Origin of the sequence: Methylovirgula sp. 4M-Z18 (assembly GCF_037890675.1) — a bacterium.
Classification (GTDB): Bacteria; Pseudomonadota; Alphaproteobacteria; order Rhizobiales; family Beijerinckiaceae; genus 4M-Z18.
In genome coordinates this window covers 805,666-1,728,411 of record NZ_CP149574.1, presented here as the reverse complement: position 1 = coordinate 1,728,411, position 922,746 = coordinate 805,666, and the positions used below count along the sequence as shown (strand labels likewise).

The 922,746-nt window shown below is 61.1% G+C and carries 844 protein-coding genes, 13 tRNA genes, 1 other RNA gene, 7 pseudogenes and 2 riboswitches (2 of these 867 cut by a window edge); of the genes and pseudogenes, 346 read left to right on the top strand and 519 right to left on the bottom strand.

Annotation, left to right across the window (positions count from 1 at the left end):
* Positions 1-2,243 carry the 5' portion of a ComEC/Rec2 family competence protein gene (locus V9T28_RS07930; protein ID WP_116398468.1) on the bottom strand. The gene continues 64 nt to the left of window position 1, outside the view, so the window shows 2,243 of its 2,307 coding nt (coding positions 1-2,243); the start codon lies at positions 2,241-2,243; the stop codon falls past the left edge of the window.
* Positions 2,244-2,354: 111 nt separating this feature from the next.
* On the opposite strand from V9T28_RS07930, the gene gltX reads away from it, so the two are divergent.
* Both gltX and gltA read left to right on the top strand, forming a co-directional pair.
* Positions 2,355-3,788 (top strand): glutamate--tRNA ligase, encoded by a 1,434-nt coding sequence (gltX, locus tag V9T28_RS07925; RefSeq protein WP_116398467.1) that lies wholly within the window; start codon positions 2,355-2,357, stop codon positions 3,786-3,788.
* Positions 3,789-4,070: 282 nt separating this feature from the next.
* Entirely contained in the window at positions 4,071-5,351 is a 1,281-nt protein-coding gene (gene gltA, locus V9T28_RS07920) for a citrate synthase (RefSeq protein ID WP_116398466.1), read from the top strand.
* Between the two features lie 123 nt (positions 5,352-5,474).
* On the opposite strand, the gene yacG is transcribed toward gltA, so the two are convergent.
* From yacG to infA, 3 genes are read right to left on the bottom strand one after another with little or no spacing between them, the layout of a single operon-like run.
* Complete coding sequence (gene yacG, locus V9T28_RS07915; protein WP_116399752.1) at positions 5,475-5,672, bottom strand: DNA gyrase inhibitor YacG; 198 nt, start codon at positions 5,670-5,672, stop codon at positions 5,475-5,477.
* 12 nt (positions 5,673-5,684) lie between these two features.
* Positions 5,685-6,320 (bottom strand): Maf-like protein, encoded by a 636-nt coding sequence (locus tag V9T28_RS07910; RefSeq protein WP_116398465.1) that lies wholly within the window; start codon positions 6,318-6,320, stop codon positions 5,685-5,687.
* Between the two features lie 34 nt (positions 6,321-6,354).
* A complete protein-coding gene (infA, locus tag V9T28_RS07905; protein ID WP_116398464.1) occupies positions 6,355-6,573 on the bottom strand; it encodes a translation initiation factor IF-1 in 219 nt (72 codons plus the stop codon).
* Positions 6,574-6,892: 319 nt separating this feature from the next.
* Here infA and V9T28_RS07900 point away from each other — a divergent pair, with 319 nt between their 5' ends.
* Positions 6,893-7,240 carry a hypothetical protein gene (locus V9T28_RS07900; RefSeq protein ID WP_116398463.1) on the top strand — a complete coding sequence of 116 codons (348 nt, stop codon included), beginning with the start codon at positions 6,893-6,895 and terminating at the stop codon, positions 7,238-7,240.
* Here V9T28_RS07900 and pssA read toward each other — a convergent pair.
* Positions 7,234-8,028 carry a CDP-diacylglycerol--serine O-phosphatidyltransferase gene (pssA, locus tag V9T28_RS07895; protein WP_245423812.1) on the bottom strand — a complete coding sequence of 265 codons (795 nt, stop codon included), beginning with the start codon at positions 8,026-8,028 and terminating at the stop codon, positions 7,234-7,236. The genes V9T28_RS07900 and pssA overlap by 7 nt on opposite strands.
* Positions 8,029-8,070: 42 nt before the next feature.
* Positions 8,071-8,769: a phosphatidylserine decarboxylase gene (locus tag V9T28_RS07890; RefSeq protein ID WP_116398461.1), complete on the bottom strand. Its 699-nt coding sequence runs from the start codon at positions 8,767-8,769 to the stop codon at positions 8,071-8,073.
* 287 nt (positions 8,770-9,056) lie between these two features.
* Here V9T28_RS07890 and V9T28_RS07885 point away from each other — a divergent pair, with 287 nt between their 5' ends.
* The 6 genes from V9T28_RS07885 to V9T28_RS07860 all read left to right on the top strand — a co-directional run bounded on the left by V9T28_RS07885 (position 9,057) and on the right by V9T28_RS07860 (position 13,053).
* Positions 9,057-10,211 (top strand): PA0069 family radical SAM protein, encoded by a 1,155-nt coding sequence (locus V9T28_RS07885; RefSeq protein WP_116398460.1) that lies wholly within the window; start codon positions 9,057-9,059, stop codon positions 10,209-10,211.
* A 79-nt stretch (positions 10,212-10,290) separates the two neighbouring features.
* The gene (locus V9T28_RS07880; RefSeq protein WP_116398459.1) at positions 10,291-10,572 is read left to right on the top strand and encodes an addiction module antidote protein; all 282 of its coding nucleotides are present in this window, start codon (positions 10,291-10,293) and stop codon (positions 10,570-10,572) included.
* Between the two features lie 14 nt (positions 10,573-10,586).
* Positions 10,587-11,219 (top strand): ribonuclease HII, encoded by a 633-nt coding sequence (locus V9T28_RS07875; RefSeq protein WP_116398458.1) that lies wholly within the window; start codon positions 10,587-10,589, stop codon positions 11,217-11,219.
* A 134-nt stretch (positions 11,220-11,353) separates the two neighbouring features.
* Positions 11,354-12,532, top strand: coding sequence for a site-specific DNA-methyltransferase (locus V9T28_RS07870; RefSeq protein WP_116398457.1), 1,179 nt, complete (start codon positions 11,354-11,356; stop codon positions 12,530-12,532).
* 31 nt (positions 12,533-12,563) lie between these two features.
* Positions 12,564-12,806 (top strand): DUF4160 domain-containing protein, encoded by a 243-nt coding sequence (locus V9T28_RS07865; protein ID WP_116398456.1) that lies wholly within the window; start codon positions 12,564-12,566, stop codon positions 12,804-12,806.
* On the top strand, positions 12,790-13,053 hold the full coding sequence (locus V9T28_RS07860; RefSeq protein WP_445242155.1) for a DUF2442 domain-containing protein: 264 nt from the start codon (positions 12,790-12,792) through the stop codon (positions 13,051-13,053). The genes V9T28_RS07865 and V9T28_RS07860 overlap by 17 nt, the downstream gene beginning before the upstream one ends.
* A 24-nt stretch (positions 13,054-13,077) precedes the next feature.
* On the opposite strand, the gene V9T28_RS07855 is transcribed toward V9T28_RS07860, so the two are convergent.
* Together V9T28_RS07855 and mutY are read right to left on the bottom strand one after the other, a co-directional pair.
* Positions 13,078-13,314: an Imm74 family immunity protein gene (locus V9T28_RS07855; RefSeq protein ID WP_116398455.1), complete on the bottom strand. Its 237-nt coding sequence runs from the start codon at positions 13,312-13,314 to the stop codon at positions 13,078-13,080.
* Positions 13,311-14,363, bottom strand: a complete 1,053-nt coding sequence (gene mutY / locus V9T28_RS07850) for an A/G-specific adenine glycosylase (protein ID WP_116398454.1) — start codon at positions 14,361-14,363, stop codon at positions 13,311-13,313. The genes V9T28_RS07855 and mutY overlap by 4 nt, the downstream gene beginning before the upstream one ends.
* A 56-nt stretch (positions 14,364-14,419) precedes the next feature.
* Between mutY and V9T28_RS07845 the strand changes: the two genes are divergently transcribed.
* The gene (locus V9T28_RS07845) at positions 14,420-14,926 is read left to right on the top strand and encodes a DUF721 domain-containing protein (RefSeq protein ID WP_116398453.1); all 507 of its coding nucleotides are present in this window, start codon (positions 14,420-14,422) and stop codon (positions 14,924-14,926) included.
* Positions 14,927-15,163: 237 nt separating this feature from the next.
* Here the strand turns inward: V9T28_RS07845 and ggt are convergent, their stop codons facing one another.
* From ggt to V9T28_RS07820, 5 genes are all read right to left on the bottom strand, one after another.
* Entirely contained in the window at positions 15,164-16,876 is a 1,713-nt protein-coding gene (ggt, locus tag V9T28_RS07840; protein ID WP_116398452.1) for a gamma-glutamyltransferase, read from the bottom strand.
* 19 nt (positions 16,877-16,895) lie between these two features.
* Positions 16,896-17,048 carry a hypothetical protein gene (locus tag V9T28_RS07835; RefSeq protein ID WP_158554660.1) on the bottom strand — a complete coding sequence of 51 codons (153 nt, stop codon included), beginning with the start codon at positions 17,046-17,048 and terminating at the stop codon, positions 16,896-16,898.
* A 172-nt stretch (positions 17,049-17,220) separates the two neighbouring features.
* The gene (locus V9T28_RS07830; protein WP_116398451.1) at positions 17,221-17,973 is read right to left on the bottom strand and encodes a FadR/GntR family transcriptional regulator; all 753 of its coding nucleotides are present in this window, start codon (positions 17,971-17,973) and stop codon (positions 17,221-17,223) included.
* Positions 17,974-18,055: 82 nt separating this feature from the next.
* A complete protein-coding gene (locus V9T28_RS07825) occupies positions 18,056-19,924 on the bottom strand; it encodes an ABCB family ABC transporter ATP-binding protein/permease (protein WP_116398450.1) in 1,869 nt (622 codons plus the stop codon).
* A 150-nt stretch (positions 19,925-20,074) separates the two neighbouring features.
* Positions 20,075-21,292: a LysM peptidoglycan-binding domain-containing protein gene (locus tag V9T28_RS07820; RefSeq protein WP_116398449.1), complete on the bottom strand. Its 1,218-nt coding sequence runs from the start codon at positions 21,290-21,292 to the stop codon at positions 20,075-20,077.
* Positions 21,293-21,388: 96 nt separating this feature from the next.
* On the opposite strand from V9T28_RS07820, the gene V9T28_RS07815 reads away from it, so the two are divergent.
* On the top strand, positions 21,389-21,988 hold the full coding sequence (locus tag V9T28_RS07815; protein WP_199499912.1) for an LOG family protein: 600 nt from the start codon (positions 21,389-21,391) through the stop codon (positions 21,986-21,988).
* 239 nt (positions 21,989-22,227) lie between these two features.
* Positions 22,228-22,722: a hypothetical protein gene (locus V9T28_RS07810; protein WP_116398448.1), complete on the top strand. Its 495-nt coding sequence runs from the start codon at positions 22,228-22,230 to the stop codon at positions 22,720-22,722.
* Positions 22,723-22,916: 194 nt separating this feature from the next.
* Here the strand turns inward: V9T28_RS07810 and cimA are convergent, their stop codons facing one another.
* From cimA to cysS, 3 genes are read right to left on the bottom strand one after another with little or no spacing between them, the layout of a single operon-like run.
* Entirely contained in the window at positions 22,917-24,506 is a 1,590-nt protein-coding gene (gene cimA / locus V9T28_RS07805) for a citramalate synthase (protein WP_116398447.1), read from the bottom strand.
* Positions 24,507-24,508: 2 nt separating this feature from the next.
* Entirely contained in the window at positions 24,509-24,976 is a 468-nt protein-coding gene (locus tag V9T28_RS07800) for a GNAT family N-acetyltransferase (protein ID WP_116398446.1), read from the bottom strand.
* Between the two features lie 34 nt (positions 24,977-25,010).
* A complete protein-coding gene (gene cysS, locus V9T28_RS07795) occupies positions 25,011-26,381 on the bottom strand; it encodes a cysteine--tRNA ligase (protein WP_116398445.1) in 1,371 nt (456 codons plus the stop codon).
* A gap of 294 nt (positions 26,382-26,675) precedes the next feature.
* Between cysS and V9T28_RS07790 the strand changes: the two genes are divergently transcribed.
* Positions 26,676-27,011 (top strand): hypothetical protein, encoded by a 336-nt coding sequence (locus tag V9T28_RS07790; protein WP_116398444.1) that lies wholly within the window; start codon positions 26,676-26,678, stop codon positions 27,009-27,011.
* Positions 27,012-27,043: 32 nt separating this feature from the next.
* Here V9T28_RS07790 and V9T28_RS07785 read toward each other — a convergent pair whose 3' ends face one another.
* From V9T28_RS07785 to V9T28_RS07750, 8 genes are all read right to left on the bottom strand, one after another.
* Positions 27,044-27,460: an NINE protein gene (locus V9T28_RS07785; protein WP_116398443.1), complete on the bottom strand. Its 417-nt coding sequence runs from the start codon at positions 27,458-27,460 to the stop codon at positions 27,044-27,046.
* A gap of 211 nt (positions 27,461-27,671) precedes the next feature.
* The gene (locus V9T28_RS07780) at positions 27,672-28,241 is read right to left on the bottom strand and encodes a CreA family protein (protein ID WP_116398442.1); all 570 of its coding nucleotides are present in this window, start codon (positions 28,239-28,241) and stop codon (positions 27,672-27,674) included.
* 381 nt (positions 28,242-28,622) lie between these two features.
* Entirely contained in the window at positions 28,623-28,796 is a 174-nt protein-coding gene (locus V9T28_RS07775; protein ID WP_158554659.1) for a hypothetical protein, read from the bottom strand.
* A 2-nt stretch (positions 28,797-28,798) separates the two neighbouring features.
* A complete protein-coding gene (locus V9T28_RS07770) occupies positions 28,799-30,547 on the bottom strand; it encodes an NAD+ synthase (protein WP_116398441.1) in 1,749 nt (582 codons plus the stop codon).
* Between the two features lie 70 nt (positions 30,548-30,617).
* Positions 30,618-30,971, bottom strand: a complete 354-nt coding sequence (locus V9T28_RS07765) for a diacylglycerol kinase (protein WP_158554658.1) — start codon at positions 30,969-30,971, stop codon at positions 30,618-30,620.
* Positions 30,972-30,973: 2 nt separating this feature from the next.
* A complete protein-coding gene (locus tag V9T28_RS07760) occupies positions 30,974-32,365 on the bottom strand; it encodes a class II 3-deoxy-7-phosphoheptulonate synthase (RefSeq protein ID WP_116398439.1) in 1,392 nt (463 codons plus the stop codon).
* 462 nt (positions 32,366-32,827) lie between these two features.
* The gene (locus tag V9T28_RS07755; protein ID WP_116398438.1) at positions 32,828-33,058 is read right to left on the bottom strand and encodes a hypothetical protein; all 231 of its coding nucleotides are present in this window, start codon (positions 33,056-33,058) and stop codon (positions 32,828-32,830) included.
* Between the two features lie 313 nt (positions 33,059-33,371).
* A complete protein-coding gene (locus V9T28_RS07750) occupies positions 33,372-33,983 on the bottom strand; it encodes a LysE family translocator (RefSeq protein WP_116398437.1) in 612 nt (203 codons plus the stop codon).
* A gap of 273 nt (positions 33,984-34,256) precedes the next feature.
* On the opposite strand from V9T28_RS07750, the gene V9T28_RS07745 reads away from it, so the two are divergent.
* From V9T28_RS07745 to V9T28_RS07735, 3 genes are read left to right on the top strand one after another with little or no spacing between them, the layout of a single operon-like run.
* A complete protein-coding gene (locus V9T28_RS07745; RefSeq protein ID WP_158554657.1) occupies positions 34,257-35,450 on the top strand; it encodes an MFS transporter in 1,194 nt (397 codons plus the stop codon).
* 1 nt (position 35,451) lies between these two features.
* Positions 35,452-36,711, top strand: coding sequence for an aconitase X (locus V9T28_RS07740; RefSeq protein WP_116398435.1), 1,260 nt, complete (start codon positions 35,452-35,454; stop codon positions 36,709-36,711).
* Complete coding sequence (locus V9T28_RS07735) at positions 36,708-37,121, top strand: aconitase X swivel domain-containing protein (protein WP_116398434.1); 414 nt, start codon at positions 36,708-36,710, stop codon at positions 37,119-37,121. The genes V9T28_RS07740 and V9T28_RS07735 overlap by 4 nt, the downstream gene beginning before the upstream one ends.
* A 215-nt stretch (positions 37,122-37,336) precedes the next feature.
* Here the strand turns inward: V9T28_RS07735 and gor are convergent, their stop codons facing one another.
* The 10 genes from gor to V9T28_RS07685 form a co-directional block, all read right to left on the bottom strand.
* Positions 37,337-38,728, bottom strand: coding sequence for a glutathione-disulfide reductase (gene gor, locus V9T28_RS07730; protein WP_116398433.1), 1,392 nt, complete (start codon positions 38,726-38,728; stop codon positions 37,337-37,339).
* A 57-nt stretch (positions 38,729-38,785) separates the two neighbouring features.
* Positions 38,786-40,663: an asparagine synthase (glutamine-hydrolyzing) gene (asnB, locus tag V9T28_RS07725; RefSeq protein WP_199499910.1), complete on the bottom strand. Its 1,878-nt coding sequence runs from the start codon at positions 40,661-40,663 to the stop codon at positions 38,786-38,788.
* 311 nt (positions 40,664-40,974) lie between these two features.
* Positions 40,975-41,898, bottom strand: a complete 924-nt coding sequence (locus V9T28_RS07720) for a lysophospholipid acyltransferase family protein (RefSeq protein ID WP_116398431.1) — start codon at positions 41,896-41,898, stop codon at positions 40,975-40,977.
* An 83-nt stretch (positions 41,899-41,981) separates the two neighbouring features.
* Entirely contained in the window at positions 41,982-43,313 is a 1,332-nt protein-coding gene (locus V9T28_RS07715) for an O-antigen ligase family protein (protein WP_116398430.1), read from the bottom strand.
* 19 nt (positions 43,314-43,332) lie between these two features.
* Complete coding sequence (locus tag V9T28_RS07710) at positions 43,333-43,890, bottom strand: DUF2059 domain-containing protein (protein WP_116398429.1); 558 nt, start codon at positions 43,888-43,890, stop codon at positions 43,333-43,335.
* A gap of 105 nt (positions 43,891-43,995) precedes the next feature.
* Positions 43,996-44,697 (bottom strand): ribose-5-phosphate isomerase RpiA, encoded by a 702-nt coding sequence (rpiA, locus tag V9T28_RS07705; RefSeq protein ID WP_116398428.1) that lies wholly within the window; start codon positions 44,695-44,697, stop codon positions 43,996-43,998.
* A complete protein-coding gene (locus V9T28_RS07700) occupies positions 44,694-46,142 on the bottom strand; it encodes an NAD-dependent succinate-semialdehyde dehydrogenase (protein WP_116398427.1) in 1,449 nt (482 codons plus the stop codon). The genes rpiA and V9T28_RS07700 overlap by 4 nt, the downstream gene beginning before the upstream one ends.
* A 123-nt stretch (positions 46,143-46,265) precedes the next feature.
* Positions 46,266-46,652 (bottom strand): MAPEG family protein, encoded by a 387-nt coding sequence (locus V9T28_RS07695; RefSeq protein WP_158554656.1) that lies wholly within the window; start codon positions 46,650-46,652, stop codon positions 46,266-46,268.
* Between the two features lie 101 nt (positions 46,653-46,753).
* Complete coding sequence (locus tag V9T28_RS07690) at positions 46,754-47,149, bottom strand: hypothetical protein (protein ID WP_116398425.1); 396 nt, start codon at positions 47,147-47,149, stop codon at positions 46,754-46,756.
* Between the two features lie 73 nt (positions 47,150-47,222).
* Complete coding sequence (locus tag V9T28_RS07685; protein ID WP_147306358.1) at positions 47,223-47,651, bottom strand: hypothetical protein; 429 nt, start codon at positions 47,649-47,651, stop codon at positions 47,223-47,225.
* A gap of 125 nt (positions 47,652-47,776) precedes the next feature.
* Between V9T28_RS07685 and V9T28_RS07680 the strand changes: the two genes are divergently transcribed.
* Positions 47,777-48,145: a hypothetical protein gene (locus V9T28_RS07680; protein ID WP_116398423.1), complete on the top strand. Its 369-nt coding sequence runs from the start codon at positions 47,777-47,779 to the stop codon at positions 48,143-48,145.
* 66 nt (positions 48,146-48,211) lie between these two features.
* Entirely contained in the window at positions 48,212-48,895 is a 684-nt protein-coding gene (locus V9T28_RS07675) for an HAD-IA family hydrolase (protein ID WP_116398422.1), read from the top strand.
* Here the strand turns inward: V9T28_RS07675 and V9T28_RS07670 are convergent.
* The 7 genes from V9T28_RS07670 to V9T28_RS07640 form a co-directional block, all read right to left on the bottom strand.
* Entirely contained in the window at positions 48,885-51,728 is a 2,844-nt protein-coding gene (locus V9T28_RS07670) for a valine--tRNA ligase (protein WP_116398421.1), read from the bottom strand. The two genes, V9T28_RS07675 and V9T28_RS07670, sit on opposite strands and share 11 nt — an antisense overlap.
* Positions 51,729-51,923: 195 nt before the next feature.
* Positions 51,924-52,466: a PopZ family protein gene (locus V9T28_RS07665; RefSeq protein ID WP_245423810.1), complete on the bottom strand. Its 543-nt coding sequence runs from the start codon at positions 52,464-52,466 to the stop codon at positions 51,924-51,926.
* Between the two features lie 172 nt (positions 52,467-52,638).
* Complete coding sequence (locus V9T28_RS07660; RefSeq protein ID WP_245423808.1) at positions 52,639-53,955, bottom strand: TolC family outer membrane protein; 1,317 nt, start codon at positions 53,953-53,955, stop codon at positions 52,639-52,641.
* Between the two features lie 453 nt (positions 53,956-54,408).
* The gene (locus tag V9T28_RS07655; RefSeq protein WP_339071842.1) at positions 54,409-54,627 is read right to left on the bottom strand and encodes a hypothetical protein; all 219 of its coding nucleotides are present in this window, start codon (positions 54,625-54,627) and stop codon (positions 54,409-54,411) included.
* A gap of 333 nt (positions 54,628-54,960) precedes the next feature.
* Positions 54,961-55,617 (bottom strand): protein-L-isoaspartate O-methyltransferase family protein, encoded by a 657-nt coding sequence (locus V9T28_RS07650; RefSeq protein ID WP_116398419.1) that lies wholly within the window; start codon positions 55,615-55,617, stop codon positions 54,961-54,963.
* A 72-nt stretch (positions 55,618-55,689) separates the two neighbouring features.
* Positions 55,690-56,301 (bottom strand): elongation factor P, encoded by a 612-nt coding sequence (gene efp / locus V9T28_RS07645; RefSeq protein WP_199500010.1) that lies wholly within the window; start codon positions 56,299-56,301, stop codon positions 55,690-55,692.
* Positions 56,282-56,494 (bottom strand): hypothetical protein, encoded by a 213-nt coding sequence (locus V9T28_RS07640; RefSeq protein WP_339071841.1) that lies wholly within the window; start codon positions 56,492-56,494, stop codon positions 56,282-56,284. The genes efp and V9T28_RS07640 overlap by 20 nt, the downstream gene beginning before the upstream one ends.
* Positions 56,495-56,525: 31 nt before the next feature.
* Between V9T28_RS07640 and epmA the strand changes: the two genes are divergently transcribed.
* Both epmA and V9T28_RS07630 read left to right on the top strand, forming a co-directional pair.
* Entirely contained in the window at positions 56,526-57,557 is a 1,032-nt protein-coding gene (gene epmA, locus V9T28_RS07635) for an EF-P lysine aminoacylase EpmA (RefSeq protein ID WP_116398416.1), read from the top strand.
* A gap of 101 nt (positions 57,558-57,658) precedes the next feature.
* Positions 57,659-58,726, top strand: a complete 1,068-nt coding sequence (locus V9T28_RS07630; protein ID WP_116398415.1) for a lysine-2,3-aminomutase-like protein — start codon at positions 57,659-57,661, stop codon at positions 58,724-58,726.
* 45 nt (positions 58,727-58,771) lie between these two features.
* Here V9T28_RS07630 and V9T28_RS07625 read toward each other — a convergent pair whose 3' ends face one another.
* The 4 genes from V9T28_RS07625 to V9T28_RS07610 all read right to left on the bottom strand — a co-directional run bounded on the left by V9T28_RS07625 (position 58,772) and on the right by V9T28_RS07610 (position 63,044).
* The gene (locus tag V9T28_RS07625; RefSeq protein WP_116398414.1) at positions 58,772-59,407 is read right to left on the bottom strand and encodes a nucleoside triphosphate hydrolase; all 636 of its coding nucleotides are present in this window, start codon (positions 59,405-59,407) and stop codon (positions 58,772-58,774) included.
* A gap of 105 nt (positions 59,408-59,512) precedes the next feature.
* Positions 59,513-60,451: an ABC transporter substrate-binding protein gene (locus V9T28_RS07620; protein WP_116398413.1), complete on the bottom strand. Its 939-nt coding sequence runs from the start codon at positions 60,449-60,451 to the stop codon at positions 59,513-59,515.
* A gap of 53 nt (positions 60,452-60,504) precedes the next feature.
* On the bottom strand, positions 60,505-61,500 hold the full coding sequence (locus V9T28_RS07615) for an ABC transporter permease subunit (RefSeq protein WP_116398412.1): 996 nt from the start codon (positions 61,498-61,500) through the stop codon (positions 60,505-60,507).
* 17 nt (positions 61,501-61,517) lie between these two features.
* The gene (locus V9T28_RS07610; protein WP_116398411.1) at positions 61,518-63,044 is read right to left on the bottom strand and encodes a sugar ABC transporter ATP-binding protein; all 1,527 of its coding nucleotides are present in this window, start codon (positions 63,042-63,044) and stop codon (positions 61,518-61,520) included.
* 566 nt (positions 63,045-63,610) lie between these two features.
* Between V9T28_RS07610 and V9T28_RS07605 the strand changes: the two genes are divergently transcribed.
* Complete coding sequence (locus tag V9T28_RS07605; protein ID WP_116398410.1) at positions 63,611-64,846, top strand: ROK family transcriptional regulator; 1,236 nt, start codon at positions 63,611-63,613, stop codon at positions 64,844-64,846.
* 151 nt (positions 64,847-64,997) lie between these two features.
* A complete protein-coding gene (gene xylB, locus V9T28_RS07600; RefSeq protein WP_116398409.1) occupies positions 64,998-66,452 on the top strand; it encodes a xylulokinase in 1,455 nt (484 codons plus the stop codon).
* Positions 66,453-66,669: 217 nt separating this feature from the next.
* On the opposite strand, the gene V9T28_RS23355 is transcribed toward xylB, so the two are convergent.
* Together V9T28_RS23355 and V9T28_RS07595 are read right to left on the bottom strand one after the other, a co-directional pair.
* Complete coding sequence (locus V9T28_RS23355; RefSeq protein WP_116398408.1) at positions 66,670-66,930, bottom strand: GCG_CRPN prefix-to-repeats domain-containing protein; 261 nt, start codon at positions 66,928-66,930, stop codon at positions 66,670-66,672.
* Between the two features lie 355 nt (positions 66,931-67,285).
* Positions 67,286-67,359 (bottom strand) — tRNA-Cys (locus tag V9T28_RS07595).
* Between the two features lie 256 nt (positions 67,360-67,615).
* On the opposite strand from V9T28_RS07595, the gene V9T28_RS07590 reads away from it, so the two are divergent.
* Positions 67,616-67,691 (top strand) — tRNA-Asn (locus tag V9T28_RS07590).
* A gap of 189 nt (positions 67,692-67,880) precedes the next feature.
* Here V9T28_RS07590 and V9T28_RS07585 read toward each other — a convergent pair.
* Positions 67,881-67,954, bottom strand: a tRNA-Gly gene (locus V9T28_RS07585).
* A gap of 318 nt (positions 67,955-68,272) precedes the next feature.
* Between V9T28_RS07585 and V9T28_RS07580 the strand changes: the two genes are divergently transcribed.
* The 3 genes from V9T28_RS07580 (at position 68,273) to V9T28_RS07570 (ending at position 69,956) form a co-directional block, all read left to right on the top strand.
* Complete coding sequence (locus V9T28_RS07580; RefSeq protein ID WP_245423804.1) at positions 68,273-68,485, top strand: hypothetical protein; 213 nt, start codon at positions 68,273-68,275, stop codon at positions 68,483-68,485.
* 162 nt (positions 68,486-68,647) lie between these two features.
* Entirely contained in the window at positions 68,648-69,574 is a 927-nt protein-coding gene (locus V9T28_RS07575; protein WP_116398407.1) for a metallophosphoesterase, read from the top strand.
* Between the two features lie 190 nt (positions 69,575-69,764).
* Complete coding sequence (locus tag V9T28_RS07570; protein WP_116398406.1) at positions 69,765-69,956, top strand: hypothetical protein; 192 nt, start codon at positions 69,765-69,767, stop codon at positions 69,954-69,956.
* Positions 69,957-70,158: 202 nt separating this feature from the next.
* Here V9T28_RS07570 and V9T28_RS07565 read toward each other — a convergent pair whose 3' ends face one another.
* Entirely contained in the window at positions 70,159-70,767 is a 609-nt protein-coding gene (locus V9T28_RS07565) for a L,D-transpeptidase (protein ID WP_116398405.1), read from the bottom strand.
* A 234-nt stretch (positions 70,768-71,001) separates the two neighbouring features.
* Between V9T28_RS07565 and V9T28_RS07560 the strand changes: the two genes are divergently transcribed.
* Positions 71,002-71,934, top strand: a complete 933-nt coding sequence (locus tag V9T28_RS07560) for a histone deacetylase family protein (protein ID WP_116398404.1) — start codon at positions 71,002-71,004, stop codon at positions 71,932-71,934.
* A 157-nt stretch (positions 71,935-72,091) separates the two neighbouring features.
* On the opposite strand, the gene V9T28_RS07555 is transcribed toward V9T28_RS07560, so the two are convergent.
* The 8 genes from V9T28_RS07555 to V9T28_RS07520 all read right to left on the bottom strand — a co-directional run bounded on the left by V9T28_RS07555 (position 72,092) and on the right by V9T28_RS07520 (position 80,023).
* Complete coding sequence (locus V9T28_RS07555; RefSeq protein WP_116398403.1) at positions 72,092-72,769, bottom strand: GntR family transcriptional regulator; 678 nt, start codon at positions 72,767-72,769, stop codon at positions 72,092-72,094.
* Between the two features lie 462 nt (positions 72,770-73,231).
* On the bottom strand, positions 73,232-73,729 hold the full coding sequence (gene folK, locus V9T28_RS07550; RefSeq protein WP_116398402.1) for a 2-amino-4-hydroxy-6-hydroxymethyldihydropteridine diphosphokinase: 498 nt from the start codon (positions 73,727-73,729) through the stop codon (positions 73,232-73,234).
* Positions 73,722-74,105 (bottom strand): dihydroneopterin aldolase, encoded by a 384-nt coding sequence (folB, locus tag V9T28_RS07545; protein WP_116398401.1) that lies wholly within the window; start codon positions 74,103-74,105, stop codon positions 73,722-73,724. Before folB ends, folK begins: the two co-directional genes overlap by 8 nt.
* Positions 74,106-74,211: 106 nt before the next feature.
* A complete protein-coding gene (gene folP, locus V9T28_RS07540) occupies positions 74,212-75,048 on the bottom strand; it encodes a dihydropteroate synthase (protein WP_116398400.1) in 837 nt (278 codons plus the stop codon).
* A gap of 76 nt (positions 75,049-75,124) precedes the next feature.
* A complete protein-coding gene (gene ribB, locus V9T28_RS07535; protein WP_245423956.1) occupies positions 75,125-76,447 on the bottom strand; it encodes a 3,4-dihydroxy-2-butanone-4-phosphate synthase in 1,323 nt (440 codons plus the stop codon).
* A 57-nt stretch (positions 76,448-76,504) separates the two neighbouring features.
* Positions 76,505-77,371: an SDR family oxidoreductase gene (locus V9T28_RS07530; protein ID WP_116398398.1), complete on the bottom strand. Its 867-nt coding sequence runs from the start codon at positions 77,369-77,371 to the stop codon at positions 76,505-76,507.
* A gap of 33 nt (positions 77,372-77,404) precedes the next feature.
* Positions 77,405-78,154, bottom strand: coding sequence for an enoyl-CoA hydratase-related protein (locus V9T28_RS07525; RefSeq protein ID WP_116398397.1), 750 nt, complete (start codon positions 78,152-78,154; stop codon positions 77,405-77,407).
* Positions 78,155-78,226: 72 nt separating this feature from the next.
* Complete coding sequence (locus V9T28_RS07520) at positions 78,227-80,023, bottom strand: acyl-CoA dehydrogenase family protein (protein WP_116398396.1); 1,797 nt, start codon at positions 80,021-80,023, stop codon at positions 78,227-78,229.
* A 168-nt stretch (positions 80,024-80,191) separates the two neighbouring features.
* Between V9T28_RS07520 and V9T28_RS07515 the strand changes: the two genes are divergently transcribed.
* Together V9T28_RS07515 and V9T28_RS07510 are read left to right on the top strand one after the other, a co-directional pair.
* Positions 80,192-81,184 (top strand): L-threonylcarbamoyladenylate synthase, encoded by a 993-nt coding sequence (locus tag V9T28_RS07515; RefSeq protein ID WP_116398395.1) that lies wholly within the window; start codon positions 80,192-80,194, stop codon positions 81,182-81,184.
* 330 nt (positions 81,185-81,514) lie between these two features.
* Positions 81,515-82,402: a LysR family transcriptional regulator gene (locus tag V9T28_RS07510; RefSeq protein ID WP_116398394.1), complete on the top strand. Its 888-nt coding sequence runs from the start codon at positions 81,515-81,517 to the stop codon at positions 82,400-82,402.
* A gap of 13 nt (positions 82,403-82,415) precedes the next feature.
* Here V9T28_RS07510 and V9T28_RS07505 read toward each other — a convergent pair whose 3' ends face one another.
* The 3 genes from V9T28_RS07505 to V9T28_RS07495 form a co-directional block, all read right to left on the bottom strand.
* The gene (locus V9T28_RS07505; protein WP_116398393.1) at positions 82,416-82,805 is read right to left on the bottom strand and encodes a DUF4260 domain-containing protein; all 390 of its coding nucleotides are present in this window, start codon (positions 82,803-82,805) and stop codon (positions 82,416-82,418) included.
* A gap of 67 nt (positions 82,806-82,872) precedes the next feature.
* Entirely contained in the window at positions 82,873-83,595 is a 723-nt protein-coding gene (locus V9T28_RS07500; RefSeq protein ID WP_116399746.1) for a C13 family peptidase, read from the bottom strand.
* Positions 83,596-83,719: 124 nt separating this feature from the next.
* Positions 83,720-84,931, bottom strand: a complete 1,212-nt coding sequence (locus V9T28_RS07495) for a cell wall hydrolase (RefSeq protein WP_245423800.1) — start codon at positions 84,929-84,931, stop codon at positions 83,720-83,722.
* A gap of 320 nt (positions 84,932-85,251) precedes the next feature.
* Here V9T28_RS07495 and V9T28_RS07490 point away from each other — a divergent pair, with 320 nt between their 5' ends.
* A complete protein-coding gene (locus V9T28_RS07490) occupies positions 85,252-85,782 on the top strand; it encodes a VOC family protein (RefSeq protein ID WP_116398392.1) in 531 nt (176 codons plus the stop codon).
* A 16-nt stretch (positions 85,783-85,798) separates the two neighbouring features.
* On the opposite strand, the gene V9T28_RS07485 is transcribed toward V9T28_RS07490, so the two are convergent.
* The 3 genes from V9T28_RS07485 to ppdK are packed head-to-tail and all read right to left on the bottom strand — an operon-like array spanning position 85,799 to position 89,895.
* Positions 85,799-86,752 (bottom strand): ArgK/MeaB family GTPase, encoded by a 954-nt coding sequence (locus V9T28_RS07485; protein WP_116398391.1) that lies wholly within the window; start codon positions 86,750-86,752, stop codon positions 85,799-85,801.
* A complete protein-coding gene (locus V9T28_RS07480; protein WP_116398390.1) occupies positions 86,749-87,168 on the bottom strand; it encodes a secondary thiamine-phosphate synthase enzyme YjbQ in 420 nt (139 codons plus the stop codon). The genes V9T28_RS07485 and V9T28_RS07480 overlap by 4 nt, the downstream gene beginning before the upstream one ends.
* Positions 87,169-87,216: 48 nt before the next feature.
* A complete protein-coding gene (gene ppdK, locus V9T28_RS07475) occupies positions 87,217-89,895 on the bottom strand; it encodes a pyruvate, phosphate dikinase (RefSeq protein ID WP_116398389.1) in 2,679 nt (892 codons plus the stop codon).
* Positions 89,896-90,590: 695 nt separating this feature from the next.
* On the opposite strand from ppdK, the gene V9T28_RS07470 reads away from it, so the two are divergent.
* Both V9T28_RS07470 and V9T28_RS07465 read left to right on the top strand, forming a co-directional pair.
* Positions 90,591-92,606 carry a glycosyltransferase family 4 protein gene (locus V9T28_RS07470; RefSeq protein ID WP_116398387.1) on the top strand — a complete coding sequence of 672 codons (2,016 nt, stop codon included), beginning with the start codon at positions 90,591-90,593 and terminating at the stop codon, positions 92,604-92,606.
* A 24-nt stretch (positions 92,607-92,630) separates the two neighbouring features.
* Positions 92,631-93,386 (top strand): phosphodiester glycosidase family protein, encoded by a 756-nt coding sequence (locus V9T28_RS07465; RefSeq protein ID WP_116398386.1) that lies wholly within the window; start codon positions 92,631-92,633, stop codon positions 93,384-93,386.
* Positions 93,387-93,402: 16 nt separating this feature from the next.
* Here V9T28_RS07465 and V9T28_RS07460 read toward each other — a convergent pair whose 3' ends face one another.
* Complete coding sequence (locus V9T28_RS07460) at positions 93,403-94,038, bottom strand: LysE family translocator (RefSeq protein WP_116398385.1); 636 nt, start codon at positions 94,036-94,038, stop codon at positions 93,403-93,405.
* Positions 94,039-94,166: 128 nt separating this feature from the next.
* Between V9T28_RS07460 and V9T28_RS07455 the strand changes: the two genes are divergently transcribed.
* Positions 94,167-94,871: a helix-turn-helix transcriptional regulator gene (locus tag V9T28_RS07455; protein ID WP_116398384.1), complete on the top strand. Its 705-nt coding sequence runs from the start codon at positions 94,167-94,169 to the stop codon at positions 94,869-94,871.
* Here V9T28_RS07455 and aroC read toward each other — a convergent pair.
* The 5 genes from aroC to V9T28_RS07430 all read right to left on the bottom strand — a co-directional run bounded on the left by aroC (position 94,868) and on the right by V9T28_RS07430 (position 103,962).
* The gene (aroC, locus tag V9T28_RS07450) at positions 94,868-95,986 is read right to left on the bottom strand and encodes a chorismate synthase (RefSeq protein WP_116398383.1); all 1,119 of its coding nucleotides are present in this window, start codon (positions 95,984-95,986) and stop codon (positions 94,868-94,870) included. The genes V9T28_RS07455 and aroC overlap by 4 nt on opposite strands.
* A gap of 148 nt (positions 95,987-96,134) precedes the next feature.
* Positions 96,135-100,157 carry a Pls/PosA family non-ribosomal peptide synthetase gene (locus V9T28_RS07445; RefSeq protein ID WP_116398382.1) on the bottom strand — a complete coding sequence of 1,341 codons (4,023 nt, stop codon included), beginning with the start codon at positions 100,155-100,157 and terminating at the stop codon, positions 96,135-96,137.
* A gap of 439 nt (positions 100,158-100,596) precedes the next feature.
* Positions 100,597-101,688: an amino acid ABC transporter permease gene (locus tag V9T28_RS07440; protein ID WP_116398381.1), complete on the bottom strand. Its 1,092-nt coding sequence runs from the start codon at positions 101,686-101,688 to the stop codon at positions 100,597-100,599.
* A complete protein-coding gene (locus tag V9T28_RS07435) occupies positions 101,685-102,872 on the bottom strand; it encodes an amino acid ABC transporter permease (protein WP_245423798.1) in 1,188 nt (395 codons plus the stop codon). Before V9T28_RS07435 ends, V9T28_RS07440 begins: the two co-directional genes overlap by 4 nt.
* 64 nt (positions 102,873-102,936) lie before the next feature.
* Entirely contained in the window at positions 102,937-103,962 is a 1,026-nt protein-coding gene (locus V9T28_RS07430) for an amino acid ABC transporter substrate-binding protein (RefSeq protein ID WP_116398380.1), read from the bottom strand.
* 305 nt (positions 103,963-104,267) lie between these two features.
* Here V9T28_RS07430 and V9T28_RS07425 point away from each other — a divergent pair, with 305 nt between their 5' ends.
* Together V9T28_RS07425 and V9T28_RS07420 are read left to right on the top strand one after the other, a co-directional pair.
* A complete protein-coding gene (locus tag V9T28_RS07425) occupies positions 104,268-105,059 on the top strand; it encodes a DeoR/GlpR family DNA-binding transcription regulator (RefSeq protein ID WP_116398379.1) in 792 nt (263 codons plus the stop codon).
* 65 nt (positions 105,060-105,124) lie between these two features.
* Complete coding sequence (locus tag V9T28_RS07420; RefSeq protein ID WP_116398378.1) at positions 105,125-106,303, top strand: MFS transporter; 1,179 nt, start codon at positions 105,125-105,127, stop codon at positions 106,301-106,303.
* Positions 106,304-106,322: 19 nt separating this feature from the next.
* Here the strand turns inward: V9T28_RS07420 and V9T28_RS07415 are convergent, their stop codons facing one another.
* The 4 genes from V9T28_RS07415 to V9T28_RS07400 form a co-directional block, all read right to left on the bottom strand.
* Positions 106,323-106,919: a histidine phosphatase family protein gene (locus V9T28_RS07415; RefSeq protein ID WP_116398377.1), complete on the bottom strand. Its 597-nt coding sequence runs from the start codon at positions 106,917-106,919 to the stop codon at positions 106,323-106,325.
* 86 nt (positions 106,920-107,005) lie between these two features.
* The gene (gene fabI, locus V9T28_RS07410) at positions 107,006-107,854 is read right to left on the bottom strand and encodes an enoyl-ACP reductase FabI (protein WP_116399743.1); all 849 of its coding nucleotides are present in this window, start codon (positions 107,852-107,854) and stop codon (positions 107,006-107,008) included.
* Between the two features lie 153 nt (positions 107,855-108,007).
* Positions 108,008-108,940, bottom strand: coding sequence for a DnaJ C-terminal domain-containing protein (locus V9T28_RS07405; RefSeq protein WP_116398376.1), 933 nt, complete (start codon positions 108,938-108,940; stop codon positions 108,008-108,010).
* A complete protein-coding gene (locus V9T28_RS07400) occupies positions 108,933-109,118 on the bottom strand; it encodes a hypothetical protein (protein ID WP_147306357.1) in 186 nt (61 codons plus the stop codon). Before V9T28_RS07400 ends, V9T28_RS07405 begins: the two co-directional genes overlap by 8 nt.
* 99 nt (positions 109,119-109,217) lie before the next feature.
* Between V9T28_RS07400 and V9T28_RS07395 the strand changes: the two genes are divergently transcribed.
* Positions 109,218-109,388, top strand: coding sequence for a hypothetical protein (locus V9T28_RS07395; protein ID WP_158554655.1), 171 nt, complete (start codon positions 109,218-109,220; stop codon positions 109,386-109,388).
* Positions 109,389-109,421: 33 nt separating this feature from the next.
* Here the strand turns inward: V9T28_RS07395 and V9T28_RS07390 are convergent, their stop codons facing one another.
* The 4 genes from V9T28_RS07390 to ygfZ are packed head-to-tail and all read right to left on the bottom strand — an operon-like array spanning position 109,422 to position 112,081.
* Positions 109,422-109,964, bottom strand: a complete 543-nt coding sequence (locus V9T28_RS07390; protein WP_116398375.1) for a tyrosine phosphatase family protein — start codon at positions 109,962-109,964, stop codon at positions 109,422-109,424.
* Between the two features lie 40 nt (positions 109,965-110,004).
* Positions 110,005-110,610, bottom strand: coding sequence for an HD family hydrolase (locus V9T28_RS07385; RefSeq protein WP_116398374.1), 606 nt, complete (start codon positions 110,608-110,610; stop codon positions 110,005-110,007).
* A gap of 1 nt (position 110,611) precedes the next feature.
* Positions 110,612-111,262 carry a DNA-3-methyladenine glycosylase I gene (locus V9T28_RS07380; protein WP_116398373.1) on the bottom strand — a complete coding sequence of 217 codons (651 nt, stop codon included), beginning with the start codon at positions 111,260-111,262 and terminating at the stop codon, positions 110,612-110,614.
* A gap of 3 nt (positions 111,263-111,265) precedes the next feature.
* On the bottom strand, positions 111,266-112,081 hold the full coding sequence (gene ygfZ, locus V9T28_RS07375; RefSeq protein WP_116398372.1) for a CAF17-like 4Fe-4S cluster assembly/insertion protein YgfZ: 816 nt from the start codon (positions 112,079-112,081) through the stop codon (positions 111,266-111,268).
* 122 nt (positions 112,082-112,203) lie between these two features.
* Between ygfZ and V9T28_RS07370 the strand changes: the two genes are divergently transcribed.
* A complete protein-coding gene (locus tag V9T28_RS07370) occupies positions 112,204-113,526 on the top strand; it encodes a dihydroorotase (protein ID WP_116398371.1) in 1,323 nt (440 codons plus the stop codon).
* A gap of 36 nt (positions 113,527-113,562) precedes the next feature.
* Here the strand turns inward: V9T28_RS07370 and V9T28_RS07365 are convergent, their stop codons facing one another.
* Positions 113,563-114,075 (bottom strand): hypothetical protein, encoded by a 513-nt coding sequence (locus V9T28_RS07365; RefSeq protein WP_116398370.1) that lies wholly within the window; start codon positions 114,073-114,075, stop codon positions 113,563-113,565.
* Positions 114,076-114,145: 70 nt separating this feature from the next.
* Positions 114,146-114,406: a hypothetical protein gene (locus V9T28_RS07360; protein WP_445242154.1), complete on the bottom strand. Its 261-nt coding sequence runs from the start codon at positions 114,404-114,406 to the stop codon at positions 114,146-114,148.
* Positions 114,407-114,582: 176 nt separating this feature from the next.
* Here V9T28_RS07360 and V9T28_RS07355 point away from each other — a divergent pair, with 176 nt between their 5' ends.
* On the top strand, positions 114,583-115,365 hold the full coding sequence (locus tag V9T28_RS07355; RefSeq protein WP_147306356.1) for a hypothetical protein: 783 nt from the start codon (positions 114,583-114,585) through the stop codon (positions 115,363-115,365).
* On the opposite strand, the gene V9T28_RS07350 is transcribed toward V9T28_RS07355, so the two are convergent.
* The 3 genes from V9T28_RS07350 to pdxH all read right to left on the bottom strand — a co-directional run bounded on the left by V9T28_RS07350 (position 115,362) and on the right by pdxH (position 116,889).
* Positions 115,362-115,745: a TIGR02301 family protein gene (locus V9T28_RS07350; RefSeq protein ID WP_245423797.1), complete on the bottom strand. Its 384-nt coding sequence runs from the start codon at positions 115,743-115,745 to the stop codon at positions 115,362-115,364. The genes V9T28_RS07355 and V9T28_RS07350 overlap by 4 nt on opposite strands.
* A 92-nt stretch (positions 115,746-115,837) precedes the next feature.
* On the bottom strand, positions 115,838-116,278 hold the full coding sequence (locus tag V9T28_RS07345) for an NUDIX hydrolase (protein WP_245423795.1): 441 nt from the start codon (positions 116,276-116,278) through the stop codon (positions 115,838-115,840).
* Positions 116,275-116,889, bottom strand: coding sequence for a pyridoxamine 5'-phosphate oxidase (gene pdxH, locus V9T28_RS07340; RefSeq protein WP_116398366.1), 615 nt, complete (start codon positions 116,887-116,889; stop codon positions 116,275-116,277). The genes V9T28_RS07345 and pdxH overlap by 4 nt, the downstream gene beginning before the upstream one ends.
* Positions 116,890-116,964: 75 nt before the next feature.
* On the opposite strand from pdxH, the gene V9T28_RS07335 reads away from it, so the two are divergent.
* Together V9T28_RS07335 and V9T28_RS07330 are read left to right on the top strand one after the other, a co-directional pair.
* Positions 116,965-117,438 carry an RT0821/Lpp0805 family surface protein gene (locus V9T28_RS07335; protein ID WP_245423793.1) on the top strand — a complete coding sequence of 158 codons (474 nt, stop codon included), beginning with the start codon at positions 116,965-116,967 and terminating at the stop codon, positions 117,436-117,438.
* Positions 117,439-117,488: 50 nt separating this feature from the next.
* Positions 117,489-117,740, top strand: coding sequence for an exodeoxyribonuclease VII small subunit (locus V9T28_RS07330; RefSeq protein ID WP_116398364.1), 252 nt, complete (start codon positions 117,489-117,491; stop codon positions 117,738-117,740).
* Positions 117,741-117,855: 115 nt separating this feature from the next.
* Here the strand turns inward: V9T28_RS07330 and V9T28_RS07325 are convergent, their stop codons facing one another.
* Positions 117,856-118,476, bottom strand: a complete 621-nt coding sequence (locus V9T28_RS07325) for a CGNR zinc finger domain-containing protein (RefSeq protein ID WP_116398363.1) — start codon at positions 118,474-118,476, stop codon at positions 117,856-117,858.
* Between the two features lie 169 nt (positions 118,477-118,645).
* Here V9T28_RS07325 and V9T28_RS07320 point away from each other — a divergent pair, with 169 nt between their 5' ends.
* Together V9T28_RS07320 and V9T28_RS07315 are read left to right on the top strand one after the other, a co-directional pair.
* Positions 118,646-119,341 (top strand): alpha/beta fold hydrolase, encoded by a 696-nt coding sequence (locus V9T28_RS07320; protein ID WP_116398362.1) that lies wholly within the window; start codon positions 118,646-118,648, stop codon positions 119,339-119,341.
* Positions 119,342-119,492: 151 nt separating this feature from the next.
* Positions 119,493-120,338 carry an alpha/beta fold hydrolase gene (locus V9T28_RS07315; protein ID WP_116398361.1) on the top strand — a complete coding sequence of 282 codons (846 nt, stop codon included), beginning with the start codon at positions 119,493-119,495 and terminating at the stop codon, positions 120,336-120,338.
* A gap of 37 nt (positions 120,339-120,375) precedes the next feature.
* On the opposite strand, the gene V9T28_RS07310 is transcribed toward V9T28_RS07315, so the two are convergent.
* Positions 120,376-121,782, bottom strand: coding sequence for an FAD-binding oxidoreductase (locus V9T28_RS07310; protein WP_116398360.1), 1,407 nt, complete (start codon positions 121,780-121,782; stop codon positions 120,376-120,378).
* Positions 121,783-122,059: 277 nt separating this feature from the next.
* On the opposite strand from V9T28_RS07310, the gene V9T28_RS07305 reads away from it, so the two are divergent.
* On the top strand, positions 122,060-122,704 hold the full coding sequence (locus V9T28_RS07305; RefSeq protein WP_158554654.1) for a 2OG-Fe(II) oxygenase family protein: 645 nt from the start codon (positions 122,060-122,062) through the stop codon (positions 122,702-122,704).
* A gap of 232 nt (positions 122,705-122,936) precedes the next feature.
* On the opposite strand, the gene V9T28_RS07300 is transcribed toward V9T28_RS07305, so the two are convergent.
* From V9T28_RS07300 to gcvA, 4 genes are all read right to left on the bottom strand, one after another.
* Positions 122,937-124,199 (bottom strand): class I SAM-dependent RNA methyltransferase, encoded by a 1,263-nt coding sequence (locus V9T28_RS07300; protein WP_116399741.1) that lies wholly within the window; start codon positions 124,197-124,199, stop codon positions 122,937-122,939.
* Positions 124,200-124,204: 5 nt separating this feature from the next.
* Entirely contained in the window at positions 124,205-124,939 is a 735-nt protein-coding gene (locus tag V9T28_RS07295; protein WP_116398358.1) for a TlyA family RNA methyltransferase, read from the bottom strand.
* 115 nt (positions 124,940-125,054) lie between these two features.
* The gene (locus V9T28_RS07290) at positions 125,055-125,780 is read right to left on the bottom strand and encodes an SOS response-associated peptidase (protein ID WP_116398357.1); all 726 of its coding nucleotides are present in this window, start codon (positions 125,778-125,780) and stop codon (positions 125,055-125,057) included.
* On the bottom strand, positions 125,781-126,716 hold the full coding sequence (gcvA, locus tag V9T28_RS07285) for a transcriptional regulator GcvA (protein ID WP_116398356.1): 936 nt from the start codon (positions 126,714-126,716) through the stop codon (positions 125,781-125,783). It lies immediately after the preceding gene.
* Between the two features lie 154 nt (positions 126,717-126,870).
* Here gcvA and V9T28_RS07280 point away from each other — a divergent pair, with 154 nt between their 5' ends.
* Positions 126,871-127,038, top strand: coding sequence for a hypothetical protein (locus V9T28_RS07280; RefSeq protein ID WP_158554653.1), 168 nt, complete (start codon positions 126,871-126,873; stop codon positions 127,036-127,038).
* 6 nt (positions 127,039-127,044) lie between these two features.
* On the opposite strand, the gene V9T28_RS07275 is transcribed toward V9T28_RS07280, so the two are convergent.
* The 5 genes from V9T28_RS07275 to V9T28_RS07255 all read right to left on the bottom strand — a co-directional run bounded on the left by V9T28_RS07275 (position 127,045) and on the right by V9T28_RS07255 (position 130,643).
* On the bottom strand, positions 127,045-127,953 hold the full coding sequence (locus V9T28_RS07275; protein ID WP_116398355.1) for a sulfite oxidase heme-binding subunit YedZ: 909 nt from the start codon (positions 127,951-127,953) through the stop codon (positions 127,045-127,047).
* An 82-nt stretch (positions 127,954-128,035) separates the two neighbouring features.
* A complete protein-coding gene (locus V9T28_RS07270) occupies positions 128,036-128,344 on the bottom strand; it encodes a hypothetical protein (RefSeq protein ID WP_116398354.1) in 309 nt (102 codons plus the stop codon).
* Entirely contained in the window at positions 128,341-128,913 is a 573-nt protein-coding gene (locus V9T28_RS07265; RefSeq protein ID WP_116398353.1) for a helix-turn-helix domain-containing protein, read from the bottom strand. The genes V9T28_RS07270 and V9T28_RS07265 overlap by 4 nt, the downstream gene beginning before the upstream one ends.
* Before the next feature lie 199 nt (positions 128,914-129,112).
* Positions 129,113-130,150, bottom strand: coding sequence for an NAD(P)/FAD-dependent oxidoreductase (locus V9T28_RS07260; RefSeq protein ID WP_116398352.1), 1,038 nt, complete (start codon positions 130,148-130,150; stop codon positions 129,113-129,115).
* A gap of 172 nt (positions 130,151-130,322) precedes the next feature.
* Complete coding sequence (locus V9T28_RS07255) at positions 130,323-130,643, bottom strand: 2Fe-2S iron-sulfur cluster-binding protein (RefSeq protein ID WP_116398351.1); 321 nt, start codon at positions 130,641-130,643, stop codon at positions 130,323-130,325.
* Positions 130,644-130,956: 313 nt separating this feature from the next.
* Between V9T28_RS07255 and V9T28_RS07250 the strand changes: the two genes are divergently transcribed.
* Together V9T28_RS07250 and V9T28_RS07245 are read left to right on the top strand one after the other, a co-directional pair.
* Positions 130,957-137,688 carry an apolipoprotein A-IV repeat region-like domain-containing protein gene (locus V9T28_RS07250; RefSeq protein ID WP_116398350.1) on the top strand — a complete coding sequence of 2,244 codons (6,732 nt, stop codon included), beginning with the start codon at positions 130,957-130,959 and terminating at the stop codon, positions 137,686-137,688.
* 113 nt (positions 137,689-137,801) lie between these two features.
* Entirely contained in the window at positions 137,802-139,118 is a 1,317-nt protein-coding gene (locus V9T28_RS07245; protein ID WP_245423791.1) for a bifunctional folylpolyglutamate synthase/dihydrofolate synthase, read from the top strand.
* On the opposite strand, the gene V9T28_RS07240 is transcribed toward V9T28_RS07245, so the two are convergent.
* The 11 genes from V9T28_RS07240 to V9T28_RS07190 all read right to left on the bottom strand — a co-directional run bounded on the left by V9T28_RS07240 (position 139,093) and on the right by V9T28_RS07190 (position 151,925).
* On the bottom strand, positions 139,093-139,698 hold the full coding sequence (locus V9T28_RS07240) for an ABC-type transport auxiliary lipoprotein family protein (RefSeq protein WP_116398349.1): 606 nt from the start codon (positions 139,696-139,698) through the stop codon (positions 139,093-139,095). The genes V9T28_RS07245 and V9T28_RS07240 overlap by 26 nt on opposite strands.
* Before the next feature lie 94 nt (positions 139,699-139,792).
* Positions 139,793-140,644: an MlaD family protein gene (locus V9T28_RS07235; protein WP_158554652.1), complete on the bottom strand. Its 852-nt coding sequence runs from the start codon at positions 140,642-140,644 to the stop codon at positions 139,793-139,795.
* 241 nt (positions 140,645-140,885) lie between these two features.
* Positions 140,886-141,707: an ABC transporter ATP-binding protein gene (locus V9T28_RS07230; protein ID WP_116398347.1), complete on the bottom strand. Its 822-nt coding sequence runs from the start codon at positions 141,705-141,707 to the stop codon at positions 140,886-140,888.
* Positions 141,708-141,714: 7 nt separating this feature from the next.
* Positions 141,715-142,848 carry an ABC transporter permease gene (locus V9T28_RS07225; protein WP_116398346.1) on the bottom strand — a complete coding sequence of 378 codons (1,134 nt, stop codon included), beginning with the start codon at positions 142,846-142,848 and terminating at the stop codon, positions 141,715-141,717.
* A gap of 152 nt (positions 142,849-143,000) precedes the next feature.
* A complete protein-coding gene (locus V9T28_RS07220; protein WP_116398345.1) occupies positions 143,001-144,422 on the bottom strand; it encodes an MFS transporter in 1,422 nt (473 codons plus the stop codon).
* 333 nt (positions 144,423-144,755) lie between these two features.
* Positions 144,756-145,961 carry an MFS transporter gene (locus V9T28_RS07215; RefSeq protein ID WP_199499908.1) on the bottom strand — a complete coding sequence of 402 codons (1,206 nt, stop codon included), beginning with the start codon at positions 145,959-145,961 and terminating at the stop codon, positions 144,756-144,758.
* Between the two features lie 125 nt (positions 145,962-146,086).
* Entirely contained in the window at positions 146,087-146,704 is a 618-nt protein-coding gene (locus tag V9T28_RS07210) for a helix-turn-helix domain-containing protein (RefSeq protein WP_116398343.1), read from the bottom strand.
* Between the two features lie 205 nt (positions 146,705-146,909).
* The gene (gene rnc / locus V9T28_RS07205) at positions 146,910-147,611 is read right to left on the bottom strand and encodes a ribonuclease III (RefSeq protein WP_116398342.1); all 702 of its coding nucleotides are present in this window, start codon (positions 147,609-147,611) and stop codon (positions 146,910-146,912) included.
* 1 nt (position 147,612) lies between these two features.
* A complete protein-coding gene (gene lepB / locus V9T28_RS07200; protein WP_116398341.1) occupies positions 147,613-148,485 on the bottom strand; it encodes a signal peptidase I in 873 nt (290 codons plus the stop codon).
* Positions 148,486-148,599: 114 nt separating this feature from the next.
* A complete protein-coding gene (gene lepB, locus V9T28_RS07195; RefSeq protein ID WP_245423789.1) occupies positions 148,600-149,463 on the bottom strand; it encodes a signal peptidase I in 864 nt (287 codons plus the stop codon).
* Positions 149,464-149,735: 272 nt separating this feature from the next.
* On the bottom strand, positions 149,736-151,925 hold the full coding sequence (locus V9T28_RS07190; protein ID WP_147306355.1) for a lytic transglycosylase domain-containing protein: 2,190 nt from the start codon (positions 151,923-151,925) through the stop codon (positions 149,736-149,738).
* Between the two features lie 334 nt (positions 151,926-152,259).
* Here V9T28_RS07190 and V9T28_RS07185 point away from each other — a divergent pair, with 334 nt between their 5' ends.
* The 4 genes from V9T28_RS07185 (at position 152,260) to smpB (ending at position 156,370) form a co-directional block, all read left to right on the top strand.
* Entirely contained in the window at positions 152,260-153,918 is a 1,659-nt protein-coding gene (locus V9T28_RS07185) for a hypothetical protein (protein ID WP_158554650.1), read from the top strand.
* Positions 153,919-154,353: 435 nt separating this feature from the next.
* The gene (dapA, locus tag V9T28_RS07180; protein ID WP_116398338.1) at positions 154,354-155,256 is read left to right on the top strand and encodes a 4-hydroxy-tetrahydrodipicolinate synthase; all 903 of its coding nucleotides are present in this window, start codon (positions 154,354-154,356) and stop codon (positions 155,254-155,256) included.
* A gap of 2 nt (positions 155,257-155,258) precedes the next feature.
* The gene (locus tag V9T28_RS07175) at positions 155,259-155,909 is read left to right on the top strand and encodes an FMN-binding negative transcriptional regulator (RefSeq protein ID WP_116398337.1); all 651 of its coding nucleotides are present in this window, start codon (positions 155,259-155,261) and stop codon (positions 155,907-155,909) included.
* On the top strand, positions 155,906-156,370 hold the full coding sequence (gene smpB, locus V9T28_RS07170; protein WP_116398336.1) for an SsrA-binding protein SmpB: 465 nt from the start codon (positions 155,906-155,908) through the stop codon (positions 156,368-156,370). The genes V9T28_RS07175 and smpB overlap by 4 nt, the downstream gene beginning before the upstream one ends.
* A gap of 11 nt (positions 156,371-156,381) precedes the next feature.
* Here smpB and V9T28_RS07165 read toward each other — a convergent pair whose 3' ends face one another.
* The gene (locus V9T28_RS07165; protein ID WP_116398335.1) at positions 156,382-156,522 is read right to left on the bottom strand and encodes a helix-turn-helix domain-containing transcriptional regulator; all 141 of its coding nucleotides are present in this window, start codon (positions 156,520-156,522) and stop codon (positions 156,382-156,384) included.
* 23 nt (positions 156,523-156,545) lie between these two features.
* Positions 156,546-157,199 carry a hypothetical protein gene (locus V9T28_RS07160; RefSeq protein ID WP_147306353.1) on the bottom strand — a complete coding sequence of 218 codons (654 nt, stop codon included), beginning with the start codon at positions 157,197-157,199 and terminating at the stop codon, positions 156,546-156,548.
* 29 nt (positions 157,200-157,228) lie between these two features.
* On the opposite strand from V9T28_RS07160, the pseudogene V9T28_RS07155 reads away from it, so the two are divergent.
* Positions 157,229-157,387 (top strand): annotated as a pseudogene (locus V9T28_RS07155) (SsrA-binding protein); the annotation flags it as partial.
* A 333-nt stretch (positions 157,388-157,720) separates the two neighbouring features.
* A complete protein-coding gene (locus V9T28_RS07150; protein ID WP_116398333.1) occupies positions 157,721-157,909 on the top strand; it encodes a hypothetical protein in 189 nt (62 codons plus the stop codon).
* Here the strand turns inward: V9T28_RS07150 and V9T28_RS07145 are convergent.
* A complete protein-coding gene (locus V9T28_RS07145) occupies positions 157,884-158,492 on the bottom strand; it encodes a rhomboid family intramembrane serine protease (RefSeq protein ID WP_158554649.1) in 609 nt (202 codons plus the stop codon). The two genes, V9T28_RS07150 and V9T28_RS07145, sit on opposite strands and share 26 nt — an antisense overlap.
* A 296-nt stretch (positions 158,493-158,788) precedes the next feature.
* Between V9T28_RS07145 and katG the strand changes: the two genes are divergently transcribed.
* From katG to V9T28_RS07100, 9 genes are all read left to right on the top strand, one after another.
* Positions 158,789-160,969: a catalase/peroxidase HPI gene (gene katG, locus V9T28_RS07140; protein WP_116398331.1), complete on the top strand. Its 2,181-nt coding sequence runs from the start codon at positions 158,789-158,791 to the stop codon at positions 160,967-160,969.
* A gap of 331 nt (positions 160,970-161,300) precedes the next feature.
* Positions 161,301-162,257 carry an aliphatic sulfonate ABC transporter substrate-binding protein gene (locus V9T28_RS07135; protein ID WP_116398330.1) on the top strand — a complete coding sequence of 319 codons (957 nt, stop codon included), beginning with the start codon at positions 161,301-161,303 and terminating at the stop codon, positions 162,255-162,257.
* A gap of 141 nt (positions 162,258-162,398) precedes the next feature.
* A complete protein-coding gene (gene ssuD, locus V9T28_RS07130) occupies positions 162,399-163,562 on the top strand; it encodes an FMNH2-dependent alkanesulfonate monooxygenase (protein WP_116398329.1) in 1,164 nt (387 codons plus the stop codon).
* Between the two features lie 6 nt (positions 163,563-163,568).
* Positions 163,569-164,540, top strand: coding sequence for an aliphatic sulfonate ABC transporter permease SsuC (gene ssuC / locus V9T28_RS07125; RefSeq protein WP_116398328.1), 972 nt, complete (start codon positions 163,569-163,571; stop codon positions 164,538-164,540).
* Complete coding sequence (locus tag V9T28_RS07120) at positions 164,537-165,349, top strand: ATP-binding cassette domain-containing protein (RefSeq protein WP_116398327.1); 813 nt, start codon at positions 164,537-164,539, stop codon at positions 165,347-165,349. Before ssuC ends, V9T28_RS07120 begins: the two co-directional genes overlap by 4 nt.
* Positions 165,350-165,365: 16 nt before the next feature.
* Positions 165,366-165,944, top strand: coding sequence for a flavin reductase family protein (locus tag V9T28_RS07115; RefSeq protein WP_116398326.1), 579 nt, complete (start codon positions 165,366-165,368; stop codon positions 165,942-165,944).
* A gap of 209 nt (positions 165,945-166,153) precedes the next feature.
* Positions 166,154-166,393 (top strand): hypothetical protein, encoded by a 240-nt coding sequence (locus V9T28_RS07110; protein WP_116398325.1) that lies wholly within the window; start codon positions 166,154-166,156, stop codon positions 166,391-166,393.
* A 202-nt stretch (positions 166,394-166,595) separates the two neighbouring features.
* The gene (locus V9T28_RS07105; RefSeq protein ID WP_116398324.1) at positions 166,596-167,411 is read left to right on the top strand and encodes a UDP-2,3-diacylglucosamine diphosphatase; all 816 of its coding nucleotides are present in this window, start codon (positions 166,596-166,598) and stop codon (positions 167,409-167,411) included.
* A 122-nt stretch (positions 167,412-167,533) separates the two neighbouring features.
* Positions 167,534-168,562: a glycosyltransferase family 4 protein gene (locus V9T28_RS07100; RefSeq protein ID WP_116398323.1), complete on the top strand. Its 1,029-nt coding sequence runs from the start codon at positions 167,534-167,536 to the stop codon at positions 168,560-168,562.
* Positions 168,563-168,585: 23 nt separating this feature from the next.
* Here the strand turns inward: V9T28_RS07100 and V9T28_RS07095 are convergent, their stop codons facing one another.
* Complete coding sequence (locus tag V9T28_RS07095) at positions 168,586-170,898, bottom strand: xanthine dehydrogenase family protein molybdopterin-binding subunit (RefSeq protein ID WP_116398322.1); 2,313 nt, start codon at positions 170,896-170,898, stop codon at positions 168,586-168,588.
* Positions 170,899-171,376: 478 nt separating this feature from the next.
* On the opposite strand from V9T28_RS07095, the gene V9T28_RS07090 reads away from it, so the two are divergent.
* A complete protein-coding gene (locus V9T28_RS07090; RefSeq protein WP_116398321.1) occupies positions 171,377-172,405 on the top strand; it encodes a S1C family serine protease in 1,029 nt (342 codons plus the stop codon).
* Positions 172,406-172,629: 224 nt separating this feature from the next.
* Here V9T28_RS07090 and V9T28_RS07085 read toward each other — a convergent pair whose 3' ends face one another.
* Positions 172,630-173,223 (bottom strand): hypothetical protein, encoded by a 594-nt coding sequence (locus tag V9T28_RS07085; protein WP_116398320.1) that lies wholly within the window; start codon positions 173,221-173,223, stop codon positions 172,630-172,632.
* 142 nt (positions 173,224-173,365) lie between these two features.
* Positions 173,366-173,818, bottom strand: a complete 453-nt coding sequence (locus V9T28_RS07080) for a hypothetical protein (RefSeq protein ID WP_116399738.1) — start codon at positions 173,816-173,818, stop codon at positions 173,366-173,368.
* Positions 173,819-173,995: 177 nt separating this feature from the next.
* Here V9T28_RS07080 and thiD point away from each other — a divergent pair, with 177 nt between their 5' ends.
* The gene (gene thiD, locus V9T28_RS07075; RefSeq protein WP_116398319.1) at positions 173,996-174,787 is read left to right on the top strand and encodes a bifunctional hydroxymethylpyrimidine kinase/phosphomethylpyrimidine kinase; all 792 of its coding nucleotides are present in this window, start codon (positions 173,996-173,998) and stop codon (positions 174,785-174,787) included.
* A 31-nt stretch (positions 174,788-174,818) separates the two neighbouring features.
* Here thiD and V9T28_RS07070 read toward each other — a convergent pair whose 3' ends face one another.
* On the bottom strand, positions 174,819-175,706 hold the full coding sequence (locus V9T28_RS07070; protein ID WP_116398318.1) for a LysR family transcriptional regulator: 888 nt from the start codon (positions 175,704-175,706) through the stop codon (positions 174,819-174,821).
* 203 nt (positions 175,707-175,909) lie between these two features.
* Here V9T28_RS07070 and V9T28_RS07065 point away from each other — a divergent pair, with 203 nt between their 5' ends.
* Positions 175,910-177,430, top strand: a complete 1,521-nt coding sequence (locus V9T28_RS07065) for an MFS transporter (RefSeq protein WP_245423788.1) — start codon at positions 175,910-175,912, stop codon at positions 177,428-177,430.
* Positions 177,431-177,600: 170 nt separating this feature from the next.
* On the opposite strand, the gene V9T28_RS07060 is transcribed toward V9T28_RS07065, so the two are convergent.
* Positions 177,601-178,905: an ABC transporter ATP-binding protein gene (locus tag V9T28_RS07060; RefSeq protein WP_116398316.1), complete on the bottom strand. Its 1,305-nt coding sequence runs from the start codon at positions 178,903-178,905 to the stop codon at positions 177,601-177,603.
* Between the two features lie 97 nt (positions 178,906-179,002).
* Positions 179,003-180,904: an ABC transporter permease gene (locus V9T28_RS07055; protein WP_116398315.1), complete on the bottom strand. Its 1,902-nt coding sequence runs from the start codon at positions 180,902-180,904 to the stop codon at positions 179,003-179,005.
* A gap of 371 nt (positions 180,905-181,275) precedes the next feature.
* On the opposite strand from V9T28_RS07055, the gene blaOXA reads away from it, so the two are divergent.
* A complete protein-coding gene (gene blaOXA / locus V9T28_RS07050; RefSeq protein ID WP_245423786.1) occupies positions 181,276-182,112 on the top strand; it encodes a class D beta-lactamase in 837 nt (278 codons plus the stop codon).
* 158 nt (positions 182,113-182,270) lie between these two features.
* The gene (locus tag V9T28_RS07045) at positions 182,271-183,032 is read left to right on the top strand and encodes an SDR family NAD(P)-dependent oxidoreductase (protein WP_116398314.1); all 762 of its coding nucleotides are present in this window, start codon (positions 182,271-182,273) and stop codon (positions 183,030-183,032) included.
* Positions 183,033-183,052: 20 nt separating this feature from the next.
* Here V9T28_RS07045 and V9T28_RS07040 read toward each other — a convergent pair whose 3' ends face one another.
* Positions 183,053-185,050: a hypothetical protein gene (locus V9T28_RS07040; RefSeq protein WP_147306352.1), complete on the bottom strand. Its 1,998-nt coding sequence runs from the start codon at positions 185,048-185,050 to the stop codon at positions 183,053-183,055.
* Positions 185,051-185,133: 83 nt separating this feature from the next.
* Here V9T28_RS07040 and V9T28_RS07035 point away from each other — a divergent pair, with 83 nt between their 5' ends.
* Complete coding sequence (locus tag V9T28_RS07035) at positions 185,134-185,628, top strand: tetratricopeptide repeat protein (RefSeq protein WP_116398312.1); 495 nt, start codon at positions 185,134-185,136, stop codon at positions 185,626-185,628.
* A gap of 330 nt (positions 185,629-185,958) precedes the next feature.
* Here the strand turns inward: V9T28_RS07035 and V9T28_RS07030 are convergent, their stop codons facing one another.
* Positions 185,959-186,444 carry a glutathione peroxidase gene (locus tag V9T28_RS07030; RefSeq protein WP_116399736.1) on the bottom strand — a complete coding sequence of 162 codons (486 nt, stop codon included), beginning with the start codon at positions 186,442-186,444 and terminating at the stop codon, positions 185,959-185,961.
* A gap of 157 nt (positions 186,445-186,601) precedes the next feature.
* On the opposite strand from V9T28_RS07030, the gene V9T28_RS07025 reads away from it, so the two are divergent.
* Positions 186,602-187,159: a DUF3859 domain-containing protein gene (locus V9T28_RS07025; RefSeq protein ID WP_116398311.1), complete on the top strand. Its 558-nt coding sequence runs from the start codon at positions 186,602-186,604 to the stop codon at positions 187,157-187,159.
* Between the two features lie 30 nt (positions 187,160-187,189).
* Here V9T28_RS07025 and V9T28_RS07020 read toward each other — a convergent pair whose 3' ends face one another.
* From V9T28_RS07020 to V9T28_RS07010, 3 genes are all read right to left on the bottom strand, one after another.
* Entirely contained in the window at positions 187,190-187,918 is a 729-nt protein-coding gene (locus V9T28_RS07020) for an ABC transporter permease (protein WP_116398310.1), read from the bottom strand.
* A complete protein-coding gene (locus V9T28_RS07015) occupies positions 187,918-188,625 on the bottom strand; it encodes an ABC transporter permease (protein WP_116398309.1) in 708 nt (235 codons plus the stop codon). The genes V9T28_RS07020 and V9T28_RS07015 overlap by 1 nt, the downstream gene beginning before the upstream one ends.
* A gap of 181 nt (positions 188,626-188,806) precedes the next feature.
* The gene (locus V9T28_RS07010; RefSeq protein ID WP_116398308.1) at positions 188,807-189,586 is read right to left on the bottom strand and encodes a transporter substrate-binding domain-containing protein; all 780 of its coding nucleotides are present in this window, start codon (positions 189,584-189,586) and stop codon (positions 188,807-188,809) included.
* 375 nt (positions 189,587-189,961) lie between these two features.
* Between V9T28_RS07010 and V9T28_RS07005 the strand changes: the two genes are divergently transcribed.
* Positions 189,962-191,086 (top strand): type II asparaginase, encoded by a 1,125-nt coding sequence (locus V9T28_RS07005; RefSeq protein ID WP_116398307.1) that lies wholly within the window; start codon positions 189,962-189,964, stop codon positions 191,084-191,086.
* Positions 191,087-191,216: 130 nt separating this feature from the next.
* Here the strand turns inward: V9T28_RS07005 and V9T28_RS07000 are convergent, their stop codons facing one another.
* Positions 191,217-191,474 carry a hypothetical protein gene (locus tag V9T28_RS07000; RefSeq protein ID WP_116398306.1) on the bottom strand — a complete coding sequence of 86 codons (258 nt, stop codon included), beginning with the start codon at positions 191,472-191,474 and terminating at the stop codon, positions 191,217-191,219.
* Positions 191,475-191,550: 76 nt separating this feature from the next.
* The gene (locus tag V9T28_RS06995; RefSeq protein WP_116398305.1) at positions 191,551-191,733 is read right to left on the bottom strand and encodes a hypothetical protein; all 183 of its coding nucleotides are present in this window, start codon (positions 191,731-191,733) and stop codon (positions 191,551-191,553) included.
* Positions 191,734-191,906: 173 nt separating this feature from the next.
* Here V9T28_RS06995 and V9T28_RS06990 point away from each other — a divergent pair, with 173 nt between their 5' ends.
* A complete protein-coding gene (locus V9T28_RS06990; RefSeq protein ID WP_116398304.1) occupies positions 191,907-192,203 on the top strand; it encodes a chorismate mutase in 297 nt (98 codons plus the stop codon).
* A 61-nt stretch (positions 192,204-192,264) separates the two neighbouring features.
* On the opposite strand, the gene V9T28_RS06985 is transcribed toward V9T28_RS06990, so the two are convergent.
* The 3 genes from V9T28_RS06985 to V9T28_RS06975 form a co-directional block, all read right to left on the bottom strand.
* A complete protein-coding gene (locus tag V9T28_RS06985; protein ID WP_116398303.1) occupies positions 192,265-192,759 on the bottom strand; it encodes a glycoside hydrolase family 108 protein in 495 nt (164 codons plus the stop codon).
* A gap of 70 nt (positions 192,760-192,829) precedes the next feature.
* Positions 192,830-193,222 carry a hypothetical protein gene (locus V9T28_RS06980; RefSeq protein WP_116398302.1) on the bottom strand — a complete coding sequence of 131 codons (393 nt, stop codon included), beginning with the start codon at positions 193,220-193,222 and terminating at the stop codon, positions 192,830-192,832.
* A 372-nt stretch (positions 193,223-193,594) separates the two neighbouring features.
* A complete protein-coding gene (locus V9T28_RS06975; RefSeq protein ID WP_116398301.1) occupies positions 193,595-194,332 on the bottom strand; it encodes a class I SAM-dependent methyltransferase in 738 nt (245 codons plus the stop codon).
* 339 nt (positions 194,333-194,671) lie between these two features.
* On the opposite strand from V9T28_RS06975, the gene V9T28_RS06970 reads away from it, so the two are divergent.
* Positions 194,672-195,838 (top strand): acyltransferase family protein, encoded by a 1,167-nt coding sequence (locus tag V9T28_RS06970; protein WP_116398300.1) that lies wholly within the window; start codon positions 194,672-194,674, stop codon positions 195,836-195,838.
* A gap of 3 nt (positions 195,839-195,841) precedes the next feature.
* Here V9T28_RS06970 and V9T28_RS06965 read toward each other — a convergent pair whose 3' ends face one another.
* The 4 genes from V9T28_RS06965 to V9T28_RS06950 form a co-directional block, all read right to left on the bottom strand.
* Entirely contained in the window at positions 195,842-197,614 is a 1,773-nt protein-coding gene (locus tag V9T28_RS06965; RefSeq protein ID WP_116398299.1) for a hypothetical protein, read from the bottom strand.
* A gap of 11 nt (positions 197,615-197,625) precedes the next feature.
* Complete coding sequence (locus V9T28_RS06960; protein ID WP_116398298.1) at positions 197,626-199,434, bottom strand: hypothetical protein; 1,809 nt, start codon at positions 199,432-199,434, stop codon at positions 197,626-197,628.
* A 162-nt stretch (positions 199,435-199,596) separates the two neighbouring features.
* The gene (locus V9T28_RS06955; protein WP_147306351.1) at positions 199,597-200,262 is read right to left on the bottom strand and encodes a hypothetical protein; all 666 of its coding nucleotides are present in this window, start codon (positions 200,260-200,262) and stop codon (positions 199,597-199,599) included.
* Between the two features lie 125 nt (positions 200,263-200,387).
* Positions 200,388-201,110 carry a hypothetical protein gene (locus tag V9T28_RS06950; protein WP_147306350.1) on the bottom strand — a complete coding sequence of 241 codons (723 nt, stop codon included), beginning with the start codon at positions 201,108-201,110 and terminating at the stop codon, positions 200,388-200,390.
* A 72-nt stretch (positions 201,111-201,182) separates the two neighbouring features.
* Here V9T28_RS06950 and V9T28_RS06945 point away from each other — a divergent pair, with 72 nt between their 5' ends.
* Complete coding sequence (locus tag V9T28_RS06945) at positions 201,183-201,458, top strand: YARHG domain-containing protein (RefSeq protein WP_116398294.1); 276 nt, start codon at positions 201,183-201,185, stop codon at positions 201,456-201,458.
* 30 nt (positions 201,459-201,488) lie between these two features.
* On the opposite strand, the gene V9T28_RS06940 is transcribed toward V9T28_RS06945, so the two are convergent.
* From V9T28_RS06940 to V9T28_RS06870, 15 genes are all read right to left on the bottom strand, one after another.
* The gene (locus tag V9T28_RS06940; RefSeq protein ID WP_116398293.1) at positions 201,489-202,616 is read right to left on the bottom strand and encodes a baseplate J/gp47 family protein; all 1,128 of its coding nucleotides are present in this window, start codon (positions 202,614-202,616) and stop codon (positions 201,489-201,491) included.
* A gap of 98 nt (positions 202,617-202,714) precedes the next feature.
* Complete coding sequence (locus tag V9T28_RS06935; RefSeq protein ID WP_116398292.1) at positions 202,715-203,128, bottom strand: phage tail protein; 414 nt, start codon at positions 203,126-203,128, stop codon at positions 202,715-202,717.
* A gap of 1 nt (position 203,129) precedes the next feature.
* Complete coding sequence (locus tag V9T28_RS06930; protein ID WP_116398291.1) at positions 203,130-203,390, bottom strand: PAAR domain-containing protein; 261 nt, start codon at positions 203,388-203,390, stop codon at positions 203,130-203,132.
* Positions 203,390-203,908, bottom strand: a complete 519-nt coding sequence (locus V9T28_RS06925) for a phage baseplate assembly protein V (RefSeq protein WP_147306349.1) — start codon at positions 203,906-203,908, stop codon at positions 203,390-203,392. The genes V9T28_RS06930 and V9T28_RS06925 overlap by 1 nt, the downstream gene beginning before the upstream one ends.
* A 165-nt stretch (positions 203,909-204,073) precedes the next feature.
* Positions 204,074-205,177 (bottom strand): phage late control D family protein, encoded by a 1,104-nt coding sequence (locus V9T28_RS06920; RefSeq protein ID WP_210210402.1) that lies wholly within the window; start codon positions 205,175-205,177, stop codon positions 204,074-204,076.
* A gap of 8 nt (positions 205,178-205,185) precedes the next feature.
* Complete coding sequence (locus V9T28_RS06915) at positions 205,186-205,422, bottom strand: LysM peptidoglycan-binding domain-containing protein (RefSeq protein WP_116398288.1); 237 nt, start codon at positions 205,420-205,422, stop codon at positions 205,186-205,188.
* 81 nt (positions 205,423-205,503) lie between these two features.
* Positions 205,504-205,842, bottom strand: a complete 339-nt coding sequence (locus V9T28_RS06910) for a hypothetical protein (RefSeq protein WP_116398287.1) — start codon at positions 205,840-205,842, stop codon at positions 205,504-205,506.
* Positions 205,839-206,285, bottom strand: coding sequence for a hypothetical protein (locus tag V9T28_RS06905; protein ID WP_116398286.1), 447 nt, complete (start codon positions 206,283-206,285; stop codon positions 205,839-205,841). The genes V9T28_RS06910 and V9T28_RS06905 overlap by 4 nt, the downstream gene beginning before the upstream one ends.
* Before the next feature lie 65 nt (positions 206,286-206,350).
* Positions 206,351-208,330 (bottom strand): phage tail tip lysozyme, encoded by a 1,980-nt coding sequence (locus V9T28_RS06900; RefSeq protein ID WP_116398285.1) that lies wholly within the window; start codon positions 208,328-208,330, stop codon positions 206,351-206,353.
* A 96-nt stretch (positions 208,331-208,426) separates the two neighbouring features.
* Positions 208,427-208,972 carry a hypothetical protein gene (locus V9T28_RS06895; RefSeq protein ID WP_116398284.1) on the bottom strand — a complete coding sequence of 182 codons (546 nt, stop codon included), beginning with the start codon at positions 208,970-208,972 and terminating at the stop codon, positions 208,427-208,429.
* Positions 208,973-208,984: 12 nt separating this feature from the next.
* Complete coding sequence (locus tag V9T28_RS06890) at positions 208,985-209,485, bottom strand: hypothetical protein (RefSeq protein WP_147306348.1); 501 nt, start codon at positions 209,483-209,485, stop codon at positions 208,985-208,987.
* Positions 209,486-209,653: 168 nt separating this feature from the next.
* A complete protein-coding gene (locus V9T28_RS06885) occupies positions 209,654-209,803 on the bottom strand; it encodes a hypothetical protein (RefSeq protein WP_158554648.1) in 150 nt (49 codons plus the stop codon).
* Between the two features lie 20 nt (positions 209,804-209,823).
* Positions 209,824-210,210 carry a hypothetical protein gene (locus V9T28_RS06880; RefSeq protein ID WP_116398282.1) on the bottom strand — a complete coding sequence of 129 codons (387 nt, stop codon included), beginning with the start codon at positions 210,208-210,210 and terminating at the stop codon, positions 209,824-209,826.
* A 337-nt stretch (positions 210,211-210,547) separates the two neighbouring features.
* The gene (locus V9T28_RS06875) at positions 210,548-210,985 is read right to left on the bottom strand and encodes a hypothetical protein (protein WP_116398281.1); all 438 of its coding nucleotides are present in this window, start codon (positions 210,983-210,985) and stop codon (positions 210,548-210,550) included.
* A gap of 100 nt (positions 210,986-211,085) precedes the next feature.
* On the bottom strand, positions 211,086-213,005 hold the full coding sequence (locus tag V9T28_RS06870; RefSeq protein ID WP_116398280.1) for a hypothetical protein: 1,920 nt from the start codon (positions 213,003-213,005) through the stop codon (positions 211,086-211,088).
* A gap of 134 nt (positions 213,006-213,139) precedes the next feature.
* On the opposite strand from V9T28_RS06870, the gene V9T28_RS06865 reads away from it, so the two are divergent.
* Positions 213,140-213,937 (top strand): hypothetical protein, encoded by a 798-nt coding sequence (locus tag V9T28_RS06865; RefSeq protein ID WP_116398279.1) that lies wholly within the window; start codon positions 213,140-213,142, stop codon positions 213,935-213,937.
* Between the two features lie 185 nt (positions 213,938-214,122).
* On the opposite strand, the gene V9T28_RS06860 is transcribed toward V9T28_RS06865, so the two are convergent.
* The 17 genes from V9T28_RS06860 to V9T28_RS06780 form a co-directional block, all read right to left on the bottom strand.
* On the bottom strand, positions 214,123-214,512 hold the full coding sequence (locus V9T28_RS06860; protein WP_116398278.1) for a hypothetical protein: 390 nt from the start codon (positions 214,510-214,512) through the stop codon (positions 214,123-214,125).
* 45 nt (positions 214,513-214,557) lie between these two features.
* Positions 214,558-214,995 carry a hypothetical protein gene (locus V9T28_RS06855; protein ID WP_116398277.1) on the bottom strand — a complete coding sequence of 146 codons (438 nt, stop codon included), beginning with the start codon at positions 214,993-214,995 and terminating at the stop codon, positions 214,558-214,560.
* Between the two features lie 83 nt (positions 214,996-215,078).
* Positions 215,079-216,953, bottom strand: a complete 1,875-nt coding sequence (locus V9T28_RS06850) for a phage tail protein (RefSeq protein ID WP_116398276.1) — start codon at positions 216,951-216,953, stop codon at positions 215,079-215,081.
* A gap of 147 nt (positions 216,954-217,100) precedes the next feature.
* On the bottom strand, positions 217,101-217,295 hold the full coding sequence (locus V9T28_RS06845) for a hypothetical protein (RefSeq protein WP_116398275.1): 195 nt from the start codon (positions 217,293-217,295) through the stop codon (positions 217,101-217,103).
* A 4-nt stretch (positions 217,296-217,299) separates the two neighbouring features.
* Positions 217,300-218,139, bottom strand: a complete 840-nt coding sequence (locus V9T28_RS06840) for a hypothetical protein (protein WP_116398274.1) — start codon at positions 218,137-218,139, stop codon at positions 217,300-217,302.
* A 66-nt stretch (positions 218,140-218,205) separates the two neighbouring features.
* Complete coding sequence (locus V9T28_RS06835; RefSeq protein WP_116398273.1) at positions 218,206-218,895, bottom strand: hypothetical protein; 690 nt, start codon at positions 218,893-218,895, stop codon at positions 218,206-218,208.
* A 104-nt stretch (positions 218,896-218,999) separates the two neighbouring features.
* Positions 219,000-219,380: a hypothetical protein gene (locus tag V9T28_RS06830; protein ID WP_116398272.1), complete on the bottom strand. Its 381-nt coding sequence runs from the start codon at positions 219,378-219,380 to the stop codon at positions 219,000-219,002.
* Positions 219,381-219,481: 101 nt separating this feature from the next.
* Positions 219,482-220,846 (bottom strand): DUF4043 domain-containing protein, encoded by a 1,365-nt coding sequence (locus V9T28_RS06825; RefSeq protein WP_116398271.1) that lies wholly within the window; start codon positions 220,844-220,846, stop codon positions 219,482-219,484.
* A 125-nt stretch (positions 220,847-220,971) separates the two neighbouring features.
* Complete coding sequence (locus tag V9T28_RS06820) at positions 220,972-221,445, bottom strand: phage scaffolding protein (protein WP_199499906.1); 474 nt, start codon at positions 221,443-221,445, stop codon at positions 220,972-220,974.
* 248 nt (positions 221,446-221,693) lie between these two features.
* Complete coding sequence (locus V9T28_RS06815) at positions 221,694-222,092, bottom strand: hypothetical protein (protein ID WP_116398270.1); 399 nt, start codon at positions 222,090-222,092, stop codon at positions 221,694-221,696.
* 228 nt (positions 222,093-222,320) lie between these two features.
* Positions 222,321-223,727 carry a phage portal protein gene (locus V9T28_RS06810; protein ID WP_116398269.1) on the bottom strand — a complete coding sequence of 469 codons (1,407 nt, stop codon included), beginning with the start codon at positions 223,725-223,727 and terminating at the stop codon, positions 222,321-222,323.
* A 111-nt stretch (positions 223,728-223,838) separates the two neighbouring features.
* Positions 223,839-224,603 (bottom strand): phage terminase large subunit family protein, encoded by a 765-nt coding sequence (locus V9T28_RS06805; protein WP_199499904.1) that lies wholly within the window; start codon positions 224,601-224,603, stop codon positions 223,839-223,841.
* Positions 224,551-225,174, bottom strand: a complete 624-nt coding sequence (locus V9T28_RS06800; protein WP_199499902.1) for a hypothetical protein — start codon at positions 225,172-225,174, stop codon at positions 224,551-224,553. Before V9T28_RS06800 ends, V9T28_RS06805 begins: the two co-directional genes overlap by 53 nt.
* A complete protein-coding gene (locus V9T28_RS06795; RefSeq protein WP_116398268.1) occupies positions 225,143-225,598 on the bottom strand; it encodes a helix-turn-helix domain-containing protein in 456 nt (151 codons plus the stop codon). The genes V9T28_RS06800 and V9T28_RS06795 overlap by 32 nt, the downstream gene beginning before the upstream one ends.
* A gap of 307 nt (positions 225,599-225,905) precedes the next feature.
* Positions 225,906-227,987: a caspase family protein gene (locus V9T28_RS06790; protein ID WP_116398267.1), complete on the bottom strand. Its 2,082-nt coding sequence runs from the start codon at positions 227,985-227,987 to the stop codon at positions 225,906-225,908.
* A gap of 300 nt (positions 227,988-228,287) precedes the next feature.
* A complete protein-coding gene (locus V9T28_RS06785; RefSeq protein ID WP_116398266.1) occupies positions 228,288-228,785 on the bottom strand; it encodes a methyltransferase family protein in 498 nt (165 codons plus the stop codon).
* 28 nt (positions 228,786-228,813) lie between these two features.
* Positions 228,814-229,578 (bottom strand): hypothetical protein, encoded by a 765-nt coding sequence (locus V9T28_RS06780; protein WP_116398265.1) that lies wholly within the window; start codon positions 229,576-229,578, stop codon positions 228,814-228,816.
* Between the two features lie 149 nt (positions 229,579-229,727).
* Here V9T28_RS06780 and V9T28_RS06775 point away from each other — a divergent pair, with 149 nt between their 5' ends.
* From V9T28_RS06775 to V9T28_RS06765, 3 genes are all read left to right on the top strand, one after another.
* Positions 229,728-230,444 carry a DUF2459 domain-containing protein gene (locus V9T28_RS06775; RefSeq protein WP_116398264.1) on the top strand — a complete coding sequence of 239 codons (717 nt, stop codon included), beginning with the start codon at positions 229,728-229,730 and terminating at the stop codon, positions 230,442-230,444.
* 96 nt (positions 230,445-230,540) lie between these two features.
* A complete protein-coding gene (locus V9T28_RS06770) occupies positions 230,541-230,729 on the top strand; it encodes a hypothetical protein (protein WP_116398263.1) in 189 nt (62 codons plus the stop codon).
* Positions 230,730-231,198: 469 nt separating this feature from the next.
* On the top strand, positions 231,199-232,377 hold the full coding sequence (locus V9T28_RS06765) for an AAA family ATPase (RefSeq protein WP_116398262.1): 1,179 nt from the start codon (positions 231,199-231,201) through the stop codon (positions 232,375-232,377).
* A 90-nt stretch (positions 232,378-232,467) separates the two neighbouring features.
* Here V9T28_RS06765 and V9T28_RS06760 read toward each other — a convergent pair whose 3' ends face one another.
* The gene (locus V9T28_RS06760; RefSeq protein WP_116398261.1) at positions 232,468-233,163 is read right to left on the bottom strand and encodes an XRE family transcriptional regulator; all 696 of its coding nucleotides are present in this window, start codon (positions 233,161-233,163) and stop codon (positions 232,468-232,470) included.
* Positions 233,164-233,323: 160 nt separating this feature from the next.
* Between V9T28_RS06760 and V9T28_RS06755 the strand changes: the two genes are divergently transcribed.
* The 5 genes from V9T28_RS06755 (at position 233,324) to V9T28_RS06735 (ending at position 236,315) form a co-directional block, all read left to right on the top strand.
* A complete protein-coding gene (locus tag V9T28_RS06755; RefSeq protein ID WP_116398260.1) occupies positions 233,324-233,731 on the top strand; it encodes a hypothetical protein in 408 nt (135 codons plus the stop codon).
* The gene (locus V9T28_RS06750; protein ID WP_116398259.1) at positions 233,728-233,988 is read left to right on the top strand and encodes a GcrA family cell cycle regulator; all 261 of its coding nucleotides are present in this window, start codon (positions 233,728-233,730) and stop codon (positions 233,986-233,988) included. The genes V9T28_RS06755 and V9T28_RS06750 overlap by 4 nt, the downstream gene beginning before the upstream one ends.
* 206 nt (positions 233,989-234,194) lie before the next feature.
* The gene (locus tag V9T28_RS06745) at positions 234,195-234,728 is read left to right on the top strand and encodes a hypothetical protein (protein WP_116398258.1); all 534 of its coding nucleotides are present in this window, start codon (positions 234,195-234,197) and stop codon (positions 234,726-234,728) included.
* A 66-nt stretch (positions 234,729-234,794) separates the two neighbouring features.
* Positions 234,795-235,370 carry a hypothetical protein gene (locus tag V9T28_RS06740; protein ID WP_116398257.1) on the top strand — a complete coding sequence of 192 codons (576 nt, stop codon included), beginning with the start codon at positions 234,795-234,797 and terminating at the stop codon, positions 235,368-235,370.
* Positions 235,371-235,565: 195 nt separating this feature from the next.
* A complete protein-coding gene (locus tag V9T28_RS06735) occupies positions 235,566-236,315 on the top strand; it encodes an SGNH/GDSL hydrolase family protein (protein ID WP_116398256.1) in 750 nt (249 codons plus the stop codon).
* Between the two features lie 76 nt (positions 236,316-236,391).
* Here the strand turns inward: V9T28_RS06735 and panE are convergent, their stop codons facing one another.
* Positions 236,392-237,300, bottom strand: a complete 909-nt coding sequence (gene panE / locus V9T28_RS06730) for a 2-dehydropantoate 2-reductase (RefSeq protein ID WP_116398255.1) — start codon at positions 237,298-237,300, stop codon at positions 236,392-236,394.
* A 113-nt stretch (positions 237,301-237,413) separates the two neighbouring features.
* Positions 237,414-238,289, bottom strand: coding sequence for a Kdo hydroxylase family protein (locus V9T28_RS06725; RefSeq protein ID WP_116398254.1), 876 nt, complete (start codon positions 238,287-238,289; stop codon positions 237,414-237,416).
* A gap of 327 nt (positions 238,290-238,616) precedes the next feature.
* Between V9T28_RS06725 and V9T28_RS06720 the strand changes: the two genes are divergently transcribed.
* The gene (locus tag V9T28_RS06720) at positions 238,617-241,580 is read left to right on the top strand and encodes an NAD(P)-dependent oxidoreductase (protein ID WP_116398253.1); all 2,964 of its coding nucleotides are present in this window, start codon (positions 238,617-238,619) and stop codon (positions 241,578-241,580) included.
* A gap of 118 nt (positions 241,581-241,698) precedes the next feature.
* On the opposite strand, the gene V9T28_RS06715 is transcribed toward V9T28_RS06720, so the two are convergent.
* Positions 241,699-242,220, bottom strand: coding sequence for an Lrp/AsnC family transcriptional regulator (locus V9T28_RS06715; RefSeq protein ID WP_158554647.1), 522 nt, complete (start codon positions 242,218-242,220; stop codon positions 241,699-241,701).
* 184 nt (positions 242,221-242,404) lie between these two features.
* On the opposite strand from V9T28_RS06715, the gene V9T28_RS06710 reads away from it, so the two are divergent.
* The 10 genes from V9T28_RS06710 (at position 242,405) to V9T28_RS06665 (ending at position 253,896) form a co-directional block, all read left to right on the top strand.
* A complete protein-coding gene (locus V9T28_RS06710) occupies positions 242,405-243,256 on the top strand; it encodes a transporter substrate-binding domain-containing protein (RefSeq protein WP_116398251.1) in 852 nt (283 codons plus the stop codon).
* A 246-nt stretch (positions 243,257-243,502) separates the two neighbouring features.
* Complete coding sequence (locus tag V9T28_RS06705) at positions 243,503-244,249, top strand: ABC transporter permease (RefSeq protein ID WP_245423784.1); 747 nt, start codon at positions 243,503-243,505, stop codon at positions 244,247-244,249.
* A 10-nt stretch (positions 244,250-244,259) separates the two neighbouring features.
* Positions 244,260-244,985 carry an ABC transporter permease gene (locus V9T28_RS06700; RefSeq protein WP_116398250.1) on the top strand — a complete coding sequence of 242 codons (726 nt, stop codon included), beginning with the start codon at positions 244,260-244,262 and terminating at the stop codon, positions 244,983-244,985.
* 72 nt (positions 244,986-245,057) lie between these two features.
* Positions 245,058-245,798, top strand: coding sequence for an ABC transporter ATP-binding protein (locus V9T28_RS06695; RefSeq protein WP_116399734.1), 741 nt, complete (start codon positions 245,058-245,060; stop codon positions 245,796-245,798).
* 192 nt (positions 245,799-245,990) lie between these two features.
* Positions 245,991-246,941: an agmatinase gene (gene speB, locus V9T28_RS06690; RefSeq protein ID WP_116398249.1), complete on the top strand. Its 951-nt coding sequence runs from the start codon at positions 245,991-245,993 to the stop codon at positions 246,939-246,941.
* Between the two features lie 72 nt (positions 246,942-247,013).
* The gene (locus V9T28_RS06685) at positions 247,014-248,630 is read left to right on the top strand and encodes a 5-guanidino-2-oxopentanoate decarboxylase (RefSeq protein ID WP_116399733.1); all 1,617 of its coding nucleotides are present in this window, start codon (positions 247,014-247,016) and stop codon (positions 248,628-248,630) included.
* A 79-nt stretch (positions 248,631-248,709) separates the two neighbouring features.
* Positions 248,710-250,149 carry an aldehyde dehydrogenase family protein gene (locus V9T28_RS06680; RefSeq protein WP_116398248.1) on the top strand — a complete coding sequence of 480 codons (1,440 nt, stop codon included), beginning with the start codon at positions 248,710-248,712 and terminating at the stop codon, positions 250,147-250,149.
* 126 nt (positions 250,150-250,275) lie between these two features.
* Positions 250,276-251,520: a D-amino acid dehydrogenase gene (locus V9T28_RS06675; protein ID WP_116398247.1), complete on the top strand. Its 1,245-nt coding sequence runs from the start codon at positions 250,276-250,278 to the stop codon at positions 251,518-251,520.
* Between the two features lie 188 nt (positions 251,521-251,708).
* Complete coding sequence (locus tag V9T28_RS06670) at positions 251,709-253,496, top strand: alanine racemase (RefSeq protein WP_116399732.1); 1,788 nt, start codon at positions 251,709-251,711, stop codon at positions 253,494-253,496.
* A 58-nt stretch (positions 253,497-253,554) separates the two neighbouring features.
* Complete coding sequence (locus V9T28_RS06665; protein ID WP_116398246.1) at positions 253,555-253,896, top strand: RidA family protein; 342 nt, start codon at positions 253,555-253,557, stop codon at positions 253,894-253,896.
* Between the two features lie 229 nt (positions 253,897-254,125).
* Here the strand turns inward: V9T28_RS06665 and V9T28_RS06660 are convergent, their stop codons facing one another.
* Positions 254,126-254,956: a class I SAM-dependent methyltransferase gene (locus V9T28_RS06660; RefSeq protein WP_116398245.1), complete on the bottom strand. Its 831-nt coding sequence runs from the start codon at positions 254,954-254,956 to the stop codon at positions 254,126-254,128.
* 295 nt (positions 254,957-255,251) lie between these two features.
* Between V9T28_RS06660 and V9T28_RS06655 the strand changes: the two genes are divergently transcribed.
* Both V9T28_RS06655 and V9T28_RS06650 read left to right on the top strand, forming a co-directional pair.
* A complete protein-coding gene (locus tag V9T28_RS06655) occupies positions 255,252-256,484 on the top strand; it encodes an MFS transporter (protein WP_116398244.1) in 1,233 nt (410 codons plus the stop codon).
* Between the two features lie 316 nt (positions 256,485-256,800).
* Complete coding sequence (locus tag V9T28_RS06650) at positions 256,801-257,364, top strand: hypothetical protein (protein WP_116398243.1); 564 nt, start codon at positions 256,801-256,803, stop codon at positions 257,362-257,364.
* A gap of 168 nt (positions 257,365-257,532) precedes the next feature.
* Here the strand turns inward: V9T28_RS06650 and V9T28_RS06645 are convergent.
* Positions 257,533-258,482 (bottom strand): IS630 family transposase gene (locus V9T28_RS06645; protein WP_116402296.1). Its coding sequence is split into 2 segments (ribosomal slippage): positions 257,533-258,138 and positions 258,141-258,482, totalling 948 coding nucleotides; the frame shifts between segments, so codons are not numbered across the junction.
* A gap of 234 nt (positions 258,483-258,716) precedes the next feature.
* Between V9T28_RS06645 and V9T28_RS06640 the strand changes: the two genes are divergently transcribed.
* Positions 258,717-259,181: a DUF3455 domain-containing protein gene (locus tag V9T28_RS06640; RefSeq protein WP_199500289.1), complete on the top strand. Its 465-nt coding sequence runs from the start codon at positions 258,717-258,719 to the stop codon at positions 259,179-259,181.
* A gap of 32 nt (positions 259,182-259,213) precedes the next feature.
* Here the strand turns inward: V9T28_RS06640 and V9T28_RS06635 are convergent, their stop codons facing one another.
* Entirely contained in the window at positions 259,214-260,815 is a 1,602-nt protein-coding gene (locus V9T28_RS06635; RefSeq protein WP_210210431.1) for a purple acid phosphatase family protein, read from the bottom strand.
* Positions 260,816-261,287: 472 nt separating this feature from the next.
* On the opposite strand from V9T28_RS06635, the gene V9T28_RS06630 reads away from it, so the two are divergent.
* Positions 261,288-261,917, top strand: a complete 630-nt coding sequence (locus V9T28_RS06630) for a sulfotransferase family protein (protein WP_116402690.1) — start codon at positions 261,288-261,290, stop codon at positions 261,915-261,917.
* Between the two features lie 62 nt (positions 261,918-261,979).
* Here V9T28_RS06630 and V9T28_RS06625 read toward each other — a convergent pair whose 3' ends face one another.
* The 3 genes from V9T28_RS06625 to V9T28_RS06615 all read right to left on the bottom strand — a co-directional run bounded on the left by V9T28_RS06625 (position 261,980) and on the right by V9T28_RS06615 (position 264,147).
* Positions 261,980-262,447, bottom strand: a complete 468-nt coding sequence (locus V9T28_RS06625) for an SAM-dependent methyltransferase (RefSeq protein WP_116402691.1) — start codon at positions 262,445-262,447, stop codon at positions 261,980-261,982.
* A complete protein-coding gene (locus V9T28_RS06620; protein WP_116402692.1) occupies positions 262,447-263,382 on the bottom strand; it encodes a pyridoxal-phosphate dependent enzyme in 936 nt (311 codons plus the stop codon). Before V9T28_RS06620 ends, V9T28_RS06625 begins: the two co-directional genes overlap by 1 nt.
* 81 nt (positions 263,383-263,463) lie before the next feature.
* Positions 263,464-264,147: an O-methyltransferase gene (locus V9T28_RS06615; protein ID WP_116402693.1), complete on the bottom strand. Its 684-nt coding sequence runs from the start codon at positions 264,145-264,147 to the stop codon at positions 263,464-263,466.
* Positions 264,148-264,632: 485 nt separating this feature from the next.
* Here V9T28_RS06615 and opgC point away from each other — a divergent pair, with 485 nt between their 5' ends.
* A complete protein-coding gene (opgC, locus tag V9T28_RS06610) occupies positions 264,633-264,950 on the top strand; it encodes an OpgC domain-containing protein (protein WP_245424250.1) in 318 nt (105 codons plus the stop codon).
* A gap of 24 nt (positions 264,951-264,974) precedes the next feature.
* Here opgC and V9T28_RS06605 read toward each other — a convergent pair whose 3' ends face one another.
* From V9T28_RS06605 to V9T28_RS06555, 11 genes are all read right to left on the bottom strand, one after another.
* Positions 264,975-265,517 carry an arsenate reductase ArsC gene (locus V9T28_RS06605; protein ID WP_116402694.1) on the bottom strand — a complete coding sequence of 181 codons (543 nt, stop codon included), beginning with the start codon at positions 265,515-265,517 and terminating at the stop codon, positions 264,975-264,977.
* Positions 265,518-265,826: 309 nt separating this feature from the next.
* Positions 265,827-265,902 (bottom strand) — tRNA-Lys (locus V9T28_RS06600).
* Positions 265,903-266,017: 115 nt separating this feature from the next.
* A complete protein-coding gene (locus V9T28_RS06595; RefSeq protein ID WP_158554905.1) occupies positions 266,018-266,782 on the bottom strand; it encodes a Crp/Fnr family transcriptional regulator in 765 nt (254 codons plus the stop codon).
* A 237-nt stretch (positions 266,783-267,019) separates the two neighbouring features.
* Entirely contained in the window at positions 267,020-267,718 is a 699-nt protein-coding gene (locus V9T28_RS06590) for a helix-turn-helix transcriptional regulator (protein WP_158554906.1), read from the bottom strand.
* Positions 267,719-268,500: 782 nt separating this feature from the next.
* Positions 268,501-268,725: a hypothetical protein gene (locus V9T28_RS06585; protein WP_147306522.1), complete on the bottom strand. Its 225-nt coding sequence runs from the start codon at positions 268,723-268,725 to the stop codon at positions 268,501-268,503.
* Between the two features lie 217 nt (positions 268,726-268,942).
* Positions 268,943-269,680 carry a TfuA-like protein gene (locus V9T28_RS06580; protein ID WP_158554907.1) on the bottom strand — a complete coding sequence of 246 codons (738 nt, stop codon included), beginning with the start codon at positions 269,678-269,680 and terminating at the stop codon, positions 268,943-268,945.
* The gene (locus tag V9T28_RS06575; RefSeq protein ID WP_116402699.1) at positions 269,671-270,930 is read right to left on the bottom strand and encodes a YcaO-like family protein; all 1,260 of its coding nucleotides are present in this window, start codon (positions 270,928-270,930) and stop codon (positions 269,671-269,673) included. Before V9T28_RS06575 ends, V9T28_RS06580 begins: the two co-directional genes overlap by 10 nt.
* Positions 270,931-271,031: 101 nt before the next feature.
* Entirely contained in the window at positions 271,032-271,295 is a 264-nt protein-coding gene (locus V9T28_RS06570) for a hypothetical protein (RefSeq protein WP_147306523.1), read from the bottom strand.
* Between the two features lie 194 nt (positions 271,296-271,489).
* Positions 271,490-273,223 (bottom strand): adenylate/guanylate cyclase domain-containing protein, encoded by a 1,734-nt coding sequence (locus tag V9T28_RS06565; protein ID WP_245424253.1) that lies wholly within the window; start codon positions 273,221-273,223, stop codon positions 271,490-271,492.
* A 477-nt stretch (positions 273,224-273,700) separates the two neighbouring features.
* The gene (locus V9T28_RS06560; protein ID WP_116402702.1) at positions 273,701-275,530 is read right to left on the bottom strand and encodes an adenylate/guanylate cyclase domain-containing protein; all 1,830 of its coding nucleotides are present in this window, start codon (positions 275,528-275,530) and stop codon (positions 273,701-273,703) included.
* A 293-nt stretch (positions 275,531-275,823) separates the two neighbouring features.
* On the bottom strand, positions 275,824-277,389 hold the full coding sequence (locus V9T28_RS06555; RefSeq protein ID WP_116402703.1) for a 2-isopropylmalate synthase: 1,566 nt from the start codon (positions 277,387-277,389) through the stop codon (positions 275,824-275,826).
* Here V9T28_RS06555 and V9T28_RS06550 point away from each other — a divergent pair.
* From V9T28_RS06550 to V9T28_RS06540, 3 genes are all read left to right on the top strand, one after another.
* Positions 277,315-278,832 carry a YjgN family protein gene (locus V9T28_RS06550; protein WP_339071837.1) on the top strand — a complete coding sequence of 506 codons (1,518 nt, stop codon included), beginning with the start codon at positions 277,315-277,317 and terminating at the stop codon, positions 278,830-278,832. The genes V9T28_RS06555 and V9T28_RS06550 overlap by 75 nt on opposite strands.
* A 24-nt stretch (positions 278,833-278,856) precedes the next feature.
* Positions 278,857-279,948 carry a M48 family metallopeptidase gene (locus V9T28_RS06545; RefSeq protein WP_116402705.1) on the top strand — a complete coding sequence of 364 codons (1,092 nt, stop codon included), beginning with the start codon at positions 278,857-278,859 and terminating at the stop codon, positions 279,946-279,948.
* 146 nt (positions 279,949-280,094) lie between these two features.
* Positions 280,095-280,433 carry a hypothetical protein gene (locus tag V9T28_RS06540; protein ID WP_116402732.1) on the top strand — a complete coding sequence of 113 codons (339 nt, stop codon included), beginning with the start codon at positions 280,095-280,097 and terminating at the stop codon, positions 280,431-280,433.
* Positions 280,434-280,439: 6 nt separating this feature from the next.
* Here the strand turns inward: V9T28_RS06540 and V9T28_RS06535 are convergent, their stop codons facing one another.
* The 7 genes from V9T28_RS06535 to serB form a co-directional block, all read right to left on the bottom strand.
* Positions 280,440-281,153: an NUDIX hydrolase gene (locus tag V9T28_RS06535; RefSeq protein ID WP_116402706.1), complete on the bottom strand. Its 714-nt coding sequence runs from the start codon at positions 281,151-281,153 to the stop codon at positions 280,440-280,442.
* Positions 281,150-282,049: a PhzF family phenazine biosynthesis protein gene (locus V9T28_RS06530; protein ID WP_116402733.1), complete on the bottom strand. Its 900-nt coding sequence runs from the start codon at positions 282,047-282,049 to the stop codon at positions 281,150-281,152. Before V9T28_RS06530 ends, V9T28_RS06535 begins: the two co-directional genes overlap by 4 nt.
* A gap of 87 nt (positions 282,050-282,136) precedes the next feature.
* On the bottom strand, positions 282,137-283,033 hold the full coding sequence (pdxY, locus tag V9T28_RS06525) for a pyridoxal kinase PdxY (protein ID WP_116402707.1): 897 nt from the start codon (positions 283,031-283,033) through the stop codon (positions 282,137-282,139).
* Positions 283,034-283,323: 290 nt separating this feature from the next.
* A complete protein-coding gene (locus V9T28_RS06520) occupies positions 283,324-284,340 on the bottom strand; it encodes an ABC transporter substrate-binding protein (protein WP_116402708.1) in 1,017 nt (338 codons plus the stop codon).
* Positions 284,341-284,410: 70 nt separating this feature from the next.
* Complete coding sequence (locus V9T28_RS06515; protein WP_116402709.1) at positions 284,411-285,178, bottom strand: ABC transporter permease; 768 nt, start codon at positions 285,176-285,178, stop codon at positions 284,411-284,413.
* Complete coding sequence (locus tag V9T28_RS06510; RefSeq protein ID WP_116402710.1) at positions 285,175-285,981, bottom strand: ABC transporter ATP-binding protein; 807 nt, start codon at positions 285,979-285,981, stop codon at positions 285,175-285,177. Before V9T28_RS06510 ends, V9T28_RS06515 begins: the two co-directional genes overlap by 4 nt.
* A gap of 80 nt (positions 285,982-286,061) precedes the next feature.
* On the bottom strand, positions 286,062-286,958 hold the full coding sequence (gene serB / locus V9T28_RS06505; RefSeq protein WP_116402734.1) for a phosphoserine phosphatase SerB: 897 nt from the start codon (positions 286,956-286,958) through the stop codon (positions 286,062-286,064).
* 74 nt (positions 286,959-287,032) lie between these two features.
* Between serB and miaA the strand changes: the two genes are divergently transcribed.
* The gene (gene miaA / locus V9T28_RS06500) at positions 287,033-287,878 is read left to right on the top strand and encodes a tRNA (adenosine(37)-N6)-dimethylallyltransferase MiaA (protein WP_445242163.1); all 846 of its coding nucleotides are present in this window, start codon (positions 287,033-287,035) and stop codon (positions 287,876-287,878) included.
* 82 nt (positions 287,879-287,960) lie between these two features.
* On the opposite strand, the gene V9T28_RS06495 is transcribed toward miaA, so the two are convergent.
* The 4 genes from V9T28_RS06495 to V9T28_RS06480 all read right to left on the bottom strand — a co-directional run bounded on the left by V9T28_RS06495 (position 287,961) and on the right by V9T28_RS06480 (position 291,346).
* Positions 287,961-288,773, bottom strand: a complete 813-nt coding sequence (locus V9T28_RS06495) for an RMD1 family protein (protein ID WP_116402712.1) — start codon at positions 288,771-288,773, stop codon at positions 287,961-287,963.
* A 103-nt stretch (positions 288,774-288,876) separates the two neighbouring features.
* Complete coding sequence (locus tag V9T28_RS06490) at positions 288,877-289,233, bottom strand: type II toxin-antitoxin system death-on-curing family toxin (RefSeq protein WP_199500291.1); 357 nt, start codon at positions 289,231-289,233, stop codon at positions 288,877-288,879.
* Between the two features lie 20 nt (positions 289,234-289,253).
* A complete protein-coding gene (locus tag V9T28_RS06485) occupies positions 289,254-289,481 on the bottom strand; it encodes an AbrB/MazE/SpoVT family DNA-binding domain-containing protein (protein ID WP_116402714.1) in 228 nt (75 codons plus the stop codon).
* Positions 289,482-289,558: 77 nt separating this feature from the next.
* On the bottom strand, positions 289,559-291,346 hold the full coding sequence (locus V9T28_RS06480; RefSeq protein WP_116402715.1) for a B12-binding domain-containing radical SAM protein: 1,788 nt from the start codon (positions 291,344-291,346) through the stop codon (positions 289,559-289,561).
* A 468-nt stretch (positions 291,347-291,814) separates the two neighbouring features.
* Between V9T28_RS06480 and V9T28_RS06475 the strand changes: the two genes are divergently transcribed.
* The 6 genes from V9T28_RS06475 (at position 291,815) to V9T28_RS06450 (ending at position 297,998) form a co-directional block, all read left to right on the top strand.
* The gene (locus tag V9T28_RS06475) at positions 291,815-293,575 is read left to right on the top strand and encodes an acetolactate synthase 3 large subunit (protein WP_116402735.1); all 1,761 of its coding nucleotides are present in this window, start codon (positions 291,815-291,817) and stop codon (positions 293,573-293,575) included.
* Positions 293,576-293,800: 225 nt separating this feature from the next.
* A complete protein-coding gene (gene ilvN, locus V9T28_RS06470; RefSeq protein WP_116402716.1) occupies positions 293,801-294,364 on the top strand; it encodes an acetolactate synthase small subunit in 564 nt (187 codons plus the stop codon).
* Positions 294,365-294,386: 22 nt separating this feature from the next.
* Complete coding sequence (locus tag V9T28_RS06465; protein ID WP_116402717.1) at positions 294,387-294,986, top strand: LysE family translocator; 600 nt, start codon at positions 294,387-294,389, stop codon at positions 294,984-294,986.
* Positions 294,987-295,121: 135 nt separating this feature from the next.
* On the top strand, positions 295,122-296,141 hold the full coding sequence (gene ilvC / locus V9T28_RS06460) for a ketol-acid reductoisomerase (protein WP_116402718.1): 1,020 nt from the start codon (positions 295,122-295,124) through the stop codon (positions 296,139-296,141).
* A gap of 144 nt (positions 296,142-296,285) precedes the next feature.
* On the top strand, positions 296,286-296,798 hold the full coding sequence (locus tag V9T28_RS06455; RefSeq protein WP_158554908.1) for a CAP domain-containing protein: 513 nt from the start codon (positions 296,286-296,288) through the stop codon (positions 296,796-296,798).
* A 51-nt stretch (positions 296,799-296,849) separates the two neighbouring features.
* Positions 296,850-297,998 (top strand): endonuclease/exonuclease/phosphatase family protein, encoded by a 1,149-nt coding sequence (locus V9T28_RS06450; protein WP_339071836.1) that lies wholly within the window; start codon positions 296,850-296,852, stop codon positions 297,996-297,998.
* On the opposite strand, the gene V9T28_RS06445 is transcribed toward V9T28_RS06450, so the two are convergent.
* From V9T28_RS06445 to V9T28_RS06400, 10 genes are all read right to left on the bottom strand, one after another.
* On the bottom strand, positions 297,964-298,926 hold the full coding sequence (locus V9T28_RS06445) for an ion channel (protein ID WP_158554909.1): 963 nt from the start codon (positions 298,924-298,926) through the stop codon (positions 297,964-297,966). The genes V9T28_RS06450 and V9T28_RS06445 overlap by 35 nt on opposite strands.
* A gap of 133 nt (positions 298,927-299,059) precedes the next feature.
* Positions 299,060-300,769 carry a potassium-transporting ATPase subunit KdpA gene (gene kdpA, locus V9T28_RS06440; protein ID WP_116402722.1) on the bottom strand — a complete coding sequence of 570 codons (1,710 nt, stop codon included), beginning with the start codon at positions 300,767-300,769 and terminating at the stop codon, positions 299,060-299,062.
* Between the two features lie 182 nt (positions 300,770-300,951).
* Positions 300,952-301,881 (bottom strand): ion channel, encoded by a 930-nt coding sequence (locus tag V9T28_RS06435; RefSeq protein WP_116402723.1) that lies wholly within the window; start codon positions 301,879-301,881, stop codon positions 300,952-300,954.
* A gap of 229 nt (positions 301,882-302,110) precedes the next feature.
* Positions 302,111-303,592 carry a Do family serine endopeptidase gene (locus tag V9T28_RS06430; RefSeq protein WP_116402736.1) on the bottom strand — a complete coding sequence of 494 codons (1,482 nt, stop codon included), beginning with the start codon at positions 303,590-303,592 and terminating at the stop codon, positions 302,111-302,113.
* Positions 303,593-303,668: 76 nt separating this feature from the next.
* Positions 303,669-304,556, bottom strand: coding sequence for a protease modulator HflC (gene hflC / locus V9T28_RS06425; RefSeq protein WP_116402724.1), 888 nt, complete (start codon positions 304,554-304,556; stop codon positions 303,669-303,671).
* Positions 304,553-305,665 carry an FtsH protease activity modulator HflK gene (gene hflK / locus V9T28_RS06420; protein WP_116402725.1) on the bottom strand — a complete coding sequence of 371 codons (1,113 nt, stop codon included), beginning with the start codon at positions 305,663-305,665 and terminating at the stop codon, positions 304,553-304,555. Before hflK ends, hflC begins: the two co-directional genes overlap by 4 nt.
* Before the next feature lie 107 nt (positions 305,666-305,772).
* Positions 305,773-306,282 carry a dihydrofolate reductase gene (locus V9T28_RS06415; RefSeq protein WP_116402726.1) on the bottom strand — a complete coding sequence of 170 codons (510 nt, stop codon included), beginning with the start codon at positions 306,280-306,282 and terminating at the stop codon, positions 305,773-305,775.
* Positions 306,279-307,073 carry a thymidylate synthase gene (locus tag V9T28_RS06410; protein WP_116402727.1) on the bottom strand — a complete coding sequence of 265 codons (795 nt, stop codon included), beginning with the start codon at positions 307,071-307,073 and terminating at the stop codon, positions 306,279-306,281. The genes V9T28_RS06415 and V9T28_RS06410 overlap by 4 nt, the downstream gene beginning before the upstream one ends.
* 14 nt (positions 307,074-307,087) lie before the next feature.
* The gene (locus V9T28_RS06405; RefSeq protein WP_116402728.1) at positions 307,088-307,354 is read right to left on the bottom strand and encodes a DUF2093 domain-containing protein; all 267 of its coding nucleotides are present in this window, start codon (positions 307,352-307,354) and stop codon (positions 307,088-307,090) included.
* A gap of 81 nt (positions 307,355-307,435) precedes the next feature.
* Complete coding sequence (locus V9T28_RS06400) at positions 307,436-307,867, bottom strand: nucleoside deaminase (protein ID WP_116402737.1); 432 nt, start codon at positions 307,865-307,867, stop codon at positions 307,436-307,438.
* 88 nt (positions 307,868-307,955) lie between these two features.
* Between V9T28_RS06400 and V9T28_RS06395 the strand changes: the two genes are divergently transcribed.
* The 5 genes from V9T28_RS06395 (at position 307,956) to V9T28_RS06375 (ending at position 313,227) form a co-directional block, all read left to right on the top strand.
* Complete coding sequence (locus tag V9T28_RS06395) at positions 307,956-309,701, top strand: pseudouridine synthase (RefSeq protein ID WP_245424251.1); 1,746 nt, start codon at positions 307,956-307,958, stop codon at positions 309,699-309,701.
* Positions 309,702-309,732: 31 nt separating this feature from the next.
* Positions 309,733-310,296, top strand: a complete 564-nt coding sequence (rsmD, locus tag V9T28_RS06390; protein ID WP_116402729.1) for a 16S rRNA (guanine(966)-N(2))-methyltransferase RsmD — start codon at positions 309,733-309,735, stop codon at positions 310,294-310,296.
* A gap of 136 nt (positions 310,297-310,432) precedes the next feature.
* Positions 310,433-311,275, top strand: coding sequence for an ABC transporter ATP-binding protein (locus V9T28_RS06385; RefSeq protein WP_339071835.1), 843 nt, complete (start codon positions 310,433-310,435; stop codon positions 311,273-311,275).
* Positions 311,272-312,114 carry an ABC transporter permease gene (locus V9T28_RS06380; RefSeq protein WP_339071801.1) on the top strand — a complete coding sequence of 281 codons (843 nt, stop codon included), beginning with the start codon at positions 311,272-311,274 and terminating at the stop codon, positions 312,112-312,114. Before V9T28_RS06385 ends, V9T28_RS06380 begins: the two co-directional genes overlap by 4 nt.
* Positions 312,115-312,192: 78 nt before the next feature.
* Positions 312,193-313,227: an ABC transporter substrate-binding protein gene (locus V9T28_RS06375; protein WP_339071834.1), complete on the top strand. Its 1,035-nt coding sequence runs from the start codon at positions 312,193-312,195 to the stop codon at positions 313,225-313,227.
* 192 nt (positions 313,228-313,419) lie between these two features.
* Here V9T28_RS06375 and V9T28_RS06370 read toward each other — a convergent pair whose 3' ends face one another.
* The 8 genes from V9T28_RS06370 to V9T28_RS06335 all read right to left on the bottom strand — a co-directional run bounded on the left by V9T28_RS06370 (position 313,420) and on the right by V9T28_RS06335 (position 324,651).
* The gene (locus V9T28_RS06370; RefSeq protein ID WP_245424215.1) at positions 313,420-314,937 is read right to left on the bottom strand and encodes an alkaline phosphatase family protein; all 1,518 of its coding nucleotides are present in this window, start codon (positions 314,935-314,937) and stop codon (positions 313,420-313,422) included.
* A 95-nt stretch (positions 314,938-315,032) separates the two neighbouring features.
* Entirely contained in the window at positions 315,033-316,850 is a 1,818-nt protein-coding gene (mutL, locus tag V9T28_RS06365; RefSeq protein WP_116402438.1) for a DNA mismatch repair endonuclease MutL, read from the bottom strand.
* A gap of 3 nt (positions 316,851-316,853) precedes the next feature.
* Positions 316,854-318,134, bottom strand: coding sequence for a M16 family metallopeptidase (locus V9T28_RS06360; RefSeq protein WP_116402437.1), 1,281 nt, complete (start codon positions 318,132-318,134; stop codon positions 316,854-316,856).
* Positions 318,135-318,202: 68 nt separating this feature from the next.
* Positions 318,203-319,534, bottom strand: a complete 1,332-nt coding sequence (locus tag V9T28_RS06355; protein WP_199500259.1) for a M16 family metallopeptidase — start codon at positions 319,532-319,534, stop codon at positions 318,203-318,205.
* 160 nt (positions 319,535-319,694) lie between these two features.
* A complete protein-coding gene (locus tag V9T28_RS06350) occupies positions 319,695-320,369 on the bottom strand; it encodes a hypothetical protein (protein WP_147306512.1) in 675 nt (224 codons plus the stop codon).
* A gap of 108 nt (positions 320,370-320,477) precedes the next feature.
* Positions 320,478-320,987 carry a signal peptidase II gene (gene lspA, locus V9T28_RS06345; protein ID WP_116402434.1) on the bottom strand — a complete coding sequence of 170 codons (510 nt, stop codon included), beginning with the start codon at positions 320,985-320,987 and terminating at the stop codon, positions 320,478-320,480.
* Positions 320,984-324,067 carry an isoleucine--tRNA ligase gene (gene ileS, locus V9T28_RS06340; protein ID WP_116402433.1) on the bottom strand — a complete coding sequence of 1,028 codons (3,084 nt, stop codon included), beginning with the start codon at positions 324,065-324,067 and terminating at the stop codon, positions 320,984-320,986. The genes lspA and ileS overlap by 4 nt, the downstream gene beginning before the upstream one ends.
* Positions 324,068-324,318: 251 nt before the next feature.
* The gene (locus V9T28_RS06335; protein ID WP_116402457.1) at positions 324,319-324,651 is read right to left on the bottom strand and encodes a GIY-YIG nuclease family protein; all 333 of its coding nucleotides are present in this window, start codon (positions 324,649-324,651) and stop codon (positions 324,319-324,321) included.
* A gap of 110 nt (positions 324,652-324,761) precedes the next feature.
* On the opposite strand from V9T28_RS06335, the gene V9T28_RS06330 reads away from it, so the two are divergent.
* Positions 324,762-325,829 carry a DUF2239 family protein gene (locus V9T28_RS06330; protein ID WP_339071833.1) on the top strand — a complete coding sequence of 356 codons (1,068 nt, stop codon included), beginning with the start codon at positions 324,762-324,764 and terminating at the stop codon, positions 325,827-325,829.
* 146 nt (positions 325,830-325,975) lie between these two features.
* Positions 325,976-327,187, top strand: coding sequence for a 6-phosphofructokinase (locus V9T28_RS06325; RefSeq protein WP_116402432.1), 1,212 nt, complete (start codon positions 325,976-325,978; stop codon positions 327,185-327,187).
* Between the two features lie 132 nt (positions 327,188-327,319).
* Here V9T28_RS06325 and V9T28_RS06320 read toward each other — a convergent pair whose 3' ends face one another.
* From V9T28_RS06320 to V9T28_RS06305, 4 genes are all read right to left on the bottom strand, one after another.
* Positions 327,320-328,168, bottom strand: coding sequence for an MBL fold metallo-hydrolase (locus tag V9T28_RS06320; protein WP_199500258.1), 849 nt, complete (start codon positions 328,166-328,168; stop codon positions 327,320-327,322).
* Positions 328,169-328,208: 40 nt separating this feature from the next.
* The gene (locus tag V9T28_RS06315) at positions 328,209-329,159 is read right to left on the bottom strand and encodes a bifunctional riboflavin kinase/FAD synthetase (RefSeq protein WP_116402430.1); all 951 of its coding nucleotides are present in this window, start codon (positions 329,157-329,159) and stop codon (positions 328,209-328,211) included.
* Positions 329,160-329,446: 287 nt separating this feature from the next.
* Positions 329,447-329,908 (bottom strand): MaoC family dehydratase, encoded by a 462-nt coding sequence (locus V9T28_RS06310; protein ID WP_116402429.1) that lies wholly within the window; start codon positions 329,906-329,908, stop codon positions 329,447-329,449.
* A 2-nt stretch (positions 329,909-329,910) separates the two neighbouring features.
* Positions 329,911-330,804: a TIGR01459 family HAD-type hydrolase gene (locus V9T28_RS06305; protein WP_116402428.1), complete on the bottom strand. Its 894-nt coding sequence runs from the start codon at positions 330,802-330,804 to the stop codon at positions 329,911-329,913.
* Between the two features lie 300 nt (positions 330,805-331,104).
* On the opposite strand from V9T28_RS06305, the gene V9T28_RS06300 reads away from it, so the two are divergent.
* Positions 331,105-331,539, top strand: coding sequence for an organic hydroperoxide resistance protein (locus tag V9T28_RS06300; RefSeq protein WP_116402427.1), 435 nt, complete (start codon positions 331,105-331,107; stop codon positions 331,537-331,539).
* A 135-nt stretch (positions 331,540-331,674) separates the two neighbouring features.
* On the opposite strand, the gene V9T28_RS06295 is transcribed toward V9T28_RS06300, so the two are convergent.
* Entirely contained in the window at positions 331,675-332,211 is a 537-nt protein-coding gene (locus V9T28_RS06295; RefSeq protein ID WP_147306511.1) for a hypothetical protein, read from the bottom strand.
* Between the two features lie 200 nt (positions 332,212-332,411).
* Here V9T28_RS06295 and V9T28_RS06290 point away from each other — a divergent pair, with 200 nt between their 5' ends.
* The 4 genes from V9T28_RS06290 (at position 332,412) to V9T28_RS06275 (ending at position 336,640) form a co-directional block, all read left to right on the top strand.
* Complete coding sequence (locus V9T28_RS06290; protein ID WP_116402425.1) at positions 332,412-333,752, top strand: aspartate aminotransferase family protein; 1,341 nt, start codon at positions 332,412-332,414, stop codon at positions 333,750-333,752.
* Between the two features lie 116 nt (positions 333,753-333,868).
* Entirely contained in the window at positions 333,869-334,366 is a 498-nt protein-coding gene (locus V9T28_RS06285; RefSeq protein WP_116402424.1) for a bleomycin resistance protein, read from the top strand.
* A gap of 399 nt (positions 334,367-334,765) precedes the next feature.
* Positions 334,766-336,259, top strand: a complete 1,494-nt coding sequence (gene hisS, locus V9T28_RS06280) for a histidine--tRNA ligase (RefSeq protein WP_116402423.1) — start codon at positions 334,766-334,768, stop codon at positions 336,257-336,259.
* Between the two features lie 135 nt (positions 336,260-336,394).
* Positions 336,395-336,640 carry a DUF2312 domain-containing protein gene (locus tag V9T28_RS06275; protein WP_199500256.1) on the top strand — a complete coding sequence of 82 codons (246 nt, stop codon included), beginning with the start codon at positions 336,395-336,397 and terminating at the stop codon, positions 336,638-336,640.
* Positions 336,641-336,693: 53 nt separating this feature from the next.
* Here the strand turns inward: V9T28_RS06275 and V9T28_RS06270 are convergent, their stop codons facing one another.
* The 3 genes from V9T28_RS06270 to V9T28_RS06260 all read right to left on the bottom strand — a co-directional run bounded on the left by V9T28_RS06270 (position 336,694) and on the right by V9T28_RS06260 (position 340,924).
* A complete protein-coding gene (locus V9T28_RS06270; protein ID WP_147306510.1) occupies positions 336,694-338,367 on the bottom strand; it encodes a DUF882 domain-containing protein in 1,674 nt (557 codons plus the stop codon).
* 281 nt (positions 338,368-338,648) lie between these two features.
* On the bottom strand, positions 338,649-339,062 hold the full coding sequence (ybgC, locus tag V9T28_RS06265) for a tol-pal system-associated acyl-CoA thioesterase (protein ID WP_116402420.1): 414 nt from the start codon (positions 339,060-339,062) through the stop codon (positions 338,649-338,651).
* Between the two features lie 1,310 nt (positions 339,063-340,372).
* On the bottom strand, positions 340,373-340,924 hold the full coding sequence (locus V9T28_RS06260; protein ID WP_116402419.1) for a hypothetical protein: 552 nt from the start codon (positions 340,922-340,924) through the stop codon (positions 340,373-340,375).
* 297 nt (positions 340,925-341,221) lie between these two features.
* Here V9T28_RS06260 and V9T28_RS06255 point away from each other — a divergent pair, with 297 nt between their 5' ends.
* The gene (locus V9T28_RS06255) at positions 341,222-341,827 is read left to right on the top strand and encodes a hypothetical protein (RefSeq protein WP_116402418.1); all 606 of its coding nucleotides are present in this window, start codon (positions 341,222-341,224) and stop codon (positions 341,825-341,827) included.
* 437 nt (positions 341,828-342,264) lie between these two features.
* Complete coding sequence (locus tag V9T28_RS06250) at positions 342,265-342,726, top strand: hypothetical protein (RefSeq protein WP_147306509.1); 462 nt, start codon at positions 342,265-342,267, stop codon at positions 342,724-342,726.
* Positions 342,727-343,002: 276 nt separating this feature from the next.
* Here the strand turns inward: V9T28_RS06250 and V9T28_RS06245 are convergent, their stop codons facing one another.
* Positions 343,003-345,276 carry a caspase family protein gene (locus V9T28_RS06245; protein WP_158554887.1) on the bottom strand — a complete coding sequence of 758 codons (2,274 nt, stop codon included), beginning with the start codon at positions 345,274-345,276 and terminating at the stop codon, positions 343,003-343,005.
* Between the two features lie 266 nt (positions 345,277-345,542).
* Here V9T28_RS06245 and V9T28_RS06240 point away from each other — a divergent pair, with 266 nt between their 5' ends.
* Positions 345,543-345,803: a PAAR domain-containing protein gene (locus V9T28_RS06240; RefSeq protein ID WP_245424217.1), complete on the top strand. Its 261-nt coding sequence runs from the start codon at positions 345,543-345,545 to the stop codon at positions 345,801-345,803.
* Here V9T28_RS06240 and V9T28_RS06235 read toward each other — a convergent pair.
* The 6 genes from V9T28_RS06235 to tssK form a co-directional block, all read right to left on the bottom strand.
* Positions 345,790-347,886, bottom strand: a complete 2,097-nt coding sequence (locus tag V9T28_RS06235; protein ID WP_245424214.1) for a serine/threonine protein kinase — start codon at positions 347,884-347,886, stop codon at positions 345,790-345,792. The genes V9T28_RS06240 and V9T28_RS06235 overlap by 14 nt on opposite strands.
* A 21-nt stretch (positions 347,887-347,907) precedes the next feature.
* On the bottom strand, positions 347,908-348,675 hold the full coding sequence (locus V9T28_RS06230; protein ID WP_116402413.1) for a PP2C family protein-serine/threonine phosphatase: 768 nt from the start codon (positions 348,673-348,675) through the stop codon (positions 347,908-347,910).
* A complete protein-coding gene (tagF, locus tag V9T28_RS06225; protein ID WP_158554886.1) occupies positions 348,675-349,346 on the bottom strand; it encodes a type VI secretion system-associated protein TagF in 672 nt (223 codons plus the stop codon). The genes V9T28_RS06230 and tagF overlap by 1 nt, the downstream gene beginning before the upstream one ends.
* 19 nt (positions 349,347-349,365) lie before the next feature.
* Positions 349,366-352,917, bottom strand: a complete 3,552-nt coding sequence (gene tssM, locus V9T28_RS06220; protein WP_116402411.1) for a type VI secretion system membrane subunit TssM — start codon at positions 352,915-352,917, stop codon at positions 349,366-349,368.
* Entirely contained in the window at positions 352,917-354,122 is a 1,206-nt protein-coding gene (gene icmH / locus V9T28_RS06215; RefSeq protein WP_199500254.1) for a type IVB secretion system protein IcmH/DotU, read from the bottom strand. The genes tssM and icmH overlap by 1 nt, the downstream gene beginning before the upstream one ends.
* A gap of 278 nt (positions 354,123-354,400) precedes the next feature.
* Positions 354,401-355,735 (bottom strand): type VI secretion system baseplate subunit TssK, encoded by a 1,335-nt coding sequence (gene tssK / locus V9T28_RS06210; RefSeq protein WP_116402409.1) that lies wholly within the window; start codon positions 355,733-355,735, stop codon positions 354,401-354,403.
* Positions 355,736-356,011: 276 nt separating this feature from the next.
* Between tssK and V9T28_RS06205 the strand changes: the two genes are divergently transcribed.
* A complete protein-coding gene (locus V9T28_RS06205; RefSeq protein ID WP_158554885.1) occupies positions 356,012-356,482 on the top strand; it encodes a DUF1036 domain-containing protein in 471 nt (156 codons plus the stop codon).
* A 15-nt stretch (positions 356,483-356,497) separates the two neighbouring features.
* Complete coding sequence (locus V9T28_RS06200; protein ID WP_116402407.1) at positions 356,498-358,939, top strand: M23 family metallopeptidase; 2,442 nt, start codon at positions 356,498-356,500, stop codon at positions 358,937-358,939.
* Here V9T28_RS06200 and tagH read toward each other — a convergent pair.
* The 3 genes from tagH to V9T28_RS06185 all read right to left on the bottom strand — a co-directional run bounded on the left by tagH (position 358,936) and on the right by V9T28_RS06185 (position 362,732).
* Positions 358,936-360,258, bottom strand: a complete 1,323-nt coding sequence (gene tagH, locus V9T28_RS06195; RefSeq protein WP_116402406.1) for a type VI secretion system-associated FHA domain protein TagH — start codon at positions 360,256-360,258, stop codon at positions 358,936-358,938. The genes V9T28_RS06200 and tagH overlap by 4 nt on opposite strands.
* Positions 360,259-360,315: 57 nt before the next feature.
* Positions 360,316-360,870, bottom strand: coding sequence for a DUF6931 family protein (locus V9T28_RS06190; protein ID WP_116402405.1), 555 nt, complete (start codon positions 360,868-360,870; stop codon positions 360,316-360,318).
* Between the two features lie 77 nt (positions 360,871-360,947).
* Positions 360,948-362,732 (bottom strand): type VI secretion system Vgr family protein, encoded by a 1,785-nt coding sequence (locus V9T28_RS06185; RefSeq protein WP_147306508.1) that lies wholly within the window; start codon positions 362,730-362,732, stop codon positions 360,948-360,950.
* A 217-nt stretch (positions 362,733-362,949) separates the two neighbouring features.
* Here V9T28_RS06185 and V9T28_RS06180 point away from each other — a divergent pair, with 217 nt between their 5' ends.
* The 3 genes from V9T28_RS06180 (at position 362,950) to V9T28_RS06170 (ending at position 368,435) form a co-directional block, all read left to right on the top strand.
* Positions 362,950-364,365 carry a sensor histidine kinase gene (locus V9T28_RS06180; protein WP_147306507.1) on the top strand — a complete coding sequence of 472 codons (1,416 nt, stop codon included), beginning with the start codon at positions 362,950-362,952 and terminating at the stop codon, positions 364,363-364,365.
* Positions 364,366-364,635: 270 nt separating this feature from the next.
* Complete coding sequence (locus V9T28_RS06175; RefSeq protein ID WP_116402402.1) at positions 364,636-365,913, top strand: type VI secretion system protein TssA; 1,278 nt, start codon at positions 364,636-364,638, stop codon at positions 365,911-365,913.
* 245 nt (positions 365,914-366,158) lie between these two features.
* Positions 366,159-368,435 carry a caspase family protein gene (locus V9T28_RS06170; RefSeq protein WP_339071832.1) on the top strand — a complete coding sequence of 759 codons (2,277 nt, stop codon included), beginning with the start codon at positions 366,159-366,161 and terminating at the stop codon, positions 368,433-368,435.
* A gap of 193 nt (positions 368,436-368,628) precedes the next feature.
* On the opposite strand, the gene V9T28_RS06165 is transcribed toward V9T28_RS06170, so the two are convergent.
* The 9 genes from V9T28_RS06165 to V9T28_RS06125 form a co-directional block, all read right to left on the bottom strand.
* Positions 368,629-369,636, bottom strand: a complete 1,008-nt coding sequence (locus tag V9T28_RS06165) for a peptidoglycan-binding domain-containing protein (protein ID WP_147306506.1) — start codon at positions 369,634-369,636, stop codon at positions 368,629-368,631.
* Between the two features lie 257 nt (positions 369,637-369,893).
* Positions 369,894-372,527, bottom strand: coding sequence for a type VI secretion system ATPase TssH (gene tssH / locus V9T28_RS06160; RefSeq protein WP_116402455.1), 2,634 nt, complete (start codon positions 372,525-372,527; stop codon positions 369,894-369,896).
* Between the two features lie 5 nt (positions 372,528-372,532).
* Positions 372,533-373,561 (bottom strand): type VI secretion system baseplate subunit TssG, encoded by a 1,029-nt coding sequence (gene tssG / locus V9T28_RS06155; RefSeq protein WP_116402399.1) that lies wholly within the window; start codon positions 373,559-373,561, stop codon positions 372,533-372,535.
* Complete coding sequence (gene tssF, locus V9T28_RS06150; protein ID WP_116402398.1) at positions 373,558-375,522, bottom strand: type VI secretion system baseplate subunit TssF; 1,965 nt, start codon at positions 375,520-375,522, stop codon at positions 373,558-373,560. Before tssF ends, tssG begins: the two co-directional genes overlap by 4 nt.
* A gap of 4 nt (positions 375,523-375,526) precedes the next feature.
* Entirely contained in the window at positions 375,527-376,081 is a 555-nt protein-coding gene (tssE, locus tag V9T28_RS06145) for a type VI secretion system baseplate subunit TssE (protein ID WP_147306505.1), read from the bottom strand.
* Positions 376,082-376,178: 97 nt separating this feature from the next.
* The gene (locus tag V9T28_RS06140; RefSeq protein ID WP_116402396.1) at positions 376,179-376,667 is read right to left on the bottom strand and encodes an Hcp family type VI secretion system effector; all 489 of its coding nucleotides are present in this window, start codon (positions 376,665-376,667) and stop codon (positions 376,179-376,181) included.
* Positions 376,668-376,786: 119 nt separating this feature from the next.
* A complete protein-coding gene (tssC, locus tag V9T28_RS06135; RefSeq protein WP_116402395.1) occupies positions 376,787-378,280 on the bottom strand; it encodes a type VI secretion system contractile sheath large subunit in 1,494 nt (497 codons plus the stop codon).
* A gap of 43 nt (positions 378,281-378,323) precedes the next feature.
* Positions 378,324-378,842, bottom strand: a complete 519-nt coding sequence (gene tssB, locus V9T28_RS06130) for a type VI secretion system contractile sheath small subunit (RefSeq protein ID WP_199500252.1) — start codon at positions 378,840-378,842, stop codon at positions 378,324-378,326.
* A gap of 251 nt (positions 378,843-379,093) precedes the next feature.
* Positions 379,094-379,330 (bottom strand): hypothetical protein, encoded by a 237-nt coding sequence (locus V9T28_RS06125; protein WP_158554883.1) that lies wholly within the window; start codon positions 379,328-379,330, stop codon positions 379,094-379,096.
* Between the two features lie 1,532 nt (positions 379,331-380,862).
* Here V9T28_RS06125 and V9T28_RS06120 point away from each other — a divergent pair.
* Positions 380,863-381,549 carry a LuxR C-terminal-related transcriptional regulator gene (locus tag V9T28_RS06120; RefSeq protein ID WP_116402393.1) on the top strand — a complete coding sequence of 229 codons (687 nt, stop codon included), beginning with the start codon at positions 380,863-380,865 and terminating at the stop codon, positions 381,547-381,549.
* A gap of 135 nt (positions 381,550-381,684) precedes the next feature.
* Here the strand turns inward: V9T28_RS06120 and V9T28_RS06115 are convergent, their stop codons facing one another.
* From V9T28_RS06115 to V9T28_RS06095, 5 genes are all read right to left on the bottom strand, one after another.
* A complete protein-coding gene (locus V9T28_RS06115) occupies positions 381,685-382,209 on the bottom strand; it encodes a hypothetical protein (RefSeq protein ID WP_116402392.1) in 525 nt (174 codons plus the stop codon).
* A 442-nt stretch (positions 382,210-382,651) separates the two neighbouring features.
* The gene (locus V9T28_RS06110) at positions 382,652-383,458 is read right to left on the bottom strand and encodes an arylamine N-acetyltransferase family protein (protein ID WP_116402390.1); all 807 of its coding nucleotides are present in this window, start codon (positions 383,456-383,458) and stop codon (positions 382,652-382,654) included.
* A gap of 401 nt (positions 383,459-383,859) precedes the next feature.
* Positions 383,860-383,946: transfer RNA gene (locus tag V9T28_RS06105), tRNA-Leu, on the bottom strand.
* A gap of 59 nt (positions 383,947-384,005) precedes the next feature.
* Positions 384,006-384,509, bottom strand: a complete 504-nt coding sequence (gpt, locus tag V9T28_RS06100; RefSeq protein ID WP_116402389.1) for a xanthine phosphoribosyltransferase — start codon at positions 384,507-384,509, stop codon at positions 384,006-384,008.
* Positions 384,510-384,599: 90 nt separating this feature from the next.
* A complete protein-coding gene (locus V9T28_RS06095; RefSeq protein ID WP_116402388.1) occupies positions 384,600-385,349 on the bottom strand; it encodes a competence/damage-inducible protein A in 750 nt (249 codons plus the stop codon).
* 126 nt (positions 385,350-385,475) lie between these two features.
* Here V9T28_RS06095 and V9T28_RS06090 point away from each other — a divergent pair, with 126 nt between their 5' ends.
* Together V9T28_RS06090 and sfsA are read left to right on the top strand one after the other, a co-directional pair.
* Positions 385,476-386,066 carry a hypothetical protein gene (locus tag V9T28_RS06090; RefSeq protein ID WP_116402387.1) on the top strand — a complete coding sequence of 197 codons (591 nt, stop codon included), beginning with the start codon at positions 385,476-385,478 and terminating at the stop codon, positions 386,064-386,066.
* On the top strand, positions 386,067-386,774 hold the full coding sequence (gene sfsA / locus V9T28_RS06085) for a DNA/RNA nuclease SfsA (protein WP_116402386.1): 708 nt from the start codon (positions 386,067-386,069) through the stop codon (positions 386,772-386,774).
* 161 nt (positions 386,775-386,935) lie between these two features.
* On the opposite strand, the gene V9T28_RS06080 is transcribed toward sfsA, so the two are convergent.
* Positions 386,936-387,850, bottom strand: a complete 915-nt coding sequence (locus V9T28_RS06080) for an FkbM family methyltransferase (protein ID WP_339071831.1) — start codon at positions 387,848-387,850, stop codon at positions 386,936-386,938.
* A 124-nt stretch (positions 387,851-387,974) separates the two neighbouring features.
* Between V9T28_RS06080 and V9T28_RS06075 the strand changes: the two genes are divergently transcribed.
* Entirely contained in the window at positions 387,975-388,880 is a 906-nt protein-coding gene (locus V9T28_RS06075; RefSeq protein WP_116402385.1) for an NAD(P)-dependent oxidoreductase, read from the top strand.
* A gap of 29 nt (positions 388,881-388,909) precedes the next feature.
* Here V9T28_RS06075 and V9T28_RS06070 read toward each other — a convergent pair whose 3' ends face one another.
* Positions 388,910-389,953 (bottom strand): hypothetical protein, encoded by a 1,044-nt coding sequence (locus V9T28_RS06070; RefSeq protein WP_116402453.1) that lies wholly within the window; start codon positions 389,951-389,953, stop codon positions 388,910-388,912.
* Positions 389,954-390,106: 153 nt separating this feature from the next.
* Between V9T28_RS06070 and V9T28_RS06065 the strand changes: the two genes are divergently transcribed.
* Positions 390,107-391,963, top strand: a complete 1,857-nt coding sequence (locus tag V9T28_RS06065; RefSeq protein WP_116402384.1) for an IlvD/Edd family dehydratase — start codon at positions 390,107-390,109, stop codon at positions 391,961-391,963.
* 257 nt (positions 391,964-392,220) lie between these two features.
* Here V9T28_RS06065 and clpB read toward each other — a convergent pair whose 3' ends face one another.
* Positions 392,221-394,851: an ATP-dependent chaperone ClpB gene (clpB, locus tag V9T28_RS06060; protein ID WP_116402383.1), complete on the bottom strand. Its 2,631-nt coding sequence runs from the start codon at positions 394,849-394,851 to the stop codon at positions 392,221-392,223.
* 217 nt (positions 394,852-395,068) lie between these two features.
* On the opposite strand from clpB, the gene V9T28_RS06055 reads away from it, so the two are divergent.
* Both V9T28_RS06055 and V9T28_RS06050 read left to right on the top strand, forming a co-directional pair.
* Positions 395,069-395,299 carry an AbrB/MazE/SpoVT family DNA-binding domain-containing protein gene (locus V9T28_RS06055; RefSeq protein WP_116402382.1) on the top strand — a complete coding sequence of 77 codons (231 nt, stop codon included), beginning with the start codon at positions 395,069-395,071 and terminating at the stop codon, positions 395,297-395,299.
* The gene (locus V9T28_RS06050; RefSeq protein WP_116402381.1) at positions 395,289-395,687 is read left to right on the top strand and encodes a PIN domain-containing protein; all 399 of its coding nucleotides are present in this window, start codon (positions 395,289-395,291) and stop codon (positions 395,685-395,687) included. Before V9T28_RS06055 ends, V9T28_RS06050 begins: the two co-directional genes overlap by 11 nt.
* A gap of 6 nt (positions 395,688-395,693) precedes the next feature.
* Here V9T28_RS06050 and V9T28_RS06045 read toward each other — a convergent pair whose 3' ends face one another.
* From V9T28_RS06045 to V9T28_RS06025, 5 genes are all read right to left on the bottom strand, one after another.
* Positions 395,694-396,332: a DsbA family protein gene (locus tag V9T28_RS06045; RefSeq protein ID WP_245424212.1), complete on the bottom strand. Its 639-nt coding sequence runs from the start codon at positions 396,330-396,332 to the stop codon at positions 395,694-395,696.
* A gap of 116 nt (positions 396,333-396,448) precedes the next feature.
* Positions 396,449-397,087 (bottom strand): DsbA family protein, encoded by a 639-nt coding sequence (locus V9T28_RS06040; RefSeq protein WP_116402380.1) that lies wholly within the window; start codon positions 397,085-397,087, stop codon positions 396,449-396,451.
* 126 nt (positions 397,088-397,213) lie between these two features.
* Positions 397,214-397,699 (bottom strand): hypothetical protein, encoded by a 486-nt coding sequence (locus tag V9T28_RS06035; RefSeq protein ID WP_116402379.1) that lies wholly within the window; start codon positions 397,697-397,699, stop codon positions 397,214-397,216.
* A gap of 225 nt (positions 397,700-397,924) precedes the next feature.
* Positions 397,925-398,575 (bottom strand): flavin reductase family protein, encoded by a 651-nt coding sequence (locus V9T28_RS06030; RefSeq protein WP_116402378.1) that lies wholly within the window; start codon positions 398,573-398,575, stop codon positions 397,925-397,927.
* Positions 398,572-399,858 (bottom strand): MFS transporter, encoded by a 1,287-nt coding sequence (locus V9T28_RS06025; protein WP_116402377.1) that lies wholly within the window; start codon positions 399,856-399,858, stop codon positions 398,572-398,574. Before V9T28_RS06025 ends, V9T28_RS06030 begins: the two co-directional genes overlap by 4 nt.
* 120 nt (positions 399,859-399,978) lie before the next feature.
* Here V9T28_RS06025 and V9T28_RS06020 point away from each other — a divergent pair, with 120 nt between their 5' ends.
* Positions 399,979-400,677, top strand: coding sequence for an ArsR/SmtB family transcription factor (locus V9T28_RS06020; RefSeq protein ID WP_116402376.1), 699 nt, complete (start codon positions 399,979-399,981; stop codon positions 400,675-400,677).
* 396 nt (positions 400,678-401,073) lie between these two features.
* On the opposite strand, the gene V9T28_RS06015 is transcribed toward V9T28_RS06020, so the two are convergent.
* Positions 401,074-402,423 carry a cation diffusion facilitator family transporter gene (locus V9T28_RS06015; RefSeq protein WP_116402451.1) on the bottom strand — a complete coding sequence of 450 codons (1,350 nt, stop codon included), beginning with the start codon at positions 402,421-402,423 and terminating at the stop codon, positions 401,074-401,076.
* An 8-nt stretch (positions 402,424-402,431) separates the two neighbouring features.
* A complete protein-coding gene (locus tag V9T28_RS06010; RefSeq protein WP_116402450.1) occupies positions 402,432-402,713 on the bottom strand; it encodes a metal-sensing transcriptional repressor in 282 nt (93 codons plus the stop codon).
* A gap of 237 nt (positions 402,714-402,950) precedes the next feature.
* Between V9T28_RS06010 and V9T28_RS06005 the strand changes: the two genes are divergently transcribed.
* Entirely contained in the window at positions 402,951-403,871 is a 921-nt protein-coding gene (locus V9T28_RS06005; protein WP_116402449.1) for a nucleoside hydrolase, read from the top strand.
* Positions 403,872-403,892: 21 nt separating this feature from the next.
* On the opposite strand, the gene V9T28_RS06000 is transcribed toward V9T28_RS06005, so the two are convergent.
* Together V9T28_RS06000 and V9T28_RS05995 are read right to left on the bottom strand one after the other, a co-directional pair.
* The gene (locus V9T28_RS06000; protein ID WP_116402375.1) at positions 403,893-404,312 is read right to left on the bottom strand and encodes a YybH family protein; all 420 of its coding nucleotides are present in this window, start codon (positions 404,310-404,312) and stop codon (positions 403,893-403,895) included.
* A gap of 54 nt (positions 404,313-404,366) precedes the next feature.
* Complete coding sequence (locus V9T28_RS05995; RefSeq protein ID WP_199500250.1) at positions 404,367-404,855, bottom strand: cupin domain-containing protein; 489 nt, start codon at positions 404,853-404,855, stop codon at positions 404,367-404,369.
* 96 nt (positions 404,856-404,951) lie between these two features.
* On the opposite strand from V9T28_RS05995, the gene V9T28_RS05990 reads away from it, so the two are divergent.
* Positions 404,952-405,566, top strand: a complete 615-nt coding sequence (locus tag V9T28_RS05990) for a TetR/AcrR family transcriptional regulator (protein ID WP_116402374.1) — start codon at positions 404,952-404,954, stop codon at positions 405,564-405,566.
* A gap of 30 nt (positions 405,567-405,596) precedes the next feature.
* On the opposite strand, the gene V9T28_RS05985 is transcribed toward V9T28_RS05990, so the two are convergent.
* The gene (locus V9T28_RS05985; protein ID WP_116402373.1) at positions 405,597-405,920 is read right to left on the bottom strand and encodes an ArsR/SmtB family transcription factor; all 324 of its coding nucleotides are present in this window, start codon (positions 405,918-405,920) and stop codon (positions 405,597-405,599) included.
* A complete protein-coding gene (locus V9T28_RS23350; protein ID WP_116402372.1) occupies positions 405,892-406,152 on the bottom strand; it encodes a DUF1127 domain-containing protein in 261 nt (86 codons plus the stop codon). Before V9T28_RS23350 ends, V9T28_RS05985 begins: the two co-directional genes overlap by 29 nt.
* Before the next feature lie 69 nt (positions 406,153-406,221).
* On the opposite strand from V9T28_RS23350, the gene V9T28_RS05980 reads away from it, so the two are divergent.
* On the top strand, positions 406,222-406,656 hold the full coding sequence (locus V9T28_RS05980; protein WP_116402371.1) for a GFA family protein: 435 nt from the start codon (positions 406,222-406,224) through the stop codon (positions 406,654-406,656).
* A gap of 60 nt (positions 406,657-406,716) precedes the next feature.
* Here V9T28_RS05980 and V9T28_RS05975 read toward each other — a convergent pair whose 3' ends face one another.
* The 12 genes from V9T28_RS05975 to V9T28_RS05920 all read right to left on the bottom strand — a co-directional run bounded on the left by V9T28_RS05975 (position 406,717) and on the right by V9T28_RS05920 (position 421,146).
* Entirely contained in the window at positions 406,717-409,623 is a 2,907-nt protein-coding gene (locus V9T28_RS05975; protein WP_245424211.1) for a bifunctional [glutamine synthetase] adenylyltransferase/[glutamine synthetase]-adenylyl-L-tyrosine phosphorylase, read from the bottom strand.
* Between the two features lie 44 nt (positions 409,624-409,667).
* Positions 409,668-411,089, bottom strand: a complete 1,422-nt coding sequence (locus V9T28_RS05970) for a sensor histidine kinase (RefSeq protein ID WP_116402447.1) — start codon at positions 411,087-411,089, stop codon at positions 409,668-409,670.
* Positions 411,073-411,756 (bottom strand): response regulator transcription factor, encoded by a 684-nt coding sequence (locus V9T28_RS05965; RefSeq protein ID WP_116402446.1) that lies wholly within the window; start codon positions 411,754-411,756, stop codon positions 411,073-411,075. Before V9T28_RS05965 ends, V9T28_RS05970 begins: the two co-directional genes overlap by 17 nt.
* A gap of 241 nt (positions 411,757-411,997) precedes the next feature.
* Positions 411,998-413,530: a Do family serine endopeptidase gene (locus V9T28_RS05960; protein ID WP_116402369.1), complete on the bottom strand. Its 1,533-nt coding sequence runs from the start codon at positions 413,528-413,530 to the stop codon at positions 411,998-412,000.
* Positions 413,531-413,776: 246 nt separating this feature from the next.
* Positions 413,777-414,289: a cytochrome c-type biogenesis protein gene (locus V9T28_RS05955; protein WP_116402368.1), complete on the bottom strand. Its 513-nt coding sequence runs from the start codon at positions 414,287-414,289 to the stop codon at positions 413,777-413,779.
* Positions 414,286-416,268, bottom strand: coding sequence for a heme lyase CcmF/NrfE family subunit (locus V9T28_RS05950; RefSeq protein WP_116402367.1), 1,983 nt, complete (start codon positions 416,266-416,268; stop codon positions 414,286-414,288). Before V9T28_RS05950 ends, V9T28_RS05955 begins: the two co-directional genes overlap by 4 nt.
* A 6-nt stretch (positions 416,269-416,274) precedes the next feature.
* A complete protein-coding gene (ccmE, locus tag V9T28_RS05945; RefSeq protein ID WP_116402366.1) occupies positions 416,275-416,730 on the bottom strand; it encodes a cytochrome c maturation protein CcmE in 456 nt (151 codons plus the stop codon).
* Between the two features lie 71 nt (positions 416,731-416,801).
* Positions 416,802-417,902, bottom strand: a complete 1,101-nt coding sequence (gene ccmI / locus V9T28_RS05940; RefSeq protein ID WP_116402365.1) for a c-type cytochrome biogenesis protein CcmI — start codon at positions 417,900-417,902, stop codon at positions 416,802-416,804.
* Positions 417,903-418,036: 134 nt separating this feature from the next.
* Complete coding sequence (locus V9T28_RS05935; RefSeq protein WP_147306504.1) at positions 418,037-418,567, bottom strand: hypothetical protein; 531 nt, start codon at positions 418,565-418,567, stop codon at positions 418,037-418,039.
* Positions 418,568-418,605: 38 nt separating this feature from the next.
* Complete coding sequence (locus V9T28_RS05930) at positions 418,606-420,009, bottom strand: ATP-binding protein (RefSeq protein WP_116402445.1); 1,404 nt, start codon at positions 420,007-420,009, stop codon at positions 418,606-418,608.
* On the bottom strand, positions 420,009-420,713 hold the full coding sequence (locus V9T28_RS05925; RefSeq protein ID WP_116402363.1) for a response regulator transcription factor: 705 nt from the start codon (positions 420,711-420,713) through the stop codon (positions 420,009-420,011). The genes V9T28_RS05930 and V9T28_RS05925 overlap by 1 nt, the downstream gene beginning before the upstream one ends.
* 94 nt (positions 420,714-420,807) lie before the next feature.
* Positions 420,808-421,146 (bottom strand): PepSY domain-containing protein, encoded by a 339-nt coding sequence (locus V9T28_RS05920; protein WP_147306503.1) that lies wholly within the window; start codon positions 421,144-421,146, stop codon positions 420,808-420,810.
* A 117-nt stretch (positions 421,147-421,263) separates the two neighbouring features.
* Between V9T28_RS05920 and V9T28_RS05915 the strand changes: the two genes are divergently transcribed.
* Positions 421,264-422,025 carry a S1 family peptidase gene (locus V9T28_RS05915; RefSeq protein ID WP_116402361.1) on the top strand — a complete coding sequence of 254 codons (762 nt, stop codon included), beginning with the start codon at positions 421,264-421,266 and terminating at the stop codon, positions 422,023-422,025.
* A gap of 215 nt (positions 422,026-422,240) precedes the next feature.
* Here V9T28_RS05915 and V9T28_RS05910 read toward each other — a convergent pair whose 3' ends face one another.
* The 3 genes from V9T28_RS05910 to V9T28_RS05900 form a co-directional block, all read right to left on the bottom strand.
* The gene (locus V9T28_RS05910; protein WP_147306502.1) at positions 422,241-422,684 is read right to left on the bottom strand and encodes a histidine phosphatase family protein; all 444 of its coding nucleotides are present in this window, start codon (positions 422,682-422,684) and stop codon (positions 422,241-422,243) included.
* Between the two features lie 39 nt (positions 422,685-422,723).
* The gene (locus V9T28_RS05905) at positions 422,724-424,649 is read right to left on the bottom strand and encodes a phospholipase D-like domain-containing protein (protein ID WP_116402359.1); all 1,926 of its coding nucleotides are present in this window, start codon (positions 424,647-424,649) and stop codon (positions 422,724-422,726) included.
* Between the two features lie 128 nt (positions 424,650-424,777).
* Positions 424,778-425,299, bottom strand: a complete 522-nt coding sequence (locus V9T28_RS05900) for a PaaI family thioesterase (RefSeq protein ID WP_245424210.1) — start codon at positions 425,297-425,299, stop codon at positions 424,778-424,780.
* A gap of 196 nt (positions 425,300-425,495) precedes the next feature.
* Between V9T28_RS05900 and V9T28_RS05895 the strand changes: the two genes are divergently transcribed.
* From V9T28_RS05895 to V9T28_RS05865, 7 genes are all read left to right on the top strand, one after another.
* Complete coding sequence (locus V9T28_RS05895) at positions 425,496-426,455, top strand: sugar-binding transcriptional regulator (RefSeq protein WP_116402358.1); 960 nt, start codon at positions 425,496-425,498, stop codon at positions 426,453-426,455.
* A 146-nt stretch (positions 426,456-426,601) separates the two neighbouring features.
* Positions 426,602-427,915, top strand: coding sequence for an ABC transporter substrate-binding protein (locus tag V9T28_RS05890; protein ID WP_116402357.1), 1,314 nt, complete (start codon positions 426,602-426,604; stop codon positions 427,913-427,915).
* A 123-nt stretch (positions 427,916-428,038) separates the two neighbouring features.
* On the top strand, positions 428,039-428,905 hold the full coding sequence (locus tag V9T28_RS05885) for a carbohydrate ABC transporter permease (RefSeq protein WP_116402356.1): 867 nt from the start codon (positions 428,039-428,041) through the stop codon (positions 428,903-428,905).
* A gap of 1 nt (position 428,906) precedes the next feature.
* Entirely contained in the window at positions 428,907-429,752 is an 846-nt protein-coding gene (locus tag V9T28_RS05880) for a carbohydrate ABC transporter permease (protein ID WP_116402355.1), read from the top strand.
* A 15-nt stretch (positions 429,753-429,767) separates the two neighbouring features.
* Positions 429,768-430,769, top strand: a complete 1,002-nt coding sequence (locus V9T28_RS05875) for an ABC transporter ATP-binding protein (protein WP_116402354.1) — start codon at positions 429,768-429,770, stop codon at positions 430,767-430,769.
* Positions 430,770-430,873: 104 nt separating this feature from the next.
* Positions 430,874-431,548 (top strand): HAD family hydrolase, encoded by a 675-nt coding sequence (locus tag V9T28_RS05870; protein WP_116402353.1) that lies wholly within the window; start codon positions 430,874-430,876, stop codon positions 431,546-431,548.
* Between the two features lie 8 nt (positions 431,549-431,556).
* Positions 431,557-433,152: an FGGY-family carbohydrate kinase gene (locus V9T28_RS05865; RefSeq protein WP_116402352.1), complete on the top strand. Its 1,596-nt coding sequence runs from the start codon at positions 431,557-431,559 to the stop codon at positions 433,150-433,152.
* Between the two features lie 105 nt (positions 433,153-433,257).
* Here V9T28_RS05865 and V9T28_RS05860 read toward each other — a convergent pair whose 3' ends face one another.
* Complete coding sequence (locus V9T28_RS05860) at positions 433,258-434,736, bottom strand: mannitol dehydrogenase family protein (protein ID WP_116402443.1); 1,479 nt, start codon at positions 434,734-434,736, stop codon at positions 433,258-433,260.
* Between the two features lie 278 nt (positions 434,737-435,014).
* On the opposite strand from V9T28_RS05860, the gene V9T28_RS05855 reads away from it, so the two are divergent.
* Positions 435,015-435,284 (top strand): hypothetical protein, encoded by a 270-nt coding sequence (locus V9T28_RS05855; protein WP_116402351.1) that lies wholly within the window; start codon positions 435,015-435,017, stop codon positions 435,282-435,284.
* A gap of 21 nt (positions 435,285-435,305) precedes the next feature.
* Here V9T28_RS05855 and cobD read toward each other — a convergent pair whose 3' ends face one another.
* Positions 435,306-436,322, bottom strand: a complete 1,017-nt coding sequence (gene cobD / locus V9T28_RS05850) for a threonine-phosphate decarboxylase CobD (RefSeq protein WP_116402350.1) — start codon at positions 436,320-436,322, stop codon at positions 435,306-435,308.
* Here cobD and cbiB point away from each other — a divergent pair.
* Positions 436,299-437,345 carry an adenosylcobinamide-phosphate synthase CbiB gene (gene cbiB / locus V9T28_RS05845; RefSeq protein WP_245424209.1) on the top strand — a complete coding sequence of 349 codons (1,047 nt, stop codon included), beginning with the start codon at positions 436,299-436,301 and terminating at the stop codon, positions 437,343-437,345. The genes cobD and cbiB overlap by 24 nt on opposite strands.
* A gap of 15 nt (positions 437,346-437,360) precedes the next feature.
* Here cbiB and V9T28_RS05840 read toward each other — a convergent pair whose 3' ends face one another.
* Both V9T28_RS05840 and cobO read right to left on the bottom strand, forming a co-directional pair.
* Complete coding sequence (locus V9T28_RS05840) at positions 437,361-438,818, bottom strand: cobyric acid synthase (RefSeq protein ID WP_199500248.1); 1,458 nt, start codon at positions 438,816-438,818, stop codon at positions 437,361-437,363.
* On the bottom strand, positions 438,818-439,438 hold the full coding sequence (gene cobO / locus V9T28_RS05835; protein ID WP_116402348.1) for a cob(I)yrinic acid a,c-diamide adenosyltransferase: 621 nt from the start codon (positions 439,436-439,438) through the stop codon (positions 438,818-438,820). Before cobO ends, V9T28_RS05840 begins: the two co-directional genes overlap by 1 nt.
* 74 nt (positions 439,439-439,512) lie before the next feature.
* Positions 439,513-439,702: riboswitch (cobalamin riboswitch) on the top strand.
* A 99-nt stretch (positions 439,703-439,801) separates the two neighbouring features.
* Between cobO and V9T28_RS05830 the strand changes: the two genes are divergently transcribed.
* The 7 genes from V9T28_RS05830 to cobJ are packed head-to-tail and all read left to right on the top strand — an operon-like array spanning position 439,802 to position 448,109.
* Positions 439,802-440,215 carry a DUF1636 family protein gene (locus V9T28_RS05830; RefSeq protein ID WP_116402441.1) on the top strand — a complete coding sequence of 138 codons (414 nt, stop codon included), beginning with the start codon at positions 439,802-439,804 and terminating at the stop codon, positions 440,213-440,215.
* 40 nt (positions 440,216-440,255) lie between these two features.
* Complete coding sequence (cobW, locus tag V9T28_RS05825) at positions 440,256-441,284, top strand: cobalamin biosynthesis protein CobW (RefSeq protein ID WP_116402347.1); 1,029 nt, start codon at positions 440,256-440,258, stop codon at positions 441,282-441,284.
* Positions 441,285-441,303: 19 nt separating this feature from the next.
* Complete coding sequence (cobN, locus tag V9T28_RS05820; RefSeq protein WP_116402346.1) at positions 441,304-444,675, top strand: cobaltochelatase subunit CobN; 3,372 nt, start codon at positions 441,304-441,306, stop codon at positions 444,673-444,675.
* Positions 444,672-445,973 (top strand): precorrin-3B synthase, encoded by a 1,302-nt coding sequence (cobG, locus tag V9T28_RS05815; protein ID WP_116402345.1) that lies wholly within the window; start codon positions 444,672-444,674, stop codon positions 445,971-445,973. The genes cobN and cobG overlap by 4 nt, the downstream gene beginning before the upstream one ends.
* On the top strand, positions 445,970-446,602 hold the full coding sequence (locus tag V9T28_RS05810) for a precorrin-8X methylmutase (protein WP_116402344.1): 633 nt from the start codon (positions 445,970-445,972) through the stop codon (positions 446,600-446,602). The genes cobG and V9T28_RS05810 overlap by 4 nt, the downstream gene beginning before the upstream one ends.
* On the top strand, positions 446,599-447,336 hold the full coding sequence (locus V9T28_RS05805) for a precorrin-2 C(20)-methyltransferase (RefSeq protein ID WP_116402343.1): 738 nt from the start codon (positions 446,599-446,601) through the stop codon (positions 447,334-447,336). The genes V9T28_RS05810 and V9T28_RS05805 overlap by 4 nt, the downstream gene beginning before the upstream one ends.
* Positions 447,333-448,109 carry a precorrin-3B C(17)-methyltransferase gene (gene cobJ, locus V9T28_RS05800; RefSeq protein ID WP_116402342.1) on the top strand — a complete coding sequence of 259 codons (777 nt, stop codon included), beginning with the start codon at positions 447,333-447,335 and terminating at the stop codon, positions 448,107-448,109. The genes V9T28_RS05805 and cobJ overlap by 4 nt, the downstream gene beginning before the upstream one ends.
* Here the strand turns inward: cobJ and V9T28_RS05795 are convergent.
* Positions 448,088-448,846 (bottom strand): cobalt-precorrin-6A reductase, encoded by a 759-nt coding sequence (locus V9T28_RS05795; protein ID WP_116402341.1) that lies wholly within the window; start codon positions 448,844-448,846, stop codon positions 448,088-448,090. The genes cobJ and V9T28_RS05795 overlap by 22 nt on opposite strands.
* A 32-nt stretch (positions 448,847-448,878) precedes the next feature.
* Here V9T28_RS05795 and cbiE point away from each other — a divergent pair, with 32 nt between their 5' ends.
* The 3 genes from cbiE to cobM are packed head-to-tail and all read left to right on the top strand — an operon-like array spanning position 448,879 to position 451,249.
* A complete protein-coding gene (gene cbiE / locus V9T28_RS05790; RefSeq protein ID WP_116402340.1) occupies positions 448,879-450,099 on the top strand; it encodes a precorrin-6y C5,15-methyltransferase (decarboxylating) subunit CbiE in 1,221 nt (406 codons plus the stop codon).
* Positions 450,096-450,488, top strand: a complete 393-nt coding sequence (locus tag V9T28_RS05785; protein ID WP_158554882.1) for a cobalamin biosynthesis protein — start codon at positions 450,096-450,098, stop codon at positions 450,486-450,488. The genes cbiE and V9T28_RS05785 overlap by 4 nt, the downstream gene beginning before the upstream one ends.
* Positions 450,485-451,249 carry a precorrin-4 C(11)-methyltransferase gene (gene cobM / locus V9T28_RS05780; RefSeq protein WP_116402338.1) on the top strand — a complete coding sequence of 255 codons (765 nt, stop codon included), beginning with the start codon at positions 450,485-450,487 and terminating at the stop codon, positions 451,247-451,249. The genes V9T28_RS05785 and cobM overlap by 4 nt, the downstream gene beginning before the upstream one ends.
* A 275-nt stretch (positions 451,250-451,524) precedes the next feature.
* Here cobM and V9T28_RS05775 read toward each other — a convergent pair whose 3' ends face one another.
* Positions 451,525-452,601: a cobalt-precorrin-5B (C(1))-methyltransferase gene (locus V9T28_RS05775; protein ID WP_116402337.1), complete on the bottom strand. Its 1,077-nt coding sequence runs from the start codon at positions 452,599-452,601 to the stop codon at positions 451,525-451,527.
* Between the two features lie 104 nt (positions 452,602-452,705).
* On the opposite strand from V9T28_RS05775, the gene V9T28_RS05770 reads away from it, so the two are divergent.
* Positions 452,706-454,025, top strand: a complete 1,320-nt coding sequence (locus V9T28_RS05770) for a cobyrinate a,c-diamide synthase (RefSeq protein WP_116402336.1) — start codon at positions 452,706-452,708, stop codon at positions 454,023-454,025.
* On the opposite strand, the gene V9T28_RS05765 is transcribed toward V9T28_RS05770, so the two are convergent.
* Positions 454,022-454,825 carry a sulfite exporter TauE/SafE family protein gene (locus V9T28_RS05765; RefSeq protein WP_116402335.1) on the bottom strand — a complete coding sequence of 268 codons (804 nt, stop codon included), beginning with the start codon at positions 454,823-454,825 and terminating at the stop codon, positions 454,022-454,024. The genes V9T28_RS05770 and V9T28_RS05765 overlap by 4 nt on opposite strands.
* Positions 454,826-455,158: 333 nt before the next feature.
* Here V9T28_RS05765 and V9T28_RS05760 point away from each other — a divergent pair, with 333 nt between their 5' ends.
* A complete protein-coding gene (locus V9T28_RS05760; protein ID WP_116402333.1) occupies positions 455,159-456,283 on the top strand; it encodes a saccharopine dehydrogenase family protein in 1,125 nt (374 codons plus the stop codon).
* 9 nt (positions 456,284-456,292) lie between these two features.
* Here V9T28_RS05760 and V9T28_RS05755 read toward each other — a convergent pair whose 3' ends face one another.
* The 5 genes and pseudogenes from V9T28_RS05755 to V9T28_RS05735 all read right to left on the bottom strand — a co-directional run bounded on the left by V9T28_RS05755 (position 456,293) and on the right by V9T28_RS05735 (position 462,181).
* Entirely contained in the window at positions 456,293-456,658 is a 366-nt protein-coding gene (locus tag V9T28_RS05755) for a hypothetical protein (RefSeq protein WP_147306501.1), read from the bottom strand.
* Positions 456,659-456,739: 81 nt separating this feature from the next.
* Positions 456,740-458,242: an HlyD family type I secretion periplasmic adaptor subunit gene (locus V9T28_RS05750; protein ID WP_116402330.1), complete on the bottom strand. Its 1,503-nt coding sequence runs from the start codon at positions 458,240-458,242 to the stop codon at positions 456,740-456,742.
* 6 nt (positions 458,243-458,248) lie between these two features.
* On the bottom strand, positions 458,249-460,309 hold the full coding sequence (locus V9T28_RS05745) for a type I secretion system permease/ATPase (RefSeq protein ID WP_116402440.1): 2,061 nt from the start codon (positions 460,307-460,309) through the stop codon (positions 458,249-458,251).
* A 424-nt stretch (positions 460,310-460,733) separates the two neighbouring features.
* Positions 460,734-461,195, bottom strand: a pseudogene (locus tag V9T28_RS05740) (SRPBCC family protein).
* A gap of 92 nt (positions 461,196-461,287) precedes the next feature.
* A complete protein-coding gene (locus V9T28_RS05735; RefSeq protein WP_116402329.1) occupies positions 461,288-462,181 on the bottom strand; it encodes a WG repeat-containing protein in 894 nt (297 codons plus the stop codon).
* A gap of 530 nt (positions 462,182-462,711) precedes the next feature.
* Between V9T28_RS05735 and V9T28_RS05730 the strand changes: the two genes are divergently transcribed.
* From V9T28_RS05730 to V9T28_RS05715, 4 genes are all read left to right on the top strand, one after another.
* Positions 462,712-463,725, top strand: a complete 1,014-nt coding sequence (locus V9T28_RS05730) for a methyltransferase (RefSeq protein ID WP_116402439.1) — start codon at positions 462,712-462,714, stop codon at positions 463,723-463,725.
* Positions 463,726-463,807: 82 nt separating this feature from the next.
* Positions 463,808-464,116 carry a hypothetical protein gene (locus V9T28_RS05725; RefSeq protein ID WP_147306500.1) on the top strand — a complete coding sequence of 103 codons (309 nt, stop codon included), beginning with the start codon at positions 463,808-463,810 and terminating at the stop codon, positions 464,114-464,116.
* A 253-nt stretch (positions 464,117-464,369) separates the two neighbouring features.
* Positions 464,370-464,609 (top strand): hypothetical protein, encoded by a 240-nt coding sequence (locus V9T28_RS05720; protein ID WP_116402325.1) that lies wholly within the window; start codon positions 464,370-464,372, stop codon positions 464,607-464,609.
* Positions 464,610-464,932: 323 nt separating this feature from the next.
* Positions 464,933-465,985, top strand: a complete 1,053-nt coding sequence (locus tag V9T28_RS05715; protein ID WP_116402323.1) for a HoxN/HupN/NixA family nickel/cobalt transporter — start codon at positions 464,933-464,935, stop codon at positions 465,983-465,985.
* Positions 465,986-466,077: 92 nt separating this feature from the next.
* Here V9T28_RS05715 and V9T28_RS05710 read toward each other — a convergent pair.
* Positions 466,078-466,162: transfer RNA gene (locus V9T28_RS05710), tRNA-Tyr, on the bottom strand.
* A gap of 177 nt (positions 466,163-466,339) precedes the next feature.
* On the opposite strand from V9T28_RS05710, the gene V9T28_RS05705 reads away from it, so the two are divergent.
* Positions 466,340-467,203 carry a TrmH family RNA methyltransferase gene (locus V9T28_RS05705; protein WP_116402322.1) on the top strand — a complete coding sequence of 288 codons (864 nt, stop codon included), beginning with the start codon at positions 466,340-466,342 and terminating at the stop codon, positions 467,201-467,203.
* 10 nt (positions 467,204-467,213) lie between these two features.
* Here V9T28_RS05705 and V9T28_RS05700 read toward each other — a convergent pair whose 3' ends face one another.
* The gene (locus V9T28_RS05700; RefSeq protein WP_116402320.1) at positions 467,214-468,011 is read right to left on the bottom strand and encodes a DUF72 domain-containing protein; all 798 of its coding nucleotides are present in this window, start codon (positions 468,009-468,011) and stop codon (positions 467,214-467,216) included.
* A gap of 361 nt (positions 468,012-468,372) precedes the next feature.
* Between V9T28_RS05700 and V9T28_RS05695 the strand changes: the two genes are divergently transcribed.
* From V9T28_RS05695 to V9T28_RS05680, 4 genes are all read left to right on the top strand, one after another.
* Positions 468,373-468,975, top strand: a complete 603-nt coding sequence (locus V9T28_RS05695; RefSeq protein WP_147306499.1) for a hypothetical protein — start codon at positions 468,373-468,375, stop codon at positions 468,973-468,975.
* 116 nt (positions 468,976-469,091) lie between these two features.
* Positions 469,092-470,768, top strand: a complete 1,677-nt coding sequence (locus tag V9T28_RS05690; RefSeq protein ID WP_245424207.1) for an MFS transporter — start codon at positions 469,092-469,094, stop codon at positions 470,766-470,768.
* Positions 470,769-470,858: 90 nt separating this feature from the next.
* Positions 470,859-470,934 (top strand) — tRNA-Thr (locus V9T28_RS05685).
* Between the two features lie 1,245 nt (positions 470,935-472,179).
* Complete coding sequence (locus tag V9T28_RS05680; protein ID WP_158554881.1) at positions 472,180-472,326, top strand: hypothetical protein; 147 nt, start codon at positions 472,180-472,182, stop codon at positions 472,324-472,326.
* A gap of 227 nt (positions 472,327-472,553) precedes the next feature.
* Here V9T28_RS05680 and V9T28_RS05675 read toward each other — a convergent pair whose 3' ends face one another.
* Positions 472,554-473,204: a TetR/AcrR family transcriptional regulator gene (locus V9T28_RS05675; RefSeq protein WP_116402315.1), complete on the bottom strand. Its 651-nt coding sequence runs from the start codon at positions 473,202-473,204 to the stop codon at positions 472,554-472,556.
* Between the two features lie 109 nt (positions 473,205-473,313).
* Between V9T28_RS05675 and V9T28_RS05670 the strand changes: the two genes are divergently transcribed.
* The 8 genes from V9T28_RS05670 to V9T28_RS05635 all read left to right on the top strand — a co-directional run bounded on the left by V9T28_RS05670 (position 473,314) and on the right by V9T28_RS05635 (position 483,256).
* Entirely contained in the window at positions 473,314-474,387 is a 1,074-nt protein-coding gene (locus V9T28_RS05670; RefSeq protein WP_339071830.1) for an efflux RND transporter periplasmic adaptor subunit, read from the top strand.
* Complete coding sequence (locus V9T28_RS05665; protein ID WP_339071829.1) at positions 474,384-477,494, top strand: efflux RND transporter permease subunit; 3,111 nt, start codon at positions 474,384-474,386, stop codon at positions 477,492-477,494. The genes V9T28_RS05670 and V9T28_RS05665 overlap by 4 nt, the downstream gene beginning before the upstream one ends.
* The gene (locus V9T28_RS05660) at positions 477,491-477,955 is read left to right on the top strand and encodes a hypothetical protein (RefSeq protein ID WP_116401945.1); all 465 of its coding nucleotides are present in this window, start codon (positions 477,491-477,493) and stop codon (positions 477,953-477,955) included. The genes V9T28_RS05665 and V9T28_RS05660 overlap by 4 nt, the downstream gene beginning before the upstream one ends.
* 130 nt (positions 477,956-478,085) lie before the next feature.
* Positions 478,086-479,276, top strand: a complete 1,191-nt coding sequence (locus V9T28_RS05655) for a DUF3734 domain-containing protein (protein WP_245424181.1) — start codon at positions 478,086-478,088, stop codon at positions 479,274-479,276.
* A gap of 576 nt (positions 479,277-479,852) precedes the next feature.
* On the top strand, positions 479,853-480,650 hold the full coding sequence (locus tag V9T28_RS05650; protein ID WP_245424139.1) for a COG4705 family protein: 798 nt from the start codon (positions 479,853-479,855) through the stop codon (positions 480,648-480,650).
* A gap of 79 nt (positions 480,651-480,729) precedes the next feature.
* Complete coding sequence (locus tag V9T28_RS05645) at positions 480,730-481,137, top strand: histidine kinase (protein ID WP_116401567.1); 408 nt, start codon at positions 480,730-480,732, stop codon at positions 481,135-481,137.
* A gap of 29 nt (positions 481,138-481,166) precedes the next feature.
* Positions 481,167-481,829, top strand: coding sequence for a response regulator transcription factor (locus tag V9T28_RS05640; protein WP_116401566.1), 663 nt, complete (start codon positions 481,167-481,169; stop codon positions 481,827-481,829).
* A gap of 26 nt (positions 481,830-481,855) precedes the next feature.
* Positions 481,856-483,256, top strand: coding sequence for a sensor histidine kinase (locus V9T28_RS05635; RefSeq protein WP_199500179.1), 1,401 nt, complete (start codon positions 481,856-481,858; stop codon positions 483,254-483,256).
* A 65-nt stretch (positions 483,257-483,321) separates the two neighbouring features.
* Here the strand turns inward: V9T28_RS05635 and efeB are convergent, their stop codons facing one another.
* From efeB to V9T28_RS05590, 9 genes are all read right to left on the bottom strand, one after another.
* Entirely contained in the window at positions 483,322-484,620 is a 1,299-nt protein-coding gene (efeB, locus tag V9T28_RS05630) for an iron uptake transporter deferrochelatase/peroxidase subunit (RefSeq protein ID WP_116401564.1), read from the bottom strand.
* A complete protein-coding gene (locus V9T28_RS05625) occupies positions 484,617-485,750 on the bottom strand; it encodes a hypothetical protein (RefSeq protein WP_116401563.1) in 1,134 nt (377 codons plus the stop codon). Before V9T28_RS05625 ends, efeB begins: the two co-directional genes overlap by 4 nt.
* A gap of 5 nt (positions 485,751-485,755) precedes the next feature.
* A complete protein-coding gene (locus V9T28_RS05620; protein WP_116401562.1) occupies positions 485,756-486,850 on the bottom strand; it encodes an ABC transporter ATP-binding protein in 1,095 nt (364 codons plus the stop codon).
* 2 nt (positions 486,851-486,852) lie between these two features.
* Complete coding sequence (locus V9T28_RS05615) at positions 486,853-488,463, bottom strand: ABC transporter permease (protein WP_116401561.1); 1,611 nt, start codon at positions 488,461-488,463, stop codon at positions 486,853-486,855.
* Positions 488,463-489,425 carry an extracellular solute-binding protein gene (locus tag V9T28_RS05610; protein WP_199500178.1) on the bottom strand — a complete coding sequence of 321 codons (963 nt, stop codon included), beginning with the start codon at positions 489,423-489,425 and terminating at the stop codon, positions 488,463-488,465. The genes V9T28_RS05615 and V9T28_RS05610 overlap by 1 nt, the downstream gene beginning before the upstream one ends.
* A 530-nt stretch (positions 489,426-489,955) precedes the next feature.
* The gene (locus tag V9T28_RS05605) at positions 489,956-492,460 is read right to left on the bottom strand and encodes an ABC transporter permease (RefSeq protein ID WP_339071828.1); all 2,505 of its coding nucleotides are present in this window, start codon (positions 492,458-492,460) and stop codon (positions 489,956-489,958) included.
* A 143-nt stretch (positions 492,461-492,603) separates the two neighbouring features.
* Entirely contained in the window at positions 492,604-493,278 is a 675-nt protein-coding gene (locus V9T28_RS05600; protein WP_116401558.1) for an ABC transporter ATP-binding protein, read from the bottom strand.
* Complete coding sequence (locus tag V9T28_RS05595) at positions 493,271-493,933, bottom strand: ABC transporter ATP-binding protein (protein WP_116401557.1); 663 nt, start codon at positions 493,931-493,933, stop codon at positions 493,271-493,273. The genes V9T28_RS05600 and V9T28_RS05595 overlap by 8 nt, the downstream gene beginning before the upstream one ends.
* Before the next feature lies 1 nt (position 493,934).
* Positions 493,935-494,507 carry a hypothetical protein gene (locus tag V9T28_RS05590; RefSeq protein ID WP_116401556.1) on the bottom strand — a complete coding sequence of 191 codons (573 nt, stop codon included), beginning with the start codon at positions 494,505-494,507 and terminating at the stop codon, positions 493,935-493,937.
* Between the two features lie 736 nt (positions 494,508-495,243).
* On the opposite strand from V9T28_RS05590, the gene V9T28_RS05585 reads away from it, so the two are divergent.
* Both V9T28_RS05585 and V9T28_RS05580 read left to right on the top strand, forming a co-directional pair.
* The gene (locus V9T28_RS05585; protein ID WP_147306461.1) at positions 495,244-500,355 is read left to right on the top strand and encodes an autotransporter outer membrane beta-barrel domain-containing protein; all 5,112 of its coding nucleotides are present in this window, start codon (positions 495,244-495,246) and stop codon (positions 500,353-500,355) included.
* Positions 500,356-500,514: 159 nt separating this feature from the next.
* Positions 500,515-501,093 (top strand): invasion associated locus B family protein, encoded by a 579-nt coding sequence (locus tag V9T28_RS05580; RefSeq protein ID WP_245424138.1) that lies wholly within the window; start codon positions 500,515-500,517, stop codon positions 501,091-501,093.
* A 348-nt stretch (positions 501,094-501,441) separates the two neighbouring features.
* Here V9T28_RS05580 and V9T28_RS05575 read toward each other — a convergent pair whose 3' ends face one another.
* Both V9T28_RS05575 and V9T28_RS23345 read right to left on the bottom strand, forming a co-directional pair.
* The gene (locus tag V9T28_RS05575) at positions 501,442-502,695 is read right to left on the bottom strand and encodes a LuxR C-terminal-related transcriptional regulator (protein ID WP_158554831.1); all 1,254 of its coding nucleotides are present in this window, start codon (positions 502,693-502,695) and stop codon (positions 501,442-501,444) included.
* Positions 502,696-503,008: 313 nt separating this feature from the next.
* Positions 503,009-503,158 (bottom strand): annotated as a pseudogene (locus tag V9T28_RS23345) (DDE-type integrase/transposase/recombinase); the annotation flags it as partial.
* Positions 503,159-503,540: 382 nt separating this feature from the next.
* On the opposite strand from V9T28_RS23345, the gene V9T28_RS05565 reads away from it, so the two are divergent.
* Positions 503,541-503,756, top strand: a complete 216-nt coding sequence (locus tag V9T28_RS05565; RefSeq protein WP_147306460.1) for an MFS transporter — start codon at positions 503,541-503,543, stop codon at positions 503,754-503,756.
* 1,153 nt (positions 503,757-504,909) lie between these two features.
* Positions 504,910-505,836 carry a transposase gene (locus V9T28_RS05560; protein WP_116401551.1) on the top strand — a complete coding sequence of 309 codons (927 nt, stop codon included), beginning with the start codon at positions 504,910-504,912 and terminating at the stop codon, positions 505,834-505,836.
* A gap of 115 nt (positions 505,837-505,951) precedes the next feature.
* Here the strand turns inward: V9T28_RS05560 and V9T28_RS05555 are convergent, their stop codons facing one another.
* Positions 505,952-506,257 (bottom strand): hypothetical protein, encoded by a 306-nt coding sequence (locus V9T28_RS05555; RefSeq protein ID WP_147306459.1) that lies wholly within the window; start codon positions 506,255-506,257, stop codon positions 505,952-505,954.
* 634 nt (positions 506,258-506,891) lie between these two features.
* Between V9T28_RS05555 and V9T28_RS05550 the strand changes: the two genes are divergently transcribed.
* Positions 506,892-507,728, top strand: a complete 837-nt coding sequence (locus V9T28_RS05550) for a GAF domain-containing protein (RefSeq protein ID WP_158554829.1) — start codon at positions 506,892-506,894, stop codon at positions 507,726-507,728.
* Between the two features lie 164 nt (positions 507,729-507,892).
* Positions 507,893-508,426: a hypothetical protein gene (locus tag V9T28_RS05545; RefSeq protein WP_116401579.1), complete on the top strand. Its 534-nt coding sequence runs from the start codon at positions 507,893-507,895 to the stop codon at positions 508,424-508,426.
* Between the two features lie 34 nt (positions 508,427-508,460).
* Here the strand turns inward: V9T28_RS05545 and V9T28_RS05540 are convergent, their stop codons facing one another.
* The gene (locus V9T28_RS05540; protein ID WP_116401548.1) at positions 508,461-509,789 is read right to left on the bottom strand and encodes an aspartate aminotransferase family protein; all 1,329 of its coding nucleotides are present in this window, start codon (positions 509,787-509,789) and stop codon (positions 508,461-508,463) included.
* Entirely contained in the window at positions 509,786-510,676 is an 891-nt protein-coding gene (locus V9T28_RS05535) for a MurR/RpiR family transcriptional regulator (protein ID WP_116401547.1), read from the bottom strand. The genes V9T28_RS05540 and V9T28_RS05535 overlap by 4 nt, the downstream gene beginning before the upstream one ends.
* 84 nt (positions 510,677-510,760) lie before the next feature.
* Here V9T28_RS05535 and V9T28_RS05530 point away from each other — a divergent pair, with 84 nt between their 5' ends.
* Both V9T28_RS05530 and V9T28_RS05525 read left to right on the top strand, forming a co-directional pair.
* Positions 510,761-511,585: a 3-keto-5-aminohexanoate cleavage protein gene (locus tag V9T28_RS05530; protein ID WP_116401546.1), complete on the top strand. Its 825-nt coding sequence runs from the start codon at positions 510,761-510,763 to the stop codon at positions 511,583-511,585.
* 122 nt (positions 511,586-511,707) lie between these two features.
* A complete protein-coding gene (locus V9T28_RS05525) occupies positions 511,708-513,327 on the top strand; it encodes an L-lactate permease (protein WP_116401545.1) in 1,620 nt (539 codons plus the stop codon).
* A gap of 221 nt (positions 513,328-513,548) precedes the next feature.
* On the opposite strand, the gene V9T28_RS05520 is transcribed toward V9T28_RS05525, so the two are convergent.
* Positions 513,549-513,989, bottom strand: coding sequence for a VOC family protein (locus V9T28_RS05520; protein WP_116401544.1), 441 nt, complete (start codon positions 513,987-513,989; stop codon positions 513,549-513,551).
* Positions 513,990-514,094: 105 nt separating this feature from the next.
* Between V9T28_RS05520 and V9T28_RS05515 the strand changes: the two genes are divergently transcribed.
* On the top strand, positions 514,095-515,480 hold the full coding sequence (locus V9T28_RS05515; RefSeq protein ID WP_116401543.1) for a cation diffusion facilitator family transporter: 1,386 nt from the start codon (positions 514,095-514,097) through the stop codon (positions 515,478-515,480).
* Between the two features lie 56 nt (positions 515,481-515,536).
* On the opposite strand, the gene V9T28_RS05510 is transcribed toward V9T28_RS05515, so the two are convergent.
* Positions 515,537-515,833 carry an adenylate cyclase gene (locus V9T28_RS05510; RefSeq protein ID WP_199500177.1) on the bottom strand — a complete coding sequence of 99 codons (297 nt, stop codon included), beginning with the start codon at positions 515,831-515,833 and terminating at the stop codon, positions 515,537-515,539.
* 283 nt (positions 515,834-516,116) lie between these two features.
* Here V9T28_RS05510 and V9T28_RS05505 point away from each other — a divergent pair, with 283 nt between their 5' ends.
* The 3 genes from V9T28_RS05505 to V9T28_RS05495 all read left to right on the top strand — a co-directional run bounded on the left by V9T28_RS05505 (position 516,117) and on the right by V9T28_RS05495 (position 518,952).
* Positions 516,117-516,395 carry a metal/formaldehyde-sensitive transcriptional repressor gene (locus V9T28_RS05505; RefSeq protein WP_116401542.1) on the top strand — a complete coding sequence of 93 codons (279 nt, stop codon included), beginning with the start codon at positions 516,117-516,119 and terminating at the stop codon, positions 516,393-516,395.
* A gap of 8 nt (positions 516,396-516,403) precedes the next feature.
* Positions 516,404-517,642: a CDF family Co(II)/Ni(II) efflux transporter DmeF gene (dmeF, locus tag V9T28_RS05500; RefSeq protein WP_116401541.1), complete on the top strand. Its 1,239-nt coding sequence runs from the start codon at positions 516,404-516,406 to the stop codon at positions 517,640-517,642.
* A 266-nt stretch (positions 517,643-517,908) separates the two neighbouring features.
* Complete coding sequence (locus V9T28_RS05495; protein ID WP_116401540.1) at positions 517,909-518,952, top strand: histone deacetylase family protein; 1,044 nt, start codon at positions 517,909-517,911, stop codon at positions 518,950-518,952.
* A 120-nt stretch (positions 518,953-519,072) separates the two neighbouring features.
* On the opposite strand, the gene V9T28_RS05490 is transcribed toward V9T28_RS05495, so the two are convergent.
* Complete coding sequence (locus tag V9T28_RS05490) at positions 519,073-520,413, bottom strand: MFS transporter (protein ID WP_245424137.1); 1,341 nt, start codon at positions 520,411-520,413, stop codon at positions 519,073-519,075.
* 790 nt (positions 520,414-521,203) lie between these two features.
* Between V9T28_RS05490 and V9T28_RS05485 the strand changes: the two genes are divergently transcribed.
* Entirely contained in the window at positions 521,204-522,172 is a 969-nt protein-coding gene (locus V9T28_RS05485) for a LysR family transcriptional regulator (protein ID WP_116401538.1), read from the top strand.
* Positions 522,173-522,362: 190 nt separating this feature from the next.
* Here the strand turns inward: V9T28_RS05485 and V9T28_RS05480 are convergent, their stop codons facing one another.
* The 3 genes from V9T28_RS05480 to V9T28_RS05470 are packed head-to-tail and all read right to left on the bottom strand — an operon-like array spanning position 522,363 to position 524,389.
* Positions 522,363-522,974 carry a TPM domain-containing protein gene (locus V9T28_RS05480; RefSeq protein WP_116401537.1) on the bottom strand — a complete coding sequence of 204 codons (612 nt, stop codon included), beginning with the start codon at positions 522,972-522,974 and terminating at the stop codon, positions 522,363-522,365.
* On the bottom strand, positions 522,974-523,786 hold the full coding sequence (locus tag V9T28_RS05475; RefSeq protein WP_116401536.1) for a TPM domain-containing protein: 813 nt from the start codon (positions 523,784-523,786) through the stop codon (positions 522,974-522,976). Before V9T28_RS05475 ends, V9T28_RS05480 begins: the two co-directional genes overlap by 1 nt.
* 3 nt (positions 523,787-523,789) lie before the next feature.
* Positions 523,790-524,389 carry a LemA family protein gene (locus tag V9T28_RS05470; RefSeq protein ID WP_116401535.1) on the bottom strand — a complete coding sequence of 200 codons (600 nt, stop codon included), beginning with the start codon at positions 524,387-524,389 and terminating at the stop codon, positions 523,790-523,792.
* A gap of 149 nt (positions 524,390-524,538) precedes the next feature.
* On the opposite strand from V9T28_RS05470, the gene V9T28_RS05465 reads away from it, so the two are divergent.
* The 6 genes from V9T28_RS05465 (at position 524,539) to V9T28_RS05440 (ending at position 536,079) form a co-directional block, all read left to right on the top strand.
* The gene (locus V9T28_RS05465) at positions 524,539-527,964 is read left to right on the top strand and encodes an acyl-[ACP]--phospholipid O-acyltransferase (RefSeq protein ID WP_116401534.1); all 3,426 of its coding nucleotides are present in this window, start codon (positions 524,539-524,541) and stop codon (positions 527,962-527,964) included.
* Positions 527,961-528,563 (top strand): TetR/AcrR family transcriptional regulator, encoded by a 603-nt coding sequence (locus tag V9T28_RS05460; RefSeq protein ID WP_116401533.1) that lies wholly within the window; start codon positions 527,961-527,963, stop codon positions 528,561-528,563. Before V9T28_RS05465 ends, V9T28_RS05460 begins: the two co-directional genes overlap by 4 nt.
* 208 nt (positions 528,564-528,771) lie before the next feature.
* Positions 528,772-529,260 (top strand): hypothetical protein, encoded by a 489-nt coding sequence (locus V9T28_RS05455; RefSeq protein ID WP_147306458.1) that lies wholly within the window; start codon positions 528,772-528,774, stop codon positions 529,258-529,260.
* 185 nt (positions 529,261-529,445) lie between these two features.
* Entirely contained in the window at positions 529,446-532,091 is a 2,646-nt protein-coding gene (gene pepN, locus V9T28_RS05450; protein ID WP_116401531.1) for an aminopeptidase N, read from the top strand.
* 221 nt (positions 532,092-532,312) lie between these two features.
* Positions 532,313-533,527: an MFS transporter gene (locus V9T28_RS05445; protein ID WP_116401530.1), complete on the top strand. Its 1,215-nt coding sequence runs from the start codon at positions 532,313-532,315 to the stop codon at positions 533,525-533,527.
* A 245-nt stretch (positions 533,528-533,772) separates the two neighbouring features.
* Positions 533,773-536,079: a PAS domain-containing sensor histidine kinase gene (locus tag V9T28_RS05440; protein ID WP_116401529.1), complete on the top strand. Its 2,307-nt coding sequence runs from the start codon at positions 533,773-533,775 to the stop codon at positions 536,077-536,079.
* 165 nt (positions 536,080-536,244) lie between these two features.
* Here V9T28_RS05440 and V9T28_RS05435 read toward each other — a convergent pair whose 3' ends face one another.
* From V9T28_RS05435 to V9T28_RS05425, 3 genes are all read right to left on the bottom strand, one after another.
* Positions 536,245-536,664, bottom strand: a complete 420-nt coding sequence (locus V9T28_RS05435) for a hypothetical protein (protein WP_116401528.1) — start codon at positions 536,662-536,664, stop codon at positions 536,245-536,247.
* 236 nt (positions 536,665-536,900) lie between these two features.
* Positions 536,901-539,222, bottom strand: coding sequence for a Tex family protein (locus V9T28_RS05430; protein ID WP_116401578.1), 2,322 nt, complete (start codon positions 539,220-539,222; stop codon positions 536,901-536,903).
* A gap of 67 nt (positions 539,223-539,289) precedes the next feature.
* Entirely contained in the window at positions 539,290-540,222 is a 933-nt protein-coding gene (locus tag V9T28_RS05425; RefSeq protein WP_116401527.1) for a LysR substrate-binding domain-containing protein, read from the bottom strand.
* Between the two features lie 116 nt (positions 540,223-540,338).
* Between V9T28_RS05425 and V9T28_RS05420 the strand changes: the two genes are divergently transcribed.
* A complete protein-coding gene (locus V9T28_RS05420; RefSeq protein ID WP_116401577.1) occupies positions 540,339-541,886 on the top strand; it encodes a trimethylamine methyltransferase family protein in 1,548 nt (515 codons plus the stop codon).
* A 191-nt stretch (positions 541,887-542,077) separates the two neighbouring features.
* Here V9T28_RS05420 and V9T28_RS05415 read toward each other — a convergent pair whose 3' ends face one another.
* The 3 genes from V9T28_RS05415 to V9T28_RS05405 all read right to left on the bottom strand — a co-directional run bounded on the left by V9T28_RS05415 (position 542,078) and on the right by V9T28_RS05405 (position 544,020).
* Positions 542,078-542,587, bottom strand: coding sequence for a GNAT family N-acetyltransferase (locus V9T28_RS05415; RefSeq protein ID WP_116401526.1), 510 nt, complete (start codon positions 542,585-542,587; stop codon positions 542,078-542,080).
* Complete coding sequence (locus V9T28_RS05410; RefSeq protein WP_116401525.1) at positions 542,584-542,826, bottom strand: DUF3297 family protein; 243 nt, start codon at positions 542,824-542,826, stop codon at positions 542,584-542,586. Before V9T28_RS05410 ends, V9T28_RS05415 begins: the two co-directional genes overlap by 4 nt.
* A gap of 81 nt (positions 542,827-542,907) precedes the next feature.
* Entirely contained in the window at positions 542,908-544,020 is a 1,113-nt protein-coding gene (locus tag V9T28_RS05405; RefSeq protein ID WP_158554828.1) for an acyltransferase family protein, read from the bottom strand.
* A gap of 279 nt (positions 544,021-544,299) precedes the next feature.
* Between V9T28_RS05405 and ssrS the strand changes: the two genes are divergently transcribed.
* The 3 genes from ssrS to V9T28_RS05390 all read left to right on the top strand — a co-directional run bounded on the left by ssrS (position 544,300) and on the right by V9T28_RS05390 (position 545,959).
* Positions 544,300-544,455: non-coding RNA, 6S RNA (gene ssrS / locus V9T28_RS05400), on the top strand.
* A gap of 64 nt (positions 544,456-544,519) precedes the next feature.
* Positions 544,520-545,101 carry a 5-formyltetrahydrofolate cyclo-ligase gene (locus tag V9T28_RS05395; RefSeq protein WP_116401523.1) on the top strand — a complete coding sequence of 194 codons (582 nt, stop codon included), beginning with the start codon at positions 544,520-544,522 and terminating at the stop codon, positions 545,099-545,101.
* Positions 545,102-545,140: 39 nt separating this feature from the next.
* Complete coding sequence (locus V9T28_RS05390) at positions 545,141-545,959, top strand: TIGR00282 family metallophosphoesterase (RefSeq protein ID WP_116401522.1); 819 nt, start codon at positions 545,141-545,143, stop codon at positions 545,957-545,959.
* A 22-nt stretch (positions 545,960-545,981) separates the two neighbouring features.
* On the opposite strand, the gene V9T28_RS05385 is transcribed toward V9T28_RS05390, so the two are convergent.
* On the bottom strand, positions 545,982-546,953 hold the full coding sequence (locus V9T28_RS05385) for a S1C family serine protease (protein WP_210210417.1): 972 nt from the start codon (positions 546,951-546,953) through the stop codon (positions 545,982-545,984).
* 204 nt (positions 546,954-547,157) lie between these two features.
* Here V9T28_RS05385 and V9T28_RS05380 point away from each other — a divergent pair, with 204 nt between their 5' ends.
* The 12 genes from V9T28_RS05380 to V9T28_RS05325 all read left to right on the top strand — a co-directional run bounded on the left by V9T28_RS05380 (position 547,158) and on the right by V9T28_RS05325 (position 559,170).
* Positions 547,158-547,394 (top strand): hypothetical protein, encoded by a 237-nt coding sequence (locus V9T28_RS05380; RefSeq protein WP_158554826.1) that lies wholly within the window; start codon positions 547,158-547,160, stop codon positions 547,392-547,394.
* A gap of 249 nt (positions 547,395-547,643) precedes the next feature.
* Entirely contained in the window at positions 547,644-548,390 is a 747-nt protein-coding gene (locus tag V9T28_RS05375) for a YebC/PmpR family DNA-binding transcriptional regulator (RefSeq protein ID WP_116401520.1), read from the top strand.
* Positions 548,391-548,655: 265 nt separating this feature from the next.
* The gene (gene ruvC / locus V9T28_RS05370; RefSeq protein ID WP_116401519.1) at positions 548,656-549,135 is read left to right on the top strand and encodes a crossover junction endodeoxyribonuclease RuvC; all 480 of its coding nucleotides are present in this window, start codon (positions 548,656-548,658) and stop codon (positions 549,133-549,135) included.
* Complete coding sequence (gene ruvA, locus V9T28_RS05365) at positions 549,135-549,752, top strand: Holliday junction branch migration protein RuvA (RefSeq protein WP_116401518.1); 618 nt, start codon at positions 549,135-549,137, stop codon at positions 549,750-549,752. The genes ruvC and ruvA overlap by 1 nt, the downstream gene beginning before the upstream one ends.
* Positions 549,753-549,971: 219 nt before the next feature.
* Positions 549,972-550,703, top strand: coding sequence for a FecR family protein (locus V9T28_RS05360; RefSeq protein WP_116401517.1), 732 nt, complete (start codon positions 549,972-549,974; stop codon positions 550,701-550,703).
* 14 nt (positions 550,704-550,717) lie between these two features.
* Positions 550,718-553,651 (top strand): autotransporter-associated beta strand repeat-containing protein, encoded by a 2,934-nt coding sequence (locus V9T28_RS05355; protein ID WP_158554825.1) that lies wholly within the window; start codon positions 550,718-550,720, stop codon positions 553,649-553,651.
* Positions 553,652-553,962: 311 nt separating this feature from the next.
* Complete coding sequence (locus tag V9T28_RS05350; RefSeq protein WP_281024276.1) at positions 553,963-554,094, top strand: hypothetical protein; 132 nt, start codon at positions 553,963-553,965, stop codon at positions 554,092-554,094.
* Position 554,095: 1 nt separating this feature from the next.
* Complete coding sequence (locus tag V9T28_RS05345; protein WP_281024275.1) at positions 554,096-554,221, top strand: hypothetical protein; 126 nt, start codon at positions 554,096-554,098, stop codon at positions 554,219-554,221.
* A gap of 38 nt (positions 554,222-554,259) precedes the next feature.
* Positions 554,260-555,909 carry an NRAMP family divalent metal transporter gene (locus tag V9T28_RS05340; protein ID WP_116401515.1) on the top strand — a complete coding sequence of 550 codons (1,650 nt, stop codon included), beginning with the start codon at positions 554,260-554,262 and terminating at the stop codon, positions 555,907-555,909.
* Between the two features lie 190 nt (positions 555,910-556,099).
* Positions 556,100-557,968, top strand: coding sequence for a potassium transporter Kup (locus V9T28_RS05335; protein WP_116401514.1), 1,869 nt, complete (start codon positions 556,100-556,102; stop codon positions 557,966-557,968).
* Between the two features lie 195 nt (positions 557,969-558,163).
* On the top strand, positions 558,164-558,787 hold the full coding sequence (locus V9T28_RS05330; protein ID WP_116401513.1) for a ParB-like protein: 624 nt from the start codon (positions 558,164-558,166) through the stop codon (positions 558,785-558,787).
* On the top strand, positions 558,784-559,170 hold the full coding sequence (locus V9T28_RS05325; RefSeq protein WP_116401512.1) for a hypothetical protein: 387 nt from the start codon (positions 558,784-558,786) through the stop codon (positions 559,168-559,170). Before V9T28_RS05330 ends, V9T28_RS05325 begins: the two co-directional genes overlap by 4 nt.
* 25 nt (positions 559,171-559,195) lie before the next feature.
* On the opposite strand, the gene V9T28_RS05320 is transcribed toward V9T28_RS05325, so the two are convergent.
* Positions 559,196-559,615, bottom strand: a complete 420-nt coding sequence (locus V9T28_RS05320) for a DUF1284 domain-containing protein (RefSeq protein WP_116401511.1) — start codon at positions 559,613-559,615, stop codon at positions 559,196-559,198.
* A 7-nt stretch (positions 559,616-559,622) separates the two neighbouring features.
* Entirely contained in the window at positions 559,623-560,189 is a 567-nt protein-coding gene (locus V9T28_RS05315; protein ID WP_116401510.1) for a biotin transporter BioY, read from the bottom strand.
* A 421-nt stretch (positions 560,190-560,610) separates the two neighbouring features.
* Between V9T28_RS05315 and V9T28_RS05310 the strand changes: the two genes are divergently transcribed.
* The 10 genes from V9T28_RS05310 (at position 560,611) to V9T28_RS05265 (ending at position 571,393) form a co-directional block, all read left to right on the top strand.
* On the top strand, positions 560,611-561,819 hold the full coding sequence (locus V9T28_RS05310) for an acyl-CoA dehydrogenase family protein (protein ID WP_116401509.1): 1,209 nt from the start codon (positions 560,611-560,613) through the stop codon (positions 561,817-561,819).
* Between the two features lie 54 nt (positions 561,820-561,873).
* A complete protein-coding gene (locus V9T28_RS05305; protein WP_199500176.1) occupies positions 561,874-563,586 on the top strand; it encodes a PHA/PHB synthase family protein in 1,713 nt (570 codons plus the stop codon).
* Between the two features lie 51 nt (positions 563,587-563,637).
* Entirely contained in the window at positions 563,638-564,711 is a 1,074-nt protein-coding gene (locus tag V9T28_RS05300) for an AraC family transcriptional regulator (RefSeq protein ID WP_158554824.1), read from the top strand.
* 50 nt (positions 564,712-564,761) lie between these two features.
* On the top strand, positions 564,762-565,025 hold the full coding sequence (locus V9T28_RS05295; protein ID WP_116401506.1) for a DUF6489 family protein: 264 nt from the start codon (positions 564,762-564,764) through the stop codon (positions 565,023-565,025).
* Positions 565,026-565,268: 243 nt separating this feature from the next.
* Complete coding sequence (locus V9T28_RS05290) at positions 565,269-566,921, top strand: fatty acid--CoA ligase (RefSeq protein WP_116401505.1); 1,653 nt, start codon at positions 565,269-565,271, stop codon at positions 566,919-566,921.
* Between the two features lie 38 nt (positions 566,922-566,959).
* Entirely contained in the window at positions 566,960-567,430 is a 471-nt protein-coding gene (locus V9T28_RS05285) for a MaoC family dehydratase (RefSeq protein ID WP_116401576.1), read from the top strand.
* A gap of 53 nt (positions 567,431-567,483) precedes the next feature.
* Positions 567,484-568,329 carry a poly(3-hydroxyalkanoate) depolymerase gene (gene phaZ / locus V9T28_RS05280; protein WP_116401504.1) on the top strand — a complete coding sequence of 282 codons (846 nt, stop codon included), beginning with the start codon at positions 567,484-567,486 and terminating at the stop codon, positions 568,327-568,329.
* A gap of 73 nt (positions 568,330-568,402) precedes the next feature.
* Positions 568,403-568,840 carry a phasin family protein gene (locus V9T28_RS05275; protein WP_158554823.1) on the top strand — a complete coding sequence of 146 codons (438 nt, stop codon included), beginning with the start codon at positions 568,403-568,405 and terminating at the stop codon, positions 568,838-568,840.
* 405 nt (positions 568,841-569,245) lie between these two features.
* A complete protein-coding gene (locus V9T28_RS05270; protein ID WP_116401502.1) occupies positions 569,246-570,520 on the top strand; it encodes a DUF445 domain-containing protein in 1,275 nt (424 codons plus the stop codon).
* A gap of 468 nt (positions 570,521-570,988) precedes the next feature.
* A complete protein-coding gene (locus V9T28_RS05265; protein WP_116401501.1) occupies positions 570,989-571,393 on the top strand; it encodes a hypothetical protein in 405 nt (134 codons plus the stop codon).
* A 296-nt stretch (positions 571,394-571,689) separates the two neighbouring features.
* Here the strand turns inward: V9T28_RS05265 and V9T28_RS05260 are convergent, their stop codons facing one another.
* The 5 genes from V9T28_RS05260 to V9T28_RS05240 all read right to left on the bottom strand — a co-directional run bounded on the left by V9T28_RS05260 (position 571,690) and on the right by V9T28_RS05240 (position 579,335).
* Positions 571,690-573,261 carry a hypothetical protein gene (locus tag V9T28_RS05260; RefSeq protein WP_116401500.1) on the bottom strand — a complete coding sequence of 524 codons (1,572 nt, stop codon included), beginning with the start codon at positions 573,259-573,261 and terminating at the stop codon, positions 571,690-571,692.
* Between the two features lie 328 nt (positions 573,262-573,589).
* The gene (locus V9T28_RS05255) at positions 573,590-577,333 is read right to left on the bottom strand and encodes a glycosyltransferase family 4 protein (protein WP_116401499.1); all 3,744 of its coding nucleotides are present in this window, start codon (positions 577,331-577,333) and stop codon (positions 573,590-573,592) included.
* A gap of 13 nt (positions 577,334-577,346) precedes the next feature.
* Entirely contained in the window at positions 577,347-577,913 is a 567-nt protein-coding gene (locus V9T28_RS05250; protein WP_147306457.1) for a hypothetical protein, read from the bottom strand.
* A 102-nt stretch (positions 577,914-578,015) separates the two neighbouring features.
* Entirely contained in the window at positions 578,016-578,327 is a 312-nt protein-coding gene (locus V9T28_RS05245) for a hypothetical protein (RefSeq protein WP_339071826.1), read from the bottom strand.
* 165 nt (positions 578,328-578,492) lie between these two features.
* Positions 578,493-579,335: a transposase gene (locus V9T28_RS05240; RefSeq protein WP_116401497.1), complete on the bottom strand. Its 843-nt coding sequence runs from the start codon at positions 579,333-579,335 to the stop codon at positions 578,493-578,495.
* 623 nt (positions 579,336-579,958) lie between these two features.
* On the opposite strand from V9T28_RS05240, the gene V9T28_RS05235 reads away from it, so the two are divergent.
* From V9T28_RS05235 to V9T28_RS05225, 3 genes are read left to right on the top strand one after another with little or no spacing between them, the layout of a single operon-like run.
* Positions 579,959-580,372 (top strand): PepSY domain-containing protein, encoded by a 414-nt coding sequence (locus V9T28_RS05235; RefSeq protein WP_199500175.1) that lies wholly within the window; start codon positions 579,959-579,961, stop codon positions 580,370-580,372.
* Positions 580,373-580,375: 3 nt separating this feature from the next.
* The gene (locus tag V9T28_RS05230; protein ID WP_116401495.1) at positions 580,376-581,041 is read left to right on the top strand and encodes a response regulator transcription factor; all 666 of its coding nucleotides are present in this window, start codon (positions 580,376-580,378) and stop codon (positions 581,039-581,041) included.
* On the top strand, positions 581,038-582,396 hold the full coding sequence (locus tag V9T28_RS05225) for a sensor histidine kinase (RefSeq protein WP_116401494.1): 1,359 nt from the start codon (positions 581,038-581,040) through the stop codon (positions 582,394-582,396). The genes V9T28_RS05230 and V9T28_RS05225 overlap by 4 nt, the downstream gene beginning before the upstream one ends.
* 104 nt (positions 582,397-582,500) lie before the next feature.
* Here the strand turns inward: V9T28_RS05225 and V9T28_RS05220 are convergent.
* From V9T28_RS05220 to V9T28_RS05200, 5 genes are all read right to left on the bottom strand, one after another.
* Positions 582,501-582,575 (bottom strand) — tRNA-Gln (locus V9T28_RS05220).
* Between the two features lie 135 nt (positions 582,576-582,710).
* Entirely contained in the window at positions 582,711-583,118 is a 408-nt protein-coding gene (locus V9T28_RS05215; RefSeq protein ID WP_116401493.1) for a tRNA-binding protein, read from the bottom strand.
* A gap of 87 nt (positions 583,119-583,205) precedes the next feature.
* Positions 583,206-583,934 (bottom strand): TetR/AcrR family transcriptional regulator, encoded by a 729-nt coding sequence (locus tag V9T28_RS05210; RefSeq protein WP_116401492.1) that lies wholly within the window; start codon positions 583,932-583,934, stop codon positions 583,206-583,208.
* Between the two features lie 89 nt (positions 583,935-584,023).
* Positions 584,024-584,848 (bottom strand): pyrroline-5-carboxylate reductase, encoded by an 825-nt coding sequence (gene proC, locus V9T28_RS05205; RefSeq protein ID WP_116401491.1) that lies wholly within the window; start codon positions 584,846-584,848, stop codon positions 584,024-584,026.
* On the bottom strand, positions 584,848-585,354 hold the full coding sequence (locus V9T28_RS05200) for a YbjN domain-containing protein (protein ID WP_116401490.1): 507 nt from the start codon (positions 585,352-585,354) through the stop codon (positions 584,848-584,850). The genes proC and V9T28_RS05200 overlap by 1 nt, the downstream gene beginning before the upstream one ends.
* 278 nt (positions 585,355-585,632) lie before the next feature.
* On the opposite strand from V9T28_RS05200, the gene V9T28_RS05195 reads away from it, so the two are divergent.
* Positions 585,633-587,246 (top strand): rhomboid family intramembrane serine protease, encoded by a 1,614-nt coding sequence (locus V9T28_RS05195; protein WP_116401489.1) that lies wholly within the window; start codon positions 585,633-585,635, stop codon positions 587,244-587,246.
* Between the two features lie 23 nt (positions 587,247-587,269).
* On the opposite strand, the gene V9T28_RS05190 is transcribed toward V9T28_RS05195, so the two are convergent.
* Positions 587,270-587,527, bottom strand: coding sequence for an accessory factor UbiK family protein (locus V9T28_RS05190; protein WP_116401488.1), 258 nt, complete (start codon positions 587,525-587,527; stop codon positions 587,270-587,272).
* Positions 587,528-587,677: 150 nt separating this feature from the next.
* On the opposite strand from V9T28_RS05190, the gene lgt reads away from it, so the two are divergent.
* Genes lgt through pgeF form a run of 3 tightly spaced genes read left to right on the top strand, consistent with a single transcriptional unit; the run spans position 587,678 to position 590,431 of the window.
* Entirely contained in the window at positions 587,678-588,556 is an 879-nt protein-coding gene (gene lgt, locus V9T28_RS05185; RefSeq protein ID WP_116401487.1) for a prolipoprotein diacylglyceryl transferase, read from the top strand.
* Complete coding sequence (locus V9T28_RS05180) at positions 588,553-589,659, top strand: class I SAM-dependent methyltransferase (protein WP_116401486.1); 1,107 nt, start codon at positions 588,553-588,555, stop codon at positions 589,657-589,659. The genes lgt and V9T28_RS05180 overlap by 4 nt, the downstream gene beginning before the upstream one ends.
* Positions 589,660-589,666: 7 nt before the next feature.
* Positions 589,667-590,431, top strand: a complete 765-nt coding sequence (gene pgeF, locus V9T28_RS05175) for a peptidoglycan editing factor PgeF (RefSeq protein ID WP_116401485.1) — start codon at positions 589,667-589,669, stop codon at positions 590,429-590,431.
* A 111-nt stretch (positions 590,432-590,542) separates the two neighbouring features.
* Here pgeF and V9T28_RS05170 read toward each other — a convergent pair whose 3' ends face one another.
* From V9T28_RS05170 to V9T28_RS05160, 3 genes are all read right to left on the bottom strand, one after another.
* Positions 590,543-591,130, bottom strand: a complete 588-nt coding sequence (locus V9T28_RS05170; RefSeq protein ID WP_116401484.1) for a Swt1 family HEPN domain-containing protein — start codon at positions 591,128-591,130, stop codon at positions 590,543-590,545.
* Positions 591,130-591,933 (bottom strand): DUF5343 domain-containing protein, encoded by an 804-nt coding sequence (locus V9T28_RS05165; RefSeq protein ID WP_147306455.1) that lies wholly within the window; start codon positions 591,931-591,933, stop codon positions 591,130-591,132. The genes V9T28_RS05170 and V9T28_RS05165 overlap by 1 nt, the downstream gene beginning before the upstream one ends.
* Before the next feature lie 792 nt (positions 591,934-592,725).
* A complete protein-coding gene (locus V9T28_RS05160) occupies positions 592,726-594,630 on the bottom strand; it encodes a propionyl-CoA synthetase (protein WP_116401481.1) in 1,905 nt (634 codons plus the stop codon).
* Between the two features lie 127 nt (positions 594,631-594,757).
* Here V9T28_RS05160 and V9T28_RS05155 point away from each other — a divergent pair, with 127 nt between their 5' ends.
* Positions 594,758-595,513, top strand: a complete 756-nt coding sequence (locus tag V9T28_RS05155; RefSeq protein ID WP_116401480.1) for a sulfite exporter TauE/SafE family protein — start codon at positions 594,758-594,760, stop codon at positions 595,511-595,513.
* A gap of 15 nt (positions 595,514-595,528) precedes the next feature.
* Here the strand turns inward: V9T28_RS05155 and V9T28_RS05150 are convergent, their stop codons facing one another.
* On the bottom strand, positions 595,529-596,005 hold the full coding sequence (locus V9T28_RS05150; protein ID WP_116401479.1) for an Lrp/AsnC family transcriptional regulator: 477 nt from the start codon (positions 596,003-596,005) through the stop codon (positions 595,529-595,531).
* Positions 596,006-596,146: 141 nt separating this feature from the next.
* On the opposite strand from V9T28_RS05150, the gene V9T28_RS05145 reads away from it, so the two are divergent.
* On the top strand, positions 596,147-597,166 hold the full coding sequence (locus V9T28_RS05145) for a 1-aminocyclopropane-1-carboxylate deaminase (RefSeq protein ID WP_116401478.1): 1,020 nt from the start codon (positions 596,147-596,149) through the stop codon (positions 597,164-597,166).
* 11 nt (positions 597,167-597,177) lie between these two features.
* Here V9T28_RS05145 and V9T28_RS05140 read toward each other — a convergent pair whose 3' ends face one another.
* Positions 597,178-597,969: an SDR family NAD(P)-dependent oxidoreductase gene (locus tag V9T28_RS05140; protein WP_116401477.1), complete on the bottom strand. Its 792-nt coding sequence runs from the start codon at positions 597,967-597,969 to the stop codon at positions 597,178-597,180.
* A gap of 391 nt (positions 597,970-598,360) precedes the next feature.
* Here V9T28_RS05140 and V9T28_RS05135 point away from each other — a divergent pair, with 391 nt between their 5' ends.
* Together V9T28_RS05135 and V9T28_RS05130 are read left to right on the top strand one after the other, a co-directional pair.
* Positions 598,361-599,170: a L,D-transpeptidase gene (locus V9T28_RS05135; protein WP_245424136.1), complete on the top strand. Its 810-nt coding sequence runs from the start codon at positions 598,361-598,363 to the stop codon at positions 599,168-599,170.
* A gap of 702 nt (positions 599,171-599,872) precedes the next feature.
* Complete coding sequence (locus tag V9T28_RS05130) at positions 599,873-600,358, top strand: hypothetical protein (RefSeq protein ID WP_116401475.1); 486 nt, start codon at positions 599,873-599,875, stop codon at positions 600,356-600,358.
* A gap of 96 nt (positions 600,359-600,454) precedes the next feature.
* Here the strand turns inward: V9T28_RS05130 and fba are convergent, their stop codons facing one another.
* The 4 genes from fba to tkt all read right to left on the bottom strand — a co-directional run bounded on the left by fba (position 600,455) and on the right by tkt (position 606,063).
* A complete protein-coding gene (fba, locus tag V9T28_RS05125; RefSeq protein WP_116401474.1) occupies positions 600,455-601,522 on the bottom strand; it encodes a class II fructose-bisphosphate aldolase in 1,068 nt (355 codons plus the stop codon).
* A gap of 195 nt (positions 601,523-601,717) precedes the next feature.
* Positions 601,718-602,911 (bottom strand): phosphoglycerate kinase, encoded by a 1,194-nt coding sequence (locus V9T28_RS05120; RefSeq protein ID WP_116401473.1) that lies wholly within the window; start codon positions 602,909-602,911, stop codon positions 601,718-601,720.
* A 121-nt stretch (positions 602,912-603,032) separates the two neighbouring features.
* Positions 603,033-604,040 carry a type I glyceraldehyde-3-phosphate dehydrogenase gene (gene gap / locus V9T28_RS05115; RefSeq protein ID WP_116401472.1) on the bottom strand — a complete coding sequence of 336 codons (1,008 nt, stop codon included), beginning with the start codon at positions 604,038-604,040 and terminating at the stop codon, positions 603,033-603,035.
* Between the two features lie 40 nt (positions 604,041-604,080).
* Positions 604,081-606,063, bottom strand: coding sequence for a transketolase (gene tkt, locus V9T28_RS05110; RefSeq protein WP_245424135.1), 1,983 nt, complete (start codon positions 606,061-606,063; stop codon positions 604,081-604,083).
* Between the two features lie 230 nt (positions 606,064-606,293).
* On the opposite strand from tkt, the gene V9T28_RS05105 reads away from it, so the two are divergent.
* Both V9T28_RS05105 and V9T28_RS05100 read left to right on the top strand, forming a co-directional pair.
* The gene (locus tag V9T28_RS05105; protein WP_116401471.1) at positions 606,294-606,584 is read left to right on the top strand and encodes a DUF4164 domain-containing protein; all 291 of its coding nucleotides are present in this window, start codon (positions 606,294-606,296) and stop codon (positions 606,582-606,584) included.
* Positions 606,585-606,586: 2 nt separating this feature from the next.
* Positions 606,587-606,955 carry a cell division protein ZapA gene (locus V9T28_RS05100; protein ID WP_116401470.1) on the top strand — a complete coding sequence of 123 codons (369 nt, stop codon included), beginning with the start codon at positions 606,587-606,589 and terminating at the stop codon, positions 606,953-606,955.
* Positions 606,956-606,970: 15 nt separating this feature from the next.
* Here the strand turns inward: V9T28_RS05100 and V9T28_RS05095 are convergent, their stop codons facing one another.
* Entirely contained in the window at positions 606,971-607,108 is a 138-nt protein-coding gene (locus V9T28_RS05095) for an aa3-type cytochrome c oxidase subunit IV (protein WP_116401469.1), read from the bottom strand.
* 226 nt (positions 607,109-607,334) lie between these two features.
* Here V9T28_RS05095 and phhA point away from each other — a divergent pair, with 226 nt between their 5' ends.
* On the top strand, positions 607,335-608,210 hold the full coding sequence (gene phhA, locus V9T28_RS05090) for a phenylalanine 4-monooxygenase (RefSeq protein ID WP_116401468.1): 876 nt from the start codon (positions 607,335-607,337) through the stop codon (positions 608,208-608,210).
* Positions 608,211-608,214: 4 nt separating this feature from the next.
* Here phhA and maiA read toward each other — a convergent pair whose 3' ends face one another.
* The 4 genes from maiA to hppD form a co-directional block, all read right to left on the bottom strand.
* On the bottom strand, positions 608,215-608,853 hold the full coding sequence (gene maiA / locus V9T28_RS05085) for a maleylacetoacetate isomerase (RefSeq protein WP_116401467.1): 639 nt from the start codon (positions 608,851-608,853) through the stop codon (positions 608,215-608,217).
* Complete coding sequence (gene fahA, locus V9T28_RS05080) at positions 608,850-610,133, bottom strand: fumarylacetoacetase (protein WP_445242153.1); 1,284 nt, start codon at positions 610,131-610,133, stop codon at positions 608,850-608,852. Before fahA ends, maiA begins: the two co-directional genes overlap by 4 nt.
* A gap of 47 nt (positions 610,134-610,180) precedes the next feature.
* Positions 610,181-611,464 (bottom strand): homogentisate 1,2-dioxygenase, encoded by a 1,284-nt coding sequence (hmgA, locus tag V9T28_RS05075; RefSeq protein WP_245424144.1) that lies wholly within the window; start codon positions 611,462-611,464, stop codon positions 610,181-610,183.
* Between the two features lie 246 nt (positions 611,465-611,710).
* Positions 611,711-612,814: a 4-hydroxyphenylpyruvate dioxygenase gene (hppD, locus tag V9T28_RS05070; protein WP_116401464.1), complete on the bottom strand. Its 1,104-nt coding sequence runs from the start codon at positions 612,812-612,814 to the stop codon at positions 611,711-611,713.
* A gap of 132 nt (positions 612,815-612,946) precedes the next feature.
* Between hppD and V9T28_RS05065 the strand changes: the two genes are divergently transcribed.
* The gene (locus tag V9T28_RS05065) at positions 612,947-613,447 is read left to right on the top strand and encodes an Lrp/AsnC family transcriptional regulator (RefSeq protein ID WP_116401574.1); all 501 of its coding nucleotides are present in this window, start codon (positions 612,947-612,949) and stop codon (positions 613,445-613,447) included.
* Between the two features lie 83 nt (positions 613,448-613,530).
* On the opposite strand, the gene V9T28_RS05060 is transcribed toward V9T28_RS05065, so the two are convergent.
* Positions 613,531-613,607 (bottom strand) — tRNA-Pro (locus V9T28_RS05060).
* Positions 613,608-613,755: 148 nt separating this feature from the next.
* Here V9T28_RS05060 and V9T28_RS05055 point away from each other — a divergent pair.
* From V9T28_RS05055 to V9T28_RS05045, 3 genes are all read left to right on the top strand, one after another.
* Entirely contained in the window at positions 613,756-614,880 is a 1,125-nt protein-coding gene (locus V9T28_RS05055; RefSeq protein ID WP_116401463.1) for an ATP phosphoribosyltransferase regulatory subunit, read from the top strand.
* 4 nt (positions 614,881-614,884) lie between these two features.
* Positions 614,885-615,865 carry an ATP phosphoribosyltransferase gene (hisG, locus tag V9T28_RS05050; RefSeq protein ID WP_116401462.1) on the top strand — a complete coding sequence of 327 codons (981 nt, stop codon included), beginning with the start codon at positions 614,885-614,887 and terminating at the stop codon, positions 615,863-615,865.
* Positions 615,866-615,971: 106 nt separating this feature from the next.
* Entirely contained in the window at positions 615,972-616,460 is a 489-nt protein-coding gene (locus tag V9T28_RS05045; protein WP_158554822.1) for an META domain-containing protein, read from the top strand.
* Between the two features lie 63 nt (positions 616,461-616,523).
* Here the strand turns inward: V9T28_RS05045 and V9T28_RS05040 are convergent, their stop codons facing one another.
* From V9T28_RS05040 to V9T28_RS05010, 7 genes are all read right to left on the bottom strand, one after another.
* On the bottom strand, positions 616,524-618,629 hold the full coding sequence (locus V9T28_RS05040) for an ABC transporter ATP-binding protein/permease (RefSeq protein WP_116401573.1): 2,106 nt from the start codon (positions 618,627-618,629) through the stop codon (positions 616,524-616,526).
* A gap of 145 nt (positions 618,630-618,774) precedes the next feature.
* Positions 618,775-620,412, bottom strand: coding sequence for a chaperonin GroEL (gene groL / locus V9T28_RS05035; RefSeq protein WP_116401460.1), 1,638 nt, complete (start codon positions 620,410-620,412; stop codon positions 618,775-618,777).
* Positions 620,413-620,469: 57 nt separating this feature from the next.
* On the bottom strand, positions 620,470-620,757 hold the full coding sequence (gene groES, locus V9T28_RS05030) for a co-chaperone GroES (RefSeq protein WP_116401459.1): 288 nt from the start codon (positions 620,755-620,757) through the stop codon (positions 620,470-620,472).
* Between the two features lie 544 nt (positions 620,758-621,301).
* Positions 621,302-622,417 (bottom strand): anhydro-N-acetylmuramic acid kinase, encoded by a 1,116-nt coding sequence (locus V9T28_RS05025; protein WP_116401458.1) that lies wholly within the window; start codon positions 622,415-622,417, stop codon positions 621,302-621,304.
* Between the two features lie 12 nt (positions 622,418-622,429).
* The gene (locus V9T28_RS05020; RefSeq protein WP_116401457.1) at positions 622,430-623,038 is read right to left on the bottom strand and encodes a histidine phosphatase family protein; all 609 of its coding nucleotides are present in this window, start codon (positions 623,036-623,038) and stop codon (positions 622,430-622,432) included.
* 132 nt (positions 623,039-623,170) lie between these two features.
* The gene (locus V9T28_RS05015; protein ID WP_116401456.1) at positions 623,171-623,443 is read right to left on the bottom strand and encodes a hypothetical protein; all 273 of its coding nucleotides are present in this window, start codon (positions 623,441-623,443) and stop codon (positions 623,171-623,173) included.
* A 182-nt stretch (positions 623,444-623,625) separates the two neighbouring features.
* Positions 623,626-624,378, bottom strand: coding sequence for a metallophosphoesterase family protein (locus V9T28_RS05010; RefSeq protein ID WP_116401455.1), 753 nt, complete (start codon positions 624,376-624,378; stop codon positions 623,626-623,628).
* Between the two features lie 243 nt (positions 624,379-624,621).
* Between V9T28_RS05010 and V9T28_RS05005 the strand changes: the two genes are divergently transcribed.
* The 8 genes from V9T28_RS05005 to V9T28_RS04970 all read left to right on the top strand — a co-directional run bounded on the left by V9T28_RS05005 (position 624,622) and on the right by V9T28_RS04970 (position 633,355).
* On the top strand, positions 624,622-625,848 hold the full coding sequence (locus V9T28_RS05005) for an LssY C-terminal domain-containing protein (RefSeq protein WP_158554821.1): 1,227 nt from the start codon (positions 624,622-624,624) through the stop codon (positions 625,846-625,848).
* Between the two features lie 81 nt (positions 625,849-625,929).
* Positions 625,930-626,835 (top strand): polyphosphate kinase 2 family protein, encoded by a 906-nt coding sequence (locus V9T28_RS05000; RefSeq protein WP_116401453.1) that lies wholly within the window; start codon positions 625,930-625,932, stop codon positions 626,833-626,835.
* Between the two features lie 403 nt (positions 626,836-627,238).
* Positions 627,239-627,892, top strand: coding sequence for a FadR/GntR family transcriptional regulator (locus tag V9T28_RS04995; protein WP_245424143.1), 654 nt, complete (start codon positions 627,239-627,241; stop codon positions 627,890-627,892).
* Positions 627,889-629,055 (top strand): PLP-dependent transferase, encoded by a 1,167-nt coding sequence (locus V9T28_RS04990; RefSeq protein WP_116401451.1) that lies wholly within the window; start codon positions 627,889-627,891, stop codon positions 629,053-629,055. Before V9T28_RS04995 ends, V9T28_RS04990 begins: the two co-directional genes overlap by 4 nt.
* An 87-nt stretch (positions 629,056-629,142) precedes the next feature.
* Positions 629,143-630,399, top strand: coding sequence for an ABC transporter substrate-binding protein (locus tag V9T28_RS04985; RefSeq protein WP_116401572.1), 1,257 nt, complete (start codon positions 629,143-629,145; stop codon positions 630,397-630,399).
* A gap of 104 nt (positions 630,400-630,503) precedes the next feature.
* Entirely contained in the window at positions 630,504-631,436 is a 933-nt protein-coding gene (locus V9T28_RS04980; RefSeq protein WP_116401450.1) for a carbohydrate ABC transporter permease, read from the top strand.
* A gap of 3 nt (positions 631,437-631,439) precedes the next feature.
* On the top strand, positions 631,440-632,273 hold the full coding sequence (locus V9T28_RS04975; RefSeq protein ID WP_116401449.1) for a carbohydrate ABC transporter permease: 834 nt from the start codon (positions 631,440-631,442) through the stop codon (positions 632,271-632,273).
* A gap of 5 nt (positions 632,274-632,278) precedes the next feature.
* Complete coding sequence (locus V9T28_RS04970; protein ID WP_116401448.1) at positions 632,279-633,355, top strand: ABC transporter ATP-binding protein; 1,077 nt, start codon at positions 632,279-632,281, stop codon at positions 633,353-633,355.
* A gap of 125 nt (positions 633,356-633,480) precedes the next feature.
* Here the strand turns inward: V9T28_RS04970 and V9T28_RS04965 are convergent, their stop codons facing one another.
* Genes V9T28_RS04965 through V9T28_RS04955 form a run of 3 tightly spaced genes read right to left on the bottom strand, consistent with a single transcriptional unit; the run spans position 633,481 to position 639,517 of the window.
* Positions 633,481-636,621 (bottom strand): efflux RND transporter permease subunit, encoded by a 3,141-nt coding sequence (locus V9T28_RS04965; protein WP_116401447.1) that lies wholly within the window; start codon positions 636,619-636,621, stop codon positions 633,481-633,483.
* Between the two features lie 14 nt (positions 636,622-636,635).
* Positions 636,636-637,754 carry an efflux RND transporter periplasmic adaptor subunit gene (locus V9T28_RS04960; RefSeq protein WP_116401446.1) on the bottom strand — a complete coding sequence of 373 codons (1,119 nt, stop codon included), beginning with the start codon at positions 637,752-637,754 and terminating at the stop codon, positions 636,636-636,638.
* Between the two features lie 41 nt (positions 637,755-637,795).
* Entirely contained in the window at positions 637,796-639,517 is a 1,722-nt protein-coding gene (locus V9T28_RS04955) for an efflux transporter outer membrane subunit (protein WP_245424134.1), read from the bottom strand.
* 219 nt (positions 639,518-639,736) lie between these two features.
* On the opposite strand from V9T28_RS04955, the gene V9T28_RS04950 reads away from it, so the two are divergent.
* From V9T28_RS04950 to V9T28_RS04935, 4 genes are all read left to right on the top strand, one after another.
* Positions 639,737-640,315: a TetR/AcrR family transcriptional regulator gene (locus V9T28_RS04950; RefSeq protein ID WP_199500180.1), complete on the top strand. Its 579-nt coding sequence runs from the start codon at positions 639,737-639,739 to the stop codon at positions 640,313-640,315.
* A gap of 71 nt (positions 640,316-640,386) precedes the next feature.
* On the top strand, positions 640,387-641,748 hold the full coding sequence (gene pabB, locus V9T28_RS04945; protein WP_245424133.1) for an aminodeoxychorismate synthase component I: 1,362 nt from the start codon (positions 640,387-640,389) through the stop codon (positions 641,746-641,748).
* Positions 641,745-642,326 carry an anthranilate synthase component II gene (locus V9T28_RS04940; RefSeq protein ID WP_116401443.1) on the top strand — a complete coding sequence of 194 codons (582 nt, stop codon included), beginning with the start codon at positions 641,745-641,747 and terminating at the stop codon, positions 642,324-642,326. Before pabB ends, V9T28_RS04940 begins: the two co-directional genes overlap by 4 nt.
* A complete protein-coding gene (locus tag V9T28_RS04935) occupies positions 642,326-643,165 on the top strand; it encodes an aminotransferase class IV (RefSeq protein WP_116401442.1) in 840 nt (279 codons plus the stop codon). Before V9T28_RS04940 ends, V9T28_RS04935 begins: the two co-directional genes overlap by 1 nt.
* 31 nt (positions 643,166-643,196) lie before the next feature.
* Here the strand turns inward: V9T28_RS04935 and V9T28_RS04930 are convergent, their stop codons facing one another.
* From V9T28_RS04930 to V9T28_RS04870, 13 genes are all read right to left on the bottom strand, one after another.
* Positions 643,197-643,505: a Dabb family protein gene (locus V9T28_RS04930; protein ID WP_116401441.1), complete on the bottom strand. Its 309-nt coding sequence runs from the start codon at positions 643,503-643,505 to the stop codon at positions 643,197-643,199.
* Between the two features lie 3 nt (positions 643,506-643,508).
* On the bottom strand, positions 643,509-645,140 hold the full coding sequence (locus V9T28_RS04925; RefSeq protein ID WP_116401440.1) for a GMC family oxidoreductase: 1,632 nt from the start codon (positions 645,138-645,140) through the stop codon (positions 643,509-643,511).
* A gap of 13 nt (positions 645,141-645,153) precedes the next feature.
* Entirely contained in the window at positions 645,154-645,930 is a 777-nt protein-coding gene (locus tag V9T28_RS04920; RefSeq protein WP_445242162.1) for a 3-ketoacyl-ACP reductase, read from the bottom strand.
* Positions 645,918-647,435, bottom strand: a complete 1,518-nt coding sequence (locus tag V9T28_RS04915; RefSeq protein WP_116401438.1) for an FAD-dependent oxidoreductase — start codon at positions 647,433-647,435, stop codon at positions 645,918-645,920. The genes V9T28_RS04920 and V9T28_RS04915 overlap by 13 nt, the downstream gene beginning before the upstream one ends.
* A 273-nt stretch (positions 647,436-647,708) precedes the next feature.
* Complete coding sequence (locus V9T28_RS04910; RefSeq protein WP_116401437.1) at positions 647,709-648,821, bottom strand: ABC transporter ATP-binding protein; 1,113 nt, start codon at positions 648,819-648,821, stop codon at positions 647,709-647,711.
* 5 nt (positions 648,822-648,826) lie between these two features.
* A complete protein-coding gene (locus tag V9T28_RS04905; protein ID WP_116401436.1) occupies positions 648,827-649,756 on the bottom strand; it encodes a carbohydrate ABC transporter permease in 930 nt (309 codons plus the stop codon).
* Positions 649,753-650,694, bottom strand: a complete 942-nt coding sequence (locus V9T28_RS04900) for a carbohydrate ABC transporter permease (RefSeq protein ID WP_116401435.1) — start codon at positions 650,692-650,694, stop codon at positions 649,753-649,755. The genes V9T28_RS04905 and V9T28_RS04900 overlap by 4 nt, the downstream gene beginning before the upstream one ends.
* Positions 650,695-651,051: 357 nt before the next feature.
* Positions 651,052-652,296 (bottom strand): ABC transporter substrate-binding protein, encoded by a 1,245-nt coding sequence (locus V9T28_RS04895; protein ID WP_245424142.1) that lies wholly within the window; start codon positions 652,294-652,296, stop codon positions 651,052-651,054.
* 66 nt (positions 652,297-652,362) lie between these two features.
* Complete coding sequence (locus V9T28_RS04890) at positions 652,363-653,862, bottom strand: aldehyde dehydrogenase family protein (RefSeq protein WP_116401433.1); 1,500 nt, start codon at positions 653,860-653,862, stop codon at positions 652,363-652,365.
* 2 nt (positions 653,863-653,864) lie between these two features.
* The gene (locus V9T28_RS04885) at positions 653,865-654,641 is read right to left on the bottom strand and encodes an enoyl-CoA hydratase/isomerase family protein (protein WP_116401432.1); all 777 of its coding nucleotides are present in this window, start codon (positions 654,639-654,641) and stop codon (positions 653,865-653,867) included.
* Complete coding sequence (locus V9T28_RS04880; protein WP_116401431.1) at positions 654,634-656,229, bottom strand: acyl CoA:acetate/3-ketoacid CoA transferase; 1,596 nt, start codon at positions 656,227-656,229, stop codon at positions 654,634-654,636. The genes V9T28_RS04885 and V9T28_RS04880 overlap by 8 nt, the downstream gene beginning before the upstream one ends.
* A gap of 50 nt (positions 656,230-656,279) precedes the next feature.
* Complete coding sequence (locus V9T28_RS04875) at positions 656,280-657,281, bottom strand: Gfo/Idh/MocA family protein (RefSeq protein ID WP_116401430.1); 1,002 nt, start codon at positions 657,279-657,281, stop codon at positions 656,280-656,282.
* Positions 657,282-657,291: 10 nt separating this feature from the next.
* Complete coding sequence (locus V9T28_RS04870; protein ID WP_116401570.1) at positions 657,292-658,338, bottom strand: LacI family DNA-binding transcriptional regulator; 1,047 nt, start codon at positions 658,336-658,338, stop codon at positions 657,292-657,294.
* Between the two features lie 114 nt (positions 658,339-658,452).
* Between V9T28_RS04870 and V9T28_RS04865 the strand changes: the two genes are divergently transcribed.
* Together V9T28_RS04865 and V9T28_RS04860 are read left to right on the top strand one after the other, a co-directional pair.
* Positions 658,453-659,613 (top strand): dihydrodipicolinate synthase family protein, encoded by a 1,161-nt coding sequence (locus V9T28_RS04865; RefSeq protein ID WP_116401429.1) that lies wholly within the window; start codon positions 658,453-658,455, stop codon positions 659,611-659,613.
* 586 nt (positions 659,614-660,199) lie between these two features.
* On the top strand, positions 660,200-661,360 hold the full coding sequence (locus V9T28_RS04860; RefSeq protein ID WP_116401428.1) for a GGDEF domain-containing protein: 1,161 nt from the start codon (positions 660,200-660,202) through the stop codon (positions 661,358-661,360).
* A gap of 22 nt (positions 661,361-661,382) precedes the next feature.
* Here V9T28_RS04860 and V9T28_RS04855 read toward each other — a convergent pair whose 3' ends face one another.
* From V9T28_RS04855 to V9T28_RS04840, 4 genes are all read right to left on the bottom strand, one after another.
* A complete protein-coding gene (locus V9T28_RS04855) occupies positions 661,383-662,306 on the bottom strand; it encodes a hypothetical protein (RefSeq protein WP_116401427.1) in 924 nt (307 codons plus the stop codon).
* A gap of 216 nt (positions 662,307-662,522) precedes the next feature.
* The gene (locus V9T28_RS04850; RefSeq protein WP_281024270.1) at positions 662,523-662,657 is read right to left on the bottom strand and encodes a hypothetical protein; all 135 of its coding nucleotides are present in this window, start codon (positions 662,655-662,657) and stop codon (positions 662,523-662,525) included.
* 860 nt (positions 662,658-663,517) lie between these two features.
* Positions 663,518-663,588 (bottom strand) — tRNA-Glu (locus V9T28_RS04845).
* Positions 663,589-663,669: 81 nt separating this feature from the next.
* Positions 663,670-664,767 (bottom strand): hypothetical protein, encoded by a 1,098-nt coding sequence (locus V9T28_RS04840; protein WP_147306454.1) that lies wholly within the window; start codon positions 664,765-664,767, stop codon positions 663,670-663,672.
* Positions 664,768-665,379: 612 nt separating this feature from the next.
* Between V9T28_RS04840 and V9T28_RS04835 the strand changes: the two genes are divergently transcribed.
* The 8 genes from V9T28_RS04835 (at position 665,380) to V9T28_RS04800 (ending at position 675,474) form a co-directional block, all read left to right on the top strand.
* A complete protein-coding gene (locus V9T28_RS04835) occupies positions 665,380-665,943 on the top strand; it encodes a recombinase family protein (protein ID WP_116401423.1) in 564 nt (187 codons plus the stop codon).
* Positions 665,944-666,261: 318 nt separating this feature from the next.
* Positions 666,262-666,717, top strand: a complete 456-nt coding sequence (locus tag V9T28_RS04830) for a hypothetical protein (protein ID WP_116401422.1) — start codon at positions 666,262-666,264, stop codon at positions 666,715-666,717.
* 783 nt (positions 666,718-667,500) lie between these two features.
* Positions 667,501-668,049 (top strand): hypothetical protein, encoded by a 549-nt coding sequence (locus V9T28_RS04825; protein ID WP_147306453.1) that lies wholly within the window; start codon positions 667,501-667,503, stop codon positions 668,047-668,049.
* Between the two features lie 33 nt (positions 668,050-668,082).
* On the top strand, positions 668,083-669,396 hold the full coding sequence (locus V9T28_RS04820; protein WP_116401420.1) for a hypothetical protein: 1,314 nt from the start codon (positions 668,083-668,085) through the stop codon (positions 669,394-669,396).
* A 963-nt stretch (positions 669,397-670,359) separates the two neighbouring features.
* Positions 670,360-670,776 (top strand): hypothetical protein, encoded by a 417-nt coding sequence (locus tag V9T28_RS04815; RefSeq protein ID WP_116401417.1) that lies wholly within the window; start codon positions 670,360-670,362, stop codon positions 670,774-670,776.
* Positions 670,777-671,832: 1,056 nt separating this feature from the next.
* Positions 671,833-672,675, top strand: a complete 843-nt coding sequence (locus V9T28_RS04810) for a hypothetical protein (protein WP_116401415.1) — start codon at positions 671,833-671,835, stop codon at positions 672,673-672,675.
* Between the two features lie 495 nt (positions 672,676-673,170).
* Positions 673,171-673,659: a hypothetical protein gene (locus V9T28_RS04805; protein ID WP_116401413.1), complete on the top strand. Its 489-nt coding sequence runs from the start codon at positions 673,171-673,173 to the stop codon at positions 673,657-673,659.
* 12 nt (positions 673,660-673,671) lie between these two features.
* A complete protein-coding gene (locus V9T28_RS04800) occupies positions 673,672-675,474 on the top strand; it encodes a hypothetical protein (RefSeq protein WP_116401412.1) in 1,803 nt (600 codons plus the stop codon).
* A gap of 88 nt (positions 675,475-675,562) precedes the next feature.
* Here the strand turns inward: V9T28_RS04800 and V9T28_RS04795 are convergent, their stop codons facing one another.
* From V9T28_RS04795 to V9T28_RS04780, 4 genes are all read right to left on the bottom strand, one after another.
* Positions 675,563-675,796 (bottom strand): maltose ABC transporter permease, encoded by a 234-nt coding sequence (locus tag V9T28_RS04795; RefSeq protein ID WP_116401411.1) that lies wholly within the window; start codon positions 675,794-675,796, stop codon positions 675,563-675,565.
* Positions 675,797-676,154: 358 nt separating this feature from the next.
* Positions 676,155-677,405, bottom strand: a complete 1,251-nt coding sequence (locus V9T28_RS04790) for a tyrosine-type recombinase/integrase (RefSeq protein ID WP_116401410.1) — start codon at positions 677,403-677,405, stop codon at positions 676,155-676,157.
* Between the two features lie 69 nt (positions 677,406-677,474).
* Positions 677,475-677,550 (bottom strand) — tRNA-Glu (locus tag V9T28_RS04785).
* A 50-nt stretch (positions 677,551-677,600) separates the two neighbouring features.
* Positions 677,601-678,275 carry a TetR/AcrR family transcriptional regulator gene (locus V9T28_RS04780; protein ID WP_116401409.1) on the bottom strand — a complete coding sequence of 225 codons (675 nt, stop codon included), beginning with the start codon at positions 678,273-678,275 and terminating at the stop codon, positions 677,601-677,603.
* A gap of 188 nt (positions 678,276-678,463) precedes the next feature.
* Here V9T28_RS04780 and V9T28_RS04775 point away from each other — a divergent pair, with 188 nt between their 5' ends.
* Together V9T28_RS04775 and V9T28_RS04770 are read left to right on the top strand one after the other, a co-directional pair.
* Positions 678,464-679,708: an HlyD family secretion protein gene (locus V9T28_RS04775; protein WP_116401569.1), complete on the top strand. Its 1,245-nt coding sequence runs from the start codon at positions 678,464-678,466 to the stop codon at positions 679,706-679,708.
* 72 nt (positions 679,709-679,780) lie between these two features.
* Complete coding sequence (locus V9T28_RS04770) at positions 679,781-681,382, top strand: DHA2 family efflux MFS transporter permease subunit (protein WP_116401408.1); 1,602 nt, start codon at positions 679,781-679,783, stop codon at positions 681,380-681,382.
* A 287-nt stretch (positions 681,383-681,669) separates the two neighbouring features.
* On the opposite strand, the gene V9T28_RS04765 is transcribed toward V9T28_RS04770, so the two are convergent.
* From V9T28_RS04765 to cysQ, 4 genes are all read right to left on the bottom strand, one after another.
* Entirely contained in the window at positions 681,670-682,026 is a 357-nt protein-coding gene (locus V9T28_RS04765; protein ID WP_116401407.1) for a hypothetical protein, read from the bottom strand.
* Positions 682,027-682,052: 26 nt separating this feature from the next.
* Positions 682,053-683,204 carry a hypothetical protein gene (locus tag V9T28_RS04760; RefSeq protein WP_147306452.1) on the bottom strand — a complete coding sequence of 384 codons (1,152 nt, stop codon included), beginning with the start codon at positions 683,202-683,204 and terminating at the stop codon, positions 682,053-682,055.
* Positions 683,205-683,277: 73 nt separating this feature from the next.
* The gene (locus tag V9T28_RS04755; protein WP_199500173.1) at positions 683,278-683,859 is read right to left on the bottom strand and encodes a DUF1134 domain-containing protein; all 582 of its coding nucleotides are present in this window, start codon (positions 683,857-683,859) and stop codon (positions 683,278-683,280) included.
* Positions 683,860-684,017: 158 nt separating this feature from the next.
* Positions 684,018-684,836 (bottom strand): 3'(2'),5'-bisphosphate nucleotidase CysQ, encoded by an 819-nt coding sequence (gene cysQ, locus V9T28_RS04750; protein WP_116401404.1) that lies wholly within the window; start codon positions 684,834-684,836, stop codon positions 684,018-684,020.
* A gap of 167 nt (positions 684,837-685,003) precedes the next feature.
* Here cysQ and chpT point away from each other — a divergent pair, with 167 nt between their 5' ends.
* Together chpT and V9T28_RS04740 are read left to right on the top strand one after the other, a co-directional pair.
* Positions 685,004-685,651 carry a histidine phosphotransferase ChpT gene (gene chpT, locus V9T28_RS04745; protein ID WP_116401403.1) on the top strand — a complete coding sequence of 216 codons (648 nt, stop codon included), beginning with the start codon at positions 685,004-685,006 and terminating at the stop codon, positions 685,649-685,651.
* A gap of 18 nt (positions 685,652-685,669) precedes the next feature.
* A complete protein-coding gene (locus V9T28_RS04740) occupies positions 685,670-686,497 on the top strand; it encodes an alpha/beta hydrolase (RefSeq protein WP_116401402.1) in 828 nt (275 codons plus the stop codon).
* 45 nt (positions 686,498-686,542) lie between these two features.
* Here V9T28_RS04740 and V9T28_RS04735 read toward each other — a convergent pair whose 3' ends face one another.
* The 5 genes from V9T28_RS04735 to V9T28_RS04715 form a co-directional block, all read right to left on the bottom strand.
* Complete coding sequence (locus V9T28_RS04735; RefSeq protein ID WP_445242152.1) at positions 686,543-687,406, bottom strand: tetratricopeptide repeat protein; 864 nt, start codon at positions 687,404-687,406, stop codon at positions 686,543-686,545.
* Between the two features lie 196 nt (positions 687,407-687,602).
* Positions 687,603-687,848, bottom strand: a complete 246-nt coding sequence (gene rpsU, locus V9T28_RS04730) for a 30S ribosomal protein S21 (protein ID WP_116401400.1) — start codon at positions 687,846-687,848, stop codon at positions 687,603-687,605.
* Positions 687,849-688,441: 593 nt separating this feature from the next.
* Complete coding sequence (locus tag V9T28_RS04725) at positions 688,442-689,527, bottom strand: 5-(carboxyamino)imidazole ribonucleotide synthase (RefSeq protein ID WP_116401399.1); 1,086 nt, start codon at positions 689,525-689,527, stop codon at positions 688,442-688,444.
* A complete protein-coding gene (purE, locus tag V9T28_RS04720; protein WP_116401398.1) occupies positions 689,524-689,988 on the bottom strand; it encodes a 5-(carboxyamino)imidazole ribonucleotide mutase in 465 nt (154 codons plus the stop codon). The genes V9T28_RS04725 and purE overlap by 4 nt, the downstream gene beginning before the upstream one ends.
* A 121-nt stretch (positions 689,989-690,109) precedes the next feature.
* On the bottom strand, positions 690,110-690,328 hold the full coding sequence (locus V9T28_RS04715; RefSeq protein WP_116401397.1) for a YdcH family protein: 219 nt from the start codon (positions 690,326-690,328) through the stop codon (positions 690,110-690,112).
* Positions 690,329-690,644: 316 nt separating this feature from the next.
* On the opposite strand from V9T28_RS04715, the gene V9T28_RS04710 reads away from it, so the two are divergent.
* Complete coding sequence (locus V9T28_RS04710) at positions 690,645-690,830, top strand: YdcH family protein (RefSeq protein ID WP_116401568.1); 186 nt, start codon at positions 690,645-690,647, stop codon at positions 690,828-690,830.
* 81 nt (positions 690,831-690,911) lie between these two features.
* On the opposite strand, the gene V9T28_RS04705 is transcribed toward V9T28_RS04710, so the two are convergent.
* From V9T28_RS04705 to V9T28_RS04680, 6 genes are all read right to left on the bottom strand, one after another.
* Positions 690,912-692,270: an ABC1 kinase family protein gene (locus V9T28_RS04705; protein ID WP_116401396.1), complete on the bottom strand. Its 1,359-nt coding sequence runs from the start codon at positions 692,268-692,270 to the stop codon at positions 690,912-690,914.
* 4 nt (positions 692,271-692,274) lie between these two features.
* The gene (locus V9T28_RS04700; RefSeq protein ID WP_116401395.1) at positions 692,275-692,667 is read right to left on the bottom strand and encodes a RidA family protein; all 393 of its coding nucleotides are present in this window, start codon (positions 692,665-692,667) and stop codon (positions 692,275-692,277) included.
* 74 nt (positions 692,668-692,741) lie between these two features.
* On the bottom strand, positions 692,742-693,650 hold the full coding sequence (locus V9T28_RS04695; protein ID WP_116401394.1) for a heme-dependent oxidative N-demethylase family protein: 909 nt from the start codon (positions 693,648-693,650) through the stop codon (positions 692,742-692,744).
* Positions 693,651-693,654: 4 nt separating this feature from the next.
* Complete coding sequence (locus tag V9T28_RS04690; protein ID WP_116401393.1) at positions 693,655-695,457, bottom strand: M3 family oligoendopeptidase; 1,803 nt, start codon at positions 695,455-695,457, stop codon at positions 693,655-693,657.
* A 362-nt stretch (positions 695,458-695,819) separates the two neighbouring features.
* Positions 695,820-696,770: an IS110 family transposase gene (locus V9T28_RS04685; protein WP_116401927.1), complete on the bottom strand. Its 951-nt coding sequence runs from the start codon at positions 696,768-696,770 to the stop codon at positions 695,820-695,822.
* A 309-nt stretch (positions 696,771-697,079) separates the two neighbouring features.
* Positions 697,080-698,189, bottom strand: a complete 1,110-nt coding sequence (locus V9T28_RS04680) for an S-(hydroxymethyl)glutathione dehydrogenase/class III alcohol dehydrogenase (protein WP_116401075.1) — start codon at positions 698,187-698,189, stop codon at positions 697,080-697,082.
* Positions 698,190-698,500: 311 nt separating this feature from the next.
* On the opposite strand from V9T28_RS04680, the pseudogene V9T28_RS04675 reads away from it, so the two are divergent.
* A pseudogene (locus V9T28_RS04675) lies at positions 698,501-698,914 on the top strand (DUF1236 domain-containing protein); the annotation flags it as partial.
* On the top strand, positions 698,903-699,199 hold the full coding sequence (locus V9T28_RS04670; protein WP_245424112.1) for a DUF1236 domain-containing protein: 297 nt from the start codon (positions 698,903-698,905) through the stop codon (positions 699,197-699,199). The pseudogene V9T28_RS04675 and the gene V9T28_RS04670, both read left to right, overlap by 12 nt.
* Positions 699,200-699,264: 65 nt before the next feature.
* On the opposite strand, the gene V9T28_RS04665 is transcribed toward V9T28_RS04670, so the two are convergent.
* The 3 genes from V9T28_RS04665 to V9T28_RS04655 form a co-directional block, all read right to left on the bottom strand.
* Positions 699,265-700,197: a ribose-phosphate pyrophosphokinase gene (locus V9T28_RS04665; protein ID WP_445242161.1), complete on the bottom strand. Its 933-nt coding sequence runs from the start codon at positions 700,195-700,197 to the stop codon at positions 699,265-699,267.
* A 156-nt stretch (positions 700,198-700,353) separates the two neighbouring features.
* Positions 700,354-700,983, bottom strand: coding sequence for a hypothetical protein (locus V9T28_RS04660; protein ID WP_116401073.1), 630 nt, complete (start codon positions 700,981-700,983; stop codon positions 700,354-700,356).
* A gap of 59 nt (positions 700,984-701,042) precedes the next feature.
* Entirely contained in the window at positions 701,043-702,200 is a 1,158-nt protein-coding gene (locus V9T28_RS04655) for a M24 family metallopeptidase (protein WP_116401072.1), read from the bottom strand.
* A 156-nt stretch (positions 702,201-702,356) separates the two neighbouring features.
* Here V9T28_RS04655 and V9T28_RS04650 point away from each other — a divergent pair, with 156 nt between their 5' ends.
* Positions 702,357-704,015, top strand: coding sequence for a SulP family inorganic anion transporter (locus V9T28_RS04650; protein ID WP_116401071.1), 1,659 nt, complete (start codon positions 702,357-702,359; stop codon positions 704,013-704,015).
* A 30-nt stretch (positions 704,016-704,045) separates the two neighbouring features.
* Here V9T28_RS04650 and V9T28_RS04645 read toward each other — a convergent pair whose 3' ends face one another.
* The gene (locus V9T28_RS04645) at positions 704,046-704,654 is read right to left on the bottom strand and encodes an FMN-dependent NADH-azoreductase (protein ID WP_116401070.1); all 609 of its coding nucleotides are present in this window, start codon (positions 704,652-704,654) and stop codon (positions 704,046-704,048) included.
* A gap of 214 nt (positions 704,655-704,868) precedes the next feature.
* On the opposite strand from V9T28_RS04645, the gene V9T28_RS04640 reads away from it, so the two are divergent.
* Positions 704,869-705,780: a LysR family transcriptional regulator gene (locus V9T28_RS04640; RefSeq protein WP_116401069.1), complete on the top strand. Its 912-nt coding sequence runs from the start codon at positions 704,869-704,871 to the stop codon at positions 705,778-705,780.
* Between the two features lie 24 nt (positions 705,781-705,804).
* On the opposite strand, the gene pbpC is transcribed toward V9T28_RS04640, so the two are convergent.
* Together pbpC and V9T28_RS04630 are read right to left on the bottom strand one after the other, a co-directional pair.
* A complete protein-coding gene (gene pbpC / locus V9T28_RS04635) occupies positions 705,805-707,859 on the bottom strand; it encodes a penicillin-binding protein 1C (RefSeq protein ID WP_245424108.1) in 2,055 nt (684 codons plus the stop codon).
* Positions 707,860-707,909: 50 nt separating this feature from the next.
* Positions 707,910-713,162, bottom strand: a complete 5,253-nt coding sequence (locus V9T28_RS04630; protein ID WP_116401067.1) for an alpha-2-macroglobulin family protein — start codon at positions 713,160-713,162, stop codon at positions 707,910-707,912.
* A gap of 167 nt (positions 713,163-713,329) precedes the next feature.
* Between V9T28_RS04630 and V9T28_RS04625 the strand changes: the two genes are divergently transcribed.
* Complete coding sequence (locus V9T28_RS04625; RefSeq protein ID WP_116401066.1) at positions 713,330-714,721, top strand: peptidoglycan-binding protein; 1,392 nt, start codon at positions 713,330-713,332, stop codon at positions 714,719-714,721.
* 47 nt (positions 714,722-714,768) lie between these two features.
* On the opposite strand, the gene V9T28_RS04620 is transcribed toward V9T28_RS04625, so the two are convergent.
* On the bottom strand, positions 714,769-715,500 hold the full coding sequence (locus tag V9T28_RS04620; protein ID WP_116401065.1) for an SDR family oxidoreductase: 732 nt from the start codon (positions 715,498-715,500) through the stop codon (positions 714,769-714,771).
* A gap of 125 nt (positions 715,501-715,625) precedes the next feature.
* Between V9T28_RS04620 and V9T28_RS04615 the strand changes: the two genes are divergently transcribed.
* Positions 715,626-716,180, top strand: a complete 555-nt coding sequence (locus V9T28_RS04615; RefSeq protein ID WP_116401064.1) for a TetR/AcrR family transcriptional regulator — start codon at positions 715,626-715,628, stop codon at positions 716,178-716,180.
* Positions 716,181-716,208: 28 nt separating this feature from the next.
* On the opposite strand, the gene V9T28_RS04610 is transcribed toward V9T28_RS04615, so the two are convergent.
* Positions 716,209-719,334, bottom strand: a complete 3,126-nt coding sequence (locus tag V9T28_RS04610) for an efflux RND transporter permease subunit (RefSeq protein WP_116401063.1) — start codon at positions 719,332-719,334, stop codon at positions 716,209-716,211.
* On the bottom strand, positions 719,331-720,368 hold the full coding sequence (locus V9T28_RS04605) for an efflux RND transporter periplasmic adaptor subunit (protein ID WP_199500142.1): 1,038 nt from the start codon (positions 720,366-720,368) through the stop codon (positions 719,331-719,333). The genes V9T28_RS04610 and V9T28_RS04605 overlap by 4 nt, the downstream gene beginning before the upstream one ends.
* A 327-nt stretch (positions 720,369-720,695) precedes the next feature.
* Between V9T28_RS04605 and V9T28_RS04600 the strand changes: the two genes are divergently transcribed.
* A tRNA-Arg gene (locus V9T28_RS04600) sits at positions 720,696-720,772 on the top strand.
* Positions 720,773-721,155: 383 nt separating this feature from the next.
* On the opposite strand, the gene V9T28_RS04595 is transcribed toward V9T28_RS04600, so the two are convergent.
* The 5 genes from V9T28_RS04595 to V9T28_RS04575 form a co-directional block, all read right to left on the bottom strand.
* On the bottom strand, positions 721,156-721,608 hold the full coding sequence (locus V9T28_RS04595; RefSeq protein WP_147306443.1) for a hypothetical protein: 453 nt from the start codon (positions 721,606-721,608) through the stop codon (positions 721,156-721,158).
* A 401-nt stretch (positions 721,609-722,009) separates the two neighbouring features.
* The gene (locus V9T28_RS04590) at positions 722,010-722,324 is read right to left on the bottom strand and encodes a hypothetical protein (protein WP_147306442.1); all 315 of its coding nucleotides are present in this window, start codon (positions 722,322-722,324) and stop codon (positions 722,010-722,012) included.
* 80 nt (positions 722,325-722,404) lie between these two features.
* Positions 722,405-722,686 carry a hypothetical protein gene (locus tag V9T28_RS04585; RefSeq protein WP_116401060.1) on the bottom strand — a complete coding sequence of 94 codons (282 nt, stop codon included), beginning with the start codon at positions 722,684-722,686 and terminating at the stop codon, positions 722,405-722,407.
* Between the two features lie 337 nt (positions 722,687-723,023).
* Positions 723,024-724,745: an L-arabinonate dehydratase gene (gene araD, locus V9T28_RS04580; RefSeq protein WP_116401059.1), complete on the bottom strand. Its 1,722-nt coding sequence runs from the start codon at positions 724,743-724,745 to the stop codon at positions 723,024-723,026.
* 149 nt (positions 724,746-724,894) lie between these two features.
* Positions 724,895-725,572 (bottom strand): flavin reductase family protein, encoded by a 678-nt coding sequence (locus V9T28_RS04575; RefSeq protein ID WP_116401058.1) that lies wholly within the window; start codon positions 725,570-725,572, stop codon positions 724,895-724,897.
* A 152-nt stretch (positions 725,573-725,724) separates the two neighbouring features.
* Between V9T28_RS04575 and V9T28_RS04570 the strand changes: the two genes are divergently transcribed.
* From V9T28_RS04570 to V9T28_RS04545, 6 genes are all read left to right on the top strand, one after another.
* Positions 725,725-726,759: a LacI family DNA-binding transcriptional regulator gene (locus tag V9T28_RS04570; protein WP_116401057.1), complete on the top strand. Its 1,035-nt coding sequence runs from the start codon at positions 725,725-725,727 to the stop codon at positions 726,757-726,759.
* A 141-nt stretch (positions 726,760-726,900) separates the two neighbouring features.
* The gene (locus tag V9T28_RS04565; protein ID WP_116401056.1) at positions 726,901-727,893 is read left to right on the top strand and encodes a substrate-binding domain-containing protein; all 993 of its coding nucleotides are present in this window, start codon (positions 726,901-726,903) and stop codon (positions 727,891-727,893) included.
* An 83-nt stretch (positions 727,894-727,976) separates the two neighbouring features.
* Positions 727,977-729,512: a sugar ABC transporter ATP-binding protein gene (locus V9T28_RS04560; protein WP_116401055.1), complete on the top strand. Its 1,536-nt coding sequence runs from the start codon at positions 727,977-727,979 to the stop codon at positions 729,510-729,512.
* Positions 729,505-730,509 carry an ABC transporter permease gene (locus V9T28_RS04555; RefSeq protein ID WP_116401054.1) on the top strand — a complete coding sequence of 335 codons (1,005 nt, stop codon included), beginning with the start codon at positions 729,505-729,507 and terminating at the stop codon, positions 730,507-730,509. Before V9T28_RS04560 ends, V9T28_RS04555 begins: the two co-directional genes overlap by 8 nt.
* Complete coding sequence (locus V9T28_RS04550; protein WP_116401053.1) at positions 730,506-731,522, top strand: ABC transporter permease; 1,017 nt, start codon at positions 730,506-730,508, stop codon at positions 731,520-731,522. The genes V9T28_RS04555 and V9T28_RS04550 overlap by 4 nt, the downstream gene beginning before the upstream one ends.
* A 66-nt stretch (positions 731,523-731,588) precedes the next feature.
* Positions 731,589-732,491 (top strand): sugar phosphate isomerase/epimerase family protein, encoded by a 903-nt coding sequence (locus V9T28_RS04545; RefSeq protein ID WP_116401052.1) that lies wholly within the window; start codon positions 731,589-731,591, stop codon positions 732,489-732,491.
* Between the two features lie 376 nt (positions 732,492-732,867).
* On the opposite strand, the gene V9T28_RS04540 is transcribed toward V9T28_RS04545, so the two are convergent.
* The 5 genes from V9T28_RS04540 to V9T28_RS04520 form a co-directional block, all read right to left on the bottom strand.
* Complete coding sequence (locus tag V9T28_RS04540) at positions 732,868-733,971, bottom strand: autoinducer 2 ABC transporter substrate-binding protein (protein WP_116401051.1); 1,104 nt, start codon at positions 733,969-733,971, stop codon at positions 732,868-732,870.
* Positions 733,972-734,023: 52 nt separating this feature from the next.
* Positions 734,024-734,992 (bottom strand): ABC transporter permease, encoded by a 969-nt coding sequence (locus V9T28_RS04535; protein ID WP_116401050.1) that lies wholly within the window; start codon positions 734,990-734,992, stop codon positions 734,024-734,026.
* Positions 734,993-735,001: 9 nt separating this feature from the next.
* Positions 735,002-735,994: an ABC transporter permease gene (locus tag V9T28_RS04530; protein ID WP_116401049.1), complete on the bottom strand. Its 993-nt coding sequence runs from the start codon at positions 735,992-735,994 to the stop codon at positions 735,002-735,004.
* Positions 735,994-737,502: a sugar ABC transporter ATP-binding protein gene (locus tag V9T28_RS04525; RefSeq protein WP_116401048.1), complete on the bottom strand. Its 1,509-nt coding sequence runs from the start codon at positions 737,500-737,502 to the stop codon at positions 735,994-735,996. Before V9T28_RS04525 ends, V9T28_RS04530 begins: the two co-directional genes overlap by 1 nt.
* A gap of 353 nt (positions 737,503-737,855) precedes the next feature.
* Positions 737,856-738,626 (bottom strand): DeoR/GlpR family DNA-binding transcription regulator, encoded by a 771-nt coding sequence (locus V9T28_RS04520; protein WP_116401047.1) that lies wholly within the window; start codon positions 738,624-738,626, stop codon positions 737,856-737,858.
* Positions 738,627-739,068: 442 nt separating this feature from the next.
* Here V9T28_RS04520 and V9T28_RS04515 point away from each other — a divergent pair, with 442 nt between their 5' ends.
* Genes V9T28_RS04515 through V9T28_RS04500 form a run of 4 tightly spaced genes read left to right on the top strand, consistent with a single transcriptional unit; the run spans position 739,069 to position 743,657 of the window.
* Positions 739,069-740,490 carry an FGGY-family carbohydrate kinase gene (locus tag V9T28_RS04515; RefSeq protein ID WP_116401046.1) on the top strand — a complete coding sequence of 474 codons (1,422 nt, stop codon included), beginning with the start codon at positions 739,069-739,071 and terminating at the stop codon, positions 740,488-740,490.
* On the top strand, positions 740,487-741,557 hold the full coding sequence (locus tag V9T28_RS04510) for a class II aldolase/adducin family protein (protein ID WP_116401045.1): 1,071 nt from the start codon (positions 740,487-740,489) through the stop codon (positions 741,555-741,557). Before V9T28_RS04515 ends, V9T28_RS04510 begins: the two co-directional genes overlap by 4 nt.
* Complete coding sequence (locus tag V9T28_RS04505) at positions 741,554-742,816, top strand: FGGY-family carbohydrate kinase (RefSeq protein ID WP_116401044.1); 1,263 nt, start codon at positions 741,554-741,556, stop codon at positions 742,814-742,816. Before V9T28_RS04510 ends, V9T28_RS04505 begins: the two co-directional genes overlap by 4 nt.
* A 1-nt stretch (position 742,817) precedes the next feature.
* Entirely contained in the window at positions 742,818-743,657 is an 840-nt protein-coding gene (locus tag V9T28_RS04500; RefSeq protein WP_116401043.1) for a TIGR01459 family HAD-type hydrolase, read from the top strand.
* A gap of 17 nt (positions 743,658-743,674) precedes the next feature.
* Here V9T28_RS04500 and V9T28_RS04495 read toward each other — a convergent pair whose 3' ends face one another.
* Positions 743,675-744,070 carry a (R)-mandelonitrile lyase gene (locus V9T28_RS04495; protein WP_116401042.1) on the bottom strand — a complete coding sequence of 132 codons (396 nt, stop codon included), beginning with the start codon at positions 744,068-744,070 and terminating at the stop codon, positions 743,675-743,677.
* A gap of 188 nt (positions 744,071-744,258) precedes the next feature.
* Between V9T28_RS04495 and V9T28_RS04490 the strand changes: the two genes are divergently transcribed.
* From V9T28_RS04490 to V9T28_RS04480, 3 genes are all read left to right on the top strand, one after another.
* Positions 744,259-745,065 carry a thermonuclease family protein gene (locus tag V9T28_RS04490; protein ID WP_116401041.1) on the top strand — a complete coding sequence of 269 codons (807 nt, stop codon included), beginning with the start codon at positions 744,259-744,261 and terminating at the stop codon, positions 745,063-745,065.
* Between the two features lie 226 nt (positions 745,066-745,291).
* Positions 745,292-746,647, top strand: coding sequence for a M48 family metalloprotease (locus tag V9T28_RS04485; protein WP_245424107.1), 1,356 nt, complete (start codon positions 745,292-745,294; stop codon positions 746,645-746,647).
* 8 nt (positions 746,648-746,655) lie between these two features.
* Positions 746,656-747,342 carry a fumarylacetoacetate hydrolase family protein gene (locus V9T28_RS04480; protein WP_116401040.1) on the top strand — a complete coding sequence of 229 codons (687 nt, stop codon included), beginning with the start codon at positions 746,656-746,658 and terminating at the stop codon, positions 747,340-747,342.
* A gap of 12 nt (positions 747,343-747,354) precedes the next feature.
* Here the strand turns inward: V9T28_RS04480 and V9T28_RS04475 are convergent, their stop codons facing one another.
* The 6 genes from V9T28_RS04475 to V9T28_RS04450 form a co-directional block, all read right to left on the bottom strand.
* The gene (locus tag V9T28_RS04475; RefSeq protein ID WP_116401039.1) at positions 747,355-747,804 is read right to left on the bottom strand and encodes an MAPEG family protein; all 450 of its coding nucleotides are present in this window, start codon (positions 747,802-747,804) and stop codon (positions 747,355-747,357) included.
* Positions 747,805-747,840: 36 nt separating this feature from the next.
* Positions 747,841-748,326, bottom strand: coding sequence for an SRPBCC domain-containing protein (locus tag V9T28_RS04470; RefSeq protein ID WP_116401038.1), 486 nt, complete (start codon positions 748,324-748,326; stop codon positions 747,841-747,843).
* Position 748,327: 1 nt separating this feature from the next.
* Positions 748,328-748,675 (bottom strand): ArsR/SmtB family transcription factor, encoded by a 348-nt coding sequence (locus V9T28_RS04465; RefSeq protein ID WP_116401037.1) that lies wholly within the window; start codon positions 748,673-748,675, stop codon positions 748,328-748,330.
* A gap of 244 nt (positions 748,676-748,919) precedes the next feature.
* A complete protein-coding gene (gene mog / locus V9T28_RS04460) occupies positions 748,920-749,459 on the bottom strand; it encodes a molybdopterin adenylyltransferase (protein WP_116401036.1) in 540 nt (179 codons plus the stop codon).
* Positions 749,460-749,475: 16 nt separating this feature from the next.
* Positions 749,476-750,426, bottom strand: a complete 951-nt coding sequence (locus tag V9T28_RS04455; RefSeq protein WP_116401035.1) for a methylated-DNA--[protein]-cysteine S-methyltransferase — start codon at positions 750,424-750,426, stop codon at positions 749,476-749,478.
* Positions 750,427-750,497: 71 nt separating this feature from the next.
* On the bottom strand, positions 750,498-750,998 hold the full coding sequence (locus tag V9T28_RS04450) for a DUF2244 domain-containing protein (RefSeq protein ID WP_116401034.1): 501 nt from the start codon (positions 750,996-750,998) through the stop codon (positions 750,498-750,500).
* A 168-nt stretch (positions 750,999-751,166) separates the two neighbouring features.
* Here V9T28_RS04450 and nth point away from each other — a divergent pair, with 168 nt between their 5' ends.
* Complete coding sequence (nth, locus tag V9T28_RS04445; protein ID WP_116401033.1) at positions 751,167-751,880, top strand: endonuclease III; 714 nt, start codon at positions 751,167-751,169, stop codon at positions 751,878-751,880.
* A gap of 52 nt (positions 751,881-751,932) precedes the next feature.
* On the opposite strand, the gene trxA is transcribed toward nth, so the two are convergent.
* From trxA to ahcY, 7 genes are all read right to left on the bottom strand, one after another.
* Positions 751,933-752,253: a thioredoxin TrxA gene (trxA, locus tag V9T28_RS04440; RefSeq protein WP_116401095.1), complete on the bottom strand. Its 321-nt coding sequence runs from the start codon at positions 752,251-752,253 to the stop codon at positions 751,933-751,935.
* A 147-nt stretch (positions 752,254-752,400) separates the two neighbouring features.
* On the bottom strand, positions 752,401-755,931 hold the full coding sequence (gene addA / locus V9T28_RS04435) for a double-strand break repair helicase AddA (protein WP_116401032.1): 3,531 nt from the start codon (positions 755,929-755,931) through the stop codon (positions 752,401-752,403).
* Entirely contained in the window at positions 755,931-759,092 is a 3,162-nt protein-coding gene (gene addB / locus V9T28_RS04430) for a double-strand break repair protein AddB (RefSeq protein ID WP_116401031.1), read from the bottom strand. Before addB ends, addA begins: the two co-directional genes overlap by 1 nt.
* 37 nt (positions 759,093-759,129) lie before the next feature.
* Positions 759,130-759,852, bottom strand: a complete 723-nt coding sequence (locus V9T28_RS04425; protein ID WP_116401094.1) for a nucleotidyltransferase family protein — start codon at positions 759,850-759,852, stop codon at positions 759,130-759,132.
* Between the two features lie 8 nt (positions 759,853-759,860).
* A complete protein-coding gene (gene tsaE / locus V9T28_RS04420; protein ID WP_116401030.1) occupies positions 759,861-761,411 on the bottom strand; it encodes a tRNA (adenosine(37)-N6)-threonylcarbamoyltransferase complex ATPase subunit type 1 TsaE in 1,551 nt (516 codons plus the stop codon).
* On the bottom strand, positions 761,368-763,923 hold the full coding sequence (locus V9T28_RS04415; protein WP_245424106.1) for a sensor histidine kinase: 2,556 nt from the start codon (positions 763,921-763,923) through the stop codon (positions 761,368-761,370). Before V9T28_RS04415 ends, tsaE begins: the two co-directional genes overlap by 44 nt.
* 180 nt (positions 763,924-764,103) lie before the next feature.
* Entirely contained in the window at positions 764,104-765,507 is a 1,404-nt protein-coding gene (gene ahcY / locus V9T28_RS04410; protein ID WP_116401029.1) for an adenosylhomocysteinase, read from the bottom strand.
* A 167-nt stretch (positions 765,508-765,674) separates the two neighbouring features.
* Here ahcY and V9T28_RS04405 point away from each other — a divergent pair, with 167 nt between their 5' ends.
* Positions 765,675-767,147, top strand: coding sequence for an MFS transporter (locus V9T28_RS04405; protein WP_245424105.1), 1,473 nt, complete (start codon positions 765,675-765,677; stop codon positions 767,145-767,147).
* Positions 767,148-767,154: 7 nt separating this feature from the next.
* Here the strand turns inward: V9T28_RS04405 and V9T28_RS04400 are convergent, their stop codons facing one another.
* The 6 genes from V9T28_RS04400 to ftrA all read right to left on the bottom strand — a co-directional run bounded on the left by V9T28_RS04400 (position 767,155) and on the right by ftrA (position 773,390).
* Positions 767,155-768,471, bottom strand: a complete 1,317-nt coding sequence (locus V9T28_RS04400; RefSeq protein WP_116401027.1) for a bifunctional folylpolyglutamate synthase/dihydrofolate synthase — start codon at positions 768,469-768,471, stop codon at positions 767,155-767,157.
* 18 nt (positions 768,472-768,489) lie between these two features.
* A complete protein-coding gene (gene accD / locus V9T28_RS04395) occupies positions 768,490-769,356 on the bottom strand; it encodes an acetyl-CoA carboxylase, carboxyltransferase subunit beta (protein ID WP_116401026.1) in 867 nt (288 codons plus the stop codon).
* 12 nt (positions 769,357-769,368) lie between these two features.
* Positions 769,369-770,208: a tryptophan synthase subunit alpha gene (trpA, locus tag V9T28_RS04390; RefSeq protein WP_116401025.1), complete on the bottom strand. Its 840-nt coding sequence runs from the start codon at positions 770,206-770,208 to the stop codon at positions 769,369-769,371.
* Position 770,209: 1 nt separating this feature from the next.
* Complete coding sequence (gene trpB / locus V9T28_RS04385; protein WP_116401024.1) at positions 770,210-771,424, bottom strand: tryptophan synthase subunit beta; 1,215 nt, start codon at positions 771,422-771,424, stop codon at positions 770,210-770,212.
* Between the two features lie 26 nt (positions 771,425-771,450).
* Positions 771,451-772,101, bottom strand: coding sequence for a phosphoribosylanthranilate isomerase (locus V9T28_RS04380; protein WP_116401023.1), 651 nt, complete (start codon positions 772,099-772,101; stop codon positions 771,451-771,453).
* Positions 772,102-772,391: 290 nt separating this feature from the next.
* A complete protein-coding gene (gene ftrA, locus V9T28_RS04375; RefSeq protein WP_116401022.1) occupies positions 772,392-773,390 on the bottom strand; it encodes a transcriptional regulator FtrA in 999 nt (332 codons plus the stop codon).
* A 60-nt stretch (positions 773,391-773,450) separates the two neighbouring features.
* Here ftrA and V9T28_RS04370 point away from each other — a divergent pair, with 60 nt between their 5' ends.
* Complete coding sequence (locus V9T28_RS04370; RefSeq protein WP_116401021.1) at positions 773,451-773,852, top strand: rhodanese-like domain-containing protein; 402 nt, start codon at positions 773,451-773,453, stop codon at positions 773,850-773,852.
* Between the two features lie 39 nt (positions 773,853-773,891).
* Here V9T28_RS04370 and V9T28_RS04365 read toward each other — a convergent pair whose 3' ends face one another.
* From V9T28_RS04365 to V9T28_RS04335, 7 genes are all read right to left on the bottom strand, one after another.
* Complete coding sequence (locus V9T28_RS04365) at positions 773,892-774,848, bottom strand: ornithine cyclodeaminase family protein (protein ID WP_116401020.1); 957 nt, start codon at positions 774,846-774,848, stop codon at positions 773,892-773,894.
* A 4-nt stretch (positions 774,849-774,852) separates the two neighbouring features.
* Positions 774,853-775,194, bottom strand: a complete 342-nt coding sequence (locus tag V9T28_RS04360; RefSeq protein ID WP_116401019.1) for a lipopolysaccharide assembly protein LapA domain-containing protein — start codon at positions 775,192-775,194, stop codon at positions 774,853-774,855.
* 20 nt (positions 775,195-775,214) lie between these two features.
* Positions 775,215-775,505, bottom strand: coding sequence for an integration host factor subunit beta (locus tag V9T28_RS04355; RefSeq protein WP_116401018.1), 291 nt, complete (start codon positions 775,503-775,505; stop codon positions 775,215-775,217).
* A gap of 176 nt (positions 775,506-775,681) precedes the next feature.
* Positions 775,682-776,650: a signal peptide peptidase SppA gene (gene sppA / locus V9T28_RS04350; protein ID WP_339071818.1), complete on the bottom strand. Its 969-nt coding sequence runs from the start codon at positions 776,648-776,650 to the stop codon at positions 775,682-775,684.
* Positions 776,651-776,901: 251 nt separating this feature from the next.
* Complete coding sequence (locus V9T28_RS04345; protein WP_116401017.1) at positions 776,902-778,143, bottom strand: argininosuccinate synthase; 1,242 nt, start codon at positions 778,141-778,143, stop codon at positions 776,902-776,904.
* A 124-nt stretch (positions 778,144-778,267) separates the two neighbouring features.
* Entirely contained in the window at positions 778,268-778,939 is a 672-nt protein-coding gene (locus V9T28_RS04340; protein ID WP_158554803.1) for a phosphatase PAP2 family protein, read from the bottom strand.
* Between the two features lie 8 nt (positions 778,940-778,947).
* A complete protein-coding gene (locus tag V9T28_RS04335) occupies positions 778,948-779,577 on the bottom strand; it encodes a short chain dehydrogenase (RefSeq protein ID WP_116401015.1) in 630 nt (209 codons plus the stop codon).
* Between the two features lie 172 nt (positions 779,578-779,749).
* On the opposite strand from V9T28_RS04335, the gene V9T28_RS04330 reads away from it, so the two are divergent.
* A complete protein-coding gene (locus tag V9T28_RS04330) occupies positions 779,750-780,346 on the top strand; it encodes a 2-hydroxychromene-2-carboxylate isomerase (protein ID WP_116401014.1) in 597 nt (198 codons plus the stop codon).
* Positions 780,347-780,364: 18 nt separating this feature from the next.
* On the opposite strand, the gene V9T28_RS04325 is transcribed toward V9T28_RS04330, so the two are convergent.
* On the bottom strand, positions 780,365-781,225 hold the full coding sequence (locus V9T28_RS04325) for a C40 family peptidase (RefSeq protein WP_116401013.1): 861 nt from the start codon (positions 781,223-781,225) through the stop codon (positions 780,365-780,367).
* 194 nt (positions 781,226-781,419) lie between these two features.
* On the opposite strand from V9T28_RS04325, the gene V9T28_RS04320 reads away from it, so the two are divergent.
* The 3 genes from V9T28_RS04320 (at position 781,420) to radC (ending at position 784,322) form a co-directional block, all read left to right on the top strand.
* Complete coding sequence (locus V9T28_RS04320; protein ID WP_116401012.1) at positions 781,420-782,718, top strand: MFS transporter; 1,299 nt, start codon at positions 781,420-781,422, stop codon at positions 782,716-782,718.
* A gap of 69 nt (positions 782,719-782,787) precedes the next feature.
* Positions 782,788-783,615, top strand: a complete 828-nt coding sequence (gene map, locus V9T28_RS04315; RefSeq protein WP_116401011.1) for a type I methionyl aminopeptidase — start codon at positions 782,788-782,790, stop codon at positions 783,613-783,615.
* Positions 783,612-784,322, top strand: coding sequence for a RadC family protein (gene radC, locus V9T28_RS04310; RefSeq protein WP_116401010.1), 711 nt, complete (start codon positions 783,612-783,614; stop codon positions 784,320-784,322). Before map ends, radC begins: the two co-directional genes overlap by 4 nt.
* 604 nt (positions 784,323-784,926) lie before the next feature.
* On the opposite strand, the gene V9T28_RS04305 is transcribed toward radC, so the two are convergent.
* The 8 genes and pseudogenes from V9T28_RS04305 to V9T28_RS04270 all read right to left on the bottom strand — a co-directional run bounded on the left by V9T28_RS04305 (position 784,927) and on the right by V9T28_RS04270 (position 792,729).
* Positions 784,927-785,931, bottom strand: coding sequence for an Ldh family oxidoreductase (locus V9T28_RS04305; protein ID WP_116401009.1), 1,005 nt, complete (start codon positions 785,929-785,931; stop codon positions 784,927-784,929).
* A 1-nt stretch (position 785,932) separates the two neighbouring features.
* Complete coding sequence (locus V9T28_RS04300; protein ID WP_116401008.1) at positions 785,933-787,918, bottom strand: oxidoreductase; 1,986 nt, start codon at positions 787,916-787,918, stop codon at positions 785,933-785,935.
* A 96-nt stretch (positions 787,919-788,014) separates the two neighbouring features.
* Positions 788,015-788,143, bottom strand: a pseudogene (locus V9T28_RS04295) (DUF3422 family protein); the annotation flags it as partial.
* Positions 788,144-788,171: 28 nt separating this feature from the next.
* A complete protein-coding gene (locus V9T28_RS04290) occupies positions 788,172-789,242 on the bottom strand; it encodes a quaternary amine ABC transporter ATP-binding protein (protein ID WP_116401007.1) in 1,071 nt (356 codons plus the stop codon).
* On the bottom strand, positions 789,235-790,122 hold the full coding sequence (locus V9T28_RS04285) for an ABC transporter permease (protein WP_116401006.1): 888 nt from the start codon (positions 790,120-790,122) through the stop codon (positions 789,235-789,237). Before V9T28_RS04285 ends, V9T28_RS04290 begins: the two co-directional genes overlap by 8 nt.
* A gap of 99 nt (positions 790,123-790,221) precedes the next feature.
* Positions 790,222-791,223 carry an ABC transporter substrate-binding protein gene (locus V9T28_RS04280; protein WP_116401005.1) on the bottom strand — a complete coding sequence of 334 codons (1,002 nt, stop codon included), beginning with the start codon at positions 791,221-791,223 and terminating at the stop codon, positions 790,222-790,224.
* Between the two features lie 68 nt (positions 791,224-791,291).
* Positions 791,292-792,086, bottom strand: a complete 795-nt coding sequence (locus V9T28_RS04275; RefSeq protein ID WP_116401004.1) for a pyrroline-5-carboxylate reductase family protein — start codon at positions 792,084-792,086, stop codon at positions 791,292-791,294.
* 13 nt (positions 792,087-792,099) lie between these two features.
* Positions 792,100-792,729, bottom strand: a complete 630-nt coding sequence (locus tag V9T28_RS04270; protein WP_116401003.1) for a TetR/AcrR family transcriptional regulator — start codon at positions 792,727-792,729, stop codon at positions 792,100-792,102.
* 143 nt (positions 792,730-792,872) lie between these two features.
* Here V9T28_RS04270 and V9T28_RS04265 point away from each other — a divergent pair, with 143 nt between their 5' ends.
* Positions 792,873-794,909 (top strand): NADH:flavin oxidoreductase, encoded by a 2,037-nt coding sequence (locus V9T28_RS04265; RefSeq protein ID WP_116401002.1) that lies wholly within the window; start codon positions 792,873-792,875, stop codon positions 794,907-794,909.
* Positions 794,910-794,954: 45 nt separating this feature from the next.
* Positions 794,955-795,557 carry a dimethylsulfoniopropionate lyase gene (locus tag V9T28_RS04260; RefSeq protein ID WP_116401001.1) on the top strand — a complete coding sequence of 201 codons (603 nt, stop codon included), beginning with the start codon at positions 794,955-794,957 and terminating at the stop codon, positions 795,555-795,557.
* A gap of 156 nt (positions 795,558-795,713) precedes the next feature.
* Here V9T28_RS04260 and V9T28_RS04255 read toward each other — a convergent pair whose 3' ends face one another.
* Positions 795,714-796,670 (bottom strand): LysR substrate-binding domain-containing protein, encoded by a 957-nt coding sequence (locus V9T28_RS04255; RefSeq protein ID WP_116401000.1) that lies wholly within the window; start codon positions 796,668-796,670, stop codon positions 795,714-795,716.
* A 154-nt stretch (positions 796,671-796,824) separates the two neighbouring features.
* On the opposite strand from V9T28_RS04255, the gene V9T28_RS04250 reads away from it, so the two are divergent.
* Positions 796,825-798,078, top strand: a complete 1,254-nt coding sequence (locus V9T28_RS04250) for an aromatic ring-hydroxylating oxygenase subunit alpha (protein WP_116400999.1) — start codon at positions 796,825-796,827, stop codon at positions 798,076-798,078.
* On the top strand, positions 798,068-799,153 hold the full coding sequence (locus tag V9T28_RS04245; protein ID WP_116400998.1) for a hybrid-cluster NAD(P)-dependent oxidoreductase: 1,086 nt from the start codon (positions 798,068-798,070) through the stop codon (positions 799,151-799,153). Before V9T28_RS04250 ends, V9T28_RS04245 begins: the two co-directional genes overlap by 11 nt.
* Positions 799,154-799,390: 237 nt before the next feature.
* Here the strand turns inward: V9T28_RS04245 and V9T28_RS23340 are convergent.
* The 5 genes and pseudogenes from V9T28_RS23340 to V9T28_RS04220 all read right to left on the bottom strand — a co-directional run.
* Positions 799,391-799,537, bottom strand: a pseudogene (locus V9T28_RS23340) (DDE-type integrase/transposase/recombinase); the annotation flags it as partial.
* Positions 799,538-799,645: 108 nt separating this feature from the next.
* Positions 799,646-801,040 carry a dihydrolipoyl dehydrogenase gene (gene lpdA / locus V9T28_RS04235; protein WP_116400996.1) on the bottom strand — a complete coding sequence of 465 codons (1,395 nt, stop codon included), beginning with the start codon at positions 801,038-801,040 and terminating at the stop codon, positions 799,646-799,648.
* Between the two features lie 4 nt (positions 801,041-801,044).
* Complete coding sequence (locus V9T28_RS04230) at positions 801,045-802,415, bottom strand: dihydrolipoamide acetyltransferase family protein (RefSeq protein WP_116400995.1); 1,371 nt, start codon at positions 802,413-802,415, stop codon at positions 801,045-801,047.
* A 1-nt stretch (position 802,416) separates the two neighbouring features.
* Positions 802,417-803,430 (bottom strand): alpha-ketoacid dehydrogenase subunit beta, encoded by a 1,014-nt coding sequence (locus V9T28_RS04225; RefSeq protein ID WP_116400994.1) that lies wholly within the window; start codon positions 803,428-803,430, stop codon positions 802,417-802,419.
* 3 nt (positions 803,431-803,433) lie between these two features.
* On the bottom strand, positions 803,434-804,663 hold the full coding sequence (locus V9T28_RS04220) for a thiamine pyrophosphate-dependent enzyme (RefSeq protein ID WP_116401091.1): 1,230 nt from the start codon (positions 804,661-804,663) through the stop codon (positions 803,434-803,436).
* Positions 804,664-804,826: 163 nt separating this feature from the next.
* Between V9T28_RS04220 and V9T28_RS04215 the strand changes: the two genes are divergently transcribed.
* Positions 804,827-805,225: a LysR substrate-binding domain-containing protein gene (locus tag V9T28_RS04215; protein WP_116400993.1), complete on the top strand. Its 399-nt coding sequence runs from the start codon at positions 804,827-804,829 to the stop codon at positions 805,223-805,225.
* Between the two features lie 162 nt (positions 805,226-805,387).
* Here V9T28_RS04215 and V9T28_RS04210 read toward each other — a convergent pair whose 3' ends face one another.
* Positions 805,388-806,419, bottom strand: a complete 1,032-nt coding sequence (locus V9T28_RS04210) for a cation diffusion facilitator family transporter (protein ID WP_116400992.1) — start codon at positions 806,417-806,419, stop codon at positions 805,388-805,390.
* 55 nt (positions 806,420-806,474) lie between these two features.
* Between V9T28_RS04210 and V9T28_RS04205 the strand changes: the two genes are divergently transcribed.
* Positions 806,475-806,897, top strand: a complete 423-nt coding sequence (locus V9T28_RS04205) for a MerR family transcriptional regulator (protein ID WP_116400991.1) — start codon at positions 806,475-806,477, stop codon at positions 806,895-806,897.
* A 1-nt stretch (position 806,898) separates the two neighbouring features.
* Here V9T28_RS04205 and tdh read toward each other — a convergent pair whose 3' ends face one another.
* Together tdh and V9T28_RS04195 are read right to left on the bottom strand one after the other, a co-directional pair.
* A complete protein-coding gene (gene tdh / locus V9T28_RS04200) occupies positions 806,899-807,927 on the bottom strand; it encodes an L-threonine 3-dehydrogenase (RefSeq protein WP_116400990.1) in 1,029 nt (342 codons plus the stop codon).
* A gap of 274 nt (positions 807,928-808,201) precedes the next feature.
* Complete coding sequence (locus V9T28_RS04195; RefSeq protein ID WP_116400989.1) at positions 808,202-809,386, bottom strand: glycine C-acetyltransferase; 1,185 nt, start codon at positions 809,384-809,386, stop codon at positions 808,202-808,204.
* Between the two features lie 223 nt (positions 809,387-809,609).
* Between V9T28_RS04195 and V9T28_RS04190 the strand changes: the two genes are divergently transcribed.
* Together V9T28_RS04190 and V9T28_RS04185 are read left to right on the top strand one after the other, a co-directional pair.
* Complete coding sequence (locus V9T28_RS04190) at positions 809,610-810,293, top strand: response regulator transcription factor (RefSeq protein WP_116400988.1); 684 nt, start codon at positions 809,610-809,612, stop codon at positions 810,291-810,293.
* Complete coding sequence (locus tag V9T28_RS04185) at positions 810,293-811,882, top strand: sensor histidine kinase (RefSeq protein ID WP_199500140.1); 1,590 nt, start codon at positions 810,293-810,295, stop codon at positions 811,880-811,882. The genes V9T28_RS04190 and V9T28_RS04185 overlap by 1 nt, the downstream gene beginning before the upstream one ends.
* On the opposite strand, the gene V9T28_RS04180 is transcribed toward V9T28_RS04185, so the two are convergent.
* The 15 genes from V9T28_RS04180 to V9T28_RS04110 form a co-directional block, all read right to left on the bottom strand.
* Positions 811,868-812,152, bottom strand: coding sequence for an usg protein (locus V9T28_RS04180; protein WP_116400987.1), 285 nt, complete (start codon positions 812,150-812,152; stop codon positions 811,868-811,870). The genes V9T28_RS04185 and V9T28_RS04180 overlap by 15 nt on opposite strands.
* Before the next feature lie 194 nt (positions 812,153-812,346).
* On the bottom strand, positions 812,347-812,934 hold the full coding sequence (locus V9T28_RS04175; RefSeq protein WP_245424104.1) for a nucleotidyltransferase family protein: 588 nt from the start codon (positions 812,932-812,934) through the stop codon (positions 812,347-812,349).
* On the bottom strand, positions 812,921-813,928 hold the full coding sequence (locus V9T28_RS04170; RefSeq protein ID WP_245424103.1) for a molybdopterin-binding protein: 1,008 nt from the start codon (positions 813,926-813,928) through the stop codon (positions 812,921-812,923). The genes V9T28_RS04175 and V9T28_RS04170 overlap by 14 nt, the downstream gene beginning before the upstream one ends.
* On the bottom strand, positions 813,925-814,647 hold the full coding sequence (locus tag V9T28_RS04165; protein ID WP_116400986.1) for an XdhC family protein: 723 nt from the start codon (positions 814,645-814,647) through the stop codon (positions 813,925-813,927). Before V9T28_RS04165 ends, V9T28_RS04170 begins: the two co-directional genes overlap by 4 nt.
* Entirely contained in the window at positions 814,647-814,970 is a 324-nt protein-coding gene (locus tag V9T28_RS04160; RefSeq protein WP_116400985.1) for an XdhC family protein, read from the bottom strand. Before V9T28_RS04160 ends, V9T28_RS04165 begins: the two co-directional genes overlap by 1 nt.
* A gap of 19 nt (positions 814,971-814,989) precedes the next feature.
* Entirely contained in the window at positions 814,990-816,225 is a 1,236-nt protein-coding gene (locus V9T28_RS04155; RefSeq protein ID WP_116400984.1) for a vWA domain-containing protein, read from the bottom strand.
* Positions 816,226-816,274: 49 nt separating this feature from the next.
* On the bottom strand, positions 816,275-816,655 hold the full coding sequence (locus V9T28_RS04150) for a hypothetical protein (protein ID WP_116400983.1): 381 nt from the start codon (positions 816,653-816,655) through the stop codon (positions 816,275-816,277).
* 32 nt (positions 816,656-816,687) lie between these two features.
* On the bottom strand, positions 816,688-817,266 hold the full coding sequence (locus V9T28_RS04145; protein ID WP_116400982.1) for a hypothetical protein: 579 nt from the start codon (positions 817,264-817,266) through the stop codon (positions 816,688-816,690).
* Positions 817,263-817,787, bottom strand: a complete 525-nt coding sequence (locus tag V9T28_RS04140) for a YkgJ family cysteine cluster protein (protein WP_116400981.1) — start codon at positions 817,785-817,787, stop codon at positions 817,263-817,265. Before V9T28_RS04140 ends, V9T28_RS04145 begins: the two co-directional genes overlap by 4 nt.
* A 2-nt stretch (positions 817,788-817,789) precedes the next feature.
* A complete protein-coding gene (locus tag V9T28_RS04135; protein ID WP_116400980.1) occupies positions 817,790-818,698 on the bottom strand; it encodes an AAA family ATPase in 909 nt (302 codons plus the stop codon).
* A gap of 250 nt (positions 818,699-818,948) precedes the next feature.
* Positions 818,949-819,746 (bottom strand): FAD binding domain-containing protein, encoded by a 798-nt coding sequence (locus V9T28_RS04130; protein ID WP_116400979.1) that lies wholly within the window; start codon positions 819,744-819,746, stop codon positions 818,949-818,951.
* Between the two features lie 13 nt (positions 819,747-819,759).
* Positions 819,760-822,126 carry a xanthine dehydrogenase family protein molybdopterin-binding subunit gene (locus V9T28_RS04125; RefSeq protein WP_116400978.1) on the bottom strand — a complete coding sequence of 789 codons (2,367 nt, stop codon included), beginning with the start codon at positions 822,124-822,126 and terminating at the stop codon, positions 819,760-819,762.
* 309 nt (positions 822,127-822,435) lie between these two features.
* Positions 822,436-822,924, bottom strand: a complete 489-nt coding sequence (locus V9T28_RS04120; protein WP_116400977.1) for a (2Fe-2S)-binding protein — start codon at positions 822,922-822,924, stop codon at positions 822,436-822,438.
* Positions 822,925-823,259: 335 nt separating this feature from the next.
* Positions 823,260-823,709 carry a CoxG family protein gene (locus V9T28_RS04115; RefSeq protein ID WP_116400976.1) on the bottom strand — a complete coding sequence of 150 codons (450 nt, stop codon included), beginning with the start codon at positions 823,707-823,709 and terminating at the stop codon, positions 823,260-823,262.
* Positions 823,710-823,799: 90 nt separating this feature from the next.
* The gene (locus V9T28_RS04110) at positions 823,800-824,321 is read right to left on the bottom strand and encodes a flavin reductase (protein WP_116400975.1); all 522 of its coding nucleotides are present in this window, start codon (positions 824,319-824,321) and stop codon (positions 823,800-823,802) included.
* 388 nt (positions 824,322-824,709) lie between these two features.
* On the opposite strand from V9T28_RS04110, the gene V9T28_RS04105 reads away from it, so the two are divergent.
* The 6 genes from V9T28_RS04105 to V9T28_RS04080 all read left to right on the top strand — a co-directional run bounded on the left by V9T28_RS04105 (position 824,710) and on the right by V9T28_RS04080 (position 830,455).
* Positions 824,710-825,624 (top strand): ABC transporter permease subunit, encoded by a 915-nt coding sequence (locus V9T28_RS04105; protein ID WP_116400974.1) that lies wholly within the window; start codon positions 824,710-824,712, stop codon positions 825,622-825,624.
* A gap of 2 nt (positions 825,625-825,626) precedes the next feature.
* Entirely contained in the window at positions 825,627-827,150 is a 1,524-nt protein-coding gene (gene livM, locus V9T28_RS04100; protein WP_245424102.1) for a high-affinity branched-chain amino acid ABC transporter permease LivM, read from the top strand.
* On the top strand, positions 827,150-828,058 hold the full coding sequence (locus tag V9T28_RS04095) for an ABC transporter ATP-binding protein (RefSeq protein ID WP_116400973.1): 909 nt from the start codon (positions 827,150-827,152) through the stop codon (positions 828,056-828,058). Before livM ends, V9T28_RS04095 begins: the two co-directional genes overlap by 1 nt.
* Positions 828,055-828,819 carry an ABC transporter ATP-binding protein gene (locus V9T28_RS04090; protein WP_116400972.1) on the top strand — a complete coding sequence of 255 codons (765 nt, stop codon included), beginning with the start codon at positions 828,055-828,057 and terminating at the stop codon, positions 828,817-828,819. Before V9T28_RS04095 ends, V9T28_RS04090 begins: the two co-directional genes overlap by 4 nt.
* On the top strand, positions 828,819-829,190 hold the full coding sequence (locus V9T28_RS04085) for a DUF6867 family protein (protein ID WP_116400971.1): 372 nt from the start codon (positions 828,819-828,821) through the stop codon (positions 829,188-829,190). Before V9T28_RS04090 ends, V9T28_RS04085 begins: the two co-directional genes overlap by 1 nt.
* Positions 829,191-829,336: 146 nt before the next feature.
* Positions 829,337-830,455, top strand: coding sequence for a branched-chain amino acid ABC transporter substrate-binding protein (locus V9T28_RS04080; protein ID WP_116400970.1), 1,119 nt, complete (start codon positions 829,337-829,339; stop codon positions 830,453-830,455).
* Positions 830,456-830,510: 55 nt separating this feature from the next.
* Here V9T28_RS04080 and V9T28_RS04075 read toward each other — a convergent pair whose 3' ends face one another.
* Positions 830,511-831,242: a cytochrome c biogenesis CcdA family protein gene (locus V9T28_RS04075; protein ID WP_116400969.1), complete on the bottom strand. Its 732-nt coding sequence runs from the start codon at positions 831,240-831,242 to the stop codon at positions 830,511-830,513.
* 142 nt (positions 831,243-831,384) lie between these two features.
* Between V9T28_RS04075 and V9T28_RS04070 the strand changes: the two genes are divergently transcribed.
* Both V9T28_RS04070 and V9T28_RS04065 read left to right on the top strand, forming a co-directional pair.
* Positions 831,385-832,371 carry a P1 family peptidase gene (locus tag V9T28_RS04070; protein ID WP_116400968.1) on the top strand — a complete coding sequence of 329 codons (987 nt, stop codon included), beginning with the start codon at positions 831,385-831,387 and terminating at the stop codon, positions 832,369-832,371.
* A gap of 171 nt (positions 832,372-832,542) precedes the next feature.
* Positions 832,543-832,764, top strand: a complete 222-nt coding sequence (locus V9T28_RS04065; protein ID WP_116400967.1) for a hypothetical protein — start codon at positions 832,543-832,545, stop codon at positions 832,762-832,764.
* Positions 832,765-832,775: 11 nt separating this feature from the next.
* Here the strand turns inward: V9T28_RS04065 and V9T28_RS04060 are convergent, their stop codons facing one another.
* Together V9T28_RS04060 and V9T28_RS04055 are read right to left on the bottom strand one after the other, a co-directional pair.
* Positions 832,776-833,999, bottom strand: coding sequence for an MFS transporter (locus V9T28_RS04060; RefSeq protein WP_116400966.1), 1,224 nt, complete (start codon positions 833,997-833,999; stop codon positions 832,776-832,778).
* A 25-nt stretch (positions 834,000-834,024) separates the two neighbouring features.
* Complete coding sequence (locus V9T28_RS04055) at positions 834,025-835,275, bottom strand: NAD(P)/FAD-dependent oxidoreductase (protein ID WP_245424101.1); 1,251 nt, start codon at positions 835,273-835,275, stop codon at positions 834,025-834,027.
* Between the two features lie 140 nt (positions 835,276-835,415).
* Between V9T28_RS04055 and rpe the strand changes: the two genes are divergently transcribed.
* Positions 835,416-836,096 carry a ribulose-phosphate 3-epimerase gene (gene rpe, locus V9T28_RS04050; protein WP_116400964.1) on the top strand — a complete coding sequence of 227 codons (681 nt, stop codon included), beginning with the start codon at positions 835,416-835,418 and terminating at the stop codon, positions 836,094-836,096.
* A gap of 30 nt (positions 836,097-836,126) precedes the next feature.
* Here the strand turns inward: rpe and V9T28_RS04045 are convergent, their stop codons facing one another.
* Positions 836,127-836,687 (bottom strand): hypothetical protein, encoded by a 561-nt coding sequence (locus tag V9T28_RS04045; RefSeq protein WP_116400963.1) that lies wholly within the window; start codon positions 836,685-836,687, stop codon positions 836,127-836,129.
* Positions 836,688-836,932: 245 nt separating this feature from the next.
* On the opposite strand from V9T28_RS04045, the gene purB reads away from it, so the two are divergent.
* From purB to V9T28_RS04030, 3 genes are read left to right on the top strand one after another with little or no spacing between them, the layout of a single operon-like run.
* Positions 836,933-838,240 carry an adenylosuccinate lyase gene (gene purB / locus V9T28_RS04040; protein ID WP_116400962.1) on the top strand — a complete coding sequence of 436 codons (1,308 nt, stop codon included), beginning with the start codon at positions 836,933-836,935 and terminating at the stop codon, positions 838,238-838,240.
* Between the two features lie 4 nt (positions 838,241-838,244).
* A complete protein-coding gene (locus V9T28_RS04035; protein WP_116400961.1) occupies positions 838,245-839,003 on the top strand; it encodes a metallophosphoesterase family protein in 759 nt (252 codons plus the stop codon).
* A gap of 10 nt (positions 839,004-839,013) precedes the next feature.
* Complete coding sequence (locus V9T28_RS04030) at positions 839,014-839,568, top strand: RBBP9/YdeN family alpha/beta hydrolase (protein ID WP_116400960.1); 555 nt, start codon at positions 839,014-839,016, stop codon at positions 839,566-839,568.
* A gap of 12 nt (positions 839,569-839,580) precedes the next feature.
* Here V9T28_RS04030 and V9T28_RS04025 read toward each other — a convergent pair whose 3' ends face one another.
* The 5 genes from V9T28_RS04025 to V9T28_RS04005 all read right to left on the bottom strand — a co-directional run bounded on the left by V9T28_RS04025 (position 839,581) and on the right by V9T28_RS04005 (position 843,341).
* Positions 839,581-840,444 carry a class I SAM-dependent methyltransferase gene (locus V9T28_RS04025; protein WP_116400959.1) on the bottom strand — a complete coding sequence of 288 codons (864 nt, stop codon included), beginning with the start codon at positions 840,442-840,444 and terminating at the stop codon, positions 839,581-839,583.
* 59 nt (positions 840,445-840,503) lie between these two features.
* On the bottom strand, positions 840,504-841,025 hold the full coding sequence (locus tag V9T28_RS04020) for a hypothetical protein (protein ID WP_116400958.1): 522 nt from the start codon (positions 841,023-841,025) through the stop codon (positions 840,504-840,506).
* Between the two features lie 115 nt (positions 841,026-841,140).
* Positions 841,141-841,758, bottom strand: coding sequence for a 30S ribosomal protein S4 (gene rpsD, locus V9T28_RS04015; protein WP_116400957.1), 618 nt, complete (start codon positions 841,756-841,758; stop codon positions 841,141-841,143).
* A 229-nt stretch (positions 841,759-841,987) separates the two neighbouring features.
* A complete protein-coding gene (locus V9T28_RS04010) occupies positions 841,988-842,614 on the bottom strand; it encodes a glutathione S-transferase family protein (RefSeq protein WP_158554802.1) in 627 nt (208 codons plus the stop codon).
* A 19-nt stretch (positions 842,615-842,633) separates the two neighbouring features.
* A complete protein-coding gene (locus tag V9T28_RS04005; RefSeq protein ID WP_116400955.1) occupies positions 842,634-843,341 on the bottom strand; it encodes a DUF899 domain-containing protein in 708 nt (235 codons plus the stop codon).
* Positions 843,342-843,533: 192 nt separating this feature from the next.
* Between V9T28_RS04005 and murI the strand changes: the two genes are divergently transcribed.
* On the top strand, positions 843,534-844,418 hold the full coding sequence (murI, locus tag V9T28_RS04000) for a glutamate racemase (RefSeq protein WP_445242151.1): 885 nt from the start codon (positions 843,534-843,536) through the stop codon (positions 844,416-844,418).
* A gap of 10 nt (positions 844,419-844,428) precedes the next feature.
* On the opposite strand, the gene V9T28_RS03995 is transcribed toward murI, so the two are convergent.
* The 6 genes from V9T28_RS03995 to V9T28_RS03970 all read right to left on the bottom strand — a co-directional run bounded on the left by V9T28_RS03995 (position 844,429) and on the right by V9T28_RS03970 (position 848,495).
* Positions 844,429-845,259, bottom strand: a complete 831-nt coding sequence (locus tag V9T28_RS03995; protein WP_116400953.1) for an RNA methyltransferase — start codon at positions 845,257-845,259, stop codon at positions 844,429-844,431.
* A 108-nt stretch (positions 845,260-845,367) separates the two neighbouring features.
* The gene (locus V9T28_RS03990) at positions 845,368-845,586 is read right to left on the bottom strand and encodes a hypothetical protein (RefSeq protein WP_116400952.1); all 219 of its coding nucleotides are present in this window, start codon (positions 845,584-845,586) and stop codon (positions 845,368-845,370) included.
* Complete coding sequence (locus V9T28_RS03985; RefSeq protein WP_116400951.1) at positions 845,570-845,878, bottom strand: hypothetical protein; 309 nt, start codon at positions 845,876-845,878, stop codon at positions 845,570-845,572. The genes V9T28_RS03990 and V9T28_RS03985 overlap by 17 nt, the downstream gene beginning before the upstream one ends.
* Before the next feature lie 124 nt (positions 845,879-846,002).
* A complete protein-coding gene (locus tag V9T28_RS03980; RefSeq protein ID WP_245424100.1) occupies positions 846,003-846,311 on the bottom strand; it encodes an XRE family transcriptional regulator in 309 nt (102 codons plus the stop codon).
* A 53-nt stretch (positions 846,312-846,364) separates the two neighbouring features.
* Positions 846,365-846,631: a type II toxin-antitoxin system RelE/ParE family toxin gene (locus tag V9T28_RS03975; RefSeq protein ID WP_245424099.1), complete on the bottom strand. Its 267-nt coding sequence runs from the start codon at positions 846,629-846,631 to the stop codon at positions 846,365-846,367.
* 1,012 nt (positions 846,632-847,643) lie between these two features.
* A complete protein-coding gene (locus tag V9T28_RS03970; protein WP_116400947.1) occupies positions 847,644-848,495 on the bottom strand; it encodes a hypothetical protein in 852 nt (283 codons plus the stop codon).
* A gap of 299 nt (positions 848,496-848,794) precedes the next feature.
* Between V9T28_RS03970 and V9T28_RS03965 the strand changes: the two genes are divergently transcribed.
* Both V9T28_RS03965 and V9T28_RS03960 read left to right on the top strand, forming a co-directional pair.
* Positions 848,795-849,346, top strand: coding sequence for a YbhB/YbcL family Raf kinase inhibitor-like protein (locus V9T28_RS03965; protein ID WP_116401088.1), 552 nt, complete (start codon positions 848,795-848,797; stop codon positions 849,344-849,346).
* A complete protein-coding gene (locus V9T28_RS03960) occupies positions 849,343-850,200 on the top strand; it encodes a helix-turn-helix transcriptional regulator (RefSeq protein ID WP_116400946.1) in 858 nt (285 codons plus the stop codon). The genes V9T28_RS03965 and V9T28_RS03960 overlap by 4 nt, the downstream gene beginning before the upstream one ends.
* A gap of 13 nt (positions 850,201-850,213) precedes the next feature.
* On the opposite strand, the gene V9T28_RS03955 is transcribed toward V9T28_RS03960, so the two are convergent.
* Positions 850,214-850,804 (bottom strand): HAD family hydrolase, encoded by a 591-nt coding sequence (locus V9T28_RS03955; RefSeq protein ID WP_116400945.1) that lies wholly within the window; start codon positions 850,802-850,804, stop codon positions 850,214-850,216.
* Between the two features lie 132 nt (positions 850,805-850,936).
* Here V9T28_RS03955 and V9T28_RS03950 point away from each other — a divergent pair, with 132 nt between their 5' ends.
* Positions 850,937-851,176 carry a hypothetical protein gene (locus V9T28_RS03950; RefSeq protein ID WP_116400944.1) on the top strand — a complete coding sequence of 80 codons (240 nt, stop codon included), beginning with the start codon at positions 850,937-850,939 and terminating at the stop codon, positions 851,174-851,176.
* A 186-nt stretch (positions 851,177-851,362) separates the two neighbouring features.
* On the opposite strand, the gene V9T28_RS03945 is transcribed toward V9T28_RS03950, so the two are convergent.
* Both V9T28_RS03945 and V9T28_RS03940 read right to left on the bottom strand, forming a co-directional pair.
* Complete coding sequence (locus tag V9T28_RS03945; RefSeq protein WP_116400943.1) at positions 851,363-852,592, bottom strand: MFS transporter; 1,230 nt, start codon at positions 852,590-852,592, stop codon at positions 851,363-851,365.
* A gap of 249 nt (positions 852,593-852,841) precedes the next feature.
* Positions 852,842-853,580: pseudogene (locus V9T28_RS03940) on the bottom strand (IS5 family transposase); the annotation flags it as partial.
* Positions 853,581-853,854: 274 nt separating this feature from the next.
* Here V9T28_RS03940 and V9T28_RS03935 point away from each other — a divergent pair.
* Positions 853,855-854,691: a DUF4118 domain-containing protein gene (locus tag V9T28_RS03935; protein ID WP_116400942.1), complete on the top strand. Its 837-nt coding sequence runs from the start codon at positions 853,855-853,857 to the stop codon at positions 854,689-854,691.
* A 301-nt stretch (positions 854,692-854,992) separates the two neighbouring features.
* Here V9T28_RS03935 and V9T28_RS03930 read toward each other — a convergent pair whose 3' ends face one another.
* From V9T28_RS03930 to V9T28_RS03915, 4 genes are all read right to left on the bottom strand, one after another.
* Positions 854,993-856,276, bottom strand: coding sequence for a cystathionine gamma-synthase family protein (locus tag V9T28_RS03930; protein WP_116400941.1), 1,284 nt, complete (start codon positions 856,274-856,276; stop codon positions 854,993-854,995).
* A gap of 79 nt (positions 856,277-856,355) precedes the next feature.
* Entirely contained in the window at positions 856,356-857,168 is an 813-nt protein-coding gene (locus tag V9T28_RS03925; protein ID WP_116400940.1) for an arginase family protein, read from the bottom strand.
* 115 nt (positions 857,169-857,283) lie between these two features.
* Positions 857,284-857,691 carry a carboxymuconolactone decarboxylase family protein gene (locus V9T28_RS03920; protein WP_116400939.1) on the bottom strand — a complete coding sequence of 136 codons (408 nt, stop codon included), beginning with the start codon at positions 857,689-857,691 and terminating at the stop codon, positions 857,284-857,286.
* Positions 857,627-858,055, bottom strand: a complete 429-nt coding sequence (locus V9T28_RS03915; protein WP_116400938.1) for a MerR family transcriptional regulator — start codon at positions 858,053-858,055, stop codon at positions 857,627-857,629. Before V9T28_RS03915 ends, V9T28_RS03920 begins: the two co-directional genes overlap by 65 nt.
* A gap of 252 nt (positions 858,056-858,307) precedes the next feature.
* Between V9T28_RS03915 and pip the strand changes: the two genes are divergently transcribed.
* From pip to V9T28_RS03885, 6 genes are all read left to right on the top strand, one after another.
* A complete protein-coding gene (pip, locus tag V9T28_RS03910; protein WP_116400937.1) occupies positions 858,308-859,258 on the top strand; it encodes a prolyl aminopeptidase in 951 nt (316 codons plus the stop codon).
* A gap of 189 nt (positions 859,259-859,447) precedes the next feature.
* Complete coding sequence (locus tag V9T28_RS03905; protein ID WP_116400936.1) at positions 859,448-860,659, top strand: NADP-dependent isocitrate dehydrogenase; 1,212 nt, start codon at positions 859,448-859,450, stop codon at positions 860,657-860,659.
* 73 nt (positions 860,660-860,732) lie between these two features.
* Positions 860,733-862,874, top strand: a complete 2,142-nt coding sequence (locus V9T28_RS03900) for a hypothetical protein (protein WP_147306441.1) — start codon at positions 860,733-860,735, stop codon at positions 862,872-862,874.
* Positions 862,875-862,942: 68 nt separating this feature from the next.
* Positions 862,943-863,587, top strand: coding sequence for a DUF3142 domain-containing protein (locus V9T28_RS03895; RefSeq protein ID WP_245424098.1), 645 nt, complete (start codon positions 862,943-862,945; stop codon positions 863,585-863,587).
* Between the two features lie 44 nt (positions 863,588-863,631).
* A complete protein-coding gene (locus V9T28_RS03890) occupies positions 863,632-864,045 on the top strand; it encodes a VOC family protein (protein WP_116400933.1) in 414 nt (137 codons plus the stop codon).
* 115 nt (positions 864,046-864,160) lie between these two features.
* Positions 864,161-864,601 carry a GFA family protein gene (locus tag V9T28_RS03885; RefSeq protein WP_116400932.1) on the top strand — a complete coding sequence of 147 codons (441 nt, stop codon included), beginning with the start codon at positions 864,161-864,163 and terminating at the stop codon, positions 864,599-864,601.
* A 114-nt stretch (positions 864,602-864,715) separates the two neighbouring features.
* Here V9T28_RS03885 and V9T28_RS03880 read toward each other — a convergent pair whose 3' ends face one another.
* The 4 genes from V9T28_RS03880 to V9T28_RS03865 all read right to left on the bottom strand — a co-directional run bounded on the left by V9T28_RS03880 (position 864,716) and on the right by V9T28_RS03865 (position 869,361).
* Complete coding sequence (locus V9T28_RS03880; RefSeq protein WP_116400931.1) at positions 864,716-865,201, bottom strand: GNAT family N-acetyltransferase; 486 nt, start codon at positions 865,199-865,201, stop codon at positions 864,716-864,718.
* Entirely contained in the window at positions 865,198-867,858 is a 2,661-nt protein-coding gene (gene alaS / locus V9T28_RS03875; protein ID WP_116400930.1) for an alanine--tRNA ligase, read from the bottom strand. The genes V9T28_RS03880 and alaS overlap by 4 nt, the downstream gene beginning before the upstream one ends.
* Before the next feature lie 191 nt (positions 867,859-868,049).
* Positions 868,050-869,120 carry a recombinase RecA gene (gene recA / locus V9T28_RS03870; protein WP_116400929.1) on the bottom strand — a complete coding sequence of 357 codons (1,071 nt, stop codon included), beginning with the start codon at positions 869,118-869,120 and terminating at the stop codon, positions 868,050-868,052.
* A 148-nt stretch (positions 869,121-869,268) separates the two neighbouring features.
* Positions 869,269-869,361, bottom strand: a tRNA-Thr gene (locus V9T28_RS03865).
* 170 nt (positions 869,362-869,531) lie between these two features.
* Here V9T28_RS03865 and V9T28_RS03860 point away from each other — a divergent pair.
* Both V9T28_RS03860 and V9T28_RS03855 read left to right on the top strand, forming a co-directional pair.
* Complete coding sequence (locus V9T28_RS03860; RefSeq protein ID WP_116400928.1) at positions 869,532-870,425, top strand: helix-turn-helix domain-containing protein; 894 nt, start codon at positions 869,532-869,534, stop codon at positions 870,423-870,425.
* The gene (locus tag V9T28_RS03855) at positions 870,409-870,786 is read left to right on the top strand and encodes a trypsin-like peptidase domain-containing protein (protein ID WP_116400927.1); all 378 of its coding nucleotides are present in this window, start codon (positions 870,409-870,411) and stop codon (positions 870,784-870,786) included. Before V9T28_RS03860 ends, V9T28_RS03855 begins: the two co-directional genes overlap by 17 nt.
* A 53-nt stretch (positions 870,787-870,839) precedes the next feature.
* On the opposite strand, the gene V9T28_RS03850 is transcribed toward V9T28_RS03855, so the two are convergent.
* Positions 870,840-871,145: an alkylphosphonate utilization protein gene (locus V9T28_RS03850; protein WP_116400926.1), complete on the bottom strand. Its 306-nt coding sequence runs from the start codon at positions 871,143-871,145 to the stop codon at positions 870,840-870,842.
* A 319-nt stretch (positions 871,146-871,464) separates the two neighbouring features.
* Here V9T28_RS03850 and V9T28_RS03845 point away from each other — a divergent pair, with 319 nt between their 5' ends.
* Both V9T28_RS03845 and V9T28_RS03840 read left to right on the top strand, forming a co-directional pair.
* Entirely contained in the window at positions 871,465-872,901 is a 1,437-nt protein-coding gene (locus V9T28_RS03845) for a serine protease (protein ID WP_116400925.1), read from the top strand.
* A gap of 162 nt (positions 872,902-873,063) precedes the next feature.
* The gene (locus tag V9T28_RS03840; RefSeq protein WP_116400924.1) at positions 873,064-875,406 is read left to right on the top strand and encodes a glycoside hydrolase family 31 protein; all 2,343 of its coding nucleotides are present in this window, start codon (positions 873,064-873,066) and stop codon (positions 875,404-875,406) included.
* 77 nt (positions 875,407-875,483) lie between these two features.
* Here V9T28_RS03840 and V9T28_RS03835 read toward each other — a convergent pair whose 3' ends face one another.
* The 7 genes from V9T28_RS03835 to cckA form a co-directional block, all read right to left on the bottom strand.
* Positions 875,484-877,070: an ABC transporter substrate-binding protein gene (locus tag V9T28_RS03835; protein ID WP_245424097.1), complete on the bottom strand. Its 1,587-nt coding sequence runs from the start codon at positions 877,068-877,070 to the stop codon at positions 875,484-875,486.
* 172 nt (positions 877,071-877,242) lie between these two features.
* Positions 877,243-877,959, bottom strand: coding sequence for a DUF2270 domain-containing protein (locus V9T28_RS03830; RefSeq protein ID WP_116400923.1), 717 nt, complete (start codon positions 877,957-877,959; stop codon positions 877,243-877,245).
* A 177-nt stretch (positions 877,960-878,136) separates the two neighbouring features.
* Positions 878,137-878,895, bottom strand: a complete 759-nt coding sequence (locus V9T28_RS03825; RefSeq protein ID WP_116400922.1) for an ABC transporter ATP-binding protein — start codon at positions 878,893-878,895, stop codon at positions 878,137-878,139.
* The gene (locus tag V9T28_RS03820) at positions 878,883-879,725 is read right to left on the bottom strand and encodes an ABC transporter ATP-binding protein (protein ID WP_116400921.1); all 843 of its coding nucleotides are present in this window, start codon (positions 879,723-879,725) and stop codon (positions 878,883-878,885) included. Before V9T28_RS03820 ends, V9T28_RS03825 begins: the two co-directional genes overlap by 13 nt.
* Positions 879,722-880,648: a nickel transporter permease gene (gene nikC, locus V9T28_RS03815; protein WP_116400920.1), complete on the bottom strand. Its 927-nt coding sequence runs from the start codon at positions 880,646-880,648 to the stop codon at positions 879,722-879,724. The genes V9T28_RS03820 and nikC overlap by 4 nt, the downstream gene beginning before the upstream one ends.
* A complete protein-coding gene (locus tag V9T28_RS03810; RefSeq protein WP_245424096.1) occupies positions 880,645-881,664 on the bottom strand; it encodes an ABC transporter permease in 1,020 nt (339 codons plus the stop codon). Before V9T28_RS03810 ends, nikC begins: the two co-directional genes overlap by 4 nt.
* Positions 881,665-881,814: 150 nt before the next feature.
* A complete protein-coding gene (cckA, locus tag V9T28_RS03805; protein ID WP_245424095.1) occupies positions 881,815-884,319 on the bottom strand; it encodes a cell cycle histidine kinase CckA in 2,505 nt (834 codons plus the stop codon).
* A gap of 224 nt (positions 884,320-884,543) precedes the next feature.
* Between cckA and V9T28_RS03800 the strand changes: the two genes are divergently transcribed.
* Positions 884,544-885,686, top strand: a complete 1,143-nt coding sequence (locus V9T28_RS03800) for a hypothetical protein (RefSeq protein ID WP_147306440.1) — start codon at positions 884,544-884,546, stop codon at positions 885,684-885,686.
* A gap of 255 nt (positions 885,687-885,941) precedes the next feature.
* Here V9T28_RS03800 and dksA read toward each other — a convergent pair whose 3' ends face one another.
* Entirely contained in the window at positions 885,942-886,364 is a 423-nt protein-coding gene (dksA, locus tag V9T28_RS03795; RefSeq protein WP_116400916.1) for an RNA polymerase-binding protein DksA, read from the bottom strand.
* A 270-nt stretch (positions 886,365-886,634) separates the two neighbouring features.
* On the opposite strand from dksA, the gene V9T28_RS03790 reads away from it, so the two are divergent.
* From V9T28_RS03790 to V9T28_RS03765, 6 genes are all read left to right on the top strand, one after another.
* Positions 886,635-887,075, top strand: a complete 441-nt coding sequence (locus V9T28_RS03790) for a universal stress protein (RefSeq protein ID WP_116400915.1) — start codon at positions 886,635-886,637, stop codon at positions 887,073-887,075.
* A 327-nt stretch (positions 887,076-887,402) separates the two neighbouring features.
* On the top strand, positions 887,403-887,654 hold the full coding sequence (locus V9T28_RS03785) for a GlsB/YeaQ/YmgE family stress response membrane protein (protein ID WP_116400914.1): 252 nt from the start codon (positions 887,403-887,405) through the stop codon (positions 887,652-887,654).
* A gap of 205 nt (positions 887,655-887,859) precedes the next feature.
* Positions 887,860-888,786, top strand: coding sequence for an ABC transporter substrate-binding protein (locus V9T28_RS03780; protein WP_245424111.1), 927 nt, complete (start codon positions 887,860-887,862; stop codon positions 888,784-888,786).
* A 108-nt stretch (positions 888,787-888,894) separates the two neighbouring features.
* Positions 888,895-890,409 (top strand): sugar ABC transporter ATP-binding protein, encoded by a 1,515-nt coding sequence (locus V9T28_RS03775; RefSeq protein ID WP_116400912.1) that lies wholly within the window; start codon positions 888,895-888,897, stop codon positions 890,407-890,409.
* Positions 890,410-890,448: 39 nt separating this feature from the next.
* The gene (locus V9T28_RS03770; protein ID WP_116400911.1) at positions 890,449-891,414 is read left to right on the top strand and encodes an ABC transporter permease; all 966 of its coding nucleotides are present in this window, start codon (positions 890,449-890,451) and stop codon (positions 891,412-891,414) included.
* 73 nt (positions 891,415-891,487) lie between these two features.
* Positions 891,488-892,018, top strand: coding sequence for a SixA phosphatase family protein (locus tag V9T28_RS03765; protein WP_116400910.1), 531 nt, complete (start codon positions 891,488-891,490; stop codon positions 892,016-892,018).
* Here V9T28_RS03765 and V9T28_RS03760 read toward each other — a convergent pair.
* Entirely contained in the window at positions 892,015-892,797 is a 783-nt protein-coding gene (locus V9T28_RS03760; RefSeq protein ID WP_116400909.1) for a TIM barrel protein, read from the bottom strand. The two genes, V9T28_RS03765 and V9T28_RS03760, sit on opposite strands and share 4 nt — an antisense overlap.
* 65 nt (positions 892,798-892,862) lie before the next feature.
* On the bottom strand, positions 892,863-893,873 hold the full coding sequence (locus tag V9T28_RS03755; protein WP_116401086.1) for a LacI family DNA-binding transcriptional regulator: 1,011 nt from the start codon (positions 893,871-893,873) through the stop codon (positions 892,863-892,865).
* 308 nt (positions 893,874-894,181) lie between these two features.
* Between V9T28_RS03755 and V9T28_RS03750 the strand changes: the two genes are divergently transcribed.
* From V9T28_RS03750 to V9T28_RS03730, 5 genes are all read left to right on the top strand, one after another.
* Positions 894,182-895,132 carry a sugar-binding protein gene (locus V9T28_RS03750; RefSeq protein WP_116400908.1) on the top strand — a complete coding sequence of 317 codons (951 nt, stop codon included), beginning with the start codon at positions 894,182-894,184 and terminating at the stop codon, positions 895,130-895,132.
* Between the two features lie 96 nt (positions 895,133-895,228).
* The gene (locus V9T28_RS03745) at positions 895,229-896,734 is read left to right on the top strand and encodes a sugar ABC transporter ATP-binding protein (protein ID WP_116400907.1); all 1,506 of its coding nucleotides are present in this window, start codon (positions 895,229-895,231) and stop codon (positions 896,732-896,734) included.
* A gap of 19 nt (positions 896,735-896,753) precedes the next feature.
* On the top strand, positions 896,754-897,752 hold the full coding sequence (locus tag V9T28_RS03740; RefSeq protein ID WP_116400906.1) for an ABC transporter permease: 999 nt from the start codon (positions 896,754-896,756) through the stop codon (positions 897,750-897,752).
* Between the two features lie 107 nt (positions 897,753-897,859).
* On the top strand, positions 897,860-899,329 hold the full coding sequence (locus tag V9T28_RS03735; RefSeq protein WP_116400905.1) for a YcjX family protein: 1,470 nt from the start codon (positions 897,860-897,862) through the stop codon (positions 899,327-899,329).
* Positions 899,326-900,360: a YcjF family protein gene (locus V9T28_RS03730; RefSeq protein WP_116400904.1), complete on the top strand. Its 1,035-nt coding sequence runs from the start codon at positions 899,326-899,328 to the stop codon at positions 900,358-900,360. The genes V9T28_RS03735 and V9T28_RS03730 overlap by 4 nt, the downstream gene beginning before the upstream one ends.
* Before the next feature lie 9 nt (positions 900,361-900,369).
* Here V9T28_RS03730 and V9T28_RS03725 read toward each other — a convergent pair whose 3' ends face one another.
* From V9T28_RS03725 to V9T28_RS03690, 8 genes are all read right to left on the bottom strand, one after another.
* Positions 900,370-901,281: a transposase gene (locus tag V9T28_RS03725; RefSeq protein WP_116400903.1), complete on the bottom strand. Its 912-nt coding sequence runs from the start codon at positions 901,279-901,281 to the stop codon at positions 900,370-900,372.
* A 665-nt stretch (positions 901,282-901,946) separates the two neighbouring features.
* Positions 901,947-904,139, bottom strand: a complete 2,193-nt coding sequence (gene glyS / locus V9T28_RS03720; RefSeq protein WP_116400902.1) for a glycine--tRNA ligase subunit beta — start codon at positions 904,137-904,139, stop codon at positions 901,947-901,949.
* A gap of 76 nt (positions 904,140-904,215) precedes the next feature.
* Positions 904,216-904,455: a CDGSH iron-sulfur domain-containing protein gene (locus V9T28_RS03715; protein ID WP_116400901.1), complete on the bottom strand. Its 240-nt coding sequence runs from the start codon at positions 904,453-904,455 to the stop codon at positions 904,216-904,218.
* Positions 904,456-904,528: 73 nt separating this feature from the next.
* Complete coding sequence (locus V9T28_RS03710) at positions 904,529-905,125, bottom strand: thiamine phosphate synthase (protein WP_116400900.1); 597 nt, start codon at positions 905,123-905,125, stop codon at positions 904,529-904,531.
* 5 nt (positions 905,126-905,130) lie between these two features.
* Positions 905,131-905,907, bottom strand: a complete 777-nt coding sequence (locus tag V9T28_RS03705; protein ID WP_116400899.1) for a thiazole synthase — start codon at positions 905,905-905,907, stop codon at positions 905,131-905,133.
* A 3-nt stretch (positions 905,908-905,910) separates the two neighbouring features.
* The gene (gene thiS, locus V9T28_RS03700; RefSeq protein WP_339071813.1) at positions 905,911-906,096 is read right to left on the bottom strand and encodes a sulfur carrier protein ThiS; all 186 of its coding nucleotides are present in this window, start codon (positions 906,094-906,096) and stop codon (positions 905,911-905,913) included.
* Complete coding sequence (locus V9T28_RS03695; protein WP_116401085.1) at positions 906,077-907,084, bottom strand: FAD-dependent oxidoreductase; 1,008 nt, start codon at positions 907,082-907,084, stop codon at positions 906,077-906,079. The genes thiS and V9T28_RS03695 overlap by 20 nt, the downstream gene beginning before the upstream one ends.
* Before the next feature lie 45 nt (positions 907,085-907,129).
* Positions 907,130-907,233, bottom strand: a riboswitch (TPP riboswitch).
* Between the two features lie 118 nt (positions 907,234-907,351).
* Positions 907,352-908,260, bottom strand: coding sequence for a glycine--tRNA ligase subunit alpha (locus tag V9T28_RS03690; protein ID WP_199500144.1), 909 nt, complete (start codon positions 908,258-908,260; stop codon positions 907,352-907,354).
* Positions 908,261-908,441: 181 nt separating this feature from the next.
* Between V9T28_RS03690 and V9T28_RS03685 the strand changes: the two genes are divergently transcribed.
* Positions 908,442-908,849 (top strand): hypothetical protein, encoded by a 408-nt coding sequence (locus V9T28_RS03685; protein ID WP_116400896.1) that lies wholly within the window; start codon positions 908,442-908,444, stop codon positions 908,847-908,849.
* Between the two features lie 6 nt (positions 908,850-908,855).
* On the opposite strand, the gene V9T28_RS03680 is transcribed toward V9T28_RS03685, so the two are convergent.
* Positions 908,856-909,614, bottom strand: a complete 759-nt coding sequence (locus V9T28_RS03680) for a tRNA1(Val) (adenine(37)-N6)-methyltransferase (protein WP_245424094.1) — start codon at positions 909,612-909,614, stop codon at positions 908,856-908,858.
* Entirely contained in the window at positions 909,611-909,832 is a 222-nt protein-coding gene (locus tag V9T28_RS03675) for a putative signal transducing protein (RefSeq protein WP_116400894.1), read from the bottom strand. The genes V9T28_RS03680 and V9T28_RS03675 overlap by 4 nt, the downstream gene beginning before the upstream one ends.
* A gap of 153 nt (positions 909,833-909,985) precedes the next feature.
* Between V9T28_RS03675 and V9T28_RS03670 the strand changes: the two genes are divergently transcribed.
* Positions 909,986-910,999 carry a polyprenyl synthetase family protein gene (locus V9T28_RS03670; protein WP_116400893.1) on the top strand — a complete coding sequence of 338 codons (1,014 nt, stop codon included), beginning with the start codon at positions 909,986-909,988 and terminating at the stop codon, positions 910,997-910,999.
* A 9-nt stretch (positions 911,000-911,008) separates the two neighbouring features.
* Here V9T28_RS03670 and V9T28_RS03665 read toward each other — a convergent pair whose 3' ends face one another.
* The 3 genes from V9T28_RS03665 to V9T28_RS03655 form a co-directional block, all read right to left on the bottom strand.
* Positions 911,009-911,875, bottom strand: a complete 867-nt coding sequence (locus V9T28_RS03665) for a 4-(cytidine 5'-diphospho)-2-C-methyl-D-erythritol kinase (protein WP_116401084.1) — start codon at positions 911,873-911,875, stop codon at positions 911,009-911,011.
* Between the two features lie 33 nt (positions 911,876-911,908).
* Positions 911,909-913,690 carry a tetratricopeptide repeat protein gene (locus tag V9T28_RS03660; RefSeq protein WP_116400892.1) on the bottom strand — a complete coding sequence of 594 codons (1,782 nt, stop codon included), beginning with the start codon at positions 913,688-913,690 and terminating at the stop codon, positions 911,909-911,911.
* A 442-nt stretch (positions 913,691-914,132) separates the two neighbouring features.
* A complete protein-coding gene (locus V9T28_RS03655) occupies positions 914,133-915,809 on the bottom strand; it encodes an electron transfer flavoprotein-ubiquinone oxidoreductase (protein WP_116400890.1) in 1,677 nt (558 codons plus the stop codon).
* A 155-nt stretch (positions 915,810-915,964) separates the two neighbouring features.
* Here V9T28_RS03655 and V9T28_RS03650 point away from each other — a divergent pair, with 155 nt between their 5' ends.
* The 3 genes from V9T28_RS03650 (at position 915,965) to ypfJ (ending at position 919,005) form a co-directional block, all read left to right on the top strand.
* Entirely contained in the window at positions 915,965-917,116 is a 1,152-nt protein-coding gene (locus tag V9T28_RS03650; RefSeq protein ID WP_158554800.1) for a hypothetical protein, read from the top strand.
* Complete coding sequence (locus V9T28_RS03645; protein WP_116400888.1) at positions 917,113-917,979, top strand: uracil-DNA glycosylase; 867 nt, start codon at positions 917,113-917,115, stop codon at positions 917,977-917,979. The genes V9T28_RS03650 and V9T28_RS03645 overlap by 4 nt, the downstream gene beginning before the upstream one ends.
* Before the next feature lie 108 nt (positions 917,980-918,087).
* Positions 918,088-919,005, top strand: a complete 918-nt coding sequence (gene ypfJ / locus V9T28_RS03640) for a KPN_02809 family neutral zinc metallopeptidase (RefSeq protein WP_116400887.1) — start codon at positions 918,088-918,090, stop codon at positions 919,003-919,005.
* Between the two features lie 13 nt (positions 919,006-919,018).
* Here ypfJ and V9T28_RS03635 read toward each other — a convergent pair whose 3' ends face one another.
* The 4 genes from V9T28_RS03635 to smc form a co-directional block, all read right to left on the bottom strand.
* Positions 919,019-919,543: a hypothetical protein gene (locus V9T28_RS03635; RefSeq protein WP_116400886.1), complete on the bottom strand. Its 525-nt coding sequence runs from the start codon at positions 919,541-919,543 to the stop codon at positions 919,019-919,021.
* 135 nt (positions 919,544-919,678) lie between these two features.
* Complete coding sequence (locus V9T28_RS03630; protein WP_116400885.1) at positions 919,679-920,752, bottom strand: hypothetical protein; 1,074 nt, start codon at positions 920,750-920,752, stop codon at positions 919,679-919,681.
* Positions 920,736-921,518, bottom strand: coding sequence for a radical SAM protein (locus tag V9T28_RS03625; RefSeq protein WP_116400884.1), 783 nt, complete (start codon positions 921,516-921,518; stop codon positions 920,736-920,738). The genes V9T28_RS03630 and V9T28_RS03625 overlap by 17 nt, the downstream gene beginning before the upstream one ends.
* Positions 921,519-921,539: 21 nt before the next feature.
* Positions 921,540-922,746, bottom strand: the end of a protein-coding gene (gene smc / locus V9T28_RS03620) for a chromosome segregation protein SMC (RefSeq protein ID WP_116400883.1). 2,252 nt of this gene lie beyond the right edge of the window; 1,207 of the gene's 3,459 nt are visible here — the last part of the coding sequence; the start codon falls outside the window, past its right edge; it ends in the stop codon at positions 921,540-921,542.

Genomic DNA, 922,746 nt, shown 5'->3' with positions numbered 1-922,746 from the left:
GAGTTTTGTGACGGCTTTGCCGCATCGGCAAAATGCGAGGGTTTGCGGATGGGCGTCGGCAGAGGCGACCAGGGGCGGTTTTCCAACGGAGCACGCGCGGCTTGCATCATCAATTGTCCGTTGGACCAGCGCAGCGCGACGGCGCCGGTTTGGAGAAGTTTTTCGCGATCGAAAATGTGTTGGGCTTTGCAATAGTCCGGCGCGATCAGCGGGCTGACGATGATGTTGGCGCGCGTGCAATCTTCGTAAAAGGCTTGCGCCTGCAACACCAATGACAGGACTTCGCCATTGGGCAGCGTCGCGATGCAAGCGAGTTTATCGCAATGGGATTGCGCGCTGAGTGCCGCGTCGCGCGGCGTCCGGCTATCACCATCAGCGCTCAGCCATTGCGCGAGCGCGAAGAGATCCGGACGAAGGCCAAGCGCACCCAACGTTCCGTCGTCTTGCCGCACGGCGATGGATTGCGGATAGGATGGAATGAAGATGTCATAGGCTTCGGATTGTGCGGCGACGAACATCCCAAGTCCTATGAGCGGGAGGGCTGCGAGACGAAAGAGCGTGCTGCGCCAGATCACGGCGCAGGCAAGTGCAAGGGTGAAACACAACAGGGCGGACGGCGCGAAAGCTTTCAGATGCAGAGTGGCGCCGGGCAATTCGCTTAAATGGCCGGCGGCCGCCATGACGATATTGATGCCCATGCCGACATAGGTCCAAACCGGCCCGTCGAGGCCGAGCGGATATAAAAGCGCGCCGAGCAACGCGCCTGGCACGGCGAAGAATTCGATCACCAGCAAAGTGAGCGGATTGCCGATGAGCACGTATGGGCTGAGTTCGTGAAAATCATAGGCCATGAAGGCCGCAGTGGCGCAGGTCGCGGCGGCGGTCCCGGCGAGGAGATGTTTGGGCGCGCCCGCCACATGCCGCGCGAACCAACCCTGCAAGCCGCGATGGTCCTGCGGCGCACGGCGCAGCGGCATGTCGATCTCGTTCTGTCGATGCTTTTCATCGCTGCGCATTTTGGCTTCGAGCACAGCAATCAGCGCCGCAACCGCGGCGAAAGACAATTGAAAGCTCGCGCCGAGCAGCGCTTCCGGTTCCAACGCAATCACCACGATCATGGCAAGGGCAAGATTGCGCATGGTCAGGGCGCGCCGATCGCACAGAATCGCACCCATCACGATCAGGGTCATGATCAACGCGCGTTCGGTGCCGATACGCGAGCCGGTCAGCATGTCATAGGCCAACGCGCCGATCATGGCGAAAGCTGCCGCCCATTTGCGGATCGGATAATGCAACGCCAGATGCGAGCTCAAAGCGAGACAGCGCCGCGCGATCAGGAACAGCAACCCCGCCACCAACGTGATCTGCAAGCCGGAAATCGTCACGATGTGGAAAATGCCCGCCTCGCGGATGATATCCTTCGTCTCCTCGGGCAAGAGGTCGCGTTTGCCCGTCACCATCGCCGCGGCGATCGGCCCCGCTTCGCCACCGGCGGCGGCATTCGCGCGCGCCGCCAAAAGGTTGCGGAATCTGTCGATCGCCGCCGCGAGCTGCAGCCCATAGCTTGGCTCCTGCGGCGCGGCGCGAACTTCGATCTGGCCGAGCGCGTTGCCGACTGCGCCAAGCCGCATGAAATAGGCGTCGCGGGCAAAATCATAGCCGCCCGGCAGATCGGCATGAGCCGGCGGCACCAACCGCGCCTTCACCTGGACATAGGTTCCCGCCTCGACATTGGGTGGCGTCTTGGTCGTGAGCCGCACGCGATAGGGTGTTTGCTCTGGCGCCAGGCCTTCGATGGAATCGACACGGATGATGAATCGGGCGCCGATCTGCCGGATGTCCATCTCTTCGATCGTGCCGCTCACCGTGCCGATAAGAATGCGATTGAGGACCGGCGCCGCAACCCGCTCCACCCGCCAGGCCGCCGCGGTGAAACCGGCGAAGACCGCGGTCAGCGACAACAGAATCGGAAAGACAATGGGCCGCGCGCGGAAGAGCCACGCCAAGGCGCCGAACGCGAGCGTCCAGACGACCGCCGCAGCAAGCGACGGCTCATGATCGGCCGACATGTAGAGCAGAACGCCGACACCCGCCGCGACGGGCAGCCAAAGAAACAGCCTACGCTCGGCAAGCTCGGCATGCCACGCGGCGCGCACAAAGTCGAAGAACGCAACAGGCCACGGGCGGGACCCGCGCAAGGTTCCGCTCAAACTCGCACCGCCGCCAGCCCCTTGCCGCGCCATGGTTCAACCAACGCTTTACACGCGATGCACGCATGCTACATGAGCGCGCGAAATGTGAAAGAGCACGCTAACGGCCGTCGACCGCCTTAGCCCGAGCCGGATTCTTGAAGAATGTCTGAGGTCGTTACCCGTTTTGCCCCCTCGCCCACCGGCTTCCTGCATATTGGCGGCGGGCGCACCGCCTTATTCAACTGGCTGTATGCCCAGCATACCGGCGGCAAAATGCTGATGCGGATCGAGGATACCGACCGCGAACGCTCGACCCCCGAGGCGATCGACGCGATTCTCGATGGGCTGAAATGGCTCGGCCTCACTTGGGACGGCGATGTCGTCTACCAATTCGCGCGGGCGGCCCGCCATCGCGAGGCCGCTATGAGTCTGCTCGACTCGGGCCACGCCTACAAATGCTATGCGACACCGCAGGAACTCGATGAGATGCGCGAGCTCGCCCGCATCGAAAAGCGGCCGCCGCGCTATGACGGTCGCTGGCGCGACCGCTCGGAGGCCGATCGCGCGGCGGCGGAAGCGGCTGGGCTGAAGCCGGTCATCCGCCTCAAGGCTCCGCAAGAGGGCGTCACGATTGTTGACGATCGTGTGCAAGGCAAAGTGACCTTCCCGAACAAGGACCTCGACGATCTCGTGTTGCTGCGCTCGGACGGCAATCCCACCTACATGCTGGCGGTCGTCGTCGACGATCACGACATGGGCGTCACGCATATCATCCGTGGCGACGACCATCTGACCAATGCGGCGCGGCAGACGCATATTTATCGGGCCTTCGGCTGGGACGTGCCGGCGATGGCGCATATCCCGCTAATCCATGGACCGGACGGCGCCAAGCTCTCCAAGCGGCATGGCGCACTCGGTGTCGATGCCTATCGCGCCATGGGCTATCTGCCCGCCGCCATGCGCGAATATCTCCTGCGTTTGGGATGGAGCGACGGCTCCAACGACATGCTCACGACACAAGAGATGATCGCGGCTTTCGATGTGACCGGCATCGGCCGCTCACCCTCGCGCTTCGATTTTGCCAAGCTTGAGAATCTGAACGGCCAATATATGCGCGCGATGCCGGACGAAGACTTGCTCGATATTCTCGTCGAAGCCCTCCCCTATCTGCCCGGCGGCCCCGCCGTGCTCGCGCGGCTCGACAGCGCGATGCGCGCAAAATTGCTGCGCGCAATGGCCGGTCTCAAAGAGCGTGCGAAAACGCTGAACGAATTGCTGGACGGCGCGCAATTTCTGTTCGCGCAGCGGCCCTTGCCTGTGGATGCCAAAGCGGCGGAAATCCTGTCGCCAAGTGCACGCGCGCATATCGCCGCGCTCGTGCCGCGGTTTGCCGCCCTGCGCGACTGGATCGCGGCGGGCGCGGAAGACATGGTGCGCGCCTATGCCGAGGAAACCGGTGCCAAATTGGGCCAGGTCGCGCAACCCTTGCGCGCCGCGCTCACGGGCCGCGGCACATCACCGGGCATTTTCGACGTGCTGGAGGTGCTGGGGCGCGAAGAAAGCCTGGCTCGGCTCAAGGATCAGGCGCAAGCCTGAAGACCGATAACGCGTTCTGCGCTTTACACAAATCATCAGCGCGCGATCGCCGCAGCGGCCGGCAGCAAGGGCCGTGCCGCGCGCTGAACCGGTTCCGAATAGACAAACCGCACCGAATGCTTTCTTGCTCCGCGGCGCCTTTACGCGTAGCGGATTTGGCAGGGTTTTCGGGTCGGCAAAATTCCCCCTTGCCTGTGCTTGCTGACCGCCCCATGTTCCGTTAGCTTTTGTGCGGCGCAAAATCCCGACCTTTGGCTGATGCGTAAAATAAGGACCATTGATATGAGCGGCACATTTATCTTCGATAATAAATCCGTCGAGATGCCGGTGAAGGAGGGAACGATCGGGCCTTCGGTCGTCGATATTGGCAAGCTCTACAGTCAAACGGGAATGTTCACCTACGATCCCGGATTTACCTCGACCGCTTCTTGCGAATCCAAGATCACTTACATCGACGGCGACGAGGGCGTGCTGCTCTATCGCGGTTATCCGATCGATCAACTCGCCGAGCACGGCGACTTTCTCGAAACCTGCTATCTGCTGCTTTACGGCGAGCTTCCAACCGCCGCGCAGAAAGCCGATTTCGACTACACGATCACGCGCCACACGATGGTGCATGAACAGATGGCTCGCTTCTTTCAGGGCTTCCGCCGCGATGCCCATCCGATGGCGGTGATGGTGGCATCGGTCGGCGCGCTCTCCGCCTTCTATCACGACTCGACCGATATTTCCGATCCCAAGCAGCGCATGATCGCGTCGATGCGCATGATCGCCAAAGTTCCGACACTCGCGGCGATGGCGTATAAATACTATATCGGCCAGCCGTTCGTGTATCCGAAGAACGATCTCGACTATACGTCGAATTTCCTGCGCATGTGCTTTGCCGTGCCGTGCGAAGATTACAAGATCAATCCAGTGCTGTCGCGTGCGCTCGACCGCATCTTCATTTTGCATGCCGATCACGAGCAAAACGCATCGACTTCGACAGTGCGCTTGTCGGGTTCTTCGGGAGCCAATCCCTTCGCCTGTATCGCCGCCGGCATCGCCTGCCTCTGGGGGCCTGCACATGGCGGCGCCAACGAGGCAGCGCTGAAGATGCTGTCCGAGATCGGCACGGTCGATCGCATTCCGCATTACATCGCCCGCGCAAAGGACAAGAACGATCCGTTCCGCCTGATGGGCTTTGGCCACCGCGTGTACAAGAATTACGATCCGCGCGCCAAAATCATGCAGCGCACGACGCATGAAGTGTTGAACGAGCTTGGCATCAAGGACGATCCGCTGCTCGACGTCGCATTGGAACTCGAACGCATCGCGCTGCACGATGATTATTTCATCGAGAAGAAGCTCTATCCGAATATCGATTTCTATTCGGGCATCACGCTGAAGGCGATGGGCTTCCCGACCACAATGTTCACCGTGCTCTTCGCCGTCGCCCGCACCGTCGGCTGGATCGCGCAATGGAAAGAAATGATCGAAGATCCGGGCCAGAAGATCGGCCGCCCGCGGCAGCTCTATACGGGCGCACCCAAACGCGAATATGCGCCGATCGGTAAGCGGTAAATCATTTCAGGGGCCGTCGTGCGAAAGCGTGGCGGCCCAATTGCTTTAGCGGCCAGCGAAATGATCTACGTCGAAGGTTCCGCAGTCTGAGAATTTTTTCTGGACCGTCCAAACCAGCGCAGTCTAAGACCGCTCCCCCTCCTCACCGTCCTCGTCGCTATCCTCGGTCACTGGAATCGCATAAGTGCCCGAGAACCAGCGATTGAGATCGACGTCGGCGCAGCGTTTGGAACAGAAAGGACGGAACTCTTTCACCGCCGGTTTGCCGCAGATTGGGCACGTCGCGATCTTGATCTTGCGATCGCCGGGGTCCTTCGACATGTCGGGCATGCCCTACTCCCGATTCATCCAGAGCAATTGGGTCGGAAAGCCTTCGCCGGAGAGCAGCGCGATGGTTTCATAGAGTGGCAAGCCGACGACGGACGGATAAGATCCGATCAGTTTCACGACAAAGGCGCCCGCGAGCCCCTGGATGGCATAGCCGCCCGCCTTGCCGCGCCATTCGCCAGACGCAAGATAAGCATCAATATCGGCAGTGGACAAGCGCTTGAAGCGCACCCGCGACTCGATCAGCCGATGCCGTGCCGCGCCCTTCGGCGTGATCAACGTGATGCCCGTATAGACGCGGTGTGCCCGCCCCGACAGGAGCCGCAAACATTGGCCCGCCTCGTCGACGATCTCGCATTTCGGCAGAATGCGGCGCCCAACCGCCACCACCGTATCGGCGGCCAGCACGAACGCATCCTGCAAATCTTCACGCGAGGTGGCGATTTTCGCCGCCGCCTTGGCCTTCGTCGACGCGAGGCGCGCAGCAAGACCGCGTGGCAATTCGTATTTGTTGGGGGTTTCGTCGATATCGGCCGGGATCAGGGCATCCGGCTCGACACCAACCTGTTGCAGCAGCGCAAGCCGGCGCGGCGACGCAGAAGCCAGCACCAATTTCGGCCGCCAGGAAGTCTGATCTGTCATTTGGGTCAGGACCTGAAGTGCCGCATGCGCCGTCCTATTTGAACCGATAGGTGATGCGGCCTTTGGTCAAATCATAAGGGGTCATTTCCACCATGACCTTGTCGCCGGTGAGCACACGAATGCGGTTCTTGCGCATTTTGCCCGCCGTATGGGCAATAATCTCGTGATCGTTTTCCAGCTTCACCCGGAAAGTCGCATTCGGCAGCAGTTCCGAGACAATGCCGGGAAATTCAAGCAGTTCTTCTTTCGCCATACCGTTCCAAATCCTTCGCCCCTCGGGGCAGCCCATCCGCCAGCTGCAATATCCAAACGCGCCGTTCACATCGGCCATCGTTCAGATCATTCTTGCAACCGGCAACTTGCACTTTCGGACGAAAATCATCTTCATCGTCCGATAAAAACCCATGCGACTGAGGAAGTTCGCCCGCCCCAGCCCGCTTTTCCGCGCGGACCCTAATCGAGATTAAACAATTTGTGAACTGGTCTCGGACAGACTGTGTGTATGATAACACTTATCGAGCGGCAGCATCGCTTGACTCGACCGGGGCACGGATTGCGAAAGAGCATATGGCATGATCGATGATCTCGTACAAGTCCAGACGGAAGCTTTTGAATCGGCCGCTTCGGCGATCGAGACTTCGTTTGCCGCCTGGACCACCATCTCCATTCGCATGGCACTGATGGCGACCGGCGCCATGACCGACCGCGAAGCGCGGATGATGTTGAGCGAGAAGGCTGTAGCCGCGACCCAAGGCGCGATGGGTGGCGCGGTTGCGATGTTCGATGCCGCCATGAACCCGCCGCTGACTGCCGGCGGCCTGATGCTCACCGGGTTCGAAGTGGCACGCGCGACCACCCACCCCGCGGGGCAGAAGGCCAAGGCCAATGCCCGCCGCCTGCGGCGAAAAATGGGCTATTGAGGTCCTGGCCCTGAGTCGGCAGCACGCCGGTCGGCCGAGACATAGGCGCGGTACTTGCGAATACTCAAGGGAATCAAAAGGATGTAGGCGGTCGCGATGACAATGAGCGCCTCCATCGGGAAATGCCACAGCAACAGGATCAGGGTGATCGCGGCGACCAGCACGACAACGACATATTCGCGCGGAATGCGTCCGAGCTGTTTGCCGGAGAAATGCGGAATGCGGCTCGCCATCAGGAAGGCGACAAGCAGCACGAAGGCCATTTCGTAGGGCACGGCAGCTTTGCCGGGGCTTATTTGCGTATAGGCGGACAGATCGAGATAGACCGGCAGCAGGCTGACGATGGCGCCTGCCGGCGCAGGCATGCCGGTGAAGAATTGGCCCGCCCAAGCCGGCTTTTTCGGATCGTCGATCATCACGTTGAAACGCGCCAGCCGCAAGGCGCAGGCGATGGCGAAAATCACGCAGACGAACCAGCCGAGATTGCCGCCGTTGTGCAACCCCCAATAATAGAGGATCAGGGCCGGCGCGACGCCGAAATCGATGAAATCGGCCAAGGAATCGAGTTCTGCGCCAAAGCGCGAGGCACTCTTCAGCGCCCGCGCAATACGCCCGTCGAGCGCATCGAAAACCGCTGCCGCGGCAATCGACATGACCGAATATTTGAAGCTGCCTTCCACCGCGAAACGGACGGAATAGAGCCCCATGCAGAGCGCCAGCAACGTCACCAGATTGGGTGCGATCATGCGCATCGGAATCCGGCGGCTGGGCTGGGCTGTGTCGCTCACGGGCTTACTCACTCGGGGGTTCGACAAGACGTTAGGCGATCTTCAGGCTTCCCGATAGATCCGCTGTCCGTCGGCCATCATGAAATCGCCGATCACAGTTTCGCCCGCAATGGTCTTCTGCCCCATGCCAACCAGCAGGTGCACGCCTTCCGGCGTGTAGACGTCCACCCGCGAGCCAAAGCGGATGAGACCGAAGCGCTGCCCGGCCTCGACCTGTTCACCCTCGCGCGAGAAGCAGACGATGCGGCGCGCGATCAATCCGGCAATCTGCACGACGCCGAAACGGCCTTGCGGCGTATCGATCAGGAGCCCGTTGCGCTCATTGTCCTCGCTCGCCTTGTCGAGATCGGCGTTGAGGAAGATGCCGGGTTTATAGGCGATACGGCTGATGCGGCCGGCCGTCGGCGCGCGATTCACGTGGCAGTCGAAGACGCTCATGAAAATCGACACGCATTGCATCGGCGCCTCGCCCAGGCCGAGTTCCGGCGGCGGCACGTAATGGCCGAGACGGCAGACGTAACCGTCGGCCGGCGCGACGACCAATCCGTCGCGCTGCGGCGTCACCCGCGGCGGATCGCGGAAGAAATAGGCGCACCAGGCGGTCAAAATCAGGCCGATCCAACCGAGATTGGCGGAAAAATAGAACAGAATGAGCGTCAGCACCGCAAAGCCGGCAATGAACATGTAGCCCTCCGGATGGATGGGCGAGAGCTGCTTGCGGACGGATGCGACGAGCGACATGGAAAATCCCGAACCGATTGAACGTGGCCGACTTATAGGGGGTTCCCAGTCAAAGCACCAGAGCCCGGCTGGGATGGGCGGGAATTGCCGAGGGATAGCCACTTTCCCCATGCCGCGAACATATACCAATCCATTGAAATTAAAAACCAATCCAACTTATTACACGGTGGTGGCGCGGCTTTGATCGCGATCGCGCACGTTCGGCAAGAATCGCGCTTGACTTCCTCATGCATGTTCCATATCTGTTCTTTATTCTCTTTATGTTCTCAGCTCCGGTGGAGAGCTTTATGTTGCATCGTCCGTCCACGCCGCCCTCCCCTCGCCTGCCGCTCCGGCCGGCAGACGATGCCTATATCGGCGCGCAAATCCGCGACGAGGTCGCGGCCGACTTGCGGCGCGGCCGGGGTGCCGTCACCAACCGCAGCGGGCGGTTCGAGCCGCAAATGCGCGAAGCGGAAGACGACGGTTGGGGATCGCTGGAGACTCTTGACGCCTTCAAGACCGAGGTGACCCACGAAAAGCCGAAAACCATCATCACCCGCAACGATTCGCCCGACATCGCTTTCGACCGCTCGATCAATCCCTATCGCGGCTGCGAGCATGGCTGCGTCTATTGTTTCGCGCGGCCGACCCACGCCTATATGGGTCTGTCCGCCGGGCTCGATTTCGAAACGCGCCTGTTCGTGAAGGAGGGCGCGGCGGAATTGCTGGAGCGCGAATTGTCGGCGCCCGGCTATCAGCCGCGCACGATCGCTATCGGCACTAACACCGACCCTTACCAGCCGATCGAGCGCCAGTATCGGATCATGCGTTCGGTTCTGGAGGTCTTGGCGAAAACCAATCATCCGGTCGGCATCGTCACGAAATCGGCGCTGATCGTGCGCGACATCGACCTTTTGGCGCCTATGGCGCGCAAGGGCCTCGCCAAAGTGGCCCTGTCGGTCACGACGCTCGACCGGACGCTCGCGCGCAAATTGGAGCCACGCGCAGCAACGCCGGAAAAACGCCTCGCGGCAATCGCAGAACTGTCGCGCGCCGGCATACCGGTCACAACCATGGTCGCTCCGGTCATCCCTGGCCTGAACGATCCGGAAATCGAAACCATTCTGGAGCGAACTTACATCAGCGGTGCGCGTGAAGCCGGCTACATCATGCTGCGCCTGCCGCTCGAAGTGCGCGACCTGTTCCAGGAGTGGATGCTGACCCATTATCCCGACAAATTGCGTCACGTCATGTCGCTCATCCGCTCGGTGCGCGACGGCAAGGATTACGATTCGACCTTCGGCAACCGGATGAAGGGCACCGGCCCCTATGCCTGGTTGACCGGTCGGCGGTTTGAGATCGCCGCGCAGAAGATCGGCTTCAACAAAGCGCGCACAAGATTGCGGACGGATTTGTTCACGCCGCCCAACGAACACGGACGGCAGTTGGATCTGTTTTGACCTCACATGGCCTCGTGGCCGGCGGCGGGGCCGAGCTATGCGATAAGATCGACACGCCCGATACGAAAGCGCGCACACGATGTTCAAATTGCAACGCGACGATGCGGCCCTTTGCGTGCGATCCGAAGCTGACATTCGAGCGCTTATCGACGATGTTGCGCAGACCGACGATCCTATGCGGCTGATTGGCGCGCTCGACGAGATCGCGCGCAGCCGGAACATGAGCCAACTGGCGCGCGACTGCGGCCTGTCGCGGGTTGGTCTCATCAAGGCCCTGGCGCCGGGCGGCAATCCGGGCTTTATGACAATTGTCAAAGTGGCGCAGGCTTTGGGACTACGAATCGTCATCACGGCGCGATAACAGGAAGCGAGGGTATGAAGCAAAAGAGCGGTCCCGATTTCACCCGAGAACATGCGCTGATCGCACGCGGCTTTCCCTTGATTGCCGGCGTCGATGAAGTGGGCCGCGGGCCGCTCGCCGGACCGGTGACGGCCGCGGCGGTCATCCTGAATCCCGATGATTTGCCCCAAGGTCTCGACGATTCCAAAAAGCTTTCGGCCAAAGCCCGCGTGCAGCTTTCCGATGCGATTCATGCCAAGGCGCTCGCCGTCGCGGTGTCCTTCGCACCGGCGGCCGAAATCGACCGATATAATATTCGCGGTGCGGCCCTCCTCGCCATGCGCCGTGCAATTGCCGCGCTAACGCGTGCCCCGGCACATGCGCTGATCGATGGACGCGACACGCCGCCCGGCCTGTCTTGCCCGGCGACCGCGGTAATCAAGGGTGACGCCCTCAGCCTTTCCATCGCCGCGGCCTCGATCGTCGCCAAAGTCGCGCGCGACAGGTTGATGGAGCGGCTCGATCACTTCTGTCCCGGCTATGGCATGGGCCAGCACGCGGGCTATCCGACACAAAAACACCGTGCCGCCATTGCCGTGCTTGGACCAAGCGGCTTCCACCGGATGAGCTTCAAGCTGCTGAGCAACGAGCCCCCAGCAACGATCTGATCCGCGCCTTTTAAGTGCTTCTTAGCAAAGCCGTATCGAATAGGGACAGCTAAAACCCCGTCCTTAAACGTCATTTTTACCAAACCCGGACGAGTGTCGTCACGTCAGTAGCGCGTATCCGGGTTTTGAAGTTCATGCGTTCCATCCGTGCCGTGCCGACCGGCGAGAAACCCCAGATTCAGGTAGTGCGTACTGGGATTTCCGCCGCCCGGTCTCTTTCTGTAAACGAACTTCCGCTCAATCAGATCTTGCGCGGCGATTGCACGGCCTCAATGAACGACCTGCCTGCAAAGAGCGTCGATCTCATTTTCGCCGACCCGCCCTACAACCTACAGTTGGAAGGCGGCCTCACCCGGCCCGATCAAAGCCATGTCGATGCGGTCGATGACGATTGGGACAAATTCGCCTCCTTCAAGGATTACGACACGTTCACCCGCGATTGGCTCAGCGCCGCGCGCCGCGTCATGAAGGACAATGCGACAATTTTCGTGATCGGCTCGTATCACAATATTTTCCGCGTCGGCGCGATCATGCAAGACCTCGGCTTCTGGATCCTCAACGACATCGTCTGGCGCAAGGCCAATCCGATGCCGAATTTCCGCGGCCGCCGCTTCACCAACGCCCACGAAACGATGATCTGGGCCTCGAAAAGCGCCGCCGCCAAAAGCTACACATTCAACTACGAGGCGCTGAAAGCCGGCAACGACGACGCTCAGGCGCGCTCCGACTGGTACTTTCCGCTCTGCACCGGCGCCGAACGCCTCAAGGACGCCGCCGGCCGGAAGACCCATCCAACGCAAAAACCGGAAAGCCTGCTCGCGCGCGTGATCTTGAGCGCCTCGCATGCCGGCGACACGATTCTCGATCCCTTCTTCGGCACCGGCACGACCGGCGCCGTAGCCAAGAAGCTCGGCCGGCATTTCATCGGGCTCGAGCGCGACGAAACCTATATCGCGGCGGCGCAGGCGCGCATCGATGCGGTGACGCCGCTCGCAGCGGCTGTCGTCGCCGCGGCCCCGGCCAAGCGCAGCGAACCGCGTGTCGCCTTCTCAGCAGTGGTCGAAGCGGGCCTCATCGCACCGGGCACCCTGCTCGTCGACGAAAAGCGCCGCCACAAGGCGCTGGTGCGCGCCGACGGCACATTGGCACTCGGTCAAATCATCGGCTCGATCCACAAGATCGGCGCGCTTGCTCAAGGCCTGCCGGCCTGCAACGGCTGGACCTTCTGGCACCACGAGGTGAACGGCCGCCTAGTGCCGATCGACGATGCGCGCAGCACAATCCGCACGACCATGCGCGAGGCTGCGGAATAGGTGCGGAATGATAACCACATAGAGAATGTGAATGCCCGTTGTCTTTCGCAGTGAAGGTTTCCGCTTTCACTTCTATTCGGACGAAGGAAACCCACGCGAATCAATACATATCCATGTTGCCCAAGCCGGAGCCGACGCTAAATTCTGGCTGTTTCCCGAGGTGCTATTAGCATATAATCGGGGCTTCGACGCTCGAACGATCCGGCGCTTGCAGGACATTGTGTCAGATCATCGCAGTGAGATTGAGGAAGCGTGGAATGAGTATTTCGGTTAGAGCGACCGCCGTCCGTTTTGACGATGCTCAAATGTGGGTTGAGCTGGAAGACGGCCGCACTATCGGCGTTCCGCTCGTATGGTTTCCGCGTTTGCTCCGCGGCACCCCCGAACAGCGCTCCGATTACTTCATCAGCCCCAGTGGCCTCCATTGGGACACCCTTGACGAAGATATTTCGATAGAGGGGCTTTTGGCCGGACGCGGCGATCTGACGCGCCCCAGGTCCTCAAACTCGCACGTGGCATAGGCGCGAGCGGCGCCCAAGACGCCCTCACTCGAACTCGACCTCAAGCCCCTTCGCATCGAAGGCGAGTTCGATCATCTCGCAAATCTGGTTCAATTCCTCGACCGAGATTTCTTCATCGTCATGGGGCGGATCCCATACGAGAATGTCGTCGAGCGGCACCACCACATCGGCGCCGTCCGCATCGCCAAGCACAAGTTGCACGGTCAGATGGCGTTCGCCCGCAATGATCTTCACCGAGCTTTCCAAAATCTCGATTTTCATAAGCAACCTCGCGCCGCTTTTGCGACCTTCACGAAGACGGTCGGCAGCGCCTCCCGCAGCAAAGACTCCTCACGCACCCAGCGGCATCCTTCCGGCGGCGCAGCCTCATTTTCCACCTTGGCGAAATAGACATCAAGCCGCAATGCAAAATGCGTGAAAATATGCGTCACCGGGTCCGGCGCGCGCCGGAACACGCGCCCGAACTGCCGCACCGTGGCCGGTTGGCGGTATTGCCCCGCATCGACCCATTCGGTCCCAGGAAATTCGGTCATGCCGCCCAGTAGGCCCTTCTCCGGCCGTGTGCGCACGGCGATCATGCCATCGTCGCGGCGCAGATAAAGCGCCGCCCCCGCCCGCTCCGGCCGCGCCGCTTTGGGCGCCTTGACCGGATAGGCCTCCATCGTACCCGCGGCGCGTGCCTGACATGGTCCACTCAAAGGGCATAGCGCACAGGCCGGACGCTTTGGCGTGCAGATCGTCGCGCCAAGATCCATCATAGCCTGCGCGAAATCGCCGGCGCGCGCCTGCGGCGTGATCCGGTCCGTAGCCACGCGAATGGCGGCCTTGGCCTGCGGCAAGGCTTCGCCGATACAAAAGAGCCGCGTCGCCACCCGCTCGACATTGCCGTCGACCACCACCGCACGCTTGCCGAAGGCGATCGCCGCGATCGCCGCCGCCGTGTAAGGGCCGATGCCGGGCAATTTGCGCAATTCCACTTCGTCGGCGGGGAATTGGCCGCCATGCTCGGCCACCACTTGCCGGGCGCAGGCATGCAGATTGCGGGCGCGGCTGTAATAACCAAGCCCCGCCCAGGCGCGCATGATGTCTTCGCTCGGCGCCTCCGCGAGCGCCTGCACCGTCGGCCAGAGGTCAAGAAACTTCGCGTAATAGCTCTTGACCGCCTCGACGGTCGTTTGCTGCAGCATGATTTCCGACAGCCAGACGGCATAAGGATCGGGTTTCGCCTTACCGCGCACGCGCCACGGCAAATGGCGGGCATGCTTGTCGTACCAAGTGAGCAACAGATCTGACAGCGTGGGAGATTCCATGGAGGCATTGGTAGCAAAAACTAGGTATTTTACCTAGGGCCTGTTATTTTCCCTCCATGTTCACGCCGCGCAAACGCTCTTTCACAACGCCGCTCGCCGATTTCGTCGAGCCGCATTTGCAGGGCGTGTTCGCGCGCAAAGGGTTTTCGGAAACCGGATTGATTTTAAGCTGGCCGGAGATCGTCGGCGAGCGCTTCCAAGACGTTTGCGCGCCGCTCGCCGTGCAATGGCCGGCGCGGCCCAAGACCCATACACCCGATATGCCGCAGCCGCCCGCCACCCTCGTGGTGCAGGTGGAAGGCGCCTTCGCCGTCGAATTGCAACATCTCGCGCCGCTGATCGTCGAGCGGGCCAATGCCTATCTCGGTTGGCGCTGCATCGGCCGCCTCGCGCTCAAGCAAGGGCCGATCGTGCGGCATGCAAAAGAAAAGCCGCCCCAGGCCCCGGTGCCGCCGCGGGCGCTCGAACAAGCGGGCGAAGCAACGCGCGGCATCGAGGACGAAGCCTTACGCGACGCACTTACCCGTCTCGGCGCACATATTCTGGCGCGCGGGAAGCGGTAGCATAGCATATCGATATACATCGGAATGGCACGCGTTCCGATGCTTGACGGACCAACATGATCTCGACGGTTCCGTGTCAATGCGCTTCGCTGCAATGACATCACGTGATGTGACATAAGCTGGTGCTATTCAGCGTAAACTGTTTCAGGCACTTGAGCGGAAAACGCCGCTGGACTTATACCCAGCGGCGCTCATTCTTCTAAACCACCGTCCGGCGGCTTTTATTCGCGTGCAGGCTTAACGGATCACGCGCGATACGCCGCGACCGCGGGGATCGGATGCCGCATCTATGTTTTTCCCGTCGACCTTGATCACCTGAATATCGCCGCTGAAATCCTGGGCTTTTAGCGTGTAACCCCGGTCTTCGATCTGCTTGGCCAAGTCACCAACGATCGGATGATACGGCTCATAGAAAATCGTGTTTGGCGGCAGCAGCTGATGATGGAAGCGGAACGCGCCGACCGCCTCTTTCAGCGGCAAGTTGAAGTCATACATATTCGAAATAACCTGGAAGACCGACGTGAAGATACGCGAGCCGCCCGGGGTACCAATCACCACCGCGACCTTGCCATCTTTCGTCATGATGGTCGGGGTCATCGAGGACAGCGGCCGCTTCTTGGGCGCGATTGCGTTCGCATCGCTGCCCACGACGCCGAACATATTCGGCACCCCAGGCTTCGACGAGAAGTCGTCCATCTCGTCGTTGAATAGGATACCTGTCCCATCCGCAACGACACCTGAGCCGAACCAACCATTCAGCGTGTAAGTGTTCGACACCGCATTGCCCCATTTGTCGACCACTGAGAAATGGGTCGTCTCAGCCTTCTCCGGCATTTTTGTCCCTAGCCCGGGCTGTACGCTCTTGGTATCGGACGGCGCCTTCGGGTTCACCTCCGCCGCGCGCTTCGCGATGTATTTATCGTCGATCAATTGCGCGATCGGCACCTTATAAAAATCCGGGTCGCCCAGATACTGAGCGCGGTCAGCAAACACGCGCTTTTCCTCTTCGGACACCAGATGCATGTACTGGGGCGAATTCAACTCAACCCCCGCGAAATCCGCTTTAAGATCCTCCTTCATCTTCAGGAGCTGCAACAGCGCAATGCCGCCCGAACTTGGAGGTGGCGCGGTAATGACGCGATAGCCATTCCAACTGGCCTGAATCGGCTGGCGCCATGTTGCTCTGTACTGTCCCAGATCTTCCTTTGTGATCAGTCCGCCGCCTTTTTTCATCGCGTCAGCGATAAGCTCCGCAGTCTTTCCGGTGTAAAATCCCCTGGCACCTTGTTCCGAAATACGAGTTAGCGTCTCGGCTAGTTCGGGCTGTTTGAAAGTTTGCCCGGTCTTCATAGCGCCGAAATACTGCTCAAAATTCGTTTTGCCCTTAAAATCCTTTTCGGCGTCGATAGCCCGTTCTTCGAGCAGCTTGTCAACGACAAAGCCGTCACGTGCGTAGTGAATCGCCGGCGCAACCACCTGCGCCCATTTCAACTTGCCAAAACGCTGATGCGCCTCCCACAGACCGGCAACCGTTCCCGGCACGCCTATCGCGCGATCGCCAAATAGGCTCATGCCCGGGATCACTTCGCCGCTTTTGTCCAGATACATATCCTTGGTCGCGGCCAGCGGAGCGCGTTCGCGATAGTCGATGAAATACGGCTTGCCGTTCATATAGATGGTCATGAAGCCGCCACCGCCAATATTGCCGGCTTCGGGGTAAGTTACGGCCAGGGTCAAGGCGATAGCCACGGCCGCATCTACGGCATTCCCCCCTTCCTTGAATATTTCTTGGGCGGCATCGGCGCTGAATTCATCGGCGACGGCGACGGCCGAACCATCCAGGATCGCGGCTTGCGGCGGCTTTGCATAGACCGGCGCATTCGGCAGAAAGCTGACAGAAGCAGCGGTCGCCAATGTGGCAACGAATGCTCCGAAACGATTGGTGCTCATATAGTCCTCCCCGTTTGTCTTATTCGACCTGCAAAAATACCAGTGTGATGACGTCGCGCTTGCCGTGTTCGCTTTCAATCGGCGCTGCCGAAGCGGCGAAGACGGGGATGAGCGACGCGAAGGTGGGTGAGAAAGCAAGAGTAAGTGCAAAGGCCCTGGGGGCACGTGACATTGGATCCTCCGGAAAACCCGTCTTGGTATTTTGTGGCCGATACTCGGCCGAAAGGTACAATAATTAGACCATTGACCCAGCGTCAATGCCGCAATCTGGGTAGGCGATTTGCAAAATTGCTGGCCAGTGAAAGGCTCTGCGGGTGGTCATCGGCACGATCTCCCGCCCCTGCCTACGACCTCGGCAAAATGGCCAGCATGGCGTCCCGGGTATCCTCGATATGGCGCTTCATATAGGCCGCCGCCGCCACTGGATCGGATTTGCGCACGGCATCAAAAATCTCGGGATGCCAATCGTTGACGAAAGACTCCAGACGGGCGAACACCCTGCCGATTGGCTTCAGCAGCGATGCGCGCGCTTCCTCCACTGCCCGAGCCAGAAAAGGATTGCCAGAGGCTCTGGCAATAGCGAGGTGAAAATCCGTGTCGCAGGCCAGGAACCGTGCGACATTTGCCAAAGTGGAACGGCTCTCGGGCGTCGCGCACATCGCCGTCATTTCATCGAGCACGCTGGCGAGATGGGTGAGATCGTCCTCCGACCGCCGCTCGGCCGCAAGCGCAGTGGCCGCGCATTCGTTGGCCAACCGATATTCGAAAATATTGTCGATCAGCACGCGCTGAGCCCCGACATAGGCAGCAGCCTCTGCCGCGCTCAGGCCGCTCCAGCCCAGCACGACAAGCCCGCCGGTCGCACCGCGTTTCACCTCGAGGATGCTTTCGCCTTCGAGAACCCGGATCGCTACGCGCAACGTGGTACGCGACACGGCGAGCTGCGCCGCCAGATCGCGTTCGGGCGGCAATTTGTCGCCTGGCAGAAACCGGCCGAGGAAAATCGCCCGCCGAATGTGCTCGGCAACCAATTCATGGGTTGCCGTGGCTTTCACCGCCCCGATAGCGGCAATCGGTTGGGTGTCGCGTCGTTCCAATTCGGCGGAATCCAGGCTGTCGTCGGCGCAAATGCCGACGCGGCACTATAGAAAGCCCCCGCGACGCGTCAAATGCGCCTTCTCAGGCGGTAAGTGCCACGCGGACGCTCTTGCCTTCGGCTTCCGCCGCCTGACGGATCTTCTCCTGCGCTTCGTCCACTTCGCGCTGGCGGTTCCACAGGGCCGCGTAGATTCCTTCTTTCTCCAGCAACTCGTCGTGGGTGCCGCGCTCGGCAATCATGCCTTGGTCGAGCACGATGATCTCGTCTGCATTCACCACGGTCGACAGGCGATGCGCAATGACCATCGTCGTGCGGCCTTTCGAAACGCGGTCGAGCGCCGATTGAATCTCGCGCTCGGTGAACGTGTCGAGCGCCGAGGTCGCCTCGTCCAAAACCAGAATTGGCGGGCCCTTCAAAATCGTACGCGCGATCGCGACGCGCTGCTTCTCGCCGCCCGAAAGCTTCAAGCCGCGCTCGCCCACCTGCGTATCATAGCCCTCGGGGAGCGCACGGATGAAATGGTCGATTTGCGCCATCTGGGCTGCGTCGTGAATGTCGGATTCAGAGGCTTCCCAGCGGCCGTAACGAATGTTGTAACCGATCGTGTCGTTGAACAGCACCGTGTCCTGCGGCACCATGCCGATATGGGCGCGCAAGGACGCCTGCTGCACGTTGTCGATCGCTTGGCCGTCGATCAGAATGTGGCCCTTCTGCGGCTCGTAGAAGCGGAACAGCAGGCGCGACAAGGTCGATTTGCCGGCGCCCGAGGGGCCAACGATCGCAACCGTTTTGCCCGCCGGAATCTCGAAGGAAACGCCTTTGAGAATGGGCCGCATCGGATCGTAAGAAAAGTGAATATCCTCGAACCGCACATTGCCCTCGCGCACCTGCAGGGCCTGCGCGCCGGGCTTATCCTGTATTTCCGGATTCTTATCGAGCATGTCGAACATCATCTCGATATCGATCATGGCCTGCTTGATTTCGCGATACACCGTGCCGAGGAAGTTGAGCGGCTGACCCAATTGCGCCATCATCGTCACGATAAACATGAACTGGCCAGCCTTCGGCCTAGCGTCGCCCGGACTCATGATCAACAGCAGCAGCATGGCAGCAAGACCGGACGCAAGAATAATCGCCTGCCCGGTGTTGAGCACCGAGAGCGAGCGATAGGTCTTCACGCTCAGCTTTTCATAGCGCGCCATCGAATGATCGTAGCGCTGCGCCTCGCGCTGTTCGGCGCCAAAATATTTCACCGTCTCGAAATTCAAGAGCGAATCGATTGCCTTGGTATTCGCATCCGAGTCGCTTTCATTCATCGATTTGCGAATCTTGATGCGCCAGTTCGTCGCGATGGTCGTGTAGGTAACGTAGACAATGATCATCACGACGACGACGGTGAGGTAACGCCAATCGAACACTTCCAAAAGCACAATCGCAGCCATGAGGAACTCGACAATCGTCGAGATCAGCATCTGCATCGTCATCCGGGCGATCGTCTCGATTCCGTTGCGGCCGCGCTCAATAATGCGGGTCAGACCGCCGGTCTTGCGTTCGAGGTGAAAGCGCAGCGACAGCCGGTGCAGGTGCTGGAACACTTCGTCCGCCAGCGCGCGCACTGCATGCATCGCGACGGGCGCGAACACGGCGTCGCGCGCTTGCGTCAAAACGGCCATCAAGATGCGGAGCGCCCAACCCGAGACAACCCAAAACAGCGCTGTGGCAATGACGTCGCTGGTCAGTGCATCGGTGGCCCATTTGTTGGCGAAGGGCACGACCTGGTTGGCAAGCTTGCCCAGAAACATCAGACCGAGGGACGCGACCACCATCATCTGCAGATCGCGTCTGCTGCTCGACCACATATACGGCAAAAGGTTGCGGATGATGGCGGTCAGCGACCCTTCGGACGAAACGCGGCTGGCCTTATTGGGCGTGGATACGGGATCGGACATGCAAGAATGTGCCAATTCGGGCTAGTTTAGACGCGTTCTATATAGGCCCTCGGTCGGAAAAGCATAGTCCGGAGTAAATCCCGACCCGAGCGCAACCTCCCAGGCCGTCGGATCCCGCGTCGTGTGTCACGGCCTTGAAGGCCGCCCCCTTCAAATCCCCTGCCCTTTCCCATCCTTCGGCAAAACGAAAATTTGCCCCGGGAAAATCAGGTTCGGATTGCGGATCTGGTTGGTATTGGCCTCGTAGATCTGCGTGTAGCGCAGGCCCGCGCCATAGACTTTCCGGCTGATCCGCCACAGCGAATCGCCGCGCTTCACCGCGGCGGTCGAGATTTCGGGCAGCACGACATTGGCAGGCGGCGTGGCAGCCGCCCCGGTTGCCGAAGCAGGCGGAATGCCGGCGGTCGGCGTCGCTGCGTCCGGATGGGCGGGCGCCGCGTTCACCCCAGGTGTCGGCGCAGCGGTTGTGGCGACTCCGGCCTCCCCCATCTGGAAAGTCACCCCCGCGCGCGACAGGACTTTGCCGTCGTCGGCCACCGCATCGGCGCGCACGTCATAGCGCCCCGGCGTCACGCCGCGGCCGATCTTCAACGACCAGAGCCCGTCGGAACCCGCCGTCACCGCCGCGACGAATGTGTCGTTCAAATAGATCCAGACTCTGGCGCCAGGGCGCGCGCTGCCCGACGCATAGAAGCTACCCTTCTGCTCTGCCTCGACGGAGCGGATCGCCACCGTGTCGCTGCCGGCAACGGGTTTGTGCGAATCGGAGAGGATCTTGGTCGCCTCACCGGGCTGCGCCAGCGCGACGATCACATCCTTCTTCTGCGGCTCCGGTACGGAGACCGTGACATTCTGTTTCGAATCGACGGGCTTCGCGTCTTTCGATACCATCCGCAAGGTCAGAAGGTGAGCGCCGGGGCTGAGGTTTTTCGGCACGAAGGCGAATTGCCCATTGTCGTCGGCCTTGCCGCGATCGACCTCGTCGGGCCCGTCCAACAAGATGACGTCGGTGTCGGCAAGCGCCTGGCCGGCGACCACGGCCGAACCGTCGGGCTCAACCCGCACCACGTCGAAATGCGGCAGATCCGGCGATGCGGCTTGAGCGGCCGGAACGGCGGGCGACGCAGCCGGTTTCGTTTGCGCCCCAGGCAGTTTCTCGGCAACGACGGGAGCAGGCGGCCCGGTCTCGCCCGGCGTGACGGCCGGTACCGGCGCAGCGGACTGGGCCTTTCGCTCCAACGCTGCAACCGCAGCCGACTTCAGGACGCTCGCCTCCTGATAGTTTTGCCAGCCAATAGCCGCGAGTCCTCCGGTGACCACGACCGCAGCGATCGCAGACCATAAAACCGGAGCCGGATAAGCCTTCATTCTGCCCTCCCTTTGGTGCAGTGTATCCCCATCATCCACGGCACGCCAATAATCTATACGGTTGACCACACCACATTGCACAGGCGAAAACAGATCATGACGATTCGAAACATTTGCGTTTATTGCGGCTCGTCGGGCGGGCACGATCCGGTCTTCGTCAAGACCGCGGAAACGCTCGGCCGCATGATGGCGGCAGCAGGCATCGGCCTCGTCTACGGCGGCGGTAATCTCGGCCTCATGGGCACCGTCGCCCGCACCGTCCTGGCCCAAGGCGGCCATGTCATCGGCATCATTCCCGACTTTCTGCGCACCCGCGAAAACATGATCGAAGGCGCGCAGGAGCTGGTGATCGTTCCGGACATGCACACACGCAAGATGATGATGTTCGAGCGGGCCGACGCGTTCATCGCGCTGCCCGGCGGCATCGGCACCTTGGAAGAGCTTGTCGAGCAGCTCACCTGGGTCCAGCTCAATCAGCACGACAAGCCCGTCCTGATCGCCGACGTGCGCGGTTTCTGGAAACCGCTCCTCGGCCTGCTCGCCCATATGCGCGAGGAAGGCTTCATCCGCTCCGGCTTTGAGGTGAAGTATCTGGTGTCGGAGAAGATCGAAGACGCGATTCCGATGATCGAGGCCGCCGCGGCGCGCAATGCGCTCAAGGACAAGCCGCATCTAGAACTGACGCATCCCGTTTGAGGAAGGCGATCGGCGCCGCGCCTTCCTTCTTCCCGCACACAAACCGGGGATACTCGGTTTGTGTGCAGTCCTGATGCTGAACTCGGATGAGCCCGAGTTCCGTCGGAGAGAAGGGACACAGCACGCCCCTATGAATTTCGCCATCGCTGCCCTAACATCGCCGCAATACGCGCTAAGCGTAGACATGGGGCGGATCGGGCCGTCTTTTCAATATGATCAATCGAAGATCGGGAGGCGTTATGTCGTCTAAAAAGTTTGCATCTCTTCTCGCCGTGACGCTGCTTTGCGCCGCGGTGGCTCCGGCCTATGCGCAAACCCTCCAGCTTCCTCCTTCGACTCCCGCCGCGCCCGCGGCCCCTGCCCCGGCTCCCGCGCCCACGGCACCAGCAGTCACCGCGCCGGCCGCTCAAGCCGCGCCCGCCGCCGAGCCGGCCGCGACGCCGGCCAAACCCAAGAAGCGGGTCGTCAAGAAGAAGGCAGCAGGCGGTGGCGTCGTCACGATCACCAACAACCGCAGCGTCGGCCTGACCGAACTCACCGCGACACCGACTGCGGACGCTAAGGCGAAGCCGCTCGTCATTCGCGGGCTGAAGCCGGGCGCGTCGAAAAATATCTCGGTCGGCAGCAAAAAGGCTTGCGTCGTCGATCTGCAAGGCACTTATGACGACGGCACGACGATGGAATCTTCCGGCGTCGATATCTGCGCCGACAAGAAGCTGAACTTGACGGATTGACCACGAATCTCGGAGCGTCATTGCGAGCGAAGCGAAGCAATCCATCCCCCAGTCAATCGACTGAAGCGTGGTTTGTTGCCGTTCGTTTCGCGTCGCAGCGGCTCCGACCGTGGTTAAATTTCCGTCTGCTGGGATGGATTGCTTCGCTTCGCTCGCAATGACGGCGCAGTGGCTCGTAACAGCGCGGCACAGATTCAGGCGCGCGACTTCAGCAATTTATAAACGATCGAATCGGTCAGCGCCTGGAACGACGCGTCGATAATGTTCGCCGACACGCCCACCGTCGACCAGCGGTTGCCGGCAGCATCGCCAAATTCGATCAGCACGCGCGTCACCGCGTCGCTGCCGCCCTGAAATACGCGGACGCGGAAATCGATGAGTTCCGCGTCATCGATATATTTCTGGTATTTGCCCAGATCCTTGCGCAACGCGAGATCGAGCGCGTTCACCGGACCATTGCCTTCCGCGGCCGAGATCAGCACCGTGCCGTCGATATTCACCTTCACGATCGCTTCCGACACGCTGACCAACTCGCCGAACGCATTGTGGCGACGCTCGACATTCACGCTGAAGCGCTCGACCTCGAAGAAATCCGGCACTTCGTCCAGGATGCGCCGCGCCAGCAACTCGAACGACGCATCCGCGCCTTCATACGCGTAGCCAAGCGCTTCCTTCTCCTTCACCGCATCGAGCAGACGCGTGACGCGCGGATCGTCCTTGCGCACCGCGACGCCGAGCCGTTCGAGCTCGGCGAGGATATTCGATTTGCCGGCCTGGTCGGACACGAGCACGCGCCGCATGTTGCCGACCGATTCCGGCGTCACATGCTCGTAAGTGCGCGGATCCTTCAACACGGCGGAGGCGTGAATACCCGCCTTGGTGGCGAAGGCCGACGCGCCGACATAAGGCTCATGCCGGTTGGGCGCGCGGTTGAGCAGTTCGTCGAGCGTGTGGCTAACCTTGGTGAGCGTCGTCAGTGTCTCATGTGTCACGCCGATGTCGAAATGGTCGGCAAAATCGCTTTTGAGCAACAAGGTCGGGATCAAGGTCACGAGATTGGCGTTGCCGCAGCGCTCGCCAAGCCCGTTCAGTGTCCCCTGGATCTGCCGCGCGCCGGCGCGCACCGCGCAAAGCGAATTGGCGACTGCATTGCCCGTGTCGTTATGCGCATGAATGCCCAAATTGGCCTGCGGCACCTGCGCCTTGACGTCCGTGACGATGCGCTCGACCTCGTGCGGCAGCGTGCCGCCATTGGTGTCGCACAGCACAACCCATTGCGCGCCAGCGTCAACCCCCGCGCGCACGCAGGCGAGCGCGTAATCGCGATTGGCCTTGTAGCCGTCGAAGAAATGTTCGCAATCGACCATCACTTCACGGCCTCGCGCGATTGCGGCGCGCACCGATTCGGTGATGCCGTCGAGATTCTCTTCGAGCGTGCAGCCGAGCGCCACACGTACCTGGTAGTCCCAGCTCTTCGCCACGTAACAGATCGCATCGGCATCCGCGTCGAGAAGTGCCACGACGCCAGGGTCATTCTGCACCGAGCGGCCGGCGCGTTTCGTCATGCCAAAGGCAGCGAACCGCGCTTTCATTTTCGGCTTCGCCGCGAAAAACTCCGTGTCGAGCGGATTGGCGCCCGGATAGCCGCCTTCGACATAATCGACCCCGAGCCCATCGAGCAGCGCCGCGATCTGGCGCTTGTCGGCGAGCGAGAAATCGACACCCGTCGTCTGCGCGCCGTCGCGCAGGGTTGTGTCGTACAGATAAAGGCGTTCCTTGGGCATCGTCACGCTTTCAGCTTCTTGATCATATAGGTATTGGACAGAACCACATCCTCGCGCACCAGGCTCTGGCGCCGCTGCGGCACGTAACCGCGGTTCTTGAAGAAATCATGGGCGGTATCGCTCGCATCGACGCTGATCGCCTCGAGGCCGCGCGCCGCGCCAAGCCTTTCGAGGGCGTCCGCGAGCACCGTGCCGACGCCTTGGCGCGCCGCTTGCGGATGCACGTAGAGCATCGTGATCGCGCCCTGATCGAGCGAGGCGAAACCGGCGATCTCACCGTCGTTTTCCGCGACGATGGTGAGCGCGTTGGCGAGCTTTGCGCCAAAGGCCGCCTCGTCGTCGGCCGACGCCATCCAGGCCTCGCGCTGATCCTCGTCGTAATCCTCCTCGGTGAGCACTTCGATCGAGAGACGAAAGAGTTCCGCCAGCGCCGGGCCGTCGGCCGGCAGCATGGGGCGAAGGGTGGTCATGGCTGCGCTCCCCAAGATTGGACGCGATCCCTTCTCACCGCTTCACCTCCCAGCTCGTGGTGCCGTCCTTGTTGTCCTTCAGCGCGATGCCCTTGCCGGCGAGGTCGTCGCGAATGCGGTCGGACTCGGCCCAGTTCTTGGCCGCGCGGGCGGCGAGCCGGGCCGCGATCTGCTCCTCGATCCAGGCGACATCGACGGCGGTTTTTTCGACCTCGTCGACCCAAGCGCTCAAACCCTCAAAGCCCAGCGCGGCCAGATTGTCGGCGAGCCTCTGCGGGTCGGACTTCATCGCATGCAGGTGCATGATCGCGCCATGGGTGTTGAGATCATCGCCCAGCGCCGCAACCACTTCGGGCGCAAGCTGCGGCTGCGGCACCAGTTTGTGGGTGAGCTTGGCCCAGGCCCAAAGCGTGTTCTCGGCCTCCTCCAATGCGGCCACCGTCCAATCGATCGGCTGGCGGTAATGGGTGCGCAGCATGGCGAGGCGCAGCACCGTGCCGGGCCAAGAGCGCCCGCCGAACACATCTGTGCGCAGCAGCTCGTTGATGGTCACGAAATTGCCGAGGCTCTTCGACATTTTCTCGCCTTCGACCTGCAGGAAGCCATTATGCATCCAAACGTTGGCCATCACATCGTGGCCGAAGGCGCAGCGGCTCTGGGCGATCTCGTTCTCGTGGTGCGGAAAGACGAGGTCGATACCGCCCGCGTGAATGTCGAACACTTCGCCCAAATGCTTCCACGACATGGCCGAGCATTCGATGTGCCAGCCCGGGCGCCCGCGGCCCCACGGCGACTCCCAGCCGGGCTCCTGCTCGCTCGACGGTTTCCACAACACGAAGTCCATCTCGCCCTTCTTGTAGGGCGCGACATCGACCCGAGCGCCCGCAATCATGTCGTCGAGCGAGCGGCGCGACAGCCGGCCGTACTCCTGCATGCTCGGCACATCGAACAGCACATGGCCCTCGGCCGCATAGGCATGGCCGGTCGCAATCAACCGCTCGATGATCGCGATCATCTCGGCAATATGCTCGGTTGCGCGCGGCTCGACGGTGGGGCGCAGGCAGCCGAGCGCGTCGGCGTCGGCCCGGTATTGCGCCTCGGTCACCTTGGTGACGGCGCGGATCGCCTCGTTCAGCGGCAGGTCGGGATAGTCGCGCGCCGCCCGCGCGTTAATCTTGTCGTCGACGTCCGTGATGTTGCGCACATAGGTGACCTGGCCCTCGCCGTAGAGCTGGCGCAGCAGCCGGAAGAGCACGTCGAAGACGATGACCGGCCGGGCGTTGCCGATATGGGCATAGTCATAGACGGTCGGCCCGCAGCAATAGAGGCGCACGCGGGTCGGATTGAGCGGGACGAAGTCGTCCTTCGACTTGGTCAATGTGTTGTAGAACCGCAATACCGTCATTCAAGAACCCCATCCATGCGCGCGCCGCTCCAAGCTGGCCTGGCGGTCATACCTCAATGGCGGATGATGTGAGGACAAGACGGCTCTGGCCAGCGTTTGGAAAGCTAGCCACAAATCCCAATAATCTGGTTCTGCAAAGAGCGCGTCATGGCGCGCACCATGCGCGGAGCGTGGGCAAAGGTCAAGTGTCTCTCGTCTCTCATGTCGGGAAGAAAAGTACGCTCCTTAAACGGAATCTTCACTTAGCTGCGCCACAGTTGGGCCATCGATTGTTTTCCTTCGAGTTGCGTTGCCATGACGTTGTTCCGCGTTGCCTCCCGTTTCGCGCTGCTGCCGCTTTGCCTGACCCTTCCCCTCGTCGCCTCGAGCGGCCCCGCGGCCGCAAAACAGACGTTTTACATCGATCCGGCCGACGGCTACGGCGTCGAAGAATGCCTCAGCGGGGGCCAATCCTGCGGCCATGTGGTGGCAGATGCGTGGTGCGAGTCACATGGGCTCGGCGCGGCGGTGGCCTTCGGCAAGGCCGAGGACATGACCGCGTCGATCCTTCCGGCCGCCGCCACGGCAAACGCGCAAAATAACCCACCCAAGCCTGCGCCCGGCACGATCGTCATTACCTGCGGCGAGTGACGTCGGGGACGCGCCTGATCAGGCCGAACCCGTCAGTTCGCGACGGCGGCGGCAAGATTGTCGTTAAAATTCCGTACGATCCGCGGAATTAAGAAGGCGTCCACCAGCATCCAGATGCCGATGGCGCCAAAGCCGATAAAGCCAGTCAGGCCGATGTCGGTGAGCACGGTCAACGCCGAAAGAATCAGCAGGCCCAACATCACCAGTGCCGAGGCCCTGCGCTGCAGATAAAGCCGATGGCCGCCCAAGCAGCCGAGGAAAAACCAGACCGCATAGGCCGCTGCCAAAGATTTCTTATTGCAATTATAGCGCGATATCCGGATCGCATCGGCCGAGACCAACCGCATCCATGGCGGAGTCGATATGATCGCCGATTGATCAGAGACAGGAGAATTCGCTGTCAGCACACGTCCGCCGCCGCAGTCCTGCGCGCCTATCTGGTCCAACATGGCATCCCCACATAAAAGCGCATTACGCTCGCCCCAGCCAACACTTTAGTCAATGGAAAACCTCGTTATGTGAATTTTTGCACATAAAGAGGCTTCTTTACAGGGATAAAATATATTAGGATCCCTGGTTCGCACTTTTAGCGCGAGCGGTAGCGCGCGCCACATCGGGCAGAGCCGATGCATGAGCCGTGCCATATCCCGTGAGAGTCGCCTATTTGTTCAGCCAATCCGCGCATTTCACGGCTTCGCCGGTCTGCCCCCAAGGCTGGATCGGCACCGTGGAAGTGGAATTTTTTGGCGAACCGTCGACGAGTTTGTCGGTATAGACCATGTAGACGAGCACGTTGCGCTTGGCATCGCAGCCGCGCACGATCTGCATTTTCTTGAAGATCAGCGAGCGCCGCTCGCGATAGACCACATCGCCCTGGTCGAATTTTTCCTTGATCTTGATCGGCCCGTATTGCCGGCAGGAGAGCGATACGTCCGAGGTTTGCTCGGCCACCCCGAGCGTCCCGGCGACCCCGCCCTTCTCAGGCACGGTGTAATGGCACGCCACCCCGTCGACCACCGGATCGTCGATACCATAGGTCGCCAGCTTGTCGTTCGGGGTCAGCAGCCGGAAGACGGTGGATTTGCGGAAGATCAGGTCGGGTTCCTGGGCGGCGACAAGATGCGGCGCGAGAACGCTGCCGAGCAAACAGGCAAGAGCAATAAGCGGACGACATAGGCTCACAATCGAACTCCACAAAAATTTAGTGGCTTGGCTCCCTGGGTCACGCATTCTTTCTTCTCGTCAGTTACTTTGGGCCAGCGTTTAAACTATATTCGGCCTATAAATGTGACATCTGGTCGCCAATTCTCTATTATAGGCATGATATGCTTCGACGCCTCCGGGCATTCCACGGGTATTACCGGTTGGTGAGACTTCCGTGTAGTATTTGTTCTGCACGTCGGCCAAGCAAGCTTGTGTGGCTTTATCATAGGTAACTTGCGTTTGCGGTGGAGCGCAGGCTGCAACACTCAAAATAGCAAAGAGAAGTGCCGCCACCCTCGATAATGTTATTTTCATTCTACCCCCGAGAATAAGCAAAATTATGCTCTTTTCGTTCTCATAATTCTTGCAGCAGAGCGGGATTAGATTTTTACATAGAAGCGCTCAGCATCAAGTCTTCAGAGCGGCTTCCTGCCTGTCGCTTTTCAGTTCATCTTGCGGCTTTACAGCACTCTTTTCAACTTTTGGAGTTTTAATCCCGCGTTTCTTGAACGGGTCATTGCCAAAAGGCGCCTTCGATTTGGTGCGCGACTGCAATTGGTTGAGATTGGGTAATTTTCGCATGATTACTCCTCGAACCGTTCGGCCCCGCCATTGCCCTTCGCCGGCGCGATGCTCTTGTCCGGCGCCCGAGCTGGCAGGCCCGGATCGCGGAATTTGTTGACGATCGGGTAGCGGCGGTCGCGGCCGAAATTCTTGTGCGTGACCTTGACGCCCGGCGCCGATTGCCGGCGCTTGTATTCGGCAAGATACAAAAGCCGCTCGACTTTCCTGACCACGTCGAGCGCATGGCCGCGCGCCACGATGTCAGAGACGCGCATTTCCGCTTCCACCAGGCATTCGAGAATATCGTCCAGCACCTCGTAGGGCGGCAACGAATCCTGGTCCCTCTGGTTCTCGCGCAATTCGGCGGTCGGCGGCTTGGTGATGATGTTTTCCGGGATCACGATGCCGTCGGGCCCGAGCGCGTCTGCCGGCTTCCAGCGGTTGCGCAAATGGCACAGGCGGAAGACCTCCATCTTGTAGATGTCCTTGATCGGATTGAATCCGCCATTCATGTCGCCATAAAGCGTCGCATAGCCGACCGACATTTCCGACTTGTTGCCGGTTGTCACCACCATCGGCCCGAATTTGTTCGACACCGACATCAAGAGCGTGCCGCGCGTGCGGCTTTGCAGATTCTCTTCCGTGATATCGTTCGGCCGGTCGCCGAAGAGCGGCTTCAGCATCGCCTCCATCGCCTCGACCGCTGGCGCGATCGGAACGATGTCGTAGCGCAGCCCAAGCGCCGTCGCGCAGTCAGCAGCGTCCTTGAGGGATTCCTTCGACGTGAAGCGATATGGCAGCATGATGCAATGCACCTTGTCCGCACCGAGCGCATCCACCGCCATGGCGGCGCAGAGCGCCGAATCCACGCCGCCGGAAAGGCCCATCACCACGCCGGGAAAGCCGTTCTTCTGCACATAGTCGCGCAGGCCCATAACGCAGGCGGCATAATCGGCTTCGTCCCCCTCCTCCACCAGGACCTTAGGTCCTTCGGCGCAATGCCACCCCTTCGACCCGCGCTCCCACACGGTCTTCGCCACCTGTGCGCGGAAGAGTGGCATTTGCACGGCAAGCGAGCAATCGGGATTGAGGGCGAAGGAGCCGCCGTCGAACACGAGTTCGTCCTGGCCGCACAACTGGTTGAGATAGATCAGCGGCAGGTGGCTTTCCGTCACGCGTCCAGCGGCGATCTGGATGCGCTCGCCGTTCTTGTCGCGATGGTAGGGCGAGGCGTTCGGCACCAGCAGGATTTCGCCGCCCGTCTCGTGAATGCACTCGACCGGGTCAGGCCCCCAAATGTCCTCGCAGATCGGAATGCCGATGCGCACGCCCTTGAAGACGACGGGGCCCGGCATCGGGCCGGGAACGAAAATGCGCTTTTCGTCGAATACGCCGTAATTGGGCAGATCGACCTTGAAGCGCACCGCCTCGATGCGGCCGTTGTTCAACAGGGCGCAGGCATTGTAGAGCGCATCCCCCTCGACCCAGGGCAGGCCAAGGAGCACCGCCGGCCCGCCGTCCGCCGTTTCGCGCGCCAGATCCTCGCAGGCGGTCCGGCAGGCTTCCTGAAAGGCGGGTTTCAGCACGAGATCCTCGGTCGGATAGCCGGCGAGGAACAATTCGGAAAACAGCACCAGATCGGCGCCAAAAGCCGCCGCCTCCTTGCGCGCGGCGCGCACGCGATCCGCATTGCCGGAGACATCTCCGACCGTGCAGGGAACTTGGGCAAGAGCGATGACGAGGCGATCGACAGGAGGGCTTTGAGTCATGGTGGGAGATGTAGCTTGCGGAAGGACGGCGAGCAAGGGCGAGCTAAAAGCTCGCGGCCCAGTCAATCCGCTATCCCGTCACCCGCTCCCACAGCGCCAACAGCCACAGCGCGCCGCCCAGCACCATCACGATCGCGGCTGCCGCCGAGCCCATGTCCTTGATGACCTTGATTTGCGGATGCAGGTTCGGCGTCACGTGATCGCACAATTTCTCGACGCAAGTGTTGAGAAGTTCGAGCGCGATCACCAGCATCACCACGCCGATCAGCGCGATGCGGTGCCAGCCGTCGCCGGTCAGCCAGAAGGCGAGCGGCACGGCGGGGATGAGAACGAGTATTTCATCACGCACCGAGGGCTCGGTGCGGAACGCATGGATGAAGCCGTTCAGCGAATTGAACAGCGCGGCCACATAGCGCGCGAACACGCCTATTCCGCCGCCTGGACGCTTTTCGGCCGCACCGCACTGAGCCGTTCGGCCTTCAGCAATTCGGCCACCAGGAACGCGACTTCGATGGCCTGTTCGGCATTGAGGCGCGGATCCACATGGGTGTGGTAACGGTCGCGCAGATCCGCATCCGAAATGGCCCGCGCACCGCCGGTGCATTCGGTGACGTCCTTGCCGGTCATCTCCAGATGGATGCCGCCCGCATAGGTGCCTTCGGCCTGATGCACCGCAAAGAAGGTCTTGATCTCGGACATGATGCGGTCGAATGGCCGCGTTTTGAAGCCGGTCGCGGCGGTGATCGTGTTGCCGTGCATCGGATCGCACGACCAGACCACCTTGCGCCCCTCCTTCTCCACGGCGCGGATGAGGCCCGGCAGATGGTCCCCCACCTTGTCCGCGCCAAAGCGGCAGATAAGGGTGAGCCGGCCAGGCTCGTTGTCCGGGTTCAGGATGTCGATCAGGCGGATCAGTTCCTCGCCCTTGAGCGAGGGGCCGCATTTCATGCCGATCGGGTTCCTGATGCCGCGGAAATAGTCGACATGGGCGTAATCGGGCTGGCGGGTCCGGTCGCCGATCCACAGCATGTGGCCGGAAGTCGCGTAATAATCGCCGGTGGTGGAATCGATCCGCGTCATCGCCTGCTCATAGCCGAGCAGCAGCGCCTCGTGCGACGTGTAGAAATCCGTCTGGCGCAGTTCGTGGTGCTGCTCCGGATCGAGGCCGATGGCGCGCATGAACCCGAGCGTCTCGGTGATGCGCTCGGCAAGCTCCTCATAGCGGCCGGATTGCGGGCTATCCTTGACGAAGCTGAGCATCCAGCGATGCGCATTCTCCAGATTGGCATAGCCGCCATTGGCGAAGGCGCGGATGAGGTTGAGGGTCGCCGCCGATTGGCGATAGGCCAAGAGCTGACGTTGCGGGTCGGGCTCGCGGGCCGCAGCCTCGAATCTCAGGTCGTTGACGATGTCGCCGCGGTAGCTGGGCAGCTCGACGCCGTTCAGCCGCTCCACATTGGACGAGCGCGGCTTGGCGAATTGGCCGGCGACCCGCCCGACTTTCACCACCGGCGAGGCGGCAGCGAAGGTCATGACCACCGCCATTTGCAGGAACACCCGGAAGAAATCACGGATATTGTCGGCGGAATGCTCGTTGAACGTCTCGGCGCAGTCGCCGCCCTGCAGCAAAAAGGCCTCGCCCGCGCTGACCTTGGCGAGCGCCTGCTTCAACTTGCGCGCCTCGCCGGCAAAGACGAGGGGCGGGAAACCGGCCAATTGCTTTTCGACCTCGGCAAGTTCGGCCAGGTTCTTATAGGCGGGCATCTGCTCGACCGGCTTCGAGCGCCAGTTATCGGGCGTCCAACGCGCGTGTCCCATTATGTTTTCTCCGAAAAATCGTCGCCGCTCTATACACGAGCAATTCCGGCTTGGCGAGCGGCCCGGCGAAAGAACGGATCGCCCGGTCTGCCAGCCATGGGTGGCGCTAAAACGGGTGACGGGCGGTGCGCGTGCTGCTGGAAATACAGGCGGCTGGACCGCGAGCTTGCGGTCCGCAAACGCTTGTATGGTGCTTCCGCGCAAATTGGGCCTGCCGATTTACTGTCTGGAGATGCGCGGCTCATGCAAGCTCGAGTTACCGATACCATTGAGCACGGCAAGCGCGCGGCCCGGATCTCTCCGCTTGTTGGCGAAGACGAATGACTGGGGCTGAGGGGAGGTTCGCTGCCGCGGATCGAATGAAGGAGAATTTTTCAGTTTACCAACAGCAGCGATGAGACGGCGTGTTATAGACTTCGTCCCTCTCCCCACATGTTGAGGAGAAGGAAGCGCAACTTGCGATCAGTTGGTTAAAGTCTTCTTCTTGAGCATTTGCTTTGCGGCGACGACGCCGATCTGAATCACCAGTTCCCCGGATTCATTGCGCACACGGATTTTGCATCCGGGTTGATCAAAGTTCTGCGCAAGACGCGCGATTTTCGGCCAGGCTGATTTTGGTTCTGCGAGAGCGACGGAACGCTGCAGAGCCAGCATCGTATCGCCCTTGATCACTTCAAAATCATAATACTCCATATTGGCTCCTCCGTGATGGACGGCCCTTCATGAGCTCTTCAACTACAAGAGACAGGAAACGCTACAGAAGCGTTTGCGACCCGACACCACCCGTCAGACACGTTGTCTATACGCCGCCGATATAACGGGAATACAACATCGCAGGAACGCTCACCAAAAAGATACCTGTCCATTTGGCTGACATCTAACAGATACGGAAATTACGGCTTTGCGATGGCGGCCTTTATGACCTTATGACGGTCGGATTATTTTCGCGAGTCAGTGAAAAAAGAATATTTTTTTGCACGTGCATGCGCGCAAATAACGCTGCGGCTCAACGCTCGGCGAACGCCAATTTTGCACTGAGAAGAATGAACGCACCTGCGAAGCTGCGACGCAACCACGTTAACACTTTTGGCCTTGCGATGACATGATCGCGCATGATTGCAGCGCACAATCCGTAGATCGCAAAAACGACGAATGTCATCAGCATGAACACGGCACTTTGCGTGAGCATTGTGATGAGCGCGTGAGCATTTGCCACGTCAACAAATTGCGGCAGGAAAGCGAGAAAGAAGATCGACAATTTTGGATTGAGAATGTTGATGAGAATGGCTTTGACGATGATCTGCATATGCGAGCGAATGATATTTTGCGGTGCCACATCGATCGCACCAATCTCACGCAACGCATGCCACGCCATGTAGAGAAGATAACCGACGCCCAAGTATTTCACGCCCTGAAACGCCACGGCACTCGTGTGCAAAATCGCTGCGGCACCAGCGATCGCGGCGATCATATGCGGCACGATGCCGAGCGTGCAGCCAAACGCCGCGACGACGGCGGCGCGCGGCCCGCGCGTCAACCCGGTCGCCAAAGTGTAAATCGCACCCGTGCCGGGAGACGCGACGACGAGGAACGAAGTGACGAGAAAGGCAAGGCTCATGCGCATCTCCGACCGGCATATTGCTTTGCGAAAGAAATTAATGTCGCGACGCAATATCGTCTTGGACGAAGTTGCGGTGCGCGTCTGCAGCCGCATGCTTTCGCGGCGCACGCGGACGAGCGGGACCGGATGGTGAGGGCCCCCTGACAGCCCTCGGACAGAGGAGATTCCATCGGCAAAAAATCCCCGAAACGGCCAATAGCATCGATCAAAGGCATGAGACAAAGGCCGCGATTGCGTATAGATGTGGGCATCCCCAACAGGATTTTCCCCTTGCGCGCTTATTCCGCCCTCGTGGCGCTTTACATTTCGGTCTTCGTGCTCATCACGGGCAATGGCCTGATGAGCACTTTGGTCCCGACCCGGGCCAAACTCGAAGCCTTCCCCGATTTTGCCATCGGCCTCGGCGGCGCCGCCTATTTCGGCGGCATGCTCCTTGGCACCCTCGCCGATCCGTGGATCATCCGGCGCTCTGGCTTCATCCGGGCCTTTGGCGGCTTTATCGCGGCGGCGCTCGCAGCGACGGCAGCCTTCCCCGTCCTGGTCAACCCCTGGATTTGGGCGTGCTTACGCGGCGTCCACGGCTTCGCCTTCGCGGGCGTCTATGCGGTGATCGACGCTTGGGTGAATGCCAAGGCGACGAACCAGAATCGCGGCCGACTTTATGGCATGTACCAGGCGATAACTTTCATCAGTAGCGCTCTCGGCCAGCAATTGCTGCTGGTGCAGAGCCCGCATAGTTTCAGGCTGTTCTCGCTGATCAACATCCTGTTCGCGCTCGCCATCATCCCGATGATGGCGACGCAAGCCGATCCGCCCCAGGCCCCCGCCTCGGTCAAGATCCAGCTCGGCTGGCTCTTCAGCATATCGCCGATCGGCGCCATAACGGCCTTCGGTGTCGGCGCGGCCAACGGCTCGTTCTGGACGCTCGCACCCGTCTATGTGCTCGGAGTCGGTTTCAATGCCCATGTGGTGGCCGATTTCGTTACGGCGGTGGTCATCGGCTCCACCTTGATGGTCTGGCCGGTCGGGCGCCTGTCGGACAAGTACGACCGGCGCAAAATGATCGTCGGCCTCGCCCTCATCGGCATGATGATCGAATTCGGCCTGTGCGTTGCCGGCAGGCCGACCCATCTCGTGATGGATCTGCTCGGCCTCGGACTCGGCAGCGCGACGATGGTGCTCTACACGCTGGCGATCTCCCAGACCAACGATCGAGCAGGTCCCGAAAACGCGCTGATCGTCTCGGCCGGCCTGCTGTTTCTCTATTGCGTCGGCGCGACGCTCGCGCCCGTGCTTGCCTCGTTCCTCATGCAGCAGTTCGGACCGGAAATGCTCTTCGCGCAGAATGGCGTCACGCATTTCATCATGGCGGCCTTCGCGATGTGGCGGATGATGATCCGCCCGCCGGCGGTGAATGCGCCGCGGCCCGAGATCACGCCGAAATCCGCAGCTTTGGCGCGTTAACATGGCTGTCGAACTGACCAGCGAAGAGCGCGCTACAACCGAGGGAGCTTTCGGCGAGGGCCGCGCCATGGCGATGCGCATCGTCGCCGAGGCCGCCCGCCTGATGGGCGCGCCGCGGCTGTTGCCGATCGCGTCCGCCCATATCGACGGTGCGCTGTATCACGGCGATTCCGGCACCCATTTTGCCGAACGGCTGGTCGCGGGCGGCGCCAAGGTCGCGGTGCGGGCAACCCTCAATGTCGGTTCGCTCGACCTGACCGGCTGCTCGCGCGACCGCCTGCCGCCGCACGAGCGCGCCATGGCACGGCGCATGATGGAGGCCTACCGGCAGCTTGGCTGCGAGCAGACCTGGACCTGCGCGCCCTATCAGGCCGGCCACCGCCCTGCCCTTGGCACCGATGTCGCCTGGGGCGAATCAAACGCGGTCGTATTCTGCAATTCGGTGCTCGGCGCCCGCACCAACCGCTACGGCGACTTTCTCGATATCGCCTGCGCCATCGCCGGGCGCGCGCCGGATTATGGTCTGCACCGGCCAGAGAACCGCCGGGCGCGGATCGTGTTCGATGTCTCGACCCTCGATCCGCGTTTTCTGCAGTCGGAGGTGGCCTGGCCGATCCTGGGCAGCCTGTTCGGTCGCGAAGTCGGCGATGATATCGGCGTTGTCGCCGGCATCGCCGCGCACCCGGGCGAGGATGCGCTCAAGGCCTTTGGCGCGGCCGCCGCTTCGACGGGTGCGGTCGGCCTGTTCCATATCGCCGGCGTGACGCCGGAAGCGCCGGATCTCGCCGCCGCGCTGCGGGGAAGCACGCCGGACCGAACCATCGGGGTCACGCGCGAGATGGTCCTGGCGGCACGCAAACGCCTCTCCACGGCGGCGGGCGCGAACGCCATAGACGCGGTCGCCATCGGCAGCCCGCATCTGTCGCTCACCGAATTCGACCGCCTGGAACAGGCGCTCGCCGGACGCCGCTTGGCGGTGCCGCTCTATGCCTGCACCGGCCGCCATGCCTTGCGCCTGCTGGACGAGCAAGGCCGGCGCACGGCGCTGGAAGACGCCGGCGTCATCGTCGTCGCCGACACATGTGTCGTGGTGACGCCGATCTTGCCGGCGAAACCGGGGGCGGTGCTGATGACCAATTCGGGCAAATTCGCCCATTACACGCCCGGCAACACCGGTTATGGCGTGCTCTATGGCTCGTTGCAGGAATGCGTGGAGAGCGCCGTCGCAGGCCGGCCTATACTCGCGGAGGACGCGCCATGACGCCCTTGCAAGCCGACGTGCTTCTGCCCGGCGCGGATGTCGTCGCCGAACCGCTCATCCTACGCGGGCCGATCAGCTTCTGGGGCGGCGTCGATCCGAAGACGGGAACGATCATCGACGTGCGCCATCCCGATCGCGATCAGGTAATTCACAACCGCATCCTCTGTCTGCCGGGCACGATCGGCTCGTCCTCGGCGGCGGCGGTCATGCTCGAACTCATTCATGCAGAGCGCGCGCCGGCAGCGCTCATTCTCAATGCACCCGATGCGATTTTGCTACTCGGCATCGTCGTCGCGCGCGAGATGGGCTATCGCACGCCCGGCGCATATCGCTTGAGCCGCAGCCACTTTTCGCATCTTGCGCGCGAACGCCTCGCGATTTCGGGCGACGGTCGGATTGCAGCGGGCTGAGTGTTCGAGGCTCGTGCCCCGTCACCCATGTCTCTGGTTCGTATAGATCTGGGATCCAGCGCTGATCGAGGCCACACGCACGAAAATGACTGCGGCACAATGATAATGATTATTCGTCGATCGTGCGGCTCCGGATCCCGGGCCAAGCCCCCGATGACAGAGAGCCCTTTTTCCCCTGCGCCGCAGGCACATCTCTTCTGCGGCCCGCTTTATTCCTACTCCGCGGCCCGCAGCCGCTCGTGCCGTTCGGTCCGCGTGCGCATGGTCACGAGTTCTTCCGACGCGGTCGGATGCAGCGCCATGGTTGCGTCGAAATCGGCCTTGGTCGCGCCCATCTTCACAGCGATACCGAGAACCTGCGCCATCTCGCCGGCGTCGTGGCCGAGAATATGCACGCCGAGCACTTTGTCGGTTTCGCCGTCCACCACGATTTTCATGATGGTCTTTTCCTGTGCGCCAGAGAGAGTCGCGCGCATCGGCCGGAAGCTCGTCTTGTAGATATCGACGACATCATGCGTTCTGCGCGCCTGTTCCTCGGTCAGCCCGACCGTGCCGAGCTCCGGCGTCGTAAAGACGGCCGATGGCACATTGTGGTGATCGACCGCAATCTTCTTGCCGCCGAAAACCGTATCCGCATAGGCATGGCCTTCGCGAATGGCGACGGGTGTGAGATTGATCCGATTGGTGACATCGCCGACCGCATGGATCGAGGGAATATTCGACTGCGACACAGCGTCAACCTTCACCGCGCCAGAAGCGTCAAGTTCGACCCCTGCCCGCTCCAAGCCGAGGTTTGCGGTATGCGGCTTGCGGCCCGTCGCGATGAGCACCTGATCGGCAATGACATGCCGCCCATCCGAAAGCGTCACCTCCAAATGTCCGCCCGCATGGCGCGCGATGCGCGTCGGCAGCGTGCCCGGCGAAACCGCAACGCCCGCATGGGTCAGCGCCTCGCTCACGCCTTTGCGCATGTCCTGATCGAACCCGCGCAGCACATTGTCGGACCGGAAGCACAAGGACACCGCACTGCCGAGCCGGGCGAAGATTGAGGCAAATTCCACCGCGATGTAACCGCCTCCGACAATCAGCAGACGATGCGGAAAATGCTTGAGATCGAAGATCTGGTTCGACGAGATTGCGTGCTCGATGCCGGGCACATGCGGCTCCATCACCGGCGATGCGCCGGTCGCGATCAAAATGTGTTTCGCGCGCAGCTTGCGGCCGTCGTGCAGACGCACCGTGTGGCAATCTTCGACCACCGCGCGCTTTTCGATCAGCTCGACGCCGGCCTTTTCAAGATTGGCGCGGTAGATGCCGGAGAGACGGGTGATTTCCTTCTCCTTGGCCTCGACCAACGAGCGCCAGTGAAAGACGGGCTTTTCCGGAATCTCCCAGCCATAGCCCGCGGCCTCGGCGAATTCATCGGCAAAGCGGCTGGCATAAACATAGAGTTTCTTCGGCACGCAGCCACGAATAACGCATGTGCCGCCGACGCGAAATTCTTCGGCGATCTTGACCTTGGCGCCATATCCAGCCGCGATCCGCGCCGCCCGAACTCCGCCCGAACCCGCGCCGATGACGAAAAGGTCGGTGTCGAAAGGCGTCATGGGCTAATCCTCTTCAGACTTCACTATACCAAACCAGATCCTGGCCGAAAACAGGCCCTAGCCACTCCGCGCGGCGGCGCTCAAAACATCGCCAATCGAGCCTGACGAATCCACTCCGAGAATATGGTGGCTATGCCACAGCGCGTAGAAAAGCAAACTCCAGGCCGCTTGGGAATTTCTTGTAGCATTCATAAGGTTAGAGCGAACAAGATCGCCGATTTCCATCTCAGCGATGCCTGGCTGCGCCAGTACGAGTTCCACCAGTTTTGCCTTGTGCAGTTCGATCCATTCGCCCACCGGGGGGTTGAAGCCTTTTTTGCGACTGAAGGCTTCCGCCTGCGGCATCGCCGTAGAGAGCCATTCCCGCAGCAACCATTTGCCAAACTTGCGCCTGACTTTGAGCCTGTCGGGAAGCGCAAAGGCGAAAGGAGAGACGATCGGATCAAGAAATGGCGTCCGCCCTTCGATGCCAAAGGCCATCAGGCAGCGGTCCAATTTGACCAGCAAATCGTTTGGCAGCCATTCCGCGCAATCGATCGCTTGCAGGCGCTGCGTGGCGGTCAGGCCGGCCAGATTGTCGGCTGTCTCGGTCTTCGCCAGTCCGTCGCGCCACCCCTTGAAAGTGTCCTCCGGCGCATCACGAAAAACGCCGCTCGATCGCGATTTGCGCGCGAATAGCCCCCATAAAAGCGCGGCGCGCCGATAGCGGCTATAACCGCCAAAAACTTCGTCCGAACCCTCGCCGCTCAGAACGACTTTGAGACCAAGGGACCGGGCGAAACGGGCCAGTTTAAAGGTCGGCAGGGCAGCGGCATCGGTCGTCGGATCGTCCAAGGCTGCCGCGACGGCAGGGGACAAATGCCAGAAATCCTCTTGCGTGACCTCAACGCGGTGATGGTCGGCGCGGGCAGCTTTTGCGACTTTTTCCGCTGCGGCTCCTTCGTCCGTGGCCTGGGTATCGGGAAAAACGGCAGTCAAGGCCGTGATGGGATTGGCCGTTAGCCTCGTCATCAAGGTCAGAAGCACCGAGGAATCGATGCCGCCGGAGAGAAAAAGTCCATAAGGAACGTCGGAGCGTATATGGGCGTGCACGCTGTCGGTGAGAACGTCGTTGAGCGCCTGCAGATGATTTGATTGCGGTTTTGCTTTCCCAGCCTCCGATGCGGAAGGCAGCACCTGCCTCGTCCGTTTCACAATTTGGGCGTTCTGGACAAGGAGCGTTTCTCCCGGCAATAAGCGGTGAATGCCGGGAAAGATCGTTTCCGATCCGGTCGTGAATTTGAGTTGAAGAAGCTCGGACCTCTTCTGTGGATTCAGACCGCGCTCAGCAAGACCCGCCGCGATCAAAGCCTGTGCTTCGGAAGCAAAGGCGAAATAGCCCGGCGTGATCGTGTAATAGAGTTGTTTGATGCCGAAGGGGTCGCGGCTTAAGATCAATTGCGATTTCGACTTGTCGAAAATGGCCGTCGCATACATACCCCGCAGGTCGCGGGCGAATTCAGGCCCTTCATGACGGTACAATTGCAGGGCCGATTCGGCATCGGATTTGGATTTATACGGGGCCTCCGGCAGCCTCTCGCGTATCGCGGGATCGTTATAGATCTCGCAGTTCGCCACCAGGACAGTTCCATCTGCGGCTTCGAAAGGCTGATTGCCGGTCGCAAGATCGATGATCGCCAACCGCGTGTTGAGGAGCGCAACCCTGCCGTCATCATAGCGGCCTGTATGGTCCGGCCCCCGATGGAACAGCGCTTTCTCCAAGCGGTCGAGTATATGAGGGGCGACTTTCTGTCCCTCACAAACCATGATTCCTGCAATGCCGCACAAATGAGCTACTCCGTCACTAGAGCATTTTCCAGAAAAGTTGCACGACTTTTCGGTTAAGAACCGACGGTCCGCGCAGCGAAAATGCGACAAAACAAAGATGTAGAGCAATTTTGCGATTCTGAAAGAACGCAAAACGCTCTCGGAATGAGGCGCCACGTCATCTCACCTATTCCGAAACCATTTTTCTTGGCCGGCCTCGACCAGAATCCCATGTATCAAAATGCCGAGGCCAAGCCATAGTCCTTCGCCGCAGGCAATCGGATGATGGGCTCTTTAGCAAACTTATACTTTGAAGACCAACGAATGCGGGGCAGTTTTGCGAGCGAGCCAATGGCTTTTGTGAAGGCCTTGGCTTTCAAAAGGCAAATTCCGCTCATCCGCCAGGCCTGCTCGCCGGCGGCCGGGACCGCGCCGCCCCCTCACCCCCAACGGCGATGGGACCACATCCATTGTTCGGGATATTTGCGGACCATGCGTTCGAAGGCCGCCTGGATCGCAGCGGACGTCGTGACGATGTCGGCATCCTTGTCCGCGGTCCGGGCAACGGGCACAAGCTCCAGCTCGAATTTGAACCGGCTCTTGCCGCTGCGCACCGCCGCACCAATGAGAATCGGCACATCCAATGTCCGCGCGACAACAGCGGGAAAAGAGGTCGTCGGCGCCTGATGACCGAAGAAGGGCACGGAGATTTCCCGGTGTCCGCGCAGATCGGCGAGGACTGCAGCCGTGCCGCCATTCTTCGTATGCCGCAGCAACTGGCGCGCGCCGACGCCGCCCTTGGCAAACAGCCCGCCCGGATAGAGCGGGGTGCGCATTTTCGTCACATAGGCATCGACGTAGGGATTTTTGATCCGCTGATAGATGCCGCCCGGCGTGAGGCCCAGCCGGTTCGCGGCGAGCACGATCACTTCCCAATTGCCCAGATGCGGCGCGCAGACGACGCCGCTCGAACCGGGCAGAGCGTAGTTCTCCTGCCAATTGGGGTCGGCGAAGGTGATGCGGTCGCTGGTCACGAAATCGTCAAGGTGAAAAAATTCGACGAAGACGCGGCCGAGATTGTCCCACATGGCGCGGGCAATCCGCTCGCGCTCTGCCGCAGGCATATCGGGAAAGGCCATGGCCAAATGGGCCAGCGCCCGCTTATGCCGTTTCAGGCGCGGCGCGACCAATCGCCATCCGGCGGCCGAAATATCCGCACCCAGCTCCAAGGGAAGCGCACGTGCAACCCATGCCAACAGACGAAAGGTGCCATATTCGATGCGGTATTTGAGTTCGGTCAAGAGCGAGCTGGAAATCGCGCGGGTTCCTCTAACAGCTTTTTCAGGCTGCGTCTGATGCGGCATGCGACGCCAAAGGTCAAGAGCCGGCAGGCGGGCAGATTTTTCGCCTCGCAGGCACCGGCCCCCAAAACGGCTGGCCTAAGCCACTAGTGCATCTCATCTTTCGCGTCTTGAGGCTGCACGATCTCAAACCAGATCACGGCGGAAAACACGATCGCGATCCACCAGGCTTGCCAGATGCCAAAGCCGACTAGGCATATTTCTAAAGCCGTTGCGAGTATGGCCGCGGCAACTGGAAGCGCGGGTTGCCGTAGCTTGGCGATACGCCGCAGCACGAGGCCGAACAGGGCGGCGACCACCAGGGCGCCGAGCACACCAGATTCGACCCAGATCTGCAGAAAGCCATTATGCGGATGCGGCACATCGCGGCCCCCATTCTCGCCGGTGCGGACCCATTCCAACACGTCCGCGACATGCGGGCGGAAATCGTAAGTCGGCTTGCCGCCGAAACTTACATAGACAGTCTGGCTGTCGGCTCCGGCGCTGTAGATCGAACGGCTGACGCCAAAACCATGGCCTAGGAGCGGATGAAAGGCCACGTCGGCGCCGAACACTTCCCAAATCAAGAAGCGCTCCGAGGCGTGCATATTGGCGTGGTCGAACCAGCGCTGCACCTGCGTCGAGACGATGTCATTCCCCAGTTTGCCGGCAAAAGGCGCGACAACCAGAAGAAACAAGCCGACGACCGCAATGGCCGCCAAAGTCACGCGCGGCCAAAACCAACTCAACACGAAGGCGGCCAAACCGGCGCCAAAGCCGAATTTCGCCGTGCCGCCACCCGCGTAGACGACCGAAACAAAGCAAAAGAGACCAAAGACGCCTATCGCTATCCAATCGCGGCGCGTCGCCCCCGGCCGGTTGGTGAGCCAGAATGCCGCCGGCCAGAACAGCATCGAAATGACGTCGGAACTCGGCTTTAAGTCGGAAATCCGGTCGCGCGCGTGGACGGCATGATGCAGTGCCATATTGGTCGCCGCTTCGATGTCGATGAAAACCGCAGCCAGGCAAAGCCCGATGACGAGCCAAAGCGCGTCGCGCGGCTCGGCAAAACGGCGTGCCGCGATGAGAACGACGAGTCCGGCGATCAGAACCGGCACCGTCTCGCTCAGCGTGCGCCAGGTTTGGGCGCGGTCGATCGACCAGACGAAGCTCAGGACGCCAAGCGCAACGAAGCCGAGCACGCCGCACGCGATCGAACGCGAGAAAATCGCCGCCAGGCTGGCCTTGACCTCCTGCCAGCTAGATTCCGCCGCGAGCGCACCCGCTCCTGCAAGCGCTGCCGCGACGAGCACCGCCGGCGCCGATTTATTGGCGAGCGCCATGGCGAACGGCAGCAACAAGCCGAACAAGACGATCAAGCTCGTCTTGCAATACAAGCCGACCTTACCCGGCATCGGCATGTCCCTGGTGTCGGCCATGGGTTGCGGCACACCCTGATTAGAAATCAATATTCTTCTTCTTCAGCTCGTCGCGCACGAGTTGCAGCATGTCCGCGGATAGCTTGTTGGTCCAATCGTCGATCGCGAGGGCAACGCCGTCGACCATCGCCGGCTGGGCCTCCACATATTTCTTGCCTGACGGCGAGTTGAAGAAGGCGATCGTATCCTTCAGTTCTTGTTCGCTCATATTCTGCGCCTGGATTGTCCCCAGCGTCGTGAGAATCTGTTCCCGGCGTAGCTCCATCGCCGGCATCGTCGCTTTGACGGCCGCATCGATGTCATTGGCAATTTCGGGCCGCCGGGCGCTGAAGGTACGGATGAATTGCGCGCCGAGGAGCGGAATCATGTTGTCGAACGATCGACTGAGGCCCGACGCGACAACCAATTGCCTGCCAAGCTCGATCTGCGCTGCCGACGGCTGCGGCTGAGCGGGAGCTGCCGCCGATTGCGGAGCCGGTGCAGCTTGTTGCGCCATCGCGGCGCCCGTCAAACCAAGGGCAATGACACCGATCGACAGAGCAACCGCCGGGCGGCAAATGAATTTGAAACTGGTCACCGAATCCCCACTCCTCAAAAATGGCCTTTACGCCCCGCCGTCCTGCTCTTCGCTCCGGCATGCCGTTTCGTCTGGGCCGCCGGAGGAACATTCTCATCGGCGCTCTTACGCCGGATTGCCGATGATGCGCAAGCCCGTGTCGTCGGCGACGATCACCGCTTTGGCAAGGCCGAGGAAAAGCCCGTGCTCCACCACCCCCGGCACCCGGAAGAGCGCCATGGACAGCGCCTCGGGATCGGCAATCTGGCCGAGCGGGCAATCGAGGATGTAATGGCCACCGTCAGTCACGTACACACCGCCCGTGGGCGTGCGGCGCAGAACGACGGGGCAATCGTGGCCGGCGGCATTGAGCACTTTGAGAATCTGACGGCGGGTCGATTCGAGACCAAACGGGTTGACCTCGACCGGCAGGGGAAAGCGGCCGAGCACCGGCACTTCCTTCGACACATCGGTGATCACCACCATGCGGGCGGACGCCACTGCCACGATTTTCTCGCGCACGAGCGCGCCGCCGCCGCCCTTGATCAGACGCAAGGACGGATCGAATTCGTCCGCACCGTCGATGGTGAGATCAAGTTCCGGCGTTTCGTCCAATGTGGTGAGCGGAATGCCTAGGGATTCCGCCTGTTTGCGCGTGCCCTCGGAGGTCGGCACGCACACCACTTTGAGCCCATCCGCCACCATCGCACCGAGCGCATCAACGAGATGCTTGGCGGTCGAACCGGTGCCGAGCCCGAGGCGCATGCCGGGCTCAATCAATTTGGCGGCCTCGAGGGCCGCCTGCCGTTTCAGATCGTCAGAGCTCAACGATCGAGCCCCGCAACCAGCAAATACTTCATTTCGACGAATTCCTCAGTGCCGTGGCGCGACCCTTCGCGGCCGATACCAGATTCCTTGACGCCGCCGAACGGAGCAAGCTCGGTGGAAATGGCGCCCGAATTGATGCCGACCATACCATATTCAAGCTCTTCCGCGACCCGGAAAACGCGGCCCAAATCACGCGCATAGAAATAGGCGGCGAGACCGTATTCCGTGTCGTTGGCGAACTGAATGACTTCCGCTTCGTCCTTGAAGCGGAACACCGGCGCGAGCGGGCCGAATGTCTCTTCCTTCGCCACTTTCATCTTCGGCGTCACGTCCGAAATCACGGTCGGCTGATAGAAGGTGCCGCCCAAAGCGTGGCGCTTGCCGCCAACCAAAATCTTGCCGCCGTTGGCGACCGCATCGGCCACATGTTCCTCGACCTTGTCGATCGCGGCCTGATTGATCAACGGTCCCTGTGTGACGCCGTCCTCGACGCCGTCGCCGACCTTCATCTTGGCGACTTCCGCGGCGAGCTTGGCAGTGAAGGCCTCGTAAACGCCGTCCTGCACATAGATGCGGTTGGCGCAGACGCAGGTCTGGCCCATGTTGCGGAATTTCGAGATCATGGCGCCCTGCACGGCGGCATCGAGATCCGCATCGTCAAAGACGATGAACGGCGCGTTGCCGCCCAATTCGAGGCCGACCTTCTTCACGGTCGAGGCAGCCTGGCGCATCAGCAATTTGCCGATCTCGGTCGAGCCGGTGAAGCTGATGGCGCGCACCAGCGGATGCTCGCACATGACCTTGCCGATCTCGGACGCCTTGCCGGTCAGGATATTGAAGACGCCGGCCGGCACGCCGGCCCGGACCGCGAGCTCCGCCACGGCCAGCGCCGTCAACGGCGTTTCCATCGCTGGCTTGACCACCGCCGTGCAGCCGACGGCGAGCGCCGGGGCGACCTTGCGGGTGATCATCGCGAGCGGGAAATTCCACGGCGTGATCGCCGCAATGACGCCAATCGGTTGTTTCTGCACGATGATCCGCGCATCGGCGCGATGTGAGGGGATCGTCTCGCCATAGATGCGCTTCGCCTCTTCGGCATAATATTCGACGAAGGCAGCGCCATATTCGACCTCGCCGCGCGCCTCGGCGAGCGGCTTGCCCTGCTCGGAGGTCATGATCAGGGCGATGTCTTCCTTATTGGCGATGATCAGATCGAACCATTTACGCAGGATCGCGGCGCGTTCCTTGCCGGTCTTCTTCGACCAGAGCTTGAACGCCGCGCCGGCATACTCGATCGCCTGGGTCGTCTCCGCGGCACCGAAGGCGGGCACGCGGGTGATTTCCTCGCCTGTCGCCGGATTGGTGACCGGGACCGTGCCGAGGCCTAGCCAGCGCCCGTCGATCAGGGATTGGCTCTTCAGAAGGGTGGGATCATTGAGCTGCATGGCTGCGCCTTTTGCGTTTGGATGAGTGGCGCTTGGTCTAGCATGAAGGGCAAAGTGCCGAGTAGCCTCTGTCTTTGCCCCCAGCGTTGCATTTTATGCACCCTACATGTTGCGTATTTCGCGCTAGATAAGCCGCACGAAGATCAGCACCAAGCCGACGATGGAAACGCACCAAGCCATGGTCCGCAGCCAAGGCACGCCAATCAAATAAAACACCCCGTGGACCACGCGTGCCCAAAAGAAAAGGCTGGCCCCAAGAGCAGTCACGCCATCCGCCCGGTTGGTGACCGCGGCGGCCAGGACCAGAATGGCAAACAGGGGGAGGTTCTGCAGCATGTTCAGGTGCAGCCGTTCGGCGCGGCCGGCAAAGCCGGTCAGCGGCGGCATGTCGTCCCGGTTGCCCGCGAGGGCGGGCAAGCCGACCTGCATCATGGCGGCGAACACGGCAACGAGAACCATCGCCACTGTCAGAGCGGCGGACCATACCAAATACATCAGATCAGGCGTCATCTCTCCCTCCATCCGTCATCGAAGGCGATGCAGAGTAAGATAATAAGACCAAGATGTAGAGCTATGTTGCGCTGCTGAGAGAATGCAAAATGCTTTAAGCGCTATTTCGCAGCCGGCGTGCAGACCACTTTATTGTAATCGTCCTGGGTCAGCACATAGCAGATGCTCATCGTTCCCTTGCGCAGATCAAGCCGCCACACGCCGCCCTCGCCCTCGTGGTGGGAGGCGATCAGCGCATATTCGCTCGGGTCCTGCGGCCCCGCGCCCTCGCCGGCCGGGAAGCACAGCGTGATGCCGACCGCGCCCGGCGCAATATCGGTCTTGCCCGGCGAGAGCGCATATTGGCAGGCGCCGACTTCGCCGGTGATCTTGTCGAGGCGGAAGATACGATTCAGGTCCTTCTGCGGCGCGGCGAGAAAATCATATTGATCGGCAAAAGCGGCGGCGGGGGCAAGGCTGAGGATGGCGGCCAGAACGAGGCGGGCGGAACGGCGCATCGAGGAACTCCAAAAGGCGAATCAAGGATTGGCCGCATCATACACCGAGCCACCGGAGAAACGCCCAAGCGCATTAAAGACAGGAAGAACCAAAACTGCCATCAACCGCCGTCAAAACTCCCACAGCATTCGCGGACCAATCCACGCTCCAGCCCCCTGTGCAAACGACGTTCTGCGCTACGATCGTCGCACTGCGCCTATCGACAGTCCAAGTACCGCTCGGTTTAAAGCCCTCGTTCCACAACTCGCGAATGAGCTCAGATTCCTGCGAACCCAAGGGAAACCGAGTTTGCAAGCGAGATCGAAACCGCTGACGCATTTGTTCTTCCGTTCCTCCGGTCGAATCGGCAAGCAGCGGTTTGCCTTCGATGCTCCATACCTGCCCCGGCTTATCGGAAAAAAATCCCCCAATTCGATACCCACACCACCAGACCAGCACCAGAACCGCCAGCACGCCAAGAAGCTTAGCGATAACTGCAAAAAAACGGACGGAACGGCGCACCAGCGAACTCCGGAGCGAATTAAGAATCATCGGCATCATACACCGGCGTGAAGCTGGCCACGCATCCCTCTCGTCTTGCATGAAACTATGGCCGCACAGTTTCTCAGATGCTGTGGAGATCCCCGATGGGCAATTATTCTCGGCCGCTTGAATTTGCACCCCACGACCTGACGCAGCCCATTTTGCCGGGCTGGCAGTTCAACCTGTTTCGCATAGACCTCGGCGTTTCACGCGACCCGGATACGGAAGATGCGATTTTAGAGGCCGTCGGCAGTTATGGCCGGCAGATCGGCCATATTGCCGATGCGCTGGAGGCCCTTGTGATCGGCCTCGGCCTCCATGAATCAAGGCGCCTTGCCGAAGACAGCCGTCTGACCGGTGAGCAGAAGCAGGCCATCACCACCTTCCTGCAGGATCTCACCGCCATACGGGTGGTGAAAGAGGCGCATGGACAGGCGGCGCCCGCGACCGCTGGCAGTTCGCCGGCGGGTTAATCCTTCCAATGCGGCATGTTCTTTCGTAAAACGACGCCCAATTCCCCATTGCGCGACAGAGGCGACATGACCGGCACACCTCCTCTCCTCGTTTTCGATCTCGACGGTACTTTGGCCGAAACGGCGGGCGATCTCTTTGCGGCCCTCAACGTCGTCCTGGCACAAGAAGGCTGCCCGCAATTGCCCGTCGAAGAGGCCCGCTCGCTGCTCGGCGCCGGCGGACGCGTTCTCATTCAACGCGGGTTGGCGGAAGTCGGCCGCAGCGTGACGCCGGAGAGGCTCGAGGAGCTTTTCTCCCTCTTCCTCGCGCACTACAACGCCCATATCGCCGACCACAGCTTCCTGTTTCCAGGGCTAGTGCCGTCGCTCGACAAGTTCGAACAAGCCGGCTGGGGTTTTTCCATCTGCACCAATAAGATGGAGCAGTCCGCTCACAAATTGATGAAAGCACTCGGTGCCGCCCATCGCTTCCGCTTCATCTGCGGCCAGGACACGTTCGGTGTCGGCAAGCCAAATCCCCTGCCGCTGATCAAAACCATCGAGGCCTCGGGCGGCACGCTGCGCCGAAGCATCATGATCGGCGATTCCCGCACCGACATCGACACGGCGAAAGCCGCCGGCATTCCGGTCGTGGCGGTGGATTTCGGCTATACGGACCTGCCGGTGGCAACGTTCAACCCGGACAAGGTGATCTCGCATTTCGACGACCTCTGGGATGCGGTCGCCGAAATCGAGTTGGTTACGCCCTGAGGCGCTCTCGCGCCGCAGTAAGCTTCGCGACCCGCGCGCTGGCGTCGTCACGCCGCTCGCGCTGCTCTTCCACCACCTCTTCCGGCGCCTTGGCGACGAAAGCCTCGTTGTTGAGCTTGCCGTCGATCTGACGGATCTCGCCGTTGAGCTTGGCGATTTCCTTGTCGAGCCGCGCCCCCTCAGCGGCAAAATCAATCACGCCTTCAAGCGGCAGCGCCACATTGGCGCCGCGTACGACCATCTGAATCGAATGACCCGGCGCCGCATCGGCAAAGGAAATGTCGGACAGGCGGGCGAGGAACAGTAAAATGTCCTGCCAGGTGCGTGCACGGGCCTGCAAAGCAGCGTCCGCGCCGACCAGCACGAGCGGGATCTTCGCGCCGGCCGGAACGTTCATTTCGCTGCGCACCGAACGGATCTCGGAGATGAGATCGACGAGCCAGCCGATTTCCGCCTCCGCTGCGGCGTTCGCCAGCCCAGCGAGATCCGGCCAGGGCGCGAGCGTCAGAAGCTGATCGCCGCTGAGCTCAGCGACACCGGCGCGCTCGGCAAAGGCCGCCCACAATTCCTCGGTGAGGAACGGCATGAACGGATGCAGCAATTTCACCGCCTGATCGAGCACAAAGGCGATGGTCGCCCGCGCCTCGTCTTTTGCAGGCCCGTCCGGCCCTTGCAGCACCGGTTTCGCGAATTCCACGTGCCAATCGCATAGGATGTTCCAGATGAAGCGGTAGGCGGCATTGGCGGCATCGTTGAACCGGAACGCCTCCAGCGACGCGGTGACTTCGGCCACCGCCTTGGCGGTCTCGCCAAGGATCCACTTGTTAAGGGTCTCGTTGACGTTGGACGGATCGAACCCCTCCACGCGCACGCAATCGTAATGTTCGGCAAACCGCGCCGCATTCCAGAGCTTGGTGGCAAAGCTGCGATACCCGTCGATACGGGGCACGGAGAGCTTGACATCGCGCCCCTGCGCCGCCATGGCGGCGAGGTAGAAGCGCAAGGCGTCAGCGCCCATCTGCGGAATGCCGTTGGGATATTGCTTGCGGGTCTCGGAGGCGACCTTCGGCCCGTCGGCCTGATTGGGCAGGCCTTCGACGCGCTTTTGAACGAGTTCATCCAGCTCGATGCCATCCATGATGTCGAGCGGATCGATGCCGTTGCCTTTCGACTTCGACATCTTGGCGCCCTTCTCATCGCGGACGAGCGCATGCAGGTAGATGTCCTTGAACGGGATTTCGCCCATGAAATGCAGGCTCATCATCATCATCCGCGCGACCCAGAAGAAGATGATGTCGAAGCCGGTGACCAGCGTATTGGTCGGATAATAGCGCTTCAATTCGGGCGTGCGGTCGGGCCAGCCGAGCGTCGAGAACGGCCAGAGCGCCGATGAAAACCAGGTGTCGAGCACGTCCTCATCGCGGGTAAGTTCAACGTCACGGCCGTGCTTGGCCCGCGCCTCGGCGGCGGCCTCCTCCGCGGTCTCGGCGACGAAAATATTACCGTCCGCGTCGTACCAGGCCGGGATCTGATGGCCCCACCAGAGCTGGCGCGAAATGCACCAGGGCTCGATATTGTTGACCCATTCGAAGAAGGTCTTCTCCCAGTTCTTCGGGATGAAGATGCTCTCGCCGTCCTGGACCGTTTTGATCGCCGGCTGCACCAGCGTATAGGCATCGACATACCATTGCGGCGTGAGCCAAGGCTCGATCACCACACCGGAGCGGTCGCCGTGCGGCACCTGATGGGTATGCGGCTCGATCTTATCGAGAAGCTCGGCCGCCTCCATCATGGCGACGATACGCTTGCGCGCCTGTTCGCGCGGCAGGCCGTCGAGGGCGAGCACGTCGTCCAGTTCGTGTGACGCCGGAAGGCCGTCCAGGAACGCCTGATTGCCTTTCAGCTCAAGCTTAGCTTCCGAATCCAACACATTGATAATCGGCAATTTATGCCGCTTACCGACCTCGAAGTCGTTGAAGTCGTGGGCGGGCGTGATCTTCACCGCGCCGGTGCCTTTTTCCGGATCGGAATATTCGTCCGCGACGACCGGAATGAGGCGACCGACCAACGGCAGGCGCACATTGTGGCCTTGCAGGTGGCGATAGCGCGCGTCATCCGGATGCACCGCGACGGCGGTATCGCCGAGCATGGTTTCGGGCCGCGTGGTCGCGACGACGACGAACTCGCCGGTCTCGCGGCCATCCGCATCGACGACCGGATATTTAAAATGCCAGAGGTTGCCTTTGACCTCGACCTGCTGAACTTCGATGTCCGAGATCGCGGACTGGAATTTCGGGTCCCAATTGACGAGCCGCTTGTCCTTGTAGATCAGCCCCTGCTTGTAGAGCTGCACGAAGACTTTGAGCACCGCCTTGGAGAGGCCCTCATCCATGGTGAAGCGCTCGCGCGACCAATCGCAGGAGGCGCCCAGGCGCTTCAACTGATTGATGATCTCGCCGCCGGATTCGTTCTTCCAGGCCCACACTTTTTCGACGAATTTTTCGCGGCCGAGTTCGCGCCGCCCCGGCTGCTGCCGCGCGGCGAGCTGGCGCTCGACCACCATCTGCGTCGCGATGCCGGCGTGGTCGGTGCCGGGCTGCCAGAGCACGTCCTTGCCGCGCATCCGCTCGAACCGGCACAGGATGTCCTGCAGCGTGTTGTTCAGGGCATGGCCCATGTGCAGATTGCCGGTGACGTTCGGCGGCGGAATGACGATGCAATAGGGGTCGGCCCCCGCCCGCTCCGGCCGTCCTGATTTGAAGGCGCCAGCGGCTTCCCATGCGGCCGCGATACGGCTTTCCACGGCAGCGGGGTCGAAAGTCTTTTCCATCATCTCTTGTGCAAATCCGTCGGAGCTCGCGTGCCAAGGCGCGAAGCGCGCATTGTTATGGGTGATTGCGGCTTAAAAATCAGCCCGTTCGCCGGAAGTCAATATGACCGGACCCCAATATGGACTGAGCCTGTGCCTTGCGGGCTGCACATCGCGATCGGCCCCAGACCTGGTGCAGCCAGGCCGCGGCCCTTGGCTCTACCGCCCGCCGCGGACAACGCGCTCGATCTCGGCCTTGACCAGCCGCTCGACCAGCGCCGGCAGATTTTCATCGAGCCAAGCCTTCAGCATCGGACGCAGCAATTCGCGCGACATGTCTTCGAGCGTGCCATCGTTCTGCATTTTCAAGGTTCGATCCAGCGTATCGAACGCATGCGCGACGCTCTCGCTAGCGGCCGGCGACAGGAGCACGTCGGATAGCTCGGCTTCTTTCGTCACCTCGTCGGCGAGAGACGTTTCGGCTGCAGGAGGCGCTGCCACCGCGACCACAGCCGTTGCGGCTTGCGGCGCATCCCATGGCTCGGCCTCGACAACCTCGGGCGCCGAGAGCGCCGTTGGCTCGGCCGGCGCGACGGGATGTACCGCGGGTTCGGCGCGGACCGGAAAGGCCCGCGGCAGGCTCTGGTCGTCGGCAATGATGCGCCGGATCGAGGCCAGGATCTCTTCCATCGAAGGCTCGTTGGCGCGCTGCTCGTTCTGCTTGCTGAGGCCGAAGCGCGACTCTTGACGGGGCGATGGCACGGATGCGTTCATGAGCCTTGGCGCAAATGCGCCCCTTTCCTCTCATTCGCGAAATCACACGAAACAATGGCCGACTCGGCGGCCTAGCGCGACGGTCTTCAGAAATAGCGCCGCTCCCATATCCGGAGCAAGACGGCAAGCAGAAGGAATTGTGGACGGCTGCACAGACCGACTATTGCCCCTCCGGCGTCCGCAGCCCCCACCATTTATCCTTGACCTGGTTATAATGAACCTGCGGATCGTATTTCGCCACATTGAGCGCCAGTGTGGCCGCCGACAACCGGCCGACCGCGGACAACAAGGCGTAGGACGACACGACCTGATCGCGCTGCGCGGTGATGAGCGAAACACGGGCGTTGATCAAGGTTTGCTGCGCGTTGAGCACATCGAGCGTCGTGCGCTGCCCGACCTTCGCCTCCTCGCGCACGCCGTTCAGCGCGACTTCCGACGCGGTCACCTGGGATTGCGCCGCCTCGATCTGCAATTTCGAATTGGCATAAAGGCCCCAGGCCGACACAACCGCCGCGCGAACGGTGTCGCGCTGCAAATCGGTCTGCAGACGCTGCTGCTCCAGCGTCTCCTTGGCCTGCCGTACCGACGCATAGGTCAGGCCGCCGTCATAGATCGGCACCGAGATCTGAGCGATGATCGACGCGGTTACAGTACGAAAGCCCTTGTCCGACGGCGAGGGATCCAGGTCGCGCTGCACCGAGCCGACCAAGTTAACGGTCGGATACAGCGATCCCTCGACCACTTTGACATTGAGTTGCGCGGAATCGATCCCGTGCATCGCCGCCTGGATGCTCGGGTGTTCGGCTTGGGAAGTGGCAATCGCTTGGTCCAGGGTCTTAGGCAGCATCTTCGCAGCAAGAGGCTTTCCTGGCTCCAGCTTTTTCGGGTCTATCCCGACGATTTGGTGATAATTCGCGATGCTCGTCTTTAAATTCGATTGCGCGGTCAGTGCGGCCGAATGGCCCTGGGCCAAAGCCGCTTCGGCCTGGGCAACATCGGTGCGCGTGACTTCGCCGACCTGGAAACGGTCCTTGGTCTGCTTGAGCTGCTCGTTCAGAACCTGCACATTGCTCTGCTGCAGATCGTAAATCGCCGTATCGCGCAGCACGTTCATGTAATAGGTGACGGCGTTGAGCAGCACATTCTGCTCGGTGTTACGCATTTGCTCGCGCGCGCCCAGAACCTCGGATTCGGCCTGCGAAACGCTATTGTCGGTGCGGTTGCCGTTCCAGACATTTTGCGTCACCGACAGACCGTAAGACGTCGGCGTCGTCAGATTGTCGAGCCGGCCGCCACTGGTGAACAATGTCGGCGGCGTCTCCTGCGTGTACTGGGTGCGCCCGGTCTTGGCGGCCGCCGTAATCGTGGGCCGATAGCCCGAAGTGGCCTTCGGAATGGTTTCGTCGGTGGCACGAACATTGGCGCGCTGCGAATTCAGGTCGGGGTTCCCCACATAAGCGAGCCCCATCGCGCTCATCAAGGTTTCCGCCCGAGCCCCACCCTGAACCGTCAAGCTAAGCGCAACCAGGGCGACGCCACCCAAAAATCCTTTTCGGCAAGAAACAAAATAATTGGCCCGGGCCGCACCCCGAGCGCGAGATTCATACATCGCGCAACCCCTACGCCTCTTACGGCCCCGATCGTTCATGCTCGGATCCGATCAATCCGTGCGACGAACACTCTCATCGCACGTCTTGCCGCTGGCGGCAACGTAACCGTCCCGCACGGAGCCACCAAACATCTCACGATTCAGCATTTGTCTACACATGATATTGGCGGCATGGCCCCCGCGAAAGTTAACGCTCGTTAAGAAAAGACTGCAGGAAAAGGCTACTCATCCACGGCACGGCTTCCCTTTCGCCCTCGGTTCAAGCGGGACCCACTACGCTATGGCGGGTTGATCGACCGCCCGAAGCCAGGTTCCGTCACTTTACCGGCGTGCGATTTCGACCGTCACCGCGCCATTGGGAAGGCGCGTCGATGTCAGCGCCAGATCGCCGTTCATGGTGGGCGGACGCTGATCGCCAAGATCGAACTTTCGTCCGGTAGCCACTAAACCCGCGTAAAACGTACGAATTGCCTCTCTGCCGATCGCGAATTGCCCGCCGCCGATGGCAAGGACGGCATCGGATTCGTAAAGGGCGACCATTCCCTCAACGTCCCCTGCTCTTTCGCGAGAAACCAATAGCCGCGCAAGATCCTGGGGATCCCGTACCGGCGGATGGGTCGATTTCCGATTCATGAGCGTTTTCTTCCGGCCGGAAAATTCGAACCGAGGCACCGCTGGCTCTCAGTGACGGTCGCGCATTATGTCGGGCGGTGATGCAAAAAAGCGACAGCTTTCGGAAATCAGGTTCGCGCGCCGACGGGCGGCGCGCCCATCGCGCGGACACTCGCCTCCTGCGTCCGCCGGCAAATGCCACATGACAAATGTTGTGGATATTGCGCCGGCCCGGCCGGCGCCAAGATCAGAACGTGAATTTCAGAACGTGAATTGCGGCGCGCGGCGGAACGCGGCCAAATTGGGTGCCGACGCGTCGAACAATTCGCGATGGCTGAGGGTCGCGCCGCTGCGCAAGAATGCGCAAGCCTTGGCGGCACGGCCGACTTGCGCCGGCTGGCGCAGCACACACAGCAATTGGCCGCCGTCTTTCAATTGGTCCAGCAGCGCGGTCGGGACTTCCTCGACCGCGCCGTTGATGAAAATCAGATCGTAAGGCGCGTGCGCCGAAGCCCCGGCCTCCAGATAGCCGGTCGTGACAGTCGCCGAATCGCCCAGCAATTGACGTGCGCTGCCCGCGAGTTCCGGCGTCTCCTCCAGCGCGACAACCTTTGCCCCCAGCGCTGCGAAAATGGCGGCGGAATAGCCGGAGCCGCCCGCAACATCGAGAACCTGCGCGCCGGGCTGTACATCCGCCGCCTGGATCATGCGCGCGAGAATCATCGGCGCCAGCAGCTTGCGGCCCGTACCGAGATCGGCTTCGCGATCGGCATAGGCGACGGAGCGCAGGCTTTCAGGCAGGAAATCTTCGCGCGGCACCGTCAAAAACGCTTCGAGCACCGCCAAATCCAGGACATCGAAGGTGCGAAGCTGGCCGTCCACCATCATCTTACGTTGTGCGGCGAAAGTGTCTTGCATGTGCGTTCTGTCCGGCTGAGGAAATCCGTTCGCGGAACTATAGGCAGGTCCGCGAACTTGTCCATGCGCTGATTAGTCCTTTGCCCGCTCGACGTAGCTGCCGTCTTCGGTCTGCACGACGACGCGCGTCCCGGTCGCGATATGCGGCGGCACCATCACGCGTGCACCGTTCGACAATTTGGCCGGCTTATAGGAGGACGAAGCGGTCTGGCCCTTGACCACCGGCTCGGTCTCGACGATTTCGAGGGTCACGCGGGCGGGCAGCTGGATGGCGACGCATTGGCCGTTGAACATGCTCAGGATGCACTTCATGCCTTCCTGCAAATACACCGCCTGGTCGCCGATCGTGTCCTTCGAGACCATCACCTGCTCGAAATTCTCGTCGTTCATGAATGTATAGGCATCGCCGTCCTCATAGAGATACGAGAAGTCCATATCTTCCACGAAGGCGCGCTCGACCTGCTCGGTCGTCTTGTAACGGTCCGTCGTCTTCACGCCGTCGCTGAGACGGCGCATGTCGATCTGGGTCGTCGGCGTGCCCTTACCCGGGTGGAAGCTTTCGGCGGACAAAACCACATAAAGCTGGCCGTCGTCCCGCTCGATAATATTGCCTTTACGGATGGAGCTTGCGATGACTTTCACGGAACACTTTCCTGATAGGGGGTCAATTCTGGCGCGCACCATACTCATCTAACGGGCAAATGCCAGAGTTTCTTGGGATTGCGCCTGGGATTTCATCGAGTTTTTTGACGGTGGAAACAGCGAGCAGCAGCTTCAACATGAATTTTCCCTTTCGGATCGGAGCATTACCTTCGGTCTTCGGCGTGATATTCGCGCTGGCCAGGACCTCAATCCCGCCATTTCGACGCCGCGCCATGCACGGCATCACCTCCCCCTTGGGTTAAAATATGTCTGCTGCCTCTCCCGCCTGGTCCAGGCATGTCTATGCCGACCGCCGGCCGTTCTTGAAAATCCGCAACCGGGTCCAGGCGCACCTCCGCGACTGGTTTAACGGACAGGATTTCATGGAGGTCGAAACCCCGATCCTGCAGGTTTCGCCCGGCAACGAGGCGCATTTGAGTGCCTTTTCCACGCTCCTCATCCAGCCCGATGGGCAAAGAACGCTGCTGTATTTGCATACGTCGCCGGAATTTGCCTGCAAGAAGCTGCTCGCGGCGGGCGAGCCGCGCCTGTTCACCTTCGCCCGCTGCTTCCGCAATCGGGAACGGACCGGCCGCCATCACCCTGAGTTCACGATGCTGGAATGGTATCGGGCACGCGAGACCTACGAAACGCTCATGGCCGATTGCGCCGCCCTGCTGCGGCAGGCGGCCGAAGCGGCCGAAACGACAAGGTTTTCTTACGGATCCGCCTCCTGCGATCCGTTCCTGCCACCCGAGCGCCTCACGCTGGCCGAAGCCTTCACCCGCTATGCCGGCATCGATCTTCTGGCCAATCTCCCCGAGGCAGCGGGCGGCCTGCATGCCGCCGCGCACGACCAAGGCATCCGGCTCGCGGCGGACGATTCCTGGTCCGACGTGTTCAGCCGCATCGTGACTGAAAAGGTCGAGCCGAATCTTGGCCATGGCCGCCCGACCATCCTGTGCGAATATCCCGCCGAGGAGGCCGCGCTGGCGCGGCGCAAGAGCGCCGATCCGCGGGTTGCCGAGCGGTTCGAGCTTTACGTCTGCGGCCTCGAACTCGCCAACGGGTTCGGCGAATTGACCGACGCCGCAGAACAGCGGCGGCGGTTTGAGGAGGAAGAGCGCGTGCGGCAGCGCGTCTATGGTGAAACCTACCCGATCGACGACGATTTTCTCGCCGCTCTCGCCCAAATGCCGGACGCATCGGGCATCGCGCTCGGCTTCGACCGACTGGCCATGCTGGCGGCAGGCGCAAGACGGATCGAGGACGTGCTGTTTTTACCGGTGGCCGGTTAAAGCCGTTCGCATATTGTCGCCGCGGCACAAATGGGTTAACGCCTCGCCCATGACATGCCGGGCATCTTTCGCGCCCCGGCCGATGATGTTTTTCCGGCCCCATGAAAACTCTGCGAACCCTCGACGATCTCCTCTCCGCTGGCTTGCTCACCGACGCGCAAGCCGCGGGTGCGGACGTGGTGATGGATCGCTACGCCGTCGCGGTCACGCCGGACATGACGGCGCTGATTGATCGGCATGCGCCCGATGACCCGATCGCGAAACAATTCGTGCCCTCGCCCGCCGAACTCCGCCACCGGTCGGAGGAGCGGGCGGATCCGATCGGCGATAATGCCCATTCGCCCCTGCCCGGGCTCGTGCATCGTTACCCGGATCGCGTGCTCCTCAAAGTCGTCGCCGCATGCCCGGTCTATTGCCGCTTCTGCTTTCGCCGCGAAATGGTGGGGCCGGGCAAGGAGCCCATGCTCGAGGATGAGGCCCTCGATGCCGCCCTCGCCTATGTCGCGGCCCATGCCGACATTCATGAAGTGATCCTGACCGGCGGTGATCCACTCATTCTTACGGCGCGCCGCTTGCACCGCCTGATGACCAAGCTCGCCGCCCAGCCGCACGTCGAGGTGGTGCGCATCCACAGCCGCGTGCCGGTGGTGGCGCCGGATCGGATCACGCCGGCACTGGTCGACGCCTTGAAGGCAGCCAAAAAGGCCGTCTTCGTCGCCGTGCATGCCAATCATCCAAGGGAGCTGACGCCCGCCGCCCGCGCCGCCCTCGCGCGGCTCGCCGATGCCGGCATCCCGCTGGTCAGCCAGACCGTGCTGCTGAAAGGCGTCAACGATGATGCCGAAACGCTCGCGGCGCTAATGCGCGGCTTCATCGCGAACCGCGTCAAACCCTATTACCTGCACCAGGGCGACCTCGCGCCGGGCACAAGCCACTTCCGCACCACGATTGCGACGGGCCAGGCCTTGATGCGCGCGCTGCAAGGCCGCCTCTCCGGCCTCGCCATGCCGACCTATGTTCTCGACATTCCGGGCGGCCACGGCAAATCGCCGATCGGCCCGGGCTATGTCAGCGATTACGCGGTCGGTGCAGATGGCGCAGAGCGGTTCCGCATCGCCGACTTTCACGGCGAAATGCACGTATATCCGCCGCGCCAAGGCGACCGATAGCGCTTGGCGGCGGTTCGTTCCAACCGGCCGCTCCTTGGGCGATCGTCATGCCTCGATGATCATGTCAGCGCCTTCACTCTCCGCAATAATAACCTTGGCGTTCGCGAGATCGTTGCCGCGCGCACGTGCTGCTGCCGCATCGGGCGCAAGGCCGTGGTCGAGCCAGCGTTGAATGAGCCGCTGCTCGAGCACCTCGATCGGCGGCGACACAAACAGGCTCAAATCGAACAGCGCGCGCAGCTCCTGCCATACCGGCCGCTTCAGCAGGAGATAATTCCCCTCGATGAGCAGGATCCGGTGGGCGGGGGCGACGAGTCGGGCGGATGCGCGCGAGAGATCCATGCCGCGATCGAACACCGGAATCGCGACCTCGCCCGTTGCATCGCGGAGCCGCCGAACGAGGGCGAGAAACCCATCCGCATCGAAGGTTTCAGGTGCGCCTTTGCGCGCAAGAAGGCCGCGCTCCTGCAGAATGGCATTGTCGAAATGAAATCCATCCATCGGCACGACCAAGGCGGCACCGTTTAGGCGCGCATTCAAATGGGCGCCGAGCGCCTCCGACAACGTGCTCTTGCCGGCGCCCGGCGGCCCGGCGATGGCAATAAGAAGGCGCCTTGCGCCGTCATCCCGCGCCGCGATGGCTGCGGCGGCGCGTGCAACGTGATCGGTCAGGTCAAGCATCGGTTCTCTTCATCGGCTTTGTGCCGCAATGCCAAAAGAGAGGCGGCCGAAGTGGCCGCCTCTCCTCATCATTAGAGCAGATTCGTTCGAGACGAGGAAGGGCGCTTAGTGCGAGGCCCAGCCAACATAGTCCTTCACATTGTCGCGGGTCACGAGCTTGGAATCCATCAGCTCGATCGGCTGCGCCGGCTTTTGCCCGTTCAGAATGGCGACACCCGTCGCAACCGCCTTGCGCGCCATCGTGTACGGATCCTGCGAGGACGATGCCTGAACCATTGCCGACTTCGGATCTTTCAGCGCCGCCTCGATATCGGGTGCGCCGTCCACCGACGTCATGACGATGCCATCACGATGCTGCTGCAAAGCTGCAAGATCGGCGCCGATGACTTGCGGATCGTTGATGGCGAAGACGCCGTCGATCTTGTCAAAGCGAGTCAAGAGACCCTGCATCACGTTCAAGCCGCCATCGCGCGACCCTTTGCCGTCCTGATCGAAGGAAAGCAATTTGACGTCCGGCGATTTGGCGAGCACGTCTTTGCACCCTTTGACGCGCTCGATCACCGACGAGACCTGCGGTCCGTTGATGATGACCACATTGCCCTTGCCACCGATTTTCTGCACCAGATAATCGCAGGCGATTTGGCCGGCCTGGGTGTTGTTGGTTTCGACAGTGGCATCGGCGCCTTCCGCAGCGGTGTCAACAGCGACGACCGGAATGCCTGCGGCTTGCGCCTTCTTGATGGCGGGTCCGATGGCCTTGGGATCGCCCGGGTTGAGCAGGATCAGATCGACGCCAGCCGCAATGAAATTGTCGATCTGGGTGAACTGTTTGCCCATGTCGTAGTCGTAGCCGACAGCTTGCACTTCGACATTCGGGTTGGTCTTCTTCGCCTCATCGGTCGCGCCCTTGGCGAGAGCCACGAAGAACGGATTGCCCATCGATCCGAGCGAGATGCCGATCTTCTTGAGCTCTTTGGCTGATGCCGGCGCAACCGCGAACGCCATCGCAATTACGGTTGCACCTAGCAGCACTCGTTTCAACATGTTTTCCTCCTGGTTGTTGAACTTTCAAACCCCTGAAATCCCGCACGCGACAATTAGGTCCGCGCCGAGCCCTTTTGGCGGATACGATCGAGCGCGACCGCGCCGATGATCACCAAACCCTTGATGACATATTGCCAGATGTCGGAAACGCCGGTCAGAATGAGCCCGTTTGACATGACGGCAATGAGCAACCCGCCGATCAGCGTGCCCCAAATGGAACCGGTACCGCCGACGAAGGACGTACCGCCGAGAATGACCGCGGTGATCGCGTCCAATTCGTAAGACTGACCCAATTGCGTTCCGTTGGCGGCGTAGAGCTTGGTCGACAGCATGATGGCGCCAAGACCCGAGCAAAGACCCGAGATGCCATAGACGATGAGATAGATGCGCGGAACCTTGATGCCCGACAACCGCGCTGCCGCCTCATTGCCGCCGACCGAATAGATGTGCGTACCAAGCACGGTGCGCTTCAGCACGATCCACGAAACCACGATCACGATAAGCGCAATGATCGCGAGCCACGGCACGCCAAAAACGGTGCCATTGCCGATGAACGAATAAGGGATGTCGGAATTAAACACCGTGGTATCGCCACCCATCAGGCGCGCAATACCGCGCACGGCGGTCAGCGAGCCCAAGGTCACGATGAAAGGCGGCAACCGGAGTTGCGAAATCAACACCCCGTTGATGAGGCCAAAAAGAACACCGAGCCCAAGCGCAGCAAAGATCCAAAGATAGGAAATCCCCGCGATATTGGAGACGATGAGGCCGGCCATTGCTGACGCGGCCAGAATCGAGCCGACCGACAAATCGATGCCACCGGTCAGAATGACGAATGTCATGCCTGCCGCCAGCACCGTATTCACGGCAGCCTGTTGAAACACAATGCTGATGTTTTGAGCAGTGAAGAACCGGCCATCGGACAAGAAATGGAATCCAGCAGCGACAACCAGCAGAACGGGCAACATGCCCAATGTCGCAATGAGGTCATGGATTTTCTGACGCCGCATTTCGTTGCCGCTCTCGGCGGCTGCAGTGTTGGTTGACATGTATCCCTCCCCTGAAATCAGTTCGCGGCTGTACTTGCGACGCCGGTCGCAAAGGCCATGATATTTTCTTGCGTTGGCGCGATGCCGGTGGTTCCTCCCACCTCACCCGTAATCTCGCCCTCGCGCATCACGAGAATACGGTCTGCAATGCCGATGACTTCCGGCAGTTCCGAGGAGATGACCAAAATGGCGACCCCCTTCTTCGCCAGACCGTCGATGATCTTATAGATCTCTGACTTGGCGCCGATATCGACACCGCGCGTCGGCTCATCGAGAATGAGCACATCGGGTTCGATTTCCAGCCAGCGCGAAAGCAAAACTTTCTGTTGATTTCCGCCCGACAGACCGCCAACCGGATATTCCGGTGCGGGCACACGGATCTTAAGATCCTTGATCGATTTTATCGCCCGCGCCTTCGCCTTCACGCGGTCGAGCAGGATGCCCCATTTCGCATCGCGCTTGAGAACGCCCGTATTGGTGTTGTCGTTGCACGACATGTCGAGGAACAATCCGTTGCCGCGTCGATCTTCTGTCAGATAGGCAAGGCCCCGGTCGATCGCGTCTTGAGGCGAGCGCGGCTGAAACGCATTGCCGTTCATCGTCATGTCGCCGCCGACCCGAGGCCGCACACCATAAATCGTCTGGGCGAGTTCGGAACGGCCCGCACCGACAAGGCCCGCCAATCCCACGACCTCGCCGGCGTGAAGCGTGAACGAGCAATTCTTGACGCGCGTGCCGTCGCTAACGTCGTTGACCTTCAGAACTGGCTTGAGTGAAGCAAAATCGGGTTTGTGCTCCTTCGTGTAGAGCGACGACAACTCGCGCCCAACCATCATGCGCACGATTGCTTCGGGTGAAAGCTGTTCGCGTTCCAACGTGCCGACGTAAGTGCCGTCGCGCAAAACCGAGACGCGGTCGGCAAGCTCGTAGACCTCGTTCATCCGATGGGAGATATAGACCATTGCGAGCCCTTCGGCGCGCAATTGCTTGACCATCGCGAACAGACCGTCCGTTTCGCGCGAGGACAGCGCGGTTGTCGGCTCGTCCAAGATGAGAATCTTGGACTCAGCGTGCAGGGCGCGGGCGATCTCCACCAATTGCCGATTGGCGATCGAAAGCGTGCCAACCATGGTTGATGCGGTAAACTGTGCCCCAAGTCGCTTCAGAACGGGCTGTACCTCGCGCAGCATCGTCGCTCTGTCGACGAAGCCACTGCGATTGATCTCGCGTCCAAGATACATGTTCTCGGCAACGGTGAGGTTGGGCGCTAAGGACAGTTCTTGATATATGATCGATATACCGGCCTCTTTCGAAGCGATCGGCCCGGTAATGTGAACGGGCTTGCCGTCGATAAGAATCTCGGCTCCTGCATCGGGCTTGTAAGCACCCGAGAGCACCTTCATCAGAGTCGATTTTCCAGCGCCGTTCTCGCCCATCAGCGCATGAACTTCCCCGGGGTAAAGCGTGAGTTGCACATCCGTGAGGGCTCTGACGTGGCCGAATGTCTTCGACACATGGCGCATTTCGAGAATGGGCGCTGTCATCGGCAATCCTCCGAAACGGAGTGCATGCCAAAGACCGCCAAAGACGTGAATTGCATCACGAGAACCTCCCTGCCTGCTTGCCTTTATTTATTGTGGCAATGCGATCTTGGACGAAAATAAAACCAAACGAAATATCGATTGCAACGTCATCGCCTACTTCCGCACTCGTTCGCACGATTCCGCCGTTTGCATGAAAACAGCCGAACGGTCCGCACGCTGCAAGATATGGCTTTGCCTACCCCATTCCCCTTGATTTGAACCGTCACGTCGCGGCAATATGTCGCCGCACGATCAGGCCGGACACAAGGCAAACTCCCCTGAACGAACCGGCGCGCCCGACCGCATTACGCTGTTCGCGTCACCAATCCATCCGGCGACGCCGACAAGGTGGCTCGGTTTGTCGTATGTCGCGTCACTTGCTGGCGATCGTTCCGGCTCCTGCGCGATGGGGTTATCAAACATCGAATTTTGATGGCTGTCAATAACTAATTCAACTTGATTTATTTATTAAGCTCTGCTTTGCTGCACCAAAAGATGAGTTCGTGGGTGGAAACAATCAGGGAGGAATGCCGTTGCCCGCCGTCCGTCCGCCTCTCTCCAGCGAATCTCTTCGGCCCATTCCGCAAGGACGCGGTTCCACGCAAACAGACGTGCGCGCCCATAACGAGCGGCTGCTGCTCTCGCTGATCCGCCGTCATGGCAGCCTGACCAAGGCTGAAATTGCGCGGCTCACCAGCCTCTCGTCGCAAACCATCTCAGTTATCATCCGCAAATTGGAAGAGGAAGGCCTGCTGCAGCGGGGCGACCTGCAGCGCGGCCGCATCGGCCAGCCCTCGACACCGATGGCGCTTGCCGCAGATGGTGTACTGTCGTTCGGCCTCAAGATCGGCCGCCGCAGCGCTGAAATGGTGCTGATGGATTTTGTCGGCAACGTGCGGGACGTCGTGCAACTGACCTATACTTGGCCCCTGCCTGCCGCGATGGTCGATTTCGCTCGGAAGGCCGCCGCCGGCATGATGCGCCGGCTATCGCATCGCGAGAGGAACCGCATCGCCGGCATGGGCATCGCGACGCCCCTGCAATTGTGGAAGTGGCGCGAACGGGTCGGCGTGACAGCCGCCGACATGGATGCCTGGCACGATGCCGATCTTACCGCCCTTCTTGCGGACGAGTTCCCCTTCCCCATCTTCCAGCAAAAGGATGCAACCGCTGCCTGCAGCGCCGAATTCGTGTTCGGCCGCGGCAGCGAGTTCAAGAATTTCCTCTACATTTTCATCGGGTTTTTCGTCGGCGGCGGCATTGTGCTGAACGGAGCGCTGTTTCCAGGATCCTCCGGCAATGCCGGGGCGATCGGAACGCTTCCCGTTACCCGCGACGATCAGAGCGCTGCGCAACTGATCGATACGGCGTCGATCTTCGGGCTGGAGGCCGACATCAAGGCGGCGGGCCTTGATCCTTCGCCTTTGTGGACCGAGCCGGACGGATGGAGCAAGTTCACGCCCTTCAATGACGCCTGGATCGCGACCATCGCCCCGCATCTTGCCCGCGCCATCCTCGCAGGTTGTTCGATCATCGATTTCGAAGCGGCCATCATCGATGGCGATTTTCCGGCCGATATCCGTGCCCGAATCGTACAAGCCGTCAGCGCGGCAATGGAAACCTTCGATTTGGAAGGCATCGCTCCGCCCGCGATCGTGGAGGGGTGCGTCGGCCGCCAGGCGCGCGCCGTCGGCGGCGCCTGCCTCCCCCTGTTCGACCGCTATATCCTGTCCTCGACCCCCTTTGTGAACGAGATTGAATGACGCAACATTCGGTGGCACGGTGGCGCCAAATCCAGAGCATTTTCCGTTCTTTCAGAAGCGGAAAATGTCTCTAAGATTTTGTTTTGTCGCATTTTCTTAAGCGAAAAGTCGAACAACTTTTCTGGAAGATGCTCTAGATTGGGGGAGCGGCATGTATCTCGGCATCGACCTTGGAACCTCGTCGGTCAAAACCGTCTTGGTCGACGATGCGGACCGCATCATTGGCAGTTCTTCGGTTCATCTGACGGTATCGCGCCCCCATCCTGGCTGGTCGGAGCAGGATCCGGCAAGCTGGGTCGAAGGGGCCTTCGGCACGCTCGACGATCTTGCCCGCCAGCATTCCCAGGAGATGAGCATTGTTGCCGGGATCGGCCTTTCCGGCCAGATGCACGGTGCGACATTGCTCGACCGCAACGACGCGATCCTGCGCCCCTGCATGCTGTGGAACGATACGCGCGCCAGCGCCGAATGCGCGGAATTGGAGCGGATCTGCCCGAGCCTGCGGAGCATTTCCGCCAATGCCGCGATGCCCGGCTTCACCGCGCCGAAAGTACAGTGGGTGCGTCGGCACGAGCCCGATATTTTCCGACAGATCGCCAGCGTGCTGCTGCCGAAGAGTTACGTGAATTTTGCGCTCACCGGCGATAAATTCGAGGACATGTCGGATGCCTCCGGCACGCTCTGGCTCGATGTCGCGGCGCGCGACTGGTCGGACACGCTGTTGGCCGCTACCGGCCTCAACCGTTCGAAAGTCGCACGCCTCGTCGAGGGCAGCGCCGCCGCGGCGCCCTTGCGAAGCGACCTCGCCGCGCGCTGGGGCATGCACAAACCTCCCATCGTTGCAGGCGGCGCCGGCGACAATGCGGCGAGCGCCATCGGCTTGGCCGCGGTCAAGCCGGGGGACGCGTTCATTTCGCTCGGCACGTCCGGCGTCATCTGGATCACCACCGACAAACTGCGTCCGAACCCTGATTCCTATGTTCACGCCTTCTGCCATGCGGTGCCCGGCTCATGGCATCAAATGTCGGTCATTCTCTCGGCGGCCTCGTGCCTCTCCTGGTGGTCGGGCGTTTCTGGGATCAAGGAGGCAAGCCTTCTGGCCGAGCTCGGCGAAGAACCGTGGCAGCCCTCGCCCGCGATCTTCCTGCCCTACCTCTCGGGCGAGCGCACGCCGTATAACGACGGCACGCTGCGGGGCATGTTCGCCAATCTCGATCCCGGCATCGACCGTCCGGCCATGACGCGCGCGGTATTGGAGGGCGTCGGCTTTGCCTTGCGCGACTGTCTCGATGCTATGCGCGCCGACGGCGATCAGATCACTGAGGCGAGCGTGGTAGGCGGCGGATCGCGCGGACGCGCCTGGATCGCGCTGCTCGCGGCGCAACTTGGAATCACTCTGCACCGTGTGGAAGCCGGCGAATCCGGCGCGGCGCTCGGTGCCGCCCGCCTCGCCCGGCTAGCCGTGACCGGCGCTCCGGCCGCGTCGCTCACAGGCCCTGCGCGTCTCGAAAGCTTCGCACCCGACACTAAGCTAAGCAATGCGATGGCAGAAAGCCGCGAACGCCGTCCCGCGCTGCTACCGGCGGCACGAACGGCGCACGGCTGAGCATTCAACTATCTGTTGTCGGGGCCGCATCAGGGCGTGCGTGCATTCGGTCGTGGCGTGACGAATGCTCCCGCCACCAAATTGTCGGGCACGGTCTTTGCCGCGTACTAAAATCTTTCGAACTGTCCGCTCGGCAATGCCTGAGGCGGCGGCCTTATCGAATCTTTCGGATCAAGCCGCCGAATCAGCGACTTGATCCAAATATCTGGTCCCGCTCTTAGCGGTAGCGCCACCCGCCATTCCATCTATAGCGATGACCCCAGTAGCGGTTGCCATCCCAGTAGCCGCGACCGGGGTAGAATACGCCAACGGCAAGCCCACCTGGCACAACGACAACAGGGCCGCCGCCATTCGGCCGGCATCCGCCAAGCGGTCCGCGATGGAAGCCGATCCCGCATCCCCCGGCTGCATTAGCCGATGGGGCAGCCATCAAGGCGGCTCCTGCGGCGAGTGTGGCAATGAGTAAAATCTTTCTCATGTTTCTCCCTTTCAAATGACAGCAAGCCCATTCGCCGGCTACGGTTACTCGACAAGATATGAATGCGTAATGAACAGTCCATTTTTGCCCCGGCGAGCCTCGAAGAAGGGCGAGCCGCACACTGGCAAATTTGTCGGTTTGACGCCAGCCCGGCCGATCAATCTTGAACGAGAAAGTCCGACGTTCAATTTCGGCCCGCCCCGATTCAACTCGGATTTGCAGAAAGAGGGCTCACGGATTGGCCGCTCGCACTCAGTGCGATTCGGTCACAACCGGCAAATCCGCGTATCTGAACCTGCCACCCCAACCGGCACACCCAGGAGTAATCCACATATTTCAATACTTTATGGAAAAATGGAGGCCTCGGAGGGAATCGAACCCCCGTACAAGGATTTGCAGTCCTCTGCGTGACCACTCCGCCACGAGGCCTCATGCGGCACATCGTCTCGCGATGGGCGCCGGGGCACCCCTATAGCCAAGCCGGCACGCGGCGGCAAGCCCTTAGCGAGCGATCGGTCAAAGAATCGAAACATTTCCGCCCGATCGGAAATCTTCCACAGGAATCCAGGCTTTATGACGCGGCTCATACATGAAGATGATATTTTTTTGTATTTTGGCTTTGCATTTTTTTTCGACCTTGCTATACCGCCGCCATTCGGTTCGCGGACATCTCGTCCGGGTCTGATCCCCGATAGCTCAGTTGGTAGAGCAAGCGACTGTTAATCGCTTTGTCACAGGTTCGAGCCCTGTTCGGGGAGCCATCTTTCTTCCTATGCTAGACGTTTGGCTCCGCATTTTGACGGCGCGTTGTTGTCATCCAAATCAAGGGACGAGCCAATCACAGCCTGATCGGCCAAAACCAAGTCGTACGCGTTGCCTTCAGGCATGACGCGCATGCGCGACTCAATCGATCGAACAGTGAAAGACGCAGACTAACACATTGGAATGATTGGAGCGGGTGAAGGGAATCGAACCCTCGTATTCAGCTTGGAAGGCTGCTGCTCTACCATTGAGCTACACCCGCATCGGATACATTCTGCGCACTGAGCGCAAGATCATCTCGCGCGCCTTTTCCCATGTTCCGGGTTTGGGAGCAAGATCTGATCGGCTGGAAATATTCGATGTTTCACACCGCAACGGGCAAACGTTCGAGACATGCCCAGGACATTTGCAATGAAATGCGAACCGGGCGCGCGGGAGCGCTTATCCACAGGGACAGAGCTCGTTAACCACGCTGCCCATCCTGCGCGGTGTCCACTCGCGATTTTAAGATCCCCTTAACTGGGCGCCACCACGATGCCCGCAAGTCGCCATTAACCAGCCTTGTTTGTCGCGAGTTCCCATGTTGAGCCAAGATCCATTTTATCCGCACCCCATGCCGCAACCGAACCGTGAAGATGCGCGCGATCTCTTGACCCGCCTTTATCGCGATATCGGCATTTCCGCCGTCGCGGCTGCGCTGCACGTCGGCAACGAAGCCGGCCGTCAGCCGGAGCCCATGCGCAAAATCGAGGACCTGCCCGCGATTTTGCGCGGCGACGACCTCGCCGCTTGAGCCGCTCCCCCGTTTGCACGCAGCGGGACGACCACATATCATTTTTGCACGGATCGGTCTTTGATCCGCTTCAATTAGCCCGTATCTCCTCGACCCTGTAGGAGAGGAGAACGGGTTGACGAGACCACCCACGATCGGCCGCCGGAATGCGGGAGGCCGCGCATGGCGCTAGTCACGCGGCGCGCGTTTCTCACCGGCGCGAGCGGTGTAGCGCTCGGGACCCTGGGCCTTGGTTCGTATGCTTTCGCCGTCGAACCAGGCTTTCTCCTCACCTTGACGCGCTACGCGCCCGCCCTGCCCCGCTGGCCGGTCGGCCAAAGGCTCAAGATCGCCGTGATCGCGGATATTCATGCCTGCGAGCCATGGATGCCCGCCGCCCGCATCAGGCATATCGCCGACTTCACCAACACGCTTCAGCCCGATCTCATCGTCATACTCGGCGATTATGTTGCCGGGCATAACGTGGTCACGGGCCCCGTTCTGCCGGAAGCTTGGGGTGAAGCGCTGTCGGTGCTGCAAGCGCCACTCGGCGTCTACGCGATTCTTGGCAATCACGATTGGTGGCACGGGCCGCTGATGACCCTACCGGGCGACGGGGGCAAATCCGTGCGCCTCGGATTAAAACGCGCGAATATTCAGGTTTTGGAAAATGACGCCATTCGCCTCGCGAATGCACAAGGCCGGGCTTTCTGGCTGCTCGGCCTCAGCGATCAGCTCGCCTTTGTTCATCACCATGCCAAAGGCGGCCGTATCGGCGCCGACGACCTGCCCGGCACCTTGGCGAAAGTGAAAGACGAGGCGCCAATCATTCTGCTGGCCCACGAACCGCGCATTTTTCCGCATGTGCCCGAGCAGGTGGCGCTCACCTTGTGCGGGCACACTCATGGCGGCCAAGTGAACGTTCCCGGCCTGACACAAAGCTTCGTCGCGACGGCCGGCGCCGATTCGCGTTACATCTATGGACACATTGTCGAGGGCAACAAACACCTCATCATTTCGGCCGGCCTCGGCACCAGCATCATGCCCGTACGCTTCATGCGGCCGCCGGAGGTGGTCGAGATCAATCTGGGCGAAACCGACGCCGCTTAAAATGTTTGCATTGCAACAGGTCGCAACGTGCAACGCAGCATCAGCCAAAATCTAACCCTTTGGCGTTAACCATCTAATTTTTCGTCACATTTTCTTCACAGAGGGGCCTTGCCGACGCTTGATTCGGCGCGCATCCTATTAACGCTGACGCCTTTTCGCGAAAGCAGATACTAGGGACCCTTGAATCGTCATGAAGACCGCTGCCCCCCACAAGCGCCCAGCTAGCTCACCGCAGCCGAAGCAGGATACGCATCACGGTAAGCATATCGGCATTTCCGCCGTACGCGGCGCCGTCGAATCCGCGCGCAGGCCAGAGAGCAAGACTGAAACGCAGAAGGACATGCCGGCGTTTTTGCGCGATCTACCGCCCGAAAGCACGTGAGCGAATTCTGCCTAAGGCCGCATCGGTTAGTAACAACAACGGCGGCCTTGCGGGCCGCCGTTTTGCATTGCTTATACCAAAGGTGGCAAAGAGCGACCTTTGGCCAATCTTCATTTTTCGCTATCGCCTTGAAAAGGCGAAGAATGAAGAAAGGAACCAACGGTCACTCTCCGTGACCGTTGCTATTATTCAACGCGCCGGATCAGAGCACGACGACTTTGGCGCCGATCTCGACACGATTGTAGAGGTCGATCGCGTCGATGTTGCGCATGCGGATGCAGCCCGACGAAACCGAATGACCGATGGCTTCCGGTTCGTTGGTGCCATGGATGCGGTACAAGGTGTCGGTGTTTCCCTGATAGAGATAGAGCGCACGTGCGCCGAGCGGATTGTCCGGCCCGCCAGGCAACCCGCCTGCATCCGCGGTCGGCTTCAAATGCGGCCAACGTTCGAGCATGTCGGCCGGCGGCATCCAATGCGGCCACTCGGCCTTGCGGCCGACCGTCGCCTCGCCGGTCCAGCCTGCAGCTTCGGAACCGGTGGCGACGCCGTAACGGATCGCCTTGTTGTTGCCAAGAATGTAGTAAAGATAATTGACCTTGGTATCGATGATGATCGTACCCGGCTTCTCGTCACTCTTGTAATCGATCATATAGCGATTGTAATTCGGGTCGATCGGCGGATTTGGCACCATCGCGACCCATTCGGAATCTTGTGCCGACAAAGTCGGATCAGGCGTGGTCTGGTAGCCGCAACCTGCAAGCGCACTGCTCAATAAAATTGCCGCCGCAATCTTGGACATAAATTTCATTGTTCAAACCCCAGTTTTTCACCCTTTTGGCAAATTCACGTTTTGATTACCATAAATCGGTCCCATTAATAGGTGTTTAAGCACACAAAACGAGTGGTGTGGGCTTATAGCCACAGTCGGAAAAGACTAGGCTGCGATACCGAAGCCACCCTATAGTGGGGCGGGAGCTCGCCTCCCGGGCCCCGCAGCAGCCTCCGAGAAAATATCCAGCGCTCTGACTTACATGAGGTTTTCGTGAGCACGCTGCTTTTGACCCATGACATCTGCCTCGCCCATGACATGGGCCCAGGCCACCCGGAGCGTCCCGATCGATTGCGCGCGATCCATCGCGCACTTGCCAATCCGCGTTTCGACAGACTCGTTCGCGAGGAGGCACCGCTCGCGGAGCTTGCGGCGGTGCAACGCGCGCATCCCACCGAGTATCTCGAAGCGCTCGAAGAAGCCGTGCCGACGCAGGGTTTGGTCCGTTTGGACAGCGACACGGCGCTGAATCCCCATAGCTGGCAGGCCGCCATGCGCGCCGCCGGCGGGGCGATTCGGGCCGTCGACGCGGTCATGTCGGGCGCTGCACGCAACGCCTTCGTTGCGACCCGGCCGCCGGGCCATCATGCCGAGCGCACGACGCCCATGGGTTTCTGTTTCATCAATCACGTCGCCATCGCGGCAAGGCATGCGCAGGCCACGCATGGCGCGGAGCGGGTGGCGATCATCGATTTTGACGTTCATCATGGCAACGGCACGCAAGATATTTTTTGGAACGACGGCAGCGTTCTCTATGCTTCGACCCACGAGATGCCCCTCTACCCCGGCACCGGCGCACGCCAGGAAACCGGCGCCCACAACAATATCGTCAATGCGCCCTTGCGGGCCGGAGACGGCAGCGCGGCGTTTCACGCTGCCATGAATGAGGTGATCCTGCCGCGTGTCGCGGGTTTTGCGCCGGATCTCATCGTCGTCTCGGCGGGCTTCGATGCGCACCGCCGCGATCCGCTCGGCAATCTCAATCTCGATGAGGCTGATTTTGCCTGGATCACATTGCGGCTGATGGAATTGGCCGATGTCCACGCACGCGGCCGGCTCGTATCGGTGCTCGAAGGCGGTTACGATCTGCAGGGCCTTGCCGCCTCGACGGCGGCGCATGTCGAAGCCCTGATGGCCGCCGGATAATACCAAAGGTCGCGAGAAGCGACCTTTGGACCGCCCTTCATTTTTCGCCTTCGCCTTGAAGAGGCGAAAAATGAAGAAAGGAACCAACGGTCACTCGTCGTGATCTTTGGTATAAATCGTATGATCGGTCGTGTGGTCATCATAGGGCGAGCCGCGCTCACATCCGCGCAACAGCCATTTTGATGCCGTCACGGATATGGGCGATCAAAATATCGGAGGCTTGCGCCGCGGCCGTGGCATCCCCTGCCGTGACGGCCTGCATGACGGCCACGTGCAGCGCCGCAGCCGGCGACAAATCGTCATTGCGCAGGAAAAAATACCACGCCCGGCGCGACATGATCTGCAGCGGCAGCAGAGCCTGCGCGGCGAACGGGTTTCGCGCGGTGGCCGCGAGCAAACGGTCGAATTTCTTGTCCTGCTGCATGAACCGGTCTGCGTCCCCTGCTTCCGCCGCCGCACCCATGGCCTGTGAACAGGCTTGGATCGCGACGCGCTCCTCGGCATCCGCGTGAACAGCAGCCGCGGACGCGACGAGGCGTTCGAGCGCCGCCCGCACGTCGAGGGCGAGGAGCACGTCAAGGGGATTGATCGTCGCAATCATCAATCCTTTGCGCGGGAAAATCGTCAGCAGCCGGTCCGACACCAGACGCAGCGCCGCCTCGCGCACCGGCGTGCGACCGAGCGCAAACCGGCTCGCCAATTGCTGCTCGGTGACCAGTGCCCCCGGCGGCAATTGCAGTCTGACGATCTCATCTTCCAGCAGCCGATACGCCTGATCGGCCAGGGTCGGAGACGCGCTGTCCCTCTCTTGCTGATTTTGATGCGCACCGCTCATAATTCGGTTTCACCCGCATTTTAGATGTCCATACCTGTAATATATCACAAATATTCTTTAGTGCAACTTTTAGCGAATGGAGGCTCTTTTTAGCTTGACACATATCGCCAAAGAACATATCATGAACACGCATTTTGTCCCGGAATAACAAAGGCATGAGCCAGAGGACGGATGCGCGTACGATAAGCGCCAAGCGGAGACGACCCCTGCCGTGGTGGAGGCGCCAAGGACAGGATCAATCGCGCTGAGGGAGCAAATCTGGGCGCCACACCGGTCCTCGCCAAGGCATGCGAAAACCACCCGTTCGCTTCAATTTCAAACCCGTCAAATATCGGCTGGCGGTGAGACCTGCGGGCGACCGATTGGTAAGCATATGAACCGTTTTTGGGAACGAACTGATAGGGAGAATAGACTTGACTATTCAATATCTTACATGAAAATCTGGGCCGACAATGGGGACATTTACCCCTCAAGCGCCCCAATGTTCTCGATGCCGCTGATGTCCAGTTGCGCCAGCAGGTCTCGTACCGGCACATCATTCACCCGCAGGTCTGGAGCGATCTCGGCCAGCGGCGCCAAAACGAAAGCACGAACCGCCATATGCGGATGCGGAATGGCGAGTCCGGGCTCGGCAATATGCCGATCGCCGTAGGTCAGAATATCGAGATCGAGCGTCCGCGGTCCCCACCGGTCCTCGCGCACCCGGCCCTGCGCGCGTTCGATCGCGAGACACAGCGCCAGGAGTTCCTGCGGCGAGAGGCTGGTGCGCACAATCGCCGCCATATTGAGAAACGGCGGCTGATCGAGCTTGCCCCATGGCGGCGTGCGAAAAAGGGAGGAAGCCTGCAGCGCTTGCATTCCGGGGGCCTGCCGCAACAGATGCAGCGCCGCACGCAAATGCTGGCGCACGTCGCCGACATTGCCGCCAAGCCCGATGCACGCCTCAACCCACTCAGCCATCGCGAGCAAGATCCAGTTCGACCGAAACGGAATCCATTTGATGCGGAATTGGCGGCGCAAGCTTACGCACGCGAATGGTGAGACGGCGGATTTGCGGAAAGCCGTTCAGCAACGCATCGCCCACGGCGTAGGCCGCGGCCTCGATCAGCCGGTGCTGGGTCTTGCAGAAGACATCGACGGCAAGTTTCGTCACTTTGCCGTAGTCCACAGACCGGGCGAGATCGTCACGCATGGCAGCGTAGTCGATGTCCGCCGAAATGCGGATGTCGAGGGCGAACATCTGCCCGTGTTCGCGCTCGGAATCGTAAAAGCCGTGATAGGCGTGCAGGCGCAGATCACTGATTGCGATCTTTCCGTCGATGATCTTGGCCGCCATAAGTCCCCGAGCCTGCTACAGTTTGACGCCTTTCTATCGAATTTACAACACGAGTGAAACGTCTTTATCGCGGCCATCGGACGAACTTTTGAATGGCGGCGACAGGTCAAGGTGGCAACGAAACGTCTGCGATGGCCTGCCAGACTTGCAGCGCTTGGCGGTGCGCGGCGACATCATGCACGCGCAAAACCGCCGCGCCTTGCTGGACGCCATAGAGACCTGCCGCCAGCGTGCCGGGAATGCGTTCCGCCGCGACGGCTTGTCGCGTGATGCGGCCGATCGTGCTCTTGCGCGAGACGCCAAGCAAGATCGGACAATTCAAGCTCATAAGCTCGGGCAAATGGTGGACGAGCTGAAGATTCTGCTCCGGCGTCTTGCCAAACCCGAAGCCAGGGTCCAGCAAAATCTGCTCCGGCCGGACGCCGGCGCGCAGGGCGAGGTCGATCGACCGCGCCCAAAAGTCCTTGACCTCCGCGATCATATCCGCCGCCGGATCAATGTCGCGCCGGTTGTGCATCAGGACGCAAGCAGCGCCATAGTCGGCGGCCACCTGCGCAATATCGGGATCGAACTGAAAGCCCCAGACGTCGTTCACGACGGCCGCGCCGGCTTCGAGCGCCGCGCGGGCAACCTTTGCTTTCATCGTGTCGACGGACAGCGGCAGCGAAGTCGCCCGGCGCAACCCTTGAATGACCGGTACAATGCGCCGAATTTCCTCATCGGCGTCGACAGGCGACGACCCCGGCCGCGTTGATTCACCGCCGATATCCAGGATCGCCGCGCCCTCGCCCGCAAGGCGCACCCCTTGCGCGACAGCCGACTCGGCTTGCTGCCAAAGCCCGCCATCGGAAAACGAATCCGGGGTGACATTGATGATCCCCATCAAGATCGCCGGAAGTGCCAGAGTGAGCGTTTGTTGATGGGCGAGCGGGATCGTGCGCATGTTGACCTAACTTAGAACCCGCTGCCGGAACCACGGGCGCACGACCCGCGATTGCCCGGCAGCGCAGGTCCAGACTTCACTCCAGTCCCTCTGTCGCGGCGATCTCGATGCCGAAGCCCGACAAGCCGACATACGTGCGCTCTGACGACGCGAGCAATCGGATCGATGAGACGCCCAGGTCGCGCAGGATCTGCGCGCCAAGCCCGACTTCGCGCCATTGTTTGCTGCGCGCTGCATCAGACCCTTCGTTGTCGTGTCCAACCGTCGTGAGCGGCACACCGGCTGTCCCGTCGCGCAAATAGACGAGCACGCCCTTGCCGTCCTTCTTGAAGTGCTCCAGCGCCTTGTCGATGCCGTTGTGGCTATTAAACACGTCGTTCAAAATATCCGCCCGGTGCAAGCGCGCCGGGATATTCTCGCCGTCGCCGATGTTGCCGTAGACAAAGGCGAAATGATGCACGGTATCGAAGGGCGTGCGATAGGCGTGCCCCATGACCTCGCCGATCTCGGTCTTCACCGGGAAGGCGGCAATATGCTCCACCAATTTCTCGCGTGCCTGCCGCCATGCGATGAGATCGGCAACCGAAATCATCTTGATCTTATGCTTGGCGGCAAACTCGACGATCTGCGGGCCGCGCATGACGGTGCCGTCATCGTTCACCAATTCGCAGATCACGCCGACCGGTGGTAGCCCGGCGAGCTTGCACAGATCCACCGCGGCCTCAGTGTGGCCGGAGCGCATCAGCACACCGCCCTCCTTGGCGATCAGCGGGAAAATATGGCCCGGCCGCACGAAATCACTCGCGCCGATATTGCCGTTCGCCAGAGCCCGCACCGTATTGGTGCGCTGCTCGGAGGAAATGCCGGTAGTAAGGCCATGCCGCACGTCAACGGAAACCGTGAAGGCCGTCCCGAGCGGTGCGTCGTTCATCGGCACCATCGGATCCAGCCGCAAGCGGCGCGCCTCGCTCGAGGTCAGCGGCGCGCAGACGATGCCGCAGCAATTGCGGATGATGAAGGCCATCTGTTCGGGCGTGCAGAGCGAGGCGGCGACGACGATGTCGCCTTCGTTCTCGCGGTCGTCATCGTCCGTCACAATGACCATTTCGCCACGTTTGATGGCCTCGATGGCCAGGTTAACCGCTTGAGTCATTTGGATTTTTTCCTTATGTGGCGTGATCGCGACGCCGAACCGCAGCCCCTGCTCCGACATGCCCAGCGCGACCGCGAGCGCAGACAGGCTGCCGCCGCGCGGATTTTCGACCTCGCCGCGGACATATTTGGCGACATTTTCGTAAGCCAGGCCCGACTGCCGAGCGAGATCGGCGATCGACAGGCCGAGCTCTTGCCGCCGCATCTCGAGGCGATGCCACCAAGTTTGAGGAGAGTGTTTGTCCATCATCGCCTATATCTGGAATTTAATTCCAAGAAAGACAAGCCCCCTCTGAAACGAGCTTTAGCTGCCCACCTTCGCCAAACTCACCGGCGGCACGGAGTCGTCGGGCACGAAAAAGTCCGGCGCCAGAGCAACGCTGGGGTCGACGCGATAATGGTCGAAATCGTGAACCCCGCGCTCGAACAAGAACGTGTCGTCGATCAGGAACTGGCCGGTCAGGCTCTTCGCCGGCGTGGTGAAAATCAGATGCGCCGCATCAGCCAAGATCTCGGGTTTGCGCGAGGCACGGATCAGCGAGTCGCCGCCGAGCAGGTTCTGCACGGCGGATGTCGCGATGGTGGTGCGCGGCCAGAGCGCGTTGACTGCAATGCCCTTGCGCCGCAGTTCGCCGGCAAGCCCCAGCACGACGAGGCTCATGCCGTATTTCGCCATGGAATAGGCGGTATGGGGGGCAAACCATTTTTCCTTCATGTCAAGCGGCGGCGAGAGCATGAGAATATGCGGGTTCTCTGCCTTGGCGAGGTACGGCACGGCATATTTCGATACCATGAACGTGCCGCGCGCATTGATCTGATGCATCAGATCGAAACGCTTCATCTCCGTCGCCTGGCTGTCGGTGATCGAAATGGCGCTGGCATTGTTGACGACAATATCGAGCCCGCCAAATGTCTGCGCTGTCATTTCCAGCGCCTGCTTCACTGCGTCCTCGTCGCGCACGTCGAGCACGATCGGCAAAGCCTTGCCCCCCGACTTCTCGATCTCCTCTGCAGCGGAATAGATCGTGCCTGGCAGTTTGGGATGCGGCTCCGTGGTCTTCGCGGCCACCGCAATGTTCGCGCCATCGCGCGCCGCGCGCAAAGCGATCGCGAGACCGATGCCGCGCGAACCGCCGGTGATGAAAAGTGTCTTGCCTGCGAGAGAAGTCATCGGCCTATGCTCCACAACTGAAATGAAGACAAATTATTTGCTCTTGGTCATGAAGGCCGCGAAAGCCGCTTGTGCCTCTTTCGACCGCAAGGCCGCTGCGAACGCCTTGGCCTCTTCGTCGATGCGTGCCAGCACTTCCCCCCGGCTCCCGCGCATCAGGCGCCGCGTTGCGGCGATGGCTTGCACCGGCTTCGCAGCGAGCCTATTCGCTTGGGCCATTGCGTGCGCGACCAACTCGCTCGCCGGCAGAACCGCATTCACGAGGCCGGCGGCATGGGCTTGTTCAGCGCTGAGCGGATCGCCCAGCAACAGCATTTCGGCCGCCTTGGCCGCGCCGATCCGTTGCGGCAGCAGCAATGACGAGCCAGCCTCCGGAACGAGGCCGAGATCGACGAAGGGTGTCCGGAACATGGCGCCGGGAGCGGCGTAAACCAAGTCGCAATGAAGGCACAGGGTGGTGCCAACACCGACGGCGTTTCCTTCGACGGCGGCGATCAGCGGTGTGTCGCACTGCGCGATCGCCTTGACGAAGCGTAAGGCCGGAATTTCGCCCACGCCCTTCTGCACGGCGCTGATGAAATCGAGAATGTCATTGCCGGCGCTAAAGACGCCGCCGGATCCAGTGATGACGATGGCGCGGACCGACGCATCCTCGTCCGCTTTGCGTAGCGTTTGGATCAGCGTTTCATACATCGCACCGGTCAGCGCGTTCTTCTTCTCCGGCCGCACCAACACGACTTTGACGATGTGGCCGATTTGCTCGACGTGTATATGCTCGCTCACAGGACGTTCCTCGATAGATGTTTCGAATTCTCTATGACGGATCACCGCCAACGCTGCACCGCAGCCATTTCGTTATTCGGCAGCCAGAATATCCGTAACCTGGCGCAACGACGCGGCTCCCTCAGTCACCATCGCTTCGAGCCCGCCGGCCTGCGGCGCAACGTTTTCCGCGAAGAACCGCGCGACGGCAATGCGCGCCGCGTGCGCCGGATCGCTCTCGCCACCCTGCGCCAAGCGATGCGCTGCAACGGCGCTATCGAGCAGCGCCGTGCCGCCACGAGCCAGGCCGAAGAGGCGCAGATAAGGGGTCGCGCCGGCGAGCGCATCGTCGGATTTTTGCGCCAGCATCTCATACATCGCATCGCTGGCGCGAGCGAGCGCATCGAGCGTCTCGGCCATACGCGCCACACTCGCGCCGAACTCCGGCGCATTCAGTGCACGCGCCGCCTCGATGCTGGCACACATCAGCGCCATTTCCTGTTTGAAGGCGGCGCCGTTCGACAACGGCAATTTGCGCTGAACAAGATCGATGGCCTGAATGCCGTTCGTGCCTTCGTAAATCGCGGCGATGCGCGCATCGCGCATGTGTTGCGCCGCGCCCGTTTCCTCGATGAAGCCCATACCGCCATGAATCTGCACGCCGATGGAGGCGACTTCATTGCCAATGTCGGTCGAAAATGCCTTGGCGATCGGCGTAAGTAGCCCAGCCCGCTCCGCCGCCGCCTTGCGCGCTTCCGGCGTCGCGGCGCGGTGGGCGAGATCGAGCGATACTGCCGTCAGATAGCAGATGGCCCGCGCGGCCTGGGTGAGTGCTTTCATCGTCATGAGATTACGGCGGATATCGGCGTGCAGCACAATTGGACTCATGCCCTCCGCCTTATCACCCGGCACTTTGCCTTGCTTGCGCTCGCGGGCAAATTCGAGCGCCTGCTGGGTTGCCCGCTCGGCGATTCCGACGCCTTGCAACCCAACCCCGAGCCGCGCGTTGTTCATCATCGTGAACATGCACGCGAGGCCCTTGTTCTCCTCGCCGATCAGCCAGCCGATCGCGCCGCCATTGTCGCCATAGGCCATGCTGCAAGTGGGCGAGGCATGAATGCCGAGCTTATGTTCGACGCCCGAACAGCGCAGATCGTTATGCGCACCAAGCGAACCATCGGCATTCACCAGATATTTCGGCACCAGAAACAACGAAATGCCGCGCGTGCCGGGCGGCGCATCGGGCAGCCGTGCGAGCACCAGGTGCACGATATTTTCCGCCATATCGTGCTCGCCATAGGTGATGAAAATCTTGTTGCCGGTGATGCGGTAAGAACCGTCCTCGTGCGGCGCGGCCTTGGTGCGCAAGGCGCTGAGATCGGAACCCGCCTGCGGCTCGGTCAGGTTCATCGTACCAGTCCACTCGCCCGAAATCATTTTGGCGAGATAGAGATTTTTCAATTCGTCCGAAGCATGCACCGTCACAGCCTCGATCGCACCCATATTGAGCAGCGGGCAAAGTGCGAACGCCATATTGGCGGTGTTCCACAATTCGATGCAGCCGGCGTTCAGCAGATGTGGCAAGCCCATACCGCCAAAATCCGGCGCAGCGGCAATGCCGTTCCAGCCGCCATCCCGCCACTGGCCGTAGGCGGCCGGCCAGCCAGGCGCCGTCGTTACCTTGCCTTCGCTGAGCGAAATGCCGTGCTGGTCGCCGACACGGTTGAGCGGCGCGAGAACGTCTTCGGCCAGTTTGCCGGCTTGGGCGAGAATGTCCTCTGCCGCACCATCGGCCAAATCGCTCAACGTCCCGTCCGCTACCAATGCATCCATCCGGGCGACGTGACGCATAATGAAGAGCATATCGGCTACGGGCGCACGGAACGGCATGACTCTCTCCCGAACAAAGCGTTCATTGTTATGCCAAGGGTCACGAACAGTGACCTTTGGTACTATTTTTGATAAATTCCCTCGCGACGCAACGCGTTAGTTCACATATAAACCAAATCGCAGAAAAATGCAATTGTCTCCTGCCGCGGCTAAGACTAATCAGCGCGCATGAATATCCCTAGCGCCACCAAGACCCACTTGCTCGCCGCCGATCCCGCCGCGATTGCGCGCGCGGCACAGGTAATCCGCGCCGGCGGCCTCGTGTCCTTTCCGACCGAGACGGTCTATGGGCTCGGGGCGGACGCCTCCTCGGATCAGGCGGTTGCTGGAATTTACGCTGCGAAGGAACGCCCCACGTTCAACCCGCTGATCGCCCATGTGCCCGACCTCGCGGCGGCGCAGCGGCAGGGTGTTTTCGACGGCGCGGCATTGTGGCTCGCGCAGGCCTTCTGGCCCGGGCCTCTGACCTTGGTCGTTCCGCTTGCAGGCACCGCTACCGTGTCTTCCCTCGCCCGCGCTGGGCTTGCGAGCGTCGCACTGCGCGTGCCGCGGCATCCGGTCGCGCAAGAGTTGCTGCGGGCGGTGGACCGCCCCGTCGCAGCCCCTTCGGCCAATCGTTCCGGCCGGATCAGCCCGTCGAGCGCGCAGCATGTCTTCGCCGATCTCGCAGGCCGTATCGATCTCGTTCTGGATGCCGGCCCCACGGAAGTCGGCGTCGAATCGACGATTGTTTCCTGCCTTGATCCGCATCCGGTTCTTCTGCGTCCTGGCGGTGTCACCCGTGCCCAAATCGAGGCGGTATTGCGCGCGCCCTTAACCCATGTCTCGACGGGTTGTGCCGACGATCAAGTGGCGCCAGTCGCGCCGGGTCAACTCGTGTCCCATTACGCGCCGCGCGCGGCCGTCCGGCTCGGAGTACTCCAGCCCAGGCCCGACGACGCCGTTCTCGATTTCGCCGGCCAACTCGCCGGCCATCAAGGGCCCTATCTCGACCTGTCCCCCGCGGGGGACCTCATGGAAGGCGCGGCGCATCTCTTCGCCTACTTGCACCGACTCGATGCGGCGGGCGCTCCGACAATTGCCGTCGCCCCCATCCCCATGACGGACCTGGGCGAGGCCATTAACGATCGGCTTGCGCGGGCGGCGGCACCCCGGATTTGATTGATTTTTCGCACAATCCCCGCTCAAAAAAGCATGATTTACACTTTTTTGACGTTGACGCGGACTTTGCAGACGCGCAACATGTCACCGCTATTTAAACAAATTATTTATAGCGTTGTTTGTGGCGGTCCCAGTCGCTATGTCGGGAGCCGCCTTGGTTTGCAGTGCAAGGCTAGCGGACAGCAGTTCGGACGAATTGCATTTTGGAAGCGGCATCGGCAACCATGCGCACAGACGGATAATGACACGTGCAGCTTTGCCTTTGCCCGGTCACCCTGGGGCGGGATTGATAATGTGCGTGCGTGAGAGGGAAGCGACACGATGTCTAGCATGTCCACATGGGATGATTTTCGTCTCGTAAAAGCTATCGCGGACACTCGAACCCTCGCCGCCGCGGCGGAAGCGCTAGGACTGAACCATTCCACCGTTTTTCGGCGTCTGGGCGCCCTGGAAGAATCGCTCGGGGTAAGATTGTTCGAGCGCGGCCGGGCGGGCTACGCATTGACTGCCGCCGGCGAAGAAATGACGACGCTCGCCGGGCGGATGTATGAGGACATTCTGGACTTCGAGCGCAAGGTTGCGGGCCGCGACGTGAAGCCCTCCGGCGAATTGCGCGTCACGACCAATGACACGATGATTATGCATCTGCTGACGCCGATCTTCGCTGATTTTTGCAAGACCTATCCCGACATCCGTCTCGACCTGATTGTCGGCAATCAGACGCTCAATCTGGCACGGCGGGATGCCGATGTCGCCATCCGCGCGACCGACAAGCCCCCGGAATCCCTGTTCGGCCGCCGGATCAGCGCGATCAATTGGGCGCTCTATCGCCCCAAGAGCATGGACGAAAAGGCAGCCGAAGAGAAAACCGTGCCGTGGGTCGGATTTGGCGCCAATCTGTCGGGCCTTTCGGCAGCGCGCTGGATGCACGACAATGTCAACATGCAGCACGTCGTGTATCGCGTCAGCACGGTTCTGGGTCTTGCCGAGGCCGTCGCCGCCGGCATTGGCTGCGGGTGCCTGCCCTGCTTCATCGGCGACGCCAACGCCGACATTGTGCGCATCGGCGGCACCGTGCCCGAGTTGCACAACGAATTGTGGATCCTCACCCACCCCGATTTGCGCCGTGCCGCGCGCGTTCGCGTTTTCATGGAAAGCGTCGGCTCAAAGCTGGCGCGGTATCGCAAACTGTTGGAGGGGGAAAACGGCAGCGGCTAGATGTTTGTCCTCTTCATTTCCTGGGATCGGATGACTTTCCGATCAGACCAAGATGCGTAAAGGTAAAACCTTCTGTTGATTTTAATCCATAGCCAAGCATCCGATCAAAGCCGGAATGGGCGAACCAAAGTCCGCCCAGAGCGCTCAAGACTGGTAGCGAAAAGGCCATGCCCGCAGTCATAAACACTGCACCAAAAGCATAGACGTGCACTAAGTTGTAACCGAAAGCTCCAATCTTTGGACCAAAAATATAGCTCGCGAAACTGAGGTCTGGAGCAAGAAACACCAAAGGCGCTATCCACCACGGCAACTCAGAATGGAAGAAAACAAACAATAATATTCCCGCAAAGAAGATGATTGCTCCCTCAAATTTTTGCCAAGAGACGACCCTATCCACATTCATTCCCCGTTCTTTGGCGACGCAAACAGGTATTGTGAACTTAACATGTCCTAAGCCAGTGCAGTGACCGTCATTGGTCGAGCAACGGCAGCACATTTTCGCCGCCGGCCATTTGCGGATTGGAAGGTGGGAAACCTTCCGCCGCTTCCCGTTCGGCGATCAAGGATCTTGCCGTAGCGAACACATCTTTCAAGCCGCCGCCGCGCCGCATCGCCTGATCGAACAACGCCTCGCCGAAATAGGTCCATTTCGCGCCGTCACGACAGCCGAACGAGGAGTGGTCCGCATCGGCAGCGGTAATCACCAACGTATTCGGATCGGCCAAGGCAGGCACGAAAACGCCCGAATAACAGGCCGAAATGATCACCACCCGGTGCCGAATGCCACTCTCGTCGATAAGAGCCTTGAGGCCGGCGGGCGGCAACAATTGCTCGCGCCGCGGCGTCACGATGCCGATGCCTTGCGTGTCGCCATGCGAGGTCAGAATGAGAAACAACACATCGTTTTCGTCATCGGCCTTCGCGCCGATCCTTTGCAGATCCGAGACCAGTTGTTCAGCCGTGGCCGGGCCATCCCGCCGCGTATTGGCCCGCACAAGCTTGTCGCCGTGTGCATATTTGCGCAGGACGATATCCGCAGCCAACGTCGCCTCGCTGCGGAAGACACTCTGGTCGCCCCACAAAGCATAGGCAACGACATGCACGCGACGCGAGTCCTGCGCCAGCGCGGTCCCACACGCGAGAAGGAAGACAAGTAAAATTCCGAATTTGACAGCAAGGCGTGAGAACGGCATGGGCGCGAACCGGTTGAGATCATCCGGTCGGCAATGTAGGGCCATTAAGGGGCAAAAGTCGATCCAGTGCCAGGCGGCCAACACGTTTCGGCAGGTGATCTCGTGCGTCACATCACAGCGACGCTCACGTCTGCCCGGGCTTCAATTCGTAGAAGATGTGATGGCCTATCTTGTCGACGCGTTTGAGGCTTCGTGCCCAGTAAGGCGCCACATAATTCGCGTGATAGTGCGTCGCGCCGCCGACGTCAGCGACATAGGTCGAGCCGTCCCATACGCTTTTCGCGACGCGCATGGCCGTAGCCCAAGAATCTGGCTCAGTGATGCGCAGCGACTTGCCTTCGCAGGCGAAGGAGAATTGGCAGGCCATATAATGGCTGCGGTTCTGATAGACGACGCCGCAAACGCTCGTCGGATAGAGGCCGCTCTTCACCCGGTTGAGCACCACTTGCGCCACCGCTGCCTGGCCCTGCTCCGGTTCGCTGCGCGCCTCGAAATAGACGGCTTCGGCCAAGCAGCGCAGTTCCTTGTCCTGGTTGGCGGAATCGATCAGCGACGTATAGTCGGGACGCCCGCCATCGCTGCGCGGCACGAGCGTCGCGTCCGGTCCGAGCGGCACGGCGCTGCTGTAGGACGCGACTTCGACGGGCATGAAGTCGTTCGCCATCGGTGTCGTCGAATTGAGCGCCATGGCGCGCGGCACAGCCGGGGTCGCACCGTTTTGCGCACGCTTCACATTGGCTTCGCGGCGAGCGCTGGCGGTGTTGAGGCCCTGCAACGACAGGAGATCGGCTTGCGGCGTCGGCTGCAACGTCTGGACATCGTCTTCCGCGGCAGTCTGTGGCTCTTCCGCCGTGAAGCCTGAAACGGCGACACGAAAATCGTCCGAGACGGCGAAAGGTGCGTGATTGCTTGCGTCCGCGTCGGCGACAAAGTCGTCCCAACTCGTCGCCGAACCCGCCTGAACAATGTCGAGCGGCGCGGATTTGTGATCGTCGACGATGATCGGCGCCGCGTGCCCCCGCCCCTTAAGCACGATGCGCGGCGGCGGCCCATCGCTGGGTTCGTCCAGTTCGCTGGAGCCACGCATGGCCGTTGCGGCTCGGCGCACAATGTCGTTTTGCGGTAGAGCCACGATCATCGCGTTCGAAACAGACGCATGTGCATGCGATTTTGGAATCAAATCGGCGGGCGCCTCGGTCGAATTGAAGCGTAGCACGCTGGCGCCGAATGGGTGCGGCTCTTGCCCCGCCTCGGCGGTAAAGGACATCAGCAACGCTGTGGCAACACACCACGGCGCGAATGTCCCGACAGCCCAATGCAAACGCAAACGACCCATATACCGTTCCATGCTGGCGGACGACTGCGCGAACGCCGAATCAGCGAGAAATTCTGTGGCGCAAATGTCACAGACACATGCGTTATGTGATGCATGTGATTTATCGCCGATTATCCTTGCGGAAGCGTTAATCCAGGGCGCAGCAAAGTCCGCTACAGTTCTGGCAAAGCCCATTGACGCTTCCATGCTAGCCGATCGCGCCACGGCAGAACGGCCGTCCCCGGAAAGAAGAATAGGCAATCTTCAAAGATTCCGGCCGCTTGTGCTTATCTTACCACGCTGCCATGATGCCAAAACATGCCGTCACCAGAGGATGATCGATGCCGCAGCAAAAATTTGTCCCGCACCCAGGCCTTGCACCGCGCAAGATCGATCCGGGCACGCGCATCGGGCATGTCCATTTGAAAGTCGCAAATCTTGACCGCTCCCTCGCCTTCTATACCGGCGTCCTTGGCTTTGAACTGATCAAACGCATCGGCGATCAGGCCGCCTTCATCTCGGCGGGCGATTATCATCACCACATCGGCTTGAACACGTGGCAGAGCAAGGACGGCAGTCCGCCCGCGCCGGGGACGACTGGGCTTTTTCATCTTGCCATTCTTTATCCCACCCGCGCGGCGCTGGCCGACGCGTTGCGGCGCCTCGTCGCCGCTCAGATTCCGCTGGAAGGCACGGCCGACCATGGCGTCAGCCAGGCCCTCTATTTGCGCGATCCTGATGACAATGGCGTCGAACTCTATTGGGACCGCCCACGCGACCAATGGCCCCGAACGCCGGATGGTGAAATCACCATGGGGACCTATGCCTTCGACCCGAGGGATTTGCTCAAGGAACCGGAACTCGAGGGCTGAAGTGCTGGCGCGGCAATCAGGGTTGATAGCGCCGCATCAGATTTTTCGCCAAAGACAGCTCCGTTTGAAACGGCTTTTGTTCATTCTGCTCAAGGCTTGCGGCGGCGTTTAAACCCTCGCTGCCGAAGCGCACACGGATGGCCTCTCGGATCCAGCCGCGCTGCTGCAGGACACGACGGCGCACGCGCTGACCGCTGCTATCCATCCAGCTTTCATGGGCGTTGAGGGCCGCCGCGAGGCCGTCAAGACCGCTGCCGGTTGTCGCCGACACGGCGACAACCGGCACCTTCCAGGATGAAACCGGCGCCGCGAGGGTCAAGGCCCCCTCGACTTCGGCCTTGGCGCGCTGGGCGGGCGCACCCATATCCGCCTTGGTCACGGCGACGACATCGGGGACTTCCATGATGCCGGCTTTCATGAACTGGAGGGAATCGCCCGATCCCGGCTGAATGCAGAGGATCACGCTGTCGGCGACGAGCGAAATATCCGCCTCCGACTGGCCGATGCCGACACTTTCGATCAGCACATAATCATAGATGGCGCCCATGATGACCGCGGCGCTGATGGCATGGTCGGAGAGTCCGCCGAGCCGGTCGCGCGCCGCCATCGAGCGCACGAAGATGCCTCGATCCTCCGGGTCGGTTGCGAGCCGTGCACGATCTCCGAGCAGCGCCCCACCCGTCCGCTGCGATGACGGATCGACGGCGATGACCCCTACCGTCGCACCGCTCGCGCGCCAGGATCGGATGAGCGCATTGCTGAGCGTCGATTTGCCGACGCCGGGCGGCCCCGTGAGGCCGATCATATGCGCACGCCGATGCGCGACGCAGGCGTCAAGAAAAGCTGCGAGCTCCGGTGAACCCGCGCCGATTTCAATCGCAGCCAGCGCCCGCGCCATCGCGCGCTTACCACCCACGCGCAACGACGACAGATCGAGGGGAGATGCCTGCGAGGCCATGTCGGCTTTCATTCTCCGATCACGTGCACGACGACTTCGCGGCTGTGCGGCATGCGACGATGTTCGAAGAGATAGATGCCCTGCCATGTACCGAGAAGCAGATGTCGGTTCCCGATCGGAATGGCAAGATGCGATTGGGTCAGCGCAGCGCGCAGATGCGCCGGCATATCGTCCCGGCCTTCGAGACGATGCGTATAGAGATGCTCGTCCTCTGGCGCGACACGGGCAAAATAGGCGAGCAGATCAACCTGCACCGTGGCGTCGGCATTTTCCTGAATCAGCAGAGATGCAGACGTATGACGACAGAACAGTGTGGCGAGACCGGTCGCGATGCCGCTCGCCGTCACAGCGCGCGCGACATCGTGGGTAAAGTCGTAAAGGGCGATGCCCCTCGTCTCGATCGTGAGCGTCGTTTGAGCTTGCCGCATTAGGGCCCGTCCTCAATCATGGATAGGATCCGGCGCAGCTTAACTCCATTACGCTTGGCTCGCAGCCTTTTTGCCCAATGCCGCCTGCGCCGCCGCGAGCCGTGCGATCGGCACGCGGAAGGGCGAGCAAGAGACGTAATCGAGACCGGCCTTCTCGCAGAAGGCGATGGAGGCCGGATCGCCGCCATGCTCGCCGCAAATGCCGAGTTTGATCGCCGGCCGCGCCGCCTTGCCGCGCGCGGCGGCAAGCTGCACCAATTCGCCAACGCCCTCCTGATCGAGCGTCACGAACGGATCGTGCGGCAGCAAGCCCTTCGCCGTGTAAGGCCCAAGGAACGACGACGCATCGTCGCGCGAAATTCCGAGCGTCGTCTGCGTGAGGTCGTTGGTGCCAAACGAGAAGAATTCTGCCGTCTGCGCAATGTCGCCGGCGCGCAGCGCGGCGCGCGGCAATTCGATCATCGTGCCGACCTGATACGGCACGTCGACGCCCGTCTCCTGCTTCACCGCCGCGTGCATGGCGTCGATGCGCGCCTTGACGAGATCGAGTTCGGCCTTCGTCATGACGAGCGGCACCATGATTTCGGCCGTGACCGCCTTGCCGGTCTTTTGGCTGGCCGCGATCGCGCCCTCGAAGATCGCGCGCGCCTGCATCTCTGCGATTTCCGGGAACGCCACCGCCAGACGCACCCCGCGGAAGCCGAGCATCGGATTGAACTCGTGCAGGTCGGCTGAGCGCTGCTTGAGCCTCTCGGCGCTCGCATTCATCGCCTTCGCCACCTCGGCGATCTCTTCGTCCGTATGCGGCAGGAACTCATGCAGCGGCGGGTCGAGCAGACGGATCGTCACCGGCAGGCCTGACATGATCTCGAACAATTCGGCAAAATCCTGCCGCTGCATCGGCAGCAACTTGGCAAGCGCCGCGCGGCGGCCCTTCTCGTTGTCCGACAGGATCATCTCGCGCACCGCGACAATGCGGTCATCCTCGAAGAACATATGCTCGGTCCGGCACAGGCCGATCCCCTCAGCCCCGAAGGTGCGGGCGACACGCGCATCCGCCGGGGTCTCTGCGTTGGTGCGCACCTTCATGCGCCGCACCGCATCGGCCCAGCCCATCAGCGTACCGAAATCGCCGGACAATTCCGGCTGCAGCATCGCGACGGCACCGATCAAGACCTGACCCGACGTGCCGTCAATCGTGATGATGTCACCTTTCTTCAACGTCGTGCCCGCCACCGACAGGGTTTCGTTGGCATAATCGACGCGCACCGTTCCTGCGCCCGACACGCAGGGCTTGCCCATGCCGCGCGCGACCACCGCCGCATGCGACGTCATGCCGCCACGCGTCGTCAGAATGCCCTCTGATGCATGCATGCCGTGAATGTCTTCGGGCGAGGTTTCGACGCGCACCAGAATGACTTTGCGACCGGCGCCCTTCAATTGTTCGGCATCGTCGGACGAGAACACGATTTCGCCGCAAGCCGCGCCGGGCGAGGCCGGCAAGCCGGCTGCCAGAATCTTGCGCGGCGCTTTCGGATCGATGGTGGGATGCAGGAGCTGATCGAGCGCCGCTGGCTCGACACGCGCGATCGCCTCCTCGCGCGTGATCAAGCCTTCGTTAGCCATCTCGACGGCAGTGCGCAAAGCTGCCTTCGCGGTGCGTTTGCCGCTGCGCGCCTGCAGCATCCACAATTTGCCGCGCTCGACGGTGAATTCGAGATCTTGCATGTCGCGATAATGCTTTTCCAGCAATTGCGTCACGCGCACGAATTGGTTGTAGACGTCCGGCATCACCGTCTCCATCGACGGCTTGTCGGATTGGGCAGCGATGCGCGCCGCTTCCGTGATGTTTTGCGGCGTGCGAATGCCGGCGACCACATCCTCGCCCTGCGCATTGACCAAAAACTCGCCATAGAGTTCGTGCGCGCCGGTCGAGGGATTGCGCGTGAAGGCGACGCCTGTCGCCGACGTATCGCCCATATTGCCGAACACCATGGCCTGTACATTCACCGCCGTGCCCCAGCTCTCAGGGATATCATGCAGGCGGCGATAGGTGATCGCGCGCGCATTCATCCAGCTCGAGAACACCGCGCCGATCGCACCCCACAATTGCGCGCGCGGATCTTGCGGGAACGGCTTTTCGCTCTCGCGCTCGACGATTTTCTTATAGTCGACGATGAGACGCTGCCAATCGGCCGCCGTCAGGTCGGTGTCGAGCACATAGCCTTTGCGCTCCTTATATTCTTCCAGCACATCCTCGAAATTGTGCGGATCGATATCGAGCACGACATTCGAATACATCTGAATGAAACGGCGATAGGAATCGTAGGCAAAGCGCTCATCGCCGGCATTTTTGGCGAGCGCCTGAACCGTCGCGTCGTTGAGGCCGAGATTGAGCACCGTGTCCATCATTCCGGGCATCGACGCGCGGGCGCCGGAACGGACCGAGACGAGAAGCGGATTGACGTCATCGCCGAATTGGCGGCCGGTCAGCGTGCCGATATGGGCCAGAGCAGCATCAACATCGCCCTGCAGCGTTTCTGGATAGGTGCGGCTATGGGCGTAAAAATAGGTACATACTTCGGTCGTAATCGTGAAACCGGGCGGCACAGGCAGGCCGAGATTGGACATTTCCGCCAGATTGGCACCCTTGCCGCCGAGCAGGTTGCGTCCCGAGGCATTGCCCTCCGCCTTGCCATCCCCGAACGTATATACCCATTTGGTCATCCATTCCCCCTCGGCTGCTTACAGGACGCACGCGCCCTTCTGCTCCCGGCCGAAAGGCCTAAGAGCCCCAATCGATTATTTCGCACCTGCGAAATGGATGAATGTTTTGCTTAAAATAAGGCGAAAAGCAATTCTAAAGGCCGGTAAAGAGGCAAATTGCGCCCGATTTGTCGGCAATAGCAGATGCGCTCTCCGCCGCAGCAATGCCCTCGACGATAAACTATGGACACCCCAACCACTCAGCGGGTATGACGACGCGGCAGTACATTAGTTAGCAATATCTGGACCAATGGATCGCTTAGACTCTTCTGCGGCAAATGATCAGACGCGGTCGCCCGATAGCAGCAGACGGGCTGCATTGCGGTTGACCGGGCCCCTGCGCCATTTGCTCAGCGGCCTGAATGCCTGGGGCCGCCTTGCCCCCGGCAGCCGGCCGCACAGATTTGCCGTCACGCTTCTCGACCGGCTGCGGCGCGAAGCCTCTCAACGCCCCCATTTCCGCGCCGCAGCGCGGCGCCTTGCGCAATCGATCCCCGGGGCGACCGCGCTTGTTCGCGACCTCTCGCCACAGCAGGCACTTTCCGATACGCCAAGCGGCGACGCAAGGACCCTCCTGCTTCCGATTTCAGACCACGCCAGGAATATTGAATTGCTTCTGATTCAGATGATCGAATCGAGCAAAAAAGGCTTTTGATATGCGTATTGTTATCGATCTGGCGGCCGCACAATTGCACGGCCGCTCTTCTGACGTGGGCAGATATTCGCTCGCGCTCGCGCGAACCCTTTTCACACACCGGGGCACGCACGAGATTTTTACCCTGTTGGATGCGACGCAGTCGGAGAGCGCCCATTTTCTTCGTCATGCGCTGATGCGTTTTCTGCCGCCCGGCAATATTTTGGCCTGGCAAAGCGTGCCATTGACCTCGGCCAATCCGGAAGCGAGTTGTCAGCGCAACCAGGTGTCGCAGCTTATTCGCGACGCTTTCCTGGCGAAGCTGCGTCCGGATCTCGTCCAGGAGATCCGTCTCGCGGCGCACGACAACACCGATCAGGCGCCGGCTTTCGCCCCTAGCATGCAGCGCCCATACGCAACCGCAATCCTCCGCTATGAACCGGCTACCGCGGCCTCTCCCTCACCGAATGCTGTTAGTGCTTACGGCGCCCTGCCGAGCGCGCACCATGAGGAACTGGAAATAGCCCTCCTCTGCGACCCGGCCTTCAAGCTCTCTTTGGACATTCCGGCGGCCGCGCGAGACGAAGCGCGCAATGATTTGGCCGCCATGGCACTGGATCGGGCCGCAGCTTCCGATCAAGAAGCCATCGCACAACGGATGTTGCGCACTTACGAGCATCTTGTCTCGACAATGCAGCGGAGCGAGACAGGCGATCCCAAACCACCATTCTCCGCAAACGATATGCGCCAGCCGGCACCGGCGCTCCTGCACGCCATCGCTGAGCTGGAGTGCGAGCGACCATTAGGCGAAGACCTGCGATTAACGGCCCAAGCCATCGCGGCCAGTTTTCCGCGAAACGTTGAACCGCAGATCTTCGTCGACATTTCGGGCATCGTTCAATTCGATGCCAAGACCGGCGTTCAGCGCGTCACGCGCAGCGTTCTCAAAGCCCTGTACGAGAATGCGCCGGCAGGTTGGCGCGTTGAACCGGTCTACGCGCATGCGGACCGTACCGGCTATTATTATGCGCGCCGCTTTGCCAATTCATTCTTCGATCTGGGTCTGTCCGAGCTCGATGACGCGCCGATCGAGCCTTGCGCGGGGGACGTCTTTCTCGGCCTCGACCTGCAACACGATGTCGTCATCGGTCAGTCCGACTATTATAGATACCTGAGCGCTCTCGGCGTCCGGTTGTATTTCACTGTCCACGATTTGCTCCCCGTTCTGCTCCCGCACTATTTCCGCATGAACAAGGCCGATCCCGACATGGTCTATCGGCTCCATTGGCAATGGCTGAAAACAATCAGCCAATTCGACGGAGCGATATGCGTTTCAAAAGCTGTTGCGGATGAGTTTGCGTCGTGGACGGCGCAACAGCCTCGCGAACAAGAACATTCACTGCGTATCACTTGGGTCCACAACGGCGCGGACATTACAAATTCGCTCCCATCCGCGGGCATGCCGGACGGTGCGACACATGTGCTGGACTCGCTGAGAGCGAGGCGGAGCTTCCTTGCGGTCGGAACGATCGAGCCGCGCAAGGGCCAGACGCAAATTCTGGCGGCATTCGACGAGTTGTGGGCGCAGCGTCAGGATTTGAATTTGGTCCTCGTCGGCAAGCAAGGATGGGGCGTCGAGGCGCTCATCGAGAGACTTCGCAATCACCGTGAGTTCAATGCGCGCCTCTTCTGGCTCGAAGGGATCAGCGACGAATATCTCGAAAAGATATATGCCGCCTCGGCTTGCCTCATCGCCGCTAGCGAGGGCGAGGGATTTGGCCTGCCGTTGATCGAAGCGGCGCAACATAAATTGCCGATCATCGCGCGCGACATTCCGGTTTTCCGGGAAGTCGTCGGCCAACACGGGCTGTATTTCTCCGGTGTCGCGCCCTCAGACCTCGCCGAATGCGTCAAGACATGGGTCTCCTTGGACCAAGCAGGCGCGGCACCCAAATCCGACGACATGCCCTGGCAGACATGGGATCAAAGTGCCAAGCAGATTCTTGAGATTCTGCTCGATGCGCGGACCTCCCATTAGCGCATCCGAAATGAGGCGAACGCCATGAGTCTCAAGAATACGTTCGTTGTGCTCGCCGCTACTTACGCGGCTTTACTCGCGGAGCCGGCCTGTCCGGCCAGCGCGCAGCCGGCTTGCACAAACATGCGCGACCAAAACCACGATTATACGGTCTGCACTTTCGATGCGCGGCAGGATCATATCCGCTTGTATTGGAGCGATTCTGATGGAAAGCCGTTTGCCGGCGTCGACAGACTCAAGGCGACACTCGCGAGCAAGGGACAAGAGCTTGTCTTTGCCATGAACGGCGGCATGTACGACGAGAATCTCGCCCCCGTCGGCCTCTATATCGAGAATGGGCACATCGTTCACGCCGCCAATCTGCGAAACGGGTTCGGCAATTTTCATCTCAAGCCCAACGGCGTTTTCTTCCTCGGCGCGAATGAGGCCGGAGTGGCCGAGACGACGAGCTATCTCAATGCCAGGCGATCGGATGTGTTTGCGACGCAATCCGGTCCGATGCTCGTGATCAATGGCCGCCTCCATCCTCGCATCCGCGCGGCAAACGGTTCGGCGAAAATCCGTAATGGCGTCGGCGTGCGCGACGGTTACGCCGTCTACTTCGTTTACGCGCGCGAGCCCGTGACGTTCTTCGAATTCGCCAGTCTGTTCAAAGACCGCCTCGGCACGCCGAACGCGCTCTTTCTCGATGGCTCAATATCGACCCTCTACACGGCACGCGACGGCACCGTCGGCGGAATCGTGCCGCTTGGACCGATCGTCGCGGTCACGCAGCCTTAGGGCCCGTCGAGAGGGCCTATGCCGCCGTCCATCCGTGCCAGGCGGTCAAGCCCGCAACGAGAATGAACAAGATCCCGGCCAGACGTCCTGCAAGAATGGTGATGCCGGGACTGCCGACGAGGAAATCGCGGCTGCTTCCAGCGACCAGCGCCACGCTGCCGTAAACCGCTCCCTGGGTGAGCATGGTCATCAGCCCCATGACGATCGCCTGCGGCCAGAGCGGGCCGTATTGCGGGCTCAAGAATTGCGGAAACACCGCGATGACGAACAAATAGGCCTTCGGATTGAGCAAACAGGTCATCAGCCCCCGGCGAAAGCCGTGGACGAGCGACATGTGCTGCGCGCCCGCCTCGACGCCAACCGTGATGGAACTGCGGATCAGCGTCAGGCCAATCCAAGCCATGTACAGCGCGCCGGCAAGCAAAAGAACGGTAAAGACCGAAGGCGCGGCAGCAAGCAGCACGCTGACCCCGGCGAGCCCGAACAACGTATGACAGGCGCCGCCCGCCATCAGCCCAGCCGTCACGGAAAGCCCCGCCTTGCGCCCGCCGGTCAGGGCGCTGGAGAGGACGAGCAGCATGTCCATGCCGGGAACGATGATGATGCCGACCAGCAGCACGAAGAAAAGCCAAAGGTTTTGAGCGTAGGTCATGTCAGTTGCACGCGCACGAGAAGAAGAGATCTTAGAAAGAGCCCCTATTTTCCAAGGGCCTGTGCGCTTAGATACCCTATCGCAACTGCCAAGGATGTGTCAGTTGTGTTCCATCCCTGGAGGCCGCCATGCGCAAGGCGTCGCGTCTGTTCGAGATCATTCAAATTCTCCGGCTCGCGAAGCGTCCGGTGACGGCGGCGCAAATCGCGGATCGGCTCGAAGTGACCCAGCGCTCGATTTATCGCGACATCGCCGCTTTGCAGGCGATGCGCGTACCGATCGAGGGTGGCCGCGGCATCGGCTATATCCTGCGTCCGGGTTTCGATTTGCCGCCGCTGATGTTCTCGATCGAGGAAGTGGAAGCGGTGGTCCTTGGGCTCGCCCTGTTGGAGCGGACCGGCGACACGGGGCTGAAACAGGCCGCCAAGCAGGCCGGCCAAAAAATTGCAGCCGCCCTGCCCGAGCCCCTGCGCCGCAATCTAGACACCAATGCCCTCTTCGCCTGGGGCAGTGTCATGCCCGCGCCAGAAGCGATCGATCTCGCGCTGGTGCGGCAGGCCATTCGCGACGAACAAAAGCTTGCGATCATCTATCGTGACGAGGCGGGGCGCACGACCGAGCGGATCATTCGGCCCATCGCGCTGATCTATTATTCGGAAAGCGCCAATATTGTCGCCTGGTGCGAGCTGCGGCAAGATTTACGCAATTTCCGCCCCGAACGGGTGATGGCGAGCGCGCTCACGCAGACATTCTTTCGCGGCGAAGGCGATGCTTTGCGGCGCCGTTGGGTCGCCGGCTGGGACTTGAACAAGAACGCCAAAAGTACGGGCTAACGCGGCACCGGCCAGGTGCCTGCGCCCTCGCCCACTTGCCCCCGGTGACGCAGAAAGGCGTCGGCCAGCACGCAAGCCATCATCGCCTCGCCCACCGGCACGGCCCGGATGCCGACACAAGGATCATGGCGGCCCTTGGTGAAGATATCGGTTTCGGCGCCGTAGCGGTCGACGGTGAGCCGATCCTGCAGAATCGAACTGGTCGGCTTCACTGCAAAACGGGCGATGATCGTCTGGCCGGACGAAATGCCCCCCAGGATGCCGCCGGCGTGATTGGACAGGAACAAGGGCTTCCCATCGTTGCCGGCGCGCATTTCGTCGGCGTTCGTTTCGCCGGTCAACTCTGCAGCGGCAAAACCGTCACCGATCTCGACCCCTTTCACGGCATTGATGCTCATCAGCGCGCTGGCAAGCTCGGAATCAAGCTTACCATAGATCGGCGCGCCCCAGCCGGGCGGGACGCCTTCGGCTTGCACCTCGACTACAGCGCCCACGGATGAGCCGCTTTTGCGAATGCTATCGAGATATTCTGCATAAAATTGCGCGGCCTTGGCATCGGGGCAGAAGAAATCGTTGCGGCCTATCTCGTCCCAATCCCAATTGCCGCGGTCGACCTTATGCGGGCCGATCTGCACCAGAGCGCCGCGAATGGTGACCCCGGCCACCACCTGCCGCGCCACGGCGCCCGCCGCCACGCGCGCCGCCGTCTCGCGCGCCGAGGAGCGGCCGCCGCCGCGGTAATCGCGGATGCCGTATTTCATGTCGTAGGTATAATCGGCGTGGCCGGGGCGGTATTTGTCCTTGATGTCACTGTAATCCTTCGAGCGCTGGTCGACATTCTCGATCAGGAGCGTGATCGGCGTGCCGGTGGTGACCTGCTGCCCCGTCTTCTCATCCGTAAAAACACCGGAAAGAATCTTGACCGCATCCGGCTCCTGCCGCTGCGTCGTGAATCGCGATTGGCCGGGCCGGCGCTTGTCGAGGAAGCCCTGGATGAAGTCTTCGGTCAGGGGCAGTTTGGGCGGACAGCCATCCACCACGCAACCGAGCGCTTTGCCGTGGCTTTCGCCAAATGTGGTGACACGGAAGAGATGACCGAAGGAATTATGGGACATGGAACCGGACGGCAGAAGACAGAGGATTGAAAGGGCAAACCATGCCTCTTATTGCACCGATATCCGGTATGTATAGTCGTAATTTGTCTCACCCCGACCTATCCCACGCCGGATTTTCGAGGATATACGGCGCGAGAGGCTAGATTCTTCAGCCTACACGCTGCTTGACTTCGGCGGGCGCGCCGGCCCACTCGCTGTTAGCGGGAATTTCTTCGCCCTTCATCACCAGGGTCCAGGGCCCGAGCCGTGCGAAATCACCGATCTTGGTGTCGTAGAGGACGGTGGCGCCCGACCCGACCGTCACGCCGCGCCCGAGCTTTACGCGCCCGACCTTCATCACCCGGTCCTCGTAAAGATGGGTCTGCAGCGCGCAGCCGGAATTCAGCGCGCAGAAATCGCCGATCGTCACGCAGTCGAATTCGGTGATGTCGGTCATATCCATGTAAACGCCTTTGCCGACTTTGACCCCGAAGAGACGCAGCACCCAGGGCAAGAAGGGTGTGCCGCGCAAATGCTCGAGCAGGACCTTGCCGGCCATGCCGCCGTACATCACCGCGATCGATTCGGTGCTCATCGCCCACCACGACCACATCGGTTTGATCACTGGTTCATAGCGCCCCATGGTCAGCCATTTGATGATGATGACGATGCCGGTCATGGCGAGCGACGTCACCGACGACCAGACGATGAATAGCCAGAACGTGTCGCCATAGCGGCCGTCGAGCAGCGGCGGCCCGAACACTTCCACCGCCCAAATGCCGAAGGTCATGAACAGCATGGTCGGGATGGAAATGTGCACTGCCTCGAAACAGCCGCGCAAAAACTTCTTCCACTTCGGCGCTTCATAGGTCCAGTTGGCACCGCCGCCGTCGAAACGCTGGCGGACCGGCAATTTGATCGGCGGCGAACCGAACCAAGTATCGCCTTCCGAGATCAATTCATTGGCCGGCGGCTTAGATTTGATGCCGATGAGCGCGCCGGCGGGGATGTTCGAGCCCGGCGGCAAGACCGCCGAATTGCCGATGAACACGCGTGCACCAGTTTGCACCCGCTCAAGATGCATCCAGCCGCGCCGAATGTCCTCGTCGCCCAAATTCACTTCATCGGCGATGAAGCATTTCTCGCCGATGTCGACGAGATCGTAGCGCCCCGCCAGATTGGTGGAAATCTCCGCATCCTTGCCGATCCTCGCGCCCATCAGGCGATACCACGCGCGCATGTACAATGTGGCGTAGAGCGAGGTCAGCGTATCGAGCGTGATCTCGGTCATCAGGCTGACGATCCACTTGCGCACATAGAACCACGAATGGATCGAATATTTGCCCTCGCGCACTGAGGGCAGCACCAGCCAGCGTACGACGATGATGAAAGCGACGGTCACCAAAATCATCAAGAACGCCATCGGCCAGGCAAGCACAGGAGTCCACGCCAGGAACGTGGAATGATCGCCAAAATCGAACCAAGTATCAGCCTGATCGAACATCCAGAAGGCCGGGAAGATCGGCAGAAGTCCGAGCGGCGGCAGAACCAGCATCGCGATAATGTAGGCGAACGTTTGCAGCCCCTTGCGCGTCTTGGTCGCCTCTGGCCAAGGCGTGAAGGAGGCTTTGTCGACGTTGCCGATCTTGCGGGCGGGCGAGCCGTCCCACATTTCGAACGCGCCGATCCGCGTGCCGGCCGAAACGGCCGTGAGATCCTTGAGCTCCGCGCCCTCGCCGATCACAACATCCTCTTCGATCACCGAAGAAGACCCAATATAGGCGTCGTTGCCGATCTCGACCGTGCCGATGATCAGCTCGTTGCCTTCAACCCGCATGTTGGCGATGTTGACCTTGCCGCCGATCGCCGCGCCGTCGCCGATCGTGATGAGATCCGGCGCGCCGGTCTCCATATCGGGAATGAGGACGTTCTTGCCAATCTTGGCGCCCAGCGCCCAGAAATAGAACCGCGCGACCGGCGTGCCCTGAAACCAGTTGAAATGCACGACCATGTGCAGATGCTGCACGAGCCAGCAGCGGAAATAATAGACGCCCCACAGCGGATAGCGGCCCGGCTTATGGCGTCCCACGATCAGCCACTTCGCGGCGATGATGAAGACGAAGGTGACGAGATCGATGCACACGTAAACGCCGAGGAGATAGCAAACCTCCTGCCACCAGGGCGCGTCGTAATCGGTCAGCAATTGATAGGAAATGAAGACGCCGAGCCATTGCGCCGAAATCAACGCGAGGATGAAGGGCAGCGAAATGGCCTGCGCGAGGCCGCACAGAAAGCGCCGGAGCAGCGGCGGCGGCGTAAACGACAGATCGCGCGCCGGACCGGTGCGATCGGCCTTGGCATCGAGCAAGGCCGCCATGGCGCGCAGGGTGCGCGCACCGTAAACGTCCTGCAAGGTGATGCCCGCCAGCTCCGGCGTCTCGCGAACGGCCGAGACGAAGCGCGCGGCGATCAGCGAATGGCCGCCAAGCTCCGTGAAGAAGTCGGCATCGAAGGGAATGGTCTGCGGCGGCAGCGCCCGTTTGGCCGCCTCCAGCAGTTTTGCTTCCGTCGGGGTCTGCGGCTCTTCCTGCGCCTCGCCCATGCCGGCATGCAGCAGCGCAATTTGCTTGAGTTCCTTGCGATTGACCTTGCCCGAGGACAGGAGCGGCAATTGCTCGACGAATTCGAACCGGCTCGGAATCATGTAAGGCGGCAAGGACTCACGCAGGCCGGCGCGCAGCGTCTTCGCCTCCAACGCGGCCCCCGGCTCGGCGACGAGAAAGGCGACGAGCTGATCGATATTGTCATCCGTGCGCAAGACGACGGCGGCCTGGGCGACGCCGGGCGCCTCGTCGAGCTTTGCCTCGATATCGCCAAGTTCGACGCGGAACCCGCGTACCTTCACCTGATCGTCGATACGGCCGCGGAAGGCGATCTGGCCGTTTTCGTCGATCAACACGGCGTCGCCGGAGCGGTAGAGAATGGGATCGCTGCCGTCGGATACGAAGGGATTGGCGACGAACTTGTCGCGGGTGAGATCCGAACGACCGAGATAGCCCTTGGCAACACCCGGCCCGCCGATCAGCAATTCGCCCTCGACGCCCGCGGCGAGCAGATTGAGCTGTTCGTCCGCGACATAACAGGTGTAATTGGCGATTGGGCCGCCGATCGTCACCGGTCCGCCCGGCTGTACCTCCGCCGCGGTGGCCACCACCGTCGCCTCGGTCGGGCCGTAGGAGTTGAAAATCCGGCGCCCCGGCTTGCACCAGCGGTTCGCGATCGCCGGCGGGCAGGCTTCGCCGCCCAAAATAATGATACGCAGGGATGCGACGTCGCGCGGCAGAATGCCGAGCAACGTCGGCACCGTGTCCAACACCGTGACCCCGGCCGCCTCCATGACATCCGGCAATTTGTCCGCCTCGCCCATCATCTCCGGGCTCGCGACGAACAGGCTGGCGCCGACGAGATAAGGCACCCAGATCTCTTCCATCGAGAGATCGAAGGCGACCGACGCGCCCTGGAAGACCACATCATCGGCCTGAAAGCCGAATGTCTCGTTGGCCGCGCGCAGGTAGTGGCAGATGTTGTGGCCCGAGATCACGATGCCCTTGGGCGTTCCGGTCGAGCCAGACGTATAGATGAGATAGGCAGGATGGCCCGGCGTCGCGCCGAGCGCTCGCGCATCGACGGGCGTATAGTCGGCAGGGTCGACGAGCGCCGCGGCGGTCAAGACCGGGCACGCCACCCGGCCTTGCACATTGGCGACGAGATCCGGCGCGGTCAGCAGTCCGACCGCTTCCGCATCGTCGAGGCAGACCGCAATGCGTTCGATCGGCGCATCGGCGTCAAAGGGCAGCCAGGCGGCGCCTGTCTTGGCAATGGCGATCTGCGCGATCAAAAGGTCGGGTCCGCGCTTCATCCACAGGCCGACGATCTGGCCGGGGCGGATGCCACGCGCTACGAGGCCGCGTGCGATCGCCGTCGCACGGGCGTCCACTTCGGCATAGGTCAGCGCCATCTTGCGCGTTTTCATGCAGATGGCATCGGGCCGCGTGGCAACAGTTGCGGCAAAGATTTCGGCCAACAGTTCGTCGCGGATCAGATCAGGACGGCGCGGCCCCCGCAACATGGCCATTGGTGCGGGCGCAGCCATCGCCGAACGCTCGAAAAGTCCAACATCCATCTGATTCATGACGCTTGCGATCCGATCCTTGTCCAGGCAGTCAACGCGGCAAAGGGGCCTGAACCGCCGCGCTTAGGATACGCAGGGCCAGAATGCAACAGACTTTGCCAAAGTGTGAGCAGATACCAGGGCCGCATGAACGATCCATGAATGGCAGCCATGCGGCGCCGAAACCGATATGCATGGCCCCGCCGCCCCTCGATTCATACGGGTTTCGCACCGCCCGAATGGCGACTAGCATGAGATTTCATATCAGCTTTCAGTTTGTTTTTCAGAGTTTTTTCTGTTCGGCGGAAATCCGCCGCGCGCATCTTACCTGTCATGCAATTTCTCACACATCTCCCGGGCGGACGTTCCGTTTATGTTCTAATACACCATCGGCAAATGTTCAATGGAAGCATCGCCGAAGAATGCCCGACTCGCGGCCGGCCGCAGCCCGGCGGTCCCCTCAGGTGGCGGCTTTCTTCCCCGCCCCTTTCAGCTTTTTCTCCAGCCACAGGCTATACCGGGACGCGCTGAAGCAGATGCCGAAAAACACCAGCGCGGCGAAGCAATAGGCCACGGTATAGCAACCGGGCCAATCCTGCTCGTGGCTCGCGGCCTCCTTCACGGCGCTGAGGAAATCGGTCATGCCGATGACGGCAACGAGCGGCGTGCTGAGCAAAAGACCGATTCCGAGATTGACGAGCGCCGGAATGACGGCCCGCAAGGCCTGCGGCAAAATGATGAGGCGCACCGTCTGCGCGTAAGACAGCCCCAAGGCCCGCGCGGCCTCCGATTGACCGGCCGGCAGGGATTGGATGCCGGCGCGGAGAATTTCGGCGAGATAGGACGCGACGAAAAAGACCAGCGCCGCTTCGATACTGAAAAACAGATTGATCTCGAAACCCGGCAGCATCATCGGCACGATGAAACGGCTCACATAGAGCGTTACCAGCATCGGCACACCGCGGATGAGTTCGATCGTGCCGACGCTAGCAAGGCGCAGGCCGCCCATGCGGGACCGGCGCGCCAGGGCGAGCGGCACCGCGACGATGAACGAGAGCGCATAGGCGATGGTCCAGATCAGGAGGGTGAGCGGCAAGCCGCCCCAATCGTTGGTGGACACCTGCCGGTCGCCGCCGAAACCGCCGAGCAAGAGGCATACGGCCAGCGGCGTGGCGACCCAGGCGATCCCCAACGTCCGGCTCCAGGCCCGCGGCACCATGCTGACCGCGACGAGCGCCACCAGCAGCACGAGGCTCAGTACCGGGCGCCAGAGAAGGCTGCCGGGATAGGTGCCGAACAGCATCAACCGGAGATTGGCCGACACGAAGGCCCAGCACGCGCCGCCGCGCGCCTGGCAATCCTGTCCGGTGCCAGTCCACGTCGCATCCCACAAGGCCCAGCTCAGCACATGCGCCACGACCCACGCGAGAGCCAGAAGGACAACGAGCGAGATGATCGTATTGGCCGTCGAATTGAACCACGCGCGGCGCAGCCGGTGCCATTGGCCGGCCGGCGTCCAGCGCGGCTTCAAGGGAGAAAGGGCAAGACTCATGAGGCAAGCATTCCGCGCTTCGCGAGCGAATGGTTATAAAGATTGATGAGCGCCGACACCGGCAGACTGACGCTCAGGAAGACGGCGATCAGGACGATGATGGTCTCGACGGCATTGCCGGTGTTGTTGGCGCTGGTCTTGATGATCGCGGTGACTTCCGTGAAGCCGATCAGAATGCCGAGCGTCGTGTCCTTGGTGAGATCGAGATAGCTCGACGTCATCAGCGGTGTGATCACCCGCATGGCCTGCGGTATGATGACGAGCCGCATGATCCGCCCGCGCGGCAGCCCGAGCGCCCGCGCAGCCTCCCATTGGCCGACGCCAACCGATTGGATGCCGCTGCGCACGATTTCGGAGATGATCGCGGCGTAATAGATGGTGAGACCGGTGAGCATCGCGGCAAATTCCGGTGTCAGCGTCACGCCGCCGGTGATGTTGAACCCGTGCAAACTAGGCATGTCCAAGGTAAAGGAAAGCCCTGCGCGCCAGATGTAAAGCGCGGCGATAGCCGGAAACGCAACGAAGAGCGCGAGCCCGCTGCCGATCGACGGCGGCCTTTGTCGCCGGCGCAGCAACAGGCGGAGTGTGATGGCGAGAAGCGCAAGAATGGCGAATAATGGCCAAAGACTGCCGCCGCTCACGTCGAACCAAGGCAGAAAAACGCCGCGCACGGAGAGATAGGTCGCCGGCAAGGGTTGCAACGCCTGTCTCGCCGGCGGCAGAGCGTGCGTCGTCGCGATCCAGAAGAACAATTGCAGCGTGAGCGGCGTGTTGCGGATGAGCTCGACATAGATTTGCACGAGCCGCGACAAAAGCGGATTGCCGGACAGACGCGCGACGCCGAGCACCACGCCCAGCACAGTGGCCAAGAGGCACCCGAAAAATGCGAGTTTCAGCGTATTGAGCAAGCCGACGAGAATGGCGAGCCAATAAGGATCGCCGGCCTGATAGGGAATGAGCGATTCACTGATATCGAAACTGGCCGGCTGCCACAAATAGCTGAGGCTCGGCGCCATGCCGAGCCGGTCCATGCTTGTCAGAATATTGTGCGTCAACAATGCCAGAAGGGCAAACAGCGCCGCGAGAAGAAAGCTTTGCGCAAGCGGTCGATCGCCCCACCACAGGCGCAACGCACCGAATGGGCCGGGTTTGGACGGAGGCGATGGAAAGGTGAGATCGGTCATGGGACGAATATGATGCCATGAAATCCCTTCTCCCGCAGCGGTGCTGCGGGAGAAGGGAAACATCTTACCGGAACGGCGGCGAATAGATGAGCCCACCCTTGGTCCAAAGGTTGTTCAGACCGCGGTCGAACCCGATTTTCGTATTCTTGCCGAGGTTGCGTTCGAAAATCTCGCCGTAATTGCCGACCTTTTTGATGATGTTGTAGGCAAATTTCGGATCAAGGCCGATCGCTTCGCCGAGCGAAGGGTCAACGCCGAGGAAGCGTTTGATCGCCGGGTCGTCGCTCTTCAGGAAATCGTCGACATTCTGGCTGGTGATGCCCCATTCCTCGGCCTGGATGGTGGCGTAAACCGTCCAGTTGACGAGCTCGAGCCAACGGTCGTCGCCGCCCAGGACCGCCGGCGCAAGTGGTTCTTTCGACAACCGCTCGGGCAGCAGCACATAGTCATCTGGATGCGGCAGCGCGGCGCGGCGCAAGCCGAGATCGGAGCCGTCCTGGGTGAGCGCATCGACGCGGCCGGAGATGAGCGCCTGGGTGAACGTGTCCGTATCCTCGATCACGACGGACTTGTAGGTCTTGCCGGTCTTCTTGAAGAAATCGGCGATATTCTGTTCGCCGGTCGTGCCGCTCTGCACGCCGATGGTGGCGCCGTCGAGATCGGCCGCCTTCTCCACGCCAAGCGACTTCTTCACCAGAATGCCCTGCCCGTCATAGAAGACCACCGGGCCGAAATGGAAATTCAGCTTGAAGGCGCGCGAGACCGTGACCGTGACGGCGGACAAGAGAACGTCGAACTGGCCGGCTTGCAACGCGGGAAGCCGCTGCTGCGGCGAGGAATTGGTGAACTCGACCTTGTCGGGATCGTTGAACACGGTAATGGCCAGCGCGCGACCAAAATCGACGAAGAATCCCTGCCATTTGCCGTTGGCATCTGGCGAGAAGAAGCCGGGCTGGCTGCCGACGCCGACCCGAATGACCCCGCGCTCCTTGATCTTGTCCAGTGTCGGACCCGCCTGAACAGGCGACTGCAGCGCCAGCCCGAAAACCAGCGCCGCGAGCGCCAGCGGGCGTGTAAAAGACCTCAGCATCAACAAATACCTTTCTGTCCAAAGGACGCTGGGCCCCGCCCCCGCGTCTGCAACAGACGTCATAGGGCCGCGGGACAGGTGATCAATGCCCGCCCGCACGATGCGGCGCGGGTGTCTGCTTGAACACGGTATTCTGGACTGTAGGCAGGCGAATCTTATATGTCTACTATTTTAATAGACTTTGTTGTGGGGAAATTCGACACACCGGAAAATGCCGCCCGGCAGCCGTCCATCAGCCATTCTGCGTCGCGCACTCAAGATCGATACTCGCTCGCCTTGCAATGCCTGATTGTCCATGATAATGCATGATCATGCACGATTCGATTGTCGCCTCTCTTCTCCCCGAACAACGTCACCGCCTCATCCAAGAGCGCCTCGCCGCTCAGGGGCGCGTGCTCGCGGGCGATTTGGCGCGGGAACTCGGCACGTCCGAGGATACGATCCGGCGGGACTTGCGCGAGCTTGCCGACCAGGGGATCTGCCGACGAGTCTATGGCGGCGCGCTGCCAGTTGCTGCGGCCGACAAGCCCGTCGCTATCCGCAACGCGGAAAATCTCGACAGCAAGACGCGCTTGGCGCAGGTCGCCGTCACATTCGTTGCGCAGGGTCAACTACTCTTTCTCGACGCGGGATCGACCAATCTCGCCATTGCCCGCGCCCTGCCCGACGATATGCCGCTCATTGCCGCAACCAACGCGCCAGCCATCGCCCTGGCCTTGGCGGAAAAGGGCAACATCGAGACGATCCTGATCGGGGGGCGCTTGGACAGCCACACCGGCGCGGCGCTGGGGGCCGAAGCGATGCAGGCAATCGCCACTTTGTCCCCGGATATCTGCTTTCTTGGTGCCTGCGCGGTCGCACCGGATGGCGGCGTCTCGGTCTTCCATTTCGAGGACGCCGCCTTCAAGCGCGCACTTGCCGTACGAAGCCGCCAGATCATCGTCGCGGCGACCAGCGATAAGCTCGGCACCAGCGCCCCTTTTCATGTGCTGAACGCGACGCAGCTCACCCATCTCTGCGTCGAGGCCGATGCGCCAGAGGAATTTGTCGGCGCGCTGAAACGAGGGGGCATGTCCATCCGCTCCGCCCAGCCCTGACTGGGAGCGAGCGACCCTTGCCCCATGCCCCAAAACATCAGCCCTTAATTGATCGCGAGCTATCGATGTCGTCCTCCCGCGCTCCGTCCCTGCTTTACGCCCGGCTTGGCACCGCAGGTCTTTTCTTTGCGAATGGCTTTGGCATGGGCAGTTGGGCGACTGCGATTCCGCAGCTCAAGCGCCATCTCGCTCTCACCGATACCGAATTGAGTTTCGCTCTGCTCGCCATGTCGATCGGCGCCGTCGCGGCCATGCCCTTTTCAACCTTGTTCATCAATCGTTTGAACGGCAGCGGCCGGGCGTTGCGCTATAGTTCCGTATTCTTCGCACTGTTGATCACGCTGCCCGGATTCATGCCCGATCTTGTGAGCCTCGCCGTGCTCGTGGTCTTTTTGGGTCTCTTCGTCAGTCTTATGGACGTACCGATGAATGCGCATGCGGCGCAAGTGGAGACGCGCTGGGGCGCAGCGATCATGTCGTCTTTTCATGCGTGCTGGAGTCTCGGGGGACTCGCCGGCGCTACCATCGGCGGCATGCTGACGAACCTTGGGGTGCAACTGCCGTGGACCCTGCTGATTGCCGGTCTCATCGTGCTCGGCGTCGTTGCAGCTTCACTTCCGCCCATCGGCCCTGGCGAGAAGGATCAGCAGGAGCGCCATTTCGCCTGGCCCGAGCGCCCGCTGATCGGCCTATGCGTCGTCGCCCTGTTCACCATGCTGGTGGAAGGCGCGATGGCGGATTGGAGCGGCGTCTATCTGATGAGCATCATCGCCGCCTCGCCGGGTGCGGCCGCGTCCGGATTTGCGGTTTATTCCGGAGCGATGGTGGTTGGCCGTTTATCAGGCGATTATGTGGTGCGGAGTCTTGGCCGGGCGCGAGCCATCCAGTTCGGTGCGATCATGGCTGCGGCCGGCATTCTCGCGGCCCTGAGCGCCGACGGCCTGCCCCTCGCGCTTGCCGGTTTCTGCCTGGTCGGCCTCGGTCTTGCCAATATGATCCCAGCCGTCTTCAGCATGAGCGCCACCCTCGGCTCGACGCCGGCGCTCGGCATTTCGATGGCGGCCACCATCGGCTACGCCGGGTTCCTGGTCGGCCCGCCGATCATCGGCGGCATCGCCGGTTACGGGGGCCTGCGTGTGGCTTTCGTGCCCCTGCTCCTCGCCATGCTGTCCATCGGGATGATTGCCCTGGCCATCAGGCCCGCGAGGTCGGCGCAAGTTGCGCTCGACGAGCCAGCGGAATAGAGCATCACCCCGGAGGGGGTCACACCCAGCGGAACGCGCCGCCTTCGAACAACAAGATCCGCCCCTGGTGAATCAGTTCCCGCATGGCCTGCACAGGCTCCGTGTCGGCCAGAAGCACCATGAGCGCGCGGGCGACGCCGCCATGTGCAACCGTGACCGTGTCTCCGGAAAGACTCTCGAGCCAGGGGCGAACTCGCTCGGCCAACATGGCGTAGCTCTCGCCACCCGGCGGCACGTAGCCCCATTTGTCGCGTTTGCGCTCGCGCACGCGGGCGGGATCGCGTGCCGCGAGTTCGTCCCAGGTCGTGCCCTCCCAGTCGCCGAACGAGATCTCCTTCAGGCGATCGTCCATTGCATAGGTATCGGCCGGCAAGAACCCGGCCGAGTGACGCGCCAGTTCCATCGTCTCGCGGGTGCGCTCGAGCGGCGAGGCAATGAAATCGACTTGACGGCCATCACCGACAAGTTGCCGCAAGTCTGCCCCGACGCCGCGTGCCTGATCGCGTCCCCGCGCATTCAGCGGCACATCGCGCTGGCCCTGCAACCGCCCCTCGCGATTCCAGTCGGTCTCGCCGTGGCGCATGAAGATGAGGCGGTGAGGGAGGGGAAAGGGCATGCGAGAGACAAAGGGATTCGCGCGGGGCAATCTGCTCCGTGCAGCAAACAGCGCCTGTTACCGCTCCGGATGCGTCGACGCCGCTATTAGTCCTTGGCGCCGACGGTAATGTCGGGCGCCGAGGGATTCTTCATGCCGACCACATGGTAGCCGGCATCGACATGCAGGATCTCGCCGGTGACACCGCGCGCCATGGGCGAGAGCAGATAGACGGCGCTTTCGCCGACCTCTTCGATCGTCACGGTGCGGCGCAGCGGGGCATTATATTCGTTCCAGCGCAAGATGTAGCGGAAATCGCCAATGCCGGAAGCAGCGAGCGTCTTGATCGTGCCGGCGGAAATCGCGTTGACGCGGATCGCCTTTTCGCCCAAGTCGGCCGCGAGATAGCGCACCGAGGCTTCCAAAGCCGCTTTGGCGACGCCCATGACATTGTAATGCGGCATCCATTTTTCGGCCCCGTAATAGGTCAAGGTCAGCATCGAGCCGCCATCGCTCATCAGCTTCTCGGCGCGCTGCGCGACCGCCGTGAACGAATAGCACGAGATCAGCATGGAATTGGTGAAATTGGCTTCGCTCGTATCAATGTAACGGCCGGTCAACTCGTTCTTGTCGGCGAAGGCGATGCAATGCACGAGGAAGTCGAGCTTGCCCCACAATTTTTCGACCTCGGCGAAAACCGCGTCGATCGAAGCGCCATCGGTCACATCGCAATGGCCGACCACGTGGGCGCCAAGCTCCTCCGCAAGCGGACGCACCCGCTTTTCCAAGGCCTCGCCCTGGTAGGTGAAGGCGAGTTCCGCGCCGGCATCACGCGCCGCCTTGGCGATGCCCCAGGCGATCGAGCGGTTATTGGCAACGCCCATCACGAGACCGCGCTTACCGGTGAGCACTCCTTGCCCGTAAGCGGGCACCGCCGAATTTTCCACTGTCGTCATCTTGAAACGCGCGTCCTGCATGATCGTGATACGCTGAAGGTTAGCGGCTTTCCTTTACCCAAGCCTTAATGGAGAGCCAAGGCCCCTGCCGCCGAGCGCCAGTTCGGCTGCTTACCCGCTTATCAGGCCCTACCCCATGCCGCCAATCACGGTTCATTTCAAGTCGTGACGTGGATCGTAAGACTTTTTCTCCTGCCATTGCCGCATAAGCGCCTGCAGATCGGGGTCGGCTTCGTCCGGCAAGATGATTCGCAGGGTGACGAGCAAATCGCCCGCGCCGCCGGCTTTGGGCAGACCCTTGCCCCGCAGGCGCAGGGTTCGCCCACCATTGGAGCCGGCCGGCACGCCGAGTTCGACGGCGCCGGTGAGGGTCGGCACCGTCACTTTGCCACCCAGCACCGCCTCATAGAGGGTGATCGGGAGGTCGAGCCGCAAATCGCTGCCATCGACCCGGAAATACGGATGTTTGGCGATATGCACGGTCACGATCGCATCGCCGGCCGGTCCGCCGAGCGGCGAAGGCTGCCCCTGGCCCTTCAGACGCAACTGTTTGCCATCTTCGATCCCAGCCGGAATTGGCACTTCCAGCGTCTTACCGGTCGGTAAAACCACGCGCGTTTTCGTGCCGTTGACCGATTCGGCGAGGCTAATGCTCGCGGTCAGCGGAATATCCTCGCCGGCCGGTGCCGCTCGGCGGCCGCGGGTCCGCGACGCCGCGCCTCCGCCGAACAGATCGGCAAAAATATCGCCCGCATCGAAGCCCGGCCCGACCCGGCCGCCGCCGAAATCGAATTCGAAGCCCTGCGGCCCGCCCGGCCGCGGGCCGCCGCCGAAGCCGCCGCCAGGGAAGCCCTGAAAGCGCGGCTTGCCTTCAGCATCGATCTCGCCACGGTCGAACTGACCCCGCTTCTTCTCATCGCCCAGGATTTCATAGGCCGCGTTCACTTCGGCAAACTTTTCCTTGGCTTTGGGGTCCGACTTGTTCTGATCCGGATGATAAGTCTTGGCGAGCCGCCGAAACGCCTTCTTGATCTCCGCCGCCGCGGCGGATTTCGGCACACCCAGAACGTCATAAGGGTCACGCATGTTCTAAAAACCTGTCCTGCTCACGTCCCAGTGACGCGCTCCCAAACGGGAATTCAGCGGCAACAGGTACGTTATTGAATTCTGTTCTGTATTTGGGCACGTTGCGTCCGGCATGCAAGGTTTTAATGAATTTCCCCTCGCGGGAAAGTGAATAGCCGACCGCCCCAATTTGGTCCATTTTGCGCCTTGTCGCGCCGGAAGGCCGGTGCTAGCACAGTTGCCCGGCTGGTGCCGCTCAGGCGCACGCCGCCAATTAGGTTATTTCTGGGAGATGCCCATGTTGAAGAAGATCATCCTGGCTGGCGCCGCTCTGATCGCGTTCATCGGCCTTGCGTCGAGCGCGGAGGCGGCGCGTATCGTGGTGCGTCACCACCATCATCATCACATGGTGATCATGCATCATCACCACCACCATCATCACATGATGCACCACCATCACCACATGTAAGCCATCTTCTCGTCTTTCGGGATTTGCCGCCGGCTAGGACAACCTGGCCGGCTTTTCTTTGCCCGGCCCGATCTCAAGGCCAAAGGGCACGCCTTCGAAACATTCCACCCCGCGGCCGATCGCCTTGACCGCATCGACCATCCGGCCGTTCCGGCCGAGCAAATCGTCGGCGATGGCGACGAGGCGCAGATTCGGCGTTGCGGTAGGCGACAGCGCACGCACCCGCAGTGCGTAATCCTGCTCCGACTGGTCCGGCCGCAGGGCGCAGGCGGCGATAAAGGCCGCCGCGGTCGAGCGGCTGACGCCCGCGTAACAATGAATCAGGACCGGATCTGCCCCGTCCCAAGCCTCCATGAAATGCAAGAACTGTCGGACATGGCCATCGTGTGGCAGCACGTGACCGTCCAGAGGTGCGACGATGTCGGAGAGACCGACGATGAGGTGCCGTTCAGGCGCAATGCAGGCCGGGCGCGTGACCGGAGTCCCGACGTTCAGAAACGTGACCAGCGACCGGGCGCCGACCGCGGGGGCGATCATGCCGATTTTGGAAAGGGGGCAGACATGGATGATGGACATGAGATCGCTCGAACAAGAATCTAGAGGGCAATGCGGCGCGTCATCCCATCTGCGCTTCCACTGCCCGGAAGTGCTGCATGAACGCCGCCTCAGCCGCATCCGAGGATTGCGGCAGCAACAGCCCATCGAGACCACGCACCTTGATATGCGGTCGGCCGAAGAAGGTTTCCGCCTCGGCCACCGAAAAGCCGGCCAGCCGCACCGCCTCGATGAAGGCTGCCGCCCTGTCCGCCTCCTTGATTTTGGCGCTCGTCGCCTCCGGCAATATCGCCGGCAGGGAGAACCGCAGATGCACCGCCGTCAGGATGCGCAATTCGATCGCCTTGTAAGCATCCCCCAACACCGCCTTGAACGGCGAAATGAGGTCACCCACGACATATTCCGGCGCGTCGTGCAGCAGAGCGGCGAGCCGGATGGAGGCAGGCAAATCCGGATGGGCGGCGGTTAAAATCCGCTCCACAAGCAACGAATGCTGGGCAACCGAAAAGATATGCGGCCCAATCGTCTGCCCGTTCCAGCGTGCGACCCTGGCTAATCCGTGGGCGATGTCCTCGATCTCCACATCGAAAGGCGACGGATCGAGCAGATCGAGCCGGCGGCCGGACAACATGCGCTGCCACGCGCGCGGCGCCCGATCGTTTTTCATTTTAGCGACCCTTTGCCAGGGCGGCGCATTCTTCGTAGCGGAAGCAGCCCACGAGATGATCGTTCACCAGCCCGCAGGCCTGCATGAAGGCATACACGATGGTCGGGCCGACGAAATTAAAGCCGCGAGCTTTCAAGTCCTTGGAGATTTTCTCGCTCACGGCAGTTTGCGCCGGCACCTCCGTGATTTTTCGAAAGCCGTTCTGTTGCGGGCGGCCATCAACAAATCCCCATAAGTAACTGGAAAATCCAATCTTTTCTTCCAGCTCCAAATAAGCGCGCGCACTGGTAATCGAGGATTCGATCTTAGCGCGATTGCGGACGATTCCCTCGTTTTGCATCAGGCGCTCGAGCTTTTTCTGCGTATAGCGGGCGATGCGCTCGGGATCGAACCCGTCGAACGCGGTGCGGAATGCGTCGCGCTTGCGCAGAATCGTGATCCAGGACAGGCCGGCCTGGAAACCGTCGAGCAGCAGTTTTTCGAATAAGGCGCGCGACTCCCATTCCGGCACGCCCCATTCGGTGTCGTGATAGGCGACGTAAAGCGGGTCGCTCCCCGGCCAGGGGCAGCGCGTCTTGCCGTCGGGATACAGAATCGGCTCGAGGGGCCGGGCGGGATTTTTCACTTCGGGGCGAACGGGCTTCTTGGTCATGATCTATTGGACCGTCGCGGCAGCGGCGCGATTAAGCTGCAGCGGCTGCAGCTCCGTCGCCGCAGCCATCACTTTGGCGCCAGCCTCTTGCGCCTCCTGCAGCCTGTCAACCCGGAAACTGGCAAGACCGTGCCCATCGGCACTCGATCCCATCGTGCCAATCGCCTGCTCCCCGGCCCGGATCTCGGTGCCGACGGCTGGCGCTCCGCCCTCGAAACGCACGGGCAGAATCCGCTTGCGAGCGGTGCCGCGATGCTCGACGCGCGAGACGACCTCTTGGCCGACATAACAGCCCTTTTTGAAGTCGACGCCGTGCAGCAGGTCGAGATCGGCGTCGTGCGGGAAGGTCTCGCCATAGGCAAAATCCACCCCGCCTTTCGGGATGCCGAGGGCGATGCGGTGCGCTTCGTAAGCCAAGGCATCTCCACCGGCCGTACCCGCAGCGACGATTTCGCGCGTACCAAGATCGAGGTGGCGGCCGTCGACAAGCCCGCCTGCGGCCTCGCCCCAGTGGGCCAGCACCGCGTGTGACGCGCTCATGTCCTCGATGACGACTTTCGCGCGCAATTTATAGAAGGTTAGCCGCCTGGTGAGGTCAGCCGCCAGTTCGCGCGGGCAATCCAGCCAGAAACCGCCTTCTCGTTCAGCCACAAGAAAATCGAACAAAATCTTGCCTTGCGGCGTTAGCAATGCCCCATAAGACATTGAGTCTTTGGAAATTTTATCCATATCGCAAGTCAGCAGCCCTTGCAGGAACCCGCGTGCGTCGGCACCGCTGACGCGGACCACACCGCGGTCGGAAAGAAGGGCTGTGGGCATTCGAAACTCCGGCATGGCGAGGCTTGGCTAGAGCGTATATAGAGCGAATTGTCATTCAGAAAGAGGCAGCTTTCCTCCTCGTTGCTCGCGAACTGGAGGAATGACCCACCATCGGAGCCCGTATGCGCACATTCGATCTCATCCTCAAAGGCGGCACGGTGGTCAATCAGGATGGCGAAGGGGTGCGCGACATCGGCGTCATCGACGGCCGGATTGCCGAGATCGGCGATCTGACCCGCGCCTCGGCCGGCGAGACCGTCGACGCCAAGGGCCTGCATATTTTGCCCGGCGTGATCGACAGCCAAGTCCATTTCCGCGAGCCGGGCGCGACCCACAAGGAAGATCTGGAGACCGGCTCCCGCGCGGCGGTCATGGGCGGCGTCACCGCGGTCTTCGAGATGCCGAACACCAATCCGCTGACCACCTCGGCCGAGACCCTCGCCGACAAAGTCAAGCGCGGGCATCACCGCATGCACTGCGATTTCGCATTCTGGGTCGGCGGCACCCATGACAATGTGAAGCACATTCCGGAGCTTGAGCGGCTGCCCGGCGCGGCGGGAATCAAAGTGTTCATGGGCTCGTCCACCGGCTCGCTGCTGGTCGCCGACGATGCCGGTGTCGCCGCAATCCTCGGCGCGACGCGCCGCCGCGCCGCCTTCCATTCCGAGGACGAATACCGGCTCGAGGAGCGCAAAGCTCTGCGCCGCGAAAACGACCCAACCTCGCACCATATCTGGCGCGATGTGATCGCCGCGCTGCAATGCACGCAACGGCTGGTCAAAATCGCTCACGACCAGCGGGCCCGCATCCATGTGCTGCACATCTCCACCGCCGAGGAGATGCAGTTCCTGAAAGATCACAAGGATGTGGCCTCATGCGAGGTCACGCCCCATCACCTCACCCTCACCGCCGCCGATTACGTGACACTCGGCACCAAATTGCAGATGAACCCGCCGGTGCGCGAGGCAGGCCACCGCGATGGCGTCTGGTGGGGCTTGCGCCAGGGTGTCGCCGACGTGCTCGGCTCGGATCACGCGCCGCACACGCTCGAGGAAAAGGCCAAGCCCTACCCGCAAAGCCCCTCGGGCATGACCGGCGTGCAGACCTTGGTGCCAATCATGCTCGATCACGTGAACGCCGGCCGGCTGACGCTTGCGCGCTTCGTCGATCTCAGCAGCGCCGGCCCTGCCCGGCTCTTCGGCATCACCAACAAAGGACGGATCGCAGTCGGCTATGACGCTGATTTTACCGTCGTTGACCTGAAGCGGCGCGAAACCATCACGGATGCTTGGATCGCCTCGCGCTGCGGCTGGACACCTTATGACGGCCGCACGGTGACCGGCTGGCCCGTCGGCACGTTCGTCCGTGGCGCGAAAGTGATGTGGCAGGGCGAATTAGTGACCCCGGCCCAAGGTGAGGCGGTCAGATTCGGCGAGGCGTTGTAAAGCGCTTGGAGAAGAGGCGGTCATTCCGCCAGCCCTTCAATTGCCCTCCCCGCCCCAGAAATAATGCCATGTGCCGTCATCGCCGATGCCGCCGCGCTGCATGAGCGGAAAGCCTTGCGCGTCGGTCTTGCCCGCATCGACGAAGCGGACGCACCGCCACATGCGGCGCGTGTCCTCCAAGGTGGGCGGCAGGATGGGTCGCAGCACGTAGGACGGCCAGACGTAGGAGACGAAGGCGCCGATTCTCTGCTGCACATAGGGCGCTTCGAAAACGGCGGTGAGCAAGCCCAGTATCTCCAGCCCCTTACCGTCGAAGGACCGCAGCTTCAGCAACTCGATCGGATCTAGGCCTGGCGGATGGGTGCCGCGCGGCTCCAGGATCGGCCTGATTTCATTGCGATCGATCGGGCTGCGCAGGCGTTCGATATCGCCCGAGGCGGCCGCTTCCAAAATGCGGCGGCGCATATCGGCAACGAGCGGAGGCAGGCGGGAGAGGTCGGACAGTGGCGCCGAGATCACCGGCGCGTCTGACTTTGCGGGCTTCACCATGGGTGAAGATTAGGGCATCAATCCAGCAAGGGAAAGCTTGGCACCGGCCGTCTAAGCCGAACCCTTACATTCACTGTCGCAGTGCCACCGAAAATTCGCCGTGCCGCACCCGCTCCGGCAGGCGCTCGGCGAAGGTCGCGACGGCCTCCTCGCCATAGGTCTGCACCAATTCCTGCAGCGCGGTGAACAAGGCGGCCTGTGCGAAGCAATCGCTTTCGATGCCGTCCATGATCGCCTCGGCGAATGCCTCGGTGACATAGGCCAATGCGGCGCGCCTCTCGTCGGCTGCAGCAGAATCGGACTGATCGTAGGTAAAGGTCAAATTCATCATTACGACGCGAGCTTAGCGATTCTTACCCGACCGGGCGAGTGAGATCTTTAGGAAAGGTTAACTTTGCGCGCAGGTTCTTGGCCCAGCAAATCGGCAGGAGGAAGACGCAGCGATGTTGCTGCGCCTGGCACGCTTCTATACTTATTATGCATGCACACAAATTCGCCGATAGTTCCATGAGCAACGGGTTTCCTGACAACCGGTTCGGCGGCGGCTTCGGTGAGTTCCGCGTGAGCACCATCTTCTCGCTGACGGCCAAAACGACCCTTGCCCTGTTCGTTCCCTTCATTTTGACCGCCGTTGTCGCCCATGCGCCCCTCGACATTTTGGCGGGGATTTCACCTTCCATGGCAAAGTCGGGGGTGTGGCTGGAGGTATTCGTTTCGACCATCGTCGGCTGCATCGTGACTTTCGGCGCGGTGCAGGCCTTGCGCGGCAAACTCTTCGTCTGGCGCGATGCGCTGCAGCGGACGGGCAGCAGGTTCGCAAGCGTCCTGGGCGTTTCCGTCGCGATCGGCATCCTGGTCTTTCTTTGCGCCATTCCGGCCATCATCGCGGCCTTTAGCCGCGACAGCACAGGGCTAGTGGTCATCCTGGGTTTGGCGGCGGCAGCAGCAGCCTGCTACGTGATCATCCGCTTCCAAGTCTCCGTGCCCGTCGCCGTCATGGAAAAGAAAGGTATCTTTTCGAGCCTTTCGCGCGCTTCGGCCCTTTCCGAGGGCTATCGCTGGCAGATTTTTCTCGCCTTTTTCGGCGTGCTCATTCCCGTCGTCCTGGCCTTCGTCGCGCTGGCGGAGCTTGTCTACAGAGTCGCGCCCGAGCTGATTTTCTGGGTCAATCTTTTCGGATCGGACATCATCGGCGTCATCGGCAACGTGCTCGCGGCCGTCGTTTACGATCAATTGCGCGGCGCCAAGGAAGGCATCGATGTCGATTCACCCGGATCGACCTTCGATTAACCGCTGAACTTGCTCGTCAATTCCTGCACCAGTTTCTCGCCTTCGTCCAGATAGCGGGCCATCAAGAGCTGCGCGGCCGGGGTGCAGGAATGATAGATGATCTCAAGATCGCGATAGCCGCGATTGTAGGCGCCAGCCAGGCGCTGTTTGCGAAGGTCGCTGCGCGCTTCCTTGGCAATGAGATCGCTCATGCGATTCCGCCAATCGGTGCCGTCCTTACGGCCGCACAAATCGCCCAAATAGCTCAGCGAGCCCATGAGTTCGGACAGCCGGAGCAATTGCGGCTCATAGGGCGGCGGCGCTTCCTCTTGCGGTGGCGGTGGGGGTGGCGGCGGTTTGGGTGCGGATTTCGATTGCGGGAAGGCAGAGGCGGACGCCAATACCAAAGCAACGGCAAGGCCGAATGATGCCGCGCGCCTCCAGCCCAAACGGGGCGGTATTGGGCTCAGCGTCGTGTGCCTCCTCGCCGCCGTCATAGGCTCTCCCTAGCGATCCTGGCCGCCGTCCGGACGACGTCCGGCAACCCTTTGGTCATCGGCAGGCCGCGCAGAGCATTGGGGTCGGCCCAGAGAATTTCGCTGGCTTCCGGGCCGGGGGTGCCCTCGCCCGTCTGCCATGCGGCGACGTAGGACGCGACGACGAAGTGCCCTTGCACCTTGCCCTCGGGATCGCGATGGATCGCCTCGACATGGGTGTTGAAGCCGAGGATCCTGGCGCTCACGCCGGTCTCTTCCGCAAGTTCCCGCAAGGCCGCAGCTTCCATATTCTCGCCAAGCTCGACACCGCCGCCCGGGAGCGAAAAGAGGCCGTCGCCCGGCGCCTTGACCCGCCGCGCCAGCAGCACTTTTCCGTCCCTGAACACCGCGACGCTGACGGCGAGAAACGGGCGGGTGGGATAGACACGATCGCTCACGGATAAAGCCGGCTTTTCTGCCATGGCGCGTCGATCGTCTCGCGGCGGAAAGCCGCCCGATCATGGAGGCGGAAGGCACCGTTCTTCCAGAATTCAAGGTAGAGCGGCTTCACGCGGTACCCAATCCAGTATTCCGGCCGCGGCACGGCGCCAATTGCATATTTGGCGGCATATTTCGCCACCGCCTTTTCCAGAGCGAAACGGCTCTCGAGCGGCCGCGATTGCTGGCTGGCCCAGGCACCGATCCGTGAATCGCGCGGGCGACTCTCAAAGTAAGCGTCAGATTCGGATGTGGTTACTTTTTCCACAATGCCGCGCACCCGCACCTGGCGGCGCAAGCTCTTCCAATGGAACAGCAATGCGGCCTGCATGTTCTCGGCCAATTCATGGCCTTTGGCACTTTCGGAATTTGTATAAAAAACAAACCCTTGCGAATCATGCGCCTTCAACAGCACCATGCGCACGTCGGGCAGGCCATCAATGCCGGCTGTCGCCAAAGCCATCGCTTCCGGATCGTTCGGTTCGCTGAGTCTGGCCTCGGCAAACCAGGATTCGAACAGATCAAAGGGGTTCTGCACCTCGGTAAAGTCACCGCTCTTTAACTCGTTCAAGGTCTAATCCTTACCGTTGTGTAACGTCGCCCGCGCGCTGAAGGACACGCGGGTGAAGTATATAGGATTGCTCCATTGACCGCACAGGTATTTTCTCCTGCGATACGCGCCGTCGCGGCGCGCCGAGCGGCCAAATTACTGGCCGGGCTCGGCTTTTGCGCTTGTTTAGTCAGCTGTTCTGTTTCGATTCCGGTTGCCGGGTTTTCTTCCGAGGACAAAGACGACGTAACGGGCTCCATTCAAAAACCGGCCTCACCGTTGAGCCATGTCCTGAACGAGGAGGACTGGCGCCGCGCCTATGCGGCGATGAGCGTAGCCCTCGACCCGCAAGGGAACGGCGCCGCGGTGCATTGGGACAACCCGGAAAGCAAGGTGAAGGGCTCGTTCACGCCGGTCGCCCTCGCCTACCCGCGCGACGACAAGATCTGCCGCGCCTTCATCGCCGACGTCACAACGCCGGAAACAGAGCAGCAATTGCAAGGACTTGGCTGCCGAGACAAGGCGGGGAACTGGGACGTCTCCGGCGTCAGGCCGTGGAAAAAGGCCTGAGCCGGAAAATAGTGATATAAGGGGCGCCGAATCTTAAAATCGGAACTCCCATGACCGCAAAGCCCGCCAATGACATCGCCAGCCTGAAATTCGAACAGGCCATGGCGGAACTCGAAAGCATCGTCTCGCGCCTCGAGCGCGGCGATATTCCGCTTGAGGAGTCGATCACCGCCTACGAGCGCGGCGAGGCCCTGAAGAAACATTGCGACCAATTGCTGAAAAGCGCCGAAATGCGAATCGAGAAGATCACGCTCGGCCCGGATGGCAAACCGAAGGGAACGGAGCCGCTCGACGTGGGGTGATTGCATTGTCATGCAGGCGCAGCATGATCACGCAAAGGGCCTTCGATAGATTGCGCGACGGCGACGTCGGAAAAAGGAAAGTCGGGTGGAGCGGAGGCGGCATTTTACGCTGTCATTAACGCCCCTTGAGGCGCTCCCGATGGGCGGTCTGCTTGGCGCGATTCCCGCACAGAGCCATGCTGCACCACCGCCGCCTGTGGCCGCGCGTGTGATCGGCAAATAGAAGCGTGCAGGCGACGCCTTCGCAAGCCTTCACGTTCGAGAAATCCTCGGTGCACACGAAACGAGCCAATGTCTCGCCGATCGGGAGCAGCAGCGCCTCAGGCGAGCGCCACTTGCGCGTGGTTTGAAGCTCGAGCGAAGCCTTTCCGTCTGCGTTCCGCTTTGCAATCCGATTGAAAGCTTCGTCGCGTTCAAGCAGGCGATTCAGGGGTTTCAATTCGTCCAAAACATTTCCCGCGAGCGGTCGCCCCTTGTGCTTTCCGACAAAGCCCCTGAACCATTCGCGCAGGCTTCTTGCCTGGTCCGCCACCCTGTCGAGTTCTCCGGGAAGCGCCTGCGCCCGAATGGCGGTAAGCGCGTCGGAGGGCACGAGCCGCGCCTGCTCCAGCCAATTCACCAGCCCCTCTCCGTCTTCGATCCAGTCGATTGCGGTGTCGACCGGCGTGGCGATCGAATTCAGAAAATCCAGGCCCGGCGCATCGCCGACAAAGATCGCGGGAGGGCGGCTCGTCATCACAACTCCTGTTCTGGTCGCAGCGCCATCCGTATATCGGCGACCCGCAGAACCATCGGCAACAAATAACCTCTCCAAAAGCTATTGACAAGTTACGCTTCGAATGAGTAACCTGATTAAAGACAATAAATGGGTTACACCTTTCAGCCAACTTCATAGGAGAGCGCCGATGTCATCGAGCCGCACGAGTGTCGTCCTCGTTCATGGAGCGTGGGCGGATGGGTCGAGTTGGGCCAAGGTGATAGAGCGCCTTGCCAGAGGCGGCATCACGGTCGTTGCCGCTCCCTTGCCACTCACGTCTTTCGCGGACGATGTCGCCGCGCTCCATCGTACGCTGGAGCGCGTGGCGGGGCCGGTCGTTCTCGTTGGCCATGCCTATGCCGGCGCAGTCATCGCCGCAGTCCGAGACGAAAAGATTAAGGAATTGGTTTATATTGCGGCGCTGGCCCCGGACGAAGGCGAAACGGTCGCCGATGTCTTCTATCGTGGCGAGCCTCACCCGCAAGCTCCCAAGCTGGCACCGGACGAGCATGGACTGATCTATCTGCCACACAAGGCGTTCGGTGCGGCATTCGCGCAGCACGCAAGTGCCGATGAGCTTGCGGTGCTTGCTGCCGTGCAGCGGCCGATATCACCAGCTTGCATCACGGTCGCGATGGAGCGTCCCCTGTGGAAGGATCGCCCAGCTTGGTTCCTGGTGGCGGAGCACGATCGCATGATCGCCGCTGGCAATCAGCACTTCATGGCCAAGCGGATGAAAGCGCGCACGCGCTCGCACCCGGTTGATCACACGCCTCTTGTGACCGCTCCAGCAATTGTCGTCGACATTATACGGGACGCAATCGGCGACGCCGTCACAGGCTGAGCCCCGCCTTCATCCGGGCAACCGCGGCGAGCGATGAGAATGCTCAACGCTTTGCCGCGCCTTGCTCTTCTACGTGCGGCCGACAACCTTCTGCCGCCTCGCGGCCATAACCTGTCTAGTGATCACCAAAAAGTTAAAAAGGAGACGCAACATGACCTCGATCAGCTATCGCACTGCCAACGTGGACGGTTTCAACATTTTTTATCGCGAAGCAGGCGCGCAAAGCGCTCCTAAACTGTTGCTGCTGCATGGATTTCCGAGCGCGGGCCACATGTTTCGCGACCTCATCCCCCTGTTGGCAGACCATTTTCATATCGTTGCCCCGGACCTGCCGGGCTTCGGCAAGTCCGACATGCCTGGGAGCGGCTACACGTTCGACCGGATGGCGGCGACGATCGACCGCTTCACCGAGATTATCGGGTTCGACCGTTACGCCCTCTATGTCTTCGACTATGGCGCACCGACAGGCTTCCGTCTCGCGGTCAAACACCCGGATCGGATCACGGCGATCATTTCCCAGAACGGCAACGCCTACGAGGAAGGCTTGGGCAATGGATGGAACCCAATCCGCGCCTATTGGCGGGATGCCTCAGAGGCCAATCGCCAGGCCCTGAAGGCCTTCCTGAAACCCGAGACTACCATCATGCAATATACCCACGGCGTTGCCGATCCAGCGGCGGTCTCACCCGACGGCTACTCGCTCGACAATTTTTATCTGGCGCGACCTGAAGCCTCCGAGGTGCAGCTTGACCTGATGGGAGATTACAAGAGCAACGTCGCGCTTTATCCCGCTTTTCAGACCTATTTCCGCACCCATCGGCCGCCCTTTCTGGCGACGTGGGGCAAGAACGACCCATTCTTCCTGCCGGCTGGCGCCGAAGCCTTCAAGCGGGATATGCCGGACGCAACCGTGCGCTTCTTCGACACCGGACATTTCGCGCTGGAGACCCACGCTGTCGAGATCGCGGCGGCGATCCGCGATTTCCTGCTCCGATGATGGTCACGCGTCGCGCCCCTCGGGCTGGCGCGGCACGCTACAAGACCTTCCCCGGATTCATAATGCCCTTGGGATCCAGGGCTTTCTTGATCGCGCGCATCACATCGAGCGCCGTCGGATCTTTGACCGCCGGCAGAAGATCGCGTTTCAATTGACCGATGCCGTGCTCGGCCGAAATCGAGCCGTGATAGCGTGCCACGACGCCATGCACGATTGCATTGATCTCATACCAGCGCGCAACGAAGGCTTGTTTGTCGGCGCCGACGGGTTGCGACAGATTGAAATGGATATTGCCGTCGCCCAGATGACCGAATGGCACGAGGCGGCCGCCGGGGACCGCCTTGAGCACCGCGGCTGAGGCCTCGTCGATAAAATCCGGCACGCTCGCGATCGGCACTGACACGTCATGCTTGATAGATCCGCCTTCGAGACGCTGCACTTCCGACATGTCCTCGCGCAGCGCCCAGAATTGCTTTGCCTGGTCCAATGACGCTGCCAAGGCCGCGTCCTCGATGATCCCCTGCTCCAGCGCGGCCTCAAGCACGGCATTCATCGTGTCGGCGACACCGTCGCGCCGCTGGGCGGTGAGTTCCAGCAGCACGTACCATTTGTGCGGCTCAGTCAGTGGGTCGCGCGCGCTCGCCACGTGGCGCAGCACGTATTCGATGCCGATGCGGGGGATAAGTTCGAAAGTGTGGATCGCGTTGCCGGCCTCCTCGTGCGCAAGCTGCAGGAGTTTCAAGGCATGATGGGGATCTGCAAGACCGACGAAGGCTGTCTCGATGGATTGCGGGCGCGGGAACAATTTCAGCACGGCGGCCGTGATGACGCCAAGCGTTCCCTCGGATCCAACGAAGAGATCCTTCAGATCGTAGCCCGTATTGTCCTTCTTGAGCTTGCTGAGCGACGAAAGAACGCGCCCGTCGCTCAGCACCGCTTCGACGCCGAGCACCAATTCGCGCGTGTTGCCATAAGCAATGACCGCCGTGCCGCCCGCATTGGTCGCGAGATTGCCGCCGATCGTGCACGAGCCCTCGGAGGCGAGCGAGAGCGGAAACAGCCGTCCGGCTTTTTCGGCCGCCTGCTGAACCTCGGCAAGGGTCATGCCGGCCTCCACCACCATCGTGTTGGAGGCAAGATCGACTTCGCGCACCTCGCGTAACCGCGCGAGCGAAAGGATCAGTTGCCGCCCCGAAGTGTCCGGGATCTGCCCGCCGACGAGGCCGGTGTTGCCACCCTGCGGCACGACCGCCGTGTCGGTCTCATGGCACAGGGCAACGACAGCCGCGACCTCCGCGGTATTGGCGGGCCGCGCAATCGCCAACGCCTTGCCATGATATAGGCCGCGCCGCTCGACGAGATAAGGCTCCATATCCTGCGCATCGGTCACGATATGCTGGGCGCCGATCAGGCTGGCGAGACGGTCTAAAAAAGCGGCCGGCATGGATGGACACCTCCCGTTGTGTGTTAGCCCTAAGCCTGTGACAAAGAGCGGGCCCTGAATCAAGCGGCGCAACCGAGGCCACAAGGCTCCGGCGAAACAGACAACCGACAATTTACGGCGCCATCTCTACATTTTGCAGCTTCCGGCGTCGGCAGCTTGCGAAAATATACGGAACATCGATGCTTTGTCATACGGCACGAATTTTGTATATTGGTCCATCCGAACCTGCCCGGCCGCCGCGCCGGCGCGCAAGCATGAACCAGACTTAGGAATGGTTATGACATATCTCGAAATGGAAAAGCTCGAAGCAACACCGTTGCAGCATGACCCTTATGATTTCCTCATCCTTGAGAATTTCATCAAGCCCGAGCAATTCAAAGCGGTGAGCGCCGATTTTCCGAAAGTTCCCGGCGCAGGCTCGCATCCGCCGAGCGACCTCACCATCTCCGGCCATTTCAAGGCCCTGATGGACGAGCTCAATGGCCCCGACTTCCGCCATGCGGTGGAGCGCAAGTTCAACATCGACCTGACCGACAAGCCCACCATGTATACGGTGCGCGGCTTCGTGCGCGAAAAGGACGGTGGCATCCATACGGATTCGACGACCAAGATCATCACAGTTCTTCTCTACATGAACGAAGGCTGGGAAGCCGAAGGCGGCCGGTTGCGCCTGCTGCGCTCCGGCGACAGCCTGGAAAATCCGGTGGCCGAAGTGCCGCCGAACGGCGGCACGCTCCTGATGTTCCGCCGCGCCGACAATTCCTGGCACGGTCACAAGCCGCATTCCGGCCCGCGCCGCGCAATTCAGCTCAATTGGGTGACGAGCCAGAAAGTCGTCGACCACGAGCAGAACCGCCACTCGCTCTCGACCAAGATCAAGAAGATCAAAGGCTTCTTCGTGCCGGAAAAAGAGGCGATGTGAAGCAACGACTTTCCTTCTCGCGCACGGCAAACCGGCCAGCGCGGGAGAAGGAGGCGCGCAGTCAAATCGAATGCCGACGATTTGACCGCTCAAAAGGTGAACTTGAATAGGCCCAAGTTCGCCTGCGCCGCGGACGAGGGACGAGTGGCCAGGCAGATTCGAAAATGCTTGCGCGACTGACGATTAGGGAATGGGGGATCTCCCAGTCGCTTGGCCCTCGTCCAGCGCCTTTTTACCCGAGCAATCTCGCTTTCTTCTTCTTCACCGCCGGCCGCCGGAACGTCGCCACGATTTCGACATGCGGCGAATATTTGAACTGATCGACCGGCACAACGCGTTCAAGCTTATATCCGCCGTCGACCAGGATCTTCGCGTCGCGCGCAAACGTCACCGGATTGCACGACACCGCCAGCACCAGCGGCACTAGACCCGCAGCCAAAGCCTTGGCCTGCGCTTCGGCACCCGCGCGCGGCGGATCGAAAACCACTGCGCCATAGGGCTTTAATTCATCGGCAAGAAGCGGCCGCTCGAACAGATTGCGCCGCTCCGTCGTGATGCCGCGCAACCCGACCGTGGCGCGATGGGCGGCGCTCAATGCGTTGAGCGCCGCCGCGTCGAACTCAACAGCATGAACTTCGCATTGCGCGGCAAGGCGCAGCGCGAACGTGCCGACACCGGAAAACAAATCGGCGACCCGCGCAACACCCTTGGTGGCCGCGAGCACCGGCGCGGCAAGACATTCCTCCGCGCTGAGCGTCGCTTGCAGAAATCCGCCTGGCGGAATGGCGACCGTCGCGAGCCCCATCTTGACCACAGGCAAACGGCGCAGCGCGATCATGTCGCCGTGATTGGCAATGCGCGCAAGGTCGTGCGTTTCGGCGAGCGCGACCACCTTCTTCTTCAGGCCGTCCTCGATCTTGCCGGCGCCGCGCAAGTCGACGTCGAGGCCGCTCAAAGTCGCGGTGATATTGATGTCGAGCGGCTTCTCGAGCCCCCGCAATGTATGAGCAATCGCATGCGCCACTTCTAGCGCATGGCCCATCTCCGGTGCGAGGATCGGGCATTCGTCGAGATCGATGATCTCATGCGCCCGCGCCTGCATGAAGCCGACAGCGACGCCGCGCCCGCGATTGCGTGCGTGAAAAGTCGCGCGGCGGCGGCCGACGCCATGGGCATCCTGCAGCGGCTCGACCTCGGCTTCGAGACGCGCGCCGCGCAAGGCGGCGACTACAATGCCGCGCTTCCATTCGGCATAGGGTCCAGGCGCCAGCGCCTGGACCGCGCAGCCGCCGCACACCGTGTAATGCGGGCAGAACGGCGCGATACGGTCTGGGCTCGGCACGACGATTTCGCCGAGCCGTCCGCGCTCGCCATCGACTTCCGCGACAATCGTTTCGCCGCTTAGCGCATAGGGCACATAGACGACGCCGGCGGATCCGCGCGCAATCCCCTCGCCGCGATGGCCGAGCTTTTCGACCGTGAGGCGTTGATGCATCGAGATCATCCGCGTGACGCGCCGATGAGAAATTCGCGATTGCCGTCACCGCCGTCGATCGGCGAAACGATCACGTTCGTGGTCTTCCAGCCCAACCGTTCGATCTCGCGCGCAATGTCGTCGCAGACGATGGCATGCACTTCGCGATCGCGCACGATGCCTTTGCGCACATAGCGCGGACCGGCTTCGAATTGCGGCTTGATGAGCGCCACCATATCGGCCTGCGGCGCGGCGAGTTTCAACACGGGTGCAAGCAGAAGCTTGAGCGAGATGAAGCTGACATCGAACACGATCAGCGACGGCGGCGCCTCGAACATTGTGGCGGCGAGATTGCGTGCGTCGGTCTTTTCAAACGAGACGACGCGCGGATTGGCGGCGATGGTCTCGTGCAATTGCCGGTCACCGACATCGATCGCGTAAACCTTCGCCGCGCCGCGCCGCAACAATACATCGGTAAAACCGCCCGTCGAGGCGCCGATGTCGAGACAGATACGGTCCTGCGGAACATAATGAAACGCGTTCAACGCTTCAGCCAGCTTCACGCCGCCGCGCGACACGTAGGGATAAGGCGCTTCGGCCTGAATATCGGCACTCGGCGCGACCTGCTCAGACGGCTTTGCCGCCGGCTTGCCATTGACGTTGACGAGGCCAGCCAAAATGGCCTCCTGCGCCTTGGCGCGGCTCGCAAACAATCCGCGCGCGACCAGCGCGACATCAAGGCGTTGGGTTTCTTCGGTCATTTCTTTCTTTCGTAGCACTGAAGCCAAAAGCATCATACTTCTTGGACCGCCTGTCTCTACCGGCTTTTGCCCTGCAAAGAAACAGGATTAACCTTGAAGGCTGTCCATTTTAAGATCAAAACAAGGTCCGCTGCGGCTCCGGCGGCTCGTTCCGCACCGGCTCCATGACACCCGCATCGTCATTCGCCACTTTGTTCACGCGGCTGGAAATTTCGGTGAGATCGAGCAGATCGTCTGCCGCCGGATGCGTCAGCTGCATCGCTTGCGACACCGGAACATCGGGGTTGAGCCAGGCTTCATAATCCTCACGCGCCAGGATCACCGGCATCCGGTCGTGGATGGCCGCCGTCGTGCCATTCGCCGCTGTCGTCACCACGCAGCAGGTTTCGATTTCGCTGCCGTCGGCGCCAAGCCAATTTTCCCACAGGGCTCCCAAAGCCAAAGGCTCACGATCCTTGCGTCGAATGAGGAACGGCGTCGCCGCCGCTTTGCCACGCGCGCCGGCGACGCGCCGCCACTCATAAAATCCGTCCGCGATCATCAGGCAGCGGCGGCGCTGAAACGCCGCGCGGAAGCTCGCCTTGTCAGTCACCGTTTCGGCGCGCGCGTTGATCAGAAGCGGAAAATCCTTCGGATCCTTGACCCAGCTCGGCAGAAAACCCCAACGCATCAGCACGAAATGCCGACCGACACGCCCCTCCGCATCACGCTCGCGGCGCACCACCGGCACGGGCTGGGTCGGCGCCACATTGTAGCGCGGCGGAAAATTCGGCGTCTCCGCATAGCCGAAATGCTCCCGCATGAGGCTCGGCGCCGAAACGATGTTAAAACGCCCGCACATTCAGACCTTATCCGTGTGTGTCACCAAGCCCGATTTCGTGGCCTCCGAGATCAGCCATTCCCGGAACGCGACGATTTTGGGCGCAGCGACCTGATCGGACCGGCACAGGAAATAATAACCGAAGGGCGTGCTCACTTCCGTATCGAATGGCGTCACGAGCCGCCCGGCCGCCAATTCATCGGCCGCAATCGCGCGGGTGGAGAGGGTGACGCCCTGCCCTTGCACTGCCGCTTGCAGCGCGAGCGACATCTGATTGAACCAGACGCCGTGCGACGTGTCGACATTGCGCACGCCCGCCGCGGTCAGCCACACGCCCCAATCGGGCCAAGTGGCGAAATTGGGGTTCCATTCGAGATGCAAAAGCGTGTGATGGACGAGATCCTGCGGACCTTGAATCGGGTGCTCACCGGTGAGCAGTGCCGGCGAACAGACCGGAAAGACATGCTCGCTAAACAGCAGCGTCGGGGATGCGCCGGGAAAATCGCCGCGCCCCCAACGAATCGCGGCGTCGACCGTGCCGGTCAGATCTGGCGTCTCGCTGCTGGTATCGAGCAGCACGTCCAAATCGGGGTGAGTCTTTTTGAATTGGCCGATGCGGCCAACCAACCAGCTTGCGGCAAAGGACGGGCTCGAATTGATCACCAGCATGCGCCCGCCAGACGATTCGCGCATAGCTCGGGTGGCGCGATGCAACAGGCCGAAGCCGTCGCGCAGGTCGGATAGGCCAGCCATTCCCGCTTCCGTCAGCCGCAAGCCGCGGCCCGTGCGCTCGACCAGGAGCGCCCCGATCTCGGCCTCGAGGATGCGCACCTGCTGGGCGATGGCCGCCTTGGTAACGTGTAATTCTTCGGCCGCGCGGGAAAAACTCAGCACCCGAGCCACCGTTTCGAAGGCGCGCAGCGAGTTTAAGGAAGGAAGCCGGCCCTGGCTCGTCATCGTATAGTTTTCCTAAACGGTTCAATCATGAAGCATGACTCGACATATCAGCGATTTTCAGTATTTTGCGGCCATCAAATTCGACCAAAGGCGAAGAAACGGACGGCCAAACTGCTCCGCCAGACGCTTTTGTCTAGATTTCGGAGTTTACATCATGACCTTCACCCGTCCCATGGTTAAAGTTGCGTTAAGAATTTCTAAAGGCTACCGCGATTGGGCAGCCAAGGAAATGGATCGCAAATATATCGCTGGCCTGAACCGCCGCATCCTCGATGACGCCGGCGTCACCATTGCCCAGCGCGACGCCCTGCTGCGTCGGTAATCCCGGTTAGAGAGCGCGGCTCCCCTCCTGCGCCGACCGGCTAGACGGCCCTGGACCCTGCGCGCCCCACGCAGCCCGGGGCCGTTTCTTTTGCGCTTCCCCACGGCGGGCGAAGGATACAGCGGCGACAACAAGCCATGCAAAAAATACATACCACGCCGGACGAATTGCAATATCGAAATCAAATTGCGATTCGAACAAACCGATGCCGACCGCCGGCCTCCCAGTGCGGCCGATATACCAAGCGGCTTCGAACAAAGCGGTAAAAGTGGCCGCGCCAACCGCCAGAAGCACCATCTGCCACCATTGCACGGCAAGATCGAAGCGCGCCAAAAGGCGCCAAACCATCAAGCCGAAGAATAGTCCCGTCATGATCACCGCCTGCGTCACATCGATTTTCGATTGCAGCAGGAAATGGATCATCGCCAGCACGCCGACGCCGTAGACGATATTGTGCAGCCGCTGCCAATTCTTCGCGCCCAAGCGGCGAATCATCCCGTCGGTTGAGGTCGCCGCAAGAGCCCATAGGCCGCACAAGGCCGTGAAGCCGATGGTGAGATAAAAGCGCAGCGCGATTTCGCTCGCCACAGTGCCGAGGGCGAAATTCTGGTCCAGAATGTAAAGTGAAAGGTGAATCGAAGCATAGGCGGCCGCGCCGACGCCGATCATCCGCCGCACGCTAATGAGCTTGCCCCAATGGGCGAGCTTGCGCAAAGGTGTAATCGCCAGCGACAGGACGAGAAAACGCACGGTCCAATCGCCGGATTGATGAATGGCCTCGGTGACCGGCTTCGGCATGAGCCAGCCAAGCCACCATTGTGCCGCGATCCAAAGCCCCGGCGCCAGGACGACCAGAAACATGATGAGCTTCAGCCACGACAAACGGCCATTGCGCTCATTCCAGGGATAGATCACGACAAAGCTCCTTCATTCCGGCGGCAGTCTAGCGCAAAGCGCAAAGCCGTGCCGTACAAAGGAACGTGAAGTCTGCGTGATTTTATGGGGGCTGCGAGGGCGCGCGCTTCTTGCGGCGGTTGGCCTTGATCGCGGCAACGCGCTCGGCGTCTTCCGCTTGTAGGTGAATGCCGCGTTCAAGAATTTCGAGCGTATATTCCCGGTAGGTGAGGCCCAGGCGCTCGGCGCGCTCAAGCCGCATCAAGGCGACATCGTGGCTCGGTGGCTTCCACGCGACGCGATAGGCGCGCTGCCAGTGCAGGAAACGGTGCGCATCGCCTTTGCCCCAGGGCGGCCTGTGATCGTCGTCAAGCGGCGGCCCGCCATTGTGAGTCCGGGACGGACGCTTCATGCGCCGCTCCGCAGCACGGCGACGAGATAGATCCCCGGATCGGGACCCGGCGCGTGATAAACGCAGTCCTGGGGCGCGCCCAAAGTCAGGCAATCACCCGGCGCCATGTGATGAATGACCGGGCCTTCGGTAAAATCAAGCGCGCCCGACAGCAGCCAAATCTGGTGGCGGTTGAACGCATAGGCGCGGGCCGGAAAGGCAACGCGCGCGCCGGCCGGCAATTCCACCCTGATCAGTTCCAACGGCATATCGGAGGGCGGCGACAGGTGGCGGCGGACATATCCGGTTTCCGGATCTTGCCACACAGGCTGGTCCTCAGATTTCAAAAGCCCGCCGGCGCCGAGTTCGGCCCGGGCGATCAAGGCCGAAAGCGTCAAATCGAATGAGGCGGCGATGCGCACCAGGAGCGTTGCGGTCGGACTGTTCGCGCCGCGCTCGATCGCACTGACCATCGCCTTCGATACGCCGGATCGCGCCGCCAGTTCCGCTATGGACCAGCCGCGTCGGATGCGTTCGGCCTGAATACGCGCGCCGATTGCGGAAACAACCTTGTCTGATATTTCGCTCATTCGCACAAAATATCAGACAACGGAAAAGACACAAGTCCTCCGCAGCCGCGGCGGCTGATTGGCAGACTCCTTGCCCGCCGCACACGTCGGCGTGATCATCTTCGATGGAAACGCATTTCACGTACGCGCCGACACGGCGGCGCGGGCACTTGCACTGTGAAAAAGCTGCGGTCCCGTAAACGGGCGGCAGCCCGAGCTTTTACACCACGCCGAGCTTCTTCTGCAGGTTCGACGACGAGGTCGTGTATTGGAACAGCAGCTTCTTATCGGGATAGACGTAGCGGTGCACCTTTTGCGCGGCGAGCGCGGCTTCGTGGAAGCCGGACAGGATCAGCTTCAGCTTGCCGGGATAAGTGTTGATATCGCCGACCGCAAAAATGCCGGGCGCGTTGGTCTCGAATTTCTCCGTGTCCACGGGAACGAGATTTTCGTGCAGGTTCAGGCCCCAATCGGCGATCGGCCCGAGCTTCATGGTCAGGCCGAAGAAGGGCAGCATGATATCGCAGGCAATATCGAAGACCGAGCCATCATTGCCCTTCGCCGTGACGGCGGACAGCGTCTTGCCGTCGCCCTTCAGCGCCGCGATCTGGCCGAGCTTCATGTCCATCTTGCCCTCGGCCACCAATTCGCGCATGGCGTTCACGCTGTGCGGCGCGGCGCGGAAGTCATCGCGACGGTGCATGAGCGTGACGCGCTTGGCGATCGGCTGCAGGTTGAGTGTCCAGTCCAGGGCCGAGTCGCCGCCGCCGACGATGAGCACCTCGCGGTCGCGGAAATGCTCCATCTTGCGCACGGCGTAATGGACCGACGTGCCTTCATAGCCTTCGATGCCGGCGACGGGCGGGCGCTTCGGCTGGAACGAGCCACCGCCCGCGGCGATCACCACCGATTTGCACTCGAATACCAAGCCGCCGTCGGTCTTGACGCGGAACAGCGGTGCTTCCGGCGTGCCGAGCGTCTCCAGACCTTCCACCATTTCATTGTAATGGAAGGTCGCGCCGAACGGCTCGATCTGCTTCATCAGATTGTCGACGAGGCCTTGGCCGGTGACGATCGGGAAGCCAGGAATGTCGTAGATCGGCTTTTCGGGATAAAGCTCGGCGCATTGGCCGCCGGGCTTGGGCAGAATGTCGATGAGGTGGGACTTAATATCGAGCAATCCCAATTCGAACACGGCGAACAGGCCCACCGGCCCCGCCCCGACAATGACGACATCGGTCTTGATAATCTCGCTCATACCGAACCTTGCTTCTCTCTCTACCGGATCTTTCCAGGTCGTTTTAATTCAACAGGCAATATTTGGAAAGCATTTTATTCAACATATTGTATATGTTAATAAGTAGTGGCGGGCCATGACGTGACCCGCTCCAATGCAATGCATGCATCACTTGCAGAAACCTGCTGGTCGCTTACCCCTGCTTTTCCGGCGTCGTCACCACCAGCCCATCGAGCGCAGACGTCACGCGGATTTGACAGGACAGGCGCGAATTCGGGCGCACATCGAAGGCAAAATCGAGCATGTCCTCTTCCATCTGCTCGGGCTTGCCGACCTTGTCGAGCCAAGCCTCGTCTACATAGACATGGCAAGTCGCGCAGGCGCAGGCGCCGCCGCACTCCGCATCGATCCCCGGAACGCCATTTTTCAGCGCGGTTTCCATAACGGTCGAGCGGTCTTCGGCCGAAACCGTGCGGGACGTACCTTTGGCGTCGATATAAGTGATGTTGATCATGTCAGGAGGTTCCGGGGTGAGAGACTAATCTGGGGATATATAGCTGCGCATATATAGATGGACACGCGCCTCGTAAAACACATTGTGCCTGAAGCAACCCGCTTTTGCGCCGGAATCCTTGACTAAAGCGCCGTCCGTTAACGACGTTTTACATTGACCGGGGGGATAGGTTTCCATGCAGCGCCGTCGGGGTTAAGATAACGATTGATTAACCTTTGGCAGTCTGCGCCAGGCCATGTCCATAAAAAAGGCGTGAATTTGGTGGCATGCGACCGGGGGGTGCGTTTTTAGTTCTGAGTCTGTGAGGCAACCGATGGCCAATAATGTCAAGCTTCAGGATCCGGCAGCCGCCGCTTTGTCGGCGATCGAGGAGGCCTTGAACTTAGGCGGCCTTGCTGCCGAACCTAAAGCCGAGGAGACGGCGGCGCCAAAGGCGCCGGCCGTCGCCATCAGCCCGCCGCAGTCGGCGAAGCCAGCCACGAAGCTACCGGAAGTCGACGACAAAAAGATCTTCCCCGTGCCGGTCAAGCCGGCGGCACCCGCCGCATCGGAGCAGAAGACCCCGGACCCCGCGCCTAAACCGGCATCGACGCCAGCGCCGGCCAATCCGCGCTCCGCGACGCGTGCGCAAACCACGCCGGCCAATGACGACAAGCGCTCGGTCGGCCAGGTGCTGCAAGCCTTGCAGGCGCGCCCCAGCCGTGCGCCCTATGCCGTTGCCGCTCTGCTCAGCCTGATCTGGCTCGGCCTCTGCGCAGCCTATGTATATTTCAACTGGTGGAGCGATATGCTTGCAAGCGGCCGCGAATTCTGGACGCGCCCGCAGACGAGCCTCGGCCTCATCCTCGCGGTAGGACCCGTCATCCTGATGATGACGATCGCGGCCCTCACCCGGCGCAGCCAGGAAATGCGCCTGACGGCGCGTTCGATGACGCAAGTGGCCATGCGGCTCGTCGAGCCGGAAAATATCGCCTCCGAGCAGGTCATCAATCTGTCGCAAGCCATCCGCCGCGAAGTCGCCTCGATGGGCGACGGGATCGAGCGCGCTTTGGCGCGCGCCGGCGAATTGGAAACCTTGGTCCGCAACGAGGTCGCCAATCTCGAGCGCTCCTATACCGATAACGAACGGCGCATCCGCTCGCTGATTGACGAACTGTCGAACGAGCGCGAATCCATCGTGATGAACGCCGACCGCGTCCGTACCGCCATGTCCGGCGCGCACGAGAATCTCGCCAAGGAACTGGAAGACATCAGCGCACGCCTGGCGGAAAACGTCAGCAGCGCAGGCTCGCGCGTGACTTCGTCGCTCGGTGCCAAGGGCGAGGAAATCGCTTTCGCGCTCGGCGCGACCGGCGATCAACTGGTGCAGCGGATCACCGGCAAGGGCTCCGACATTGTCGGCATGCTCAATCAAACCGGCGACGACGTCACCAACAAGCTCTCGCAAGCCTCCGACGCCGTGGCGCAAACATTGGGCGAGCGCATCGCCCACGTCGATCAACGCCTGAAGGCTACCGGCGAGGCGCTGGTGACCGATCTTGGTATTCGCGGCAACGAAGTGGCGCAGCGTCTGGACGAGACCGGCGGCCGCGTCGCCAACATCATTTCCTCGCGCGGCGATACGCTTTCCGCGCGCCTCACCGAAACCGGCGACCGTATGCACGAAACCATCACCGTGCACGGCGCCGCCCTCGCCCAGCGCCTGGACGAGACCGGTGCGCGCATCAGCGAGAACATCGGCCGCCAGACGGAGCAATCGCAAAAGACGTTCGACGAATCGAGCGCACGTCTCACGCAGATGATCGACGACCGCCACCGGGTCGTGCAGGACGAACTCGTCCGTCATTCCGACGAGTTGCATCAGCGCTTCGCGCAGAGCTCGGACGAATTCCTGTCGGGCATCGACCGTCACGCCGAGATGCTGCACACGAATTTCTCGCAAGCCGCGGACGCGAATTTGCAAGCCTTGCATGCGCACGGCGACGCGTTCCAGGCACATTTCAACGATGCGTCGAACAATCACCTCAACATGCTCAGCGAGCGCACCAGCCAGTTGCGCGACGGGTTGAGCGACACCGCGCAGCAAGCTGTGCGCGACATTGCGGCGCAGAGCGACTCGTTCCAGAACGCATTCAGCGATGCGTCGAACGCCCACCTCAATGCGTTTGTCGACCGCACCAATACGCTGCGTGACGGCCTGGTCGACGCCGCGCGCGACGCCGTGCGGGATATTACGGCACAGGGCGATCTCATCAATCAGAGCTTTGCCGACACGACGCAGAACAGCCTCGTGCGCTTCCAGGAGCAGAGCGACGATCTGCATAGCCGCTTGCGCGAGACGACCGATCATCACGTCACCACCTTCTCCGAACATGCGCAGAACCTGCGCGACAGCCTCGCCAATACGGCGCAGGATGCCGTTTCGGCCATCGCGCAGCAGGGTGCGACGCTGAACCGCACCTTCGCAGACACCGCCCAGCAGAATGTGGCGGCGCTGAAAGATCAGGCCGACGCGCTCGACACCAATTTGCGCTCGACACACGCCGATTTGCGCGCGATGAGCGATACGCATCTTGCCGGTATCGCCGCGCAAACGGACATGTTGCGCACGGGCCTTGCCGCGACTGCCGAGGAAGCGGTCAGCTCCATCGCCGCGCAGAATGTTTCGCTCAACGCGGCCTTCGCCCGTACGGCGCAATCCGGCCTCGATGGGTTCAAGCGTCAGAGCGAGGCGTTCAGCACCCTCTTCGAGGATACGACGCAGGGGCATCTGGCGGGCTTCACCACGCAAACCAACAAACTGCATGACCGGTTCGCGACGACGGCGAGCGAGGCCGTCATGGCGATGGGCATGCACGGCGATCGCATCAACGAGACGCTCGTAGACCGCCTCAACGGGTTCGAAGAAGCGATCCTGCTGCGCAGCAACGTCGCGACCGCGCATATTGCCGAAGAGGCAGCGCGCATGGATCAGCAATTGTCCGGACATGTCGAAACGATGACGAGCCACGCCAATCGTTTGACGACGCAAATCGAGAACCAGCTCAACGGGCTGCAGGATTCCTTCGTCTCACATGGCGATGCCCTCCATGCGAAACTTGGCGAACGGGTCGATCAGGCCAATACCGCCTTTGCCGGCCGCCTCGACGAATTCAATCAGCGCACCTCGGGCAAAGCGGAAGAGATCGCCCGCTCGCTCGATACAATCATCGGCCGCATCGAAACGGGCCTCGACGCCCGCAGCCGCGGCCTCAACGAGACGCTGGCGCAGCGTGTGCTCGAGATCGCCAGAGTGCTCGGCGACGGCGGCCGCGAGGTCACCCGCTCGCTCGACGAGAAGGCCAAGGAGATCGACGGTATCTTGCTCGCGCGCTCGACTTTGCTCAGCGACACGCTTTCCTCCAAGGCGCAGGAGATCAATTCGACGCTGGGCGGCCGCGCCGCGGAGATCGCCGACACGCTCGACGGCCGCATCGCGCGCTTCGAAGAACGCGTCGTCGGTCGCCTCGACAGCGTGTCGAGCGAACTGGACGAACGCGGACGCGCCGTTGCCGACAATCTGGTGGCACGGGCGCACGAGGTCAACGACCTGCTCGACGGCCATACCAACTCTATCAACGACGCGTTCGGCGCCCATATTGGCGCGCTGAACGACGCGCTCGGTGCTCGTCATCAGGACGTGCAGAAGGCTTTGGGCGATAATCTCAACGCGATCCAGACGACCTTCGACGGCCACTCCGCACGACTTGCCGATGCGCTCGACGCCCGCGCTCAGCACATTCAAAAGTCGATCGACGATGTGCAGGGCGCGTTCGACGATCAGAGCCACCGCCTCGACGAGAGGCTCGGTTCGCGGATCGCCGACATTCAGAATGCCCTCACCGAGGTCAACGACGCTTTCGATGGCCATACCGGCCGCCTCGGTCAGGCGCTGCAGGCCCATGTCGCCGATGTGCAGACCAATCTCAGCACCATGCAAACGGCGGTGGATGGCCAGGCAGACCGGCTGAGCAATTCGCTGAATGCCCGCGTCGGCGATATTCAATACGCGCTCGACAATGTGCGCCACATCTTCGACGGCCAAACGGCGCATATCAACGAGACGCTCGGCACGCGTATCCAGGACATGCAGAATGTCCTCGGCCAAGTTCACGAAACCTTCGACGGTCAAGCGGCTCAGATCAACGAAGCGCTCGGCGCCCGTGTCCAGGACATGCAGAATGTCCTTGGCCAGGTGCACGGAACCTTCGACGGTCAGGCGGCTCAGATCAATGAGGCGATCGGCGCCCGCGTCCAAGACATGCAGAATGTCCTTGGCCAGGTGCACGGAGCCTTCGACGGTCAGGCGGCTCAGATCAACGAGGCGATTGGCGCCCGTGTCCAGGACATGCAGAATGTCCTCGGCCAAGTGCACGAAACCTTCGACGGTCATGCCGTCCGGCTCAACGCAACACTCGGCAACCGTGTGTTGGACATGCAAAAGGTCCTGGGTCAGGCGAACGACACGTTCGACGGCCATACGGCGCGGCTCAACGCAACGCTCGACAGCCGCGTGCTTGATCTGCAGAATGCCCTCGGCCAGGTGGAAGAAACCTTCAACGGCCGCACGGCGCATCTCAACGAGACGATCGGCACCCGCTTGCGCGACTTGCAAGGCACGCTCGATCACGTGCACGCTGCCTTCGACGGCCGCGCGGAGCAGCTCAATGATGTCTTCGGCGGCCGTGTCGAGGATCTGCAACGCACGCTCAACCAAGTGCACGAAGCCTTCGACGAGCACACCACGCGGCTCAACGACACGTTCGGCGCACGGCTTGACGACGTGCAGACGGCGCTGGGCCATGTGCATGGCACATTCGACGATCGCACCGCGCATCTTGCTGACGCCCTCGGCACGCGGATTACCGACATTCAGAATGTCCTCGAACAGGTGCACGGCACCTTCGACGGGCATGCCGAACGGCTCAGCGACGCGCTCGGCGCCCGCGTGCAGGACGTGCAAAGCATTCTGGACCAGGTCAACACGACGTTCGACGGCCATACGAGCCAGCTCAACAGCGCGCTTACCGGACGTCTCGACGACCTGCAGAACGTGCTCGGCCAGATTCGCGACACGTTCGACGGTCAGACGGCCCAGTTCAACGAAGCGCTGGGCACGCGCGTCCACGACCTGCAGAATGTGCTCGGCGATGTGCACAATGCCTTCGGCCAGCAAACGGATCGCCTGCACGAGGACCTTGCCGCGCGCCTGCACGATGTGCAGAACGTGCTCGGCTCGGTCAACAATGCGTTCGACGACCATACCAACCGCCTGCAAGACACCTTGGATGCCCGCACCAAGCAGATCCAGGATACGCTCGACGCGCGGACTGGCGCGCTGCAAGAAAATCTTGCCGGCCACATCGCCGAATTCGAAACGCTGTTCGGCACGCGCGGCGACAATCTCGTCACGCTGCTCTCTGCCAAGGGCCAGGAGGTCGCGCAAGAGGTCGCCAAGGTCGGCGACGCGGTCACGCGTGCGATCGAAAACCGCGGCCGCTCGATCGTCGAGCATCTGCGCCAACGCCAGAGCGAATTCACGCTCGCGCTCGACCAATCGACCGGCGAACTGCGCCATACAATCGACGCGCATGCGAACGATTCGCTCGGCGCCCTCACCGGCGCGCATGACAAGTTGCGCGACGAAATGAGCGCAGTGCTTGACCAGCTCGGTGCGACCAACGTCTCGCTGCAAAACATCATCGACACTGCTGGCGACCGCCTGACTGCCGTCGACACTCACCTCAGCGCCCGCGTCGAGGATTTGCAGCGCGCGCTCGGCAGCATCCAGGACGAAGTCTATGCGCTCAACAACGCATCGGGTTCGACGCTGGACAATGCCTCCGAGCTCGCCAACAAGCTCAACGGCCACGTCCAATCTCTGCGTCTGGTCTCCGATCAGCTCGCCCAGACCCATGGCGATGTGGACGGTGCGCTCGAAGCACGCCGCCAGCAGCTCGAGACGCTCGGCAACGACATCAATCGCCGCGCCGAAGACTTCGAGACGGCGATGCAATCGTTCAGCGGCCGAATGGAAGAATCCTTCCGCAATGCCGAGGCGCGCGCCCGCGAGATCGGCGCCTTCCTCACCGACGCGTCGCAGCAGTCGACGGGGCTGATCGCCAGCCACTTCGACAATATCCGCAGCACGACGGGCAAGGAGCGCGACCGCACCGCGCAAGCGATGCGCGCCGCTTACGACCAGGCAATCGGCGAGATGAATGATCTGTTCGCCAAGGCCACCGAACGGTTCCAATCGAGTGCCGAGGACATGCGCGGCGTCGCCCGCACGATCCAGACCGAGCTCGACGCGACGCGCGAGGAATTGCGCCGCGGCACGGTGGAACTGCCGCGAGAAACCGCAGAGCAGGCCAATGCCATGCGCAAGGTCGTGGCCGACCAGATCAAGGCGCTGAACGAGCTGTCGACCATCGTGTCACGCTCGGGCCGCAGCTTCGACGTCTCGGCCATCGCGGCCAACCCCACCCGCGCGCAGGCCCCTGCGGCCGACGCTGCGACGCCGCGCCGGTCGGAGTCCCGCGCCATCACGCCGGTGCGGCCGAACCCTCCGGTAGCGCCGGTTGACCGTGGTCCGGGTTGGTTGTCGAACCTGCTCGCCCGCGCCTCCGACGATCCGGCTCCCGTGGTGGAAGCCGAGGTGCCGGCGCCCCAGCTCGACACGATCTCGCTCGATATTGCGAAGATGATCGATCAGGCTGCGGCAAGCTCGGCTTGGGATCGTTACCGCCGTGGCGACCGGCGTGCCTTCGGCCGTCACCTCTATACGACCCAGGGCCAGCAGACCTTCGAGGAAATCCGCCGCCGTTACAGCGACGACGAAGGGTTCCACGCGACGGTTGACCATTATTGCCAGGAGTTCGAGCGCCTGCTGAACCAAGTCGGCCGCGAAGACCGCGACGGCAGCCGCACCCGCAGCTACCTGACGTCGGAAACCGGCAAAGTCTACACGATGCTGGCGCACGCCTCGGGCCGCTTCGACGGCTAACACCTGAGCCTTCTTCCGCAGCACGAACCGGGGATCCCCGGTTCGTGCATTTTTGATACGCGGCGCGAGCTTGCTCGCGCCGCCTGCGGGAGAAGGGAATTTTTGAGTCTTCCATGACCTCCCTCCCCGCGATCCTCGCCGAACTCGACGCCCTCACCAACTGGGAGAACCGGCCGCGCACCGATATGCGCGTGTCGCTTGCCCCGATGCGCGACCTCATGGCGCGGCTTGGCAATCCGCATCGAACTTTTCGCGCGGTGCATGTGACCGGCACAAAGGGCAAGGGCTCGGTCTGCGCACTCGTCGCCGCCGGCTTGCGGCGCGCTGGCTTTCACGTCGGACGCTACGGCTCGCCGCATCTGGAACATGTTACCGAGCGGGTGCATGTGAACGGCGCGCCGGTGGCCGACGAAACGCTGGCACACGCCCTCGCCCACGCGCTTGACGCCTATAAAGCGGCGCGCGCGAGCGGCACCGACGGTGGCAATGCCTCGTGGTTCGACCTGCTCACCGCCGGTGCATTCTTGATCTTCCGCGACGCCGGAATTGCCTGGGCCGCCATCGAAGTCGGACTGGGTGGCCGATACGATTCGACCAATGTGGTTGAGGGCGAGGTGGCCGTCGTCACCAATGTCGAACTTGAACATACGGAAGTGCTCGGCAAGACGCGCGAGGCCATCGCCTATGAGAAAATCGGCATCCTGAAGCCCGGCGCGGTTTTGGTGACGCCGCTCGGGCTGGAGGATGCCGCCGGCCGCATTCTGGCCGAACAGGCCGATCTGCTGCATGCCCGCATCGAGCGCGTCGCCCTCGCCGCAGACGCCAGCATCGCCGAGCGCAATCTCGCGGTCGCGGCGCGCGTTCTCGATGTGATCGGCGCGTCCACCCCCGGCGTCGGCGCGGCCCTGCTCGATCCGCCGACCCAAGCTATGGCGCGCCTACCTGGCCGGATGGAGCACGTGACGCACGATGGCCTGCAACTGGTTTTGGACGGCGCGCACGTACCCTTCAACATCGCGCAGGTGTTACGGGACCTGGCACAAGACACGGCCCTGCACGGCCCCTGTATCGCCGTCCTGGCGCTTGGCGCCGATAAGGACGCCGCCGGCTTTTTGCGTGAATTGAGCGGCAAGGTCGCACATCTGATCGTCACCGAAGCCGAGAAGAAGGTCCGCATGTATCCGGCTTCCGACCTTGCCGCTCTGGCGCAAAGCGCCGGGCTCGATACCGAAATCGCGCCGACGCTCGAGGCTGCTATGGAGCGCGCTTATGCCGGTGCCGGGGCGCGCGGCGGCTGGGTTTTGGTGACGGGATCACTTTACTTGGTGGGTGCCGTGCGGACACTGGCCGCGCGAGCGTCCCAGTCGCAGGCAGGCGGTTCTTTAAGCGCGCCGGACCACGCGCCTACCCCCGCCCCGCGGTCCAGGTGACGATTTCGCCCATCACGCGGCCCAATGCCGCGTCCAGCGCGGTGGTGGCCGCAACACCGTCCGCGGCGCTCGCGGGCACGCGGGCGGTGAAGATCCTGGCGGCCGCGACCCGGCCGCTGGCGTCCTGCACCAATTTGGCGGCGATTTCGACAACCGCCTGACCGCTTTGCACATCGATTTCGAAGCTGCGGATTTCCGTGGTCAGATCGTAATCGGCGGAAGAACGATCGCCGGGCCGGCCGACCGCCTTCAGCGCCCGGGCGTTTTCAAAGCTCTGGATGAGACGCGTCTGTACCAGCGCAGGCAGCCGCGCCGACCATTTGGCGCCGCCCAGATACGCAAGTGTTTCAGGTTGCGGGCGCACCAGAACGCGGTCGCTGTCGAGCGCCGTGCTCGCCACCGGCTCAGTCACGATGATCTGGCCGTGCACGCCGCGCACCGGCCGCGGCGCGCTGGCGATCGCGGTCAGGTCGTAGGTTTGGAGCGGTGCGCCGGAGCTGCACGCGCTCAGACTCAAAATGGCCGCGAACAGGCTTGGCAGGAAGGCGCGACGAGCAATGTCTTGTGTCAAAAATGCCATAAAGTCCTCAAGTCATCGCTCTAACATTGTCATCCTCGCGTGAACGAGGATGACAACCTGGTTCGTCAAAGTCAAAAAACAACAGCCATCGAGTCTATCTGCCCGGTGCATATTCAGGAATAGTCGTCTTGGCGCCAAAGAGGAATTGTTGCGGATTTTGGTTGATCGACTGGATCACTCTGTTCAATTCACCGAGCGAGCGGCGCGCGTCGCTGGCGAGCGCCTCATATTCGTGCGCGGTCGGCCCGGCAATGTGGTTGACACTGGCCGTGATTTCCTTGGTGCGCTGGTCGAGATTGTCGGCCAGTTTGCGGAAGGATTGCGCGGCGGCGCGCACATCGTCGACAATCCCCTTCCCCGCTTCGCCATTGCCGCCGATCACATCCTGCGCGCTTGCAATCAATTGATCGAGCTTGGTCGCGGTGGCATTCAGCTTGGCAGACAGATCGGAGGCGTTTTTCAATATCTGATCGATGTTGTCCTTGTTGTCCTTCAGGTTACCGGTAACGACACGCACATTGTCCAGAGTTTGATTAATATTGTCGCCGTTCTGCGACAAAGTGTCGGTGAATGCTTCGACATGCTGCAACGTATTATGGATGGAATCGCGGTTGTCGTCGATAAGCTTGTTGGCATTGTCGAGCAGCGTGTCGGACTTTTTGCTTAGGTTCTGCACGGCCTCCAGCAGGTTCTGCAGGTCGGACTGGTCGGCTTCAATTGTGGGCAATTCTTCGCCTGGTTGCGCTTTCAAATCCTCCGCCCTCGGGCTGCCGCCCGTCAGGGCAAGAGAGGCGATGCCCGTCAGGCCTTGCGACTCCAGCTTGGCGTGGGTATTCGTTTTCACCGGCGTCCGCTGGCTAACCCGGATGGTGGCCTCGATACGCCTCGGATCCGCCTCCATCAAATCAATCTCGGTGACCTCGCCCACTGGCAAGCCGTTGAACAAGACTTGCGAGCCGCGTGACAGGCCAGAAACCGATCCCTTGAAAATGACGAGATAAGCCTTCTGGTTCGCTTGCTTGTTGCCGCCAGAAAACCAAAAGATGAATGCAAAGGCCGACGCAATCACAATGAGGGTGAATGCCCCGATCAGAGCGTAATTCGCTCTTGTCTCCATCGTGTCGGTCCAGCTCCATTCAAGTCAGCGGCAAAACTATTGCCGAATTTGGCTTTTTTGCGCAAGCGAGTCAGGCGGTCGAGCCCGTCTGGGTATGGCCATAAGCCGCATTGCGCGCCCTAACCCCATGAAAATACGATTGTAACCAGGGGTGCTGCGATTGCAGCATCACATCCATGGGCCCCGCCGCGATCACCTTTTTGTCGGCGAGCGCGGCAATTCGGTCACAGATCGCGTACAGCGAGTCGAGATCGTGGGTCACCATGAAAACGGTGAGGCCGAGCGTTTGCTGCAGCGTGCGGATGAGTTCATCGAATTCCGCCGCGCCGATCGGGTCAAGGCCGGATGTCGGCTCGTCGAGAAACACGATTTCCGGGTCGAGCGCCAAGGCGCGGGCGAGCGCGGCGCGTTTGATCATGCCACCGGACAGTTCGGAGGGGTATTTGTCGGCGGCGTCGGCGGGCAGGCCGGTCAGCTCGATTTTCAAGAGCGCCAGTTCATCCAGCATGCGCTGCGACAGGTCCAGATATTCGCGCATCGGCATCTGCACGTTCTGTTTCACGGTGAGGCTGGAGAACAGTGCGCCCTGCTGGAACAAGACACCCCAGCGACGCTCCATGGCGCGGCGCTCGGACGGGGAGATGTGATCCAAATTCTTGCCGAAGACCTCGATCGTGCCGCTGCGCTTCTTGATGAGGCCGAGGATCGTGCGGGTGAGCACCGATTTGCCCGTTCCGGAGCCGCCGACGAACCCCAACACTTCGCCCCGGTACACGTCGAGGTCAAGGCCATTCATGATGATCTTCGGACCGAAGCCGACGACGAGATTGCGCACACGAATGGCGACGTCGCGCGCTTCCTGGGGTTGTTGCGGATGGTTCGGCTCGCTCATACCCGGCTCAATACCTGATTGCGGCGAAAAACATGGCGAACAAGCCGTCGACCACGATCACCATGAAAATCGATTTGACCACCGAGGCGGTCACCTGCCGGCCGAGCGATTCAGCCGAGCCCTGCACCGCAAGGCCTTCCACCGCCGATATGAGCCCGATCACCAGCGCCATGAACGGCGCCTTGATGATGCCGGCGAGGAAGGTGTTGAGCGCAATGGCCTGCTGCAGACGGCTCGCAAAAACATCCGGCCCGATGCCGCCGTAAAACCACACGACCAACAAGCCGCCGAAAATCGCCGCCATGTCGGCAAGAAAGGTCAGCATCGGCAGGCTGATCATCAGCGCCACCACCCGCGGCACGACCAAAACCTCGACCGGATCGAGCCCCATCACCTGCAGCGCGTCCACCTCTTCGCGCATTTTCATGGAGCCGACTTCCGCCGTGATCGCCGAGCCCGTGCGGCCCGCCATCATGATCGAGGTCAGCAGCACGCCAAGTTCGCGGCATATCAGAATGCCGATGAGATCGACGGTGAAGATCGTCGCGCCATATTTCGACGATTGGAAAATGCCCTGCTGTGCCACGATGCAGCCGACGAGGAAATTGATCAGAACGATGATCGGCACCGAATGAAAGGCGAAGCTTTCAACGTGATAGACCAGCGGCGTCATGCGGAAGCGCAGCGGATTGAACACCATCTTGAACAAGGACGCCGCGACCTGTCCGAGAAACGCTTGGCCATTGTAGAGATCCTTGGCCGATATGACGACGGCCGCGCCGATATCGGCGAGAATCGTAACCAGATGATTGCCATGTGGCGGCGGCGGCGCGGGCTGCACATCGTGCTGGCTCACCTCGTCGAGCAATTGCGCATATTCGCGCCGCGCATTGACGAAGGTGACCGTGCCGCCGCCGACGGCGAATTGCCGATGGGCTCGCTCGATCACCCATGCGCCGGCCATGTCGAGATGCTCGATGCCCGACAGATCGAGGGTGACATGCGGCATATTGGCTGCAGCCTGTACCAAATGGCGCGACACTGTCTCGATTTGCTTGGCCGCAGCGGCAACCCATGCGCCAGACAGAGTCAGATAGGAAGCATCTCGCGCATCAACCGAAAAGCTGGGAGCACCCTCCATAAAGCCTCAACGCATTTCCGGCCTGAATCGACCTGCCCTTAGCTTAACGGCGCGCGGAAGCCATGTCGAGAGAAGGCATTAAGACGGAAAAAAGCGGCCACGATCCCCGGGGTTCCTGGCCCAATTGACCCCTCTTCGTTCGAATTGTCCGATCAGGCCTTGCGTGACGGCATGAAGACCAAAGCGATGGCCGCCGCCGCAAGCCCGGCCGCACAGGCGATCAATAGGGCCACGCGCATCCCGGCCACCGATGTATCGCCTGCAGCGACCCCAAAGACGGCAACACCAACCGCGCCGCCGGTCTGGCGCAAGGCGTTCAACACGCCGGAGGCGATGCCGGCATTGGCACGCTCCACGGTTCCAACGAGCGCGGCGATCATCGGCGGCACAACAAACGCCGTGCCGCTGCCCATCAGCAACAATGTCCACCAGAGATCCGCATAGTGCGCCTGCGGGCCGATCTGCCAGGCAAAGGCGCCATAACCGAGCGATGCCATGACGAAACCGATAACGATCGGCAGCCGTGTGCCAGTATGGGCCGCCATACGGCCGACGAGGACGTTGATGATTGCGATCAGCCCGGTCATCGGCACGAAGGCGAGCCCAGTATCGAGCGCCGACATTCCAAGTTGATTGCGGAAATAAAGGCTCAGAATGAAGGTCGTGCCGTAATAGGCGGCATTGTTGACGCAACCGATGAGCGTCGCAGCGGCAAAGACAGGGTGGCGGAACAATTGCAAGGGCAGCATCGGCGCGTGCCCGTGCATCTCCACCATGAGGAAAGCGGCGGTCGCCAGAACGAAAACCGTCAAACCGACGAGAATGGCCGGGTTTGTCCAGCCGAGCGGAGCACCCTCGATAATCGTCGCCGTCAGGGCGATCAGCAGGACGATCGCAAGGATCTGGCCCAACAAATCGAGCGACCGGCCCCTGTGCCCCTCGACCGGCACGGTGAATCGCGCGGTCAGCGCCAACGCAAACAGGCCCACAGGCAGATTGACGAGAAAAATACTGCGCCAACCGAACGCGCTGAGCAACAGGCCGCCGACGACAGGCCCGCCGGCCATGGCAAGCCCGCCCGCGGCGCCCCAGATGCCGATGGCGCGGGCCCGTTCGCCCGGATGCGGATAGGCGTGAACGATCAGCGCCAGCGATGTCGGCAGCAACAGCGCCGCTCCCGCCCCCTGCAGCGCCCGCGCCGCCACGAGGACCAAGCCGGACGGCGCGAGCCCGCAAACAACCGAGGCAAGAACGAACAGCCAAAGGCCTGCAGTATAGATCCTTTTGGCGCCAAATCGGTCGCCCAGCGCCCCGCCGGTCAGCAGGAACCCGGCAAAAGCCAGCGTATAGCTGTTCACCACCCATTGCAGGCCGGACACATTTCCCGGGGTCAAGCTCCGGATCTGATCGAGCGCGACGGTCACGATCATGACGTCGAGCTGCACCATGCACACGCCAAAGCTTACCGCGACGAGGCTGGCAGCCCGTTCAAACGCCCCGGATTGGCGAATGGGAAAGCTCGTGCTGATCGCCGCGGGAGCAGCGAGGCCCGCCTCGGGCCGAAGATTTGCCATGTGACAGCCTCATATCGTAGCCGAATCCGCCCTTGCCTGCGGGGCGGAGCGCACTCGCACCGCCCTCGGCAGGTCGCAACCAAGGCACTGCACAGCCACTTGCATGTTTGACGCGAAGCGGGATTGGCGGCGGGACCGGCAAGGGAATTGGTGCATCATCTCGCTGCGCCTGACCGATATCGAAACGTATTTCTCGGCCAGCCCAGCGTGATCCTGCGTTCCCATTCTAGATAGCGTGCGGGACAGATTCGGACAGCAGACTTGTCTCTGTTTAGGCCCTCATTTGCGTGAAGCAGCCATGCGCTGACCGATGCCGGTGCGTGCATCCGATGCTCATGCGCTCGTGCGCACCGATAATTTGGCATTCACCAGCACCGCCCCGACGAGCCCGCTAAGGCTGACCAGTGCCATCACCCAATAGGCCCGCTCGCCCAAACCCGCATAAAGCACGCCCGACAAAGCTGTCAGGGCAGCAAGACCGGCGGCGACTGCGGCCGAATACCAGCCCTGAACTCGCGCCGCGAGATCGGACGGCACGAAAAGCGACAACAGGAATTGCGTCGAGAAATGGGTGGCGCAGAAGGTGAGGCCATGCATCGCCTGCACGAAGATGAGCAGTGTGGCGGATGGATCGAAAGCCAGGCTCAGCCAGCGCATAGTCGCGGCAAAGCCGCCGCAGCCGAGCAAAATGCTGGCGCTCCATTGGCTGCGAATGAGTTTGCCGCCGAAAGCGAACATCATGATTTCGGTGATCACGCCCAGCGCCCAGAGCATGCCGACCTCCTGGCTCGGAATGCCGTTGGCGCCCCAATGTTTGGGGCCGAACGTATAGAGCAGCCCATGGCTCGCCTGGATCGCGGCCGAACTCGCGATGATGCCGAACACCAGCCAAGGACGGCCGATATACATCTGCGACTTCGTGCGCGCCGGGCGCAGCACCGCCTCCGGCGGTGCGACGCCCGAATATTCCCATGTGACGAAGGCGCCGATGATCGCGCCGGCGGCGATCATCCAGGAAACGCCGGTCACTGGAATGAATTGCAGCAGGCGCCCGGCCATGAGACTCGCCAGCACGAAAGCGATCGAGCCCCAAACGCGGATACGGCCATAATCGAGCCGCGGCCCCGTGGTGCGGCGAGATTCCTGCACGACGCGCAGCGTCAGCGCGTCGTTCAGCGATTGGATCGGTCCTTGAGCGATCGAGATCGCGGCAATGAGAAGGATGATGACGCCGAAGCCGTGGCCAAACCCAAGCGTCAGATAACCGGCCGCCGTCGCGATGGAACACAAGAGCAGAGCCAGGGCAACGCTCTTCTTGCGCTCCGCAAAAAGCGTGACGGGCGGTGTCGCCAAAATGCGCATGAGCAGCGGCGTCGCGATCACCAAACCGATCTGACCGTCGGTGAGGCCGCGCGCGCCAAGCCAGGCCGGCAAAAACGGTTGCGTGACTCCGGGCGCCAAAAACAGCGCAGCATAAAGCAGCGCCAGCAATTTTGCCGGCGGCAAGCCGTGTAAGAATGCTCCAGGGCGCAATTTCAATTGGGAATGTCGGCGAGACGAGATCGGTCAAGCCATAGGACAGGCATGTCGCATCGGCAATATGCCGACCTCTGCAAAGAATGCGCGCCAGCCCTTACAATTGCGCGACCTGACACGCCCTACGCTCACTCCATCACGGCGGCCTTGAGGATGCACACCATGGTCGCCTGGGCGGGCTTTTTCGAGACGTTGCGGATCACATGCGGGCGGTCGCAACGGTAGCGCAGGGTCTCGCCAGCCTTGGCGGTTTCCTTCACGCTGGCGACCTCAACTTCGAGCTCTCCCTCCAGTACCGATAAGGATTCGATCGAGCCGCGTTGGTGCGCCTCCGACTCCAATTGCCCGCCCGGCTCGGCATGGAAATCGTACCATTGAAGCCATTCGACAGTCTTGATCCAGCCGATGATCATCAGGCGGCATTTGCCATCATCCGAGGTCAGGATCGGTGTGTCGCCGCGGCTCGATCTTTCGACGAAAGGCTCGTCCTCGGCGGCGAGCAATACTTTCTCGATCGAGACGTCGAGCGCCTGGGCGAGCCGCCAGATGGTCGCGAGTGTCGGATTGGTCTCGTTGCGCTCGATCTGGCTGATGATCGATTTGGCGACGCCCGATTGCTCGGACAATTCGGACAGCGACAGATTATAGGCCTTGCGCAGCCGCTGCACCGTCTTGCCCAGTTGGCCCGACAGCGCCACGGCCCCCGCCTCCAACGCCTTGACCTTATCTTTCCCTTCAACGCCCATGACCGTCCCACCACACGATGTTTGGGAGAATAAACGATTCCGTTTGGAATATCGAACGGTTTGTTGCGAGGAAGTGGCGTCGTTTGCGGTTTTATGGCTGTGCCGATGGAGCGTCGGGGCCGCTTCCCCTCACGCCGTTTTCCACAACATTACAAAGAACCGCCAACGATCAGGAGAAAGATCTGAGACTTGCTCTCGCAAGGTTTCAAATCTTCACCACAGATTCCATAAACGCCGCTGCCGCGGCCTGTTCCGCAGCACGCTTAGAAGCGCCGGAAGCCTGGGTATCGGCGAAACCGTCCACATGCACCGCGACAACGAAGGACGGCGCATGATCGGGGCCGGTGCGCGAAACCTGCCCGTAGGTCGGCGCCGCAAGCCCCCGGCCCTGCGCCCATTCTTGCAAAGCGGTCTTGGGATCGCGCCGTGCGCCGGTCGCCGCCGCGACCCGCTCCTCCCAGGTGCCGGCAATGACCTTTTGCGCGGCTTCAAATCCCGCATCGAGAAAGATCGCGCCGATGATGGCCTCGCAGGCATCGGCGAGAATCGCGACCTTTTCTGCGCCCCCCGATACGATTTCGCCTTCGCCCAGCCGGATGTGCGGTCCCAACTGCCATTCCACAGCGACTTCGGCACAAGTTTCCTTGCGCACCAGTTCCGCGAGGCGGCGCGACAGCTCGCCCTCATCGGCGCGCGGGAATTTGCGGTAGAGAAGATCCGACACGACCAGGCCGAGCACCCGATCGCCCAGGAATTCGAGCCGCTGGTTGGACTTCACCCGCCCCGCGCCAGACGGCAGCGCGCTGATATGGGTCAGCGCCAGAGTCAGCAGCGCCGCATCGGAAAAGCGATGACAAAGGCGTGCCTCGAGCGCATCATGAGCAGGCCAGGCGCGAGATTTGCCCATATTAGCGAACGGACTGGAATAGCCGGTCCCAGCGCACGGTCCAGGGCCAACGCCAGAACTGCCAGAATGGCTCGGTCGCAGGCTCACCATCGATGGTTCGCTCGCCGTTTTCCTTAACGTTAAGGGAGAAGAAAATGATCTGGGCCCGCCCGACAAAGTTCTCGAGTGGCACATAGTCCTTGTCATCTGAGCCGCCGAACCCCATGCGGCTGTCTTCCGAATTGTCGCGATTGTCGCCCATCATGAATACGGACCGCGGCGGCACGGTATAAACTTCCGTATTGTTGGCCGGGCCGGATTGATCGCCGAGGGTCTGAATGAGATGGGTCACACCGCCAGGCAGGGTTTCGTTGTAGATGCGCACCCGCTGCATCCTGCCAGAACCGTCGTCCTCTTCCCTCTCGATGACCAATTCGCGCGGCACTTTCGTATCGTTGATATAGAGCTCGCCCTGGCGCATCTGGATTCGGTCGCCTGGCAGCCCGATGACCCGCTTGATGAAGTCGGTTTCGTTATCTGTCGGCACCTTGAACACGGCCACATCGCCGCGTTTCGGCATCGATCCCAAGACGCGTCCGGAAGGCAGATAGGGGCATAGATTGAGCTTCACCAGCTCAAAATCACGAAACCCGACGTCGATATTGCAAGGCAGGGAATATTTTGAATACCCATAGGCATATTTCGACACGAACAGATAATCACCGACCAAAAGGGTCGGAATCAGCGAGCCCGAAGGGATGTTGAATGGCTGAAACAGCAGGGTGCGCACCACGAGGGCGATCAGCAGCGCCTGAAAAACGACTTTCACGGTCTCCCAAGTGCTTCCATCGGGTTGCGGCTTGGCGGCCTGGTCGGTACGCGAGGATATGGTCATATAAGGTGTCTCAGCCAAAATTCTAAACGGGCGCGACTTATATAGGCCAGGAGCTTAAGAGCCAAGCAGACGATTGCCTAGATGGACTTAAGCCGAAAAACCGCGATTCGGATCCTATCGTACCCAGTCCATCAGCCTGCCCCAACGCAACGTCGCCGGCCAGCGCCACAATTGCAGCGCCGGCTCCGTCGCCTCCGGCTCGCCCGGCTTTGTCTTGATCGAAAAATAGATGATCTTCGCCTTGCCGACCACATTGTCCATCGGCACGAAAACATGGCCGTTATCGGCGGTATTCCAAGCGTCGGTGGCAAAGCCGACCCGGCTGTCGGCGGAATTGTCGCGATTGTCGCCCATCACAAAAAGGTGCCCGGGCGGCACGGTGAAGACTTGGGTGTTGTTCAGCGCGGGATCGGAGCCCGACAACGTCTGCATGAGATGGGTCGCTCCGCCCGGCAGCGTCTCGGAAAAGACTTTCGCATGGACGAAGCGGCCGATCCCCTCGTCCTCGCTGTCCTCGCGCACGAACTGCCGCGGCACCTGCTGGCCGTTGACGTAGAGCTCGCCCTGTTTCATCTGCACCGTATCGCCCGGCAGGCCGATGACCCGCTTGACGAAATCGGTCTTATTGTCGGTCGGCACTTTGAAGACCACGACGTCGCCGCGGCGGGGCATCGAGCCGAACAGACGGCCCGACGGCAGGTACGAACACAGATCGGCCTTGACGAGCCGCGTGCCACCCCAACCAAGATCGATATTGCAGGGCAGCGAATATTTGGAATAGCCGTAGGAGAACTTCGAGACGAACAGATAATCGCCGACGAGCAACGTCGGAATGAGCGAGCCTGAGGGAATGTTGTAGGATTCGAAAACGAACGTGCGCAGCAGGACGGCCACGAGCAACGCCTGAAAAACCGCTGCGACCGTTCCCCAAATATCGCCAGCCGCGGCCGGTTTCGCCACCGTTTGCTCTACACTCAACCTGTCTCTCCGATCTGGCGCGGTTTCGCGCTAAAGCGCGTTCGTGGTCTTATTGTGGCGGGGTTCACCACTTCCCAACAGCGGATATAAGCTGGAATAGACGCCGCGCAATATGAAAAGTGGCTACCGTGCGGCCACCGCAGGACGGCGCGCTTTTGGCGCGCAACTGCACCGACAACCCGAATGATGCTGGGATGCGGGAGCGCCGCATCCGCCCATGCGAGAGAAAAGCGCGCAATACGAAAGAGATGTGCGATCTCACAACAGTGACGTCACGGCATCGGATCGGGCACCGAGCCGACGTTGATATCCTCCGGCACGACCACTTTGCCGTTCTTGCGCAGATCGGCGCCGATCTTGATCTTGTCGTCTTCGCCAAGCTGCATGCGATAGATTTCGAAATTCTCCATCACGCGCTGCACATAATTGCGCGTTTCGGCGAACGGGATACGCTCAACCCAATCGATGGGATCGACATTGGGATTGCGCGGATCACCATAGGCGTTGATCCAGTCTTTCACATGCTTCCCGCCGGCGTTGTAGGCGGCGAAGGTAAGAATATAGGATCCGCCCTGCTCGCCAAGCAATTCGCCAAGATGCGACGCGCCGATCTGCGCATTATAGGCGGGATCGCTCATCAGGCGATCCGCATCGAAGCCCAGGCCCGCCAGCACCGCCGTGCGCTGCGCGGTTGCGGGCATCAATTGCATCAGGCCACGCGCGCCAACCGGAGATTTGGCGCTCGGCAAAAACGCGCTTTCCTGCCGCGCAATGGCATAGACAATCGCCGGATCCGCGGAGTTGGGCGTTGCCGCAAAGGCAGGAATGCCGAAGGCGGGAAAGGCAAAGGTATCGAGCGAAAGCCCATGCGCCGCAGCGTTTTTGCCGATCGTCAGGGTGGCGTGCGCGTCGCGATAGTAGCTGGTGACGGCGGCAAGCGCCGTCAATTGGTCTTCGCTGTGCAGCGTCTCGGCTGCGAGCGCACTCAAGGCCTGTGCGGCATCGTTCTCTCCCAAGGCATAAAGCAATTCGACCGCGCGCGTCGCCTCGGCGCGTGCGTCGCCCTCCAGCACATGCTCGGGCTTCGGCAGGCTGACGCTGGTCAAACCGACCTTCTCGACCGCCAATTGGCCGTAATAGGTGGTCGGATAATGCGCTGCCGTCTCGTAATAGCTTTTCGCGTCGTCGGCGCCGTTCAACGCTTCATGGGCGCGGCCTTGCCAATAGGAGGCACGGGCGCGCGAGATCGGCAATGTGGCTGCCGCCGCGACGCGATCGAAATGGGTGACCGCCGTCTGCGCGTCATTACGGAAGCGCAGCGCGATCCAACCCGCCATGAATTCCGCATCGACCTGATTGGCCAGCGATAAAGTTCCGTGGGTCGCAACGATTTTATAGGCGCCGACGGCGTCGCCCGCGTCGAGCAGCTTACGTGCAACCTGGCGGCGCTCCTGCCACCATTCATCAGCGCCGAGCGTCGTGCCGACATCGCGCGGCTGCGTCAGCAGGAGTTGCGCCGCGTCGGCGGGTTGATCGGCACGGCGCAACTTTTGCGCCTGCACGAGAACGAGACCCGCATCGGTGCGGAGCGGTGCCGGGACGGCGGCAAGCGCGTCATCCGGCTTGGCTCCGGCTAAAATGGCCGCGCGCGCCTTGGCGAGCGCAGCGAAATCCGGGCTCAGGCCGTCGATGGACCGCAAGGCCGCAGCCGTATCTTCCTTGTAGAGGAGCCGCGACACACGATATTGCGTATCCTCGGGCCGTAAAAAACCGCCGAATTCGGTTCTCACCTGAGCCTCGACCGTCGCGGGCAAATCCTCCTTGCGCCAGACTTCGCGCACGAGTTCGCCCGCGGCATCGGCCTGTCCCACCGCGAGCCGCAGACGGGCGAGCGCCAGTTTGCCAAGGGTCGAAAGGGGCATGCGCTTGGTGAAATAGGCCTGCAGCCGATCAGTGCCCACCTTATTGCAATAGAGCTCTTCCTCGGCTTTGCGCAGCAGAAACGCGTTGCCGGGCCAATCGGCATGGGCCGCGACGAAACCTGTCAGCCGGTCGTAGCCCGCTTCGTGCGACGCGGCCCGCAAGGCCGTCCATTCGGCCAAGGTAGCGGCCAGCGGATCGACGATCTTCTTGGCTTCTTCATCGCCAGCCGTGAGATTGCCAGTCTTGTAGGCGGCCATGGCCTCGCGCAGGCCGGTAATATCGAGCCGGCGTTCAGGAACCGTTTCGGTTGCGTTATGCGTCGCATTCGGCTGGGTCAGCGCGGCTGATTCGACATCAGCAGACGGCAGCAGCGCGGAATCCTGCGGGGCCGGCAGCGGCGCCGGCACCGGTATCTCCGGATGTTTTGCGACAATGCCGCCGTCGCGCAGGACACGGCCCGCGGAATGGGGCACAAGCATCAAAAATGTGGCCACACCCAGTCCGGCCACAGCATAGACCGCGCGGCGCTTGTCATGCATCGGAAGGTCCCGCCAGAAGTCGATGAGCAAAAGCGCTCCTCTCTTAAAAACTATCCCCCGATCCCCTTAATGTTTCGTTAGCTATGCAATCGACATGCCTCGAACGCGAACGGGGACATGCACAGAAGCGAAAAATTGAGGTTTCTTGAAGGCGACGCGCATGCCCGCGTCCGTTGCAAGAAAGCCGTCACCACGAGCGTGTAGCGGCATGCCGGCATGGGACGAACGAACGCCATACCCGCGAATGCCCGACCCCGGCTGCGGGCAGATTGGGGTCGGTGGCCAACATGGCGGGGTTCATGTAGGGTGCGGCGCACGAGCAGGGGATAAGGGGATGCAATCCAAACGCCGGGTGTTCGACTGTTTTTTATTCAATGGCGAATATGACGTTCTTGAAATCAGACTGAATGAGCTGAACGATGCGGTCGACACCTTTGTGCTGGTGACGGCCGATCAAACATTCAGCGGGCTCCCGCAGCAGAGCCGTTTCAATCCCAGAGATCCGCGTTGCGCTCCGTTCGCCGCGAAAATCCGACATGTCTGGGTTCACGACTTTCCGCAAACCGAGGATGCCTGGACCCGCGAGGCATGGCAGAGAAACGCGGTCCTGCGCGGGGTACCGGACGCCGATGCGCATGATTTGATCGTCATGTCGGACGTCGACGAAATTCCGCGGCGAAGCGTGATCGAGCGAATCAAAGCCGACAACGAAAACGCGATCTTCGGTTTCGAATTGGCATTTTGTTATTTTTTCGTCGACTATTGCAACGTGAAAGGCCCCGAAAGCGCAATCACGTGGGCCATCGCCGCAACACGCGCCACCCTCGAGACGCGCCTGCCGAACGATCTGCGCTACGAGGTGCGAACGCGAAAAGTCCAGGCTGAAATCATCCAAGCCGCGGGATGGCATTTTTCCTATCTGATGGACGACGAAGCCATCGTGAGAAAGATCAAAGCCTTTTCGCACCAGGAACTGAATACACCGGAAATCCTGAACAAAATCGATGTCAAAGCGATCGTGAAGCAACGCCGCGATCTGTTCGATCGCGAGGGTTTCGTATGGGACATTTTGCCGGTCGGGGATTTGCCGCAGTGGGTGCAAGAAAATCGGGGCAATTTAAGCTATTTGTTTGCGCCGCGTTTTTCCATTAGGGCTTTTTGGCAGGGGCCGCGCGGCGGGCGCAGCCCCTCGATCGCACCCGCGCAAAAACCACCCCTCGTCATTTGTCCCTATCTGTACGACCATGAAGAGCAGGAAATAAAAGACACGTTCCAGCTTGAGGGCGCGGCGCGGCATATCGACTTTTTCTTGTGGCAAGACGTCAACCGCATCGGCCCCGAATTCGCCTTCGAACACTGCTGGAACAGTTTCCCCGATCGCGACATCATCATCATGCATTCGGATATGGCGCCGTTCCCTGGCGACAAGGTGACGGACTGGTACGACACGCTCGTCGAGCACACGAGGAATTTGCCCGACGCCGGCATGGTCGCCTGCAATCTCTTCTATCCGAGGGAAGAGAACGAGCCCGATTGGCGGCTGCAATGCGCGGGCGGCATCTTGCCGAACGGCAACATCTCGGTTTACCGCGGTTACGTTCAACGCGAGGTCGATCCGGCCAAGCGTTTCAACGACGATGGGACGGCGATGATCGACCAGGCGATGATGGCCCGCGTGCGAGCGGTCGACTGGGTAACGTTCGGCGGCGTCCTCATTCGCCGCGACACGATTCGCGCCTGCGGCGATTTCGATCGGCGCTACAATTGGGCCTATGTGATGGACGTCGATTATAGTTATGAGGCGCGCCTGCGGGGGTTCCGCCTCTACCAGGTTCCTGCCCGTCTCGTGCACGAAGAAAGCCGGACGACGAAAAAGCTGATGGACGTCGATCCGTCGCTGAAACAGAAATGGATCTCGAACATCGACATTTTTAAGCAAAAATGGCTGCCCTTCCTACCCGCAATGGCCGAGGAAATGATACAGCGGGAATGAGTGCGGGCAGCAGCCTCATTTGCCGTTGGCGTTAGCATACTGCGGGCGCCGCAATGCGCCGGGGGCGGCCAACCTGGCGTTCAGGGCCATCTTGGCGCCGGACACCGACAATTTTGCTTCTTTATCAGCGTCTTGCGTATGTGCGGCGACGGTAGACAAACATGGCGCGCCAACGGCCAGAACCGCACATTTCTAGAACAAAGCTGTATTCGCCCTCGCAAGATCATAAATCGGCCGCACGACCCTCGGCCCAGCCGGTGACGCCCATTTTGGCGGGCATCATAGGACAATTCGCGCAAATTTTGACCGAATCACACCTTGTTCAATCGTCGGATATGAGGGTCGTACGCCCCTCCCCCTGCACCCTCCCCCCTTTCCCCGGCCCGTCCAACCCGCTATGTGTGTGCCCTTGTTTGGTCAAAGGAACCGTCTGCAATGTCGTCCAAGGAATACGCCCGCGCCTTCTCAGGCTCGCTGCCCGCTCTCGTCACGCCTTTCAAGGACGGGAAACTGGATGAGGCGGCGTTTAGCGCGCATATCGACTGGCAGATCTCTTCGGGCAGCACCGGCCTCGTTCCCGTTGGCACGACCGGCGAAAGCCCGACCCTGAGCCATGCGGAACATATGCGCGCTGTCGAAGTCTGCATCGAGGCGGCCCAGGGGCGCGTGCCGGTCTTGGCGGGCGCCGGCTCGAACAATACCGCGGAGGCGATCAGCCTCGCCCGCCACGCCGAAAAGGCGGGGGCGCAAGGCGTGCTGGTGGTCACCCCCTATTACAACAAGCCGACCCAGGAAGGCCTCTATCAGCATTTCAAGGCGATCAACGATGCGATCGGCGTTCCGATCATCATCTACAACATCCCGCCGCGTTCGGTCATCGACATGTCGGTGGAAACCATGGCGCGGCTCTACGAACTCAAGAACATCGCCGGCGTGAAGGATGCGACGGCCAATCTCGCCCGCGTATCGCAGCAGCGTCACGTTCTGGGGCCGGATTTCGTGCAACTTTCGGGCGAGGACATGACCGCCCTCGCCTACAATGCGGCGGGCGGGCACGGCTGCATCTCAGTCGTCGCCAATGTGGCACCGGCCCTCTGCGCCGAATTGCAGAAGGCGTCGCTCGGCGGCGACTATGCCCATGCACTGAAAATCCAGGATCGCTTGGTGCCGCTGCATGAAGCGACCTTCAAGGAACCGGGACTTGCCGGTGCGAAATGCGGGCTCAACTTGCTTGGCCGCATGTCGGAGGAAATCCGGCTGCCGATGCTGCCTGTCACACCACCCACCCGCGCCCTAATTAAGGCTGCAATGGTGCACGCCGGCCTTTTGAACGGATAGACATGTACGAACCACGGCTTTTCAAGATCGAGGACCGCGAGACCTGTTTCGACGTCATTCGCGCGCATCCGCTCGGGCTGCTCATCACGGCGGGCGCGGGCGGGCTGATGGCCAATTTCGTCCCCTTCATCCTCGCCAAAAATGACGCCGGGCAGGACGTGCTGCGCGCCCATGTGGCGCGGCCGAACCCGCAATGGCGTGAACTCGGCCCCGGCGTGCCGACGCTCGTCGTCTTTCAGGGCGCACAGACCTATATCACGCCGTCCTGGTACGAAACGAAACGCGAGACCGGCAAAGTCGTGCCGACCTGGAATTACGCGACCGTGCAGGTGAGCGGCGCCTCGCGTGCCATTGACGAGCCCGATTATATTCGGGCGCAGATCACCGCCTTGACGAAACAGATGGAAGCACCGCGCGCGGCGCCCTGGGCAGTGACCGACGCGCCGGCAGATTTCGTCGATGCGCAGATCCGCGCCATCGTCGGCCTCGAAATCGTCATCGAGAGCGTGCACGGCAAATTCAAGGCGTCGCAGAATCGCAATGAAGCCGACCAGCGCGGCGTCGTCGAGGGATTGCTGCACGAAGTGGATACCGACAACGGCCACGCCATGGCCGAAATGGTGCGCACCTACGCGCAAAAAAGCCAGTCATGAGTTCTGCCGACAATCGCAAAATCGCCGCCGACAATCGCAAGGCGCGCTTCAACTATGAGATCGGCGAGGTGTTCGAGGCGGGCATCATGCTCACCGGCACCGAAGTCAAATCCTTGCGCAACGGCAAATCGACGATCGCCGAAAGCTATGCCTCGGTCGAAAATGGCGAATTGTGGCTGATCAATTCCAACATTCCCGAATATCTGCAAGCCAACCGTTTCAACCACGCGCCAAAACGTCCGCGCAAATTGCTGCTGCACGCGCGGCAGATTGCGAAATTGAAGCAGGGCATCGAGCGCGAAGGCATGACGATCGTGCCGCTCAAACTCTATTTCAACGACAAGGGCCGCGCTAAAATCGAGATTGCACTGGCGCGTGGCAAGAAGCTGCACGACAAGCGCGAGACGGAAAAGCGGCGTGACTGGGGCCGCGAGAAGGCAAGGCTGCTGAAAGGCGGGTGAGTGGGGCGCCCTCACGCTGCCTTTGCTGTCAACTTCAGGTCAAGCGCCTTCATGACGCCGAGCTGCGTCGAAAGCTGTGGGGCTCCCGTTTCGCTCAAGGCCTTGTAGAGCGATTGCCGGCTGACACCGGCCTCGCGCGCGACATGGGCCATGCCGCGCGATCGTCTTCACCAATTCACGCCGATGCCGCGACCCTCGATGTGTATTTATGTATGCCAATAGCAAATCCGAAAAATAAGGGTGAAGCATAGAGGCTTTCAAAGGTAAAAAATGCAAACGTTTCGCGAGAGGAAAGCGTGTCGCTATATCTGTGATTTATATCGATATTGTATCCCACAGACGCAACGTAGCCGGCAAAGCCATAGGAAAAGAAAAGTAACGCAAAAGCGGCCATGTTTCTCACAATTTTCTTTCTTTTAGCAATTTCATCTTCAGAGAAATGTTGCTGCACCGTTTTGAATCGCTCTGGTCGTTGAAGATTTGCAAAACAAAAAAACAAAGAGGCCAAACCTGCGTAAAAAATAAAGACAAAAATGTCACCGCAAGCCTGTTTCGGTGTCAGCACCCCGTCCGAAATCATGAGATTTAAAGAAGGGACATAGCGGCTAACAATAAGGTCAAAGGGGCAAGAGATTTCATATTTTAAGGACACAAAACATAAAATCTGAGCAAGAATGACAATTATCAAAAGGAAGAGTCTAATCAATCGCTTCGCAAAATTGATATTCTCAATCATCTTTTTTTGCCCCGTCAGCAATACAAAAGAGGTTTTGCAGGCTCCGATACGAAAGCGATACCATAGAGCGCGCTCCACGCCAACGCAGCACATCCAGGCCTGCTTTCTTACATATCGGAGACATCACGATCGTGCCGCTGAAACTCTATTTCAACGAAAAGGACCGCGCGAAAATCGAGATTGCGCTGGCGCGCGGCAAGAAGCTGCACGACAAGCGCGAGACGGAAAAGCAGCGCGACTGGGGCCGCGAGAAGGCAAGGCTGCTCAAGGATAGAGGTTGATCCGTTCGCCACGCGCGGACGATGGCGCAAGCACCTCTCCGTCATTGCGCGCGAAGCGAAGCAATCCATCTCCCAGCCGATAGGCGTAACAAACGGTTCGCGCAGTTCCCTCTCGTCGCAGCGGCCGCAACTGCGGCGAAAATTTTGTGGGAGTGGGTGGATTGCTTCGTCGCTTGCGCTCCTCGCAATGACGGGAACGTAGTCGGCAACCGGGAAGAAGGCATAGGCCCTTACACCTCCCTTACGTCCCTGCCCCACAATCCGTCTCGAACTTTTACGGCAAGAAGAGCTAATCCCGAAACGATCTATCGAAGTCGTCGGGAGTCTTAAACGATGCTCATGCTTCGCAGCACCAATCAAAGCGCGCCGCACAGGCCGCGGCTTTCGCACAAGATCGAGGCTAGCCGTTATGAATCTTATCCGCAGCAGGCGTCGGTGATCGCGCACGCCGCCCTGGCGCTTGGCGTTGCTGTGGCGCTTGGAGCTGCTATCGCACTCATGGCCAGCGCCTTACTTGCCTGACACGCGGCGCGCCATAGCCGATCCACCCCAGCAGCATGCCGAGTGCGAGGCCGCCCGTGTGCGCCCAATTGGCGACGGGGCCAAGTAGGCCCGTCCAGCATAGAACGAACCAGCCGAACATGATGAAGACGTTGTTCCGTAGCAGGAAGTAGACGCCCGGCCCCTCCGCGCGGATGCGCATGAACATATAGCCGAACAGACCATAGACGACGCCGGACATACCGCCGAAGCTCGGTCCCTCCAGCACATATTGTAAGAGATTGGAGGCGATCGCGATGACCAGCACCAGCACAAGATACATCACATAGCCGATGCGCTTCTCGATCTGGCCGCCAAGATCGTAGAACCAGATCATGTTGAAGACGATATGCATCAGGCTGAAATGCAGGAAAATCGGCGTGATCAAGCGCCATACCTGGCCATCCAAGATTTCGGTGAATCGGTAGCCCGGCACATAGCGGTATTCCGAAATCATGAGCTTGAGGGTGGCATCATCCACCGTGCCCAATCGTGTCATAATCGCGACAGCAACGCAGATCAAAATCATCAGCAAGGTGGGAGTCGGTGATTTGATGATCGGCAAGGCATATCTCAAACGTTGGATGCGGCACGTCGCTTTCATAAAGCACGGTGAACATAAAGCACGAGGCACGCGGCGAAAAGGGGTCCTCTCCACCATGCCGTGCATGAGCGCCGCTGTGATCAAAAAGGCCCTCGCACCCATTGGTCGCCAAAAATCGACACGTCAAGGCATACAGCCTTGATGCGGTCCACATTAAAGGCGTAGATCAGGCGGGCCTTTCCTGCTGGCACGTAAAATCCACAACACAACCATCCATCATCCGTGAAATTAAAACCTCACCGAAGGAGAAAGCTGTTATGAACGAACAATCCAAATGCCCGTTTTCGGGCGCAAATCGCGGACATACGAATCGCGATTGGTGGCCGAATCAGTTGGACCTTCAGATCCTCCGCCAGCACTCCGCCCTGTCCAATCCGATGGGCGAGGCGTTCGACTATGCCAAGGAATTTAAGAGCCTCGATCTGAATGCCGTGATCGCGGATCTGCGCGCCTTGATGACGGATTCGCAAGATTGGTGGCCGGCCGATTTCGGCCATTACGGACCGCTGTTCATCCGCATGGCATGGCACAGCGCGGGTACGTATCGCATCGGTGACGGGCGCGGTGGCGCCGGCGCCGGCCAGCAGCGTTTCGCACCGCTCAACTCTTGGCCGGACAACGTGAACCTGGACAAGGCGCGCCGCCTGCTCTGGCCGATCAAACAGAAATACGGCCGCAAGATTTCATGGGCCGATCTCATGATTCTCACCGGCAATGTCGCGCTGGAGACGATGGGCTTCAAGACCTTCGGTTTCGGTGGCGGCCGCGAGGACGTGTGGGAGCCCGAAGAGGACGTCTATTGGGGCCCCGAAGGCAAATGGTTGGCGGACGAACGCTACAGCGGCGACCGCGACCTGCAGAACCCGCTCGCGGCCGTGCAGATGGGCTTGATCTACGTGAATCCGGAAGGGCCGAACGGCACCCCGGACCCGCTTGCCGCCGCACGAGACATCCGCGAAACCTTCGCCCGCATGGCGATGAATGATGAGGAGACCGTGGCGCTGATTGCCGGGGGTCACTCTTTCGGCAAGACCCACGGCGCCGGCGACGTGGCGCTCGTCGGCCCCGACCCAGAGGCCGCTGACGTGGAAGCCCAAGGTCTCGGCTGGGCGAGCACTTATCGCACCGGCAAAGGCGCGGACGCGATCGGCAGCGGGCTGGAAGTCACCTGGACCACGACGCCGACGAAATGGAGCAACAACTTCTTCGCCAACCTGTTCGGCTATGAATGGGAGCTGACAAAGAGCCCGGCCGGCGCGCATCAGTGGACGCCGAAGAATGGCGCCGGCGCCGGCATGATCCCGGACGCGCATGACGCGTCGAGGCGCCATCCGCCGTCCATGCTGACCACCGACCTCTCGCTGCGGTTCGACCCGATTTACGGACCGATTTCGCGGCGCTTCTACGAGAATCCAGAGGCGTTCGCGGATGCTTTCGCCCGAGCATGGTTCAAGCTGACCCACCGCGACATGGGTCCGCTCGTGCGCTACCTCGGCCCGCTCGTGCCGAAGGAAGAGCTGATCTGGCAAGACCCGGTTCCCGCCGCGACGCATCCGCTGATCGAGGCGCAGGATATTGCGGCGCTGAAGGCGAAGATCTTGAACTCGGGCCTCTCCGTTGCCGAATTGGTTTCGACCGCCTGGGCCTCCGCCTCGACGTTCCGCGGGTCCGACAAACGCGGCGGCGCGAACGGCGCGCGCATTCGCCTCACACCGCAGAAGGATTGGGAGGTCAATCGGCCGGCGCAGCTCGCGAAAGTGCTGCAAAGCCTCGAAGCGATCCAAAAGGACTTCAATGCAGCGCAGTCCGGCGGCAAGCAAGTCTCGCTCGCCGATCTGATCGTTCTTGCCGGCTCCGCCGCCGTCGAGAAAGCCGCGAAGGCCGCCGGTCATGATGTCAGCGTCCCGTTCACGCCTGGGCGCACGGATGCTTCGCAGGAGCAGACCGACGCCCATTCCTTCGCGCCGCTTGAACCCGTCGCCGACGGCTTCCGCAACTACGTTCGCGGCACGCCGCGCGGGACGCCGGAGGAACACTTGGTGGACAAGGCACAATTGCTGACGCTGACGGCACCGCAAATGACCGCGCTCGTCGGCGGCCTGCGCGTGCTTGGCGCCAATGTCGGCGACTCCAAGCACGGTGTCTTCACCGACAAGCCAGGGACGCTGAGCAACGACTTCTTCGTCAACCTGCTCGACATGGGCACGGAATGGCAGCCGGCCGCGAATGCTGCGGGCGCGTATGAAGGGCGCGATCGGAACACGAACGAGGTCAAGTGGACCGCCACCCGCGTCGACTTGATTTTTGGCTCGCACTCCGAGTTGCGCGCCCTCGCGGAAGTCTACGCCAGCGTCGACGCCGCGGAGAAGTTCGTGAAGGACTTCGTGGCAGCCTGGACCAAGGTGATGGATCTCGACCGCTTCGATATCCGGGCATAACGGCTAGAGGCCACTAAGAGCTACGCGTGACCTGTAAAATCGGCGTGCCGTTTTGCGAGTCCCGCGATGAGATAAGAACTCCCGGCAGCATTGCGTTGGCGCAGCCTCGCAATGCTGCCAAGCGTATTGGAGCTGCGAGCTTGTAGCTTGCGAGCGGCAGTGCCGGCCCTTGCGAGCTAGAAGCTCGCGATGCGGCTTTCCCTGCCGATGCAGCCAACCTTCCCGAGATAGCGTCCCGATAAGATTGTTCCGCGACCGCGGTTGACAGCAAATTATATTTCTATAAAATCTATATACTAAATCGATTTCCTACAAACAAAGGAGCGCCCCGGTGAACCGTCGCACATGGCTCAAATTCACGCTTGGGGCGGGCGTGTCCGCCCTCGGCCACCCGCTCCTCGCCCGGGCTGCCGGCCCGACCGAACTGCGTATCGGCTACCAGAAGAGTGGCGTGCTGCTTGTCGCCAAACAGCAGGGCCTTTTGGACAAGCACTTCGCCTCGCGCGGCATTTCGGTCAAATGGGTCGAGTTTTCCTACGGACCGCCGCTGCTCGAGGCCCTGAACGCCGGCGGCATCGACTACGGCGCGACCGGCGATGCGCCGCCGATTTTCGCGCAAGCGGCGCGCGCCAATCTGCTCTATGTGGCGGTTCTGCCGAGCGGCGGCTCCGGCCAGGCGATCCTCGTGCCGCGCGATTCCGCCATTCAGACCCTCGCCGATCTGAAGGGCAAGAAAGTCGGCTTCGCCAAGGCCTCGAGCGCCCATAATCTCGTGCTCTCGGCGCTGGAGAGCGCCAATATTTCCTATTCCGAGATCACGCCCGTCTATCTCGCGCCGGCCGATGCGGCGGCGGCTTTTGCGCGCGGCGCCATCGATGCTTGGGCAATCTGGGACCCCTATTATGCTATCGCGGAAAAAGCCCGCCCGATCCGGGCGCTGCCGGTGCCCAAAAGCGCACTCGTTCAAAACAGCTTCTTCCTCGCCAATCGCGATTTCACGCAAAAGAATCCCGACATCGTCGCAGGTGTGAACGAGGAGCTTGCGAAAGCCTCGTCATGGATCGTCGATCACCGGGACGAAACGGCAAAACTCTTCGCGGAGGCGACAGGCGTCGATCTTGCTGCACAGATAACCACGGTGCAGCGCTCCGAGTTCGCCTTCAGCCCAATCACCGAAACCGTTGCGACACAGCAGCAAGCTGTCGCCGACAGGTTCGCGAAACTGAACCTCATTCCAAGCCCCATCAACGTGCGCGACATCATCTGGACGTGGAAGCCAGGAGCTTAACCACGCATCGTCGCCGAAACGAGACATGGAGTGGCGCGCACCGTGGAACGTTTGCCGCGATCCATACCAAAGCCGGAATGACAAAGCGACCTTCTCAAGCACCGAACGCAATCTCGACTTAACCCACTTTGCGAGGACCACATGACCAAGATCGCCCATCCGCTCAGCCTCTTCTGGTTCATCCCCGTCAGCGGGGACGGATCGTATCTCGGCACCGATAAAGGCCATCGCCCGGCCGATTTCCGCTACTTGAAGGAAATCGCGCAAGCGGTCGACCGGCTTGGCTTCGACGGCGTGCTGATTCCGACCGGCAAGGGCTGTGACGATCCGTTCATCACCGCTTCGGCGCTTGCGGCGCATACGGAACGCTTGCGCTTTCTCGTCGCCCTGCGGCCAGGCGTTGCCTCGCCCACGTTCGCCGCGCGGCAATCGGCGGCCATCGACCGCTTGAGCCGCGGAAGGTTCCTCGTCAACATCGTCACGGGCGGCAATGCAAGCGAACTTGCCGGCGACGGCGTCTTCCTCGGGCATGATGAGCGCTATGCCCATACGTCGGAATTTCTCACCATCTACCGCAAGCTGTTGAGCGGCGAGAAAGTATCGTTCGAAGGACGTCATCTCAAAGTGCGGGATGCGGTGCTCGACTTTCCGCCCGTCCAATCGCCGCCGCCGATCTGGTTCGGCGGCTCGTCCGAGCCCGCGCTCGATGTCGCGGCCGAACATGTCGACACCTATCTCACCTGGGGCGAACCGCTCGACCAGGTTGCAGAAAAGCTAGAGGCCGTGCGCCAACGCGCAAAAAAACGTGGCCGTTCCGTCCGCTTCGGCCTGCGCATCCATCTCATCGTGCGCGAGACGGAAGCCGAGGCTTGGGCTGCGGCGGAGCACCTTATCGGTAACATATCCGATGAAGCGATCGCCGCAGCGCAAAGCAAATTCGCGAACGAATCCGATTCCATCGGCCAGAAGCGCATGGCCACGCTGCACGGCGGCGGTCAACGGGATAAGCTCGTGATCGCGCCCAATCTTTGGGCCGGAGTCGGCCTTGTGCGCGGCGGCGCCGGCACGGCGCTGGTCGGCGATCCACAGACCGTGGCAACGCGTTTGCGCGAATATCAAGCGCTTGGCATCGAGACGATCATCGCCTCTGGCTATCCGCATCTCGAAGAGGCTTACAAAGTGGCAGAATTGCTGTTCCCCGCACTCGGGATCGACACTGCACATGCGGCCACCGCCCATCGCACGCAAGCCGGCGAATTCGGCGTCGACCGGCCCGCGCGGCCGCTGCATGTGGCTGCGGAGTGAGATGCGATGGCGAAAGTTATTGCGGAAACGAGCCGCGCTCTGCCTTCTTCCCATAAATGGGGAAAAGGTGGCGTGCGCAGCGCGACGGATGAGGGGCGCACGCGCGATTCATCTTTGTCCCTGAGCTTCAAAGCTTATTTCGCTAGATTGCTGCCGCCCCTCATCCGTCCCTTCGGGACACCTTCTCCCCGTTCCACGGGGAGAAGGGATCATCGCGCGGCCTGGCTGCGGCTTGTCATTCCGGTTGGTCTTATCATCGTGTGGCAGGCGGCAACCAGCCTTGGTCTGCTGTCGCCCGATATTCTGTCCTCGCCGGCGAACGTGCTCGCGGCGGCCTGGCGGCTGACCGTCTCCGGCGAGCTGCCGCATCATCTCGCCATCAGTGCCTTGCGCGCCTTTGCCGGTTTGCTCGTCGGCGGTTCCATCGGCTTTCTGCTCGGCCTGGCCAATGGCCTATCAAGACTCTCGGAACAACTCACCGACTCCACCCTGCAGATGGTGCGCAACATCCCGCATCTCGCGCTGATCCCACTCGTCATTCTTTGGTTCGGTATCGACGAGACAGCGAAGCTCTTTCTCGTTTCGCTCGGCGTGTTCTTCCCGATCTACATCAACACCCTGCACGGCATTCGCAATGTCGATCCGCACCTCATAGAAATGGGCAAGAGCTACGGCATGAACGGCCGCCTGCTGTTCACGCGCATTCTTCTGCCCGGCGCCCTGCCCTCCATTCTCGTGGGCCTGCGCTATGCGCTCGGCATCATGTGGTTGACCCTCATTGTCGCCGAAACGATCGCCGCGCAATCGGGCCTCGGTTATCTCGCCAACCAGGGGCGCGAGTTCATGCAGGTCGATGTCGTGGTGCTCACGATCGTCATCTATGCGCTGCTCGGTAAGCTCGCCGATTCCACCGCCCGCGGTCTGGAACATGTCTTCCTCAAATGGCATCCGGCCTTTCAGACAGGAGGCCGCCGATGAGCGACATTGCCGCCCGCGCCATCGTCAATTTCGAGGCGCAGTTTCGGGAGCGGCCCAACGCCGGCCTCGAGCTGACCTTGCGCAAACTCGGCAAGAGCTTTGCCGATAAACCCGTGCTGCAGAACCTCGATCTGCATATTCCGGCCGGACAATTCGTCGCCGTCATCGGCCAGAGCGGCTGCGGCAAGAGCACGCTGCTACGCCTGCTCGCAGGTCTCGAAGCACCGTCCGGGGGGCATATCCATTATGGCGGCGCACGTGAGGCGCGGGACGAAACGCGCATGATGTTTCAAGAGCCCCGCCTCCTGCCCTGGGCGAGCGTGCTCGGCAATGTCGAAGTGGGACGCAGCGACAGCCCGAACAAAGCGCTGACGCGCGAGCGCGCCCTGCAGGCGTTGCAGGCGGTCGGCTTGGCCGACCGCGCCGCCGATTGGCCCGCGGTGCTGTCGGGCGGCCAGAAGCAGCGCGTCGCATTTGCGCGTGCGCTCGTCAGCCGGCCCCGCCTGCTCGCCTTCGACGAGCCCTTCGGCGCGCTCGATGCGCTCACCCGCATCGAGATGCAGCGTTTGCTCGAAGACCTTTGGCTGCAGCAGCGTTTCACTGCGGTGCTCGTCACCCATGACGTGAGCGAAGCGCTGAATCTCGCGGACCGCATCATCCTGATCGAAGCCGGCAAGATCGCACTCGACCTCGCCGTAACGCTGCAGCGCCCACGCCGTCGCGGCAATGTCGATCTTGCGGTTCTGGAAGAGCGAATCTTGCGCCGCCTCGTTAAGGAACACGTGCGCAGACCGGAATATTCAATCTAAGCCCTGGAGCGCCCACATGACCGTCCATGCCTATCCCACCCACAAGAGCGCCGATCACGTTTTGCATGCGGACGAATTCCGCAAGGCGATGCGGCAATTGGTCGGTGCGGTCAGCGTGATCACAGTCGGCAGCGGCGCAATGCGTAACGGCTTGACCGCCACCTCCCTGTCGGCCTTTTCCGCCGACCCGCCGAGCGTGATCGTCAGCGTCAACCGCAATGCGTCGGCCTATGCGACGCTTGCCGAAGAGCGGCGGTTTGGCGTGAACATTCTCAATGCCCAGCAGCAGCGCGTCGCCGACCGCTTCGCCGGACGCAACGGCGAGAAAGGTGCGGAGCGCTACGCCGACGCGCGCTGGTACCGATTAAAAACCGGCGTCGAATTGCTCGGCGACGCGCTCGCCGCGCTCGACTGCGAAGTGGACGATCTGATCGAGCGCCATTCGCATGCAATCGTCATCGGTCGCGTGAAGGCTGCGCGCGTGCGCGAAACCGGCACGGCCCTGCTCTATTGGCGCGGCGCTTACGAGCAGATCGGCTGGAGTGACGAACAGATTGCCAATGCGATCGGTTTTATCGCCCGATGCGGAGTTTGAGCACTTAGATACAAGCGATATACGCTTCTCCCAATCACAGATCGGTCATACCCGGTTTGTATATTTAAGAGGCACAAAATTGGCCTTTGAAACGTATTGCCCCAATTTGGGTTATGACTTCACCTTTTTCGCAACCTCTCACATTATGCGCCTGTTTTGCCAACAGAAATGGCTTCTGCTAAAGGGGACGCCTTTACTAGGTGAGGCGCATGAAGATTCTGAGAGTCATTTTAATGATCGCAATTGCCTTCAGCGCAACGATCGGATGGCGGTGGTACCGCTACGTTACCAACACCGAGAGCCCGTATGATGAAGTCGGCATCGAGTTGAACAGCCGAATGCCCGGCCCGATCAACATATGGGGTTGTGAGAAACTGCACGCAACCTTCGCAGATGCCCTGCCGCCTTATGGTTGCCAAGCCGGAACCGACAATAAGCAGTGGCGGTGACGGGTTGTGGGTAATCGACTGAAAATTGCTGCCCGCGTCCAACCTCAAACATGTTCGAATCGGGCAAGCTCGGTTTAAATGCGGGAGAAGGGCTTATTTGCATTTTTCGGGCCATATTTCTACCCCTTCACAATTGTCATCTCTCTGCCATAAGAATCTGATTAAGCCGTCGCATCTATAGCCTTAGCGAATGGCGGCTCCCATGGGGAAAAAAGACGCGACCAATCACTATCGCACGCTGTTCATCTCGGATTTGCATCTGGGATCGAAAGGGTGTGAGGCTGATCTGTTCCTGGATTTTCTCAAGCACAATGATGCCGACACTATCTTTCTCGTGGGCGACATTATCGATGGCTGGCGTCTGAAAAAGGGCTGGTTCTGGCCGCAGTCGCACAACGACGTGGTGCAAAAACTGCTGCGCAAGGCGCGTAAAGGTGCACATATGATCTATGTGCCCGGCAATCATGACGAATTTGCCCGGCAATTCCTCGGCTTGAATTTCGGCGGCATCGAGATCATGCGCCGCGCGATGCACACGACCGCCGACGGCAAACGCTTCCTCGTCACGCATGGCGACGAATTCGACGTGGTGGTGCTGCACGCTCGCTGGCTCGCCCATATCGGCGATTGGGCTTATGAGACCGCCGTCGTGCTCAACACCACTTTCAACCGCATTCGCCGTCGCCTCGGCTTCGGCTATTGGTCGTTCTCGGCTTGGGCGAAGCTCAAGGTGAAGCAGGCGGTGAATTTCATCGGGGCTTTTGAGGTGGCCTTGGCCGAAGACGCGCGGAAGCGCGGCGCGGATGGCGTGATCTGCGGCCACATCCATCATGCCACGATCCGCGACATCGACGGCATCACCTATGTGAACACCGGCGATTTCGTCGAGAGCTGCACGGTGGTCGCCGAACACGCGGACGGTCGGCTGGAAGTGATCCGCTGGACCTCCGTCGCCGCGCCGGCACAGGAAAGCCAGACCCCGACGCCCGTGCCAGCACCGGACCGATTTGCTGCGTGATTTTCGTTCCCTTTTCCCCGACTGAACCCAGGTTTGTCTGGATTCAGCATCAAAAATTTTCACCCCGGCGACCCCGGTGTGAATGTGGGAGAAGGAATCGCGTTTCATCATGAGTTGAGTCCATGCATATTTTCATCGTCACCGACGCGTGGCATCCGCAAGTGAATGGGGTGGTCCGCTCTTTGGAAGCGACCGCCGAGAAGTGCCGCGCGAAAGGGGCGCGAGTCGATTTTCTAACCCCCGACCGGTTCGCCACCATACCCTTGCCGACCTATCCCGATATCCGCCTCGCGATCGCCTTGCCTGCCATGATCGGCCGCCATCTTGCCGAACACCCGGAGGCGCATATTCACATCGCCACCGAAGGCCCACTCGGCCTTGGCGCGCGCGCCTATTGCCGCGACGCCGGCCGGCCGTTCACGACGAGCTATCACACTCGGTTTCCCGAATATCTCGCCGCGCGTCTGCCGGTGCCGCTCGACTGGTCCTACGCCTGGCTGCGGCGTTTCCACAATTCCGGCATCGGCACGATGGTGGCCACCAGCAGCATTGAGCAGGATTTGAGCGCGCGCGGCTTTCAGCACCTGATGCGCTGGTCGCGCGGTGTCGATGCCGACCTGTTTCATCCGGGTTACGCCAATGTGCTCGACCTACCCCGGCCGATCTTCCTGACCGTCGGCCGCGTCGCGGTGGAGAAGAACATCGAAAGCTTTCTGGCGCTCGACCTGCCAGGCAGCAAAGCCGTGGTGGGCGACGGGCCGGCGCGCGAAACACTGATGGCTGCCTATCCGGACGCGCATTTCCTCGGGCTGAAGACCGGCAAGGAGCTCGCACAAATCTATGCCAGCGCTGATGCGCTGGTGTTCCCGAGCCGCACCGACACGTTCGGCATCGTGCTCCTCGAGGCGCTCGCAAGCGGCCTGCCGATCGCCGCCCATCCCGTGCCCGGCCCGCTTGACGTGATCGGCGACGATGGCCCCGGCTGCCTGAGCGAGGATCTGCGCGAGGCCTGCCTCGCGGCGCTGAACATCCCGCGCGAGGCCGCCCGCAACCATGCCCTGAAATATTCCTGGGACGCGAGCGCGCAGCAATTCATGGACAATATCATGCACGCGCGCGAAGGGCGGCCGACGGAGATGTACGCGGGATAAGCGGCTACTCGGACCGCGACCTTCTAGGTCGCGGTCCGAAGTGATGCTACCCTAATCGCCGCGAACACCGCCGCCGGCGTTGCCGGCATGTCGATGTGGGTGATGCCGTAGCCGCGGTGCAGCGCATCGACGACCGCATTCATGACTGCCGGGCACGAGCCGATCGAGCCGGCTTCGCCTGCGCCCTTCAGGCCCATCGGATTGGTGGTCGAGGGAATGTTGCGGGTTTCGAAATGGAACTCGGGAATATCGTCGGCGCGCGGCACGCAATAATCCATGAAGCTCGCCGTCAGCAATTGCCCCTCTTCGGTGAACACCGTGCGCTCTAGCAATGCCTGCCCGATGCCCTGGCCGATGCCGCCATGCACCTGGCCGGCGAGCAGCAGCGGATTCAGCGTGAAGCCGAAATCATCGACGACGCTGTAGCGCAGGACCTTCGTGACGCCAGTGTCCGGGTCGATCTCCACCTCGCACACGTGGGTGCCGTTGGGATAGGTCGCGTCGGGCGGCACGAAGGAGTCGATCGCCTTCAGTTTGTTTTCCGCCTTTGGCAATGTGGCGATTTCCGCATAGGACAGCGCGCGATCGGTGCCGGCGATTCGGATATGACCGTCCGCGATTTCCAAATCGCCTATCGCCGCTTCGAGCTTGTCGGCCGCGAGTTCCTTCAATTGCACGGACAGCTTCTCCGACGCCCGGTTGAGCATCGCCGCGCCGACGGGAATGGAACGCGAGCCGCCCGTGCCATTGCCCGATACGACCCGGTCGGTGTCGCCCTGAATGACCCGTACCTGGGTCAGCGGCACGTCGAGATATTGCGACACGACTTGTGCGTAAGCCGTCGCGTGGCCCTGCCCGTTCGACTGGGTGCCGACGAGCACGGTGAAGGTGCCGTCCTTTTCGAGCTGCACCGAGCCTTCCTCGCCCGAGCCCCAGGCGGTGCATTCGATGTAGCTCGCAAAGCCGATGCCGCGCAGAAGCCCTTTTGCCGCCGACTCTTTCGCACGCACATCGAAGCCCGCGTAATCGGCTTTGGCCAGCGAGGCGCGCATGGCGCCCTCGAACTCGCCGACATCGTAGGTCCGGTCGGTGACGGTGTGGTAAGGCATCTGCTGCGGTTGCACGAAATTGCGCGCACGCAGCTCTTCGCGCGCGATGCCGGTCTGGCGCGCGCAGGTGTCGACGAGGCGCTCAAGCACATAGGCTGCCTCGGGGCGGCCGGCGCCGCGATAGGCATCGACCGGCGTCGTATGCGTATAGACCCCGCGCACGCGGCCGTAGAAGACGGGAATGTGATAGGGCCCCGTCGCCATCGACAAGCCAAGCCAGGGCACATACGGGCCGAATTGCGACAGATAGGCACCCAGGCCGCCGAGAATGTCGACGCGCAGTGCGAGGAATTTGCCTCGCGCGTCGAGCGCCATTTCGATGGTGGTGAGATTGTCGCGTCCCTGCGCGTCGCTGGTGAAATGTTCCGAGCGGTCGCCGACCCATTTCACCGGCTGACCGAGGCGTTTGGCTGCCTCCAGCACCAGCGGATATTCGCGATAGAGAAAGCTCTTGGTGCCGAAACCGCCGCCGACATCGTTCGTGACGACGCGCACTTGGCTCGGCTCGACCTTGAGCACGCGCTTGGCGATATTGTCACGCAGGGAATGCACGCCCTGGCTGCCTGACGTCAGCGCGTAGCGGGAGGACGCCACATCATATTCGCCGATCGCGCTGCGCGGCTCCATGTAGTTGCACACGAGCCGGTTATTGACCACGGTCAGTTTCACGTGATGGGCCGCGGATGCGAAAACCGCGTCGGCCTTCGCTTCGTCGCCCATCTCGCTGACATAGGCGACATTGTCGGGGTTCGATGCCCACACGTGGGCCGCGCCGCCGTTGATCGCAGCGCCAAGGTCAACGACCGCATCGAGCGGCTGCCAATCGACCCCGATCGCTTCCAACGCCTCGCGCGCCTGCCATTCGGTTTCGGCGACGACCATCGCGACCGCATCACCGACATGGCGCACGACGCCACGCGCCAACAGCGGATATTCCGGCAGGTTCATCGTCGTGCCATCGGAATTCTTCAAGGGTGCCAAGCACGGCAGATCGCCCAGATGCGCAATATCCTCAGCCGTCAGCACCAATTTGACGCCTGGCGCGTCGGCGGCGCCATCGAGATCGGTGAAGGTGAAGGCGGCATGCGCGTGCGGGCTGCGCAGAAACACGGCATGCAACGCGCCCTCGGGCGCGACGTCCGCCGTATAGAGCCCCTGCCCGGTCACGAAGCGCGCATCCTCGACACGTTTGACAGCCTGACCGATGCCGAATTTCATGGGCTTCATGGGGATATCCTGACTGGGAGGGGATGGAGACGAAATTAGTGCGGTTTGGTCCGCTTGGCTATAGGCGCAAACCTCGCGCGGACAGTCTTCACGCCTTTGCGCGCCCTGCCAACCACCTCTAGGCTTGGTTCTACCAGCTATCCGCACCGGGCATGGCTCGTGCGCCCAATCGCTTAAAATTATCAAAGCCATCGTCCTGCCTTGTGGAGCATTCACGACCGGCTTGGCGGCACAGGGCGGGGCGGGCCTGTTGGTGCCGAGCTTGGCCCCCGGGCGCGGGCGCCGCCAACGTCAACCTAGTGCTGTGAACCTGTAGCGCGGACCTGCCCCATCAGGTGCGGGTAATCGATCCGGAGGGGAGATAAGAACCAGGATTCGTGGCGGTGACGCGCGAGGCCTCACGCCGAACGGGTCTCAACCCGCCCCTGGCAACCGCCCCCGCCCCTCCCCATATCATTGGGCAACAAAGGAAACTTCCATGCTTGATGATTTTCACGTCGCCTGGGTGGATGCCACGCCCATACTTGACGACTTTTCTTCTCCCTCAGGATCCACGCAGCCGGCCGCCCCGTCGGACGAAGCCCTGCTCGACGCCTATTCGCAGACCGTCACGAGCGTCGTCGACCGGGTCGGCCCGGCCGTCGTGCGGCTTGATATCAAACGTCCCGGCACCGGCCAGCGCGCAGGCTCCGGTTCCGGCGTGATCATATCGCCGGACGGCTTTGTGCTGACCAACAACCACGTGATCCAAGCCGGCCGGCAGGCCGACGTCACGACGCTCGATGGCCGCGTGCTCTCGGCCCGCGTGCTCGGCGACGACCCGGACACCGATCTCGCGCTGCTGCGGATCGACGAGAACACCTCTCTCGACTATGCCGCGCTCGGCGACTCGCACAAGCTGCGGCGCGGCCAGATCGCCATCGCCATCGGCAACCCGCTCGGCTTCGACGCCACCGTGACGACCGGCGTCGTCTCGGCGCTCGGGCGCTCGCTGCGCTCGCAGAACGGCCGCCTGATTGACGATGTGATCCAGACCGATGCCGCGCTCAACCCCGGCAATTCCGGTGGGCCGCTCGTCTCCGCGCGGGGCGAGGTAATCGGCATCAACACCGCGATCATTCAGGGCGCGCAGGGCATTTGCTTCGCGGTCGCCTCCAACACCGCCAATTTCGTCATGGGCGAAATTGTGCGGCACGGACGGGTGCGGCGCGGCTATATCGGGATCGGCGCCGCCAATATCGTCATCCCACGCCGCATCGCGCTGCGCAAGGACCTGCAGGAGACCGGCGCGACGATCACCACGGTCGAACGGGGCAGCCCGGCGGACGAGGCCGGCCTTTTGACCGGCGACATCATCCTGAGCCTCGACGACGTGCCGGTGACCGGCGCTGACGTACTGGTGCGGCTCTTGAATGCCGACCGCATCAACCGCACAATTCCCGTCGACGTGCTGCGCCGCTCGGAAAAGCTGCGCTTCTGGATCGGGCTGAAGGAACGCAAGAGATGACGGGCTGCGATGCAACCCGTGTAGCGCGGAACGGCGCGCCGTGACATGTGCGCCGTTCAATGCTATGAATTCAAATCAACTGGCGCGAAGAATTTCCCGAAGGATATGACAATGAAGCCGTTCCCTCCAATCGTTAAAGGCATCGCTACTTAACCGGAGCGCCGCATCGCTTTGCTGAAAGCCGTAATGCGTCGTGCTTGCATGCGCTTACCCGTCAGGTCCGATTACAATCCCTTACCGTAGAATGGCAAATAACTTCGCCACTTTGCTTGCCACGTGAGCAGTTCCGTGTTCAGTTTGTTTTTGGCGTCTTGGCCGTATAGGCGGGTTTCGTCCAGCGCCGTAACGACATCCCGGATCGCCGCTAATTTGCGTCTGGCGGGGAGATTCTTGAATGGATCGGATGTCAGATTGCCGATCAATTCCAGAGCTAGCATTTCCTGATTGTGGAACCGCACCATTTGCGAATAGGTTTCGCGTGTCAGGAAAAGAAAATCGGCCGCTTCCGTCCTGAAGAAACTCGGCACGCTATCGGCCTCGACGGTGTAGAGATAGTAGCCGGGCTCCGAAACCGCCGTTGCGAAATAGTCGTCGGTGAAACCCTCGCGCAAACTCGCCAAGATCGGATCTATATACGCGATGATCCCTTCGATTTCGTCGATCACGGCGCCGAGGAGAAGCAACCGCTTGCGATAGACACTGCCTGACTGCAAATAGGCTGAAATCAGCTGCTGCAGGACGAACAACAGCACCGGAATCCAGAGATGCTGCGTCCAATCCTCGCCCGACTGCGATCCCCCAACCGAAATCGATATCACACGCGCCCCTCCGTGTGAAAAATCCCGGTGGCGGCCAACGCCTCGCGAAGCTGGTTCCGCCCCTGGTCCCGCTCAGCAGATTAGCCGCAATCACGCTCCGAAGCCAGAGAGAAGCGCGGCTGGAAGACATAAGGCGCTTGCCTCACTCGATCAACTCGGCGGCACGCTTCTTCCAATCGCCGGTGGTGTTCCACCAGCGGTTGGGGTTGTGGGTATCGTCGAGCCCTTTCGAGCGGCTGGCCAGAATGGGCTGAACGCGGATCACCGGCTCTTGATAGGAATGTGCGTTGAAAATCGCCTCGATGACTTGGGTCGCCAGCGCTTGGTCGCTGGCCAGTTCGAACGACACTTCGACGACTTCGGGGCGCCTGCGCACCTCGTGCTCGGCGCCGGCCGCCGCGCCCTCCAACGGCCGATAGCGCTCGATGCCGGGCGCCGACTGATAGGAATTACTGTCGTAGCGGCCCATGCGGAGCGGTGCGATCTTCACAACCTCCGCCATGATCCGCTCGACATCGCTGAATGGCGCCTGGAATGTCAGTAAAAGCATCGGCTGCATGTGCAGCGAATGGGTGTCAAACCCCTTAACTCTCATCATCGCCTCCATGGCTGCTGTTGCCGATGGGGCAACATAGACCTCGGCCGCGTTAAGGAGTGTCAGCAGTGCTGCTCGTCATCGCCATCGCGAACGCCTATATTGGTGCTCATTGACCTAGACCGCCCCCAATAAGATTGGTTTCGCCAAAGTCCGAGCGAGTTTCTGGAGTTTCCCGTGCCGACCCCCATCGCCCTCACCATCGCCGGCTCCGACTCAGGGGGAGGTGCGGGTATTCAGGCGGATCTGAAAACCTTCGCCGCGCTCGGCGTCTATGGCACGAGCGCGATCACCGCGGTGACGGCGCAAAATACCCTTGGCGTGCAGGCGATTCATGCGGTGCCAGCGGAGATCGTCGCCGCACAGATGACCAGCGTGCTGAGCGATATGCACGTCAGCGCGGCGAAGATCGGCATGCTTGCCAATGCGGCAAATATCATGGCGATTGCCGAGGTTCTGCAGCGCTATCCCGCACTGCCGCTCGTGCTTGATACCGTTCTGGTCTCCAGCAGCGGCCGCGCACTGCTCGCCGAAGACGCCCTCGATCTCCTGCGCGCGCGGCTCTTCCCCCGGGCTCATCTCGTCACGCCCAATCTGCCCGAGGCGGCTGCGCTTCTGCACACCGATATGGCGACGGATGTCGCGGGCATGGAAATACAGGCAAAGGCTTTGCACGCGTTCGGATGCGCCGCCGTCCTGTTGAAAGGCGGGCATGGCGCCGGCGAGGAAAGCATCGACGTGCTCTACGACGGCACCGATCTGCATCATTTCGCGGCGCATCGCATCGCGGCGAAAAACACCCATGGCACCGGATGCACATTATCCGCCGCCGTCGCGGCCGGCCTCGCCAAGGGGCTCGATCTATATGCGGCGGTGGGCGCGGCCAAATCCTACGTGACGCGGGCTATCGCGGCGGCGGATCGCCTGCATGTCGGCAAAGGCAACGGCCCGCTGCAGCATTTTCCGTGATACCCGTCAGCGGAGGAGCGGGGCCAGCACTTTAGACGGCCAGTTTGCGGCTGATGAATTCGACAAAAGCGCGCACTTTCGGCATGGGGTGGCGATTCGCAAGCCAGAGCATATTGAAAGCCCGCGGCCCGGTGACAAAGTCAGGCAAAACCAAGCTCAAAGCGCCACTTTGCAGCGACGGCTGAACGAGAAAATTCGGCATGCAGGCGATGCCGATACCGGCGCGCGTCGCCGCATGCAGCGCCTCCATATTGTTAGCGCTCATCGCACGCGCCATTGTACGCTCGGCGCCCTCATGCGGCGCTTTGAGCGGCCAATCCAGAATGCGGCCGCTATAGGCGAAACGGAATTGAATCGCGCGATGCCGCGCAAGATCCGCGGGCGTCTGCGGCTCATCATATTGAGCCAGATAAGCCGGTGCGGCGCACAGAACCATTTGAAACTGGCACAGACGGCGCGACATCATCCGCGAATCCGGCAGATCGCCCGAGCGGATGGCGACGTCGACATTCTCGTCGATCAGATCGACGAGATGGTCATTGAAATCGAGGTCCAATTCGATCTGCGCATGCGAGAGGATGAACTCCGGCAGCACCGGCATCAACAGGTGATAGGTCACGATCGGCGTGCTCACGCGCAGGCGGCCACGCGGCTCGTCACGCCCATGGGCGAGAAGCGCCTTCGCCTCATCGAGATCTTCCAAAATGCGCCGGCAGCGCCCGTGAAACAGCGCGCCCTCCTCGGTCAGGCGAATGTTGCGCGTCGAGCGATGGAACAGCCGCACGCCGACATGCGCCTCGAGCCGTGCCACCGCCTTGCCGACCGCCGAAGCGGACAGCCCGAGCACGCGGCCCGCAGCGGCGAAACTGCCGAGGTCCGCGGTGCGAACGAAGGCGATCAGATTGCCGTGATTTTCCATTCTCCCGTATTTTGCCGCAGAGACACGAAAGAACAAGTCTGCATTCGAGAATTCCGCGCTGCAATGTTCGGAACCCGAGCGGCATAGTCGCGCTGGCCGCCGCGCCTTAGATCTTGCTCATGACCGCGCGGCCATCGGCCGCCGTCACCTCTCCCGCAGCAAGGCGCCTTAAGCGCCGCTGCCTCCCATCGAACGAGTCCATCATGATTAACTCTTCACACCGCGCCAGCGCGGTCAGAAGCGGTTTCGTGCTGTTTGCCATGTGTCTCGCCGCCATCGCCATGCCCCTCACCTTCACCGGCCCCGCCGTGGCGCTCGGCGCGATTTTTCGCGATCTCGGCGGCAGTCCCGTCGCACTCAACTGGATCACTAACGCCTTCATGCTCGGCTTCGCCAGTGCGCTGATGGCGATGGGCACATTGGCCGATCGCTATGGTCGGAAGCGCGCCTTCCTCGCCGGCACCGGAGCGTTCGCGCTCGCCTCCCTCGGTCTCGCTTTCGCCGCCTCGATCGAAACCTTCATAGCTTTGCGCGCGGTGCAGGGCATTGCCGCGGCGCTGGCCTTTGCCAGCGGCCTTGCGGCCCTCGCGCAGGACCTCGATGGGCCTCATCGGATGCGGGCTTTCAGCCTCGTCGGCACCAGTTTCGGCATCGGTCTGTGCTGCGGGCCGGTGAGCGCCGGCGCGATGGTCAATGCCATCGGGTGGCATTCGATCTTCTGGCTCGTGGTAGCGCTGACTTGCGCCGCCTTCACAACGGCGCTGATGTTCATGCGCGAGTCGCACGACCCCGAAGCGCGCACGTTGGATTGGCCCGGCGCGCTCACTTTCACCGGCGCCTTGAGCCTTTTGACCTGGGGCGTGCTGCAGGCGCCGGCGAGCGGCTGGAGCGACCCGCTCGTTCTCGCCTTGCTGGCCGCAGCAGCGGTTCTCGCCGCGTGGTTCGTCCGGATCGAGACGCACGCGGCAAGGCCGATGCTCGATCTATCTCTGTTCCGCTTTCCGCGCTTCGTCGGCGTCCAGCTTCTCGCGGCCGCGCCGGCCTATGCCTTCGTCGTGCTGCTCGTGCTGATGCCGATCCGCTTCGTTGGCATCGAGCAGATCGGTGAGCCGCTCACTGGCCGCATGATGTTCATCCTTTCCGCGCCCTTGCTGATCCTGCCCTTGGCCGCGGGCTTCCTTGTGCGCTGGATCGCGCCGGCATTCCTGTGCGGCATCGGCCTCCTCATTTGCGCCAGCGGGCTCTATTGGCTCAGCCGCATGCCGGTCGGCACGCAGCTCGACGCTTTTGCCGGCCCGCTCCTCACCATCGGCATCGGCATCAGCCTGCCTTGGGGCCTGATGGATGGGCTGGCGGTGAGCGTCGTGCCGAAGGAGCGCGCTGGCATGGCGGCGGGCATTTTCTCGACCATCCGCGTGGCCGGTGAATGCATCGCATTGGCGCTCGTCAACGCCCTTCTCGGGGGGGTGATTGCTGTGCGGCTTCCCGGAGGCAATGCCTCGCTCGCCGCGCAAAAGCTCGTGACCGGCAATATGGCGGAAGGCGCCGATCTCTTAGCGCCTATGCCCGCCGCCGAGATTGTCCAGCACTACGGCAGCGCCTTTAGCCTGCTGCTCGACGTGCTCACCGGCATCACGATTCTGACTGCGATTGTGGTGTTTCTCTCACTGAACGTGCGCAGCGATCAAAGGGACGAAACCGCAATCGCGATCGGCGCCGAATAAGAAGCAGCGGGTTGACCGGCCGGTGGAAATGTTTGCGGCCGAAGCGGCAAATTACTCCAACTACTTTGCCTCAGACTCTCGTAACACTAACACTTATCATCCCGGGTAAAGCCCGGGATGATAAGGAAGCCTTTTTATAGGCGCATACTTAAGACGGTAGCGCTCCACGCTTACTGCGGGTTCTCCAGGCTGAACACCTGCGCCGCCTCGTCATAGGCGAAAAGCTCGCCGTAGCGGCCCCAGTTGGTCACAGAACGCAGCGTCGTTTCGGCGTAATCTTCGGACATGTAGTCCTCGAGTTCTTCGCGGAAGCGGCTTGCAGGCGCGACGTGGGTGGGGCGCTCGTCGAGCACGCGACGAATGCGGCCGGCGAGCGGCACATAGGTCACGAGATGGTCGCCGAAGAGGCGCTTGCGTACATCCACTTCCGATTCCGCGAAACGCCGTCCAGCCGGGGTGATCTTGATGTCGCCTTCCGCGAGTTCGGCAAAGCGCAGCAATTGCAGCGTTTCCGCGACGGGGAAGAGTTCGTCGATCTCCATCGTCAGGTCGTCGGCGAGATGCGGCAGGTCGGCGACACCGTTGTAGGGCGCCGCAACCAGGGCTTCCATGAAGCCGGCCATGGTGTTGGTAGAGACGCGCGGGAGGATCATGCCGATGCCCATGCCGGGGAAGGCGCCCTGGGTCTGTCGCGGATCTTGGCGCTTGGTCATCAGTGTGTAGATCTGATCGACCAATTGGCGGAATTCCGGGTCGGCGCGGTTGCGTGGATGGGTGAGATTGACCTTGATTTCGGCCGCGATCTTGCCCGGGTTCGACGACAGCACGAGCACGCGGTCGCACATCTGCACCGCTTCCTCGATATTGTGCGTCACCATCAAAATCGATTTCGTCGGCATGCGACCTTCCGTCCACAGATCGAGAAGGTCGGTGCGCAGGGTTTCGGCGGTGAGCACGTCGAGCGCCGAGAACGGCTCGTCCATCAAGAGGATTTTCGGCTGCACCACGAGGGCGCGGGCAAAGCCGACACGCTGACGCATGCCACCCGACAGCTCTTTCGGAAAGGCCGATTCAAACCCGTCGAGGCCGATGATGTCGATGCCCTTCAGCGCCCGCTTGCGCGCCTCTTCCGGCGATACTTTGTGCGCCCGCAGACCGAGTTCCACATTGTCGAGCACGGAGAGCCAGGGAAAGAGCGCGAAGCTCTGGAACACCATGGCAATGCCTTCGGCAGGCCCGTCGATCGGCTTGCCGTCGAAGATCGCCTCACCGTCCGACGGCGAATTGAGGCCTGCGACGATCCGCAGCAGCGTCGATTTGCCCGAGCCCGAGCGACCGAGCAGGCCGACGATCTCATTCTCATTCAGCGACATCGACACTTCATCGAGAACGAGATGACCATCGCCGCCGCCTTTCTGATAGCGCTGGCTGACGTTTTTCACTTCGAGAAGTGCATGGGGAGCTTGCTGGAGCATGGGCTAACTCACTGGTGATTTGTCGGTGATCCCTTCGCCCCGCTGATACGGAGACGAGAGGGCTCGGCTTGCTTCGCGTAGAACTTCCGTCGCCATCTTACGCAACCCGCAATTTGCGCTCGGCGTAGGCATAGAGGCGGCGCCAGAACAGGCGGTTGAACAGGATGACGAAGATCGACATCATCACCGTACCGAGAACGACTTTTTGGAAGGCGTTGTCGTCGGTGGACGCGGAAGCGTCGGCGATATAGGCGCCGATGCCGTGCGCGCTATAGGTCTGGTCGCCCCATTTCACCGTCTCGGCGACGATGGCAGCGTTCCACGAACCGCCCGACGCCGTGATCGCGCCGGTGAAATAATAGGGCATGATGCCGGGCAGAATGACATTCTTCCACCATTGCCAGCCTTTGATGTGGAAATTGGCCGACACTTCACGCAAATCGTTGGGGAAGGCCGACGCGCCCGCCACCACGTTGAACACGATGTACCATTGCGTACCGAACACGATGAGCGGCGAGAGCCAGATGTCGGGATTGAGATTGAACATCGCCATCAGCGGCACTGCGATCGGAAACAGGAGGTTGACCGGGTAAGCGGCCAGGAATTGCGCCGCCGGCTGAATGAAACTGGCAAGGCGCGGGCGCAAGCCGATCCACACGCTCACTGGCACCCAGAAGATGGTCGCGAGCAGCATCAGCACGGCGACGCGCGCCAGCGTGTAGCAGGTGAGCCAGAAGGTCTCCCACACGTCGCTCATGCTCAGCGACTGGCTCACATAGCTCGCGATCTCCCACGCGGCATAGAGAAAGCCAAGAACGATGATGGCAAACCAAGCGATGTCGATGAGGCGAGACGTTGCGGGCGAAGCGTCAGCCACGCTGCTGGGCGCCCAAATCCATTTGGCGAGCACGAACATCGGTACGATGAGCAACAGCGCCAGCAAAAAAGTGCCGTCATTGTAAACCTGCGTGTCAAACACATGCCTGGCGAGGTAAAGCCAGAACACGACGAGCAGCGCGAGCAACACCTTCGGGACGATGCTAGCCCGATCGATGCGCAGCAGGGTGAAGCGGCGGAAGAGGTCCTGGACCGGGCGCGAGGCGTGGCGCACCCAGCGCGTGCGGTTGAGCAAATCGAGCAGCCACGACTTGTCGGTGGTTTGCGCGGCGGACAATTCGACGCGGAACTTGTCGGCCCAGGCGACGACGGGGCGGAACAGCAATTGGTCGTAGATCAGGATCACCACGAACATGGTGATGACGGTCGCAATCACCGCGCCCCAATCCTTGGCGTCGATCGCGGTTGCAAGATAGGAGCCGATGCCCGGCAGTTTCACCGTCGTGCCATGCACGGTAATCGCTTCCGACGCGACGAGGAAGAACCACGAGCCGGACATCGACATCATCGTGTTCCACAACAAGCCCGGCACGGCGAAAGGCGTTTCAAGATTCCAGAATTTCTGCCAGCCCGTAAGATGGAAGCCGTCGGCGACCTCGCTCAAGTCATGTGGCACAGTACGCAGCGACTGGTAGAAGGAAAAGGCCATGTTCCAGGCCTGTGCGGTGAAGATCGCGAAAATCGCGGCACATTCGACGCCGAGCGTGCTGCCCGGAAACAGCGTGTCGGTGAAGAACGTGACGGTGATGGTGAGAAAGCTCAGCACCGGCACCGATTGCAGCACATCGAGCATCGGAATGAGCACCATTTCGGCGCGCCGGCTCTTCGCTGCCCACGTGGCGTATGTAAAGGTGAAGACGAACGAGGCGGCCATCGCGATCGCCATGCGGATCACTGAGCGGATCGCGTAATAAGGCAGATTCCAATAGGACAGGTCGATCGTCGGCGCTTCTTCCAATTTGGGCAGCGGGGCATTGATGCCGTGCGCGCCCTTGGTAATGGCGATGATGATGGAGAAGATGATCGCCATTGCGATCAAATCCCAATGATTGGGCAATGCCCGGCGGCTCATCGTGGATAAAGAGGCGAATCTCGGAAGCATGACCCCATCCGTGACACGAAACGAAAAGCGGAACCTCGAAGGAAGATTCCTCTGACCTGCCTAGTCCATTATTCATATGACAATGGGATGACAGTTTCTTGTAACATGAACGATGACAAGTCAAATATTTGTTAAATAAGAGATTATTCCCTGCGTCTAACCCCCTTAAACAGACCACCGGCGACCCACTCAGCAGGGCACGGCAAATTTTCGAGGGCACCACAAAATTTGCTGGGCGCGGCGGCTTATCCACAGCTTAACCGGCCGTTAACGCCGTTGCCAGCCGTCCCGGCCGCTAGCCCCATTCGGCCGCAATGCGCCGCCAGAAACGGCACCGGCATTTTCGCCTCTTCCTCCAACAGGTTGCTTCGATGGCTTTCTCGCTTACACAACAACCGCCGTTCCGTCTCCTTCTAGCCGCCTTCTTGGGCATGCCCCTCCTCGCCCTCCCCGCCCAGGCGCAAGACGCGCCCGGCTGCACCTTGATCGCGGACGCCGCGACGGGGAAAATCATGCAGCAGGAGGGAGCATGCGAGACACGCGTCACCGCGGCCTCGACCTTCAAGATCGCTATCAGCCTGATGGGCTATGACGCGGGCTTCCTCAAGGACGAACACACGCCGGTCCTATCCTTCCACCCCGGCTATCCCGCTTGGAACCCAGCCTGGCGGACCGATATCGACCCGACGAGCTGGATCAAAAATTCGGTCTTCTGGTATTCGCAGCAAGTGACGCGCAGCCTCGGCGAGGCGCGCTTCCAACATTACGTCCAGGCGTTCCACTACGGCAACGAGGATGTGTCGGGCGACCCGGGCAAACACGATGGCCTCACCGATTCCTGGAACAGTTCGTCGCTGAAAATCTCACCGCTCGAAGAAGCTGCCTTTCTCGAGAAGATCGCGCAGCGCACCCTGCCGGTCTCGACCCATGCCTATGACATGACCGACCGGCTCACCGAGATCGCGACGCTGCCCAACGGCTGGGACGTGCATGGCAAGACCGGCACCGGTTTCCCGCGCGACGCGACAGGGGCCGAGGACCACGCGCATGGCTACGGCTGGTTCGTCGGCTGGGCGACGAAGGAAGGCCGCACGCTGGTCTTCGTGCGCCAGATCCAGGATACGGAAGCGCACAAGGACGGCGCCGGCTTGAGGGCGCGCGAGGCCTTCCTGCAGAAATTGCCGGCGCTGCTCGACCAGGCGCAATAGATGGCGACACGCGGCCAGGATATCGGGGCCAGAGACCTCGCAAGAAGGCCTCGATATCGTCCGCGGATTGACCCGGGATGACAACGTGACTTTCGCGTAGGCTGTGGCTTACAGTCCCCGCACCGTTGCTAAAACGAATTCATTGAAGGGATGGAAACATGCGCGTTGCGAACATTCCGGCGATCGTCACGGGCGGCGCCTCAGGCCTTGGCGAAGCGACCGCCCGGGCGCTCAGAGCCGCCGGCGCGCAGGTCGCGATTCTGGATTTCAACCTCGCGGCGGCAAAAACAATCGCGGCGGAGATCGGCGCATTGGCGCTCCAATGCGATGTCGCAAGCGCGGCAAGCGCCGAGGCCGCCGTTGCCGCAGCGACGGCGGCGCAGGGCTCGGCGCGCATTCTCGTCAATTGCGCCGGTATCGCGCCCGGCGCGCGGGTGGTGGGCCGCAACGGTCCGATGCCGCTCGACGATTTTCGTAAAGGCATTGAGGTCAATCTCATCGGCACGTTCAACTTGATCCGCCTTGTCGCCGCCGGCGCCTCGACGCTGGAACCGCTGGAGGGCGGCGAGCGCGGCGTTCTGATCTCGACCGCGTCGATTGCCGCCTTCGACGGCCAGATCGGGCAAGCCTCCTATGCCGCCTCCAAGGCCGGCGTTGCCGGCATGACGCTGCCGATTGCGCGCGAACTCGCACGCTTCGGCATTCGCGCCGTGACGATCGCACCGGGGATTTTCGAAACGGCGATGCTGCGCGGCCTCCCCGAAAATGTGCAGCAGAGCCTGGGCGCCGGCGTCCCCTTCCCCTCGCGCCTCGGCCAACCGGACGAATATGCGCGCCTCGTGATGGCGATCATCGATAATCCCATGCTCAACGGCGAGGTCATCCGCCTCGACGGCGCCCTGCGCATGCCGCCACAGTGAGATCGCGCGACGGGGCCTCATCAATCGTGCTCGAAGAATTGGGTATCGATCTTTTGACCGTCCAAATGAATATGTACCGTCGTTGTGATCTTGCCTGTGGGACGGGAAGTGGCGTTCGCCGATGCCGCGGGGCTCGGAGCCATCAGGGCTGGATCGGTGACGACTGATCTTGCAAACAGATCGCCGAGTTTGAGCGGCATCGCGGGAGCCATTCCCATGCCGCCCCAATTATCGACGGAATTGCGAGAATATGGCTCGTTGACCACCGGATCGGAATCGCGACGTGATGTCTTATATATATCGCCATACCCTTCATCGACGGCATTCTCGACTTGCACCTCATGCTGCAGGTGCTTGATCCGCTCAGTTTCGATGGGCTTGGCAGGTATTTTGCGGGGTAGCTTGATGCCGCGAACCCCTGGCATCATGACCGTCCGTGTAAACTCGCCATCCTCCCCCTGATTCCAGGTAATGTGCGTCGCAGGGTCGACAATGTGCCGCTCGCTGCGCAAATTCAGGGCGCTCGTTACGGCCTCGGGCAGTGGGCCGAACTTCTCCCAGCCGTTCTTGTAATAGGTTTGCAAGTAGCTACGCGCGTCCACTGTGGGACCATTTTCATTCGACGTCTGACGTTGCCTTGCAAGCTCATCCAGCTTAGCGCTCGTTGCGGAATCGGCTTCGTCCCGGTGGCTAAGCCTGCCGGCACGCACGACATGCGCCCATCGACTAATGGGCGATCTGCCATCGCGCACCTTCTCCCAATCTTTGCCATCGAGCATCAGGTGGTCCGTATCCAACACCTCTGGGCTGCCGAGCACGAGGTCCGCAATCTTCTCGCCACGGTGAAAATCGAGACCAGGTACTTGGTCCGCGGGCGCCGGCTTCTCAATACGTTTCCATATCGAGCCGGCGGCAGAACCGATATTTAGATTTGGCACCAACTCGTAACTCACCCACCGGCCTTCCACACCGTTCGCGCCCTCGATATAGGTGTAGTGGTTACCGTTTCCGCCGATTCCGTTGTCAATGATTTGTTGATCATAGGCCTTTGCCACGCGGTCACCGAAAAGCGCACCGCCGACCGCACCAGCCCCAGTCGCCAGAAGCGTGCCAACGGGACCTGTCAGTCTCCCAAGCCTAAGGCCCCACAGCGCGCCCGCCGTCATACCTCCGAGTGTTCCGAGGGACGTTCGCGCCAAGAAATGCCGCCACTCAGAATCAGCCGAGAATGTATTGCCTTGCGCAATCAAGCTATGCACCCGCCAAGCGGTCAATCCGGCATCCAATGCGAGTCCGACCATCCCAAGGTGCTTAAGAATGCCGCCTATGGATCGCATGCGATCAAATGCTGCGATGCCATCCGCGTCGAACAAAGTTGTTCGACCGCTGTCGGAAACATGGCCCGGGATAGCAAACCTCTCCGCCATCGGTGTCGGAACCGCACGGGTTTCAGCATATGCCACGGCCTGCTTCGTCGCTTTGGCGCCTCCCAATCTGACGACCCTTTTATCTTCGTTGTTGTAGATGACATTTTCGCGAAACAACCGGTAGAGAAAAGATGGAAGAGCGACGAAGTCGATTTGCCTAAATTGCACTCCGTTCTCCGTCGAAAAGATCTCGTTTGTTATGGGAGGGCGCCCCAGAATCTGTGCTTCGCCGTTGGCGCTAAAAAATTCGCCCTCCTTGCCGCGCCAGTTATTTATTTTGCCTCGAGACCAGCCCCATGCCTTTAATACGCTGGTATCGATGCCAGTAATATGGTCGTCGAGAAATCGTGCACGAATACCAAGATCTTTTAACGTCTTCGCGAACGGCCCCGAAGGTCCAAATTTGTTAGCGCCCCACGGGCGCATGAATGTGTATTGCGGACGCACTTCTGGAGCATTCCATGTCAACCAGCGACCAAACGATGACAACGTAGCGTGGGCCCCTGTGCCGACCTCTTCTGCTCGCTCCGTACCGGACGGACCAAAAGCAATGCGAAGGCCGAGTTTGGATTCGAGATCGCGAGCGAACATTGTGAGATATCCTTATGTTTTAGGAAGTTGAATTGCCCGCGTCCCGGTGGCATCGTTATGCGGGCACATCGACGGCGACGAAGATGCGTTGGGCTCTGAGCGTTGTTATTTGCGTGCTGCTGACGATGCCGGCGGCGTCCTCGGCGCAAGATGTCACTTTTGGTTTACGGCCCCCGCTCAATGAGCACGAACGTGCGGTGCTGCTCGCAAAAGGAACACCCGAGGAGCTGTTCAATGCCGGCGTTGCATACGAGAACGGTCGCGGCGCAAGCCACAACGATACGCTGGCCGCACAATTTTATCGCGCAGCCGCGGAGCGCGGTTACGCGCGGGCACAAGTCAATTTGGGTAAGCTCTACAGCGACGGCCAAGACGTATCACAGGATTATGCCGAGGTACGGTCCTGGTTTGAACGCGCCGCAGACCAGGGCTCCGCCGAAGCACAGTACGGCCTGGGACTCCTCTATTTCGCCAAGAACAGCGTACCGAAGGACGAGGCCCAGGCGCTGGTTTGGGCACCCAAAGTCACAGAACAAGGGCTACCCGAAGCGCAATCCAACGTTGCATTTGCTACATGAAAGGGATCGGCGCCGCGCCGAACGCCGCTCTCGCCTTCCAATGAGCGACGAAAGCGGCAGCTCAGAATCAAGCAGACGCACAATTTATTCTCGGCGTGATGTATCAAGCTGGACTTGGAACGCAAGAGAATGCAAGCGAACCGGTAAAATAGTATCGCAAAGCTGCGGCTCAAGGTCATGACGAGGCGGAAGAGCGTTTGAAAAAGCTGGGTGCAAGCGAAAACCCGTAACGAAGCAGCTGCGTCTCATCCAACATGACCTCGCGGCGCTGAAAGGGGTGTGCTGAGCTCGAGCGATCCGAGCCAGACCCGACGCGATCCCTGCCTGCGACTACGCATCAATCTCGCGTGCGACCTCATCCGCCAAATCCTCCGGCTTGTCGTTGGGCGCAAATCTCTTCAGCACCTGCCCCTGCCTGCCAATCAAAAACTTCGTGAAGTTCCATTTGATCGATTTCGTACCGAGCAGGCCCGGCGCCGCGCCTTTCAGGAAGTCGTACAGGGGCGCGGCGTTGGCGCCGTTCACATCGATTTTGGCAAAGAGCGGAAAGGTGACGTCATAGGTGAGCGAGCAGAAGCTCTTGATCTCCGCCTCATCCCCCGGCTCCTGATGGCCGAATTGGTCGCAGGGGAAGCCGAGCACCGCGAAGCCGCGTGGCGCGAATTTCCGGTAGAGTGCTTCGAGCCCGACATATTGCGGCGTGAACCCGCACTTGCTTGCGACATTGACGACGAGCAGCACTTGGCCGGCGTAGTCGCGCAAGGTTGCTTCCTGGCCGTCGATATTCCTAACGGTAAAATCATAGATCGATATCACGCCGCCCACTCCTCTTGACGGCGCAAGCATTTCAGCTTCGGTGCCGACTGGCAAGAATTGTCACACTCTGGTGCGAATCCGCCATGTCCATCCTTTAAGTTTTCAGGAAACGCCCAATCTGTTCAAATGGGCGTGACAGAGAGGATGGCGGACACCCATGACCGGACCAATCGTGGCGCGGGTCTCGATCGCGATGTTGCTGCTGTCGCTGCCAGCGGCGGCGCAGGAGGTGCGCGTCGATGGCGTCGAGATCGTGACGGAAGGCGTCTATACGACGCAACGCGACCCCACGAAGCCAGACGTACGCACCGACGAAGGCATCTCCGCGACGCTCGCCGCGTGGCAACACCTGCGCACCACGCATATCGTGCCGGCCTGCAAGGGCATCAGCTTCGGCCAGGAGGTACGCGTGACCGGCGCTCCCGAGGGCACGCTTGTCATCCTGCGCACTGTCACGATTCCGCCCAAACCCCTCGCCGATCCGCTGGCGCCCAAACCGTGGCAGCAGATGGTCTCACACGGCTCCTATCTCATCGGCCAAGCCGGCATCGACTTTTACGGTTTCGACGAAAATTGGGAGCTCGTTCCCGGCACCTGGCGCCAGCAGATGTGGTACGGGGAGAAAAAGATTCTCGACGTGTCGTTCGAGGTCGTGCTCGGCGATTGCGATGCGATCTCACGCCGTGACGGCGGTCGATTGGCACGAGCGCCCTGAAGGCCGCTGCACGCAGGCCCGCCACACGTCTCAATGCCGCGACACGGCGACATGCTTCGAGATCGAACCCTCCCACCAACGCCACACGCGGCGAATGATTTCGACGATGATCAGATAGATGACCGCGACGGTAATATAGACCGACATATCGTAGCCGATCTTGTAGAGGTCTTTGGCTTCCGCCATCAGGTCGCGCACGGTGATCAGCGAGGCAATGGCGCTGGCCTTGATCATCGAGATCAGTTCGTTGCCCAGCGGACGCATCGCCACCAGCAGCGCCTGCGGCCAGATCACGCGCAGCGACGCGGCGAACTTATGCAGACCGAGCGCGCTCGCTGCTTCCCACTGCCCCTTGGGCACAGATTGAATGGCACCGCGCAGGATTTCCGCCTGGTAGGCGGCGGTGTTGATACTGAACGAAACGATGCAAATGAAGAAAGCCTCGCGGAAGAACGGCCACAGCGCCGCCGGCATCAGCCCATCCGCGTGCAATTCGCCTGCCCCGTAATAGAATAGGAAAAGCTGGCACAACAAGGGCGTGCCGCGGAAGAAGGTGATGTAGCCGCGGGCGCAAGCGCTGAGCAGCGCGTTCTTCGACATGCGCGCCTGCGAAATCGGATAGGCGAGCAGAAAACCGATCGGCACGGATAAGCTAACGATTTCCGCCGTCACGACGAGGCCGCGCCACAGCTTCCATCCCTGCACTGCCATCAGGTCGTAATTGAACACGTAGGAGAGGATATATTTGAACAGCTCCATCAGCGGCTAAATCCCCTGTTGAAGCGGCGTTCCAAACGCGACAGCACGAATTCGGAGGCGAGGCTGATGACGAGATAGAGCGCGCAGGCGACGATGCCGAGAAAGAACAGCGGCTTTTGCGTCTGCACCGCCGCCTGACGCGACGTGCCCATCAATTCGAACAGGCCGAGCGCCGAAACGAGCGCCGTATCCTTGAGCAGCACCATCCACACATTGCTGAGACCCGGCAGCGCGATGCGCACGAGCTGCGGCAGAATGACGAGGAAGAAGGCGTTGATGCGATGCAGCCCGAGCGCTTCGGCCGCCTCGCGCTGCCCCTTCGGCACGGCTTTCAGCGCGCCGACCCAAATCTCGCTCGAATAGGCGACCGCCACCACGCTGAGCGCGATGACCGAGGCGAGGAAGGAATTGATGTCGATACGGTCAAGGCCGAGCGCCGCGGTGATATAGTCGAGGATCTTCTGAAAGCCGAAATAGACGATGAACAGGGCCAGAAGATCGGGCACGCCGCGAAAGAACGTCGTATAGCCCTCGCAGATGGCGCGCACCGTCGCGTGACGCGAAAGCTTGAGCACCGCCAGCATGAGTCCGCCGGCAAAAGCGAGCGGCCCGGCGCAGCCCGCGAGGCCGAGCGTCACCAGCGCGCCTAGAAAGATCTGCCAGCCCCAGCCTTTGGGGCCCAAAAGAAGGTTGTATAAAAGGTCCATCGGAAGCCTGGATGTAGAAAAATCCCTTCTCCCCGTTCACAACCCGGCCGTGCCTGGTTTGCGCATTTGAGATGCCCAACACGGGCAAGCCCGAGTTCAGAACGGTGAGAAGGTGGCTTGCGAAGCTGGGCGAGGCTGAACTCGGGCGAGCCCGAACTCAGTTCGATGAGAAGGAAAGCGCTTACTTCCCGCGGATCGAGAATTTGAAATATTTCGCTTCGATGGCCTTATAGGTGCCGTCCGCATCGGCCTCGGCGATGGCTTTGTTGAACATCGCCAGCAAGTCGGTGTCTTCCTTCCGGAAGGCGGCGGCAACGCCAGGGCCCTGGATCGCTGAATCCTTTGGCACATTGCCGATGATCTTGCAGCAGCCGTTGGCCTTATGGTCGAGGAAGTCCTGCTCCACCACGGCGTCACCCAGCACGTAATCGATACGCCCCGCGGCGAGATCGAGATTGGGTTCGTCCTGCGTCTGGTAGAGCTTGGTATCCATGCCGGGATAGAGCTTCTCGATATATTTCGCTTGGATCGTCGAGGTCTGAGTGCCGATGGTCTTACCCTTCAGCGTCTCAGGCTTGATGTCGGCGGCCTTGTCGCTGGCCTGGCCGATGATCACGTTGCCCGTGCTGTAATAGAAGTCGGAGAAATTCACCTTCTGTTTGCGTTCCTCGGTGATGTTCATGCTCGACGCGATGACGTCGAACTTGTTCGCGTCCAGCGAGGGAATGATCCCGTCCCAATCCTGATTCTGGAACGTACAGGTGACTTTGATCTTGTCGCAGAGTGCCTTGAAGTAATCGACCTCGAAGCCGACGATCTGGCCGTTCGAATCCACGCTCTCGAACGGCGCGTAGCTCGCATCCATGCCGATGCGCACCGTTTTCCATTCCTTGGCTGAAGCGGCTCCAAGCCCCGCCCATACGGCCGTCGCCGCGACCAGCAGCAGTTTCGTTTTTGTCATTATCCCCTCCACGTTATGCCTCATGCATAAGCGTTGCGGACAGGCTGCATGATCGCATTAGGCTCGTCAAGCAAACACCTCGCTGCACTGCGCAATTGCCGGGCAGTCTGCCGAGGAGCGCCCAAGTTTGCCGCAACCGGAGCGGAAACGATGCGAACCTTGCCCGCCGTTTGGGCATGACCGGAGCCGGGGGGGAGCGCAACTTGCAGAGCGGCAAGACCGCGTTGGCGCGCGCCTAGCCAACTGACTCCCTACCTCATTTGTGGCATTGTGCCACACTGGTCGGGCCTTCAGGCTGGCCGCGCGATTTTCGTGAAAGCAGGGCCCCTCGCCGCGAAAATCGGAAAAATATGTGGCCAAACATAAGGAAATGCTATGTCTCTTGGAGGAAAAAGCCGCGCTTTCGCGCTGGCAATGCTCGTTGGCGCCTCGCTCGCGGTGCCACATGTAAGCTTCGCTCAGGACAGTTCCGCGCCGGCGACCGCCGCCGCGACGGCTCCCAATCCCAATCTCCCCCACGTCGTGATTCTGTGCACCGGCGGCACCATTGCCGGCACCGGCGCGACCAGCACAACTACGGTCGGCTATACGGCCGCGAAAGTCGGTTGCGACACGCTCGTCGACAGTGTGCCGGAGCTGAAAAAAGTCGCCAATGTGACGGGCGAACAGGTCTACCAGATCGCCTCGGAGAGCATCACCAACGACAATTGGCTGAAACTCTCGAAGCGCATCAACGAACTCCTGAAGCAGGACAATGTGGACGGCGTCGTCGTCACCCACGGCACCGACACGATCGAGGAAACCGCCTATTTCCTCGACCTCACCGTCAAGAGCAAGAAGCCTGTGGTGATCGTCGGCTCGATGCGCCCCTCGACCGCGATCAGCGCTGACGGCCCGATCAATCTCTATAATGCCGTAATCATCGCCGGCAGCAAGGAAGCGGTCGGCAAGGGCGTGCTCGTGTGCCTCGACGATCAGATCAACGCCGGCCGCGAAGTCACCAAGAGCAACACCTCGACCACTGACACGTTCCGCACGCCGGACCTCGGCTTCCTTGGCTATATGCAGGACAATAAGCCGCATTTCTACCGCACCTCGACCCGCCTGAACACGGCGGACACCGAGTTTGACGTCTCGAACCTCACCAGCCTGCCGCAGGTCGACATCGTCTATGCCTACGGCAATTATAATTCGCTGGCACTCGACGCCTTCGTGAAGGCCGGCGCCAAGGGCATCGTCCATGCGGGTCCCGGCGACGGTTCGGTCGGCGCGCAAATGGTCGGCCCGCTGCAGGAGGCGCGTAAGGCCGGCGTCGTCGTCGTGCGCTCGGCCCGCGTCGGCTCGGGCATCATCGCCCGCAACGGCGAACAGCCCGACGACAAATACGATTGGGTGGCGAGCGACAACCTCAACCCGCAAAAGGCCCGCATCCTCCTGATGCTGGCGCTGACCAAGACCAACGACACCAAGGCCATCCAGGACATGTTCTGGAAATATTGAGAGCCGAAAATGCAAAAAGACCGGCGCGCCTTGACAGGCGCGCCGGGATGAGAACTGCCGAGGCTGCCCGCGGCGCGGCGATCCGGACCGCGAGCTTGCAGCTCGCAAGCACGGCAATCCCCCTCCTCGCTCACACCTGGACTTCCGCGAGCCGCCGCTCGAGCGTCTCGATTTTCGCCTCCAATCGCTGGATATGTTCGGTGAGATCCCTGATGCGGTGCTCGTAACCTTCGATCAGGGTGGTCAGCCGCGCATCGACGGCCTGCTGCAGCGCCGGCCCGCGATTGACCAGCGCGATGAGAAAACCGCCGATCAAGCCGCCGCCGCCGGTCATCAGCGCGCTCGCAAGCGTGATCGCCCATTGCGGCATCTCATAAACGTTCGACATGGCTGCGCTGGCTCCTCTCGTAAAAAGCCGCGGCGCGAGCGGCGACGCAGCTGTTGGAATGATCGGTTTGTCGCTGTTACTTGCCGCCGGTCAGCGGCGGCGTCGTGGTGACGGATCGCAGAACCATGCCCACGATGCCGATGCCGGTTACGATGACGCCGGCCTGCTGGCCGCCAAGCACCGAGGTCCAGTCGAAGGCCTGCGCCACGCCGACGAGAGCGACAGCCGCGTTAAAAACCAATGTGCGATACCCCTTCATGCAATACTCTTTCGCTTCTTCTTAAAATTGCCGGAGGACCGCCCGGCGCGGATGGGTGAGCGCGGCCATGGCGCACATGACGCCCCGCCGCAGTGGTGCCGATACGTGCCAAGCCCTTGTTGCGCCGCGCCGACGCTGGCTATAAATCGGGACGAGAACCAAGGAAGAGCTCCATGTCCCTCACCAACGAACCGTTGCAAGAACTGCAGGAACTGCGCCGAAGCATCGACAATATCGACGCGGCGGTTGTTCACATCCTGGCCGAGCGCTTCCGCTACACCCAGCGCGTTGGCGCGCTGAAAGCAAAATATGATTTGCCGCCCGCCGATCCGAAGCGCGAGGAGGAACAAGTCGCGCGGCTGCGCCAGCTCGCAAAATCGGCCGAGCTCGATCCGGACTTTGCCGAGAAATATCTCGCCTTCGTCGTGCGCGAAGTGATCCGACATCACATCTCCATGCGCAGAGCCTGAGCCTCGCGGGATACCAGCGACCATCGTCCCAGGCTCGCCTTCCGGGATGACGTTGCGGCTTTCATAAAGCCGGTGCCAGCACCGGCGCCGTCGCCATGGTGAGCGCCAGCCGCTCGCACGCCACCTCCCGTGCCGTCCAGCCGCGGCCGAAATGCGCCCAGATTTTCAACCGCTTCCAAAAGCCGAGCCGCACGGCGTGCAACCGGCGGACGCGCGCGGACGGATTAAGCGACACTGTCTGAGCGAGCCAGCGCAACGCCCGCCCTGGCCCCATGTTCACGGCAATATCGAACGCCATCAGATCGACGCCTTCGGCGAGCCTATCGCCGTCGATCAGGTTCCAATATTTTTTGATATAGATGTTTTTCACCAGCCCGCTTTGCGGCTGCAACGCCCGCACTTCGGCAAGGCTCGCCTTACGGCCGAGTTCATGCGACAGCGTCGCCTGCGTAATGCCGCAACAGGTCGGGCCGCCTGGATCATGCGGATTGTCGACGAAAGCTCCCTCGTATTTGAGGGTGAAAGCAAGGCAATTGGCAAAATTATCGACGGCCATGGATGCTCCAAAACAAAAGCCGCCCAAAAGGGCGGCTCACAGCGGACAGATTTGGAAATGACTTTTCAGCTTAAACGTCGAGCATCATGGCGGCCTTGTAGGCCTTCAGCAAGAGCTCGGCACCGATCGAGATCGGACCCGGATCGGTACAGCCGTGGTTGGTGAGAAAGACCAGCGCCGTATGCGTCTGCGGCAACAACACGATGGTGATTTCCTCGGCGTGAAAATCGGTCGGCTCGCCGGTGGCGTTCACCACCGCCAGAAAGGATTCCGCCTTCGAGCCGCTCAAAGTGCGTAGGCCGGCGCCCACATGCAGGCTTTGCTGCTCCAGCATATTCTGCGCGTCGGTGCGCGCCCAGCATTGCCCCTGGTCCTGCGCATGGGCAAGCCCCGGAAGAAGCGCGAAAAGCGATACAGCCCCGCCCAAGACGAGATGGCGCAGCGAGCGTGACGTTGCGAACATGGCCGCAACTCCTTAAGTTCGGCGGCCATTTCGGGAAGCTGTGGAGCATCCGAAACGACGCGCCTCATGTGGAAATTTAGAGCACCCCAGCGGTTTCTCAAGCCGCCGGTTCGACGCTGACAGGAAGAATAGCGCTAACGCCTTCACAACTCTGTGAGACTCCGCACAGCATCGTTTCGTGCTTTCGGGTGAGGCGGCAATGCAACCTGACCGAAAGGCTTAGGCCTGGACACGACGCTCGCCGCGCCCTGGAGTCCTCACCGGCGGGGTAAGAAACGGCTCCGGCCGCCACCGAACCGAGACGAGCGGTATTTGACAATGCCGTAGCGTCCTCGCGAAAGTGGAGGCATCCCCGAGAGCGCTGCCTGGCACTTAGTCTGCTCGACCACTCCAATCGATGAGCCCAGTCCCGCTCCAGTGCCCAAATGACGTCAGATCCAGCTTCGGCCTGGCAATTTTTCGCCAAATCGACACCATGTTCATGACTCGAATATCGTCGAACATGATGATTGGGTCGTTCTTAAAGGTCACCGTCTCGAGGTTCCGCAATATGGCTGCCTCGGTGGCAACATCTTTCGGACCGTCAACGAAAATAAAATCCGCGGTTTCAAACAACTCCAGATAGGGCTTTAGACCGTCGGCTCCGGAAATGTCGTGAATTTCCTGCCGAACGTTCCCACTCGCAAAATCACTCTTCCTAAGCCAGGTTTTATCGAACGTATCCCACGGCACGATGTCGAAACTCGTGATCGATCCACCGTTCGGAAGGCCCTGCGCCAACGATAAGAGCCCCATGCCGGTATAAGTGCCAATTTCAATGATGTTTTTCGCGGCAGTCGCGCGAACCAAGCCGACCAGCAATTTGTAATGTTCGCCGGGCCAATTCTCAAACCAACGTGGCTCGTCCGAATTGCGATCGTCAAATACCGTCAGTTCAACATGACGCGCCAAAGCGATCGCCAGAAGCGACACTTCAAAGAGGCGCCGATTTGGCGAAGAAACCGCGTCGTCCAGGCTGGCGATAACGGACCATTCCTTATGCCGCGCTTCGACACCGTCATAAAGACGCTGGGTATCCGATTCCGCACTCGCCCGCTTGGCAGCCTCCATGCGAGAGCCACCTCCCTTCATGAGAGAGCCAAAAATACCGCGAACGCTTCCACTTTTCGTCATAGTACCCCCGCCAACAGGCATTCCGATCAATTGGCGTCGAGAATAGGGTGCGTGGTGAAATAATGTCCACCTTTAAAACGCAAGCTGTAGAGCCGACGCTCCGATATAAGTCATTGTCCTGGCGGCGGAATAAGCCATGGTGAGTTCTGGAATACCCACTTCCGGAAAAAGGGGTTCAGAGGCACGGTAGAGATAGCTTAGAGCTTGGCGCGCGTTCAGAAATATAGCAAAGTCAGGCCGTTTCCGTGCTTAAATCGGGTTCCGACGGGGCTTTCTATGAATGAGATGCGAGTTTTTGCCAGAGGAACTGAGGTAAAAGGCGACCTCGCATCCTCAAAAGTGAATAAAGATATCGAGACGCTTCGCGCGATCGCCATCCTTTTTGTTTTATTCCACCATTTCGGCTTTCTGGTGGTTGGTTCTCGTGCCTACGGAGCGTATTGGAAGCATTTTGGCCTTTGGAGCGGCGTCGATCTTTTCTTCTGCATTTCGGGTTACATAATCGCAAAAAGCTACTACGAACAATTCGCTGGTACGGACAATTTGGCCGTTACAACGGCTAAATTTTGGATCAAACGAATATTCAGGCTGTGGCCCTCGGCATGGCTGTGGCTTGTGATAATGGTAATCGAATTCACAGCCCTTGGTCTCGCTCACTTCTGGAACAACTTTTCAGACGCCATCGCAGCTGTTTTGGAGATCGCAAACTTTCACTGGTGGATGTGCCTTGGAGGCCAGGGAGCCTGCGGGATGATTGGCAATTATTGGAGTCTATCTCTTGAGGAACAGTTCTATATGCTGTTCCCCTTTCTATTTCTTCTACCTCGCAAGTTCCATCCCTTTGTTTTGCTGACTGTCGTGATGATTCAGTTTCCCATTCCTCGGCTTCCTTGGACGAACGATTTTCTGTGGTTCGTGAGGACGGATGCCATAGCTTTAGGAGTGTGCATTTACCTATTTTCGCAGTCCCACTTCTATAAACTTGTTAGGCCAATATTCCTGTCTAATAGGAACGTCGCATTGATAGTCAGCTGCGGCACGGTTGGCTTACTGGCAGCAGTCACTGAACCGCAGGAATTTCCTGGACATGCGATTGTACCATTTGCAACGGGCATGATCGCAATCATGTCGGCACTGATGGTGTTCTTAGCCTCGTACGATGGCGATTGGCTATTCAATATTCCCCGATTAAGGCCAACGCTTGTCTGGATCGGGGCCCGCTCATATGCTCTCTACCTATTGCAGGCCCCTGCCTATCAGTTAGTACATAAGATCTCTTCACTCCAGACAGTCGTTGACACTGTGCCAGAAAAATTTCTCGCTGTCATAACATCATTGGCAACCTTTAGCCTTATGGCTCTTTTGGCTGAACTGAACTACAAATACTTGGAGACGCCACTAAGAAGGCGCGGCGCGCAGATCGCTGCCGCGTTTTCAAAATGAACACTAGAGCTCAGCGCTAATTGTGTTACCAGACGTGTACGTTGAATATCCCTGCCCGGCTCCCAAACTCACAAACTGAATCTGGAAGTCAAGCGTGTTAGGATTCGCGACTGACGGCGTGATGTTGGAGGTTGTGGCGAAAGTGCTCGACACAGTTGGCGTGGTGCGCATAGGCGCGGGATGCGTCATCCTGAACGCAGCCCCTTGTCCAGAAGCGGAGAAATATGAGACGGGGGAAAATGACGTTTGCGTCTGCCAGTAATACCTCTGGCACATCGCCAACTCATCAGCCCGCTTCCTCCGCTCGAAAGCGGTCGCATACGTCCCGGCCTCAAGCTGCACATTCCCAATCTGCCAAGTCCCGCTGGTTTGCGCGCCAACCGTAAATGTGATCTCGATGCCCGTTGTCGCCGCGCTCGGGATCGCGATTTGCGCCACATAGCGCGCCGTCGCCGCACTGACCGTGAAGGTGCCGGATGCAATCTGGGTCTTGGTCGGCGAAGCCACTGTGCCGAAACTGTCCGCAGTCGTGGCATAATAGGCGGTCCACGTCACCGCCGTCAGAAGGCTATTCGCCAAATTGACCGAGAGCGTCGCCGTCTGACCGGCCAGGTCATAGGAATCGGCCGCTTCGATCCGCTGCCCGAAGCCGACGCCGGTGACGCCCGACGCGCCGGTAAATTGATAGGCGTATTGCGATGGCGAGCCGGTGGCGCCAGGGTTCGAAACGCGCTGCGCGGTGACATTTGCGCCAGAGCAGAACCCGTGCCACCGATCGACGGTATAAGTCGGGCCGGCGGCTCCGGCCATGATGGTCTGGGACGCCCCGGCATTCCGCTGATCGATCGCCATCTCGCCACTGATCAGCTTGTTCCGGTAACCGACCGCATCGGTCGGCGGCGAGCTGGCCGAAATGGCGGTCCATTTGGTGGAGGAGACGCGCATCAGCACGACGCCGGCGCGGGCGTAATTCAGGGCGTAACCTGAAGCCCCATTGATCGTGTCGGAACCATTGGCGGCAATCGTGATCGTGACGGTCTGGGAGCAGTTGCCGCTTTCGTCGAAGATATAGATCGCCTGGCCCTGATTCAGACTCGATGCGGCGGGCAATTGCGCGGTGCGCGGCGCGGTGATCGAGGTCCACACCACCGCTTCCATCAGACTCGTGACGGTCTGGTTGGCATCCGCCACCGTCGTCGCCTGGTCGATATTCAAGGCGACGCGCTGGGCGGGAACGCCGGCGGCAGTGACGAGCGCGCGGCCGGCCGCCGTGCTGTCGGTCAGGTCGGTCGAGGCGAGCGTGACACTGCCGGTGCGGCCGGCCACCGCTGTCACTTCGCTCGCGATGCCGTCCCACTTGTTCCAAACCGCGCCATTGAACACGGCCATGTCGCCGATGTTCCACTGCGTAACGCCGTCGAGACTGGTGGAACCGGCCACATTGACGCGGTAGAGATAGCCCTTCGTGCCGGCGCCGGAAACAAGCGCCGGATTATTGGCATTTGCGTCCCAGGTCCCGATATACGTCATCGCGCCCTGAAGGGCGGCGGGCAATTGGTTGAGCGACAAATGCCCGCCGCCGTCGAGCGTGGCGAGGCCATTGGCGCTGCCGGGCGTCGCTGACGGCAGGCCGAGCGCGGCGAACCACGCCGTCTGGCTGGCGCCACTCAGCAAGGTGGCCGAATAGGACGAGACGCCGCCGGCCGGAAAGGTTTGCGCGAAGGCGTTATTGAGCGCAGCCGCGGTGAGCAGCTGCCCCTGAACGAAAGACGACATGTTGCCCCCGCTTAAGCAAATTCAAAAATGACGACGAGGCCGTTGCCGCCACTGCCGCCGGGGCCGCCTTGGTCGGACCCGCCGCCGCCGCCGCCGTTGCTGCCATTTCCGCCGGTCTTGCCGTAGACGCCGTGCATGTCATCGCCGCTCGAGCCGCCGGTGCCGAACATCGTGCCGCCGCCGGGGCCGCCATCGCCTGGGCCACCGGCAACGCCCGGCTGGCCGTTCCACGCGAGGCCCGCGACGCCTGCGCCCAAGGATCCCGAACCTCCGCCGCCCGCCGAGCCGAGCGTGAACTGGCCGTTGCTTTGATATTGCGCCGGCCAACCGCCCGCGCCGCCCGTCGCGCTCGCCAACGCGCCCAGTTTCGTGAGGCCGCCGGACCCGCCGACGGAGTTGGAAACGGGCGCGCCGCCGGAACCGATCGTGATGCTGAGGCTCGGATAGGACACCGCGCTGCCAAAGACGAGGAATCCGCCGCCCGCGCCGCCGCCGCCCGATGTGCCGGCTAAACTGGTGACGCCGGAGGGGACAGTGACGCCGTTCTGGCACGAGCCGCCGGCACCCCCGCCGCCGAAGCCGATGGCGATGAAGCTCTTGCTGCTCGCGCCGGCGTTCCAGGTGCTGCTCGCGGCGAAGGCGGCCACGTTCTGCAGCGTGCCGGGCCAGGAGCCGCGCAGGGCGGAAATCAATTGCAGCCAGCTCAAGACTCGATGGTGCCCGTCGTTCTGCGAGTAGAACGGCCACAGGTCGGTGCTGCCGACCGTGGGCTCGACGGACAGGGACGGTAGATTCAGGGCGACAACGCCGGAGCCGTTGACGTTGATGCCTTCGCCCGACGAGGCCGACAGCGAACCGACCGCCGAGGCCGTAATGCCGTTCATGAAGCGCCACGAGGTGCCGTCGAAGGCGATGTGGGCGAGGTAGTTGGCGGGCATGACTTGCGTCGTGCTCATCGCCGAACCGTCGGCGGCCACCAGCGCCACTTGCGGCGCGCCATTGACCGCAATCGTCATCGGCCCGTTCGAGGCCGTACCGATCTTGCGCACGCGCATTTCGAAACCGGCGCCGATCGTCGCCGGCGCCGGGTTGAGCGCCACCACCATCGCGTTCTGCGCGCCGGTGTCGATCGCGAAGCCATAGGTCCCGCCCTGCACCCAGGCCGGCATTTGCGGCAATTTCACCGCGATGAAGGGCGCGCCGGCGAAGGAGCCGATTTGCGCCGAAGTGAGCGCGCTTGCGCCATTTGCCACCGTCACCACCCAGAGGCCGACATAGCCGGCATCGGGCGCCGGCGTGACCTGACTGCCCGCCGTTGCGGCGACGCCCGCCTTGGCGACGAAATTGATGCCGCATTGCCGCAAAGTCGGCTGCGCCGTGCCGGAACCGCCGGGCCCGGTAAAGGCCATGGCGGGGTTGGCGGAGTTGAAATAGGACAGCACTATATTGCCGGTGTCCTGCTCGACGAGTTCCGCCTCGATCAGGTAATTGATCGCCTGGCCGGCGGTGGAGGGCGGCGTGAGCGTCAGCGCGGTGACGGGCAACGAAACGCCCTGCTTGACGATCTGATCCACCGTGTCGATCCCGAGCGAACCATAGGACACGGAATCGACCGGCACTTGCGCATAGATCGCACCGGGCCCGATCTGCACGGCCAGGGACGCGGGCGTCGTCGGCGTGCAAGCAAGGCCGTCGACGACAGTGCCCGTGCCAAGCACGCCCTGCGCCAGCCACCCAAGCGCGATCATCTTGTTGCGCTCGGCATTGAGCCACAATGTGTCGGTGGGCTGCTCGGAGGGGTACACGATTGTGCGATCCATGGAGGGTTCCTGAAAATGAAAAAAGGCCCCGGTGGGGCCTGTTGGAAGAATTGTTGGGATAGTGGTTCAAGGAGGTTTGAGTTATGGGACCGGTCGCCCAACAGCGCTAAGATTTATCAGTCGTTCTTTGAAGCTGTTTTGTGCATTGAGACGATCGAAGGGCTAGTCGCTGGTCAGGCACATATTTTGGCTGCGAACACGAGAGACTTTAACGGCAACTTCAATCGTCAAGCGCACATGATGCGGCTTGTCTTTGCGAACACCCAATAGCTTTCCAGTTTTAACCGAAAAGCCCTTAATGAGGGCGTCATCTTCCAACAGCACGTAAAGAGGATCAGCAGCGACGACTTCACCTCCCAACTCAGACACGTTGTCTGGCATACGAAGTGAATCAAATAGTGTTTTGATCCTGTTGTCGAGATCGCCGCCCCTCTTTAAGAGCTTGAACGGCTCATCATGTCGCAAAAATAAAATATCAACATCGCAAAATAGATATAATGAATGACGCACAAGTGGAATGATCTTTCCCACTCCTTGTTTATCGATAGGTCCACATAAGTCAGTTTGCCCATCGAGAAGGGGCGGCATCGCGTCCTCGTAGGTCGGGAGTTCAATTGGCTCGAAACTTGGAGGCCCTCCCCCCAACCAACCGCCGCCAAAGTGATAAGGTGTTGTGCGCGCTGTCCGCGCGAGCTGTCGGAGAACAACATTGCTTTGCCATAGATCGGCAAGTTGATCGTGAAACTGATTCCGAATCCGCGATGCATATTTAGCGCGTGATCCACTGCCCGCAGGCAATTCTCCGTCATAGATCAACGTAAATTTCATCCATTCCACCGACTCGGCCACTTGCCGCAGCGCCCTGCAGTCGGCGAACGACAAAGGTTATAAAGTCATACGACCATACCACAATAAAGATTTAGAACGGTTTTGACATTCAAACGCAAGTCCATTCACGCCAGCGCCGTCGCATTCAAATAAAAGCTCATATCCAGCCGTCCCCCCGCCACCGGCGGCGGGCCGATGTTGACCCATGCCGTGATGCCGCTCGCGCGGGTAGCGTTGATCGTGTCGTAGATGTTCTGGTTGGTCACCGCACCCTGCGTGAGGCTCACATCAGCGAGGGCGAATTCGCCGGCACCGAAACCGCCTTGCGCGTCGTTCAAACCCGCGAGATTGGGAATGCCTGCACCGATCGGTTCCACCGCCGTGATGAAGATCGTATAGGGATAGGCGGTCGAGCCGAAAGCCGAGGCCGACTCGTTCAAGGCCCAGGCGGCGCCGAAGCCGCCAGTGTCGGCGGCGTTCCACGGCTCGAACACGCGGACCGACGTGCCGGTGAGATCGCGCACCGCCTTGATCACGGCGCCGCGCGTCGCCCGTGCCCGAGTGAGTTCGTTCTGAATCGAGAGCGCCCAGGCCGCATCCGTCTCGCCCGGCTTGCGCTGAAAGCGAAGGCCGAAATAGTCGAAGGCGAGAAGATCGAGAAAGCCGTCCGATGCGGTTTGCAGCCGCGTCTGAGCCTTAGCGAATTGCACGAGGCTATAGATAAAGGCCTCGTTCGCCGCGACGCCACCAAGAAGCGCGCTCGCGTGCTGATCGGAATCCCGAAACCACGACGCCGGAACGAGCGCCTGCAAGCGGTTCAGTATGTCACTTTGATCACCAAGAGTCATCGTCCATAAGGCCTATGCGCAGCGGCCGCTGGTTATATTACAATGCGCCCATGGAAGACTGGGAGCGCGGTCATGACCAGCAGGCATAAATTTGCAATTGTAGCGGGGTGCCTCACCACATTGATATCGGGTGACGCGTCGGCGCAGCTAAGTGCCTATTCCTGTTACGATCTATGGCACGAACGCAACGCGATCTACGCGCGGCGTGGCTACTGCTTCAAAACCGATCGAGCCATCTCTGAGTTTGGCGTCGGCTGTTTTCCTCCCTATGGCCGCTTGACACCTCAAGAAGCCTATCGGGTGCGGGAGATTCAATATTGGGAAGCGCAAAGCGACTGTTCGGAGTGATCCTGTCGCAAGTGGCATGGGCGTCTCAACTCATGTCACACTCACAATACCAGGCTTGATCGTCTGGCCGAAGCCGGGGACGAGATCAGCGGCTGTACTATTCATCACGACGCTCGACACATTCGCGACGCCCGGCACGCCGAAGGCGATCGAGGGCAGGAGATTGTAGGCGAGCGTGTTTTCAAGGCCCACATTGGCGATCGCCGTGCCAAGCGCCGCCGCGACCTGCGCCACGACATTTTGATGAACATAGCCGGACGCGGTCGTGATCGCCATAGCGACATTGGCGAGCAGCGTCGTCGCGGGATAGACACTGGCGCGGATGCCCGCGGCGCGCACCGCTTGCACGGCGGTATTGGCTGCGGCAATCAGCGCAGCCGGCGGATTGCCAGAGCCGTCGTCGACAAAGATCGTTATCATGCCAGGATCGCTCGCGCCGTTGGGATCCACATTCTCGTGAATCGCCACTTGCAGGTCGACCTGCAGGCTCTGGATCGCGTAAGTGAGCGCAGCGTCGGTGGCTTTCGACAGCGAACCGATGAAGGCGACGAAACGGCTGCGGAGAGCCGCATCGGATTCGGCATCGACGCCGTTTGAGAGCGGCGCGCCGTTCACCACCGTATCGACGCCCGGAATCGTGCTCGCGATCAGCGTGATCGTACCGGCCGCCACATTGCCCGCCGTGCCGCCGGCAAGTGCCGCGACCGGCGCGTTCACCGCGGCCGCGCCGCTCGCCAAGGTGTAGCCGCCGAGCACGGCGGAATAAGCCGTGTTGGTCGCATCGGCTGTGACGCTGAACTGCTGGCTGCCGTCGGCGGATCTCACCAATGTGCCGAGCGGAATGAATGGCGCAATGGTACTGGCCGTGAAACGCGAGAAGATCACCTGCCCTGTCGCGCTCGCCGCGCCAAGCCGGGTGAGGCCGAATTGCTGCACGAAGGAATCGAGATCCGAGCCATTGGAGGTTTGCGCGCGCGTAACCCCGAGCACCTGCACGATAAGGGCCTGCAGCCACAAAGCATTGGCCGCATCGGCCTCCGCCACGGCGCGCAAAATTGCGCCTTGGCTGAAATCGATGAGGTCGGAAGAGCGCGCCTGCACCGCGGCGGCAAAGTTCTGCACGAGCTGCGAAAAGCTCTGCGTGGTGAGATTGGCCATAAGGAGCTTTCGATGGGAAGAACGACGAAGGCTGCAATGTCATCCCAGCTTGACCCGGGATGACATGAGCGGCGCGGCAGGGGTGCTGACAACGCCGCCTAACTCGGCACTTCCACGCTGAGCGCCGCTTGCTGCGATTGCGCGTAGGGCCGCGCCTGCACCGGAAACGTCACCGTCACCGCCTTTTGCGCGAAACGGTCGAAATAGCGGATCGTCACGATAAGGCCATTGGTCATGCTTTGCAGCGTGATCTTCGGCGTCGGACTGCGCGCAACGCAGATCTCCTTGAAAATCTGCGCACGGACAATCGCGGCGATCACCCGGTCGTCACGCACATTGCCGATGCGCTGCGGCAGGCCTGCCCCATAATCGGGATGCCAAATATATTCGCCTTGCGCCGTCATCAGCCGGCGCAGCACGCGCTGCATGCCGAGGTTGAAACCATCGGCGGTCGCAAGATCGCCGTTCGGCGCCGCGCTTAAGTCGCCTGTCCAGAGATGATGAAGGTCCATGTCAGCTCACGTTCCAGTTCGGCGATCCGGCAACGATGGTCGCGCCGCACGAGCAGAGCGAGCCAACCCGCGCCATCGCCCGTCCGTTGCATTGATAATTCGGCGAACCGGTAACGATCGTTACCGGCCCGTGGATGAGGCATGTCGCGCTGTCGCCAACGCGCGCGATCGCGAGGCCGTTGCACTGCCAATCGGGCGAGCCAGAGGTGACATTGCCGCCATGCGAGATCGGATCGCCGATGCGGGCGACGGGCGTTCCCATCAACTCAGATTCCCACCGCCAGTGAAGCTCATCGGCGCGCCACTCGAAAGCGTAACACCTTGCCCCGCAGCGATTGTCAGGCCTTGTGCCGAACTATGCGCGACGCTGCCATCGGCGCGCATGGCGATGCTGGAACCGCTTTGGTGTTTCATCAAGATCTCGCCCGATTGCACGGTCGGCGGCTTCTCCTGATCGGAGAACAGCCGGCCCGCAATGAACGGCACTTCCACATCGCCGCCGATGAAGCCCATGACAAATTGATCGCCCACCTGCGGCCCCGTGACGATGCCCCAGCCGGCGCCGATCGCGTGGGAGGGAAGCGGAATGAATCCGGTCTCGATATTTTCCGGTTGACGCAGGAGCTTCACGCTATGGGTCGCCGGATCGTAGCTTGACACAATGCCAATCCGCGGGTGCATGCGCCGCGCCATGGAATGATCAATGCACTGGTAAATGAGATTGGTCAGGCGTTCGGTGAAGGACATGGAATCGGCTGCCTTGTTGATACGGAACGACAATGAAGGCCCCGGTGTCATCCCGGGCTTGACCCGGGATCCCGGAGTCGTGCGACAAACGAATCATCATTGGCTGTGCGGCACAGGACTTTCCTGCATCATTGCAGCGATGGCACTGGATCCCGGGTCAAGCTCAGGACGACATGTGTGGCGCGGCTATGTTGCAGCTCACACCGTCGTCCCCGGCTTTCCCGCCGTGACGTTGTTCGACGGCAGTTGAGACGACAGCGCGCGGCCGCCTGCGCCACTCCCACCGGTCTTCGCTTGGATGGTCATGCGGTAGCCGTCCTTCGCGCTTATCTTATGGTCGATCTGGTCGATATGATAATTCTGATCGAAACTCGAATTCGTTCCGGTGAGCGCGATCTGAAGGAGCGGCGTCAGCGCGGTGTCACCCGGCATCTCGATCGTGAGGTCGAAAGCATGGCGCGTATGCTCCTTCAGCTTCGCTTGCGCGTAGCGGTCGACCTGGTCCTGGGTCTTGTGATGGGACTGATAATGATAGAGCTGCGCCGGCTCGCCGGAACCGGCGCTCGCGCTCGCGGAGACCATTTGCTTCTTCTTGTGGTCCCAAGAATTGACATTGACTGTATGTTTTTTGGCCGCCTCGAAATTGCGCCCTAGTTTCACCGACACTTGGGCAAGAGATTGCGCCGCCGCGCTCGGGCTCGCGGGCGTGCAGGCGACCGGATAGACCGGCAGTGACGGATCGTCGAGGGTCGTGAAATACAGCGTATTGCCGACGACGCAATGCACCTTGCCTTCCGCCTCAGCGATCTCGCGCAGCAGCATCCACAGGTTCTGGTTGCCGGTCACCTTCGCCTGTTCGGCGGTGTAGATGCGGCCCGCCATGCCGGTGTTGCCGTCGGTGGCGAGCATAAGGCCGGCGCGACCGGCGATACTCTGCGCGATGTCCTCGTGCTTCTGGTTCTGGAATTTCTCATTGGTCTTCTGGTTCTTCAATTGCGCGGAGGCGTCGCGGCCCGAAAGCGCGACCATTTGACCGCTGCCGCCGAATTCCACATCCGCCTTGTCGAGCGAGCCCACGAACATCGAGACGAAATCCTGCGCATCATTGGCGAAGGCGACACTCACCGCGACGCTTCTTTGCGTCGCGAGCCAATCGAGGCCGAGGCCGAGCGCATCGAGCGCACTCAGCGGCACTTTCGCGCTGAACGTGCCGGACGTGCCCTTCTTGGTCTGCGCCACGCTGCATTCCGCGCAGGGCACATCGGTCCCCGCGAGTGTGAGCTGCAGCGTAGGCTTGCGCACAGTGCTCGTCATGCGCCACCGAAGATGCCGCCGCCGGCGTTTCTGCGAACGGGGGGCATGAGCAAGGTCACGAAGGCGCCCGCAGGAAGGAACGGATCGGCGATACCATTCAGCGCGGCGAGATTGGCCTCCGCAATGCGATTCCACTGCGTCGCATCGCCAAGATAGAGCGCGGCCAAAGCAAACAGATTATCACCGGGTTTGGCGGTGATGACCTGCGCAAACGAGGAAATTTGGAGAGGCATGGGAGGACTTTCGGGTGTGATGTGGGCATCCCTTCTCCCCGTTTTATGGGAGAAGGGATCACCGCAGCAAGGCGAGCGGTTTCACCCTGTCCCCTGCTGCAGATTGAACAGCACGCGGCCGACGAGGCCTTTCAGCGTCGTCAGGGTCACCATGTTTTGCAGGGTGGCGCTTTGCGCGGTGAGCGTTGCGGCGAGCGCGGGCGGGAAATCGCCCGTCTCGACGCCAGCGACACTGTCGGTCGCGATCGTCGCATCCGTCGCGGCGATTGCGGCATCGATGGCGGTCAACGTGCCCTCGGCCTGCAGGATCAACGGCGCGAGCGTGGCGAGGGAGGCGGTCTTCAACGGCGCCGCCGCCGCGACTGCTTGCGCGAGGGCAGCAACGTGAGCCGCGACATTCGCCAAGACCGGCGCGGTCATTGAAACACCGCCGCGGCGCTGGCCGCACCCATGTCGCCGCCGACGAGATCGTCGAGTGAAGAGGCAAGCGGCGCGGCCTCGCCGGGCAGGACGGTGAGGTCGAGCTCATAGGCGATCTCGAACGCCGCTTCGTAGTCGAAGGCGTAAGATTTCACCACCACATTGTAAAAATATTCGCCCCACGAACACGCGACCTCGTCCCCGCTTTGCGCGAGCGCGAGCATCGCATCGTTGTTGGCGCTCGCCTCCGCCCCGCGCCAGCGCCCCTGCCACTTGATCGGCAGCGGTGCGCCGCCCATCGCATCGACGTTGCGCGCGCCGCCGATGAGCTGCGACACACCAAGCTGCTGCTCGACCCCGCCACTGATCTTGGAGGGCGTCGCGAAGGGAAAGGTAACGTTGTCGAACACGATGTCACCGAGGATGAGAATGTCGCCAGGCATGAAGAACGCTCGCAGTTTCCGTGATTAACGAGGATGAACAGATAAGGAAACGCGTGTAGCCTGCGCTAACGGGCGACCACCGCTCCCGGCCCGGTTCGAAAGGCAATATCATTGGTCGTCCCGTCCAGAAATGGGTTGCTTCCAATATGCATCTGGTTGGCGAACGCACGCTCAACATGTGGGGCTACGCCGCGCGCGATGGCCTGAGCGTCGAGCATTATCGTATAATGGAAAGCCGAGTTTACAGACGCGGGATTGACGACGTTTCCCCGTCCGGCACTAGCCGACGGAACAGCAGTGGCGGGAAGTGCAGTCGCTCGTTTTGCGCGAGAGGGCCCAACGGGCGTATCGTCGTCCAAATAGTCCTGCACACCTGGCACGCCCTGCCGATATTTGTCTGCTCGCTGCATCCGGAGTTTCACCTGCGGATTTTCGTATAGAGTTAGGAAGTCCACCGCCTTTTTCTCTTTGGAAAGATTGGGGTCCAACAATTCCTTCCACAGGCCCGGAGCGTAGGTTTTTAATTGGTTGATGAGGGCTTCAGTCTGCATTTGTGGATCGCGCCACTCCTGGCCCGGGTGGTTCTGAGCGAGCCAATCAGAATAGAGGTTCCAATTTTCAGCCCCCAATTGCCATAAGCCATGCGCGTAATAACCCTCGGTCCCTTTCCACTTGTCCCCTTGATCGGGATTCCGCAGAGTGGGATCGAGCGTGCTCTCGTCCATGGCATTTGCGAGCAGTCCGGAAATCCCGCTGTCCGGCATACCTTCTGCGCGCAGAGAACTCACGACCTTCGCGGCCACGTCGGACTTTCTCAGGTTTGAAATGTTGCCCATGCCAAATCCAGGCGACAGGGGGCTTGTCCAACCCAGATCGTTGCCCATCGTTGCGACCGTCGAGTACAAGGACGGGAGAGAACCCGATGCGCTCGCATCAATTCCGGCAAACGGCGCCGCAAAGTTCAACCGGCTGGCGTCGACGGGCGAGCTGAACAGACTGCTTCGGGGGCTAACGTTCAAAGGCTGAGGAGGCGGAGACTTCGATGAGCGCAGCACGAATGGAGGCGGCGCGGGTCTGTACGAACCGGGCGCGGGTAGGCTGAGTGGAACGTCCGGCGGCTCGTGCGAGAGGGACTGGAGCGAATTTGGATTGAGGTACATCGAAGCCAATTCTGCGGGAGAATATATGACATCCCGCAACCGCTTCAAATTGCTTATCCCATCGAACTGCGCAGAAAGGTAATTGGCGCCAGTCGTCTCATCAATTTTTTTTGCATCAAGTTTGAGTTGTGGGTCTCCGGCTTGCCCGACTGCACCCGATTTTGCCGTATTCCACAACGTCGCAAATTGCGTCCCGCCGGATGCGGAATGGGCCGTAATAAATTCGTCCCGTTGATCCTGAGACAATAGCCTCCAGTTGCTGAAGTGCCGGGACATTATGTCGTCAATGTATAACGCATTGGCCGCCGAAATTCGCACGCTCAATGCGTCGCCGGTTCTTTTGTTCGTCAGATCGGCAATAAAGCGTTCATAATGCCCTCTATATTGTTCCCAGCCGAAGGGATCGTGTCCTTTGAAACGATCTGGGTGACCAAGATAATATTCGAGCGCTGGAATCGCCCCATAGGGTCGAATGTTGGCCGACCCTAAATCATTGAGGACCGGATGCTGCATCGCTTGCCATGCTCTTCCGAATCTACCTGCCGCCAGGGGGACGTTGGCCACATCCTTCATATCCTTGACGTAATCTTCGTGACTGAGCTTTCTCTCAATAAAATCAAACGTTCCTTCAGGAACAAATCCCGAGAAAAGCGCGTTATGTTCCCTCACTGCGTCTTGAATAGCCAATAGATAACTTGAGCCATAGTCTCCCACGGCCCGCTTATTCATTTCGCGCGCCATAGGCCCTGCCACTGCGAGCGGCGAAACGCGCGCAGCCTCTGCCGCGGCCTTGATCTCCGGTGACATCACTTGAATCTTGTCGAGCACGTCGCGCGTAATCTGTCGTACCGGTGCGCCTGAATCTATATTTTCTTTGGCCGCCATCGGTACCTCGGAAATGTGCTTTGAGAAACAGATTTTGCAGCTGCAATTGAAATTCGACAGATTCCGCTCACCCAACTGGATCCGTCAGTTGAACCTTTAGGGATTGCCGACCGCGAAAGATATCACGAAGTCGTAGATGAAACCGGCCAGAAGGGCGTGCACGAGACAAATCGAGACCATATTCCGCCAACCGACTGGGCTCGCCGCTGGTCGCGTAACGGAAAGCAAATTCAGTATGACAATTCCAAGGATCAGCATGATGGTTGGCAGCAGAAAGAAATTTATCCAGGCCGCCATCTGCCACCACTCCGACCAAGAAATACCCGTACGTTCACAGCAAAGCGCACCCATCGACAATCGGTCAAACCCGTCGTGAAAGAAATACCAGATCGTCGGCGTCGAAATCAGAACGGATAAGGACAAAACCGCCAGGAGTTCCTTTTTCCACCGCCATTGGTGTTGCGATACAACCGTGTATCCAACGAGAAGGACTCCAGTCGAAATCAGATAGAGAACATTGGCGTTATCCGTCGCCCACATGCCGTCGACTATATTGACGGCCATACGCGCAACGGTCGTTGTGAGATATAGCGCTCCCCAAATCAACACCGATTTGCGCTCGTTGCGCGAAGCCAATTGCACAGAAGGCACTCCCTAATTAACCTCGATGTGGCGGCAGAATTCGAGAAGCGAGTATTTCGGAGCCCAAAACAAAGCGTGCCTCCAGCCGTCGGGCTGATCTGCCGCTCCACCCCCGTCGCGGATGAGCTCTCCGGTCGATTCCGAATCTCTCGCGCAGAGGAATCCCAACGACAGAGGAAAGCTGAGAATGACGAGGAGACACGCCATGACGATGTCCAAAAATTCATTACCCGTCAACGGAAACGATATACTCGCTTCTGGGCCATGACCGTCTCCTATTGCAAAATCTCCAGGCAAAATGCACGACGCAAAAAAGAGAACATGGCGAAGACAGATCAAAACACGTTTTATCTTACGATCTCTTGCCCTTCGCCTCTCGGCCTGTTTCGTCGGAGTCAAAATCCATCGGCCCATGGCAGGGAGAGGGCTTCCCACGGCCGCCATCTTTTCGAGAACCGAGGTCGATCTGGAAATGCCGTCATCCAGACGGCGCTTTTCGTTATCTCCGTTCATGCCCCACGCCCCGCACCCATAGAGACGATCCTGAGCCCTGTCTCGGAACGCCCCTCCCCAGGACTTTACGAGTAACGGTTTCACAGGGCCGACGGAAGACGCAAATGTTGCGCCGCGCATGAAAGGTTGTTGCGAAATTGTGCAAATCGCGCCAGCGAGCCTCATCCGTCACTCCCGCTTCCGCCAGCGCATAGTCTCCCAATCGAAGCTTGCGCCGTCGAGTTCGTGCAGGATCACGTTCCATGCCAAAAGGTCTGCATCGCTGAAAGACATCGCGACGTCGAAAGGGACGTTGTTCTTCACAAGATAGGCGCGCATGCGAAGATCAACGTCCTCGCTCAGTTTTTTGCTGTTTGCTCGGCGCTTTGCTTATTGAAGCCGTAGATGGTCGCGGCCGCCCCGCCCAGCGCCCTGATACCTGCATCGCCGAGCCGGTCCATCAGTGCCATCGCCTGCAGCATCGAGGCTGGCCGCGCGATGCGCTCACCGTCAATGGCGCGGCAATGGGTAATGAGGAAAATCTCGTCATACAGGCTGCTATTGCTAGCCTCCTCGCCCATCATACGCTTGATGCCGAAGCGCTCGGACGGTTTCAGGCGCACCGCCTCAATCTTGCGGCCGCTTTCATCGGTCACGCTCACGGGCGCGAAGGCGTCGGCGACGATGGCCTGGGTGGGGGTCTCGATGGCGTCGCCGAGGCGCATGTCGGGGGCGAAGTCGGTCATTCTGTACTCCGAAAAGGTAGGGATATGAGATGGCGGTCCAGCACGGGGCGTGGCCGCGGCGCGATAGGCGGCGGCGGGGGGTCGAGCCCAATTGGCTCACGTCCCGATTGGGGACGGAGGCCGCCATCCAATTTTAAGATTTTCGCGAAAAAAAGTTTGACTTTATTTAAGCATTTGCTCGTTCGGCGAGCGTTTGCATACCGAACGTCTTTTGCCCGCATATTACCCGCATATCTCCATATTCGCGCGCGCCCACAGCTTCGGCTACGGGCCGTTCGCGATGCCCTTGCCCCGCGGCGGCGCGCTCGTCCAAGGCGCGAAGATGCGGCTCAAGCCCTCACACCACCTTGATGCGCTGGCTCGCCCGGGCGGCCACTTTCATCGTCACCTTGTCCTGGCTCCGTTTCGCGCCGGCATTGTCGAGTTTGAAGGCGACGCCGACATAGGTGTATTGGGTGACGGGGCCGTTCTTTTCCTGGATATATTCCATCACCGTCCCGCCGGGAATGTTGATGCCGCTCCAATAGGCCTGCTCCAGCGCGGCGAAGAAATCGTCCACCGTGGGATCGACGCGGTCGACCGTGAAGGCGAGCCGCCAGCCGTGCGGAATTTCGCCGAACGCCGGCGGCGCGCTCAAGGGCGTCGACTCGACGTTCTTCGTCTCTTCCTGGGACTCGAAATCGGTGATGTTGCCAAACGTGATGATCGCGCCAGTGAGCGGATTGACGACCGTGACGGTGACGTCATGGCCAACGGAAAAACCTGCAACGGGCATGGATGGGGCGCCGCGCCCGTCGTGCGATTCATCTGAAAGCGTTTGAATGATTTCGGGTGCGCTGACTTGATGATGCGGCCGCAGGTCGGGTCATGGAGCCCTACCCGCCCGGGCTGTGACGCTCACTCTGATCATTGTGATAGCCGTCGAGAAACGCCGCGCCCAGGCCCAGGATGTCATCGCTGAGAATCGATGTGACAAATGGACTGATTTCACGCGCGATCGTTTTGCCGTCGAGATGCACGTTGATCACATTGTGATGGGTCACGTGCGCCGATGCGCCGGCCCTTGCTGGCGCGCCCCTTAGCGGCGCAGTGGAAATCGCTTTTGCTGCCGGCGAGGTAACCGCATTTGGAAGCCGGAAAGCAGCGATCGTATCGAGGCCAAGCGCGCCGAACGACTTAGCTTTTGCGCGCTCCTCCCTATCACTCGAACCATCCAACGTTTGCGCCGAAGACGTATTTATGCTCAAAGCGTTTGTGATCCTGCTCTCGTTCAAACCTAAGACAGCAGAGCTGCCATAACCGTAATCACCGCCAGCGAAGGAGAGTGTATCGCGATTGTAACCCAGTGTTGAGCTCGACGATCGGGCGACCGGCGGTTTGTAGGCCGAAGGCATAGATGGCGGCAAGGTAATTGATTGAGGCACCATCGATCCGGCCGATGGCAGCGAGCTGTTCAATACGAAGGGCGCGAAAGAGAAGTCAACGCCCGAACGATCAGCATAACTCAAGCGTTCAGAATCTCCGCCACTCCAAAAGTTGTCCGTGCCCTGCACGATATTTTGACCCGAACCCTCCGGTCGTTGATCAGTCGGAACTGCAGCGCTCCAATTCATGTAACTCGCAAAGGCGTTCACCGCCGCCGGACCAATAGCGTCTAATCCACCCCGTTGATCCAAGCCTGCAACTGTGCCCGTCGCATTGGTGTACTGCCTATTTGCCAAAGCCCAAGCTGCCGGGCTCAACCAGGATTGACCATTGTTCGAAGCGGCAAGCATTCGTTCATAAAAATCAATTGCATCTAGCGATTGAGGACTGGCAAGCCGAACCCCCATAAATGGGTTTGCAAAGTAATTGGTGGTCCTTACGATGCGCCCGCCAAATCGGGTGCGTGCGATGTCTTTAGATGAGGTGACGATCGTCCCAGTATTGTCGAGATAATCGGCAGCCGCTCGGCCGATGTTATATGCGGGCAGATAAGGCTGTTTGTCTCCCGGCCCCTCAAGCGTCGCGCCAGCGGCAGATGGCGTAATGATGTTCTCAGCGGTCAGAACAGCCATTGCCGCGAACGGTCCACCAAGGATCCCGGCGCCACTGACAAGCAAACCGCCCGCCGCTCCAGTATAGTTTCCCGTCCCTATATCGTAGGCGAGGCCACCAACCCCAATTGCAGCACCGCCAATTTTCCACCTATAACCGACAGAACGCATGCTGCGGCTAGCCAAATTGACGCCTGAAATGGCCATAGAGTATGCACCGACTTGCCTCAGATTCTTCGTGGAACCGGAAAGATCGCCGACGCCCTTATTCTCATCAAAATGAAGCGTCTTGCCACTCCAGCCCGACTGGGTCGGATAGTGTAAATCAGGAGAAAACTTCTTTCCATTCGGAAGAGGGTAAGAGGTTCGTGAATAGCTATTGCCCTGCAAGTCCTTCCCCTGCAAGTCCATTTCAATGGGGCCGATCTTATTTCCATATTTAGAGCGAAGGTCATTCGCGGCACTGATTGTCGCCGAATTGCCAAGATTTTTTATGAAATGAGAGGTGTATCCAAAATTCCCTGGCTGAAGAGTACGAGCCGCGAAATTTTTCTCCACAAGCATCATAGGACTATTGAGAATGGCAGTTCGCAATTTCAGAGCAAGATTATATTGCTCACTGAATCCACTTTGGTAGGTGTTGTATGTCCCCACCGCATTGGGATACGTGGTTAGAAAATAATGTCCGCGACCGATCGCACGAACGCCGATCGCGCTGGTAATCGGAGATGCAGCATTATTATTGTCGTCGGTTGCCATTGGACACTTTCACAGGTTGAATGCGTGAGCTAATCAGGACCGCCGACCGATTGTGAAATTCGTTACGCGGATCGCTACACTAAACGGAAGCTTTAGATGAAGAGTAAGCCTATAATCGATTCCTGGAGACGAACATGGGTGTCTGCTACGATCTCATCCTTATAAAGCCCGCCCCCAAATCGGAATCGCCCGAGGCTCTACGCGATCTTCTGGGCGACAGCGCCGCGGTTCATTCGTATCCGGCGAAATTTCAGAGATTTTGTTGCGATCTATGGATTGGTGAAATTGAGAACTGTATGGTGCTCGATAGCTATAACGCGCTTCAGATGATACCGTTTGCGGACAATCCGGAGGCCGCCATAGCGGAGAACGTCACAATCGAAACGCCGGAACTCGTCGAGCGAATTTTGCTTCGATTTCCCGACTCGGAAATTGCCGCGTTAACTCTCGATAGCCGCGTCGGCGCTTATGGTTATTCTGTTTTCAGATCGGGCAAGATGATCAGAAGTCGCTTCGGCCTTTCGGGGGTGCTGGAGAGAGACTATGGCGAGAAATTACCGTTTGAAACGAATTATCTTTCTTCGAATTACGAAGCCATAGAGAATAACGGCGTTATATCATACAAGAGTATCGCTTCCCCAACGGACGATGAATTGTCTGGCGCGGATCTTGGTGAAGATCTGGCCATCGAACTGTTTCGGGTCTTCACCGGATCGGAGCCGGATTCGGCCGAAATGGGCAAAATCGTCGGAACCGGCTTTACCAAAGAGCCGATCGAATTCGATCCGCAAGACCTTCTTGAATATCCCACACTTTCCCAAAGACTATCTGACGACTTTCCGACAAGACGGCAGTCTTTCTCCTGGAAAAGCTACAGTCTCGCGCTCGGAGCGCTCCTCCTAGTATGGCTGTTTCTCATGGCAACGAGATAGGCTTTCGAAGCCCCCTGACTTCAGCTTCCGCCACTTCAAAATTTCCCAATCGAAGCTCGCGCCATCGAGTTCATTCAAGATCACGTTCCAGGCCAACAAGTTCGCGGTATCGAACGACATAGCAACATCGAAGGGGACGTTGTTCTTCACAAGATAGGCCCGCATGCGAAGATCAACGTCCGCGCTTAATTTTTTGCAGTTTGTTCAGTGCTTCCGCCTTTGCCAACACCGTACATAGGTGCGACAACTTCATCGAGCGTTTTGAGGCCCTCGTCCTGCAGCCGGTCCATCAAGACCAAAGCCTGAAGAATCGATGTTGGTTTGCTGACGCGTTCGCCGTCAATGCCTCGACAATGGCAAACGAGGAAAATATCATTGAAGAGGCTGCCATTTTCCGCCTCGGCACCCATCATCCGCTTGACCTGGAAGCGTTCGGAGGGTTTGAGGCGCATCACCTCAATCGCGCGGCCGGTCGCGTCTTTCACGCTCACCGGCGCGAAGGCGTCGGCGACGATGGTTTGTGATGGTGTCTCGATCGGCTCGCCGATACGTATTTCCGGGGTGAAATCGGTCATTTTGTTCTCCTACAGGGATGAAGATGATATTGAGACAGCGCCCGCTCACACCACCTTGATGCGCTGGCTCGCCCGGGCGGTCACTTTCATCGTCACCTTGTCCTGGCTCCGTTTCGCGCCCGCATTGTCGAGTTTGAAGGCGACGCCGACATAGGTATATTGGGTGACGGTGCCGTTCTTTTCCTGGATATATTCCATCACCGTCCCACCGGGAATGTTGATGCCGCTCCAATAGGCCTGCTCCAGCGCGGCGAAGAAATCGTCCACCGTAGGATCGACGCGGTCGACGGTGAAGGCGAGCCGCCAGCCATGCGGAATTTCGCCGAACGCTGGCGGCGCACTCAACGGCGTCGACTCGACGTTCTTCGTCTCTTCCTGGGATTCGAAATCGGTGATGTTGCCAAACGTGATGATGGCGCCGGTGAGCGGATTGACGACCGTGACGGTAACATCATGGCCAACGGAAAAACCTGCAACGGGCATGGAGGGGGCCTTTTAAGGGAGGGAAAAAGAATAGGGCGATCCCTTCTCGCGCCGCGAGGCGGCTGGAGAAGGCGCACTGCGGCTTACTGCACCGGCGGCGTGTTGGAGATCGTCACGCTCGCGCCACCTTCGAGATTCACCACGAAATAGCGCACGATGCCGAGATAGATCGCCTTGATGTAAGCATATTGATAGCCGAGCGCGACGCTGGCTTGCGGATTGTTGCTCGCATCCAGCACCACCTGGAAGGCTTGGCTGCCGTCCGGCGTACCGATGATGCTGTTTTGCACGGCGAGCTGGAGGAAGGCGGTAAGCGCGGTCTTGGCCTGCAGCCGCTCTGTCGTCGATTGCGTCTGACCGACGAACTTACCGGCGATGACGAGCAGTGATTTCGCGAGAAAATACGTGACGCGGGTATATTCGTCGCCGAAGATCACCTGGTTTGAGGAGGCGTTCTTGCCGAAGCGGCAGGCGAAATAATTGCCGCCGGGCTCGGGATTGGCAATCACATCCATCTGCGCCTGGCCGAGCAATTGCAGATCGCTCGAGGAATATTGCACACCGGTCAAGCTCTTCTGGGTACCGATGATCGCCTGCACCGGCTTGTTCAGGGACGAATTCTGCGGCGAGAGATTGCACAACACGCCCATGGCAACGCTCTGCGGCGAGGACAACCGCATCGGCACATTATTGGTGGTGTCGAGCCAATAGATCCAATCGCCGAACAACACCTTCATAGTGAACGTATCGATACCAGCATTGCCAAGCTCGTTGATCGCATTCTGAATCGTGTCGCCAGCCGGCGTACAGCCGATCATGTAGCAGCCGACGTCGAGACCGAAGGCCACCTGCTGCGAGAAAGAGTTGATATCGGCACAATCGCACAGCATCGCCTGCGCGACGCCGGTCCCGCGCAAAGCATACATACCGGAGCGCGGAGCGGCGTCGACGCCAATCAGCGTCGCTGTGGTGACGCTATTCGCGCCATCGGTGCCACCCGAGAAGGTGGTCGTGCCGTTCAGCGGCGTGGCGGTGGATGCGCCGGCCGTGGCAATCGCAAGGTTCGATGGCCCACGCACGCTGGATGTGCCGTTGTTCACCGCATTGGCGATCGCGACCCACAAAGCGTTCCCGGAAAGGCCCAAGCCGATATTGTCGAATTGCTCGGGCTGGAAGCCGGGCATGGCGAGCGTGAGCTTCACCGTGCTGCTCGGCGCTACGCCGCCCGTGAGTGTCGCACCCGAAGCCGTGCCGGCAGTCGCGGCAAGCGCGATCGCATTGCCGGCAGTGCCCGCGGCTTTCGCAGTGATGTTCAGCGTCGTCCCGCCCAGCGCATAGAAGCATTTGACCGCATTCGCATCGGTCGAGGCCTGCAGCGTGGCAAGCAGATTGGCGAGCGTGGCCTGCAGCGTCGCGCCGATGTTGAATTGCACCGCTGTCGCGCCCGAGGCGACGGCTGTGAAGACGGTGGTTCCGATGGTCACGGTTTGTGCGGCGGTCGGATTTGTCGTGAAGGCGATCGAGCCCGAGGCCCGCACCGCAAGGCCGTTTTGCGAGCCCTGGCTGATCGTCGCCGTGAGGTTATTGCCAAGGCTGCCCGTATATTTCGCCGTGAGCATGACGCCCGTATTGCCGAGCGTGGCGGTTGCGGCGGTGTCGGTGCCATCCGTGACGCGCACACCGTAGAAAGCGCCCGCTCCACCCTGCGCCGCCGCGAGGAAGACATGGCCGCCCATGTCATAGAGCCGATTGATCGTCGGGCCGAAGACAGTAGCGTATTGCGAATAATTGGCGAAAGGCTGGGGCGCATTCACCGGCCCCCATGCGGCCGTCCCCACAAAGCCGCCTTTGTTGGTGGACACGCCATTGAACAAGAATTGCGGCGGCGCGATCTGCACATAGGCATCCGGCACGTTGAGCGCGGAGATATTGATTTGTCCAAGTTGCGAAATGGGCATGGAGAAGAGCCTTTAAGGGAAAGGGAAAGTGGCCTCGCGATGCAAGACGCGTCGGAGGGGCTAAGCTGTCATGACGAGGAAGGCCTCATTGTCATCCTGGGCCACGCCCGGAATGACTTCGGAGCCATCTTGCTTGTGCGAAGCCAATCACGATTCCTCGTGTCGTGCTTCTTCCGCCGGCGTCTCCTGCACCACTTCATGCAGCGCACGCGTCACCTTGTCAGGGTGATGCAGCGCCGCTTCATCCATCTCCGCGGTGTCAGTCAGGACCGCACCACGGGCGACATGCCGGCCGTTGAGGGTGAAAAGCTGACTGACGACGAGAACCTGCTGCTTTGCCATGTTTTTATCCATTCTCAATGAGTGTGGTGCCGCTCGCGCTGCCGTCGGCAAGGGCGAGCTGATTTTGAACGATGGTGATCGGATAGGCCGGCGCGATGATGATGGTGGGATATTCCGCCCAAATGTGAATGTCGCGCCGGTAATCCATGGCCTTTTGCCCCTCGTCGGCCTCATCGGTGCCTTGGTATGTGATCCATGCCGCAGTCGCGTCGGGCAGACTCAAGAAATCCGTGGTCGCGAGCAGCGGATCGATCAGCGCCGCCGCCGCATCGCGCAATTGCGGTGACGGCGCATGAATGGCGATGGTTAAGCCGCGGTTCTGCCGCCGCACTTCCATCATCATCGTCCCCGGCGCGGCGCAGCGCGCAACGATATCGCCGCGGCCACCGATCGTGATGGCCGCGCCGGAGACACTCGCGCCAAGCCCTGCCGGCATTTGCTGGGCAAGTGCTTGCGCGACGCTCGAGAGTGTATCGCTCGCCGTGCAAGCGTAGGAAAATCCCTGCGCCGCCACGACGATCGAGACGTAGTGAGTTGGCGTCACCGTGCCGCCGAGCGTGACGGTGGAGCCGGAAACCGCAACAGTGATCGTCGGCGCCCCGGGAAACTGATCTTGCCAGACACGCGGATAGCGCGTCGTCACTTTTTCGCGGTTGGGCGGCGCGAAAATACTGACATGAACGATGCCGGCGCGCAGATCAGCATCGAGCTCGGTGCTCGCGGGCGAGCGCGGATAGATCTTGCACGGCGCGCCGATCGCGCTCACGCCGCTCAAGCCCTGCGGCCAGAGCGCACCGCCGATAAGGCTAACAAGCGCGTTATAAACATCGGTAAGTTCGGCCATGGGGAACTTTCTTTAAAGAACCGCACCCTCTTCCCCCGTCAAAGCGCGGGAGAAGCAACTCAGCCACTACGTCACCGCCTGCTGCGCGGTCAGCCGCCAGCCAAAGCGGGTCGCTTGCGCGCTCGTGACGATGTAACGCTCGCTCAAATCGTCGGTGACGATCGAGCCTGCACGGATCTCGACGCCCGCGCAGGCCGGCAGCAGCATCTGCCATCTGGCCGCGCCGGCATCTTCCGGCAACATGGCCTTGCCGCCCACGCGGCCGTCATATAAAACGCTTGCGGGCCAGACACTCATCAGCGCCACTTCGTTGGCGGTGCCGACTTGGCTGTTGGCCGGCGTCGCTGCGACCGTACCGCTGACGTAAGACACGCCGAGCGGATGCGCGGGACCCGGTGTCCACACCGTCACGACGCGATTGGTCTGCACCGCGAGCGGTGGACTGAGCGCGTCGCAGGCGGCAATGTAGTAAGGGCTCGCGCCCCCTTGCTCGCTCACGAGATAATCGCCGACCTTGATTTGCGAGGCGTCGACGAGCGCATGAAAGAAAGGGCCGCGATCATCAGCCGGCTTGGCGAAATCGAAATTGCCCATCGCATGCACGCTGAAGGCGGCCGGCAAAGACGCGATCTTGTTCGCCGGCGCTAGTGGGATGTTCGACGATGTCGGGCGGTAGAGATCGAAAAGCCCGCCGACGGCGGAAGCGGCCTTCGCATAACCGAAAGCGATTTTGGTCTGCAGCAAAGCGCTGTTCATGGGAAATCCTCAAGGACCCGGGGGTGTTTCGCCGAAGGCCGGACGCTGTGACCGATAAGAAATCCCCAATGCCGCCTTGCAGTTAGGCGTCCAACGCCGCGCTATCACACCACCAGCTTGACGCTGCCGCTATCGCGCAGCGCCGGCCCCGGTGGCACTCCGAGGAAGCCGCAGAGCTTGAGGCGAAGCGAGAGGAACAACGTCTCGCGGTCGCTCAACTCGCGCGGATTATGCTTCCACACCGCCGCCTCCGCCGTGTCGAGATTGGCGCCGGTGTTGATCAGCGCTTGCTCGAGCAGTGGTAGATTGACAAGGTAGTTGCCGGTCAATACCGCTTCCTCGGCGCTCGACAGATTGTTGAGCTTGTATTCGAGCGCACCATATTGCGTGGTGAAGCGTTCGCCAAAACCCGTGCTCGCCACATTGCCAAGCACGGGATAACCGCAAAAGCGGCGGATGTCGGTTTTCTGGGCGTCGGCGAGCATGGGAACTTTCGCGGGTTAGCGTCAAAGGACCGCGACCGTCCCGGTCGCATATTGGGGAGTTGCGAAACGCGGGCAAGAAGCCCGCGATTCTTTCACATCCATCACACGTGTTCGATCACCACCGCCCGCTTCAAATACGCGTTCGAAGCCGTCGGAATAATGTTCTGCGTAGCCGTCGCGTCCGACGGCGTGACGAAGCCGCCGATCCAGAACCAGCTTTGAGCGATGATCTGCTGCAGCCGGTCGAGCGGTGCGCGGGTCACTTGCGCGACACCTTCGCTGAGCACGATATCGGCATTCTCGCCCGCCCAATCCATCGCCTTCTCGGTCATGCCGGCGAAGTCGCCCTCGATCAGTGCGCCTTGTGCGACGATGATCGGGCGGCGGATGGTGAGGCCGTTGGCGCTTTGCAGCGGCGCCTCATTGGTCTGGTGAAAATTGCAACCGTAAAGCTGGAAAATCTCTCCGTGCCGCAGTTCGTTCGAGCCATATTGGCCCTGGTAGGCAAGCTTGAAATCCTGGTCGCGGTAAAGCGACATCATCGAGAATGGGTCGAGGAAGAAATCGAACGTCTCGTCTGAACCGGTGTTGGCGCGCAGTTGCGCCACCGCCGTCTGGATGGTCGCGGCGGTGAGCGCGTCGCCGGCAACGAGATTGTTCCAGGTTGCACGGTTGCTGGGCCGCACGATCAGCGGTCCGTTCTGATGCACCACCACATTCCCCGCCGTGCCGTCCGCCACAGACACACTCGTCGTGAAGGTCAGCGCGCCGGAAATGCCCTTGAGCGCGCCGGTCGGATCGCCGGTGATCACGCTCGTCGAGACGTTGGTCGCATCGCGCGTCACGCCCTGCAGCGTGTAGATGTCCGCGCCGACCAGCACCTGCGCTGTGTTCGAGCCGGTGACGGGGGAGAACGTGCCGTTCGACAACGCCAGTTCGAAGCCGCGCACGTCGTCGACCGCGATGGTCGGGCCGGCTGAGCCGAGCGTGGTGCGCACGCGCGTGTTGCCGCCAAGATAGCCGCCGAACGTCGCCGGACCCACTGGCGTGCCGCCGAAGAGCGCGTTGCGCGCCAGCCGGTCGAGCGTCTGCCGTGCCTGGAAGCCATTGTTCTTTGCATTCACCAGCGCCTGATTGGCGATGCCGACCTGGCTGGTGACGATATTGAGGTCGATCGTGTCGGCATATTGGTTGATGTTGAGCACATATTGCTCGATCGCGAAGGGGCTGGAGGTGAGGCCGTTGTCGAGATTGGTATTGGCGGAGGGCATCAGTGGCGTCGTGGCCGGCGCCTTATAGCCGAAGCGGGTTTTCGTCACGCTTTCGCCGATGTTGATGGCGACCGGCTCGCGGTCGGCGATCTTACGATACGCAAGGCCGGAAGTGAGGCCGGCCTGAAATTCGGTTTCGAGAAAGCCTTGCTGAATCGCCGCCTGCAATTGAGCCGGCATGTTTTGAATGGGCATGGGGAGAATCCTGTTGGGAGAGAAAATGGAACCACGGCCCTCCAGGCCGCTGGAACATCAGGTCGGCGACGGCGCGCCACTATGGTCATCCAGAATCATGCCTAGGATGACCTGAATGCCTTCGATTAGCCCCTTAAGAACTTTGCCTTGGCGGCCTGGTATTCGCTCGGGCTCATGTCGCGTGCGTGCCTGGCACGCGGGCTTTGCGCGGGTGGCGGGGCAGCGGTGCTCGACGTGTTGGTGCTCGCGAACAGATATGGCTTTGCCTGCTTCGCCTCCGTAAGCAGCGCCTGCACGCCAATCACATCGCCATGCTCGTCGAGGCGCACCGAGGACGGATCGATGAGCTTCAGCGCGTCGAGATCGATCATGCCCGCTTGCAAAGCAGCGGTCTTCAGCTCGGCGCGAATGAGCTGTTCCCGCGCCGCCTGATCGCGCGCGCTCAACGCCGCTTCGAGTTCGGCGACACGCGCCTGCGCCTCAGCCGCGCGGCGCCGATAGCCTGCGCTTTCGCGCCGCATGTCGCGCAAATCGTCATAGGTAAAGGTCTTGTCCTTCAGCGCGCTGTCGCCGGCATCGCTCGGGGGCTGGTCTGACATCAAAAGAAACTCCAGATAATGTTGCGCGCATCAGCCGGGACGAACAAGACGGCCACCTGTCATCCCGGGCCTGACCCGGGATCCAGCGTCGCGCGACGAATGAAACATCGTTGGGATCACGAGCTTTTGGCTCGCAGTCCGGGATCATCACACAAGCGTTCGTGTGTTGTCCTGGATCCCGGGTCAAGCCCCCCGGGCGACATCGCCGCCCGCACTTTCCTCGGCGCCAATGTCCAACGGATCCGCGTTCAAAAGAAAATCGCCAGCCAGTGCAGCACTTCCGGATCCAGGGCGTCGAGCGGCAGCACGTCAAACAAGGCCAGCAAGGCCCCAGCAAGGATCGCGAGCCTCATATAGCGCGTGTGGTAGGCAACGAATCCAAAGGCCGCGACCAGCACGACTAAGGTCAACCACAAGCCGGTCGTATGACCCGCCTGCTCGACGAGTTTCGCCCGCGGCGTTCCGGACGTATTGGCAAAATCGGCGAAGAGCGCCGCCAAGAAGACATGCAGTAGAATCCGCGCCAGGGCGACAAGCGTGAGCGCGATGATGCCAATGAGCAAAAGCGCCCGTCCGAGCCGACGCGGGATGTCGCTTGCCGGCGCGGGTGGCGGCTCCTGTTGGTTGTCGACGAAGCGCTGGTCCATAGGGCTCAAATGCGAGTCAAGCAATCTGGCCAATATAGGCTGGGGGGTGGCGTACTGGAACAAAAATATAATGTGCCGAACAAAAGCCCTGTCCCCTGTCATTGCGAGCCCGCGCGAGGGCGGTTCGCGATGACGGGGCTTCGGACAAGGGAGAAACGGCTGGATGAGCGGTCAACTTCAAGTCAGGACTCATCGGAGGATTTTTGACGTCACCCAGCCGCTTGTCGCTCATCCGCCCGGCTCCCCGCCGATCCGCGCCAATTCCGCCGCCACATCCTCGATGTCATAGTCAGCTGCGAGCGCGTTGACCGCGCTGTCCCGGCTTATGAGGCGCCCGCCCATCAGCGTCGTGAGCGCATTGGCGTCGGCAAGGCGGTCAGTAGGGGTTGGGGCATACCATTTCGGCCATTTCAGCGTGACCTTCGTCGCCTGCGGAATCGGCGTGATCGGCGCGCCTTCGCTGTCGACCAGCGCGATCTTGTTGGAAATGCGCGCCACCATCTTCAACAGTTTCAGGAGCGCCCCTTCGCCATATGACACGCGCAATTTATCGGCGAGCCAGATGAGCGATTGGTTCATCATTTCCATGGCGCGGCCGGAGGAAGCCACGGCGATCTTGTCGCTGTCGGCGCGCGAGCCGCCGATGCTTTCCAGCGCGAGCTTGCGCAGTTCGCGGGTGTAATCGATCACCGCCTGCGCCGCCGTACCCTGAATTTCGAGCAGTTTCGCGTCGCCCTCCGGCGGCACGATCAGCGCGTCGCCGACGATGTGCTGGCGATTGAGCGGCAGCGGCGCGGCATCCTTGATCATCAGCGTTGGGGCGGAGGCATATTTGAGCCCCCTGCCCGCCTGGCTCAATTGATAATCGATTTCCAGCACCGTCTCGATCGCTGGCGCAAAGGTGCAGGCGCCGTCAACGCCCTCGCCGCCCGGCAGATTCCTCACCCAGATCATCGGCACGAAGCCGAGATTGTGCCGCGTCGTGCGCGCCGCATCGATTTGGCGCGTGCCGTTGCCGCCGACCGGATCTGGCAGATACCAGGTTTCGCTGGTCGCATCCCAGGTGCGACAGAACCAGAAGTCCTCTTGCGCGTCGTCTTCCGCGATCGCATAGCCTTGGGCGCGCAGAGCCGCGCCCTTCACCTTATATTGCTCGCGCACCTCGCGCAGCGTGTCAGGCACATCGGGCTCGAAGATGGGCGTCAGATAGGTGGTCGGCAGCGCCTCGAAAAAGAGGCGGTTGCCAAGCACGCGCACCCAGATCACCACCGAGCCGACAGAGCCGCGCGTCGCCGCCTCCAACATGAGCGCGTTGAGTTGACAGTCCTTGAGAATCGCACTCAGCGTCGCCTCCGCTTGCGCGTCGTCGGCACAATCAAGCAGCGGAAACCGACCGGCGCTGAATAGAAACGACACGCTGTCGTTGACGACCGTCCGAAGCAGCCCGGAGCGCACGCTTGGGCTCCGCTGCGCGATCGGCACATATTCGCCGGACGCACTGCGTTCCTGGTGAAACTCGAAATGGAAACCGTCATAAATCGTGCCATCAAGAAAACGGGTAAGCACGTCGAGCGTCCAGGCGCGAAGCGGCAAATCGCGATCCTGCGGCACGAGGGCAGAGACGGTCTTGAACATGAAGGGGGCTTTCGAAAACAGCAGCCATCTTAGGCCGCGATAAAGGTGAAGGCCGCATTGTCGTCCCGGGCTTGACCGAGATGACAAAGTGGCGGGCATTGTGCGGGGCGGCTACCTCTCCATGTGCCCAACATCCGTGCGGAAGGTCGGCTTATGCGCGTAGCGGGCATAGAGAAAGTAGCCTGTGGCGTCGTTCAGGTGGTCATAACCGCCGAGCTTGTCGGGCTCGGATGTGCCCTCTTTGTAGGTTTGGCGCTCCAACGCTTCGATCGATTTCACGCAAGTCGGCGAAACATAGGCAAGGCGCGTACCGTCGGCGCTTTCGAACCGCGCGTTCATCAGGTTGATACGGTCGCGGATGAACGGATGCGATTGCAGCGAACGCACCTGAAAGCCATGCACACTCAAAATCGAAATGTCGGTCATACCTTGCGCCGAGGTGCGCCGCTGCGCGCCGGCTGGATCGGGGTAGATCGTGATGTGTGACACGTCAGGCCTCAGGGGATCGAATCCCGGGCGGCCGTAGCGACGTATGATTTCCGCCGCCATGTCATGGGTGTTCGACGTCGGCAGCACAATCTCGTCGATCTGCCATGCGACAAGCCCTCGCACTTCAGGCACCTCCTGCCACACGGTCGCGCTCATCGGCGCGATATTGAAATCCATGCCTATATGCAGCGCCAGGGCGGGGTCGTAATCGTGCGGGCGAACCGAGGCACTGCGTGAGAAGGCGTAATACACCAGCCCCGCAAAGCTTTCGAACCGCGCCTCGTATTCCTGACGAAAAGTGCGCACATCCAATGTACGGCGTGCGCGATCGACTTCATGCTGCGGCACATGGCCGCCCTGCAACGTCGTATAGACCCAAGATTTCACATCGCTCTCGCCCGCCCGGCTGGCCTTTGACATAGCCTGCGTGCAGCGCTGAAAAGCCTTTGGGCGAGCCGATGAACAAGGCATGGCCCGAGGCCGTCGCGAGCATCGGCAAAATCACCTCGCTCCAAGCCTGCGGCTTGGCGTCGTCCCACTCGTCGCCGACGAAGAAGAACAAGCCCGAGCCGCGCAAATCGTCGTAATTGTCGAGCCCGACGATGCGGATGACATGGCCGCTTTTCAGGATGCCGCAGCACTCGGTCTCGAACCAGCGCCCATGCAGCAGCCAGTCCGTCGGGATCGCACGTTTCAACAGGCGCCAGAACACGCGCTTCGCCTGTTTGAAGGTTGGTGCGCCGTACCAGATTTCGTTCTCGACCGGCACGCAGCGTAAGTGCGCGAGCCTGGCCGCGCGGCGGATTTCCTCGGCGACGAGAAACGTCTTGCCGAAGCGCCGCCCGCACACCGCGAAGCGAAAGCGCGCTTGCGATTGCCACCCCCAAACGTAGATATTGCCTTGTTTCGCCGTGAGCCGGATGCGATCAGAGGATCGGCTTGTCGGGACCAGGCTCATCGGCCTCCACAGGGATCGCGTCGCCCGCCATCGCAGCATCGAGATCGAACGCGTCGCGCGGCTCGCGCCAGCTTTCGGGCCGGCGGTGTTTCAGCCAGAACTGGCAGGCCGCCGTGTCCGGCGGATGATGCTCGATATAGGATTCGAATTTCGGCTCGCGCGTCTTGGTGTCGATGAATATCTTCACCGCCGGATGCGAACAGCCGATGGCCTTGCGGAACAGGGCCTGCTCGACCATGTCATCCGCCTCCTCGCGCCCGTGTTTCAGCGCACGGGCAAAGGAGGGGATGGTGATCTGCCAGCGGAAAATCGTGACGACATCGACACCGAACAAATCCGCCAAATCCTCCGGCGCCGCTCCCAGCCGACAATGCGTCCGGGCCTTTTCGGCGAAGTCCGAGCGGTAAGGGTGGTAGGTCGGCATGGGGGTCCTTGCGGGCATCAAGTACCGGCGAGCGAGAAAGCTTCACGTAGGCGGCAGCAAATCTCTTGGCACAAAAAACCCAGCCGCTGCGGGGCAGCGCCGGGGGCCGGACACATTTATGAATTGTGAATATCTGCACTATAGCGATTTTCACCAGCGTGTCAAACAAAAAATGAACGTATAGGAAACAAAAAAATCAATCCATTGAAATATAGATATTTTCCTTCTCCCACCGCGCAGCGGTGGGAGAAGGAAACAGCCGGCAGCCGGGACCGTGGGAGCCCGACCGCCGGCTGCCGCTCGCCGCCTAGTGGCACGGCGGTTCGCCTGGATGGCCGCAGCGGCGCTCGGGGCCGCCTTGCGGCGGATGACCGCCGGGCGCACGGGCTGCGGGGTCAGCGGGGGGCACGGGCGCGGGATGCGGCGCAACACGGATCGGTGCGGCGGGCGGCGGCACGTGCACTTGCGGCGCCGGCGGCGGCACCACATGAACAGGTGCGGCAGGCGGCGCAACATGAACCGGCGCAGCAGGCGGCAGCACCGGCGGCACATGCACCTGCGGGGCTGGCGCAGCCGGCATCACGTGAGCGGGCTGCTGGCCGGGCGCCGGCTGCGAACCCGGCACCGGCTGCGAACCGGGTGCCAACTGCTGGCCAGGCGCGAGCCGCACGCCCGGCAGGCCCTCAGCGGCCGGCGCTCCCGGCGCACCGGGCGGCAGCCTCCGGCGAACACCGGGCACGCCGGGCTGGGGGGCACCCGCCTGCGGCAAGGTACGGACGCCGGGCACACCTGGCTGGGGCACGCCCGGCTGCGGCAAGGTGCGGACGCCTGGGACGCCGGGTGTCGGCAGCACGTGCTGGCGGGGCGAAGGCGCGCCCGGTTGCGGCGGCAGCGGCTGGGGTGCGCCGGGCGCTACGGGCGGCTTGCCGGGCGGGGGCTGGACGGGCGGCGGGCCAGCGGGATTTTGCTGCACCACACCTGGCGGGCGGACGAGCGGCGCCCCTTCGGCGCGGCGCGGCTCTGGCACGCCTTTCGGCACATGCGCCCACAGCGGAATAGTGGCGATCGCAGCGGCCGCCGGCAGCAGCGGCAAGATATAGCGGCCGGCGCCCGGTTCCGGCGGCGGCGGCGCGACCACTTCGCGCGGGCCGGGCTCGATGAAATAGCGAGGGGGCGGAGGCGGCGGCGGGCCGTCGGCCTCGAATATCAACACCGGCCGGTTGATGATCACGATTTCCTCGGGCGGCGGCGGCGGCACGTCATATCGGATGAAGTCGAACGTCTCGGGCGGGGTGAGCTCGGCGCGCAATTCGCCGAGGCGCCGGTGCGCATCCCACGCATGCGGCCCGCTGGGATAGCGCCGCAGATAGGACCAGTACGCGTTCGGCCTATCGGTGCGATAGGTGATGCGCCAGGTCACCGCCTCGCGCCGCACGGCGAGCAGCACGCGCACGCGCCCGGCCTGCGGTGCATTGGGGAAAGCGACGAGGAAATCCTGATAGGCATCGATCGTGTCGCGGTCGAGCGCGGCATAATAGGCGTCGTCGGCCGAGAACTGGCTGATCGGCTGCGTGTCGTAGGCCTGGCGCTGCTCGTCCGAGACCGCGGCCACCGGCGCGCCCGAGCCGCGCTCCAGGAAGACGAAAGGCACGGTGACCTTATCAGCATCCCAGGGCGTCAGCGCGCCCTTGCTGAGCTCGTTGACCCTGAGGCGCGTGTCGTTGAAGACTTCGTCGAGCGGCATGCCAGCCTGGTGTAGCATTTCGTTGAGCGCTTGCGCATAGACGCCATAGGTGCCGCTCTGGTCTGGCGCCACCGTATCGGGCGTAGCATTGTAGGCGATGAGCGAGCCCGGCGCTGGATCGGTGATGGCAAGGCCCGCGGCGATCGGCTGGCCACCCTTGGCGAAATTATTGGCGTGTGCCGCATCGAGCACGACGATGCGGGCTTTCAGCGGGATTCCATCGAGCGCGCGGGTAAAATCCGAGAGGCGATAGGCATTGGCCGGAACATCGGTATCGCGCGCAATCGAAGCGCCAACCGGCACGAGATAATTCTCGCCTTCGAGCTGCAGCCCCTGCCCCGCTATATAAACGAACACAACCGCATTCGGTCCGGCGGCAGCGGCCTTGTCGAGAAACTCGCGGAGCGATTTGCGCAAGGATTCGTCGTCGAGATCGCGCGCGCCGGTGACGTCGAAGCCTTCCGCGCTCAAGGTCGAGGCGATGAGGCCGGCGTCATTTGCCGCTGTAGGAAGCGCGTTTTGCGGATAGGCGCTCTCGCCGATCACCAAAGCAAGACGCGGCTCCGGCGCCTGCGCGCGCACGACGCCAGCCTGCAACGCGATGAGGGTGAGCGCGGACGCCGCCCATTTGCTCCATATTCTCATGCTTCACCCCTACGGCTTCGTGTTCAATACATCACACAATTTGCGGGCTGAATGATGTCTGAATGAATTTTGACGAAAATATGTAAGGGGGCGCGGGACAGTTTGCTGCATTGCAGCTGAAGCCCTCGTGCCATCCTGGGCTTGACCCAGGCGACAGGATTCGCGCAGCGGGGCGAATCATCGTTGAACCTGCGATACAGGCCCATCTCGCATCATTGCGGCGGTGGCCCTGGATTCGGATCAAGCCCGGGATGACATTTGTGGCGTTGCAATATCGTAACCAATGACGCCCGCCCTCCCTCATCCGCCACCCTGCCACGGCGTGACAAGGGGCCACCATCTTGGGACATGCGCACGATAGTTCATGTATCTATCGCCGAATTTTTCCCGCAGCGTCGGCTCCTCGTAAAAAATCACGAACAGATGCGTCGCGATCAGAAAGATCAATGCGAAGGCGAAGATGCCAACGCTGGCAAATAGAAGCGCTTCGCCGATCAGCGGCGTCGCGACGGCGACGTACATCGGGTTGCGCACATGGCGATAGCAGCCCGTCACCACAAGGTGCTGCGGCGGCGCGACGGGCGCGGGCGTGCCGAGCCCTTGCCAAGCGAAGCGCGCAAACGAGGCAAGCAGCGGCGCAAGGCCAAGCGCGATCAGCGCCGTACCCATACCGCGATGCAAGAAATCATCGCTGCCCAGGCGCCAATCAGCGATCCACCATGGCACAAGCCCAGCCACCGTGCCCGGCGCAAGGACAAGAAAGACAATCGATCCCAACGATGCCCAAAGCCGTTGCATGTGCATCTCCCTGTCGCGCCGCCCTCTCTCACGGCTTGAAAAACATCCGCAGCGCCGCGAAGGCCAACTGACTCATCGTGCCGTGCGCCTGCACCTCGACTGTAAGCCTATCGCCCTCTGCCGCGAAACGCGCGTGGTCGATGGCAAGGTCGACGCCCGGCAGCGTCGGCAGATTGGCGTGGGCCGCCTTAGCGTCGAGCGCGCTTTGCAACCGCTTGGTCAGCAGGTCGTTGAGATTACCCTCGAAATCGCGCACGGCGTCGCCGAGGGGCCCCTGCCCCGTCTGCAGACTCGCGCGGCCGGCAAGGCGCAAGCCAATCGTGTTCGGATCGCGTAGGTAAAGCTCGACCGGCGCCGTCATGCTCACCTTTTGCCGATCGAGTATGCCTTCGACCTTGAGGCCGAGAATCTTTTTGCAGAGGGCGACGGACGCATCGCCGGAAATCTCGACCCGCGCCACCGCGCCATCCGCCACGATGCGCGCAGCGGTCACCTGTGTCAGCGTCGCATTCAGCGTCTTGTGGCCGCAGCCAGGGGGCGGCATGCGCAAGGCCCGCGCCAGTTCCAACGCATGCGCCTGCACCGCTTGCAGATCGCCATGTGCCACGATCGTCACATTGAGATTGCCGTCTTCTGGCTCAGACATATAAGTGCCGCGGACCGGCACGTGCAACGGCACGCCCAGCACGGCAAAAGCCACATCCTTTGGCCCGAAGTCCTCGGCCCGCGCGAAGGATGCGAAGCCGCAGAGTACGAGCGCGGTAAGAAACAGGAGACGGAGCGGAGCGATCATGCTGGGGGCGTCGGACTCAGAGTATCAAGCGCCGCGCATTATCCGGCAAACGGGGCAAACCCGAGGCATGATATCGCGCACTCAACTTCCGCTTGCGCCGCACGCAAACCTGCCCCACAAATGCTGCAAAGCTGCCTAAGGGTTTTGGCATGGTTCGCTTCTTTAGTTTTCTTTTGCGAACAATTTTGCGTCTCGTCGTGCTGGTCGTCGCGCTTCTGGCCATTTATGCGGGCTTCGCGCTTGGCTGCGCGCTGATGCCGCAGCCCGGGCGGGCGCAATATCCGATCGAGGGTGATGCACCGGCTTTCGTCTGCGCGACGCCGGTCCATGCCGACTTGGTGCTGCCGGTCAAGACGGAGGCGCGCGACTGGCGGGTGTTACTGCCGGCGGTGGCGTCAGGTGCGCCGGCGGATGGCTATATCGCCATCGGCTGGGGCGATTACGGCTTTTATCACGACACACCGAACTGGGGCGACTTGACCGCCGCCAAAGTGATCGACGCACTAAGCGGGCGCGGCCCAGCGACCCTGCACACGCGCCTCGTCGCCAAGCCAAACCCCAGCGCCTGCCAGCGCTTGACCGTCGACCGGGCGGGCCACGATTCGTTGTCGCGCTTCGTGCTGGCCGCGCTGGACACCGGCACCGACGGCAGGCCACGCGTGCTCGATGCACCCGCGACCGACGGCGGCGTGTTCTATGCAGCCAAGGGCAATTACAGCCCGTGGAACACCTGCAATGTCTGGGCTGGCGACGCCCTCGCGGTGGCGGGCCTGCGCCACGCCTTCTGGGCCCCTTTCAGCTTCGGCGTCACCTGGCCGCTGCGGTTAGGCGAGCGCACCTCCCCAATCCGCTGCCATAAACTGTAGATTTTCCTAATTGCGGACACAGGAAGTGCGCAACAAAGACGCTATTTTATGTCCATACTTATAAAAATATCGTTTCACGATAGAGAGGTGCAAGCGATGACCCAGTTCCAGGACATGCCGCAAATGCCGGCAACCACCGAAACTCAGTCCAACATCAAGCCGATGGACCGCTCGGACCGCGACAGGCTCGCCGAAATCGAGGCGCGAATCGAGGATATGGAGCGCAAGCTCGACCTGCTGATCGCCCGCGGCGCCGCCAGTTTCGCCACCGGCGTGACGCATTAGGGGCGGAGCCCTTCTCCCGCGCGACAGCGCGGGAGAAGGGAACGCCTAACCTCTTTGGCAGCGATCTTGTTGCGCCACATGTGTCATCCCTGGCCTGACCCGGGACCCAGGGCCGCCGCCGCTATGGCACAGGAGAGGGCCTGCCTTGCCGTGCCAAGGGAGAGTCGCAGAGTGCGTGGCCCTGGGTCCCGGGTCAGGCCAGGGATGACAGGATGACCATCATGTGCGGGGCGTCGGACAAACCCTTCTCTGCGACAGAACTCGGGCTTGCCCGAGTTCCGCATCAAAAATGTTCAACCCGGGCAGGCCTTGTTTGAAGGCGGGAAGAAGGGAGCCGTCAACCCATCTTACTCAAGATTATCAAAAAATCATAACCTCCCCTAATCTCCCTCAAAATACCGCTTCGATTTTTATCCCCGTCCTCCGCCGGATTAGCAAATTCCGCTAACTTGCCCTAAGATCCCTCGATATGGATCCCCGCCGCAATCCCTATTCACCCGGCGCCGGCAGCCAGCCGCTTGAGCTCGCTGGCCGGGGCGAACTCGTCACCCGCGCCGAAATCGCGCTCGACCGCATCCGCGCCGGGCGCGCGGCGCGCAGCTTCATTCTATATGGCCTGCGCGGGGTGGGTAAAACCGTGCTGCTGAACCGCATCCGGCTCGACGCCGAGGCGCGCGGCTTTGCCAGCGTCGCGGTCGAGGCGCCGGAGGGCCGTTCATTGCCCGGCGTGCTCATTCCCGCCTTGCGCGCCGCGCTGGTGCGCCTGAGCGCGATGAGCGCCGGGCGCGCGGCCTTCGAGGTCGCAATGAAAGCCCTCGCAGGCTTTGCTCGCGCGTTCAAGGTGAAGTTTCACGACATCGAAATCGCGATGGATGTCGCGCCCAAGCCCGGGCTCGCCGACAGCGGCGATTTGGATTTCGATCTCGCCGATCTGTTCAAAACCATCGGCCAGGCGGCGAAGAAGCGCGAGCTCGCCGTCGTGCTCTATCTCGACGAACTGCAATATGTCGCCGAGCGGCAGCTTGCCGCGCTGATCACCGCGCTGCACAGCGTCGCGCAAGACCAATTGCCGCTCACCATGGTCGCCGCCGGTCTGCCGCAGCTCGCCGGACAAATGGGCCGTGCCAAATCCTATGCCGAACGCCTGTTCGAATTCTACGAGCTCGGCCCGCTCGACGACGCAGCAGCGCGCACGGCGCTCACCGTGCCGGCGGCCAAAGAGGGCGCGACTTACGACGATGCAGCGCTCGTCGAGATTCTCGCACAGACACAAGGCTATCCGTATTTTCTGCAGGAATGGGGCAAGCACGCGTGGGACATTGCCGCGCGATCGCCCATCCGCGGGAAGGACGCGAAACTTGCAACCGTGCTCGCGCTCGCCGAACTCGACGCAAGCTTCTTCCGCGTGCGCTTCGATCGCCTGACCCCGTCGGAAAAGCAATATCTTCAAGCCATGGCCGCACTCGGCCCCGGCGCACACCGCTCCGGCGACATCGCCGACAGGCTGGGCAAAAAAGTTTCGACCGTCGCGCCGGTGCGCGCAAACCTCATCGCCAAAGGCATGGCCTATAGCCCCGCCCATGGCGACACGGCCTTCACCGTACCGCTGTTCGATGCGTTTATGAAGCGGATTATGGGTGGTGCGTGACAGGGACGCGGGTGGATGGGATGGGCCACATCGGGTTCTGCACATGCTTGGTGCGGCGCGATCGCAGCCAGCGAGCACGTCATAGCGCCCTCACGCGGAAAAGCTTCCCACGATCGGGTGCAGCCCTTTCACGCGCGCCTTCGCAATCTTGATCTCCTTGACGGGGTTCAACTGGCTCAGGATCAAATATTCGCCGGCCCAGCGCTGGAACTGCTTCACATAGCCCGAGGCTGGGTCGCCGTTCTGTTCGGGGTGCAACTCCACCACCACGAATTCCCTAGCGCGCGGCGGGCGCCCGGTGTGCACATAGACGAGTTCGCCGGCAAAATAGCGCGGCTCCATCGACTCACCGTCAACATAGACGCAATAGGCGGTGGTCACGTTGCGCAAGCTCGGCGGGCGGCTGACATATTCGATCGGTTCGCCATTGAACATGAATTTTCCGTCGCTGCCCCCCACAGCCTTGCCGAGCACGGGCAGGCGATCATCACTGAATTCCGGCCATTCGAGCCGTTGCAGCGGGCGCGGCAGCGGCGGACCATCCTCGCGCAGCGCGTGAACGGTCGCGCCCGGCGGCGCGGGCAGCGGTTCATTGTCGTCGAACAAAAGCGCTTGCGGGCTTAGGCCCAGATGCGGCGCAAGCAGTTCCGCCCACGCCTTGGTGAGAGGGCGGTTACCGGTGCGCAAGCGCCAAATCTGCGCTTGCGCTTTATCGACCAGCCTGGCGAGACCGGTATCGGTCAGCCCCTTGGCGGCCATGGCGCGGGCTAAGTTGTTCATACCCATACGGTATCGGATTTTTGGGTATTGTCAATTTCTATATTGGTCTTTTTTCTTGCGTTTAATTCCAAAATGGTTATTATTCGGTATAAGCTTCCGGTATCGCCGGGGCTTGTCTCTTAACACGGCGTTCGGCCCGAAGCCTCCCAACATGAAAGGCGCATCCATGCCGTCACAATCCCTCACCTATCTTGACCCGCCTCGCGGGCGCGCGCCGGTGCGTGTGCTGCGCCGCCGCGCCGCCTTTGGCCTCGACCGGCCGCAGCGTTTCGACAAGGAAGCAGCACGGCGTAGTTTGAGCGACTGGCTGGCCTGCGCCCTGCCCGACGCCTGCGTACTGCATGCCATCACCGACGAAGGCACGATCCGCATGGCCGACGTGACGGTGCTGCTGGCAAACGGCCGCTGCGTGTTTTTCGACATTACGGCTACACCCGGCAAGACACGTCGCGGCACGAGCGCCTTCGAGGATTTTTGCACCGCCGCGCGCATTCCCTACGCGCGCGTGCGCCACGTGAACGACGCACGCGCCGCCCTCGTGCGCTTCGCCATTCCGACGCGGGAGGCGGCATGAACGAGCTCACGTGCCTGCCGGGAATCAGCTTCCTGGATGTCCAAAACGGTTGCAAATGGCCGGTTTCCGGCGATGGTCTCGATTTGCGCGTCTGCGGCGCGAAGGTCGCCGGGAAGCAAAGCTACTGCACCCCACACCGCCTACTCGCCTATGTGCCGAGTGAGAACATGGAGGCGCTGCCTTCTTCCGCAGCGAAGCTATGGGAGCTTCAACCGATGCTGCGACAAAGGATGCATTATACGCAGCAAGGAAGATAAAGGTCACGCCGTCCTCCAGGATTTGACCCGTGACCTGAGCCGCAGCAGCGGATGATTCATCATTGGCGCTGCAAGACAGGCCTATCACGCAACTCGCTACCCGCGGCCCGGCATCCTGGATCAATCACGGGATGACATGGGCGGCGCTGCAACATCGCGGCCGATAACGCGGCCGAACCCCTTCTCCCCAACCGCAGGAGCACTTTATGGCGCGTGCCGGCCGCAAGCGTAAGAATGTTGTGACCCATCTCAACGGCCCGCCGCGCCGCGGAACAACGCAGGCGGAGCTAAACGCCCTCAATTTGCGCCAGCAGCAAAAGGTGATGGCGCTCGCGCTGACGCAGCCGCATCGACGCGGGCGTACGAACGCCGGCCATCCGTGGCTCGCGTGCGCGCTCGGCCGGCTGTGTTTGGCGCAACGCTGTCCGACGCATCTTTATGTGGCGGGAGAAACCTATGCGAGCCTGGTGCACCGCTGGCGTGCCGCCAAGGGCGTGCCGCGACATGGCCCTGCGGGCGAGGGCGCGGTAAGCATCGACGGTCCGCCGGAAGCGCGCGTGCGCGCCTGGGAAGCAACGATTTGCCGCGTCGAACGGGCGCTGGAATCGGCGCAGCGTGGCCTTAATGCACGCATGCGCAAACTTCTGCTCGACGATTGCGATCTACCACCAGAGCAAGGCGCGGGAATAGTCCAAGGCTTGGAGATCATCGCCCGGCATGTTGAGCAATGGGGTGCGTGACGGCTTTCCTCCCCCTTGACAAATCATACCTTTTTGGTATTATTTCTTTCCCATCCGGAGATGCCCATGCTGCAAGTTCCCGAGCGCCGCTTGTTCACCACGCCCACAAATCTCATCGACTGGCGAGCAGTGCGGCGGGTGGCGACCGGGTTGCGGCGTAAGAACCCCGATTGGCCGGCTAGCATCGGACCGGTACGGCGTGGCACCAGCATCCGCGGCTGCCTCACCGAAGCGCTCGCCCGCGCCCGGGCCGAGCAGGAGGCGCGGCAAGGCGATCTCTTCGCCGTCGCAGCCGATGTGGTCGACGGCGCGATCCTGGTACTGCACCGGGGCGACCCTTCCGCCGCCGACAGTCTCACCCGCCGCCGCGCCATCGTCGCTTTGGCCGCGGGGCGCGCAGCGTTCTTGCCGTCTGGCGGCTGCTCCGACCAGCTTGCCCTCAGCGCCTGCGCGGCGGTTAATACAGGAGCCGTGTCGCTCGCGCGTTTCATCGGCCTCACCGCCGAGGCGACCGGCCGTCCGCCCACAGCCTATGCCTCGATGCTGATTGATGCGCTCTGTCCGGTGAACGAGCGCGCGAGCTACATGCTTCACGAGGTGCGGCGGGCGGCGGCCGGTGGATCGGTGGGGGTGGCGGCGTGAAGAGCGCGCCCTTCTGGTCAAACGCTCGCGCATGACAATTTAATGGCAGCATTTGGCCTCCGCCTTACCCATTTTTCACCTCTTCGGCCCTTTTCTCGCGCCGCTCCGCCCCTAAATTCACCACATAGTCCCCGCATATGATCTGTACTCGCGGATTTGCCGCTTTCGGCGCGTCCATCAGCCCAAACTTTGCGCATGACGACACTCGACACTTTGCATGACAGCCAGACGGTCGCCTTTCTCGGGGCCAGCAACGCCACCGGCACAGGGCCGGCTTTCGATTGGGTGGGCGAATTGCAGCGCCGCCCGCGCAACCGGCAGCGCACTTTCCGCCATTTTGGCGCGGGCGGCGAACTCGCCGCCAATGTGCTGCAGCATGTTCCAGAGGTCGTGGCAGCCAAACCCGATAAGATCGTGATCTTTCTCGGCGGCAACGAGATTCTCGCCGGCCTGTCGGACAAGGCGCGCCGGTTCTTCACCAGCCCCGCGCAAGGCACCGAAGCGCCTTCGGCCGAAGGCTTTCAGGAAAACCTGAACGGCCTCGTGAGCCGCCTGAAAAACGAAACAGGCGCGCGCATCGCGCTGTGCTCGCTGCCGCCGCTCGGCGAGGCGCGCGGCACCGAAGAGCCGTTCCAACGCCTGTTGAACGAGAAGGTCGAGCAATATTCGGCCCGCATCGCCCATACGGCCTTTGGCGCCGGCTGCGCCTATGTGCCGCTGTATGAAGCGTTTTTGGTGCATTTGAACGCGGCGCCGGTCCACGCCCTCACGGGCTTGAGGCTGTTACCGTTCTTCGTCGATGCCTTCCGCTCGACCGTGCTACGCCAGGATCCGGACGCAATCGGCGAGCGCAACGGGTGGCATTTCCACATCGACGGCATCCATCTCAACCGCCGAGGCGGGCTGATCGCCGCCGATTTGGTGCAGAAGTTTTTGGACGCGTGAGAGGCTGCCTCCCTTCTCCCGCACGATGATAGCGTAGGAGGAGGGATCATCCCTCGCCATTCTGCCTCCACTCGCCTCACCGCCTTCCCGCTGCATAGGCCTGCAAATGCGCGAAACTCGTGCGCAGCAGGGGCGTCGGCAGGCCCGCTGCGCGGGCGCGGGCCTGCATGTCGCCGATAATCTGGTCATGCTCCGTCGGGCCACCGCGCTCGACATCGCGCAACATCGAGGCGGTAAGTGCCGAGCCGCGCTCGAACAGCATCGCCTGCATCCGCGCGAGCGCGCCTTTTGATGGGCTGTGACCGGCGGCTGCGGCGGTCGCGCAACATTCCTCCAACATCTCACGTAGCAAGGCCTCGCCATCGTCCGCCTCAAGGATCGCGCCGATCGGCGCGCGCATCAGCGTCGTCATGCCGGCGAACGTCGTGATGAACACGAATTTCTCCCACATCTCCTGCAGGATATTGGGGCTTAAAAGCGCGAACTTCGCAGGCGCGAAAGCTTGGGCGACGGCGCGGGCGACCTCAGCCTGGGCGGCTTCGCGCGCGCCCATCACCAAACCCTGCAACTGGTTGAGATGGATGATTTCGCCTTGCGGCCCCAGCGTCGCGCTGATCAGGGCAACGCCGCCGAGCATATGCTTTGCGCCGAAACGCGCGTCCAGCGCGTCGAGGTGCTTGAGGCCGTTCAGCAGCGGCACGATCAGGGTGTTCTCGCCCACGGCTGGCGCAATCGCGTCCATAGCGCTCTCAAGGTCATAGGCCTTGCACGACAGAAGAATCGCATCGGCAACCCCGGCCGCTTGCGTGATCGCCTTGACCTTGAGCGTCGCATCGCCGAACGGGCTCTTGATGATAAGGCCGCCGGCCTCAAGCTGCGCCGCGCGCCTCGGCCGGACCAGGAATTCGACATCGCCGCCCGCCTGAACCAATCGGCCGCCGAAATACCCGCCCGTGCCGCCGGCACCCAGAACCAGAACCCGCATGGACGTCTCCCGCTCATATCATGCAAGTTTCCTAGCGCGGAGAAGGCATAAAGCAAGCTCTTGGAGCGAATCCCTTCTCCTGCGTGAAAGCGTCGGAGAAGGGAACACATGCCTCAGTGCAGCGCCCGTGCTGTGATCCGCTCCAGTACCTTTATAGGGGCGGTCTGCGGCCTCGCCATGACATCCACCGGCATGTGGAAGGTCTGTTCCAGTGCGAATTGTCCCGCGAGTGCCGCGTGCAGCACCTGATCGGTGAAGCACATCCACGCCGTGTTGGGCGGAAATTCGACTCGCTCCTGCGGCGCACTGGCCTGATAGGCATCGTCGAGCTTGGCGAGGTCGTGCAATTGCAACATCAACTGATCGTAGCCCGACCGCTGCGCCTTGGTGATGCCGACGCGATGCAAGAGCCACGCGGCGGCAGCGTTGGGATTGCGCAATTTGGGTGCATAGGTCTTGGCGAAATTTTCGAACGGTTCGCCGACCCGCCACACGCGCCCCTTGGCCGGCGCGATATTGCTGAACACGCGCAGGATGCGCCGCCCGCCCGTCGGCCGGGTGGGAAAAGCGTCCACATGCAGGCGCCGGTCGTCCTGGCGGGGCTTATATTCGCGGCCCTCGATCTCGATCGGGCGGAAGGTGGTGCGCGCCTGTTCCAGCGCCGGCACATATTGCGGAAACAGGCCAGAGACGAGCGCTTTCGCCGCCGCGCCGTAGCGGCTGAGCAGGCCCTGTACGAGCTGACCGATCTCCTCGCCCTCGCTGACACCGTGAGTTTGGCCGCTGCGCGGATCGAGCGTGATGTTCTTGCGATTCTGATTCGCGACATCGGGCGAGAGCAGCGCGCGCTCGCCGTCGAGGAGCGGAAAGACAAGATGCGGAAAGAAGAGGACCTTGCCCTCCTCAAGCGCCGCAATGGCACGCGCGCTGGAGTCCGCCGTAAAGGGACCGGACCATTCGGTCAATTCGATCTGTTCGATGCTCGACATCGCCTACCCCGACTGTTCGCGCAACGCGAACACATGTTCACCCAATGCCCCTTAACCCAGGGCGGCCAAGTTGGCCCAGATTGGCGATTTAGGCAAGTGTGGGACGCCGCGCCACCGCCCGCCACCTCCTCTCACAGCTTAGTTGCGAGAGAAGAGAACTCCCGTCCCCGCCCATGCTTTGGTCGCATTCGCGACATCGCTCCGCGCTCGCCTTAGCCAAATTATCGGCGAAGCCGTCTGAAAATCGCTTTTGACGGCACATGCTCGCCGCCGCTAGCTTTCCGCGCGAAACGGCGGCACGGGATTGGTTTCGGGAGAGGGTCGAACATGGCGGCAATTGCGGATCTGCAACATCAGCTTCATCTGGCGATGGAGGCAACGCGCAACGGCCGGCCGCGCCCCACCAGCAACGTGTTCTTCGGTGTCGGCCCGATCACCGATGGCACGCTGGGAGAGGCCGATGCGCGGCTTACGCGATTCGCTTTCGAGGCCTGGCTGGAGCAGACCTACCGCAAGCTCGACGACAAGGGCCGCGACGTCGGCCCCTTCACCACTGCGGAAATCGGCCGCTCGATGCATCGCGGCTATCCAGCCGATAAAATCCTCCAGCACATGATGCGCGAGATTCATCGCTATTTCGAATTCCCGAAAACCAACAAAATGGCGGTGGGCTTGGGCGGCGGCCACAGCGGCTTCACCGTCTGCGCCCTGCATCTGATGAGTGCGCACGATCCGGCACAGCAAGTCTATGTCGACACATTGCGGCCAGAGTCGGACGCGGCGGCCGGCGGCGGCTTTTTCCGCCAGTCCTGGGGCACGCAACTCATCGAGATGCAGCGTTTCGCCAAGGGCGGCGACGAAACGCGCATTCACTTCGCCGATGTCGAAGGCCATATTCCGGCACCGGCCGAATTGCTGCAAAAAGGCATCAAGATCATCGTCGGCGTCGGCCACGAGACGACCGGCGCGACGACCTATACGGATGCGGATATCGACAATCTGCTCGCCTGGCTCGACGCCAACCCCGACGAGCACCACGCGATGCTCGACGCGACCTCGATGCTCGGCGCCATGCCTTGGGCGCAAGACAAAGTGCGGCAGGTCATGGCGAAATGCTGCCTGTTCATGCCCTTCCAAAAGGCGATCGGCGGCATTTCCGGCTATTTCGTCGCTAGTTTCACGCCGCAGGCGCTCGCGCTTGTCGAGCGCAACCAGAAGACCCCGTCCTGGGCGATCCCGCGCCAGTTGAAAATCGCCGCGCCGACGGACCCGAAAAAGCCGCTCAGCGGCGAGCGCACGGTGAACGTCGGCCCGATCTATGATCCAGAACAGGACAAGATGCTGGGCGGCGTCATCAACACCTATTCGACGCTCGCCTTCGCGGAAACGACCTTCGGCCTTTTGCGCTCGGAGGCGACAATCGGCGATGTGACCGCCATGAACCGCCGCTCGGTCGCGAACCGCGCCGCGATCAACGAATGGGTGGCGCAGCATCCGCTCTTCGCCTTGAGCGTCAAGGAGCCCGAGCGGCGCGGTGCGGCGGTGACGTTGCTGCGTGTGAACGATGCAGGCATCACGGACGCAGGCTTGCACAACCGCATCATCGCGCGCTCGAAACAGATTCTGGCTTACGAGGGGGTGACCCACCCGAACGGCGATTATGAGCCGGGCCTCGATGTCGCGCGCTATGTCAACGCCTTTCCCGGCACGCCCGGAGATTACCGTTGCTGGATCGGCGGCATCCGCCAGGTGGAAGACATCACCGCCTTGCTCGACAATCTTGCGTATGCCTATAGTAGAGCTAAAGTGCTTGTGCTGGAGGAAGAACTCGCCGCGCAAGGTATCACCTTCCCCGCCTCCGCGACACGCAATGCGAACGCGCGCATGGACGATCCGGAGCGCGCCTATAAGGTGCTCATCGCCGATCTCGTCGGCATGACGAGCGATGCCGCTGGCAAGCCCGATGCAAGCGCGGTGCGCGCCCATATCGAGGCGAAGGGCGGTGCGTTTCATGTCGGCGGCTTCAACGGCGCGGATCTTGCGAAAGGCACCATCCACTTCTTCTATGAGCCGCACTTGAGCACCGAGAGCGACTTGCTGGAAGCCGCCGGACAGGGCCAATATGACGCGCTGGTCGCCGCCGCGACTTTTATTCCGAAGGAATGCATCTTTCCGCTCGGCGGCGTGCGCATCGGCGCAGGCACCGGCAATATGGGCTCGAGTTCATGGGGCGGCGGCAACGGCATCGGCGGCGGCGCGCCGCTCATGAACACGCCGAGCTTCAATAGCCGCGCGACCGCGCAAATGGCGATGAAAGCGCTGCTGAAAGTCCTACCAGATCTCGATGTCGCGACGTTGCATGCGCGCGTGACGCAACGCGATTTCGACACGGGCCGCCATCTGCGCGATTTCCCGACCGAGAAGCTCGAAGGCAAGACCATCGCCATTCTCGGCTACGGCAATATCGGCCGCGAGGTCGCGAAACTCGCGCAAGCCTTCGGTATGAAGGTGAAGATCCACGCGCGCGAAGCGCATCGCGGCTGGATCGAATCGGAAGGTTTCACTTATGCCGCAACGGCGGAGAACGCCGCGCAAGGCGCCGACGTTTTGAGCATTCACACCGGCCTCGGCAAGCTCGACCCCACGACGAAGCGTTTCAGTAACCAGGGTTTCGTCAATGCGGCGATTTTGAATGCGCTCAACGACGGCGCGGTGCTGATCAATTACGACCGCGGCGAGATTGTCGATGTCGCGGCTCTCGATGCGGCGCTGATGAGTGGCAAGATCCGCCATGCGGCGATCGATGCCGATCTCTTCACCCATCCCGAAACCGGCGCAGCCTCCGGCCCGATGGCGACCTATCTGCCCCTGCTGGAGCGGCACGCAACCAAGCTCGAATTGCTGCCCCATGCCGCCGCCGACACAGACCATCCCTCGCGCGTCGAGGGCGCGAAACAGGCGGTCGACCAGATCTTCGATGTGATCCGCTTTCGGCGCGTCACCAATCTCGTCGGCGATCTGCCGGAAGGCTTCGCTAACGCCGGCGCGCGCACGGTGAGCGGTGTCGGCAAGGTACGCGCTGCCCAACTCGCCGCGCTCGATCAGCAAGCGATCGCGGAGGCACGCGGCCAGGCCGAAACCATGGCCGCCATCTGGGGCGCCCTCGCCACGGTGACGAACGAAGGACGCCGCGCCGAATTGATCGAGCGCCACGGCGCGGAACTGATGAAGGCCATTAACGGGTACAAGGCGCTGACAGACAAGCTTGGGCTACAAGGGCCGTATGGGTGAAGGCTGCGCTGAGGCCGAACCCTTGCCCCCGATCACAAGCCGGTGTACCCGGTTTGTGCATTCTTGATGCTGAACTCGGGCAAGCCCGAGTTCAGTGCGGGGAGAAATGAATCACCCGCTACCGCCCCGTCGGCGGCCGTTGCGGCGGGGCCACCAGGTCGTCGAGAGAAACGTTCGTGTAGCGCTTCGTGGTCTTCAGCACGATGTAGCTCGAGAGGTTTCCGATCTTGGGCCCGAGACGCAGCAATTCGTCGGACAGCATCTGATAGGAGCTGATGTCGGGGCACACGAATCGCACAAGATAGTCGATCGGCCCGCTCACCTTGGTGCACTCCACGACGTAGCGCATGGCTAGGACCATTTTCTCGAAGGTCTCGAAATCCTCGAGACCATGGTTGTTCAGAGTAACAGCGGCAATCACATCCACGTGCCGGCACACTTTGCCAAGGTCGATATAGGCGTGGTAGCTTGAGATGATCCCCGTCTTCTCCAGCCGCTTGACCCGCTGCAGGCACGGGCTCGCCGAAAGGCCCACCGCATCGGCCAGTTCCTGGTTGGTCATGCGGCCGTCGCTCTGCAGGCGGTCGATAATCCGCATATCGATCTGATCGAGTTTCGTCGCCCCTTCGTCGTCCCTCATCGCCCCTCTCCGCCGGCAGCCCTTGGCGGCAACCGTTTTTGTCGCGAAAGCCCCTTTGGGCAGCATTATGCGTCAAAAAGCGCCCCAACAACAGCAACACCTGTGCGCGAATCCTTGCTAGGCTAGCGCAGCCTAAATGGCTAGGGTGAGGTCTGCACTTTTTGCAGAGTTGGAGGAGACACCAATGAAATTATCGCGTTGGCTGGGAATTGCAGCTGCGGCGCTGATCTGTGCGTCGCCGGCAATGGCCAAGGATTGGAAGACGGTGACGGTGGCCATGGAAGGCTCGTACGATCCGTGGAACCTGACCGATCCGAGCGGCAAGATCGTCGGCTTTGAGGTCGATATTCTCAACGACGTCTGCGCCCGCGCCAAGATCGAATGCAAGATCGTCGCCCAGGATTGGGATGGCGTGATTCCCGGCCTGACCGCCGGCAAATTCGACGTCGTGATGGACGGCATGTCGATCACCGAAGAGCGTCAGAAGACCATCGATTTCTCGATCCCCTACGCCCGCTCGCCGATCGCCTTCCTAGGCACCAAGACCGGGCCCCTCGCCCATATGCAGAATGCCGGCAAGACCATCGACCTCTCGAAGGACGATGCCGCCGCCAAGGACGCGATCGAGAAATTGCGCGCTGACCTGAAGGGCAAGAACATCGGCCTGCAGGTTTCGACCACCGAGGCGACCTTCGCCGACAAATATCTGAAAGATGTCGCCAACGTGCATGAATACAAGACCACCGACGAGCATGACACCGACCTGCTCGCCGGACGCATCGACGGCACGCTTGCCGACACGACCTATGACATCGGCACGCTCGCCAAGCCCGATTCGAAGGATCTCGCATTCGTCGGCCCGCAATTCCAAGGCGGCCCGATCCTGGGCCCGGGCATCGGCGCCGGCTTCCGCAAGGAAGACAAGGACCTCCAGGATATCTACAACAAAGCCCTGAAAGCCGCGCTCGACGACGGTTCGGTCAAGAAATACGCCGAAAAGTGGTTCAAGATGGACATCACCCCTTCGGGGTCGTGAGGCAACGGGAGCCGGGGCCGCCCCGGCTCCCTTCAAACCGAATGAAGGCGACGTTGTCATCCCGGGCTTGATCCGGGATCCGGGGGATGCGCGGCGGACGAATCATCGTTAGCGCTGCAGTGCAAGCCAAATGCGCTTGCGCCCACGTGTGGTCCTGGATCGCGGATCAAGCCCGGGCTGACGACGCGGCTGTCAATATTCGTGGAAGCTCGGCCGTGGGGATACGGCCGGAGGGGAGAGCAATCCGTGGATTTTTTCAATGGGCTGATCGACCAGATCACGTCGATCTACACGATCCTCGCCTCAGGCTGGGGCGTGTTCCTGCTTTGGGGCGTCGTCAACACGCTCGCCGTCACCGTTGTCTCGATGTTGATCGGCGCGGTATTCGGCGCGCTGGTCGCCGCTGCTAAAATTTCCCATAAGCCCTGGCTCAAATGGGTCGGCGAAATCTATACGACAATCTTCCGCGGCGAGCCGGAACTGCTCATCGTCTATCTGTTCTATTTCGGCGGCACGCAGATCCTCACCGGCATCGGCCGCAGCACCGACGCCATCGGCCCCTCCGACATCATCAACATGCCGAGCTTCATCGGCGGCGTGCTGGCGATCGGCCTCATTTCCGGCGCCTATCAGGCCGAGGTCTATCGCGGTGCCTATTACGCCATTCTCAAGGGCGAGATCGAAGCCGCCCGCGCCTATGGTATGTCGACCTTCACCCTGTTCCGCCGGATCATCGTGCCGCAGGTGATGCGCTTCGCCATTCCGGGCCTCGGCAATGTGTGGCAATTGACCATCAAGGATTCGGCGCTGATCTCGGTGACGGGTTTTGCCGAACTGATGCTGAAGGCCAATACCGCCTCGCGCTCGAGCCATAAGTTTCTACTGTTCTATTCGCTGGCCGGCGCGCTCTTCCTGGTGCTGACGTCCATCTCGACGCCGCTCTTCAACCGCGCCGAGCGTTATGCCACGCGCAGCACCGTACGGCCGAAGTAGGAGGCGCCCCATGGATTTCTACCTCTCGACCATCTGGAGCATCTTCAAGGCGCTGCCGGTCACGATCGAAATCTGGTTTTTTGGCGTCGCCATCGGCCTGTGCATCGCCTCCTTGCTGACCTGGGCGCGCGCCTCCGGCATCAAGGCCCTCGACCTTTTCGTGCGCGGTTATGTGTTCGTGTTCCGCGGCTCGCCGCTCCTGGTGCAGATCTACCTGATCTATTTCGGCTCGCCGCAAATTCCCTTCATCCGCAACAGCGAGATTCTCTGGGCGATCTTCCAGAATCCGATGCCCTGCACGATCATCGCCATGGCGCTGAATACGGCCGCCTATGAGAGCGAGATCTTCCGCGGCGCGCTGCAGGCGGTACCGCTTGGGCCGATCGAAGCAGCGAAAGCCTATGGCATGAATCCGTTCACGCGCTTCCGCCGCATCATCTTCCCGATCGCGCTGCGGCTCGCCTTGCCGGCCTATTCGACCGAGATCATTCTCATGACCAAGGCGACGGCGCTCGCCTCCGTCGTCACCATCATGGAAATGATGGGCGTCGCGCAGAAAATCCAGCATGACACGTTCAAGCCCATCGAGGTTTTGACCTGCGCCGGCCTCATTTATTTCGCGCTTAACTTCAGCATCGCCCGCGCCTTCGCCATGGTCGAATATTATTTATCGCCGCACCTGCGCCCGCCGCCGCAGCAAGGCACAACGCCCGCGCCCGTCGCCGACGTGTTATAGGATTTGGGGAGAGAGTAAGACGTGACAACGCAACCAGAACCCAACGGCAAGAGCGCCATTTCCGTCATCGGCATGCGCAAGAGCTTCGGCCAGCACGAAGTGTTGAAGGGCATTTCGCTTGAAGCGCATGAAGGCGACGTGATCTCCATTCTCGGCTCGTCCGGCTCGGGCAAGAGCACCTTCTTACGCTGCATCAACCTGCTCGAAATGCCCAATGCCGGCGAAGTGCGCGTCGGCGGCGAGCTGATTAAGATGAAGAAGAAGTCCGACGGTACCCAGGAGCCCGCCGACATGCGCCAGGTCGAGCGCATTCGCACCGGCCTCTCCATGGTGTTCCAGAGCTTCAATCTCTGGTCGCACATGACGGTGCTCGAAAATCTGATCGAAGCGCCGGTGCATGTGCAAAAGCGCCCGCGCGCCGAATGCATCGAAGAGGCCGAGGCCTTGCTGAAGCGCGTCGGCATCTGGGAGCGGCGCAATTATTACCCGACCCACATGTCGGGCGGCCAGCAGCAGCGCGCCGCCATCGCCCGCGCCCTCGCCATGAAGCCGAAGGTGATGCTGTTCGACGAACCAACCTCGGCGCTTGATCCGGAACTCGTTGGCGAAGTGCTGCGGGTCATGCGTTCGCTTGCCGAGGAAGGCCGCACCATGCTGGTCGTCACTCACGAAATGGGTTTTGCCCGCGACGTCTCCAGCAAGGTGATGTTCCTGCATAAGGGCGAAGTGGATTGCGCCGGCGGGCCAAAGGACATGTTCGCCAACGCCCCGACCGCGCAGTTCAAGCAGTTCATTGCGAATTTCAATAAGTGAGCATAATTCCTTCTCCCCGCATGCGGGGAGAAGGTGGCATGCGAAGCATAACGGATGAGGGGCAACACCAATCTTGCGAGATGAGTGTTCCGCCTGCGCAGCAATGATGTCTCGTTCGTGCGCCCCTCATCCGTCTCGCTTCGCGATCCACCTTCTCCCCGTAAACGGGGAGAAGGAAGAAACGGAGACCCCATGACCCAGCATTTCAACCAGCCACTCGGCGGCAATCAGATGCCGCGTTTCGGCGGGCCAGCGACGATGATGCGGCTACCGACGCAAACGAACACCGACGGCCTCGACGCCTGTTTCGTCGGCATTCCGATGGACATCGGCACGTCGAACCGCCCCGGCACGCGCTTCGGGCCGCGCCAGATCCGCACCGAATCGTGCATGATCCGCCCCTACAACATGGCGACTCGCGCTGCGCCGTTCGACTCGTTGCAGGTGGCCGACATCGGTGATGTCGCAATCAACACCTTCAACCTGCCCAAATGCATGGACATCATCACCGATGCCTATCGCGAGATCATCAGGGACGGCTGCATTCCGCTTACCTTGGGCGGCGACCACACGCTGACCTATCCGATCCTGCGCGCGATGGCGGAGAGATACGGTCCCGTCGGCCTCATCCACGTCGATGCCCATGCCGACATCAACGAGCACATGTTCGGCGAGCCGATCGCGCATGGCACGCCGTTCCGCCGCGCGGTGGAAGCGGGCGTGCTCGACACCAAGCGCTGCGTACAGATCGGCGTGCGCGGCACCGGCTATGCGGCGGACGATTTCGATTGGCCGCGCGAACAGGGCTTCCGCGTCGTGCAAGCCGAGGAATGCTGGCACAAATCGCTCACGCCGCTGATGGAAGAAGTGCGCAAGCAGATGGGCGACGGGCCGGTCTATTTGAGCTACGACATCGACAGCCTCGACCCGAGCATCGCGCCCGGCACGGGCACGCCCGAAATAGGCGGCCTGAACACGATTCAAGCCATCGAAATCATCCGCGGCGCCTGGGGCCTCAAGCTCGTCGGCTGCGATCTCGTGGAAGTCTCGCCGCCCTTCGACCCAGCCGGCAATACTGCCATCACGGCCGCAAACCTGCTGTTCGAAATGCTCTGCGTGTTGCCGGGCGTTAGGCGACGGTGATGAGGGGCTCCCCTTCTCCCCGTTTACGGGGAGAAGGGGATGCGCTCAAAGATTCGAAATAAGGACCTCCCCATGATCACCACCGGCGAATATCTCGTGCGCCTGCTCGAATCCTACGGGGTCGAATTGATCTTCGGCATTCCGGGCGTACACACCGTCGAGCTCTATCGCGGGTTGCCTGCGACCAGGATCCGCCATGTCACGCCGCGGCACGAGCAAGGCGCGGGCTATATGGCCGATGGCTATGCGCGCGTGTCCGGCAAGCCCGGCGTGTGCTTCATCGTCACCGGTCCGGGCATGACCAATATTTCGACCGCCATGGGCCAGGCCTATGCCGACAGCGTGCCGATGCTGGTGATTTCCGCCGTCAACGCGCGGCCGGAACTCGGCATGGCGCAGGGTCGGCTGCATGAATTGCCCTCGCAGCGCAATCTGATCTCCGGCGTCAGCGCCTTCAGCCACACGTTGCTCGCGCCGGAGCAATTGCCGGAAATGATGGCGCGCGCCTTTACCGTGTTCCGCTCGTCGCGCCCGCGCCCGGTGCATATCGAAATTCCGCTCGACGTCATCGTCGCCGATGCCAGCCATCTCGACACCAAGGCCTGGCCCCTGCCCGGTCGCGCCGCGCCTGCGCCCGACGCCGTGCGCAAGGCAGCAGAGATGCTGCTCAGCGCCCGCGCGCCGCTCATCGTCGCCGGCGGCGGCGCCGCCGAAGCCGCGGAAGACATCCGAGCCATCGCCGAAGCACTCGACGCTCCCACGTTCATGACCATCAACGGCAAGGGCATTCTGCCCCCTGGCCATCCGCTGACCTTGCACGGCAACCTCTCCATGCCGCCCCTGCTCGACGCGCTGAAAGCGAGCGATGCGGTGCTGGCGATCGGCACGGAATTCGGCGAGACGGAAATGTATCCCGCGCCGCAGCCGCTCTCTTTCGGCGGCGCGCTGGTCCGTATCGACATCGATCCGCAGCAGCTCTGCACTGGCTTCGCCGCAAGCCTGCCGATCACAGCGGACGCCAATCTCGCAGCGCGTGCGTTGAGCACGGAACTCGGCACAGCGACAAAGCTGAATAACGGCGCGGCCCGCGCGAAAGCGATCAATGAAGCTGCGGCGCAAGGGCTTTGGCCCGCCTGCACCACCCATCGCGGCCTGATGCGCGTCGTTGGCGAGGCCCTGCCCGATGCCATCGTGGTCGGCGATCAGGCTGAGCCGGTCTATGCCGCGAACCAATTCTATGAGGCGCCGCGACCGCGCTCCTATTTCAACTCCTCCACCGGCTACGGCACGCTCGGTTACGGCCTGCCTGCTGCTTTCGGCGCGAAGCTCGCTGCGCCGAATCGGCCGAGCGTCTGCCTCATCGGCGACGGCGGCTTGCAGTTCTCCCTGTCGGAAATCGCCAGCGCGGTCGAAGCGAAGATCGCCACGACGATCCTGGTGTGGAACAATGCCTCCTATGGCGAGATCAAAGCCTACATGGCGGAGAAGCACATTCCGCAGATCGGCGTCGATATTTTCACGCCCGATTTCGTTGCGCTCGCGAAATCGCTGGGTGCCAGTGGTATCGCGCCGACAGACATCGCCGAATTTAAAACCGCGCTGCAAGAGGCGCAAACCCGTCCTGGCCCGACGCTGGTCGAAATCAAATCGGATTCGCCACTGGCGGCGGCGCTGAATAGGCTGGGGTAGACTGATGCGGCGCGTTCCCTTCCCCCACGATCGGGGAGAAGGAAGCACCGCCCGATAGAGAAACACAAGGTAGCACCAGATGCACGATCAACTCTTCATCGACGGCCGTTGGCAGGCCCCAACAAAACCGGCGACGATCGATGTGTACGATCCCTATCGCGAGACCGCCTATCATACGGTCGCGGCCGGCGGCGCCGAGGATGTCATCAAAGCTGCTGCCGCGGCCAAGCGCGCCTTTCCGGCCTGGAAAAACCTTGGCGGCCAGGGCCGTGCGGTCTATCTGCGCGCGATTGCCTCGGAACTGCGCTCCCGGGCCGAGGAGCTTGCGCGCCTCTCCTCGCGCAACAACGGCAAGCCGATCGCTGAGGCGCGCATCGACTTGAGCGATGCCGCGAACACCTACGAGTATTATGCCGAACAAGCGGTGGCGCTCGAAGATAAGCAAAATAGCGCTGTCGCCGTGCCGGATTCCGCCTTCGCATCACGCCTGCGGCTGGAGCCGACAGGTGTTGTCGGCCTCATCGTGCCGTGGAACTTCCCGCTCGTCACCACCGCCTGGAAGGTGGCACCGGCGCTCGCCGCGGGCTGCACCATCGTTCTGAAACCGTCCGAGATCACGCCGATCGTCGAATTGGAAATGGGCGCGATCGCGCAAAGAGTGAATCTGCCACCGGGCGTGCTCAACATCGTCACCGGCACCGGGCTCGATGTCGGCGCGCCGATGACGACCCATCCCGATCTTGCCAAGATTTCCTTCACTGGTTCCAATGCGGTCGGCGCGCGCGTCATGGCCGCCGCGGCGGCGGGCGTCAAATCGGTCGGGCTGGAGCTCGGCGGCAAATCGCCCATCGTCGTGTGCGCCGACGCTGATCTAGACCAGGCCGTCGAGTGCATCACGGGCGGCATTTTCTTCAACGCAGGGCAAATGTGTTCGGCGACCTCACGGCTTCTGCTCGCTCGCGAAATCGCCGATGAAGTCATGCAGCGCGTCATTGCCGCAGCGCGCGCGTTGCGGCCCGGTGATCCGCTCGATGAGGCGACCACGCTCGGGCCGATGACGATGAAAGCGCAGTACGACAAAGTGCTCGGCTACATCGAACGCGGCAAAGCGGAGGGCTTGCGCCTCGTCACCGGCGGCGGGCGCTATGAAGGCATGAACCACGGCTGGTTCATCGCGCCCACGATCTTCACCGACGTGCCCGTGACGAGCGCGCTGTGGCGCGAGGAGATTTTCGGCCCCGTGTTGTGCACGCGCACGTTCGAGACAGAGGAGGAAGCGGTGGTGCTCGCCAACGACTGCGACTTCGGTCTGGTCGCGACCGTGATGTCCTCCGATGTAACCCGCGCCAATCGCATCGCCGATGCGATCGACGCCGGTCATGTCTGGATCAATTCGCCGCAAGTGATCTTCGTCGAGACTTCCTGGGGCGGTTTCAAAGCAAGCGGCATCGGCCGCGAACTCGGGCCGTGGGGGCTATCGGCGTATTTGGAAGTGAAGCACACGACGACAAGGTTGTGAGCGGTGATCCCTTCTCCCGCACTGAACTCGCGCCTGCCCGAGTTCAGCATTGAGAATGTACAAACCGGCTATACGCGGTTTGCGGTGCGGAAGAAGGGCAGCTAAGAGGTATAAAAGGAACAGCCTATGAAAATCGTCATCCTCGGCGCGGGCGTCGTCGGTACGGCGGCGGCTTATTATCTTGGTCGCGATGGCCACGAGGTCGTCGTCGTCGACCGGCAGAAGGATGTCGCGGTCGAGACATCCTGGGGCAATGCGGGCCTCGTTTCGCCGGGCGATTCCACATCCTGGGCCTCGCCTGCCGCGCTGCGCACCTTCGTCAAAGCGCTGTTCCGGAAGGATCTTGGCATCAAGGTGCGTCCGACGCTCGATCCTCATTTCTTCACCTGGTCCTTGCGCTTCCTGATGCAATGCTCGCGAAAGCGCGCCGATGCCAATTCGGCGCTGAAACTGCGCCTCGCGCTGCATTCGCGCGAATGCATCAACGCGCTGCAGCAACACACCGGCATTCGATATGCCGATTTGCGCAAGGGGATTCTCTATTTCTTCCGCACGCCGGAGAGTCTGGAAGCCGGCATCAAGCACATGCGCTTCATTAGCGAGCACGGCATCGCGTTCGAAGTAGTCGACCCGAACCGCGTGGTCGAGCTCGATCCCGGTCTCGCCGCCGCCAAAGACCAGATCGCCGGCGCGCTCTATTCGCCGATGGATCAGACCGGCGATTCCAATCTCTTCTCGCGCAACCTTGCGCAATGGTGCCGCGAACATCTCAATGTTACATTTCAACTCGACACGCTGATCGAAGGTCTCGACATCGAGGCCAACAGAGTGCGCGCGATCAAAACCTCGCGTGGCCTCATCCCTTGCGACGCCGCCGTTTTGTCGATGGGCGCGGAAGGCGCTCTGCTCTCGCGGAAGATCGGCGTGCACCTGCCGATCTATCCAGTGAAAGGCTATTCGGCGACGATCCCGATCGACGACGACAAGGGCCCGACATTGGGCGGCGCGGACGAAGATCGTCTCGTCGCCTATTCGCGCCTCGGCAATCGCCTACGCGTCGCCTCGACGGCGGAATTTGCCGGCTATGACCGAAGCTGGACGCGCGAGAATTTCAACTCGATTTTCAAGACCGCACATGATCTCTTCCCCGGCGTGATCGATGAATCGAAAGCCCAGCTCTGGGCGGGCCTCAGGCCGATGATGCCGGCCTCTGTGCCGGTGCACGGCAAGGCCAAATACGACAACCTCTATCTCGACACTGGCCACGGCCATGTCGGCTGGACCATGGCCTGCGGCTCTGGCCAATTCCTCTCCGATCTGATCGCGGGACGGAAGACGGAGATTGATCCGACGGGGCTGCTCTATGCGTGAGGGAGTGAACGAGTTCGAACGGACCGCGGGCTTCCAGCCCGCAAACGACGCGCCAACACGCGCCGTCATTGCGAGCGAGGCGAAGCAATCCATCTCCTTTTTCACGGGAGTGGATGGATTGCTTCGTCGCTGCGCTCCTCGCAATGACGGCGGGCTGGAAGCCCGCGGTCCGTTCCGCGAGGCCCCCCATGCCTGATCCCATCGTCACCATCAATCTTGCCCTGATCGAGCACAATGCCCGCGCCGTCGTCACCCGCTGCGCGCGGGGCGGCATTCAGGTTTACGGCGTCACCAAGGGCGCGTGCGGTATGCCGACGGTGGCGCGGGCAATGTTGCGCGGCGGTGTCGCGGGCCTTGCGGAATCGCGCTTCGAGAACATCCGCCGCCTGCGCGCCAGCGGCATCGATTGCAAGATCATGCTGCTCCGCTCGCCGCCCATGGTGCGCATCGAAGAACTCATCCGCATCGTCGATGTCAGCCTGCAATCGGAACTGCCGGTGATCCGCGAAATCTCGCGCACCGCCGAGCGTATCGGCCGCGTGCACGACATCATTCTGATGGTCGATCTCGGCGATCTGCGCGAGGGCATCTGGCCCAACGATCTGTTGCCCGTCGTCGAAGACGTAATGAATCTAAGTGGCGTGCGCATCGTCGGCGTCGGCGTCAATCTTATGTGTTTCGGCGGCATCATGCCCACCGTCGACAACATGAACCAACTCGTCGCACACGCCTACAAGGTGGAGGCGCGCACCGGCCTGCATCTCGATTTCATCTCGGGCGGCGGCTCGTCGTCGCTGCCGCTTCTGGTCTCGGGCGACATGCCGCCTGGCATCAACAACTTACGCGTCGGCGAGGCCATTCTGCAGGGCGGCGCCGAGACGTTCCACGATGCGCCCTGGCCGCCGCTCGACCAAAACGTCTTCCAGCTCACCGCCGAATTGCTGGAGGTGAAATTGAAGCCGTCGCTGCCCATCGGCAAGACTGGCTTCGACGCGTTCGGCAATGTGCCGCGCTTCGTCGACGAAGGCGACCGGCTGCGCGGTATCGCCAATATCGGCCGCGAGGATGTGATGGTGGATGGGCTCATTCCCACGCACAAGGGCGTGCGCGTGCTCGGCGCCTCGTCCGATCATCTGGTGCTCGACTTGCACGAGGCCGATCCGCCGCTGCAGGTCGGCGACAGCGTGTCGTTCAAGATGAATTACGGCGCAATGCTGGCTGTGATGACATCCGAATACGTGGAGAAAGTGCCAATGCGCGAGGCGCCGCACAACGATGAGCCGCCCAGCGTGAGCATTCATACGCTCGGCGATGCCGATCTCGTCTTCGCGCTGCATCGGCTGAGCGAACGGCTCGGCACCTTCGGCGTCGTGGTGCAAGCAGACGACGCGCGCACGCGGCTCGATGCCGGACCCGATCGTCGGATCGCCTGGGACGCGCTGAAGCGCTCGGCGCCGCATCACGACGCCCTCGGCTTGCTGTGGATCGACCCGCTCGCCGCGCTGATGCCCGATCACAGCGAAGACGAATGGCCGGCCGAGCATGCGGTATTGCGGCGTATCATGGACCGCCTGCCGCCATATCTCTCGCCGGAGAATATCGTGCTGATCGGCCTGCGCCGCGCCGATTCAGCTGAGGCGGAAGTGCTGAAAGCGCGCGGCATCAAAGTCTATACGATGGTGGAGATCGATGCGGTGGGCCTGCGCCAGATCATGCGCGAGGCCTTGAACATCGTCACCTCCGGCACCTCGGGCTATCACGTGCATTATTCTCCCGACGTCACCGACATGCCGGGCTGGATCAAGGGCCTCGGAGGCATTACGGTGCGGGAGACACATCAGGTGATGGAGGCGGTCTTTGCAAAACGCGGCATGGTCTCGCTGAGCCTGTCGCAAATTACCTCCGCCCTGCCGCCCCAGGTTGCGGCCGAATGCGTGAATTTCCTGCTCTCGGCCTTCGGCAAGAAGATTCTGTGACGCGAGGAATCGCACGTTTTGAAATATCAGTGCCACCCCAAACCAAGAAAGGTTTCTCATGATCAAGCGTATCAAACCTGGCGTCCGTTTCTGCGAGGCGGTTGTCGTTAACAATATCGTGACCACCGCCGGCGTCACCGGGGATGGGAGCGACGTTGCGGCGCAGACGCGCGACATTCTCGCGCAGATCGATGCGCTGCTCCAAGAGGCTGGCAGCTCCAAGTCGAACCTGCTGACCGCCGGCATTTGGCTGCGCGACATCGCGCATTTCGCCGAGTTCAACAAAGTGTGGGACGCCTGGATCGACAAGAACAACATGCCCGTGCGCGCCACCGTGGAAGCCCGCCTCGCCGCCCCGGAACTGCTGGTGGAAATCCAGGTCAGCGCGGTGGTGGGGTAAGCACGTTCATCGCTAGCCTCAATCGATAAGGAGGCCACCCTGTCATCCGCGGCTTAACCTAAGGACGACAGGGTGGCCTCCATTTTGATCCGAGTTCACGGGCCTGACGTAAAAACCAAGCTAGGCGGCCTTGCGCCGGCTGAGCTGGCGCAGCGACAGGACATGCAACAGGATCGAGCTTGGTACCGCAAAAGCGGGGATCAGTAGGCCCTCGACTTAAGTCCATAGATCAGCTGTTGATTGAAGCGGCCTCGAACACGGCCATGAGGATGCCGAGGCGGCCTTCCGCGATGTTTTGTCCAAGGTTGGCGGTGAACTGCGCGAAGTCCGGTCCCATGACCACGCCAAGGTTTGGCGACGGCGGCGGTCCCGATGCGCGCACTTGGGCAGCCCAGTTTTTCGCGGCCTCGGTATCATCCTGCCAGACCAGCGGGCGGAATCCCGCCGCTTCGATCTCTTCGCGCGTCTGATCGGCGCTTAACAGAAAACTTGTCGCCGGCGTTCGCGCCCACGGCAGCGGATAATCCGGTTCGCCGTGCCGCAACACAACGTCAAAGGTCGCGAATTTGCCGCGCGGCTTCAGAACCCGCCGGATCTCGCGATAGAGCCTCGCCCGATCGGGGATATTCATGGCCACGTGCTGCAAGAATACGGTGTCGAAACTGCCGGCCTCAAAGGGAAGCTCCAGCGCGCTGGCAAGCTCGAAGGAGACTTGCCCGCTCTGGCCGGTGCGCTCGGTCAGGTAACGCGCTGCCTCCACGAACGGTTCGCTGAGGTCGACACCCGTCACCTTGCAGCCATAGGTCGCGGCCAGAAACCGCGCCGGCCCGCCGACGCCCGAGCCGACATCCAGAACTGTTGTGTCAGCGGTGAGCCCAACCAGCTTGGCGAGTTCGACCGTCGCCGCAAGGCCGCGGGTGTGAAACTGGTCCAGGCCCGCCAATTGCTGCGGCACGAGCGTCTGGTTCTCCGGCGCAAGCGCTGCGAGCGCGCTCTTCAGCCGCGCAACCAGTCCAGTCGCGCGATAATGATCGCGCACGCGATCAATCGTATGGTTCATTGCAAGGCTCCACGAAAACTCCGGGGTTACGCCGCAGAGATAAGGCGGCGTCCGGCGAGCGACTACCCGCGATAATGTTGACGAGCTATGAAGCGGAACTTCACAGTCAGATAGGGGACACGCGACGGCGGCGGGGCATTCTTAAGCGTTGCTCAGCACCGTGACTTCCATCAGGCTGCATGCCTGCCATGACATCGCCTCCCACCGCTTGCCCCTGCACGCATAAGCTGTAGCCTCTGCCACCTCTTGCCGCGGTATTCGCAAATTCAGCGGCTCAACGCGGCAGAGTTCGAGATTGCAAATCGCCAAAGCACTCCGCAACAAACCCGTCGCCCTGCTTTGGTCGGCGATGGTCTTTTCCGCCATCGGCGACGAGCTCTATACGATCGCCCTGATCTTCGTCGCTACCAGCGCGCTCGGTTTTCTCGCCGGCTATCTCGTGTCGATCCAGATGGCGTGCACGCTGATTGCGAGCCTCTATGCAGGCGTCTTCGCCGACCGACGCCATCCGCGCGGCGTCATGATCATCTCGGATCTGGTGCGGGCTTTGGCCGTCGTGTTGCCCGCCCTGTGGCTCGCGTTTCTGTCGGCTCCCCTGCCCCTCTGGCTGCTCGCGCTGATGATGATCGTCGTCGCATCGGCCAAGCCCTTCTTCGACCCGGCCCTGCAGACGATCCTCCCCGAACTGGCGCGCGACAAAGACACATTGAGCGCGGTCAATGGCCTGTTCGACGCGATGCGCCGCGTCGCGCGAATCTTCGGGCCGGGCCTCGGCGCGTTGCTGATCCCGATCCTGCCGATCCAGCACTTCTTCAGTCTCGACGCGCTGACCTTTCTCGTGTCGGCAGCGACGCTTGTGTGGCTTAGGCGCAATGTGGCGGATGCGCACGAGCCCCGCACAAGCGCGCCAGCAGGCTTTTGGCCGCGCCTGCGACAAGGGGTTTTCGGCGGCTTCCTGGCGGCGGGGCGAAAGCCGGTCATCGCCGCGCATATCTTTGCTTTCGGCGTGCAAAATGGGGCGTGGTATCTCGGGCTCATCCTCGCGACTGCGCTGCGGTTTCGACAAAACGACCCGGCGGACTTTTCACACTTCGGTCTGATCGTCGCCGCCTATGGCGTCGGCAATGTCGCCTCGACGCTGGTGACCGCCGAACTCAAGATCGGCAATCCGTTTCTCTTCATGTCGGTCGGCCGCCTGATCTGCGGATTGGGCTTTTGCCTCCTCGCCCTGTCAAACAGCCTCCCCGGCATGATGGCAGCAGCCGCCTTCGCCGCGACGGGCGCACCGCTCGCGCAAATTCCCTTCGTCACCCTGGTGCAAACCTCCTTTCCGCCAAACGAAATCGCCAGCGTCTTCCGCATGCGCATGACCTGCGACTGGCTCGGCATGTTCCTAGCGCTCGCCCTCTCGCCGATGCTGCTCGCTGCAGTCGGCCCGGAAGCGACGACGGCGATTGCCGGGTTCACTTATCTCGCGGCCGGCGGATCGGGATTTTTGAAGCGGCTTGGAGCGCGCGTGCGTGCGTGAGCGAAGCGCGGGTTCAAGCTCGCAGGGCGGCGGCGGGCGGCGGGTCGGCCCGGCTCCCGCATGTCGATCCCGAATTTCGATGGTGGCTCGTCAGTATCTGAATCGAGGGCCTGCGCCGTGCAAATCGCGCCCCGGAATCGCGAACGGCCCACACCGACCACAAAATCGCCCCATTGCCTCGTCTCTCCGGCGGAAGGTTAACAAGCTGTAATAATTGGCTGTTTTCGGCCCTCCGCCCGCTCCGGCGCAAACCCCACATTCTGGCCACATTTGGCGACGAGTCACCTACCCAGCAATAATCTTTCGGGAGAACGATATGCCTTTCACAACCATCGCAAAGACCTGCAAGCCCGTGACCTTGGTGGCGATCCTCGCGGCAACCCTGATGGCTGCACCCGCGTTCGCCCATCCCGGCAATGGCAGCGGAAACGGCGGCGGCAATGGGGGTGGTAACGGCGGTGGCGACGGCGGCGGCTCCCACAGCAAATCCAGCAGCAGCCATGCAGACAAGACGTCGGGCTCGTCGTCGGGATCGACATCGGGATTGTCGGCTAGCAGCCTTGGCGGCCTGAACGGCTTCCTCCATGCCTCGCCCCGGGCGCTGGCACATGCATCGTCCAAATCCCGCATCGGCAAGATCGCGACTGTCTACAACAAGGAGCTGCAGGCCTATCTCGCCAATCCGACAACGACCAATACGACAACGCTGAGCGAGCTCCGTACGACTCTTGCCAGCGCGGCCAACAAGCCGCTGTCAGCCGCGGTCATCCAGGCGGTGGACGCCAAGCTCGCCTTGACGAACACGACCCTGGCGACGGAAATCTCGTCCTATCAGGGCGGCGCATCTGGCCTCGCCACCGCCATCAACAACGCCAAGTAAAAGCGTCGCGGGAACGGTTCGTCGAACGGTTCCCTTTGAAAGTGTAGCAAGAAAGCAACCGCCGGCCCGAGGCCGGCGGTCTTCATTAACGCACCCGCTTCTGCCATTCCATGATGAGGAACCAAGGCACACGGCGATGGCGGCGCGTTATGCTAGAGCGTTCTGCATTTAGGTAGATGCGTATCCTGAGTTTCTGAGATAATTGGCGCATTCTTGCGAAGAGAAGGCGGTCAAGGCTGTTGCCAGAGCGTTGGCGATGGCATCGAACGAGCGGGGCGCGGCTTTTCGCACGAGCGTTTTCAGCTTTGCGAAGACTTGCTCGATCGGGTTGAGATCGGGGGAGTATTTGGGCAGAAAGACGAGGCGGGCCCCAGCGGCGCGCACGGCCGCTCGCACCGCCTTGCCTTTGTGCGATCCCAGATTGTCGAGCACAACGATATCGTTGGGTTTGAGGGTCGGAACCAGGAATTGTTCGACATAGGCGAGAAAACGCTCGCCGTTGATGGGTCCGTTGAACAGGCATGGCGCCTCAACGCGGTCATTGCGCAAGGCGGCCAGAAAGGTCGCCGTCTTCCAGTGCCCATGCGGCACCTTTGCCACGAGCCGTTGGCCCCGCGGTGCCCAGCCATAGCGGCGGGTCATGTTGGTTTTGGTCCAGGTTTCGTCGATGAAGACGAGCCGCGCGGGATCGATGCGCTGCTGATGGCTGCGCCAGCGCAGCCGATGGCGCTTCACGTCCGGGCGGTCTTGCTCGCGGGCGACGAGCGTCTTTTTTTGATCGTGACGCCGAGGCGGCGGAAAAACCGGCTCATCAGCGACGTGTCGGCGGCGACACCGCGTTCGGCCAACAGTCGATCGCAAAGCGCCTGCAGCGTGATGTCGGATTTCTCGGCGCGCAAACCTTCGAGAAACGCCCGGTGCGGCGCCAGCTTCACGCGCTTGTAGCCCCCCATTTTCGCCGCCGTCCGTGAGCCGCTTCGCTCAAAGCGCTCGACCCACTTGATGGCCGATGCCTCGCTGACCCCAAATCGCTCCGCCGCACCGCGGCGGCTCATGCCCCCAACCACAACCGCGTCGATCACCCGATCACGCAAATCCTGAGAATAAGCTCCTGCCATCCCTGTTGACCTCCTCCGGCCACAAGGTTGAATCAGAAGAAGCATGATTTGGGAATCCCTCTTCGATTCAGCTTAATCGCCGCGTGCTCTAACTGCGCAGCTATCCAGTCATTATCCGGGCTGACCAGATTACTGTGTATTTGCTCTTGCGCTCCCACGCACTATTCGATGAGGTCACTACATATGCTTAAGATACGACTCATCGCACTAGGCGTCGCAGCAATTGCTTGTTGTATGCTCGCGCTACCGGCTACCGCGCAGGATGCTTCTTCCGCCAGCGCGCTTGACGTTCCCGACACGCATGTCGTGGCGTCGCTCGAAGCGAGCGGCGTGCAAATATACGAATGTCGACAGAAAAGTGACGGCACGTTGCAATGGGCGCTGAAAGCGCCGGATGCGAATCTGTATGACGATGCGGGCGCACTCGTCGCGCACCATTTCGAGGGACCGTCGTGGCGCGCGAACGACGGGAGTCAGATCGCGGGAAGCGTGCTTCGGCAAGCGCCCAGCGGCACGCCGAATAGCATCCCGCAACTGTTGCTCGCCGCCAAAAGCGTCGGCGCGAAGGGCGTGCTTTCGGACGTTCAGTACATCCAGCGCCTCGCTACCGTCGGCGGCGTCGCACCCGCTCGCGCTTGCACGAGCGTCGGCGAAGAGGGGCGTGCCCCCTACCTTGCGCGATACGTGTTTCTGCGCTGAGCGTGCCGCGCAGGGAGAAGGGATTGTCTCGATCAATCCCGGCGGGACTTACGCAGGGTGAAGGTTTCAAATGGCGAAATCTGCCCGTCCGAACCGATGACGTCGTAATAAGTGACCTTGATCGACGTGTCGCCGCTAGGTTGTGAGCCGGGATCGAGAACGAAGTTCGCGAAGCCATAGGCATGCGCGGCGTTGCGCACCGCCGACCATGGCGCATCTTCCTTCACGAAGATCGATCTGAGCTTGCCCGTATCGGGATTGCGCTCGCCAACCCCGGTCACGACGCGAGCAGCCGGCGGATCGAAGAACAGGTCGTGCGAAGGAACCGACGTTCCGCCGCCGCCGATCAGCATGTGCACGGTGCCCTTGCTCGTATCGATCACGTCCTTATCGGTCGAGACGGGGATGGGCGTAAGAGTCGCGTTCTGCTGCTGTCCGCGAATGGGGTGCGAGCGCTCGTAATGATGCTCATGCCCGCACACGACCAAGTCGACGCCATATTTGTCGAACAACGGCGCCCATTCTTGGCGCACGCCCAAATCGGCCCCGTTGAAATAATCGACCGTCGAAATGACGACCTGGTGCATGCACACGATGATCCAGTCGATATCGCGGTTCGCCTGCGCCGCGGCGAGTTCCTTTTCCAACCACGCTTTTTGCGCGCCCTTCGAATAGCCGCGCACATAGGAATCGCCGCCGTCCTGATAGCAGACATCGTCATTGTGGAGGCTGATCACCCGCACGGAGCCGGCCGTGAAGGCATACCAGAGGCCGCGCGTCGTCTCATTCTGGCCCTCGACAGGCGGCAGCGAAAAATACGTCTGGTACGCCGAATAGCCGATCGGCCCGTTGCCGCGCTCGTTCTCATGGTTGCCCGGGCACGGCATCCACGGACGGTTGCGCGCGCTGCGGCTGTTGTTGTGCCAAAAATCCCACCAGTTCCGAACACGGTCCTCGGCGAGATTGGCGTAGACCAGATCGCCATTGAACAGATGGAACAAGGGCCGCTGACGCTCGACGCCCATGGTCGTGTCGCCGGCGGCGGGCGAGCCCAGATTGTCGTTCACGAAGGTCCGCTTGAGCTTGTCCGGGGGAGCATGCTGCGCCGGCACTTCCTTGGTGAGACCCGGTGTGCCCTGATCGCCAAAGCTTGTAAAGCTGAGCGGCGCGCGGCCGCGGGGTGCAGTGCGGAAGCTGCCGAATTCGGGCTCGGCACCATCATGCAGAGCGGCATAGAGATAAGAGGCATCCGGCTTCAAATCGCCGATTTTCGCGTGATAGGCGGAGACGCTCTTCTGCGATTTTCCGTCCACGTAAGTGGCCTCCGTCGCCTCAACGATCCGCTCCAACCGGCCGTCGAGTTGGCCCACCAAAACACGCGCATTCTTGACGGCTTGCTGCGTGTGCCAGGACACGACCATTTCGGAAGACGCATCCGCGCCGAATTGCAGGTGCAGTCCGGCAACCATGGGCGTCGCCACAGGATCCAGAGGCTTGGACATGAGGTCGGACGGCTTTGCCTCCTTTGCCTCTTCCGCTTGCGATGGCGAAGCCGAGAGCAACGCCGCTCCCGTGATTCCCGCAGCGGCCAGGAGCTTCCGGCGGCTGAGTTCGAGGCTGGGCTGTTCGTTCATATGTGTCATTTCGCGCACACCATTTCCCATGGACCACAATGGGCGATGCATCCCAAAGCAAGGTGACAGTATGATGTCGGGAAGATGCGGCGAGCCGCCCCAATCCATCTAATGCCGGGACTGAACACCTAGGCTTCCGCAGCCCGCCCAAATGCCTGTCGCCTTTCGCCCATTCGACAGGGCGATGAGCATACATCCTACGGGCGAATTGACCACCTCAGCTGCCCGGGTCCATCCTATTCTCGATGCTCTAGGCTTATCGGCACATCTCTCCTAAGGCATCCTTAGACCCACCTTATCCCGCGGCCTCTTTGGTCGCGGGTTTTTCTCGGCCTGCACCCGACCTCCGCCTCGTCCCGACGGCAAGAGCGCACAGCACTATCCCAATGTCCAACTGCACAAGGCGCGCCGTCAGGCAGATGCTCTTCTCAAAATGAGGCAGCGGGAAACACCGCATCGAGGGGAGGGTTGCATGCTCGAGGTGATTGGGCCCGGCTTTGGCCGGACAGGAACGATGTCGCTCAAGGCGGCGCTTGAAATTCTCGGTCTCGGCCCCTGCCATCATATGGACGAGGTCTTCAAAAATCCCCATCAGGTGCCTTATTGGCAGGCGCTCGCCGCTGGCGAGCCGGTCGTATGGGACGATGTGTTTTCGGGATATCGCGCCCAGGTGGATTGGCCCGGCGCGCATCCCTGGCGCGACCTCGCGGCGGCTTATCCGAAAGCCAAAGTTGTCCTGACCGTGCGGCCGGAAGAGGCGTGGTGGAAGAGTTTTTCTTCGACCATCGCAGCGCTCGCAACCGCACCGGAGCGCGACCGTCTGCCGCCCCACATCAAGGCCATGGGCGATGTCGTCTTTGAATTCATCATGAAGCAGACCTTCGGATGTCCGCTCTCCGATCATGACGGGGCGCTACGCGCCTATCGCCAACGCATCGACGACGTTCGGAGCGCCATCGCACCGGACCGGCTGCTGGTGTTCGACGTGCGCGAGGGTTGGGCTCCGCTCTGCCGCTTCCTCGACAAGCCTGTACCGGGCGTTCCATTTCCCCGCACGAATTCGCAAGAGGAGTTCTGGCAACTGGTGCGCGGAGGGCCGTGAAAAGCACCTGCCGGTCCAAGGCGAGGCTGCCCCTGAGCGCATGCCCGGAACCGCGACCGGCCCTACCAGTAATTTTGCATCAATTCCGTTGCCCATGTCGGCTCGATCACCTCGCCGCGCGGCAGAAAGCTTCGCATGCATGGTTTGATGTCAAGAACAGGTGTCCCATCGATTGCATCCAGACCGTGCACGACAATGGATAGACCCTCCACCCCAACGAGCTTTGCGGCAGTTACCCCAAGCCGATTAGGCCGACCCTTGGCCCGTTGGGCGAATATGCCGACCTTCGGCCAGTCCGATCTTCCACGCGGGTGGCGTGCGCCTTGGACAATTTCGGGATCCTCGACACGATGGAAGTAATAGACAACTTCGATGTGGGAAAACGCGTCCAGCCCCTGGCACGCATCGGCTTGGAAAAGCGCCGGATCGAGTTCGATCCAGCTTTCGACACTGTCCCAATTATCATCGATAGGGTCCGTGCGGCTTGATCGCACATAGCCGATTGGTGTCAGAGAAATAGTCTTGGTCATCACGCCACCAATTCTTTGGAAGCAATTTCTTTCCAGCTTTGGAGCTGTGTGAGAGATGCGGTAACGCCGCCACAGACAATGAACAGAACGCGTTCATAAGATGCCAAAAGGTCCGCGTGCGAATAGGCGAGTGCCAGTGTCGCGCCACAAGCCGGTTCCACCAGCACACGATGATCGTCAAGGAATCGCATGCATGCGTCGACGGCGGCTCGGTCGCTGACGACAATGCTTTCTATCCTGTGGGTTTGAGTGAGTTCGAAGGCGCGGGCACAGACTTTCTTTGCCCCAAGCGTCGTTGCAAGGCTCGTGATCGCCGGCAATTCGATCAGCTTGCCGGCTTCGATCGCTGCGGCGAGCGAGGCCGCGCCTTGGGTCTCCACCGCAAGAATTGGCACGTCTGTAAGGCCGTTCCGCGCGAGCCCTTCGGCAACGCCGCAAAGAAGGCCGCCGCCTCCGACCGAAAGCGCAACGGCGTCGAAGGCGGCCCCTGCCCTGACGACCTCATCGATCATCGTCGCATGCCCGTTCCAGAGTGCCGGATCGTCGAAGGGGTGAATGAGCACCGCATCATCGCCAACGGAAGCGAGCGCACGCTCGTTCGTCTCCTGCCACGAGGCCCCGTGAACGAAGAGTTCGGCGCCTTCCTGACGAATCAACGCTTTCGCGCGCTCGGATGCCGTTTCCGGCACATAAACCGAGACCGGAATGGCGAGACGCCGGCCTGCATAGGCCACGGCGACGCCGGCATTGCCACCGGAAGACGACACGAAACGTCGCTTGCCATTGCGGGCGTGATGTTCGCAAGCCAAGCCGATACCCCGTATCTTGAAAGAGCCGGCCGGCTGCAGCGCGTCCATCTTGAGCCAAATGCCTCGGCCGGTCATAAGACCTAACGGGCGCGAGTCGAGAAGCGGGGTATCGATGTGAAGGGTCATTTTATCTCAATTTCATGTTTTTACGGCCGCTACAGCCATTGGTAAAATTCCCGAAGCCTTCGAGACACCGCAGCGCTCGCTTCATTTCGCCTCGACAATGGCGAGCGCAAAGCCGTCCCATCCCTTCTCGCCAACGGTTTGAATGGCGGTCGAGCTGAGCCGAGGCTCTTCGGCCATCATGCGGAGACATTCGCGAACGCCCCTTATGGTGGCGTCCTCGCTCGCCGCGTCGATCACCGCGCCGCCGCGCACGACATTGTCCAGGACAATGACGGTTCCGGGTTTGGCCAAGCGCAGCGCCCACTGCAAGTAATATGGGTTGTTCGGCTTGTCGGCGTCGATGAAAATCAAGTCGAACGGGCCTTCGAGAGAAGGCAAGACATCGAGGGCCGCGCCGACACGAATGTCAACGCGATCCGCAAGGCCGGCGCGGGCGATATTGGCGTGGGCAATCTTCGCGTGCTGCTCCTTCGCCTCGATCGTCACGATCCGCCCGTCGGCCGGTAAGGCGCGCGCCATCCATATGGTGCTGTATCCGCCGAGCGTTCCGATTTCCAGCACGCGCGATGCCTTCGCCATCTTGATGAACAAGGCAAGCATCTTGCCTTGCGTCGCCGTCACATCCTGGACGGGAAGGCCGGCATCGGCATTTGCAGCAAGTGCGGCGTTCAGATCAGCGTCCGACGGCGCCAACATGTCGGCGAAGTAGCCATCGACAGCCGACCACTCTTGAGCATCGGCGGCGGGATAATCAGGCACGCGCATTTGACCTTAACCTTCCATTTTGAGTCGCTGTGCATAGCCCTCTTAGCTTAACTCGCTCTAAATGCCTGAGCGTGACAATTATATGGTTTGCCACAGGCAGCGCGTTCAGCCGGATTTATGAGAAGGGCGTCAAAGCCGGGCCACTGCCCTCCACCTTCGGCCATATTGTCATGTAGTGGAACACACGCTCTAATGGAATACCGGATGGGCGTTCCGACACGACTCATGACGGATTTTCATAGCTCGTTTGGATCCTCGGGCACCGCCGACGGACCTTTGCGAGGGCGTCAAGAGCCGAGACGGAGGGACCTCGTTACGAGATATGCTCGCGAAGTCCCGCAGGCAGCTTCGTCAATCAAACACACAAAGACGAAACTCGAAGCACACCGTCTTGCGATCGCATGGGGGATACGATGCAAGCTTCAGTTCTTAGTTTCAGGGCCGCCATTCTCATGGTTCTTGGGGGGATGCTGTGGGGCATCCAAATGGGTATAAGTGGTGATCATTCCACCTTCCCCGCCCATGCGCACCTCAATCTGCTCGGTTGGGTGTCGCTCTTCCTTTTCGGCATCTACTACCATTTGCACCCGGCAACGGATCGCGATCGTTGGGCATGCGTCCAGGTCTGGATCTGGATCGTGGCGACGGTCATTCTCACGATTGGCGTCGCCATGGTCCATTCGGGGCGGGAGGGCGGCGACCCAATTGCCGCCATCGGCTCACTCATTGTTTTCGCGGACATGCTGCTGTTCGGATGGCTTGTCATTCGATCGAGCCCAAGCGAATCCGGGTCTGCCCGTTAGATCGCAGCGCTCATATTGCGACGATTAGCTTGGGCTGTCTCGGCCCGAAGTAGTGCCCTCGCTCAGGCCTATTTCCTGCAACCTCGGGCCCAACACAGATTTGTCCAGAGCAGCGATCGGAAGGGCGATGAATGCCGAAATGCGGTTTCTGAGATATCGCAATGTAGTGACGAAGGCCGCCTCCTTTTCGATATCCGTGCCGTCGACGCGGGCCGGGTCTTCAATACCCCAGTGCGCTGATACGGGCTGGCCGGGCCAAACGGGGCAACTCTCTTCGGCTGCATCGTCGCAAACGGTGAAAACGAAATCCATCTTCGGCGCAGCCGGCGTTGCAAATTCATCCCAGCTCTTGGAGCGAAAACCCTCAACCGGATAGCCCGCATGCTCAAGCGTCTTGAGCGCGATGGGATTGACCTTCCTATTTGGATTGCTACCGGCGGAGTGCGCCTTGAACCTGCCGGCTCCGTCTTTGTTCAGGATGCTTTCAGCCATGATCGAGCGGGCTGAATTTCCCATGCATAGGAACAGCACGTTGTAGACATGCTCTGGCTCTGAGGATTCGGACATGGGCGGCTTCCTTCTGCGAATCGTTGCAGTTTGAAAGGGTCGCAACCGCCGGAACATCCCCGTCCAGAGGGCCGAACAGAGATGGCTGGAAGGCGGCCATTCCAAGGAGCCTTAGCTTGCCCCAAGGGGGCTGGGGTCCACAAGCCCTCCGAGCCCCCAACGGGGCCAAGCGATAAGGCTGAAAAGAAAGAGGCAATGGTGAGCTGTGGCGCCGGACACCGGCACTCAATCAAAGTTGCGAAATGTCGCCACGGCGAACAAATCACTTAATTCAATATCTAAGATATCTGCGTAAGTCTTTGATTTAAATGGTGGGTGATGTAGGGCTCGAACCTACGACCCGCTGATTAAGAGTCAGCTGCTCTACCAACTGAGCTAATCACCCGCCGAAAAAGAACGCGCCGTCAGCCGGCGCGTGCGGGAGCGATGTAGCAAAGCTGTCATCTCGTGTCCAGGGTCTAATGAAGTTTTTTTTGCGTGCCCGGTTATAGGCTCAAAACTCACGAATTCTCGGCATATTGCTGCAGCGCCGCCATGTTGTGCACGTACAGACCGCCCTTGTAGGTCTCCACCCAGCCGCGGCGGACCCACTCCTGGATTTGCTTATTGGTCGATTCGCGCGACAGGCCGGTCATCTGGCCGAGCTCTTTTTGCGTGACGTCGACCACCGAAACGTGGCTGTTGCGCTTGGGCATCGCGAGGCGAATGATCACCTGCGCCAGATTCACGCGCATGTCGCGCAAAAGTACGTTTTCGGCCTGTTCGCTGGTCCGGCGGATACGGCCGCACAGAACCTCCATCAGCGACAGGGCAACATCCGGGTTCTGCCGCACGAAGGGCACGAAGTCGCGCCGCTCAAGGATGAGGATCTCGCTCTCCTGCATGGTCACGGCGTCGGCCGTGCGTGGCCGGCCGTCAAGCAGCGATATTTCACCGAACAACTCGCCCGGCTGAATCACATTCAGCATGACTTCCTTGCCGTCGGGCGACTGGCTGCAGATCTTCACCCGGCCGCTCACCACGGCGAGCAGGCTCGCACCCTTGTCGCCCTTGGAGAAAATCAGCGTATTGGCCGGAAAGAATTGCAGGCGCGCATAGTGAGCGAGTCGGGCCAATTCCACATCGGTCAGAAACGCGAACAGCGGATGCCGCGCGAGCACCTCGCGCTTCAACTGCATGCGATGGCCAGCACCACCTGCGCCGGAGGTCTCGTCACCCGATGCGGGCGCGCTCTCCAAGCGTTGTGTCGGATAGTGGCCGCTCATCATCGCCTCCATTGCGGACAAACGTTCAAAACAAGACTCCTGAGAGTCCAAACAATGGCGGGAAACAGACAAAGGAGAAAAGGCTCTTTTCTTCCCCTCCTTGCCACATTTTATATACCATTATCTGGGTAGTCACAACGTTCCGGAACGTTATGCGTGCACATATTGCACACAATAATTACGGGTATTCGGAGGGATTCGCAACGCGTTCGCGCCCGAGAATCCGCGGTTCTTAACTCAAATTTCCGGTTCCAAAGCGTCTGCATCCCGTACCTCTTCCTCACCATACGAGGCGAGAACGACCTGCGTGCGGTTGTAGACATTCAGTTTGCGCATCATATTGCGCAAGTGAACCTTGATCGTGCTCTGTGAAATATTCAATTCGTGCGCGATCACCTTGTTCGGTTTGCCGAGCTTGAGCTGCGTGAGCACATCACGCTCGCGCTGGGTAAGGTCGATCAGCAACGGCGACGAGGGCCGGCGCTCAAGGCGGGGCGCGGCCGCCGGCGCGGCGGACGGAGCCTTAGCCAGCTTCGAAGGGTTGACCGTATGCAGGAATGTACCGCCCATCAGCACGAGTTGCACGGCCGCCACCATGATCGGAAAGCCGAGCGATGCCACGATCCAGCCGCGCGGCCGGTGACGGACGATAATGTCCGTCATCGCATCATCGGCCGTATCGGTGAGAAAGATCAGCGGTATGCTCTTGGCCTGCACGCATGCGTCGCCGACCATCCGCTCGAACTGGGCGATGTCCATCGTGCGGCTCATCAGGCTGACGATCAGTACTTTCGGATTGAGTTGATGCACCGCATCAAAATCGCGGGCCGCATGGGTCGCAAGGTTCGGGATGGCCTCCTTCAGGGCGTGAACCAGAATATCCCCGATCAGCGCACGCTCCTCGAGGATGACGACGCCAGACTCTGAGATATCCATGGGGATTGCAGAGTTCTTCATCGATCTTTGCGACCTCGGCTAACGGGATGCGAACACATGATTCACGTCATCCTCCACTGCCTCGTCCCGCGGCGGCCTGTCCCCTCGCCCGCGGACCGAATGTCTCAGCCATTTTAACCGCTGCACCACACGCTAGCACACATATCCAAATCGCCGACAGTTCGATTCGTTCGCGCAAACGGGTTTTGTGCGCATATCCTGCGGCCCCATTCTCTTCCGCCGCCGGGGCACATTGTTTGCATGCCGCCAGGACAATCGAAAGAGACATGTGCGGATCGGCAAATATGCACACGCGACGACTCTTGATGCGGGTCGAATGTAACGCCACTCCCACATCCCCTAATGTGAAATATATCACATAGTCGACCGATGCACAGTTGAAAGAACGCTTTTATCCAGCACCTTTATCGCAAAAACCTCATGCACAGTGCCCGTTCGCGTGAAAATTAATTTGGAAACGCGAGAGGTTCAATATTTCGAGCGCAGGTGTGGAATGAAACCGCTCCCCCGATAGCCTTCAGGACAATCGCATTTGAAAATGACGCGGCCCAAAGTTGGTCGTCGGCGCCAGGCCGTCGAAGGGAGGTTGAAACGAGGTGATCCTTGAGAATTCTATGGGCTAAAGACAGACTGCCGACTGCCCTAAACCACGCAGAAACACTCTATTTCTGCCCAACCCTCCATGTAATATATTGAATAATAATATCTATTCGCCCTATTAGTTTGTTCTCAAGAAATTTTCATATGCCTCCCCATCGTTCTCATGCAGGTCCCGCCGTCAGCCGATATTCGATGGTTTTGACATTGAAGTCGAGGAGAGGTTTTTGCTCCCTCGCGCGATCGATCCTGCCCTCGAAGGTCTCCACCCCGGCATGTGTCGCCTCCGCCTGACGGGCATCTCGCGCGCGCCCGTCCGTTAACTCATGCATTTGTAATTCCTTGGTAAAATTAATGTTCACTATATGTTCTTTTTCCAGATTTGTCAAATTTCACGCCGCTGCGCTCCCGGGCAACCGCGTGTGAAAATCCAGCACGGGTTCGGGTGGCGGCGCCGCAAAAAGAGTGATTTCTCATGCGGAACGAGAGTGAAAACAGAGCGGAATCGAAAGTGACCTCCGATTTCCCGATCTCGTCCACTTGGACTTCCGGTTGTGTGCTGGATTCGTCAATACGTCCAAATGCCATCGCCTCCTGGGCGGCCCGTCATGCGGAATCGGATGCGCCGACCCGCCGCCGCAGGATTTCCCAAAATTGCGTATGGGCGAAGTCGAAGGCCGGCGCCGGGGGTCTGTCCACCCCCTTGTGTGCCAACAGAGCAGCGACGAGTTGCAGCGCATCGGCACGTTTCACATCGACCTTATGCTGTGGCAGCCATTGCAGGAATGCCGCGGCTCGGACAGGTTCCGCTCCTTGCGCCTGCCAGGCGGCACAGGCGGCTTCCCAGGTGCGCTCCTTGTAAAAGAGGTCTGCCGCGCAAGCGAGCAAGCCATCAGCCCCACCCTGCTCCAGCACGCCAGCCGCCACCGCCCGCGCCAGCGTGGCTCGGATGTTCACCAGCGCCTCGGACAAAAGCACATAATTCGTTTCCGGCGGGCCATGCTGCACCGCAACTTCATCGTCGCGATCGATGACGCCGTCGCGGTAGAGCGCGAACACTTGGCCGAGCCCAATCATACCGAAGGCGGCACATTCGGCCGCGCGCAGCGCCCCCATGCTCGCCGCGCCATAGACCGCAACGCCCTGCCGCAACGCCCACAGGATTTCCTTGTGCCAGACGGAAGGCCGCGTCTCGAAATAGCCGTCGATGAGACCGATGGCCTCCGGCCGCTCGCCACAGGCGCGCAAAAGATCGCCGCAGGCCGCCGGCGGCCGAAACACGATGCGCCCGTCGGTCTCGGGCGCAGCGCCAAGGCTTGGCCCGGCAAAGACGATCATTGCCATTGGCGCATCCATTTGCTTGCTCGTCGCCCCGGGCGATAGCCGGGCCAATCATGGGGCCCTTCGAGATCGGGCGCGACCATGCGCACACACGGAATGCCGATATCGGGATCGGTCAGATCAAAGGCAATCAAGGTTTTGATGCCGGCTTTCACCAGGCGCGCCATGACGAGGTGTAAGTCTTCGCCGATGGACAACGTGTCGAAGGACTTGCTCTGAATGGGGCGCGTCCCGTCGGCCGCCCGCATGGGCGGGCGCGCGAGCAAACTGCCAATATTGCCGCTCCAGCCGAAGGTGGCGTAATCGGATGGCGTGATGTCGTCCCTGGCGCCCGAAATGATCGTGAGCCGCGTCTGCGCCGCTTCGCTCAAGGCCCGGCACAGTGCGACGGCAACCGACGGGTGGCAGCCGCTGCCAAAAAACCGTCCGAGATACGGCGGCGAACAGTCCTCATCGTCGATCGCGCACAGAAACGCCGGCACGCCGATGTCGGAGGTGATTTCCCAAACCTCGACGCGCATGCCGGATCTGGCGTATTTGTCGAGATAGAGATGAACGTGCGGATCGTCGCTCGCGCTCGGATCGATCCGCGTTGCCGCGCGGTGGGCGGACGGCGATCGGCGCCAAAGGAAGTGGGCATCGCGCTCGATCAATTCGCACAAGGCATGCAGCGCGGCCTCGTCAAACGTGTTTCCCGTCGCCACGCCGTTGGAACTCGGCAGGAAATATCCGTAGCCAGACCGATGCGGCCGCGTGTAGTCGCAACTCACGATTTCTTCAGGGACAAGAACCTCCCCGCCCGAGACCATGTCGATGCCGCGCCGCCAGTCGAGCGGCGTGACATAGGCGCGCGATTTGAGCAGCAAGCGTCGGGGCATCACAGTGCGGTGGCCGGCAAGATCCCTCGGGACATAACCGCGGCAATCCGGGCGCGCGCGTTCGAAGCAATGATATTCCATCGCCTCCATCAGCCCGGAGACCTTGGCATGTAGGAGGGATATGCCCTTCCCCTGCTGAACGTCGAGGCTGACGGAATTGGGCCGGATGACCGCGATCGTGGGAATGCCGAGATAATCGAGATTGGTGACATCGGCGACGCGCGTCACCCCCATCAAACGCAAAAAGGGCCGGATGTTTTGGTAGGATGTTTCCGGGTCAAGAACACGGTGCGTGGCGCTCCGGTGCGCCTTGAGCGAAAGCCTTTCCCCCGGCGCGAAAATGCTGTTGAAGACACGGCGCAACGGAAACGTCATTCGTTACTGCCAAAATTCCCCAACTTCGTGCCTAGCACCGACCGGCCCCACGGGCGCCGAGTAGACACCGAATCTCCCGACGCTCTTTAGTACAAGGTTTATTAGGGCGCTGGAGGTGGTAACTGGTTGCCTTTTGTGACGGTCTCGACAAAAGCCGCCTCTGCTTGGTTCTTCTGGTCTTCAGCAAACGCAAACACCGCATCAACAGCGGCTTTATGCTTGCCCTTCTCCAGATCCTTTCTACGATAATTCATTTCGAGATGCTCTTTGGAGATCGCGTAGACTGTACCATTCTTGGCCCGCACCAGGAGATAAGTATCGCTCCAAAGATCCTTTTCTGAAGCACTAGTCGTCGATTTAGCCATAGCTTCCCCCTTAAAGGAATACACCCCAATTTTCGAAGAAATAGATCCGCCGCTGACAATGGCATAGAAAATAAGAATGTAAAGCAACCGGATAAAACCCCAGAGCACATCCCCCAAACATTCCGAATTGATACACCGCCTCTTGTCACGCAAGAGATTCAGCAACTGCAAATTTGAACAAAGCGGTGAGCATCCTATTCGGGAAGACCTGCGCTCCGTAGGCAGTGCTCGATGATCGCCTCTTGCTGGGGGCCAGCGAACGGCGTTCTCCCCTTAAAGCCGGAAATTGTGAAGCTCGGATGGTCTTTCAGGAGCGCCTTCGCTGCGTCCACCACCTGATCATTTCGATTAAGTTTCACTAGAGCGAAGATTTTAAGGAGTGCCATCACCTCCAGGGACCGTCTATCCGGAAGAGTTTCTTCTGCGTAGGCCAAAGCTTGCTCATAATCGCCGACAAACAAACTTGCCATGCCATGAGTTAGGATCACCACGAATTTCGCGTCACTTGCAAGGTATAGCGACCTTGCCCGTTCAGCGCACTTGATCGCCTCCAAATAATTACCTGCATAGACATTGACCATGCCGCGCCTTGCCCAAGCCAGTCCGGAATTGGGATTTTGCTCAACGGCATGTCGCATGATATCCAAAGCGCGCGCACTGTCCCGTCCAAAAACGGCGATACAATGTGCTGCATAGCATAACGCCTCGGCATCATGAGATTCAATCTCGATCACACGATTGGCGTAGTTAAGCGCACGCTGGGTCGTCGCATCATCAAGCACACTCCATCCATTATCTCGGATCGCACCGAGGCAATTAGCAGCGTGCGCAAGAGCCGGCGCATAATTTGGGTCCAGCTCGATCGAGCGTTCGAGAAGCGCGAACGCTTTGGAAAACGATTCATACGTCAGTACACTCCGCAATTCGAGCGCTCTCAAATAACAGTCGTACGCATCCAGGTTCTCCACCGGCGTCCGCTTCGCCCGCTCGATCTCGGCCGCCCGCACCCGCGGCTCGATCGAAGTGACGATGCGCTGCGTCACCTGGTCCTGCAGCGCGAAAATTTCCGCCATCTGGCCGTCGAAATAATCCGCCCACAAATGCGCGCCGGTGCTGGTGTCGATCAACTGCGCGGTGATGCGCACGCGGTTGCCGGCGCGGCGCACGCTGCCTTCCACCACGTAGCGCACGTTCAGCGCGCGGCCGACGTCGCGCAAGTCGACCGCCCTGCCTTTGTAAATGAAGGAGACGTTGCGCGGCAGGACGGACAGGTTGCGGAAGCGGCTCAGAGCCCCGATGATGTCCTCGACGATGCCGTCGGCGAAATAGGATTGCTGCGGATCGCTGCTCATGTTGTCGAAAGGCAGAACGGCGATCGACAGGCGTTGCGCGAAATCGGTGGGACGGCGCACTTGTGCGAGGCCCTTCCGGCCTTCGGCCGTCTCGGCGGCAAACGGCTGCTCCGGCAGTTCGGCGATTCGCGCCGGCGGCAGTGCGAAAAGGCGCAGGCTGCGCGTGATATTACGCAAGTGCAATTCGCCCAGATCGTCGAAGATGACGGCAAGGTTGTGCCGCACCTGCTCATGGACGGCCTGCGAGAGCACGATTCCACCGGGCGCCGAAAAACTCTCCAGCCGCGCGGCAATATTCACGCCATCGCCGTAAATATCGTCCGCGTCGACGATGATGTCGCCGACATGCACGCCGATGCGGAACGCCAGCGGCGTCTCTCGCGCCGCTTCGCGCACCATGCCGCGTTGAATCGTGATTGCGGCCATGACGGCATCGAGCGAGTTCGGAAATTCGGCCAGAAAGCCGTCGCCAGTATATTTGACGATGCGACCCTGGTTCTGCCGGATCGTCGGCTTGATGAGCACGTCGCGCAAGGCGCGGGTCGCAAGATGCGTGCCCGCCTCATCACGTTCCATCAATCGTGTATAGCCGACCATATCGATTGCCAGAACCGCCGCGAGGCGCCTGACCAACCGGTCAACTTCCAGGATTGCCTTCGCCGCTCCCATTTTCGATACGCCCCAACGACGGACAAAAAATTTTTGCTCATGTGTGAAAAAATTCACATATGCGGCATAGTGCCAAGAGTGTGTGCAAGTGCGCAAGCGCCACCCGCATCAAAACGAGGACTTTCGACGGTTTTTTTATTTTTCGGCAGCAATAATGTTTGATTACAAACAAATAGTCGCCCCAGGTCGATCATTTGTAGCGAGATGGTTGTTTCCGAATGTGCGAAACGGCACAAGCCATACAGGAGCGCGGGCGTCCCGCCCGCAAAAGCTATCCCGGCACACAGGCGTGGCGCGGTAAGAATGCGGGCGGGAGGCCCGCAGACCCAATGCCCCCGTAGCACGCCCCCCCACTTCAAGCGCTTGCGTACCGCCGTTCCAGCTTTACATCGGGATTCCGGCCGCCAGCAGCGCCCGTCCGACCGTATCCCAGCGCGCTTCGGTCGCAAGGTAGCTCGCGCGGTTGCGCCACTTCGAGATCGTGAAATCTGGCAGCCGCTCGAGCATCTCGCGGCCGAAGCCGCGCGCCTCGCTCAATTTGCCTTGCTCGACCAAAGCCGAGATCAAGATGCGATAGGCCATTTCTGAGCCCGCCTTCCGGCGCAAAGCCAAACGCGCGTCGTGCTCGGCTTCCGCAAATTGCTTCAAGAAGAAATGGGCATAGCCTTTCGCGCTATGCGCAATAAACAGCAGCGGGTCGTGCGGGCTGAGTGCGATAGCAAGATCGGCTTGGCGCAGTGCATCGCCATATTCGCCCTGATAGACCGACATCATGGCGTAACGGATCCATCCTTCAGCATAATTGGGATTGATGCGCGTGGCAGAATCGATCAGCCGGACCGCGAACTGATAGTCGCCAGTAAACGCAATCGTCGCATGTCCGGCGAGACACAGAACGACGGGATTATCCGGGTCCAAACGTATCGCTTGTCGGCAAAGGTCTAAGGCCAGGGCCTTTTCCGCCTCGGTCAGTTGCCGCCAACCTTGATCCTGCATGCTTTGAAAGCACGTCGCCTTGAGGGCGAGCGCCGGACCAAAATTAGGCAGAAGTTCCAGAGAGCGGTTGACCATTTCAAGGCATTTTTCCGTCGCTGCCTTGGTAAACGCCTCACGATAGGCGACGGCGCGCAGATAGTAATCGTAGGCGGTCAGGCTTTCGACCGGCTTGCGCTTGGCCCGCGCTATCTCGACGGCGCGCACGCGCGGCTCCACCGACGTCACGATGCGCTGGGTAACCTTGTCCTGCAGGGCGAATACGTCTTCGAGATCGCCGTCGAAATGATCGAACCATATCGGCGCGCCGCTGCGCGCATCGACCAATTGTGCGGTGATGCGCAGGAAATTGTCGACTCGACGCATGCCGCCCTTGACGACATAGCGCACGTTCAAATCGCGGCCCGCCTCGCGCGCGTCCACGGCGCGGCCCTTGTAGGCAAACGACGAGTTGCGTGCGATGACGAAGAGATTGCGAAAACGCGACAGCGCGGTGATGATGTCCTCGACGATACCGTCGGCAAAATAGGCCTGCTCGGAATCGCCGCTCTCGTTTTCGAATGGCAGAACGGCGATCGAGAGGCGCTGGGCGAAATCGGAGGGGCGGCTGACCTGGGCGACGCCCTGACGGCCTTCCGCCGTCTCGCGTCCGAATGGTTCACGCGGCAGCGCCGCGATCCGGTGTTGCGGCAAGGCAAAGGCGCGGATCTCCCGCGAGATGTTCTTCACCTGCAGCGTGCCGAGATCGTCGAAGACGACGCTCAGATTGTGATGCACCTGGTCGTAGACCGTTTGCGAGAGCGCGATGCCGCCCGGTTCCGCAATGCCCTCGAGCCGCGCGGCAATGTTGACGCCGTCGCCGTAGATGTCTTCTGGCTCGACGATGATTTCGCCGACGTTCACGCCGATGCGCAAGATGAACCCGTCGCCGTCCTGACGATCCTCGACCATGCGGCGCTGGATGTGGATGGCGGCCATCATCGCGTCGAGCGCGCTGGGAAATTCGGCGAGGAACCGGTCGCCCGTATATTTCACCATGCGGCCGTGCTGCGCTTGTATGGAAGGGTCGATCAGCGACAGGCGTAAGGATTTCATCGCGAGATGGGTTCCGGCCTCATCGCGCTCCATCAATTGCGAATAGCCGAACACGTCGATGGCGAAAACAGCCGCCGGCCGCCGCACCAATTGATCAGACCATGCAAAACCATTCGCCGCATCCACGACCTAGGTATCCCCAAAATGCCGCCGCTATGTGAGCCAACGAACGCGCGGCGCATTGTGCATAACATTTGTTTGCGCGGGCAACTCATTCGCCGCCCAGCCCGCGCCATATGGCCGCATGAGCCAAAGTTTTGCCACGAAAATGACCTCGCCTTGGCCATAAGGACTAATTGAAACTAGGTAGACCAAGCTTGTGGCCTCGCACGGGCAGGCAGCCGAACGGCGAGGCGAATTCCGATTCAGCGACAATGAATTCCGCGCGCTGCAGCGTCCAATCGCATCGCGCCACCGGCTTACGCCGGAATCTGCTGGTCCGGTTTGGTCTTGCCGCGCTTCATCATCAGCTTGTTGAGGCTGGAAAGATAAGCGCGCGCCGAAGCGACGAGCGTATCCGGATCCGCTCCTTTGCCGGTCACCGACTTGCCGTCGGCGGTGAGGCGCACCGAGACTTCCGCCTGAGCGTCGGTGCCTTCGGTCACCGCGTGCACCTGGAAGAGTTCGAGCACCGCCTCGTGTGGCACGAGCTTGTGGATCGCGTTGAAGATCGCGTCCACGGGGCCATTGCCGGTTGCCTGCGTCGTTTGATGGCTGCCGCCGATGTCGAGCGTCAGCGTCGCCGATTGCGGTCCCATCGTGCCAGCAATGACGGTCAGCGCCACGACCTTGATGCGATCCTGCGAATTGACGATTTCCTCGTCAACCAGAGCCTCAATGTCCTCGTCGTAGACATGCTTCTTGCGGTCGGCCAGGTCCTTGAAGCGGTTGAACGCGTCTTCCAGCGCATTGTCGCCGAGTTCGTAGCCGAGATCCTTCAGCTTGGCGCGGAAAGCGGCGCGGCCGGAATGCTTGCCCATCACCAGCGAGGTTTTCGTGACCCCGACCGATTCCGGCGTCATGATCTCGTAAGTCTGCGCGTTCTTCAGCATGCCGTCCTGGTGAATGCCGCTCTCATGGGCAAAAGCGTTCTTGCCGACGATCGCTTTATTATACTGCACCGGGAAATTGGTCACGGCGGCGACGAGCTTCGAGGCGCGGGTCAGCATCGGCGTGACGATCTCGCTCTCGAAGGGCAGCACATCTCCGCGCACCCTCATCGCCATCACGATCTCTTCCAGCGCCGCATTGCCGGCGCGCTCGCCGATGCCGTTGATCGTGCATTCGATCTGCCGCGCACCGCCCTTCACGCCCGCAAGTGAGTTTGCAACCGCAAGGCCCAAATCGTTGTGACAATGAACCGAGAAAACCGCCTTGTCGGCATTCGGCACGCGGTTCCGGACCATCTTGAACAAGGCCTCATATTCCTCCGGCACCGCATAGCCGACCGTATCGGGGATATTGATCGTGGTGGCGCCGGCCCTGATCGCGGTCTCGACGCAGCGGCAGAGATAATCGTGCTCGGTGCGGGTGCCGTCCTCGGCCGACCATTCCACATCCTCGACCCAATTGCGGGCGCGGGTCACGGTGGCCGCAATCATTTCCAGCACCTGCTCGGGGCTCTTCTGCAATTTGAATTTCATATGCAGCGGCGAGGTGGAGATGAACGTGTGGATGCGGGCGCGATGGGCGTGCTTCACCGCCTCGCCGCAGCGGTCGATGTCCTTGAAAGCGGCGCGGGCGAGGCCGGCGACGGTCGCGCGCTTCACCCGACGGGCGATTTCTGACACCGCCTCGAAATCCCCATCCGACGCGATCGGAAACCCCGCCTCGATGATGTCCACGCCGATATTGTCGAGCAGTTCGGCGACTTCGAGCTTTTCCTCGAAGGTCATGGTCGCGCCGGGACATTGCTCGCCATCGCGCAAAGTGGTGTCGAAAATGAGTACGCGGTCTTTCGGGGAGGTAGAAACTGTCTGGCTCATGCAATCCTCAGCGGAGGTCTTACAAAACGAAAATTTCGCTTATTTAGCCGAATTTCACCGCCTGTAGCAACCAGAGCGCTGCTTTTCCGGCGCCGCCAAAGCGTTCAGGCCCTTTTCCTGCGCCACCATTCATGTCAAGATTTTGCCACATTTCATCCTGTTTTTAGGAATTGTCGCACGATGAACGAACAGACGCCCGTTTTTTCTCCTGCTGCCGAGCCGGGCGCGCGCTCGGGGCGCATTGATTTTTCCGGCCAAGGCGGGGATTTCTTTTCGCTCGCCGCGCGCGGCGCACTGTTGCAACTCGTAACCTTTGGTTTTTACCGCTTCTGGCTGACGACGCGCTGCCGACAATATTTATGGTCGCGCACGCGGCTCGACGGGGCGCATTTTGAATATGCCGGTACGGGGCGTGAATTGCTGATCGGCTTTCTCTTCGCCCTGGCCATCTTGGCGCCGGTCTATGTGCTCTATTCTTTGCTTACGATTGAAGCTCAGCGCTACAGTGCCTTCGCAGCTTTTCCGATGATCCTCTTTTTCTACCTCTTCGGGCAATTCGCGGTTTTCCGTGCCCGGCGCTACCGCCTCACCCGCACCATCTGGCGCGGCGTACGCTTCTGGATGACCGGCTCGGGCTGGACCTATGCGCTCAAAGCCCTTTTCTGGATGCTCCTCGTCGGCATCACGCTCGGCTTTGCCTATCCTTGGAGCCTCGCAGCACTTGAGCGATACAAGATAGGCCATACCCATTACGGCGATATGAACGGCGAATTTACCGGCAAAGGACTTACACTATTCAAAAAAACCTGGTGGATCGCTGCCATCTTCGCCTTGCTCATCGCGGCCTATTTCTACGTTATGATCCGGCTGGCAGTGGCCATCAACAGCGCGAATCTCGGGCACGCCCAGCCGCAAGATTTGCCGGGAGGTGGTTGGGCGGTCTTCGCTTTCGTCGCATTCGCCATCGCACTATTTGTTCTCTTGCCCGTCTATCAAGCTATCGAATGGCGCTGGTGGGCCTCCAATCTCCGTTTAGGCGATTTGCGCGTGAGGTCCGATTTGGGTAACGGCGCCTTTCTCGGGCTTTACGGCAAATTCATTGGCCTGCTCATTCTTCTGGGCGTCCTCTGGGGTATCGCCGCCAGCATAATATTCATCCCGCTCTTCAAATCGTTGATATTCGATTTGGCCGCTTCTGCGGGAGCGCCGCAATGGCGGGCCATTGCGGCTATCTACGCGGGAATGGTGGTGTTCTATGTGCCGTTCCTTCTCGCGCTCGGCGTCTTGCAGCGCTATTTCTTGCAATATGGATTCTGGCGGCGCTTCGTCGCTTCGATCAGCGTTGACAATCTGCAAGCCGCCGATCACGTCAAGGCCATGGGCTCGGCGGCAAGCGCGCTTGGCGAAGGGCTGGCCGATGGGCTCGATGTGGCCGGATTTTAAATCGCGAGCGGGCGCGGAACTGGCATGATCGAGCGCGAGCAAGAAGCAAGCGGCGTCTTTTACGACGGCGCGACATCGCAACGCCATCTCGTCGCCTTGCGCCTGAACGAGGGGCTCGAAATTCGCGCGGGCGACGACCTACTTGCGCTTTGGCCCCTCAGCGACCTGCGCCAGATCGAAGGCACGCATTCCACGATGCTGCGCAATGCGAGAGGGCCGGAACTCGCGCGGCTGGAGATAACCGACCCGGCTTTCGCCGCTCTCGTGGCCGCGCACAGCGCCAATCTGCACACCGAGGACTCGCACACCTGGCGTGTGATCACCAGGATCATTTTCTGGTCCCTCGCGGCAACCGTCTCGATTATTCTCATCGTTGTCTTCGGCCTTCCTCTGCTGGCCGACCGGCTCGCGCCGCTCATCCCCGTCTGGGCCGAACGGCAAATCGGCGAGGCGGCCGACAAACAAGTTCGGCTTATTTTCGGTCACAAGCTCTGCGCCGAGCCGCAGGGTGAGGCGGCTTTGCAGGACCTGGTCGGCAAATTGGAGCGGCAGATGCACCTTGACGTGCCTGTGCGCAGCGCTGTGCTAAACAGCAAAGTCGAAAATGCCTTCGCCCTTCCAGGCGGCAAGGTCTATGTGTTGAACGGCCTCCTGCAAGATGCGCAAACACCGGACGAGCTTGCCGGCGTGATCGCGCATGAGCTGGGCCATGTCGCCCATCGCGACGGCCTTAGGCGCATCATTCACGACGGCGGCACGTCCTATCTGTTCGGACTGTTGTTCGGCGACATGACCGGATCGTCGACCATGATCTTCATCACCCAGGGCCTTGTCGAAGCTTCTTATTCGCGCGATGCGGAAGCCGCTGCCGACGCCTATTCAATTGAGGCCATGAAAGGGCTTGGCCGCTCGCCCAAGGCGATGGGCGAATTGTTGGTGCGTATCATGCAGGGCAGAGACGAAACCACGCTCGCGATCTTCGCGAGCCATCCGCTCACCGCCGACCGGCTGGCTGCCATGGCCAAAGCCGAGGCTCCGGTTAGCGGGGACGAATTGCTCAACGAGGCGGAGTGGAACGCCTTGAAGGCGATCTGCGACGGGGCAGGCAAAGGCTGAGCGCAGCGGGAACGAGCAGGGAGTAGCGCCTACACTTTAGATAATGCCCCTCGCGCTGTCCCGCATGCCGCCGCCTCACGCGGCTGGACCGCACCGAATCTTATGCCATGCTGCCGCAATCGATTCCCGCGCCCCGGACCGACGCCATGACCCGTTTCTACCTCATCGCGCTCAGCGCTCTGACCCTCACCGCCTGCAATGCAACGGCGCCCGAACAGCAGACGCCCTCGGCGGCCGCCTATGCCAGCCGCAGCGTCACCGACCCGCATTTCAAACTGCCGGAGGGCGCGGGCTGCACTGGCGACATCGCCCGCTACCAGGCGGTGATGGACAATGATTACACCACCGGCAATGTCGGCCAGGGCGTCTACAAGCAGATCAATGGCGAGATCGCCCAGGCGCGCACCGCGTGCGCCAGCGGCAATGATACCGGCGCGCGTGCGATGATTGCGGCCAGCAAGAAGCGGCACGGGTATCCGGAGTAAGGCGCCTTACTTTCCCCCCAACACATGCCGCAGGTACGCATAGGTCATGGCGGGCACACGGGCCTCTTCCACATCGCTCAAGCGCCGCACGACATGCGTGCGGGCGAGTTCCGGCTGCGGGTCCCGCGCCAGGAAAGCGTGGATTTGCATTTGCAGCGCGGCGGCATCAACGCGGGCGCGGGCGAGCTTCAGACAGGCAATGTCGTGAGGGCCGATGGCCAATGTCCAGCCCGCCGTCAAGTCGACCTCGTCGGCGGCAAGGCCGGTCTCCTCGCCGAGCTCGCGCAGTACACTGCCTTCGAGATCGACCCGGCCATCCACCAAATCCTCCCGGTCGGGCGTGCCGGCAGCGAAATAGATCCTGCCGGCCGTCGCAGTATGGCTATTCATTTCGCCAAGCAGAAAGGCGCCGTCCGACGACATCAGCGCCGCCGCCGCATAGCAATTGCGGACGCTCTTGTCAGGAAAGCCGAAATCGCGCCAGGCGAGAAAGCTCGAATAGCGCGTCTCCAAATAGGCGCCGCGAAAGACATCGCCCTCCAGCGCGCCGCGATGCTGCAAGAACACACGCCCGTCGAACAATTGCGGCCGCTCGGCGACGCGGGCGCGCCAATGGGCCGCAATGCGGGTTGCCTCCTGCGCCGCCCAAGGCCAATCGCGCGGCTCAAAGGTGCACTCGACCGCGCGCACCTTCGCGATCGTCGCGTTCCGCCAACTCATAGATGCAGCGTGCCTTCGCTCACGATCGTGGCGCGGCCAGCGATGCTTGCTTTGACCAGCGCTTGATTTTGCACCTCCATCGTGAGCGTGATCAGGCTGGGGCGGCCCATTTCGAAGCCCTGCTCCAATTGCAACACATGGGTGCCGTCGGGCAGATATTCATATTGCATCAGCGCACCGGCAAAGGCCGCCGCGGCGGCGCCGGTCGCGGGGTCCTCCCCAATGCCGAACGCGGGCGAAAACATGCGCGCGTGGAACGCCGAGCCGAGCCGCTTGACCTCGCGCGTGTAGAGATAGGCGGCCTTGTGGCCAAGACCGGCGATGCCGGCATCCCACTCGCCGGCAACCACCCGCGCCCGGCCGATGAGCGTCAGTGATTTGACCGGAATGCAGGTGAAGGTGACGCCGGCCGCAAAAACGCCGACCTGATGCGCATCGAAGCCGAGATCGTCAGGATCCAGCCCGATCGCCGCCGCCACAGCCGCAAGCCCTGGCGCTTCACCGGCCTGCTCGGGCAGGCGCGGCAGCGTGAACGTGGCTTTGGGCGCATCGCTCGCGATATCCTCGATATGCGCCTCAACCGGCCCGACCGTTTCCCCCAAAATGAGATCGGCGCTGTCTTGCTGGCCGTGCAATTTTGCGAGCAGCACCGCCGTCCCGACCGTCGGATGGCCGGCGAAGGGCAGTTCCTGGCCCGGCGTGAAAATGCGCAGGCGCGCCGCATGCCCCGGCGCTTCGGGCGGCAGAACGAAGACGGTTTCAGAAAGATTGAACTCGCGCGTGATCGCCTGCATCCGTTTGGCGTCGAGCCCTTCCGCATCGAGGACGACGGCAAGCGGATTGCCCGCGAGTTTGGTGTCGGTGAAAACGTCGAGCGTATAGAAACGGCGTGACATGCGACAATCCTCTGTCATTAACACAACTTGAGCCGCGCACTCCCTTCTCTCCAGCCTCTCTGGGGAGAAGGGAGCGTGCCTGCAACACTATGCATCCCGCACTTCGAACATTTGTGAAGGTTGAACGAATTCCTCCTGTGCCGCAACAGTCAAAAGCTCGCGCGATCCGGCTTGCACAGTGCGGCGCAGCACGCCGAAGACCGAAGACACGGCACGCTGCAGCGCGCCGGCGGGGGAATTTGTGGTCAGGAGATGGGCGAAGAACAAAGCGGCAATCGCGTCACCGGCCCCGTTGAGATTGACATCGAGCCGCGGTGTCCGCAGCAGGAATCGGCGCATGCCTCCGTCCCCATCGAAGTGGGCCGCAAGAACGTCGATACAGTCCGGCGGCGTCGCATCGGTGACGAGCGAGGTTACGAGAATCGTGCGGCTCTGATGGGTCCTGCCGCCGTTGCGCAAGGCATTGACCGCGATCAGCGCGCGCTCCACATCGACCATGGTCGGGGTTGCGAAACCCGCGAGCAATTCCAGCTCGAATTGATTGGGCGTCAACACATCCGCCTCGGGCACCGCATGATCGCGCATGAAATCGGTGATCCCGGGACGCACGAAAATTCCGCGACCGACATCGCCCATCACCGGATCGCAGCAATAGAGCGCGCTCCTGTTCGCGACGCGCACCTCGCGCAACGCCCGCAACACCGCTTCGCCCGTCTCCGCCGATCCGAGATAGCCCGACAACACGCCGTCGCAGCGCGCGAGCGCGCCGCGCTCTTTCAGACCGGTGACGCATTCGTCGATCAGGCTGGGATCGAACACCTGCCCGCGCCAGGCGCCGTAGCCGGTGTGATTGGAAAATTGCACCGTATGCACCGGCCACACTTCATGGCCGAGCCGCTGCAGCGGAAACACTGCCGAGGCGTTGCCGACATGGCCGTACACGACATGGGATTGGATGGAGAGAAGATTGAGCGAACGGGTCATGCGGGCATTGTCGCGAAAAGGGAAGCGGAGGGAAATGAATTTATGTGATGGAACGTATCAGGCGAATGAGCGGCTACCCTCCCGATACAATGACATTGACATCGGCCGATGTGAAGACCTCATTGTCATCCCGGGCTTGACTCGGGATCGAGGGCCACCGCCCCATGGCGCGAGATTAACCTGCCTTGCAGCGCTAACGATGAATCGTCCGCTGCACGGCGGCTGGATCCCGGGTCAGGCCCAGGATGATGTCGTTGGTGTTGCATACTCCGAGGCAAACGCCGCCCCGATTATTTCACGCTCTCGGCCGCTTTCTTTGCGAACGTATCTACGAAGGTTTTCGACAGATCCACGTGCGTGTCCTTCATCGTATCGTCGAATTTCACCAGCATGTCGTTGGTCGATTTCATGCCTGCAGGATCGATCAGGCCCGTGATCGAATAGGAGGCTTTCGAGTTCTGCACCGCCTGTTCGTAGAGCGCCTTGTCGCCGAGCAGATATTCTTCCGGCACCGTATTGGCGATCTCCTCGGGGCTCGCGGTCTGAATCCATTTCAGCGCCTTGTACAGAGCGTTCACCAGGGCCTGGGTGGTGTTCGGATTCTTGTCGATGAAATCCTTCTTCAAGTAGAGGACGGCCGCCGGATTCTCGCCGCCGAAGAGCGCGCGCGTGCCCGCTTCGGTGCGCGTGTCGATGACGACGCGGATATCGCCCGAGCGCTCCAGCATGGAAATCACCGGCTCGAGATGCGAGAGCGCCTGAATCTCGCCTTTCTGAATTGCCGCCACTGCGGACGAAGCGGAACCGACGCCGATGAACGAGACATCATCGGGCGTCAGTCCGGCCTGCGCCAGAACGTAATTCATCATAATATTGGTTGATGAACCTGGCGCAGTGACACCAATTTTCAGGCCTTTGAAATCGGCCGGACTGTCATATTTCACGCCCTTCTTCACCGCAACCACGATGCCCGGAAAACGACCGAGCTCCAGCACTGCGCGAATGTCCTGGCCCTTGGCCTGCATGCGGATCGTGTGATCGTAAGCGCCCGTCACCGCATCGACCGAACCGCCGACCAGAGCCTGCAACGATTTCGCTCCGCCGGCGAAATCGTCGATCTCGACATCGAGCCCCTGCTCCTTGAAGAACCCTTTCTTCTCGGCAATGGTGAGCGGGAGATAATAGAGCAAAGCCTTGCCGCCGACGCCGAGGCGCACGCTGGTCTTTTCCAATGTCTGCGCGAATGCGGCGCAGCCAAGCGACGCGACCAGCAAGATGGCGGCAGCTAGGATTTTCAAAACGCGCATGGGCTTCCTCCGAATTTATATAGCAACGATGATGCCTTGGTCCCCTTCTCTCAGCAAGCCGGGAGAAGGATCACCCTTTCCACGCCAGCAATCTTTTTTCCACCACGCTCACCAGCCCATCCACCACCAGCACAAAGACGCTGAGCACCACCATGCCGGCGAAGACACCGGTGGTGTCGAAATTGCCGTCCGCCTCGTGGATGAGATAGCCGAGTCCGGCCGAAGCGCCGATATATTCGCCGACCACCGCGCCGACGATGGCAAAGCCGACCGCCGAATGCAGCGACGAAAACACCCACGAGAGCGCGGAGGGCCAGTAGACGTGGCGGAACAATTGACTGCGCGACATGCCGAGCATGCGCGCATTGTCGAGAATGACGGGGCTCGTCTCGCGCACGCCCTGATAGACGTTGAAGAACACGACGAAGAAAACGAGCGTGATGCCGAGCGCAACCTTGGACCAGATGCCGAGCCCGAACCACAGCATGAAAATCGGCGCGAGCACGACGCGCGGCAGCGAATTCGCCATCTTGATATAGGGATCGAGCACGGCGGCAACGCGCGGCATGAGCGCGAGGCCGAAGCCGAAGGCGGCGCCGAACAGCGAGCCGATGAGGAAGGCGAGAATCGATTCGGACAAGGTGATGGCGAGATGCCGCCAGATCATGCCGCTCGCGAACATTTTCACGATGCGTTGCGCCACATCCCAAGGCGCGGCGAAGAACAATTTCATGTCGTTGAGATTGGCGACGATTGGATAGGTCGTCAGCACATGCCACACCGCGAGGCCGATGAGCCCGACGAGAATTTGCCAGGTCAGCAGCGCGCCGCGGCTCATGCGGCGTCCCCATAGGCTTTCATGACTTCCGCTTTCAAATCGGCCCAGATCGCCTTTTGCAAATCGTGAAAATGCGGCTCGGTGCGGATATCGGCAATGGAGCGCGGGCGCGGCAGATCGATCTTGTGATCGGCGATCACGCGCGACGCTGGTCCCGCCGAGAGCACGATCACCCGGTCGCCGAGCGCGATCGCTTCGTCGAGGTCATGGGTGACGAAGAGCACGGCCTTTGGGTCCCTGCCCCACAGCGACAGTAAGAGATCGCCCATCAGTACCCGCGTCTGCGCGTCGAGTGGACCGAACGGCTCGTCCATCAGCAGGATTTTGGGACCGCGGATCAGCATTTGCGCAAGCGCCACACGCTTGCGCTGGCCGCCCGACATTTGATGCGGATAACGTGCGCCAAAATCGCGTAGGCCCACGCGGCCAAGCCAATCCTGTGCTTGCTCAAGCGCCTCGCGCCTCGCGACGCCGCGGACTTCCAGGGCGACAGCCACATTGTCGCGCGCGGTTTTCCACGGCATCAGCGCATCTTGCTGAAAGAGATAGCCGGCTTCACTGGTGAGGCCGGACACGGCGCGGCCGAACACGTTTGCGGTGCCGCTCGCGGGTTTCAAAAGCCCTGCGACGACATTGAGCAATGTGGATTTGCCGCAACCCGTCGGCCCCACGATGGTGATGAATTCGCGATTCGCAACCTTAAGCGACGCATCCGCAACGGCAACATAATGTTGCGCGCCAGTGCCGAATGCGACTTGCACATGGTCGAGCGCGACCGCCGTAGTGGATCCTCCCGAAGCCATTCATTCTATCCTTTAACATCAATAATGCGTGCGCACGTTCCTCTTCCCGCGCGCGAGGAGAAGGAAAGCGCCTCGCCGCTTCACTCTACAAACTCATCCCGTCGATACCCTTGCATATACAGCAGCGCCGTCAGATCGCCGTGATCAACCCTCGCATGCGCGGCTTCCGCCACTTTCGGCTTCGCGTGATAGGCAACGCCCAGGCCCGCTGCGCCCAGCATGGCAAGGTCGTTGGCGCCGTCGCCCACCGCCATCGTCTCGTGCGGCCCAAGGCCTTGTTCCGCACGCAGCGCAAGGAGCCGCGCCAGTTTGGCTTCGCGGCCCAAGATCGGCTCTTCCACCGCGCCGACGAAATAATCGTGCTCGACAAGGAGAACGTTGGCGCGGTTCTCATGAAAGCCGATCATCTCGGCGATGCGCGTTGTAAAAAGGGTGAAGCCGCCAGACACCAGCGCCGCATAGGCGCCATGCGCACGCATGGTCTGCACCAGCGCGCGCCCGCCGGGGGTGAGCGTGATGCGATCGGCGATCACCTTATCGACGATTCCTGCTTCCAGCCCGCGCAGCAGCGCGACACGTTCGCGCAAAGCCGGCTCGAACGCGATTTCGCCGCGCATGGCGCGCTCGGTGATCGAGGCAACGTGGTCCTTGAGACCGACGAAATCGGCGAGCTCGTCGATACATTCCTGGCCGATCATGGTCGAATCCATATCGGCGAGAAAAAGCTTCTTGCGCCGCCCGGCGGCGGGCTGCACCACCACATCGACGGCAGCCGGCGCCAGCGCGGCGCGGATTTCGGCGGCGAGGCCCACGGCCTCCACTTCCCCTGACGGCGAAAAGGGAATATCGACGGCAATGCCGGGATCGAGCCAGACGGGCGCCTGCGCGTGGGGCAAAAATTGGCCCGCGCGCGCTACATGTCCGTCGTCGAGGTAGGGATAAGCGGGATTGGTGATTAGCGTTGCAATATGGGTCATGAGGTCTTGAAAAGTTGAATCCATCCGCCCTTCTCATTGCAGGCCCGACGGCCAGCGGCAAGTCCGCTTTGGCGATTTCTTTGGCAAGAACGCTCGGCGGCGTCGTGATCAATGCCGATTCGATGCAGGTCTACCGCGATTTATACGTGCTTTCGGCCCGTCCGACGCCGGAGGAGCAGGCCGGTATTCCGCATCTGCTGTTCGGCCATGTCGATGGCGCGATCAATTATTCGGTCGGCAAGTTCCTCATTGATGCTGCCGCAGCGTTGCAAGAGGCCAGGGCCGCCGGCAAGGTGTCGATTTTCTGCGGCGGCACTGGCATGTATTTCAAGGCCCTGACCCAGGGACTGTCCGACATTCCGCCGGTGCCGGAGGCGGTCCGCGCGTCGGTGCGCGCTGAAGCGGAAGGGCTACCGCCGGAGAGTCTGTATCAGCGCCTGAAAGCGCACGACGCCTTAAGCGCGGCCCGCCTCAACCCCACCGACCCGCAGCGCATCCTGCGGGCCCTCGAAGTGTTCGCGGCGACGGGCAAGAGTCTGACGAGCTTCCAGAATGCGCGTCAGGCGCCGCTGCTGCGCCCCGGTACCTGGCGCGGCCTGTTTCTCGCGCCCGACCGCGCCGCGCTCTATGACCGCATCGACCACCGCTTTACCGGCATGGTGCAAAGCGGCGCGCTGGATGAAACCGAAGCCCTCAAGCATCGCAACCTCGACCCCGCCTTGCCGGTGATGCGCGCGCATGGCGTGCCGGGACTGATCGACTATCTGAACGGCGCCGCAACGCTCGAAGACGCGATCGCCCGCGGCCAAGCGGATACGCGCCACTATGCCAAGCGGCAGTTCACGTTCGCGCGGCATCAATTGCCGGAGTTCGAGTGGGCAAGCCTGGAGGAGGCGGAGGCTGTCCTTCTCCCCGACTGAACTCGGGCTTGCCCGAGTTCAGCATCAAAAATATTCAAAGCGGGCAAGCCCGGTTTGAATGCGGCGAGAAGGGATTAGCGCATCATCGTCCGTGCCAGATCTGAAACAGCGAGATCAGCAATTCGCCGACGATCAGCAGCACGATCGTCGCTTCCAGCCGCGTCGCGCGGTCGGCGTCGATGATGTCGGTCATGGCTCGGACGGTCTCGACGATCACGTCGAGCTTGCGCTTCAATGTGCCGGCCCGCTCCTTCAATTCGTATTCATCCTCCAGGCGCGCATAGAGCCGTTCCAGATCCGGCCTGTCCCACAGCACATCCGGCTTTTCCTCAACCGCGATGCGGCCAGAGACTCTGTGCTGCACCAGCAGCGCCTGGCCGATGAGTTTCAACATGGCGCGTCGGCGGAACGGCGGGCGGCCCTTGTCGGCAAGATCGGCGGCGAAAGGCTCGATCACATCGAAGACCGCACTGACCTCGCGCTCGTCGCGCGCCATCGACACGCTTTTCGCCAACGCATCGGCCAGCACGAGGAACCGCTCCGGCGACAGGTCCTTCAATTGAATCGGCCCGCCAGGCGGCGCGCGGTCCTCGAATTGCGGCGAGACTTCGAGCAGCGCCGTCTCGTCGTCGCGCACGCCGCGCTTGCCCGAAACCCGCAAATCCAAAAGCCGCAAGAACTCCTCTTCCTCGAGCGGCGACAGACCGACCAGTACGGCGACGCCGAACCGATACAGCGCCACATAGCCGTTTGCGCCGGCATGAAACGCAAGCGGCACGGTGGAAATCGTATCCGGCCGCTCGAGCCCCTGCGCATCGATACGATCGCCGAGTAGGAGCACACGGCTGGTGACGCGGGTGACGGTGGGAGCGGAACTGGGCTGTGGATCGGTCATGATGGCTCGAAGGTGATACGGGCCATGTTATAGCGGTAACAACGCAGGAGGCAATTTCGGCAAAGGCCAGAACGACTCGATGGCGCGGCCTGGAACGGCGCCCTCATTTGAGCCGGCCTCGAAACCATGAAGCAAGATCGGCCTCCGCGAGGGTGCCGCCTGCTGCTTGTTCGACCATTCTGACCGCCTCGAATGGGTCGAACACGAGACTATATCCGTTATCCAAGAGGAATAGGCGCGCCACAACCCAAGCCCTACGCTTGTTGCCGTCCATGAAACCATGGTTACGCACGAGTCCAAAAAGGTAGGCTGCCGCCAGATCGGCCGCGTCCGGCTCGCCGTACCCTGCCAAATTGCGCGGGCGGCCCAAGGCCGACTCGATCGTGCCGACATCACGGACGCCGTCTGCGCCGCCGTGCTCGGCAATTTGGCGGTCATGAATCGCCAAGACGACAGGCATATCAACCCAGCGCCATGCGCTCATTTGGCCAGCGCGCGCAGAATGTCGCGATCCGCCCGCATAACATCTTCGGCAAGGGCCATTTGGCGTTCAAAATCCGGATTGTATGGCGTCAGCCGAAAGCCGCCTCCAGGCGCATCAGTCAAAAAAACCGTATCGCCCTTCTTCACGTTAAGCTTGGCCATGGCTTCTTTCGTGAGAATGAAGCCCGACGACGCGCCCACCGTTGTGACTTTAAATGCCAACATAGCAGCCTCTATATAATCTCTATTATATGTAGGCCCAATTTCAGATCATTTCCAGCAACAATCCGCCAACTGTCCCCTCACGCCCCCGCGGTCAGCTCACGAATCTTGCGCTGGTGCGCCACGGCGGCGCGGGCGGCCTCGCTTTGGGTCAAGAGTTCGCTCACTTCCGCCTCGCTGGCGCTAACCGGCGCGAGAGCGGTATCGGCGTAGTTTTTGGCGCCGCCCAATTTCCGCAGCAACCGCAGTTGCGGATAGAAGCGTGCCCACAGGCCCGCCGTCTTGAGGCTTTTCACGGCAAATTCGGCGAGATATTTCGGGTAGAAAATCCATGCCGGCTCGAGCGCCATGCCATGCCGCCGGTCGCGGCGGAATTTGAGACGGAACAGCCCGCCCTCGAGCGGATGCACGTGCTCATACAGCACGCAGGCACGAAAATACAGGAACAGCGACAGCACCTTCGTACTGTTGATGCGGCAGGCAATGGCGCGACGCAGTAAGGTCTGCAGGTGCTGCGGCGTGTAGTAGGCGCGCCACGCCTCGCGATAGATGCCCTCCCATTCAGCCTGCGACATTTTCGGATGTGCGGTCACCACATGTTCGAGATCGTATTTGTTCATGTCGGGGTCCATCGCGACACCTTGCGCGCTCAGCTTCTTGTGATCCTCAGAGCCCGGCAGCGGCGTCAGGCAGAAAAACTCCAGCAAGTCGATTGGCAATTCGCGCTTGATGATCTCGATGTCATGCAGGATCGACTCGCGCGTATCGTTGGGAAATCCCAGGATATAGCCGGCATAGGTGACGACGCGCTGCGCCTTCCACGCGAGCAGCATTTCGCGATATTCGTCGATTTTGTTCTGCCTTTTCTTGGCGGCGAGCAGATTGGCGGGATTGATATTCTCCAAGCCGATGAACACGCTCGCAACGCCGGCGCGCCCACATTTCTCAATGAAATTCGGATTGCGGTGGCACAACGTGTCGACCTGAATGACGAAGCGCGGTTTGTGGCGCGTCATCCCCTCGCGAATGGCGATGATGCGGTCGAGGATGATCTCCCAATCCTTGTTGCGGGCAAAATTGTCGTCGGTGATGAAGAAATGCCGGATTCCTTGAGCCAGATTCTCGCGAATGATGCGCTCCACATCGTCGGGCGAGCGGCTGCGGGATTTACGCCCCTGCACATTGATGATGGTGCAGAACGAACATTGATAAGGACAGCCCCGGCCGGCATCGAAACTCGCGAGGCCGCCGATGTTGCCCCGGATCATCTCGCTCGGCAAAAACGGTATCGGCGTCTCGCCGATGCCAGGCAGGTCCGACATGTAATTGTAGATCGGCTTCAATCGGCGCGCCGCGGCATCGAGCAAGACCTCGTCGAGCCGATCTTCCGCCTCGCCGGCATAGAGCGTGATGCCCATGTCGAGGGCCTTTTGCAGATCGGGCTGCATGCCGGGCAGCATGGCAAGGCAGCCAGAGACGTGAAAACCGCCGATCACCACCTGAATGCCCGCCGCCCGCAAGGGGCGCGCAATGTCGAGCGCGCGCGGGAACTGGTTCGACTGCACGCCGACAAGCCCGACCATGCCGTGGCCGCCCGCCGCCTCGATTCTCTTGATGATATCGGGCACAGAAACCCGCATGTTGGTTTCATCGATCGGCGTGATGACGATCTCGACGTCGGGGCCAAGCACGTTCCGCTTTGCCGCTTCGTCGGCAAGGCCGTAGAGCGCCGCGAGCGTGTTGGAGGGAATGGAGGACTTGAACCATTGAATGACGTAACCGTCGCCATCGTAGTGGGATGGCTTGATCAGCACCAATTCGAAACGGCCTGCTTCGAAAGTGCTGGGCTTTTCAAGTCCAACGTTCATGTCCGACCCTTTTTCTGCGGCAGATCGTCTGCCTCGTTCAAAGAAGGTGGCAGGCTCACGCCGACCGGCTATTCGGATTTTTTCGAAGGACCGCGCACAGCCCCACGCCGCGCGGACATTTGTGTAGCGCAGCATAACCCGGTGGACGGGGGGATGTATAGGGCGGGCTCGAACATATGGCGGCGTGGGTGTGACCGCACCGGCGAAAAAACGGCAGCAGTCCTGTCCTATCTCTCTGAAAATCCATCCCTTTCGCGAATTCCCCCTTGACCGGATGGCTTGGCTCGGCTACCAAGCTGTCACAATTCTCTAGGAGTCATGCGCGTGCGCGCCATCCTTATCGTAGTAAGAGCGCCAGTGAAGGGACGGGGATAGGCCCCCGATTTTCCCATAGCTGGCGCATACAGGCCCCTCTGAGGGCCTTTTTTATTGCTCAAAATTCCAAACTCACGCGAAACGGAGCCAATGATGTCAAAGCAGATGAGCGGAGCGGACATGATCGTCCAAGCCCTGAAAGATCAGGGCGTGGATACGATCTTCGGCTATCCGGGCGGTGCCGTGCTGCCGATTTATGACGCGATCTTTCAGCAGAACCATGTCAAGCACATTCTGGTGCGGCACGAGCAAGGCGCGGCCCATGCGGCCGAAGGCTATGCGCGCTCGACCGGCAAAGTCGGCGTGCTACTCGTCACCTCTGGCCCCGGTGCGACCAATGCGGTCACCGGCCTCACCGACGCCTTGATGGATTCCATCCCGCTCGTGTGCATCACCGGCCAGGTGCCGACCCACCTCATCGGCTCGGACGCGTTCCAGGAATGCGACACGGTGGGCATCACCCGCCATTGCACCAAGCACAATTACCTAGTGAAGCGCGTCGAAGATCTGCCACGCATTCTGCACGAGGCTTTCTATGTCGCCTCCAGCGGCCGTCCTGGCCCGGTGGTGATCGACATTCCCAAAGACGTGCAATTCGCCCTCGGCACCTATACGGGGCCGAAGAACGTGCATCACAAGACCTATCGGCCGCAGCTCAAGGGCGATGCCGGCAAGATCAAGCACGCCATCGACATGATGATGAAGGCCAAGCGCCCGATCTTCTACACCGGCGGCGGCGTGATCAATTCCGGACCCGCGGCCTCCGCGCTGCTGCGCGAACTCGTGGCGCTGACCGGCTTTCCGATCACCTCGACCCTGATGGGCCTTGGCGCCTATCCGGCTTCGGGCAAGAACTGGCTGGGCATGCTCGGCATGCACGGCACGTTCGAGGCCAATAATGCCATGCACGATTGCGACCTGATGATCGCCGTCGGCGCGCGGTTCGACGACCGCATCACCGGCCGGCTCGATGCCTTCGCGCCGGGCTCGAAGAAGATCCATATCGACATCGATCCCTCGTCAATCAACAAGAACGTGCGCGTCGATCTGCCGATCATCGGCGATTGCGGCCATGTGCTCGAGGAGATGGTGCGGCTGTGGCGCATCGAGGGCGCGTCCGCCTCGAAGCCCTCGCTCGACGGTTGGTGGAAGCAGATCAATCTGTGGCGGCAGCGCAAATCGCTCGCCTTTCGCAACTCGACCTCGATCATCAAGCCGCAATATGCGATCCAGCGTTTGTACGAGCTCACCAAGGACCGCGACACCTATGTCACGACGGAAGTCGGCCAGCATCAGATGTGGGCGGCGCAGCATTATCATTTCGAGGAACCGAACCGCTGGATGACCTCGGGCGGCCTCGGCACGATGGGCTATGGCCTGCCGTCGGCGGTCGGCGTGCAGATGGCGCATCCCAAATCGCTGGTTGTTTGCATCGCCGGCGAAGCCTCGGTGCTGATGAACATGCAGGAAATGTCGACGGCGCTGCAGCACCGCCTGCCCATCAAGATCTTCATTCTCAACAATGAATATATGGGCATGGTGCGGCAATGGCAGGAACTGCTGCACGGCGGACGCTATTCGGAGAGCTATTCGGCGGCCCTGCCCGACTTCGTCAAACTCGCCGAAGCCTATGGCGCGCACGGCATCCGCGTCAGCGATCCGGCCAAGCTCGATGAGGCCATTATGGAAATGATCAATTCGCCGAAAGCGGTGATCATGGATTGCATCGTCGACAAGACGGAAAACTGTTTCCCGATGATCCCGTCGGGCAAAGCCCATAACGACATGATCCTTGGCGACGCCACGGAAGATGTCGGCAATGTCATCGACGAAAAAGGCAAGATGCTGGTGTGATGCGGCGCGTATTCCTTCTCCCGCGGCGAAGCCGCGGGAGAAGGTGGCACGCAAAGCGTGACGGATGAGGGACGAACGACTGGGTGAGCACTCATTTTTTAAAAATGCTGCCGCGCCCAAGACATTTTAGATCTCACCCAGTCACACCTCCTGCATCCGGCGCTCCGCGCCACCTTCTCCCCGCACGCGGGGAGAAGGGATCAACTCGTTAGGAATCACTACCCCATGAACGCACCCGCTCCTGCCCCCGCTTCGCCGCCCTCCCCTTATTCCTCGGCCATCGGCAAGTCGAATATCGAATTCCACACGCTCTCGGTTCTCGTCGACAACGAGCCCGGCGTCCTGGCGCGTGTCATCGGCCTGTTCTCGGGCCGCGGCTACAATATCGAAAGTCTCACTGTCGCCGAAGTTGCGCATGAGACCCATCTGTCGCGCATCACCATCGTCACCTCCGGCACGCCCGAAGCGATCGAGCAGATCAGCCATCAGCTCGAGCGCATCGTGCCGGTGCATCGCGTGACCGACCTCACGATCGTCGGCGGCGCGATCGAGCGCGAACTCGCCATGGTGAAGGTCGCCGGCAAGGGCGACAACCGCGTCGAGGCCTTGCGCCTCGCGGACGCGTTCCGCGCCCGCGTCATCGACGCGACCACCGAAAGCTTCGTGTTCGAATTGACCGGCAATACCGGCAAGATCGATCAATTCGTCGAGCTGATGCGCCCCATCGGCCTAGTCGAGGTCTCGCGCACCGGCGTTGCCGCCATCAAGCGCGGCCCGATGGCGATGTAAGGACACGGAAGGCGCAAACGTCTTGCCCCTCAGCCTTTTCCTGCCCCTCACACTGTTCGCTTTTGTCGGTTCGGCCACGCCCGGACCGAACAATCTGCTGCTGCTGACGTCCGGGCTCAATTTCGGGCTCAGCCGTACCATGCCGCTGCTGCTTGGCATCAGCCTTGGCTTCACGCTGATGGTGGCGCTGGTGGGCTTTGGCCTTGGGCCGGTGTTCGCGCGTTTTCCGGTGCTTTATGTCATTCTGAAATATGCCGGCGCCGCCTATCTCCTTTGGCTCGCCCGGAAGATCGCCGGCTCAGGTCCGCTGAACGATGGCGCCGCCGCGGGCAACCCGATGAGCTTCCTGCAAGGTGCGGCCTTCCAATGGGTCAATCCCAAGGCCTGGATGATGGCCGTCACCGCCTGCGCCACCTATACGCTGGCCGACACCTATGCCCTGACCATGGGTGTCGTCACGCTGGTGTTTCTGATCGTCACCGTCCCGGCCACGACGCTTTGGGCGGCTTTCGGCACGGCGATGCGCGGCTGGCTGAGCGATCCAAAACGGCTGAAGGTTTTCAATTTCGTCATGGCGGCACTGCTCGTCGCCTCCCTCATTCCGGTCTTCGTTTGGGAATGACCGGCGCATGGCAGATGCGCTCCGGTTTCACGCCGGAAAGCGCCCATTCCTTGAGGCCGCGGGCTTGTCCCAACCCGCGAACCCCACTACAAGCACCCGGGATTTTGACCAAGGGCCCCGCCCAGGAGAGAAGAAATGCGTGTTTATTACGATCGTGATGCCGACCTGAACCTGATCAAGGGGAAGAAAGTCGCCGTGGTGGGCTATGGCTCCCAGGGCCACGCCCATGTGCTGAACATGCGCGATTCCGGCGTCAAGGACGTGGTCGTAGCCCTGCGCGCAGGCTCTCCCACCGTCAAGAAGGCGGAAGGCGAAGGTCTCAAGGTGATGAGCGTCGCGGACGCCGCCAAATGGGCCGATGTGGTGATGATGCTTACCCCCGACGAATTGCAGGCCGACATCTACAATGCGGAACTCGCCCCCAACATGAAGACGGGCGCTGCGCTCCTCTTCGCGCATGGCCTCAACGTGCATTTCAACCTGATCGAACCGCGCAAGGACATCGACGTGCTGATGGTCGCCCCGAAAGGCCCCGGCCACACGGTGCGCGGCGAATACCTCAAAGGTGGCGGCGTGCCCTGCCTGATCGCGATCCACCAGGACGCGTCCGGCAATGCCCATGACATCGGCCTCTCCTATGCCTCGGCCATCGGTGGCGGCCGCGCCGGCATCATCGAGACGAGCTTCAAGGAAGAATGCGAAACCGACCTCTTCGGTGAGCAGGTCGTGCTGTGCGGCGGCCTCGTCGAGCTCATCCGCGCCGGCTTCGAGACGCTGGTGGAAGGCGGTTACGCGCCGGAAATGGCCTATTTCGAGTGCTTGCACGAAGTGAAGCTGATCGTCGACCTGATCTATGAAGGCGGCATCGCCAACATGAACTACTCGATCTCCAACACCGCCGAATACGGCGAATATGTCACCGGCCCGCGCATCGTCACGCCCGAAACCAAGGCCGAGATGAAGCGCGTTCTGACCGACATCCAATCGGGCAAGTTCACCCGCGACTGGATGCTGGAAAACAAGGTCAACCAGACCTCGTTCAAGGCCACCCGCGCCCGCAACAACGCCCACCAGATCGAAGCGGTCGGCGAAAAGCTGCGCGCCATGATGCCCTGGATCTCGAAGGGCAAGCTCGTGGACAAGGCACGGAATTAAGCTTCGCTTAAGGTTAAAGGTGTTATCCGGCGTTGTCGTGAAGGCAGCGCCGGATTTTGTTTGATGTGGCGGCAATCATCGTATCGGGAGTCGCTAGCCGGACGCGTGGCCACGCTTAGGGTGGTACCGAAAGGAGATGCCTCAATGAAACCCAAACACGCGGCAATCCTTGCAATCGGCCTCGCCCTTGCCGCTTGCAGCGGCCCCACAACCCGCACCCACAGACTCACCCCACAAGCGATCGCCGCGGTTGAGCGGGTGCAACTGAGTCCCGCCGAAGCCACCGCAATGCTGAACGCCTATCGCGCCAGCCACAACCTGCCTCCTGTTCGGCTCGACCCGGCGCTCAGTGCCATGGCCCAGCGCCAGGCCAATGCGATGGTGCAGGCAAACGACATGTCGCACAATGTGGACGGCAGCTTTTCCGGACGCATCATGGGCGCGGGCATCGACACGACCCGCGCCGCCGAGAATATCGGCGGCGGCTATTATTCGCTGCAAGAAGCCATGGCCGGCTGGCGGGCATCGTCCGAACACAATGCCAATCTCCTGCTGCCACAAGCCACCCGCTTTGGCATCGCCATCGCGAAAGATCCGCAGACGGATTTGCGTGTCTATTGGGCGATGGAAGTGGCGGCCGAGCCGGAGCAGCGGTAAGCGGTCAGGCTGCGAGGCGCGTCCCCTGCGCTCTGGCGAAGACCCGCATGATTGAGTACGCTGCCGGTCGTTCCTTTAAGCCGTCTGCTCCCCATGCCCATCCGCATCGCTACATTCAACGTCGAAAATCTGTTCTCGCGGTTCGATTTTTCCGGCCGCTCCATGCGCATCCGCCGGCTGCTCGGCAATTTCGCCTTCGACGACGAGCGCGAGTATGAGGCGGCGCGCAAGGCGTTCGATGCGGTCGCGTCCGACGATATTCGGCAGCTCACTGCGCTCGCGCTCGCTGAAACGCGGGCCGATGTCGTTTGCCTGCAGGAGGTCGACAACGAGGACGCGCTCAATGTCTTCAACGACAGCTATCTGAAACCGGTCATTCGGCAACAATTCGCGCAAGCCGCCAAGGGCCTGAGCCAAGACGAGCGCCAGGCCCTGGCGCAGCAATTCTATTACGATTATCGCCATGTGCTGCCGGGCAATGACACGCGCGGCATCGATGTGGCGGTCATGGCGCGGCGGGAGGTCAGCCTGCGCTCGCACACGACGCTCACTTACGACTATTTGAAGGACTTATCCCTCGACTGGGCCGCGCTGGAGGCGATCGGCGAACCGCGGACGAAGACAATCTTCCGCCGCGACTGCCTTGAGGTCGATCTCGACGTTGGCGGCGCACCGATCACCCTCTACATCTGCCATTTCAAGTCGATGCAGCCGCTCTCGACGCATGGCGACGCGCGCAAGGAAACCGCACCGATCCGCTTCGCCGAAGCGAGCGCGGTGCGGCGCATCATCGAGCGGCGCTTCGGCGCCCATGCGGCGGGCGCCAATTGGGCGATCTGCGGCGATTTCAACGATTATTACCAGATCGACGGCGTGCCCGATGCCGGCACCTCCTTGGCGCCGCTGCTGCAGGACAGCTTCGCCGTCAATGTGATGGAACGGCGCCCAGTCGACGACCGCTGGACCCATTACCATTCCGGCTCGGATCAGCACGCACAGCTCGATTATATCTTGCTCTCACCGCGCCTTGCCGCCGCCAACCCGGATGTCGTGCCCGAGGTGATTCGCAAGGGCCAGCCCTACCGCGTGCCGCGGCTCGAAAACATGCCGCGCTACCCGCGCATCGGCTGGGACCGGCCGAAAGCTTCGGACCACTGTCCCGTCGTCATTCAGATTGAGGTTCCAGCTCCTCGGGCTTGACCTCGATCGCTTCGACAAGGACTGCCTCGCCAGCGGCTTCGATCACCGCCGCAATCGGCTCGACATCGTGGAACTTAGCCATGTCGATATGGATCACGCCATTGGGCTTGCGGCGGATGATATCGACATAGCGGTGCTCCCAGCGCACATCGTCATAAGAATATCGCTCGCGCGCGTTCACGATCGAGCCGTAACTTTCGTCGAGGCCTTGCGCCGTGATGATGAAATCGGCTCGCATCGCTTCGAGATCCTCCGGCCGGACGCCGTAAAGCAGACTCGTCTCGTCGATCGTGTGGAACAGCGCCCAGCTCAGCGCGAAGGTCGGATTCTCGCTGCGCTGCAACCTCAACTCGTAGAAGCGGCGGTAGGTGACCCCCTCGGCCGACACTTCATCGCGCAAATACCACAACCGCGCCGACGCATTGGTCAAGACATTGTGCCGCGCATTGGCGAGGCGCACGCTGAACGTGCGCACGCCGTCGTGCATGCTGATCGTCGGGCTCCTGGCGAAAATGAACCGCGCCTTGGGCCGCGAGAAGCGGGCAAAAATCAGCCCCGTCATCACGGCCGCGTAAACAAGACCGCAGAACATTTCGGTCGAGGCGACCACATGGCCGTAATGGGTCTGCGGGTACATATAGCCGTAGCCGACGGTCGATAGCGTTTCGACGCTGAAATAGAACAGGTAGAATGGGTGTTCGGGCGGCAGGTTGGCGATGCAACCCGGCACGAGCGCGAACAGCAGCGCGAAAATGAGGTTAAGGGCCAGGAACACGACGACGGCGCCGGCCATGAAGACCGGCCAGGTCTTGGTCATGGCATTGTGATAGAAATCGCCCCATATCGGCGCGTCGAGGCCGGTGGAAACGACTTGCCGGCCGCCAAAGCTCAATCTCCGGACATGCGGCTTGTGGTAGTGAACTTTCATTGGCCCTGACGAATTGCGCGGAAAAGGAACCATGCCGATAATGCGGCAAACGAAGTTCCTATTCAATTAGCGATCAATGCGCCAAGGACAATACCACGGCCGGCGCGCCGCGCACAAATCGTGGCGTCGCCGGCTAGAACAACTTGCCCTGCACATAGAGGAAATGTTCGGCGAGCGGCCCGAGTGCCAGGGCGGGCAGATATTGCAGCAGCGTGATGATGATCACGACCGCCAGCAGGAACAGCGTGAAGAGGCCCCCATCGGTCGGCAGCATCCCGGCCGACGGCGCCGTGCGCTTTTTCTTGGCGAGCGCACCGGCAATCGCCAGAATCGGGATCACATGGGCGAAGCGGCCGAGGAACATGGCGATCCCCGTCGTCAGATTGTACCAGGGCGTATTGGCGTTGAGGCCGGCGAAGGCCGAGCCATTGTCCGATACGCTCGAGGCATAGGCATAAAGGACCTCGCTCAAGCCGTGCGGCCCACCGGCGCCGAGACTGTCGCGCGCCGATTGCAGCAGGACCGACGCGCCGGCGAGGCCAAGCAGCAGCAGCGGCGAGATCATCAGTGCCAGAATCGCCAGTTGCATTTCCCGCGCGGCGATCTTCTTGCCCAGATATTCCGGCGTGCGGCCGACCATAAGCCCGCCGAGAAAAGCGGTAAGCAACGCTAGCACCAGCAAACTGTAGAGCCCCGTCCCCACCCCGCCCGGCGCGATGCAGCCGAACAGCAGGTTGGACATCGCGGCAAAACCACCGAGCGGCGTCATGGATTCGAGCACGGCATTCGAGGCGCCGGTACCCGTCCCCGTGGTCGCGGCGGCAAAGAGTGCGGCCCCCGCCTGGCCAAAGCGCAAATCCTTGCCTTCCAGATTGCCCAGGGTTGGATCGACTCCCAGCGCCGTGAGGGCCGGATTGCCCTGGGTTTCCGCCCAGTAGAAAACCAGCAGGCCGACGCAGAAGATCGCCCCCATGGTGAGCAGCAGCACGCGCGCCTGCCGCAGACTGCCGACCATACGGCCAAAGGCGAAGACCAGGGCGACGGGCAGGACCAGTTGGCACCAATTCTGGACGATATTGGACCAAACGCTCGGATTCTCGAATGGATGAGCCGAGTTGGCATTGAAAAAGCCGCCGCCATTGTCGCCAATCAGCTTGATCGCCTCTTGGCTCGCCACCGGCCCGAGCGCGATCACCTGAGAGCCGCCTTCGAGCGTCGTCGCGGTGACCGACGTGGTCAGGGTCTGCGGCACACCGAGGAAGACAAAAAGCAGCGCGAGGATGATGGAAACCGGCAAGAGAATATAGAGCGTGACCCGTGTGACATCGGCCCAGAAATTGCCGACCGTTTGCGATTCATGGCCAGAAAAGCCGCGGATCAGGGCCGCGGCCATCCCGGTCGCCGCGGCGGAATCGAGGAAATTGTGGGTGGTGAGACCGACCATTTGCGTGAAGGGGCTGAGCGTCGTCTCGCCCGCATAGGCCTGCCAATTGGTGTTGGTAATGAAACTGACGGCGATGTTGAAAGCGAGGTCCGGCGGCACGCCGGGGAAACCTTGGGGGTTGAGCGGCAGGAACGCCTGACATCGCAGCACCGCATAAAGGCTGAACAGACAGGCGGCGCAAAAGGCCAACATCGCCACCGCATACTCGAGCCATCCCTGCCCGGCCTCGGGGTCGATACCAGCTAGGCGATAGAAGCCTCGCTCGACCGACCGCAGCGCTGGCGCCACGACATGTCGTCGGCCCTCCAGCACTTCGGCCATGAAAAGTCCCAGCGGATAAGCCGCGAGCACAACCAGCGCCAAGGTTACGCCGATCTCGAGGAAACCATAAAGTGTCAATGCAAATGTCCTCGCAAAATCCCGCGTCCAAATGATTTCGCAGGTCTGGTGCTTGCCGGGCTCATTGGTTCATGCGCGGCATTATCAGCGCGCCGGCATAAGCATTCGAGACGGAAAGCGCCGTAGGGGCATAAGGAAAGCGTTAAGGCGAAGGACGGGCTTAGAAAGGGATTGTGCGCAAATTATTGGGCCGTGCCGAGCAATGGCTCGATATCGTGAAAGCGCGCCATGTCGACGTGGAAGACGTCTTCCGCCTTCCGCGAGATGATATCGACATAGCGATGGTTCCACCGCACGATGTCGTGATCGTAGTGGGCCTGGGCATGCACCGGCGCGCCGTAATTTTCGTCGAGCCCCTCGGCGGAAATGCGGAACTCGCCGTCTTCCGCCGCCATCGACTCCGGGGTCGCGCCATAGAGCAGGCTCGTCTCGTCAATGGTATGAAAAACCGACCAGGTCAGCGCGAATGTCGGATTTTCAGCGCGCTGCAATTTGAGTTCGTGATAACGATAAAACGTGGTGCCCTCGGCGGTGACGCCGCTGCGTCCATACCATAGGCGCGCCGACGCATCGGTCACGATGCTCGTGCGCGCATTGGCGAGGCGCACGGTGAATGTCTGTTGGCCGTCGACCGTGCCGATCACCGGCTGATGCGCAAAGATGATCTGGGCTTTCGGCCGCGAGAAGCGCGCAAAAATCAGCCCCGTCATCGCGGCCGCATAGGCAAGGCCGCAAAACATTTCGGCCGATGCAACGATATGACCATAGTGCGTCTGCGGATACATGTAGCCGTAGCCGACGGTCGAAAGCGTCTCAACGCTGAAATAGAACAGATAGAATGGGTGTTCGGGCGGCAGATTGGCGATTGCATCCTTGCCCAAGGCGTAGAGCACGGCAAAAACGCCATTCATGAGCAGAAAGACGGCGACCGCACCGGCAATGAACGCCGGCCAGCGGACCGTTATGCTCATGTAATAAAAATCGCTCCACCCAAGCGCCGCCGCCCCGGTCGTGACGAACTGCGTCTGGTCAATCTCGAAACGGCGGGTGCGCGTCCGGCGTTCGTGCCGCTTCGTCGCGGTCCGAGCGATTAATGCTGCCAGCAGGTGCATGCCGCGACCGATATGAATGCCACAATGTCACCCCGGGCCTGGCCCGGGATGTGAGCCCCGCGCGGTGGCCGATTCGTTATTCTCATTGTGCCCCGGCTCCTCGCGCGCGCGAACGGCCTCCAGCGGCGGCGCGTCCCAGGGCCCGCCCAGGACGACAATCGCCGATGTCACATGCATCCAAAATAAAGGCCGTTGGCATCGAAAAACGCAAGAGGAGAATGCAATCGCATCACTCGATCGCCAACGCGATGAAGCGCACGTCGCCGCGGCTGTCGATCACGCGCAAGAGCGCCGTCTTCTTCCCCGATTTTTTCAAATCGGCGATGGCATTGGCCACATCGGTCGGCGTCTTCACCTCGGTCTGATTGACTTCGTCCACCAGCATGCCCGCTTGCAGCCCCTTCTCGGCGGCCGGCGAATCCTGATTGACGTTGGTGATCAGCACGCCCTTTGCATCGTCCTTGATCTGATATTTCTGCCGCTGATCGTCGGTGAGAAGGCCAAACTCCAATCCAAGGATCTTTTTGACGCTGGTGTCCGATTTCGCATCCGGTTTGCCGGACGTGGTGTTGGACGCAACTTTCACATCGCTGTCCTCAAGGCGGCCGAGCGTGACTTTCTTCGTCAGCTCCTGGCCCTTGCGGATCACGACGATCTCGACTTCCTTGCCGACCGGCGTAGCGGCCACAATCTTCGGCAGATCGTGCGAGTCCTTCACGTCCTTGCCGTCGAATTTCACGATCACATCGCCCGGTTCGAGCCCGGCGGGCTTGGCCGGGCCCTTGTCATCGACCCCCGCGATGAGGGCGCCATGCGCGCCGCTCAGGCTCAGGCTTTCGGCGATCGCATCATCGACATTCTGAATCTTCACGCCAAGCCAGCCGCGCCGCGTCTCGCCGAATTTTTGGAGCTGATCGATCACAGGCATGACCGTATTGGCCGGGGTCGCGAAGCCGATGCCGACCGAGCCGCCCGTCGGCGACAGAATGGCGGTATTGATGCCGATCACCTCGCCATTCATGTTAAACAGCGGACCGCCGGAATTGCCCTTGTTGATCGCCGCGTCGGTCTGGATGTAATTGTCGTAAGGACCGCTATCGATATTGCGGTTGCGGGCCGACACGATACCCGCCGTGACTGTGCCGCCGAGACCGAACGGATTGCCGACCGCCATCACCCAGTCGCCGACCCGCGCCTTGTCGCTGTCGCCGAACTTCACCGCCTTCAAGGGTTTCTCCGGCTTCACGCGCAGGACCGCGACGTCGACCTTCTCGTCCTTGCCGACAATGTCGGCCTTCAGTTTCGAGCCGTCGGTGAAGATGACGGTGATGTCGTTGGCGCCTTCGATGACGTGGTTGTTGGTGATGATGATGCCGGCGGAATCGATGACGAAGCCGGAGCCGAGCGACGTCCCGTGATGGCCGTGCGGCGTGCCTTCATCGGGCTTGCCGCCGCGGTTCTGGTTCTTGAAGAACTGATCGAACAGATCGTTGAACGGCGAGTCCGGTCCGGCGTCGGGCGTGTCGCCTTCGGCCACTTTCGGCTCGGACTTTTGCGTCGCGGAAATATTGACCACGGCATCGACCACGCTGTCCGCCAGATCGGCGAGAGAATCGGGGCCGCGCGCCAGGACCGGTGCCGGCGCAAGGACAACGGCAGGCAAGGCCACCGAGCTCAGCACCAGGGCCAGTGCGGCAATACGAGGTGTCATGCGACCCATAAATTCATCTCCAGGTGTCCATCGTCCGATGTATAAACTAATTTAAACTAGGGCAAAATCGCGGCGCTCACTTTGCAGCCTGGCCTTCGGGATTGCTGAAAAAGCGGAAGAAGTCCAACTTCGGGCTCAGCACCATTTTCGTCCCCGGCTTCAGCGCCGCATCATAGGCGCGCATCGATCGGTAGAACGCGGCGAATTCCGGATCCTTGCCGAACGCGTCGGCGAAGATCTGGATGCGCTCGGCTTCGCCCGCGCCGCGCGTTTCATCGGCCTGGCGCTGCGCATTGGCCTTGATCACGACCACGTCACGATCGGCTTTCGCGCGGATGGTCAAGGATTGCTGCGAACCTTCCGCGAGCTTCTCGGCCGTTTCACGCTGGCGCTCGGAGCGCATGCGCGCGAACACGCCCTCGGAGATTTCGCGCGGCAGGTCGGCGCGACGGATGCGCACATCCTCGATCGTCATGCCGTAGCGGGCGGCCTGATCGTTCACCTGATCGCGAATGCGCAGCATCAACGCAGCCCGCTCCTCGCGCACGATCTGCGGCAGGTTGGCCTCGCCGAGCACCCGGCGCAGCGAGGACGAGAGCAGCGACGACAATTGGCTGCCCGCGTTGCCGACCGTCCCCAGCGTCTGGAAGAACTTCAGCGGGTCGGTGATGCGGTAGCGCACGAAGGCGTCGACCTCGAGGCGCTGATTGTCCGCCGCGGTGACTTCCTGTTGCGGCACTTCGAGATCGAGAATGCGCTTGTCGATATAGATGACATTTTCGATGAAGGGCCATTTGACATGGAGGCCCGGTTCGGTGATCAGGCCCCGCCCGGCGACGGGCTCGCCGAACCGCATGACGAGCGCCTGCTGCGTCTGGCCGACCGTGAACAGCAAAGTGATCGCCAGCACGCCGAACACGGCCAAAATCAGCAGAAGCGCAAAACCCGAAAAGCCGCTTCTCATTTGGCTTCTCCTTGCGACTGCCCCGGGCCGGTCAGCGGCAACAACGGCAGGAGATTCGTCCCCTGGCCCGGGTCGAGAATGATCTTGTCCGCGCCGCCCAACACGCGTTCCATCGTTTCGAGATAAAGCCGTTCGCGCGTCACGACCGGCGATTTCTTATATTGCGCATAGACCTGGTCGAATTGCGCCGTCTGGCCTTTCGCTTCCGCAATCGTCTGATCGCGGTAGCCTTCCGCCTGCTGGATGATCGCCGCCGCCTGCCCTTGCGCTTCCAGCACCACACGGTTGGCGTAGGCCTCCGCTTCGTTGCTCAGGCGCTGCTTTTCCTGGTCGGCAGCCGTCACCGCCTTGAAGGCGTCGATCACCGAAGGCGGCGGATCGACCGACAAAAGCTGCACCTGCCGAATAAGCACCCCTGCCTGGTAGCTGTTCAAAACCCGTTCCATCAAGTCCCTGGTCGAGAGTTCGACATTCGTGCGCTCGGCCGTCAGGATCCGTTGAATCTGCGACCGCCCGACCACTTCCCGCATCGCGCTTTCGGCAACGGCTTTCACCGTCTCGTCGGGATTGCGGATGTTGAAGGCATAGTCGTCCGGATGGGCCGGATCGATCTGCCAAATGACGCGGAATTTGACGTCGGCAATATTTTCATCGCCCGTCAGCATCAGACTTTCTTCCGGCACGTCGGTGGGGAAAGCCGTGCCGCTGCGCCGGCCATCGTCATGGGAGACGAAGCCGACATCGGTGGCGTTCTGATCGAGCACCTTCAGCGTGACGACCGATCCCGCCGGATAGGGGAAATTATAATTGAGGCCCGGCCCGGCCTTGCCGACATAGCGGCCAAAAACCTGATTGAGCGCGACCTCGTTGCTCTGCACGGTATAGAAACCGGTGAGGAGCCAAATCGCGATGCCGACGAGCAAGAAGATGCCGACGGTGAACCCGTTGAACCCGCCGTGCTTGAAGACATTTTTCAACCGATCCTGGCCGCCGCGCAGGATGCGCTCGACCTCGGCCGGCGGTCCGCCGCCCGACCCCTGCCCCCACGGGCCCGGCCCCGAGTGCCACGGCCCGCCATTGTTCCCGCCGTTCTGATTGCCCCAGGGCATCGATGCTCCCACAACACGCTTCAACTGCTGATGCTATATAGGGATTGGTGCATCCGACCGCAAATGGAAGCGGGCTTTGTCCCGCGTTGCGGGAAAGGGAGAGCCCCTCACCGCCGCTCGTAATCGACGAAACAAAAGGCCGCTTCGTCCTCCGGCCCGGCCGGATGGGGCTCACGCCGGATCTCGCGCCATTGCGCCGGATCGATCTTGGGGAAATGCGCGTCGCCCTGCGGCGCAAGATCCACTTCCGTCACGCGCAAACGGTCGGCGCGGCCGATCAGTTGCGCGTAAAGCTCGCCGCCGCCAGCGATGATGATTTCATCCGCGCCCAACGCGCGCGCCTCCTGCGCCGCGAGTTCAAGCGCCGCATCGACGTCATGGGCAACCAGTACGCCGTCGTAAGCAAAAGCCTGATCGCGCGTCACCACGATGGTTTTGCGGCCCGGCAATGGCTTGCCGATCGAATGAAACGTCTTACGCCCCATCACCATCGGCTTACCCATGGTCACGGTCTTAAAATAGCGCAAATCGGATTTGAGGCGCCATAACAATTGGTTATTGCCGCCGATCACGCCGTTGTGCGCGACGGCAACGACGAGGGTGATTCTGACGCTCACACCGCCACGGGCGCCTTGATCGCCGGATGGGGATCGTAATCGTGAATCGTGATGTCGTCGTAGGTGAAGTCGAACAGCGACTTGACCTCGGGATTGAGCGCCAGCCGCGGCAACGGGCGCGGCGTTCGGGTGAGTTGCAGCCGCGCCTGTTCGAAATGGTTGGAATAGATATGCGCGTCCCCCAGCGTATGGATGAACTCGCCGACCTCCAGGCCGCACACTTGCGCCATCATATGGGTGAGCAGCGCATAGGACGCGATGTTGAACGGCACGCCGAGCACGATGTCGGCCGAGCGCTGATAAAGCTGGCACGACAATTTGCCGTCTGCCACGTAGAACTGGAACAGGCAATGGCACGGCGCGAGCTTCATCTTCGCAATGTCGGCGACGTTCCAGGCTGAGACGATGAGGCGGCGGGAATCCGGCGCGCGCTTGATGTCGGCGAGGACTTGGCGGATCTGATCATAGGTCTGGCCGTCGGCCCCAGCCCACGACCGCCATTGGTGGCCATAGACGGGCCCGAGGTTGCCATTGGCGTCGGCCCACTCGTCCCAGATGCTCACCCCATGCGCCTTCAGATAGGCGATGTTGGTGTCACCGGCCAAGAACCACAAAAGCTCGTGGACGATCGATTTCAGATGCAATTTCTTGGTCGTGACCAGCGGAAAGCCCTGTCCAAGATCAAAGCGCATCTGGTAGCCGAACACGGATCGCGTACCCGTGCCGGTCCGGTCGGTCTTGACCGCGCCGTGGTCGAGGACGTGCTGCAAAAGATCGAGATAGGCGCGCATCGGGACGCGGCTCCTTATTCCTGGGCCCCCTTGTTTACAGCGATTCGCTCCGCCGCGCCCTCGCTTTGCACGGCTCTCCCCAGCCGTTGCAAAACCGCCTCGGGACTGGCATAGGCCTCCTGCCGGTCGACGCTCCAATAGCGCAGCGATTCCAGTGGGATATGTTCGCCGGTCACGCCGCAGCAAACGAATTTTCCGGGCCGGATCACACGGAAATCGCCATCGAGATACTGCACTTCGGCCTCGCCCGGCATCGGCGGGCGGCGTTCAAAACGGTTCATAGGGAGCTCTTCGGGTAAAAGTCTTGACCAAGAAATAGTGATGTTGGCGACAAAGAACAACAAAAAGCGAAACGGTGGCCGTCACCGCCGCTCCTTGAAGAACTCCCGCAACAACTCGGCCGCCTCGCTCTCGCGCAAGCCCCCTATCACCTCCTCAGGCTGATGATGGCAGGTCGCCTGCGCAAAAAACCTCGGCCCATGCTCCACCGCCCCGCCCTTCGGGTCGGCGGCGGCGAAATAGAGACGGCGGATCCGGGCGAAGGAAATGGCGGCGGCGCACATGGCGCAGGGCTCGAGGGTCACATAGAGGTCGCAGCCGATCAGCCGCTCCGAACCGAGCACGTGCGCCGCCTCGCGGATGGCGAGCATTTCCGCATGGGCGGTCGGGTCGCGGTCGAGCAGGGTGCGGTTGCCGGCGCGCGCCAGCACGTCGCCGTTCCGCACGATGACCGCGCCGACCGGCACCTCGCCACGCGCGGCGGCGGCACGGGCTTCCTCGAAGGCAATTCCCATCGGGTCGCGCGCGCTCAACCAACAAATCCCGTCAAATTCGGCATGAAAGCGGTTTCCTCTTGACCGTGAAATGCTCTATCAGGGCAGGATGAGCGACTCCAATCATTCCAAAACCCGCGGCCCCCGTAAACCGGGCGGCGGCGCATCGCGCGGCACCCGTCCTCCGCGTGCTTTCACCGCCAAGGGCGACGACAAAAAATCCTTCCGCAAGCGCGGCGAAGGTGACATGCCCACCTATGGCAAGGGCGGCGGCAAGACGGGCCCGAAGCGCAAAGAGCGCGCCACCGAGGGTGAGCGTCCCGGAAGATCCTTTGCGAAACGCGACGGCGAGCGCAGCTTCGACGCAAAACGTCCACCCGGCAAAAGAGGCGAGTATGTCGCCAAGCGCGAGCGCGCCGCCGAAGGTGAGCGCCCGGCAAGGTCCTTTGCGAAACGCGACGGCGAACGCAGCTTCGACGCAAAGCGTCCACCCAGCAAAAGAGGCGATTATATCGCCAAGTCCGAGCGCACGGCCGAAGGCGAGCGCCCGGCAAAGTCCTTAGCAAAACGCGACGGCGAGCGCAGCTTTGGCGCGAAACGCGCCCCCAGCAAGAGAAGCGATTACATCGCCAAGCACGAGCGCGCCGACAAGCCGCGCCGCGACTATGCGGCACGCAAGGCCCAGCAGCAGCCCCGCACCTTTGCGCGTGAAGAGGGCGAGGAGCGCATCGCCAAAGTAATGGCGCGCGCCGGCGTGGCGTCGCGCCGCGATGCTGAGAGCTGGATCGCGGAAGGCCGCGTGAGCATCAATGGCGTGACGCTGACGAGTCCCGCCGTGAACGTGAAGCCGGAAGACAAGATTGTGGTCGACGGCAAGCCGATCGCCACGCGCATGCGCACCCGCCTCTTCCTGTTCCACAAGCCGCGCGGCACGGTGACGACGGCAAGAGACCCGGAAGGCCGGCCGACTATTTTCGACGCGCTGCCGAAAGACCTGCCGCGTCTCGTGACCGTGGGGCGCCTCGACATCAACACCGAGGGCCTCCTGCTGCTGACCAACGACGGCGGCCTCAAGCGCGTGCTCGAACTTCCGGAAACCGGCTGGCTGCGCCGCTACCGCGTCCGCGCCAATGGTGAAACCGATCAGGCTCAGCTCGACAAATTGAGCGAAGGCGTGACGATCGACGGCATTCATTATGCCGGGATCGAAGCGCGCATGGACCGCCAGCAGGGCCACAATGTGTGGCTGACGATGGGCCTGCGCGAAGGCAAGAACCGTGAAATCAAACGCGTGTTGGAGCATCTCGGACTTTTCGTGAACCGCCTGATCCGCCTGAGCTTCGGCCCGTTCCAACTCGGCGACCTCGCCGAGGGCGCGACGCAAGAAATCAGCACCCGCATCTTGCAGGAGCAATTGGGCGAGGAACTCGCCCAGGAAGCCAAATGCGATTTCGACGGGCCGCTCGAATTGCCCAAGCCGATCGCCGAATTGCGGCCGCAGCGCGAGCCGCCGCCGGAGCGTGGCGGTCGCGAGAGATTTGCCCGCTTTCAGGAAGAAGAGGCGCCTCGGCGCGAGAAACCTGAGCGCGGCAAACGCAAACATATCTCCGTGCTGCGCGCCGAGCGCCGCGCGGAAGGCGCCGCGCCGCGCAAGCGCATGGAGCGGACCGCGACCGAAGATCGCCATGGCCGCGAAGTGAAGGTCGAGCGTGTCATGCTGGCGCAAGCACCCAAACGCAGCCAAGGCGGCCGCAATGCGGAGCGTTTCGCACAGGAGCGCGGCGCACGGAATAAGAGCGCACCCAAACGCGGCGGCAAACCGGGCGGCGGGAAGAGACCGCCGCCGAAGAAGTAACCCGCGTCCCTTCTCCCGGAGTCCTTAAAACATGCGCATTGTCGGCGGCGCGTTCAAAGGCCGCGTGTTGAAAGGTCCATCGGGTCCGGGCCTGCGCCCGACCTCCGACCGGCTGCGCGAGACGATCTTCAACATTCTCGCCCATTCCTATGACGATTGCGTGCGGGACGCGCGCGTCATCGATCTTTTCGCCGGCACCGGGGCGCTCGGGATCGAGGCGCTCTCGCGTGGCGCCAGCTTCGCGCTTTTTGTCGATGACGGCGCCGAAGCCCGTTCGCTCATTCGCGGCCACGTCGAGATGCTCGGCCTCGGCGGCGTCTCGCGCATCTTCCGCCGCGACGCAACCAAACTCGGCGAGGCGCCGCCCGGCGAGCGCTTCGATCTCGCCTTCCTCGATCCACCCTACGGCAAGGGCCTCGGCGAACGCGCTCTGATCGCGCTGCGCGACGGCGAATGGCTGCACGACGAGGCGCTCGCAATCATCGAGGAAGCGAAGGGCGAGATGGCAGAACTCCCAGGCGGCTATGCAGAACTGGAGCGCCGCGACTATGGCGATAGCCAGTTGATTCTCGTACGTCATTTGCCCACCAGATGACGCCTTGCGAAGGGTGAAATTCCCGCGCCGAAATGCTTGACACCGTACCAGCGAGGTTTGAAGGTGTTGACCATCCCACGAAGATGGGGCGCGCAAACCGTAGTGGGCGTGCAATCGACAGAGGGAGGAGAAGCCGATGGCAGAGGGAGCGCCTGCGCTTGGTGGGGTGACGTTTGAGGGGGTGAGCAAAAGGTTCGTGTCGCCGGTGGGCGAGACCATGACCGCCTTGCGCGATGTGACCCTCGAGATCCAGCCGGGCCAATTCTGCGCCATCGTCGGGCCCACCGGTTGCGGCAAGTCGACCACCTTAACCATGGCGGCCGGGCTCGAGCGCCCGAGCGAGGGGCGCGTCAGCGTCTCCGGCCAGCCGGTCAACGGCATCACCAAGGGCACGAGCTTCATGTTCCAGCAGGACGCGCTGCTGCCCTGGCGCTCGGTTGTCGCCAATGTCGCCCTCGGGCCGATCTTCAACAAAGTGCCGCTCAAGGACGCGCTCGCCATGGCGCGCGATTGGATGCGCACCGTCGGCCTCGCCGGCTTCGAGAACCATTATCCGCACCAGCTCTCGGGCGGCATGCGCAAGCGCGCGAGCCTCGCCGCGGCGCTCATCAACAAGCCCACGATGCTGCTGATGGACGAGCCCTTCTCGGCGCTCGACGTGCAGACCCGCGCCATCATGTCGAACGAATTATTGTCGCTGTGGGAAAAGACCCGGCCGTCCGTGCTGTTCGTCACCCACGACCTCGAGGAAGCGATCGGCCTTGCCGACAAGGTGGTGGTGATCACCGCCGGTCCCGGCACGGTCAAGGCGGTGTTCGACATCGATCTGCCGCGCCCGCGCGGCCCGCTGCAGGAAATCCGGTTCACGCCGCGCTTTCTCGAATTGCACCATCAGATCTGGGAGGCCTTGCGCGACGAGGTGCAGCGCACCTATGCCCGCCAATCGGCTCCCGCCGCCGCAGGGAAGGCAAAGCCATGAGCGAGATCACCTCATCCGCACCCGCCGCGAAAAGCCCGGCGCAAAGCCGGCGCCAGAAGGTGCTGATCGGCCAGGTGGCCGTGTTCGTGCTCTGGATGGCGACCTGGCAGATCCTCTCTTATTTCGAAGTGATCGATCCGTTCATTTCCGCCTCGCCGAGCAGCGTCGTGGTGCGCCTCGTCGATTGGCTCATCAACGGCACGGCGCTCGGCTCGTTCTGGTATCAGGTGCTGGTGACTTTGTGGGAGGCGGCGGTCGGCTTCGTGCTCGGGGTCGTCGGCGGGGTGTTCTTCGGCATTCTGCTCGGCCAGATCGACTATCTCGCCGACGTGTTCAACCCTTACATCAAATTCTTCAACGCGGTGCCGCGCATCGTGCTCGGCTCGATCTTCGTCATGTGGCTCGGTCTCGGCCTGCCGGCCAAGGCGCTGCTGGCGGCGGTGCTGGTGTTCTTCGTGGTGTTCTTCAACGCCTTCCAGGGGGCGCGCAGCGTCGATCCGAACCTCGTCAACAACATCCGCATCCTGGGCGGCTCGCGGCTCGATGTGGTGCGCAATGTCGTGCTGCCGTCGGCGCTGACCTGGATCATCGCCAGCCTGCATGTGGCGCTCGGCCTTGCCATCGTCGGCGCCATCGTCGGCGAGATCCTGGGGGCGCAGCATGGCCTCGGACTGCTGATCAAGTTCTCGCAGAACAATTTCGACTCGCCGGGCGTCTATGGCTGCATGTTCGTGATCGGCGCCATCGTGCTGAGCGTCGAGGCGATCATGGCGCGGGTCGAGAAGCGGCTGCTGGCCTGGCAGAAGCCGAAATCCTCGAACGCCGCGCAGGACGCTTGAGAGGCAGAAGAGTTTTTATCCCGCCGCGGCATCCAAGAAGCCGCCGCGGCTCAGGTTCAATGTGGAGGAACGAGAAAGATGAAACAGGATTTTCGCAATTGGCTGTTCGGCGCCGCGGCCGTGGCCGCGCTTGGCACCGGCCTGATGGGCGCGGCGCAGGCCGCGGACCTCAAAGTGTCGATGATGGTCGGCGGCATCGATAAGCAGATCTATCTGCCCTATCAGCTGGCGCAGAACCTCGGCTTCTTCAAGAAGCACGGCATCGAGATGGAACTGTCGACGGAGAACGACGCGGTCGGCGCGGAAGACGCGATGATCTCGGGCCAGGTCGACATGGCCGGCGCCTGGTACAATCACACGATCGACTTCCAGCTGAAGGGCAAGAAGGTCGTCGACATCATCCAATTGTCGGGCGCGCCGGGCGAGCGGGAAATGTGCGCCAAGGATTCGAACGTCAAGACGCCGGCGGATTGGAAGGGCAAGACGGTGGGCGTGACCGACATCGGCTCGGGCACCGACGCGCTGACCCTCTATCTCGCCGCGCGCAGCGACGTGACCTCGGACCAGTTCAGCCGGCTCGGGGTCGGCGCCGGGGCGACGCTGATCGCCGGCCTGCAGCACGGCCAGATCGTCTGCGGCATGACCACGCAGCCGACCGTGACGGCGATCGAGAAGAAGGGCATCGGCTATTCGGCCTTTGACCTTGCGACCACCGAGGGCACGAAGAAATGGCTCGGCGGCACCTGGCCGACCGCCTCGATCATCGTGCGCGCCGATTGGGTGGAAAAGCATCCCGAAGAGACCCAGCGGGTAGTCACCGCCATGGTCGAGACGATGCACTGGATCGCGACCCACAGCGCCGCCGACATTGCCGACAACATGCCGAAGGACTTCGTCAGCAACCAGCTCATCACCAAGCAGGATTACATCGACGCGCTGACCAAGGACAAGGACCAGTTCCTGCCCGACGGCATGATGCCGGAGGACGGCCCCAAGACCGTGCTCGACGTGCTCACCAAGGCCGGCAAGATCAAGGGCGAGGTCGATCTTGCCAAGACCTACACCAACGACTACGTCATCAAGGCCAATAAGGAATTGGGCTTTACCAAGTAAGTCGCTTTAAGCCCTTCTCCCCGTTTACGGGGAGAAGGTGCCCCACAGGGGCGGATGAGGGGCTGCCGCAGCCTTGCGAGATTTGTGCCTGACGCTGCGGGACAATGACGAGGCATCCGTGTGCCCCTCATCCGTCATGCTTCGCATGCCACCTTCTCCCCGCACGCGGGGAGAAGGGATACTGCCGCTGTATCAGAACGGCGCCCCCGGCAATGCCTGTGTCGCTTCCTTCTGCACCGCCTGCAATTCCTTCGGGTCATAGCCCAGAGCCTGCAGAATCGTCGGCGCCACTTGCGTCGTCTGCACCAGCGCCGTGATCGTGCGCGGCTGGATCGACGGATTGCTCAAGAGCAGCGCCACGTTGCGGTCATTGGCATTGCTGCCGCCGTGCTCGGCGATTTTCTTGCCCCCCGTATAGACGACGCCGGGATTGACCGTCACGATGAAATCGGGTGCGCGCGTATCGCTGGCGGGATCCTGATAGGCAAGCGCCACCTGATTGCTGGTCAGCAATTGGCCAATGCCGAGCGCCTTGCCTTGATCCTTCAGGTAATCGGCCGCGGCGGTCAGCGATTTTGCCCGCTCTTCCGGCTTCAGCCAGATCAACGAGGCATCGTCGGCGATATGGAACGCATAGCCCGGAATTTTGGTGTAGGGATCCTCGTCGGTCGGCTGGAATTTCGACGCATCGATCGGCGATTGGCCATGTTTCGACGCAACGACGATGAGTGTCGAATCTTCAAGCTTATTGTCGCGCAAGGCGCCGACCAATTCGCCCAAAGCATGATCGACATAATCGAGCTGCACGCCAAGCCCATTGTTCGGCGTGCCATCTGCATCTGCGTAACCGCCGATCAAGCCGGCATCGTCGCCAGGCCCGGCTTTCGGCAATTTCTGCCCGACGCTCACTGCCTGGAAATTCAGGCCGAACAGCGCCGGCACCGGCTGCTTATCTGCGCCCGTCGAGTCGAAGCCCTTCATTTCATTGATCACTGCCTTCACGCGCGCCTCGTCAAACTCACGCTCGGCCTTGAAGCTGCCGGTGGTTTTCACTTTGGTGCCGGGAATGAGCGAATCCTGTTCCAGCGCATAAAAATCATCGAGCCCCTTGCCGGACGGGCCGCCGACCCATTCATACGCCGGATGCTTGTCGCTCCAGGCGGTGCGCCCGCCGTGGCCGTGCACGATCTCGAACACATTGTTTACGCGGACGAACTCATGCGGAAACACCGGCTTGCATTCGCCGTTCACCAGCACGCGCGGCAGCTTGGCCGGATCGATCTGGGTCATCGGCTTGCCAGGTGTGCCGCCGCCGTCGAGGCGCGTATCGTCGACGTCGATGCTTTCGGCGAAATCAACTTCAGTGCCGGGATTGCCCTGACATTTCGAATCCGCGGCGAAATAGCTGCGATCGAACGAGTCGTCATAGTAGACGCCGGTCACAGCGGGCGTGCCGCCGGTCACCTGCGCGACGAAACCGGGGAAGGAATCGGACGGATTGGTGGTGAGGGCGTTCGGGTAGAACACACCTGTCTTCTGAAGAGCCGCCATCGTGCCTTGCGGATGGGCGGCAACGTAATTGGCCAAATCCACGGCATGCAGGCCGTCGACCGAAATCAGCAACACATGTTCATAGGGCTTGGCATTCGCCGGAGCCGCAGCACACGCCAGCGACGTGCCGAGCAAAAGACTGGCCATAAATTTACGCATTCATGCCTCCTCGATCGAAATAAACGACCGAGAGGGGCTAGCGCCGCGGCATGACAGAGTGATGAAACGCGGAACGGACCGTGGCCTTCCACTCCTTACTTTCGCCCGAATAGCCGCTCGATGTCGCTCAGTTTCAACTCCACATAAGTGGGTCGGCCGTGGTTGCATTGGCCGGAGCCGGGCGTTGCCTCCATTTCACGCAGCAGCGCGTTCATCTCTTCCGGCCGCAGGCGGCGGCCGGCCCGCACGGAATTGTGGCAGGCCATGGTGGCGAGCACGTGATCGAGCCGCCGCTCCAGCGCGAGGCTCGCATCCTCCTGCAGCGTCTGCGCGACATCGCGCACCAATTGGCGGATGTTGCCGGCGCGCAAGACGCTCGGCACTTCGCGCACCGCCACCGCACCGGGACCGAAACTGTCGAGCGCGAGACCGAGATCTTCGAGCGAAGGCGCGTTTTCGACGAGCCGGTCGACGTCGTCGGCATCGAGTTCGACAATCTCCGGAATGAGCAAAGCCTGCCGCTCGATGCCATGGGCCGCCCGCTGGCGCTTCATACGCTCATAAACGAGCCGCTCGTGCGCCGCGTGCTGATCGACGATGACAATGCCGTCGCTCGTCTGCGTGACGATATAGGTCTCGTGCAATTGCGCCCGCGCCGCGCCGAGCGGCGCTTCGACCGCGCTTGGCTCAGGGGGTGCCGCATGGGCGCGCACATCGGCGTGGGGGGCGATGTCGTCGATGAAGGCCGCTTGCACCGGTTCGGAAAATCCCTGCGGCGCAGCGGAAACATGGCTCGGTGCAGCGGGCGAGGCGCGCCAATCCCAATTCTGATTCTTCGGCGCATGCGCGAAGGCGCCGGCATTGCGCCGCGCGAGCGTATCGAGCGTTTTCGCGCCCCCGGTCGTCGCGACACGATGCAATGCCGCGCCAAGCGTCTGCTTGATCGCACCGACAAGCAGACCGCGCACGAGGCCAGGGTCGCGGAAACGCACCTCGGCTTTCGCCGGATGCACGTTGACATCGACCCAATGGGGATCGCAGCGCAGGAACAGCACGACAACCGGATGCCGGTCGTGGCTCAGATAATCGGCATAGGCCGCGCGGACCACACCGTTGAGCAATTTGTCGCGCACCGAGCGGCCGTTGACGAAGAGATATTGCGCCTGCGCATTAGCCCGGTTCCAGGTCGGCAGGCCGATATAGCCGCTCAAATCGAGATTTTCGCGCACCGCGTCGAGCCACAGCGCATTGTCATGAAAATCGCGCCCCAGAACTTGGGTGAGGCGTTGCAGCAACCCCGCTTCGTTATTGCCGCACGCGGCATAATCGAACCCGGAAAGATGATCGCCCTGCAGCGAAAAGCGCACGTCAGGATGGGCCATGGCGAGACGCTTCACCACATCCGCGACCGCTTGCGCTTCGGCGCGTTCGGTTTTCAGGAATTTAAGCCGCGCCGGGGTTGCGGCAAAAAGCTCGCGCACTTCTAGGCGCGTGCCGCGCGTGTGGCTCGCGGGCGCCACCGCATGTTTGACGCCGCAATCGACGAGGATGCGATGACCCTCGGTGTCGCCGTGCGCGCGCGTGTGAATCTCGAGCCGTGCCACCGAGCCGATGCTCGGCAGCGCCTCGCCACGAAAGCCCAAAGTCGCGATATTGGTCAGATCGGCGTCGGGCAGTTTCGAGGTCGCATGGCGTTCGACCGCAAGGTCGAGATCCGCGGCGCTCATGCCGATCCCATCGTCGATGACGCGAATGAGCTTCGCGCCGCCGCCTTCCACCACCACATCGATGCGCGTCGCGCCCGCGTCGAGCGCATTCTCGACGAGTTCCTTGACGGCCGACGCGGGGCGTTCGACTACTTCGCCCGCCGCGATTCGGTCGACCAGGATCGGATCGAGGCGGCGGACCGGCATGGTCTAAACGCCGCTTGGCCGGCCAGCAATGGCGACGAGCAGTTTCTGATTGCCGAACAGGCGCTCGGCAACACGCTTTGCATCCGCCAACGTGACGCGGCCGATTTCGACATTGCGTGCATCGAGCCAATCGGGGGTGAACCCATCGCGCATGATATGGACCAGCGCGCCGGCGATTTTCGTCGACGTGTCGAAGCGCAGCGGATAGGACCCGATGAGAAATTTCTGCGCCTTTTCCAATTCGTCGGCCTCCGGCCCGTCCGCGGCCAGCTTCGCGATTTCCTCCTCGATGACGGAAAGCGATTCAAGAGCCCGCTCATTCTTCGTCGATGTGCCGCCCATGAGGGCGGCGGTATAATCCTGCGTCATCAGCGAGGAATGGACCGAATAGGCAAGGCCGCGCTTTTCGCGCACTTCCTTGAACAGCCGAGCCGAAAACACGCCGCCACCAAGAATATGATTGACGACGGTTGCGGCAATATAATCGGGATCGTGGCGCGCAATGCCCGGCAGACCGAAACGGATTGTGGCTTGCGGAATGTCGAGATCGACAAGCTGCCGCGTGCCCTGACCCTGCAGCGTGATCGGCGCAAGGACGCGGTGATGCGCCTCGGCCGGCAGCGGCGCGAACACGCGGTCGAGAAGCGCGCTCAAATCCCGCGCATTGATCGCGCCGACCACGGCGATCTTCAAATCCTTGCGCGCGAACAGAATCTTATGCAGCGCAACGATATCGTCCCGCGTGAGCGCCTCAACGCTTGCAAGCGTGCCGCGCTGCGGCAGCCCGTACGGATGATCGGGAAAAGCCGCCTGGCGAAACGCCTTTGCAGCATTGGCATCGGGATCGTTGGTCTCGCGACGAATGCCGGCTTGCATCTGCGATTTCACGCGCGCCACGGCCGCCTCGTCGAAGCGCGGCGCGTGCAGTGCAAGGCGCAACATCTCGAAGGCCGCATCGACATTGCGCACCATCGTGCGCAGCCGGCCCGTCACCACATCTCGTTCGGCGGCAAAGGACAATTCGATCGCCTTGTCGTCGAGCGCGCGCTGGAAAGCTTCGGCATCGAGATCTCCCGCGCCTTCATCGAGCAGACCGGCGGTCAGCGTTGCTGCGCCGGCTTTGCCTTCGGGGTCCTGATTGCTCCCGCCCTTGCTGGCGAATTCGAGGGAGACGAGCGGCACGGCATAATCTTCCACGAGCCACGCCTCGATGCCGCCGGGCGAGCGCACGATCTGCACGGTTTCGGCGCGCGAGCGGACGAGGGATTGGGTGACGGTCGACATGGCAGAGTCCTAAAATTGTTTTTGATTTGCGTCCTTCTTCCGCACGGCGGGAGAAGGGGTCAATGACTTCACGCCGCCTTCGGCAGCAAATGGCCCGTGACGGCACGGTTCTTTACCAGCCATTTTTGCAGCGCCGTCTGTACGGCCTCCGGCGTCACGGCATCGATCCGATCCGTCCATTGCCGGACATCGTCAATAGTCAGGCCGGTGGTGAGCGATGCACCGTACCATTGCGCCAATGAGACCTGATTGTCTCGCGCATAGATTGCATCGGCAACCAATCGCGTCTTGGCGCGCGTGATGTCGGCGGGATCGAAGCCAGTTTCGGCAGCCTCCGCGAGCGCGTCGTCCATCGCCTTGTCGAGCGTCGCAAGGCTCACGCCGGGGGCCGGCGTGGCATAGAGATAGAAGCGCGTCGCGTCGAGGGCCGTGCCCATGTAATAGGCCCCCGCTCCGACGGCCACCTTCTGATCGAGCACCAGCGCCTTGTACAACCGACTCGTCTGGCCGCCGCCCAGAAGATGCGCCAGCACCTCCAGGGCCTCCGCCTCACCGGATGCAGCCGTGGCATAGGAAGGTGTGAGATAGATGCGCTGCTGATTGGGTTGTTCGACCTTTTCGTCATTCAAGGTCACCAGCCGATGCGCGCGCGGCTCCGGCTCCTGCGGACGAGCGCGTTTGGGCGCGTCGCCGCGCGCCGCGATCCTGCCGTAGGTGTCCTCGGCCAGTTCACGCACTTCGGCTTCGCCGACATCTCCGGCGATGACCAGAATCGCGTTTTCAGGCGTGTAGAACCGGCGGTAATAGGCAAGCGCGTCCTCGCGGCTTAGTCCCTCGATCTCATGATTCCAGCCGATGATCGGCTTGCCGTAGGGATGATGCACGAACAGCGCCGCCTGGACCGCCTCTGACAACTGCGCGCCCGGATCGCTGTCCGTGCGCATGCGACGTTCCTCGAGCACGACGTCACGCTCCGGGTTCACCACTTCGTCTGTCAGCACCAAGCCCGTCATCCGGTCGGCCTCGAATTCCATCGCCGTCTTCAAATGCTCGCGCGGCAGGCGCTGGAAATAGGCTGTGTAATCGTTGGAGGTAAACGCATTCTCCTGGCCGCCGAGCTCGGCGACCACATTGGAGAATTCGCCCATCGGGTGTTTCGCCGTGCCCTTGAACATCAGATGTTCGAGAAAATGCGCGATGCCGGATTTGCCGGCCGGATCGTCCGCCGAACCGTTGCGATACCACACCATATGGGTCGCAACCGGCGCGCGGTGATCGGGAATGACCACCACCTGCATACCGTTGGCAAGGAAGAAGCTCGAAATGGCGGGCGCACCTTTACCGGCCTGATCGTGCGGTGATTGGCTGCGCGGCGGCGCCGATGAGGCGGAAGAGGTCATGCTGCTCAAATACTCCCTGACGGCCTTAAAGAGCCATTCACGTGGCTCTTCTTGAGAACGGTCAGCAGCATATAGGGAGCGGCGGATAAAAACACCAGGCAGGCGACATTCGTTTCCTCCGCCCAGTACCGGAGGAAACGCCCAGCAACTAGGTCAGGACCTAATATTGGTTGGCAGATTGCTCGCGCCAATAAGCCTTGGGATCGGACGACGTGTCTTTCTTCGGGGCCTCGAAGCCGGGCTTCACTTTCTGGGTCACGGTGCGATAGCCCTTCGGCGGATCGGTCAGATCGCTGCGAGCAGGTTCGCTGCCAACGCCAACGCCGACATTACTATCGTCCGAAATACGATTGTTGCTCAATTCTTCCGGCCGGGCATAGACGCACCAATGCGTATTCTCGTGGTTGCGGCAGTAATCATCGCCAGGCTTGACTGGTGCCTGATCCGCCCGGTTCGCCATCAACTCCTGCTTGGACATTTCCGGCTTGTCCTTCGTGCGGATGCCACCAGGCTGTTTGGCGGCTTCAATCGCGCGCTGGTGCTTCAACACGTCAGGATCCTGCGGCCAGTTCGTGGCCTTGGCCTGTGCCGCGCGCGGCGGCGGGAGGTCCATTTTCGGGGGCAGCACGAGCGGCGCGCGCTCGTGATAATCGATTTGCGGCTTATCCGAATCGTCGGTCGGATCGAGTTTGATCAGGCCCATGAAGGAGTTGACCAACGTATCCTGACCGTCATCCATCGCCGCTGCGGGGGTTGCCGAGAGCGAGACCGCCACCACGGCGGCGCCCGCGATCAGGGCCGCACCGGCCATAAGACTTGAAAAATGCTTACGCATCACGTCAGAACTCCCCATCGCGCCAGAATGGCCGACAAAAATTAAATTTCCGGGCTCCATGCCGGAACTTCGCGGCAATTTGGTGGCGGCGCCCCGTCGCAAGGCCCCTTAAGCGGCCTTATCCTCACCTAAAAAGGACTCATATAGCAGAATGGCCACACCGGCAACGATGCCGGCATCGGCAAGGTTAAAGACATAATTGCCCAAAAACCCGGTATTCGGGATGTGCAGCGCCAGGAAATCGGCCACGGCGCCGTAGATGGAGCGGTCATAGGCGTTACCGAGCGCCCCGCCGATGATGAGGCCGAGGCCCGTCGCGAGCAGCGGTCGCCTGACGCGCATCAGCCAGATCCCGAGCGCGAGGCAGGCGCCGACCGCCATGGCGAGCAGCGCCAGACGGCCGAGCGCCGAATTGGCCGTGAAGAGCGAGTAGGAAATGCCGTGGTTCCAGTGCAGGGCAATGTCGAGGAACGACGTGACCCGCACGTCCGGGGTCACTGGCCCGTAAATGTCGACCGTGCCGGGAATATCGACGCCCTGCAGGATCATGTGCTTGGAGATCTGATCGGCGGCAAGCACGAGGCACGCCGCAATCAATCCGAATTGACGCGCCCTCACGCCCAGCGTCCCAAGGCCTTCAACTCACGCAACGCGGCCGCATCACGCGGCGTGACGTCCGGATAGTCCGGATCGCTGCCGACCAGCGGCGAATAGCGCCAAGAGCGGGCGCATTTCTTGCCCGCAGCGCGACGCGGCTCGACCGACACCTGGGCGACCTCGGGCAAACGGAAGGCGGCGGCCGGCCCTTCGTCCGCAACAATCGTGATGTCCGAGGTGATGCAGACATCGGCAAAATCGACCGCTTCCAGCGCCGCCCGCAGGGACGGATCGGCGATATGGACGATCGGCGCCGCTTCGAGCGACGAGCCGATATTCTTCTGCGCCCGCTCGATTTCGAGCGCGCCGGTCACGACCGAGCGCACCCGGCGCACGAGCCGCCATTTCTCTGCCAGCACATCGTTGCGCAAATCGCCCAAGCCTTGCGGGAAAGTCGCGAGATGCACCGAGTCGAACCGGCCGCGGCCATAATCGAGCCATGCCTCGTCGCAGGTGAACACGAGGATCGGCGCCAGCCATTTCAGGAGCGCATCGCAGATCATATCGATCACCGTCAGCGCGCTGCGCCGTGCGACGCTGGAGGGCGCATCGCAATACAGCGTGTCCTTGCGGATATCGAAATAGAAGGCCGAGAGATCGCTGGTCATGAAATAGGACAGCGACGAAACGACCTTCTTGTAATCGAATTGCTGATAGGCTTCGAGCACGACATCGTTCAGCTCGGCCAGGCGATGCAGCATGAAGCGCTCGAGCTCGGGCATCTCCTTGACGGCGACTTTGTCCTTCGGATCGAAATGCGACAAAGCACCAAGCATCCAGCGGATCGTGTTGCGCAATTTGCGATAGGTTTCGGAGAAGGTCTGCATGATGTTCTTGCCGATGCGCAAGTCGTCCGAATAGTCGGACGCGCAAACCCACAGGCGCAGGATATCGGAGCCCGCGTCCTTGATGATGTCCTGCGGTGCGACCACATTGCCGATCGATTTCGACATCTTGCGGCCCTGCTCGTCGAGCACGAAGCCATGGGTGAGCACCACGTCGAACGGAGCGCGGCCGCGCGTGCCGCACGATTCGAGCAAGGAGGAATGGAACCAGCCACGATGCTGGTCCGAGCCTTCGAGATACATCACCTCATCGACACCGCCATCGACCTTGCGGTGGATGCCGGCAAGGCCGGGGAAATGCACCGGATCTTCCAGCACATAGGAATGGGTCGAACCGGAATCGAACCACACGTCGAGCACGTCCATCACCATATCATAATCGGCGGGATCGTAATCGGGTGCCAGAAAGCGCTGCGCCGCATCGTCCTTGAACCACGCATCGGCGCCTTCCGCCTCGAAGGCATCGGCAATGCGCTTGTTCACGCGCCCGTCGATGAGCACCTCGTGCGTCCCCTCTTTGACGAAGATCGCGATCGGCACGCCCCAGGCGCGCTGACGCGACATCACCCAGTCGGGCCGGTTCTCGATCATGCCGTTGATGCGATTCTCGCCGCTCGCCGGCACCCAACGCGTCTCCGTGATCGCTTCCAGGGCGGTATCGCGCAAGGTGCGGCCATTGCCGCGTGTGGCGCCTGCGCCATTCGCGGCGCCAGAAGAATGACTGAGCATATTGGCGATGGGCTTGTCCATCGCAATGAACCATTGCGGCGTATTGCGGAAGATCACCGGCTTCTTCGAGCGCCAGCTATGCGGATATTGGTGCTTGAGCCGCCCGCGCGCGACAAGATGGCCGTTCGCCATGAGCGCCTTGATCACGGCGTCATTGGCATCGCCCTTCTCGCCCTTGTCGGTCAGGACGCGCTTGCCGACAAAGCCCGGCGCATCCTCGGTGTAAAAGCCGTTTTCGTCGACCGTGTAGGGAATGCGCGTATCGATGCGGCGCTCCTGGAGGATGCGGGAGGACGCCATCCAAACATCGAAGTCCTCGCGGCCGTGGCTGGGCGCCGTGTGCACGAAACCCGTACCGGCATCGTCGGTGACATGATCGCCGGGCAGCAGCGGCACATCGAAGCGATAGCCGTCGGCAAAGCCCGCGAGCGGATGGGCGCAGGCCTCGATCTCTTCCGGATCGACGCTGCGCACCTTCTCAAACCGCTCGACGCGCGCGGCCTTGAACACATCGGAGGCAAGCTTGTCGGCGATCACATAAAGCGCACCAACTTTGGCCCAATTGTCGCCGGCCGCCTCGGTCACCCGATAAAGGCCATAGGCAACGCGCGGCGAATAGGCGATGGCGCGGTTGCCGGGAATCGTCCAAGGCGTCGTCGTCCAGGCCACGATGCTCGCGGCCTTCAATTCGTCGAACGCCTCGCAGGTCGCCTCGATGTCTTCAGGATTTTCGCCCGACAATTCCGCGGCCTTGCGCGCCAATTCGACCGCATTGGCCGAGACGCGGCGCACAGGGAAGGCCGCCCAGATCATATCGGAGGTGTGGTCCTCATATTCGATTTCCGCCTCGGCGAGCGCAGTTTTCTCCACCACCGACCACATTACCGGCTTCGAGCCGCGATAGAGCAGACCATTGGCCGCGAATTTCATGATCTCGCGCGCGATCTGCGCTTCGGCGGCAAAGGTCATGGTGAGATAGGGATGGTCCCAATCGCCTGTGACGCCAAGGCGCTTGAATTCCTCGCGCTGCACATCGACCCAATGTTCGGCGAAGGCGCGGCATTCCTGGCGGAACTCGACGACATCGACATCGTCCTTGTTCTTGCCCTTGGCGCGATATTGTTCCTCGATCTTCCATTCGATCGGCAGGCCGTGGCAGTCCCATCCCGGCACGTAATTGGAATCCTTGCCGAGCATCTGCTGCGAGCGCGTCACCACATCCTTCAGGATCTTGTTGAGCGCATGGCCGATATGGATATTGCCGTTGGCATAGGGCGGGCCGTCATGCAGCACGAATTTCGGTCGGCCTGCGCCTTCGCGGCGAAGCTGGCCGTAAAGGTCGATCTCCTTCCAGCGCGCCAGCAATTCCGGCTCTTTCTTGGGCAGCCCCGCGCGCATCGGAAAATTCGTCTGCGGCAGGTAGAGCGATTGCGAGTAATCGGGGCCTTTCGGCGGAGTGTCGTTCATGTCGAATGCGCCATGTGGAAGACGCGCTGGAACCGCTTATTCCGCCCAGGCACGCCAATATTTGAAGGAAGGAATGCCAGCCCATAAAGCTCCCCATCCCGCGCGAGGCTGGCTCAAGCGCGGCGGGAGCTGATAATTCGAATGAGGGTCCGGCTCAACATGGCACGCTTCTAACAAAAGTCGGCGGGGCGGACAATGGGCTTTTGCCCACGATCCTTGCCCGCTTCACCGGCCAGACGGCCTGCGCCGTCTCAGAGCGGATGAGCGCCAAGCTTGGCCCGCCAAAAGGCCACGCGCTTTTTGAGCAGCGCGTCACGGAGATAGGCGCTTTCCTGGCTTTCCAGCCGCTCCAATATATCAAAAACCAAAGCGTGCTCGCCGTGGATGCGCCAGGCCCGCTGCAGCGCGGTCCGCGAATGGGTACCGAGCCACAACTCGAACCAGATCCGGTTTCGGATTTTGTCGAGATCGGGCGCTTGACCGACCCAGACCTCGCCGCTTGCCGAGCATCGGACAGCATAAATGCCCGCCGGGCTCTCACGTTTCTTATAGGCGGCGATGGCCGCGCGTCTGGCTTCCGTCATGATCATCTCCGTGCCTGCCAGTTCCAGCCAGGAGGTAGCCATTGTGTACGCACATGTCAATTTTATCCAGGTAAAATTGACATGAATATTTTGCCTTGGTAAAAATATACATGAGCTCAGATCATCCCACCGAGACCAACCCGCTCGTCGCACCCAGCACCGCGTTTGCCGGCCCCCACCTGCTCGCCGCTGGCCCTCTTGCCGATGTCCTCTTGGCGGTAAAAGCCGCTTTGGATCGCGGTGAGCCCGAACCGATTTTCATCTTCGAGGACGCGACCGGCCGAGCGCGGGATTTTGACCTGCGCGGCTCGACCGCCGACATCCTGTTCCGCCTGACGCAGCAGGCCAAAAATGCGACCGTGGCCAAACGGCGGCGGGAACCGTCCACTGACGAGCCGCGCGGCCCCGGCCGCCCGAAGCTCGGGGTAATCGGCCGCGAGGTGACCTTACTGCCGCGCCACTGGGATTGGCTGAATGGGCGACCCGGCGGCGCATCCGTCACCCTGCGCCGATTGGTGGAGGAAGCGCGTCGCAACACGCGGCCTCAGGCAAAGCAGGCACAGGAGGCCGCTTATCATTTCATGTCCGCTTCATGCGGCGATCTACCCGGGTTCGAAGAGGCGATCCGCGCGCTTTTTGCGTCCGACCAAATCACATTCGCCGCCCATATCGCCAATTGGCCGAACGACTTTCAGGATTATGCACAGCGGCTCGCCGCGCCAGCCTGGCGAGATGGCGCCCCTGCGGCGTCACAAACCTCTTACTTGCAACCGTCCCAGGAGAGTGGTCGCGCCTTTCTGGCGCGGGATATTGCCGGCGACGTGGTGATGCTCAATCTGCTGCGCTTTCGCCCACTCGCAGATTATTCGGCCCATCCGGAACTCGAACCGCCAAAGCCGATCAGCGGTGCCGAGGCTTACGATCTTTATGTCGCGCATACGCTACCCTTCTTGCGCGAGAGCGGCGGCGACATTCTCTTTTATGGCGAAGCCGGCCAATTCCTTATTGGCCCAACCGAGGAACGCTGGGACCGGGCGATGCTCGTCCGCCAAACATGCGTCGACGCCTTCATGCGCTTTTCAACCCATGCGCTCTACCTTGCCGGCCTGGGCCACCGCACCGCGGCGCTCGAAGATTCACGGTTGCTACCGATAACGGAGCTGCCGCACTGCGCTTGATCAACCCCATTTTCTTGATCCTGTCACAATAAACGTTCACGCCGATGCGGCGCGTTGCCCCGCATCGTTTTTGGCCCTTGCGGTCGGCGTCGCATTGGGGTCATATCCGGCTCCGATTGACACATCGAATGAGATAGGGAGGTCCCATGCCGTCGTCGAAAATCCTCGTTGCGCAGGGCGGCGGCCCGACCGCCGTAATCAACCAATCGCTTGTCGGTGTGGTGATGGAGGCGCGCAAACACGCCAATGTCGCCGCCGTTTACGGCGCGGCGCATGGGGTGCGTGGCATTGTCAATCAGGATTTCGTCGACCTCGGCCAGGAAACCCAGGCCAACCTCGAAGCGGTCGCGGCAACCCCCTCCTCGGCGCTCGGATCGACCCGCGACAAACCGGACCTGAAATATTGCCAGGACATTCTCAAGGTCCTGCAAGCCCATGCGATCGACCGCTTCTTCTACATCGGCGGCAACGATTCTTCCGACACGGTGCGCATCGTCGCCGAAGAAGCGCGCAAGGCCGGCCACCCGCTGCATTGCGTGCATATTCCCAAAACCATCGACAATGATCTCGTCGGCAACGATCACACGCCCGGCTACCCGTCGGCGGCGCGCTTCGTCGCCCAGGCCTTCATGGGCGCCAATCTCGATAACGCATCGCTGCCCGGCGTCTATTGCGCGGTGATCATGGGCCGCCACGCCGGCTTTTTGACCGCCGCCTCGGCACTTGCCAAGCGCTTGCCCCATGACGGACCGCATCTCATCTATCTGCCCGAGCGCACCTTCAAGGTCGATCAGTTCCTCGCCGATGTGAAAGCCGTTTACGGCAAATATGGCCGCTGCGTCATTGCGGTGTCGGAAGGCATTCACGACGAGAAGGGCGACGCGATCATGACCAAACTCGCGAAGACCGTCGAGCGCGATGCGCATGGCAACGTGCAATTGTCCGGCACTGGCGCGCTTGCCGACCTGCTGTGCGAGGAGATCAAGAGCAAGCTTGGCATCAGCCGCGTGCGCGGCGATACGTTCGGCTATCTGCAACGCTCTTTCGCCGGCTGCGTTTCGGACGTCGATCAGCGCGAGGCGCGCGAGGTGGGCGAACGCGCGGTACAATTCGCGCTCTCGGGCCATGCGGAAGGCTCAGTGTCGATCAAGCGCATCGGCGACTATGCGGTCGATTACCAGCTCGTGCCGCTCACGACGGTTGCCGCGAAGACGCGGGTCATGGAAGACGAGTTCATCAACGCCGAAGACAATGGCGTGACGGCCGCTTTTCACCACTACCTACGCCCCCTCCTCGGCACCGACCTGCCGACGGCCGCGCAATTGCGGATGAGCAAGGTGCTGAAGATCGGCGCGTAAGGCGCGTCATCAAGCAATGCGGTGGATGAAGGCTACACGGTCATCACCCTTCTCCCCGCTCGCGGGGAGAAGGGTCACTCTGAATCAAGAGCGGGATGATCCTGTGGCCGTCATACCAACCAAAGCCAACCGCTAGATCACCTGCAGATCCTTGCCGACAAGGATCTCGCCGCCGAAATCCTTGCGCACATCTGCCATCCATATGTCGTCGTTGAGCGACGGATCGCCGCCCGGCACGAAATGGTTCAACACCAGCGTCTTGACGCCCGCGGCGGCGGCAATCTTGCCGACCTGCGTCGTGGATGTATGGCTCTTGACGAGATGATCCATGAGGGCCGGCGCATCGTTGTCCGCTTTCAACAGGCGCTCCAGCGCCGGCAGATACATGACTTCATGCACAAGCACATCCGCGCCTTTCGCAAAATCGGCAAGCGGCGGAAAGTAGGTCGTGTCGCCCGAGAAGACGATCGTCCGGTCTTTCGTTTCGAGGCGGAAGGCGAAGGTCGGCTTCAACGTGTAATGGTCCACCGGCAGCGCCGTCACACGGACGCGCTCGTCCTGCATGACAAGGCGCGCATCCTCGAATTCATGCGTCCGAATGAGGTCGCGGAACGGCGGACGTCCCTCTTCGTGGATCCGCACATCGATGTCGACTTTGTTCATGTCGGCATAATGATCGATCATCCGGCTCAGTCCCGGCGGGCCGTAGAGATCGATAGGTGTGTTCAAGCCCGAGGCCCAGGCTACCAAAGGCAAAGCGCCGAGATCGGCGATGTGATCCGAATGAAAATGCGTGATAAAGATATTCCCAAGCGATGAAAGCGAGATACCTGCCTTGACGAGTTGCAGCGCAACGCCGTTACCGCAATCGATCACATAAGGCTTTCCGTCAATCACGACGACATTGGCGGGCTGGGCGCGGAGCGGTGACGGCGTCGGGCCGCCTTTGGTGCCGAGCAGGATCAATTTTGTCGTCGTCACACGTTGCACCTTTCCTCTGCCGAACAATGATGCCGCGCCGCTACGCGCCGAGTATCTCTCGTGCTTTCTCTACGTCACGCTGCATCTGCGCCTTCAATGCGTCTAAGCCGTCGAATTTCTCCTCGCCGCGTAGCCACGCAACGAAGTCGACCTCAACCTCTTTGCCGTAAAGGTCGCCGGAAAAATCGAAGACAAAAACTTCCAGCAGCGGCGGGCCATTGTCGACCGTGGGACGGCGGCCGAAGCTGGCGACACCATTGTAAGTCACGTCGTCCGCGGTGCACCGCACGGCATAGATGCCGTGCCGCAAATGGGACGACGGATCGAGCACGATATTGGCGGTGGGAATACCGAGTGTACGGCCAAGCTTTTGTCCGTGCACCACCTCGCCTTCTATAAACCAATTGTGGCCGAGCAATTGTGCTGCCGCCGCAACATCGCCGGCGACCAAGGCCTCGCGGATCGCGGTCGAGGAAACGGCATCCAGCGATCCGGCCGCGTCCTGCGCGATTTTCGCGACGACCTCCACGGCAAAGCCGTAACGGACACCGGCGTTTTGCAAGAATTCCGGCGAGCCTTGCCGCGCCTTACCGAAATGAAAATCATAACCGACGACAACGGCTGAGACTTGCAGCCGCTTGACGAGCACGTCTTCGACGAAATGCTCGGCGGTGAGCCCGGCAAGATCGGCGTCGAAGGAAAGAACGACCATGCCCTCAAGCCCGAGCCGCGCGAAGGCCTCCGCCTTGGCCTGCCAGGTCGTAAGGCGGAAGATCACGCTGCGCTTGGCGAAATAGTCGGCGGGATGCGGTTCGAACGTCAGGACCGCGCAAGGCCGCCCAAGCTTCTGCGCCAAGGCTTTTGCCCGTGCGAGCACGCCGGCGTGACCACGGTGCACCCCGTCGAAATTGCCGATGGCGACGACCGCGCCGGCGAGCCCGAGCGGCGGCGCGGCTGGGTCATGGGCAATGATGAAGGAGGGATGCTGCATGGGGTCGCTGTGAATGAAATGGGTTCAGAAGCGATGCCGCGCGCGCCTTTCTCCCATAGGGAGAAGGTGGCCGACAATCAAATCGAGTGTACCCGATTTGATCACTAAGAATGATGTATTTGTGCAAGCCCAAGTACATGTGTTGGTCGGATGAGGGGACACGCCTGCGAGACGAGACTCGATAACGGCCCAGCAAACGACGTTTCCGAGTCCCCTCATCCGCCTTGCTTCGCAAGCCACCTTCTCCCTATGGGAGAAGGATGCGCCGAATTGTTCCAGCCAATCTCTCATCCCCGCGCGTCCTTCTGCGGCTTCTTGACCTTCGAGGGCACCATCACGATCGCTTCGCCATCGAGGACAACCTTATCGTCCACGCTTGCCTCGCAATAGAGCCGGCAGCGGCGGCCCTGCTCGATCAGCTCCACCACTTCCACATGCACGCGCACCACATCACCGATTTTCACCGGGCCTTTGAAATTAAGGGTCTGGTTGAGATAGACCGCGCCCGGCCCCGGCAGATACATGCCGAGCACTGCCGAGATCAGGCTCGCCGTATAGAGCCCATGGGCGATGCGCTCGCCGAAACGGGTCTTACGGGCGAAATGCTCGGAGAGGTGTATCGGGTTGTGATCGCCGGAAAGAGTCGCAAAGCCGATCACGTCCTCGTTCATCACCGTCTTCAGGATCGTCTCCGACATGCCGACGGCGAGATCCTCGAAATAGTGGGTTTTGAACGGAGCCGCTGCCATGCCTACCACACAAGACGCGAAATGGCCGCAGTCGGAACCTGGCCGTGCTTCCGGGCGAGATGCTGATAAGCATCGACATCGAATCGCCCTTCGGTATCGTACAAGTCGTCGCGATGAATGCCTTCCGACACGAAGAGCGCATCGAGGCCATGCGCCAGCGCCCCCGCAATGTCTGTATGGAACGCATCGCCGATGGCAAGCACGCGCTTCGGATCGACCGGCTTGTGATGTTTCTCGGATGCAAGCTGCAGCGCCCGCTCGTAGATCGGCGCATGCGGCTTGCCCGCATAGGCGACTGCGCCGCCCATATCTTCGTAGCGGTGGGCCAGCGCGCCGGCGCAGTAGATGAGCTGTTCGCCGACATGGACAACGATGTCGGGATTGGCGCAGATCATCGGCAGATCCCGCACCTGCATCTCGGCGAGCGCCTCCGTATAATCGTCAGGCGTCTCCGTGTGGTCGTCATTCAGGCCGCTGCACAAGATATAAGAGGCCTGCTCGACCGGCGCGCGGCGCGGCCGCACGCCGAATTCCTCGTCAAGCACGTGAAACAGCGCGAGGTCGCGCTCCGGCCCGATATGGTGCACGGGCACGTCGCCGTGCTCGGCCATCAGCGCCAGGGTGACGTCGCCGGAGGTGACCACCGTATCGTAGGTCGTCGTCGGCACCAAAAGATGATCAAGCTGGCGGATGACCGAACGCCGCGGGCGCGGCGCATTGGTGATCATCACGACCGTGCCGCCATGGGCACGAAACCGGCCCAGGGCGGCACAGGCTTCCGGAAAATGCTCGCGCCCGTTGTGGATAACGCCCCATACGTCGCTGAGGATCACATCGTAACGGTCGGCCACCGACGAGAGGCCGGGAATGAGCGGGTCGGACAGGTTCGTGGTCATAAGAGGCGGCTAATGCTCCGGGGTGCGCAAGTCAAGCAATATGGGCGCCCTTGCGGCGGCCATGTCTTAACCGGGCTCTGTTATCAGTTTGCGACATGGCACGCCGCAATGATAGCGGGTATTCGAAGCGCCCAGATCGCCATGAAAAAAATGTGCGCGCGGGCCTGCCAGGGCCGGACCGTCACGATATCGTGACGATCTCGCGCGCAAAAAGACGAAGCCGGATCCGTCACGACCTTGACCGACACCGACTATCCGGCAACGATCCCTCCCGCCAACCAGCCATAAGGGACCTTCCATATGCTGACCAAAGTGCTTTTCACCGCCACCTCCACTGCAACGGGCGGCCGCAACGGCCATTCGGAAGCCGCCGACCATTCGGTTGCGGTCGATCTGTCCGTGCCGAAGGAAATGGGCGGACCAGGCAAGCCCAATACCACGACGCCGGAACATCTTTTTGCCACCGGCTATGCCGCCTGCTTCGGCGGCGCCCTCGACTATATCGGCCATCAGCACAAGAAGGATGCGAGCAAGGCCGCAGTCACCTGCTCGGTCTCCATCGGTCCGCGCGAAGCCGGCGGCTTCGGTCTCGAAGTCAAGCTGCATGTGGTCGACAAGAGCCTGCCCCAAGCCGAATTGCAGGCGCTCGCCAATGAGGCGCATGAGAAGATTTGCCCCTATTCCCACGCGACTCGCGGCAATGTGCCGGTCGAAGTGACGGTCGAAGGGGCATAAGTCGACGAAATGCGCCCTTTTCTCATGAAAAGGGCGCATGTAGCTTAGGTTCAGAACCTGCGGCAAAAATCTTTCTTGCAATCGCTCTCTACCAGCAATGTGTAACGGCTTAGCCCATTCCAGCCAACTCGCCGGTCATAGCCAATTGAGCGCGTCCTGAGTCTTCTTTGGTAACCGCGCCTTTTCGTCACGCATTGAAGCATAAATTTCTTGCCTTTGCTCCGGCCCGAAGGACGACGCCGAATTGAATGCGATTTCCGGTTCCAGGAATGAAATTCCACCGTCGTGGCCAGCAAACCCAACAATGAAAACAAAATCTTTTGCAGAATCGCCGGATCGAACGCGAAGCAAGAGCGTGGGGTCAACACCCTTGATGATCTTGAGAACACCGACGGTACAGATAGATATAACACGAGCGTTCTTGTGAGATTGTGCGAACCATTGTTGGGCAATAGTGGAGCTCGCTAAAAAGACTTTCTCCCTGTCTTCGTCGTCTACGCCAAAGAGGTAGGTATTATGGCTGGCGCCGTGAATAGGACCCCACGCACGCACCATGCCCGACGAAAGATCATGACTTCCACTTTCCCGAAGTGAACGACAAGCAATTCCCAAATGGTGCGTTGCAGCAGTTGCCATTTCGCGAAATGTTACTTGCCTACCGAACAAGCTCATTGTTGCTTTCTCCTCCTAGGCTGCTACTTGTCGCGGGAAGTCGGTCATCGTGTAAAAATCATTCATAATTTTTGCTGTAGCCTAGCATAACGGTTCGCTCCGGCAAAAAGTGAGCTCGGCGCCATCGGCATAGACGCCATGTCTTGCACCGAGCGTGGAACTCATTAGTTTGCTATGTCTCATCTTTTGGAGTCGTCTCAATGTCATCGTCCGCAGCAGCCCGTGTCGAAGTGCCGAATGATCTGGAAGCATTCTGGATGCCGTTCACGGCCAACCGCGCTTTCAAGAAAAATCCGCGCATGATCGCCCGTGCCAAGGACATGCATTATTTCACGCCGGACGGCCGCGCGATCATGGACGGCACCTCGGCGCTCTGGTGCTGCAATGCCGGCCACAACCGGGCACCGATCGTCGAGGCGATCCAGAACCAGGCGGCAGAACTCGACTTCGCGCCGGTCTTCCAATACGGCCATCCCAAGGCCTTCCAGCTCGCGAGCCGCATTGCCGAGCTCGCGCCGGGCGATCTCGACCACGTCTTCTTCGTCAATTCCGGTTCGGAAGCGGCCGATACGGCGCTGAAAATGGCGATCGCCTATCACCATGCGCGCGGCCAGGGGCAGCGCCAGCGCCTGATCGGCCGGGTGCGCGGTTATCATGGCGTCGGCTTCGGCGGCATTTCGGTCGGCGGCATCGTGCCGAACCGCCGCGTTTTTGGGTCGCTCCTGACTGGCGTCGATCATCTGCCGCACACCTATAACCGCGAACATCAGGCCTATTCGCGCGGCGAGCCAGAATGGGGCGCCCATCTCGCCGATGAGCTCGAAAACATCGTCGGCCTGCACGATCCTTCGACCATCGCCGCCGTCATGGTCGAACCGATGGCCGGCTCGACCGGCGTGCTGCCGCCGCCGAAAGGCTACCTGAAGCGCCTCCGGCAGATCTGCGACAAATACGGCATTCTGCTGATTTTCGACGAGGTGATCACCGGCTTCGGCCGCCTTGGCCATGCCTTCGCCGCCGAGCGTTACGGTGTCATCCCGGATTTCATCACCTTCGCCAAGGGCGTGACCTCCGGCACCGTGCCGATGGGCGGCGTCATCGCCCGCAAGGGCATTTATGATGCCTTCATGACTGGGCCGGAACATGTGATCGAATTGTTCCACGGCTACACCTATTCGGCCCATCCGCTGGCCTGCGCCGCGGGCCTAGCGACGCTCGACGTGTACCGCGACGAGAAATTGTTCGAGCGCGCGAAGGCGCTCGAGGAAACGTTCGCCGATGCAATGATGTCGCTCAAGGGCCTGCCCAACGTGCTCGACATCCGTGCGATCGGCCTCGTCGGCGCTATTGACCTCGCCTCGCGCCCCGACGCAGTCGGCCAGCGTGCGTCGGACGCCATGAACAGCGCCTTCTTCAATCACGGGCTGATGATCCGCATCACCGGCGAAACGATCGCGCTCTGCCCGCCGCTGATCATTACCGAAGGACAGATCGGCGAGCTGATGGATAAGATGCGGGAAGTGATCAAGGAAGTGGCGTAAGCGGCTTTCCCCTGCCCTGTCTTTCAATATGCCCCGCCGGACAAATTATCGGCGGGGCATATTTGTTTTGACGCGTGCCTGATTTCGAGACTTCCATTGCAATAAGAGTTTCTTTCATGGTCGATGATCAAACATCCCCGTCCTTCCTCGCTTCCGTCGTACGCGGCGGCTCACCGAGCAATGGCCGCGCGCCGCAAGCCGGTTTCGCCGCATTGGTTCCCGAACTCGCCGTCTCGAACATCGAAGCGAGTCTCGCCTTCTGGTGCGGCCCGCTTGGATTTCGCATCGCCTACGACCGCCCCGCCGGGCGCTTCGCCTATTTGGAGCGCGGGCCTTTGCAGATCATGTTGTGCGAGCGCAACGGGCGATGGGAGGTCGGCGCCATGCAGCAGCCGTTCGGGCGCGGCATGAGTCTGCAAATGCGGGTCGATGATCTCGAAGCGATGATCGGCTCTTTGCAAGTGGCGAACTGGCCGATTTACGAAGGCCCCTATGACATGCGCTACCGCGTCGGCAGCGATGAAACCCACCAGCGCGAATTTCTGGTCCAGGATCCGGACGGATATTTGCTGCGTTTTGTTGAGCGGCTTAGGCCGCCCGCCGCCGCGAGCTAAGCGGTACGGGGAGCCCTCTTGGGACCGTGACCTTCCAGGTCGCAAACGGCCCGCAAGGGCCGGGCAGGAGTGCCGGACTTTCATTGGAGAGAACCAATTGACATCCAGCTCTCCTTTCTCTCCTTTTCCAGCGGGCTGGAAGCCCGCGATCCTGATGCGCTTGCCCCCTCCTCCAATCCGCGCTAACCAAGCGGCCTCATCTTCTCCCTTCTCCCCGTGCAACGGGGAGAAGGTGGCTTGCGAAGCGAGACGGATGAGGGGCAACCGCAACTTGGCGAGAGTAGCGCGGGCTAGGCGGTCAATGATCCAGCGTCCGTGCGCCCCTCATCCGGCCTTTCGGGCCACCTTCTCCCCGCACGCGCGGAGAAGGGTTTACCTATAATCGTGATTTATCTTCCCATGTCCGAAGCGCAAAAAACCACCGTAAAACCCCGTCTGCCGCGTGGCCTCGCCGACCGGCCGGCCGCGGATCTGGCCGCCACCGAGACGATGTTCGCGGCGATCAAGCACGTTTACGAGCTTTACGGCTTCGAAGGCGTCGAGACGCCGTTCATCGAATATACGGACGCCTTGGGCAAATTCCTGCCCGATCTCGACCGGCCGAACGAAGGCGTCTTCTCATTCCAGGATGACGACGAGCAATGGCTGTCATTGCGCTACGACCTCACAGCCCCGCTCGCGCGCTATGTCGCTGAGAATTATGATAAATTGCCCAAACCCTGCCGCACCTATCGCGCCGGCTGGGTGTTCCGCAACGAGAAGCCCGGCCCCGGCCGCTTTCGCCAATTCATGCAATTCGATGCTGATACGGTCGGCTCGGCCAGTGTCGCGGCGGATGCCGAAATCTGTATGATGGCGGCCGACACGTTCGAACGGCTCGGCTTCAAGCGCGGCGACTACGTCATCAAGGTCAACAACCGCAAGGTGCTCGACGGTGTGATGGAAGCGATCGGCCTCGGCGGCGATGCGAATGCGGGCAAGCGCCTGATCGTGCTGCGTGCCATCGACAAGCTCGACCGCCTCGGCGCCGACGGCGTCCGCCTGCTGCTCGGCCCCGGGCGTAAGGATGAAAGCGGCGATTTCACCAAGGGTGCTGGTTTGGACGAGGCCCAGATTGCCCGCGTCATGGCCTTCACGGCGGCCAAGGCTGACAGCGCCGGCGCGACCCTGACCAATCTCAAGGCGGTCGTCGAAGGCTCGGCTCGAGGGGTCGAAGGCGTCGACGAACTCGTCGAAATCGACCGGCTGGTCGAAGCCGCCGGCATGCGTGAGCGCGTGGTGATCGACCCATCCGTTGTGCGCGGGCTCGAATATTACACCGGGCCGGTGTTCGAAGCGGAATTGACCTTCGAAGTCACGGGCGAAGACGGCAAACCGATCCGCTTCGGCTCGGTCGGCGGCGGCGGCCGCTATGATGGGCTCGTTGCGCGGTTCCGCGGCGAGCCGGTGCCGGCAACCGGCTTTTCCATCGGTGTCTCGCGCCTGCTCGCGGCCCTCAAGGCCGTGCAATCGCCGCTCATCGCGCAAAGCACCAAGCCCGGCCCCGTCGTGGTGCTGGTGATGGACAAGGCAGAAACCGCGCATTATCAGGCGCTCGCCGCCACGCTGCGGCAGGCGGGGATCGCGGCAGAGATGTATCTCGGGTCGGCTGGCATGAATGCCCAGCTCAAATATGCCGACAAGCGCGGCTCGATCGTCGCGGTCATTCAAGGCTCGAACGAGCGCGAGAAGGGCGAAGTGACGATCAAGGACCTGATCCTCGGCGCACAAATCGGTCCTGGCATCACCGACCGCGCGCTGTTCCTGGAGATGAAACAGAAGGCGCAATTCTCCGTGCCGGAAGCGGATTTGGTGAATGCCGTGCAAGAAGTGCTGGCACGGCATCAGGCCTGATTACATGGCCGCGGCTTCGAAGGCCGCGGTCCATTCGCCATTTAACAGGGGATAGATCGACCCCGGCGCTTGACCCCTCCCCGCAAACGTCGCATCGGATGCGATCCCTTTTGCCTTTCCCCAAAGGACTTGCATATGAGTACGAGTGCCGTTGACGCAGGCCATTTGCGCGCTTTCATCGAGCGCATCGAGCGCCTGGAGGAAGAGAAAAAGACCATTGCCGACGACATCAAGGACGTCTACGCCGAGGCCAAGGGCAATGGCTATGACGTGAAAATCATGCGCAAGATCGTCTCGATCCGCAAACAGGATCACGAAAAGCGGAAAGAGGAAGAGGAAATCCTCGATCTCTACATGGCGGCGCTCGGCATGATGCCGTAACGAAAAAAGGCCGGCGAACGCCGGCCTTTTTCTTTGTCTCGTCCGGGACGGATTTAGTTCTTTACAAACCCGCCGGCCGGCAGCACTTCGGCCGTACTGAAGCGGGTCAAGCTGCCTGCCACCGAACGTGTGGTGAGCGTCTTGCCGCTTTCCTTGGCGGCGCTGCGGATCGGACCGACCGTCGGCGTGACCGCCGCGACACGCTTCGCCGTCAACGCGGAATTGGGCGAGGTCAGCATGCGGAAATTCGCCGTATCGAGCCGCGACGCAACCATATTGTCGCGAATGACCGCCGTCTTGACGAGCGAGGAGCGGCTTGGCGCCACCGGCACCATCGCCACGGCGGGACGGACGGGCGGCTGCGGCACGCCCAGCCCCGGCGCCGAGGCATAGGCCATCGCCGCCATTACCGGCTGCGGCGCCGGACGCTTCGCGCCCTCGGGGCCTTGCGTGATCATCGCGGGCAGCCCATCAGCCTTGCGCACCACTGCCGCGATTGCGTCAGCCTTGCCCACGCCAACCGGCGCGTCGCTCAGCGACGCCAGAACCACGGGCCGCGACGGCGGCAGCGGCACATTGCCCAGGCTCGCCAATGCAGCGATCACCGCATCATTCGGCCGGCGCGGCGGCATCGGCACGAGCTTCATCATGCCTGAATCGGTATCGGCCGCGGCCGGCGCGGCGGCATCAGCCACGACCGGCGTCGCCGCCGGCTCAGCCTGCGGCTGCGGTTGCGGCGCTGCTGCCGGAGCAGCGCTCGCCTGCGCCGCCACTTCCACAGGTTGCGGCTGCTGCTGCGGCACCTGCTGCTTTGCCGTCTTTCCGCGCACCGTCGCCGGTGCCGGAGCGGCAGGCGCATCCTGCGCAACGGCCGCATTCGTCTGATTCAAGAAGAAAGAGCGGGCGCCGTCATTGTTCTTGCCGTTGCCGCTATAATCGGCGGATGCAACCGTCGTTGCCGCTGCCGCAGAGGCCTTGCCACGGCGGGTCGATGTGGCAGCAGCGACTTCCTCGTCGTCATCCTCGCCGCCACCGAACAATGCGGCAAAAATGCCTTTGCTGCGCCCTTCTTCCAGCGTCGCCACATAGCCGGAATCGCCCCGCGCCACGATTTCGGCGCGAGCCTCCTCATAGCCGGGCAAAGGATTGCCGCTGGCCGGAATGTGCACGGTCTTGCCGTCGGGGAACAACGCCATCAACTGGGCGTCCGGCATGCGCGGCCAGGAGCGGACGCCGCCCGCGTCAATATGACAGAAGGGCGTCCCAGCGGTCGGATAATAGCCGACGCCGCCGCGCTGCATCTTCATGGCGATTTCACGGATTTTCGACATCGGCACGTCTTGGAAATGGACGTCCATGGCCTTGCCGAGAATATGCTGCGAATGTTCGGCGACCGAATGCGAACGGTGGCGCAGCATGGCATTGGTCTCGGGCGAACGATAGCCCGACATCACGATGATCGGCTGCGTCGAACCGGATTCGCGATAGACTTCCCACACAATGTCGAACAGGTGCGGGTCCATCTTGGTGGGCTCGTCATGGCGCCAGTCGCGCAAGGCCCAATTCAGCTTCTCGAGCCCATCGGCGTCATAATGCCCATCCCGCCGGAAGGTGATCGTATTCGCCTCCTTGGTATGGACATAATAAATGGAGAGCGTGCGCGTATCGCCATTGGCGATTGCATTTTCCGTGGCCGAGGTGCCGAAAGCCAGAGCGCTGAGGGCCAACCCGGCCTTGACGGCCCAAGAGGTTGTCCTGTTCCGCCAAAGCGGCCCAAAAGTGAAATGTCGCAAAACCGAACCCGCTGTTATCTTTCGCGCCGCAGCGATGCCGCGACGTAGTTGAGCCTTTATTATCGAAAGGGGTTAACCAGCCGTAACCCACCTGCCCCGCACAGGTGAGCTTGTAGCGTATATGCCACATCATGGCAAAAAAATGAATTGGTTAGCGAATTATGACCGAATCTTGTGAATTGATGTTTTCGCGCCACAGTGAAAAGCCAGAAAAATCAATGATCTGGCATTCCTGCAAGCTTGACTTTGACGTCATGCGGTAATCGCACCGGTTTGCCGCCGGCGACGGCAGCGACCCGGACCGTCGCGTGAATCAACACAGATTCGCCCAAAAGAATCCTTTGTTGGAGCGTGACGGAGGCGCCGCCGATGTCCGCGGGAACAGTCTCGACGGTGACAAGATCGTCCATCCGGGCGGGCTTCAAAAAGTCGATCGTCATCGCACGTACGGCGAAAGCAAAACCCGCCGTCTCCCCCGTGTGCAGTGCCGCTTGATGAATGCCAAGCGAACGCAGCAACTCGGTGCGGCCGCGCTCGAGAAAGCGCAAATAAGAGGCGTGATAGACCACCCCGGAAAAATCGGTGTCCTCATAATAGACACGGATCGGCAGAAGATGGGGTTCGGGCATCACGTCGCTCCTCTGAACTGCCTCGGGGCGCAGGGTCGAACCTCGATTGTGGATCGCATCAGGCGCGGTGCGGACGGTCACACACCGCCCCTAAGTCGTTGATTTATAGAGCACAGAAACCACCTTTGCCGTCACCCTTGTAGCGGTCTTGAGGAGGTAGGACAAGGTCAACTGTTTTGCCTTGGGCACATCGCAGCAGTGTCTTGATAGCGTTATGCCGGTTCGTCCGTGCAAGGACTGTCGACGTGAGATGTCGAACACGTTGCTATGTGGCCATGTCCCCGCCGTCATCCGAGTTCGCAAGAAAGATCGGAGCACCCCGGCAAACGAAAAAAGGCCATCAGTCGTCCTGATGGCCCCCTCATAGAAAAGGGATTAATTAATCGCCCGGGAATGCTGGAGGATAGGAGTGAAGCGCCGAGAAGTGCATTCCAAGGCGGCAGTAATATCTTACTACTGAAATTATGTGTCAAGATCGTGTGCGAGATATACACAAAACCAACCGGCGCTTCGGGCCCACGCTTAACCGACTACACAATGGGAGAGCGTGAGCAGGCATGAAAAAAAGGGGCTACCGGTGTCCCGATGCCCCTTCCCTAAAGAAAAGGAAGTAAAGTGTTCTGATGGCTGGGTGGAACACAGCGCTTTGGGGAAGCCACGCATTCCGAGCCGCGCTCACCCTTTCATTGTTTGAATTGTGTGTCAATGTGGTGTGGATTTCCGGGACGGCCGAAAGTGAGGCCTGCGGCACAAAATGAGCCAACAACGTCTGGAGTGATGCCCCGCCATATATGCAGGAACGCGCAGACCCAAGGCGACACAGAAAAAAGGGTCATCGGCGGAATTCATGTGCTGATGACACCCCTTAAAGAAAAAGGGATAAAGTAATTGCCTGGGAATGCATGAGGGCAGAATGCGGGAGCAAACTATGCACTCCGAGGCTACTGAACTCTCTCACTTGCGCTATTTTGCTTCAATACGGTGCGCGCATACGGCACATTGTCTCTCCCGGACGCCTCGCTCATTGCGACGGAACCGGGCCTTCCCCTCCTCATCGCTCGCGACGTCCAGGGCGGAATCGTGACATGTGATGCGACTCGCATATTGTCCTTAGCGAGAAAATCATCCGCCGTATCTGATGATGGGATGCGGGTAGTCTGTGTTGTACGATCTTGGGGAAATCGCGCATGACGTGAGGACTCATCTTCAGAGCCAGCCTGTCCTCGTTGGGAAATGCCGAGAATTGCCGTTCGAACAGGTGACCTTTGCCCAACCGAACGGTCTCGCGCGGGGCTGGAGGCGCGAAGTGCCTACCAATGTCCCGTCAATCCGATGACCCATCGCATCCGGCCATCAACGCCTTGCATGGGCCGGATCATTGGACCGATCTGTCCCTGATTGCCAAAAGAGCCGAACAAGCCCGGAGCTTTGTCTGCCAGCAAGTCCCAGTAGCCGTGCTCAAGACCGCGGTTCCAATCGTACTGCCCGCGGCCGGTCACATATCCATGTGAATCTATGTGGACGTTGCATTTGCCATCCATCGCGATTTCGAGATGCAGCCGAGGGCCGGTGCCGATCTGTCGGAAACCGGTCCCGTGCGTCTGGCCGGCCGAGAACGCGCCTTCCCTTGTGTCGTCCCTATCCTCGTTGAGCGCGGCCTTGCTGCGCGCCAAACCGAGCAGCTCTCGAGGCCGCGTGCAGTTGAAGTCAAACCCATAGGGGCGTGGTTTGGTATACACGCCCGTGATCTTGATACCAAAGCCTTCCAGGAAGATGCCGATCTTGGCCAACTCTCGCTTCACTGTCAGCACTTCGTGCATGTGATCGAGGTCGCCGGCGCTGACGTAATTTAACTCGGACATCACCGGCCTCCTTAGGGTCAGCGCCTAGGCAGCAGCGGGTGGCTACCGATGAGACGGAGCGGTCTAGGATCAAAGATAGCGCTTCTGCCGTTCACGTCCAATCGCGACGAAACAGGTGCATTCTTGCAATGGGCTGCCAAACGACACTGTGCCACGAGCGAGGCACGAGGCTCTCAAATGAAATCACTCAACCCTTTTTCGGTCAGGCCCCGAGTGATAGAGTTGACCCGTCAAAACTCAGTCACTCACGACCTTGCACCCGGTGCGTAGTCACGAAATTCCGGTTGGAGGGAGGCGATGTCTTTTCGTGATACCGTGCTGTTCCATGCCTATGCCCAACTTCGACCGCCAGTATGTTGGCGGAACAACGAGGATCGCATCCTCGACTACTTCAAGGTTTCAACCGGCCGAGACTGGAAGAAAAAAGCCGCGCTGCAGATCAGCTGGTGCAGTTACTTTGTCCATTGGTGCCTTGTGAGGGGCGGCATGGCGCCCCTGCCGATGGTTGGAACCGCCGGCGAACTGCACCGCAAGGCTCACGACGACCGAACCGGCCTGGACAAGACGATCGACATGGGCTCGGTCGGCCGCTTCATGAAAAGCCGCGGCGGTGTTTACCAGGACTATCTGGTGGGTAGGAAAGCCTACGCACCGCGACCGGGCGATATGTATAACAAACCGGTGCCCAGCAACCATATCGGCTTCATTTCCGACGTCCGCGAAGCAGGGGGCGGCGAATACGAGATTATGTCCATAGACGGCAATTCGGGACCACCGGGCTTCTCGCCTCTGTTCGACATGAGCGAGGGCCGGCGGATGATTGGCTACGGCTTCATCTACCAGCCGCCAACCTGGCGGAAGCTGACGCCGGACTGTTACTATATTCATCTGTGCAACGACTGATCCAGCTTGCCCTGTCCCTTGGCGAATTACCCTTTCAGGGGCGAGAGATGCCGAACTGCCGATTGATGGGCTTGGTCTACTGATTGTAATAGGGCCGCGGCAGGCGGCCGCCGCAGTTGAGGTAGAAAGGCTCGCCCAAAACATTGCGCACCACTTGCGGCTCCGCGTGGCAGCTCTCATGGTTTGGCGCTTGGGCCACGATTGGTGCGGCGTGGTGTATCGGCGGTAAGCTTGGCGGCGCGCTGTGCCTCTTGGGGAGCACGACTTTTGGCGGGACGTTGTATATCGGCGGCATGTGCGGCGGTTGAGGCAGGTATACTCTAGGGAGTGGAGGCAGTCTTACGCAACCTGCGTGATAGCAAACAATGCGTCCACCACCGTCATGACTGCCACCTGCGTTGCCTGAGGGACCAGACGGGCCTGCGCTTGATCCGGAATTGCCGCCGTCCGACCCAGGGTTGCCTCCGGGCGAGCCGGTTCTGCCTCCCGTTGAACCGGTTTTTCCTCCCGTTGAACCGGCGCTGCCGCCGGTAGATCCGGAATTGCTTCCAGACGAACTGGAACCGGTGCTGCCGCCAGTAGACCCAGAACTGCTTCCAGACGAACTGGAACCGGTGCTGCCACCGGTAGACCCGGAACTGCTTCCAGATGAACTGGAGCCGGTATTGCCGCCGGCAGGGCCGGTATTGCCGCCGGTAGATCCGGAACTGCTTCCGGACGAGCCAGTATTGCCGCCAGAGGACCTGCCTCCTCCGGCAGAGGATACGGCGGCGGACGCCTTCCCGGCGTTGAAGGTCAGCTGGGCGATGCTAGCGCAGCCGAGGATAGCGACGAGAACGGCGGCGGTGGATGAGGCTTTAAGGCGTGAACTGATCATGGCATGCCTCGGTTGCGACTGACCTTGCTCGATGTCGCTCTCTCCAAAACGGAACTGTTCCAAGATACGGCGGAGAAACGACTGCCGCAGTGTGCTTTCTCACGCCGCCGCGTCGCCCCGGTGCAACCCTCTGAATGTGGTTCGCCGCATCATTCCAAGGACATGGTCCAGCCGATGACCGAAGAATGCATGCGCCCGCAGCACTCGTTTCAGAGACTTCCCGTGACGGTGCCGCCACGAGAAGTTCGCAGCCCAGTTCGCGCGCACAGCGTCATTTTGCCCGCCAACGCCGAACATCTTAAAGCAGATCGAGACGTGGGTTGCGTTTCTGCCAGGCCTCGCGTGCAAGACGCACAAGCGTGTCGTCGATATTGGCGGTTGTGAAGCCGGCGCCGACTCCCAGTTCGCGCCTAAGCTTGTCTACGGTTGCCGTTTTCGCATCGACCGCCAAGGCGCGAAGATTTTCGGCTTCGTCCTTGTGCTCGCCATAAGAATCCAATGCGACGGCGAGGCTCGAATACCACGCGGCCTTCTGCAAGTCGCGCCGGTCCTGCGGACCATTCGCGTAGATCGATGCCAGATTGGCAGCTGCGTCAAAGTCGCCGCGTTCCGCGCCGATCTCGTACCAGTGCATGGCAGTCGTCACATCCTTGTTGACGCCGATGCCTTCGAAATACATCGCGCCAATCCTGGCGGGCGCTTTGGCATGGCCACCGTCGGAGGCTTTCTTGAAAAGTGTCATCGCCATTGCCGGGTCGCGCGCCACACCCTTCCCTTCAAGATAGGCAACGCCCATGTTGTACATGGCGTTGATATCGTTGCGCGCCATGGCGGCTTGGTAGAACCGCACGCCGCGCTTTGGATCGGCGGACAAATTATCGCCGTGATAATACATCGAGCCGACCGCATTCATCGCGTAAGGGTGGCCGAGCTCCACGGCCCGGTTGAGCAGCTTCACGCCTTCGTCGACGGATTTCGTTTCGCAGCGCCCAACGACAAGATTGTAGCCGTAGGCCAGCATCGCGTAAGCGTCACCGCCGTCCGAACCCATTCTGTAGAGCCGATTGGCCTCGACCATATTTTGCGCGCGCCCGAGGCCTCGCTCTGCCATATAGCCGAGTTGATAGAAGGCGCGGATATAGCCCGCGTTGGCGGCCGCATTGAACAATCCAATCGCTTCAGCCACATCCTTATTCGCCAATTTGGCGCGGCCGAGCTCATATTTGTAGCGTGCGACTTCGGGAAATTTCGCGACGGCCTCGGTGCAGGCGGCAATCGCAGGCTTAGCATCGATCTCGTTCGGCAATTTGCCTGCGCTCACGCCCTGCGGATCGAGCGGCTCACCGGCCAAGTCATCGCATGGGGGAACATAAGTTTCGATCTTGCCGACGACAACTTTACTGTCGCCACTGCCGGGCTGCTCGACCTTGAGCTGAACGCTTTGCGCCTTACCTTCCGAACCGATGGATGGTTCGAATGTCACATTGCGGATGGCGTTCTGATCGACAATATCGCCTTCGGCGAGGGGCTTGCCGTCCAGATACATCGTGCCGAAGCTCGGCGCCGAAGCAATCTGGATCTGTGCGCCAGTCGCTGCGCGAACGAGCGGAAAATCGCCGAGCAGCGCCACCTGACCGACCCCGATTGGAACGCGGCGCGGCGTGCTCAAGGTTTCCCCGAGCGACGCGGCAATTTGCACGGGCGCGTCCTCGGTTGGGACAATGGCATCCGGTCCCTGCTTTGGTGCGGGGCCAATCTTGACGGACACGTTGCTCGCCGTCTGTACCGGCATTGCCGGGATGATACGGATCGCCGGTCTGGCGAGGAAGATTGGCTGCACCAGCGTGCTCTCTGACCACGGGTGTTGGCGCTTGTTGGTCGCCTCCCACACGTCGTCGGTCACCTTGTCGAGCGCCTTTTGGGCGTCGACACCGAGCTTGAAAGAATATCGGAGCACGGAATCCGTGAAGGGAGACTTGTCGCCCTTTCCGTCTTCCGCGACGGCTCCGGGCTGGGTCGAATAAGCGACGAGACTGCTGGGCTTGGTGGTGATCGGCGCCAGCCCGATACCGGCGACCGCCGTTTGCTTTTCCGGCCCGATAAGAAACGGGCGGGACTGGAACGGATTGTTCCGGCAAGAATCCAGATAAACCAGCTGCGCTTTGGAATTTTGCTGCATGTAGCCGATGATCGTCTTGACGCTGATCGTCTCGACCTCCAAGTCTGCTGGGTCTTTCAGACTGGCATCGATGGGGATGATGCGATTATCCCCTCCCACCTGGATGCCATGGCCGGAATAGTAGAGGACGCTGACCTCGGATCCCGGCAACGATCGGATGAAGCGCTCCAGCGCCTTGTCGAATTCGATGTGGTCGAGATCGACCGCCGTCACGACGTCGAAGCCCTCGCGCTTGAGAGCCGCAGCGACGGCCTCGGCATCATTGTCCGGATTGTTAAGCTGTGGCATCACCTTATAGTGGCTATTGCCGACAACAAAAGCCACTCGCCGCTCGACCGCCTTGGCACCTGCCGGCAAGGCGAGCATCACTGCCGCGAGCGCTGCGGCTGGCAAGACAGAATTCCATGCGAGGTAACGGCGATGTCTTGGCGCTCGCGTTGAGGTCCGTATCTTCATCGCGCGTCTCCTGCAATGCGCAAACTGGTATCTTGCCTGCTTTAGAATTTATCGCTTAGCGCCTCCCCAAAAAGTGACGTTGCGCACATGCTCGAATGACGAAAGCCTGGAGAACCCGATGATCCCCAGAACGGGGGATGCCGCGTCCAAACCATCCTTGATAGTCTCGCCCAATGGGGAAACCAGCTTCTCGTTTGGGCGACATGCACATCTGTCCGCAAGTGACGGTGTTGGTGCCGCATGTCGGCGGCCCGATTGTGATGGGGTCCCCGAATGTCATTACCGGCGGTCAGCCGCAGGCGCGCATTACCGATTTATGCGTCTGTGTCGGCCCGCCCGACATGATCGCCCTCGGCTCCGCCACCGTCCTAGTGAATAGCTTGATGGCGGCGCGTATCGGCGATCTTACCGTGCATGGCGGCACGATTATTGGCATGTGCCCAACCGTTCTCATCGGGGGGTAGCAAGCGGGTCGTGCAGCTTTAGGAACCCCACAGCGGTCGTCACGTCTTTTGTATTCGCGATCTCCTTGAGAAAAGGCGCGATGAAGTCGTCCGCCTCGAACGCATCTTGCGCATTGATGCTGATCAACGGCCTTGAGGAAGCAACAGCAAACACCAGCATGGGATAGAAAGGTGGTCGGCTTTCACCATCGACCCTGGCCGGCGCTGAAAGGCTGAGCGCAGCGTCCAACTCTCCTGCCTTCATGGTCGTGCAGGAAGGGCATAGACGATTGATGTTCTGGATGCCCCCATTGTGATCCATCACGAACAGATAAATGTTGCGCTCGCCGCCGCCGGTGATCGACACGTTGAGCGGGTCGCCAAGTGTTCCGGTATCGGGGTTGCTGCCATGAATTTCAGGCGCGCTCAATGTGATATGGAGTGGCGGTGCGCCGGGAACCGACATATGCGGCAACGCATCGACAAAGCCGCATTGCGATGCTGAAACCGGGTCGAGCGTCACGGCCGGCGTGAAGCCGGCCCTTTGCTTGAACGCTTCGATGAAGGTCTGATTTGCTTTCGACGTTCCCAGCGCGGTGATGGTGGCGGATGAGGCAGCTATCCTATCCACCTTGGCGGCAAAGCAATTGTTCGCGCCGAAGTTCGTCACAAAGTCATCGAGCGATGCTGTGGTGGACTGCTGGGAGAGCGGCGCTGTCGGGCGTGTGGAGGAGGTCTCCAAGCTGGCGGAGCTGTCGGGTCCCGGGAGAGGTTTATTGTCGGTCGATGTTGGTACAGTCGTGGACGCAGAAGTTGGGGAGGGCGCCTTGGCGACCGTGTCGCCTCCCTCGGGCGGGCTTGGCTTTGAAACGTCACTCGACTGGCCATTCGGCGGGAGGCGAGTTGTGGCTTCGGCGCTCGCCAACTTGTCATCGCCGGCGACGGGGCTTGGCGGCGAAACATTGAGCGATTTGCCATCCGGCGGAATCGGAATCGCGGGCTCGGTATTTGTCACTTTATTGTCGCCAGGGGGCAAATTTTGCCCCGCAGTCTCCGACGCTCCCCCACCCTTTTGCGGGGATGTCGAGGTTTGTACGTAAAACCAGCCCCCCCATGCGCCGATGCCGATGGCCGCGACCGCCGCAGCGGCAAATATGCCGTAGCGCAGAGCATTGGAGGGCTTCGGCGCCTCGGCCCGAACCAGATTGGAGGCGGCGGCCCGCGGTTTCTCCGGCTTGGCTTTGAGCGCGGGCTGCGGGTCCGGCCAATCGCGGATTGCCGCCATGTCGGCCGGTCGCTGCGCCGGATCAGGCATCAGCATGGCCGAAAGCACCGGATGGAATTGTTTCGGGATGCCAGCAAGATCCGGCACGTTGCGGCGCTTTTCGATCACATCGAGCTGCGAGCCGCTCATATCGAGCGGCTGACCACGCGCTGCCGCGACCATCACCAGCGCAAGGCTATAAAGGTCCGATTTGGGTGTGACCTCGCCGCCGTAAAGGCCGAGTTGCTCGGGCGAAACGAAATTATACTTTCCAGCAAAGCTGCCACCGAGCAGCGTCTCGCCGCCGACATTGGCGGAGCGGGCGATGCCAAAATCGATGATCTTGGCATTTTGAACCAGACCGCCCGGAAGGATGACATTGTCGGGCGACATATCGCGGTGAATGATACCGGCCTGGTGCGCGCGGTGCAGACCGTCGGCAAGGCGCCGCAGCAACGGCATGAATTCCGAGGGCGCGAGTGGAGCTGTCTTCACGTGTGCCGCAAGCGACGGGCCGTCCACGTATTCCATCGCCAGATACGGCCGCGAGAGCGCGGGATCGATCGAGAACACGTAGTAGCGGACGATGGCCTCGTGATTGAGATGGTTGAGGATGCGCGCTTCCTTGCGAAACAGCGCGAGGATCGTCTCGTTTTGGGCGAACTCTGGCAGCACAATCTTAATCGCGACCGGATCGCCGGTTTGGATATTGTGCCCCTTGAACACCTCTCCCATGCCGCCGGCGCCAAGCAGCGAGTCAATGCGGTAGGTTTGATTCAGCTCGGTGCCGATGCTCACCGCCGAGCCGCGCACCGCGATCCGCGTTCTGTCATCGGTCACATGCTGCTCCATTCGCGACCATCATCGCATCACAACCGCTGTGACTTCTCTGGCGACAACGTTCACGATGACGACAGAGATGTTGTCTTTACCGCCGCGCGCCAAAGCAAGCTCAAGGAGTTCGCGGCTTGCTTGGTCCGCACTGAGAGCGCGGCTACGCGCCAGGATTTCGTCATCGTTCACGTGACCGGTCAAGCCGTCGCTGCACAGAACAAAACAGTCGCCCAACTTTACCACACCCGTCGCATGTTCCAGCTGAAAATCGTCAATGGCCCCAACCGCACGAGTGATGACATTTCGGCGCGGCCAGATCGCTGCTTCCGCCGGGCTGAGCACGCCGCGATCCAGGAGTTCCTGGACTTCGGTATGGTCGCGCGAGACCTGCCGAATCTTGCCCGCCCGCACCAGATAGCAGCGGGAATCGCCAGCCCAAAGGCAGCAATAATGGGCATCTTGAATTAGCAAAGCCGCAACCGTCGAACCGACGATCTCTTGCCGCTCGCCGTTGGACCTTGCCAGGAGCTTCAGATTGACGGCATCGATGCCGCTGCGGAAAGCCTCGGTGAAATCCATCAGTGAGGCAGCCCTGCCGGTGTTTCGCGCTGCCTCCGCGATCATCGAACTGGCGACATTGCCATCGCGGTGACCGCCCATTCCATCCGCGACCACCCAGATGCCGCGCCCGCCATCGGCGAAGATGCTGTCCTCGTTGACCTGACGCACATGGCCCGGATGCGTGATGGCAGCCGTTTCAAACCTGAGATTTTGACCATCTGCGCGGGTTTCCATCAGGCAGACTCCCCGGTCATGAGATACTCAAAGAACTGGGCGCTGGGTTTGCCCTCGACGACCACAAGCCTGGCTTGGTGTCCGCCCTCCCCGCCATATGTCCACCAATAGCTTCGTCCGCCGTTGCGCGCTTCGCCGTCCGCCATCTCGAGCGAGCGGAAGGCATCGGGGATCGAAATGTCGCCGCCGGGCCATTCGAACAGCCCGCTGTTTCGTTGCGGTGCCGGCAAGCGGGGTGCGACAGGCGGGAAGGAGAGTTCCGCCAACAATGCAGACGGTTCTCGCTCGATGTGATCGTCCAGCATATGAAGGAGGAAGCGTTCGCAATCCTCGTGCCAATGATCCAGCGCCGGCGAGGGTGGCGGCTCGAGATACATGTCTGCCGGTTCACACGCGCAGACGGTCAGCGGGAAATAGCGCCCTACCCCGTCGACCGAGGGCATCAGCGCGCCGGTCACCGCATCGCCAAAAATCTGCCTGCCGCACCAAAAGCGCCAGATCGGAAATCCGAGAAATATTTCTTGCCAGCGCCGTCCCAACGTGTGCCGGCTGGACGCGACACCGGCTTGCAGCCACGCTTCCCATTGATCGAGAAATGGACGCACCATGTTGTAGGCCACGAAGTCCCGTTTCGAAGGTAATTTTCCGAACATGGCGCATGGTATCGTCATGACACGAGAGATCCGAACGCTAGAGATCCGATGGGCAGGCGAACTTGAGTTGCGAGAGGATCGTGAAAGGATTGTCGAGCGTGTCGAAAGTGAGCTCATAGGTGACTTGGCGCCCGCTGACGACGAAACGCACCGTTGCCTTGTTGCCGGATTGGCGAACCGCCCCTTCCTTCAGAAGACGATACAATGCCCAGGCGCCGGTAAAATGAAGGGACGGCGTGACACCCTCGCTTTCCGGCATCGTGATCGATGCCGTGCCATCTGGCGAACTTCCTGGCCATTCGAAATCACCGTGCGAGGCGACGCCAAACGGGCTTTCCAGCTTCGAGCCATTGACCTCGAAGGTCGCGGATGCGGTCTTGTCACTCATCGACTGCGCTGTAATCGCGAATTTCACGTTCGGCGCGCTGCCCTGGCCGCCAAAGAATGCTTCCTTGATGCGGGCGGCATTCTGGAACTGGAGCAGTGCCTCGGACGAAAGCGCCTGACTGAACTTCGAGCCTTGCTTCCAGCTCCAAACGGCGCCGGACGTGTCTACAAGGCCAGCGAGCCTTTCGCGGAAGAACGTATCAAAAATGCCGTTGGGTCCGAACAATCGGCCGAACTCGCCCATCGGCACGTCCTGCTTGCTGGTCGGTACGAACGGGTATTTGTTGCTGATAATATTGAGGCATTCGCGGGTGACGGCGCCGTTCAAATCACCTTTGAGGTCGGCGACCTTCTCGCCAATGATCTTCTGCTCGAACTCCGCCATCGTATCGTGGAACATGGTGTCGAACGGCGTATCAAGTCTCGACGAACTGGTGGCAATGGCGCCGAGGAAGGTCTGCATGTTTTGCCGGGCCTGCGCGGCCCTTTCGAAATTCTGCTCGTCGATCAGGCTCTGGTACAAGCCCTTCAGCTGCTCGACCAGCAAGTCGATTTGGTCCTTGTCGCCGCTCTTCTTCGCAAGCTCGTGATAACGACGGAAATGTTCCTGGATGATGGCGCCGGGCACGAAGGGCGCTTCCACGTTGCCGCCACGGCCTGAGGATTTCTTGGACGCATCGAGCCCGATCGCCGCCATATCGCCGAGCTTAGCCTCCGCCTTGGGCGCGGCTCTTCCCGCAGCGGCACCAGGTTTGCCCGTGCCGTCGCTGGCAGCCTGTCTTGCTTCCGTGAGCTTGGTCTCCGACGAGATCGACTCGAGCAGCAGCTTGATCGGTGAAGCCGCTCCGGTCGCCGCGCGCAGCGTCGCATAGGTGGGCTTGTCAGCGGCAAAGCTATTGAGTTTCAGCCGCCCGAGCGCCGAAGTCCACGCCTTAATGAATTCCTGATCGTAGATGCGAAACAAATCCGGCCCCAGATTGGCGTATTGCGCATCGAGCGCTTGGGTGCTTCCCGCGTCGCCCAAGACCCAGCGCTCTCTTTGCAAGAGCGACATGACGGCGTCCATCTTGCCGAGGAACAGGGCGTAGAAACCATCGTAAGTGAACAGGGCCTGGACGCCGACACTCTCGATGGGGGATTTGTCATTCGTGCCGAACACCACCGCCGCATCGGGGCCAGCATGCCCCACGACGGTCCAATCCTTGACGCTTTGGTCATGCGCCGTCGATTTGATGATCGCAAAAGCGCGCTCGGCCAATGAAAGCCGCGTCAACGCGACCTGGCTGGATTTGACGAGAGGACCATTTAAGGCGATCTGGCGTGGTGGCGCGCCCTCGATGTTGAGCATGGCGTCGAGGTGCCGGTTAAGGCTGTCGCGGGCGGCCTTGTTGGGCTCGCCCGGATAGAGGCTTTCCCAATCCCCCTGCATCCATCCTTCAATCAGGGCGGTATCGACCGGGATGTTGGGATCGCCGCCCAGCATCAGATAGACCTTCAGGGGCTCATAGAGCTGTTCTGGCTTATCCTGCAGCTCGGCAAGGCGCTTTTCGAGGTGGAAGAGGATGCGGGGACGCAGCAGGCGGTCCAGCCCGTCATGATACGACGCAACGCTCGCTGTGCCGATACGCTCGTGCTGCCCAAGGCCCAGCGTCGCGCTCATGGGCGGATCGGCATCTACCTTTTCATATCCCCACGGAAAATCACGCAACGCATCGAGCGGCCTGACGATCCTCAGAAAATCCTCGTCGTTGATCGGGTCTTGGCTCAGCAGCGGCGCGGTGTCCCGCGCATAAGCAGCCGCGGCTGCGTTGGTCCTGTCGATCAGGCCTGTATTGGAATAATAGCTGGTGAACCAACCAGCGAGCGCAGCCAGCGTGATGCCGCCCACAAGCAAATAACCGGACATGCGCAGGAGGAACCTGCGGCGCACGGCCGCCGCGTTGGTGGAAACCCAACCAGCTTCCCCGAACACGACCTTGGTCAATAGATGTTCAAGAAAATAGCTTTTGGCGCGCCCGGAATAGGCAATGCTCGCGCTTCCCTGCAAGCCAAGGTTGCGCGACAGGGAGCCCAGCAACTGGTCGATCGGTGTCCCTTCCTGGGTTCCGGACGTAAAGTAAAAGCCGCGAAGCGCCGCGCTGGTCTGATAGCGTGTCGGCTCGAAGATCGCGCTGAGGAAGCGGGCGATCGTCGGTTTGAGCGCGGCAAGCTGGGACGGCAGGCCGGTGAGACGCACGCGCGCGATAGGATCCGGCTCCTCTTGCAGGCGGTCGGGCAGTTCCGCGCTCAGTCGCGAGATCAAAAGATCGATCTCGGGCCCCACGTCGCCGACACGATTCTCCTTCTTATTTTTGGTCTGGAAGGTGGCACCCCATACGGCTTTACGTTCATCCGCGTCGAGATTGCCGAAATACTCTGAGAAACCCGCGATCAGGTCGGCCTTGGTGAAGATGACATAGACCGGAAAATCGACCTGGAGCCGGTTGTTGAGTTCAGCGAGGCGCTTGCGGATCGCCACCGCATGGGCACCAAACTCAGCCTCCTTCATGGCCAGCATGTCGCCGATGCTGATGGCCACCAGCACACCGTTGATCGGTTGGCGTTCGCGGTGGCGCTTCAAAAGGTCGAGAAAGCCAAGCCAACTCTTGCGGTCGGCATCGGAGTCGGAATCTTGCGTCGTGTACCGGCCGGCGGTGTCGATAAAAACGGCGTCTTCGGTGAACCACCAATCGCAATAGCGCGTGCCGCCACTGCCCGCGATCGGACCGGCATGAGCCGCCAGCGGGAATTTGAGGCCGCAATTCATCAAGGCCGTGGTCTTGCCGGCGCCGGGCGGCCCGACAATCAGATACCAGGGCAGCTCATAGAGGAAGTCGCCCTTGGTGCGCCGCGAGCCCTTGAGGGTGAGCAGGGCATCCCGCATCTTCTCGGCCAATACGGCGGCGTCCGAACCGTCATCCTCGGGATCCTGCAAGGCGATATTTTCGGCAAGCGCCCGCGCGGCTTGCCGGTGCTGGTGGATGCTATAGGCCAGCCAGCCGAAATAGATCGTAAGGATCAGCCCCATCAGCGCCAGCCGCAGCCAAGGGTTGGCGAAGGGCTCGACGCGGGCAATGGCAACGAGCGGGAATACGAACCAGATCACCGCGCATAGGGCGATGACAGCGATAATACTGATGCCAAGGATGATCCAGCGTTTCATCACATGTCCTCGCGCGGGATGAACACTTCGACGCGCCGGTTTCTGGCATTGCCTTCAACTGTGTTGCTCATATCGATGGGTGCGGTGTCGGCAAGCCCCGCCGTCGTCAGGCGCTTTGGATCCGAGATACCTTCAACGAGAATATGTTGGACGGCCTGAGCACGCTGCTCCGAAAGCTGCTGGTTGTCCTTGTAGCGCACGGTTGCGCGAACCGGCGTGCTGTCGGTGTGACCAACGATCCGAATTTGACCCGGCTCCTTCTCAAGAGCGCCGGCAATATGGCCAATCACGGGGACCGCATCGGCTCGAACTGTCGTGCTGCCCTTGTCGAAAAGGGAATCGTTCAGCAAGCGTACGACAATATCCTTGCCGGAATAATCGGCAGACACCTTGTTCGCGGCGATATCATCCTTGAGACGTTCGCGAATGCGCTCGAGCTGGGTCGTGACCTTGATCGGCGGCGGTGGTGGCGGCGGCGCCGGAACAGTTCGATAGATATGAATGTCCGCTGTCGGATGAAGCGCCAACAAATTCGCGCTGGCGCTATCGGACAGGCCGCCCAGCAGCCAGCGAAAAACCAAAAAGCTGAGCAACAGCAGACCGGCCGCGGCAGATGTCACCGCCCAGAGCGGCACCGCTTGGCGCACATAGGCGGCGGCAATGTCCTGGCCGCGCCAGTGCGGAGAAATATGATCCGTCGCGCGCGCCTCCCGTGCGCGCAGCGTCTCGTAGATGTCGCGGCGGATTTGCTGATGTGCGACGTTGCCACCCGCGATGCGATACTTGCCTTCAAAGCCCAGCGACATGCAGGCATGCATGAGCCCCAGAAGATTGTGATTGATTTGCGGGTTTTGCCGCAACTTCGCCAGTTCGTCGAAAAAGCCCACGCCACTGTCGCGGACCTGGAAAAAACGGCTCAGCATACTGTACTGCGTCCACAGATTCCGGTCCGAGCTCGGCAAGTTCTGCACGATGTCGTCGGCGGTGGCGCACAAGGCGTATTTGGCGGTGCGAACCTGCGGCTCAGGGATATTTTGCGCGTTGAGCGATGTTTCGAAGTTTTCGATCCCCAGCGCCACCGTATTCATCATCGGCGCGACCTGAGGGACTTGTCTCGCAATGCGGATATTGGCCAACACGATAAGCAAGGGCATTGCGGCTTCAAGAATGGGATTAGGACCGCCGGTCTTGTCGCTCGCGCCCATCGATGCCAGATCGATCGCAGAAGGTCCGCCCGCCGCCGCACCCTGTTGTCCGGGAGCGCGCGGCTCAGGCGTGGGCGGCGGGGGGCTTGCCGGCCCGGCTGCGACACGCGGCCCACCCCAGATGTCCTGAGGAGGAGCGGCGACTGGAGGAGACATGCCATTGGCGACGGGCGCGCCGCGGCCGTCACGCCGTCCGCCCGGATTCGGCTTGATGACCGTCCTTTCCGATTCCGGGTCTGACCCCAACGGGGTCTTGCCGTTCGTCATGGAACCACACCCTACTTCATATCTTCTTTGACGACCCACAGATTGAGTTCAAGTCCCGGCCAGTCGCCCGAAAAATGCATGCCGATGCCACTGGCGGTGCTGAATTCGGGCCAAAGCGGCGACATGCGGTCGAGCGCGAAATAGACGTGGCTGGTGATCGCTCTGATCTGCGCAGGCGGGGTCGGCAGATGAATGAGCCCGATGCCCGGAAGGTGCGCATGCACGATTTCATTCATGCGCGTATTGGGGCCGACCTTGAAAAGCGCGGGGAACTGCGTCTGCAATTCGGTGAGCGAGCGCTGCGCCGCGACCTCGAGGACGAAGGTCGACGCCCGAAACAAATTGCGGTCGGTGACGGTGGCCAGAAACGCATTCGCGGCCTTTTCGACAATTTCGAGGCGGATGGCACGGCTTATGTCGACGCTGAGGAAGCGCTGAATGTCAGCCAGAACCGGTGCGAACGTCGCGCCGGGATTGTCGTGGTCATAGGCCGGATAGTCATTGGCGCTCCGCTCCTTGGTGGCGTAGGTCGCCAACTCTCCCGCAAGCCGCAGCAATTCCACATAGAGCCGCTCAGGATGCGTGTATTTCGAGCGTCGCATGTGCCGTAGCACCGGTATTTCTCGGTTCAGCATTTGGAGAATAAAATAGTCCACGCTCTGCATGCCGGCACTCGAACGTGGGTCCGAGGCGAAGCGGGCCAGCTCACTGAGTTTCGTCTCGACCCAGCCAATAACGCGATCGAGCCAGCCGCTCACACTTGCATGCGCACCGACCACCAGAACGGGCGGGGCAAAGCGCTCGTCGAACACAATCGTCTTGTCGTTGACTTCGATAATCCGGGCGCAGAGCAAATTGACGAAACCGGGCTTAGGGGTCTTACGGATCTCGTAGCTGAAGCGCGGCACCGCAATGTCAACTTCTTCTTCTATGTGCAGCGCGGAGGTGGCGTCGATCAGCGTTTCGGAATGGACGACAAAGCGGCTGCCGCTTTCGGCCTCCGGCTCATCAACCTCGCGACTGTTCGGTTGGGCCATCGGCATGCACAGCCACACCAGGAGGCCAGCAGCAGTCTCGGACACGGCGGCAGGCGGCGGCGGGGGACAATCCCCCGGAAATCGGAACGGCGTTCCGTCCGGCAAGATGCCGGCCGCGCGGCGCAGAGCGAACTTGCTCTGTTGCACCAGGTCGCGATCGATTTCGATCTCGCTGAAACCCCACGGATAGGGTGTGACCTGACTGGTCCGGCTCTCAATCAGATGCTCAAGATAGCGATCGCCCTGCTGCAAGTGATGCGGCCGGAGGAAAAGCCCCTCGGACCAAACGACTTTGCTAAACCAGGACATTCAAGAGCCGCCCGAAAGTTTTGGATGGATAGTTTCGCGGCACAGCAATCGTGTCGCAAGATCTCGTCAGAAGAGCAAACAGCTTATCGCCCAGCGAATTCTCGCAACCTGCCATAAACTCTGCCACACGATGTGCGGAAGTCAAGCTAAGCGCCCCTCTACAAATGGCCTAGTTCTTAGCTTAGACGAACGGCCGGCTCCTTTCCTCCCCCATTGTGAGGTAGACAGAAACATGCGGCGCAGATACGTGTCTTTATGATCGCGTGGTGCAGTCGAGTGGCGCAATTGTTTCAGTTTCCCCGATGCCGGCAGTGGCAAGGGCGCGGCTTTGCTATGGCTCTATTCGGCACGTTTCTTGGGCAGCATGGCGCAGCCTATGCTGCATTCAAGGTATGTAATCAGTCTGTATCGCTGTACAACGTCGCCATAGGCGCTGAAATCAACAATAAATTCAGCACCGAAGGCTGGTGGATACTGCCTGCCAATACTTGCATTACTCCGATCCATGAAGATCTTAGCGCCCTCAAACTCAGATATGTTTATATTTATGCGACGACTGCGACAGGCGAGAGCGCGTTCGAGGGAAACTGGGACATGTGTGTCGATACCAAGCGGTTCAAGATCGAGAAGGATCAGAACCAACCCTGGGACTGCTGGGTGCGGGGCTTCGAGCAGGTCAAGTTCAAAGAGATCGACACCGGCGATTCCAACTCTTGGACGATATTCATTCGAGCGAACGGGCCCTAGGGTCAAAACTCAATCATGGCTGACAAGACTGTCATAGCTGGGCGCACCAATCCCGAGCCGACGGACGGCAAGGAGCAGCCGGCGGAGAAGCCGGAGGTTGCGACGCCCCTCGAAGACAGCAACGCCACGATCATTGCGCCAGCCCGATCTTCTGGCGCGTCTGCCTCCAGGAAACCTGTAAAGCCCGCCAGCGATGGTGCAGCGCCCGCGCAAGGCGGAGGCGGCAAGACAGACGAAAAAGGCACGGCATCGCCCCGCGGCCGCATCGGCGCATTCGGCTACATCTCGCTGTTGATGGCCCTCGTCTTCCTTGGTTTTGGCGCGGCCATGACATCCATCTACATCTTCTCGCCGGCTCGAAATGAGCAGAGCATCACGGTGCCCGAAAGCGACCTCGAGGCGAATCTGGTTGCGGTCCCATCACAAGACAGTGAGGCCGAAGACGAGGCTCTCATCAGAGCGGCGATCAAGCCGCACATCATTGAGTTGAGCGGCGATCCAGTGATCGTGCCGCAACTCGCCAGCGCGCCGCGTCAATTGGTGAAGCTCGCAAACGACCGGCAACGCAAGGCGGCCGACAGCTTAGGCATCAAGAGCGATGTTTTTCGGCTCAAGGACGTTCTCGACTTGCCGACCCCTGAATCTCAAATTGCGGTTCTCGGGTCGCAGGAAGATATCGCCGTCGCACAGGACGCGTCGGCGCAAGCCTCCTCCGACAATCCCGACAATGCGCCCGATACGGCAGGCTTTTCGGTGATCGCCGCGTCAGGCGCGGGGCCAGGCCACAGGATTGCCGATTTTGCTCAGACGGCTAAAGCCCCGACCACCCTGTCGGACGCGCTCAAAGGTCTGGGCCTCGATGCACAGAAAGCCGCTGCTGCAGCAGGCGCATTCGCCTCCTTCTACAGTAGCCAGAACCTTCAGAGCGGTGACCGCTATGCAGTGCGGGCGACGGCGATCGACGACGACCCCAGCCACATGCAGCCCGTACAGGTTTCGGTTTATAGCGGATCCAAGCTCGTCGGCTCGATCGCCCTCAATGATGACGGCGCCTTTGTCAGGTCCGAAGATCCTTGGTATCAGCGCGATCCGTTCGCGGCGCCGCTGGTTCCCGATCGGGTCAATCCGGAAGACCAGCCGCGTCTGCTCGATGCGATCTATGTTACGGCACTGCGGAATCGGCTTCCGGCGCCAGTTGTCGGTGAAACGATCATGCTCCTGTCACGTGCTCAGGATCTTGAGCAGAAGGTGCAATCGGGAGACACGATCACGATTGTCTACTCGCCGATCGCGCGGGATTCGAAACAAGGTCTTGGCCGCATTGTCTTCGTGAGCATCGGCCGCACGACGGGCAATCTCGACTGTTATGTGATGCAGTCGCAGCCTGGCGCCCGATACGAATGCGTCTCGTCCGCCGGTCGAGGCAGCGTGCCGGACGGCGGCATGATCACACCCGTCAACGGCGTGATTGCCGCGAGGTTCGGCGCGCAAGGAACCGGCGATTCCGCCTCGACGCAGATGAATTACGGCATGGACTGGACGGCACCGGAGGGGTCGCCGGTGGTTGCCGCGTTCGCCGGCCAGGTCACGTCCATCGGAAACGAGACGGGATTTGGAACCGTGGTCCGGATGTCGCACGATGGCGGCAAGACCTCCATGTATGGCTATCTGGCACATCCGGCGACGGGTTTGGCGGTTGGGAGTACGGTCAAGGCCGGGCAGATCATCGGCTATGTCGGCACTCCCTCGACAAGCCGCGAACCACGGCTGCATTTTGAAGTTCGCAATAACGGTGTGCCGGTCGATCCCGTCGCCGAAACCCAAGCGAATACGGGCACCAACAGCGCCGTGGACCAGTTCGTCAACCGGATCATTTACATTGAGAGCGGCAACAAATGCACCGCGGCCAATCCCTTGTCGACCGCGGTTGGGCTTGGCCAATTCATCGAATCCACGTGGATGACGACGATCCGGCTCCATCGCCCCGACCTCCTGGTCGGCCGCACGCGCCAGGAGGTCTTGGCGCTTCGAACCGACTGCGATCTCTCGCGCACGATGACGACCGAATTTACACGCGACAACGCGGCCGTGGAGCGCCAAGCAGGCCACCCCGTGACGCCAGGCAATCTGTATCTGGCTCATTTTCTCGGCGTCGGCGGCGCGCTGAAAGTGCTCGGCAGTCGGCCGGATCTGCTGATCGCCGACGTCTTCGGCGCCGAACATGTGCGCGCCAATCCCTTCGAACAAGGTAAAACGATTGGCTACCTGATATCTTGGGCAGCTCAGAAGATGGGAGGCAGGCCAGCGTCAGCCCCGCCGTCCGGCGGCGGCACGACGGTAGCACAGAATTCAGGGGACAAGCCCACCATCAGCAGCAACAATGAACCTTTGGCGAAATTTGCCAGTGACCCTGCATTCTCCACGCTCAAGACGACGGTCTTGGCATTCCTGGATTAGGGTCGGTTGCGCGTCGGCGCACTGAGCTTGTCATAATGTTCGGCGTAGAGATCCAGAAAGGCGCCGAGCATGCCGTGCTCGCGCCGCCCCACTCTGGCAGCCCAGCGTTCGGCATAAAGGTCCCAATATCGGCCTTTGCTGGATGACAGCATGGATTTATTGGCATCCGCCGCCTTCTTGATGGCCTCAGGCGCGAATTCGTCAAAGAGCTCGGTCAGCGCAGCCTGCATTGATGCCAGGAACGCGACCTGATGCATCTTGAGGTCGCCAAACGCATTCTCAAACGCCGCGTTGCCGTCGAGGTAGCCTCGAATCTTTGGACCGAGCATGACCCGCAAGGCTTCCTCGGCCGTTGGCATGAATTTTAGAGGATTATTATCCTCGGCGCTGATCATCGTGCGGTTGCCGCTGCGCGACAACGCTTTTGCTTCGGCCCTCGCCCGCAGCATCGTCATCATGTTCTGACAGATAAGATTCAGCAACCGGCCCACATCCTCGGCGACATCGCCGGCGTCGGCGCCGCTGAGAACATTCTCAGCAATGCCCGCGCCGGCGGCAAATCTGCGAATGAATTCGTTCGTGTCGACATCGACCGAAGGCGATGGCGCCGAAGCGTTCTGCACCTTTACAGACATCGGCTCCTCTGCCAGCGGTGGCGAGAGGATAGCAGCCCGCGGCGCCTTGACAGCAGACGGCTCGGCAGGAGAAAGCCGCGGCGAAACGTCTTCCGGGTTGGCCCACGGCCCCCCGGACGGGAGGGGACGAGGAATTGCGGGCGCAGGCCTGCGTATCGCTTCCGGCTCCTCCAAAGGCGGCGGGACATAGGCGGCCTGATGCAGAAAGTCCGGTGCTCGCTCGGATTGGAGCGGAGGTGGCAGGAGCTCTCTGGCGTCGATCGGCGGGGGTGCCTCATGCGACGTGTCCCAGATGTTTGATCCTGCTGCGGGGAAACTTGGTGTTTCGAAGCGAGAAGGCGGCACCGGCTGCATAGCCGCCGGCGCTTGCCCAAGCTTGATCGACACGAGCAAAATATAGTCGCCGACGGCCAGTCGGTCGCCGTCCGCAAGACGGTAAGGGCTTTGCAGGCGCTTGCTGGCACCATTCAGATAGGTGCCGTTCCTCGATGTGTCGGTCAGCCAATAGGCGCCGTCATGAAACCGAACTTCGCAATGTTTGCCCGAGATGACCCGATTGGGGTCGGGAAGCGTCCAATCGAGATGTTGGTCGCGCCCGAAATCAAAGCCGCGACGATCGATCGCGAACTCTAACGGCCCGCCATCGGGCAGTCGATCATAGTTCTCGATCCTGAGCGTCAGCATGGCTGTTGCGGAGTCCCATCAGATTTAAAAGGATTTTATCGAAAATCTAAGGACTTGTCAGGAGGCACCGTGGCGCAGGAGGGCCACCGCATCGCCAACGAATTCCTCCATCTTGTCGCGCTGTTTCGCCAGGGGCAAGCCGGCGACAAGAAGCGTCAACCCGACATTGACGGCTTGACCGGTCAGGTGCTGAGGCGGGGGAACGGGCTGTTCGGTACTGGGCGAGAGATTGCCGCCGCTCCAGCCCGCCGCGAGCGCCGCCCAGGCGCATGCGCCCTTGTTCGGATCATTCATGCCGGCGTCGAGGGCGGCCCGGCGGGCGGCCTCAACCGGTTTCTTGAGCCATTCCTCGACGAGCCCCAGGAGGTTTGCATCAGTTCCGTTGGGTTGTTGGAATTGCCGGCGCAAGGCACCGCACAACCATTGAACGGCATCGCGGCGCGGCAGCACGAAGGCACAGAATGCCATGGCCTGCCGCGCGTCGCCTTGCGCCAGCAAACTGTCGATGAACGCAAAAGGCTCAAGCTCGAGATTGGTTGCCGGGATCTGGCCGCGCAGATTCGGGAAGGCATCGATCACTTGTCCGGCCGTCGAGAACCGCAAATGCTTCATCTTGTCTCCTTCGATCGCTTAGGCCAAACGCGACGCGATAAAACCCACTATGGACCCTTCCCCCGTACCGGGACCGCTTAATTGATCAGAACCAAGGCGCCCTGGATCGTCAACAGCGCGTCGGCTGTCACTTGGCTCAATGCGCTCGACTGTATTTTCATCAGTGCGTCGGCCTCCAACGTGATCATTGTGGACTTCAGCGTTATCTCCGTCGGGGTCATCGTAAACGTGCTCATGCCCACGGTGAATTCAATCTTTTCATTCGCTGTCACCGTCCAAGTCGACACAATATTTTCGTCGCGGTTGTTGCCGATACGCACTTTGACGTCGTTCCCAATGTCACGCCGCTCATCGTTTTCGACCTTGCCCTCAAGATCGCGCTGGGCGTGGAAACGGATCAACTCGTCCCCGGACGTGTCGTCCATGATAAGTTCGTTGAAGCCGGTTCCGCGAAGCGTTTGCGTCTTGGTACCAGACACCGCATTGAGCTTTTCTTTGACATAGGGCGCAACATTTTGCGCATTATAGACGCTGCCGGTCACGAGGGGTTGGTCGGGGTCTCCTTCAAGATATTCGACCACCACCTCCATGCCTTTGCGCGGAATCTTGACGTCGCCCCAGCCGTTGCCAGCCCAGCTTTGGGCTATGCGCACATAGCGGGACTGGCTCTTGTCACGGTCCCAGAAAAACCGGACCTCAATGCGGCACTGGTCGTCAACGTCGCTCACGACCACCGCGGTCTGCGGGCCGTGAATGATCGGTTTTAGGGTGGTCGCGGGTGCCCGGAATGGAATATCAAGCGGTTGAAACTCGTAACTCCCGGAATAGCCGTCGTCGCCGGACACGTCCTGTGAACGGTACGCCTGCGATCGGAAAAGATGATTGGCGCGCAGCGTCAGATACTTGGTTCCCTTGTTGGCTCTTGGGCTTCCATCCAGCGTTATTGTGAAACCCGGACAACAGGTCACGGCGTCACCACTGGCCGTGGAGCGTTTGTCGATGGCCTGCTCGCCTTCCAGTCGAACATTTGCAAGCGAGTTGCCATTGCCTTTTTCGGTGTAACGCCCCGGATAATCGTAGAGTTCAAGGTCGCCATGTTGGTATTTTGCGCTGGCGGCTTTCTCCGCCAACAAGTCGGTGGTGGGCTTCTTGTAGTCGTAGTCCTCGAGCGTGACCTTGCCCGAGCGCAGGTGCCGACCCTCCGCCCACTCGTTCAATCTGTCCTTGCCAAAGATGTTGCTTTGACCGACCGCCGAAAATTCAAGGGCCGCACCGCCAAGCTTGGGCTCGTGCGCAGAACTTGAATCGGCCATAATGAGTTTGTGGTCGGATTCACTGTGCTCGAAATAGAAGTAGATTCCGTATTCTTCCATGAGCCGCGACGTGAAGGCAAAGTCGCTCTCGCGATACTGAACGCAATATTCGAGTTCGGGATAGCTTTCCGACAGGCGCTGCTCGAACGCGAAGCCATGGCTACCGAAAACCTGGCTGAGGATCTTGGGTACCGTGCTATGGCTGAATATCTTGCAATTTGTGGTCCGGGTCAGGAGCCACAGCCACGGGCGGAGCACCAGACGGTAGAAGCGCAGGTCCTGATCCTTGCCGATCCACTCAGCCTCGACCAGAACCCCATTGAAGCTGCGCTCGACGCCATCGTGTTGCGACTGAATCTTCAGGCAGCATTTCGTGCCGAGAATCTGGTCGAAGTCGATGTCTTCGTCCGTGCCAACCACTTCCAGCCGAAATTCGAAAAGCTCGCTGAGCCCCTCTGCCCCTTCGAAACGGGAGACAACGAGCCGGTCCTTACCAAGACTGCTTGAGAAAGACGCCATTCGGGTGTCTTGAGCCAATGTTTGGGCCACAGTCTTCCCCTATCGTGGTATACTAGGCCCATATAGGCTAGTCCTGTTCGAATTTGGCGTCCACTCAACATACGGCTTGTCGCTTCCCACATATTGGGGGTTTGCGACGAGGAAATTGTGTGGAATTTTGTCCCTGAGAAATGGTTTGGGGACCGAAGCGTAAATCTCTCGCGAACGGGGATCCATAAAGTAGCGGTCTTGCTTCAAGGATGGTCCGATGGGCCAGAAAGCGGAAGGCGTCATGCTGTGGGGTCGCCTGCTTGCCGCCGATACCCTGGCAGTCATAGCCGCAATAGCCCTGGTCGCTTGGCTCTTGCGCCGCAGTGAGGCGCGACTGGCCTGGCTTTCATTTGCAAGCCTGGCTTGGTGCTTGTTCAACCTTAGCGACCTGGCTCCTTCAGAAGCATGGGCGACCGTTAGCGCTCAAATTGCTTTGCTCTATCCCCTGCTCTTTGCCACGGTTGGCCTTGCCGCAAGCCTCCTGCAAGTCGCGGTGGCCCGGAAGCTTGTCGCCGTGGCTGGTGGGGCGTCGCTGGCGCTTGGCGCATCGGCAGTTGCTTTTCACACAACGGAAATCACCGTCATCGCCGGGCTGGCGAGCATCGGGGTGTCGTTGCTGATCTTGGGCCTCGTCGCGACAAGAGCCGGGCGGCAGGTCAACGTGTTCGAGAAGTCGCTCCTCGCCTCAATCTATGGGTTCGGCATCCTCGCAACCGCCCTTGATGTTTGGATTGACATGCAGAAACCTAGCCTGGGGTTGCTGCTCTCACCCTATGCAGGGGTAATGTTATTGGGGTTCAGCGGCCTCGTCATCCTGCGTCACGTGCTGGCCAACGTGGAGGCGCGCGACCGCCTCAACGAGACCTTAAGCCGACGCATCGAGACCACCAAGGCCAATCTGTTGGCCAGCGAAAGCGCGCGCCGCTCTCTGGTCATCGACCGTGCCATCAAATTGGAGCGGGAGCGCATCATGCGCGAGATCCATGACGGGATCGGATCAAGCCTGGTCGCAGCCCTCGCCTCGGCCGAGCGTCAGGGAAAGGACAGCACGACGGCGATCGTGGCCTTGAAAGGTGCTCTGACCGACCTGAGGGTTGCAATCGATTCCCTTGAGCCGGTGGAAGGCAATGTTGCGACGCTCCTGGCAAGTCTGCGGTATCGGTACGAGCCTGAATTGCGCAAATCGGGCATCGCCATCAAGTGGATGGTTGACGACGTTCCCGAACTAGAATGGCTCGATGCGACGAGCGCGCTGCACGTCCTGCGTATCATGCAGGAGACGATCAGCAATTCCATGGGGCATAGCAAGGCGACGCAAATCAGCTTCAACTGCAAGCTGGCGCTGATGTCGGGAAGGCCTGGCCTACGGGTCGAGGTTACCGACAATGGTATTGGTTTCGATATGAACACTCCGACCAGAGGTCGAGGTCGCAACAATATGGTGCAACGGGCTGAGGCGCTTGGCGCCAAATTGGACGTTCTAAGCTCTCCCGGTGATGGAACCAAAACCATTCTTTGGCTGCCCTTGATCCGCAAGCCTGCCCTGGACGCGGAAGCCCTTCAGATAGCAAATCGAGGATCCAGCTTGCGAAAGACGCCAAGGGCATCGGGATCCGGCTCAAGCGCCACCTGACAAACCGCGGCAGACCGGCAGTTGCGTGGAACCGTTCACATTCTCGCAGCCAAGTGCCATGGTAGATTTGACTTGAGGCTATTTGCTCGAACGGGAACCGCCCGCGGACTGTCCACCGCGCAATTTGAATCAAGCCGGACGCCCTCGCGGCAAACCGCGCTCGCATCACCGGGCCGACGCCGTAACGATTGTTATTCCCACAAATGGGGGGTTGCGGGCTGAAGCCCAGATCATCATCATTTCGGAACGGCAATCAAATGGTAGACCAATATGGCAGCCTATGCCTTCGTTGAAGATCAAGTTTCTGCCGAGCAGCCCTGCGGACCCGATCCCGAGGCTGATCCGGAAATCCTGAATTTTTTGACCGTCGCGGAAGGCCGGTTGCCGGCGAGCTATCGTGATTTCAACAAAAAATCCTTTGACGCAAAGCCAACGCTGTTGAGTTTGCGGGACTATCTTGGAAAATCGCGCGATTTGCGGTTCCTCGTATTGGCGGCGAAATTCCATATGCTGTCGGACGATCTGCCGGGGTTCGTCGACGTCCTCACGGCGACAAATGCGTTGCTTTCGGCACGATGGGATGATTGTCATCCCACAGAGGCAGCCGGCGGTGCGGAGCTGAAAGCCGCCTTCCTGAGATCCCTCGATGATCTTCCAACGATTGTTTTGCCGTTGCAGAATGCGACTCTCATCAACGACAAGCGGTTGGGTGCGCTGTCAATGCGCTCAATCATGGTGGGAGAGAAGAAGTTGCCTGCCCGCAACGGCGAAACAGTCATTGAGCCGTCAAGCATCAGGGAAGCGTTTCTCCGTTTCGAGCCCCTGGATCACCTCACGTCTCTTAAAGCCAGCTTTGAAGCGGTTGTTTCAAGCCTTGATGGCATACGCGAGCTCTTCATCGACAAGACCGATTACGAAACAGCGCCGCAATTCGACCAATTGCTGGAACTCGTTCGCTCAATTCGCGGCTATGTTGGCGACATTATCGCGATCCGGCAGCCGAGCGCTGCACCGATCGAGCCTGTTGACGAAGAAAGCACGAAGCAAAGCCCCGAAACTATTGCGTCCCAGCCCGCACCGCTTCTCACTGTCGTATCAGTCAAGGAGGCCTCGAATGCGCTGGGTGCCATACTCGGCTATTACGCTGGCTCCGAACCCTCCAGCCCAGCCAGATTGCTGATCAAGCAGGCCCATCAACTCGTCGGCAAGTCGTTCATTGAGGTCATGAAGATATTGGCGCCCGGCCCCATCGAGAAGGCGAAGATCCAAATCGGTGGCAACCCACCCTTTGCGCTTACCTTCGCACAACTCTCCGCACTTGCCTTGGATGAAGGCAAGCGGGCGGAGGACGAGGCGGAGGCGCGCAGCTATTCTGCGACAACGCGCGCCGAGGCAACGGGGTTGATGCGTCAGGTCGAAAATTTCTACAGGAGCGTCGAGCCGTCGAGCCCAATTCCTATGTTGATCGAAAAGGCGAGGAACCTAGCCGCGAAGGATTTCAACGAACTTCTCCTGGAAGTCTCCAAAAAAGACGAGGAAAAACGATGACAAATCACAAGTCATCGATCTCGCCGACCCAAAGTGCATCGGCAAGGCAATCGGGGACCTTGGCATGGTATCCGCGATCGCCTCTCATCGCACGTGATGCTGCGGCTATCGCCATTTTCGAGAACGACTGAACAATATTTCCGGAGGCGCTACAATACGATCTAGCGCTTTGTAGGAGGTGTATGATGGAGAGGTCTACCTCTAATCGAGATGCGCGCGCTCGTCCTCTCGCGCCGAAAACCCTAATGTCTTCGGTCGCGCTCGTAGCGCTCATGCTTTCGCTGCCAGGGAGCGCTGCGGCGGCCGAGCGACGAGTGGCTTTTGTCGTCGGAAACAGCCACTACGCGGTCGTTCCGCAACTGAACAATCCGGACAATGATGCACAAGCCGTTGCGGCGGCCTTGAAGCGTCAAGGTTTCGAAGTCGTATCGGCCCTCGACTTTGATCGCGCCGACTTCGACAAAGCTCTCCAACAGTTCATTCGAACGCTGCCGGGGGCGGAGCTCAGCGTCTTCTATTATTCGGGGCACGGTGTTCAGGTCGGAGGCGACAACCGTATCATTCCGATCGACGCGAAGTTGCAAGATCCAGCAGACCTGGAAGTCGAGACGATCAACGTCAAGACGATCATGTCCTATATGCAGCAGAACTCCAAAGCGCAGCTGGTCTATCTCGATTCTTGCCGCAACAATCCGTTTCAATCGCGGTCATTTCTGATCGGGCCGCAAAAACAGATGGCCGTTGCCGGCATCGGCCTGGCGCCTCTGAGCTCCGTGCCCAGCAGTCTCGTTGCCTATTCAACTCAGCCCGGCGCTGTCGCGGAGGATGGGAGCGGCGACAACTCGCCATTCACAGCGTCAATGCTCAAATATTCGTTTACGCTCGGCGTCGACGCGCAACAGGCATTGGACAAGGTCGCCGAGGACGTGTGGCTCGCGACCAACAAGCGCCAGCGCCCATGGTCAATCAGTACGTTGACGCAGCCCGTCTATCTGGCCAAACCGGTCATTCGCATCGCTGCCGCGGTACCCACAGGCCCCACGACAAACGTCGCCGTCAAGATTGGTGCAGCGCCACGGCAGACTCCGGACACAGGCGCAACAGTTCAGGACACGCCGGTGCATGTCGCCGCGTTGCTTGGAGAAACGCTCAGCCAACCGCGCCGCGTTCCGATCGGTGTCGGTCAAGTGGCGATGCTGGATGATTTCCCGCTCGTTCGCGCCGCGACCGGGGCGCAGATCCAAATCACTGCCGCACCGCGCTTCGGCACCATGTACCTCAATGGCGCGCCTTTGACGGAAGGCGATATCGTCGATCAGAATGCCATTCGCTCCGTGACGTTCGAACCGTCCATCGGCTCGGAAGGAAAAATGCAAAATGTTCAGATGAAGGTGGTGCAGCCGGATGACAGCAACGAGGGTCAGATCGTCACCGGCAAGATCGAACCCTATGTAACGGCCTGCGATGAACAGGCGGGTGAACCGCTCGACCCGAAAGGTGTGACCGCGGGCAAACTGCCAAACGAGATCGACGCGAAGGCAGCAATTGCCGCATGCAGCGCGGCGGTCGCGAAGTTTCCCGAAGTCGCGCGCTATAAATACGAACTCGGCCGCGCCAAGCTGGCCGACAAGGATGTGGCGGGTGCAACCGAACAATTCAATGCAGCTGCGTCGGCTGGATACACCCGCGCCTATTACGAATTGGGCTATCTGGCGCAAAGTGGGCTTGGGCGCCCGCAGGATCTCGGCGAGGCCAACCGGCTCTTTAAAATGGGAGCCGATCAGGGCGACCCCTACGCGATGTTGTCCTATGGCCGCAATCTCGCCCAGGGGCGCGGCGTGGCGAAATCGGTCGACGAAGGCGTAAAATTGCTGAAGCGCGCTGTCGAGCTCGGACACACCTATGCGATGAACGAGGTCGGCTCCATGTATTACTACGGCCAAAATCTGCCGGCAGATCCAAAACGCGGTGTTCGGTTCTATGAAGCGGCGCTGGCGCGAAACGACATTTATGCCATGCGCAACATGGGTATCGCTTATCTTGAGGGAAAGGGAGTCGCTCGAAACGCCGCAACCGCGATGAAGCTTTTCAAGCAGGCCGCCGACGGCGGCCACCCCTTTGCACCCACCAACATTGGCGTGATGTATTTTAAGGGCGATGGCGTCAAGAAGGATCTACCGACCGCAATAAGCTGGTACGAAATCGGGGCGGAACGTGGAGATTTATACGCAGCGTCCAATCTCGCCTGGATCTACTCCAAAGGTCCCGCGGCGCAGCGGGACCCTGAGAAGGCCGCCTGGTATTCGAGCCTCACCGTTGCACTGGATTTCTACGGGGAGCACAAGCAGGAAGTACAAAATCTTCGTGCCCTTCCGCAGGCGGCAAAGGAGCAGGCCATAGCGAAGCTGCGCGGCGAATTGGGGAACGATGCAGCAGAAACAACAGCTGACGTCGACGATACGATCGTGGTTCTTGCGCGGAAAGCCTGGCAGAAGCGTAATCCGCGGTTCGACTTGTTTTAGAAAAGGCGCGAAATTTATCTCGGTTGAAGTAGGACAATGCAGTTGATATTGACGACCTGACGCCGGCATTCCAATCGGAATAGCCATTCTTGCAAGAGACAAGATTCCGAAGAGGCAATGCCTCCGCCGATGTCGTGATCGAGTCCGCCAGCGCGCCGCGGCGCGCGGTATCTCGCGGCGGCCGCCGTCAAAGTCAGAACGGCGCAAAAGTCCAAGACAGGCCGAGCAGACCCTGAACGGATGGCGCCGCGCCGAGGCCAGTGTTTAGGTCTACGTTCGCAACGGCTTGCAAATTGAAGAAAACCGCAAGCCGCGGCTGCTTGATGCCGTTGATCACGACGTCGCTCAACGACAAATTGGTCTGGTTCCCCAGGGCCAGGCCCGCGGTGGGAGACTGACCGTGATTGAATGTCAGCATGGCTTGCACGAACGGGTTGACGAAGTCGACCGGGCCGAGGCTGACGCCGAGGTTGCCGAGGCCCATTTGCCCAAACGCCTGCGCCGACCAATCGCCGTTGACCGTGCCAAGGTTCTGTGAAAACTGCCCTCCCGCAGTGAGCAGAAAATCCGGCCTCCCGGCGTTGCGGGCCAGAAGCGAGTATTGCCCGGTCAGAACCAAGGGCGAGACCGCCCAGGGATTGATCTGCGCCTGACTGCCAGCCTGTAAAGTCAGGAAGCGAATCGTCTTTGCGGGGAGAGGCGGCGGCGGACCCGGATCATCGGGCGTGTCAGCAACATTTTGAAACAGATTGAACGTTGGCCTGTTGCCGCGATCAGCAACATTTTGAAGCAGATTGAACACTGGCCTATTGCCGCGAATGGCTTGGCTCCCCTCGTAGGTCCGCGGGATCAACTTACTGTCTGGCGATAGCGTCACCGTCCGCAGGTCGAGAAGAACGCGCCCGGTATTGGGGCCAACGATTCCGTCGATCGCCAGAGGCTTCTTCTCCACGCCGCCGCCCGGCGTGATCGGCATCTTGACCAGATAATCCTCATTGAGAGATTGGAATTCCTTGACCCGTGCAAGCGTCAGCGGGCCGAACTGTCCATCTGGCTTCAACGGCGTATAGAGCGGTAGCGGCAGGTGATAATTCAAAAGCCGCTGCACGGCAGCGACGTCCTCACCGCTCATTCCTAGAGATAGATTGCGACCCATGATTGTCCTCCTACTCAGATCAGCACGGGAATCGACGATGCCCACCGGTGCTCAAGAATTTCGCGCCCGGCGCCCCGGGCTTGCTGCCTTCCACCGGGCGTCGCGTGTATTCGATGAAGCCGCGCGGTGATTCCATTGTGAAGCCGAACACGCGGCGCGTCGACAATGGACCTAATTGTATTCACCTTCGGTCGTCTCAAGGACTGCTGCCACATCGCCGCTCGATTTGACGGCAGCGTCAAGAACATCATGGGGACGATTGCTCGCGCCGCTGAAATCCCCTGATGGTTATGGGCCACGCTCTAGTCCACGACATAGGTGAACTCGCCCTCTTCTATGCCAACGCGCGCGTCCTTGATCTCTTGGCCGGCAATCGCCTTGCCGAGAATCCGCTGCGACAGAGCTGGAAGTAACGTATTGGTGACGATGTTGTCGACCATGCGTCCCCCGGAGTCCGGATCGTTGCACAAGGATACGATCTTCTCCACCACGGCATCGTCGTAGGTGAACGTGGCGCCGTGATTGTCGGCGAGCCTCTTGCCGATGCGGCCCAGTTGCAGCCGCACGATGGCACCCAACATGTCCCCCGAAAGCGGATAATACGGGATCGTGACGATGCGACCCAGAAGCGCCGGCGGAAACACCTGCAGGAGATGCGGTTTCAGATCTGTTGCGAGTTGCTCCGGATCCGGCTTCTCGGCGCCGCTCGCAGCAGCATCCATGATCATCTCTGTTCCGGCATTGGTCGTAAGGATGATCAGCGTGTTCCTGAAATCGATCCGGCGGCCCGATCCATCCTCCATCACGCCCTTATCGAAGACCTGGAAGAAGATCTCATGGACATCGGGATGGGCCTTTTCCACTTCGTCGAGAAGGACGACGCTATAGGGGCGGCGGCGGACCGCTTCGGTCAGTCGGCCGCCCTCGCCATATCCGACATAGCCCGGAGGAGCCCCCTTCAGCGTGGAGACCGTATGCGCTTCTTGAAACTCGGACATATTGATGGTGATCATGTTCTGCTCACCGCCATAGAGGGCCTCGGCCAAGGCCAGCGCCGTCTCCGTCTTGCCGACGCCAGATGGTCCGGCGAGCATGAAGACGCCAATGGGCTTGTTGGGATTATCCAGCTTGGCGCGATTGGTCTGAATGCGCTTGGCAATCATCTTGAGGCCGTGGTCCTGACCGATCACCCGTTTGGCCAGGATATCGGCGAGGGTGAGGACGGTCTGAACCTCATCCTTCACCATGCGACCGACCGGAATGCCGGTCCAGTCCGACACCACGGATGCCACGGACTGCTCGTCGACATAGGGATAGACCATCCGCTTTTCCGGATCGATCTGGCCCAGGCTATCGATGATATCAGAGAGTTCTTCCCGAGCGGTCTCTGTGTCCGGCCCAGCGTCGGCAATTCGGCGCCGAGCCGCCATCAGTTTTTCGACCATGGCTCTCTCGCCGTCCCACGCTTTTTCCAACTCCTCCAGCTTGGCCTTGGCCTGCGTGATTTCATCCTTCACGATGGCAATGCGCTTCTCGTCGGCGCTGCCGATGTCGCTTTCCCGTTCCAACGCTCGCAACGTCCGCTCGTGCGCGGCGACGGCAACGCGCGCATCCTCGACGGCCGCGGGCGTCGCGTTTTGCGATATTGCCACGCGCGCTGCTGCCGTATCGAGAAGGCTCACGGCCTTATCCGGCAATTGGCGCGAGGGGATGTAACGGCTGGATAATTTGACAGCTGCAACCAGGGCGTCGTCGGTAATATGGACCTTGTGATGTTCCTCCATCGGGGTCAACAGAGCACGCATCATGTTGCAGCACTGCTCCAGCCCGGGCTCGCCGACATTGATCGGCTGGAAGCGGCGCGTCAATGCGGGGTCTTTCTCGATATGTTGGCGATATTCCGACCAGGTCGTGGCAGCGATCGTCCTGAGCGTGCCCCGTGCCAGCGCAGGCTTGAGCAGATTGGCTGCATCCCCCGTTCCCGCCGCTCCTCCCGCGCCGATCAGGGTGTGCGCTTCGTCGATGAACAATATTGTCGGCGTTGCCGCAGCCTGGACCTGATCGATTACCGAGCGCAGACGCTGCTCGAATTCGCCCTTCATCGAGGCGCCAGCCTGCATCAATCCGATATCGAGCGCATAGAGCTTGCTGCCCTTGAGCGGCGGTGGGACATCCCCCGCGGCAATGCGTTGCGCAAAGCCTTCGACGACTGCCGTCTTGCCGACCCCCGCCTCACCGGTCAGGATGGGATTGTTCTGGCGCCGGCGCATGAGGACATCGACGACCAGGCGGATTTCCTCGTCGCGACCAACGATCGGGTCCATTGCGCCGCTTGCGGCGCGCTGCGTCAGATCGATGGCAAAGCGATCGAGCGCAGTGGTCCCTTTGGCGGCATGTTCGGACTCGCCACCTGCGCTCTTTGCGACCAGTCCCGAACCGTCCATCGGACGCATGTTCTCTTCGACCGAGTCCCGCCAGATCTTGCGGTGTTCGTTGGTGAGGCTTTCCACGTCGATCTTGCGAAACTGTTTGGACAATCCATGCAGCGTTCGTGCGAGACGCGGATCCTTCAGCACAGCCGTGAGAATGTGCCCGGTCCGAACCTGCGTTTCGCCAAACATCAATGTCGCGTAGTTCCAGCCTTGGCTGAGCGCGTCGAAGATGTCGTCCGAAAATCCAGGCAGCTCAGTCTTGTTCATGGCAAAGCCGGCCGTAACGGCGCTCAGGTCGGCCAGCAGGCTTCCCTGATCGAGCTTGAAATGCTCCGTCGTGATGGCCAAGTCGTTCCTGCCCGCTTGGAGAAGCACTTGCAGCCAATGCGCAAGCTCAAGGTTGCGGTTGCCGGCGCCCTGTGCCAGGCGGAACGCTTGCATAAAGCTCTCGTAGCCGAGCGGATTGAGCTTCCCAGTGAGCACTTCGAGGTTAACATCGGCCATGGACATTACCCCTGTGATAGTTTGCGACGCCGTGCGGCGCCAATTTCTGCGGGATGAAAGTGACAATCCCACCGAACACGATCGCTTGCATCAGGACCTTCAGCCCGTTTGCCCATCCACGACGTCCAACCCAGGCGGCCGAAGCCGCCAAGCTGTACGGGCCTCGTTTTGCCTTCGGACAGCCCGAACTCGACATCATAGATGACGCTGTCGCCCAAATAGAAACGCACGGCGTCCGCGAGCGATTCAAAGTGAACGCCATCCGGCAAAAATGTCTCAAGCTCGCTTAGATCTTCGACTTCCAACCTGATCCGGAACTTGTCTGCGAGGCTATAAGCGGCTCGGCCAATGATGCTGTCGACACCCAACGCACAACTGCCTGAAGCAAGAACCGCTTGTTCGCGTGCCTCAAGCGGCAACCAGACGCCGACAAACTCCTGCACTTTGACATTGGCGTTGAACAACCACCCCAGGATGCCCTCGATCCGCGAGGCACTCTTCACCGCAGGTGCCATCAATCCGGCGAGCGCCAGCTTCGAGAAGTCGTGCAGGTGACCACGACCGCGCATCGCCGGCGTTCCGATCCCGATCGTGGCACCGATATAGGAAAGGAACTGATTTTCCTTTGGACGGTCCGCCTGAACCGCGGGCTTCGCGTTCGCCCAGGCTCGAAAGAACAATTGCTGGAAGCGATCGTTGAAGATATCGAGAAAGCGCGCGAACGCGACATCGCGCATATTGGCCCAATGAGTCGCCTCGTAGCTGGTGTGCAACGGCAGCGCACCTTGCGGCCCCAGCATGCCAAGGAAGCGGGTTTCAACTTCGACCTTGCCGTTCGCTCGCAGCACGATGCGGCTCACATTGGAATCGGGAAATTCGATATGGGGCTGTTGGCCGAGGGCGACCACCGCCTCGGCGGACGAGCCGCTTTCCCCGATGCGTGGCTTGGCATCGGCGAGATGCTCAAGGCGGCGCATGAGATCAAGGAAGTCGTATTCCCCCGCTTCGCCGAAAAGTTGGCCGACCGTGCTCATAGGGAATGCCGCCGTCCAAGTCGCGCTGGCCAGCGCATGATCTCGCCGCGTTCGGCTGACCGAATAACGGTTTCGACAATCGTGTTGAGGCCCACATATTCGGTCAGGAAACGATCGAGGATCGCGCCCAATAGAAAGGCGCCGCTGCCTTCAAAATTTTTCTCATCGAGAGTGACCGTGACTTCGAGCCCGCGGACGACGCCTGCGCCGCTGCGCTGACGGACGCGGCGGTTGATCGGCCTGCTTTTGACTCCCATGATGCCTTGGATTCGCCGCTCGATCGCGGCGTTGGTGTGATTGGCAAAGAGCGAAAGGATTTCGCGCAGCGGCGCCGCGGAATCCTGCTTTTCATTCTCGGCAAGGCCGAGATGGTTGAGACTCAGCATGCTGATAAGCCGCCACGCCGACGTTGCTCCGGCGGCCTGACGGGTGCGTGAATCGGGATCCGTGACGATGGAGTCGCGTGGCAAGGTCGGCCCGACGATACACGCGACCTTAAGCGTCGTCCTGTCTTCGAGAATGAAGTCAGCACCGCCCTGCCCGACCGGTAAATATTCGGTCAAATGGCGGTTCGAACAGAGCGCCCGCAAACTGAGTTCGGCGATCTTGAGTTTGTCAGCTCGATCGCGGTGATTGGTGAGCATGACAAACATGTCACTCCCCACATATTGACTCGGCTGCCCGCTCCGTCGCTCCTCCTGCGAGCGGCGGCGGGGCGCGCGCCGCACTGTATAAAACATCGTCTCGCTTGCAGAAACCCCGCGTGGCGGCCCTGCGTAAAGGGGAAACACTTCCAGCTTGTCGCCACTGCCAGTCACGTGCGCGAACATCTTGACCAAGCGATGCGCTTCGAAATCGAGATGCCGCGACCGGTCCGTAACGACATGGTATTCGTATGCATTGTCTCTTACAGGCACCCGGGCCAGTTGCATCTCAAACAGATTCGAGGCGGAACCTGCGTACATCGCAAAACTGTCGCGTCGCACGACCGATTGCAGCCGGCCATCGGCCTGATCGAGCGCAAAGACGATATCGCATCGATTGGTCCTGATCGCGGATAGGAACGGCCGCAGCTTTGTCAATTTGAATCCGAGAAACTTGGCGGGCAGTACGAAATATTCGCGCAGCAGGTCGAACCCCGTGAAGACGCGCTTGTCAGACGGAAAAAGCGCTTCGTCGGGATCAAAGCCGATCTGCTCCAGACAGGTTTTCGGAAGCGGAACAATGACCGGATCACCGGCATCGTCGAGATAACGCAAGAAGATTCCTATCGTATGTGCAAACAGCTTCTCGTAGAGCCGGACGGCGTCAGCCTCGCCACATACGATGTGAAACGGCAACTCGTCGGCGCTGCAATTGGCGAACCAACACTCAGGCTTCTGCCCCGCTTGCTCATGGGGCGGCTCCGCCGCACGATCGACGGCGGAGCGTTGCACGAGCGACAGTCTCAAGCCAGACATCGGTGCGGGATTGGTCTCAATGCCCAAGGCCTGCAAAGAAGCCGATCCGGACAGGAATTCGGCGTGGCCGATCTCGAACGGCCATAAAGTGATTTCGGAGGCGAGGCGATATTTACAGGCAATACGGCGCTCGCGCTCGACGAACCGGGCATCGGCATAGCAACCGGCGGCGATCTTCACGCCATTCTTGAGATTTGGGTCGCCATAAGGGGGTTCGGCGCAGAACAACGCGGCGGATGGTATCGGCGCCAGGTAGTTCGGGACGAGCTGCTCAAGCAGATTGTTCGTAAATTCATCATATTCGTGCTTGAGCTTGAGCTGCACGCGAGCGGCAAGATAGGCCGCTCCTTCCAGCAAACCGCCAATCATCGGATCGGTATTGTTCTCCAGAAGCCCGCCAAGCCGCTCCGCGACCCCTGGAAACTCGACCGCAAACTGTCTGGCATCCTCCTTCAGAATGCCGAGTTCTCGGTTGTAGAGTTCCAAGAATTCACGATTCATGACATCACAACCTGAAGACTCTAATCTTGCCGCTCTCAGCCTCGACGTCGGCCACAAACTCGACCGGAATATCGGTCGGCGTCGAATACATTTCGGCGTTGATATGGAAACGTAGCTGCCCTGAAGCTGTATCGTCCAACGGTTCGCCCACAACGACCACAGTGCCGGGCACCAGCCGGCGTTCATAGAGCTCGAGCTTCTGCTTGAGGACATGTCCGATCTGCTGCGCCGTTTCCGCATTCGCCACGATCGCGGCCAGGTCCGGCATACCGAAATTCAGAACCGAGGCACCGACTTCCTCGAGGCCGGAAAGATCTTCCATCGCCGCCAGGTCCACGGTGTTGAGCAAGGATGCCAGATCTTCGCCGAGTTCGATTCGCAGTGCAGTTTCGCTGACCGCAGATCGCGGCGACGTGCGCCGGCCTGCAATGACTCGTTCGCCCGCCTCGTTCCGGTTATCGATCGGCTTGGCCGCATCGCGCATGCGGAATGCCTCCCGAAAGGCGTGCATGACGGGGGGCACGAAGCGATCACGTTTGGTGGTCCGAATACGGTTCACATCAATATCCGCGCTGCGTGCCGATGAAAGGAACGCTTCTCTTGGAGGAGGTCGCCTGACAACTTGGGCAGGCGGCCTCCCCGCACTTGATCAAAGACTAGGAGTCCTTGCCCGAGGCAACATTGTAAGTGAAATCGATCGTTCCGCCCTCCGCGGCGCCCGTCGCATCTTGCGGCTGGTACGAGCCCTGGATCTTCTCGTAGCAGATGGAAAAGCTTTCCACGGTGCCACCATCCGGGCCGCCGCTTTGCTGAAAGCTCGTAATGAAGCAATTGGTCAGCGTAATGGTCAGGTAAGTGAGCTTGTCATCCCCGGCCGCCTTGCGCGCGACGAGCTTGACCGTGTCGACGTGCTTTCCGAATAGGCAGTATTGATGAATATTTTCCGAAGCCTTGTCGGCGTATTTGGTGCAGTGCAGGTCTTGCGCTACCGATTTGCCTTTGCCGCCGCCAGTGCCCGCACCGAAGGTGCTCGAGTTCGAAGCGCCGACGGCCCAGCTCTGCAACTCCATATACCCGTCGAAACCGTCCTGCTGCGTCTCGCCGTCAATGCCGTTGATCTGCAAAAGTACGTCTGATTGTGCCATTTTTCTCTCCTATGAGTTGGCCGGATCGGCCCTGTCTTCTGATGTGAAGTTTATCCCATCCGCGCATGCGGCATCGTTCGCTCAAACGAGCGTTTGCGCAGATCGAATTGTTCTTTGTGCTACTTCTGGCTATTGGGCAGCCTCGAAACGAGACTTATGCCAATATCCATTCCCTCGAGCTGATAGTGCGGCCTCAGATAGAATCTTGCGGCGTAATATCCCGGGTTTTCTTCGTCGGGAAATACTTCGACCTTAGCTGCAGCCAAGGGCTTCTTGGCCTTGATCGCCTCGGTCGAATTTTTTGGATCTCCATCGACATATCGATTGATCCAAGTTTGCAGCCACTTTTGCAGCTGATCCTGCTCCATCGTGGCACCGATCTTGTCCCGCACCATGCATTTGAGATAATGCGCGAAACGCGACACGGCGAACATGTAGGGCAGGCGCGACGAAAGATTTTCCGAAGCCGTCGCCTCATCCGTATCCATCTTATGCGGCTTGTAGAGCGACTGCGCTCCGATGAAGGCCGCTTTGTCCGTGTTCTTGCGGTGGATAAGCGGCAATAGGCCAGCTTTAGAAATTTCCGCTTCGCGGCGGTCGCTGATCGCGATCTCCGTCGGGCATTTCAGGTCGATGCCGCCGTCGTCGGTCGGGAAGGTGTGCGTTGGCAGGTTGATGACTTCACCGCCCGACTGAACGCCGCGAATGCGCACCGTCCAGCCATACTCCTTAAAGGCGCGGTTGACATTGGCCGCCATCGCGTAAGCCGCATTCATCCAGGCATATTTTGCGCCGTGATGGCCGTCCGTATCTTCCTCGAACGCGAATTCCTCCACAGGCTCCGACTTCGCGCCATAGGGCTGACGGGCGAGCACGCGCGGCATGCACAAGCCAACATAGCGCGAATCCGGCTGGTCCCGCAGCGAACGGAAGGCGGCATAGTCCGGCGTGTCAAAAATCTTGGCGATATCGCGCGGATTGGAGAGCTCGTTCCAGCTGTCCATTCCCATCACGGAGGGATTTGCCGCGGCAAAAAACGGTGCATGCGCCGCAGCAGAGATCTTGCTGATGTCGCGCAACAGCTGGACGTCAGGTGGGGAATGGTCGAAATAATAATCGCCCACGAGGCAGCCATAGGGGTCACCACCCAATTGCCCATATTCAGCTTCGTAAAGCTTCTTGAATATCGGGCTCTGATCCCACCGCGCACCTGGATAGACCTTAAATTCGCGGTAGAGCTCACCCTTAGATACATTCATGAAGCGGATCTTCAACGTAGTGTCGGTCTCAGTATTGAAAACCAGGTAGTTAAGACCCCGCCAAGCGCTTTCCAGCTTCTGGAATTCGGGCGCGTGAAGGATTTCGTTGAGCTGAATCGAGAGCTGCTGATCGAGCTTGGCGATCATCGAATCGATCGTATCGAGTACATCCTCTTTGACCAACGAGGTGTCTTCGAGCGCCTGCCGGACCAATGTCGCGACGGCATTCTCGACTTCACTCGCGGCGCTGTCATTGCGCGGCTTGAAGCTTTTCCGCAGCAAGCTTGAAAAGGTGTCCAGATCACGCGTCTCGGTCGTCGTGCTGGTCGGTTTGGAGGCTGCTGTTTCGGCCATATGGCTGAACTCCTAGAGCTGGGGCTTCAGGCAGATGAGTTTGTCAGGTCTCTTCGGGATTGGTCTGCTCACTATGATCCTTGAGCAGGCGCATAAGTTCGGGATCCTTCAGCAGGGCCTTGATCTGATCTTCCGCCGCGACCTTGCCATCCATGTAGCGCTGAAGATTGGCGAGTTGCTCGCGCGCCTTCAGCAGTTTGGCCAGCGCAGGCACGCCGCGCACGACCTGGGCCGGATTGAAGTCGTTCATCTTCTCGAAATTCAGCTTGACCGGCATCTTCTCGTCGCCCGCCGCGTTGCCGAGGCGATTGGTGACCTTGAACGCAATGCCGGGTTTGATCGCCTTCATCCGATCGTCGAAATTGTCCATGTCGATGTCGAGATACTTGCGGTCGGCGATGGAGGGCTTCTCCACCTCCGAGGCATTGCCGGAGAGATCCGACATTACCCCCATCACAAATGGGATCTCGACAAGCTTTTCTGCGTTGTAGGGATCTTCGTATTGGATCTGGACACGCGGCGGGCGATTGCGCTTGATGAATTTTTGTCCGCTGTCAGCCATGATCTTCTACCTTTCCTATAGGTATAGCAGCCTCAACTCCCGCGTTTCTCGGATATTACGCAGGAAATACTTCAAAAACTGCAGTTTCGACTATTGAGCCTATGATCTCTTGTACCCAATGCGTGTCTCTCGGGCGCTTGGTCGAAACCCATCTTGGTTGCGTACATCTTGCTCCAAATGGGCCCGCTGGAAATCCCCTATTTTGGGGGCAGTCAGAGGCGCCTCGTCTTCATCTTCAACCGAGGCCTCGATCATGCGAGGCAGCCTTGTTTCGAACGGTCCACGGTCGAACCGCATTGCGCCGCCAAGCGACGCTCACGTTTGCGATAATCCGTCAGGGTCATCATTTTCACGTCGATGAGATCGTAGTCCACCATAAGATATCCGCTGTCGGTGACGATCACCGCTTCGGGCCTAGCGACGAGCAGATCCTGAGCCATGACGCCGACATAAGCCGGACCGCCCCAGACATAGCGGAAAGCATACATTCGCAGTCCGCTGGGGGAATGACCGACCGCATGGATATGGGTTTTGAGACGTCGATCCGAACCCCATCCGCCGCCGCCACCGCTGCTACCACCGCTACTGCCGCCACTACTGCCGCCGGAGCTACCGCCGCTACTTCCGCCGCTGCTACCGCCACTGCTCCCACCGCTGCTGCCGCCGCTGCTGCCGCTACTACCGCCACTGCTGCCGCCGCTGCTGCCACCGCTGCTACCGCCACTACTACCGCCGCTGCTGCCGCCGCTGCTACCGCCGCTACTACCGCCACTGCTGCCGCTGCTGCCTCCACCGTTGCTGCCGCCACTGCCGCCGCCAGCTCCGCCACCGTTGCCGCCACCGCCTTGCCTGTCGTTATCGACCCTCACGCGCTGCTTTGGGGGCTCGCGGTAGAGGGGCGCGCAGCCCGCAACCAGAGTAGCCAAACCGGCTCCGAATACGCCCAGCAGCAGCGTCCGACGCAGACCGAACTTACTCGTCATTGATGCCTCCCAAATCTGGCCGCGCCCACGGTGCGGTTCGGTTGCTTTTTTTGGCTGCGTCGGGTTCCTCTCGTCGGGAGCCTACGCAGCGATCAGTTGAATCGGTCGATTGCAGACAAATGATAACCACCGCCTACGGCTTGATGTGGCATGTCTGACGGATCAGACCGCTCCTGCCGAGGTTGGTGGCAACACAGAAAAAAGTTCAGCAAACAAAAACTTGGGAACGGATGCCCAGCGCATGGACGTTCCTACTTACCATTCCGAACCGCGTCTCAACCTAATGACGTCGGGTTTGCTTGTATGTGCGGTTCGGCACAACGCGAAAGATAGATCATCCCGCATAGTGTGTTGCCCTTCGCGTTACGCGATGCCGATCCAAATCGTTCCAAACAGAAAGCCATGGTCGTTGTAGTGGGCGGCGGGAAGCCGAATTTCCCCACAAGATCGAAGCTGGCCGAACTCCAACCTAATGTCCCGCCATTGGCGTCGAATTGCACGACGAAGGCGAGGTAGTGCCCGCCACGAGCGGCGCGGTCTGCTCACCAGCCCGTGAACGCCGAATTCTTCTGGATTGAGGGTTGATCACCCCTAACAATATGTCGGTTTAGATTCCCGATCTTGCGGCACCAACCAGCCCCTTTGACCGGTAAAGTCATCCGAGGCTTGCCGATATACAAAATCATGAAGCCCCGCCCCTGACAGCCCCCAAAATAGGGGATTGCGGGTGAGAAGATTTGCCACAAGATGTAGCATGCGATGAAGCGATAGATGTCGACTGGGCATGTGGGAGTTAGAGAATCCGCAGCGCGGTTCAGATGGCGATGCGGGTGCCCATTGTGCACAATCTGGTACGGCGCTAAAGTTGCACAATATCATGGTGATTTCACCTTGGCGCATGCACATAAGGTGGAGGGACTCGCCCGATGCAAATTCACAAGATGAAGGTCCCCAAAGCGGGTTGAGCGAGGTGCTCCACTTGGCGCTGTGCGCCATCGGTTTGATTGGCCTATGGTCCGTTCTGTCGGAATGCTCCAATGACAAAAGCAAATGTTGCAGACGCAGCCCAGCCCGTAATCCGAGTTGCTGTCATTGAAGACGATCCCGCCGCCCTCGAGCGCATCAGCGCCGCTCTCGAGGCGGCACCAGATATTTGTGTCGTCGGCACCGCACCTAACGTTGCAACCGGAAAGGTCCTTATAGATTGCTGTGACTTTGACGTGCTGTTGTGCGATTTGGGGCTTCCAGACGGTTCCGGCATGCCCCTCATCCGTCACGCAGCCCGGAAGGCCGCTGCCATCGATATTATGGTCATCACGATTTTTGCCGATCAGGACAAGGTGCTGGGAAGCATCAAGGCCGGTGCACGAGGCTATCTTTTAAAAGATGAGCGCTTCGACAGTTGTGCTGAGAGCATTCGCGAAGTGCGCCGCGGTGGATCGCCGATAAGCCCCGTCATCGCCCGTCAATTGCTCAAGGAATTTCAGCCGTCAGAACAGGATGCCGATAAGAAAGGCCTGGAACTGCTCTCGAAGCGAGAGCTCGAAGTGCTCAAGCTGCTTGCACGCGGATTCTCTTTCATCGAGATCGGCGATATTCTGAAGATCGGTCGGAGTACCGTGGCTACATATGTCAAGAATATCTATCAGAAGCTCGAGGTAAATTCGCGCTCGGAGGCCGTGTTCGAAGCCACCAGCATGGGCGTCATAAATATGCCGCGCTAAAATAGTCGGCGTAAGGCTTGTGGCTCATAATCAGCCTCCAAGAGTCTGCTTGAGAATTGATTAATAGGCGGTCTGGTGGACAAGGAGGCTGCCCATCGCGACGTAGATCATCGCGGCTATGATTGTCAGGGCCTCCTAGGTGAAGCTGCCGTAGACCTCGCCGATCAGCCCCCATACCTCCGTACTGAATGGCAATATGGTTGGGAAAACGCCATGCGCTGGCAGCATGTCCCGATAGGACGCATAAAAGTCCTTGGCAGCATTAGCAAAATCCGAAGGAGATCCTGTCGGGTCGGTGTATCCGACCTGAATTAGCTTCCTCATGTCCAGGCCCAGGAACAGCCGCACGCGTTTATTGAAACACCTGTAGGTTCCGTCGGAGTAGAATTGGATAGCAAGGAAACTGGCGGTCGCCTTTCCATCGACAACCTTTGCAATATCGGTGCCGGGCCATAGAAAAGGCAAAACGAACCTTCCGTCGTCACCAGTCTGCGTCTTGGGAAATCCTCCGACGTTGCCGCCCGCATCGCAGCTTGCTCCGGCGGACATGTATCCCTGGCTGGGATCTCCAAAGATGAAGTTGAGCGATACCTGAACACCCGGAACACCGCTGCCGTTACTGGCAATGACGCCGAATATAATACCGGTATTGGCAGCCATGGGACCAATCCTTGCAATGTGATGTAGGAAGAATGACAGATCCGAATGATCTTATAATCCTCTCAACTGGGGAGACCGGTGAGCCAAACTTCGAGTGGCCTGGGCTCCCTGCGCCGAAATGCACCTGGCCCAGATTCGACTGTTTTCGTCCTTCAATCAGAGCCCCATGTAGCGCATTGAAATGCACACGCTTATTTCTCCGGAGCTTTTTCATAGAATGGGAGATAAGAGACTTTTTAAGGCCCTCGCGTCTACCGGTTTCGCGATATGTGCGCTGGTCGCTCCTGTCCTCCAGGCGCGGAGCGCGGGCGGCCCCCGCTACATAGATAAGCTATTGGCTTACAAAGCGTCGATGCGCAGCCTTGAGAGGCCTTACTGGACCCGAATGCAACGTTTGTGAGGCTGAAGCCAAGAGCACGCTCTTAAGAGGGTCTTTCCTTGTCTAAGCCCAGTCACCTAGGGATGGGATACGTATATGATCGATCTCGGCATAGTCGAACCCAAAGTGCGTTTGCACCAACCGACGTAACTCCGATCTACTTTCAAGTTGGAGCGTCTCGATCTTGTCACCTCGGCGAAGCGTCACATCACGATTCATCACAGTGACCCGACCACCGGGAATCATCGCACGCATCATAAGCCGATTGACAAAAGGGGAGGCAGCGTGCGTCGCAACCCAATGGTTCGCGACCTCGAAATCGACCCAATTGTCTTCGTCAAATCCAGCGATCCATGCGTTGATCTTCCGGTCCGGACTGTCGATCTTCAGCGTTAGACAACGCTCGTTGCTTGCGAAGCTATAGGACTCATTACCTTCCTGGACCGGCGCCCCATTGAGCGGGATGGGAGCGCGGCAGCCGACGCCGCCCAGCCCCGGATCGGCGATAAAGTCACCTTCCGGCAACCGGACGCGAATGTACATGTGCCCTCGCGGTGCCTCATGCGGTTTCAGAACGAGCGTTACGCGAGCGGTGTGTGGGGTCGCATCAAAGCCGAGAGCGTTTAGGGCCGCGAGGAACAGCGTAGCTTGCTCGAAACAATAGCCCCCGCGCCGGCCTCTTACGATCTTTTCGCCTAACGAAGCAAGATCGAGACGTATGGGACGTCCAAGCAAAACATCGATATTCTCAAAATGAATATGATTCATATGCGACATCAACAAACCGCTGAGCGTCGCGTAATCGGGATTTGCCGGCCCATGATACGCGACTCGCTCAAGATAGGCGTCGAGATCAAAGCTGTGCGCCATTGAACGCTCCTCCAGCCGAACAAGCCCGAGATTCTCGAGCTTGACGCCCCCGCCGACGCTGAGATTGCCGCTGCAGGCCGCCTTTTACAAGACGGCCCCATCGGTGTTTGTTGGGAATGCGTCTCGGAACGCATTAGCTCCGATTGCGAGCCGTAGAGCGGCGCATTTCTCGCCACAAGGCGCGCGTCTCGAGTTGTTTTGACGAAACGCGAGGGCGACGCTGGGCCCCGTCATCGAGGATTGGCAGTTCTACCGAGACACCCCGGAAACAGCTATCCGTAGTGGGTCATCGCATGAACGCTCGCTGCAGTCCGCACGGAGTGGTCATTCGTAGCCGCAAGCTTGCGACAACCTATTGATATCGCCTAGCTTATTGTTGCGCCAACACTTTTGAATGTGTTTGGTGCGGACAGCGGGAATCGAACCCGCACAGTGTTGCCACCGAGGGATTTTAAGTCCCTTGCGTCTACCAGTTTCGCCATGTCCGCGCTGGTCGCGCCTGTCCTACAGGCGCGGGCAGCAGCATACAAGTCCGCCGCATGCTTTTCTAGCCCTGCGAGCCCTTGGCGATGGGGGGCTGGAAGCTCAGGCCCATGTCCCAGGGGAAATAGATCCAGGTGTCCTGCGACACCTCTGTAATAAATGTGTCCACCAACGGCCGGCCGAGCGGCTTGGCGTAAACAGTGGCGAAATGGGCGTTCGGCAGCATGTTGCGCACCACCGTCGCGGTCTTGCCGGTGTCGACAAGGTCATCCACCACCAGCACGCCCTTGCCGTCGCCGAGCTTGATCACCTCCGGCGACAGGCCTTTCAGCACCATGAGTTCGCCCTGCTCCGTATATTCGTGGTAGCTCGCGATGCACACGGTCTCGATGATCCGCGTGCCGAGTTCGCGGGCGACGATGGCCGCGGGGACGAGACCGCCGCGGGTGATGCATACGATCGCCTCGAACGGCCCCGCCCCCGCCAGCCGCCAGGCCAGCGCCCGGGCGTCGCGATGAAACTGGTCCCACGAGACCGGAAAGACTTTAGCCTGGGCTGGCTCGCTCATGTGATTCCCTCAAATTGGCTTTGCCGGGAGATTAGCAAAGCCGACGGGCGACACGCGAGGGCAAGCCAGCAATTGGCCACAGGAAATGCGCTAGCCCGCCGCCCGTGCGGCGTTCAGGCGGGCGATCATGGCATGCACGTCTGCAACCGCCGCCGCGAGCACCTGCGCATCCTTGGAACGCACCACGATCTGGTTCGAGAACTTGCCGTCGAGGAAGGAGGGATACGAGCCGATGGTCGCGCCCGTGTGCGCTGCAGCAATGTCGCCGAGCGGGCCGCCATAGGTGCCCTCGGCGAGGCCGGCGGCATCGATCGTCTCCATCAGCATTTTGGTGCCGGTCTTCAGGCGCGGCGTCACGTCGTCGAGCATGGTCTGCATGACGGCTGGCACGCCGGCCATGATGATGACATTGCCGATCATGAACCCCGGCGCGACCGACACCTTGTTGGCAACGAGGTCCGCCCCATGCGGAATGCGGGCCATGCGCCGCCGCGCCGCATTGAATTCGCCCGGCTTGTAGCGCGGCGCCATCAGCGCGATCACGCGCGGATCCTCGGAAATGTCGACGCCAAAGGCCTTGGCGACGCTGTCGGCAGTGATGTCGTCATGGGTCGGGCCGATGCCGCCGGTGGTGAAGACGTAAGTGTAGCGGTGGCGCAGGGCGTTCAGCGCCGTCACGATCTCCTCCTCCACATCCGGCACGACCCGCACCTCGCGCACATCGATACCGAGCTGGGTGAGATATTCGGCAATATAGCCGATGTTCTTATCCTTGGTGCGGCCGGACAGAATTTCATCGCCAATGACAAGAACGGCGGCGGTAACGGTTTCGACGGTCATGAGGGGCTCCTGCGGACCATCATTATGTTCGCGTCGAAAACCATAGGCAAGCGCCGGTTGCCAACGAAACTGGAGCCGCCTAACATACGACATCATTCACACTTTCATGTACTCCTGAAGGCATCCATGCGTTTTCATGCGCTCACAATAGTGGCGATTCTTTTTGCGACGATGGCGCAAGCTGAAGATGCCAAATTGGACTGCGGTGCATTGCAATCAGATTTGGCTCAGCGTTTCGAGAAAGCTGGGCCCTACATTGCAAAAATGGAGAACACCACCGCCGGTCCGGATGGCCGAACGCACGAAACCCTCGAAATTATCGAAAACATTCCTGGCCGCGCTTGGCGATACCGGGAATATGACGAGCATGGGCAACTCAGAAGCGGCACTGTGAAGATTCGTGACGCCGGATGGGTATTCACGACGACTAAGGAATGGGGGGAGGTCACACCGGAAAGCACGGGCGAATTGGACCAAATCGCAGGCTATGCTATGCTCTTCCTGCCTCAGGGCCAGGCCAAGTGTCTCGGCTATATCGAACTCGACTCAAACCGTTATATAGGGCTCTCGTGGCAGCAAAATAATTTATTCGTTAAATATTACTTCGATCCTGAGAGCAAATTACCTGTGCTGTCGATGAGTGATATCGGCGGCGATGATGACATCAAAACGACGATACGTTTCGAGCCTCAATTAAAAATAGTTCCGCCTCAGTAGATGATCTTCCCTACCCCACTCATCCCAGGCCGCCTGATCCGTCGCTACAAGCGCTTTCTCGCCGACATCCGGCTTGAGGATGGCGCGGAGATCACCGTGCATTGCGCCAATCCCGGCGCGATGCTCGGCCTGACCGCGGCGGGCGCGCGAGTCTATCTGTCGAAGAGCGACAATCCCAAACGCAAACTTGCCTATTCCTGGGAATTGGTCGAAGCGGATTTTGGCGCTGGGCCGCAATGGGTCGGCATCAACACCTCGCATCCCAACGCGCTCACCGAGGAAGCGATCCGCTCCGGCACGATCCAGGAATTACAAGGCTACGACCGCCTGCGCCGCGAAGTGAAATACGGTGTCAACAGCCGGATCGATATTTTGCTCGAGGATAGCGGCAAGCCGCCCTGCTACGTGGAAGTGAAGAACGTGCATATGATGCGACATGCCCCGCTCGCCGAATTTCCCGATTGCGTCACGGCGCGCGGCGCGAAACATCTCGAAGAGCTCGACAACATGGTCGCGGGCGGCGCACGGGCGATAATGGTCTATCTCATTCAGATGCGTGCCGAGCGCTTCACCCTCGCGGCCGATATCGATTCCGCCTATGCCGCAGCATTTTCCCGCGCCCGCCGGCGCGGTGTGGAGGCGGTTGCTTATATATGCGATGTGAGCGCCGAAGGCATTACGGTGACGAAGCGCGTGCCGATGGATTGATGCAGCGGCGCGCACGACGCCGTCATTGCGAGCGTAGCGAAGCAATCCATCTCCCAACCTGAATTGTTTTTCGCTCGTCGCGGTGGTTTGGCCGCGGAAACACCTCCGCGACTGGGAGATGGATTGCCTCGTCGCCTTGCTCCTCGCAATGACAGAGAAGCTCACGCATCCTTCCGCACGAACACCAAATTCGTCCGCGTCACCATCGTCTGCTCATAGCCCGCTTGCAGCACATAGGATGGCAAGTCGATCGACCAGCGGTCGGGGGCGTCGGCGACGATCAGCAGGCGCGGCCACACGTTGCGCGGCGCATCGGCGAAATAGGCCTCCAAAATAATGTCTTCCACGCCCTCGACATCGAGCTTGATCGCGTCGACGTGCGTGAACCCTTCTTCGCGCACAATCGTCTTCAATGCTTTTGCCGGAACGCGCACCTGCGATGCGCCATAATTGTCGTTGACGATGCGGATCGAGGTTTCGCCCTTGTTCTGCGCGTCCACGAACAGCGTGACCTCACCGTCGGCATCCGCCACCGCACAGTCGAGCGCCTTGACTTTCGCAAAATCATTCTGCCGCACGTTGAAGATCAACCGCTCGAAAATGTCCTGCTGTGGCTCGACCGCGATGATGCGCGCCTGCGACCCGCTGTGGGCGGCGACGAACAGCGTATAGCCGCCGATATTGGCGCCGATATCGAGAAACACGTAGTTGCTGTGCGTCTGCGCCGCGATGTCGGCGCGCAGCGCCTCGAGTTCTTCCGCGTCGAAATATTGCGGCGTGAACAGAATGCGCTTCTCGCAGACATTGTTATAGGGATAGAGCCGCATGCGCGCACCCAAGCGCTCGACATCAAGCGGACGCCCCTTCAGGAATTTACGCGCCACGCCGCGGAGGGCGAAGGCGCGGCGCACGCCGAACCAGGTCGCAGGACATCGCGCTGCCCGATTGATCAAGCGCCCGACGAAAGGCCGCGGCGTGTAATGGCCGAACGGCGAGATCGCGTCGGGAGGGAAATCATTCATCTGGCGGCCTGTCATTCGCGTCATCTGGATTGCCGGATTATAGAAAATCGACATGGAAATCCATATTGGAGCGGCGTTTCCCCGCCCGGATCGGAACGAAAGCATCCCAGACATGCCGGGACGTGCTTGCCCAGCCCCGACTTCCCCCTAGGATAGGCTGAAACGCGGGAGGCGCAGAATGTCGGGAAACGAAAAGATCGGCTTCATCGGTGTCGGGTTCATGGGCCATGGGATGGCCAAGAATATTGTGGAGAAAGGCTATGCCCTGACCGTCCTTGGCCATCGCAATCGCGGGCCCGTGGACGATCTCGTCGGGCGCGGCGCGCAAGAGGCAAAATCGCCGGCGGAGCTTGCGAAACAATGCGATATCATCTTCCTGTGCGTCACGGGTTCGCCGCAGATCGAGGCACTGGTGAACGGGCCGGACGGGATCAAACAGGGCGCACATTCCGGCCTCATCATCGTCGATTGTTCGACCGCCGATCCGGTTTCGACCTTAAAGCTCGCCGCCGACCTCGAGCCGCTTGGCGTGCATTTTGCCGATGCGCCGCTGGGCGGCACGCCGGCGCAAGCGGAGGCCGGCCAACTCTCCACCATGATCGGCGCGAGCGCGGACGTATTTACGCGAATCAAGCCGGTGTGTGCGGCCTGGGCGGCGAAAATCGAGCATATCGGCCAGGTCGGCGACGGCCACAAGATGAAGCTGCTCAACAATTTTCTGTCGCTCGGCTATGCGGCCATTTACGCTGAAGCCCTCACGCTCGCCCGGAAAACCGGGATTTCGGTTGAGACGTTCGACCGGGTTCTGCGCGGCAGCCGAATGGATTGCGGTTTCTACCAGACCTTCATGGCCTATGCGCTGGGCCACGACCCCGCACCGCATAAATTCACCCTCGCCAATGCGGCAAAAGACTTGCGCTATCTCGCGGCCCTCGCGAATGCGTCGGACGTTGCCAATCCGGTCGGTTCGGCGGTCAAGAATTCGTTCGCGGCAAGTGTTGCCGCCGGGCATGGAGGCGATTTCGTGCCGACCCTTACCGATTTCGTTGCGGCCGCCAATGGGGTGAAGGTGCGGCCCGACTGACGCCGGCTGCCGCCGCTCATCGCATCCAATCAGCCGGGCTCGAACCGTCTTGGCCGTAACCTCGCGGCGCGTTCCGGCAACAAGCTTTCAAACGCCTCCGCGATCCGAGCACGATTGCGCAGCGACCAGAGGCCCGCGGCGACGAATGCCAAACCGATCGCGCTGAGTGCGAAGGGAAACAACAGCGAATCCTCGAATACCTCGTCGGCGAGATAACCCAGATAGAGCGCGATGCCGGCAACACCGAAGACCGCATAAACGCGGCGGAACAGAAAAAGCGCCAGGCCGATGAGGCCAATATTGATCAGGCAGCAAAGAAACCTGGCCCATTCGTTGTCCGAATGCTGCTCGGTGAGGCCGCTCCAGAAAGCGGCGGCGGCTGCAAGATGCAACCAAAAGGCATAGTCGGCGTGGCGTTGCCGAAGATCGACCGCCCACGCCAGCGCGATCAAGCCCAGGCCGAAATACATCGAGACTTTGGCGCGCAGCGTCCAGTCGAAATCGGAACTTCGCCCGAACCACGGTGTCAAATCCATCGAGAGAGCCCACAGCGCGACCGCCGCGATCAGCACAATGAAGCCAAAAGGATAGAACCGCACTGCGACCGCGGCCGCCGCGATCGCCGCGCATTCCATGAAAACCCGGGATCCCTTCACCCAGATGTTAAACGCGCCATAGGCGTCAGGCCGGCCGAACTCACCCCACCAGCCGAGCATGTCCTGAATGGAAAAGACCGCGAGCGGCGCCATCGTCACCGTGGCGGCAATAAGGAGGCCGCCCGGAATCCGCAAGTCGCGGCGCCACAGAAAATTGCCGGCCAGGAAGAAAATCAGCGCGTAGGCCAGCGCCGTGATGAAAAGCCCGCCCCCGCCCATCAGATTGAAGACGCGATTCGAAAACAGGCCCATCGCTGTCATGGCGATGATCGCGCCCGCATACCAGAGCACGTTGGTCACATCGAAGCGCGGTTGATGAACTCTTCCCGGCGCCTGAACGGCGTAAAAGGCGGTCAGACGTGCCGCCTGGTCCTCGGTGATCAGGCCCGCTTTCGCGGCTTCGTGAAAATTAACCAAAGATTTGCCCTCGGCTGTCTTAAGCTTTCGGCCCAACCGCCCGCAGGGCATCAATGCGGTGCTGCAAGGCCGGAATCAATTGATTTTCATTTCCACTTGGTAGCATTCTAGCATAGTTCAGGCGGCGTATCCCGCATCTCTGGAGGATGAGCTTTGAGTAAGGACACGAAACCGAAGGCCAAGAAAGACGGCAAGACGAAGAAAGCGGACAAGCCCCACAAGGCCTTTAACCCCAAACTCCGCTCCCAGCTCTGGTTCGACAATCCCGACAATCCCGGCATGACGGCACTTTATGTCGAACGCTACGTCAATTTCGGCCTGACCACGGAGGAGTTGCGCTCTGGCAAGCCGATCATCGGCATCGCCCAGACCGGCTCCGACCTGTCGCCCTGTAACCGCCACCATCTCGATCTCGCGAAGCGCATCCGCGACGGCATTACCGCGGCCGGCGGCGTCGCTTTTGAATTTCCGGTGCATCCGATCCAGGAGACCGGCAAGCGCCCGACCGCGGCGCTCGACCGCAACCTTGCCTATCTCGGCCTGGTGGAAACGCTGTACGGATATCCCCTCGACGGCGTCGTGCTCACCACGGGCTGCGACAAGACCATGCCAGCCTGCGTCATGGCGGCAGCGACCGTGAACATTCCTTCCATCGTTCTCCCCGGCGGCCCGATGTTGAACGGTTGGTACAAAGGCCAACGCTCGGGCTCGGGCATGGCCATGTGGACGGCGCGCGAACTCGTCGCGGCTGGCGAACTGACCACGGACGAAATGGTCGAATTCGTCGGCTCGTCCGCCCCCTCCGTCGGCCATTGCAACACGATGGGCACCGCCTCGACCATGAACGCGCTGGCCGAAGCGCTCGGCATGACCCTGCCTGGCAGCGCCGCGATTCCAGCGCCCTACAAGGAGCGTGGCCAGATCGCCTATGAAACTGGCAAGCGCATCGTCGAAATGGTGTGGGAGGATTTGAAACCCTCCGACATCATCACCCGCAAGGCGCTCGAAAACGCCATCGTCATCAACAGCGCGATCGGCGGTTCGACCAATGCCACGATTCACATCAACGCGATTGCCCGGCACATCGGCGTGCCGCTCGACATCGAGGACTGGGAGACCCACGGCCACAAGGTGCCGCTGCTCGTCAACATGCAGCCGGCCGGCAAATATCTGGGCGAGGAATATTATCGCGCCGGCGGTCTGCCCGCCGTCATCAACGAGCTCATGAAGAAGGACCTCGTCCACAAGGACGCGCTGACCGTGAACGGCAAGACGATCGGCAAGAATTGCAAGGGCTTTGAATCGGAAGACAGCGATGTGATCTTCCCGATCGACAAGCCGATGCGCGAGGATGCAGGCTTCGTGATCCTGAAGGGCAATCTCTTCAACAATGCGGTGATGAAGCTCTCCGTCGTGTCGGAAGAATTCCGCAATCGTTATCTGCTGAATCCGGACGATCTCAATGCGTTCGAAGGCCGCGCCGTCGTGTTCGAGGGGCCGGAGGATTATCATCACCGCATCGACGATCCGAAATTGAAGATCGACGAGCATTGCATGCTGTTCATTCGCGGCACCGGTCCGATCGGCTATCCCGGCGGCGCGGAAGTGGTGAACATGCAGCCCCCGGCGGTGCTGATCAGAAAGGGCATCAAGGCCCTGCCCTGCATCGGCGACGGTCGCCAATCGGGCACATCCGGCTCGCCGTCGATCCTGAACGCCTCGCCGGAAGCGGCGGCAGGCGGCGGTCTGGCGATCATCAAGACGGGCGATCGCGTGCGCATCGACCTGAACAAGCGCTCGGCGAATATCCTGATCTCAGACGAGGAACTCAAAGCGCGCTATGAGAAGCTCGCTAAGAACGGCGGCTTCAAATACGCGCCGAGCCAGACACCTTGGCAGGAAATCCAGCGTGCGATGGTCGACCAGTTTGATGAGGGCATGGTGCTGAAGCCGGCGGTGAAATATCAGCGTGTGGCGCAGACCCGGGGTGTGCCGCGGGATAATCATTAGTCGCGAGGATGACGCGAGAACCCTTCTCCCCGCGATGCGGGGAGAAGGTGGCATGCAATCAAATCGGGTCTACCCGATTTGATCATCAAGAATGATGAACTTGGGCAAGCCCAAGTTCATTGCATGGCGGATGAGGGGCATACGGGTGGTCCGTCACTGCACTACGAACGTTTTCGCCAGCCGCTCATGATTGGCACTGCCCCTCATCCGTCCCTTCTGGGCACCTTCTCCCCGTAAACGGGGAGAAGGGAACACACTTACCCCTTCGGGAATTTCACCACCTGCGCGCTATGCGCATCTTCCTCTGCCGCAGGCACATCCCCAATCGTGATCCCGCTCGGCCCGGCGCTGATATGCACCGTTTCGCCGTCGCCGATCTCACCCGCGAGAATGCGCGTCGCCAGCGGGTCCTGCACGTTCTTCTGGATCACGCGCTTCAGCGGACGTGCGCCGTAAGCGGGATCGTAGCCCTTGTCGCTCAGCCAGGCGCGCGCTTTAGCATCGAGGTCGAGGGTGATCTTGCGATCTTCCAGCAGCCTTGCCAGACGCAGCATCTGGATATCGACGATCGCCGCCATGTTCTCGCGCTTCAGGCGATGGAATAGGATGATCTCGTCGACGCGGTTCAAGAACTCCGGCCGGAAATGGCTGCGCACCACGCTCATCACTTCGTCGCGCACGCCTTCCGAATCCTCGCCCTCCTTCTGGTTGACGAGATATTCGGAGCCCAAATTCGACGTCATGATGATGAGCACGTTGCGGAAGTCCACCGTGCGGCCCTGGCCATCAGTCAGGCGGCCGTCGTCGAGCACTTGCAGCAGCACGTTGAACACATCCGGATGCGCCTTCTCGATTTCGTCGAAGAGCACGACCTGATAGGGCCGGCGCCGCACGGCCTCTGTCAAAGCCCCGCCTTCATCGTAGCCGACATAGCCGGGGGGCGCGCCGATGAGGCGCGAGACCGAGTGCTTCTCCATATATTCGGACATGTCGATGCGCACGAGCGCAGCCTCGTCGTCGAACAGGAACGCCGCCAAAGCCTTGGTCAGCTCGGTCTTGCCGACGCCGGTCGGCCCGAGGAACATGAACGAGCCGATCGGCCGGTTCGGATCCTGCAAGCCGGCGCGGGCGCGGCGCACGGCGGTCGACACTGCGGCCACCGCTTCGCGCTGGCCGACCACGCGGGCAGCCAAAGCCTCTTCCATCTTCAGGAGCTTTTCCTTCTCGCCTTCCAGCATCTTGTCGACAGGCACGCCGGTCCAGCGCGAAACAACCTGCGCCACATGGTCGGGCGTCACCGCTTCTTCCAACAGCACATCCTTCGCCTGCGCCTCGTTGGTGTGCAGCTTCTGCTCGAGATCGGGAATGACGCCATAGGTCAGGCGGCCCGCTTCGGCGTAATCACCCTTGCGCTGGGCAATGGCGAGTTCGTTGCGCGCGGCTTCCAACTGCTCTTTCAGCTTCTGCGTCGCGCCGAGCTTGTCCTTCTCGGCCTTCCAGCGCTGGGTGAGCGCGGTGGATTTCTCCTGCAGATCGCCAAGTTCAGCGGTGAGCTTGGCGAGGCGATCGACGGAGGCCTTGTCGGTCTCCTTCTTCAACGCCTCCTGCTCGATCTTGAGCTGGATGATGCGGCGGTCGAGTTCGTCCAACTCCTCCGGCTTCGAATCCACCTGCATGCGCAGGCGCGAGGACGCCTCGTCGATCAGGTCGATGGCCTTATCGGGAAGGAAACGGTCGGTGATGTAGCGGTTCGACAAGGTCGCCGCAGCGACGATCGCGCTGTCGGCGATGCGCACACCATGGTGCAGTTCGTATTTCTCCTTCAAGCCGCGCAGGATCGAGATCGTGTCCTCCACCGTGGGCTCGGACACGAAGATCGGCTGGAACCGCCGCGCCAGCGCCGCGTCCTTTTCCACATGCTTGCGGTACTCGTCGAGCGTGGTTGCGCCGACGCAGTGCAATTCGCCGCGCGCCAGGGCGGGCTTCAAGAGGTTCGAGGCGTCCATCGCACCATCGGCCTTGCCCGCGCCGATCAGCGTGTGCATTTCGTCGATGAAGAGAATGATGCCGCCTTCCGCCGCCGTCGTTTCGTTCAGCACGGCTTTCAAGCGCTCTTCGAACTCGCCGCGATATTTCGCGCCGGCGATCAGCGCGCCCATGTCGAGGGCGAGCAGCTTCTTGTCACGCAAGGATTCGGGCACGTCGCCGTTGACGATGCGCAGGGCAAGCCCTTCGACAATCGCCGTCTTGCCGACGCCAGGTTCGCCGATCAGCACCGGATTGTTCTTGGTGCGCCGCGACAGCACCTGAATGGTGCGGCGGATTTCCTCGTCGCGGCCGATCACCGGGTCGAGCTTGCCCGTTTTGGCAGCCTCGGTGAGGTCGCGGGCATATTTCTTCAGGGCGTCATAGGCATTCTCGGCCGACGCCGAATCCGCCGTGCGGCCCTTGCGCAAATCCTCGATCGCGGCATTGAGTGTCTGCGGCGTCACACCGCAATTGGCCAGAATCTTGCCGGCCTCGCTCGACTTTTCCATGGCGATCGCAAGCAGCAGACGCTCGACCGTGACGAAACTGTCGCCCGCCTTCTGGGCGATCTTTTCGGCGGAATCGAAAATGCGCGCCGTGGTCGGCGCCAGATATAATTGTCCCGCGCCGGCGCCCTGCACCTTCGGCAGTTTCGACAGCGCGAGTTCGGTCTGCTGCAACGCGTCGCGCGAGCGCCCGCCCGCCTTGTCGATGAGGCCGGCGGCGAGGCCCTGCTCATCATCGAGCAGCACTTTCAAAATATGCTCGGGCGTGAACTGCTGGTGCCCCTCGCGGACCGCAAGCGATTGGGCCGATTGCACGAATCCCCGGGCGCGTTCCGTATATTTTTCCAAATTCATCAAAACCTCCTGCCCGTACGCATGCCCCGAAGCGGCATCCGGTACGTCATCTTAAACGATTTCGGCCCCTGACGGCGACCGTTCGGACGTGATGTAGGAACGAGGTGGTGGTTTCGCGAGGGGCGAGCGGAGAATTTTCACAAGTGAGACCAGCACGTTGAAAGTCGCACTGAAAATATGATATACATGCCTGACACTGTATATCCTGGAGGCTCTCATGCAGGTCGCAAAATGGGGCAACAGTCTCGCCATCCGCATCCCCGCCGCCGTCACCGAGCTTCTCGGTCTCAGGGAGGGCGATGAAATCGACATCCACGTCGCCGGTCCCCGTGATTTTGGTATCGCCCGCAAGCCGAACCGCGAAGACTTGATCAAGCGTCTGTCTACCTTCAGGGGCCGCCTCCCAGCCGACTTCAAATTCGACCGGGACGAGGCGGATGGCCGGTAATTTCTACGATACCAACGTGTTGCTGTATCTTGCCGGGGCCGACCGGGCGAAGGCCGAAAAGGTCGAGGACCTGCTTCGCCAAGGTGGTACGATCAGCGTCCAGGTGCTGAACGAAATCGCCAATGTCACACGTCGCAAGATGGGCCTCACCTGGCTAGAGACACGCGACTTTTTGGAGGCGTTCCGTGGCCTTCTTGTCGTGCAGCCCCTCACCCTCGAAACGCACGAAAGCGGCCTGGCCCTTGCCGAGCGTCATGGCTTTTCGACCTATGACGCAATGATCGTCGCTGCCGCCCTCCTAGCCGAGTGCGAAACGTTATGGTCCGAAGATATGCAGAATGGAATGACGGTCGGCAAACGCCTACAGATTGTCAATCCGTTCCAATGAAACGAGCTACCGCTTGCGCAATTGGTCCCGCGTGTCGGAGACCACCTGAGCGAAACCATCATAGTCCAGCGCTGACGCCATTTTGAACGGGCCGATGAGATAGACCGGCGTGCCGGGCAGGCCCATGGCATCCGCCTGCTCGGCATTGCGTTTCAGCAGCGCGGTGATGGCGTCGTTCTGCTTTTCCGCGTCCGCGGCAAGCTGGGTCATGTCGACACCGGAGGCGGCGGCCGCCTCGTGCATCTCGTCGTCTGTGACGTGTCCATGCGGAATGGCCATCAGTGCATCGTGGACGGCCATGTATTTGCCTTGGTATTTCGCCGCCAACGCCAGCTTGGCGCCGGTGATGGAGGACGGCGCCAGGATCGGCCAATCCTTGTAGACGACACGGATCTTGCCGTCCTGCGCGACGAATCGGTTCATGTCCGGCATCGACTTTTTGCAGTAGGGGCAATTGTAATCGAAATAGACGACGATCGTCACGTCGCCCTTTGGATTGCCGCCCAACGGCGACTCGGGATCGTTCAACACCGCATTGACATCCACGACGCCCGGAGCGGCGCGCACCGGCTGATCAAAGAGCGCAATGAGCCCGCCGGCGAGGCCCCAGGCCGTGGAATATCGCAGCATATCGCGTCGGTTCATCAGTATTCGCCCATCACTCGAAATTGGCGCGCACTATGTCACGGACGAGAGGGGCAAAACAAAGGCGGCGCAAGCAGTGCAGCCATGCGGTCGTCAATCCATTTCAACAAGGAGCGTTACCGCTTGCGCAACTCTGCGCGCGCGTCGGCGGTCGCCTGGGCAAAACCGTCGTATTCGAGCGCCAATGCGATTTTGAGCGGGCCGATCAGATAGACGGGCGTGCCCGGCAAATCCAGGACCTGCGCCTGCGCGGCATTGCGTTGCAGCAGCGCGGTGATCGCGTCATTGTGCTTTTCGACGTCGGCGGCAAGCCGCGCCATGTTAACGCCGGAGGCCGCCGCGGCTTCGCGCATCTCGTCCTCGGACGCGTCGCCATGCGGGATCGCCATCAGCGCATCGTGAACAACCTGGTATTTACCTTGATATTTCGCCGCCAGCGCCAGCTTGGCGCCCGTCATCGAGGACGGCGCAAGGATCGGCCAATCCTTGTAGACGATCCGGACCTTGCGGTCTTGCGCGACGAACCGCTTCATGTCGCGCATCGACTTTTTGCAGAACGGACAATTGTAATCGAAATAGACGACAATGGTCACATCGCCCTTCGGATTGCCGCCCTGCGGCGAGTCAGGATCGTGCAGCACCGTCGTGACGTCGGCGCCGCCCGGCGCGGCATGGGCCGGCCGGCCAAGGAAGGAGACACATTCGCCGGCAAAGCCCCAGGCCGTGAAATATCGCAGCAGATCGCGTCGGTTCATGGGTGGTCGCTGATTCGGAGAGGTTGCGACACACTATGCATGGGGAGATGGGCGAGGCAAAGGGGGCGCTACCGCCATAGCCCCGCGCCGCACCCGGTATTGCTTTTCGCAGGCGGATCTCGCGCCTTATTCCCCACGGTTTTCATCTGGCCGGCGCCGGAACCAGCGATGGCCGCCGATGCCAATGCCGATACCGAACGGCAACCCACTGCCGCCCTCCTCGATGATCCGAACGGCGCCCGGCGCGCGCATGATGCGGTTGGTGCCGGCAGCGCAAGCCGCCACATATTGCGGCTCGGGCTTGCGCGGCGTGCAGCCCGAATAGCTGGTGCAGCAGGCGGTGAGTCCGCCAATGATTTTCACCTTCTCTTCTTCGCCGCGGCAATTGGTATAAATCGCCACGGTTGGGTCATCGGTGAGGCGGCACGACGACACGCCCGAAACGACCTTGCCGTCCGCCTGCCAGTTACAGCGGTTGGGCCGATTGTCGGTGTATTCGGTGCCACAGGTCAGACCGAGAACTTGCGCCCGGGCGGGCGACGTCCCGCCGGTCATGACCGCAAGCCCAGCTGACAAACACGTCATGCCGATGAAATGAAGTTGCGTGCCCATTGTCGATCCCCCTATTGGTTAAGCGCCGCATGACGGTCTGACCTTGAGGAATGTTTGCCTGCGGCTGCCTGAGCTGCATAAGACGGGCATATTGATGTCGGGAAAGGTGCGTCGGGTCGCCGGCCCCATTGCCCCCGCGATTTTGAACCGGACGCCTCATATTACACCCGATGGATGCCGCTCCAAAAAGAATTGTTGTTCGCGGCGTCAACCGAATACCAGCAATCAAATTTCCGCCCGGAACGTCTTGCCGAGGTCCGGGCCGACGCTGAAATAATGGCGGAACACGTAAAATAGCGGATGCCATTGCGCCGTATCGACGTGGTTGGTACCGGGCACGACGATCGATGGCAACGCGTGCACTTTCAGCACGCGCACTTCAAGGCTCAACAAAGCCGGGCCTGCCGGCGCGTCCACATCCTGGCCGAGTTCATGCGCTGCGACGAGCTTGGCTTCCATCTGCAGCGGACATTCAACGATCCGCGGCGGCATCACGCATCGAGAGGGCTGCGCCGTAAAATTACCGAGCGCGAATTTGTCGGCGCAATGAACGAAACCGATCGCCGCCTTGAAATTCGGAACCGGATCTCGCCCGGTTGTGTGGGCGATGTTCTCGACCTGCGGCCACAATTCCGCCGAGGGAAAATTCAGGACGCATTCCCGCGTGCGCAACACATTCGCTGCGCCCTGCCCCGCCGCCTGCAAGCCCAGCACCATCCGGTCGCTTAAGGCCCAAGCCGAGGACATCGGCGTGATATTGGCGCTGCCATCCGCATTGCAGGTGGTCATCAGAACGATCGGCGTGCCGACATAGAGCACGGAGGGGTGGATTTCGATATGGCTTGGCGCCGGTCGCGTGCGGACATTGATATTCATCGAGCATATCCTTGTGGGGTTTTGGGTTGTGCAAGCACGGGGGAGGAATGGGTGCGGCCGAGGAAGAAGCAGCCGATCGCGGCAAGCTGAATGGCCGCTGCAACCGCGAACATCAGTCCCGTATTTCCTGCGGGCAGCGACATGCGCAGCAAGCCGAAAGCTGCGGGGGCGAGCGCGTAAGTTGCCTGGCTGATCGCGACATTGAGGGCGACGACGCGCTGCACGTCGGCCTTGGCAAATTCCGTTTGCGCGATCAGCGGCGGCAGCGAGGTGGCATTGCCGATCCCCGAGCCGAACAGAACGACGCCGAAGAGCAGCAGCGCGATATGGGACCCCGCAGAGCACAGAAGCAGCAGCGAGCCCGCCACCTGCACGCCATAGCACACGCAGGACACGAGGCGGCGGTCGGTTCCTGGCGGCATGAGGCGGCCAACCACGATCCGCCCGGCAATGGCGCAGGCAGTCGCAAGGCCCATCGCTAGGCTCGCTCCCTGATTGCCGAGCGGCGTGACCAGGACGGAATAAAGATGCGCGATGAGGCCCGCTTGCGCGAAGAGACCAAGCGACGTGCCGACCGCGAGGGTCAGGAAGAGCCTGTCGCGCCACAGGAACACGCCGGCGCGCGCGGCCGCCGGATCGTCGCTGCGCATCGGTCCACGCGGCATGGCCTCGCCGTCGGGATGCTGGCCGATGGCTTCCGGCGTGACGGCGAACACAGACCGCGCCAGCACGACCATGACAAACACCATCACGAGGCCCAGCACGACAGCCGCAACGCCGAAGCCGAACCGGGCGATGGCCCAAGCCCAAAGCGGCGATAGGATCACGCCGCCGATACTCGCTCCGTTATAAGCAGTCGCAAGCGCGATCGGCCGCCGCGCTACGAACCACGGCGCGATCACCGCATTCACCGCCGCGGCGCCCATCGTCACCCAGCCCGCACCGGAAATGAGGGCCGCCAGCAGGACCTGCCAGGGCTCGCGCGCCAGCGCCCAGCCGATCACGCCGAGCGCCAATGCGGCGGAGCCGGCCACGGTGACACGCGGCACGCCGAACCGCGCATGGAGCTGCGGCAGGCGGGCCACCACCAGGGCGCCGAACAGGAAATGCAGGGTGACGGCGGCGGAGACGAATCCCACCGACCATTGGGTCCGCTCCAGCACCGCCTGCATGAAGATCGGCGGTCCGTAAAAGCCGAAGCCCCAGCCGAAAATCGCCATGATGAAAGCGGCGCCGACGACGCGCCGGCCGAAGAAGGGCCGCTGACCGACCGGTACAATCATGTTCAAGCCTCCTGAACTGAAACGAACGGAAACTTGCCGCGTTTGGCGGGCGGATGTTACGATGGCCATCGAAACGTCGGCGGTGGGCGGGCGCTATGCTGAACCGGTTAGGAGGCTTTCATGACCCATGCGAACCAACTTGCCGAAATCGCCGCCCTGGTGGGCGATCCGGCCCGCGCCGCCATGCTCTTGGCGCTGATGGACGGACGCGCGCTGACCGCCACCGAACTGGCGGCAAGCGCCAATATCACGCCGCAGACGGCGAGCTCCCATCTCGCCAAACTCACCGCCGCCCAGCTCCTGAAAGCTGAGGCCCAAGGCCGGCATCGCTATCATCGGCTCAGTTCGGCGAAAGTGGCGCATATGCTGGAAGGGCTGATGGAATTGTCGCCGCCGGCCGCGCGGCCGCGCAAGGTCGTTACTGGCCCGCGTGATGCCGCGATGCGCCGGGCACGCTCCTGCTACGACCATATCGCCGGCCGGCTCGGCGTCGCCATTGCCACCGGCTTGCAAGAGGCCGGCGCCATCCGCTTGAACGACGAGGCCGGTTTGATCACCGAGCGCGGTTTCGCACTGTTCGACGCGATCGGCCTGCGCCTGCCGGAAGCCGCGAGCAAAAGCACCCGCCCCCTGTGCCGGCCTTGCCTCGATTGGAGCGAGCGCCGGCCGCATCTGGCCGGACGGCTCGGCCAGGCGATTTGCGACCATTGCCTCGAAAAAGGCTGGGTCCGCCGCCAGAACGGCAACCGGGCCCTCGACATCACCCCCATCGGTCATGGTGCCCTGCACCAGGCGTTCGGGGTCGAGTTGGGGCTGTGACCTTCGAGCATGTTGTTTTTGAGCGGAATCGCACAGGACAGCGACCGTCCCGGTCGCGGTCCTTTACGTCTCCCCGAAATCGCTGCTGTGCTTCCATCTAGCGTTTGAAACGCCCTATTTCCGTCCAGATACCACTTTAACATATTGAATAATAATAAATATTCGTCCTATTAGTTTGATTTCAAAAAATTTTCATATGTCTCCCCATCGCTCTCCCGCAAGTTCCGCCGCAGCCGATATTCGACAGTTTTGAAGTTGAGGAGAGGTTTTCGCTCCCTCGCGCGTCCGTCCCCTGACTCATGGATTTGCAATTCCTTGCCAAACCTTATGTTCACTATATGTTCTCAATTCGGATTTGTCAAATTTTCGCCGCTTCGGCCCCCGGCGTCCTATGGTCTAATGGTGACGACCTTCCGGTTCTTCCATGCAAAACGGATGCGCTTCACTCTTCCCGCCCGCGGTGAGGACGAGTTCGGCATTGAACTCATGCGGCTCCTCGGGAGCGACCTCGCTCAGCAAGGCATGATGATCGTCAGCGGCAGGACGCAGCGGCAGCGTTTCGACCCTGCCGTTCTCACGGAAGATCCGCACCAGAGCTTCCAGCCCCGCCGCATGACTTTGCACCGAGAGCCGCATGCGCTCGCCATTCGGCGTATCGACGATTGCGAGGCGGCCGATCGCGAGGCTCGAGGCAATTTCGAACGGTTCGGGCGCATGATGATGGCTATGCGCAGCCGGCGCTGACGCAGAGGCCTCGTCGCTGCGCGCGAATTGTATCGTCGCCGATCCGAGCGGCGGCAAATGGGCGTATAGTTCGCTCCTCAATGCCGCTGCGATCGTTCCGGCTTGCGCGACATTGAGGCCTTCATCCACGCGGATAGTGACATCGGCGTGCAGCTTGTGCCCAAGCCAACGCGCCTTGGTATCCGTCACCTGCCTGATCCCCGCGACATGCTCGGCGGCATGGCGGATTTCATCGCGCACGCTCGGTTCGATGCCATCGAGACTGCGGGTGATCACGGCGTGGGCCGACTGCCAGACGATCCCCAAGATGGCGATGGTAATCAGGAGGCCGATGATGGGATCGGCGAGCGGAAAGCCGATCCAGACGCCGAAGGCCCCGAGCACCACGGCAAGACTGGTGAGGCCATCGGTACGGGCGTGATACCCGTCCGCGATCAGAGCCGCGCTGCTCATCTCGCGCCCCACCTTGATGCGGAAAATCGCGACGACTTCGTTGCCGATGAAGCCGATCAGGCCGGCGATGGCGACGGCGCCAAGCTGAGCGATCGGTTGGGGATGGATGAGGCGGTCGATCGCTTCATAGCCGGCGACGAGCGCGCTGAACAGGATGATCAGCACGATCACCAGGCCCGCGAAATCCTCGACACGGCCAAGGCCGTAATTGAACGTGGCAGTGGGGGGGCGCCGCACCAGCACGAAGGCGATCCACAGCGGAATGGCCGTCGTCGCATCGCCGATATTGTGGATCGTGTCGGCGAGCAGCGCCACGCTGCCGGAGGCGAACACCACGATCAACTGGAGCACCGCCGTCACAGCGAGAATGATAAACGACCATTTGATCGCCCAGATGCCCCGCTCGGAACTGGCGATACTTGGATCGATCACGCCATGGGTATGGCCATGGCCTCCTTCCCCGTGGGAATGGCCGTGCGCGCCATGAGCGTGACCATGGCGGTGACCGTGGCCGCCATAGCCGAACCATTCCTTGATTGCGGCAAGCACGGTCAACCTCACAGATACTTGGTGATTTCTTTGAACTCGTCGATCGTGCGGCGCCGGTCGCTGGGCAGCGGGCCGACAACGTCTTCAAGGCAATGATCGAGATGGTCCTGGATCAGCGTCTTCTTGGCCTGGCCGATCGCCTTCTCGACGGCATGGAGCTGCTGGGCAATGTCCAAACACGGCCGGCCGGCCTCGATCATCTCGATCACGCTCTTGAGATGACCGTCGGCGCGCTTGAGGCGCTTGATGATGTCGGGATGACTTTGGTGCAGGGAGGGGTCTTCGCTCATGATCATATCCTATCCAGGGGGATACGATAGAGTCAATGAACATTCCCGGCGGTCCGCCTCGACGCCATGGTTCGGGAACAGCCGACGCGGCCCTCGCCCAAACCGCAAGCCGGGTATGCTCGGTTTGGGCATTTTTTGATGTTGAAGTCGGGCGGGCCCGCGTTCAGAGAGGAAGAAGAGCATGTAAGCTCGAAAACCATGGAACAATCAGGCCTTCCAGCCGATCAGGATTTCATCATGGCAAAACATCGTATCATCATCGATTGCGACCCGGGGGTTGACGACGCCATCGCCTTGTTTCTCGCCTTCGGCTCGCCGGATGAAATCGAACTCGTCGGCATCACCACGGTTGCCGGCAATGTGCCCTTGTCGAACACGACTCGGAATGCCTTGCGCATCTGCGCGCTTGCGGGCCGCGCCGACATTCCGGTTTACAAGGGCTGCGCGAACGGAATTTTCCCCGCCCCGGGGCGGGCTGGCAGTGTGCATGGCAACGACGGCCTCGGCGGCGTCGATCTGCCCAACGCGCCCTTCGGCGTGCAAAGCCAGCATGCGGTGGATTTCATCATCGACACCGTGCGAAACGCGCCCGGCGAAATCACCTTGTGCCCGATCGGCCCGATGACGAATATTGCGCTCGCTTTGCTGAAAGAGCCGAGCATTGCGCAGGATATCAAGGAAATCGTCTTCATGGGCGGCGCCGCCTTCCGCCCGGGCAATTCGACGCCGGAGGCCGAGTTCAATATCTGGGTCGACCCGCATGCGGCCGAAGTCGTCATGTCCTCCGGCTGCAGGCTGACGATGTTCGGCCTCGATGTCACCGGCAAGGCGGTTGTGACCCGCGACCGGATGGCGGCGCTGCGCGCCCAACCCAACGACGTGTCGCAAGAGTCAGCCGATATGCTCGCCCACTACGGCACCGGCGACCCGATGCTGCACGATCCTTGCGTCGTGGCGCACCTGATCGATCCGACACTGTTTTCCGGGGTTGAGGCGCGAGTCGAGGTCGAATGCGCCTCGCCGCTCACCCGCGGCCGAACCGTCGCCGCCGTGTCGGAGCGCCATCGCGTGGGAAGGCCGGCGAATTGCACGGTGATCACCGATCTTGACGACGCACGGTTCTTCAAGCTTGTTTTCGACCGCTTGCGGCCGCTCTGACGATGAATGGTTGCGCGCGCTTCAGGCAGCGGAATTATTACTGTTCCAAATATCGCGCGCCATACGCCATATGCCCGTCGCGCTCTTCTGATAGATCGTGATGTATTTGCCACTGTCCCGCATCACCGAACCAGCGGCCGCAGCGTTCAAACCGATCGTGTAGCCGCCGCGCTCGAAAGCCCAGTCACCGGAGACGCGGACCTCGTCGACCGCGAGGGCGAACTCGACTTGAAAGTGGCTCAATAGCGCTTTCGACCACGCGCCGATCATCGCCATGCCGATATTCGCCGGGGCGTTGGGCGGCATCTGTACGCCATCTTCGGCGAACAGCGCAACCCAGGCACCGGTGTCGCCGCCATTAAGGGCGGCGACATGCGCGTCGCGCGTCTTGTCGATGGCGCTCAAGTCATTGTCGCTGCCGTACCGTTCTTGGATGTTCATGAGATCCTCCCCTGATATGCGTTGGAAGGCCGCCTGCGAAAAACCTCGCTTGGCTCAAATGCCTGGCATCGGACCAAGGATAGTCATGCCGTGCCTTTCCGCTGCCGCGGCGACCTTCGGCAAATCGGCGGGATTCAATTCGGGCGGCGCGGCGCCTTCCGCCGGAACGCTCGTCTCGCGGATAAACGCGGCGAGGCCGCCGCTGTTGGTCATGAGGAGGATGCGGGCGGGCTTCGTCCCCTCGATACGAAAGCCGTGCGGGATCCCGCGCGGACCAAAACCGAAATCGCCGGCATTGAGCGTGACCGCGCTGTCACCGACGACCACGGTCATCGTGCCGTCGATGACGTAGAACGACTCGTCCTCGTTGTGATGAACGTGCCAGGGTGAGACAAATCCCGGCGGTATGACCTGCTCAAGCAGGCTGAGCGTGCCGTTCGTCTCGGCGCCACTGGCGCGAATCCATGTCGGCAGGCCAAGAAACCACCGGCGCTCGGCCGGCACGGCCACTACGGCTTTGGGCATCGGCGATTGGGCGATCATTCCGGGAACCTCCCTTGTAGACGGCCTGAGCGGTCTGGTGTATTTTCGAAAAATAAGTATTTCGCGGAATTATTATTTCGTCAATATGGAAAATGCATGTCGAGACCATACCAGATGAAAAAGCGCGCAACGGCGCGCGACGAGACACGCGAGCGGATCGTGCGTGCGACAATGGCGCTGCACGACGAGCAGGGCGTGGCGACGACCTCTTTTGCCGATGTCGCCGAACGCGCCGGCGTCGGCCCGGCAACGGTCCTCCGCCACTTCCCGACGATCGGCGCGCTGGTGATGGCTTGCGGCGCCCATGTCGCCGAGGACATGCGCCCGCCCTTCCCGGCCGACGCACCGCAACTATTCCAGGGGCTAGTGACCAGGCAGAGCCGGCTTGAGCGGCTGGTGGCAGAACTCGACGCCTTTTACATGCGCGGCGCGTTCCGACTGCTCAAGGCGGCCAACGATCGCGACAGGATTCCAGAACTCGACCAGTTCCTCATCATGGTCGACGGTGGGATCGAGGCACTCATCCGGGAGACGCTTGCCGAGGAGGTGCCCAGCGAGCAATTGATCGGCGTGCTGATGGCGCTCTGCAGCGTTTCGGTTTGGCGGGGATTGAAGCGCACCGGCCTTACGGAACGGCAGCGCCAGGGAATTCTCGTCGATCTGCTCAAGAGCGCGATGGCAGCGGTTCCGTCGCGGCGTTCAGCGAGTTAGTGGAAGCGGCACGCGGGCTCGGCGATGCGTCTAAACCGGCAAATGCTCGATGCCAGGCAAACCCTCGCAGCCGGTCACAAAGAAATTGATGAAGGCACTCGCTCGCGCCGCCGCAATCCGGCAGCGCTGCACGCGGCCCTCCCGCTCCTGCGTCATCAGCCCGGCTGCCAGAAGCTGCGCCAGATGATGGGCCAAGGTGGACTTCGGGATGCCGAGCTGCCTCTGGATCTCGCCGACGGCGAGCCCTGTATCTCCGGCCCGGATCAGCAGCTGGAAGATTTGCAGGCGATGCGGATGGCCGAGTTCGGCCAAGCACCGCGCCGCATCATCGAAGGCTATATCCGCCGAAGCCATAATGTCTCCATGCCTTGGTCAAGGCCCGCATACCGGGCCATCGCACGCTCCAGACCATGCTTGCGCCGGCCTCTGCGGCCGTCGCTTCACCAAGCTTGGCCCCGATCTCCGACCTTTCCACGCCGATGTCCTGTAACGTCTCGTCGCTCAAGGTCAGAAGAAACTCCATATTGGCACGACGCTGCCGCGCCGCAAGCCAATCATTGCAAATCTTGCGAAGAAAGCCGGCCATTGATATTCTCCTGATACGACCATAGTTCTAGGATTATAGTTCTATAAGATGCGAATGCAAGGAGCGCCGATGACAGAATCCGAAAATAATCCGGTCCGGGCGACGGGCGGATGCCTCTGCGGGTCGGTTCGATATGTGGTTCGCGGCCCCTTACGGGATGTCTGGGCTTGTCACTGTCCGTGGTGCCGCCGCCTGCACAGTCATTATGCCGCCTATTCGGCGTGTGAGACGGCAAATCTCGAAATCATCCATCGCGGCCCCGGCAAGCTGCGCTGGTATCGCTCCTCGCCTGCCGTGCGGCACGGCTTTTGCTCGAAATGCGGCACCCAAATTTTCTGGGATGGCCGTGGCAAGAATCACATGTCGATCGCCGCGAGCACGATCAACGAACCGACGGGATTGCGATTGACCAAGCACCTGTGCGTGCAGTTGAAGGGCGACTATTACGAGATCACCGACGACGTGCCGCAGGAGAACAGCTCGCCGCCGGATGGTGGCATCTGAGCGATAACTTGCACTCATCCGTGTCGTTGCACGACGCTCCTGAGAACCAGGCTTGCCCGGCTATTGCAGGACATGCTTGAAAATCCGCCGCACCTCGCGGCGCAGGCCGGTGAGTTGCTTGTCCAGCGTGCGAAAATCGGGCAAGGCGCAGCCGCGCGCGATCTGCTGCTTCACGGCATTCGGCACCTTGTGCGGATCAAACGCGCCGTCGACGGTCAGACGCATCATCTGCGTGGCGCATGTATAGAGATCATAAGCCTCCTGCAGAATCGCCGCATCGTCCGGCGCCAAGAGGCCGAGTTGCGCCGCCTCCGCCAGCACCAGATCGGTCCGGCGCTTGAGCAGGCTCGGATGCGCGGCGCTGAAAGCCAAGCAATGATATTGCGAGAGAAATTCGAGATCGATGATGCCGCCTGACGCGAGCTTCAGATCCCACGGATCGGCCTCGCCCTTCTCTTGGGCGATCAGCGCCCGCATCTCGCGGACATCGCGCTTGATATGCGCGACATCTTTATCCTGACCGATCGCCGTTTCAATCACGGCCTCGACGCGTTTGGCGAGCGCCGCATCTCCGGCGACGAAGCGTGCGCGGGTCAGTGCCATATGTTCCCAGTTTTCTGCTTCCTTGCTTTGGTAATCGGCGAAACCGTCGATTTGCGTCGCAAGCGGCCCTTTGCGGCCGGACGGGCGCAACCGCATATCGACCTCGTACAGGCGGCCACGCCGCGTCGGCGCGGAAATGCTCGACAACAGGCGCTGGGTGAGGCGCGTGAAATATTGCACCGCATGCAGCGACTTCGCTCCATCCGAGTCCGGCCGCTCGGAATCGAAATCGTAGATGACGATGAGATCGAGGTCTGAGGCCGCGGTCATTTCCTGCGAGCCAAGCTTACCCATCGCGAAGACCGCGCAGGCGCTGGACGGAACAGTGCCATATTCCTGGGCCATCGCCGCCTGCACCTGCGCGAGCGTCGCGCGCACCAGCGACGCTGCCAAGGCCGAGTAGGCGCTGCCCGCCAATTTCGCATCGAACACGCCGCCAAGCAGCCGCACGGAAATGAGAAATATTTCCTCTCGTCCCAGATCGCGCGCCTTGTCCAAAAACTCCTCGCCCGCGACATTTTGCAGCGAAGCGTTCACCCGCGCGTCGAACGCGGCATCGTCGGCGCGCGGACTGAGCTGGTCGGGATCGATGGCCGCGTCCAAAAGATGCGGCCGCGCGATCACCGCCTGAGCGAGACGCGGCGCGGCCCCAAGAATGTCGGCGAACAATTGCCGGATCGCGCCGTTGGACTTCAAAATTGCAAAAAGCTCAATCGCCGCAGGCATTTTCTCGAGCGCCGCATCGAATGCTTTGAGCGCCGCATCCGGATCGCCAGAATCGGAAAAGGATTTCAACAAGCTTGGGATCAGCTCGGTCAGCACTTCGCGCGCCCGGGCACTGCGCACCGCAACGCGTCGGCCGAAATGCCAGCCGCGAACGGTTTCAGCCGCCGCCTCCGGTTCGCGGAAATCCATGTCGCGCAAGGTTTTCAATGTTTCCGGATCGTCCGTGACACCGGTAAAAACCAGATTGCCGACCTCCGTCGCGAGCTCCGGCGCGTGCTCGAACAGGCGCGCATAATGCATCTCGACGTGACGCAAATGATGCAGCAGCACCTTGCGGAAGCTCTCGAACCGGGCATAGCCGCAGAAAGCGGCGAAAGACTTGAGATCCGCGTCATCCGCCGGCAGACGCTGGGTCTGCTCGTCGTCGATCATTTGCCGGCGATGCTCGAGCCGGCGCAGAAAATCATAGGCATCCGACAGATCGCGGACCGCTTTTTCCGACACCCAGCCATCGTCGTGCAACGCGCGCAGCATGGATAAGGTTTGCGCGCCACGCAAATCCGGACGGCGGCCACCGAAAATCAGTTGCTGGGTTTGCACGAAGAATTCGATTTCGCGGATGCCGCCGCGCCCGAGTTTCAAATCGTGGCCGGCGACCGCGACTTCGCCATGCCCTTTAAAGGCATGGATCTGCCGCTTCATCGCATGGATATCGGCGATGGCGGCATAATCGAAATATTTGCGCCAGATGAAGGGCCGCAATTCGGCGAGAAATGATTGTCCGACAGGGATATCTCCCGCAACCGGCCGCGCCTTGATCAGCGCCGCCCGCTCCCAATTCTGCCCAAGCGTTTCATAGTAGGAAAATGCCGTCGTGATCGAAATCGCAACCGCCGTCGCGCCGGGATCCGGTCGCAGCCGCAAATCGACGCGAAAGACGTAGCCGTCCGACGTGCGCTCTTGCAGGTGTTTCACGAGCCGCTTGGTCATGCGCACGATTTGTGCGCCTGGCTCGGCCCCAGGCGCGAAAGCCGGCGAGGCGAGATCGAACAGCACGATCAGATCGATGTCGCTCGAATAATTCAATTCGCGCGCGCCGTGCTTCCCCATCGCCAGAACAAAAATGCCGCAGCCGCGTTCGGGATTATCCGGCTCCGCGAGATGAACCGCCCCTGCGCGCTGCGCTTCGATCAGCAGAAAGCGCAGGGACGCGGCAACGCACGCATCGGCAAAAGACGACAAAGCGCCTGTCACCTGGGTCAGTCCCCAAACGCCGCCGAGATCGCACAACGCCACCAGCAGCGCCAATTCCTGCTTGGCCTTGCGCAGGCCCTGCATCAAAGCGGCTTCGCTTGCCGCGTCCAGCCCCAGTTTCAGGACATCGGCAATGATCGCCCGCAGTTTTTCTTCCGGTTCCGTGTGCAAGAGGCCGTGCAGGCGCCCCACATCGCGGACGATCAAAGTCCAAAGGTAAGGCGAATGGTCGGCGATCCCGAGCAGCAAGGCCTCGATGTGCGGTGCCGCGATCTCGCCTCCTGCGTCCAAAACGTCGCGCAGCTTGCGTTTGGCCAAGCTGGACCGCTTCACTTTGGGAGCGGCGACGATGCGCTGCGCGAGAGCCATGGACGCATATTGCACGGAAAAACCCTCTCAACCCCAATCGAATCGTTTCCCCCACCGCTTCACGCGGGCTTGGGCAAGGATTGAACAGGTTGCTCGATTTGTCGAGGTAAAGAGAGGATCGCCCGCAAACCCGGGTGATTGTCTTCGAGCCGCAGCGAGCCATTGTGCAATTTGGCGACCGCCGCGGTGAGCGCGAGGCCGAGGCCGGTGCCCGGCCGCGTGCGCGCGCTCTCAAGCCGAACGAAGCGGCTCAACACATGCTCGCGATCGTCAACCCTGATGCCGGGCCCGTGATCGCCGACCCAAATGTCCACCGTCTCGGCGCTGCTCGCCATCCCGATCTGCAGCGGCTCGGACGCTGAGCCCCCGCCTTCGAGCCCATATTTGAGAGCGTTTTCGACGAGATTGACCAAAGCCTGACCGATCAGTTCGCGGCTGCCATAGACCCGCGCCGGACCCATCGCATCGACATCAAGCCGCGCGCCGGCCTCTTCGGCAACCGGCTCGTAGAGCTCGGCCACCGAATGCACGACTTCGGCCATGTCGAACGAAACCATCACGTCCTTGCTCGCCCCCGATTCCACGCGGGCGATCATCAGGAGCGCATTGAAAATGCGAATAAGGCCATCGGATTCGTCGATGATTTTCTCGAGCGAATGCCGATATTCATCCGGGCTCGCGGCCGAGCGCAGGGCTTGCTCGGCATCGTTGCGCAGGCGCGTGAGGGGCGTTTTCAAATCATGGGCGATATTGTCGGAGACCTCGCGCAGGCCCGACATCAGTTCGCTGATGCGCTCGAGCATCGCATTGAGATTTTCTGCCAGGCGGTCCAACTCGTCCTGCGAACCGGCCACCGGTAGCCGGCCCGACATATTGCCCATCATGATGGTGCGCGCGGCTGCATTCATCGCATCGACGCGGCGCAGGATGCGCCAGGCGACGAACAGACCGCCCGCCGTGCCGATGACCAGAAGGTAGAGGAAATTCGTGAATTGCGCGCGGATGATCACGGAGCGAATTTCGTCGCGCTCGCCAAGATCGCGGCCGATCAGAAGCCGGAAGCCGCCCGGCAGCACCGAGACGCTGACAAGCGCGTGGTGCGGCACGGTACTGTCGCCGGTGCACGGCTGATACGCAGTCACGACCAGTCCCGGCTGGGTCAGCAAACCGTTCGGCAAGTCGCACACATTGCCGGCGATCGATTCGCCGGCAGCAGTGCGGACGAGATAGAGCGAGGAACCGGGCCGCCGCAGGCGCCGCTCGATGACATCGACGAGGCCGGTGATGCCGCCGATCTCATATTGTTCCGACAGGCCTTTGATTTCGGCGTCGATGGTCTCGGCGACCTGGTCGTCGAAAATGCGGCGGAGATTGAGAGCGACAGACCCCAGAACCAAGCCGGCGCCAATCGCGAAAATCACCAGATAGGCCAACGACAGTTTGAATGCCGTGGTCCGGAAAATTCTACCTAATGCCGTCACGGACCATATATCCAGCCCCACGCACCGTATGGAGCAACGGCGACATCGTGTCTTTCTCAATCTTGGAGCGCAGGCGAGAAATATGCACGTCGATCACGTTGGTTTGCGGATCAAAATGGTAGTCCCAAACGTTTTCGAGCAGCATGGTGCGCGTCACGACCTGGCCGGCGTGACGCATCAAATATTCGAGAAGGCGGAACTCGCGCGGCTGCAGCACGATTTCCTTGCCGGCGCGCGCAACCTTGTGGGCCAACCGGTCGAGTTCCAGGTCGGCGACGCGGTAGACCGTCTCTTCCGCCCTGTCGCGCAGGTTCCGGCGCGAGAGCACTTCCACCCGCGCGAGCAACTCGGAAAACGCATAGGGCTTGGCAAGATAATCGTCTCCGCCGGCGCGCAACCCTTTCACCCGGTCGTCCACCTGACCGAGCGCGGAGAGTATCAGCACAGGCGTCGTCACCTTCTGCTCCCGCAACGCGCCGATGAGCGAAAGGCCGTCGAGTTTCGGCAACATGCGATCGACGATCAGCACGTCATAGTGCTCGTTCTGCGCCTGCGCGCAGCCGGTCAGGCCATCGGCCGCATGGTCGGCGACATAGCCGGCTTCGCGAAAGGCCTTCACGAGATAGGCCGCTGCCTCGGCATCGTCTTCGATAATGAGAATTCGCATATCGGACATATAACAAATCCTAGCGCAAAGTCAGGTCAAGAGGCGCGTTTTGAGCCGTCTTTTCCGCGCCCCTGCAAAAAACGAAGCGGCAGGCCCGGAGAACCTGGCCTGCCGCACTTGACCAACCACCTCGGCGGGGGCGTTATGCCTTGGGAGCCGGATCAAGTCTCGAGAAAGGGCAAGTATAACAATATCTTACCCTTCAGCTTGGGCCGGAGGAGGACTCCTCCCCCGAAAACCCTTACGAAGCGGCCTGGGTGGCCAGCGCGACATAGCGGGTGCCATCTTGGGTCTTGACCCGCAATAGCACGGCCTTGCGCCCGCTCTTCTTGGCGGCGTCGATCGCAGCCACCACATCGGCCGGCTTGGACACTTGCGCGCCGCTCACTTCCAAGATCACATCGCCAGGACGCAGGCCGTTTTGCGCGGCGGCGCTATCCGGATTGAGGTTGGTGATCACGACGCCGTTCTGACCCGCGCCGCGGCTTGCGGCAGGGGCTAGCGAGAGGCCCATGCCGTCGAGCGCAGATTTGTCACTATCGGAGGGTGCAACTTTCGCCTCCGCCGCGTCGTTGGGCATATTGGCGAGCTTGATCTCGACGTGCTTTTCCGCGCCATCGCGCCAAATGGTGAGGTCGGCTTTCTGATCGGGGCCAAGTGCAGCGATGGTGCGAGCCAAATCACGCGGCGTCGCAATCGACGTGCCATTCACATCGAGCACCACGTCGCCCGAATGAATGCCGGCTGCCTTGGCAGGCGAGTCCTTCTGCGCATCCGCGACAAGCGCGCCGTGCGCGTCCTTGAGGCCGACACTGTCCGCGATCTCGCTGGTCACGGGCTGAATTTCGACGCCGATCCAACCGCGCGTCACAAAGCCGCGATCCTTGAGCTGGGCGACGACCTGCTTCACCACATCGGCAGGGATATCGAAGCCGATGCCGACACTGCCGCCCGACGGCGAATAGATCGCCGTGTTGACGCCAATCACCTCGCCATTGACGTTGAAGGTCGGTCCACCCGAATTGCCGCGATTCACCGGTGCATCGATCTGAATGTAATCGTCATAGGGGCCGGAGCCGATGTCGCGGCCGCGCGCCGAAACGATACCGGCCGTCACCGTACCGCCAAGGCCGAAGGGATTGCCGACCGCAACCACCCAGTCACCGACGCGCGGCGCGGCGCTCGCCAAATTGACGAACGGATAATCGCCGCCATCCTTGATCTTCAGCAGCGCGAGATCGGTCTTCTTGTCGACGCCGATGATTTTCGCATCGTGCGTCTTGCCGTCATCCATCGTGATCGTCACCTCGGTCGCGTGATCGACGACGTGATTGTTGGTCACGACATAGCCGTCGGACGAAATGATGAAACCCGATCCGAGCGCAACGCCCTGCCGCGGCTCGGGCCGATGACCTTGATTCGGCATCTGGCCGAACCGGCGCATGAATTCCTCGAACGGATCGACTTGCTGATTGCCGTCCTGGTTATCTGTGCTCGCCTGATCGTCGCTCGAATTGTCCTCCTTCATCTTCACCTTCACGGAGACGACGGCACCGCGGACGCGCTGAACCATGTCAGCAAAGCCGGGACCGTTTTGCACGGATTGGGCGGTCTGGGCCGAAGCGGCATGCGGGGAAAGCAGCAAAACATTGGAAGCGGCGCCGGCGAGTGCGACGAGAGCTACGGCACCGAGCAGGCCGGCACGAAAGGCCAGTGGCGTCTTGCCCGCGCGGTTGAAAAAAGGCTTATCGCTTTGAGGATCACGGAAGGTCATCTTAACTCATCTCCACAACAGGCATGGGATGTTTGGTCCCAGCGGTTGGTGGGCAAGATGAGCGGCGCCGCCTTACCGACATATGGCGACGATATGAAAAGTTGGTAATTAAAACCTGCGGCGATTCTGCGTCGAAAATGAAGGCGTTTTTTGAACGCCTTGCGGCGATCCGAAGGCACGTGCCATTCACACGCCCCCTTTGAAAATGCGCTTGGCAAAACAAGGCGTTATAGCGCATCCCGGATCTTACGGCGAGTGGCGGCGCGCCTCATCGTCGGCCTGCATCAGCGCCGCTATTTCGGCGTGCTCGTCGGCGCTCAAAGGCGCTGCGTCGGCGCTCGGCTGCCGCCGCTTGCGCCGCGCGAATTGCAGCAGCGCGAAAGCGCCGGCGCCGAGCGCCAGCACCGGCGCGAACCATAACAAAAACGTGCCGCGATCGAGCGGCGGTCGCAGCAGGATGAAGAGACCGTAGCGCGCGACGAGAAAATCGCGGATCGCGGCATCGCTCTCACCCGCCTTGAGATGCTCGCGCACGACAAGGCGCAAATCGCGCGCAAGCTGGGCGTCCGAATCGTCGATCGATTGGTTCTGGCACACGGGGCAGCGCAGTCCGGCGGAAATGGCCCGCGCACGCGCTTCAAGCGCCGGATCTTGCAGCATTTCGTCTGGCTTTACGGCGAGCGCCGACGTGCCGATGACAAGGGGGAGGAGCGCGACGGCAAGCAGAGCGGCAATCACGAAACGGCGCATTCCCATCATTCCGCCGCCTGCGCCGCGGCGGGCACCGATTTCGCACGCCGCGCGATGCCAAGCCGAATCCGCCGATCGGCGAGCGAAAGCGTGCCGCCGAGCGCCATGATAATGGCCCCGAACCAGATCAGCGTCACCAAAGGCTTCCAGTAGAGGCGCATGTCAACCGACCCATCGGCGTGCTGATCGCCGAGGCTGAGATAGATCTGGCCCAGATTGCGGGTCACGATGCCCGCTTCGGTCGTCTGCATCTGCCGCGTGGCGAAGCTGCGTTTGGACGGCTCAGCCTCGGCAAAGACGGCGCCGCCGGAGCGGATCATCGCATGCGCCACCGCTTCGCGGTAATTAGGCCCCGGCCGTTCGAACAATCGATCGATCGTGACCTGGTAGGGCCCGAGTTCGACCGGTTCGTTCAGGCGCAGCGTCACGATCCGTTCGACGCCCCAACCGGTTGCCGCGAGGCCGAGGAGCGCTACGCCGACCCCCGCATGTGCCAGCGCCGTCCCCCATACCGAAAGCGGCAGGCCAGCCGCACGGCTAAGGCCTGCCTGCCAAGACGACGCGCGGACAAAGATGCGATCCGACAAGTCGCCCAAAGATCCCAAAATGATATAGGCGGCAAGGCTCGCCGCAATCGGCGCCAGCACCGGGCCGCCATAGAACATCGCCTCGAGCGCAACCAGCACGGCGAGTCCAACGACGAGCGACGCCAGCAGCCGTTGCACGACGCCGAGAAGATCGCCGCGCTTCCAAGCCAAACGTTGGCCGAAGGGAACGATGACCATCAGCGCCAGCGTCAGCGGCACGAAGGTCAAATTGAAATACGGCGCACCGACCGAAATTTTTCCGCCGGTCAACGCTTCGAAGGCGAGCGGGTAGAGCGTTCCCGTGAAGACGATACCGCAGGCAATCGTCAGGAACAGATTGTTCAGAACCAGCCCCCCTTCCCGCGAGATCGGCGCGAACAAACCGCCCTGTTTCAGCACCGGCGCCCGCCAGGCGAACAGCGTGAGCGACCCGCCGATGAAGAACACAAGGATCGCGAGAATGAAGACGCCGCGCCGCGGATCGTTCGCGAAGGCGTGCACGGAAGTCAGAACGCCGGAGCGCACCAGGAACGTGCCGAGCAGCGACAGGGAAAAGGTCAGGATGCTTAAGAAAATCGTCCACACTTTCAGCGCATCGCGTTTTTCCATCACGATGATGGAATGCAGCAAGGCGGTGCCGGCAAGCCACGGCATGAGCGACGCGTTTTCGACCGGATCCCAGAACCAGAAGCCACCCCACCCCAACGTGTAGTAGGCCCAGTAGGAACCCATGGCGATGCCGAGGGTCAGGAAAACCCATGCGACCAAGGCCCAGGGCCGGACCCAACGCGCCCAAGCCGCGTCGATCCTACCGTCGATGAGCGCCCCCGCCGCAAAGGAGAATGTCATCGAGAAACCGACATAGCCGACGTAGAGCAGCGGCGGATGAATGGCGAGGCCCGGATCCTGCAGGATCGGATTCAAATCCTGTCCTTCGGCGGGCGCCGGAAACAGGCGCGCGAACGGATCCGAGGTGAGAACGATGAACGACAGGAACGCGAGCGCAATCAATCCTTGCATGGAGAGGACGAGCGCTTTCAAGGCGGCTGGCATGGTATGCGCGAAGGCTGCAACAAGAGCGCCAAAGAGCGCCAGAATGAGCACCCAGAGCAGCATGGAGCCTTCGTGATTGCCCCACACGCCGGAGATCTTATAGATCAACGGCTTTTGCGAATGCGAATTCTCGACCACATTGACCAGCGAGAAATCGGAAACGACATGCGCATAGGTCAATGCGGCGAAGGCAAGCGCCACAAGCACGAATTGCATGCCGGCGAGCGGCGCTGAGGTAGCCATCAGCGCGCGGTCGCGGGTCAGGCCGCCCCACAGCGGCAGCGCGACTTGCACACACGCCAGCGCGAGTGCCAGAACGAGGGCGTAATGTCCGGTCTCGACGATCATGGGCGCTCACTGTGACGGCGCATCGGAAGATCCTTCCTGCCAGCGGCCTTGTTTCTTCAACGCATCGACCACTTCACGCGGCATGTAGCGTTCGTCATGCTTGGCAAGCACGCTGTCCGCCGCGATCGATGCCGACCCATCGAGCACACCTTCCGCCACGACCCCTTGGCCCTCACGGAACAGATCGGGCAACAGGCCATGATAGACCACATGCACGTCATGGTTGCGATCGGTGATGACGAAATCGGTGACCATCGCTTCAGGTTTTTGCACCGAGCCTTCCTTCACGAGGCCTCCGATACGCAAGCGCGTGCCGGCCGGCAGATTCTTGGCGATCACCTCGCTCGGGCCGTAGAAGAAAACGATCGTGTCGCGCAGCGCGAACAGCACCAGGCCGGCGGCAAGCGCCAGCATGCCCCCCGCCAGAGCAATCACAAAAAGCCGCCGTCCCTTCCGCGTCATCCCTCATCCCTCGAGCATTTTCCAGAAAAGTTGTTCGACTTTTCGATTAAGAAAATGCGACAAAACAAAAACTACAGCCCGAGTTCGCGTGCCAACGCATCGAGCTGCTGCAACACATCTTGATCTTGCGCAAAGGCCGCGCGCGCCGATTTGAGCGCCTGCTGAGCCTTGTCGGTTTCCTGCAACACGCTATAGGCGCGAATAAGGCGCAGCCAGCCCGGAGCGTCATGCGCGTTCGCCGCGAGCCGCTGCGCCAAACCATCGACCATGGCGTGAATGGCGGCATTCTGCTGATCCGGCGGCAAGGCACTGATCGCCACTGCGGCCGGCGCCTTGCCGGCTCCGTCAAGCTTCGCCTGCAAGTCTTTCGCCCGCGCCCGCGCTTCATCGAGCCAATCGGCGTCGCCTGGGGCATGCGCGAGAAGGTCGGCGACGAGATCGAGCGCCTTGGCAAGATTGCCGTCCTGTTCGGCCGCGAGCGACAGATACATCATCGCGCGGGGTTCATAGGGCTGCTTTTGCAGCGCCGCGTCAAAACTCTTCCGCGCCTCTTCGGTCACGACACCCTGCGCCGCATAGACCTGAGCCTCGCCATAGCCGCTGAGCCGCACCGCCGTCTCGCCAAGCAACCGCATCGCGTTGCCATAAGCACTGAGCGCATCCTGGAAGCGGTCCATCCGCATGTAAATCGGCGCAAGCACATCATAGCCTTTGCCGTCGTCGGGATGCACGGCGAGCTGCGCTTCGACCTGCGCGACCATCGCGCTGACATCCATCGTGTCGAGCGCGGCGCGCTGGCGGGTGGCCGCCGGCTGATCCGGCATGTCGGGATGCCCGACCATCGCATAGAGCGACAGAGAAACGACCGGTACAACGGTCAACGCCGCCAGGGCACCGATGCGGCGCCGGCGCGTCGACGAAGCGGCGGCCTCCTCAGGGCGCGCCGCGCGCTGGGCGGCGAGTAGCCGGCGGCCGGCCTCCGCCTTGGCAAGGTCCGCATCTGCCTCCTGCAAGCGGCCCAGTGCCACGTCGCGGTCGATCTCGGCCACTTGCTGGCGGTAAAATGCAACATTGGGCTCCGCATGGCCCTGCCCGCGCCGCGCACGGCTCAAAGGCCACAACACCGTGAGAACGGCGGCCGCCAGCAAACTTGCAAACACAACCCAAATCATGGGCTTCCTGTAACGGTTTATGACCTCCAAGGGAAATAGCGCATCATGTCGCTGCTTGGCGGCATCATCCGGCCAGCGCCACCTTTTGCCGGCGTAATGGCTCAGTCCCTAGGCGCACGGGCTTTTGACAAGCCTCAATTGGTGATTTGCCACGTGCCATCAGCACCCTGGCAAGCCTGGCCTCTGCCGCTTTGCGGCCGGCCGTCGATATAGACCGTATCGGTATAGGTGCGGCAAGAGCCCGAAGCCTGCCCTGGATCGGTAAAGCCGAACGTACCATTGGCCCCTTTCCAACTCTTCTTTTGCCCGCTGCTGACCGCTTCATATTGCGCGTTGACTGCGGCCTGCCGGTCGGCTTCGGTCAGGCGCGCGCCCAACGCGCCGCCAAGCGCGCCCGGTCCCGGCGGCGACCCGGCGGGGAGAGCGGCTTCCGGCGCCATCGGTTGCGATGCCGGGGGAGTACCAGGTTGCGGGGCGGGAGCGACGGGCTGCGATCCGATGGGGGCGAGCGGTTGCGACGTGACGGGAAGGACGGGCGCCGTCTCGCCGGGGGCGGCGGCCTGGGGCGGCGGCGGATTGACGCGCCTCGGTTCCGGGCCGAGCCGGCCGCACGCAGCGAGCGGTAACATAAGGCAGGCGAGGCCCACCAAAGAAGCAGCTTTCATGATCTTCCCTCTAGGTCGTGGTGACTATTTAACCTTAGTCAGGCCTCGATCGCCGGCAGATGCAATTGCGCTCTTAACCCGCCGAGCGGAGAATCTTCAAGCTTTAACGTGCCGCCGTAGACGCTGACGAGGTCCATCACGATGGAAAGGCCGAGGCCGGAGCCGGGCTTGGTCTCATCCAGGCGACGGCCGCGGTGCAAAGCGGCGGTGCGCGATTCCTTCGGCAGGCCCGCGCCGTCATCGTCGATGGTGACGTCGAAAAACGGCCGGCTGGCTGTGTCGCCCATGTGCGCGGGCACCGCCTCGATCCGCACCCGGTGCCGTGCCCATTTGGCGGCATTGTCGGCCAAATTGCCGATCATCTCCTCGAGATCTTGCCGCTCGCCCCGGAAGCGCAAGCCGCCGGCCACCGCCACTTCGAACCGGATGTCGCGGTCCTGGTTGATCTTCGCGAAAGCGCGGACCAGGCCCTCGATGGTCGGCGTCACCTCGGTCATCGCGCCGATCACATTGGTTCGCGCCGCCGCCCGCGCCCGCTCGAGATAATAATCGACTTGATCGCGCATGATGCCGGCCTGTTCGCGCACCTTGCCCGCCAGGCCGCCCGCCTCGGCATCCGCTTCGTTGACGATGACGCTCAACGGCGTCTTGAGCGCGTGGGCCAGATTGCCCACGTGGGTGCGGGCCCGGCCGACGATTTCCCGATTGGAATCGATCAAGAGATTGATTTCGTCCGCCAGCGGGGCAATGTCCTGCGGATATTGTCCCTCGATGCGTTCGGTGTTGCCTTGCCGGATGGCGCCGAGACTGCGGCGCAACTGCCGCAAGGGCCGCAGACCGAAGCGGACTTGCAGGAAAGTCGAGGCCAGAAGGGCCAGCGCCAGGCTGACGAAGGTGATGGCGAGATCGACCTGGAACGTGAAGATCTTGCGGTCGATCTCCTCGGTCGTCGCCGCCACCTGCACCAGATAAGCGAGGTCCTTGCCCTCGGGATCGGCTTCAGGAAAGACGATCTCGCGCTCGACCTGTCGCAATTGCTTGCTGCCCGGCCCAGTGACGTAGCCCTCGCGCGCCCCATCGATCAGCGGCACGTTCTGATCGGACAGGCGCGGCAAGGTCGCCGCGAACAGCGATTGCGAGGTCTTGATTTCGGGCTTGTCGCTCCCGAGCGGCGTAATTTGCCAATACCAGCCGGCGAGAATGAACTTGAATTTCGGCTCGCTCAGCGGATCGATGACCACGTGCAATTTGTCGGGCGAACTGTCGATATCCGCGACGAGCGCCGTGAGATAGGTTTTCAAAATCTCGTCGAACGACTGCTCGGCACTGCGTGTATAGACCGCGGAGAGAAGGAAGCCGGCAATGACAAGGATGACCGTGCTCCAAAACGCCGCCGAAAGGAACAGGCGCGTCGCAATCGACTGGGCCTTGACACGAAACATCATGGCGAACGAACGGGCTTCGCGGTTGCTCCATTGGCCGCTTTCTGCGGCGCTTCGACAATATAGCCCAAACCGCGCGAAGTCTGAATAATGTCCACGCCGAGCTTCTTGCGCAACCGGCCAACGAAGACCTCGATCGTGTTGGAATCGCGGTCAAAATCCTGATCGTAAATATGCTCGACCAGTTCGCCGCGCGACACGACACGCCCAGCATGATGCATGAGATAGGCGAGCAGGCGATATTCGTGCGAGGTGAGCTTGATCGGCGCACCGTCGACCAGTACGCGGCTGCCGCGGGTGTCGACCTGCACGGGACCGCACGAGAGCATATCGGTCGCATGGCCGCCGGCCCGGCGCAAAAGCGCCCTGAGCCGAGCGAGAATCTCTTCGACATGGAAGGGTTTGGCGACATAATCGTCGGCGCCGGCGTCGAACCCTCCGACCTTGTCGCTCCAGCGGTCGCGCGCCGTCAAAATCAGGACCGGCGTGGTGCGGCCGGCTTGGCGCCATTCCTTGAGGACCGACAGGCCGTCCTTCTTCGGCAGGCCGAGATCGAGGACGATGGCGTCATAGGGCTCGGTATCGCCCAGGAAATGCCCTTCCTCGCCGTCATAGGCCCGGTCCACCGCATAGCCGGCGGCTTCCAGCGCCGAAACGAGCTGGCGGTTCAAATCCTTGTCATCTTCAACGACCAGTAATCGCAACAATATCCTCCACAAGCTGTCATCGCTTTTGGCCAAAATCTGGACTTTTTGATGGTTTGGATGTGAACACCCGCACAGACAAAACCGTGTGCGCCTATTTTGGCGGCTTGCCGGACAACGTCTCCCCCGTCATCGCATCGACCAAAACATGCAGCACCTCTTTAGCGTCATGGGGCAGCAAGGTCAGCTCATACACGAACTTGCCGCCCTGCCGGCACAATTTTGCACCGACCGCTTCGGCGCGATGTTCGCTCGACACATGTTTGATCACCCGGTACGAGTCGGCAAGGTGATGTTCCGGCACCGCCTCCCGCATCTCCTGCGGGCTGAGACAGCCGCCGAGCGGCTCAGCCTGTTGCGCCCAAGCATTGCGCGCCAGCAAGGCCGCGCCGGCCATGCAGCTGAACGCCAGGATCAACAGGGAGACTCTCATGGCGACACCCTGGTCCAGCGGCCCTGAATGGAACATGAATATTTGCGTTCATCCTGACGGCCAAGGCTTAAAATTGGATGACTTGTCCGCCACCATCGCCCGCGGTAGGCATCTTTCATGCGCATCCGTTTTTCCCGCCTGCCCTCGATCGCTCTTTGCCTCCTGCCGCTGGCCCTTCTCGCCTCCGCCGCCCGCGCCGTGGTCGGCGCAAGCAACGATGGCGCGGGGTTTGGCGAGAAAATCGTCATGGTGCTCAAGGGCGACAAGAGCCGGGCCGGATTTTGCTCCGGCGTCGTCGTGCGGCAGAACGTGGTGCTGACCGCGGCTCATTGCGTCGGCGATGCCGCCCATACGATGATTCATTTTCGCGCCCCCGACGGCGCGCCGGTCCTGAGCCCGGTGCACCGGCTCGCGGTGCATCCAGCCTATCGCGCCAATGCCATTCGCACGCGGGAGCGCTCGGTCGATCTCGCCCTGGTCGAATTGGCCGAGGATCTACCCTCGGACTTTCAGCCTGCGACCCTCGCCACGGCGAGCGAGGCGGCGCCGGGCCAATCGTTCCGCGTCGCCGGTTACGGCCTGACCCGAGAGGGCGACGCGCACAGCGCCGGCCAGTTGCGCATCGCGGATCTGACCCTGCGCGCGCCGGTGTCCGATATTCTGCTCTGGCTCGAGGACCCTTCCCATGCCGGCACCGGCGCCTGTACCGGCGATTCCGGCGGCCCGATTTTCGAAGCCGACGGCCGGACAGTGGCCGGTATCATCGATTGGACCGGCGGCATGCCGCCGAACAAGTGCGGTGCGCTCACGCAGGGCGCCAAGATCGGCCCGCAAAAGGGGTGGATTGATAGTGTCCTTGAAACCTGGCAAGGACGATGAGAGGGCGCCCAAACAAAAATCTTATAATATAGGCACAAAATATTGATTTATATTATTAAAATATAGGCAATTAAACCTTCTCCTCAGCCCACTGGCGGAGTTAAAGCAGATATTGAGCAGATCACTTTTCTCGCTCTCAATCAGCGCGCTATGCGCACATCGTCACGTTCCGAAGAACGGCCCCAATCCGCTTCCGCGGCGGCCACGCCCAACGATCAAAACGGCTCCTTGACCTTGGTGACCGTAACCTGATCGCCAAACTCCATCTTCAGGATCAGATCGAAGACCGCGAGATCCCAACGATCAGGAAAGGTCCCTGACGGCGCGCCGAGCGCCTGCATCAGCGCCGGAATGTGACCATGACGCCAACACATGAGAATGCGCTTGTTCGCATAGCGTCCGTGCGTGAGTAGGCGATCAGCCAGCTTCTGGTAATCGATGTCGGCGATCGATGCATCGACCGTCACATTGATGCGCTGCGCAAGCGGCTGCACCGTCTGCAACGGCCGATCGCTACGTATCGAAGCCGCGGCGGCGAAAATGAAATCGGGAGCGCCGAAGGCGCGCGGAATATAGTCGGCGAGCGCCGCAGCCCGTGTCTGGCCGGCGGGCGCAAGATTGGCATCGTTCGGATCGGCGGGCTTTTCAGCGTGCCGCATAACCAGAATCATACGTGGTGTCTCGGCCATCCCTACCCCTCAAGTCTTGCGACGCTTTCCATGCTTTTGTGATGCGTGCTTGCGCGATAATGCATGCTGCCCGACCGCCGGCGTCAGTCCGCCGGTTGCCGCCTGCATTGCCGGCCGCTCGCGGGTTGTCGCACCACCATCGGGCGTCGGCAAGGCGTCGGCAGAAGGCGTCGCCGCGAGCCAGAAGCTGAGTTCGGCCGACTTCACCTGATTGTCCGGCGAAAAATACGCGTCCTGCCATGTGTCGTCGGCACTCAAGAAATGCCAGGCCTTCGCCCCGTTCTGGGCGAGCCAATAGCGCCAAGCATAATGGTCGTAGACGTCCAGACAATGGGCCGCATAGGCTTCCGCCAATGCGCGATGACCGCGAATGATCGCCAGATTCTCGTCGTTGTTGTAGGACGCCTTGAACCCGAGATTGTGGCTGCCGGTGACCACGACGCAATTGTCCGCAAACGGGTCGATCACGACGATCTTGTCGTGAATGACCGCATGGCCGGCCTGATTGAGCTCCGCCTCCCATTGTCCGAACGCATCTTGCGCCGTGACGCCGCGGGTGTGGATCACGCGGTAATCCTCCGGCAAAGGCGGGTCTCCCTTCTGCCGTTTGGCCGGTTTGGCGCTCGGGTCGCCGCCGTTGACCGCCGTGTAGAAATCGCCGGCGGCCCCCGCGGCAGTCACCGCGCCGCGCACGAAGAGCCGAGGCTTGGCCTTCAAAGCATCCGCGATCGCGTCGATGATGCTGGGGCTGCCGGGCTCGAAAGCAAGAAACAAAATAGCTTGCTGCGCTTGCGCGATCGCGTCGAAAACCATTTGCAGATCCGGCGGCGTCGCCTCGTTCGCCCCGCGGGATTTGCCACGCGCGTGCGGCGTGTTGGGCGAGAACCATAGATCGACCGTGCCGCTGTTGTCCTCGAGCGTGAGGGTTACGGGCGGTTGCGCATCGGCACGGCGCAGGCTTGGCGACTGCTGCGCCTTGCCGCCGTCGCCGGGCGGCACCGTGTCCTGTTTGAGCCGGTCCCAATAATCGGCATAGGCCTGCGCCATGGCAGGCGAGCGCGCGATGATGGTGTTGTTGGTCTGTGCGCAGAGCGCGTTCGACGTGCAATTGGTCGAGCCGAACAGCACCGCCTGCGGCGTGCCGTCCATCAGGACCTGGAATTTGTTGTGGCCGATGCTGTTGCTCGGCATGAAACGATCGATGACATCGAGGCCGTCGGCTTTGATCGCCTGGCGCTCCGCCGCATAGGTGTCGTTGGTAAAGGTTCCGGCTTTCTTCGTCCCGCCGGGCATGTTGGACAGGATCAAGCTGCCCTTGGCCTTCAATGCGGCGAAATGCTGGATGAGTTCGGGATCCTGAAATTCATACAGCGCGAGTCGAAGATCCGCGCCTGTACGCCCCGCCTCATCCGGCAGGGCCGTGAGCGCTTCGATCATCTGACCGGCAAGATCGACGCGCAGCGGATCGCCGGGTTTGACGATTTTCGCCAGAAGGGCCGCGACTTTCGAGCCGGCTGGCGAGCCGTCATCCAAGGCATGCGCCGTCGCCTGCGTCGCAAGAATACCGCGATTGAAATAGGCCGAAAGCGTGCCGAAATGCGGGCTGAGCTGGATGACATTGGTGACGAGCGGCCCAAAGGGCATGGGCCGCAAGGCGCCGGGCGCGCCGCCCATCGGCACGATCTTGTACCGATAGGTGCCGCCGCGCTTGGCATAGACATCCTTCCAGAAGAATTTCTGCACCGGATCGTCGGCCGTCGTCCGACCGGGCGTTGCTTGCTGGCCCTGGAACGTCGCGAGTGCCGGCAGGCAAGTCTCGGTTCCGGCACGGACATCGGTGCGATAGATCGCAAAACCGAGACAACCGGCGAGCTTGCCGCCAAATGTCCAAGCAACGACCGCAATGTCATTGTTGGAGAATGCGACCGCTTTCATGGGCGTTCCTCCCGTGCAGGTTAGGGCTTGTCATCTCAAGCGAGCTTAGACGCGACTCAGCGACAGCTCCATGACGGGAGCAACTCATGCCAAATGTGATCAGGCGGCGATGCGCGCCGGCATTCCCCTCACGCTTTCTCGCCAACCGGGAAGATCAAGCATGTGGTTGTGCCATGGGCATAAAGCCTCCCCGACGCATCGGAGAGCTTTGCGTCGGCGGTCGCGATACGGCCGCCGACATGAATGACTTTACCCTCGCAGGTGACAGGGCCGGTATCGGCGCGCAAAGGCCGCACGAAGTTCACTTTCAGCTCCACCGTCGTATAGGCGAAACCGGGCCGCAATGTGGTGTGCACGGCGCAGCCCAAAGCCGAATCGAGTAGCGTCGCGGCAAAGCCGCCGTGGACCGCACCGATCGGATTGTAATGGAATTCCGCCGGCGTCCCCTCGAAGACCGCGCGCCCATGCTCGAACGTCACCGCGGAAAAATTCATCAGCTCACTGATGGGCGGCAAAGCGCCGGATTTCAACAGTCCGAGCAGATAGTCGAGACCGCTTGCCGCGCCGATCACCCGCAAATCCACCTGCGGCGTGGTCCAGGTGACAAGGCGGCTATTGGTTGCGCCGGCAGGTACGGTCGGCATGGTCATCGTGAGGACCTCCCAAGAAATGTTGAAATTCCGTCGCGCCAGCCAGACCGCGCGCCGCTAGGCAAAATATAGGTTCTCGCCCCAAGCCCGTCGAGCGTAAGCCCTCGCGCCGCTTGAAAGAGCCTAGCAAGTGACGTTAGCTAGGGCCTTATGACTCCCGGGTCACAAAAAATAACATCCCGAAAATGGGGCGAACATGGCGCGCGTGAAAACTTCCGACGAGAAACGACTGGACGACGCCGCGCGCGCCGGATGGCTGTATTATGTCGCCGGCAACAATCAGGAAGAGATCGCCGCCAAGCTCGGCATTTCGCGCCAGACCGCGCAGCGTCTCGTCTCGCTGGCGATTTCCGAAGGGTTGATCAAGGTCCGCCTCGATCACCCGATCGCCCGGTGCCTCGACCTCGCGCAAGCGCTCAAAGATCGCTTCGCGCTGGACATGGTCGAAATCGTGCCGACCGATCCCGCCTCGGCGTCAGCAACCATCGGCATCGCCGAAGCCGGCGCAGCGGAAATCGAGCGGACCTTGCGTACCCCCGAACCGATCATCATGGCGATCGGCACCGGGCGCACCCTGAAGGCCACGGTCGATCAATTGTCGCCGATCGAAGCGCCGCAACACAAAATCGTTTCGCTCGCCGGCAATGTCGCGCCGGATGGCTCCGCCTCTTATTACAACGTCATCTACGGCATGGCCGAAGCGGTAAAGGCACGATTGTTTCCGATGCCGCTGCCGGTCATCGTCTCCTCGCCCGCCGAGCGCGAGCTGCTGCATCGCCAACCGCTCATTCACGCCACCTTGATGCTCGCGGCCGATGCCAGCGCCACGTTTGTCGGCATCGGCGATTTTGGCGACGAGGCACCGCTCTACCTCGACGGCTTCGTGACCGCCACCGAGTTGCAGGCCCTGCAAAAGGCGGGCGCCGTCGGCGAGATCACCGGCTGGGCCTTCGACCGCGACGGCCAATTGATCGAAGGGCTGACCAATGAACGGGTCGCCAGCGCGCCCATTCCCCCCCGCGACGGACGCCGGGTGATCGCGATCGCCAAGGGGCAAAAGAAGCTGCTCGGAATATATGCAGCCCTGCGTGGTCGCCTCATAAATGGGCTGATCAGCGATGAGGCGACAGCCAACCTGCTGTTAAATATCGAGTAAATTAAACACTCCGCCCTTTACGAGAGTCCAGACGGCGCGCGTTTTGTGTGCGGTGCAGCGACGATCTTGCTTGACCTTTGCGAAAAGTTGTCGAATATATGCTCGCAATCAGGGCAAATGCCCGATTTCGCCCGAGGGAGGATAGGATGAAATTTAGCTTGTTGCTCGCTGGCGCGTGCTCGATGTTGGCCTTTGCCGCGACCGCACACGCAGAAACGACGCTCACGATCGCCACGGTGAACAATGGCGACATGATCCGTATGCAAAAGCTGACCGATGAGTTCACCAAGGCCAATCCGGACATCAAGGTGAACTGGGTGACGATGGAGGAGAACCAGCTCCGCCAGAAGGTCACGACCGACATCGCCACTAAAGCCGGCCAATATGACATTCTTACCATCGGCACTTATGAAGTTCCGATCTGGGCCAAGAAGGGCTGGCTTGTGCCGCTCGACCAGCTTGGCGCCAATTACGATGTAGACGACATCATCCCGGCCATTCGCTCCGGCCTGAGCGTTGACGGCAAGCTCTACGCTGCTCCGTTCTACGGCGAAAGCTCGATGATCATGTATCGCAAGGATCTGTTCGCCAAGGCTGGCCTGACCATGCCCGAACAGCCGACCTGGGATTTCATCAAGGATGCCGCAGCCAAGATCACCGACAAGAAAGGTGAAGTCTATGGCATCTGCCTGCGCGGCAAGGCCGGCTGGGGTGAGAATGGCGCGTTTCTGACGACCATGGCCAATTCCTACGGTGCCCGCTGGTTCGACGAGAAATGGCAGCCGGAATTCAACGGCCCCGAATGGAAGAAGACCCTCACCACCTATGTGGACATGATGAACCAGTCCGGCCCTCCCGGCGCTTCGTCCAACGGCTTTAACGAAAACCTTGCCCTCTTCCAGTCCGGCAAATGCGGCATGTGGATCGACGCAACCGTGGCCGCTTCTTTCGTGACCGGCAAGGAGTCGAAGGTTGCCGACCAGGTCGGATTCGCTGCTGCGCCCTGCGGCGACACCTGCAAGAACAGCCACTGGCTCTGGGCTTGGTCACTCGGCATCCCCTCCGGTTCGAAGAAGGTTGAAGCCGCCGAGAAGTTCGTCGCCTGGGCAACTAGCAAGGACTACACCAATCTCGTGGCGTCAAAGGAAGGTTGGGCCAACGTGCCTCCGGGCACCCGTCTGTCGCTCTATAAGAACGCTGACTACCTGAAGGCAGCTCCCTTCGCCGCCGAGACGATCAAGGCGATTGAATCTGCCGACCCGAGCATGAACGGCAACAGCAAGCCGAAACCCTATGTGGGCGTGCAGTTTGCCGCGATCCCTGAATTCCAGGGCATCGGCACCGAAGTCGGCCAGCAATTTGCTGCGGCTCTAGCAGGCCAGGAATCGGTGAGCGATGCTCTGGCCAAGGCGCAGGATATCGCCACACGCGCCATGACCAAAGCCGGTTACATCAAGTAACCGACGACCAGGCAGCCGCCGGCGTCCCTCCCCGCCGGCGGCTGTTTTTCCTCAGCGATCACTTTCATGGGAACTGCGCCGCGCCATCTTGCGCCCGCGTAGTCGATTCGAGGACTGAAATCCATGGCGACGACGCATACACGGACAGCCGCGCGCTTCATGGTCGCTCCATCGGTTATCTTGCTCCTGATCTGGAGTTTGTATCCGCTGTTCAAGACCATCTACTTCTCGCTGCTCCACTATGACCTTCAGTCGGGCGACGAAGTCACTTGGACCGGCTTCTCCAACTATTCATACTTCCTCTCGGACCCGGCATTCATTGGCGCCCTCGAAAACACGCTCCTCCTGGTCGGCGGTGTCTTGCTGATTACCATCGTCGGCGGCATTTTGCTTGGGCTGCTCCTGGATCAACCGGTCTGGGGCCAAGGCATCGTCCGCATCCTCGTCATCGCACCCTTCTTCGTCATGCCAACCGTCGCGGCCCTGGTCTGGAAGAACATGATGATGAATCCGGTGAACGGCATTTTTGCCTATTTCGCCCGTTTAGTCGGCATGGAGCCGGTCGATTGGTTCGCGCATTGGCCTCTGCTGTCGATCATCATCATCGTTGCATGGCAATGGCTTCCGTTTGCCACGCTCATTCTGCTCACCGCGCTGCAATCCTTGAGCGAAGAGCAGAAAGAAGCCGCTGAAATGGACGGCGCCGGCTTCCTTTCGATCTTCTTCTACATCACCTTGCCGCACCTTTCGCGCGCCATCACAGTCGTCATTCTGATCGAGACCATCTTCCTGCTTTCCGTTTTCGCCGAAATTCTGGTGACCACGGGCGGCGGTCCAGCAAGCAGCAATATTCCGTTCCTCGTCTATCAGACGGGTCTGAAAGCCTTCGACATCGGTGGCGCTTCGGCGGGCGGTGTGGTGGCGGTCGTGCTCGCCAATATTGTTGCCTTCTTCCTCGTCCGCATCGTCGGCAAAAACCTGGACGCATGACATGGCCCGTCAAGTCTCAAATTCAACGAAAGCCACCTGGACTGCCGTCGCCTGGATTGTCGGGTTCGTGATTTTCTTCCCGATCCTGTGGACCATTCTGACCGGCTTCAAATCCGAAGACGAGGCCATTGCCTCGCCCCCGCACTTCCTGTTCTTTAGCTGGACATTGGACAGCTATCACGAGGTCTTTACCCGCGGCGATGGGTACTGGCCGTTCTTCTGGAATTCGGTCATTATCGCGTTCGGTTCGACGCTCCTTGCGCTCGTCATCGCGATCCCCTCAGCCTGGGCCATGGCCTTTGCGCCGGGCAAGAAGACCAAGGATCTCTTGATGTGGATGCTCTCCACCAAGATGATGCCGGCCGTCGGTGCGCTCGTCCCGATCTTCCTGGTGTTCAGGGATTGGGGAATGCTGAACAATACATTCCTGTCGCTGGTCGGCATGGTGATCGTGCTCATGCTCATCAACTTGCCGATCATCATCTGGATGTTATACACTTACTTTAAGGAAATCCCCAACGACATCCTAGAAGCGGGCCGCATGGACGGCGCGAGCCTCAGTCAGGAGATCATTCACATCCTGACGCCCATGGCCGTTCCGGGCATTGCCTCGACGTTGCTTTTGAATATCATCCTCGCGTGGAACGAAGCTTTCTGGACGCTGAACATCACCGCGCCCGGCGCAGCTCCGCTCACCGCATTCATCAGCGGATACTCAAGCCCCGAGGGCCTGTTCTACGCCAAGCTCTCGGCCGCATCGACCCTAGCCATTGCGCCGATCCTGATCATCGGCTGGTTCTCACAAAAGCAGCTCGTGCGCGGCCTCACCTTCGGCGCCGTCAAGTAACAAGGGACATTCATCATGGGCAGCATCAATCTCAAGCAAGTGTCCAAAGCCTTTGGTGGACACGCCGTGATCCCGGGCATCGATCTCGACATCAACAATGGCGAGTTCGTGGTCTTCGTCGGCCCGTCCGGCTGCGGCAAGTCAACCTTGCTGCGCCTGATTGCAGGTCTGGAGGACATCAGCGGCGGCACGATCACCATCGATGGCAAGGACATGTCGGTCGCGCCGCCGGCACAGCGCGGCCTGGCTATGGTGTTCCAGTCCTACGCGCTCTACCCGCACATGTCGGTGAAGGCGAATATCGCCTTTCCGCTCAAAATGGCCGGCGTTGATCAAGCGACGATCGACAAGAAAGTGTCGGACGCGGCGCGCGTCCTGAACCTCACCGACTATCTCGAGCGCAAGCCGAGGGCTCTGTCGGGCGGCCAGCGCCAGCGCGTCGCGATCGGCCGCGCTATCGTGCGCCAGCCCACCGCCTTCCTGTTCGACGAGCCTCTGTCGAACTTGGACGCGGCGCTGCGCGTGAACATGCGGCTTGAGATCTGCGAATTGCACCAGAGCCTCCAGACGACGATGATCTATGTGACGCACGATCAGGTCGAAGCCATGACCATGGCCGACAAGATCGTCGTGCTGAACCGCGGCAATATCGAGCAGGTCGGCTCGCCGCTCGAACTCTACCACCGGCCGCGGAACCGCTTCGTTGCCGGCTTCATCGGCTCGCCCAAGATGAACTTGATCGAAGGCCCGGAAGCCGCGAAATACAATGCTTTCGCCATCGGCATCCGGCCCGAACACACCCAGCTTTCCACCACTTCGGGCTCTTGGAAGGGCACGGTCGCCGTTGCCGAACATCTCGGCGCGGACACGTTTCTGCACATCCGCAGCGACAATGTCGGGACGATGACGGTGCGCGCGCCCGGCGAAGTTCCAGTGAATTTCGGCGATACGGTTTACCTCACGCCGGAACCGGACCGTATTCATCGCTTCGATCAGAGTGGTAACGCGGTCCGATAGTCGTGGGCGGAACGCCCGGCGCCGAATCGTGGCGTCGGGTAAAAATTTCAGCTGCACATTGCCGCGGCTCGGCGTAAACCCTATTCGATAAGAATGGGAGCCACATGCAGCCAGACCTTGTTATTTTCGATTGCGACGGCGTATTGGTCGACAGTGAACTGATCGCGATGCATGTGATGCTCGATGCGATCGCTGCCAAAACCGGGCTGAAGATCGACGCGCGCGAAGCTTACGATAAATTCCTCGGCAAGAGCCTGGCGACGATCCTGAAAATCCTGGAGAAGTCCTATCATCTGGTGCTGCCGGAAACGGCGCTCGAGGACATGCGGGTCGACCTCTTCGACCATTTCAGAGCAGAGTTGAAACCCGTCCCCCACATTGTCGAGGCACTCGATCACCTCGACATGCCGATTTGCGTCGCCTCATCGAGCCATCTGGAACGCATCCGATTGTCGCTCGAGATCACCGGCCTGCGCAGCCGCTTCGAGCCCAATATTTTCAGCGCCTCCATGGTGCGTCGCGGCAAGCCGGCGCCGGATCTGTTCTTGTATGCCGCCCACGCCATGGGTGCCGATCCGAAAAATTGCGTGGTGATTGAGGACAGCCAGGCCGGAATCGAAGCCGCGCACGAAGCCTGCATGCAAGCCTTCGCCTTTTCGGGCGGGGCCCACGCGGACATTGCGCAGCTCAAGGCCCGTTATGAATATCTCGGGCCTGCTTTTACTTTTGACGACATGCGACAATTGCCGCATCTTCTCCGCGGAGCGCCCGGGGAGTAGCCCGTCTGATGAGAGATCTGATTGCCGCCGTCGATGTTGGCACGCGCAGCGCCCGCGCCGGGATTCTGGATACAGGCGGCACCTTGCTCGGTCGCGCCGTCAGCCCGATCTCGCTCAATTTTCCCAGAGCCAATTATGCGGAACATGATTCCGAACAGATCTGGAGCGCAATCGGCCTTGCGATGCGCGAAGCCATTCACCAAGCGAGGATCGATCCGGCAAGAGTCGCGGGATTGAGTTTCGACGCGACTTGTTCGCTCGTGATCCGCGATGTCCACGGCAATCCGCTGAATCTTTCGCCGTCGCAAACGGAAGTTTGGGATACGCTCGTCTGGCTCGACCATCGCGCCTTGAAAGAGGCGGAAGAGTGCACGGCGAGCAAACACCGTCTGCTCAATTATATCGGCGGCGTGATGTCGCCCGAAATGGAAACGCCGAAGCTGATGTGGCTGAAGCGGCGCAGACCGGATATATGGGCGAAAATCGGATATTTGTTCGACCTCGCCGACTTTCTCACCTGGAAAGCATCAGGACAGACTCATCGGTCGCAATGCACGCTCACCTGCAAATGGGCCTATCTCGGCCACCAAGACCGCGGCTGGCAGAAAGATCTGCTCGATCAGTTGGGCATTGCGGACATGCTGGAGTGCGGACATCTGCCGGAACACGCAACACCGATCGGTCAAGATCTCGGAACGCTCACCGCGGAGGCCGCGCAAACGCTCGGCCTGACGCGCGAATGCCGTGTCGGTGTCGGCTTGATTGACGCCCATGCCGGCATGCTCGGTGTGCTTGGCGGACTCAACGCTTCGGGCACGATGGAGCGCCATTTGGGTTTGATCGCGGGAACCTCGAGCTGCGTGATGGCCCTGTCGCAATATCCGATTCACACACCGGGTATTTGGGGACCCTATTATGGCGCGGTTCTCCCCGATTGCTGGCTCAATGAAGGCGGCCAATCCGCAACCGGCGCCTTGCTCGATCACATCATTCGCAGCCACGGGGCGGGACTCGAACCGACAGCCGAAACGCACACGAAAATCGTCGCGCGCGTGCAGGAATTGCGCGCCGGCGAGGGCGAAGCGCTCGCGCAGGACTTGCATGTTCTGCCCGATTTTCACGGCAACCGCTCGCCGCTCGCCAATCCGCATGCGCTCGGCGTGATCAGCGGCCTCAACCTCGATTCGTCCTTCGACGCGTTGTGCCGACTCTATTGGCGCACCTTGGTCGGTATCGCGCTCGGCATTCGTCACATCCTCGAAGCACTGAATGACCGTGGCTATATTATCGACACGTTGCATGTCTCGGGTGGGCACACAAAAAATCCGCTGCTGATGGAACTCTATGCCGACGCGACCGGCTGTGCGGTCGTGGAATCGCTCGCGGAAGATACGGTGCTGCTCGGAACCGCGATGGTTGCGGCAACGGCCGCTGGCCTGTTCCCCGATCTATCGTCGGCGTGCCGCGCGATGCGACAACAGAGTCGCACGCGCGCGCCTAACCTTCAGGCGCGCGCAAGATTCGACCGCGATTATCGGATTTTCCTGCGCATGCACGAACATCGGCAGGAGATAGAGACGCTGGGACTCGCGATGCGTGAATGAGACCTGTCGTTGGAAGCCGCGATCCATAGGGCAGCCCGATGTCGTCCCGGGCTTGACCCGGGACGACATCGAGGCCTTCTTCATCGCCTGAGCAAATCACTGGTACTACAGCGCATTGTCCAAATAGCGCTGCAAGGTCGCAGCCGTGCCGTCGGTCCACAGCGCCTTGAGCGACAAGGCAAAGCGTTCGCGGAAAATCGGTGACTCGCCGACTTCTCCAAAAATATCGCGCATCTCGAGGAACTTCATCGGATCGACTTTGGCCTCGAGCGCAGCGCTTTGCAGCCGCCCCCAATTGGCATCGTTCGGCGGAATGACCTTGCCGCTGTCGCTGGTGCCCGCGCAATAGCGGCACCACAAAGCCGAAACGAGCGGCAACCCGACGATATCCAGCCCCTTGTGCAACCGGTCCAAGATCGACGGCAAAATGAATTTCGGCTGACGGTTCGATCCGTCCAGGCACAGGCGCGAAATCGTATCGGCGATTTTCGGGTTGGAGAAACGCCGCTCGATCAGTTTGAAATAATCGTTGAGATCCGTGTTCGGCACCGGCGGCACCACGGGAATGATTTCTTCGCGCTCGACCTTGGCGAGGAAGCCGCGCACCAGCGGATTTTCCATCGCCTCGTGCACGAAATGAATGTCCATCAGCCCGGCCGGATAAGCGATGATCGCGTGACCGCCGTTGAGGATACGGATCTTCATCAGCTCATAGGGCGCAACGTCTTTCACGAATTGCGCGCCGACCTTCTCCCAGGCCGGGCGGCCGGCGGAAAAATGATCCTCCAGCACCCATTGCTTGAAATCCTCGCAAAAGACCGGCCAATTGTCCTCGATGTCGAACAATTCGCGCGCCACGCTGCGCTCGCGATCGCCCGTCGCAGGCGTGATGCGATCGACCATGGAATTGGGAAACGCCACATTCGCGCGCACCCATGCGGCGAAAGCCGGATCCGACAATTCGGCGAGGCCCGCAACCGCATTTTCGGTGACATGGCCGTTGCCGGGAATATTATCGCACGACATGACCGTGAACGGCGGGAGCCCCTTGTCCCTGCACGCTTTCAAACCCGCCAGAATCAGACCGAAGACGGTTTTTGGCGCATCGGGATGGGCGCTATCATGCACCATATCCGGATGGGACGGGTTGAACTTTCCCGAAGCCGGATCGATGAAATATCCGCCCTCCGTCACCGTCATCGACACGATGCGGGTGGACGGATCGGCGAGGCGCGCGATGATGGCGGCGGCATTTTGCGGCTCGACATAGTCGATCATGGCAGCGGTGATCCGCGCCTCGGACTTGTTTGCCTCCTGCTCGACCACGGTCGTAAGGTAATCCTGGTCCTTGAGCTTCTCGCGCACCACGTGATCGGACGGCAGGACGCCAGCCCCGACAAGCGCCCAATCATGCCCCTCATCCAGGTTGAACAGATCATCGAGATAGACCGCCAGATGAGCGCGATGAAAATTGCCGACACCGAAATGCACAATGCCAGGCGAGAGCTTTGAGCGCTCATAGGCAGGGATTTTCGCAGTTTTGGCAATGGCCGCGAGCGAGCCGAGCGCGAGTTTGGTGGTCATGTCGATCCCGCCTTTCGTTCGATGCATTTCTATCAGAAAATACAATACCTAACTCGCGCAAATAGCACCATATCAATCTTCGTTTTTGCAGCCATATATTCACTTTTTGGGAGCGAAAAAATGCATCGACTGGTGTGTCAGAGCGAGCCCTTCGGCCGATGTGCGCACGGGCAAATTGATGTTGTTGTGCACAATAGAATTTCGTTGTGACATGCAGTGCCGCGCGAGACGAAACCTTGTGACGATTGATAAGGCTTTTCGAAGAGGGTTCTGCAGATTTGAAACGCCACCCGATCGGCATTTGCGGCCTTCTCGTGGTGCTCTATGTCGGCGTCTGGGTCCCATCGCATTTCATCGATCGGGCCAAGCGGACCGACGATATCGATTGTTCGTCCGCATCGCCGTCACGTGAAGGCCTCTTCGTCACTCCGAGTTCGACCCAGGATCCAGAAGTCGCGCAACAGATGAATTATCAGCACTGCAAGACAGGCTTATCCAACATCCGCCGGCATGTGGCCTGGATCCCAGGGTCGAGCGAAGCCCTCTGAAAGGTTGCGGCCTGTGGTCGCTTAGTTAGGAACTTTCGGCCCCTTGCGAAGGGCCTCTTCCAGCCGCCACCAGGCCGCCTCGCCTGCTGGCAAACCGAACCGCAGCCAATGCGGTCTCGCCGTAAATGGCCGCGTCAGGATTCCGGTTTGTGCCAGACTATGCAGCCAATCGCGCGCATGCGCGTGCTCCGCGGTGCGGAAGAGAAGCGTACCGAAAGGCGTTGAGAATCCGGCATTCTGCAACATGCGGTCGAGTCGACCGCACTCTTGCCGCAATCGGCTCCGCGTCGCCTCGCGCCAAGCCGCATCGCCCAACGCGCGCTGCGCAATGTCGATCGCCGGGCCGGAAACCGCCCATGGCCCGAGCGCATCACGAATGATGCGCGCAAGCTCGGTCGGCGCGATCGCGAAACCAAGACGCAAGCCCGCAAGCCCGTAGGTCTTGCCAAGCGAGCGCAAAATGATCGTCGACGCCACCGGCATATGCGCACTCAGATGAAACGCCGGATCGACGAGATCCATAAAGGCTTCGTCAACGACGAGCAGCCCATTCTTCGCTGCCATCTGCCGCGCAAGATGCAAGAGTCGGTCACCGGAGACGAGCCGGCCGTCCGGATTGTTGGGGTTGACGATCACGGCGACATCGAAACCGCTCAGCGCATCGACCGTCTCGACATATGTCACCCGCGCGCCGGCTGCGGCCCATGTCTTTTCATGTTCGCCATAAGTGAAACCGCAAATGCCGACCGTGCGCGCCGGAAACAGTCGCGGCAGCCATTGAATCAGCGCTTGCGTTCCCGGCGCAGCGACGACATGCTCTGTGTCGCGGACGAAATAGGCCTGTGCCGCAGCGGCTTCCAGCGCCGCGACATGCGCAGTTTCCGGGAGGCGCGTCCACGCCTCCGGCGCGATCGTCGGAATGGGATAGGCAATGGGATTGATGCCGGTGGAGAGATCGATCCACGGTTGCGGCGCGTTAGGATAGAGCGCCTGCGCGCTCTTGAGATTTCCGCCGTGATGAAAGATAGTCGAAGGCATCGGCCCGGCCTCGTCTTGGGCTTTCACCCCCTCTATCGTCTTCGCCTCGTGCATCTTCTCTTCACAATTTCCCTAGCGTTGCTCGCGCTCGTCATCGAGGCGGCTTTCGGCTACCCGGCCCAGCTTTACCGCATCATCGGCCATCCCGTCACCTGGATCGGGAAGCTGATCGATCGGCTCGATCGCAGCTTGAACAAATCCGACGAAAGCTTTGCCGTGCGGCGTGCCAAGGGGGTGCTGGCACTGATCATCTTGCTCGCTGTGTCGGGCACCGCCGCAACATTGCTGCAAGCCATGACGCCCGGTGGCTGGCTGGGGCTTCTTCCTCTTGCCTGCCTCGTTTCTAGCCTCATCGCCCAGCGCAGCCTCGACCAGCACGTGGTTGCTGTCGCCAAAGGACTGGAGCTCGGCCTCACAGAGGGACGAATCGCCGTGGCCATGATCGTCGGCCGCAATCCGGCCTATCTCGATTCGTCCGGCGTCGCGCGCGCGGCGATCGAAAGTCTCGCGGAGAATTTTTCGGACGGCATCGTGGCGCCCCTCTTCTGGACGGCGGCCGGCGGACTGCCCGGCGGCGTCATGTATAAGGCTGCCAATACTGCTGATTCGATGATCGGCCACAAAAATGAGCGCTTCGCCGCTTTTGGCTGGGCCGCAGCGCGTTTCGACGATCTCATCAATCTGCCGGCCTCGCGGCTTGCCGCCCTGTGGCTGATCCTCGCCAGTCTCGTCACGCCCGGCGCCTCGGCGCAACGTGCGGCCGCTACGGTGTTGCGCGATGCGCGCCATCACCGCTCACCCAATGCCGGCTGGCCGGAAGCGGCCATGGCCGGCGCGCTCGATCTCAAACTGGCCGGCCCTCGCATCTACGGCGAAGAGCGGGTCGAGGATGTCTATATGGGCGATGGGCGGCGCGAAGCGACGCTGGACGACATCAAAAAGGCGATCAGACTGTACCGCGCCGCATGTGTGATTCAGGCCGGCGTTCTCGCGCTGATTTTGGCCGCGCTGGTCGCCATCTAGCGCTTTGGGGCGGAGCTATCGCGCGGTTTCAAGCAGGGCGTCGAGATCAACATGCGCTTCCAAATGCGCGGCCAGCGCGTCGAGGGTCGCTTCGACGCTCTGCTCATAGGCGAGATCTGAGCCCTGACCGCCCAGGGATTGCAGCCAGGCCCGCCGCAAGCCGTCATCCGCGAACAATCCGTGCACATAACAGCCCTTCACGCGGCCATCGGGCGAAACCGCGCCATCCGGCCGGCCGTCGGCAAAGGTCAGCATCGGCCGCCGCAAGCCTGCGCCGATGGTCTCGCCGATATGCATCTCATAACCATGGAAGGCCGCGCCCTCGGAGGTGACGCCGGATACTTCGACCAATGTTTTTTTCGGCGTCAAAACGGTCGCCACATCAAGAAGGCCGAGCCCGTCGCATCCCCCTGCCGGCCCTTCGATCCCGTCTGGATCGTCGATCTTGGCGCCCAGCATTTGATAGCCGCCACAAAGACCAAGAACGCGGCCGCCGCGCCGCACATGGGCGATGAGGTCGATGTCCCAGCCGGCGGCCCGGAAATCCTGCAGATCGGCAATCGTCGCCTTTGACCCTGGCAGGATCACCACATCCGCCTCGGCCGGAAGGGGTTCGCCCATCCGCAGCAGCATGAGGCGCACATCCGGCTCCTGTTTGAGCGGGTCGAGATCGTCGAAATTGGAAATGCGCGGCAGTACAGGCACAGCAATGGTGATGCGCCCGTCCCGAAGCTTCACACGATGGGTCAAGGCAACCCCATCCTCCGGCGGCAGGCGATGGGCATCGGCAAAGAACGGCACCAAGCCGAAGCTGGGCCAGCCGGAATGCTCGACGATCAGCCGCATCCCTGCCTCGAACAAAGCCGGATCGCCGCGAAATTTGTTGATGATGAAACCCGCCACCATCCCCGCATCTTCCGGCGCGAGCACCGCCTTGGTGCCGACGACCTGCGCGATCACGCCGCCGCGATCGATGTCTCCCACCAGCAGCACCGGCACATCGGCGGCCCGGGCGAAGCCCATATTGGCAATGTCATTGGCGCGCAGATTGATTTCGGACGCGCTCCCCGCGCCCTCGACGATCACGAGGTCGGCCTCATTGCGCAGATGGGCGAAGCTCTGCAGCACGGCGCCGAGCAATTTCGGCTTCCAAGCCTGATACTCGCTTGCCTTGGCATTGCCGAGCACCTTGCCCTGCATCACGACCTGCGAGCCGATCATGCTTTGCGGCTTCAGCAGTACCGGGTTCATGTGCACGGAGGCCGGCACTTTGCACGCCCGCGCCTGCAAGGCCTGCGCGCGGCCGATTTCGCCGCCGTCCGCCGTCACCGCCGCGTTGTTCGACATGTTCTGCGGCTTGAACGGCCGCACCTTCAGCCCACGGTTGACAAAGGCCCGACACAGGCCGGCGACCAGAATGGACTTACCGACATCCGAGCCGGTGCCCTGCAGCATGAGCGCCTTGGCTAGCATTAGAATTCGATGCCTTGCTGCGCCTTCACCCCGGCGGCAAAATGGTGCTTCACCAGCGTCATCTCGGTCACGAGATCGGCGACGGCGATCAGTTCCGGCTTGGCATTGCGGCCGGTGACGATCACATGCAGGTCGGGCCGCCGCGCGGCAAGCGCCGCCACGACCTCGGCGAGCGGCAGATAATCGTAGCGCAAGGCGATGTTGAGTTCGTCGAGCACGACGAGGCGAATCTCCGGCCGCGCCATCAATTCCAGCGATTTTTGCCAGGCGGCGGCGGCCGCGGCAACATCGCGCTCGCGATCCTGGGTTTCCCAGGTGAAGCCCTCGCCCATCGTGTGCCATTCGACGAGATCGCTGAATCGCTGCAAGGCCGCCCGCTCGCCCGTGTGCCAGGCGCCCTTGATGAATTGCACGACACCAACCGGCCAACCGTAGCCCAACGCCCGCAGGATGAGTCCGAAGGCCGCCGTCGACTTGCCCTTGCCGGGGCCGGTATTGACGATCAGGAGCCCCTTTTCTGTAATGGTTTTCGAAGCAACTTCAGCGTCTTGCACATCCTTGCGCTTGATCATCTTCGCCTTGTGGCGGGCGGCTTCGTCATTGGGATCAAGCTCGGTCATCTGTCTCTCGCATGGGCGGGCCGATATATTGGATGCGACATTAAGTCGGCGTTTGACAAGTGCGCGTTTCGGTGGCCATAGTCAATCCGGACGGTCATTCCAAACAGGAATGTCAAGGGAACATGGTGAGGGAAACCGAAGCCATGGCCGCCCCCGCGACTGTAAACGGCGAGCCTGCACCAAAACCACTGAGAGCGATCTTGGGAAGGGGTGCGCTGGCTTTGACCCGTGAGCCAGGAAACCTGCCGTCTTAAAACCAACCCCGTGCGGCTGCCGGAGGGGCAGCCAGGAGTATTATATGACGTTTGACGTCACCTTTTCATCTCGCGCCGCATCCGGCATTGCGCAGCTATGGAGCGCGCCATGTCCCTGACCGCGGAGATCTCCCCATCCGTGGCAACGATCGCGCCGACGTCCGGCGCGACATTGTATTTCTGCGTGACTTGCAAGGGCACCTTCAACGCTGACGAGCGGCCGGGTGCCGCGCTGTACGAAGCCGTCCTGGCCAAATGGCCAGAACAGGCGCGCGATGCGGTCGAGATCAAGACCGTGGAATGCCTCTCGGTCTGCAAACGGCCCGCAACGCTGGCCCTCGCGGCCCCCGGCAAATGGACCTATGTCATTGGCGATCTCGACCCCGCCGTGCACGCCGACGACATTGTCGACGGCGCCCTGAAGTTCGCCGCGAGCCCGGACGGCGTCATCCCCTGGCGGGAGCGGCCGCAATGTTTCCGCAAGGGCGTCATCTCCCGCGTGCCGCCGCTCGCCCCCGTCTAATTCCGTCTTTCTTCTCTTCGAACCCTTCAAGGATTCCTGCATGCTCGGCAAAGTCCCCGTCACCATCGTCACCGGCTTTCTCGGCGCCGGTAAAACCACGCTCATCCGCAACGTGCTAGAAAATGCCGGCGGCCAGCGCCTGGCGCTCATCATCAACGAATTCGGCGATGTTGGTGTCGACGGCGAAATCCTGAAATCCTGCGGCATCGAGTCGTGCCCCGAGGAAAATATCGTCGAGCTCGCCAACGGGTGCCTGTGCTGCACGGTTGCCGACGATTTCGTGCCGGCGATCGAAACGCTGCTCGCCCGCGAGCCGCGGCCCGAGCATATCATCGTGGAAACGTCCGGCCTCGCGCTGCCGAAACCCTTGGTGAAAGCCTTCGACTGGCCGACGGTGCGCTCGCGCCTGACCGTCGATGGCGTGATCGCCGTGGTCGACGGCGCCGCCGTCGCGGAGGGCCGTTTCGCCGACGATCCGGAAAAGCTCAAGCAGCAGCGCGCCGAGGATGCCTCGATCGACCACGACAATCCGCTCGAGGAAGTCTATGAAGACCAGCTCCTCTGCGCCGATCTCATCGTTCTCAACAAGACCGATCTCATTGCGCCCGAAATGCTGGCTCAGGTAACGAAGGACATCACCGCCGTGGTGCCGCGCGCGGTCAAGATCGTGCCGTCCGCCGACGGCAGAATCGCCAAAAACGTGCTGCTCGGCATCAATGCGGCAGCGGAAGACGACCTTGCGGCGCGCCCCTCGCACCACGATCACGAGGAAGAGCACGACCACGACGATTTCGAATCCTTCATCGTCCCGGTCGATGCCGTGCGGGACCCCGATCATTTCGTCAAAAAGCTCAGCCAATTGGCGCAAGACCACGACGTCCTGCGGATCAAGGGCTATGTCGAAGTTCTCGGCAAGCCGATGCGCCTGCTCGTGCAGGGAGTCGGCACGCGCTTCACCAAGCAATATGACCGCGCCTGGGCGGACACCGACAATCGGCAGAGCCGGCTGGTAATTATCGGCGAAAAGGGCCTCAATGAAGATGCCATTCGCGCGCAATTGGCGGCATAGCATCGCGTTAGGATAAGACATGCATCTCCTGCGCACAGAATCCTATTCGCTCGACGACAATGTCGAAGCGATCGATCTTGCGCAGAGCCCGGCTGACATCGTCTTTCTGTCCTTCACCAACAGCGACCTCTCGGCGCTCGCGGCCGCTTACAACACGATGCAAGGCGCGCGGCCAAGCCTGCGTCTTGCCAATCTCGCACAACTCAAACACCCTTATTCCATCGATCTTTATGTCGAGAGAACCTGCGCCGGCGCCCGCTTTGTGCTGGTGCGCCTGCTCGGCGGGCTCGAATATTGGCGCTACGGCGCCGAGCAACTCGCTCGGGCAGCGCGCGAGTATGGCTTTCATCTTGCCGTCATTCCAGGCGACATGAATTTTGACGAGCGGCTCGCCGACGTGTCGAGCCTCGACCCCCGCGCGTTGCGCGAGGTCTGGTCCTATTTCCTGCAGGGTGGCGCGCAAAACATGGCGCAGCTCCTCACCTGGATCCACCGGAATTTGGGCGCGGACTTTGCTGCCCTCCCCGCCATCGAAGTTCCTGCCTTCGGCCGCTTCGAGCAGGCTTGTCACGGAGGCGATGCGACTGCGGCGCAGGCACTTCTCGTCTTCTACCGATCCGTCTTGATGGCGAGCGACGTAGCCCCCATTCTGGCCCTCAGCGACGCCCTGCACGCGCGCGGCATGAAGGTCGAATGCGTCTTCGTGACGAGCCTCAAGGATCAGCGGGTGAGTACCGAGCTTGCCGCCTTGATCGCGAAAATTAAGCCCGACGTCATTTTAAACACGACGGCCTTTTCCGCCCGCGTCGATGATGGTCCGAGCATCCTCGACGGCGCGGACGCGCCGGTATTGCAAGTGATTCTGGCCGGCAGCAACGAGACCCAATGGCAGTTGAGCCGTCGTGGCCTGAGCGCGAGCGATCTCGCCATGAATGTCGTGCTGCCGGAAGTTGATGGCCGCCTCATCTCGCGCGCGATTTCGTTCAAGGCGGAGACGCAAAGCCATCCCGACCTGCAGTTCACCGATATCGCACATCGGCCCATTGCGTCGCGCATCACATTCGTCGCCGATCAGGCATTGCGATGGGCGCGGCTGCGCCGCACGCAACCTTGCGATCGTGCCATCGCCTGCGTGCTCTCCGATTATCCGGCAAAGGGCGGCCGCGCGGGTTATGCGGTTGGTCTAGACACGCCTGCAAGCGTCACCGCGATCGCCGACCTGTTGCGCGAGGCTGATTACGACATCGGCGCCCTGCCCGCCACGAAAGACATCATGCCCGCGCTGATGGGTAACGATGCCCACGCCGGGCCTTCTTTCGCAGCCTACAGAACGTGGTTTGACGCCCTGCCAGAGAGCTTCCGATCAAGCGTTCTGACCCGTTGGGGGGCGCCGGAGGAAGATCCGGCCTGCCGCGACGGCGCATTCCGTTTTCCCCTGCTGCGCAGCGGGAAATTGCATATTGCCGTCCAACCCGACCGCGGCACGCAGCAGCAACGCAAGGGCGAGTATCACGACGCCGATCTTCCGCCGCGCCATGCCTATATCGCCTTCTATCTCTGGCTGCGGTTCGACCTTTGCATCGATGCGATGATTCACTGCGGGACCCACGGCACATTGGAATGGCTGCCCGGCAAGGCCGCGGCATTGTCCGAAGATTGCGCGCCGGAAATCCTGCTCGGCGCGACGCCAGTGATCTATCCGTTCATCGTCAACAATCCTGGCGAAGCGGCGCAGGCCAAACGGCGCCTGTCCGCCGTGATTGTCGGGCATCTCACGCCGCCGCTCACCGATGCAGAATCCCATGGCGCGGCGAGCGAACTGGAATCTTTACTCGACGAATATGCCAATGCCGAATTGCTCGACAAACGCCGCGCGCGACACCTTGGCGAAGCCATTCTGATCCGTGCGCGCGAGACCGGGCTTGCGCAGGAAAGCGGCCTTGCGGAAGATGAGGACTCCATCGACGCGCTGGCCAAGCTCGATGCCTGGCTGTGCGATCTCAAGGATATGCGCATCCGCGACGGCCTCCATATTTTCGGCCAGCCGCCGCAAAGCCGCGCGGGCGAGGACATCATCGCATCGTTCGGTGCAAGCGGCACGCGCGACAAGAACCAACTCGCCACGCTGCTCGCTGATTCCGCGCGCAACGAGCGCCACAATCTTCTCGCCGCCTTGAACGGACGCTTCGTACCACCCGGCCCCGGCGGCGCGCCCTCGCGCGGCCGTCTCGATGTGTTGCCCACGGGGCGCAATCTCTACTCGGTCGATCCGCGCAACATCCCGACCCGCGCCGCCTGGGAAATCGGCCAGCGGACCGCCGCCGAAATCATGCAGCGCTACGCGCAGGATCACGGCGATTGGCCGCAACGCATCGTCATGGACCTCTGGGGCAGCGCGACGATGCGCACGGGCGGCGACGAGATCGCTCAGGTGCTTGCCCTGCTCGGCGCCCGCCCCGTGTGGGATCACGCCACCGCGCGCGTGCTTGGTTTTGAAATTCTGCCCCCGGCCAAATTGGAGCGGCCACGCGTCGATGTGACCTTGCGCATCTCCGGCCTGTTTCGCGATGTGTTCGCAACCCAAATCGCCTTACTCGATCAGGCGATCCATGCTGTGGCCGGTCTTGACGAAGAGCCAAGCTTTAACCCGCTCGCAGCTCAAGCGAAACGAGACGGCCAGACGCAAGTGCTGCGCATCTTCGGCGCGGCGCCCGGCACCTATGGCACGGATGTGTCGCGCATCGCCTTGGGCGGCGATTGGGCTGCGCGCGATGAATTGGGACGCGCCTACCTCGAATCGACGTCGCACGCCTTTGGCGGGGCGGAGGCTACAGCGCAGACTGCTGCCGGCGCGTTCCGCTCACGCGTTGGCGAGGCGGACGCCTTCGTGCACGTGCAGGATACGGCCGAGCAAGACCTGCTCGATTCGGATGTCTTTGCCGCGCATGAAGGCGGGTTCGCCGCGGCCGCCCAGAGCCTCGGCGCCCAGCCGGAATTGTACCATGCCGACACGTCGTCCGAAGGCCGCGCAAAAGTCCGCCTGCTCCGTGAGGAAATCGCCCGCGTCGTGCGTGCGCGTGCAACCAATCCGAAATGGATCGCCGGGCAGATGCGGCATGGCTATCGCGGCGCGAGCGAAATGGCCGAGGCCGTCGATAATCTGTTCGCCTATGCCGCCCTCACCGATGCGGTGCAGAGCCGTCATTTCGATCTCGTGTTCGACGCCTATTGCGACGACGACAATGTTAGGGCGTTTTTGTGCGATGCCAATCCGGCCGCGGCCAAGGCCATCGCCCAGCGGCTCGACGAGGCGCAAAGGCGCGGCTTCTGGCTCTCGCGCCGCAACTCGGTCGCGCCGCGACTCGCAGAAATGCAGGGAGGGCGGGCATGAGCGCGGTGAAAGGCTGGTGTCCCGGTGCCCACCGGCCGATGCTGACCGGCGACGGGCTGCTGGTGCGTATTCGTCCGCACGGTGGCGTCCTGACAGATGCGGCCATGCTTGGGATCGCCGATTGCGCTGCGCAATTTGGCAGCGGCCTCATCGAGGTGACGTCCCGCGCCAACGTGCAGATTCGCGGCGTCACCGAAGCGACTTACACGCCCCTCATCGCCGCGCTAGGCACGCTGGGCTTGCTTGATCCGGATGCCGGCTCCGAGAACCGGCGCAATGTCTTGGCGAGCCCCCTCGCCGGCTGCGACCCGCGCGCACGGCTCGACATCCGGCCAGCGGTTACCGCGCTTGAGGCGGCTTTGACCGCCGATACGTCCCTCGCCGCCCTGCCCGCCAAATTCGGCTTCGTGATCGAAGACGGCGGCAGTTTCGACCTGTCGGATGTGGATGCCGATGTGCGATTCACGGCGCTGCAGGCCGAGGAGGCCATCTATTTCGCTGTATCGATTCCCGACGGCACCGACGGCGATTGGATCATTCACATGTGCGCGCCGGAGACCGCGCCATCGCTTGCCCTGAAAATAGCGAGAACCTTCACCGATTTATCCCAAGGGCGGCAAGCGACGAGGCGCATGCGCGATTTGATCGGGCATATCGGCCTGGCTCATTTCGTTGACGCACTCGATCTCGAAAACGGTCCCTTGCCGCCGTTTCAAAGCCGTACTGCTCGGCATTCCGGCGCGGATTGCCTCGGCTTCCACGCCGATGCCCGCTTCACCGGCGTCGCCATGCCCTTCGGTCGCTGGACGGCCGGCTCTTTTCGTGGCCTTGCGGAAGCCGCGCGGCGGTTTGGCTGCGGCGAGCTTCGCCTTACGCCTTGGCGCGCGATCCTCATCCCCGGCGTCGCGGCGGAGGCGTCCGCCAAACTCCACGAGACGCTGACGGCACTTGGCGGCATTCTCGACCCGGCCGACCCACGCCTTGCCGTGATCGCCTGCCCGGGCGCCCCCTATTGCCTCAGCGCCACCACCGCGACCCAGACCGACGCGTTGGCCCTGGCAGCGGCGGCCCGGCGCCTCACCCCCACCGGCATTGCGCTGCATGTCTCAGGATGCGCCAAGGGCTGCGCGCGTCGGGCGGCGGCGCCCGCGACCCTCATCGGCAACGATGGCCGTTACGATTTGGTTTTCGACGGAAACGCGCAAGACAGCCCCCATTTGCACAAATTATCCCTTGACGATGCCGCCCGCCTCCTGTGTGAACGGGCCGAACAGATGAACGAGTCCGCTGCTTTATGAGTGTTTCTTACGACTACATCCACGACGGCCAGGAGATCTACCGCCGCTCTTTCGCGACCATCCGCGCCGAAGCCGATCTCGCGCGCTTCACGCCTGAGGAGGAGGTCGTCGCGGTCCGCATCATTCACGCCTGCGGCATGGTGGAAGTGGCCTCCGATATTGCATTTTCGCCGGGCGCCGTGATCGCGGCGCGGCAAGCACTGCAAACCGGCGCACCGATTTTCTGCGATGCGCAGATGGTGGCGAATGGTGTAACACGCAAGCGCCTGCCCGCCAACAACGATGTGATCTGCACGCTCAATCACGCCGACGTGCCGGCGATGGCCGCGCGCATCGGCAATACGCGTACCGCCGCCGCAGTCGATCTGTGGCGGGAACGTCTTGCCGGCTCGGTCGTCGCGATCGGCAATGCGCCGACCGCCCTGTTCCGCCTGCTTGAAATTCTGGACGAGGGCGCCGCGCCGCCGGCGCTCATCATCGGCATGCCGGTGGGTTTTATCGGCGCTGCGGAATCGAAAGAGGCGCTTGCCGCGCGGCACGGCGTCAATTTCGCCATCGTGCGCGGCCGCAAAGGCGGCAGCGCCATGGCCGCGGCCACCGTCAACGCGCTTGCCGGCGAGGCGGAATGAACGCCCCCGCTCCCGCCCGGCTCTATTGCATCGGCCTCGGCCCCGGCGATCCCGACCTCATGACCGTCAAGGCCATGAAGATTTTGCAGGGCGCCTCGACCATCGCCTATTTCTGCAAGCGCGGCAATCGCGGCAATGCGCGCACGATCGCCGATCCCTATGTGCCGCAGGGCTGCTTAGAAATGCCGCTCGCCTATCCGATGACCACGGAAGTTCATTTCAACGATCCGGCCTATGTGCGGACCTTGCGCGATTTTTATGAGGAGACGGCGGCGGCAATCGGCCACAAGCTCAAGAGCGGCGAGAATGTCGTCGTTCTGTGCGAGGGAGATCCGATGTTCTACGGCTCCTTCATGCATCTTTACATCCGGCTGAAGGAACATTTTCCGATCACCGTCGTTCCGGGCGTAACCGGCATGTCGGGCTGCTGGACTTCGGCCGCAGCGCCGATCACTTGGGGCGACGATATTTTCACCGTTCTGCCCGGCACGTTGCCGGCCGAAGCTTTGACCAAACGCTTGCGCGATACGGACGCTTGCGTCGTGATGAAGCTCGGGCGTAACTTCGCCAAAGTGCGCACAGCGATTGCCGAGGCCGGATTGCTGGACCGCGCGATCTATGTCGAGCGCGGCACGATGCCGGCAGAGCGGGTCGTGCCGCTCGCCAGCTTCGATGGCGAGAATGTGCCGTATTTCTCAATGATTCTCATTCCCGGCGAAGGACGCCGGCCATGACCGGAGCATCGCAAGGGCGCGTGCATATCGTCGGCCTTGGGCCGGGCGCGCCGGAATGGATCACGCCGGAAGCTGCCCAGGCACTCGATGAGGCGAGCGACATCATCGGCTATTTTCCCTATGTCGCGCGCATCGCGCTGAAGTCGGGTCAGACTGCGCATGCGAGCGACAATCGGGTCGAGATCGACCGCGCGCGGCAGGCGTTGCAACTCGCCGCGAGCGGACGCCGCGTGGCTGTCGTCTCAGGCGGCGATCCCGGCGTTTTCGCTATGGCTGCGGCGGTGTTCGAGGCGGTTGCTCACGGCGAGCCCGCCTGGCGTGATCTCGATATTCAAGTCATGCCGGGCATTTCGGCGATGCAGGCGGCAGCGGCGAAACTCGGCGCGCCGCTGGGGCACGATTTTTGCGCCATTTCGCTCTCCGACAATCTCAAGCCCTGGGATGTCGTCGCGAAACGTTTGCGGCTTGCGGCAGAGGCGGATTTTGTCATCGCGCTCTACAACCCCGCCTCGAAGGCGCGGCCGCATCACATCTTCCAGGCGTTCGATATTTTGCGCGACGTAAAGGACGGCGCAACGTTGGTCGTGTTCGCACGCGCCGTCGGCAGGCCGGATGAGGCGATTACCGTGACGACATTGCGCGAGGCCGATCCGGCGCAAGTCGACATGAGCACGCTGGTGCTGATTGGCTCAAGCGAAACGCGATCGATCGAGCGTACGCATGGGCCCGCCTTCGTTTATACGCCGCGCAGCTATGGCCGGAGCGAGACATGATCCCGCTGCGCGCGCAACCATGCGATGACGTCTTCGGGCCGGTGGAAGGTCAACGCATCCGCAGCGCGTGGCCGCTCGATCATGACGACACGTATCCCCAGATCGCGCGCCGCTGCCAATTTGGGCGCGGTCGAGGCGGCACCGGAATTCTTCGTCACCAATATATCGACGCGCTCGTTGCGCATCAGTTCGCGTTCGCTCTCATAGGTGAAATGCGGCCGCGCGAGAATGAGCTTGTGGTCAGGCAAAAAGCTCAGGTCGTCGGGCGGTTCGATGCTGCGCACGATGTAATGATGCCGCGGCGCCCGCGCGAAAACACAGATATGCAGGCGCCCAACTGTGAGGAAAACCCGGGCAGGCGCATCGCCGAGCGCGTCGACGCTTGCGGCAATGTCGGGAACGGAGATCCACAGATCATCGTCCGTCGCCTGCCACGGCGCGCGACTCAAGACGCACAGCGGCACGTCCTCCGCGGCGCAAGCCTGCACGGCGTTCGCCGAGATTTGCGCGGCGAACGGATGCGTTGCGTCGATCACCGCCGCAACCTGATGTTCCCGCACATAGGCACGCAACCCCTCGACGCCGCCGAAACCACCCACACGGTAGGGAATGGCCGGAGCAACCGGTTCGCGCGTGCGCCCAGCGTAAGAGAAGACGGCGTGAAACTCCGGCAGCGCAGCGACGGTGTCCGCCAATTGCATCGCCTCTGCCGTGCCGCCAAGGATGAGAATATTCATGCCACGTCCTTCGTGCGGCAGGGACACCGGCCATGACCTCGGCGCCGCAGCAACGCTGGCTGACCCTGATCGGGCTTGGCGAGGATGGCCTTGATGGTCTGTCTTCTGCCGCAAGATCGCTGCTGGCGCAAGCCGAGCTTGTGGTTGGCGGCGAGCGGCATCTCGCTCTTGCCGGCCCCCTCACCTGCGAAACCCTGGCCTGGCCTTCGCCGCTCACCGACGCCTTGCCGCAAATCTTGCAGTGGCGCGGCCGCCGGGTCTGTGTGCTCGCATCGGGCGATCCGTTCTTCTATGGCGTCGGCACATTGCTCGGCGCCCATGTCGGCATCGACGAAATGTTCTGCCTGCCTGGCATTTCGGCGTTTTCGCTCGCCGCCGCGCGGCTCGGCTGGTCGCTGCAGAATTGCAAGCTGCTGTCACTGCATGGCCGTGATTTCACGCTGATCCGGCCGCATCTGCAGCGCGGCGCGCGGATCATCGCTTTGTCCTGGGATGGCACCACCCCGCAAAAATTATGCGCCGAACTCGCCGCGCGCGGCATGGGCCAGTCACGTTTGTCGGTGCTCGAAAATATGGGCGGCGCTCGCGAACGGACCAGGACCTTCATCGCGGCCGATGGCGCGCCGGATGACGTCGAGCCGCTGAATACGATCGCGCTGGAGGTCGTCGCAGGCCACGATGCGCGGATCATTCCGCCCGTAAGCGGCCTGGATGAAGCGTTTTTCGAACACGACGGCCAAATCACCAAGCGCGAGATCCGCGCGCTGACATTGACGGCGCTCCGGCCCCTCCCCGGCCAGGTGCTGTGGGACATCGGCGCGGGCTCGGGCTCGATCGGGATCGAATGGATGCTGCTCGACCCCGCCAACCGCACCATCGCGATTGAAGCGCGCTCAGACCGGGCTGCGCGCGCCTTGCGCAACGCGCAAGCGCTCGGCGTCCCGCACTTGCATATGGTCATCGGCCATGCGCCGGAGGCTTTGCGCGATTTGCCGCAGCCGGATGCGATTTTCATCGGCGGCGGCATGACCGTGGACGGCGTGATGGATGCGGCGTTCGACGCGCTACGGGTTGGCGGACGGCTCGTCATCAATGCCGTCACGTTGGAATCGCAGGCGCGCCTAACCGATCTGCATGAGCGTCGCGGCGGCGATTTGACCCATATCCAAATCGCCCATGCCGAACCGCTCGGCGGTTTTCGCAGCTGGCGTGCCGCGTTGCCGGTGACGCAATGGGTATGGGTGAAGCCATGATCGCCATCGGTGTTGGCTGCCGTAAGAATTGCTCCGCTGAAGACGTGGTTGCTTTGGTGCGCCAGGCGCTACGCGCCATCGATCATTCCGGCGAAGAGGCCATGCTTGCAACGGTCACGGGCAAAGAAAGCGAAGATGGCCTGCACAGGGCCGCGCAGGACTTAAACATGCGCCTCACCTTCTTGTCTATTGATCTCTTAAAAACCGCTGCACCGCAGGCACAAACACAATCGGCACGCGCCGAAGCGCTGTTCGGGCTTCCCTCCGTTTGCGAGACGGCGGCGCTCGTTGGCGCAGGCCCGCAAAGCCGTCTCATTCTGTCCCGCATCAAATCCTCGACTGTCACCTGCGCGATCGCCCGCGCGGATCATGGAGACATGCAGCCATGAAGGTTCATTTCATCGGGGCGGGTCCCGGCGCGCCAGATCTTATCACGCTGCGCGGCCGAGATCTGATCGCACAAAGTCCCGTCTGTCTTTACGCCGGTTCGCTCGTGCCGCAGGAACTACTCGCCTATTGTCCGCCAGGTGCGCGGATCGTCGATACGGCGCCGCTCACGCTCGATCAGATCGAAGCGGAATTTGCCGCGGCCCAGGCGGCGGATCAGGATGTCGCGCGGCTGCATTCCGGCGACCTCTCGGTCTGGAGTGCGATGGGCGAACAATTGCGCCGCCTGGACCGGCTCGGCATCGCCTATACGGTAACGCCCGGCGTGCCAAGTTTCGCCGCTGCCGCAGCGGCTTTGCAGCGCGAGCTGACCTTGCCGGAAGTGGCGCAGTCGCTGGTGCTGACGCGCACATCCGGCCGCGCCTCGTCAATGCCGGAGCGCGAAACTTTGGCGATTTTCGCGCAATCAGGCACGACCTTGGCGGTGCATTTGTCGATTCATGCGCTTGCACGGGTCGTGACGGAGCTCACGCCTTTCTACGGCCCCGATTGTCCCGTTGCCGTGGTCTATCGCGCCTCCTGGCCGGACGAGCGCGTTCTGCAAGGCATGCTCGGCACCATCGAGGCCATGGTCGGGCAAGAGCCGATCGAGCGGACCGCCTTGATCCTGGTGGGGCAAGCCTTGGCGCACAAGGATTTTCGCGAAAGCGCGCTCTACGATACCGAGTACAAGCGGCGCTTCCGCGGCGGGTATCAGGGGTGAGCACGCCAATCAATGTGCTCTCCCTTCTCCCCGAACTGAACTCGGGCCTGCCCGAGTTCAGCATCAAGAATGCACAAACCGGATATATCCGGTTTGTGATCGGGGAGAAGGTGGCTCGCGAAGCGAGGCGGATGAGGGGCGCACGAATGAATCATCGTTGCCCCGCAACTATAGTCGCAAATCCTGCAAGGCTGCGGCAGCCCCTCATCCGTCCCTTCGGGACACCTTCTCCCCGTAAACGGGGGGAAGGGTTCGCGCCGCACTATTCACGCCACTCAGGTCCGCGCCAGCAAGTTTCCGTCGCGGTCGAAAATCACGACATCCAGGCCGATCCCGGTCCCTTCCACCGCGCGCTGCGCGGTCTGCCGCGCATGATGCGCGACCAGCGCCGCGAGATCGATTCCCTTGGCCTGCGCCAATTCCAGCGCTTCGACGGCGGTGTTCGCGCTGCCAATTTGCGCCGCGAGCGCGGCGTCCTGCGGCACTTGCTCGGCAAGCCAGGTCAAATCCACCGCACCGCGCGCCGAATGCAAATCCAGCATGCCTTGCGCGAGTTTCGTCATCTTCGCGAAACCGCCGGCGATCGTGACTTTGGGAATCGGATGCTGGCGCAGATATTTCAGCATGCCGCCCACGAAATCGCCCATGTCGATCAGACAGACCTCGTCGAGGCGGTAAAGCGCCTGCACCGCCTTTTCCGACACGGAGCCCGTCGCGCCAGCGACATGGCCAAAACCCATCGCGCGCGCGACATCGATGCCGCGGTGAATCGAGTGGATCCAGGCCGAGCAGGAATAAGGAATGACGATGCCGGTCGTTCCCAACACCGACAGGCCGCCGACAATGCCGAGCCGCCCGTTCAATGTGCGCCGCGCCAAGGCTTCACCGTTGGCGATCATGATTTCGATGCTGACGTCCCCCGCGACCCCATACGCCTGCGCCACCTCGGCAATCGCGGTGCGCATCATGGCGCGCGGCACGGGATTGATAGCCGGCTCGCCGGGCGGCAGCGGCATTCCCGGCCGGGTGAAGGTGCCGACCCCCTCGCCGGCCAGAAACGTGACGCCGGAACCGGGCGCAGCGCGGCGAACGCGCGCGCTGACCAGGGCGCCATGGGTCACGTCGGGGTCGTCGCCCGCATCCTTGACGACGCTGGCGCGGGCAAAATCGCCCGCCAGTTCGTGTGCGGCCAGCGCAAAGCTCGGCCGCTCGCCTCCGGGCAGGAGAATGCTCACCGGATCGGGAAAATCCCCCGTAATCAGCGCCTCGAACGCTGCGCGGGCGGCGGCCGTGGCGCAGGCGCCCGTCGTCCAGCCGCGCCGCAGAGGGGCATTCGTTTCCGCATCACTCATAGAGCGACGTGCTACACCGTGTGCGGGTCCAGGAAAAGGTTTTTGCTGCGCGGCGGCAGAAGCACATATGCGGCTCGGAAGGCTGCTGCCCCAGGAGAGAATACATGACCACTTCGGCAAAAGGTCTCGTCATCGGCGCGCCGCGCTCAGGCTCGGGCAAGACGACAGTGACGCTTGGACTCCTGCGGGCGCTGAACCGCCGAGGCCTTCGGGCACAGGGCTTGAAATGCGGGCCCGATTATATCGACCCGGCCTTTCATACCGTCGCCAGCGGCCGTGACAGCATCAATCTCGATGCCTGGTCGATGACGCCGGAAATGGTTGCAAGCCTTGCCGCCGGCACTCTGCAGGACACCGACGTCGCTTTGTGCGAAGCCTCGATGGGCCTGTTCGACGGCGTGCCGGCACCGCAAGGGCGCAGCGGCGCGTCCGCCGATGTCGCGGCTGCCCTCGGCTGGCCGGTGCTGCTGGTGATGGACGTTTCCGGTCAATCTCAAACCGCGGCGGCGATCGTGAAGGGTTGTGCGACCTACGATCCGCGCGTGCGGGTCGCCGGCGTCGTCATCAATAAGGTGGCGAGCCCGCGCCATCATCTTCTGGTCGTGAACGCGATCGAAGCGCTCGGCATTCCGGTTCTTGGCGCCTTGCCGCGGCAAGAGGCGATCACATTGCCGGAGCGTCACTTGGGCCTGGTGCAGGCGCGCGAGACCAACGATCTCGACGCGCGGCTGGACGCCATGGCCGATTTCGTCGCCGCCCATGTCGATCTCGACCGCATCCTGGCGATCGCGGTGCCCTTTGCGGCCGCGCCCGCGCCGACGCCGGTGCTGCCGCCCCCAGCGCAGCGGATCGCGCTCGCGCAGGACGCCGCCTTCTCGTTCTTCTATCCGCATCTGGCGCGCGAGTGGCATAGTGCGGGCGCGGAACTCATCCCCTTCTCGCCGCTCAACGACGAGGCGCCGGCACCAGACAGCGATCTGTGCTGGCTGCCCGGCGGCTATCCGGAACTGCATGCGGGACGGCTTGCGGCCGCGCAAAATTTCTTGAACGGCCTGCGCCGTTTCGCGCAGGCAAAGCCTGTGCACGGCGAGTGCGGCGGCTACATGACGCTCGGCACGATGCTCACCGACGCCAATGGCGAAACCCATCGCATGGCTGGTCTTTTGTCGGTTTCGACCAGCTTTGCCAAACGCAAGATGAATCTCGGCTATCGCGAGGCGGAAACCTGCGCTGCGAGCCCGCTCGGACCGAAGGCGACGCGCTTGCGCGGCCATGAATTTCACTACGCCACTATTACCGACCCCGGCAATGACACACCGTTTGCCATGACACGCGACGTGTACGGCGGCGCAGCCACACCCGCCGGCAGCCAGCGCGGCCTGGTGTCCGGCTCATTCTTCCATGTGATCGCGCGCGCGGATTAAAAAACCAGCCGGCCACCGACCAGCAGCAAGGTGCAGGCGAGCAGCGGCCGCAAGACCCGGTCCGGCACCCGGGCCGAAAAATGGCTGGCGATGGAAATGCCCGGAATGGAGCCGAACAGAAGCGAGACCAGCATCGCCCAATCGATCGAGCCGAGCCACCAATAGCCGACGCCGGCAATCAGGGTGAGCGGCACCGCATGGGCGATATCGGAGCCGACGATCCGCACGGTCGGTAATTTGGGATAAAGCATCCACAGAATGGTGACGCCGATCGCGCCGGCCCCCACCGAGGAGATCGAAACCATTACGCCGAGCACGGCGCCCAAAAGAATCGTGAAGCCGCGGACCCGCGCCCTCTTCACCGTCACGTCTTTGAGGGCCGCCGCCCTGTCGAGAACCCAGGTCTGAGCCAGCAAGAAGATGGCCGTCAGAATGAGCGCAAATCCAAGCGTTGTCGTAATGATCTGATTGGTGGTCGCGCCGTTCTGACCGAAATGCGCGAGTGCCAGCAAGGTGATGATCGCAGCCGGCACGCTGCCCATGGCGAGGCGCCGCGTGACGCGCCAATCTACCGTCTCGTTGCGGCCGTGCACGAATGCGCCACCGATCTTCGTCAAGCCGGCGTAAAGCAGATCCGTGCCGACGGCAGTCGGCGGATGAACGTGGAACAACAGAACCAGCACCGGCGTCATCAAGGACCCGCCGCCAACACCCGTCAGCCCAACCAGCGCTCCGATCGCGAAACCCGATAGCGTGAAGAGCGGATTGAGACGGTGCAGAAAGTCGATCAAAGACGCCATTCAACTCCCTTCACACCGACACATCTCGAAGCCCACCATCCCGGCCTAAAATATCGGACGTAAACCGGTCACGAGCCTGACATACTGTGGCATGCCGGTGAGGAGAAGATCAATCCGTGCTTCTCGCGGCAAACTTAACCGACTGTTTGTGTGCGTTTATCCGGCTGTGGCCGAGGATGCAGCGACACATGCTGCCGCTTGGAAGGCTTTTCAGAAATCTGCGGTCGAAGCCGGCAGGTGCCATATTCCTTCCCGCGCCAAAGAGGAGCACACTCAAGGTGCGACACGATTGGCGAAGATTCGCAATCGCAAGGCGCGCAGCGAGGGCTAGACATGCGGGAGGTGGTTGTGGTTGGCACCGGCAAAATCGGTGCGGCCATCGTCGAAATGCTCAGCGCGACGGGCGACTATCTCGTCACCGCAGTCGATCGGGCCGCGCCCGTGCCCAAGATCCTGCACCATCCCGACCGGGTGCGGTTCGAGCGGATCGACATTCTCGACCGCAACGAATTCGATCGCATCCTGGCCGGAAAATTCGCAGTCCTCAGCGCCGCGCCCTATTATTTCACCAGCCAGATTGCGGCTGCGGCCGTCGCCAACGGCGTTCATTATCTCGACCTGACCGAGGATGTCGCGACGACCAAGAAGGTCATGCAATTGGCGCAGGAAAGCAGCCACGCGCTTGTGCCGCAGTGCGGTCTCGCTCCCGGCTTCGTTTCGATCGTCGGCTATGATCTCGCACGACAGTTCGAGCGGCTCGATAGTTTGCGCATGCGGGTCGGCGCGCTGCCGCAATATCCGTCCAACGCGCTCAATTACAATCTCACCTGGAGTACGGACGGCGTCATCAACGAATATTGCGAGCCCTGCGAGGCGATCGTCGACGGGGCGCGCACCAGCGTGCCGGCGCTTGAAGAACGCGAAGAATTCTCGCTCGACGGTGTGACCTACGAGGCCTTCAACACGTCCGGCGGACTCGGCACGCTATGCGACACATTGCAAGGCAAGGTGCGCACGCTCAATTACCGCACCATTCGCTACCCCGGCCACGCAGCCATCATGAAGGCCCTGCTCAACGATTTACGCCTGCGCGATCGGCGCGATCTCTTGAAAGACATTCTGGAAAATGCCGTGCCGGTGGCGCTGCAGGACGTCGTGATCATTTTCGTGACGGCGAGCGGCTACCGCGACGGCCGGCTTGAGCAGGAAACCTACGCCAACAAGATCTATGCGCAAAAGCTCGAGGGACAGACGCGTACGGCCATTCAGGCCACGACCGCCTCCTCGATCTGTGCCGTGCTTGATCTTCTCAGCGCCGGCAAAATCCCGAGCAGGGGCTTCTTGCGCCAAGAGGACATCAGCCTCGACGTCTTTCTCGACAACCGCTTTGGCCGTGTCTATCGCCATCGCGAGCGGCCGGCGATGCCGCCGCTCGATCCGACCACGGCCACTTCTTGAGAAAATCGCTCAGAATTGCGGGAACTCGCCGCGCTCATACGCCGGCAAAGCCGCCTGAGCCGCCTTGCCGTTCGCGCCGGTGCAGAAATCGGACTTGGCATCGTCGCCGATATATTGCGGGCGCGGCTGGCTGACCGCCTGGCTGTAGCTCCGCTCGATCTTCGCGGCATTCGGACGACCGCGCGCCGCCGCAATCAGATTCGTATGAATCTTGGCCTCGTCAAATTGGAAGCCGCAAATCCGGCCCGCCCATACGGCAAAGCCGACTTGGAAAGCCGGATCGCCCTGCACCATCGGTGCCGGTGCGGGTCCAGGTGCAGTGCTATTACAGCCGGCAAGAGCGAGGGTGGCCGCGACGATCAGCAATTTTTTCATGATATGCCCCAGAGCTAGACGCTATGATAGTTATGCGCGCACTTTAACGATTTCCATGATTCAGACAATGCGGCCGATCGCTTATCGCTCATGCGCCGCTTCGGTAACTGCCTGAATGACCGGCGACAATAGGTAGCTGATCACGCGGCGTTGACCGGTCTTAATTTCGGCCGAGACGCGCATGCCGGGTTGCAGCCGCTGTGCCCCAGTCTCGGTCTGGATCTTGTCGGTGAGCAGCGTGATCTTGGCCGGATAAATCAGATCGCTCGGCACTGCTCCCGCCGGATTCGCCCCGTTCTGCGGCGCGCCGCCGGATGCCGCGATTGCTTCCGCGGTCGCCTGCTGCTGGGCATTCGGCTGCACGGCATCATGGCTGAGTTGCCGGACCACGCCTTTCACCAGCCCGTATCGGGTGAAGGGAAAAGCGTCGACCTTGATTTCGACCTGTTGCCCTTCGCGGATGAAACCGATGTCGGAATTTTGCACCATGGCATCGACTTCGATGGCGATGGCTGGCCTACCCGCTGGCGCACCAGGCGGCGAATCCGCCGCATCGGGCACGATGGTCATCAGCGTGTCGGCGGTGGTCACGACGGCGCCGGGCGTGTGGATTTTCACCGCCTGAACCGTGCCATCGACCGGCGCCACCAATTTGCGATAGGCCTCGCGCTGCTGCGCCTTGGCGATCTGCTGATTATATTCGGCGAGCTTCTGCAGCGCCTTGGTGCGGCGATCGGCCGCATCGGCGAGAAAGCCCGCCTCCGCCTCGGCAAGTTTCGCCTGCGCCGCCTGAATGTCGGCAGCAATCTGTTTGCTGGTCGCGTCCCCGGTCGAAATCTCGGCGCGCTTTTCCAGGAGCTGCTGCTGGGCGTCGAGCACGGGCTGGCGCGTCCCGAGCCCCTTGCTCCACAGGGATTGCGCCATATTGTCCTTTTCGGTGAGCAGCGGCAGCGTCGCCTTTGCCCGCTCGATCGCGACATTATTGACGTCGATCTGCGCCTGCTTTTGCGCAATATCCGCCTCAAGGCCGGCGACCAGCGCGAGATATTTGCGAATCTCGCTGCGTGCCTGCTCGCGATTGGCTTCGGCCAGCACCGGGTCAACTCCATCCGGCGCGACGAAAGTCGCATTCGGATCGCGTGTGAGCAGCACGCGCGCAACCTCGGCATCGAGTGCCGACTGATTGCGATCGTAGGTGCTGGTCGCGAGATCGGCCTTGGCGTCCGTCGGATCGAGATCGACCAGCGCCTCGCCGGCAGTGACGTGATCGCCGTCATCGACATGAATGGCGCGGATGGCGGAGGTTTCCAACGGCTGCACGACTTTGATCTGCCCGAGCGGCGCGATCTTGCCAGGAGCGACGGCGACCGTATCCACTTGCGCGATACAAGCCCACAGGACCGCCGCTGCGAGAATGGCGCAGAGCAAAAGGGCCGTGGAGCGCAAGGTCGGTGACGCCGGTGTTTCGACGAGTTCCATGACGGCCGGCAGAAACTCGCGCTCGCGGGCGCTGCGCTTCGGCAACGGGATCACCTTGCCCGTCGGACGCTGTGGAAGCGGAGGCTGGGGAGCGGGTTGTTGCATCTAGGCCTACCCCTCCGCCTGACGCACCAAATTGGCATAGAGGCCGTTTTGCGCGATGAGGCTTTCGTGCGTGCCCTGCTCGGCCAGCGTCCCTTTGTCCATTACGACAATCCGATTGGCATGGCGCACGGTCGAGAGCCGGTGTGCGACGATCAGCACGGTGCGGCCCTGGCAGATGAAGCGCATGTTGTTTTGAATGATCCGTTCCGATTCATAATCGAGCGCCGAGGTCGCCTCGTCGAAAATCAGCACCCTCGGATTGGTCACGAGCGCGCGTGCGATCGCAATGCGCTGGCGCTGGCCGCCGGAGAGGTTGGCGCCGCGCTCTTCCAGCACCGTATCGTAGCCACGGGGCAATTCGGAGATGAACTCATGCGCGCCGGCAAGCTGCGCCGCCGCGATCACGCGCTCGATTCCCATGGAGGGGTCGGCAAGGGCGATATTCTCGCGGATCGAGCGGTTGAAGAGCACGTTTTCCTGCAGGACGACGCCGATCTGCCGGCGCAGCCAGGCCGGGTCGACCAGCGCAATATCGATGCCGTCGACGAAAATGCGCCCCGCTTCCGGCACATAGAGACGCTGCAGCAATTTCGTCAGGGTCGATTTGCCGGAGCCTGACCGCCCGACGAGGCCGATGACTTCGCCCGGATTGATGCCGAGCGACAAATGTTTCAACGCCTCCGGCGCGCCGGGTTGATACCGGAAGCTGACATTCTCCATCCGGACCTGGCCGCGCACCGGCGGCGGATTGATCGTCGCACCGCCCCGGCCACGCTCAACCGGCGTGTTGATAATGTCGCCCAGCCGGTCGATCGACAGCCGGAATTGCTGCAAATCCTGCCAGAGCTGGGCGAGGCGCAGCACCGGCCCGCTGATCTGATTGGCGAACATATTGAAGGCGACAAATTCGCCAATGGTCATCGACCCCGCGATCACCGCATGGGCGCCGAACCACAACAGCGCCGTGCTCGTCACTTTGCCGACGAGGCCGACCATTTGCGACCCCGCCGTGCCGAGCGTCACGACCCGCAAGGACGCGCTGATATAGGCGGCCAATTGCTCTTCCCACCGGCGGCGCGACTGCGGCTCCACCGCCATGGCCTTGATTGTCTGAATGCCGGTCAGGCTTTCCACCAGCATCGACTGGTTGGCCGCCGACCGTTGGAATTTCTCCTGCACCCGCGCTTTCAAGGCGGGCGAGACCGACGCTGAAATGAGGATGTAGAACGGGATCGACGCGATCACGACCCAGGTGAGCGTGACATTGTACCAGAACATCACCGCGATGAAGATCAGGCTGAAAATCACATCCATCATGGAGGTGAGCGCCGAACCGGTGAGGAATTGCCGCACGTTTTCAAGCTCGCGCACCCGTGCCACCGTCTGGCCGGTCTGCCGGCTCTCGAAATAGGCGATCGGCAGCGCCAGCAGATGGTTGAACAGATGGGATCCCAGAATCGCATCCATCCGGCTTGTGGTGTGCGAGAACGTATAGGTCCGCAGCCAATTCAGCAGCACGTCGGCGACATTGATGCACAAAAGGCCGACCACCAGCACTTCGAGCGTCGTCAGACCACGATGGACGATCACCTTATCGATCACGACCTGACTGAATAGCGGTGCGACGAGACCGACGAGCTGAATGAAAAGCGAGACCAGAATGACTTCCGCCAGAATGCGGCGGAAGCGCTTGACCACGGGCCAGAACCACGACAGGCCGAAGCGCATCGAATCCGAGAGCAGCCGATCGCGCCGCGTGACGAAGATGACGTCGCCCGTCCACCGTTCCTCGAGCTGCGCAAAGGTCCATAATTGCGGCGGGCTGCCGTTCACGCCGACGACGACACCGGCTTCGGCCCGCTGCGCGATGACGATGAAACCGCCATCCTTGGTTTGGCCGATAATCGGCAGATGCAGGCGGTGCAGCTTCACGACCGTGGATTTATGGGCGCCGGCCTTGAAGCCGAGCTTGCGCGCGATACGGATGAGATCGTCGCGGGTCGCCTTGGCGCCGGGCGCCAGATGCTCGCGCCGCATCCCCTCGAGGTCGAACGCCTGGCCGAGCATCGTGGAAATGATGGCCAGCGACACCAAGCCGGCGTCGACATGGACAGGCGGCTTCGGAGCGCCTTGCGGCGCCGGCGTCCCGGTGTGGGCCGGATCGAGGCGAACCACATTATCCGCGGTCGCATCACTCACAGCGGCTCGCTCCGGCTGTTTCACGCCCACAATCAATCAACAGAAGGCTTCCCATTCCAATATCGTTCAAGGAGGCAAATACACCTTTTCTTCTACATGATTGCGACGGTAGGGCAATGTGCCTGACATCACAAATGACACAAATCGCACGCATACTCGTGAGCGACGCGGGTTTTTGAATAAGTCTCCGGGCAGAAACATTCCACGAGACAGGAACGAGCGGCGGCAATTTCCTGATAAATCAAGGAAAATCCTGGCGGCCCCGCGCCATTTTGGCGCTCGTCCAGCCCTTTCAAATCGTCTTCGCAAGTGCCTCGAGTTGATCAGTGCACAAGGCCCAGCCGCCATGGAAACCCATTTCCTCATGCGTTTTCAAATCTTCGGCGCTCCAGTGCCGCACGCGGGCGGTGTAGCGGGTCCGGCCGTCTTAGTCGTCGAAGGTGATGATGACGGTCATGAACGGCTTGCCGGCTTTCGGCACCCAGTCGCCCGTATAGGCGTCGGTGAACACGAGCTTGCGGTTTGGGACGATCTCGAGATAGGCGCCGGGGCACGGTATCTGCTGGCCATCAGGCATTTGCATCACGACGTTGCTGCCGCCGCCGACCCGCAAATCCACTTCGGCGATCGGGGTAGAGAGTGGCTTGGGTGCAAACCATTGTTTCAACAGGCTTGGCTCGGTCCAGCAACGAAACAGCTTGTCCGGCGGCGCATCGATGAGGCGAGTCAGCGAGAGTTCATGTTGCGCGGTCATAACCTTCTCCGGAGTGTTGGGGTCAAGCACCGTGTCCCAATATGCGTGATGTTATTCCGATACGTCGCTTTCTAGATGTTTGATTTCAGGTTTCATTGGTTCGCGGCGCATTGCGTATCCGCAACTGTGGCGCCTTGCCGGTCGAGGCAAAGCCATTGGCCGCCTTCGTATCCATGATGCTCCTCGTTTTGTTGCGACGGATGGCATCCCGTGCAGACCCGCGCGACGCCACGATGAAACGGATAGGCACCGTCATAGAGGGGCGGAATCACGAAATCCAATCGCCGGTCAACATAACCATACTTGCCGTCGACGGCGGCACGCGCCAATCCGTCCGCGAATTCATCCGGACCATTGTCCCACACATGCACCGCTTGCAACACGCCATCGCGGCGTACATAGGCCCAATGATCGTCGAAAAGGAGCGTCCCCAAATGCGCGCCGGACAGGTGCAGGAGCTTCAAGAGTTCCGGTTTCAGATGCCAGCGGCGATCGCCCCCGCGCGATGCGCAGTCAGGATATTCGCGCAAATGATCCATGTCCGGTTGGGCGATCCGGCACGTCTGCGCAATACTCATCTGCTGCGGCAAAAACGCGAACCACGCGGCCACTGCAATGCCTAGAAACGCAACACGCTTCATGTGTGCTCCCCAAACGGCGCGCGACTTCCGGTTTCCAGCGCCATCGTACCAGATTGCCTCGGCTTCTGGACCCGACAATAGGCACTGCGGTAGAGCAATCGCACGTGGATGCATTGACGACTCCAGCACACAAGCGGAAGGCAAATGGACAAGATCGGGAAATTGGGGGTTCACTTTCGCTTCTGCTCTGTTCTCGACCTCGTTCCAACGGCTTCGCCACCCGAGCCCGCGCTGGATTTTCACATGCGGTTGCCCGGGAGCCGAGCGGTGAAAAATTTGACAAATTTGGAACAAGAACATATAATGAACAAACGTGCTAGAGGATGGATGCACGATCAGCGCCAAGTCGAGGCGACACTGCCGGGGTGGCGACGTTCAAGGACAGGATCAATCGCGCGAGGGAGCAAATATGGGCGGCACATCGGTCCTTTCGAAGCAGGCGAAAAACACCCATTCACATCAATTTCCAAACCACCGAATATCGGCTGGCGGCGGGACCTGCGCGAGACAGATTGGTAAGCACATGAACCATTTTTGGGAGCGAACTGATAAAGAGAATATACATTATTATTCAATATTTTACATGGAAATCTGGGTTGAAAATGGAGCGGGTCGAAGTGGCTTGGGCCAGTCGGGCTTCCCCAATCAGAATTCTCAAGGGATGCCAGGATGGAAAATTGGCGGGCCCTGCTCGCCTTAAGGGAACGATTTGCTTCACTCACAGCCGGAATGCGTGAATAAACGCACTAAGAGCTACAGGCTCCCGCGGTATTTTACATTCGTTCCGAAACGTGCGAAGGAACCAAGAACTTCGCGGCGCATGCGGATTCAGCGGCAAACTTCCATCAGACTTCAACCCGAGGGGGATGAATACGATGAAGGCCACGACACCAGATCATATCATGCGCCTTGGCATGGGCTTCTGGGCCTCAAAAACATTGCTCAGCGCCGTCGAACTCGGTCTCTTTACCGAACTCGCAGGATCGGCCGCCGATCTGCAGACATTGCAGGCCAGACTGAAGCTGCACCCGCGCTCGGCGCGCGACTTCCTCGACGCCCTGGTCGCGCTGAAGCTGCTTGAACGCGAGCAAGGCTTCTATCGCAACACGGCCGAAACCGACCTGTTCCTCGACAAGGCCAAACCGTCCTACATCGGTGGCCTTCTCGAAATGGCGAATGCCCGGCTGTATGGATTCTGGGGCTCGCTCACCGAAGCCTTGCGAACGGGAGAGCTTCAGAACGAAGGCAAAGACAACGAGGACTTTTTTGCCGCGATCTACGCGACGCCGGAAGGCTTGAAAACGTTCCTCAACGCCATGAGCGGCGTTAGTGCGGGCGCCGCCAAAGCGATTGCGGAGAAATTCGATTGGTCGAAGTACCGGACATTCGCCGACGTCGGTGTGGCGCAGGGTATGGTGCCGGTGACGGTGGCGCGCGCTCACCCCCATCTGCAAGCGATCGGTTTCGATTTGCCGGCCGTGAAGCCGATATTCGAAGAATTCGTCGCACAGAATGGGCTCTCAGAGCGCGTGCGTTTTCAAAGCGGCAGTTTTTTCGACGGCCCGATGCCGAACGCCGACGTGATCGTGATGGGACACATCCTGCACGACTGGAATCTCGAACAAAAGAAGATGTTGCTGTCAAAAGCTTTTGCCGCGCTGCCCAAAGGCGGGGCTGTGATCGTTTACGATGCCATCATCGATGACGAGCGCCGCGAGAACGCCTTCGGCCTTCTGATGAGCCTGAACATGCTGATCGAAACACAGGGCGGATTTGATTACACCGGCGCCGATTGCCGGACATGGATGCATGAGGCGGGCTTTGTATCCACATGCGTCGAGCCCCTCGTCGGGCCGGATTCGATGGTGATCGGGTTGAAGCCTGAGTGAGCATGAACGCGCCATCTCGGACCGGCGGGGCACACTTCACGCACGCATCATACGGGCGCCGCTGCCTTGCGCGCGAGCTTGAGTGAAACCCGCCACCGCGTCTCTCAACAACCTTCATTTTCTCGGTGAATCGAACATGAACCTAGACATCCGTTCCTTGGCCGATTTGTGTGTTCTGGCCGCCGGGAAACTCTTCCCTAGCAAGTCGCTGCATGGCTTGGGCGAACTCTCGTTCGCCATTTACATGATTCACGACCTCATGATAGATTTTCTCTCCAATTTGACACGTCGGCTCGCCTTTGTCGGCATGCTGCAGCAATTGGCGATGTGGGGGCGGAGTTGGCCGTCTCAGGCTTGGTGCTTTGCCTTTTGCAATTTGCCTATCGGTTGATGGAGCCACCCGCGCACGACAAATTTCGCCGCGTCCTTGAGCCAGCTCCGTTCTTGATCGCCGTACGCACGGCAAAATTACGTAGGCGAGGTGACTTCTTAAGCTGGCCTCTGAAAATAAAGGCCAAGCGCCATGTCATTCCGGCATTCCAGCGCATGGCATATCGGGTGCGAGCTAGGACGAATCGAGGACTCGGCCCCACTCTATCGAGTGGGAATAAAATCGAATGAATCGTGGTGACGGGAGGCGGACCATGATCAAAGGCCCAAGCGTGCGGGTGTCACATCCCGATTATGTGCATGAGTGCCAGGAGGCGCTCGAAAACGAAGTGGTCGGCATATTTGCCGATGCCGAGAGCGTCGGATGGGACCGCGGCGCCATTGGTGAAGCCATTTCCATCCTCGCCTGGACTTATATGAGAAAAGGCGAGCTCACACAGGTGACGCAAGCCGACGTCGCCAGAGCCCTGGCCGCGCTGAAGCGGCCCCATTGACCGCAGGACATTTTGTTCGAGCGGACCATCGTCTTTATCGTCACACACATCCCGGGCGCCGAACAGAGCCTGTGGGGCCCGGACGATCGAACTCACCCTCCATGCGCGCCCGGGCCTCTGGCGACAGCGCGTCGCTCTTTGCGGCAACGACTCCGACGGAGTCGGAGGCGTTTTAACGGCCTGAGAAATAAAGATTTTCTTCCTTATCCCGCTTGATGAATGTGATGATTGTAAAATAACGTCTTGCTGTCCATTCAGTGGACTTCGCGCTTAGAGCCAGAATTCGGCCGTTTGGGGCGGTCGGAAAAGCATGGGACTGAAGCATGATCGCCAACCCTTTTGACGATAGGCCCGAACGATTTCGCTCGAAGGCGATCCTGACCTACACGTTTCTCATCGCGGCCAATATCGCGGCCTGGGCCTGGGCCTGGGTTGCGTTCTCCGACCACCCCGCCCTGCTCGGCACGGCGCTGCTCGCCTACACGTTCGGACTGAGGCACGCGTTCGACGCCGATCACATCGCGGCGATCGACAATGTCGTCCGCAAGCTGATGCAAGAGGGAAAGGCGCCCTATTCGGTCGGCTTCTTCTTTTCGCTCGGCCATTCCACGATCGTCGTGTTGGCCTCCGTCGCCATCGCCGCCACAGCTGCGGCACTTCAGGGCAAGTTTGAACAATTCCACGACATCGTTGGCATAATCGGGACCGCGGTCTCGGCGCTGTTCCTGCTCGCTATCGGCATCGCCAACCTGTTCATCCTGAAAGGCATCTGGCAGGCCTTTTCGCGCGCGCGGCGCGGCGAAAAAATCGTCGAGGAAGACCTCGACGCCCTTCTTGCCGGGCAAGGCTTTATGGTCCGGATCTTCCGGCCGATCTTCAGCGTTGTGTCACGCTCCTGGCACATGTACCCGGTCGGCTTCCTGTTCGGGCTTGGGTTTGACACGGCGACCGAGATCGGGCTGCTCGGCATTTCCGCGGCCCAAGCGGCCGTCGGCATGTCGTTCTGGACCATTCTCGTCTTTCCAGCCCTATTTACCGCCGGCATGTCCTTGATGGACACGACCGACAGCATATTGATGACGCGGGCCTATGGCTGGGCGTTCGTCAACCCGATGCGAAAGCTCTGGTACAATATGACGATTACCGCCGCGTCGGTCATTGTCGCTGTCTTTGTCGGCGGCATCGAGGCGCTCGGCCTCGTCAGCGAGAAATTGGGATTGCAAGGAGGCCTGTGGGACATCATCGGCAGTCTCAATGACAGCCTCACCAGCTTTGGTTATGCCGTTGTCGGTATCTTCGTCGCAAGCTGGCTCGTTTCGGCAGCGATCTACAAGATGAAGGGCTACGACAATATCTCCGCAACAGCCGCGCAATGAACCGCGCATGGTTTCGGCGCCGCTAAAGTTCGCTAGGCACCAACCAGGCGCAGCGATCCAACAAAGCCAATAATATCAGTAAATTATAGTGGTGGTGGGAGAGGAAGGACTCGAACCTTCGAAGGCCTAGCCAGCGGATTTACAGTCCGCCCCCTTTGCCGCTCGGGACACTCTCCCATCTGGCATCCCGAAGCGGGATCGACAGGTCGGGGGCGCTTATCTCTAAGCCTCGCGCCCGTGTCAACCCCTTCAAACTCTCCTACCCGTAAAATCCCCGATCTTAATCTCTTTTGTTTGCGAAATAGCGACGAACGTGGGAAGGCTGACGGCGAATCCCGAAGGAAAGGAAGCAGCTTGGCCAAGCGACCACCCCATCACCGCGAGAGGACCAATACGTCCGGTGGCGCGCCGCGGCGGCCTGACTCAGGGCGCAATGTCTCGCGCCCTGGGCAGAAAGTCGGCGGCAAGGACGGGCGCGGGCCCAAGCTACGGCCCACCGCCGGCCCGGACATCGCCCTGCTCTGGGGCTACCACCCGGTCCGCGAAGCCCTGCGCTCCGAACGGCGAAAGCTCGTCACGCTCTGGGCGACGGCCGCCGCGGCCGAGCGGCTTGCGCCGGAAATCGCGGCGCGCCACTTGCAGCCGCGCATTGTCAGCGCCGAGGAACTCGCCGCCCGCGTGCCCACCGATGCGGTTCACCAAGGATTGTTGCTGGAAGCACGCCATCTCGAGCCCATCGACATTTCGGAGGTGCCCGAAAAAGGCCTCGTGCTGGTACTGGACCAGGTGACCGACCCGCACAATGTCGGCGCGATCATCCGCACGGCCGCCGCCTTCAATGTCGATGCGCTCGTCACCACCGAGCGCCATTCGCCCGAACTCGCCGGCGTTTTGGCCAAGAGCGCCTCGGGCGGCCTCGAACATGTGGCGATCTGCGCCGTCACCAACCTCGCCCGTGCCCTGACCGAACTGCAGGATCAGGGCTATCAGGTGGTGGGACTTGATTCGGAGGGGCCAGCGCCGCTCGAACAGACCGTCCTGTCCCGGCCGCTGGCCCTGGTGCTTGGCGCGGAAGGCAAAGGCTTGCGCCATTTGACCCGCGAGCGCTGCGACGTGCTGGCACGGCTCGACGTGCCCGGCAAGATCAAGAGCCTGAACGTCTCCAACGCCTGCGCGGTCGCGCTCACCCTCACCTTGGCGCGGCTTGGCGAAATGTGAAGTTGCAGCGCTATTTCACACGTTCGATCAAGCCTTGCGCCGCAGCGGGATTCAGCACCTTGTGGCCGCTGATAACGTAAAGATAGACGTCGCGCGGCGCCGGCTTTGCAGCGGCGGCAAAGGTCTTGATGTCCTTCGGCGCCGATCCGGCTGCCCAAGCTTTCGCCCGCTCTGCCCATTGATCGAGGGCTTTCGCAGGATAGCCGTGCTTTTCCCCCTCTTTCGTACCCATGATGCGCGCATAGACGAAAGGCGCGCTGATATCGCCGATCTGCGGATATTCGGAATCTGCCGCGATCACGACACCGACGCTATATTTGCGGACAAGAGCAATGAAATCGCTGTTGCAGAAGCTTTCGTGCCGCACCTCGACCACGTGGCGCAAAGGCCGCTTGCCGAGCTTTTCAGGGAGCAGCTTGAGAAAATCCTCGAAATCCAACGGATCGAACTTCTTCGTCGCCATGAATTGCCAATTGATCGGCCCGAGCTTGGGCCCAAGCTCATTGAGGCCGCTGGCAAAGAAGCGCTCGATTGTCGCCCCCGCTTCGGCAAGCACGCGCCGATTGGTGGCAAAACGCGGCGCCTTGAGCGAAAATACGAAATCGTCGGGCGTCTCGGCCGCCCATTTGGCAAAGGTTTCGGGTTTCTGCGCGCCATAATACGTGCCGTTCACCTCGATCGAGGTCAGCTTGCCGGCCGCATATTCGAGTTCGCGCTTGATCGGCCATTTCGCCGGATAGAACGCGCCCCGCCAGGGCTCGTAGGTCCAGCCGCCGATTCCGACGTAGATCCTGCCTTGCTGCGCCATACGTCGCTCCCCGTTCACTGAATGCTCCCGTTCGAGGGCAAAAACCTCCGCGCCATCTCGGAACGGGGCAGCCTGGCTTGCGCCCCAAGTAAATAGACACGGTTTGTTCTCATTCGTCAATGCGCCCTCGCCCGCAAAGTCCCGGCCTGGGTAACGCTCCCCGGTGAAAATATCGCTTTGCAAGGGATGGTTGCAGCAGCGCGAGAGCATTTTGCGTTCTTTCAGAATCGCAAAATTGCTCTACATCTTTGTTTTATCGCATTTTCGCTACGCGGACCTGCGGTTCCTAACCGAAAAGTCGCGCAACTTTTCGGCAAAATGCTCTAATGCCTCCGCAGCGACGTCTGCCTGGGTGATCGGCATGAACAGGACAGAAGCGCGTCAATTCCAAATGGTGGAAGCAAGTTGGCGCGAACAATGCGCGGTCGTCTTCCTCCTGCTGTGGCAAATGTTCGGAATCTTTCCCGTCGGCCGGGCGGGCGTTCTGATCTATCCGCTGCTCAATCTTCTGGCGTTCGGACTATTGCTCTATTTCCTCGTGGGCCTGCTCGAGGGCGGTCTCTCGGTCTCGCGGCGAATCGTGCGCGCTCTCATTGTCGCGGCCACAGCGTTTTTCTTGGCTCTGATCTTCGTGCCGCAATTGGCCGGGACCTGGGCACGAATCGAGCACGGCAAGACGGCCCTGATCAGACCGATCGCCAGCATCTACCGCTTCGACGACACGCGGCCGCTGCTCCTCCTGTCGCGCGATTGCGGCGCCTTCTATCGCTGCGCGCTCATCGCCAACCCGAGCGATCAGGATCCGTGCGACCCGAATATGCTTGAAGGCGCAAAATTTGATCGTGAGATTGATTTCAGCGAGTTTACCTTGGCGAATATTATGCCGACCGCCGCAATCAGCACGCATTATTGTTCCGCGATCTATAAAAGCAAGTATATGCCTTGGCCCGGCTTTTTCCTTTGAGCGGCCGCTGATGCACGACCAAAGCATGATTTGCCACGCGTCGACTTCCCCATCGACGATCTGAGTTTTTCAAGTTATCTTGTTCACAAATAAACAAGTGCCTGGGGAGGTATGTGATGGCTGTTAGCGCTGGTGCAGTGATGCGACCGATGACCGGTGAAGAGCGGAAGGTGATTTTGGCCTCCTCGCTCGGAACGGTGTTTGAATGGTATGATTTCTACCTCGCCGGATCATTGGCCGCGAATATCAACGCCACTTTTTTCTCGGGCGTAAACCCGACATCAGGTTTCATCTTCACCCTCTTGAGCTTTGCGGCGGGCTTTGCCGTGCGTCCCTTCGGCGCGCTGTTCTTTGGCCGCTTGGGTGATTTGATCGGCCGTAAATATACATTTCTCATCACCATGCTGATCATGGGCCTTTCCACGTTCATCGTCGGTCTGTTGCCCGGTTATGCGGCAATCGGCTTATCGGCCCCCGTCGCCTTCATCAGCTGCCGCTTGTTGCAAGGTTTGGCGCTGGGTGGGGAATACGGCGGTGCGGCCACTTACGTCGCGGAACATGCTCCAGCAGACCGGCGCGGCTATTATACGTCCTGGATTCAAACCACTGCGACGTTCGGATTGTTCCTGTCCTTAATCGTCATCCTGTCGCTGCGGCTCAACATGAGCGCAGAGGAATTTGCCGGCAAACCCGGCGAATACTGGGGTGGCTGGCGTGTTCCTTTCCTGGTCTCGGCCATTTTGCTCGGAGTGTCCGTCTGGATTCGCCTGCAATTGAATGAGTCGCCTGCTTTCCTGAAAATGAAGCAAGAGGGCACAGGCTCCAAAGCCCCGCTCACCGAGGCTTTTGGCCGCTGGAGCAACGCCAAGGTCGCGCTCATCGCCTTGCTCGGCGGCACCGCGGGACAGGCGGTTGTTTGGTATGCTGGACAATTCTACGCCCTGTTTTTCCTGACCCAAACGCTCAAAGTCGACGGCACAACCGCAAACATCATGATCGCTTTGTCGTTGCTGGTGGGCACGCCGTTCTTCGTGTTTTTCGGCGGCCTATCGGATCGCATCGGCCGCAAGATCATCGTTCTAGGTGGCTGCGTTCTCGCCGCCTTGACCTATTTCACCATCTTCGGGCAGATCGCCACTTTGTCCAATCCAAAACTCATGGCAGCGCCCGATCTGGTGAAAGTGACCATCACCGCCGATCCGGCCACCTGTGGCAATGTGTTCGATCCGGTCAATGTGCGGGTTTTCACTGCGCCTTGTGACATCGCTCGCCGCACGCTCGCGACCGCCTCGATCAAATATGATCTGGCCGCTGGTGCAGCGGGTTCGGACACCAAAGTCACGGTGAATGATAAGGATGTGCCTGTGGACAAGGACTTCGCCAAGGCCGTGGTGGCTGCGGCGCAGGATGCGGGCTATCCCAAGGCCAACGATCCCGATATCGTGAAACTCAACAGCCTGTTTGACATTTTCACCAATGGCCGCGCCCTCGCCGTCACCGGGCTGCTGTTTATCCTGGTGATTTACGTCACCATGGTCTACGGCCCCATCGCCGCCTTGCTGGTGGAACTGTTCCCGACCCGCATTCGTTATTCCGGCATGTCTTTGCCCTATCATATCGGCAATGGCTGGTTTGGCGGCTTTCTGCCTCCTGTGGCTTTTGCGATTGTGGCTGCGACGGGTAATATTTTTGCCGGTCTTTGGTATCCAGTGATCGTGGCGGCGGCGACCTTTGTGATCGGCTTGATTTTCTTACCCGAAACCAAGGATCGCGACATCTACGCCCAAGACTGACGCGCGCAGGCCCCTCATCCAATTCCGCGATGAGGGGCCAATTTTCTCCTTGCCTCGGCCGGCATGTCTTGCTAGCTCAACGCCCATCAAGCCGATTTAGCTCAGTTGGTAGAGCAACTGATTTGTAATCAGTAGGTCGCGAGTTCGAGTCCCGCAATCGGCACCAATGATTTCAATGACTTACGCGAAAATTTCAAGTTCCGACGAACACTCCTTTCTTCCCGTGTAAGCAATATGTAAGCAGCCGGAACCCCATTCCCCTCGGCATTTCAGCGGCACGCCGCCCAAGGCCGGCCCTTGTCCTATTTAATTTTAGATTGAAAGAGGGAAGTATCGTCCGTAGCGCCCAGCCATTGATTTCAAACAGGTTTGTCGTCCAAGCCTATCGTCCGGTATCGCCCTTATCGTCCGAAGTGTCGTCCAACCCGATCAGGCTCAAATACGTCGTTTTGAAGCCAGCCGCCACAGATGCCCTTTTCGCGCAAAATGCTATGCGCAAAGCGCATGGGGAGCGAGGTGTCAGCTCCCAAGGGCGGCTCGGAGCCGAATTTCGCAAAAAGTGTCAACGGTGTCAGGACTAAAGACATCAGAATCACCTAGCGCGCTGGCGGACTGCCGACGCGGCACAACACACGGTCGGTCGGGGAAGGACCCACACGCCAAGCTGTCGCTGCACAAGGCCGCGCGGATCTTTTGGCTGGGCTTGGTCGCCCCTTGCTTTTGCGAGCCGCCCCATGGTCGCCTGACCTGCAGAGCGACGAGTACCAATTAAGATTCGCTGCCATGTACGTGCCTGGACGTGCTGCCCTCAAGCAGTCGGGGGCGCGAGGGAGTGAGAATAGGAACTGCGAGAACGTGCGCTTTCATGCCCATATGAGGAGACGACATTGCCAGCCCTTTGGCCCAAGCGAACCGATATCAACAATGACACGCCTCTTCGTTTGGATGTGGCGGCGAGCCTTGCATTCCCCGACGGCTCCATATCCCGCTACAGTCTCAGGCGCGAAGCGCAACGCGGAAATCTGACCGTTTGGCGCGTTGCGGGAAAGGACATGACATCGCTTGCTGAAATAGAGAAAATGAAGGAGCGGCGCCGCGTTCAGCCGAAACGATCACCGTCAACCCCCGAGGCAGGAAAACAGGTCGATTGTTCCGCCGCGGCTGCCGCCTTGAGACTACGGCTCAGACCGCCGGCCAAGAATAAATAGTGAGCCATCCTACGGCCTGAACAATGGGCGAACTGCCGCTGGCCCTGCATGTCAAAAAAGCCCCAAGGAAGGCCCCACGGACTGCTGAATTAGCCATAGTGTCAGGGCTAGAGCATCGTGCCGATATTATGGGGTATAGCCGCGGCCGCAGCTAACGCTGGAGCAGCGCAAAGCCCTCCAATTTAGAAGAGAGGAAAGTTGCAATGCTAGCCCAGGAGTGGAATGTCACGCCGTCCGGCATCGCCAGTCTGATGTATGACACGGCCGGGCACGTGCTGGCCGAGATCGACGGCACGTCCGGCACGACGGTCCGGGAATATGTGCGGCTGCCCAACGAACCGGCCGAATAGAGAAGAGCCAACATTCAAAGCGAAAAGGGGGAGCCGTTTCAATGCGATTTGACAATCCGGTGGACCAAGAGGAAGTTAAGTGCCTATGAGGCACTCTTGGAGCCGACGCAGATGGTGGGTGCCGAACGGACCGAGCACTACGAGCTCAATTGCCCGCCTGCCCGCGCGCACCTACGGTTTGGCGAGCCGGCGCACGGCAAAAAAGCCTCCGAGATCATGTCGTACCGTCACGATCGCGATTCCTTGATCGGGGCCGACCGGTAGTACTTCAGGAACATCTGGACCGTCTCTTCGATCACCTCGTCGTCCGGAACAGGGAGGCGGGGGCGACCAAGCATCCACGGCCATAAAGACAGATCGTTCAGCGCGCCCATGAACTGATGGGCCGCTAAGGTCGGGTTACGGCAGTTTAGGACACCCAAGGATGTCAGATGGGCGAGGAAGCGTACAAGTCGCTCCGTTTGAGGGTTCATAACGACTGCCAACTCTTCGGCAATCCAGGGAAATTGACGCGAGTCCGCAACAACCATGCGGAGGAATCCGAGATATTCTAGGCTCTTATGTAAATCCAAGATCACACGCGCGATGAGACGCAGAACCTCTTCAACGCCACCCTGAGTCTCGACTCCGGGTGGGAAAGCGCTCTCAAGCTGGCGTGACACCCGCAAAAGCATCTCCCGGAAAATCTCCTCCTTGTTTGCGAACTGATTATAGAGCGTGCGCCGTGCCACGCCTGCGGCTTCGGCCAGCTCATCCATGCTTACCGCACCGAAACCGCGTTCCAAGAACAGGCGCTGGGCCGCGTCCACTATGGCCTCTCGTGACCCGCTGCGCCGGGTGGTCGAGGCGATTTGGGTTGAACCGCTGTGAATTGCCATAAAAACTCCACTTGCACTCTCTAGTGCAATTAGTTATACTACAAAGTGTAATTCAGAGCAAGGAGCAATCGCCTCGCCGGTCGTTCTTCTGCCATAGGAGTGCCATTCTATGATTAAACGCAAGATTACAGCCATTGCCCTGCTCGCCTTAACCCTCGCAGGCTGTCATGAGGATCAACCTTCGCCGCCTGAAGCGCGACCGGTCCGTACAGTGACGATCGAACGGCGTGCCGAAGGCGAGACCGTCTCGCTGATCGGGCAGATTCGCGCAAAGGATCAAGTCAGCCTCGCCTTTCGCCTTGATGGTCGCATGATCGAGCGACCGGTGCATGTCGGCGATGTGCTGACAGTTGGTCAGATCGTCGCCAAGCTTGATCCCGAGAACCAGGAAAATGCGCTGCGTTCGGCGCAAGCGACTCTCACGTCGGCCAATGCGCAACTGACCCAAGCGCGGCTCAATTTTGCACGTGTGCAGCAGGGCGTGAAGGATGAATGGGCGTCCCATGCTCAATTCGAGGCAGCCCAAGAAAGCCTTGCCAGCACCCAGGCGCAAGTCGACTCAGCACAGGCACAGGAGAATAATGCACAGAATCAATTAGGTTATGCTGTTCTGTCGGCTGATGCTCCCGGTTCGGTGACGGCGGTTGGTGCCGAACCAGGCGAAGTCGTCCATGCCGGGCAAATGGTTGTTCAACTTGCGCGTCAAGGTGGACTCGATGCCGTGTTCGACGTCCCCGAAGAACTCATCCGGACCGGGCCGCGCGACCCAGCCGTCGAGATCGCGCTGACGCAGGACCCGCAAGTGAGAGCGACCGGTCGTGTGCGGGAAGTTGCGCCTGAGGCTGATGCGGCGACTCGGACATTCCAGATCAAGGTTGGCATCACTAACCCGCCAGAAACCCTGCGCTTGGGCGCAACCGTTACGGGCCGCATAAAATTATCCGCGCCTGCCGGCGTAGAAGTGCCGGCGAGTGCTCTTACCGAGGCCAATGGACACCCGGCAGTCTGGGTGGTCGATCCGAAAAGCCAGACAGTGTCTCTACGTAATGTGGTGGTTCTACGTTACGATCCGGCTTCCCTCGTCATTTCGCAGGGGCTGGAAAATGGTGAATTTGTCGTCACAGCTGGCATTCAGACTTTGTTCCCTGGCCAAAAGGTTCGCCTGTTGGGAGACAACCAATGACGAACTTCAACCTCTCCGATTGGGCAATCCGGCATCGCTCCCTCGTCACCTATTTCATGCTGATCATTGCGATCGCGGGCATCGGATCTTATTTCCGGCTCGGACGGAGCGAGGACCCGGACTTCACCATTAAGACGATGGTTGTACAGGTCGAATGGCCGGGAGCAACGGTCAGCGATATGCTGGAGCAGATCACAGATCGTGTGGAGCGCAAGCTTCAGGAAACGCCCAGCCTTGATTATGTGAAGAGTTATACGTCTCCAGGCAAGGCCACCATTTTTGTCAACTTGAAGGACTCGACGCCCTCGGCTCAGGTCCCGGACATCTGGTATCAGGTGCGCAAGAAGGTTGGCGATATCCGCGGCACACTGCCGAGTGGGATCATCGGCCCAGGCTTCAATGACGAGTTCGGCGATACCTATGGCATCGTCTATGGCTTCACTGCAGACGGATTCACCCACCGCGAGTTGAAAGACTATGTGGAAGACGTCCGCAAGCGGCTGCTGCAATTGCCAAATATTTCGAAAATCGATGTTCTCGGGGCCCAGGACGAACGCATCTATGTAGAATTCTCGGCCGAGCAATTGGCGGGCTTAGGCATTCAGCGCTCGGCGCTGCTGGCTGCTTTGCAGGCCCAAAACTCGGTGACGCCCGCTGGTGTGGTGCAAACGGACGACGAGAAGATTCTCGTGCGTGTGTCTGGCGCGTTCCGCTCCGAGCAGGACATTCTCAGCGTTAATTTTGTCGCGAATGGTCGCATCATTCGCCTAGGTGACATCGCCCATGTGACGCGCGGCCCCGCTGACCCCGCTCAACCGATGTTCCGCGTCAACGGACACGACGCGATTGGGCTGGCGATTGCCATGAGTAAGGGCGGCGACATCTTGGCTCTCGGCCACAGTGTTGCAAAGACCATGACGGATATTACCGCAAATCTCCCCGTCGGGATCGAGCCCACGCTCATTGCCAATCAACCCGTGACGGTCGCAAATGCGGTGGCCGATTTCATGGAGGCTCTTTGGGAGGCGGTTGCCATCGTTCTTTGCGTGAGTTTGGTCAGCCTTGGCCTGCGCGCGGGCGCCGTAGTCGCCTTGTCAATTCCCCTCGTTCTTGCGGCGGTTTTCGTCGTGATGAGTTTGGTTGGCATTGATCTTCAGCGCATCTCGCTCGGCGCGCTTATCATCGCTCTCGGCCTTTTAGTCGATGATGCCATGATCACCGTCGAGACCATGGTTACAAGGCTGGAGCAAGGTGATGACAAAGAGCATGCCGCGACCTTTGCCTATACATCCACAGCTTTTCCGATGCTTACCGGCACGCTCGTTACGGTTACAGGCTTCGTGCCCATCGGTTTCGCGCGCAGCGGCGCAGGCGAGTACACATTTTCGATTTTCGCTGTGGTGGCCATCGCCTTGCTCGCGTCTTGGATCGTTGCAGTCATCTTTGCGCCATTGCTGGGCACTTGGATTCTTAAGAAGCCCAAAGTGACGCACTCCGAAGAACCAGGCCCGATCATGCGCAGGTTCCGCGCCTTGCTGGTCCTCGCTATGCGTGCGCGTTGGATGACGCTGCTCATCACGCTCAGCCTCTTTGGCACGGCCCTCTATGGCATGCGCCTCGTTCCGCAACAGTTTTTCCCGCCATCTGACCGGCCCGAATTGCTCGTGGATTTGCAGCTTCCGGAAAATGCGTCGATCTATGCAACCCGCAATCTTTCGACCCACTTCGACAAGATTTTGACGGGCGACAAAGACATCGACCATTGGAGCACGAATATCGGCCAGGGGTCCGTCCGGTTCTACCTACCACTCAATGTTCAATTGCCAAACGACTCATTCGCCCAGGCGGTGATCGTCACCAAGGGGCTTGAGCAGCGCGAGCGCGTAAAAGCCAAGCTGGAAAAGGCGCTGGCGGAGCAGTTCCCCAATGTCGTAGGGCGTGTCTATCCGCTTGAACTTGGACCGCCCGTCGGATGGCCGATCCAATATCGGGTGGAGGGACCACAAGCGGACGAAGTGCGTACGATCGCGTTCAAGGTGGCACAGTTGGTCGGGTCCAACCCCAACGCGAAAAATGTTAACTACAACTGGATGGATCCGGCGCGGACCGTCAGAATCCGGGTGGACCAGGATCAAGTTCGCCTTCTAGGACTAAGCTCGCAGGATCTAGCCCAAGCGCTCAACACTGTCATGTCTGGCACGACTGCCACCCAAGTGCGTAGCGGCATCTATCTTGTTGATGTGTTGGCGCGGGCTTCGGCGGAGCAGCGTATGTCGCTAACGACTATTCGGACGCTTCAAGTGCCGCTGCCGAACGGGCGGACTATTCCTTTGAGTCAAATTGCCTCGGTCGATTACGGCCAGGAATATCCCATCGTTTGGCAGCGTGACCGGCGCCCCACCGTCACCGTGCAGGCGGATCTCATGCCGGGGATTCAGGCTGCGACCGTAGTGCAGGATTTGGAACCGAAGATCGCGCAGCTGAGCGCCAGCCTGCCGAGTGGCTATCATATCGACGTTGGCGGGAGCGTTGAGGAAAGCAACAAGGCGCAGACGTCGGTCATCGTCGTTATGCCGCTGATGTTCATGCTCATGCTCACGGTATTGATGCTTCAACTCCAGGGGTTCAATCGCCTGTTCCTAGTGCTCAGCGTGGCTCCTCTCGGGATCATTGGGGTGGTTGCGGCGCTTCTATTGTCCGACAAACCATTAGGGTTCGTGGCGCTGCTTGGCGTGCTGGCACTCACAGGCATGATCGCACGTAATTCGGTGATCCTGATCGATCAAATCGAAAAGGAGAAAGCCCATGGGCGCCATCCATGGGACGCAGTGGTTGAAGCGACAACCCGTCGGTTCCGCCCGATCTTGCTGACGGCAGCTGCGGCCATTCTCGGGATGATCCCGATCGCTCCGACTATTTTTTGGGGACCGATGGCTTATGCGATCATGGGCGGCCTCGCAGCTGCGACGCTTCTGACCCTCGTCTTCCTTCCGGCGCTCTACATAACCTGGTTCCGGATCAAGCGACCTGATCCACAGGTGCGCGCCGAAGGGCTTCAGCAAGTCAATGCGGATTTTTCGCAAGGACACTCGGTGGAAGCGACATGAATATCGATCCAGCCCTTTTGAGTCCGGTCTCGGCGCTCGTCGGTGCTCTCATCGGCGGTGGCACCTCGCTCATCGCCGCCATCTACACGCAACGCAGCCAAGACCGTCTTCAGCGGGTTGCTGGTGAGGTGGCGAAAAGAGAGGCGGTGTACGCCGATTTCGTATTCCATGCGTCGAATTTGCTTTTGCGCGCCTACACACGTGACGGGATCGAGTTGACGGGCGATGAGCAACATTTGATCGGGCTCATTAACCGAATGCGGTTCTTTGCTTCGCCCAATGTTGTTGCCACGGCAGAGGCGGTTGTCAGGATCATTGTCGAGATTTCTTTGAAACCTAGCATCGAGCTTCGGCAACTCGCGAAAGAGTCATTGTCTCAAAGGCTCGATCCCGACCCACTTTTAGAATTCAGCCTCGTCGGCAGAGCGGACTTGGACAACGTGCGTCGAACTGTGATGTGAGTCGAGCGCGCTTGGCTCGAAGCCGACGCGCATTCAAGCCGCATATCTCGGAAAGTGCGATAGGGAATCCAGCGACAATTCACGCTGCCGACTGGTATTTGGCGTAGAGAGACAATGATAGGAGTTCATCATGCTTGACGATGTTCAGCTCGAGAAGCACCGCCCACTTAAGTTGATGCAACGGCCGGCGAGACGTCCGCCCTTCGAATGCATTGCCCTGTTGCTACAAGGCGGCGGCGCGCTAGGCGCCTATCAGGGAGGCGTCTATGAAGCCCTTGTCGAGGCGGGACTCCACCCCGACTGGACCGCCGGCATTTCAATCGGGGCCATAAACGCCGCCATTATTGCCGGCAATCCGCCTCATGAACGCGTCGCGAAGCTTAGGCAATTCTGGGAGCTCGTCACCTCGCCCGGGCCGTTGGGATATGACACCGATCTCACGGCGCTGCTCAAGGGCGACGCTGCTCGCGCCATGCTCAACCGGTGGAGCGCGGGCCAAGCCTTGTCTATGGGCGCATCAGGGTTCTTCGAGCCGCGCCCGATGATCTCTTGGTTATGGCCACATGGCTCGATTGAGGCCACGAGTTATTACGACACGCGCCCACTCAGAACAACGTTGGAGCGGCTCGTCGATTTCGACCGCATCAACGGTGATGACATGCGCTTGAGTGTTGGTGCCGTCAATGTGCACACGGGTAACTTCGTCAATTTCGACTCCACGACGCACCGAATCCGCCCTGAGCATGTGATGGCGAGCGGTGCGCTGCCACCCGGATTTCCCGCGATCGAGATCGACGGCGAGCACTACTGGGATGGCGGCCTGATCTCGAACACGCCGCTGCGTTGGGTGGTCGAAAACCAACCGGAACGCGATACACTCGCATTCCAGGTCGATCTCTGGTCGTCTAGCGGCGAGCTGCCGCGCAATATGGCGCAAGTGCCGACGCGGCTGAAAGAAATCCAATATTCAAGCCGGACCCGCGCCGAATCCGATCGCTTCCGGGAAATACAGGTTTTGCGGAACGCCCTCTCGAGACTCATCGAGAAATTGCCGGAGGAATTGGCGGCGAGTTCCGAAGTGGAGATTTTGCGCGCAGCGTCCCAGCCCAAGACCTGGAATCTTATCCAACTCATTTATCGATCGAAAGAGTATGAAGGCGACTCCAAAGACTACGAGTTCTCGCGCCGAAGCATGGAGGATCACTGGCGGGCAGGCTATTACGACACCGTCCGCACGCTGAGGCATCCCCAAGTGCTCGAACGGCCGCGCAGCCTCGACGGCGTCTTCATGTTCGATGTCGCGGAGCACGGCCGCGAATAGTGGTCGATGGATGTGCATCGCCCGATCGAGGAGGCGGTGGCAGGGACGGCTTCCAGTGTCGCCGTCACCGCCACGCCGATCAGTTGACCGGCAACAAGGACGTTTAAAAACATCGCACCGCCCTCCGGCAGGTGACGCACAAGAACATTGGCGTTCGTGCAGGGCGGCCCTGTGTCGGGACGTTCTGGATCCAAGTTCGCCCGTTGATGCTACCGCGAAGAACGATGGCGATGTCTCCGACGCGAACGCCACCGAGAATGTCGACGAACAGGCGTTCCTCCAGTTCCGGCTTCACATCTGGATAACGCCGCCGGAACGGTCGCGGCGAAATTTCGGAGACGACTGAGATTTGAAAAAGCCGATGGAGAGACGGCCCGCAGAGCCCTTTCCATTGGCCCTGGAGCGGTCTTGCAAGGACTGCATCTCGTCGATGACGTGCCTCTACCAAAAACCTTTGTCCACGAAACCTAATAGCGGGTCACTGCTCAAAAAAGCAGCAACAGTGCTAAGGCTCATCTAAGCCTTCCACGATTACGTCTCGCCACCAATTCCACTCCTTTACGCTGGAGAGATTTTGTGACTCTTGCACATCCAATCGAACGCGGCGGGCACCCCTTGCTCAACAAGGTTCCAGAGGTCGCGCTGATTTTCTGGATCATCAAAATCATGTCGACCACGGTCGGCGAGACTGGCGCCGATTATCTCGCCGTCCATGTCGGGCTGGGCACGGGTGTCACGACGGCGATCACGGTATCTCTGCTGCTTCTCGCGCTCGCGTGGCAGCTGTCGGCTCAGCGTTATATCCCCGCAATCTATTGGCTGACCGTCGTCTTGATCAGCGTCGTAGGAACTCAGTTGACCGATTTTCTCACCGATAAGCTCGATATAAGCCTTTACGTCAGCACGTTCGGGTTCGCAGCGATTCTCGCAGCCACATTCGCGATTTGGTATTCACGTGAGCGCACCTTGTCGGTGCACTCGATTGTCACGGCGCGACGTGAACTATTTTACTGGACCGCTATTCTCTTCACATTCGCGCTCGGCACCGCGGCGGGCGATCTTGCCACGGAAGCCTTGAGCCTTGGCTTCAATCTTGGCGTCCTCGCTTTTGGCGCCCTTATCGCGCTCATCACGCTCGCCTATTATATGGGTGGAAACGCCGTTCTGACCTTCTGGTTGGCATATATCCTGACGAGACCGCTCGGCGCCTCGCTGGGCGATCTCCTTTCTCAGGCGCGCGAATATGGCGGTTTGGGCTTCGGAACGATTTATACCAGCCTCGCTTTCCTAGCCGTCATCATTCTTCTCGTGGCGACGTTGAGCATCAACGCCGGCCCGACACAAGTGAGACAGGAAGAACCCGGAAACGCCTAAAGTGCCGCGATAATCTTGACGGCACCTGAATGTCGCTCAACCCATGTAATATATATATCTGATTCAGAAAGGGATCCCCATGCGCTTTTTCTCTTCCGCACAACCAAAGCTCCTTGCCTCAGCTCTTTGTATTGCCGTTCTGGCGGCGCCGGTTGCCCCCGCAATATTTGCCAGCACGCCAGTTGCCGCGGCAGTCTCGAAGCTTGGGGATTTATCCGCCTTTCGCAAGATCGTGGCGGACACCGCAGCGCTGGTTGACAGTGGCGACTTCGCCGGCGCAACAACGCGCATCAAAGACCTCGAAATTGCCTGGGACGACGCTGAAGCTGGATTGAAGCCACGCGCGTCGGCGGACTGGCACATCGTGGACAAGGCTATCGACAAAGCGCTCGAGGCCTTGCGAGCGGATAAGCCCGATGCGTCAACCTGCAAACAATCGCTGGCTGAACTTCTCGTGGTGATGGATCAGATGGTGGGAAAATCGTAGCTGGGTCAGGACCCGCGGAGACATCCTCGATGCGCGCACTCCTCGTCGAAGACGATCGCATGATTGGCGACGCGGTCGCGAGCGCGCTGAAAGACGCCAGCTATGCGGTCGACTGGGTGCGCGATGGCGAGTCGGCGATCCTTGCGATCGGGGGCCATCATTACGACATCGTCCTGCTCGATCTTGGCCTACCTAAAGTCGATGGCATTGCCATTCTTCGCGCGCTTCGTTCCGGCGGCAATCAAACGCCCGTGTTGGTGACGACGGCGCGCGATGGGATCGAGGATCGCATTCTTGGTCTTGACAACGGTGCCGACGACTACGTCGTCAAGCCGTTCGATTTGGGCGAGTTGCTGGCACGTATGCGCGCGCTTATCCGGCGCGGGACGGGAACGGCAGCGGCAATCCTGACAAACGGGTATCTGGCGCTCGATCCGGTCACGCGAGAGGCAACGTGCGACGGGAACTGCGTGCGCCTGACCGCACGGGAGTTCGCCCTGCTTCGAGCCTTGCTGATGCGGCCAGGGGCGATCCTGTCGCGAAGCGAACTGGAGGATCGCATCTACGGGTGGGGCGAGGAAGTGGAGAGCAATGCGGTCGAATTCTTGATTCATTCTTTGCGCAAGAAGCTTGGAACCGATGCGATTAAAAATGTCCGAGGCATGGGATGGATGGTTCCCAAAATATCTTGAGGCGATCGCTTCAATTCCGACTTTCGGTGTGGCTGTCGCTGGCAACGGTCATCTTGGCCATCGTGGCGGGCGTGTTTTCCTTTTTTTCAGCCTTCGACGAAGCGATCGAATTGCAAGACGATCAGCTTCGCCAAGTGGCGTCGCTCGTCCATCGACAATATTTCGCCAACTCCCCGGCAGCCCCAGAAGATGTGCCGACCTCCGATCCGGAATCGCGTATCATCGTGCTTACCGCGCAGGCAACGGAGGGGTGGAAGCCCCAGGCCGAAGCACGCGACTTGCCCGCAAATCTACGCGACGGACTGCACACACTCATGATCGGCGACGCGCGCTGGCGTCTCTTCGTGCTGACTCGCGACAACAATCAGCGCGTCGCAGTTGGTCAGCAGACTGCGGTGCGTGACGAAAACGCGCAAAATAGCGCCCTGCGTACCGTAGCGCCCCTGCTGCTACTGGTTTTGATTCTGCCGCTGCTAGCGGCCTCGACCGTGCGCACCATGCTGCGTCCGCTCCGAAACATGGCCGCCGATTTCGAGAAGCGCTCGGAACAGGATTGGAAGGAAATTCGCACCGATTCCGTGCCCTCGGAGGTACAGCCCTTAGTCCTTGCCATCCGGCATTTGCTGAGCCGTGCGGCCGAGTCAATGAGAGCGCAGCGGCGATTTCTCGCTGATGCCGCGCACGAATTGCGCTCTCCGCTGACTGCGCTCTCCTTGCAGGCAGAACGCTTAGGGGGCGCCGACCTTTCCGCAGAGGCGCGTATACGCCTGACGACGCTCCGGCGCGGAATTGCGCGGACGCGTGCCTTGCTCGATCAACTGCTCGCATTGGCGCGGGCACAGGGAGAGGGTGGCGAGGCTCAGCATGTATCGCTGACTCATGTCTTCCGGCGCGTTCTCGAAGATGTGCTGCCGCTCGCGGAAGGGAAAGAGATTGATATTGGCCTCGTGACGCAAGACGACATATCTGTACGGGCGAACGAGGTCGACTTGCTCCTCGTGTTGAAAAATCTAATCGAGAATGCAGTGCGCTATACGCCTGCGCAAGGGCGTGTGGATATCGCCGTCGCATTGGTGCCGGACGGCGCCGTCGTATATGTGGACGATAATGGTCCGGGTATTCCACCGGATGATCGCGTGCGCGTGTTTGATCCTTTTTACCGTCGGCTTGGGCACGATGAAGTCGGCTCGGGTCTGGGGCTTTCCATCGTCAAAGCGATCGCCGAGCGGATCGGCATTGACGTATCCCTGGACGCTTCGCCCGCGGGCGGGTTACGGGCAATGGTCGTCTTTCCGAAGGCGGTTTTTCATCCTGTTGCCATGCCGCCGACGCGAGCGCGTCCGTCCGAAGTTCTCGGAAACAGGTTGATTGGGTCGCAACAACAACCTTTCATCCAAGACTCGGACGGACAGCCTCTGTCGAAATGACCGGAAGCGGTTGTGACGAGGTGAAGATCGACATGTGTTAGCGTCGGGGCTGGGCGTAAGCGCGGCTACGCGAATAGCCGCTGCCCGATGAACTCGCCCTCACGAACGCCCGCCGGGCAGGCAAATAAGCCACTACCTGTGTGCGTCGTGAACTGGTTCAGCGCGTCGAGCTTGGCCATGGGCTCGAAGACCTTGACGAAGGCCGTTCTAGGATCGCGCTGATAGGCCACGAACAAGAGGCCGGCGTCATAGAGCATGCCTTGGCGCCAGGGCGGCCAACGCTCGGCGGTAAAAGCGACGCCGTCGTTATAAGAATAGCCGCGGCGGAACATTTGCGCGCCATCGTTGCTCGCCGCCGCGCCAAGCCGGACATGCGACGTCTCGGGAACGACTGGATTGCCGTCGGCGTCTGCGCGGTCAAGCTCAAGCGGTGCGCGCTCTTCGTTCTTGCCAAGCGGTGCGCCCGAATATTTGTGGCGGCCGATCACCTGCTCCTGGAAATCGACCTCCGTGCGGTCCCAATGTTCGAGCGAGATCCGGATCCGGCGGGCGACGACGTAACTGCCTCCACGCATCCAATCTGGCCCTTCATCGCCGACCCAGACCACATCGTCGAAATCCCGTGGGCTCTCCACCGTCGCCTTCGTGCCCGGCTGGCGTGGATTATTCGTGCCGTCAACAAAGCCCATCAGATTGCGCCCCGTTTCGCCAGCCGGCGTATTGGCTTGGAACCCCGTTTGCATCCAACGGATTTCGGCTGTGCCATAGGCCAGGCGATCAAGCTCCCGTATAGCGTGGAAAGCGACGAACGGATCGTCGGCGCAAGCCTGCACACTCAAGTCGCCGCCGGTACGCGCCGGCATCAGTTGATCGCCATTGAATTTCGGCAAATCCGCCAAAGCCGCCGGCCGCTTGGCCGCAAGCCCGTAACGATCGACGCCGTCCTTGACGAACAGGCCGGGGCCAAACCCGAACGTGAGCGTCAACCGTGCCGGCGCCAAACCGATTACCGATCCGCCATCCCCGGCTTCGGCAGACAGGTCTTGCCCAAGGGCGCGTGCCGTCTCGCCCGAGGTCATGCGCGCGGCAGCCTCGGTCCAAGCCTTCAACATGGCGACAACCTCATCGCGTGTCTTGGCGACGAGGTCGAAGGAAACAAAGTAGGTATGTGCCTGCTGTGGCGTGGCGATACCGGCTTGATGCGCGCCGTAAAAGGCTTCGCGGCTCGGCGCCGCGCTTGCATTGTCCGGTGCCGCGGCGCGGGCGACCCCGCCCGCGCTCAACCCGGCGATGAGCCCCCCCGCGCCAGCGAGGAGGCCGCGCCGCGTCGGCCCGCTCTCAGAATTTCGAAACGGGCACTTCATTTCGCCAGAACCAGCGTGTTGGCTTCGTCCTCGACGAAATAGAAGCCGTCGCCGGCCGGCGTCATGGCGATGCCGAAGAGATCGCCCGACCCCGGAGGCTTCTGCGCCTTGTTGGGATCGACCCAGCGCGCCTTGATCTGATCACCGCTTACCGGATCGATCTCGACCACCTGCCCGTTCTGGGCATTCGTGACGATGAGATGGTTGTTGCGCGCAACGGTCATCGCCAGCGGCTTTTGCAGCATCCCTTCCTTGGTCACGGTACGGCCGACGCCCGCGCTATGGTCGCGGGCCGCGGCGTCCCAGATCGCCTGAATGCGGTTGCCGGCGGCGTCCGACACGTAGAGCGTCCCGTCCGAACCGAGCGCGAGCCCGGTCGGACCGATCAGGAACGCATCCTTGCTCGGCTGTGCGCCGAAGCCGCTGGCGATGACGGTCTCTTCGGCGACCGCCGGCGGCTTCCCTTCGGGGATCGACAGCTTCACACGCAGCACTGTTGCCTCGTTGACGACACGCGGATCGCCTTCGGGAGAGCCGATGTCGAAACCGGCATTGCTGACGAACAACGTCGCGCTTGTGCCCTCGTCAATCACCGCCATGTTGCCCCAGGGCGCATTGATCTTATCGTCGGCGATCACGCTCGCGACCTTGCCGCTCGAATCGAGAACGATCAGGCAGCCCGCGCCTTTGGTGCGGGTCGTGCCGTCGGCGCTCGGTGCGCTGCCAACGATTACCCAGCCGGACTTCAGCATTGTCATTGCGGTCGAGAGGCCGACACCGCCAGGGCAACCGGCGAGATTGCGTGGAACCGTCGCGAACGTCGTTAGCTTCTTGGTCGTCGGATTGTAGTTGACGATGGTCGTGCCAAGGCCTTGCAAATTGCCATCGTTGTTAAAATTGGTGACGAGCACGTCATCTTTCTGCACCGACCCCGCCGAAACGGGCGCAACGACAATTGCGTAGGGGTTTTGATCGCCGTTCTCAGGCACCGTCGAGGTTAAAGTCGTCTGGTGGTGGATGGTATCGAGGAAGCTCGCCGGTTGCCCGGCAAGAGCGCTCGATGAGCAAAGAAGCACCAGCGCGCCCGCGACGGGCCAAGACCGAGCAAATCTCCGTTCTGCATTCAACATTCCTGTTACTCCTTGATGCTGTAAACCACGGTATTGGAGGAATCGGGTTCAGACTTCGCGCCGCGCGCGGGATAGGCCATCGCGGCGCCTTCGACTTGAAGCCAGACCTGCGATTGCGGACGTGGAACGGCATACCCGGCAGTGCGCGCTTTCACCTCTTGGCCAGTTCCGTCGAGTTTCAATGTGACGCTCGCATCTTGGCCGTAGTAAACGGTGGAGACGACATGCGCAGCGACGCACCCGGCTCTTTCCGCGGATGAAAGCCGAATCTGCTCGGGCCGAACCATGATTTGCGCCGGGCCATCCGATGCGGGATTTGCAAGAGCCAGGATCCCAAGCGTTGAAACCGCCATGCCGCTCTCGACACGCCCGGGCAGCAACACCGCTTCGCCGACAAATTGTGCCAGAGCAGCATCCGCAGGCTGACTATAAAGAACGCTAGGCCGCGCAGCCTGGACGATGAGCCCATCGCGGAGCACCGCGACCTGTTGGCCCATCGACAACGCCTCGGCTTGGTCATGGGTCACCAGGAGCGCTGTCGCGCCAGCTTCAGCCAAGGCGGCGGCGATCGCTTGCCGCGTCTCGCTCCTCAAGGCGGCGTCCAGCGCTGAGAAAGGCTCGTCGAGCAAGACAAGCTTCGGCTCTGGTGCAAGCGCCCGCGCCAACGCGACCCGTTGCTGCTCGCCGCCGGAGAGCTGATGCGGTGCACGATCGACATAAGAGACGGGAAGGCCCACGCTGGCGAGCAATGCCTCGATGCGCATCCGATCGCGCCGCTCCCGGCGCGGCAACCCGAACGCGACATTGTCGCCAACGCTGAGATGCGGGAACAACGCCCCTTCTTGCGCCACATAGCCGATCCGCCGTTCTTGCGGCGGCAGATGAGAACCGGGCCCGGACACGAGTTTGCCGTCGATCTCAATCCGGCCTGAATCGGAGCGATCGAAGCCAGCGATCAGCCGCAGCAAAGTCGTCTTGCCGCTGCCCGAGGCGCCAAGGATTGCAATGAGTGAGCCCGAAGCCACGTCGAGATCGACCCCGCGCAGGATCGATGCCCCCGCGAAAGACCGTGCCAGCTCGACAATCCGCAGATCCGCCATCGTCACCCTTCCTCGGGAAAGGCGGCCGCGCCAAAGCGGCGTGCGAAGAGCCAAACCGAACCAAGGGAAATCGCCAGCATCATTGCCGCGAACGGCGCGGCGGCGGCGAAGGCGACAGCAGACGTATTCTGCCAGACTTCGGTCGCCAGCGTGCGCGTGCCGATCGGCGCGAGCAGAAGCGTCGCGCTTAATTCCGTGGCGACAAAGACAAAGACCATCGCCGCACTGCCGCCAAGGCCCGGGCCGATCAATGGAGCTAGAACGCGCAGTGCGACGCCCATCCATCCGATGCCGAGCGACCGCGCCGCTTCTTCGAGCCGACGCGGCGCTTGAACCAGGGCGGAGCGAACGCCGACAAGCGCCAACGGCAAAAACAGAATCGCGTAGGCCAGCACGAGAAGGGCGGCACTTTGATAGAGCGGCCGAAGGAATTGGACACTGAGCGAGACGAAGGCAAGCGCCACGACAATGCCCGGCGCGCCCATTGCGAGATAAGCCGCGCGCTCCAGCGACGTTGCAAGTGGGCCGGGATAGCGATCGCTTAAATAGGCGAGCGGCGCGGCAAGGACGAGCGCAACAACGGCGCCTGCCACTCCATAGCCGATCGATGCGAGCGTTGCATCGACGATGGCCGGCAGCGAGGGCGCAGCGGGCGAGGTTGCAGCCTCTGCGTGTTGCAGCAACCAATAGACGACCATGCCGATCGGCACGCCGAGCGTGGCGACCACGAGAGCAGCAAATCCGATCAGCGCCGGCCATTTGAACCACCCAAGCTGCACCGGCACCGCAATGCGGCGTGTGCCCGAGCCGACACGCGCATATCGAGCGCGTCCGCGTACATGCAATTCGGCGACTAGAAGAACGAGGCATAGAGCGAGTAGGACCAGCGCGAGAAGCGAGGCTTCGGGACCGTCGAATCCGGTTCGGTACTGCGCGTAAAGCTCGGTCGTGAAGGTGCGGAAACGCAACAGTGCAAAGGCACCGAATTCGATGAGCGTATCGAGTGCGACCAGCAACACGCCACCGTAAAGCGCCGGGCGCAATTGCGGCAACGTCACGCGAAAGAAGCAGCGCCAAGGACCGAGCCCGCACGCCCAGGCCGTTTCTTCCAAGGCCGGATCAAGGCCGCGCAGGGCGGCGGCGACGGGAAGATAGACAAGCGGATAATAGACACAGGTCACGACAAGCAATGCACCAGCGAAATCCTGCAAGGCGTTGCTGAATGATACCCAAGCATAACTCGCAATGAAGGGGGGAACCGCCATCGGCGCCGCCGCGAGCACCGCCCAAACACGCCGCCCCGGCAGATCCGTTCGCTCGACGAGCCATGCGGCGGTCGCGCCCAGAATTGCGCACGTCAGCGATGCCGCAACAGTGAGGCCGATCGTATTGACGAGCAGTCGCCCGACGAGCGGACGAAAGAGCAGCGTCACCGCGTCGTCGCTTTTGACTTCGAGCGACTGCAAAAGCGTGAACAGGATCGGCGACAGAACGACCAGCACGACGAGCACGGCCACGAAAACAAGCGAGAACGGCGCCCGGTCCCCGACGGGGACCGGGCCGCGCGCCGTCGATGCGGTACGTGGCGGCGCTGCGGCGACGGCCTCGCTCATCAGATCAAGCCCGCCTCGCGCAGCAGCACGGCAGCGTCATGATCGTCGCCGATCTGCTTGAGCGTGATCTTCGGCGGCTGCAATTCGCCGACGGGCTTCAGGATCGGATTGGCTTCGACGCCCGGAACGAGCGGATATTCGAAGGTGATGTCGAGCTTGGCGAGCATTTCCTGCGTCGGCTTGCTCACCAGGAAGGCCAGGAACTTTTGCGCCGCGGCTTGATTGTGCGAAGACTTCAGCACGCCCGCGCCCGACACGTTCATCAGCGCGCCAACGTCTCCGCCGGAGAAATGATGGATGGCGCTTTTCATCGATTCTGCCCCCTTCTCCATGCGCAGGCGCGGCCAGTAATAGTTGTTGATGATCCCCGTTGCAGCCGCACCGCGCTCGACTGCCGCCACAACGCCCTCGTTGTCGTCGAAAATGACCGCGTTCTCGCGCAGGCCCTTGAGCCAGTCGAGCGCTGCAGCACGCCCTTTGACAGCCGAGATCGCGCCGACCAACGGCAAGAAGTCGGCGTCGGTCGGAGCGATGGCCACCTTGCCCTTCCATTCAGGCTTCGCAAGATCGAGAAGCGAGGCGGGCAGCGCCGATTCCTGGATCATGTCCTTGTTGAAGGCGAGGATGTCCTCGCGCGCGAGCACACCGACCCAGTCGCCTGCTGCACCGCTATCGTCGGCCGGCACCTTGGCAAGCGTCGGCGGATCGACCTTGGTGAGCAGGCCTTTTTCCGAAAGCAGTTCAAGCTCCGGCGAATTGGCGGTGAAGAACACATCAGCCGGCGAAGACGCGCCTTCCTTCACGAGCTGGCTCGCCAGTTCCGGCGGCTCGCCTGCATGGACCTTGACCTCAATGCCAGTTTCCTTGGTGAAAGCCTTCGTGAGGAGATCCACCGTTTGCTCGTGCTGGGCGGCATAGACGGTCAGTGCGGGAGCGGCGAACGCGCTCGTAGACGCCGACACAAGACAGATTCCGAGAGCGGCAGTCGATACAGTCGCGCGAAACGCGGAAAGAAGTCGCATGATTGAAGGTCCTTGCTGTGAATGGTCGCTGGGCTGGTGATGGGCGCACGCATCACATCTCGGTGAGGGCCCTCGGCCCATTCCGCTCGATGGTGCGCGAAGATGGAAAAGCGTGATGCGCGGCGCTTCAGGCGTCTGAGGCCGGCGCTCGTCGATGAATCCGCGGTCTGGCAAATAAGGTCACGATGGGCTCCAATTTCGAGGTTCAAGGCCTCGCGGTTCCTGCGAAACGCCTCCCGTGGAAGACGTGTAGCGGACTGTTTACATGGCGCAACCCTGCCGTCAAGAATTTCTCAATGTTTTGAAGCACTTTTAGATTTAATCTAAACTGTAAACTGAGGGCTTTTTTCTCTAAGACATTGCAAATTCAAGCCGGTTTTGCATCGCCAGAATTGTTCTAATCTTTGCGACACGCCGCCATTGAGCACCTCGACCGGCCAGCGAGCGTAAAGATCATCCCCGTTTTGACCCTAACCTCCGCGCAACGCCTCGAGGTCCGGCTTTTTCGAAAGAGCCAAGGTTCCTGCTATGGCAATGGAGCCGCAGACCAACGCCGTGGCCAGGGCCACCGTGAGATATAGCCATGGCACCGAGAGCGTCTCCGGCGGCGGGTCGAATACGCCTGCAAGGAGAGTTACCAATGCATAAGCCATGCTGCAGCCGACCGGCGTTCCCAAGATTGCGCCGCCGATCACAATGAAGAGCCCCTCGCCCCAGAGAAAAGCACCAAGCTGCCTTGGCGTCGCGCCAAGCGCCGATAGAATGGTGAAGCTTCGTCGCCGCTCCGCGAGCCCAAGCGCTAGGACGATACCGGTCACGCCCGCGATCATCAGCACGGAATAAGCAAGTTCCAGAGCGGTCAGGCCGCGCAGATCGACCGCGGTAAGACTCGAACTGATAAGCGCCTGCGTCTCGCCAAGGGTGGAGACCTTCGCGCCGCCTTGCGTTGCCGCGCGCGAGCGCGCGGCTGCCGCCACGGTGTCGGTATCCCCCGAGGTTCGCAGCATGACAACCTCGCGGGCGTCAGACCCGGTTTGCTTTGCGATATAGTCTGCGTTGGCGACCAGAAATGAGTCCTTTGGTGCCGTCGGAAACTCTCGGACGATCCCGATGAACTTAAAGGGAACAACATGATATTGTTGGTCGCCTGTACTCTGCAGCCGCAAATTCAAGCGATCGCCTTGTTGCAATTGAAAGTCATCGACGGTCTCCTGCGAGACAAAAACGCCGTCGGGTGTCTCGGCAAGGAGCGAGAGAGATTTGGCTGCATCATGATTGGCAAAATAGGCGTTGGAGATCGTCGTCGATTTGCCAATTGTCAGGGGATCGATTCCGAAAATGTCTTGCAGGTCTGCGCCGACATAGGCGAAACGATGCATCATCGGCTCCACGTCGTCCACGCCTGGAATGGTGCTCAGTTCCGCTAGAAGTGCATCCGCAGGATGTGACGTCGTCCCCGTCAAGGTCACATCGGCGCCGTTGGCCAGTTCGGCATCGACGCGCGCCTGCGCGTTGTAGGTGCTGTTGAAGATGGCTGTCGCTGTTGCAAAAGCAAATGCGAGGGCGACGAGCGCAACTCCCTTGGCCATTCGTCGCCGCTGGCGAGACAATGAGGCGGCGATGATGGGGGCGAGTTGAGCTGAAAACGGCGCCAGGAGAACCGTAACGAGGCTGTGCCTGGGTCGCATTGCCCATCTGCTGAGGCGCAGCCACAGCAGATGGGCACCGATCCACAGACACAGCGGCGCCAGGAAGGCTTCGTAATGGACCGAGGTTTGCGCCACGCCTTCCGGCGCCAAAACAATCTCATAGCCGGATCTTGCGACTGTCCAGAACACAATTGCCCCCATGGCAAGGATGACAATGTCTGCATAAAGTCGTTGCCAAAGCCAAGACGTTTGTCGATCGACCTCGGCCCGGGCGGCGGAGATCGATGTACGCGTTGCATCCATCCATGCTGGAATGAGGGAGGCGGCAATGCCAAAGCCGAACCCGATCGCGCCCACCGCGATCAGCCACGGCATTGCAAGGCGCAAATCTTCCAGCCGCCACCAGCCTATGGTTATGACGACGGCGAGAATAAGGCCGGTGGCGACTCCAAGGCTGCCGATGGTCACGGCCTCGATCCCGGCCAGTTGCAATACCTGGAGGCGGGACGCACCACGAAGCCGCAACAGCGCCTGCTCGCGACGCCGCCGTTCTGAGCCGGACGCAACAATCGCGAGCGTGACCAGCAACGCCAGAATGACGCCCGGAATGCCGAGGAAAAGAAACAGCACACGCGCATAAAGTGCATCGGCGCGCACCGCATCGAGTTGCGCGACGAGATTGTTGGTGAGTGCGGCACTACCCGCAACACGGGCCTCGAAACTGTTCGCCGTGCGCTGAGCTAAGATGAAGGCCGTGCTGGGATCGGGCGGCAAGGTGCTGCGTTCGAGGAGGACATGGATTTCGGTGCGCACCGTATCTGGCCGCACGAAAGATTGCGGGTCGAAAATGGCGCGCCACTGCTGCATCGGCATTAGCAGCACATTGTCCGGCGGAGCCTGCGGCGCAAGGCTCTTAGAAACCCCAATCGCCTGGAACATCGAGTCCGCATTCGGCAAGGCGACAACACCGGCGATCCTGACGTCGACCGGCTCCATCCCAACGCGCCGGATCGTCACAATGTCGCCGGGCGCGACATGGAGATTGGCGGCGGTTTGGGCGGCGGCCAACACTCCATCCCACGAGCCCACATTAAGCTCGAGTTGACCGGAAAAAATCCGGCGATAGTCCGCCTCCAGGCCGAGGACTTTCCCCGGTCCCGTCGTCTGCGATGTCTCGCCCGTCGTTGCGCCAAAACCATCCGTGTCGGCATAGCCCACGGACTGCAGCGAAGCATAGCGAGCGGCCTTGCCGATCGCGTCGACCACCATCGCCGGATCTGCGCCCGGCGCAACCAGCACCTGCCAGTCGACGGGGAGACTCGCCACCGCACGGCGCACCATGCTTTCGGAAGAAGCGACAACAAAGGTTCCAAGCGATACGAGCAAGGCTAGCGGCAGAGCAAGTCCGACTGCGGCACAGACAAGACGGCTCAAGTGTCCCGTGAAGATACTTTTGAGCCAAAGCCGTATCATGCGCCCGCCATCTCCGCCGATGATCGAAGCTCGCCGTGATCCATGAGCCACGTCGTCGTCATGCGCTCCGCCACCGAAGAATCGTGGGTTGCAACGACGACTGCCGTATCGCCTCCCGCAAACGAATCCAACAACGCGTCCACGGTTTGCCGCGCGATCGACTGATCCAACTGCCCCGTCGGCTCGTCTGCCAGGATCAACTTGGGCCTCGGCGCGATAGCCCTCGCCAGCGCGACACGCTGAGCCTGTCCTCCTGACAGCTCTTGCGGAACCTTGTCCGCGATGTTCGTCAGACCAAGCGCCTCCAACGCCGCCAGCGCCTGACTACGAGGCGAAGGAATGCGTCCCATTATGCGCAGCGGCAGTTCGACGTTCTCGACGACATTCAATGTCGGGATCAGACTCGGCGCCTGGAACGCAATGCCGATGTAGCTTGGGCGAAGCGCACGACTGCGACCAAGTGCCGGCCAGCTCAGAGAACCGCTGGTCGGTACGTCGAGGCCGGCGATCAGATGGAGCAGCGTCGATTTTCCGCTCCCCGAGCGGCCAAGAAAAGCGATGCGGTCGCCGCTCCGAATCGCGAATGACGCCGGTTTCAGGGCAAAGACATCCGCCCCTCCCTGGTTGAAGCGGCGTGCCACGTCCCTCCCTTCCACGAGGATTTCAGGCATTGCTCATCCTTCCGTCCCGCAGATGAATGATCCGGTCGGCGCGCACAGTGAGTGCCTCACTGTGCGTTACGACCAGGACGGCAACGCCTGCCCGACATTGCTCACCCAACAGATCAAGTATCGCGCTCTCCGTAACGACATCGACCTCGCCGGTTGGCTCGTCGGCGAGAAGGATGCGGGGTGCGGCCGCCAGCGCGACGGCAAGACCCGCTCGCGCCAGTTCGCCTCCGGACAACTGACCCGGCCGCGCCGTCTCCCGATCAGCCAAGCCCACATCCACCAACAGCTGCTTTGCCCGGTCGTTGTCGATCTTCCTGGCAACGGACATCACAAGCCTGATATTGTCCGCCACCGAGAGCGAGGGAAACAGATTGCGGGACTGCATGAAGATGCCGACATGTGCGCCTCTACGACATGCGCGGTCGGCCTCGCTGCGACGCGTCAGACGCTCGCCGAGCAGTTCGACATACCCTCCGTCCGGCTCATCGAGTCCCGACAAGCACGCAAGCAAGGTCGATTTACCGCTGCCAGAAGGCCCCACCACCGTGACCAGTTCGCCCGCATCCAGCTTCAGACTGACGCCGCGAAGCGCAAGCGTTTCGGATTCCGGCGTATGAAAGAACTTGTAGAGATCGAAAGCCTCCAGGACGGCCATGTCATTGCCACCGGAAGCTTTTCGACATGAGGTCCCACTGATCGGCATTGTCCGCTCCCAGCGGCGACGACAAGGTCAAGGTAGCCAGCTTGCCGTTCTGCCAAAAGAAATAGCGCACGTTCTCCTCCCGGATCGCCTTCTCGGTCACCGGATTTGGTTCGGAATTCGAGCCGTAGCTGACCACCACGGCCGGGCCCGCCGGAAGCTTGACGGATTTGACCGCCCTGACGCGAACCGCCTTGCCCGTCTTCTCGAGCTCAGCGACATCGGTTTGCTTGACGTTGGCCACGGTCGCCGCATCGTCGCGTTGCGACACGACAACGACGATTATATTGTACTTATCATTGAAGGTGACGCCGTTCGTGGTCTCTCGGCGAGCCCATCCTTCGGGCACCTTGATCATGAAACCCAAAGGAGAGCGATAGTCGATGAAGACCTGATTGTCCGGAATGTCGCCGGGCGGGTTCTTTTCCGGGGCCACGGGATTTTCGACGGTACTTGCTTGCGCAATGAGCTGCGCGGGCGCAAGTCCGACGAGAATCGCTGTAGCACTCGCGATGACAAGGGCGCTCATTCTGGCCACGTCGACCTCCTATTGCTGCCCCCGGGTGAGCTATGAGCCTATGCCCAAAGCTCGTTGGCTATCTACTTAACTTCCTGCTTCACCTCTAGAACCGAACAGGAACTCTTCTCTGAAAAGAATTAGCTGCGACTTAGTTGCGCGCTGACACATGGCCGCTGCTACTTGGGGCCGAACTGCCGGGTAGTGCCGGCTTCAAAAATGGTTGGAACAGGATCGGCTCCGAACAGCGCGCTACCTGTAATATCCAAAAATCCGATATATTTGATAGACTTCACTTAATATGCGGTTCTGCTCCGACAGCTTGATGACTTAGGGAGACGCGAGAGTCGGTATCGTGGACAGTGGGGATCGAGATGACTGTCGGACCGAAAGCAACGACGATCGCAGGCAATCGGCGCTAGAGCATGTTGTTTTTTGGCGGAATCGCACAGGACCGCGACCGTCCCTCAGAGATCGCCGCTGTGCTTCCATCTTAAAGTCAGCACGCTCTAAAGTAAGAATTTTGCGCCTGATTTTTGCTCCGTCGCACAATAGGGGGTTTTGCGATAGATTCCAGCGCGCGCCATTTTTCGCTCATACCCACTCAGGTCCCTTGATTGATCGTGCCAAGTATGGCCGATTTGTGAAATTTTTGCGGCAATGCCTACCGAACGATAGGCGCGTGGCGGGTCCACATTCCCCAATAACATCCGGAACATTTTTGTTTGTCGGATATTGGGGATATTTCGTGAAGCGATCGCGAGGCTTGAAGATTGCGCTGCTGGCAACAACCGCGCTGGTGGGCGGCCTGCTGGCCGGTGGGGCGCAGGCGCAGACCTGGACCGGCGCGACCAGCACCAATTGGGCGACCGCCGGCAACTGGTCCGGCGGGGTGCCCACGACCGGCACCGTGGTCATCACCACCCAGTCGCCGAATGCGACGGTGCTGGGCGTGTCAAGCGCCGCAACGGCAACAAGCGGCGCCCTCTTTATTGGCAACACCAGCGGCACCTCGGGCGGCCTGACCATCCAGAACGGCAGCACGCTGACCAACGCCAACAGTGTGGCCATTGGCAACGCGACCGGCTCGACGGGCTCGGTCACCGTCACCGGTTCCGGCTCGAAGCTTACCAACTCCGCCGGCTATATGTTTATCGGCAATGCCGGCACCGGAACGCTGACAATCAGCTCCAGCGGCGCCGCCTCCACCGCCTCCAACCTCTATGTCGGCAACACCATTACCGGTGTGGGAACGGTCAGCCTGTCAAGCGGCGGAACGTTGACCGTCGGCAACGCCCTTGTCCTTGCAAACGCCTCTGGATCGAAGGGAACAGTCACCGTCGATGGCTCCAGCTCGAAGCTCACCATCGCGCAGGTGCTGTATGTCGGCACTGGTGGCACTGGTACGCTGACCCTCACCAGTGGCGCGACCGCCACCGTTGCCAGCACGATGACCCTCGGTGTCTCAAGCCGGTCGACCGGCACGGTGACGATCGACGCCTCAACGCTGACCAGCGCCCAGCTCGTCGTTGGCAATTCAGGGACCGGCACGCTGACCATTAAGGACGGCGGTACGCTGACCAACACCAATAGCGTCACCATCGCCAACGCCTCGGGCTCGACCGGCACCGTGACTGTCACCGGCTCCGGCTCCAAGCTCACCAATTCGGCCGGCTACATGTATGTCGGCAATGGCGGCACCGGTGCGCTGACGATCAGCTCCAGCGGCGCCGTCACCACCGCCAACAACCTCTACGTCGGCAACGCCAGCACCAGCGTTGGAATGGTCAGCCTGACGAGCGGCGGGACATTGAGCGTCAGCAATGCCCTTGTCCTTGGCAACTCCTCCGGATCGAAGGGAACGGTGACCGTCGATGGCAGCGGATCCACCCTGACCAACAGCTCGTCTCTCTACGTTGGCAATAGCGGAGCCGGCGTACTTACGATCAGCGATGCTGGTGCTGTCACCAGCGGCTGGTCAACCATTCTCGGCAATAACTCCGGTTCCACTGGCACCCTCACCGTGACTGGATCGGGCTCGTCGTTGACCAGCAGCGGCTGGATCGAGGTTGGCCTCGCTGGCACGGGGGCGTTATCGATCACCAACGGCGCAAAGGTCTCAGACACCTATGCAAGCGGCCAAATCTATATCGCCGGATCATCAACCAGTGTTGGCACCGTTACCGTGGATGGCTCTGGCTCATCTCTCACGAACAATAGCTGGATCCAGGTTGGCGCCGCTGGCACGGGGACGCTATCGATCACCAATGGCGCGACCGTGACGAGCGGAGGCGGCCTGCTTGGCAACGCCAGCACCGCAACTGGCACCGTGACCATCGACGGCAGCGGTTCAAGCTGGACGGTCGTCAATACACCCCTCTACACCACCGGTCTGCTTGTGGGACGAGACGGTGTCGGTACCTTGACGGTGCAGAACAAAGGGACACTGACCTCCAGTCCCAATACCTACATCGGTGACAATAGCGACGGCACCGGCACCGTTAAGGTGACGGGTTCCGGGTCGACCTGGACCAACAGCGGCACGATCTATGTCGGGAATGCCGGAAAGGGTACACTGACGGTCAAGAATGCTGGCGCCGTAACGAGTGGCGCCGTGATCATTGGCAATGCGAGCACAGGCACGGGCACGGTGACGGTTGACGGTTCCGGCTCGACGTTGACCAGCAGCGGCTCGATCACGGTCGGCAGTTCGGGCACGGGCACTGTGACGGTGAGCAACGGCGGCGCGGTGATCGCGGCGGGCGCGTCCTATATCGGTGGCTGGACCTCGACGGCGAGCGGCGCTGTCTCGGTCGATGGTGCCGGCTCGAGCTGGACGAACACCGGTGAGTTCCTGGTCGGCTATGTCGGCACCGGAAGCCTCTCGATCACCAATGGCGGCACGGTCGTGGTCACCGGCGGCCTGCATGCCGGCGACTATCCGACCGGCGTCGGCACCGTCGTCGTCAATGGCAGTAGTTCGAGCCTGACGGTCAGCGGCCAGCTTGGCCTCGGCGAAGCCGGAACCGCGACGATGACGGTTTCCGGCGGTGCATCCGTCAAAACGGGAGAAGCCTGGATCGGCAACGGCCATCAGGCGACGGCGATCGTCTCGAATGCCACCTGGACCAATACCAATGACCTGGTTGTCGGCATCACCACCTGGGACGATCGCGCCAACGGCACGCTCACCATCGAAAACGGCGGCCAAGTCACGAGCGGCAGCGTCACCCTCGGCGTGGTTACAAGCTCTCCCGCCAGAACGACCGCATCGACGACCAGCGCGACCGGCACGATCCTTGTGACAGGCTCTGGCTCATCATTGACGGCGAGCGGGGCGTTGGTTGTCGGCGAGACGGGGACCGGGTCGCTGTCGATCCTGTCCGGCGGCTATGTCACGAGCGGCTCGGGGACCGTCGGCGACGCGGCGAGCGGGGTGGGCACGGTTCTGATCGACGGCACCGGCTCGACCTGGGACGACACCGGCGATCCGATCGTCGGCAATGCCGGCACCGGCACCCTGACCGTTCAAAATGGCGGCACGCTGATCAGCACGGTGAGCGTCATCGGCAACCAGGCCACCGGTGTCGGCACGGTCACGGTCACCGGCGCGGGTTCGACCTGGACCGACAACAGCACCATCACGGTGGGCAATGCCGGCACCGGCACGCTGAACGTGACGAACAGCGGCCTGGTCATCGCCAAGGGTGGCGTGGTGGTGGCGGCGCAATCGGGCTCGACCGGCACGCTGAACCTGACCAGCCTCGGCGAGCTGCAAACCCTGGCGCTCACCGGCGGCGCGGGCAGCGCCCAGGTCAATTTCAACAATGGCGAGCTCACCGCGCTCGCCAGCAACAGCGCCTTCGTCGCCGGCTTCTCCGGCACCGAGCTCAACATCCAGAGCGGCGGCCTGACCATCGACAATGCCGGCTATACGGTGACGGCGACCAGCCCGTTCAGCGGCGTCGGGGCGCTGACCAGCGAAGGCACCGGCACGCTGATCACCACCGCCGCCAACACCTATAGCGGCGGCACCATTATCGAAGCCGGCACCCTCCAGCTCGGCAATGGCGGCACCACCGGCTCCATCCTCGGCAATGTCACCGACAACGGCACCCTGGCCTTCGACCGCTCCAACCTCTACACCTTCACCGGCGTCATCTCCGGCACCGGCAAGCTTACCCAGATCGGCTCGGGCACCACCGTGCTCACCGCCGTCAGCACCTATACCGGCACCACCACGGTCGCGGCCGGCACGCTGGCGCTCAGCGCCACGGGCGCGCTGACCGGCGGCGGCGCCACCTCGGTGGCCGCCGGCGCCACCCTCGGCGGCTATGGCTCTGTCGCCGGCACCGTGACGAATGACGGCACCATCGCCGTCGCCGATGCGGTCGGCGCTTTTAGCGGCGGCGCCAAGGGCACCTTCACCATCAACGGCACCCTCATCAACGACGGCCTCGCCCAGGTCGGCGGCAGCGGCATCGGCAATTCGCTGAATGTTGGCTCCTATGTCGGCGGCAGCGGCAGCGTTGTGGCCCTCAACACTTATCTCGGCACCGACGGCTCCCCCTCCGACCTGCTCGTCATCAATGGCGGCACCGCCACCGGCACCTCCGGCTTGCTCATCACCAATGTCGGCGGCGCCGGCGCGCTCACCTACGGCAACGGCATCCTGGTCGTCGATGCGATCAACGGCGCCACCACCGCGGCCAGTGCCTTCACCCTCAAGAGCCGGGTGATCGCCGGACCCTACGAATATACGCTCTATCGCGGCAGCACCGACGGCAGCAGCTCCGATGATTGGTATCTGCGCTCGACCCTGCCGGTGAGCGACCCCAATTCCTCCACCCCCAACTACCGCCAGGAAGTCTCGCTCTATACCGCCTTGCCCTCGATGGCCCAGCTCTATGGCCGCACCCTGCTCGATACGCTGCACGAGCGCGTCGGCGAGGAAGAGCAATTGCGCGGCAACCCGGGGCTCAATCCCAATAATCCCGTGCTGAACGGCGCCTGGGGGCGCGTCATCGGCCAGCACGGCGACGTCGGCGGCACCACGATCTACAGCAACGGCCCGAAGCTCAACTATGGCCTCAGTGCCGCCCAGGCCGGCCTCGACCTGTACCGCCAGAGCCATGACGACGGCGCGCGCGATCATGCCGGCGTCTATGGCGCCATCGGCCATCTGAGCGGCAATGTCACCCATGCCGGCGGCACGCTCGCCGGCACCACAAGCTTCGACGCCTATTCGTTCGGCGCCTACGGCACCCATTTCGGCCGCTCCGGCTGGTATGCCGACGCCGTCGCCCAGGCCACCTGGTACGACAGCGTCACGGCCCGCTCCTCCCGCAGCGCCGGGCTGGCCAATGCCATCGGCCTGTCGACCCAGGGCCTCGGCCTCGCCGCCTCGCTCGAGGGCGGCTATCCGGTGCAGCTCGGCAACGGCTGGATCGCCGAGCCGCAGGCGCAACTGGAATATCAGCACATCAATCTCGACCAGGCCGCCGATGTTGCCGCCACCGTGCGCTTCAAGGCGGCCCAGTCGCTGGCCGGCCGCCTCGGCCTGCGCGTCGCCCGCACCTTTGCCCTCGAGGAGGGTGCCCAGCCGCGGGTGATGACCACCTGGCTGCGCGCCAACCTCTGGCACGAGTTCCTCGGCGACAACAAGACCGAGTTCTCCTCCGCCACCGGCTTCCTGCCGTTCCAGTCCAACCTCGGCGGCAGCTGGGGCGAGCTGAATGCCGGGGTGAGCGGCCAGATCACCCACAACGCTGTGCTCAACGCCAGCCTCGGCTACCAGCTCGGCCTCGACGGCCGCCGCCATGGCTACGACGGCAAAATCGGCCTCAGGTTCAATTGGTGAACCAATCCGCAACCCCACCCGCCGCGTCGCCGGCACCAATTCCTTTGACCAATAAGCCGGCCTCGTGTCGGCTTTGCCGCCGGGCCCGACCCCAACCCCAACAGTCTCGGGCCCGGCGGTTTTCTCCTCACCTCCGGCAGAATCTCTGGAAAGTCCCTGATGTTTAACTTCGCACTTACCCGGCCGCTCACCCGACTCCTCGCCATCACCCTGTTGCTTGGCGCCCCCGTGATGTCAGCCTTGCCCGTCGCAGCCCAGCAATCGACCTCCGAGCCGCTTTCTGCGAAGGAGAGCTTGCCTGGCGGCGCCACAGCGCTGCAGGAACGCCACGATGATTGGACCGTCAGTTGCTCAACTGGGCAGAGCGGCAAGAATTGCGGACTGTTGCTCGAACAGGTTGACGCCAACTCGCATCAGCGAGCCCTCGCCATTGAATTGCATCCGGCACAAAATGGCGTTCAAGGCACCTTGATCCTGCCGTTCGGACTGGTGCTCGATCAGGGCGCCATCGTCCAGATCGACAACTTGCCGCCGACTGCTCCCCTGCACTTCCACACGTGCTTGCCGGCCGGCTGTGTCGTGATGCTCGACTTCGACGCAAAAGCGCTCGCAGCCTTGCGCGGCGCAACAGCGCTCAAGGTCAAGGCCTTCGCTGACGGCGGCAAGGAGATCCCCTTTACCATCCCCCTCAAAGGCTTTCCCGGCGGCTTCGACCGCACCAATGCCCTGATGAAGTAACCGCTCACGACCCAGCCCGACCAAACCAATCGCGGCCACCCGATATCCGGGGGCCGCGAGGGGACAAGCCGACGATCCTCATCACCCGACAGCAACAAGAGCTCCGTGGCATTCAAGAAAGTACCAACCCAGATGACGCCGGAACGAAGGCACGCGCGAGCAAGCTGATCATCTGACCATGCCTATTGACAAGTTACGCGAAGGACCGGTGGAAAGATCACCGAAGGCTTTTGGTGCAGAAACGCAACCGCAAACAAAGCGCCCATGCGGCACAGCGACAATTGCGAATTGTGATTCGTACGTGGGCAATGACAGCGGCCATCGGCGAATTTAGAGCAAATTTGATACCTAAGCTCTTTTTTTGATTCCAACAGCCCGTTTACCACTCTCCTCCCAAATGCCATGGCTCATGCCCAGCAAAAGCCGCACCAGCTCAGCCTGACGGCGCGTGTTGGTTTTATCAAAAATTCGAACCAAGTGCGACTTTGCAGTTCCTACCGTAATTCCGAGTCGTTCGGCGGCCGCCGATACGCCCTCAGTCTTCAATATCTCAAGCGCCATTGCCGCTTCTGCGCGAGTCAAGCCGAATTGCCGCTGCAACTGCGCCGATGCCGGATATTGCATGCGCTCGGGATCAGCAATAAAAACGGCAACAGCATGGCCTGCGACGCCAGCCTGATCACAACGGTCGGGCAATTGCGTGACGAGGAGCGACAAGGGGGGACGGCCGGGAGAACGCGTGGCAACAGCATATCGCGCACATGTGCCGAAAACGTCCATGGCGCAGTCGGCGATCTGCTCGTGAAGAGCTGTCGTCTCGGGAACAGCTTCAGCTTGCAGTATCCCGCGCTGAAGACTTAACCCGCCATCAGCCAAAATTACCTCAGCGGCACGGTTGGCGAACAACAGTCGCGCATTGGCATCAACAGCGACCACCGCCGCAGCTTGTCTGCCAAGCAAGTCAGCCAGCAGGCGCTCCGAAAATGGTCGCGCCAAAGCCGATGACAATGGCGTCACCTCAGCGATATCCCGTGCCATTGCAAGCGCGATCGCATGGACAATGTTGCGGGCATCAAGCTTTCTGACGATCGTACCCAATATTTCATCGATTTCGCGCTCCGACCGGCACAATTTGGTCGCGACTTCACAATTTGAAAAACCATTGTACAGGAGTCGGATGACTGTCCGCTCTTGGGCCGTCAAAGTCGTCGCCATCGCTTTGGCCACAGGCAAGCTGAAGCGCATATTGACCAAAGACAGGGCGTATTCGACCTGACCTCCTGTCGCTTTGAGCGGTAAGATCATACGATCATAAGCGGCGACCTTATCTAACACGCGTGCATTCACCGAACTAATCTTTACTTCACCACTTTCCTTGACCTGAACGTAGGGGGGAATGACTAGGCGTCGTTGAAAGTCCTGATCCGGATAGCTTCCCAGTGTCTTGTTGGCTGGGTAGCTCATCCCGAGCGGATTGCGGACTCCAAACGTCTTACGCAGCACCTCCAGCGGAAATTGAGCGGGGTCATCGGGACGCATGTCGATGGCAAGAATGTTGAATGAGCCGTCGATCTGTTGCAGTTCCAGAATCAACTGCATCATTTCCGTAAACGTTCTCGGATACCGCGACGCCCACAGATCCCGTGCGTAGGTGAAAAGTTCGCGTGATTCAGGCATTTCTAGACTGAGTTCCTGTTAATTTGCACAGAACAAATTTTTTGCTACAGGGTGCTGGACAAGTTACATTTTCCCAATCACTTGGGCCCTGTTTCCAAGAACGATGGCGGATGCGGAAACGGAGAATGGTTGCTGCTTCAGACCGAGTGGGCACCGAACTGCTTATCGATGAGACGCGCTTCTCGCGTGATGCCATCCTCATATTGCCAGAGTGCTACCTGGCCCTTGGGCGGCGCGTTCACGACCTCTCGAAGCCTTTGAGCGTGGCAAAGGCCGTCTTCATGGACTTGAAACCGAGCGTCGGCTTGATCAGACGCCTGAATTTACCGTGGTCGGCCTCGACAACATTGTTGCGATATTTCACCTGTCTGTGCACCGTTTTCGCAGGAAACCTTTATAAGGTATCGATAACATGACGCGCGTCAAGACGCTATGGGGCGAAAATCCCAAAACAGGGCATCGCGTCCCAATGCGGCTTGTATTGTTGGGTATCGACGATCTTACTTCCGTTTCAGCACCGGTGCGTTCGATCACGCCGGGAGGATGCAGCCGTCCAGTTTCTTGGCGGCAGGTCACGATCATGAACGCGCCCGGGGTGCCGACCCGACCGTCTCAATAAAACAAGGCTGAGGTTGGCGAGCTCTCTTCGAGAACCGTCCACTCGCGATCTTCGCGCACAGCACCATGCTGTTCCACTCTGCAAACGCGCCGCTGCCGCCACTCGTTGGACAAAACTCGCAGTCGCGAATAAGGAATTCGCCACCGCGATGATGTCATCGTGCATAATCGCTGCCCAGGTGGTGGTGCTGCCGATCGCGCTCTTGGCCGGACGAAAGGCGGAGGAATGCGGCCGCAAGCCTGTGCTGCTCATCGGCTTTGCAATTCTTCCTTTGCGGGCTCTACTTTACATGTTGTCGAACAACAGTGCCTGGTTGATCGGCGTCCAGTTGCCGGATGTCTCGGCGCCGGCATCTGGGGCGTGCTGACGCCGCTCGTCGTCGCGGACGTGATGGCTGGGACGGGCCGATACAATCTGGCGCTGGGCGCTGTGGCGATCGCGCAGGGTGTCGGCGCTTCGCCCAGTGGTTCAGCCGCTGGCTTGATTGTCGACCACTTCGGCTACAATGCAGCATTTGCGGGTTCTGCTGGCGCTTCCCTGGTAGCCTTGGCGGTTCTCAGTCTTGCTTTGCCGAAGACGGGTCAAGGCCCTCTGCTGCCATGAGCCGTTGCAACTGCGACACCTATTGCGGAAAAGTTTCCGCCGATTTTACGCTGGACCTTTCTTCCCAACGCTTCCTGTGTGCTTCCACGGTGGGTTTGGAGATGGGAGATTTCCAGACTCAAAAGCCATAGAAACTTGTTTAGTTTCAATGGCTTGATCTTTGATTGCGAGGGCTGGAGTTAAACCTGTTGGCATGGGCTAGGAAGTTCCCTTAACCAACAAACTCGGTTACAGAACTGTATTGGCGGTATCCCTCTTCCGCCACCATGACCCCAAACTTTTCGGATGATCAGAGCATTAAGTTGGCGAATTTGGGCTCGATCGCGGAGCGGTGGGCGAAGGCATCGAAGATATTGGCGGTCCGCCTGTCGATGTCACCTTCTCCATCGGCTTACTGAGCCTCTTTAATTAAAGTGATACCGCCGATCCGGATCCTGGATCGTTCTGACATTTGTACAAGATCTCTGCGACGCACGGGTAAACTTAAGTATCGCCTACTACTTTAGGCGGCGTTAAGTTTGGGTGATTCGTGCTTGAGCTCCAGGGGACTTTTGTGTATTTGTGAATTGTTACACATATCAATGCAAAACGAATACGAAAGTTTCGAGGAGCTCCAGAGTTCCAGTTTTTTTGTTGGGCTAACGCCCACCCCTTAAAGACTGGCGTTGATCGTTGTCAGGACGGCAAGAAGAATGGCCTGGGCATAAATATACATAGGTTTATGGGCCTAATATTATTAATAAGTCCGTCGGCATGATCGTCTGGGTGCGGAATTGGCCAGGAAGAACTTAAAGGATTAAGTCGAACTGGCTCGGATCGGTAGGAAGGTGAGTTTTCGGGGAAGCCACAGAGGTCGTCCGATTCAATGAATGGGCGTACCGATTGACAACAAGACGCATTTCGAAAGGCTGTAAAAAATGTCTCAAGCCACGCAGGCTCTGGCTGCGCAGTTTCTGTCTCCCGAGTGGAAGACGCTCGTGTCGCCCCACGATTTGTTCGGCGAGCTTGAGATCAAATTGATCGAGGCGATGCTCAATGCGGAGCTGAGCCATCATTTGGAACTGGATGCGCGGGCCGGAAAGCGGAATTTTCGCAACGGCTATTGGCGTCGCACGATTCCGTGCCGGGACGGCGCGACGATCACGGTCCGCATCCCGCGCGAACGCGCCGGCCGGTTCGAGGCGCGCCTCGTGCCGCACCATCGCCGGCATTTTTACGGTTTTACCGACCGGGTTCTCGCCATCTACGCCCATGGACGGGATGTCGCCGAGATCGAGGACATGTTGCCGCTGCTGTATGATCTCGGTTTGCCGCGCGATTTGGCGCCGCGGATTACCGATGCGGTGCTCGGCATCGTCCGCGACTGGCAGGAGCGGCGGCTCGAACCAGCCTATCCTTTCGCCCTGTTCGCTGACCTGCCGATGACCACGCGGGAGCGCAAGCTGACCCAGGACCGGCCGGTCTATTACGCCTTGGGACTGAAGAGCGATGGCACGCGCCACCTCTTGGGCCTCTGGGTCCAGGACAAATCGAGCGATGATATCTGGCAGCAGATGTTGACTGACCTTGCCGCTCGCGGCCTCCATCGCATCACCGCCGCCGTGATCGGAGATCTTGACGCGCCGCCCGTCACCCAACCATCGTCCGGCGCGCCGTTGCCGGACCAGTGCGAACTCCATCACGTCCACGCGCTCAAGGACCTATCGGCGATCGCAGCGCGCCAGGCTCTCGTCAATAACATGTTGCGGCGGCAAGTGGCGGGCGGCAACGGCGGCCGCACGGCCAACGATCCCTTTATGGGCAATGTTATGTCGGGGTCGCGCCCATTCGGCAACATGACTTAGAAGACATCTTGCAATGATTCATCAAACGACTTTCGTCGACGTTGCACCGGCTCCAATACCACATGCTTAAAACGTCGGCGCCAAAGCCTTATACGCTTTGCTCTCGAATGGGACGTTACGAGTTCCCCATTGGATCGGCTGCGTCCATGGCATCGTCGATCAATCGCATGCAGAGCCCTTCAACTTTTGGGCTGACCGATCCATTGCGGGAACCTTGTTGAAGCTCGTCCATTAGTCCCTTCAATCCGCTGGGACTTAATCGCGCGAGGGCGCGGACGACGGCCTGGAGCGCAGCCTCAACCTCCCACATCCTTTCATTGAGTTGCTCTAACTCGTTCTCGGCGATCATGTTTTCTCCCTTTAAAAACAATCCGATGAATTTCCTTATATCCATATCGCGGAGCCAGGGGAATGAACTCACGGAACACACCCCTGCCGGCGAAAACCTTCGTTCGACAAGCTGGGGCGCAAACAAATGAAAACTCACAAAAGACCTGCGAATCGCCTTCCGATGCAGGGACCTCGCCGCGGCCGGACCGACTGTCGCAAAATCCGCAAAAATTTCGGCAGGATCTCACCCTGTCGCTCGGTCCAATGGGACATTAATGTGATTTTGCAAATACCTCCGATACATCATCTGATACATCACGGGAGGCTGGCCTTTCTCTTGCCAAACGTCACCCCGTATATTATTTTTTTGCGGCTCGAAGTGGCTCACAATTGAGCCATTGGATGAATGTTGTAGCAAAGTACCTTGCCCGATTTCGTAATAGATCAACAACGTGGTTTTTGTATTTATTTGCGACGAATATGGCACTCGCATTTGCAAGCTAACAAAATTATTAAACTACTCTATTTCTTATTTTTTAGGTTTTGATTGACGCTTACCGCACTATTTTCACGCAATGGATATTGCCTATAGGAGATCAAACAAGATGCTGCCGGCTCGGGATCACGCAGCGAGGATCTGCACTGCCGTGGCGTCTGGAGAAGCCGCTCAGTCGCAACTCGTCGCATCATGGAGCAGGTGCATCGGCGGCTACGGATTGGATCCTATGAGGGCGCAGCCGCCCCATATCTTGACTGCGGCCGAGCTGCGTAACTCCGTCGAGGAAATGGACGAAATCCTGTTTGCCGCTCGTGCCGCATTGGAGCGCCTGCATGCCGTGTCGCAAGGCACCAAAGCATGTATTCTGTTTGCGGGGCAAAGCGGCATTCTTGTTCATAGCAGTGTTCCGTTGTCCGACGCCGCGGAATTGCATCGACTGGGCCTTCATCCAGGAGTTGACTGGAATGAGCAGACCGAAGGGACTAATGGAATAGGCACGTGCCTGGTCGAAAAGAGCCCGCTTCTGATCCACAAGGAGCAGCATTTTTACGAACGGCACATGAGCGTGAGCTGCGCCGCCGCTCCCATATTCGATCACGTCGGTGAAATCGCGGGGGCTTTGGACGTGACGATTTACGGCCCCGACACGGACGGGACCTGGCCGGCCCATATGGTGTCGCTGGTTGCCGAAACGGCTCGGCAAATCGAAATCGACTACTTCCATCAGAAATTCAGCGCGGCACGGATTATTTCGGTCGCCGGTCGCTCATCCCGATCAGGGGCTGCGCTCCTGGCGGTGGATGGCGACGACGTCGTCGTGGGAGCGACACGGGGCGCGCGGACAGCCCTGAAGCTGACCGACCGTCAGCTGCGGGAAGGCATTTGTGCCCGGGATCTGTTCGACAATACTCCGGACGATCTGTCTCAGGCCGAACGCAGCATCATTCGCCGCGCGCTGGTTCGAAGCAAGGGAAACGTCTCCGCCGCCGCAAATTTGCTCAACATCAGTCGCGCGACGATGAAGCGAAAACTCGCCTACTACGACCTGCGCAAGAAAAGCTGATCATTTAACCTGTTGAAAAGTCGGCGCGAAAGCGCGAGATGCAGCTCGTGCCGGCTTGCCCGCCTATCGTGACTTGGCCCACTCTATCGGGAACACTTCACCGCACAGGGGGCTTCGTGACTCAGATTCCGCTCGCCTATACGACCGTCATGACCGTCGTCGCCATGATCGTGAGCGCGAGCATGGGCCGCCTTTTGAGCGGCCTCGCCAAATTCGTGCAGCACCCGGGCGTGCTGCGGATCTTTTGGCCCCATGTCGGCTGGGCCGTGTCGATGCTGATCTTTCTCCTGCACTTCCTGTGGTGGGAAATTCACCTGCGCGACCTCGTCGACATCGATTTTCTGGTCTTCGCCTTCGTGACCTTCTACGGCTGCCTGCTGTTTTTCCTGTGCACCCTGCTCTTCCCCGACACATTGGCCGAATACAATGGCTATGAAGATTACTTCTTATCGCGGCGGCGCGTGTTCTTCGGCCTGCTGGCCTTTGCCTATGTGATCGATATCATCGACACGGCACTGAAGGGCCAAAGCTATTTTGCGTCGTTGGGCCTCGAATATCCCATCCGCAATGCAGTCTATGTCACCCTCTGCATCGCGGCAATCTTCGTCGCGAGCCGGCGCTTCCACCTCGTCTTTGCCAGCATCGGCCTCATCTACCAGATCAGTTGGATCGTCCGGGCCTATGACACCATGCAGTAAGGCCTGTTGACGCTTATAGATGGACGCTAGGCGATCACACAGCGCCAAGCGCTGCATCGACCGCGTCGCCGAGGCGCTCGACGATCGCATCGATGACCTCCGGCGTCGAGATGAACGGCGGCGCCAGCAGGATATGATCGCCTTGTCTGCCGTCGATCGTGCCGCCGCCCGGATAGCAGCATAGCCCCCGCTTCATCGCCTCGGCCTTGATGCGGCCGTTCAATTTGAGCTCGGGCGAAAACGGCACCTTCGTGATCGGGTCGGCGACGAGTTCGAGCCCCATGAACAGGCCGCGCCCGCGGATGTCGCCGATATGGGTATTGTTGCCGAAGCGCTCGCGCAGGCGCGAGGCGAGTCGCGTGCCCATTGCCTGAACATTGTCGAGCAGGCGATCGCGTTTGATCACGTCCTGCACCGCAAGGCTCGCCGCCGCCGCAACGGGATGGCCGAGATAGGTGTGCCCATGCTGGAAGAAGCCGGAGCCCTGCTCGAACGCCGCGAAAATATGATGGCCCAGAAGCACCGCGCCAATCGGCTGATAGCCGCCGCCGAGGCCCTTGGCGATCGTCATCAGATCAGGCACGATTCCGTCCTGCGTGCAAGCGTGCAGCGTGCCGGTGCGGCCCATCCCGCACATCACCTCGTCGAGGATCAGCAGAACGCCATATTTGTCGCAAATGGCGCGGATGCGTTTGAAATAATCGCCGACCGAGGGCACCGCGCCCAAAGTCGCGCCCACCACCGGCTCGGCGACGAAGGCGATCACCTGATCAGCCCCGAGTTCCAGGATTTTGTCCTCGAGCTGCTGCGCGGCACGCGCCGCAAATTCCGCATCGCTTTCGCCGGTGCGCTGATAGCGGTAGGCGTAGCACGGATCGATGTGATGGGTCTCGATCAGCAACGGCTGAAACTGCGCACGGCGCCAGGCATTGCCGCCCGTCGCCAGCGCGCCGAGCGTGTTGCCGTGGTAGCTTTGCTGCCGCGCGATGATATGCCGGCGTTGCGGCTCGCCCTTCTCGACGAAATATTGCCGTGCCATTTTGAGCGCGGCTTCCACCGCTTCCGAACCGCCGCTGACGAAATAGACGTGGTCCAACCCCTCGGGCGCCTCCTGCACCAGGCGATCGGCCAGCGCTTCCGTCACTGCGCTCGTGAAGAAGCTCGTATGCGCGTAGGCCAATTTGTCGACCTGCGCATGGATGGCCGCGATCACGTCGGGATGGCCGTGGCCGAGGCACGATACGGCGGCGCCGCCCGACGCATCGATATAGGCGCGGCCATCCGCATCGAACAATTCGACGCCCTTGCCGCCCACGGCGACCGGCAGGCGGCCGCGGATTTGCCGGTGCAGAATATGTGTCATGATTTTTGGTTCCCGTGCCTGGGTTTGAGATGGATGTCGAGGGCGGCGAAATAATCGTCGGTCTGCCGCAGCGCCTTGAGCGAGCCCGTGCCGTCGCGGCCGGCCACCAGCGCCGCCAGAATTTCGGCGACGATGAAAGCCGGCGCCATCGTGTGGAAGAACGACGGACTGTCGGTCGGAACCACGATGGTCTCGGCGGCGAGCGTGGCGAGCGGCGCGGCCGCGTGATCAGTCAGCGCGAGAATTTTCACGCCCCGCCCCGCCGCATAGCGCGCCAGATCGATGCTGGCACCGGTATAGGGCTGCACGCTGACCGCGAACAGCATATCGCCGCGCTTGGCATGGCGAAGCTGGTCGGCGCCGGTGCCGGCGAGCCCGTCGAGCAGCACGGCGCGATCGCCGATCAGCGACAGCACGTAATGCAGGTGCCAAGCGACCGCGTGGCTGGAGCGCAAGCCGAGACAGAAGATGCGCCGCGCGGAAAGAAGCATCTTCGCGGCGCGGACATAGGCGTCGAGCATCTCCGGCGCCGCCAATGCCGCGATCTGCCCCCGCATCGTGTCGAGAAGGTCGGCGGCCAGCGCATGGTCGCCTTTGCGCTTCTGCCGCGCCGCCTGCGTCCCGACCTTATCGGCAAATCCCGTCGTGCCGCGGCGCAGGGCCGCAGCGTGCAAATCGCGCAATTCGTCATAGCCGGCAAAGCCGAGATGTTGCGCGAGCCGCGTCATGGTCGCGGGCTGCAGCTCGGCGCGCCGCGCCAATTCGCGCATCGACAGAAGCGCCACATCCTGCGGATGCGCGAGGACGAATTGCGCCGCAGCCTGCAATTGCGCCGACATGGCGGGCAATGCGGACGAGATCTGATGATGCAAGGGCGAGGCGATCATGAAACATATGTATCATAAATTGCCAAGCTATTGCAACAATCGTTTCATCGTGCTTGAATGGGCCGATTTCGACGGAGTGATGCCATGTCCCTTCCCTTCAGCAGCATCATGGTCGCGCCCAACGGCGGGCGGCGCACCAAGCAGGACCATCCGGCCTTGCCGCTCGGCCCCGCCGAGCTTGCCGCGACTGCCGCAGCCTGCCGCGAGGCGGGCGCGGCGGCCATCCACATCCATGTCCGCGACGCCGATAACCGGCACCTTTTGGACGCCGACGCCTATCGCGCGGCGCTCCAAGCCATCCGCAACGCCGCCGGCGACAGAATGATCGTCCAGATCACCTCGGAAGCGCTCGGGATCTATCAGCCAGACCAGCAAATGGCTGTCGTCAAGGCGGTGCGGCCCGAGGCGGTCTCGCTCGCCCTGCGCGAACTCGTGCCGGAAGCCGCCCACGAACCGGCCTTTGCCGCGTTTCTAACCTGGCTGAAGGCGGAACGGATCCTGCCCCAGATTATTCTCTACACGCCGGAGGAAGCTGCGCGTCTGGCCGACATGCAGCAGCGCGGTGTCATTCCCTGGGACCATGTGCCCGTGCTTTACGTGCTCGGGCGCTACACAGCGAACCAGACCTCAACGCCCCAGGACCTCGACCCGTTCCTCGTCCCATCCCAGCCGCAAGCGCCACACTGGTCGGTCTGCGCCTTTGGCCGTTACGAGGCGGCCTGCGTGCTTGCCGCCGCCCTGCGCGGCGGCCACATGCGGGTCGGGTTCGAGAACAACCTCTGGCGGCCGGACGGCACGCCGGCACAAGACAATGCGGCGCAGATTGGCCTAGTCGCCGACATTGCCGGCAGGCTTGGGCTGGGCCTGCTCGATGCGGACGGCTTGCGGCAAAGCTGGGCGCAAGCTTGACGCATGACAGGCGCCCTTATGCCACGCTTTCGCGCGGAAGAAGGGCGATAACCCCATACAACCAATTGACTTTTCATAACAATACACCACTTTCTTACAAAAATATTGCGGGAGGATTCGATATGTTTCAGCAGCTTTTGACGCCGGTCGGCGACAATCTCTTTTTGTCCTTCATCGTCGCCGCATTGCCGATCGTGACGATGCTGATTCTTCTCGGCGTCGTGCGGCGGCCAGCTTGGCAGGCCTCACTCGCCGGGCTGATCGTCGCGCTCGTGCTCGCCCTCGCCGTATGGCAGATGCCGACGGCTCTTGCCTTTGACTCGGTGGCGAATGGCATGGTCTTCGCGCTGTGGCCGGTGATGTGGATCGTGGTCAATGCGCTGCTGCTCTACAATATCGCGGTGGCCTCCGGACGGTTCGACGCGTTCCGAACCTGGGTCATCCAGCATCTGCCGGACGACCGGCGCGTGGTGCTCGTCGTCATCGGCTTCTGTTTCGGCGCCTTGCTCGAAGGCATTGCCGGTTTCGGCACGCCGGTCGCGATCACGAGCTCCTTGCTCATCCTCGTCGGCTTTCCAGCACAGGAAGCCCTGGTCTTCGTCCTGATCTTCAACACCGCACCGGTTGCCTTCGGTGCGCTCGGCGTGCCGGTGACGGTGCTTGGCAGCGTAACCGGATTGCCCGCCAATGTGCTCGGCGCGATGGTCGGGCGGCAATTGCCGTTCATGGCGCTGCTGCTGCCGTTCTATGTCATGTTCGCCTATGGCGGCATGCGTTCGGTGCGCGCGCTGTGGCCGGTCCTCCTCGTCGCCGGCGCGAGCTTCGGCCTGGCGCAATTCGTCACCGCCAATTTCATCGATTACACGCTCACCGACGTCTTGTCGTCGCTCGGATCTTTGATCGTGACCCTGCTGTTCCTGCAGATCTGGCGGCCCGCGCCCGATCCGCAATTCGCGGTTCAATCCGCAGCGCTTGCCGACGCCACGGCGCCGAGCAACGTATCCCCCTGGCAAGGCTGGATCCCGTGGCTCGTCGTCTCCGCAGTGGTGATCGTCTGGACGGTCTATAGCGTTGCGGCGCAGGGCCAAGTTGGCGTTCAATGGCCGGGGCTGCACAATGCCATCTCGATCACGCTCTATAACAACAAGCCCTATGGAGCGATCTGGGCGTTCCAGCCGCTCGCCACCGGCACCGCCATTCTGGTCGCGGCCATTCTCACCGCGCTCCTGGTGCGCATCAGCCCGGCGACATTCGTCCAATGTATCGCGCGCACCCTGTCGCAATCCTGGATCGCGATCGTCACGGTGATGCTGGTGCTCGGCCTCGCCTATCTGATGAATTATTCCGGCATGGCCTATACGCTCGGCGACGGCGCCGCGGCCACCGGCCATCTGTTCATCCTACTGTCGCCATTCCTCGGCTGGATCGCTGTCTTCCTGTCGGGCAGCGACACGTCGGGCAATGCGCTGTTCGGCAATTTGCAGGTGGTGGCGTCGCGGCAACTCAACTTGAGCCCCGTGCTCTTTGCCGCCACCAATTCGTCCGGCGGCGTGATGGGTAAGATGATCTCGCCGCAAAATATCGCCACCGGCGTTTCCGTCACCAATCTGAAAGGCCAGGAAGGCATCATCTTCGCCCGCACCTTCGGCCACAGTATCATTTTGACCCTGGTGCTGGTCGCGCTGGTGATCGTGCAGCAATATATCGTCCCCGGCATCATTCCCGTCGTGCCGGGCCAATAAAACAGCGATAAGCCGCGACCTATGGGAAGGCCACGATGTCATCCCGGGCTAGACTCGGGATCCAGAACCGCGCAGCGCGTGAATCATCATTAGCACTGCGCCGCAGGCCACTCTCGCAAATGCTCATGTGTGGCGCTGGATCCCGGATCAAGTCCGGGATGCCAGACGTTGGTGTCACATGAGTCCGAAGTAAGCGCCGCCAATACAACGCGGCATACAGCTTACCACACGCCGGTATTGGGCATGCTCGCCCACGGTTCGGCGGGCGGCAGCGGCGGGCCGTCCTGCAGCAATTCGATCGAGATCTGATCCGGCGTGCGGATGAAGGCCATATTGCCGTCGCGCGGCGGCCGGTTGATCGTCACGCCAGCCTTCATCAATTTTTCGCAAAGCTCGTAAATGTTGTCGACGCGGTAAGCGAGGTGACCGAAGTTGCGGCCGCCGGTATAGACTTCCGGGTCCCAATTATAGGTCAGCTCCAGCAACGGCGCGTCGAACGTCTTGTTGCCCTTATCGTCCTTCGGCGCGGCCAGGAACACCAAAGTGTAGCGGCCTTTTTCACTCTCGTGCCGGCGCACTTCGACAAGGCCGAGCTTGTTGACGAAGAAATCGAGCGAGGCATCGAGATCGGTGACGCGGATCATTGTGTGGAGATATCGCATGGAGGGGTGCTCCTGACTTGCTTTTCCGGGTGCGAATGAGCGAAGAGATCTGGGACGGAATCTTGAGGGAATGATGACGTCCGACATATAGGGCAGAACCGTTAGATGGCAAACACCGCCGAAACCAAAGAGAAGGCCGCGCTTCTGTCGATTGGGGCGAGCGCCGCACTCAGCGTCGCGAAACTTGTCGCCGGCCTGCTGTCCGGCTCGCTCGCACTCTTGTCGGAGGCCATGCACGGCGCACTCGATACCGGCGCGACGATCTTGACCTATTTCGCCGTCCGCGTCGCCAACAAGCCCGCCGACGACACGCATCCCTACGGCCACGGCAAGGTCGAAGCGGTGGCCGCGCTGGCCGAAACCGGCCTGCTCGCCGTGCTCGCGATCGGCGTTGTCGTCGAAGCCTTCCGCCGCTTGTGGGAGCACACAGGGACGGTTACCCCCAATTGGCTCACCTATGGCGTCCTGATTATCTCAATCGGCGTGGATTTCGTGCGTTGGCGCGGCCTGCATCGCATCGCGCACGAGACGGGCAGCGTCGCCCTCGCCGCGGACGCGTTGCATTTTTCCAGCGATTTGATCGGGTCGTGCCTCGTTCTCATCGGCCTCATCGCGACACGCTTTGGTTTCACCCAGGGCGATGCGGTCGCCGCCATCGGCGTTGCGCTATTCATTGCCGTTGCCGGGTATCGTCTCGGCCGTAGCACAATCGACACTTTGGTCGATGCCGCCCCGAAAGGCCTTGCGGCGCGCGTGCGTGCTGCGGTGCAAGCGGTGCCAGGCGTCGCCTCGATCGAGAACGTGCGGCTGCGGCCCGCCGGCGGCCAGATCTTCGGCGAAATCCTCATCAATGTGCCGCGCACCTTGACGCTCGAGCGGACGCAAGCGATCAAAGCGGAAATCGGCCGTCAGATTCTTGCCGAATTGCCCAATTCGGACGTGACCATCACGGCCAATCCGCAAGCGCTCGACAACGAGACTTTTCTCGAACGCGTGCTGCTGATTGCGGCACACCGGCGCCTGCCGGTTCATCATGTCACAGTGCAGGATGTGGACGGGCGCAAATGCATCAGCCTCGATCTTGAAATCGATGGCCGGATGAGCCAGGGCAACGCGCATCGGATCGCCTCCGAATTGGAAAGCATGATCCGCCTGGAACTCGGCGCCAACATCGAAGTCGAAACCCATATCGAGCCGCTCGAAACACGCGAGTTGCACGGCGTCGACGTGGATCCAGCCGTGACGCAAGAGATCGCCACGGCCCTCGCGCAAAACGCCAAGCATGGCGGCGTGATCTGCGAGGTGCACAATGTACGCGCGCGCGACACCGGCGCCGGCCTCGTCGTCAACTACCATTGCCGCGTGGCGCCCGAGCGCAGCGTGAATGACGTGCACGCGGCGGTCGATGCGCTCGAGCGCGCGACGCGCGGTGGCTTTCCGCACATCACGCGGCTTGTGGGCCATGCCGAACCGCTGCGGCCTCTAAGTTGAGGCCGCAGCGAATCCATCACCAATGGACGAGCCTGCTATGCACAATTCCATCACTTTTAATGGGACTGCTGGAAGCCGGCCACGTCGTACTGAGATTTGCTCTTCGGGTTGTTGGAATTCTGCGGCGCATTGCCTGCGTAATGTGTTCCCGCGTTCCCACTTGGGTTGAAGGGCGAACCCGGGGAAGCGCTGGCGTGGCCCGGTGTGACGCTCCCTGTCTGCGTGGTGCCAATCGTTTGGCTGGGCTGGCCCTTCGTCCCAGTGATCGTGTGGACATCGAGGGCAAAAACCAGGCCGGTGGAGGTTATGAGCAAGGAGACGCCGAGCATCATCGGCGTGATGGGATGTTTCATGATGTTCTCCCAAAAGTGCTTGATTTTAGGAGGAGCGCCCGGGCCTTAGGTGCGCCCGGCTAATCACGCATCATACCACCGACGCTATCTGGGACCACCGCTCTTTGCGAGCCTCACGGATCTGTGATGTCGCGCGACTTGATCCAATAAATTCAGGGAGTTGAGGCAGGAAAAGCTAGATTTCGACTTGGTGCAGCAACGCTTCGGGATTTCAAAACTGCCCTCTTCAATATCGGCGAAATACGACTTGCATAGGGTAGGTGGGTATACTATATGGTGCGTTGTGTCCCATACTATTCGCGAAAAACAAAAACTGCTGGCGCGCGTGCGCCGGATCAGAGGCCAAGTCGAGGCCATTGAGCGTGCGCTCGATGGCGAGGCTGGTTGCGATCAGGTGATGCACCTGATCGCTGCCACGCGCGGCGCAATCTCAGGCCTCATGGCTGAGGTCATCGAGGACCACGTGCGCACGCATCTCGCAGACGCGGAGCACCAACCGCTTGCGTCGAAGAACGAAGCTATCGAGCAGCTTGTGGATGTCGTCCGCACCTATCTCAAATGAGGCCCAACATGAGTCGCAGCACTGAAACCGCCGCCGGCGAGGCGTTCCACAGTCATGTTTTCCTGGGCGAAGGACATGAAAAGAGTGAGCGTAAGACCTGGTCGGTGATCTGGCTATGCGCCGCCATGATGGTCGTCGAGATCGTTGGCGGATGGCTGTTCGGTTCAATTGCGCTGGTGGCCGATGGGCTGCATATGAGCACGCATGCCGGGGCTTTGTTGCTGGCGGCGTTGGCCTATACTTTCGCCCGGCGCTATGCCCACGATGAGCGTTTTACTTTCGGCACAGGCAAGCTCGGCGACCTTGCGGGTTTTACGAGCGCAATCATTCTTGCCATGATTGCCCTCCTGATCGGCTACGAAGCCGTCGCTCGGCTGTTCGATCCTGTGCCAATCCATTTTGCCGAGGCTATTCCCGTGGCCTTTCTTGGCCTTGCGGTGAATGTCGCCAGCGCGTGGCTATTGAGCGGCGACCATCATCACGGCCACGGGCACGGACACGCCCACGATCATCATGGGGACGACGAAACCCGCGTGATCTCCACTGCGAGCGGGGATGTGTCTCTCGAAGTGTTCGAGGATGGCGTGCCACCACGTTTCCGGCTACGGTCGGACTCTGGCTCTGCCCTCGTCGCCTCTGCGGTGTCAGTCGAAACCCTCCGGCCCGATGGCTCGCGGCAAACCTTTGCCTTCGCCGATCGTGACGGCTTTGTGGAATCCATCACGGAGATTCCCGAGCCGCACGAGTTTACCGCTGACGTCACGATTGGCGCCGAGCACTATCCAGTCGTCTTCGAGGAACATGAACACGCGCATGGCGCCGCAGCACACGATAACAACATGCGTGCCGCCATCATTCATGTTATTGCCGATGCCGCCGTTTCGGTTCTGGTCATCATCGGTCTCATCCTCGCCTGGATTTTCGGATGGCTTTGGATGGATGCCGTCGCAGGTATCGTCGGCGCGATCGTCATTGCGAACTGGTCGGCGTCATTGATCCGCGACACAAGTGCGATCCTGCTCGATATGAATCCGGATCGTCAAATGAGCGGAAGGATTCGGACGGTCATTGAGGAAGAAGGCGATCGGCTGGCAGACTTGCATGTGTGGAGGCTCGGTCCAGGGCATCTTGGAGCAATCGTTTCCGTCGTCAGTTCTCCCTCACATAACGAGGCATTTTTCCGCGCTAAACTTGCCCGGTTCAAAGCGCTGTCACATCTGACAATTGAGATCAGGCAGGCAGGCTGAGCGCCGCAGCGCAACTGATGTCATTGCGTGCTTTGCCGTAAGCCAAAAATGAAAGCCCTCACATCATCCCGGGCTTGACCCGAGATCCAAGGCCGCGCGACGAATGACTCATCAGCGGAGCGCGAGCGACAATCTCGCCAGCCATCCTGGACGCGGGGTTGTCGTATCCGGACGATGTGGCTATCGTTGCCGTCAACGGCATGAAATGTGCCGATCATTGCGGGCCTCTTCTCAAGACGAGCCATCGTTAGGGGGAAAAAATCGATATGCGCGCATTCTACCATCCCGACCAGGCCTTGCACGATCCCCAACAATACATGCAAATCGGCCGGGTGGTGGCACCCAAGGATTTGCCGGTCCGCACGGAAAAGCTGATCGGCGCGCTGACCGCGCGCGACATCGCGATCGAGCAGCCGCACGAAGTTGGACCCGATGCGATCCGCGCCGTGCATGCGCCGTATTACATCGATTTTTTGATGTCCGCCTGGGACCGCTGGTCGGCGCTACCCGTACATGGTGTCGAAGTCTGGCCCAATACGTTTCCTTATTGGAACGGCCGGCCGGAAGAGGCCGCGCGGCCGCCCTGCCCGGCTGACAGCATCATCGCCCAAACCGGCTGGTATTTGGGCGATTTGTCCGTACCGATGGGGCCACACACGTGGCTCTCCGCTCTGCGCGCGGCCGAAACCGCGATCTCGGCGGCCGAGGTGATTGCGCGCGGCGGACGTAGCGCCTATGCGCTGTGCCGTCCCTCCGGCCATCACACCCGCAGCGACCGCGGCTCCGGCTTCTGCTATCTCAACAACGCGGCCATCGCCGCGCAGCATTTGCGCAACACATTCCCGCGCGTCGCGATTCTCGATGTCGATGCGCATCACGGCGACGGCACGCAGCAGATCTTCTATCATCGCGCCGACGTGCTGACGATTTCCGTGCACGCTGATCCGCTCAATTACTATCCGTTCTTCACCGGCTATGCGCACGAAACGGGCCTCGGCGACGGCGCTTATTTCAACCTGAATCTTCCTCTGCAGCCTGGCTCAACGGGCGACGCGATGGCCACGGCGATCGATGTGGCGCTGGAGCGCATCCGCGCCTTCGACGCGCAAGTTCTGATCGTCGCACTCGGCTACGATGCGCACCGCCTCGACCCGATCGGCGTGCTCAAACTGGAGGTGGAAGATTTCGGCAAGATCGGCGCACAAATTCGCGCCGCCGGCCTGCCGACTTTGATCGTGCAGGAAGGCGGCTATGCCATCGATGTCATCGGCGATTGTTTGGGAGCTTTCCTCGATGGGCTTGGAGGGTGATAGCGACCGCATGAAGAGAGCAATTTTCCGATTCTGAAAGAACGGAGAATTGCCCTAGTGTGCATCGCTAGCGGCCATTCCACCTGGCTCGGCCCAGCAGTGGGGCCGAGCCGGCGTCGATTAGTGCGAAAAGCCAGCGGCGGTCTCGCTCAGGCTTTTTCCCTTCGTCTCGGGAGCCCACAGCTGCGACACCACGGCACCGCTGAAGACGACGGCCGCCGCGACCAGCATCGTTGTCGAAACACCGAATTTCTCCACTCCGATCGGCAGCAAGAAGGTGCCCATGCCGGCACCCACGCGGCTGACGGCGGCAGCGAAACCGGTGCCGACCCCGCGGACCTCGGTGGGGAACACTTCGCCGGGGTAGATACTGGTCAGCGTCCCATTCATCGCGTTCAAGAACGAGAAGACGAGGAAGAGAGCCAGCACCACGGCTGACGGTGCCCCCGACCACAGGCCGATAACCAGGAAGACCCCCATCGTGATCCACTGCGGCGGGACGGTGAACAGCCGACGACCGGCCTTGTCGATCAACGCCACCGTGACGGCGACCCCTGCCACCGCGACCATCGATAGCCCCACACCACCGGCGAGCCCGCCATTGAGGCCATACTTCTCCAGCACGCTGTCGGCGAACGTCGCGATCGCAAAATAGGGCAGCACGTTGCAGAACCAGAACCACGAAACGAAGACCGTCATCCGCCAATATTTCGCGGAGAACAAATCTGCGAACCGACCTTGACGTACCACCTCGTGCTCCATGTCCGCCATCTCTTCGGCACTCTCCAGATATTTGTGCGCGATGACGCGAGCCTCGTCTTTCCGGCCCTTGCTCCATAACCAACGCGGCGATTCGGGCAAGCCGAGCCGGGCGATGAAAAGGACGACCGCGATAAACGTGCTCGTTCCGATAATGAACCGCCACGGCAGCGGTGCCGGCAGGTTCAGGATGTAGCCCGCAGTGTAGCCGATCATGAATCCCCCATACCAGGCCAGGATCGTGACGCCCATCAAGCGTCCCCGCAACCGGGCCGGCGCAAATTCCGACATCAGTGGCCAGCCGACGGAATATTCGGCACCGATGGCGACACCCATCAACAGGCGCACCGCGAACAGCATCTCCACCGAGTTGATGAAGAACTGCATCGCCGACGCGGCCACGAACAGCGCCATATCGATCATGAACAATGGTTTGCGGCCGAACTTGTCGCCGGCCCATCCGCCCAGCGGCGAACCGATCAGGATGCCGAACAGCGCAGCCGACGCGATGAGGCCCATATCGAGTGTCGACATGCCCATCTCTTGCTTCATCACGGACGTCACCGGGCCGATGACCCCGAGGATGTAGCCGTCGAGGAGCATGCCCCCGGTAAGAACGGCGATCATCCTCTTCATGAAACGTCGTTTGAACGCCGTCGAGGTCTCGCCGGAAGTGGCCGTTATGTTTTCTATTGATGACATTGAGCACTCCTCTAGAAGGCCGCATTCAGCCGTCGACACGCGCATGACGCCCGTTCGAAGCTGTCGAGTTCGGCAGGTTGGGATGGGTGACTACTCGCCGGCTACTGCAGCCCATCGGCAAAGTCCCGCGAGAGCAGCCAAAACGCGCGGCAGCCTCTTACGGGAAGAACCAGCGGTCGTTGTTTGATTGTGGCGGAACGGCTTACGGCCCGGTTCAATCGGGATCGACGATCGAATGTAGAAGCGAGCTTGATTCTTGAGTGACGACCGGAGTTGCAAGTATAACTCCGATGAGGACGCGCATCATAATTGAGTGTCTCATCATTTTATCTTTCTCCCACGAGCATTCGATATTATCGTCGTTCGTATATTATTGTTTGTATATTATTGTTCTCGGCCAAATTCGGCCTCAATTGCATAATTACGTAAAACACAGATTCGAATTCGGCAAACGAGGATTTCCTTGGGCGCTGCAGAAGGCGCGCCTTATGCCAACGTATTCTTTGCGAAGTAATACCAAAGGTCGCGAGCAGCGACCTTTGGGCCGCTCTTCATTTTTCGCAATCGCCTTGAAAAGGCGAAAAATGAAGAAGGGAACCAACGGTCACTCCTCGTGACCGTTGGTATAAGATAGGCCGAAGCCGCGATCTCTTGCTCATATTGTCAGGCTTCATGCGCGGTCCGCCAGATTGAACGCCAATCGCGTCATGAAGAAGCAGGCGCATGACCATTGCACACCACGACATGCATGCTGTTGTCATATTCTCTGCGCTGTGAGTATTGTTATTGTATGTTGCCCAAACGCCGGTACCTTCCCTCACTCGGTTCGTTCGCCACGTTCGAAGTCGCGGCAAAGCATCTCAGCTTTACTCTCGCCGCGAACGAACTCAACGTCAGCCAGGCCGCCATCAGCCAGCAGATACGCGGACTCGAAAAGTCGCTTGGCGTTACCCTGTTCATCCGCAAGCACAACAGCCTTGAATTGACGTCTCATGCACAACAGCTCTTGTCGCCGGTCGCAGGCGCGCTCGATATCATTTGCGACGCGATCAACGGGATCAACGCACCGTCTGCTCCGCCGCTGATCACCTGTTCAGGCACCAATGCCGCGATCGCCTGCTGGCTGAAGACATATGTAGACAGGTTCCGTTCCAAACGGCCAGACGTCAGGTTCGTTCTTTTAGCATCCGACGAAGACGACACATTGAGAAACTTCGACGAGGTCGATCTTTCTTTCATTTGTGGAAATGAACGCTGCGAGGTCGGGGAATCTCTCTATTATCTCTTTCCGGATATCGTTCAGCCGGTATGCAGACCAGCCTACCTCAAACGCCATGGGCCGTTTCCAGATCCGCAAAGCCTCGCACATGCGGATCTACTGGATCTCCATCGGAAACATTGGACGTCCGATGCCATTGGCTGGCATCCGGTTACCTGGGACGACTGGTTCCGCGCGAACGGCTTCGATGTGCCGCATATTGCGCCGATCATGATCAGCAATAATTACCCGCTTCTCGTGAATGCGGCGGTCAAAGGCGAGGGAATCGTTCTGGGGTGGCGTCACCTGGTCGCATCGCAGGTGAACGATCATGCGCTCTGCGTGTTGTTCGATGCCCCCGTTCGAGTGGATCGAGGTTATTATTTGAAAGTGAACCGGGCGTCCTTGGACAAGCCGCATGTGCAGGAGTTCATCGATTTCGTTCTCACGAATCTTGCGGCCTTAGAACAAGAACGCCTGTTAGGCGCAGCAGCGACATAGCTTCCGCTGAATATTGCGGTGCCACGGCACGCAGGTGGCAAAACTTTCGCAGGAGATGGATGGATTTCTCCGCTCGCACTCAACTCTTGTTTGCCTAAGTTGAGCATTCAAAAATGTTGCGAACCCGCGCAAGCACGGTTCGCAGTGGCGGTGTGGCAGTCGATTTGAATGTTGCTGATCAGATCACAACCTAAATCACATAAAGCCTGTCCGGCAGCTCGTTTTTCGCATCTCGACGCGGAGGAAAAGGCTCGGCGAGCAGATCGCCGGATTGTTTGAGCGCATCGACGAAACCTTGCGCATAATGGCCGTCGCGGGCATGGATGACAAGGCGTTCGACCACCGCCTGCCACGCATGATTGGGAATTTTTGCGGCCACACCATCATCCGCGATGATGCGAACATAGCGCTCCGCCACCGACATGAAAATCAGCACGCCCGTGCGTTCGCTCGTATGCCGCAAACCGCGGATGGCGAATTGTTCGATCGCGGCGCGATGGGCGCGGCTGCGCTGGATGTTGCGCGGCACGAGCCGCATCCGCACAGGGGCCAAGGACAACACGATGCCGAGTGCGAGAAAGGTCAAAAGCTGCGCCGCGTAAATATGCTGCACCGGCCAATGGGTGAGCAGGATCAGCGGCAGCGGCACGCACAAGGCGATGAGCGCCGCCCAGGTCAGCGGGATATAGCCGTAATAGGACGAGCTTCTGGCGAGCACGCACACCAATTGCGCGCTGGTGTGCGCCTCGGTCGCCTTGATCGCCGCTGCGACGGCCTCATAATCTGCGCGCGCGATCGGCATCACCAGCCCCCCGATGCGCCGCCGCCACCGGACGACCCGCCGCCGCCCGAAAAGCCGCTGTCTGAGCCGCCGCCACTGGAGGAGCCACCGCTCCACGAGCCGCCGCTGGAGCCGAAGCTGCCCGGAATGAAGGCCGCACCGCGCCGCGCGTTGCGCGACATGACGAAGAAGACGAAGACGAAAATCGCGATCATGATGAAGGGAATGAGCTCCGCCATGGCGTCGTCGCCCTGATCCTGCCGCAGGGCTGGCCGCTGCTGCCATTCCGAGGAATCGGTCGTCAGCACGGCGATGATCTCGTCGATCCCGCGCGACACGCCGCCGGCAAAATCGCCGCTTTTGAAATTCGGCACGATCGCATTGGCGATGATGACGCTCGACAGCGCGTCGGTCAGGGTGCCTTCGAGGCCGTAGCCGACTTCGATCCGTACTTTGCGCTCGCTCGGCGCGACGAGCAGCAGCACGCCATTGTTCTGCCTCGCTTCGCCCAGCTTCCAGGTGCGGAACAGATCGTTGGCGAAAGGCGCAATATCCTGGCCCTGCAGCGAGGGCACCGTCGCGACGACGAGTTGAATGCCGGATTTGTCTTCGAGATCCTTGAGCTTGCTAGTGAGTTGAGCTTGCGTGGACGCGTCGAGAATATGTGCATTGTCCACCACCCGGCCCGTGAGAGTCGGGAAGCTGGTCGCGGCGAGAGCGACACCGGTAAAAACGACGAAACAGAGCGCCAGAAGCCAGGCGATGGGCGCACGCTGCTTCGCACCGTTGGCGGGCTGGATGCCCGCGACCCTAAGGACCTCAAGCCGCCCCATGCGCTAGAACTTCACTTGCGGCGCGGTTTGCGCGGCGTCATTCGCCGTGAAGGCCGCCATCGGCTTTTTGTCCCGGAAGAAGAGCGAGGCCCAGAGGACGCCGGGGAAGGTCTGAAGGTCGGTGTTATAGACGCGCACCGCCTCGATATAATCCTTGCGGGCGACGGCGATCCGGTTCTCGGTGCCTTCCAGTTGCGATTGCAGCGCCAGGAAATTGGCGTTCGATTTCAGGTCCGGATAATTCTCGGTCACCGCCAAGAGCCGGCCCAGCGCCCCGCTCAATTGCTGCTGCGCCTCCTGGAACTGCTTGAGCTTCTCGGGATCGCTCAAGGACGAGGCGTCGATCTGTACCGACGTCGCCTTGGCGCGCGCCTCGACCACGGCGGTGAGCACGTCCTTTTCCTGTTTGGCATAGCCCTGGACGGTCGCCACCAGATTGGGAATGAGGTCGGCCCGGCGCTGGTAATTGTTCTGGACATCGGCCCAGCGTGCCTTAGCCGCCTCCTCATCCGTCGGAATCGTGTTGTAGCCGCACCCCGCAAGCGGCAGGGCCAAAGCCATGATCAAAAAGACAAACCGCAAACGGCCGAACACTTTCGTCATAAAAATCCTCCCACCGGAGCCTGAAGCAATTTAGCATAGCCGCCACGACCCATTTGTGAAGCCAGCGCCTCTTGACGGCGTCAATGAAGAATGTTAGCAATCGATAACTAACATTATCGTGCACCCTAGCCCGACCGTGAGGCCGATCCATGTTTGCTTCTTTGATGTCATCCCGCCGTTTTGCACCCTTGTTCTGGTGCCAGTTCCTTTCGGCCTTCAATGACAATTTCGTGCGGTACATGCTGGCGATGCTGCTGCTGTTCCGGGTCGGCGAGGAGCAATCGGGGTCGCTGATCACGCTCGCCTTGGCCGTCTTCATGGTGCCAACCATCTGTCTTTCGGGCTTGGGGGGCGAATGGGCCGACGCGCATGACAAGAGCCTGTTGATCCGGCGACTGAAATTCGCGGAAATCTTCGTGCAGATGATCGCCGCCGCCGGTTTCGTCACCGGCTGGCTACCCCTATTCTACGTCGCCCTGCTCGGACTGGGCACGATTTCCGCCCTGTTCGGGCCGATCAAATACGGCATCCTGCCGGACCATCTGAAATTCTCCGAACTGCCGGCCGGCAATGCGCTCATCGAGGGTGCGACCTTCCTGGCCATCATCTGCGGCATCATCGCCGGATCCTATGCCGCCTCGACCGGCAGGTCCGCCTACAATATCGTCGCGCAATTGATGATCGTCGCGCTCTCCTGCTGGCTCACCGCGCGGCTCATTCCCTCGACCCCGGCCCGGGCGCCCGACCTCAAGGTGCGCGGCAACCTCGCCGCCTCGACCTTCAGCCTGATCCGCGAATTGCGGGCCGATCCGCGCCTGTGGACAGGCGCGCTCGGCATGAGCTGGTTCTGGATGCTCGGCGCGGTGGTGATGTCGCTGGTGCCGGTGCTAATCAAGAGCCATATCGGCGGCGGCATTCAGGTCGAGGCCGCAATCAACCTGATCTTCGCGGTCGGCATCGCTCTCGGCTCGCTCCTCGCCGCGCTTTTGTGCAACGGCCGCGTCCTGCTGCTGCCGGTGCCCATCGCCGCGATCCTCATGGCGCTGTTCCTGCTGGACATCGGCACGACGACGATCGGCATGGCCCATGCCACGCAGGAAATTTCGGTCTTGACCTTCTTGGCCAGCTCAAAAGGCATGCACATAAGCCTCGACATCGCCCTCCTCGCCGCATCCGGCGGTCTGTTCGCGGTGCCGTTGAATACGGCCATCCAGGAATGGGCGCATGAGGATCACCGGGCCCGCGTCATCGCCGGTGTGAATGTAATCAACGCGCTGTTCATGGCCGGCGGCGCCGTGCTGACTGCCGTGTTGCAAAGGCCGGAGGTCGGCTTCTCGGAACCTGCCTTGCTGATCGGCCTCGGCGTGCTGACCATCGGCGCCGGCGCGTGGCTGTTCCGCGCCCTGCCGGGCAATTTCGTCGGCGACTTCGCCAATCTTTTATTCCGCATCTGCTTCCGCCTCGAAGTCAAAGGCCTCGAGAATGTGGAGCGTGCCGGCGAGCATGTCGTGATCGCGCTCAATCACACCTCCTTCCTCGACGCGCCGGTCATTCTTTCGATCCTGGACGAGAAGCCGGTCTTCGCCATCGACTGGCAGATCGCCAAGGCCTGGTGGGTTAAGCCCTTCTTGCGCGTCGCGCGGGTCTATCCGATGGACCCGACGAAGCCATTGAGCACGCGCGGCCTGATCCAGGAGGTCAAGCAAGGCCATCATCTCGTGATCTTCCCGGAAGGCCGCCTGACCGTGACCGGCGCCTTGATGAAGATCTACGACGGCGCCGCGATGATCGCCGACAAGAGCGACGCCATGGTCGTGCCGGTGCGGCTCGACGGGTTGGAGCGCACCTTTTTCTCGCGCCTGACCGCTGCGCAAATCCGCCGCAGCCTGTTCCCCAAAGTGCGCGTGACCTTCCTCGAGCCGCGCAAACTCGCGATGGATCAGACGCTCTTCGGCCGCGCGCGCCGACAGGCCGCCGGTGCCGCGCTCTACGACATCATGTCGGACCTGATGTTCGCGACCTCGAATCGCGAACGCACGCTGATGCAAGGGCTCAAGGCCTCGGTGAAATTGCACGGTGGCGGCACGATCATGCTGCAGGATCCCATCGGCGGTACGCTGAGCGCCAACAAGGTGCTGATCGGCGCGGCGGTACTCGGCCGCAAGATCATGGGCTTCAGCCAGCCGGGCGAGATCATCGGCCTGATGCTGCCCAATGCCAACGGCGCCGCGGTCACATTCTTCGCCCTGCAGGCGGCGGGCCGCGTCCCGGCGATGCTCAATTACACGGCCGGCGCGAACAATCTCATCTCCGCCTGCAAGGCGGCGGGCGCGAAAAGCGTCCTGACCTCGCGCGCCTTCATCGAGAAAGCGAATTTGGGCAAGGTCATCGACTTGCTCGCCAAGGAAGTGACAATCGTGTGGCTGGAAGACCTGCGCGCGTCGGTCACGACTTACGACAAATTGCGCGGCATGATGGACAAGGGCCGCGCCTTCGTCGCACGGCAGCCGAGCGATCCCGCCGTGGTGCTCTTCACTTCGGGCTCGGAGGGAACGCCGAAGGGCGTCGTCCTGTCGCACAGCAACCTGACGAGCAACATCGCGCAAGTCGCGGCACGGTTCGATATTACGGCCCAGGACATTGCGTTCAACGCGCTGCCGATCTTCCATTCGCTCGGGCTCACCGGCGGCCTGCTGCTGCCGATGCTGACGGGCATGAAATCCTATCTCTACCCCTCGCCCCTGCACTATCGCGCCATTCCGGAACTCGTCTACGGCATCAATGCGACCGTGCTGTTCGGCACCGATACGTTTCTGATGGGCTATGCCCGCACCGCCAATCCCTATGACTTCCGCTCGATCCGCTACATCATTGCCGGTGCCGAGCCGGTCAAGGCGGAGACGCGCCGCGTCTATATGGAGAAATTCGGCCTGCGCATTCTCGAAGGCTATGGCGTGACCGAAACCGCGCCGGTGCTCGCCGTCAACACGCCGATGTTCAACCGCATCGGCTCGGTCGGCCGGCTCATGCCCGGCGTCGAACATCGGCTCGAAGAGGTGCCCGGCATCGCAGAGGGCGGCCGCCTGCATGTGCGCGGCCCGAACGTGATGCTCGGTTATTACCGCGCCGAAAACCCAGGCGTGCTCGACGCAACGCCGGACGGCTGGCACGATACCGGCGACATCGTCACTGTCGACGGGCAAAAATTCGTCACCATCAAGGGCCGCGCCAAGCGCTTCGCCAAGATCGCCGGCGAAATGGTGTCGCTCAGCGCAGTCGAACAAATGCTCAGCGGGCTCTGGCCCGACAGCCTCTCGGCGGTGGTCGCAGTGCCCGACGCCAGGAAGGGCGAGCGGCTCATCCTGGTGACGACGAAGGCCGGCGCCTCGCGCGCCGAGGCGCTCGCGCAACTCAAGGCGAAAGGCGCGACCGAGCTGATGGCGCCGTCCGAAGTGATGAGCGTCACCGCCATTCCCCTGCTCGGCACCGGCAAGACCGATTATGTCGAACTCAACAAAATGGTGCGCGCCACGGTTGAGGCGCAGCCGAAGATCAGCGAGGTGCAGGAAGCATGAGACCCGCCGCCAAGCGAGACGGCGCGCAGACGCGCGCCAAAATCGAACGCGAGGCGCTGCATCTTTTTGCGACGCATGGCGTGAAGGCAACCTCGGTCCGCGATATTGCGACGGCTGTCGGTGTGTCCGAACCGGCGCTCTACCGGCACTTCGACTCGAAAGAACACATCGCCCGCGAAATCTTCGAGCAGCATTATCTCGATCTCACCCAGCGCGTGCGCGCGATTGCGGTTGCACCCGAGCCCTTCCACGGACGCATCGCGCTCCTGGTGAAATTGTTTTGCGATCTGTTCGACAACGAGCCCGACGTCTTCACTTTCATTCTGCTCAATCAGCACGACCATTTGCAGTTCATTCCCGATGAGGAAGACTACAACCTTGTCATCGCGATCTATCAATTGTTCGCCGAAGCGCGCGATACGGGCCAGATCGCGATCCTCGACACCAATCTCGCCGTGGCGCTGGCGCTCGGCGCGGTGGTGCAAACAGGCGTGTTCATGCACTACGGCCGACTGGGAGGAAGACTGCAACATTACGCACCCGAAATCACGACGAGCCTTTTAAGATTGCTCGGAGCTAAGCAGCCGAACCGGATGTGAGGGGTGACAACGTCATTGCGAGGAGCGAAGCGACGAAGCAATCCATCTCCCAACCAGGAAGTCTTGGTACGATTGATGCCACTGCAACAACAATCGAGAAGCTGGTACAATCGATCGGCTTGGAGATGGATTGCTTCGCTTCGCTCGCAATGACGGCATAAGGGCAGGAGCATATACCCCTTGTGTGACGCGACAGAAGGACATGCACATGAAAAAACCGATTGCCATCGCGCTTTTCACTCTTGTCCTCGCGTCGCCATGCCTCGCGCAGGATGCCCGCTATCCTTCGCTGATCGGTGATTGGCAGGGCTCGTATTATTGCGCGCAAGGGCACACCGGCCTGACGCTGACCATCACCGCACAATCGGGAAAGGCCTTTTCCGGCCTGTTCCATTTTTACGCGGCGCCCGACAATGCCGATGTTCCCGAGGGCTGCTTCACCGTCTCTGGAAGGTTCGTGTCGCGGCACCAGCTTGTCATCGACGGCGCCAACTGGATTACCCATCCGAAAGACTACATCACCGTCGATCTCGATGGCGTGCTTGGCGACAGTGCGGCTGGATCCGCGATCGCGGGCACTGTGCTCATGCCCGGCAAATTCAGGGACGTGCATCTGTGCACGACATTTCGGGTCACGAAGGCGCCGGGCCCGCCAAATGTCGACAAGGCCTGCCAATCCGATACGGCCAGTCGATGAAGGCCGATCTGCGCGTTTTTAGCGGGCAGCGCTCCCGTCTCCCACGTCGCGGGCGAAGGGCGTACACCTCGGCAAGGTCGCAAACATACTAAAGTTGGAGATTCGCAGCTCCGCTTGTTATTGTCGGGTCCAAGCACCAAGTTCTATTGTTCCACTTTCATGAATCATTCGCACGAGTCCGAAAAATGCGTCCAGAAACCGGCCACCTCATCCGCCTTTCCGACTATCTGCCCCCCGATTACCTCATCGATACGGTAGATCTCGACATCAAGCTCGACCGGCACGCAACCCACGTGCGCGCCCTGCTTGCGATCCGCCCCAATCCGAAGGGGCGCGCTGGAGCGCCGTTGCGGCTCGATGGTGATGAGCTGAAGGCGACGCGCATCGCCCTCAACGGCATCGATCTGCAGCCCACCGCCGGTTTCGTGACGCCCGATCAATTGGTGATCGAGAAGCCACCGCAGGAGCCCTTCACCTTGCAGGTCGAGACGGTGCTCGATCCGGCGGCCAACACCAAGTTCACGGGCCTTTACCGCTCGGGCAGCGCCTATTGCACGCAATGCGAGGCCGAAGGCTTTCGCCGCATCACCTATTTTCTCGACCGGCCCGACGTGCTCTCGGTCTATACGACACGCATCGAAGCCGACAAGGCAGAGGCGCCGGTGCTCCTGGGCAACGGCAATCGACAGGTAAGCGGCGACGTACCGGGCACCTCGCGGCACTTTGCCGTGTGGCACGATCCGCATCCCAAACCGAGCTATCTCTTCGCTCTCGTCGGCGGCGATCTTGGCCACGTGCGCGATTCCTATACGACCAAATCCGGCACACCCGTCGAGCTAGGCATCTATGTCGAGAAGGGCAAGGAAGCGCGTGCCGCTTACGCGATGGATGCGCTGAAACGTTCGATGCGCTGGGACGAAGACATGTTCGGCCGCGAATACGACCTCGATGTCTTCAACATCGTCGCCGTGTCCGATTTCAACATGGGCGCCATGGAGAACAAGGGGCTGAACGTCTTCAACGACAAATATGTCCTGGCCTCTTCCGAGACCGCGACGGATGCGGATTACGCCGGCATCGAAACCGTCATCGCCCATGAATATTTCCACAATTGGACGGGCAATCGCATCACCTGCCGCGACTGGTTTCAACTATGCCTGAAGGAAGGGCTCACGGTTTTTCGCGATCAGGAATTTTCCTCCGACGAGCGCTCGCGCACGGTCAAGCGCATCGCCGACGTGCGCACCTTGCGGGCGGCGCAATTCCCCGAAGATTCCGGGCCGCTCGCCCATAATGTGCGCCCCGATACCTATCGCGAGATCAACAATTTCTACACCGCGACGGTTTACAACAAGGGCGCCGAAGTCATCCGCATGCTGAAGCGCTTCATCGGCGACAAGGCCTTTGCCGATGGCATGGCGCTTTATTTCGAGCGCTTCGACGGCACGGCGGCGACGGTGGAGAATTTCTTGAGCTGTTTCGCCGACGCATCGCAGCGCGATCTCACCCAATTCAAGCGCTGGTACGAACAGGCGGGAACGCCGCTCGTGTCGGCGACATCGGCCTATGATGCGGCCGCGCAGACCCTCACCGTCGATCTCAAACAATCGACCGCGCCGACGCCGGGACAGAGCGAGAAAAAGCCCTTCGTGATCCCCTTGAGCCTTGGCTTGATCGACCACAACGGCGGCGCCATCGCCCTGGCGAGCGAGGATGCCGAGGCGGCCGAATTGCAGAGCGGCACGTTTATTCTAAAGAGCCCCGAGCGGCGGATCACTTTCCGCAACGTGGCGTCGAAGCCGGTTGTGTCCTTGCTGCGCAATTTTTCGGCGCCGGTCCGCTTGCAGATGGCGGCAGGCCCCGAGGAGTTGCTGGCCCTGCTCGCCCATGACAGCGACGGCTTCAACCGCTGGCAGGCGGTGCAGACCTACGCCACCGATCTGTTGGTGCAGGCGGTGCGTAGCGGTGAGCCGACCGCCCCGATCGATCCGCGCTTCATCGCGGCGATGGACAGCGTGCTGGTGCGGGCGCATGAGGATCCGGCGCTTGCGGCGCAAATCCTCGCCCTGCCGTCGGAAACCGACATCGCGCGGGAAATCGCGAAAGACATCGATCCGGACGCGATCTTCGCAGCGCGGGATCATCTGCAGTGTACGATTGGCCTCGCCCTGCAGCCGGCGCTGACGAAAATCTATGCGCAATATACGGAGACCGGCGCCTATTCCCCTGACGCGCTAAGCGCCGGCCGCCGCGCACTGCGCAACAGTGCGCTCGCCTATCTCGCCGCCGGCGACAAGGCGCTCGGCCTCGAATTGGCAAAGGCGCAATTCGACGGCGCGACCAATATGACCAACCGTCTCGGCGCGGCGGCGGCCCTCGCCACCCTGCCGGGAGCAGCGCGCGAAACCATGCTGAAGGATTTTTACGCCCGCTTCGCCGATGACGCGCTGGTCATCGACAAATGGTTTACCTTGCAGGCGACCATTCCCGAGGCGGAAACGCTGGAGCGGGTCAAGGGGTTGATGGCGCATGAAGCCTTCTCGCTTGCCAATCCGAACCGCACGCGCGCCCTCATCGGCGCGTTCGCCACCGGCAACCAGACGCAATTCCACCGCGCCGACGGCGCCGGCTACGAACTCGTGATCGACGTGGTTGCCCGCCTTGATGCGACCAATCCGCAAGTGGCCGCCCGCATGCTCTCGGCCTTCCGCACCTGGCGAACGATGGATGCACCGCGCCAGACAAAGGCCGAGGCCGCCCTGCTGCGGCTGAAGGCCAAGGATAAGCTCTCGAACGACGTGGCGGACATTCTGACACGGACGTTGGCATAGAACGGGACTCCCTTCTCCCGCGCCTCACAAACCGGGTATAGCCGGTTTGTGCATTTTTGATGCGGAACCCGGGCATGCCCGGGTTCCGTGCGCGGGAGAAGGGAGCGCCTTCGGCGCCCCGCCATCACTCTCGTTCATCTCTGCGATCACATAAAATCATTTGTCTTCGAGTGACTTGCGCCTGAGAGTCGCCGCCTACCTTTACAAAATTGGGAAGCGAAATGTCCTCGGTGCGCGCGCATGGCGATATAGACGGCTCGAAAGCCTGGTTCCGGCTCGCCATTGCGACGCTCATCGCCAGCATCGGCAATGTCGGCATGTGGTCCTATTCCATCGTGCTTCCGGCGGTGCAGCAGGATTTCGGCCTCACCCGCGGCGACGCGTCAGTGCCCTATACGGTCACGATGCTGTGTTTCGCCGCCGGCGCAATTTTTATGGGCCGGCTCGCCGACCGGTACAATATCACGCTGCCGGTCGCCATTGCCGCCGGCGCGCTCGGGCTCGGTTTCGCCCTCTGCGCCACTCTGCGCAATTTCCCGCTCTTCATCATCTGCCATGGTGTGTTCCTCGGCTTTTTCGGCGTGTCGGCGCTCTTCGCGCCGCTCATGGCCGACATCTCCCATTGGTTCGAGCGCCGGCGCGGCGTCGCCGTGACCGTCTGTGCCGCGGGCAATTACATTGCAGGCGCGGTCTGGTCGCCGGTCCTGCAGCGCCTGATCGAGCATGTGGGCTGGCGCGAGGCCTATCTCATTGTCGGGATCATCTGCGTCGTCACGATCCTGCCGCTGACATGGTTCTTACGGGGGCGGACACCGACTACGCATAGCCAACGGGCGGCGGCCGCCACGCCGCAAGGCGTCTCGGGCTTCTCGCCCAACGCTCTGCAAGGGCTCATCTGCATCGCTGGGGTCGCTTGCTGCGTCGCAATGTCGATGCCGCAGGTGCATATCGTCGCCTATTGCGGCGACCTCGGTTATGGCCCGGCGGCGGGCGCCGACATGCTGGCGCTTATGCTGATTTTCGGTATGGTCAGCCGCGTCGCGTCGGGCTTCGTCGCCGACCGCGTCGGCGGGCTGGTCACCTTGCTGATCGGCTCGGTGGCGCAAGGGGCGGCCCTGCTGCTCTACTTCCTCTTCGACGGCCTGACCTCGCTCTATGTGATTTCGGCTTTGTTCGGCTTGTTCCAGGGCGGCATCGTGCCCTCCTACGCGCTCATCATCCGCGAATATTTTCCGGCCCAGCAGGCCGCGACGCGGGTCGCGATCGCGGTCAGCGCGACGATCGTGGGCATGGCGCTGGGCGGCTGGCTTTCGGGCCTCATCTTCGACGCGACCGGCTCCTACCGCGCGGCTTTCGCCAATGGCATCGCCTGGAATCTGTTGAACGTCAGCCTCGCACTCTGGCTGCTCATGCCGAAATGGCGCACAGCGACATGACGGCGCGTGCGACCCTTCCGGAACGCTTTTTTAAGGCCTCGAAGCGCGCAATAGATATTGTGCCTGAGCATCGCACGAACCCCATATTTTGAAGCTCTTTTGCACATCTCTCTTTGCCGCGAAAAAATTCCGTAAACGATTCATTAATAACTGGACAAATCATCGCCCTCAGATTCTATTGGAGTTGATTCGGAGAAGATGCGGCACATTGACTCCGGTCGTCGAGTGTTTCGAGGGGGTCTAACATGGCGCGCTTGCACGCAGCCCATGTGCCTGTTTACGCGGGTACATGGAACGAGGTTTGGCGACTCTTTCCAAAATATTCCATACAGAAATTGGCTCGGCGCGAGCCTTGGCTACGCGCCGCCATCCTTGGTTTGATCATTGCCTTCGCGGCGGCTTTGGTGGCCGCCGTCTTCATTCAGGGCCAGGACGCCCGCCTGCAGATCATCAACGATGCTTTGTCGGACGCCGAGACGCTCAGCATCGCGGCGGCGGCGAAGGCGACCGACGCGCTTGAGAAGAACGCCACGACCTTCAATGAGGACCAGTTCCGCAGCACGATGCCGGCGCACGCGTTCCAGCACGGCCGGCAGATCCTCATCAGCAATGCCAAGGGCCACATCGTCACCGGATTGCCGGACGGGATTGCCGCCAGCAAGACTCTCGCGGACTACATGGGCGCTGAGCAATTGCTAACCGTGTTCGGCGAGAAGGCCGGCCCTTTGCGCATCACCCTTGCCGACGGCACCGACGCGGTTGCCGCCGTGCGCAATCTCGACGCGCCCCTTGGCCAGGTCGCGGTGATCCAGCCGCTCTCCTCCCTGCTCGCCGATTGGCGCTCGGCCTTTTACCGCACCGCCTTCCTGCTCGCCTCGAGCGCCTTCATCCTGGTCGTGCTGGCCAGCGCCTATTTCTGGCAGGCGGCGCGCACCCAAAAGGCCGACACGGCCTTCGAGCGCATTCGCCGCCGCATCGACACCGCGTTGAACCGCGGCCATTGCGGCCTGTGGGATTGGGACGTGGCGCGAGGCCGTATCTACTGGTCCGATTCCATGTATGAGATGATCGGTCAGAAACCGTCTCATTCCTATCTGTCCTACGGCGACGTGCGCACGCTCCTGCATCCGCAGGACGGCAATCTGCAGGCCTTGGCCGAAGACCTGATGCGCCGCGGCGAAGGCTCGATCGACCATGCCTGCCGCATGAAGGACGTGAAGGGCGAATGGGTCTGGCTGCGCGTGCGCGTGCAACTCGTGCGCGACGAAACCGATGCCTCGATCCATCTCATCGGCATTGCCACCGACATTTCCGAACAGGTTTCGCTCACCGAAAAGACCGCCGCCGCCGACCGCCGCCTGCGCGAAGCGATCGAGGCGATTTCGGAAGCTTTCGTATTGTGGGACAACCAGAACCGCTTGATCGTCTGCAACAAGAAGTTCCAGCAATTGCATCAGCTGCCCAACGAAGCGGTGCAGCCCGGCACGCCTTATGCCCGCGTGATCGCGCTCGGCCGCGCGCCGGAAATCCAGAAGGAGATGATGCGCAGCGAGCATGGCGCCCAGGATGCGCGCGCCTACGAGGCCAAATTACTCGACGGGCGCTGGCTACAGGTCGACGAGCGGCGCACGAAGGACGGTGGCTACGTTTCGGTCGGCACCGACATCACCCAGCTCAAATTGCACGAGGAGCAATTGCTCGATTCCGAGCGCCGCCTGATCGCGATGATTTCGGACCTGCGCCGCTCGCGCCAGACCCTCGAAGCGCAAGCGCAACAATTGGCCGAACTTGCCGAACAATATTTGGAGCAGAAGGGCCAGGCCGAGGCGGCGAACCGCGCAAAGTCAGAATTCCTCGCCAATATGAGCCACGAATTGCGCACGCCGCTCAATGCCATCATCGGGTTTTCCGAGCTGATGGGCGGCGAAGTGTTCGGGCCGCTCGGATCGAGCAAATATGTCGACTATTGCAAGGACATCCGCGAGAGCGGCGCCTATCTGCTCACCATGATTTCCGACGTGCTCGACATGGCCCGCCTCGATGCCGGCCGCGTCAAATTGGACATCGCCCCGCTCGCGACCGATGACGTCGTTTCGACGGCGGTCGAGACCATCCGCCCGCAAGCTGCGGCAAAGCATATCGGCATCAGCATCGAACAGGCGCCGGGCGTCACCGTGCACGCCGACGCCCAAGCGCTTGGCCGCATCCTACACACGCTCTTGCGCAATGCGGTGAAATTCAGCCCCGACGGCAGCGACATTCAAATCGTCACGCGGATGCGCGACGGCGAATTGACCATCTCCGTCGAAGACCACGGCCCCGGCATTGCGGAAGAGGACATTTCCCGCCTGGGGCGGCCGTTCGAGCAGGTCAGCAATACCATGGAAAATGGCATGAAAGGCTCTGGCCTCGGCCTCGGCATCGCGAAATCGTTGGCCGAATTGCACGGCGGCAAATTGCAAATCCAGTCGGCGCCCAATCAAGGCACGCGCGTCACTCTGCGCATCCCGCAACCGCGCAAGCAGGCCGCCGAGCTGCCACTCGCCGTTTGAACGATCCCCGAGGACCGGGATCGTTCCATGTCACCGCCTAGAGCATTTTGCGTTCCCTCAGAATCGCAAAATAGCTCTAGTTCTTTGTTTTATCGCATTTTCGCTACGCGGACCTGCGGTTCTTAACCGAAAAGTCGTGAAACTTTTCTCGAAAATGCTCTCGCGCTATTCTTCCGCCGCCGCCTGATCCCGCTCCCTGCGGCGATAGGCGCGCAATTTTTCGTCGTCGATCGTGCCGCTGTGATCGGTGTCGACCGCATCGAACCAGCGTCCGCGCGCCGCGACGAACTGCTCCTTCGTCACCTTGCCGGTGTGATTGACATCCATTTCCGCGAAGCGCCGCTGCATTTCGGCGCGGTAGCGGGCGACATAGTCATCGACCGACTTGTTCCATTCGCTCTGGTCGAGGAAGCCCTGCTTGTTCACGTCCAGCTTATCGAACTGATAGGCTGCGCGCGCCAACACCGAATATTTCTCGATCCTGTGCCCGCCGCTTGCAGAAACCGTCGGAGCGGCCTGCTGCGCTAAGGCCGCGCCGGACATCAAGACAACCAATGCCGCACCGAAAACAAACTGACGACTCATGCGCCCCTCCTACCCCGATCGCCTCAAAAAGTTTCCACATTGAACCACTTTTGTTCTTCATAAGTTCCAAATCTATTTCTGTCAAGGGGTCCTGCGGCGTGCGTCGGTAACACACGATGTGGCCGGTTTAAGTAGCACACGAACTGCCCGGTAAACCTCGTCCAACAAAAAGGCCACGCCGCCATCCCAGGATGACGGTGCGGCCTTGTTATAAGCCGCAGCTCAGGCCCACCGCCTCACCGGTTCTTATCGAGCCCGGCCTTGCGTAGCGCGTCGGCAAACGCGCCGCCGCCGCTCTGCGGCTTCGGCGCCTGCGAGGTCATGTAGCGCGCGTTGTTGTCGCGCGTGCGGTTCTGCCCTTGTCCGGCAGGTTTGCGCGACACGTCGTCGTCCATGCGCATCGACAGCGCAATGCGCTTGCGATCCTTGTCGACCTCCAGCACTTTCACTTTCACGATGTCGCCGGGCTTCACCACGTCGCGCGGGTCCTTCACGAACGTGTTCGCGAGCGCAGAAATATGCACGAGCCCGTCCTGATGCACACCGATATCGACAAAGGCGCCGAAGGCCGCGACGTTGGTGACGACGCCTTCCAGGATCATGCCGGGTTTGAGATCGTTCAGAGTCTCAACACCTTCCTGGAACGTGGCGGTCTTGAAGGCCGGGCGCGGATCGCGGCCGGGCTTTTCCAATTCGCGCAAAATGTCGGTCACGGTCGGCAGGCCGAATGTCTCGTCGGTGAAATCCGCCGGCTTCACCGTGCGCAGGATCTGCGAATTGCCGATCAGCGCCGCAATATCGCTTTTCGTCGCCGCAAGAATGCGCCGCACGACGGGATAGGCCTCGGGGTGCACGCCCGAGCGGTCGAGCGGATCGTCGCCACTCTGAATGCGCAAGAAGCCGGCCGACAATTCGAACGCTTTCGCGCCGAGGCGCGGCACGTCCTTGAGCTTGGCGCGGGTCTTGAACGGGCCGTTGGCATTGCGATGCGCGACGATGCCTTGCGCGAGGCTCTCACCAATGCCCGACACACGCGCGAGCAATTTGGCCGAGGCGGTATTCACGTCGACGCCGACGCCGTTCACACAATCCTCGACCACCGCATCGAGCGAGCGCGACAATTTGTGTTCGGCAAGATCGTGCTGATATTGGCCGACGCCGATCGATTTCGGATCGATCTTCACGAGTTCCGCGAGCGGATCCTGCAGGCGGCGCGCGATCGAGACCGCGCCGCGCAAGGTGACGTCGAGTTCGGGCAATTCGCTCGCTGCGTAAGCGGAGGCCGAATAGACCGACGCGCCCGCCTCCGACACCATGACCTTGGTGAGCTTCAACTCGGGAAATTTCGCGATCAGATCGCCGGCGAGCTTGTCGGTTTCGCGCGACGCGGTGCCGTTGCCGATCGCGATGAGATCGACTTTGTGCTCGCGCGCGAGGCGGCCAAGCGTCATCAAGCTCTCGTTCCATTGCCGCTGCGGCTCGTGCGGATAGATCGGGGTGGTTGCCACCACCTTGCCGGTCGCATCCACCACCGCAACTTTCACGCCGGTGCGGAACCCCGGATCGAGCCCCATCGTCGCGCGCGTGCCGGCGGGCGCCGCGAGCAGCAGATCGCGCAGATTGCTGGCGAACACTTTGACGCCCGCCTCTTCCGCCAGCGTCCACAGCCGCAGGCGCAAATCCACCGACAGATGCATCTCGATCTTGGTACGCCAGGCCCAGCGCACGCAATCCATCAGCCATTTGTCGGCGGCGCGGCCGCGGTCGGCGACCGAGAAGCGGCTGGCGATCGCAAGCTCATAAGGCCCCGGCACGCGCACGGTCGGGTCGGCGGTCGGGTCGGACTCGAGGCGCACATCGAGCACCTCCTCCTTCTCGCCACGGAACAGCGCGAGAATGCGGTGCGACGGCAATTTGGTGAGCGGTTCGGCAAAGTCGAAATAATCGGCGAATTTCGCGCCGTCCGCCTTCTTGCCGTCGCGCACTTTCGAGGACAATTGCCCGCGCGTCCAGAAATCCTCGCGCAGCCGGCCGATCAATTCGGCATCTTCGGCGAAGCGCTCGATCAGGATCGCCCGCGCGCCTTCGAGCGCTTCGTCCACGCCTGCGACACCGCCGTCGGGCTTCACAAACGCTGCGGCCTCGGCTTTCGGATCGCGGGTCGGATCGGTCAGCAACATATTGGCCAAGGGCTCCAGACCCGCCTCTTTGGCGATCTGCGCCTTGGTACGGCGCTTCGGCTTGAAGGGCAGATAGATGTCTTCGAGCCGCGCCTTCGAATCGGCGTCCATGATCAGCTTTTCGAGCGGCGCATCGAGCTTGCCCTGCTCGCGGATCGACTCGAGAATCGCCTTGCGGCGGTCCTCCATCTCGCGCAGGTAGCGCAGGCGTTCTTCGAGGGTGCGGAGCTGCGTATCGTCCAGCGCGCCGGTCGCCTCCTTGCGGTACCGGGCGATGAAGGGCACGGTCGCGCCTTCGTCCAGCAAGGTGACGGCAGCCGTCACCTGGTTTGCACCAACGCCCAGCTCCTCGGCAATGCGCATGCTGATCGATTTCATCAAAACCTCGAACGACTCGTTTGGACAAAAGGTGGGGGTCTGCTTGTAGGCGCGCTCGCCACGATGGTCAAAGCCGGCCTGTGGGTAACGGAGCGCCGTGCTGCGCTTCAAGCAGCCAATCGCGCACCTTTCCGGCGTCCTTGCTGAGTGGCCCTGCCCACACGACCGAGTATACCACACCCGTCGCCCAGACGTGCGGCGTCACCCGCACAAGCGCGCCGCGCTGCACCAGAGGCTCGACCAGATGCTGCCAGCCCATGGCGATGCCCTGACCTTCGAGCGCCGCCTGGATCACCAGCACATAATCGTTGAGCCGCAGCATCGGCAAATCGGCTTTCGGCACGTGGCCTTGCGCATGCAGCCAATCGGCCCAGATCGGGCAGACGCGAAACGGTTCGTCAAGATGGATGAGCGCGGCGCGCGCCACGTCGCGGGCGCCGCACTTTTCCGGCGCGCGCGGCAATTTCGCCGCATAGGCCGGGCTGCAGACCGGATAGATGATCTCGTCGGCCAGATCTGCGCGGCTGTAGCTCGGCAGAATGCCGCTGCCGTAGCGCACGCCGAGGGACATGTCCTCAAGCGCAAGATCAACGTCGCGGTCGGTGCTGCGCACCTGCAGATCGATCTCGGGGAAACGTTCGCGAAACGCGTTCAGGCGCGGCATGAGCCAGAATGTCGCGAAGGCGCTGGACACCGACAGCGTTACCATGCGCGCGGCGCCGGTCTTGCGGATCGACAGAACCGATTGGCGCAAATGCGCGAGCCCGAGCGAAATGTCGCGGGCGAAGCGCTCGCCCACTTCGGTCAGAACGATGTTGCGGCCATTGCGGGTGAACAGCGACACACCCAGGTCCCGCTCCAGCATCCGGATCGAATAGGACACGGCGGCCTGCGTCACCCCCAATTCCTGGCCGGCCAGAGTGAAGCTCATGTGCCGCGCAGCGGCATCGAACACGTTGAGATGCGGCAAGGCGGGCAGCGTGCGGCGGATGTTTTGCATAAAATATTTTTATGCTGAGAGAAAATCGTTTGCAATGGTGAGTTCGGCGAACGTGGCATAGGATCAGTCCACGACACTGTTTCAGCTCAAGAAAAATTATGCATGAGGGCGCGCCCATGACCACCGATCTCCACGAAAAGCGCGGTCGCACCGGTGGGCGTGAGGGGCGCCAGCGTGGCCGTGCGCAAGCGGCGCCGCGCGCGCCGGCGTTTTTGCAGCGCCGCATCCCGCCGTATGAAATGCTCTCGGAGGAAGGCCTCGCAGCGATCGAACGGCAGGCGGACCGCCTGCTTGAAGAAATTGGCTTCGAAATTCGCGGCGACGCGGAAGCGATCGCCAAATTCGTGGCGCATGGCGCGCGCGCGGAAGGCGAGCGCCTGTATTTTCCTGCCGGGCTCATCCGCTCGATCATTCAGGCCAGCACGCCGCGCGTCTTCACGCAGCACGCGCGCAACCCCGCCCATTCGGTGCAGATCGGCGGCGACGCCACCGTCTTCGCGCCATCCTACGGCTCGCCTTTCGTCACTGATCTCGAAAAAGGCCGCCGCTACGGCACGCTCGAAGACTTCCAGAACTTCGTCAAACTGACTTATGCAAGCCCGTGGCTGCATCACTCCGGTGGCACAGTGTGCGAGCCGTGCGACATTCCGGTCAACAAGCGGCACTTCGACATGGTCTATGCGCATATGCGCCTGTCGGACAAGCCGTTCATGGGCTCGGTGACGACGGCGGAGCGGGCACGCGATTCTATCGACATGTGCCGCATCCTGTTCGGCGCGGATTTCGTCGACCGCCATTGCGTCATTCTCGGCAATGTCAATGTCAATTCGCCGCTCGTGCTCGATGGCGAGGCGAGCCGGGTCATCCGCGCCTATGCCGCCGCCAATCAGGCGGCCGTCTGCGTGCCCTTTATCTTAGGCGGCGCGATGGGGCCGGTGACGACGGCCGGCGGCCTCGCGCAATGTTTCGCTGAGGCGATGGTGTGCGTGGCACTCACCCAAGTGGAGCGTAAGGGCGCGCCGGCGATCCTGGGGAATTTTCTCTCATCCATGTCGCTCAAATCCGGTGCGCCGACCTTCGGCACGCCGGAGCCGGCCATCGCCTATTTCGCGATTGGCCAATTGGCGCGGCGGCTCGGCGTGCCGCTACGCTGCGGCGGAAACCTCTGCGCCGCAAAGCCTTTCGACGCGCAGGCTGCGACCGAAAGCGCCAATTCGCTGTGGCCTGCGGTGATGGCCGGCGCGAATTTCATTCTGCATTCCGCCGGCTGGCTCGAAGGTGGCCTGGCCATGTCCTACGAAAAATTCGTCTGGGACGAGGAGCAATGCGGCGCCATGCACGTGCTCGCTGCGGGCCTGAGCCTCGACGACAATGCCTTCGCACAGGATGCGTTCGTGGAAGTCGGCCCAGGCAAGCATTTTCTCGGCTCGGCTCATACGATGCGCAATTACGAAACCGCCTTTTACGAGCCGAGCCTCGCCGACAACAATTCCTTCGAGCAATGGCAGGACGAAGGCGCGAAGGACATCCGCGAGCGCGCGCAGGCAAAGTGGAAACGCATGCTGCGCGAGTATGTCGAGCCGCCGATGGATGCAGGCGTGGATGAAGCGCTGCAGGATCACATCGCCCGCAGGAAGGCAGCGATGCCAGATGGATGGCATTAGCGGGAATGACGGCCGCGTTGTCATCCCGGGCTTGACCCGGGATCCAGGAGCCACGCAGCGGGTGATTCATCTTTAGCGCTGCAGCACAGGTCCATCTCGCACTTCCTCACATGTGGCCGTGGATCCCGGGTCAAGCCCGGGATAACAATGGGGCCTTCTTATGGGTCGTGGCTTATAGCGGCGCAGCATCGTTACGATAGGCGCTGAAACATATATTGCGCGTCGGCACCGTAGCCCAGCAAAGCTTGAGCCAGCGCCGCATCCTCGACAGCGCGGAAACCTTGGCCGTGCCAGAAGCGCTCAGAGCCGTTCACAGCCACCAAGGCCATGTCGGCAAAGCCGAGTCCGCACGCAATCGCTTTGACATATTGTGCGATCGCGGCGCCCTGCCTCAAGCCGCGCGTGGCGCGCGACAAAGCGAGGTCGTGAATGTAGTAAACCGTCGCGCCGTCCGGGATCGCGCCGAGCCGCGCATTCAGCTTTGGCACGGCTCGGGCCGGATAGGGATGGCTGATCATGTAGCCTTGCAGCCCGTCCGCGCCCGGCAACACCAAGCAGCCTTGCGGAAAAAGCACGAGACGCTCGGCAAAGACCGCCTCGTCTTCCGGAAACGACGGATGAACGATGCGCGCCAGTTCGTGCACCACGGGCACGTCGCTCAACGCCATCGCGCGCCACCCGCCGGGCGGGGCAAGGGTCATTTTTCTTCGGGCAAATAGGCCTCGACCGTGCCCTTCAACTTGATCAGCAAGGGATTGCCATGGCGGTCCTTGCTCTTGCCGACCGGCGCGCGCACCCAGCCCTCGCTGATGCAATATTCCTCGATGTCGAAACGCTCCTTGCCGTTGAAGCGGATGCCGACGCCGCGGGCGACCAGATCGGCATTGTAGTACGGGCTTTTCGGATCGACCGCGAGGCGGTCGGGGAGCTGTTCGGTCATGTCAAAGATCCAAAGTTCAAGAATCGGATGTTGCTCTACACCAAATCGGCGCGCGGAACAGCCCCGTCGACCAAGCGTTCCTCAAGGCGAGCCCTGCCCTTCTTCCACAGCTCCACGGGAAAGGGCCGGGTCTGCGCTTTGCAGGCGTCGCGCCACAGCCTTGCCAAGCCGGGTCGTCGGGACTTCGACGAGGCGATGGATCAGATAGGCAAGGCCGATGACGGCCGGCACGATCACGAGATAGGCGACCGGCGGCGGAACATGGTTGGCCATCGCCAAGCGCAGCGAGACCATGCCCACGAGATTGTGCACGGCGTAAAGCGGATAGCTGATGTCGGCGAAAAAATCGAGCAAGGCCTGCGGCCTGAAATGGCTGCGTAGCGTGAACGCGAGCGCGAAGAGCGGGACGCTCCCGACATAGACATCGCTGACCACCATAACCATCGCGCGATCGGCGGAGGCCTGCCATGCGAGCAGCGTCAGAGCCATGAGCACCAAGACGGAGACGAGCAGCGCTTTGGGTGAAATCTTCCGATGCAGGAAATAGCTGAAGCACGTGCCGATCATCATATAGGGGATGTAGACGAATTGTGTGCCGAGGTAGGAAAAATTGATGCCAAAATGCTTGGGCATGTCGGCGAAGGCGAGATTGTACAGAATCGCGAGAATGCCGACGAGCACGAGCGGCCACAGCCGCCAACCCAGCCCGAGTGCGAACAGGATCGCCATGATCACATAGAAGCGCAGTTCGATCAGCAAGGTCCAATTCACGAGGTCGGCGCCCGGCGTGATCAAAAAGGCGTTCTTCCAAACCGTGGAGACATCATAGGCAAAAGGCAGATGCCAGTAGGTCGCCGAGAGCGCGACGAACCCCATCCCGATCGCGAAACTGGCGATATAGGTCGGATAGATGCGCAAAATCCGCGCGACCAGAAACTGCAGCGGCGTCAGCCGCGCAAGCGACATCGGAATGACGAAGCCGCTGATGAGGAAGAAGATCGAAACGCCGAACGGCCCGAAATTGAAGAGCGTGACGAGATTCAACGTCCAATAGCTGGGCCCGTCGAGCGCCGGCGCGGAAATATGCGCGGCAATCAGCTCGCGCCAGGCCCAGAAGCCCCCGGCGAGATGCAGGAAGACGACGCTCAACGCCGCAATGCCACGCAATTGGTTGGCAAAGACGATTTTGCCCACGGCGGATCCAGGGTCTGATTGCATGGGGCATGGGTTTATGCCGGCGCGGCGGCCAAGGCAATCCTGTGGGTGGCGATTTTGTGTGCTGGCGGCCTCGCTTCTCTACGTGAAACACGGATGGAAGGACCGGACCAAGACCATGTGCCCCGACCTTCTCTTAAAACGAAAGCAAAACGACCTGGATCCATTCCACAATATGTTTCAAACCATTACATCCGACTTCGCAATTCCGTCATTTTGCCCTTTGCCTTTCTCGGGCAAACGCCTATCTTAGCGCCAGCGGGGCTGCGGGGTGCGTGTAGGATTACTATAACCCGGGGCCTTATCGATCTCTCAGGGAGCTGTCCCTGGCCTTGTCCGTGGACTCGGCCACACGGCGCCCACCTACGTTGTAGGTTCCCGGGATCGATATCCCACGGCTTTTGTGGCTCCGCGCTCTCGCCTTTTTCGTCCCGCCGCATCGCGGCCGGGGCAGCCACAGTCCAATCGATGGCGCTTCATGACCCTGGCTGAGCAAAAGGAAGCGCTGCGGCGCGACGCGCTGGCACGGCGCGACGCCATGTCCGCGGGAGCCCGCGCGAGCGCCTCGCTCCTCATCGCAGAAAAAGCCATGACCCTGCGGCCGCATTTCCTGGCCGGGGCGGTGAGCGCCTTCTGGCCGATCCGCAGCGAGATCGACACGCGGCCGCTGTTGCATCGGCTGCAAGCCCATGGGCTTACCACCGCGCTGCCGGCGCTGCGCCATCCCGACATGGAATTTCGCCTCTGGCGCGAGGGCGACGCGATGAAGAAAGCCGCTTTCGGCTTGCATGAGCCGCAGGACGGCGCGCCGGCCGTGTTGCCGGCGACCCTGTTCGTGCCTCTCGCCGCCTTCGACCGGGCCGGCCACCGCATCGGCTACGGCGGCGGCTATTACGACCGGGCGCTCGAGAAATTGCAGCGGCGCGGCTCGGTGCGCACCATCGGCCTCGCTTTCGCGACCCAGGAGCTCGACACCGTCCCCGCCGAGGCGCATGACCGGCAGCTCGATTATGTGGTGACGGAGCGCGAGGTCATTGCCTGCGCCGCCCCCAAACGCTAAGCACTTCTTAAACACAAATTCCAACCCCAATGGCATTGTATGCGTCTTCTTTTCATCGGTGACATCCTCGGCCGTTCGGGCCGCGCCATCATTGCGGGCGAATTGCCCAAGCTGCGCGCGCGCTGGCGGCTCGATTTCGTCTGCATCAATGGCGAGAACGCCGCCGGCGGGTTCGGGATCACGGAAGGGATTTGCAACGATCTGATCGAGGCCGGCGCCGATTGCGTGACCCTCGGCAATCATTCCTTCGACCAGCGCGAGGCCCTCGTCTTCATCGAGCGCCAGCATCGGCTGCTGCGTCCGGTCAACTACCCGCCCGGCACGCCGGGGCGCGGGGCAACCGTGGTGCAGACGGCGGCCGGCGCCAATGTCTTCGTCATGAATCTGATGGGCCGGATCTTCATGGACGCCCTCGACGATCCGTTCGCGGCCGCCGAACGGGAGCTCGCAGGTGCGCCGATGGGCGTCGCCTGCGACGCCGCCATCATCGACATGCATGCCGAGGCGTCCTCCGAAAAACAGGCGATCGCCCATTTCCTCGACGGCCGCGTGTCGCTCGTCGTCGGCACCCACACCCATGTCCCGACCGCCGACCATCAGATCTTGCCGCAGGGTACGGCCTATATGACCGATGTCGGCATGACCGGCGATTACGATTCGATCATCGGCATGGACAAGGAGGAACCGATCCGACGTTTCCTGACCAAGGTTCCCGGCTCGCGTTTCGAACCGGCCAATGGCGCCGCGACCCTGTGCGGCATCGCCGTGGAAACGAACGGCAAGGGCCTCGCGGTCAAGGTCGCGCCGGTCCGGCTCGGCGGTCGCCTTGCGCAGGCGGAGCCGGAGTTCTGGGGTTAGCGCCTACGGCCGCGTCACCGACTCAGTTCTTGCAACTCACGAAGACCGCGACAGCTTTGGCCGCATCCGCCAGATCCGCGGGTTGAAGCGCGGCGCCTGACGTGCCGGTCTGAACATTGATGTTATTGCCGCTCAGAAACGTCTGCGCCACAGCGGCTTTGATGGCGAAATTGACATTTTGCGGAATGTCGCCGTTCGACTCGTTCTGCATCACGTCCAAGGCATCGAGCTTGGCCGCGACGACGCCGATCAGATCGCCGCTCGCATCCATCAAGGGCCCGCCGGAATTGCCGGGCTGCACCGGCGCCGAGACCTGATAATAGCGCGAATCATCGCCAAGACCGGCAACCGCCGTAATATTGCCGAGCGTGAAATTGCCGGATGTGGCCAAAAGATCGGACAGCGGGTAGCCGAAAGCGGCGACGGATTCGCCCAACCGCGCATTCGCGCGGAACTTGGCGATTTGCGCTGGCTTCAGCGACGTTTTCAACACCGCGAGATCGTTGACTTTATCGCTCGCCAGAACTTGGCCGGTCGCCGCGCCGGCCGCCGCGCGAATCTGGATGTCGCCCTTGCAATCCTTCACGACATGCGCATTGGTCAACACATGCCCCTCGGAGGTCACGAAGATGCCGGTGCCCGTGATCACCCCGCCGGAAGATGCCCCGTCCTTCGGACGGTCGGTTGTCTGATGCGATTGGGAAACATTAAACGGTCGCGGAATGTCGGTAATCCAGGGATTTCTCTCGGTCGAAGACAACAAAACATTCGTCATCAATGTGTGCAGACGAATCCCTTCGAGCTGAAAGTCCCGAGCATCAAAGGACACCACTTCGAGAAGAGCGCCATCCTGATATTGAAACTCGTAGATCCGAACCGCGCGACCGTCGTCGGCGACTGCATCCACCGTAAATATTGTGCCCTTACTATCGATCCATTTTGCAACGACCTCGACTTTGTCCTTGCTCAATGCGGCCAACATATTCTTATACATAGAGCGCAAATTTTCTTTGTGCCGAAACTCGATGTGAGCGGCAAAACTGGAATTCTGGCTCGACATATCTATGTTGTTTTCGAATTTTTTGACATTGAGGTCGAGCCCAGCCGGCATCCATATCGTTACCGCACCGAACGCCGTGACTTGGCTCAGCCTCCACAATTCAAGCTGCGGTAACGCCGCCTTATTGAGTTTCTCGATTTGTGGGTCATCTATCCAGCCGGTCTGTTCAAAACCATTGCCTGCCTGAAATTTTTTGATCGCCTCAAATGTGGGGATGCTGAAAAATGGCAACGCAAAGGTATCCAAGTAGCCGCCGGCAATGAGCAGCAACTGGAGATTGACGCGCTGCTGCGGCGGCAGCCCTTCAAATTCTTCCTGCGCCGCATCATATCCTTCCGGCTTCGTCTCTGCCCGAACCGGCCCGCCGGCCAGTAAGAATACCAGAATGAGAATTGTTGCCCGCCAAACCCGCTTGACCATGCCCGCCCCCACACAAACCCACGGCCTAAACTAAGCCGCCAACCCAGAGATTGGAACATATCACGAACAGAAAGCACTGTCGAGAGGCTGCTGCGCGGCGGCAAGCCTCGGCGATCACGGGCTTTATTCCCGTCCCGCGACGGTCTATAACGCGGCCCTTGAATTTTCAGGGCGTCTCGCGCCCAAACCCTCAACGAGAGTGTCATGGCAGGTCATAGTCAATTTAAGAACATTATGCACAAGAAGGGGAAGCAGGACAAAATCCGCTCCAAGATCTTCTCCAAACTCGGCCGCGAGATCACGGTTGCCGCCAAATTGGGCATGCCCGACCCCGCCATGAACCCGCGCCTGCGCGCCGCCGTGCTCGCCGCCCGCGCCGAAAACATGCCCAAAGACAATATCGAGCGCGCGATCAAGAAGGCCTCGGGCAACGATAGCGAGAACTATGACGAAGTGCGCTACGAAGGCTACGCACCGGGCGGCGTCGCCGTGATCGTCGAGGCGCTCACCGACAACCGCAACCGCACGGCGGGCGAGGTGCGCTCGTTCTTCACCAAGTCGGGCGGGTCTCTGGCGGAGACCGGGGCGGTCAGCTTCATGTTCGACCATGTCGGCCTCGTCGAATTCGACACGACCGTCGCCTCTGAGGATGTGATGATGGAAGCCGCGATTGAGGCGGGCGCCGACGATGTGGCGACCACCGAAGACGGCCACGAAATCGTCACGTCGATGGAAAATCTCAACGACGTGTCGAAGGCGCTGGAGGCGAAATTCGGCGAACCGCGCACCTCGAAGATCATCTGGCGGCCGCAGAACACGATCAAAGTCGATGATGAGGCCGGCGAGAAGATCTTGAAGCTCGTCAGCAATCTCGAAGAAAACGACGACGTGCAGAACGTCTACGCCAATTTCGAAGTGAGCGACGCGCTGCTGGCGAAAATGGGCGAGTGATGGCGGGCGCGCCCCTTCTCCCAGAGGGAGAAGGGGGTATGCCTCTACCGTCATTGCGAGGAGCGGAGCGACGAAGCAATCCATCTCCCTCCCGCGAAAATTTTGTCACAGTAGCGGCCATTGCGACGAAGAGCGGAAACTGCTCGAACCGTCTGCGACAGATCATAGGTGGGGAGATGGATTGCTTCGCTTCGCTCGCAATGACGGCCCGGAAAGTGGCCCCAGAATCGCACCCATACTGTAGCGCACGCAGGAATCACGCGGCATGACCCGGATCATCGGCATCGACCCCGGCCTGCGCAACACGGGCTGGGGCATCATTGAGGCGGAGGGCTCGCGGCTCGCCTTCGTCGCCTGCGGCACCGTGCATTCCGATGACAAGCTCACCCTGCCCGACCGCCTACGCCAGCTTTACGAGGGCCTGGCCGAAATCGTTCACACCCACCGGCCCGACGAAGCGGCGGTGGAGGAAACTTTCGTCAACAGCGGCGCGCAATCGACGCTCAAGCTCGGCCAGGCGCGCGGCATCGCTTTGCTCGTGCCGGCCATGGCGGGCTTGCCGACTCACGAATATGCCACCAATCTCGTCAAGAAGACCGTGACCGGCACGGGCCATGCGGAGAAGGCGCAGATCGGCATGATGGTGAAAGTCCTGCTGCCCAAGGCCAATGCCAAAAGCGCCGACGCGGCCGATGCGCTGGCCGTCGCCATCTGCCATGCGCAGCACCGCGGGAGGCCTAAATAATGATCGGCAAGCTCAAGGGCCTCATCGATTCCTTCGGCGACGATTTCGTCATTCTCGACGTGCAGGGCGTCGGCTATGTCGTGCAATGCTCCAGCCGGACGTTGCAAAAGCTGCCGCGGGTCGGCGAGGCCTGCGCGCTCGCGATCGAGACGCAGGTGCGCGAGGACGCGATCCGTCTGTTCGGTTTCCTGACCAATGGCGAGCGCGACTGGTTCCGCCTGCTGCAAAGCGTGCAAGGCGTCGGTTCCAAGGTCGCGCTGGCGATTTTAGGTGTGCTGCCGCCGGACCAACTCACCTCCGCCATCGGCATGCAGGACAAGGCGGCGGTGGCGCGCGCGCCGGGGGTCGGACCGAAACTCGCCGCGCGCATCGTCGCGGAATTGAAGGACAAGGCGCCGGCATTCGGCACGGTCGACCCGATGGCCGCCAAACTCGCGGGCGAGGCCGAAGCCAAGGATACACCGCGCGCGGTGCAGGACGCGATCTCGGCCCTCGTCAACCTCGGTTATGGGCGCCCGCAAGCGGCAAGCGCCGTCGCGGCGAGCGTGAAGGCCTTGGGCGAGAGTGCCGAGGCGAGCGCGCTGATCCGCCGCGGCTTGAAGGAACTGGCGCAATAGGGTCGTCGCGGAAGCGGTCGAGATCATTCGTATGCCTACATAAGCGCGGCAGGAAACTCTTGCGCGGCAAGCAATATATGCAACGTTTCGCTTGCGTGCGCGCCGTGTGGTCATAGAACACACACGCTATAGCAACGATGTCTTAGGCATAAATGCGTACTATCCCGGGTGGACAAGAGAAGATATACTTGTCGCGGCTCGGATGGGGGGCATCTTGGCATGGGGCATTTTAAAAATTTCCGGTTCGGGGCGACATTGTTAGCGCTCTGCATCGGCATCGTGCTGTCGAATATTACCGTTGCCGCGGCGCAGGATGCGATCGGCGACGCGGATGTCGTGCACAATGACGTGCGCCACACGGGCGGCGCCCATCCCGGACCGCTCGCCCAGGGCGACAATGTGATTCGCAACGAAACCGTGCGCACCGCCGCGGATTCCACGACCAAGCTCGTTTTCCTCGATCAGACCAATCTGTCGCTCGGCCCCGTGTCGCAAGTGGTCCTGGATAAATTCGTCTATTCCGACGCATCGTCGGCGCAAAAGGTTTCGATCGGCCTGGCGAAAGGCGTCTTCCGCTTCGCCACCGGCACATTCGCCAAACCTGCCTACGATATCGAAACGCCGGTCGCGACGATCGGCGTACGCGGCACGATCCTCGACATACGCAACGCCAGCCATGAGACGACAGTGACCGTGGTCGAAGGCCTCGCCATCGTCTGCCCGCGCCGCCATACCAGCGTACCGTTGGAAGCGCGCAAGGATTGCGTCCGCGCGACCACCGGCCAAACGGTCATCGTCCATACGGAAGGTGGGAGCCTACACGCGCGGCTGGACGATCAGCCCTTCCGCTTCGCGGAATATTGCGCCGCGGACCAGGCGCTTTGCTCGCAAACGACTTACGCCGGCCTTTCTCCCGCTGAGGCATCGGTCGATGCTCTGTGCGGCCGATGAGCGGGGTGGAGATGATGACAGATCAACACGCCATGGGCGCGCAATCAGGGACATGCGGAAGGCGCAATGCGCGCCGGTTCTGGTGCGGAGCGTTCGCCGCTCTCGGCATACTGATGTTCGCACCGGGAGCGAAAGCGCAGACGGGATGCAGCCCAACATCCTTCTCCCTGATCGCATCTGACGAGGCTTCGCTCAACAGTGCGATCACAACAGCCAACACTCGATTCGCCGATACGATCTGCCTCAACAATAGCTTTCCCATTCAAGCGCCCACCGTCGCCTCGACGTCGAGCACGAATATCGACATGAACCTTGCCACTCTGAGTGGCGCAGGTGCTTTGACGGTCGGGGGCGGCGCGCTCGTTTTCGAAACCACGGGCACAACAACCTATTCCGGGACCACACAGATTTCCGGCGGCACGCTTTATGCCAATTTCGCCAATATTCTGAGTCCCAACAGCACCTATAATGTGAACGGCACGTTGAACCTCGGCGATGCCGATCAATCGATCGGCGGCTTAGGCGGTTCCGGCGTCGTGACCCAGGGCTCACCTGTCAGTCTCGATGTTGACGGCCTATTCCCGGGGCGGCCCACCACCAACTCGACGCTCACCATCGGCAACAACAATCAGTCAACGGATTTTTCGGGCCGAATTATCGAAGGCGGCGCCTTTGCGCTCAGCCTCGTCAAAACCGGCACCGGCACGTTGGCGCTGAGCGGCAACAACAATTATCACGGCACGACGACCATCACATCCGGCACGCTGCAGCTGGGCGACGGCACGAGCCAAGGTCTGCTACGGAACTCGACCGCCATTATCGACAACGGCAACTTTGCGCTTAACGAGCCTTCGGCCAATGTCACGCAAGTGACCCAGCCGATCAGCGGGACCGGGTCGCTGACACAAAACGGTCCGGGCGCTGTCGTGCTCACCGGTACCAATTCCTATTCCGGCGCAACCGCGGTGAATGGCGGCACGCTCGCAGCCGGCGCCGCCAACGCGTTCAGTCCGAACAGCGCATTCACCGTGAATAGCGCTGGCACGCTCGACCTTGGCGGCTTTTCGCAAAGCATCGCGTCGCTGTCGGGCAGCGGCACGCTCACCAATTGCAGCCTCAACGGCAGCAGCTACAGCGCCGCGCAAGGCGGCGGCACAGTGAATTGCAACACGGCCGCGCGCCTGACGGTCGGCGCCGGCGGCGCGTCGTCGACCTTCAGCGGTACGATCCGCGACGGCGCGGCAGCGCTCAGCCTCGTCCAGGCCGGCAGCGGAACCCTTACCCTCACCGGCAACAACAGCTATTCGGGCAAGACCTGGATCGAGGCCGGCACCTTGGCCGTCGGCGGCGCGACGGCGCTGGGCACGAGCACGCTCGACATGAGCCCCGGCACGACGCTGCAGTTCCTCGGCTCCGGCTATACGCTGAACAACAATGTCCTCCTTGTCGGCAGCAGTTTCTCCGACCCGACCATCGATACCGGCGCGGGCACGATCACCCTGGCCGGCGTCATTTCCGGCGCCGACACATTGGGCAAGACCGGCGGCGGCACGCTGGTTTTGACGGCGGACAACACCTATACCGGCGACACCAATGTAGATCAGGGCGCACTGGAGGTGGACGGCTCCATCGCGGCTTCGGCCTTGACCACGATTGCCTCCGGCGCAAGCCTGACCGGCACGGGTGTGACCGGCAGCCTCTTGGCGCAAAGCGGAGCGACGGTCGCGCCCGGCAACGCCGCCAACCCCTATGGCACGCTGACCGCGAACGGCACGGCCACGCTCGCACCCGGCTCCACACTGCTCACCAATCTGAGCCCGAATGCCGTGAGCCTCTTGGCGGTAAACGGCACGGCCACGATCACCGGCGCGGCGCTGCAGGTCACCGCGCTCAACGGCACCTATAATCCGGCAACGGAATATACGCTGTTGACCGCGAACCGCGGCGTGAACGGGACGTTCGGTACCACGAGCGTGACGCCCCTGCCCGGCCTCGTGCCGATCGTGACCTATGATCCGAACGACGTGTTCCTGCGCTTTGCCCAGGTCGTGACGGACCAGCAGGCGCAAACCTCGGTCGACCATCTTGCCGGTAACCGGCAGGGCCAAATGGTCACGAACCGCGTGTTGTCGCTGATCCTCGATGGCTTCAACGAGCAGATCAATTGCAACGATTGCATCAGCGCCTTCGGCGCCGTCGGCTCCTTTGCCGGGGGCATCCACGGCCGCAAGATGCTGACCAACGATCTCAGCATCATCGGCGGCGCCGCCTTCGGCTCCTATGAAAGCGGCGGCGTGCGCGTCACCAGCGCACCGCTCCTCGCCGCCGCGCTGCGCTACGACCTCACCGAATGGGGCCGCTCGCGACCCTTCGCCGAAGCCGGCATCTTCGCCGCGCCCAACAGCGACGTCAGTTACAAGCGCGATTACCAGTCCTATTTTGGCCCCATGCAGGGCCGCAGCCATGCCACGACGAGCGACTATTCGGTCTTCGGCAAACTCGGCTGGGTCTGGCGCATCACGCCGATCGACGAGGCGTCCGTCTCCACGGAGGTCGCGCATCTGTGGCAGCCCGTGGGCCATGCGGCGGAAGCCTTCGTGCCGGACGCGAACAATGCGCCGGCCCTGCTGAACTCCGGCACCGATCGGATGAATCTTGTCAAACTCGGCGGCCAATGGACCCATCTGTTCGCATCGGTCGTCGAAACCCAGGTCAATTTCGGCGCGGTGCGCTCCTTCGGCTCCCATTCGGGCCTGAGCGCCGATGTGCTGAATGTGGGCACGTTCAACGGCCATATCGGCGAACATACCTGGGCGGAATACGGTTTGCGGATCGGTTACCGCATCCGCAAGGGCGTGATCATCGACGCCTTCGCCGACGGCACACTCGGCCCGCAACCGATCGGCAACACGATCCATGCAGGGCTTGCGGTGCGTTATACGTGGTGAGCCGCGCCAGGTCCGACACGTGGCGCAAATGTGGCATCGCGGCCCGACATTTTTAAGTTGACAGATCAACCGAACGGGTTCATGGCCTAATCATGTTCGATCGGGAAGCGCCCGTTCGGACGCTTCAATCCTATGAAAGACACATGGGCAGTACCAGCTTCGACGATTCGACCGCTGCCAAGTCGGCGCGAGATTCGTCACTCAACATAGTCCCGTCCGCGGCCTCGTCCGTGTGAGTTGCCCTTAAGAGCCGAGACGGCTCGTAAAGCGCTCATGCTCCGGCCCTCGATGGGCCATTAAGGAGATGAGCGATGAAAAAGCTCAAAACCCTCATTGTTCAATGGGCGCGCCCTCAGGCGGGCCTGTACGGCGTTTTAGTGCTCGCAACCCCATCGCAGGCTGCGGAGCGGCCGCGTGCGCGCGAAAATCAAGAGGATGGCTGACATGGAAGAGGACCCGAAGTGGCCTGCCGGATCGATCTTCGGTTCTCCGGTGGGCGGTAAATCTGAAGCGAAACCCTTGTTTTTTATTATTTGCCGTGCGGTAACGCGGTTTGAGATCACGCTTTAAGGCAGCGTGCTCAGCTCCGCCGGCCCAGGAGATGAGCAATGACCTTGCGTATCGACCCCAACACCACGGCTGGCGCCGTGCTCGACCAAGCCCATATCGGCCATATCCAAGGCGCATTGGGCACGATCCACAAAGATGATATCGGCCCGCGGGCCAATTTGCGGCACCGTCTGCTGACGCTTCTGGCGATTGTCGGCCCCGGCCTCATCGTCATGGTCGGCGACAATGACGCCGGCGCCTTTTCGACCTATTCGCAGGCCGGCCAGAACTACGGCACCTCGCTGCTATGGACCTTGCTGCTGCTGATCCCGGTGCTTTACGTGAACCAGGAAATGGTGCTGCGGCTCGGCGCCGTGACCGGCGTCGGCCATGCGCGCCTGATCTTGGAGCGTTTCGGCAAATTCTGGGGCGCCTTCAGCGTCATCGACCTGTTCCTGTTGAACGCACTGACCATCGTCACCGAATTCATCGGCATCTCGCTGGCGCTCGATTATCTCGGCTTCAACAAGATCGTCGGCGTCGCGATTTCTGCTGCCGTGATCATGATCTCGGCCGGCACCGGCAGCTTCCGCCGCTTCGAACGGTTCGCGCTGTTCCTGTGCCTCGGCAGCCTGCTGCTCGTGCCGATCTTCTTCATGGTCCATCCGGATCTCGGCCAGATGACCCATGATCTCGTTGTGCCGCAACTGCCAGTGCTACCGGAAGGCGGCAAGCTGAGCGATGTCATTCTCTTGATCATCAGCATCGTCGGCACGACAATCGCGCCCTGGCAATTGTTCTTCCAGCAGTCCTATGTGATCGACAAGCGCATCACCCCGCGCTTCATCCGATACGGCCGCATCGATCTGTGGATCGGCATCGCCGTCGTGATCGTCGGCGCCGTGGCGATGATCGCCTTCGCAGCCGCGACCTTTGCAGGACAGCCGGAAGCCGGCAATTTCACCGACGCGGGCGCGGTTGCCGCCGGCATCGACAAATATGTCGGCCATCTGCCGGGCGTCCTGTTCGCGATCGCGCTCATCGACGCGGCGGTCATCGGTGCCTGCGCGGTGTCGCTGTCCACCGCCTATGCGATCGGTGACGTGTTCTCGGTCAATCACTCGCTGCATCGCAAGCCGACCGAGATGAAGGCCTTTTATGCGGTCTATTGCGGCATCCTCGCCGTCGGCGCCGCGCTCGTCGTCACACCCGGTGTGCCGCTCGGCCAGTTGACCAACGCGGTGCAGGCCCTTGCCGGCGTGCTGCTGCCAAGCGCAACCGTGTTCCTGCTGCTGCTGTGCAACGACAAGCCGGTGCTCGGCCCGTGGGTCAACAGGCGGGGCATGAACCTCTTCACCGGCGGCGTGATCGCGGCGCTCGTGCTGATGTCGGTCATCCTCACCGCCTCGGTCCTGTTCCCGGACCAGACCGATGCGACCGTGATTTGCTGGATTCTCGGTGTCGGTTCGGTGCTCGCAATTGTCGTCGCCCTGGTCAGCGGCGCCTTCAAAAGCGCCTCGGCCGACACGCAAGATGCCTTCCCGGCCGGTGCGCGCGACACGTGGCGCATGCCGCCGCTGCACAAGCTGCCTGCCATGAACATGTCAAATAAGAGCCGTATCTGGATGATCACGCTGCGTGCTTATCTCGTGATTGCTGCCGGATTGGTGCTGGTGCGGATCGTCGTCCTCGCCATCAGCGGCGCTTGAGGCGGGCTCGCATCCCAATCGACAATGACCGAGGCGCGTTTGCGCCTCGGTTTTTTTTGCGCTCGCATTTGGGCCGACCTGCGACAGGCGCCGGGACTTGATGGCAATGTGGACCGGGTGATCCTGGACAGATAAGGTTCATATTATTCGTCTTAAATAATGTTAGCGATTGCACCCAAGCGAGGTTTCATTGTCTGAATCCGGTTCCCCCAAAGGCGCATTGCCGGCCTTAAGTCTTGCCGCCCTCGGCGTCGTCTTCGGCGATATTGGCACCAGCCCCCTCTACACGTTCAAGACGGTTCTCGATCTGACCGGCGCCAAGCCGGAGGCCGCGACCATCATGGGCTCCGCGTCGCTGATCCTATGGACCTTGTTCATCATCACGACGATCAAATACGTGAATTTCGCCATGCGCGTCGACAATGACGGCGAAGGCGGCATTCTCGCGCTGATGTCGCTGCTCGGCGTCAAGAAGCAGAATCGCCCGGTCATCGTGGCGGCCGGATTGTTCGGCGCGGCGCTGATCTATGGCGACGGCGCCATCACGCCGGCAATCTCGGTTCTCTCGGCGCTCGAAGGCGTCGAGCAGATCACCCCGTCTCTGACACCCTACGTTCTGTTCGGCGCGGTCGCGATCCTGATTGCCCTCTTCGTCGTGCAGCCCATGGGCACCGCCAGGATCGGGCGCACCTTCGGACCGATCATGCTGTTCTGGTTCGTCGTCATGGCGATCATGGGCGTTTACGGCATCGCGCAATATCCGGAGGTCCTCTGGGCGATCAATCCGGTCTACGGCCTTAAATTTCTGCTGTCGGGCGGCCTCGCCGGTTTCCTGGTGCTGGGCGGCGTGTTCCTGTGCGTGACCGGCGCCGAGGCGCTTTATGCCGATATGGGGCATTTCGGGCCGCTGCCGATTCGCCTCGCCTGGAACAGCATCGTCTTCCCGAGCCTGGTGATTAATTACCTCGGCCAGGCCGCGATCGTGCTCAACGGCGAGCCAACCGAGACCAATATCTTCTACCATCTCTGTCCGCCGGCGCTGCTGACGCCCCTGATCGCGCTCGCCACGGTCGCGACCATCATCGCCAGCCAGTCAATCATCACCGGCGCCTTTTCGATGACCCGCCAGGCCATTCAGCTCGGCTGGATGCCGCGTTTCGACATCCGGCAAACCTCGGCGGAAGGCTATGGCCAAATCTATGTCGGCGCGGTCAACTGGCTGTTGATGCTCGCAACCCTGGGGCTGACCGTCGGCTTCGGCAAATCGGACAATCTGGCGGCGGCCTATGGCATCGCCGTATCGATGACGATGCTGATGACCTCGGTGCTGCTCTTCATCGCCATGCGCGAGATCTGGGGCTGGAACATCGCCCTGGCCGGTGCGGTTGCTGCGATCTTCCTGATCGTAGATACGAGCTTCTTCGTTGCCAACATGGCAAAAGTGCTGGAAGGCGGCTACGTCCCGCTGCTGATGGCGATCATCGTGTATGGCGCCATGTGGATCTGGCACCGCGGGTCGACGGCGATCCATGCCTGCATGCAGAGCGCAACCGAGAGTGCCGACACGTTCAAGCAAAAGCTGCAATCCGGCAATGTCGTGCGCGTGCCGGGCAGCGCCGTGTTCCTGACCATGACGGGCAATGGCGTGCCGGCCGTGATGCGCTGGCACGTCGAACTCAACCATGCCCTGCAGGAACGGGTCGCCGTCGTGCGCTGGTCCATTCTGCCGGTGCCCCGCGTCGCGAGCGGCAAACGCTTCACGGTACAGCAGGAAGCGCCCAACGTCTGGATCATCGAGGCGAATTACGGCTTCATCGAAACGCCGGACCTGCCCAAACTTCTGCCGCTGTGCAAGGAACAAGGCTGCGCCCTCGATCCCGGCGACGTGACCTATTACATCGGCCGCACCAGCATCACCGCACGCGAGGATGGTAAAGGCCTGCCCGCCTGGATCCGCGTGCCCTTCGCCTTCATGAGCCGCAATTCGGCCCGCTTGAGCGATTATCTGCGCCTGCCCAACGACAAGCTGGTCGAAATCGGCCGGCAATTCCCGATTTAGACGGCCTTTACTTTTTTCTATGGCGAAGATGAAACGGTTGCCGATCTCGCAATTATGACGAATATATGAACGCCTCCGATCGATACTTTTCCTGATCTGATCAGAACATCGATTTTCGCCAGCGAAAGCCGCCCATGCGGATCCGGTCTTTCCGGGGGCCTTTCGCAACAACCCATAACATCAGAGGATATAGACATGAGATTGTCCCGCGAACCACACATTCAACCCGTTGCCATCGAGGCCTTGCGCCCGACTCAGATCACGGTCGGCATGCGCGAAGTGAAAGCCAAGCAGAGGAATTGGCGCAAGCGTAAGGAGGAGAAGAAGGCCGACTTTCTCGGCACCCATCTCATTCCGGTCATCTGGGGCCCGAAAGCGGAATATTATGTGATCGACCATCACCATCTGTGCCGGGCACTGCTTGAAGAGGGCGAAGAGAACATCGCGACCACGGTGGTGGCCGATTTGCGCAAGTTGGAGCAGGACGCCTTCTGGATTTTCCTCGACAATCGCGGCTGGATGCATCCGTTTGACGCCAAAGGGCGGCGCCGCGCCTACGACGACCTGCCGAAATCGATTGCGGACATGGAGGACGACCCGTTCCGCAGCCTTGCCGGCGAATTGCGCCTGATGGGGGGCTATGCTAAGGACACGACGCCGTTCAGCGAGTTCCTGTGGGCGGATTTTCTGCGCCGCCGGATCAAACGCAAGGACGTGCAAAAAGATTTCAATGCCGCGCTGGAAGCAGCGCTGGCCCTGGCAAAAGGCGAAGACAGCAACTTTTTGCCAGGATGGTGTGGTCCAGTGGAGCGGCCATGAAGCAATTTCGTCCCGCGTTGATCTTTGTAACAAGTCTCTTGATGTTTGCTCCTGCGCTTGCAAAAGCGCAGGAGAGCGATTTGGTGGTGCCGCCGTCCTTGCGCAGTCCTGGCGAAGCGACCGCGGCAAAACCTGCGGCCACCGTCAAAAAAGCGAAGAAGCCGGCCGTCGCGAGCAAGGCGGCGAACAAGACGCAAAGCCCCGCCGCCCTGCCTTTGGCCTCGCGACAGAAAACCGACGAAAATCCGATTGCCCTAGGCATGAAATGGAAAGCCGATACCGGCAGCGGCGGCAATTCTGCCGCGGGGTCGTACAATCCTTGGTTCTATAAGGGCGATACGAGCGGCACCCAGGTGCAAGGCGGCTTGAAATTCGGGTTTTGAGACAGCACCGTGGCCCCTAATCGGTTCACAATTTCGTCTCGGTGAATCCCGACGCCGCGATCGCGTCGCAGAGGCTCGACCATTCGCAGCCCGCGCATGCGGCTCGCGTCGACCCGCTCGCGAAGGCTGAGCGAAGATCGCTCAGAAGCGCCGCATCGAGCGCCAAGCGATCTCCCACGTCCAGGTCGCGGCCTAACAGGCCCCCGAGCGCTTGCAGCGCCCGCGCATCCCGCGCGACGACGCTGTCGTTGAGGCAGTGCGGCGCCGCCTGCTCCGCCAGCAGCGGACGGCACAGATCATCCGGCCCGGTGACGATTTCGACGATGGCGCCGGCTCGCAGCCGCGTCACGATCTCGTCCATATTCAAAACAAAGCCGGGGCTGTAGCCCCGGCCAAGATAGGTCAGAATGCAATTGAGGTGATGGCCGCGCAGTCGGACGACCATCCTGCGCTCAAGCCGATTTGACGTTGCGACGCAGCGCTTCCACCAGCGCCACACCGAGGGCGCATTTGACGACCGAGCCGAGGAGGAACGGCGTGACGCCGAACGCGAGCGCCTTATCGGCACCGATAAGCGTCGCGAGCCAGGCCCAGCCCAGCACGAAGCACACGACGTTGGCCAAGACCATCGCGAGACCCGACAGGACGAGATTATTGGTCCAGCCGCGTTCGGCGAGCCAGCCCATGAGCACTGCCATGAGCGGGAAGGAGGCGAGATAGCCGGCGGTGGGGCCCACGAACGGCGCGGGCCCCGCCACCCATTCGGCAATCAGCGGCACCCCGAGCAAGGTCAAAGCGAGCCAGGCCAGGACGGTGACAAGGCCGAGGCGCGCGCCGCACAGGGCGCCGACCATGACCACCGCGAAGGTCTGCATCGTCATCGGCACCGGCAGCATCGGCACCTGAATTTTGGACGCCAGGGTCAGCGCGGCAACACCGATCAAAACCGCGACCGACTTTCGCGCGAGATCGCTGCCCGCCAGGCTGAAGGGGACGAAAGGTGTCGTGGCATTGCGCATGGAAGAGCTCCTTGAAGATCACACATCTCCGACATGCCGCAAACCCGCGGTCGCGTCAATCGCGTGGAGGAGCGCTCGGGACGCTGCGGACGTGGGGCCATTCCGGTGAAGACCGGCTCCTGCGGCTCTTCCGGCGGCCGAATTGGACCCCATGCGACGGTCCGCCGCGCGTGGCGTTCGCCCCGTTCCGGCAAAACCGGCCAAAGACAAGGCATGCGACGCCGGCGGCGGTGGTCACCGCCTCTCGATGGCCGAATCTGACCGCCACTTGTCCACTTTCCACCTTTCATTTGCTGGATTCAGGTAGATGATAGGCTTCTGGGATCGAAGCAGCCGCGCCGAAGCCGCCGCAACGCGTCCGACGCCGCCCCCGACAGGAGAAGAGGCGCGGACCTGATTCCGGATAGGGGAGGATCAGATCATGACGGCCGCTGCTGCCCCCAAGGACGCGTTCAAAACGCCGCCGGTGAACGGCGACTTCTATCAAATCGCCGATGTCCTGAATGCCGAGGAGCGCGGGATACTCGCGCGCGTCCGCGATTTCGCCGAAACGACCGTCGCGCCGATCATCGAAGATTATTGGGCACGGGACAAATTTCCGTTCGAAATCATCCCCAAGATTGCGGCGCTCGGCATCGGCGGCATCGGCTATGAGGGCTACGGCTGCGCCGGCGGCAGCATGCTGCTGAACGGCTTCATCTGCATGGAACTGGCGCGGGTCGATTCGTCGGTCGCGACATTCTACGGCGTCCATACCGGCTTGTCGGCCGGCTCCATCTACCTGTGCGGCAACGAAGAGCAGAAGCAGCGCTGGCTGCCGGCCATGATGCGCTTCGAAAAAATCGGCTCCTTCGGCCTGACCGAACCGGACGTCGGCTCGGCCACGTCGGGCGGCATGACGACGACATGCCGCCGCGAGAACGACGCTTGGATTCTGAACGGGCAAAAGAAATGGATCGGCAATTCGACCTTCGCCGATCTCAACGTCATCTGGGCGCGCGACGAAGCAAGCAACCAGGTGAAAGGCTTCGTGGTCGGCAAAGAGAACCCCGGCTTCTCGGTACAAAAAATCGAAAACAAGATGGCGCTGCGCGTCGTGCAGAACGGCCTGATCACGCTGCGGAACTGCCGCGTGCCGGAAGCCGACCGTTTGCAGAATGCCAACAGCTTCAAGGATACGGCCAAGGTCCTGCGCATGACGCGCACGGGCGTCGCGTGGTTCGCCGTCGGCTGCCAGATGGGCGCCTATGAACACGCGTTGCGCTACGCACTGCACCGCAAGCAATTCGACCGCCTGATCGGCGGCTTCCAACTCGTGCAGGACCTGCTCGTCAAAATGCTCGGCAACGTCACCGCGACGCAAAGCATGATGCTGCGCCTCGCGCAATTGCAGGACCAGGGCAAGATGACCGACGAACATGCCTCGCTCGCCAAGGCCTATTGCACTGTCAAATGCCGCGAGACCGTCGGCTATGCGCGAGAACTCTTGGGCGGCAACGGCATTCTGCTCGACGAACATATCGGCCGCTTCGTCGCCGATGCGGAGGCGATCTATTCATACGAAGGCACGCGCGAAATGAACACGCTGATCGTCGGCAAGGCCATCACGGGATTGAGCGCGTTCGTCTAGCGGCCGCGCCGATCATTTGCAGAGACAACAACTGGCCGCCCGATGGAGCCGACCATGAGCAGCGACAAGCACACCCAAGCACCGAAGACTGACAAGGACGATCAAACGCTCGCCGATCAGGTGACCGACAATCTGCTCGGCCCCAATCCCTTCATCGGCCTCAGGCCGCAGGACATCATGGCGAGCTTTCAGGTGCTCGCAAAGGAAGCCTTGCGCAATCCGATGCTGGTGGTCGAACAGGAAGCCGCGCTCGTGCGCGACCTCGTGGCGGTCATCGCCGGGCAATCGGAGCTCGCGCCCTCGAAAGGCGACAAACGATTCAACGACGAAGCATGGATGCAAAATCCGCTCTACCGCACGATGCTGCAAGGCTATGTGGCGTGGACGAATGCACTGCAGGGTTTCGTCGAGCGCACCGACCTCGACGATCGCACCAAGGAGCGGGCGCGTTTCGCGGTTTCGCTCTTTGCCGACGCCTTCGCGCCCACCAACGCCATTCTGACCAACCCCGCGGCGCTGCGCAAAACTGTTGCGACGAAAGGACAAAACGTTCTCGACGGGTTGAAGAATTTCGTCGATGACATACGCAACAACGGCGGCCTGCCGTCGCAGGTAAACCGCGAGGCCTTCACGGTCGGTGAGAATTTGGCCTTGTCGGCGGGCAAGGTGGTGTTCCGCAATCCGCTGCTGGAGCTCATTCAATATGCGCCGACGACCGACACGGTCTTCGAGCGGCCGCATCTCATCATTCCGCCGGAGATCAACAAGTTTTACGTGTTCGATCTGGCGCCCGGACGGAGCATCGTCGAATATCTCGTCAAGCACGGCCTGCAAATCTTCGTCGTCAGTTGGCGCAACCCGAGCGAAGCGCAAAGCCACTGGGGCATAGACGCTTATGTGGCGGCGCTCGACGAAGCGATTGCGGCCATGCGCGACATCACCGGCTCGAACGATTTCATCATTCATGCGGCCTGCTCGGGCGCCATGACGGCGGCAGCGCTCGCCGCCCATTATGCCAACACGGGCGACACCGGCATTCAAGCGATGACGATGATGGTGGCGGTGCTCGGGCAAATCCGCGATGGCACGCTGGCGCTTTTCGCCACGGACGAAACCGCGGGCGCGGCCAAGCTTGCCTCGCAGACCAAAGGCATTCTCGACGGCACCGAAATGAATCGCATCTTCGCCTGGTTGCGGCCGAATGATCTCGTCTGGAATTTCTGGGTCAACAATTATCTCATGGGCAATCCACCGCCCGCTTTCGACATCCTGTATTGGAGCAACGATTCGACGCGGCTGCCGGCGAAATTCCATGCTGAACTGATCGACATTTTCCGCGACAACCGCCTGATCCACCCGGGCGCGATGAAAGTTCTCGGCAAGCCCATCGATCTGTCGAAATTGTCCTTCGACAAAATGTTCGTCGCCGGAACGACGGACCATATCACACCGTGGAAGGGCGTCTATCAATCGGCGCGGAGCTTCGGCGGCAAGAACGATTTCATCTTGAGCAACAGCGGCCACATCCAGAGCCTGATCAATCCGCCGACGAATGCGAAGGCCAAGTTCTTTCTCAACCCTGCCCTGCCCGCGTCCCCCGACGACTGGCTGAGAGAGGCGACGCCGACGAGCGGATCCTGGTGGGACCTGTGGCGCAATTGGTCCATCGACCATTCGGGCGGCCAGCGGTCCGCGCCGAAAACCCTCGGCAGCGAAGCCCATCCTCCGTTGGGCGATGCCCCGGGAACCTATGTGGTCGAGGCTTGAACGGAACGCGCGGCGGGACCGCCGCGGGTTGTGTCAAGCATGGAGCAAAACATGGCCGCTGTCGGATTTGGCGAGAAAGTTTACACGGCGGCGAAGATCGTTGCGCTGGTCGAAGCGCTTGCGGACGAAGGGATCAGCCCGGAGCAGGCTTTGCACGGAACGGGGCTCTCGAGCGAGGACATGTATGCGGTCGGCGCGAAAGTCTCGATCAATCAAATCCTGAACTGCTGTCGCAATGCGCTGGCGTTGTCGCACGATACGCAATTGCCGTTCAAGGTCGGGTCGCGATTTCATATCTCGACCTATGGCATGTATGGCTACGCGATGTTGTCCAGTTCGGACTTTCGCCGCACGATGGACTTCGCCGTCCGCTATCACGCGCTGGCAATGCCCCTCACGACGATTTCATTCGAGGAAACCAGCCACTGGGGCATCTGGACGATCGATCCGATCTCGCATCCGAAATCGGATGCCAGACTCTACCGCTTTCAAATCGAGATGCAGATCGCAACGCATCTGTGCCTGCAGCGCGACCTGATGGGCGCCGCTTTCGCGCCCAATCAGATTTCGTTCGCCTACCCCTGCCCGCTCGGTTTTCGATCGCCGGCGGAATTTTCGGATTGCCTGGTTCGGTTCGATCAGCCGGCCAATCAGATCGTGTTCGACGCGAAATGGCTCGACGATGCGGCGCGGCTCGGCAACCGAACGACCCATCCGATCGCCCTTGAGCTTTGCGAGGACCTGCTCCTGGCTCTCTGGCGCCAAACCGGAACCGCGGGCAAGGTGCGCAAGATCCTGCTGGAAGATCTCGCCCAGCGGCCGAGCCTCTCGGTCACGGCGAAGCGCCTGCGCACGACAGCGCGCACCCTGCGGCGCAAACTCGACCAGGAAGGCACTTCCTACCGACAATTGCTGGACGAGCTGCGGCAGCACATCGCCATGAAATATCTGCGCGAGACGGAAATGACGCGGGAGGACATCGCCTATGCGCTCGGTTACAGCGACGCCGCAAATTTCCGGCACGCTTTCCGGCGCTGGACCGCCATGTCGCCGACGGCTTTTCGGCATCGCGCGGCACAGAACGATGACGAGACAGCAAAAAACATTCTAAGTTCACGCGGCTGAGGCGAAGCATCGGGCCTCGGCGCGGTCAATCTTTTTGAAGGAGTGCTATAATGCAGGTTACGATCAATATCGAATGCACGCCGGCCGAAGCACGGGAGGTGATGGGGCTGCCGGACATTCGCCCGCTGCAGGCGGCTTGGCTTGCCGAAATCGAGAAGCGCATGATGGCCGATATGGACCGCCTGTCGCTCGACGGATTGACCCGGACCTGGCTGTCGAACGCTCCGGCGGGAATGGATTGGCTTCCGAACATGTTCAAGAGTTTTCTGGACGCCGAGGCCGGCGGAGAAAAGGGTGGAGCCGCAAAGAAATAGGAGGGTCGCGGCCGCACGGGCCTTGGGGCGGTTCGCATGCCGCCCTGCCCGGCGCACTTGGCCGAAATGGCCCGATTTGCGGCCATTGCGAACCTTCACAAAGTGCAGTCTCTGCGCAAGCTTGCATGCGCTGAAAGCGCAGCAAGGCGCAACGAAGCGGCGAAGCCCAAACAAGCTGCCGGCGTGGCGGCAGTCTTAGAACGATAGAACAAGCGTCATTCGCGTTGCGAGGAGGATCACGCCATGTCCGTCAGATTGATCGATGCTGCGGCAAATGCCTATCAATATCCCCTGTTGATCAAGCAGATCTGGCACACGCCGCTATCGCAGGTGCCCGATCAGGAGGTCGTCTATCGCGACTCGCGCCGCCTCACCTATCGGCAGGTGCGGGAGCGGATCGGCCGTTTGGGGACGGCGCTGGCGAAGCTTGGCGTGAAGCCGGGCGACACGGTGGGCGTGCTCGACTGGGACAGCCACCGGTTTCTCGAGGCCTTCTTCGCCGTGCCGATGATGGGCGCCGTTCTGCAGACCGTGAATGTGCGCCTCTCGCCCGAGCAGGTCGCCTACACGATCAATCATGCCGGAGCGTCGGTTCTGTTGGTGAATGCGGAATTTGCCGCCATGCTAGCCGGCATCCGCTCGCAACTGCCGAAGGTCAAGCAATTCGTCCTGCTGACGGATGCGCCTGAGCCGGAGACGCATGGCTTGCCATTTATCGGCGAATATGAAGACCTTTTGGCCGTCGCATCGCCGGATTGCGACTTCCCCGATTTCGACGAGAATGCGCAAGCGACGACCTTCTACACCACCGGCACGACCGGCTTGCCGAAGGGCGTCTATTACAGTCATCGGCAATTGCTGCTGCATGCGCTCGCCGAACTCGCCTTTCTCGGCCAACCGGGCCAGCAGGGGCGTTTCCATCGCGATGACGTCTATATGCCGATCACGCCGATGTTCCATGTGCACGCCTGGGGCTTTCCGTGGGCGGCAACACTCGCGGGTGTGAAACAGGTCTATCCCGGCCGCTACGATCCGGCACTCCTCGTCAAGCTGATCAAGAGCGAGGGTGTGACGTTCACTCACGGCGTGCCGACCATTCTGCAAATGCTGCTCAATGCGGCCAAAACTGCCAATACCGATCTCGCCGGCCTGAAGATGGTCATCGGCGGCTCGGCGCTGTCGAAGGCGCTCGCCAAACAGGCAATGGATGCCGGCGTCGATATCTACGCGGGTTACGGCATGTCGGAAACCGGGCCGCTTCTATGCCTCGGCCATGTGCGGTCGAGCGATCTCGGCGGCGACGCAGACAAGGAAATCGACATCCGCGTGCGCGCCGGCATCGCCGGCCCGCTGGTCGACATCCGTGTGGTCGATGCCGATATGAATAACGTTCCGAATGACGGCACCACGGCCGGCGAAGTGGTGGTGCGCGCGCCATGGCTGACGCAGGGCTATTTCGGCAATCCCGACGCCTCCGAAAAACTGTGGGAGGGCGGCTATCTGCACACCAACGACATCGGCGTCATCACGCCGGACGGCTATGTCCATATTACCGACCGGATCAAGGACGTCATCAAGACCGGCGGCGAATGGGTGTCGTCGTTGCAGATCGAAGATCTCATCATGCAATGCAAGGGCGTCTCCGAAGTCGCCGTGATCGGCATCAAGGACGACCGCTGGGGCGAGCGGCCGCTCGCGCTCATCGTGCGCGATGCCAAAGTGCCGACAGAACTGACTGATGACGATGTGAAGGCGCATCTGCTGACCTTCGCCGACAAGGGCATCATCTCGAAATACGGCGTGCCGCAGAAGATCTTGTTCATTCCGCAGATCGCCAAGACGAGCGTGGGCAAGATGGACAAGAAAGAGCTGCGCCGGCTCTATGGCGAGATGTAACGAAGACGTCGGAATCGCATGAATCGTTGGAGGCGACCTTGGCACGTTTCACATTGGCGGAAATCGGCAATCATGTCGGCAAAGAGCTGGGCGTCTCGGATTGGGTGACGATCGATCAAGCTCGGATCGATCAATTCGCCGCATGTACGGGCGACCACCAATGGATTCACGTCGATGTGGAACGCGCCAAACGGGAGAGCCCGTTCAAGGGAACGATCGCGCACGGCTATCTCACGCTGTCGCTGATCGCGTCCCTGTCGATGGAAGTGGGCATCCTCCCGGCCGACGTTGCTGCGGGGTTGAATTACGGGCTCGATAAGGTCCGTTTCCTGGCGCCTGTGCCCGCTGGCGCGCGGGTACGCCTGCGGGTTGTTTTGCTCGGCGTCGGGCCGAAGGACGCGGGCCAGGTGCTGATGAAAACCCAGAACACGCTGGAGATCGAAGGATCCACCAAGCCGGCGCTACTGGCCGAGACCCTCGCGCTCCTTGTCCCGGCCAAAAGCAAGTGATGGCGGCAAGTAATTCGCGCCCCGTTTTAAAGCGAGAAAGACGTTCCGAACCGATGAACCACCGTGATGCACAATCGCCCGCTTCCACTCCGGACATCGACGTTCGCTCGCTCTCGATCGGCGGCCAGCTTTTGACCGTTGCCATCAGGCATGCCGGAAACGAAGAATGCCCCTTGCTTCTGTTCAACGGCATCAGCGCCAATTGGCAACTCGCGCAACCCTTCATGGAAGCGCTCACCAAGACGACGACGATCATCTTCGACATGCCCGGCGTGGGCGGCTCGCCGACGCCGGTTCTGCCCTATCGACTGTCGGGGATGGCGCGATTGGCAGCGCAATTGCTCAGCGAACTCGGTTATGGGCGAGCGGATGTGGCTGGCGTTTCCTGGGGCGGCGGCGTCGCGCAGCAATTTGCCCACCAATATCCGAAACTGTGCCGCAAGCTCGTGCTCGGCGCGACCTCTCCGGGCGCTGTCATGGTACCCGGCAGTCCTTCGGCCATGCTCAAGATGGTGACGCCGCGCCGCTATGTCGACAAAACATACATGCACAAGGTCGCGCCCTCCCTTTACGGCGGCGCGGTGCGCAAAGATCCGTCGCTGATTTCGCCGCACGCCAACGCCATGCAAGGCGCCAAGGCGCTCGGCTATCTCTACCAGCTTCTGGCGATGGCCGGCTGGACCAGCGTGCCGTGGCTCTGGGCCTTGCGGCAACCGACCCTCATCATCATGGGGAGCGACGACCCGCTCGTGCCGCCGATCAACGGCCGCTTGCTGCACATGCTGATTCCCAATGCAGAGCTCGAACTGATCGAAGACGGCCATTTGTTTTTCGTGACGAGCGCCGCTGAGACAGCGCGGCGCGTCGAACGGTTCCTGCGTGATGAGAACACGGGATGATCGATCCGAGTGATCGATGCAACGGCTCGCCGCGTTGATCTCGCGCTGCGGGCAGATCAAAAGGGAGGCGATGATGACCGAAACATTCCAATCCTATATCGATATGTTCCGCAAATTCGGCACAGATCTCGGCTTGCCGAAGCTCGATGTCGATAAACTGGTCGACATGCAGCAGAAGAATCTTGATGCGCTGTCGCAGTCCGCGCAGACGGCGGCTGAAGGCGCCAAAGCGGTGGCGCAAAAGCAGCGCTCGATCATCGAGGAAAGCTTGCGCGAAGCAACCGCCTTGGCGCAAGACTTCAAGCCACTCGGCTCGCCGCAGGAGAACATCGCCCGGCAGACGGAATTTGCCAAAAAAGTGCTCAGCGTCGCGATCGACGGAGCGCGGGAAACCCATGCGCTCGCCCATGAATCGTCGACGAAAGTCGCCGAGATCATCAAGGGCCGCCTCAAGGACAGCGTCGCGGAGTTGAGCAGCAGCGTCTCAGGCGAAGGTTCGGCCAAGAAATAAGCCAGACTTGCCGCGGACTCATGTGACACCAGCGATTGTCATCCCGGGCTTGACCCACGCCCGCCCGGGAGAATGTCCGCGATGATTGAGCGCGACTCCTTCTCCCATCGGGAGAAGGTGGCACGCGAAGCGTGACGGATGAGGGGACTCTGAATCGTCGCTGGCTGGAGTCTTGCCGTGGCCAATCTCTCACGAAAGTCCCCTCATCCGACCGACTTCGTCGGCCACCTTCTCCCTCTGGGAGAAGGAGTCGCGCTCAATCATCGCGGACATTTCCCAGACGGCTGTGGGTCAAGCTCGGGATGACATTGAGGCCTTCATATAGATCGCAGCGCACGACCATTGGTATAACATGCCATCCCGGCACTTATGCGCGTGGCCTGGCGAGCGCGGAGAAGAAGGCGTATGACGAGTTCCATCATTGCAGGCTCCGGTCCGGTGGCCGAGGGCGCCGATCTCAAACGCCTCAAACTGATCGCGCATGGCGTTCTGGCCGGCTGCGTCGTCCTGCTCATCGCCGCGCGGGTAATTGCCCTGAAATATCCCGCCTTCTCGTTCCTTGCGGCCTGTGCCGAAGCGGCAACCGTCGGCGGTGTCGCGGATTGGTATGCGATCGTCGCGCTGTTTCGCAAACCGCTTGGGCTGCCCATTCCCCATACGGCGATCATCCCGAACAGCCAGCAGCGGATCGCGGAAAAACTCGGCCAGTTCATCGAGGATACGTTTTTGGAAGCGGGCCCGGTTGACGCCCGGCTGCGTCAGATCGATTTTGCGGCGCATGTCGCGGCATTTCTCGACGACCGCGAACGCTGCCTCGACATCGCCAAATTCTCCTTCCGCCTGCTACCCGACCTCTTCGCGGCGTTGGAGACCTCCGGCTTGAAGGCCCTGTTTCTGCGCAGCGTGCAAGCGCAGTTCTACACGTTCGACATTGCACCTTTCGCCGCCGGGACGCTGGAAGCTTTGGCCGACACCGGCCGGCATCAGCAGATCCTGGGCCAGCTTATGACAATGATCCGGCGAGCGCTGAAACAGCCGGAAATGCTAGCGCAAATCCGTGACCGGATCCGTGCCGAATTGCCGAGCCTGCTCAAGCTCTATCGGATCGACGCCTATCTTCTGAAGCGAATCGTCGCCTCGGTGGCGTCCTTCGCCAAGGAAGTCGAAAGCGATCCCAACCACCCCTTTCGCGCCGAATTCGATCAATTCATGCGCGCACTGATCGTCCGGCTGGAGACCGATCGCGATTTTGCCGTGCAGCTCAACCGGCTGAAACGCGACGTGATCAAGCGCGGCGAAATCCGGGAACTCGTGGCGCTCGCCTGGGCCAAGATCAAAACGGCGATGGAGACGCAGACGACCGCGAGCACGTCCATGCCGCAACGCCTGGCGGAACTCCTGCATGAAATCGGCCTTGGCCTTGCGACCGATCCCGCCATGCGCTCCGATATCAACCGGAACGTCGCGACGTGGGCGAGCCGGCTCGTCAGCGAGCACAAGGCCGGCGTCTCGACCTTCATCGCCGATCAGGTGAAGAGCTGGGACATGCGGCGCCTCGTCGACATCATCGAGATCAACGTCGGCCGCGACCTGCAATATATCCGCTTCAACGGCATGCTCATCGGCGGCCTTGTCGGCCTGGCGCTTTATACGCTCGAAGCCCTTTTGGGCATTCGCTAGAGTTGACCGGCCCGATCAAAGATAGAAGATTGTATTCTCTTCGGAACGCCCAGACCTGCCCCCATGCTGTCCACCGGCGGTCCTGAGGCCATTACTTAAACCCTTTGCTTTAGGGGGTCATCAGGATCGCTGATGACCCTTTTTTCTTTGTGGCACGGCGCTGCCGGATCGCAACCCACACCATTTTGACACACAAGACCATCAATGAACGACTATGGATGCCTTGGAGTGCAGATCTGGCCCCCAACTCCCATCCTCGCGCATTCTGAGGCCAATACTTAAACCCCTTATTTTAAGGGGATCATCAGCAAAGCTGATGATCCTTTTTCCTCAAGTTTCCGGCGCTCCAGGCGTCCGTGTCCTGGGCCCTGCGCAGGCGCCCCAGAGAGAAAAACTTCGCCCATCCTACTATTGGCTAAGCTCCCTATCGGCGTGCGAATCGTTAATTTCCAAGAGATGGGAACGCACATGACCGACTTTGATATTCTGCGGAATCTGGACATCCAGGTGTTGCGGGTTTTCGCGGCCTTGCTGGAGGCGCAGCCGCAGGCGGTCGATTTGGGTGTCGAGCAAACACACAAGGTCAAGCTGGAGCGGACCGATCCGAATTACGCCGACATCCTGCAAAAGTCCGCCGCGACCCTCAGGAGCCTGCATCGTCGCGGGCTGGTGTCCGGCAATCTCCAAGAACCCAGCGGCGAGTGTGTCCCGGTGATCGTGGGTGGGCATCTCACACCCCGTGCGCGCGCAACCATGCTGCAAACCTATCCGGGTACGCCCCGCACCCTTGGCGATGCCATCCAGGCTTCCGTCGCGTCCGGCAACGAATGGCAGATGTGCGCGGTCGGTCGAATGCTGGTCAACCTGCTGTGATGAGCGAGAGCGGCGGGTTGAGCATGGGCTCCCCGGAATGAAGCGGAGCCTACGTGTCCGGAACGGACCCTAAAAATCTGGCCGGATTGCCCGGATTCCCGCCTGGACTCCTCAGCCAATTCGTAATCTCGAAACGGATTGAAAGCGCAGGCGCCAGTAAAATATAGCGAGCAAGGACAGCGCGAGATCGATACCAGCGGTGACACCGACCGATCTCACCATGCCCCCGATCGCGAACGTAAATGAGATCCGGCTCGACATTCGCACGCGAAAACCGCTCGGTGACGACGCGGCCCTCAGCTTTCTGAACATATCTTGACTGGCCATTGCGTGCCCGCTGGCAATTTGAAGATCGGAAGCGGCTTGCCGATGTCAAATTCGCCGATTTTCCTCATGTTTAGGAGCCGAGAATAACGGTCGATCTTGCCCGCCATTTCATCCGAGTCGGCGATAAAGAACTGATCACGCCCAAACTCCGAGACCTTTTGCACCATTTTATCTTGCATGCATTGCGATGCCATAACAAATTTCGCAGCATACTTTTGCAAATAATAATAACTCGTCCCATTGTTGATATCGGCCCAGACGATCGCGTCCTTTCGCAATACCTCATCGGGCAACGTGTTGATCGGACGAAACGGTTTAAGATGAGCGATCCTGAGTCCGCCCGAAGCAACCAGGGGAATGAACAGAAAAACCGCCCAATTTCGCAAGCTGGCAACCTTCGGTTGAGCTTCAATATTCAACAATTCAAAAACCACGCCGCTCAACAAGAAAATACTCGCGGGCATCATATAGTAGGGCTCGGCCACTTCGTGGGTAAGAAAAAACACAAGCGAGAGTCCGAATGCGATTGTCACGCCGATCGAAATTCCAAAGCGGCCCTCGACCGGAACCAAATGCCGTCTGGTGGCGAGACGAATGACGAGTGCGCAAACCGCCGCGACGCTAGTCAAGCTTGTTGGGCGCCCCGAAAAATAATATCTAAGATGACCCCAGAGCAATGCCAGATCGATTTGGGGCACAGCGGCATCGTTGTTGGCGTAGGTGGTCGCAAACGGCGAGCCCGCGTTCATCCAATTCGCGGCCATGACAGGCGCGGCACCGCTCAAACCGAATCCGCAGAGCCCGGCAGCATAAGCCCAAACAAGCTCGCGACGCGCGGTCCTCAGACAATTGAACAACGGCACAACCAATAGTCCCGCGAGCAAAAATAGATTTGGCAGCCGAATGGTGAATAACAGCCCACCTAAAACGCCGACCCAGAAAGCCGTGCCCGGCCGAGCGGCGCGGTCCGCCGGAAAAGCGCGCATTGTCAAGACAATGAGAATCGGCAGACACATGATTGTCAGAGGGTGCGATGGACTGCTCGGTTGGGTGGCATCCTGGGCTATCGTCCAATCGATCAAGGGCAGAGCTGTCACCGCGAGCAGCCACGGGAGAAAATGCCCTCTTGAATTGAATACGGCCCAGGAAAAAGTCAGCGCAATGAGCAGGATTGCCGATACATAGAGATAGGAATATTGCGCGGATTTTGGAAATAAAGAGATGAGGAATCCCGTTCCTGGCGGATACTGCAAAATGATCGCGTCGGTTGCGGACACATAGTGATGACAATGCGGCGCGATGAGTTGAAACCACTCCTTGCTGTCTGAGGTGATCGACTTGGCGACATCGGTGAGGAAGAGCGCTTCGGGCGCTTGAATGCGTGTCGCTAAGCCGCCGATCGGGCCGAACGTGTCAAATAATTGCGCCTGCCGCAGATAGCCAAAATCATCGCACCCGGCAGCAAATAAGTTTCTTTGCGGACGGGCGGTCCACCAAAACATAGCGACCGAGACCGCGACGAACAGGACGGCGAGGATCAAGAAATTATTTTTTCGCATGAAGAGCCTGGAGCAAATTGAATCGGACGACGGAACGCCCCAGAACACCGGGGCTTCGGCGCGGCTGTCTAAATCTGATGGGACGGTGGCTTCGCGACGCGGCGCATGCGAAGGAATTTGATTCCAGCCGCGTTTGCCGACGCACAGCGCGGCGGCGCTCTACGCATGTCAGGCATCGTGAGTGAAGGTGTCAGCCAGATTCGCCACGCTGATCTTCATCGTCGCCGTCGCGACAGGTCCGACGAAGAGAAGCCCCACGCTTTCTTTCCATTGCGCGAAGATATGATTGAAGCGCAGGCGATTCTTCGATTCACGCGGGCGCCTCTATCCGATCTTCAGAGAAATTTTGCGCCGTATCGGCATTTGAAAGCCACAAAGCGCGCAACAATTGCTGGGCGCTCTCGCGCCAGGTCAACCAAGGCATGTCGTTCGTTGTGGGATGGCGCCCTTGGGCAGACAGTTCCAGCCAATCCAGGATCGCGGCAGCGAGATCCGTGTCGCCGAGCCCCTCGAAATAATAGGCATGATTGCCGGCCACTTCGTGGAACACTGGCAGATCGCGGGCGATAATCGGAAGGTGTTTTACAGCGGCCTCAATCAAAGGCAGGCCGAAGCCTTCGCCCTCGCTTGCCGCGAGCAGACATGCCGACGCGGCATAGATTTGGTCCAGATATTCGTCGCTGATGCCGTGCAGCAGATGGAACTCGCGCCCGAGCCGCGGATGGCGTGAAAGTCGCTCGAACAAGTCGTCCGCCAGCCAGCCTTTTTTGCCGACGACGACCAGATTGATCTCGTGCCCTTGCGCCCAGAGCCGCTCGAAGGCTGCGATCGTCTGAGCGTGCCCCTTGCGCGGCTCAAGGGTGCCCACCATCAGAAAGCTGGGTCGCTGTTTCAGGAGTGCCAGAAACTGCTCGGCGTCCGGCGGCAATCCCCGGCTCGGTTCGCTATCCTCGATATCGGCGCCGATATGGAAGCTGCGCACTGGAATATTTTCCGCGCCCAGGAAACCACTCTGGGCGAGATAGAGCCGCACATCTTCCGCGGTCGTTTCCGAAATGCAGACAAAACCGCTGGCCACTTCGGTGACACTGTCGAGCCACCGAGCGAAGGCCTTTGCGACGGACGAAACCCACCACTCGGCGTGCCGCAGCGGAAGAAGGTCATGGACGAGGACCCAGACATTCACGCCGCGGCGACGCATGTCGCGTTGCGCCGGTTCCATCAGCGGTTGCCATCCAGGGCTGGGATCCAGCGCCAAATAAACGTCGCCCGCGCGAAAATCCACGACGGGCTCGCCTGCCATCGAATGCACGCCATGGCACAGGCGCGTCTGAAGGCGCAGCGCATGCCGGTAGACTTGGCCGTCGAACCAGATCAGGCACACGCTCATGCCCGCGGGCGGCTCCAGGAGAAGATTGCGCGCAAGAGCGCGCACCACGCGCTGGATACCTGTTTTGGCATCGTGGCGAGCGAGCTCCGAGACATCGAGGAACAGGGTTTGCTGGCGCCGCCAGCGAATGGGCCACTGAGATTCGAGCGCGAGCTTCAAAAGGTTCTCGGAGCTCTGCGCCCATGACAGATGCTGGACACCGGTTGAAGAAGGTACGGCGCCTTGCCGGTGCGCTGCCAGCCACCGGCCCACCGCATCCGCTAGTTCCAGCGGCGTCTCGCCCCGGAAATAGGTGGCGTGACTGCCCGCCACTTCGTGAAACACCGGGAGATCGCGCGCCAGAATGGGCAGCCCCCTTACACCTGCTTCGACGAGCGGCAAGCCAAACCCCTCCCCGAGGCTGGGCGCCACAAGACAGCAACTGGCGCGGTAGATGCGTTCGAGGAAGGCGTCATCGATGCCCTCGAGCCACAACAGGCGGCCGCCGAATTCCGGGTGTCGACGAATGTCGCCGACCAGTTCGTCCACGTCCCATCCTTCGCGGCCGACCAGCACGAGGCTGACGTCGGCGCCACCGGCCCAGAACAAGTCGAATGCGGCCAACAATTGACGGTGCCCCTTGCGCGGTTCGATCGTTCCCACGCTTAAAAACACGTCGCGTCCCTGAAGTTGGTCGAGCGTGCGTTCGGCTTGTGCGCTCAGCGAGCGGCTCTGCCACGCGCCGGGCGCATCGCAGCCGTTATGCGACCAGCCGATGGACAGTGGCCGCTGCCGCTCGATTCCATGCGCATTGAGCCATGCGACCAAATCGAGCGCCACGTCGCGCGATACGCACACCACACCGTCGGTCTGGCAAATGAATTGCAGCCACCGCGTGTGAAAGTCGTCCATGCCGGGCGCGAAGCAATGCGGCAGGTGGATGGGCAGCAGGTCATGCGCGAGGAAGACCGTCCGCACGCCCATCTGGCGCAGATGGCCGAAGAATTCGGGCCGATACAGCGCCGAATGGTGAAGGTCCAGGCCCAGGAAGACGTCGCCGGGTTTCAAGGAGATGACGTCATCCGTCTCCCCCGAGGCGACAAATTGGGAGTAGCGGCGGCGCATATAGCTCCGCGCATAGCGGAACGAGGCGGCCCCGGGGGGCGAATACACGGGCTCGACGCGAAAGCCGGCGGGCGGTGACTGGATCAATGAGGACAGCAGTCCGTGGACCACGCGCTGGACACCCGATTTCCCGTCGTTGTCCGCCATAATCGACAGGTCGACCAGCAATTGTCTGCAGGCCGTGGTGGGGGGCGTTGACCAACGGCTGTTCGACGACAATGCAGCCGCCAGGGCGACAAGGTCCTGGTCGGGGACGGAATATCGCTGACTTGCCGCCGATCCGATGGTGCTCGGCAATTGCTCGAGCAAGGAGGGCCGCGGATCGTCTTGCCACGAGTCCTGCCGATGCAGACGCTCGAATGCGGCCAGCGCCGTTTGCGCACAGCGATCCCATGAGAAGAGCGCGGAACGCGTCAGACCGTGGCGCACGAGTTCTTCCCGTTGCCGGGGTTGGATCAACAGCTTGTTGATGAGCCTGGCCAGCCCCTGAACATCGCAGGGATCGAACATCGAGTCCGCGCGGCCCATCACTTCCGGCAGGCTGGAGGAGTTCGCGCAAATGGTGGGGGCACCGCACGACATGGCCTCCAGCACCGGCAGACCAAAGCCCTCGTGCGTGGACGGAAACACGAACAAGGTACACAGACGATACAGGCCCACCAGTTCGCCATCGGTGACGTGACCGCCGAGCACGAATTCGCGCTCGCTGAGCCCGTGCGCCCGTGCGTGTGCCAGGAACCTTGCACCTTGGTCGGCAGGCATCATGCCGACGAACACCAATGGATGCTGTGCGCGCAAGGACTGCGGCAGAAACGCAAAGGCCTCGATCAGGCGCAGATGGTTCTTGCGTTCGTCGGCTCCGCCCGAATACATGACAAAGCCGCTGCCGGACAATCCCAGCTTGTGCCAGAGGGCTGTTTTGGCGGACTCGACGACAACGGCCGGTGCAAACATCGGATCGCAGGCGGACGAGATGGAGATCGCTCTTTCGGCGGACACTCCGGCATAATCGATCGCTTCCCGTCGCGCGGATTCGGAAACCGCCAACACTAAGTCGGCACGTCGCAACTGTTCGAGGCGAGCGCGATAGAAAGATTCATATGTCGGATTCGGCTTGAGGTAGACATTCGGCTGAATCAAGGGAATGGCGTCATGAAAAGTGACCGCCGTCGGTATGCGGATACGCTTGCCGATGCTGCAGGTCATGTTGTCGACAACGCCGTCAAACAGATTGCCGACATGCACGATGTCCGCCTGCAGCGATGCCAGGAACTCCTCGCGCATCAGCTCGGCGGCCTGCCGGCGCCACCCATTGGCCGGGTCAGGCCAGAAGAGCGGGCCGACCGCTTGCCACACGCGGATATCATCTTGGCTGATCAATCCATCGAAAGTCGCGCGGATGGATTCAATCGTGTCGGGAAAAAGACCGTTGAGGGCAACGATAACTTTATGCTCCCCGCGATTTCGCAGCAGCGCCTGGGTCATTGCAATGTTGTTGCGCCCGATGCCGCGATATCGGCTCTCGGTCTGCGCCCCTTGAAGGTCGACAACGATACGCATGGCTGAAGACCTTCTAACCTTGTGTCGCCGCACGCAGCGCGATGTATATCCGGCGCGCTTCTGGGGGCAGATCGTCAAAGGTGAGCGGGCGCCAATCCGGCGAAGTGTTCAGGGGCGATGTACCACCTGCCTCTACGTATGTTGATGGAGGGGCCAGCATTGCGCGGATGCGACGATGCAGGACAGGATGCATGCTCAATGCGGCGATCGCCAAGCGCTTGGCTTGAGGGTGCCGCGCAATGACACGTGCAACGTGGTTCACCAGCGCCTTGACGCGCCGCTTGATGCCACTGGCCAGGCGGTTTTCCCGGATGGCCGAGCTCGGACGGCGAGCAGGCGTGCCGAGGAGCCGAAGGGGCGCACCGATGCGCCAAGACGTGCTGTTTGGCGTGGGATGTGCCGATAGGGCAGCGAGCCGCGCTTCGATCGACGCGAGTTTCGCTTCCGCGCGCATCGCTCGTTCTTCAACTTTGACGAGACGCTCTTCGGTCAGGGCAGCAATCCGTTGGATCTTTGCGCTCAAGATTGCGGAAGCGGACGATTGTTCCGTTGCCTCCGAGTGGGATGTCGTTTGGTTCATCGTGGCTCGACAGAAGGAAGCGAAGGTGAGAGAGAAATCCGCTCCGCGGAAGCGCGGAGCAGAACAGTTTTTCAAGATGATCCGCGCTGCGACGCGAAAGCATCACACGGCTGGAAAGTGCCCGATCGAGCTGCCGTGGCGGTTGAGTTCATCCAAATATGCACGATGCAACGCGAGCCGCTCTTCGCTTGTCAGAACGCCAATGCGGCTCAATTCCAAGAGTGTCGACTCGACCTGATCGAGTCTGACTTCTTCGCCCGCCAGTTCCGCCATCTTGTTTGCCCAGGGGCCATGCGGATCTGTCGGGCAGGATATTCCGTGGCAAGCTCCGAGGCCCCGAATTTGATCTGCAAGACTGGCGTTTGTGGCGTTCTCCACCGAGTATTGCGTTCTGGAAAAGGTCATCATAGTCATCAAGTCCTTCGAGTTGGCCCCCGTTTGACCAGACAAGTTGTAGATTGAATGAGGTGTCGGTGGTTTCGGCCTGCGACACGCCGTAAGTGTTCCGCTGCCCATCGCCATTGGCTCTTCTATTTCGAGAGATTCTCACGGCGACGTCTCACACGATCGGCAAGGATGCTAAAGCACTGCCGAATGCATCTCGCGGCTTCTGCGCAGCGATTTCAAATCGTCGATATGGCAAACCCTGTCGATGTTGCATTGGCCGATCTCGGCAAGATCGAGCGCAGGATGTGGGCAAGGATCGGCGTCCTGTATCTCGTCGGTCACGACAAGTGAGATCCGTGATACGCCGCGGTCGGCGAGATCGGTCGTCACCTGCGTCCACAAATCGTCGCCCGACGGCTCTTTGACCCAAAGCCCCAAGAGCTCGCTTGTCCCATCCGGCCGCACCCCTAAGCCAACATGCACCGGGCGCGATCTCGTCAGTTCCCGCTCGCGCACCGTCGTCGGCAATAGACTGAACAGCATGACAGGATAGGTCGAAGACAAGCGCCGGCTCTGCCATTCGCGGACAACGCGAAGCACGGCGTCGATAACGCGCGGCGCTAGATCCCGCGGTAATTGAAAATCATACAAATCCGCGACGATATCGTCGAACTCGTTGAGCCGACGGCCATGCGCATAAGCAGTCAAAATACGATCGGTGAAACCGTAAAAATGCTGCCGATAGAAAGGGATCAGCAGCGGTTCGAACCGGGCCGCACGATCGCGCGGCATGCGGACGACGATCTTTTCACCGACATCGCTCCATATAGACCTCTTCCAGTAACCGTTGCGGCAGTTCTTTTTTTTGACTTTAGCTTCGTAAGCGAGATGATGATCAATCTCTGCGTTCGAGATCGCTTCGATCAACGCGATTGCCATTTCGGCATATGCCGCATAGGGAAAAATCCGTGTGCGCCAACCTGGCGTGAACGTTTGTGCAGCGAGTGCGAATGCTTGTGTGTCGCCGGCCATCATATCGGCTCCTGGATGTATTTGCGCGCGCCAACGGACCCGGCGCGAGAACGGGTGTGTCTCAACAAATCTTGGAGATGGTTGCGGTTAGCGCCGAAACTTCTCTATTCTTATCGGCTTGTGGCGCGGGCCAAAGCGAAGATCGAAGTCTTCGGCGGTCTCCGATTGCGCCAACTGCCATAGCGTACCGACTACATCGGCGCGCCGCGGACGGCCCAACGATCAGCGTTCAAAACCGTAGAGGCAATCGCCATATTGATTGGTCCCGGCAACGCGCGTGGTAGGAACCACATCAACAATTCCCTGCCGCGGCGTGCCAACTCCAGTACCATGGCCGCGGCCAGGCCCGCCGGCTCCGTCCCCACTGTGTGCGTAAGGGCGGGGCCGACAATACCAATTACGCAACCGCAAAGCAGCGTCGCGGCCATTGTTCGGATTTTCATGCTTGTCTCTTTTGTGTATACAATTGGGCAACAGAGCGCCTAAAGTGGGTCAACCCTAGCAAGAGCCCGCTGACAGATCCGTGAGCCGCATGTCAGCAAATGTTCAGCTTTAATCTGGTAGCTTCTGCGATTATGAATCCGCTTGTCGCACGCCCCTTTTTGCTGGTGATACTGATCTGGGCGATGTTACTTGGACAGTCGCTGACATCGTCGGCGCAAGCTGCCGGTCCCGGCGGCCCAGGTGGCCCCAGCGGCGCACCGGGCGGGCCCGGCGGCCCGCCCGGTGCGCCGTCTGGCCCGCCGCAATCGTCCGGGCCAGGAGGTCCAGGCTCCGGACAAGCTACCGCGCCAACCACTCCCGAGAATGCCGAACCGGAGCAGGACAGAGCGCTGGAAGCCGTGCGAACCGAACAGGCGCTGCCGCTCGATCAGATCATTGTCGCTGCCAGGCGACTGACGCAGGGCCAAATCGTCGATGTCCAGCTTGCCCATGACAAGGCCACGCTTCTCTACAGATTGACGATCCTCGAAGCCACCGGCAAGGTGCGCGTCTTCTATTACTATGCCCAGTCGGGCATGTTGGCACGGATCGAATAGGCCATGCGCGTTCTGGTCGCCGAAGACGATAATCGAATCGCGCAATCGCTTAATGCCGCGCTGCAGATGGCGGGCTTCGTGGTGGAGATAGCTTCCGACGGCGAGGACGCCTGGGCCCGTGGCGATACCGAAGCGTTCGATGTCATCATCCTCGACCTCGGGCTGCCCTCGCTGGACGGGTTGACGGTGCTCAAGCGCTGGCGCAAGGCCGGGCGCGCGGCGCCCGTGCTGATCCTGACCGCGCGAGGCCAATGGGACGAACGGGTCGAGGGCATCGAAGCCGGCGCTGACGACTATGTCGTGAAGCCGTTCAAGATCGAGGAAGTGATGGCCCGCGTCCGCGCTCTTATTCGCAGGGCCGCGGGATTTGCATCGTCACGCGTCGAGATCGGCGAATTCGTCCTCGATACCCGCGCCATGCAGATCTCACGCTTTGGGGTGCCGATTCCGCTGACCCCGCAGGAATACAAACTGGTGGCCTATCTCGCACATCAGCGCGGTCGCGTGGTGTCGCAGAACGAGATTACGGAGCATCTCTACACCCAGGATTTTGAACGCGATTCCAACTCGATCGAGGTGCTGGTCGGGCGGGTGCGCAAGCGGTTGGGCAGCGACATCATCAAGACCCGCAGGGGATTCGGCTATATGCTCGGCGGGGACGAGACTTGAGTGCTCGGTCGCTGAGGCTCCGCCTGTTGGTGGGAGCCGCGTGCTGGGTCACCCTCGCCTTACTGATTGCCGGCGGTGCGATAGCCTATCTATTCACAGCCAATGTCGAGCGAACAGTCAGGGTCAATCTTGAAGCCAGCCTGGCTCGGCTGGTCGCCGCGATCGATGCGCAAGCACCCCGTTCGCCGGCACTCGCGCAATCATTGCCTGATCCGCGCTACGAGGTTCCGCTGAGCGGGGTCTATTGGCAGGTCGAAGGCATCAACGATGGCCAGGTGATTCGCTCTCGCTCGCTCTGGGATTCGGTGCTTGACGGCAGTGCGGCGACCGCGGCCGGCGGCGAACAGTTCACGACGATCGCCGGCCCTGGCGGACAATCGCTCTTGGCGCTCGCCATTCAGACTCAGTTTTCTGTTCCGGAAGGAACAAAGACCTATCGCATCGTCATCGCCGAGGATCGCGCGATACTCGATCTTTCGATTGCGCAGTTCAGTAAGGAATTGGCGCTGGCGCTGCTGATCCTTGGCATGGCGCTGATATTGGCGGCCTGGCTGCAGGTGCGGATCGGCCTCAGCCCTTTGGCGAGGCTGCGCGAAGGTATCGAGGCGATCCGAGACGGTACGACCGACAGGGTTCCCGGCAGCTATCCTTCAGAAGTCATGCCACTCGTTGGCGAAGTGGAAGCGTTGTTGGCGTCTCAGCAAAAATCGATGGAATTTGCGCGCGCCCGCGCTGCCGATCTCGCGCATGGGTTGAAGACTCCGCTCTCGGTGCTGGCGGCGCTCTCCGACCGCTTGCGCGAAAAGGGTGACACCGAGACCGCCGAACTCGTGGGAGACCTGGCCGATGAAATGGCCGATCGCGTCGACTATCAGTTGCGACTGTCACGGCTGCGGCTACGCACGCGCAGCCATGTTCTCAACGCTCCGCTCGACACGGCGCTCGCCCGCACGATCAACGTGCTGCAAAGGACACGCGATGGCGAAGACCTCAAATGGAACGTCGAATCGGACGAGGGAATCGTTCTGGACATCGACCCACATGATCTTATCGAACTGATGGGCGTCCTCCTGGAGAACGCGACGCGCTGGAGCAGAACTCAGGTCAAGGTCATAGCGGTCCGGATCGGCAACGAGGCCGAAATTTCGATCAGCGACGACGGCAAGGGCCTCACCCCGGCGGAACTGGCGCGGATCGGCGAGCGTGGCCAAAGGCTCGACGAAACGGCCCAGGGCAGCGGCCTCGGTCTTGCCATCGCCCGTGAAATCATCGCCCAGAACGATGGTTCGATCACCTTCGGCAAAGCCGTGGAAGGCGGAGTGCTGGTGACGGTGAGATTGCCCATAGCGGGTTAGAGCATTTTGTGTTCGTTCAGAATCGCAAAAATGCTCTAGCCGCCGGACCGGGATTCCCTGCCACCGACATAAGTTAAACCATTTCAATGAATGACAAGATGATGTGGCTGGGGTGCCTGGATTCGAACCAGGGAATGGCGGAATCAAAATCCGCTGCCTTACCACTTGGCTACACCCCAAAACCGGCCCATCGGGACCGAAGCGGCGCGGACCATAATGCGGCCGCTGGCGTATCGCAAGGGTTCAAGCGGCAAAAAACGCTCTTCTCCGCAACAACCGGGCAAACGATTGGAAGTTCACGGAAAAAGAACGCCTCAATAGAGGCGGCCGCCGTTCGGCACCCCGAGCGAGGGCGCAATGAGCACCACCTCCCCCGCCGCATCCGGAAAACCGAGGGTCAGAACCTCGGACATGAAAGGCCCGATCTGGCGCGGCGGGAAATTCACCACGGCGGCGACCTGCCGGCCGATCAATGTTTCGGGCGTGTAATGCTTGGTGATCTGGGCGGAGGATTTCTTGCGCCCGATGGCTTCACCGAAATCGATGGTCAGCCGGTAGGCCGGCTTGCGCGCCTGCGGAAAGGCTTCGGCGGCGACGATCGTCCCGACACGGATATCGACTTTCAAAAAATCGTCAAAGGCAATGGGCTGAGCCCGCACAAAATCGGTCACGTCGTCGTCCTGGAAGATGAGGGAGTTGGTGAAAAAGTCCTTCCCGCGCATGACAAACCGGGTCTACCCAGTTTGTGCATTCCTAACGCTGAACTCAAGCAAGCCTGAGTTCTGTGCGGAAGCGAGAAGGGCTGAAAGTCACGCCGCGTCTTTGTCCTTGTCGTCGTCCTTCGGCTCGCGCTCGTATCTGGCACGGCGGCGGAAGCGGCGGCTCGTGTCGAAGACTGCGCTGGCGAAGGCGTGCAGCGGTGCGGTGATTCGCTGCAAATCGTCGACGCGCTGGGCCATGTGGCCGCCGCGCGTCAGCTCCTTGTCGAGCTTGGCCATGGTGCGGTCCAGGCCGGACGTATCGTCATGCACCCACACGTCGAGGACGCGGATCCAGGCGAACACCAGACCTTGAATCTTCATGGCGCCGGCCGGACCTTCGACGTCGATCCCCGCGGCCTCCAGCATGAAGCGGTGCGAGTTGACCGCCACCTGATTGAGCGCGGCGGCGAAGAACGGATCGCGCCGCGACTTGGCGAGGATCTCCTTGATCGCGCCGCGATAGGGCGCCAAGGCATCGAGCCGCCGCATCAGCACGTCGAACAGCCGTTCCTTCTTGGGCTCGTCGTCGAGATCATGGGTCGTGCCGGCCAGCACCTGATGATCGATCTTCCGGGAAAAGGCGCCGAGCACCGCGCCTTTCGAGGGGAAGAGATCGCGAAATTCCGCCAGCGACACGCCCGCTTCATGGGCGACATCGCTCAATGTGAAATGATCCCAATGCTGATTGGCCGCCAAGTTCATCAGCGCCTCGATGATGCGGGAGCGCGCGTCCTTCGAGGCGGATGTGTCATCCGGTGCGGTCCGTTTCTGGGCCATGATTGCCTCCTGCGTGATACACAGAGTTTAGGGCGCGACGTTCGGCAATCAAAGTGGCTTTATTTCGGCTCGCACGGGCGTCATGCCGTTTAACCTGACAATTCGCCCGCACGCCGCTGTGCGGCTGCAACCGCACGGCGCATCAAGGGCGCAAGACCGTCTTCCGCCATCAGAACCTGCAGCGCCGCCGCCGTGGTGCCGCCCGGCGAGGTGACGTTTTGCCGCAATTGTGCCGCAGGCGTCGCCTGGTCCTGATACATCAGTTCGCCCGCCCCTTCGACCGTCGCCCGCGCAAGGCGCATGGCGAGATCGGCCGGCAGGCCGGCGGCTTCGCCCGCCTGGGCCAGCGCCTCGGCGAGATAGAAGACATAGGCCGGACCGGAACCGGACACCGCCGTGACCGCGTCGATCAGCGCCTCCTGGTCGACCCATTCAACGCGGCCGATCGAGGTCAGCAAGGCATCGGCGATCGCGCGTTGGTCGGCGCTCACCGCTTCATTCGCCCAGCAGCCCGTCATGCCGCGCCCGACGGCAGCCGGCGTGTTCGGCATCGCCCGCACGATTGCCTTGGTGGCCTGCGGCAGACGCGCCGCCAGATTGCCGACCGTCTTGCCGGCGATCACCGAGACGACCAGTGTCCCGGAACCCGCCAGTTCCATCAACATCGCCGCCCCTTCGTCGAGCATCTGCGGCTTGATGGCGAGAACCAGCACCTCCGGCCCCGCAATCTCGGCGACAGGGGGATTGACCTTGACCCCATGCGCCGCACACAGGTCAAGCATCGATGGCGCCGGAAACGGATCGAGAATGGCAACCGACGGGCCTTTCACGCCGAGCTTAAGCCACCCTTCGAGCATCGCGCCGCCCATCTTGCCTGCGCCCATCAGCACGAGAGAGTTCGGCAATCCGGCCATTACGCTTCTCCCTGGGTTTCAAACATCGCCGCATCGAGGGCTTCGCGCGCTGACTTACCGGCCCACAGCACGAAGTGAAAGGCCTGATAATAGCGCTCGCACGCCTCGAGCGCGGTGTTGAGCACGCTCTCGCATTGCCGGCTGCTCGGCTCGGCACCGCCGCTGAGCAAAAGCGCATGGCGGAACAGAACCACGTCCTGCGATGGCCACAGATCGAAATGGCCGACCCACATCTGCTCGTTGATCAAGGCGATGAGGGCGCGCACCTCGTTCCAGCGCAAGGCCGGAACCTTCAAGTCGAAGCCGCAGGCCACATGCAGCGCCTCGACATCCGCCAGCCAGGTGAAGGCGGCATCGTAGGTCGCCCAACGGCCGGTCACCTGCATGGCGATCTCGTCGTCGCCATTGCGATCGAAGAGCCAGGACTGCCGGTCGGCAAGCCGCTCCACCACATCGAGCGGGTGCTCCGCACGTTCGATTTCGGGCTCAATGGAATGCAGCGACATAAAGCGGTTCTCGCGGGGACGGCGCGCCCGGCTCAACTCACTCGAAGCCGCAACGCATGACAACGACACTTTAAGATTCGCCGCCCCGCGTCCATTGCCCCCATCGATTCGTCCACAGAATCAGCGCATTTCCAAAGCCCGCAATCCCGGCTCGCTGCGGCGGCAGCCGATCAGCCATGCGTTCGCACCAAGACGATACGGCCTTTCACCCATTCAAAGCGTTTTGCCCCGACGGAAGGTGATGCCATAGTGCGCTGCTCATTTTTTAAGGTGTTCCCTTGGACCAATCCGCCAGCGCCCCCGAGAGTTTCGCCCGCTATCTCGCCCACGCCTATATCGCCAAGAAAAGTTTCGTCGCGGGCACCGTCCCCGAGGCGCAGGAATTGGCCGAGGCGTGCGATTACATCGTCACCAAGTCGGACGGCCTGCATTTTCACATCATCGGCATCGTGGACGGCGAGGCCCACCCCGGCAAACAATTCTCGCTTCCGCTCGAGCGCTTGCAGCAAATCGGCCAGGCTTGCACCCGATACGCCGGAACATTCGGGCGCTCGAAACTCGCCGTTCCAATCGACATCATCGAAACATCGACGCAACCGACGTCCGAGGCCGACAAGGCGCGCCTGCGACCGATCAAGCGGCGCGCTATTCGCGACAAAGTCGTCCTCGCCTCCTGGCATATCGATACGTTCGACCGGACGCTCTGGGCGAATTATCCGCTGCGACGGATTTTTCAAGGCGGCTTTATTCGCGCGCTCCTGACGAACCCGCGGATGAGCCAAAGCGAGTTGATCCCGCAGGCACCGGCCATGATGGCGCCATCGGCACCGCCAGTTCTGACCTATATTTTGCTCGCACTTCTGCTCCTGGTCTATGGCGTCGAAGCACTGTTGGACCCGTCAAATGCGGCCGATCCAACCATCAAGACCCTTGTCACGCTCGGCGCGTCCGGACAGCGTCTGGTTCTTGCGGAACATCAATGGTATCGGCTGTTTTCCGCGCCGCTCCTGCACGGCGGTCTCCTGCATCTCGGATTCAACAGCTACGCGCTTTATCTCGTCGGCCGGATGTTCGAGCCCTATGTCGGCCGCGCATGGTACGGCGCCATTTTCGTGATCAGCGGTCTCGTCGGCGGCCTGTTCTCCTTGATGCTCATGTCGCCGAATATCGTCACCGTCGGTGCTTCGGGCGCAATCATGGGCTTGTTCGCGGCGGGTTTCGTGGTCAGCTACCACTTTCCCCACGGCATCGTGCGATCGCGCATGCAGAGCAATTCCTTGCAGGTCTTGATCACGTCGCTGCTGCCGCTGTTTCCCGCAATGGCGGGCAAGCAGGTGGATTACGGCGCGCATCTCGGCGGCGCCATTGCCGGCGCAGCTCTCGGACTGATCTTATATGCGGTTTGGAGCCGTACCGAACTCTATCCAAAATTCCGGATCGGCGCCGTCGCCATAGGCCTGCTCGGCCTCATGGGCAGCGCTTATGCTGGATATGGGACATACGGCTTCATCGCCGAAACCCGTCTGGCGGAGCGTTTAATTCCACAAGCCAAAATCCCGGCGACTCATGACCTGCAACTCGCCCGGGCGGAGCAATTGATGCACGACTACCCGGACGACCCGCGCGGATATTTCTGGCGGTCTCTCGCGCTCTTCGACAAGGCCGATTACGATGGCGCGGAAACGACGGCCACGCAGGCCCTGGCGAAATTTCAGGTCATGCGGGCGGTCTTGGCGCCTTTATTCGGGGACAGCGTGCGTGGCTGGCTCGCCGTCACGCAGGCGACGCAGGGACACACGGATGTCGCCAAGCAGACAGCCGCCCCCGTCTGCGCGCCCCTGCACGACACGCCGCTTGGCAAATTTATGGATCGGGCGCGTCTCTGTAACTGAGAGAGAAGGCGCCGCGTGAGACTTTAAGCCCCGCTTTGCAGCTTCGCTTCGAGCGCGGCAATTCGCGCCGCCAGCTTGTCGTTCTCGTCGCGCGCCTTGGCCGCCATGTCCTTAACCGCCTCGAATTCCTCGCGCGAAACCACATCCATGGTTGCGAGCACGCGCTCCAACTGGGTTTTGGCGAGGGTTTCGACTTCCCGGCGGGCGCCTTCGGCGACGCCGGCAGCATCGGTCATCAGGCGGGCGAAATCATCGAAAATGCGGCCACGGGTTTGGGTCATAGGTCCTATCCTTCAATTTCTTCGCCCTATAGCATAGGCCGCCGGTAAAAACATGGGGATGACGCAAGCGGCCCACAAGAGGCGCCTAATGGCGGAATCCTGGCGCACGAATCTTTTGTTTTGTCGCAATTTCTCTCTATAAACCGCCGCATGACTCAAGGCATCCCCTACCCCGTCTTCGACCCTGTCGCGTTCGAGATTCCCTTCCCCTATATCGGGCCGCTGCCGATCCGCTGGTATGCGCTCGCCTATATCGCCGGACTGCTCATCGGCTGGATTTACGCCCGCGCGCTCGTCAAGAATGACCGGCTTTGGGGCAATGTCCCACACCCGAGCGTCGTCAGCATCGACGACCTCCTGGTTTATGCCGCCTTCGGCACGATTCTCGGCGGTCGGCTCGGCGACGTGTTCTTCTACGATTTCCGCATCTATCGCGACGCATGGCTGCATGGCCATTATTTTGAAGCGCTGCAACTCTGGCACGGCGGCATGGCCTTTCACGGCGGCCTGATCGGCGTGGCGATCGGCATCTTTCTGTTCGCACGGAAGTACAAGGCTTCGATGCTCGTCGTGTGCGACATTTGTGCCGCCGTCGTGCCCATCGGCCTGTTTTTCGGCCGCCTCGCCAATTTCATCAAACCGGAATTGTGGGGACGCGAGACGACGATGCCGTGGGGCATGGTGTTCATCGATCCGCAAACCGGGCTGACCCTCGGCGACGGGCTGGTACGTCATCCGAGCCAACTCTACGAGGCGGCGCTCGAAGGCATCGTGCTGCTCGTCGTGCTGGTGATCGCCATCCGTAAAGGCGCCTTGCAACGGCCCGGCACGGTTGCCGGGATTTTCGGCATCGGCTACGGTCTTGCTCGGATTTTTGTCGAACAATATCGCGACCCCGACCCGGTTTCCGAGAAGCTGGGAGAATGGCTGACGATGGGCATGGTTCTGTCGCTGCCGATGATCCTCATCGGCGCCGCGCTCATCTGGAACGCCAATCGGAACCGGGCCCGCGAGCGGGAGCTTGTATGAGCGAGGTGCAAAGCGGCGGGCTGCGCGACGAAATTCGCGCAATCATCGCCCATGACGGACCAATCAGCCTCGAACATTATATGTCGCTGGCCCTCGGCCATCCGAAATACGGCTATTACATCACCCGCGATCCGCTCGGCGCCCGCGGCGATTTCATCACCGCCCCGGAAATCAGCCAGATGTTCGGCGAATTGCTCGGCCTCTGGGCGGTCGACATGTGGGACAGGCTCGACGCGCCGCCACATGTGAAATTGATCGAGCTTGGACCCGGCCGCGGCACCTTGATGCAGGACGCCTTGCGCGCGGCAAAGATCGCGCCGGAATTCATCCAGGCAGCCTCGGTGCATTTCGTCGAAACGAGCCCAGTATTGCGCGCCGCCCAGGAAGAAACGATGCGCCAGGCGGGCGTCTTGGCGAATTGGCACGACGATGTGAGCCATATCCCGCAAGGACCGGCGATCATCTTGGCCAATGAGTTCTTCGACGCGCTGCCCGTCCGGCATTTCGTCCGCGTGGAGGATGGCTGGCGCGAGCGCCTGGTCGGCCTCGGTGAGGAAGGCGAGTTGATCTTCGGCCTCGCCGCGACGCCCGAACCGCTCATCGACGCCGACGTGCCGGAGGGGGAAATTCTGGAAGTCGGCGCCATCGGCTACCGGCTGATGACCGCCTTGGCCGACCGGATCGCCACCCAGGGCGGTGCGGCCTTGATCATCGATTACGGCCATACGCGGACGCAGACCGGCGAGACGCTGCAGGCGATGAAAGCGCACGACTATGTCGACCCGCTGGCCGAGCCGGGCGAAGCCGACCTGACCACCCATGTCGATTTCGCCGCCCTCGTCCGCGCGGCAAATGCCAAGGGCGCGAATGTCCTCGGGCCTGTGACGCAACACGATTTTCTCGTCTCGCTCGGGATCCGCCAGCGCGCCGACATCCTGAAGCGGCGCGCCAACCCGGCGCAAGCCGCCGACGTCGACAGCGCCTTGGAGCGTCTGACGGCGACGGGCGAAACCGACATGGGCAATTTGTTTAAAGTTTTGGCGGTAACACAGCCGAGCATCCAGTCCTCGCCCGGTTTCGAAATCAAAGACGATTTGTTCTGAGAGCCCCATGCTGCCTGTGATTAAACATGACTCGCTCGCCGCGCCCGGCATAAATCACGCCTTCTTCACCCGCCGCGGCGGCGTCTCGACCGGCGTTTATGCGAGCCTGAACGGCGGTGCCGGATCGCAGGATGCGCCGGACTCCGTCGCGCAAAACCGCGCGCTTATGGCGCAGCATCTCGGGGTCAAAGCCGATCATTTCCTGCTGCCCTATCTCGTCCACTCGCCCGATTGCGTTGCCGTGGACAAGCCCTGGATCGAGCGCCCGCGCGCCGATGCACTGGCAAGCGCCACACCCGGCCTCGGCCTTGGCGTCACCGGCGCCGATTGCGGCATTTCGCTTTTCGCCGACAAGCAGGCCGGCGTGATCGGCGCCGCGCATTCGGGCTGGCGCGGCGCGCTGACCGGCGTGATCGAGGCGACCATCGACGCCATGGTCGGCCTCGGCGCAAAGCGCGAAAATATCCACGGCGTGCTCGGCCCAACCATCGCCGCCGGATCTTACGAAGTCGGCCCCGAATTCATCGCGCGTTTTCTCGAAGCGGACACCAGCAACAAGAGCTATTTCATGGCGTCGGCGAAGCCGGATCACGCGATGTTCGATCTGCCAGCCTATATCGTCGCCCGCGCCAAACGCACAGGCATCGGCGCCTTCATCAATCTCAATCTCGATACCTATTCGAACGAAGAAGATTTCTACAGCTATCGCCGCATGACCCATCGCAAGGAAGCGGATTACGGCCGCCTGGTGGCAGGGATTGCGCTGATTTAACGGGCCTCAATTCACCCCACACGCCCTTCTCCCGTTTTGCGGGAGCGGGATTCGCGCGGCATCGTTCTGCCTCAGCTTTCCCAGACCGCAGCCCATGCTATTCCGCGCGTATTACTTCGGCCCTTCTAAAAGACGAAACCAATCTTTCACCGTGAGCTTGAGCCGATCAACTTCATCCTCTGCCAAGATTCCGCAGTGAGCGATCGGCCCCCGCAAATTGTTAAGCGAATACATTACCCTCCCCATGGCTTTCTGATTACTCAAAATGCCGCCGAACAACGTCCAATTGTGTCGAATGATGTCTCCCAGATGCCCGAAAGTGACGTAATCAAGCTCGCTGTCAGAACGTGCCGTGAATCCAGCTTCTTGTTCCCGCTGTTGATTGGCCTTGCACTCGTCCTTCGCCGTATTTGGAGCATGCACGTCCCACCAATCGGGCCCGTAAGCCTCGGCTAACGTCTCATCAATCAGTTTCCGAATGTCGTTTTCAAGCATGTAAAACAGCTTGTAATATTCCGCCATCCGAACTGCATTCTCACGTACATCTGCAGAAAACTGCGCCACAGACGATTTGATCGTTGCCTCAGCATCTGATGGCGGCGTACGAGCAACTGCGGCGCCTGGATTGATTTCATCGACTGCGAGCTTAACCGCTGCGCATTTGAGCACAAACAACTGAATCTGATCGTCGGTAGTCATTACATTAAGTTCTCTTTGATGCTTCGAAAAATCGCGTTCAAAACCTTCAGATCAGAGGTTTCAGGCAAAACAATATTTATGTTGTATGTTAATCCGATTTCGTTTCGGATTGTGCGATCCCGGGCAATTGCTCCCGAAACGGTGGCGCTTCCCGTCCCAGCTGCTTTGCCCACCCCAAGAACGTCGGCACCACCAGTAATCTCATCGATAATCTCTTCCTCCGCGCCGCTAACCTTCTCAAAGCCAGGAGGGATAAAGGACTTAACTACCTTGAACGTGTTGCGGATCGCTTGAGCAACCGGATCGGTCGCATTGAGACCCGTAATCTCCATAACTATGTCGCGGAGTTTGTTGTCTTCGACCGCATGAGCATACTCGCTGCGTTTAAAAATCTCGGGAAAGCCATTTCGCAAAGCCTGAAGGGCCGCCTCTCCACGGCCGCTTTCGGTACGGAATTTAGCATAAAGCTCTGTTGGCACGCCCTCACTTGTCAGCAGGCCCATTCGCTTTAGAATTGGGATAGTATTTCGCGCAGAGCCTCCCTTTAGCTTTAGTACATTCTCCAAGAAATCGGGATTGAATTTTGGTGGCCGTGCCGCCTCAATAAGCCGATCAAGCGCTTTTTTCAGAGTCCCACTCGCCGGCAAGTATGGCAAGTTGCCTGGAATCTTCCTCGGCGCAGACGCAGATTTGCCGCTTTGCTCTTTGGTTCCTCCGTCCAACGACTTGGCGCTAGGTGACGAGCTTTCCGCCATATCTTCTCCCCCCATCTTCAGATCAAAAACTGTCTGCAGGCTCAGCATGATGCAATAATGCATGGCCCTCTATAAGGCCTTCTCAATCAATATATACTTTTGGCCGATGGAGTATAAGCGCACTATAGGGACAGCGAAGCCGCCCATCACGCCTTACGTCAAAACTTGTGGTTTCCACACCGAAGGACTTACCACAATCTAACGGGTAACGACCAAACTTTGTTTGTCGCCGACGCAACGCGTGTCGAGCCAATCGATTATCTCGCTGTATCGCAGGACTGGATTGACGCGGCTTGGGCGGAGCCCTTGCTGTCTATCCCGTCTATCGCTGCGAAGGCCTTGCGAGATGATGGAGGCGACGTCGCTCAGGGGCGGTCCTGGCGCATGTTTTGCCTGTCGCCCACGCGCTTCTCTAAGTCTCCAAGGAGGTAAAGAGCAAAATGGCGGCCTCTGCGTCACCCCCGCCCCCCAACCGCCGCAACAAACCCACTCACATCCGTCACAATCGCATCGCCGACAAACCGCAGCGCCTCCATCGAGCGTCGCGCAGCCGCCACATCCCCGTGGCCGCAGGCGTCTTCGATGCCGATCTCCGTAGCGATGCTGCAGATCGCGAGAGCGCCAAGGCCTTCTCCCAGAGGGAGATGCGACTGGCTGAGCGGCAATGGCCAAGACGGCCAGTGCTGCGACGGCGTTTAGAGCTCACCCAGTCGATTGTCCCTCATCTGCCTCCCTTCGGTCGGCATCTTCTCCGGCACTGAACTCGGGCTTGCCCGAGTTCAGCATCTTAAACGCACAAACCGGGTATACCCGGTTTGTGATGCGGGAGAAGGGCGCGCTCTACTCCGATAAACCACGTCCCTTCAACGCATCCGTAATCTCACCAAGCACCGCCGGATCGTCGATTGTCGGCGGCATCGTCCACGCGTCGCCATCGGCGATTTTCTTCATCGTGCCGCGCAGGATCTTGCCCGAACGCGTTTTCGGCAGCCGGTTGACGGCGATGGCGATCTTGAACGACGCGACGGGGCCAATCCTGTCGCGCACCAAGGCCACGACTTCGCGTTCCACTTCGGCCGGCGGCTTGCGCACGCCGCTCTTGAGCACGACGAAACCGCACGGCGCTTCTCCCTTGAGCGGATCCTTGATGCCGATGACCGCGCATTCCGCCACATCCTGGTGCGACGCCAACACTTCCTCGATCCCGCCGGTGGAGAGGCGATGGCCCGCGACGTTGATGATGTCGTCGGTGCGGCCCATGATGTAGACATAGCCGTCCGCGTCGCGATACCCGGCATCGGCGGTTTTATAGAAACCGGGAAATTCGGAGAGATAGCTTTCGCGCATGCGCTCGTCCTGCTGCCACAAGGTCGGCAGGCATCCGGGCGGCAGCGGCAATTTCACGACGATGGAGCCCATGGTTCCGGCTGGAACCGGATGCGCCGCCTCATCCACCACCTGCACGTCATAGCCCGGGATCGGCACGCTGGCGCTGCCGGGCTTGATCGGCAACAATCCCATGCCGACCGGATTGCCCACCATCACCCAGCTCGTCTCGGTCTGCCACCAATTGTCGACGACCGGCACATTGAGCAGCCGCGAGGCCCAGGCGATCGTGTCCGGATCGGAGCGCTCGCCGGCGAGAAACAAGGTGCGCAAAGATGAAAGATCGTAGCGGCCGACATATTTGCCTTCCGGATCCTCCTTCTTGATGGCGCGGAAGGCGGTGGGCGCCGTGAACAGCGCGACCACTTTGTTTTCCTCGATAATCCGCCAGAACGTGCCCGGATCGGGCGTGCCGACCGGCTTACCCTCGAAGAGAATGGTCGTGCAGCCGTGCAGCAGCGGCGCGTAAACGGTGAGCGAGTGGCCGACCGCCCAGCCGATATCGGAGGCCGCCCAAAACGTCTCGTCGGATTTGACGCCGTAGAAATTCTGCATCGTCCATTTCTGCGCGACCATATGGCCGCCATTGTCGCGCACCACGCCCTTCGGCTTGCCGGTCGTGCCGGACGTATAGAGAATGTAGAGCGGATCGGTCGCCTTGAGCTCGACGCAGGGCGCCGTATGCGACGCCGCTTTGGCGGCGGCAACGCGGTCGGCCCAATTGTGGTCGCGCGCATGCAGCACCGCTTCCATTTGCGGGCGCTGATAAAGCAGCGTCGCATCGGGCTTGGCCGTGGCAAGACTGATCGCCTCGTCGAGCAGCGGTTTATAAGGCACGACGCGATTGGGTTCGATGCCGCAGGATGCTGTGAGAACGAGTTTGGGCGCGGCATCGTCGATGCGCGTGGCGAGCTCCCGCGACGCAAAGCCGCCGAACACCACGGAATGAACCGCGCCGATCCGCGCGCAGGCCAGCATGCCGAACACCGCTTCCGGAATCATCGGCATATAGATCAGGACACGGTCGCCCGTATCGACGCCAAGATCGCGCAGCACGGCGGCGAGGGTCGCGACCTCGTGCTGCAGTTCGGCATAGGTGATCTTGCGCTTCGCCCCGGTGACAGGACTGTCGTAGCTGATCGCGACGCGTGTGCCGAGGCCGTTGTTCACGTGCCGGTCGACGGCGTTCCAGCAGGTATTGCAGGTCGCATCGGGAAACCAATGGCCGTAGACGCCCGCCTCCGGATCGAAAATCCGGCTCGGCGGCTTGATCCAATCGATGTCTTTTGCCGCCGCGGCCCAGAAACCGATGGGATCGCGCTGCCACGCGGCATAGGTTTCTGCATAATGACTGGCCATCCATTCCTCCCGATATGCGCGCTGCTTACGGCAGCGTCGCATCCCCTATTGATTGCGCAAGAACGGTGTTTAAGGCAATCGTAGGCCATCAGAATTTTGACGCCCCCCGAACGGACATCGCCCATTCATGATCACCGATTGGCAATTCTATCTGCTCGCAGTTCCGGCGGTGATTTTGATGGGCGTGTCGAAGGGCGGGTTTTCCGGCCTGAGCGTGCTGTCGATGCCGCTCCTGTCCCTCGCCGTCTCCCCCGTCAAGGCGGCGGCGATCATGCTGCCGATCCTGATCATTCAGGACGTCGTCAGCGTCTGGGCCTATCGAAGCACGTGGGACCGGCGCAATCTTGCGATTCTGATCCCCGGCGCGCTCGCCGGCGTCATCCTCGGCTATGCGCTGGCGGCCAAGGTCCAGGACACTGAGGTCAAATTCGTCGTCGGGCTGATCGCGGCCGGATTCGTGATCTACACCTATTGGCGGCAGCGCATCGCCGGCGAACTCAAGCCGCATGCGGCCGACGTGCCGCGCGGCCTGTTCTGGGGCGGCCTCACCGGCTTCACCAGTTTCGTCGCCCATGCCGGCGCGCCGCCGTTCCAGGTCTATGTCATGCCGCAGCAACTGGCGCCGCAGATTTATGTCGGCACCAGCGTGATCTGCTTTGCCATCGTCAATTGGCTCAAGGTCCTGCCCTATCTGCTGCTCGGTCAATTCTCCCGCGAGAATCTGGAAACCTCCGGCGCGCTGTTTCCGATTGCCGTCGTCTCGACCCTCGCCGGTGTGTGGCTGGTGCGCCGCGTCGACGCGCAAAGCTTCTACACGGTGATTTACGTTCTCACCTTCGGCGTCGGCGTGTGGCTGATCGGCGAGAGCCTGTGGGCGATGTAAGGCCGCTCGGCGGCATCAGAACGGCAGGCGCGCATCGTCCTTGACCTCTTTCATCACGAAGAAGGTCCGCGTCTGCCGGACGCCCGGCAAGGCGATCAGTTTCTCCCCGTGCAGCTTGTTGAAGTCCGCCATGTCGCGGACGCGGATTTTCAGCAGGTAGTCGAAGTCGCCGGCTACGAGATTGCATTCGAGCACATGTTTCAACTTGACCGCGGCGCCCTCGAAAGCGGCGAAACTTTCGGGCGTCGAGCGGTCGAGCACGACACCGACCATCACGAGCGCGCCGAAGCCAACCGAGGCCGGCGCGATTTCCGCCCGGAAGCCGGTTATAAAACCCTCGTCGAACAGGCGTTGCGTGCGCCTGTGGCAGGTGGCGGGACTGACGTTCACGCGTTCGGCCAGTTCGGCATTCGTCAATCGTCCATCGGACTGTAGGGCGCGGAGGATATTGAGGTCGATGCGATCAAGATCCGTTGTGGAAGATTCTTTCATCTATCGCCTTTTTGACGAGATAATATCCACATAACTCTAATTCTTATCGGTCTCGAAGGAAATATTACAGCCGAAATTAGAGAGCACCTTTCTCGCCTTTTCGGCTAATTTCCCTTCGCGAAATCTCACGGAGCCGGCCCGATGTCCCTCTTGAAAAAATTCGAACGCTACCCGCTCACCTTTGGCCCGACGCCCATCGAACATCTGCCGCGGCTCACGGAAGCGCTCGGCGGCAAGGTGCAGATCTATGCCAAGCGGGACGATTGCAATTCGGGCCTCGCCATGGGCGGCAACAAGCTCAGGAAGCTCGAATATATCGTGCCGGACGCCATCGCTTCGGGCGCCGACACGCTGGTTTCCATCGGCGGCGTTCAGTCCAATCACACCCGCATGGTTGCGGCGACCGCCGCCAAGATCGGCATGAAATGCGTCGTCATCCAGGAGAAATGGGTGCCGCATTACGATGCGGTCTACGACCGCGTCGGCAATATCCTGATGACCCGCCTGATGGGCGCGGACAGCCGGCTTGTCGAGGACGGCTTCGACATCGGCATCCGCAAGAGCTGGGAGGATGCGATCCGGTCGGTCAAGGATGCCGGCGGCAAGCCTTATCCCATTCCCGCCGGCGCGTCGGTGCATAAATACGGCGCGCTCGGCTATATCGGCTTTGCCGAGGAAGTGGCGACGCAGGAGGAAGAGCTCGGCTTCAAATTCGACTACATCATCGTCTGCGTCGTCACCGGCTCGACCCAGGGCGGCATGATCGTCGGCTTCGCGGCACAGAACCGCGCAACCCAAGTGATTGGCATCGACGCTTCGGGTACGCTCGAGCAAACCCGGGCGCAGGTGCGCAGCATCGTGGACAATGCCGCGGAATTGGTTGGGCTCGGCCGCAAGATTCGCGAGGACGAGATCGTCATCAATCCGGACTATGCTTATCCGGCCTATGGCGTGCCATCGAATGAGACCAATGAAGCGATCCGCCTTGCCGCACGCACCGAAGCCATGATCACGGACCCGGTCTACGAAGGCAAATCGATGCAGGGCCTGATCGACCTCACCCGCAAGGGCTTTTTCCCTGAGGGCTCGAAAGTGCTCTACGCCCATCTCGGCGGTGCACCGGCGCTCAACGGCTACAGCTACTACTACCGCGAAGGCTGAAGCGTTCCGGTTCAGAACGCGCTCTTGATCACGCCGCCATCGACCCGCAAAGCGGCGCCGGTGGTCGCGGAGGCAAGCGGGCTGGCGATATAGGCGACCAGCGACCCCACTTCCTCGGTTGACGCGAAGCGCTTGATCAGCGAGGTCGGCCGCACGCGGGTGAAAAACTCGGTCTCGAAGTCTTCGAACGACTGCCCAGCGTCTTTCGCAAGCGCCTCGACGAAATCGCCGACGCCGCGCGAGCGCGTCGGTCCCGGCAAGACGCTATTCACCGTAATGCCGGTTCCGGCGACCGCTTCGGCGAGGCCGCGCGAGACGGCGAGCTGCGCGGTTTTCGTCATGCCGTAATGAATCATTTCCGCCGGGATCTGGACGGCGCTCTCGCTCGAAATGAAGATGATGCGGCCCCAATTCGCTTGCCGCATCGCCGGCAGGAACAAACGCGCCAGCCGCACGCCGCTCAGCACGTTCACGTCGAAGAATTTGAGCCAATCGGCATCCGGAATATCCTCGAACGGCTTCGGCTCGAAAATCCCCAGATTGTTGACGAGAATCTCGATGCCGGGATGAACCTTGGCGAGATCTTCGGCCACCGACGCGCGGCTCAGATCGCCGGCAAACCCATGCGCGACGCCATTCGTCTGGGCGCGGATCTGGTGCACGGCGGCATCCACCGCCGCTTCGGTGCGACCATTGACGATGACGCGCGCGCCTTCCTGCGCCAAAGCCGTGGCAATGGCGAGGCCGATGCCCGCCGTGCTGCCGCTGACCAAAGCAAGCTTGTTCTTCAATTTCAGATCCATGATCCAGCCCTTTCCCCGTCCGTAGGTATCATCGCATGAGTATAGGGCGCCGCGGAAAGAGCGGAATGCGCCGCTCCGCCAAAAAATCTCATGCCGCTATGGACAACCGGTTCGCCATACCCGCGACGCGGCTTTGGATCAAAATTCCAGGATGCTATCCCATTGGCAACACGAGCGTAGAATCGTAAATGCGGCCCGCGCAAATGCTTGACTGTGCAAATATCCTCCACCACTAAACTATGCATCATGGTCAATTCATCTGGCGCCCATGCCGCCAAGTTTTGACATTCATAACCCGTGGCGCTCGGACGCCGATCGGTTGAATATGTTCAATCGATCCGGATTTGTCGGCGCATAGAGGCTGCAAATGATGTTGACCCGGCGGTCGTTTTTGATCGGAACTCCCCTGTTGCTCGCGGGCTGCGCCAGCAATCGCTATGGCCAGCAAGCCTCGGTACCGGCGAACCCCGCCATCGACCCCTATTATCTCGCCATGTATGGCGAAATCGACGACGAGCGCTTTCCGGTTCCCGCAGTCGATTTGACGCAAATTGACCCGCAATATTTCCGGCAGGAAGTCGATTATTCCACCCATGAGCGGCCGGGCACCATCATCGTCGATCCGGCCGAATTTTTTGCCTTCTTTGTCTTGGGCAACGGCCGCGCGATCCGCTACGGCGTTGGCGTCGGGCGCGAGGAGGCCTTCAACTTCCGCGGCACGGCGACCATCGGGCGCAAGGAAGTATGGCCCGGCTGGACGCCGACCTCGGACATGGTCGCGCGCGAGCCGAAGCGCTACGGCCCCTATGCCAAGGGCCTTCCCGGCGGCCCCGACAGCCCGCTCGGCCCCCGCGCGCTTTACCTCTACCGCGATGGCCAGGACACCCATTACCGCCTGCACGGCAATTCCGAACCCTGGACGATCGGCACCAATGTCTCGTCCGGCTGTATCCGCTTTATTTACCAGGACATCATCGATCTCTACCGCCGCGTGCCCTTGGGAACCAAAGTGGTGGTCCTGACCACGAACGCGCCATCAGAGCCGCCGCAGGACGATAATGAGATGTATTCGGATGTCGCCGACCATAGGCGTCCGAGTCCCACCCGTCGGGTGCGTCCGAACCCGGACGATCAGATGTATCCGGATCCCGACGATCAAATGTATCCGGTATATCCAGCGTATCCAGGTCCCTACTATTAACCGTTGCGGTGATGGCGCGGCGGCGGGTTGCAGCAAATCGAGCCGCCGCGCTGAGCCAACAGCCCACACCGACAGACATTTGACAAAAGCCATAAAGAACATATAGTGAACGCTTTCGGGAGCGGGCATGGCTGGGACTTGGACGGCGGAACGGCGGGCAGCACAGGCAGAACGCGCTCGGACTTTGAAGCCATGGCTGAAAAGCACCGGCCCGAGGACCTCGGCCGGCAAGGCCAAGGCCGCCCGCAACGCGACCAAGACCGGCCTGCACACGCAGGCGTTTCGCGCCTGTCTGCGCGCTGCCCAGGCGTTGCTCCGAGAGAACCGGCAAACGCTCGCGGAATATGAGGCGCTGTGCCGGCGCGAGGCAAAATCGCAAAACAAAGTGAAACCGGCAAAGGACCGCGACCGTCCCGGTCGTAGGCCGGTAGAACGCCAGCAAAATGTGCAAAACAAACTGAAGACCTTTGGGCCGAAAGGCCGACCGTCCCGTGTGACGCGAAACGGCCTTCAACGACCGGCCTTGCAGCACATCGCAGGAATGTTGCGGGCTGGAAGCCCGCGGTCCCAGCGCCGCGGCCAACCCGCAATTTGTGAAAACAAACTGAAGCCGCCCATCTGGGACCGTGGCCACCCAGGCCGCCGCCGCTCAGAGCTGCGAAATATGCAAAACAAACTGAGACAGGCAATCGGGGGTAGAGCATGGAACTCGTCAAGGATCGCGCCTTCAAGGAAGACATCGCCGCCTTCGCAGGCCGCTGGCTCGAATATTCCATTTTCCTGCTTCAGCATGGAAACACCTTCATCCCGATGGGCATTTCGCAAAAGTCGAGCTTTTGGAGCGGCACGGCAGAAGACCGGCATTTTTTTGCGATGGAGCAGCTTGAAGATGGGGCGCAAGCGGCCATGCATTGGTTGGCCTTGCAGCACCACCGCGAACGGCGGGCGATCGTCGTGATCGATGGCTTCATCACGACGGCTGAAGGCAAGCGCGACGCGCTCATCGCGACCGCGATCGATTATAAGAAAGGCAATCCGGTCAGGGTCTTTTTGCCTTATCGCCCGGCGAGCGATCCACTGGGCTTACAAACCTATGAGCCGATCGTAGAACTGCCGGACGGCGCACGGCATGCCGATCACATACGGTCGACGCTGCGGAAGTTTTTAACCCCGCGGACAAGATTTTAGAGAATTTTGCGCGTTCTTTCAGAATAGCAAAATGCTCTCGTGTATTCTTGACCGCTTCGCCGCTCGCCGTCATTGCGAGCCCTCGCCGACTCGACCTTACCCGAATTTCGGATCGAGCTCACCCTTGGTATAGCGCTTCGCCATCTCGCTCGTGGGCAAGACTTTCTTGATCTTGCTCGCCTGCCCGGCGGTGCTGAATTCCTCGAAGCGCTGCTTGCACAGCTTGACCATCGCCTCTTGCGCCGGTTTCAAATATTTGCGCGGGTCGAACTCGCCCGGATTTTCCGTCAGGATCTTGCGGATCTGGCCAGTCAGCGCCATGCGGTTGTCGGTGTCGATATTTACCTTGCGCACGCCGTGCTTGATGCCGCGCTGGATCTCCTCAACCGGCACGCCCCAGGTTTGCGGCATCTTGCCGCCGTATTGATTGATGATGTCCTGCAGATCCTGCGGCACCGAGGACGAGCCGTGCATCACGAGATGCATATTCGGCAGGCGCTTGTGGATTTCCTCGATCACATTCATCGCGAGAATGTCGCCGTCGGGCTTGCGCGTGAATTTGTAGGCGCCGTGCGACGTGCCCATGGCGATCGCCAAGGCATCGACCTTGGTTTCGCGCACGAACTTCACCGCCTCTTCCGGATTGGTGAGCAACTGATCGTGGCTGAGCTTGCCCTCGGCGCCATGGCCGTCTTCCTTCTCGCCCTCGCCACTTTCAAGCGAGCCCAAAACGCCGAGTTCGCCTTCGACCGAAATGCCGCCAAGATGCGCCATATGGGTGACGTCCTTCGTGACGCCCACATTGTAAGTCCAATCCGCCGGCGTTTTGCCGTCTTCCTTGAGCGAACCGTCCATCATCACCGAGGTGAAGCCGGCCTGGATCGCCGTCATGCAGGTCGCAGCATTGTTGCCGTGGTCGAGATGCACGCAGATCGGAACCTGCGGATAGATTTCGGTGAGCGCATCCATCATGTGACGCAGCATGATGTCGTTGGCATATTGCCGCGCACCGCGCGAGGCTTGGATGATCACGGGCGCATCCACGGCATTGGCCGCCTCGCCGATCGCCAGCGCCTGTTCCATATTGTTGATATTGAACGCCGGCACGCCATAGCCAAATTCGGCAGCGTGATCGAGAAGCTGTCGTAAAGTAATGCGCGCCACTGAGCTCTCCCTGTCTTGAAAAATCGTGCCGCTTCGCGGTTCACGTTTTTCGCTTGTTTTCTTGTTCGTTATATGAAGATCCGCCTTCCTCTCGCCCAAACGGGCAAAAAAGCCGGATCTTCGTGGGATTCAATCACTTTCGCGACCGAATGCGCGATTAAGCCGCGTTCTCGGCCGCGGCGCAAATGAGCACCATCAGACATGCAGTGCGGTGACGCCCGGCAGATCCTTGCCCTCGAGCCATTCGAGGAACGCGCCGCCGGCAGTCGAAATATAGGTGAAACGATCCGCCGCGCCGGCCTGGTTGAGCGCTGCGACCGTATCGCCGCCGCCTGCGACCGAGAGCAGCTTGCCCTCCGCGGTAAGCCGCGCCGCGACCGCCGCGACGGCATTGGTGCCGGCGTCGAAAGGCTGCATTTCGAAGGCGCCGAAGGGACCATTCCAGACCAGCGTCTTGGCCTCGCCGAGTTTCGCCTCCGCCTGCACGACCGAGCGCGGGCCGATATCGAGGATCATGTCATCAGCGCCGACATGGTCGACATCCGTCACGTGCGAGGGCGCATGCGCCTTGAATTCTTTCGCGACCACGGCATCGAGCGGCAGCACGATCTCGCAACCGGCGCCCTTCGCCGTCTCAATGATGCTGCGTGCGGTGTCGAGCAAATCCTTCTCGCACAGCGACTTTCCGACCGCCTTGCCTTGCGCGGCGAGGAACGTATTGGCCATGCCGCCGCCGATGACGAGAATGTCGACCTTCTTCACGAGATTGCCGAGCAGCTCCAGCTTGCTCGACACTTTCGCGCCACCGACGACCGCCATGACCGGCCGCGCCGGCTGTTCGAGCGCCTTCGCGAGCGCCTCCAGTTCCGCTTGCATGGTGCGGCCCACATAGGCCGGCAGCACATGCGCGAGCCCTTCGGTCGAAGCATGCGCGCGGTGGGCGGCAGAGAACGCATCGTTCACGTAAACGTCGCCCAGCTTCGCAAGTTCCGCGACAAAGGCCGGGTCGTTCTTTTCCTCGCCCTTATGGAAGCGAGTGTTTTCGAGCAGCGCGACGTCTTCGTTCTTCATCGCATCAACGACAGCCGCAGCCTTCTCGCCGATGCAATCCTCGGCGAAGGCCACCGGACGATGCAGCATCTGCGACAATGCTGCGGCGACCGGACGCAGGGAATTGGCATCGTCCGGCCCGCCCTTCGGCCGGCCGAAATGCGCGAGCAGAATCACCTTGCCGTTCTTGTTCGCGATCTCGCGGATGGTCGGCAGCACACGTTCGATGCGCGTCGCGTCGCTCACCTTGCCGTTTTCCATGGGAACGTTGAGATCGACGCGCACGAGCACGCGCTTGCCGCTGAGGTTGACGTCGTCGAGAGTGCGAAAAGAAGCCATTGTCCCCATCCTGCAGGCGTTTTGTTGCGTCGCGCTTTTCTCGTCGGAAAGCCGGATGACTTCCGTGGAAAATGCTCTAAGAAAAACGGCGCCTGCTGTTGCAAGCGCCGCGTCATCGAAATCAGATCAGCTTGCCCATCGCAACCGCCGTATCGGACATGCGGTTGGAGAAGCCCCATTCGTTATCGTACCAGGAGAGGATGCGCACGAATGTGCCATCGATCACCTTGGTCTGATCCATGTGGAAGACCGAGGAATGCGGATCGTGGTTGAAATCGCTCGAGACGTTCGGATGGTTGGTGTAGCCAAGGATGCCCTTCAGCCGACCGTCGGCTGCCGCCTTGATCGCCTCGTTCACTTCTTCCTTGGTGGTCGCGCGCTTGGCGACGAACTTCAGGTCGACCACCGAGACATTCGGCGTCGGCACGCGGATCGAGGAGCCGTCGAGCTTACCCTTGAGTTCCGGCATCACGAGGCCGACGGCCTTGGCGGCGCCGGTCGTCGTCGGGATCATCGAGAGCGCCGCCGCGCGGCCGCGATAGAGATCCTTGTGGAGCGTATCCAGCGTCGGCTGGTCGCCGGTGTAGGAATGGATCGTGGTCATGAAGCCGTGGTCGATGCCGATGGCATCGTGCAGCACTTTGGCGACAGGCGTCAGGCAGTTCGTGGTGCACGACGCGTTCGAGACGACGAGGTGATCCTTCGTCAGCTTGTCGTCGTTGACACCGAACACGACCGTCAGGTCGGCGCCATCCGCCGGAGCCGAGACGAGGACGCGCTTCGCGCCTGCGGTCAAGTGGGCTGCAGCCTTGTCGCGCGCGGTGAAAATGCCTGTGCATTCGAGCGCAATGTCCACGCCCATCGCCGCATGCGGCAATTCAGCGGGATTGCGCACCGCCGTCACCTTGATCGGACCGCCGCCGAGGTTGATCGTGTCGCCGTCGACCTTCACCTCATGCGGGAATTTGCCATGTACCGAGTCGAAGCGCAGCAGATGCGCGTTCGTCTCGACCGGGCCAAGGTCGTTGATCGCCACGACCTCGATGTCCTTTCGGCCGGACTCGTAGATCGCGCGCAGCACATTGCGGCCGATACGCCCAAAGCCGTTAATTGCAACCTTTACTGCCATGACTTTCTCCTTTTCGATGGACCTGCGTTGCGCCGGCCCATCAGCCAATCTGCTTGAGTGCTTCTTCCACCACGGCTTGCGGCGTAATGCCGAAATGCTCGTACAGCGCCTTATAGGGGCCGCTGGCGCCAAAGCTCTTCATGCCGACGAAACCGCCCTTGTCGCCGATGATGTGATCCCAGCTCTGGCGGACCGCCGCTTCCACCGCGATGCGGACCGGCGCATCGCCGATCACCGACTGGCGATAGGCTTCGTCCTGCTGCTCGAACAGATCCATGCACGGCACGGACACGACGCGTGCGGCAATGCCCTTCTCGGCGAGCGCCTTCTGCGCATCGACGGCGATCGCGACTTCCGAGCCCGAAGCAAAGAGCGAGACTTGCGCCTTGCCATTGGCGGGAACGAGCTCATAGGCGCCCTTGCCGCTGAGGTTTTCGGCCACGAAGGTCTTGCGCTGCTGCGGCAGGTTTTGCCGCGTCAGGGCGAGGATCGACGGCGAATGGGCGGAGCGCAAAGCCAGCTCCCAGCATTCCAGCGTCTCGGTGTGATCGGCCGGACGGAAGACCAGGAGATTGGGAATGGCGCGCAAGGCCGCCAGATGCTCGACCGGCTGGTGGGTCGGGCCGTCTTCGCCGAGGCCGATCGAGTCATGGGTCATCACGTGAATGACACGGATGCCCATCAGCGCCGCGAGGCGGATGGCTGGGCGAGCGTAGTCGGTGAAGACCATGAAGGTCGCGTCGGACGGGATGAGCCCGCCATGCAGCGCGATGCCGTTGCACGCGGCGGCCATGCCATGTTCGCGAATGCCCCAATGGACATAGCGGCCGGCGAAATTTCCGGGCGAGATTTCCGGCGTCGCCGCGACCTTGGTGTTGTTCGACGGCGTCAAGTCGGCCGAGCCCGTCACCAGTTCGGGGACGACCGGAGCGAGCACCTTCAGCACCGCTTCGCCGGCCTTGCGGGTGGCGATTTCGGTGGCATCGCTCGCCAGCGCCTTCTTGGTCGCGAGCACCACGTCCGTGAGCGCCGCCGGCAGTTCGCCTTTCACACGGCGTTCGAATTCGGCGCGCTTGGCCGGATCGAGCGTGGCAAGCGCCGCCGCCCATTCCTTGTGATGACGCTGGCCGGCCTCGCCAGCCTTGCGCCAGGCACTCAGGATTTCGTCCGGCACGACGAAGGGCGGATAGGGCCAGCCGAGCTTCTCGCGCGCGCCGGCGACTTCCGCCGCGCCGGGTGCCTCGCCATGCGCCTTCGCGGTGCCTGCCTTGGTCGGCAAGCCAAAGCCGATGGTGGTGCGGCAGCCGATATAGCTCGGCTTGTCGGACGCCTGCGCATCGCGGATCGCCTGCAGGATCGCCTTCTGATCATGGCCGTCGATCCGCACCGCATTCCAACCGGCGGATTGGAAGCGCAGCACCTGATCGACCGAATTGGAGATCGAGAGCGGGCCGTCGATGGAAATGCCGTTGTCGTCGTGCATCACGATCAATTTCGACAAGCGCAGATGGCCGGCAATGGCGATGGATTCCTGACTGACGCCCTCCATCAGATCGCCGTCCGAGGCGAGCACATAGGTATAATGGTCGACGATAGAACCGAATTCCGCGTTCAGCATGCGCTCGGCGAGCGCCATGCCGACCGAGGTCGCGAGGCCCTGGCCGAGCGGCCCGGTGGTCGTCTCGACGCCCTTGGTGTGATGCACCTCTGGATGGCCCGGCGTGATCGAGCCAAGCTGACGGAATTGTTGCAGATCCTCGATGCTCATGCCGGTCGTCCCGGTCAGGTAGAGGATCGAATAGAGCAGCATCGAGCCGTGGCCCGCCGACAGCACGAAGCGATCGCGATTAGGCCAGGCCGGATCGGCCGGATCGTATTTCATCACCTGATTGAACAGGACGGTCGCGATGTCGGCTGCGCCCATCGGCAATCCGGGATGGCCCGATTTCGCCTTTTCAACGCCGTCGATCGAAAGGAAACGGATGGCGTTGGCCATCGAATCGGGGGTCACATCTACTGCCATAGGCTATTTCATCCCAAACTTGACCGACCAGCCGCGTGCGGCGAGTTGATCGTATTGAAGTGCCTGCGCTTGATACCACCTCACCTTGCCGAGTCAAAGTGCTTCGCTGTCGCAAGGCCGCTCCGGCAGGCGTCGGTCGAAACCTGCTGATTTTTTGGGCAAAAATCCGGGGAGATTGACTGACCGGCTGAGGTGGAGCTTAATGTTTCTTAAGGAAGTGCTTGATTCTCATGAAAACACCACTCCGCCTCGACGCTGCCTTGAAGCGCTTGTCCGCCGCCCTCGATCAACTCGAAGTCGCGGCCGAGCGCCGCGCGCGAGATGACGCGAACCGTGCCGACCTGTCGGAGGAGCTGGCGATCATGCAAGACGACCGCTCGCGTCTGGCGGTCGAATTGGATGCAGCGCTCGCGCGGACCAAAAGCCTTGAATCCGCCAACCAGGGGGTTTCCGACCGTTTGGAAAAAGCCTCCGCGACAATCCGGGCCGTTCTGGGGGCGGCAGATGGACAGGAGGACTAGATTTGGCACAAGTCACCGTCACCATCGCTGGGAAAATCTTTCGCATGGCCTGCGGCGACGGCGAGGAAGCTCATCTCGAGGGACTGGCCAAGAAGGTTGACGACAAGGTCTCGGAACTGCGGCAGGCTTTCGGTGAGATCGGCGACCAGCGCCTCACCATGATGGCGTCCATCGCGATTGCCGACGAAGCGAACGACGCCCAGCAGAAAATCGCCGAGCTGACGGCGGAACTCGCCAATCTCAAGCAGGAGCGGCAATTGCTCGCCAATACCGGCGACATTGCCATGACGACGGCCGCCGACGCGATCGACAACGCCGCGGCGCGGATCGAACATTTGGCGCAAGAGATGCGCAATTCCTCGAAGGCTTAAGACCGGCTCTCGCGCTTACGTGAATATCGCGAGGAAAATGAGCACCGCCAAAATACCGGCCGCCGACCACCAGATGATATGGACGAAGCGGTGATAAGTTTCCAGATGCTCGGAAAGCTCCGGCGATGCGGTCGATTCGTCAAACGGAAGCATATGGGCCTCCTGCAAAATGCGCCCCCCACACCTTGAAGAATAGTCTGCGTTTCAACGACTTTCAATGCTTCTCATGATCATTCAAAATGATACGCGGGCCTTATCCCGGACAATCTTTGCCTTCGGCTCGCAACAAGCGTATTTTGACCGTCAAAGGAGAGCGGCAACGCATCTGCGGCCGTTCGTTCAAGCGCATTTCGCGCTTTTGCCATAGGGAGTGAACGCGATGGCGGGTCACGCTGTTTTAACTGCACAGACTCTGGAAGATTGCCTGATCGATCAGGCTTGGGAACGCTACAGCGCCGACGATCACGCGACGTGGGGCACCTTGTACGAGCGCCAGTTGCGCGTGCTCGCGGGCCATGTGGCGCAGGAATATCTCGACGGGCTCGACATTCTGGGCCTGCGCGCCGAGACGATTCCGAATTTTGCCGAGATGAACAAGCGTTTGGGCGCCGCAACAGGCTGGGAAGTCGTCGCCGTGCCTGGACTCATTCCCTCGCGGCCGTTTTTCCAGATGCTGGCGAACCGGCGCTTTCCCGCCGGCACATTCATCCGCTCGCGCGAGCAACTCGACTATCTCGAGGAGCCGGATATTTTCCACGACGTCTTCGGCCACGTGCCGCTGCTGACCAATCCGGCCTATGCCGATTACATGCAGCAATATGGCCGCATCGGCCTCGAGGCGGTGGACAACAAGGGCGTGAAATTCCTGGCGCGGCTCAACTGGTACACGATCGAATTCGGCCTCATCCGCAAACCGCAAGGCATTCAGATTTACGGCGCCGGCATCGTCTCGTCTTTCGGCGAGGCCCAATATGCGACGCAGGATCCCTCCTCCAACCAGCTCGCGTTCCAATTGGAGCGGGTTTTGCGCACCGGCTATTATATCGACGATTTCCAGGCGACCTATTTCGTCATCGATCAATTCGCCGACCTGTTCAACCTGCTCAAGGACACCGCGTTCACACCACTTTACGCGAAGCTGCGCGCCTTGCCGGACCATTCGCCGTTCGAAATCCTAAGCGAAGATCACGTCATCCGCCGCGGCACAGGCGATTATTGGCGCGACTTTCCCACGACGAAGGGCAAGCTGAAATAAAGGTTCATTCGGCGTCCGGCTGGCGCTCCGGCGCCGCCGCGGCAAAGGCCGGGATGTCGTTGCATGCCGCCTCGATTTCAAGGAGCCGCGGCAGGTCCTGCAAGTCGAGGTGCCAGCGCCGGGCATTGTAGAGCTGCGGGATCAGGCACACGTCGGCAAGTGTCGGCGCGTCGCCGAAACTGAAGCGCACGCCGGGCTCGATCATCGCGGCGTAAGCAGTCAATCCGTGGTGCATCCAATGCTTTGCCCAGGCCTTGACATGATCTTGATCGAGCCCCTCCTGTGATTTCAGATAGGTCAGAATCCGCAGATTGTTGATCGGATGCACATCGAGCGCGATGATTTGTGCCGCAGCACGAATCCGTGCCCGCTTGAGAGGATCGCGCGGCAATAACGGCGGCTCACTGTGCGTCTCTTCGAAATAATCTAGTATCGCCAACGACTGCGTGAGAATGTTGCCGTCGTCGAGTTCCAGCGCGGGAACGAGGGCGTTGGGATTGATCTTGCGATAGGCTGGCTTCAATTGCTCGCCGCCGTCGCGCAACAGATGAATCGGCACGGTCTCATATGTCACCTGTTTGAGATTCAAGCCGATGCGCACGCGGTATGCCGCGGAGCTGCGCCAATAGCTGTAAAGCTTCATTCGCCGCCCTCTCCTTTGACTGCCCGCCAATCCCGCTCCACTGGCGCGGGAAGAATGGCGCCGGCGCATGTGCCAAAGCCGATACGATGGCCATCGCCTGCCGCCCAGCCGGATAGCGTAAGGCAATCGCCGTCCTGAAGAAAAGTCCGCGTCGCGCCGTCGTCGAGCGTCACCGGCTCCTTGCCGTTGCGCGTCATCTCCAGCAGCGAGCCCAAAGCGTCGCGCGTCGGTCCCGAGATCGTGCCGGAGCCCAAAAGGTCGCCGATGCACATGGCGCATCCCGAGACAGCATGATGCGCCAATTGCTGCGCGGCGGAATAATACATGTATTTGTAATTGGTGCGGCTGATCACGCTGGCGCGCGGCGCATCTTTCGTCGCGAGCGTCACCTCGAGATGCAGGTCGAAATTGTTCGCGCTCGTTTCTTGCAAATAGGGCAGCAGCGGTTTCTCGCGTGGCGGCGTCGTCACGCGGAACGGCTCTAGGGCCGCGCGCGTTATCACCCATGGGCTGATGCTGGTCGCGAAAGCCTTCGCCTGAAACGGTCCGAGCGGTTGATATTCCCAAGCCTGAATGTCGCGCGCCGACCAATCGTTGAGCAGGACATAGCCGAAGATCATGTCATAGGCCTCGGCCACGGTGACGGGCTCTCCCATCGGATTGGGCACACCGACAATAGCGCCGAGTTCCAGTTCGAAATCGAGCTTCTGGCACGGGCCGAAGACTGGCGCATCGCTCGTCGGCGGCTTCAATTGCCCGAGCGGTCGCCGGATGTCCGTTCCGCTCACCACGACCGTGCTGGCGCGGCCATTGTAGCCGATCGGAATATGCAGCCAATTCGGCATCAAGGCATTGGCCGGATCGCGGAACAGCACGCCGACATTGGTGGCGTGTTCCCTCGACGCGTAAAAATCCGTGAAGCTCCGCACGAAGATCGGCAGATGCATCTTTGCCGACGCCATCGGCACGAGGCTCGCCTGCCGCAGCTCCGCATCATCGCGCAGGCGCGGATTGCTCTCCTCCAGAAGATCGCTGAGCGCGCGCCGCGTCGCCTGCCAGACCTTGGGGCCGAGCGCCATGAACGGGTTGAGTTCGCGGCGCGCGAAGATCGCCTCGCCGGGTTTTGTGACGAGCACGCCCGCCTTCTCGAGCAGCGCAAGATCGAGAAGGCTGTCCCCGATCGCGACGCCCACGCGTGGCAAGGCGCCGGCGGTGCTGAACACGCCGTAAGGCAGATTCTGAATGGGAAAGTCGCTCAGCGGCGCGTTCGCGCTCGCCACCCAGCTTTTCCTTCGCGGCGAATGTGTCTCGTCGAGATGCACCATGATCACCGCCGCTTCGGATCGAAATGCTTCTGCAGATTGGCCCAGCAATCCACGTAATCCTTCTGCAGGCTCGGCAGTTCCGCGGCGAATTTCGTGACGCGCTGGGCGAAGCGGGTTTCGAACATGAAGGCCATCGTATCGGTCTGGCGTTGCGGCTTCAATTCCATATTGCTGGCATGTTCGAACGCCTCGGTGTCCGGCCCGTGCGGCAACATGCAATTGTGCAGCGAGAATCCACCGGGCACGAATCCATGCGGCTTGGCGTCATAAACGCCTTGCACGAGGCCCATGAATTCGCTCATCACGTTCATGTGGTACCAAGGCGGCCGGAACGTATTTTCCGCCACCATCCAACGGTCGCAGAACACGACGAAATCGATATTGGCGGTACCGGGTGTCTCCGAAGGCGATGTGAGGACTGTGTAGATCGACGGGTCCGCGTGATCGTACAGGATCGGCCCCACCGGCGAATAATGGCGCAGATCGTATTTGTAAGGCGCGTAATTGCCGTGCCAGGCGACCACATCGAGCGGCGAATGTTTCAATTGGGTGGCCCACAATTGCCCGCCCCATTTGACGGTGAGCGTGCAATCGCCGTCGTGATCCTCATAGGACGCGACGGGGGTCAGAAAATCGCGTTGATTGGCCAGACAATTGGCGCCGATCGGCCCGCGTTCCGGCAAGGTGAACGCGCCGCCGTAATTCTCGCAGATATAGCCGCGCGCCGGACCTTGCAGCAATTCGACGCGAATCTTCACGCCGCGCGGAATGACCGCCACTTCGCACGGCTCGATATCGATGATCCCGAATTCGGTCGCGATGCGCAGCGAACCCTCTTGCGCGACGAACATCATCTCGCCATCAGCATTGTAGAAATATTCGTCCTGCATCGACTCGGTGATGAAATAAAGGTGCGCGGCCATGCCGGCATGAGTCGCGGCATCGCCCGCCGTCGTGATCGTGCGGATACCTTTCAGGAAGGTGAGCTTGCCGCGCGGCACCGGCACCGGGCTCCAGCGCAAGGGCGCGATCGGCATCTCGGTTTCAACACATGGCGCCGTGCGCCAATAGCCGTTATCGATCTTTGCGAACCGGCCCCAATGTTTTACCGTCGGGCGAATGCGATAAAGCCACGAACGCTCGTTGGCGACCCGCGGCGCGGTGAAGGGCGAACCGGACAATTGCTCGGCATAAAGGCCGTAGGGGCATTTTTGCGGGCTATTGCGCCCCACCGGCAACGCGCCAGGCAGCGCCTCGCTTTCGAAGCCATTGCCGAAGCCCGACATATAGCCTTTGTTGCCTTCGGCGATCGAAGCGGCGCTCTCCCGCAATGGCCGCCGGCGTGCAATGTCATCCATGGTTCCCTCCTACTGGGTGAGCGGTGAGACATTTTCCGTCATTGCGAGCGGAGCGAAGCAATCCATCGCCCGACCCGTGGGTTGCGCCGATTGCGGCCAATGTCCACAGGGCGTGGATGGATTGCTTCGTCGCTTGCGCTCCTCGCAATGACGGCCCCCTCCCCGCAGTTCACATCACGACGCTTTCAACACGCCGCGGCGAATCTGGTCTTCCTCGATCGACTCGAACAGCGCGCGGAAATTGCCTTCACCAAAACCCTCGTCCCCCTTGCGCTGGATGAACTCGAAAAAGATCGGGCCGATCACGGTCTTCGAGAAGATCTGCAAGAGGATGCGCGTCGTGCCGCCGTCCAACACGCCTTCGCCGTCGATCAAAATGCCGTGCTTCTTCATGCGCTCGATCGGTTCCTGATGGTCTTTGACTCGCACTGCTGAGCGCTCGTAATAGGTCTCCGGCGGGCCGGGCATGAAGGCGAGGCCGCGTGCTGCGATCGCATCGGTCGACGCATAGATATCGTTGGTGCCAACGGCGATATGCTGGATGCCTTCGCCTTTGTAGCGCCGCAGATATTCCTCGATCTGGCTCTTGTCGTCGCTGCTTTCATTGATCGGGATACGGATCTTGCCGCAGGGCGAGGTGAGCGCGCGGCTGTGCAGTCCGGTCAATTTGCCTTCGATATTGAAGAAGCGGATTTCGCGGAAATTGAACGTCTCGGCATAGAACTTGTACCACGTGTCCATATTGCCGCGCTGCACATTGTGGGTGAGATGGTCGAGATAATAGAAGCCGACCCCTTCCGGCGTCGGGTCCGCCTCTCCAAGCCATTCGTAATCCTGCGCATAGGGCGAGCCTTTGGCGCCATAGGTCTCGACGAGATACAAAAGCGAGCCGCCGATGCCGACGAGCGCCGGCGCGTCGATCGACTTGCCCGGCCCCTTATATTCGGTCGCACCGAGATCGAGCGCGCGCTTCAAGGCATGCTGCGCGTCGACCACGCGCCAGGCCATAGCCGGGGCGCACGGCCCGTGCAAGCCCACGAATTCCGCCGCATGGGATTTTGCGTCGCGGTTGATGAGATAATTGATCTGCCCCTGGCGATAGAGCGAGATGTCCTTGGTCTTGTGCCGGGCGACCTCGGTGTAGCCCATCTTGTGAAACAGTGCCTCGAGCTTTTCGGGCTCGGGATGCGCGAATTCGACAAATTCAAAGCCGTCGGTGCCAGCCGGATTGGCGGCGCTGATCGTCGCCGGCGGGGCGTCGTGCGGAAACGGACCCATGATCATCCTCCCATGCATGAACTAAGGACAATATCGCACGGAACCCGCGCAAGGTGCTTGCAAAACAGCGAGACTTTGGCCAATCTTTACGAGAATGGCGCGCATTATGGCCATTTCACGCACGGATCGCGCATGGACATTTTCGACATCAAACTGCTCGAAGCCCTGCAGCGGGACGGCCGGCTGACCAATTACGATTTGGCCGAGAAAGTCGGCCTCTCGGCATCGCAATGCTCGCGCCGGCGGCTGGCGCTCGAAGAGGACGGGACGATCGCGAGTTATCACGCCGCGCTTTCGGCGGAAAAAGTGGGGCTCACCGTCACGGTCTTTGTCCAGGTGACACTCGCGACCCATTCGCCCGACAATTCCCAGCATTTCGCCGAACTGGTCGAGACGCTGGAAGAGGTGCAGGAGGCCTATGCCATGGCCGGTGAAGCCGATTATCTCTTGAAAATGGCAGTGCCGGATTTGAAGGCGCTGTCGCGCATCATGGCCGAAAAATTCCTCGCCCATACCAGCGTCGCGCATGTGCGCTCGGCGATCGTTCTCGACCGCCTGAAACAATCCTCCCGCCTGCCCTTGCGGCATCTCGTGCCGGCAGAGGCTGGCACGGTGCGGCGGACAGCGCGGTGAGTCCGGGCTTGTCAGCCGCAGGATGAAGCCACCGGTTTCTGTGGCGCAGCAGAAGCGGGAAAACGTTAAGTAATTGATTTTATTGGTCGGAGTGAGAGGATTCGAACCTCCGACCCCCTCGTCCCGAACGAGGTGCGCTACCAGGCTGCGCTACACTCCGACATATCCTGCGGCCGAGTGCGGCGCTGCAGGTTCGCGCCTTATACTCACCTCGCCGCCAAGCCGCAAGCCCATAACAAGAGATTTGTCAGATCGATTGCGACCGCCTATGAACGGGCACGTTTTCTTGCAACTAAAGCCGGACGGACATGACCACCCGCCCCACGCCCACAAATCCATCGAGCCTTGAGACGCGGCTTCTGGCCTTTCTGGAGGCCGCTCATTTCACCCGCGTCGAGCCGTCGATTCTGCAGCCTGCCTCGGTGTTTCTCGACCTGTCGGGCGAGGACATTCGCGGGCGGCTCTATCTGACGAGCGATATTGCGGGCGCCGAATTGTGCCTGCGGCCCGAATATACGATCCCGGTCAGCCGCGATTACCTCAGCGGCCCCATGGCGGGACAGGTGCAGTCCGTGAGCTACCTAGGGCCGGTATTCCGGATGCGGGTAGGCGAAGGCGGCGAGTTCCTGCAGGCCGGCATCGAAAGCTATGGCCGCATGGACCGCGAGGCGGCAGACGCCGAAATACTCACCGCCGCGCTCGACGCGGTGCACAGCGTGAGTGCCTCGCCCCTGATGGTGCGTTTCGGCGATGCCGGCCTGTTCGCCCGGCTCCTCGAGGTGATGGGCCTCGCGCCGGTGTGGCTGCGGCGAATCAAGCGCGGCTTTGCCCAAGGCAAGACGCTGGAGACCATCGCGCAAGCCAATGGCACAGCAAGCTCCATCGACCATTCGGGCGTGCTGGCAGCCCTTGCCGGGTCGGACAAACAGGGCGCCCGGGCGTTGGTGGAGGACCTGTTGTCGATTGCCGGCATTTCCTCGGTCGGCGGCCGCTCGGCGGGTGAAATCGCGGAGCGCTTTCTGGAACAGGCGACACTCAAATCGGGCGGCGGGCTCGATGCCGAGAAACAGGCCATTCTGGCAAAGTTCCTCAGCGTCGCGGGCGATGCCGGCCAATCCTCGGCCCGGCTGCGTGCCCTCGCCGGTGAGGCGAAGCTCGATCTCAGCGAGGCGCTGGACGCCTTTGATGCGCGCATCAATTTCCTGGCCGCGCGCGGCTGCGACATGGCGCGGCTGAGCTTCGCCGCGAGTTTCGCGCGCAACCTCGATTATTACACCGGCTTCGTGTTCGAGGCCCATGATCCGCAGCGCGCGGATCGAAAGCCCATCATCGGCGGCGGCCGTTACGACGGGCTGCTGAAAGCGCTTGGCGCGCAGGGCGATGTGCCGGCGGTCGGCGCCGCGATCTGGATCGAGCGTATTGCGGGGGCTTGAAATCATGCAGGATACAAACGCACCTCTCGTGCTCGCCGTTCCCTCCAAGGGCCGCCTGCAGGAAAACGCCGCGAACTTTTTCGCCCGCTCCGGGCTGCAAGTCACGCAGGGACGCGGCGCCCGGGATTATCGCGGCACGCTGAAGGGCCTCGACGGGGTTGAAATCGCCTTTCTCTCGGCCTCGGAAATCGTCACGCAGCTCGCGGCCGGCACGGCGCATCTGGGCGTGACCGGCGAGGACCTCGTCCGCGAATCCCTGCCCGACGCCGATGCGAAGATCGAATTGCTGACGCCGCTTGGCTTCGGCCATGCCAATGTGGTCGTGGCCGTGCCGCAGGCGTGGATCGATGTGCGCACCATGGCGGACCTCGAGGACGTGGCCGGTGCGCACCGGGCGCGGCACGGCATGCCGATGCGGGTCGCCACCAAATATATCCACCTCACCCGCCGCTATTTTGCCGAGCATCATGTGAGCGACTACCGGATCGTCGAGAGTCTCGGCGCGACCGAAGGCGCGCCGGCGGCCGGACAGGCGGAACTCATCGTCGACATCACCACGACCGGTGCGACGCTCGCCGCCAATGCGCTGAAAGTGCTCGACGACGGCGTAATGCTGCGCTCGGAGGCCAATCTCGCCGCCTCGATCACCGCTACCTGGTCCGAGAGCCAGAAGAAGACCGCCAAAGCCATTCTGTCGCGCATCGCGGCGGAGGAAACCGCGCGCACCACCCGCGAGGTGCGGGCGGTGGTGCTGCCCCAGGCGGCGCCGGCGCTTTACGTCGAGGCGCAAAAGCTGTTCGAGGCAACGCCGCTGTTCGGGGTGAGTGAGGGACAGATGGTCCGGCTGAATTGCGCCAAGGCCCGCGCCCCCGATCTCGCCGATTGGCTGATCGGCCAAGGCGCGGAACATGTGGCGGTCGCCACCCTCGATTATGTATTTTCCGCCACCAACCCGCTCTACGACCGCCTGGCGAACCGGATTTAGGCGGGCCGGCCCGTCTCCACAAATTCCCGGACTTGCCTCAATTTCGCCATTGCGGCATTTCTTGGTTCGGCGACATTCCGCAACTCAACGGCTTCAAGGACACGATATGCGCACCAAACTTTTTCTTGCCCTGCTGACCACCGGCCTTCTCGCCGCTTTCGCCCTGCCGGCAGCGGCCCAGGATGCGACCATCGTTGGCAGGCACAAGAAAAAGGCGCAACAAGAGCAACCGCAGCAGCCCACCTTCGCGCAGCCCGACCAGACGTTCCCCGTCGGTGCGCAATGGACAGTTTCGGAAATCAATGGCAAGCCCGTGCCGGGCGACGCCGAACTCACGCTCTCGATCGACGGCAACGACCGCGGCACCGGTTTTTCGGGCTGCAACACCTGGTCGTCGACCCTGAAACCCATTCAGGGCCAGCGCCTCGCCATGGGCTCCGTCGCGCTCACCAGCAAGACCTGCCCTCCGGCAGTGACGCAAATCGAACACGTCTATCTCGGCATCCTCCATTCCGGCCCGTACTGGAGCATTGACGGCTCGGACCTGATCGTGAAGAGCCAATACGGCGTGTTGCGCTTCAAGCGCGGGATTTGATCCCGCGCTTTACCGGCGTTCTCTGCGCCGCGCACACGTCGAGGTCCTGAACCCGCAAAATCGTCACGAGGTGGCCAGGACCGCCTCGCGAAGCGTCGATGTTCCGTCGGCACCCCGAACCATTTCGACCATGCGGTCGTGCATGCCGATCAAGCTCGACCGGTGGCCGATGGAAACGACCTTGGTGTTAGGCAGCGACATCTTGATAATGTCGTAGAGCCTCTTCTCCGACTTCTCGTCGAGGGCCGACGTCGCTTCGTCGAGCAAGAGCCAATCGGGTTTGGCGAGCAACGCTCTCGCCACGGCAAGCCTTTGCTGTTCGCCGCCGGAAAGCTGCTGCGTCCAAATGTGAGATTCGTCCAGATTCGCCGAAATATGCGACAGTCCAACCTCGTTCAACACAGCCACGATCTCGGCGTCGCGATAGGTTCCCTCGGCGGAGGGATAGCTGACCACACTGCGCAGAGAACCGAGGGGGAAATACGGCCGCTGCGGCAGAAGAAGAATATTTTGTCCGGCTGGGGTCGAGACCTTCCCCTCGCCATAAGGCCAAGCGCCGACGATTGCCCGCAGCAATGTCGATTTGCCCGATCCCGACGGCCCGCTCACCAAGGTGCGCTGCTGACCGTTGAAGCGGAAATGATCCACCTGCAAAAGCTCTTCGCCCTGCGGCAGGTCTACCTTCAGATTGGACAGCACCACATCGTCTCCGGCCCGCTCCAGGACGATGTGAGGCGCCTTCGTGCCAAGGAGATTTGCCCGCTCGATGGCGTTATCGAAGGACGTGAGACGGTCGAGGACCGCGCGGTAGCTCGCCAAATACACGTAATTGTCGACGATGAAGTTGAACGCACCGATGACTTCGCCAAACGAATTGGCGACCTGGGTGAGTTGCCCGAGCTCCATCTTACCCGCAAAGTAAAACGGCGCGCCGAAGACGTAGGGAATAACGACATTCATCTGACCATAGAGGCCGCTGAACGCCGTAATTTTCTTACGCTTGTCGATGATTTGCATGTAGTTCGCAAAAATCTCGCCAAAACGCCCCATCACGCTTTGCTTTTCCGTATCCTCACCATGCAGGAGCGCGACCTGTTCACCATATTCACGCAGACGCGCCAGCGAGAAACGCATGTTCGCCTCATATCTCTGCCTTTTAAAACTGAGCGCGGCATATCCTTTACCGATATACATGGCGACGAACGTCCCAAAGGCCGCATACAGAAGAGCCACCCAGAACAGTGATCCAGGGACCGCGATGCCGAGCCCAGGGACAATGAAATCCGACGATAGATTCCAAAGTAGGATCGAAAAGGCGGCAAGCGAACTGAAAGTCGAGATCAACATCACAGAGAAGGAATAGATGCCGTAGCCTTGGTCACCACCATCAAGGAACAGATTCACGTCCTCAGAAATACGCTGGTCGGGGTTGTCCGTTTCGCCGCCGATCAACGACATACGATAATGGGCCGCGCCATCAAGCCAATGCGCCACATAAAATTTCGTTAGCCACCGGCGCCAACGCAAGATGAAGGTCGAGCTCACGACATAGTTCGTGACGGCAAAGGCCACGTAGATCATAGCCCAAACAAGAAACTCGAAAATGAGTGCGTACCAAAAATTTCCCGCATTCTTTGCTTGAAGCGCATTGAAAATGTCGCGACGCGCGTATGTTAAGACGACCGTGACACCAACGACGATCTGATTGATCAAAACAAGCGACACGAGCATCATCGAAGCGATCCGACGCTCCAGCAGCCGCATTTCTGGCAGGGGCCAGATGCGGAACGTTCCCGGTTCATTTTGTTCGAAATAGCGGTCCGCAATACGGGTCATCGAGCGGACGATCGGGATATAGGAGGCGCCAAAGACGGCGATCACGAAAACCGCCATGGTCAGCGGCAGGGTTTCGGGAATGGTGTAATCGGCGAAGGCCGCCGGCCAGTATTGGGCACTACCGGCGAGATAAAGCGCACCGAACAAAATGGTTTCGAACGCAAAGATCGCGACGAAATTTTTCAGGAAGCTCGAGATGCTCAGAGAGAGAAACGTCAGGGCGGCACAGGGTATGCCGATGACCCCGATCATCAGGGCGCCCGTATCCCCCTTCACGCCAATGACAAGAGCGATCACCGAAAAGATCGCGACGGCAAGTCCTAGGATTCGCATGGGGGCCTTCATTGCAAAGGAGAAACGGGCAGGAACAAGTCTCAGAGCTTGAGGGCGAAAATAAGAACCCGATCCTTAAAGAATTGTCATAAAAAAGGCCGCTCTTGTCGAGCGGCCTCTTCTATTCTTGCAAAAGCGGGATTTCTTAGAAATCCATGCCGCCCATGCCGCCGCCCGGCATTGCCGGCGCCGCAGCTTCCTTCTTCGGCTTGTCGCCGATCATCGCTTCGGTCGTGATCAGGAGGCCGGCAACCGAGGCTGCGTCCTGCAGCGCGGTGCGCACGACCTTCGCCGGATCGACGATGCCGCTTTCGATCATGTCGACATATGCCTCGGTCTGGGCGTTGAAGCCGAAGGTCTGCGACTTGTTCTCGGAGATCTTGTTGACGACGATGGAGCCTTCGACGCCAGCGTTTTCAACGATCTGACGGATCGGGGACTCAAGCGCCTTCAGCACGATGCGGATGCCGGCAGCAATGTCCTCGTTGTCGCTGTGCAGCTTCGAGACCGCGGCGCGGGCACGCAGCAGAGCCACGCCGCCGCCGGGGACGATGCCTTCTTCCACCGCAGCGCGGGTGGCGTTCAGGGCGTCATCAACGCGGTCCTTCTTTTCCTTCACTTCGATTTCGGTCGCACCGCCGACGCGGATCACGGCGACGCCGCCCGCGAGCTTGGCAAGACGCTCCTGCAGCTTCTCGCGGTCGTAGTCCGAGGTGGTTTCCTCGATCTGCGACTTGATCTGAGCAACGCGGCCTTCGATGTCCTTCTTCTTGCCGGCGCCGTCGATCACGGTGGTGTTTTCCTTGTCGATACGGATGCGCTTCGCGCGGCCGAGCATCGCCAGGGTGACGGTTTCGAGCTTGATGCCGAGGTCTTCCGCAATCATCTGACCGCCGGTCAGGATCGCGATGTCTTCCAGCATGGCCTTGCGGCGGTCGCCGAAGCCCGGAGCCTTGACGGCAGCAACCTTCAGGCCGCCGCGCAGCTTGTTGACGACGAGGGTCGCGAGCGCTTCGCCTTCCACGTCTTCAGCGATGATGACGAGCGGCTTGCCGGTCTGCACGACGGCTTCCAGCACCGGCAGCATGGCCTGCAGCGAGGAGAGCTTCTTCTCGTGGATGAGAATGTAGGGATCGTCGAGCTCGGCGATCATCTTCTCAGCGTTGGTGATGAAATACGGCGAGAGATAGCCGCGGTCGAACTGCATGCCCTCGACGACGTCGAGTTCGGTCTCGAGGCTCTTGGCCTCTTCCACCGTGATCACGCCTTCATTGCCGACCTTCTGCATCGCCTTGGCGATCATGTCGCCGATCGACAGGTCGCCGTTGGCCGAAATCGTGCCAACCTGCGCCACTTCGTCCGAAGACTTGATCTTCTTCGAGCGCTTCTGAATGTCCTTGACGGCTTCGGCAACGGCGAGGTCAACACCGCGCTTCAGGTCCATCGGGTTCATGCCGGAAGCGACGAGCTTGGCGCCTTCCTTCACGATCGCCTGGGCGAGAACGGTTGCGGTCGTGGTGCCGTCGCCAGCCGTGTCGTTGGTCTTGGAAGCGACTTCGCGCACCATCTGGGCGCCCATGTTCTCGAACTTGTCCTCAAGCTCGATTTCCTTGGCAACGGTCACGCCGTCCTTGGTGATGCGGGGAGCGCCGAAGCTCTTGTCGATCACGACGTTGCGGCCTTTCGGGCCGAGCGTGACCTTCACCGCATTGGCGAGAACATCAACGCCGCGCAGCATCCGGTCGCGGGCGTCAGACGAAAAACGTACGTCCTTAGCAGCCATTGTTTTAACTCCTGAACCTTGGGTTCTGAATGAATGGGGTGGGAGAATGGGTGGCGATTAGCCGATGATGCCCATGATGTCAGACTCCTTCATGATCAGGAGTTCTTGACCGTCGATCTTCACTTCCGTGCCGGACCACTTGCCGAACAGGACCTTGTCGCCCTTCTTGACGTCGAGCGCGACCAGCTTGCCGGCCTCGTCGCGAGCGCCCGAGCCGACGGCGATCACTTCGCCCTCTTGCGGCTTTTCCTTAGCGGTGTCGGGGATGATGATACCGCCTTTGGTCTTTTCTTCGCTGTCGAGGCGACGAACGACAACACGGTCGTGCAGGGGACGGAATTTCATGTGTTCGCTTCCCTAGTTGGTAATTTTGCGAGACAGCCGCCGATGGCGGCCGACCATTAGCACTCGCTCAAAGAGAGTGCTAACAGGTTGCCGCTCAGATAGGCGCGGGCCCAAATTGTGTCAAGGGGAGGAATTTTTGAATTCCGCTCAAAAGTTAAGACCGGCGGCTGTCCGCCAGACTTAGGCTGCACCTTGTCGCGTGCCGACCAACAAATGGTTTGACAAGCGCGCGCTCCGGACTTAGAACATAAAGAGAACATTTGGCGCTGCGAGCGGATAAGGAGCAACTCCCAAGCCGAGCTTTTTAGGACCGCGACCATCCCGGTCTGTTTTTTTTGGATCGCGACCGTCCCGGTCGCAAGCGGCGCGAAGCGCCGGCCCAGTGTCTCGATTTGGATGATTATCCTTCATCTCAAATATCAAGGCCTCCTTCATTGTGCGACCGAGACGGTCGCGGTCCAAGAAAAGGTTCTCATCAGAACCAAAATTGGGAACGAACTGATAGAGCGAATAAATTATATAAATCAATACATTGCAACATATATCACCCCGCCACGCGCCCGCCGGCCATCGGCTGGGATACGCCGGTGGTTGCGGGGAAGCTGATCGGGATGCCCCGGAGCGCGCGGACCGCGAGGAACGCGAAGCATTCAGCCTCCACCGCGTCCCCGCGCCAGCCGAGCGTGTCGGCGGACACCGCACTCACCCCGGCCCGTTGTTCGAGCATCGCCATCAGCGTCGGGTTGCGGCGGCCGCCGCCCGAAACGAACAGGGTTTGCGGCCGCTGCGGCAGCAGATCAAGCGCCCTGCCGACGCAGGCAGCGCTGAAGGCCGTCAACAACGCCGCGCCGTCCTCCGCCCCCAGCCCATCAGCCATCGCGGCGGTGAAATCGAACCGGTCCAGCGATTTCGGATAGAGCGCCGTGAGGTAAGGATGGTCCAGCAAGCGGGCGAGCCGGGCTTCGTCCACGCGGCCCCGCGCCGCGAGCGCACCGTCGCGATCCATATCGCCCAGCCCCCGCGCCTTGACGAAATCGTTGATCGGCGCATTGGCCGGGCCGGTGTCGAAGGCGACAAGATCACTCTTGCCGTCCCACCACGTGATGTTGCCGACGCCGCCGAGATTGAGAATGGCGCTGTCGCCCCGCGCCCCCGCCGCACCCAGAAGCGCGGCATGGTAGATGGCGGCGAGCGGCGCGCCCTGGCCGCCCGCGCGGATGTCGGCGGTACGGAAATCGTAGACCACCTTGACGCCGAGAAGCGCGTGCATCAGAGCGCCGTCGCCGAGCTGGCGCGTATCGCCGGGCCGGTCGGGCTGGCGGCCACGATGCAGCACCGTCTGGCCGTGAAAGCCGACGACGCCGATCTGTGCCATGGTCATGCCGGCCTGAGCGACGACCTGCTGCACGGCCGCCGACTGCGCCCGCGTCAGGGCGTCCTCGGCCTTGGCGAAGATCGCGGGCTCCGGCCCCTCGAAGTTCCAGCTGCGCGCCGCATGCTGCGCCTCCTCTAACATCGCGCGAATCGCTTCGGGATAGGGAACGAGCGCGAAGGCGCCGAAAGCCTCGATACGCTCGCCATCGGTCTTGAGCAACGCGACATCGATATTGCCGTCGAGAACGGTTCCCGTCATCAAGCCAACCGACCAGATCGGAGTCATCGTATCAGACCCTCACGCGACCAAGTGCGGCAGCACGTTCCACATTGACAGAACGCGCACGTCAGGATGGCTTGGATTGGGGCCGAGAATGCTGAGCGATGCCGGCTGCAAGGGAAAATGCTCGCCTTCGGCCATCTTCAGGTCGAGCCACCTGGTCGCCAAGGCACCGCCGAAATGCCCGTGCGAGAACAGGGCAATGTTTCCGCCGAGCATCGAGAGCCGCGCGATCACCCGGTCGACCCGCGCCGTCATCTCATCCGGGCTCTCACCGTTGGGGCAGCCGTCGCGAAAGACACTCCAGTCCGGGCGGCCATTTTTGATCTCGGCGGAGCGCAGGCCTTCGTAATCGCCGTAATCCCACTCGGCCAAATCGGGATCGATCTGTACGCCATCACCGTAGCCGGCCAGCACGCAGGTCGAATAGGCGCGCGTGCGCGGGCTCGACAGGACATGGTCGAATGTGTAGCGGCCCAGCAAGGGCTGCAGCGCCTGCGCCCCCGCTTCGCCGTTCTTGGTCAGCGGAACGTCCGTCTTGCCCGTATGCTTGCCGGAGAGCGCCCATTCGGTCTCGCCATGCCGGACATAGAACAGCCGCAACGGTTTTGCTTCCTGCGCAACCATCCTCGTTCCTTTATGCCATTTGGAATCGTGCCACTCTATGCGGCTTCCAACGTGGCGCTTTATTCGCCGCGCCAGGCGGTGCAGCAACGAAGAAACGCCCCGGAAGCTTCCGGGGCGTTCGATGAAAAACGATTATTGCTGCGGAGCCGGCTGCACGGTGCCGGCAGGCGCCTGCTGCTGGTTCTGCATCTGCTTTTGCTGTTGTTGCTCCTGCAGACGCTTCTGCTTCTGCATCTTGTGCAGGTGATGCCCGGCAATGCAACCGCCGACCGCGCCAACCACCGCATGATGGCCGGCATAATGGCCAGCCACCGCACCCGCGGCCGCACCGGAAAGACAGCCAATGGCATGCGCTTGTTGCAGCGACACCAGAATGAGACCCGTGGCCAAAAGCATTTTACGCATGGGAGCTCCAATCCTTCTTAACGAACCCAAATGCGCCCGGCGGCGCCAACCACACCATTTAGCCGTCGTGTCCGACAATTGAAAGACCCCCGGTGCCGGGAGCCCCGTCAAAATCGCTAGCCCGGCGCCCGCAGAGCGGCCGGAAACGAGGGTCCGCTGGGTGCGTCCCGCCGCTCCGAAACCTATCGCCGGAACGTCACCACTTCCGTGGCTAAGCCTGCCGATCCAAGTTCGATCAGCCGATAGCCGAAGATCCGCGTGTCGGTTTCCGCATTGTCGCGGCCGATCTGATAGGACACGGCGGGCGTCAGAAACTGCCTGATGCGCCCTTCGACAGTCTCGACGTCCATATGATAATGTCCTGCAAAGACGGTCACATCACTCTTGGCCTGTTGCAGCAGCAGCTTGACGCTCTCCCGCCCCTGCAATGCGGCGGACGAGCGATCGAGCGGCGTGCCGACATCCAAAATCGGATGGTGAATGAACACGATGATCTGCCGATCCGTCTCGAGCTGCTCCTGCAGCCACGACAATTGCCGCTCGCTCACCGCATTGGCGGATGAATCCATGAAAATGAACCGGAATGGCGGCGACTCCCGCGCATAGAACAATTCGTCGCCGTCGCCTGCCGTCTCCAGCGAATAGAAGGGTTTCACCTGGGCGTAGGTGTCGTGATTGCCCAAGATCAGATGCAGGCGAACGTTCGTCCTGCTGACACACTCGAAAAAGTAGGCATTCGCAAGCGGCGTGCCGATATCCCCGCCGAAGACAATGTCCTCGATGCGTCTTGCGGCGAGATCTCGCAGGACAGTTTGAAAATTCTCCCTATGGGCGAGTGGATCGTCGGCATAGGGCATTTTGGTAGCCGTGATGTTTCCGCCGGCGATGAGCTGCTGGCCTAAATGCGCGTCGGTGAAATGGGCGAATTTCCGCATTGTTAAGTCCTTTCTTCCGCCATCACTCTACCGGCTTCCCGCCTGAGATCTTTCGATCCGGATCGAAATGTGGATCATCCCGAATATCGGGCCGCGGCGATGTTCTCCAAAGATGGAAAGCAGCCGGCGCACTTGACCACACGGCCCAAAGACTGCAATGCGGTCGGGCGGTCGATGCGGAAGGTGACTTTAGCGGACATGTGGCGGAAGCGGGTTTTGCAGATTCTGGCAGGCGCGGCATGCTTGCTGCTCCTAAATATGATCCTGGCGTTCCGCTTCGCGCCGGATCCGGCCGCCGACGCCATCTTCAAGGCGCGGGCGCAAATGCAGACGGCCGACGGGCTCGTCGTGAAGATAGCGGCGCTCAGCCGCGACGAGAGCAGACGCAGCTTCGGCGAAAATCTTGGCGCCCATGAGATCCAACCGGTCTGGCTGTCGATCGACAACAACACCGACGAGCCCCTCACCCTGATGACGGCCCGTCTCGACCCGGCGTTTTACTCGCCCTACGAGGTGTCCTATCGCTTTGATGGCACGTTGTCCTGGAGCGAAAACAAGGCACGTGACGATTATTTTGAGAGCCGCCAGATCGGCGACGCGCTGCCGCCGCATTCGCATACCGAAGGATTCGTCTATGCGACGCTCGATTCTGGCGTCAAATTCGCCAATGTCGCGATCACTGGCAAGACGCGCACCAACCACTTCGAATTCGTGCTCGATGTGCCCGGGACCGCCATTCTCCGGCAGAACGTTTCGCCGGCGCAACTCTATCCGCACGAAACCATCAAGGACCTGAACCTCGACGAGCTGAAGGCCGTGCTCGCGACCCTGCCGTGCTGCACCGCCGACGCGAAAGATACCCGCGCGGGTGACCCGCTCAATCTCGTGGTGATCGAACATTCCGATACGCCGATGAAGGCCTTTATCGCGCGCGGCTGGCACGTCACCGACAAGCTGAACGTGGCGAGCATTTTGGAGACCATGCGCGCCTTCCTGTTGCGCGGCGAATACCTCACTTCGCCCGTCAGCTCGCTCTATCTCTTCGGCCGGCAAGAAGATATTGCCCTGCAAAAGCCGCGCGCCACGATCAGCGAACGGGTACACTTGCGCCTCTGGCTGACGCCGAACACGTTTCAGTCCAACCGCATCTGGGTCGGCCAGATCAGCCGCGACATCGGCGTGCGCTTCACCGCACACACATGGAACCTGACCACCCACAAGATCGCGCCCGATGTCGATTTTGACCGGGATTATCTGCTGCAGGACCTGCTGCTTTCCGGCTTGATCGAGCAATTCGGCTATGTTGAGGGCGTCGGCGGCGCCCCGAGCTCCGAGCCGCGCACCAATCTGACCGGCGACACCTATTTCACCGACGGCCGCCGGCTCGTCGTGTTCCTGGCCGACAAGCAGCCACAACCGGCGGCGCAAATTTCCGGTAAGCAGATCTGGACGGACGGTGCAAGCCAGTAGACGCCCATATCGCTTCGGAGTGAGCTTGACGTGCCGATCCCCTGCGGATCAGATCGGTGATTCAAAGGGAGGCAACAACCGATGTTCCGGAAAAACGGTGCGAAGAAGATCGTCGAGTTGCTGTCACGCCTGCGCGTGACGGCGGGCCACAAGTTCACGCTCGCCGACTATGCGACGGATGACCCCTTTGACGGCCAGATCGATAAAGAGGAAGCAAAAGACCTGTTGCAGCAGGGGATCGACCGCCTTGCCGCCCATCAGGACCTCTTATATGCGACGGGGCGGTATGCGGTCCTCATCATCCTGCAGGGGATGGACGCCGCCGGGAAAGATGGCACGATCAAGCATGTGATGTCCGGCATCAACCCCCAAGGCGTGCGCGTCAGTTCGTTCAGGGAGCCGAGCGCCGAGGAACTCGCACATGATTTTCTCTGGCGTACGCACAAGGCCATGCCGCAAAAAGGCATGATCGGTATTTTTAACCGCTCCTATTACGAGGACGTCCTCATCACGCGCGTGCATCAGGAGCTGTTGAAACCGCAGAAGCTTCCCGACGGGCCGCACAATAGTGGGAGCTTCTGGCGCCATCGCCTCGAAGATATCGCACAGTTCGAGTCCTATCTGTCCCGGCAGGGCGTCTTGATCATGAAGTTCTTCCTGCATCTGAGCAAGGAGGAGCAGAAAAGGCGCTTGCTGGAACGGCTCGAGCAAACGCCGAAGAACTGGAAATTCAGCATGTCGGACGTGCGCGAACGCGCGCAATGGGACGCCTATATGGATGCCTACACCCGGGCGATCGCGGCGACGGCGACGCCACTTGCGCCATGGTACGTGCTTCCGGCCGATCAGAAATGGCTCACCCGTCTGATGGTCGTCGAAGCAATCTGCGCCGCGATCACCGATCTCAATCTCAAACCCATGACGGCGCCGCCCGAAGTGATCGCCACGCTCGGCGAGGCGCGGGCGATGTTGGAAGCGGAAAAATAACCCTCCTCACCCAGCTCCGTCGGGACGGTATCTGCCGCACCTGAGCACCGATTTCCCTACCATCGAAGACCAGTCCCCGGGGCCCACCCCCGAAGACCTGTCGTGACGCGAGGCGCATATGATCGCGCCCATGCGCCCCTTCGCGCGCCGGCAAGGTCCGGCACCTTAAGCGCGCCAGCCGGCCAAACGCCCATCGCCGCCTTATCCCCAGGTAAAATCGGCTCAGCCGTCTTGACAGCCATAAAGAAACGTCTAACGTCAGATGTCAGACCAATTTGGCGACCTGAGGGATATCGTGCTCACCAAGCAGCCAACGGGAGGAAATGATTTGCGCACCCAATCGGCGGCGCGCGAACCGTTGGATTTGCAGCCCTTGCCGCCGGCAAGCCGCAGCCGCGCCGTGATGAACGCCGTTGTGGATTATATCGAACGCTCCGGCCTCGCACCAGGCGACCGGATCCCCACCGAACGGCAATTGATGGAGGCGCTGGCGGTCGGCCGTTCCACCGTGCGCGAAGTGCTCGGACAATTGCAGGCGCTCGGCATTGTCGAAACCCGCAAAGGCAGCGGCACCTATCTGCTGCGCCCCATTTCCCTCGACACGGTGCATCTGCCGCTCTCCATCGACGCCGCGACCGTACGTGACGCGCTGCTGCAAACGCTCGACATCCGGCGCGGGCTCGAAGTCGAGGCAAGCGCCCTCGCCGCCCTGCGCCGCACCGATGCGGACATCGCGAACATGTCGGAAAAGCTCGAGCTGATGGAGAGCGTGCACCTCACCAAAGGCACGGCGGGCCGGGAAGATCTCGCCTTTCACCTTTCGATCTATGCGGCCACGCATAATCCGCTGTTTCCACAGATTCTCGAGCAGATGCGCGAGGCGTTCGAGAGCTTTTTCGACGAGCCCTTCGACCGGCCGGATTTTGCGCGCCGCTCCTTTCCGTTCCACCGACAATTGTTCGACGCCATCGTGGCACGCGATGTCGAACTCGCACGCGAGAAGACCCTCGCGATCCTCGCCATCACCGAGGAAGATATCAAGGATATGTCGCAATGATTGACAGCACTTCGTCTTTCGACCGGGCGGCGCTTATCGTCGCGCATGATGAGGCAAACGCCTTCGACGCGGTCGTGCCGCCGATCGTGCAGACGTCGCTCTTCACCTTCAGCTCATATGAAGAGATGGAGCAGACCTATCTTGGTGCCAAGGTGCGGCCGGCCTACACGCGCGGCCTCAACCCGACGGTGCGGCACTTCGAGACCATGCTGGCGCAACTCGAGCAGGCCGAGGATGCCATGGGATTTGCCAGCGGCATGGCGGCGATCTCCTCGACCGTGATGGCCCTCGTCCAGCCGGGCGACCGGATCGTCTGTGTCCGTCACGTCTATCCTGACGCCTATCGCCTGTTTCAGAATCTGCTGAAGCGTTACGGCGTCACAGTCACCTATGTCGACATTCGCGATGAAGAAGCGGTGGCTGCCGCCCTGCCGGGCGCCAAACTGCTTTATCTCGAAAGCCCAACAAGCTGGATGATGCATGTCGGCGACCTCGCTGCGCTCGCGGCCCTTGCCAAGAAACACGGCATTGTCAGTGTCATCGACAATTCCTGGGCGACGCCGATCTTCCAGCGGCCGCTCACCTACGGGATCGATCTCGTGGTGCATTCGGCCTCCAAATATATCAGCGGCCACAGCGATGTCGTGGCGGGTGTTGTCGCCGGATCGAAGGAATTGATCGCCCGGATCAAGGCGAACACCTATCCCTATCTCGGTGGCAAATTGTCGCCTTTCGATGCCTGGCTCTTGATCCGCGGCCTGCGCACGTTGCCTTATCGCATGAAAGCACATGAAGAAGCGGGCTTGAGCGTCGCGCGGCGTCTTGCAGCGCATCCGCAGGTCACGGCGGTGCATCATCCGGGTCTTGGCAACACGTTGCCGGCTTCGCTCTCCGGTACGTCGAGCCTGTTTTCCTTCGAGCTGAAGGAGGGCGTCAATATTCCGCGCTTCGTCAATCATCTGCGCCTGTTCAAGCTCGGCGTGAGCTGGGGCGGCCACGAAAGCCTCGTCGTGCCTTCGCAAGTTGCCCGCGCCCAAAATGCGGGTCCGAATTCCGCGATCGACTTCGAAGTCCCGCCGAGCAACGTTCGGCTACATGTCGGCCTCGAGGGCAGCGATGCCTTGTGGAGCGATCTGACGCAGGCCATCGCCGCCGCGTCGTGAAGAATTTGCGCAAGGCCGACGCAACGGCCGCGCATGGGAGAAGCGGTCCCCAACCGGACCGCCTTTAGGGAAGGGGAGAAAACTATGATCAAAAAGCTTCTGATGTCCGCTGCGTTTTCCGCACTTCTGTGCGGCGGCGCTTATGCGGATACGACGTTGAAACTCGTCGAAGTCATCACGAGTCCCGAGCGCACTGAGACGCTGAAAGGCATCGTGCAAGATTTCGAGACGGCCAATCCCGGCACCCATGTCGAAATCATTTCGCTGCCCTGGGGACAGGCCTTCGAAAAATTCGCGACCATGGTCTCGGCGGGCGATACGCCGGACGTCGTGGAGATGCCCGACCGGTGGCTCTCGCTGTATGCCAATAGCGGCTCGCTCGAAAATCTCGAGCCCTATCTCGCCAAATGGGACGAGACCAAGGACTTGACGCCGCGCGCGCTCGAGCTTGGCCGGTACGTGAAGAATACGGCCTACATGGTTCCTTATGGCTTCTATCTGCGGGCGATGTTCTACAATAAGAAGCTGTTTGCCCAAGCGGGTGTGCAACCGCCCAAGACAATGGACGAATTCACCGACGCCGCCAAGAAGATCTCGGCCATTCCTGGCAAATACGGCTACTGCCTGCGCGGCGGCCCCGGCGGTCTCAACGGCTGGATGATGTATGGCGCCACGATGGCCGGCGACGCGACCTACTTTAAGCAGGACGGCACGTCGACGCTGACGGATCCCGGTTGGGTCAAGGGTATCACCTGGCTCATCGATATTTACAAGAGCGGTTCTGCACCTAAGGATTCGGTCAACTGGGGCTTCAACGAAATCGTTGCAGGCTTTTATTCGGGCACTTGCGCAATGCTCGATCAGGACCCCGACGCGCTTATCGCGATCGACGAACGTATGAAGCCCGATGATTACGGCGTCGTGCCGATGCCAAAGGGCCCGAGTGGTAAGGCCTTCCCGACGATCGGTTATGCCGGCTGGTCAATGTTCGCCAATTCGGAGCACAAGGATCTCGCTTGGAAATTGCTCGTGACGCTTGAAGGTGTCAAAGGCAATATCGCATGGAACAAGAAGACCGGCGCTCTGCCTGCGCATATTTCCGCGCAGAACGACCCGTTCTATGCGCAGGATAAGTTCAAGGGCTGGTTCGCCGAGCTTGCCGATCCCAATGAAGTGCCGATGGTGATGCCGACCTATTTGCAGGAATTTGGCTTCTTCGCGGATTCGCTTGCGGTCAAGACCAGCCAGCAGGCTTTGCTCGGTTCAATGTCGCCTGCTGATCTTGCCAAGACCTGGGGTGATTATCTCACCAAGGCCCAGCAGAAATTCCTGGCCAAGAAATAGCGACAAGTCACTGCGCCAAGCAGCAACCCGGCGCGCCGGGTTGCCGCTGAACTCAGACGAGAAGCAGCGCACGCCCGCATCCAAACTTGCCGAAGACGCGTCACATGATTTTTGCCTCAGCGGCCAATGCCCGCAACCAGCACTACAGCTCCTGGCAGCGCCTTGCCATTGCTGCCGAGCCCTATCTCTACACCTCGCCAGTCCTCATCTTGATTGCCGGCGTGATGCTGGTTCCACTCATCTTGGGCATTTCCTACGCCTTTCGCGATATCACGCTCCTCAATCCGATGAGCGGCGACTACATCGGCCTCGATCATTTCCGCGAATTGGCCGTTGACCCCTCCTTCCGCCAAGCGCTCATCAACACCGTATGGTGGACGCTGTCGTCCGTGATCTTCCAATTCATCTTCGGCTTCATCCTCGCGTTGCTCCTCGACAAGCCATTTGCCGGACGCGGCCTTGTGCAAGCGCTCTGCTTCTTGCCCTGGGCCGTCCCGAGTTTTCTCTCGGGCCTCGACTGGGCTTGGCTCTTCAACCCGATCATAGGTCCGTTGCCCGGCTGGATGTATCATCTTGGCATCACGGCGGCGCCGGACACGAATATTCTGGCCGATCCGTCGACCGCCATGTGGGGACCGATCCTCGCGAATGTGTGGTGGGGCATTCCTTTCTTCGCGATAACGCTGCTTGCGGCCATTCAGGCCATTCCAAAGGATCTCTATGAGGCGGCATCGATCGATGGCGCCAATGCGTTCGAACGTTTCCGCTCGATTACCTTGCCGCTGCTCGCGCCAACCATTGCCATCACGATCATGTTGCGCACGGTATGGATCGCGAATTTCGCCGACTTGATCATCGTCATGACCAATGGCGGACCGGCGGACAGCACGCAAATCGTCGCGAGCTACATCTTCACGCAGGCTTTCCGGCGCCTCGACTTCGGTTACGCTTCGGCGATCGCTCTCGTGCTGCTCGTTCTCCTGCTTGCTTATTCCATGCTCATCGTGTTGCTGCGGCAGAATATGAGAAAGGCCTGAGCGATGGGAAAAAAGTCCATTCTTCTCACGATCGCGCACCGGCTTGCTTTGCTCGCCTATGTGACCTTCGCTCTCTTCCCGCTCTATTGGCTGGTGAAGGTTTCGGTAACCCCTCCCAATCTCCTTTACACCGAGGGCGTTCGCATGTGGCCCTCCGCGACCTCGTGGCAGAGCTACGTTTCGGTCGTGAACCACACCGATTTCCCGCGCTATTTCATCAATAGCCTGACCGTCGCGGGCGGCACGGCTGCGATCACGACATTGCTGGCATCGCTGGCGGGTTATGCCATGTCGCGGTTCGTCTTCAGAGGCAAATCGCTGATCGTCGCCATCATGCTGCTCACGCAGATGTTTCCGCTCGTGATGCTGGTCGCGCCGATCTTCAAGATCCTCAAGCCGCTCGGCCTCGTCAACAGCCTACCCGGCCTCATCTTCGTCTACGTGACCTTCAACCTGCCCTTCGCGACATTCCTGATGCAATCGTTCTTCGATGGCATTCCGAAGGATCTGGAAGAGGCCGCGATGATCGATGGCGCAACGCGGTTCAGAGCTTTCCGCCAGATCATCCTGCCCTTGACTCTGCCAGGCATCGCCGCGACCCTCGGCTTCGTCTTCACGGCGGCCTGGAGCGAATTGCTCTTCGCGCTCATGCTGATTTCGCGCAATGACGCGATGACTTTTCCGGTCGGCCTGCTCTCCTTCGTCTCGAAATTCTCTGTCGATTTCGGGCAGATGATGGCCGCGGGCACCTTGGCGCTGATCCCCGCCTGTCTCTTCTTCCTCTTCATCCAACGCTATCTCGTTCAGGGTCTCACGGCCGGCGCGGTCAAAGGGTAAAGACTATGGCTTCGATAGATATTTCCGGCGTTCGCAAAACCTATGGCGCAGTCAAAGTGTTGCACGGCGTCGACCTCAAGATCGCCGAGGGCGAATTCGTCGTGCTGGTCGGACCCTCGGGTTGCGGCAAATCCACGCTGCTGCGCATGATCGCCGGCCTCGAGGACATCACCGACGGCGAAATCAAGATCGGCGGAAAACGCGTCAACGAACTCGCGCCGCGTGACCGCGACATCGCGATGGTGTTTCAGTCCTATGCGCTCTATCCGCATATGACCGTGGCGGAAAACATGAGCTACAGCCTGCGCCTGCGCAAAGTCGCGCAACAGAAGATCGCCAAGGCGATCGACGCCGCCTCGGCCAAGCTCGGACTGACCCCGCTGATGGAGCGGCAGCCGAAGGCCTTGTCCGGCGGCCAGCGGCAGCGTGTCGCCATGGGCCGCGCCATCGTGCGCTCGCCCAAGGCATTCCTGTTCGACGAGCCCTTGTCCAACCTCGATGCGCGTCTGCGCGAGCAAATGCGCGGCGAAATCAAGAAGCTGCATCAGGATCTCGGCGCGACCTCGATTTATGTGACCCATGACCAGATCGAGGCGATGACTCTGGCCGACCGGATCGTCGCGATGAACAGCGGAATCGTGCAGCAGGTCGGCAGTCCGCTCGACCTCTACGACCGGCCGGCCAATCTGTTCGTCGCCGGGTTCATCGGGTCGCCGGCCATCAATATCTGCGAAGGCATCTATCGCCGCACCGATGGCGCGGCGAAAGTCAGCATCGCCGATGGCTTGGAATTCCCCGCGCCGGCGTTGCACAGCGTTCCCCAGGGCGGAAAAGTCACCGTCGGCATCCGGCCGGAGCATGTGATCGTGACGCCGCCCGAGAATGCCGCGCTGAAATCCAAGATCGATCTCGTGGAGCCGACAGGGTTCGGCACGATCCTGCATCTGCACTTGTTCGGGACGCCGCTGAAAATCTATACGCTCGACCGCCATGTCGCGTCTCTCGGCACGACGGTCGGCGTAACCTTCCCAATTGAGAAAATCCACCTGTTCAAGCAGGACAGCGGCGAGCGTTACGCATAATATCAACGGTCCAAAGGTCGCTCTTTGCGACCTTTGGTATAAAACCACCGTCAGCAAACACCGCACAAAACAAAGCGCGCTCAATGCAAATTGAGCGCGCTTTTTGGCCTCGTGGAATAGTCGGCTTAGCCGTGCAATGCAGCGGCCGCTCCTTCCGCCTCCTGCATCTCGCGTTCGGCCTCGCTGACCTGCGAATGGTCCGCCGCAAGCACGAGATAGATGGCCGGTAGGACGAACAATGTGAAGAGCGTGCCGATCGACAAGCCAGAGGCGATGACGATGCCCATGTTGACGCGCGAAAGGGCGCCCGCACCGCTTGCCACCACCAGCGGCGCAACACCGAGCACCATGGCGCCGGTCGTCATCAGGATGGGTCGCAAGCGGATCGCCGCCGCCTCGATGATTGCTTCGCGCTTCGATTTGCCGGCATGCTGCAGCTCGTTGGCGAACTCGACCATCAGAATGCCGTGCTTGCTGATAAGGCCGATAAGCGTCACCAAGCCGACCTCGGTGTAGATGTTCAGGCTCACGGTGCCAAAACCGAAGAGGCTACCGATGCTACCGTCGAAGCCGAGCATGATGAACAACATCGCTCCGGCAACCGCCGTCGGCGCCGAACCGAAGATGATGATGAGCGGATCGCGGAAGCTCTCGAACTGCGCCGCGAGCGCCAGGAAGATGATGAGCACCGCGAAGCCGGCTGTCACCAAAAACCCGCCCGATTCCTGCACGTATTGCCGCAATTGGCCCGCGTAATCGATCGTATACTCGCTCGGCAGGGTCTTTTTCGCAATCTCTTGCAAAGTTGCCAATGCCTCGCCCTGCGAAACGCCCAGCGCCGCCACGCCTTGAATGGTGGCGGAATTCAATTGCTGGAAGTGATTGAGTGATTCCGGCACTGCCTTGGTAACCACATGGGCGACCGTCGAGAGCGGAATCGAGGCGCCCGATGCCGTGCTGATATAGTAATCGAGCACCTGATTCGGATTGAGGCGGAAGCTCTGCATCACCTGCGGAATGACCTTATAGGAGCGCCCGGCGAGATCGAAATAATTGACGTAATTGCCGCCGAGCATGGTGGCAAGCGCACTGCCAATGTCGCTTAAGCGCAAGCCGAGCTGAGCCACCTTATCCTTGTCGATGATGACCGTGGTCTGCGGATTGTCGATCTTCAGATCGGTCTGCAGAAAGAGAAACTTCCCTGTCTTGAGCGCCTCGGCGAGAAACTCCTGAGACGCGGGATTGATGCGGTCGAACGAGTCCGTCGATTGCAGTACAAATTGAATCGGGAGCCCGCTGGCGCCCGGAAGCGGCGGCAATTGATACGGTTGGGCTTGCTCGCCACTCACTTTCGCCAATTCCGGCGGCAGAATCTGCTGCTGGAATTGTGTTGCCGTCACCTTGCGTTCGTCCCAGGGTTTCAGCACCATGCCGGCGATCGACGAACCCGGCAGATCGAGCTGAAACACATCCTTGGTTTCTGGATGCGAGGCGAGGATCTTATAGACCTGATCCGAATAAAACAGCTTTTGATTGAGCGTCGCGTTCGGCGCAGGCGTTACGAACGCGATAAGGAAGCCCTGGTCCTCTTGCGGCGCGAGTTCCTGCTTGGAATGTTGGAGGAGCCAATACGTGAATGGCAGAACGAGCAAGGCGAAAACGACGGTCACGAGAAAATAGTTGAGGCTTCCCGTGAGCATCCGCTCATAGCGGTGCCGCAGCGAATCCATCCGCCGATCGATAAACCCGACGATGCGGTCGCTGAGAGAGGGATTTACTTCGTTCACCGGTTTCAGAATCAGGGCGCAACTCACCGGCGTCAGGGTCAAGGCAACCACCGCCGACACGGTGACGGCACCGGCCAGGGTGAAAGCGAATTCCGTAAAGAGCGCACCGGTCAAGCCGCCTTGGAAGCCGATCGGGACATAGACGGCGATCAAGACGATGGTCATCGCGATGATCGGGCCAGCCAATTCGCGCGCGGCCTTGATCGCGGCCGCAAAGGGTTTCATGCCCTCCGCCAAATGGCGGTTGACGTTCTCCACCACGATAATCGCATCGTCGACGACAAGCCCGATCGCCAGCACCAACGCGAGCAGAGTGAGAAGATTGATCGAGAATCCGAGCGCGAGCAGAATGATGAATGTGCCGATGAGCGACAAAGGAATGGCGACGACCGGAATGAGCACCGAGCGCCACGATCCAAGAAACAGAAACACCACCAGCGTCACGATCGCCAGCGCCTCGAACAGGGTGCGCACCACCTCGTAAATGGACGCATTCACGAACTCGGTGGAATCATAGACGATTTCGGAATTGAGGCCGGCCGGCTGCTGCGCCTTGATCTCGTCATAGGCCGCACGAACACCCTTAACCACGTTCAAAAGATTCGCAGCTGGCGCAACCTTAATGCCGATATAGACGGCGCGCTTGCCGTTAAAGCCAACCGAGGAGTCGTAGTCGTCGGAACCGAGGGTCACATTGGCGACATCCGCCAATTTGATATTGGCGCCGTTTACCTGCTTTACGACGAGATTGCGGAACTCGTCGAGCGAACGGAGATTGGTCGAAGCGTTCAAACTGGCCTGGACCAACATGCCCTTGGTGGTGCCAAGGCCGGCGATGAAGTCGTTGCTGGAGAGCGCGCTGGAAACATCGGCCGCGGTCAAATTGTAGGCCGCGAGTTTCACCGGGTCGAGCCATGCGCGCAAGGCGAAGGTCTTGCCGCCAAGAATTTCAGCCGTCTGAACGCCGTTGACCGTTTGCAGTTTCGGCTGCACGACGCGGATAAGATAGTCGGTGATCTGGTTCGCGGCCAGAGCATCGCTGCTGCTGTTAAAACCGATATACATCGCGTCAATCGTCTGGCCGACGCTCAGCTTCAGCACCGGTTGCTGCGTGCCGTTGGGCAATTGATTCAACACCGAATTGACCTCGGTGTTGATTTCGGTGAGCGCCTTGCCCGTATCGTAGTTGAGGCGCAGATTGGCCGTGATCGTGCTGACCCCAGTCTGGCTGGTCGAGGTCATGTAATCAATGCCGTTCGCCTGCGCGACGGCGTTTTCCAGCGGCGACGTGATGAAACCAGCGATAATGTCCGGATCCGCGCCGGCATAGGTGGTCGTGATGGTCACGACGCCATTTTCGGTGCGCGGAAACTGCAAGATGGGCAGCGAGAAAACCGCACGCAAGCCGACCACGAGAATCATCAAGCTGATCACCGCCGCCAACACCGGCCGACGAATGAAAAGATCCGTAAAAGTCATGAGCGCATGCCTGCTTATTGATCCACGGGTTTGGGATTCGCCTCAGCGGGCGGAACGTTGGAATTGTCGATTTTCACGAGAGAGCCGTTGCGCAGCTTCATCTGCCCACCGGTGACGACGGACGTTCCCTCCTCGATGCCCGACAGAATGGCGACTTGGTCACCCCGCGTCGCACCCGTCTTCACGAACACTTGCTTGGCGGTGATATCTGAGGTGCCTTCCTTCTGTTCGGTGACATAGACAAGGTTGCCGTAGGAATTGTAGACGACCGCCGTCTGTGGCAGGGTCACGTAATGCTCGACATTGCCGATGCTGATGTTCACCGTCGCATACATGCCGGGCAGAAGCTTGTGATCCGGGTTCTTGAAGAGCGCACGAATCTGCACGTTGCGGCTCGCCTGATCGACCCTGGGGTTGATCGCGGCAATCTCGCCGTCGAAATTGACATTCGGGAACGCGTCGACATGCGCCGTCACCTTCTGGCCCACCTTGACGGTATCCACCGCCTGCTGCGGCAGAACGAAATCGAGAAATACCGACTCGAGATCCTGCAGGGTGACGATTGCGGTGCCGGCACCGATATATTGGCCAAGATCGACCTGCCGGATGCCGAGGCGGCCGGCGAAAGGCGCTACAAGCGTCTTCTGATCGATCAGCGCTTGCTGCTGCGTGACCGCGGCATCGGCGCTCTTCTGATTGGCGATATCGGTATCGACCGTCGCCTGGCTCACCGCCTTGATCTTGAGCTGTTCCTGATCGCGGCGCAGATTCACGGCCGCCAATTCGGCAGTCGCTTTGAGCGAGGCAAGACGCGCCAGATCATCTTCTTTTCGCAGCTCGAGCAGGTCGTCACCGGCCTTCACATCGTCGCCGGACTGGAACTTGATCTGATCGACGATGCCGGCCTGCTGCAGCGACAAATCGGCGCCTTTGACCGCCCGGAACGTGCCAATGGCGGTGATTTTAGGCTGCCAATCGTCAGATTTGGCAACCGTTGCGGCAACAATCTGCGTTGGGTTGGCGAACTTGGCAAAGGTCTCTTTCATGAAATTGGCGCGCCAATTGACGAACCAATTCAGACCGAAGAAAACGACGCCAACAAGGACGAGCATGAAGATCATGCGCTTAATCATGGCTTAACTCCGAGCCTAATATGTATGAGCGCGACCGCGGCTTATTTCTTGTCGGCCGTTGCAGCTCTGATGCCGGCGACCAGCGGGATATTATCGACCGGGTCCATCGGCTTTGGCATTGATGCGGGCGTTTCATCAATGCGGTTCCACCATCCGCCGCCGACCGCCTGGAACAAGGCGGCAGAGTCGGCATAACGCGCAGCCTGCGCCCGCGCGCGGTTCACTTTGGCAGTCAACAGCGTCTGCTCCGCCGTCAGAACAGTTTGAAAGGTCGTCGATCCGGCGCTGAACTGCGCCCTCGCGATGTTCAAACTATCCGAAGAGGTGTTTTCCGCGTCCACTTCAGCCTTCAGCGTAGCGGCATCGGCTTGCACCGCGCGCAAAGCATCCGCCACATTCTGGAAGGCCGTGATCACGGTCGACCGATACTGTGCCTGCGCCGCGTCATACGCCGCCTGCGAAGCCTCCCGATCATGATATAGGGTGCCCGCATCAAAAATGGGAGCGGCGGCCGACGCACCGGCGCTCAGCGCCGCCGATTGGGCAAGGAAGAGTTTATCGGGTTTGAGCGCTTCCGTCCCAGCTGCGGCGCTCAGCGTGATCTGCGGCAACATATTGGCCGTTGCGACGCCGATTTTAGCGCTCGCCTGGTGCATCTGCGCCTCGGCGGCTTGAATATCGGGCCGCTGACGCACCAATTTCGACGGCAGGCTCACGGGCAACGACCGAGGCAGATTGAGCTGCGCCAGGCTCACCGATTCGCCGCGGTCCTGGCCCGGCAGGCGCCCCAGTAGCGCCATCAGTTGATTGCGGCCCTGGGCGCGCAGTTTCTGCAACGGCGGCAAGGTCGCGAGTGTTTGCGCAAGCTGAGCTTTTTCTGAGAGAACATCCGCCTGGCCGACGGCTCCGAGCTGGAATTGGCGCTCCAGCAGATCAACCTGCTGCTTCTGGGCGTTGATGATGTCCTGTGTGACTTTGATCTGTTCCGCATATGAAGCGTCATTGATCGCCGCCGTGACGACATTGGCGGTCAGCGACAGATAGGCGGCCTCGAGTTCGAAACGGGCGTTGTCAGCCGCAGCCTCGTCGGCCTCGGTGGTGCGCGCCACTTTGCCGAAAACGTCCGGTGAGTACGAAACAGGTACGTTGGTGTTGTAAAGGTTATAAAACCTAGCCCTGCCCGTCGGAGACGCTGCTGGCGGGACCCGCTGACGTGTGCCGCCAATGCTCGCCGAAGCGCTTGGGAAGAAGCCACCGGCATCCGCATCCGCAAGCTCCCTGGCCTGCCGCAAGGTCGCCTGAGCAGCCTCCAGGTTCGGATGGTTGGCAATCGACTCGGCGACAAACGCGTTAATCTGCTTTGAGTGGAACAGCGTCCACCATTCGCCCGGGACGTCTGCGCCGTACGCAAAAGTCTGGCCGCCGCCACCTGCGATGTCAGCCGAAACCGTCCCCTTGAGGGCCGTCGACGTATAACCCGACGCTTTGGGGGCTGCAGGAGACTGGAAATCCGGCCCAACGGTGCAGCCAGTCAGCCCCATTGCCACGAGGATCGAAACGCCGGATACGCCACGCAAAAGTCCACGCCACTCGGATTTCATCGATTTTTTACCGTTTTTCAAGGGCTTAGCAGCACCAGAAGAGACCAACGCGCACATTATTACATCCAATTTCTGACGGGATATGACAGGAGCCGCGGATATAGTAATGGACGGTTCAGTTTTAACTTGCGCGACGATGCAGTGAAGCGCATGGTATGTCAATACAAAACTGAACCGACCAGTTTTTTGCTGGCTCGGTTAAATATGGCGGAAGATTGTCACATCAAGGGCAGCGGCACCACCGCAGAGCGAATTACAATGAGCCTAACAACAAACTTATCCCCAAACTCGCTGGAGCATGGCGACGCCGCGCCGAAGATAGGACGCAAATGGGCGCAGGTCGAGTCTGTCGCGCGACGGCTTTTCCTCGAGCACGGATTCATGAATACGAGCATGGACGCGGTCGCGCGCGACGCCATGGTTTCGAAGGCGACGCTCTACGCTTATTTTCCCAGCAAGGAAGCGCTGTTCGCCCATCTGATCGCACAGGAATGCAACGAGAAGCAGGAACGCCTGCAGATCTTGGATCTCAACACGCACGATCTTGAAACCGCGTTACGCAGCTTTGCGCACGACTACGTCCGCATTTTTCTCGACGACGACAAGATGGCGTTTTTTCGGGTCGTCTCGGCGGAAAACGCCCGCTTTCCGGCCCTCTGCCATCTTTTCTTCGAGGCGGGACCAGGCAACAACATTCGCCGCATCGCCACTTTTCTCGACGACGCCAAAGCGCGCGGGCTGCTTGAGTTCGAGAATTCCTGCATTGCCGCGACCCAGTTCGTCAGCCTCGTTCGCGGCGAATTGCCGTTGTGCACAGCGCTCGGCATCCACCGTCCGACCGAAGACGAAATCGCCGAAGTGATCGATTCCGGCCTCGCCGTCTTCCTGAGGGCCTATGCACCGCGCACTCAGCGCGATAAGGAGAATTCCGCACGTCGGGTCGACGACGCTGCCGCCTAGGATCAGGACCTAAAGAACAGGGGCTCTGAACGCGGCGAGAACTCACGGGGAATCAGAAGGGCCCGCCGCATTTGAGCGTCATCGTCACCCCCTTGGACTGGCGCGATCCTTGCCACGTTGCAGGCCTGTTCGCCCATTGGCCGGCCATGGCTTTCCTCGACAGCGCGCTCATTCACGACGACCTGGGCCGCTATGCTTTCGTGACCGCGGATCCTTTTGCACGTTTCGCGATTCGTGACGGCATTGCGGAATATGACGGCAGACCGCTCGGCGGCGATCCGCTCGACGCCATGCGCCAAATCATGGCTCCCTTTGCCGCCCCCACGATCCCGGACTTGCCGCCTTTCCAAGGCGGAGCGATCGGCTTCTTCGCCTATGAATTTGGCATGGTGCTGGAGCGGCATTCCTTTCCCGACGCCGAAGCGCCGCGCTTTCCGCATGCCCTATTCGCGCTCTACGATTGGACCATCGCCTTCGATCGGATCGCGCAAAAATGCTGGCTCATTTGCACGGGTCATGGTCCGCAGCCGGCACACCAGCGGCGCGACGCGATTCTAAGTCGCCTTGCGGAAGCGTCGCGCCTCGCCCCGCGCGCGCCGATGCGCCTCGATTGGCGCGCCCTGTCGACGCAATCCGACCATGAAGCCGCCGTCGCGCGCACGATCGATTATATTCTGGCAGGCGATATATTTCAGGCGAATATCACGCGCCGATACAGCGCGTCCGTGCCGCGGGACTTCGACCCGTTTGCGTATTATTGCCAGTTGCGCGCAACCAACCCGGCGCCGTTCGCCGCCTATCTCGATTTTGGCGACATCACGATAGCCTCGAGTTCGCCCGAGCGTTTCATCAAGGTCGCAAAATCCCACGTGGAGACGCGGCCGATCAAAGGCACCGCGCATCGCGCCAAGGACGCAAGAGAGGATGGGCGGCGGGCTGACGCCTTGCAACATTCAATCAAGGACCGCGCTGAGAATGTGATGATCGTCGATCTCTTGCGCAACGATCTGTCGCGCGTATGCGAGGCGGGAACCGTCGACGTACCGGTTCTGTGCGGCGTCGAATCCTACGCGTCGCTGCACCACCTCGTCTCGGCCGTTACCGGCGAGTTGAGCGCCGATCACGACCGTTTCGACCTCATTCGCGCGGTCTTCCCCGGCGGCTCGATCACCGGCGCGCCGAAAATCCGTGCGATGCAAATCATTGCCGAGCTGGAGCGGCACGAGCGCGGCCCCTATTGCGGCACCATCGGCTATCTCGGCTTTGACGGGACCGTTGATCTCAACATCGCGATCCGTACCGTGGTGTTTCAAGGGTGCGAAGCATCCTTCGACGTCGGCGGCGGCATCACTGCTCTGTCGGATCCGCATGCCGAATATGACGAAACATTGCTGAAGGCCAAGCGCATTCTGGCCGCATCGGATCAGCGATGATCCTGATCATCGACAATTACGATTCGTTCGTCTTCAACATCGCACGGTATCTCAACGAGCTTGGTGAGACCGTCGAGGTGAAGCGCAACGACGCGATCGACGTGGCGGCCGTCCTCCGCCTTGCACCGCAGGCGGTCGTGCTGTCCCCAGGCCCATGCACACCGGATGAAGCAGGCATCTCGCTCGATCTCGTCCACGCTGCAAGCGGCAAGATTCCGCTGCTTGGGATCTGCCTCGGGCATCAGGCCATCGGCCAGGCGTTCGGCGGCACCGTCAAACGGGCGCGCCATCCGCTGCATGGGCAGGCATCGGCGATTGCGCATGACGGCACCGGCGTCTTCGCGGGCCTCCCCTCGCCGATGCATGTGGCACGCTATCACTCCCTCATCGTCGAATTGCCCGCAACCGCAAACGACCTGCGCGCAACAGCCCATGCAAATGACGGCGAGCTGATGGCGTTGGCGCATCTGACGCATCCGACCTTCGGTGTGCAATTTCATCCCGAATCGATCATCACCGAACAAGGCTATGCGCTGCTGCAAAACTTTCTGACAATCGCCCGCGACTGGAGGCAGTGATGATCTGGTTTGATGGTGCGGTTCAGACAGGGTCGCAAATTCCCGTCGATGCAGGCGACCGCGGCCTGCTCCTGGGCGACGGTCTTTTCGAGACGATCACCGTATTCGGCCATAAGCCTTTCGCCCTGCCCTACCATCTCGATCGTATCACCAGCGGCGCATCGATCCTCGGCTTTACCATCGACCGCGCGCTATGTGCGAAGGCGGTCACGGACCTCTGCGCCCATGCCGCCGATGGGCGCGGTGTCATTCGCCTCAATGTGACGCGCGGGCCGGGCCAGCGTGGCCTCTCGCCGCCAGCCGAGGCGACGCCGCTCATTTACGCATCGCTCGCGCCGTGGCGCCGCGACATGGCCTTTCAGTCGGTAAAGCTTAAGACCCTCACCCTGCGCCGCAACGAGACCTCGCCCCTCTCACGCATCAAGTCGCTCGCCTATCTCGACAATGTGCTGGGCCTGAAGCAAGCGAAGGAAGACGGCGCCGACGACGGTCTTTTCCTGAACGGCGCTGGCTATGCGGCCTGCTCGACCATGGCCAATCTCTTTGCGGTCAAGAACGGGGAGATGTTCACGCCGCCGCTGCGGGACGGCGTGCTTGCCGGAACGATCCGTCACCTTTTGCAAGTGCAGGAAGGCGAATTGAAAGTGCCTGTGATTGAGCGGCATCTGACATTGGACGATCTGCTCGAGGCCGACGAGATCTTTCTGACCAATTCGGTCCGTCTCGTGATGCCGGTCACGCGCCTCGACCATGTTGAATTTCCGCGGCATGCGATCGCGGCAAAGGTGTTCGAATCCATCCGTCAGAACATCGCGCGGGAATGCCAGGACGCCATTTGACGCAAGGCGACATCGCCTCTCGGCCCCGCGATCAACACGCGAGGTCGAACACCAAGATTCCGTCGATCCCGCCGACCGCATTGGCGACCAACTTTGCGCCGGCAGCCTTGTGCCGCTCGTCGTCCGCGTAACGCTTGAGCGCCTCCCAATCATCAAAATCCGCTACGAAGCCGTGCATATAGCCCCGCTCGATCTCTTCCGGGCTCTCGCTCTTCCCAGCAACGAGATGGCGAAACCCCGGGATGACGCCCCGCAGCGCCGCAAGCTCGGCAAAGATGGCCGCGATTGCTCGGTCCGAAACGTCGGCGCGGAAGCGGATGAGGACGATGTGGCGGATCATGAATTAAACTCTTCTATGGGATGATTGCAGGGACGCCGGCGGCAGCAATTGGCGGCCGAGAATGAGGTCAGCCCCCTTTTCGGCCACCATGATCGTCGGCGCATTGGTGTTGCAGGATGGCACGAGGGGCATGACGGAGGCGTCGCACACGCGCAGAGCCTCAAGGCCGCGCAGCTTCAGATCTGGCGTCACGACCGCCATGTCATCGACCCCCATCTTGCATGTCCCGACCGGATGGTGATCGGTCTTGCAATTGCGATAGGCATAGTCGCTCAAGCCTTCCTCGCTGTCGACGCCCGGCCCGGGCAAGCGTTCCGCGAGCACGAAAGGTTGCAGCGCCTTTTGCGCCATGATCTCGCGCGCCAGCCGCAGCCCTTCGAGCGACATTTGCTTGTCGTAAGGGTCGGCCCAGTAATTCGGATCGAGCAGCGGTGCCGCCGCGGGATCGGCGCTGGCCAACCGCACCGTGCCGCGCGAGCGCGGCCGCAAATGCGCCGAATTGAGCGTCACACCGGGATTGCTCATTCTGGCGACGCCGGCTTCGATGCCCGAGCCGAGCCCGAGATGAAATTGAATGTCGGGCGAGCGCGCATTTTTATCTGCGTACCAGAAACCGCCGGTCTCGAACAAGGTCGACGTCACTGGACCGGTGTTGAACAATTGATATTGCAACCCGGCCCAGATCGTGCGGTGCAGTTTGGCATAATTGTCGTAGGTGTACTCGCCCGTGCATTCGCAGATCACGAACAGATCCAAATGATCCTGCAGATTGCCGCCGACGCCAGGCAGATCGTGCACCGGCGCGATGCCGACCGACTTCAGATGATCGGCCGGACCAATGCCGGAGAGCATGAGCAAGCGCGGCGAGCCCATCGCGCCCGACGCGACGATGATTTCGCGGTCCGCACGCAAAAGCTCGCGGGTTTGGTCCTTTGCCACTTCGACACCGACCGCGCGGCCGTTTTCGACGACGATCCGGGTTACGAGCACATTGGTGCGCACGGTCAGATTCGGGCGGCCGCGCGCCGGCTTCACGTAGGCGCTTGCGGTGGAAGACCTTTTGCCATTGCGCGTCGTCAACTGATAATGGCCGATACCATCCTGCAGGGCGCCGTTGAAATCGTCATTGAAGGGAATGCCGTATTCCTGCGCGGCGCGAATGAAGGCATAGCTGATCGGCGGCGGATTGATCGGATAGGATACACCGAGCGGTCCGCCGTAACCGTGATAGGTGTTCACCAGGCGCTGATTGTCCTCGGCGCGGACGAAATAAGGCAGCACGTCCGCGTAGGACCATCCCGCGCAGCCGGCATCCGAGACCCAGGCGTCGTAATCCTTGGCATTGCCGCGCGTGTAGAGCTGCGCATTGATCGACGAGCCGCCGCCAATCACCTTGGCTTGCGTATAGCGGACAACGCGATCGTTAAGATGTTTCTGCGGCACGGTCTCCCAGCCCCAACTCGCCATGCCCTTCGTCATTTTGGCGAAGCCCGCCGGCATTTTGAACAGCGGATGCCAGTCGCTGCCGCCGGCTTCCAGCAACAACACCTTGATATTCGGGTCGGCACTCAGCCGGTTGGCGAGCACGCAGCCGGCTGAACCGCCGCCGGCAATGATGTAGTCGTAAGTTGCCATCTAGGGTCGAGCCTCACAAACGCGAAAGACTGAGGGCGCCATCGGCGTGGATGACGGAACCGGATGCGAAAGCGAAGGCCCCGCTCGCCAATTTTGCAACAATGGCAGCGATATCGGTGCCCTCGCCCCACCGTCGCATCGGCACCAGCCCGTCGCCGATCAAACGGTCGTATTTTTCCGTGACGCTCGCTGTCATGTCGGTGCGGATGATGCCTGGCCGCACGTCGAACACGGCGATATTCTCGGGCGCGAGACGTAGCGCGAGGCCCTTGCTCCACATGGCAAGGCCCGCCTTGGACATGCAATAGTCGAGCCGCTCGGGCGACGCGAGATCGGCGCTGACGGAGGTGATGTGAATGATGCTGCGGGGCTGCGCGGCATCGGGATGCGCAACCATCCAGCGCGCGACTTTCTGGGTGAGAAAGACGGTCCCACGCAGATTGACGCTCAACACCAGATCGAAATTCTCAGGAGCAAGATCGAGCAGATCGCCGCGGACGGGCGCGCCCATGCCGGCATTGTTGACCAGGCAATCGATGCGGCCGAAATGTGTCAGGACGTCGACCACGACGCGTTCTTGGCGAGCGAGATCAGCCAGATCGCCTTGCACATAGAATGCGTCAGCGCCGATGTCGTTCAATTGTGCGCGCGCGGCAGTAAATGCCTCTGCATCCTCTCGGTCGAGAACCGCAAGATCAAAACCATCGGCTGCAAGCTGTTTGGCGATCGCAAGGCCAATCCCGCGACAGGCGCCGGTCACGAAGGCAACAGCTCTGGTCATCCGGCAAATCCCGATGTGACCATGTGGTCGGCGACCCGCAGCGCCTGCGCCGCGATCGTCAATGCGGGATTGACGGCGGCGGAGGTCGGCAGAAACGACGCATCCACGACAAAGAGATTGGGGTGATCATGCGCGCGGCAGTAGATATCGAGTGCGGATGTCGCCGGGTCGGTCCCCATGCGCACCGTGCCGCATTGGTGGGAGGGCGTGCGGCGGTCGAAATCCTTGAACAGCACGATCGGATAGCCGGCTGCCCGCATCAACGCCTTGGCCTTGGCCTCCAATTTGCGGAACGCCGCCATATTGCTGCGGCGCCAATGCAGCACCACATCCGCGCCGTCGACCGTGATCCGGCTGTCGGGATTGGGCAGATCCTCGTTCATCACCAGCCAATCGACGGCATGCCGGCTCAGCCAATGGAGCGACCATTCCGGCGCGTAGCGCACTTGCGCTTTCAGGATCGGCGCCGTCACCCGGCCGAGCAATTGCAAATTGCCAAGCGGTTTTCCGCCGTTGCCATCATCGAAATAGAAATCGTTGACACACAGGGTTTTCTGATAAATCGAGTCGTTGACCGTACGCGGATCGACCGCGAGCATGGCGCTCGAATTGTGATTCATGAAATAGCGGCCGACCACATCGGAACGGTTGGCTATGCCATTCGGGCAAGCGTCGGTTTTCGATTGCAGCAACAGCGCGGCCGATTTCACTGCGCCCGCCGCCAGCACGACGAGATGGGCTTCGATCGTGCATTGCTCGCCGTTCTTTTCGTAATCGACGCCGATGATGCGTTTGCCGTCGGCGGCCACGCGCAGGCGCGAGACTTTGGCGCCCGTCACCAGCGTGAAATTGGGATTGGTCAGCGCTTGTTTCAGCGCCGCCGTCTCGGCATCGAATTTGCCCGTGCGCGCATCGGGATAGGCGTCCCAGGGCGTCTTGGCCCGTTTCAGCCAGCGCTCGATATCCACCGCAAGCGGCAGCGACGCCGGATGTAAGCCCAGCTTTGCAAGCCGTTGGCGCACGGCGGCAATCGCCGGTTCGTCCGGCACGGCGGCATGCGGATAGGCGCCGGTACGGCGCGGTTCAGTCGGATCTTCTCCGCCATTGCCGCGCACCTGGAAAAGTTGCTCGGCCTTCGCGTACCAGGGCTCAAGTTCGTCATAGGCGAAGGGCCAGGCGGGCGAGACGCCGCCCTCATGCTCCAACTCGCCAAAATCGCGCTCGCGATAGCGCAGCAACACCGCACCGAAAAATTTCGAATTGCCGCCAAGGTAATAATAATTACCTGGATTGAAGGCGCTGCCGTCCTCCTCCCGCCACATCTCCTTCGGGCGGAAAAAGCCGCGTTGGAAGATCGCTTTCGTGTCGCGGGTTTCGGACGTATCCGCCAATTGCTCGCCGCGCTCCAACATCGTGACTTGCACGCCGCTTGCCGCCAACCCCGCTGCCAAAGTGGCGCCGCCCATGCCTGAGCCGATGATGAGAACAGTCGAGTGGGCTGGATTCTGCGGCATGAAATCGCGCTGCCTTTCACCTTGGATTCCGATCGGCTGCTGGCGGGATGCCTTTAGGCCTCCCTTGGGCCGATTTCCTTATTATCCGCTATTTGGAACGTTCCAAATTCTAGATAACCTAAATTCCGCGAAGAGTCAAAGCATCTGCGGGAAAGTTATCGATGGGGTCGAATTCGGTCGGGTCCGCGCGACGCCTCCCCTCCCGTCACGGGCCTTGCGGTCGGCGGGAGCGGTGTGGCCGCGTCGCAATGCGCGGGTTCTTCAGTGCCCTTGCTACGCCAGGCGCAGGCCGCTTTCGGGATCGAAAATCACCGCCTTGGTGAGGTTGAACGAGAAGGGGATTCGCTGGCCCGGCTGCACCGCTGTTTCGGCGCGCATGCGAGCCACCACTTCCTTGCCGGCCGCGCGAGTGACGACGAATGTATCCGAGCCTGCCGGCTCAACCACATCGACCGCCGCCGTCACGGTCTCGATCAGCGCCGAGCCGCGATCGGCGCCATCGGGATCGGTAATCGCTTCGGGGCGGATGCCGAGAATGATCTTGCGGCCGTCATCGAGCTTGGTCTGCAGATTGGTGGGTACCGGCAAAACGATGTCGTCCTCGTTCTGGCGCGGTAGGCCCAGCACCGCGCGCCCGTTCTGGTGCGACACCTTGGCTTCCAGCAGGTTCATTGCCGGCGAGCCCATGAAATCGGCGACGAACAGATTGACCGGCCTGTTGTAGATCTCGGCCGGCGTGCCAACCTGTTGCAGAACGCCGTCTTTCAGCACCGCGATCTTGGTCGCAAGCGTCATCGCCTCGATCTGGTCATGGGTGACATAGACGATGGTCTTGCCGGTCGTCTGATGCAGGCGCTTGATTTCGATGCGCATGTCGACGCGCAGCTTGGCATCGAGATTCGACAAGGGCTCGTCGAACAGGAAGAGCTTCGGGTCACGCACCAGGGCGCGGCCCATGGCGACGCGCTGCCGCTGGCCGCCCGAAAGCTGGCTCGGCTTGCGCGCGAGAAGATGGCCGATTTGCAGCACTTTCGCCACCTTGTCCACCGCCGCCTGCCTCTCCGCCGCCGGCACGCCGCGCATTTCCATGGCGAAGGCGATGTTCTGCGCGACCGTCATGTTGGGATAGAGCGCGTAGGACTGGAACACCATAGCGATGTCGCGCTTCGAGGGATGTAGCCCCGCAACGGAGCGGCCAGCGATGGCGATATCGCCCGCGGTGATGGTCTCAAGCCCGGCAATCGTATTCAGCAAGGTCGACTTGCCGCAGCCGGAGGGGCCGATCAGCACGAGAAAGCCGCCCTCCTCCAGCGTGAGGTCGATATTCTTGAGGATATGAACCGGGCCGAAGCTCTTGCGGAGATTTTTGATTTCGAGAAATGCCATTCGCTTTAGCCTTTCACAGCGCCAGCCATCAGACCACGCACGAAATAGCGGCCCGCGACAATGTAAACGAAAAGGGTGGGAAGGCCCGCGATCATCGCGGCGGCCATGTTGACGTTGTATTCCACCGTGCCGGTGGAGGTGTTGACGATGTTGTTCAGCGCCACGGTCATCGGCATGATATCGCCAGTGCCGGCATAGGCGGATGCGAAGAGGAAGTCGTTCCAGATATTGGTGAACTGATAGATCACCGTCACCACGAAGATCGGCACCGAATTGGGCAACAAGATGCGGCGGAAGATCTGGAAGAAGCTCGCGCCATCGACCATCGCCGCCCGCACCAGCTCATTCGGGAAAGCTTCGTAATAATTGCGAAAGAACAGCGTCGTGAAGCCGAGACCGTAGACACAATGCACGAAGACGAGATGAACGGTCGAACTTTCGAGGCCGAACGAAAAGCCGATGTGGTCGCTGAACCATTGTCCCAATTCGTTAAAATGCCCCAGAATCGTCGCCATCGGCAACAGCACGGACTGAAATGGAATGAAGCAGGCGAACAGCATCAGACCAAACACGAGCGTATGACCGCGAAAGCGCCATTTCGTGAGCACGTAACCATTCAGCGCACCGACCATGGTGGAAATGAGCACCGACGGCACGACCATTTTGATCGAATTCACGAAATACCCCTTGATGCCGGCGCAGGTGAGACCAACGCAGGCCTCGTCCCACGCGCGCAGCCAGGGCTGAACGGTCGGGCTCTTGGGGAAGGCAAGCATATTGCCGCCCTGAATTTCGTCCATCGTCTTGAACGACGTCATCAGCATCACGAAGAGCGGTACGAGATAGACAAAGGCAAAGATCAGCAGCACCCCATAGATGAGGATGCGATTGATCATGTTGGCGCGCGCGGCGCCGGAGACCTGTGCGGCGCTCATTTTCCCTTCTCCCTCAGCTCGGAATAAAGATAGGGAACGATGATCGCGCTGATCATCATCAGCATGATGACCGCGCTCGCGGAACCGATCGCCATCTGATTGCGCTTGAACGTATATTCATACATGAAATTGGAGGGGAGCCAGGCAGAACCGCCCGGTCCGCCGGAGGTGAGCGCCACGACGAGATCGTAGGATTTGATTGCCATATGGGCGAGCACGATGAAGGCGGACAGGAAGACCGGCCGCAAAATCGGAATGACGATCCGGCGATAAAGTTGGAAGGGCGAAGCTCCATCGATTTCCGCGGCCTTCATCATTTCACTGTCGATGCCGCGCAGACCTGCGAGGAACATGGCCATCACGAAGCCCGAGGCCTGCCAGACGCCGGCGATGACGACCGTATAGATGCATCGGTCCTTGTTCTTGATCCAGTCGAAATGGAAACTCGTCCAACCCCAAGAATGCAGGGTTGCTTCAAGGCCGAGGCCCGGATCGAGGAACCATTTCCACGCAACGCCCGTCACGATGAAGGAAAGGGCCATGGGATAGAGATAGATCGGCCGCAGCACACCTTCGCCACGGATCTTCTGATCGAGCAGGATTGCGAGCAGAAGTCCAAGCCCCATGCAGATGCCAATATAGAGCACACCGAAAATGCCCATATTGACCATGGACGTGTACCAACTCGACGGCGGGTCGCTTTCGAAGGTCCAGTTCCACAAACGCTGATAGGCGATGCCGCCGGTCAACTCATAACTCGGGAACGTCCGCGAATTGGTGAAGGAGAGATAGATCGTCCAGAGAATGAATCCGTAAACGAACACGAGGACGATCGCGAAACTCGGCGCCAAAACGATCTTTGGCAGAGCATCCTGCATTTTCTCGCGAAGCGACGGCGCCGCTGGGGGGGAACTGGCATTGGCTATTGATATCGTCATCCGGCACCTGTTCGGCTCGACAACATATTCTTGCCTCCCGCAACGAAGGGGAGACGCCGGGGACGAAGCGCAATTTCGATCAGGGCACCAAAAGTTCCGGATGCTAGGCGCGGGGCCTGAGCCTCCTCAATTCGGACAGGCGCATGGCTCCCATTTTTATTTCTCGACCGCTGGCGAAAACGGATATCCGTTTTTGCGATCACTCTAGCTTCAGTCTTTGGGTCGCCGATCCGAAATCGCGCTTCGGTCTTCGGCTGCCTCCTCCCGCATCACAAACTGGGTATACCCGGCTTGTGCATCTTTAATGCTGAATTTGGGCAAGGCCAAGTTCAGTACGGGAGGAGGCGTCAACACGAACTACTTCGCGTCGTTGATCGCCTGAACGAGCTGCTTGACAGCTTCGTCCGAGGTCTTGATCTGGCCGTTGAAGAACTTGTCAACGACGTCCTTATACGCGTTGGCCACCGCTGGCGGCGCGCCATAGCCTTGTGCGAGCGAGCCGAACAAGGTGCCGCCTTCGTTCGCTTTCTTCAGGTCGGCAATGCCCTTCTTGCCACACATGTCGAAGTCCGTATCCGGCACGTCGACGCGCGCGGGCACCGAGCCCTTGACCACGTTGAACGCCGATTGGAAGCTCTTCGACAAGGTCGCCTTGGCGAGCGCAACCTGCGCGGCCTTGCGGTCAGCCGGCACGTCGAACATACCGAACATGTCAGAGTTGTAGATCACGCTGCCATCCGTGCCGGGGAAGCGCATGCAGACGAAATCCTTGCCCGGTTCCTTCTTGGCGGCGTGGAATTCGCCCTTTGCCCAATCGCCCATGACCTGCACGAGCGCATCGCCCTTGATCACCATCGCGGTTGCAAGGTTCCAGTCGCGGCCCGAGAAGTTCGGATCGACATAGGCCTTGAGCTTGGCCAGATTATCGAATGCCTTCTTCATCGTGTCGGACTTCAGCGCGGTCTCATCGAGATCGTTGAACGCCTTTTTGTAGAATTCAGGACCGCCGGTCGACAGGACGACCGAGTCGAACATCGTGGCTTCCTGCCAGTTCTGACCACCGAGCGCGAGCGGCGTCACGCCGGCCGCCTTGGCCTTGTCGAGCAGAGCGACGAAATCGTCAAAGGTCTTGGGCTCGGTGCCGCCGATCTTGTCGAGGACCGCCTTGTTGATCCACAGCCAATTCACCGAATGCACGTTGACCGGGGCGGCAACCCACTTGCCCTTGTAAACCGAGAATTTCTGCAACGCGGCAGGAACTGCCTTGTCCCAGCCTTCCGCCTTCGCGGTCTCGGTCAAATCGCCCATCTTGCCGGCTTCGGCGTAATCGAGAACCGTGTAGCCGAGCATTTGCGATGCGGTCGGGTAATTGCCTGCGGCAACCATGGCCTTCAGCGCCGTCATTGCCGCGTCGCCGCCGCCGCCCGCCACGGGCACATCCTTCCAATCGTAACCTTCTTTCTTGAGGTCTTCCTTGAGCACGTTCAGGGCGGCAGCCTCACCGCCCGACGTCCACCAGTGCAGCATCTGCACTTCCTTCACGTCGGCCGCGTGCAGGGTGACAGCCCCAAAAGCCAAGGCGGCGGCTGCAACGCCGGTCAAGAGATATTTAAATTTCACGTGAGTTCCCTCCACATTCAATGCTCGCCCCTTTAAGCCGAGCATTATTCAAGCATGATCAGGCAGCCACCGCGCCGTGCGGGGGCCTGCGTGAAAATGCAAGGTCTTTTCCTCAGTATAATCGGCAACGGAGTGGCGCCCGAGTTCGCGGCCAATGCCCGACTTACGATAGCCGCCGAACGGGAGTTCGGAAGCGCCATCCATGAATGTGTTCACCCACACCGTTCCCGCCCTGAGGTGACGACCCATCTTTATGCAGGTGCTGAAGTCCTGGCTCCAGATACTTGCCGACAAGCCGTACTCGCAATCATTGGCTAACGTAATCGCTTCTTCGGTTTCGTCAAATGTTAAAACGCTCAGCACGGGGCCGAAGAGTTCTTCCCGCGATATTGCCGATTTTCCAGTCACTTGGTCGACGATTGCCGGCGCCAGAAAATGCCCCCTGTCGGCAAAGAGCCGCTGGCCGCCAACGCGCAGCCGGGAGCCGTCAGAAACCGCTCCGGCGACATGACTTTCGATCTTCGCGAGATGATCGGCGGAGATCAAGGCGCCGACCTTGGTCGCCTCGTCGAGCGGATCGCCGACCGTCACATGCGGCACGCGACGCACCAATTCCTGAACGAATTCCTCGGCGATCCGGCGGTGAATGAGGAGCCGGCTTCCGGCATTGCAGCACTCACCCGCGTTAAAATAGGCGCCGAACATGACCGCATCGGCCGCCGCATCGAGATCGGCATCGGGGAAGATGATTTGCGGGTTCTTGCCGCCGAGCTCCATACTCACCTTTTTCAGGCTCGGCGCCGCGGCCGCCATGGTGGCCGACCCGACGCGGGTCGAGCCGGTAAAGGAGACCATGTCGACCCGCGGGTCGGAGGTCATCAGCGCGCCGACATCGGGGCCGGTGCCGGCAAGAATGTTGATGACGCCCTTCGGCAGACCCGCCTCCTGCAGGAGCTTACCGAGATAAAGGGTCGAGGCCGAGGTCATCTCGCTTGGCTTGACGACACAGGTGCAGCCTGCAGCCAAGGCGAAAGGCAGCTTCTGGCTGACGATCAGGAACGGAAAGTTCCAGGGCGTGATCAGGCTGACGACGCCGATCGGATCGCGCACCACCACGCCGAGTTTGTCGGGCCCGAGCGTATTGTAGCTGTCACCCGAAAGATCGCGGGCCAGCGCGGCGGCGTAAAGCCAGATATCCACCGCGCCTGCTAGCTCGCCGCGCGCCTGGGCGATGGGCTTGCCGCTTTCCAGCGTGTCGAGCAGCGCCAGATGATCCGCATCGCGCTCGATCAGGGCCGCCACCTTCAACAGATATTTCGACCGCTCGGCGCCGGTCAGCTGCGGCCACGACCCCTTGTCGAAGGCTTGCCGCGCAGCGGCGATCGCGCGCTCGGTTTCCGCCGCGCCAGCGCGGGCATAGCGGCTAATCAGCACCCCATGTGCCGGGCTTACGCGCTCCAGCGCCCGGCCGTCCGCCGCATCAACGAAGGCGCCGTCGATCAGCATCTGATAGTGCTCGGCCGATTTCGGTAACAGATTGGACAACATTGTTATGAACCCTTGAATTGCGGCGTGCGCTTGTCACGGAACGCGGCAACCCCTTCGTTGAGATCAGCCGTGTGTGAAATGAAAGCGCTGGCGATGATTTCATGCGCGGCCTCCGCCTCTTCGCCTTCGGCCGCATTGATCAATTGTTTGGTCACGACCGTCGCGACCGGGCCGCGTTTGGCGAGATTGGCCGCGACGGCCCTCGCCCGTGCAAGACTCTCGCCGCGCGGCACGATGTGGTCGGCAAGGCCAAGCTGGAGCGCCTGTGCAGCATCCAGGCGTTCGCCGAACAAGGCCAGGCGCTTGACGACGGGTGCACCGAAGCGGCGGGTCAATCGCTGCGTGCCGGACCAGCCCGGAATGATGCCGATCGAGGTTTCCGGCAACGCGAATGTGGCGTGCTCCTCGCCGATCCTCAGATCCGCAGTCGCCGCCAATTCGAGGCCGCCGCCCAGCACATGGCCGTTGAGCGCCGCGATCAACGGTACCTTGAGGCGCGCGAGCTTATCGAAGACGCGATGACCTTGCCGCACCCATTCCTGCCCCATGGCAAAGGGCGTCAATTGGCCCCAATCGGCGATGTCGCCACCGGCGCAGAAGGCCTTCTCGCCCGCACCGGTCAGGATCGCGGCACGCACCGAGACATCGCGGTCGATGGCATCGGCAGCGGCCCCCAGCGCGGCCATCATCTCGGCATTGAGCGCGTTGAGCTTGGCGGGACGGTTCAGTATGACGACCGCGAGACCGTCTTCGATTGTGAGTTCGACGGTGTCAGTCACGGCGCGGCCCCCGCAAGGTGAGCCCGATCGGGTCCGGCTTGAACAGCGCTTCAGCCATCACCTTGGGTTTCTGCGACACGCGCAACGGAAATTCGGCTTGGGCGAGAATGTCACGCTGCAAATCGACCCCCGGTGCGATCTCCGTCACCGCAATGCCGTCGTTCGTCAGCTTCAGGACGCAGCGTTCGGTGATGTAGGTGATGTCCTGCCCCTGTGCGACGGCCCGGCGGCCGGAGAAGGATACATGCTCGACCTCTTGCACGAGCTTCTTCACTCTGCCCTCGCGATTGATGCGCAGCCCGCCATGCTCGACGCTCAAATCCGCGCCGGCGCTGAAGAAGCCGGAGAACACGATGCGCTTCGCATGGGCAGTGATGTCGACAAACCCACCCGCCCCGGCGGTCACATGCGGGCGGACGCCAAGCTTCGACACGTTCACGCAGCCGTCGCGGTCGATTTGCAGAAACGACAGCAGCGACGCGTCGAAGCCGCCGCCTTGAAAGTAGGTGAACTGGTAGGACGAGGGCACGATGGCTTCGGCATTGGCGGCGCAACCGAATTGAAAGTCGAGCAGCGGCACGCCGCCGACCGCGCCCTGTTCGATCACCCATGTGACCGCGCCGTGCTGGCCTTCCTCGATGAGAATGCGCGGCACATTGGCGGAAATGCCGAAACCGATATTCACCGCGTCGCCGCGATGCAGCTCCTGCGCGACACGCCGCGCAATGACTTTCTGGATCCCGAATTCCGGCACGTTGAAGGACGAGTCGGGACGAAACACTTCGCCCGAAATCGCCGGATCATATTGGGTTTGCGTCGTCTGCATCTGATCCGGCGCGACGACAATCGCATCGACCAGAATGCCTGGCACCAACACCGCCTGCGGCTTCAGCGTGCCCTGCTTGGCAAGGCGCTTGACTTGCGCGATGACGATGCCGCCGTTGTTGCGCACGGCCAGGGCCTGATCGAGCGGACCGAGATAACCGCCTTCATGCTCGAAGGACAGATTGCCGCGCTCGTCCGCCGTCGTGGCGCGCAGGATCGCGACATTCGGCACGATCGTCGGAAAGAACAGCCAATCGTCGCCGGCGAAATGCACTTTCTCGACGATACGCGCGGCTGCCGCCTTGGCATTCATGGCACAGCCTTCGCGCGCCGGATCGACGAATGTGTCGAGGCCGATTTTCGTGAGCACGCCAGGCCGTTTGGCCGCCGCCTCGCGGTGCATGTCGAACAAAATGCCGGAGGGAATGTTGTAGGCGGGAATAGCATTTTCCGAGATCATCTGCCAGATCATCGGCGGCGCAGCGGACGATGGCCCCGATGGATAGGAGCCGCCGAGAATGCGCGCGAGCAAGCCCGGCCTAGCGATATGATCGACGCCCTTGATACCCCACATATCGCCAGCCGCGATCGGGTGCAGCGTCGTGATCTCGCGCGGATGACCGCTGTGATCGAACCGCCGCCCGATGGCCGCCAAGGTCGCGTCAGGACAGCCGAGACCGGAGGACGACGACACGGTGACAATTGCGCCGTCGGGGATCAAAGCGGCAGCCTCGTCGGCGGTCATGACTTTGGGAAAAGGCATGGTGTTTTTCTCTTAACGTTCAACTCAGGACGTTCGGCGCGATTGACGGATCACGCGGCGACAGCGATTTCTTTCCCGCTCGCCGCGGCTTCCATTGCTGCGAGCGCAGCGGCCATGGACTTCACACCATCCTCGCCAGTGGCCGATGGTTGGCCCTTGCCAGCGACGGCATCGTGAAACAGGCGCAGCGAACGCGCATACAGGTTTTCGTGGTTGAGCCGCAGGCTTTGCTCGCCATCGGCGTTGCGCAAGATCACTTCGCCCTTCGGCTGCTGCGTCATGCAATCGCGCGCGATGAGCGAGCCTTCGGAACCATGCACCTCGAAGCCCGTGCCGGCATAGCGCGTGGTGAAGGCGTCGTGGAACTGCGCCAGAAGGCCGGATTTGAAACGCATGACGCCCATCACGCCATCCTCAATTCCGCCCTCGCCCATGCCGGCCTTTTGCACCATGGCGCTCACATGGGTCGGTTCGTCATCGAGCACGAACCGCAGCGTATCGGCATCGTGCACCGTAATGTCCATGATCACACCCGCGCCGGCAGATGGATTCTTGATGCGCCAGCCTTGCAGATGCGGCGGCAGGAACACGGCGTGGAACACGCGTGCGAACAGCGGCTTGCCGATCTTACTGGCCTTGATTGCTTCGCGCATCGCGCGGTGGGTCGCGGCATTGCGCAAATGATGGTTGGTGCCCATGACGACACCACGCTCATGGCAAAGGGCCACCATTGCGCGAGCATCATCGAGGCTGAGCGCCAAGGGCTTTTCGCACAGCACATGTTTGCCGGCTTTCGCCGCGGCTAAGTGCTGATCGCGGTGCAATTCGTTGGTCGTCGAAATATAAACCGCGTCGATATCGGGATCGGACACGAGCGCCTGCAAATCGCTCGTATGTTTGGCAATCCCGTTGGCTACAGCATAGTCCTTGGCGCGCGCTGCGTCCGAGCTCATCACGCTCACGACGGAACCGCCCGCATCGCGCATCGCGCCGATCATCCATTCCTTGGCGATCGTGCTCGCACCGATCAGCCCCCACCGCACCTGAGTCATTGTCAAACTCCTATTGTTTCGATCCGCCGCATGAGGCACGGACAATGAGCCGTGCGTCGCCGATCCGGATTTCATCTTCGTAATGGCCCGATTTGATCTGCTGCATGAGCAGCCGGGCCGCCGTTTCGCCAAGCCCGCGCCCGTCGGCCGCCACGCTGCTCAACGCGGGCGACATGTGCTTGGCTTCGTCGATGTCGTCGAAGCCGATGATGGCAAAATCCTTGCCGACATCGCGCCCGGCGGCTTGCAGCCCATGGATGGCGCCGATCGCCACCACATCGTTGAAGCACAAGGCGGCGGTCGGCGGCGTCTTGAGCTTGAGGATTGTGTGGACGGATTCGCGGCCGCCCTCGCGGTTCGGCAGCCCCTCCACCACCAGCGACCGGTCAAAGGCAATTCCCGCCTCTTTCAACGCGTCGCGATAACCTGCGATACGCTCCTCGCCGACGATCATGCCCGGCAGTCCGCCAAGGAAGGCGATGCGGCGATGGCCCAGCGCGATCAAATGGCGCACGGCTGCCAGCGCACCGGCGCGATTGTCCGGCACGACGACAGACCCGCGGCCGCCATCGAGCCGCCGCATGGCGAACACCACCGGCAGGCCTTCGGTGAGCGCGGCAATCTCGCGCGGGTCACTGTGCACGGCAGGGCAAATCACCAGGCCGGCGGCGCCATGCTCACGCATCGAACGCATGACCTGCGTCTGCCGTTCGACATTCTCGCCTGTATTCGCAATGAAGGGAATGAAGTCGCCATTCTGGCAGGCGCGCTCGATCCCGATGGCGAGTTCTGTAAAGAACGGGTTCGCGAGATCGTTGATCACCATGCCGAGAATGCTGGAGTGGCTGGAGCGCAGGCTCGCCGCTCCGCGGTTGTAGACATAGCCGAGGTCTTCGATCGCCTGCTGCACCTTGGCGCGCGTCTCTGTATGGACCAGCGAACTCCCGGCGAGCACCAAAGAAACCGTCGATTTCGACACGCCGACATGCCTGGCGATGTCCACGATGGTCACGCGGCCAGCTCTCGGCTCTGAGGTCGAATGATCGACGGAATTCAAGCTCAACTCCCTTCAAACAAGGCGCCATTTGCCAAGGCCGGCAATTTCGCTCTTGCCTTTTGGAACGTTCCAAATTATCAATAGAGCATCTCCAGCGAGCTGTAAAGGCAAAAAGTGAGCACCTTGCTTCTCCCCACCGCCACCGGTTTGGAACCCTACCGGCTTGGTCCGGCATCTCCTTATGCGCGGCGGGCGCAAGGTCCGTTCCCGCGCATCGCCTATGCCGCCGCGCACGTGGTCGCCGATCCGCGCCGCGCGGAAAATCCGTGGCAGGCTGCGGCGGTGGATTGGGATGCGACCCTCGCCTTCCGGCATCATCTATGGGGATTGGGGTTCAAGATCGCCGAAGCGATGGACACGTCGCAGCGGGGCATGGGACTTGACTGGCCGGGCGCGAAAGAGCTGATCGCCCGCTCCTTACGCGAAGCCAAAACAGTGGAAGGCGCCGATCTTGCCTGCGGCGCCGGCACCGATCAGCTCGCGCCGCAGGACGCCAAAGATCTCAACGACGTGATCCGTGCCTACGAAGAGCAGATGCAGCACATCGAAGCGCATGGCGGCCGCATGATCCTGATGGCAAGCCGCGCGTTGTGCGCACACGCCAAAAGCCCTGACGATTATTTGAAAGTCTATGGCCGCCTGATTGATCAGGCGCGCGACAAGGTCATTCTCCATTGGCTCGGCGATATGTTCGACCCACATTTGACCGGATATTGGGGCTCGACCAATGTGGATGAGGCGATGGCGACGTGCCTCGACTTGATCAACGCCCGTCGGCACAAAATCGACGGCATCAAAATCTCGCTGCTCAAGCAGGCACATGAAGAAACCATGCGCGCCCGGCTCCCCGACGGGGTGAAAATGTTCACGGGCGACGATTTCAATTACGCTGACCTGATTGCCGGCGACGGCGTGCATCACTCGCACGCCCTGCTCGGCATTTTCGACCCGATCGCACCAGCGGCGGCCGCGGCCTTCGCCAGGCTAGCAGCGGGCGACCGGGCCGGATATGACGCGATCCTCGCACCCACCGTTCCGCTGTCGCGCAAGATCTTCGAGGCGCCGACCCAATTCTATAAAGCCGGTGTCGTCTTCCTCGCCTGGCTCAACGGTTTTCAGACTCATTTCGCCATGCTCGGCGGCATGCAATCGGCCCGCGGCATTCTGCATTACGCCGACGTGTTCCGCCTGGCCGACCAGGCAGGATTGCTGATCGAGCCTGAGCTCGCGGCGGAACGGATGAAGGCTTGGTGCGCCGTACATGGGGTGGCGTGACGTCAAGGAGATCAGGGTTTCTCAGACTGGCTGGAAAAACCGGAAGACAACAAGACGGCTGCAACTGCCTTTGTGTGTTGAATTGTTGAGGGCAGAACGGAGATCCTTCGACGGCGCATGAATTATTCGTGTGCTGCGCCGCACTTTGCTCAGGCTGACGCCCCTACCGCGAGCGTGAATCGTGCGGAACTGGTCCAAAACCGCATTGACTCCATCGCCACTCTTCGCCTATCCCGCGCAGGCAACGTCGCTAAATTACGGGCAAAGCAAGAGTTGGAGGCTGCGTGAACCCTCGCAGATAATTCAACCCATAATATTTTACCGCAAAGGCCCGGCGCGGCGATGAGATGATCGCATTTCTATTTTCTATAAGGTTGCCCATTGCGAGCGGGCTTGGCGTTGAGTACCCACAAACGTCGAACGCGAACACAATGCGGAAACGGGACCAGAGGTTGCCGTGCGGTCAAAAGCGAAGACTACGTATCTCCTGCGTATATTCCACAATCAGACACTAATACATTAAATATATAAAAGTATATATATTAGAATGGAATTGACATGACCCATACGATTGGGTGAGATTGCTATGAACAACGATTTTACATTCTTATTGCCATCGACGCTGAGCGTATTTGGGACCGCATTTCTAATCATATGGCGCATGTGGCGCATCAGGCCGGCATTGTTCTGGGGACTGGCGTACCTTCTCTGGACCGCCTGTTTACTTCTGCAAACCGTCGACAATTCGCTCTACGCCAAAAAAATGGCGATTCTGATTCAGGCACAGTTTCTGCTGTCGGTCTTCTTTCTGATGCATGGATTGCAAGCGCTCGTCGGAGAACCCCAAACCGCGCTGCGGAGCCGCTTGGTCATCTGCTTGGGTACGATCGGATTGGCGAGTTGGCTGATGTACACGGAAAGCGCGGAGTGGGCCGTTCTATCGGTCAGGCTTGCCATGCGCCTGTCCCTCACGGGGATTGCACTAGCGGTGATGTGGCGTCATTTGAACCAGCCGATCAACAAGTTATTGTTCACCGTTGTCGCGATCACAACGATCGCCATTCTGCTTACGGCCGTGAAATTGGCCTTTACATCGCAAGCGGCCGACGGACGCCCGATTTACACGCCATTTCTTCTGTTGGGATACGTCTACAGCAATATCGTTGCGATCGTCTTCGCGCTGACCGCGCTGGGGGTCATGGCATTCGACATTACCAAACGATATCGGATGGAGGCGCTGCTGGACCCCTTGTCCGGGCTGGCAAACAGGCGTCAGTTCGATGCCTTCCACCGCGTCGAATGGCAGCGGGCCGCCTACACACGTCAGCACCTCTCGCTCTTGATGATTGACGTCGACATGTTCAAAGCCTTCAACGATACCTACGGACATACCGCAGGTGATCGCTGCATTATCGAGGTTGCTCAAGCGATCAGCTCCTGCGTACGCCGGCACGACGACTTATGCGCGCGGGTGGGCGGTGAGGAGTTCGTGGTCATTTTGCCGGGAACGCCGGCGTCCAACGCGGCGATTGTTGCGCGCAATATTTGCGAAGCTGTCCGATCGGCGGCGATTCCGCACGAATATAACCCACACGGGATCGTCACGGTAAGCATTGGCGTCGCAACGGCAGTGCCTAGCGGCGACTATAATGGGTCTCTCCTAGAAGCAGCGGATACAAGCCTCTACAAAGCCAAGATCAATGGCCGCAATCGTGTCGAAATGGCTGTGGGCATGGTTCAAAGTTAGGGATCAATGAACCAGTGCAAAGCTACTCCGGATTTGGTCCGACGGCTCGTATCTGGAATGGATCGACAATTTCCGCATCAAGCCGCGGGGTGAGGCCGGCGCGATCCTTCGGCTCGCGCCGCAGATCGACCAGGCCAAGCATCTGCTCTGCCGCCCGTCGGATCGGCTCGATGCGCTCGCGCAGCGTTTTGGACTCATCTGCGGGGGCAGCGCCGCGGCATGTGTAATACGTCCGCGCAAGGAGATCGTACGCGTCGGTCTCAAACGGAGTAAAATCGATTGCGCCTGGCGGTTGATCCTCGGGCAGATACATGTTGGCAAAGAAGCTGCCATAGCCGTGACGATACCGGTCGTAACGGCGCAGCTTGGCGGCGCGCTGGGCTCTCGTGCGAAGCACCCATTCGAAATGCGCAATATAGGCTTCCGGTCGCATCCGCGACCAACGGTCGATCAAAAAGCCGTCGCTGTGCATCTTGGCAACGAAGGTCACTTCGTTAGGGCGAAACAACCGCCAATGATGATCGGCCCCATTACGACCGGCGCGGTCGAGCCAGATGCTTGTCCGCGCATAGCTGAGCGGACGGCCCGGCTCATACCAGGCCCAGCGGCGAGGAATTGCGACGGATTGCGCCTCTGCCGGCGGCTCGGGTCCTCTTAATCGCTCGAACAGGCAATCGGACAAGATTTCGTCATCATTGACAAAGAGCGCCCAAGGCGTCCTGACGACATCGCGTGTGACGCGCACGATGGATTCGACAAAAGTGAACGGAGCGATATCGACGATCGGGACGCCGGCGCGAAGAGCGATCTCGCGCGTCTTATCGCGGGTTCGAGAGTCGAGGAAAAGGGTCGGCGTAACGCCACGCGCGAGATAATGGTCGAGCAAAGGGCCGATCCATCCGGCACTGTCGCGGGTTGGAATGGCGACCGTGAACCAAGCATCCATGGATGTTTTCAAACCCCTCCCCGCGACCGAAGATCGTACAATCTGCGGTCGCAAGCATTACAGCACGATTTTTTCGATGCAAGGTGGCGAAGATCGAGCGGAGTCCTCGGAAAACAATACACATGTCAGAGTTTCCGCAGGATCGGTCTGCCCCTCCCCGACAACGGTTGATGGGCGCGAATTCCTCACGCCCGGCAAGCTTTCTGAGGCTTCGTCCTAGCTGCTGTTACCGGGGCGCGCGGGCGGCTTGTCAGCGCCAATGACGCCGATGACGATGAACCCAACCACGATGCCGACCGATGTACCATCCGCGGTGCAAGCCGTGATGATGGTGACGGTGCCATCTTCCATGCCAGCGCACCTGCTCCACTTGTGAAAGGGACGCGCCGTCTTGGGGCATCACCGGCATAGCCGATGCGACTCCTGTTGCCGCGACAAGTCCGGTGAACGCCAAAACGATCAGCAGCTTCTTCATTCCAAGCCTCCTTTTGGGTGGGTTTCCGCCGTCCCCGCCTCTCGCTCCGTATCGGCCGAATCGCCACCGAGCGTGCTCGCATATCTATCGGGGCCACTCCTATGAGTCGGGCGTGCGCTGCCCGCAGGCTCAACAGCTTAAAGGGGCCGGCCCAGCCATACAAGGCCCCGCCAGCGCCCATGCACCGGCGCCTCAGACTTGGACTGCGACTGCTTCACCGCACCAATCCATGACGCGATGTGCTATGACCCATGGAGCGGGCGATCTGTCGATTTCGGAAGGAGCCATGACCTATAGAATATCGATCGCACTGGCCGCGGCAGCGATGCTTGCGCTTGGAGCGAGCACGGCCTCGGCCCTCAATCGAGGGGTCCGCAGCCACGCTGTTCGCGGTCCTAGGCACACGATTGTCGTTCACGTGCCAGTCAGCGGGCCGGTTGTTCCCGGGCAGTCTCACATAAGCGCCGCGCGCTGCGTCCGCCTCTGTTTGAATGCCGGGCTGAGCAAAAACTTTTGCCACTCAACCTGCGATTGAGCTTTCCTGCCGATTCAGCCGCTCTGTAGACCCGCCGCGCTCAAACGCCGGCAGGGTTGCTCAAGACGGGCTCTGTCCGTTTCCAGACGATGCAGGGATTCAAATTATCCGTGAAAATCCACGAAGCTCGACGACGCAGCGCGGCGCTTCACATCCATTTTACAAATTCGCGAAGGTTTTCAGCTAAGCGCCTGATTTCATTGGCGCTCCCTAGGGGACTCGAACCCCTGTTTTCGCCGTGAGAGGGCGAGACAACATGGCAGTTCTTAAGCAATTTCAATATCATACAAGAACCCTGTAGGCAATACCTGTAGGCAAGCGTTGCTGGCACATCGCAGACAGGGAAAGGCGGACTATTCAGAGTCCCCCTTCTTACCTTTGGACGGGCTAAAGGCCTTCACGATCTCTACAATATGAGCGCGCTGCTCTTTGTTCACGAATGCCGTCGCTATCAAGGTAGCGAAGTCATGGGGCATCCCCACCCAGGCAAAGAGCGAATACGCGCCAGCAACAATTCCCACACCCCCGACAACGTTGGAATGCTGCTTAGCGAAATCCCATCCCCTTTCTAAAGCAAGCTGGCCTGCTTTCCGCGCCCTTTCGAGAGCAGCCTTCTTTCCCGCGATCTCTTTTGCCTCCGCTACCTCTTCTAAGGCGCGCTCGATGGACTCAACGCCTTCCAATAATGCTTCCAGAAGCGCGAGAAGGTCAGCCGTTTCCTCCGAGTTGGATCGCTGTTCTTTCACTGAAGCGATGTTGTCACGAATGCTTTGTGCGAGAGAACCGGCCAGAGACCGAAGGCCATTCAAATCGGAAGTGATGCTTTGCTCATATGCCGTGTAGGTGACGGGCGAGCCGGATACCTCCGGTGACTCGCCTAGCCGCTCCCCGATCCGCTTGACGGCGCCCGCGAGTTGGTCTTCTTCACCCGCTAAAGACAACCCGGCATTTGATAGTGCGTCGGTCAAATGCCGCCGCACAGGGATATTTTCCGCCAGCAAATCCATCACGCCTTGTGGGTGATTTGGATCTATTTGCACCGCAACGTGACTGGGCGCGGAGGATGCTTCATTGGGGCCAGAAACATCTAGACTCGCCCGACCATATGCGCCGGCCGTGCCATAGCCTCCAGCACGTCCGTAAGCAGCGCCAACTGAGGCAGCCACACCTTGGACATCCGCAGCTCCATCAGCAGTACCACTCGCAGCAGCAATTGAGCCACCCACACCACTGACATCCGCAGTTCCATTTGCAGTACCGGCCGCGCGCCCATTAGGGTCGAACCGCCCCCGCTCGTCCAGTTCGGTTTCGTCAACTTCTTCCTCAGTACCTGGGATGATTTCGCCGCCCGCGATGGCGATGCGCTCTGCCGGGCTCTTGAGCGGCTGAATAACCCACTCACCAGCGGTTATATCAAAAACCCTGAATTGATGAACTTTGATTTTCGCCATGTTGCGCCCCGCTTTCGGTTAGCATAGCCGCAAAGATGGGGGCAATGGTAGGTGCTTCAACGTGCCCAGAAGTGACATGATTGCATAAGTGGGACGATTACCCTGCCCCCCCGACCTCACAAAACGGACACATTACCCCCTAGCCTAGGCCTCACAAAACGCTGATGTAGCCACCAGGGACCCGTTTAGATTTGCAGAAAAAATGTGAGGGGGTTTGGATAATCGGGGCGCCGAGTTCCCCCCGGTGCCGCCCGCGCGTTTATAAAACCTACCCTGGTTAGATACTTTGCCGCGCGTGTGCGAAATATGAACCTACCTAGATACTACACTTTGCTGCGAGCAAGCGGTGTGCCAGTGGTAACTGGATGGTCGCTGTAGGATCAGCGCAGGACGCCACCCATCGCAGTCACTTAGGGCAACCATCCAAATGTTAAGGCTGCCCGAACATTTCCCTTCGGCGCTGGCCCGGTTCGCGTGGAGTGTCCATTATGGGTACACCCATGGATAACGCTCACCGGCTCGGTCGAATGTGTTCATTTAGGGTTGACAATCGATTTAGTGAACGATATTGCTTGAGGGTCTTAGACCCATAGTGAACAGCCAGAGGCAGCCATGACCGTCAAGCATCTCATTGGATACGCGCGGGTTAGCACCAGCGACCAAGACACATCGATACAGCAGGCAAAGCTTAAGGCAGCAGGATGCGCCACCGTGCGAGCCGAGAAAGCCTCCGGACGTTCCCGCGATGGCCGCAGCGAGCTTGAGGCAGTCCTGGACTTCATTCGCCCAGGGGACACCCTTGTGGTCGTTAAGCTGGACCGCTTGGGACGCAGCACGCGGGACGTTCTCAATCTCGTTCACGAACTGGAACAGAAGGGAGCGAGCCTGCGTGTCCTAGAGCCGGAGATCGATACATCAGGCCCGATGGGCAAAATGATCCTCACTGTCCTAGGCATGGTGGCTGAGATGGAAGTTGGCTTCATACGGGAACGCCAGCGGGCAGGCATAGACGCTGCCAAAGCCGAAGGTGCTTACAAGGGCCGTCCCGTCACCATCGACCATGACAAGATCGTTGAACTGCGTCGGGAAGGCAAAGGCGCAACCGACATTGCTAGGATCGTCGGATGTGGGCGCGGCAACGTCTACAAGGTGTTGAAGGCGGCGGGCATAGACTGACCGTTCATTGCCCACCCCAACCCATCGAGCACCGCACAGCCGCGACATTTTGACTCATGACGATAGGGCTACAGACCCCTTCCCGATGCAATGATTGCAGCAACGGGAACATATTCACTCGATAATCAATAATAAAATCATGGTCTTCAATAGAATTATTCCCAGATGTGGGATGATTGCATAAGTGTAATGATTGCAAAATCAACACCTTAAGCGGCCTCAATACACGTTCTTTACTCTAATTCCATTTGACATTTCCGTTTTTCAATTCAGCCTAAGAGGGCCGGCCATCAACGTGGCCATACAAAGGGGCTTATAATGACGAAAAGTGCAGATACCCAAGATGCTCATTGCAGTGACGAGATAGACCTCAGCTATACCCTGGCCCCGCCAGGATCAAAGCTCGTCGAGACGTTCGCTGCGACCTACCTGTACATCCCATACCTTGGCGAAACATACGTCGAGGTGGTGAAGACGCCCAAAGGTTGCCCGTACTTCGAAGTTTGCAATACCTCAGAGCGTGACATGGCGGTCTTTATTGGCGGATGGCGGTTTACCTTCGATCGGCCTGAACGCGTTACCCGTGATCCCATCACACGCACCAGAGTCAGAACTTTGATTGGCTCAAGGAAGGTGTGGCTCGTTTTCTCCGTCCCCGTCCTGATGACGCTTGTCTCGCTGATGACCTTCCCCAAACTCCTATTGCGGCGCCTGCGTGCTATCTCTAGGCGCAGCAGCCCCCTAGCGCACAGCGATGCCGTAAGCGGGCACTGAGCGGCGGGCATCGTCCGCCACAAGGTGGACCGCTACAGGCGATGCAAGGCCCCGCAATGGTTTCACTCATGTGGCCGTTGCGGGGCTTAATTATGTTGCGCCCTAGGAGCCGCACGGTGCCGATTACACCTTGCCTTAGGAGCCACGCGGCGCTGATTAGGTTACCCCCCCGGTCTCAAAGCGATCATTAGGCTACCCCCTAGGCAGTCTCGTGATCGATTACGGGCCCCCCTCGGTACAACGCATTTCGGCCTGCACATTTTGGGCCCATGCAACAGGGAAGCTTAAATGTGGCCTAAGGTGTTGTTATTGTGCGTCTTTGGTGCGTTTTAGGCCAATTACCCCTCCCGCTCGGAGACCAGAAACGTCGATTAGGGGCCGACCTAGGAGCCGAAAAACTTTCGATAACCCCCCGGCCTAGGAGCCGCATGACTTCAATTTCACCCTCCCCTCGATCTCAAAGCGCTCAATTTCACCCTGCCCCCGATACAACGCCATCCACGAATCTATTCAATTTACCCCTTCACGCGCCTGTCTCGCCCCCTGCCATGACCCATATAAACTTTTCTTTATATGCCTCTGGGAGCCTGTGTCTGTCTCGCCCCCTGTGTGTGCGAAAAGAATAACCCTAGCCATAATGCCAACAGAGAATACCCCATGTCCTCACACCTAAAAATCTGCAGAAGCTGCAGCCAAAGAAAACCCGCAACGAGCCACGGCGTCTACTGCAATGCATGCTCAACGCGCAACAAACGGCACGGGCATCCCCGGCAAGAGGCAATCTTGCTCAGCCACCTTAAACCCCACCTAAAGACGGTCACTCGCATCCGTAAGCGCAACGCGCATCTCGACTGGGGCGCCATACACGCCCGCTGGGGTGCTGTCGTATCAGCGGCAAAAGACCACATGGCAGACGTTCAGAGTGGCAAAGCTGTCAGACGACGCATCCGTCAGGGCGCGGAGGCAATCATTCGCCTAGATGAACGCGTTGAGGTCAGTAAAATCGTGGATCACGTGATTGCAATTGTCCTGCTACAGGATTCCGACCCGCGCCGGTTCCGGTCAGACGCGGCGTTCAATGCCCAGCTCGTCAGAGTGCTTCGCAAGCTTGACCGTGACAATGCCGCCGCCTGGTTCAACCACGGGGACGGCAAGGCCCATCGGGCTTATGTCGAACTATCGCCCTCAGCGTCCCGCTTCATTTCGTCCCTAATCGCCCCCGCACTTGGCCCCGTAGGACTCCATATCGCCCACCTCGAACGCGCCAAAAGCGAGAACGAGAGGAAGTCCAAGGATGCCGCGTGGGCGGTCATCGAACAAATGAGCGTGTGAGCCTAACAAGCATCTCAAGGGAGTTGACGCGACATGAAGACACGAATTGACGGTAAGGTGATCGCAGCGAGCAACGAACGCCTTCCATGGTTCGACAAATGGCTCGCAATCAAGGGCACCTCACTGCACACCCTAGCAGCGACCGTCAAGGCCGCATTGGCACAGCTTGAGAAGGGCAACAGCAAACGCGAGAGGGCGCGCAAGCCGAACGACCAAAGGCGCTATGACGATATGGTGGAAAGCACTGTTGCGAACATGGCGCATAGCGTTCTCTTTCGAACCACTGACAGGCGCTTGGCGATCCTCACGGGCGAGGACAGGCGACGCGGCACACGATATGACAACGACGCCTTTGGCAAGCCGTTCAGGGTTCTCCTAAGCAACCTTGAGGCGCTGGAGATGGTTGAGTGGGAACGGTCGCCTGGACGCGGCGTGGCGTCATCGGTAGCACCCACGGAACGCTTCTCCGTATTGGTCATGGATGCCGGTATAACGCTGGGCGACTTCTGCCGATGCGCCAATGAGGAAGTCATACTCCTGTTTCGTAAGCACAGGGCCAACGGCAAGATCGTAAAACAGGAGCTTGTAGACTACCTCGACACGCCAGCAACCAACGCCATGCGGGCTACTATACGACGCATCAACGCGCATCTTGAGTCTGCCTGCATCACCTTCATTGCAAGGGATGATGACGGCGGGGACCCTGTTGATCCATACGACAGGACCTTAAGGCGACACTTTGATACCGACGATGGCACACCCCGCTTTGACCGTGTCGGACGCTTGTATGGCGGTTTCTGGCAGCCGTTAGAACGGGATAGACGTAAAGGTATCAGGATCGACAGTGAGCCTGTTGTCTTGCTGGATTATTCATCAATGTTTCTGCGATTGGCCTATGCAGCGAAGGGGGTAAGACCGCCCTCGGGAGACCTCTACGCAATCCCCGGACTTGAGGGCCATCGCCAAGCTGTAAAGGTGGGTGTCAGCGCCGTCCTTTTTGATCCGACCCGGAAACGAAAAGAGTGGCCTAAGAAAGCTGCGCCTGACCAGCAACTGCCCGAAGGCTGGACAGCGGTGATGTTTAGAAAGGCCCTGATGAAAGCCAACCCCGACATTGTTGAGTACATCGGCAGGGGGCGAGGGATGCACCTGATGTACACCGAGAGCGAAATCATGGTCCGCGTTCTGACCGCCTTGATTGATCTAGGTGTCACTGCACTTCCGATACATGACGGCATCTTGATCCGGCAGTCTCATGAAGCTGTAGCGATGCAGGTGATGGAAGTGGTTTCTAAGGATGTATCAGGCTTTGCCTTGGCCGTGACTTCCAAGCTGATGCTGGCTTAGATCAAACCGTCAAGCTGACAGCCTCAGTGGGTTTCTATGGGGAGGAGGATGATGGTCTTTCCCCTGGAACACCACCCCAAATAACACCTACTAGCATACACAGTGCCCATAGGCCCAAGGCGCCTCTAAGGACACCTTGGAGGTCTATCGGCAACTTGGCGTAAAGCTCCGGGCCGCTAAGGAAGCCTGTGGCCATGGGAAGTTTCTTCCTTGGCTTGAGAGCCTGAAATACAGCGGAGCCGCTGCTTTTGGCCTGCATCCAACCCGCGCTCAAACCTTCATGCGCCTCTCAGAAAACTTCGGGGACATCCTCGATGCAATCGCTCCTCCGGAGCTGTCAATGCACTCCCCGAAGGCGAGCGTAAATACTCTGTTGAAGGCGCTCTAGGCATCTGGAACGCCGCTAAACGCATCAAAGGAAACCAAATAGATGACCATACAAAGCTACCCCAACGGCAACCCGCCAAACACCCCTATAGGTGTCAAAGCGGTGTTGACCGGAAACGTTTCGACCAATGGCCACCCAGAGTTCACGCTGTATCGCATGATCGATAACTCCGTACTGGTGGCATCGTCGTATGAGCCCCTGACCGACGCTTGCCGGGCGCTGCGTCTAGCGCACGAAAGCGCAGCATCGTATGTCCAAGTCCTGACTGCGCGTGCGGATGGAGTTTATGTCCCCGCATATGGTGCTCAGATTAACTACGGCTTGAGCATGCTGGGTCCATATCCCGCAGCGTAGCCGGATGGCGAGCATCCAGCGTGATTTAGTGTGCGCTGTATGCCGCGCATTTGACTCAGGACTCGCAAGTCATGACGCCCCGCTACTACCCTACCTGCGAAGCAAAGCGCCCGTCCTAGAGACTCCGGAACGCGCCTTGAATCGATCACCCTAAGGAGCCGTGCAGCCAACCGCTATGCGGCTCTTTTCATTTAACCCAACTCAACAGAGACAAACTCAAAATGAACATAGACGACTATCTACCCGGTGTCCCTGGTCTCACCGTGAACCTGCCCGAAAGCCTGCCGCCCAGCGGCTACATCGTGGTCCCCATCGTGGGCGAGATGGGTCAACGCATTCTCGCTGCTATCCAGAAGGTCATGGCCAAAGATGAGAAGGCACCCAAGAAGGCCTCTTGCTCGCAACGCGTGGTCACATTCATGGCCGAATATAAGGGCAATGAGTTCACGGCGCAGGAATTATACAAGGCAACGAACCTTCGCCAAGGCAATCTTCAAGTCACACTGCGCACGCGTCACGTCAAACAGGCCATGGATACGTATGGCTGGAGACACGTTCCAGGTGAGTGGCTAAAGGCTCCCTCTCGTTTCGTCAGAGTAACACCTGGCAAGCAATCCAAGGGTGCTGCTAATGCCTGAAAACAAAGCAGTGCTCGCTTCTGTAGAAGCTGTTGCTACGTCAGTAGCTGTTGACAAGCTCAAGGCGTGGAAGGGCGCAAGCCAGTGCCGGGATACAACCGCGCAGTTCCTCGCTGCTAAGGGCCACGTTAAGGGCCAACAGTCCCGCGATGGGTCCCCTAACGTTGCCCGCGCATGGCCGCGTCAGATCAATCCCGGTCTCGACAACGGGGACCCTGGCACAAATCTCTTAGGCGACATCGCAGACATGTTGACTAAGCCCGATCTATTGACGGAACGGGACAAAGAGTTCCTACGTCATGTGCAAGAGGCAACCATCCGCACACACCGCGACGGCTCCTCGTCGGCTTACCTTTCAGAGCGTCACTATGGGAAGCTCTTGCTCATGGTGGGACGGTTCACCAAGCCGCACGTCCAATGGAAGTTCTTAAAGCGTAGGGACCAGCTTGCCGCACAGCTTGCGAGCAACGCACAGCAGTCGCCGCAAATGACATCCTTGGTACGCTCCGCAGTCCCTTGGGCGTCGCCTAAAGAGCAACCTGTTGCTGCCACACAGGCACAACATGAAACCGTCCGCGCGCACGATGAAGAGCAGTGTCGCGTAGCACCATCGGGGCAAGCGCCTAAGGTCTATCAGGCCGAAACGCCGCAACCCGACACGGCCCACCATGACCCCGTAACAGGCCGCGTTAAATGGCTCCTGCCAACTTGGTATGGCCGGGTTCAATAGGCTGACCTAACCACCACCGCCACCATAGCGTGGCAAGACGCCGCTTCTTTGCATGTGCTCGCATCCGCTTGCCGGAGGCTGTGCCACAGGCTGCGCGGCAACCATCTCACAACACGAAAGTACAAATTAAAATGTCAATCACCCGCGTCACCTTCAACCACGGCGACCCCATGGCTCCCGTTCTAAGCACACCTGGAATGGGGACTACCACGGAGCCCGTGCGTACCGCTGATCCTTCACTCGCCTCTACAGGCGTCCAGGTCCGCACTGGAGGCGTCACCAACTTTGCAACCTCAGGCACTGATAGCGTAACCAACACACCCTACATGCAGACGCAGGAGTCACGTGTTCAGCGCATTAATATGTACAACCAGCCCAATGGCGAAGCCGGATTGCTGGCCTCAGGCAATCGCGGGGGCACCCCTAAAGTGGCCGCTGATCTGCGCCCGGATGATACGATCAAGATCAATGGCCTTGAGACCAGCTTGGCCGTCGCTGAGAGGCTCGGTCTTGTGAAGCGCGCACCCAACGGCGGATATGAGAATGCCAGCCAGGAGCAAGTGCAGAATGTCGTTGCGCCGCAGCAACAGGCTGAAGTGGACCCTCGCGAGGCTGACCCTCACTATAACCAGGCCCTCCATGATGTTCCAGCCACTGAAGCCCTTCACGACCTGGTAAGCAATGTCACCGCTGGGACCCAAACGCGGGCACTCCTGGACGCTGTTAAGAATGATGGTGTTGTGTCCTTCAACACGCTTGCGGCGGCAGCCTCGGAGGCTGGCAAAGAGCCGTCCCAGGTGCAAGAGCAAGTCTCTCATGTCCTACGCGCCTTCAGGGCACAAGCTGCAAGTGTCGCTTCGGATCACGGCGTTCCCGATGCCGAGCGCTTCTTTGCATGGGCACGGGAGAACCGCGCAGGTCAACTTCAAGGGGCTATGCTGGCACACGGTCAACGTAGGACCACAAGCGGATATGTGCCGCTGATCCAGGATTACCTGGAACGCCTTGATGAGATTGCCCCCGAAGCTGTGCTTGGGAGCCATGTCCCCGGTCGACCGGACATCAAGATTTACAAGAAGGACGGGAAGGTGCTTGTCAGTGCACCAGGACGCGGTGAGATGACGTGGAAGTCTGCCTTGCGCACTGGTCTGGTCAAGCTTGGGAAGTAGTCAACCATGGCACCTAACACACGTTTGAACCGGAACTCACCGGCTGACGACGGCTACGGGCTGATGCGCCGTGACGACGCGTCAGCACTCACTCGCAACCGCTCACAGGAGCAACACGCTGTAGGGGGGCCTTCCCCCTCAGCACCCCAAAAGCAAGATGAGGCCAACATCTTGTCCCGCTATAGCGCGCTGGAGGTGGAGATGGTCGCACAGGCATTGGCCGATAGGTCACTGACGCTTCCCGCAAGCGGCTCCATTGGTTGCGAATGGTCCGATGGAGACCCGCCAAGATATCGGGCGACACACATACACCTTCCGCCCCTCCCAACGATGACTGTTGAGGAAGCGGTGAAGCGCGGTTTGGTGTCCATCACGGGGGGCTCCAGAGGCGCCTATCTGGCGGAAGTCAAAGCCATGCAAGAGGAAATGAGGGCGTGCGATTGACGCCACATTCCACGCAACATTTCCCCCTCTCTAACAACGGAAACTTTCAACATGGCTAACACCGTATCCGGCCTCACGCCCTTCCAAGGGGACGCCCCAAACACCCCCGCAACGCCCGCCGCAACACGCCCTCAGGTGGACGATCCGCTGGCCACGCCGCCCACCCTAAGGCCCGCTGCACGGTTCAATGACTACACCATGCGGTCGCCTCAGTTCCTGCCTGACGCAAACCTGCAGCGCCTTGCGGAGTCCCTGTCATCCATCCAGCCGGGCCTTCAGGAGTATATGGGTGTAGAGGCCCAACAGCAGCGTCAGGAAATCCCCGGCACTGTTGCAGCGGCCCTCTATGGCAAGTCGGCGGATGAGCAGAAGCAAATCCTGGCGTCCAATCCGGCCCTGCAGAACCCCGTAGCGCGCAACCTCGGGCAAGCCATGATTGGCACCACGCAGGGCCAGGACGCCCTTGCTGGGATCAGGCAGGCGTATGACACCAACTTCGACAAGCAGAACGGGGACTTCAACGCCTTCATTAGGGGGTAAGTTCAGCCGCTCATGCAGGGCATGCCCCCGCGCCAGGCTGCACACTTCTATGAGAGCATTGCGCCAGGTATTGAGAACCTCCGTCAGCAACACGCTCAGGACCAGGCCGGGTATCAAGTCAATCAGCGTAATGACCTTGTAAGCGGCTTCCTCAATGCCCGCATGTCCGAGGGCCTTGAGCGTGGTCTGTCCCCAGATCAAATCTACGGCAACATCCGCAAGGACATGCAGACCACCAACGTGGTGAGTAACATGCCCTTTCCGGATCAAGAGAAGCTCCTCCTGGGGGCACTGCAGCACAAGGTTGAAGGCCTGGCCGCCAGCCCGGACTGGGAGAAGGAAAGCCAGCTTATCCGGGGCATTCTCACAGGTGACCGCAAGGACGCCAACGGGAACAGCCTTGGGCCGATGACGAATGCTGCTTCGCTAGGCGGCCTCCCTAACCAACTCCTAGCGCAGACTGAAGCCACCGCTGAGCGGCGCTTAGGCTCTGAGAACTTCAACCTCATCGCCAACTTGAAACAGCTGGCCGCAAGAGGTGATCCAGGCTACATCCAGGCCCGCGATGCGTTCGCTAAGCAGCATCCCATCCTGGCCACCGATCGCATCATGTCCATGTCGGACTACATGTACGACAATGCGCTGATGGGGTCCGCAGCGCAGGCCCGTAGGGCACAGTACAGGGCCGCCCTCGACAACGACATGAACGTCAACATCCACAACAACGTCATGCCAGCTCTACAGGCTGGTACGGCGAAGATTGGTGGCATCAAGCCGTTCGAGACGTTTGACATGAGCGGTGAGCCCAAGACCATAAACTCAGACGAGCAGATCAAAGCGGCGCTCCCCAAGTTCGAAAGCTGGTTGGATCAGAAGTACCCCAACGCCCTCAACGATCCCCAGCAGGCGCAAGCTAAGCTCCTTGAGCAGGCCCCCATCTACGGCCAAGGTATCGAGAACAAGCAGTGGAAGGAGACCATGGGGGCTGGCTACATGTCCGCCGACAACTCCCTCGCTGCCGGTCAGCCGCCTTCTCAGGCCACCTCTAAGGGCTACGAGATGTACAAGCAGCTCATGGCCATCTCGCCTAACATGGCCCGCAACCATCTCGATGAGAAGACGGACAGGTTCTATTGGCTTGCGCAGTCGGCTGAGGATGCTGGTATGACGCAGAACCAGGCCCTCACGATGGCAGCGAAGTCTATGCAAGACCCTAACTCTTTGAAGGATGAGCCGAGGCTGAGGGAGGCGGATGCGCAGGAGAAGATTCATACGGCGCTTAAAACCTCGTGGTGGCCGCACGTTACTGACGATCTCAGCACCGTCGCAAACTCGGATCAGGTGGCTACAGAGGTGCGTGATGCGGCAAACCTGCTGCACAACTACTCACAGATGCCATTGGACAGCGCCATCAAGGCAGCGGCTGAGAAGGTGTCCGCTAACTATTCGATCATCAATGGGGCGGCTGTGCGCACCGCTGGTAAGCAAGTCCCGGACAACTTCGGGGACTTAGCGAACCACTACATTGACAACTGGTGGGAAGCCAACAAGGCCCGGCTAGAGATGCTTGGGGAAACTAAGGACGACGTAACCATCTCTGAGATCGGGCGAACGGGAAACTGGGCGCTGGTCTCCAAGCGCGGCTGGATGCATCCGTTTGATGTACCCAATGCGTCCTTCAACATTGCCGATCTCGCCAACGCTAACAACGTTTGGCAGCACAATAGTCTTGAAGGCAAGATCAACGACCGAGGCAAGGACCGTCAGGTGTTTGACTCAATCATCAACACGCCATTCGGGAACCCCGCACCGTAACGGGCGGTAGTCAATAACAAAGCGACCGGGGGCACGTCTCCCGGTCGTGTCAACATTCCGCGCACAGCTTGTCTTGATTGGGGCTTGTCTAGCCGAACAGATGGAGCAACCAGAGTGGCGCCCCGAAGATGAGCGACCAAAGCCCCAAGATACCGGCGATCACTCCGAGCGGACCAAGAAGGCCGACGAAGAACATCGCGAAGCTGCCGAGCTTAATTGCCATCCACATCCAATAGGCCCAGCCGACCGTCCCACACAGCAAGCATCCGATGCCAATTGCCGACCCTGTCAGTGCGGCGATAGTCGCCTTAATCCGTTCCATCGTTCCGTCCCCCCGCAGTTCTCACCTATTTGGCTCTGCCCGCCCCCTTTTTATGCAACATAGGGGTCATCATGTGTGACCTAAATCACAGGACTGCAGCGGTTCGCATGATCGCCTACGGTCACTGTGCCCCCTATCGTTTTCACCAAGAAGGGCGCAAGCGTTAGCTGCACAAGGCGCGCAGCGATTGCGCAATGTGATCCAGTTCGCAGACACCCGAATTAATTTGTGCGAATATTGAGTTTGCTTAGAACGCATAGCGTCTCTCCGAAGCGTTGTGTTACTTCCGAGCAAACCCCAGGACCCTTTGGGCCATCGGTTTTCCCCTGGTGGCCCTTTTTGTTTGTACCAACGCCGCTCAAACAGGCTGCGTAACCCTATCCACCCAGAGCTTCATGTCCTTAACGTGCCTACCCTCCGAATAGATGGAATAGGTCAAGCTGATGGGCTTGTGCCCGAGGAGTCGCACCGCCATTGCTTCGGGGCACCCAAGACGCTCAAGGGCCGTCGCGAACCTCTTACGGAGCGAATGGAAGGTCTTGCCTTCGGGAACCCCTGCCCGCTTGAACAGCCGCCCTGCCCTGACCGATAGCGTGCTTGCCTTAGCATCCGCTGGCTGGACCACCTCAGCCAGCTTAGGGTGAACCGGAATGGCCCGCACAGAGTTCGCCGTCTTGCCCTCAGCGAGCACGTAGCATTCCACCCCGTGGACCATCTCACGCTTGGCCGTCAGGCACTCATTCAGCCGGAAGCCGGTGTAGATCGAAATCAGGAAACACGCGCGCAACGCATCATCGTCGGCAACAGCCTTATAAGCCGTGACCACCTCAGCGTCAGTAAGGTGGCCGTAGCTTTCCGTTGGCTTCCCTCGGTCATCCGCAGCGGTCGCTAGGCCGGCAAAGGGGTTTGCAGGAAGCTTGTCGTCGCTCCGATAGGACCACTTCCAGAGGTTTGACATGACCGTGACGTACCGCTTGATCGTGTCCCTCGCCTTCCCTTCGGTGGCCTCGTTCAGCCACTCAAGAGCCTTAGAGCGAGAGACATTCCGCAACGAATGGTCCCCGTGATAATCGATCCATGAGTTAACGACCGTCTCATAATTGGCCTCGGTCGTCTTGGACCGCTTGGGACGTTTGGCGAGATAGTCCTTGCGAAGGTCAGAGACCCGCAGCAGGCCGTCACGGTGATCCTCGAAGGCCCGCATGAAAGCCGGGTCGTCGGCCTCACCCCTACGCTGCGCAAGATCAATCACGGCCTCGACGGCTGGGTTAACCATTTCCTCCCCGTCTGACGCATTGACGGAAACGGGGCCAGCCTTCTCAAGGCGCGCGCGGAAGGCGGCATAGGAGTCTGCTTTTTGGGGTGTCGGCTTGCCGTCAATGGCCACCCCTAGGCGCGCTGCGGCGGCCTCGATGGTCGCCTTAGCAATCGGCAGGTAATCCCATCGGCGCTTGCGGGCTTCCTTGATATCGGATGTATCGAGGGCCTTGCGGAGGTATGGACCTAATTCTTTTCGCAGCGAATTGGGGACAGGAACACGGCAATACCAGCGTTCGCCAATGCGTTGCAGGTACAGCGTGTCACGTGGTGAGGAAGGTTTGGCGGCCATTGTAGGCACCTACTGTAGGCAAAAACTGTAGGCAAGGCCAGCCTGAAATAGCTAAGTATTTGAATGGCTTGGCGCTCCCTAGGGGACTCGAACCCCTGTTTTCGCCGTGAGAGGGCGACGTCCTAGACCGCTAGACGAAGGGAGCATATGCTCAAGGTCCGGTGCTTCTAACGCCCTGACCGCGCCAGAGCAAGCTTATTTCGCAAGTTTTTTGTGCGGCTCGTTGGGCTTGCTATAGGCACGCATGAAGAAATCGACCGCGTGGCCCACATGGGTGCGGACCACCTCCATATCCGGCTGGCTGCCGGTGGCGAAAAGTTGGCGCTTGATGCAACCGCCCATGCACAGATCGAGGAATTGCGCCGCCGCGCGTTCAGCATCCGGCAAATCGAGGAAATCCGCTTCCGCCTGTTTGGCGAGATAGCGCGACAGGCGTGCGACGCCGAAAGCCGGGCCGGTCTCGTAAAAGGCAATGCCGATTTCGGGAAATTTGGCCGCTGTCGCGATCACCATGCGCACCAGCGCCAGCGAACTCGGCTGGCTGGCATGTTCCACGAAGCTCACACCCAGGCGCTGCAGCACAGCGGCGACGTCATGATCGTCCTCGTTGAGCATGAAGACCCGTTCGGATTGGCCGAGACGCTCCTCGCGCACCAATTGGGCAAACAGATTTTCCTTGCTGCTGAAATAGACGTAGAGCGTGCCCTTGGAGACCCCCGCCTCCCGGGCGATCTCGTTCATGCTCGCGCCGTCGAACCCTTCGCGCAGGAACACTGCGCGTGCTCCTGCCAAAACCTGACGGCGCTTGGCATTATCCTCGCGGGCATGGGCTTCGGCAGCGGTTTCGTTCAGGTCCAGCACTGGGGTCATGGGGTTGACTCAAAAATATTGACCGAACGGTTCGGTCAGGGGTTGAAATAAGCTCAAAAAGAGAGTATGTCAAGCACGTCCTGACCGAACCGTTCGGTCATTCCTTGAAGAATTATTGCGATACGCCGCCCGGCTACCGCGGACCACGCGCGAAGATGAACAGGGCCGAGCTGATCGGGGAGCCTATCATGTCCGAAGAATTGAAGGCAGAGACTGTCTCCGCCGTGACCCAACCGACCGTGGCGCAAGGCCAGCAGCCGGCCCTCACCGGGCAGAACGCCCCGCCGGTCGGCGAGGTCAAGACCGGTGTCGTATTGAAGCCGAAACGCTCGCTCCGCCGCTTCATTCTGCCTGTCGCGCTGGTCGCTGCGGTCGGCTACGGCGGCTGGAAGGGGTACGACTGGTTTACCTACGGCCGCTTCCTGGTCAGCACCGACGACGCCTATGTGAAGACGGACATGTCGGTCCTCGCTGCCAAAGTGCCAGGCTACATCGCCGCGGTTCCAGTGACGAACAACGCCTCGGTGAAGGCAGGCGACGTGCTGGCCACGATCGATGACGGCGACTATCGCCTCGCCGTCCAGGCCGCGAAGGACAAGATCGATACGCAGGATGCGACGATTGAGCGCATCGGCGAGCAGGAAAAGATGCAGGGCGCGCAGATCGATGCCGCCAACGCGCAGCTTACCTCGGCGCAGGCCGAGCAGGTGCGCGCCAATGCCTTCTTTGACCGCGCTGCCGCCCTGGTCGAAACCGCCGCCGGCAGCAAGGCATCGCTCGACACCGCGCGCGCCGACAAGGACCGCGCTGTCGCGGCCGTGACCAGCGCCAAGGCCGCGATCGATACCGCAAAGGCCAACCTTGCCGTCCTGCAGGCACAGAAGGTCGAAGCGGTGAAGGGCAAGGACGAATTGCAGACGGCCCTCGACAAGGCCGAACGCGACCTCTCCTTCACGGTGATCCGCGCGCCGTTCGACGGCGTGGTCGGCAACAAGGCGGCGCAACCAGGCCAATACGTGCAGACCGGCACGCGCCTGATGGCGCTCGTGCCGCTGGACAGCGCCTATATCGACGCGAATTTCAAGGAGACGCAACTCGGCAACATCAAGCCGGGCCAGAAGGTCGACATTGCGGTGGACGCTTATTCGCGCCGCACGATCGAAGGCACGGTGGAGAGCCTGTCTCCCGCCTCGGGCTCCGAATTCTCGCTGCTGCCGCCGGAAAATGCGACGGGTAATTTCACCAAGATCGTCCAGCGTCTGCCGGTGCGCATCCACATCCCGCAGGACGTTGCGCAAGAAGGCATTCTGCGCCCCGGCATGTCGGTCGTCGTGGACGTGCATACGCGGGATGACGTGAAGCCGGCCCCGAGCCTCACTGACCTTCTCGGCTTTTCGCGAGCAGAAGCGGCAACGGCGAATGCAACGAAGTGAACTAAGTCTCTAATGGGCGGCGCCGCGCTTGAAGCGGCGCCGCGACCTTTTTTCTAAATTTTCGAGCATGTCATGACGGCAGCAACGAACGCGATCAAATTGCCGGCCGCACCGCAAGTTCCCGCGGCGCCGGCGCAGAGCGGCTTCGACAAGCGCAAGCTTGCCGCCTTCATCGCCATGGTTTTCGGCATGTTCATGGCGATCCTGGACATTCAGATCGTCTCCGCCTCCTTGAGCGAAATCAAAGCGGGCCTGTCCGCCAGCTCCGACGAAGTCGCTTGGGTGCAGACGAGCTATCTGATCGCCGAAGTGGTCATGATCCCACTCTCCGGCTATCTGTCGCGCGTTTTTTCCACCCGCTACACGTTTGTCATCTCGGCGGCCGGCTTCACGCTCATGAGCTTCATGTGCGCGCAGGCGAGCTCGATCTCCGAAATGATCGTTTGGCGGGCGCTGCAAGGCTTTATCGGCGGGGGCATGATCCCGACCGTGTTCGCCTCGGCCTTCATCATCTTCCCACGCGACAAGCAACCGATCATCGGGCCGATCATCGGCCTCGTCGCGACGCTCGCGCCGACGATCGGGCCGACCGTCGGCGGCATCCTGACGGAAGCCTATTCTTGGCACTGGCTGTTCTACGTCAACATCATTCCCGGCATCCTGGTGACGGTCGTCTGCTGGAATCTGATCGACTTCGACCAGCCGGACTTGTCGCTGCTGAAGAACTTCGACTGGGTCGGCCTGATCTCCATGGCCGTCTTCCTCGGCGCGCTCGAATACACGCTGGAAGAAGGCCCGAACAACGATTGGCTGCAGGACGATTATATCTTCTATGCCGCGATGGCATCGGCCATCGGCTGTGTGGTGTTCTTCGCGCGTGTGCTCAGCGCCCGGCAACCGATCGTCGATCTTTCGGCTTTTTTCGACCGCAATTTCTGGACCGGCTCGCTGTTCTCATTCATCCTCGGCATCGGCCTTTACGGATTGACTTACATCTATCCCGTGTATCTCGCGGAAGTTCGCGGCTATTCGGCGCGCATGATCGGCGAAACCATGTTCGTCACCGGCGTGTGCATGTTCGTCTCCGCGCCGATCGTCGGCCGGCTAATGACCGTTCTCGATCCACGCGTAATGATTGCCGTCGGCTTTTCCGGCTTCGCGTTCGGCGTCTATTGGGCGTCGTTCATCACCAAGGATTGGGACTTTTACGAGTTGCTGGTGCCGCAGATTTTCCGCGGCTGCTCGCTCATGCTGTGCATGGTCCCGATCAACAATCTGGCGCTCGGCACATTGCCGCCGCAGCGGCTGAAGAACGCCTCGGGCCTGTTCAACCTGACCCGCAATCTGGGCGGCGCCGTCGGTCTTGCACTGATCAATACGCTGATCAACGACCGCACCGACCTGCACCTTGCGCGGCTGCATGAGAGCGTCGCTTGGGGTCATCAGCAGGCGGAAGAAACGCTCGCCAACATGACCGCCAATTTCGCCAGCTTCGGCTCGAGCGCGGAAGCTATGGCGACGAAGCAACTCGCGCTGCTGGTGCGGCAGCAGGCGACGGTGATGGCGCTTGCCGACGTGTTCCTCGCCCTCACCGCCTTGTTCGCGGCGCTCGTCATCGTGACGCCGTTCATGCGCCGCCCGCAAAACGCCGGCGGTGGCGGCGGTGGCCACTGAAATGTAAGGAGCGCGGGCACTTATACCAGTGGCTGTAGGCTTCGACCTATGTGCAGTCATTGCGAGCGTAAGCGAAGCAATCCTTCCCCCTAAGTCGGAAATTTCGCCGCAAGCTATTCCCAGCCACCTGGATTACTCCGCGCTTTGACAGCACGGCTCTTTAAGCGAAGCTGCTATGAACCAGAGGTCAGGGGATGGATTGCTTCGCTTACGCTCGCAATGACGACAAATAGGTCAAAGCTTACGACCATTGGATTGTTACCGGTCCAAGTTCACGGCCCTCGCCGTCACCCGCCAAGCTTCGCCAATTCATCCTTGAAGGTTTTGGCCCAGGCTCCCTTGGGATTGCATAAGCCGCCGGCCTTTTGCGATTTCATCTCGTTTTCAAGCTGCTGATAGAGCCGATTGGAATCTTCTTCCGACATGTCGAGCTTCTTTTCGAGGTCGTCGGTCTGCCTGCCGATCGCATCCTGCTGATCGTCGGAGATCTCGAACTTGCACAGATCCTGCGAGATTTCGAGCATGTACAGCGTCTGCAGCTGCTCGCGCAATTGCGGCGCATCCGGCGGCACCTGCGCATGCACCGGCATGGCCGCAAAAACCAAACCGGCTGCAACGAGAAACGCATATTCGATACGACGCATGGCAAATCTTTCTCTAGGGGCAATACCTAATTGTGCGCCGTAACGGCGCGTGACCGCCGCTCGACTTTCGGCGCCCGTTTGGTCTGATCGCGAAGTTTCAGCACATTGTCGCCGATCTCGGCAATCGCCTCGCGCAGGAGCGCCAGCTCCCGCTCGTCGCCGCGCTGTTGCAGCGCCTGCTGCAAGCGTGAAATATCCCGCTGTAATTGATCGCGGCCATTGCGCGCCGCTTCCAAAGCGCCTGCCACGGAGGCCTTTTCCTGACGCAGGCTGTCGAGCTTGTCATTCATCTCTTGCTCCTGCTCGCGATGCCTTTTCTGCAATTGATTGAGCCGGTCCTGCATTTCGGTAAAGAGCTGCGCATTGCCGGCGATCGCCGATTCGTAGCCCGCGATCGCCGACGTTTGCTGCGTCGCCTGGCGCCCGAGCATCGAATGGGCTTGGCGCAACTCGCTCAACTCCGCCTCCATCGTCGATCCGCGCGCTTTGAACGCTTCGGCCTGGCGGCTGAGATTCTCGATGTTCGTGCGCGCAACAGCCAGTTCCGCGGCGGCGATGGTGCGCTCGTTGTGCAGGTCCGCGACTTGCCGCATGCGCTCCGCGAGCGCCCGATTGATCTCTTCATAGGCGCGCGCCTGATCCTCTGCCTGCATCTCGAGTCCAGACACGCGCGTTTGCAGCGAGGCGACCATCGTACGCCGCTCGGCTGCAAGGTTTTCCAGCGCCGCGTGATCCTGCCGCATGCGCTCATACATGTGCTGCATTTGATCGCGCAGACCTGCGGCATCGTGGAGCTCTTTCGATGCCGTTGCCATCTCGGCCTGAGCGGAATGAAAATCTTGCCGCAGCGCGGTGATCTCTTCGCGCAAGCCATCGGCATCGGTCTGTTGTTGTTTCAAGCGCTCCGTGAGCTCGATGATCTTGATCGTGCTGCGGCCGGCTTCGCTTTTGGCTGCCGCCTCGGCCACGGCATAACGATCCGCCTTCTGTTCGAGCCGGCGCTGTTGAACCGCGAATTCGGCGCGCAATTGATCGCGCTCCGCGATAACTTCGTCGACCGACAAAGGCATCAACATTTCGAGGCGACGCTGCGATAGCCGCATCGCGCGGCCCGCAATGGCGGGCAGCGCCAGGATCGCCAGGAACCCTGCGGCCAGGAATCCCAGCGCAAATATCATGATCTCTTCGATCAAAGGTTCACGCCAGAGAGTTTATCCAGTCCTCGCCATCATGGCATGACATCAAGCGTCATCAAAATGGATTCCAGGTCGCCTGCGGCGTGAACTTAAGATAGTTAACATTGGCACCAAGCCGCAGACCGAGACCGGTGCGAATGGGAACGACCACGATCCCTTCCGCCTGCAACGCGGTAAAACCGAAACCGCCGACGAAATAAGCCGAGCCGTCGACGCCGCCAAAGCGCTGATGAATCGCGCCAGTCGCAGGCAGATTGTAAACCAGCATCATGGTGCGGTCGCCGTCAGCGCCGGTATCGAAGCCGAAGGACGGTCCTTGCCAGTAGATATGCTGATCGCCGGCATTGCGTGTGTACATCACGCCTTCGCCATACCTTAGACCACCGAAAAATGCGCCCGATGCTTCCTGGCCCAGAATATAGGCATTCGGCCGCCCCCACCGCTTGGTGGCCGCCTCGACAACCTGCGCCAGATCGCGCGATGTGGTGCCGAAGAATTTATGGCCATCGTCGACAATCTCACCCGGCGAGAATGTTCCGGAATTCTGCTGCGCAAATGCGGCGCCAGCGGGAAGAGCAATCGATGCGGCCGCCAAAGCAGCCCGGCCCATCAGCATGCGGCGTGAAATTCCTGACATGGGTTCCTCAATGTTCTCGCGCACCGGCTGGACGATCCGGGCGATGTCGCACAGTCCAGGGCAAACGTGACAAACGCATGGCGCGACTCGGCCAAAGCTAAGGCAGACAGCCGCGAAGCCTCTTCTGGAAACAGAACATGAGTAAGGTAAATGAAGCTTTAAACGGCCGCCTTTTCGGCATAGGCCGCGTCGCCCCAAGCGATAAAGCTCGGGTTGCGATATTGCTCCGGCGTCTTGCCATAAAGGAAGGCGCTCTTGTCGCAATTCAGCATTTTGCCGCCTGCCGCCCGCAGCACCGCCTCGCCGGCCGCCGTATCCCATTCCATGGTCGGGGCAAAGCGCGGATAGACGTCGGCGAGCCCTTCGGCGACGAGGCAGAATTTCAGCGAGGAACCGGCAGATCGGCATTCGTTGACGGGCAATTTCGCCAAAAACGCCTCAGTCGCCAAATCGCCGTGCGAGCGGCTGACAACCGCGGTGAGGCCGTCGCGCGGGGCGGGCCGGGTCTTCAACGCGCACCATTCGCTGCGCGGCGGCAAAGCCGCACCTGGCGCGACTGCACATTGGTAAGCGTCCGCGCCGCCAAACCACAATTTGCCCAGCGCCGGCGCATAGACCGCGCCGGCAATCGGCACGCCGTCCGAAATAAGAGCGATATTGACGGTAAACTCGCCGTTCTTGCACATGAATTCCTTGGTCCCATCGAGCGGGTCGACCAGGATGAATGTGCCCGAAATGGGCGGAACTTCGCCGCGCGCCACCGATTCTTCCGCAATCACCGGAATACCGGGAATCTCGCGCGCGAGGCCTGCAAGCACCACTTCTTCAGCAAGCTCGTCGGCTTCCGAGACAGGAGAAGCATCCGATTTCATGCGGAAAGCGCAACCGCGACCATATACTTCCATGATCACGGCGCCCGCCTTGACCGAGAGGGCAGCGAAAATCTCGGCAATCTCATTGCACCGCACAGGATTCATGGCACTCAAAATAGGCCTCTATTCCACCAAAACAGGGCGCGGACATTGATCCATTCCGCGCTGCTTTTCAAGCGTCTTTCACCAAGCTATCACCATTCCCGTCCCAAGACATCCTATGTAGGGCTGATTCGGCATAAACCAAATCGGCAGACCAACCGGAACGAAAAATGACCGCTCTGACCCTCGATTCCCTCGATCTCGCCGCCCTCCTCTGCTCCAAGGTCTGCCATGACGTCATCAATCCGGTCGGCGCCATTTCCATCGGCCTTGAGATGCTCGATGACAATCCCGACGAGGAAACGCGGACTGCGGCGCTCGAACTCGTCGCCAAGAGCGCCAAGAGCGCCTCGGCCAAGCTCGAATATCACCGTCTTGCCTTCGGCGCGGCCGGATCGGCCGGCGCGGCGATCGACACCGGCACCGCCGAGGCGGTCGCGCGCGGCCTGTTCGCTGACGACAAGACCAGCCTCGTTTGGCTGGCCGAACGGGTGCTGATGCCGAAAAACAAGGTCAAATTGCTGCTCAACCTATGCCTGATCGCGGCAAGTGCCATTCCGCGCGGCGGCGAGATTCAAGTCGCCATTACCGGCCCCGCCGAAACGCCCGTCTTCGGCGTGCGCTCGAAGGGCATCTATTGCCGGCTCGCACAGACGATTCCCGCGCTGGTCGCCGGTGAGCCGGAAACCGGATCCGTCGACGCGCATGGCATTCAAGCCTTTTATACGGGGCTCGTCGCCCGCGCTTGCGCCATGGCTGTCAAGATTCAAGCGCAGGACGGTGCGATCGTGATCGATGCCACGCCCCAGGCGGCTTGACGAAGAACGGAGAGGCGCATGCACGCACTGAAATGGGCCTTCCTGATCGGTGCCTGCATCTATTTCTGTGCGCTCGCCGCAACCGTTACCTTTCAAAGGGCTCTCATCTATGTCCCCATCGGCGACGTCAAAACGCCGCAGGACATCGGCCTACACAGTGGCACAGATCTCACCCTCACCACGGCAGATGGCGAGCACCTCCACGCCTGGTACGTCCCGCCAGCCGGCGACCGCCCGCTGATCCTTTATTTTCACGGCAATGCCGGCACGATCGCCGGACGCGAACACCGGTTCAAAAAGCTCGTCGCCAATGGCAACGGCCTTCTGGCGGTCGAATATCGCGGCTATCCCGGCTCGAGCGGCAGCATGGGCGAGGCGGGCCTCCATGCCGATGCTGAGGCCGGCTATCAATATGCCATGGCACAGCAGATTTCGCCGAAGCGCCTGATCATCATGGGCGAATCGTTGGGCACGGGCGTCGCGATCAAGCTCGCGATGCAACACGAGTCGGCGGCGCTCGTTCTTGATTCGCCTTATTCGTCGGTGGCGGATGTCGCGGCCGACCGCTTCTGGTTCTTTCCGGCGCGGCTATTTCTCCAGGATCAATACCGCGCCGATCAATGGATCGGCCGGGTGAGCGTGCCGGTTCTGATGGTGCACGGCAGCAAAGACCGCGTCATCCCCATTCGCTTCGCCGAAAAGCTCTTTGCGCTCGCAAATGGGCCCAAACAATTCATCCGGGTAAGCGGCGCTGGCCATCTGGCCATGGGGGATGTCTTGGGGAAGGTCCTGACGTGGATCGACCAAAAGGTGCCAACCCCTGCTCATGCGAGCGGGCTGAAATAGTTCCAGTTCCACCCGCCGAAGCTTGAAAACCCGCGCCTAACGCAATTACAGGCGCGCCAAGCCTGCGTGCGCCAGCTCGTCATTCGGATCGACCGTGAGCGCGTGATTGTAGGATTCCTGCGCCTTCGAACGATTGCCCTGACGCTCATAAGCAAGACCAAGCCCCGACCAGCCGCCGGGGATCTTCGTGTCGACGTTCAGCGCGGCATTAAAATCTTCGATCGCCGCGTCGTATTTGCCGCCTGCTATCTCGCATTGACCGCGCGCGAGGTAAGGCGCGGCCACGAACGGATTGCGGTCGATCGCATTGTCGAAATTGCTGATCGCTTGGACGCAATCGCCCTGTTTCTGATAGATCAAGCCACGCGCGTGGAACGACTGCGGATTTTCCGGAGCAAGGCGGATCGCCTGATCGAGATCGGCAAGGGCCGCCACCAGATTGCCCTGGGTACGCAACAGGTTGGCACGGCCGATATAGGCGGACGTATGATTGGGGTTGACGGCGATCGCCTGGTTGAAATCCTCGAGGGCCTTGTCGTTCTGGCCGATCTGCCGATAGGCCAGCGCGCGGTTGGTGTAGGCGTCGGCGGAATTGGGGTCGAGTTTGATCGCCTGCGAGAAATCGTGAATCGCTTCTTGATAGCGGGCGGAGCGGGCATAGGCGCCGCCACGGGTCAAATAGGCCGTAGGATCATTGGGGTTGCGCTGAATGACGTCGGACAGCGAAGCAATGTTGCCCGAACTCGCGACGCCCGGATCGACCTCGGCGAAGCCCGGACCACGCCCCGGAGCGGAACTGGTGCACCCGGCCACGAAAGCGGCGGCAATCATCGCGACGCCAATGAGCGTGCAACGCCCGACCTTTAGCGGCTGACGAATGGGCGTATTCTCGAGCGCTAACCTGTTCACGATCCAGATCTCCATGGCCTGACGGCTCTTTTATGACGGTATTAGGGGAGCGAGCCCGCCTTTCGGGGCGGATTCATTAAGCACATATGATTAACAAATGAATACGGCGCCCACGCAACAAGCTGCGGGGCGCCGAACGAAAACTTTACAATCCGGCAGCTTCGCGGGTTTTGAACCCTGCGGCTGACAACCCGAATTAACGCGCGCTGCCGCCCATCATCACCTTGGGCTTCATCGGCAGCAGGCCTTCGCGCTGCATCTTCTTGCGGGCAAGCTTGCGGGCACGACGCACGGCTTCAGCCTTTTCACGCGCTTTCTTCTCGGACGGCTTCTCATAATGACCGCGAAGCTTCATTTCGCGGAAAATACCTTCGCGCTGCATCTTCTTCTTGAGCGCCTTGAGAGCCTGATCGACGTTATTGTCGCGAACGAGAACTTGCACGCGGAACCATCCTGTCTATGGCCTAAATCGAGGCCGGTTAGAGTCAACGAGTCTTGAGCCGGACGCGACGGCGGCCAGCAATTGAGGAGCGAATACCAGAACTCCCCCAACCTGTCCACCTAAAACCGCTGGAAACCCAAGGCAATCGCATTCGAAAATGGTGCGGTCCAGAGTTGGCAGTCGACAGTCGACGCGGGGCCGTCGAAGGCAAGTTGAAACGAGGCGATTCTTAAGCATTCTTATGGGCAAAGACAGCCTGCCGACCGCCCTAAACCACGTTGAATCGCTCTATTTTCGCCCAGAAAATCACGTAACACATTGAATAATAAAATATATTCGCCGTATTAGTTTGTTTCCAAAAAAATTTCATATGCCTCGCTATCGTTCTCACGCAGGTCCCGCCGCCGCCAGCCGGTATTCGATGGTTTTGAAATTGAAGTGGGCGGGTCGTTGTTGCTCCCTCGCGCGTGTCCGTCCCCCGACTCATGCATTTGTAATTCCTGGATAAAACGCGCGTTCATTATATGTTCTTTCCCAGATTTGTCAATTTTTTTGCCGCTTCGGTCTCGGGAGGCAAAGCCGTGAAAGCAGATTTACCGGTTTTCCGGCGTCACCACCGTCACATGGCCCATCTTGCGGCCGGGACGAGCTTTCCCCTTGCCGTAAAGCCGCAGACTGGCGCCCGGTTCGCTCAGGATTTTCCGCCAATCCTGCACATCATCGCCGATCAGATTGCGCATCTCGATGGCGCCGTGCCGGCGCGGCAACCCGAGCGGCCAGCCGCACACCGCGCGGATATGCTGCTCGAACTGGCTGGTGACCGCGCCGCCGAGCGTCCAATGCCCGGAATTATGGACCCGCGGGGCGAGCTCGTTCACGAGAAGGTCCTCGCGGCCTTCCGAATCGACGGTCACGAACATTTCGACCGCCACGACTCCGACATAACCGAGCGCGTCGGTCAGCGTCTTGGTGACCGCGATGGCCTTCGCCGCCGTTTCGGGGGCGATCCGCGCCGGCACGCGCGTGCGGCTCAAGATATGGTGCGCATGCTCGTTCTCGCAGACATCATAGGCGGCGAATGAGCCGTCCACGCCGTGGGCGGCGATCACCGAAATCTCGCGGGTGAAGGCAACGAAGCCCTCCAGGATGCACGGCACGCCGCCGAGACCGCGAAAGACCGCGGAGACATCGGTACCCTCGCGGATGGTGCCCTGCCCCTTGCCGTCATAACCGAAGCGACGGGTCTTCAGAATCGAGGGGCGGCCCAGTTGCGCGACCGCTCGCAGAAGGCTGCCCGGATCGTCGACCGGAACGTAAGGGGCCGTGCCGACACCGAGCGAGGTAACAAAATCCTTCTCGGCCACGCGGTCCTGCGTGATCGCAAGGGCCCTGGGATCGGGATAGACGGGCTTGAGCTTGTTCAGGAACTCGGCCGTCGGCGCCGGGACGTTCTCGAATTCATAGGTGATCACAGAGACTTGCGCGGCGAAGGCAGCCAAGGCGGCCTCATCGGCATAATCGGCGACCGTATGGGCCACCGCGACCTCAAACGCCGGGCTATCCGCCTCGGGCGCGAAGATGTGGACCTTCAATCCCAGCCCGCTCGCGGCAATCGCGAGCATGCGGCCAAGCTGGCCGCCGCCCAAAATGCCGATCGTATCGCCAGGCGCGATATTCATGGCTCCTCCCTCGGCCGTTCGGCGACCGCCGCCGTCTGCGCCGCCCGCCACGCATCGAGGCGGGCCGCCAGTTCGGCGTCGTGCAAGGCCAGCACGCTCGCGGCGAGCAGTGCCGCATTGACGGCGCCGGACCGGCCGATGGCCAAGGTGCCGACCGGAATGCCGGCCGGCATCTGCACGATCGAGAGCAAGGAATCCTGCCCCGACAGGGCCTTCGATTCGACCGGAACGCCAAAGACCGGCAAGGGCGTCATCGCCGCCGTCATACCGGGCAGATGGGCCGCGCCGCCCGCACCCGCGATAATGACCTGAAATCCCTCCCCCTTTGCACCCTTGGCAAAGGCGACCAGGCGATCGGGCGTGCGATGGGCCGAAACGACCCGCGCATCATAGGCGATGCCGAGCGTGTTCAACGTTTCGGCGGCATGACGCATGGTCGCCCAATCGGACTGACTGCCCATGATAATCGCAACGGCGGGAGAGGCGGTTTCGGCAGCCAAAGCGTTGAGACCTTCTGCTTTTAAGAATGGAGGCGCGGACTTACGGGAAAGCCAGCCAAAGGGCAAGAATGCGCCAACCGGCTCACGCGATAATGTCGGGGGTCAGGCAATCTTCCAGATAGCTGATCCGGTCGCGCAGGATCAATTTGCGCTTCTTCAGCCGCTGGACCTGCAATTGATCGCCCGTTCCCATGGCCTGCAGGGCCAGAATGGCGGTATCCAGATCGCGATGCTCCTGACGCAGTCGCTCAAGCTCTTCCGTGAAGGCGATACGCTCGTCTTCAGTCAAATTATTCCGCATTGCGCGCCCTACGATACCGCACCGCAACAAAGGCTCTGACGGGGCCAAACCGATTCCGGCCGCAACTATGAGCGTAGCGCCAAACAATCGCAAGGCCTAAGCGGCGCGCCGACACGGCCCTCCGCGGCCAGTCTTCGCCGATGGATTTTGTCGATTTTTTGCCATGTTTCACATGCCCGGCCGGTGAGTTCGTCTCCATGCAGCGGCGCAAGCAGCGAAGAAAAAATTTGATCGCCCAACGGGCCGATAAACTCTTGCGGACCTGTGAATCCGTGTCACAATCCTGTCGTCTGAAATAGCAGAAGGAATGGCACGCATGTCGTTACAAGCCCATCTGTCAGAATTGGAACGCCGCCATCAAGCCATTGAAAAAGAAATCGAATTCGAGAGGATCAGCCCTAGCTCCAGCGACCTCAAAATCGTCGAACTGAAACGTAAGAAATTGTACTTAAAAGAAGAAATTGAAAAGCTGAGATCCAGCACACAGCAGACGAGACACTGACCGTCAACACGCGACACACACGCGAAGAGGCCAAGAATTCCCGCTCGAAAGCCGCCGAAAAGGCGGCTTTCCGTTTTGAACTCAAGCAGGTACCGCCAGCCCCTGCCCCGCCAAGGCCTTCGCCTGCCGCCCAGCGACGCGCTCAAGCGAAAAATCCGCAATCGCGTGATTGAACAGATCGTGGAAATTCAGCTCTGCATTCAGGTGTAGAAACACGCCGCCAAGACCGATGGCCGCCCGGTCCATGAAGACGAATTCGCGCGGCACCAGCACCGGCCCCTTCTCCTTCAGCGCCTGATGCACGGCAAAAGCCTCGCGGCGGCCATATTGGCCGGGGGCGACGCCGTTGGCGATGGTGCGCACGCGGTCGTCGAGCAGCGGCCCGTAAATGAAGCGCGCCCAGATGTTCAAAACCTCGATCACATCCTTCCGGAGGCCTTTGAACCCCCAGGTCTCATAGGCGTGCACGACGCGGGCGGCATCGCCCTGTTTCAGGCCCTCATAGAGATCGACAACCCCACCGACGAAGCTGCACGGGAAAATCCGGATGCAGCCGTAATCGAGCAGATTGATGCCCTGCGCCTCGCCCGCTTCGCGATAGACCGTGTAATTGCCCAGATGCGGGTCGCCGTGAATGACGCCATATTGGCTAAATGGATACCACCAAGCCTTGAACATCGCGACGCCGATGCGATTGCGCGCCTCTTGCGTCGCGGTCTTGAACGACAGGAGCTTTTCACCCTCGAGCCAATCCATGGTCAGCAGCCGGCCGGTGGAAAGGTCCTCGCGTACCTTCGGCACGCGCACCTCGTCCACCGCGGCGAGCATTGCGCCATAGAGCGCGGCATGTTGCGCCTCGCGCCGGTAATCGAGTTCCTCGCGGATGCGCGCACCGATCTCCTTGACGATTTCGCGCGTATCGATCGCCGGATTCATGCGGCGATGGAGCGAGAACAGCAATTCCAATTGGCTCAAATCGGCTTCGACAGCCGATTTCATTTCCGGGTATTGCAGCTTCACCGCGAGCGGCACGCCGGCAAGATCGGTGGCACGATGCACCTGCCCCAATGACGCGGCGGCGGCCGGATGCAGATCGAACGCGCCGTAGCGCGCGGCCCAATCCTGCCCAAGCTCGGCAATCATCCGCCGCTTCACGAAGGCCGCGCCCATCGGCGGCGCCTCGCTCTGCAGCTTTTGCAATTCCTCCGCATATTCGGGCGGCAGCGCTTCGGGAATGGTCGAAAGCAGTTGCGCCACTTTCATGATTGGGCCCTTGAGCCCGCCAAGCGCCCGCGCCAACGAGGCCGCATTGCCGGTGCCCGCATCGAGCCCCAACAACCGACTGCCGGCGATGCGGGCGGCAACACCGCCCACATTGGCCCCGACCCGCGCATAGCGCGCGGCACGGGCGGAAAGACGATTGGCTTCGGTGTCGCTCATGCGTTCATCTCCCGATCACGCGGGCCGTGACCTCGATTTCAACCTTCATTTCCGGTTTCAGGAGACCGGCGACGACCAGCATCGTCGCGGCCGGCCTGACATCCGCTAGATAGTGGCCGCAGACGTTTAGAACAGCCTCCTGGTCGTTGCGGTCCGTCACATAATAGGTGGCACGCACGATCGCCTTCATGTCGGAATTCGCCTCGCGCAAAGCTTCGGCGATCGTCGCGAAACAATTATGCGTCTGCGCCGCGACATCGTCCGGCATCTCCATCTTGGCATAATCATAACCCGTCGTGCCGGCGACAAAGACATAATCGCCATCGACCACGGCACGCGAATAGCCGTAAGCCTTCTCGAAAGGCGAGCCAGTGGAAATCAACCGCCGTTCAACCATGCTGCGATCCTTTTGAGGAGAAATGGGTGATCAGGCCCGTGTTGGTCCGGGCCATCCCCGTTAGCACTTAAACCCTAACTCACCGCCGCCGCGGCGATTTCCGCCAATGCGTCCGCGATCATGTCGCGATCGCGCAGCAGGCCCTTATAGTCAAGCTGCGCCTCACTCATGCCAAGCAATTGCTGCCGCAACCGGCCAGCGAGGCGCGCGCCGTCGACATGATCGGCGAACAGTCTGACGGGATCGTGGTAGACCCGGATCGTGAAGAGAATGTCGCCTGAGCGCGGCATTTTCATCAAGGTCTGCCGCTCGACGCGGAGGAAGCCGTTGCGCGAGAACGAGCCGCCCGGCTCCGCCCATGCTTTCGGCCCGCGACGTGGATCGGGATGGTGGAGCTGCGGATCGTCGTAAAGCGACCAGTTGAAGCGCTCGACCGGTTGCAAGGCCTGCATATTGTCGAAAATGCGCGCAATGCGCTGTTCCATCTGCCCGGCGAAATCCGGTACATCGGCATGGATCGCGCTCATCGGCCGATCGAATTTCTCCCGCAAAGGCCAGGACGAGGGAAAACTCAAATGCGCCGCGGCGAGGCGCCAGCCATCCGCGCATTTGCGCATGATGACAAGATCGTCCTGGACCAGCCGGCCCACTTGCAGCAACGGCGCGGCGGGTTCCGGCACAACGATGCGGCCGCTTTGCTTGAGCCGCACCCCTTGCGGCTCTCGCGCGTAGAAAGGCGCCGCGTGCTCACAGACATGCGCGATCAGCGCGTCCGCAATTTCCTGCTGGCTATCAAGCGTATCGGCGCGGGCCTGGAACACGTCCGGATAACGCTCTGCCAGAAGCCTTTCTTTCTCGTCGAGAAAACGGACGAGATCGTCGTCGGGGCAAATCCAGTCGCGCTGCGCAATCGGCCGCATGCCGATGGTGAAAGGCGTCGAGGAGCCGTCATAAGGCGTATGCTTGAGCCCGGCCTCCACCATGGATTTACGCGTCCATATTCGCCAGTTCGGTGATCATCCCCTCGATCATGCCAAGCCCGATCTGCCAGAAGCCGGGATCGCGCGCATCGAGGCCGAACGGCGCAAGCAATTCGGTGTGATGTTTTGTCCCCCCTGCCGCAAGCATCGCGAGATAGCGCTCGGCAAAGCCTTCGGCGGCGTTTTGATAGACGCCGTATAGCGAATTTACCAGGCAATCGCCGAAAGCATAGGCATAGACGTAGAACGGCGAATGGATGAAATGCGGAATATAGGCCCAGAAAATCTCATAGGACGGATCGAGCCGGATCGCCGGCCCAAGGCTTTCCGCCTGCACGTCCATCCAGAAACGGTTGATCTGCTCGAGCGTCAGTTCGCCCTCGCGGCGCGCCTCATGCAGTTTGCGCTCGAACGTGTAGAACGCGATTTGCCGCACCACCGTATTGAGCATGTCCTCGACCTTCGCGGCGAGCATCGACTTGCGCAATTTCGGATCGTCCGTGCGGGCGAGCAGCGAGCGGAAGGTGAGCATTTCGCCGAACACCGATGCGGTCTCGGCCAAGGTCAGCGGCGTCGGCGCCATCAACGCGCCATTCGGCCCCGCGAGCACCTGATGCACCCCATGTCCGAGTTCGTGCGCCAGGGTCATGACGTCGCGCGGCTTGCCCTGGTAATTGACGAGCACGAACGGATGCGACGAGGGGACGGTGGGATGGGCGAAGGCGCCCGGCGCCTTGCCGGGCCGCACCGGCGCATCGATCCATCGTTCGTCGAAAAACCGGCGTGCGACCGAAGCCATCCGCGGCGAAAATTGCTGATAGGCGCCAAGCACCAGATCGCGGGCTTCATCCCACCGCCAATGATGGGCGGGTGCCTGCGGCAGGGGCGCATTGCGATCCCAATAGGGCAGCGCCTGCTTGCCGAACCAATGCGCCTTCAACTGATAATAGCGATGCGCCAGGCGCGGATAGGCGCTGCGCACGGCGCTCACCATCGCATCGACAACCTCGGGCTCGACCCGGTTGGCAAGGTGGCGCGAGTCCGCCACATGGGTGAAGTGGCGCCAGCGGTCGGAAATTTCCTGATCCTTGGCCAGCGTGTTGGTGATGAGGGCGAAGGTGCGCGCCTGACCGCTCAGGGTCTGCGAAATCGCATGGGCGGCGTTCCGGCGCGTATTCTCCTGCGGGTCCTGCAGCAAGTTCAGCGCCGGCTCGATCGTCATTTCGTGACCATCGACCGTGAAGCGCAGAGCGGCGATGGTTTCGTCGAACAGACGGTTCCAGGCGGAGCGCCCGGTCACCGATTTTTCGAGAAAAAGCTTTTCGAGCTGATCGTCGAGCTGATGCGGCAGTTCCTTGCGAATATCCTCAAGCCATGGCCGATAGTGTGCGAGCGGCCCGGTTTGCATCGCAGCGTCGAGCTGCGCCGCATCGAGGCGATTGAGTTCGAGCACGAAGAATAGAAGGTCGGTCGAGGCGTTCGTGACCTTTTCCTGCGCATCGCCGTAGAACTTCGCCCGCACCGGGTCCGTCGTGTCTCCTGAATAGACAAGGCCGGCATAGGACATGATGCGGCCGAGCAGATCTTCGAGCCCCTCATAGCGCCGGATCACGGCGGCGAGCTGGGCGGAAGCGTCCGGCCCGGCGACAATCTCCGCGAGCTTACCCTTGTACTGCGCGGCGAAATCGCGGCACTCGGAGAGCGCTCTTGCTGTATCGGCCTTGTATTCGTCGCTGTCGAGATCGGGATAGAGCCCGCTCAAATCCCATTCCGGCAAAGCACCGAGATCGGCCTTCGCTCCCCCTCGCACCCCATCGTGCTGAGCGCGGATGGAATCAGAATTCGGAGAGAATGTGGGGCAAGATGTCACAGGCACGCAACCTCGTTTCAAGATGTTCGCATCGATTCTCGACCTTATGCCTGGTTCGGGTCAAATTCCCAAATTGCATATCAGTTGCGCATAGCATTCGCCATGCGATGGCGCAAATGCACGGGTGCCTTCGTACGGGGTAATCGGGCAAAGGAGATTTTTACCGTCATTGCGAGCGAAGCGAAGCAATCCATCCCCTGGCCGACGTAAATTTTGCTGCGGTCGGGCCGTTGCAGCGCCGAGCTAACGTCAATGAATCCCACTACAGTCAATTGATTGGGGGATGGCGACTGTGTTTTGCGTCAAGTTTTTTGTGAGGGATTTGGTGTCCAGGGTCGGCGCTCGCGCATCATATGGTTGAGGATGACCAGGAGTTTTCGTGCGATGGCGATGAGAGCGACCTTGGGTGGTTTTCCGGCGTTGCGCATGGCTTCATACTCACTGCGCATTCCGGATTTGGATCGGGTTGCCGCAAGGGCCGCCATATAGAGCGCATTGCGCAGACAGGGGCGTCCGCCCGCAATGTGCGCTTGCCCCTTGTCGAGACCGCTCTGGGTGATCTGGGGCGCGAGGCCGGCGAGGCTAGCCACGGCCCGCCGATCCAGCGTTCCGAGTTCCGGCAGGTCCGCCAGGAGCGTGATGGCCACCGCCGGCCCGACCCCTGGCGCAGTCTGCAGTAGGGCTAGGCGGGCGCCGCCATCGTCGGCCGTCAGGCATGCGGTCAACTCCGCCTCGAGCGCCGCGCGCTGGCTCGTCAGGAAAGCGATCGTCTCTCGATGGTTCTGGGCGATGTCCGCGTCAAAAGCCTGCTTCAGACGGGTCTTTTCCATCGCAATCATCTCGACGATCTGCCGACGGCGTGTCGACAGCGCCTTGATGCGCTGGGCCTGGGGCGTGGGCACGGGGCGGATGATATTTTCCATGCGCAGAGCAAAGCGCGCAATGAGCTTGGCGTCCAGCCGATCCGTTTTGGCCCGACGTCCTTCGGCGGTCCGCCAGGCCCGGATGCGGCGCGGATCCACGAGGCCGACCTCGAAACCGGTATCGGCAAGGGCCCGCACGAGGCGCGCCGCATAGGGGCCGATCGCCTCCAGCACGACGCGCCGCACCTGTCGGCGCGTCAGCCAGGCCAGCAAGGCCTTGATGCCGGCAGGTGCGTTGGCGACCCGGCGAACATGGCCGCACGGTTCAACCGCAACATCCAGAAAATCCCGCCCGGCATCAATCCCGGCGGCGTTCGACAAGACGATCATGAAGCCTCTCCTGTATCCGGACCAGCGCGGTCAAACACGCCGCCCAATCGACTGTTCGGTCACAACAGGAGGCGGGCATGCGCTCGCCATCATCACGGTGTTGCCTGGATTGCTTCCGCGCCACACCCGCCTCACGTCACACCAACGCGTGACGCTCTACAAACATACAGGATTGCTTCGCTTCGCTCGCAATGACGGCAACATACATCACCATTTCTCTCACCCGACTACCCTGCGCCTTTGCATCGCCCTTCCACGCCAAACGACCGCGGCCGTTCGGCGCTAAGCGAGCGGTTCTGCAAATAGCGACTAAAATTCCACGACGGCGCGGATGGATTTGCCTTCGTGCATCAGATCGAAGCCCTCGTTGATCTGTGCAAGCGGCAACTTGTGCGTAATCAAGTCGTCGATATTGATCTTGCCGTCCATATACCAATCGACAATCTTCGGCACATCTGAGCGGCCGCGCGCGCCGCCGAAAGCGGAACCCTTCCAGACGCGGCCCGTCACCAATTGGAACGGCCGTGTTTGAATTTCCTGGCCGGCGCCGGCAACGCCGATGATGATCGATTGGCCCCAGCCCTTATGGCAGCATTCGAGCGCGGTGCGCATCACATTCACGTTACCGATACATTCGAATGAATAGTCCGCGCCGCCCTTGGTGAGCTCGACGAGATGACCGACGAGATCGCCCTTCACGTCGGTGGGATTGACGAAATCCGTCATGCCGAATTTGCGCGCCATGTCGGCCTTGGCCGGATTCATGTCGACGCCGACGATCTGCGCCGCGCCGACCATGCGCGCACCTTGGATGACATTGAGACCGATGCCGCCCAGGCCGAACACCACGACGCGCGCGCCAGCCTCGACACCGGCGGTCCAAATCACCGCGCCGATCCCGGTGGTTACGCCGCAGCCGATGTAGCACACTTTATCGAAAGGCGCGTCCTCGCGGATTTTTGCAACTGCGATTTCCGGTACGACGATATGATTGGCGAATGTCGACGTGCCCATGTAATGGAACACCGGTTTGCCTTCGAATTTAAAACGGCTGGTGCCATCCGGCATGAGGCCCTTGCCCTGGGTCGCGCGGATCTTCTGGCAGAGGTTGGTCTTGCGCGACAGGCAATATTCGCATTCGCGGCATTCCGGCGTATAGAGCGGAATGACGTGATCGCCCTTCTTGAGCGACGTCACGCCCGGCCCGACATCCACGACAATGCCCGCGCCTTCATGACCGAGAATCGCGGGAAAAATCCCTTCCGGATCGGCGCCGGAAAGCGTGAACGCATCCGTGTGGCAAAGCCCCGTCGCCTTCACTTCGATCAGCACTTCGCCCGCGCGCGGGCCGTCAAGATCCACATCGACGATTTCAAGTGGTTTACCAGCGGCAAAAGCAACGGCAGCGCGGGTTTTCATGGTGAAGCTTGTCCTTCGTCAGCGAGTTGGGACGCTATTAGTGCCCGGAAGTCGCGCGCCGGTCAAACGCTGTGCCATAATAAAATCCAGCAGGCGCATAGCTACAATCGCCAGGCTGCGTGATCGCCCGATTTTCCAATCAAACGCGCCTCCAATAGCGGCTTTTTAGGGACGTTTTTGTGGAGCTCCTAGTATGCGGACGCATTGGCCCTATATAGGTCGATATGCCTTGAACAAACCGCGCAAGATCGCGCTTTCGCTCTCGATGAGAGCGATTGCGCGTTGACCTCGCGCGCAACGGGAGATGCATCATGTTAAATTACAATTTCAAATTGAGCACATTGGCAATTCTGTTGTCTTTGTCGGCCGGCGCCTATGCGCAAGGTGTTGTCAACGGCGCGACCCAAGGCGCGCAGCAAGGCTCCGATAATGGTGGGCCTGTGGGCGGCGTTGTTGGCGGCGTCGTCGGCGGCGTGACGGGTGGTATTAATGGGCTGCTCGGCATTGGAGAACGCAAACATTTCCGCGAATATGTCGTGGAGGAACACGTTCCTTCTTATCATTATGAGGGCGATGTAAGCGTCGGCGTCGTGCTGCCGCCGGAAGGCGTGCAATATCGCGATGTGCCAGCCCAATATCACGTCCGGCACGGCTATCGCTACACGGTCGTGAATGACGAGCCGGTCCTTGTCGACCCGTCGACGCACCGGATCGTGCAGGTGATTGGCGAGGGTGACGAGGTCGCAGCGCCACCGGCCCCCGCGGCACGCATCGTCATTTCCCGCGAGGTGGCGCCGCGCTTCCGGACCTATGTGGAAAGTGAAGGCTTGCCATCATATCATTATGATCGCGACCTACGCCCCGGCGTCATCTTGCCTGACCAAGGCGTGACTTATTACGAAGTCCCGAGCGAATATGGCGTGAACAGAGAATATCGCTACGCCATCATCAATGACGAGCCGGTCATCGTCGATCCGGTGACTCGTAGAGTGATTGAAGTGATCGAATAAGCGCTGAACATAAGGGCCTCCGCAAGGCGGGGGCCCTTTCGATTCTTCGCTTCTACAAATCTCTTTTAACTGAACAAGCTCGACACGCTTTCTTCTTTCGCCGTGCGGGCGATGGCTTCACCGATCAGCGGCGCGATCGAGATGACGCGAATGTTTTTCGCAACGCGCACTGCCTCGGTGGGCAGGATCGTGTCGGTCAGCACAAGCTCTTTCAGCTTCGAAGCCGCGACACGCGCGACCGCGCCGCCAGAAAGCACGCCGTGCGTGATATAGGCATAGACCTCGCGCGCGCCATCCGCCAGCAGCGCCTCGGCGGCGTTGCACAGGGTGCCGCCGGAATCGACGATATCGTCGATCAGAATGCAGCTCTTGCCCTTCACATCGCCGATGATGTTCATCACTTCCGACTCGCCGGCCCGTTCGCGGCGCTTGTCGACGATCGCGAGCGGTGCATCGATGCGTTTTGCCAGCGCACGGGCGCGCACCACGCCGCCGACATCGGGCGAGACGACCATGACATCCGAAAGCTTGAGCCGCTCCTTGATGTCGCGCACCATGACCGGCGAGGCAAAGAGATTATCGGTCGGGATATCGAAAAACCCCTGGATCTGGCCAGCGTGCAGATCGACCGTGAGCACGCGGTCGGCCCCCGCCGTCGTGATGAGATTGGCGACGAGCTTTGCCGAGATCGGCGAGCGCGACGCGGATTTGCGATCCTGCCGGGCATAGCCGAAATAGGGAATGACGGCGGTGATGCGGCGCGCCGAGGCGCGGCGCAGCGCATCGGTCATGATCAGCAATTCCATCAGATGGTCGTTCGTCGGAAAGCTCGTCGACTGAATGATGAACGTGTCCTGGCCGCGCACGTTCTCCTGAATCTCGACAAAAACTTCCATATCGGCGAAGCGCCGCACCTGACACTTCGTGAGAGGCTCGCCCAGATAGGCCGCTATCGCCTCTGCGAGGGCCCCGTTGGAATTGCCCGCCAAAATCTTCATTTTGTCCGCCATTTGGACGTCCCGCTCTTCAAAAAAACCGGCGGACTCGGACGCCGGGGTGCAATCTCCAGCGGGGTCATAGCAGCGCGGCGGCCCGGGAACAATATGTTGCACCCGCGAAGTTGCAGGTAATCCACCGTCTACGGGCGGAATTGCTTAAGGTTCGTGTGCCTCGAGCGTCGGCGCCTCGGCGGGAATGGCCGCCTGGTTCGACGGCTGGGGTGCGGGCGCAGGCTGGCGGCGGGCGACATTCAGTTCTTTCGCCCGGGCGGCGACGGCCTCGGGCGTGTTCGAGAGATAAGCGGCAAGGTCATCGGTGCTATGCGAAACGAGGTCGCTCAGCACCTTGTCGTCGACCAGCGTCCAAGGATCATCCGCCGTGCCTTTGACGACCACCGCGTCGGAAACGCGCTGGCTGCGCCCTTTTTCGCCGGCAAAGACGTCCCAGACATAGGAGAAGGCCGTACCGCCCTCGACCGGATAGGCCGTGAGGTATCCCCGCACCGTATAGCGCGCCTGTTTCAAATCGGCGATCGTAATATCGCGATCCTTGGTGGCCGCGACAAGGGCGGCGGAAAAGCGAGCTTCCACGTCGTCGGGCGCGCCTTCGAGGCTGGCGATCGCAACACTCGCGCCGCGCGGGCTGCCGGCGGATTCGGGCTTCGGATAGGGCTGCTCCACTGCAGTAATTTCGACGGCTTCTTCCACGCAGGCCGCCACAGGCAGTGCCGCCAACAGGACGAAAACCACGCGCCGAATCAGGCGGCCCCCACTCAAAACACGCATCCTCAACGCCTTTCCGCACGCTTTGGGCTTCCGATGGCCCGTGCAGCGAGGCCGGATTTTTACTCTTTTTTAACGATGAGGTCCAGCGAGGGGGCGTTGAGCGCCTCGGCGCCCTGCGCCGTCACGAGATAGGTCCGACCAAGACACATAGCCGTCTCCGAAGCGCTGTCCATCAGGATCATATGGGCAAAAAACACTTGATTTTCAGCGATCAAAAAGTCGTTCGCCGCATAGAACATCGGCGGGTCCATCCAGGACGGCGTAAATTTCGCGCCCAACGAATACCCGCAGGCGTTAAGCCTATGAGAAGATAATCCGTGCGCATCGAATACCCGGGCATGGGCAGCGAACACGTCGCCGGCTGTGCGGCCGGGACGGAATTCGGCCTCGCAGGCGAGCAAGGCCTCCTTGGCGGCGGCGTGGTAGGAAAGATGCAGCGGCTTGGGCGTGCCGACCACATGGGTGCGCATGATCGCAGCATGATAATGCCGCCAGACGCCCGCAAATTCGAGGGTGATCTGATCGTTCTCGGAAAGAACGCGCCGGCCCGCCTTGTAGCGGCACAGCAGCGCGTCCCGGCCCGATCCGATGATGAATTCGTTGGCCGGATAATCGCCGCCCGCCGCGAAAATCGCATTGTGCTGGGCGGCAAGGATGTGGCCCTCATCGGCGCCGGGGAAGGTCGCGGCGATCGCCGCCGCATCGGCAAGATCGGAGAGTTCAGCCGCCTTGCGCACACAGGCGACCTCTTCGGCGCTTTTCGTCACGCGCAGGGTCGAGACGAGGCGTGAGGCGTCCTGCAAGGTACAAAACCCGTCGAGCGCCGCCTCAACGCGGCGGCCATTATAATGGGTCAAGCCATAGGACTCATATTCGACGCCCAGCCGCAAGCCGGCCGCGCCGAGGTCGCCGAGCATCCGGCGCAGGTCCTGCGCTGGGTTGGCGTCGGCGGCATCCTTCCAGATCCGAATGTCGTCGAGGTTCGACGTATGTTGCGCCTGGCGCAGATCCGCCGAGCGGGTGAGAAGCGCCATGCGGCCGTCGCGGGCGAGGTAGAGACATTGGAAGAAGCAAAAGCCGAACGTATCGTAGCCGGTCAGCCAGTACATGCTTTCCTGCGCGAACAGCAAAAGACCATCGAGTTCCGCCTCTGCCATGGCCGCGAGGGCGCGGTTTTTACGGGCGAGCATTTCCTGGGGCGAGAAGTGGAGAGCCACGGCAATATCCTGGTCTTGAGTCTGGGGCGAGCAACATGGGGTAAGCGACGGCGCCAGACAAGTGCGGTTCTCGGCGAGAGCCGTATGGGCGCTTCCCTTTTGGCCAACTTTGCCGCAGGCTAATGTGACAAAATTATTTCATCTGGTGAGTCTTTGATGAGCTTGAATCGCGCCGATTTTCTTGCAGGTCTTTCCGTCGCCGGCCTGTTGCTGCCCGAAGCCGTGGCCTATTCCTCCATCGCCAATCTTCAGCCGCAGCACGCGATTTTCGCAGCGGTCGCCGGGCTCCTGATCTACAGCCTGCTCGGGCGCAGTCGCTTCGCGATCGTTTCGCCGACATCCTCGTCGGCCGCCATCCTGGCGGCGGCGGTGGGAGCCGTGACGCTCGATACCGGCGCTGCATCGGCCGAACCGCTCGCCTACGGCGCAGTCATTCTCACCGGATTGTTTTTCCTGATCGCCGGCTTTGCCCGGCTGGGCTTTCTCGCCAATTTCATTTCCCGCCCGGTGCTGCGCGGCTTTGCCTTTGGCCTCGCCATCACCATTGTCGTCTCGCAATTGCCTCACATGGCCAATGTTCACGTGCCCAGCGGCGATCCGTTCCATGTGCTGCTGCATCTGGCGCAAGTCGCTGCGAACTGGAATTGGCCCAGCATCCTGACCGGCGCTGCCAGCCTGGCGGCGCTGGTGCTGTTGAAGCGCATTCCCGCCGTGCCGGCCGCGTTTCTCGTCCTTGTCGGCGCGATTCTCGTCTCGCTGCTCGTGGATCTGAAAAGCTATGGCGTCGATCTTGTCGGCCATATCGATGCCAAGCCGGATATGCCGAGCTTGCCGCATTTGACACTCACGACATGGGCGCATCTGGCGCGCGTCGCCGCGCCGTTGTTCCTCATCGTTTACGCCGAATCCTGGGGCTCGATGCGCAATCTCGCCCTGCGGCACGGCGATACGCTGGACGCCAATCTGGAATTGCGGGCCCTTGGCTTCGCCAATGCGGCAAGCGGCCTCGTGCATGGCATGCCGGTCGGCGCGGGCTTTTCGGGGTCCTCCGCCAATGATACGGCGGGCGCGCAAAGCCGCTTGTCGGGTTTCGTCGCGGGGATCGCCATCATCATTTTCATGGTGTTCGCAGGCGATCTCATCGCCCTCCTGCCGACCCCGGTGCTCGCGGCCGTGGTCATTTCGGCGCTGTTCCACGCGCTCGAGCCGGCTCCGCTGATTCGGTTGTGGAAGATCGACCGGGACCAATACGTGGCCGTCGCAGCCGCCCTCGCCGTCATGATGCTCGGCGTCCTCAACGGCATGCTGGTCGCCGTGGCGCTGTCGCTGCTGGCGATCCTGCAGCGCCTGTCGCAACCGCGCATCGACATGCTCGGCCGGCTCGGCGACAGTCACGATTTTGTCGATTGCGCCCGCCACCCGGACGTCATTCCCGACCCGCACATCCTGGTGCTGCGGCCGGCCCGGCAATTGTTCTTCGCCAATGCGGAGGCGATCATGAATCAGGTGGCCAAACTGGCGAAAGCCAACTCCACCACGCGGGCGGTGATTCTGAGTCTGGAGGAAACGGTGGACGTCGACAGTACAGCACTCGACGCTTTGGCCGAGGGCGAAGCGCAATTGCAGCGCATGCAGCGGCGACTCTATCTCGCACGCGTCAAGGAAGAGACGCGCGACACATTCTCGCGGGCTGGCGATCTCGATTTGATCAGCCCGGCGCGCTGCTTCTGGAGCGTCGCCGACGCTTTCGACGCCGCAGCGGCACAGGTCAAGACCGATATGGCCGCGCCCAAAACGGCACGTGGCGCGGGCTGATCCCGCGCCATCAGTTCATCGCTACGGCGTTCAGGCCGCGATTTTCGCGATATAGGTCTTTGCCTCTTCGATGGCCTTGGTGCGCTGATCGGGACCGGTCGCGATGCCTTCAGCCCGCACGAAGGTGATGTCCTTGACGCCAAGGAATCCGAACAGGCCGCGCAGGTAATTTTCCTGGTGGTCGAGGGCCGCAGCCGGCGTGTCCGCGCCGTAGAACCCGCCACGCGACGAGGCAATGATCACCTTCTTATCGCCCGCCAAACCTTCCGGACCCTTCTCGGTGTAACGGAACGTCTTGCCAGCGACGGCGATACGGTCGATCCAGGCCTTCAACTGGCTCGGGACGCCAAAATTGTACATGGGCGCGCCAATCACCACGATGTCGGCAGCCAGGAATTCGTCGAGCGCGGCCTGGCCGGCTGCGACATCCTTCTGCAAGTCGGCAGCTTCCGGCGTGGCGCCTTGGGCAGCGGCGAGATGGGCGCCGGAGAGATGCCCGACCGGAGCGGCGGCAAGGTCACGGGAGATGACCTGCACGCCGGGATGCTGCTTCTTCTGCGCCGCGACGATCTCGCTCGTCAGGAGGCGGCTGACCGAGCCTTCACCCAGAATGCTCGAATCAATATGCAGGAGTTTCATGGCTTTAGTCCTTATTTCCAGAGGTTTGGGGGACGCGAAGAGAGATTTGAGAAAGCTGATCATCACGGGAACCTGAAAGGCCGCGGCCGGCCGAAGTTGAGACGATTGGGTGACATCAGTTCATCCAAATTCATGCGATGGCACGGATGTAGGATTGCCCGATCCAACTTAGAAGCCTATATTTCTAGATATGATCCATCGGCGGAACGGATAGATGCTCGACGGCCTTTCCATCGACCAACTTCGCACCTTCATCGCGGCAGCGGACGAAGGCAGTTTTTCCGCCGCGGGCCGCAGGCTGAAACGGGCGCAATCGGTGGTGAGCCAAACGCTCGCCAATCTGGAAGCGCAGCTTGGCGTCCAGCTCTTCGACCGCAACACCCGCTTTCCGGTGCTGACCGACGCGGGCCGCGCCCTGCTCGTGGACGCGCGTGAGGTTGCGGCCCGGATGGACCTGTTCAAGGCGCGGGCGAAAGGTCTTGCCGGCGGGCTTGAGGCAGAACTCAGCGTCGTCGTCGACGTGATGTTTCCGATCAGAAATCTCACCTGCGCGGTCGCCGCCTTCCAGGCGGAATTTCCGGCGACGCCCCTGCGGCTCTATGTGGAGACGCTCGGGGCGGTCGTGCCGCCGATCGCCGATGGGCGCAGCGCGTTTGGCATCACGGGCTCGATCCCGCTGCTCACGCCGCAATTCAGCCGCGAGCGGTTGCTTGGGGTCCGGATCGTCATGGTCGCCGCGGCGGAGCACCCGCTTGCGGCGCATAACGGGCCGATCCCGACCTGCGTGCTTGCAAAGCACCTGCAACTGGTCCTGACCGACCGCTCCGATCTGTCGCAGGGGCGCGATTTTGGTGTCTTCTCGCCGCGCACCTGGCGTCTTGCCGACCTTGGCGCCAAACATGCCTTTCTGCGCGCCGGCCTCGGCTGGGGCGGCATGCCGTATGAGGCGGTGAAAGACGATCTCGAAAAAGGCGCGCTGGTCGAAATCGCGATCGAGGACGCGCCGGTCGACGGATATGTCATGACCATGTCAGCCGTGTATCGCACCGACAGCCCTCCCGGCCCGTCAGGGCGCTGGCTGATCGAGCGGCTGAAAGATTCCATCCCGCATCCGGACAAGTTCTGACCGACGCCTTGCCAACACACCGGCTCATTGCATTCGAATGGTGACGCTGTCGGTTGCGCCCGTCGCATCCATCACCATGATCGTCGTAAAGCCGCGCCCTTCCGGCGTGAAACTCGCCTCTCGGCGCAAATCGGCGATCTGCAGCGGCTTGCCGTCGATGAGCCAGGTCAGCGGCACGACGCCGCCTTCGGCTTTCAGCACCAGTTGATCGAAGGCTTCGCCCGACGACGCGAGATCGAGCCGCGCACCATCCGGCGGAAAGGCGATCTTGAGGCCGGTGTTGGCCATGACCGGAGTATTGCGCGAAACCTCGTTGTGCAGGCGGCGCAGCGGCGGCGGCAATTGGGCATTCGTGGCGATCAGCGCATTCTTCGGTTGCGGGAACGGTGCATAATCAACGCCGACGCGGGCGAAACCGTCGAACAGGATGGGCGCGGCCGAGACGCGGCCCGCGAGTCCGGACACTGCGGCGCCGTCGGCGCGACCGACCCACACCGCCAGCGTATGTTTGCGGTCGTAACCGATCGCCCAAGCATCGCGATAGCCGTAGGACGTGCCGGTCTTATAGGAGAGATAGCCGCCCTGCGCGTTGGTGGGCGGCGGCGCGCCGCGCAGGATGTCCGTGACATACCAGGTCGCCACCGGATCGAGGAATGGCCGCGGTGTGCGCTCGGTCGGATCGTTGAGGCGCATGGTGAGCGGAATTTCATTACCGCCGCGCGCCAGGCCCACATAGAGCCGCGCCACATCCTGCAACGAGATGCCGAGGCCGCCGATCGCGACGGAGAGGCCGGGCACGGAATCCTTCGGCAATTCGACCGTCGCGCCGGCAAGCCGCAACCGCGCCAGGAAATTGTCCGGTCCGACATGCGAGAGCACATCGATCGCCGGAATATTGAGCGACATTTGCAGGGCCTGCCGCGCCGTCACCGTGCCCTGGAACGTGCGGTCGAAATTCTCCGGTGCGTAAAGCCCGAAACGTGAGGGACGATCCTCCAAAATCGTCTCGGGATGGGCGATACCTTGCTCGAAGCTCAAGCCATAGATGAACGGCTTCAGTGCCGAGCCGGGCGACCGGATCGCTTTGGTCAGATCGATCGATCCCGCCCGATCCTTGGAAAAATAATCGGCGCCGCCCACCGAAGCGAGAATCTCGCCACTGGCATTGTCGACGAGAACCATGGCAACAGAAATATTAGGGCCGAGCGCCTGCGCGCGTTCCTGCGCCAGCTTTTCCAGGCTCGTCTGCGGTGCGAAATCGAGCGTCAGACGATGGACCGGCTCATTCGGCGTTTGCGCCACAATCGCATCTGCCACCTGCGGCGCGACGGCCGGAAAGATCTTACGCTCGACCGGCACCGGTTCCTGCACGGCCTGCCGCAAATCCTCGTGCGGGAAAAGCGATACGGCCATGGCGTGTTTTAGAACGCGGTCGCGCGTCGTTTTGGCGATGTTGGCGAAACGGTCGGGCCGCCGTCCCTCGGGCGATTGCGGCAAGGTGACGAGCAGCGCGGCTTCGCCCAGCGACAGGTGTTTCGGTTCGCGGCCGAAATAGGCAAGGCTCGCGGCGCGGACGCCTTCGATATTGCCGCCGAACGGCGCCAGCGCGAGATACATGTTGAGGATCTCGGTCTTGCTATAATGCCGCTCGAGATCGATGGCCCGCGCCATCTGTCGGAGCTTGGCGCCGAGCGAGCGCTCCGAGCGCGGCTCGATCAGGCGCGCGACCTGCATCGTCAGGGTCGAGCCGCCGGACACGATGCGGCCATGGGTCAGCAATTGTCCCGCCGCGCGCAGCAGCGCCAACGGATCGACGCCGTGATGGGAAAAGAAACGCTGATCCTCGTAAGCGAACAGCAATTTGAGATAATGCTCGTCGACATCCTTGGCATCGACCGGCAACCGCCAGCGCCCATCCGGCGTGATGAAAGGACGCAGGAGCTGGCCGTTGCGGTCGAGCACGACGGGCGAGCGGGCATTGGCCGCGCTCATATCGACCGGCGGCAACGTGACAACATAATAGGCCGCGCCCGCCACGATCGCGGCGGCGAAGACGAGAAGGCCGAGGACGCTTCCCAAGAGGAGGAAGCGCCATCGTCTCCACAGGCGCGGCCTTGTGCTTCCCGGCATTATTTTGCTGCCGATATTTCAACCTGATCGAATGCCGAGCGGGCGAACCGCTCGGGCCGGTACATGTCCTCGATCGTCGCGCCCGGATGCACGTATTTGCCGGGCGAGACTGCACGCACGATATAGGCCACCGAATAGACCGCGGTATTGTCGGGCTCGCGATTGAAGGCCGCCACGAAACGGTCGTCGCGATATTCCGAATTGACTGGCTCGATCGCCTGTTTCAACCAATCGGCATCCGGCAAAACCGAATCCGCGACGAGGCTCGGATTGTCGATCTCGAGCCCCGCGGCCAGCGGATCAACCAGCAGCAGCCGGCCGAAATGCGACTCCTTTTCCGTCACGCGCAGGGAGATGATGTAGCGCTCGTTCTGCTTGAGTTGCGAGGGCTCGACCACATCGCCGTTCATCGCATGAATCGTGCGCTCGACCTTGAAGCCCTGCTCGACCGCCGGTTCCGGAGCAACCGGAACGCCGGAGACCGCCAGCACGAGCCGCGCAGGATCGGCGCCCTGATTGGTCACGACGACCGGCTTGTCCTGCAATTTCGCTTCGGTGAAATTGCGATAGAAGACGCCTTTCTTCGCATCGCCGTCCACGCTCGTGTCAAGCGTGTTGGCGTCCTTGCTGAGCGCCTGCGCGGCAATCACCATCCAATTCTGCTCTTGGGTGGTGGTGTAATGGTAGCGCGAATTGTCGCGCGCCGAATCGAGAATGGAGCTCACCCGCACGACGTCGGTATGCGCGCCGCCGCTTTCGGCCAGCAACGCGAGAATGCCGGCGGCATCGCGCACCTTCGAGCCGTAATCGTAGCGCGAATAGCCGTCATCCTTCTCGGCATCGAGCGCCTGGATCGCGGTCGCAAACGCCTTCGTCGAACGCCCCTTGTCGCCGAGCAGGGCGAGTCCGGCGGCAAGTTCGGCCTTGGCCAGCGGCGAAGCGAAATCGTCGAGCTTCGTGTCGGCCATATAGCGCAAATCGCCGATGATCGGCCGGCCGTTACGCGCCAGCACATAGGTTGCGTAAGCGATGCCCGCCGACTCTTCCGGCTTGATGCTGGAGACGTTGACAACCGAATTGCGCAAATGGTCGAGCGCATTTTCGAGCCCCCGGTTCGGCACGGCGAAGTTCTTTTCCTTCGCACGCGTCAAGAAATCGGCGGCAAAAGCGTCGAGCCACACATCCTCGCCGCCCACGCCCCACAGGCCGAACGTGCCATTGGCATCCTCGCGCGCCAGAACCCGATCGAGCGCGCCGCGCACCCGGTCGTCTGCACCGGCGTCAAGCCTGAACTGCTCCTGCGCCTCCAACCGGTTGACATAGAGCAGCGGCATGGCGCGGCTCACGGTCTGCTCGGTACAGCCATAGGGATAGCGGTCGAGTTGCAGCAGCAGGTTCGGCACGTCGATCGACGTATAGGGCAGCGTCACCGACAGCGACAAAGTGCCGGAATCCGGCAGCAGATTGCTGAACAAAGCATCCGACAAGGTGACACTGCCGCCGGGATTGAGCGACTGAATTTGCCGGTTGACCAACATGTGGTTCGTGCTCTCGACCTTCAGCACCATGGTCTGGCCGAGATCGACGGCCCCGCCGGTCAGATGCAAGTCGAATGTCGCGGTACCGAGCCCAGCAGCCGTGACCGGAATCGTCACGGCGGACTTTTGTCCCTTGCCAAGATGGATCGTGCGATGCAGCGTGTCCACCGGCACCGTCACGGGGCCCTTCACATCGACATCGAGCACATAATCGCCGTCCGGCGCATCGACATTGTCGATGGCGATGTGGAAGCGCGACTGATCGCCGAGGCTCAGGAAGCGCGGCAATGTGCCTTGCAGCACGATGGGATCATGGATGATCACATCGGTCTCGGTCTGTCCGACGCGCGTCTGGCTATACGCAACTCCGACGACGCGCACCTTGCCGTTGAACGCCGGAATATCGAAGCTCACATGGGCCGTGCCGTCGCTACCGACCTTTACCGGCCCGGAATAGCGCGCCAGAGGCTCGAAGATCGGCGGCGGTCCCTGCGTCGTCGGCGCGTTGTTGTCACCACCGAAATGAATCGCGCCGCGCGTGCCCTGCATGCCATCGATCAGATAGCCATAAAGGTCGCGCAGCTCCAGCGCCAGCTGCCGTTGACCGAAGAAGTAGCCGCTGACATCCGGCGTTTGGTAGCGCGTGAGGTTGAGAATCCCGACATCGACCGCCGAGACGACGACATAGGCCTCTTCGCCCGGGTTGAGCCCGTCGAGCTTGACCGGAATGTCGAGCGTGCCGCGCGGCTTGATCGTCTGCGGCGGCGTCAGGGCAACGTTCAGCGCATGATTGTTATGCTCGATCGCAAACCATGCGACGCCGATCGCGCGGCCGGGCGCACGCTGTGCCGCCGTGTCGAGCGGCCGATGCGCCAGCGCGACCACGTAAGCGCCGGCACCCCATTCCGGCTTGACGGTCAACGACGCCTCGCCGCCGCTCGCCGGCACGTCCACCTCCTGCAGCATCTGCAATTTGTCGGAGATCACGGCAAGATCGACCTTGACGCCGAAATGCGGCCGCATCTTCACCGTCACCGTATCGCCCGCCGTATACGAGGGCTTGTCGAGCCGCATGTCGAGCACGTCGGGCGTATTGGCCGTGACGTCCCCGCCCCAACCGACATAGAAGGTCGAGCTGCTCTGCGCGCCCTGCACGCCTTCGGCAACAAGATCGAGACGGTATTCGCCAAGCTGCACGGGCGCCGAGATTTTGGCGACCGCCGTGTCGCTCATATCCACCGTGCCCGTCGCGACGGTGCGGTTGATTTTCACCGCTTCGAAATTCCAATGGCCGTTCTTGAAGAACCATTGATAATTGTTATCGATGCGCGACAGCGTCCAGCGCACACCGGGGCGCGCGATGCGCTTGCCGGACGAATCGACCATGACCGTCTCGAATGCCGCCTGCGAGCCTTCGGTCAGATCGTCCGGCCCGAACAGCGGCTTGATGCCGATCAGGCTGCCCTTCGGCACGATCGGCACTTTGACCTCGCGGGTAATCGCGCGGCCGCCGCTCTCGCTCACGCTGACGCCGATTGTGGCCTGCAGCGGCCGCAACGCTTCGGTCTCCTGCAGCGGCACGGAAATTTCAGCATTGCCGTTTTCGTCGGTCGTGCCGTTTTCGTCCATCTGGCCCGTCACCGTTTCGAATGCCGTGTCGGTGAGCCCGACCTTGTAGCCCTTCAGCGCCGGCACGGCGATTTCATCAGCCGCCTCGATCCGGTAATCAGCGGACACGTCGAGGTCCGACCCCGCGGTGCCATAGAGGTAATGCGCCGAGACTTTGATCGTCGCCGGCTCGCCCGGATGGACGTAATCGGCCGTGCTCTTCAGCGTGAGATCGAGCCGCTCGGGCACATAATCCTCAACGAGAAACGACGTCGAACCGATCGCCGGTCGTTTTGGATCGGAATAGACATTCACGTGCCAGGTGCCGGATTGCGAGCTATTGATCAGCGGCACCGACAGGACATGGCCGCCAAGGCCGGAATCCTGAATGACCGAGCGGCGATATTCGACGCCGTCAGGCCGCGTCACGACGAACGTCAGCGGCAAGCCGGCAACCGCATTACCGGCGGCATCGCGCAGAAGGCTTGTGACATAGACCGTCTCGCCCGAGCGGTAGACACCGCGCTCGGTATAGGCAAACGCGTCGAGCGGCCCCGGCGCGACACGCCCCTTGACGCCGCGATCGGTGAGATCGAATGCCGTCTGCGAGAGATCGAGAAAGCCGTAATCGCCCTTGCCGTCGCTCACGTTGAGCATGGCCGGTGCGTTACCATCCTTGCCGCGCGCGAGCCCGGCATCGAAATCGACTTCGCCCTTGGCATCCGAGGTTTTCGTGTCGAGAATCTCGTTGTCCTTGGCGAGCAGCTTCACCTCAATGCCGCCCATTGGCTCGGCGGTGGCGAGCGAGCGCACGAGCACATGCACGCCGTCATCGCCGGTGAAAGCAGTGAGGCCGATGTCGGAGACGACGAACCACTGGGTCGTGCGCGTCTCGTAATCGACTTCCTCGTCGTCGCTATTCTGCTTCTTGGCGCCCGTCACATCCGCGAACATCACATAGACGCCCGGCTTCATTTGCGGGATGGCTTCGGTCACGGGAAAGTCAGTCGTCACGTCCTGGTTCAGGTCGCTTTTCGTCGCCATCGTGCCGGACCAGATTTTTTCGCCCTTCTCCTTGGCGATCGTATCCGCCGATGAACCCGACAATTGTTCGAGAAAATCATCGGAGTGAACCGTGGGCAGCAAGCTGCGGTCGCCGATGCGATAGACCTGCAGATCGACGCTGGTCGTATTCACGCTAACGACCGGCAAGCCCTGCTGACCGGTCTTCGGCAAGACGTAGTTGCGGCCGGTGAATCGCACGGACGGCGAACGGTCGCGCACGTATATTTCATAATCCGCTGATTTCAGCAGCGCTTCGCCGACATCGGACGGCAGACCTTGCCGAATGACGATCGCGTAGCGCTCGCCATGTTTCAGGCCGTTCACGCACAGCTGCGTGTCCTCGGCCGAAACCGAGGTGCCGCCCTGCGTCGAACTCACGGCAACGAAGGACGAAAAATCCGGCGTCGCCCGCGAGAGGGTTTCCGAAAATTGGAAACAGACTTTCGGCGCCGCCGCGTCGGAATCGACGGTATAATCCTTGATCTGGAAGCCGTATTTCTCGCGTAGGTCCTCATAGGTGCTTTGAACGCCCGAATCCGCGTTCAGATCCAGGCTGGCGCGATAGGCATTGAGGCTCGCGCGCCAGGATTGCGCCTGGGCATAGGCGCTGCCAAGGAGCGCCAGCGCCGAGGCCTTGTCCGGGCTGGTCTTGCTCTGCTCATAGGCGCCATAGGCCGCCTGCTCCGCAAGCTCCTGCAAATCGTATTTCGTGCTGTAATTGTTGGGATCGATCGATCCTTGGGCCGCTTGTGAAAGCAGCCGCCAGGCAAGCGCGTCGCGGCCATTGGCGGTCACCGCACTTTTCGCCGCGGCGAGCGCTTTCTCATAGTCTTTCCCGCTCAGCGCCATCTGCGCTTGCGAATCATAAGGTCCCGACGGCTGGCCGACGAGAGAGGGCTTGTCTTTATGCAGCTTCTCGCCGAGGCGCAGCACTTGGCCGGATAGATCTTCGTCGAGATAGGGCTTGGTCTGGGCCACGGCCGGCACGGCGACGAGCAACAGTCCCAGCAACAAGAAGAGAGTTCGGATCGGCCGGATCATATGCGCCTCGCAAAAGGAATCCTGAAGACGACAATTTGCCATGGCAAGGACGCCACAACAATCGGCCATGCGGACGAATTGCTTTTTCACGATGAATAGCTGCTCTACTTTAAATCCGCGTGACAAACGCAGCGGCATGGGCAAAATCCCGGCACGGAGATGCACGGATGAAACTCGCGAACGGACTAGCCTTCACCCTTCTGCTTCTCCTGAGCGCCGGCCCTGTTGCAGCGCAAAAGCCGCCGCCTGGACCAGCCGCCGCCAAACCCGTCGATCCCGTGGAAAGCGCCGCACAGGCCGCGTTCGAAGCGCTTCCGGAAGCAGAACGGCGGGCGATTCAGAACGATCTCGTCTGGGTCACGGATTATTACGGCGCCTCACTCGGCACCTTCGGCAAGCTCACCTACAATGCGCTCGTCGCCTTTCAAAAGCAGATCGGCGGCCGGCAGGACGGGATTTTGGACCCGCAACAGCGCCAGCAAATGGCGACATTGGCGCAGAGGAACCGCGCCGCCATCGGCTTTAAAGTCGTGACCGATCCGGTCACGGGCTCAGGAATCGGGATTGCCGCCAGTCTGGGCCTGGTCCAGGAAAAAACCGTGCAAGGCACCAAATGGAGCAAGGGCGCCGATTTCATACTGGAAACTGTGAAAACCACTCCCGACCATGCAGATATGGCCGCGACCTTCGATCGTTTCGTCAATGCCGCCGCACCGGGCCGCAAAGTCACCTATAAATTGCTGCGGCCGGATTTCTTCGTCGTGACGGGCGATAGCGGCACGCAAAAATTCTACACCCGCTTTGCGCCGACCCAGGACGGTTTGCGCGGCTATACGGTGACGTACAATCCCAAGTGGATCCCGAACATCGACCAGTTGGTGATCGCCATCGCCAACACATTCGAGCCGATCGCCGCCGGTGCGGCGCCCGCTGCCACCCCCAAGACGGCGCCGACCGCCGGCACCGGAACGGCGACACCTTCGGCGCTCGCTCCGCCGCCGGCGGCCCCCAAGACGGCAAGCGTCCTGCTGCTCGGCGGCGGTTACGCCCTGGCGCCTTCGGGGGCCTTGGACGGCTGCCGCACCCCTTCGGTCAACGGCAAACCGGCGCAGGTCGTTGGGAGTGACGCCGGCAGCGGCGCGGCTCTGCTCAAAGTCGAGAGCGCCGATGCCCCCGCCCCAACCCTGGCGCAAGGCGACACCGGCGCCGATGCCGTGGCCTTCGGGTTCAGCGGCGGCCATTTGCAGGCGGCGCCCGGCACGTTGCGCGGCGACGGCAAAACCTTCACCGCTTCGGCGCAACCCGGCATGTGGGGCAGTCTGATTTTATCGCCCACCGGGCAAGTCCGCGGCCTCTTGGCGGACGACCCGACGGCCAAGCCGCATCTCGGCGGCGTCGTGCTGGCGAGTTCCTATCGCGTCATCGCCGCCGACCAGATCGCGGCCGCGGCAGCGGGCCATCTGGCCGCCGGCAGCGACGGCAATACGGCGGCGCGTACCACCGGCGAACTTGCGCAAATTGCGGCCAAGATGGTCGCGCCGCTCACGTGCGGCCCATGACCGGCGTCGGCGCGAAGATCGGCCCCCACGTCGGCTGGACGTGCGCCTTACGCTTCGCGTACCAGCGCCGTGTCCAGAATGCGCCCGTCATTGGCCCATAATTGGCCGACATGCTTGGCGATCTGATCGGGGAAGATATAGGTCTCGCCGGCCTTTATACCCGCAACGATTTCCTGCGCCACGGATTCGGGACTTGCTTTTTCAGCCTGAATATCGCGCGCCAGTTCCGTCTCGACCGGCCCCGGATAAATCCCGAGCACTTGCACGTTCGATGCTTTCAATTGCGTCCGGAGCGCCTGGGTCTGCGAGTGCAAGGCCGCCTTTGAGGCCGAATAGCCCGACAGGCTCGGCGCCGAGGTCAGGCCCACCACGCTGATCACATTGGCGATAAGTCCGCCGCCTTTGGCGACGATCGCCGGCGCGAAGGCCCGGGTGACGCGCAAGGTGCCAACATAATTCGTATTGATATCCGCCCCGAGGACCTCTTCGGAACTGTCGAGGAAATGCGACAGGACCGCCGTCCCGGCATTGTTGATCAGCACATCGACATCGGCCGCAACGGCGCGTGCCTTGGTCACCGATTGCGGGTCGGTAATGTCCAATTGCAGCGGCACAACGCGCGGATCGTTGAACTGCGGCAAACCATCCGGGTTACGGGCGCCGGCATAGATTTTTTTGACCTTGAATTTCAGCAATTCACGCACGGTCGCGGCGCCGATCCCGCGCGTCGCGCCCGTGACCAGGACGACCCGATTGTCCAAATGGAATGCTTGCGACATCACCAGCTCCTCTTCACAAAGTAAACCGATCTGTTTACATTGAATTGAGGTAAACCGATCTGTGTACATTGTCAAGGGGGGCGTGTTATAATCCTCGAAGAGATAATACCGGAGGTGCACAACCAATGACCAATCCATCGAAAAAGACCGTGATCGTCGAAAAGGCCTTTGACGCCTTTTACAGCGGCGGCTTTCACGCCACCGGGGTCGATGCGCTGGCGGACGATGCCGGCGTGTCAAAGCGTACGCTGTACAAATATTTTCCCACCAAGGAGCATTTGATCGAGGCGGTGCTGGACCATTACGGCGCCACGGTCCGGACCTATCTGATCGACGCGGCCGCGGAACGCTCGGATGACCCGCGCGCGCAGATCATGGCGCTGTTCGATATCCGGCGGGACCTGATGTTGCAGCAACAATTCCGCGGCTGTCTCGCGCAGCAGGCCGCGCAGGAGTACCGCGACAGGCACGTCGGCATCGAGCAAGTGGGCGAGGCAACGGTCCATTATTTCGAGGCGCATTTCATTGCCCTGTGCCGGCAGGCCAAGCTGAAGGAGCCGGCGCATCTCGGCAAGCATCTGCATCTGATTTTCCAAGGTGCAGTCGCGGCATCGCAAATGCGCCGCGATGTCACCGCCTTTACGACGGCAAAAAGCATCGTCAGGTCGCTCGTCGCCTAAAGGCTGAAAAACTCAGCGCGTCCGACGCTCAGCTTTTGCTCGACAGACCGTGTCCTGCTTCCCGCGTCGGCGCTGGCCGGCTCATGAGCGGTAGCCATTTGCCCCGCCTTCGCTCCAATTTGCTCAAATAGAGATAGATCACCGGCGTGGTGTAGAGGGTCAGAAACTGCGACAACAATAATCCGCCGACGATGGCGATCCCCAAGGGGCGGCGCAATTCGGAGCCGGCACCGGTGCCGAGCGCCAACGGCAAGGCGCCGAGCAAAGCGGCCATCGTGGTCATCATGATGGGCCGGAACCGCAACAGGCAGGCTTCATAGATCGCCTCGCGCGGGCTCAGCCCTTGGTGACGTTCGCGCTCGAGCGCAAAATCGATCATCATGATCGCGTTCTTTTTGACGATGCCGACGAGGAGGATGACGCCGATCAACGCGATCAAAGAAAAATCATAGCCAAGAAGCATCAGCGCCAGCAGCGCGCCGACGCCGGCTGACGGCAAGGTCGAGAGGATCGTGATCGGATGAATGAAGCTCTCGTACAACATGCCAAGAACAATATAGACCGCGAGCACCGCAGCGGCGATGAGATAGGGCTGGTTGCCGAGCGAGTTTTCAAAAACCTTGGCGGAGCCCTGATAGCGCGCGGTCAGCGCCGCCGGCTTGGCGATCGTCAATTCCATATTGTGAATGGCGTCAACCGCGTCGCCGAGCGAATGGCCCGGCGCCAGATTGAACGACAAGGTGACGGAGGGAAATTGGTCCTGATGGTTGATCGTCAGGGGTGCCACCGACGTCTCATATTTGACCAGCATCGACAGAGGCACCATTTGCGCGCTCAGGCCTGAGCGGACATAGAGCCGATCGAGCGCGGAACTGTCGCCCTGGAAACTCGGGTCGACCTCCAGAACGACATGATGCTGATCGAGCTGGCTGAAGATCGTCGCGACCTGGCGCTGGCCGAAGGCATCGTAGAGCGTGTCGTCCACCACCTGCGGCGTGATGCCAAAACGGCCGAGCCGGTTGCGATCGACCTGCAGCGTCATGCGCGGCGCACTCGGCTGCAAATCGGCGGTCACATCCTGCAACTGCGGCAGCTTTTTCATGCGTTCCAGAATCTGTGGCGCCCAGACGAAGAGCTCGTCGATATTCGGATCCTGCAACGTATATTGATATTGCGTCTTCGAGACCTTGGCGCCGATCTGCACGTCCTGGCGCGGCACGAGGAAAAGACCGAGGCCCATAACGCTCTGCGCCTTCTTGCGCAATCGGCCAATCACCTGCTGGACGCTCGCGGTGCGCTGGTCGAACGGCGTGAGGCTGATCATGATGCGGCCGGAATTCACGGTGGGATTGGCGCCGATCCAGCCGTAGACCGTTTCCACATCCGGATCCTTGGCGATCAATTGCATCATATCCTTTTGCCGGTCGGACATCGCCTGGAAGGAAATATCCTGCGCCGCCTCGGTGCTCGCAATAATGGTGCCGCCATCCTGTTGCGGAAAGAAGCCCTTGGGAACGATGCGATAGAGATAGACGGTGCCCGCAATGGTCGCGAGCAGGCACAGCATCACCAAAGCATGATGCCGCAACGACGCACGCAACGTCACGTCATACACGCGCAGGCTGGCCGTGAAGATCGCCTCCAGGGCGCGGCCAATCCATCCCTCCTTCGGCTTGCCGGCGTGGAGGAACTGGCCGCACATCATCGGCGTCAAGGTGAGCGAGACCAGGCCCGACATCAGAATGGCGATGCTGGCGCTCACGGCAAATTCGTGGAACAGCCGGCCGATCAGGCCGCCCATCAACAGCAGCGGAATGAACACGGCAATCAGCGACAGCGTCATCGAAACGATGGTGAACCCGATTTCCGCCGAGCCCTTCAGTGCGGCCTGCACCGGCGTCTCGCCCGCCTCGATATGCCGAACGATGTTTTCGACCATCACGATGGCATCGTCGATGATGAACCCGACCGAAATGGTCAGCGCCATCAGCGACACATTGTCGATCGTATAGCCGGCCAGATACATCACGGTGCAGGTCGCGAGCAGCGAGACCGGAATGGTGATGCTCGGGATCACCGTGGCACTCAAATGGCGCAGGAATAGAAACACCACCAGCACGACGAGCGCGATGCTGACGGCCATGGTGAATTGCACGTCGTTCACCGCTGCGTGAATGACCTGCGTGCGGTCGCCCAGAAGCTCAAGCTTTACCGACGGCGGCAGGTTGCGCTGCAGATCGGGCAGCGTGTCCTTGACCCGTTGCACCGTCGCATTGATGTTGTAGCCCGGCTGCTTGTGCACGTCGATGACTATGGCCCGCCGTCCCCTGAGCCAGGCCGCCTGACGAATGTCCTCTACGCTGTCGACGGCCGTGCCGATATCGCGGATGCGCACCGGCGCGCCTTCGCGATAGGCGATGATCGTATCCTTGAACGCCGCCGCTTCGAACAATTGGTCGGTCGTGTCGAGCGTCAGGGCCTGCTTCAGTCCGTCGAGCGTCCCTTTCGGCGCATTCACTGTGGCGCTGGCCAGGGCGCCGCGCACATCCTCCAGACTTAAGCCCAGCGAAGCCAGGGCCGCGGGATTGATTTGCACCCGCACCGCCGGCTTCTGCTCGCCATGGAAATCGACGAGGCCCACGCCCGGCAGCCGCGAAAGCTGGCGCGCCAGATAGGTCTCGACATAATCGTCGACCTTGGCGATCGGCAAATCGTCCGACCAGACCGCGATGGAGACCAATTGCGCGTCGGCGGGATTGACCTTTTCATAGGTCGGGGCCGCCGGCATGCTTTTGGGCAAGTCCCCGCCCGCCGCATTGAGCGCGGTCTGCACGTCCTGCGCGGCGGAATCGACACTGCGGTCGAGGTCAAATTCCACTTGAATCGACGTGTGCCCCAGCGACGAACTCGACGAAATGGAATTGATGCCCGAGATGAAGGCCAATTGCCGCTCGATCGGCGTCGCGACGGATGTCGCCATCGTATCGGCATTGGCGCCCGGCAGATCGGCCGTGATCTGGATGGTCGGAATATCCACTTGCGGCACGCCGGCAATCGGCAGCAGGAAATACGCGACGACCCCGAGCAGCGTAATCCCGAAGATCAGCAATGTCGTGGCGATGGGCCGCGTGATGAAGGGGGCCGAGATATTCATTGCGTCGCAGCCGACTCGGACAGAATCCGCACATGGACGCCCGGCTGCAGCCGATATTGGCCATCGGTCACGACCTCATCGCCCGCCTCAAGCCCCTTCGCGACGACCGCAACGTCGGGCGTCGAAAAATCGACCGTGACGGGCTTTTTTGCCACCGTATGATCCTTGCCCACGACATAGACGTAAAGATCCGCCGGACCGCGCTGAATCGCCGTGAGCGGCACGACGAGCGCATCGTGCCGCGTCTGGGCCAAGAGCTGGACCGACACGAATTGGCCGGGCCAGAGCGCCTCGTCATGATTGTCGAAGGTCGCCTTGCAATGAATCGTGCCCGACGTCACGTTGATCTGATTGTCGATCAACGTGAGGCGGCCCGTGGCGAGCGGATGATCGTTGCGGTCGCGCGCGGTCACGGTAAGCCCCTCCGCCATGCGGCCACGGATGAGCGGCAGCGCGTCGGCGGCAAGGTCGAAGGCGACGGTGATCGGCTGCAATTGATTGACGGTCACGATCCCGCTGCCGCTGCCGGCGCGAACGATATTGCCGACATCGATCGCGCGCGCGCCGGTCCGCCCGTCGATGGGCGATCGGATCGTCGTGTAGGCGAGTTGCACTTCGGCGGCCTCGATCGCGGCGGCATCGCCGGCCCGGGCCGCCTCGAATTGCCGAACCTGCGCCTTGGACGTGTCGAGTTGCTGCGTCGTGCCCGCGCCGGTCGTGGCCAGACGCTGGGCGCGGTCGAGGTCACGATTGGCGTTGTCCAACAGCGCCTCGTCCTTCAGCTTGTTCGCCTTGGCCTGGGCCAGCGCCGCGGCATAGGGCGCGGGATCGATTTCCACCAGCACATCGCCGGCATGCACATCCTGCCCCTCGGTAAAGTCGATTCTGACGATCTGCCCATCGACCCGCGAGGTGATGACGACGCTGTTGTACGCCTGCACTGTCCCGAGGCCGGTCAAATAGACCGGCACATCGGACCGGCTCGCGGCCGCCGCCATCACGGGGATCTCCGCCTCCTGGCTCTCGGCCAGCACAGCACCGGCGCATATACACAAGAGGGCCGGCAGAACGAGACACCCAAACAATCGACGGCCGCACATATTGATCCCTTGCCACGCCCCGCAACGGTCCCGAAAGGTTAGCAGCCGCCCAAAAATAGGCAAGGAAGAAAGCCGAATTTGCAAATCGGAGCAAATCACTATGCAATTTTTGCCGCAACGTCGTGGCGCCCGAAATGACGCTTGTGCAACCGGTCCCAAGACAGGCCGGGAGGCGAACGGGCGATGATACCCCGCCTGGGGGCCGCAATCTGCGGCAGCGGGGGTTTCCTCCGGCTCAACCTATGCTAAACAGACCTCGACGTCCCGGTAGCTCAGCAGGATAGAGCAACGGTTTCCTAAACCGTAGGTCAGGGGTTCGAATCCCTTCCGGGACGCCACGCTTCACTTGTCCGACCTTGAGACATAGGTAACAGTTTGTACCTAAGACATGGGTGACAACCTCGAGCCGACACGCGTTCGTCATGGCGCACTAAATTGCTCGGCAGGCAGAACGTGACCACCTCGTACATCGCCATATCTGCGCCCGCTATCCCCTCTGGCCGACCCCAAGATGCTCGGCTGATCTAGACGCTCAGCCGAGGCAAGGCATCCCGTGCAGCGGCGTAGGCTGAGGCTTCGATGCTGGACATTGACCCGCCTCTGACGTCAGCGGCCCCCTCGCATTCCCCGGAACGTAACGCGCACAATCGCGCCTAGCGCACCCGCGACGTCCTCGCCCGCACGCGGTATGGCGAGGAGGGAGAAGCGGGCCGCTGGGCTCTTAGATGCCGCTTCGAATCTTTTCGCCAATTTTATCGGGGTGAGCATCAAGGGTCCCGCAAATGAAATCAGTCAGATAGCCTTGGTCGTCCTTGCTAAGATAGCGCCCCACCGACACCAATATTATCCCGAACAAGATCATGAATGGTGGTATAAAAATAGTCGAAACAGGATCACCCGAAATAGGGAGGGAAGAAAATGCTTTCAAATATAAGCAAACAACTGCAAAAGCTTCGCCTCCAATCAGTCCGCCAAACCATAGAAACAAAAAGATTCTGACAAAGGAATGCATTGCGAAAGTACATAAGATATGAGTCTGCCCATTCTGTTTGACTAGCCTAGCCGTCAATATTGTTTGAAACGAATTGCAATGGCCGAAGCCGTTCCTCTTGCAGGCTTTGAGCTTTGTCCCTTTGATACGTCCAATGACCGATCTGCGACCACCAGCGGTCATGAAGCCGTCCATGGATAGTTGCAAGAGCCGCTGGCATTCCGAAAGGGCAAGGGGTGATGTCAGTGTAAGGGCGTGACGCTTAAATAGCGGGTTCATGGGTCAAGCGTCGCCGATGCACTTGTGAAAGAACTCTCTGCGCGGCTTTGAATTCACGTCCTTCAGGGTATTGGGATATTCAGAGTTGGTCATCGGAACGTAATGGGTCGGCCAAGCCTTCCTGGCCTTCAAATTGTACGCCCGTTTGAGCGGTGTGTCATACCTGTACTCGTGCGCCCAAGCCGAGCATGAGCACAGAGCGATGACGCATATTGGCAATAGGAACTGTGGAAACTTCATTCATTAGCCTCTCTTACAGTGTCGCCCCGGCTCATGCCCGTGAAGGTGCGTTTTTCCCGACCGGCTTAATGGTTCATCATGAGGATGTAGACAATAGGCCGATTGTCGCGGACGAGGGCCACGCCTTCGTGACCCCACAACGGCGCTCTAAATCGGCTTTGGCACAACCAGAGGCTGTCACCGTCCCTCATCTCATTGAAAATTGGGGAAAGGCCGTTTTTAAGAGCTTCCAAATCTCGAAAATGTTGCAGGAGATGTTCTGGCAAAGCTCCAAAAAGTCGTAACAGCCAATCTGAAAGCTGCTGCAACGTGACCTCTTGAACCATCTCAATATCGGTTGGCTCTCGCCTCACGTCTTTTGGTGAAAACATGTCCGGCATCAAAATTGGCCCTCGCTACCGCAGCTAGGAAGACGTATCAAAATCGACCCAACAAGCGACTCTACCCCAGTGCCCCGCTATCAAGGCACAGGGTTGATAATCGGCGGCATCGGAAATGTTTTATTTTTCTGCTCACTGAAAGGGTAATTCCACTCCAAGAGGGCTTCGCCAGCTTCAGTCCAGCGACCCATTATGCGCCCTTCGCACGTCTCGTCCATGTACCCATACTCCGAAAGCGCACCGATAGCATGTTCGGCTGCTGACATGGCACCACTATCAATCACGCCATCGTGGTGTTGATATACGTACTGCCGAACCATCGATGCCAAAGCACCCAGGGCGCGTTTCTCGCGGTCTTCCATCGCTGTCCTCAATCGGCTTCCAGGCGTCACAAAGCTCGCGATTAAAGCTAGAGTCTCGCGCCTGACTTTTGCAACAACGACAAGGGTTGCCCCTGCTCTTCGAGCTTTTGCGGTGGAAACGTCGGGTATGGTCTTGCACCGCTTCGCCGTTCTGCTACGTTACACATAAGTAAATGCCGAAAACGCTAAGCAAAATCAATATACTAAAGAGATCGCCTGTCACGTCCCTTCCGGGACGCCACGACCACTGCGTCCGACCTTGAGACATAGGTAACAGTTTGTATGTCCGGCTCGGCGCGATAGACACCATCCCTATTCGCGCGCGACATCCCCCAACTCAATGAATCTCCGGCTCAGGAATCCCCTGCGCGCCTTCCAGATAGTCGAAATCGCACCCCTCATGGGCCTGCCGGATGTGCTGGACGAACATGCGGTAATAGCCGCGTGGGTAGTTGCGGGGCGGCGGGGTCCAGGCGGCGATGCGTTGCTTGATCTCCTCGTCGGAGACATGGAGATGGATCGAGCGCTTCGAAACATCGACCGTGATCAGGTCGCCGGTGCGCACCGCCGCGAGCGGGCCGCCGATAGCCGATTCCGGCGAAACATGCAGGATGCAGGCGCCATAGCTCGTGCCCGACATGCGGGCGTCCGAGATGCGCAGCATGTCGCGCACGCCCTGTTTGAGCAGCTTTTTCGGCAGCGGCAGCATGCCCCATTCGGGCATGCCGGGACCGCCGATCGGGCCGGCATTGCGCAACACCATGATATGATCGGGCGTGACATCGAGATCGAGGTCGTTCACGGCCTTCGTCATTTCGTCGTAACTGTCGAAGACGAGAGCGGGGCCGGTATGGTTGAGCAGCCGCGGCTCGGCGGCCGGCGGCTTGATCACGCAGCCGTCGGGCGCGATATTGCCATAGAGGATGGCGGTGCCGCCCAAAGCGGCGATCGGCTTGTCGAGCGGCCGGATGACGTCGTCGTTATAGACCTCTGCGCCCTCCAACCCCTGCCCCAGCGTTCCCGCCACCGTGACGGCGTCGAGATGGAGCAGGTGTTCGAGCCGTTTCAGCAGGCCACGGACACCGCCGGCGATGAAGAAATCCTCCATCAGCCATGCGCCGGACGGCCGCAGATTGCAGATGACCGGTACTTTCTGGGCATAATCGTCGAAATCGGTGAGCTTGATGGCAACGCCGCCGCGGCGCGCCATGGCGACGAGATGGATCATGGCATTGGTCGAGCCCGCGAGCGCATTGTGGATGACGAGCGCATTCTCGACCGAACGGCGGTCCATGATGTCGGAGGGTTTCAAATCCTCCCACACCATTTCAACGATGCGCTTGCCGCAGTGCGCCGCCATGCGCGCATGGGCCGCATCGCCGGCAGGGATCGAGGAGGCACCGGGCAGCGCGAAGCCCAGCACTTCTGCGATGGCGGTCATGGTGGAGGCCGTGCCCATGGTCATGCAGGTGCCGGCCGAGCGGGCGATCCCCGCCTCCATGTCGTTCCACTGCGCCTCGCTGATCGTGCCGGCTTCCTTCTCGGCGTAGAATTTCCAAACGTCCGAGCCGGAGCCCAAGATCTTGCCGCCGGAATGGCCGCGCATCATCGGTCCGGCCGGCATGAAGATCATGGGCAGGTTCATCGAGATGCCGCCCATGATGGTTCCGGGCGTGGTCTTGTCGCAACCGCCCATCAGCACGACGCCGTCCACCGGATGGGAACGGATCAGTTCTTCGACCTCCAGCGCCAGGAGATTGCGGTAGAGCATCGCGCTCGGCTTGACATATTGCTCGGAGAGCGAGAGCGCCGGCAGTTCCACCGGAAAGGCGCCCGCCTGCCACACGCCGCGCTTGATACCCTCGACCCGCTCGGGAAAATGGGTGTGGCACTGGGCGAAACCGCTCCAGGTATTGATGATGCCGATGACGGGCTTGCGCATGAAATCGTCGAGCGTATAGCCCATCTGCATCATGCGCGAGCGATGCCCGAAACTGCGTAAGTCCGTCGGCCCAAACCAGCGCTGGCTGCGCAGTTCCTCGAGTTTCTTAACCGACATGGCGTCTCCTCTCATCGGGCCTTTATAGAGCGAACAGCAACAACGAACGGCGAGATCGTCTTACGGGGTGCCATTCGCGCCGTGCATGCGGTAACCGGGCCGGGCGAGCAAAGGGCTGCCACAGGGCATAGTTCATTCTGAACGATTGGCTAGAGCCGATCGACATGGCCAGGCCGCTGGTTCTTGTGCAGGGCCCACTCGTCCTTCGTCATCGTTTTGATTTCGAACTGATCGCGCGTTCGCGCGTAACTATAGCCGCCCATGCGCCCCACCGCATCCATCAGGTTCTGGTCGACATAAAACTTTGACGCATCCACCGCGTCGCTCCGAATGAAGACGCCGAGGACTTCGCCGAGAATGATTTCGCGGGCAGGCCCGACTTGCAGGGTCGTATGCCGGCGGCATTCGAGAGCGGCCGGCGCCGCCAGGATACGGGGGCTGCGCACCATCTGTCCCGCTGTCGTGGCAAGCCCGGCTTCGGCGAGTTCGTCGATCTCGGGACCGAACTTGATGGCGCACACCTCCATATGTTCGACGAGCGCATTATCGACGATATGCACGGTGAACTCGCCCGTTTCGCGGATATTGCGTGCCGTATCTTTGAAGCTCATGTCGGCATGATTCTCGACGCCGATCGCGACGATGGCGGGATCGTGGGTCAGGACATTGAAAAAGCTGAAGGGGCCGGCATTGGCCCGCCCGGCCCTGCTCACGGTCGTCACCAAGGCGATCGGACGCGGGATGACCGTGCCGATCAACAGCTTGTAGCGCTCGCGTTCGGAGAGCTTCGCAAAATCGAAATGCGTGTGTGAAATATCGCCGCTCATGTCAGGCCCCTTCCGCGCCGTCAAACGTTGTAAACGATCTGTAAGCCACAAACAAAATTGGCGCGCGTCATATTCCATTCTTGCACTTCCGAGCACGATGCTGTAAAACGATTTTCAGTAAATCGTTTTACGTTGGCGTTTGGCTTGATTAAATGAGCGAAAAAATCATATCTATCATGGATGTAGCGAAACTGGCGCGGGTCTCCCCGGCGACGGTTTCGAATACGCTGACAGGTCGCAAGCCGGTGAGCGAAAAGCTCGCCAAGCGGGTTCGGGAGGCCGCGCGGACGCTGGATTACCGCGTCGACCCCCTCGCCTCCCAGCTCCGGACCGGCGAAGCGAGAATCATCGCCGTCGTGGTGCCGGACCTGGACAATCCCTTTTTCACGTCCGTCGTGTCGTCGATCGAGCAATGCCTGGTCGCGGAAAATTACGAAGTCATCGTTGCGAGCGCGCAAGGACGGGTGGAAACAGAGACGTCGCGTCTGAAAGCCATCCTCGCCTGGCGTCCGGCGGGGGTCATCGTGCTTCCTTGCACGGATGAATTTCCGGGCCGTGAGCTGCTCGAAAACGCGGGCACGCCTTATGTCGTCGCGGACCGTGGCGGCGATAGCCTGCCCGCTGACACAGTGTCGATTGACAACATTGCCGCCGGCGCCGCCGCTGTGCGCCATCTGGTCGAACTCGGACACACGAACATTCTGATCGCCGCGACTTTGCTCGAGCTCGCGAACATCCGGCAGCGATGCGCGGGCGCGCGGGACGCGATGCGCCAATATGGCCTGCCCGATCCAGCGGTCGTCGAATTGGGTCTAACCAGCGACGAAGCGTGCAAGCGCCTGACGGCCTGGTTCCGGGACAGCGCAACGCCGACGGCCGTTGTCGCCCTCACCAATTTCACAACCCTGGGCGTGCTCACGACCATCGCGGAACAGGGCTGGCGCGTCGCGGAGCAGATCTCCCTGATCGGCTTCGACGATTATGCCTGGATGAGCGCGCGGACGACGCCGATCACGGCCATTCGTCAACCGGTGCGTGAAATGGGCCGCGCGATTTGGGATCTGCTCAGCGCGCGCATTCGCGGCGATCTCGCGCCGCCCAAACATGTCGAACTTCCGTGCGAGCTCATCATTCGCGCTTCGACACGGGATGTTCGTCATCCTGCCGCGCCCATGAACGGACCTTAAAAGGCCGCCCGGCTCGAACGCTCAATCGGCACATAAAAGATGCATACCAAGGAGGACAATGATCGCGACGTAACGACAACAAAATTCATTCCGCACGCATCCACAAAAACATCTCGATGACCAAAATGAAGGGAGGATATCATGACGTTCAAAACCATTAGGCACGCCTTGTTGGCAGGCGCGTTTTCACTCGCATTCGCCCATGCCGTTCAGGCTTCGCCGGATCATCCGGTGATCGGTATCGTCGTCAAAATCGGCGGCATTCCTTGGTTCAATGCCATGGAAGCCGGCATCAAGAAGAAGAGCGCCGAACTCGGCGTCAAAGCGACCATGATCGGCCCAACCAGCGCCGACCCCGCGCTGCAGGTTCGTGCGATCGAAGATCTCATCGCCCAGAAGGTCGACGTGATCGGCGTCGTCCCCAATGACGCCGAAGTGTTGGAGCCGGTGCTGGAGCGCGCCCGTGCGGCCGGCATCAAAGTCATCACCCATGAATCGCCGAAACAGAAAAACGCCGACTACGACTTCGAACTCGCGTCGGCAAAAGGTTTTGGTGAGGCCTATGGCAAGCGGCTGGTCGAAGCGCTCGGCGGCAAAGGCGAATATGCGGTCTACGTCGGTTCACTGACGGTGCCGCTCCATAACGCCTGGGCCGATGCGGCCATCGCCTATATCAAGGCGCACGCGCCCGACATGAAACAGGTCGGCGACCGTTACGGCGTTGCGGAGAATGTCGATCAATCGCGCAGCACCGCGCTCGATCTGATGCGCGCCAATCCCGATCTCAAAGCCTTCCTCGCTTTCGGCAGCCAAGGCCCGATCGGTGCCGCGCGCGCCGTCGTGGAAAAACACGAGGAAGGTAAGATCCTGGTGATGGGGCCGTTCTCGCCGGGGCAAGGCAAGAAGCTGGTGCATGATGGCGTGCTCACCGGCGGCTATATGTGGAACCCGGAATTGGCCGGCGAAGTCTTCGTCACCCTCGGGACCATGGTCGCAAAGGGCGACAAGGTGAGCGACGGAACCGACATTCCCGGTTTGGGCGTCGTTCATCCCGACGGTCACAACCTGATCGTGAATGAGCTCGTCGACATCAACAAAGACACGATCGACGACCTCGCGAAGATGGGCCTCTGAGCCCTCACGTCCTCACAAAAAACAATCCGGCGCTGCGCGCGCCGGATTGAACAAATTCGCCGCGAGAGACGAAGGAAACAACAATGGCCCAAGGAAATTCCGCAGCGGCGAGCGCCGCTCAGACGTCAACTTCGCCTCCTCTCCTCCATGTCGAACATGTCTCCAAAAGATTTGGCGGCGTCAAAGCGCTCAATGATGTCCGGTTCGATATTTTCCCCGGCGAGGTCATGTGCCTCGCCGGCGAGAACGGATGCGGCAAGAGCACGCTGATCAAGATCATCACTGGCGTGGTGCAACCGGATGCAGGCTCGACCATCCGCTTCAAAGAACACACTCTAGAGAAGCTCAGCCCTGCGATCGCGCGCGGCCTGGGGATCCAGGTGATCTGGCAGGATCTCGCGCTATTTCCCGAGATGACGGTGGCGGAAAACATTGGCTTCGAACGCAATCTCGGCTCCAAACCAAGATTGGCCGATTTTCGCCGCATGCACGAAGATGCCGCAAAGATCCTGCGCCGCCTTGGCGTCTCCCTCGACCTGAACGCCTTCCTGCGCGACCTGCCCATCGCCCAACGGCAGATCGTCGCGATTGCCCGGGCCCTCGTCACCGAGGCGAGGCTGATCTTCATGGACGAACCCACCGCCTCACTCAGCCAAGCGGAAACCGATGCGCTCCTCGCCATCGTGCGGCGGCTGTCGAGCGAAGGAATCTCCGTGGTCCTGGTCAGCCATCGCTTAGCGGAAGTTCTGGACGTGTGCACCCGCGTCACGGCTTTGCGGGACGGCACTTATGTCGGCACGTTCCCGACCGCGGGCATGACGCAGACCCGTCTTACCGAACTCATGACGGGCAAAACATTCGACTATTCGGTCAGCACCCGCGATCTCTCGGGCCGTCCCATCGTTCTCGATGTCGATAAGCTCTCGCGCGCCGGCGAATATGAAGACATCTCCTTTGCCATCCATGCCGGCGAAATCGTCGGCTTGACGGGCCTTCTCGGCGCGGGCCGCACGGAATTGGCGCTGACCCTCTTCGGCATGACCAAGCCGTCGCGCGGCGACGTCCGGCTGAACGGCCGTTCCGCCGACTTTGCGACCAACCGCGATGCGATCAAGGCCGGCGTCGCTTACGTGTCCGAGGACCGGTTGCAGCTGGGCCTCATCCAACAGCAGTCGATCGAAGACAACACGGCGATCACGGTGCTCAATCAGCTCCTCAGCCCAAAGCCCCTGCTCTCATTTCGGAAACGGGATACGCTGGTGCGAAAATGGGTCAAGGATCTGGGCATCAAAATCGGACTGCCGGAAAACGCCATTTCGACCCTGTCGGGCGGCAACCAGCAGAAGGTCGTGCTGGCCAAATGGCTCTCGACCAATCCGCGACTGCTCATTCTCGATTCCCCAACCGTCGGTGTCGATGTCGGCGCGCGTGCCGGAATTTTCACTATCGTGCGCCGGCTTGCCGACGAGGGCATGGCGATACTCCTGATCTCGGACGAAATTCCAGAAGTCTACTTCAATGCCGATCGCATCCTGCACATGCGCGATGGACGGATCGTCGGCGAATATCGGCCCAGCGCGGTCGCCATCGACACCATCGAGGAGGCCGTCCATGCGTAACATGCACGTCGGCTCGACGGAACGATGGCTCTTGTTGGTGATCCTGGTCTTGGGCGCGGGACTTAGCGTTCTGACGTCAACATTTTTCACGGCGTCCAACCTCTTCGATCTTCTCAACGCAAGTTCGGTCGACATCATCTTCGGTGTCGGACTGCTCGTCGTTCTCATCGCCGGCGGTATCGACATCTCCTTCGCCGTCGCGGCATCCGTGGTGCAATATCTCACGGTGCTCGCGCTGCAGGCGGCAGGCGGCGGAAATTGGGCGCTCGGCCTTTTGTTCGCCGCCACGTTCGGAACCTTGCTCGGCTTCTTCAACGCCTTCTGGATCTACCAGTTCAGGATCGTATCGATCGTCGTGACAATCGCGACCTACAATCTGTTCTTCGGTTTCCTGATGTTCTTTTCCGGCGGCGTGTCGCTGTACGACCTGCCTGACTGGCTGACCACGCGGGTCACGGTTGTCAGCATCGCAACTGGCAACGGTCCGGCCGAGATCACGATTCTCGTCGTCGCCATGATCGTCTGCGTTGCCGCGACATGGTTCCTGCTGGCGCGCAGCACCATCGGGCGCCAGCTCTATGCGATGGGCGACAATGTGGAGGGCGCTCGGCGGCTCGGCATCAGCATCGGCGGCATGCACTATCTCGCCTTCGGGTGGCTCGGCCTGATGGCCGGTATCGCCGGCCTGATGCAGGCGCATTACGCACAGGAAGTCGTGCCCAATGCGCTCTATGGCCGCGAACTCAACGTGCTGGCCGCAGTAGTCCTTGGCGGCGCACGGCTCGGCGGCGGCCGCGGATCGATCCTGGGCGTGATCCTCGGCATCATCCTCGTGGCCGTCACGCAGAACGGCCTCAACCTTCTCGGCATCTCGCCTTACGCATTCAAGATGATCGTCGGCGCAATCATTCTCGTCGCCATTACTTTGTCGAGCCAGGGCGTGGGGCAGTTGCTCTCGGCATGGCGGCGGCCCAAGCAACGGAGGGTGGTACAATGACGACGAGAACCTTTAGCACCAGCGATCGGATCGGGTTGAGCAAGCTGATCGATCGGGAAGTCGTGACGCTGCTCGCCCTGCTCGCGCTGGTTTGCGCGGTCTTCGGCGCGACGGCCGACAATTTCCTGAGCCCGACGACATTCGCGTCGATCGCGTTCCAATTGCCGGAGCTCGGGCTGTTGACGCTGGCCATGGTGATGCCGATCATTTCTGGCGGCTTCAATCTGGCGATCACCTTCACGGCCAATCTGTCGGGTCTCGCCATGGCGGCGATCCTGCACCAATACGGCGGCACGGATGCGGGCGCGATGACGATCCTGCTCGCCATGCTCGCCGCCCTCGCCACCGGCGCGCTGGTCGGCTGGCTCATGGGCACGATCATCGCGACCACCGGCGCGCATCCCATCCTCGTATCGCTCTCCATGATGATCTTCGTGCGTGGCCTAGGCGAATTCTTGACCCGCGGGGGCGACATTTCCGGGACGCCCGACGCGGTGCAGGCGATCGGCCAGGGCATGCTCTTCGGGATTCCCACGCCGCTTATCATTTTCGCAGGCGCGGTTCTCGTCTGGCATGTGGTGATGTCGCGCACGCGCCTTGGGTTTGCCACGCGCATGGTCGGATCGAACCTCGAGGCGACACGCTATTCCGGCGTGCCGACCCGACGCACGCTGACCCTCATCTATACGATGTCGGGTGTCATGTGCGGTCTTGCCGGAATCGTCATGCTAGCCCGTTTCAACTCGGTGCGCGTCGGCCACGGCGAAGCCTATATGCTGATCACGGTTCTCGCCTGTTTCCTCGGCGGCATCGATCCGTTCGGCGGATTTGGCCGCGTCCTCCCGGTCGCCATCGCCTTGGTCATTTTGCAGGTGATCGCGTCTGGCCTGAATCTGCTTGGCGCCAATCAGCATCTGGCGACCGCGCTGTGGGGCGCGTTCCTGTTGCTGATCATGCTGGTTCGTGCGTTGTGGGCGCAAGGCTATCTGCAATCGATCTTACGCCGCCGATGAATGCAACAAGCGCCCTGGCCCAGCACAAGCCGGTCGGGGCACACCTCTTTCACTAGGAGAAGCAGAATGAACAAGTTTGGCGTGCATGCATTTGTCTGGACGAAGGACTGGACCAAGGAAAGCTGCGTCCGAGCCATTACGAATACGGCCGAAATCGGATATGACCTCATCGAGCTTTCGACTCTCGACCCCAAATCGATCGATGTCGATTTCACGCGCCGCCAGTTGGAGAGCGCCGGCATCGGCTGCACCGCATCGCTGGGACTGGAGGCCGACGAGGACATTTCGAGCAACGATCGCGAAAAGGAACGGCGCGGCCAGGCGAAACTCGAACAGGCCCTTGCCATGGCGCGCGACCTCGGCGCGACCCATGTCTGCGGCATCCTCGAATCGGCCTTTCAAAAATACACGGTGCCGCCCACGGCGGAGGGCGTGAAACGATCGGTCGAGATCCTGCACGGCGCTGCGGAGATTGCAGCCAAGAGCAACATCACGATCGGGCTCGAAGTGGTCAACCGCTACGAGTCGAACGTGCTCAACACTGCGTCGCAAGCGGTCGAGATGTGCAAGCGGATCGGCGCTCCCAACGTGAAGGTGCATCTCGATGTCTATCACATGAACATCGAAGAATCCGACATCCAGCAGGCGATCATCGAAACGGGAGATTATCTCGGCTATTTCCACACCGGCGATTCGCACCGCGGCTATATGGGATCGGGCTCCATCGATCTTGCCGGCGTGTTCCGTGCGGTGGTGAAGGCAGGCTATCAGGGGCCGATCACGTTCGAATCCTTTTCCTCGCGCGTCGTCGGACAGCCGCTGGAAGGCATTTTGGGAATTTGGCGGAATCTATGGGAAGATAGCCGCGATCTTGCCGAGCACGCGCTGATGTACACGCGAGCGCAGCTCAAGGCGGCACAAGAAGCGCACAAGCAGGCCGAACGCAGCCGGTTGCCCTGGCCAAAGTAGAGGTTGGACCGACGGCCCCTGCCTCGGACTCATGTGACACCAGCGCCTGTCATCCCGGGCTCGCCCCGGGATCCAGGGCCACAGGTGAGCGATTGCGAGATAGGTTTGCGGCGCAGCGCCAATGACGAATCCGTCGCTGCCGGACTCTGGATCCCGGGGCAAGCCCGGGATGACATTGTGGCCTTCTTATAGGTCAAAGCTTACGGCCACTGATATCCGAGCAAACCCGTGCCGGTATGTCGTGCGGCACGGGTTTGGTAGACGCAAAAATCGTCCTTGGAGCATCTTACGATTCTGTAAGAACGCAAGATGCTCTACTTTTCGCTTTGTCGCATTTTCTTAATCGAAAAGTCGAACAACTTTTCTGGAAAATGCTTTAGAAGTCGAACTTGCCGATATTGTCCTTCGTGAAGACGAAGGGCGCGCCAAGCAGAATTTCTGAGCCATTGATGACATTGAGTTCGCCGAGCTTGCCGGCTTTGACTTTGGTATCGCCGGGCTTCAACGTGCCGTCGGCCGTGGCGCGCAGAACATACATGGCGGCATAGCCGAGATCGACCGGATTCCACAGCACAACCGACTTCACGCAATCCTTGGCGACATAGGGCTTCATGGCATTGGGCGTAGCGAGCCCGACCACGGCCACTTTGCCGCATTGTCCGGCCTGCGTCACCGCCTCGGCGGACGCGGGCGTCGCAACGCTGGTCATGCCGAAGATGCCCTTGAGATCCGACCCGTATTTGTTGATCAACGTGGTCGCCTGCGAGAAGGAGAGCGCATTGTCCTCCTGCGCTTCTACCGTCTCCAGCAATTTCAGCTTGGGGTGGCACTTGGCGGCGTAAGCGGCCATTTCCGAGATCCAGCGGGCTTGGTTCGGCGTGGTGAAGGTCGAGGTGACGATCGCGACGCCCGCATCCTCGCCCGTTTCCTTCGCCATATTGTCGACGAGAGCCTTGGCGATGCCATTGAACTCGGCCTGGTTGACGAACCATTGCCGCGCATCCGGCGTCGAATTCGCATCATAGCCGACCACGTTGATTCCCTTCGACAGAGCCTTCTTCAGCACCGGCGCAATCGCGACCGGGTCGTTGGCGGCAAAGAGAATGCCGTCGACGCCGGAGGTGATGTAATTGTCGATGAAAGTGATCTGCTCGTCGATATTGGCCTTGGTCGGCCCGTCGGTCTTGGCATCGACATTGCCGAGTTCCTTGGCTGCGTCGGCGATGCCCTTGGAGGTGGCGTTGAAATAACCGATACCAATGAGTTTGGGCACATCGACCACTTTGATCGGCTTGCCCTTGCGATCGGGCGCACCGGTGACGGTGCCGCCGTTATAGGGCTGGGCCGCAGCGGTGGCCGGCGTCGCATCGCAGGCCAGCGGATTGGTCGGCAGATCGTCGCCGCCCGTCCAAGTCGAAGCGGCATGCGCCAGGCCCACCACGGACATACTTAACGCGAGCGCCAGGGATATACGGATCATGGTTTACCTCCACTATTCGCCGGCTTTCGTACCGGCTGCCGAAAAACCTTCGTCACGCCTGCTGTCTGCGCGCAGCTAGACCGCTCAGCATAGGAACCAGATTGCTCAAGAGCACAGTCAGGATCAGGGCCGCGCCGATCAGGATGATGGTGCTGTCCCCCTTGTACCCTTTCAGCAGCAAGCCGTTCTTCAGCGCCTGCATCAGGGCGAGACCGAGCGCCGTCCCCATGATCGTGCCGCGGCCGCCGAAAATGCTCGTACCGCCGAGCACCACGGCCGTGATCGCATCGAGTTCCCAGCCCGATCCCATATCCGAGCGCGTCGTCGTCACCCGAGACACGAAGATCACCGCCGCCAGCGCGGCGCACAGGCCCGAGGCGCTATAGATCAGGATTTTGGTGCGATCGACGGCGATGCCGGAAAAGCGCGCGGCAATCTCGTTCGAACCAATTGCATACGTGGACCGGCCGAAAACGCTCAAGCCCAGGATACAAGCCGCTAGAATAGCAGCCGCGATCAACAGCCAGACCTGCACGGGAATGCCCATCATCTGGCCCTGGCCGAACACCAGGAACCAATCGGGATAGCCGCGCACGGAGCGCGCCTGGCTGATGCCTTCGGCAAGGCCGCGATAAAGCGCCAATGTCGCCAGCGTCGCGATCAACGGTGGCACTTTGAATCGGGTGATGATGAGGCCATTCACGAGGCCGCAAAGCGTACCGATGGCAAGCGCCAGCACGATGGCGAGCGGCAGCGGCAGGCCGACATTCTGCCAAAGCACCCCGAGCAGAATAGCGACGACGCCGACGATAGAGCCAACGGAAAGATCGATACCGCCGGTGACGATCACGAAGGTCATGGCCAGCGCGATCAGACCGACTTCCGTCATCAGCCGGGCCTGGTTGAGAATGTTGTCGAGCGTGAGGAATCTGTCCGAGGCCGAGGACAAGAAGGCGAGTCCCGCCGCGAGCAGCAAAGCGAGAACCGTTTCGTGGCGAAGGAGCAAGGCGCGCCAGTTCATATCGCCTCCTCAAATCATACGGTGGCGGCGGATCATATCCGCCAGCACGGTAATGAGGATGAGAATGCCGACGATGGCCTGTTTCCAAAACACGAGCACGTTCGAATAGGGCATGAAGGTCAGCGCCGAGGTGATGGTCGCGAACAACATGGCCGCGATGGTCGAGCCAAGCACCGTGCCGGTGCCGCCCAGGATCGAGACGCCGCCGATCACCGCCGCGGTGATCACGGTAAGTTCGAGGCCCGGCGGCACCGTCGACTGGATCACTTGCAGTTGTGTGGCAAAAAGCAGCGCGGCGAGGCCGGCGAAGAAGCCGTGGATGGCGAAGACGATGACGGTGACGGGCTTGGCCGCGATGCCGGCGGCACGCGCCGCTTCCGCATTGCCGCCGACGGCATAGATCGAGCGGCCGAAGGCGAAATAGCGCATCCAGAAGGCCACCAGAATCGTGAGCCCCACCATGATCACGATCGGCGAGCGCAGGCCGAACCAGTAGTGCTGCGCGAGGAGGAAATCCGCCGGCAAGTTCGTGATCCAATTGCCGTTGGTGGCAAGAATGAGAGCGCCCTTGAGGATCGAGAGCATGCCGAGCGTGACGACGATCGAGGGAATATTGGCATAGGCGACAAGCAGGCCGGTGAAGCTGTTGATAAGAATGCCCACGAGTACGGGCACCGACCACGCGATCCAAACCGGATAGCCTTTCGTCGCCAGCGTGCCGGCGATGGTGGCGAGCACGCCGATCAGCGAGCCGACGGACACGTCGATATGGCCAGAGATGATCACCATCGCCATGCCGATGGCGGCAACGGCAATATAGGCGTTGCCGGCGAAGATCGCGTTGAGGTTGCTGGGGGAGAGAAAGCGCGGATTATAAAGACCAACCAAGACGAAGAGCAGGATCAAGGCGCCGAGCACCACGAGTTCCTGGCCAAGTCCGCCGGCGAGACGCGAGAGCGGGCTGCGCAACGCGCTGCTGCGAAGAGACGCGCTGTCCGTCATCAGGCGGCTCCCTTCAGCGGCTGCGATCCCGTCATCGCAGCGCCAACCGCATCGGGCGTCGCCTGCGCGCGGTCGAACGCGGCGACGATGCGCCCGGAATTGATGACGAGAACGCGGTCGCTCATGCCGAGCACCTCTGGCAGCTCGCTCGAAATCATCAGGATGGCGACGCCTTGCTGCGCCAGCCGCCCCATCAGCGCATAAATTTCGGCCTTGGCGCCGACGTCGATGCCACGTGTCGGCTCGTCCAGGATGAGGATGCGCGGATTGGCCTCCAGCCACTTGGCGAGCACCACCTTCTGCTGGTTGCCGCCAGACAATTGGCCGACGATTTGCTCCGGGCCGCGCGCGCGGATCCCTAAGCGCTTGATCGCTTCGACAGAGCGGCGGAACTCGTCGCCAAAGCGGATGGCAAAGCCGTTCGACATCTGGTCGAGCACCGCCATCGAGACATTCTCCCGGATGGTCATCGGCCGCACCAAACCTTGAGAGCCGCGATCCTCCGGCACATAGGCGATGCCAAGATCGCGCGCCGTGCGCGGCCCATCGATCGCAACCTTACGGCCATCGACCAGGATCTCGCCGGTGGTCGCGGGCGTGATCCCGAAGATGGTCAGCGCGAGTTCCGTCCGGCCCGAGCCGATCAGGCCGGCAAGCCCGAGGATCTCGCCGGACCGCAGGGTGAGCGAGATGTTCTGCACCTTCTTGCCGTAGGACACGTCGCGCAGTTCCAGCGCCACATCACCGTGCGGTGCATCGATCTTCGGAAACATCTGCTCGATGGACCGGCCGACCATCATCGAGACCAGCGACGCCTCGGTGACTTCGCTGATGTCGCGCGTGCCGATATAGCTGCCGTCGCGCAGCACCGTGACGCGATCCGCCAGTTCGAAAATCTCGGGCATGCGATGCGACACGTAGATGATCGCGACGCCGCGCTCGCGCAGCTTCTTGACCACGCTTATCAGCCGGCGGACGTCGGCCTCGACGAGCGCCGCCGTCGGCTCGTCCATGATCAGCACCTTGGCCTCCTGGGACAGGGCCTTGGCGATCTCGACGCGCTGGCGGTTGGCGACCGAGAGCGTGCCGACCTTGGCATCGATATCGAGATCATGACTGTCGAGGGAGTCGAGCAATTGGCGCGCCCGCTGGCGCATCGTGTTCCAGTCGAGCCCGCCCCAGCCCTGGCGCGGGGCATTGCCGAGGAAGATGTTCTCGGCCACGGTCAATTCGGGGAAGAGCAGCAATTCCTGGTAGACCGTTGCGACGCCGTGACGGCGGGCCTGGCGCGGGGAATGGAACACGACTTCCTCGCCCGCCACTTCGAGCGTGCCGCTGTTGGGCCTATGCACACCGGCTATCACCTTGATCAATGTGGATTTGCCGGCGCCATTCTCCCCGAGCAGCGCGTGGACTTCGCCCGGCCGCACGTCGAAATTGATATCGCGCAGCACCGTTATGCCGGAAAAGGATTTGGAAATGTCCGTGAGGCGGACGACAGCGCTCATGGCACGTCCCGCCAATCTGGAGCGAAAGCCATATGATGGACGAGCGTCCCGCGCATCCCGGTATCCTCCCAGCATTTTTCATTTTTAAGTCATTTGACGCAACTAAATCACACCCCAGATTTTCGTCAAGCAAATAAAAGCAGATATTGCATCGATTGTATCAAATCTGACCAAATTCCATCATTACATTACAAGGGCGCCAGACGGCATTAATCCTATTTTTTTAAAATTTTCCAATTACTTAATGCAGATTTTCCGCAATAAAACCAGAGATCAACTGATGGAAAAGCGATGCGACCTGAATGCTGAAGTGATCAACTTAGCTCACACACGAGCGCCCCGACAGCCAGCGGTCAATCGGACAATGCCTCAGCGATGCGCACCCTGATCCCCTCATTCTCCAGCATGCGCGCAGCCGCGTCGGTCAAGCCGCTATCGGTGATAATCGTCCCGATCCGCGACAGCGGCAAGGCGACATGCCGCGCGTGAATCGAAAACTTGCGGCTATCCGCCAGGACAATGATCTGGTCGGCATATTGGCTCATTTCCTGGAGCGAGCGCACGAGAAGCGGATGCGACTCGAGTATGCCGTCGGGACCGATGCCTTGCGCGCCGATGAAAAACTTCGACGCAAAGAACGGCGACTGCTGCGGCGAATAGAGGACGCGCGGCTCGCGATGCAGGTCTCCCCCAGCAATCGTGAGGCTGCAGCGGCCATGCTCGCTCATATAGGCGGCCAACGGCATGGAATTGGTGAACAGACGAAAGCTCCGGTCCGCCAACTTGACGCCGAGATGGAAGCAGGTCGATCCGCCATTGATGATGATGGCGTCGCCATCCTGCACCATGGTCGCGGCCATATCGGCGATCCGGCTCTTCGCATCGATGGCGAGGTCGCGATTTTTCTCATAGGGCAGCGCCAGAGCAACCGACTGCAACGGAACCCGCAGCGCCGAAATACCGCCATAGACTTTGCGGGCGACGCCGAGCCGGTCGATATCGTCGATGTCGCGCCGCACGGTCGCAGCCGAAACGCTGAGATGCCCCTGCAATTCGCGGACGGACGCGAAGGGGCGGTCGTGCAGATATTCGATAATTGCCCGTTGTCGTTCCGGATCGCTCAACGGTTCCTCACCACTCGTCTGTTTTGACGAAGTTTATTCAGCTGGAGATGTATTTCAAGCAACAAGTGATGGAATTGCGCATCGCGGCGGCGGTGCCCTTCCCCTGAGAAGCCCAATCGCAAACCGCGCCCCCGATGGTCCTCGCCAAAGCGACGCCCTCGATCGGATACGGATGAAAGGTGTTCGCTGCGCGAATCAATGATTAAGGTAGATCAATATATGATGCAACTACCTCTTATTTGGTTGACATCTAAAGGCATTCGATTAGAATTAATCAGATGAGCTATAAGTAATACGTCGGGGGAAAGGAATTGAGCGATCTTGCTCATAAGTTCCAAATCGCGGCAAGCGATCATTGGGCGCCCGCTCACCCTCCGCGTGAATCTCAGGTATTTGGCTGGCGCGTCGACGTCTCCAACTGGCTCGGAGCGAGGCCGCTTCGATGACCGGGACGACATCGAAACGTCGTCCCGTCGCGGTCTTCGATCTCGGCAAGACCAACAGCAAAATGTTCGTCTTCGCGCCGGACGGTTCGATTCTGGACGAGAGGCGCACCAAGCCGGCCTGGATTTCCTACAAGGGCCGCCAAGTGCTCGACGATCAGAAGCTCTTCACCTGGATGCAACAGGAATTGGCCGCGGCCGTCAGCCGGCACGACGTCGGAAGCGTGATGGTATCGGCCCATGGCTGCACCTTCGCCCTGGTGCGCGGCGAGAGCGAGCTGATGCATCCCGTGCTCGACTACGAACAGGAAATCCCCGATACCATCGCCGCAACTTTCGAAACCGTGGTCCCCGACTATTCCGAGGCCTTCACCCCTCGCCTGCCCTTGGGCCTATGCTACGGGCGCCATGTCTATTGGATGGCGCAAGAGGAGCCGGAGCTCTTTGCCGCAACCGAAGCAATTCTCGGCTACTCGCAATATTGGGTCTGGCGTTTCAGCGGCCGCCGGCTCTCCGAATATTCGTACCTTGGCGTGCATTGCCATTTATGGGCGCCCTTTAAACGCACCTATAGCTCGCTAGTCGACCGGCTCGGATGGCGGGGCAAATTTCCGCAGATCATGCCCTCCGGCGCCATCATCGGCAGCACAAGCCTGGATCTGCCCGACGGCACGCGCCAGACGATCGATGTGCACAATGGTGTTCACGACACCAATGCAGCCTTCTCCTACTACCGCATGACGGGCTTGCAGGATTTCACCCTCGTCTCGACCGGAACCTGGGTCGTCGTCATCAATCCCGATTGCCCATTGAGCGCCTTGGACGCCGAGCGCGACATGCTGTGCAATGTCACGGTGGAAGGTATGGCCGCGCCGTCGCTGCGCTTCATGGGCGGGCGTGAAAACGATCTCATCGGCCGGGGCTGGAGCGAGCAGATCAGCCGGAACGCGGTCGAGGCGGTGATCGCGCGCGGTGTCTTCGCGCTGCCCTCGTGGGAGGCCGGCGGCCCCTTCCCCGAAATCAAGGGCACGATCGTCGGTGGCGAGGTGTCGGGCGAAGAGCGTGCGGCCCTGGCGGCACTCTATGTGACCATGATGACCGATCTCGCGCTCGATCTCATCCATTCCACCAACAAGATCGTGGTCGACGGCGGCCTGACTAAGATCGCGCTGTTCACCACCATGTTGGCGCAACTGCGCCCCAAACAGACGGTGCTGTGCAGCACCGCCAGCGAGGGAACCGCCAAGGGGGCGGCGGCGCTCGCCTTCCACGCCTTAGGCCTGTCACCCTTCAAGGACGAAACGCTGCACGTCGCCGGCAGCACGCTCCAAGGACTGGAAGCCTATCGCGACACATGGCGTGAACTCAGCAACGCGGCACGACGGCAGGCACGAACCGCCTGTTCAGAGGGAACAGAATGACGCAGGCCGACTTCGACGAACTCCAACGGCTGCAGGCACTCTCGGCCAAGCTCGGGGCGGATCCGCTGCGGACGCAAGGCGCGGGCGGCAACACGTCGCTGAAACAGGACGACGTCTTGTGGATCAAGGCCTCCGGAACCTGGCTCGCCCATGCGTTGGAGCGCAACATCATGGTGCCGGTGCATCTGCCGCCGCTGCGCATGGCCTTGGCGATGAACGATCCGCGCAGCGAAACCGCCGTCGCCTTCGTCGACGATGCCCGCAATCCCGACCGCTTGCGGCCATCGATCGAGACGAGCGTGCATGCGCTCATTCCCCATGCGGTCGTGGCGCATTTTCATTGTGTCGAGACGATTGCGCTCGCGGTGCGGAAGGATTGCGAAGCGATCGTCGCGTCCCGGCTCGCGCCGCTGCAGGACGTGGCCTGGACCTATATTCCCTACCGCCGCCCCGGCCTGCCGCTGGCCAAGGCGATCGCCGAGCGCGCCCGGCCGCAGACCAATGTCCTGATCCTCGGCAACCACGGTCTTGTCGTGGCGGGCGCCACCGTCGCCGAAACCGAGGACCGGATCGAAAGAGTCTGCGCGGCGTTGCGGACAGCGCCGCGCCCGGTCCCGCAAGCCGATCTCGCGGCGCTCGAACGGCTCGTGGCGGGAACGGATTATCGCCTGCCGCACGACCCGCGCCTGCACGGCCTGGCACTCGATCCGGTCACGCGCGCCGTCGTGCAGGGCGGCTCGCTCTATCCCGATCACGTGATCTTCCTCGGGCCGGGCGTGGTCGAGGCGCCGGATATCGCCACCGGCGCCGCGATGCGCCAGCCCGGCTGGCGCGACGAGCCGCCCCTGCTCTTGAGTCTGCCCGGGCAAGGCGTGGTCCCTCATCGCACGGCCAAGCCATCGGCGGAGATGATGGCCCTGTGCCTGCTCGACGTGGCTCAGCGCCTGGCACCCGATGCGGAGCTTGTGCGGCTCAGTCCGAGCGACGAATATGCGCTGACTCACTGGGAGGCGGAAAAATACCGGCAAGCCCTCGACACGACGCGAACGACGGATCGGCAGCCGTGACGGCGCATGTGATCGGCCTCGATGTCGGCACATCCGGCGTGCGCGCCGCGGCCCTGACCCGCGACGGCGCCGTCGTCGGCACGGCGGCGACCCGTTTCGCCACCGAAGGCCTCGAACCGACCACACCGGCAAGCTGGTGGCATGCCGCGCAAGCGAGCCTGCGGCGCCTCGCACGGGAGTGTGACCTTTCGGCCGTCCAGGCCTTGGCGATCGACGGCACCTCCGGCACGGTGGTTGCGGTTGATGCGTCCGGCGATCCGGTCGGACCGGCGCGCATGTATTCCGAGCCCTGCGGGAATGCCGACATTCTCGCGCGTATCGCCCGCGAAGCGCCGCCCGACAGCGCGGCCTTGGGCAGTTCCTCGGCCCTCGCTCGCGTGCTGATGATGCAGGACCGGCCGCAAGTGTCGCGCGTCCTGCATCAGGCCGATTGGCTGCTCGGACGCTTGACCGATCGGTACGATTGTTCCGACGAGAACAACGCCTTGAAGACGGGCTACGATCCTGTCGCTCGCTGCTGGCCCGACTGGGTGTCTCGCGCGGGCGCGCACCGCCACAAATTGCCCGATGTGTATGAGCCCGGCGCGCCGGTGGCGCCAATCGGACCCGCGGGCCTGGCGCTGGGCCTGCCGGCAGCTCTGCAGGTCTGCGCCGGCACCACCGACGGTTGCGCCTCCTTCCTGGCGACCGGCGCCGCGGCCATAGGCGACGCGGTGACCGCGCTCGGCTCGACGCTCGTCATCAAGTTGCTCGCCGACAAGCCGATCTCCGCCCCGGCCTATGGCATTTACAGCCACCGGCTCGGCGCGCGTTGGCTCGTCGGCGGCGGCTCCAACACCGGCGGCAAGGTGATCGAGACGCTGTTTCCGCGCGATCGCCTGGCGGACCTGACGGAGCAACTCCGGCCCGAAGCGCCGACCGGCCTGCATTTCTATCCCCTGCTCGCCCCCGGCGAGCGGTTCCCGATCAACGATCCCAATCTCGCGCCCCGCCTCCAGCCACGCCCGGCGGATGAGGCGGCCTTCTTCCAGGCCGTGCTGGAGGGCATCGCCGAAGTCGAAGCGCTTGCCTATCGGCGGCTGCACGAACTCGGCGCGCCGCCGCTCGTCAGCGTGCGCAGTGTCGGCGGCGGGGCCGACAATGCCGCCTGGACAAAGATTCGCGCGAATATGCTCAAGGTTCCCTTCGCCGCCGCCGCCTCGCAAGAGGCCTGCGTCGGCACCGCCCGTCTGGTGCTGGAACGTATGGTAAAGGCCTGACATGCACGCCCGACCGCTGTTTCAAACCATTGCATCCGCCTTCGATTACTTCCTCTTCGATCAATATGGCGTCCTGCACAATGGCCGCACACCTTATCCGGGCGCGGCCCAGGCACTGGCACGGCTGAAGCAGCGTGGCGCGCGCATCGTTATCCTGTCGAATTCGGGGCGCTCCGGCGCCTACAACGCCGAGCGCATGGCGACGCTCGGCATCGCCCGCGAGCTTTACGACGATTTCGTCACCTCGGGCGATGTCGCCGCCGCGATGCTGCGCAACAGCGAAGTGCCCGTCCCCCTTACCCGGGCGACGCGCTGCCTCGTCATCGGCTCATCGCCGGACGATGGGTTCGCGCGCGAGCTCGGTATGTCGGACACCGACGATGGCGCCGCGGCGGATCTGGTCATCATCACCGGCAGCCAAAGTCCCCGGATCGCCATGAACGCCTACGCCGACCGCTTGCGCCCCGCCGCCGAACGTCAGGTGGCATGCCTGTGCTCGAACCCCGATCAGCTCATGCTGGTGGGCGATGCCACCTACCCGGGCGCCGGCGAGATCGCCGATCTTTACGAACGGCTCGGCGGCACGGTGGTCCGGATCGGCAAACCGTTTCCGGCGATCTACACAGAGGCGGCGCAGCGCCTGAGCGCGCCGCGGCCCGCCGACATTCTGTGCGTCGGCGATTCCGTCGAGCACGATGTCGCCGGAGCGCACCGCTTCGGCGCCTTCGCCGCGCTCGTCCGCACCGGCATTCTGGCCGACCTCTCGGAGCAGGAACTCGCCAAAGAATGTGCCGCCTGCGGCCATGTGCCGGATTTCATCGTATCGGGACTCGATGCGTGATCCTCACGGCGCTGCCGTCATGCGCGATATTGCTCGTCGCTCACCTGTTCCAGCCAATCGACCGGCGAGCCGTTGAGCTTTTCCTGAACGGCGACATGGCTCATCGCCGTTGTCGGCGTCGCGCCGTGCCAATGTTTTTCGCCGGGGGCAAACCACACCACATCGCCGGGCCGGATCTCTTCGATCGGGCCGCCGTCGCGCTGCGCCCAGCCGCAGCCGGCGGTGACGATCAGTGTCTGACCGAAGGGATGGGTGTGCCAGGCGGTGCGGGCACCCGGCTCGAACGTGACCAAGGCTCCGGCGACGCGCGACGGCTCGGGCGGGCTGAACAGCGGATCGATCCGCACCGTGCCGGTGAAATAATCCGCCGACCCTTTAGTGGAGGGCTGCGCGCCGCTGCGTTTGATTTCCATGAATGTCTCCAGGCGTTGAGCGGTCAAAGGGTGAATGTTCAAGGTCGCTATAGTGCCAACGGTCACGGAGAGTGACCGTTGGTTCCTTTCTTCATTTTTCGCCTTTTCAAGGCGAGTACGAAAAATGAAGAGCGGTCCAAAGGTCGCTCTTTGCGACCTTTGGTATAATATGGCATGACCGATGTTGCATGAAACGCCCCCTCTGTCGCACCGTTCTGATCATTCTCGCCTGTCTATGGACCGCGGGCGTGGCCGGCGCCCGGGCCGCATGCCTGCCCGGCGCCGCCGAAACGGTGACGATTGCCGCAGTGAACGACCGGATGGAACTGGTGACCGACAAGGGGACCTTGCTGCGGCTTGATGGCGTCGAGAACCTGGCGCTCGACCCGGACGCGGACGATGCTCTTTACGACGTCACCGAAAGCTTGCGCGAATGGCTCGTGGGCACGACCGTGCTGATGCGGCGTGTCACCCCCTCGCCGGATCGCTGGCAGCGGCTCGATGCCGAGATTTTTGCCCCTTCGGCAGACAATGGCGACGTTCAATCCGTCGCCCTTCGCCTCGTTGCGGCGGGCAAGCTGCGCGTCGCGCCAGAGGCCGGTGAGACGGCCTGCCTCGCCGATTTGCTGGCGGCCGAGGCGATGGCGCGGGCGGAAAAGCGCGGCATCTGGACGGATGCGATCTTTGGCCCGCTCTCAGCGGATAACAGGGATGCGCTAAGCGCAAAGCTGGGGAAATTTGTGATCGTTGAAGGCGATGTGGTTGGAACAGGGGAGAGCCGGACGCGCCTCTATCTGAATTTCGGCGCCAGCCGCTGGCGCGATCTCGCCGTGACAATCCTGCGCCGGGATGAAAAAGCCTTTGAGAAAGCTGGAATCTCCCTGAAATCCCTCGCCGGAGCGCGGCTCCGCATACGCGGCATATTAGGTCAATTTTATGGCCCCGAAATCGAGATCACCACTCCCGCCGCGGTCGAAATCGTGGCAAAACCCTGACCGCCCAGTTTGAATCTGTGCTAAAATCGGGCAAAGTGGGGTTATGGTCGGCTGCTGGCATCGTTGTGGGGCCGCATAGGTTACGGGTTTGTGAGTGAGTAAAATTGGCCTCATAGGACAAGCGCTCTGGCAACGAGGAACGCGCGGTCTCGTTCTGGCTGTTTTTCTTTCCTTATCGGCTTGCGCCAGTTTGGAGAGTGATAATGGCCAAAATGGGCCGGCCGTCGTGCCGCCCCAGGCGCCGCGTGCCACGGGCGTGGAAAGCGAAGACGCCCGCGAGCATAAACGGCTTGTTGCGCTGTTCGGCGGCGAATATCGCGATCCGACGCTTGAGCATTATCTCAACGACATGCTGGGCAAGCTCTCCGCCGCTGCCAGCGACCAAGGCTTGATCTACCACGTGACCGTGCTGAACACGCCGGCGGTCAATGCCTTCGCCCTGCCCTCCGGCAACCTTTACATCACCCGCGGCCTGTTGGCCTTGGCCAACGACGGGTCGGAAGTTGCCGCTGTCATGGCGCATGAAATCGGTCACGTCACCGCCAAACATGCCTCGCAGCGGGCCGAACTCGAAAAGCGCTCCGCCGTCATCACCAAGGCGGCTGCGGTCGTCCAGAACAAGGCCAAGAGCGAGGAAGTGCAGGTGAGCCAGGCGCTGACCCTGGCGAGCTTCTCGCGCTTGCAGGAACTCGAGGCCGACAAAATTGGCGTCAACGTCATCGGCCATGCCGGCTATGATCCGTACGGCGCCTCGCGGTTCCTGCAATCGCTCGACCGCTCGGCGGCGCTGCGCTCCGACATGCTCGGCCAAAAGAGCGGCGCGGACAACAAGATGGATATCATGGCGACCCATCCGTCGACGCCTGAGCGGATCAACCGTGCCATCGACGAGGCCCGCATGATCGGCGCACCCGGCACCGGGAGCCCGGACCGCGACGGTTTTCTGAATGCCATCAACGGCATGATTTACGGCGACGACCCGGCGGAAGGCTATATTCGCGGCACGCATTTCATCCACCCGAAGCTCGGCTTTGCCTTCGTCGCGCCGGACGGGTTCAATTTGGAGAACACGGCCCGGGCGGTCCTCGGCACCAATGAAGATTCCACCGAGGCGCTCCGGCTCGATTCGGTGCGCATTCCAACGACGACCTCGCTCGAATCCTACATGACGGCGGGATGGGTCGACGGGCTCGACAAGAATTCGATCGAAACCGTCACCGTCAATGGCCTGCCGGCAGCGACCGCATTCGCCACGAGCGGCGACTGGGCGTTCCGTATCGCGGCGATCCGCCTCGGCAATGACGTCTACCGGCTGATCTTTGCGACCCGTGCCATGACGCCGGAACGGGCCGAACGTTTCCGCGCCTCGATCGACAGTTTCCGCCGCGTCAATGGCGAGGAAGCGGAAAAGGTGAAGCCGCTGCGCATCACCATCGTCACGGCGACGGCAAGCGACACGGTGGAAACGCTCGGATCGCACATGACGATCGACCGTCCGGTCGAGAATTTCGCGATCATCAACGAGATCGAGCCAGGCGGCGAGCTGAAGGCCGGCAGCAAATACAAGCTCATCACCGAATAGAGAGACCGATGACCGATTATGTCATTCCCGCTCCGCCGATTGTCGGCGTGCCGGTGCAAGGCGGCGGCCTGTTTCCCGTCCGGCGTATCTTTTGTGTCGGGCGCAATTACGCCGCGCATGTGCGCGAGATGGGCGGCGATCCCAATCGCGAAACGCCGTTCTTCTTTACCAAACCGGCAGACGCGCTGGTGGCGGGCGGTGCGGATATGCCCTACCCGACGATGACGCAAGACCTGCATCACGAGATGGAAATGGTCGTGGCGATCGGCCAAGGCGGCCGCGGTATTGCCGAAAGCGTCGCACTGCAGCATGTCTTTGGTTACGCGGCAGGGCTCGACATGACGCGGCGCGATCTGCAGGCCGAGGCGAAGAAGCACGGCCGGCCATGGGACATGGCCAAGGGTTTCGATCATTCGGCGCCGATCGGCGACATCGTTCCGGCCGCGATTGCCGGCCACCCGGATCAGGGTCTCATCGAATTGCGTGTGAACGGCAACGTGCGGCAATCGTCCGATCTCGCCAAGATGATCTGGAGCGTGCCGGAAACGATCGCCTATCTCTCACGCCTCGTCGTGCTGGCGCCCGGCGATCTGATCTTTTCCGGCACGCCGGACGGCGTTGCGGCCGTGGCGAAAGGCGACGTTCTGGCAGGCCAAATCGCCGGCATTGGTACCGTGCGCACCCGGATCGTCTAGTGGGGATTGCCGTCAAGCCCTCATGAAGACGTAGAGGATGGCCAGCATCAGGGTCATGGTCGCCATCAGCGATGTTGCAAAAGCGATCGTTCTCCAGGGTTGGATGCCCCGCAAATAGACGATCGAGTGGGCAAGCCTCGCCATGACGAAGAGCGCAAAGATGGGGGCGGCAATCCACACACTGCCTCCCGCCAGCACATAGACAAGGCCTAACAACAGAAATGGGTAGGTCGTCGCTTCCGCGTTTCGATGCACCCGGAGATATCGGGCCACGCTCGGTGGATCCAATTCCGACACACAGACGCCATAGCGCGCACCGTCCTCCGGGTTGATTGCCACGCCGCCCCGCGCACGCACCGCTCCGCTTGCAACCCAGAGCCCCAGGAGATTGAGGCACAAAACGATGCTGGTTACGACATAGGCTAGGAATGTTGGATTGGAGGTCACAAGAGCGTGCTGCATCGTGCGTTCAAGTCCATGCTCTGCCGAGATCGCGCATTAGGCGTTTGCCGCTGATCGCGACGCGACGCCCACATAAGTGACAAGGTTGTCGAGGGTTTGAGACGTGCCTCGGTCAACGCCCATTTCGAGAAATTGATCGAGGTGCTGCGCTGACCGGCATTCAATCTGCACTGATAGGCGCGTTTTGCCTGCAGATTCGTGCAGCAACACGCGACCTGTGGCGGCGAGGGCTTCGAACACGAGGCGATCGGGTGGGGCGATTTCAAGGTATGTCCCGGCGAATGGCATTTCTGGACGTGCCTTCATGACGAATTTGAAGGCTCCACCTGGGCGCAAGTCGATTTCGCAGGCCATCAAGCGCTCCCCTGAAGGGTCCCACCAACAGGCAACATGCTCGGGCCGAGTCCAGGCTTCGAACACCTGCATGCGCGGGGCGCTAAACTCGCGTTCCAACCTTATCGAGTGCGCGGCGCGGTCAATGATGAGCTTGGAATTGGTCCTGGACGCGTTCGTGGTCAACATTTCACTTCTCCACGGATTTCATTGTGGCGAGATGCGCATCGAGATTGTCGAGCCTGCATTCCCATTGCGTGCGGAACGGCTCGACCCAATCCGCAACATCCTTGAGAACCGAGGGCACCAGCTTGCGCGGGCGCCGCTGCGCATCACGCCCCCGCTCGATCAAGCCGGCCTCCTCGAGCACCTTCAAATGTTTCGAGATCGTCGGCTGGCTCAGCGCGAACGGCGTCATAAGTTCGGACACGGTCGCTTCGCTCACGCTTAGGCGCATCAGGATGGCGCGCCGGGTCGGGTCGGCGAGAGCGGAGAACGCTTTGTTCAAACGATCAGGTTGGGATAAGTGAATTTCCATCTAGCTATATAGCCATATGGCAATATACAAGTCAAGACCTAAGCGCTTATTGCGGCGAGAACCGGGCTTGTGGATACCTTTTGGGCGATCATGCCAGTCGCTGGGCACCTGCAACACGCACATCACAGAGCGGCAAGATCTCGAGTAATTTTCCGATTGGATGGAAACTCACTCTAGCTTTTACTTCGCCGCGTAGACTGCCGATTCTGAATCGAAAAGGGATCAACTTTTCTAGAAATGTGTTTTAGCTGCCCTTGGGTCGGAATGCCGCACATTTCGCCGGATCGGTTTCAAGGCGCGGGCCGCCGATGAGATCGATGCAATAGGGCACGGCCGGGAACACCGCATCGAGACATGTGCCGATGGCCGACGGCTTGCCCGGCAGGTTGATCAAGAGAGACGACCCGCGCGTGCCCGCAATCTGCCGGGACAGAATGGCGGTCGGCACTTCGAGCAGGCTCTTTTGCCGCATCAATTCGCCAAAACCCGGCAGCAAACGTTCGCAGACGGCTTCCGTCACCTCGGGCGTCACGTCGCGCGGCGCGGGACCCGTGCCGCCGGTGGTGAGGATGAGGCCGCATTTGTGCTCGTCGGCCAGTTCGATCAGCGTCGCCGCGATCACATCCTTCTCGTCTGGGATGATGCGCTTCAGCGGCGTCCAGGCCGACGTCAGGACATTCGCGAGCCAGGCCTCGATCGCCGGACCGCCGCGATCCTCGTAAATGCCGGCGCTGGCGCGGTCGGACACGACAACAATACCGATGGGACAGGACAAATCCGTCATTCCTTAAGCTCAAGTATCAGCTCGCCGCGCAGCCGGCTTCCCACCCCAAGATCGCCTGTTTGCGCGTCACGCCCCAATGGTAGCCGGTGAGCGCGCCGGAGCGGCCGAGCACACGATGGCACGGCACGACGAACGAAATCGGATTGCGCCCGACCGCAGTGCCGACGGCGCGCGCGGCCTTGGGCTTGCCGAGATGCGCGGCGATATCGCCATAGGTCGTGGCACGGCCGACCGGAATACGCAACAGCGTCTCCCATACCCGCACTTCGAAATCCGTGCCGATGAGGACAACGCGCAGTGGCATGTCCGGCTTCCACAGCGCGGGATCGAAGGCGCGCGCTGCGAGAGGCGCGGTTGCCGCAAGGTCTTCGACGAAGGCGGCGCGTGGCCAGCGCCGCTGCATATCGCTAAGCGCGCCGGAACGTCCGCCCGCGGGCTTGCCGTCTCCCCGCGCCCGGCCGGGACCGGCCTTTTCATCCACCCAGCCAAGCCCGGCGAGGCCGCGACCGGTCGCGACGATCAGGGCCTCGCCGAAGGGCGACGGATGAAAGCCGTAGCGCAAGATCAGCCCCTCGCCGCCGGTTTTGTAATCGCCCGGCGACATCGCCTCATGGGTCACGAAGAGATCGTGCAGCCGGCCCGGCCCCGACAGTCCGACCTCATAGGCCGTATCGAGCACCGATGCCGACTCGCGCAAAAGGCCGCGCGCATGATCGAGCGTGATCGCCTGGAGAAAAGCCTTCGGCGACAGGCCGGCCCAGCGGCGGAACAGGTGGTGCAGATGCGAGGTCGACAGCCCGACATGCGCCGCGATCTCCTCAAGCGCGGGCTGGCTGCGCCAGCGGCCGTGGATATATTCGAGCGCCTGTTTCACACGGGCGTAATCGCCGGCCTGTCCATCGTCGATCCCAAGCGCGACGACAGACGGTTCGGAATGGACAAGGTCAAGCATCGTCTCACGTTTCATCGTGTGTCATCGCCGCTGCTTGCGCCCTTTGAACCCGTTCCGCCACCCGAAAACGATGCGGACGTCTCCATTCATGAAAAATGCGCGCCGCGCCGCGCGTCCGACAGCGCACGATTGAGATCGCGAGCGAAATCGGCCTTGGCATCCGGCCCCAAAAAGCCCGCCACTTCGACCGATGTGCCGCGCGAGATCAATTCGAGCCTTTGCACGCCGAACTCCTCGTGCTCTTCGCGCCGCAACCGCACCCAGACAGGATTGAAACGCCATTCCTGCCGCGCGCCCTTGGCGCTCACCTTCGCGAGCTGCAATTCGAGCGGATTGAGCGTGATCAACTCGTAGGCCCGCGCCGCCTTGAAATTCAGCTTGAAGGCAAAATAAAGGAGGAGCACATCAAGGCCGAGAAAACCGACGACCGGCCAGGCGCCCAAGAGAAAAAACGGCAGACTGACGAAGGCACTCGCGAAACCGACGCAGCAGAGCAGGATTTTCACGCCCTTCCAGCTCATGGAGCGATGCGGATGAATCGTGCGCGAAAATATTTCCTTTTGCAGCGGATCGGAAAGAAGCTCCATGGGGTCAACTCCGCGCCGTTGTGCCGCCCAACGTGGCAATCTTATACCAACGGTCACGAAAAGTGACCGTTGGTTCCTTTCTTCATTTTTCGCCTTTTCAAGGCGATTGCGAAAAATGAAGAGCGGTTCAAAGGTCGCTTCTCGCGACCTTTGATCTTATAAGACATTATGACGACGCAAAAGCCAAAAGCGATCAAGAAGCCCGCTGCCGCCAAGACGGCGGGCAAAAAGCCCAAACGCGCCCTGCCCGACCCGGCGAAAGTGCGTGAAATCTTCACGCGGTTCGAGCGGGCCGACCCGGAACCCAAGGGCGAACTCGATTACGTCAATCCCTACACGCTGGTGGTCGCCGTGGCGCTGTCGGCGCAGGCGACCGACGTTGGCGTCAACAAGGCGACGAAGGCCCTGTTTGAGGTGGCCGACACGCCTCAGAAAATGCTTGACCTCGGCGAGGAGCGGCTACGCGAGCACATCAAGACCATCGGCCTCTTCCGCACCAAAGCCAAGAACGTCATCGCTTTGTCGCGCAAAATCCTCGACGATTTCGGCGGCAAGGTGCCGCGCGACCGCGCCGCGCTGGAAACGCTCCCAGGCGTCGGCCGCAAGACCGCCAATGTGGTCTTGAACATTGCCTTCGGCGAGCCGACGATCGCGGTGGATACCCATCTTTTCCGCGTATCCAACCGCATTCCGCTCGCGCCCGGCAAGACGCCGCTCGAAGTCGAACTGGGGTTGGAAAAGATCATCCCGAAGGAGTTCCTGCGCCACGCCCACCACTGGCTCATTCTGCACGGCCGTTATGTCTGCAAGGCGCGCAAGCCGGAGTGCGAGAAGTGCATCATCGCCGACCTCTGCGCCTCGCCGGAAAAAACGCTTATATGAAAAAGGGCCTCCGCATGGAGGCCCTGATCGACGATCCGCTTGGCTGTGAAAATTAAGCCGCGCCGTTGATCCATTTCACGAGTTCGCCCTTCGGCGCAGCGCCCACCTTTTGCGACGCGACCTGGCCATTCTTGAACAGCATCAGCGTCGGGATCGAGCGAATGCCGAGCTTGGCGGACACGGCCGGATTCTCATCGACATTGAGCTTCACGACCTTCACCTTGCCGGCCATTTCCTTGGCGATTTCGTCCAGCGCCGGCGCGATCATCTTACAAGGGCCGCACCATTCCGCCCAGAAGTCGACAACCACAGGCTCAGACGATTTCAAGACGTCGGCCTCGAAGCTGGCGTCGGTGACCTTTTCCGTGGACATGAAAACCCTCTTTCTTTCGAGCATTGACCCGAAAAGCTGTTCGACTTTTCGGGAATGCGACCAATAAAGCTTAGAGCAATTTTCCGATTCCGGAAGAATGGAAAATTGCTCGGACGGCGACTCGAGAAACCGGCCGCCACAGTTGCCTCATAGGTAGGAAGGAGCCGCATCGCCGTCAAGCGCGCCGATCTCCGCGCCTGGCGCAGAGGTGACGTGCGCCAGCGCCGCATCCAGACTTTGCTCCGGAATCTCAAGATATTGCGGTCCCGTCGTCCAGATCAGGAAGGCCCGGACCGGCAGGTGGGGATAAAGCGCACCCACCACCGCCCGGTAGAGCGCCAGTTGCGACACATAGGCGGCAGGCGTCTCGGCCAGCTCCCGCGGGCGGCCGGTCTTGTAATCGGCGATGAACACGGCCTCGGCCGTCACCGCCAGCCGGTCGATACGACCCGTGACCCTCAGTTTGGCTCCCAGGGCGCCAGCGATTTCGCCCGCGATCCCGACCTCGGCACGCGACTGTGGCCCGAACAGCGCCGCCAGCGCCGGAGCGTCGAGAACATCCAGCGCCTCCCTGAGCAGTGCCGCCCGCGCGCCGGCATCGAGCCGCTGCGCTTCGGCCTGGAGGAAGCGCAAACCGGCCGCTTCACGCCGATTCGTGGCCACGTCGGGCAAATGCTGCAGCAGGGCGTGCATCAGGCTGCCGCGCTGGGCGGCGTCTCGGCCAGGTACCGCCTGTGCGCGCGGCCCGTTGTTTCGGTCGGCTGCGGTGGCGGCGTTGGAGGGGCTGATCGGCGGCGGCGCATCGTGCTCGGGCAGCGCATCGCGCTCGAGCCAATCCGGGAGCCGCGTCTCGACCGCGCCCGCTTGCGCCGCGGCAGTCACGTCGGTTTTCTGATAGGCGATGACCTGGCGGCGGTAGATCTGCTCAGCGCCGTCCCAAGGCGCCGGCAGAATCTGCAGGTCGGGCTCGAGCCCGGCCCAGATCATGTCGAACCAGCACTCGGCATTGCGCCCGCGCGGGCCATGGAAGCCCGCCACATAGAGCCGTTCCTCGGCGCGGGTGAGCGCGACATAGAGCAGCCGACGATGCTCCTCGATTTGCGCCTGCCGCGCCGTCTCGCGCACCGCGCCAACCGCAGCGGTATCGGTCGCGGTGCGCGGCGACCAGGCCGGCAAAGCGCCACCCTTGCCGTCGTCGAGAAAAAAGATCTTCGGATCGTGCCGTCCGCCCGGCACGCTGCACGTGTCCGGCAGAAAGACGATCTTCGCTTCCAACCCTTTGGCGGCATGCACCGTCATCACCCGCACGGCGCCGTGCTGCGCCTCCATGTCGCGCTTGATGGAAAGGTCGATCTGCTGCAGCCCATTCAGGAATGTCACCAGCGCCGGCGCCTGCTTGCGCTCCTCCGCCAATGTCAATTTGAGGAATTCGTCGATGGCGTCGCCCGCCTCCGGCCCGAGCCGGGCCAGCAACTTGCGCCGCCCGCCATCGGCGCCGAGCACGTGGCTGTAAAAGGCGAAGGGCGCCAGCGTCGCAGCTTGCTTTTGCCACGCGTGCAATTGCCGCGCGGCGGCGCCATGGCGTGGGTCGGCGGATTGTTGCAGCGCGTGCAGCAGCGTGCCTGGTCGCGAAGGCGCGAGCGCGATCAGATCGTCATCGTCGAGACCGACGAGCGGCGATTTGAGTACCGTCGCGACGGTCAGATCATCATCCGGCAAGAGCGACGCGCGGCCGAGCGCGATCAAATCCATCACCGCGATGTGATCGGTGAGCTGCAGGCGGTCCGCGCCGGCCACCGGCACGTCGGCGGCCTTCAGCGCGCGAATGACGGCTTCGAAGAAAGCGTTGCGCGACCGCACCAGAATCATCACGTCGCCGGGGTCAATCGCGCGCGGCTGGTTGTTCTTGTCCATCACGTAATCGGGCGAACCCGGCGCGATCATCGCCTTGATCGCGGCGGCAATGCGCCTTGCCACAATGACCGGCGGATCCTGCATGTCGAGCGCATCCACCGGCAAACGCCAATCGCGCGGCGTCTCCCGTGCCTGTGCGCCGACCGGCGGCCAGATTTCGACCAGGCCAGGCGCCTTCGCTTTCAAGGGCTGGTGAACTGTCCTGACATTTTCGTCTCCGGCCGACAGGCCGCGGGAGCGCTCCGGCGCTTCGAAGACCTTGTCGACGGCTTCCAGAATATCGGTCGCCGAGCGGAAGGAGAGCACGAGTTGAACATGCTCGAAAAGCAACCGCCGCTCGCGCGGGTCTGCCGCTTCCCGCACCTTCTTGTCGAGCTCCCGGCGCACGGCGTCGAACATCGCCGGATCGGCACCCTGGAACGAAAAGATCGATTGCTTTGGATCGCCGACCGCAAAAAACGTGCGCGCCTGCCGCTGCGCAGACTCGCCGGAGAAAAACTCCTCCGTGAGCTTTTGCAGAATCTGCCATTGCTCGGGCGACGTGTCCTGCGCTTCATCGACCAGCACGTGATCGATGCCAGCATCGAGCTTGTAGAGAACCCAAGCCGCATCGGCGCGCGCGAGTAGCGACAACGTGCGTTCGATCAGGTCTTGAAAGTCGAACAGGCCCTGGCGCCGCTTCATCCTTTCATATTCGGTCAAAATGCCGCCCAGCACGCCGAGCAATGCGACCGTCCGCGTCACTGTTTGCGCGCGTTTCAGTTTCTCGACAAGCTTAACAAGCCGATCCTGTTCGGCCAGCAAGACTTGCGCAATGAGCGGCCGCGTCTCACCAAGTTTCTTGGCTACCAGGTTTTTGCGTGGGCTGTCCTTCTCCGTCAGGAAGATGCTCTTGTAGATCTCCAGCTTCTTCGCGTCGTCGAGCGCGGCGAAGGCGCGTGCCAAGAGGACAGCACCGGACTCCTTCGCATTGCTGAATGGCTGCATTTCGGCGGCAAGGCTCGGCCATTCGCTTTGCGCGATACCGCCATAGAGCATGTCCTGCGCGATCGCCGCATCCGTCTCGTGCGCCTGCAAATCGAGTTCGCGTTGCAATGCACGCGTCAGCTTGTCTTGCGTGGGATAGGCGCGGATCACCCGCGTGATCGCCCCGCGCTGCGCCATGGCTTCGCCGATCAACGTATCGAGCGACGAGGAAGACACCTCGCGGACCAACAGATTCAAATTCTGCCCGAGCAGTGAGGCTGGATCGCCTAATGCGCGATGCAGAACGGCCTGCCGCGCCGTCGCGAGCAAGACCGCATTTTGCTGATCGTCGAGAACTTCGAAACTCGCCGGTACGTTGGCTTCGAACGGAAACACATGCAGCAGTTTTTCGCAAAAGGCATGGATGGTTTGAATCTTCAACCCGCCGGGCGTTTCCACCGTGCGCGCGAAGAGGCGACGTGCCTTGGCAAGATCATTCGTGTCGGGCGCCGGCGCGCCGGTCTCCAAGATCGCTTGCCGCAGCGCATCATCCTCGAGCATCGTCCAACGCGAGAGCGTGTCGAACACTTTTTGCGCCATATTGGCGGCGGCGGCCTTGGTGAAAGTCAGGCAGAGAATCTTCGCGGGCTGCACGCCGCTGAGCAGCATGCGGATCACGCGTTGCGCCAAAACGTGGGTCTTGCCCGACCCGGCATTGGCCGAGACCCAGGCTGAGAGCGCGGGGTCGGACGCGGTGCGCTGCTTGTGAATCGTATCGGCGGGCGGACGCAGACTCATCAGCTTTCGCCCTCCGCGCCATCCAAAGCGCCGCCGGTTGCCGACCATTCCTTGACCCGCGCGAGATGATCGTAGACGCCGAAGCGCATGACAAATTGCGGGAACGGCCGCGACACGTAAGCCGTGTCTTCCTGCCGGAACTGATCGAGGAGCTGCCGCAGGCCTTGCAGATGGTCCGCGGCGAGATCGGCAATCGATTTTTCCTGCGCTTCTGCGCGCGGCTTCTCCGTGACCGACTTGGGCTTGATCTCATCGATGCCGAGAAACTTCACATACAGCGCATCGGCGACTTTCGGGTTAGGCGGCAGATGCGCAAACGCATTCTGCGCGACCATCGCCGCTTCGAGAGTCAATTGCGGCGCAAAGCCTGCATAGATTTCACGCGACGATGGCACAGCTCCAGTTTTGAAATCGACAATCGTCACCGCCTCATCCGAACCGATTTCGAAACGGTCGGCGCGCGCGGTGAGCTTGAAGAGGCTGCCATCGAGCAAGGTGAGCGGCAAGGCGCCGCTTTCTTCCGCGACAAAGCGCGCGCTGCCGACGCGGCGGCCAGCATCCCATGCGAAGATATCCTGCAGCGCGGTGACAATATCGGGCCAGCGGAAGGCGCGGAAATCCGGGTCCAGCAGCAGCCGCGCGAAATCCTCCCCAACCTTTTTCTTCATGTCGGCCAAAGCCGCGGCCGGCGTTGCACCGGTGGGATATTTACGCACCAGGTCGTTCAGCGCGTCATGCAGAACCGCACCAATCTCGCTCGGGCCCTCGACCTGATTGAGCTCGCCCAGCGGCGTTAGCCGCAAGATTCGCTCGGCGTAGATCGAATAGGGATCGCGGCGCAGGCGCTCAATTTGCGTGACGCTCAAGCGTTGCGGGCGCAAGCTCACGCTTGGTCTTGGCTTCGGCGGCTTCAGCACGATTTGCATCTCGGCACGATCGATCAGCCGCGCGAGGCGAAGATAGTTCTCGCCCGCGCTTTTACAAGCTTCCCAATGGGCGCCCGCGAGCGCGCCGAGGCGCTGCAGGAAGCGCGAGGCAACGGTTGGTGCGCCATCGCGTTTGAGCGCGCGCGTCAAGATCACATGGGGATGACCGCAGGCGACGGTAAAGTCATGCGCGGTCTGGCCGATGCGCCGCTCCGGCGGCGTGAGGCCAAGCGCTGCCCGCATGGGGCGGTTGAGAAAAGCGTCCGTTTCGGCCTGCGGCGGCCAGATCGTTTCGTCGAGGCCGCCGAGCACCGCAAGATCGACCGACAGGAGCCGCGCCTCGAGCAGGCCGAGAATCTTCAGGCGCGGATGCGAGGGCCGATGGATCTGCACCAATTGTTCGGCCAGAACGGACGAAAAAAACGCCAGGTAGTCGGTCGCGCCGAAGCTCATGCCATGTTCGGCGGCCGCCTGCAACGCGTCAAAGACCTTGGCCAGCGTCTCGGCACTCGCATCCTGCAAGCCGCCGTGCTCGTTGTCCTCAGTGAGTGCGATAATCGTCGCGCGATGCGCATCGAGCCATTGCGCGAGCGGCGCGTCGTCCAATCGCATCAACGGCGCGACAATGGCGGTGAATCGGGTGAGGAGATCCAGAAGTTCGGTCCAATCGCTCTCCGTGATCCGCTGTTGCAACGGATGCGCGTGCGGATCGTCTGCGGCTTCACGCGCCGCATCGAGCAAAGCAGCGACATCACCCATGTCCGACCCCGGCAACAGCACGCGCAACACACCGGCTTCCAGAATTTCGCTGAGGCGATCGAGTTCCTCGCGCGGCAGACCGAGCCGCGCAGCAGGATATTTCAACAATGCGAGCAGATTGGCCGAATCTTCCGGCGTCACCACATAGGTCATCACGAGCCGCGCGAATGTGCCGGCGCAACTCCTGTCGAGCGGTTCCCCGCCCGAAGGTTCGACATCGATCTGCCACCGCCGCAATTCCGATTGCACACGGCGCGCGAGATTACGGTCGGGCGTGACCAGCGCGGCGGTGCGGCCCGGCGTCTCCAGCGCTTCGCGCAAGGCAAGGGCAATGGCGAGCACTTCCTCGCGTTCGTCGAGCGCCTCGATGAGCGCAAGATCCTGCAGCGCTTCACGCATATAATGTTCGTCATGGCCCTGCACGAAGCGCAACCAATGCTCCGTGCTCTCGGCCGGCCGCAGCGCCTCGCTGATCAGCCGCGTGCGCCGGGCGAGTGACGAAGGCACCATGCCGACCTCGGCAATCTCCGCGCGCGTCAGTCCCAAAGTCGCGACGAGCCGGGAGAGGACGGCTTGCGGATGGCTGCTCGCCGGCTCGGCGTGCTCGCCGCCGGACAAGATGTGCCACGCCGCATCATCGAGCGTCTTGTCGAGGCCCGGCAAGACCACCGCGCCTTGCGGTGCGCGCGCGATCGCCGCAAGCAGCCGCGCTGTCGCCTGATTGGTGCCGGTCGAACCGGCGGCGATGATCGGCCCGCGCGGCGGTGTGCTTTGCAGCCGCGCGATTTCGCGCTCGATCAGGCGTGCGCGCCGCGTCGCCGCATCGACCCTATGGCGCGACGCCAGAATGTCCGGCCATTGCGTCATCGCGATATTGAGAAAATCGAGCGTGATGCGCCAATAATCGTCGTAGCGTTCGACGCCGAAGGGCTTGATGTCCGACCAAGCCACGCCCTCGATGATCAATTCGTCGATGAGGCCGGCGAGGTCGCGCGATAGAGCCCAGGCATCGGCCGGCGTCGTTGCGACCAGCATGGCCTCGTCGGCATGATGGGTCGAGCGCCCCTGCGCATCGATCGAGACAATGGCATTCTGCACCGCCCTGCCCCATTGCAGAATGAGGCGCGCCAAGATCATGCGCCGCTCGATATCGGGAATCGCTTGGGGCAAATCCTCATCGAGGAGCGGATCGAAACCGGGCTCGCCGGCAAAAAGGCCGCTCGCATCGCCGTCGAGCGCGCCCAGCGGCAGAATGCGCGGCAGAATGCAGGACGGGCCTGGGAAACGCGCCGAAAACACTTGCGCCAGCGCGCGCGCCGCGCGCTGAGTCGGCACGAAAATCGTCACGTCGCTCAAGGCGAGCGGGCCGAGCGCGGCCGAAAAGCCCGGCACCAGCGAACCATCGAGCAAATGGTCCACCAGCACGTCGAGAAATTTCGCGCCTGGCGCTATGGTGACAACGCGCGGTGCCGACATCCCTTACCTAGGGTCGGGCCATGAGCCCCATGACGCGTTATTGCGCAGATTGCAGGATGGCCTCTTCCGCTTCGTGTATCGCCTGCGGCGTGCCGACATGCAACCAGATCCCGTCGAGCCGCAGGCCGAACAGCCGGCCCTGCTCGGCCGCATCGAAGAAATAGGGCGCGAGGCGGAAAACATCCGCCTGTTCACCGGCAAAGAGCTCCGGCTTGATGATGCCGACGCCGGCATACACAAACGGCGCGACCTTGCGCTCTTCACGCTTCGTCAGCCGCCCATCCGGCGCCATAGTGAAATCGCCCGGCCAATCGACGCCGACGCTGGTCGCTGTTTCGGCAACCAGAAGCAGCACATCCATTTTCGCCGGATCCCAGTGCTCCAACATCCGGCCCATATTGCTTTTCGGTCCCTCGATCCACAAGGCGTCGGTGTTGCAGATGAAAAACGGCTCGGACCCAAGCTGCGGCAGCGCCTTCTTGATGCCGCCGCCTTGATCGAGCAATTCGGCGCGCTCATCCGAAATTACGATCTTCGGGTGCTGGCGCCCCGCAAGCTGCGCTTCGATCTGATCGGCAAGATAATGCACGTTGACGACCGCCTTGCTGATGCCGGCATCGGCCAAGCGGTCGAGCATATGGTCGAGCATGGTCTTGCCGGCAACCTGGATGAGCGGTTTCGGCACCCGGTCGGTGACGGGGCGCATACGCTTGCCTAGGCCAGCCGCAAAAACCATTGCACGATCGGGACGATCCGACATACCCATTCCTATTGCACCTCGGCCGCGATCGCGCGCGGCAGATTGTCCTGGCACCAAGCCCTGACCGGCTCCAGCGCCTCATGCGCGAGGCATTTCGCCAGATACCGCTCGAGACGCGGAATATGCGCCAAATATTGCGGTTTGTTGTCGCGCTTATCGAGGCGCGCAAAAATCCCCAGGATTTTCGTCGCCCGCTGCGCGCCCATGATCGCATAGGCGCGGGCAAAGCTCGTCGTGTCGAAATCCTTCTGCGCGGCGCGGCGCGCGCGCACATATTCGCCCAGCAGCCGCATTTCGAGCGCCGCCGGCACATCGACGCGCGCGTCCTGCAGCAAAGAGACCACGTCATAGGCCGGATGGCCGAGCACGCAATCCTGGAAGTCGATCAGGCCGACGCGCTGAAAGCCCTTGCGATCGGCGAGCCACAACAGATTGGGCGAATGATAGTCGCGCAACACCCAGGTCGCCGGCGCCACCAGAATCTCGCTCAATAGGTCGCGCCACAGGGCGACGAAGGTCGCGCGCGCGCTGGAGGTGAGCGAAGCGCCGGCAATGTAGGGCGCGTACCAATCGCAAATCAGTTCGACCTCGATCAGCATCGCATCGATGTCGTAGATCGGAATGCGGTAGCTCTCGCCATCCGGCAGCGTCAGGGTTTCGGGCAGCGATTTGGCATGCAGATCGGCAAGCAGCGCAATCGCCTCGCTATAGCGTTCCGGCACCGGACCGTCCGGCCCCGTGACGAAGGCGTCGCCAAGATCCTCGAGAATCGCGAGGCCGCCTTCCATGTCCTGCGCGTAGATCGCCGGCGCCGAATAGCCCAGCTCCCGCAACCCCAAATCCACGGCAATGAACGGCCGGATGTTTTCCGCAAGCTTGGCGATCGCACTGTAGGGCCGGCCAAACCGGACCGGTGGCCCGTCCGGCCGCGGCGGCGAAATCATCAGCACCGCCTGGTCGCCCTTCGGCTTGCGCAGCCGCTCGTAAGCCCTGGTCGAGGCGTCGCCGAGCATGAAGATGCGCTGCGCCTCGGCCCAGCCGCTCGACCCGAGCAACGCATCGGTGGCCTTGGCCCGCGCGACACTCGCGGCGAATTTGCCGACACCTGTGAGCACCACGTGCCGGTAGCCAGTGCCCTTCGCCGGGTCGAGGAAGAAGGAAATGTTGAGCCGGTCGGCGGTCAAGGCCGAGCCGGCGCGCTCGGGCCATTCCACCATGATCAGTGCGCCATCCGAGGCCTCTTCCCAGCCGAGGTCGCCGAGTTCCTCCGGATCCTTGATGCGATAGAGATCCGCATGCACGACCGGAAATTCGCGGCCGTCATAAACCTGCATCAAGGTGAAGGTGGGGCTTGGCACTTCGAGGCTGCGTTCGCCCGTCAGATGACGGATGAGCGCCCGCGCGAAGGTCGTTTTGCCAGCGCCCAAATCGCCGGACAGCGTGATCAGATCGTCGGCGCCGACAAGCTGCGCAACCTCGAACGCCAAGGCTTCGGTCGCCGGCTCGTTCGGCAGATCAATGCGCCAGATGGATTGCTGCGTCGACGATTGAAACGTCATCGGGTCTATCCTTTTCTTGCAATCGCTGCGTCACCGGCGACGCGGGAAAAATACATGTGACTGTCGTGCCCTCGCCGCGCACGGACTCGATGTGCACGCGGCCACCGTGCAATTCGACGAAGCTGCGCACCATGGCGAGGCCAAGCCCCACGCCGCGATGGCGCGAGCCGTTGGTGTGGGTCTCGAAACGGTTGAACACGCGATCAAGCAATTCGCGCGGAATGCCACGGCCGGAATCGCGCACGGTGAAGACGATCTCCTCGCCCTGCCGCGCCGCGCTGAGGGACACGACCTGATGTGGCTGCGAGAAGCCGACCGCATTGGACAGGAGATTGAATAGGATCTGTCGCAGCCGCTTCACATCGGCGACGAACGGGTCGATGTCGGGGGCGACCGAAATGTCGAGCCGCAGCTTCATTTCGTCGATGCGGTCCTGCACACCGAGCGCCGCTGCGGCAATGGTCTTTTCCACATCGACACTCGAGAGTTCCAGCGCCATGGCACCGCGGTCGATGGTGGCAAGGTCGAGAATGTCGCCGATGATCGCGAGCAAGGCGGCGGAGGATTTACTGATCGCCTCGCAATATTCGCGCTGCTTGGCGTTGAGCGGCCCGACCATCTCGCCGCCCAGGAGCTCGATGAAGCCGGTGATGCTGGTAAGTGGCGAGCGCAGCTCGTAGGACACGTGATGCACGAAATCGTTGCGCAGCTTTTCCGCATCGATCAGCGCCTGATTGCGCTCTTTCAGCGCGCGTTCCACATTCACGCCGGCCGTGACGTCGGTGAAGGTCAACAAGGTCGCGCCATCGGGCAGCGGCGCAGCGGAATAATCGATCACCATGCCGTCACCGCGGGTCAGGCGGTCAGTCAAGGCGGTGCGCGCATCGTGCAGGCCGGAGACGACCGAACGGATCCCGCGCCATGTCTCGGCGGACGGGCTCAAGGGTTCGCACAGGCGCGCGACCTTATCCACATGCGGGCGCCCTTCGAGTTCGGCGAGATCGAGCTTCCACATTTCGGCAAAAGCCGGATTGAACAGATTGAGCCGGCCATCCATGCCGAAGACGGCGACACCTTCCTTCAACGTATCGAGCGTTTCGCTCTGCACCCGGTACAGCGCATTGTATTTCGCTTCGAGATTCTGCCGCTCGGTCACGTCGTCGAAGAGATAGGTGACGCCGCCCTGGCTATTGGGACTCGTCACCGCGCGCAGCGTGCGGCCGTCCGGAATGTGCCAAATGTGCTCGGCGGATTCGAGCGACGTATAAGCGGCCATGAGCCCGGCTTTCCAGGCACGAAAATCCGCCTGTTCCGGCAGCCGCCGCTCGGCACGCAAATGGTCGAGGATCTCGCCGTCGGACGGATGCTGGTCGAGAAAGGCCGCATCAAGCGGCCACAATTGGCGATAAGCGGCATTGTGAAAGACGAGGCGCTTGGCGCCATCGAAAATCGCCACCGCCGTCGTCAATTGATCGAGGGTACGTGCATGCGAATCCATCTGGCGCGCGAAATCGGCGCGCGCCGCCTCGAGATCGGACCGGTCGGCGGCGATACCGACCGAGCCTTGCGGCACCGGCACATCCAGAACATTCAGCATATGGCGCGCGCCCGCCACGATCGCATTCACCTGTCCTTGCCAGATGCGGCGCTCCCGGCGCGCATCGTCGGCGGCGACGCGGGCCGGCCGGTCCAGCAATTCGAGTTGGGCCGCGACCGCGTCGGTGCCCTGCGGCGCTTCGACCGCCCGCGCATAGGCGGCATTGGCCCAGGTGAGGCGCCCGGCCTGGTCGCGGGTCCAGGCGGGATCGGGCATCGCGTCGAGCAGCGCTTTCAATGTATCGAGCCCAGCCGCGATTTGCGCATGTTGTTCGCGTAAGCGCGTGAGGTCGAGCCGGTCGCCCGAGACATCGCGTACGCGCAAGATCGCTCGGCCGCCGACGGCGCGCCCCTCCGCGTCCAGATGCCGTCCGGCGAGGCTCTGGATCGCCATGTGGAAACCTTCGCCGCGGCTGCGCAGGGCTTCGACGCGCCGCTCCATTTGTAGGGCGGTCGCAAGCGGCAGCCAGGAGCCGAAGCCCAGCACCGGACGCCGTTCGGCCTCGCTGGCGATGAGTGAGAGATCGCCTTCGATCTCCGGTTCGCCATGCGGCGAATTCCAAGCGATAAGAATTTGCGGCTCTGTCGCGAGCAGGGCCTGCGCGCTGGCTGCCTTGGCTTGAAGATCGGCATTGGCCGCCCTCAGCCGCGCCACCCGCGCCGTGCGGCGACGGCGGCCGGCAAGATGCGCGAGAGCAGCGACGATCGCGCTCACGACGGCGCCGGCGGCAAAGGCCATCGCGGCCAGGCTGTCGGTGCGCTCGAGCAGATCCAGCGGCAGACGCGGCCAGTCGGCGGCGCGCGCCGGGGTCGCGACCGCGAGGATCGCCAGCACCGAGGCCGAACCGATCCATCGGCGCTCCCGCCGCCTGAAAATCTCTGCCGGGTGGCTCAAAGGCCGCCGCAACCCCATCATTCTCAACCCGTCCAACCACGATACGCGAATCAGCGAATCCTAGCCTTAGCGCGACTCTGCTAGGAAGTGGTTAACCATAGACCGGATAGGGCGCCAATTGAACGGACCCGCAAAAAAGGATCGCGGCCATTTCGGCCGCGATCCGAGGGCGGCGTAGGTCGCCGCGACGCAGTTTTTCGCTCAGTAGCGGTAATGATCGGCCTTGAACGGGCCGTTCTGCGGCACGCCGATGTAGGCGGCCTGATCGTCGCGCAGCTTGGTCAGCTTCACGCCGATCTTTTCGAGATGCAGCATGGCGACCTTTTCGTCGAGGTGCTTGGGCAGCGTATAGACCTTTTTCTCGTATTTGCCCTGGTGGCCGTAGAGTTCGATCTGCGCCAGCGTCTGGTTGGTGAAGCTCGCCGACATCACGAAGCTCGGGTGGCCCATAGCGTTGCCGAGATTGACGAGGCGGCCTTCCGACAGCAGGATGATGCGGTTGCCATTCGGCATTTCCACTTCGTCCACCTGCGGCTTCACATTGTGCCACTTCATGTTGCGCAGGCCGGCGACGTCGATCTCATTGTCGAAATGGCCGATGTTGCACACGATGGCACGATCCTTCATGCCGCGCATGTGGTCGGCGGTGATCACGTCCTTGTTCCCGGTGGCGGTGACGAAAATGTCGGCGCGCTTGACCGCGTCCTCCATGGTGGTGACCTCATAGCCTTCCATGGCAGCCTGGAGCGCGCAGATCGGGTCGACTTCCGACACCATGACGCGGCAGCCGGCCTGGCGCAGCGAGGCGGCCGAGCCTTTACCGACGTCGCCGAAGCCGGCGACCATCGCGACCTTGCCGGCCATCATCACGTCGGTGCCGCGGCGGATGCCGTCCACCAGCGATTCGCGGCAGCCGTAGAGATTGTCGAATTTCGACTTGGTCACGGAATCGTTCACATTGATCGCCGGGAAGAGCAGCTTGCCCTCCTTCTGCATCACGTAGAGGCGGTGCACGCCGGTCGTGGTTTCTTCCGACACGCCCTTGATCGCGGCCGCGAGCTTGGCGAACCAGCCGGGCTTGTCCTTGAGCAGGCGCTTGATCAGGGCGAACAGAATTTCCTCTTCTTCCGAGCCGGCCTTGTCGAGGAACGCCGTGTCGCCCTGTTCCGCGCGCAGACCCAGATGCACAAGCAAGGTCGCGTCGCCGCCGTCATCCAGGATCATGTTCGGCTCGCCGCCATCGCCCCATTGCAGCGCGCGCGCCGTGTAATCCCAGTAGTCCTGCAGGCTCTCGCCCTTGCGCGCAAAGACCGGAATGCCCGCCGCGGCAATTGCCGCCGCGGCGTGATCCTGGGTCGAATAGATGTTGCACGAGACCCAGCGGATGTCGGCGCCGAGCGCCTTCAACGTCTCGATCAGCACCGCCGTCTGAATGGTCATATGCAGCGAGCCCATGATGCGCGCGCCCTTGAGCGGTTGCGCAGCACCGTACTCACGGCGGGTCGCCATCAGGCCAGGCATTTCGGTCTCGGCAATGGCGATCTCCTTGCGGCCCCAGGCGGCGAGGCCGATATCGGCGACAATATAATCGTTAAACGCGCTCATGTTCTGCTCCAGAGAAGACTGGAGCGCCGTATAGCAGGAAGTATGACGTGAGACAACAGCGATATAAGGAAATGTTTATATCGGAATAAGATAGGTAGAGAGCGGCTTGGGACCGCGACCGTCCCGGTCTTTGCCAGGCCATCTGCCCTTTGGTACACAAATCAAGCATGCAAAAATCCCTCGCAATGGCGTCACCGAGCCGGGCGCGCGCCGCCACATTGACGGCCGCTATCCTGGCTTCGTCGCTCGGTTTCATGGACGGCGCCGTGGTGACTGTGGCGATCCCCGCCATCCGCTCCGACATCGGCGCGGATTTCGGCCAGATTCAATGGGTGTCCAACGGTTACGCCCTGATGCTGTCGGCCCTGATCTTGGTCGGCGGCGCGGCGGGCGACCGGTTCGGCCAGCGGGAAACCTTCGGCGCCGGGATCCTGGTCTTTTGCCTGACCTCGCTCGGCTGCGCCACGGCCGGATCGCCCGAGCCGCTGATCATCTGGCGCTGTCTTCAGGGGGCTGGCGCCGCGTTCATGGTTCCCGGCAGTCTGGCGTTGATCGCCCTGGCGTTCCCGACCGACGAGCGCGGCCGGGCGATCGGCCTATGGTCCATGGTCTCCGGCATCGCTGCCGCGCTCGGGCCGATCGTGGCCGGAACTTTAATCCAATTTGCCGGCCCCACCGCCTGGCGCTGGATCTTCTGGATCAATCTGCCCGCCGGCGCGCTGACCCTCTTCCTGCTCTTCGCGTTGACGCCGCGCCACAGGCCGAAGGCCGGAACCCATCTCGATCTTCTCGGCGCCGCTATCGTAACCATCGGTCTCGGCGGCCTGGCGCTCGGCTTGACCTTCGCCAGCGAACCGTCCCCCTCCCCGCGCGACATCGGGCTGGCGCTGGCAATCGGCGTCGCCGCCATGGTGCTGTTCTGGCTCTGGGAGCGTCGAAGCAAGGTACCCATGCTCCCGCGCGCCCTCTTTGCCTTGCGCACCTTCAACGGCGCTAACCTCCTCACCTTCTGCCTCTATTTCGCCCTCGCCGGATCGCTGTTCTTCCTGCCAATGACCCTGATCGAGGCGCTACAACTCGGCGCGGCGAAAGCCGGCTCGGTCTATCTGCCCTTCACTCTCACCATGGCGCTGCTGGCGCGCTATTCCGGAGCCTTGAGCGACCGGCGCGGCCCGCGCCTGCCGATTGCGCTCGGCTCGGTCATTGTCGGCCTATCGTTTCTGACCGTCGCGGCCGGCGTGGCGGCGGGTGCTTACGAATATGGCGTGCTGCCCAGCATGGCCTTGCTCGGCATCGGCATGGGCTTTGTCGTGCCGCCGCTCTCCACCACCGTCATGACCGTCGCCGACGAGGGACTGGCCGGCACCGCCTCCGGCATCAACAATGGCGTTGCCCGCATTGCCGGGCTGTTTGCGGTCGCGGCGCTCGGCATTGTCGCCGCCCTTGCCTATCGCTTGAATATTGATGCGGATCTTGCCTCCGCCAGCTATGGCGAGCCGGCCCATGCCGATTGGCCGCCCGCGGCTCTGGCCGTCCGGGCGCATGCGATGATCGTGGCCTTTGCCGCGGTCTCGGTCGCAACCGCAGCGCTCTCTTTTGCCAGCGCTATCGTCGCCTGGCGCATGCTGCCGCAGAAATAGCCTTGGCCTATTGCGGCAACGTGCCGTTGGCGGCAAGCACCTCGCCGGCGAGATAAAGCGAACCGGCGATGAGAATGCGCGGCGGTGTCGGCCAGGTTTGCGCGCGCAAGTCTTGCAAGGCTGCGGCCAAGGACGAAAAGGCGCGCGCGGTGAGGCCGACAGCGCGCGCCGAGGCCGCGACTTCGGCCGCGGGCCGTCCCGCCTCTTGCCCTTCCACCGGAACCGCCAAGACATCGCGCACGAGGCCGCGGAAATGGCCGAGAAAGGCGGCGGCGTCCTTGGTCGTCAGCATGCCGCAAATCATGACGAGCAGACGCGCGTGCCTGTCCTCAAGATCGGCCATCGCCTCGGAGAGAACGCGGGCGCCATCCTCGTTGTGGCCGCCGTCGAGCCAAATCTCGGCGCCGTCCGGCGCAAGGCCGATCAAGGCGCCGCGCGCCAGCCGCTGCAATCGCGCCGGCCATTCGACGCGCAAAAGGCCGGCCTCGATATGCTTTGGCTCAACCTCCGGCACGCTGGCGCGCAACGCCGCAATGGCGGTCGCCGCATTGATGTGCTGGTGCCGACCCGCGAGGCGCGGCAAGGGCAAATCCAACAGGCCGCGCTCGTCCTCATAGACCAGCCGGCCATTCTCGGCGCGCGCCATGAAATCCTGCGCCCAGATATGCGCCGGCGCGCGCAACGTCTCCGCCACCTGCTCCAGCACGGCTCCTGCCTCCGGCCCTTGCCGGCCGATAATCACCGGCCGGCCGCGCTTGATGATGCCGGCCTTTTGCGCGGCAATCTGCTCGACCGTGCCGCCGAGATAATCGGCATGGTCGAGGGAAATCGGCGTGATGACGGAGGCGAGCGGCTTGGCGATCACATTGGTCGCATCGAGTGTGCCGCCGAGCCCGACTTCCAGCAGCAGGTAATCGGCAGGCGCTTCACTGAACAGCAGCAGCGCAGCGGCTGTCGTGATCTCGAACAAAGAGATCGGCGCCCCTTCGTTCGCCGCCTCGCACCGCTCGAACGCGTGCAGAAGGCGCGCATCGTCGACCAGCTTGCCGCCGCCGTTTTCGCCCAAACGGATGCGCTCGTGAAAGCGCACCAGATGCGGCGACGTATAGACATGGACCGACTTACCAGCGGCTTCCAGCATCGCGCGCATGAAGGCGATGGTCGAACCTTTGCCATTGGTGCCGGTGACATGGATGAGCGGCGGCAAATGCAATTCCGGCGATCCAAGCCGCGCGAGCAGCCGCGTGACACGGTCGAGCGACAGATCGATCCGCTTCGGATGCAATGGCAAGAAGCGGTCGAGGACCGTATCGCGATGCGTCATGATCCGGGTCAAATAAGGTTACGCCGCTTCCTTGGCCGGCACGCGCATCAGGACAGCGCAAAGCCGCGCGACCGTCGCGCGCATTTCCTTGCGCGGCACGACCAGATCCACCATGCCGTGATCCCTCAGATATTCGGCGCGCTGGAATCCGTCCGGCAATTTTTCGCGCACCGTCTGCTCGATTACGCGCTGGCCGGCAAAGCCGATGAGCGCGCCGGGCTCGGCAATGTGCACATCGCCCAGCATCGCGTAAGACGCCGTGACGCCGCCCGTGGTCGGATCGGTGAGAACGACGATGTAAGGCAGTTTTGCGGCGCGCAGGCGCTGCACCGCGACGACGGTGCGCGGCATCTGCATCAACGAGAACATGCCTTCCTGCATGCGCGCGCCGCCCGAGGCGGCAAACAGCACGAAGGGCGTACGGCGCTGCACGGCTGTTTCCAGCCCGGTGACGACCGCCTCGCCCGCCGCCATGCCCAGCGATCCGGCGATGAAGCCGAAATCATGAACGGCCATGGTGATATTCTCACCTTCGAGCTGGCCGTAACCGACCAGCACCGAATCCTGCAAGCCGGTATTCGCACGCGCTTCCTTGATCTTGTCGCTATAGCGCTTGGCGTCGCGGAATTTCAGCGGATCGGCCAAGGTCTCGCGGAGCGGAATCTCTTCCCACGTGCCGCCGTCGAACATCGAGGCAAAGCGCGCCTTGGCGCCCATCTTGAAATGATAGCCGGAGCCCGGCACGACGAAGAGATTGGCTTCCAGGTCCTTGTGAAACACCATCTCGCCGCTGTCGGGGCATTTCACCCAGAGATTTTCCGGCGTCTCGCGCCGGCTCAGGAACGAGCGGATCCGCGGCGGAACGACATTGGCAATCCAGTTCATCGCTTCATCCTACTATTCTGCAGCCGCGCGGCGGGCCGAACGCACGCCGCCAGCGATCGTCGAGACGAGATCGGCAACCGCGGCAACGGTCTTGTCCGTCGCTTGATTTTGGGTGTCGAGCGAATTTTTCAAGGCGTCGACGAGCGCAGTGCCGACCACGACACCATCGGCATGACGCGCGATAGCTGCAGCGCTGTCGGCGTTCTTCACGCCGAAACCGACTGCAACCGGCAAGTCCGTATGTGTCTTGATGCGAGTGACGGCCGTAGCGACTTTCGAGTAATCGGGCGCCGCCGCGCCGGTGATGCCGGTGATCGACACATAATAGACGAAGCCCGATGTGTTCGGCAGCAGTTTGGGCAGCCGCTTGTCGTCCGAGGTCGGCGTCGCGAGGCGGATGAAATTGAGGCCTGCGGCGCGCGCCGGCAGGCACAATTCCGCATCCTCTTCCGGCGGCAGGTCGACGACGATCAAACCGTCGACACCGGCCTCCTTCGCGTCGGCGAGAAAGCGCTCGACGCCATGGATGTAGATCGGGTTGTAATAGCCCATCAGCACGACCGGCGTCGTCGCGTCGCCGGCGCGGAAGGACTTGACCATGGCGAGCGTCTTGTTCAGCGTCGCCCCGCTTTTCAGCGCGCGCAGGCCGGCCGCCTGAATGCTCGGCCCGTCGGCCATCGGATCGGTGAACGGCATGCCGATTTCGAGCACGTCGGCTCCCGCCGGCGGCAGCGCCTTCAGGATCTCGAGCGACGTCGCCATGTCGGGGTCGCCGGCCATGATAAATGTCACGAGCGCGGCACGGCCCTCGGCCGCGCAGGCGGCGAATTTCTGGTCGATGCGGGTGCTCATTTCACAGGCCTCCCAAATATTCGGCGACGCTGGCCATATCCTTGTCGCCGCGGCCCGACATGTTCACCACCATCAAATGATCCTTTGGCATTTTGGGCGCGAGTTCGATGACCTTGGCCAGGGCATGGGAGGATTCGAGCGCCGGAATGATGCCTTCGAGCCGGCAGCACGTTTGGAACGCCTCAATCGCCTCCTTGTCGGTCGCCGACAGGTAGGTGACGCGGCCGATGTCGCGCAGCCAGGAATGTTCGGGGCCGACGCCGGGATAGTCGAGACCGGCCGAGATCGAATGGCCCTCCAGGATCTGCCCGTCATCATCCATCAACAGATAGGTCCGGTTGCCGTGCAGCACGCCGGGCCTGCCGCCCGCCATCGAGGCGGCATGGCCGTCGGGAACGTGCAAACCGTGGCCCGCCGCCTCGACGCCGTAGATTTCCACCGAACGGTCGTCGAGGAAGGGATGAAACAGGCCCATGGCATTCGAGCCGCCGCCGATACAGGCGAACAGCGAATCCGGCAGCCGGCCTTCCTGCGCCAGCATCTGCTCCTTGGTCTCGTCGCCGATCACGCTTTGGAAATCGCGCACCATGGCGGGATAGGGATGCGGGCCGGCGACCGTGCCGATGCAATAGAAGGTCGTCTCGACATTGGTGACCCAGTCGCGCAGCGCATCGTTCATCGCGTCTTTCAGGGTGCGCGCGCCGCTCTGCACCGGCACGACTTTCGCGCCGAGCATATGCATGCGGTCGACATTCGGCTTCTGCCGCGCGACGTCCACCGCGCCCATGTAGACGATACATTCGAGGCCGTATTTCGCGCAGGCCGTCGCGGTCGCGACGCCGTGCATGCCGGCACCCGTCTCGGCGATGATGCGCTTCTTACCCATGCGGCGCGCCAGCAGAATCTGGCCGAGCACGTTGTTGATCTTGTGCGCGCCGGTGTGGTTGAGGTCCTCGCGCTTGAAGAAGACCTTCGCGCCGCCCAGATGCTCGGTCATGCGTTCGGCGAAATAGAGCGGCGACGGCCGGCCGACGTAATATTTGTGCAAGTAAGCGATTTCGGCGTGAAAAGCCGGGTCGGCTTTCGCCTCCGCATAGGCCTTTTCGAGATCGAGAATGAGCGGCATCAGAGTTTCGGCGACGAAACGGCCGCCAAAGAGGCCGAAGCGCCCCTGTTCGTCCGGTCCGGTTCGGAAGGAATTCAACTGCTCATTCATCTCGTTCGGTTCTTTCCTCTTCGCCTTCACACTTTGGCCGCGTCACGCGCTGCGGCGATGAAGGCGCGGATTTTAGCCACATCCTTCACCCCCGGCACCGATTCGACGCCGGAAGAGACGTCGACGGCCCAGGGCCGCACGCGCTTGATCGCCTCGGCGACATTGGCAGGGCTCAGCCCCCCTGACAACATGAAGGAAAGCCCCGGGTCAAGCGCTTCCAGGATGGTCCAGTCGAAAACCTTGCCGTGGCCACCGGGATAAGCGGCGTCCTTGGGCGGCTTGGCGTCGATCAGGATGTGGTCGGCCATGCCGCGATAGCCGGCGATGGCCCGCACATCGTCGCGCGTCGCGACCCCGACCGCCTTCATGACCGGCAATCCGAAGCGCGATGCGACGGCGCGCACCCGCTCCGGCGTTTCCTTGCCATGCAATTGCAAGATGTCGGCGCCGAGCGCGTCGATGGTGGCACCGATCGCCGCATCGTCCGCATCGACCAGCAACGCCGCTTTGCGTGCGCGGCCGCGCACCTTGGCTCCAAGCCTTCGCGCCGTCTCAAGGGAGATGTAGCGCGGGCTCTTCGCCACGAAGTTGAACCCGATCATATCGGCCCCGGCCTGCAGGGCAGCTTCCAGGGTCTCTTCCGTCGAGAGGCCGCATATTTTGATGAGCATGGACATGGCCCCGAGGTGGCATGGGAGCAGAAAAGAGTCAAAGCCTTCGACGGCCACTGACCAAGTGCCAAAATAGCGCACCCTTCTACATGGTCCATGGCTCTTGGCCGGACCGTGCGGCCGCGCGCAAGGCCGGAAAAGTCGCGTAATAAATTGATTTAAATATCATTTTCTCCCTGCTCAGTTCGTTTGTCGACTTTTTAGCTGCCGCGGAGATTGAAGAACGGATAGATCGACCGGTCTCGCAAACCTTGCAAATGCTCTCCATTTGCTCCCACTGCAGTTCTACGCCGTCGTCACGTGCTTATCGGCTCTTCGGTCATGAAGCGGGCGCGATAATCACGGGGGCTGAGTCCCACCTTTTGCCGAAAGTGATGCCGTAGCGTGTGGGAACTGCCAAAGCCGACCGCGCTTGCGACCACCTCCATGCTTGCGTTGCCCTGACAGAGCAGGCGCTTGGCCTCGCCGACGCGCTCGGCCACAAGCCAATCTCCCGGCGTCATTCCCGTGGCTTCCGAAAACCGGCGGAGGAAGGTGCGTGTGCTCATCCGGGTTTCGTGGGCCATCCGATCGATGGTCCAATCGTGCGTGAGATTGGCCCGAACCCGATCCAGAAGCGGGGCGATTTCCAGTCCTTCGCGCACCGCCACGGGACGCTCCAGAAATTGTGCTTGTCCGCCCGTCCGATGGGCGGGCATCACTAAGCGCCGCGCCACCGAATTGGCCGCCGCTGCGCCGAAATCCTGCCGGACGATCTCAATCAACAGGTCGATCCCGGCCGCGCTCCCGGCGGACGTGTAGATGCGGTCGTGAACGCGGTAGAGCGACGCATCGTCGACCGCGATGCCGGGATAATGGCGGCGCAGCTTGTCGGCATATCGCCAATGCGTGGTGGCCGTGCCGCCCGCCAGCAGGCCAGTCGCTGCAAGCACGAAGGCGCCGGAACAGATGGACGCGAGCCGGGCACCGCGTCGGTGCGCCGCGCGAAGCCGCTGGCACAGAGCCTCGGGAACCGGAACGTCGGCGCCTTTCCAGCCTGGAACGATGATCACGTCCGCCTGTTCGATCACCTCCGGGCCATTGTCCGCCGCGATGACGAAGCCGCCATGGGCCCGCATCGGTCCCTCGTCGATGGCGCAACTGGCGAAGCGATACCAGCCCGATCCCATTTCCGGCCGAGACAGCCCAAAGATTTCGGCGGCAATGCCGAATTCGAATGTACAGAGCCCGTCGTAAAGGAGGGCGACGACGAAAGGTCCGGTGAGGTTTGGCATGATCTTTACGTATATTGTCATTCACGCCAATTGCCAATACGGCGGCGGACCGTAGGTTGAGCGGGACAAGGAGACTCCGACATGACGACATACGTGACCGCTATCCCGCCTGCGCCCAGCACTCTCGCCCGCGATCATTTCGCCGCTGAATTTGCCTTCGAAACCGACTGTTGGGATGTGCATGATGCGCTCAGCAAGGGCGCCGATTTCGTGCTGCTCGACGTGCGCAGCCCCGCCCTCTTCGCTGAAGGCCATATCGCGGGGGCGATCAACCTACCGCATGGTAAGATCACCGGGTCGAAAATGGCTGCGTGGCCGGAGAACACGATTTTCGTGACCTATTGCGCCGGGCCCCATTGCAACGGCGCGGCCCGCGGCGCATTGCGGCTTGCCGAACTCGGACGCCCAGTCAAAATCATGGCAGGCGGCGTGACCGGATGGCGCGACGAAGGCTTTGCGCTTCAGTCCACAGACGGCACGTGACAATTCGGATCGGAAGAGCCTTGGCTTGGAGCCTGTCGCTCAGGCCGCTTTAGCCTGGCTCTTGCGCCAAACCAGCATGGCGGCGGCCAAATCCTCGATCGAGGCGCCGACCGACTTGAAAAGGGTGATGTCGGACGCATCGTCCCGCCCGTGCACCTTGCCCGCACAGAGCGCGGCGAGATCGCCGCGAATATGCGCCTCGGGCACGGCGCCCGCGTGCAAGGCGACCGCGACATCGCCGCCTTCGTGCTTGGCGGCAGGCGTGTCGACGAAAACCTTGGCGCGCAGCAAAGCCGCATCGTCCGCTTCGCGCATCGCCATGTTGAAGGCGCCGACGAGATCGACATGGGTGCCCGGCTGAAGCCATTGTCCCAGGACGATCGGCTGCTGCGACAGGGTCGCGCAGGAAATGATATCGGCTCCGGCCACGGCCGCCGCCAGATCGTCGGCAATCGCCAGTTTGTACGGGCTTCCTGCTAAGGAGGCCGCCAGCCGCTCGGCACTTTCGCGCCGATGGTTCCACAGCGTGACGGCCTTGATCGGCCGCACGGCGCTATGCGCCTTGATCAGTTCGGGCGCGAGCGCGCCGGCCCCGATGACCAAGAGATGCGCTGCGTCGTCGCGGGCGAGAAAGCTCGCCGCCAGGGCCGATGCTGCGGCGGTGCGCCAATGGGTGAGACGCGTGCCGTCGAGCACCACCAGGGGCGCCCCGGTTTCCCCCGATTGCAGCAGATAGGATCCGTAGACGGCGGGCAGGCCCTTGGCGCTGTTGGCGGGAAAGACATTGACGATCTTGGTGCCGACGAAGCCGCCACCCGGCGCATCCCCGGTCCAGGCCGGCATGATGAGATGGGTCGCGTGTCCCGCACCCGACCCGACTTCGTGATGGTGGCGCACGGGCGCAACCATCGTGCCGCCGAACGCATCGCGCAAAGCGACGATCAGGGACGGATAGTCGAGCAGCCGATCGATCTCTTGCGCCGAAATCACCTGCATGCGGTCAGGCGCCGCGATTGGGCAGCATCGGCGCTCCTGGCGGGGACACCATCTGGGCGCGGACGCGGTCAAGCTCGCCGCGCAGCATCTGCAGTTCGGCCCGCGCCTGCCGCGCCGCGCGGCGATGCTTCCCCTGTCCGAACCAGGCGGCAATGCCGCCGATCAGAATACCAAAGCCGACGCTGATGATGATCACCAGCCAGAGCGGCAAATTATAGGTCAGCGCGTCGCCTTCGGTGGCGAAAGGAACAAACGAAATCCGTGCCGGCTGATCGTTAATGACGGCAAATGCAATGACGACGACCGTCAAAAGAATGAGGATAATGCCGCGCAAAAAGGATTTCATCGCCCATTCCGTTCCGTGTCTTAATTCTTGTCGCCGCTGTTCAGCAGCTCGCGCAATTCCTTGCCCGTCTTGAAAAATGGCACGACTTTTTCATCCACCTCGACATGTTCGCCGGTGCGCGGGTTGCGGCCGATGCGCGCATTGCGCTGTTTGACCGAGAACGCGCCAAAACCGCGCAATTCGACGCGGTCGCGGCGCTTCAAAGCATTCGTGATCTCATCCAGAATCGCGTTCACAATTTTCTCGATATCGCGCTGATAGAGATGCGGATTGCGATCTGCGATCTTCTGTACGAGTTCCGACTTAATCACTTCTACCCCCTAGAAACCCTGGACGGCATTTCCGGACGTTCGCGGTGCTGCGACACTGAACACCGTTTCCTCATCCAGATCAAATCCGATTCCAACGAACCCTGAAAATTTATTAACCCTGATTGCATTTGCGCAAATGCCGCGCCTCAGAACGGCGCGGAGCCTGGATCAATATGCTAATTGTTTGGAGAAACTTGCCAAATTGACACCATGCCGTCAAGCAAGCTTGCATCCGCCCGTTCGCTGCTGCGATCGATAACACGGGCGAGAGACGAAAAACCGAGCCAATCGGCGGCCCGCCCGAACAATCCGAGCCCCTTCCATTCCGTCGGCTTCTTGAGCGTTTCGACCGAGAGGCCCTTGGTGACGCCCTTCTTGTCCTCAAGCCAGGCGATCGCTTCGCGCTCGCCGCCGATCTCGTCGATCAGTTTCAGCGGCAGGCCAAGATGGCCGGTGAAAACGCGGCCATCGGCGACCGCAGCGAGTTCGGCATCGGTCATGTGACGGCGTTCTTTGACGAGCGCTTTGAACCAATCGAAGGAATCGGTTACGAGAGCGGCCAACGCCGCCTTTGCGGCTTCAGAGGTCGGTTCGAACCCGTTGGGCGAAGCTTTCAAGGGCGACGATTTGATCGTCTCCATCTGCACGCCGACCGTATCGAGCAGTTTCGACACGTTGGGATATTCGAACAGCACGCCGATGGAGCCGACCAACGAGGTCTGATGCGCGACGATATGATCGGTGGCGAGGGCGGCAATATAGGCGCCGGACGCAGCCATGGTGCCGACCACCGCGACCACCGGCTTTTTGTCGGCCACCCGGCGGATTTGATCATAGAGAATTTCCGAACCGGTGGTCGTGCCGCCCGGGCTCTCGATATCGAGGATCACAGCGCGGACATTGGCGTCTTCCGCCCGTTTCAGCAATTGCGCCGTAGCATCGTCGCCGGTGATCACGCCGTTGATGTTGATGCGGGCGATATGCGGGCTTTGCACGGCATGGATGGACCGCGCGAACAACCCGATCAGGGCGAGGAGCACAATGGCCACCGCCGCGAGCCGCCAGAAGGTCAGTTTGCGGCGCAGCCGCCGCCGGTCAATCAGATAATCGGCAGGAGCGGCGGAATACGAACCTGGCATCGACATGGCGGTCTCAATGAAGCGGCAAAGGATGGGGACGGTAATGCCTGTAGGTGTCACATGCAAGGCGTGTCACGATGTTTGCATGAAATTAACGCCTTGCATTTGCTCCTCTTTCAAGCAGTCCCTGTGTATAGAATGACCACGGCCGGACGGAGCGGTACGGTTGCGTGATTCTGTCTGTCACGCCTTCTGGCCGGCCTCGCCGCCGGAGCGGCGTCAAAAAAGAGCGGGCCCGAAGCCCGCTCCATCACCATTCAAGACGCTTTGATCTTCCGGTCGCGCTTGGCCAGCGTGCGCAGGCGCAAGGCATTGAGCTTGATGAAGCCCGCCGCGTCGCGGTGATCGTAGGCAACGGCGCCCTCCTCGAAGGTCACCAGGTCCTGGTCGTAGAGCGAATAGGGGCTGGTGCGGCCGATCACCCAGGCGCTGCCCTTGAACAGTTTGAGCGTCACGCGGCCGGCGACCATTTCCTGGCTCTTGTCGATCAAGGCCTGCAGCATCTCGCGCTCGGGGCTGAACCAGAAGCCGTTGTAGATCAGCTCGGCATATTTTGGCATCAGCTCGTCCTTGAGATGCGCCGCGCCACGGTCGAGCGTGATCGATTCGATGCCGCGATGGGCGTAATAGAGGATCGTACCGCCCGGCGTCTCGTACATGCCACGCGACTTCATGCCGACGAAGCGATTCTCGACGAGATCGAGCCGGCCGATGCCATTGGCCCGCCCGAGGTCGTTGAGCTTGGCCAGGATCGTCGCCGGCGACAATTTCTCGCCGTTGATCGCCACCGCATCGCCTCTTTCGAAATCGATCGTGATGATGGTCGGCGTATCGGGCGCCTTTTCCGGGTCGAGCGTGCGGGAATAGACGTAGTCCGGCACTTCGAGGCCCGGATCCTCCAGCACTTTGCCTTCCGAGGAAGCGTGCAGCAGGTTGGCGTCGACCGAGAACGGCGCTTCGCCGCGCTTGTCCTTGGCGATCGGAATCTGGTTCTTCTCGGCAAACTCGATGAGGGCGGTGCGCGAGGTCAGATCCCACTCGCGCCAGGGCGCGATCACCTTGATTTCCGGTTCGAGCGCATAATAGGAGAGCTCGAAACGCACCTGGTCGTTGCCCTTGCCGGTCGCGCCATGCGCCACCGCATCGGCGCCCACTTTCCGCGCGATTTCGATCTGCTTCTTGGCGATCAGCGGCCGTGCGATCGAGGTGCCGAGCAGGTAGAGCCCTTCATATTGGGCGTTCGCCCGGAACATCGGGAAGACATAGTCGCGCACGAATTCCTCGCGCAGGTCCTCGATGAAAATATGCTCCGGCTTGATGCCCATCAGCTCGGCCTTCTTGCGCGCCGGCTCCAATTCTTCCCCCTGCCCCAGGTCCGCGGTGAAGGTGACGACCTCGCAGCCATAGGTCGTCTGCAACCATTTCAGGATGATCGAGGTATCGAGACCGCCGGAATAGGCGAGAACAACGCGCTTAATGTCTTTGTTGGGGGCGCTCATGGGGAACCTTGGTTGGGGCTGAAAAATCGGCGGCGACTATAATGGGGTATGGGGCCGGCGCAAGGGTGAAGTGGAGCACGCCAACCTCAGGCAATTGGCGTGACCGGCCGAGCTCTTTCGTCGTTTAGCCAGAAGAGCCATTTGCTCCGAATATCCATCGCCGCAGCGCCTCGATCAAAAAGATCGTCAGAAACGTCGCGAGAAGCACGTCGGAGAGGTAGTGGCCGCCGAAAGCGATGCGTAAGGCGCTGGTGAATATGCTGAAAATCAGTGCCGCCCCAATCGCATAGGGCTTGAACGGCATTGGCGCCAAGCTGGCCGGCGCCAGAGTCCAGAAGGCGGAAGACGCCTCGCCCGACACAAACGAGCAATTCTTCTTGCATTCGCCGTCGAACTTGTACCAGGGCCGGAACGGATAGGGGCCGTCGAAAGCGGTCGACTGCGCCGGCCGCGGCCGGTGGGCATGATCTTTGAGGCCGACATTGACCACGAGGCCGGGCACCAGCACCATCGACAGGATGAGAAACGCGACGCTCCGCCCGGTTGGCGCAAACGGCACATTGAACCCAAAGCGCCGCGCCGCCCAAAGCGCCGTCGCCCCGATCAAGAGCACGAAGGGCACCGTGTAGCCGACCATACGGCCAAACTGCCCAAGCGGCGTAATGGCGGCGAAGTGATGCCCGCCTTCGTAAAAATAGGCCGATGTGGCGAGGTCAAGTTCGGGCCAAATCGCCAGCACGGCGGCGCTAAGAACGAGCCCGGCAAGGCTCAACAGCACGACGCGGTTTGAGGTCATCGGCGCCATCAATACACGCGATAGACTTGGCCGGTCTGCAGGCCCTCGATGCTGCGGCTGAAGGCGAGCGCGGCCCGCGCGACCGGCACAGCGTCAAAACCGCGGAAGAACGGCCCATAGGAGCGCATGGATTCCTGGAAGACATTCGGGCTGACGATATTGACCCGCTGGCCGTGCGGCATTTCCACGGCCGCGGCGCGCACGAAACTCTCCAGCGCGCCGTTGACCATGCTCGCAGACGACCCGGCCGCGATCGGATGCTCGCTCAAAATGCCGGAAATCAACGTCACCGAGCCGCCTGGATTCAAATGCTCCCGCGCAGCGAGGGTCAGATTGACCTGGCCCATCAACTTGTCGCGCAGGCCCAGGCCATAGGCCGAGGTCTCGATATCGGCCACATCGATCTGGCTGAGCGGCGTGAAATTCGCCTTGCCGGCCGCGCAGGCGACCGCGTCGATCTTGCCGACCTTGGCAAGCGCCGCCTTGATGCTGGCGGGATCGGCGAGATCAAGACGCACGTCACCCGAATTCTTGCCGGCGGGGATCACCTCGTGCCGATGCGACAATTCGGCGGCGATCGCGCGCCCGAGCGTGCCGCTGGCGCCAATGAGAAGAATTTTGAGACTTGGCTGCGACATGGGGCCTCCCGTTAGCGTTTCATGAACCTTATTAGCAAGGTTTCTCCCTCGAGCAAAAGGCTGCGCTGTTCATAACGGGCATAAGCCCTTGCCCGGCGTTTTCATCGTCATGTTGCTGCCGCACTTAACGGTCCATGCTCTCTCGTAAAATAGACGAAATTGTTGAGGTCGCATGATCCGGGTCGATTTCTGGTACGAATTTGCAAGCACCTATTCCTATCCCGCTGCCATGCGGATCGAGGCTCTGGCGGCGGCGCGCGGCCTCGAGTTGCGCTGGCGGCCCTTTCTCCTCGGGCCGATCTTCGCGAGCCAAGGCTGGCGCGATTCGCCATTCAATCTCTTTCCCGCCAAGGGCGGCTACATGTGGCGGGACATGGAGCGCATTTGCCGAAAACTGCAGCTGCCGCTGAAGAAGCCCGACCCGTTTCCGCAAAATTCGCTGCACGCGGCACGGGTCGCCTGTGCGCTTGATGACGCGGCGCGGCCCGCCTTCACGCGCGCGATCTTCCACGCCGAATATGGCGAAGGCCGCGCCATCGCCGACCGCGCCGTGATCGCGCAAATCCTCGCCAATCTCGGCCATCACGCCAGCGAGGTGCTGGAGCGCGCCGCGTCGCCCGAAACCAAGCAAAAGTTGCGCCGCGAGAATGATGAAGCTCTACGCCTCGGTATTTTCGGCGCGCCGACCTGCGTGACCGAGGACAGCGAAATTTTTTGGGGTAACGATCGGTTGGAGGATGCGCTGGATTGGGCGGAGGGACGCAGGTGAACGGACCGCGGCATTACCCTACAACCGCTTGATGCGCCGGATCGGTCCTTCTCCCGCTGCCAGAATGCGGTCCACCGCTTCGCGCAGCGGTTCCGATGCCACCAGCATGTGATAACCATTGGCGTGCAGCAATGTCGTTGCGTCGCGCATGATGCCGACATGGCCCTTCCAGAAGATGAGATCGCCGCGCTGCAAGCCGCTCAAATCATCGTTCCCAATAATTTCCTGCCCAAGCTCGCGCTCCTGCATATCGCTGTCGCGCGGCGCAAAGACTCCGGCTGCCTGCAGCGACACTTGCACCAGGCCGGAACAATCGAGCCCGAAGCTCGTCTTGCCGCCCCACAAATAGGGTGTGTTAAAAAACCGCTCGGCCACAGCGACAAAATCGCTTTCATGCTGCGTAATCGGTGCGAGATGCGGCGCGTAAATATAGCCGCCGCGTTCGAGTTCGGCGAAATTGCCCTTCACATCGCGCACATGCACGCGCGAGCCGAGGGACAGAAGCTCGTCCGTCGGCTGTTTGATGCTCGGCCCAGGATAGACGAAGGTGCGCAAGACCTGCACGCGATGGGTCGGCTCCTTGCCCGGCCCGCCCAGTGCTTCGCTCGGCACCCAGCCGACATAATGGTCGGCCGCCAATTGCACCCAGGACCAACCTTCCTCATTCGCGTCGTAAAGCGTGACGCTCTCGCCGCGCAGAGCCTGTGTGTCGATGCCGATATCGGGGCGCGGATCGCGGCGCAGCGGCGCATAGGGCGCGACGATTCGCATGGGACGCCCAACCGCATAGGCCTCGGCCGTCACCTGCCCGCGCAAATATTCCGCCGCCAAGGCTTGGCGGGCGGGGGTGGTGCGGCGATCGAAGGTGGGCGCGTTCATTGCGGCAAGGCTCCTGTTGCCGCGCAAAATCACGTCGCGCGGCCTGATGATGCGACTCTATAGCATAGGTTTTAGCGTTCCCTGAATCATAGAGCGGCCCGTGCCCGGTCAAGCGACCGAACTTGACAGGATGCAAAACCCGGCACCCAATGCGGACAAATTGGCCAATCAACGGCCCATAGGGGAGACGCCTGATGTCGGAGCTTGAGAAGAGCACCATGTCGAAAGTGACATGGCGGCTCGTTCCTTTTCTCATGGTTTGTTATTTCATTGCTTATCTCGACCGCGTGAACATTTCCTTTGCCGGCGACAGCCTGATCAAGGACCTCGACCTCACCAAGGCCGCTTTCGGCGGCGCCGCCGGCATCTTCTTCATCGCCTATTTCTTCTTCGAAGTGCCGAGCAATCTCGCGCTCGACCGGTTCGGGGCGCGGCTCTGGATCGCACGCATCATGTTCACCTGGGGCCTCGTGACCGGCGCCCAGGCCTTCGTGACCGGCATTGTCAGCCTGAATGTGGTGCGCTTCCTACTCGGGGTCGCGGAAGCGGGCTTCTTTCCGGGCATCATCTTCTTTCTCACCCTCTGGTTTCCCGCGGCCTATCGTGCGCGCATTGTCGGCATGTTCATGGTCGCGATTCCGGTCTCGACCGTGTTCGGCGCGCCGCTCTCGAGCCTCATTCTCTACCTTGACGGCGTGGCTGCGCTGCACGGCTGGCAATGGATGTTCCTGCTCGAGGCGTTGCCAGCGCTGCTCATGGCCTTTGCCGTCTATTTCTACCTGACCGACCGGCCACACGCGGCCAATTGGCTGAGCCCCGAGGAAAGCCGGTGGTTACAGGGCCAACTCGACGCCGAGCGTGCCAACCGCGAGCGCCACGGCGCCATGTCCTGGCTGCGCTCGATGTGCGATCCGCGGGTCGTCGCACTCGGTTTCGTCTACATGGGCTGCAACATCCCCCAATATGGCTTGAGCTTCTTCCTGCCGCAGATCGTCAAGGCATTCGGCGACCTGACCAAGTTCCAGGTCGGCTGCATCACCGCCCTGCCCTACGCGGTCGGCGCGCTTGGCATGATCTATTGGGGCTGGCGCTCCGATAGGCACGCCGAGCGCAAGTGGCACGCGATCATCCCGCTCGGGGCGATCGTCCTGGGCCTCGGCCTGGCGGCGATGATGGAGATGCCGACGGCCAAAATGGCCTGTTTGTGCATCGCCGGCTTCGGCTTTTTCGCGGTTTTACCGGTTTTCTGGACGCTGCCGACCACGTTTCTCACTGGCACGGGCGCAGCGGCCGGCATCGCCGCGGTCAATTCCATCGGCAATCTCGGCGGGTTTTTCGGGCCGCAGGTGTTCGGCTGGCTCAAGGACAAGACCGGGCAAGACGCCGCCAGCTTGAGCTTCCTCGCCGCCTGCGCCGTCGTCGGTGCGGTGATAGTCTTCGTCCTGGGGCACAACCCCACCCTGGAACGGCCGGCGGCCAAGCAAACCGCATGAGGCTTGCGCGCCGGGCAGATTGGCTTACATAGGGAGCATTCGACCTTTTTTCGCAAGATTTCCGGGCCAATGACCTATACCGACGCCAATGTTTCCACCGGCCGCAAGCAGGGCCAGATCCGGCTGCACGGCCCCGACGCCTTCGAGAAGATGCGCAAGGCCGGTCAATTGACCGCCGAAGCGCTCGATCTGATGGCCGCGCATGTCAAGCCCGGCGTGACCACCGAGTTCCTCGACAAATTATGCTTCGAATTTGCGATGGATCATCAGGCCTACCCCGCGCCCCTCTTCTACCGCGGCTATCGCAAGGCGATCTGCACCTCGATCAACCACGTGGTCTGCCACGGCATTCCCGACGACAAACCGCTCCGCGACGGTGACATCGTCAATATCGACGTCACTTTGATCGTCGACGGCTGGCACGGCGATTCGAGCCGGATGTATGCGGTCGGCGAGATCAACCGCAAGGCCGAACGGCTGATCGAAGTGACCTATGAATCCCTGATGCGTGGCCTTGCGGTGATCAAGCCCGGCGCGACCACCGGCGACATCGGCGCGGCGATCCAGGTTTACGCGGAGGGCGAGCGCTGCTCGGTGGTACGCGATTTCTGCGGCCACGGGCTCGGTCAATTGTTTCACGACGAGCCCAATATTTTGCATTACGGCCGCCCCGGCGAAGGGGTTGCGCTGAAACCCGGCATGCTCTTCACCGTCGAGCCGATGCTGAACGCCGGCCGGCCGCAAGTGAAAGTGCTCGCCGACGGCTGGACCGCCGTCACCCGCGATCGCTCCCTCTCGGCGCAATTCGAGCATACGATCGGCGTCACCGAAACCGGCTGCGAGATCTTCACCCTGTCGCCCAAGGGCCTGCACCATCCGCCCTATCGGACCGCATGAGCGCGGACGCGGACAAACCTCAGCCCGCGCCCCATTACCACGGCCATCGCGAGCGGTTGCGCAGCCGCTTCAGCGCGAATCCCGACGCCCTGCCTGATTACGAATTGCTCGAACTCGTCCTGTTCCGCTCAATCCCGCGGCAGGACGTGAAGGGCCTCGCCAAAGAACTCATCGCCACTTTCGGATCCTTCGCCGAAGTGCTCAGCGCGCCACCGGCGCGGCTGACGGAAATCAAGGGCATCGGCGAGAGCGTCGCGACCGATCTCAAGATCGTCGCCACAGCGGCGACGCGCCTTACCAAAGGCGCCATTCGCGAACGCATCGAGCTTGGCCGGTCGCAGACCGTCCTCGATTATTGCCGCGCCAAAATGGCCTTTGCCGAGCGCGAGGAATTCCGCGTCCTCTTTCTCGACCGCAAGAACATGCTGATCGCCGACGAAGTGCAGGGCGTCGGCACAGTCGACCACACGCCGGTCTATCCGCGCGAAGTGATCAAGCGGGCGCTCGAACTCTCGGCGAGCGCGATTATTCTCGTCCATAACCATCCCTCTGGCGATCCCGAACCCTCGCAAGCCGATATCCGGTTAACCCAGCAGATCAGCGTGATCGCGCAATCACTCGGCATTTCGGTGCACGACCATCTCATTGTCGGCCGCAATGGTCACGTGAGCTTGCGGGCGCGGAACTTGTTGATGCCGGGCGGGTGAAGGATGCGAATCCCTTCTCCCGCTAGGTGAAGGCGCGCTATTCGCGACATTTCGAGATGACCCGGGAGATTCTTGGTTGGCGTTCCGAGCGCGGTGGACCTGATCGGCCGGATCGAAGCGATTTGCCGGTCGCAGGCTCGAGAGGCTCGACAATGTGGCCGAATAAGCAGTGCGTCGGTCTTCAGGGGAGTATGTTCAACGCGTTTCCACTTCGTTGAACATCGGCTACGCTCAACGAAACTAAATTTCGTTGAGCACATATTGCCAATAGACCGTGTCGCCGACATCGTCGAATTCCATTTCAGCGATGGTCCCCGCCCCAGGCGCTCTCTCCGTCAAAGATGGACCCTGGCTTCTTGACGATTCGACGGCGTGGCTCTCGGAGAAGGTCTTAGCGCGACTGCGTGAATCGCGGCACGCCGCATAATCGAGACCGGAAAGGACATACGGGCCGCCCCGTCAGCAAATGATTTGTTTCGTCTGACCTCAACAATCGGCGGAAACGTATCTCCGGCGTCGCCATGTTCAAGTTTTCGGGGATCAACGACTGGTACTGTAACGTCATATCGCCCTCCTGACTGCCGCTATCGCACTACCGAATATCCTATCCATTCGAGGCAAAGCGACAAATCGTTTCAAACGCGCTACGCGGCACCTTCAGGCCTTCTGACGGCGACCGCGGGAACTTCATGCCGCTTACGCCAGGAACAAACACGCCCTGTTCCTGCAGGCGCGCGGCTTGGTGGTGTGCACGACTAACACGACCATCGTCAGCGCGACCCGGCATCATGGCAACTACCGTCAATCCCACCGCCGGGGAGACATTACCGGACCTGAAATCCGGCGTGTCCAACGACCACGGTCCCCCGGACAAACCGGCCGATAGCATTTCCACTAGCAATGCGACATTTGCGCCCTTGCGGCCACCGAACGGCAAGAGTGCTCCGGCTAGTGCCTTAGTGGGATCCTGCGTATCGGCCCCATTTTCATCGACAGCCCACCCCTCTGGAATCGACCGCCCCTCGGCGGCAGCGGCGACGATATTTACATAAGCGGTTGCGCTGGAGGCCTGATCGATGATCAACGGCAACGATTTATCTCCAAGTGGAAAGCCAAACGCGATCGGGTTCGTGCTATAGACGGAGGGACCTCCTGCCTTCGCTACCATCAGAGTATTCGCGTTCGTCGCGGCCAGCCCGACGATTCCTTCGTCGGCAAGCCTGCGAACGTAATAGCCAAGCTCACCAGTCGTGTAGCTGTTCGTTTGGGTGAATATGGCGATACCGAAATGTCGCACTGTCTCGGTTAAATCATTGAATGCGAGATCAAAGCCAAGCTGCGCGATTCCGCCGTCGGCGTCAGAGACAAGAAATGCGGGAAAGGCGCGCTTCAAGGTTGGTACAGGATCGCATTTGATGCGCCCCTCACGAAAGCTGTTCAGATAGTCCACCATATGTGGAAATCCGAGCGTAGGGGGACCATAAAGCGCGGCGGACAATGTCGCGTCCACGAGCGAGCGCGCGCTGGATCGGCTGGCGCCCGCGGCCAGGCACGCTCGCATCGCCAGCTCTTCGGCCTCGCTTCGCTCGAGCAGAACCTCATCTGACATGTCAAATCTCCAGACCGGCTTTTCTGCCCTCATAAAATGCGTACGGAGCCTGCCGCGGTGCCGCGCAGTCCCCGATCTGGCGTACGGTCACCCCAAGTTCAGCAAGTTTCGGCATGAGCCAATCAGCCGCTGAATTGGTGGTTGCCATCACCAGCGAGTCCGCTTCCACAAACCGGTGTGCGCCCGTGTTGTGATCAACGAGCGTCGCACCGTTCCCATGCCATTCAACCACGCTCACTTCGGTAATCCATTGAACGCCAAGCTTTCTCAACGCCTGTCGCGTCGGCACGTCCGCTGCGGTTCGTTGCAATTCCTTGCCCACAAACGGGTCTGGAGTGATGATCGTGACTTGATGTCCGTCTTCCGCCATCTTCCAAGCCGTACCACATCCTCTCCAACCGCCACCTTCATCTAGGATAAGAACGCGGCCACCGACTCTTGCTTGCTTGGCCATGACGGCTTCGACGGTGAAGACGTCGCCCCTTTCGATTCCAGGCAGTATCTCGATCGCCGGCAGCGCCTTCTGAAACCCTGTTTCCGGCGACAAGGAACCTGTCGCTACGACCACGACATCGATCTCCGAGGCATCAATTTCCCCTGCCTCAACATAAGCATTGAGGCGGATTTCCACGCCCAGTTTTTCCAACTGGCGCTCGTACCAATCGAGGAGATCGAGGATTTGAGCTCTTCGGGGCTGCAACCCCGCAAGTCGAAAATTGCCGCCAAGACGACTCGAGGCTTCCGCCAAAATCACTTGATGGCCACGTTCAGCAGCCACCCTTGCGGCTTCAAGTCCGGCAGGGCCTCCTCCAATGACGAAGACGCGCTTGGGCTCGTCCGTCTTCCAGAACCGATCACCGTTCCATTCGAACTCGCGACCGGCTGACGGATTGATGAGGCAACTGATCCAGTAATCCCGAGAACGGCGCCCCCAGCACATCTGATTGCACGATATGCAGCCACGGATGTCTTCCGGGCGGCCTTCGCCAGCTTTCCTTGCCAGATGGGGATCGGCGATCTGACCACGCACGATCGATACCAGGTCCGCGGCACCTTCGCCGAGAACGGTCTCGGCGTTCTCCGGTGTCCGAATATGGCTTTCGGCGATCACGACCGCGTTTTTGACAACTTTCTTCAACGTAGCCGCAAGATCTGCCCCCAGCTTCTCCGGATAGAGGAATGTCGGCATCAACTTGTAGAAATCGAGATAGCTGCCGGAGCCGCATGTGACATAGTCGATGAGACCCAATTCATCGTGAAACTGGACGATCTCGGCAAGTTCGTCGCGCTGAAGGGCGATAGTCACATCTGGCTCATCGCTCACGGCAAGACCAATGATGAAGCCTGGTCCGCACACCTCGCGTATTCGAGTGAGGATTTCCCTGGACATGCGGGTCCGGTTTTCCAGTGAACCGCCCCACTGGTCCTCACGCCGATTGCTCCAAGGTGTCCAGAATTGATCGACCATGCCGAGATAGGCTGCCCAGACCTCGACTCCATCGAATCCTGCCTCACGGCATCGGCGCGCCGCCTGAACAAAGCCGTCGATCGTCTCCCAGATTTGCTCCTCCGTCATGGAGTGCGAGCCGTCGCTGTCGTGATAGCTGGGAAGGCCCGAAGGCGACCAATGGGGATGAAACGAATTATCGGAATCGCCATGCGCGCCGACATGGTAAAGCTGTTGGATCGCGACTGCGCCATTATCCTTTATGGCGCGAGTAACCTCCCTAAAGTGAGGGATGACGCTATCGTCACATGGCCGAAAGTTTCCACGAGTCAGTACTGCTGCGGGATGCACCGGCATGGGTTCGACGACAATCATGCCGGCGCCGCCAATGGCACGCTCGGCATAATAGGCGACATGCTGGACATCCGGAACACCGTCCTTCGCCATATTCGCGGTGTGTGCGCCGAAGACGATTCTGTTGCGTAACGTGTGCCCGCGTAGGTTGAGTGGCGAAAAAAGGCGCGGGAACATTTTCAACATTCGCGGCTCCTGGCTTTAATTTAGTGCGATGGATTTTTACGCGTGATCATCGATATGGCGGATGATACTTCTCCGCACGTGACGTACGGTTCGCCAAGGAGCACCATTTTCATCGACAAGGGCGACATGCCAGACGTCTGTGTCGCCATCGAAGTAGAGGGATGGCCGTGCGTGGAGCTCGTTGTGTAGCTCCTTTCGCAATGGGTGCTCATAACCGTGGAGCATTCTATTCAGCCTCCCTCGCTCATTGTCGTCATCGCGCGATATGAGCGCTGTGACCTACCGAGTCCTGAGAATTGACCATTGCACCCGCAAGTTGACGGAGCGTGACAAATCCCAAGGGCTCTCCGGATGCTGCAACCACGGTCACATCGCCGTCAGGCACCGAGGTTAGCATACGCACAGCTTCCTCTACAGTTGTACCCGCCATCACCTTTTGCCCGGTCGGAGCCTTGGTGGATTGCAAGGGTGTCATGACGGCCTCGACATGAACAACACGGCCCCTGTTGACCTCTTTCACGAAGTTGGCGACGTAGTCATCGGCCGGTCGCAAGACAATGTCCTGGCTCGTGCCCTGTTGAATGATCTCGCCGTCGCGCAGAATGGCGATCTGATCCCCAAGGCGTAGCGCCTCATCGAGATCGTGGGTGATGAAGACGATCGTCTTCTTGATTTCCTTTTGGATGTCGAGAAGAACCGTCTGCATGTCCATGCGGATCAGCGGATCGAGAGCGGAATAGGCTTCGTCCATCAAAAGGACCGGAGCGTCATTGGAAAGCGCGCGCGCCAATCCGACGCGTTGCTGCATGCCGCCTGACAATTGGTTCGGATATTTCTGCTCGAAACCCTTCAAGCCGACCCGTTCCAGCCATCTCATGGCGACGTCGACTGTTTTCGCGCGCGGGGTGCCCTGAACCTCAAGTCCGAAAACGGTATTGTCCAGAACGCTCCTATGCGGGAGCAACGCAAATTTCTGGAAAACCATGGCGGTCTGGTGCCGTCGAAATGCACGAAGCTCGAGTGCGCTCATTTTGACGACGTCGACACCATCGACCAGCACTTCGCCTGCCGTCGGGTCGATCAAGCGATTGATATGCCGGATCAGCGTAGATTTTCCAGAGCCGGAAAGGCCCATGACGACTTGAATGGAACCAGACGGGATTTCGATGTTGATGTCCCTGAGGCCCAGGATGTGTCCGTGCTTTTGGTTGAGCTCGGCTTTCGTCATTCCCTTCTGTATGGCATCGATATGGGCCTTCGGACTGTACCCGAAGATCTTGTAGAGGTGGTGGATTTTGATTCCGCCAAAATGAGTTTCAGCCATGAACGGTCTCCCGATGCTTCTGAAGCCGTTTGCCATATGCCTGGCTGACTCGGTCGAAGATGATAGCGATGCCCACAATGGCAAGGCCGTTGAACATGCCCAGCGTGAAGTATTGATTGGCGATCGCCTTCAATACCGGCTGACCAAGTCCTTGCACACCGATCATCGAGGCCACGACAACCATCGCGAGCGCCATCATGATCGTTTGGTTGATACCTGCCATGATCGTTGGAAGTGCAAGGGGCAACTGAACCTTGAACAGCTTCTGCGACGGCGATGTTCCGAATGCGTCGGCGGCTTCGAGCACGTCCTTGTCCACCAGCCGGATGCCAAGATCCGTCAATCTGATCATGGGTGGGATCGCGTAAATAACGACGGCGATCAATCCGGGCACCTTGCCGATCCCAAGAAGCATGACGACCGGGATCAGGTAGACGAAGCTCGGCATGGTCTGCATGATATCCAGGATGGGACTGACAATCCCTCGGATCCTGTCGGAACGCGACATTACAATTCCGATCGGAATGCCAATGGCGACGGAAAGAAGGGTGCACACGAAGATCATCGAGATCGTCCGCATTGTGTCCTCCCACATTCCGAAATAGCCGATCAGCATCAAGGTCGCGAGACATGCGGCAACGATCGACAGGCTTCGACTGGCGAACCACGCTATAGCGAGTATGATGGCGACAATGATTGGCCACGGGGTTTCCGTCATGAACCGCTCGGCGGCGATCAGGAAATGTTGAAGCGGAGAGAAGAAGCTTTCGATAGTATCGCCGTAAGTGCGTGTAAACGCTCGGAAGCTGTCGTCGATCCCTTTCTTTAAATTGCGAAGGGTATCGTCATCCATGTGCGGAAATGTGTAAATCCAGTCCATCCGGTCCCCCAATTTGTGTCGATGAGCGTCAGCGTGTCCTTTTGATTTTGTGAAGCAAGAGAATGCGGTGCGCGAAACGCGCACCGCGGAATGTGGCGATTAGAGCGCGCCTTCGATTTTCTTGGCGGCGTCCGGCGAGACCCACTTGATCCAAACGTCCTTGTTTTCCTTCAGGAAGTGCTTGGCGCCGTCTTCTCCAGTGGCTTGATTATCCGTCATCCAGGACATGAGCTGGTTTACTGTGGCGTTGCTCCAGGAACGTTTCTGCAGATAGTCCATCACGTCGGGGCCCGCCTTGTCCGAAAAGGACTTCGCCACGAGCGTCACGACCGTATCGGTGGGCCAAGCATTCGGCTTGGGATCCGGGCAATCGGCCACTGTGTTGCAGCGCTTCCATTCGTTCGGATCGTTTGGCACGCCGGCGTCGAGCTTGACCATTGGATACTTTCCAAGGAGCGCCGTCGGCGCCCAATAATAGCCAACCCATCCTTGCTTGCGCTCGTATGCTTTTGCGATGGAGCCGTCGAGACCGGCAGCCGAACCGGTATCTACCAACGTGAAGCCTGCCTTTTCGGCATTAAACGCCTTGTAGTACTGAGCGGTGACGACCGTGCCGCCCCAGCCCTGCGGGCCATTGTAGATCGCACCTTTTTTGGGATCTTCCGGATCGGGGAAGAGCTCCGGATGCTTCAACATATCCGGAATTGTTTTGATGTCCGGATGGGCGTCGGCGATATATTTTGGAATCCACCATCCCTGGACGCCGCCATCCGGCAGCGGGGCGCCGACTTTAACGATCCGGCCTTCCTCCGTTCCTTTCTTGACCACTTCGGGTAGAAGGTCGATCCAGGCTTCCGGTGCAATATCGGGTTGGCCTTTCTCTGCCATCGATGTGATCGTCGGAACCGTGTCGCCAACGGTGATGTCCGCCTGGCAGCCGTAACCCTTGCTCAGAATGAACTTGTCGAGATTCGAAAGTACTTCGGCGCTCTGCCAATTCATACTGGCGATGGTCACGCTGCCGCATCCGGCGGCATTGGCCGATGAGGTTACTGTAAGCAAGCCGAACGCCAGGCATGACGATGCAAGTAGCTTTTTCATTCGCTTCCCCTCTCCTAAGCGGCATGTTTTGTTGAGCGGGAGGCCGCAGAAACCCGCACCGACGGGTGTTAGGAAAGTGTTCCCATCTCCACCGATTTCTTGAACGCCGCTTCCAGCCCCGCGGCGACGGCTGAGTCGAAGCCGGCCGAGCGCATGGCGTCCATCGCCGCCGCAGTTGTACCGGCATATCGGAGAAACGTTTCAACCGTGACACGAGGATTTTCGTCTCGGGCCTCCAGCAACCGGCCGGCACCTATCAACACCGCGTTCACGGCGCGCTGGGCAACCTCGGACGGGAGGCCGTGCGCCACCGCATCCTTCATCATGGCAGCGGCCAACAGGGCGGGAAATGCCGGTCCGGATCCAGTAAGGCCCGTCAGGTAGTCGATGTCTCGCTCGCTTTGCACTTCGTCCTGCGCGCCGCATGCATTGAAGATCGCGCGGACGATCGCTCGATCCTTCTCTTGGGTTTCGTTCGTTGCGATCCAAGGAGTGTATGACTTTGACACCTCGGCGGCGGCATTCGGCAAGGCACGCACAACGCGATCAGTCTTGTGATGGTCGGAAAGCGCAGTCAAGGTGATGCCCGCCATGACCGATATAACGAGCTTTCCTTGAGCATCGACAGCGAGGGAAGGCCAATCAGCCGGTCGAACGGAAAGCACAATCACATCCGAGCGATCTGCAAGGGTCTGATTGTCCGTTGTCCAAAATGCGTCGGGAAAGCACGTTGGCCGCTCCCGGCGGTACGAAAGTGAGAGAGTCCGCGGCTCCACAACAATGGCATTGAGCATCGCCCTGGCAATCGCTCCACCGAGCCACCCGCCACCACCAATGATGCCAATTTTTAGCGGATCGCCCACACTGAATTTCCTTTCAATCTGGTCTATAGCCGTGCCTGGAAAAGAAGCGGTCGAGCTCCCTTTGCTGTGGCTCTTGGCCCGTATAGATTGCGATGTATTCTGGGATCCGCTTCATGCGGACAGAGATGTCCTCTCTGGATTGCATCGAGATGTACCCAATCTGCACCAGATACGTCGTCCGTGCCCGGACGTCGGCGTTGAGCTCCGACAGACCAAAACGCATGAACATGCGCTTTAGCGCTTCGAGGCGAATTTGATCGACCTCGCGAATCTGTTCAAGGATCTCGGCTGATTGCAGCGCCCAGCTGCGGATAGCGAACTCGAACTTGGAGTCGAACAGCTCGTTGTTCAGCCAACAATCGAACACGTTGAGCATGGCCTCGGCGAGCGATTCCGCATACGCCTCCGACTGTTTAATGATGCTGCCGGTATTATGCTCGCGCCACCGCGCAACAAGCGCGGCAAGCAATTCTTCCCGATCCTTGAAGAACCAGTAGAAGCTTGTCCGCGAGAGGCGCAACTTATTTGCAAGCGGCAGAATCTTCACAGAATCCACTCCGGAATCCAACAAGGAGCCGTAGGCCGCCTCTATCCAAGCCTCCCTGGACCCCCGCCAGCCGCTCTCGCCCGAAACCTGCTCCATGCCTGCTCCTATCAAATTGGTCAGTGCTGTCAATAAAAATGTACACAATGGTCATATAAATTGACTATATTGCACTCTTTATTGACATCAATGTACATTTTGCCTAATTTCCGTGCTGACGCTGTTAAACCGGAGCATGGCAAATGTCGAACGACCCCCTCCTCCAGCCCTATCAACTCAAGCATCTGACACTGCGCAATCGCATTATCGTAACATCCCATGAGCCGGCTTACCCGGAAGACGGCATGCCGAAGGAGCGCTATCGCGCTTACACGGTGGAGAGGGCCAGGGGCGGCGTCGCCTTGACGATGACGGCTGGCTCCGCCGCCGTGTCGAGAGACAGCCCGCCGGTCTTCAACAACCTGCTCGCCTATAAGGACGAGATTGTCCCGTGGATCAAAGAGATGACCGATGCCGTGCATGAGGCCGGCGCGGCCATCATGATTCAGCTCACCCATCTGGGTCGGCGGACGCGGTGGGACAAGGGTGATTGGCTTCCAGTGGTCGCACCGTCTCACCATCGAGAAGCCTCGCACCGTGCATTTCCCAAGAAGATCGAGGACTGGGACATCGAACGTATCGTTAAAGAGTTTGCCGATGCTGCCGAGCGGATGAAAGCTGGCGGCATGGACGGGGTTGAACTCGAGGCTTACGGTCATCTACTCGATCAGTTCACATCACCCCTGACCAACGAACTCGACGGCCCTTACGGTGGTTCGCTCGACAACCGCATGCGTTTCTGCTTCGACGTTTTAAAAGCGATCCGAGCACGAGTCGGCGAGGATTTTATCCTAGGCGTGCGGTACACGGCGGATGAATGCCTTCCCGGCGGTACGGAGAAGGCCGAAGGCTTCGAGATCTCCAGACGGCTCAAAGACAGCGGGCTCATCGACTATCTGAACGTGATCCGCGGCCATATCGATACCGATGCAGGTCTCACTGACGTCATTCCAATTCAGGGAATGGCAAACTCGCCGCATCTCGACTTCGCGGGCGAGATTCGCGCCGCTATGAACTTTCCGACTTTTCATGCGGCGAAAATTCCAGACGTCGCAACCGCGCGGCACGCAATTGCGTCGGGCAAAGTCGATATGGTTGGCATGACCCGCGCGCATATGACGGATCCGTATATCGTCCGCAAGATCATGGAAAAGCGAGAGGAGGACATCCGTCCCTGTGTCGGCGCCAATTACTGTCTCGACCGTATCTACCAGGGCGGAGCGGCTTTCTGCATCCATAACGCCGCCACTGGCCGCGAATTGACTATGCCACACGTCCTCGAGAAGGCCCCCGTCCGCAAGAAAGTCGTGGTTGTCGGCGCCGGCCCAGCCGGCCTCGAAGCGGCGCGCGTTGCAGCTGAGCGCGGCCATGAGGTCGTCGTCTTCGAACTCGCGAACAACCCGGGTGGGCAGATTCGGCTCACCGCACGAAGCGAGCGGCGCAGGGAAATGATCAGTATCATCGACTGGCGCATGAGTCAGTGCGAGAAGTACGGCGTAACCTTCCATTTCAATACCTGGGCGGACGCCGAAACGGTTGAGAGGGAAAATCCCGACGTTGTCATCGTCGCCACGGGCGGCATGCCGCACACTGAGGTCTTGTCGAACGGCAACGACTTGGTTGTATCGGCCTGGGACATCATTTCGGGCGACGTGAAGGCCGGCACGAATGTCTTGATCTTCGACGATGCAGGAGACCATGCCGGACTCCAGGCAGCCGAATTTCTCGCGAGTTCCGGCGCCAAAGTCGAAATCATGACGCCGGATCGGTCCTTTGCACCGGAAGTCATGGCGATGAACTTGGTGCCTTATATGCGCTCACTCCAAAAGCTTGACGTAACCTTTACCGTTACCTATCGCCTTGAGGCAGTCGAGAAAGTTGGCAACCGGCTGATCGCCCATATCGGTAGCGACTATGGCGGCGTCACCAAGCAGCGCACGGTCGACCAGGTCGTTATCAATCACGGAACGATTCCGATCGACGACCTCTATTTCGAGCTGAAACCTCTCTCGAGGAATCTTGGCGAAATCTCCCACGCGCAATTGCTCGCCGGTGAACCGCAATCCGTTATCCGCAATACGGACGGCAAGTTTCAGCTGTTCCGTATCGGAGATGCGGTAGCCGCGCGCAACACCCACGCAGCAATCTACGACGGGCTGCGCATCGCCAAGGATATTTGATTGCTGGGGCGAGCCTGCTCGCCCACTTCCTTTAGAGGTGGACTGATGACTGAACGCAGCGACAACCTGCAATCCTTCGTAGACGCAACAGTCGCAGCTTTCAACGAATTCGCACGGGATCGGAAATCGCGCCATTGTATCCGTCAAATCTCCACAGCCCTGGAGCATCCCGGCGCAGTACGGCAGGGCCCAGGTAGTCGTTTGCCCGTTTGCGAATATCTCGATGCGGCTCTTTCCGTGGAAACGTCGCAACCTTCGCTGCAGCGTTTGATCGGCCAATTTAGGCGAATCGAACCGCAACTCAAGTGGAGCCGCCGTCCCACCGACGACGGAACGGCCAGTGAGAATTTCTTCTACGGTCATGCAAACACGATGATCATTGGCCCCGGAGGGCTCGAAGAACGCAATGACCTCTGGCTTGGCGCGACCATCATGGCGCCGAACGTGCGCTATCCGGACCATGATCATGCACCAGAAGAAGTCTATCTCGTCCTATCACAAGGCGAGTTCATGCAAGGGAACGGCAACTGGTTTTCGCCCGGTATCGGCGGGTCATTCTACAACCTACCCAACATAAAACATGCCATGCGATCCACCGACACGCCGCTTTTCGCCTTCTGGGCTTTGCTCGCCGAGCAGACGCACTGAACGGCCCGGCATACAGACATTAACACTGGGGTGCGCAATGAAGATTCTTGCCGCGTCAAGCGTGTGGTCGATTGCAATATAAAGATCCGAGTCAAGCCGGATGGCACAGGCGTTGAGCTCGCCAACGTCAAGATGTCGATGAACCCTTTCGATGTGCTATCGGTTTGCTGGCTGAGTCTGACCAGCTTCGGCCTTTCCGACAACGCCTTCCGCTCCGACGTCGGCCTTGATCCACTCGACGAACCGTTCCAGGCGGTCGTTCCTGGATCGCCGGGGCGCGACCACTAAAAAATAGCCGTTCCTCGTCATGATCGAACTGTCAGTCAGCCGGACCAGCGCATTGCGATCGAGAAAGCTCTGCACGAGACGCCGCCAGCCAAGCGCGACGCCCTGTCCGTTGAGCGCGGCATAGACAGCTTCGGTGTAAAAGCTGCAGCGAAGTCCCGGTAACCGCTTCGGCGCCTGTATCGCGAACGCTGCAAGCCACTCGTGCCATCCCGTCCAGCTCGGATCATTGGTATCGGATGTGATCATCGGATGTCCGAGGAGGTCCGAGGGTTCTTTAATCTGGCCCAGCCGCTGGGCATATTCGGGGCTGCAAACCGGAAATATCTCGTCTGCGAACAGCATCTCGGCACGCCCGTCGGACCAGATGCCGTTTCCATATCGTATGGCGAGGTCGACGTCACCGCCGTCGAGCGTCGCAGCCCTGTCCTGTGAAACGATTCGCAATCCGATTGCCGGATGGGCGCTTGAGAACGAAGCGATCCTGGGCATAAGCCAGAAGTGGGAGAACGCGACGCTCGCCGCGATCGTAAGCTCCCCTTCTGTTCCGCTGGGAGTGATGTCGGCAACGGTCTCTGCGATGAGATTGAAAGCGGTCGAGGTCGCGCCGGAGAGCGCCCTCCCCTTTGCCGTCAGTTCGACTCTCCGATGCAAGCGATTGAAGAGCGAGAACCCCAGCGCCTCCTCGAGAAGGTGGATCTGGCGGCTGACCGCGGCCTGGGTGACACCAAGTTCGTCGGCAGCCTTCGTAAAGCTTTCGAGACGGGCCACGGCCTCGAAGGTGGTCAGGCCCGTGAGGGGCGGAAGCTTTCTGCGAAGGGTGGCCATTTCTGCGCTGTCCCACGTTTGCAAAGGCGCTCCGTCAAGAGCGCCTTTGGCTTCATTTTCGCATTACTTTTAATTATGTCAAACCGGCTCATTTTTGCCGTTGAGAGTGCGCGTTATTCAAAGGATAATCGTGCATACCCTCCTAGGAAAAGTTATGCTGCAGGCGCTTCCATCTCCCATCTCGGAACTTCTCGAAGCCCGCACCGAGGGCCATTCCCTACCGGCGGGCCTCTATACCCGCCAGGACGTCTTCGAGGCCGATCTCGAAGTCTTCTTCCATCGCCACTGGATATGCATCGGCCTGGACTGCGATGTGCCGGAACCGGGCGATGCGACGGTCGTCGACATCGGCAAGACCAGCCTCATCCTTCTCAGGGACGATGACGGTCAGATCCGCGTGCTCCATAACGTCTGCCGCCACCGCGGCGCCCGCCTCCTCGACGCGGGCACGACCGTCATCTCGAAGCTTGTCTGTCCCTATCACACCTGGACCTACGAGCTCACGGGCGAACTAAGCTATGCTCCGCATATGGGCAAAGATTTCGACAAGAATTGCCGCGGGCTGAAGCCTGTCCACTTCAAGTCGATCGGCGGCCTCATCTACGTCTGCCTGTCGGACAACCCTCCTCAGGACATCGACAATCTGGAGAAGGTCATGACCGAGCGGCTGGCTCCTTACGACATTCGCAACGCGAAGGTCGCACACCAGACCGACGTCATCGAGCAAGGTAACTGGAAGCTCACGATAGAAAACAACCGCGAGTGCTACCACTGTTCGGCGAACCATCCGGAGCTCTGCGTATCGTTCATCGATCTGGACTTCGGATTCGACCCGGAGAGCCTTAGCCCCGATGATCGCGAGCAGGCCGCCGTTCACCAATCCATGTATGACGAGAAGACAAGCAAGTGGGAATCGGAAGGCTACCCCTCGGCAGCAGTTGAGCAGCTTGTCGACTGTGCGACGAACTTCCGCACACAGCGCCTGATCATATCTGGTGCAGGCGAGTCCCAGACCCCGGACGCAACCGCGGCGTCGTCGAAACTTCTCGGTAACATGACACGTAAAGACCTGGGCGACACCCAGCTGTGGGGCCATAACAGCTGGAACCATTTCATGGGCGACCATGCCGTCGTCGCGATCGTCATTCCGCTCGACGCCGGCCGCACGCTGGTCCGCACCAAATGGCTCGTCCACAAGGACGCCAGCGAGGGCGTCGACTACGATCTGAACAAGCTCACGGACGTCTGGATCGCAACGACCGACCAGGACGCCGACCTGGTGGCGCGCTCTCATGCGGGCGTGACTGATCCAGCCTACATTCCCGGCCCCTATTCCCGCTTCACCGAAACCCATCTCGACAAGTTCGCGACCTGGTACATCGGCAGGATGCGGGCGAATGGGTATTGAGCGCATGACTGCCGCATCGACCGAGGCGGTTCCAGACTCTGCTTGGAATCCCGCCGTTGACGAGACCCTGGTATGCATCGACGTGCGGCAGGAGATGCACGACGTGAAGAGCTTTACCTTCGCGTCGCCGGAAGGAAAGACCTTCTCTTTCCAGGCCGGACAGTACTTCCTGTTCGACTTCGAAATCGAAGGCCAGACGGAGAGCCGCTGCTACAGCATCTCCTCCTCGCCCCATCGACGAAACGCTTTCACCATCACGACGAAGCGCGTGCCGGGTGGAATAATCTCCAACTGGCTGCACGACAATTTCGCGGTCGGAACCCGGATCAAGGCAAACGGCCCTCTGGGCCACTTCATACGGCCCGCAGCTCGGAAATACCTGTTGATCTCCGGAGGCTCCGGCATCACGCCGGTCATGTCGATGGTCCGGGAACTCGCCGACAGCTACGAACCGACCGACGTCGTGTTCCTTCATGCTGCCAGGACACCGAAGGACCTCATATTTCGTGAAGAGCTTTCGCATGCTGCGGGTCGCATTGGGAACCTCCGCCTCCATTTCCTGCCGGAGACCGTCGATGGCGAGCCGTCGTGGCCGGGGCTTACGGGACGGATCTCAGCGGAATATCTCCGGCTTGCAGTGCCGGACGTCGCGGAGCGCGTCGTCATGTGCTGCGGCCCGGCTCCCTTCATGGCTGCGGCCCGTCGGATCACGTCGGATCTAGGTGTTCCTGCGTCGAACTACATCGAGGAGAGTTTCGACGCCGTCATCATCGACCATCCGGACACTCCGACCGTCGAGGAAGTCGCCACGAAGGCATTTACAGTCGAGTTCTCCAAGCAGGCGCGCAAGATCGAGGTCCAAGGCGACCAGACCGTGCTGTCGTGCGCGAAGAAGGCAGGCGTGAGAATTCCTTCCTCCTGTGCAAACGGCGTCTGCGGAACATGCAAGTCCAAGCTGGTCTCGGGGTCAGTGGACATGAACCACAAGGGCGGCATCCGTCAGCGGGAGGTGGCAGCCGGCCTCTTCCTTCCCTGCTGCTCGAAGCCGCTAAGCGACTTGGTCGTCGATCGCTAGCCAGCCGATCGACGACCGCTCCCCTCTCAATCAATTTCGAAACACGCGCATCCGCATCAAAAGTATTCTTCCTTGAGCGACGCTTTGGTGCATGGATCCTTTGTTAAGTTAGAGGGTTCTGTCGCCATAGGCCGGTGAAGTTGAAGCCAAGGCGCGGGCTCGGCCACCATTCAGACGGCCTGGGAGTATAATTGACTTGCCGAGAACGGGCCTTGGCCTTTGGGGCAGTCTTGCTGCCCCCTGGCGGATCATGTGCATCGTCTCGATGCCAGCAATGAGGATGCTCGCGCAGTGAAGGGTTTTGAATCCCAGCGTGGGCCGCACGATGCGCTTGGTCCTCCGATGATCCTGCTCGGCGGTGTTGTTGCGGTACTTCGATTGGCGCGTAACGAGCCTACCCAGCTCTTGGTTCGACGGCTACCAACATCTCACAGATTTCGGTTCTCCCTATGCTATCGGTCGTTAAATCGACCGCAACCCCGCGGGTGATTTTCACATGTGTAGTGCGTGTCCGAGGGCCTTGAGCGCCGCCTCTGGGAATGCCTCGCCCATGGTCGGGTGCGCGTGAATGGTCCCGGCGATGTCCTCCAAACGCGCGCCCATCTCAACCGCAAGCGAGAATGCAGCCGCGAGTTCGGATACGCCTTGCCCGACCGCCTGGATGCCAAGCACCAGATGATTGTCGCCGCGGGCGACGACACGGACGAAACCATCCTCGCCCTGCAACGTCATGGCGCGCCCGTTCGCGGCGAAGGGAAACAGTCCAACCTTCACCTCGCCCTGCTTTGCAGCCTCTTCGGAGCTAAGCCCGACCGTGACAAGCTCCGGATCGGTAAAGCAGATGGCGGGAATGGCGCGCTTGTCCCAGCTGCGCCTGTGCCCCGCAACGATCTCAGCCACCATCTCGCCTTGCGCCATGGCGCGGTGCGCCAGCATCGGCTCGCCCGTGACATCGCCGATGGCGTAAACGCCGCGCATCGAGGTACGGCACTGGTCGTCAATGCGGAGGAATTTTCCGCTCATGTCGAGGTCGATTTGGTCGAGGCCCCACCCCTCCGTGACCGGTCGGCGGCCGACCGTGATCAGCACTTTGTCGGCAGCGATTTGCCGCTCCGCACCGTCCGCTATCTCAACGAGAAGCGCGTGGCTTTTCGGTGAAAGGCCCTTGGCTTTCGCACCTGTCAGGATTTCGATACCGAGCGTTGCAGCGCGCTTCAGCACAGGCCGCGTGAGTTCGCCGTCATATTGGGCGAGCACCTGTGGCAGCGCCTCGACAATCGTTACCTTCGATCCGAGCTTGGCATAGGCTGTGCCGAGTTCGAACCCAATGTAGCCGCCGCCGACCACGGCCAAGCGCTTTGGTACTTGCGTCAGCGCCAGCGCCTCGGTTGACGAGATCACAGGGCCGCCGAACGGCAAGAACGGCAGTTCCACCGGAGCAGAGCCTGTCGCAATGACGATCGTCTCAGCGCGGATCACTTGCGTCCCGGTCTCCGTCTCCACTGCGATTGTCTTGCCATCGCGAAACGTTGCCCAGCCGTGCACATATTTAACCTTGGCCTTTTTCAACAATCCCGCCACACCGCCGGTCAGCCGGTTCACAATACTGTCCTTCCAGCCTATGGTTTTCGCGAAATCGAGCGCAGGATCGGCGAGCGAAATGCCAAGCCGGCTTTTGCCAGCTGCGGCATGGACAGTCTTCTCGAATTCCTCTGCGGCATGGATCAACGCTTTGGACGGAATGCAGCCGATATTAAGGCAGGTGCCGCCCGGCTTCGCCGCCTCGACGATGACGGTGTCAAGACCCAGCTGACCGGCGCGAATCGCGCAGACATAGCCCCCCGGTCCCGCACCCACAACCAGCAGTTTGCACGAGATTTCCTTCATGGTGTCAGACCTCCACGAAGATCAACGCAGGCGTCTCGAGAAGGACCTTGATGCGTTGGATGAAAACGGCCGCATCCCAGCCATCGATGATGCGATGGTCGAATGACGATGAGAGATTCATGATCTTCCTTGGTGCAAATTGCGCACCGTCCCACACCGGCCGCACCATGATTTTGTTGACACCGACGATCGCCACTTCCGGATGGTTGATCACCGGTGTGGTGACGATTCCACCCAGCGCGCCAAGAGACGTGATGGTAATCGTCGAGCCGGACAATTCATCACGCGTCGCGAGCCCTGATTTCGCCGCCTCCGCAAGGCGGTTCACTTCCGTCGCACAATCCCACAGGTCGCGCGCCTCGGTATGCTTGACGACAGGTACGACCAGCCCAGCGGGCGTTTGCGCGGCGATGCCAATGTGGACGCCACCATGCTGATGGATGATTCCATTGTCATCGTCGAAAAGGGAATTTAACTGCGGCTGCTCGGCGATCGCCTTGACCATCGCCCGCATCAGGAAAGGCAACACAGTCAGTTTGGGCCGGTCCGGCTTTTTCTCCTTGTTCAACGCCATGCGCAGATCCTCCAGCGCGGTAACATCAACCTCCTCGACATAGGTGATGTGCGGGATGCGCGATTTTGAGATCCGCATCTTCTCGCCGATCCGGCGGCGCAGACCAACGACCTTGATTTCCTGGACAGCGTCGTTGCGCGCGAGACCCGATGGCGCGGGTGCCGTCAGCGGGCCGCGCGTCAGAAAGGCGTCGAGATCATCATGGGTGATACGCCCGGCGGGGCCCGAGCCAGCCACCTGGCGCAGGTCGACACCGGCTTCCTTCGCCCGCAGCCGCACAGCCGGAGATGCCAGCGGCTTCTCGCCTTCGGGACGCGGGGCGCCCGTGTGCCGCACGGCGCTCCTCGCTGAGGGCGCGGGCTCTCGCGCGGCCACAGGCGCTGGAGACGCTACCGCTGGTGGCGGCGATTTACTTGGAGAAGCATTTTCCGACGGAGGCAGAGCAGAAGCAGCCCGTCCCCCTTCCGTTTGCGGGACATGCTCGAGGGTAGAGGCGCTCTTCGCTGCGGCTTCCGATCTCGCCTCTGCTCCCGGTGGGGAATCGGAAACATTTCCCTCGCCCGCCACTTTCAACCGCACGATCGGCGAGCCGATCGCCACTGCGTCGCCAATCTCCGCACCGAGCCACAGGATCTCGCCCTCGACCGGCGACGGGATCTCGACAGTCGCCTTATCTGTCATCACCGCCGCCAATACCTGATCTTCGCGCACCAGGTCGCCGACCTTGACGTGCCATTCGACCAGTTCGGCCTCGGCGATGCCCTCGCCCACATCGGGCAGCTTGATCAGATGCTCGCCCATGTCAGGCCTCCATGGTTTCGAGCAACGCGCGGCCGACGCGCGCCGGGCCGGGGAAATAGTCCCATTCCTGTGCATGCGGATAGGGCGTGTCCCAACCGGTCACGCGCTGGATCGGCGCTTCGAGATGGTAGAAGCAATGTTGCTGCACCAGCGCGGCGAGTTCGGCGCCAAAGCCCGAGGTCAGAGTCGCTTCGTGCACGATCATGCAACGGCCAGTCTTTTCCACCGACGTCACGATTGTTTCAAGGTCAAGCGGCAGAAGGGTGCGCAGGTCGATGATCTCGGCATCGACGCCGGTCTCTTCCGCTGCGGCTTCCGCGACATAGACCATGGTGCCATAAGCGAGCACGGTGACGGCAGCGCCTTGCCTGCGCACCGCCGCCTTACCGAGCGGCAGGGAAAAATGACCGGCCTCTACTTCGCCCAGCGGATGCTTCGACCAGGCAGTCACCGGCCGGTCGTGATGACCGTCGAAAGGACCATTGTAGAGGCGCTTCGGTTCCAGGAAGATTACTGGATCGGGATCTTCGATCGAGGCGATCAGCAACCCCTTGGCGTCCGCCGGATTCGAAGGCACGACCACCTTCAGACCGGAGACATGAGTAAACAAGGCTTCCGGGCTCTGGCTGTGGGTCTGGCCACCGAATATGCCGCCACCGGTCGGCATGCGAACGACGATAGGACACGTGAATTCCCCCGCCGAGCGATAGCGCAGGCGCGCAGCCTCTGAGACGATCTGATCGTAGGCCGGGTAGACGTAGTCGGCGAATTGTACCTCGACGCAAGGCCTCAGACCATAAGCGGCCATGCCGATCGCCGCACCGACGATGCCAAGCTCGCTGATCGGCGCGTCGAAACAACGGGTCTTGCCGTATTTTTGCTGCAGCCCCTGGGTGCAGCGGAAGACACCACCGAAATAGCCAATGTCTTCCCCGAACACGACGACCGTTTCGTCACGGCCCATCATGACATCCATGGCGTCGCGAATCGCCTCGATCATGGTCATACGCGGCATGGTCTATACTCCCGCCTGCTGGCGCTGGCGCCGCAGGTGCGGCGGCATCTCGGCATAGACCCCTTCGAACATGTCGCGCGCCGACGGTCTGCCGCCGGCATGCAAAGTGCCATGGCTTTCGGCCTCCTTCTGAGCGGCGATCACTGTGTCGAGGATTTCGGCCTCCGCCTGCTTGTGACGCTCCTCGGACCAGAGGCCTTTACCGATGAGATGGTTCTTCAGCCGGATCACGGGGTCGCCGAGCGGCCAGGCGCTGGACTCTTCCTTAGGTCGGTAAGCAGAAGGGTCATCGGAGGTGGAATGGGCGCCGACGCGGTAGGTGACATATTCGACAAGCGTTGGCCCGAGGTTGCTTCGCGCCCGGTCCACCGCCCATTTCGCCACCGCATGGACAGCAAGATAATCGTTACCGTCGACGCGCAGCGCTGGGATGCCGAAGCCGAGGCCGCGCGCCGCGAAAGTTCCCGCCCCGCCGCGGGCGATCCCTTGAAAGGTTGAGATCGCCCATTGGTTGTTGACGATGTTGAGGACTACCGGCGCCTTGTAGGTCGAGGCGAAAACCAGCGCAGCGTGGAAATCGCTCTCGGCTGTCGAGCCGTCGCCGACCCAGCCGACGGCGATCTTCGTGTCGTTGCGGATGGCCGAGGCCATGGCCCAGCCGACGGCCTGGATATATTGCGTCGCGAGGTTGCCGGAGATCGAGAAGAAACCGTGTTCCTTTGAGGAATACATGATCGGTAATTGGCGCCCTTTGAGCGGATCGGCCTCGTTGGAATAGATCTGGTTCATCATCTCGACCATCGGATATCCGTCTGCAATCAGCAGGCCGGCCTGGCGATAGGTCGGGAAATTCATGTCACCAGGGGACAGCGCCCGGCGGAAGGCGCAGGAAACCGCCTCCTCACCCATATGCTGCATATAAAAAGACGTCTTGCCCTGGCGTTGAGCCATCTGCATACGTGCGTCGAAGGCCCGCAGCGTCATCATGTGGCGAAGGCCTTCGGTCAGTTCCGCGTCGGTCAGCGATCCGGCCCAGGGTCCGACCGCCTCCCCCTCCCTGTTGAGCACGCGGATGATCGAGAAGGCGAGATCACGAATTTCCCTAGGATCGGCATCGATCGGAGGACGTTCCACCGAGCCGGCCTTTGGTATGACAACCTTGGAAAAGTCGGGCGGACTACCCGGCCTGACCTCCGGTTCCGGAACGGTTAAAGAAAGACCTGCTGGGTGCATGGCATCATAGTCCTTCGAAGCACGGATTTTCATTTCGCGATGAAGGCGGGCAAATCCTCTTCCCGGGCTCAACGTGCAAATAAAAGAATAGACCGCCCTCCGTGCGAAGAAACAATCTTCGGCAGAGGAGCGCTCCATGCCCAATTGATCCGACACTACCATAATGTGGAAGCGAGAGCGTCGTTTTTCAGAGACCACGCCGCTCACGGACCCCAATGATCTCGTAAGACATGTGCTGTGCATCGTGCAGGGAGCGACGAGGCTGGGTGACGTGACGAGGACGTTCTGTCGCGGCGACGAGTCGGTTGACGTGGTGATCGGGGGGCGCTCTGTGATGAGCCGCGCGCTGGCGATACAGGGTGTCGGACTTACCGTGCTGGACGATGTGCTCGGACGGGACGATGTCACGTTGGGGCGCCTCGTTCGCGTGCTGCCCGAATGGAGCCTTGCGCCGGTTCAGGTGCACGCCGTGACCGAAACCCGTCTGCTACCGGCGCGAACGCGATTGTTCATCGGTTTCCTGAGGGCGCGGCTGCGCAAACCGTCCGCCGAGCGCGTGTGATCGCTAGAGCATTTTCCAGAAAAGTTGAGCGACTTTTCGGTTAAGAAAATGCGACAAGACAAAGAAGTAGAGCGATTTTGCGATTCTGAAAGAACGCAAAATGCTCTAGCGGTTACCATCGTTCTCGCCAGCGCGATCTCATAGCCCGCAACCCTAAGACCGCTACACCACACTATGCGAAGCAAGCGCGCAGGCACTGTTCGGATCGGTTTCGATTTGCACGGTCGGGTGGCTGATTTTGAAGCTTGTCGCTAAGTCGGCCGCAAGATCGTGCAGGAAATCGTCTCCCGGATGGCCGGCCGGCATGACGAGATGGCAGGTGAGTGCGACTTCCGTCGTGCTCATCGGCCAGATATGGAGGTCGTGCACCGTGGCGACACCCGGGCGCGCCTGCAAGAAGGCGTGTACCTTCGCCGGATCGATCTGCGCTGGGACGGCCGCCATCGACATGCTCAAGGACTCGCGCAAGAGCGCCCAGGTCCCCCAGACGATGATCGCATTGATGATGAGGCTCACCACCGGGTCGAGCCAGAGCCAGCCGGTCAAAAGAATGATCAAGCCGGCGACGACGACGCCGGCGGCGACCAAGGCGTCCGAGGCCATGTGCAAAAAGGCGCCGCGCAGATTGATATCGCCCTTGCTGCCCGAGGCGAACAGCCAGGCCGTCACGCCGTTGACGACGAGGCCGATCGCCGCGACGATCATCACGGTCTGGCCCGCGACCGGTTCCGGCGCGCCGAGCCGCCGGATCGCCTCCCAGGAAATGGCGCCGATGGTGAGCAGCAGGAAAACGGCATTGAAAAGCGCCGCCAGGATCGACGAGCCGCGCAGCCCATAGGTGAAGCGGGCCGTCGGCGTGCGCTTCACGAGTTCGCTGGCGAGCCACGCGACGGCGAGGCCCAGCACATCGCCCAGATTGTGCCCCGCATCCGCCAGCAACGCTACGGAATTGCCGAGGAAACCGTAAATTGCTTCCACAGCGACGAAGCCCGTATTGAGCGCGATGCCGATGGCGAAGGCTGCGCCGAAATTGGCCGGCGCATGGACATGGCCGGCGCCACGGTGATGGCCGTGGCCATGATCATGGTCGTGACCGTGGTCATGGTTGTGGCCGTGATCATGGTCGTGATGATCATGTTCGGCATGATCGTGATCGTGGTCGTGATGGGGCGAATGGGCCGGGGTGTTGGTCATGAGCTTGCCTTTCCGCGACGGCTCTTACATCCTATAGCCACTATAGGATCAAGTCATGACAGCAAATTTATCGATTGGGGCTGTGGCCCAGGCCAGCGGCGTCAAGGTTCCGACCATCCGGTACTATGAACAGATCGGCCTTTTGACCGCGCCGCCGCGCACCCAGTCCAACCGGCGCCTCTATTCCAAGCATGATCTGCACCGCCTGGCCTTCATTCGCCATGCGCGGACTCTGGGCTTCGAGATCGAGGCCATCCGCGCGCTGCTGGCGCTGCAGGACAATCCCGACCAGCCCTGCGCCGTGGCGGACGACATCGCCCGCAATCATCTGAACGAAATCGAGAGCCGGATCGCCGCACTAGAGGCCCTGCGCGCCGAGCTCAAGCGCATGGTCGCGGGGCACGCGCACGGCAAGATTGCGAATTGCCGGGTCATCGAAGTGCTGAGCGATCACTCCAAGTGCCGGCACCATCCGTGACCTAACCGGCCATATCCATGACGACCTTGCACGCCGTGCCGGAGTTGAGTGCGTCGAAGCCGGTTTCGAACTGCGAAAAGCCGATGCGGTGGGTGATCACCGGCGTCACATCCAATCCGCCCTGCAGCATGGCGATCATCTTGTACCAGGTCTCGTACATTTCGCGGCCGTAAATGCCCTTGAGGATGAGGCCCTTGAAAATCACCTCGTTCCAGTCGATCGCCGCTTCCTTCGACAGGATCCCGAGCAGCGCGACTTTGCCGCCGTTGTTCATCGCGCCGATCATGTTGCGCAAGGCGACGGGGCTGCCCGACATTTCGAGGCCAACATCGAAGCCCTCGGTCATGCCGACCGAATCCATCACCTCGCGCAATGTGTGTTGATCGGCCCGCACGGCCCGCGTCGCACCCATCTTCTGCGCCAATGACAGGCGGTAATCGTTGAGATCGGTGATCACGATATTGCGCGCGCCGACATGCCGGCACACGGCGACCGCCATCAGGCCGATCGGCCCGGCGCCAGTGATCAGCACATCCTCGCCGATGAGATCGAACGACAGCGCCGTATGCACCGCATTGCCGAGCGGATCGAGGATAGAGGCAATCTCATCCGGAATGTCATCAGGGATCGGATAAATATTGCTGGCCGGCAGCGACAGGAACTCGCCAAACGCGCCGGGCCGGTTGACGCCGACGCCGAGCGTGTTGCGGCACAGATGCGCGCGGCCCGCGCGGCAATTGCGGCAGTGCCCGCACACGATATGGCCCTCACCGGAGACGCGCTGACCGATCTTGACCCCGCGCACATCCGAACCGATCGCTTCGATCGTGCCAACATATTCATGCCCGACGACCATCGGCACCGGAATGGTCTTTTGCGCCCAGGCGTCCCAATTAAAAATGTGCAGATCGGTACCGCAGATCGCGGTCTTCTTAATGCGGATCAGCACATCATTGGCGCCGATCTCCGGCTTGGGCGTGTCTTGCAACCAAAGGCCTTTTTCGGAGCGGGCTTTAACGAGTGATTTCATGGGAAGGTCCTTGGTGGTTTGTCCCTTCTCCCCGCTCGCGGGGCGAAGGTGGCGCGAAGCGCCGGATGAGGGGCAGCCGCGGCGTGGAGAGAGTGGCTTTTGCGCCTGCAGCACAATGATGTTTCATCCGTGCGCCCCTCATCCGTCACGCATATGAACTTGGGCTTGCCCAAGTTCATCATTCTTAATGATCAAATCGGGCAAGCCCGATTTGATATGTGCCACCTTTTCCCCGTAAACGAGGAGAAGGGAGCGCGACTTTATTTCCAGTATCTCATATCAACCCAACCGCCTTGCCCGCCTCGCCGAACGCCTGCAGCGCCTTGTCCAGATCGCCCAGACCATGTGCGGCATTCATCTGCGTGCGGATGCGCGCCTTGCCGTGCGGCACGACCGGATAGGAGAAGGCGGTGACATAGATGCCGCGCGTGCCAAGCTCGCTCGCAAGCTGCTGCGCCTTCACCGCGTCGCCGATCATCACCGGAATGATCGGATGCTCGCCCGGAACAAGGGTGAAGCCCAACTTCGTCAAGCCGGCGCGGAAATGCCGCGCGTTGCGCACGAGGGCGTCGCGCAAGTCGCCGCTTTCCTCGAGCAGCGTGATCGCCTCCATCGTCGCGGCCGTGATGCTCGGCGCGAGCGCGTTGGAGAAGAGATAGGGCCGCGCGCGCTGGCGCAGCAGATCGATGATCGGCTTCGGCCCGGCGATATAGCCGCCCGAGGCGCCGCCGAGCGCCTTGCCGAAGGTGCCGGAGAGAATTTGCACGCGGCCCTCGACGCCCTTGAATTCCGGCGTGCCCGCGCCCCGCTGCCCCATGAAGCCCACCGCATGGCTGTCGTCGACCATGACAATGGCATCGTATTTCTCAGCGACATCGCACAGCGCCGGCAGATCGGCGATGATGCCGTCCATGGAGAACACGCCGTCCGTGACGACCAGCTTGTGCCGCGCACCGCTCGCCGCCTTGAGCTGCGTTTCCAGATCGGCCATGTCGTTGTTGGCGTAGCGGAACCGCTGGGCTTTGCACAGGCGCACGCCGTCGATGATCGAGGCATGGTTGAGCGCATCCGAAATCACCGCATCCTCGGGCCCGAGCAAAGCTTCGAAAATGCCGCCATTGGCGTCGAAGCACGAGGAAAACAGGATCGAATCTTCCATTTTGAGATAGGCGGCGAGCTTCTTTTCGAGCGCCACATGCAGGTCCTGCGTGCCGCAAATGAAGCGCACCGACGCCATGCCGAAGCCGTGCTCGTCGAGCCCTTTCTTGGCCGCCGCGACGAGGCGCGGATGATTGGCAAGGCCGAGATAATTGTTGGCGCAAAGATTGAGCACATGCGCGCCGCCGACATCGACCGAGCCGCCTTGCGGCGAGGTGATCTGGCGTTCCCGTTTCAAAAGGCCTTTGGCTTCGATATCGGCAAGTTCACGGGCGGCGGCGGCAACGAGGGCATGCGGCATGAGGAAATCCACTGTTCGAACTGGACAGAAGGTATAGCAGCCTCGCGCCGCAGCTAGAAGCCGAAGGCCTGCGCAAAAGCCTGGGGAGAACTCCTAAATTTGCGATACGGGCGGCCTGGAGAGGCGGAATCGTCCACACGCATTTGGATCCGTCGCGCCGGTATGCGGGACTTTTGCAAATTTTGAGCTAAATTCGGCCCCACCTGCTGGCCAAGGTCGATTCATGCTCTCAATCTTACTGGTCGATGACGATCCGCATATTCGCGACATGGTGCGCTTTGCGCTGGAGCGCGAGAATTTCGCCGTGATCGAGGCGGAAAACGGCGTGCGCGGGCTGGAGCTGGCGCGGCGCGAGCAGCCGGCCCTCATCCTGCTGGACATCATGATGCCGGAAATGGACGGCACCGACATGTGCCGGATTTTGCGCCAGACGAGCCGCGTCCCGATCATCTTCCTCTCCTCGCGCGACGAGGAGATCGACCGCATCCTCGGGCTCGAACTCGGCGGCGACGATTATGTCGGCAAACCCTTCTCGCCGCGCGAATTGGTGGCTCGGGTCAAGGCGGTGCTGCGGCGCCAGGCACCCGCCGAACCGGACGGCGCCGAAGCCGATCTCGTCCATGGCCATCTGCGGCTCGACGTGCATCTTTACCGCGCCTTCTGGCGCGATGCCGAGGTCGTTTTGACCGCGACCGAATTCAACCTCTTGCGCACCTTGGCGCAGAACAAGCGCCGGGTACTCGATCGCAACGCCCTGGTCGACGGCGCCTATGGCCTGAACCATTTCGTCAGTGACCGCACCATCGACAGCCATATCCGCCGTCTTCGCGCCAAATTCGACGCGGTCGGCGGTGCGCCGATCGAAACCGCCCATGGGCTCGGCTACCGTTTAGCGGCGTGCGAGTGATGCGGCGCCCCTCGATCGGCGTCGTGCTGCTGGCGATGAATTTCGCCGCCTTGCTGCTGCCGGTCGGCGGCTTCTGGGTGCTGCGGATCTATGAAAGCGCGCTCATCCGCCAGACGGAATCGGAATTGCTGGCGCAAGGGGCGGTGATCGCGGCAAGCTATCGCGCGGCTTGGCAGGCGGCGGGCGGCAAGATCGAGGACGAAGGCCAGGCGGTTGCACCGGAATGGACCGCGAGCCCGAATTACGATGCCCCCTTCCTGCCGCGCATCGCGAAGCTCGATCTCGCTACCGACGCGATTCAACCGCCGCAGCCCGCCCCCTTGCCGGCCGCGGCAGCACCGAGCGCCGCCGCGCTCCAGGCCGGACAGGCGCTCACGCCGATCCTGCACGATGCCCAGCATTCGACCCTTGCCGGGGTGCGCGTCACCGACGAGCACGGCACGATCGTGGCGACATCGGGCGAGGCGGCCGGCTTGTCGCTGCAGCATATCGACGAAGTGCAGCGCGCGCTCGCCGGCGAGCCTGTCAGCGTGATCCGCGAGCGCGGCAACGGCCCGCCGCACCGTCACGCCTGGCTGTTCAAGGGCAGCGCCCTGCGCATCGTCGTCGCTTTGCCGGTGCTCGACGGCGACAAGGCGATCGGGGCGGTGGTGTTGGCCCGCACGCCGCGCGCGCTCGGCGAAACGCTGTACGGCAAGCGCTGGGCGATCGCGATGCTCGCGCTGTTTCTCGTCGCCTTCACCGTGCTGATGGCGCTCGCCGGCCGGTGGCTGATCACGCGTCCCATGCGGCGCGTGACCGACGAGGCCAAGCGCATCGCCGACGGCGGGCACGGTCGCATCGCGCCACAACGCGGCGTCATGGTGCGCGAAGCGGCCGACCTCGCGGATGCTTTGGCGCGCATGGCGGGCGTACTCACGAGCCGCGCCGATTATATCCGCAGCTTCGCCGCCCATGTCTCGCACGAATTCAAGACGCCGCTCGCCACGATGCGCGGCACGAGCGAGCTGCTCCGCGATCATTTCGATACGATGCGCCCTGAGGAGCGCGAGCGCTTTCTCGCCAATATCCAGGCGGAGGCCGACCGGCTGAGCCGGCTCGTCGGGCGGCTCGTCGATCTCGCCCGCGCCGATGTGATGCAGCTCTCGGGCAGCCAGAGGTGCGATCTTGCCCGCCTGCTCGATCGGCTCGTGCAACACTATGCCCATAAAGGGCTCGCGATCAAAACGGACGTGCCGTCCGATGCGCGCGTGGCGATGGGCGAGGAAGCCTTGGAGATGGTGCTGATCAATCTGCTCGACAATGTGCTTCGCCACGGAGGCTCCATGCCGCAGGCGACGATTTCGCTGCGGCACGCAAGGGGCCACGATATCCTGGTCGTCAGCGACAATGGCCCGGGAATCTCGCCGGCCAATCGCAGTAAGGTTTTTGAGCCCTTCTTCACGACCGCCCGCCTATCGGGCGGCACGGGCCTTGGCCTGTCCATCGTGCGCAGCCTGGTTGGTCTGCATCATGGATCCATTGCGATTGTGGCAGACGAAGCGAGCGCCTTCGAGATCCGCCTGCCCGCAGCCTCAATGCAGCAATAATTCGGTGCCGCGGAAGCGCACTTCGGCCGGGCGGATGAGCCTGTCATGGCCGATCCGCACCGAGAACAGCGGGCCGTCGAGGCTCTTCTGCCAAAAGTCGAGGAATTTGCGCAGAACCGGAAATTCCGGCGCGACGTCGTAATCCTGCCAAATATAGGTCTGCAACAGGCGGGTGTGGTCGGGCATGCCGTAGAGGATTTCGGCGGTGGTCAGGCCATAGCCGGCCAACTGACGGCGAAATACGTCGGAAACTTCAACTCTTGCAGGCATTGCCACCTCCTCTTGGAGAAACGGACCTACACACCTCGAGCAAAAACCATTCCACGCCGCAAAAGTTAACGCCCGGTTGATTATGACGGAGCGGCGACAAAGCGCGTTTGCTTAAGGGTAAAGATAGCGCAGGCCAGCACGATTTCCGTGCGCTGCGACACGCGGAAGGCGGCGTGCCGTCGGCGCTTTTGACGTCAAGTCGGCGGCGTGTCGACGTCCAAAAGCACCTCGTCCGACGCCACGACTTCGACCGTCTCCACGCCCGAGCGGTTCAGAATTTGGCGCGCGCCGACATCGCCTGTCAGGCCGGCAATCTGCCCAAAGATCGAGCGCGGCAGCACCACCGGATTGCCGCGTTGGCCTTGATGGACGGGAATGATCGCCGCGCCCGGATGCGCCTCGAAGGCATCGATGAGCCGGTCGATCAGGCCGGCCGACACGCGCGGCATGTCGCCGAGCAGCACGACGACGCCCGCCGCATCCGGCGGCAGAGCGGCAATGCCGGTTTTGAGCGACGAGGCAAGGCCACTCGCGTAATCGGCATTGTGCACGCAGGTGAGGGCAAGGCCTTGCACGCAGGCCATCACCGCCGCCGCCGCATGTCCCGTGACCGCGATCACCGGCCATGCGCGCGAATGCGCCGCCGCCTCGGCCACATGGCGCACCAGCGGCTTGCCCGCAAAATCCGCGACAAGTTTGGATGCGCTCAGCCCCCCCGCCGCACGCCAGCGCGAGGCGGTGCCCGCGGCGAGAATGAGCGCCGCGATCTTACTCTTGCTCATGGCCGAGGCGCGGCTGCGGCCGCTGCACGATTTCCATCAGCAGGCCGCCCGTGCCCATGCGGCGCAGATCCTGCGACGTGACGGGAATGCGCGCGATGAGGCGCTGCAACACCCAGTCGAAACCGTTCTCCTTCGGGCTGCGCGCGCAGCCCGGCGCGCCCAGCACGCTCTTGCCATCGAGCTCGCCGAGCAGCAGCAAATTGCCGGGATCGACCGGCATACCGAAATGGACGATCCGGCCGCCCGCCGCCTCGAGCGCGGCGGGGATCACGTCGCGCCTATCTGTGATGGCCGACGCGCCGAAGACGACGACCATGTCGCACAGCGGCGTGAAGTTCCGGATCGCCTTGGCGAGGACCCGCATATCATGCGGCACGCGCTCTTCCGCGACGAGCTTCGCGCCCATCGGCGCAAGACGCTCGATCATGACATTCAGCGTCTTGGCGATCACGCTCGGTTTCAAGCCGGGCAGCAGCGTCGAGATGACGGCGACGCGCGTCGGCTGAAACGGCGTCACCTCGATCGCATGGCCCGCTGCCGCGTTGAGCGTAGCCTGAAGCAAGGCGGCGGGAACAGCGAAGGGAATGATCTTGACGGTGCCGACCATTTCGTCCGCCGCGACCGCCCGCAACGGCGGCAATGTCGCCGTGGTAATGGCCTCGTCCACCGCATTGATGGCGTCAATCGCGCCGGCATCGACGCGCAGCAGGCCGGCCTTTTCGGCAAACAGATTGGCACGACCGGTGAACGGCGCGGCGACCCGCACCTGCGGCCCGGCGATATGATGGGCGAGCCGCAGGGCGGCGGCATCCTCGCCGACATCGCCCGGCTCCAATTGCGCGACAACCACTTCCGCGACTTGCGCGGCTTCAAGCGCCGCAATGTCGGCGGCGGAGATGATATGGCCTTTCTTGAGTGTCAACGCTTCGTGGCGCACCGCATGCGCCAGGATCGCGCCGGAACTCGCAAGCGTCGGAACCGGACCGAACTTCACGGCAAAGCCTCGGCGGCAGGCTGCGCCTTCTCGGCGCGCAACGGCTTCTTGCGCAGCGCCAGGATCACCTCGCCCAAAACCGACACGGCGATTTCGGCCGGCGCGACGGCGCCAATATCAAGCCCGATCGGCGCATGAATGCGCGCCAATTGCGTGTCGTCGAACCCAGCGTCGCGCATGCGGGCGAGACGGTTCGCATGGGTTTTGCGCGAGCCGAGCGCGCCGATGTAGAAACATTCGGCGGCCAGCGCGATCTTCAGACCCACGTCGTCGATTTTCGGATCATGGGTGAAAAAGGCCATGGCGGTGTAACGGTCCGGCTTCAACTCGCCAAGTGCGATATCCGGCCATTCGGCGATTACCCGCACATCGGGAAAACGCTCCGGGCTGGCGAAAGCCGTGCGCGGATCTATGATCGTCATGTCGAATCCAGCGATCTTCGCCATGGGCGCGAGCGCTTGCGAAATATGCACTGCGCCGATCACGAAAAAGCGTACCGGCGGCACCTGCACGTTGAGAAAGTAGGATTTTCCCTCGACCTCGACGTTCGCGCTTTTGCCGCTGCGTAGCGCCGCTTCAAGCTGCGCCGCCAGGGCATCGTCAGGAACGTCGTTTTCCCGGACCAACCGCTGCGTGCCGTCCGCGAGATCGGTCACGAGCACCGCGCCACGCCGGGCGGCCCGTTCGTCGTTCAGCGCCTTCAGGAGATCGAGCCGCATCAGGCCACCTTTTCCACATAGACTTTGATGCGCCCGCCGCAGGAGAGGCCAACCCGCCAGGCCGTCTCGTCGGCGACGCCGAATTCCAGGAGTTTCGGTTTGGCGTCGGCGATTACGTCCATCGCCTCGGTCACGACCGCGCCCTCGACGCAACCGCCCGACACGGAGCCTAAGAAATTGCCTTCGCCGTCAATCACCAGATGGCTGCCCGCCGGGCGCGGGGCCGAGCCCCAGGTCTCAATCACGGTCGCAAGTGCCACGTCGCGCCCCTCGGCCTTCCAGGCCTGGGCCTTGGCCAGAATATCGTCGTCTGCAGCCAACATTATCGCCTCCATCGGCGCGTCACGAGACCCTTTTGAGCCAGGCTTTCGGGTCGGCGTCGCGCCCCTCGCCCGCCGTCAGGGCCCGCACCAATTGCGCCATGCTTAGCATATTATGGATCGGCCGGAACTCGTCGGCAAAGGGCAGCATGGCTCTTATGCCCGAAGCCTTGGCTTCGAAACCGTCGAAGCGCAGCAGGGGATTGAGCCAGACCAGGCGCCGGCAGGACTTATTCAGGCGCTCCATTTCCGCACTGAGGTTGGGCAGCGCCGGCGTCCCGCCCGCCTGCGGGCTGGGAGCCCGCGGTCCAGGGTCGCGTTCCAAACCGTCGGTAAACAACAAGACGATCGCCCCCTGCCCGAGCACGCGGCGCGACCAGTCGCGGTTGAAGCGGTGCAGCGAGGTCGCGATGCGCGTGCCGCCCGCCCAGTCGTGTACCTCAATGGAACAGCGCGCGAGGGCGGCGTCGATGTCGCGGGCACGCAAGGCTCGGGTGACATTGGTCAACCGCGTGCCGAACAGAAACGTATGCACCCGCCGCCGCGCCGTGAGCGTGTGCAGGAAATGCAGGAAGATGCGGGTATATTCGCTCATCGAGCCGGAAATATCGCACAAAGCGACGACCGGCGGGTGGCGCAAGGCCGGTGCGCGATGAGCCAGCGCGATCGGGCCACCGATTTTCAGGGACTGGCGGAACGAGCGGCGTGGATCGACGATCCGGCCGCGCGAGGCCGCCACAAGGCGACGCATTTTGACCGCGTCGTCGGGCAGGATCAGCCGGTCGATCGCCCGCTCGGCCTCGGCCATTTCCGCCGCACTCATCTGGGCGAAATCCTTGCGCTGCAGCAATTCGTGCGCCGACATAGTGAAACGCGCGTCGAGATCGAGCGACGGTTTTGGCTTTTCTTCGCGCGGTTTTGCCTTGAACAGCGCATCGGCAACGCGCGAGGCGCCCGCCTCAGCTTTTTGCGGCTGCTGGTTTTTGGGCTCCGCCATGGGGCTCAGCATGGCGATGAGCTTGTCCATGAAGCCGCGCCGCTTCCAGAAAATGTCGAAGGCCTGCGCGAACAGGACCGAATGTTCGTGCTTTTTGACGAAAACTGCGTGCAATGTGGCGTAGAAATCCTCGCGGCCGCCGATCTGCGCAACTTCGACCGCGGTGATCGCATCGAGCACCGCACCCGGCCCGACCGGCATGCCGGCATCGCGCAAGGCACGGGCGAAATAGAGAATGTTTTCGGCCAGCTTGCCGCTCATCCCCTTAGCTTCTCGCATTTTCTTCGGTTCATCCGATCCGCCGTTCCGCTTATTGTCGGTTGAGATGCTGCGACATCGTCTTATTTAGGGCTTGAAAATCGGCAACGAGCTTATCACAGGCACCTTGCGTGTTGTGACATATGACTTCCATGCGCAAAAAGACCTGCTGTCCCATCTGCACGGGATAACGGCACACGACCGAAGGATGAGCGGGGTGGCCGGGCTTGGTGAAAGTCCAAACCGTTTGGCTCTTTGGATCCGAGAATGCCTCATAATATGTGGTGCCTTGAAGCACCTCATTAGCAGGGTCATTCGCTATGTGGCCCCGCCAATAGGCCGGATCTTGATCGTTACGATCCTGCTTGCAGAACGCCAGAACCGGTGTGATTTGGATTAGCGTCACACATAGTGCAATCGAAAAGCTCCTCATCAAACCTGCTCCGACATCACCACGAGTTATCCTCAAGTTTCTGGGGCGTGGGAGCCTTGCGCAACGCTGTCGCCTCTATTGTGCCGCCGCACCGTCACATGCAAATGCATGCCTTTGCGATCGACGATGATCTCATCGCCAAGATTGATGATGCCGAGGTCCATATCCTCGTGCGGCAGCACGAGAACGGCGTTGTCATTGTGGAACACGACCAATTGCCGGTTGGTGTCGGCCGCCATCAGCGCCCATTGCTTGAACTGCGAATAATAGGGCTCGCGTTTCCAGGCCGTCGGGTTGGACTGGTCGACCGCGATCACCATGCGCCGGCCCCCGAGTTCGGTATAGAGCACGAATTTCGCTTTCTCGGGCCTCCATTCCGGCCCGAGATTGGGGTTGCGCAGCCAGTGACAGAAAAACCTGCGGCAGACTGGCGGCCGTGTTTCATGGATGCCGCAGCCCTTGCCATGCACCACATGCCGGCACCATTCACCGGGCCGGCTGTCGAGCTCGGCGATCCCGAAAATCTTGCAGCACATCGAGCAGGAGCCGCAATCCTTGCCCGGTGCCAGTTCGGGCGGCGAATATGAATCCTCTTCGTTCATGGTTGTCATGATTGTGCCGCGCTCCGCTGAATTCGAACGTTGTAGATGGGACCGGTGGGGCCTTGGCGCTTGCCCGAGATGAGTTGATCGCCGGGCGGCAACGTGCCCAGCGGCTCGTCGCGATCGGGCAGAACCGCCGTCACCTCGTCGCCGACGAACACCACGACCTGGTCGCCCTGCGCCAGCGCGGCGGCGGCCCAGCGCTTGAGATTGCGGTAATAGGGCTCTTGCTTCCAGGCCTGCGGCGTGCCCGGATCGACGGTGACCGCGAGCGAATTGCTGCCCGGATAAATCGAGAGCACGAATTTTGACCGTTCCGGCTTCCACTCGGGGCCGAGGTCGGGATTCTCAATCCATTGGCAGAAGAAGGCGCGGCACACGCCCGGCCGCGTCGCATGAATGCCGCAGCCCCTGCCCTGCACGATATGCGGGCACCATTTGCCGGCCGGCTTGTTAAGCTCGGGCACTGGAAACAATTTGCAGCATAGGGTGCAGGTGCCGCAGGTACGCGATCCGGGAACGATGTTCATACTCACGCTTCTACGCTGGCTTTCGCCTCGGCGACAAGCTCGGCGGCGCGGTCGCCCTGCATTTTGGCGATGTCGTCCTGGTATTTGAGCAGCACGCCCAATGTATCGGAGACCTGGGCCGGGTCGAGCGCGACCGCGTCGAGTTCGACCAGCGCGCCGGCCCAGTCGAGCGCCTCGGCGACGCCCGGCACTTTGAACAGGTCCTCCTTGCGGATGGCCTGGACGAAGGCGACGAGTTCGCGGGTGAGCTTTTCCGGCGCGCGCGGCGCCTTGGCGCGCAAGATCGCCCGCTCGCGCTCGGCATCCGGATAGCCGACCCAATGATAGAGGCAGCGGCGCTTCAGCGCGTCATGCACCTCGCGGGTACGGTTGGAGGTGATCACGACGATGGGCGGCTCGACGGCCGTCACCGTGCCAAGTTCCGGGATGGTCACCTGGAAGTCCGAGAGGATTTCAAGCAGGAAGGCCTCGAAGGCTTCGTCGGTGCGGTCGAGTTCGTCGATCAGCAGAACCGGTGCGCCGCCCTCTTGCATCTCGAGCGCCTGCAGCAATGGCCGCTTGATCAGATAGCGGGCGGCGAAAATATCGTGTTCCAGCCGGTCGCGGTCATGCTCGCCGGCGGCTTCCGCCAGCCGGATGGCCATCATCTGCGCCGCGTAGTTCCACTCGTAAACGGCCGAGGCGACGTCGAGCCCCTCATAGCACTGCAGGCGGATGAGGCGGCGGCCCAGGGTCTCGGCTAAAACCTTTGCGATCTCGGTCTTGCCGACGCCCGCCTCGCCTTCGAGAAACAGCGGGCGGCCCATTTTCAGGCTCAGGAACAAAACCGTCGCCAATTGCCGGTCGCCGACATAGCCGGCGGAGGTGAGCAGATCGAGGGTCGCGTCGATGGAGGTGGGGAGTGCGGACATGGGCGGCATTTGGCCGGGAGTAAGAGCAAAGGTCAATGGCGGGATGGCCCTTCTCCCACAGCATAGCTGTGGGAGAAGGTGGCATGCGAAGCATGACGGATGAGGGAAAGACGGCTGGATGAATTGCTAAAATGCCTGCGGCGCTGTCGCCTTTAAAGATGAGAACTCCCCCGGTCGCGCCGCCCTCAACCGCCTCCCTTCTGCCGGCACCTTCTCCCGCGCTCTCGCGCGGGAGAAGGGAAGCACGGCCTCACCCCATCGCAGCCACGGCCCGTTTGGTCAGCACGCCGATCAGATGCGCGCGATAATCGGCGTCGGCGTGGATGTCGGAATTGAGGCCGTCGCTCGATACATTCGCGCCAGCGAGCGCATCGGCGGAAAAATTTCCGCTCAGCGCCTGCTCCAGCGCCTCGGCGCGGAACACGCCGCTCGCCCCTGCGCCCGTCACCGCGACCCGCACGCCTTGCGCCGTTTTCGCGACAAACACGCCCACCAACGCATAGCGCGAGGCCGGGTTGGGGAATTTCTGATAGGCCGCCTTGGCTGGAATCGGAAAGGCCACCTTCGTGATGACTTCGCCGTCCTCCAGCGCCGTCTCGAACAGCCCTTTGAAATAATCCGCCGCCGCGATCTCGCGTTTGTTGGTGATGATCGTCGCGCCGAGTGCCAGACAGGCGGCCGGATAATCGGCGGCCGGATCGTTGTTGGCGACCGAGCCGCCGATCGTGCCGCGGTTGCGCACCTGCGGATCGCCGATGCCGTCGGCCAGATCCGCGAGCGCGGGGATCGCCTCGCGCACTGCGGCATTGGTCGCGACATCGCAATGGGTGGTCATCGCACCGATGACGATTTTGTCGCCGCTGCGCGCGATGCCCTTAAGATCGGCAGCGTGGCTCAGGTCGATGATCTCGGCCGGGCTCGCCAATCTTTGCTTCATGGTCGGCAGCAGGGTCTGGCCGCCGGCCAGCAGCTTGGCATTGTCGGATTTGGCGAGCGCCGCCACGGCCTCAGCCACGGAACCGGCGCGCGTGTAGTTGAAAGCATACATCTTTCGTCTCTCCTTATTCCGCAGCTTGTTTCTGGACGGCCTGTTGCGCCGCGCGCCAGACGGTTTGAGGGGTTGCAGGCATGGCCACATTTTCATGGCCGACCGCATTGGTGATGGCGTTGATGACGGCGGGCGGCGCGGCAATCGCACCGGCCTCTCCGCAGCCCTTGATGCCGAGCGGGTTCGACGGGCAGCGCGTCTGCGTCATGCCGATTTCGAAGCTCGGCAGATCGTCGGCGCGCGGCATGCAATAATCCATGAAGCTCGCCGTGAGCAACTGCCCGTCCTTGTTGTAGACCGCGCTTTCGGTGAGCGCCTGGCCGACGCCTTGCGCGATGCCGCCATGCACCTGGCCTTCGACGATCATCGGATTGATGAGCTCGCCGAAATCATCGACCGCCGTCCATTTTTCAATGCGGGTGACGCCGGTTTCGGGGTCGACTTCCACCTCGCAGATATGCACACCGGCGGGGAAGGTGAAATTCGTCGGATCGTAGAACGCACTCTCCTTGAGGCCCGGCTCCAATTCCTGGCCGTTGAACTTATGCGCGATATAGGCTTGCAGCGCGATCGAACCGAAATCGATGGACTTGTCGGTTCCCTTCACAGTGAACTTGCCATCCTTGAATTCGATATCGTCGGCAGAGGCTTCAAGCACATGACCGGCGACTTTCTTGGCTTTCGTCTCGATCTTGTCGAGCGCCTTGACGATGGCCGACATGCCGACCGCACCGGAGCGCGAGCCATAGGTGCCCATGCCCATCTGCACTTTGTCGGTGTCGCCATGGACGATCGACACATTCTCGAGCGGAATGCCGAGACGGTCGGAGACAAGCTGCGCGAAGGTCGTCTCGTGGCCTTGGCCATGGCTGTGCGAGCCGGTCAGAATCTCGACCGTGCCGATCGGATTGACGCGCACCTCGGCCGATTCCCAGAGGCCCACGCCAGCGCCGAGCGACCCGACCGCTGCGGACGGCGCGATGCCGCACGCTTCGATATAGGCGGAGAGACCGATGCCGCGCAATTTGCCGCGCTTCGCCGACTCGCTCTTGCGCGCTGCGAAACCCTTATAATCGCTGAGCGCCAAGGCTTTCTCGAGCGCCGCACCGTAATTGCCGGCATCATAGCACATGATGACGGGCGTCTGATGCGGGAAGGTCGTGATGAAGTTCTTGGCGCGGAAGGCCGCCGGATCTTCGCCCAATTCGCGCGCCGCCACCTCGACCAGACGCTCGACCACGAAAGTCGCTTCCGGCCGACCCGCACCGCGATAGGCATCGACCGGCGCCGTGTTGGTCAGCACCGCATCGACCTCGGCATAGATCGCCGGAATGTCGTATTGGCCCGACAAAAGCGGCGCGTAGAGATAGGTCGGCACCGAGGAGGCGAAGGTCGACAAATACGCGCCGAGATTGGCGATCGTGTGCACCCGCAAGCCGATCATTTTGCCGTTTTCGTCGGTCGCGAGTTCCGCATGGGTGACATGGTCGCGGCCATGCGCATCCGCGAGGAAGCTTTCGGTACGCTCCGCCGTCCATTTCACCGGCCGGCCGACTTTCTTTGCCGCCCAGACGCAGACGGTTTCCTCGGCATAGATGAAGATCTTCGAGCCGAAGCCACCGCCGACATCCGGCGCGATCACCCGCAATTTATGTTCGGGCGCGATGCCGATGAAAGCGGAGAGAACGAGCCGCGCCACATGTGGATTCTGGCTTGTGGTGTAGAGCGTGAACGTCTCGGTGCCAGCGTCGTAATCGCCGACCGCGGCGCGCGGCTCCATCGCATTGGGAATGAGGCGGTTGTTGACGATGTCGAGCTTGGTGACATGCTTGGCACGGGCGAAGGCCGCGTCGCTTGCGGCCTTGTCGCCCAAGTGCCAATTGAACACTGTATTGTTCGGCACATCGGCATGCACTTGCGGTGCGCCATTCGATGCCGCGCTGGCCGTATCGGCCGCTGCCGGCAAGACGCCGTAATCGACCTCGACCAATTCTGCCGCGTCGCGCGCCTGTGGGTAAGTGTCGGCGATGATGACGGCGACATGGTCGCCGACATAGCGCACCTTGCCTTGGGCCAGCGCCGGATGCGGTCCCGCCTTCATCGGCGAACCATCCTTCGAATGAATCATCCAGCCGCAGATCAGGCCGCCGATCTTGTCGGCGGCAATGTCCTCGCCCGTGAGCACCGCCAAAACGCCGGGCGCGTCGAGCGCCGCGCTCGCATCGATCTTGTTGATCGTCGCATGCGCATGCGGCGAACGCAGAAAATAGGCGTAAGCCTGGCCGTAACGATTGACGTCGTCGGTATATTGGCCTTTGCCTGTGATAAAGCGGAAATCTTCCTTGCGGCGAACTGAAGCGCCAATGCCGGTCGCACTCATAAGGTCTCTCCCTGGGGAATTCGTTGTTTCTCAAGCTTTTGAACCGTCATTGCGAGCGAAGCGAAGCAATCCATCTCCCTACCGCGCCAGACATCCACTCATTATGGTTTGCCAGGATTTTGACGCTCGGATTGCCTATGTTTGGTTGCTCACAAGTAATGGCTCCAACTGTGGAAAAACGTCTGCGGGAGTGGATGGATTGCCTCGTCGCTCCGCTCCTCGCACCCAACTCGGGCTTGCCCGAGTTGGGCATTTTGAAATGTTGCGAGCCCGTGCAAGCACGGCTCGCAATGACGGTGAGAGCAAGCTCTACTCCGCGGCCTTCGCCGTTGCGCCCATCGCGGCGGCGCCGGCTTTCACGGCCTTCACAATATTGTGGTAGCCCGTGCAGCGGCAGATATTGCCTTCGAGTTCTTCGCGGATCGTGTGCTCGTCGAGATCGTTGCCGAGGCGGTTGACGATGTCGATTGACGACATGATCATGCCGGGCGTGCAGAAGCCACATTGCAGGCCGTGATTGTCGCGGAACGCTTCCTGCATCGGATGCAGCACCGTCCCATGCGCCAGGCCTTCGATCGTCGTCACATGCGCGCCTTCGAGCGACAAAGCGAGCGCGGTGCAGGATTTGATCGCGCGGCCATCGACATGCACGACGCAGGCGCCGCATTGCGACGTATCGCAGCCGACGTGGGTCCCGGTGAGGCGGAGATGTTCCCGCAAGAATTGCACCAGCAACGTTCGCGGATCGACATCCGCGGCAACTTTTTTCCCGTTCACGACCATGGAAACGCGGGCCATAGCTTCCTCCACAAAGCGCCGCACATATTGCGGCAACGTCACCGTTTAACGCGGATACCGGCAGGCGTGGACAATTGCAGAACCGCTGCGCCCGGCGGCCTGCCTCGTAAGAGAGGAATGAAGGTCAGAGCCTCCTCGGCCCCATTCGCTCTTTTGAAGGCAGTTCAAGCATTTGGTGTCGGCGAGGAGTGTGGAACCGGACGCGCGCAGCGTCAAGTGTGTCCGCCTTGCCGCAAGCCTATTTCGTTCCCCCAAAAAAGAGCATGTGCCATGCGCGGGCACGGCACAAACCCTCACATCCAGAGATTCGATTCTTAAGGCTTAGAACCTTGGGACTATTTGTGCACCGCGGCAGAGAAATTCGTGAAAAACTGGTCCGCCAATTTTTTTGCCGTGCCGTCGATCAACCGGGCGCCGAGCTGGGCGATCTTGCCGCCGACATTGGCCTCGACATTATAGCTCAGTACGGTGCCGCCTTCGGCCGCATCGCTCAATTTGACGGCGGCGCCGCCCTTGGCGAAACCGGCAATGCCGCCCTGCCCTTCGCCGTTGATCTTGTAACCGTTCGGCGGGTCGAGATCGGTCAGTTCCACATTGCCTTTGAACGTGGCGCTGACCGGGCCGATCTTGAGCTTCGCGATGGCGGCGAAGCCATTATCGCTCGTGCGCTCCAGCGACTGGCAGCCGGGAATGCAGGCCTTCAAGATCTCGGGATCATTCAGCGCTTTCCAAATGGTCGGGCGGTCGGCTGGCAGCGTGACCTCTCCGGTCATGGTCATGGCCATGGGCGATTCCTCTACTTGTCTCATATAGACACAGGCTGACGATAGCGCCGCGACCGGCCACCCGGCAAGCCGATTAGCTGCAGACCAGATCTACACGGATTTGAATTGTCGCCGGACGTAGCACAGGCCCTCTTCGCCGCCGGCGAAAATGTGCGCGCTGGTCACCGCGCCGATCATCACGTGATGGGTGGCGATCAGCCGCGTCTCGGTCAGCCGGCATTCGAAGGCCGCGACGGCGGAGCGCAGGATCGGGGGACGGGGCGGTTGGAGCCGCCACGCACCGTGATCGAACCGCGCCGCCCCTCGCACCCCCGTGCGACCGGCAAAGACCTCCGCCAAAGTCGCATCGCGCCCGCTCAGCACATTGACGCTGAAGACGCCATTCTCGCGGAAGACATGCACTGAACCGCTCGTTTGGCTGATGCTGACGAGCAAAGTCGGCGGCGTATCAGAGATCGAGACGACCGCGCTCGCGGTCAGCCCGCCGAGGCCGGCAGGGCCATCGGTCGCCAAAATATGCACGGCCGAGGGCACGAGGCTCATCGCGTCGCGAAAATGGGCGCTGGCGCGATCCTCTGCGTCGGCGATGGTACTGTCGTTCGAAATGGTCATTTTTCCACTGCCAAGCTGCACCTCAATTTGCCTTAAATTTGGCCTGCAATGCCCAAAAACCCATGACCACCCTATTTCCCGGCGCAGAATTGGCAATAGACATAAAACCGATTTTTTTGACTGATTTTGCCCCCAAATTGAGCCCCGACGCCTTCATTTTTGCCAAAATGCATCGAACTGGCACAAAAAGTGAGTTTTTGACAAAAATATGTCCACCAACGATTGCAGGCGCCCGCATCCCTTGCTAGCTTGAATTTAAGGGTCAGGCATGGGGTAGATGCATAACTCACGGCCGTCGCGAAGATGGCCCATAACGTGCTTGAAGGCATGGGGTGACGTCGGAACTGGAAACATCCAGCACGGCGAAAAGGGGAGTCACAATCAGCGAATGGAAAGTTTCCTTCAGCAGCTGGTCTACGGGCTGACGCTCGGATCGATCTACGGCTTGATCGCCATCGGCTATACGATGGTCTTCGGCATTATCGGCATGGTGAACTTCGCGCATGGCGACGTCTTCATGCTTTCCTGTTTCGTCGCACTGATCGTGTTCATGGTGCTGACGCAAATGTTCGGCATCACTTCGCTCGCGCTGATTTTTGTCGTGGTGATGGTGGCCGCCATGGTGCTCACGTCGCTGTGGAACTGGACGATCGAACGGGTCGCCTACCGCCCCTTGCGCGGTTCGTTCCGCCTTGCGCCGCTGATCTCGGCGATCGGCGTTTCGATCTTCCTCAGCAATTTCGTGCAAGTGGTGCAGGGCCCGCGCAACAAGCCGTTGCCGCAGAGCCCGCAGATCCCGGAAGATGTCTTTCACCTTACAGCCAATGTAACGATTTCGTACAAGCAGTTGCTGATCTGGATCGCAACGGCCGTGGTGCTCGCCGTCTTCTGGTATATCGTGCAAAAGACGCCCTTGGGGCGCGCGCAGCGTGCCTGTGAGCAGGATCGCAAAATGGCGTCGCTGCTCGGCATCGACGTCGACCGCACCATCTCGCTGACCTTCGTGATCGCGGCCGCGCTCGCCGCCTTCGCCGGCGTGCTGTTCATGACCTATTATAACGTCATCAACTTCGCCGACGGTTTCATTCCCGGTGTGAAGGCCTTCACCGCGGCGGTGCTCGGCGGGATCGGCTCGCTGCCCGGCGCCGTGCTCGGCGGTATTCTCATCGGCCTGATCGAGCAAATGTGGTCGCATTTCTTCTCGACCGACTATAAAGATGTCGCGGCGTTTTCGATCCTGGCGATTACGCTGATCTTCATGCCCTCCGGCCTGCTCGGCCGTCCTGAAGTGGAGAAGGTGTGATCATGGCCAGCGACGTCACAGTCTCCTCCAACCCCGTTGTCGAAGCCTTCAAAAAGGCAGCCTTCGCCGGCGTCGTCACGCTCGGGCTCTCGTTCCCGATCATCATGCTGCACGCGATCGAAGACATCTCGAACCAAATGATTTTGGAATACAGATGGTCGCTCGGTCCGTTTGCCGCCCTGATGATCTTCGCCCTCATTTTCGTAGGCAGTCTCCTCAGCGGCATCACGCGTGCGGTCGCCATCGTCGCGATGCTCTATGTTGCGTGGCTCATCGGCTGGGCGTGGTTCGGCGAGACCAATGCCATTTCCGTCACGTCGGTGAAATGGTTCGTCATCCTTCTGGTTGCCGTGGCCGGCATCACATGGTTTGTGCAGACATCGGAAACGACCGGCACCTCGCCGGCTGCGCAAGCGGGCCAAGTGCTGAACCCGATCAAGCCGCTGATCCCATTTGTCGGGTTTGGCCTCGCAATCGCCTTCCCGTTCCTTGTGCTCGTGATCCGCGGCCCGGGCGAGATCGGCAAGTGGGTCGGCACCTACGGCATCCTGGTCATGATCTACATCATGCTGGGCTGGGGCCTCAACATCGTGGTCGGCCTCGCCGGTCTGCTGGACTTGGGATACGTCGCCTTCTATGCGGTCGGCGCCTATTCCTACTCGCTGCTCTCCACCACATACGGCCTCTCGTTCTGGATCTGCCTGCCGGTCGCCGGGTGTCTCGCGGCCTTCTGGGGCATTATCCTCGGCTTCCCGGTGTTGCGCCTGCGCGGCGACTATCTCGCCATCGTCACGCTGGCCTTCGGTGAGATCATCCGCGTCGTGATCATCAATTGGTCCGATCTCACCAACGGCTATGCCGGCATCAGCGGCATTCCGAAAGTGACCTTCTTCGGCCTGCCTTTCTCTCGCGGCGAAGGGAGTTTCGAATCGACGTTCGGTCTCGATGGCAGCCAACTGGCCAATCACCGCACGATTTTCCTATACTTCCTGATCCTCGGGCTGGCGCTCATCACCAATTTCGTGACGCTGCGCCTGCGCAAACTGCCGATCGGGCGGGCTTGGGAAGCGCTGCGCGAGGACGAAATCGCCTGCCGTTCGCTCGGGATCAACACCACCAACACCAAGCTCACGGCCTTCGCGCTGGGCGCGATGTTCGGCGGCTTTGGCGGCAGCTTCTTTGCTGTGAAACAGGGCTTCGTCTCGCCCGAGAGCTTCACCTTCATCGAATCGGCGACGATCCTCGCCGTGGTTGTGCTGGGCGGCATGGGCTCGCAAGCGGGCGTCGCGCTCGCTGCGCTGTTCATGATCGGCGGCACCGAATATTTGCGCGAACTCGATTGGACCAAGGACGTCTTCGGTCCGAACTTCGATCCGACCCAATACCGCATGTTGCTGTTCGGGCTCGGCATGGTGGTGATGATGCTGTGGCGGCCGCGTGGCCTGATCGGCACACGCGAACCATCGATATTCCTAAAGGAGAAGAAAGCAGTGTCGGGTTCTCTCGTTCAAGAGGGTCATGGCTGATGCGCTGGAAAACTGATCCTCTCCTCGTCGTCGAACATTTGACCATGCGGTTCGGCGGCCTCGTTGCCAACAACGACGTCAGCTTTACCGTGGGGCGCGGCGACATCACCGCCCTCATCGGCCCGAACGGCGCCGGCAAGACCACAGTGTTCAACTGCATCACCGGCTTCTACAAGCCGACTGAAGGGCGCCTTGCTTTCGCACGCGAAGGCATTGCAGCGCAGGCGGATGTGGAAGCCCTGACGCGCACGGGCTCAAAAAGCATGAAGGCCGCGCAAGGCGAAATCTTCCTGCTGGAGCGCATTCCGGATTTCGAGATCTCGGCGCATGCGCACATCGCCCGCACGTTCCAGAACATCCGCCTGTTCAAAGGCATGACTGTTCTGGAGAACCTGCTGGTCGCACATCACAATCCGCTGATGATCGCTTCGGCCTTCACGGTCGGCGGCCTCCTCGGCTTGCCGAGCTATCGCCACCGCGAGGCCGAAGCGGTCGAGCGTGCGAAATACTGGCTGGGAAAGATTGAGCTTCTCAACCGTGCCGACGATCCGGCCGGCGATCTGCCCTACGGCGCCCAGCGGCGTCTCGAAATCGCCCGCGCCATGTGCACCGATCCGGTGATGCTCTGCCTCGACGAACCCGCGGCCGGCTTGAACCCCAAGGAATCGGGCGAGCTCAACGCGCTGCTGCGCATGATCCGCGACGAGCACAAGACATCGCTGCTCCTGATCGAACATGACATGTCGGTGGTCATGCAGATTTCCGACCATGTCGTCGTGCTCGAATATGGCCAGAAGATCTCCGACGGCACGCCGGCCGAGGTGCGCAACGATCCAAGGGTGATCGCGGCCTATCTCGGCGTGCAGGAAGAAGAAGAAGCGGCAGTGGAAGCGGAGCTGGGCGCATGAGCATGGCAATGATGAGTGACGCGCCCAAGGCGAGAGCAACCGGCAAGCCGCTTCTGGCCGTGCGCGGCGTCGAAACCTTTTACGGCAGTATTCGCGCCCTCAAGGGCGTCGATCTCGATGTGAACCAGGGCGAGATCGTGACCGTAATCGGCGCCAACGGCGCCGGCAAGTCAACGCTGATGATGACGATCTTCGGCAATCCGCGCGCCCGCAGCGGCACGATCACATACGACGGCAAGGACATCACGAAACTGCCGTCGCATCAGATCGCGCGCATGGCGATCGCGCAATCGCCTGAGGGACGCCGGATCTTCGGCCGCATGACGGTCTACGAAAATCTGCAGATGGGCGCGTCGATCAACAAATTCGCGACTTTCAATGAAGACCTCGAGCGGATGTTCGCGATCTTCCCGCGCCTCAAGGAGCGTGCGCAGCAGCGCGGCGGCACGCTTTCGGGCGGCGAGCAGCAGATGCTGGCGATCGCCCGCGCACTGATGAGCCGGCCGCGCCTCCTGATGCTGGACGAGCCCTCGCTCGGCCTCGCCCCGCTCATCGTGAAGATGATTTTCCAGGTCATCAAGGAGCAGAACGAAAAGGAAGGCCTCACGGTGTTTCTGGTGGAACAGAATGCCTATCACGCCTTGAAACTGGCGCACCGCGGCTATGTAATGGTGAACGGCGAAATCACCATGTCTGGCACGGGCAAGGAACTGCTGGCGAAGCCGGAGATTCAGTCCGCTTATCTTGAGGGAGGTCACTGATGGCGGGTCTCATTTACGGCACCAGCCCCAACGCGTTCTGGGTGTTCATCGGTCTCACGCTCGTCCTCGGTGGGGCGGGCGCCTGGGCGACGGGACGCGCGACAGCGCAGACCTGGCGGCCCATCTCGCAGATCGTCGTGTACATGGTCATTCTCGCTGCGGCCGTGCAGTTTCTGCATTATGCGCTGTTTCAGGAGACGTTGCTGGCGCTCGGTCCTTACCTCACCAATTTCGTCATCCTGCTCGCCGCCGCACTGTTCGGATACAAGCAGGCGCGCGCCGATCAGATGGCCACGCAATATTCCTGGGCCTTCGAACAGGCCGGCCCCCTCGGCGTGCGGGAAAAAGCGTCGTCACCTACATCAAATTGATTACGAATGACGAGCCGAGCCAATGGCAGCCGGCTCGTTTTTCTGGTGACTCTTGTTTCAAAAAGGGCAATCATTGCCCCTTAGGGACGGGAGTCGTCCGTGTTCTTGCGACTAACGTCCAAGATCAACCAAAGGGGAGTAGTCTTATGAAGAAAGTTTGGATGTCCGGCCTCGTCCTTGCGGCGGGCTTGGCTTATGCCGGGGCGGCCAGCGCCGACGTGAAATTGGGTGTCGCTGGCCCGATCACCGGCGCCAACGCTGCCTTCGGCGCACAGCTGACCAACGGCGCGCAGCAGGCGGTGGATGACATCAATGCCAAAGGGGGCGTTCTCGGCCAGAAGCTCGTCATCGAACAGGGCGACGACGTTTCCGATCCGAAGCAGGGCGTGTCGGTGGCCAACAAATTCGTCGGCGACGGCGTCAAGTTCGTGATCGGCCACTTCAACTCCGGCGTGACGATGCCGGCTTCGGAGGTCTATCAGGACGCGGGTGTCCTGGTGATCACGCCGTCGGCAACCAATCCGAAGATCACCGAGCGCGGCATGTGGAACGTGTTCCGCACCTGCGGTCGTGACGATCAGCAAGGCGCTGTCGCCGGCAAGTACATCCTCAACGATCTGAAGGGCAAGAAGGTCGCCTTCATCCACGACAAGACCACCTACGGCAAGGGCCTTGCCGACGAAACCAAGAAGGTCGTCAACGCTGGCGGCGTGACCGAGGTGCTCTACGAAGGCGTCAACGCCGGTGAAAAGGACTATTCGGCGATCGTGTCCAAAATCAAGGACTCGGGCGCGGAAATCGTCTACTGGGGCGGCCTGCAGACGGAAGGCGGCTTGATCGCCCGCCAGATGCATGACCAGGGCGTGAAGGCCGTGATGATGTCCGGCGACGGCATCACCTCGGACGAATTCGCGGCGATCGGCGGCGACGCCGTGATCGGCACCCTGATGACCTTCCCGCCGGACCCGCGCAAGCGCCCAGAAGCAGCTGCAGTCGTGAAGGAATTCGAGGCGAAGAAGTTCAACCCGGAAGCCTATACGCTGTATAGCTATGCTGCTGTGCAGGTCGTCGTGCAGGCGGCAGAAGCAGCTAAGTCACTTGAGCCGGAAAAGGTAGCCGAGAAGATGCACTCGGGCATGGTCTTCCATACCGCCATCGGCGACCTTTCCTACGACAAGAAGGGTGATATCACCCGTCCGGACTATACGCTCTACACCTGGAAGAAGGGCGACGACGGCAAGATCACCTATTTCCAGAACAACTGATCGCTTGACGATCGGCATTGAGAAACCCGCCGGCGACGGCGGGTTTTTTTTTGCTCTATCCCAATGCGCTCAGCGCCGGAAACGTCTGCAGCAGCCATTGCGACATGCTCTGCATGCCCCCGGTCAGGAAGGCGATGCCGGTGACGACCAGCAGGCCCCCGACCACCTTCTCGACCAGGCCGAAATGGGCGCGGAAGCGCTTGAGGAAAGAGACGAACGGCCCCATCGCGCACGCGGCGAGCACAAACGGTACGCCGAGTCCCAGGGAATAGACGCCCAACAGCAACGCACCGTGCCATGCCGTCGCCTCGGACGCCGCAATGCTCAAAATCCCGACCAGGATCGGCCCGATGCACGGCGCCCAGCCGAAGGCGAAGGTCAGGCCCATAACATAGGCGCTCCACAAGCCCGGCGCATGCGCGGTCTGGAATCGCGCCTCGCGGTACAAGAGCGCGACGCGGAACAGGCCGAGAAAATGCAGGCCCGCGACGATCAGAAACACGCCTGCCGCAAAGCCGAGCCAATAGAGATAGGGGCCGACGAGCGCCTGAAAGCCGAAGGCGGCAGCGCCGAGCGCGGTGAACACCGTCGAGAAGCCGAAGACGAACAGCACGCCGGCGAGCACCGCGTCCTTGCGCGCTTCGGCCTCGCCGTGCTCCGCGAGATCCTCGAGCGTGGTGCCGGCAAGAAAGCACAAATAGGGCGGCACGAGCGGCAGCACGCACGGGCTCAGGAAGGAGAGGAGCCCCGCCAGCGCCGCCGCCGGCAACGTAATGTCATGCGTCATGAACCATTATCCCTAACAACATCTCTCAAACGTGCATCGCATCGGCAAACGGCTTTGCCTATGCTAGAAACTTGAGACTTCATAGCGGCGGATGCGAAGCGGAGAAAGTCTTGAGCGCGCCAACTCGCGATCTCGTGATCGCATGAGAAATCTGATTACCGACATCGCCGGCATCGTGGTCGGCAACGCCGGCGATGCGGCGCTTGCCTCGGGCGTGACCGCGCTGATCTTCGAGACACCAGCTGTTGCGTCGATCGCGATTCACGGCGGCGCGCCGGGCGTACGTGACGCCGCGCTGCTCGAACCGGAGATGACGGTCGCCGCCGTCGACGCGCTGGTGCTGTCCGGCGGCTCGGCTTTCGGCCTCGACGCGATGGGCGGCGTCCAGGCGCATCTGCGTGCGCTCGGGCGCGGCCTCGCCGTGGGCGAGGCGCGCGTGCCGATCGTGCCGGGCGCGATCCTGTTCGATCTCACCAACGGCGGCGACAAAGCCTGGGGGATGCGACCGCCCTATTGGGATCTTGGTCTTGCCGCCGCCCGCGCCGCCGCAGCGGACTTTGCCCTTGGCAGTGTCGGCGCGGGTCTCGGCGCGCGGGTCGCCGGCCTCAAGGGCGGCCTCGGCTCGGCGAGCGCGCGGACCAGCGCCGGCTTCACGGTTGGTGCGTTGGCCGCGGTCAATGCCCTCGGCCAGGCGACGATCGGATCGTCCAAACATTTCTGGGCCGCACCCTATGAGCAGGGCGCCGAGTTCGGCGGCCACGGCCCGCCACATCCCTTCCCCGCCGACGCGCTGGCGATGCGCCTGAAGAGCGACGCGCCTGAGAACACGACGATCGCCATCGTGGCGACCGATGCCAAACTCACCAAGGCGCAAGCCAAAAGGCTCGCCGTGCAGGCGCAGGACGGGATGGCGCTGGCGCTGCGTCCCGCCCATGCCGTGCTCGACGGCGACGTGGTGTTCGCGGCCGCGACCGGCGCGCGCGAGGTCGAGCCGAGTTTGCGCGACCTCACCGAGATCGGCCTGATCGCCGCCGAATGCCTCGCCCGCGCCATTGCCCGCGGCGTCTTTAGCGCAACGGCGCTTCCTTTCCCGGGCGCCCTGCCCGATTGGCGCGGCAAATACGGCTAGGGCATCGCGCCGAAAAATGATGCTGACTTTCGACAAATCGCTGCAACAACAGCAGGTTACACCAGAAAAATCCGCCTTATGCGTTCCTTATGCGCCTGGCATGCCTTCCCTATGGCGTTCTTACGGCATATGCGTGCATAAAGCGCCGCGTCGTCCACTGAGGACTTTTTTATGTTGACCCAGAGTACCAAGACCCACGACCGCAGCGCCCTCGAATTCGTGCTGGGGCGCGATCACGAGGGCCATTGGGTCGTGCGCGAAACCCGTGGTCTGTGCGGCGGCCTGTTCGTCAGCAAAGACGAGGCGATCCGCTATACGCGTTCGGAGGGCACCGCCGAGACCAATAAGGTCCGCATCGTGCCGGACGACGAGGCAATCGACTTTTCCGTGTAAAGGCCCGTCGCTCAGGCCGCAGCGCCATCCTGCGCCGCCCGCGTCGCGCTCCAATAGGCGACGCAGCCGATCGCCGTCAGCACGAACATGATGGCAATCACCCCGTCATAGCCGCCGAAACTGTCGCGCATCAGCGCGAAGATCCATGGCGCGGTGGTGCGCGGGAGGATCGAGACCGTCGAGAGCGCGCCGGTGATCGTACCATAGCCCCGCGCGCCGAAGATTTCGACGACGCCGGTCTGGCGCAGGATCAGCAGCGTGCCCATGGTCGAACCGAACAGCATGGAAAAAATAATCAGGCCGGAGAGGCCGAGCGGCTTGATCACCAGCAGCAGGAGCAGCGTGAAGGCCCACAGCGGAAACATAATCCGCCCGGTGCTGCGGGCCGAGAAATCGGGCACCAGCACGAACAGCGCCATGCGGCCGAAGACCTGCGCCGGCCCGTACAGCGAGACGAGCACCACCGCCGTGTCTTGCGCGATGCCGCGCTCCCGCAAGATCGGCAGCATGTGAATGGTGGTTCCCGCCGAGACGAACCAGTAGATGCTGAAGGCGAGCGCGAAAGTCCAGAAGGCCGGCAGCCGCATCACCTGCCGCAAGGGCGAGGCGCGGCCTGCATCGCTGCCGAGCGGCATCGGCTCATGGTCGACACGCGTGCCTCTGGTGCCGCGCAGGACGATGGCGTTGACGAGCAGGGGAACTGCGATCTGCACGATAGCAAGTGCCAGGAGCGCAGGGCGCCAGCCGAAGGCCGCAATGAGCTGATTGGCCATCGGCCAGGCAAGACTCGAGGCAAGGCCCGTCACGAAGGACACATAGGTGATCGCGCGGCGGTAATCCGTGACATTGGCGGTCACCACCGTCATCGCCGGATTGATCAGCGAACTTGCCTGCGCCAGCCCGATCAAGCCCCAGATCGCGTAAAACGACACAAGATGATGCACGCCGCTCCACAGGACCAGCGCCAGCGCGCCAAGGGCCGCCCCTGCCGTCATGATGGCATGGCCGCCGCGCCGGTCGACCCAGCGGCCGATCGGGATCGCGGCGAGATCGCCGATGAACAGGCCGAAGGTGAGCGCACCGTTCAGCGCCGTATCGCTCCAGCCAAGCTCCTGCCGCATCGGCTGCACGAAGAGGGTAAAGGCGTAATACAGCGTTGCCCAGCCGAAGAGCTGACTCGCGGCAAGGCCCCAGACGAGCGAACCCGTCGGTGAAAAACGGCGTTCCGTGGACATGATTGGATCAGGATTAGATGAGGATTTAACCGAAACGTTCGGCGGCGTAGGGCATGGGATCGGTGAAGGGTTTCTCGCCGGTGATCATCTCGGCCAGCAGCCGGCCCGAGACGGGCCCGAGCGTGAAGCCGTGATGCTGATGGCCGAAATTGAACCACAGGCCGGAATGTTTCGGCGCGCGGCCGATGACCGGCAGCATGTCGGGCATGCACGGCCGGCGCCCCATCCAGGGCACATCCTCGATCTGGTGCTCGAGCGGGAACAATTTGCGCGCCGCGGGCTCGGTCATTTCGATCTGCACCGGCGTCGGCTCGGCGTCGCGGGCCGCAAATTCGGCGCCCGTGGTCAGGCGGATACCGCGCGTCATCGGCGCGAGGACATAGCCGCCGTCGGCGTCATAGATCGGGCGATTGAGTGTCGCGCCACCCTGCGCGGTGAAATGCAGGTGATAGCCGCGCTTGATCGACAGCGGGAGTTTGTAGCCGAGCGGCTTGAACACGTCGTCCGACCAGGGCCCGAGCGCGATCACCGCGTCGCGCGCATGCAGACGGCCATCTTCCGTGTCGATGCCCCATCCGTCCGCGTCCTGGCCTAAGGTCCGCGCATCGCCCTTGACGAAATCGCCGCCGCGCTGCTCGAACAAAGCGGCATAGGCCTTCACCAGCGCGCCTGGATCGGGCACGAAGCCGGGATCGAGCAAATGGATGCCGCCGATCACGCTTGCATCGAGATGCGGCTCCAAAGCGCGCACGCTTGCAGCATCGAGGATGCGATAGTTGATGCCGAACGGCTTGAGGCGCGCAACTTCCGCCACGCCCTGGTCCATCGAGCGCTGCGTACGGAACACTTTCAGCCAGCCGACGTCGCGCAGGAGGTGCTCCGCGCCGGCCTGTGCCATCAGGGCTTTGTGCTCGACGAGGCAATTCTCGATCAGCGGCCGCGACGCCATGGCGATCTGCCAGGACATTTCGTGCGAGGAATTGCCGAAATAGCGGACCAGCCAGGGCAGGAATTTCGGCACTGCCGCCACATGGTAGTGCGCCTCGGGCAGCGCATTGAGGGCGTATTTGCGCAAGAGGTTGAAATTGCGCGGAAACATATAGGGGAAGATCGACGAGCGCTCGATGATCCCGGCATTGCCGTAGCTCGTCTCTTCCCCCGCCTCGCCGTTCCGGTCGATCAGAACCACCGACCGGCCCTTCGCCTGCAAATGCAGCGCGGTGGAAACCCCGACCATACCGGCTCCCAATACCGCGACATCCGCCTTGAACGTCATCCGCAACCTCTTCATCCGAAACGGCAATCTCAACGCTTGTGCGCAGATTATGCGCTTCGTCGCGTTCTGTCTTCCGATTTCCCGCCCGCCGTGCTACGCGCATGCCTCCTACCCGCCTATCGAAGACCGCCGGAGTTGCCATGCGTCCCCTCGTCATTCTGCCGTCCATCCTGGCCAGCGATTTCGCCCAGCTTGGCGCCGAGGTTCAGGCCGTGGTCGAGGCTGGTGCCGACATGATCCATATCGATGTGATGGACGGGCATTTCGTGCCCAATATCACCTTCGGACCGGATGTGGTGCGCGCGATCCGCCCGGTTACCGACCGGATGTTCGACACCCATCTGATGATTTCCCCGGCCGACCCCTATCTGGAAGCTTTCGCCAAAGCCGGCAGCGATCGCATCACCGTGCATGCCGAGGCCGGCCCGCATCTGCACCGCTCGCTGCAGGCGATTCGCGCGCTCGGCAAGCGGGCCGGCGTCGCGCTCAATCCGGGCACGTCGGAGACCGCCATCGCCCATGTACTCGACATGGTCGATCTGGTGCTGGTGATGACGGTCAATCCCGGCTTCGGCGGCCAGAAGTTCTTGGCGTCGCAGCTCGACAAGATCCGCGCGGTCAAGGCGATGATCGCCGGCCGCGAGATCGAGATCGAGGTCGACGGCGGCATCACGGCGGAGACCGCAGCGCAGGTGGCGGTGGCCGGCGCGAATTACCTTGTGGCCGGCTCGTCGGTGTTCAAAGGCGGCGCGAAAGCCTATGCGGCAAATATCGCCGCCATCCGCGAAGCAGCGATGCGGGCGCGCGGCGAGAAAGCCTGATCGAGCTTCTGCTATGATCGAGTTTCAACCCTAATCCGGCAATGCGGCCTCAAGGGCGTCTCCGGACAATCTGTTCAGTTCGAGCGCTGTCGCGTCATCGAGATAGAAATAGACTGACCCTTGGCCGTTATCTAGGCCGAAGAACCGCTTGCCGTCGCGTTGCAAATCGCGGAGCACGTGCTCGATCACGTCCGGGTCGGCCCAATCGCTATCGATCTTGATGCTCCGGCGCCGCCGCGCATCATCGACGCCGTATTCAAGCCATCCCGTATCGGATTTGAAATCGAGAGAGCACTGGATGTCTGCGAGCGCTCCCTCTCTCCCGGCCACGAGGCAGAGGCGCTCGGCAATCCTGACATAGTCTTCGTCAGACGAGATACACTCCATATCGAGGTCGTAAGCCCTCGAACATATGTTTCGCCCCCAAGGCTCGCGCTCAACTTCGGAGCCGAACATCAATAGAATCAGGTTGAATGGGCTACTCTCATAATCCTCTCGCGGATATGAATAAAGCAAGTCGTCAACCGTAACGCCCTTATCGAGCTCCAGCCCAAGCGCAGCAAGCTTTTCAATTTGATCTTCGAGCCTCATAGATCTGAATCCTTTGACATTTTACCCCTGAGCAAGCCGGAACATAGCATGAACATATTACTTCGGCAAGCCGTTCCATCTTAATTCCCTCATCTCCGTTTATCGGCACAGGCAAATGCGCCTTTCCGCGGCCCAAACCGGCAGAAGTCCAATCCGTTGTGCAAGAGCCGCGCGAGAGCTTGCCTCAAGCCGGAGGGACGGTTACGGAAAGGGGATAAATCCTTTTTCGTAAAGAGTTGCCGCATATGATCCCCCGCTATTCCCGCCCCGATATGGTTGCAATCTGGGAGCCGCAGACGCGGTTCAAGATCTGGTTCGAGATCGAGGCGCATGCCTGTGACGCGCTCGCCGAACTCGGCGTGATCCCGAAGGAAAGCGCCAAGGCGATTTGGGAAAAGGCCGGCAATGTCACCTTCGACGTCGCGCGGATCGACGAGATCGAGCGCGTCACCAAGCATGACGTCATCGCCTTTCTGACCCATCTCGCCGAATTCATCGGGCCGGATTCGCGCTTCGTGCACCAGGGCATGACTTCGTCCGACGTGCTCGACACCTGCCTCGCGGTGCAGTTGAAGCGCGCCGCCGATCTGCTGCTCAAGGACATCGACGCGCTGCTCGCCGCCATCAAGCGCCGCGCCTTCGAATATAAGATGACGCCGACCATCGGCCGCTCGCATGGCATTCACGCCGAGCCCGTGACCTTCGGTTTGAAAATGGCCGAGGCCTATGCCGAATTCACCCGCTGCCGTGCGCGGCTCGTCGCGGCGCGCGACGATGTCGCGACCTGCGCCATTTCGGGCGCGGTCGGCACATTCGCGAATATCGATCCCTATGTGGAAGAGCATGTGGCGGAGAAGCTTGGCCTCACCGTCGAGCCCGTGTCGACGCAAGTCATCCCGCGCGACCGCCATGCGATGTTCTTCGCGACGCTCGGCGTCATCGCCTCGTGCATCGAGCGCGTCGCCATCGAGATCCGTCATTTGCAGCGCACCGAAGTGCTGGAGGCCGAGGAATATTTCTCGGAAGGCCAGAAGGGCTCGTCGGCCATGCCGCACAAGCGCAATCCGGTGCTCACCGAAAATCTCACCGGCCTCGCGCGCCTGGTGCGCGGCATGGTCACGCCGGCGTTGGAGAATGTCGCGCTGTGGCACGAGCGCGATATTTCGCATTCCTCGGTCGAGCGCATGATCGGCCCCGACGCGACGGTGACGCTCGATTTTGCGCTCGCGCGTCTCACCAATGTGATCGACAAATTGCTCGTCTATCCGGCGAACATGCAGAAGAATCTCGACCGCCTCGGCGGCCTCGTGCATTCGCAGCGCGTGCTGCTCGCGTTGACGCAAAAGGGCGTCTCGCGCGAGGACGCCTACAAATACGTGCAGCGCAACGCCATGCCAGTCTGGCGCGGCGAAGGCGATTTCCTCACGCTGCTCAAGAAGGACGCGGACGTCACGGCGAAACTGTCGGATGCCGAGCTCGAAGAGCTGTTCGATCTTGGCTATCACCTGAAGCACGTCGATACGATTTTCAACCGCGTGTTCGGGGAAGCGTGAGCTCATGCGGATCGCTGTCGTCGCCGATATTCACGGGAACTTGCGCGCGCTCGAAGCGGTCATTGCCGACATCAAGGAGATGGCGCCGGATCTCATCGTCAACTTAGGCGATTGCGTCGCCGGGCCGCTTGAGCCGCGCGAATGCGCCGATCTCCTGATGGACCTGAAATGGCCGACCGTGCGCGGCAATCACGACCGCTACATGGACGACATGCCGCGGCAGGAGATGCTTCCGATGGATGGGATCGCGCGCGATGCGCTCGATCCGCATCACATCGACTGGCTGAAGAATTTGCCGCTCACGCTCGACCTGGCGCCTGAGGTCCTCGCGTTTCATGCGCATCCCGAGCAGGACGACCGGCTGTTGTTGGAACGGCCAGACGCGACGAATTTCTTGCTCCGCCATCCCGACGAGATTGCGCAAGATCTCGGCCCGACCGCGGCGCGCGTCCTGTTGTGCGGCCATACCCATCTGCCGCGCTGCGTCGCCTTGAGCGACGGCCGCATCGTGTTCAATCCGGGCAGCGTCGGCTATCAGGCGTGCGATCTCGGCATCCCCGGACATGCCATCGTGCAAAGCGGCAGCCCGCATGCGCGCTACGGCGTCATTGACCGCGCCCAGCGCGGCTGGACCTTCTCGCATCGCTCCGTCGTCTATGACTGGCACGCCGCATCGGCCCGCGCGCGCAGCCTCGGCTGCGACGATTGGGCCTACGGCGTCCTGCACGGCACGATGCCGCGCATCCGCGGGCAATGGAGTTGAGGATCTGCATATGCGCACATCGGACGCCGACATTCTCATCATCCCCGGCTGGGGCGGTTCGGGCCCCGACCATTGGCAGAGCCGCTGGCAGCAGAAATTGAAGACGGCGCAGCGCGTCGAGCAGGGCGACTGGGACCTGCCGCATCAGGAAGAATGGACGCAAAAGCTGATCGACACAGCCAAGGCCTGCACGCGCCCCGTCGTGCTCGTGGCCCATTCGCTTGGCGTGCTGGTCGTCACCCATGCGGTGCCGCGCCTGCCGGACAATGTGATCGGCGCCTTTCTCGTCGCGCCGCCGGACTTGCGTGGCACCTGGGTGCGCGAGGTGCTGCCCGACGCCATGGTCTTTGACCCGACACCGCACGGGAAAATCCCCTTCCACGCCCACCTCATCGCCAGCAGCAACGACCCGTACTGCACGCTCGCCGCCGCCGAGCACATGGCCACAAGCTGGGGCGCGACCTTCGCCAATGCCGGCGAGGCCGGGCATATCAACACCGAGTCAGGCCACGGTCCGTGGCCGGAGGGGCTGATGAGCTTCGGCGGTTTTTTGGGGCGGCTGTAACGGTGCAGCCCTTCACGCCCGCGCGGTAACGATCCAGATCGCCCCGGCCAGCGGCACAGTTTCGCCGCGCACGAACGGCGCGAGCGCCTCGCGGACCGAAGCTTTGGCGGCGGCGCGCACATCCGGCCCGTGTCCTTCCAGCGCCCGGCTGGCAGGCCCGATCTCCAGGGCGCTATCGGTCGCGGCATCGAGCCCGCGCCCGATCGCGAGATCGAGCGACACGTCGTGCGGCTCCATCGTGATATCGGAAAATCCCGCCTCGCCGAGAATCCGCCGCACCCGCTCCTCCGTCGCGAAAGAGAAAGGCCCGGGATCCTCCGGCCCGAGCTGCGGCAGTTTCGGAACATGCGCATAGACGGCCTGCAGCGGCACCATCATCCACGGATTCTCGCGCGGCTGGCGCCAGCAGGCAAAGACGATGCGCGCCGCGGGCCGCAGCGCCCGGCGCATATTGGCGAAGGACAATGCCGGCTCGGCGAAAAACATCACGCCAAAGCGCGAGACCAGGAGGTCGAAACGGCCCGGATCGAAGGCGTGCACGGTGGCATCGGCGAGCGCATAATCCGCCGGTACGCCCGCCGGCGTGCGCTGCCGCGCGCGGGCGAGCATCGGTTCGGAAATGTCGACGCCAAGGACGGAGCCGCCGGGCGCAACCAGTTCGGCGAGCGCGAGCGTCGTTGCGCCGCAGCCGCAGCCGATATCGAGAACCCGCTCACCCCGCTCAGCGCCGGCGCGCGCGATCAGGATATCCGAGACCGGCGCGAGCAGAAGGTCCTGCACCGGCTGCCGGTCGGTCCAGCGCTGGCCGCTCGGCCCGTTCCAATAGGCGATCTGGTCGGCGTTCTTTTCGTGCCCGGGCGATGCATCCGTCGGCATGGCGTTCCTGTCCCCTTCTCGACTTGTCGCCTCGCGGCGCGGGGGCAATGTGCCGCCGATCAGGGTGGCTCGCAAGCATATTGCACTGGCGGTCCCGTGACGGTGCAGGGGCAATCGAAATTGTCCCAATGGACCGAATGCGGCACCCAGGAGGGCCGGTGCCCGCAAGCCTGGACCGGCGGCGCGCAATCGGGGCAGAAATAGGCGCCGAAACTGTTCAGCTTGATCGGACGGCTGTTCGCCGGCGCGATCACCAGGCTGAAATCGCCGGTGCGATAGAGGAAGGCGGTGATGCCGCCTCGGCCGTGCAGCCCCGTCCAACGATAGACCGCGCGCGGCGCGTCGCCCTCGTCGGCAATCGACTCGATCCGGCCTTTCGCCCCGATCCGGCGTTGCACCTCATCGAAGCTCGCGGCATCGCGCAGGCCCGCGGCCCAATCGACAGTGATCTCGGTTTGCATCTGCCCGTCGCCAGAATCGCGCGGCGGCCAGGGCGAAATGTCCGCCGCCGCCGGCATGGCGCAAAGGAGCACCGCGGCGACAAAGGCTTGGGCGAGAAGGGTGCGCATGACCGCGATCATGCGCCCAATCGCGCAGACAATCCATGCCGCGGTTCACACACCTTTGGCCCGGCTTACCACCATGAAAAAAGCCGCCCTGAAAGAGCGGCTTCTTGGTATTCGTTTCGACCAAACCTTAGCGCGAGTAGAACTCGACCACCAGATTCGGCTCCATCTGCACCGGATACGGCACGTCGGTGAGGCCGGGGACGCGGGTCATTTTCGCGGTCATCTTGGAATGGTCGACCTCGAAATAATCCGGCACGTCGCGCTCGGCCAAAGCCACGGCTTCGATCACCAGGTTGAGCTGGCGCGAGGATTCCTTCACCTCGATCACGTCGCCGACCTTCACGAGATAGCTCGGAATGTTGACGCGCTTGCCGTTCACCTTGACATGGCCATGGTTGACGAACTGGCGGGCGGCGAACACGGTCGGCACGAATTTCGCGCGATAGATCACCGCATCGAGACGGCGCTCCAGGAGGCCGATGAGGTTCGCACCCGAGTCGCCACGCAGACGAATCGCTTCCGCGTAATAGGCGCGGAACTGCTTCTCGGAAATGTTGCCGTAATAGCCCTTGAGCTTCTGCTTGGCCTTCAGCTGAGTGCCGAAGTCCGACAGCTTGCCCTTGCGGCGCTGGCCGTGCTGGCCCGGGCCGTATTCACGCTTGTTGACAGGGCTTTTCGGACGGCCCCAGATATTCTGACCCAAGCGGCGGTCAATCTTGTATTTCGCATTTGCGCGCTTCGACATCGCGGTCCTCTTAAAAAAGGTTACAGTTGAGGAACGCGCCCTCCTCTGCCCTCGGTTGAAGGCTGACAGGCGCTCGCCCAAAGGGGAGCAGCCACGGGACACGTAAACGCGCGGGCTCGTGAAAACCCGCGCGGTTCGGGGTGCCTAGAGGCAATGGCGGCCCGAGTCAACCATTATTCACCATTTTCGTGGGAAAACGGCGGAAACCGGGGCAAAACACCGTCGCAGCCTAGGCCGCAACCGGCAGCCCCGGCACTTTCTGCCAGGCTTCCGTCGCCTCGATGCGGCGGAACCAGCGGGCAATATGCGGATAAGGCTCGAGCGAAACCTGGCACATGGCGGCAAAGGACAGCGGCGCCGCGAGGGCGAAATCGACCACGGTCAATTTATCGCCCAGCACGAACTCGTTGTTCGCGAGCTGGCCGTCCAGCACTTTGGCGGCCATGTCGAGCCGCTCGCGGCCCTCCTTGAGCCGTGCCGGATCGGGCTCCCCTCTTCCCAAGAATTGCTTCACGACCGTCTCGAAGATCACCATCACCCAGGCCGAATCCCAATGGGCGAGGTCCCAGGCGAGCCACTGCGCCATCTGGATCCGCCCCTTGGCATCGGTCGGGGTCAGGACGCCGGGCTTCTTCTCGGCAAGATGCTGAATGATGGCGTTGGATTCCCAAAGGGCGAAATCGTCCTCCTCCAGCACCGGGATCCTGCCGTTGGGATTGAGCTTCAGGAATTCGGGTTGCTTGTGCGCGCCGGTGCGCGGATCCATCGCGGCAACCTCGATCGGCAGATCGAGATGATAGGCTACCGTGAGCGCCTTGCGGGCGCGGGGCGAACCGGGAAAAACATGCAATTTCATCATCGATTTTCCTCCCCGGTCAGGCCTGCTCGTATTCGTCGTGGAGGCGGACCCAGGCCATAGGATGGGGACCATCCTCGTGCCGGCCCATGGCCGTCAGGTCGAGGAATTGATAGGTCGGATTGAGCATGTCGAGGCCGCGCGCATAGCACGAATAGGTGTGGTAGAGCGTGCCGTCCGCATCCTTGAAGAAGGTGCTGAACCCCGGCAGGTCGGTCATTCTCAAAGGCGTTTCCCGATAATTGTAGGTGACCGGGCCGGCGTCGAAATCCTCGCGCCGGAAGGAGACGCCGAAGTCGTAATTGAAATCGCTCTTCTCCGAGGAGACCCAGGGAAAGCCCCAGCCGAGGCGCTCTGCGGTCGAGGTCAGCTTGGCGATCGGCGCACGCGAGACAGCGGCGAAGCCCGTGTCGCGATTGGCGAGATGGGGCAGCGTGCTCGTGATGCTGTCGGCCCAGAACGAACAGGATTTGCACGGGCTTTCCCATTCGGGCGCGAACATCAGATGCTGGATGATGAGCTGTTTGTGCCGGCCAAACAGATGCGTGAGCCTCACCGGCCCGCGCGGTCCGTCGAACACGTAAGATTTCTCGATCCGCACCCACGGCATGGCTCGCCGCTTGGCGCTGAGCGTATCGCGCAGCTTGGTGAATTGCTTTTCTTCCGCCAACAATTGCCGGCGTTGCGCGTCCCATTCCTCGCGCGACACGATCGGGTGGTCCGTCATCTCCCTCACTCCCGAAATAGCGGCCCAAGCGGGCCGGGTGAACGATGGCCCCTTCCTATTCCGCCAGCTTTCCGTGCCCGTACTTTACCACAGGCGCCCATCGCCTGTCCGCGCCTGTCAGGCTCCGGCAAGCTTTCGTTAAGACTCCCATGCTGCAATCGACCCATTGCCTAATCCTGAGTTTCAAGCGCCATGAGTGTCGATCTTCTCGCCGGTATCCGCTATGAGCGCCCGTCGTCTCCAAGATCGAACCGTATCCGCATGGCTGAACCCGCCAAAATCCTCGTTTTCGATTCCGGCCTCGGCGGCCTGACCGTCGAAGCGCAAATCCGCCGCCAGCGGCCGGACGCCGACATCGTCTATGCGGCGGACGATGCCGGTTTTCCCTACGGCCCGCGCGACGAGACCTGGGTGATCGAGCGGGTCGGCGCGGTCATGGCCGAGCTGATCGCGGCGCACGCGCCGGACATCATCTGCATCGCCTGCAATACCGCCTCGACCATCGTGCTGGCGCCCTTGCGCGCCCGCTTTCCGCAAGTTCCCTTCGTCGGTACAGTACCGGCGATCAAGCCGGCGGCGCACGCGTCGCGCAGCAAGATCATCGCCGTGCTCGCGACCCCGGGCACAGTGCAGCGCGACTATACCCGCGACCTCACCGAGCAATATGCCCGCGATTGCGAGGTTGTGCTGGTCGGCGCGCCGCGCCTCGCCAATCTCGCCGAGGCGCATATGCGCGGTGAAGCGGTCGCGGATGCGGACATCGCGGCCGAGACCGCGCCGTGTTTCGTCGCCGGGCCGCAAGGAAGAGTCGACACGATCGCGCTCGCCTGCACCCATTATCCGCTGCTGCTCAAGACCTTCGAGCGCCTCGCGCCCTGGCCGGTCAATTGGATCGACCCGGCGCCGGCGATCGCCCGCCGCGTCGACCAGGTGCTGCGCGAGCAATTGGATCTGCCCTCGCGGCCAAGGCTCGAGCGCCCCGCCACGATGACGATGCGCTTCACCAGCGGCAGAGCGCCGAGCGCGGAACTGCTGGCGTTTTTGCAGCAGCGCGACCCCGCCGCGGCGCAGAATTGAAGCGCGCCATTCACGCCTCCGGCCCTTCCGCCTTCTTCGCTTTCTTCCGCGTCTTCGCCTCCTTGCGCGGGCCTTCCACCAGGCGCACGAGCGCGCCGCGCAAGGTGCGCACGTCCTGCTCGGTCATTTCCATGCGGTGGAAAATGTTGCGCAGGTTGCGCCGCATCACCGGTGCCTTGCCCGGCGGGCGAAAGAAGCCGTTTTTGTCGAGTTCGCCTTCGAGATAATCGAAGAACGACAGCACCATTTCGCGGTTGGCCCGTGGCGAATAATCCGGCGCCTGGAACGGCAGGGTCTCGCCGGTCGCGGCGCGGTTCCATTCGTAGCCGGTGAGCAGCACCGCCTGCGCGAGATTGAGCGAGGCATAGGCCGGGTTGACCGGAAAGGTGATGATCGCGTCGGCGGTCGCGACCTCGTCATTTTCCAGGCCCGTGCGCTCGGGGCCGAACATGATGCCATGGCGCTCGCCCGCCGCCATGCGCGCCGCGCTTTCCGGCATGGCATTGCCCGGCAATTCCACGCGCTTGCCCTGACCACGCTCGCGCGCTGTCGTCGCCCAGACGAAATTGAGATCCGCAACGGCCTCAGCCAGCGTGTCGTAAAGCTTGGCGCCCTCCAAGAGATGCACCGCGCCCGCGGCAGCGGCATAAGCGCCCTTGCGCAGCGAGCCGGTGCGCGGCCAGCCCTCGCGCGGGCTGACCAGACGCAAATCCGACAGGCCGAAATTCGCCATTGCCCGCGCGCACATGCCGATATTGACCGCCAATTGCGGCCGCACCAGCACGATGGCCGGCCCGCCGCCCCGCGAAATTTTCGTCCGATCCGTGCCCGCACCAACCATTTTTTCGCCTGTTCCTATCCACCCGCCTCCTTACCTCGCTCAGAAGCCTTTGGAAAGGCTCGAAAATTCGCTCTATTAGTTTGTTTTCAAAAAATTTTCAAAGCCAGGTCAATCGCCTTCTTGCAGCGTCCGCAATGTGCGCCGCCACGCCCGCAGATAGGCGCGGATTTCTTTCATCTCAGCGGAACATGCGCCGTGCGATATCGTGTTCTGCGCCACCCGCTGCTTGCCTGCGGCGGTTTTGGGACCGGTCGATTTGAGCCAGGGCTGCCATTCCCGGATACGCGCGGCCTGGCCGGCGCGGCGGGCCTCACTCCACCGGGCCACAGACCGCCTCCAGCGGCAAAGCGGCCAACACCGGCGCCTTGTCCTGCTGCAACAGCCGGCGCGCCACCAACACCTGATAGGCGGCGCGATATTGCTTTTGCGCCTGCATGGCGACGCTCAAGTAATAGCCGACACCGCTCCCGGTCAGTTTGGGCGAACGGCTGCGTTCGACCATCTCGTAGAACAATGCGTCGAGCACCTCAGCATGGCCGGCGAGCCGCATATCCATCGCGGCAAAATCGATCGTCTTCGACTCGCGGCGCGAGGGCATGACCGGCGGCAACTCGTTCATTGGGAAACTCCGTATAACAGCGAATGTTCACTATATGTTCTTTTGCGAAATTTGTCAAGAATTCGAAGCGCTTGTAGCTTGTCGCGTTGCGCTCACTCGATCAACGATAGGAAATACGCACCGATTAAGCTGCTTTCGCCTTTTGCGCCTTCGCAGCTTTGGCAATCTTCGCCGCTTTGACCTTACGTGCCTTGGGCTTTGCTTTCGGCGCAAGATCAATGCGCAATTCGTAATCAATCGCAGCAGCCGCGCGCTGCAACGTGTTCAGCGTCAATGCCGGATTGGCGGGGTCGAGGAGGCGGTTAACATGGCTCCTATCTGTGTGCATACGTTTGGCCATGAGCGTTTTCGTGAGCTTTTGCTCTTTCATGGCCTCAGCGATTTTCCAGGCGATAACGCGTTTGATTGCGATCTCCGTCGCCTCTTCCAGCATTCCCTCTTCCGCGAGAAAATCGTCAAAAGTGTCCTTGCTGATACGGCCTTTTGTCATTTCACAAGTTCCTTTAGGCGCTTTTTAGCGTTGTCCAAGTTGCGCTTCGGCGTCTTGTCGGAGGTTTTATGAAAGCCCTCTAGCAGCACCATGTCGCCGCCAATGATGGCAAATATAACCCGCCCGATCGTTCCGTCGCTTAGATCGCTTCGCACTTCCCACAAGCCGTCTCCCAGGTTTCGGCAAATGGGCATTCCGATTGGCCAGCCAAACTCAACCGTCTTAACGTCGCTCCCAACGGTGCGTCGGTCTTCCTTGGTCAATGTAGACAACCAATCTCGCACCGGTTGCGATCCGCTTGGGCTTCATAAAAGCGCACCTGAATGGTCTTTGGGCGCGCCGCGAATTTTCTGCGTGGACGCTTCTTCGCTCCGACTCTAACAATCTTGACCGCCATGATCCCCCACGCCAGAAAACGTGTCAAAAATGACACGTTTTGTCAAGCATTCCCTTATCTGCCGTCGGTAGCACGCGAAGCGGCTGGTTTAGGTAGCACACGATCTGCCCGGTAAGTTTTGACCTTTTGTTGAGGTCATGATGCGCCGGCCAGAAGCTCGACAGGGTGTGCGGATGATCAAGTTTTGATGTGGGTCGTCTATCAATTTACACATATGCCCACCGCCCTAATATTAATAACAATCCCGTCAATCTACAGTTTTTTTCTGTCACTCTTTAATATAGCAGTGAATATAGCAAAATCACAGAGGTAGAATAATATCCATAGACTGGAAATCATTCTAATCGCAAAATTAGAATCTTTATTTACATCAACGTGATAATTATTGATGTAAAATATGCCATAAGCTAAATTGGAGAAGAAATAGATCGAAAGAGAATATAATAGCAATTTCATGTAATTATTTTCAATTAAAGACATAAGTCCTTTTGCGTCAAAATAACCAAAAATTCTACGTAATTTCACATATCCGGCACCATAGAAAGCTATGGCGCCAAATTGTAATATAAATATCCAACCCGATAGATTAAATGGAACAAAAAACGTCATACAGTGTATGAACATGCTAATAATCAGACCTAAAGCACACATTGCTTGAGATATTCTGTTTACCATAAATCACTCCTACGAATTACAGTGACAGTGCGCATAATTAATCCCCTCATCAAATTCGCCAGCGCTTTACTCACCGCTCGTTCCCCCAGCTCCATTCTCGCTGGGAGCGCGCCCAAAATCACCAGCTTCCGCATCAATGCCATTTTCGAGACGGCTTTTTGAGCGCCTTGAGTTCTGCTTTCGTCGCGCGGCGGATGCATCAATTATTGCACAACCGGCGCGTCGACCTTGATCGTTGGATCGAATTTATAGGTCATGGTCACCGTCGTCTTGGTGCCCGCCGCGTCGGCCGCTCCCTCGCCCTTGATTGGCAAACGGTTGCGCGGGTCGAAATAGGAGGTGACCTGCATGGGCACGCCCTGCGCCGTGATGGTGTAAGTGAATGACAGATAGGCTTTGCGGTTGACGACCTGACGGCCGTTGCACACGACATTGTCGAGGCCGCTCGCTCTGAGATATGTGTCCGTCGGCGCGAGCGCCAATACGTCAGACAAATTGTCCTGCGGCACGTCAACCCAATCTCCGCCATGCTTGACCCAGGCCTTCGCCCCGTCGACGCTCGCGGCTTCGGTTTCACCTTGCGCGCTGACGATCCGAACGTGAAATGATTTTGGCGGTACGATCTGCGTTACGGTCGTCACCTTGATCTCGGCGCTCTGGGTTGGAATCTTGATCGAAGTATCCGTGTCGATCTCAAAGGGGCCAGCCTTCGCATCGATCTTATTGATCGCATTGAACTTGGCGATACAAGCGTCGTTCTTTGCGGGCGGTGGTGCATCGGGCGGCGGGAGGCTGGCGACTTCCTTGAGAAGATCGTCATACGCGCCACAGATTTTGTCGTAATTCACCTTGCCCTTGGCGTCGGTGTTCGTCGCCATAGTGGATTGCGACTTGACCATATAATCGGAGATCTTCGCCTGGTCGTTGGTTGCGATGAGCGCCTGGCTGAACGCGTTCATCTTGTCCATCGCCTCTTGCATCGTGCAGGCACTGGCCAAGTTGGGAAAGGCAAAGAGCATCCCCACGATGAGGGCCGGAATTTTGAGGCAACGCATGTTCAAATGCTCCGAAGTCCTGGGGTCAGGATGCTGCGGCCCAACTTACGTTGCGACTTGCACAGCGTCCATTGCCGGGAGGAGCGGTACGAATGAGAAAACCCCGCCCGTCCGCCTGTCGCAGGATCACTCCCAAGCTGGGTGATGCTACGCCACATCAGCCTGGAAATGACGTCGCTGGCCTCATCGCCGCTCAGTCTGATCGAATCCCGACAATCTTTGAGCGCGGGCGGACGGCAATAGCTGTATGCTTTCGGGCATGTTGCGGAATGTTCGAAACCAATTCGGGATTTAGCACAATGACCACCTTACGCAACTTCGCCGCCGCTTCCGTCCTCATCTTCGCCGCCGCCACGGCGCAGGCGGCCGATTTCAAGATCACCACGGATAGTGCACCCAACGGCCAATTTCCGCTGGCGCAGATCGCCAATCAGTTCGGTTGCCAGGGCGGCAATGTCTCACCGCATCTCACCTGGAGCGGCGCGCCAGCTGGTACGAAAAGCTTCGTCGTGACGATGTACGACCAGGATGCGCCGACGGGCTCCGGCTTCTGGCACTGGGCGGTGGCCAATATTCCGGCCGATGTCACCGATCTGCCGGCGGGTGCCGGCAGTGCCGGCGGCACGCTGCCGTCCGGCGCACATACGGTCACGAACGATGCCGGCATAGCCGGCTATCTCGGCGCGTGCCCGCCCGGCCCCGAGGCGCATCGCTATCTGATCACGGTGAATGCCTTGAAAGTGGACAAGCTCGACTTGCCGGCCAATGCCTCGCCGGCGTTCCTCGGCTTCATGGTCGCGACCCACAGCATCGGCAAAGCCACGATCGTGGTGCGCGGCAAGCGGCCATGACCATCGCCCGTCCCGCCGACGATGCTTCCGACCCGGATCCGCGGATCCTGCACCGCGCCCGGATCGGGACGGCGGGAACGGTGTTGCAGCACCAGGCCCTGGTGTTCAAACGGCTGTTCTTCGACCGGCCGATGGTGATCTTCATCGCGCGTGGCGAGAAGACCGTGCGCTGGGCGCAAGGGGAACAGACATTCGACGCGGGAAGCGCCGTTGCTGTTCCTGCGGGGCTCGCAGTCGACGTCATCAACCGTCCGGATCCTGAGGGTATCTTCCGCTCGCAGTTCGTCGTCATCGACGAGGCGCTCGTGCGCGACCATGCGGCGCTCCATCGCGGTCAGCCCGTCTTGCGGACGCCTGCCGCCATCGTCCACGCGGCCGGCGCGATGGAACGGGCGATCGAAGCGGCAGCTTCGGCCGTCGGGGACCCGGACCTGCCGGACTCGATCGCCCGCCACCGCGTGGCCGAAGTGCTGCTCTGGATCGGGCTCGCCTGCGGCCGCTTCGATGAACCCGGCAGGCCTACCGTCACGGCCCGGGTGCGGCGGTTGGTCGGCGCGGATCTTGGCCGCGACTGGAGCGCCGGCGCGATCGCCGCGCATCTCGCCATGAGCGAGCCGACCATGCGCCGCAAACTCGCGGCGGAAGCGACGAGTTTGAGCGCCATCATCGGCGACATGCGCCTCTCGCAGGCGCTGTCGCTGCTGCAATCGACCGGGCAGAGCGTGACGCAAATCGCCGGCGATGTCGGCTACAAGACACCGTCGCATTTCGCCGCGCGCTTCCAGCAAAGATTCGGCTTCGCGCCGACGGCAGTGCGCCAGCACAAGCGGGAGACGGCGCGGGAACTCGCGTGACGCTGCTGAACCCCTACAGCCCCAACGTCTGCAAATGCCGCTCGAACGCGTCGCGCCGGGTGAACGTATGCCCTAAGAACCCGCTCGCCTTCGCCGCCTCGACATTGTCGGCGCGGTCGTCGACGAACAGAATGTCCTGTGCGCCGTTCAATTCGCGCGCCATCAGGTCGAAGATCGCACGGTCGGGTTTCGCGAGGCCGAGCTCCTGCGAGAGATAGACCTTCTGGAACGGCGCGAAGATCGGATAGGTGCGCCGCACGTGATCCCAATGCACCGCATTGTTGTTGCTGCAAATGTGGCAGGGCAGCTGCGGCACGACCGCGTTGAGCACGAAATCCTCCATCTCGGGCTTGCCGGAAAAATGGCACGTCCAGGCGTCGATCCAGTCTTGCTGCGATGCGGTACTGCCATAGGTCTGTACCAGTCGGTCGAAAACGTGCTGCACTGGCAACTCGCCGGTTTCCACCCCGTGGTCGAAGGCGAGCCGGGTCAGCTCCGCGAGCGACGGCGGCCGCTCCAGCAATGTCTGCAACCGGGCCAGCATTTTGGAATTGTCGTGATCGACGAGAACCCCGCCGATATCAAAAATAATGGCCCGAATCATTGTGTCCTGTCTCCGTTTGCGCCTGACTAGCTTGCAATCGTGACAAACCCAAGGGCGAAGCGCCGCTTGATCTTTCGCCGCTTCGGCCTATAGTGATGATTGTACGATGGGGTCCAAGAGATGGAGACGGTGATGTCGGTTCCTCCTGACCAGAAGAGTCCCGAGCCGGCGGACGCCGACAAGCCCGAACACAAGAGCTTGATCGAGAAAGTGGTGGACGTGTTCACCCACCATCACGAAAAGGTTCTCGAAGAAGAGAAGAAGTATCTCGACGCGCGCTGGAGCGATGCGACCGAGCGCGACCTTGCCGACGAATTGATCAAGCACGGCGACGGCTTTTCCGAACACGACGACCCGTCGTCCAAAGCATAGGAGGATTACGTCATCCTGGGCTTGGCCCGGGGCCGAAGACACCGCGTGGCAAATGCATCGTGTTAAACGTCGCACGAAAGCCGTTTCCTTCTGCAAGGAAGTGCGAGTCGGGCGCTTCGGGTCAAGCCCAGGATGATGGATCAACAAGCCGCCCCATGTGGGCGGTTTTTTCATTGGGCAGCTTTTTCATTGCGCTGTTTTCAGTGTCCGAACCTGCCGCAGCGGCGGGAACAGCTTCATCCAGATCAGCGCGGTAAGAATGGTGCCGATGCCGCCGAGCACCACCGCCGGCACGGTGCCGAACAGCGCCGCGGTCATGCCGGATTCGAATTCGCCGAGCTGATTGGACGTGCCGATGAACAGCCAATTGACCGACGAGACGCGCCCACGCATCTCGTCGGGCGTCTCGAGCTGCACCAGCGACGAGCGGATGACCACGCTGATGACATCGGCCGCGCCCATCACCGCTAAGGCGGCCAAGGACAAGGGCAGGCTTGCCGACAGGCCGAAGACGATTGTCGCGAGGCCGAATGTAATCACGGCGCCGAACATCGTCGGCCCCACGTGCCGCTGCAGCGAATAGCGCGCGATGGCGAGCGACATGCACAGCGCGCCAACCGCCGGCGCGGCGCGCAGGAAGCCAAGCCCGATAGAACTGGCGTGCAGGATGTCGCGCGCGTAGACCGGCAACAACGCCACCGCGCCGCCCAGCAGCACTGCCACCATGTCGAGCGAAATGGCGCCGAGGATCACCGGCTTGGAACGGATATAGGAGAAGCCCTGGAGCATGATGGCGAGGCTGGCAGGCTCCTTCTTCGGCGCGGTCCAGGATGTTGCGAGCGAAGCAATCAGAAAGCTGGCGCCCAAATACAGCACCGCCACGGTGGCATAGGCGACACCCGGACCCGCGACATAGAGAAAGCCCCCCAAGGCGGGGCCGATGATCGAAGCGGTCTGAAACGCCGACGACGACAAAGCCAGCGCCCGCGGCAACGCTTCGGCGGACACGATGTTCGGCAGCAGCGCCGCGCTGGCGGGCGATTCGAACGTGCGGACGGAGCCGATGACGACGCAGGCCGCGTAGATCCATGCCGGGGTCAGCAGCTGGGTGAAGCTGCCGATGGCGAGAAGCGCGATGACGGCGGCATCGATCGTCTGGCAGATGCGGACGACGTTTCGCCGGTCGTGCCGATCGACAAAATGCCCTGCCGGCAATGTGCAGGCCAGCATCGGTAAAAATTGCGCCAGGCCGACGAGGCCCAGCGCGACGGTGCTGCTGGTGAGCGCGTACATCTGCCAGCCGATGACGACCGACGTGATTTGGAAGCTGAGCGAAGACATGGCACGCGCGGTCAGGAACCGCGTGAAACTGGGCGGGTGCAGAAGGGAGATATGGGCGGCGTTCAGGCTGGTCATGCGCGTCACTTCGTGCGGGGAGAGCCGCGGCTTATAGCTGAGGTGTGGAGCATCGGTCTACAGCGAGTGATCCGATTGAGTGGGACGATGCAGCGCGCGCCCCTTCTCCCCGAGGGAGAAGGTGGCATAATCAAATCGGGTATACCCGATTTGATCATTAAGAATGACGAACTTGGGCTTGCCCAAGTTCATATGCGTGACGGATGAGGGGACACCCTTGCGAGACCAGGACGCGGACTCATTAAGGCGCAGCCATAGCCTGATCGAAGCGAGTTGAACAAAGGCAAGGTAGTTGGCGGCAAGCCTGTCGTAGCGCGTCGCAACCCGACGGCATTGCTTGATTCTGTTGAAGAACCGCTCGACCCGGTTGCGAGCGCGGTAGAGATACGGGCTGAAGCAGATCGGATCGCTGCGGCTGCTTCTCGGCGGGATGTTGGCCCAGGCTCCCTTCTTCATGGCCAGCTCTCTGATCCAGTCGGCGTCATAGCCACGGTCGGCAAGCAGCACCGACCCGGATTTCAGACGAGACAGCAGTTTTCCAGCAAGGCGAACGTCGTGGGCCTCACCGGGGCTCAACGCGAGCCGCACCGGCAGACCATTGCCATCGACCACCGCATGAATTTTGCTCGTCAAGCCGCCTCGTGACCTTCCCATCGATTGGCGCTTGTTCCTTGTGATGCAGGCTCCATGTTGATGTATGCGGACAATTGAGGTGTCGATCATCTGGACAGCGGCATCATCGGTAGAAGCAAGTGCGTCTATGATGCGGCCCCAGACGCCGGCTCGGCGCCAGCAAACAAAGCGGTTGTAGCAAGTAGTGTACGGCCCAAACGCCTCGGGCAGATCACGCCAGGGGGGCTCCAGATCGCAAGATCCAGAAGATACCGTTGAGGACCCGACGGTCGTTTACACGGGGAATGCCACGCGGCTTGTTCGGCAGCATAGGCTTGATGGCAGTCCATTCATAATCGGCGAGTTCGTAGCGCATGATTCGAGCTCCCAGTTCGGGAGCTTGAATCACGGCAGTCTGGCCGAAAGCAATGCTCCTAGCCCGATCCTCATGGTACGACGCTTGCGGGCAAAGCGGACATCCACCAACTGATAGTCCCCGCCGAAACTGCCGACCCCAGAGCGGACACCGAATAGCCCTGGGAGCGGGCAGCCTATTCCCGGATTTTTTGGAACGATGGTAGAATCATTAAATGAAACCAGTTCGCCTCATCGGAGAAGATGACGGCATGGTGCATGGTAGGTAGCAACCGATGTCAGGCTCCTTCGAAGAAGATCCCTTTGCCCCGGCCCGCATCCGCGATCCGCGACCGGCTACGCCGCCGTCGCTTCCCCTGATCGCCCAATACGGTTTGGCGCTCGTGTTCGTCGCGCTCGCGACCGGACTGGCCTTCTTGGTGCAGCATTTGATCTCCGCGCCGAATGTCACCCTGATCTACGTCCTCCCGGTCATTATCTCAGCGACGCTCTTTGGCTGGGGACCGTCACTGCTGGCGGTTGCTGTGGGAGTCATTGCTTTCGATTTCTTTTTCACCGAACCATACTATTCGCTTACAATAACTAGCCCGTCCGATATTTGGGCGGCGGTGCTGCTCTTCGTCATCGCCTCTCTCGCGGCCTTCGTGGCGGCGCAATCCCGTCGGTGGGCGATGGAGGCCCGTGAAGCGGCCGAGCGGGCGCAGGCACTACAAGCCTTGGCCCACACGGTTATCGAAGGCCGTCCGCAATCGCAAATCCTGCAGGCGGCGGCAACGGCCCTCCATCGGATTTTCCGGGCGCCGGCAGCCATCCTGATGCAGCGCGAGAACCGCATCGACGCCGTGGCGACAGCGGGAAGCGCACAAATTACCGAGGCCGACCGTGAAGCCGCGCGAGGCGCCCTTTCGTCGCACGAAAACACCCGAGGAGATACCTATCCATACGTGGGCGCCTACTTTGACTTCTGGCCGATCTCGAAAGCCGCCGGTTGCAACTGTGTCCTGGGGGTCGATTTTGCGCATGCGGCGTGTGAACGGCCGGATGCACCTGAACAAATCATCGAGGTGATCGCGGCGTATGTCGCCGCGGCTCTTGCTCTGCGGTCGAGGTGATCGAATAGGCGTGCCGTTTGCTGCGGTGCATGAGTCCGGAGTTGGGCAGTCGCGACATTTTCTGCGGTTGCACAAAGGCGGTCGGTATCGAAGCAAAGCGGACATCGCCGACGGTTTATGAGTACACGGCCTAGCCTCCACATATGTCTGGCCAATGATGTTTCCGTGTCCCCTCATCCGTCGCTTCGCGCCACCTTCTCCGTCTGGGAGGAGGAGATCGCGCGTCATCATTCTACAAAGCTGTCCTGACGACGAAACGGTCCGCTCAAGCACTCATTCGGAAAATTGCACGCTGTGCCCGCTAAACCCCGTCCAGCGCCTGCGCGAGATCGGAGATCAAATCCTCCACATTCTCGATGCCGACCGAAAGGCGGATGAGAGCGTCGGTGAGGCCGATTTCCTCGCGCAATTCCCGCGCCACGCCGGAATGGGTCATCGAGGCGGGATGCGAGATCAGCGTTTCGGTGCCCCCTAAACTGACCGCCAGCTTCATCACCTGCAGCCGGTCGAGCAGCGCGAAAGCCTCGCGCTCGCCGCCCTTCACGTCGAAGGAGAAGGTCGAACCGGGCGCCGCGCATTGCCGGTCGAACAGCGCTTTGCGCGGATCGTCCGCCGCCAAGAATCCCAGATAGTGGACGTGCGCGATTTTCGGATGGTCGCGCAAGAATTCCGCCACTTGCCGCGCATTCACGTTGGCGCGGTCGGCGCGCACTTGCAAGGTTTCGAGCGAGCGCATCAGCATCCAGCAGGAATTCGGATCGAGCTGCGTGCCGAGCGACGAGCGCCAGGATTTCACCTGCCGCACCAGGCCCATCTTGCCACTGATCGAGCCGCCGACAAGATCGCTGTGGCCGCCGACATATTTCGTCAATGACAGCAGCGCCAGATCGGCGCCGAAGCGCAGCGGCTTTTGAAACATCGGCCCGAGCAACGTGTTGTCGACGACGACCGGCGGGCGCGAGCCTTGCGCCGCCTCTATCTCAGTCGCGATCTCCGCGCAGGCGGCGAGATCGACGAGGCCATTGGTGGGATTGGCCGGCGTCTCGACCAGGATCATCGCCACGCGGCCTTTTTCGCGCGCCTTATTCGCGGTCGCGCGCATCTGGGCGACATCGGTGCCATCGGTGAAGCCGAAGGCGGAAATGCCGAAGGCGCCCATCTGGTTTTTCAGCAGTGTCTCGGTGCCACCATAGAGCGGCCGGCTGTGCAGAATCGTGTCGCCCGGACGCAGCAAAGCGAAGCAGGTCGTGGCGATCGCCGCCATGCCGCTCGCGAACACCGCCGAATGTTCTGCCTCGTCCCAGATCGACAGGCGATCCTCGAGAATTTCCATATTGGGATGGTTGAAGCGTGAATAGACGAGGCCCGCTTTTTCGCCCTCGCGCAACGCGCGCCGCCCCGATGTCAAATCGAAGAAGTCCTTGCCCTGCTGGGCACTCTCGAACACGAAGGTCGAGGTGAGAAAAATCGGCGGCTTCAGCGAGCCTTCCGACAGGCCCGGTGCATAGCCGTAACCCATCATCAGCGTTTCGGGGTGCAATTCGCGATTGCCAATACTGTGCTTGTGATATTCGCGCGCGTCCATCGCAGCCTCCTCAAGCAAGTGGTGCGAGTGTAGAGCATCATAAACTATAGCAGGCCCGGCGATCGCGCCAGCGCGGCGCTCAGCTCTTGTCCAGAATCGGCGCAAGCGCATCGAGCAGCGGTTCGGGCGACACCGGCTCGCCGCCGGGCGTCCAGGCGTTCTGGAATTCCGCGATTTCGAGCCCAACCACCTCATGCGCAGCAATCGCAGCGCAGCACGTGCGCAGATCCTCCAGGGACAAGCCGCCCTCGTGCGCGTAATCGGTCGGCACGATGCCCGGATTCAAGACGTCGCAATCGAGATGCATATAGACCGGGCGGCCGGCAATGGCGTTGCGCAATTCCGCCACAAGATCGCTCTTTGGCTTGATATGCGGAATGCGATGGCGTGCGATCAACTCCTGCTCGAACGGATCAAGATCGCGCTCGCCGACGAGAACGATCTGATCCAACGCGAATCCCGCGCCGAGGCCGGACTCCCAAAGCCCAACAGGAGCGGCCAAGGCAAGGCCGCCAAGATAGCCCGATGTCGTGACGTCGGGCGTGTTGAGATCCGCGTGCGAGTCGAACCACACGATACAGGCCGCAGGATGATGTTTGGCGACCGCGGGCAAGGTCGCCAACGATACGGCGCAACGACTGGTCGCGGCGATCGAAACCGCGCCGCCCGCGAAGACATCGTTGAATCGTGCCTGCATGTCGCGCAGCGCTGGCATGGCGGCGTCCAACTCTTCGCGCCAGCCGACATTCAGCGCTTGCTCCGGCGTGCCGATCAAAGCCGGCGCGATACCCGTGCGCCGCGCCATGGCCGCGCCGATCGCCCGCGCGCCCGGTATCGCCAAATCGTTATGATCGCCGGCGCGTCCCTGGAAAACCGTATAAGCCTTATGCATTCTCAGACCTCGCACATCGCCACGGCGCGCGTTTCCTTACGGGCTCGCGGCGAATTTCGTTCCGTCATGTCTAAATTTTTGTGCTGAGGAATGAAAACCGGCGACGAGATCGCCCTCATGCGTCGAGCGCATCGCGCTGGCGGAAAACCTCCTTGGCGGCGAAGAGGCCGTTGAGCGCGGCTGGGAAACCGGCATATACGGCCATTTGCATGAGAATTTCGACGATTTCTTCGCGCGAAAGCCCGACATTCAGACCCGCATCAATATGCACCTTGAGTTGCGGCTGTGCGTTTCCCATTGCGGCCAATGCCGCTATCGTCGCGATCTCGCGCTCGCGCAGGCCGAGCCCCTCGCGCGAATAAATGTCGCCGAATGGAAACTCGAAGATATAGGTTGCGAAATCGGGCGCTATGTCGGCCAGCGCCGCGATCACATTGTGGCCGGCGCTGCCGTCGATTTTAGCGAGCGCGCGCTGACCGCGTTCTAACCGGCTCTCGCCGCCGTTGGGGAATTGCTGCGTCATAGTCCTTGATCCTCTTTTCCGTTTCGGCATAGCCGTTGATCTTGGTGTCGAGGACGAGAAGACAGGCGTTTAGATCGGCGACGCGCGCACGAACGCGCTCACGGTGCCTTTCCAACAATTTGCGTCGCGCCGCTTCCGAGCCGGCGCCTTGTTCGCGCAACATGGCATAGTGCAACATCTCGCGAATTGGCATCCCCGCCGTCTTCAAACGACCGATGAACTCGATCCAGACGAGAATCGAAGCATCATAGTCGCGGCGGCTCGATCGGTCCCTGTCGGCATAGGGCAGCAGACCGATCCGTTCGTAATAACGGATCGTGTGTGCGGATAAGCCCGAACGCTTCGCAAGTTCACCGATCTTCATAAGCCCCTGTCTTTCATCACAACGCTTGAGAAGCTACGAGTTAGAGCGCGCTCTAAGTCAAGACTTATTTTTCACGTTTGTTGGGACGCGATTGAATTGCTGGATTTCCCCTGCACAACACGCATCATCGGCTCCGCCCGACAATCGAAAATTTCGAGAGGTTCGCGATTCGGCGACGAAGCGGCTTGCGGCCTCTCGACTTTTCCGTATCGTGGCCGCGCCCGTCCCACCTTTGCAAGCTGAAGGCGTCTCATGTCCGAATTGCGTTCCCTTTATCCGCCCATCGAGCCCTATCACACCGGATTTCTCGATGTCGGCGACGGGCATCGGATTTATTACGAGCGCGTCGGCAAACCGGGCGGCAAACCGGCGGTCTTTCTGCATGGCGGGCCCGGCGGCGGCATTTCGCCGGCGCACCGGCAATTGTTCGACCCTGAATATTATGACGTCTTGCTGTTCGATCAGCGCGGCTGCGGGCAATCGACGCCGCATGCGAGTTTGGACGCGAACACGACATGGCATCTCGTCGCCGATATCGAGCGCTTCCGCGAATTGGTCGGCGCTTCGAGCTGGCTGGTGTTCGGCGGCTCGTGGGGATCGACCCTGGCGCTCGCCTATGCCGAGACGCATCCGCAGCACGTGAGCGCGCTGATCGTGCGCGGCATCTACACGGTGACCGAGGCCGAGCTCAAATGGTATTACCAATTCGGCGTGTCGGAAATGTTTCCCGATAAATGGGAGCGGTTCCAGGCCCTCATCCCGCCGGAGGAGCGCGGCGACATGATCGCCGCCTACCGCAAGCGCCTCACCGGGACCGATCCGGACCTGCAGCTTGCCGCGGCCAAGGCCTGGAGCATCTGGGAAGGCGAAACGATCACGCTATTGCCGAGCGAAGACCTTGCGGGCGCCTTCGGCGACGGCCATTTCGCCCTCGCCTTCGCGCGCATCGAAAACCATTATTTCACCCACAAATGCTGGCTCGACGAGGGCCAATTGCTGCGCGACGCCAAGCGCCTGCACGGCATTCCCGGCACGATCATCCACGGCCGCTACGACATGCCCTGCCCCGCCCGTTATGCCTATGCCTTGCACAAGGCCTGGCCGGAGGCGGAATTCCACCTCATCGAGGGCGCGGGGCATGCGTTTTCCGAGCCAGGGATTTTGGATCAGTTGATCCGGGCGACGGATCGGTTTGCGAATTAGGTTTTCAATCCCACAACGAGCGGCGCCCCTTCTCCCCGCAAGCGAGGCGAAAGGGGCCACGCCGCGTGACATAAAAACCGAGACGATAAGCCCCAATCCCTCCCCCTTCCCCCCCGCCCTCGCCCGGTGCTATAGCTCCCCTTCCAGCCTTTTCCGGCGTGCTCCGCGTCATTCATCCGAGAGGTCAAAATGCAAAAAATCAAGGTCGCCAATCCGGTCGTCGAAATGGACGGCGATGAAATGACCCGGATCATCTGGCATTTCATCAAAGACAAGCTGATCCATCCCTATCTCGACATCGACCTGAAATATTACGACCTTTCGGTGGAAAACCGCGACGCCACCAATGACCAGGTGACGATCGACTCGGCGGAAGCGACCAAGAAATACGGTGTCGCCGTGAAATGCGCGACGATCACGCCGGACGAAGCCCGCGTGAAGGAGTTCAACCTCAAGGAAATGTGGAAATCGCCGAACGGCACGATCCGCAACATCTTAGGCGGCACGATCTTCCGCGAGCCGATCATCTGCAAGAACGTGCCGCGCCTGGTGCCGGGCTGGACCCAGCCGATCGTCGTCGGCCGTCACGCCTTCGGCGACCAATACCGCGCGACCGATTTCAAAGTGCCGGGCAAGGGCCGCCTGACCGTGAAGTTCGAGGGCGAAGACGGCACCGTGATCGAAAAGGAAGTGTTCAAATTCCCCGGCTCCGGCGTCGCCATGACCATGTACAATCTCGACGACTCGATCCGCGATTTCGCCCGCGCGTCGCTCAACTACGGCCTGCTGCGCAAATGGCCGGTCTATCTCTCGACCAAGAACACGATTTTGAAGGCCTATGACGGGCGCTTCAAGGACCTGTTCCAGGAGGTCTATGACGCCGAATTCAAGAGCCAGTTCCAGGCCGCCGGCATCACCTACGAACATCGCCTGATCGACGACATGGTCGCCTCGGCGCTGAAATGGTCGGGCGGCTATGTCTGGGCCTGTAAGAATTACGATGGCGACGTGCAATCGGATACGGTGGCGCAAGGCTTCGGTTCGCTCGGCCTGATGACGTCGGTGCTGATGACGCCGGACGGCAAGACGGTGGAAGCGGAAGCCGCGCACGGCACCGTGACGCGCCATTACCGCGAGCACCAGAAGGGCAAGGAGACCTCGACCAATTCGATCGCCTCGATCTTCGCCTGGACCCGCGGCCTCGCCCATCGCGCCAAGCTCGACGGCAACGATGCGCTGCTGAAATTCTCGCACACGCTGGAAAAGGTCTGCGTCGATACGGTGGAATCGGGCTTCATGACCAAGGACCTCGCACTGCTGGTCGGCCCCGATCAGAAGTGGCTCTCGACTGCCGGGTTCCTCGACAAGATCGACGAGAACCTGCGCAAGGCGATGGCGTAAGCCTTATTTGGCGTTGCATTCAACAGAGGCGGAAGCAAATATGCTTCCGCCTTTTCTTTTGACGGATGCTGCCATGCGTCTTTCTCTTATCGGCGTCATTTTGGTTCTCGCCTTAGCCCCCCAAACAGCGCGCGCCTGCGGATACGGGCCCGACGACGACGCCTTTGGGCGATGGGGGTTGGATCAACGGACCTACAACGGCTACGATGGATTGCCGTTTCTCAGTCCGGGCAATGACACCCGCATCAATCTGCAGATGTTGATGATGGATGCTGGCTCGCAGGCGGGGAAGCTCGTTGACACGGCGGATCAGGATTATCTCAACAGCTACATGATGTTCCCGAACTTCAACATTAAGGGAATACGCTACAGCTCGGGATTGTACTCCATCTACACCCTCATGGGTGACGACGCCCCGGTCAACCACAGAACCGAACCGAATTCGGTTTTCAGCGCTGACGAAGGCACGCGCTGCGTTTCGTTCGACAAGGGCCAACAGGCGTTCGCGAGCGCCGCGCAAGCTGAATCCAGCCTGTCTGACAGCGAGCGCACGCAACTCATCGCGGCGCGCGCGGGCCTGAATCCTGCATGCCGCGCCGCCGGCGGACCGGGTGATGGAACAGCCTCCTCCCCGCTGCCGACGATGACGCTGACCTCACCGGCTGCACGCGACTTTGGCGATTATCTTGCGGGCGCGCAGGCCTTTTATGACGGCAATTTCGATGCTGCATTGGAGCACTTCAACCGGCTTGCCAAGGCGCAAAACACCTGGCTGCGCGAAAGCGCCGGTTACATGGTTGGCCGCACTTTACTCAACAAAGCGCAGCGCGGCGCTTTTGACGCGCTAGATGGCACGCCGGAGCCCAAACTCACCGACCGTACGTCCGCGGATACGTGCGAGACCGCATTCAAGACCTATCTCTCCGCCTATCCAAACGGCCAATATGTGGCCTCGGCGCGCGGCTTGCTGCGGCGGCTTTATTGGCTGCAAAACGACACGGCGCGGCTTGGCAACGAATATAGCTGGCAGATGAGTCACATTGGCGACTCATCTGCCAATTTGAAGGCGTCCGATCTGCTCCGGGAGATCGACGCCAAGTATCTTCCCGATGCCAAATTGGACGCTCGCGATCCGTTGCTGCTCGCTACCAAGGACTTGACCCTCTTACGCGACCGCGGGTCGGACGGGCCAACGTTCTCGGCCGCGGATCTGGAAGCGCAGGCCCCCGACTTTGCAGGCCACGAAGCCCTCTTCACCTTTCTCAAGGCGGCACGGGTTTATTATATCGATCACGATGCGGCAGCGGCACTGCAATTGCTCGGGTCCGCATCGTCGGAGCCTTCATCGCCACCCTATCTTGGCTTCAGCCGCGAGGTCCTGCGCGGCCAGGCGTTGATGGCGCAAGGCCAATTCGCGCAAGCAGCGGATCATTGGAGCGCCCTGTTGCCGCGCGTAACCCAGCGTTGGCAAAAGGAAACTGTCGAGCTTGGCCTCGCGATGAGTTGGGAGCGCGCGGGCACAGCGAACAAAGTCTTTCTGCCACCCACTCGCGTCGATACGCTCGGCATCCGCGCGGTCCTGCTCCGCCATACGGCAGGCCCTATTTTGCTGCGCATGGCGGTGGCCGATCCGCAATCGACGCCGCCGGAGCGGGCGCTTGCGCGATTCGTCCTCTTATTCAAGGAGATTACGCGCGGCCACTATACCGGCTTTCTGCAGGATGTGGCCGCGCCCAACCTGACTGCGGACGACGATCAGGCGCCGGAAGCGATGAAGCTCGCCACGTTCTTGCAATCCGGCACGAATGAATCCTATCCGTGTCCCGATCTCAAAACGATCGCGGGAGAACTGGCGCGCAATCCGCGTTCGGCCCACGGCCTGTTATGCCTGGGCGACTTCGTCCGCACCTCCGCGCTTGACGACTTTGAAGCCAAGCCTCCGGCCGCCAATGAACTCGGTGGCGCCAAACCCATCTTTCCCGGCGAGCCCTTCGCGCGCGGCGAGATCTATAAAAATCTGATCGCCGATGCGGCGACACCCGAGAAGGAGCGCGCCTATGCGCTTTACCGCGCCATCTATTGCTATGCGCGTGTCGGCAACAATTCGTGCGGCGGCAAGGCTGTCGACAAGGCCCAACGCAAAGCCTGGTTCCACGAACTGAAGACCAAATATGCCGCGACGTCGTGGGCGCAAGACCTGCAATATTATTGGTAGACGTGTCCCGGCTTGTTCACCTTTGCCTCTTGGCCGCCTGCATTTCCCCCGCGATGGCGGAGCCCGTCGTGCGTGCGACCGATTCCGATTCCTATTGGCTTTGGGCCGGCGTGCGGGCGCGGCCGGAGGTGCAGCAGGCGAAAACTGTCTATCTGCTGCAGGGAGAAATTGGCGCCGATCGCAGCGGACAGGTGCGCATGAAAGCGCAAGGCGGCGGCATGCCCGCTGCGCATACTCAGGATCTGTGGCTCAGCTACCGTGTCCGTAGTCTCGATTGGCCGCCCGAGATGGTTGCCGCGCTCCGCAACAAGCTGGACCAGTGGCGCGCGCAGCCCGGCAGCGTCAAAGGCATCCAGGTGGATTTTGACGCGGCAACGCGCAATCTGAAAAACTATGCGGCGTTCCTGCGCAATTTGCGCGCCGCCTTGCCGCCCGATTGTAAGCTCAGCGTCACGGGGCTGATGGACTGGGCTTCGCAGGCGACGCCCGAAGATCTCGATGCCCTCGCCGGCACGGTCGACGAGGTGATCTTCCAAACCTATCGCGGCCGCCGGACGGTGCCGGATATCGACGCCTATGTCGCACGCCTTGGCCGCCTGCACATTCCCTTCCGGCTCGGTCTTGCCGAAGGCGCGGATTGGTCCGCTCCGGCAACCTTGGTGCAGAATCCGCATTTTCAGGGCTATGTGATCTTTCTACGCAACGTCCCATAGGATATTGGCAAAGAATCTCATCGCGTTTTTTTTCGGAGCCTGCCATGCCCTCGCTCTTCCATCTCGCCTATCACGTCACCGATCTTGACGAAGCACGGCGCTTCTATGGCGGCGTGCTTGGCTGCAAGGAAGGGCGCAGCACCGCGACATGGGTCGATTTCGATTTCTTCGGCCATCAGATTTCGCTGCATCTGGGTGAGCCCTTTGCCACCACCAATACCGGCAAGGTCGGCGATCATCTCGTGCCGATGCCGCATCTGGGCGTGATCCTGCCGCTTGCCGATTGGACAGCATTGGCCGAGCGCTTGCAGGCCGCGCATGTCGCCTTCGTGCTCGAGCCGAGCGTGCGCTTCAAGGGCGAGCCGGGCGAGCAGCACACGATGTTCTTCCGCGATCCGTCGGGCAATCCGATCGAAGCAAAGGGCTTTGACGATTTCGCAGCGGTCTACGCAACTTAAGCGGCAGGGGTGGACGAAACGCGGTTTGCCGCGCTACGCTGCCGTATCAGGACAGGCGCCTTGCACGTGACATCGCCTGTCCGCGCCCAAGCGATCTGAAACTCAAGGTGCATCCATGACCGATCATGCCCTGACCGGCGGCTGCCAATGCGGCCTTGTGCGTTTTGCCTGTATGGCAGAGCCGCATCGCGTTTCGGTTTGCCATTGCCGCATGTGCCAGAAGGCCATGGGCAATGTGTTCGGCATCTTTGCCGGCTTCGCGACGCGCGACGTGCGCTGGACGCGGGATACGCCGGCGCGCTTTCAATCGTCGGAGGCGGGCGAGCGTGGCTTCTGCAATGCCTGCGGCACACCGCTTTATTACAAGGTTATCGATGAAGGCGGGATCTGGCTGACCGTCGGCAGCTTCGACACGCCGGAGCATTTTCCACCCGTGTCCGCCAGCGGCGTGCAAAGCAAACTGCCCTGGGCCGATGCTCTGCACGAATTGCCGGGCCGCAACACCATCATTCAAGCCCGCTTCGCCTCGCGCCAGCACCCGGATCACGATACGTAAGGGGAGAAGCCTAAAACGCGGGCATCTATGACGGCCACACGCTACCGCTCACGACGATTGGCATAAGTCGCTGGGCGGCAGGCACAATGCCCTCATGCGATATTCGGATCAAAATCAAACGAGCGATTTCTCCATGTCGTAAGAGGTCGGCTCTGAGAAACCCGGATGGGTATGCGCGCCGATGATGCGAAAGCCGTAGGATTCGAAAAAGCTTCTGTTGCCCGCAAGCGCGATACGGACGCTCAACGAAAGCTTGGTGAGCGACTGCCGCAACGCTTCGCGCGTTGCGGCCTCCAGCATGGCGCGGCCGAGGCCTTGGCGCTGGTGCTCCGGCGCGACGACGAGGCGGTTGAGATAGAGCGCGGGCGGCTTTGGCACGCAGAAGACCGCGGCGACGATCGCATCGCGCTCGCGCGCGATCAGCAAGACTTGGTCGGCGAGCCGCTCGCGAAAATCCTGCAACGTCTCGCGCAGCACGCCCGAGGGCGGCGTCATGGGAATCGCGCCGAAGGCGCGATGGGCAAGATCGAGAACGGCTTGCAGATCGTCCTCCGCGCCAAAGGCGCGAATGACGATGTTCGGCGCAAGCGAAACCGTCACGCCGCCATGGCGGCTTCCACCGCTTGCAATGCGGCTTCGGCTTGCGCGCCGTCCGGGCCGCCGGCCTGGGCCATGTCGGGGCGGCCGCCGCCGCCCTTGCCGCCGAGCTTTTCGGAGGCGACGCGCACCAGATTGACCGCATTGAAGCGCGCGGTGAGATCGCTCGTGACCCCGACCACCACGCCGGCCTTGCCGTCCTCGCCGATGCCGACGATGGCGACGACGCCCGAGCCGACGCTTTGCTTGGCTTCGTCAGCGAGAGATTTCAAATCCTTCATCTCGATGCCGCTGACCACGCGGGCAAAGAGCTTGACGCCGGCAACGTCGCGCGTTGCGGAATCGCCCGCATTGCTGCTGCCGCCCATGGCGAGCTTCTTGCGCGCATCGGCGAGATCGCGCTCCAGTTTGCGGCGCTCCTCGATAAGCGCGGCGACACGGTTTTCCGCATCATCGACCGGCGCCTTCAACAGATCGGCGAGATTGCGCAGGCGCTTCGATTCATCGGCCAGATGCAGGCGCGCGCCTTCGGCGGTCTTCGCCTCGACGCGCCGCACGCCCGACGCGACCGCGCCTTCGGAGACGATGCTGAGCAGGCCGATGTCGCCGGTGCGGCGCACATGGGTGCCGCCGCACAATTCGACCGAATAGGGTGAGCCGATTTCGCCCTCGTCGTCGTTCACGCCCATGGACACGACGCGCACTTCGTCGCCGTATTTCTCGCCGAACAGGGCGCGGGCGCCCGACTTGATCGCGTCTTCCTGGCCCATCAGCCGCGTCACCACCTCGCCGTTCTGGCGGATGATGCGATTGGCGATGGCCTCGACTTCATCGAGCTCTTGCGGCGAGATCGGCTTGGGGTGGGCGAAGTCGAAGCGCAAACGGTCGGGCGCGACCAACGAGCCCTTCTGCGCGACATGATCGCCGAGCACCTGGCGCAACGCCTCGTGCAAAAGGTGGGTCGCCGAATGGTTGGCGCGGATCGCGGTGCGGCGGGCATGATCGACGATGAGTTCGAGCGCGTCGCCGACCTTGAGCTCGCCCTCCTCGACGCTCACCTCGTGGACGAAGAGATCGCCCAGCTTCTTTTGCGTGTTGGTGACGCGGGCGCGGGACGATGCGCCGACGAACAGGCCGGTGTCGCCGACCTGACCGCCGGATTCGCCGTAGAACGGCGTCTGGTTGAGCAGGACGAGGCCGGTTTCGCCAGCCTTCAGGACTTGCGCTTCCGCCCCCGCGGTCAGAATCGCGGTGACGACGCCCTCGGCCTTCTCGGTTTCATAGCCGAGGAAATCGGTGGCGCCGACCTTGTCCTTGAGGCCGAACCAGATCGTCTCCGTCGCGGTTTCGCCGGACGAGAAGCGGCCCTTGCGTGCCTCTTCGCGCTGGCGCTCCATGGCCGCGCGGAAGACGTCCGTGTCGACGCCGATCTGGCGCAGGCGCAGCGCGTCCTCGGTCAGATCGAGCGGGAAGCCATAGGTGTCGTAGAGCTTGAACGCGACTTCGCCATCGAGCTTGGCGCCTGGCACCAGGGTGCGCGCTTCCTCGTCGAGAATGGCGAGACCGCGCGCCAGCGTGGTGCGGAAGCGGGTTTCTTCCAGTTTCAGGGTTTCGGTGATCAGCGGCTCGGCGCGGATGAGCTCAGGGTAGGCCGCGCCCATTTCGCGGGTCAGCGCCGGCACGAGGCGATACATCAGCGGGTCTTTCGCGCCGAGCAATTGCGCGTGGCGCATGGCGCGGCGCATGATGCGGCGCAGCACGTAGCCGCGGCCCTCGTTCGACGGCAGCACGCCATCGGCGACGAGGAAGGAGGAGGCGCGCAAATGGTCGGCAATCACCCGGTGGTGGCTCGCATTCTGCCCGTCCGGATCGACGCCGGTCGCATCCGCCGAGGCGCGGATCAGCGCGCGGAACAGGTCGGTATCGTAGTTCGAATGCACGCCCTGCAGGATCGCCGCCATGCGCTCGAGGCCCAGGCCGGTATCGATCGAGGGCTTGGGCAGCGGCACGCGGGTCCCGCCGGGCAATTGCTCGAATTGCATGAACACGAGGTTCCAGAATTCGAGGAAGCGGTCGCCGTCCTCGTCCGGGCTGCCGGGCGGGCCGCCCTGCAGCGCCGGGCCCTGGTCGATGAAGATCTCGGAGCAAGGGCCGCAGGGGCCGGTGTCGCCCATCTGCCAGAAATTGTCCGAGGTCGGGATGCGGATGATCTTGTGATCGGGGAAGCCCGCGATCTTGCGCCAAAGTTCGGCCGCTTCGTCGTCCTCGTGATAGACGGTGACGAGCAGATGCTTCGGGCTGAGGCCGAAATCCTTAGTCACCAGCGTCCAGGCGTGATGGATCGCCTGTTCCTTGAAATAATCGCCGAACGAGAAATTGCCCAGCATTTCAAAGAACGTGTGGTGGCGCGCGGTATAGCCGACATTGTCGAGATCGTTGTGCTTGCCGCCCGCCCGCACCACTTTTTGCGCGGTGGTGGCGCGGTTGTAAGCCCGTCTCTCGACGCCGGTGAACACGTTCTTGAACTGCACCATGCCGGCATTGGTGAACATGAGCGTCGGGTCGTTGCGCGGCACCAGCGGTGAGGACGGGACGATTTCATGGCCGTGACGGCCAAAATAATCGAGAAAAGTGGACCGGATTTCGTTCACGCCGCTCATGGATCGCTATTTCCCTTTTCCTGCGTTTGGCGCAGGCACATACAAAAGGCCCGGAAACCGGATTCCGGGCCTGTTCTAAAGGGAGGAGGCGAGCCTGTCGAGACGGGTGTTAACAAGCAGTTAATCGCTTGCACCCCGTAAGTGTCGAAGCTCGGCTCCGACCGCCGGCGCGACCCTTATCGCAACCTTGCTCAATCGTCCCCATCCGCCGGATCGGCATTGTCGAGAATGCGATCGGCGATGAGGCCGGCGTTTTCGCGGATCGCCTGTTCGATCTTCGCCGCCGCATCGGGGTTGGCGCGCAGGAATGCTTTGGCGTTCTCGCGGCCCTGACCGAGGCGCTGGCTGTCGAAGGAGAACCAGGCGCCGGATTTTTCCACCACCCCGGCCTTGACGCCAAGATCGACGAGTTCGCCCATCTTCGAAACGCCCTCGCCATACATGATATCGAATTCGACCTGCTTGAACGGCGGCGCCACCTTGTTCTTGACCACTTTCACGCGGGTCTGGTTGCCGACCACTTCCTCGCCGTTCTTGATCGCGCCGATGCGGCGGATGTCGAGGCGCACGGACGCATAGAATTTCAGCGCATTGCCGCCGGTCGTGGTTTCGGGCGAGCCATACATCACGCCGATCTTCATGCGGATCTGATTGATGAAAATCACCATCGTCCGGGAGCGCGAGATCGAGGCGGTGAGCTTGCGCAGGGCCTGGCTCATCAGACGGGCCTGCAGGCCGGGCTGCACCTCGCCCATTTCGCCCTCGATTTCCGACTTCGGGGTGAGCGCCGCGACCGAATCGATCACGAGCACGTCGATCGCGCCGGACCGCACCAGCGTGTCGGTGATCTCCAGCGCCTGCTCGCCGGTGTCGGGCTGGGAAATCAGCAAATCTTCCAGGTTCACGCCCAATTTCCGGGCATAGACCGGATCGAGCGCATGCTCGGCATCGACGAAAGCGCAGACGCCGCCGTTTTTCTGCGCTTCGGCAATCGTGTGCAGGGCCAGAGTGGTCTTGCCCGAGCTTTCCGGCCCGTAAATCTCGACGATACGGCCGCGCGGCAACCCGCCGACCCCGAGCGCGATATCGAGGCCGAGCGACCCGGTCGACACGGTTTCGATTTCGACCGCCTTTTGATTCTTGCCAAGCCGCATGATCGAGCCTTTGCCGAAGGCCCGCTCGATTTGGGAAAGCGCGGCGTCGAGCGCCTTGGTTTTGTCCACGGATGATCCTTCCACGAGGCGGAGATTCGCTTGCGACATCTTTGCTTTCCTATCTGGCAGTTTGGTCCCCAACGTGCAATGCCGTTGCAGAAATAAAGATGTACGCGATTTGTTCCCTCGGTCAAGTTCTTTTTTTGTTCTTATTTACCAAAAAATCCTAGACAAAATGCAAATTTGATATAATTTATGGTGGCCACGGTGGGACTCGAACCCACATTCTCCCGATTACAAATCGGGTGCTGATTGTCTTTCTCAGGGACTCCAGTTCAGCTACGTGGCCAAAAGCGCGGGGATACCCGCGCTTTTTTGCGTTTAATCGTAGTTTGCATGCATTAATCCTCAAGTCAATAGCTATTGAACCATATAGGTTGAATTTTGATACAATTTGTTGAAACCATACTTCCGCTGTGCTAGATCTAGACGCGGCTGGAAGGCCTAAAGGATAGGGCAATGTCAAAACTCACTCCATTTGGGGCGGCGCTTCGCAAACTGAGAATCGATCACGAAATGCGCCTGTTTGATCTCGCCGAAAAGATCGGCAAGAGCACCGCGATGATTTCTGCGGTTGAAACTGGGCGTAAGCCGATCCCTGAGGGGTTTATTGATATCGTCACTAAGGCTCTGCGTCTTTCCGAGACGGAGATTCAGCAACTTGCCTCGGCTAAAGACAAGACTTCGACTGAAATTAAAGTTGGGCACCTGTCGCCCGGCGGACGTGAACTCGTGGCCGGTTTTGCTCGGCAAGCGGATGAATTACCAGATGCGCTTCTAAAGGAGTTGAGAAAAACATTTCTCAAATCCTTAGAGGGAGAAATTCCATTTAAACGTAAAAGGAGAGGTATATTAGTCCCTCCTCTTTCTCGAAACATTATAGAAACACTAGCAAATAATGTCAGGGGATTTTTCGGGCTTACAGATATATCTAAACTGCCGATTATAGAAATTCTCGAATTTGGCCTGCCTAAGATCGAAGCGCAATATTCTTTTGAGATCTGGGACGAACAAGAAATGGGTCGCGACGAAGGGCGAGTGCTCCCCGGGCATCACACGATAATTTTACGTCGTGATGTATACGATGCTGCCTGTAACGGAGATGGTCGGGCAAGATTTACTGCGGCTCATGAATTAGGCCACTATGCTATGCACCACGAAATTTCCTTTGCCAGAGCCAGTTCTGACAATGACCCAATATATAGGGATGCCGAATGGCAAGCAGATACATTTGCCGGATTTTTAATGGCACCAAGAGCCCTCGTAAAGGGATTTTCTTCTGCGACGGAGGCAAGCGATGCTTTTGGTATAAGTCTACATGCAGCAAATGTAATGCTTGCAAAGCATAGATGAAACACTCGGGGAAGCTCGCTCACAGCTCGAGAATTCAAGTGCAAAAATTTCGAGATGCGCGAACATTCAGATCTCTACGCCGGTTCAGCGAGGTAATTCCGGTGGCCCCCTGCTCGATCAGAACGGCAATGTCGTGGGGATTGTCTCGGCCGAACTCAACGTCTTGAAAATCATGGCCGCGACGAACGGAGACATCCCGCAGAATGTCAATTTCGCCATCAAAGGTAATGTTGCAGCCAGCTTTCTGGAAAGCAAACGAATCGCGATGACGCAAGGCAGCGCCCCGACGCAAATGCCGCCCCCCGACCTTGCCGATCTCGCACGCGGCATGAGTGCCTTCACTCAGTGCCGCTCGCCTTAAGGGCCGGTGAGATTCACGTCAGTTAAAATTATGAGGTCCCCCGGACATCAACATCACCGCTTACGCACAAACTCCGTCCGCAGCACCAACCCCTTGATCGCGTCATGGCGGCAATCAATCTCTTCCTCGTTGTCGGTGAGGCGGATCGAGCGGATCACCGTGCCTTGCTTGAGGGTTTGGCTGGTGCCCTTGACCTTCAGATCCTTGATGAGCGTGACCGTATCGCCATCGGCGAGAACGTTGCCGGCGGCATCGCGCACCACGCGTTGCGCGGGCTCGGCGGCGGCCGCCATTTCCGAGGCCGGCCGCCACTCGCCGGTTGCCTCGTCATAGACATAATCTTCGTTCGTGCCGGTCATCGCTGTTCCAGTGGTCGTTGGAGGGACGCGGGTTTAAGCGTCCAGTTAAGGGGATCCGTCAGAGGGAAGTCTGGTAGCAAAAAAGATGCGGCAAGAATAGCCGTTTGCGGCGTGGGCCGACGCGAAGTCGAGGCGTTTTATGAAGTAAGCTGATCCGGCTCGGCGCCAGCTAAAAAAGTCTCCTGATCCCTGTCTGTTCTTACGCGGGAAGCGGACAATCGCCCCGCATGTCCGCCCAACCTTCACCATCTTTCCTGAAACCGAATTCTCAAACAATCCTGATTTTGTTAAGCTCGGCACGGGCTGAGGAATTATTGTTATGCGTATCGTCGCGGTTTTGCTTGCGCTGGTCCTGTCGATTTCGGCCGGATGGGCGCAACCGGTAAGCCCGGATTATACCGCGGCAAAGCAGGCGTTCGATCAATCGCCGGTTGCCGACCGCGTGGCACTGCAATTGATGCTGACCTCCGCCGGCTATTGGACCGCACTGCCCAATGTGAGTTTCAGCCGGCGCCTTTACGCGGCCATCGCGCAGTTTCAATCCGACAACGGCTATCCGGCTTCAGGGGTTCTGGACGCGGCCATGAAGGCTCGCCTGACGGCGAATGTGGCGCCCTATCTCAAGCTGTGGGGGTTCCGGGCCATTCCCCATCCCTTTCGCGGCCATCCGATTTGGGTGCCCATGGGCCTCGGCCTCCAGCCGGCGCGCGATCAGAGCGGGCTGGTGTGGCGGGAGCCGCAAGACCGCGTGCGCATGAATTATGAATATTTCCCCGACATTCCGGTCTCGATCGGTTACGACGCGCTGACCAACAAGATCCTCAGCGATGGCGGACAAATCTCCTATCGAACCCTGAAGCCGAACTTCTTCGTCATCACGTCGTCACATAACGGCATCGACAGCTATCTGCGCTACCATCGGGATGGAACCGGCCTGCTCGGCTTTTCCCTCACCTGGATGAGCCAGGACAAGGATCTGCATATCGATCGCGCGGCCATGCTGATCGGCGATTCCTTGTGGTCGTCGATGACCGGCGGCCCCTTCCCCGATATCCCGATGGCGGCGCAGCCCGAGGCTGTTTCTCAGCCCCTCGCGCCAACGGCACCCAAACAGCCGAACGAAAAGTCCATCTCCTCGGGAACGGGGTTCTTCGTCAATGCGGATGGCAATGTGCTGACGAATGCCCATGTGATCGAGGGCTGTTCGACGATCACCGTGACATCCGAGCCTGGCACGAGTTCTCCCGGCCAGGTGATCGCACGCGACATGACCAATGATCTTGCCGTGCTGAAGACGACCCTGAAACCCGGCAAGGTCGCAGGCCTGCGCGCGCCCATTCGCTTGGGCGAAAATGTCGAGGCATTCGGCTTCCCCTTGGCGAAAATTCTCTCGAGTTCGGGAAATTTCACGCTGGGCAACGTGACCGCCCTGTCGGGGATCGGCGACGACAATCGCCTCTTGCAGATTTCGACGCCGGTGCAGCCCGGCAATTCCGGCGGCCCCCTGCTCGATCAGAACGGCAATGTCGTGGGCGTCGTCGCGGCCAAACTCAATGTTCTGAAGTTCATCGTCGCGACGGACGGCGACATTCCGCAGAATATCAATTTCGCCATCAAGGGCAGTGTCGCGGCGAACTTTCTGGAGGCCAATCATGTTGCGGTGACGCCGGGCACCGCCTCGGCGCAAATGGCAGCGCCCGATATTGCCGATCTCGCCCGCAGCATGAGCGTTTTCATCCAATGCCAGACGCCATGAGACGCGAGGCAAGCCCGCCGCGTTTCAAAATCGCCGTGACAGCCGCGACATTCCATCGCTCGGCGCCTGCCATATGACTGAACCGGGCCAGTCTAGTTTTTGCATCGGACCGGACAATCTATAAGTTTACCCGACGACACCACCTCGCCTAGGAGAAAGACCATGCGGCCGATCCGGGATGTTGTCTCCGCCTCCGCGCTTCCAAGCGGGATCGAGCTTGTCTTCGCCGCGCCCTTCAGCGCGCGCATCCGTTTCCTCAAGCCCGATCTTGCGCGCGTGTCGTTCCTGCGCGACGGCGCGGCGCAGCTTTCGCGCTCGTGGGCCGTGTTGCCGCCCGGCGAGGAGGATTGTCCTTGGAACGGGTTCGAGCGGTTCAACGAGGCGGCATGGCCGACCGTGGCGGTGGAACACGAGGAGAGCGAAACAAAGATCACGCTGCAAACCGAGGCAATCCGGCTCGTCATCGCAAAGGCGCCGTTCCGCTTATCCTGGCATCTGCCGAACGGCACCTGCTTTGCGCAAGACCGTGACGTGCAGCCCTATTTCTTCAACCGCCGTCGGCCCGGCTTCCGCCACGCGATGAAGCGCACAAGCGGCGACCGCATGTTCGGCGCCGGCGACAAGACCGGGCCGCTCGACTTGAGCGGCCGCCGCCTGCGGCTCGCGATGCGCGATGCGCTCGGCTATGATCCGAAAAACGGCGACCCGCTCTACAAGAACTGGCCGTTCCTGATCGCGCGCGATGCGGGCAGCGGCACGTCCTACGGCCTGTTCTACGACAATTACACTGAGGGCGCTTTCGACCTCGGCTGCGAACACGACAATTATTTCGGCCTCTATCGCTCGTATGAGGCCGAGGACGGCGATCTCGATTATTATCTGTTCCTCGGGCCTAAGATCGCCGATGTCACGCCGAAGTTCTTGGCCCTCACCGGCCGCACGCCGCGCGTGCCGCGCTGGAGTCTTGGCTTCGCCCTGACCGCGATGGCGCTCGCCGATGCGCCCAATGCGCAAACGGCCATTGCCGGCGTCATCGACGAGGCACGCCGCCATGCCATTCCGGTGGCGAGCTTTCATTTCGGCTCCGGCTACACGTCGATCGGACCCAAGCGCTATGTCTTTCACTGGAACCGCGAGAAATTCCCCGACCCCAAAGCGCTGACTGCCGCTTTCGCCGAGGCCGGCATCAAAGTCGTGGCCAATGTGAAGCCGTGTCTGCTCGACGACCACCCGAACTACCGCGAGGCGGCCGCGGCATCGCTATTCATCACCGATGACGCGAGCGGTACGCCGCTCATGTCGCAGTTCTGGGACGGCGAAGGCGCCTATCTCGATTTCCTCAAAAAGGATGCGGTCGATTGGTGGCGGCGCGGCATTCGCGAGGCGCTGCTCGACATGGGCATCGCCGCGGCCTGGAACGACAACAACGAATATGAATTGTGGGACGAAGGCGCGACCTGCGGCCATAATCTGCCGCTGACTTTGACGCGCCCGCTGCAGGCGCTGCTGATGACCCGTGCCTCGCGCGACGAGCAGATCGCCGCCGCGCCCGACGCGATCCCCTTCACGATCACGCGCGCCGGCTGCCCGGGCCTGCAGCGTTATGCCCAGACCTGGAGCGGCGACAATGTGACGAGCTGGGACAGCCTGAAATGGAATTTGCGTACCGGCCTCACCATGTCGCTGTCGGGCATGTACAATGTCGGGCACGATGTCGGCGGTTTTGCGGGCCCCCCACCGGATGCCGAATTGCTGATCCGCTGGACGCAAGTCGGCGCGCTGCATCCGCGCTTCATCATGAACAGTTGGAAGCCGGGCGGCGTCTACAATTCGCCGTGGCTGCACCCGCAAGCGATCGCGCCGATCCGCAACGCCATCCGGCTGCGGCTGGCGCTGATGCCCTATCTCTACGCGCTGATGCATGCGGCGCATGCCGAGCACGTACCAGTGCTGCGGCCCCTGTTCTGGCAGTTCGAAGCCGATGCGGCGAGCTTCATGGACACCGATGCGCTGATACTCGGCCCCGCGCTCATGGCCATTCCCGCCACCGCGCCCGGCACGCGCAGCGTGACCGCCTATTTGCCGAAAGGCCCATCGCATTGGTTCGATTTTTACGATGAGCGCGTGCTCCCTTCGGGGAGCGTCGCGCGTCTCGAGGCGCCGCTCGACCGCTTAGCCCTCGCCGTGCCGGCCGGCGGAATCCTGCCGCTGGCGGACGGCCGCCACCACGATGCGCCGACCGCGCTGCTGCGCGTGTTTCCCGGCGCAGGCACGGGCGAGTCGCGCTTCACGATCGTCGAGGATGACGGCATCTCTATGCATGGCCCGCGCAGTTTCGTGCATGTACGGCTCGAATGGAACGAGCGCGCTATCAAAGTCGGCGCGAGGGTGGAAGGCGACTACCTGCTGCCGTACGAGACTCTCTCCGTGCGCCTGCCGGTGGGCGAAACACGCGACGTGATGCTTTCCGGTGAAGGCGTGGAACTCGTTCTCAAGGAAACGTGAAACGAGGCAGTATCTCGGAGCACGTCCCTCCCCCACGCTTGCGCGTGGGAGAAGGATGATCATGGCTCTGGCAGAGCTTATTTGGTCACGAGATTATAGTACACGACGTCGGCAGACGGGCCCCAGACGAAGTTCTTCACGTTGGCGCGCTCGGCCAACTCCTTGGTCTGCTGGAACATGATGATGAAGGCGCTGTCGTCTTCCACCTTGCGCTGCAGATCGAGATACATCTGCTTGCGCTTCTCGGTATCGCGCTCCAGCGCCGCGGCGTCAGTCGCCTTCGACAATTCCGGAATGTCCCACGAATTGCGCCAGGCCAACAGCTTCTCTTTCGCCGTGTCGGAATTGTCGAGATTATGGACAAAGCCGGTCGCATTGGTGTGCGGGTCGGCATAATCCGGACCCCAATAGACCAAGAGCATCTGATGCAGGCGTGCGCGATATTTCGTCAGCAAGGCTTTCTGTTCGCCGGGAATGATCGTCACCTTCACCCCGCCTTGCGCCATCGTCGCCTGAATCGATTGGGCGATGTCGATATAGGGCGAGGAACTCGGCGCATCGAGCGTGATCTCGAAGCCGTTGGGATAACCGGCATCGGCAAGCAGCGACTTGGCCTTGGCCGGATCGAACGTGTAGGGATTGTCGTCGAGCGAGGCCCATTGGTTCGACGGCCAGAAGGATTGATGCACCTGCGCGGTGCCCTTCAGGAACGAATTCGTCATGCCGTTGTAATCGACGAGATAGCGCAGCGCCTGACGCACTTTCGGATTCTGCAATTGCGGCGTCTTCACATTGAGGCCGACATATTCGAGCGTCGTCTGTGGCACCACGCTCGTCGTCACATCCTTGTTGCCGGTAAGGCCGGTGATCTGATCGTTGGTGAGATCGCGCGTGATATCGACATCGCCCTTTTCGAGCAGAAGGCGCTGGGCGGAGGGTTCAGGAATGTGGCGGATGATCACGCGCTTCATCGCCGGCGCGCCGCCGCGATAGTCGGGGTTCGACTGCAGCGACACCGTTTCATTCGGCTTCCAGCCCTTCAGCACATAGGCGCCCGAGCCCGCCGAATTGTTCTTTAGCCAGCCATTGCCGAAATCGCCGTTCGCCTCATGGGACGCAACGACTTTCTGATCGACGACCGAGCCGACGATCGAGGAGAGCAGCGCGAGCACGAGCGAGGGCGAATAATCCACGGCGCTGGTGACTTTCAGCGTCTCGTCGTCGGGCGCCGTGACGAGTTGATCGACATTGTCCTTGGTCCAGCCCAATTGCTCGATCAGGAAGGCGGGGTTCTTATCGAGTTTCACGACCCGCTGCAGCGAATACGCGGCGTCATGCGCGGTGAGCGGATTGCCGGAGGCAAACTTCAATCCCTTGCGCATCTTGAAGGTGATGGTCTTGCCGTCATCGCTCACCGTATAGCTCTCCGCCGCGCCCGGAACGAGCTTGGTGATGTCGGTCGGATCGAAGCGCATGATACGGTCATAGAGATTGGCGTCGACCTCGACGCCGCTGAGTTCATAGGCCTCGGCCGGGTCGAGCGAAATGATGTCGTCGATATTCTTGGCGATCACCAAAGTATCGGCCGGGGTCTCCGCATGCGCCACTGCCACGACGCTCAAAAACGTTCCGGCGACCAGCGCCCATTTGAGTCTCTGTATCAAGTCAGCCTCCTCGTCATCACGGCCACCGGGGGCCATCCCTTTGTGTGCAAATAATAAATAATAGAGCACGTCCACGCGATCTTTGCTACTCCTCCTGCGGACTTAATCGAGGCGTTCAAGGCCGCTGCATATGTCGGCTGCACCATCGAGATGGCTTGGTCGTGGAGACAAATTACTCGCCGCGAAACGAGTTGCCTTTCAGCGAGGCAAACAGCACTGGGTCGTCGTCGGTCGCATGCTTTTGGTGCAGATGCTGGTCATAAAAGAAGCTCGCGACGGCCAGCGCGATCCAGCCGAGATTGTAAACGAGGCCGCAGCACAGAACGACCCAACCCGGAATCGGCCCGACCGTCGCGCGCTCGACAAATTCGCTGAAACGGGTCGCCATTTCCGGGTGAACCGCGAGTTTCCCGAAATAGGCGAAGGTCTGAATCCCGATGATCCAGATATAGGTGCTGCGCACGCGGCGGCCCGCGGCGCCGAACAGGCTGATGAAATGGTTGGGGTGCATATATTCCGCCGCGAGCGTCGTGCGCCAGCGGGGATCCTGCCGCCCGCCGCTCAGGAGCGGGGCGAAGAGATGGGTCTCCATATAGCGGGCCCGCGCCGTCCAGACCGCATAGTAGCGATAGCGGCGGGTCTCGACGCCGAGAAACACCGCGAGCAGCAGGCCGATGAGGATGAGCGGCAGGGCCGTCGCATCGCGGGACGAAAACGTGGTGGAGAGCGCGATGCCCATGGTCACGATCGACCAATTGGTGGTGTTGTCGAGACGCGAACGCCAGGCCGTGCCGCGATACACCTCGCCGCGATAGAGATGCGCCACCACCCCCAATTCGGCTGCGCTCAAATCCGGCAATTCGTTTTCTTCTTCTGTGCGCCTCAGCATGGTGCCATGCCAATACTTATAGGGCCTGGCGTGCCGGCCGGCCGCCAGGAGATGGTGAGGCTTGAAACCTAATCCAAAACGCCCCTCTGTGCCACAGGTTTGCTAACAAAATAGGCAAGATTTTCAGCCCGTTGCCGATACCGAGACGGTCCGAGCCGCGCGTCGGAGGTGCATCCGCTACAGTCGGACGTAACCTTCGCTGGAGCGCAGCAAATCCCGCGTATAGGCTTCTTGAACGATGCCGGCGCGCAGGTTAGCCACATCGACGATTTCAATCAATTCACCGTGCCGCATCACCGCCACGCGTTCGCACATGTGCGCGATCACGCTCAGATCGTGGCTCACGAGAATGCTGGTGAGCTGATATTCGCGCCGCAGCCGCGCGATCAGATTGAGGATTTCCGCCTGAATGGACACGTCGAGCGCCGAGGTCGGCTCGTCGAGCAGGAGGATCGAGGGTTTCAGGATCAGCGCTCGGGCGATCGACACGCGCTGCCGTTGACCGCCCGACAATTGATGCGGAAAGCGGAAACGATGGAGCGGCCCGAGGCCCACTTCGCTCAAGGCTGCCGCGACCTTCGTCCCAGCGTCGCCAAGCCCGTGGATCTCCAGCGGCTCACGCAAAATATCGTCGACCGTCTGGCGCGGATGCAGCGAACCATACGGATCCTGGAAGACGAATTGCATCAGGCGGCGGTCGGCTTTGCTGCGCTTTTGCGCGACCATTTGGCCCTTGATGCGGATCGCGGGCGCATCCGCTTGCACCAGCCCGGCAATCGCTTTCAGCACGGTCGATTTGCCCGAACCGGATTCACCGACGATGCCGAAAGTCGCACCAGCCGCAACCGCGAACGAGACATCGTGCACCGCGCGGATGACGCGGCCGCCGACCTGGAAACTCACCGAGAGGTGAGCAAGCTCGATCAATCCAGCCATGACGGATCACGCGTGACGGTTGTGAGCTCAAGTTTGGGCTCGCTCAAAGATGGCGCGGCCTGCAGCAGCGCGCGGGTGTAAGGGTGCTTGGCCTGATGCAATTCGGTCGCGATACATTCCTCGACCACGCGGCCGCCATACATCACCAGTACCCGATCGCAGAAACTCGAGACGACGGTGAGATTGTGGCTGATGAAAATCAGGCCCATGCCGCGCTCGCGCACCAGATCGTCCATGATGCGCAAAACGTCGTTCTGCACGGTGACGTCGAGCGCGGAGGTCGGCTCGTCGGCGATCAGCAGTTCCGGCTCGCAGATCAGCATCATCGCGATCATCGCGCGCTGGCCCATGCCGCCGGAGATCTGGTGCGGATAAAGGTGATAGACCAGGTCAGGATCGCGGATCTTCACCGCATCGAGCATGGCGATCGCGCGCTTTTGCGCGTCTTTGCGCGTCGTGCGGTGGTGCAGCCGATAGGCTTCCTGCACCTGCACGCCGACCTTCATCACCGGATTGAGCGAATATTTCGGGTCCTGCATCACCATCGAAATATGCCGGCCGCGGATCTTGCCCCAGGCGGTCTCATTCATGTCGGCGAGATTGCGATGGCCGAGCCGCAACGTGCGGGCGCGGACCTGGCCGGGTTTCGGGATCAGGCCAAGGATGGCGCGGCCGGTCGTCGATTTGCCGGAACCCGACTCGCCGACAATGCCGAGGCGCTCGCGCCCGAGCGAGAAGGACACGCCGCGCACCGCGTGAAAGAGACCGCCTTCGCTTGGAAAGGCAACGTTGAGATCCGCGACCTCGAGAAGGGAGCCGCTGCCGCTCATGTGTTTTTCGGATCGAACACGTCGCGCAACCCGTCCCCGAGAAGATTGAAGCCCAGGCTCACGACGAGAATCGCAATGCCCGGAATGGTCGAGACCCACCAGGCGTCGATCACCACGTCGCGCCCGCTCGACACCATCGCACCCCATTCGGCCATCGGCGGCTGCGCGCCGAGGCCGAGAAAGCCAAGGCCGGCGGCGACGACAATGATGCCGGCCATGTCGAGGGTCAGGCGGATGATCAGCGACGAGATGCACAGCGGTACGATATGGCGCAGCACGATCCGCCAGGTCGAAGCGCCCTGCAGCACCGCCGCAGCGATGAAATCGCTTTTGGCGACCGAGGCCGCCTCGGCGCGGGCGATGCGGGCATAGGGCGGCCAGGAGGTGAGCGAGATCGCGATCACCGCATTCTCGATGCCAGGCCCGAGCGCGGCGGCGAAGGCGAGCGCCAGAATGAGCTGCGGAAAGGCGAGAAACACATCGGTGATGCGCATCAACACGATATCGACCCAGCCGCCCATGTAGCCGGCGACCACGCCAATGATGAGGCCGATGGGCGCGATGATGACCGAGACCAGAACGACGATGCCAAGCGTCACCCGCGCGCCATAGAGCGTGCGCGTATAGATCTCGCGGCCAAGCTCGTCCGTGCCGAACCAATGGGCGGCGCTTGGCGGCGAGAGGCGCGCGGCGAGATTCTGCGTATAGGGATCGCTGTGACCGGCGAGCAGTGGTGCGAAAGCGGCGAGGAAGATCAGGATCGCGATCACGATGACGCCGGCAAGCCCGGTCGGATTGGTGCAGATGGCCGCGGCGCCGCGATAGAGATTGCCAAGCACCGCCTGGCGTCGCGAGGCCGGCGTGTTGGTGAGCAGCCATTGCCGCCACGACACGGGAGTTTGAACGGCAGAGGACGTGCTCATGAGACGCGCAGCCTCGGATCGACGAACTTGTAGAGAAAGTCGCAGAACAGATTGATGCCGATGAACAGCGCACCGGCAACCAGCGTGCCGCCGAGCACCGCGTTCATATCGGCGTGGAACAGCGAATGGGTGATGTAGAAACCGATGCCGGGCCATGCAAAAACCGTCTCGGTCAGCACCGAGCCCTGCAGCAATTGCGCATAGGAGAGGCCGATCACGGTGATCAGCGGAACGCAGATGTTGGGGAAGGCATGGCGCCACACCGCACCCCAGAACGAGCGGCCCTTGATGCGGGCGGCCGTCACATATTCCTGCGCCAATTGCTCGATGACGAAACTGCGGGTCATGCGCGCAATATAGGCAAGCGCATAATAACCAAGCAGACACGCAGGCAGAACGAGATGGCCGAACGCATTGCGGAACACGTCCCATTCGCCGTCGATCGCGCTGTCGATCAGGAGCATGCCGGTGTGATTGGTGACGATATCGTCATAGGCAACATCGAGCTGGCCCGGGCCGCTCACCCAGCCGAGCTTGCCGTAGAACAAGGCGAGCGCCACGAGGCCAAGCCAGAAGACCGGTGCCGAATAGCCCAGAAGCCCGAGCACGCGCACCGCTTGATCCATCCACGAGCCCTTGCGCGCGCCCGCGAGCACGCCGGCCGGCACACCGATGAAGACGCCGATCAGGGTGGCGATGGTGGCGAGTTCCAGCGTCGCGGGGAAGAAATGGATCAGGTCGTCGAGCACCGGCTGCGAGGTCACGATCGACACGCCGAAATCGCCGACGAGAACCTTTTTGAGATAGATGTAATATTGCACGGGGATCGAATGATCGAGCCCCATGGCGAGGCGGGTTCTCTCGTAGAGTTCGGGCGTCGCTTTGTCGCCGATGAGCGCCAGCACGGGGTCGATCGGAATGAACCGCCCGATCACGAACGTCACCGCCGTCAGCCCGAGAAAGGTCAGAATAAGCGAGCCTAAGAACGTCCCAAGCCGTTGCGCAATCTTCAGCAACGCATTCCTCAAACCAATATGCCATGAGCGAGAATGCCCGGCGCGACAATCTCTTTGGGTTGCCGTGGTTTGTCAAATAGCAAAAGAGCAGCGCCGCTGCCCGGATTTTAAGCGGCGCGGGTCCCTTCTCCCGCGAGCGGGAGAAGGACCTCACCCCATCGCGCCTTTCACCGCCTCGATCATCTGCTTCAGGGTGAACGGCTTCGGCAGGAAGCCGAAATCCTCACCTTGCGGCAGGTTCTTGGCGAACGCGTCTTCCGCATAGCCGGAGACAAAAATCACCTTCGCGGTGATGCCCTGCTTGCGGATCTCGCCAAGCATGGTCGGGCCGTCCATTTCCGGCATGACGACGTCGGAGACGATGAGATCGATCTTGCCGCCCGCCCCCGCCAGCACCTCCAGCGCCTCGACGCCGGAGCCCGCCTCGAGCACCGTATAGCCACGCGAGGACAGCGCCCGCGCGCCGAAGGCACGAACCGCCTCTTCGTCTTCGACCAGCAGAATTGTGCCGCGTCCGGTCAGGTCGGCGGCGGCGGCCTTCGCCGTCTCCTTTTTCGTCTCCTGGTCATTCTCCAGCGGCACATAGCGCGGCAGGAAAATGCGGAAGACCGTGCCGCGTCCGACGACCGAGTCGCAGGACACGACGCCGCCGGTCTGCTTCACGATGCCGTAGACCATGGACAGACCAAGGCCCGTGCCCTTGCCAACTTCCTTGGTGGTGAAGAACGGTTCGAAGATCTTCGGCAGAATGTCGGCCGGAATGCCGGCGCCATCGTCCTCGACCTCGATCAGCACATAATCGGCGTCGCTCAGCGATTTGTCCTGCGCCATGTAAGGCGCGCAATCCGCCGCCGCGACATTCGATGTACGCAACTGAATGCGCCCGCCTTGCGGCAGCGCATCGCGCGCATTGACAACGAGATTGAGAATGACCTGTTCGAGCTGGTTAACGTCGGCTTTGACCAGCCACAAATCGCGCCCATGCTTGACGTCGAGATTGATCTTTTCGCCGACGAGCCGCGTCAGCATCATCTGCAATTCGCTCAACACATCGCCGAGTTGCAGCACGTGCGGCCGTAGCGTCTGGCGGCGCGAGAAGGCGAGCAATTGCCGCACCAGGCCTGCCGCGCGATTGGCGTTCTGCTTGATCTGCATGATGTCCTGAAAGGACGGATCGGTCGGCCGATACTTGGCCAGGAGCAGATCGGAATAGCCGATGATGGCGGTCAGGACATTGTTGAAATCATGCGCGACGCCGCCGGCCAATTGGCCGATCGCCTGCATCTTCTGGCTCTGCGCGAAATTCTCCTGCAGGGTGCGCTGTTCGGTCGTGTCGAGCGCGCAGAGCGTGACGGCCGCGCCGTGCACGCCCTCTCCGGACGAGAGAAAGAAGCGAAACGCCTTGCCGCTCTCGCCGTCGAGCGCGGCATCGACCGGTGCGAGGCCGCTCGAGCCCTGCGCCGCTTGTTGCAATGCCTGTTCCACCGCCGCGCGATCGCGTTCCGCGACCACGGCAGCCAAAGGCGTCTGGCCTTTGACGAGCGCGGGAAAGAGACGCGCGAACGACGGATTGGAGCTGACGATGCGGCCCTCTTGATCGAGCGAGGCGATCGCCATCGGCGTGAGATTGAAGAAGCGGGCAAAGCGCGATTCCGCCGCCTGCAGATCCTGGGGCGCAGCCGCCGCCACGGCTTGGCGCGGCAGCACGAGCGTGCGCGAGGCGCGGGGCGTGCCGTCCTTGCCGTAGGACACGCTGTGCCGCAGCGTCGCGGGGAAATCGGAGCCGTTGCGCCGCCGCAAGTCGAGGTCGAATTGCTCCGGCTCATTGCCTGGCGCCTGCAGCAGTCGCGCCGCCGCCTCGCGCGGCATCAGGTCGGTGAGCGTCAAGCCGCCGGTGCCGACCTGCGCCAAATCATGGTCGAGCCAATGGGCCAGCGTCGCATTGATATAGGAAATGCGGCCGTCCGGTTCGATCGAGAAAAAGCCGGCCGGCGCGTGATCGAGATAGTCGATCGCGTGCTGCAATTCGAGAAAGACGTTTTCCTGCCGGTCGCGGTCGCCGGTCACGTCATTGACGCTCCACACAACCGCGCGTTTGGCGGCAAGCCCGTCGAGCGGCCGGACCGCAATGCGATACCAGGCTGGGCCGCGCGCGGCCTTCAAAGCCGGAGAGAGGCGCACCTCTTCGCTGCGGCTCTTGCGCTCGCGCGCCGCTTGCGCGAGGCGGTAGATCGCCTCAGCCGCATCGGGATGGGCAAACAGCCGCTCGATCGTTGGCAGATCCGCCGTGTCCTCGGCATGGGCGAGATCGCGATAGGCGGCATTGGCGTAGAGAACCTGGGTCTCGCCGTCCATCGCCAACAGCGCCTCGCCGGTCGTATCGGCGATCAGCCGCGTCATATCGGGGCGCCGGCTTTTCCCGGCGGATTGCAGCCCGCCAAGCCCGTAAGCGATGACGAAAAACACGCCGGCAAAAGCCATCAGCACCAGAAGGCCGAGCGCCGGGGCGAAGGCATAATCGGGCGGCAGGAACCGCGTGCCGGCGATCGCGCCGACCACGAGCAGCAAGAGCAGGATGAGCAAACCCAAATGGCCCGGCCGTTCGGTCTCATCGATATTATGCAGGGCGGCGGGGTCCTTCATCTTTGCAGACATTCATCCATATTCTGACGTGTTTTGGCAGCTTTAGGCTTTTGACCGGATCAGGCAAGGGCGCGTCGGAAGGCCTGAGGCATTTCCCAGGATCTGTCCACAGCCCGACTTCTCGCTTTTTTGCTATAAGGGTGTTAACCATCGTTTAACCTTGGCCGTGCCTCGCGGGGCCGCTGTGCTAAGATAAGGCGCTTTCGGTCGCATGGCGCCGTGTCGGGGGACGCGTTTTGTTACAGGGTTTGCTCGGCTTCTTTAACGGAAGCTACATCTATCTCGCCGTTGCTCTCGTTGTGGCGGCAGTGGTGGTCGTCGCCATCTTGATGGTTTTGTATCGCTCTTTCTTCGGCTCCGGCGTGAGGGTGCGCGGCGCCGCGCGCGGACGGCAGCCGCGGCTCGGCGTCGTCGATGCCTACGATCTTGACCGTGAGCGGCAATTGGTGATCGTCCGGCGCGACAATACCGAACATCTCATCATGATCGGCAAGCATACCGATTTGGTGATCGAGACCGACATCATTCGCGCCCAAAACCCGGCGCGCGAAAAGGTCGAGAAGGTCGATCCGTCGCTCGCCGCCGCAATGTCGCCGCGCGTGCCGCTCGCCTCGGCTGCGAACCAGAACGAAGAACCGGCGCCGCTGCCGCCGCCGCCGATCGTGCCGCACGTCAAAACGCCCGACCCGGACCCTGCCCCGGCTATGCCGCCGCTGCCGGCCTTTGTCGCGCAGCGCAATCAGGACTTGTCGGCTGTGCCGGCCCCACCCGTTGCGCTCCCGGTCCGGCAGGTACGGATGGCAGAACCGGTCTTTGATGAGCCGAATCCCGAACCCACCAAAACCGAATCCGCTAAGCCCGAGGCGCCAAAAATAGAGGTGCCAAAGACAGAAAAGATAGAGGTGCCCGAGCCAAAGGTGGACGCGCCGCGCGAAGCCCCCAAAGTCGAAGTGCCGAAGCCGGCGCCGGAGGTTGCACCGGTAAAGGCAACGTCACCGGCGGCGAAGCCGGGCCTGCCGCCGCTCCCGCCCTTGCCGCCATTGCAGCCGCTGCGGTCTCCGACCTTGCCGCCGCTCGGGTCAGGAGCGTCCAACGCCCCGCCGATCTTCTCGCCGCGGCCGGTAACAACGCCGCGCGCCGTGACGACGCCCGTCGCCTCACCCACTGGCGCACCTCCCCGCTCCGTGCCGCCGCCGCCTGCAGCGGCCAAGCCGGCCTTGCCGCCACCTCCGGCACGCACCGCGCCGCAACCTGTGCGGACCGCGCCGCCTGTCGCGCCGCCGGTAAAAGCGCCGCCGCCGGAACCCACGAACGACGAACTGATCGATTCGCTGGAAGAGGAAATGGCCCGTCTGCTCGGCCGTGCGAAGGGCAATTGAGGATACGCTGTTTTTGATGGAGCCGGCGGAATCGGCCCGGACCGCGTGCTTTTGGCTAGCAGGCGCCTGGACGGCGCTCCTATAAACCGGGCCTGCCCGAATTGAACGCGAACTCAAAGGACCGAGCCGTACCGGTCGCATGTGGCGGCAACACAGAAGATTGCATTGCGACCGGGACGGGCGCGGTCCGTTAAACGCAATCAAAGCCGCTGCGGCGGGGGGCTTTTGCAGCCCGCAATCCCCTGCGGCGCCGTTTCATTCGTCGCGATAGACGCGTTCCCGTCTCTCGTGGCGTTCCTGCGCTTCGACCGACAAAGTCGCGATCGGGCGGGCATCGAGGCGCTTCAGAGAGATCGGCTCGCCGGTCTCTTCGCAATAGCCGTAGGTGCCGTCGTCGATCCGCCCCAACGCCGCATCGATCTTCGCGATCAGCTTGCGCTGCCGGTCGCGGGCCCGAAGCTCGATGGCCCGATCGGTCTCGGAGGACGCACGGTCGGCAAAATCGGGGTGATTTTCGCTTTCGCTTTGCAGCGCGTTCAGGGTTTCGCGCGACTCGCGGATGATCTCTTCTTTCCAGGCGATCAATTTGCGTCGGAAATAGACCTTCTGCCGGTCATTCATAAACGGTTCGGTTTCGGAAGGCCGATACGTCTCATCGATTACATCAGACGATTTCATCCCAACCCACTCCTTGCAAATTTGCGGCCCTTATAACGGTCCGTTGCTGTGCAGACAATCGGCAAGACCTGAAATCCCGCGCAAATCGGGTATATTGTGCTAAACTGGCGTAAAAACAGGTCTTTATCGGGCTTTAGCGCACAGCTTGGCGACAGTTTGATGAAGTTTCGGCGAGGTTTCGGCCGCCTCCAGGCCGTCGGCGAATCGGCACATTCTGGAAAATCGCGGCCGCCGCGCCCACATTGAGGGTAACACCAGGAGGTCAAGGCCATGCCAGGTGATCCGTTATTCCAGACCATTCTCGTTCCGGTCGATCTGACCGATCTCGAAATCGCCCTGCCGGCCCTCTACAAGGCGGCGGCGATCGCCGATTATTCCGCAGGCTCGCTCCATCTCTTGAACGTGCAAACGCTGCTGCCCTCCACCTTCATGGATTTCGTGCCGCCGGATTTCAACGTCACGCAGAAGCAGATCGCCGAGCAGGAACTGTCGGATGTCGCCAAACGATTGCCGATGCCGGACGGACGCGTCACCTGGCACGTGCGCACCGGCGGCGTCTACCCCGAGATCCTGGCCGAAGCGGATGCCATCGAGGCCGATCTGATCGTGATGGGCTCGCACCGCCCGGCCATGAAGACCTATCTGCTTGGCTCGAACTCCAAGACCGTCGTCCGGCACGCCAAATGCTCGGTGCTCGTGGTCAGGCATTAAGTCCGTTTGCGACGCCGCAACTTCGGTCAACCTATGCGGCGCGGCCTTGAGGGTTGAGCGCGAGACCGCACCTGAGCCTTCGCCGCGGCCAATCCCGATCGGCACAATTGTGTATACTTGCTGCAGGATGACTGAGCGAAAAACGTTTGATATTCGTTCACAATCGGTTCATGAATGAAGTGTTTACTTTTGTCTTAAGGACGCCGGTTGGGGTATTCTGAGTAAAGTCAAGCGTCTGAATAGCGCTGGTCGCGCCAATATATCTTACGAAGGTCATCTTTAACCCTAGGGGCGCGGCGTCGCGCTTCGCAGTTTGTGGGGGATATCATGCTCGGTTTTATTGAATGGATTGTTGTCGGCGGCATCGCAGGCTGGCTCGCCGGCCAAATCGTTGACGGCGCCGGTTTCGGCGTCATGTTGAACATCATTCTTGGTATCGTCGGCGCGGCCCTGGCCGGCTTCATCTTGCAAAAACTCAATTTTCATCTCGTTGAGAGTGCCTTCCTCGCGGAACTGATCAACGGCGTGATCGGCGGCGTGATCATCCTTGTCTTGCTGTCGCTGATCCGACGAGCGTAACGAGACCGGACCGCGCGATTTTCGGCGCGCAGGCGTTAAAGCCTGCGCGTTTTGTTTTGCCCTGCCACTGGAATGCTAGATTGACTTTATATTCCAGTGCGGCATTATTCGCTGGCGTATGAGCCGCCGTGAGCGGCGCGCATATAAGATCCCAGGGAGAGAACTCATGAAAGCGCGTTTGCTTGCCATTTTGGCAGCGGTATCGATGGCAGCTTTTGCCGCGCCGGCCTCGGCCGCCGACAAGCCGACGATCCCGATTATCGTCAAGGATACGACGTCTTTTTATTGGCAGATCGTTCTGGCTGGTGCGCGTAAAGCCGGTAAGGACTTGAACGTGAACGTGCCGGAACTCGGTGCGCAATCGGAATCCGACATTAACGGTCAGATTTCGATCCTGGAAAATGCCGTTTCCACCAAGCCCGCGGCCATCGTGATCTCGCCCACCCAGCGCGCTGCGCTTGGCAAGCCGATCGACGAGGCAGCAAAGTCAGTCAAAATTATCGGTATCGATTCGGCTGCCGATTCCAAAGCCTTCACGTCATTTTTGACGACGGACAATGTTCAGGGGGGGCGCATTGCGGCCGATGGTCTCGCCGCCGCCATCGCAGCCAAATATGGCAAGCCTGAAGGCGACGTTGCACTCATCACCTCCATCCCCGGCGTTGGTTCGCTCGACGAGCGCGCGAAAGGCTTTAAGGAAGAACTCGCCGCCAAATATCCTGGCCTCAAACTGGTGGCCGACAAAGTTGCAGACGGCACGGCGACGACGGGCCTGAACATCATGACCGATTTGATCACGGCCAACCCGAATCTGCGTGGTGTTTTTGCGTCCAACCTCATCATGGCGCAGGGAGCGGGCCAGGCGATTGCCGAGAATAAGAAGCAGGACGCGATCAAAGTGATCGGCTTTGACTCTGACGACAAGACGGTCAAATTCTTGGCCGATGGCGTTTTGGCTGGCCTCGTGGTTCAAGACCCATACCGGATGGGCTATGACGGCATCAAGACGGCTCTGGCGGCATCAAAAGGCGAGAAGGTCGAAACCTTTGTCGATACCGGCGCAAATCTGATCACCACCGCAAATATGAAAGAGCCACGCGCTAAAGAATTGCTGAGCCCCAACATTAAGTAAACAATCGCTCTTGGCGCTTGCCATCTGACGATATGACACGGCTGGGACTTGTCCCAGCCGTGTCACACTTCCGCCGGCCCATTCGTTGCCAAGAAAAGGCGCCCGGACATGTCACTCACTGATCCACCTTCTACAGCCGCCGCACCCGCCCCTTTGCTGTCGCTGCACCAGCTCGACAAACGCTTTGGCGCGACCCATGCCTTGAAGGCGGTGGACCTGTCGTTTGAACGCGGCGAGATCCACGCCATCGTCGGCGAGAACGGTGCGGGAAAATCGACGCTGATCAAAGTGCTGACTGGCGTTCATCGGCGCACGTCCGGCGAAATTTACTGGCAGGGACAATCCGTTCCGCTCAACGATCCGCATGAAGCGATCGGCCTTGGGATCAATGCGGTTCATCAAGAGGTGGTGCTGTGCCCCCATCTCACAGTCGCCGCCAATTTGTTCCTTGGCGACGAGGCCGTTAAATTCGGCCTGTTGCAGCATGGCACCATGGTTCGCGAAGGCCAAAAACTACTTGACTCGCTGGGTTTCTCGCTTCCCGCCGGCGCTCTGTTGTCGTCGCTCACCATCGGCCAGCAGCAGCTTGTTGCCACGGCGCGGGCCGAACGGCGCAGCGCAAAATTTCTCATTTTCGATGAGCCAACAGCCTATCTCACGCGGCAGGAATCGGACGCCCTGTTCAGGCTCATCCGCCAGTTAAAGGCCAATGGAACAACCATTGTCTATATCAGTCACCGCCTGGAAGAAGTGTTCGAGCTATGCGACCGCGTTTCGGTCCTGCGCGATGGCGCATTGGTCGGCACGCGGCTCATCACGGAGACCAATGAAAACGATTTAATCGCCTTGATGATCAATCGTTCCATTGAGCAGATTTATCACAAAGACCAAATTCCGCTCGGCGCAACGATCCTGGAGACCAAGGGTTTGAGCGGTCCTGGCTTCAACAATATTTCCCTATCGGTGCGTGAAGGCGAAATCGTCGGTCTCTATGGCCTGATCGGCGCCGGCCGCAGCGAGTTCGTCCAGAGTCTCTTCGGGCGCTTTCCGGCGACCGGCGGCGAGATTCTCTGGCAGGGCAACCGCGTTGTCATCGGTTCAGAGCGCACCGCCATGGATTTGGGCATTGCGCTTGCGCCGGAAAGCCGCCGCGACCAAGGGCTTTGTCTCAATCTCGGCGTCGGCTTTAATATCAATCTGCCGATCTTCGATCGTCTCTCGACGGGGCCGTTGATCAATTTGCCGCAAGAAGCAAAGGCGGCGGAGCGCCAAATCAAGGACATGCGGATTAAGACGGCGTCGCGGCAAGCCAATGCATCGAGCCTGTCGGGCGGCAACCAGCAAAAGATCGTCATCGGCAAATGGCTGAACCATGGCGCTAAGCTCTTCCTCTTCGATGAGCCGACAGTTGGCGTCGATGTCGGCACCAAGGCGGAAATCTACCGGCTCATGGGACAGCTTTTGCATCAAGGCGCAGGCATCATCATGATCTCGTCTTATCTGCCGGAAGTCTATGAATTGGCCGACCGGTTGCACGTGTTCCGTCGCGGTTCACTCGTCGCCTCGCATGATTTCAAGGATGCGTCGCACGAGACGATATTAACCGAAGCGATTGGCGTCTGACGCGAAAAGCGCGATAAAATATATGGGGGAGGACGCAATATGAGTGTGCAGGACAAAGCGGCGAAAAAGGCCAGCGCGCGGTTGGACATCCTTCTCGGATTGACGCTCGTCGGTCTGCTCCTTCTCATGTGGCTGTTTTTAGCTGTAACTGTGCCGCAAAGCTTTCTGCAATGGAACAATTTCGCCAATATTCTGCGCCAAGGCTCGATGGTAGCAATTCTGGCGCTCGGGCAAACATTCGTGATTATCACCGGCGGCATCGATCTCTCGGTCGGCGCAGTCGAAGGTTTTTGCAGCCTGATCATTGCACTCATGCTCCAGAACGGGTGGCCCGTGTGGCTCGCCATCGCGGGTACGCTCGGCATCGGCTTGGCCATCGGCATGTTTCATGCCTTTGGCGTCGTGCAACTTGGCTTGCCGCCTTTCATCATGACTTTGGCGACTTTGACCGCAATCCGAGGGTTTGGGCAGCTCATCACCAGCGCTTCGATCTCGATTACCGATGATAATTTCACCGGCTTTGCGGTCGGCGATTTTCTCACCATCCCCAATTTGTTTTGGCTGGTCGTTCTGGTTGCAGTACCTGGATATTTTTTCCTCCATCAAAGCCGCTGGGGCCGTTACCTTTTCGCGATCGGCTCGAATAAGGAAGCCGCGCGCTTGTCGGGCGTCAAAGTCCAGCGGATCACCTATATCGCCTATATGTTGTCCTCGCTTTGCGCGGCCTTTGTCGGCGTCATGCTCGCCATGCGGCTCGGCATCGGCAGCTTCTTCCAGGGTGAAGGCGATGAACTCAAATCCATCGCGTCCTCGGTGATCGGCGGCACCAGCCTGTTTGGCGCTGTGGGCTCGATTCACGGCCCCCTGCTCGGCTCGTTCATTCTGACCACGATCAACAATGGCGCCAATCTACTCGGCATTAACAATGCCTGGCAGAAAGTGATTACCGGCGGGCTGATCATCGTCATCGTCTATTTTGATAACCTGCGCCGCCGCAAGAACTAGGACCTAAGAAACCCGCTTGATCGCAGCACCATCTTTGTGACATGACAACCTGCATTTTGCTCGGGGATTGCTCATGTTTCGTCTCATGCTGTTGCGCCACGCCAAGGCCGCGCCGCTTGCCGGCGGCGGCGACAAGGAGCGGCCGCTGACGACACGCGGCCACAACCAATCGGCGCAGATCGGACAATATCTGAAGGACGAGCAGCTCATCCCGGATGCGGCTATCGTGTCCGACACCGCCCGGACGCGCCAGACGCTGAGCGACGTGCTGGAACATTTCGGCGGCGAGGCGGCCGTTCTCGTGCAGATGGAACCGCATGTCTACGACGCGTCCCCCGCGACGCTGCTGAAAGTGATGCGGCACGCGTCCAACAAGACCAAGAGCGTGCTGCTTGTCGGACACAATCCCGGCATTCATCAATTCGCCGTCGACCTGATCGGCTACGGCGACCGCTATGCCGCGCAGAGGCTGGCGAGCAAATATCCGACCGCCGCCTTGACGGTCATCGACTTCGACATCGAGAGCTGGCGCGAGGTTCAGGTCAAAAGCGGACGGCTCGACCGTTTCGTGACCTCGGCGCATTTCGGCGAAATCGAAGATTAAACGCGGCTTCCCCGCGCACTGAGGTTCAGCGCCGCCAGGCTGTCGAGGGTTCCGCCCCTCGGCTTGTACTCGAGACCGACGAGGCCCTCGTAACCCTGCGCATAGAGCCAATCGACGCGCTTCTGCCAGTCGAGCTTGCCGCTGCCCGGCTCATGTCGCCCCGGCGTATCGGCGAGATGGACATGCGCGACCCGGTCCACCCGGCCGGCCAGGACAGCCGCGATGTCCTCCGACATGACCGCCGAATGGTAGATATCGTAGAGAAGGCGGATCTCCGTCCGCCCCACCGCATCGACAATATCCAGCCCCTCTTCCGTCGAAGGCAGGAAATAGCCGACGTGATCGACCAAGGTGTTCAGGGGTTCGATCGCCAGCCGAACGCCGGATCCTGCCAGACTATCGGCGGCACGGCCGAGACAATCGATGATCGCCTGTCGCTGCTCCGCCCTGCCCCGCCCCGGCAGATCGTCGCCGACCTGCGCAATGAGGACCGGCGACTTGAGCCGGCGCGCCATGTCGACGCTCTCCTTCAAGCCTTCGAGAAATGCGCCATGGCACGTCGGATCGGTCAGCGGCACCATCGGTTCCGCGACCAGGCTCGTCAGCTTGAGGCCCGTCTCCGCCAGAGCGGCTTCAATCGACGGAATATCCTTGTTACGCCAGAACCAGAATTCGACACCGCCCAGGCCGGCGCGCGCGGCGGCGCGTATGCGGTCGGCAAAATCAGGGGCCTCGGCTGCAAAGAGCCACTCGATGCAGGCGGAATAAAGAGGAAGCATGGGATGTTTTCCGTTCTGGTGCAGGGGAAAGTCAAGAACCGCTTTCGCGTCGCAATGGCGTCGGCTCAACAGGGCACAGACGCGGCCGGACCGACCGACCGCCGTTCGATGAGCGGACATTCCACTTTGAGCTGCGGCGCACGCAGCGGCGGGCGCCGGGCATAGTGGACGAGATAATCCACCGCCTGCTCGCCCATTTCGTAATGCGGCAACAGGACGGTGGTGAGGGCCGGACGGGTGAAGGGGGCGAGGTCGCGATTGTCGTAGCCGATGACCGCCACATCGTCGGGGATGCGTTTGCCCATTTCCTTCAGCGCATCCATGCAGCCGATCGCCATTAAATCATTCGCGCAAAAAATCGCCGTGGGCGGCTCGGCGAGCCGCATCAGCACCTGCGTTTGCTCGTAGCCGGAGCTCGGCTCCCAATTGCCGGGGCGGACGAGGTCCGGGTCGAACGGGAGATCCGCATTGGCGAGGGCGTTGCGATAGCCTTTCAGCCGGTCATGCGAGGCGTCCATCCGCGCCTCGCCCATGATGTGGCCGATGCGTCGATGGCCGGCGCGCAGCAAGCGCCGTGTCGCCGTGTGCCCGCCCGCAATTTCGCCCGGCACGATCGAGGGCAAGGAGCCGTCGGCGAGATAGCAATTCAGCAGAACCGTCGGCACATTGCGGATCTGCGGGCGCTCAATACGGCGCGTGTACATCGTGCCGTAGATGAGCCCCAGCAGGGGTTGCGAAGCCATATGGGCGAGGATGGCCTGTTCCCGCTCGGCGTCGCCCCCGGTCACGGCGGAAAGAATCGTCAATCCATGCTCCCAGGCCTTCTCGCGCGCACCGTCAAGCGCGATTGCCGTCCAGGGATCGGTCGACATTTCGTTAGCGACGAAGCCGATTGCGGCGCCGCCGCCGGGTGTTTTCGGCAACAGGCCGCGCTTGATCAGCCGATAGTCCAGGGCTTGCGCCGCCTTCAAGACGCGCTCGCGCGTCTCCCCCGCAAGCCGCGCGCTCCCTGCGCCGTTGAGCACGAGCGACACCGTCGTTTGCGATACGCCCGCGGCTTCCGCGACGTCGGTCATGGTCGGACGCCGATCGCGTCCCCCTTTACCGCGACCCCGCGGCGGCTTGGAATCTTCCGCGCGCTCTCCCTGCGAGATTTTTTTCGGGGTCCGTAGTTTTTTCATCGATCCAATCATCATTTCAAATCAATATGCGCATATTATCATACTTATACACTTAATAAGTAACATCTTTTAGATTATTGAGTAATTATTTTTGCGAATTGTTGACAAGGTCGGGCATTGGTGCGAGCTTTTTTACGAGGGTCGTAAAAAAGCCCCGCCGCACAAACCAAAATGACAATTTGGAATATCTCCGGGAGGTAACGATGAAGAAGGTTCTTCTGACATGCGCGATCAGTGCCCTTGCGCTATCCGCCGCAATCGGCGCACAGGCGGCCGATAAAAAGGTCCTCGTTTTCGTGCCGAACGGGGCATCGGATTTCTGGAAGGCGGCCGAGGCCGGCGTCAAAAAGGCACAGTCCGAACTGCCCAATTACACGCTCCAATTCAAATATCCCGAACAAGCGGCCGCCGCGGTGCAAGAGCGGTTGATGGACGACCTCGTCGCCTCCGGCGTCTCGGGCATCATCGTCAGCGCCGTCGATCCCAAGACCGAAACCGATGCCCTGAGCCGCGTCGGCTCGCAGACCTTGCTGCTGACCACGGACAGCGACGCACCGAACAGCAAGCGCCTGGCCTATATCGGCTCCTCCAACACGCTCGCTGGTAATCAGGTCGGCGAACTTCTGAAAAAGGCGCTGCCCAATGGCGGCAAGTGCGTGGCCTATGTCGGCCTGCCCGGCGCCGATAACGCCCGCGAGCGCATCGACGGCATCAAGGATACGATCAAGGGCACGAAAATCGAGATCGTCGACGTGCGTGCCGACGACATCGATCAACCGCGCGCCAAGCGCAATGTCGAAGATACGCTGACCGCGCATCCCGACGTGAATTGCATGCTCGGCATCTACTCCTACAACATTCCGCAGATCTACCAGGCACTGAAGGAAGCGGGCGCCCTGGGCAAGATCACGGTCACGGGCTTCGATGACGATCCGATCACCCTCGGCGGCGTCAAGGAAGGCACCGTAGCGGGCACCGTCGTGCAGCAGCCCTACGAATGGGGCTATCAGGGCATGAAGGCCATGGCGAAGATTCTCGATGGCGACAAATCCTTCATTCCGGCCAACCAATTGATGATCGTGCCGACCAAGACGATCACCAAGGAGAATGTCGACGAATATGCCAAGCACCTGAAAGAACTTCAGGGCAAGTAAGCTCCAATCGCTGCCGTCGCGGTTGCATGATCGCGGCGGCGGCAGGATACTCACGCTCCAAGAGCGCATCGTTTTGCTTCGGGGCTGAGGCAGTCTATGACAACACCCTTTTTGGAACTGATTGGAATCGGCAAAGCCTATCCGGGCGTGCAGGCTCTTTCCGGCGTGAGCCTGTCGATCTCGCCCGGCGAAGTGATCGGCCTGATCGGCGAGAATGGCGCCGGCAAATCCACGCTGATGAAAGTGCTCGGCGGGATCGTCGCGCCGAGTACCGGCGCGATCAAGCTTGACGGTCAAGACAGAGCTTCCCTGAGCGTCAAGGACGCGATGGCCGCGGGCATCGCCTTCGTGCATCAGGAACTCAACCTGTTCGAGAACATCGATGTCGCAGGCAATATTTTCATTGGCCGTGAGCCGCGCATTTTCGGACCGCTGAAGCTCATCGACCGCAGCAAGATCTACGCCGATGCGCGCGTCTTGCTCGATCGCGTCGGCTGCGATTTCGAACCCGAAACGCTCGTGGCCAGTCTTTCGATCGCCCAGCGTCAGCAGCTCGAAATCGCCAAGGCGCTGTCTCTCGGCGCACGGGTCGTCATCATGGACGAACCGACCTCCAGCCTCACCATCGCCGAGACCGACCGGCTGCTCAGCATCATTCAGGAGCTGAAGCGCAGCGGCGTCGCCGTGATCTTCATCTCGCATCGTTTGGGCGAAGTGCAGCAATGCGTCGACCGGGTCGTGGTCTTGCGCGACGGCCGCATGGTCGGCACGCTGGAGCGCGGCTCTATCGGCCACGATTCCATGGTTCGGATGATGATCGGCCGCGACTTGCGCGATCTTTATGCCGCCCCTGCGGCGGCGCCCGGCGCGACGGCGCTCGAACTCGTGAATTTCCGCACCTCGACCTATCCCGAGCGCACCGTGAACCTCGCCGTGCAGCGCGGCGAAATTCTCGGCTTTGCCGGCCTGATCGGCTCAGGCAGAACGGAACTCGCGCGCGCCGTCTTCGGCATCGACAAACCTCTGAGCGGCGACATTCTGCTCGACGGCCAGGCCGCGACGATCGGCAATCCGCGCGAAGCGATCGCCAAAGGCCTGTATCTCATTCCGGAAGACCGCAAGCAATCTGGCCTCATTCTCGATCACAGCATCGCGAACAACATCTCGCTTCCCAACCTGAAAGCCTATGCCGATCTCACGTTGATCAACGCGCGCCGCGAGGCGCGGAACGCCGAGGCGCAGCGCAAGGCGCTCAAGATCAAGACCGACAGCGTTGCGACCCATGCCGGCACCCTCTCAGGCGGCAATCAGCAAAAAGTCGTGCTGGGCAAATGGCTCTCGATGCAGCCCAGGGTCCTGATTTTCGACGAGCCGACACGCGGCGTCGATGTCGGCGCCAAGATGGAAATCTACGATCTGATGCGCGGCCTCGCCAACAAAGGCGTGGCGATCCTGATGATCTCGAGCGATCTAGAGGAGATCATCGGTGTCAGCGATCGCGTCGCGGTGATGCACGAGGGCAGCGTGACGGGCATATTGAAGCGCGATCAACTCACGCAGGAAAACATCATGCGACTCGCCGTCGGCCAGACGCAACATTGAGAACGAGGGCCTGTCATCAATGGTAAAGAAAGATATCAGCCTTCTCGTCTTGGTTTTGATCATCGGTTGCGTCACCGCATTCATCAATCCGCGCTTCATCTCGCCGATCAATCTCTCCAACACCGCCAATCTCATTGGCCTTTATGGCCTTTATTCGATCGGCGCCGGTTTCGTGATCATCACCGGCGGCATCGATCTGTCGGTCGGTTCGCTCTTCGCGCTTCTGGGCGTGGTCTTCATCAGCCTGTTGACCACCTATGAGATGAACTGGATCGTCGCCGTCCTCTTGATGGTCCTCGCCGGTATGGCGATCGGCGCCATTCACGCGTTTCTCATCCTCAAGATGCGAATGCAGCCCTTCATCGTCACCCTCTGCGGGCTGCTGCTCTATCGCGGCGTTGCGCGTTGGTACACGGGCGACGGCACGGCGGGCTTCGAGTTCGGGCAGAGCTTCCCGACGCTCGAATGGCTGACCACCGGGCGCACCTATGGCGTCCCGCACAGTTTCGTCGTCTTCATCGCTGTGGCCGTGATCATGGGTGTCGTCCTGCATTGGTCGGTCTATGGCCGCTACCTGTGCGCGGTCGGCAAGAACGAGGAGGCGGCACGCTATTCCGGCATCCCGACATCGAAAGTGATTGCCGCCGCCTATATCATCGCCAGCGCGCTCGCCGGCCTGTCGGCCGTCTACTTCGTCATGTACACGCGCTCCGTCTCGCCGGCCTCGCATGGCAATTTCTACGAACTCTACGGCATTGCAGCGGCTGTGCTCGGCGGCTGTTCGCTGCGTGGCGGCGAGGGCTCGGTGTTCGGCATTGTGCTGGGCGCGATCTTGCTGCAGATCCTGCAGAATCTTGTCAATCTGCTCGGCATTCCAAGCTCGCTCAATTTCGCCGTGATGGGCACGGTGATCCTGGTGGGCGTTCTCGCCGACCAGCAATTCGCCCGTTACCAGGAATGGGCGCGCGCCAAGAAGCGCGACGCCATTCTGGCGCAAAACATCTCGGCGAAGTCATAGGGGCAACGTGACCGCAGCCGGAGGGCCGGGCAGAATCTCGCACGCTGCGGATGGCAATCGGGAAATCCGTGCTTATATGTGCGGAACCGCCCATTCGGTTTAGTGCTTTGAACGTTCTGTCTCTTCTGACCCAGGAAACGCGCGTCTCCGCTGCCTCCCTCGCCGATTTCATTGCCGGAACCGGGTTGCGGCTGGGAGTTACCGGCCTGTCGCGCTCGGGCAAAACCGTCTTCATCACCTCCCTCATCCACAATCTGCTGCGCGCCGGCGCGGGACACGGCAAGCTGCCGGTGTTTCGCGTCCATGCGGAGGGGCGGATGAGCGGCGCGCTGCTCAAGCCGCAGCCCGACGATGCGGTGCCGCGCTTTGCCTATGAAGACCATGTACGCGCGCTGATCGGCCCGGATCGCCGCTGGCCGGAATCGACCCGCCGCATTTCAGAATTGCGCCTGACGCTGGAATTCGAGCGCGCCACTGGCTGGTTCAAAGGCGCGCGCTCCCTCACCATCGATATCGTCGATTATCCGGGCGAATGGCTGCTCGATCTTCCGCTCCTCGACAAGACTTACGCCACCTGGTCGCGCGAGACTTTGGCGGCGACCGATACTTACGCGCGCCGGCCGCTGGCGGCGCCGTGGCTCGATTTTCTCAAATCGATCAAGCCGGACGATGTTGAATCCGAAGACGTGGCGCGCACGGCGGCGCAATTGTTCACCGATTACTTGCGTGCCTCCAAGGCCGAGCATTTTGCGCTTTCCACCTTGCCGCCCGGCCGGTTTCTCATGCCCGGCGATCTCGAAGGATCGCCGGCGCTGACCTTCTCGCCGCTGCCGGTCGCGGAGGGCGTGGAGATCGGCGAGGGCACATTGCTCGCCATGATGGAGCGGCGCTACGAGGCCTACAAAGCGCATGTGGTGCGCCCCTTTTTCCGTGACCATTTTGCCCGGCTCGACCGGCAGATCGTGCTTGTGGACGCCCTTGCCGCCCTGAACTCCGGCGCTGGCGCCGTGCGCGATCTGGAACACGCACTCGGCGACGTACTTGCGGCGTTTCGCGCCGGCCGTGCATCGCTGTTCGCGCAAATCTTCCGCCCGCGCATCGACCGCATTCTCTTTGCCGCGACCAAGGCCGATCATCTGCATCACACCAGCCACGACCGGCTCGAGGCGATCTTGCGCGTTCTCACTGCGCGCGCCATTGCGCGGGCCGAGGGCCTCGGCGCCGGCATCGATGTCATCGCGCTTGCCGCTGTGCGTGCGACGCGCGAGGCGCGGGTGAAACATGGCCGCGAGACCCTCGATGCGATCGTCGGCGTGCCGATGGCGGGCGAGGTCGTCGACGGCAAGATCTTCGACGGCGAGACCGAGGCCGCGATCTTTCCCGGCGAATTGCCCGACGATCCACGGCATGTCTTTCGCGGCGATGCGCTGGCGACCCCGGCCGACCAAGCCGATTACCGCTTCGTGCGGTTCCGGCCGCCGGCCCTGCCGCTGCAAATGGATGGCCAGCCGCAGCCCCTGCCCCATATCCGGCTCGACCGGGCGCTGGAGTTCTTGCTGGGAGACAGACTGCTATGACGCTGCGACCGCAAAAGCCGCGCGCTTTCCGTCTCGACGAGGCCGGCCTCGTGATCAACGAAGACAAGGCGTCGGCGCCCGTCGTGGTCGAGGCCCAGCCCGATCCTTACGCGATTGCGGCGGACCAAACCGCACCGGAGGTGGCGATCGAACGGGCGGAAACGCGAGGCATTCTCGCGCGCACGTTCATTTCCTGGAGCGGCCTATTCTGGAGCGCGCTCGGCGGTCTCGTCTCGCTGGCGGCCGGCCTTTGGATCGCGCAATTGCTGGACCAATTGTTCGCGCGCTGGCAGGCCTTGGGCTGGATCGGCGTGGCCTTGGTCACCGTGCTCGTCCTCGCGCTTGCCGTCTTGGCGGGGCGCGAAGCCTTCGGCATTTTCCGCCAGCGGCGCATCGCCAAATTGCATCTCGCCCTCGAAGCGGCCCATGCGAAGGACGACACCCGCAGCGCACGCAAACTCGTCGCCGATCTCGTGACGCTCTATGCGGCAAGGCCCGAAACCGCCGCGGCGCGGGCGCGGCTGCTCGAACATAGCGGCGAGATCATCGACGGCCGCGACCTGATCGATATTGCCGAGCGCGAATTGATGCGCGGCCGTGATGCCGAAGTGGCCCGCGAAATCGCCAAGGCGGCCAAGCGCGCCTCGCTGATGACGACGTTAAGTCCGCGCGCGTTTCTCGATGTCATTTTCGTCTTCGCCAATGTGCTGCGGCTGATGCGGCGTGTCGCCGAAATCTACGGCGGACGGCCGGGCCTGCTGGGGCTGCTCAAATTGGCGCGATCGGTCGCCGCGCATCTTGCGATTACCGGCGGCATGGCGGCGGGTGACAGTCTGCTGCAACAATTGGTCGGTCATGGCATTGCCGCCAAAGTCTCGGCACGGCTCGGCGAAGGTGTACTGAACGGCTTACTCACGACACGCGTCGGGCTTTCAGCGATGGCGGTGTGCCGGCCGATGCCTTTTCACATCGACCCGCAGCCTGGAGTCAAGGACGTCGCCCCGTTCCTGTTTGGCAACGGCAAAGATTAGGTGCTGGACCTAGACGAGCGCCGAAGCCAAGGACGGGGCATAGCTAAAAGACTCGTTGTTTGGGCGGCCGTCGTTGCCGCCCGCCAGCGCCCGCAATATGTCCTGAACGAGAGCCTGACGCGCTGCAACCGTCGAGAGTTCCTTGAGCGCGTGCACGTGATGGAGTTCGCACCGCTCCGGCAACGGCGCGCCGGACGATGGTTGGGTGATCGGCGGCGCATCGAGATCGCCGGTCACGGCGGCGGTGATGCGATGGAGGCCACGAGCGGCAAGGTCAGTCAACATCTGCTGCCAGATATCATCGCTCGATTTGTCCTGAACCCAGAGGCCCAAGAGGTCGCGCGTGCCATCGCTCTTCAGTCCCAAGGCATAATATACCGGCCGGTCCTGGGTCAGCTTGCGCTCCTGCGTCGTCATCGGCAGGTCGGCGAACAGGGCGAAAGGATAGGCTGGTTCGAGCCGCCGCTCCTGCCAGTCGCGGACGATGCCGAGCACCGCATCGGTAATCCGTGGCGCCAAATCGCGCGGCAAACCGAGATCGTACAGCAGCGGCAACATGTCCTCGATCTCGGCGACATCCCGTCCATGGGCGTAGATGGCGAGAACCCGGTCGGTAAAGCCGTAAAAATGCCGGCGATGGTGCGGCACGAGGCGCGCCTCGAAGCGGCCGGCGCGTTCGCGCGGGATGCGGATCGTGATCGTCGCGCCGTCCCGGCACGGAATCGTGCGCTTCCAATAGCCGTTGCGAAAATTCTTCTTTCCCGCGCGTGCGTCCAGTTCCAAATGATGGCTCAGCTCCGCATTGAGCAGGGCCTCGATCAATTTGATCTCAAGATCTCCGAACAAATCATGGGGCGACACGAGCGCCTTCCACTCGGGAGACAGAAACTGCTCAGCCAGAGCCTGCGTGGCCTGAGACATTTTTTCACAGCCTTTCGGAATGCGTTATGTTGTCAATCGGTACGCCCGTTCATTGAATTGGACGACCTCTGTGGCTTCCCCGAAAATTCATCCTCTTGCCGATCCGAGCCCGTTAGTCAATTTGACTTATTTTCTAAGTTCTTCCTAACTAATTTGGCACCCGAATGGCCGCAATGACACCCATCTTAATATTCGGCCTGTAAAACTTATGTATATTTATGCCCAGGCCATTTTTATTATCGCCTCAAAAACTACCAACGCCAATCTTTACTGATCAGCATCCAGATCAGAGAAAAAATCGACATGCGAAACTTCTCTGAACCTTTTCATGTACATTCGTACACTAATGCATGTAACACTTCACAAATACACAAAAGTCCCCTGGGGCTCAAGCGCGAATCACCCCGTTCAATTCAGCCAAAAGTGGTAGACGACACTTATATTTTACCGTGTGACATCAATTCTTTATCCGATTGTCAAAACTATGCGGACAGCAATGCCAGGGTTCTGCTTGTGTTTACACCTCCATTGTGAAATCCGCAGACACATCTTTGCGCCCCGGAAAGCCAAGCTCCCAGAACGACGCAAATAGGATGCCAGTTGAGCCAAGCCGGGTTCGGACGATGTCCCGCCGAACTGGGCAGGTCCAAGATACCGCGCCCGAATTAGCCGGTGACTTTGGAGAAATCCGCAATGGCGTCGACGGCGGCGCGCAGGCCGTTCAGCAACCGCAACCGGTTCAGCCGCAATGCTGGATCTTCCGCGTTGACGGTGACGTTCAGGAAGAACGCATCGACCGGCGCGCGCAAGCTCGAGAGCGCCTGCATCGCCGTCTCGAAATCTTCGGCAGCCACCGCCGCCTTGGCCTCGCCGGCCGCTTGGTGCAGCCCATCGGCCAAGGCTTTTTCCTCGGCCTGCTGCAGCAACGCCGCATCATAGGGTTGCGAAAATGCCTGCGCCCCAGCCTTTTCCTTCTTTTCTTCCGCCTTCAGGATATTGGCGGCGCGCTTGTAACCGGCGAGCAGGTTCTTGCCGTCCTCTGTATCGAGGAAGGCGCCAAGCGCTTCGACGCGCCGGACGATCAACCACAGATCGTCTTGGCCTTGCAGCGAGAACACCGCATCGATGAGATCGTGCCGCGCGCCCTTGTCGCGCAAATAGACTTTGAGGCGGTCGCCGAAGAAGGCGAGGAGGTCGGTGCTACGCTTGTCGACCTGCTTACCGGCCCATGGGATCAAGGCGCGCGTAACTCCTCCGCGTTTCGCAAATATAGCATCAAACGAAGCCAGGTGATGGTCGAGGATATCGATGAGGTGCAATCGCAAATGATCTTCTAAAACCAACCGAATGACGCCTAGGGCGGCACGCCGCAGTGCGAACGGATCCTTGCTGCCGGTCGGCTTTTCATCGATCGCCCAGAAACCGACAAGCGTGTCGAGCTTATCAGCGAGAGCGACCGCAATGCTCACCGGCTCGCTCGGGACCCGATCGCTCGGCCCTTGTGGTTTGTAATGATCCTCGAGAGCAGCGGCAACAGCCTCACTCTCCCCTTGTAACAGAGCATAGCGCCGTCCCATCAGGCCCTGCACTTCCGGGAACTCTCCGACAACTTCGGTCATGAGGTCGGCCTTGGCGAGTTCGGCAGCCCGCAAGACCTCTATTTGGTTCGCACCGACATATGGTGCCAACATTCCGCTTGCTAGATTGCGAATCCGCTCCACCCGTTCGCCCTGCGTCCCAAGCTTTTCGTGAAATACAATGTTGAGCGCCCGCAATTTCGCCATGCGCTGGTCGAGCGGTTTTCCTTGGCCGGCGAAATCGGGCAGATCCTTCTGGTCGGTCTGCCAGAAATACAGAGCATCCGACAGGCGCGCCCGCACCACGCGGCCGTTGCCCGCCGCAATCGCCTTGCCGCCATCGTGCGCAATCACATTGGAAGTGAGCAAAAACTTGTTCGCGAGCGCGCCGGTTTTCGGATCGCGCAGCACGAAGCATTTCTGATTGGCGCGGATTGTCGCGCGGATCACTTCGCCCGGGATGTCGAGAAAGGCCGCGTCGAACTCGCCCATCAACACGACGGGCCATTCCACCAGGCCGGCGACCTCTTCGAGCAATGCCTCGTCCTCGACGAGTTCCAGCCCTTGGGCAAAGGCCAAATCGCGTGCGTCGTGCAGGATGATGTCCTTGCGCCGGTCGGCATCGAGCACGACTTTCGCTTTCTCCAGCGCCGGGACGTAATCGGCGAAGCGGCGCACGCGAAATTCGCCGGGGCTGAGGAAGCGGTGGCCGCGCGTCACGTTGCCGGAGCGGATGCCATCGACTTCGAAATCGACGATCTGCGTGTCTTCGGTCTCGGGACCGAAGGTGCAGAGAATGGAATGCAGCGGGCGCACCCAGCGCAACGTGTCCGGCTTGACCGAAGAGGCGCCCCAACGCATCGATTTGGGCCACGGGAAGCTGCGGATGATGCCGGGCAGAAGATCGGCCAGCACGAGGGGTGTCTCGCGCCCCGGACGATGGAGATGGGCGACATAGAATTCGCCCTTCTTCGGGTCGGATTCGATTTTGGCCTCATCGAGCGAGGCAAGGCCGGCGCTCTTCAAAAAGCCCTGGATGGCGGCGTCCGGCGCACCGACGCGCGGGCCCTTCTTCTCCTCGTGAAGGTCTGGCTGACGAACCGGCAGGCCGGCGATATGCAGCGCGAGCCGGCGCGGCGTCGCAAAGGCCTTGGCGCCCTCATAGGTCAGGCCCTGATCGACCAGGGCATTGGTCACGAGCTTGCGCAAATCCTCCGCCGCCTGGCGCTGCATACGGGCGGGGATTTCTTCGGAGAAAAGTTCGAGCAGAAGATCGGGCATGGCGGCAATCGGAAGGAAGAGATTGCCGCTTGTTAATCGAATGGCGCGCCGATGTCACCCCTGCCGGGGCTCGCGGTCACACCGTCTTGTGCGTGCCGTCGCACAGCGGCCGATGATTCGAATGTTTGCAGCCGCAGAAAAACGCCTTGCCGGTCTTGTCAGCTGTGTAGGCGATGGGCGTGAGGCTCGTCACCTTATGCGAGCCGTCGCAGAACGGCTGGTTGGCGGAGCGCCCGCACGCGCACCAATAATAGGTTTTGCCTTCCACCACATCGACCGGATACGGCGCGCGCTGCGCAATCTTGGCCTCACTCATCACACCCCTCCCTGTTGATATTTTCGCGAGGTTAGGCGCTTCGGTGACCGCCGTCCACCGCGTAAAGCTGTCGCTATCGCGTCACGTCGAGCCAGGCCTTCACCCGCGCTTCCGGATCGGCGTTGAGGAGCACATCGGTGACGACACAGAGACTGTCGGCTCCAGCCTCGATAACGCCCGGCGCCCGCTCGACGCTCAAGCCCCCAATTGCGACGAGCGGCCGCGAACCGATCAGGCGCTTCCATTCGCCGATCCGCTCCAATCCCTGCGGACCGAAGGGCATCTGCTTGAGGATTGTCGGATAGATCGGCCCGAGCGCGATATAATCCGGGTCGAGCGCCAGCGCGCGGTCGAGTTCGGCATGGTCGTGCGTGCTGACACCGAGCTTCATTCCGGCCTTGCGAATGGCCGCCACATCGGCACTCTCGAGATCGCCTTGGCCCAGGTGGACAAAATCGCACCCTTCCTCCATGGCGAGGCGCCAATAATCATTGATGACCAATTGCGCGCCATGCGCGGCACAGAGCGCTTTTGCGGCGCGGATCTCCTGCCGCAAGTGATCTTCCGGCAAATCCTTGATCCGCAATTGCACCAGCTTCACGCCTTGCGGCAGCAGGCGCACCAACCATTCGGATTTATCGACGATGAGATAGAAACGCGGCAGCATCATTATCCTTACCCAAAAGCCTTGCCGATCACCGGCGTCGAGGGCGCCGCCATGTCGCGCGGCTCCATCGGATCGGCGTCGCGCGCCAACACGCCCGCCTCGATCGCCAGCGCAAAGGCGCGCGCCATCGCGACCGGATCGCCGGCCTTGGCGACCGCCGTGTTGAGCAGGATGCCGTCATAGCCAAGCTCGATCGCCGCGCCCGCATGCGACGGCACGCCGAGGCCGGCATCGATGACGAGCGGCACGTCGGGGAAATGCGCACGCAGCGAGCGCAAGCCATAGACATTGTTGAGCCCACGACCCGAGCCGATCGGTGCGCCCCAGGGCATCAGCACTTCGCATCCCGCGTCGAGAAGCCGCTCTGCGACAATGAGATCCTCGGTCGTATAGGGAAAGACCTTGAAGCCATCCGCATTCAGGATGCGCGCCGCTTCGACAAGGCCGAACACATCCGGCTGGAGCGTGTCGGACTCGCCGATCACTTCCAGCTTGATCCAATCGGTCCCGAACAATTCGCGCGCCATATGCGCCGTCGTCACCGCTTCCTTCACCGTATGGCAGCCGGCCGTGTTCGGCAGCACGCGCACATTGGCCGACTGAATGAGCGACCAGAAATCATGCCCCGCGCGGCCGCCGCCGGACTCGCGGCGCAGCGACACCGTCACGACCTGCGTGCCGCTCGCCTTGATCGCGTCGAGTAGAATCGCGGGCGACGGATATTGCGACGTGCCGAGCAGCAGGCGCGAGGAAAGCTCGGTGCCGTAAGGCGCAAATGCACGCATCGATCAGCCTCCCTGCCGCGGCGTGAGAATTTCCACCTCGTCGCCTTCCTTCAAGACGATCTTGTCGCGGTCCTGCGCGCGCACGAAATCATGATTATGCGCGGTTGCCACCGGCAGATCCTCGTACTCCATATCGGACAAGAGGTCGCGCAGCGTACGCGCGCTCACCTCATGCGGTTGCCCGTTCACTGAAATCTTCATGCATAACCTCAGGGTAAATTTTGTCCTCGAACGCCAGATCCGCGGTCATGCGGGCGATGCTGGGCGAGAGCAGATAACCGTGCCGATACAATCCGTTCACGCGGATGATGCGGCCGTCGCGGCGGATGCGCGGCAGATTGTCGGGAAAGGCGGGACGCACGTCGCAGCCGATCTCGACGACTTCTGCTTCGCCGAATGCTGGATGCAGCGTGTAGGCGGCATTCAACAATTCGATCAGCGAGCGCGCGGTGATGCGGCCGGCTTCGTCGTTCTCGATCATCGTGGCGCCGATCATGAACAGATTGCCGGCGCGCGGCACGATATAGACCGGAATGCGCGGATGCAGCAGACGCACGGGGCGCGACAATGTCACATCCCGTGCTTTGACGATGACCATTTCGCCCTTCACACCGCGCAGGGAAGGCCAAACATCCCGCGCGGCAAGCCCGCGGCAATCGAGCGTGACATCGACGCCTGCGCCGGAGAAATCCGCATTCTCATTCAGCCGGAAGGTGACGCCCATCTCGCCGGCCAGCCGCCGCACCAAAGCGTCGACCGTGGCGCGCGGATCGAGATGCGCTTCCTCGTGAAAGAAAAGTCCGCGCGAGAAGCGGCCGCCGAGATCCGGCTCATGTGCGGCGATGGCATCCGCATCGACCCATTCGTAGGCGCTGGTGCGGCGGGCAAAGCGATCGAGCTCATGCCGGTCGCGCGGCGGCGCCACCACCAAAGTGCCTTTCCGCGCAACCGGAAAATGCTCGGCCCAGAACCGCAACGCCTCCTGCCCCAGGCGCAGGACGAGCGGCTCGGCGCTTTCGGCCTCGCACCACGGCGCGATCATGCCACCGGCAAACCAGGAACAGCCGCGGCCGGCCTCATCGCGCTGGTCGATGATCTCGACGCGCGCGCCGCGACGGGCAAATTCGTAAGCGCAGGTGAGCCCCGCAATCCCTGCGCCATTGATGCGAACGCGCATCATCGCCTCCGCTTGAGATAAGCGGCGCGGCAGGCCATCCGGAAACTCTTTTTCATGGCACCATCCCTACGCCAGCATGACCTGGATCAGGTGAAACGGGTCGCCGCACTGCAGCCTCTCAGCCCTCTCGGGCTCCCCGGGTTTGCTATAACATGTCGTCTGAACGGCGCGGCGTCAAGATGAGCGGGCCGCGGCCTTCCAGGCCGCGCATCAAATGGCGGGCAAGATGCGGCCTGGAAGGCCGCGATCCGCTCTATCCGTTTAACTTTACGCACCGCCGCCTTCGGTCTGCAACCACGCCGCGCCGCAGGCCTTGGCGAGTTCGCGCACGCGCAAAATGTAGCTCTGCCGCTCCGTCACCGAGATCACGCCGCGCGCGTCGAGCAGGTTGAAGCGGTGCGAGGCCTTGATACATTGATCATAGGCCGGCAGCGCCAGTTTGTGCCGCTCGCCCTGCTCGGCGCCCTTGCCCTTTTCTAAAAGCGCCTTGCATTCGGCCTCGGCGTCCTTGAAGTGCTGGAACAGCATCGCCGTGTCGGCATATTCGAAATTGTGGCGCGAATATTCCTGTTCCGCCTGCAGGAATACGTCGCCGTAAGTGACCTTGTCCGCGCCCTCGCGGCCGTTGAAATTGAGGTCATAAATGCTCTCGACGCCCTGCAGATACATGGCGAGCCGTTCGAGGCCGTAGGTCAATTCGCCCGAAACCGGGGAACATTCGAAACCGGCGACCTGCTGGAAATAGGTGAACTGGCTCACTTCCATTCCGTCACACCAGCATTCCCAGCCGAGGCCCCAGGCGCCGAGCGTCGGGCTCTCCCAATCGTCCTCGACGAAACGGATGTCGTGCAGCAGCGGGTCGATGCCGATCGCATAGAGCGATTTCAGATAGAGATCCTGCAGATCCGGCGGCGACGGTTTCAGAATGACCTGAAACTGGTAATAGTGCTGCAGGCGGTTCGGGTTTTCCCCGTAGCGGCCGTCCTTCGGGCGGCGGGACGGCTGGATATAGGCCGCTTTCCAAGGCTTCGGGCCGAGCGAGCGCAAGGTCGTGGCCGGATGGAAGGTGCCGGCCCCGACTTCCATATCGTAGGGCTGCAGGATCACGCAGCCCTGCTCCGCCCAGAAACGCTGCAGCGTCAAGAGAAGCCCCTGAAACGAGCGCTTCGGATTCATGAAATCTTCGGTCATCGGCCAATCCCAAATTTGCGGGCGGACCCTACTCAGATGCCGTCATCGGGTCAACGCGGCGGCGTGAGAAAGCGCACCGCAGGGGCCCAAGCTCCGGCGCATCCTTCCGACGTGCCGTTTTGGAGAGACCGGCACAACGCAAGGTCACTCGCAACGGAGAAACACGATGATCAGTCAACGTCTTAAAACCTCATCTGCCGCAGCCCTGCTGGTCGCCGTCCTCGGCGCCGCAAGCATCGCTCAGGTGGTGTTCGATGCCTCGAATGCCACCGCCGCCACGACCAACGGCAGAGGCAGCGATGGCGGCTCGCGCGGCGGCAATGCCGGACCGTCCGGCCCCTCAGGCGGCGATAGCAATGGCGGCACTGCCGGCGGCAGCCACGATGGCGGCAGCGCCGTCAATATCGATTGCACCCGCGACCGCTGCCCGCCGCGCCGTCCCATGCGGATCATGGTCGAACGACCCATGTCCGATCGCTGCCTCATGCCCGAACGGCTGGTCTACGATGCGTGGGGGCGGCCCTTCTACGTCTACTGCAACGCCCGTTCGCAGCGTCCCTATTACACCGAATAAGCGCCATCACCCCATGTCGACAAGCGCTTCGCCGCGGTTGATCGCCTCAGCTGCGGCCGAAAATTTGCCGTCGGCGCTATGCATGACGAGCCCTGGCAGAAGTGCGAGCGGCGCGCGGCTGCCCTTGCGCGCCGTGACGATGACGCGATTGGCCGGCGCGCCGTCGCGCGGGTGAATGGGCTTGACGACGAAATGGCCGAGTTGCTTGCGGCCGGCCTCGAGCATATCGCCCAGCGCGTCAGCGCGATGCACCATGAGCAGGCGCCCACCGGGCTTAAGCAGCGCGATACAGGCCTTGATCCATTGCGTAAGGTCGGCGCCATCCGCAAAGACATGCGCCGCCGCCCGCCCGACCTCGCGCGACGCCTGTACCGTATGGGCGGCGTAAAAGGGCGGATTGGTAAAAACATAGTCGAACGCTTCATCGCCGGCCCCCGCGGCCCGGCGCGCGGCTGACTTCAGGAGATCCGCCTCGGCCAGCGACACCTGCTCCTGCCGGCCGTTGAGCGCGATGTTTTCGCGGGCGATGCCGGCCACGGCGGGATCGTTCTCGAGCAGCACGATTCGCGCCTTCGGCGCCCGCTGCGCGATCATCAAACCGATACTGCCAACCCCGGCGCCCACATCGATCACCGCCCCCGCGATCTGCGACGGCGCGGCAGCGGCCAGGAGCACCGCATCGGTGCCGGCACGATTGCCGCGCAGGGGCTGCAGCAATTGCACCTTGTGATCGAGCAGCATGGTCCGAATAAGATCGCTGCTCACGACCGAATTTCGTCCTTGAGCCCCTCTTGCCAGAGGGCGTGGCGGGCGGCGTGCAAATCGTCTTCATGCACCAGAATCCGGCGCGGCAGGAAGCCGAGCGAGCCTTCGAGCGCGCTCATATGCTGATCAGCCACCAAATATCGGATGCCTTCGTCCGCCAAAATCGCCTCTACGCGCGAAATCAGGATCAAATCATTGGTCCGCAGCAATTCGTGCAAAATCGTCTCTCCCGGCGCAATCTACGATCATAGAGCAACAGGCGCCCGGGGGAAAGGCCGCCCGTCCACGGCCCGCACTGTGGCAGTTGCGCACTTGCCGGGCGAAGAGGGTGGCTCTATGGTCCCGCTGACCAGGCAACAGGGTGTAACAACGTGGGTGTAGTCATTCCTCTCGATGAAAAGGCCGCCAAGACCGGCATTGAAGGCCTCAGTGCTTTGGTGGCTAAAGACATGGAGCGGGTCAACCAAACCATCGTGTCACGCACCGGATCCGATGTGACGATGATTCCGGAAGTCGCGAACCACCTGATTTCCTCGGGCGGCAAGCGGCTGCGGCCCATGCTGACCCTCGCGACTGCCGGGATGTGCGGCTATGCCGGCGAGGGCCATGTTAAGCTCGCGGCCTCCGTCGAATTCATGCATACGGCGACCCTCCTGCACGACGACGTGGTGGATGAGAGCGACATGCGGCGCGGCAAGCTGGCGGCGCGCATGTTGTGGGGCAATGAGGCCAGCGTGCTGGTCGGCGATTTTCTGCTCGGCCAGGCGTTCAAGATGATGGTCGAGGTCGGTTCGCTCGAATGCCTCGACGTGCTGTCCACCGCGGCAACTGTCATTGCCGAAGGCGAGGTGATGCAGCTTGCCGCCGCGAAGGACACGGAGACGACCGAGGACGATTATCTCGCCGTCATCCGAGCGAAAACCGCAGCTTTGTTCGCCGCCGCGGCCGAAGTCGGGCCGATCCTGGCCCGGAATTCGAAAGCCGATATTGCCGCCTGCCGCGGCTATGGCGCCAATCTCGGCATTGCCTTCCAGTTGATCGACGACGCCCTCGATTACGGCGGCTCGTCGGCCAAGCTCGGCAAGAATGTCGGCGACGATTTCCGCGAGGGCAAGATCACCTTGCCGATCGTCCTGTCGTTCCGGCGCGGCAACGAGGCCGAACGCGCGTTCTGGAAACGCACGCTCGAGGAGGGCGACGTCCATGACGGCGATCTGGAGCAGGCCCTCGCCGTCATGCGCAAGCACCGCGCCCTGGAAGATACGGTGGAGCGGGCACGCCATTACGGCGCTATGGCACGCGATGCCCTCGAAATTTTCCCGTCTTCGCCCTGGAAACAAGCCTTGCGCGACGTGGTCGATTTCTGCATCAGCCGCGCGTATTGACGCGCGGATTTATCGCAGCACGCTTGCCTTCACCCACCAGCCGGGATGGTCACGGCGGATGACGCGCGCGGCCGTCGCCGCGGCGCGGCAGGTTTCGAACAGCGCAAAACATGTGGCGCCCGAGCCCGACATGCGCGCGAGCCTTTGGCCGCGCGCGGCGCCCAGCACGGCGAGCACATGGCCGATGACCGGCGCGATATTCGATGCCGGCGCCTCGAGATCGTTGCGGGCCTTTTTCAGCAGCGCACCAAGGCCCGTGGCATCGCCCGCCGTCTCGATCGCGGGATGTTTGCCGAAGCCATAATCCTCGCCCGGCCTCAGTCCGAGTTCGCCGAAGACATCTTTGGTCGCGACGGCAACGCCTGGATTGACGAGCACCGCGAACAGCGGCGGTAGTTTGATCGGCGGCGCGAGTGCCTCGCCGACACCGCGCATGATCCGCGCCTTCGCCTCGAGGCATACCGGCACATCGGCTCCCGTCGCGCGTGCGGCTGCCATGAGGCGGGGATCGTCGAGGTCGAGTCCATTGGCCTCAGCGAGCAATCGCAACGCCCCGGCCGCATCCGAGGATCCGCCACCGATACCGGCGGCAACCGGCAACCGTTTGATCAGATGAAACGCGCCAAGGCGAAGGCCGGGCACGCGCTCAGCGAGATTGCGGGCGGCGACCAAGACCAGATTCTTGTCGGTCTCGCCGGCCGAGTCGGCACGCGGGCCCTCGACCGCTAAAGATAAACTGCCGCCCGGCAACAGGCTCAAACTGTCGCCGGTGCCTGCAAAGGCGACGAGACTCTCAAGCTCGTGCAACCCATCAGCCCGGCGCGCAACGACATGCAGCGTGAGATTAATCTTCGCGGGGCAGCGTGTCGTCAGCATATCGGACATCCAACAGAGCGGCTCTCAGCACCCTCATTGACTGCTGTTGGACGCATCGGCCGGCTTCGCGGCGGGTTTTTCCGCCGGCTTGTCGGAGGCCGGCTTCTCAGCCTCTACCGCATCGAGGCCCTTGTCGATTTTGGCGAGGATGCGCGGCAAATCTTCCGGATCTGGCTTCATGTCGCGCGCATGATTCCATTGGAAATGCGCCTCCAGCTTGCGACCGATCTTCCAATAGGCATCGCCCAGGTGATCGTTGATCGTCGGATCGCCGGGTTTGAGGTCGACCGCGTGTTCGAGCAGCTTCGTCGCCTCTTCATAATGGCCGAGTTTGTAATGCGCCCAGCCGAGACTGTCGACGATATACCCGTCGTCCGGGCTCAGTTCCACCGCGCGGCGCAGCATCGCGAACGCCTCGTCGAGATGGATACCCGCATCGACCCAGGTATAGCCGAGATAGTTGAGGACCTGTGGTTGATCCGGCGACAATTCCAGCGCCTTTTTGAAATCCGCCTCCGCCGGGGGCCATTTCTTCTGCCGTTCATAGGCGATGCCGCGGAAGTAATAGAGCGACCATGGATTGACCACATCCGGTCCCGCCGCATCGAGCGCCTTGGTGTAGGTTCCGGCCGCGGCGGCATAATCCTTCTGCTCGCTTTGTATCCGGCCCAGCATGGTCAGCGTGTCGAAATCCTTCGGGTTGTCGTCGAGGATCGCCTTGACATGTTTCGCCGCATCGTCGACCCGTCCCATCGTGTCGAGCACGGTGCCGATCTGCAGGTCCGCGAGGCGCCGCAAGGGGCTCGCTGTCGGCACTGCCTCATAGGCATCGATGGCCTGTTCGTAGCGCTTGATGCGCTCATACGTCTCGCCGAGGGTGAAACTCGCCGTGTCGTGATCGGGGTTCAGATAGAGCGCCAGCCGCAGGTAAATGATCGAGGTGAGTTCGTCGCCGGCACGGCCAGACGATCCGAGCCCGTACAGCACTTCGGCGGCGCCCTCTTGCGCATTGCTCACCAGCGGCGGCAGTTCCTTGCCCGCCTTCAGACTCGTGATTGCCTGCGCGATGGATGGGTAATGCGGGATGATCTTATCGACCTCTTCATAGGCCTTCAGCGCGTCGTCGATGTGGCCGTGCCGCGACATGAAGCGGCCATACGCCTCGACAAGGCGCAGCGTGGTGCGGTCGGCCGTATAGGCTGCCGTCACGCGCTTTTGCGCCTCATCGACATCGTTCGCCACATCGGCCATGAGCGCCGCATGAAAATCGCGGAACACGCCAAAACCATTGGCATTGAGATGCGCTGTGGTCTCCAGCGCCTTCTGCACGTTGTGCGAACCGACCCAAGCCCAGGCCTTCAACAAGGAGGACGTGAGATTCGAATGGTCATCCGGATCGCTCTGCGCAAGTTCGGTCCGCGCCAAAGCATATTGATTGGTTTTCAGGTCGCGCACGCCCAAGACGAGATGGGCGAGTTTGTCATTGTGCGCGTAAGCGAGCAGCTTATCGGCCAGATCGAAGGCGCGGCGCACGTCGCCATTGGCAAGCGTCGCGATGAAGGCATGCTCGATCAATTCGACATTGCGCGGATCGGCATTCAACACTTCGTTGAAAAACGTCGCCGCCGCCGCCGTATCCTGGTCGTCGCCAGCGACCACCGCCGCAAGATAATTGCCCTCTGGGCTACCGCCGACTTCGAAGGGGGTCGGAATGGCCACAGTCGGCCGCGCCAGGGCGATCGGAGAAAGAAGGCTGGTGCCGAGGAGAGCTGTAAAGAACCAGGATGCGAACTTCCGGGAGGGGGTGAGCGGCACGATGCGAATCTTTCCGTCCGTAGGACAGGTTGGAACCTTGCGGGCTCTTGGGGTCAGTGGACACTTATAGATCGGTGCTGGATGAGGTCAAAAATGGTCATATGCAAGGAGCATTGCGCGGCCGGTACGTCCGTACCGGCAAGCATTGCGACGTGGCAGATGACCATTTTTCACCTCACCCCCAAAGGGGGCGTGGCGGATTTGGCCGATTGGTGCGTCGCCAATCGTCGCAAGGCGGACGCCTTGCTTCCTCATGGCTCCTGCCACTCGACCAAATTCGCTCACGTCCAGCACCTATCTATAAGTGTCCACTGACCCTCGGGTCGAACCGCAAACGAAGTTCGACCCTAAGGAAAAGAGCGTCACTTTTCGGTTAAGAAAACGTGGCCGCAAAGTCCAGGTCAAAGATGGCATTTTTGCGCCGTGAAGCCCCCGAAATACATTACATATTTGGGTAATTCGGCCCGCCGCCGCCTTCCGGAACGGTCCAGTTGATGTTTTGCGCCGGGTCCTTGATGTCGCAGGTTTTGCAGTGCACGCAATTCTGGGCATTGATCACGAAGCGCGGGTCGGTTTTCGCCTTCTCGTCGGCATAGACCACCTCGTAGACCCCCGCCGGGCAATAGAGCCGGGCCGGCTCGCCATATTTCGGCAGGTTGCTCGCGATCGGGACCGACGGATCCTTCAGCCGCAGATGAATAGGCTGATCTTCCTCGTGATTGGTGGAGGAGAGGAACACGGACGACAATTTGTCGAAGGAAATCTTGCCGTCGGGCTTCGGATAGACGATCGGCGTCACTTCCGACAGCGGTTTCAGGGTCTGCGAATCGGGCTTGCCGTGCTTCATCGTGCCAAAGAACGAGAAGCCGAAGAGCTGGTTGGTCCACATGTCGAGGCCGCCCAGCATGACGCCGCCGAGCGTGCCGAGCTTCGACCACAGCGGCTTGACGTTGCGCACCTTCTTGAGGTCCGCGCCGATCTCGGAATTGCGCCAGGCGGCGTCGAGGCGCGGCAATTCGTCATTGGCATGGCCGGCGACAAGCGCTTCGGTCACATGTTCCGCCCCAAGAATGCCGGACAGGATCGCATTGTGCGACCCCTTGATGCGTGGCACGTTGACGAAACCGGCGGCGCAGCCGATGAGCGCACCGCCCGGGAAGGTCAGCTTGGGCACGGACTGATACCCGCCCTCGGTGATGGCACGCGCGCCATAGGCGAGGCGCTTGCCGCCCACGAACGTGTCGGCGATCATCGGATGGGTCTTGAAGCGCTGGAATTCGTCGAAGGGCGACAGGGTCGGGTTGGTGTAATTGAGGTGGACGACGAAGCCGACCAGGACCTGATTGTCCTCGATATGGTAGAGGAACGACCCGCCGCCGGTCTTCAAATCGAGCGGCCAGCCGAAGGAATGCTGGATGAGGCCGGGCTTCGATTTGGCCGGGTCGATCTGCCAGAGTTCTTTGAGGCCGATACCGTATTTTTGCGGCTCGCGCCCCTGGTCGAGGGCGAATTTGGCGATCAGTTGCTTCGACAGCGAACCGCGCGCGCCTTCCGCGAACAACGTATATTTGCCGCGCAATTCCATGCCGCGGGTAAAGCCGCTCTTCACGTCGCCGTCGCGGCCGATGCCCATGTCACCCGTCGCGACGCCGGTGACCTCGCCGTTCGGGCCGTAGAGCACTTCGGCGGCGGCAAAGCCGGGATAGATTTCAACGCCGAGGCTTTCGGCATGCGTCGCAAGATAGCGGCAGACATTGCCGAGCGAGCCGACGAAATTGCCGTGATTGTTCATGAGCTTGGGCATCATGACATTCGGCAGGCGGATCCCGCCCGACTGGCCGAGGAAATAGAACCGGTCCTCGGTCACTTCCGTTTTCAGCGGCCGGTCCGGGTCGGCCCGCCATTCGGGCAGCAGCCGGTCGAGGCCGATCGGGTCGATCACCGCGCCGGAGAGGATATGCGCGCCGACTTCCGAGCCCTTTTCGACGACGACGACGCTGGTCTCGGGATTGAGCTGCTTCAAGCGGATGGCCGCGGCCAAGCCGGCCGGACCGGCGCCGACGATCACGACGTCATAGTCCATTCCCTCGCGCGGCGGCAATTCGGTTTCGGCTGTCATAATCCCTTGTCTCCCTGGCGCATCGACAGATAGTTTACATAAGAACTATATTTCTGCCAAGCGCGCGTCTCTGTTCATAGCCACTCGCGCCAATCGTGCAAGCCTCGGGTTTTATGGTAGAAGGGTTGACGCCACAGGGTACAGGGAAAAGCGACATGAATTTGCGGACGGCAGGCGTGGTGGACGTCGGCAACTGGAAATGGTTTCAAAACCCTAATGCGTGGCGCAGGGTTTCTGTAACCCTCGCAGTGATCATCGTATATTTGTGTGGTCGCCTTGTTCCTCTCCCCATAACTTTCGCGCCGCCCGACCCCTTCAAGGGTGGCGCCATTATGCACCTATGGGCATCCGCGCCGTTTCCCTTGTCACGATGGTCGATTTTTGCGCTTGGCATGTCACCCTTGGCCGTCGTTCTTTCATTTTTTGAGCTCGCGAGATCTTTTGTTCCTCCGTTTCGCCGCTGGACGTTGAAGGAAGCCGCTGCAGTTCGACTGAACGTTGCAATTCCGGTCCTGATTCTGATTTTCGCCTTGATTCAAGCGACGGCACAGACCGCAATATTCGAGAGAAATAATTTTTTCCCCAAAGACTCCCATTGGTTACTTTGGGTGGTCAATATCGCGACAGGAGTCGCTGCGACAGCATTGCTGATTTGGTTCTGCAACATCATTGATCAGTATGGCCTCGGCAACGGCTTTTGGCTCCTGTTCTACACACCGGCGCTCGCCAATAAGCCGTTCGCCGCTCAATATTTGGGCGACCTGTTAGGTCAGCAAGACTGGAAAGCGATCGCGTTTTTTATCGCCGCGTTTTGCGTCGCGATCGCTCTCATCGTCATCGCCTGGACGGCAACCTACCGTCCCGTCAAGCGCACTGGGTTAGCGCTCGGCACACGTCCAAAGATGGATGCGCGCCGCTTTGAAGTCACACCCGACCTCTGGGTTCCATATCTTGCTCAAGTGTTTCCAGGCACTCTCCTCACGCTCTTGTATTACATCTTCGGGAGCGCACTCTTTGAGTTCATCAACCGCTTCATGTCGTTCGGAACCCTATATAGTATGATGTCGATTTTCTTCATTTTGGTCTTTACCAGGCTGCACCAACGGAAGACGGCTGAGAAATCGGCCTCTGTTAGCTCTCTATCAGCTTTTAACGTCTGGCTCTTCGCACTCGTACAGATCATTATTTTTGCTGGCGTAACAATGATTGAAGATCGATACAGCCTGCCTCACATATTATCCCCCGCATCAATTGTCTTGATCATCATCCTCACTCTCAACTATCGCGCAGTTTTCCTTCGCTCATGACACCAGATCACCCTATCCCACCCCTCGAAGCCGCCGAACTCGCGCATGTCCTGCGCTGGTACGCCGACATGGGTGTCGATGCGGCGGTCGACGAGGTGCCGCATGACCGGTTTGCCGAAAGCGCCGCCGTCACCCGGCAGAGCCAGGCGCCGCATGCAAGTGCGCCTATCGGCGCAGCGCAGGCCGTCTCCGCTCATGCCGTCGCGCCTGCCAGGTCCACCCCGGCGTCCGTGACCGCTTCCGCGCAAGACGCCGTGCTGTCGGCGCAGGATCTCGCCGCTGGCGCCAAGACGCTCGACGCATTGCGCGCCGTTCTCGAAAGTTTCGACGGCTGCGGCTTGAAGAAGACCGCGACGCAATTGTGCTTTGCCGACGGCAATCCGCAGGCCAAGCTGATGTTCGTCGGAGAGGCGCCGGGGGCGGACGAGGACCGGCAGGGCAAGCCCTTCGTCGGCCGCGCCGGGCAATTGCTCAACCGCATGGTCGCCGCCATCGGCCTTGCGCGTGAGGACGTCTATATCGCCAATGTCGTGCCCTGGCGGCCGCCCGGAAACCGTACCCCGACGCCACAGGAAACCGCGATCTGCCTGCCCTTCGTGCTGCGCCAGATCGCGCTGGTGAACCCGGACATCGTCATGTGTCTCGGCGGCGCCTCGGCGCAGACCCTGCTCGCCCTGAAGGACGGCATAACCAAGACGCGGGGCCGCTGGCACAAGCTCCGCATCGGCGGGGGCGATCTGCCGGAGCGCGAAATCGCCGTCATGCCGACGCTGCATCCGGCCTATCTGTTGCGCACGCCGGCGCATAAGCGCCTCGCCTGGCAGGATTTCCGCGCCGTGGCGAAGGCTTTGAGCGGCGCTTGAGCACCGCATCTTTCCCCCAGCGGATCGCAACTCGGCTCTACTAAAGCCGTCTCCGCGCTGCTAAAACGGGCGCATTGCTTAAACCATTCGATCCTACGGGAGAGCGTCATGGAAACAGACGGTTATCGCCAATCCGACAATGTGGAGGATCGCCGCAACGAATCCGCTGGCGGTGGCGGCGTTGGATTTTCCATCGGCAGCGGCGGCGGCCTGGGCATCGGCGCCATCATCATCATTTACCTGATCGCCCATTTCACCGGTATCGATCCGCGCGTGCTGATGGGCGGCGCCGAGGCGATCAACAATATGCGCAACGGCGGCCAGATGACGCAAAGCATGCAGCAGAATCAGCCCGCACCGACTCTGGCCAATGCCAACGAATCCGATCCGATGAAACGTTTCGTCTCGGTCGTGCTGGCGCAGACCGAAGATGTGTGGGGCAAGATTCTGCCTGAACAGGAGGGCGTGCAATACACAAGGCCGCGCCTGGTGCTGTTCTCCGGCTCGACCCAGTCGGGCTGCGGCGAGGCGAAATCGGCCATGGGGCCATTCTATTGCCCGATGGACCAGAAGGTCTATCTCGACATGTCGTTCTTCAACGACATGCAGCAGCGCTACGGCGGCGGCGGCGACTTCGCCTACGCCTACGTCATCGCTCATGAAATCGGCCATCATGTCGAAAACCTGCTCGGCATTCTGCCGAAGGTGCAGCAGATGCAGGAGAACGCGCCGAGCGAAGCGGTTGCCAACGGTTATTCGGTGCGGTTGGAGCTGATGGCGGATTGCCTCGCCGGCGTGTGGGCCAACAATGCCAATCAGCAATTCAAACTGCTCGATAAGGGCGACGTCGAAAAGGCGCTCGCGACCGCCCAGGCAATTGGCGACGACCGGCTGCAGAAACAGGCGCGCGGCTACGTCGTGCCCGATAGCTTCACCCACGGCTCCTCGGCCCAACGGCAGCAATGGCTGACCACGGGCCTCAAGACCGGCAAGGTCGATTCGTGCAACACGTTCCAATCGCAATGAGCGGCAGGACGTATTACGACACTTTCTGACGCAGATCGACGGCGCAACCGGAAATCCGGCTCTGCTCCGTTTTGCGTGTGACGCTGGCTGAGGCGTCGCTCCATCGGCCGATACGGGCCTGCAACAAGGCGGACCGGGGAGCGATCAACACACCGCTCCGCGGCGCGAACAGTCTGCGCCACAAGCGCTCGATGCCGCGAGACCGATTACGCTGCTCGCCAATCAGCAAAGCCCCACCCTCGCTCGTCAGGAAAAACTCGCGCAGCCGCGCCTGCCAAGGCTCGATGAGAACGAGTCCGGCCGGGACCACCATGACCCAGTCGGACCGGGCAGCCTGCAACGCCGCCTGAAACACATCGCTCTGACGCCACAGATGGCAGCCGCCTTCGTCGCACAGGCGCTCCAGATCCGGATCCTGCCCGTAATCGAGCACCGACACATCGCGCACAAGCCCCGCCACCACGCCCGGCACGAGGGAGGCCAATGTATGCACGAGCGCGGGTTCGCGGTGTTCGACAGGGATGAGGACGGAGAGCATGGGGCTTAAATGAAAACCGAGCGGCGAGATGACAGGGCGAAAGACGATTTACTGTGCAGCGTCAATGCAATTCAAATGCCACCGTTTCAAGGGTTTTTTCGCTTTCCCACCACATACCCGCAAATTGGCTATCGATTACGCACCCGGCTTGCCGAAAAGCCAGCGCAAGAAGCGCTGTAACAATCCCGGCTCGGTTGACGGCTGATACGGACGCGGCGCTGGCGCCTGTGGCGATGTTCGTGCACGGATATCGGCAACAATCTCATCCATCCGGGCTGCGTTCATATCGATGCCCTTCCCCTCCACTCTTTCGCGCAACGACTCGGCGTTTGGCATGTCGCGAAGCGGATCGTGCCCCAGCGCGCACAGCAAATCATAGTAGGGCGCGATCGCCGTCGTGATGCCGTTGTTCCGAACAATCCCGGCTCGAACTTCCTCGATCGAGTTCTTCACGGGCTCGTGCGGATGCAATTCACCGTTCCCATCGACCCAAAAGGTCGAGCCCCAGCCGGAGCACGGCACGTGCTCAGCCGGTATGATGCTCTCGCGTTCGGAAAAACGCAGATTTTGAAATTCCACCTCTTGGACAACTTCCCGGCCGTAATCCGTGAGCTCCTCGCGTGTCATAGGGTGCAGCGGTGCGCCTTGACGCAGATAAGGATTATCTTCGCCACCGTAATCCTCAGCCGCCGCATAGGGGTAAAATCCCAAAAGCGGTCTTAGCTGCTCGCCAAACTGAAAGAGCTTTAGGCCGGTGATCGTTCCAGATTCGACGGCCCGCCGCAAAAACTTCACTTCACAACTCAGCACAGCAAAAATCAGGCTTCCGTCGAATTGAACGATCGCACCTTCATCCTCGTCGACGCTAAGCTCGGCGATCACCGCCGACGGTATGGTTCCCTCCCGGCAAAGGATGATGAAGCTTGCCCACGCGTCCTTCCATTGACGAAGCACCTCGAGGCCTTCGCCAGGGGTAAGTTCAGGCGCCGGGTGGCGGATAACGAAGACCCCGTCATCCCGCTCTGTTGCCACCATCTCGACAAGGCTTCGTCCGAAGAAACCTTGTGCGTCTCCCTCAATGCTATTTGGCATCATGCCTTCCGGGCCGGTTTCGAACACGCCGACATGCCCGTCGGCATCCACCGCAAACCAAGTCGAGTCGGCGCTATGCGCGGCGGGATAATCCGCCCCATCAAATTTCGCTTCCATCCCCTCCTCCGCAATAGGTCACCGGCAGATCTTTCAGAGCGGCCATCAAGCCATTCGCATTGATTTCGAGCATCGCGCGGCGCGAAACGGTATAAGAGCACCAAGCGACCTGTTTGTCCCAGCCGACCGAAGCGAAACGCGGGCTCTTGCCGCATTTCACCAGACAGGCCATGGACTGGAAGCGCGCTTTTCCCGCGACTTCGGCGATTTCGCGCGGACTCGGCGTGTCATGGCCCCGCTGCGGCAAAAAGATGATCCGCTCCGGACCAATGGCCTCGTCAGCCAAACGGCGTGCGACGCCGCGCGCCTGCGCCAGCTTCGAGCGCGCGACCAGCAGGTTGATGCCCGAGCGGATACCGGCCTGCTCCAAGGCTTTTACGCGATCGGCGACCCGTGCGACTTCGCTCTCCAGGCCCGGGAAATGGATGGAAACATGGACCTTGTCCGGCTTCGCCTCGACGAGCCGCCGAATCATCGCCTCGTCGAGCAGCAAGCCATTGCTGGTGAGCGAGCGAAAGAATTGCCCTTGCGTCGCTTTCAGGATCGGGAAAAGCAGATCCGATTCCAGCGGCTCGCCGCCACCGAAGGAAAACGCTTTCGTTCCCCGCGCGGCGCAATCGCGCACAAAGTGCAGAAGTTCATCGAACGCCCAGGCGACGGCACCGTCCGGATGGCTTTTGTTATAGCAAAATGGGCATTTCTTGCCGCACTTGTTCGTCAGTTCGATGGAGATGCGCTCCGGGGTAGGTAAGACGTCGGGGCGCATCGCATCTCCTAGTATCAGAACCTATTGTGCCGCAACAAGTTCCTCGGCCTGGGCCAGATCCACCGACACGAGTTGCGACACGCCGCGCTCGGCCTGCGTCACGCCGAAGAGCCGGTCCATGCGCGCCATGGTGATCGGATTGTGGGTGATGGTGAGGAAGCGCGTGTCGGTCTGTTTCGCCATTTCGTCGAGCAGGTCGCAGAAGCGCTCCACATTGGCATCGTCGAGCGGCGCGTCCACCTCGTCGAGCACGCAGATCGGCGACGGGTTGGTGAGGAAGACCGCGAAGATCAGCGACAAAGCGGTCAGCGCCTGCTCGCCGCCCGAAAGCAGCGACATGGTCTGCGGCTTCTTGCCCGGCGGACGGGCCAGGATTTCGAGGCCGGCTTCGAGCGGATCGTCCGATTCGATCAATTGCAATTCCGCCGCACCGCCGCCGAACAGCGTCGTGAACAATTCCTTGAAATGGGTGTTGACCTGATCAAAGGCGGCGAGAAGTCGCTCGCGGCCTTCGCGATTCAAGTTCTGAATCGCGACGCGCAATTTGCGGATCGCCTCGGTCAGGTCTTCCTTCTCGCCCATCAGGCTGACGCGCCGCTCATCGATCTCGTTCAACTCGTCGTCGGCGCGCAGGTTCACCGCGCCCAAACGCTCGCGGTCGGCCTTGAGGCCTTCGAGATTGCGCTCGACATCGAGCGCGGTGGGCAAATCGTCGCCCGGCAAAACGCCGGCAAGAGCCGCCATCTGATGCGGCTCGCATTCAAGATCGGTCGCGATCGTGTGAATGATTTCGGCGAGGCGCTGGCGCGTGGCTTCGACCCGCGCTTCGGTGCGGGCCCGCTCCTCGCGCACATGGCTCATCGCCTCGAGCGCCTGGCGCGCCGCGCTATCGGCCTGCGCGAGGCCGCTTTCGGCATTCGCGCGGGCATCGGCGGCCTGTTTGCGGGCTTCCTCGGCGGCGTCGATCTCGCCCATGAGATTGCGGCGCTGCATGAGGAAGACATCCGGCGAATCGTCGAAATTGCGATGCTCTTCGCTCGCCTCTTCGAGACGCGATTCGATCTCGCCGATCTGGCTGTTGGCACGGCCCTGGCGATCCATCCAGGAGGCACGTTCTTGCGCGATCGTCGCCCGGCGGCGGTTACGCATTTCGGCTTCGCGCGCCAAAGTCTGGACGGCGGCGCGCGCTTCCGACACGCGGGCACGATCCTGATGCGCGCGGGCCCGT

Coding starts and splice junctions, on each gene's coding strand:
- gltX (WP_116398467.1), top strand. CDS start 2,355: ATGTCTGAGGTCGTTACCCGTTTTGCCCCCTCGCCCACCGGCTTCCTG.
- gltA (WP_116398466.1), top strand. CDS start 4,071: ATGAGCGGCACATTTATCTTCGATAATAAATCCGTCGAGATGCCGGTG.
- yacG (WP_116399752.1), bottom strand. CDS start 5,672: ATGTCGAAGGACCCCGGCGATCGCAAGATCAAGATCGCGACGTGCCCA.
- V9T28_RS07910 (WP_116398465.1), bottom strand. CDS start 6,320: ATGACAGATCAGACTTCCTGGCGGCCGAAATTGGTGCTGGCTTCTGCG.
- infA (WP_116398464.1), bottom strand. CDS start 6,573: ATGGCGAAAGAAGAACTGCTTGAATTTCCCGGCATTGTCTCGGAACTG.
- V9T28_RS07900 (WP_116398463.1), top strand. CDS start 6,893: ATGATCGATGATCTCGTACAAGTCCAGACGGAAGCTTTTGAATCGGCC.
- V9T28_RS07890 (WP_116398461.1), bottom strand. CDS start 8,769: ATGTCGCTCGTCGCATCCGTCCGCAAGCAGCTCTCGCCCATCCATCCG.
- V9T28_RS07885 (WP_116398460.1), top strand. CDS start 9,057: ATGTTGCATCGTCCGTCCACGCCGCCCTCCCCTCGCCTGCCGCTCCGG.
- V9T28_RS07880 (WP_116398459.1), top strand. CDS start 10,291: ATGTTCAAATTGCAACGCGACGATGCGGCCCTTTGCGTGCGATCCGAA.
- V9T28_RS07875 (WP_116398458.1), top strand. CDS start 10,587: ATGAAGCAAAAGAGCGGTCCCGATTTCACCCGAGAACATGCGCTGATC.
- V9T28_RS07870 (WP_116398457.1), top strand. CDS start 11,354: ATGCGTTCCATCCGTGCCGTGCCGACCGGCGAGAAACCCCAGATTCAG.
- V9T28_RS07865 (WP_116398456.1), top strand. CDS start 12,564: ATGCCCGTTGTCTTTCGCAGTGAAGGTTTCCGCTTTCACTTCTATTCG.
- V9T28_RS07860 (WP_445242155.1), top strand. CDS start 12,790: ATGAGTATTTCGGTTAGAGCGACCGCCGTCCGTTTTGACGATGCTCAA.
- V9T28_RS07855 (WP_116398455.1), bottom strand. CDS start 13,314: ATGAAAATCGAGATTTTGGAAAGCTCGGTGAAGATCATTGCGGGCGAA.
- mutY (WP_116398454.1), bottom strand. CDS start 14,363: ATGGAATCTCCCACGCTGTCAGATCTGTTGCTCACTTGGTACGACAAG.
- V9T28_RS07845 (WP_116398453.1), top strand. CDS start 14,420: ATGTTCACGCCGCGCAAACGCTCTTTCACAACGCCGCTCGCCGATTTC.
- ggt (WP_116398452.1), bottom strand. CDS start 16,876: ATGAGCACCAATCGTTTCGGAGCATTCGTTGCCACATTGGCGACCGCT.
- V9T28_RS07835 (WP_158554660.1), bottom strand. CDS start 17,048: ATGTCACGTGCCCCCAGGGCCTTTGCACTTACTCTTGCTTTCTCACCC.
- V9T28_RS07825 (WP_116398450.1), bottom strand. CDS start 19,924: ATGTCCGATCCCGTATCCACGCCCAATAAGGCCAGCCGCGTTTCGTCC.
- V9T28_RS07820 (WP_116398449.1), bottom strand. CDS start 21,292: ATGAAGGCTTATCCGGCTCCGGTTTTATGGTCTGCGATCGCTGCGGTC.
- V9T28_RS07815 (WP_199499912.1), top strand. CDS start 21,389: ATGACGATTCGAAACATTTGCGTTTATTGCGGCTCGTCGGGCGGGCAC.
- V9T28_RS07810 (WP_116398448.1), top strand. CDS start 22,228: ATGTCGTCTAAAAAGTTTGCATCTCTTCTCGCCGTGACGCTGCTTTGC.
- cimA (WP_116398447.1), bottom strand. CDS start 24,506: ATGCCCAAGGAACGCCTTTATCTGTACGACACAACCCTGCGCGACGGC.
- V9T28_RS07800 (WP_116398446.1), bottom strand. CDS start 24,976: ATGACCACCCTTCGCCCCATGCTGCCGGCCGACGGCCCGGCGCTGGCG.
- cysS (WP_116398445.1), bottom strand. CDS start 26,381: ATGACGGTATTGCGGTTCTACAACACATTGACCAAGTCGAAGGACGAC.
- V9T28_RS07790 (WP_116398444.1), top strand. CDS start 26,676: ATGACGTTGTTCCGCGTTGCCTCCCGTTTCGCGCTGCTGCCGCTTTGC.
- V9T28_RS07785 (WP_116398443.1), bottom strand. CDS start 27,460: ATGTTGGACCAGATAGGCGCGCAGGACTGCGGCGGCGGACGTGTGCTG.
- V9T28_RS07780 (WP_116398442.1), bottom strand. CDS start 28,241: ATGCGTGACCCAGGGAGCCAAGCCACTAAATTTTTGTGGAGTTCGATT.
- V9T28_RS07775 (WP_158554659.1), bottom strand. CDS start 28,796: ATGCGAAAATTACCCAATCTCAACCAATTGCAGTCGCGCACCAAATCG.
- V9T28_RS07770 (WP_116398441.1), bottom strand. CDS start 30,547: ATGACTCAAAGCCCTCCTGTCGATCGCCTCGTCATCGCTCTTGCCCAA.
- V9T28_RS07760 (WP_116398439.1), bottom strand. CDS start 32,365: ATGGGACACGCGCGTTGGACGCCCGATAACTGGCGCTCGAAGCCGGTC.
- V9T28_RS07755 (WP_116398438.1), bottom strand. CDS start 33,058: ATGGAGTATTATGATTTTGAAGTGATCAAGGGCGATACGATGCTGGCT.
- V9T28_RS07750 (WP_116398437.1), bottom strand. CDS start 33,983: ATGAGCCTTGCCTTTCTCGTCACTTCGTTCCTCGTCGTCGCGTCTCCC.
- V9T28_RS07740 (WP_116398435.1), top strand. CDS start 35,452: ATGGCTGTCGAACTGACCAGCGAAGAGCGCGCTACAACCGAGGGAGCT.
- V9T28_RS07735 (WP_116398434.1), top strand. CDS start 36,708: ATGACGCCCTTGCAAGCCGACGTGCTTCTGCCCGGCGCGGATGTCGTC.
- gor (WP_116398433.1), bottom strand. CDS start 38,728: ATGACGCCTTTCGACACCGACCTTTTCGTCATCGGCGCGGGTTCGGGC.
- V9T28_RS07720 (WP_116398431.1), bottom strand. CDS start 41,898: ATGCCGCATCAGACGCAGCCTGAAAAAGCTGTTAGAGGAACCCGCGCG.
- V9T28_RS07715 (WP_116398430.1), bottom strand. CDS start 43,313: ATGGCCGACACCAGGGACATGCCGATGCCGGGTAAGGTCGGCTTGTAT.
- V9T28_RS07700 (WP_116398427.1), bottom strand. CDS start 46,142: ATGCAGCTCAATGATCCCACCCTTCTGAAGAGCCAATCCCTGATCGAC.
- V9T28_RS07695 (WP_158554656.1), bottom strand. CDS start 46,652: ATGACGCCTGATCTGATGTATTTGGTATGGTCCGCCGCTCTGACAGTG.
- V9T28_RS07690 (WP_116398425.1), bottom strand. CDS start 47,149: ATGCGCCGTTCCGCCCGCCTCGTTCTGGCCGCCATCCTCAGCCTTGCC.
- V9T28_RS07680 (WP_116398423.1), top strand. CDS start 47,777: ATGGGCAATTATTCTCGGCCGCTTGAATTTGCACCCCACGACCTGACG.
- V9T28_RS07675 (WP_116398422.1), top strand. CDS start 48,212: ATGACCGGCACACCTCCTCTCCTCGTTTTCGATCTCGACGGTACTTTG.
- V9T28_RS07670 (WP_116398421.1), bottom strand. CDS start 51,728: ATGATGGAAAAGACTTTCGACCCCGCTGCCGTGGAAAGCCGTATCGCG.
- V9T28_RS07660 (WP_245423808.1), bottom strand. CDS start 53,955: ATGAGCGCGATGGGGCTCGCTTATGTGGGGAACCCCGACCTGAATTCG.
- V9T28_RS07655 (WP_339071842.1), bottom strand. CDS start 54,627: ATGGTCGCCCTTTACGAATCCGATGCCGTCCTTGCCATCGGCGGCGGG.
- V9T28_RS07650 (WP_116398419.1), bottom strand. CDS start 55,617: ATGCAAGACACTTTCGCCGCACAACGTAAGATGATGGTGGACGGCCAG.
- efp (WP_199500010.1), bottom strand. CDS start 56,301: ATGGTGCGCGCCAGAATTGACCCCCTATCAGGAAAGTGTTCCGTGAAA.
- V9T28_RS07640 (WP_339071841.1), bottom strand. CDS start 56,494: ATGGCGCGGCGTCGAAATGGCGGGATTGAGGTCCTGGCCAGCGCGAAT.
- epmA (WP_116398416.1), top strand. CDS start 56,526: ATGTCTGCTGCCTCTCCCGCCTGGTCCAGGCATGTCTATGCCGACCGC.
- V9T28_RS07630 (WP_116398415.1), top strand. CDS start 57,659: ATGAAAACTCTGCGAACCCTCGACGATCTCCTCTCCGCTGGCTTGCTC.
- V9T28_RS07625 (WP_116398414.1), bottom strand. CDS start 59,407: ATGCTTGACCTGACCGATCACGTTGCACGCGCCGCCGCAGCCATCGCG.
- V9T28_RS07620 (WP_116398413.1), bottom strand. CDS start 60,451: ATGTTGAAACGAGTGCTGCTAGGTGCAACCGTAATTGCGATGGCGTTC.
- V9T28_RS07615 (WP_116398412.1), bottom strand. CDS start 61,500: ATGTCAACCAACACTGCAGCCGCCGAGAGCGGCAACGAAATGCGGCGT.
- V9T28_RS07610 (WP_116398411.1), bottom strand. CDS start 63,044: ATGACAGCGCCCATTCTCGAAATGCGCCATGTGTCGAAGACATTCGGC.
- V9T28_RS07605 (WP_116398410.1), top strand. CDS start 63,611: ATGCCGTTGCCCGCCGTCCGTCCGCCTCTCTCCAGCGAATCTCTTCGG.
- xylB (WP_116398409.1), top strand. CDS start 64,998: ATGTATCTCGGCATCGACCTTGGAACCTCGTCGGTCAAAACCGTCTTG.
- V9T28_RS23355 (WP_116398408.1), bottom strand. CDS start 66,930: ATGAGAAAGATTTTACTCATTGCCACACTCGCCGCAGGAGCCGCCTTG.
- V9T28_RS07580 (WP_245423804.1), top strand. CDS start 68,273: ATGTTGAGCCAAGATCCATTTTATCCGCACCCCATGCCGCAACCGAAC.
- V9T28_RS07575 (WP_116398407.1), top strand. CDS start 68,648: ATGGCGCTAGTCACGCGGCGCGCGTTTCTCACCGGCGCGAGCGGTGTA.
- V9T28_RS07570 (WP_116398406.1), top strand. CDS start 69,765: ATGAAGACCGCTGCCCCCCACAAGCGCCCAGCTAGCTCACCGCAGCCG.
- V9T28_RS07565 (WP_116398405.1), bottom strand. CDS start 70,767: ATGAAATTTATGTCCAAGATTGCGGCGGCAATTTTATTGAGCAGTGCG.
- V9T28_RS07555 (WP_116398403.1), bottom strand. CDS start 72,769: ATGAGCGGTGCGCATCAAAATCAGCAAGAGAGGGACAGCGCGTCTCCG.
- folK (WP_116398402.1), bottom strand. CDS start 73,729: ATGGCTGAGTGGGTTGAGGCGTGCATCGGGCTTGGCGGCAATGTCGGC.
- folB (WP_116398401.1), bottom strand. CDS start 74,105: ATGGCGGCCAAGATCATCGACGGAAAGATCGCAATCAGTGATCTGCGC.
- folP (WP_116398400.1), bottom strand. CDS start 75,048: ATGCGCACGATCCCGCTCGCCCATCAACAAACGCTCACTCTGGCACTT.
- ribB (WP_245423956.1), bottom strand. CDS start 76,447: ATGGACAAACACTCTCCTCAAACTTGGTGGCATCGCCTCGAGATGCGG.
- V9T28_RS07530 (WP_116398398.1), bottom strand. CDS start 77,371: ATGACTTCTCTCGCAGGCAAGACACTTTTCATCACCGGCGGTTCGCGC.
- V9T28_RS07520 (WP_116398396.1), bottom strand. CDS start 80,023: ATGCCGTTCCGTGCGCCCGTAGCCGATATGCTCTTCATTATGCGTCAC.
- V9T28_RS07515 (WP_116398395.1), top strand. CDS start 80,192: ATGAATATCCCTAGCGCCACCAAGACCCACTTGCTCGCCGCCGATCCC.
- V9T28_RS07510 (WP_116398394.1), top strand. CDS start 81,515: ATGTCCACATGGGATGATTTTCGTCTCGTAAAAGCTATCGCGGACACT.
- V9T28_RS07505 (WP_116398393.1), bottom strand. CDS start 82,805: ATGAATGTGGATAGGGTCGTCTCTTGGCAAAAATTTGAGGGAGCAATC.
- V9T28_RS07500 (WP_116399746.1), bottom strand. CDS start 83,595: ATGCCGTTCTCACGCCTTGCTGTCAAATTCGGAATTTTACTTGTCTTC.
- V9T28_RS07495 (WP_245423800.1), bottom strand. CDS start 84,931: ATGGGTCGTTTGCGTTTGCATTGGGCTGTCGGGACATTCGCGCCGTGG.
- V9T28_RS07490 (WP_116398392.1), top strand. CDS start 85,252: ATGCCGCAGCAAAAATTTGTCCCGCACCCAGGCCTTGCACCGCGCAAG.
- V9T28_RS07485 (WP_116398391.1), bottom strand. CDS start 86,752: ATGAAAGCCGACATGGCCTCGCAGGCATCTCCCCTCGATCTGTCGTCG.
- V9T28_RS07480 (WP_116398390.1), bottom strand. CDS start 87,168: ATGCGGCAAGCTCAAACGACGCTCACGATCGAGACGAGGGGCATCGCC.
- ppdK (WP_116398389.1), bottom strand. CDS start 89,895: ATGACCAAATGGGTATATACGTTCGGGGATGGCAAGGCGGAGGGCAAT.
- V9T28_RS07470 (WP_116398387.1), top strand. CDS start 90,591: ATGCGTATTGTTATCGATCTGGCGGCCGCACAATTGCACGGCCGCTCT.
- V9T28_RS07465 (WP_116398386.1), top strand. CDS start 92,631: ATGAGTCTCAAGAATACGTTCGTTGTGCTCGCCGCTACTTACGCGGCT.
- V9T28_RS07460 (WP_116398385.1), bottom strand. CDS start 94,038: ATGACCTACGCTCAAAACCTTTGGCTTTTCTTCGTGCTGCTGGTCGGC.
- V9T28_RS07455 (WP_116398384.1), top strand. CDS start 94,167: ATGCGCAAGGCGTCGCGTCTGTTCGAGATCATTCAAATTCTCCGGCTC.
- aroC (WP_116398383.1), bottom strand. CDS start 95,986: ATGTCCCATAATTCCTTCGGTCATCTCTTCCGTGTCACCACATTTGGC.
- V9T28_RS07445 (WP_116398382.1), bottom strand. CDS start 100,157: ATGAATCAGATGGATGTTGGACTTTTCGAGCGTTCGGCGATGGCTGCG.
- V9T28_RS07440 (WP_116398381.1), bottom strand. CDS start 101,688: ATGAGTCTTGCCCTTTCTCCCTTGAAGCCGCGCTGGACGCCGGCCGGC.
- V9T28_RS07435 (WP_245423798.1), bottom strand. CDS start 102,872: ATGACCGATCTCACCTTTCCATCGCCTCCGTCCAAACCCGGCCCATTC.
- V9T28_RS07430 (WP_116398380.1), bottom strand. CDS start 103,962: ATGCTGAGGTCTTTTACACGCCCGCTGGCGCTCGCGGCGCTGGTTTTC.
- V9T28_RS07425 (WP_116398379.1), top strand. CDS start 104,268: ATGATCATGCACGATTCGATTGTCGCCTCTCTTCTCCCCGAACAACGT.
- V9T28_RS07420 (WP_116398378.1), top strand. CDS start 105,125: ATGTCGTCCTCCCGCGCTCCGTCCCTGCTTTACGCCCGGCTTGGCACC.
- V9T28_RS07415 (WP_116398377.1), bottom strand. CDS start 106,919: ATGCCCTTTCCCCTCCCTCACCGCCTCATCTTCATGCGCCACGGCGAG.
- fabI (WP_116399743.1), bottom strand. CDS start 107,854: ATGACGACAGTGGAAAATTCGGCGGTGCCCGCTTACGGGCAAGGAGTG.
- V9T28_RS07405 (WP_116398376.1), bottom strand. CDS start 108,940: ATGCGTGACCCTTATGACGTTCTGGGTGTGCCGAAATCCGCCGCGGCG.
- V9T28_RS07400 (WP_147306357.1), bottom strand. CDS start 109,118: ATGGACCAAATTGGGGCGGTCGGCTATTCACTTTCCCGCGAGGGGAAA.
- V9T28_RS07395 (WP_158554655.1), top strand. CDS start 109,218: ATGTTGAAGAAGATCATCCTGGCTGGCGCCGCTCTGATCGCGTTCATC.
- V9T28_RS07390 (WP_116398375.1), bottom strand. CDS start 109,964: ATGTCCATCATCCATGTCTGCCCCCTTTCCAAAATCGGCATGATCGCC.
- V9T28_RS07385 (WP_116398374.1), bottom strand. CDS start 110,610: ATGAAAAACGATCGGGCGCCGCGCGCGTGGCAGCGCATGTTGTCCGGC.
- V9T28_RS07380 (WP_116398373.1), bottom strand. CDS start 111,262: ATGACCAAGAAGCCCGTTCGCCCCGAAGTGAAAAATCCCGCCCGGCCC.
- ygfZ (WP_116398372.1), bottom strand. CDS start 112,081: ATGCCCACAGCCCTTCTTTCCGACCGCGGTGTGGTCCGCGTCAGCGGT.
- V9T28_RS07370 (WP_116398371.1), top strand. CDS start 112,204: ATGCGCACATTCGATCTCATCCTCAAAGGCGGCACGGTGGTCAATCAG.
- V9T28_RS07365 (WP_116398370.1), bottom strand. CDS start 114,075: ATGGTGAAGCCCGCAAAGTCAGACGCGCCGGTGATCTCGGCGCCACTG.
- V9T28_RS07360 (WP_445242154.1), bottom strand. CDS start 114,406: ATGATGAATTTGACCTTTACCTACGATCAGTCCGATTCTGCTGCAGCC.
- V9T28_RS07355 (WP_147306356.1), top strand. CDS start 114,583: ATGAGCAACGGGTTTCCTGACAACCGGTTCGGCGGCGGCTTCGGTGAG.
- V9T28_RS07330 (WP_116398364.1), top strand. CDS start 117,489: ATGACCGCAAAGCCCGCCAATGACATCGCCAGCCTGAAATTCGAACAG.
- V9T28_RS07325 (WP_116398363.1), bottom strand. CDS start 118,476: ATGACGAGCCGCCCTCCCGCGATCTTTGTCGGCGATGCGCCGGGCCTG.
- V9T28_RS07320 (WP_116398362.1), top strand. CDS start 118,646: ATGTCATCGAGCCGCACGAGTGTCGTCCTCGTTCATGGAGCGTGGGCG.
- V9T28_RS07315 (WP_116398361.1), top strand. CDS start 119,493: ATGACCTCGATCAGCTATCGCACTGCCAACGTGGACGGTTTCAACATT.
- V9T28_RS07310 (WP_116398360.1), bottom strand. CDS start 121,782: ATGCCGGCCGCTTTTTTAGACCGTCTCGCCAGCCTGATCGGCGCCCAG.
- V9T28_RS07305 (WP_158554654.1), top strand. CDS start 122,060: ATGACATATCTCGAAATGGAAAAGCTCGAAGCAACACCGTTGCAGCAT.
- V9T28_RS07300 (WP_116399741.1), bottom strand. CDS start 124,199: ATGCATCAACGCCTCACGGTCGAAAAGCTCGGCCATCGCGGCGAGGGG.
- V9T28_RS07295 (WP_116398358.1), bottom strand. CDS start 124,939: ATGACCGAAGAAACCCAACGCCTTGATGTCGCGCTGGTCGCGCGCGGA.
- V9T28_RS07290 (WP_116398357.1), bottom strand. CDS start 125,780: ATGTGCGGGCGTTTTAACATCGTTTCGGCGCCGAGCCTCATGCGGGAG.
- gcvA (WP_116398356.1), bottom strand. CDS start 126,716: ATGACGAGCCAGGGCCGGCTTCCTTCCTTAAACTCGCTGCGCGCCTTC.
- V9T28_RS07280 (WP_158554653.1), top strand. CDS start 126,871: ATGACCTTCACCCGTCCCATGGTTAAAGTTGCGTTAAGAATTTCTAAA.
- V9T28_RS07270 (WP_116398354.1), bottom strand. CDS start 128,344: ATGAAGCGTCCGTCCCGGACTCACAATGGCGGGCCGCCGCTTGACGAC.
- V9T28_RS07265 (WP_116398353.1), bottom strand. CDS start 128,913: ATGAGCGAAATATCAGACAAGGTTGTTTCCGCAATCGGCGCGCGTATT.
- V9T28_RS07260 (WP_116398352.1), bottom strand. CDS start 130,150: ATGAGCGAGATTATCAAGACCGATGTCGTCATTGTCGGGGCGGGGCCG.
- V9T28_RS07255 (WP_116398351.1), bottom strand. CDS start 130,643: ATGATCAACATCACTTATATCGACGCCAAAGGTACGTCCCGCACGGTT.
- V9T28_RS07250 (WP_116398350.1), top strand. CDS start 130,957: ATGGCCAATAATGTCAAGCTTCAGGATCCGGCAGCCGCCGCTTTGTCG.
- V9T28_RS07245 (WP_245423791.1), top strand. CDS start 137,802: ATGACCTCCCTCCCCGCGATCCTCGCCGAACTCGACGCCCTCACCAAC.
- V9T28_RS07240 (WP_116398349.1), bottom strand. CDS start 139,698: ATGGCATTTTTGACACAAGACATTGCTCGTCGCGCCTTCCTGCCAAGC.
- V9T28_RS07230 (WP_116398347.1), bottom strand. CDS start 141,707: ATGAGCGAGCCGAACCATCCGCAACAACCCCAGGAAGCGCGCGACGTC.
- V9T28_RS07225 (WP_116398346.1), bottom strand. CDS start 142,848: ATGGAGGGTGCTCCCAGCTTTTCGGTTGATGCGCGAGATGCTTCCTAT.
- V9T28_RS07220 (WP_116398345.1), bottom strand. CDS start 144,422: ATGGCAAATCTTCGGCCCGAGGCGGGCCTCGCTGCTCCCGCGGCGATC.
- V9T28_RS07210 (WP_116398343.1), bottom strand. CDS start 146,704: ATGGGCGTTGAAGGGAAAGATAAGGTCAAGGCGTTGGAGGCGGGGGCC.
- rnc (WP_116398342.1), bottom strand. CDS start 147,611: ATGGGCAAATCTCGCGCCTGGCCTGCTCATGATGCGCTCGAGGCACGC.
- lepB (WP_116398341.1), bottom strand. CDS start 148,485: ATGACCATATCCTCGCGTACCGACCAGGCCGCCAAGCCGCAACCCGAT.
- V9T28_RS07190 (WP_147306355.1), bottom strand. CDS start 151,925: ATGCATGACAAGCGCCGCGCGGTCTATGCTGTGGCCGGACTGGGTGTG.
- V9T28_RS07185 (WP_158554650.1), top strand. CDS start 152,260: ATGCAATCCAAACGCCGGGTGTTCGACTGTTTTTTATTCAATGGCGAA.
- dapA (WP_116398338.1), top strand. CDS start 154,354: ATGTCGTCCAAGGAATACGCCCGCGCCTTCTCAGGCTCGCTGCCCGCT.
- V9T28_RS07175 (WP_116398337.1), top strand. CDS start 155,259: ATGTACGAACCACGGCTTTTCAAGATCGAGGACCGCGAGACCTGTTTC.
- smpB (WP_116398336.1), top strand. CDS start 155,906: ATGAGTTCTGCCGACAATCGCAAAATCGCCGCCGACAATCGCAAGGCG.
- V9T28_RS07165 (WP_116398335.1), bottom strand. CDS start 156,522: ATGGCCCATGTCGCGCGCGAGGCCGGTGTCAGCCGGCAATCGCTCTAC.
- V9T28_RS07160 (WP_147306353.1), bottom strand. CDS start 157,199: ATGTGCTGCGTTGGCGTGGAGCGCGCTCTATGGTATCGCTTTCGTATC.
- V9T28_RS07150 (WP_116398333.1), top strand. CDS start 157,721: ATGCTCATGCTTCGCAGCACCAATCAAAGCGCGCCGCACAGGCCGCGG.
- katG (WP_116398331.1), top strand. CDS start 158,789: ATGAACGAACAATCCAAATGCCCGTTTTCGGGCGCAAATCGCGGACAT.
- ssuD (WP_116398329.1), top strand. CDS start 162,399: ATGACCAAGATCGCCCATCCGCTCAGCCTCTTCTGGTTCATCCCCGTC.
- ssuC (WP_116398328.1), top strand. CDS start 163,569: ATGGCGAAAGTTATTGCGGAAACGAGCCGCGCTCTGCCTTCTTCCCAT.
- V9T28_RS07120 (WP_116398327.1), top strand. CDS start 164,537: ATGAGCGACATTGCCGCCCGCGCCATCGTCAATTTCGAGGCGCAGTTT.
- V9T28_RS07115 (WP_116398326.1), top strand. CDS start 165,366: ATGACCGTCCATGCCTATCCCACCCACAAGAGCGCCGATCACGTTTTG.
- V9T28_RS07110 (WP_116398325.1), top strand. CDS start 166,154: ATGAAGATTCTGAGAGTCATTTTAATGATCGCAATTGCCTTCAGCGCA.
- V9T28_RS07105 (WP_116398324.1), top strand. CDS start 166,596: ATGGGGAAAAAAGACGCGACCAATCACTATCGCACGCTGTTCATCTCG.
- V9T28_RS07100 (WP_116398323.1), top strand. CDS start 167,534: ATGCATATTTTCATCGTCACCGACGCGTGGCATCCGCAAGTGAATGGG.
- V9T28_RS07095 (WP_116398322.1), bottom strand. CDS start 170,898: ATGAAGCCCATGAAATTCGGCATCGGTCAGGCTGTCAAACGTGTCGAG.
- V9T28_RS07090 (WP_116398321.1), top strand. CDS start 171,377: ATGCTTGATGATTTTCACGTCGCCTGGGTGGATGCCACGCCCATACTT.
- V9T28_RS07080 (WP_116399738.1), bottom strand. CDS start 173,818: ATGAGAGTTAAGGGGTTTGACACCCATTCGCTGCACATGCAGCCGATG.
- V9T28_RS07070 (WP_116398318.1), bottom strand. CDS start 175,706: ATGGAAAATCACGGCAATCTGATCGCCTTCGTTCGCACCGCGGACCTC.
- V9T28_RS07065 (WP_245423788.1), top strand. CDS start 175,910: ATGATTAACTCTTCACACCGCGCCAGCGCGGTCAGAAGCGGTTTCGTG.
- V9T28_RS07060 (WP_116398316.1), bottom strand. CDS start 178,905: ATGCTCCAGCAAGCTCCCCATGCACTTCTCGAAGTGAAAAACGTCAGC.
- V9T28_RS07055 (WP_116398315.1), bottom strand. CDS start 180,904: ATGCTTCCGAGATTCGCCTCTTTATCCACGATGAGCCGCCGGGCATTG.
- blaOXA (WP_245423786.1), top strand. CDS start 181,276: ATGGCTTTCTCGCTTACACAACAACCGCCGTTCCGTCTCCTTCTAGCC.
- V9T28_RS07045 (WP_116398314.1), top strand. CDS start 182,271: ATGCGCGTTGCGAACATTCCGGCGATCGTCACGGGCGGCGCCTCAGGC.
- V9T28_RS07040 (WP_147306352.1), bottom strand. CDS start 185,050: ATGTTCGCTCGCGATCTCGAATCCAAACTCGGCCTTCGCATTGCTTTT.
- V9T28_RS07035 (WP_116398312.1), top strand. CDS start 185,134: ATGCGTTGGGCTCTGAGCGTTGTTATTTGCGTGCTGCTGACGATGCCG.
- V9T28_RS07025 (WP_116398311.1), top strand. CDS start 186,602: ATGACCGGACCAATCGTGGCGCGGGTCTCGATCGCGATGTTGCTGCTG.
- V9T28_RS07020 (WP_116398310.1), bottom strand. CDS start 187,918: ATGGAGCTGTTCAAATATATCCTCTCCTACGTGTTCAATTACGACCTG.
- V9T28_RS07015 (WP_116398309.1), bottom strand. CDS start 188,625: ATGGACCTTTTATACAACCTTCTTTTGGGCCCCAAAGGCTGGGGCTGG.
- V9T28_RS07010 (WP_116398308.1), bottom strand. CDS start 189,586: ATGACAAAAACGAAACTGCTGCTGGTCGCGGCGACGGCCGTATGGGCG.
- V9T28_RS07005 (WP_116398307.1), top strand. CDS start 189,962: ATGTCTCTTGGAGGAAAAAGCCGCGCTTTCGCGCTGGCAATGCTCGTT.
- V9T28_RS07000 (WP_116398306.1), bottom strand. CDS start 191,474: ATGTCGAACGTTTATGAGATGCCGCAATGGGCGATCACGCTTGCGAGC.
- V9T28_RS06995 (WP_116398305.1), bottom strand. CDS start 191,733: ATGAAGGGGTATCGCACATTGGTTTTTAACGCGGCTGTCGCTCTCGTC.
- V9T28_RS06990 (WP_116398304.1), top strand. CDS start 191,907: ATGTCCCTCACCAACGAACCGTTGCAAGAACTGCAGGAACTGCGCCGA.
- V9T28_RS06985 (WP_116398303.1), bottom strand. CDS start 192,759: ATGGCCGTCGATAATTTTGCCAATTGCCTTGCTTTCACCCTCAAATAC.
- V9T28_RS06980 (WP_116398302.1), bottom strand. CDS start 193,222: ATGTTCGCAACGTCACGCTCGCTGCGCCATCTCGTCTTGGGCGGGGCT.
- V9T28_RS06975 (WP_116398301.1), bottom strand. CDS start 194,332: ATGGAGGCTGCCAAGCGGGCGAGTGCGGAATCGGATACCCAGCGTCTT.
- V9T28_RS06970 (WP_116398300.1), top strand. CDS start 194,672: ATGAATGAGATGCGAGTTTTTGCCAGAGGAACTGAGGTAAAAGGCGAC.
- V9T28_RS06965 (WP_116398299.1), bottom strand. CDS start 197,614: ATGTCGTCTTTCGTTCAGGGGCAGCTGCTCACCGCGGCTGCGCTCAAT.
- V9T28_RS06960 (WP_116398298.1), bottom strand. CDS start 199,434: ATGGATCGCACAATCGTGTACCCCTCCGAGCAGCCCACCGACACATTG.
- V9T28_RS06955 (WP_147306351.1), bottom strand. CDS start 200,262: ATGAAATTTACGTTGATCTATGACGGAGAATTGCCTGCGGGCAGTGGA.
- V9T28_RS06950 (WP_147306350.1), bottom strand. CDS start 201,110: ATGACTCTTGGTGATCAAAGTGACATACTGAACCGCTTGCAGGCGCTC.
- V9T28_RS06945 (WP_116398294.1), top strand. CDS start 201,183: ATGACCAGCAGGCATAAATTTGCAATTGTAGCGGGGTGCCTCACCACA.
- V9T28_RS06940 (WP_116398293.1), bottom strand. CDS start 202,616: ATGGCCAATCTCACCACGCAGAGCTTTTCGCAGCTCGTGCAGAACTTT.
- V9T28_RS06935 (WP_116398292.1), bottom strand. CDS start 203,128: ATGGACCTTCATCATCTCTGGACAGGCGACTTAAGCGCGGCGCCGAAC.
- V9T28_RS06930 (WP_116398291.1), bottom strand. CDS start 203,390: ATGGGAACGCCCGTCGCCCGCATCGGCGATCCGATCTCGCATGGCGGC.
- V9T28_RS06915 (WP_116398288.1), bottom strand. CDS start 205,422: ATGCCTCTCCAAATTTCCTCGTTTGCGCAGGTCATCACCGCCAAACCC.
- V9T28_RS06910 (WP_116398287.1), bottom strand. CDS start 205,842: ATGACCGCGCCGGTCTTGGCGAATGTCGCGGCTCACGTTGCTGCCCTC.
- V9T28_RS06905 (WP_116398286.1), bottom strand. CDS start 206,285: ATGCCTGGCGACATTCTCATCCTCGGTGACATCGTGTTCGACAACGTT.
- V9T28_RS06900 (WP_116398285.1), bottom strand. CDS start 208,330: ATGGCGGCCAAAGAAAATATAGATTCAGGCGCACCGGTACGACAGATT.
- V9T28_RS06890 (WP_147306348.1), bottom strand. CDS start 209,485: ATGAACGGAGATAACGAAAAGCGCCGTCTGGATGACGGCATTTCCAGA.
- V9T28_RS06885 (WP_158554648.1), bottom strand. CDS start 209,803: ATGCGCGCCTATCTTGTGAAGAACAACGTCCCTTTCGACGTCGCGATG.
- V9T28_RS06880 (WP_116398282.1), bottom strand. CDS start 210,210: ATGACCGACTTCGCCCCCGACATGCGCCTCGGCGACGCCATCGAGACC.
- V9T28_RS06875 (WP_116398281.1), bottom strand. CDS start 210,985: ATGCCCGTTGCAGGTTTTTCCGTTGGCCATGACGTCACCGTCACGGTC.
- V9T28_RS06870 (WP_116398280.1), bottom strand. CDS start 213,005: ATGGCAACCGACGACAATAATAATGCTGCATCTCCGATTACCAGCGCG.
- V9T28_RS06865 (WP_116398279.1), top strand. CDS start 213,140: ATGGGTGTCTGCTACGATCTCATCCTTATAAAGCCCGCCCCCAAATCG.
- V9T28_RS06860 (WP_116398278.1), bottom strand. CDS start 214,512: ATGACCGATTTCACCCCGGAAATACGTATCGGCGAGCCGATCGAGACA.
- V9T28_RS06855 (WP_116398277.1), bottom strand. CDS start 214,995: ATGCCCGTTGCAGGTTTTTCCGTTGGCCATGATGTTACCGTCACGGTC.
- V9T28_RS06850 (WP_116398276.1), bottom strand. CDS start 216,953: ATGCCCATTTCGCAACTTGGACAAATCAATATCTCCGCGCTCAACGTG.
- V9T28_RS06845 (WP_116398275.1), bottom strand. CDS start 217,295: ATGGCAAAGCAGCAGGTTCTCGTCGTCAGTCAGCTTTTCACCCTCAAC.
- V9T28_RS06840 (WP_116398274.1), bottom strand. CDS start 218,139: ATGGCCGAACTTACCGATGTTTATAACGCGCTTGTTAGCCTTATCGGC.
- V9T28_RS06835 (WP_116398273.1), bottom strand. CDS start 218,895: ATGAACAGCGCTTTGCTGCAGACCAAAATCGCTTTCGGTTATGCGAAG.
- V9T28_RS06830 (WP_116398272.1), bottom strand. CDS start 219,380: ATGCTCGCCGACGCCCAGAAAACCGACATCCGCCGCTTTTGCGGTTAT.
- V9T28_RS06825 (WP_116398271.1), bottom strand. CDS start 220,846: ATGCCCATTCAAAACATGCCGGCTCAATTGCAGGCGGCGATTCAGCAA.
- V9T28_RS06820 (WP_199499906.1), bottom strand. CDS start 221,445: ATGTCAGACCAGCCCCCGAGCGATGCCGGCGACAGCGCGCTGAAGGAC.
- V9T28_RS06815 (WP_116398270.1), bottom strand. CDS start 222,092: ATGGACCAGCGCTTCGTCGACAACCAACAGGAGCCGCCACCCGCGCCG.
- V9T28_RS06810 (WP_116398269.1), bottom strand. CDS start 223,727: ATGTTCAAGACCGTCTCTGCCCTCGTGCCGCAGGATCGCGATTTGCCG.
- V9T28_RS06800 (WP_199499902.1), bottom strand. CDS start 225,174: ATGAGCCTGGTCCCGACAAGCCGATCCTCTGATCGCATCCGGCTCACG.
- V9T28_RS06795 (WP_116398268.1), bottom strand. CDS start 225,598: ATGCCGACCTACCACCCTTACCGCTCGGACTTCGCCGAAAAGGCCCGG.
- V9T28_RS06790 (WP_116398267.1), bottom strand. CDS start 227,987: ATGAGAATATGGAGCAAATGGGCGGCGTCCGCGCTCACCCTCATCGCG.
- V9T28_RS06785 (WP_116398266.1), bottom strand. CDS start 228,785: ATGCAACGGCTTTGGGCATCGTTGGGATCGATTGTCTTTCTTGTCCTT.
- V9T28_RS06780 (WP_116398265.1), bottom strand. CDS start 229,578: ATGATCGCTCCGCTCCGTCTCCTGTTTCTTACCGCGCTCGTACTCTGC.
- V9T28_RS06775 (WP_116398264.1), top strand. CDS start 229,728: ATGGTTCGCTTCTTTAGTTTTCTTTTGCGAACAATTTTGCGTCTCGTC.
- V9T28_RS06770 (WP_116398263.1), top strand. CDS start 230,541: ATGACCCAGTTCCAGGACATGCCGCAAATGCCGGCAACCACCGAAACT.
- V9T28_RS06765 (WP_116398262.1), top strand. CDS start 231,199: ATGGATCCCCGCCGCAATCCCTATTCACCCGGCGCCGGCAGCCAGCCG.
- V9T28_RS06760 (WP_116398261.1), bottom strand. CDS start 233,163: ATGGGTATGAACAACTTAGCCCGCGCCATGGCCGCCAAGGGGCTGACC.
- V9T28_RS06755 (WP_116398260.1), top strand. CDS start 233,324: ATGCCGTCACAATCCCTCACCTATCTTGACCCGCCTCGCGGGCGCGCG.
- V9T28_RS06750 (WP_116398259.1), top strand. CDS start 233,728: ATGAACGAGCTCACGTGCCTGCCGGGAATCAGCTTCCTGGATGTCCAA.
- V9T28_RS06745 (WP_116398258.1), top strand. CDS start 234,195: ATGGCGCGTGCCGGCCGCAAGCGTAAGAATGTTGTGACCCATCTCAAC.
- V9T28_RS06740 (WP_116398257.1), top strand. CDS start 234,795: ATGCTGCAAGTTCCCGAGCGCCGCTTGTTCACCACGCCCACAAATCTC.
- V9T28_RS06735 (WP_116398256.1), top strand. CDS start 235,566: ATGACGACACTCGACACTTTGCATGACAGCCAGACGGTCGCCTTTCTC.
- panE (WP_116398255.1), bottom strand. CDS start 237,300: ATGCGGGTTCTGGTTCTGGGTGCCGGCGGCACGGGCGGGTATTTCGGC.
- V9T28_RS06725 (WP_116398254.1), bottom strand. CDS start 238,289: ATGTCGAGCATCGAACAGATCGAATTGACCGAATGGTCCGGTCCCTTT.
- V9T28_RS06720 (WP_116398253.1), top strand. CDS start 238,617: ATGGCGGCAATTGCGGATCTGCAACATCAGCTTCATCTGGCGATGGAG.
- V9T28_RS06715 (WP_158554647.1), bottom strand. CDS start 242,220: ATGAGGGACGACGAAGGGGCGACGAAACTCGATCAGATCGATATGCGG.
- V9T28_RS06710 (WP_116398251.1), top strand. CDS start 242,405: ATGAAATTATCGCGTTGGCTGGGAATTGCAGCTGCGGCGCTGATCTGT.
- V9T28_RS06700 (WP_116398250.1), top strand. CDS start 244,260: ATGGATTTCTACCTCTCGACCATCTGGAGCATCTTCAAGGCGCTGCCG.
- V9T28_RS06695 (WP_116399734.1), top strand. CDS start 245,058: ATGCGCAAGAGCTTCGGCCAGCACGAAGTGTTGAAGGGCATTTCGCTT.
- speB (WP_116398249.1), top strand. CDS start 245,991: ATGACCCAGCATTTCAACCAGCCACTCGGCGGCAATCAGATGCCGCGT.
- V9T28_RS06685 (WP_116399733.1), top strand. CDS start 247,014: ATGATCACCACCGGCGAATATCTCGTGCGCCTGCTCGAATCCTACGGG.
- V9T28_RS06680 (WP_116398248.1), top strand. CDS start 248,710: ATGCACGATCAACTCTTCATCGACGGCCGTTGGCAGGCCCCAACAAAA.
- V9T28_RS06675 (WP_116398247.1), top strand. CDS start 250,276: ATGAAAATCGTCATCCTCGGCGCGGGCGTCGTCGGTACGGCGGCGGCT.
- V9T28_RS06670 (WP_116399732.1), top strand. CDS start 251,709: ATGCCTGATCCCATCGTCACCATCAATCTTGCCCTGATCGAGCACAAT.
- V9T28_RS06665 (WP_116398246.1), top strand. CDS start 253,555: ATGATCAAGCGTATCAAACCTGGCGTCCGTTTCTGCGAGGCGGTTGTC.
- V9T28_RS06660 (WP_116398245.1), bottom strand. CDS start 254,956: ATGAACCATACGATTGATCGCGTGCGCGATCATTATCGCGCGACTGGA.
- V9T28_RS06650 (WP_116398243.1), top strand. CDS start 256,801: ATGCCTTTCACAACCATCGCAAAGACCTGCAAGCCCGTGACCTTGGTG.
- V9T28_RS06640 (WP_199500289.1), top strand. CDS start 258,717: ATGCTCGCGCTACCGGCTACCGCGCAGGATGCTTCTTCCGCCAGCGCG.
- V9T28_RS06635 (WP_210210431.1), bottom strand. CDS start 260,815: ATGAACGAACAGCCCAGCCTCGAACTCAGCCGCCGGAAGCTCCTGGCC.
- V9T28_RS06630 (WP_116402690.1), top strand. CDS start 261,288: ATGCTCGAGGTGATTGGGCCCGGCTTTGGCCGGACAGGAACGATGTCG.
- V9T28_RS06625 (WP_116402691.1), bottom strand. CDS start 262,447: ATGACCAAGACTATTTCTCTGACACCAATCGGCTATGTGCGATCAAGC.
- V9T28_RS06620 (WP_116402692.1), bottom strand. CDS start 263,382: ATGACCCTTCACATCGATACCCCGCTTCTCGACTCGCGCCCGTTAGGT.
- V9T28_RS06615 (WP_116402693.1), bottom strand. CDS start 264,147: ATGCGCGTGCCTGATTATCCCGCCGCCGATGCTCAAGAGTGGTCGGCT.
- opgC (WP_245424250.1), top strand. CDS start 264,633: ATGGGTATAAGTGGTGATCATTCCACCTTCCCCGCCCATGCGCACCTC.
- V9T28_RS06605 (WP_116402694.1), bottom strand. CDS start 265,517: ATGTCCGAATCCTCAGAGCCAGAGCATGTCTACAACGTGCTGTTCCTA.
- V9T28_RS06595 (WP_158554905.1), bottom strand. CDS start 266,782: ATGAGCGGCCACTATCCGACACAACGCTTGGAGAGCGCGCCCGCATCG.
- V9T28_RS06590 (WP_158554906.1), bottom strand. CDS start 267,718: ATGGATATCTCAGAGTCTGGCGTCGTCATCCTCGAGGAGCGTGCGCTG.
- V9T28_RS06580 (WP_158554907.1), bottom strand. CDS start 269,680: ATGGCAATGATCGTCTTTGCCGGGCCAAGCCTTGGCGCTGCGCCCGAG.
- V9T28_RS06575 (WP_116402699.1), bottom strand. CDS start 270,930: ATGACGTTTCCGTTGCGCCGTGTCTTCAACAGCATTTTCGCGCCGGGG.
- V9T28_RS06570 (WP_147306523.1), bottom strand. CDS start 271,295: ATGGCTAAATCGACGACTAGTGCTTCAGAAAAGGATCTTTGGAGCGAT.
- V9T28_RS06565 (WP_245424253.1), bottom strand. CDS start 273,223: ATGGAACGTGATGAGGCGGGCACGCATCTTGCGACCCGCGCCTTGCGC.
- V9T28_RS06555 (WP_116402703.1), bottom strand. CDS start 277,389: ATGAGCCAGACAGTTTCTACCTCCCCGAAAGACCGCGTACTCATTTTC.
- V9T28_RS06545 (WP_116402705.1), top strand. CDS start 278,857: ATGATCGAGCGCGAGCAAGAAGCAAGCGGCGTCTTTTACGACGGCGCG.
- V9T28_RS06540 (WP_116402732.1), top strand. CDS start 280,095: ATGACCCGTTTCTACCTCATCGCGCTCAGCGCTCTGACCCTCACCGCC.
- V9T28_RS06535 (WP_116402706.1), bottom strand. CDS start 281,153: ATGAGTTGGCGGAACGCGACGATCGCGAAGGTGCGCGCGGTCGAGTGC.
- V9T28_RS06530 (WP_116402733.1), bottom strand. CDS start 282,049: ATGTCACGCCGTTTCTATACGCTCGACGTTTTCACCGACACCAAACTC.
- pdxY (WP_116402707.1), bottom strand. CDS start 283,033: ATGACCCGTTCGCTCAATCTTCTCTCCATCCAATCCCATGTCGTGTAC.
- V9T28_RS06520 (WP_116402708.1), bottom strand. CDS start 284,340: ATGCGCGTTTTGAAAATCCTAGCTGCCGCCATCTTGCTGGTCGCGTCG.
- V9T28_RS06515 (WP_116402709.1), bottom strand. CDS start 285,178: ATGAGCCGCGGCGCGCTGCTGACCTGGCAAATTCTCGTCGGGCTCATC.
- V9T28_RS06510 (WP_116402710.1), bottom strand. CDS start 285,981: ATGGCTTCGGGAGGATCCACTACGGCGGTCGCGCTCGACCATGTGCAA.
- serB (WP_116402734.1), bottom strand. CDS start 286,958: ATGACCCATATTGCAACGCTAATCACCAATCCCGCTTATCCCTACCTC.
- V9T28_RS06495 (WP_116402712.1), bottom strand. CDS start 288,773: ATGACCGATCCACAGCCCAGTTCCGCTCCCACCGTCACCCGCGTCACC.
- V9T28_RS06490 (WP_199500291.1), bottom strand. CDS start 289,233: ATGCCTGTCGTCTTGGCGATTCATGACCGCCAAATTGCCGAGCACGGC.
- V9T28_RS06485 (WP_116402714.1), bottom strand. CDS start 289,481: ATGTTGGCATTTAAAGTCACAACGGTGGGCGCGTCGTCGGGCTTCATT.
- V9T28_RS06480 (WP_116402715.1), bottom strand. CDS start 291,346: ATGAACGTTGGACTTGAAAAGCCCAGCACTTTCGAAGCAGGCCGTTTC.
- V9T28_RS06475 (WP_116402735.1), top strand. CDS start 291,815: ATGTCAAAGCAGATGAGCGGAGCGGACATGATCGTCCAAGCCCTGAAA.
- ilvN (WP_116402716.1), top strand. CDS start 293,801: ATGAACGCACCCGCTCCTGCCCCCGCTTCGCCGCCCTCCCCTTATTCC.
- ilvC (WP_116402718.1), top strand. CDS start 295,122: ATGCGTGTTTATTACGATCGTGATGCCGACCTGAACCTGATCAAGGGG.
- V9T28_RS06455 (WP_158554908.1), top strand. CDS start 296,286: ATGAAACCCAAACACGCGGCAATCCTTGCAATCGGCCTCGCCCTTGCC.
- V9T28_RS06445 (WP_158554909.1), bottom strand. CDS start 298,926: ATGAAAGTTCACTACCACAAGCCGCATGTCCGGAGATTGAGCTTTGGC.
- V9T28_RS06435 (WP_116402723.1), bottom strand. CDS start 301,881: ATGCACCTGCTGGCAGCATTAATCGCTCGGACCGCGACGAAGCGGCAC.
- V9T28_RS06430 (WP_116402736.1), bottom strand. CDS start 303,592: ATGACACCTCGTATTGCCGCACTGGCCCTGGTGCTGAGCTCGGTGGCC.
- hflC (WP_116402724.1), bottom strand. CDS start 304,556: ATGAGAAGCGGCTTTTCGGGTTTTGCGCTTCTGCTGATTTTGGCCGTG.
- hflK (WP_116402725.1), bottom strand. CDS start 305,665: ATGCCCTGGGGCAATCAGAACGGCGGGAACAATGGCGGGCCGTGGCAC.
- V9T28_RS06410 (WP_116402727.1), bottom strand. CDS start 307,073: ATGCGCGCCTATCTCGATCTTTTGCAGCACGTCCTCGACCACGGCGCG.
- V9T28_RS06405 (WP_116402728.1), bottom strand. CDS start 307,354: ATGAACCGTTTTGAACGCCGCCCGCCGATGCCGGGCGAGGCCGAAGTG.
- V9T28_RS06400 (WP_116402737.1), bottom strand. CDS start 307,867: ATGGGAATTGCCTTCGAGGAAGCCCGTGCCGCCGCCGCGCGTGGCGAG.
- V9T28_RS06395 (WP_245424251.1), top strand. CDS start 307,956: ATGAGCGACTCCAATCATTCCAAAACCCGCGGCCCCCGTAAACCGGGC.
- rsmD (WP_116402729.1), top strand. CDS start 309,733: ATGCGCATTGTCGGCGGCGCGTTCAAAGGCCGCGTGTTGAAAGGTCCA.
- V9T28_RS06385 (WP_339071835.1), top strand. CDS start 310,433: ATGGCAGAGGGAGCGCCTGCGCTTGGTGGGGTGACGTTTGAGGGGGTG.
- V9T28_RS06380 (WP_339071801.1), top strand. CDS start 311,272: ATGAGCGAGATCACCTCATCCGCACCCGCCGCGAAAAGCCCGGCGCAA.
- V9T28_RS06375 (WP_339071834.1), top strand. CDS start 312,193: ATGAAACAGGATTTTCGCAATTGGCTGTTCGGCGCCGCGGCCGTGGCC.
- V9T28_RS06370 (WP_245424215.1), bottom strand. CDS start 314,937: ATGCGTAAATTTATGGCCAGTCTTTTGCTCGGCACGTCGCTGGCGTGT.
- mutL (WP_116402438.1), bottom strand. CDS start 316,850: ATGCCGGTCCGCCGCCTCGATCCGATCCTGGTCGACCGAATCGCGGCG.
- V9T28_RS06360 (WP_116402437.1), bottom strand. CDS start 318,134: ATGTCGACCGTCACCCAATCCCTCGTCCGCTCGCGCGCCGAAACCGTG.
- V9T28_RS06355 (WP_199500259.1), bottom strand. CDS start 319,534: ATGACCTCTTCCGCCTCATCGGCGCCGCCGCGCAGCCAATCACCGCAC.
- V9T28_RS06350 (WP_147306512.1), bottom strand. CDS start 320,369: ATGCGTAAGCATTTTTCAAGTCTTATGGCCGGTGCGGCCCTGATCGCG.
- ileS (WP_116402433.1), bottom strand. CDS start 324,067: ATGAACGACACTCCGCCGAAAGGCCCCGATTACTCGCAATCGCTCTAC.
- V9T28_RS06335 (WP_116402457.1), bottom strand. CDS start 324,651: ATGACGGAAGCCAGACGCGCGGCCATCGCCGCCTATAAGAAACGTGAG.
- V9T28_RS06330 (WP_339071833.1), top strand. CDS start 324,762: ATGAGCTCAGATCATCCCACCGAGACCAACCCGCTCGTCGCACCCAGC.
- V9T28_RS06325 (WP_116402432.1), top strand. CDS start 325,976: ATGCCGTCGTCGAAAATCCTCGTTGCGCAGGGCGGCGGCCCGACCGCC.
- V9T28_RS06315 (WP_116402430.1), bottom strand. CDS start 329,159: ATGCAGCATCCCTCCTTCATCATTGCCCATGACCCAGCCGCGCCGCCG.
- V9T28_RS06310 (WP_116402429.1), bottom strand. CDS start 329,908: ATGGCAGCGGCTCCGTTCAAAACCCACTATTTCGAGGATCTCGCCGTC.
- V9T28_RS06305 (WP_116402428.1), bottom strand. CDS start 330,804: ATGACCACGAACCTGTCCGACCCGCTCATTCCCGGCCTCTCGTCGGTG.
- V9T28_RS06300 (WP_116402427.1), top strand. CDS start 331,105: ATGCTGACCAAAGTGCTTTTCACCGCCACCTCCACTGCAACGGGCGGC.
- V9T28_RS06295 (WP_147306511.1), bottom strand. CDS start 332,211: ATGAGCTTGTTCGGTAGGCAAGTAACATTTCGCGAAATGGCAACTGCT.
- V9T28_RS06290 (WP_116402425.1), top strand. CDS start 332,412: ATGTCATCGTCCGCAGCAGCCCGTGTCGAAGTGCCGAATGATCTGGAA.
- V9T28_RS06285 (WP_116402424.1), top strand. CDS start 333,869: ATGGTCGATGATCAAACATCCCCGTCCTTCCTCGCTTCCGTCGTACGC.
- hisS (WP_116402423.1), top strand. CDS start 334,766: ATGTCCGAAGCGCAAAAAACCACCGTAAAACCCCGTCTGCCGCGTGGC.
- V9T28_RS06275 (WP_199500256.1), top strand. CDS start 336,395: ATGAGTACGAGTGCCGTTGACGCAGGCCATTTGCGCGCTTTCATCGAG.
- ybgC (WP_116402420.1), bottom strand. CDS start 339,062: ATGCCCGAACCCCATCTTCTGCCGATCCGTGTCTATTATGAGGACACC.
- V9T28_RS06260 (WP_116402419.1), bottom strand. CDS start 340,924: ATGTCCGAGTTAAATTACGTCAGCGCCGGCGACCTCGATCACATGCAC.
- V9T28_RS06255 (WP_116402418.1), top strand. CDS start 341,222: ATGTCTTTTCGTGATACCGTGCTGTTCCATGCCTATGCCCAACTTCGA.
- V9T28_RS06240 (WP_245424217.1), top strand. CDS start 345,543: ATGCACATCTGTCCGCAAGTGACGGTGTTGGTGCCGCATGTCGGCGGC.
- V9T28_RS06230 (WP_116402413.1), bottom strand. CDS start 348,675: ATGGAAACCCGCGCAGATGGTCAAAATCTCAGGTTTGAAACGGCTGCC.
- tagF (WP_158554886.1), bottom strand. CDS start 349,346: ATGACGATACCATGCGCCATGTTCGGAAAATTACCTTCGAAACGGGAC.
- tssM (WP_116402411.1), bottom strand. CDS start 352,917: ATGAAACGCTGGATCATCCTTGGCATCAGTATTATCGCTGTCATCGCC.
- icmH (WP_199500254.1), bottom strand. CDS start 354,122: ATGGGCGCGAGCGACAAGACCGGCGGTCCTAATCCCATTCTTGAAGCC.
- tssK (WP_116402409.1), bottom strand. CDS start 355,735: ATGTCCTGGTTTAGCAAAGTCGTTTGGTCCGAGGGGCTTTTCCTCCGG.
- V9T28_RS06200 (WP_116402407.1), top strand. CDS start 356,498: ATGGCTGACAAGACTGTCATAGCTGGGCGCACCAATCCCGAGCCGACG.
- tagH (WP_116402406.1), bottom strand. CDS start 360,258: ATGCTGACGCTCAGGATCGAGAACTATGATCGACTGCCCGATGGCGGG.
- V9T28_RS06190 (WP_116402405.1), bottom strand. CDS start 360,870: ATGAAGCATTTGCGGTTCTCGACGGCCGGACAAGTGATCGATGCCTTC.
- V9T28_RS06180 (WP_147306507.1), top strand. CDS start 362,950: ATGGGCCAGAAAGCGGAAGGCGTCATGCTGTGGGGTCGCCTGCTTGCC.
- V9T28_RS06175 (WP_116402402.1), top strand. CDS start 364,636: ATGGCAGCCTATGCCTTCGTTGAAGATCAAGTTTCTGCCGAGCAGCCC.
- V9T28_RS06170 (WP_339071832.1), top strand. CDS start 366,159: ATGTCTTCGGTCGCGCTCGTAGCGCTCATGCTTTCGCTGCCAGGGAGC.
- tssH (WP_116402455.1), bottom strand. CDS start 372,527: ATGGCCGATGTTAACCTCGAAGTGCTCACTGGGAAGCTCAATCCGCTC.
- tssG (WP_116402399.1), bottom strand. CDS start 373,561: ATGAGCACGGTCGGCCAACTTTTCGGCGAAGCGGGGGAATACGACTTC.
- tssF (WP_116402398.1), bottom strand. CDS start 375,522: ATGAATCGTGAATTCTTGGAACTCTACAACCGAGAACTCGGCATTCTG.
- V9T28_RS06140 (WP_116402396.1), bottom strand. CDS start 376,667: ATGGCACAATCAGACGTACTTTTGCAGATCAACGGCATTGACGGCGAG.
- tssC (WP_116402395.1), bottom strand. CDS start 378,280: ATGGCCGAAACAGCAGCCTCCAAACCGACCAGCACGACGACCGAGACG.
- tssB (WP_199500252.1), bottom strand. CDS start 378,842: ATGGCTGACAGCGGACAAAAATTCATCAAGCGCAATCGCCCGCCGCGT.
- V9T28_RS06125 (WP_158554883.1), bottom strand. CDS start 379,330: ATGTATGCTTTCCGCTATGTCTGGGGCGGTCCGGCTTATGTCGGCGTC.
- V9T28_RS06120 (WP_116402393.1), top strand. CDS start 380,863: ATGACAAAAGCAAATGTTGCAGACGCAGCCCAGCCCGTAATCCGAGTT.
- V9T28_RS06115 (WP_116402392.1), bottom strand. CDS start 382,209: ATGGCTGCCAATACCGGTATTATATTCGGCGTCATTGCCAGTAACGGC.
- V9T28_RS06110 (WP_116402390.1), bottom strand. CDS start 383,458: ATGGCGCACAGCTTTGATCTCGACGCCTATCTTGAGCGAGTCGCGTAT.
- gpt (WP_116402389.1), bottom strand. CDS start 384,509: ATGAGCGAGCCAGCCCAGGCTAAAGTCTTTCCGGTCTCGTGGGACCAG.
- V9T28_RS06095 (WP_116402388.1), bottom strand. CDS start 385,349: ATGACCGTCGAAACCGTTACCGCCGCCGTTCTTGTCATTGGCGATGAA.
- V9T28_RS06090 (WP_116402387.1), top strand. CDS start 385,476: ATGCGTTTTCATGCGCTCACAATAGTGGCGATTCTTTTTGCGACGATG.
- sfsA (WP_116402386.1), top strand. CDS start 386,067: ATGATCTTCCCTACCCCACTCATCCCAGGCCGCCTGATCCGTCGCTAC.
- V9T28_RS06080 (WP_339071831.1), bottom strand. CDS start 387,850: ATGTCGATTTTCTATAATCCGGCAATCCAGATGACGCGAATGACAGGC.
- V9T28_RS06075 (WP_116402385.1), top strand. CDS start 387,975: ATGTCGGGAAACGAAAAGATCGGCTTCATCGGTGTCGGGTTCATGGGC.
- clpB (WP_116402383.1), bottom strand. CDS start 394,851: ATGAATTTGGAAAAATATACGGAACGCGCCCGGGGATTCGTGCAATCG.
- V9T28_RS06055 (WP_116402382.1), top strand. CDS start 395,069: ATGCAGGTCGCAAAATGGGGCAACAGTCTCGCCATCCGCATCCCCGCC.
- V9T28_RS06050 (WP_116402381.1), top strand. CDS start 395,289: ATGGCCGGTAATTTCTACGATACCAACGTGTTGCTGTATCTTGCCGGG.
- V9T28_RS06045 (WP_245424212.1), bottom strand. CDS start 396,332: ATGAACCGACGCGATATGCTGCGATATTCCACGGCCTGGGGCCTCGCC.
- V9T28_RS06040 (WP_116402380.1), bottom strand. CDS start 397,087: ATGAACCGACGCGATCTGCTGCGATATTTCACGGCCTGGGGCTTTGCC.
- V9T28_RS06035 (WP_116402379.1), bottom strand. CDS start 397,699: ATGGGCACGCAACTTCATTTCATCGGCATGACGTGTTTGTCAGCTGGG.
- V9T28_RS06030 (WP_116402378.1), bottom strand. CDS start 398,575: ATGAATATCAATGTCCGCACGCGACCGGCGCCAAGCCATATCGAAATC.
- V9T28_RS06025 (WP_116402377.1), bottom strand. CDS start 399,858: ATGATTGTACCGGTCGGTCAGCGGCCCTTCTTCGGCCGGCGCGTCGTC.
- V9T28_RS06020 (WP_116402376.1), top strand. CDS start 399,979: ATGACCCATGCGAACCAACTTGCCGAAATCGCCGCCCTGGTGGGCGAT.
- V9T28_RS06010 (WP_116402450.1), bottom strand. CDS start 402,713: ATGAGCGAAGACCCCTCCCTGCACCAAAGTCATCCCGACATCATCAAG.
- V9T28_RS06005 (WP_116402449.1), top strand. CDS start 402,951: ATGGCAAAACATCGTATCATCATCGATTGCGACCCGGGGGTTGACGAC.
- V9T28_RS06000 (WP_116402375.1), bottom strand. CDS start 404,312: ATGAACATCCAAGAACGGTACGGCAGCGACAATGACTTGAGCGCCATC.
- V9T28_RS05995 (WP_199500250.1), bottom strand. CDS start 404,855: ATGATCGCCCAATCGCCGATGCCCAAAGCCGTAGTGGCCGTGCCGGCC.
- V9T28_RS05990 (WP_116402374.1), top strand. CDS start 404,952: ATGTCGAGACCATACCAGATGAAAAAGCGCGCAACGGCGCGCGACGAG.
- V9T28_RS05985 (WP_116402373.1), bottom strand. CDS start 405,920: ATGGCTTCGGCGGATATAGCCTTCGATGATGCGGCGCGGTGCTTGGCC.
- V9T28_RS23350 (WP_116402372.1), bottom strand. CDS start 406,152: ATGGCCGGCTTTCTTCGCAAGATTTGCAATGATTGGCTTGCGGCGCGG.
- V9T28_RS05980 (WP_116402371.1), top strand. CDS start 406,222: ATGACAGAATCCGAAAATAATCCGGTCCGGGCGACGGGCGGATGCCTC.
- V9T28_RS05965 (WP_116402446.1), bottom strand. CDS start 411,756: ATGCGAATTCTCATTATCGAAGACGATGCCGAGGCAGCGGCCTATCTC.
- V9T28_RS05960 (WP_116402369.1), bottom strand. CDS start 413,530: ATGACCTTCCGTGATCCTCAAAGCGATAAGCCTTTTTTCAACCGCGCG.
- V9T28_RS05955 (WP_116402368.1), bottom strand. CDS start 414,289: ATGATGGGAATGCGCCGTTTCGTGATTGCCGCTCTGCTTGCCGTCGCG.
- V9T28_RS05950 (WP_116402367.1), bottom strand. CDS start 416,268: ATGATCGTCGAGACCGGACATTACGCCCTCGTTCTGGCACTCGCGCTG.
- ccmE (WP_116402366.1), bottom strand. CDS start 416,730: ATGACGCGGAAGGGACGGCGGCTTTTTGTGATTGCTCTGGCGGGGGGC.
- ccmI (WP_116402365.1), bottom strand. CDS start 417,902: ATGATTTGGGTTGTGTTTGCAAGTTTGCTGGCGGCCGCCGTTCTCACG.
- V9T28_RS05935 (WP_147306504.1), bottom strand. CDS start 418,567: ATGAAAGCTGCTTCTTTGGTGGGCCTCGCCTGCCTTATGTTACCGCTC.
- V9T28_RS05930 (WP_116402445.1), bottom strand. CDS start 420,009: ATGTTTCGTGTCAAGGCCCAGTCGATTGCGACGCGCCTGTTCCTTTCG.
- V9T28_RS05920 (WP_147306503.1), bottom strand. CDS start 421,146: ATGAGAGTCTCCCTGTTGATCCTGGCGTTCAGCTGCATGGCCGGCGCG.
- V9T28_RS05915 (WP_116402361.1), top strand. CDS start 421,264: ATGCGCATCCGTTTTTCCCGCCTGCCCTCGATCGCTCTTTGCCTCCTG.
- V9T28_RS05910 (WP_147306502.1), bottom strand. CDS start 422,684: ATGCGGCACGCTGAAAAGCCCGCCGATCCGAACGATGCCAATCTTGCG.
- V9T28_RS05905 (WP_116402359.1), bottom strand. CDS start 424,649: ATGAAAGCGGTCGCATTCTCCAACAATGACATTGCGGTCGTTGCTTGG.
- V9T28_RS05900 (WP_245424210.1), bottom strand. CDS start 425,299: ATGACCATGCCGACCGTACCTGCCGGCGCAACCAATAGCCGCCTTGTC.
- V9T28_RS05895 (WP_116402358.1), top strand. CDS start 425,496: ATGGCGCGCGTGAAAACTTCCGACGAGAAACGACTGGACGACGCCGCG.
- V9T28_RS05890 (WP_116402357.1), top strand. CDS start 426,602: ATGAAATTTAGCTTGTTGCTCGCTGGCGCGTGCTCGATGTTGGCCTTT.
- V9T28_RS05885 (WP_116402356.1), top strand. CDS start 428,039: ATGGCGACGACGCATACACGGACAGCCGCGCGCTTCATGGTCGCTCCA.
- V9T28_RS05880 (WP_116402355.1), top strand. CDS start 428,907: ATGGCCCGTCAAGTCTCAAATTCAACGAAAGCCACCTGGACTGCCGTC.
- V9T28_RS05875 (WP_116402354.1), top strand. CDS start 429,768: ATGGGCAGCATCAATCTCAAGCAAGTGTCCAAAGCCTTTGGTGGACAC.
- V9T28_RS05870 (WP_116402353.1), top strand. CDS start 430,874: ATGCAGCCAGACCTTGTTATTTTCGATTGCGACGGCGTATTGGTCGAC.
- V9T28_RS05865 (WP_116402352.1), top strand. CDS start 431,557: ATGAGAGATCTGATTGCCGCCGTCGATGTTGGCACGCGCAGCGCCCGC.
- V9T28_RS05860 (WP_116402443.1), bottom strand. CDS start 434,736: ATGACCACCAAACTCGCGCTCGGCTCGCTCGCGGCCATTGCCAAAACT.
- cobD (WP_116402350.1), bottom strand. CDS start 436,322: ATGCCTTCGACTATCTTTCATCACGGCGGAAATCTCAAGAGCGCGCAG.
- V9T28_RS05840 (WP_199500248.1), bottom strand. CDS start 438,818: ATGCTAGCCAAGGCGCTCATGCTGCAGGGCACCGGCTCGGATGTCGGT.
- cobO (WP_116402348.1), bottom strand. CDS start 439,438: ATGACCGAGCTTGATCCCAATGACGAAGCCGCCCGCCACAAGGCGAAG.
- V9T28_RS05830 (WP_116402441.1), top strand. CDS start 439,802: ATGTCCCTGACCGCGGAGATCTCCCCATCCGTGGCAACGATCGCGCCG.
- cobW (WP_116402347.1), top strand. CDS start 440,256: ATGCTCGGCAAAGTCCCCGTCACCATCGTCACCGGCTTTCTCGGCGCC.
- cobN (WP_116402346.1), top strand. CDS start 441,304: ATGCATCTCCTGCGCACAGAATCCTATTCGCTCGACGACAATGTCGAA.
- cobG (WP_116402345.1), top strand. CDS start 444,672: ATGAGCGCGGTGAAAGGCTGGTGTCCCGGTGCCCACCGGCCGATGCTG.
- V9T28_RS05810 (WP_116402344.1), top strand. CDS start 445,970: ATGAGTGTTTCTTACGACTACATCCACGACGGCCAGGAGATCTACCGC.
- V9T28_RS05805 (WP_116402343.1), top strand. CDS start 446,599: ATGAACGCCCCCGCTCCCGCCCGGCTCTATTGCATCGGCCTCGGCCCC.
- cobJ (WP_116402342.1), top strand. CDS start 447,333: ATGACCGGAGCATCGCAAGGGCGCGTGCATATCGTCGGCCTTGGGCCG.
- V9T28_RS05795 (WP_116402341.1), bottom strand. CDS start 448,846: ATGAATATTCTCATCCTTGGCGGCACGGCAGAGGCGATGCAATTGGCG.
- cbiE (WP_116402340.1), top strand. CDS start 448,879: ATGACCTCGGCGCCGCAGCAACGCTGGCTGACCCTGATCGGGCTTGGC.
- V9T28_RS05785 (WP_158554882.1), top strand. CDS start 450,096: ATGATCGCCATCGGTGTTGGCTGCCGTAAGAATTGCTCCGCTGAAGAC.
- cobM (WP_116402338.1), top strand. CDS start 450,485: ATGAAGGTTCATTTCATCGGGGCGGGTCCCGGCGCGCCAGATCTTATC.
- V9T28_RS05775 (WP_116402337.1), bottom strand. CDS start 452,601: ATGAGTGATGCGGAAACGAATGCCCCTCTGCGGCGCGGCTGGACGACG.
- V9T28_RS05770 (WP_116402336.1), top strand. CDS start 452,706: ATGACCACTTCGGCAAAAGGTCTCGTCATCGGCGCGCCGCGCTCAGGC.
- V9T28_RS05765 (WP_116402335.1), bottom strand. CDS start 454,825: ATGGCGTCTTTGATCGACTTTCTGCACCGTCTCAATCCGCTCTTCACG.
- V9T28_RS05760 (WP_116402333.1), top strand. CDS start 455,159: ATGCGGGAGGTGGTTGTGGTTGGCACCGGCAAAATCGGTGCGGCCATC.
- V9T28_RS05755 (WP_147306501.1), bottom strand. CDS start 456,658: ATGAAAAAATTGCTGATCGTCGCGGCCACCCTCGCTCTTGCCGGCTGT.
- V9T28_RS05750 (WP_116402330.1), bottom strand. CDS start 458,242: ATGCAACAACCCGCTCCCCAGCCTCCGCTTCCACAGCGTCCGACGGGC.
- V9T28_RS05745 (WP_116402440.1), bottom strand. CDS start 460,309: ATGCTCGGCCAGGCGTTCGACCTCGAGGGGATGCGGCGCGAGCATCTG.
- V9T28_RS05730 (WP_116402439.1), top strand. CDS start 462,712: ATGAAGGCCACGACACCAGATCATATCATGCGCCTTGGCATGGGCTTC.
- V9T28_RS05720 (WP_116402325.1), top strand. CDS start 464,370: ATGATCAAAGGCCCAAGCGTGCGGGTGTCACATCCCGATTATGTGCAT.
- V9T28_RS05715 (WP_116402323.1), top strand. CDS start 464,933: ATGATCGCCAACCCTTTTGACGATAGGCCCGAACGATTTCGCTCGAAG.
- V9T28_RS05700 (WP_116402320.1), bottom strand. CDS start 468,011: ATGGCGCAGCAAGGCAGGATCTACGTCGGAATCGGCGGCTGGACCTAC.
- V9T28_RS05695 (WP_147306499.1), top strand. CDS start 468,373: ATGAACAGGACAGAAGCGCGTCAATTCCAAATGGTGGAAGCAAGTTGG.
- V9T28_RS05690 (WP_245424207.1), top strand. CDS start 469,092: ATGGCTGTTAGCGCTGGTGCAGTGATGCGACCGATGACCGGTGAAGAG.
- V9T28_RS05680 (WP_158554881.1), top strand. CDS start 472,180: ATGCTAGCCCAGGAGTGGAATGTCACGCCGTCCGGCATCGCCAGTCTG.
- V9T28_RS05675 (WP_116402315.1), bottom strand. CDS start 473,204: ATGGCAATTCACAGCGGTTCAACCCAAATCGCCTCGACCACCCGGCGC.
- V9T28_RS05670 (WP_339071830.1), top strand. CDS start 473,314: ATGATTAAACGCAAGATTACAGCCATTGCCCTGCTCGCCTTAACCCTC.
- V9T28_RS05665 (WP_339071829.1), top strand. CDS start 474,384: ATGACGAACTTCAACCTCTCCGATTGGGCAATCCGGCATCGCTCCCTC.
- V9T28_RS05660 (WP_116401945.1), top strand. CDS start 477,491: ATGAATATCGATCCAGCCCTTTTGAGTCCGGTCTCGGCGCTCGTCGGT.
- V9T28_RS05655 (WP_245424181.1), top strand. CDS start 478,086: ATGCTTGACGATGTTCAGCTCGAGAAGCACCGCCCACTTAAGTTGATG.
- V9T28_RS05645 (WP_116401567.1), top strand. CDS start 480,730: ATGCGCTTTTTCTCTTCCGCACAACCAAAGCTCCTTGCCTCAGCTCTT.
- V9T28_RS05640 (WP_116401566.1), top strand. CDS start 481,167: ATGCGCGCACTCCTCGTCGAAGACGATCGCATGATTGGCGACGCGGTC.
- efeB (WP_116401564.1), bottom strand. CDS start 484,620: ATGAAGTGCCCGTTTCGAAATTCTGAGAGCGGGCCGACGCGGCGCGGC.
- V9T28_RS05625 (WP_116401563.1), bottom strand. CDS start 485,750: ATGTTGAATGCAGAACGGAGATTTGCTCGGTCTTGGCCCGTCGCGGGC.
- V9T28_RS05620 (WP_116401562.1), bottom strand. CDS start 486,850: ATGGCGGATCTGCGGATTGTCGAGCTGGCACGGTCTTTCGCGGGGGCA.
- V9T28_RS05615 (WP_116401561.1), bottom strand. CDS start 488,463: ATGAGCGAGGCCGTCGCCGCAGCGCCGCCACGTACCGCATCGACGGCG.
- V9T28_RS05600 (WP_116401558.1), bottom strand. CDS start 493,278: ATGCCTGAAATCCTCGTGGAAGGGAGGGACGTGGCACGCCGCTTCAAC.
- V9T28_RS05595 (WP_116401557.1), bottom strand. CDS start 493,933: ATGGCCGTCCTGGAGGCTTTCGATCTCTACAAGTTCTTTCATACGCCG.
- V9T28_RS05590 (WP_116401556.1), bottom strand. CDS start 494,507: ATGAGCGCCCTTGTCATCGCGAGTGCTACAGCGATTCTCGTCGGACTT.
- V9T28_RS05580 (WP_245424138.1), top strand. CDS start 500,515: ATGTTTAACTTCGCACTTACCCGGCCGCTCACCCGACTCCTCGCCATC.
- V9T28_RS05575 (WP_158554831.1), bottom strand. CDS start 502,695: ATGATGCAGTTGATTCTGGAACTGCAACAGATCGACGGCTCATTCAAC.
- V9T28_RS05565 (WP_147306460.1), top strand. CDS start 503,541: ATGTCATCGTGCATAATCGCTGCCCAGGTGGTGGTGCTGCCGATCGCG.
- V9T28_RS05560 (WP_116401551.1), top strand. CDS start 504,910: ATGTCTCAAGCCACGCAGGCTCTGGCTGCGCAGTTTCTGTCTCCCGAG.
- V9T28_RS05550 (WP_158554829.1), top strand. CDS start 506,892: ATGAGGGCGCAGCCGCCCCATATCTTGACTGCGGCCGAGCTGCGTAAC.
- V9T28_RS05545 (WP_116401579.1), top strand. CDS start 507,893: ATGATCGTGAGCGCGAGCATGGGCCGCCTTTTGAGCGGCCTCGCCAAA.
- V9T28_RS05540 (WP_116401548.1), bottom strand. CDS start 509,789: ATGACACATATTCTGCACCGGCAAATCCGCGGCCGCCTGCCGGTCGCC.
- V9T28_RS05535 (WP_116401547.1), bottom strand. CDS start 510,676: ATGATCGCCTCGCCCTTGCATCATCAGATCTCGTCCGCATTGCCCGCC.
- V9T28_RS05530 (WP_116401546.1), top strand. CDS start 510,761: ATGTCCCTTCCCTTCAGCAGCATCATGGTCGCGCCCAACGGCGGGCGG.
- V9T28_RS05525 (WP_116401545.1), top strand. CDS start 511,708: ATGTTTCAGCAGCTTTTGACGCCGGTCGGCGACAATCTCTTTTTGTCC.
- V9T28_RS05520 (WP_116401544.1), bottom strand. CDS start 513,989: ATGCGATATCTCCACACAATGATCCGCGTCACCGATCTCGATGCCTCG.
- V9T28_RS05515 (WP_116401543.1), top strand. CDS start 514,095: ATGGCAAACACCGCCGAAACCAAAGAGAAGGCCGCGCTTCTGTCGATT.
- V9T28_RS05510 (WP_199500177.1), bottom strand. CDS start 515,833: ATGAAACATCCCATCACGCCGATGATGCTCGGCGTCTCCTTGCTCATA.
- dmeF (WP_116401541.1), top strand. CDS start 516,404: ATGAGTCGCAGCACTGAAACCGCCGCCGGCGAGGCGTTCCACAGTCAT.
- V9T28_RS05495 (WP_116401540.1), top strand. CDS start 517,909: ATGCGCGCATTCTACCATCCCGACCAGGCCTTGCACGATCCCCAACAA.
- V9T28_RS05490 (WP_245424137.1), bottom strand. CDS start 520,413: ATGTCATCAATAGAAAACATAACGGCCACTTCCGGCGAGACCTCGACG.
- V9T28_RS05485 (WP_116401538.1), top strand. CDS start 521,204: ATGTTGCCCAAACGCCGGTACCTTCCCTCACTCGGTTCGTTCGCCACG.
- V9T28_RS05480 (WP_116401537.1), bottom strand. CDS start 522,974: ATGCCGATCGCGCGCGCAGATTATGAGGCCGTCGCAGCGGCGATCAAG.
- V9T28_RS05475 (WP_116401536.1), bottom strand. CDS start 523,786: ATGGGGCGGCTTGAGGTCCTTAGGGTCGCGGGCATCCAGCCCGCCAAC.
- V9T28_RS05470 (WP_116401535.1), bottom strand. CDS start 524,389: ATGACGAAAGTGTTCGGCCGTTTGCGGTTTGTCTTTTTGATCATGGCT.
- V9T28_RS05465 (WP_116401534.1), top strand. CDS start 524,539: ATGTTTGCTTCTTTGATGTCATCCCGCCGTTTTGCACCCTTGTTCTGG.
- V9T28_RS05460 (WP_116401533.1), top strand. CDS start 527,961: ATGAGACCCGCCGCCAAGCGAGACGGCGCGCAGACGCGCGCCAAAATC.
- V9T28_RS05455 (WP_147306458.1), top strand. CDS start 528,772: ATGAAAAAACCGATTGCCATCGCGCTTTTCACTCTTGTCCTCGCGTCG.
- pepN (WP_116401531.1), top strand. CDS start 529,446: ATGCGTCCAGAAACCGGCCACCTCATCCGCCTTTCCGACTATCTGCCC.
- V9T28_RS05445 (WP_116401530.1), top strand. CDS start 532,313: ATGTCCTCGGTGCGCGCGCATGGCGATATAGACGGCTCGAAAGCCTGG.
- V9T28_RS05440 (WP_116401529.1), top strand. CDS start 533,773: ATGGCGCGCTTGCACGCAGCCCATGTGCCTGTTTACGCGGGTACATGG.
- V9T28_RS05435 (WP_116401528.1), bottom strand. CDS start 536,664: ATGAGTCGTCAGTTTGTTTTCGGTGCGGCATTGGTTGTCTTGATGTCC.
- V9T28_RS05430 (WP_116401578.1), bottom strand. CDS start 539,222: ATGAAATCGATCAGCATGCGCATTGCCGAGGAGCTGGGCGTTGGTGCA.
- V9T28_RS05425 (WP_116401527.1), bottom strand. CDS start 540,222: ATGCAAAACATCCGCCGCACGCTGCCCGCCTTGCCGCATCTCAACGTG.
- V9T28_RS05420 (WP_116401577.1), top strand. CDS start 540,339: ATGACCACCGATCTCCACGAAAAGCGCGGTCGCACCGGTGGGCGTGAG.
- V9T28_RS05415 (WP_116401526.1), bottom strand. CDS start 542,587: ATGACCCTTGCCCCGCCCGGCGGGTGGCGCGCGATGGCGTTGAGCGAC.
- V9T28_RS05410 (WP_116401525.1), bottom strand. CDS start 542,826: ATGACCGAACAGCTCCCCGACCGCCTCGCGGTCGATCCGAAAAGCCCG.
- V9T28_RS05395 (WP_116401523.1), top strand. CDS start 544,520: ATGACCCTGGCTGAGCAAAAGGAAGCGCTGCGGCGCGACGCGCTGGCA.
- V9T28_RS05390 (WP_116401522.1), top strand. CDS start 545,141: ATGCGTCTTCTTTTCATCGGTGACATCCTCGGCCGTTCGGGCCGCGCC.
- V9T28_RS05385 (WP_210210417.1), bottom strand. CDS start 546,953: ATGTATAAGAATATGTTGGCCGCATTGAGCAAGGACAAAGTCGAGGTC.
- V9T28_RS05375 (WP_116401520.1), top strand. CDS start 547,644: ATGGCAGGTCATAGTCAATTTAAGAACATTATGCACAAGAAGGGGAAG.
- ruvC (WP_116401519.1), top strand. CDS start 548,656: ATGACCCGGATCATCGGCATCGACCCCGGCCTGCGCAACACGGGCTGG.
- ruvA (WP_116401518.1), top strand. CDS start 549,135: ATGATCGGCAAGCTCAAGGGCCTCATCGATTCCTTCGGCGACGATTTC.
- V9T28_RS05360 (WP_116401517.1), top strand. CDS start 549,972: ATGGGGCATTTTAAAAATTTCCGGTTCGGGGCGACATTGTTAGCGCTC.
- V9T28_RS05355 (WP_158554825.1), top strand. CDS start 550,718: ATGACAGATCAACACGCCATGGGCGCGCAATCAGGGACATGCGGAAGG.
- V9T28_RS05350 (WP_281024276.1), top strand. CDS start 553,963: ATGAAAAAGCTCAAAACCCTCATTGTTCAATGGGCGCGCCCTCAGGCG.
- V9T28_RS05345 (WP_281024275.1), top strand. CDS start 554,096: ATGGAAGAGGACCCGAAGTGGCCTGCCGGATCGATCTTCGGTTCTCCG.
- V9T28_RS05340 (WP_116401515.1), top strand. CDS start 554,260: ATGACCTTGCGTATCGACCCCAACACCACGGCTGGCGCCGTGCTCGAC.
- V9T28_RS05330 (WP_116401513.1), top strand. CDS start 558,164: ATGAGATTGTCCCGCGAACCACACATTCAACCCGTTGCCATCGAGGCC.
- V9T28_RS05325 (WP_116401512.1), top strand. CDS start 558,784: ATGAAGCAATTTCGTCCCGCGTTGATCTTTGTAACAAGTCTCTTGATG.
- V9T28_RS05320 (WP_116401511.1), bottom strand. CDS start 559,615: ATGGTCGTCCGACTGCGCGGCCATCACCTCAATTGCATTCTGACCTAT.
- V9T28_RS05315 (WP_116401510.1), bottom strand. CDS start 560,189: ATGCGCAATGCCACGACACCTTTCGTCCCCTTCAGCCTGGCGGGCAGC.
- V9T28_RS05310 (WP_116401509.1), top strand. CDS start 560,611: ATGACGGCCGCTGCTGCCCCCAAGGACGCGTTCAAAACGCCGCCGGTG.
- V9T28_RS05305 (WP_199500176.1), top strand. CDS start 561,874: ATGAGCAGCGACAAGCACACCCAAGCACCGAAGACTGACAAGGACGAT.
- V9T28_RS05300 (WP_158554824.1), top strand. CDS start 563,638: ATGGCCGCTGTCGGATTTGGCGAGAAAGTTTACACGGCGGCGAAGATC.
- V9T28_RS05295 (WP_116401506.1), top strand. CDS start 564,762: ATGCAGGTTACGATCAATATCGAATGCACGCCGGCCGAAGCACGGGAG.
- V9T28_RS05290 (WP_116401505.1), top strand. CDS start 565,269: ATGTCCGTCAGATTGATCGATGCTGCGGCAAATGCCTATCAATATCCC.
- phaZ (WP_116401504.1), top strand. CDS start 567,484: ATGAACCACCGTGATGCACAATCGCCCGCTTCCACTCCGGACATCGAC.
- V9T28_RS05275 (WP_158554823.1), top strand. CDS start 568,403: ATGACCGAAACATTCCAATCCTATATCGATATGTTCCGCAAATTCGGC.
- V9T28_RS05270 (WP_116401502.1), top strand. CDS start 569,246: ATGACGAGTTCCATCATTGCAGGCTCCGGTCCGGTGGCCGAGGGCGCC.
- V9T28_RS05265 (WP_116401501.1), top strand. CDS start 570,989: ATGACCGACTTTGATATTCTGCGGAATCTGGACATCCAGGTGTTGCGG.
- V9T28_RS05255 (WP_116401499.1), bottom strand. CDS start 577,333: ATGCGTATCGTTGTCGACCTTCAAGGGGCGCAGACCGAGAGCCGATAT.
- V9T28_RS05250 (WP_147306457.1), bottom strand. CDS start 577,913: ATGAACCAAACGACATCCCACTCGGAGGCAACGGAACAATCGTCCGCT.
- V9T28_RS05245 (WP_339071826.1), bottom strand. CDS start 578,327: ATGACTATGATGACCTTTTCCAGAACGCAATACTCGGTGGAGAACGCC.
- V9T28_RS05240 (WP_116401497.1), bottom strand. CDS start 579,335: ATGATGGCCGGCGACACACAAGCATTCGCACTCGCTGCACAAACGTTC.
- V9T28_RS05235 (WP_199500175.1), top strand. CDS start 579,959: ATGTTACTTGGACAGTCGCTGACATCGTCGGCGCAAGCTGCCGGTCCC.
- V9T28_RS05230 (WP_116401495.1), top strand. CDS start 580,376: ATGCGCGTTCTGGTCGCCGAAGACGATAATCGAATCGCGCAATCGCTT.
- V9T28_RS05215 (WP_116401493.1), bottom strand. CDS start 583,118: ATGCGCGGGAAGGACTTTTTCACCAACTCCCTCATCTTCCAGGACGAC.
- V9T28_RS05210 (WP_116401492.1), bottom strand. CDS start 583,934: ATGGCCCAGAAACGGACCGCACCGGATGACACATCCGCCTCGAAGGAC.
- proC (WP_116401491.1), bottom strand. CDS start 584,848: ATGGCCGGATTGCCGAACTCTCTCGTGCTGATGGGCGCAGGCAAGATG.
- V9T28_RS05200 (WP_116401490.1), bottom strand. CDS start 585,354: ATGTCGCTGCATTCCATTGAGCCCGAAATCGAACGTGCGGAGCACCCG.
- V9T28_RS05190 (WP_116401488.1), bottom strand. CDS start 587,527: ATGACCCAAACCCGTGGCCGCATTTTCGATGATTTCGCCCGCCTGATG.
- lgt (WP_116401487.1), top strand. CDS start 587,678: ATGACTCAAGGCATCCCCTACCCCGTCTTCGACCCTGTCGCGTTCGAG.
- V9T28_RS05180 (WP_116401486.1), top strand. CDS start 588,553: ATGAGCGAGGTGCAAAGCGGCGGGCTGCGCGACGAAATTCGCGCAATC.
- pgeF (WP_116401485.1), top strand. CDS start 589,667: ATGCTGCCTGTGATTAAACATGACTCGCTCGCCGCGCCCGGCATAAAT.
- V9T28_RS05170 (WP_116401484.1), bottom strand. CDS start 591,130: ATGACTACCGACGATCAGATTCAGTTGTTTGTGCTCAAATGCGCAGCG.
- V9T28_RS05165 (WP_147306455.1), bottom strand. CDS start 591,933: ATGCTGAGCCTGCAGACAGTTTTTGATCTGAAGATGGGGGGAGAAGAT.
- V9T28_RS05160 (WP_116401481.1), bottom strand. CDS start 594,630: ATGGCCAGTCATTATGCAGAAACCTATGCCGCGTGGCAGCGCGATCCC.
- V9T28_RS05155 (WP_116401480.1), top strand. CDS start 594,758: ATGATCACCGATTGGCAATTCTATCTGCTCGCAGTTCCGGCGGTGATT.
- V9T28_RS05150 (WP_116401479.1), bottom strand. CDS start 596,005: ATGAAAGAATCTTCCACAACGGATCTTGATCGCATCGACCTCAATATC.
- V9T28_RS05145 (WP_116401478.1), top strand. CDS start 596,147: ATGTCCCTCTTGAAAAAATTCGAACGCTACCCGCTCACCTTTGGCCCG.
- V9T28_RS05140 (WP_116401477.1), bottom strand. CDS start 597,969: ATGGATCTGAAATTGAAGAACAAGCTTGCTTTGGTCAGCGGCAGCACG.
- V9T28_RS05130 (WP_116401475.1), top strand. CDS start 599,873: ATGGAACTCGTCAAGGATCGCGCCTTCAAGGAAGACATCGCCGCCTTC.
- V9T28_RS05120 (WP_116401473.1), bottom strand. CDS start 602,911: ATGGCTTCTTTTCGCACTCTCGACGACGTCAACCTCAGCGGCAAGCGC.
- gap (WP_116401472.1), bottom strand. CDS start 604,040: ATGGCAGTAAAGGTTGCAATTAACGGCTTTGGGCGTATCGGCCGCAAT.
- tkt (WP_245424135.1), bottom strand. CDS start 606,063: ATGGCAGTAGATGTGACCCCCGATTCGATGGCCAACGCCATCCGTTTC.
- V9T28_RS05105 (WP_116401471.1), top strand. CDS start 606,294: ATGAAAACACCACTCCGCCTCGACGCTGCCTTGAAGCGCTTGTCCGCC.
- V9T28_RS05095 (WP_116401469.1), bottom strand. CDS start 607,108: ATGCTTCCGTTTGACGAATCGACCGCATCGCCGGAGCTTTCCGAGCAT.
- phhA (WP_116401468.1), top strand. CDS start 607,335: ATGGCGGGTCACGCTGTTTTAACTGCACAGACTCTGGAAGATTGCCTG.
- maiA (WP_116401467.1), bottom strand. CDS start 608,853: ATGAAGCTTTACAGCTATTGGCGCAGCTCCGCGGCATACCGCGTGCGC.
- hmgA (WP_245424144.1), bottom strand. CDS start 611,464: ATGTCGGGCTTCGGCAATGGCTTCGAAAGCGAGGCGCTGCCTGGCGCG.
- hppD (WP_116401464.1), bottom strand. CDS start 612,814: ATGGGTCCGTTTCCGCACGACGCCCCGCCGGCGACGATCAGCGCCGCC.
- V9T28_RS05065 (WP_116401574.1), top strand. CDS start 612,947: ATGGACATTTTCGACATCAAACTGCTCGAAGCCCTGCAGCGGGACGGC.
- V9T28_RS05055 (WP_116401463.1), top strand. CDS start 613,756: ATGACCACCCGCCCCACGCCCACAAATCCATCGAGCCTTGAGACGCGG.
- hisG (WP_116401462.1), top strand. CDS start 614,885: ATGCAGGATACAAACGCACCTCTCGTGCTCGCCGTTCCCTCCAAGGGC.
- V9T28_RS05045 (WP_158554822.1), top strand. CDS start 615,972: ATGCGCACCAAACTTTTTCTTGCCCTGCTGACCACCGGCCTTCTCGCC.
- V9T28_RS05040 (WP_116401573.1), bottom strand. CDS start 618,629: ATGCGAATCCTAGGACTTGCCGTCGCGATCTTTTCGGTGATCGCTCTT.
- groL (WP_116401460.1), bottom strand. CDS start 620,412: ATGGCTGCTAAGGACGTACGTTTTTCGTCTGACGCCCGCGACCGGATG.
- groES (WP_116401459.1), bottom strand. CDS start 620,757: ATGAAATTCCGTCCCCTGCACGACCGTGTTGTCGTTCGTCGCCTCGAC.
- V9T28_RS05025 (WP_116401458.1), bottom strand. CDS start 622,417: ATGACTCCGATCTGGTCGGTTGGCTTGATGACGGGAACCGTTCTCGAC.
- V9T28_RS05020 (WP_116401457.1), bottom strand. CDS start 623,038: ATGGTTGCGCAGGAAGCAAAACCGTTGCGGCTGTTCTATGTCCGGCAT.
- V9T28_RS05015 (WP_116401456.1), bottom strand. CDS start 623,443: ATGCGTAAAATGCTTTTGGCCACGGGTCTCATTCTGGTGTCGCTGCAA.
- V9T28_RS05010 (WP_116401455.1), bottom strand. CDS start 624,378: ATGCGGAAATTCGCCCATTTCACCGACGCGCATTTAGGCCAGCAGCTC.
- V9T28_RS05000 (WP_116401453.1), top strand. CDS start 625,930: ATGTTCCGGAAAAACGGTGCGAAGAAGATCGTCGAGTTGCTGTCACGC.
- V9T28_RS04995 (WP_245424143.1), top strand. CDS start 627,239: ATGAACGCCGTTGTGGATTATATCGAACGCTCCGGCCTCGCACCAGGC.
- V9T28_RS04990 (WP_116401451.1), top strand. CDS start 627,889: ATGATTGACAGCACTTCGTCTTTCGACCGGGCGGCGCTTATCGTCGCG.
- V9T28_RS04980 (WP_116401450.1), top strand. CDS start 630,504: ATGATTTTTGCCTCAGCGGCCAATGCCCGCAACCAGCACTACAGCTCC.
- V9T28_RS04975 (WP_116401449.1), top strand. CDS start 631,440: ATGGGAAAAAAGTCCATTCTTCTCACGATCGCGCACCGGCTTGCTTTG.
- V9T28_RS04970 (WP_116401448.1), top strand. CDS start 632,279: ATGGCTTCGATAGATATTTCCGGCGTTCGCAAAACCTATGGCGCAGTC.
- V9T28_RS04965 (WP_116401447.1), bottom strand. CDS start 636,621: ATGACTTTTACGGATCTTTTCATTCGTCGGCCGGTGTTGGCGGCGGTG.
- V9T28_RS04960 (WP_116401446.1), bottom strand. CDS start 637,754: ATGATTAAGCGCATGATCTTCATGCTCGTCCTTGTTGGCGTCGTTTTC.
- V9T28_RS04950 (WP_199500180.1), top strand. CDS start 639,737: ATGAATACGAGCATGGACGCGGTCGCGCGCGACGCCATGGTTTCGAAG.
- V9T28_RS04940 (WP_116401443.1), top strand. CDS start 641,745: ATGATCCTGATCATCGACAATTACGATTCGTTCGTCTTCAACATCGCA.
- V9T28_RS04935 (WP_116401442.1), top strand. CDS start 642,326: ATGATCTGGTTTGATGGTGCGGTTCAGACAGGGTCGCAAATTCCCGTC.
- V9T28_RS04930 (WP_116401441.1), bottom strand. CDS start 643,505: ATGATCCGCCACATCGTCCTCATCCGCTTCCGCGCCGACGTTTCGGAC.
- V9T28_RS04925 (WP_116401440.1), bottom strand. CDS start 645,140: ATGGCAACTTACGACTACATCATTGCCGGCGGCGGTTCAGCCGGCTGC.
- V9T28_RS04915 (WP_116401438.1), bottom strand. CDS start 647,435: ATGCCGCAGAATCCAGCCCACTCGACTGTTCTCATCATCGGCTCAGGC.
- V9T28_RS04910 (WP_116401437.1), bottom strand. CDS start 648,821: ATGGCATTTCTCGAAATCAAAAATCTCCGCAAGAGCTTCGGCCCGGTT.
- V9T28_RS04905 (WP_116401436.1), bottom strand. CDS start 649,756: ATGAGCGCCGCACAGGTCTCCGGCGCCGCGCGCGCCAACATGATCAAT.
- V9T28_RS04900 (WP_116401435.1), bottom strand. CDS start 650,694: ATGACGATATCAATAGCCAATGCCAGTTCCCCCCCAGCGGCGCCGTCG.
- V9T28_RS04890 (WP_116401433.1), bottom strand. CDS start 653,862: ATGTTGTCCAATCTGTTACCGAAATCGGCCGAGCACTATCAGATGCTG.
- V9T28_RS04880 (WP_116401431.1), bottom strand. CDS start 656,229: ATGCCTTTTCCCAAAGTCATGACCGCCGACGAGGCTGCCGCTTTGATC.
- V9T28_RS04875 (WP_116401430.1), bottom strand. CDS start 657,281: ATGACTCAGGTGCGGTGGGGGCTGATCGGTGCGAGCACGATCGCCAAG.
- V9T28_RS04860 (WP_116401428.1), top strand. CDS start 660,200: ATGAACAACGATTTTACATTCTTATTGCCATCGACGCTGAGCGTATTT.
- V9T28_RS04855 (WP_116401427.1), bottom strand. CDS start 662,306: ATGGATGCTTGGTTCACGGTCGCCATTCCAACCCGCGACAGTGCCGGA.
- V9T28_RS04850 (WP_281024270.1), bottom strand. CDS start 662,657: ATGGAAGATGGCACCGTCACCATCATCACGGCTTGCACCGCGGATGGT.
- V9T28_RS04840 (WP_147306454.1), bottom strand. CDS start 664,767: ATGGCGAAAATCAAAGTTCATCAATTCAGGGTTTTTGATATAACCGCT.
- V9T28_RS04835 (WP_116401423.1), top strand. CDS start 665,380: ATGACCGTCAAGCATCTCATTGGATACGCGCGGGTTAGCACCAGCGAC.
- V9T28_RS04830 (WP_116401422.1), top strand. CDS start 666,262: ATGACGAAAAGTGCAGATACCCAAGATGCTCATTGCAGTGACGAGATA.
- V9T28_RS04820 (WP_116401420.1), top strand. CDS start 668,083: ATGAAGACACGAATTGACGGTAAGGTGATCGCAGCGAGCAACGAACGC.
- V9T28_RS04815 (WP_116401417.1), top strand. CDS start 670,360: ATGAACATAGACGACTATCTACCCGGTGTCCCTGGTCTCACCGTGAAC.
- V9T28_RS04810 (WP_116401415.1), top strand. CDS start 671,833: ATGCAGACGCAGGAGTCACGTGTTCAGCGCATTAATATGTACAACCAG.
- V9T28_RS04805 (WP_116401413.1), top strand. CDS start 673,171: ATGGCTAACACCGTATCCGGCCTCACGCCCTTCCAAGGGGACGCCCCA.
- V9T28_RS04800 (WP_116401412.1), top strand. CDS start 673,672: ATGCAGGGCATGCCCCCGCGCCAGGCTGCACACTTCTATGAGAGCATT.
- V9T28_RS04795 (WP_116401411.1), bottom strand. CDS start 675,796: ATGGAACGGATTAAGGCGACTATCGCCGCACTGACAGGGTCGGCAATT.
- V9T28_RS04790 (WP_116401410.1), bottom strand. CDS start 677,405: ATGGCCGCCAAACCTTCCTCACCACGTGACACGCTGTACCTGCAACGC.
- V9T28_RS04780 (WP_116401409.1), bottom strand. CDS start 678,275: ATGACCCCAGTGCTGGACCTGAACGAAACCGCTGCCGAAGCCCATGCC.
- V9T28_RS04775 (WP_116401569.1), top strand. CDS start 678,464: ATGTCCGAAGAATTGAAGGCAGAGACTGTCTCCGCCGTGACCCAACCG.
- V9T28_RS04770 (WP_116401408.1), top strand. CDS start 679,781: ATGACGGCAGCAACGAACGCGATCAAATTGCCGGCCGCACCGCAAGTT.
- V9T28_RS04765 (WP_116401407.1), bottom strand. CDS start 682,026: ATGCGTCGTATCGAATATGCGTTTCTCGTTGCAGCCGGTTTGGTTTTT.
- V9T28_RS04760 (WP_147306452.1), bottom strand. CDS start 683,204: ATGATATTTGCGCTGGGATTCCTGGCCGCAGGGTTCCTGGCGATCCTG.
- V9T28_RS04755 (WP_199500173.1), bottom strand. CDS start 683,859: ATGTCAGGAATTTCACGCCGCATGCTGATGGGCCGGGCTGCTTTGGCG.
- cysQ (WP_116401404.1), bottom strand. CDS start 684,836: ATGAATCCTGTGCGGTGCAATGAGATTGCCGAGATTTTCGCTGCCCTC.
- chpT (WP_116401403.1), top strand. CDS start 685,004: ATGACCGCTCTGACCCTCGATTCCCTCGATCTCGCCGCCCTCCTCTGC.
- V9T28_RS04740 (WP_116401402.1), top strand. CDS start 685,670: ATGCACGCACTGAAATGGGCCTTCCTGATCGGTGCCTGCATCTATTTC.
- V9T28_RS04725 (WP_116401399.1), bottom strand. CDS start 689,527: ATGAATATCGCGCCTGGCGATACGATCGGCATTTTGGGCGGCGGCCAG.
- purE (WP_116401398.1), bottom strand. CDS start 689,988: ATGGGCAGTCAGTCCGATTGGGCGACCATGCGTCATGCCGCCGAAACG.
- V9T28_RS04715 (WP_116401397.1), bottom strand. CDS start 690,328: ATGCGGAATAATTTGACTGAAGACGAGCGTATCGCCTTCACGGAAGAG.
- V9T28_RS04710 (WP_116401568.1), top strand. CDS start 690,645: ATGTCGTTACAAGCCCATCTGTCAGAATTGGAACGCCGCCATCAAGCC.
- V9T28_RS04705 (WP_116401396.1), bottom strand. CDS start 692,270: ATGAGCGACACCGAAGCCAATCGTCTTTCCGCCCGTGCCGCGCGCTAT.
- V9T28_RS04700 (WP_116401395.1), bottom strand. CDS start 692,667: ATGGTTGAACGGCGGTTGATTTCCACTGGCTCGCCTTTCGAGAAGGCT.
- V9T28_RS04695 (WP_116401394.1), bottom strand. CDS start 693,650: ATGGTGGAGGCCGGGCTCAAGCATACGCCTTATGACGGCTCCTCGACG.
- V9T28_RS04685 (WP_116401927.1), bottom strand. CDS start 696,770: ATGATCGTCTTGTCGAACGCCGCCGGGATTGATGCCGGGCGGGATTTT.
- V9T28_RS04680 (WP_116401075.1), bottom strand. CDS start 698,189: ATGAAAACCCGCGCTGCCGTTGCTTTTGCCGCTGGTAAACCACTTGAA.
- V9T28_RS04665 (WP_445242161.1), bottom strand. CDS start 700,197: ATGAAGATTTTGGCGGGCAATTCCAACGGGGCCCTCGCAGAGGCGATA.
- V9T28_RS04660 (WP_116401073.1), bottom strand. CDS start 700,983: ATGCGTGTTTTGAGTGGGGGCCGCCTGATTCGGCGCGTGGTTTTCGTC.
- V9T28_RS04650 (WP_116401071.1), top strand. CDS start 702,357: ATGAGCTTGAATCGCGCCGATTTTCTTGCAGGTCTTTCCGTCGCCGGC.
- V9T28_RS04645 (WP_116401070.1), bottom strand. CDS start 704,654: ATGAAACTCCTGCATATTGATTCGAGCATTCTGGGTGAAGGCTCGGTC.
- V9T28_RS04640 (WP_116401069.1), top strand. CDS start 704,869: ATGCTCGACGGCCTTTCCATCGACCAACTTCGCACCTTCATCGCGGCA.
- V9T28_RS04630 (WP_116401067.1), bottom strand. CDS start 713,162: ATGATCCGGCCGATCCGAACTCTCTTCTTGTTGCTGGGACTGTTGCTC.
- V9T28_RS04625 (WP_116401066.1), top strand. CDS start 713,330: ATGAAACTCGCGAACGGACTAGCCTTCACCCTTCTGCTTCTCCTGAGC.
- V9T28_RS04620 (WP_116401065.1), bottom strand. CDS start 715,500: ATGTCGCAAGCATTCCATTTGGACAATCGGGTCGTCCTGGTCACGGGC.
- V9T28_RS04615 (WP_116401064.1), top strand. CDS start 715,626: ATGACCAATCCATCGAAAAAGACCGTGATCGTCGAAAAGGCCTTTGAC.
- V9T28_RS04610 (WP_116401063.1), bottom strand. CDS start 719,334: ATGAATATCTCGGCCCCCTTCATCACGCGGCCCATCGCCACGACATTG.
- V9T28_RS04595 (WP_147306443.1), bottom strand. CDS start 721,608: ATGACCGCTGGTGGTCGCAGATCGGTCATTGGACGTATCAAAGGGACA.
- V9T28_RS04590 (WP_147306442.1), bottom strand. CDS start 722,324: ATGCCGGACATGTTTTCACCAAAAGACGTGAGGCGAGAGCCAACCGAT.
- V9T28_RS04585 (WP_116401060.1), bottom strand. CDS start 722,686: ATGGAAGACCGCGAGAAACGCGCCCTGGGTGCTTTGGCATCGATGGTT.
- araD (WP_116401059.1), bottom strand. CDS start 724,745: ATGTCGGTTAAGAAACTCGAGGAACTGCGCAGCCAGCGCTGGTTTGGG.
- V9T28_RS04575 (WP_116401058.1), bottom strand. CDS start 725,572: ATGAGCGGCGATATTTCACACACGCATTTCGATTTTGCGAAGCTCTCC.
- V9T28_RS04570 (WP_116401057.1), top strand. CDS start 725,725: ATGAGCGAAAAAATCATATCTATCATGGATGTAGCGAAACTGGCGCGG.
- V9T28_RS04565 (WP_116401056.1), top strand. CDS start 726,901: ATGACGTTCAAAACCATTAGGCACGCCTTGTTGGCAGGCGCGTTTTCA.
- V9T28_RS04560 (WP_116401055.1), top strand. CDS start 727,977: ATGGCCCAAGGAAATTCCGCAGCGGCGAGCGCCGCTCAGACGTCAACT.
- V9T28_RS04555 (WP_116401054.1), top strand. CDS start 729,505: ATGCGTAACATGCACGTCGGCTCGACGGAACGATGGCTCTTGTTGGTG.
- V9T28_RS04550 (WP_116401053.1), top strand. CDS start 730,506: ATGACGACGAGAACCTTTAGCACCAGCGATCGGATCGGGTTGAGCAAG.
- V9T28_RS04545 (WP_116401052.1), top strand. CDS start 731,589: ATGAACAAGTTTGGCGTGCATGCATTTGTCTGGACGAAGGACTGGACC.
- V9T28_RS04540 (WP_116401051.1), bottom strand. CDS start 733,971: ATGATCCGTATATCCCTGGCGCTCGCGTTAAGTATGTCCGTGGTGGGC.
- V9T28_RS04535 (WP_116401050.1), bottom strand. CDS start 734,992: ATGAACTGGCGCGCCTTGCTCCTTCGCCACGAAACGGTTCTCGCTTTG.
- V9T28_RS04530 (WP_116401049.1), bottom strand. CDS start 735,994: ATGACGGACAGCGCGTCTCTTCGCAGCAGCGCGTTGCGCAGCCCGCTC.
- V9T28_RS04525 (WP_116401048.1), bottom strand. CDS start 737,502: ATGAGCGCTGTCGTCCGCCTCACGGACATTTCCAAATCCTTTTCCGGC.
- V9T28_RS04515 (WP_116401046.1), top strand. CDS start 739,069: ATGACCGGGACGACATCGAAACGTCGTCCCGTCGCGGTCTTCGATCTC.
- V9T28_RS04510 (WP_116401045.1), top strand. CDS start 740,487: ATGACGCAGGCCGACTTCGACGAACTCCAACGGCTGCAGGCACTCTCG.
- V9T28_RS04500 (WP_116401043.1), top strand. CDS start 742,818: ATGCACGCCCGACCGCTGTTTCAAACCATTGCATCCGCCTTCGATTAC.
- V9T28_RS04495 (WP_116401042.1), bottom strand. CDS start 744,070: ATGGAAATCAAACGCAGCGGCGCGCAGCCCTCCACTAAAGGGTCGGCG.
- V9T28_RS04490 (WP_116401041.1), top strand. CDS start 744,259: ATGAAACGCCCCCTCTGTCGCACCGTTCTGATCATTCTCGCCTGTCTA.
- V9T28_RS04480 (WP_116401040.1), top strand. CDS start 746,656: ATGACCGATTATGTCATTCCCGCTCCGCCGATTGTCGGCGTGCCGGTG.
- V9T28_RS04475 (WP_116401039.1), bottom strand. CDS start 747,804: ATGCAGCACGCTCTTGTGACCTCCAATCCAACATTCCTAGCCTATGTC.
- V9T28_RS04470 (WP_116401038.1), bottom strand. CDS start 748,326: ATGTTGACCACGAACGCGTCCAGGACCAATTCCAAGCTCATCATTGAC.
- V9T28_RS04465 (WP_116401037.1), bottom strand. CDS start 748,675: ATGGAAATTCACTTATCCCAACCTGATCGTTTGAACAAAGCGTTCTCC.
- mog (WP_116401036.1), bottom strand. CDS start 749,459: ATGACGGATTTGTCCTGTCCCATCGGTATTGTTGTCGTGTCCGACCGC.
- V9T28_RS04455 (WP_116401035.1), bottom strand. CDS start 750,426: ATGAAACGTGAGACGATGCTTGACCTTGTCCATTCCGAACCGTCTGTC.
- V9T28_RS04450 (WP_116401034.1), bottom strand. CDS start 750,998: ATGGAGCTTCTTTCCGATCCGCTGCAAAAGGAAATATTTTCGCGCACG.
- nth (WP_116401033.1), top strand. CDS start 751,167: ATGACGACGCAAAAGCCAAAAGCGATCAAGAAGCCCGCTGCCGCCAAG.
- trxA (WP_116401095.1), bottom strand. CDS start 752,253: ATGTCCACGGAAAAGGTCACCGACGCCAGCTTCGAGGCCGACGTCTTG.
- addA (WP_116401032.1), bottom strand. CDS start 755,931: ATGAGTCTGCGTCCGCCCGCCGATACGATTCACAAGCAGCGCACCGCG.
- addB (WP_116401031.1), bottom strand. CDS start 759,092: ATGTCGGCACCGCGCGTTGTCACCATAGCGCCAGGCGCGAAATTTCTC.
- V9T28_RS04425 (WP_116401094.1), bottom strand. CDS start 759,852: ATGTCGGATCGTCCCGATCGTGCAATGGTTTTTGCGGCTGGCCTAGGC.
- tsaE (WP_116401030.1), bottom strand. CDS start 761,411: ATGACGTTTCAATCGTCGACGCAGCAATCCATCTGGCGCATTGATCTG.
- V9T28_RS04415 (WP_245424106.1), bottom strand. CDS start 763,923: ATGATGGGGTTGCGGCGGCCTTTGAGCCACCCGGCAGAGATTTTCAGG.
- ahcY (WP_116401029.1), bottom strand. CDS start 765,507: ATGAGCGCGTTTAACGATTATATTGTCGCCGATATCGGCCTCGCCGCC.
- V9T28_RS04405 (WP_245424105.1), top strand. CDS start 765,675: ATGCAAAAATCCCTCGCAATGGCGTCACCGAGCCGGGCGCGCGCCGCC.
- V9T28_RS04400 (WP_116401027.1), bottom strand. CDS start 768,471: ATGACGCATCGCGATACGGTCCTCGACCGCTTCTTGCCATTGCATCCG.
- accD (WP_116401026.1), bottom strand. CDS start 769,356: ATGAACTGGATTGCCAATGTCGTTCCGCCGCGGATCCGCTCGTTCCTG.
- trpA (WP_116401025.1), bottom strand. CDS start 770,208: ATGAGCACCCGCATCGACCAGAAATTCGCCGCCTGCGCGGCCGAGGGC.
- trpB (WP_116401024.1), bottom strand. CDS start 771,424: ATGAATGAGCAGTTGAATTCCTTCCGAACCGGACCGGACGAACAGGGG.
- V9T28_RS04380 (WP_116401023.1), bottom strand. CDS start 772,101: ATGTCCATGCTCATCAAAATATGCGGCCTCTCGACGGAAGAGACCCTG.
- ftrA (WP_116401022.1), bottom strand. CDS start 773,390: ATGACAATATACGTAAAGATCATGCCAAACCTCACCGGACCTTTCGTC.
- V9T28_RS04370 (WP_116401021.1), top strand. CDS start 773,451: ATGACGACATACGTGACCGCTATCCCGCCTGCGCCCAGCACTCTCGCC.
- V9T28_RS04365 (WP_116401020.1), bottom strand. CDS start 774,848: ATGCAGGTGATTTCGGCGCAAGAGATCGATCGGCTGCTCGACTATCCG.
- V9T28_RS04360 (WP_116401019.1), bottom strand. CDS start 775,194: ATGAAATCCTTTTTGCGCGGCATTATCCTCATTCTTTTGACGGTCGTC.
- sppA (WP_339071818.1), bottom strand. CDS start 776,650: ATGTCGATGCCAGGTTCGTATTCCGCCGCTCCTGCCGATTATCTGATT.
- V9T28_RS04345 (WP_116401017.1), bottom strand. CDS start 778,143: ATGAGCGCCCCCAACAAAGACATTAAGCGCGTTGTTCTCGCCTATTCC.
- V9T28_RS04340 (WP_158554803.1), bottom strand. CDS start 778,939: ATGACCTCAAACCGCGTCGTGCTGTTGAGCCTTGCCGGGCTCGTTCTT.
- V9T28_RS04335 (WP_116401015.1), bottom strand. CDS start 779,577: ATGTCGCAGCCAAGTCTCAAAATTCTTCTCATTGGCGCCAGCGGCACG.
- V9T28_RS04330 (WP_116401014.1), top strand. CDS start 779,750: ATGATCCGGGTCGATTTCTGGTACGAATTTGCAAGCACCTATTCCTAT.
- V9T28_RS04325 (WP_116401013.1), bottom strand. CDS start 781,225: ATGAACGCGCCCACCTTCGATCGCCGCACCACCCCCGCCCGCCAAGCC.
- V9T28_RS04320 (WP_116401012.1), top strand. CDS start 781,420: ATGTCGGAGCTTGAGAAGAGCACCATGTCGAAAGTGACATGGCGGCTC.
- map (WP_116401011.1), top strand. CDS start 782,788: ATGACCTATACCGACGCCAATGTTTCCACCGGCCGCAAGCAGGGCCAG.
- radC (WP_116401010.1), top strand. CDS start 783,612: ATGAGCGCGGACGCGGACAAACCTCAGCCCGCGCCCCATTACCACGGC.
- V9T28_RS04305 (WP_116401009.1), bottom strand. CDS start 785,931: ATGTCAGATGAGGTTCTGCTCGAGCGAAGCGAGGCCGAAGAGCTGGCG.
- V9T28_RS04300 (WP_116401008.1), bottom strand. CDS start 787,918: ATGTTGAAAATGTTCCCGCGCCTTTTTTCGCCACTCAACCTACGCGGG.
- V9T28_RS04290 (WP_116401007.1), bottom strand. CDS start 789,242: ATGGCTGAAACTCATTTTGGCGGAATCAAAATCCACCACCTCTACAAG.
- V9T28_RS04285 (WP_116401006.1), bottom strand. CDS start 790,122: ATGGACTGGATTTACACATTTCCGCACATGGATGACGATACCCTTCGC.
- V9T28_RS04280 (WP_116401005.1), bottom strand. CDS start 791,223: ATGAAAAAGCTACTTGCATCGTCATGCCTGGCGTTCGGCTTGCTTACA.
- V9T28_RS04270 (WP_116401003.1), bottom strand. CDS start 792,729: ATGGAGCAGGTTTCGGGCGAGAGCGGCTGGCGGGGGTCCAGGGAGGCT.
- V9T28_RS04265 (WP_116401002.1), top strand. CDS start 792,873: ATGTCGAACGACCCCCTCCTCCAGCCCTATCAACTCAAGCATCTGACA.
- V9T28_RS04260 (WP_116401001.1), top strand. CDS start 794,955: ATGACTGAACGCAGCGACAACCTGCAATCCTTCGTAGACGCAACAGTC.
- V9T28_RS04255 (WP_116401000.1), bottom strand. CDS start 796,670: ATGGCCACCCTTCGCAGAAAGCTTCCGCCCCTCACGGGCCTGACCACC.
- V9T28_RS04250 (WP_116400999.1), top strand. CDS start 796,825: ATGCTGCAGGCGCTTCCATCTCCCATCTCGGAACTTCTCGAAGCCCGC.
- V9T28_RS04245 (WP_116400998.1), top strand. CDS start 798,068: ATGGGTATTGAGCGCATGACTGCCGCATCGACCGAGGCGGTTCCAGAC.
- lpdA (WP_116400996.1), bottom strand. CDS start 801,040: ATGAAGGAAATCTCGTGCAAACTGCTGGTTGTGGGTGCGGGACCGGGG.
- V9T28_RS04230 (WP_116400995.1), bottom strand. CDS start 802,415: ATGGGCGAGCATCTGATCAAGCTGCCCGATGTGGGCGAGGGCATCGCC.
- V9T28_RS04225 (WP_116400994.1), bottom strand. CDS start 803,430: ATGCCGCGTATGACCATGATCGAGGCGATTCGCGACGCCATGGATGTC.
- V9T28_RS04220 (WP_116401091.1), bottom strand. CDS start 804,663: ATGCACCCAGCAGGTCTTTCTTTAACCGTTCCGGAACCGGAGGTCAGG.
- V9T28_RS04215 (WP_116400993.1), top strand. CDS start 804,827: ATGTGGAAGCGAGAGCGTCGTTTTTCAGAGACCACGCCGCTCACGGAC.
- V9T28_RS04210 (WP_116400992.1), bottom strand. CDS start 806,419: ATGACCAACACCCCGGCCCATTCGCCCCATCACGACCACGATCACGAT.
- V9T28_RS04205 (WP_116400991.1), top strand. CDS start 806,475: ATGACAGCAAATTTATCGATTGGGGCTGTGGCCCAGGCCAGCGGCGTC.
- tdh (WP_116400990.1), bottom strand. CDS start 807,927: ATGAAATCACTCGTTAAAGCCCGCTCCGAAAAAGGCCTTTGGTTGCAA.
- V9T28_RS04195 (WP_116400989.1), bottom strand. CDS start 809,386: ATGCCGCATGCCCTCGTTGCCGCCGCCGCCCGTGAACTTGCCGATATC.
- V9T28_RS04190 (WP_116400988.1), top strand. CDS start 809,610: ATGCTCTCAATCTTACTGGTCGATGACGATCCGCATATTCGCGACATG.
- V9T28_RS04185 (WP_199500140.1), top strand. CDS start 810,293: ATGCGGCGCCCCTCGATCGGCGTCGTGCTGCTGGCGATGAATTTCGCC.
- V9T28_RS04180 (WP_116400987.1), bottom strand. CDS start 812,152: ATGCCTGCAAGAGTTGAAGTTTCCGACGTATTTCGCCGTCAGTTGGCC.
- V9T28_RS04175 (WP_245424104.1), bottom strand. CDS start 812,934: ATGAGCAAGAGTAAGATCGCGGCGCTCATTCTCGCCGCGGGCACCGCC.
- V9T28_RS04165 (WP_116400986.1), bottom strand. CDS start 814,647: ATGCGGCTCGATCTCCTGAAGGCGCTGAACGACGAACGGGCCGCCCGG.
- V9T28_RS04160 (WP_116400985.1), bottom strand. CDS start 814,970: ATGTTGGCTGCAGACGACGATATTCTGGCCAAGGCCCAGGCCTGGAAG.
- V9T28_RS04155 (WP_116400984.1), bottom strand. CDS start 816,225: ATGAGCGGCAAGCTGGCCGAAAACATTCTCTATTTCGCCCGTGCCTTG.
- V9T28_RS04150 (WP_116400983.1), bottom strand. CDS start 816,655: ATGAGGAGCTTTTCGATTGCACTATGTGTGACGCTAATCCAAATCACA.
- V9T28_RS04145 (WP_116400982.1), bottom strand. CDS start 817,266: ATGACAACCATGAACGAAGAGGATTCATATTCGCCGCCCGAACTGGCA.
- V9T28_RS04140 (WP_116400981.1), bottom strand. CDS start 817,787: ATGAACATCGTTCCCGGATCGCGTACCTGCGGCACCTGCACCCTATGC.
- V9T28_RS04135 (WP_116400980.1), bottom strand. CDS start 818,698: ATGTCCGCACTCCCCACCTCCATCGACGCGACCCTCGATCTGCTCACC.
- V9T28_RS04130 (WP_116400979.1), bottom strand. CDS start 819,746: ATGTATGCTTTCAACTACACGCGCGCCGGTTCCGTGGCTGAGGCCGTG.
- V9T28_RS04125 (WP_116400978.1), bottom strand. CDS start 822,126: ATGAGTGCGACCGGCATTGGCGCTTCAGTTCGCCGCAAGGAAGATTTC.
- V9T28_RS04120 (WP_116400977.1), bottom strand. CDS start 822,924: ATGGCCCGCGTTTCCATGGTCGTGAACGGGAAAAAAGTTGCCGCGGAT.
- V9T28_RS04115 (WP_116400976.1), bottom strand. CDS start 823,709: ATGGCCATGACCATGACCGGAGAGGTCACGCTGCCAGCCGACCGCCCG.
- V9T28_RS04110 (WP_116400975.1), bottom strand. CDS start 824,321: ATGACCATTTCGAACGACAGTACCATCGCCGACGCAGAGGATCGCGCC.
- V9T28_RS04105 (WP_116400974.1), top strand. CDS start 824,710: ATGGAAAGTTTCCTTCAGCAGCTGGTCTACGGGCTGACGCTCGGATCG.
- livM (WP_245424102.1), top strand. CDS start 825,627: ATGGCCAGCGACGTCACAGTCTCCTCCAACCCCGTTGTCGAAGCCTTC.
- V9T28_RS04095 (WP_116400973.1), top strand. CDS start 827,150: ATGCGCTGGAAAACTGATCCTCTCCTCGTCGTCGAACATTTGACCATG.
- V9T28_RS04090 (WP_116400972.1), top strand. CDS start 828,055: ATGAGCATGGCAATGATGAGTGACGCGCCCAAGGCGAGAGCAACCGGC.
- V9T28_RS04085 (WP_116400971.1), top strand. CDS start 828,819: ATGGCGGGTCTCATTTACGGCACCAGCCCCAACGCGTTCTGGGTGTTC.
- V9T28_RS04080 (WP_116400970.1), top strand. CDS start 829,337: ATGAAGAAAGTTTGGATGTCCGGCCTCGTCCTTGCGGCGGGCTTGGCT.
- V9T28_RS04075 (WP_116400969.1), bottom strand. CDS start 831,242: ATGACGCATGACATTACGTTGCCGGCGGCGGCGCTGGCGGGGCTCCTC.
- V9T28_RS04070 (WP_116400968.1), top strand. CDS start 831,385: ATGAGAAATCTGATTACCGACATCGCCGGCATCGTGGTCGGCAACGCC.
- V9T28_RS04065 (WP_116400967.1), top strand. CDS start 832,543: ATGTTGACCCAGAGTACCAAGACCCACGACCGCAGCGCCCTCGAATTC.
- V9T28_RS04060 (WP_116400966.1), bottom strand. CDS start 833,999: ATGTCCACGGAACGCCGTTTTTCACCGACGGGTTCGCTCGTCTGGGGC.
- V9T28_RS04055 (WP_245424101.1), bottom strand. CDS start 835,275: ATGACGTTCAAGGCGGATGTCGCGGTATTGGGAGCCGGTATGGTCGGG.
- rpe (WP_116400964.1), top strand. CDS start 835,416: ATGCGTCCCCTCGTCATTCTGCCGTCCATCCTGGCCAGCGATTTCGCC.
- V9T28_RS04045 (WP_116400963.1), bottom strand. CDS start 836,687: ATGAGGCTCGAAGATCAAATTGAAAAGCTTGCTGCGCTTGGGCTGGAG.
- purB (WP_116400962.1), top strand. CDS start 836,933: ATGATCCCCCGCTATTCCCGCCCCGATATGGTTGCAATCTGGGAGCCG.
- V9T28_RS04035 (WP_116400961.1), top strand. CDS start 838,245: ATGCGGATCGCTGTCGTCGCCGATATTCACGGGAACTTGCGCGCGCTC.
- V9T28_RS04030 (WP_116400960.1), top strand. CDS start 839,014: ATGCGCACATCGGACGCCGACATTCTCATCATCCCCGGCTGGGGCGGT.
- V9T28_RS04025 (WP_116400959.1), bottom strand. CDS start 840,444: ATGCCGACGGATGCATCGCCCGGGCACGAAAAGAACGCCGACCAGATC.
- V9T28_RS04020 (WP_116400958.1), bottom strand. CDS start 841,025: ATGATCGCGGTCATGCGCACCCTTCTCGCCCAAGCCTTTGTCGCCGCG.
- rpsD (WP_116400957.1), bottom strand. CDS start 841,758: ATGTCGAAGCGCGCAAATGCGAAATACAAGATTGACCGCCGCTTGGGT.
- V9T28_RS04010 (WP_158554802.1), bottom strand. CDS start 842,614: ATGAAATTGCATGTTTTTCCCGGTTCGCCCCGCGCCCGCAAGGCGCTC.
- V9T28_RS04005 (WP_116400955.1), bottom strand. CDS start 843,341: ATGACGGACCACCCGATCGTGTCGCGCGAGGAATGGGACGCGCAACGC.
- murI (WP_445242151.1), top strand. CDS start 843,534: ATGAGTGTCGATCTTCTCGCCGGTATCCGCTATGAGCGCCCGTCGTCT.
- V9T28_RS03995 (WP_116400953.1), bottom strand. CDS start 845,259: ATGGTTGGTGCGGGCACGGATCGGACGAAAATTTCGCGGGGCGGCGGG.
- V9T28_RS03985 (WP_116400951.1), bottom strand. CDS start 845,878: ATGAACGAGTTGCCGCCGGTCATGCCCTCGCGCCGCGAGTCGAAGACG.
- V9T28_RS03980 (WP_245424100.1), bottom strand. CDS start 846,311: ATGCTGGAAGAGGCGACGGAGATCGCAATCAAACGCGTTATCGCCTGG.
- V9T28_RS03970 (WP_116400947.1), bottom strand. CDS start 848,495: ATGCGTTGCCTCAAAATTCCGGCCCTCATCGTGGGGATGCTCTTTGCC.
- V9T28_RS03965 (WP_116401088.1), top strand. CDS start 848,795: ATGACCACCTTACGCAACTTCGCCGCCGCTTCCGTCCTCATCTTCGCC.
- V9T28_RS03960 (WP_116400946.1), top strand. CDS start 849,343: ATGACCATCGCCCGTCCCGCCGACGATGCTTCCGACCCGGATCCGCGG.
- V9T28_RS03955 (WP_116400945.1), bottom strand. CDS start 850,804: ATGATTCGGGCCATTATTTTTGATATCGGCGGGGTTCTCGTCGATCAC.
- V9T28_RS03950 (WP_116400944.1), top strand. CDS start 850,937: ATGTCGGTTCCTCCTGACCAGAAGAGTCCCGAGCCGGCGGACGCCGAC.
- V9T28_RS03945 (WP_116400943.1), bottom strand. CDS start 852,592: ATGACCAGCCTGAACGCCGCCCATATCTCCCTTCTGCACCCGCCCAGT.
- V9T28_RS03935 (WP_116400942.1), top strand. CDS start 853,855: ATGTCAGGCTCCTTCGAAGAAGATCCCTTTGCCCCGGCCCGCATCCGC.
- V9T28_RS03930 (WP_116400941.1), bottom strand. CDS start 856,276: ATGGACGCGCGCGAATATCACAAGCACAGTATTGGCAATCGCGAATTG.
- V9T28_RS03925 (WP_116400940.1), bottom strand. CDS start 857,168: ATGCATAAGGCTTATACGGTTTTCCAGGGACGCGCCGGCGATCATAAC.
- V9T28_RS03920 (WP_116400939.1), bottom strand. CDS start 857,691: ATGACGCAGCAATTCCCCAACGGCGGCGAGAGCCGGTTAGAACGCGGT.
- V9T28_RS03915 (WP_116400938.1), bottom strand. CDS start 858,055: ATGAAGATCGGTGAACTTGCGAAGCGTTCGGGCTTATCCGCACACACG.
- pip (WP_116400937.1), top strand. CDS start 858,308: ATGTCCGAATTGCGTTCCCTTTATCCGCCCATCGAGCCCTATCACACC.
- V9T28_RS03905 (WP_116400936.1), top strand. CDS start 859,448: ATGCAAAAAATCAAGGTCGCCAATCCGGTCGTCGAAATGGACGGCGAT.
- V9T28_RS03900 (WP_147306441.1), top strand. CDS start 860,733: ATGCGTCTTTCTCTTATCGGCGTCATTTTGGTTCTCGCCTTAGCCCCC.
- V9T28_RS03890 (WP_116400933.1), top strand. CDS start 863,632: ATGCCCTCGCTCTTCCATCTCGCCTATCACGTCACCGATCTTGACGAA.
- V9T28_RS03885 (WP_116400932.1), top strand. CDS start 864,161: ATGACCGATCATGCCCTGACCGGCGGCTGCCAATGCGGCCTTGTGCGT.
- alaS (WP_116400930.1), bottom strand. CDS start 867,858: ATGAGCGGCGTGAACGAAATCCGGTCCACTTTTCTCGATTATTTTGGC.
- recA (WP_116400929.1), bottom strand. CDS start 869,120: ATGTCGCAAGCGAATCTCCGCCTCGTGGAAGGATCATCCGTGGACAAA.
- V9T28_RS03860 (WP_116400928.1), top strand. CDS start 869,532: ATGTCAAAACTCACTCCATTTGGGGCGGCGCTTCGCAAACTGAGAATC.
- V9T28_RS03850 (WP_116400926.1), bottom strand. CDS start 871,145: ATGACCGGCACGAACGAAGATTATGTCTATGACGAGGCAACCGGCGAG.
- V9T28_RS03845 (WP_116400925.1), top strand. CDS start 871,465: ATGCGTATCGTCGCGGTTTTGCTTGCGCTGGTCCTGTCGATTTCGGCC.
- V9T28_RS03840 (WP_116400924.1), top strand. CDS start 873,064: ATGCGGCCGATCCGGGATGTTGTCTCCGCCTCCGCGCTTCCAAGCGGG.
- V9T28_RS03830 (WP_116400923.1), bottom strand. CDS start 877,959: ATGCTGAGGCGCACAGAAGAAGAAAACGAATTGCCGGATTTGAGCGCA.
- V9T28_RS03825 (WP_116400922.1), bottom strand. CDS start 878,895: ATGGCTGGATTGATCGAGCTTGCTCACCTCTCGGTGAGTTTCCAGGTC.
- V9T28_RS03820 (WP_116400921.1), bottom strand. CDS start 879,725: ATGAGCGGCAGCGGCTCCCTTCTCGAGGTCGCGGATCTCAACGTTGCC.
- nikC (WP_116400920.1), bottom strand. CDS start 880,648: ATGAGCACGTCCTCTGCCGTTCAAACTCCCGTGTCGTGGCGGCAATGG.
- cckA (WP_245424095.1), bottom strand. CDS start 884,319: ATGTCTGCAAAGATGAAGGACCCCGCCGCCCTGCATAATATCGATGAG.
- dksA (WP_116400916.1), bottom strand. CDS start 886,364: ATGAAATCGTCTGATGTAATCGATGAGACGTATCGGCCTTCCGAAACC.
- V9T28_RS03790 (WP_116400915.1), top strand. CDS start 886,635: ATGCCAGGTGATCCGTTATTCCAGACCATTCTCGTTCCGGTCGATCTG.
- V9T28_RS03785 (WP_116400914.1), top strand. CDS start 887,403: ATGCTCGGTTTTATTGAATGGATTGTTGTCGGCGGCATCGCAGGCTGG.
- V9T28_RS03780 (WP_245424111.1), top strand. CDS start 887,860: ATGGCAGCTTTTGCCGCGCCGGCCTCGGCCGCCGACAAGCCGACGATC.
- V9T28_RS03775 (WP_116400912.1), top strand. CDS start 888,895: ATGTCACTCACTGATCCACCTTCTACAGCCGCCGCACCCGCCCCTTTG.
- V9T28_RS03770 (WP_116400911.1), top strand. CDS start 890,449: ATGAGTGTGCAGGACAAAGCGGCGAAAAAGGCCAGCGCGCGGTTGGAC.
- V9T28_RS03765 (WP_116400910.1), top strand. CDS start 891,488: ATGTTTCGTCTCATGCTGTTGCGCCACGCCAAGGCCGCGCCGCTTGCC.
- V9T28_RS03760 (WP_116400909.1), bottom strand. CDS start 892,797: ATGCTTCCTCTTTATTCCGCCTGCATCGAGTGGCTCTTTGCAGCCGAG.
- V9T28_RS03755 (WP_116401086.1), bottom strand. CDS start 893,873: ATGACCGACGTCGCGGAAGCCGCGGGCGTATCGCAAACGACGGTGTCG.
- V9T28_RS03750 (WP_116400908.1), top strand. CDS start 894,182: ATGAAGAAGGTTCTTCTGACATGCGCGATCAGTGCCCTTGCGCTATCC.
- V9T28_RS03745 (WP_116400907.1), top strand. CDS start 895,229: ATGACAACACCCTTTTTGGAACTGATTGGAATCGGCAAAGCCTATCCG.
- V9T28_RS03740 (WP_116400906.1), top strand. CDS start 896,754: ATGGTAAAGAAAGATATCAGCCTTCTCGTCTTGGTTTTGATCATCGGT.
- V9T28_RS03730 (WP_116400904.1), top strand. CDS start 899,326: ATGACGCTGCGACCGCAAAAGCCGCGCGCTTTCCGTCTCGACGAGGCC.
- V9T28_RS03725 (WP_116400903.1), bottom strand. CDS start 901,281: ATGTCTCAGGCCACGCAGGCTCTGGCTGAGCAGTTTCTGTCTCCCGAG.
- glyS (WP_116400902.1), bottom strand. CDS start 904,139: ATGCCCGATCTTCTGCTCGAACTTTTCTCCGAAGAAATCCCCGCCCGT.
- V9T28_RS03715 (WP_116400901.1), bottom strand. CDS start 904,455: ATGAGTGAGGCCAAGATTGCGCAGCGCGCGCCGTATCCGGTCGATGTG.
- V9T28_RS03710 (WP_116400900.1), bottom strand. CDS start 905,125: ATGATGCTGCCGCGTTTCTATCTCATCGTCGATAAATCCGAATGGTTG.
- V9T28_RS03705 (WP_116400899.1), bottom strand. CDS start 905,907: ATGCGTGCATTTGCGCCTTACGGCACCGAGCTTTCCTCGCGCCTGCTG.
- V9T28_RS03695 (WP_116401085.1), bottom strand. CDS start 907,084: ATGCGCGTTCGCATCAATGGCGCAGGGATTGCGGGGCTCACCTGCGCT.
- V9T28_RS03690 (WP_199500144.1), bottom strand. CDS start 908,260: ATGAATCCGAAGCGCTCGTTTCAGGGGCTTCTCTTGACGCTGCAGCGT.
- V9T28_RS03685 (WP_116400896.1), top strand. CDS start 908,442: ATGATCAGTCAACGTCTTAAAACCTCATCTGCCGCAGCCCTGCTGGTC.
- V9T28_RS03665 (WP_116401084.1), bottom strand. CDS start 911,875: ATGCTGACGACACGCTGCCCCGCGAAGATTAATCTCACGCTGCATGTC.
- V9T28_RS03655 (WP_116400890.1), bottom strand. CDS start 915,809: ATGACAGCCGAAACCGAATTGCCGCCGCGCGAGGGAATGGACTATGAC.
- V9T28_RS03650 (WP_158554800.1), top strand. CDS start 915,965: ATGAATTTGCGGACGGCAGGCGTGGTGGACGTCGGCAACTGGAAATGG.
- V9T28_RS03645 (WP_116400888.1), top strand. CDS start 917,113: ATGACACCAGATCACCCTATCCCACCCCTCGAAGCCGCCGAACTCGCG.
- ypfJ (WP_116400887.1), top strand. CDS start 918,088: ATGGAAACAGACGGTTATCGCCAATCCGACAATGTGGAGGATCGCCGC.
- V9T28_RS03635 (WP_116400886.1), bottom strand. CDS start 919,543: ATGCTCTCCGTCCTCATCCCTGTCGAACACCGCGAACCCGCGCTCGTG.
- V9T28_RS03630 (WP_116400885.1), bottom strand. CDS start 920,752: ATGGAAGCGAAATTTGATGGGGCGGATTATCCCGCCGCGCATAGCGCC.
- V9T28_RS03625 (WP_116400884.1), bottom strand. CDS start 921,518: ATGCGCCCCGACGTCTTACCTACCCCGGAGCGCATCTCCATCGAACTG.